Below are 922,746 nucleotides of genomic sequence, written 5' to 3' on the forward strand. Positions count from 1 at the left end.
CCGGCCACCCGAGGAGAAGCCCTATGCGCACCTGGCTACCACTGGCCATCGTCGTCGCCCTGATCAGCGTGGGACTCTGGTTTTCCGAGAGCCCACCCGAGCAGCTTCTCGGCAAGCGCCCAACGCCCAAGGAGTACAATCGGGCGGCTGATCTGATTATCCGGGGAGCCAAGACCCGCCACTTCAACACCGATGGCAAACTCGCGTACCGGGTGGATGCCGACAGCATTACCTATTTCCAGTTTGCCCGGCGGGATCGCGCGAACCTCAATGAACCGCGCATCGTCTTCTACCAGGGAGACGCGCCGCGCTGGCGCACCGAATCGCGCAAAGGGGTGGCCCACAACAACGGTCAGCAAGTGGTTCTCCGCGGTGACGTCAATATCTGGGAGCTGCCCGAAGCCGGCGGTATCCACCTGCAGACGCCGGCGATTACCATCAAGCCGCGACAGGAATACGCCGAGACGGACAAAATTGTTAAGATTGCGGCCGGCGCCAACCGCACCGAGGGCCGCGGCCTGCGCGCCTTCCTGAAAGAAGACCGGGTGGAAATCCTCTCCGAGGTACAGAGCATCTATGAAACTCAATAACCAGTTGCGGTCTCTTGCCGCCATCGCCTTCCTGTTTTTGAGCGCCCAGGCCCTCGCACTTCCGGAAGACCGCAACCAGCCAATCAAGGTCAAGTCCGACCATTTCGATGGCAACCGCGGTAAGAACCTGTTCGTCTATAGCGGCAATGTACAGATTTCCCAGGGCACGCTGCAGATCCGCGCTGAGCGGGTCGAGGTGCACGGCACCGCGGAAGGCGAAATTCAGAAAGTGATCGCTATTGGCAAGCCGGCCCACTTCCAGCAGCAGGTACAAGAGAGCCAGAATCCGGTTAAAGCCAAGGCCCGACGCATCGAGTTTCGCGTCAATGCGGACGAGCTCCAGCTGTCGGGAGACGCCCATGTCGATCGTGACGGCAACACCCTGTCGGCAGAAAAGATTGATTACGACCTGAACAGCGAACAGATCCAGGCCAAAGGACAATCCGGCAATGGTCGGGTGGAGATGATCTGGAAACCGGAGAAAAAGACCCCGGAACAGAGCACTCCCGAAGAAGGCCAGGAATCCCCCTGATTTGAGGCCACTGCCGGCACAATGGGTACCCATGGGCACTGCCCACAACGACTGCGGAATGAACTATGCCAAGGCTGAGAGCACTACACCTCGCCAAACAATACAAGAAAAGAAAGGTGGTCCAGGACGTCTCCGTGGAGGTTAGCAGCGGCCAGGTAGTTGGACTGCTCGGACCCAACGGCGCAGGCAAGACCACCTGTTTCTATATGATTGCCGGACTCGTGCAGGCCGATGCCGGACAGGTACTCATCGACGAACAGGACATTACCCGCCTTTCCATGCACGGACGGGCCCGCAAGGGCATCGGCTACCTACCCCAGGAGGCCTCTGTGTTTCGCCGCCTGTCTGTGCGCGACAACATCCTGGCAATCCTGCAGACCCGCAAGAACCTCTCCCGTGCGCAAAGGGAGGACGCGGTCCAGGAGCTGCTACAGGAGTTCAACATCACCCACATTGAGAGCAGCCTCGGAATGGCGCTCTCCGGCGGCGAGCGCCGCCGGGTGGAGATCGCCCGGGCACTCGCCACTGACCCGGATTTCGTATTGCTGGACGAACCCTTCGCCGGCGTCGACCCCATCTCGGTCAACGATATCAAGCAGATCATCCGCCACCTGCGGGACCGCGGGATCGGTGTACTGATCACCGACCACAATGTGCGCGAAACCCTGGATATCTGCGAGAAAGCCTACATCGTCAGCGAGGGGCATATCATCGCTGCCGGCACTCCCGCCGAGGTCCTGGCCAATCAGCAGGTCCGGGAAGTCTATTTGGGACACGAGTTCACTATCTGAGCCGCCTCTGCGCCCTCATCACCCGCAACGGCAAGAGGGCGCAACAGCAATCCTATCCCCGCCACCAGACCGGAAAAGTGTCCGCGTAGTAGGCACAGTTATTGCTTGTAATCCACTCAGGCGAGGGGTAGTCTGCTGCATCGTTCAAGTCGATTCATCCGCCGAACGCGTGTAAACCCCACCGTATGAAGCAGTCCCTGCAGTTAAAACTCGGCACCCAGCTGACCATGACACCCCAGCTCCAGCAGGCGATCAGACTGCTGCAGCTGTCGACGCTGGATCTGCAGCAGGAGGTTCAGTCCGCCCTGGACAGCAACCCCATGCTCGAGATAGACGCCGAGGATTTTGACGACAGGGGAGCCGACTCCAGCCCCGATGCAACTGCGAACCAGAGTGACACAGGCGAAGCCTCCGCTTCCGCAACAGAAACAGAAGCGGACTGGAGTGCGGATATCCCCACCGACTTGCCGGTAGACACCCAGTGGGATGATATCTATGGCTCCGGTAGCTACAGCGGGAGCCATGAGGGTGATGACAACGGCCTCGAGCAGCGTAATGCCGCCGGCATTGGCCTTGCCGACCACCTGCTATGGCAGTTGAATCTCACCGGACTATCCGCTGATGACAAGCTGATCGCGGAAAACCTGATCGACGACCTCTCCCCCGCCGGCTTTTTGCAGACTCCGATCGCCGAACTGGCCACGGCACTGAATGCCGGTGAGGACGAGGTACTCGCGGTACTCAAGAGCATCCAGCAATTTGAACCCGCCGGCTGCGGAGCCCGCGACTTGCGGGAGTGCCTGATGCTGCAATTGCGACAACTACCCGTCAATACGCCCTGGCTGGCCGAGGCGACCCTGCTGGTCGACAAGCATCTGGACCTGCTCGGCAAACGGGACTTCCGCCAGCTCAGCCGGCGCACCCGACTCACAGAGGCCCAGCTGGGTGATGCGATCCGCCTTATCCAGACACTGACTCCTCACCCCGGCGAGACGCTTGCCGCCGAGGAGACTCACTATGTGGTGCCAGACATTATGGTCAGCCGACGCGAGCAGCGCTGGCTGGTCGAGCTGAACCCCGAAACCACGCCGCGCCTTCGTATCAATGACAGCTATGCGGCACTGATCAAGCGCGCCGACAATTCCAGCGACAACAATTACCTGAAGGACAACCTCCAGGAAGCGCGCTGGTTTCTCAAGAGCCTGCAGAGCCGCAATGAAACACTGCTCAAAGTGGCCTCCAGCATTGTGGAAAAGCAGCAGGGCTTTTTCGAACAGGGCCCTGAGGCCATGAAACCGATGGTACTGGCGGATATCGCCGAGAGCATCGGCATGCACGAGTCCACTATCTCCCGCGTGACCACCCAGAAGTACATGCTGACCCCAAGGGGCGTCTTTGAGCTCAAGTATTTCTTCTCCAGCCACGTCAGCACCGACTCCGGCGAGGATGCCTCCTCCACAGCCATCCGCGCCCTGATCCGCAAGCTCATCGACGCGGAGCCGCCGCGCAAGCCGCTTTCGGACAACAAAATCACCCAGGAGCTGGACAATCAGGGCATCAAGGTGGCCCGGCGCACGGTCGCAAAATACCGGGAATCCATGGGCATCCCCTCCTCCAGCGAGCGCAAGCGGCTGGTCTGATCCCTACTCTCCCCCTCCTTTTTCTGACCGCATTTCTGCGCCCGGTCAGAACCGTCTGGCGCGCCTTCAGACGGGTGTGACAACCGAAAGCGGAAGTTTGAGTGTATCCTTCCAATCTGGCGAACTTCCTAGTAGGGTTGCCGCCCTGAAGAGGGGGTACCGCCGGAAAGCGATCCACCTTTTGAGGAGATTTCCATGCAGATCAACATCAGTGGCCGACACCTGGATGTAAGCCCAGCCCTTCGCGATTACTGTCTCGAAAAACTGGATAAACTTGCCAACCACAATGATTTGATCACCAACGCGCAGGTGACCCTGTCCATCGAGCGGGAGATCCAGCGCGCGGAAGCCCTGATGCACGTCAACGGGACCGAGGTCTTCGCCAATTCCGAGGCGGATGACATGTATGCGGCGATTGATGGTCTGACCGACAAGCTCGATCGCCAGCTGTTGAAACATAAAGAGAAGTTGCGCAAGCACCGCTAGCTTATGACATTGGAAGCTTTACTCTCTCCCCGCCTGAGCCTCTGCAATCTGGCGGGGAGCAGCAAAAAGAAATTGCTGCTGAATATCGCCCAGGCCATTGCAGAACAATATCCACAACTCGATTCCGACACCGTCTTCAACCAGCTAATCGCCCGAGAGCGCCTGGGCTCAACGGGCATTGGTGAAGGTGTCGCCATCCCCCACTGCCGGCTCCCCGGCTGCGAGCACCCCATTGGAGTGCTTTGCACTACCGAGCCCGCAGTGGATTTTGACGCCGCAGACCGCCAGCCGGTAGACCTGCTGTTCGCACTGCTGGTCCCCGAAGACAGCGAACAGGAACACCTGGATACCCTGGCACAGATCGCCGGCCTCTTCAGCGATAGCCGTGTGCGGGAAAAGCTGCGCGCAGCCGAGAGCGGCGACGAACTCTACGGACTGGCCATCGACAGCGCTGCCGCTGCATAATCACCGCTCGTAACGCAATTGCTTTAGTGGCAGCCCGGCGCCTATCCGGGGCTGCGCTTCATACCGCGCTCGTTGACTGAAGGACCTGCATCCATGCGCCTGGTGATCATCAGTGGCCGTTCCGGCTCGGGAAAAAGCTCTGCATTGCAGCTGCTGGAGGACGTCGGCTTTAACTGCATCGACAACCTGCCCGCGAGCCTGCTGCCGGAACTGGTGCGGCGTGTCAGTGACCAACCACCGGTGGACAATACCCGCCTGGCCCTGGGCATTGATGCCCGCAATCTATGGCAGGATGTGCAGCAGGCCCCGCGCGTTATCGATGAATTGCGCCAGAGCGGCATCCTCTGCGACGTGATCTATCTGGACGCCCGCTCGCCGGTTCTGGTGCAGCGCTTCAGCGAGACCCGCCGCAAGCACCCGCTCAGCGACAACCGCACCCATCTGCTCGAAGCCCTGAACCGCGAGAAGGAACTCCTCGCTCCTCTGGCCGCCATGGCCGATCTGGTGATCGATACCAGCAGCCTGAGCCTGCACCAATTGCGCGACCTGGTGAAAACCCGTGTGGTCGGCGAGGAATCCCCGGGCATGGCGATCCTGTTCCAGTCTTTCGGCTTCAAACACGGCGTACCGGTCGATGCCGACCTGGTCTTCGACTTGCGCTGCCTGCCAAACCCCTATTGGGTCGCCGAGCTTCGCCACAAGACCGGCCTGGATCCCGAGGTGGTGGAGTTCCTGCGCTCCCATCCCGAGACCAGCGACATGGAAAGTGATATCGCCCGGTTCCTGGAGCGCTGGCTGCCCTCTTATCAGAAGAGTAACCGCAGTTACACCTGTGTAGCAGTAGGCTGCACCGGCGGCAGGCACCGCTCTGTCTATATGGTGGAGCGCCTGGCTGAGCGTTTCTCAGGGCAGTTCGACAATATCCAGATCCGCCATCGCGAGCAGCAGAAATAGCAGGCCCGGAGCAGCGCAATGCAGAAATGCAGACTCGAAATCATCAATAAACTGGGACTCCACGCACGCGCCGCGAGTAAGTTCGCGCAGACTTCCGCCCGCTATTCCGCCGACATCCGTGTGAACTGTCAGGGGAAATGTGTCGACGGCAAGAGTGTAATGGCGCTGATGCTGCTTGCAGCCGGCAAGGGCTGCGAACTGGAACTCGAAGTGAGCGGCAGCGACGAGGAGGCCGCCCTCGAGGCCATCACGGCATTGATTGCCGATCGCTTCGGCGAGGCTGAATAACCAGCCGGCAACACCCTGCAGCCGCTGGCGGGTGACTGCCGATCCGCATAAAATTCCCGCTCGCCGCAGCAACCAATCCCCGCAGTCGAGGAGTCGCCGTGTCCAACCCACCTTCCGCCGAAATCAACTTCCGCGCCCAGAACCAGCTGAGTGAGCTCTTTACCGCGCTGGACAGCGGTACCGGACGGGAAGTGCGGCGGATGCTCAGCACTCTCAGCCCGCAGAGCATCGCACAACTGCTGGAGAGTTCTCCCCCGCGTATCCGCCATGTGCTCTGGAACCTGATTGATAAAGAAATCGAGGGTGAGGTCCTGCAGGAACTCTCCTACGACGTACAGAGCCAAATCCTCGCCACCATGGACACAGAGGAGATGGTGGCCGTCATGGAGGGACTGGACGCCGACGATGTGGCGGACATCCTCCAGCAACTGCCCGAAAGGCTGATGGCCGAGGTTCTCTCCTCCATGAGCGAGACGGACCGCGAACGGGTCGAAAGCGTACTGGCATACGACGAGGAGACCGCCGGCGGCCTGATGGACACGGACACCATTTCCGTGCGCCCGAACCTGACCCTCGACGTTGTGCTGCGCTATCTGCGCCGGCACGAGCAGCTACCGGAATCCACCGACAGCCTCTTCGTCGTCAACCGGCAGGGCCAGTACATTGGGCTGCTACCGCTCTCCCGACTGCTGACCACAGACCCCTCGGTAACCGTACGCGAGATCATGAGTACCGACCTGGAGCCGATACCCGCAGATATGCCGGACACCGAGGTTGCGCGCCTGTTTGCCAAATACGACTGGATTACCGCACCGGTGATCGATGAGCAGAATCGGCTGGTCGGGCGTATCACCATTGACGATGTGGTAGACGTGATCCGCGAGGATGCCGACCACTCACTGATGAGCCTCGCCGGCCTCGACGAGGAAGAAGATACCTTTGCTACCGTCAGACGAACGGCTCCGCGGCGAGCGGTGTGGCTAGGCATCAACCTGCTCACTGCCCTGCTCGCCTCCTGGGTGATCAACCTGTTCCAGGACACTATCGACAAGGTTGTGGCACTCGCTGTACTGATGCCCATCGTCGCCAGCATGGGCGGCGTGGCCGGCAGCCAGACTCTGACCGTGGTGATCCGCGGCATGGCGCTTGGCCAGATCGGGCGCAGCAACCTGAACTGGCTGCTGTCCCGCGAGCTCGGCTCGGCGGTCCTCAACGCCATGCTATGGGCAGTGGTGATCGGCGTGATCGCCGGCCTCTGGTTCGATGACACCCGTATCGCAGTGATCATCCTGGTCGCAATGGTCATCAACCTCATCACCGCTGCGCTCGCGGGCGCTATCCTGCCGGTAGCGCTGCGCGCGATGCGCATTGACCCCGCCCTGGCCGGAGGCGTGGCCCTGACCACCGTTACCGACGTGGTGGGCTTTATGTCATTCCTGGGCCTTGCCACCCTGTACTACGGTTGAAGCCGATTAGCTGAAGATGGAACAAGATGCACGATTACGAAGAATTTGACGACGAGCTGCCAAAAAGCAAAACCCAGGTTAAGCAGGAGATGCACGAACTGCAGGAACTGGGACGCCAGCTGACAGAGCTCGGCCCGGCGCAACTGGCAGAAGTGCCCCTTGATGACGACCTGCGGGAAGCCATCAATACCCTGCACCGAATCAAGTCCAATGAGGCGCGCCGGCGGCAGATGCAGTACATCGGCAAGTTAATGCGCTCTGCCGATGGCGAGGCCATTGAGACGGTCCTGCACAGGTTCAAGGAACGGGACCAGCTGCACGTACGGTTTGATCACATGGCAGAGGACTGGCGGCGGCGACTGCTGGAGGAGGGAAAAGCAGCCCAAAGCGACTTCTTCGAGCGCTACCCGCAAGCGGACCACCAGCACCTGCGACAGCTGGTGAGAGATTCCGCCCGGGAAATCAAAAACCAGAAGGCACCCACCAACCAGCGCAAGCTGTTCCGTTTTCTACGCGATCTATTTATGGAGAGCGAATAGCAGATTCCGCCCACTACCAGCCAACAGCACCTGAAAACAAAAAACGGCCCCGCCAGTATCACTGACGGGGCCGCTTTTTTTCATGGTGGAGGAAGTTTATTCCTCGGCGCTGGTCTCAGCCTGCCACTCGAACAGGTTCAATTCGATAAAGAAGAATGCCACCAGCCACAGGAAGGCATCCCAGAAATCCAGGAAGCTGCCATTGATGCCCCAGTAAATCGCGCAGAGGAGCAGGGTGGAGTACAGCAGCGCCTTGATAACCTGGGAGTAACGCATCACTGCGTCAGACAACTGGTGGCGCAACTGCAGCCAGACATCAAACGCGAGGATCGCCACCACCAGCAACCAGGCACCCGCATTGATTACATCGGTCCATGCCAACCACTTGATTGCGCTCCAGGTCTCGACGGTACCGAGCACCTGGGCATCGGCCAGGCGCAACACCTGGGCATCCGCCAGGGCCGCGCAACTTTCCGCGGTCAGCGGTGCGTAGTCATCCTGGCCCAGCACCAGCAACCAGTCACCGCCTCCCGCCAGCGCACAGGCGGACTGGGTCACAGGCAGGAGATTGGTCAGGGACGCCATCTCGGCGACATAACCGTAAAACGAGTAGACGATAAAGAGATAACAGAAAGCCGAGGTAGCATTGAGAGCCCACTTGACCCAGCCGCGGATTTTCTCATCCGGCAGCACGAAGGTTTCCAGCTCAAACACCAACAGCAGCAATACCCAGGCAAGGGTATCGATGGAGTCGTTGTAGGCCTCGATCACTCTGCCGAGATGGATACCATCGGCGAAAATTGCACCGGCAGCGGCGTGATTCTCAAGAAAGAACGCATAAACGTTATAGGCGAGTAACAGGTAGACGGTGTACTTGAATACCCGGAACAGGGCATAGCGGTTAACGCGCGAACCTGCCAATGTGGCCACCTCGGACATCTGCTCGGACCTCGATTATTGATTATTCTTCGGAAGCGCGGGCTAGTGCACCTGATCGCGCTCAGTTCAATCAGAACACACCCGCGAGCTGGCGATGCCGGCCAGCAGTCAGCCGGCCGGTCGCAGCCCACAATATCGAACAATTATTCGGTTTTTGCAACTGCCGGTACAAAATCCAGAGCCAGGGAGTTCAGGCAATAGCGAAGCCCTGTCGGCGCCGGACCATCCTTGAATACATGACCAAGGTGCTCACCACAGGCGGACAAGACTTCGGTGCGTTTCATTCCCCAACTGTAATCCGGCTTGAGCACCACGTTCTCCGGGTGTGCGATATCCCAGAAACTCGGCCAGCCGGTGCCGGACTCGAACTTGTGCTCTGAACTGAAGACCGGCAGTCGGCAGCCAGCGCTCACGTAAGTCCCTTGGGCCTCGTTTTTCAGCCACTTGCCGGTAAATGCCCGCTCCGTATCCTTTTCCCACAGCACCTCATACTGGTCTGCAGGAAGAATTTGCTTCCAGACGGATTTGGGAATCGCAGACAGGTTGGTCCCCGCATCGATGTGCTGACGGGCCTCTGCCACTGTCATCGACTCGTCCCGGGGCTCCTCATCCGCTTCACTGCAGGCGGGAAGCGTCAGGGCTGTCGCCAGCAAAGGCAGTATCATCAGGGCTCTTAACATACTGCACCCCTCTCCTCTTTTTCCCATCTCACTGTATTTGGAGTGCCGGCCCGAAAGTGGGTTCCTTTCATGTGGCCGGATGACTGGTACTGGTCACTCCACGCTCAGCTGGCTGTTTCACATTATCAACACGATCGGCCGGCATCTCCGGCTCCCGTATCAGGCGCCCCTGCTGCTCCGCTTCACTGCCCTGCCGGGTCGCGCCGTCGCCATCAAAGAGCTTATCGAAACGCACGTCCGGCTCTTCCCAGTCACCGCTAATGCGGTAGCTGACACTGGCCACGTTGTTCACCTGTTTCTTGAACGCTTTACTGATCAGGTAGACACCGGCAGCTGCGGGCAAGCCGCCGGCCAGGGCGGCAATCAGGGCCAGGTTGTTGCCAACTGGCAACGTCGCCACCAGGGTCAGATCGAGATTCTCTTGCTTCAGGTTGACGCGTCCGGCCATCTGCAGCTCACTGGTCGGCCCCTCCACCTGAATCGGCACGGCGATCAGTAACCGCCCATCCCCCTCGAAGAACACCTCGCCGCGCACCTGATCGAAAGCCATACCGCTCTGATACAGGTCGGAGAAATCCAGGCGCAGACGGCGAGCCCAGGTATCGAAATTGAACAGCGACAGCAACCGCAATAGTGCAGAACCGGCATTGTCGCTAGCGCGCAGGAAACGCCCATCGCGGATATCGACCTTCAGGTCTCCGGTGAGCTTCTGGGGATTCAGCTGTGCGGGCGAACCATCCCAGCGCAGGGCGGTATCGAAAGTCGCAGACCGACTCTCGATCAGTGGTTCCTGGCCGGACGCACGCTGGACGTCTGCCAGATCCTCTGCACTCAGACGGCCGATGAACTGGGATGACTCCCGGCCATCGCTGTCGCGCATCCACATCAGCTGCGCACCGAGTCGGTTGGGGCCCTCACCGCGTCCCTCGACGCGCACACCCCGGGCAGCACCGATAATGTCGCTCACTACCAGCCGCTCTGCAGAGGGGCGCACCCGGAACGACCAGAGCCCGTAGTCTTCCTCCCCGACCCACAGACTGTCGGTGCTGAAGTCCATGTGCGGAAGTTGGGTAAAGTCGAAGCCTGCGAGGGGATCCTCTGCCACGGGCGACTGCGCCTCCCCGCTGCCGCCCTGATCCGCAGCAGAAGTGACGGCCGCGCCCTGAGCCGATTGCTGTTCGTCCTCGCCTGGAGCGGGCAATCTCAGGTGCCGAAGCTCCACCTGCATCGGCGTCTCCGCACCCAGCACACCACTCAGGTGGCCCGCCGCCATTTCGCTGTCAAAATTCAGCTGCCAATCGGCACCAAGCCCCCGCCCCTGCACGTGAATGTGTTCCACGGAAGCGGCACCCAGCACCAGCCGATCCGTACTCAGGTCCAGGCGGATCGGCATGGGGTTTTGCTCCGCTGCTGTATCGTCCCCGTTCTCAGCGGGCATATCCGAGCCATAGACCTGCAGCAGTTCACGCCAGCGGGGAAAATCGATATTGGAGAGATCACCGGTAACCGCGAGTTCCCTGTCGGCGGGCAGTTGTGCCTGGGCATTGAGCGCAATGGAACCGCGATCCAGCTTGCCATCCACCTGCCAGAACTGCCCCTGCAGATGTTCTCCGTAGCTCAGGTGATAGAGATTCCCCTCCGCACCAATCGGAACCCGCAGTACAAAGTCGGAACGACGCGCCGAGGGTTTACCCAGCGGCGCGGGCAAATTGACTTCGACACCGGCCAGGTCCGAAGTCAACTGAAAGACTGCCGAGTAGGGAAGCGCCCGCTCTGCCGCGGGGATGGTGACCAGCGCACGGTAATCGAGTTCGCCCTGCATCCAGCCGAGTTCGGGCCTACCGCTCCATTCGCGGACAGTGTCAGTGGTCGCATTGCCGAGAATGACCACCTGGGTATCCCGCAGACCGCCCTCTTCCGGGTGGGTGATTTCCGCTGTCAGCCCCCGCCCCCAAAGCTGCCCCTGAAACTGGCTGCCCGCGAGCCCGCTATCGCTGTCGTAACGGACTTGACCGTCGAGGTTATGCACGCGCAGATCGAGATGTTCCATCAGCAGATCGGCCTGCTGCAAATCGACCTGCACAGTCTGATGCGGCGCCAGCTCGGCGCCTCCGAGCGGCTGCTGCAGGGTCAGCGTGCCATTGATCGTGCCATCAAGGCGCCAGTGGTCGAAGGCCTCGCCCACGCGCTCCCGCAACGGCGATTCCCGCAGCAATCTCAGCCCGTCGGAAGCCGGTCCACTCGCTCGCGCACGCACACCAAGTATCGCGCCGTCACCCGCTGCGTCGGGAGTAATACCAACCTCGATATTGCGGGCATTCAACCCCCACAGACGTGCGCTTGGCGCGTTCACCAACGTATTTCGGTCATCAATTTTCAGGTGAGCTTCAATAGCTTGCGCGCGCGGCCAGCCCTCAGCAAACAGCAGATCCGCTTCACGAATGTCTGCCGCCAGCTGCACCGTCTGCCGCTCCGGGTGCTCGCCCAGGGCGAGCAGAGTGGCGTTATCCCCGTCCTTATAGGCATAACCCCGATAGACAAAGCCGGCTCTGGCGATTTGTCCGGGATTGTCAGGACCGACCGCACCGCGTAACCATTCCCGCAACTGGTCGCTGGTCGTAAACGGCACCAGTAATCGCTGCGCGGTGACTGGTGCCTCCCGCAACCCCAAAGCCAGTGTCAGGGCAGCGGCACGGGTGTGTGGTTTGAATGGCAACTCGAGCAGGAACTGCCCGTCGATCTCACCGATGGCGCCCCGCAGGGAAAGGGGCCCGGAGTACACCTGCACGGAATTACTTTCGCGGTTCACCCTCCAGGCAAGGGTGCCGCGGGCGCTGTCCAGCGAAAATGGCCGCTCGTAAAGTTTCGGAAAGTGAAGCTTAAATCCTTCTGAAGCGTCCAGCACCACGGCGCCACGCCCACCCTGCATATGCAGGAATCCATCCAGATGCTGTACGGCGGGAGCGCCCTTGTGGGCGGCAGCAACGATATCCTGCAGCCCCGCCGTCAGGGCAATCTGGCCGTCTTCGGCGCGGGAGAAGCGTACGTCGTGCAGGCGCCCGGACGGCTCCAGTGCCCGCAACCATTCATCTGCCGGGCCGCGCAGCAGTTCCATTCGGGTCAGAATGCCGCTCCAGGCAGCAAGGTCGATCGTGTCGATGGCCAGACTGAAGCCCGCTTCAACGCTGCCATCTGCCTGGAGATTGAAAGTGGGGACCTCCAGTTCACGCCAGCCAATCTGGACGTCCTGAAGTGCAACCCGCCAGCTCTGGCCCGGCCGCCAGTCCCCTGAGAGATCACCGGAGATTGATGAAAGCGGCGCTAATGCAATACCGGTTGCAGGGTCTTTTTCATCAGCGCTTGCAGGTGTCTGGGAAGGTTGTTGGGCCGGCTCCGCGGCAGCCTGATTCACTCCGGACTGCGCCAGGCCCAGGTGCCCCCGCAGTTGGTAGGCACTGTTACTGCCATCCAGCCAGAGACTGCCGCGCGCCAGTTTCGGGCCGCGCCAGTGGTAATGTTCCGGTAGAGGGGTGAGCTGCTGTAACAGGTCGACGATGTCTGCATCAACCAGCAACTCATTCAGCTGCAGGTAACCACGCAGGCGGAAGTTCTCGCTATCCCGGGCATCGCCCCGACCCTCAAGGATAAGCCGCAGCGTTTCCTGCTCGGCGACAGACTGCTTCTCCTCGGAAGCGGATTCAGTGCCAGCGCGACTGATAAAAGCCTTGCCGATCAGGCGGTGAAAATCGCCACTGTTCTCCAACAGCACCTGTGGCAGGTGGAGCTGAGCCAGCTGGCCGTCATCAAGCCGCACCGACAGGCTGACATCACGAATATCAATCTTGGGGCCGAGACGGAACAGGCGCGCGGGGTCGCCCACTTGCCGGGAAACGGCGCCTTCGCCACTGGGTATCGCCGCAGCCGGGAAGCCGTCAAGCTGCCAGCGGCCAGCTCCATCCCGGTGTACACCGGCCCGGAATTCATGCACCCGGAGGTTCTTCCACACCAAATCACGGTTCCAGAGGCTCGCCAACAGGTCGAGATGGAACAGGCCGTAGCCCATCTGCATCTCACCGTCTTCACCCAACCGCAGTCCGTCCAGCTGCAGCGCCACTTCAAGCGCCTGCCAGCGCAGCGACAGACGCTCCACCTGGACAGGCACCCCCAGGCGCTCGGAGAACCAGGCACTGATCTGCGGGCGAAATTCCTGCACGTGCGGCGATAGCATGCGCCCCGTCTGCACCAGGATAGCCAGGCAGATCACCAGAGTGACCACCAGCAGCCAGAACTTGCGCGCCAGCCAGCGCACCATGAGTAGCAGCCTGGCCATCAACCGCTCACCTTCCGGTCACAGACAGGCAGAGCCCCGCACTTGTGCGCGGTACCGATGCTGCCATCGCCGGTGTGAACATCAGACCAGAACAATGTCGTACTGCTCCTGATTGTAAATAGGCTCCACCTGGAACTGGATGGGGCGGCCGATGAACTCTTCCAGATCCGCGACGTTCGCGGACTCTTCGTCCAGTAACAGGTCGATGACCACCTGGCTGGCCAGTACCATGATCTTCTCGCTGTCGTAAGCCCGTGCCTCCCGGATGATCTCACGGAAGATCTCGTAACAGACAGTCTCGGCACTCTTCAGCGTACCGCGCCCACTGCAGACCGGACAGGGCTCACACAGAATCTGCCCCAGGGACTCGCGGGTCCGCTTGCGGGTCATCTCCACCAGACCGAGTTCCGACACACCAGTAATACTGGTCTTGGCGTGATCCCGCTCCAGTGTCTTCTCCAGCGTGCGCAGCACCTGGCGACGGTGTTCGGGATCCTTCATATCGATAAAGTCGATAATGATGATGCCGCCCAGGTTGCGCAGCCGCAGCTGGCGGGCAATGGCCGTGGCCGCCTCGAGGTTGGTCTTGAAGATGGTCTCCTCGAGATTGCGGTGGCCAACGAACGCACCAGTGTTCACATCAATGGTGCTCATGGCCTCGGTCTGCTCGACAATCAGGTAACCGCCGGACTTCAGGGTGACCTTGTTGTGCAACGCCTTGCGGATTTCCTCTTCCACCCCGTAGAGGTCGAACAGGGGACGCTCACCGGGGTAATGCTCCAGCCGACTGGCGATCTCCGGAGCGTACTTGCCCGCGAACTCCGCCGCACGGCCATGAGCTTCACGGGAATCGATACGGATTTTTTCTGTATATGGGCGGGCCAGGTCGCGCAGGGCACGCATAAACAGCGGCAGGTCCTCGTAAATGACCGACGGCTGGGGCCGGCTGCGTATACGCTGCTCCAGCTCGTGCCAGAGCTTGTACAGGAACGGAATATCGCGCAGCAGTTCGTCTTCGCTGACACCCTCCGCCACCGTACGCAGGATAAAGCCACCGTCGCCCTTCTGGCCCTCCTCCGCCAGCTTGGCGCTGGCCTGGTCCACCAGCTCCCGCAGCCGCTCGCGCTCGCTCTCATCCTCGATACGGTTGGAGATACCGATATGGCGCGTCTGCGGCATGTAGACGAGATAACGGGCCGATACGGAAAGGTGCGTGGTCAACCGTGCGCCCTTGCTGCTGATCGGGTCTTTGACTACCTGTACGACCAGCGACTGCCCCTCCCGGACCAGGGCGCGGATATCCGCCACTTCCGACTCCCGGGATTCCATACCCTCCTCATCCAGGGGAGCAATGTCCGAGGCATGGATAAAACCGGCACGCTCGAGGCCGATGTCCACAAAGGCCGCCTGCATCCCCGGCAGCACACGGACCACCTTGCCTTTATAGATGTTGCCAACAATCCCGCGGCGCGCACTGCGCTCCAGGTAGACCTCCTGCAGCACACCGTTTTCAACCAGTGCCACCCGCGTTTCCGTGGGTGCCACATTGATCAGCAGCTCTTCGCTCACAGGTCTCCCTCCCACTGCCAGTACGGGATACCGGCTTCCTCAAGCATTGGTACCAGCACCTCCAGGGGCAGGCCCACCACATTTGTATAACTACCGCTGACCGAAGCCACCAGCGCGGCACCGAGGCCCTGGATACCATATCCGCCGGCTTTGTCCCGCGGCTCGCCGGTCTGCCAGTAGGTCTCAATCTGTTTCGCCTCCAGGTTGCGGAAACGCACCCGTGTCTCCACTGTTTCGCACAGGGTGCGCTCGCGACTGCTGAGGCAGACTGCGGTCAGAACGACGTGCTCTCGACCAGACAGCGCAGACATCATGGAGGAAAAATCATCGAAGTTGCAGGGCTTTTCCAGCACGCGATCCCCGGCCACTACAAGGGTATCGGAGCCCAGTGACCAAGCGGGCACCGGACCAGGCAGATCTGCAGCGAGCGCCAATCCGGCCGCAGCCTTTTCCCGGGCAAGGCGCTCAACGTAGGCGAAAGCCGATTCGCCGGCTTCCCGCTCTTCGGGCAGTGACGCGGCGCGCTGAATGAAGCGCACGCCGATCTGCGCCAGCAGCTGAGCGCGGCGCGGAGAGCCGGAGGCGAGCAGAAGTGTTTTGTCGGCGGCGGTATTCGGCACTGCAATCTTTATTGTTGGTGGATCAGCGTCGGATTATAGCGGTATCGATCGAAAAATGAGCATTTCTTTACCAGCCTTGGCCATAAATATGACACTGGCGCGGGTTGACTCAGCCGTCACACCTGTCGGTCAGCGCACCAGCAGGCGGCCAGCCATCCGGTCAAGCCACGGGGTGATCAGCGGCCACAGCAATGCCGTGGTAAGCGCCGGCCAGAGAAACATCAGTCCCGGCACCGGCTTGCCGGCCAGATTGTGGACCCAGTTACCCACCACCTGCTGGATACCCACCAGCACGAACACCCACAACAGCTGCTGCGCGGGATTGAAGGCCCGCGTCCGCTGGTAAGTAAGGAGGCTGAAATAGGCCAGCACCGCGAGGGCCAGCGCATGGGTACCCAGAGCTGCACCCGTCACCAGGTCTTCCGCCAGGCCGACCAGCCAGGCAAATCCCACCCCCACGCTCTGGGGCATACGGTTGATCCAGAAAATGACCAGCAAGGCGGTGAAGGAGGGACGGAACCAGAGCCAAGCCTGCGGCAGCGGCATAACAGCCAGCAGTAGCGCAATTACCACAGTGGCGACAATGAACCAGCGATTATTCGCTCCCAAGGGACTCCTCCTCCCCGGAGAGGACCGCAAGTACGAAGCGGCTTCGGTTCATGCGCCCGCGGGGCTGTACCTCCGCCTCGGCGAACGGCCGGCCCGGGTCGCGGATGACCGAGACCACTTCCCCAACGGGGTAGCCCGCCGGGAAGCGGCCGCCGAGACCGGAACTCAAAAGCAGATCACCCTCGCGGATGTCACTGGTGTTGGCCAAGTGGCGCAGCTTCAGGCGATAGAGATCACCGGTGCCTTCTGCCACGGCCCGAACGCTGTTGCGCAGCACCTGAACCGGTAGCGCGTGACTGGCATCGGTGATCAACAACACGCGGCTGCTCGAGCTCCCGGCTTCGATCACCTGCCCCAGCAGACCGGCCGCATCCATGATCGGCGTGCCGGGCACGACCCCATCATCGCGCCCCTTGTCGATCATCAGCACGTGCTCCAGGGGATCGGGGGAAACACCGATCACCTGAGATACCAACACTCGCTCGTCCAGCATCTCGGCAGAATTCATCAGCTCCTTGAGCTGGGTATTCTCCGCTTTCACGGCCGCCAGCAACTGACTGCGCTGTTCCAGCAGCAGCACCTGGCGCTTCAGGCGGCTGTTTTCCTCGAGCAATTCTTCGCGGGTACGCAACTGATCTCCCGCCCAGTCGGTCACACGGCCCGGTGCGTCGGTCAGCCAATAGAAAGGCGTCACCAGGGCAGCCGCACGCTCACGCAGTGGCTGCAGCCAGTCGGTGTACAGATTGATCACGATGAGCGCGGCCGCCGCAAGCCCCAGCAACAGGATACGGGACTCGGGCGAGGGACCACGGGTAAACAGCGGCTTAATGGGAAACCCCCATTAATAAATCAGTTTTTATTATCAGTTGGACACCAGGTACAGGCGGCTCTTGTCCATCATATCGAGCGCCTTGCCGCCACCGCGGGCAACGCAGGTCAGCGGGTCGTCGGCGACGATGACCGGCAGGCCGGACTCTTCCATCAGCAGGCGATCCAGGTCGCGCAGCAGGGCGCCGCCACCGGTCAGGACCATACCGCGCTCGGCGATATCGGAGGCCAGCTCGGGCGGAGACTGCTCCAGGGCGCTCTTCACGGCCTGCACGATACCGGTCAGCGGCTCCTGCAGGGCCTCGAGAATCTCATCGGAGTTCAGGGTAAAGCTGCGCGGCACGCCTTCCGCCAGGTTGCGGCCGCGGACGTCGATCTCACGCACCTCGCTACCGGCGTAGGCACAACCGATCTCTTCCTTGATACGTTCGGCGGTGGCATCGCCAATCACGCTGCCATAGTTGCGGCGCACGTAGTTGACGATTGCTTCATCGAAACGGTCGCCGCCGATACGAACGGAATCGGAGTAGACAACCCCATTCAGGGAGATAATGGCGATCTCGGTGGTGCCACCACCGATATCCACCACCATGGAGCCGCTGGCTTCCTCGACTTTCAGGCCGGCACCGATGGCCGCCGCCATGGGCTCCTCGATCAGCCAGACCTCGCGGGCACCAGCGCCCAGGGCTGATTCGCGGATCGCGCGGCGCTCCACTTCAGTGGACTGACAGGGAACACACACCAGTACCCGCGGACTGGGACGCATCCAGCTGTTCTCATGCACTTTCTTGATGAAGTGCTGCAACATTTTCTCGGTCACCTGGAAATCGGCAATCACACCATCCTTGAGCGGACGAATGGCGGTGATGTTGCCCGGCGTGCGGCCCAGCATGCGCTTGGCCTCGACACCGACGGCCTCAACGATCTTTTGCCCGTTGTAATGACGGATGGCAACGACGGAGGGCTCGTCGAGAACCACCCCGCGGTCACGAACGTAGATCAGCGTGTTGGCAGTTCCCAAGTCGATGGAGAGATCACTGGAGAACATGCCCCGCAAACGTTTAAACATGGAATTCGATTACCTTGTACAAAATTACAGCACCTAAAAGGAGGTGCAGTAGACGCGGACTCGTGCGCCGTAAAGCCTAGTTAGTCCGCGGGAATTATTCTGAGTTCCGGGCCCCAATCCCGAGCCCCTTGCCCGATCCGGAACGCACCGTGGGCAGAATCGGCAAACTCTAACAATGGCGGGGGTTCAGGGCAAGGCTGAATCCCCGGTAAATCCGGGATTTGCCAATCCCTGCCTCAATGGCACAACCCGGCCACGCCGCGATGAGAATCGGCGGCGACTGTGCTAAATTTGCGACCCTTCTGCCCGACATCCCCTGCCGGCGCAGCAACAGGACCATCAGAACGTTCAAGAATAAACGCAAGCTGGAGCCCCCCATGGCCGTGGACGCGCAAACCGTACATCGACTGGCCGAGCTGGCCCGCATCGCCATCTCCGATGAGACACTGGAGGAAGTGAGCGGCCGACTCGGAGACGTACTCAAGCTGGTGGACCAGCTGCAGACCGTCAATACCGAGGGCGTAGCCCCGATGGCACACCCCCTGGACGCGACTCAACAACTGCGCCCCGATCAGGTCACCGAGGCCAATTGCCGAGAGGACATGCTGGCCCTCGCCCCCCAGACCGAAGAGGGGCTCTACCTGGTCCCCAAGGTCATCGACTGAGCCCTGCAGCAATCCCCACTGCCCACCCAGAGACAGGAACAACCCGGGAAGTTCATGCACCAGTTAACCATTGCCGAGATCATCAAGGGGCTGCGCGAAAGGCAGTTTTCCAGTGTCGAGATCACCCGCCACCTGCTGGAGCGCATCCAGCAGCAGGACGCGGACTACAACAGCTTTATCACCGTGACCGCAGAACGAGCACTGGCGCAGGCCGCGGCAGCGGACGAGCGCCTCGCCAACGGCGATGCCCCTGCCCTGTGCGGTGTACCCATCGCCCATAAGGACATCTTCTGCACCCGGGGCGTCCGCACCAGTTGCGGCTCCCGTATGCTGGACAATTTCGTGCCGCCCTATGATGCCGCCGTCGTCGAGGGCTTCGAGCGCGCTGGCGCGATCAGCCTCGGCAAGACCAATATGGACGAGTTCGCCATGGGCTCCTCCAACGAAAGCAGCTTTTATGGCCCGGTCAAGAACCCCTGGGATAACAGCCGTGTTCCAGGCGGCTCATCCGGCGGCTCGGCCGCGGCCGTCGCGGCCCAGCTCTGCCCTGGCGCTACCGCCACCGACACCGGCGGCTCCATTCGCCAGCCGGCGTCCCTGACCAATACCACCGGGGTCAAACCCACCTACGGGCGCGTCTCACGGTGGGGCATGATCGCGTTTGCCTCGAGCCTGGACCAGGGTGGCCCCATTGCCCGCACTGCGGAAGACGCCGCATTGATGCTCTCGGTGATGGCTGACCGCGACCCGCGCGATTCCACCAACCTGCAGCGCGAGGCCGAGGACTTCACCCGTGACCTCGGCCAATCTCTGCACGGATTGCGCATCGGCGTTCCCAGAGAATACTTCGGCGAGGGGCTGAATAGCGGCACCGGGGAACGGGTACAGGAGGCATTGCGGGAATACGAAAAACTGGGGGCACAGCTGGTGGAAATCAGCCTGCCCCACACCCACCTGGCAGTGCCCGCCTACTACGTCATCGCACCCGCTGAGGCCTCAGCCAACCTGTCCCGCTTCGACGGCGTACGCTATGGCTACCGTTGTGAAAACCCCGCGGACCTGCGCGACCTCTATATGCGCTCCCGCGGTGAGGGTTTTGGTGAGGAAGTACAGCGGCGCATTCTCGTCGGCACCTATGCCCTGTCCGCAGGCTATTACGATGCCTACTACAACAAGGCGCAACAGGTACGCCGGCTGATCAAACAGGATTTCGTCAAAGCCTTCGAACAGGTGGACGTGATCATGGGCCCGACCGCGCCCTCGCCCGCCTTCGAACTGGGTGCCAAGCAGGCGGATCCGGTGAGCATGTACCTGGAGGACATCTACACCATCGCCATCAACCTGGCCGGACTCCCGGCCATGTCGCTGCCCTGCGGCACCGTTGATGGCCTGCCGGTGGGCCTGCAGATCATCGGCAATTATCTCGACGAGGCGCGCATGCTGAATGTCGCCCACCAGTACCAACTGGCCACCGAGTGGCACAAAGCCAGCGCAGTGTAAGAGGCGATCACATGGAATGGGAAATCGTTATCGGGCTGGAAGTGCACGTACAGCTCTCCACCCAGTCAAAGCTATTCTCCGGTGCCAGCACCCGCTTCGGCGCAGCCCCCAACACCCAGGCCTGCGCCATCGACCTGGCCATGCCAGGCACCCTTCCGGTGCCGAACGAGGAGGCGTTCCGTTACGCCGTCATGTTCGGCCTGGCCATGAACGCGGAGATCGGCAAGCGCTCGGTCTTCGAGCGCAAGAATTATTTCTACCCGGATCTGCCCAAAGGCTACCAGACCACCCAGCTGGCAGAGCCCATTGTCGGCTCCGGGGAAATCGAAATTCATCTCGAGGATGGCAGCAGCAAGAAAGTGCGTCTGCACCACGCTCACCTCGAAGAGGACGCCGGCAAGTCGCTACACGAAGACTTTCACGGCATGTCCGGCATCGACCTGAACCGGGCCGGTACGCCGCTGATCGAGATCGTCTCCGAGCCAGACATGCGCAGTGCCGCCGAAGCAGTGGCCTACCTGAGGAAAGTTCACAGCATCGTCACCTACCTGGGCATTTCCGATGGCGACATGTCCCAGGGATCCATGCGCTGCGATGCCAACGTATCGGTGCGACTGAAAGGTGAAGAGGAACTCGGCACCCGCACCGAACTGAAGAACATCAATTCATTCCGCTTCGTCGAACGAGCCATCAAGATAGAGGCACAACGTCAGATCGACCTGATCGAGGACGGTGGCCAGGTGGTCCAGGAGACCCGCCTGTACGATGCCGACAAGAACGAGACACGCTCGATGCGCAGCAAGGAAGTGGCCAATGATTACCGCTACTTCCCCTGCCCCGACCTGCTGCCAGTGGAGCTCGACGACGACTATATCGAGGCCATCCGCAAGCAACTGCCAGAACTACCGGACGCAAAGAGCGCGCGCTTTGCCAGCGAATATGGTCTGTCCGCCTACGATGCCGACCTGTTGACCCAGGAACGCGCCAGCGCAGAATTCTTCGAAGCCGCAGCAGGACAGTGCGGCCAGCCGAAGCTGGTGGCTAACTGGATGATGGGCGAGCTCGCGGCTCTGCTGAATCGCGAGGAAATTGGCATCGAGCAGTCGCCGGTCAGTGCTGCACAACTGGCGGGCCTCATCGAGCGCATCGTCGACAACACCATTTCCAGTAAGATCGCCAAGCAGGTTTTCGAAGCCATCGCCAATGGCGAGGGGGACGCCGATACGGTGATCGAAAAGCGGGGACTGAAACAGGTATCGGACACTGGCGCCATCGAACAGATGGTGGACGAGGTGATCGCCAATAGTGCGGCCCAAGTGGAAAATTACCGCAATGCAGACGAAGCCAAGCGACCAAAGATGATGGGGTATTTCGTTGGCCAGATCATGAAGGCATCGAAGGGCCAGGCCAACCCGCAGGTCATCAACAAAATTCTCAAGGAAAAACTGGACGCGCTGCTCTGATCGCAGTGCCCGGGAAGACGCACCGCAAGGAGTCAGTTTTGAGTCTCAAAAAAGACAAGCAGAAAGTCCTCGGAGAAACCTTCGACAAGGATCGCATCGCCGGCTTCCTGGTCGGGGAGGCTCCCGAGGGACTGGATCGTGATTTCTACCTGCTGGAGCGCGCCTACCGGGGTATGAAAGCCGAGGATTTCGCCACCTTCGTGCAGCTATTCCTGGTTCAGGGAGGGGATCTCAATGCAAGCAACAGCGAGGGCCAAACCCTGCTGGCCCGGATCAGTGAACACCGGCAGAGCAGCGACTATGCCGATATTCTGCGCGCCGCTGGCGCCGAGACCTGAATAGCCAGCAGCCCAGCAACTGCAGAGGATATGTCCATGACATCCAACCCGACCCACGGTCTCGATGCACTGGTTAGCGGCGCCCGTCTGCTAACCCGCAAGGAGCTGCGTCCGTTTATCATCGTACCGCTGCTGATCAACCTGGTGCTCTTTATCGGGCTGACGGCGTTGATGCTGTCCCAGATCAGCGGGCTGGCTGACTATCTCAGCAGTCTGCTCTCCCATACCCCGGTCAACACCGAAAACATGTCCTGGTGGCGGGCCATCATGGCCAAGGGCGCTGCCTGGGCTGCCGACGCCTTCCAGTGGCTGGCCTGGCTGATAGCGATCGCGGTTGTGCTGCTTTTCCTGTTTGTTTACGGCTACGCGTTCGGCATCATCACCAATATCATTGCCGCACCGTTCAATGGTTTCCTGGCCGAGAAGGTCGAGGAGCTCCTCACAGGACATGCGCCCCCTTCCGAGCCAATACACTCCATGATATGGCGTACGGTCGGCCGGGAGCTGCGCAAGCTGATGTATTTCCTTGGCTGGGGAATCGTCATCTTGGTCATCGCCATGCTGACCAGCTGGACCGTATTCATTCCAGCTGTGCTTGGCGGACTCTGGGGCGCATGGTGCATGGCCATCCAGTATGTGGACTACCCGCTCGACAATCACCAGCGCCCATTTTCAGAATTGAAGAACGTACTGCGCCGACGCAAATTCACCTCGCTGGGCTTTGGCGGGGCAGTCATGCTGGCGAAGATGGTCCCTGTACTGAATATCTTCGTAATGCCGGCAGCCGTAGCGGGCGGTACGGTACTTTGGGTAGAGCGCCTGCGTAAAGAAGGCGACCCCGGCGCAGGGCTGCCTTCCAGGCAAGAACTACAGTGATGAGGAACGCGGGCCCTGCCCGCGTTTTTTTATGGCGAGGGCCTACATCGATCCCTTTACCGATACTCGCTGATCCAGGGCTGTCAGCCGGACGGCAACCGGTCGAGAAGAACCGGCACCAGCTGTTCCGACCCGAAAGTACTCAGGTGATCATCGTCCCGGTAAAGCGGGGTGCCATCCGCCTGAATCTGGCAGCGGGGACGACAGAGGTCCGGCACCAGGCTCTCGCGCTGAGCCTGAAACTCCTCCACCAACACATCAAAAATGGCGTTAGTCCGCTGGTTGCGGGCCTCCACTTCCTCCCGCGTTGGGGCAGCCTGTAGTTGCGCACCCGCAAACTCGGCGCTGACAATGGCCATTGGCACCGAGAAAGCGAGCTCGGGAGTACTTTCCACGATCAAAACCTCACGCCCCGTTGCGCGTATCCGCGACACGGTTTCGGCGAGGCCCTTTGCCACCAGCTCTGCGTTGCCTCGATCCTGATCCATGGCAGCGTTTGCACTGACACTTGCCGCATCGCCAGCCAGTCCCATGACGGCAGGCGGACCACTTTCACCGGGCGAACGGCTGCCTTCCACCACCAGAGCCCAGCGGGCTACCAGAATCACCGTGCCGATATCCTCGCGGCTTTCGAGCATCTCGATCACCTGCGCGTTGAAGCTATCGCAATCCTGCGCTGGCCCCATTTCCACCCGCACCACTCCCAAAAGCGGTGCACAGGCAGACTTCACAGCGGCCACACCCCGGTGCCCCCGATCCTGCAGCCAGAGCTGGTATCCCGGCAGGAACGCACCGGCATGGGAATCCCCCCACAGCAGGTAATCCGGACTGTTGTTTTCACCACTGGCAGTGCCGAATTCGCACAGCCCGTCCGCAGGCAGCCGCCCCATGCAACGGCGCTCTTCAGGAGCGCGCTCGATGGCATCGCGGTAAGAGGCGAAGAGATCATCCGGCAAACGGCTCGGCACCCCCTTGTTCACATTGATCGCCAGCGAAACTGCGACTATCAGCGTAGCCATTGCGCCGCACGTCCGCACAAGGTTGCGACGTGACATACCAACAGGAAACGGCAGCCTGAAAGGTGCCTCTACAAAACGCCAACTGAGCCAGGCGAGCAAGAGAGAAAGGACAATGGCCTGCACGGCAAGCAAGAGCGGAAGCTCGGCAGTACCGTGCAACAGGCGGAACAGCACCAGTACCGGCCAGTGCCACAGGTACAGTGAGTAAGAAATCAGTCCGACAAAGACGAATGGCGACCAGGCGATCATTCGGCCGGTCAAGGTCGCCCCCTGCCCCCCGGCCCAGATCAATGCTGCAGCACCGACGCAGGGCAACAGCGCGGCCAGCCCCGGAAAGGGGGTGGCAGAATCATAGAGCAATACCGCGGCGAGGATCATCAGCAACCCGGAGGCGGCCGCCAATTCCGCCTGCCAGCGCTGACGGGCTGCAGGCAGGGCGCCCAGTGCGATCAGTGCTCCCACCCCCAACTCCCATACCCGGGTCGGGCTAAAAAAGTAGTTGGCCAAAGGCTGGGCCTTCGTAGCCCATATCGAGAACAACAGGGAAAGGAAGGACAGGCATCCAACACCGAATAGCAGGGAACGCCGGCCGCGGGCCGCCAACAGACAGAGCAGCAACGGAAAGCCGAGGTAAAACTGTTCTTCAACTGACAGCGACCAGGTATGCAGTAGTGGTTGCCACTCGGCGTCTGCCCCGAAATAGTCGCCGGTGCTCTGCCAGAACCAGAAGTTGGAGACAAAGAGCATGGCCGCCAGCACCGACTGCGCCAGCTCCTTGAAGGGCTCGGGGGGCAATACAAACCAACCCGTACCAATGCAGGCGATAACGACCGCAAACAGTGCGGGCAGGATGCGCCGCGCCCGGCGCTCATAAAAGCTTGCCAGGGAAAAGCGGCTCTCGCCGATTTCCCGCATCAGGATGCCGGTGATCAGAAATCCTGAGATAACAAAAAAAACATCCACACCGACGAACCCGCCGGAGAATCCCGGCAAACCCGCATGTGCAAAGAGAACCGGCAAAACCGCAAAAGCACGTAATCCATCGATATCGCGACGGTAAGTAAGACTACTCAAAGGAGATAACCAGAGACTAACTGTTTACTTTAAATCAGATTTTTAACAGACCAATCCCTGGCGCGCCGGCCTATACGAAACTTCGCAACCACTATCACTGCGCATTTCCGACTCGATCCCCGAACCGGACATTCCTTCGAAAGGTAGACCGAACTAGCGTCCGTGGCGTTTGCGCTGTCGCAGCCGTGCCCACCAGTTTTTGCCTTCAGGGGTCACTGCGGCAGTCTCACCGAGGCATTGCCTCAATGACAGAATCTGCTGTCCCTCAACCGATTCCGGCCCGACAGCTTCACTGAGCCGGTCTAGAGGCTCGATCAACAGGGCATCTCTCAGCGCATATGGCTCACGCAAGCCGGCCCGGAAAAAATCAGCTGACCACTCCGCGATGTCTGCGAACTCCAGTTGATCATTACCGACTTCCGGGTAACTGCTGAAGTCATCGCTAAAGGCCTGGCCCGAGGGGTGGGGCAGAAACAGACGGTTCAGCTCACGATTGCTAACGCTAAATTGCTGAAAAAATTCCACCGCTGTGTTCCGGGCGGGTACCAGCCGGGTCTCACCCTTCTGCATCAACGGCTTGAGCTTATTGAGCTGTCGCGGATCGAGGCCCAGCCCAATAAGCCGGTGACTGAGCAGAAACTCCTTGCGGGAAACACACTCGTTGATTCGGCAGGGTTCCAGCTCGGCCTTTAATCCCAGCAGGGATGTGAAATCCGAGACGATGTCTCCCCCCTTCAGGTCTGCCGCGTTGAAGCGACGAACCCGCAATGCCTCTTCACCGAAGCTTTCTGACCAGAGCTGCAGCTTGGCGCAGTAGTCGTAATAGGTTCTGACGCTGTCCGTCAGCGAGGGGAAGGCCCCGGGTGCATGGCCGAGCAACTTGCTGGAGGAGCTACGGTCCCGTTCACAGCCTCTGGCCGCCTGCTGCTTGAAAGAAATGGCCTGGCGATCCTGGCGGCGCAGGTAAACAATCACAACGGTGTGATCGAAGTACTGCCGGCAGATCCGCCGGACCGCCTCAACCTGCCCGGCCTCATGTAGAAAAGACAGGTGTTCGGCAGAGACGATAACCCGATCCGAGCGGCTGGAACCCAGCAATTCTGTAAATCGGTCATTCAACGCGTAGGAAACCCGACCATCGGACTTCCGAACGTCGATCGCTCCAGAGGAATTGCCCTTCTTGCCAAGGGAAGCGAATTCGAAGCCCTCAGCCAGCAACTGGTCCCCGGCACGACTCAATGCCAACTGCAGGGAGGTCGATCCGGTCTTGTGAAAGCCGATGTGGAGGAAAAGCGTACGCATGGAATCGAGAACAGGTTGTTATCCGGGGCAGGCCATCGTTCCATGATACCCGGCCAAACAAAAAAAACGCGGGCACAGCCCGCGTTTTCCGTCAGCGGCGAGGCCGGCGACCACCGCCACCTCCACCGCCACCACGACGACCTCCCCGGCCGTCATCACTGCGCTTGACCTTGACCTTGGGCGGTTCCGCCAGCAGGTCTTCCGGGGGCTGCTCGCACTTGAGTTTCTGACCCAGCAGCGCCTCGATTGGTTCCAGTCGCATGGCATCGTCTTCACAGGCAAAGCTGATCGAGGTTCCGGTCTTGCCAGCGCGGCCAGTACGGCCGATACGATGCACGTAATCCTCCGGCTCCTCCGGCAGGGTGAAGTTCACCACGTGGCTGATGCCGTCGATATGGATACCGCGGCCCGCAACATCGGTAGCCACCAGTACCTTCGACTTGCCGGTCTTGAAATCCTCGAGGGTGCGTACACGCTTGTTCTGCGCAATCTCACCGGAGAGGAGGCCGGCGGAGATACCGTGGGCCAGCAGGTGCTCGTGCAACCGGCGGCACTGGTCACGGCGGTTGGCAAACACGATCAGGCTGTCCACCTCGTCGCGCTGGAGAATGTTGTAAAGCAGCGTGTATTTCTCATCGCTCGCCGCCAGGTAAACGTGCTGCTCAACGGAGTCAGTGGCCACACGCTCGGGCTCAATCTCCACGATCACCGGCTCGTCGGTCCACTGCTCTACCAGGGAATCCACCTCCGGCGTGAAAGTGGCAGAGAAGAACATGGTCTGGCGGTGGCTCTTGCGCGGGGTCTGGCGCACGATGCGGCGAACCTGGGGGATAAAGCCCATGTCCAGCATCCGGTCAGCCTCGTCGATGACCAGGATCTCCACTTGATCCAGATAGCAGTCCCGATTGCCGGCAAAGTCCAGCAGGCGACCCGGTGTGGCCACCAGGATATCCACGAACCGCTCATTCAGATTGCGCTGCTGCTTGGCGTAGTCCATACCACCAACCAGGGTGTGGATCTCCAGGTCCGTATATTTGCACAGCGCCTTGGCGTCGTCGGCAATCTGCATCACCAGTTCACGGGTCGGGGCGATGACCAGCGCGCGGGCCTCTCCCGCATATCGCTCACCCTCGATCGGGTGTTTCAGCAGGTCGTCGATGATGGTGACCAGGAATGCCGCCGTCTTGCCAGTACCGGTCTGGGCCTTGCCCACCAGGTCGTGACCATTGAGGGTATGAGGCAGGGACTGGCCCTGAATGGGGGAGGCATACTGGAACCCCAGGTCCTGGATCGCGTGCATCAGCTCATCCGGCAGGCCGAGGTCGTGGAAACGTACCTTGCCTTCCTGTTCCGGCACGGGGAAATCTGCCAGCGACCAGGGCTTGCTGTCACCACCGCCCTTGCGGCCACCGCGGCGCTCGCGGGATTTCTCGCCAGACTTGCGGGACTTTTCAGATTTCTGCTGCTTGCCTGCATTTGGCGCCTTGTCCCCGCCGCGTGGGCCCTTGCCCGAGCGCTTCTTCTCCTCGCCGGCCCGACCGCCCGCGGCCCGAGCACGCTGCTCGTCACGGCCCTCGTTTTTTGCTGCGGACTCGGTAGTCTTGCGCTCTTCTGGCGCCGAGGATGAACGGCGAAACAACTTTCCTATCAAGAGTAATACTCGCTTAGATGGTCAAATAATCGGCGAGTATATCATCTATATGCCTTGACTACTGCAATTGCCGCTAGCGCGCCTGGCCGCCCGGCACAACCAGTGATCCAGGCTCACCCAGCGCCCACCCCCCGAGCACAGCAATGCCAGTAACATGACAAAATACGTGGCGGTAAACTCGACACCGTTTTTCAGCACCGTGAAACTGCCCGCCTCGGTCAACCATTCGTAGTTGCCGTGAGCCTGCAACAGCTCTCGGGCCTTGTCTCTGCGCACCACAGCTTCCTCGATGAGGTCTTCGCGCCACTCCCAGGGCATGGTCAGGGTCTGCTCTGGGAGTGCATGCCAGCCGTATTCCCAATGCGCAGTCACTGCAGCCACCGCCATCACAAACATCAGGGGGACGGCAACCAGTCGCACCCCCAGGCCAACCAGCAGGGCTACACCACCGAGCAGCTCCGTCAGTCCCGCCAGCCAGGCCATCAGGTAGGGAGCCGGGAGCCCCAACCCCCAGTCCGGGCTGCCAAACCAGGTGGCCACTTCTTCGATGCTGCCCAGCTTGTTCATGCCGGCGAGGATCAGAATGGGCGCGAGGAAGAGGCGCAGAGCCAGGGGACCCAACCAGTCGAAGCGCCCCACTAGCCGCAGGAATACCCGATAAAACGCATTGATGCCGCGCAATGCCTTATTCATAATTCAGCCTCTTTTTCAGCTTACCGTGCGCCAAGTGGTGCATTAGTCGGTTCAGCGACCGGCCTCTTTCACCAGCCCCATTCACGGAACCATAGCCCCGGCGCAGCACCATGTTCAGGATCTACCCTCGCGCTTCCACCACCGAACTGCGACATCTGGCACACCTGGGCGGCCCCCTCGTGGTCAGTAACCTGGCGGTGGTCAGCATGGGCGTCACGGATACGCTGGTAGCGGGGCGCGCGGGGGAGGTGGACCTGGCCGGACTGGCGCTCGGATCCAGCATCTGGGCGGTCTGCGCCGTGACCTTGATTGGGTTGCTGGCTGCGGTCTCGCCACTGGTCGCCCACCTACGCGGTGCCCGGGATGAAGCCGGCTGTGCACGGCAACTCCAGCAGGCCCAATGGATTGCACTGATCGGCGGCCTGATAGTCGTCGCGCTGCTGCTGGCCGCGCCCTGGTGGGGGCAGTGGATCGATACCGAGGAACCGGTGCGCCAGGTGATGCAGCAGTACCTGCTGGCACTGGCCACGGGCACACTGCCGTTCGCACTGGGAACAGCCCTGCGGGGCTATTGCGAGGGCATGGGCCAGGTACGGCCGGTGATGCGGATCTATCTGGCGGCCGCGGTCCTCAACATTCCACTGGATATCATCATGGTCTTCGGCGCCGGACCGATTCCCGCCATGGGTGGTGCCGGCTGCGGTTGGGCCACCAGCCTGGTCAGCTGGTGTATTGCCATTGCCCTCTTCTGGCATGCAGGCCGCGATCCAGCCTACAGGAAACTCAAGCTGCAGCTGCTACCGCCCAGACCACACTGGCCGACCCAGCGCCACCTGCTGGCCGTGGGCCTGCCCATCTGCATCGGTGCGGCCAGCGAGGTGACCTTTTTTGCCAGCCTGACAATTCTGCTGGCCCCCTATGGGGCCACCATCGTCGCCGCTCACCAGATCGGCATGAATGTGGGCACCATCTTTTACCTGGTGGCACTGGCACTGGCCCAGGCACTGAGCATCCGCACGGCGCAACTGTTGGGCCAGCAGCGCCCCAGACGAGCGCGCTTCGCCAGCATCGTGGGTGTCGGCAGCGGCCTGCTCTATGCGGCTGCCACCGGCGTATTGCTGATCGCGCTGCGCTACCTATTCGTCATGGCTTACACCAGTAACACAGACATCATTGCCATCGCCACCAATCTGCTGCTGCTGTGCGCGGCCTTCCAGATCGTGGACGTGGCCCAGGCCATGGCCTGGGGCGCGCTGCGGGGATACAAGGACACCCGGGTGCCGATGTACATGCAGATTTTTTCCTACTGGCTGGTGGGGCTCACCAGCGCCTACTGGCTGGGGGAACACCTGTGGGGAGTGTACGGCTACTGGACCGGGATCTGTATTGGCCTTGGCGTCGCCTGCATCCTGCTGGGGCTGCGCCTGCGACGCACCAGCGCTATCGCGATTGGCGCTGTGGGAACAACAAAATGACTGAGTGCTGCCCCACAGTTTCACTAGTCTGTCACCGGACTGGGGAACGCTTTCGCTATACTCGCGCTCCAACCGTCAGCCGGTGTGCAAAATAGCGCCCGTACACCAACCGCGGCTTTGCCGACCGAGCAACAACGAACTGGAGTTATTCAATGCAATTGCGCTCGCGCATGAGCCCCAGAAATCTCGCCCAACTGATCGCAGCACTGCTGGTGCTGGCGGCTTACCCCGCCTGGAGCACCGAGGACGCTGACGATCCCGAGGGTACTGACATGCAGACCGAACTGCCGGAGCCTCAGGAACTCGACCAGCAGTTGGAGAAGGCGGAGAGTATTCCGCTGGACCAACCGGTCGAATCCCCTGCCGAGGAACCCGCAGCCGCCGAGCAGGCGGAAACCACCGAGGAAGAGATTCCGCCAGCAGAAGCTGCCGGCGCCAAGCCGCTGCGCCTGTTGGGCGCCGAAGTCCCCCCAGCCACCTCGACCCGCCTCGCCTGGTCTCCCAGCCAGCACTTCGAGGGCGTCTACAGTTCCACGGCGGTACTGGTGGTGAATGGTGCCGAACCGGGACCGACACTGTGCCTGACCGCCGCCGTTCACGGTGATGAACTGAACGGCATAGAAACAGTCCGCCGAGTGCTGTACAACCTGGATCCGGAAACGCTGAAAGGCGCCGTAATCGGCGTGCCGATTGTGAACCTGCAGGGTTTTCACCGCGGCTCCCGCTACCTGACGGATCGGCGGGACCTGAACCGGCATTTCCCCGGCGATCCGAACGGATCCTCTGCCTCGCGGATCGCCCACTCTTTCTTCCACGAGATCATCGTCCACTGCAACGCCGTCGTGGACCTGCACACGGGCTCTTTCTACCGCACCAACCTGCCCCAGCTGCGGGGTGACCTGACCAACCCCAAGGTGGTCAAGCTCACCAAGGGCTTCGGCTCCACCGTCGTGCTGCACAGCGATGGCGCCAAGGGCACCCTGCGGCGGGCCGCGGTCAATGCGGGTATTCCCACCGTGACCCTGGAGGCCGGGGCGCCGATGGTCCTCGACGAGACATCAGTCAGCCATAGCGTGAAGGGCATTCGCACCCTGCTGCACCAGCTGGATATGGTGGCCAAGTTCCGCCTCTGGGGTGACCCGGAGCCGGTCTATTACAACTCCACCTGGCAGCGTGCCACGACCGGCGGCATGATTTTCAGCAAGGTGAAACTGGGGCAGTTCGTGCGCAAAGGTGACCTGCTGGGCACGGTCACCAATCCGATCACCAATGTGCGCACCGAAATCCGCTCAGAACACAACGGACGCGTCCTCGGCATGGCACTGAACCAGGTGGTGCAGCCAGGCTTTGCCGCCTACCACATCGGCATTCAGGCTCCGCAAGAGCAGATCAGCGCCCCCGAGGAGGTTACTGCGGAAGTGACCTCGGAAGAGGAAACCGATCAGGGCAATGGCGATGCCGGCGAGCCTAAGCCCGCAGATGTGGTGACTGAAGACGGTGAGCCGACAGGAGAGGAACCGGCTTTGCCGGAGTCCGAAGCCATTCCCGCCGATGCAGGCGATGAACCGGAAGCGGCCGATCCGGACAGCGACGATGAGTAACAGTCAACGGGAGAAGAAACCGCGAAGTCCGCGCTCAAACGAGTCTCACAGATCAGACACGCGGTCGACAATCTCCACATTGCCCCCCTGCAGCGGCTCCGGCTGCAGGGTGATATGGTCGATATCAAAGCGCTGAATCAGCGTCTGCCGTAATCGATCCAGCACCCCGGGCCAGGCCTGCAGGTCATCAACAACGATGTGTGCGGACAGGGAGATGGTGCTGCTGTCCAAACGCCAGATATGCAGGTCGTGGACGGAGCGCACACCGTCGACGGCCGCCAGGGTCTGCCCCACCACCGGCAGGCTCAGCTCCCGCGGCACCCGTTCCATCAACACATCGATAGAGTCCCGCAGCAGGCGCAGGCTGGAAAACAGAATCAGGCCGCAGATCAGCAGCGACAGGATCGGGTCGATGGGAGTCCAGCCCGTAAAGTAGATCACCGCGCCGGCCATCAGCGCCGCCACCGATCCCAGCAGGTCCCCCATCACATGCAGGAGGGCACCGCGGATATTGAGCGTCTGCTCGCCGCGGTGCAGCACCCAGGCCACCGCCAGGTTCACCACCAGGCCGATGGCGGCGATCACCATCACGGTGCCACCCTGAACCGGCTGCGGTGTGCGCAGACGGTCGATCGCTGCCACACCGATGGCGATAATGATCAGCAGCATGAACAGGGCGTTCACCACCGCCGCCAACACCTCTGCCCGCCCCCAACCAAAAGACAGCTCCCGGTCCGCGGGCTTCTGCGCCAACAGCGCCGCCACTGCCCCCAGGGCCAGGGCCAGGGCATCTGTGGCCATATGGCCCGCATCCCCCATCAGCGCCAGCGATCCCGACAGCCAGCCGCCGACGGCCTCCACAAGGGCAAATGCAAAGGTGATTACGAGTCCCCAGACCAGGGGGCGGAGATGGCCACTGCCGTGGCGATGGTGGACGTGTTCGTGCATGCTCCCTGCCTGCTTTGCTATGGCTCTGTTAGCCCTATGGCGACTTCAGTGCTGACGCCAATTTAACACTGGCGGCGCCCCAGGGTCAGCCGCTCGCGGTCACCGTAATCCTTGCGGCTTTCGATCGACACCAGCCCCGCATCCTCAAAGATCACGCGCACAGCCGGGGCCTGCTGCCAGCCGTGCTCGACGATCAGCCAGCCGCCAGGAGCGAGATAGTCGATTGCCGCGGCTGCAATCACTTCGATATCCGCCAGCCCCTCGCGCCCGGCCACCAGCGCCGAGCGCGGTTCGAAACGGACGTCACCCTCGTCCAGGTGGGGGTCTGCGGCATCGATATAGGGGGGGTTGCTGACAATCAAGTCAAAGGTTTGCGGGGGGATCTGTGCAAACCAGTCACTTTCGACGATCCGCACATTGTCGAGACCGAGATTACTGCGGTTGCGCTCCGCCAGCGCCAGCGCGCGCGGCGATTTCTCCGCCGCCAGCAACTGCCACGCAGGGCGCTCGGAGGCCAGGGCCAGGGCAATGGCACCGGTGCCGGTACCCAGATCCAGGACACGCTGCGGTGTCGCGGGACACAGCGCCAGTGCCGTCTCCACCAACAGCTCAGTATCCGGGCGCGGAATCAGGGTCGAGGCGTCCACCTGCAGCGACAGCGACCAGAATTCCCGCTCACCGGTGAGGTGTGCCACCGGCTCACCGGCAGCACGCCGGATCAGCAGGTCGTCGAATTGACGCTGCTCATTTTCCGACAGTTCGTACTCAGGCCATGTGTAGAGCCAGGTGCGGGAGCGCCCCAGCAGATGGGCCAACAGCACCTCCAGGTCGAGGCGGGCCGAATCGCTGCCCGGCAACTCCCCACCGCGGCTGAGGTTCTGTTTGACCGTCGTCACAGGGGATCTCCTGCCAGGGAAACAATGGCGGGCACGGCCGACTCAGCTCTGCCCAAGGGCAGCGAGCTGATCCGCCTGATGCTCGGTGCGCAGAGGGTCGATCACCTCGTGGAGGGCGCCCTGCATGATCTCATCGAGCTTGTAGAGGGTCAGACCGATGCGGTGGTCCGTGACGCGGCCCTGGGGGTAGTTGTAAGTACGGATACGCTCGGAGCGGTCGCCACTGCCCACCAGGTTGCGGCGTGCATCGGAGATTTCCTTTGCCGCGGCGGCCTCCTGTTCGCTGGAAAGCTTTGCCTGCAGGAGTGCCATGGCCTTGGCCCGGTTCTTGTGCTGGGATCGCTCATCCTGGCACTCCACAACGATGCCCGTTGGCAGGTGGGTAAGGCGCACTGCAGAGTCGGTCTTGTTCACGTGCTGGCCGCCAGCACCGGAGGCCCGGTAGGTGTCGACGCGCAAGTCCGCTTTGTTGATATCCACGGCCTCACGCTCGTCCGGCTCCGGCATTACCGCCACAGTACAGGCGGAGGTGTGGATGCGGCCCTGGGACTCGGTCTCCGGTACCCGCTGCACCCGGTGGGCGCCGGATTCGAATTTCAGCTTCGCATAGACATCCTCGCCGGCGACCCGGGAAATGACTTCTTTGTATCCACCATGCTCGCCGGGGTTCTCACTGATGATCTCCACCCGCCAGCCCTGCCGCTCCGCATAGCGGGAATACATGCGGAACAGGTCGCCGGAGAAAATCGCCGCCTCGTCACCACCGGTGCCGGCGCGAATCTCCAGGAATACATTCTTGCGGTCGTTGGGATCCCGCGGCAGCAGCAGTGTTTGCAGATCGCGCTCCAGCGGCTCCAGCTGCTCCTCGGCCTCTGAGAGCTCCTCCCTGGCCATTTCGCGCATTTCCGGATCACTCTCTTCGAGCATCTCCCGGGCGGCGGCCATATCGTCTTGCAGCTGGCGATAGCGGTTGTAGCATTTCACCACTTCCTCCAACTCGGCATATTCCCGGGACAGGTCGCGGAATTGGTCCTGGTCGCTGATGATTTCGGCATCCCCCAGCAGGGCGGATACCTCCTCATGGCGATCCACGAGATTTTCCAGTTTATTGCGTACCGACTCTTTCATTCGTTCTGTTTTCTCAATAATGACCCGGACATTCCGGGCACCGCGCCTATCAGTCCCGGGAATCCGGGTCGACGCTCTCGGACTCGAGGCCAACAATTTCCCGGGCCAGCTGCAAGCGCTCGGCATCGCCCTCGGCGGTCACCCGCTTGAGGCTCACGGTCGGGGCGTGAATCAATTTATTGGTCAGCGAGCGGGCAAGCTGCTCCAGCAGTCGCCTTGGATCGCCGCCCTTGTCGAGCTGCAACAAGGCCCGTGCCAGTTCCGCGTCGCCGATGGCCTGGGCGCGCTGGCGGAAGCTGCGGATGGTATCCACGGCCTCCAGCGCGCGATGCTGGCGCATAAACTCCGCCGCCGCCTGATCGACGATGTCATGAGCCGCCTCAGCGGCCTTTTCCCGCGAGCGGCGCCCCTCGTCGATGACGCCGCGCAGATCGTCCACCGTATAGAGGTAGACATCATCCAGCTGGTTCACCTGGGGCTCGATATCCCGCGGCACGGCGATGTCCACCATAAACATCGGCCTGTGCCGGCGCGCCTTGAGCGCCGTCTCCACGGCGCCCTTGCCAAGTATTGGCAGCTGACTGGCCGTGGAACTGATGACGATATCCGCTCGCGCCAGGTGCTCGGGGATATCCGCCAACAGAATGGGTTCGGCACCGAAGTCCTTCGCCAGCTGCTCGGCGCGGTTCAGGGTGCGGTTGGCCACAATCAGCTTGGTGACGCCCTGCTCCCGCAGGTGCCGCGCAACCAGTTCAATGGTTTCGCCGGCCCCAATCAGCAGCGCGGTCTGCCGGCCAAGATCCGTGAAGATCCGTGAAGCCAGGGACACCGCTGCGTAAGCCACGGAGACCGGATTTTCGCCGATTGCCGTCTCTGTGCGCACGCGCTTGGCAACGGCAAATACCTGTTGAAACACGCTGTGCAGCAGGCTGCCCACAGCGCCCGACTCACGCGCCACCGCGTAGGCAGATTTGATCTGGCCGAGAATCTGCGGCTCCCCCAGAACCAGGGAATCCAGCCCACAGGCCACACGCATCATGTGCCGGACCGCTTCCTCACCGCTGTGGCTGTAGGTGCAGCTGCTGAGCTGCTCCAGCGGCAGCCGGTGGTAATCGGAAAGCCAGCGCAAAAGACGCTCGCGCGTCACTTCACCGTAGATCTCGGTGCGGTTGCAGGTGGAGAGGATCGCCAGCTCCGGGCACTGCAGGGCCTGGCGCGCATCACCGAGGGCGCCGGACATGCTTTCCGGGGCAAATGCCACCCGCTCGCGCACCTCGATCGGTGCGCTGTCGTGGTTGATACCCAGGGCGAGGATTGGCATAGGCTCCCGTCGATGTTGCTGGCAGTCTTGAAATCTGGCCGGGAGGCACGCGAATGCGGGGCTCCGGGGGGCGCATTTTCCCGGCGGACCGCCCGGCTTGCAAGCGCGCGCCGCGGAGATGCGGGATTTTGCCCAGTGGCGAGCTGACACCTGCGACCTCACCGGCGGGGCCGCACCTGCAAAATCGCGTCTAGAATTATAGGGCGGTACCAGACGGGCAAAGGGCAAGCGCCAGACGCCAGCCCCCACAGCCATAAGCTTGCCCGCGGGCCGAGTCACCATATCGCACCGGGAAAGGTGCGGCCATAACGTACGGACACCCCTATGCGACCTGCTCTACCAGCCCTCCGCTCTCGAGTCCGGCCTCTCAAAACCACGGCCATTCTGCTGCTAGGCGGCCTGCTGGCCTCCTCCTGCGTCCAGCAGCAACCAGAGATCGAGACGGGAGAAGCCGCCCCCATTGCCCTGCCCAGTGAATCACCCAGCGGTATAAAGGCCGTGGAGACCGCACCGACCACCGCACAAATAGTGCCTGAGCCGGTCGAAGAACCCACTCCGGCACGCGCTTTCCCAGTCGAGACGCTCTACACCCTGCTGGTGGCCGAGGTGGCCGGCAACCGCGAACAGTTCGAAGTCGCCCTGGCCAATTACTATCACCAGGCCCAGAGCACACGGGACGCGGGTGTTGCTGCTCGCGCCACCCGCATCGCCCGCTTCCTCAACGCCCGCCGCGCCGCATTGCGCTCCGCACAGCTGTGGGCGGAGCTGGAACCGGATGAGGCGGAAGCCCAGCTGACAGCCACTGCGGAGCTAACACTGGCCGGCGAACTCGACCAGGCGCTGGTACACGCGGAAAAGGCTCTGGCGCTGGGCGGCGATGCACCGCTGCAGTCCCTGGCCGCCACCGCCGTCTCCAACCCGGATCTGGTCAAGCGCATCACGCCCGAATTCCGCCGGCTAGCAGAGAAACACCGCGACAATGGCGAAGCCGCACTGGCCCTGGCGATGATGCTGCGCGCAGCAGAGGACTACGCGGGCGCCCTGGCTATCGTACGCCGGGTCGAGGAACAGCACCCGACAATACTGGATGCGCCCCTGCTGAGGTCTCACCTGCTGGTCGATATGGAGCGAGAGGACGAGGCCGTCGCACTGCTTGAAAGGCTGGTGGGCAGCTATCCGCGCGAGACCCGCATCCGGCTGCAGTACGCCCGCCTGCTGGTCAACAGAGACCTGGAGCAGGCTCAAGAACAGTTCACCACGCTGGTGGAACAGCGCCCGGCCGATGGCAACCTGATTCTGTCACTGGCCCTGATCCGCATGGAGAGCGAGGATTTTGTCGCCGCAGAACCGCTTCTGCAGCGACTACTGGAACTGGAGCAGCACGAGTCCGCCGCGCATTTCTACCTCGGAACCATCGCCCAGCAGGCCCGAGACCCGCTCCGCGCCGCCGCACACTACCGCAAGGTAGCGCCCGGCAGTGATTATATGGAGGCCATCACCCGTGGTACGGAGTTGCTGACAGCAGTGGGCAAAACCGGGGAGAGTGAACAGTGGTTTTCCGAGCTGCGGCAGCGCCACCCCGATCAGTCCGAGCAGTTTTTCGTAATCGAAGCGAACCTGCTGCGGAAATACGACCACCCCGGCGAAGCACTCAAGTTGCTGGACCTGGCACTGATTAAACATCCCGGTAGTGGCAGGCTGATTTACGTGCAATCCCTGATTCACGAGCAACTGGGTAACAGCGCCGCATTCGAACAGGGCGTGCGCCAGCTGCTGGCCCGCGATCCCGACAATGCCACCCTGCTCAACGCCCTGGGTTACAAACTCCTCGACGATGACAGCCGGCTCCAGGAAGCACTGGAACTCATCACCCGGGCTCTGGAACTAAAGCCTGATGACCCGGCGATCATCGACAGCATGGGCTGGGTGCAGTACCGTCTCGGTAACCACGCCGAGGCCGTCCGCTACCTGGAGCAGGCACTGGAAAAACTGCCGGATCACGAGATTGCCGCACACCTGGGAGAGGTGCTGTGGATGCAGGGCAATCGCGAGCGTGCCATGCAGGTGTGGCAGCAGGGGCTGGAGACCACCCCCGACAGCGCCATCATCCCGGCGGCCATGGAAAGACTGAAAGACAAGAAACCCCTGGAGCAGCATGTATCCGATCACTGAGTACCTCCCGCGCGCCACCCTTTATCAGGTGCAACCAGGCCGCTCTGCACTCAGGCTGCTCGGACTATTGATGCTGGCACTGCTCACCGCCTGTGCCAGCCAGACCCAGCAAAAACCACCTGTTGCGCCCGAGCTGCCGGTGATGCAGCTGCAGCAATGGACAATCAAGGGCAAGCTGGGCGTGCGCTCTCCCAATGACAACGGCAGCGCAAACCTCACCTGGCTGCAGCAGTCGCAGCCCAACTACCGCATACACCTGAGTGGCCCCCTGGGTGCCGGTGCAACCGTAATCAACGGCACACCGGCCGGCGTCAGTTTGAAGCGGGGCGACGAGCCGACCACCCACGCCGCCAACCCATCGCAGCTGACAGCCCTGGCGCTCGGCTGGCCTCTGCCGGTGGACGAAATGTTTTACTGGGTAAGGGGCTTGCCAGCACCGGGCAACGCAGCCGGCGAGCGGAGGGATGCCCAGGGCCTGCTGCAGTCCCTCCAGCAGGCAGGCTGGCAGCTGAATTTCAGCGGCTACCAGAATGTCGGCGCCTATGTGCTGCCAACCCGCATCAAGGCTGAGACCCGCCAGGCCGCAGGACCGGTCAAAGTGACCCTGGTCATCAAGGAGTGGCTGCTCTAATTTGCCCGAGCGCATCCACCTTTCCCGATGCAAATCAGGGCGAAGTGCGCATAACGACCCGGGCCGCTATCATGGCGGCCCGATTATCTGGCCGCACAATCGTTGAAGCATGCACCTGCAACTGCCCGCCCCCGCCAAACTGAACCTGTTCCTCCGCATTCTCGGGCGCCGTCCCGATGGCTACCACGAGCTGCAGACCCTGTTCCAGTTGCTGGACTATGGTGACACGCTGCATTTTGAATCCCGCAGTGACGGCGCTCTGTCAGTGGAGGCCCCGGGTCTCGATGTCCCCGAGCGGGACAATCTGATCTACCGCGCCGCCCAACTGCTTCGCACTGCATGCGGTACAGCAAAGGGCGCTCTTATTCGCCTTGAGAAAATTTTGCCGGCGGGCGGCGGCATCGGCGGTGGCAGCAGCGATGCGGCCACAGCACTGCTCGGCTTAAACCACCTCTGGCAGTGCGGCCTTTCCATCAATGAGCTCGCGACATTGGGCCGGCAGCTGGGTGCCGATGTGCCGGTGTTCGTCCACGGACGCACCGCTCTGGCAGAGGGCATCGGCGAGCACCTGGTACCAGTGAAAACTGCACCACAGCATTTTCTTGTGCTGATTCCGCACTGCCATATCAGTACGGCAGAGATATTCGGCCACGCGCGTTTGACAAGAGATTCCGGCGCAATTACATTAGCGCACCTTCGCGACAGGGTGCTGGACAGCGACTGGCTGCTGAACCACGCCGGCAACGACTGCCAGGCGCTAGTAGAGGAACTCTACCCCGAGACAAAATCAGCTCGGGAGTGGTTACAGCAGTTTGCCAGTGCGCAACTGACCGGCACCGGAGCCTGTGTCTTCGCCGCTTTCCCGACTGAGTCGGAGGCGCGAAAGGTCTTCGAAAAGAGACCGGATGGATGGCAAGGTTTCATCGCCACCGGCGTCGACACCTCGCCGGCACACACAGCGCTCGCGAGACATATTTCCGCCAGTAGGAAATGAAAGAATTTACTGGGGTGTAGCCAAGCGGTAAGGCAGCGGGTTTTGATCCCGTCATGCGTAGGTTCGAATCCTACCACCCCAGCCATATACACCGACCTGCACTTGAGCAGATCGGATCTCCGTAACTCGACAGGTTCGAGCCGACAAATTTGCGAAGCAAGTTTGGGCGCCGGAGTAGAAGTAGACGGACGGCGGGGCGCAGCCCCGAGCGCGAAGTGCGAGTCCACCGGCCGGGGCCGCCGGAGACGAGCGAGCCGCTAGGCGACGCTCATCCTACCACCCCAGCCATTTCAAGCTCCTTGAACTCACCCTTCGGGTTCAGGAGACCAGCTCAACAGATCGAGCTGGATGCGGTACCCCAGGCGCCGCAGTGGGTTACGAAACGAGTTAAGACCCGACCCCCTTCGCGGCCGCCTGTGCCGCCACAGCATAAAGGTGACGCAATCGCGCGCTACAAGCTTTCACACAGACAGGCATCTACACTTTTCACGTCCCAAAGAACTCAACAGAACCAAAGGTATTCGCAGTGGCTGACTTAATGGTCTTTACCGGCAACGCTAACCCGGAACTGGCGCAGAAGATTGTCGACCATATGGCAATTCCGCTCGGCGAGGCGGTGGTCAAGCGCTTCTCCGACGGCGAGATTGCCGTGGAAATCACCGACAACGTGCGCGGACGCGACGTCTTCGTGGTGCAATCCACCTGTCAGCCCACCAACCGCAACCTGATGGAACTAATCCTGCTGGTTGATGGCCTGCGCCGCGCCTCGGCCGGCCGCATCACTGCGGTGGTCCCCTATTTTGGCTATGCCCGCCAGGATCGCCGGGTGCGCTCCCAGCGCGTGCCCATTTCTGCCAAGGTGGTCGCCGACATGATGGTGAGCGTGGGTATCGACCGCGTATTGACCGTGGACCTGCACGCAGAACAGATTCAGGGCTTCTTCGATGTACCGGTGGATAACGTCTACGGTTCCTCCGTACTGCTGGACGACATCGAGCGCCAGAACTACGAAAACATGGTCGTCGTTTCCCCGGATATCGGCGGCGTTGTCCGCGCACGCGCCGTGGCCAAGAGCCTGGACTGCGACCTGGCCATCATCGACAAGCGTCGCCCGGCCGCCAACGTGGCGGAGGTGATGAACATCATCGGTGAAGTGAACGGCCGCACCTGCCTACTGGTGGACGACATGGTCGATACCGCCGGCACCCTGTGTAATGCTGCCAACGCCCTCAAGGAGCATGGCGCCAAGAAGGTCGTGGCCTACTGTACCCACCCGGTACTGTCCGGCAATGCCATCGACAACCTGAACAACTCTGTTCTCGATGAACTGGTAGTCACCGACTCCATCCCGCTGGGCAACAAGATGGAGCTGGCCCCCAAGATCCGCCAGCTGACCCTTTCTGCCATGCTGGCCGAGTCCGTGCGCCGGATCAGCAACGAGGAATCCCTGTCAGCGATGTTCCGCTGATTCAGTGGCGACCAGGCTCTCGCCGGTCGCCCGCAGATTTTGTAGCGCTTTCCCCGCGATTCCCTTAGAATACGCGCCCGCCCGGCACTGCCGGGCGTTTACTATTGGGTGATCGGAACTCCATTACCCGATTTACAGCAATGCCAGAGTGGTCCGGTCGCAGGTCGCTCTGGGCAGACAACCCGAGGTTTACCCCATGTCTGATTTCAAACTGAATGCCAACGTCCGCAGCGACGAAGGGAAAGGTGCGAGCCGCCGCCTGCGTCGCGAGGAAGGCCGTGTACCCGCCATCGTTTACGGCGGCAAAGCCAAGCCTGCCTCCATCTCCCTGCTGAGCAAAGAGATGTTCAAGGCTCTGGAAGATGAAACCTTCTTCTCCTCTGTCCTGACCCTCGATATCGAAGGCAAAGAAGAGAAAGTGATCCTGCGTGACCTGCAGCGTCACCCGGCCAAGCAGCAGCTGCTGCACGCCGACTTCCAGCGCGTTTCCGCCAACACCAAGGTACACCTGAAGGTACCGGTGCACTTCCTGAACGAAGACAAGTGCAAAGGCGTGAAAGCTGGCGGTATCGTCTCTCACACCCTGACCGAGCTGGAAATCAGCGCACCGGCCTCCAAGCTGCCCGAGTTCATCGAAGTAGACCTGGCAGACCTGGAGCTGGACGGCACCGTTCACATCTCCGACATCAAGCTGCCGGCCGGTGTTGAGTCTGTGGATCTGGCCCACGGCGCAGACCACGACCTGGTTGTAGCCTCCGTTCACAAGCCCCGCGGTGCTGTCGAAGCCGAAGCGGAAGGTGAAGAAGGCGAAGCTGCTGAAGGCGGCGAAGAGTAAGGGTCAATATTTTGACCAAGGCACCGGATACACCGATCCAGCTGATTGTGGGACTGGGCAACCCCGGCCCCGAATACGACCGGACTCGCCACAATGCCGGTGCCGACTTTGTCACCGAGCTGGCGCGCCGCCACGGCGCCCAGCTCGCGTCAGACAGCAAGTACCGCGGCCTTACCGGCCGGGTACGGATCGGCGGGCAGGATGTTCGCCTGCTGATCCCCACCACCTTTATGAATCGCAGTGGACAGGCAGTTGCCCCGCTGGCGAACTTTTTCAAGATTCCCGCCGAAGCCATTCTCGTGGCCCACGACGAGCTCGACCTGCCCCCGGGCACCGCACGGCTGAAGGCCAGTGGCGGTCACGGTGGTCACAACGGGTTGCGGGACATCATTTCCGCGCTCGGCAACAACCGCGACTTCATGCGGCTGCGACTCGGTATCGGGCATCCCGGCAGCGCCCGCGAAGTGGTCAACTTCGTGTTGCAGCGCGCCCCCCGCACCGAGCAGGAGCAACTGGCTGAAGCCATCGACCGCGCCGTCGATGTCATGCCTACCGCCGCAGAAGGCGATTGGGGCGCAGCTATGAAAACACTGCACACGGCGGCAACCGCGGCAAAATAATCTCCGCGGTGACCAGTCGGTGCACCCCGAATCAACCGGCGCCAGAGCGCCACTCGCAACGGAAAGAACACCATGGGTTTTACTTGCGGAATCGTCGGCCTGCCCAATGTTGGCAAATCCACCCTTTTCAATGCCCTGACCAAGGCGGGCATCGATGCGGAAAACTTCCCGTTCTGCACCATTGAGCCCAACGCCGGCGTGGTACCGGTACCGGATCCCCGCCTGGACAAACTGGCTGAGATCGTCAAGCCACAGAAGGTGATTCCCACCACCATGGAATTCACCGACATTGCCGGCCTGGTCGCTGGCGCCTCCAAGGGTGAAGGCCTGGGCAACAAGTTCCTGGCCAACATCCGTGAGACCGATGCCATCGCCCACGTAGTGCGCTGCTTCGAGGACGACAATGTCATCCACGTGGCCAACCAGGTGCACCCGGTGTCGGACATCGAGGTGATCAATACCGAACTGGCCCTGGCCGACCTGGACACCGTGGAGAAAGCCCTGCAGCGCTTTACCCGCGCCGCCAAGGGCCAGGACAAGCACGCAATCAAGATGAAGGCGCTGCTGGAAAAGATTCAGCCGCACCTGGACGAAGCGAAGCCACTGCGCTCTTTCGGCCTGAGTGATGACGAGCTGGCAGATCTGCGCGAACTGAGCCTGCTGACCATCAAGCCGACCATGTATATCGCCAACGTCGATGAGGACGGTTTCGAGAACAACCCGCACCTGGATGCGGTCGCCGCCATCGCCGCCGAGGAAAACGCGGTACTGGTGCCCATCTGCAACAAGCTCGAGGCGGAAATCGCCGAGCTGGAAGATGAAGAGAAGCTGGAGTTTCTGGAAGAGCTGGGTATGGAGGAGCCGGGCCTGAACCGGGTAATCCGCGCCGGCTACCAGCTACTCGGCCTACACACCTACTTCACCGCCGGGGTCAAGGAAGTACGCGCCTGGACCATCCCCCTCGGCGCCACGGCACCCCAGGCGGCAGGCAAGATCCACACCGACTTTGAAAAAGGCTTCATCCGCGCGGAAGTGGTCAGCTATGCGGACTTCGTTGGCTGCAACGGTGAAGCCGGTGCCAAGGAAGCCGGCAAATGGCGCCTGGAAGGCAAGGAATATGTGGTAGCGGATGGCGATGTGGTTCACTTCCGCTTCAATGTCTGATCGCCTGAGCTAAACACCTGCGCCCCTCGGTTCCCGGGGGGCTACCCCCGCCCCAACCCCGACAGATCGTCACCATGCACCCATCCAACTGGAAAGTCGGCCTGCCTCTGGCCCTGATCACCGCGTTCATGTGGGCTTTGCTGCCGATTGCACTCAAGGGCCTGCTGGACTCCATGAGCGCCACCACAGCCACCTGGTATCGCTTTGTGGGCGCCGCAGTGCTGGCCGGCACTTACTACGGCTGGACCCGCCAGCTCAACCTGCGCCAGCTTTTCGAGCGGGGCATGCTGCCGCTGACCATCATCGCGGTCGTGGGCCTGCTGACCAATTACCTGACCTACGCCTCCGGATTGCACTTCATCACCGCAGGCGCCGCCCAGATCGTCATTCAGCTGGCTCCCCTGCTACTGCTGACCTCCAGCGTTATCTGGCTGGGTGAGCACTTTTCGCCCCGACAGTGGCTGGGTGTCGCCATGGTCGTCGGCGGCCTGCCGCTGTTTTTCAACCAACGCCTGCCGGAGCTGGCAAGCGGTGCCAACCACGATTACCTGCTGGGCCTCGGTCTCATCGTCGTGGCGGCTATCGGCTGGGCAGTCTATGGCTTTTTCCAGAAGAAGATCCTGAGCCGCGCCAAGCCCCAGGACCTGCTGGTGCTGATCTATATCGCCGGCACACTGTGTTTCCTGCCCATGGCGGATCCCATGTCTGCACTGAAGCTGGACTGGCTGGGCTGGGCGCTGCTGATTTTCCTCACCGCCAACACCCTGATCGCTTACGGCGCCTTCACCAAAGCCCTCGCGCACTGGGAGGCATCACGGGTCAGCGCCACCCTGGCCCTGGTGCCGCTGCTGACTCTGGCCATCGGAGCGCTTATCGGCGCCGTGTGGCCAGACTATATTGAAGTGGAGCCCATGAACTGGATCAGCTGGTTGGGCGCCGCTGCCGTGGCCAGTGGCTCCCTGTTTGCGGCCATCGGCAGAGGTCGCTAGCAGCGTGGAATGGCGCGTGCGGACAATTACGCTAACTCACTGAAAATTCAGCAAAAAAGGGGGTTGACAGCCCCACCCCAGAGTCCCATAATTCGCGCCCTCGGTTAGCCGAGATCGTCAGTGGCAAGGTAGCTCAGCTGGTTAGAGCGCAGCACTCATAATGCTGAGGTCGGGAGTTCAAGTCTCCCCCTTGCTACCATTTTCCTCCTGCGAGAGGCTTCTCGCAGCGCCTTTACTGGGGTGTAGCCAAGCGGTAAGGCAGCGGGTTTTGATCCCGTCATGCGTAGGTTCGAATCCTACCACCCCAGCCATTTTTCTTACTGAATCCCTCATGCCCAGAGCAGTGAGTCGGCTTGAAACAGCGGACGGGATCAGTGTGTCCGCAAGGCGTGCCCACCTCTGCCAAGCAAATCTTTTAAGGTCCTTCCCGCCCGGCACGATGCACCTGCGTTAAGTACGTATCGCAACGATTACGCTCGGGGTCACGTGAACGCTGAAAAGGTCCACATAGGGATTAGAGACGGAAGGAATGGACTGAGCCGCACACCTCAGCTTGCCTGAGGCTGTGCATTACCCAGGGATAGACCTTTGGACGCCTCGGGGCGGGGCCGCCGCCGACCAATGGCTCGAAGCCACTCGAAACCGAGGAGCCCGAACAGGACCGTTACAGCGACGAGCACGGCCCCCAAAGCCCCTATCGCCTGCCATTCCACATAACAGGTCCAGAGCAGCTGTATGACGCAAAGGCAAGCCACCACCAACAATGTGGGCTTGCGACCAATCAAGCCGACCACAAAAACCCCCAGAGGCGCTCCCAGGGCAACTACCGGGGCCGCTGCCATCCAATTGCCAAACACCTCCGGGTGCCAATCACCGGACAGGCTTTTCACCACCACCCCGATCACCGAACTAAACGCCATGATGACCACAGAGGTGGGAATGGCCACTTTCAGATCCACACGGCACATCAACACCAGCACCGCATAAATCAGCATATCGATACCGACACCCGTCGTCGCGACTGCAGAGGCGCCAGCGGCGACGCCAAGCCAGACGCCGAGACGGAAATCCCGCTTCGGTTCACTGTGCGGGCAGGCATTGTGTGCTGTGATCTCATTGAGACGGTAAAGGTGGAGCAGACCAAAGCTACCCCAGAGCACGGCAAACACCAGTTTGATCCACAGATCTGGCAGCGCCGGGGCGATGAACAGGATGCCCAGGGGGGTGCCTATCAGCGAGCCAAGCATGGCACCGCGCAACATTGGCCAGGCGAGGGTCTGGCGGCGGGCAAAGATAAACAGGCTGGCACTCACCATGCCAATGGACTGGACCGCAAAACTGAAGTCCCGACCCAGGCTCGCGGGCATATCAAACAGCAGCACCAGCACCGGGAAACCGACAGTGCCGCCACCCATCGGGGTCGAGCCAGCCGCGTAGCTGCCAATGGCCATTGAGAGCGCCATTGGCCAGTGCTCCCGGGCCAACTCCCAATAGCCCAAGCCGAACGCAAGCAGCAGCCAGGCTGCATAGAACACCAGCAGACCCACCAGCCAGAGTCGCATACTCCGCAACAGCGCCATTAACCGACCCCTACAATCTCTGACCGCTCGCCCACCGGCAAGGTGCGTAGAAACGTCTGGTGATCCAGTGCCGCCACTTTCGCACGACGAACCAGTCCATCGAAGCGCCGGAACAACGCTTCCCGTTCCTCTTCCGCGAGCACAAACTGCAAGTCGGGGTAGTGCTGCATGCCATAGAGCACATAGCGGTAATTGGTGTCGGTAAAAATGCTGGCGTAAGTGCCGGCAAAGTCCTGATATTCGCAGATTTTATACCGCCACAGCTCCAGCTGCTGTTTCAGCCAGGGACAGTGCTCGGCAGTCGCTTTGGCCGCTCGCCAGAATTCACTGTCGTCGCGATCACTGAGGCAATAATGCAGGACGATGAACTGCTTCAGGTCCTGGTAAAAGCCGCGCATTTTCTGGTTATAGGCATCGCGCAGGGCCTGCGGCACCTCGCCGGCTGCCAAGTGTGTCGCCAGCAGGCTGACACCGAGGTGGATCATATGCAGTCCGGTGGACTCCAGCGGTTCAATAAAACCGCCGGATAAACCTATGGCAACGCAGTTACCGATCCAGAAACGATCCCGGCAGCCCACATTCATTTCAAGATGTGAACACTTCAGCGTTTCACTCCCGGGACCGAGAAACTCGCGCAATTCCCGCTCCGCGTCCTCAGGCAGCAAACGATCCGCGTCATATACATAACCGCAGCCCTGGCGATTGACGAGATCGATCTGCCAGGCCCAGCCATTGCTCAGTGCGGTGGCAACCGTGTAGGGTTTCGGAGCCTCCCCTTCGGCTAGGGGCCGCTGAATCGCCACCGCGCGGTTACAGGGCAGCGCATCGGCGAATGAGTGCCAGTTGTCCGCGGCGAGCTTTTCCAGCAGCAAAGCACGGAAACCGCTACAGTCGACAAAAAAATCCCCGGCGAACTCACCACGCTCAGTAGTCACACCGGTAATTTGCTCGCCATCCACGGTCACATCGGAAATCGTGGCTTCAATGTGCTCCACGCCGGCTTCGACAGCCTTTTTACGCAGGTAGCGAGCGAGCAGTTTGGCATCGAGGTGGTAGCCATAAGGTGTCACGGCCTGATAGGGCGCAGAGGAGATGGCTTTGGGACAGCGTCCATCATCGATCAGATGGGAGTTGATGCTCACCGCCCGGTCGTAACGCTCGGATTTATTCCGGCCGGCGACAAACCATGCGGAGGAAATATCCACCGAGCCACCGGGCTGCTGCTGATCAAACGGGTGGAAATATTCGTGCACCTTGCCATGCACCGGCTTTTTCCAATTGCGAAACAGAATGCCGGACTTTACCGTGGCATTGGTTTCCGCCATCAATTCCGCCTCATCCAATCCCATCGCGGCGAAGAAGAAACGGATACTGTGTACGGTAGCCTCACCCACGCCGATAATTCCAACGTCAGGGCTTTCGATCACACGGATGGCGAAGTTCTTTGCACTGCGGTTGAAATAGCGATTGAGGTAAATAGCCGTCATCCAGCCGGCAGAGCCGCCACCGACCACATTGATGACCTTGGTCCGCTGTCTATTCATGGTTCTTATATTTTCTGCAGGCCGAACTGCTTGATCTTGTTAATGAGGTCCCGATGGGCCGGCAGCTGGGCACATAACTGACCAGCGCCCGCCTCGATCTCAGCGAAGCGGGATAATGCCGCATCGCCGTCCGCAAACCGGTTGCCGATAAATTCGGTCGAGGTGAAAAAGCCCATCCCGTACAGAACGTACAGGTAATTCGGCAGATTGAAGATTTCCAGCTTACTGGGGAAGTCGTACTCAGAGGGTGGCTGGTAACGCCACAACTCCAGCTTGTCCCGCAACGACTCGGGAATAGACTCGGGTGCGCGATTATCGAGCCAAAAATCGCTGTCGGACCGCCGGGAAATACAGTAGTGGAGTTTGATAAACTCGATCACCCGCTCCCACGCGTAGTGCACATGCCGATTGAACTGGGCAGCCACAGCTGGCATCACCTGGCGATTCGCAGGGAACGTATCTGCCAACATTTTCGCGGTAGCGTCGTAGACCAGAATACCGGTGGCCTCGAGCGGCTCCACAAAGCCCTGTGACAACCCGATGGCAACGCAGTTACGCTCCCAGAAACTCTCCCGGTATCCCACTTTCATGGAAATGCGTCGCACCTCAGCATTCTCACCGGTCGCACCGAGGTAATGGCGAAATACGGTTTCTGCACGCTCGTGATCGGTGTGCGCACTCGAGTATACGTAACCCGTTCCACGACGCTCAGGCAGCCCGATATCCCAGATCCAACCACTTTCCTGTGCGGTCGAAATCGTATAGCTGGGGATCGGTTCGTTGTACTGCCCATAAGGCACCTGCGCAGCCAGGGCATAATCTGCAAACAGGGTATCCCTGCGGTCCACAAACGGGACACCGAGAGACTGCCCTAACAACAGCGACGCAAAACCCGTGCAGTCCACAAACAGATCTGCCTGCAGCGTCCCGTGCCGATCGGTGACCACCGCAGCAATATCGCCGTCCTCCGAGCGCTTGACCTGCTCTACCGTGCCCAGCAGGTGGTGGACACCCAGCTCTTCCACTGCATGACGAGTGAGCAAGCGAGCAAACTTGGCGGCATCCAGGTGATAGGCGTAACTGGTAAAGCCCTGAAACTCCGGCAGGGTCATATTCTTTGGACCCAGGCCGCGCTCGCACACCATCCCCTGCACTGACACAGCGTCCACGAATGAAGGCTTAGGGCCGGCCTGCTTCAGCCAGTAAGGGGTAAGATCACCGCGACTGCTGTCAGGGTAGTCAAAGACATGGTGGTAATGAGACGGCTGACCGGGAACCGGGTTATCTACCCAGTCAACAAATTTGATGCTCTGCTTGAAGGTGGCATCACATTCGCGAATAAAGTCGGTTTCGCTGATGCCCAGGTACTGTAGCGTCTGACGAATGGCAGGAACGGTGCCCTCCCCTACGCCAATCGTCGGAATATTTTCCGACTCGAGGAGCGTGACCCGGACACCTCCCGGTGACCGGGCCCGCAGCTTCTTGGCCAGGTGGCTGGCGGTGAGCCAGCCGGCGGTTCCTCCGCCCACAACCAGGACATGCTGGATGTGCCCGGATGTTGCCGCACTAGCCATCAGCGAGTGTCAACGCTGCCTCAGGCAGCGGTTGTCGCCTGCATCTTGGCCAGCTTGGAGAGCTGGTGCAGGGAGCCAAGCTGAGCGTACAACGCCGGCAGGAAGCCGCGCTTACGGAAGTCAGCGAAGTCCTCTTCGCCCAGCTCGTTCAGCTTCTTCTCGTCGACGATGTACAGGCCGTTCAGGTTGATTTTCTCTTCGCCGGCATTGACCGTCACAGACTGAGCGGTCAGCAGCTCCTTCTCAACCAGAACGTTTACAAAGGCTTTGGTCATCTGGTCACTCTCGAGGAAGTTAACCAGAGTCTCTTTCTTGGCCTTCAGGTAATCGGACTCTTCACCTGCGTCGGTAAACAGCGGGTTGCCCTCTTCCTCGCTGACCAGCGGGCTGTTCTCGACGATACCTACCATCAGCTGGTCTTTGTTCTCGCCCGCGGGAGCCAGTACGAAGGGATGATTGCGAACACTGCCGGGCACGAAGACGCCCTGCCACTTCTCGCCATCCACAAACAGGTTCTCACCGACCTTGAGGCCCAGCAGAGCCACGGACTGGAACTGGCCAGTCTCGGAATTCTTGACAAAAACGATCGGGTATTCGGCTCCCAGGCGGGTGAACTCATGGGCCGTTACGGGCACCATGTGCGCGTTCTTCACATGCTCAAAGCTGCCCAGCTCACGGATCTTCAGCTTGCCGTGGGCTTCTTTGTGCAGAGGAGCGATCTTGGGAGTCTGTTCAGTGGTCATACAACACCATTAAGTTCGTTGGTTATTCTGTTAATTCGACTGGCCCAGTATATTTTTCAAACGAAAAAAGGGAAGCAAAAACTTCCCTTTTTCCGGTACATCATTGCCTGAGGAGGCCCCCTCAGAACTTGGCGGACACACCCAGATTCAGGCGACGAGCAGTCTCGTACTCGTACAGCGGGAAGCCTGCGGTGAAGCCAGTTCCCGGCGCCGGCTCAGCATTGTTACCCAGCTGAACGGACTCCTCAGCCAGCAGGTTATTCACGTCCAGCTTGACATCCACATTATCGGTAGCATGCCAGACAGCACTCAGGTCCAGACTGCCGAAGTCGTCGTGCAGGCGGTTACCGTACGAGCCGGACTCGCGGATCATGTACTCGCTGCGCCAGTTGTAGGCGACCCGGGCAGAGAACATGTCGTTCTCGTAATAGCCGGTCAGGTTGTAGACATTCTCCGAGCTATCACTCAGGAACGGGTTGCCATCGGTGAAAGTCTCCTTGGCGGTGCTGGTATCGGTCCAGGTGTAGTTGGCAATTGCACCGAAGCCGTTGCCAAAGTCCTGCTGGTAACCCAGCTCTATGCCGGTGATATCAGCACTCTCGCCGTTGTCCTTTTCCTGCACGGTCCAACCGAAGCCCTGCTCACTCGCAGGCAGGTCGAAGGGAATTTCACTGGCGGAAGCCTGATACTCACTGATGGTCACGAAATTGGACACATCTTTATAGAACACTGCACCGGACAGCAGGGAGCCTTCAGCAAAGTACCATTCGAGGCCCAGATCTACCTGATTCGCGGTGAAGGGCTCCAGGCCCACGTTACCAATTACCCAGAACTGGTTATTGTCGATTTCATCGTCGGCACCCAGGACATTGGGATTCACGTACATATCGACATACTGCGGACGGGCCATCACCTTGGCCGCAGAGGTACGCAGGATCAGGTCATCTGACAGGTCGTAGGCCAGGTTAAAGCTGGGCAGTACTTCTGAATAATCCGCACTGGTGCTGCCGCGCTGACCATCGATGTAATAGATGGAGGAAGCATCGGTGGAGATATAGCGCACACCGAAATTACCGCGCACACGCTCACCGTCGAAAGTGGCCATGGCATAGATGGCGTTGTTGCTTTCGTCGATTTCGCTGTAGGAACCGAGATCCTCAACCTTGCCGACGATGGACGCTTTGGCCCAGGCCTTGAGAGCATCGGCGTCCAGCTTCGGGATATCATAGCTACCAGCCCCTGACTCGATAGTGCCATCCAGGACTTCAGCGGTGGAAATACTCGGGTCGAAGCCTTCCGCCTGCAAGAATTCGAAGCGACGGCTGGTCGTGTTGTGATCCGCGCTCTTGATACCTGTCTTGATGGAATTGATCAGGCCAAACTCGACCTCAAACTCCAGATCCGCCTGGAAGTAGGTCTCTTCGTCAGTCTTCGGTGTGGCATTGAAGTTGGCACCGGTACCCATGACTACACTGCCCGGATCGTAGGAAGCCAGGTCGAAGCCGTTGAGATCCCAGCTCTGGCCGCCACCGAAAAAGTCGTAAGTACCACCGGGAATCGCAGTGCCGCCGGAACCATCGTCCACGACCATCTCGAAGTCGGTACCACCTGTGGATGTGGTCTGACCAGCCTGGAAACTCAGCTCATAACCTTCACCCGCGTAATCCACGGACAGGTCGAACACATCGGAATTCATCGTGGCTTCACGCGGACGGGCCTGGAGGTAGGCGACATTCAGCGGGCCGCGAGCTGTAGTCCCGTTGATCTGGTCAGCTGGGTCGACATCGACTCCACACCAGCCACAGTTGCCCTGCGTCAGCCACAGCGCGTAGTTGGTGTTATCTGCTTCCATCTGCATATCGATGGCATTGAAAACGATATCCAGGTTTTCAGTCGGCTGATACTGGAAGGTAGCGTTGATGGCAGAGCGCTTGCGCTCCTGCTCGAAAGCAACCGGGCCTGCGCCCCACTCCCAGAACGCCTCATTACCCTGGCGCTGCAGCTGGCGCTCTTGGGAAACCGCGGAAACCAGCACACCGAAATTCTCGGCGTCGTTCTTCCAGCTGGCCAGACCAGAGAATTGGGGATCAGTGGCATCGGAGTCGGATTGGGAGGAAGCCTCGACAGAGCCGTGCAGGGTCATGGAGTCCAGGTCCAGCGGTTTACGGGTGTTGATCACCACGGTACCGCCAACACCGCCCTCGGCCAGATCGGCCTGGGAGCTCTTGTACACCTCAATGTCGCCCACCAGTTCAGACGGCAGAAGCTCGTAGTTGAAGCTGCGCTTGGCCGGTTCCAGCACAAACCAACCGGTAGAGGCAACATTCTGGCCATTCAGCGTGGTCAGTGTCAGGTCGTTACCTGCACCGCGGATGGACACGGCCGCCCCCTCACCAAACTGGCGCTGGATAGTCACACCGGGTACGCGCTGCAGGGATTCAGCGACGTTCTTGTCCGGGAACTTGCCGATATCCTCGGCAGAGATAGCATCGACAATCGCGTATGAATCACGCTTGGTACTGAGAGCATCTTGCAGGGAGCCGCGAATACCGGTGACGGTAACTTCTTCGAGGCCTTGGTCGGACTGGGCAGTGGCCAGCGGCGACATCAGGCCACCACTGAGCACTACCGCACTGATAGACAGTGCGAGTTGGTTGCGCTTTAGCATCGATTTCCCTTCCTTTGTTATTGGAATAAAGGTTGAGTTAAAAATTTTTTTAGTTTTTTCACCTTGAACCGCTGAATGATAGCGCTGTCATTTGTTTTTGTTTGATAGCGCTGTCATTCACGCATTGACAATACACAGAAAGAATCGAAAAAGCTACAACCCGGCAGGCAATTCAGGCTCCTGCGAGGCGGCTAAAGCGGTCAATTTTTGATCGAATTAAATTTTAGAAGAAAAAAGTTTTCTCAAAACAGGGAGTTACAGCACAGGTCGCGACAAGCTTGGAAGGGGATAAAGAGAGAGATAAGACGCCAGATAGTGACCGCCGCACTCCCCCGGAGCGCGGCGGTGCCAGGGTTATTCGATTTCCTTGATGCGCATGGCGTTGGTCTGTCCGCCCACATTCAGGCGATCGCCCTGGGTGATCAGGATACGCTGACCTTTCTTGAGCTCCATGCGGGAACCGACCACCTCGACGATGGATTCGGTCAGATGACCGAGGGGAATCTCCGCCGGGTCAAAATCCACCACCGGCTCGACCCCGCGCAGCAAAACCAGCTGCCGCGCCACGGCCGGGTGGCGGGTCAAGGCATAGATGGGCAGATGGGTGGTTGCCCGGGACATCATCCGCGGTGTACGGCCGGATTCGGTCAAGGCCACCACCGCCACCAGATTCTCCACCCGTGCGGCAACATCGACAGCAGCCTGGGCAATCACGGTATCGATACGATCTGAGGCACGGCTCTGGGAGGCCGGGCGGTTCACACTGCCCAGGTAGCGCTCGGCCCCGACGATCACTTCACTCATGGCTTCCACCGCAGCCACCGGGAAATCACCGGCTGCGGTCTCAGCCGACAGCATGACCGCATCGGTGCCATCCAGCACCGCGTTGGCCACGTCCATCACCTCTGCACGGGTCGGCGTGGGGCTGGTGATCATGGATTCCATCATCTGGGTAGCCGTGATCACGCCCCGATTGAGGGCATTGGCGCGGTTGATCAGTTTCTTCTGCACGCCGACCAGGGACGGATCACCGATTTCCACCCCAAGGTCACCGCGGGCCACCATGATCGCGTCTGAAGCGAGAATAATCTCATCCATCTGCTCGTCAGTGGCTACCGCCTCCGCGCGCTCAACCTTGGCGACGATTGCAGCCTTACTGCCCTCGGCTTCCATGGCGCTGCGCGCAGTTTCCAGATCCTCCGCACTGCGGGGGAAACTCACCGCAAGGAAGTCGACATCCAACTCGGCAGCCAACTTGATATCACGGTAATCCTTCTCGGTCAGGGCCGGCGCAGACAGGCCACCTCCCAGCAAGTTGATGCCCTTGTTGTTGGAGAGCTTGCCGCCCTGCAGAACGCGACAGTAAAGCTTCTGGGGAGTGGTGCCCGTCACTTCGAGACGGATCTTGCCGTCATCCAGCAGCAGGATGTCGCCCGCCTCACAGTCGCTGATCAGGCTCGGGTAATCCACGCCCACTCGACGCTCGTCACCGGCATCCGCGGGGCAGTCTGCGTCGAGGGTGAACTCACTGTTGTTTTCCAGCCAGATACTACCCTCGGCAAATCGGGCGATACGGATCTTGGGTCCCTGGAGGTCACCCAACACGGCGACCAGTTTGTTCTGTGCGGTTGCAGCCTCGCGCACGGCTTCCACACGGCGCTTATGGTCCTCGGCTGAGCCGTGGGAGAAGTTCAGACGAACAATGTTCACGCCGGCGCGAATCATCTCTTCAATGACGCGGGGCTTGTCTGTGCCGGGGCCGAGAGTGGCCACAATTTTGGTATGGCGGATCATAAACAGGAAATTACTTCTCAGTTGTGTTCAGGGCGCCTCGGCGCCCACAAAGGTGGGGAACCCCACCCTACTCGCTTTCTCTCTACTCTCTCAGGCGGTTTCCGCTACCTGAGCCTGTAGCTGCAGAGCCTCGGCCATGGCCAGGCTGGTATCCAGCATACGATGGGAGAAGCCCCACTCGTTGTCATACCAGGCCATGATCTTTACCAGGTTGCCATTCACACGGGTGTGATTGGCATCGAAGTGGCTGGAGGCCGTGGTGTGGTTAAAGTCGACGGACACCAGCGGCTGGTCACAGTAGGTCAGCACACCGCGGCTGCTGGCAGCCGCCTCTTTCATGATGGCATTGACCTCTTCAACAGTAGTGTCGCGACCGGCAATAAACTGGCAATCCACCAGCGACACATTGCTCACCGGTACGCGAACGGCCATACCGTCCAGGCGCCCTTTCAGTTCGGGTAGAACCAGACCTACCGCAGCGGCGGCACCGGTTTTGGTGGGAATCATGTTATCGGCGGCAGCACGCGCACGATAGATATCCGCGTGCACGGCGTCCTGGGTGTTCTGATCGTTGGTATAGGCGTGGACCGTGGTCATAAAGCCGCGCTCGATACCGAGTCCACGGTGCAGGGCCTTGGCAACCGGAGCCAGACAGTTGGTGGTACATGAGGCATTGGAAACAACTTTGTGTTCCGCGGTGAGCTTGTCGTCATTCACGCCGTATACGACAGTCAGGTCTGCATCGCCGGACGGAGCGGAGATCAGCACTGCCTTGGCGCCAGCCTTCATATGTGCCGATGCCGCCTCTTTACTCGTGAAGCGCCCGGTACACTCCAGGACCAGATCCACTTCCAGATCCGCCCATGGCAACTGGGCAGGATCACGTTCCTGACAAACGCGCACACGGTCACCACCGATCAGCAGATCACTCCCCTCCACGGATACCGGGGTGTTGAAGCGGCCGTGAATGGTGTCGAAACGGGTCAGGTGTGCATTGGACTCGACCGGAGCCAGGTCGTTGATAGCCACCAGCTGCACGCGGTCGTTGTATCCGGACTCATAGATCGCCCGGGTAACGTTGCGGCCGATACGGCCGTAGCCGTTAATCGCAATTTTCAGTTTCATGTGCTTTGCCTCAATTTTTAAATTTATTCGTCGCGACTACCGTCGGCTGCTGCGCTTTGCCCGCCGCCATGAACTCAAAGTACGGAGGCTTCTTTTGCCAACCGCGTAATTTCATCCCAGCGTTTTTCTTCCACCAGCTTTGCCGTGGCCATCCAGGAACCGCCGGCACAGATCACATTGGGCAGGGACAGGTAGTCCTTGGCGTTAGCCGGGCCAATGCCGCCGGTCGGACAAAATTGCACCTGGGACAGAGGACCACCCAGGGACTTGAGCATGGGCACACCACCGGCGGCCTCCGCCGGGAAAAATTTCTGGTAGCGATAACCGCGCTCGAGCAGGCGCATCACTTCGGAGGCTGTCGCCGCACCAGGCAATAAGGGCACGTCATGCTTTTCCGCCGCGTCCAACAGCACTTCGGTTGCGCCCGGGCTCACCATGAAAGCCGCTCCAGCATCGACCGAGCGCTGGAGATCCGCGGCATTCAGAACAGTGCCGGTACCCACATGGGCGTCTGGCAGGTGTTTGGCAATTTCTTCTACGGCCTTCAGCGCCGCATCAGTACGCAGGGTCACTTCCAGCACATTCAGGCCACCCTCTACCAGTGATTGTGCCAGCGGCAGTGCATCCTCTACTTTATTGATCACCAGCACCGGCACGATGCCGGCCTGCGACAGAACTTCAGCAAGCTGTTTCTGCATGATTGACTTCCAGTTTTTTTGCGGGGCGATCTGCGCCCTCAATCGTTATTTCAAGTCGGGCACTCCGCCCCGGGTCACGGAGCCCAGTAAACCGTTACCGCTTTGTGTCCCTGCTTCAGGATGCTGCGAATGGGCATCTCCAGTTCATCGCTGCCCAGCAGCGCTTCGCGGTAGACCTTGAGTTTCTCCTCGCCGGTAATCAGCAGCTTGATATCCCGCGACTGCAGGATGGCGGCGAGGGTCAGGGTCATGCGCTCGGTGTGACTGCCGGTCACTTCACTCTGCTTGGCGTTAATGGCCTTGCAGAGCTGGCTGCCATTGGTATTCAGGGCCTGTTCGAGGCCTTCGGCATGGGGAAACAGTGACGCGGTGTGACCGTCACTGCCCATTCCCAGGATGCACACGTCGAAGGGACGTGGCAGTTCGCTGTAAGCGCGCTCGCAATCCGCTTCACCTTCAGCCGCGGAAGCGTGTGGAGTTTTCATGCCGAGGAAAGGCGCCTCCGCCGCAGCGTTTTGCAGCAGGCTCTTTTCGATAAACGCGTGGTTGCTGCCACTCTCGGTCTTGTCGACCCAGCGCTCGTCCACCAGTGCCACGGTAATATCCGACCACGGCAAAGGACGCTTGGAGAGCTCCCGGTATACGGGTTCGGGCGTGCTGCCGCCGGAAACCAGGAAGCTCGCCTGGCCCTGTTCCTTGATGCCCTGCTGCAGCTTGCTGGCACAGTCATTGGCCAGCGCCTGTACCAGTCGCTCCCGGTCGGGGAAAAATTTTTCCTCAATCATCATGGCGTTCGCCTCGATTTCACTGTTATTGGACGTTACGTTTCCGAGCTACCTGGCGTTGACCCATGCGCGGCCATCCAGCCGCAACAGGTCGTCGGCGGCCTGAGGGCCCCAGCTACCCGCCCGGTACAGGCACGGCTGGTCGCCGGTCGCACGCCAGTGCTCGATGATCGGATCCACCCAAGCCCAGGCTGCCGCCACCTCTTCGCGGTGGATAAACAGCGCCGGGTTGTTGGCCGCCGCGTCCAGCATCAGCCGCTTGTAGGCATCACTGCGGATGCTGTCGTAGGTTTCGGACAGGGTCAGGTTCAACTCGACGGGCTTGAGCTCCATCTCCAGGCTGTCCATCTTTTTGGCCATCAGCACCAGCTTGATGCTCTCCTCCGGCTGCAGACGGATGACGAGACGGTTTGGTACTGCCTGACCGGCTGACTTGTCATAGACGTTGTGAGATACCTTTTTGTACTGGATCACGATCTCAGCACAGCGCTTTTCCATGCGCTTTCCCGTTCTCAGGTAAAAAGGCACACCCGCCCAGCGCCAGTTGTCGATATGGGCGCGGATGGCGACGAAAGTCTCGGTGTTACTGCCAGGTTCATCGAGCTCCTCCAGGTAACCGGGCACCAGATGATCACCGATTCCTCCGGCGACGTACTGCCCGCGCACGATGTTTTCATCTACCTCGACGCCGACCAGCGGTCGCAGCGCTTCCAGTACCTTGATTTTCTCGGCGCGGATATTTTTGGCCGACATGCTGTTGGGGGATTCCATCGCGATCAGGCATAGCAGCTGCAGCAGGTGGTTCTGCACCATATCGCGCAGGGCACCGGCCTCATTGTAGAAGCCCGCGCGCCCCTCGAGACCGACTGTCTCGGAGATGCTGATCTGGATGTGGTCGATGGTTTGCGCGTCCCAGAGATGCTCGAAAAGTACGTTACTGAATCGCAGCGCAAGGAGATTCTGAACCGTTTCCTTACCCAGGTAGTGGTCAATCCGGAAAATGTCTTTTTCCGGGAAATAAGTGGCAATCTTGCTGTTGATTTCGTCCGAGGTTTTGGCGTTGTAACCGAGCGGCTTTTCCACCACCACGCGAGACTGCTCGTGAATGAGTCCCTTGATCGACAGGTTTTCACAGCAGGGACCAAACACCGCCGGCGGAATAGCCAGGTAGAAAATTCGTGCGCGCTCATTGTCCCCGCCCAGCAGATCCGCGAGGTGATCCCACTGCTCATCGGGAACGGCAATATCGAGTGCCACCGCCCGCAGGCTTTCCTTGAATTCGCTCCAGCCGGCCTCGGAATATTCACCGTCGCGTAAATGGGTTTTCAGTGCTTTCTGTGCCGTATCGAGATAGCTGTCCGCGTCTTCCTGGCGACGGCAGACCGGAAAAATTCGCGAGCTTTCCTCGAGGCTGCCCTCCAGATGGGCACGGTACAGCGCCGGAATCAGCTTGCGCAGGGCGAGGTCGCCGCCGCCGCCAAACAAAACCATATCGAAGGGATTGGTCATATGTGTTCTCTGTCTGTTTTCGGCGTCTTGCGCCATGAATACTCTAGCGAGATTCTCCGCGTCTCGACCCGGTCAGTAGAGAATGCTCGCGCCGCTCTCTGCACCAGTAGCGAGAGCGCGCAGGTTTTTGAACAACTCGCGCCCCATACCGCGGGAGTGCGCACTCAGGTCTACTTCCGCAAGCGGTCGCGCTGCCAACTCTGCATCGTCGACGTGCAGCACTAATGTGCCGGCTTTGGCATCCAGTTCAATCACATCGCCCTCGCGGACTTTGGCGATTGCACCGCCCTCTACCGCCTCCGGGGACATATGAATTGCGGCGGGGACTTTGCCGGAAGCGCCGGACATACGACCGTCAGTAACCAGCGCCACCTTGAATCCGCGGTCCTGCAGCACACCCAGGGTCGGCGTGAGTTTGTGCAGCTCCGGCATACCGATGGCCTGGGGGCCCTGGAAGCGCACAACGGCAACGAAATCCTTGTCCAGCTCTCCAGCCTTGAAACGCTCCAGCAGTTCGTCCTGGCTCTCGAAAACAACCGCCGGGGCTTTGATATAGAGCTGATCGGACTTGAGCGCGGATACCTTGATTACGCTGCGACCCAGGTTACCGTCGAGCAACTGCAGGCCACCGTGCTGGGAGAAAGGATCGCTGGCGGGGCGCAGGATACTGGCATCGCCGGTTTCCTCGACTGTCGGCCGCCAGACCACGGACGCCTTGTCTTCACTGAGGAAAGGATCGTGGCAGTAGGGTTTGAGACCGGACTCACCGAGCACGGTGTGCACATCGTCGTGCAAAAGGCCGGCATCCAACAGCTCGCGAATCAGGAACTGCATACCACCGGCCGCGGCGAAGTGGTTGATGTCGGCTGTGCCATTCGGATACACGTGGCACATAAGAGGCACCACCTCAGAAAGCTCCGCCATATCCTGCCAGGTAATCTGAATACCGGCTGCGCGCGCCATGGCGATCAGGTGCAGGGTATGGTTGGTGGAACCACCGGTGGCGAGGAGGCCGACAATGCCGTTAACAAAAGCCTTTTCGGAAAGGATTTTCGCGATCGGTGTGTACTGGCTGGGTTCCGTGATCTGCACCAGTTGCTTGACGGCAGCATCGTTGAGAGCCTGGCGCAACTCGGTACCGGGGTTTACGAAGGAGCTGCCGGGCAATTGCAGCCCCATGATCTCCACCAGCATCTGGTTACTGTTGGCGGTGCCGTAGAAAGTACAGGTGCCGGGGCTGTGATAAGAGGCGCTCTCCGCCTCCAACAACTCCTTGCGGCCCACTTTGCCTTCCGCGTACAGCTGCCGCACCCGCGCCTTTTCCGAGTTGGAAAGGCCGGTGGGCATGGGCCCTGCGGGCACGAACATTGCCGGCAGGTGCCCGAACGCCAGAGCGCCGATCACCAGGCCGGGAACGATCTTGTCGCAGATCCCGAGATAAAAAGCTCCCTCGAATACATCGTGGGAGAGAGCGATTGCGGTCGACATAGCGATCACATCGCGGGAGAAGAGACTGAGCTCCATACCGGCGCGACCCTGGGTCACGCCGTCGCACATAGCCGGCACACCGCCCGCCACCTGGGCGGAGGCACCGCTGCTGATCGCGGCCTTCTTGATCAGATCCGGATAGCTCCCATAAGGCTGATGCGCAGACAGCATATCGTTATAGGCATTCACGATCGCCAGATTGGGGCCGCGCCCCGAAGCAATCAGGTCCTTGTCGCGTTCACTGCAGGCGGCGATGGCGTGGGCGAGGTTGCCGCAGGAGAGATGGCTACTGGCGCGACCGGTGATGTGGGCGCGCTCTACCTGCGCCAGGTACTCCCCCCGGGTCTCCTCACTGCGTTCGACAATACGCTGCGTAACTGCTTGAACCTTGCTGTGGACCATAACCCTTTTACTCTTTTGCTTATCCGGTAGTTTCCGCTGCAGCGGTACCGGCTTTGACCCGCCGGTAGTATTCGATCAGGCGGGCTGTGGAGGCATCCTCTTCACGCAGATCACCACACTCCAGCTTTGGTTGTAGTGCCGCGGCGAGTCCTTTACCCAGTTCCACACCCCACTGATCAAAGGAATAAATTTGTAGAATCACACCCTGCACAAAAATTTTATGCTCATAGAGAGCAATCAATGCTCCCAATGCGTGCGGGTTGAGTTTTTTTATCAGAATCGTGTTGCTTGGACGATTCCCCCGATGGACCTTGAACGGTGCCAGTGCTGAAACTTCAGCCTCGTCCAGCCCCCGCTCCTGCAGCTCTGCAACCACCTCGTCATTGCTGACCCCATTCATCAGCGCCTGGCTCTGGGCCAGCATATTGGCCATCAGAATCTCGTGATGACCGGGCAAGCCGTGCCCCGCCGCGACACTGCCGATAAAATCCGCCGGGACCACCGCAGGACTCTGGTGCAGGTACTGGTAGAAGGCGTGCTGCCCGTTGATACCCAGCTGCCCCCATATTAGGGGGCCGGTCGCGTATGCTGCCTCCTCCCCCGACCTGGTGGTAGATTTGCCGTTGCTCTCCATCTCCGCCTGCTGCAGGTAAGCCGGCAACATATGCAGAGCCTGGTCATAGGGCAGCACCGCGTGCGCTGGATAGCCCATAAACGTGCAATACCACACACTGAGAAGCCCCATGAGTAACGGCGCGTTCTGCTCCAGTGGCGCCTGCTGGAAATGGCGATCCATCTCCGCCGCACCATCCAACAGTGCCCGAAACCCTTCAAAACCAATCGCGATCGCCACCGGCAGGCCGATGGCAGACCACACGGAAAAGCGACCGCCGACCCAGTCCCAGAAGCGGAATACTCGATCCGCTTCGATACCGAACTCTTGCGCGCGCGCGGGGCTCGCGGTGACGGCAGCAAAATGACGCCTGAGCAGCTCATCCCGATCTGCGAGCGGATCCAGCCACCTCAGCGCACTTCGCGCATTGGTCAACGTTTCCGTAGTGGAGAACGTCTTTGACGACACCACAAACAGGGTCGTCTCCGGATTGAGCCCCGCCAGCGTATCGGCCAGCTGGGCACCATCCACATTCGATACAAAGTGAACGTTTACGCCGCCCTGCCTATAACCCCGCAGGGCTTCAATGACCATCTGCGGTCCCAGATGAGAGCCACCGACGCCGAGGTTGACCACATCGGAGATCGGCAAGCCCGTGCATCCTGTCAGGGCGCCATTATGTAGTAAATTTACAAAACCTTTCAAGCGCTCCAGCTCAGTCGCCACGGCGACGGCCACCGACTGTCCCTCACAGCTGAGATCGGCCACACCACTGCCACGCAACGCAGTATGCAGGACCGGCCGCCCTTCAGTGCGATTGATCGGCACTCCGGTAAAGAGCCGATCCCGCCAGCGCTCCACATCCGCCTCCCTCGCCAGCTGTAATAAATTTACAAAAACCTCGTCATCAATAAGGTTTTTGGAGTAATCCAGCAGGAAAGACGGCAGCTCCAGGGAATAGCGCTCAGCGCGCCGGGGATCGTTGGCAAAGAGTTCGCGCAGGTGGGTGTGTTGCATTTGCCCGGCCAGGGCTTCCAGCTCGCGCCAGCTGTGAGTTTGGGTAATATCCATAGTCTCCCCCTTCGCCTTCAGCCCCGCAACGAGGGCGTCAACAGGCCAATTGTTATCAATTATTGGGCAGCGTTTCTTGCTTTCAACGCAATTGACAACGCTGTCATTTTGCCTCAAGCGTCCCATATGCAGACAGCGCTGTCAATTCGCTCTTGTAGTCAAATTTCACGATCGGCCGACCAGCCGTTTCAGGCGGTGCAGCAGCGGATTGTGGTGGCTTTTGCTGCTAAACTGCGCCTCTCGGCCTGCTGGGAAACAGAGCGAGGCCGGATATAACAATGACAAGGACCAGCGCCCTCAATGAAAGTCACCATCAACGATGTCGCCGCTCGGGCTGGCGTCTCCATCAAGACCGTATCCCGGGTTATCAACAATGAACCCTCTGTGCGTCCAGCGACCAAGAAGAAGGTGATGGATGCGGTCAAGGCGCTGAACTACCAGCCAAACCTTGCAGCCCGCAACCTGGCCGGGACCCGCTCCTACACCATTGCCTTTATCTACGACAATCCCAACGCCTACTACGTCATCGATATGCAAAACGGCATACTCGATGCGTGCAAGGCGCGCGGTTACGAACTGCTGATCCACCCCAGCAACTCAAAGTCACCCCAGGTGCACAAGGAGCTGGAGGACCTGGTGGAACACTCCAAGGTGGCGGGACTGGTGCTCACCCCACCCTTCTCGGAGAAGCCGGATGTGATCGAGACCGTCAAGAAACTGGGGGTCGACTACGTGCGTATCGTCTCTGCCGAGGCCGCGGAGAAAGATGAGGACAACTGCATCCAGGTGGACGACAGCAGTGCCGCCTATGAACTGACCAAACATCTGCTTGACCACGGACACAAGCGCATTGGCTTCCTCTGTGGTGGCGAAGAGCACGTTTCCACCCACGGGCGTCTGGATGGCTATAAACGCGCATTGAAAGACGCGGGGCTGGTGGCGGATGAGGACATGATCCTCAAGGGCGAATACTCGTTTGATTCCGGCGTCCAGGGGGCCAAGAAACTACTGGGATCCGCAAATCCGCCCAGCGCAATTTTTGCCAGTAATGACGAGATGGCTGCCGGCGCCCTGTTCGCGGCGCGGCTGATGAATATCGATATTCCATCACAACTGTCCATCGTCGGCTTCGAGGACAGCCCCTTCTCGCGCCAGACGTGGCCGAAACTCACGACCGCGCACCAGCCCAACAACGAGATTGCCAAGTGCGCTGCCGCCCTGGTACTGAGCAAGGCACGCAGCAAGGGTTCCGCAGAGACCGGATCTGCCAGCAAGGAGGCAGGCATCCAGCGCAAGTTCACCCCGTCTCTGGTCGTGCGAGACTCTAGCGGACCGGCTCCGGAATAACCGCTCTCTTCTCTTGCGGCGGGCTCTGCCCGCCGCAAGCACGCAACTCCTTTCCTCTGCCTTCGACCACCTTCATCGACACCTGAGCTTCAGGCAAAAAAAAGCCCTCACGTAGAGGGCAAGATGACGAGAACCAAAGAGAAAACAGAGAAGATAAACAGATTTTCCGGGTTACAAACTTAAAGACAGAGTATTCATTTCCAACTGCGCATCTTGTGGCCTTTGAGGGCGTAGAACAGGATGAACACGTAACAGGGCAGCGCCACCCAGTAGCCAACCTGTGTGCTCTCGGCAACGTGAGCCAGCTTACCGAAAGCGAGGGGGATAATTGCCCCACCGGCAATTCCCATAATCAGGAGCGCAGACCCCTGGGCAGTGAAGCGGCCCAGACCCTCCAGGGCCAGCGGCCAGATGGCGGGCCACACCAGCGCATGGGCGAGTCCCATCAGGGCAACAAAGGCGACGGTATTCGGCACTACCGGCACACCGGTCCAGCCCCACAGGACATCGGCAATGGCGGTACTCTCGGAGGAACCGTACAGAGCTCCCAGCACACACAGGCTGCCGGCAATGGCCGATCCCAGCAGCGCCTGCTGCTGGCTGATAAACCGCGGAATCCCGAACACACCGATCAGGTAACCGATCACCATAAACACCATGGTATAGGAGGTGAGTGATGCATAGTTTGCGAGACCGAGCCGCTCGCCGTAGAGCCCGATGGTGTCACCGGCGATGACCTCGACTCCGACATAGGCAAACAGTGCCAGCGCGCCCAGTACTACCTGCGGGTAATGCAGGATGCCGGACTTTTCTTCACTGTGTTCACTGGATTCCTCCTCGATATCCGGCAAGCCGGACAGCTTCACCAGCCCTACCAGCAGGAACAGCAGTGCCGCCATATAGATATAAGGCATGATGAGGCGATTGGAGACTTCCTCCAGCTTTGCCGCGCGCTCCGCATCACCCAGCTGGCTGATGGCCTCGGTGTTGAAGTCCGCGAGACCGGACAGTACCAGCGCGGTAAACACGATCGGTGCCAGCACCCCCGCGCCCTTGTTGATGATGCCCATCACCGCAATGCGCGTGGCCGCACTCTCGGCCGGGCCGACTTTCACTACATAGGGATTGGATGCGGTCTGCAGGATCGTCAGACCGGCCCCAAGACCAAACAAAGCGAGCAGGAACACCGGATAACTGCCGGTCTGTGCAGCAGGAATAAAAATCAACGAAGCCACGCCCATGATACCCAAACCGATCGCCATGCCATCGCGGTAGCCGGTGCGGCGCAGGATATACGACATGGGCAGGGCCATTACCGTGTAGGCAATATAAAAGGCGAAGGTAACGAACAGTGCCTGGAACTCGTTCAGTTCACAGAGAACTTTGAGAAAGGGAATCAGCGACCCGTTCAACCAGGTCACAAATCCGAAAATAAAAAACAGCATGCCGATAATGGCCATCGGCAGCAGGCTGCTTCTCGATTCGCTTTGTTGCAGAACTGCAGTTTCCATAGGAGCACCTTTATTATCGTTATCGTGGTCTTCGCCACGGTCTAAAAACCGGCCAGGTAAAAATTATGCGGTGAAAACTTCCCGGCCAGAAATCCAGGTCTTTTGAACCTGAAGTTCATCATTCAGCAAAATCAGGTCAGCGGGGCCACCTTTTTCTATCCGTCCTCCCTCATAGCCGAGGAACTGGGCCGGATACAGTGACGCCATCCGCAGCGCCTCAAACAGATCGACACCGCACCAGTGGTGGATATTGCGCACAGCACTGATCATATCTAGATGCGAACCCGCCAGCTCGCCAGTGGTAGACGTCAGTCGGTCACCCTCGCGGGTCACGACGCGATCAAACAGCGGGAAGCTGGTCTCGTCACTACCCACCAACGACATGGCATCAGTGACCAGCATGATTTTCCCCCGGGGCTTGGCTTTGATGGCCAGTAACATTGCCTCGGCACTGACGTGGTGACCGTCAGCGATCAGCCCGCACCAGGCCTGGTCGCTGATCAATGCCGTGCCCACCATGCCCGGCTCGCGGGAATGCAGCGGTGACATGGCATTGTAGAGATGGGTAAAACCGGTCGCGCCCGCATCCAGCGCCGCCGCAGCAGTTGTTCCATCGGCATTGGAGTGACCGAGACAAACCCGCACCCCCAGATCCACCAGCTTGCGAATGTCCGCAACGGAGACATTCTCCGGGGCCAGGGTGACCATCTTGATCCCCAGATCCTCGCGGGCGTAAATCTCCAGCTCCTCATCAGTCAGCGGCCGGATAAAACGCTCTTCGTGCGTTCCCTTTTTGGGCGCACTCAGGTGCGGTCCCTCGAAGTGCACCCCCAGCACGCCGGGCACAGACTCCCTGATCGCGGCACTGACGGCCTCCGCTGCACTCTGCATGACTTCCACTTCATCGGTAATCAGCGTCGGCATAAAACCGGTGGTGCCATAGCGGGCGTGCGCACTGCTCATTTTGCCCAGCGCGTTGACGGTGGGATCGTTGTTGAACAATGCCCCGCCGCCACCATTCACCTGGACGTCGACCAGCCCCGGCGCCAGCAGCCCCTGCAGGTGCTCGGCATCCGCGGGCACCTCGCCGCCGAGGGCGGCAATGCAGCCATCGTCACCAAGGACAATCACCACATCCCTGCGGACGTTCTCGCCGTCAAAAAGCTGTTCGGCTATCAAAGTGCGCGCCACGTCTCTCTTCCTTACCGGTGCTCAGACGGTCTGGGTGACTTTCTTGAGGCCGGCCGGCTCGTCCGGGTTAATACCCCGGCTCACCGCCACGTGGGCCACATCGATATAGAAGCGCTGCAACAGCGCCAGCGGGGCCGCGCGAGGGTGCACGCCCTTACTCGGCACGTGAAGGTTAACCAGAGTCCCGCCGCGGCGAATAATGTCGGCGATCTGCTCGCTGTGCGCCTCGAAGGATTCATCCTCAATGGGGACATTCACCACGGTGAGCTTCTGCTCCACCAGGGTGACGGGGCCATGCAGAAACTCCGCACTGGAGAAGGATTCCGCGTGGATGTTGCAAACTTCCTTCAGCTTGAGGGCAAGCTCGCGAGTAATGCCATAGCCGGGTCCGCGTCCCAGTACCACCAGGTTTTTCACCGCGGCCAGGTCCTCGGGGCGCAACTGCACATCGGAGTCCACAGCATCGCGCAGGGTCTGTGGCAGCGCGGTAACAGCGCCGAGCAGGCCTTCATCCTGGGTCCAGTTTGCCACCAGCTGCAGCACTGCAGACAACGTGGCCAGGTAACTCTTGGTCGCCGCTACCGCCTTTTCCGGACCCGCCTTCAGCGGCACCATCAGGTCGACAATCTCGCCGATGGGCGCAGACTCGTCGTTAACCAGCGCCACCACGTAGGCACCGGCCTCTTTGGCCATACGCGCCTGGGCAAGGATGTCCGGGCTGCGGCCAGATTGCGAAATCACCAGTACCAGCGCGCCTTCAAGCTTGAGCTTGCGACCGTAAACACTGGAAACCGAGGGCGCCGCGGCAAATGTCGGTGTACCGGTCTCGATCTCGATCAGGTACTTGGCAAAAACGCCAGCATGATCGGAAGAACCCCGACCAACGATCATGACAAAACGCGGGGGCTCGCGACGCAGTCGCTCTCCCAATTCCGCCATGACCGGGGCATTGCTCTGCAATTGCTCTGCAATGCGGTCTGGCGCCTCTCGGGCCTCAGATTCCATCACTGTAGTGGCCATTGCCTTATCTACCTGTGTTGCTTCTGCCGTGTTTGCTGCACTCATATCAATCTCAGTCGCTATCCATTAACCAAACAGGGCGCTGCTGCCCGCTTTCTTCGCAGCACCCTTTGCGTCACTGCCCTCCCGGGCCAGAGACTGCTGGGCGAAGTACACACAACCGATCTCCGGCGGATCCAGCGGGTCCGTCAGGCGCTCGACCACATGGGGCGCAAGCCACGGACGCAGGCGTGGAGCGAGCCCGCCAATCATGGAGAGTCGCGGTGGCTTCTGCTCCAGCAGCTTGTCAGCCAGATCGCTGATATAGGAAGCGCCATCGCGCACGATGGCCACCGCCACCGGATCGCCCGACTCGGCACACTCGATCACCGGCACGGCCATGCGCGCGTAGTGACTGGAGGATTTGCCACCAATCTTTTCGAACACCTCATTGGCATCGGAAGCACCCAGGGCCTGTAACAGCGAATCCTTGAGACGGGAATCTTCGGCGAGGCCATCGAGGGCCATCAGCAGGTACTTGACCGCCTCCATACCCATCCAGGCGCCACTGCCTTTGTCCCCGTGGGGGAAGCCGTGACCGCCCACCAACAGACTGCGACCGTTGACCCAGGAATATCCACAGGAGCCGGTACCGGCAATGATCACCGCGCCGTCACCGCCGCGATGGGCACCGAGACAGGCAGAGTGCTGGTCAGTGGTGAGGTACATTTTCTTGAAGGGGTGCGCCCAGGAGTCCATCTCGTGGTAGAGACGCGGCATATTGACGCCGGCAAGCCCCACACCCGCCACCAGGTCACCCAGAATCTCTGGGGACAGGCCGGCATCGGCCAGGGCCAGGGCGGCAGAGCGCACGATGGAATCGATTGTCTGGGCATAACCATGAAGGGGATTGGCAGGGCCGGCGACACCCGTGCCGAGTACTCGGTTCTCGGCATCGACAATAGAGGCGCGACACTTGCTGCCGCCGCCGTCGATACCAATGTAAAGTGTATCCCTGTCTCTCAAAGCAACCATCTGAACCGGCCTCTAAGATTTTGTATTGTTATGTGTCCGTGCCGGGCTTCCCAACATTTCCCCCGGAAAGCGCGGCTGACGCATCGAGGGCGTCAGTCGAATATCATTTGATACTACAGGACACATGACAGCGTTGTCATCCCATTTGCAGAAAAAAGTGGCGAATACCGCGCTGCCCCAGCCTCTTGCACAGAATTCGTACAAATTCCGGGCAATCTCCAGCAGTATAGCCGCTGAAAATCGGCAACCCGGTCGCAGTATTCCTTATTACTGACTCCATGACGGGGCCTCGTTCGCCGCTCCATCGATTCTCCCGACTTCACAGCCGCTGCAATAACTGCGTCACACATTTTTGCGATAAAGCGCGCGCCAGTATTCGTCCGGTCACTGTCACCACCGACCGCGACGATGGCATCCCACGCGCCCCGGCTCAAGTGGACTGGCGCCATTGAATGACACAGTGGAGGTTGCAGAAGTTGAAGATTAAAGGGAGCTTGCGGCTGCGCGGACTTTTCACCGCGGTGATGATGTTGCTCTGTGCCGGTTCGATAGCACAGGACGAGCGGGTGCTGTTCCGCATGACAGGCTCCAACACCATTGGTGCAGTACTCGCGCCGATGCTGGTAAAGAGTTATCTCGACGAACTCGGTGCCACATCGATTCGACAGCGCAGCGAAGGTGAACGCCACTGGATCCGTGCCAGGCTGGAAGGACAGGATATTGTCGTGCCTATCATTGCCCAGGGTTCCAGTACTGGCTTCAAGGCACTGGATAACGATACGGCAGAAATTGCCATGGCGTCGCGGCGCATCAAACCCGCAGAGATCGACAAACTCGCCCGATTCGGCAGACTGTCTGGTGCCGAGGCCGAACACGTGATCGGCCTCGACGCCCTGGTAGTGGCGGTCCATGCCAGCAACCCCATCACCCAACTGACCATCGGCCAGGTGCGCCAGATCTACAGTGGAGAAATCCGCAACTGGCGTGAACTGGGCGGCCCGGACCTGGCGATACGTCCCCTGCACCGCGATATCGAGTCCGGAACCCGCGCGACCTTTGATAGGGAAGTGTTTGGTGGCAGCCGCCCTGCTGCAGCGGGTGTCTATGAAGTCTCCGGCAATGCGGAAACTCACCAGATTGTGCTGCACCAGCGTGGCGCTGTTGGCTACCTGCCCTTCGCCGACGCCGCCGATGTCAAAAAGGTGGCCATCAAGGCCGGTGAGCTGGCTGCGGTGGTGCCTGACCGCGGCATCGTGGCCACGGAAGATTTTCCCCTGACCCGGCGCCTGTACCTCTACAAAAACCCGAGCAACTACAACCCCCACGTGGACAGCTTCCTGCGTTTTGTAGAGGGCGAGCATGGCCAGGCCGTGGTGGCCCAGTCCGGACTCATCAACCTCACCCCGGTGGCACTCTCGATGCCCCCCTACCCCAACGCCCCGGAGGCATACCGCGAACTGATGGAGCGCGGGCAACGCCTGAGCATATCCTTCCGCTTTGCCGATGGCAGTACGGAGCTGGACAGTCGTGCGCTGAAAGATCTTCGCCGACTGGAGCAGTACATCGAGGAGTCCGATCGAAACCTTAACCTGACACTGGTGGGTTTTTCCGACCGCAAAGCGAATGAGAAAATTTCCGACATCATTTCCCGCTTCCGCGTCCTCAAGGTCCAGGGGGCTCTGCTGCGGGACCATCAGCTCGGCAACAGTAATATCCTCGCTCTCGGTGCCTTTGCCCCCCTGACGGCCGACAGTGAACATGCGCCAGTGAAAAATAGCCGGGTCGAGGTCTGGATCGATACCGGCAACGTAGAACCTCACTGACCCGGAGGGAGAGAGTGGTCCGGAGCGAAACCCCGCCACTCCCAGGGGCGTCTATATTTGTAATGAGCGGCCAGCACTTTGCATTTGGACCACTGACGCGCCGCTCATCATAGATTGAGAGAGATAAACAGAGCGTTCGCTTTACGCAGGGCAAGCTCGATGGCCGCTCAAACCATCCGCGAAACAACAGGACTCATACGCTCCAACATGGCCCATGCCATGCGGCTGCTAGTAGCTGTTTTCTGCCTGCTGGCACTCACCAGCTGCTCCAGTATTCAGTTCGCTTACAACCAACTGGATACCTGGCTGCGCTGGCAACTAGACGACTATGTCGATCTCAACAGTGGCCAGAAGAGCCAACTCTCGACCTCACTGGAAAGCTTCCACCGCTGGCACCGCCAGACCCAATTGCCCCGCTACGCCGAATTCCTGGATGAGCTGGCCCTGGAGGCATCCAATGGCGATCTTGAGGAACTCTCACTTCCCGCCATCGAAGAGGACGTCAACCAATTCTGGGATACCAGCAGCAACCAACTCTTTCAGCAGTTACTGCCTCTGACCGCAGAGCTCACTCCGACCCAGATCGATGAGTTGGAGCAAGCCCTGTTCGAAAAACGCATGGAGTCAATGGAGAAGTGGCAGCGCTCGCCGGAGAAAGTCCGTGAACGGCGCAACAAACGCATCCGCAAGCAGAGCCGGCGCTGGCTGGGCTCAGTCAATGACAGGCAGGAACAGCTCATTGCCGCCTTCGTCGACCAGGTTGCCTACAATCCCCTGCTCCGAGACCAGCAAAGGCAGATCTGGCAGGCCCGCTTTGTTTCCCTTCTGCGGGAAAAACCGCCTGGCTACCAGGACAAGCTGCTCGACCTGATGCACAACCCGGAGCAACTCTGGTCAGACGGTTATCGCCGTATGCAGGCAGAGCGCCGTGAGCAGGCCATGAAGCTCAGCCGCGAGTTGCTGGCCAGCACCACGCCGGCCCAGCGCCGCCACCTGACCGAAACTCTGCAGGACTACGCCACAGATTTCCGCACCCTTGCCCAGCGCTAAACGCACTTTCTCCTGACTTTCCTGACCACAAGCCGCTTTTAGATTTCACCGCTGGCGAGTCCTCACCACGGCTGATAAGCTCGCCGCTTCCATTTAGCGAAGCGAGGAAAACCCGTGCGTATCGACTCCGCCACCCGAGATCAGTTACAGGCGTGGGAAAAAGAACTGAGTGCGCAATACGAGCGCATCTGCCAACACGAGCTCAACCTGGACATCACCCGGGGGAAACCCTCCGCGGTACAGCTGAGCCTGTCCGACAAGCTCGATGGCCTCCTGAACGGTGATTACCGCGCTGGAGACGGAACCGATACCCGCAACTACGGCGGCCTGGACGGCCTGATCTGTGCCCGCGAGATGGGCGCTGACATCCTGCAGGTACCGACCAGTGAAGTCATCGCCGGCGGCAACAGCTCGCTGACCCTGATGTACCACGCGGTCCTCACCGGCTACCTGTTTGGTTTTGCAGGCAACACCCCCTGGCGCGAGATGAAGGAGCCGAAATTCCTGTGCCCTGTGCCCGGCTACGACCGCCACTTCGCTATCTGCGAGCAGCTGGGTATCGGCATGGTCAATGTACCCATGACGGCTACCGGTCCGGATATGGATGCTGCAGAGCAGCTCGTCAAGGAAGACCAGGAAATCATCGGCATGTGGTGTGTGCCGAAGTTCTCCAATCCTACTGGCGTTACTTACGACGAAGAAACCGTCGAGCGACTGTCCCGCCTGGGCAACATCGCCAATCCCGGCTTCCGCATCTTCTGGGACAACGCCTACGCCATCCACGACCTGGGACAGCAGGTCAACCTGCCAAATATCCGCACCGCCACAGTTGAAAATGGCACCGTAGACTCGGTCCTGCAGTTTGCCTCGACTTCGAAGGTGACCCATGCCGGCTCCGGTGTGGCCTTCGTCAGCGCCAGCCCGGCCAACCTGGCCTCTCTTAAGGAGCAAATGCAGGCCATGACCATCGGCCCGGACAAGGTGAACCAGCTGCGCCACTCGCGCCTGTTTCCTGAGTTCTCCATGCTGAAAGACCACATGAAGAAGCACGCCGACATCCTGCAGCCCAAATTTGCCTGCGTGCTCAAGCACCTGGAAGATGCTTTCGCTGACTCTGATCTGGGTAAGTGGGAAACACCGAAGGGCGGCTACTTTGTTTCACTCGACACCCGTCCCGGCTGCGCCAAAGCAGTGGTCAAGCTGGCCGCGGATGCCGGTGTGAAACTGACTCCGGCTGGTGCCACCTTCCCGTATGGCAAGGACCCGGAAGACTGTAATATCCGCATCGCCCCGAGCTTCCCGCCGCTGGAAGAGCTGGATACGGCCATGTCGGTGTTCGTGTTGTGTGTGAAGCTGGCCAGTGTGCGCAACGCACTGCAATCTTGATAAGCGGCCAGACAACAGCCTGATGAATCACTCAGGCTGAATCAAAGGTAAAGTGCTGGGTCGGCCATTTCGAAACCGTCGGCGACAGGGACGTCGCCGCCGGAGCATGCACGGAGGTAGTTGTGCGCTTTCGAAATGGCTGGCCCAGTGCTTTACCGCCACCGCCCGTCATCGATAAATATCACCGCCTGCCAAAACACAGTTCAGACGTCGGCCAGATACCGTCGGGCAAACTTCGGATCCACCTGTTCCAGGTCTACCACCACCAGGCCGTCTACCGAATCGCAGAAATCCGGATCCACGTTGAACGCATGAAAACTAGTACCGCCCGGCTTGGTGACCGACGCGTACTTCTTGAACAGCGGCGGCAACACCACACCTTCCTCTTTGAGCAACGCCTTTAGCTGAATCATATCCTGGACCGGATCGCCACTCAGAGCCGGCAGGTCTTCGCGCGCCTCAGCAAAGGGTATCCGGGCATCACCCAGGGGCGCATCAGTGGCATAGTGATGCAGGAAATAACGCACGATGGCCGCCTTGGCCCGCGCGGAAAAATCCCCGGGCATGGAAACCGGCCCGAACAGGTAGCGCACCTGATTGCGCGCAATCCACTGGCCAATACCACACCACAGCAGATCCAGCCCCCGACCGCGCCAGTAGGCCGGCTGCAGGAAGCTGCGGCCCAGCTCCGCCGATCCGGGCAGACCGTCCCGTGGCGGCTGTCGATAGTGGAAAAGCGTATTGCTGTAGACCTGCTCCGGCGTCAGTCCAGATGTTTTCGCCAGGCGATAGGCACCCGCGATCTGTTGCGCATCTTCATCCCATAACAACAGGTGATCGTAATGGGCATCGAAAGCATCCCAATCCCGGCTGAGACCGGTGCCTTCCCCGACAGCACGGAAGGTAATTTCCCGCAGCCGGGAAAGTTCACGCATCACCGGGCAGTCCGGCCGCTGCCGATACAGGCGCACCGTGAAATTACTCTGGCGGACCAGCTCTTCACAGGCAGAGATCACCCCCGCCACTTCCGCCGCCGGTTCGGCAGTCGCAATCGGTTCCGGCCCCAGGGCCCGCGGTGAGCGATGCAGCTGGTAGACATGTTTGCGCCACAGGGCCGCCTGAGCCCGGGGCGCCAGCGGCCACTGTCGTGCATGCTCGGCGGCAACCGGGTTGCCGATACGTATATCGATGCTGCGTCGCTGCTGCTTGAACATTTCCCGGATCAGCCACAGGGTCGACAGAGGGCGATTGACCATGGACAAGCCGTAAAACCACCAGGAATTGCGGCCGCGTACCTGTATGGGCAGAATCGGCGCACCGGTCTTTTCTGCAAAGCGTACAAAACCCGGGTTCCAGCGGCCGTCGCGTACGCCTTTGGCGGTCAGGCGGGAAACCTCCCCGGCCGGGAACACGATAATCGCACCGCCTGCATTCAGGTGCTGGTATATGCCCTCCACATCGCCGCGGCGGGTGCGGCCATTGAAATTATCCACCGGCAGCAGGTATCCCCGCAGTGGCTCCAGATTCCAGAGCAACTGGCTGGCAATGGCCTTTACGTCCCTGCGCACCCGCGCCACCATATCGATCAGTGCCAGTCCGTCGAGACTACCGAGTGGATGATTGGACACGATCACCAGTGGACCGCTGGCAGGTATGCGCTCCAGCTCCAGCGGGTTCACGTCATAATGAAATTCAAATGAGTTGAAAACCTGACGGATAAAGTCCAGCCCACCCAGGTGGGGATACTGGCGGCCAAAGGCCTGCAGCTGCTCCTCACAGCAAATCTTCTTCAGGGCCGCCGTCGCCAGCTTGCGGGTCGGCCTTTCCGGCGCCTGGCTGAACCAGGGGTTCTGCTCCAACAGGGATTCCAGTTGAATCATGCTGCCACGGCCTCCGTCATGATCCGGGAAATTTTCGGTGAGCGGTGCCAGTTCAGCAGGTCCAGTTTTCCGCTCTGCTGCTCTACCACTGCGGTCATGGAGTCCACCCAGTCGCCACAGTTGGCGTAGGTGATATTGCTGCCTCCACTATCGGCTTCACGAATCGAGGCACGATGAATGTGACCACAGATTACGCCGTCGACCCCTTTTCTGGCTGTCTCGCGAATGGCCACATCCTCGAACTTCTCCATCATGCGGCGTGCAGCATTGACGCGATTTTTCACGTGATTGGCCAGTGACCACCAGGGCAGGTCGAAGCGGCCGCGCCAGTAATTGATCCAGCGGTTCATACGCAGCAGCAGGTAGTAGCTCTGGTCACCGAGGTGATAACTGATGGGGTTGATGGAAATCTGGTGCTCAAACTGGTCGCCGTGGGTAACCCAGTAGCGCCTGCCGTCCGCGCTTTCGTGCACACAGTCCCGCTCCACACGGATATTGCCCAGCCGCTTGCCGGCCCAGCTGCGCATGGGAGCATCGTGGTTGCCGGGCACGTAAATGACTTCCGGTGTCTGGCTGCTGAGCTCCGCCAGCATGCCCATCAGCATGGAGGAGTTGTGGCACCAGCTGCCCTTGCCCTGGGCCATGGCCTTCATGTCGAAGATATCACCGACCAGATACACGGTATCGGCGCGATTCTGGTCGAGGAAATCAGCCAGCCGTTGCGGCTCGCTATCCTTGCTGCCCAGATGCACGTCGGAGATCCACAGTGCGCGGTAGCGGTTGCTCATGGCAAAGCCCTGTTTATTGCTTTGCGCATACTGTGCCGGCGAGAAATGACAGAAAGGAGGCCGTTTTTTGACCGTTCTATTGCATAGGAGGGGCTTTCTGCAGAGCTACGCCTGCGGGGCAGCTTCTAACTAGCTGTCGGGTAGAGCCTCTTTCTTTCCATGACAGGCGAGCTAATTGCGAACCCGCTCGATCTGCTCAAACCGCGAAATGCTCGCCAGGTAATCCTCCCAGCTACTGGCCAGCGCCTCTGTCTGGAAGCGCTTGTACTTCTCCCTGTCCAGCCAGAATACCCGGGTACGCACCCCCCGCAGGTTGACCAGCGGCAGGTTTTCTATGGCTTTGGGGCCAGCATCGAAAACCGAACCGGCGCGGGAGTTCTGGATCATGTCACTGACGATGGTCAGCCGCACATCCCCTGCCCGCTGATCAATACGGCGCAACGCAGCCACATCGGAAAGTGCTTCAAAGATCGGGGATTCCTTCTGTTCGCTACCGGCTACTACCGCGGCGACAGCCGTTTCAAGCGGCGCCGAGAACCTCTGTGAATAGAGTCTTTCGATAAAGGTACGATTGGAAGTCAGCACATCAGCGTCATCGGCAGAGGGCGGCTTGCACAAATCGACGACCGGCTCCGAGAGACCACTGTACTTTTCATCCAGCACAAAGATCGAGAAACGGTCGTTAACCCGGGCATCCTCGAGTAATCCAGAGATATGGGTCTTGAGAAAATGCGCCTGATGGGCCGACAGCGCGTCGGAGACATCGATGATCATCAGATGGTGAGCGGCACGGGGAAGATGCTCGTTGCAAAGCGAGACCCGGTCATAGTCTTTTTCGGGGGACTGCACTACCTGCAGGATGAAAATCGCCAGTGCGATCAGAATCGTCACGCCCATGCCGAAAATGATAATGCCGCGCTTGTCCTCGCTGGACATACCACGACTGGCTCGCCGAACTCTCCGCGTCATCAGGCACCCCCAAGTCCATTCTCGCGCTCGATATCGGCTACCAGAATGCTCAGTTTTTTCTGGGCTGCTTCACACTGCTGGTTGATACCTGCCATGGCATCCGCATAGGCCTGCTCCAGCTCGGCAAACATCTTGTCGAAAGCATCGAGATCCGCTTTGTGTTGCGAGAGCCCAGTGGTGTTGAGTCTTGGTAGCGTGTCCAGCTCGAAACGGAGCAGCTCGCCAAAGTAGGCGGCACGGCGGTTCATCATACGCGCGGAATAGGACTGGTAGTAACGCACCAGTTCGTCGAGCAACCCCTGGGCCTTGACGAGATCCTCCTCATAGTGAGTACTGATTTCCTCACTGCGCTCGATGCTGGATTTGAAGGCAATGTACTGTGAGCGAATCTCCTTCTCTTTTTCGGCGAGATCCTGTCGCGCCTCTTCGGCCACCTCATTCAGTTCATCAATGGCATCGGTGCAGGTGTGGGCCCACTTATCTCGCAGTGCTTTGGTCCGACGTGTCATGGCGGTAAAGCCCGGGTAGCGGTCGTCCACTACAAAGAACTTGGCGGTGAGCAGGATCAGGGCAATGGCACTGACAATTACCATGATCCAGGCGTTGAAGTCATGGATACCCAGTGGCGCACCCCAAAGGTTCATCACTGCCAGCTTGGAAGCCACAAACGGGTTCAGCTCCAGTGCCTCCCGGTAGTGCCCGACACCGAGAACGAATGCGGTGGCGAGCATGGCAACACCGGCGAACAACGCTGTGGATAGCAACTTGCGGCCCGGGTTTCGATGGAAAACGCCGCGAAGGGAGAAGGCCGCGAAGGCCGCTAGCCCCAGGTTCACCAGCGCGATGATAAATGCCTGAAAGAAACCACCCACCAGGCCCAGTTCACTGCCTTTGGATAGGAAGAAGGAGTTCAGTGCTGTTTCCGCAATGACAATGAAGAAGATGATGGCGTAGTGCAGGATCTTCGACTCGCGGTAGATGGCCTCGCGGGTGAGTCCATTGCGGTGCTTGAAAATTTCCAGGTCGGTGCGCACTGCAGCGAACTCCCTCGCCGTCCGCTTCAGATCCTGGGCGATAGTGGCAAACCGGCTACTGAACTGCTGGCCGACGCTACGCTCGGTATGGGTGATTTCCTGATAGAGCTGACGGATATCCACGTCTTTGCGCGCTTCCACCTGTTCATCCAGCTGGCTCTGGCGGTCGGTGTGCACGCGCCCGATGATCTCGCGGATCACGTAGGAACGCAGGCTCTCCTCGCTTTCGGTATGACTGATTCTGTCGACCTCAGGAATACCCGCTTTCACGTCTCTCTCAACGCGTTCTTCGAGTCTGAGGGCGGAGATGGCGGCCTTGGTTGCCGGAATTGTGCTCATGACTTCACCTAAAAGACATCCACTACATTTAGGTCGCAGATTTGCCATGATGCTGTCATCCTGGCGAGTCTGATGGCGCTCAGTTCGTTCAAGTGGACAGCATGGCAGTGTTGCCGGGCAATACATTCCCGGACAGCTTGACGGAAAATTTTCCGTACTTTCCTTTCCTGTACCTTTGAGAATAGCTCCCGCACGGAAGAGATTAGCCGGATGCGATGAACCGCAGCCGCCGCCGAGGAATTTCGCGCCTTATTTGATGACCTACGCTCCCTCCCTTGTCAGCGTATCAGGCCGCCGATTCTGCCACCGGGACAGCCGGCAACTATGATTACTGTCCGGCACCCCGTTGAACCAGGCCATGCTGATTGCCCACAAGACCATGCGGATTCTGGAGCTGGTTGTACTATTCGGCGCCATCCCTATCGCCCTGTACTTTTACCGCTCGGAATCGGCCCCGTACATCATCACCCTGCTGCTGTGTGCACTCGCCTGGTGTTTCACGCTGCTGCTGCTAGACCCGCGTTTCAAGCGGTTTCGCCTGTGGAACCTGGACAAGTTCCGCCAGCACCTGCCCCAGGTTCTGCGCACGTTTGCCCTCGGCGCCCTGATCATCACCGCTGCCAGCTGGATCCTGGCCCCTGAGTATTTCTTCGCCCTGCCGCTGGAACACACCGGGCTCTGGCTGGGTCTGCTGGTGCTTTATCCACTGCTGTCAGCCTGGCCGCAAGAACTGATCTTTCGCACCTTTCTGTTTCACCGCTACAAGAGCCTGGTGCACAGCAAGCAGAGCCGGGCCCTGATCAGTGCCACCAGTTTTGCCTGTGCTCACCTGGTATTTGCCAACTGGATCGCCGTGGTGGGCTCGTTCTTTGCCGGCCTGCTGTTTGCGCGCACCTATATCCGCTCCCGCTCGACCCTGCTGGTAGCGGTAGAACACAGCCTCTGGGGATGCTGGCTGTTCACCGCGGGACTTGGAGTACATTTCGACAGCAGTATGATCGGCAGCACATAGGCGCACTGCCGGCTGCCGCAGCGCCAGGCGTAACAATAACTTCGCCACAGTACCGGCGGGGAGAGGGAGAGACCGCTTACGGAGACGGGAGGAAAGCTGTTCGCGAGTGAGGAAACAGGGACGGCGGCAGCAGGACACTGCCGCGAGCAATCAATCGGTATCGACGGGCGGACGCATCGGTGCAGGGAAAGGGAACTGGGTAACCTTGTCACCCTTGACCTCGACGATCTTGCCGGTGCCCTCTTTCTCCACCTCATCGATGCGCACGATGCTGTGCATGGGGATATAGGAGCGGGTAACCGAGGCAAATTCGGTCTTCAGCTTCTCCTCGCTGGGGTCCACCACCAGCTGGGATTTCTCGCCGAACACGAACTCCTCCACCTCGATAAAGCCATACATCTCGCTCTGATAGATGGCCCGGGCGTAAAGTTCGTAAACCTGGTTTTGGTTGTGGAAGATGACTTTGTAAATCGGGTTCGCCATAGGGTTCTCTGACATGGGCCCATCTGGACCACTCGGACACAGGTCCCGCGGGGCCACTGTAAACCAGGGGCACGGAGCCTGCTACAACTTGGGACTGGGGCCGTACGCAGTACCCCCTGCCTAAAAAGCGCGCAAGGATAGCATAAATTGACCTGTGGACATCAACCCGACTAACGGGTCAGAGACTGGAAGAGAACGTGACAACTGCTATGATGGACTATCCGCCCGGCAAGTGGTGCATATGAGGTCAGCCGGGTCTTAGACAGTGTCACAAGGTACCAAAGCCTCAGTCCCTATGCGCCAGTTAATCTCTGAACTCAAGCGCCGCAACATTTTCCGGGTCTCCGGAGTCTATGTTGTTGTCAGCTGGATCATTATCCAAATCGCCGTTGCCGTGGAGGCACCGCTAAGCCTGCCAGGCTGGACCGACACCATGGTCATCATCCTGCTGGCTCTGGGGCTACCCATCACCATGGTGTTCACCTGGGCATTTGAGATCACACCGGAGGGCCTCCGGCGTACACGCATCGTTGAGGATGACGCCCTTAACGCGCGCCTGCGCATCACCGACGGGCTGCTGGCCGTACTGATCGTCGCTCTGATTGGCGTATCGGCTGCCCCCTACCTCGCGCATTGGAATAACAGTGATCTCGAACCAACCACCCGCTCACCTTCAATCGCGGTATTACCGTTTGTGGACATGTCGCCGGACAAAGACCAGGAATACTTTTCCGACGGTATTTCCGAAGAGATTCTCAACGTGCTCGCGAAAACCCCGGGGCTGCAAGTAGCCGCGCGAACCTCCTCCTTTGCCTTCAAAGGACAAGACCAGGATATCCGTAAAATTGGCGAAACCCTGGATGTAGCCCACGTACTTGAAGGGTCGATACGCAAGTTTGGCGACAGGATAAGGATCACCGCGCAGCTGATCCGTGCCGACAATGGCTACCACCTCTGGTCGGAAACCTATGACCGGAGCCTGGCTGACATTTTCGCACTGCAGGATGAAATTTCCGGTCAGATCCTCTCCGCCATGGAAGTGCACCTGCTTGGGCAAAAACCGGCCTCCAGGAGCAACCAGAACCTGGAGGCCTATGACCTCTACTTGCGTGGCAAGCACCTACAGTCAAAGCGCACCAAAGAGAACCTTCTGGCTGCCGTGCCCTTTTTCAAGGAGGCCGTCGCGCTAGCCCCGGACTTTGCCGAAGGTCACGCAGCACTTGCACTCAACTATATGCTGCTCAGGAGAGGCACGGGCAACTATGGAGAGTTCACCAATGCACAGGCTAGAAATCTGGCCATGCCACATTACGAAAAAGCCAGGCAGCTTGCTCCTGAATTACCTGAAGCCCATGCGCTCAGCAACTTTTTGGGTAATACCCCGCAAGAAGTGCTTGCAGGGCTGGACCGCGCCATCGAGCTAAACCCCAACTATGCGGAGGCACTGGTCTGGCGCTCATCGTACAAAATCAACCATGTTAATTTTTCCGAAGGGCTCAGGGATCTGGAAAAAGCCCGTGAGATCGACCCACTTTCACTACTGATCAACACCAATACAGTATTGCTAAATGCAAATTTTGGAAACCTGGGCAATGCAAAACGGGCCGCACAGACATTAGCATCCATCGCGCCAAACTCACCTCTGACCGGCCAATCGCAGGTGATAGTCAACATGATGGAAGGGAATTTCTCCAAGGCGTTGCTGATTGCGATCAACCTGGAACGCAATGGCGACTCAACGCTGAACACCAGGGCCTGGCTAAGTATCTTTCTCTCGGGATTGGGCTTCTATTCTGCCGATCTGGTCAGCGACGAAGAAAATGAAATCCGCCTTTACTGGCAGGCCAGCGAGCGTTGGAGTTTCGGCCACATTGAAGCCGCAGCAACGTTCAGCAAGAAAATTCAAGAAACCCACGCTGATGATCCATTCTCTATCATCCAATACGCAGGTCTCCTCAACCTGCAGGGCAGGCAGGAAGAGGCCCGTAAACTGTTGGAGCCCATGATTGCCAGCGGAAACCAAAAGACAGTGCCGCCGTGCATGCCGGATCTGCAAATTGTCCTGGTTGAACTCCAACTGGAAAAAGAGTTGATCCAAACAGGCAGGTTATGCGGGCCGCGCTTTGATACCCGCCGCGCCAATCTCAGCTGGGAAGTACTGCAACGGGGCTTCGCCTACTTTGCCATTCGTGGAGAGGTCGACAAGGCTGTTGCCCTGCTCGAGGGGTCCGTCAAAAAAGGGGCGCCGATGCTCTTCGGCGATATGCGCAAGGCGCTGCCGTATATAGCTGACGACCCACGGGTAAAGCCTCTGCTGAAAACCCTCGATCAGCGGGCCTCGCAACTGCGGAAGACTCTGCTTTCGGAGTTGCAAGTAAGCGCACCAGAAGTCCATGCACAGATCCTGCTCGCTGCCGCATCGGAATGACCTGAAAAACCGGCCCGGCACCCCGGGCCTGCCGCTGGTACTTCTGCCCTATACCGCTATAATGCGCCGTCCACAACCCGCTGAACATTTTTTGACCAGGTACCCATGACTCAAACCATGACCGTATCCGAGCAAAACGCCCTCGCCGAAGGCGAGCGCAAGACCAAAAAGCTCTACATCAAAACCCACGGCTGCCAGATGAACGAGTATGACTCGGCGCGCATGCGCGATCTGCTCGGCGAGTCGCACGCGATGGTTACAACTGACGATCCCGAGGAAGCCGACGTCCTGCTGGTCAACACTTGTTCTATCCGCGAGAAGGCACAGGAAAAACTGTTCCACCAGCTGGGCCGCTGGAAGCACCTCAAGGAAAAAAATCCCGATCTGGTGATCGGTGTCGGCGGCTGCGTGGCGAGCCAGGAAGGCGAGGCGATCGCCAAGCGCGCGCCCTATGTCGACCTGATTTTCGGCCCACAGACCCTGCACCGTCTGCCGGAGATGATGGAGACCCGCCAACAGAAGAGCGGCGCTGTCGTGGTGGACGTGACCTTCCCGGAGATCGAGAAGTTCGACCGTCTGCCCCAACCGGAGGCAGAGGGCGCAACCGCATTCGTCTCCATCATGGAGGGCTGTTCCAAGTACTGCACCTTCTGTGTGGTGCCTTACACCCGCGGTGAGGAGGTAAGCCGTCCGGTCGCTGACGTGCTGGAAGAAGTGGCGCATCTGGCTGACCAGGGCGTGCGCGAGGTGAACCTCCTGGGCCAGAACGTGAACGCCTACCGGGCCCCCGGCGACGATGGCCAGATCGTGGACTTCGCCGAGCTGATCACCTACGTGGCGGCCATCGACGGCATCGACCGTATCCGCTACACCACCTCCCACCCGGTGGAATTCTCCGATGCGCTGATCGATGTCTATGCCGAGGTGCCGGAGCTAGTCAACCACCTGCATCTGCCGGTACAGAGCGGTTCCGACCGCATCTTGATGGCCATGAAACGCGGCCACACGGCGCTGGAGTACAAGTCCAAGATCCGCCGCCTGCGCAAGATCCGCCCGGATATCTGCCTGTCTTCTGACTTTATCATCGGCTTCCCCGGTGAGACCGACAAGGACTTCGAGGACACCATGAAACTGATTCAGGATGTCGGCTTCGATATCTCTTTCAGCTTCATCTATTCACCGCGCCCCGGCACGCCGGCCTCGGATCTGCCAGACGACACCCCGGAAGAGCTGAAAAAGCAGCGCCTGCAGCTGCTGCAGCACCGCATCAACCAGCAGGCGGCGGAAATTGCCCGCCGCATGGTGGGCAACACCGAGCGGGTTCTGGTCACCGGCGTCTCCAAGAAGGACCCGGGCCAGCTGCAGGGCCGGACCGAAAACAACCGCGTGGTCAATTTCCGCGCCGACGATATGGCGTTGATTGGCAAATTCGCCGATGTGGTGATCGAGGAAGCACTGCCGAACTCCCTGCGCGGCACCCTGATCACCTCAGAACTGGATGGTCCGCTTTTCTGAAGAGTCGAGCCGCGAGACCGTCGGGGCTGTCGGCCAATTGGTCACAGCCCCGAAACTGTAATACCCCTATGTTATAAGCGGTTTTTACAGTTAGAAGGTATTGGTCATATCGCGGCCTTTCCCCTACCGGGAAAATCGGTATACCCTAGCAGTGAATCCCCCAGTTAAAGGTGCCGGAAACCAATTTGGAAACACATACCCTCGCCCACAGCATCACCCTCGAACCCAACGACGCGCGCCGCCTCGCCAATCTCTGCGGCCAGTTCGATGAACATCTGCGTCAGATAGAACAGCGACTCGATATTGAAATCCGCAACCGCGGCAATGAGTTCGCCTTTTACGGTGAACCCAAGAGCGCCCGCGTCGCCGGTGAACTGCTGAATTTCCTCTATGGGGAAACCGAGAAGCGCGATCACCTGACGCCCGACGAGATCCACCTGGCCCTGCAGCAGTCCGGCGTTGAGGAACTGCTGCAGAAGAGTGAGTCCGAGAGCGACAGCGATGCAGACGAGGTTGTGCTGATCCGCACCAAGAAATGCTCTGTGCGCCCCCGGGGACTGAACCAGCGCCGGTATGTGCGCGCGGTACAGACCAACGATATCAACTTCGGCATCGGCCCTGCCGGTACCGGCAAGACCTACCTCGCCGTCGCCTGTGCTGTGGAAGCACTGCTGAAGGACGAGGTTGAGCGCATCCTGCTGGTGCGCCCTGCGGTGGAAGCTGGCGAGAAGCTGGGCTTCCTGCCCGGCGACCTGAGCCAGAAGGTTGACCCCTATCTGCGTCCGCTCTACGACGCCCTCTATGAAATGCTGGGTTTCGAGACGGTAGGCAAGTTGATCGAGCGCAATGTGATCGAGGTGGCACCGCTGGCCTACATGCGCGGCCGCACCCTGAACAACGCCTTCGTGATCCTGGACGAGAGCCAGAACACCACCCGTGAACAGATGAAAATGTTCCTGACCCGCATCGGCTTCGGATCCACTGCGGTAATTACCGGTGACCCGAGCCAGATCGACCTGCCCCGCGGCCAGGCGTCCGGCCTGCGTCACGCCATCGAGGTACTGGGCAAGGTCAACGGTATCAGCTTTACCCATTTCGGCGCCAAGGATGTGGTGCGCCACCCACTGGTTCAGCGCATCGTCGAAGCCTACGATATCCATGAAGCGGCTCGTGAAGCTGCAGAAAAGCGGAGCGAAGACGCGGCCTGAGGCCGCGCTCCGTGAGCCCCGGATATGCCGGAACTTCACCTAGACGTACAGCGGGCCAGTAGCGCCACGAACCTCCCGTCTGACGAGCAGATCCACCACTGGGTACAGGCAGCGCTTGGCGCCCACCGGGAGGAAGCAGAACTGTCGGTGCGCATCGTCGATGAAGATGAGAGCCAACAGCTCAATCGCGACTATCGGGGCAAGGACAAGCCCACCAATGTATTATCCTTCCCGGCAGACCTGCCCGCAGATGTGGAATTGCCGTTGCTTGGCGATCTCGTGATCTGCGCACCCGTAGTCACCAGGGAGGCGCGAGAGCAACACAAAGCGACCTCTGCGCACTGGGCACACATGGTGGTCCATGGCACACTGCATCTTCTGGGTTACGACCATATCGAGGATGCCGACGCGGAGCTCATGGAAGGCCTGGAAGTGAAGGTGCTGGCAGGGTTGGGCATTGCCGACCCCTACCAGCCCGCAGACCGATCGACAGAGGCCCCCCGGGCCTGAGCGGCCGCAAGGCGTTTTTGAGACACGACGAGAGAAACCGGAGCATGGCCACATCCATGACCACAGACGAACCCCCAAGTAGCCAGTCTTCCGGCAAGCCCCGATCGGGGGAGAAGAACTGGCTGGAAAAACTGTTCGGCGCCTTTTCCGCCGAGCCCAAGTCCCGCGACGAGCTGCTCGACATCATCAAGGATGCGGCAGACAACAAGCTGGTAGACGCCGAGGCCCTGTCCATCATCGAAGGCGCTCTGGACGTCTCGAGCCAGCAGGTGCGGGAGATCATGATTCCCCGCTCGCAGATGGTGGTAGTCAGCCTCCAGGATACGCCGGAAGAGTTTCTGCCCAAGATCATCGAATCCGGGCACTCCCGCTTCCCGGTGATCGGCGAGAGCATCGACGACATTCGCGGCATATTGCTGGCCAAGGATCTCCTCCCGCTGATTCTCAAGGGCCTCGAGGGCTTCGAGCTCGAAAGTATCATTCGCCCCGCCAATATCATCCCCGAGAGCAAGCGCCTCAACATCCTGCTGCGGGAGTTCCGCGAGAACCGCTATCACATGGCCGTCGTGATCGACGAGTATGGTGGTGTCTCCGGCGTGGTGACCATCGAGGACATCCTCGAGGAGATCGTCGGTGAAATCGAAGACGAGACGGACGAGGAGGAAGCGGATAGCTTTATCCGCAAGGTGGGCGACAATGACTTCATCGTGAAGGCCCTGACCCCGATCGAGGAGTTCAACGAATATTTCGAGAGCGAACTCAGCGACGAGGAGTTCGACACTGTCGGCGGCCTGATCATGCAGTCATTCGGCCACCTGCCGAGTCGCGACGAAGTGACCGACCTGGGGCACTTCCGCTTCCGGGTCCTCTACGCCGATAATCGCCAGATACACCTGTTGCGAGTGAGCCGCCAACGCCGGCAGCCCCGCGAAGAGGAGTAAACAGCGTCGCCCGGGTGCCCTGCAGGCGCGGGGCGCCAGTGAGATAAAATCCATGCGAAAACTGTTTCTACCCCTCGCCAGTGCCGCCGCCGGCGGCCTGATGACACTCTCATTTGCGCCCTTCAGCTACTGGCCTACCGGGCTGGTTTCGCTGACCCTGTTTGCCTGGCTGAATTTATACGCCGCGGATACCGGCCGACTGGGAAAGAGAGCCGGTTTCTGGCTGGCGTTCTGTTTTGGACTGGGACTTTTTGCCAGTGGCGGCTCCTGGGTCTACGTGTCGATTACCGATTTCGGCGGTTCCTCGATGGCACTGGGCCTGCTACTGACCGGCGGATTCGTTGCCATCCTGGCCGCCATCCTGGCACTGCCATTCCTGTTGATCGGCCGCTTCACCGGTAACCCGCTGAGCTTCGGCCTCGCCTTCCCCGCCCTGTGGTTCCTGAGCGAGTGGCTGCGCACCTGGCTGTTCACCGGCTTTCCCTGGTTGTTCGCCGGCTACGCCCACATCGACACCTGGCTCTCAGGCTGGGCACCGGTTCTGAGCGTCTACGGCATCGGCCTGCTGCTTGCACTCAGCGCCGCGGTCATCGCACTCTTGGCCGCACGCAAACTGCCCCTCCGCCAGCAAAGGGCCAACCTGGCACTGCTGATCGTCGCTGCGTTGACCTGGCCCGCGGGCGCCCTGCTATCCCATGTGGAGTGGACCGAACGGGGCCAGGAAATCACCGTGGGCCTGGTACAGGCCAACATCCCTCAGGAAAAGAAGTGGCTGCCGGAGTTTCGCGGAGAAACCATCAGCCGCTACCAGGAGGGCACCCGCGAGCTCGCCAGCCAGAACGTGGACGTGATCATCTGGCCAGAGGCCGCACTGCCGCTGCTATACAGCCAGGCTCCAAACCTCATGCAGGCACTGCAGAGGAATGCCGAGCAAACCGGCATCGACCTGATCAGCGGCATTCTCTACGACCGCATCGAAACGCCTGAGAACGGAGCTCCGCGGAGGCTGGTACACAACTCCGCCGCCGTATTCGGCCGCAGTCCACATGTCTACCACAAGCGCCACCTGGTACCCTTTGGCGAGTATGTGCCGCTGGAGGATTGGCTGCGTGGCACCATCGAGTTCTTTGACCTGCCCACGTCATTTATCCGCCCCGGGCCGGATGAACAACAACCCTTGCTGGCCGCCGGTGCCGGCTGGGCTCCACTCATCTGCTACGAAATCGTCTACCCGGCACTGGTGGCCGAGAGTGCCCTGACCTCGGATATCCTCCTGACCATCAGTAACGACGCCTGGTTCGGCGCCTCCATCGGCCCCCTGCAGCATATGCAGATGGCGCAGATGCGGGCTCTGGAGACCGATCGCTATCTGGTGCGCGCCACCAATACCGGGGTCACGGCCATCGTCGACCCGCACGGACGGATCACCGAACGCCTGCCCCAGTTCGAGCGCGCCATCATGACCGGCAAGGTTGCGGCGAGAAGCGGTGCCACCCCATTCATGCTATTGGGCCTCTGGGGAATGCTGGCGCTCGCCGTCGCCATGCTCACCGCAGCACTGTTAATGCAGCGTGCCCGCAGAATTCAGGGAGAGCCGGCATTCACCGGTGAGGCGGCGGACGGCAACTGAAACCGGCAGCCGCCTCAGCGCGGATAGTTCGCTACGCCGTAATAACGCATCGAATCCCCTGAATCGGGGCGCCGGCTAACCGACTAAAAGGGAATGCGGAATTGAATAACATCGATACCGGTGTTGAGCCGGGTCAGGCTAGCACTGGATAGATGCTGGTATTCAAGGGAAAAGCCCCGGAAGTCGATACCGACACCGGTTCTGAAATTGAAATGGCCAACCAGCGGGGAGCCATCCACGTAGGCCAGTCCCACCCGACCGTAGACGCTGCCCCGGCACCATTCCCAGCCAGGGCGCAACATGCGGGTAATCGAGGCGGCGTATCCCAATCGCTCCTGCGCCCCCTCTGAGGTATCTCCCTGACCGAGAATGACCCCACCCAGTTCCCATCGCTGGTGACGGATGGAAACTTCCGCTGCAGTCATATCACCGTTGAACAGGGTCTGGCCAAGACCGATCGAAAAAACATTCTCGCGACTTTCCTCTGCAACGGCTGAACCGACAAGTGCCAGCCAAATCACCGGGATACAACAAATCCCCGCTACCCTTGCAAAGGCCCTGCTCAACATCCTATGTACCTCTACTACGCAGGTTACGGACAAAATCCTTTTGCCCATAAAGTGTTCGCAGTATAGCAAACGATGCGACTGGGCCGCCGTAGTCGAAATGCTTCAACAAACCCATTGGCTAAGGCCAAATCAATACGGCATTTACCAGGCCTGAAACTGCAAGCAGGCGCCAAAATACACCAGAGCAAGAATTGATTGGCTTACACTGCGCAAGAATGCTTATAAATAGCCTGCAAGCCGCATGAATACTGCTACCGGCTGCTATTATGCTGACCAATAAATGAATAACGGCACGGATGCCCAACCTATGCATTGTCTTATCACCGGCGGCACCGGCTTGATCGGCCGGCATTTTTGCCAGCAATGGCTCGCGCGTGGCGATTCCGTCACCGTGCTGAGCAGGCAACCGGAGAAGGTGCGTGAATTGTGCGGTGAGTCCGCCACCGGTGTGGCCGAACTCCATCAGGTCGAAGAGCCGGTCGATGTAGTGATCAACCTGGCCGGCGAACCCATCAGCCACCGTTGGACGGAAAAGCGCCGCGACGAGATTCGCAACTCCCGCATCGACACCACAGAGCTGCTGGTGCGCTGGTGCCTGTCTCTGGCACAGCGACCCAAGTTCGTGCTCTCCGGTTCCGCAGTCGGCTACTACGGCGACCGGGGCGGCGACCTGCTGAAAGAAAGCAGCCCACCCGGTGGAGGATTTGCCGCCCAGCTATGCCGCGACTGGGAGGCAGCCACCATGCCCCTGCAGCAGGCGGGAATTTGCGTGGGTATCATGCGCACAGGCATCGTGCTCTCCACACGCGGCGGCGCACTCACCCAGATGCTGCCACCATTCCGGCTCGGCGTCGGAGGCCCCATGGGCTCCGGCGAACAGTGGATGAGTTGGATTCACGAAGACGATATTGTCGGGCTGATGCTGCACGCTATCGATCGACATGTTTGCCTGCCGTTCAACGCCTGCGCCCCGGAAGCCGTGACCAATAACAGCTTCTCACGGCTGCTGGCAAAGCAATTGCACCGGCCCTGCCTGATGCGTACACCGGGCTGGGCACTGAAGCTGATGTTCGGTGAGATGGCAGAAGAGTTGCTACTGGCGAGCGGCCGGATGGAACCGCGCACCGCACTGGATACCGGTTATACCTTCCGCTTTCCCACCCTCGAAGCGGCCCTCGCCGACCTGCTGGACAACCGCCAGCCTCGCAAGGCTCAGGCCTGAATCATCACAATGCCGGCCTTGCCGGCGAGAGTCAGGCTGCCTCTTCGCTGGTCTCCAGAGCCTCCATCAGGTAACGGCGACCAGATTCCCCCACCACCGGTTCGGCACTGCACTCCATTGGGGCAGAGCCCACCCAATGGGCATGCCAGCGGTACCAGCTGGGGTTGCCGGCCTCAAGTCGCAGCTCGATGAAGTCTGTCTCAGCCGGATCGATACGAAACTCCCGCACGATCTGCCCGGCAAAGGTCTCGAAGTTCTTCCGTACCAGAATGCCCGCTTCGCTGCCGGCGGTGAGAAAGACCAGCTCGCGGCCATCGCGACGTACGCGGCGGAAACCGATCTGCACCAGACGATTCAGGCGGTTGTGAAGCTGAAGGGGAGAGAAAGACGCTGGAAATCCGGTCATCTCAGCGGTACCTCTTTTATTCTTATGGTTGCTATCCACAGCCACTGCTCCATAGATTTTTCACTACTTGGCGCCACCGTGGGCTTAACATCGTAGGCCCCTTTAACAGGGCCCGCCAAGGCGTAATCGTGACCAAAACCGGAGTTCCGGCCTGTCTATTGACGCCAATTATTCGTGCTTATTCGGCGATCCATTGGATCGCGTTATCCGCTAGTCCTGTGAAGACGGACTGGGACGTTAGTTCCTCAACATTCGTTTTCTGGCGGCATAGGCCTCCAGTAATACCACCACTGACCGAGTAGCTCCCGCCAGTACACCTGGGTGCGCAGCATGGCCGACGCCGTGGGCAACCAGCCCAGCAGCCCGCCTTGTGCTCGCGGTAACAGCTCGTCAGCGCTACCCACGGCCAATGGCTGGACCTGCAGGCCGGCGCGGGCAAAGGCCCGGGCTGCGCGCGGCATATGCCACCAGTGGGTCACCAGGACGATGCTCTCAACACCGGAGTCATGGAGCATTGCTGCACTGTTAACGGCATTCTCCGCCGTGGTACGACTGCAATTCTCTTGCCAAGTCACCGGGCGCTGCAGCTGCTCCTTCATCATGACGGCCATCAGCTGCGCCTCCGCGTCCCGCTCTTCGGCGTATACACGCCCTCCCGAGACCAGTACCGGCAGCTGTGACGGGCCCTTTTGCACCGCCCAGAGCAGTCGCTCAAGGCTGGTGGCCGACAACCGTTCGTTACCGGTCTTCTCATCCCGGTAACGCCCCGCTCCGAGCACGACCACCGCCTGTGGGACAGCCTCGGCCGCGGTCGGCGCACGCCCGACCTGCTTGCCGAGCCAGTAAGAGAAGACCGGTGTCGCCGAAATCCACAGGACAGCGGCGGACAGAATAGCCACCGGCAGTGACAGTTTTGCGAAAATCGAGGACGAGGGCAGCAGCCACAGCAACAGTGCCAGCAACAGCCCCAGCAGCGGCGCCAGGGGAGGCATCACCAGTGTGGTCAGCGCAGCATGGGATTCCATCAGCGCTCGAGGCCACCACTGATCTGGCGGAATACGCCGTAGCCGCAGCGGTGGCAGGGTGTGATCTGGGCATTCTCCGGTGGCAGGGCCCGATAGCCACAACCCAGGCACTGCAGCTCTTCCCCGGCCGCCACCGTCTCTCCCGCCAGAGCCCAGGGCTGCCCCGCCTTGATACAGTGCATCAGCTTGGGCCAGGCGGTCTCGGTGGGGTCCGCCGCGTCCAGAAACCACTCACCGGCGCGTTCCTCCGTGGTCTTCAGCTCGCCACCGAGGCCACGCAGGTAGTCCGCGGCCCGGTGCAGGTCGTCCTTCAGCCAGGCGCGCAGAAACGCCATTTTGTTGGCCGTCAGGTCCTCCACGGCCAGCTCACCCTCGATCAGGTTTTCCAGATCCTGGCGCAGTTCTTCCGCCAGATCCTCCTCAGGGGGCAACTTCGGTTCCTTCGTCATGGCATCCCTCATATAATTCCGCGCTTTCCAGTGTACGAACAGGACTGGAATTCCCACTACGAATTGAGTCACAGAGTATAGGTTCCCGCCGATGGAAGAGCAGTACAACCCCTCCGCAGTCGAAGCCGCCGCCCAGGAGTTCTGGGAGGAGCAGAAGAGCTTTGAGGTCACGGAGGACACCAGCAAGGAAAAATTCTACTGCCTGTCCATGTTCCCCTACCCCAGCGGCAAGCTGCACATGGGGCATGTGCGCAACTACACCATTACCGACGTGATTTCCCGCTTCCAGCGTATGCAGGGCAAGAATGTGCTGCACCCCATGGGCTGGGACGCTTTTGGCCTGCCGGCCGAGAACGCGGCGATCCAGAACAAGACCGCCCCGGCCAAGTGGACCTACACCAACATTGATTACATGAAAGGCCAGCTGAAAGCACTCGGCTTCGGCTTTGACTGGTCCCGCGAGCTGGCCACCTGCCAGCCCTCCTACTATCGCTGGGAGCAGTGGTTCTTCACCCGCCTGTACGAGAAAGGCCTGGTGTACAAGAAGAATTCCGCGGTGAACTGGTGCCCCCATGACGCCACCGTACTGGCCAACGAGCAGGTCGAAGACGGCTGCTGCTGGCGCTGCGGTACCACCGTCGAGCGCCGCGAGCTGGCGCAGTGGTTTATCAAGATCACCGACTACGCCGAGGAACTGCTCAACGACCTCGACAAGCTGCCCGACTGGCCGGAGCAGGTGCGTACCATGCAGCGCAACTGGATCGGCAAGAGCAAGGGCGTCGAACTGAGCTTTGCCCTGCCCCACACCATAGCCGGCGTGGACCACTTCGATGTGTACACCACCCGCCCCGATACTCTGATGGGTGTCACCTATGTCTCCATCGCCGCCGAACATCCGATCGCGCTGGAGCTGGCGGAGAACAACGCCGAGCTGAAGACCTTCATCGAGGAGTGCAAGAAGCAGTCCCTGTCCGAGGCCGATATGGCCACCATGGAAAAGCGCGGTATGGACACCGGCATCAAGGCCGTGCACCCGATCACCGGCGAGGAAGTGCCGGTATGGGTCGCCAACTATGTACTGATGGACTATGGCACCGGCTGCGTGATGGCGGTGCCCGCCCACGACCAGCGCGACTGGGAATTTGCCCGCAAGTACGACCTGCCGATCGAGCAGGTGGTGACGCCGGCCGGTGACGAGACCATCGACCTGGATAAAGAGGCCTTTGTCGAAAAGGGCGTGCTGGTGAATTCCGGCGGCTTTGATGGCCTGGATTTCGAGGCGGCCTTCAATGCCATCGCCGACGCACTGTCTGCGGCGGGCAAGGGCCGGGTGACCACCAACTACCGCCTGCGCGACTGGGGGGTATCCCGCCAGCGCTACTGGGGGGCGCCGATTCCCATGTTCAACCTGCCCGACGGCGGCGAGATTCCGGTGCCGGCGGACAAACTGCCGATCCTGTTGCCGGAAGATGTAGAGCTGGACGGTGTGCAGTCGCCGATCAAGGCCGATCCGGAATGGCGCAAGGACGACCTCAACGGTGAGCCGGTGGAGCGTGAGACCGACACCTTCGACACCTTTATGGAGTCCAGCTGGTACTACGCCCGCTACACCTGCCCCGATTTCGAGCAGGGCATGCTGGATCCGGACCGCGCCAACTACTGGCTGCCGGTGGACCAGTATGTGGGCGGTATCGAGCACGCCATCCTGCACCTGCTGTATGCGCGCTTCTTCCACAAGCTGATGCGCGACGAAGGCCTGGTAGACAGCGACGAGCCGTTCAAACAGCTGCTGTGCCAGGGCATGGTGCTGGCGGAGTCTTTCTACAAGGAGAAAGATGGCCACAAGACCTGGATCAACCCCGCCGACGTGGATGTGGAGCGCGACGAGAAAGGCAAGGCCATCCGTGCCGTCGAGCGCGCCACCGGTGAGGAAGTGACTGCCGGCGGTGTGGTCAAGATGTCCAAATCCAAAAACAACGGTATCGACCCCCACGCGGCGGTCGAAGAGTATGGCGCCGATACCGTGCGCCTGTTCACCATGTTCGCCGCACCGCCCGAGCAGACCCTCGAGTGGCACGACGCCGGCGTCGAGGGCGCCAGCCGCTTCCTGCGCAAACTGTGGAAGACCGTGCACGGCCATCTCGACACCGGCAGCATGACTGCAGCCATCGATGCCGGCAGTTTGAGTGACAAGCAACAGCAACTGCGCCGCAAGACCCACGAGACAATCCAGAAGGTCAGTGACGACTACGGCCGCCGCCAGACTTTCAACACCGCCATCGCCGCAGTCATGGAACTGCTGAACGAGGTGGGTAAGCTTGCGGAACGCGACAGCGAGCAGGGCCTGGCTGTGGAGCGCGAGGCTCTTGAAGCCGCCGTGCAGCTGCTGGCACCGGTCACCCCGCACGTCTGCCACCAGCTGTGGCAGGCGCTGGGCAACGATACCCCGCTGGTTGACGCGACTTGGCCGCAGGTGGACGAAAAAGCCCTGGTGCGCTCCAGCATTACCCTGGTGGTACAGGTTAATGGCAAGGTACGGGCCAAGCTGGAAGCTCCCGCGGATGCCGCCAAGGAAACTCTGGAACAGATGGCGCTGTCGAACGAGAACGTTCAGAAGTTCATCGGTGACGCGACCGTGCGCAAGGTGATTGTGGTCCCGGGCAAGCTGGTCAATGTCGTTGCCAAGTAGACGGGTCGCCAAGTAACCCGATCGACAAGTCATCCAGATTTCGGGGGGGCGCCAGCCTTGTATAAATTAACTGCAATTGCGGTGGCCGGTCTGCTGGCCACCAGTGTCACGCAGGCCAGGAGCCTGTCCAGTGAACTGGTCGGACAGTGGCAGAGCCAGTGCAAGAAGGCATCCGGCCGCTACCTGCAGGTCATCAGCCACTTCAGCGAGGCAGGTGACTACAAAGCCAAAAGTGCCTTCTATACCGACGCAGGCTGCAAGGCCCCAATGGGAATGGAAATCGTATCCACCGGGAAGTACCGGCTGGGCAGCTTGCTGACCACACCCGGCGGTGACCAGGCCCAGGAGATTGATCTGGAGGTCAGGGAACTGCACAGTGGTGGCATGACCCTGCCCGGTGTCGGGGAGCAGGTTTACCAGATCATCGCCATTATCGATGGCAGACTGGTGTTCGGCGATGCGCCGGGACTACCCGCGGTCACCGGTGGCCAGCGCCCGACCAAACTCAATAAGAACTTCTACTCGAATAAACAATGAAAAAAATTCTTGTCCGCACACTGAGTGCGCTACTTGCGGTATCACTCATCAGCAGCTGCGGCTGGCACCTGCGCGGTGCACCCAAGAACTTCCCCCCGGGGAGCGAGCTGTATATCACCGCCGAAGATCCGCGCTCGGATATCGCGGAAGAACTGACTCGACTGCTGCGCAGCGGCGGCATCCCCATGGCAGAGACCCCCGCTCTTGCGGACTACGTGCTCACCATTCACAAAGAGGAGGAGCGCCGGCGTACCGTGGCCGTCAATGCCAAGGGTCGTGTGGCCGAATACGAGCTGATCACCAGCGCACTCTACAGCGTCGCCGACAGCAATGGCCGCGTATTGCTGAACAATGCCGAGGCGGACGTTTACCGCGCCCTGGAGTGGGACGACACAGAGACGGTGAGCAAAGGCGAAGAGGAATTATTGCTGCGCGAGGAGATGCGCCGCGAGCTGATCAGTCGCATCATCGATCGCCTGCGTCGCATCGATGTCTCCGCCACCCTCGAAGAACGCAGTTACTGAGACACCAGCCAGTCATGCGCCTCAATCCCCGCCAACTCCCGCAGAGCCTGAACAAGGGGCTTGCCCCCATCTACATCGTGTCCGGGGACGAGCCGCTGCTGGTGCAGGAATGCTGTGACAGTATCCGCGCCGCAGCAAGAAATCAGGGTTTCAACGAACGCGAATTGCTCCATGCCGAGCACAACTTCGACTGGGGCCAACTGATCGCCTCCGCCGGCAGCATGTCGCTTTTCGCGGAAAAGAAACTGATCGAAGTACGCCTGCCCAACGGCAAGCCGGGTGACAAGGGCAGTAAGGCACTGCAGGAGTTTGCGCAAATCGGCAGTGACGACCTGGTACTGCTGCTGGTATTGCCGAAGGTGGATCGCTCCCAGCTCAACAGCAAGTGGATGAAGTCACTGGAGCAGCGCGGTGCACTGATCCAGGTGTGGCCCGTGGACGCCAACGAAATGCCGCGCTGGATTCACCAGCGGCTTCGCGCGGAAGGCCTGGATGCAGAGCCCGAGGCGATCCAGATCCTCGCCGAGCGTGTTGAGGGCAACCTGCTGGCTGCCAGCCAGGAAATTGAAAAGCTCAAGCTGCTCAGCAACGACAACCTGATCACCGCTGCCACCATGAACGACGCCGTGGCCAGCTCCGCACGTTACGATGTGTTCGGCTTGATCGACCGCGCCCTGGCCGGCGATGCCGAGGCGGCGGTGAAAACCCTGCACGGTCTTCGTGCCGAGGGCGTTGAGGCACCCGTGGTGCTGTGGGCTCTGGCACGGGAGATCCGCAGCCTGCTGGAGATTGGGGAAAAGCTCGACCAGGGCCAGCCGCTGAACCGGCTGGTGCGTATCCAGAAACGCCAGCCTCTCGTACAGGCGGCCATTGCGCGCCTGCCACGCCGCCAGCTGGAGGCCCTGCTCCTGCGAGCCCGCGCAGTGGACAATGCCATCAAAGGCGGCCGCGAACTCAATCCCTGGACCGGCCTGCTGGAACTCACACTCAACCTCTCCGGCAAGCGCAGTCTCTGATCCCCAAAACCGCTCACGCACTTCTTTTCAGCGGTCAAAGACCTCAACTTTCTCTGTAATTTCGTACTAGATTTCGCAAGGTAACCCCGCTTGTGGGAAAAGGCCCTGACAGATGTCAGGAAATGCATTTTGCGGATCAGGACCAGGCGTTTACATTGAATGGCGACACCCGGTCCCTGTGAGGAATGCAATGAGCGAGCAGCAGCCACCCTTTGCCCAACCCAGCACCCACGACGTATTCAACCAGGCACCTCCGCTGGCCGGCCACAATCTCTACGCCGGGGACCACGCTCTGCGGGACGCGGTGCGCCGCTTTGGTGCCCACTGGGCCGAGGATGACCTGCAACGGTATGGGGAAGTCTGCGGCCGCCCGGAGATGATCCAGCGCGGTTACGACGCCAACGAGTTCAAACCGATCTTCGAGAGCCACGACCGGGTCGGTAGCCGTATCGATCTGGTGCGTTACCACCCCGCCTACCATCAGCTGATGCAGCTGGCTTTATCCGAGGGGTTACACAGCGCACCGTGGACCGACCCGGGTCCCGGCGCCCATGTTGCCCGTGCCGCCAAGTACTACTTGCACAGCCAACTGGAGGCCGGCCACGGCTGCCCCGTGACCATGACCTTTGCCTCGGTGCCCTCCATCCGGCTGGCGCCTCAACTGGCTGAGGAGTGGCTGCCGAAAATCACTGCCCGCGGCTACGATCCCTCCAACCGTCCGCACAAGGATAAAAGCCACCTGACCATCGGCATGGGCATGACCGAAAAGCAGGGCGGCTCGGATGTGCGCGCCAATACCACCACCGCAACGCCAATCGGCGATGACGCTTACGAGCTGACTGGCCACAAGTGGTTTACCTCTGCGCCCATGTGCGATGCGTTCCTGATGCTGGCGCAGAGCAAAAATGGGCTCAGCTGCTTTCTGGTACCCCGCTGGCGCCCCGACGGCAGCAAGAACCCGATCCAGGTACAGCGGCTTAAAAACAAGGCCGGCAACGTCTCCAATGCCTCTTCAGAAATTGAACTGCGCGGTGCCCTCGGCTGGCTGGTGGGTGAGGACGGACGCGGAGTGAACGCCATCATTGAGATGGTGGCCACCACCCGCTTCGACTGCATGATCGGCTCTTCCGGTGGCCAGCGGCAGGCGGTCGTGCAGGCCATTCACCACGCCGCCAACCGGAGCGCCTTTGGCAAAACCCTGATCGATCAGCCACTGATGCAGAATGTGCTCGCCGACCTGCAACTGGAGGTCGAGGGCTCAGTAGCCATGACCATGCGCATGGCCCAGGCGCTGGACCATATCGACGACGAGCACGAGCAGATGCTGATGCGGCTCGGCGCCGCGGTGGGGAAATACTGGATCTGCAAGCGCACACCGCACCATGCCTACGAGGCAATGGAGTGCCTGGGCGGCAACGGCGTGATCGAGAACTTCATCACCGCCCGCCTCTACCGCGATGCGCCCATCAACGCGATCTGGGAGGGCTCGGGCAATATTCAAGCTTTGGATGTGCTGCGCGCGATCAGCAAGACACCGGCGGTGATCAACCACTGGTTTGACGAGCTTGCAGCTAGCGCCGGCGCCGACACCTTGCTGGACAAAGCGATCGGCAACCTGAAAAAACAACTGGCGGACAGGGATCAGATTGAATACCGCGCCCGCCACCTGGTGGACCAGATGGCCCTGGCCATGCAGGCACACCTGCTGACCCAGGGCGGCAACACTGCCGTTGCCGAGGCCTTTATCGCATCGCGCCTCGGCGCCCAGGGCGCCCACAATACCGGCACTCTTCCCCCGGGGTTGGATGTGAAGGCCATCATCGAGCGGGGCAACCCCCACTGCGCCGAGTAAGGCGCAAAAGATTCAGAAAAATAGATACCCTGAAGGCTACCAGGGCAGCACTTCACCGTCCCAGAACAGCAGCCTGCCGTTACGCTCCTCGTCCAGGCCGGCGAGCACATCCACGATGCGCTCTGCACTGGTGGAAGCGCTGTACAGTTTGTCCTCGGGAATATTTTTCTGGAATGGTTTGGAGAGTGCGGTGTCGGTCGTCCCGGGGTGCACCGCCACCACGCAGCAGTGATCGAGTCGCCGTCCCCACTCGATGGAGAGGTTGCGGATAAACATGTTCAGTGCCGCCTTGCTCATCCGGTAGCTATACCAACCTCCAAGGTGGTTATCGCCGATACTGCCCACTTTCGCTGACAGCGATGCCCACACGAGTGGGTGGCTGGGCTTCAGCGCCGGGGCCAGGGCCTGAGCGAGGTGTATGTGGGTAACGACGTTGATCCGCATGGATTGCAACAGCCAGCCTTCCTCGCACTGGTCCAGCGCCTTTTCCGGCCCGTGGTCTTCAGTGTGCAGGATGCCACAGCAACAGATGACCCAGTCCGGCGGATCGTCGCTAGCTCTGACAAAATCCCGCACGCCCGCCACCGAGTCGGGATCGGTCAGGTCTGCTTGCAGATGTCGAGTCGGGGTAAACGCCTGCGGTCCCTCCGCATTCCGACTGATAGTCAGTAACTCTGCATCGGGAAAACGCTGCAATACTTCCACACCGAGGGCGGTGGCAACGCCCCCACTCGCTCCGGCAAGCAGGATACTCCCAGGTTGATCGAACAACACCAAGCTCCTTAAACAGCCTTTTTCTGGTTCACTGCGGAAGGCTCTTCGCCGGCGATTGACGGCCGTGGGGCAGGCTGATTTTTCCCGGGGAGATCGCCGGTCACTGCCTGCTCACGCATCACCCGCAGCAGCGGTTCATCGGAACGGAAGATCAGCCCGTGAATTTCCGTGGCGTTCTGCCCCTGCAACAGTTGCTGCAGGAACTGGATAATCTGCGCGGAAATCTCCTGCCCCGGCACCAGTACCGGAATCCCCGGTGGGTAGGGAACAATTTCATCGGCACTGACCCGCCCAACCAGGTGTTTTTCTGCCTGCACGCCGTTATCCATCAGCGGCAGCTCCTCGGTTTCGGCAAAGTAGGCGTCCGCCGGCAAACACTTCAAGCGGGTGAACTCCGGCAGCCGGCGCGAGGAACCGGGGTGCACACTGCGACGCGGATACTGGGCCAGCTGCTTAAAGGCGTGAACCAGGCGCAATAACTTGCTCTCTGTACTGCCCAGTGTCACCAAAACACTCACGGTGTTGTAGGTGGTCTTCTCCACTTGGATTCCATACTGATCGAAAAGCTTGATCTGCATTTCCTTGCCGGTATAGCCACTGGCGGAAAGGTCGACGGTCACCTTGGTGGGGTCGAGACGGATGCCGTCATTGGCCAGCGGTGCGGGAATCAGATCCTCCCGGGTGAGCGCACGAAAAACGCCGGTCTGGTCCACCGCCCGGCGCAGGGTTTCCACCATCTTCAGGGACCGCTCCAGACGACCGTATCCCTCCATTGCAGCCTGCTTCCGGGCCACGTCCAGACTGGCGATCATCGCGTACTGTGGGCTGGTAGAGGCATGCATATTGAGGTTCTCCCGGAAACGGAACTCGTCAAAATCCGGATCCTGCACATGAATCATGCTGGCCTGGGAGAAAGCCGACAGGGTCTTGTGAGTGCTCTGGGTGACATAGTCCGCCCCGCACTCCAGTGCCGTGGGGCGCAGCAGTGGATGGAAATAGCCATGCGCATACCAGGCCTCATCCACCAGCACTTTCACCCCCAGCGCGTGGGCGTGTTTGATAATCGGCCTGAGGTCGTAGCGCAGGCCATCGTAAGTACAGGAGGTCAGCACCAGCAGACGGGCATCCCGGTTGGCCTCCAGCGCCCGCTCGATATCCTCGCGACGTACCGGGCCGTAGATACCGAAGTCCGGATGCAGGGTGCACTTCAGGTAGACAGGCTCACAGCGGTTCATGACGATCGCATGGTGAACCGATTTATGGCAGGCCTGATCCACAATGATCTTGCCGCCACCGCCGAGTATCTGCTGAATCACCACTTTATTTGCGGTGGAGGTGCCGTTAGTCAGGAAAAACGTCTGCCGGGCGCCGAAAGTCTGCGCCGCCAGATCCTGAGAGGCTTGAATGACCGAGTGGGGTTCCAGCAGGCTGTCCAGTACCTGTACCGATACCGACAGATCGGTATTGAATACGTGCTCGCCCATGAAGCGGTAGAAGTCCCCCACCCAGGGGCTGTTGCGCAGGCTGTCGCCACCCGAGTGCCCGGGTGTATGCCAGGCGTCCCGTGCGCTGAACACATAATCCCTCAGGGTATCGGCAAAGGGAGTGGAGGCGCGCTTGGCAATAAATGCCTGCACCAGCCGGAACATATGATTAAAGTTGCCCTCGCGACGATCGAAAAGCTCATCGAACCGCTGGCGCAGGGAGACAGAAATGTCACAACCGAGGGCAACGAGAAAAACATTGAGCTGCGCGCGCACCAGGTGCAGCCGGTCTGCCAGCTCCTCCGCTGCAGAAAGGCCCGGAGCCTCCACACCGGCATCCACGATCAGCGCCTGCAGTTTGTCATCTTTGAGCAACAGCCGCTCGGCGGCACTGGGCAACACGGCGCTGAATTTCAGACCAAAAGGGTTCTCATGCTGCGCGGCGGTGCTGTTGAGCGCACTGACCCAATCGTGGCTCAGCTGCCGGTCGGCACTGACCAGGGCCACGTGGCACTCCAGGGGCTGCTGCCCCTCCCTCAGATTGCCCAGGTCCGGCATAGCTCTTCCCAAAATCGACTGCGCTATCTGAAAAGCATAGCTCCGCAGGCGCAATCAGGCGCCGGCAGTGATGAAACAGACGACGGAGCAGAAAAAGGTTTCCGTCCAGCACTTCAGAAAGAGGGGTTTCGCTAGTGGGCCCGGGGCCCGACTGGGAGGCGGGAAGTCTTAGAACTTGGCGCTGCAGACGCGACCATCGAACTCAAGGCAGTCTACAACCCGCCGACGCTGCACTGGTGAAAGAGCGTCAAGCGAGAAATAGCCCATCTCGGAATGTTCACTGGACAGCACGATGGCGCCGGAATCAACAAAGCGGGCACGAAAGATAAACACGTGGGAACCGTAGACCTTGTGATAATAGATGCCACTCAGGTAGTCGATGGCTATCTCCCGGCCCAGCTCCTCGCGACATTCCCGCTGCAGTGCCTCATGCACTGTTTCCCCGGGATCGAGCGCTCCGCCAGGTAGCCCCCAATTACAATCGGCGTAGGTGGCCCGCAACTGCAGGATCTGGCCGCGATCATTGGTGATCACCGCATGCGCGCTGAGGCGGTAGGTATCTTCAAAACTCATCCCGTTTTCCCATCACGCACTGGTCACTGGAGCAGCGAGAGAAGCCCACATTATTGCGCTCCCCGGGCAAGTTCGAAACCAACGCCAAGAGTATTCACGTACTCGTCGTAGTCGATCAGGCTTTCACCATAGCCGGTGAAATACTTCACATAGCCGCGCACCCGACTGCCCATGGGAAAGCCCCAGCGCAACTCGAAGGCGCCGCGGTTGTTCGAGCGCAAATTATTGCGCAGCATCACTGATACGCTGTGATTGCCCACCGTGCTATATGTCCCAGCCAGCTCGAAGTAACCGAGGTAGGCCTCGATGTCGGGGTTGTCATCTTCATCCCTGCTTTCCGGAATCCTATACCAGGGTTTAAAGCTGATCAGCAGGTTCTCCCGCTCGAGGAAGAAATTGGCGTAAACCCGATTCCAGCTTCTTGAAAGCGGTTCACTGCGACCATTGGACTGATGATTGATGGCCAGCTGGTTCGCCACGTTCTGAAAACCGAACACACTCCAGTCATTCAGCCACGTCACGATCAGTTCAGGCTCGTGGTTGGTCTCGCGGAAAGGTGAGGAATCATCCGAGTTGTAGGCCTGCCAGAAGCTCTTGTTGGTGTAAGCGAGGCTCATAAAAGATGCCTTGCCAAGGAACCCTCGCCAAATGGGCACCTGAACCGAAAGTTGGAACTGCACCTCGATCTCATTGAGGTGGATTTGCTCGCCCACAATCTCCTCGAAGTCTTCCAGGCCGGCCTCGTTGGGAGCGGGATTGTAGACCGCCGGCAGCAGATAGTTGACCTTGTGAGACGCGAGCGTAAACGGGTTGTTGGCGGCGTCACGGATGGCCTGCGCGGCCTGACTGGTGGCCACCTCGGTGGTGGTTTCCGTCTCTCCGGGCAGCGGCTCGCTCACGGTTCCGAAAAGCGGCTGTGGTTCCCGCTCGTGTGGGGCCGCACGCACTCGCTCAGCACAGAACCGTCGCATTTCCTCCAACGTGATACTGGCTGGCGCCACCAGCAACTGCTCACGCAGGCAGTTCTCTTCACGCTGCTGTATCGGCAGTTCCTCGGGAGAGCTGACGACAGGGATATCCAGCCCGTCCTGGTTGTCCTCGGCGGGCGCGGATTCCTCCTGGGCAAACGACACAGGCACAAAAGAGAAGGGCACGAAAAGCATCGACATAAGGACCAGTCCCAGGGCGCGACCGTGTGGCAAAGCATTGTCTCCTGACGTCAGAATATGGGAGGCCAAGCTTACACCGCGGCGGGCGAGAATGCTCACCATTGAAGAAGCTGGCAGGCAGGGGGCGCGGAAAAGACTTCGCACAAAAGTCAGGCAGGACCGACGACACCGGAGTATTGAGAGAGGGGAAAGAGCAGACGAGGCCGCCCCACCGCACGACGATGAAGCGGACAAATAGACACCGAGATCAACTCAGACCAGGGTCTCCACTTGCGATGACCACTCCAGGTCCCGCAAGCGAACCTGCCACAGACGGCCAGTGCTCGACGGCCAGTCATAGCCGATAAGCAGGCCGCGGCTGTCGAGGAAACAGTGAGCGTCCCTCTCTGCCTCGTCGCCATGGTAGATAAAAGCCGAGATATCCTGACCCAGCTCCTGAGCCCCCTGCGTCGCGGCGTCACCCGCCATGGGCCGGGCAGAGCGGAAACTGATCCGTGGAGCCAGTAACTTGCCCCTTTGCGAGGGGTCCACCACATCCGGGCTCACCACCTCGAACCCATCCCGATGCTGATCGAGCTTGAGAAGCAGAGGGCCCATAAAAATACGCATCAGTGGGAACAGCAACCGGTTGCGGCCTTCCAACTCAGCTTCCTGGGGACCGTTAGGGCCACTCCAGCGGGCCAAGATCGGGTCGCCGATAGACGGGCTCGCACCATCCGGAATCTGTAGCGCGTAATGGGCGTGGACTTCGTCCACCTCATCCCGCCAGCGAACATCGCATTCAGTCACCAGCCCGGCCTGCAGCCGGGCGCGCACTTCCATGCCGAAACCCTGCTCGCCAACCAGACGCTGGCTCATCAACATGCGGTGGCCATGTTCGTCCAATCCCAGTTGCCAGCAGTCCTGCACCGGCATGGTGCGACCATCACAACTGTATTCGTAGCGTCCCTGCGCCAGCGTGGAACTCAATCGCATTGCAGACTTCCTCCCTGTTCCGCCCGTATCCATGCTCTGCCGGGGGAACTCATTGCAGGGGAAAGTATTGCACAAGGGGGATTACCTGCGCCGCGGTTGGCGCCCCTTCACGCTCGATTTACGAGGAGGAATTCTCCTTAAAAAGTGATCACAGATAGCGCTGCCAGAAATGGGCCGCCCCCATATTTTCGTCCAGCACATAGGGCTCGAACCCCACCTTTCGGTAGGCCCGTTGGGCGGGTTCATTTTTCTCGAGTACTTCCATGGTGAGCTTGCAGCAGCCGCGCTGCTCAGCCTCACGCGCGACGAGTTCCAACATCCGTCCGCAAACACCCCGACCACGGGCGCGATCGGTCACAATCACATCGTGAATATTGACCAGGGGCTTGCAGGCAAAGGTTGAGAATCCGGTGAAACAGTTCACCAACCCCACAGGTTCAGAGCCATCAAAGGCGAGCACTGAAAAGGCTCCGGGAAATGTGCCCAGCTTATCGACCAGCTGCTCGCGGCACGCATCACTCAGCGGCTCACCACCGCCGTATGGATCCCGGGCGTACTCGTCCATCAACTGCACAATCGCCCTGGCATGGTGCGAATCGGTGTAATTGGCAATCAAAATATCGAGAGGGCTATCGCTCATGCGTACTCCTGGCGGATCGAATCGGTGGACGCTCGTCAACGCGCCAACAATGAACTTTTGAAAATGGGAAACAGGTTTACTGCCGACACTGCAACTCAATTGTCCCCGTCATTTTCCGAATCCCTCTCCTCGGGAGAGAAACTGCGCATGTAATTGCGCATGCGGATACGCTGGGCCAAAAGCCAGCGCACCCGAATGCGGTGGCGACAGAGGGGGCTGGCGCGGTAGGGGCGCCGACGCTGCGACTGGGGTTTGGTCTTTCTTCTTCTCATCCTTGCCTCGAAGCGCAGGAGCAGCGGGCTGCCGCTACACTGATTGCATCAGGCCGCAGGGGCCCGGTCGTGGCTGCAGATTAGCAAATTCACCCGGGCGTTTCAGCGGCATTGGCGGCGACGGACATTACTGCCCCTTGGCCACCTGCCCCAACGAGGGTAAGCTCGAGTCCTTCGTGAATACATAGTCATACTGGAAATTCTTGTGGGCCCACTCAAGCATCTGATCGAAAACAACCGGCAGTGGTCCCTGGCCACCTCCAGGGAGAGGCCGGACTTCTTCCTCCAGCTCTCCAAACAACAATCCCCGGAGTATCTCTGGATCGGCTGCGCTGACAGCCGGGTGCCCGCCAACGAAATCGTCGGCCTGCTGCCGGGAGAACTGTTCGTACACCGTAATGTGGCCAACGTAGTGGTCCACACAGACCTCAACTGCCTGTCTGTACTGCAATACGCGGTGGAAATCCTGAAGGTCAAACACATCATTGTGTGCGGCCACTATGGCTGTGGCGGCGTGCAGGCGGCTCTGGAAAACATGCAGCTGGGGCTCATCGACAACTGGTTGCGCCACATCCAGGACGTGCGCGACAAACACCAGGCGCTGATCAAACTCTTCAAGGAAAAGCAGCGGCTGGACCTGCTCTGTGAGCTCAACGTGCTTGAGCAGGTCGTCAATGTTTGCCAGACCACCATTGTCCGTGATGCCTGGGAGCGCGGTCAGTCACTCTCCGTCAACGGCTGGATCTACGGCCTGCGCGACGGGCTCGTTCACGAACAGGGCATCTCCATTACCGGCACCGAAGAACTCGCCGAGATTTACCACAACGCCCTGACCAACATCGCCCAACGCGACGCCGAATAGCAGACTTCACCGGCAATTTTTCTTAAACTCCTGCCTCGACTTTTTGGCGCCCGGCACCAGCCGGGCGCAGTTTGTGTCTTTTTGGGAGTAAGCATGTCCGGGTACCGCGTTTGGGAATGTCAGATCTGTGGCTGGGTGTACGATGAGGCCAAAGGCTGGCCCGAGGATGGCATCGCCCCCGGAACCCGCTGGGAGGACATCCCCGACGACTGGTCCTGCCCGGAGTGTGGCGCCGCCAAGGAAGACTTCGAGATGCTGCCCATGGCATCCGATGCGGAGCAACCGGCCAGTCAAAGCGATCAATCCGCCGCCGACGTCCGTCCGGCAGCAACGCCGAACACACCGAAGCAAGCCCAGAGTGGTGGCTACCGCATCTGGGAGTGCATGGTTTGCGGATGGGTATACGACGAGTCCAAGGGCTGGCCCGAGGATGGTATCGCCCCGGGCACCCGCTGGGAGGATATCCCCGAGGACTGGTGCTGCCCTCAGTGCGGCGTAGGGAAAGACGAATTCGACATGGTGCTGGTGACCGAAGAGGCCCCGGAACCTGTTGCTGCAGCAGTGGAAACAGCACCCCAAATCGACAGCGGACGCGAACCGGTTGTGATCATTGGCACTGGCCTTGCCGGCTACAACCTCGCCCGGGAATTCCGCAAGCAGGACCAGACCACTCCGCTGGTGCTGATCACCGCTGATGACGGCACCTTCTATTCAAAGCCCCTGCTATCCGCCTCCCTTGCCCACGGTAAGACACCGCAACAGCTGGCGAGCGCCTCTGCAGAAGACATGGCCAAAGAACTGTCCGCGGAAATACTTGTGCACACCCATGTGAACGATGTCGATAGCGAGACGCGTACTTTGACCCTGGTTCCCGAGAACGGCAGCCACCAGGCAACACTGCGCTATGGCAAGCTGGTGTTCGCCACTGGCGCCGGCTGTCGTCCGCTGCCCCCCATCGAGGGTGATGGTTTGGCGCGCCTGTTACGCGTCAACAGCCTCAGCGACTATCACCGCTTCCGCACCGCACTGGCCAATCGCCGCCGGGTGCTGCTAATTGGTGCGGGCCTGATCGGCTGCGAGTTCGCCAACGACCTGATTCAGGCGGGTTATGAAGTTGATCTGGTCGATCCGCTCGCCTGGCCGCTGGCCACACTGCTGCCCGAGGCCGTCGGCCGGGATCTGGAAAAGGTTCTCTGCGAAGCCGGTGTCCGCTTCCACGGTCAACACAAGGTGACCACCCTGCAAAACGTGGATGGCGGCATCACCGCTGAACTGGACAACGGCGAAACCCTGCAGGCGGATATTGCACTGGCAGCCCTGGGGCTGCAGCCGAACACCGGCCTGGCCGAGGCAGCGGGGCTCGCTGTCAGCCGGGGCATTGCCGTCAACCGCAGCCTGCAAAGCAGCGATCCGAACATCTACGCGCTGGGTGACTGTGCCGAAGTCGACGGCCACCTGCTGTACTTCGTTGCCCCCCTGATGCAGTGCGCCCGGGCACTGGCAAAGACACTGTCCGGGAACGAGACCCCGGTGCGCTACGACGTCATGCCTGTCGCCGTGAAGACCACCCTGCGCCCCACCACCGTCTGTCCTCCCCGGCCCGATAGCGAGGGAGAGTGGCACGTGCAGGCTGGAAGTGGTGGTGTCAGTGCCGAGTTCCGCGGGCCAGATGGCCGGCTGCTCGGCTTCGCCCTCACCGGCGATGCCATCGCCCAACGGGATAAGCTTTCCGGCGAGTGCCAGCCGCTCATGACTGAGTAGCCACAGCTCTGGCAACGCCATCAGGTCGTCTCTGCCCACGGTGATGGGGTTCACGCTCATCGCCGGGCGGGCATTGACGGTTTAATTGCCGTAGAATGGCCGCCTTCACCAAGACTGATCGATTTTTAAGCAGCAGCTATGTCCACACAACATTCCACGGCCCCCGCCCCAAATGCCCTGCAGAGCCGTGCCCTGCGCGACACATTAGGGCAGTTCGCCACCGGCGTGACCGTGGTCACCACCTGTGATACCAGCGGCAATCCGCTGGGGATGACGGTCAACAGCTTCAACTCGGTTTCCCTGGATCCGCCGCTGATTCTGTGGAGCATCGACCGACAGTCACTGGGCTACGAAGCGTTCACCAAGCAGCCGTACTTTGCCGTCCACATACTGAAAGCCGATCAACAGCACGTCTCCAACCTGTTCGCGGGCCGTGGCGCCGACAAGTTTGGCCAGGTGCGCTGGCATGAGGGCCCTGAGCAGGTGCCGATTCTGGAAGACTGTGCCGCCTACTTCCACTGCCGCCTGTACAACTGCGTGGAGGGTGGCGACCATACTATCCTCCTCGGAGAAGTGCAGGACTTCAAAGCCGAAGGCGGCGAACCCCTGGTCTTCCACCGCGGCTGTTACCGGTCGCTCTCAGCGGATGACTGACCGGTAAAAAATTGCCTGTAATAGTGGCCGGGCTGTCATCCCAGCGTCATACTTCAGGCGCAGACTGCCAGCATGGCAAACGTACACACGGTCAAGTTACCCGACTGGAAACGTATGCAGATTCCGGGCACCCTCTTCTGCTTTGCACATCGCGGCTACCGGGAAAGGGCCACAGAGAATACTCTCGAGGCCATCCAGCACGCCCTGGAGTTCGATGTGGACGGCATCGAGATCGATATCTGGAATATCGGCGGCCAGCTGCTGGTCAAACATGACCGCCGTCTCGGTCGCCTGATTGCCGGCAGCGAACTCATCACCGACCTCTGCCCTGAAACCCTGCGCGAAATGCTACTGCCCTGCGGCGGCCGGGTACCCACCCTGCGTGAGGTCCTGGAAGTGGTGGGCAATCACGCCCAGCTGAATATCGAACTGAAAGGCCCCAACTGCGCCGCGCTAGTGGCTGCAGAGCTGGAATCCTACGTCCGTGACAACGGCGCCAGCTTTGAACAGTACCTGATCTCCTCATTCGACCACCGCCAGATATACGACTGCCTGCAGATGCTGCCGGAAGTCCGCCGCGGCGTGCTGATAGACGGTATTCCGCTGGATCTGGCGGCATGTACCGAGCCGCTGAAGGCCTACTCGCTGCACCTGAGCCTGGATTTCGCCGATGCGGAGATGATCGCCGACGGCAAGCGCCGTGGACTCAAGAGCTACGTGTTTACTGTCAACAGCATGGAAGACCTGCACCTGCTGGCAGGTATGGGTGCGGACGGGGTGTTTACCGACGAGCCGAAGCTGGTGATGAACTACAACGCCTCGAAGACAGCGGAAGTTCTCATGCAGCAGCATTTGCAGGCGCCGGAGGAAATGGCGGACCAATCATCTACCCAGGCGACAACCCCGGTCGTCAGTACTCAGTCGGGTCAGCTGTAACTCTCGCTCGAGCACCCTCCCCTCTTCTGTGACGTAGCCTCTGGTTTCCCGGGGCTTTATTTCGCTCCCACAGCGACAGCGAATACGAAAAAGGCCGTATCCTTTCGAATGCGGCCTTTCTGTATTTGGTGGAGCTAAGGCTGCGCGCCCCGGCGGGATCAAACCGCTTTCAGCGGTTCGATCCTCGGCGCCAAACAAAAAACCCCCGCACCTTTCGGTGCGAGGGTTTCTTTGTTTGGTGGAGCTAAGCGGGATCGAACCGCTGACCTCAACACTGCCAGTGTTGCGCTCTCCCAGCTGAGCTATAGCCCCAAATTTTTCGCTTTCGGAGTGCGTTTCCCCTGAAAGCGAGGCGCATTTTAACAGCGCCCCGGCGTCTGTCAACAGAAAAAATAACTTTTTAATCAATCAGTTACGACCGGCGCGTCGCATTCGGTTCCGGGCGGGGTTGCCCCCGCCCTCAGGGTCTTAGACCAGGCCCGCGTACTCTTTCTCCCAGCGCTTCAGTACCTTCTTGCCGGCACCACCCAGCACATCCACAGCGTGACGCAGGCGGGCGCGGGTCAGGTCGGGGCCCAGCAACACCATGGCATCCATGACCGAGAAGGACGCCGTGGTTCCACTGATGGCCACGAACAGTGGCGCGTTGAAGTCCTTCAGCTTGATCTCCATAGCCGTGGCCAGGGCCTTGACGGTCTGGAAGATGCTGTCCTTGTCCCAGCTGCGCAAGGCCTCCAGACGCCACAGGGCAAACTGCAGCAGCTTCTTCTGATCGTCCAGCTCCAGCTTGTTATCGGCAAAGCTGGCCTCGGTGAGCGGCAGCTGACCGGCGGCCAGGAAAGCGACCAGTGGCGCGAAGTCACCGAAGGTCTCCATGCGCTCCTTGGCGTGCGGTAGGACCTGCAGCAGGTTGTCGCGGTTGAACATCCACTGGGTCAGACGATCTGCCAGTTGCTCGTTCTCCAGTTCGCGAATCCACATGCCGTTCAGCCAGGACAGCTTCTCCACATCGAACACGGGGCCGCCCAGGGAGACCCGGTGGATATCGAAATGCTCCAGCATCTGGTCCAGGGTGAACTTCTCGCTCTCGTCCGGCATGGACCAGCCCATACGGCCCAGGTAATTGAGCAGCGCCTCAGGCATAAAGCCAGCGCGCTGATAATAGAGAATGGACGTCGGATTCTTGCGCTTGGACAACTTGGTCTTGTCCGGGTTACGCAACAGCGGCAGGTGGCACAGCACCGGCATTTCCCAGCCAAAGTACTCGTACAGCAACTTGTGCTTGGGGGCGGAATTGATCCACTCCTCGCCGCGCAGTACGTGGGTAATCTCCATCAGGTGATCGTCTACCACGTTGGCCAGGTGGTAGGTGGGCATGCCATCGGACTTCAGCAGGATCTGAGCATCCACCTGAGCCCAGTCGATCTCGATCGGGCCACGCAGCAGGTCTTCCACCACACAGGTACCACTCTCGGGTACATTCATGCGCACCACATAGGGCTCGCCCGCGGTCTTGCGCTTTTCCACTTCCTCCGCTGGCAGGGCCAGGTCGCTGGGTTTCAGCGCAGTACGGCCGGCTTCACGCAGCTCTTCACGCAGCTGCTCAAGCTCATCGGCGGTGCGGTAGCAATGGAAGGCATGGCCTTTCTCCACCAGCTGTTCGCAGTACTTGCGATAGATATCACCGCGTTCACTCTGGCGATAAGGACCATGCGGGCCCTCCACATCCGGCCCCTCATCCCAGTCCAGGCCCAGCCAGCGCAGACTGTCCAGGATTGCCTTCTCAGACTCCGGGGTGCTGCGCTGCTGGTCGGTATCCTCGATCCGCAGCACAAACTGGCCATCCTGGGCGCGGGCGAAGCACATGTTGAACAGGGCGATATAGGCAGTACCGACGTGGGGATCGCCGGTCGGAGACGGTGCAATTCGGGTTCTTACGGTCATAACAAACCTGATTGGGGATGTGGATTGGGGTCAAGTTTAGGCGCGGCATTATAAAGGCGGCAGAGGCCGGCCGCACGGTCCATGGCCCAGAACCTGTATAACCCGACATTTGGCGCAAATAAGCACCAAAAAGACGGAAAAAGACGCAAAACAACGTGACTCACGTCACAGAAAGAGTAACATTGCGCCGATAAATGCTACTTGGCCGTGACACCATCTGCCAAAGTCAGCCATCCGGTACGTGAGTGCTTGCGTACCGGGATAAAGAACAAAACCAGAACATCGCTTTACAACAATGGATTTCGGGGAAAACTGGAAATGAAGACCTCTATTCGTATGCTGCTCACCGCTATTGCCCTGGCCGTGGCAACATCCACTCATGCCGCGACGGACGGTGTCGAGGGAACTGGTGCACATGCGACCTCAACGGGAACCGTCGATGTCACGCTGACTATTACACCCAGCATCATCGTTACGGGCTTTTCGGACGTTGACTTCAACTCGTCCACTACTGAGGTTCCCCAGAACATTTGCGTGGGTGGCACCGGTTTTCAGGAGTTCTCTGTCGATTTCGCCAGTGTCAACGGCAATGCTGTGATTGGATCAGGCGCGACAGACCCGTTTCTGATGGCTGGTACGACCCTTACCAGTGAAACAGTGCCTTATTCAGTCGAGTTCGCAAACTCTGCCGGTGCATCAGCTGGGAGCGGTATCGTAAGTACGGACGGGACAACTGGCGCCAACACTTTCCTGAGGCAAGCCTCTGTTGCGGATTGCGAAACTGGGGGCGTGACAAACGCCACTCTTATCCTAGATATCGGTGCTGCATTTGACTTTTCCGCACTTAACGATAGTGAGTACACCGACGTACTGACTATTCAGGTTTCTGCGAATTAAAAACTGTCCAGGGCTGCCTCGAGCTAGGCAGCCCCAATTTATCCAAGCAGATGAAAGCAGCATTATTCAGGGCAACCCTTGTTCTTGCCCTTGTACCAAGTATTTGTCACGGTGCGACTGCTGCATTCATTTTAGAGACAGCTACCCCCCAAGGGTTTGCTGATTTCTCGAAGCCTGAACCTCTAGTTGCAGACCTATATTTTGGTAACCGGCCACTCGGTTCCGTCCAGGTTACAATCGACCCGGGCACGGTGCGCTTTCAAACCCCTGATCGCGTTCTCCAGCTGCTCCCGCAAACGCTGGATCCCGACCTCATCAAAGCCCTCCTACAGCGGCCCTTAGCCCGCAATGGCGACCGGCTGTGCCGCACGTCCCTGCAGCACAATTGCGGCATTTTGAGCCCGAGCGATATCGGCCTGATCTACGACGAAAACCGCTTCCGCATCGACCTGTTTATCGCACCGCACCTGCTCCCCCAGCGCGCAGCGATTGAAGATCGTTACCTGCCGGAATCCAGTAGTGAATTCTCTTTCATCCAGAACCTTACCGGCAGCTGGTCCGGCGTACAGAGCGAAACAGGCCCGGATTCCGAGGCTTTTTCCCTGTACGGGCAATCGATCCTGAGTTTCGGCGAGAGCGGCCTGCACAGCCAGTGGACGGTGGGTGATCAGGACGATGGGCAGATTTATGAGCTGCACTGGACCCGCGATTATCGCGGGCGGGCCTACTCTGCCGGCCTTATTCAACCCTTAAATGGCTTCAGTAGTTTCACTGCCTCGCCCTACCTGTACGGCGTGGAGTATCGCAGTTCCAATAACAGCCGTGCCGACAACCGCTATCAACAGGGGGCGCCGCTGGAAGTGAACATGCCGTTGCGCGGGCGGGTCGAGGTACGTCGCGACGGGCGCCTGCTGCACAGCGAACTGCTAGAAGCTGGCAACCAGCTGCTCGACACCTCGAGTCTGCCCGGCGGCGCCTACGAGGTGGAGATCCGCACACTGGATGAAAGCGGACGGGTGCTGGCGGAGTACACCGAGTTTTTCGCCAAGGATTCTCTGCTGCCCGCTCCCGGTGAATGGCGCTGGAGCGTTCAGGCCGGACAACCAGCCCTGCTCAACCCCGCCGAGATACTGCCAGAAGCAGCAGACGATATGTTCTTCCAGGCAGGAGTGGCCCACCGTGTGCTCGACAATGCCGGCCTGTTTACCAATGTTGCGGCCACAAACCACTCCCAGCTACTGGAAGTTGGAGCACGCTGGGTAACCCCCTATCTGGAGCTGTCGCCGAGCTTGCTGGAAACAGATGGTGGCCGCAGCGGCTACCGTCTATACGCTGCCCTCAAGACGCCGTGGTTTCAGTTGAGCGCGAACGAATCACGGCTGGACGACGAGGACACTGTACCCGAGGCAGATAGCTATGCGTTGTTGAATCGGGGCTTCTTCCAGCGCAATGCCAGCCTCACCGCACCATTGATCGGCGGGCAGCTTGCCCTGCGTTACAGTGAGCGCGACCGGGGTGTCTCCCTTTCCCGCCCGGAATTTACTCTCGACGACGAGGAGACAGCTGCGGAACACCTCACCACAATTGAATACCGTCGCAACTTATTCCGCGCTCGGAACTGGCTGGGCGAGCTGACCCTGGCCCACAGCGATGCCGATGGCCAGCAGCTGACGACGGCAAGCTTCCAGATGCGACTGCGCAGCGGCCGATGGAATCACAGCGCTCGCCTGCGCAGCGACACTGGCAACACAGACATTGACGGCCTCCGCGCAGGCTTTGACTCCTCCTGGAATGACCGCGATCTGTGGGCCCTGGAGCTGGATCAACAATTTTCTGCCGAGACAGACCAGGACGGGCATTACCTGCGCAGCAATACCCGGCTTGCCGGCCATCGCGGCTTCGCCAGCTCAACGGTGCAATACCTGAATAACGGTCAACAAGAAGCGCTAAATTACCTCGGCAGTTTCTCCACCAACTTGATGACCAATGGTGACAGCTTCGCCTGGGGCGGGGAGCGCCCCTACGACAGCGCAGTAATGGTCAATATTGATGGCAGCGCCGACCAGGACTTCGAGATTCTGGTAAATGGTGTGCGACGTGGCTACGCCAAAGGCGGCGGCCAGTCATTGATCAACCTGCCTTCTTTCGGCAGCTATGAGGTGGCACTGCGGCCATTAGAAGAAGGCTTCTATGATTACAGCGAACAAAGCGAGGTGCTTACCCTGTACCCCGGCAACGTGGCCAACACTGAGTACGATATTCAGCCACTGATCCTCGCTCTCGGCCGCATCGTTCGCGACGACTCTCCGGTAGCACATGCAAAGATCAGTATCGGTGAGTACAGTGCCGTGACCGACGATATGGGGGTCTTCCAGATGGAAATGCGGGGGGACCCACGGCGTTTACAAGTGCCGCCAGTGCGCTGGGGCAACTGCCGGGTTGCGCTGCCGGAGCAGAGCGCTGGCGAGCACTGGGTGAACCTGGGTGTGATCGATCTCGCCACCGCACAGTGTGCTGCAGAGGGAGTGGGACATGCGGGCCGCTAATTTCCTGCGAGTGTGCGCCGCACTCTGTCTGCTGCAGTTTCCCGGCGGCCTCGCCTGGTCGGAGTCCACAAACGCGAGGCCATGCGACAATGGTGCCGGGCCACCCAATGATCCAGCCAGCGCCGGCTATGACGAGCGCTTGATTGGCGCGTGCCAACTGGAAAATACCGACAACACCTTCGCTTTCAAGCCAGCCATCCGCAATCAGGGCGATGTGGCGTTTTCAGTGCGCAGCTGCTCACCAGATGGAGCCAGCGATACCTGTGACTTTGCCACTCCGTATGCCGTGACACTCACCGGAGCCACGACGGGAAACGGGAAAAAATTTGTACTCGCAGGCGCCCAGGATGAGGCCGAGGTAACCCTCACCTTCTCGAGCGGCGGAGTTTCAGAGGCCCTTTCGCCGGGTGATCCTTCCGGGCTATTTGCCGGTGGCAGCAACGGCCAGCAAGTGCCCGCGATCATCAACGTTTCCTTACAGAACCTGGGTAAGCTGAAAGGCACTTTCTATAGCGGTACTTTCTCGCTCGGAATAGACCAGTGTGGAACCAACGACTCTGGTGGTGTCGTGCCCTGTGATGGCAGCAAGCCAGTCACCCGGATTGCGGCCGGGGAGGAAATCACCTTCACCATCAACCTGGTTGTTGATGCGGAAATCCGGATTTCTGGCCTGGAGGATATGGAACTGCTAGCCGACGGCACTGGTGCCTACTCTGACAGCCAGGAGTTTTGTGTCTATGCCAGCTCAGGAGCTCTGTTTCGCATTACGGCTGACAGCCAAACAGGCACGGGCATTTTTCAACTTCAAGGTGTGACAGAAAGCCTGCAGTATGAGACCGTAGTGTCTAACCTCACGGGCAACTCAGAGACACTGGCAGAAGCGGTAATTTCTTCGAGTACGTGGCAGGGCAACCCGGAAGTGGATTGCAACAGCTATAGCGAGGAAAACATGCGTATTGATATCCGCGTTCCTCCTGCAGAGATCAACTCAGCCTCGGAAACCAGCTATTCCGACACGCTTACGCTCACGGTGGAAGTGCAATAAGCATTCTTATTGTGGAAATGGCACGCGGATTTTTTCTGTATTGCCTGCAGAGCGGGTCAGCAGGGATAAATAGCCCCCGCTCAGCTCGGTTTCCACAGGCAACGCAGTACCGGCATAGATCCGTCCGGACAGGTCGAGATCAGAGCAGGTATCGTCCTCTGCACAAGACTGCGCACTGGCGATTTCCACGTTGATATTTCCGCTGTTACGCAACTGCCACTTGTCACCGTCACTTTCCAGCGCCAGGTCAAATTTCCCTTCTTGCGGCTGCACGAAAACCAGCGCCTGATAAGCCACCAGAATCTTCAATGCCGTGCGGTCGGTCTTGAGATCACCCACCACCGGCTTGAATGTTACCCGGTAGACTTTTTCGGTCTCGAGGTTCCGCTCCAGTGACATCAAGCGGAACCGCTTCTGCTCACCTGGGCCAATGACGGCTTTGGAGGGGCTGACAAGCAATTTGAATTCCCGCGGGTCCACCACGCGCACACGCTTTTCTTCCGCAGTGCCCGGGTTGTCCACCCGGTAGATTTCAGTCTGCAGATACAGGTTCTCTGCGTCCGGGTTGCTCACCACGATGTCATCCCGAGCATTGGGTACGTCATCCAGGTAAACAATGATCTTGTCCAGTGCCATCGCCGCCAGCGACGGAGCCGCGGCAGTGGCTAACAGCAATGCGATCAGGAAGGAGAGGCTACGGGAAACTGGCTTTCTCATCAGGCTCTAATCGTTTGTCACTCAAAGCCCCATTCTAAAGGGCCCCGAAGGGGAAACAACTACTGCGCAACAACAAGGATCTCGATTTCGCCATCCCCAGCCTCAGCAGCAGTCTTTGAGCCGCCCCCACCCCCACTGACCGGCAGGCAGTACGCCCCTCGCCCGCCTGCAAAGATCCCTATCAGGACGTCAGCGTTGTCACGGTCTTTTTCACGCACCTCAACCCGGTAACGCTCAGTGGGTTGCCGATACAGGCACAGCCGGGTTTCTGTCGTGGTGGTTGTTCGCTGCAACTCTGCACGCGGCAAAATGTGGAGGGTGATACGGGCCGATGCCGAGGCGGTCGAGGCTTCACCAACCGCCAGGTGCCAGGGCCACAAACCCAGCAAGATGGAGAGAAACAGCGTCCGGCGAACATCCTGTTTTGAAGCGCTCACAACAAACCTCAGACCGCTGATGGCCACCGCGGTATGGCTGCCCCCCAAGCCAGTGTAGACCGGAGGGACCGGGCGACTGGCGACGGTCAGAGCCACACCGGTTTTTACTGCCCGGCCGCCTTGCAAGCGCGCTTGCAGCGACTATTTTTCCTGTATGGCCGCGGCCCACGACCTTCACCGGCACAGGGCATTACTGCGGAGTATCAACAAGTGTTCAGTTTGTTGTGATGGGCGCCGACGCGGGCATAGCGTGCGCTCCGAAAGCACAATAACGCCCGCAGAACGGATCGACTCAATGCTGATAGCGCACCGTGGCGACACCAGCCGCCAACCGGAAAACACCATCGCCGCCTTCGAGGGCGCTCACAGCCTGGGGGCCTGCGCGATCCAGTCCCAGGTTCAGTTCAGCGCCGAGGGCACTCCCTGGTGCTTCGCCCAGCCTAACCTCAGGCTACCCGATACTCGGAGAGCCAAACCACTGCACAAGATCAGCGACCGGGACCTGCGCCAGCTGCCCATGAACACCTTTGCGCAGTTACTGGACTGGGCAGGGCGACACCGGCACCTGGATTGGTTTATTGAGCTGCAGGACAAGACCCTGAAGAGCGTCGGCGCCGAGCAGGCGGTGGAGGCCGTGGCCCGGCGATTGCGCCACCAGAGCGATTCTTTCGCCCTGCTCACCAGTGATTGCCGCAGCCTGCGCCTGGCCCGCAGCATTGGTTGCCATCAGGTGGCGCTGAAGCTGGACAGTATCGTCCAGTGTCTGTCGATCGAGGTTCTGACTCTGGCCCCGGACTATCTGCTGATCCGTGACAGCAGCGTCGACTGTGCCGAACTGCCCCCCGGGCCCTGGCAGTGGGTGGTCTATGAAGTGAACTCGGCACAAGAGGCGGTCGAGTGGCGCGCCCGTGGCGCCCACCATATCCTCACCGGCAACCTGTCGCTGCTGATGCGCTCCCGAGAAGCAAGCGATGTCTACGGATTTTGATGCCCTGGTGGTTGGCGCCGGCATTCAGGGGGCCGGGGCTGCAGAGGCGCTGTCGGAGGCCGGGTACCGGGTGGCGATACTCGAGCAGATTGGCATCGCCGCCGCCACTTCCTCCCGCTCATCAAAACTGATTCACGGTGGACTTCGCTATCTGGAGAGCGGCCAGTTTCACCTGGTTTACGAATGCCTGAGGGAACGCCGCTGGCTGTTGGCCAACAAACCACAGCTGGTGCGCATGGTGCCGTTTTATATCCCCGTCTACCGTCACAGCCGCCGCTCCCCGTGGACGGTGCGACTGGGCCTGACAGTTTACGCCCTGCTGGCGGGCGTCATCAGCGGCCAGTCTCGCTTCCGCGCCATCCCCCGTAGTGAGTGGGAACAGCTTTCCGGCCTGATCCAAGAGGATCTCATCGCCGTTTACCGCTACTACGATGCGCAGACCGACGACGCCGCGCTGACGCGCAATGTGGTGGAATCCGCCGTTGCCAGGGGCGCGCAGTTGATCTGTCCCGGCAGTCTCGTCGGTGCCGAGCTCACCGGCCAGGGTATGCGTGTGGACTATGTGGCGGACGGTCAGCTGAATACGTTGCGTGCCCGGGTGCTGGTGAATTGCAGCGGTCCCTGGGTGAGCAATACCAATGACCGCTGCTCGCCCCAGGCCCCCTTGCCAGCGCTGGATCTTGTCGCCGGCACCCATATCGAACTGCCCATGTCCCTTGGCAACAAGATTTTTTATGTCGAGGCGGAGGACGGACGCGCGGTTTTTGTGATGCCCTGGCAGGGCCAGACCCTGGTGGGCACCACCGAGCGCAGTTACCGGGGCGACCCGCGCGATGTGGCACCAACACTGGAAGAAGAGCAGTACCTGCTGCACACGGTGCAACGTTACTTCCCCCAGACGCGGCAGCTGCGCGGCAAGGATATCTGTGACAGCTGGGCAGGGCTGCGGGTATTGCCACAGTCGAAAGACTCACCTTTCACGCGGCCGCGGGATACGCTGATCTGCTGCGACGATCCTCGGCGACCAAGGGTGCTCGCCGTCGCCGGCGGCAAGCTCACCAGCTACCGGGCCACGGCGCGAAAAATCGTCAAGACCCTGCGCCCGACACTGGAAGCGCCTGAGAGCGAGCAATCAGGCGAACCCGCCGCATCGGCCACTACCAGCCGCTCTGAAAAGGAAAATCACTAGAAATCTGAAAGCCCGAGGCAGCGGCGACTGGTTCCGAGGTTCCCGCACCTTGCTGGTTACGGGCAATGGGGCCCTTCCCCTATAATGCGCGGACATTTTTTGCTGTACCGAACACACTGTTTGTATGCCCGACTCCCCCATCACACCGCCCGAAAACGCCAAATCAAAGGCCGTCTCCCATCGGTTCTGCACCGCGCCGCTGATGGACTGGAGCGACCGTCACTGCCGTTATTTCTGGCGTCTCCTGACCAAGCGGGCCACCCTGTATACGGAGATGGTCACCACAGGTGCGCTGCTGTTCGGTGACCGGGAGCGACACCTGAACTTCAGCCCCGAGGAGCAGCCGGTCGCCCTGCAGCTCGGCGGCAGTGATCCCAAAGAACTGGCGCAGTGCGCGCAGCTGGCCGAGCAGTGGGGCTACAGCGAGGTCAACCTGAACTGCGGCTGCCCCAGTGACCGGGTGCAGTCCGGACGCTTCGGCGCCTGCCTGATGGCCGAGCCGAAACTGGTCGCTGATTGCCTTGCTGCCATGCGCGAGGCTGTCTCTATCCCGGTTACCGTCAAGCACCGGATCGGCATCGACGATATGGAGGACTACGCCGGCCTGACTGCCTTCGTGGAGGCACAGGCGGGGGTCGGTATCGACACCTTCATCGTGCACGCTCGCAAGGCCTGGCTAAACGGCCTCAGTCCAAAGGAGAACCGGGAGATACCACCGCTGAAATACGACATGGTCTACCAGCTCAAGCGTGACTTCCCGGAGCTGGAAATCGTGCTGAATGGCGGTATCAATTCTCTGGAAGAATGCGAACAGCATTTGCAGGAACTGGACGGTGTTATGCTGGGGCGCGCGGCCTATCAGAACCCGGTATTACTGGCGGAAGTGGATAGCCGTCTCTTCGGTGATGAACCCGGCCCTTCTCCGGTGGAGGTGGTGGAGCAAATGCTGCCCTACATAGAGCGCGAGATGAGCCGTGGGCAGCGCCTAAACTACATCAGCCGGCATATGCTCGGGCTCTTCCAGGGGGTGCCTGGCGCACGGCGCTTTCGGCGTCACCTGAGCGAAAACGCCCACAAGCCCGGTGCCGGTCCGGAGGTCATGCGTGACGCCCTTTCACTCGTCACCCAGGCAGCCTGACCCCGCGTTGAAAGTGAGTGGATTTGTTGGATTCCGCAGATAAATAAATTTAAGGAAGTGAGATGAACAAACTGGAACAATTGCGGCAACGCAGCCTGGTGGTGGCCGATACCGGCGATATCGAGGCAATCCGGCGCTATCGCCCCCACGATGCCACTACCAACCCCTCACTTCTTTACAAGGCCGCCCAGCTACCCCAATACCAACCCTATCTGGTAGATGCCCTGGCGTGGGCGGATCGACACCGCGGTGAACGCGGCCGGCTGGCGGCGATGAAGCTCGCCGTAGCCATCGGTGCCGAGATTCTGGATATTGTCCCCGGCGTGGTGTCTACAGAGGTCGATGCGCGCCTCTCGTTCGACACCCGCGCCACGGTGGAGTACGCACGACAGCTGATCCACTTGTACGAACAGGCAGATATCGACCGCGAGCGGGTACTGATCAAGGTTGCCTCCACCTGGGAGGGCATCACCGCCGCCAGCATCCTCGAGCGCGAGGGAATCCACTGCAACCTGACGCTACTGTTCAGCTTCTGCCAGGCGGTAGCCTGCGCCGAGGCCGGCGTAACCCTGATCTCCCCTTTCGTGGGCCGCATCCTGGACTGGCACAAGGCCAGCAGTGGCAGGGACTTTACCGCAGCTGACGATCCCGGTGTGGCCTCGGTGCAAGGCATCTACCAGTACTACAAGTCCCGTGGCTATGACACGGTCGTGATGGGCGCAAGCTTCCGCAACACTGGTGAAATCGAGGCCCTGGCCGGTTGCGACCGCCTCACCATCAGCCCGCAGTTGTTGCAGGCCCTGGAGGAGGATTCCGGTACCCTGGCGAGCGGCCTACCGGACCGGGTTGCTCCGGAGGAGCGCCCCCGGCAGGCACTGACGGAGGCGGAGTTCCGCTACCAGCTGAATGCGGACGCCATGGCCACCGAAAAACTGGCAGAGGGCATCCGCAACTTTGTCCACGACCAGGAGCAACTGGAGCAGCTGCTCCTGCAACAGGCGAAGGAGCGCGCAACCAGCGATGCTGCGACAAATTCGTAAACTGTTCGAGCAGATCGGCGAAAGCGAGGACATCGAGAAACGCGATGCCAGTGACCTGCGCGTGATCAGCGCGGCTCTTCTGGCTGAAGTAGCCACGGTGGACCACAATCTGGATGAACGGGAACGGGAAACCCTGGCTGCGGTGCTCCAGCAGCACTACCGCCTGGAAGCCGCTGAAGCCAGCGAACTGGTGGAGGAGGCGCTCAGCCACCGTGAAGATGCCACCTCCCTGTACGAATTCACCCAGACAGTGAATCGGGAGTTTGACGACCAGAATAAATACCTACTGGTGCGGCAAATGTGGCAGGTAGCCCTGGCAGACGGCACCATCGAACCCTTCGAAGAACACCTGATCCGCCGCGTGGCGGATCTCATCTACCTGCCCCATGGACTCTTTACCCGGGCACGGGCTGAGGCCCGGGAGATGGGCAAGTTGAAATAGGGATAACAGACAGCGGTCGAAGAGCCGCTGCGGGCATCAGTGCATGCGTGTGGAAGGGCTGTCGAGAGGGTCGCACTCCCGCTCGAGGGTGTGGACCAGATCGCGGAAGGTCTCGGCGTTGTGCTCGTTCATGCTCATCAGCACCCGGTGTGCCTCGAGCACTTTCTCCCGTGCCGCGCACTCATCAGGTGTCTTGCACTTGAGAGGTTCCGGTTCTGCGGCGTAATCGCGGTGCTCTTCACTGACTTCAATCAGTGCGTCAAAGCCCATCGCATCGAGCAGGTGGTGAATCCCCTGATCAGTGGTCAACACCAACGGTTTTTCACAGCCGCGCTCCAGGGCACGAATGGCGATCTTGGCCATCAGCCCGAGGGTTGTGCTGTCGACGCCCTTTGCCCCGTGGAGGTCAAAAACGACATCGTTGAAGTCATCGTGCTGAAACATGCTGTCGATAAAGTTATCGAACGAAGTGCACAGATTGAGTCGCACATCGCCAATCAGCTTGATGACGTAGATACCCTCGTGGGCACCGACCATTATTTGCCCGGACTGCATAACAACCTCTGGCACCTCCGCCGTGCCGCGCGCTGCGATCACTACAGAAGTGGCGAAAGTTCACATTGGGTCAGAGCAGTATCACTCGCGCCAGTTGGCGGATACCGCACTTTTGATTACAAATCGGGCGGAGCTTACTCCTGCGGCCGGGGAGTGACAAGACTTTGCCCGCCCCTTTGCGGACCAACCAGTCAGCACAGATCAACTCTGGCGCAGGGTGAGGATGGTGACGTCGTCGGGCAGCGGCTCCGACGTATCCACATGCAGCGCCGAGCACAGGCTGTCGAGATCGCCCCGGCTGGCATTGATCGCACTCAGTAGCTCCTGCTCCCGCTCCAGCAAATCGCCACTGAAAAGTTCCAGCACACCGTCTGAACAGGCCACCAGACTCCAGCTACTGGGCAGCGTCGCCTCGAGCACCTGCCAGTTTCCCCGCTCAAAAAGCCCGAGCGGTCGGCCCTTGCCTGGCAACCATTCGGCACCCTGGTTGGTCACCAGCGCCGGCGTCGGCACCTGGCCGGCCACCGCGTAATGCAACTTGCGAGCACGGCTGTCGATCGCCCCCACGAACATAGTGGCATGCTTGTCGAGCCGGGTGGACAACAGTTCCCGGTTGATGGTCTGCAAGATATCCAACAGGTCGTCGTGAAGCGTATCCAGGTGCGTGAAAAGTGGCCGCTCCCGCAGCAGGTGCATGATGCTGTGCTTGATCAGAGCCGTAACCAGCGCCGAAGACACCCCGTGACCAGAAACGTCCACCAGATAAAAGGCCACAAAGCGCTCGCCGAAGAGGCCGTAATCGATAAAGTCGCCACTGAGAAATAGCGAGGGCACCAGGCGGTAAGCGGCCTCGATACCCGCAGGATACTGGTAAGGCGTTCTGGGCAGCAGGTGCTGCTGCAATAGGCGACCCGCCTCCTGATCCCGCTGCAGCACCTCGACGTGATCCCGCAGCTCACGATTACGCCGCTCCAGTGCCTCGCGATAGTCGCGATTCTCTCGTGCCATTTTCTGGGCGTCGGTAATGCGGGAGACGGCGTGCTCGATGACCGCTTCGTCTTCGATGGGTTTGAGCAGGTAGTCGCTGGCGCCGAGCCGCAGCGCCTGCACCACATCGCTGACTTCACTGTTGGATGCCAGCACGACCACGGGGGTTTCCGGTGAGGCCTGTTTGATCTTGCGCAGGACTTCCAGCCCCCCCATATCGGGCAGGTGCAAGTCAGTCACCACTAGCATGAAGAGGCCGGGGGCGAACTGACCAATACCCTCCAGGCCACTTTGTGCCAGCGTCACCGAGAAGCCCTGCCTTACAAGAGACTGCCTGACAAAATCGCGGGAAGGCTGGTCGGCCTCGATCAACAGCAGTGACTGGCGCTCGCCCATGGGGTCAGCCCAATTTGTTCATTTTTATTTTTTTAGAAGGCAAAGGGATCGGCTTCGCTATCCGTTTCCGCCGCACCTTCCTCTCCGTCTTCCGTCTCGTCACTGGTCTCCTCTGCACCGAAATCGTCATCGGTAGAGGAAGCCCCGTCTTTGATCAGGAATTCACGGCGCTGCAGATAGGCATCGCGCAGCAGTACGTATCGATCTCCCTGCAGTAACGATTCAGTCCGTAGGAAGCTGGCACGGGTCTGCACCAGATCCGCAAAGCGGAAAGCATACTCAGTGGGATTGTGATCGATGTAATAAATGGGATCGGTATAGATATCTACCCAGCGGCCGGGAACATCCCTTACCGTGGAGGGCCCCAGGAACGGAAGCACGACGTAGGGCCCCGCGGGCACGCCCCAGACCGCCAGGGTCTGGCCGAAGTCCTCGCCGTCATTGGGTTCGAGCCCCCAGCGCTGAGCCACGTCGAACAGGCCGACCACGCCAACCGTGGTGTTGATGAGGAAGCGCCCGGCATCATTGCCGGCCTGCCCCCACTTCCACTGCAGGGCACTGTTGAGGGAATTGGTAACTTCGCGCAGGTTGCCGTAAAAATTGCTCACCCCGTGCTGCATAAAAATCGGGGTCACCTCACGGTAAGTCACCGCCAGTGGTTTCAGAACCCAGCGGTCCGCGGTGTCATTAAAGCGGAAGATGGCGCGATTCACATCCTCCCACGGATCCTGCTTGGCAGAATCCTGCTCGCCACCGAACTCTGCTGCGGGATCGAAGCCATACTCGTCTTCAAGAGAACCGCCAGCGTCCCCTGTGGTAGCGCTTTCCGCCGCTGCTTCTCCGTCGGAGGCTGCCTCAGCATCTCCGGCGCCCGCATCCGCGGCACCATTCTCACCGCCTGAAGTGCTCGCCGGTTCCTCGACCGGCAGATTCTCGGGCGGAACCTCGGCAAAGGGGTCATCCTGCCCCAAAGCGGCAAACGGCAATACCAGCAGTACCGATAGCGTCAGCGAGGGCAAACTCTTTGTGCGTCCCAGCAAAACCCTGCTCCTGTGACAAATCATGAAGGTGGAAAGATTTTACCGCCCGAGGGAAGCGGGAGCCACCCTTGGCAGCATAGCAGCCGGCCTGTTTTTTCGGTCAAAAGCACCCATTTTTTCGATGCTGCCTGAGGTCAGGGTCAGCGCAAACCGGCGACGATACCGGCGCGAAGGAGCTTTTCCAGCAGGTCTTGGCCAAACTGCACCAGCACTTCCGGCTCCGGATGGTGCATTTCTTCGGCAAGTGCGAGCAGCAGGTCGCGCCCGGGCAACGCCTCGGCCTGGGCCAGCTGTAACAGCCGGGCGGTAACGGCATTGGTCTCCATGAAGCCCACTTCCTCGCTGCGATCACGGTACACAAGCAGGAACGTGGGTGCCTCCGGCGGTTCCTCGGGCTGGAAGGCGGGACCAATTTGATGCACCGGGAACCGATAACTCAGGCTCCACACCAGTGGTGAGACAACCGGGATCGAAGCGAGTACATCGCCCTCACGGCTGAGCCCCCCGGGGATCTCGGCATCACTGACATCCAACGCGAGCTCCACCCACTCGTAATGGGCCAGCTCCAGAAGGAAAGGCGGATCGCAGGGGTGGGCCTCACGCTCATTCTGCAAATAATGAAGGAACTCTTCACTGATCTGCAGAAAGTAGGGGCTCCGTGACGCGTGAAGATGCACGAAGTCTCGCACCATGGCATGCCAGTCGCTATCGCTGTAGAGCTTGCGCAAGACCGGAAAACCGCTGGCGATAAAAGATTCGATGTTGTTGTAGATAAGATCCCGGTAGATGGCGAGACGGCGATCTTCAATTTCCGCCGGCGGCGCATGCTCTCTTGGGTGGCGCAGATGGGCGGCAAAATCGCGCTGGATTCGCTGGAAGTCGGTCTGGTTTTCAGTGGCCCCGTGCATAAACCACCTCCGGCTGGACCGCGGCCTGGATGTCACGGATATGGGCCACCTCTTCAAACAGTTTTGGCAGCGGCGGAATATTGAAGTCGCGCTCCAGCAAAGTAGGCAGAGGGCCGTGAAGCCGGTAAGCCTCTTCCAGCAGTTGCCATACCGGGTCGATTACAGGTGCACCGTGCGTATCGACCTTGAGGTCCTCCGCTTCATCGTAGTGCCCTGCTACGTGAACATACGCAATACGCTCACCAGGCAGCCCCTGCAGAAACTCAAGTGCGTCGTACTGATGATTGATGCTGTTAACGTAGATGTTGTTGACGTCCAGGAGAAGATCGCAGTCCGCTTCCTGCAACACCGCATTAATGAAATCGAGTTCAGACATTTCGCGGCCCGGTGCCGCGTAATAGGAGACATTCTCCATGGCGATACGCTGGCCCAGGGTTTCCTGCACCCTGGAAATACGCTCTGCCACATACCGCACCGCATCCTCGGTAAAGGGAATTGGCAACAGGTCGTACAGGTGTCCGTGGTCAGAGCAGTAACTCAAGTGCTCGCTGTAGCAACGGATACCGTGCTCACGCATGAAGGCTTTTACGGCTCGCACCAGATCCATATCCAGCGGTGCAGGGGAACCAATGGACAGGGATAATCCATGTATCACAAACGGGAACCGCTCTGTGTGCTCGCGCAGCCAGCGGCCGAACCGCCCTCCCACGCCGATCCAGTTCTCCGGCGCCACCTCGAGAAAGTCGATATGTTCCGGCGAAACAACCTCACCCATCATGGATCGGCGAAGCCCGAGGCCCGCACCTTCGACGGGAAATACTCTGTGCTCGGCGATTTTCATGACTGGTGCTCGACCCTATGACAACGGCAATATAGATCCGGGAAAATTCAAAGCAGGCAAAAGACCGGGAGCGATATGCCCCCGGTCACATCATGGCGACAGGATTACCCGCCGCACTTACCTTCGCCACACTTGCCTTCTTTTTTCTTGCCTTCTTCGCCGCACTTACCTTCGCCGCACTTACCTTCTTTTTTCTTGCCTTCTTCGCCGCATTTACCTTCGCCGCACTTGCCTTCCTTCTTCTTGTCGTCGGAACCTTCCTCACTCAACATGGCAAGGTTGTAACCCGAAGACAGTTCTTCAGCAGCGAAAGGGTTGGCATCATTGACGATACCGGCAGATACGTTCACGGAGGCAGATGCCAGGAAAGCGGCGCCAACGGCAGCTGCAAGCGGTACATTCTTCTTGTTCATAACAATTCTCCTTTTAGATACCCTAAAGTCTTACTGACACCGTGGCGGAGCTTTCAACCGCCTTCACGGCAGTATAATGCGCCCGGTCCATAAGCGGTTACGCACTGAGACCCGCAACGTATCAGTAAAGTTGCCTCAAAAAAGGCATTTCGTTAAGCGGTTCTCAGCCGAATAGTCGTTATTGAGCGGTGGTTGTTACAGTGGTCGTGCTTTTTATTCAATTCCGACCGAGAGGTGATCACATTTTATACACCCGCGCATAGCTAGCAGAGCCCAGTCTGATCCGACCGGCGGCGGTAACTGGGGGCAAAAAGGTGACTGGCGCCGGGAAACAGCAGACGCCCAACACCTCCAGCGGGCGTCCTACCAGGTGGCTTACGAGGAGAAACGCAGGCCAGCCTGCTCGATTTCCTGCCATTGTTTCCGCAGTCGTTTCACCGATACCGGCATCAGGGTCTTTAAAGACTGGGCAAATAGTGAGATACGGAATTCCTCCAGTAGCCAGCGGTACTGAACCAGAGCCGGCTCAGCCATCAGCGCGCGGAAGGAGTGCTGAGCGAGCAGATCCGTGAAGGATTGCGCGGCCTCGTGGTATTCGGCCTGCAGGCGCCGGTCACGGTTTGGATCCAGCGCCGCTTTTTCCAGTCGCATGGAGACCCCCTTGAGGTAGCGACCGTACTGGCGCAGCCACTCCCGCGGCGTATCGAACAGGAAACCGCGATAGAAGAGTCCGGCCAGCTGCTGCTGAATATCACCGACGGCCATGGCCACGGCGAGATTTTTCTGTTGCTTGATCGCCTTGCGCAGCGGCACCAGGTCGCCGAGCGACTTGACCAACAGTGCGGCAATTTCCTGGGCAACCTCTACCAACTCCCCCTCGCGCTGCAGTGCAGCGTTGAAGTCCGCCTGAGAGCGCGGCCACTGTTCGTCGGGCCAGAACAACTCTCTCGCTGCCGCCAACATGATATCGTCAGCGACTTCCTCGCGACGGCCCAGATCCGCGGCAGAGAGCCCCAGCTCCTTGCCGCGCAGCAGCTCTTTGCGCAGGTATTTCACTTTGTCCGGCAGGTGCAACAGGGCCAGGCGACAGATACCGGTGCGGCTGATACGCCGCGCTTCGGCGGGGTTGTCCAGCAGCCGCAGGGCCACGCTGTCCCCCTTGTCTTCAAGGGCGGGATAAGCCCGCATCTTGAGGCCGCCCTGATCCATCGTATGGGTCTCCGGCAGATCGCCGAAATCCCACTCGATTATCCCCTCCCGTTCGAAGTCGTCTCCGGCCGTGGCGATTTCCCGTTGCACCCGATCCCGATAGCGCTCCTGCAACAGCGACAGGTCACGCCCCTGGTCGAGCAGCTTTCCGGCCTCATCTGACACCTGGATATTAAAGCGGTAGAAGTCTTCCAGACTGGCTTCAGCGCGCGCCCAGGCCTCCTCAGGAAGTTCCTGTGCCGTCTGGCGCTTCAACTCCAGTGCCAGCACTTGCCACAGGGGTGTGTTGTCCGGCTTCATTCTCGGCAATGCCCTGTCCACCGCCGCCGGCACTGGTACAAAGTATTTACGCCACTGCTTGGGCAGTCCTTTCACCAGCGCAATGCACTTATCGCGCAGAAGCCCCGGCACCAGCCATGACAGCCGCGCCTCAGGCACCTGATGAAGCGCTGCCACAGGCACGCGGATACTCACCCCGTCTTCGGCACTGCCCGGCTCGAAGTGATAACTGAGCGGAAATTCGATACCACCAGTCTGAAGACTGTCGGGGAACTGTGCCTCGCCGATATGATCTGCGCTCTGCTGCATCAGCAGGTCACGGGGGATCATCAACAATTCGGGATCGCGGGATTCGGCCTGCTTGCGCCAGTGCTCGAATCCGGCAAGATTGACAATCTCCTCCGGCAGCCGCTCATCGAAGAAGCGGAAAATCACCTCGTCGTCGACGACGATATCCCGCCGCCGGGACTTGGCTTCCAGGTCTTCCAGCTCTTCGAGCAGTGCCCGGTAGTGTTTGAAGAACCGTCCCTTGCCACGATAACGCTGCTCGACAAGTGCCTGGCGAATAAAAACCTCGCGCGCCACTTGCGGATTCAGTTTGCCGTAGTGAATACGTTTCTTTTCAACCAGCACCAGGCCGTACAGGGTTACCTTCTCGAACGCCATCACGCGCCCACCACGGGCATCGTAATGAGGTTCGGAGTAACTGCGCTTGACCAGGTGCTCTGACACCGCCAGCGCCCAGTCCGGCTCGATCCGGGCGACGGTGTGCGCAAACAGGCGGCTGGTCTCCAGCAACTGTGCGGCCACTACCCAGCGGGGTGGTTTTTTGAACTGGCCACTGCCGGGAAAGATGTGGAAGCGACGGTTGCGGCAGCCGAGGAATTCCTTGTTCTCGTCACGCACACCGATATTGCCGAGGAGCCCCGGCAGGATTGCCCGGTGAATCGCTTCATAGGAAGCCGGCTCGCGGTTTTCCTTCAGCTTCAGTTCGCGAGTGGCCACCCGCAGCTGATGGTGTATGTCCCGCCATTCGCGCATGCGTAGCCAGGACAGGTAGTTTTTCTGGCACCACTTGCGCAACTGATTCTGACTCAGTTCCTGACGCTGCTCTTCAAACGCATCCCAGAGCTGCACGAAGGACACGAAGTCGGACTGCTCATGCTGCCACTGGCGGTGCTTCTCATCCGCAGCCTGGCGCTTCTCGGCAGGCCGCTCGCGCGGGTCCTGCACGGCCAGGGCGCTGACGATGATCAACACCTCTCTCAGGCTGTCGTTGTCCCCCGCCGCCATCAACATTCGGCCAAGGCGTGGATCCAGCGGCAAACGGGACAGTGCCCGGCCAAATTGGGTCACCTTGCCCCCGGCATCCACTGCCTGCAGCTCCTGCAGCAGCTTGTAACCATCGTTGATCAGCCGCTCATCGGGAGGATCCACAAAGGGAAAATCGCGGATATCGCCAATGCGCAATTGCAGCATCTGCAGGATCACCGCCGCCAGGTTAGTGCGCAATATTTCCGCATCGGTAAATTCGGGCCGCTGCTCGAAATCGCGCTCCTCGTAGAGGCGCACACAGACACCCGCACTGACCCGTCCACAGCGGCCTGCGCGCTGGTTGGCGCTGGCCTGGGAAATCGCCTCGACCGGCAGGCGCTGGATCTTGCTGCGGTAGCTGTAGCGACTCACCCGCGCGGTGCCGGGATCGATCACATAGCGGATCCCGGGCACGGTGATGGACGTTTCCGCAACGTTGGTGGCCAGCACGATGCGTCGGCCCTTGTGACCGTGAAAAACCTTGTTTTGTTCGGCGAGACTGAGCCGTGCATAGAGTGGTAGCACTTCCAGTTGTGGGATCCGGGCATCTCGCAGCGCCTTGGCACATTCGCGGATTTCCCGTTCCCCGCTCATGAACACCAGAATGTCACCGCCCCGCCGGCCGCTGCTCTTTTCCTCGTGCAGCAGCTCCTCCACCGCCCCGATCACCTGCTCGCTCAGGTCAGCGTCGCTGTCCGCCGGCGGGCGATAGTGGATTTCCACCGGATAGGTGCGACCCGAGACTTCAATGATCGGCGCGTTGTCGAAATGCCGGGAAAATTTTTCCAGGTCGATGGTGGCCGAGGTAATGATCAGCTTGAGGTCGGGGCGCTTCGGCAGGATGGTTTTGAGATAGCCGAGCAGGAAGTCGATGTTGAGGCTGCGTTCGTGGGCCTCATCAATGATCAGGGTATCGTACTTGTTCAGCAGCGGGTCCCGCTGGATCTCTGCCAGCAGAATACCATCGGTCATCAGTTTGACGTGAGTGTGCTCGTCACTGTGATCGGTGAAGCGCACCTGGTAGCCAACGGAGTGCCCCAGGGGCTGATTGAGCTCCTCGGCAATGCGGTTGGCGACCGTGCGCGCGGCAATTCGCCGCGGCTGGGTGTGCCCAATCTGGCCATAGACACCGCGGCCGAGCTCCAGGCAGATCTTGGGCAATTGGGTGGTCTTACCGGAGCCGGTTTCACCCGCGACAACGACAACCTGGTTGTCGGCAATCAGCGCCGCGATCTCCTCGCGGCGCGCCACCACCGGCAGCGCCTCCGGCCAGGTAATCGTCGGCAGTTTCTCCCGGCGTGCAGTGGCCAGCGCCTCGGAGGACTGCAGCTCGTGCTGGAGCTGCTCAAGCATCCGGTCTGCTGGCTTGCCGGCTTTCACTCGCCGGCGTGCATTGGCCAGGGTCTTGCGCAGGCGATACCGATCACGCCCCATACAACGTTCGAGGCGCTGTTCGAGCTCGTCGCTGACGCTATCCAGTGTCCTGCCGGCTTGATTGACTTCGCTGTGACTCATAATCCGGAAATTGACCGCAAACGGGCGATTATACCCCCTGGGCCACTGGCGGCTAAATGCTCACGGAGATTTGCCGGGGCCGGTTTGGCGCTGTTCTATACTCAAGGCAATCGCATCCCCCGCCTGCCAGCGAGGGGAAACTATTTTCCCAATCCCATTGCCTGTCAGAGGTACCGACATGCAAGACCTCAAGCCAAGACCCCCTGCAGATGCCGGCGAGTTGATGGGGCATCCCAAGGGACTCTTCCTGCTGTTTGGCACCGAGATGTGGGAGCGCCTCAGCTACTACGGCATGCGAGGGATCTTCGTCTTTTATCTCACCTCGGCCGCTGCAGCGGTGGCTTTTGGCTGGGAGCAGTTATCGGACGTGGAGCGGCAGTCCAAGGCGCTCAGCTATCTGGGCTGGTACGCCATGCTGGTGTACCTCACCCCCATCATCGGGGGCTGGGTCGCCGACAACAAATGGGGCCAGCGCCGCTGCATCATGTTCGGCGGCACCCTGATGATGCTGGGCCAGTTTGCCCTCGGCTTCCCTCACAGCTGGCTTCCGGATGGCACCGAGATCTATATGCTGTGGCTGGGATTAGCCCTGCTAATTTTCGGTAACGGGTTCTTCAAACCGAATATCTCCACCATGGTAGGCGACCTCTACGACGAGGGAGACAAGCGCCGGGACACCGCGTTTACCATCTTCTACATGGGCATTAACCTGGGCTCGATCCTCGGCTACCTGGTCATCGGCTGGATCGGCGAAAAGGTGGACTACCAGCTGGCCTTCTTCGTCGCCGGCCTGGGCATGGCACTGGGGCTGCTGTTACAGCTCACACAGGCCAACCGCTACCTCGGTGTCGTCGGCACCCAGCCATCGGCCCAACTCGGGCTCAAGCAGGATGTGGCCGACAAACACAAACCGTTGACCACGGAGGAACGGGATCGTATCAAGGTCATCCTGATTCTCGGTCTGTTCACGGTGATATTCTGGGCTGGCTTCGAACAGGCCGCGGGTTCCATGAACCTGTTTGCCAAATACAACACTGACCTGAACATCGGGGGTTTTGAGATCCCCGCGAGCTGGCTGCAGATGGTAAACCCACTCTTCATCATCATTCTGGCCCCGGTGATGGCCAGTATCTGGGTGGGACTCGGTGACCGGGAGCCGAACTCACCCGGGAAGTTCAGCATGGGCCTGATCTTCCTTGGCCTGGGCTTCGTTTCCATGGTGGGTGCGGCCCTGCAGATTGGTGACTCCGAGACCGCCAAGGCCAGTCTCTGGTGGCTGGTGCTGGCCTATATCTTCCACACCATCGGCGAGTTGTGCCTGTCTCCCATCGGTCTCTCCATGGTGACCAAGCTCTCTCCGCTGCGCTACCTGTCGCTGATGATGGGCCTGTGGTTTGCCTTTATCGGTATCGCCAACAAAGGCGCGGCTGAAATCGGTAAGCTGGTGGGCGAATCCGGCCCCCTGGCCACCTTTGGCGGTGTGGCCATCGCGGCGATTGGAGCGGGCATCATCCTGTTCTTTATCCGCGAGAAACTGGTGGACTGGATGCACGGCGCCGAGGAGTGGCACACCGAGGTGGGCCCCACCACCAAGGAAGAAATCGGCATTACCGCCGACCACGAGGGCACTCCGCAGAAACACTTCAGCGGCAATAACTGACTGCCGTGAAACAAAAAGGGCCGGCTGTTCCAACACAGCCGGCCCTTTTTCTATTAGCACCTACAAGAAATCTCAGCGGCCCTTCACCAGACGTGCAATGGCGCGGTCAAGCCCGTCGAGCGTCATGGGGTACATCTGTCCACCAACAAGCTGGCGGGTGATACCGATACTGGGCGTGTACTGCCAGTATTCCTCGGCCACCGGATTGAGCCAGACTACATCCGGATAAGTCTCCGTCACCCGTTCCATCCAGGCCGCACCCGGCTGCTCGTTCATATGCTCGACGCTGCCGTAGCGGTGTGTGATCTCGTAGGGAGCCATGGAGGCATCGCCGACGAAGATCACCTTGTAGTCCTTGCCGTAGGTACGTAAGACCTCGAGTAGCGGTGTGGCCTCACTGTAACGACGCACGTTGTCACGCCACAGATGTTCATAAACAAAGTTATGAAAGTAGTAATACTCCAGGTGCTTGAACTCCGAGCGACAGGCCGAGAAAAGCTCTTCGCACACCTTCACATAAGGGTCCATGGAGCCACCCACATCAAAAAATATCAGTACCTTGATGGCATTGTGGCGCTCCGGCACCATCTTGATGTCCAGCAGACCCGCATTGCGCGCCGTTGAGGAGATGGTGTCGTCCAGGTCCAGTTCCTCCGCAGCCCCCGTACGGGCAAACTTCCTCAGTTTGCGTAGTGCCACCTGAATGTTTCGCGTACCCAGGGTGATACTGTCGTCCAAATTTTTGAACTGGCGTTTTTCCCACACTTTGACCGCAGAGCGGTTACGGCTGCTGCCGCCGACACGAATGCCTTCCGGGTTGTAACCGCTGTTGCCGAAGGGGCTGGTACCGCCAGTCCCGACCCAGCGGTTTCCACCGCTGTGGCGTTTCTTCTGCTCCTCGAGTCGCTTTTGAAACTCCTCCAGTAGCTTTTCCAGCCCACCCATACTCTCGATCTTCGCTTTCTCCTCCTCGCTCAGCTGCTTGAGGAATTCCGCCCGCAGCCAGTCCTCCGGGATCATCTGTTCCAGCACATCATCGAGGGTTTCGAGGTCCTTGAAATAGGCACTGAAGGCACGGTCGAACTTGTCGAAGTGTTTCTCATCCTTGACCAGGCAGGTGCGGGCCAGGAAATAGAATTCCTCCAGGTCGGCAAATACCAGGCGCTGCTGCAGAGCCTCCAGAAGCGACAGCAACTCTGTGGTCGAGACCGGCAATTTGTAGCGGCGGAGGTTGAGGAAAAAACCTATCAGCATATTGACCTTTAAATAACGGGCGAAGGCGTCGATAGCGGGCGGGCATCCGTATGATCTTTCGCGGGAGGGACCCCGCGAAAGAGCCTACAGGGATATATTCACGGCGTGTCGCACGGGGGCCCACCCACTAGCGGCTCTACCAAAGTGTCTAACTAACTAGCGGTTCTCACGCCGCGCCATAAAGGCCAGGCGCTCAAGCATATGTACATCCTGTTCGTTCTTGAGAAGTGCGCCGTAGAGCGGAGGAATGGCCTTGGTGCTGTCGCGGTTTTTCAACACCTCTTCCGGAATATCATCGGCAAGCAGCAGCTTGAGCCAGTCAATCAACTCGGATGTGGAGGGCTTCTTCTTCAGACCCTGCACTTCACGCAGCTGGAAAAAGATATCCATCGCCTCTGCCACCAACTGCCCTTTGATTCCCGGGTAATGCACATCGACGATTTTGTGCATGGTCTCCCGGTCCGGAAAGCTGATGTAATGGAAGAAGCAGCGACGCAGGAAGGCATCGGGCAGCTCTTTTTCATTGTTGGAGGTAATGATCACAATGGGGCGATGCCTGGCTTTCACCGTCTCGCCGGTCTCGTATACGAAGAACTCCATGCGGTCCAGCTCCACCAACAGGTCGTTGGGGAACTCGATATCCGCCTTGTCGATCTCGTCGATCAGCAGTACAACCCGCTCATCCGCATCGAAGGCTTCCCACAACTTGCCCCGCTTGATGTAGTTGCGGATATCTTGGACCCGGTCTACCCCCAGCTGGGAATCCCGCAGGCGGGACACCGCGTCGTATTCGTACAGGCCCTGCTGGGCCTTGGTGGATGACTTGATGTGCCACTGAATCAGCGTCGCCCCCAGGCTTTTTGCAACCTCTTCGGCCAGCAGGGTCTTGCCGGTGCCGGGTTCGCCCTTAATGAGCAGCGGGCGCTGCAGAGTCACGGCCGCATTAACGGCCATCTGCAGGTCCTCAGTAGCCACATAGCTGTCGGTGCCGGTAAATTTCATCGTCACTCCAGTCTCTAAACAGGCAGATGGGCCGATGGTAAAAGATTGCTCACCGGCTGCCAAAGACGGAATCGGTCAAAGGGAGTGACAGGTCCGGGCGGGGAAGCGACGCCACCAAATGACAAGAGCACCGGGAACCAGGCAAGAGGGGCCCCGCGGCCCAGAGCGCCGCGGACCGGAGGGGAGAAATTCAGGCCACTTCGGCGCTGCGGCGATGGACCACCTGACGGCCCTTGTCGGTGATGTACCAGCGAATACCCAGGTGGCTGTGGATCTTACCAACCATTTCCAGTACCAACAGGCTGTTGAGGGCCCGCGCCACCGAGTTGGTTTCCATGCTGCCCTCATGGACCATGCCGTGCAGTGAACGGAATACACAGTCACCACTATTCAACATTTGCAGTACGTGCAGGGCGTTTTCGTCCAGCTTGCGAATCTGGTTGAAGTCCAGGCTCGGTCCCTGTTCCGGGTCCCCCTCAATCTCATGCTCCAGCAGCGGCATCATCTCCAGCTGCATCGCCCGTAATTCCTGCTCGAGGCTCTCGACCCGGGCCCTGGCAATACTCGCATCGCGCAACTGCCTGCGGGCCGCATTGAACACGAACATGCGGGAGGCAATGGCGGCCAGCAGGCAATAGCCGGTAAAGATCAGCAGACGCGACGGATCACCCTGAATCTCGATGAGCAGGTCGCTCTGGGTGAACTTGAGGAAGATCGGCACCATCAAGGCGCCACAGAGTCCCATGATCAGGCAGCGCGCCAGACCCGCGGGGTCCTCTTCGGTGAACAGCATCTGGTAGTAGTTCACAAGGCCACCGAGTATCCCGGAAACCAGCATCACGGCAGCAAGTATTAGAAGATGGTCGAGCATCCGTAGCCCTCTGTCAGGCGCACTCATGCGCCTGCCGACTCTATTATCTGGCGGATCGATGCTGCGCCACAGGCGCAGATCAGCCCTATAGATATAGCAGCTGCCAACACCGGTCGTGGCGGCGAAAGTGGGATCCGGCGCCTAGTTCTCCAATCGGGACAGTTCGTGAACAGCGGACAATCAACGGGTCAGGTCAGGGCTCGTTAAAATAGGGATCCTGTTCCAGTTCGCGTTGTTTCTGGCGTCGGCGGCCAATGAGAAGCACCAGCAAGCCCCACACTGAAACCAGCGCCAATGCGCCAACGGAAGCAAATACGAGATTGGCAGTCACCTCCGGGGCAGCCCCCTCTTCCTCGAACAGCGTCTGGTAAACGAACAACGGCAATACCGGCATCGGCGGTGCGTCGGTCATGCCACTGCGGGCCGGCACCAGCAGCGCAGCGGCAACCACCATGAGAAGTGCCCGGCGCAGCCAGCTCCAACCCCAGTTGCGCATAAACCACCAGCCTGCCGCCAGCAACACCAGGGTGCCGCCGCCGTAAATCATCCAGGCCAAACGATATTCTTCTGTCATAGGTTTATGCTCTGCTTCCTTTTCGCAACATCTGCTCCGTGGCCGCTGCCACAGGAGTCCAACAACTCAACGCAATCTGAGCGGGGATTGTTCAATCCCCGACCCAGGTAACAATATGTTCTTCAAAATCGTCCGGGTGTACGAACTCTTCACTGATCACCGCACCGCGAACCGAGATACCTGCCTCATGCACCGACTCAGGGCGCCCCGACACCAGTGGGTGCCAGTCTTCCAGAGACCGCCCTTCGGCGAGGGTCCGGTAGGCACAGGTCGCGGGTAGCCAACCAAAAGCCCGCACGTCCAGGGCACGCAGCTGGATGCAATCGGGCACCAGTTGCTTGCGGTCGGGATAGCGGCTGCACTGGCAGCTATGGGTATCCAGCAATCGGCAGGCCACATTGGTGGTGTAAACCTCACCGCTCTCTTCTTCCTCGAGGCGGTGGAGACAGCAGCGACCACAGCCATCACAGAGGGATTCCCACTCGGACTCGCTCATGGCCTCCAGGGACTTGGTCTGCCAGAAGGGCTGATCACTCAAAGCGCTCTCTCCTAACGCTGGAGCTTGCTGTTCTGGGCGGCGATCGCGCTCATTTCGCTATCTACCGCTGGCGGCATCTGCAGGTAGAAACCCCGCTCGCCAATCTCAGCAAGCACTTTTTCCACGTCGGCACGAGCCAATTTTTTTTCTGGGGTGAGAACCATGGTCACCACATGCTTTGGTTCGCCAAACAATTCGAGGAGTTTTTCCGGCACCCGTTCCAGGCCCTCACGCTTGTCGACGTAAAGATACATCTCATCCTCGCGGGGACTGCGATAGATATCACAAACCGTTTTCAAACTACTTACTCTCCGGTACTTCCCGGGCGGTTTCCAGGCTTTCCATCAGGGCGCCGCCAATCAAATCGCCGCGCCATCCACGCAAACGGCCCTCAAGGGATGGGCATCTGGCCTGGACCAATGCCTCCAATTCTTTTTTGCGCACGAGAATTTCCGCAGGCAGGTCTTCCCGTTCGGCAATCTCGCTGACCCGCTTGCGCAGCATTTTCAGACATTCGCCCTGTCGACGATTGAGCGGCTGCGGCAGCGACGGCGGCACATCGGCGCGCTCACAGGCGCGGGTAATGATCTTGAGCAGCGTGTCACCATATTCGCGCAGGGCACGCCCTTCGAGCCCAGGCTGTGCCATAGCGGCAGGATGATCCGGCAGCTGCTGCGCCAGATTCAGACAGACAGCTTCTTTCAGCAGGTGATTGCGCGGCATATCGCGCAGTCGCGCCTCCCGCTCCCGCCAGGCACACAGGTCCTGCAGGGCGGCCAGCTGCTTGCCACGCAGGCGCCAGGCACCCTTCACTTTCTGGTAATACAGCTCCGGCGGCTGCGGATTGCGCGCAGCCGCCACCAACTCGGCACAATCCTCCTGCAGCCAATCCAGCCGACCACTCTCTTTGAGGCGCTTCAGGAGCACGGCATAGATGTGGGGCAGCCAGGCAACGTCGAGTGCGGCATAGGTCTTCTGGGCTTCGCTCAGTGGTCGCTGTAACCAGTCCGAGCGCGTCTCGCTCTTCGGCAACTCCACATTGATCAGCGCCTTGACCGTACCGGCATAGCCGAGGCCGGCACCGAGTCCGGTCATGGCGGCGGCAATCTGGGTATCGAAAATGGGTTCGGGAATCACACCAAGCAGCCGATCCAGGGTCTCGAGATCCTCGCTACAGCTGTGCATGATCTTGGTCACACTGGTGTCCACCAGTAAATCGCGCAACGGTTCCAGGTTCTCAATCGCCAGATTATCGATCAGATAGCAGTGTTCGCCGTCACCCACCTGAACCAGCGCCGGCAGCGGATAGAAGGTGCGGCTGCGCATGAACTCGGTATCGAGCGCCACGGCTTTCTGCCCGCGCCATTTGCGGCAGAGCTCGGCAAGCTCTTCACTACTGTCCACCCAACGCGGCGTGGTATCCACATTCAGCATCACGACTCCCGACCACCGGAGAAAAACGCCGTGCGGCTGTTAAAGGCATGCGCCAGCGTGCCGCCATCAATGTACTCCAGCTCCCCGCCGATCGGCACGCCGTGGGCAATGCGGCTGACCACAATTCCGTGGGCCCGTGCCCGCTCGGCGATAAACTGCGCCGTCGCCTCACCTTCAACCGTTGGGTTGGTGGCGACGATCAGTTCCTGTAGCGGCTCACTGGACAGGCGGCGTTCCAGGAGATCCATACCCAGATCTCCGGGACCGATGCCATCGATGGGGGATAGATGCCCGTGCAGCACAAAGTAGCGACCGTGATAATTGCCGGCCTGTTCGATCGCCAGCACATCTGCCGGCGTCTCCACCACACAGAGGGACTTTTCATCGCGGCGGGTGTTGCCGCAAAGCGCACAGATTTCCTGCTCGGTCAGCGTGCGGCACTGACTGCAGCGTCCCACCCGTTCGATGGACTGCTCCAGGGCCCGGGCCAGCTGGCCAGCCGCATCGCGGTCTTTTTCCAGCAGGTACATCGCCATGCGCTGGGCGGACTTGGGTCCTACACCCGGCAGGCAGCGCAACGCGCCTATCAACTCTTCAATCAGGGGACTGAACATGCAAACTCTTGTCTGGTTGGATGAACTAGGGCCCTAGAAGGGAAACTTGAAGCCTTCCGGCAGGTTCATACCCGAAGTGAGACCGCCCATCTGCTCTTTCTGCAATTCCTGGGTCTTTTCCTCTACGCGACGCACTGCATCATTTACTGCCGCCGCCAGCAGGTCCTCCAGCATTTCCTTGTCTTCGCTCAGCAGGCTGGGATCGATATCGACTCCGGTCACATCGTGACGGCCATTCATCGTTACCTTGACCATACCGGCACCGGCCTCGCCAGAGACACGCAGGTCAGCCAGCTGCTGCTGCATCTTCTGCATTTTTTCCTGCATCTCGGCCTGCATTTTCTGGGCCTGCTGCATCAAATCGCCCAAACCTTTCATGGTAAACCTCTCTATCTTCTATATCGTTTGCCGCCCCTCAGGGGCACACCGGGCTCAGTCGCTTTCGGCCAGGTATTCCAGCGATTCCGGTATCAGCTCGGCCCCCAGCTCCTGCTGGAGTTCGCGTACCAACGGATCCCTGGAGAGCGCATCCCGGGCGGCCACAGCGCGGGCCTCACGGGTCGCCGCCGCCAATCGTGCCGGAGTCCCGCCGTGTACCTGACCTACCTGAATATGCACAGTGACTGACTGCTGAAAGAAGTCAGTCAGCACATCGGCGAGACGGCGCTGGTGCACCTCGTCGTAGAGACTGCTGTAGGACTCGTCCAGGGTAAAGGACAGTATATTGTCCTGCCGCCCCACCAATTCCAGGTGGAAGGCGATGGAGTGGAGGATACCGGTCACACCCAACTGGCCATACAGTGCCGGCCAGCTTCCCGGTGTGAGGGAGTCGAGCCGGGCGCGCGGCCCGCTCTGCGGCTCCGGTTTGGCCACGGGCTGCTGAGCCGGCTCCGGCGCGGCAGGCGATGACTCCACCGCGGCAACCTGTTCACGAAGAAGCGCGCGCAGTGCCGCGCGTTCATCGGCAGCGGGCTCTGGCGCCGCAGAGCCGGATGGCAAGGCCTCAGCAGATGCCGAAGTAGATGCCGACGAGGACGAACGGGACTCCAGTACCGGAGAAGCCACAGACACAGCCCCAAAAGAGGCTCCCGCTGGCTCGCTTCCCGCGTGTGAAACTTCCACCTCCGCTGCCGGCGCCACCTGAGCTTCGGCTGCAGCGTAAGCGGTCGATGTGTCCTGCGGTGGTTCCGGGGCCGGCCGCGAGCCGCTGGTCGAGTCATCCACATCCCAGGGCGGGGCAGTATCGATGGGCGGAGCCTGATCAGCACCGGGATACCGCTGGTCATTCACGGGAGCCGCAGCGGGCTTCGACTCTGTATGAGCAGGCTGCACCTGTGACGAGTCCGCAGCAGGCGCTACCACTTCTCTTTCAAGAGTCGGGGACACCTCGCTCTCTGCGGGCACGCTTCCGACTGCGGACTGTGCATTAAAGGAAGACTCAGCCCCGGCTGAAAGCCCATGCATGGCTGACGGTTCGCTATCGGCTGACGGCTCCATAGCGTTAGCGGCTGATGGCTCCTTAGCAGCTGACGGCTCCTGACCCGCTGCGGGCGCATTCGGCAGAGCATGCTGAGGTACAGCTTCAGGGGCGCGGGGGATTGCTGGTGCTTCGGTTGGCTGTGCCACGGCACTGCCAACCGGGCCGGCATCAGCCGGCTGGGTCACCGCCTGAGGCTTTTTTACCGTATCCTCCCCGGTGCTTTGCACAGGCACTGAAGGCACGGCTTGCCCCGCGCCGGCGGGGAGCGCTGCTGTCGGCACATCGGCCACGCCCTGGGGGCGGAAGGCGAGCATTCGCAGCAGCGCCATTTCAAAACCACTGCGGGGATCAGGGGCCAGGGGCAGGTCTCGGCGCGCGTGCAGCGCCATCTGGTAATAGAGTTGCACGTTCTCCGGAGCCAGCTTGGCAGCGAAGTGACTGAGGCGCTCGCCATCTCCGAGAGCATTGTCCACAGACTGGGGTAACACCTGGGCAACGGCAATGCGATGGAGATTGTTGGCCAGCTCAGCCAGCGCCCCACTGTAATCCGGCGCCTGTTCGGCGAGCTCGGCAACGGCGGCAAACAGCCCCGTTGCACTTTCTTCGGCCAGGGCCTGCAGCAGCTTCCAGACCAACCCGGTATCAATGCTGCCGAGCATGGCCCGAACTTCGGCCTCGGCAATCTTGCCGCCCCCGAAGGCGATGGCCTGGTCGGTGAGACTCATGGCGTCCCGCATGCTGCCATCGGCAGCGCGCCCGAGATGCCAGAGAGCCCCCTCCTCGAAGGGGACCATTTCCTGCTCCAGTACAAAGCGCAGATGCTCTACCACCCGCTCCGGACTCATGTTCTTCAGGTTGAACTGCAGACAGCGGGACAGCACGGTCACCGGCAATTTCTGCGGATCCGTGGTGGCAAGCAGGAATTTCACATGGGGAGGTGGCTCTTCCAGGGTCTTCAACAGAGCGTTGAAGGAGCTGTTGGAGAGCATGTGCACCTCGTCGATCAGGTACACCTTGTAGCGGCCGCGTGTCGGGGCGTACTGCACGTTTTCCAGCAGCTCGCGGGTATCCTCCACCTTGGTACGGGAGGCCGCGTCCACCTCAATCAGGTCGACAAATCGACCATCGGCAATCTCGGTACAGGCAGCGCACTGGCCGCAGGGCTCAGAGCTGACGCCGGTCTCGCAATTGAGGCATTTGGCCAGGATGCGGGCGATGGTGGTCTTGCCCACCCCCCGGGTACCGGCAAAGAGGTAGGCGTGGTGAAGCCGGCCATTGTCGAGGGCATTGATCAAAGCCTGGAGCACATGCTCCTGACCCACCATCTCCCGAAATAACCGCGGCCGCCACTTGCGTGCCAGTACTTGATAACTCATCCACTCTCCAGCGCCCTGGCGCCATTGGTAACAATTGCTATGCGGCGGCCATTATACCGGCATCGGCGGCCCAGCACAGGATGGCGACAAAGAACCCCGGCAATCGCCCTCGTCCACCCCGCTCACGCTGTGATATAACTGTGCGCTACGCCTCAAAACAATAAAACCCAGAACCCGGCGTACGCAGTAAAAGGAATCCCACTGACCGATGAACAGAGCTCGGAAGACGCTTCTGGAAAAGCTGTTTGCCGAACACGGGCAGGCGCTCGTGCGCTTTGTTGCGCGCATCGTCCGCAATACCGAGGATGCTGAAGACATCGCTCAGCACGCCTACCTGCGCCTGCAGAAACTCAGCGACGAGAAGGAGCTCGATAACCCCCGCGCCTACCTCTACCAGATTGCCAACAATCTGGCCGTCGACCAGCTGCGCCGGGGCAAGCTGCACTCGGAGTATGTCAGTCAGCAGATGCCAGCTGAGGGCGAGACGGTCAGCGATGACCATGCCGACCACCAGTCCCCCGAGCGGGTTCTGGCGGCCCGCCAACAGCTACAGTCCATCTACGAGGCAATGGACAGCCTGCCCCTGAAGTGCCGCCAGGCCTTTCTCCTGCACAGAACGCGCGGCCTCTCCTACACGGAAATCGCCCGCGAGATGAACACCTCGGTCAGTAGTGTCGAGAAGTACATTCTGCAGGCCCTCAAGGCCTGCCGTCGGCGTGTCGGCAATCATTGACCTGAGCTGGGCGACGCAGGCTTCAGCCAAGATGGTGTCACCAGATCGCAATTTTGCGCAGCAGCGCACAGGGGTTGTGCACACTCATGCCGAATTATTCACAAAAACTCTTGAGGGACGCTCTCTTTCAGTCGTCTCATCTCAAAGCCTGGTCACCTGAAAGCAAAAACCGAGGCACTTTGAAAATTAAACGCTAAACTTTGCTGCGCAGAATGAAAAAAATTGCGCTAAAAGCGCAAGCGACGTGAAAAAACGCGCCAAACAGCACCAGTTTAGTAAAATGCACCATTTCGGGTCGCCAGCGAACCAGAAATCGATACCCGCCCAGCTTGCTGATCGGGTACTGAGGCAAGATAAGAACGGGATCATCAGCGGTGAACACATCGGGCGTACAAGAAGTACAAAATGAAGAGCGGCTGGACCAGGCTTGCGCCTGGATCGCACGCCTGCGCTCGGACGACGTCTCCAGATCAGATCGCCGGGACTTCGCCTTGTGGATGCAAGCCTCTGACGAGAACCGCGAGGCATTCGACTCCATGGCCGAGCTGTGGGGCGACCTGGGCGCCTTACAGCACCTGCCAATCGATACGCTCTTCCCGGAGAGCCGCCCCAGCCCGTCCGCCCGCCAAAACAGAAGCGATACAAAGGGCTCCACACCGGAATCCCGCGGCTGGGACTTCTCCCGCTGGTTGCTTGGCAGCGGTGTCGTTGCTGCCTGCCTGGTGGTGACGCTCTGGATCGGCAATCAGTGGCTGGGCGGGGAAGCTGCCAAGCAGCAGCTGTATGCCACATCAGTTGGCGAGACCCGAACAGTGACCCTGGCCGATGGATCCAAGGTTCACCTGAATACCAATTCAGAGTTGGCAGTATCATTCAGTCGCGAAGAGCGACACACCGAGCTGCTGCGTGGCGAGGCCTTCTTTGAAGTAGCACGGCAGACGGCACGCCCCTTCACCGTTGCCGCAGGCAAAGCGAATATCCGAGTCCTTGGTACAGAGTTCAATGTCGAGCGCAACCCCGATAACACCAAGGTGTCCGTCACCGGCGGTACTGTGGCGGTGAGTGAAGCGTCCAGCGCGCCCGGCCTGCCCCCTGAGAGCGTCAAACTGGTGAAGAACCAGAAGGTCAGCGTTTCCGGCAGCGGCATGGGTGATATCGACAAGACGTCCCCTGAACAGGCTCTGGACTGGACCCGCGGTGTGCTGGTATTCGAAGACACCCCCCTCGCAGAGGCTCTCGAGGAACTCAATCGTTACCTGCAGGTCCCCGCCCAGGCAACACCGTCGGTTTCCGACCGCCGCCTGTCCGGAACCTTTGAATTATCGGACCCTGACAGCACCCTCAAGGCCATTGCCGCCGCCCTGGATCTCACGGCGGACAGCAGCGACCCCAACCTGACTCTCTTGTCAGCCGAGACCAACTGAGATATAAAACCGCCCGGGCGATCGATTATTAATCAGCCAAAAGCTGCAATTGCGCCCATCCCAAAACGACAATGACTATTTGCCTGCACCAACAAGGTGCAGAGCATCGACTCAAAGCGGGCGGATATTTGAATTCTCGGGTCTCTTTTTCCCTGGCAGTCCTATTGGCACTCCCAACCGGAGCCGAGGCCGCCTGCCCGAAAGAAGAGTTCCGACTACCCTCTGGCAGCCTGTCCCGGGCCCTGATTACCCTGGGCCGACAGTGCAAGATCTCCATCCTCGTAGACGCCCCCGCCGCCGACAGCTATCTGGTTCCCGCGCGGGTCCTGACTCCCGAGACAGATCAGGTCGAACCGATTCTGGACCAACTGCTGGAGAAATCCCCGTTCACTTATGAGCAGATCGGTCCCGCAGCTGTCGCAGTGGTGAAACGACCCGAGCAGGCAGAGGATACAGAGGAAATATTGCAGCCCTCCGGACGCCCGGAGGAAATCACGGTCACCGGACAGAACCTCACCGGTAGTCACCTGCGGCACCTGCAGCTGGACAGCTACGCGCCCATCGACGTGCTGGCGCAGCCCGAACTCGAGATTACCGGCGCCCAGACTGTTGCACAGCTGCTGAAGTTTCTCCCCGCTGTTTCCGGCAACTCCACCAGCACCGCCGTCAGCAACGGGGGTGATGGCACCGCCACAGTCACCCTGCGAGGGCTGCCGGCTAGTAACACGCTGGTGCTGATCAATGGTCGCCGCATCGTCAACAACGGTTTCGGCGGCGAGGCGGCAGACCTCAACACCATCCCCCTCTCCTCCGTCGAGCGAATCGAAATCCTGAAAGATGGCGCCTCCGCCGTTTATGGTTCTGATGCCATTGCCGGCGTGGTCAATATTATTCTCCGCCAGGATTTCGAGGGCGTGTCCTTCAATAGCTACCGGGGCCAGGCCGAGCGAGGGGACCAGGAAACCGAATCCCACAATCTCACCTGGGGCAAGAGTGGAGATCGCGGCCATTTGATGGCAAGCCTGGCCCATTACAGTCAGGGCGCCCTGATGAGCCGCGACCGGGCACTCTCCGCGACCGCAGACAATCGTATCCGCGGCGGCACCGACCTTCGCTCTTCGGCAACTCCTACGGGCTACATCAGCCTCGGTGACGGTACGACTGTCACTAACGCAGAGGACGGGGGCTATCGTACGTGGACCACCGAGGATCGGTATGACTACAGCGAGTTCACAACCGCTGTGGTGCCCTCAACGCGGGATTCCGTGTATGTGTCCGGCAACTACGACTTCGACGATATGTCGGTGGCTTTTTTCGAGGCCATGGGTGTGCGCACCAGCGCCGAGACGCAACTGGCACCAACCCCCATTTTCTCCCGCTTTGACAACGGTGACCTGACGGTTGCTGCAGACAATATTTACAACCCGTTCGGCACCCCGATCGACGATGTCCGCAAGCGCGTCCTGGAGCTGGGGCCGCGACGCCAGTTCAATGAAACGGAAACCTGGCGATTCAACTCGGGCCTGAAAGGGCGCTGGGACTCCTGGCAGTGGTCACTGACCATCGGCCTGCATCACACCCGCGCCGAAGAAAACATGACCAACCTGATTGACCCCAACCGCCTGTCAGCAGGGTTGCAGGCACCTGAGCTATGTGGCGCCGAATCGGGATGTGTCGCAGTCAACCTCCTGGGCCCATCCGGTAGCATCGACGCCCCCCAGCTAGACTTCATTCGCAGCGAAAGCCGCGTCAGGGGCAGCTCTCGCATGGCCTCCCTGACTTATGTAGCGGATGGCATCCTCGGCACCTATAGCGCGGGCGACATTCTGGCAGCCGCCGGGGTGGAGTTTCGGCGGGAGCACATCGATTTCACCTCCAATGATGCGCAAGGACTGTCGTTTATTGGCGCTAGCGCTTCCGGCTCTGCAGAAGGCAGGCGCATGATTGGCGAGGCTTTTGCGGAAATTTCCGTGCCCCTCGCAGAAGACAGCCTGTGGCTCGATGGCGCCATTCGCTATTCGGATTACAGCGACTTCGGATCGACGGCAAACCCGAAGATGGCGCTGCGCTGGCGCCCCCTGCCTGCGCTCATGCTGCGCGCCAGCTATGCCACTGGCTTCAAAGCCCCCACACTGGTGGACATGAACCAGACCGGCTACCAAAGCCAGGAATTCCTATTTGATCCCTGCACTCGCATTGATGCCGCCAACCTGCCCGGATGCCGCGGTCAATCCGATCCCGCCCGCATTCAGTACCTGACCGAATTCGGCGGCAACCCGGAACTGAACCCGGAAACCTCAGATAACCGCTCGGTGGGTGCCGTGTGGACACCGAGGTTCGCCAAGGGCTTCAGCGCCACCCTGGATATTTACGATATCCGCCAGAATGATGTCATCGATACCAGCCCCCAGTACCTGATCAACCAGAACGCGTTCGAGAGTCTCTACACCGAACGGGTCCTGCGCGACGACCGCGGTGACATCACCCGGATTCTTGCCACCCGACTCAATATCGGCGCCCGCGAGGTACGTGGGCTCGATCTGTCACTGCGCTACGAAAAAGATTCAGAAGAGCGCGGCCGCTTCCGCTGGGCATTTAATGCGAGCCATATGGATCGCTATCTCAACCAGGCTGCACCGGGATCACCGTTTGAGGACCTCGCGGGAATATTCATCGACCCGGCGAGTGGTGGGGCCGGCTCTCTTCCAGAATGGAAGGCAAACACCGGCGTCTATTGGGACAAAGGCAACTGGGAAGGCGCCTACACTATCCACTACGTGGGGCCTCTCAGGGAATCATTTACCCGCAGCGCCACACTCGTTGAAAGGGAAATCGAAAGCTGGTTCAGTCACGATACGCAGCTGGCATATCGCTCGTCCCTTGGTGTGCGTCTGGCACTGGGCGTGGACAACCTCCTCGATCAGGAACCACCGTTTGCCGCAACAGCTTTCAACGACAACTATGACGGCCGCACCTATGAATTGAGTGGCCGTTACTGGTATGCCACTTTTGCTTACAGCCTCTGACTGAGCCCGATAAATTCGCTCAGTTCCCTGCCCCGACATAAAAAGATTCGAACTTCTCCGCCAACGGCGCGCCAATGTTCGACGATTCCTTTGCCTGAACAAAAAATGTTCTAGTGTTTTAGCAAGCCTCTGTTGATAGTAGTTTGCAGTTGTCATGGAGGGCACTGCCGTATTCGGCGTTTAGAACCGGTATCAGGAGAGGTATACCATGGACAGATCCCGTCTAGCCCGGGCAATAAAGGGCGCTATTGCAGCCGCAGCCGTTTCCACAAGCATTGCCACTTCACCGTCCTTTGCTCAGCAGGTGGAAGAAGTCGTCGTCACTGGTTCGCGTATTCAGCGTGTAACTGACGCCAATAGCGCAACTCCGATCAGCGTATTTGACGCCGCGGCACTGGAAGCCTCTGGTCAAACCACACTGGAAGACTTCCTGCAGGAAATACCATCAATGACCGGTGGCCAGCTTGGCTCCACCGTCAACAACGGCAACCCGGGTCTCGCAACCGTATCCCTGCGCGGCCTGGGCTCTTCCCGCACGCTGGTTCTCCTGAATGGACGCCGCCTGAGCTCCTCAGGTCCGAGCACAGGCGTGGTCGACCTGAACACCATCCCCACAACCGCCATCGAGCGAGTGGAAATCCTGCGTGACGGCGCATCAACCATTTACGGTTCGGACGCCATCGCGGGTGTTGTAAACATCATCACCAAAAAGAATTTTGAGGGCGCCGAGGTCTTCCTCGACGCAGGCACCTCGCAGGAAAATGACGGCCAGGAATATCTCGCCGCATGGACTTTCGGCGCCGCTACCGACGATGACGACGGTCACGTGATGTTCAACGTGCAGTACACCAAGCGCGAGGACATTTTCCAGGGCGACCGCAAGTGGGCCGACTGTCCACTATTCGAAACCGGCGGCGCCGTGTTCTGCGGTGGCAGTAGCTACACCACCCCCGCGCAGTTCTTCATTGACAGTGCCGACGGTGGTCAGATTGTCGACCCCGTGACTGGGGAAATTCGCGCTTTTGACCCCACCCTGGATGCTTTCAACTATGCCGAAGTCAGTTACCTGGTCACACCACAGGAAGTAGTCACTTTCTATGGCTACGGCGAAAAAGACCTCTGGGACTGGGAGGACTTCACAACGTTCGGCGCATTTGGTGAGCTCCTCTACGCTAACCGTCAATCGGATCAGCTGCTGGCGCCAGAGGGCACCTTCTTCCAGCCAGTCGCACCGGCGACAAACCCGGGCAACCCAACTGGCGAGGACGCGATCATTGCCCGCCGACTGACCGAAACCGGCGGCCGCTCATTCAACCAAGACCTGAGCATGTGGCGAGCCGTGGTCGGAATTGACGGCGAGTTCTGCAACGAATGGACCTGGGACATTTCCTACAACTACGCGCGCTGGGTAGACTCCCAGATTGATTTCGGCCGTTCCAATCCCAGCCGGTTTACCACCATGCTGGATCCGGCACTCTGTGCCGCCGATGAGGACTGTTCTGCCGCAGCCTTGGCAGCCGGGGAAACCGCCTGGAATCCCTTTGCTTCCGGCACCTTTACCCAGCCGTGGCAGGACTACGCACTGGTACCGAACTCCCCGGTGGAAAAATCCACCCTGAATAGTTTCCAAGCCAACATTGTTGGTGACTTCTACGATTTCACCATGTCCACCGCCAGTGAGCCCTTTGCCTGGGCCGCAGGCTACGAACGTCGCCGGGAAACCTCGGAGACGGTCGTGGACGGTGCCGCGCTGCTGGGCCAGATCTATTTTGTCAGCGGTGTGAACTGGGGCGGCTCTTACGACGTCGATGAGTTCTACGGTGAAGTTCGCATGCCCTTCATGGATGGCCGCGACTGGGCCGACGTGCTGGCCGCGGAGGTTTCCTTCCGCTACTCGGACTACGACCGGACCGGCAGCGACACAACCTGGGCAGGCGTCATCGACTACGCCCCTATCGAGCAGCTGCGCTTCCGCGCCACCTACTCCGAAGGTTTCCGTGCTCCCGGCCTGGATGACCTCTTTCTACCGCCAACACAGTCTGCGGAGACCTACACCGATCCCTGTGTGAACTGGGGCAATAGCAGCAACCCGATCTTGCGGGCCAACTGTGCAGCCGACGGCTTGCCCCCGGATTTCGAGCTGGGTAACTCCCAGGCGACCGGCCTCTTCGGCGGCAACGAGGATTTGAAAAATGAAACTTCGGAGAGCTGGACGGTCGGTATTGTCTGGACTCCAACTTTTATCGAAGATCTCAGCTTCACCGTTGACTACTTCGACATCACCGTCGATGACGCCATCGGTACTTTCAATACCAACACCATCGTCAGCAACTGTTATACCAGCGATGGCTTCAGCTCCCCGTCCTGTGACCTGATCACTGGTGCCGGAGCAGTTGGCCTGACGCCGCTGCCAACCAGCCCGCGTCGGGACCGCAGTGGCACCATCGCCGGCCAGCTGCTGAATGGTCAGAACATCTCCACGTTTGAGACCAACGGTGTGGACCTGGGTGCGGATTACAGCCAGGAGTTCGGCGACGGCATCTTCACTTTCAGTGCCAGCGCCACCTACCTGAACGAGTGGAGGTTCCAGGCCAGTGAGTTCGAGCCGGAGGTGGACCTGGCCGGATACTATGGCGTTGATCCGGTCACCACCCGGATCGCCGCTTTCCCGGAATGGAAGCTCTATACCAGCTGGGGCTACGAGTACCAGGATTGCTGGTCCACCACCCTGGTGGTGCGGATGGAAGGTGACGTGGATGACATCGACCCTCGCGATGTCGACCTGTCCACCCATGTGGACAACCAGTGGTACACGGACCTCAACTTCCGTTACTTCTACTGGGACGACATCACCCTGTCGGGTGGTATTCGTAACATGTTCAACCAGCAACCGCCGTACGTCACCAACTACGATGACATGAACACCCTGCCGCTGAACTACGACACCACCGGTCGTTACTTCTACGGTCGCGTACAGTTCAAATTTTAACCAACTTGCCGCTCCCCACCCCGGGGAGCGGCTCCCCTCCCCCCCCCGCCCTTAATACAACGCTCATAGCGCACACTACTGGCTGTTTTTCAACCAAGCGCTGCCCGGTCTAACCTGCCAAAACAGAATTTAGGAAAAATTTAAGATTCTTTTGAGGGGTCCTGACTTTCGTCCGTCTCTTGTCTTGTTGGGAGCGAAGTGGCCGCTTGGGGGTAGCCACTTCTATTCATAGCCCGCAAGGGCAACACACTATAAATCCAACGATTTAGAGAGGATTTACAATGAAAAAGAACCTCCTGTCCGTCGCTGTGAAGGGCGCTATCAGCCTGACCGCAGCCGCAGTAATGGTTCCCGCCATGCCGGCCTTCGCTCAAGAAGATGCCCAGCTGGTAGAAGAAGTTATCGTTACCGGTTCTCGCATTAAGCGTACCAACTTCGACGAAGCTGCTCAGGTAGTGAGCATGGACCGTCAGGACATCGAAGCCCTCGGCAACCTGATGATCTCCGACACCCTGCGCTCCACTCCGCTGAACTCCCTCGGCTCCTTCAACGAGCGCTCCGGTAGCTCCGCCCAGTCCAACTCGACCGTTGACCTGCGTGGCCTGGGCTCTCAGCGCAGCCTGGTGATGATCAACGGCCGCCGCATGCCGGGTTCCCCGAACCTGGGCGCCGCTTCCATCAACCTGAACATGATCCCGATGACCGCTGTTGAGCGCATCGACATCCTGGCCGACGGCGCTTCCGCCGTTTATGGTTCTGACGCTGTTGCCGGTGTTGTAAACCTGGTAATGCGTGAAAACTTCGACGGCCTCGAGTTCACCACCCGCCGTGGTGAGCGCTCCAATGACGACGGTATCGAAGAGTCTTTCGGCTTCGTAACCGGCATCACCGGTGAGCGCGGCAACATCACTTTTGCCGCTGAATACAACCGTCGCGACCCGATCTTCGACGGCGACCGCGATTACACTGCCGCCTGGATCCGCGACAATGGCGACGGCCGCCTGGACGCCTACCTGGATACCGACGGCTGGTCCTACTACGGTAAGACCATCGAGATCTACGATCCGAGCACTGGCTACTACGACATTCAGGCAGCTACCAGCTGTGGCGATGACTCCACCTTCATGGAGACCGGCGCAGCAGCATTTGGCGAGCCGAATGGCACCCTGTGTGCCTACCCGTACGCCAACATCTCTGCCAACAAGGCCGAGCTGAACCGTGCCAACACCTTCCTGAGCGGTAACTACCAGATCAGCGACGAAGTAGAGTTCTTCGCCAACGCGCTGTTCTCCAAGGTTGACTCCTTCGGCCGCTATGCACCGCCCGCCGCTCCGTGGAGCGACATGCCGTCCGACTACTCCGACGTACCTTTCGATATCGACGGCCTGCTGGCTGACGGTTCCATCACCGAAGGTAACTACGAAGTCAACGGTTACTACCGCTGGACCAACATCGGCCCGCGTGACAACTACGTAACCGACACCCAGTACGACCTCACCCTGGGCTTCCGCGGTGACCTGGCCAACGGCATGAGCTACGAGACTTACGCTCAGCGCGGCCGTTACGAGTCCAAGGAATTCGGTAAGTACTACCTGTCCTACCCGGGCCTGGATTACGTGATGGCTTCCGGCATTGATCCGTTCTCCCCGGAAGGTGCAGCCGCTATGCGCGCCAGCACTTCCCAGGACAACTTCACTGCCATGTCCAAAGTCTACGGTCACCTGCAGTTTGACGCTGGCAACTGGCTGGGCGCAGGCGAGACCATCGTTCTGACCGGTGCTGAAGCTTACTCCATCGAGTACGCCAACCAGTACGACGCCGCTTCTGAAGCCGGCCTGGTGGGTGGTAGCTCCGGTAACTCCGCTGCTGGTGAGCGCGATGTTGCTGCCGTGTTCGCGGAAGCCATCATCCCGGTTACCGACCAGATCGAAGTGAACGCTGCCGTTCGTTACGATAGCTACAGCGACTTTGGCTCCAACGTTGCACCGTCCCTGTCCGCCACTTACAACGTGACTGACACCCTGACCCTGCGTGCACGCGCTGGTAAAGGCTTCCGCGCTCCGGCCCTGGACGAGCTGTACGGTCCGTCTGCCTTCTCCGCGGAAGATGCAACTGACCCGACCAGCGGCCTGTCCCGTCAGTGGGATACCTACTACTCCACCAACGAAGACCTGGATGCGGAAACCTCCACCTCCCTGTCCTTCGGCGGTAACTGGGCATTCGCAGACGGCTGGAACCTGGACGTTGGTTTCTGGAACGTAGAAGTTGAAGACGTAATCCTTCAGCCGAGCACACAGGAAATCTTCTGGGCCCGTGCAGGTGGCGTGGAACTTGATCCTGCCAGCGGCATCTGGATCTCCGGAACCGGTGCTCAGACCGAGGTCTTCTCCCAGACCACCAACGCCGGTATCCTGGACGTATCCGGTGTCGACATTAAACTCGACGGCGTTATTGATACTGAGTTCGGTCAGTTCAGTGCCGGCGGCCTGATCAGCCAGCAGCTTTCTTACGAGAAAGACGCCTACTACCTGGGCCCGGTTCAGGACGTATCCACGTTCAACCTGTACCCGGACATGCGCGCTCAAGCAGTCTTCGGCTGGAGCCTGGGCATGCACGCGGTTGACCTGACTGTCGACTACATCGCTGCTCACGATGAGTTCACCAAAGTATCCGGTAGCGGCTCCCTGTCCAAAACCGGCGAAGAGCTGGACGACTGGACCACTCTGAACCTGGCTTATCGCCTGAGCACAGAGTCCTTCGGTTCCATCAAGGTCGGCGCTCGTAACCTGACCAACGAAGATCCGGTTATGGACAAAGACGGCAAGTACGCTCGTGACCACTACAACCTGTACGATGCAACAGGTCGCATGGTTTACGCTGAGTACACCATGAGCTTCTAAGAAAGCTACTTTATTCTTAAGTTACTTAAGAAGAAAAAGGGTCAACTATGTTGGCCCTTTTTTAGTTTTGGGGATTAGATTCATGAGACGACAACATTGGGATGAGTTTTGGAAACAGGGGTTCATCACCACTTTCGGTGATTCCTTGCGAAACAACTATCAGGGGCAGGTAAGAGAATTCTGGGAAAAGGTATTTTCAACTGCCAACCCAAATAGTCGTGTGCTGGATGTCGCAACAGGCAATGGCGCCCTTGCTTGTATTGCCGCTGCAATCTCCAAACAGCACCACTTATCGCTGGAAATTTTGGCAGCCGATGCAGCAGAGATACCTGCATCTATTGACGCTCCGAAAGAGATAATGGAGCTAAGAGAATCGATACAATTTTTCAGCAACATGCCCTGTGAATCCCTCGCTTTTCCGGCTGACCACTTCAACCTCATTACATCCCAGTATGGAATTGAGTATGGCAGGTGGGACCAGTCAATCCCCGAGGTGTTCAGAACACTCTCTCAGAAGGGTGTCGCCGACTTCCTATGCCATCGGGACCGGGCCATAGTGGTCAAAAAGTCCGTTGCGGAAATCACTATTTACCGCTCGGCATTACAAAAATACCGCATTTTCGATGCAGCCGAGAGGTTCACCCAGGCTTATGGAAAAACCGGATCATCCAACCCGCAAGAGGCCAAAGCGCTAAACAAAGACATCAATGACTTTAAAGAGGCGCATCAAGGTCAACAGCTCTGTCACGTGCTGGTTTCAGATATCGCCGGCCAACTAAAAAGATTGCGTACAGTCGACACCACGCAAGTCGTTGCAGCGCTCCGTGAGCGCAAATCAGAGTATTCAGCGGCAATGGCCCGGCTTGAGGACATGGCAGACGCAGCCCTGTCAGACTCCGATATTGAAAGCATCGTTAATCTGGCAACCCGTAGCGGCTTCAAAGATGTCACAACAAGAGACATTTACCAGAGTGGAGAATTAATTGGCGTCCACATCCATTTGGTAAAGTGAGCAGCGACAACCGGCTGGCGGCAAGAAGTAATATCTCCACGAGCCCGCGCTCAGCGACCAGGCGCGAATCCGGGAGTAACACCTTTCTCTCGCCCTTCCCAAAGAGCAAGCCTCTCCCCCAGTCCAGCCCGGTCCAGTCCAGCCCGGCCATAGCAGGGTTGCCACAATATCCTCTAACGCTGGGAGCATCGATCACCGTGTGAGGCAACGCCAGATCGCACTCAAAGCTGCCTTACCCCCTCATTGATGAGAGTCGCAAGGGTGTCTGCACCAGAATTCCAGAGGTGTCATCCGGCCAGCTATCGTACGTAGCTCTTAAGTCCTCCAGTGATAGCCCGATCACTAATGCCGATGGCAATCTTTCCCTGATCACTACTCTATATGAGTGCTCTCACTACTTTTTGTTGGAGCCCGTCCCCTCAGCCTAAAAAAGAAAAGAAAGCCCAAGGCACGGAAAGCCTCCGCCCCGCCGAAATGGCGACTTTTTATTACTTTCATGACTATCAATGACACGCCCTAAAGGCCCACCTCTCCACCCCCCGAACCTGACAATATGTCACGAACTGTATATTGTTATTTTTGTGAAAATTTACTTGATTTTTTTGTTGAGGCGAATTTTGAGCCACACGTTATAGCTCTGTTGGGAGGGAAGTGGCCGCTTGGGGGTAGCCGCTTCCAATCATCGCCCGCGTGGGCAACACACTATAAGTCCAACGATCAAGAGAGGATTTACAATGAAAAAGAACCTCCTGTCCGTAGCTGTGAAAGGCGCTATCAGCCTGACCGCAGCCGCAGTCATGGTTCCTGCCATGCCCGCCTTTGCGCAGCAAGACGCACAATTGGTGGAAGAGGTTGTCGTAACCGGTTCCCGTATCAAGCGTCAGGACCTGGAATCAGTAACCCCGCTAACCTCTATCGGCGCAGAAGAATTCAAAATTTCGGGCAACCTGAACGTTGAGCAGAAGCTGGCGGAACTCCCGCAGACCCTGCCCAGCTTTGGCCCGAGCTCCAACAACCCGGGTGACGGTACTGCGCGCGTTGACCTGCGCGGCCTCGGCTCCTACCGCACTGTGGTACTGGTAAACGGCCGTCGCTACATCCCGGCCACCCAGACCGGCATTGTCGACCTGAACACCGTTCCCGGCACCCTGATCAAGAGTGTTGACGTAGTAACCGGCGGTGCTTCCGCGGTATACGGTTCCGACGCTCTGGCTGGTGTTGTTAACTTCCAGTTGGTCGACGACTTTGAAGGCGTTCAGATCACCAGCCTGTACGACGTCACCGGCGAAGGTGATGGCGCCAAGTCCAACATCGACCTGACCATGGGTGGAAACTTTGCCGACGGTCGTGGTAACGCCACTGTCTACGCATCCTGGTCCGAGCGTGAAGCAGTAATGCAGGGCGACCGCGACTTCTCTAACGTTGCTCTGACCGAGAGCGGCGGCCAGCTGGTTGCCGGTGGTTCCTCTGGTGTTCCGGGCACCCTGGTGTTCGATACCGGCACTACCTTCAATTCAGACGGCACCTCCCGTGAATGGATGGATCCGGCCGACCGCTTCAACTATGCGCCGGACAACTACCTGCAGCTGCCGCAGGAACGTTTCCTGATCAGCTCGTTCGCGCACTACGACATCAGCGATAAAGTGACTGCATACGGTGAGATGGCCTTCTCTCACAACGAAGTACCGCAGGAACTGGCCCCGACTCCGGCCTTCACTACTGTGTCCGTGAACCCGAACACTCCGTTCTTCGATGATGCTTTCCAGCAGACTCTGCGCGATATGAACGTAGCTGCCGGCGTTGATGCGAGCACCCCGGTAGACCTGTTCGTCGGTCGCCGTATGGTAGAAAACGGTTCCCGCCAGTCCCTGGATACTCGTGACGGCTTCCGCATCCTCAGCGGCTTCCGCGGCGATATCAACGACAACTGGTCGTTCGACACCTACTACAGCTACAGCAACCTGGAAAACACCAACCTGCTGAACAACGACGTGGCTGCGTCCCGCTTCCGTCAGGCCATCCTGGTCAATGACGCTGGCACCGCCTGTCAGGACACATCCAACGGCTGTGCGCCACTGAACATCTGGGGTGCTGGCAACATTTCACAGGAAGCGATCGACTTTATTAACGTCGGCGCAACCAACGTGACCAGCATTACTCAGGAAGTTCTCTCCGCGAGCATGTCCGGCTCCCTGGCCACCCTGCCGTCTGCTGACGAAGCGGTCGCCGTGGTATTTGGCCTGGAATACCGCAACGATGAATCCACCTACCGCCCGGACTCCTTCCTGTCCGCCGGTGACGTTCTCGGCTTCAACGCCGGTAAAGAGACCGTTGGTGGCTACGATGCTCAGGAAGTATTCTCTGAGATCAACGTACCGCTGGTATCTGGCAAGCCTGGCGTCGAGAGTCTGGACTTCTGGGCTGCGGCTCGTTACTCCGACTACTCCAACATCGGTGGTGTTAGCTCCTACGCGACTGCCCTGAACTATGCGCCGATCGATATGCTGAAGATCCGCGCTGGTTTCCAGCAGGCCGTACGTGCGCCCAACGTATCTGAGCTGTTCCTGGGCCAGTCCAACGGCTTCCCGTCTGCTGACGACCCCTGTGCCGCCGGCAACGTAACTTCTGATACCGATACCGCACTGTGTTCCGCTACTGGTGTTACTGCCGGCAGCTTCACTCAGGCCAACAGCCAGATAGAAGGCCTGTTCGGTGGTAACCCGGATCTGAAGGAAGAGACTTCCAACACCTTTACCTTCGGTATTGTCGCTCAGCCGATGGAAGGCCTCGATATTGCTGTTGACTACTACAGCATCGAAATCGAAGACGCCATTGACGTACTGGGTGGTGGTGTAAACAACGTTCTGGACCTGTGCTACAACGTTGTGAAGGACATCAACTCTCCGTTCTGTCAGGCCATTTCCCGCCGCGGAGACGGCAACGTTCAAATCGTTAATGTACTGAACGAAAACATTGGCCTGATCGAAACCAACGGTATTGACTTCAACGTCAACTACGGCACCGATCTGGACTTCGGTATTGATGGTGGCTCTTACCTGAGCCTCGCCTTCAACAGCACCTACCTGCTGGACTACGACGAGACTCCGATTGCCGACCTGCCCGAGCGCGTCAACACCTGTGCCGGCGTATTCGGTAATACCTGTGGTTCTCCCCGTCAGGAGTTCAACTGGAACAGCCGTATCACCTGGACCAGCGGTGATCTGACCCTGTCCGCACTGGTTCGCTACCTGGGTGAAACCGAAGACGACGTGATCGAGAACAATGGCGTAGCGGCTTCCGATCTGGTGGTACCGACTCTGGATGCAGAAACCTATCTGGATCTGAGCCTTGGTTACGCCATGACCGAGAACCTGGACCTGAACTTCGGCGTGAAGAATGCCCTGGACACCGAACCGACTCCGCTCGGCGACGCCCAGGAGCAGGCCAACACCTTCCCGTCGACTTACGACCTGCTTGGTCCGCGCTACTTCTTGAGCGCAAGCTACCGGTTTGAGTAAGATTGAACCTGTAGTGAGTTGAGGTAAGGAAACGGCGAGCTTAGCTCGCCGTTTCTCTTTCAGGTATCGGAGAAAAAATAGCTGTAAACATGAACAAGCTCCAAGTCACCCCTCAGACCCTTGCCCAGCTTTTCCAACTGATCAACACTGGCCAGGCTGCCCGCGCCCTCCCCTATCTGCAGCAACTTGCGGCGCACAATCAGCATGACACCAATGTTCTGCACCTGTCTGCCCTGGCCTACGCGTCTGTGGCCAACCACCAACAGGCCAGAACCTGTTTCACTCGAGCCCTGGAGATCAACTTTGATCAACCTGAGGTACACAACAATTTTGCCAACTTCCTGAAAAGCGCTGGCGATAACTCTCAGGCCAGATTGCACTACCGGCACGCAATCGATATAGCCCCCAAGTTTCAGGACGCCTGGCGCAACCTCGCCATCCTGGAATATGAATTGGGAGATCTGGAGCCTGCGCTTGAGCACGCAGGGAAGGCCCGGCAACTTGCGGCGGATGACCCGGCAATCCTCACTCTACTCGGCAATATCTACCGGAAAAAAGACCAGCCTGAAGATGCACTGAACTATTTTGACCAGGCGCTATCCCTAAAACCGGAGCATGTCACTGCCATTTATGGCAAGGCCCTGACCTGCTCGGCGCTGGAGTTAAATGATGAGGCCCTGTCCCTGCTGGAACGGGCGTTGCGTCTGCGCCCGGATTCCGCTGATATTCAGTATGCACGTGCCCTTACGCTACTGAACCTCGGTGACTACGAAAAAGCGGAACAAAACCTGACTGAGCTGCTGACCAACAGCCCACTGTATCTGGATGCCCACCGCACGCTGAATGAAATTTACTGGCAGCGGGGCAAACAGGCCGCCTTTGGGGAGAGCTATCGCCAAATTCCGCACAATCAGCGCTCGGATATCCGGGTCGCGATCGCACAGGTAGAGGATCTGCTGGCAGCGAAGCGTCTCGATGAAGCTGCGCAACACCTGGACTCCGGCTGGAAGGCCTCTACAGATCCGCGTATTTCTTTCTTGCGAGGCCGTATAGCGGAGGAGCGTGGCAACTCGAGCGAGGCCCTGCCACTGTATGAGCGCGCCTTTACCGGCTACCCGGAATTGAGCGTCGCCAAGCAGTTCTTTATTGCATTGATCCGAGCGGGACAATTCGAGCGCTGTGAAGCGCAGATCGCCGACAATCTGGAACGGGCTCCGGAAGACCAGCTCTTGTGGGCCCTCCGCGGAACCTGCTGGAAAATGCTTGGCGACGAGCGCTACCATTGGCTCACCAGAGGCAATGATTTTGTGCGGGCTTTTGAAATTCCCACACCGGTCGGATTCAGCAGCCGAAGTGAGTTCCTCGGGGAATTACGGGCAACATTGCTGCTGATGCACAACCTCAAGACACAACCACTCAACCAGTCTGTTCGTGCAGGGGTGCAAACACCCGGGCGCCTGCTGTACAAACGCGACCCCATTATCCAGGCCCTTCGCGAGAGCCTTACAGAAGTGGTCAGCGAATACATTGCTGCCATGCCGGCAGACGTAGCACACCCCCTGCTGGGACGAAAGTCCGCTAGTTTTCGTTTTTCCGGCTCTTGGTCGGTGCTGCTGAAAGGCGGCGGCCACCACGTCAGCCATGTGCATCCCCAGGGGTGGATCAGCTCAGCATTCTATGTAAGCGTTCCGCCGAGGGTAACAGGCGATAAAATGCAGGGAGGCGATATCTATTTCGGACAGTCTCCCTACGAGCTCGGCAAGACCGACACCATCGAAAAGAGCCTGAAACCTGAGCCGGGTATGCTGGTGCTGTTTCCTTCGTTCACCTGGCACGGCACCATTCCATTGGCAGAAGCGGAGAATCAAGAGCGAATCACGGCACCGTTCGACGTGGTGCCGGCCAACGACTGATCGTCGAACACCGCACTGAGCCTAAATCAGCCGAACCCCAGAGCCAATTAATCTCCGGGCGTGCCCCGCCGCAACCAGCCAGTAATAGAGAGACGGCTACCAGCAGCAAACGGCGTCACATAGGCAACGGAATGCTTTCTGGGCACCTTGAATACATTGATGGCGTTAAACGCCGGCACCAGACTCCTGGCGATACTGCCGCTGCTGTCAAATACATGGAACAGGCCTCCCCAGTCTGCCCGCCAATCCTTGGTGAGATTCAGCACATAGGCGGCTACCCGGTTCTTGCCCTGAACATCGTCATCGTGCTCTTTTAGGAAGTGCCCCCGTTCGTAACTGGTAGCCTGGACATCGGCGAAAGCAATCGAGTCATCGCCTACCAGACTACGCATGGCATCCAGGAAAGCGCGGCTATTGACCAGCTCATAAACTTTGTTCAGCTCGCTATCCGGCAACAGCTTGCGAGTGTAGATATCGTAGATAGGAATCGTCTTGTAGTAGTACTGGAATTCACTCTCCGCCTGCGCCCAAACCACCTGAGAGAGGGTAGCTTTCTGCTGTTCCGTCCAGCCAGAGTAATCCCGGTAACTCAGATCGACATGTTCACCGTTTTTATTGAACGCAAGGTTCCATTCGGGCTGGGACGCAAGCAGTGCATGCAATGCTTCGGCAGATTGTTCCTGCAAGAAATCTGCAACCTGAACAACGCCCTCCGCGACAAATTCTGCCCGGTATGGCTCAATGTCCAGCCCCCGTGAAATGTGATACATTGCCAACCCCTCGGCGATAACCAGCCGGAACTAAAAACTAAAAAAATTATATTCCCGAGAACGGATTTCTCCGGCGAAACCCAAAGCAAAAGAACTTCGCCAATCTTACCAGAGAAGCCCTATCCGCATGAATCAACTCACTCCCATTCACACAGCTCAGGAGGCCATACGCAGGGGCGATCTTGCCTTGGCGTGCGAAATACTGGAAGACAGCCTCAAACCTAAAGGCAGTGTTGGCACCAGCCAGGTTGATCAATCCCGCGTGATCCAAACACGGCAGCTGCTGGCCGAGGTCTATCTCCGTCGTGGACAAGTTCAAGCGGCGCGACGCCAGACAGAGGAGTTGCTCCGGCAAGCCCCGGACCATATCGACGGCCGCATCCTGGAGGCACATATCGCCAGGCTCGAGGGGCGCGCCCAGCATGCCCAGGAATTGCTCACGCCAATCGCGCAGAGGGCCGATGCCACCCAAGGCCAGCTCAAGCTTATTGCAGCAGAGTGGGTTGCCACCGGTGCTTTTTCGCAGGCCGTCGACACCTTGCAAAAGGTGGAGCCGATGGATGCTCAGAGCTTCTATTACCTTGGGCTATCGCATTTCCGTCTGGGACAAATTGGCAAGGCACTTCCCATATACCGCAAGTTGTTTGCCAGTATTCCGAATAGCCCCACCATCGCAAAAGAGCTCTCCCTGGTTGCCGCTGAGTTCCGGGAATTCAAAACGGCGATCGAAGCTTACAGCCGCTATATGCAGCTGAGCGATCCCACCGCCGCCGACTTTGTGAAATTTTCTGACCTGCTGCTTATGGGTCACAATGTGGCGGATAGTCAGAGACACCTTGAGAAGGCTCTGGCAATGGGAGAGGACAGTGCAGAATCTCGCCTGCTGGAGGCAAAGATTGCCAGGCTTTCCGGTGACTATGGCAAGGCACTGGAGCGGGCACATGCCGCCCTTGTGCTGAGCCCTGGCTTGGGCAGCGCCTGGAGCATTGTCGCCGAGCTGACAGAGGCTGCATCCGTAGATGCTGTGTTGATTGAGCGGTTGGCGCAGGCGATCTCTGGTGCGTCGATGGCACCACACGATCTAGAGCTGGCCCAGTTTGCGCTGGCCGAACTTCATGCCAAAGCCGGCGACTACAGTACAGCATATGCACAGATTCGCGCTGCAAATCAGACCAAGTCGACTTTGCTGAGGGAGTCTGGGGCCCTGTACAACAGACACACGATGGAAGAGCTGCTGACTACCGCCCGGCAAGTCTTTAGCGGAAACCTCGCACCAAAGGTATCCACCGACTCACACAGGCCTGTTTTCATTGTCGGCATGCCCCGCTCCGGAACGACGGTGATCCACCGCCTGCTGGATGCTTCGGGAGAATTGCAATGCATCGGTGAAAGCGAAGCACTGCCCTTCGTCTACGCCCAACTGCAGCAACGCCTGGGACACATGCCGGAGAAACTCTTGCATCAGCTCAAAGAGGATGACTGGAATGAGCTAGCGATAGAATACCTGCGGCGCGCCGGGGCCGGAACCGAGAAAAGAGATCTCGCAGATAAGATGCCGCATAACTTCCTGTACGTGGGCATGATCCTGTCGATGTTCCCCCAGGCCCGAATCGTACAATTACGACGTGCCCCCTTTGACGTATGCATGTCAATCTATGCCAAACCTTTTCCAGAAGGACATAGCTATGCGTGCGACCCTGGAGATCTCGCGCATTTTTACTACCACTGCAATGCACTGATGGATTACTGGGCCGAAGCTTTTCCAGATCAGACCTATAACCTGGATTTTGATCGCTTCCTCGAGACCCCCACCGATTCCGCCCGGCAGCTCTTCGAATTTTTGGGCTATCCGTGGCAAGAGTGCTATCTCGAGGCCCGGTCAGATTCCCCCCAGGCCTTCACTTTTAGTGAACTCCAAGTGCGCAAGCCAATCAGAAAGTCCGAAGCCGGCAAGTGGCAACAATACAGGAAGGTGGCGACAGATCTCCTGACTGAACTGAAAACCGCATCCAACCAATCAACCTCGGACGCTAATTACAAAAAATAGGGGGCACTCAGGGCAATGTCGTATCAGATCAGTTCAGAGTTGGATACCGCCAGCTGGGCGGAAGAATATCAGCGGGATTCCCGTTGCCGTATATATCAATTTCTCACACCCGCCGCAGCGACTGAGATGGCGCAGATGATTACTGGTAACGCCCGATTTCGACAGGCGCATATTGCGGAGGGCCACAACAGGGAGTTATCCAAGGAGGAGTTCTCCTCCCTCCCGCCTGCAGAGCGCCAGCAGCTGGTGCGCAATGTCTACACCATGGCCGCTCGTGGGGTCGGTTTCTGGTATGGGCGCTGTGGCCTCGACAAACAGACACCCGCGCCCCTCGACTCCCTTTTTGCATGGCTCAATAGTGACCAGTTACTGAAAACCGTGAGAGCGGTCACCGGCATTCCCACCCTGACGTCCACCTCGGCGCAAATCACTTCTTTCGCACCGGGAGACTTTCTCACCCGGCACCGGGATGATGTCACCAGTGAAAGCAGGCGTGTTGCGTTTGTCATCAACCTGAGCGAGCAATGGCACCCTGACTGGGGCGGCTTACTTCAGTTTTTTCATGACAGTGGCACCACACGTGAATCCTGGTCTCCTGAATTCAACAGCCTGTGCTTGTTCGACGTGAAGCATGTCCATTCTGTTACCGCGATCGCCCCGTTTGCGCCGCGAGTGCGCCTGGCGATCAGCGGATGGTTCCATGACCGCAACCAAACTTGAGCCATCGGGCAATCTACTTCTTATTCTGTGTAGACATCGCGTTTACCAGAGACGGATATAACAACAGCACTTGACCTTGCCCCCGTTATTCGTGCGAGGTTCTACAATCACAGACAAGTAATCCCACTCTTGCTGGCGGAAGCGTGCCACGAGCAAACCCAGGCCCGGTTTGACAGGTGAAGGTAAGAAGCAGCGATTGGCATGTACCGCATCCAGGACACCTGAATCCAGAAAGACCGGTGGCTCCAGACAAGTGTACCGCTCGGGAGTGAGCGATAGTGCAATTTGGCGCGTCAGCGGCCAGTGCGGTCTAACATGCGGCACTTTACGCAATCTTGTTGCTGGCACATGCGCCCCACCACCTGATGAAGAACTGATATGGATACACTGACCGCATTCCTGACTCTCCTCTTTGTTATGGACCCATTGGGAAACATTCCCGTTTTCCTGGCAGCACTAAAGAATGTTCCTCAACGGCGCCAGCTCTACGTCATCATGCGCGAGCTGATCTTCGCGCTGATCGTACTGCTGGTATTCCTGTATGGCGGCAGATTCCTGCTTGCCTGGCTGGGTCTCTCCCAGGAGGCCATTCGCATTGCCGGTGCGATCATCCTGTTCCTGATTGCCATCCGCATGGTTTTTCCGATACCGGGCGGCATCATGGGGGAGCGGCTTGAAGGTGAGCCATTTTTCGTGCCATTGGCGGTGCCTCTGGTGGCAGGACCTTCGACAATGGCGATCCTGATGCTGATGACCAACAGCGAGGGGGAACGCCTGCTGGACTGGACGCTCGCCTTGCTGGGAGCCTGGGGGGTTTCCGCCGTGATTCTCCTGATGTCCGCGCCTCTGGCCCGCCTGCTAGGGAACCGGGGATTGATTGCGGTAGAGCGCCTGATGGGGATGGTACTGGTAATGCTGTCGGTTCAGTTGTTTCTCGACGGGGTTAAGCAGAGCCTGGCTTAGATGTTCGTGGCCGCAGGGCTTACATTTCGCGATGCACTCGAGAGCACTGCCGCACTGCTAGCGCAGTGAATTTCGTCCACATGCCTGCGTGTTGGAACATGCTTGCTCTTGCCATGTCCTAACCATAGAGACGGCCAGCGAGCGCCTGATCCCCCTCCTTATTCTTCTCCAACCTCCAGAAATGTTTGTTTTTTGATCATTTCGATGATCGGCATCAAATCCATAGAAAAAGAAATTTCATCCCGGAATAACCCATATTTTCACAAACTTGTCATAACAATAATTTTATTGAAGTGACATCCCGCACCTCTCCAGATCACTTTTTAGCCGGCATGGTTATCCGATAACCGATATTTACAATCGACACAATATGTCATTGTGACAGGTTAGTTCACTAATCATTTTTGATGCACTAAAGTCACGCTGCGCTAAAAATGCCGCATAAAGATAAACGCATTGTTAGTACCCCCAAAGTACATAAGAAGGATGCAATATGATTAAGACCAAGCTGAGCGTAGCCATTGCCGCTCTCGGTACCATCGCCGCTACCGGCGTGGTGGCCCAGGACGCTGTTCCCGGTCCGGCCGTTGAAGAAGTGATCGTGACCGGTTCCCGCATTGCCCGGGATCCGCTGTCCACCACTGGTCCCATCACCATCGTCGATTCCGAGGCTATCCAGCGCTCCGGTGTTGGCACCATCGACGAGCTGCTGAACGACCTGCCTTCCATGGGCACCACCGGCATCAACTCCAACGACAACAACGGTGGCCAGGGCCTGTCATTCGTTGACCTGCGCAACCTTGGCTCCGCCCGCACTCTGGTGCTGGTCAACGGTCGTCGTTTTGTTTCCTCCGCCTCCGGCGTCAGCTCTGCTGTGGATATGAACAATATTCCGGTAGACATGATCGACCGTATCGAGGTTCTGACTGACGGCGCTTCCGCCGTTTACGGTTCCGACGCTGTAGCCGGCGTTATCAACGTGGTGATGAAGGACTCCTTCGAGGGTCTGCGTGTCAACGCCCGTACCGGTGCTACCACCGAAGGTGGCGGCGAGAACGGTGAAGTGTCTTTCACCTTCGGTAATGAAGGCGCCCGCGGCAACTTCATCGGTAACGTGACGCACAGTGTTCGCGACGAGATCACCTACAACGATCGCGAGTGGGCTGGCCTGTTCAGCTCCATGTCCCCGAATGGCAACATCCTCACCAACTACGGTAACTTTGCCGTGGGCGAAGATGGTGTCTCCCTGAACCCGTATGCCGCCTATGACATCGGCCAGCACATGTGGCTGTCCGGCGCGATGGAGCGCACCAGCGTCAACCTGTCCGGCACCTACTCCCTGACCGACGCGGTCGAGGCATTCGGTGAGTTCAGCTACACCAACAAGACCACCAACCAGCAGCTGGCTGCGCAGCCGATGTACTCTGGTAATGGTTTCGCGCTGAACCCCGAGCAGCACCTGCCGGCGGAAATTCAGAGCGAACTGCAGGCCAAGTGGCAGGAAGCCTATGATGCGTGGGTTGCCGCGGGCAGTGATCCGGAAGACTCCGTCAATCCCTTCCCCGGTGACAGCTGGGTAGCGGGCTTCAACGATTTCCGTGTGCGTCCGGTTGACGGCGGCACTCGTGACTACGAACAGACCACCGATACCTTCCGTGTCGCTGGTGGCCTGCGTGGTGATCTGGCCAACGGCTGGAGCTGGGACACCTTCGCGAGCTACGGCCGCAACGAAGGTGAGAACTCCACTTCCAATTCCTACAACAAGACCCGCCTGGACGAGATCTTCAGCGGTGAAGCCGGTCTGGACTACCAGTTCGCCGGTGGTATGAGCCCGGAGATCATCGAGTACTTCAAGTACGATGACCTGGAAGACAACGAGTACGAGCTGGTGAACCTGGGCGCGTCCCTGTCCGGCGATATCGAGTCTATCCAGTTCCAGGGCGGCGCACTGGGCTTCGCGACCGGTATCGAATACCGCGAGGAATCCGGTGAGTTCAACCCGAGCCCCGAGACCCAGAGCGGCGAGACCTTCGGCAACCAGCAGGATGCTACCGGCGGTGAATACGACGTGGCCGAAGTGTTCGCGGAATTCAACCTGCCGATCCTGGAAGGCGCCAAGTTTGCTGAAGAGCTGTCTGCTGACGTGGCAGTACGCTACTCCGACTTCAGCACCTTCGGTGGCCAGAGCACTGGCAAGCTGGGACTGGTTTACGCGCCGATCGAAGATCTGCGCTTCCGCACCAGCATCTCCACCGCTTTCCGTGCACCGGGTGTCTACGAACTGTTCAGCGGCTCCGCGCAGAGCTATGAGTTCCTGATCGACCCGTGTGACACCACTGCGTCCAACACTCAAGGTCAGGGCGCTAACTGTGACATGGTAAACCCGGGCTTCGCCCAGGCGGGCAACCAGGTTCCGACCAACATCGGCGGCAACGAAGACCTCCAGCCTGAAGAGGCCAAGACCTTCACTGCTGGCGTAGTCTGGACTCCTGCCTTCGTTGAAGACCTGTCCATCACCCTGGATTACTTCGACATCCAGGTGGAAGACGCGATCACCTCTCCGGACCTGCAGCGCATCCTGGATGACTGCTTCCGTGACGGCGTTGCCAGCGCGTGTCAGTTCGTGACCCGCGGTGCCGGCAACCAGATCGTGAAGCTGGAAGGCGCGAAGATGAACATCGGCCAGATCGACACCCGCGGTATCGATATGGACGTAACCAAGAACTTCTACTTCGACGCCGGCCAGCTGGCCCTGCGCGCCCAGGCAACCCACCTGCTGGAGTACATGGAGTACAACGAGCAGTCCGGCACCGAGTCTGACTACGTCAACTACGTCGGCACCACCGGTGGCCTGTACGTAGACTGGCGCGGCCTGGCCAGCGCCATGTGGTACGGCAACGACTGGGAAGCCGGTGCTGAAGTTCAGTACCTGAGCGATGGTGAGAGCGCCTACAAGCCGGTTGACGCCATGACCTACCTGAACCTGAAAGCAGGCTGGGACGTGAACGATGCCATGCGCCTCTCTGCTGGTATCGACAATGTGACAGACGAAGAGCCGGAAGACACTTCCGGTTACGGCGACTGGAACAGCAGCTACGACTTCAAAGGCCGTTACGCCTGGGCTGGTTTCTCTTACCAGTTCTAAGCAACGGTGCTTCGAACGAAGCTGAGAGAAGGGGGCGCCACTGGCGCCCCTTTTTTTGTGTCTGAATTTGTCTCCGCCGGGCTTTCCGCTAACTTGTGTACGTAAGCACACACTACTGCGGAGGTACTCCGTGTCCGCAAGAAACACCAGACCCCTGATCCATCGGTTGCTATTCGGAAGTCGTCACTCACTCTGGCTGTTGCTGTTCTGCCTGGTCACCTCACCCGCGAGGGCAGAAATCGTCTGGCACTGGAAGGATGCATTCACAGCTGAGGAAAAAACCAAGCTCACGCGCTGGGTCAGTGAAACCACTGCGGCCGTGGAACAGCATGTGGCCCCCTTCCCGTTCGACCTGCATATCTTTTTCTATCGCCGGCAAAGCCAGCGGGAACCTGTTCCCTGGGCCAATACCCGCCGCTCTGGCATCCAGGGAGTCAATTTCTATGTGGATCCGGATTACCCGCTGCAGGCATTTCTCGACGACTGGACCGCACCTCACGAACTCAGCCACCTCCTTATCCCCTACCTCGGCCGACAGCACGCATGGTTTGCTGAGGGCTTTGCCAGTTATATGCAGTTCCAGATCATGCAGCAGATGGGCGTGTTGAGCGCGGAGCAGGTGCAGGCCCGCTATCGGGTACGCGTGGAGCGCGCCGCACGGCGCTACCGCTATGACGACCGACCGTTTGCGGAGGCAGCGCTGCGACTGCGAGAGAACTCCGAGTACCCCACCATGTACTGGGGCGGTGCGGTGTATTTTCTCGATGTAGACAAGCAGTTGAGAAAAGATGGGATTTCTCTGCGGTCTGTGCTGACCGACTACGTGCGCTGTTGCCGCGTAAGAAATCACGACCTAGAGGCCTTGACCCAAGAACTGGATCGACTATCACGCACAAAGCTCTTTTCTGAAACACTGGCGGACAACCGCCTGCAAACCGGTTTCCCGGCTTTTCAGCACCTAATGCAATAGGCGTCGCTATATCATTGCGATGCCAGCCCCTCATCTTTCAGATACTGTAATTTACGTAAATAAGCCGCGCGAGCGCCGTCGGTATCGGTCAGAGAAAAAGCCAAGCGGAGACTTTCTCTGGACTTGTCGACATCCCCCAGCCGCAGACTCGTCAGCCCCATCAAAAAGTGAAAGCGGTGATCGTCCTCGTACTGGCGCAGTGCCCGCTTTATTTGTTTTTTGGCAACCTCGTATTCACCCTGCTCGTAAGCCTCACGTGCCTGGTAATAGAGAAAATAGGGGTTTCTTTCGCGGTGATAGCGGGCCCGGGCGGCATAGGCATCGGCCAGCTGGATTTTCCCCTCGGCCCGGTACAGCCGCTCCAGATTGCTGATAGAGACAAGGTGGCCAGTATTCAACAACAGGGCCTGCCGGTAGCTGGCCTCGGCCTCTGCCCGGTGTCCCGCGCGACTATAGAGTGCACCGAGATTCGCCCACAGGTCGGCGGAGCCGGGCTTCAGGCCGACTGCCTTGCGCAGGTGCAGGAACGCCCCCTCGACATCCCCTTCCTGCATCAGCTCTACCCCGCGGTTGCTGTAGTACTGCGCAAACGCCTCCCGGTCATCCAGGCGGCGCTGGTCGTATAGCGGGTCATAGGCTTCCAGATTGAAGTCGACGACCCGCCGCCCGCGCCGGTTTTCCGAGACCATGTTGATATGACGGTAGACGACGAAGGTCTGCTCCTCTTCACTACTCCAGACCGGCGGTACATCCACTTCATTGAAGTATGCATCTGCACCCAGTTCACGGGCCATCGCGACCATCATCAGGGTAAAGGCCAGGCAATTACCACGTTGCTGGTCAAAGGTCTCCGCTGCTGTGAGGGTCGCGTCCGCTTCGTAGTTCACATGGAAAGCTTGCTCGTCGAACGCGCGAATCAGGCCGGCCAAGCGGGCGTCAGGACTGCGGTGCGGGGCAATCCGGGCCAACTGTTGCCGAATCTCGGGAGTGAGAGAAAGCAGGTCTCGATCAGGGAGCTGCGCGAGGTCAACAGGCTCACCCAGAATCGCGGTCCCTGAAAGCGGAGCGGATACATCCAGCGGCGCATCAGGGGATGGCAGCGCGGCACAACCACTGAGCAAAAGTGCGAAAAGCACGGACGCGATTGGGGTTTTCATCGTTATATTCCCCTGCAAACAACTTTGCTTACAGGATTTACCACTAAACCCAGTCCCTGTGAACCCGAATGCGACAAATCACCCCGTTTCATTTGTAACCATTCGCCTGCCTATTACGCAGCTGTTACACTCCAAGGTCTTGTTGTGGCAGCTGCCGGCGCAGGCCAGCCGCTCTCACATTTCCGCTAGCCAGGCGTGAAAGATCCGCCCATACGGGTCATTTGCACCGGGCGAAAAAGGCTCGACTAAAGCTATAACAACTGGAATACAGGTTATGTCGTCGAATACATATCAGAACAGTGATGGCTTCTTTGGCCATCCCAAAGGGCTCTCCACCCTCTTCTTTACCGAGATGTGGGAGCGGATGAGCTACTACGGTATGCGCGCCCTGCTCGTGCTGTTTATGACCGCCAGCCTGCAGCAGGAAGGCCTCGCCTTCACCGTTGCTGCGGCAACCGCCATTTACGGTCTCTACACCGGTGCGGTGTACTTCCTCGGCCTGCCAGGTGGCTGGATCGCGGACCGCCTGCTCGGTGGCCAACGCACCGTCTGGTACGGTGGCATCATCATCATGTGTGGCCATATCGTCCTGGCCATTCCCAGCGACAGCACTTTCTTTGTCGGCCTGATTCTGGTTGCCACCGGTACCGGCCTGCTGAAGCCCAACATCAGTGCGCTGGTGGGCCATCTCTACCAGCCCGACGATGTGCGCCGGGACAGCGGCTACGCCCTTTACTACATGGGTATCAACATCGGTTCCGTGCTTGGCTACATGATCTGTGGCTACTTCGGTGAAAAGATCGGCTGGCACTGGGGCTTCGGCGCCGCCGCCGTGGGTATGGCCATTGGCCTGATCCAGTACCGCAAGACCATCGGTAACCTGGGCGATGCCAGCCTGAAGCCGGAAAACCCGATGACTGCCCAGGGTGAAAAGAAAGCCTGGAGCACCATCTGGGCCGTCGTGGCCGCAGTAGTAGCGATCACCGCCCTGACCATGGCCGGAATGATCACCATCAACCCGGTGGTCGTCGCCCAGTACGTGGCCGTGGCCTTTACCCTGATCTTCTTCGCCTACTACGCCTATATCTACTTTGCCGGTAACCTGAGTGGTTCCGAGAAGAAGAAGATGTGGGCACTGTTCCTGGTCTGTGTGGCATCGGCCTGTTTCTGGTCCGGCTTCGAGCAGGCGGGTTCTTCCCTGAACCTGTTCGGCCGTGACTACACCGACCGCATGATCGGCGCCTTCGAGATCCCCGCTTCCTGGTTCCAGAACGTCAACCCGATGTTCATCATCATCCTGTCGCCCTTCTTCGCGGCGCTGTGGATCAACCTCGGCAAGCGCATGATCACCCCGTCTTACGGTATGAAGTGCGCGATTGGCCTGATCATCATGGCCTCCGGCTTTATCGTCATGTTCTTCGCTGCTCAGTACGCCGCTGAGGGCCTGAAAGTGGCGCCTTACTGGCTGGTAACCACTTACTTCCTGCACACTGTTGGTGAACTGTGCCTGAGCCCGGTTGCACTGAGTGCGGTGAGCAAGCTGTCCCCGCGCCGTTTCGCCGGCCAGATGATGGGTGTGTTCGTACTCACCTACTCCATCGGCAACATCATTGCCGGCCTGCTGGCGGGTAACTTCGACCCGAACAACGTCTCCGAGCTGCCGAACCTGTACCTGCAGATTGCGATCTTCAGCATCGGCATCGGTGCAGTCATCGCACTGGTCAGCCTCAAGTCCAAGGCTTGGGAGACCCACGGTGACGGTGAAGAGAAAGAGCCGGTAGAGCCCGCCGAGGCACCTGCCAAGGCAGTCTGAATCACCGGATCGTAAAGCGTTCCATTACGCACAAAAGGCCGCTGGAGACAGCGGCCTTTTTTTGTGTCCGCACAAGGGACCAGCCCCCCCATTAAACAAGATCCTGGAGCTCGAGAGACCCTAGAGAGACCCTAGGGAGCCCCCTAGAGAGATCCTGAAGAGTCACTGGAAAAACACAGCAACAGGGGCGAGGGGAGTGAGAGGAATGCCTGAGTATTCGAGGCTCCCGCAAGCACTCTACGAGTGCTTGCGAGGCCAACTCGGACCGGCCTCACATAAGCAGGTGAAAGTTCAGCCAGATAAACCGCAGACCGATAATGCAAAGCAGGCCGGCGAAGCAGTTTTTCAGCACCTGCGGGGAGAGCCGGTGAGCAAGCAGTGCACCAAAGCGGGCAAAGAAAGCACTGGTCAGGACGATGCCGAGAAAGGCCGGCCAGTAGATATAGCCGGTGCTCCAGGCCGGCAGCTGCGGTTCTCCCCAGCCCTGGACCGCGAAACTGATCGCACCGGCAACCGCGATCGGCAGACCACAGGCTGCAGAAGTAGCCACCGCGCGCTGCATCCGGACTCGGCAACGATTGAGAAACGGGACAGTGAGTGAGCCACCGCCAATACCGAAAATGGCGGACGCCCAGCCGATCGTTGCCCCCGCGACAGTGAGTGCCGGGCGGCCCGGCACGCGGCCACCATCCTCCGGCAGCCGGGCGCGACGAAACCCATCCAGCCACATCTTGAACGCAATCGCGAGCGCAAAAAAACCAATCAGCAGTTGCAGCCAGGCGCCCGGGAGTAAGTGAGCAGTCACCCCGCCCAACCAGGAGCCCAACAGGATACCCGGCGTCATGACGGCAAAAATGCTCCAGTCGACGGCACCCTTGAGGTGATGGGTGCGAATGGAACTGATGGAAGTGATCACGATGGTCGCCAGGGAGGTGGCCACCGCCATATGGGTAAGGATTTCCGGGGCGACGCCCTGAGTGGTAAAAACCAGCACCAGTGCGGGCACGATAATCAGGCCCCCGCCGACGCCAAACAGCCCGGCGATGGTTCCGGCCGCAGCACCCACGAACAGGTAAATCAGTAGCGTTTCCATTACGCCCCCGCTAACAAAGATCCCTCGAAAAGCACGGTCATATCCTATTTATGCCGACACGGCCTACTGGTGCCGCGCGCCCGCGGAATCATGCAATCTGAATTACCGCTTTTCCCGCCAAGAGGCAAAAGTGCTGTGACGAATCGTTGTTCGCTTTACTTTTCGACGTTAAGCCAGTCAAACCCGCCCTGCTGGCAGGCGAAGATGCAGTTGGCGGCCTGCTCGGCAGCCTCCGCCAGAGCTGCGCGGGCCAGCGCCACCGTATTGTTCTTCTCACTGATATGGGCCACCACCAGATGCTGGAGCTGTTCGGATCCGACCCGCTGCAGAAACCCCGCCGCCTGCTGGTTACTGAGATGACCGTAGGCACCGCCGACTCGGCGCTTCAGTGACGGCGGGTATGGCCCCTGAGCCAGCATCTGCGGATCGTGATTTGCTTCCAGAACCAGGGCATCACAACCGGCGAAGTGGTTCTCCACATGTGGGGTCACGGTACCCAGGTCGGTCAGCAGGCCAAGACTGCTGCCGCGACTGCGAAATACGAATTGAGCCGCTTCGCGCGCGTCATGGGGCACAGCCACCGGGGTAACCTGAATATCCGCGACTGCGAAGGGCTGGTGCCCCTCGATCAGGTGAACACTCGGTAACTTGCCGATATCCCGGGCACGAAGAGTTCCCGGTGTGAGGTAAACCGGCAGCCCGTATTTACGTGCCAGCGGCGCCACACCGGAGAGGTGATCACTGTGTTCGTGAGTGACGAGGACGGCCGAGAGGTCGGCGGGAGACATCCCGAGCCGCGCCATGCGCCGCTCGGTTTCCTTGATGGTAAAACCGCAATCCACCAGCAGGCAGTGGTCGCCACTGGCGACCAGGGTGCCGTTACCTTTACTGCCGCTGCCGAGTGACGCGAACCTGAGCGTCATCAGATCAGGTTCTGTCGGATTGCCATCAGTAGTTCAGAGGCCTTGGCCCGCTTCAGGGGCTGGCCCTCGGTATCCCGGATACGCACTTCCACCAGGTCCGGGGTGCTGCGCACGACTACCAGGTAACCGGGGATTTCGGTTTCAGAGGCGCTGCCAGCACTGGGCAAATTGGAGAAGAGTACGGGTTCCACACCCTCCTTGATCCGGATATTGGCGATCACCTGCTGCATGGTCACCTGCTCTGCTTGCCGGGCAAGGTCATCTTCTTCACTACCGCCCCAGGAGAACCAGCCACCGTCCTCTTCTTCATCGGTGAGTTCGCGGTCCTCGTCATAGGTGACATAGAAAATACCGAGATCGGCGTCTTCTCCGTGCATCCGATAAGCGCCGGAGTTCACCGCGTGGGCTACGGTTGCCCAAGCGCGGTCACGGCTAAGGGCCAGAGTGATAAAGGGCTCCTGGCCTGCAGGCTCTTTCAGCTGCACCTTGACGGAACCACCACCAATGGCCTGTGCTACCAGTGAGGCGGCCGCACCGGTCGCATCGGCGGCCAGCGCAGTGGACATCTCGTCGATCATCCAGCCCTCACGCTCGGGATTGCTGGACATCTCTGGCCAGGTGACGGCAGCGCTGGCTGGCATCTCCGCGGGCGCAGAGAGGTGGCGGACATGAATTTCAGTGGTATCCGGCTGCACCCCGGACTCCACCCGCAGGCGGTACTTGTCCTTGGTTTCAGGCGAATCCTTGAACTGGAGCCAGGTGGTTTCCATGATGCCGGCGGTGGCATCGGAACGCTCCAGCTGCAAGCCTGACGTGCGCAGGAAATAATGCAATTGTGGCCAGACCTCTGCCGGCGGTTGGGAGACCAGCACCCAGCGTCGGTTGCCGAGCTTCTGGATCTTCACCCGTTCCAGCCCGGCGTTCACCGCCAGAGCCTGCGGACGCGGCACCTCGAACTCACCGCGCTCAAGTTCGGCAGCACCTACCTGGGGAATCTCGTACAGCTCTTCCTGGTTTTTGGCTTCCACTCCCTCAGGCAGCCGCAATGGCGGCAGGCTGTTGGCCATCTGGTAGTCGTCGGCCCGATCGCGGAAGTAGCCATTGTCGCCGAACACGCCGCAACCGCTCAGGGTCAGGCCGGCGATACAGAGTGCGGCTCCAGCAGTCAGTCTTGTCATTATTGCTTTCCTAAATCCAATTCTTGTTGGCGACACCGCCTGCAGCGGCTGGCCGCAATCAGAGTACGCCGGCGGAGCGCAGGGCCTCGCGCACGGTTGCATGATGTTCCGGAGACAGGCTGGTCAATGGCAGGCGAATGCCGCCGTCGATATGCCCCATTTCCCGCAGCGCCCACTTTACCGGTATCGGGTTGGACTCCACAAACAGCACTTTGTGCAATATCTGGATGCGCTGGTCGATGGCCCGCGCGGTTTCCGCGTCGCCCTGCAACGCCGCCGCGCACATCTGCGCCATCGCCGCCGGCGCCACATTGGCAGTCACGCTCACATCGCCGTGGCCACCTGCCAGCATCAGCTCGAGGGCCGTAGCGTCGTCACCAGAATAGATGGCAAATCCCTCGGGCAGCGTTTCGATCAGTTCCCGCGCACGCTCCAGATCGCCAGTGGCCTCTTTGATACCAACGATATTGCCGATGGCGGCCAGTCGACGCACCGTCTCCGGCTGCATATCCACCGCAGTGCGGCCAGGGACGTTGTAGAGAATCTGCGGGATGGAAACCGCCTTGGCCACCGTCTTGTAATGCTGGTAGAGGCCTTCCTGGGTCGGTTTGTTGTAATAGGGTGTCACCAGCAGGCAGGCATCGGCACCGCATTTGGCGGCGGTTTCAGTCAGCTCGATCGCCTCCGTGGTGGAGTTGGCGCCAGTCCCGGCGATCACCGGAATACGGCCTGCAACCTGGTCCACCACGCGGCGGATGACTTCCAGGTGCTCGTTCACGTCCAGAGTGGCAGATTCACCGGTAGTGCCCACAGCCACAATGGCGCTGGTCCCCTGCTCGATATGCCACTCCACCAGATTGTGCAGGCTGTCCCAATCCAGGCCGCCGTCTGCGAACATTGGGGTAACCAGGGCCACCATACTGCCGGAAAACATCCTAACTCCTTACTGTTGGGCCAGCCGGCGGCTTGTCGCCGGGAGCCGGCGCCGCCAAAAATAGACCGGTATGTTACTGAGCGCCGGGGGCAGATGCCAGAGCGTCCCGGTGCCTCTTTTCAACGCCCAGCGGGCGACTTTCTGCGCTTTTTCTTGCGCTTGCGCACCCCGTCATAGATCCCCGGTTCCCCGGGGGGGCGGGTTTTGAACCGCCGGTGCACCCACATGTACTGCTCCGGGTTCTCACGCATACGCGCCTCGACGAACTGATTGACCAGCACCGCGTCTTTCAGTTCGTCGCCGGACGGAATTTCCTCAATGGGCGGGTAGACCTTGACCCGGTAGCCAGCGCCACCTTCCAACCGTGTGACGATGTAGGGCACAACCTGCGCGCGCCCTACCCGGGCAAAGCGCGAGGTCCCGGTCACAGTCGCCGCCTGCTGGCCGAAGAGTGGCGCAAAAACGCCCTGTTTGATGCCGTAGTCCTGATCTGGCGCATACCAGACTGCCCGGCCCCGCTTCAGTGCCCGCAGCATGCCACGCACATCTTTGCGCTGGAACACCTCTGAATCGGCGCCGTGGCGCTCCCGGCCCTTGCGCTGCATATAGTCGTAGACCGGGTTTTTGTGCGGCCGGTACATGCCATCCACCGGGTGGCTCAGGGACATGAACTGAGCACCGATCTCCAGAGTGGTGAAGTGCATCGCCAGCATCACCACACCCTGGCCCCGCTCCGCCGGTTCCTTCAGGTACTCCAGCCCCTCGATCGTGAAACGCTTGCGCAACCAGCGGCCGGAACGGAACCAGGCCATACCGGTTTCCATCAGGGCGATACCGTTGGACTCAAAATTCTGGCGCAGTAAGGTATGACGTTCCGCCTCTGATTTTTCCGGAAAGCACAGTGCCAGGTTGCGCTCCGCAATGGTTCGCCGACTGCTGGCGAGGCGCAGCATGACCCGGCCCAGCCCACGGCCGATCGCCAGCTGCCAGCGGTAGGGCAGCTGTGCCGCCAGGTACCAGAGACCAAATAACAGCCAGGTCGGCCAGTAACGCGGATGCAACAGCGCCGCGCGGAAATGCGGTTTTTCCATAATTCAGGGGAACGATTGCCGCCAGAGTGAGAGAAAGCGGCGCATTATAGCGGATAAATGGCCGTCGATGCGCCGCTGGCCACGCTTCCGGTTGCGCTAGCCCTGGCCCGGGTTGCCACGCCTCAGTTCTGCCAGCTGATGGACTGCCAGTAATGCCAGGGATCCGTACATCAATAACATCGACACCATATAGGCGATAGCGGCACCAGTGGCCTCCAGGCGGGGCACCAGCAGCCATAGCAACACCACCTGCAGCAGCGCACAGGCGGCGAGGGTGCCGAAAGTCAGCAGGTTATGCCCGCGGTACTTGAAGTAAGTCGGGGCCACACCGAGCAGCACTGTGGTGGCGATGGTGACAGAGAGCAGGCGAAAAGCGGTGCCGCCCTCCTCCGCAAACTCCGGCCGGAACAGTTCCATCAATGGATTGGTGAACAGGAACACCATCGCGAGGAACAGCCCCAGGGTCGGCACCAGCCACAGCAGCCGCACCCGGCGATAGCGGTTAACCGCCCGGTAGTCTCCGTATTCCATCAATACCGAGAGCTCCCGGGCATACACCCTGTTGGTCGCCACGGCCAGGATTGCCGCCACGCTGGCCATCGACAATGCCGCGGCGTAAGCGCCTGTGGCAGCTGGCGAGGGTTGCAGCCAGTCCAACATCAACACCGCGACCTGTGCCACCACCCCCATACCCAGGCGATAGAGCCAGAACGGCAGTGATGCGCGCCGCCAGCCGGGCCGCTGCGCCGTCGATTCACAGCCCCGGCGCGAACCGGTCCAGGTCCGGTGTACCCAGTAACCGAGCGCCACCAGTGCTGCCAACCAGCCGCCACCCCAGCAGACAATGGCCGTAACGCCGGTTAACGCGAGCGGAAGGAACACCACGAGCGCGACCAGGACCAGGGCCACCAGCGGTACCAGCAGCAGAGTTGCAACTGCGGCCCGTACGCATTCGCCGGTGGCACTCAGGACGGCAGCGAGAAAATTCACCAGCACGGCGACCGGCACAAACAGGCAGCAAAGATAAACCGCATGGAGGGTATCCGCAGGGAACTCGCGCACCTCGCGCGCCCAAATTGCGGCGAGCGCGCCCACGATGAGGGCCCCACCGAGGATGCGGCAGACGCCAAAGCGGAACAGATCCGCGGCCAGCTGCCACTGGCCGCGATCAAACTTGCCCGGCATCAGTCTCAACGCGTACTTGTCCAGCCCCTGCGCAGCGATAGCCAACAGCAGCAGATAGAATGCGGCAGCAACCACGTAGGCTTCAAAGGCCTCGGCATCGAGGAGGCGGGCCAGCAACAGCGTGACGGTGAAAGTAAGCAGCTGGCCGACCACGCCCACAGCAGCGAGGCGACCCACCTCGGTCAGGTGCTCTCGTCGCTCCCGCTCAGCATCAGCCATGTATGACACCTAGCCCTCGCCAGGAGGGGCAGGCAAAGCGCAGCACCACGAGCCATGAGCTTTGCGAGCTAACAGGCCCTGGTTGCTACGCCGATTGGGGTTCGAAGGGATCGGGCACTCAAATCAGTGCCGCAATAACGTATCCAGCTCGTCTACCACTTCGCACCAATCCGAGTCATCCAGAATCGCCTCCTTCAGAAACTCGCGCTGCCCGTCAGACCAGAATGGCGCTTGGGCCAGCTTCTGGTCGCCGGCCAGGTGGTGGCGGGCGATAAATTCGTCGATGGCAGCGTCCTCAGAAGCGAGACCCAGCTGCGCGAACAGGTCATTCAGGTTGTGATGTGTAGAAGTATCCATTGCGGCTCCAGCTGAAAGTTGCATAGGTTTGCTTCCGCCTCCTATCGATCAATTATAGAGGGCACATCCCGCCGCAGTGATCGTCACCGACGCCTTTCCCCAGCCAGCAACTCTGGCTTGCGTCGCAGGGACATCACCATATTGGCGCTTAAGGTTTTACCTTGGGGTTTTGCCCCCGCAATTCAACCGGTGCTCTACAGCCATCGGTTCTGGCACTTTTGCCTCCAGCTTGTGAGGAGCCGGTCGATTTTTCTCTGCAAGATCCCCGAAATGATTAATGCGCCAACTTTGATCTGGATCACAGCCTTAATCGCTCGCGGGCCTCATTACGCCGCGCCGCGTATTGCCCGTCGACACTAGATTGATATTCTCAATCCCGCTCAACGGGCAAAAATTAATTCCAAAAATAACGTAATCGACGAGGAAATAACTATGGAAAGGTTCTTTGCAAAGAAGACACCGCTGGCACTCTGTGTCTCGGCGCTCTGCCTGATGGGGCAAGCCCCCGTGGCCCTAGCACAGCAGGCGCAGGCCACCGAAGAGCGGGAGTTGGAGCTGGTGGAGGTTACCGGCTCCCACATTAAACGTGCCGAGATGGATGGCCCTTCTCCTGTGGCCAGCCTCAGTGCGGACGACATCGCCGCAACTGGTGTCACCGATCTGATTGGCCTCTTCAGCAAGCTGCCCATATCAGGACAGGGCACCTTCTCTACCCAGGCCAACAGTAGTGACGATACTGCCAATGGCGGTTCGAGTGTTTCACTGCGAGGGCTCGGTGCGGATTCGACATTGATTCTCGTCAACGGCCGCCGGGTATCGGTCAGTCCCTTCGCGAAGAATATCGATACCGCATTCGTCGATATCAACAATATTCCACTGGCGGCCATTGAACGTGTCGATGTGCTTAAGGACGGTGCTTCCGCTACCTACGGCTCGGACGCCATCGCCGGGGTAATCAATATCATCCTGCGGGATGACTTCGATGGAGTTGAACTGTCAGGCAAAGTTGGCGGCACTGCTGATGGCGGCGGTAGCGAGAGCAACCTCAGCATGGTGTGGGGCAATGTCACCGACAACAGCAGTCACACGTTCATTCTCGATTATTTCAACCGGGATGAGATCCTTTACGCCGACCGGGACTACTCCCGCTCCGCCAATCAGGCGGCGCTGCGCCCCGGTGACCCGTTTGCCACCGATTTCCGCAGCTCCGCGGGCATTCCGGGCACCATTGAACTCGCATCGGATCCCTCTACTCGCGTCCCCGACACTTTCGGCAGCGACATCTGCGCCCCTGAAGAGACTGTTGGCGATTTTTGTCGCTACGACTACGCGCCATTCATGAGTATGGTTCCCTCTTCCGAGCGCGTGAGCTTCAATTACCTGGGCCGCTACACCGTCACCGACAGTATCGAGGCCTTCGCGGAAATCAATGGTCAGAACACCAAGACGACCGTCAAAGGAGCGGGTAGCCCCAGCTTCGAAGAGCTGTTTATGAGTGGTGACAACCCCAATCACCCCTTTGCCGATGTCCCCACAAGCCCCTTCTATCAGCAAGACCTGACCATGCGCCGGCGCACGGTGGAAATCGGCAACCGCCGCAAGGAAGTGGAATCCGATTACTTCCGCAGCGTGATGGGGCTTGAGGGACAACTGGGAGGCTGGAACTGGGAGGCAGCGTACAGCTATATCAAGAGCGATGCCGTAGAACGCGGCGTGGATGGATTCCCCAATTCCCGCCGGGTGCAGGAGGCAATCGACAGCGGACTGTGGAACCCCTTTGAACCCTCTTCGAACTCTGCAGAGGCACTCGCCTACATCGAAACGACGACCAGCCGTGTGGGCAAGTCCACCACCCGCTCCTACGATGTACAGCTCTCCGGCCCGATCATGGCCATGGCCAGTGGTGACCTGATGCTGGCGCTGGGCGCGGAACACCGTCAGGACTCCATCAGCGACAACCCCGACGACCAGTTCCTGCGCGGCGACATCTTTGGCACCGAGGCCACCCAGGCCAATGGCAGCCGCGACAACACCGCCGTGTTCGCCGAGCTGGCGGTACCGGTTCTCGACACACTGGAAGTCCAGCTTGCCGCTCGCCACGAGGACTACAGCGATTTCGGCACCACGACGGACCCAAAGGTGTCATTTCTGTGGTCCGCCATGGATAACCTGTCCTTCCGCGGCTCCTGGGGCACCGCTTTCCGCGCGCCTTCACTGGCACAACTCGGCCTTGGCCGCACTGATGAATCCCCCAACCTGGTGGACGATGTCCGCTGTGAGGCGGTGGGGAATATCAACAAGGCCTGTGAGCCGCAGGAATATACCGCGGTATTTGCCGGCAACCCCGATCTCGGACCGGAGGAATCCGAGAGCTATAACCTGGGCATGATCGTCAATCTCGATGAGCAGCTGGTGCTGACGCTGGACTACTACAACTACGATATCGAGAACATCATCGATTCCGATACCCAGTATGTGTTCAGCAACCTGGGCAACGATCCTGTCGTGGTCGTACGCCGTCCCACCGCCATCGCCGGAGACCCGGGTGAAGTCGTACTCATCAACGACTCGTTCCAGAACCTGGGCGACCTGACCACCAACGGTATCGATCTGGATCTGCGCTACAACCTCGACACCGACTATGGCAGCTTCGGGTTCTCATACGTGATGAACTACATGCTGGAGTACGAGGAGCTGCGTCCCGCAGCTGACGGTGGTACTCGCGTCAATCGCGAAGCGGGAGATTACGAACTGCCGGAAATGCGCTGGACCGCCGCCATGGACTGGAATCGCGACAATATCTCGGCCCGCCTGGCGGTCAACTTTATCGACGAATTCGCCCAAGACGCCGCGGTGCAGCAGCCCGGCATGAGTGACATTGACTCGATGACGACGGTAGACACCACGGTGAACTACTTCGGCTTTGACAAAGTCACGGTCACTCTTGGGGTTACCAACCTGCTGGATGAGGAACCGCCGATGGACTATGCGGACTTCATGGGTTTCACCCCGACAGTCCACAGCGGTCAGGGGCGTTTTGCCTACCTCTCCTCCACCTACACTTTCTGATTGGCTGACGCCAGCTAACAAAAGGGCCGCTCTCCAGTCCGGGGAGCGGCCCTTTTTGGTTGGCAACCTGCTCGCACCGATTCCAACTCCCGGCACGAGATCTTATTGATTAATCAGGGCGCGGGGTTCGGGTTCTCGCAATGGATGGCCTCGATGCCATCCAGAACCGCCTGATCGAGCTTGAGGGAGACACTCTCGATATCGCTCTTCAGCTGATCCATGGTGGTCGCACCGATGATATTGGACGTCACGAAGGGCTGCTGATTGACGAACGCCAGTGCCATCTGTGCAGGGTCCAGACCGGCCTCACGGGCCAAGCGCACATATTCTGTCGTCGCTGCCTCCGCCCGCGGGCCGGTATAGCGCTGGAAGCGCTCAAACAACGTCAGGCGCGCGCCCGCCGGTTTCTGTCCGCCCAGGTATTTGCCGGACAGGGCCCCAAACGCCAGCGGCGAATAGGCCAGCAGTCCGCACTGTTCGCGGATCGCCATTTCCGCGCAGCCAACCTCAAAGGTACGGTTCAGCAGGTTGTAAGGATTCTGGATGCTGGCGATGCGTGGCTTGCCCAGTGCCGCCGACAGTTTCAGGTACTCCATCATGCCCCAGGGCGTTTCATTGGAAATACCGATATGGCGCACTTTGCCCGCTTTGATCAGTTCCTCGAGCGCATCGACCGTTTCGGCAATGGCAATACCGTCGTCGCTGCCGTGCTCGTAGCCTAGACGGCCAAAGAAGTTGGTCTGCCGCTCGGGCCAGTGCACCTGGTAAAGGTCGATATAGTCCGTGCGCAGACGCTGCAGGGATGCGTCGCAAGCGGCAAAAATCTGCTCCCGGTTCAGGCGGGGACCTCCGCGAATATGGCCGACGCCGGAATTGGATTCCCCCCGACCGGTCACCTTGGTAGCGAGAATGCACTTGTCCCGATTACCGCGCGCAGCCAGCCAGTTGCCGATATATTCCTCGGTACGCCCCTGGGTTTCCGCCCGCGGCGGTACCGGGTACATCTCGGCGCAGTCAATAAAATTGACTCCCTGATCCAGCGCGTAGTCCAGCTGCTCGAAAGCGTCCGCCTCAGTATTCTGTTCGCCGTAGGTCATGGTGCCCAGGCAAATCACACTGACTTCCAGGCCGGTGGTGCCCAGCTTGCGGTATTCCATGGAGAAGCTCCTGTCACTCAAAGATGCAGGGCATTATGCAGGATGAAAGCTACGAGTTGCAGGATGCAGTACGCGAAGAGAGAGGGGAAAGCAAACTCAGGAGGAGAAAAGCCGGAGCGACGGATGCCGCCCCGGCTGCGGGCCATTACTGGAAATTAGCCTCCACGATCGGGCTGATGTCCGCGTCGTAGTCGACACCGGCTACACCAAAGCCGAACAGCTTCAGGAAGTCCGCCTGGTAACCCTTGTAGTCGGTCAGGTCAAACAGGTTTTCCTCGGTGACTTCCGGCCACAGCTTTTCGATCTTGGCCTGGGTCTCCGGGCGCAGCTCCTTGTCGTCCATGCGATAACGGTTATCGCTGTCGAGACGTGGGCTGTCGGTGTAAAGCCCCTCCGTATACAGGCGGTAAAGCTGTTCGATACAACCCTCGTGGGTGCCTTCTTCCTTCATCACCTTGTAAACCAGGGAGATGTACAGGGGCATCACCGGGATTGCGGAACTGGACTGGGTCACCAGCGCCTTCAGCACCGCCACGTGGGCATCTGCCTGACCGCTGGAGGTAATTTCCTTGGCCGCGCGGTCCAGGTCTTCTTTCGCCTTGCCGATGGTGGCGTGACCGTAGATCGGCCAGGTCAGCTGCTCACCGATATAGGTGTAGGCGACGGTCTTGCAGTCATCGGTCAGCACGCCGGCCTTAGACAGGGCATCAAGCCACAGTTCCCAGTCCTCACCACCCATGACCTTTACGGTCGCTGCGATCTCTTCCTCATTGGCGGGCTCGAGGGTGATATCAGAGATCTCCAGCTTGTCGGTGTTGAGGTTGCGGGCGGTATAGGACTTGCCGATCGGCTTCAGCACCGACGAGTGGAGCTCATCGGTCTTCGGATCCTTGCGGCGCGGGGAAGCGAGGCTGTAGACAACCAAATCTACTTTGCCCATATCCTGTTTGATCATCTCGATGGCCTGGGCTTTCACCTCATCGGAGAAGGCGTCGCCATTGATGCTCTTGGCATACAGTCCGGCCTTGTGTGCCTCTTCCTCGAAGGCGGCCGCATTGTAGTAACCGGCGGAAGCGGTGCGCTTCTCGGTCGGTGGCTTTTCAAAAAACACCCCCAGGGTGTTGGCACCACTACCGAAGGCAGCGGCAATGCGGGAAGCCAGGCCGTAACCGGTGGAGGCGCCCACCACCAGTACGTTTTTGGGGCCGCCGTCGATGGGGGATTGCGCCTTGATGTAATCGATCTGCTCGCGCACGTTGGCAGCACAGCCCTGCGGATGGGCGTTGGTACAGATAAAGCCGCGCACTTTTGGCTGAATGATCATGCCGAATTCACTCCCTTTTCAGTTGGGGATAGAGGGTGCCGCGCAAGCCTAGCCTCAACGCGCACACCGTAGTTGTCCGGTAGCCGCAACCCGGCTGTCGACGTGGTCGACCGGTCACGACAGGCTGCCCATTCTACGGGGGATCCCCGGTCAGTCCAGAGGCAGGGGCGACGCCGGCAAATCTAGCTGTCCAGAATCTCCGGGGCCTAGGCCAAAGCAGCCGAGTCACCCGGACGGCCGAGCCGGGAAATGCCCCGGGCCGGGGCAGCGAGCCCGACACTGGTGCGCTGACCAGAGACGACCAATAGTTCACGGAGCTGGAAGCCGCCTTTTGTGGCCAATCGCGGGTGGCACGGATAGTGCAGTTATCCCGGTGAGTGAATTCTTGCCACCGGCCGGGTGCCGCGACGGATCGCGGCCCCGTTCACTCGCAACCCATTCAAGCAAGAGGCAGAGGTACCCATGAAATATTATTCCCGTCACTTTGTTAAACCCGCGGACCTGAACCCGGCCCAGCGCCTGTTCGGCGGGCAACTGCTGGCCTGGATTGACGAGGAGGCCGCGATCTTCGCCGGCTGCCAGATGGGTACCCCAATGGTAGTCACCAAACTGATGTCGGAAATTGATTTTGTCAGCTCCGCTTTTTGCGGTGACGTTGTGGAGTTCGGCTTTGAAGTGGTCGATATCGGCCGCACCTCGCTCACTGTTCACTGCGAAGTGCGTAACAAGCAGACCCGCGAACGGATTCTGCAGGTGGAGCGTATTGTTTTCGTCGCCCTGGATCTCGAGGGTCGGCCGACACCGCACAAAAAAGCGGGCATGACTGTCGCGCAGGCACGGCAGGAGACAGAGGAAACACTTGGCGAGCAAAGACTGGCTGGATAGCCAGACTCAGTGGCTGCGCTTATTGCTCCAGTAGGGCATAAAAAGCAAAAAAGCCGGGCTCAATGCCCGGCTTTTTCATTGTGCATCTGACAAAGTCAGCTGAGACTTCAACGCAGCAACAATAGCGGCTTTTCCGTATTCAACAGCATCTTGGCGGTGATACTGCCCATCAGCAGGTCCCGCAGACGATTGTGGCTGAAGGCCCCCATGACGGTGAGATCGATATCGTGCTCGCGCTGGTATTCGATCAGCGCTTCCACCGTCTTTCCGGTCAGGCGGTTGGCCGTGACATTGAGACCGGCCGCTTCCAGCTCCGCACTGCCTTCTGCCAGCAGGGTCTCCGCTTTCTCGGGATCTCCCACAAACACCAGGTGACAGGAGATGTCACGGAATGCCGGGCTGTCCGCCACCATACGCAGAGCCTTGCGGGCCGCCTCACTGCCATCATAGGCCAGCATGATCCGCGCAGGCTGCGTGAAATCCTGGTTCACCACCAGGATGGGCTTGTGCAGGGAGCGGACGACGGTTTCCAGCTGCGAGCCCAGCCCCTGCTGATCCTCGCCATGCTCCTCACCGCGGATACCGAGCACCAGCACGCGGATATGGTCTTCCAGTTCCACCAGGGATTCGGGCAGGCTGTCATGGCGCTGGCAGGTCTCCACCTGCTCGATACCGGACTGGCCCGCCCGTTCGCGGGCGGCCTGCAGCATCAATTTGCCCTGCTGCACCAGCAGTTGTGCCCGCTGCTGCTCCAGAGCTGTCAGCTCTTCCAGCAGCTCCTCCTGGCTACCAAAGCCAATACTGCCGGACAGGTCCGCCACTGCGGGCACATTGCTGCGCTCGATATTGTGCAGGAGCTTGAGCGGGGCGCCGGTGCGCGCGGCAATCCAGGCCGCGTAATCGCAGACCGCACCGGTATAGCGGGAGCCATCGACACAGGTCAGCACCACCGGCTCACCACCATTAATGGATAACGATTTATTGTTATTGTCGTTGTCGCTCATCAATGTCCTCCGAGGACTCTTTCAATCTCTTCGGGCTTGTCGTGCACACCAAAGCGGTCGACGATAGTCTCACTGGCTTCGTTCAGGCCCACCAGTTCCACTGCGGCGCCCTCGCGACGGAATTTCACCACCGACTTGTCCAGCGCATACACGGCGGACACATCCCAGAAGTGGGCACGGCTCAGATCGATCACCACTTTATCGACCACTTCCTTGAAATCGAACGCCTCCACGAACTTGTCGGCGGAGTTGAAGAACACCTGCCCGACCACCCGATAGGTGCGGCAGCTGTTTTCCTCATCCAGTTCCGAGGACACGTACATGAAGTGGCCGACTTTGTTGGCAAAAAACAGGGCTGCCAGCAAGACGCCGACCAATACACCATAGGCCAGGTTGTGTGTCCACACTACCACAACCACCGTGGCCAGCATGACGATATTGGTGGACAGCGGGTAATGCTTGAGGTTGCGCACGGAGTCCCAGTTGAAGGTACCGATGGACACCATGATCATCACCGCCACCAGTGCCGCCATCGGAATTACCGCTACCCAGTCACTGAGGAACACCACCAGCGTTAGCAGGCCGACACCGGCCACCAAGGTAGAGAGCCGGCCGCGACCACCGGATTTCACGTTGATCACCGACTGGCCGATCATCGCACAACCAGCCATGCCACCCATGAAACCGGTCGCAATATTGGCAATGCCCTGGCCCTTGCACTCGCGGTTCTTGTCGCTGGTGGTATCGGTCAGGTCGTCAACGATGGTGGCAGTCATCAGGGACTCCAGCAGGCCCACCACAGCCAGTGCCGCCGAGTAGGGGAAAATGATCTGCAGGGTCTCGAAATTCAGCGGTACATCGGGCCACAGGAATACCGGCAGGGTATCCGGCAGATCACCCATATCACCCACGGTGCGAATATCGATACCCATCACCACCGCGACGGCGGTCAGTGCCAGGATGCACACCAGTGGTGAGGGGATGACCTTGCCAATCACCGGGATGTAGGGGAACAGGTAGATGATGCCGAGACCTGCTGCGGTCATGGCGTAAACCTGCCAGCCGGCGCCGATCAGCTCCGGCATCTGCGCCATGAAGATCAGGATCGCCAGCGCATTGACGAAGCCCGTCACCACTGCCCGCGAGACAAAACTCATCAGGCTGCCGAGCTTCATGTAGCCAGCGATGATCTGCAGTGCACCGGTCAGTAGCGTGGCTGCCAGCAGGTACTGGAGCCCGTGCTCTTTCACCAGCGTGACCATCAGCAGCGCCATCGCCCCTGTGGCCGCGGAAATCATACCGGGGCGCCCACCAACAAAGGCAATCACCACCGCGATACAGAAAGAAGCGTACAGACCAACCCGGGGATCGACCCCGGCGATGATAGAGAAGGCAATGGCCTCGGGGATCAGCGCCAGGGCGACCACCAGGCCCGCCAGCACATCGCGGCGGATGTTGCCGAACCAGTCGGCTTTCGTCGAAGACAGCAGCATAGTGAAGGGAGTCCAGTGCGGATGAACAACAATTGATCAAAAAAAGGGCGCGCACTCTAACACGAGCCCCTCTCTCCATAAAGAAACCGGCCCTGTCCGGCCCGCGGACGGACGGACAGCGGACACCTCAAGCGGACACCTGACATTCCCGGGGAAAGCACCAGGAAGCCAAAATAACCAGCAATTTCAATAAGTTACACCGCCTCCCCAAACTGGCACAGCCCTTGCTATCTCTCTGGCAAAGCGACCCGTCGTAGATTCCGGCGGGGACTGCATCCGAATCCGGTGGCTGCCGCGTCACACACAAGCGGGGCGCCCCGGAAAGCAAGTTCAGTGAAGGAACGGAATAAGAATGATCAGAGATACCTCCGGGCAGGATGTGGTTCTGCAGGCAACCCCCCTCTGGAAAAAGCCACGCAACATTCGCCTGGCCGCTGCTGCAGTCGCGACTGTGGTGTTCCTGTACTGGGGCGTGAACAGCTGGGTGAACACCAGCCGGTTCGACGGCACCCTGTCCCTGTCCCAGATCAATATCGCCCAGGTTGAACGCGGCGACCTGACCCGGGATCTGGTGGTCCAGGGCCGGATGGTGGCAGCCAACAGCCCTACCCTCTACAGCCCGGCGCAGGGCATCGTGAAGTTTGCCGTAAAGGCCGGTGACACTGTGGAGGTGGGACAACTGCTGGCAGAGGTGGAGAGCCCGGAACTGGACAGCGAGCTGGCACAGCAGCGGGCACTGCTCAACAAGCTGGACGTGGAACTGCAGCGGCAGAAGATCCAGGCCAAGCGTCAGCAGCTGGAGAACCGCCAGCGCGCGGATCTGGCCAAGGTCACCCTGGTCGCCGCCCAGCGCGAACTCAAGCGCGCCGAGCTCTCCATGGAAAAGCAGATCATCTCCCAACTGGATTTCGAGAAGGCTTCCGATGACCTCGCCCGCGCTCGGCTGGAATACGAGCAGGCCGAACAGAACGCGGCCCTGGAGCAGGAAGCCCTGGCCTTCGAAACCCGCACCCTCGAGCTGCAGCTTTCCCAGCAGAAACTGCAGGTGGAGGAACTGGAGCGCAAGGTCAAGGAGCTGCACATCACTTCACCGGTCAGCGGTACGGTGGGCAGCCTCGCCGTGACCCAGCGCAGCGCCGTGGCCCGCAATGCCCCCCTGATGACCGTTGTGGATCTCTCCAGTTTTGAGCTGGAAGCCGCAGTACCGGAGAACTACGCCGACGACCTCGGCCTCGCCATGGCGGTGGAGATCAACCTGGGCGGTCGCAAGCTCCCCGGCGAAATCACTGCCATCTCCCCGGAGGTCATCAACAACCAGGTGCAGGCCCGGGTGCGTTTTACCGAGCAACAGCCGCAAAACCTGCGTCAGAACCTGCGCCTGACTGCCCGCATCCTGCTGGAAAACCGCACCGATGTAATGCTGGTTCGTCGCGGTGGCTTCGTCGACCAGAGTGGAGGCCGCTACGCCTGGAAGCTCAATGGAGAGGGCGAGGCCTTGCGGGTGCCGATCCAGATCGGCGCGCTGGGTCTGAATCAGGTGGAGATCGTCTCGGGCCTGCAGGAAGGCGACCAGATCATCATCTCCGCCGCAGAGGAACTGGAAAGTGCGCAGCTGATTGCGTTGAAAGATTAATAACCAGCGGGGGCTGGACCTAAGCCAGTGCTTAGGGACCAGCCACCTGTACCAAACAACACACTATCCGAAGAGAGACCGCATTAACGGGTCTCAAGAGCAGGCCCCTCAGGTCAGCGACAGAGTCACTTGAAACTGAACCGGAAAGCATAGCTCTCCGGAGTACCGGAACAAACTTAAGAGAAAAGGGAAAGCACCATGCTGAAAATGCACAACATCCGTAAGAGTTATCGCACCGATACCATCGAAACCCACGCCTTGCGGGATTTCAGCCTGGAGGTGAACGAGGGGGAGTTTGTCTCGGTCACCGGACCCAGCGGCTCCGGCAAGACCACCTTCCTGAATATCGCCGGCCTGCTCGAGACCCCGACCGGGGGGGAATACCGGCTGGATGGCGAGGACGTGAGCAATCTTAACGATCACCAGCGCTCACGCCTTCGCAATGAAAAGATCGGCTTTATTTTTCAGGGCTTTAACCTGATCCCGGACCTGAATCTGTTCGACAATATCGATGTGCCACTGCGCTATCGTGGCTTCAATGGCAAAGAGCGCAAAAAGCGCATCGAAAAGGTTCTCGAGCAGGTTGGCCTGTCAGCCCGTGCCAAGCATCTGCCGGCTCAGCTCTCCGGAGGTCAGCAACAGCGCGTCGCTATCGCCCGCGCTCTGGCCGGCGAACCCCGCTTCCTGCTCGCGGACGAACCGACCGGTAACCTGGACTCCCTCATGGCCCGCCAGGTGATGGAACTGCTGGAATTCATCAACGAATGGGGAACCACCATCGTGATGGTGACGCACGACCCGGACCTTGCCCGCCGTGCGCACCGCAACATCCAGATCGTCGACGGCCAAGTCTCCGACCTGCACCGGACCACCGCGCCCGCCGCAGCGGAAATCGCATAAGGGAGAGCAGCCATGATTGGATATTACCTTTCCCTGGCCATCCGCAGCCTGCGCTCGACACCGGTGCTGAGCGCGCTGATGGTGGCCGCGATCGCCGTCGGTGTGGGGGCGGCAATGACCACCCTGACCCTCAACTACATGATGTCGCGCAATGCACTGGCGGAAAAAGACCAGGTGCTCTATGCCGTGCAGCTGGACAGCTGGTCCGCCACCGAGGGAGCCGACAACCCCAGTGAAATGCCCTGGCAGGTTACCTACCAGGATGCGGTACGCCTGCTGCGTTCCGATATCCCCTCCAACCAGGTTGCCATGCATCGCTGGGGCGGCCCCATCACGCTGGAAGATTCTGAGATACGTCCCTTCATCGCGGACGCCAGGGTTACCAGCCGTGACTTCTTTGCCCTGTTTGATGTGCCGTTTATTTATGGCGGAACCTGGGCTGCAGAGGCCGACAGCAGTCCGTTGCAGCAGATCGTACTCTCCGAGGAAACCAATGAAAAACTGTTTGGTGGAGAGAACAGTGTGGGTCGCACCGTCAACTTTAATGGTGTTCCCTTCACCGTTGTTGGTGTGACCGAACACTGGCAACCCAGCCCCAAAGTCCACGACCTGAACAACGGCCACTTTAATGATTCCGCTGAAATATTCTTGCCGTTTGGACTGCACCGCCAGTTCGAGATCTACCCCTGGGGTAACACCAATGGCTGGAAGTCCGAGGAGATCAACAGCTACGAAGACCGGCTGAACAGCGACATGGTGTGGCTGCAGTACTGGGTCCAGCTGGACAGTGCTGAGCAGGTGGAGCGCTATCAGGATTATCTCACGGGCTATATTCGCGATCAGAAAACACAGGGCCGCTTCCCCCGCCCACTGAAATTCGGGCTCAGCAACCCCTCCCAGTGGCTGCTGCTGAACGAGGTGGTGGACGGTGATGACCGCATGCTCAACTGGCTGTCACTGGCCTTCTTAATGGTGTGCCTGGTCAACGCGGTGGCTTTGCTGCTGGCCAAGTTCCTGCGCAAAGCGCCGGAAGCGGGTGTACGACGGGCTCTGGGCGCAAGCCGCAACGCGGTGTTCAGCCAGCACCTGGTGGAGAGTGGCTGCGTGGGCCTGGCCGGAGGACTGGCGGGCATCCTGCTGACGCTGGCGGGCCTCGGCCTGATACGGCAACTGCAGATGGGCTATATGGACCGCGTCGCGTCCATGGACTGGACGATGATGCTTGCCGCCATCGGCCTCGCCGTTCTGTCCAGCCTCCTGGCGGGCCTTTACCCGGCCTGGCGCATCAGCCGCACCAACCCGTCCATCTACCTGAAGACCCAGTGAGCCGCGAGGTCAGAGAGGAAATAACTATGTTGGAACTGAGACCCATTTTATCGGCGCTCTGGCGCCACAAGATCTCCGCCCTGCTGATTGCACTGCAGCTGGGCCTGACCCTGGCCATTGTCAGCAACGCCCTGGTAGTGATCGACGAGCGCACCGAGCGAATCTCACGGCCCACCGGCGTCGCTGTGGAAGATATTAATAGCTTCGGCTTCCTGGCGATTCCAGAGGACTATGACAAATTCGAGGCATTTCGGCTCGACCTGGATATGATTCGCTCGCTGCCCGGTGTCGCCAGCGCCACCATCAGCAACCATGTGCCGCTTTCCGGCAGCGGTTCTGCCAGTGGCTTTTACGACGCGCCCAATATGGAAGTCGGAGCCACCAGTGCCAACTACTACACCGTCGACGAGCATTTCATCGATGCATTGGGAATGAAGCTGACCGCTGGCCGCGGCTTTTCACCCGAGGAGGTCATGCAGGTAGGCGCCACCAGCAGTGAACGCCCCAAAGTCGCTGTCGTCACACAGAAGTTTGCCGATGAGATGTTTCCGGAAGGCAATGCCCTCGGCAACGCCTTCTTCATGGGCGGTGACGACCATCCCATCGAGATCGTCGGCATCGTAGAGCGCAACCTCGGCCCATGGCCCAACTCATCCGTAGCCGGCCGCGGTGTTTTCTATCCGGCAATAATGGACCAGTGGTTCTACTACATCGTGCGTGCAGAACCGGGGCAGCGCGACGCGGTGTTGAAACTGGTCGAGGAGAAACTGGCCGAGCGCGATCCCAATCGAGTGATTAACGCCGACACTCTGCAAGAACAGAAAGATCAGTACTACGCCGGTGACAACACCATGATCAAGGTACTCAGCAGTGTTGTCATCCTGCTCACCTTCATCGTTGCTCTTGGCGTTGTGGGGCTGACGGTGTTCTGGATCACCCAGCGCCAGAAGCAGATCGGTGTGAGGCGTGCGCTGGGAGCAACGCGTGTCGCTATCGGTCGTTACTTCCTGCTGGAAAACCTGATCATCGCCGCCACCGGGATTCTGCTCGGCTTTGCCGCAGCACAGATTTTCAATGGATTCCTGGTCCGGGAGTTTGACCAACCCGCGCTGCCACTAGTGGTGACACTCACCTGTGCCCTGGGTCTGCTTGGCGTCAGCCTGGCAGCGGCACTGGTACCGGCAATTCGTGCAGCAAACATCTCGCCAGCCACCGCCACGCGCAGCGTATAAAGTGCTGTAGACTATCCCCTTCCGGAACGGGCGCTCGCGCCCGTTCACACTTTCACACCTCGAGCGTAAGCATGGATACAGTTCTTGTCATCGATGACAACTCCGGCATCATCTCTGCCCTGGAACTACTGCTCTCTCTGCATCAGATCGAAGTCGTCAGCGCCCTCACTCCCCAGGCCGGCCTGCAGCTATTGCGCGAACATCCGGACATCGGCCTGGTCATCCAGGACATGAACTTTACCGCAGACACCACCTCCGGTGAGGAGGGGCGTGAACTCTTCTACGCGATCCGGGAAATCAGCCCGGACCTGCCGGTAATTCTGCTCACTGCCTGGACACAACTGGAAATGGCGGTAGAGCTGGTCAAGGCCGGTGCCGCCGACTATCTGGGCAAGCCCTGGGATGACAACAAGCTCATCGCCACCGTCAAGAATCTGCTGGAACTCAATGACCTGCAGCAGCGCCAGCGGCAGAGCCAACAACGGGCCATTGCAGCGCGCGAGCGACTGCAACATAATTTCGACCTGCAGGGTATTGTTTACCGCAGCGACGGAATGCAGAAACTGCTGGAAATGGCGACCCAGGTCGCCCGCTCCGATGTACCGGTACTGATTACCGGCCCCAACGGCGCCGGCAAGGAAAAGATCGCCGATATCCTGCAGGCCAACTCACCACTGCGCGATGGCCCCTACATCAAGGTCAACGTGGGTGCACTGCCCGAGGAGTTGATGGAGGCGGAGCTGTTCGGAGCCGAACCGGGCGCATATACCGGTGCTGGCAATCGAGCTCGACTGGGACGTTTCGAGGCCGCAGATGGCGGCACGCTGTTTCTCGACGAAATCGGCGAGCTGTCAGCCAGCGGGCAGGTCAAGCTGCTGCGGGTGCTGCAGACGGGCGAGTTCCAGCGCCTCGGCAGTAGCCAAACGCGGCGGGTAAGCGTCAGAGTAATCAGCGCAACCAACGCCAACCTGCCAGCGCTGATCGAAACCGGCCGGTTCCGTCAGGATCTCTTTTACCGCCTCAACGTCATTGAGCTGCAGCTGCCGCCACTATGCGACCGACCCGACGATATCCTGCCATTGGCACGGAGTTTTCTGCCTGAGGGTAAACAACTCTCTCCCGACGCCCAGCAGGCACTGGTGCGCTACAGCTGGCTTGGCAATGTCCGGGAACTGCAGAACACCATGCAGCGCGCATCGGTACTGAGCCAGTCTGAGACCATCGACGCGCACACTCTCGCCCTGCCAGTGCAGGAGAAAAGCAGCCGTCCAGAAGTCAGCTTTGAGCCCAGCCGCGAACTGCTGGAGCGTACGCTGGCCAGCTGTGACGGTGTCATCGCCCAGGCCGCTCGTGAGCTGGGTCTCAGCCGCCAGGCGCTTTATCGTCGTCTGGAGAAATACGGTATTCCCTACTGATGTGGCCACGACTGACCCTGGAAGCGCGGATCACCGCGGCGGCGCTTGCCGCAGTCCTAGCGGGCACGAGTGTGCCTTTCCTGCTGATCGAGCTGGGCGCAGACACCCGACTCGCCTGGGCCGGCGGATTGCTGCTGGCCGTGCCAATAGTGCTGGTGTTACTGCGCACAGTCACCGGCCCACTACAGAGCGGCCTCTCAACACTCGAGGGGGGGCTGCTCAACTTCCGTGATGGGGATTTCTCCGTTTCCCTGGCGCTGGATCGCCGGGATGAACTCGGCCGTATCGCCACGCTTTACAATGAAGTCAGTGAAATCCTGCGGCGCGAACGGGCCCACATCCACCAGCGCGAACTACTGCTGGATACCGTCATCCAGAGCTCCCCACAGGCACTGCTACTGGTCGATCAGTCCGAGCATGTGATCTATGCCAACAGCAGCGCTCGCCACCTGCTCCACGGCGGCCGACCTGTGCAGGGACTCACGCTCGCACAGCTGCTGCCGCACTGTCCGCCAGAACTGGCGAACGCGATCGAGAACCGTGAAGAGGGGCTGTTCAGCTTCACCGATAGTGATGGCAGCCACACCATGCATCTGGGCAACAGTGTCTTTGTACTGAACGCGCAGAAGCACCGACTCATCTTGATCCGCGATATGACCCGGGAATTGACCCGAGCCGAAGTGCAGGTCTGGAAAAAGGTGATCCGGCTGATCAGCCATGAACTGAACAATTCCCTCGCGCCCATCTCCTCCATGGCCCACAGCGGCATGATGTTGGCGGAACGCATCGATAAGGAAGGCGGCAGCCCGGAAGCCAAGTCGCTGGCGAGAGTGTTCGATACCATTGCCGAACGCTGCCGGCACCTTACCGAATTCACACAGGGCTACGCGCGTTTTGCAAAGTTGCCTGCCCCCAGCTGTGAAGAGGTTCCGTGGCAGCGATTGCTGGACCGGCTTGTTCCGCTGCAAAGGTTTTCGCTCCGCGGAGCACTGCCGGACCGACCGGGATATTTCGATCCGGTGCAGCTCGAGCAAGCGCTATTGAACCTGCTCAAGAATGCTGCCGAATCGGGAAGTCCACTGGAGGAAATCGAAGTGGAGGTTCACTCCGATCGACGCGATCAGCAGATCATCGTGCGGGATCGCGGCAGTGGTATGAGTGAAAAGGTATTACAGCAGGCTCTGCTGCCGTTTTACTCCACCAAACCCCAGGGTGTCGGTCTTGGCCTGGCGTTGTGTCGGGAAATTGTCGAGGCCCACGGAGGGCGACTGCAGCTGCGCAACCGTGACAATGGTGGCCTGGAGATCTCACTGTGGCTCCCTCAGCGCAGCGACTGAAAATTATCAGCCACGCACAGCGGGGGTGATTGTTTTTCGGCGCCCGCAAGCAAGACAGCGTTTGAGAATGCCTTGCATTCCGTTTTGCACCCCCTGCCCGAACACGGAAAAACTGAAATTCGGCTACTAGACTTTCGCTAACGGTCTCTGCACTCCGGCGCCCTTTGCCGGTCAGCCGTTGTGAAATCCACCGTCTCACATTAGGAGCCGAATCATGAGTGATTCAAAATCCGGGATCGAACGGCGCAAGTTCCTGCGCCTGATGGGTTGTTCCGCGGTGCTGATCCCCGCGGTAATGCTGCCGGACAACCAGGCCCGCGCCCAAGGCAAAGCCAGCAAAGAGGCCGTGCAGTATCAAGATACGCCGAAGAATGGGCAGAAATGCAAAGACTGCCAATTCTGGACCGACCCTAATGCCTGTCAGGTAGTCGAGGGTGAAATCAGCCCAGAAGGTTGGTGCAGCCTATACGTGAAAAAAGCTTCCTGAATCACTCCGCCGGACCAAGTAGTGGGTGCCTTCAGGGTGCCCGCTATCACACTGCAACCTGATAAAATCGCACATTAAGCCCCCGCATCACTTATCAGGTCCTTCTGCTAATAAAACACCGGCCTTCTTTTGCATCCGAACAGACTGGCACAGGCGCTGCTGGAAGCAATTCGCAGACACAGAGCAGATGCCGGCCAAGGCTGACCGGCAGAAGAGGAGATAACGGTGGGAACAGTCGGAGATGACCTATCGCAGAGAGCGCGATGCGGGCAGCTCTCCGCTATTTGTACAGTTACCGGGTCAGTTACTGGGTTAGTTACTTGGCATCACTGGGGTAAATCGACCGGCAGCGCAGATTGCCAGTGATCATCCAGCATTCACTGCCGTCCGGGCATTCGGCCCCCGGATCGATGACTTCGGCACCCTCGGGGCAGTGACTGACCGCTGCGGTAGCGGCTGTACACCATGCGCCATTCATTAGCTGGTAACAGCCACTGCTATCGAAACCGCACTGCTCCGGATAATTTATGGGAATGTCGCCGGTGAGACATTCCCGTGGAAAGGCTGGTACCAGAGCCAAAGGCAGGGTGCTATCCGGAAACCCCGGGTACACGGGGTGGCCGCTCAGGTCACCCCAATAGCCGTCAAAACTGGTGCCCGCACAGCCACCCAGAATCACGCTTGTGGCCGCTAGAGCGAGGAGTTTATTTCTCATAGACAATACACCGCTTGCCCCCTGCGATATCGAAGCATTGAGCAGAGGAAGGACAGATGGACCCCGGTGCCAATTCCTCGGCATCTCCAGGGCAGCTGTCGTAATTGGCTTTCTGTTCTGCATGGGCCGGTGCGCGAGGAGTCGGGGGCGTGTAGGGATACACCACTTCGCTACGGGGGTCCGGTGTACCACAGGCGGATAACAAGCTCGCCGTCGTGAGGGCAGAAAATAGTCCGAATATCTTACGCATAGGAATTGCCTTCATCGTTTGCCCGGTTTGGCCACAGCCGCAGGTGGGCATGGATTCAGTAGACGCGCATTACCGGAAAAAACCAGCAGGCAGAGCCCGCGCTCCCCATATCGGCATCGACTTCACAGTGACGACTGGCCGCGGGGGGGAGCTGGGAATTGGGCTGGAAGTTACCGACTTCGACAAAATCCGCCGAGGTAGCGTGCTCGTCGGGGTCAAAGAAGAACGGGTCGTATCCTTCCGGTGCTTCCGAGGGCAGAAAAATGCAGCCTTGTAGCGCCAACGTAGCAACCACCGGCAGTGCGAACATCCCTATGCGCTTCATTTCCGAATACCTCTCTCTTTCGAAGTTGCGCGACTGGTCCGTACTCTCTGAGTTTAGCTGGCGGGGGAATCGGCTTGCGCCCGGCGCGGTGAGATCAGCGCCCAATTCGACAAGTATGTGAAAAAAGGCGAAAACGTGGGACCGGAGAGGGAAAGAATAGCCTGAGAGGCTCTGTATTCAGGGGAAGGAGATCCCAGCCGGCAGCGATGCCCCCGACCGGGAAAGCAGGATGGCACGCACCTGAGGAGATACGCGCCAAGCGGGCTTTACAGCAACAGCTTGCGCACGTCGCTCAGCACGCTGACCATATAGGTCATGAAACGTCCTGCATCACCGCCGTTTACCGCGCGGTGATCGTAAGAAAGCGCCAGCGGCAGCATCTTGCGGGGCACAAATTCCTTGCCATTCCAGACCGGCTGCACGCTCAGCTTGGAAACGCCCAGGATGCCGACCTCAGGCGCATTCACGATCGGGGTGAAACCGGTACCACCGATAGCGCCGAGGCTGGAGATGGTGAAGCAGGCACCCTGCATATCGCGGGGCTTCAGCTTGCCATCGCGGGCTGCGATCGCCATCGCGGTAGCCTCTTCCGCCAGCTCGTACAGTCCCTTTTTATCCACGTCGCGGATAACCGGAACCATCAAACCTTTGGGAGTATCCACAGCCATACCGATATGGACGTAGTCCTTGTGCACAATGTGCTCACCGTCGTTGTGCAGGGATACGTTGAAGCTCGGCTCGGCGCGCAGTGCGGCGGCGGCAGCTTTCAGCAGGAAAGGTACCGGAGTCAATTTCACACCACGCTTTTCCGCCTCGGCCTTCATGGACTTGCGGAAGTCCTCCAGCTCGGTGATGTCCGCATCGTCAAACTGGGTCACGTGCGGCACGTTGAGCCAGTTGCGCGACATATTGGCCGCGGTGAGCTTGTGAATCTTGGTCATCGGCTCGACGTTGACCGGGCCAAACTGGCTGAAGTCAATCTCCGGCATCGGCGCAATACCGATACCGCCGCCGACACCAACAGCGCCACTCTCGGCCTTCTTCACCTGCTCCTTGATATAGGCATGCAGGTCGTCCTTGGTTACGCGGTTGCGCGGGCCGGTGGGCTTGACCTTGTTCAGGGTCACACCCAGTTCCCGGGCCAGTTTACGCACGGCAGGGCCGGCGTAGACTTCCGCAGACGGGGTGAGGTCACGCTCCAGGTGATGATCTTTCTGCGGCGCTGCGGGTGGCTCCTCCGATGCCTTTACCACCGACTCGCTGGACTCAGCTTTTTTGGGAGCCCCCTCGGCCGGTTTCTTCTCTGCCTTTGAGGACTCGGCTTTCTTGCCACCGCCACCGGACGTGGTTTTCAGCACACCCAGCTTGTCGCCAGTGGAGACCTTGTCGCCCTCTTTGACGTCAATGGACACTACCGTGCCGGCGAATGGCGCTGGTACGTCCATAGAGGCCTTATCGCCCTCCACGACAATCAGTGAGTCGCCCTCGGCCACTTCATCACCGGCCTGCACGCTGATCTCAATCACATCTACAGCGTCGGCGCCGCCGAGATCCGGCACTGTGACCGTTTCGTCTTTCTCCTGACCGCCGGCGGACTCCTCTTCGTCGCCACTGTCCTCCGATGCGGACGACTCTTCTTCCCTGGGAGCTTGCTCCTCGGCGGACTCAGTTTTTTCCTCCTCCGCAGAGGAATCATCGCCAGCCGCCTCGGTTTCGATCTCGGCGATTACATCGCCCTCGGAAACCTGGTCGCCTTCGGAAACGGAAATACTGAGGATCTTGCCGGCCATCGGCGCAGGCACGTCCATGGAGGCCTTATCGCCCTCCACCACAATCAGTGAATCCTCAGCGGCAACGGTGTCCCCCACCGCCACAGTGATTTCAATTACATCTACCTGATCGGCGCCGCCGAGATCAGGCACTTTAATGACTTCTTTTGCCATGCTATTTGCCTTCTTCCTATTCAGCGGGCCTTACACCAGGCGCGGGTTTACTTTTTCCGGATCGACATTCAGCTTCTTGATCGCTTCGGCGACCTCACTGGCATCGATCACGCCCTGCTTGGCCAGGCCGGTGAGCGCGGCGATGGTCACGTAGTTGCGATCCACTTCGAAGAAACGACGCAGCTGCTCGCGGCTGTCACTGCGGCCGAAGCCATCGGTGCCCAGAGCAACCATGTCGCCGCCGATAAACTCACGCAGCGGTTCCACGTAGGAACGGATGTAGTCGGTGGAAATAATCACCGGAGTTTCATTGCCCTCGAACTGCTCGCTGATCCACGCTTTGCGCGGCTCTTCGGTCGGGTGCAACATGTTCCAGCGCGCCACATCCTGTCCCTCGCGGGCCGCCTCAGTGGCAGAAGTCAGGTTCCAAACGTCAGAGGTCACACCGAACTGGTCGGCAAGAATATCTGCCGCTGCGAGCACTTCGCGCAGGATGGAACCGGCGCCCACCAGCTGCACGTGCTTCTTGGCCGCCTTGCCTTTGCCCGCTTTTCTGGAGTTGCTGTCCAGCTTGTAAATACCGCGGATGATGCCTTCCTCGACACCCTGCGGCATTTCCGGCTGCAGATAGTTTTCGTTCTCGATGGTGACGTAGTAGAAGAGGTTCTTCTGCTCTTCGTACATCTCCTTGAGGCCCTGGCGCAGGATCACGGCCAAGTCGTAACCGTAGGCCGGGTCGTAGCTCTTACAGTTGGGGATGGTGGCAGACAGTACATGGCTGTGGCCATCCTGGTGCTGCAGGCCTTCACCGTTCAGCGTGGTACGGCCGGCGGTGGCACCGATCAGGAAGCCGCGCGCCTGCATGTCGCCCGCCGCCCAGGCCAGATCGCCGATGCGCTGGAAGCCGAACATGGAGTAGTAGATGTAGAACGGCACCATGGGGACGCCATGGTTGCTGTAGGCAGTGGCAAGGGCCATCCACGCGGACATGGCGCCCGCCTCGTTGATACCCTCTTCCAGTACCTGGCCTTTCTTGTCTTCCTTGTAATACATGATCTGGCCGTGATCGACCGGAGTGTATTTCTGCCCCTGGGAGGAGTAGATCCCCAGCTGACGGAACAGGCCTTCCATACCGAAGGTACGGGCTTCGTCGGGCACGATCGGCGCAACGTTCTGGCCCATCTTCTTGTCTTTCACCAGCACGGACAACGCGCGAACGAACGCCATGGTGGTGGAAATTTCGCGGTCGCCAGAGCCCTTGGTCAGCGCGCTGAACGCATCCAGCTCCGGGATCTCCAGCTTTTCCACCTCGGTCAGACGAGACGGCACCGGGCCACCCAGCGCCTTGCGACGCTCGGCCATGTATTTCATTTCCGGGCTATCCGGAGACGGGCGGTAATACGGAACTTCCTCGATTTCCTTGTCGGTAATCGGGATCGCGAAGCGGTCGCGGAAACGCTTCAGCGCTTCGGTGTCCATCTTCTTGACGTTGTGGGTATCCATCGCCGCTTCGCCGGCAGCACCCAGGCCGTAGCCTTTGACGGTCTGCGCCAGGATCACGGTGGGCTTGCCCTTGCTCGCCATCGCCTCGGCGTAGGCCGCGTACACCTTGTAGGGGTCGTGGCCACCGCGGTTCAGCTTCATGATCTCGTCGTCGGACATGTCCTTGACCATCTCGAGCAGCTCCGGGTACTTGCCGAAGAAATGCTCGCGGGTGTAGGCGCCGCCGTTGGCCTTGAAGTTCTGCATCTCGCCATCGACCACTTCGTCCATGACTTTCTGCAGCAGGCCCTTGTCGTCCTTTTCCAGCAGCGGATCCCACAGGCGACCCCACAGAACCTTGATCACGTTCCAGCCGGCACCACGGAACACGCCTTCCAGTTCCTGCACGATCTTGCCATTGCCGCGCACCGGGCCATCCAGGCGCTGCAGATTACAGTTGACCACGAATACCAGGTTTTCCAGATTCTCGCGGCCAGCCATGGAAATAGCGCCCAGAGTTTCCGGCTCATCACACTCGCCGTCACCGAGGAACGCCCAGACCTTGCGATCGCCGCGCGGAGACAGGCCACGGGCAGACAGGTAGCGCATGATATGCGCCTGGTAGATCGCCTGAATCGGGCCCAGGCCCATGGAGACGGTCGGGAACTGCCAGTAGTCCGGCATCAACCACGGGTGCGGATAGGAGGACAGGCCTTTACCGTTTACTTCGCGACGGAAGTTGTCCAGCTGATCCTCGTCGAAGCGGCCTTCCAGATAAGAACGGGCATAGATGCCCGGCGCGCTGTGGCCCTGGAAGAAAATCAGGTCGCCGCGCTCTTCACCTTCATTACCACGGAAGAAGTAGTTGAAAGCAACGTCGTACAGGGTTGCGGCCGAGGAGAAGCTCGCGATATGGCCACCCAGGCTGTCACTGTTGGAATTGGCACGAACCACCATCGCCAGTGCGTTCCAGCGGATCAGGGAGCGGATACGACGCTCCATGAACAGGTCGCCGGGCATACGCTTTTCCGCCTGCGGCGGAATGGTATTGCGATAGGGGGTAGTGATGGCCGCCGGCAGCTCGACGCCAATGTTGGTGGCGCGATCGGATAGCTGCTTCAGCAGGAACGCAGCGCGTTCTTTTCCGCTGTGGCGGATAACCGCCTGCAGCGCATCCAGCCATTCCTGCGTTTCCTGAATGTCGGTTTCTTCGTGCATCAAGTGCTCCTCGGCGATTTAGCGACGTCGAGTCGTTGAATTCAATTCAAATTTTGGCAATCGGGCAAAGTACAGCGCAGGCAGAAAATTGCTCCCTTTTTTGGTATTTCCCGCCAATTTACCGCCCAGCTTGGCGTAAATGCGGCCACTGCAGTAATACACTGCCGCGGAGGCGATCGGGGGAGGAATTGGCTATCTGCCGCCGGTAATTCTGCTGTTACTACGAGTCCGGGCGAGGCGACGATCAACGTTGATCAGAGTGGCCGCCCGGTCGCTCAGGGACCAAAGCGGGGGCGATTGTAGTATTACTACACGCCTTTTTCCAGATAGGACATTTAGTAACAATTAAAACCATTTTCGCCAACAAATATAGGCCAATCACTGCAAAAAACGGAGGATTTTGCGGGAAAAGGCCGGAATTGAATTACATAATTGAGTCTGAAAATTGAATTCTGGTCACAGGCTGATGGCCAGATCGCCGGGGAGAGATTCTGCATAGACCACGTAGCGCAGCGGACCGCCCGCATCCACGGCATCGAAGGGATAGCAGGTAACGAGAAGCAGGCCCGACTCTGCCAATATCGGCAGCTGCTCGCGCTCACTGTCCACGATCCGCGCACCCACCACGCGATAGCTGTGCCAGCGTCCACTGATATCCTGCAGGGCAACGACCGCCCCGGATTCGAGGTTACCCAGGGTACCGAAGTGCGTATCCCGGTGTGCGGCGATGACAGTGGTGCGGGGCACACCATCATCACCGGGAAGCCAAGAGCCCTCCACCAATCCCGGGCCGAAGGCGAGAGCCTGGCCGCTGCTTCCAGCCAGCACAATCAGAGGCTTTTCACCCGGAAGTCGTAATCTCGCCACCGGCCGGGTATCGGCCCAGGACCAGGGCTTTTGCTCCGCTCCCGTGGTTATCCGCTTCTGCCAGGCGCTCGCGATCAGGTGTTGCGCCAGGTGCGCCTTGGCCAGTAACCAGCCTGCACCACTCAACTGCCAGACTCCTGCCGCCAGCAGCACAGCGGCTATTCCACTCCGCCAGTTCATTTCAACACCAGTAGCTGGCGCTCCCGCAGAGAGCAGGTGCGCCGCGGCATCGGCAGCAGTCGCCGCAGCGTACGCCTGAATTCCCTGCGCAACCGTGCCCCACTGCAGCGCCCCCTGCGCATCAGGCCACCGAGCCCCAGTAGCGCCGCAGCAGCAATGAGCTGCCCGTAGAGGCCCGCCGCCGTACGCGGATAAGCCTGGCGCTGCAGTATCTGGCCGCGGGGAACCATGTTTGGCACCGGGGTCTTGGCAAAATCCTCATTTCGCGTCCGGGCCACCACTTCCTCCACGGCGACAAAGCTCGTGTAAGGGCTCACCAGCTGATGAGCCAGCGCCAGCCCCAGAATCTCACTCCGCAATGCGGTACCGGCTTCACTCTGCTCACCGGACTGCAACTGTTGATCCCGTAGCTCCGCAATCCTGGCTCGCGCCCACACACTGCCAATCCCGGCACTTTTTCCCGTGGCGCCGCCATTCAGCATCAGCCTTTGCACAAACTGCTTCCCGGCCAGGCGCCCCCGCAGCTGCACTTCGCCGCCCAGGTCACCTTGCACCTCTGCCACCAGCTGTAGCGGCTCGCCCCGGTAGAGATCGGGAATACGCTTGGGATAGGCATCAACAACCAGCCCCTTGGGCCACTGCAACTGCAGGTCAGTAGCCAGCGGATTTTCCAGCCTGGCAAAGAGTGCCTGCATGCGCTCCTGGACTTCGCCCAGATCGCCAATGGTCACAGAGGAGCCACGCCCGAACTGTGCTGCTTTTTGCATGAAATGACTGTTCGGCGCCGAGCCAATACCGACGGTAAACAGGCGCGCATCCCCCAGCGATTGCTGTATCAATTCAAACAGGCCCCGCTCATTACCGACCGCGCCATCGGTGATAAATACCACCTGATGCACCAGACTGTCGGCACCGGGCATCTGCTGGCCCAGCGCCAGGCGCAGAGCCGGTGCCATCTCGGTACCACCATTCGCCTGCAGCCCCTCCACCTGGGCACGAGCAAGGACAATGTTGCCATCATCAGCTGCAACCGGACGCGGGAAAAGCGCCCTTGTCGCGCTGTTGAATTCGATTACATTAAAGCGGTCGGTTGGCTGCAGGCGCGACAGGGCCAGCTGCAGACTCTCCTTGGCCTGGCGGATGGAGTTGCCCCCCATGGAACCTGAGGTGTCAATCACGTAGACCACCTCCCGCGGAAGGCGCCGAACATTGCTCTTAACATCCGGCGGCAACAAAAGAAGCTGCAAGTACGTCCCCCCGGTTTTAGAGTCCGCCGCCTCAGGTACCCGTTCAGAAAAAAGTGCTGCCCGCGGCATCGACGATGGACGTGGACGCCAGTAGAGGGCGAAATCCCGGTCCATCGCGACATCGCCATCACGCAGCCGGATCGAGTAGCGCCCCTCCGCCTGCATTTTCATATCAATGTCGTGATAAGGGCTGGAGATATCCGCCAGTGGTAATCCCGCCTCGAGCTCCACCTCCACGGAGATTCTGTGGCTGCCCGCGGCTGACAGTTCGCCGGCGGGAACCATAAATGGTGTGATCTTGTGCGCGTCCGGCACCTGGTCTGTCGGCAATGCCCACCCGCTACTACCGGTAGACAGCACCATTGCTTCATCACCGTGCGTCTCGTCCAGCCCATTTGTTTTTTCCAGCCCGCCGGGTGTCGCCACCGCCCCCGGGATATAGCGTGGCGTCAGTGTCGTGGGAAGGCGCAGGCTGAAGGTACCGCTGGCGTAGTTGAGCGGTTCCAGGTAACGGATCTCCACCAGTACGGTTTCACCGGGAGCAATATTCGCAACCCTGCTGGTAAAAAGGTTCGGGCGTTGCTGCTCCAGTAGTGCTGCCCGCTTGCCGGCGGCGCGGGCAGCCCGGTAGACCTTGGCCGCCTCCGTGCGCTCTCGGACTTTTCCGACAATGCGCCGCTCACCAATCTGGATTTCCAGTCCATTGACAGCAGCCCGATCCGGCAGGGGCAGCACATAGACAGCCTCCCTCCAGTCGTCACTGCGATTGACAAACTCCTGCTGCAGCTGCACTTCCACCAGCAGGCCCCGCACGCGAATGCGGGCCCGGCTGGCCAGGTGCACGGCTGGCATGTAGCTGCCTTGTTCAGTGCCGGTAAACAGCAGATCACCGCTCTTCACATCGTTGAGACCAATGGCTTGCTCAGCGCGTGCACCCACTGCAGCAACAAACATCGTCAGCAGCGCAGCTGCCAATAACAACCAGCGCCGCCGATGCTTGCTGCGGTAGCGGCGTCGGTAGTATTCGTTAGTGGGTAGCAGCAGGTATTCGCGGGGAACCCGCTGGCCGGAAAAGAGCGCCCTGTTCACTTTTGTCTCCAGTCTCGATTTCAACTGGAGCCATTAAACTGGGGCAATCTGGCAGCACGTGGGAGGAAAAAAGGCAGAAGAGCCAAAGATTATGGCGAAATATGGCAAGCCCCCGACCCGGTATGAGGGATCCAACTAGACTGTGTCTACACGGTTTTCAGCAATGGATTTTCATCGTGAATATTGAACAGCATTCCTCCACCGGCAAATGGGTAGTGAGTGCCCTCACCGCTATGCTTCTCGGATTCACCAGCCTTTACCTGTCTGCACAATCCTGGCCAAATCCCGATGACGCGAGGGAGATCGGCAAGGACGCCTACATCTACGGCCTGCCGATCGTGATGAATTACGCGGTCATGTACGAATACGCCATCGATCGCGACTCCGGTCAGTTCAAGGCCCCATTCAATACTCTGAAGAATGAGTCGAATGTGTACACCTACAAGGACACGGCGGTGGTCACCCCAAACAGCGACACGCCCTATTCCTTCGTATGGATGGACCTGCGCGCCGAGCCCATGGTGATCTCGGTACCCGCTATCGAGAAGAAGCGCTACTACTCGATCCAGCTGGTCGACGGTAATACCTACAATTACGGCTACATCGGCAGCCGCACCACGGGTAATGATGCCGGTAAATTCATGGTCGTGGGACCGGACTGGGAGGGAGAGACGCCCGAGGGCATCGACAAGGTGTTCCGATCATCCACCGACTTTTCCATTGCTATCTTCCGCACGCAGCTGTTCGACGCGGAAGATATCGACAATGTCAGGAAGGTGCAGTCGGGATACCGGGCCCAGCCTCTTTCCGCCTTTCTCGGCAAACCAGCACCTGCACAGGCAGCCAAGGTAGCGTTTCCAAACATCGACAAGAAATTGATGCAGGAGAACTTCTTCGAATATCTCGACTTTGCCCTTCAGTTTGCACCTGCGGGAAAGTATGAGAAGGAAATCCGCTCCAGGCTTGCACGCATTGGCATCGGTCCCGACAAAAAATTCGATTTCAGTGATATGCCGCCGGCTCAACGTAAGGCTGCAGCGGAAGGGATAAAGCTCGGACAGGCCAGCATCGAAAGTGCCGTCGCCAATATAGGCAACAAAGTCAATGGCTGGTCCATCAGTTCCGCATTCGGTGACCAGGATTTTTACCGCGGCAACTGGCCGCTACGGGCGGCTGCGGCTTCTGCAGGGATCTATGGCAATGACGCAGTCGAGGCCACCTACCCCATGACGAGGAGCGATGGGGCCGGCAAACCACTGGACGGTAGCAAACACAATTACACCCTGACCTTCCCCAAAGGCGCATTGCCCCCTGTCAATGCATTCTGGTCCGTTACCATGTATGACGGCGAAACGCAGTTACTGATCGAGAACCCTATCAAACGCTATCTGATCAATTCCACCATGCTGCCGGACATGAAGGAAAATACGGATGGTTCCCTCACCATCTATATCCAGAAAGAGTCCCCTGGTAAGGAGCTGGAATCCAACTGGCTGCCGGCACCAGACGGCCCGATCTACCTGGCCATGCGTCTTTACTGGCCGAAGAAAGACCCTCCATCGGTGCTGCCGCCGGGCAAGGGCAGCTGGAAGCCTCCTGCCATTCAGATGTCAAAGTAGCCTGGAATGCTATTTCCTTCCCTAAAAACTGAAAAACCGGCGCAAGCGCCGGTTTTTCAGTTTTTGATCTTAACTTCAGACTCGTTATCAGTCGACCAGACCGTAATCCCGTTTCAGTACTTCGAGCAGCTCGGCTTTCGGGTTGTCGGAAATATTCAGCTTGTGGCCGACGATCCTCTCTGCGATCGCAATATAGGTCTCGGACAGGTCCATCAGCATAGAGGCAGGGAGCTCATTGTCACGAGCCAGCGCCTCGCGCTCTTCCATGCGGTCCTTGTTGAGGAGGATATCCGGATCCGGGAAATAGCTGAGCAGCGCCTGGCGGAATCCTTCTTTGGATTTTTCCACCACCTCACCATTCCGGTAAGCCTCACCATCCCAGATCCGCGAGGAGTCGGGGGTACCAACCTCGTCCATATAGATCAGCTTTTCTTCACCTTTATTATCGGTGACATAACCAAACTCGAACTTGGTGTCGACGAAAATCTGGTCCAGCTGGGCCAGCTCGCCGGAAATCAGATCAAAGCCCTCTTTCAGCAGTTTTTCATAGAGGTCGATATCCCCTTTGCTACTGAAATTGAAAGCCTCGAAGTTATTCTCAAGATCCGCCCGCGTGACATTAACGTCATCCGCCTCCGGCACGCCGGGGATGCCCCGGAGAATGCCCTTGGTGGAGGGGGTGATCAGCAGTTCGGGCAGTTTCTGGTCCTTGTCCAACCCATCGGGGAGCTGGATACCGCAGAACTCCCGTTCACCCTTGCTGTAGGCGCGCCACATGGAGCCGGTGATGTACTGGCGAGCAATGGCCTCGACCATGACCGGGCGCGCCTTCTGTACGATCCAGACCAGCGGATGGGGGATATCCAGGATATGGCTTTCGGCCAGGCCATTTTCACGGAACAGCTTGAACCAGTGGTTGGCGATGGTGTTCAACGCGGCGCCCTTGCCCGGCACACCCTGCATACCGCCCTCGCCCCGCCAGATGCAGTCAAAAGCGGAGATACGGTCGGAAATCACCATCACGGCCAGCGGTGCATCCTCGGCCACCGGGTAACCCTTCTCCCGGATCAGGCGCCGGCTGTCCGCCTCGGTCAGCCAGTAGACAGAGCGTACCTTACCGCTGTGGATCGGCTTGTCGGTACGAATTGGCAAATCGTTGTTAACCGCCAGTACTTTGTCAGCAAGGCTCATGGGTGTGGTCCTGTGAGGTTCAGCTGTAATCGCGACGCGAACAGCAGATATATTGCCCGCGTAGCCGGGAAAAGAAGCGCGGGATTCTAGCAGAGCCCCGCTGGGGCAGACAGAGGCCCTGCGGGAAGAATAGCCTCTGCCCTAGCGGCTCTCATCACTCTCCAGCGGTGACGCCATGCCCCGCTCGATGGCTTCCCGGGCCTGCCATTCCGCCTGGTGCTCACTGGTCGGCCAGGCATTCATGATCGCCTTCAGCAGGGTCGCCAGTGGAATGGCAAAGAAGACACCCCAGAAGCCCCAGATTCCACCGAATACCAGTACCGCCATGATGATTGCCACCGGATGCAGGTTCACCGCTTCAGAAAACAGCAGCGGTACCAGTACGTTGCCGTCCAGCAACTGGATAAATCCATAGGCAAGCATCAGGTACAGGAACTCACTGCTCCAGCCCCACTGGAACAGGCCGATGGCCGCCACTGGAATGGTCACCACTGCAGCGCCGATATAGGGAATAAGAACACTGAGCCCCACAGCCACCGCCAGCAACAGCGCGTAGTTGACTCCCAGGATCAGGAATACGGCATAGCTCACCACCGCCACGATGGCGATCTCAATCACCTTGCCGCGCACATAGTTAGCAACCTGGTCATTCATTTCGTACCAGATCTGCCGCAGCATGGGCCGATGGTGAGGAAGAAACGACGTGCACCAGTTGATCAGCTTGTCGGTGTCCTTGAGGAAAAAGAACACCAGGATCGGCACCACCACCACGTAGATCAGGAACGCAGCCAGAATCGGCAGGTTGGTCAGGGAAAAGGTCAGCAGAGTCTGGCCCACTGTCCCGAGCTCATTGCCGATCGTATTGAAGATCTCGTCGATCTGGGCAGCCGAGATCAGCCGCGGGAAGCGCTCGGGGAGCAGGAGCAGCAGCTGCTGGCCCTGCTCCACCATGTTGGGCAGCTCGGCAAACAGGCGCACCAGCTGACGCCAGATCAACGGCAGGACCACCAGCAGCAGGGCTACCGTCGTACCCACCAGCACCAGGCAGGCAACAGTCACCGCTAACCAATGGGGCAGTTTCCAGGACACCAGCCTCTGCACCATCCCCTGCAGCAGGAAGGCGATGATCAGTGCTGCCAGCACCGGCGCCAGCACCTGGCCGAGGGTGGCCAGCACTACCAGCGCCACCAGCATCAGGATGGTCAGCAGTACCACCTCTTCCTGGCTGAAGTATCGGTTGACCCAATGTTTGACGATGTCGAGCATAACTTCCGCGTTCTCGCCTGTTATTCGCTGGCCCTGAGCCAGTAGCAGTAATGGTCTTCGCGCTCTTCCGCCCGTACCAGCTGTGTGCCGCTCAGACGGGCAAAACTGTGAAAATCTCGCCAGGAGCCCGGGTCTGTAGCCAGTACCTCGAGCAGGGTTCCCGGCGCTTGCGCCCGCAGGGCGCGGCGCATCAGTAACAGCGGCTGCGGGCAGGGTAACTGTCGCGCATCCACAGTGACGTCCGCACTCAAGACGCCAGCACGGGGCTGGACTGAAACTCGCTCTGGATGATTGGTCATAAACACTCCGGTGCGGCGGATTATAGCGCGACTGCCGCGTGAAAATCGCTGCTGCCGTCGCATTGCGGAGCCGCGCCCCACTCCAATTCTGAGAACCTTTTCCCGGCGTACTGGTCAAAACCTCGACAGTCCCGCGAGGTTGCGTATAAAGTGTTGTTGGACCAGCCTCAGAACCACTGACCGAGCAGTACACGTGATGCGCAACAGTCCCAACCGCCCCCACCGGCACTCGTTCCGACGCTCTCTGCGCCAGATTGTTCAATCGACCCTGGCTTCAGTGGGCTTCGGGTTGTTGGTGGGTACCGCGCCATTGGCGGCCATTGCTGACGATAACCAGATCCGGCTACCTGAACTTGGCGACTCCAGCAGCGGTCTGGTCTCGCGCGCTCGGGAAAAAGAGCTGGGCCAGATGTGGCTGCGGATGTTCCGCAGCCAGGTGCGTACCTCCAACGATGCCCTGCTGCAGCAATACGTCGAAAACACTCTCAAGGGCCTCGCCCAGCATTCGCCACTGGAAGACAAGTCTCTCGATGTGGTGGTGGTAAAGAATGACACCATGAACGCCTTCGCCGTGCCCGGTGGTGTGGTGGGCGTTCATACCGGGCTGTTCCTATTTGCGGAAAACGAAGACCAGTTCGCCTCAGTACTGGCGCACGAATTGGCTCACCTCAGCCAGCGTCACTACGCCCGTACCCTCGAAGCCCAGCGCAACAGCGCCCTGCCGACACTGGCCGGCATGCTGGGCGCCCTGGTTCTGGCCGCGACTGCCGGTGGAGACGCCGGCATTGCCGCCATGACCGCGACCCAGGCCGCGGCCCTCGACAACCAACTGCGCTTTTCGCGCCAGAATGAACAGGAAGCGGACCGCGTTGGCATCGAGACACTGGCCAAGGCCGGGAAAGACCCGGAAGCAGCCGGCGAGATGTTCGAGCAGATGCTGAAGGCCACCCGCTATTACCGGCGCCCGCCCGAGTTCCTACTGACCCACCCAGTGACTGAAAAGCGGATCGCGGACGCGAAGCTACGTGCCAACCGCATGCCGGAAGTGAAGCCCTCCGACAGCCGTGAATACCACCTGATGCGGGCGCGTATCCGTGTGGCCGCCGAACCGACACCGCAACAGGCCGTCAAGCGCTTCCAGGCGGAGCTGCGCGGCATCAATGACAATGAGGATGCCGCCCGCTACGGCCTGGCACTGGCCCAGGTAGGCGCCGGCAAGCCGGATTCGGCACTGGACACCCTGCAACCCCTGCTGGATCGCGAGCCCAACAAAGCGGCCTTCGTGCTGGCTCGGGCGGATATCGACCTGGCCCGGGAAGATTACACCAGCGCTACTCGCCGCCTGGACACCGCCCTGAAGCGCAGCCCCGGTGACCACGCGCTGACCATGGGACTGGCTAACGCCCACTTCAAGGCCGGTAATTATCTGGCCGCGGAACGTATCCTGGAAAAACACAGCCGCCTGCGCCGCAAGGACCCGACCGTCTGGTATCTGCTCGCTGAAACCCACGGCCTGGCTGGCGATATCGTCGGCGTACACGAGGCCCGCGCGGAGTACTACATCCTTAACGGTGTATTCGACAAGGCAGCCCAGCACCTGCGACACGGGGTGCGTCTCGCCAGCAACGACTACCAGACCCACGCCATCCTGCAACAGCGCCTGCGGGACGTGCTCAAAATGCAGCAGGACGCCAAGGAGCTGTAAACTGCATCCCCAGCCGAAATGAAAATGGCCGGCAAATTGCCGGCCATTTTTTTGTCAAAGCAGAAATCGCAGCAAGTCAGTCCAGCGGCTTGCGGAAGTCCAGCATCCGCTGCAGGGGCTTCATGGCCCGCTTGCCCAGCTCCGGGTCCACCAGGATCTCGTTGTCGCCGCGCTCCAGCACACCGCACAGGTTTTCCAGTGAGTTCATCGCCATCCACGGACAATTGGCACAACTTCGGCATGTGGCCCCGGCACCAGCGGTGGGGGCAATAATCAACTCCTTGTCCGGGCACTGCTGCTGCATCTTGTAAAAGATGCCCTGATCCGTGGCAACGATGAAACGCTTCTCGGGACGGGTCTTGGCTGCATTGATGATCTGTGAAGTGGAGCCCACCACATCGGCCAGCTCGACCACTGCCGCGGGGGACTCCGGGTGTACCAGTACCACTGCATCCGGGTACAGGGCCTTCAGATCCGCCACCCCTTTTGCCTTGAACTCCTCATGCACGATACAGGAGCCATTCCAGAGCAACACGTCGGCACCGGTCTCCCGCTGCACGTAGCTGCCCAGATGCTTGTCGGGCGCCCAGAGAATCTTCTCGCCTTTGGCGTCCAGGTAATCGACCACATCCAGCGCAATACTGGAAGTCACGACCCAGTCAGCCCGGGCCTTCACCGCGGCAGAGGTATTGGCATAGACCACCACTGTGCGATCCGGGTGCGCATCGCAGAAAGCGGAGAACTCCTCCGGCGGACAGCCCAGGTCGAGGGAGCAGGTGGCCTCCAGTGTCGGCATCAGCACGCGCTTGCTGGGGGTCAGAATCTTGGCCGTCTCGCCCATGAACTTCACCCCGGCAACGATCAGCGTGTCAGCCGGATGCTCGGCGCCGAAACGGGCCATCTCGAGGGAGTCGGAGACACAGCCACCGGTTTCCTCTGCCAGCGCCTGGATCAGGGGATCCGTGTAGTAGTGAGCCACCAGAACCGCATTCTGCTCCACCAGCAGCTGCTTGATGCGGTCACGCCAGTGCTGCAGCTCCTCTTCGCTGTACTGGTGCGCGCCGGGCTCCGCCAGGTGCTCCTGCACCAGCGACCGGGCATCGAGGGGTTCTGCGGGGATCAGTTTCTGACTCATGACTACCTGTTAACAGCAGAAAAACGGGCATTATAACGCGGACGCAATTCCGGCACTCTCCCGCCACCGCTCTCCATTCTAGTGTGACGACGATCCGCCCAGGGGCAGAAAACCGGCGGCAAGGATCTGGCCCGGATTACGGGCAAAAAAAAGGGCCGCTTTCGGCGGCCCTCTCGGAAGATGGTGGGTCGTGCTGGATTCGAACCAGCGACCAATTGGTTAAAAGCCAACTGCTCTACCAACTGAGCTAACGACCCGAAAGCGGTGCGTATCTTACTGATCTGTGACAGAAAAACAATGTATTCTGTCCAGCTGCCGAGCGCGAGTCACCGGCTCTGGCAACAAAAAGGGCCACCTTTTGGCGGCCCCTCGAAAAATATGGTGGGTCGTGCTGGATTCGAACCAGCGACCAATTGGTTAAAAGCCAACTGCTCTACCAACTGAGCTAACGACCCTTAGTTCTCTCAACGGGCGGTGCCTCGTTGTGAGGAGCTGCGTATCTTACGGATCTATTTCCGAAAAACAATACCTGATCGCAAAAAATTCCCTGAGATTTGAAGGGCTTACGCCCTGGGAACTGACTACCCTCAGGTGCCGCGATAGACCGTCGGGTCCGCCAGGCCCGCCTCAGCGAAACCCGCAGCCCGCAGGCGGCAGCTGTCACAGCGGCCACAAGCGGCCCCACCCTCATCTGCCTGGTAACAGGACACAGTTAAACTGTAGTCCACTCCCAGCTCGGTTCCCCGGCGAACAATGTCCGCCTTACTCATCTCCATCAGCGGCGCTCGGATATGGAGCCGCTGCCCCTCCACCCCGGCGCGGGTGGCCAGGTTGGCCATGCGCTCGAAAGCCTCGATATATTCGGGACGGCAATCGGGGTAGCCGGAATAGTCCACCGCGTTGACCCCCACGAAAATATCCTGCGCGCCGAGCACCTCGGCCCAGCCAAGGGCAATGGAGAGGAAAACGGTGTTGCGGGCGGGCACATAAGTGACAGGGATCCCGCCGGGCTCATCCTCTGGTACTGCGATGTTTTCATCAGTCAGAGCTGAGCCGCCAATGGAACGGAGGTCTAGCTGCACCACCTTGTGCTCGACCGCACCGCCGGCTGTGGCCACCCGCTGAGCTGCCGCCAATTCCGAACGGTGACGCTGGCCATAATCAAAGCCCAGCGCATAGCATTCATAACCCTGTTCCTGGGCCATGGCGAGGACAGTTGCCGAGTCCAACCCCCCGGACAGAAGCACCACGGCTTTCTTTGCTGTCATTGCATATCCCCTATTGCGATCTGAGGGTGCGGCAGTCACACCCCGGGAATGTCACCCCACAAAAGTTTGTGCGTCTGTAATTGCATACGCACGAGCAGGCCGTCTTCCAGGATCCACTCTGCCAACTGCCGGGCTTCCAGCTGTTCATAGCTGGGGGAGAAAAGCACTTCCCCGACACGCTCGGTGAGACTGTACTGATCCACGGTAAAGCGGGCCCATTCGTAATCGCCCCGGTCGCAGATCACGAACTTGACCTGATCGTGCTCAGTCAGCGCCGCGATGTTTTCCAGCCGGTTGCGGTGTTGCTCACCGGACGCCGGGGTCTTGAGGTCCACGACGCGGGAAACCCTCGGATCCACGGCCTCGACAGGCATGGCACCACTCGTTTCCAGCGAAACCCGGTATCCGGCATCGCAGAGCGCAACCAGTAATGGCAGACAGTTGGGCTGCGCCAACGGCTCACCACCGGTGACACAGACGTAACGGGCCGGATAGCTGCGGACCTTATCGAGTATCGCCGCCAGCGTCATGCGCTCGCCGCCGTAAAAGGCGTACTCGGAATCACAGTAAGTGCAACGCAGCGGGCATCCCGTCAGGCGCACGAATACCGTGGGCAGACCGGAGTCCCGGGCCTCGCCCTGCAGGCTGTAGAAAATCTCGCTGATGCGGAGGGACTCCGCGGTCAAGTCAGTCATGCTCACCACAAATAAAAACGCCCGGACGGGTCACACCGTCCGGGCGCGCGATCATAGAGCTTTCGTGCTCAAAAAACCAGCGGTGGCGCCGGGCTCAGAAGTTCTCCTCGAGATACTTCTTGGCCAGATCGGAGGCGCGGGCATCGCTGCCGGCGACCTGTTGCAGCAGATCACGGGCGCGCTGATCATCACCCAGCTGGTGGTAGACCGTACCGAGCTTGTAGCGGCCATCCCAGACTTTGGAGGAGTTGGGGTAACCATCCAACAGTGCCACGAACCACTGCCGGGCCTCTTCCAGATTCCCCTGCACCAGCGCGATCTCGCCAAGCCAGTAATTGGCATTGGGCGCGTACTGGCCGTTGGGGAAATCGTTCAGCAGGCGTTTGAACTCGGCGCTGGCGCCATCGTAGTCACCGTTGCGGGCGAGTCCGAAGCTGGCCTGGTAGCGCTCGCTCTCATCGGCACTGGCGGCAGGTGCTGAGGGAGTCTGGGTCTGAGCGGCAGCACCGGCATCACCGATATCCCCGCCCTCGGTGTCACCACCATTTGCGGGTGCACCCTTAGGCGCCTCGCCGCTCAGGCGGGAGATGCGCCGATCCAGGTCCATGTAGTCGTCGGTGCGCTGCTGCTTGAGGCGCTTGACCTCATGGCGCAATTCCTCGACGGCTCCGCGCAGCTCCAATACCTCCTGCTGCAGTACCTGCATCTGGTAGTAGGCATCAGCCTGGGCATTGCCCTGCTGGCGAGACGGCTGCGAGCCGGCACGGGCGAGCTGGTTCTCGGCCAGGGAGGACTCCGAATATGGAGGCTGCGGATATGCGGGCGCCGACTGCGTGTTCTGGCCGGCGTTATTACCGGACAGGTCCACAATCGGCGCCTGCGAGAATACTGGCGACGCCGCAGCCATAACGGCTGCGGCGATCGCGACTTTTCCTAGGGATAAAGCCATTGGCAAAGTGCGATTACTTAACGATTACGACGCGACGGTTCTGTGCGCGGGCGCTATCGTTAGAGCCCGGTACAGCCGGACGCTCTTCGCCGTAGCTGATCACTTCCAGGGTAGCAGCGTCTACGCCCTGCAGTACCAGGAAGTCGCGAACGGCGTTGGCACGACGCTCACCCAGAGCCAGGTTGTACTCACGAGTACCCAGCTCGTCAGCGTGACCTTCCAGACGAACGCTGGTGCCAGTGCCACGCAGACGATCAGCGTGCTGGATCAGCAGTTCGCGGGTGTCACCGCGCAGCAGGGACTTGTCAAAGTCGAAGTAAACGACGTTGTCCAGGGGAATCGCAGTTTCCTGGGCCGGGGCTTCAACTACCGGCTCCTGAGTCTGCTCTACCATCTGCTGCTGAGCAGTGTCGTCGGTGTCAGTGCTGGAACAACCAGCCAGTACTACCATCGCGCAAGCCAGGCCGAGGCCGGTTTTTACTGATTTAAACATAAGCAACTCCGCTTTTTGTGTTATCGAGAAATCCTGAAAGGCTTCTTCTATAGCTTTATTTAGCTCTTAGACTACGTTACCCGCGGCCCACCACAGAGCAGTGAGACGGGCACCCCAAATCAATCAAAGTAAGGCGACCAGGCCGGTTCACGAACATCGCCCACTTGGGATGGAAGGTTGTACTTCACCCCAGCATCTAGCGATACCGCTGCCAGTATGCCCTGATCCCCCCGCTTGGTGGCGTACATCAGCATGGCACCGTTAGGCGCTATGCTGGGGGATTCGTCCAGAGTCGTCTCCGTGAGGAGGCGCATCTGGCCAGTCCTGATGTCCATCGTAGCAATCGTGAACACCCCCCTGCTCCGGTGCACCATGACCAGCGTCTTCCCGTCGGGCGACACACGCGACCTCGCGTTGTAGTCGCCGTCGAAGGTTAAGCGGTCTACTTGACCGGTGGCAAGGGTCAATTGGTAAATTTGTGGCTTACCTCCCCTATCGGAAGTGAAAACCAACGATTTACCGTCCGGCATCCAGTTCGGCTCAGTGTCAATGGCAAAGTGCCGAGTCATCCGTGTGAAGCGCCCCGTATTGAGATCCAACACGTAGATCTCCGGATTGCCGTCCTTGGAGAGCACCATTGCCATTTTGGTTCCATCCGGCGACCAAGTCGGGGAACTATTGATTCCCTTGAAGTTGGTCAACTGCTGGCGGGCACCTGTACGCAGGTTCTCGCGGAAGATGGCCGGGCGACCGGTCTCGAAGGAGACATAGGCCACTTCCTGCCCATCCGGAGACCAGTTCGGGGACATCACCGGCTGGGTGAACCGCCGGATGCTCCGCGAACGGGCGCCATCGATGTCCGCCCGCATCAGCTCGTATGAGGGACGACCACCGCGAGTGCTCTCACGCACGTAGATCATCTCGGTATCGAAGGCACCGCGGATACCGGTGATCGCCTCGAAGATCTCGTCTGCCGCCCGGTGGGCGATGTCCCGCAACTGCTGTTGGCCACCGCTCACCTGCTTGGTGAACATCTTGCTCTGACCAAAGACATTGGTCAGATCAAATGTCAGCAGGTAGCCGTTGGCCTGGGGTTCGATACGTCCAGTGACAACATACTCGGTACCGAGGATGCGCCAGTCCCGGAAGACCACCTCATCCGGAGCCTTGGGGAAGGACAGCATGTCCTCCTTGGGCACCGGTGCGAACAGGCCACTACGGCGCAGGTCCGCAGAGATGATGTCCGAGACATCTTCCGACAGGACACCACCGCCAGACCAGCCGAACGGTGACACCGCAATCGGCGTTGGGTCCGGGTTGCCCCGGGTGATCTCCACCACCATCTGTGCCTGAGCCGATATGGCCAGCAGGCAGTTGACGGTTATCAGAGACAACAGGATCTTCAGTTTGTTCATCATTGGCGCAGGCCTTCAACTCTGAATATCAATTGTGTGTTGCGTACTTCGCGCTCGAACATGGCGGGCTCCTCGCGGGCCAGCTCCGCCACCTCAGGGAACACCTCCACCTTGCGCACGGCATTGAGCACCGAGCGGTCCAGCGCGGCGTTCCCGCTGCTCTTTGTGATGTTAGCGGCCACGACGCGGCCGGTCGGCACAAAGCTGATGCTCACCTCGGTGACCATTCCGTTGCGGGCGCTGGGCGGCTGGCTCCAGGCCTGCTCAATGCGCTGCTGAATGGCCTGGGCCACCGACATCACCGCCTGGGAACTCTCCCGGGCGTCGAGCAGTTCTTCCTCTTCCTCAAGCGCCTCTTCAAAAGCGCTCTGGCGCTCTTGCTCAAGCTGCTGTTCCTTGCGCTCTTTTTCCTTGCGCTCTTTTTCCTTGCGGGCCTTCTCTTCCGCCGCCTTGCGCTTGCGATCGGCCTCAGCCTTCTTGCGCTTCTCCGCTTCCTGTTTCTTCTTGCGCTCCAGCGCCGCCCGGCGCTCCTGCTCGGCCTTCGCTTCTCGCTGGCGCTTCAGCTCCTGCTGCTGGCGCTGCTTGATCAGGTCGACCTTGGGCGGAGCCGTCTTTTTCTTGACCGTTGCCTCCATGGTCACCAGCTTCGCCTGCACGAAGTTGGGCACCATCTTGCGCGGCGGTTCCTGAGTGGCCTCCCAGCCAAAAGCCAGCACACCGATCAGCAGCGCGTGCAGCACGACGCTGACAATGACCGGCAATGCATACGAACTGGCGTTATTCATAATGGGTTGAGGCCATCCTTACTGCTGCGGCGGCTCGGTGACGAGACCGACACTGGGAGCACCAGCCTGCTGCAGCTGCGTCATGGCACCAACGATCAGGCCATACTTGGCGTCAGTGTCACCCCAGACCAGCACCGGCGTCTTGGGCTTCTGCCGCAGCACCTTGGCCACAGTCTCGCGGATCTCCTCCATGGGCTTGGCCACCTGCTCATCGTCACCCAGATTCAGGTAATAGGTGCCATCGGCCCGCACCGAGACGATCAGCGGCTCATCATCCGTATCCTCCATCGGCGAAGATGGAGCATCCGGCAGATCAACTTTCACTCCCTGCATCAGCAGCGGTGCCGTGACCATGAATACGATCAGCAGCACCAGCATCACGTCAATGTAGGGGACGACATTGATCTCGGAGACCAGTTTGCGCTTGCCGCCCTTGCGAAAAACACTCATGACAATCGTCCGCTGGTGTTAACTGGAGTGCACCTTGCGGTGCAGGATGGAGGAAAACTCCTCGGCGAATGTCTCGTAGCTGGACAGCAGCGTTTCCGCCTTCGCGGAATAGCGGTTGTAAGCCATCACTGCCGGAATCGCGGCAAACAGGCCCATTGCGGTCGCGACCAGGGCCTCACTGATACCCGGCGCCACGGTGGCGATGGTGGCCTGATGCATGGTGGCCAGGCCACGGAAGGAGTTCATGATCCCCCATACGGTGCCAAACAGGCCGATATAGGGGCTCACGGAGCCGACACTGGCCAGGAACGGCAGGTTCATCTCGACCTTTTCCTGCTCCCGGGACATGGCGACGCGCATGGCACGCTCAGTGCCCTCCATCACCGCCTCGGGACTGCTGCGACCCTGCTGACGCAAGCGGGTAAACTCGGTGAAGCCGGCGCGGAACAGGGACTCGACACCGTCCACCTTGCCCTTCTCGGCGCGGGCATTGCCCTCGCGGAACAGCTGGTTCAGGTCGGCCCCAGACCAGAAGCGACGTTCGAAGCTGTTTAGGCCGCGCTTGGCCCGGGAGAGGTAGAGGCCGCGCTGAATGATCATGACCCAGGAGATTACCGAGGCCAGAAGCAGGATCAGCATCACCAGCTGCACCAGCAGACTGGCGTTCTGGATCAGCCCCCACAGGGAAAGTTGTTCACCGGCGTTCATTGTTGAATTGCTGCCTTTAATGCTGAATAGATTGAATCTGGTAGCGCACAGGGCTTGCGGCTGTCATCTGCCACGCAGGCGACTTTGACCACACCCTGACAAATAATTTCACTGCCACGGAAAATTTTTTGTTCGAAGGTCACCGCGGCACGACCCAGTTTGCCAATCGCCGCCGTGGCCCTCAAGGCGTCGTCCAGCAGCGCCGAACGCCGGTACTGGACTTCTGCGGAGTGCACCACCAGGAGCAGGCCCTGCTGCGGCATGGCGGGCTTATCATATCCGAGCGCACGAACGAATTCTGTGCGCGCGCGCTCCATATACTTCAAATAATTGACGTAGTAGACGATTCCACCGGCATCCGTGTCCTCGATGTAGACCCGGATCGGGATACTGAAAGGCTCTGTCACCCCGGTTCCTTATTGTTATCGGTTTGGGCGCCCCCGGGCGCCCTGTCATTTCTCTGGTTGCGGCATACCGAAATGCTCGTAGGCCAGCGCGGTCACCACCCGGCCCCGCGGCGTACGTGCCAGGTAACCCTGCTGAATCAGATAAGGCTCCAGCACGTCCTCGATGGTATCCCGCTCTTCACTGATCGCGGCCGCCAGACTGTCGATACCCACGGGTCCGCCACCAAACTTCTCGATCATGGCCAGCAACATGCGGCGGTCCAGCTGGTCGAATCCGCGTCCATCCACATTGAGCATATTGAGGGCCGCATCGGCGATCTCTGCATCCACCGTGCCGTTGCCCTTCACTTCGGCAAAATCCCGCACCCGGCGCAGCAGGCGGTTGGCGATACGCGGGGTGCCGCGGGCGCGGCGTGCCACCTCGCGGGCGCCGCCCTCGTCCATCTCCACCCCCATCAGGCCGGCGGAGCGGCGCACGATACTGGTGAGGTCCTCGACGTTGTAGAACTCGAGACGCTGCACGATACCGAATCGATCGCGCAGGGGCGAGGTGAGCAGACCGGCACGGGTGGTTGCGCCCACCAGCGTGAACGGTGGCAGATCCAGCTTGATCGAGCGGGCGGCTGGGCCCTCCCCGATCATGATATCCAGCTGGTAATCCTCCATCGCCGGATACAGCACCTCTTCCACGTGAGGGCTGAGGCGGTGGATCTCGTCGATGAACAATACGTCGCCGGGCTCCAGGTTGGTCATCAGCGCCGCCAGGTCCCCGGCCTTTTCCAGCACCGGGCCGGAGGTGGTCTTGATGGCCACCCCCATTTCCGCAGCGATGATATTGGCCAGGGTGGTCTTACCCAGCCCCGGCGGACCAAACACCAGGGTGTGATCCAGAGCCTCATCCCGCAGCCTGGCTGCCTGGATAAAGATCTCCATTTGCTCGCGCACCACCGGCTGACCCACATAGTCGGCCAGGGTCTTGGGGCGCACGGCGCGGTCATACTGTTCTTCCTGGCCGCTGGGACCGATGGGCTCGGGAGCGATCAGGCGGTCGGCTTCGATCACGGCAGCGCTCTCCCGCTAGTAATATTGAAGAAAGAAGTCACGCGCTTCATGCGGGCACCATACCCTTCAGTGCCAGGCGAATCAGGGTCGCGCTGTCGGCATCCGGCTGCTCCTTGCTGGCACGGGCCACCATCTTGCTGGCCTCAGTGGGCTTGTAGCCAAGGGCCGCCAGGGCACTCTCTGCCTCACCGACGTGATCGACTTTGGGTGCCCCAGCCGTCATCAACGGGATATCGTTGGCATCACCCAGATCCGGGGCCAGCTTGTCACGCAGCTCGATGATCAACCGCTCCGCAGTCTTCTTGCCGACACCCGGCACCTTGACCAGGGCGCCCACATTGTCTTCCGCCACACAGCGGGACAGGGCCTTGCCATCCAGGCCGGAGAGGATGGCCAGGGCCATCTTGGGCCCGACACCATTGACCTTGATCAGCGTCCGGAACAGCTGGCGGTCGGACTCGCGAATAAAGCCGAACAGCTGCTGCGCTGTCTCGGACACCGAAAGATGGGTATACAGCTGGACTTCCTGGCCGAGTGGCGGCAACTCAAAGACGGTGGTCATCGGTGCGAGCACCTCGTAGCCCACCCCCTGAACATCCACCAGCAACTGCGGCGGCTGAATTGCGGCTAAGGTGCCGCGGAGTCTTCCGATCATTGGATTCTGTTCCCCCTCAGGAAATCGTCAGGCGGCCACGGCGAAAGCGGCTGCGCCCGCTACCCGCAGTCTGCATCAGGGTCTGCATGGTGTGCATATGGCAGAGTGCCACGGCGAGGGCATCGGCGGCGTCCTCCTGCGGCGCGGCCGGCAGGCGCAGCAGCGTCTTGACCATGTGCTGCACCTGCAGCTTGTCCGCCGCCCCATTGCCCACCACCGCCTGCTTGACCTTGCGCGCTTCGTACTCCGCCACCGGCAGCCCCGCATGGGTGCCGGCCACGATCGCCGCACCGCGGGCCTGACCCAGCTTGAGCGCCGAGCCGGCGCTTTTGGACATGAACACGCTCTCCACCGCCATATGCTCCGGCTGGTACTGGCTGGCAATCTGGCTGACGGCGTCAAAGATCAGCTTGAGGCGTTCGGGAAGAGGATCATCCGGGATGCGCACCACACCACTGGCCACATAAACCGCCCCGCCCCGCTGGATATCGATCAATCCGTAACCGGTTTTTCTCGAGCCGGGGTCGATACCCAATATCCGGGTCAAGGGCTGCTCCCTGTATGTTTATATAGTGGCGGGAAGTTTCCCAAGGCGGGCGGGAGGCGTCAAGGGACGGCCTGCGCCGCCCCGGCGGGCGTTACTGCTCTTTCTTTGTGACGTAGAGCACCAGGCTGTGGCCGGTCAGCTCGTAGCCGTGCTCCTCGGCAATCTGGTGCTGGAGCTTTTCGATCTGTTCGTTGTGGAACTCGATCACTTCACCGGTATCGGTGCAGACCATATGATCGTGGTGATCACCGCGGTCCAACTCGAACACGGAATGGCCGCCATCGAAGTTGTGGCGGATCACCAGGCCGGCGCTCTCAAACTGGGTCAGCACCCGGTATACGGTAGCCAGGCCCACATCTTCACCGGCCTCCAGCAACATTTTGTACACGTCTTCTGCACTCAGGTGCTGCTCGCTGGCACTCTCCAGCAGTTGCAGAATCTTTACTCGCGGCAGGGTTACCTTGAGGCCCGCCTTGCGCAGCTCCTGGTTTTCATTTGGCATGGATAGGATTTCCCGACTGAATTCTCGTTGCTCTTCTCGTGACATTGCCGCACTGACAGGGGCGCGGGGCATTCCGGGGAAGCCTCCGCCATGTCTGTCAGCGCGCCTGCTCTTCGGTTATTATCCACGCCCAGTGGACACAGCGGAACCCCGCCCCAGCCAGATGGGGCCACAACCGGAACTTTCGCCCCCCCGGACCGCTCTCAGAGATCGGTGTACCGGACCGGTGCGACGCGGCCGCTGCAAGACAAAAGATAACGGAGCACTGAATGCCCTCTTTCGCAAAATTTATCGCCATCGCCAGCCTCGGCGCCCTCCTCAGCGCCTGCAGCCTGTTTGAATTCCCCGGTGTGCACCGGATTGAGGTGCAGCAGGGCAATATCGTGACTCAGGAGATGGTGGATCAGCTGAAACCGGGCATGACCCGTCGCCAGGTGCGCTTCGTGCTGGGCACCCCCCTGGTTGAGGACACCTTCAAGCCCAACCGCTGGGACTACATCAATCGCGTGCGCGACCCGGAGGGCGAGGTCACCCAGAAGCGCTTCACCGTCTACTTCAACGGCGACATTTTGATCGCCACCAGCGGCGATTGGCAGCCGACCGGCTGGCCCTGAGCCTCCGGCTAGCCCTCTTTCTGCTGCGCCTGCCGGCGCGCCTTTTCCGCCCGCTGCTTGCGCGCCTCTTTCGGGTCTGCAATCAGCGGTCGGTAGACCTCCACCCGATCCCCGGGCTGCAGCACATACTGGTCGGCGGTCGCCAGGCCCTTGGTACCGAGTGACTGACCAAAGATACCCATCCTGGCCGTCTCCGCATCCACTTCCTCATACTCCTCGGGAATACCAGAACGGACCAACGCTTCTTTCGCCGTGGTTCCCGGTTTCACCAGCAATTTGATCAGCCTCTGCTCGTGGGGCAGCGCGTAGACCACCTCTACCTCGATTGTCTTGATATCCGTCATGCCGTTTTTCCGTATATTTCGTCCGCACGGGCACTCATGGCCCCCACCATCTGGTTCGCCAGCTCGCTGAACAATTTGCCCGCAGCGGCCGCCATCAGCGGGTTGCGAATGGAGAAGGACAGGGAGAACTGCACCTTGCAGGCCTCCTCACTGAGAGGCTTGAATTCCCAGCGACCGGAAAACTCCGAAAAAGGGCCATCGACCAGCTCCAGATCCATCGAGGCTGGCCTCTGCAGACGGTTGCGGGTGACGAAGCTCTGGCGGATACCCGCGCGGGACAAATCCAGCCGCGCCTCGAGCGTGTGCTCATCGCTGTGCAAAACTTCGGCACCGCGGCACCCCGGCAGGAACTGGGGATATCTTTCCACGTCGTTCACCAGGTCAAACATCTTCTCTGCGCTGTGCATTACCAGCGCGCTGCGCTCAATCTGCGTCATGCTTTCTACTTATTCCAACGTCGGCCGTTAATTCAGACCGGCAACTGCGATCCGCCGGCAATTTTGCCAGCCGCCGCTACTCAAGCAAGGCAATTCCTGCAACAATCGCTTTTTTGATACCGCTCGGTCGCGCCGATCCAGAGGTACGCGCGGCGCTCGTGACCAGGCACACACAAGAATAACAGGCAAGCGAGAGTACTATGTCCGCAGCGAGAGAACATTTTGGATCGCGGCTCGGGTTTATCCTGGCCGCGGCGGGGTCTGCCGTTGGTATCGGCAACCTGGTGGCCTTCCCGGTAGCCGCCACCAAGAGCGGTGGGGGCGCCTTTCTGCTGATCTATGCCCTGTTCGTGGTCTTTATCTGCCTGCCGGTCATGATGGCGGAGCTCGCCCTGGGTCGTCGCACCGACAAGGACCCGGTCGGCGCCTACCGCGAACTCTCCGGCGGTTCGAAGCTATGGCACATCCCCGGCTGGCTCGCCCTCATCACCCCGTTCATGATCGCCGTCTTTTACCTAGTGGTAACCGTCTGGGTGCTGGGCTACCTGGTGGCAACCCTGACCGGCAACCTGGACATGCTCGCCACCGAAGCCTATTTCGGCCAGTTCATCAACTCCCCCACCGTGTTCGCCTACCTGGTGGTGCTGATGCTGATCATCAACGGCATTCTCGCCCTCGGCGTTAAAGACGGTATCGAGCGCGCGGCAAAAACCCTGATGCCGATGCTGTTCGTGATGCTGCTTGGCCTGGTGGTGTTTGTGCTCACCCAGGAAAACGCCATGCTGGGCGTGCAGTACTACCTGATCCCGGACTTCTCCAAGCTGACCCCGGAAGTGCTGAGCAAGGCCATGGCCCAGGCCTTCTTCTCCCTGTCACTGGGTATGGGCATCCTGATCACTTACGGCTCCTATATGAAAGCCCATCAATCGGTGCCGGGCTCGGCCAAGGTGGTCGCACTGACAGACACCCTGGTAGCGTTCACCGCGGGCCTGCTGATCCTGCCGACCATCTTCCACTTCAATCCGCAGATCGACCCCACCGAGCTGAGCGACAGCTCCGCGGGCATGATCTTCCTGTTCCTGCCGAAGATCTTCCTCGCCATGCAGGACAATATCGGCTACTTCGGTGCGAGCGCCTTTGCGGCGGTGTTCTTCTTCCTGGTACTGGTCGCCGCGATTACCTCCCTGGTTTCCATCATCGAGGTTCCCGTGGCCACCCTGCGCGATGAGCGCGGCATGGAGCGGCGCAAGGCGATCTACACCATCGGTGCCATACAGATCGTGCTCGCCATCTTCTGTGCGGTGTCTTTCGGTATGGTGCAGTGGTTTACCGAGTTCGTAACCCTCGCCGGAGCCAACAAGTCGTTCTTCGATCTGGTAGAGATCATCTTCTACGACACCATCCTGCCGCTGAACGGCCTGCTGGTGTGCCTGTTCGTCATCTACCGCTGGAAGAAGTCGAACTTCGACAAGGAACTCCAGGACGGCGATCCCAGCTTTGCGGGCTCCTTCTCCCAGCGCTACATCAACTTTGCCCTGGGCACCTTCATCCCGGTGATCCTGCTGCTGATCTTCATCAACACCGTGGCCCTGAAGTTCTTCGGCATCAGCTTCTTCTAGCGACAACCCGGACCGGCAGGGGCCCTCGCTGTAACGGCCGGGGGCCCTCTGTTATGATCCGCCAGTTCGTCTCACCGCAAAGATGTATCTATGGCCAAAAAGAAAAAGGCACCGTCTTCCAACACCATTGCCCTCAACAAGAAGGCTCGCCACGACTACTCCATCGAGGAAAAGTTTGAGGCGGGCGTTGAGCTGCAGGGCTGGGAAGTGAAGAGCTGCCGCGAGGGCAAGGCGCAGCTGACCGACAGCTATGTGCTGATGAAGGACGGCCAGGCCTGGCTGCTGGGTGCCCGTATCCAGCCGCTCCCCAGCGCCTCGACCCACTTTGTCACCGAGCCCGACCGCACCCGCCGGCTGCTGCTGCACAAGAAGGAGCTGGCGAAGCTGAAGGCTGCAGTGGACCAGAAGGGCTACGCGCTGGTGGCCACCGCCCTCTACTGGAAAAAACACCTGATCAAGTGCGAGATTGCCCTGGGTAAGGGTAAGGCCCAGCACGACAAGCGCGACACCGAGCGGGAGCGCGACTGGAACCGGCAGAAGCAGCGCCTGATGCGCACCGACCACCGCTAGACCAGACACGCCCGCCACAGAAGAATAATTACAGGATTGACTATGAGCGCACCGCGAGGACAGTTCAGTTCCAATATCGGCTTTTTGATGGCCGCGGCGGGTTCCGCCGTCGGCCTCGGTAATATCTGGGGTTTCCCCACCAAGGCAGCGGGGAGCGGCGGCGCCGCCTTCGTGATGGTCTACCTGATCCTTGCCTTCCTGCTCGCCTACCCGGCACTGATGGCGGAACTCACTATCGGCCGTTACGCCCGCAGCAATATGGTTCACGCCCTGCGCACCATCGCCAAAGGGCCCGTGAGCCGCTTCCTCGGCGGCCTGACCGGCTTCGGCGGCATCGTCGTCGCCTCACTGATTCTCAGCTTCTATGCCATCGTCGCCGGCTGGATGGTCGCACACCTGGCAGAGCCCTTTGCCAGCCTGTTCGGTGCCTCCGATGCCGCTCAGTGGCTGACTGGCGACAGCACCGCCCGCAACCTGACCTTCACCGCCATTTTCAGCGGCATGACCATGGTCATCATCGCCGCGGGCGTGGAGAAAGGCATCGAGCGCTGGTCCACCCTGCTGATGCCGTCGCTGCTCATCCTGATGCTGCTGCTGATTCTCTACGTGCTGTCTCAGCCCGGCGCCATGAAGGGGCTCGAGGTGTACCTGATGCCCGACCTCAGCCTGATCGACCCGGAGCTGATGCTATCCGCCATGGGCCAGGCCTTCTTCTCGCTGTCACTGGGTGTGGGCACCATGCTGATCTACGGCTCCTATCTGAGCCAACAGGAGAGCCTGCCACGCCTTGGTGCCCTCGTGACCCTGATCGATGTGGGTATTGCCTTTACCGCCGGCCTGCTGATCCTGCCCGCCATGTACGTGGCCCAGGAAGCCGGCACCCAGATTTTCTCGGCCAGTGGCGAATTGATCGCCGGCCCCGGCCTGATCCTGCAGGTACTGCCGGCGCTATTCAACGAAATGGGCAGTGCCGGTCTGTTCGTGTCCATGGCCTTCTTCGCCCTGATGGTCATCGCGTCCCTGACTTCCTCCATCTCCATGCTGGAAGTCCCGGTAGCGTTTGCCATCGAGAGCCTCAAGGTACCGCGCAAGGCCGCGACTTCACTAATGGGCCTGGTCATCTTCGCCATCAGTACCGTGATCATCCTCAACTTCGACGCCCTGTTTGGCCTGGTGATCAGTATCAGCACCGAATACGGCCAGCCCCTGCTCGGCGTGGCCCTGTGTATCTTCGCCGGCTGGATCTGGCGGCGAGACCAGCTGCTGATGGAGCTCAAAGAGGGCCATGAAAATATCGAGAGCACATTGTTCTGGAAAATCTGGCCCTGGTACGTGCGCATCGTCTGCCCGCTGCTGATCCTGGCGGCCTTCGCACAGTCCGTATTCTGAGTGACCATACAGACAAAACAGGACGCATGGGCCGTATTGTTACGGCCCCGTTTCAGGTATAATTGATCTACCACACAAGGTTTCTACCGGGGATGACTTGGATTCGACGCCGGTGACGAAACCATGGGTGCATGCCGTGATGGCAGCCAATCACGTAAACCCAAAGCTGCAATTTATTAGTTGCCAACGACGACAACTACGGTGCCCAACTCGCTGCGTAAGCAGCCTGTGAAGCACTACTAAGGGTTCGCCCTTAGCGGCCTTCAGTAAGGTGCCAGTACCGCGCTGCAGGCTGTCATACAGAACTGGATCGCCGTGAACCGCGCCTGTCGGGGATCGGTTAAAACTTATACAGGCTCGCCAATTACGTCCTGCCCGTTGGGCTGTATGCGGCCAAATCAATAAACGGAACTAAGCATGTAGAGCTCATGGCAGAGTGCTGACGGACGCGGGTTCGACTCCCGCCATCTCCACCAAATTAAAAAGGCCCGTTACCGCCAGGTAACGGGCCTTTTTAATTTGTGGATCTGTCGCGAGTGGAAGGCAAAGCGGGGGTTCGATCAGCGCGCCCCGCGCGCTAAGACAGCCGCAGGCTGCCCCGCAGGGGTGAGGAGCGCAGCGACGAATCACTCCCGCCATCAGGCTAGCAGAGACCCGCGCAATCCCCTGACGAAGCTATTCGCTACTGCGCAGGGTTCGATCGATGCGCCCACGCGCATCAAGACAGCCGCAGGCTGCCCCATAGGGGTGAGGAGCAAAGCGACCAAGCACTCCCGCCACCAGACTACCGGTACCAACTCCACTTTCTAACGGGACCGGCTAATGGGTACCCCCAATATTCTCAGCCAAATAAACAACTACAACGCCAGCTTTGACACCTCACCCCCTAGCTTTGCCCGCCTCCCCCGAAAACCTGCTATCACTCATCTGGACAATCACAGCACAACCGAAAGCGCAGCTACTTCACAGCTATTACGAAGACCGCTGCGAGCATTAGCGACATAGTAAAAAAATAATAACGCTGTGATATGGCCGCAGCCGGGCCAAACGCTGATCCGACCGGGGCTTAACGCCGGGGTTAGCCAAACATACCCGCTCGATGACGCAGTAAAAGTAAGGACTCAACAAGACATGAAGCTTACGTCAGCATGTATTGCAGTTGCCCTCGCGATGTTCTCTACAAGCCTCTTGGCCGAGGAAACAACGAGCGGGTTCTCCTACGATAAGAAACGACTTCCCGGGGCGAAGCCCTGGACATCTCAGCCGATCCAGAATGATCCCGCCGAGTTCCAGTTCGTCGTCATCGGCGACCGGACCGGGGGAGCCAACCAGGAGGGCACCTTCAAACTCGCCATCGATCAACTCAATCTGCTGCAGCCCGAGTTTGTCATCAATGTCGGTGATCTGATCGAGGGTTACAGTGACGACAAGGCGGAACTGAATGCCGAATGGGATGAAGTCGACGAGCTGTTGAGCAAACTCAAAATGCCGTTTGTCCGCACTCCCGGCAACCACGATATCGCGAACAAGACTGCGCAACAGGTCTGGAGGGATAGGCACGGCGCCACCTACTACCACTTCGTCTACAAGTACGTCCTGTTCATGGTTCTTGATAGCGAGGATCCGCCCCGTGCGGCGCCCGAGGGCATGAAGGATAAACTGGAGCTGTACAACAGGTTGCAGGTCGAAGACCCGGCCAAGGCCAGGGAGATGCTGGCTGAGTTTATGACCGATGAGGCGGTGGTCGCCGCACTCGGCAAACCAGTCGAGTTTGGTGACAAGCAAATGGCATGGATCAAGAAGACACTCGCTGACAATCCGGACGTTCGGTGGACATTCCTGTTCCTCCATGAGCCGGCCTGGGAGAATGCGTCCGATAACTTCAAGGCGATCCAGAAAATGCTCAAGGCTCGCAAGCACACCTTCCTCGCCGGCCACCTGCATTACTACGACTACGATTTACTGGATGGTTCCGAGCACATAACGATGGGCCCCGCCGGTGCTTCCTTCCACCAAGAGGGCCCTGGCAACGTGGACCACATCATGTGGGTGACCATGACCGAGGAGGGCCCCCAGATAGGAAATATCGCCCTCAAGGGAATCTTTGACCGCAAAGGCCTCGATCCAGAGTTGTTCGGCGCCTATGACCGCAAGGGCGCCGATGAGGAAGCGAAGCCCAAAAAGGACGAATGATTTGAACAGGCTAATAATGAGAATGAACTAACCGAAAGCTGCCACCTATACGAGTACATTGCTTAAGCGGTGGGGTTATTTGTGGGATCCAACGAAAACCGCCACTACAACCCAAGTCACTACGGGCCTACCAGCAAGCTTTCGAATTTCACCGTCACACGTGAACAGAGCCCTGCTCCACACTCTGAATAAGCCACTCGCAAAGCGCTAGCGCCGACCAGTGCAAGCGACTCCCAAAAGCCTCATCCACTACCCCCCCTCAAACTCACCCCGCTGCTCAACCAAGAAATCAATCAATGCCCGTATCTTAGCGGGCATCTGAGCTCTTGAAGGGACGTACAAAAAGAATCCCGGAAAAGGCTTACACCAGCTCTGCAACACCCTCACCAGCGAGCCCTCGGCAAGATACTGTTGTACGCATAGATCCAGGTGCTGTATGAGCCCCACGCCATGGAGGGCGGCGCGCAGCATACTTTCGTCATCGTTGAACACCCCGTTGCCCTTCGGCTCGAAAACCAGAACGCGCTTGTCAGCATCCGGCGATGTGAAGGACCAGCGGTCGATGATGCCACTGGAGGTAAAACGAAAGGCGAGGCAGTTGTGGTGCAGCAGGTCATCGGGTGTTTCCGGGGTGCCGTGTTTGGCGAAATATTCCGGGGAACCTACGATCGCCATCGATATCGGTGGTGTAACCGGCACAGCCACCATTTGCTCAGCGAGACTCTCCCCCAGGCGAATACCTGCGTCCATGCCACTGGAAATGATATTGGAGAGGCCATCATCCAGGATCAATTCCAACTTTAATTTGGGATAGCGCGCCAGGAATGATTCCATCTTTGGCTCCAGCAATAATCTGGCTGCCACCCTCGACGTATTGATGCGTATTACCCCGGACGGCTCTGCCTGCGACTCCCCCACCTCAGCGACTGCTCGGTCAACCGACTCAATGGCCGGGGTAAGAACGTCAAACAGTCGCTGCCCTTCTTCGGTTAGCGACATGCTGCGCGTACTGCGATTCAGCAGCCGCACATTCAGCTGCTGTTCCAGTGATTTCAGGTGCTGCGACAGGGCTGCGCGTGATACCTCACCCTCCTCTGCCGCCTTAGTAATGCTGCTGTGACGCGCTATACGAACAAACCACACTAGAGACGGGTACAGCGAGGGATCGACGGCCATATTGTCAACCTGTACTTAACACTGATTTAAGTTTTAGCACGTTTTTTTCAAATAAGGCCCGCCATTAGTATTCCCCCTGTCTGGGCACCACGGCTCAGAAAAACACTGGGACCGAAGCTACCAACATGAAGGGCACCATCATGAAAAGCACCAGCATCAAGAACCTCAACGGCCAAGGCGTCACTATCGCCGCCAACGTGTACTTCCCTGCCGACTTTGATGAAAGCCAGCAGTACGCCGCAGTCGTGGTATCCCACCCCGGCGGTGGCGTTAAGGAGCAGACAGCCGGCCTCTATGCCGAGCGACTGGCAGAGAGTGGCCTGGTCACGGTTGCTTACGACGCTTCCTACCAGGGAGCGAGCACCGGTACCCCGCGTCAGCTGGAGAACCCCTACATCCGCACTGAGGATGTCAGCGCGGTGATCGACTACCTGACCACATTGCCATACATCGACAACGACCGCATCGGCGCCATGGGTGTCTGTGCTGGCGGCGGCTATTCCGCCAATGCCGCGATCACCGACCGCCGCATCAAATCCCTGGCCACCGTCAGTGCGGTAAACATCGGGCAGATGTTCCGCAACGGCTGGGAGAACAATGTGAAGGATGCCGATGCACTGCCGTATGTCGTGGCGGGCTCCGAAGCGCGCACCAGCGACGCCAACAGCGATGAACTGGGCACCCTGCCTCTGGCCCCGATGAAGGAGGAGGATGCGCCCAATGAAGAGCTGCGCCAGGCCTGGGAGTACTACCACACCGACCGTTGTCAGCACCCCAATGCACCGGGTTTTATGACCGCTCGCAGCCTGAACCAGATCATCACCTATGACGCCTACAACCTGGCGGAGGCCTTCCTGACACAACCGGTGCTCACCGTTGCCGGGGACCAGGCGGGAAGCAAATGGATGAGTGATGACCTGATCGCCCGCGCAGCCAGCAGCGACAAGACCATGCATGTCGTGAAAGGCGCGAACCACATGTCACTGTACGACGTGCCCGAGTATGTGGACGAAGCGGTATCGGTACTGACCCCGTTTTTCGCGCGCACGCTGAAGTAACTGAATTCTATACGCGTAATGCTGGGGCACATTCTGAGTGTGCCCCGATAAAAAATTCTAGGAAATGTAAATGAGTAAGGTAAACGTACAACACGTTAATTATCAGAACCTGGGATGGCAGTCGGCAGCTGACCTCTACCTGCCACCAGATTTTGATGAAACTAAACAATATCCGGCCATCGTCAGCACGCATCCAATCGGAAGCTGCAAGGAACAAACGTCCGGCAACATCTATGCGAAGGCATTGGCGGAAGCTGGCTATGTGGCTCTCGCGTTTGATGCCAGCTTTCAGGGCGAAAGCGGAGGTTCCCCACGGTTTATCGAGGACCCATCGATTCGCACATCCGACATCCGCTTTGCGATCGATTACCTGGTGACTCTGCCCTATGTGGACCCGGAGCGTATCGGCGCAATCGGCGTTTGTGGCGGAGGCGGATACACCATTCACGCGGCAATTACCGATCACCGTATCAAGGCACTGACCTCCATTACCGGCGTGAACTTCGGGCGCCTGATCCGGGAAGGGTTTAGTGAATTCGATCCCGTGTCTGCCCTGCAGGCCATGGGTAAGCAGCGTACCGCCGAAGCGCAGGGTGCAGAGCGCCACGTGATTGACTACCTGCCAGCTTCGGTGGAAGAAGGCAGGGCCAATGGCATCACCGACAGGGATGTACTGGAAGCAACGGACTACTACAAGTCCGCGCGCGGTCAACAGCCGAACGGTGCGACCAGTGGCCTGTTTTCATTTAACAGCGCTGCCATGGGCTGGGATGCGTTTCTTAATGCAGAAAGCCTGTTAACCCAGCCGTTGCTTGTAGTCACCGGCGATAAGCCCGGCGCTTTCGGTGCTTACCGGGATAGCTGGGAAATCTACGGACGCGCCGCCTCGAAAGACAAGCAGATCTTCGTGGCTGAGGGCTACTCCCATTACGACCTCTACGACAAGTCCGAGCCTGTAGCCCTGGCGATGGCCGAGATCCTGCCATTCTTCGAAAGGCACCTCTAAGCCCGCGCACCGCCTTGAAGTGATTCGGGCTCACCACGAGCATGCAGCTTAAGCTATGTACAGCCCGCAATAGCTTCCAGCGCCCTCTTCAGCTTAGGAACGGCACCATTTATGTAACACCAGATGTAACACTAACCGGAGCATGACACCCGAAGCGTCCGCCGCACAAGGCCTGCGGACGCGGGTTCGACTCCCCCCCTGACGAAGCCACTCGCACGACACTAGCCTCAATCAGCGCACATAGACAGCCAAAGGCCACCCGGAAGGGGGAGGCGCAAAGTATCGAATCACAGCACGACCTCAAGCCTCCCCGTCGGTAAATGGCACCCAACAAGTCAAACATTACTGTGAGACGCCTAACCTCATATACAGGTCAACCAAGAGGGCTAAGCCGTGCGCTTACAGGGAAAGGTCGCCGTAGCAACAGGGGTCTGCGGGGGAATCGGGCTGTCTATTGTCAGGAAACTTGTAGATGAAGGTGCCCGCGTCATCGCCGTCGATCTCTCCCAAGAGTCACTCGACAAGCTGAAGGCTGACTACGGTGACGAGGTTACAACTACGGTCGCGGATGTCACCAAGTACGGCGATGTGGAAGCCATGATCCAGAAGGCGATCGACCAATACGGCCAGATCGATATTGTCATCAACAACGCCGGAATCGCTTTCCCAAAACCTCTTCTGGAGCATGATCCCGACAAGGATTTCGATGGTGTCACCTCGGTTAACCAGAAAGGTGTCTACCACGGCATTCTCGCCGCGGGTAAAGCCATGAAAAGGCAAGGGCGTGGCGGGGTCATCATCAATACGTCCTCAGTCTACGGCACCATGGCTTCGGAGCTGACCTTTACCTACAACGTCAGTAAAGCCGCTGTGGATATGATGACCAAGTGTGCAGCCCTGGAATACGGTCCACACAAGATTCGCGTCTGTGCCGTTGCTCCCGGCCGGGTGGATACCCCAATGCTTCACCAGTACAAAGATCTCGGCCTCTGGGATCACATCAAGCGAGAGCAAATGCGCGACGAGTTCACCAAGCCAGAAGAGATTGCTGACGTCATTGCTTTTCTTGCCAGTGAACAGGCCAACTGTATCAACGGCACCACCATCTACGCCTCAGACGGGTTCGAGAATTTTAAATTTCCGTTAAAACCGGGTAGCTGATCTACTCATGAGGGCGAAAAAGAAGCCTCTAGCGGTCACTCTGCGTCCGCCTCTCCTGGGCTAACAATCGCACCCAGGTTGAGAAAGACGTAAATATTAATCACCAACTCGGTTTTGGCGGCCCCCCCTTTCCGTACTCCTGACCGCCCACCAACCCTCTCATAAAACCTGCTATGACTTATCTGGATAAGCTCCATAGCTTCCTGCTCCCACCTGGCTTGGCTCACAGGCTCGTTTGCAGGAAGTAACAAATACAACGGTTGTCGAGGTATCCATGCGCCTTTTCCTTTCCGCAATTTTCCTCACTGTTATCTTCACTGGTTGCACCGGGGAGGATCAGTCGGCAGGAAAAGCAGCTGAGGTAACAACTCCTGCGCAGAACACAGAAAATGAGGGTGCGGCTACCCAACGTTCAAAAGCCGCCTCGACGCCAAAAACCAGCGATACGTGGCCTGACCGCAGCCACCTGCCGATCCCCCTGTCCCCGTTCGAAGGCAAGATCGGAAGGACTTACAAAGAGTCCGAACCCGATTGGCAGGACGGCCCCATGCCTCCCGATGGTGCGCCCAATGTCATTGTGATCCTGCTGGATGACGTCGGTTTCGGCCAGCCGTCGACATTTGGCGGCCTGATCCCCACACCTAACCTCGACCAACTAGCCAAGGAAGGGTTGCGCTATAACCGCTTCCACACCACCGCCATCTGTGGGCCTTCCCGCGCTGCGCTCCTTACTGGACGGGACCACCACGAATCCGGAAGTGGCTTCCTGATGGAATGGGCCACCGGCTTTCCCAGCTACTCCACCTATATCCCGAAGAGCACCGCCACCATTGGCGAAATCTTGAAAGACAACGGCTACGGCACCTGGTGGTACGGCAAAAACCACAACACCCCGGACTGGGAGACAACCATCGCTGGTCCCTTTGACCACTGGCCCACGGGTATGGGCTTTGAATATTTCTATGGCTTCAATGCCGGTGAGACCCATCAGTTCTACCCTGTGCTGTTCGAAAATACCCTGCCTGTCGAACCCGATAAGACCCCAGACGAGGGCTATCACTTCATGACCGACATGACCGACAAGGCCATTGCGCGTATGAAGTTCGCAAAATCGGTCGCGCCGAAGAAACCCTTCTTCATGTACTTCGCTCCCGGCGCCATGCACGCGCCACACCATGTCACCGCTGAGTGGCGGGAAAAGTTCAAGGGCAAGTTTGACATGGGCTGGGAAAAGTACCGCGAGCAGGTTTTCGCACGGCAGAAGGACATGGGCATCATTCCCGCCGATACCAAGCTAACGCCCCGTCCGGAGTGGGTACCGGCCTGGGCCTCGCTCAACGACGAGCAGAAGACCCTGTACACCAAACTGATGGAAAACTTCGCCGGCTACTTCGCCTTTACCGATCACGAAATCGGCCGCTTGCTTGACGCAGTAAAAGAGCTACCTAACGCCGACAACACCATGATCGTCTATATCGTGGGTGATAACGGCGCGTCTGCCGAGGGCGGCCCCGATGGGACTTTGAATGAAATCCGCGCTCTGAACGGTATACCGACCACAATCGAAGAGAACCTTGCCAACATCGAAAAACTGGGAGGCCCGGAGTCAGAACCGCACTACCCGGTTGGCTGGGCATGGGCTGGCAATACTCCCTTCCAGTGGGTCAAGCAGGTTGCTTCGCACCTCGGTGGTACCCGTAACCCGATGGTGATCAGCTGGCCCGCGAAGATAAAGCCAGATGGGCAGGTCCGCGACGCCTTCCTGCACCTGGTGGATGTGGTACCCACGATTCTGGAAGCGGCCAATATCCCCATGCCCGAAACGGTCAACGGTATCGAGCAGAAGCCCCTCGCCGGCAAATCCTTTCTCGCCAGCTTCACTGATCCGGAATTCGAAGGGCGTCCCGACCAGTACTTCGAGGTATTCAGTAACCGCTCCATGTATTCCGACGGCTGGAAGGCCAATGCCCAGCACACGCTGCCCTGGCGCCAGGACCTTGCTCCTGGCAATTGGGACAAGGACCAGTGGGAACTGTACAACCTGGAGCAGGACTTTTCCGAGGCCAATGACCTGGCGCAGAAGAATCCAGATAAGCTGGCAGAGCTGAAGAAAAAGTTCGACGAGACCGCAAAAAGAAAAGAGGTCTACCCGCTGGACGACCGGGGCGCCGCGCGGCTGGGTATGCCGAAGCCGCCTGTACCCGGTGCAGACACGAGTTCAGGAACATACACCTACTACCCGGGCGCAACGCGTATTGCCGAGGTCGCCGGTCCGCCCCTGAAGAATGGCTCCTGGACGCTCACCGCCGATCTGAATACGGAGGGTGGTAAAACCGAAGGGGTTGTGATGGCGCTCGGGGGAGTCGCTGCGGGCATTGTCCTCTACCTGGATGGCGGTATTCCCGTATTCGATTACAACTACTTTGAGGAGCACACCACACTCAAAGCCAACAAACCACTACCTGCTGGCGACGCGACCGTTACCGTGGACTTTGATTACCAGGGTTCTGAGCCTGGAGGCCCGGCAAAGATCACGCTGAAAGTGAACGGTGAGGAGGTAGCCAGCGGAGATATGAAAGCAACCGTCGGCGGCCGGTTTGGTATCGACACCTTCGGAATTGGCGAGGATACAGGCCAGCCTGTCACTCATGAGTATGAACCTCCATACCGGTTCACTGGCGAGATCAAGAAAGTTGTTATCTCTACCGGCAAAGCTGGAGCGTCACCATGATGTGATCCGGCCCCGTTAGAGTGAGCACTTGACGCTGGTGGCGGGTTAATTGTGGGGCCAGCCAAGCACTTCATATGCAAACCAAGGCCACACGGGGCCTGCAGAAAAATATTCGACTCCCGCCATCAACCAAATTTCTGAAAGAGCCTAACAATCCCCGAAAGCCACAGACTGTTAAGGATTGTGGCTTTTTTCTGTCTTAACAAGCCAAGCTAAACCTTGCATTGACTCCCCCTAATACCGCGCCATTCAGATACGCTTCAGAAAACTTCGATACCCATGTTCGGCAAAAACTCTGGATCAGCGGGCCACATTATTAGCGGATTTAGGGGAATTTTTGGACTTGTATTCCCTTAGCAGGGATCCTCCTGAATAATAACAACACTAAAACTCAAATAAGTTAATCATGATGTTTCCGAAAAAGATTTCACCGAAGAAACTTCTCAATCGCTTTGTGTACCCTGCAGTCATTGTCGCAATGGCGCTGGCGCTATGGCAATACCCACGCTGGTTCGGCCCTGAACTGCCGAGCTATGGCAAGGCTGAGCGGGAAACAGTAGCGAGGGAATTCCGCGCAGCCTGGGTGGCCACGGTTGCCAATATTGACTGGCCCAGTAAGCCCGACCTGCCTGTCGAGCAACAGCAACAGGAAGCCATCGCCCTACTGGATAAAGTTGCTGCGGCAAATATGAATGCGGTGATTTTTCAGGTTCGTCCGCAGGCAGATGCCCTATACGCAAGCGAGCTGGAGCCCTGGTCATTCTATCTATCCGGGGAACAGGGCAAGGCGCCAGAGCCCTTCTATGACCCTCTCGCTTTCTGGATAGAGCAGGCCCACCAGCGAGGCCTTGAACTGCACGCCTGGGTGAACCCATACCGCGCCCATCATACCCAAGGAGGCCCAGTATCCGAGCACTCCATCGTCAACAAAAAGTCAGAGCTGGTCGTGAGATTAGCCAACGGCATGTACTGGATGGAGCCCACCCACGAAGACACGATTGCGCATTCACTGGCGGTAATAACGGACATTGTGCAGCGCTATGATATCGATGGCATTCACTATGATGACTATTTCTATCCTTACCCCTCATACAACCAGGGTGCTCCTTTTCCTGATAGCGAAAGTTTTCAAGCCTATCAACAGCAAGGCGGGCAGCTTGAACTATCTGACTGGCGCCGGGAGGCCGTCAACCGCTTTGTCAAAGACATCTACAAAGAAGTCAAAAGACTCAAGCCCCATGTAAAAGTAGGTATCAGTCCCTTCGGAATATGGCGCCCCAACCACCCGGAGACCATCGCCGGGTTTGACCAGCATGAGAAACTCTATGCCGATGCCCGGCTCTGGCTGAACCAAGGCTGGCTGGATTACTTCACGCCCCAGCTGTATTGGAACATCAACCGCATTGAACAGAGTTATCCTATTCTTCTGGCCTGGTGGCAGGGTGAAAACCACCTGCGGCGTCATCTCTGGCCTGGTTTAAGCAGCAATCAGGTAGCAACCAACGAGGGTACCGACGAAATCATTAACCAGATACTTTTCAACCGTGCGCTGTTACAAGAGCAAACTGGACAGGTTTTCTGGAATGTCAAAACAGTGAGTGAAAATCCGAAGTTTGCAGAGTTGTTGAAAGAGACCGTTTTTTACAATCAGGCGCTTGTGCCTGCCTCTCCCTGGCTGGATAGCACGCGGCCCCTGGCACCCGAAGTGCGCCATCAATCTACCCCCAACAGGCTGACAATTAGCTGGCAGCCCCTTGGTGATGAAGCTGCATCCCGGTGGCTGCTTTACTATCAAACGGATGGGAAGTGGCGCTATAAAATTTTCACCGGGGATGTACTGAAGCATGATTTTAATCAGCAGGATGAAATCACTGCTGTTGCCGTTGTCGCCGTAGATCGAAATGGATTGGAGAGTGACCGTATCGACCATCAGATCGCACACCGACCCTAGACTTCACAGTATCTGCGGAGAATCGCGTCGTTATTCTCCGCGCACTCCCCAATCGAAATCTAGACAGACACTTACATTGCGGCGACCCGGTCACCCCTGTTCAACATCACAGCAGGGAAAGGTTAGGTATGCATCAAGAGCTGGCAGAAACCCAGACAGCTACCTACAACTACATACCTTCTACTACGCCACGCATCTGGAAAACCCGGCGTCCCGCTGGAGCCACCACAAGGCTCGCTGGCGCGATATCGCGAGCCATTAAACCTCGGTTTCGAGACAGCTTGCAGCCGTGCCGGGGGTTAGGCGAGGCTTTACTCCTCCAGCCCGCCTGCGCGGAGATAAGCTTGCCAGTGTTCTTCCATCACTAGCTTTCTTACTTTCGCACTATTCAATCGCCGGATCGGCTTCCCATCGGTACTGGACCGGCCAGTAATTCGGATCTCCCGCTCCGGGTATACAGACAGCTCTACCGGGAACTCGAAGTCCAGGTGGATATGTTCGTACTCGATCAGCTTGCTTCCAGCGCGAATACACACCGTATCCCGACGGTAGGGCCAGTCAAGGGATTGTAAGTGATGCTCCAGGGCTTCGATTTCATCGGTAAACACATGCAAATCAATATCACTGCCCTCCCGTATCCGGCCAGTGCTAACCGAGCCAATCAGGCGCGGTGAGAAGGGTTCCAGCTGCTCCATCACCTCGAGAGCACACATCCGCATCCGGAACAGCTGTTCCCGATGGGTATGCGGATCCTGCAGTTGACCCAGTTCATGTACCGCATCTGAAATCTCACCGTTGGAAGGGAGGTACTTGGGATTGTATTTGTATTGTTTGCCGATGATGCGCCTTGCGGCGATGCGCTTGGCATCGAAGTACTGTCCAACTCCTTCATTTACCATCAAACGAGCTGCCTCCTGGGTAATCAGGTGGCGAAAGCGTTGCTCCTTTTTCATAGGTCCGGGCGGCTTCAGGCCGCAATCAGAGAATGGTAAGGCTTCAGGAGCAGAAGGGCCTGCTCCGGAGACATCGTCGTCGCATTGGGATCCCGTCCCAGTACGTCAAACCGCCTCAATTGCTGAAGCAAAGGCAGACGAGGATCACGTGCGAACTTATGGCGGGTGCGGCGAGGCGCCCTCATCAAATCCAGATGGTGTTGCACCAGCCAGACGATGTCTTCACAAAGCACGCCCTTCAACATCTCGGCGCCGATGTGCTCATGACCATGGCTTTCAACTGCTTTGCCAACATCGTGCACCAATGCGGCGCCCCACAAAATGGGCTCTGGGGAGCGGGATCTGGCGATTTCAAATGCCTGGAGAGAGTGGAAAAGGGCATCGCCCTCAGGGTGGTACTTGGGATTCTGCTGCACGCCATCCAGGTCGTGGAGCAGGGAAAGAAGGTAGTCGTACAATTTGGAACCAGTCAGTGCTGGCTGTCTGCTGTCGAGATCTGCATTGAGCCTTCAGAGTAGCCCAACGACGGGAAGTCTAGTCCCCGTCACTCCCACTTACAAGCCAGCCCATGCCAGCTCTCAACGTCCCAGGAGTAAACAACGCGTATGAGAATCTTACTGATACCAGTCCCTTTACGCAGGATCGATCAGGGGGTTGGCTCCCGCGGCGATCATAGGCATTTGAAGCATACATCTCCAATCAGGTAGTGCTGACTCCACTGGGACGCCCCTGAAACCGAGCCGGCCAGTGTCGGGGGCTATCCTTATAGCATCGTGGCCGATGCCGGCCTGATAGCAGCAAATATGGCGCTGCTGACCAGCACCAGGCGTAATGAATGAAATAGGACCACTTCAGATGAACCCCCGAGTAATGTTGATCACAGGAGCCTCCAGCGGCATTGGCAGGGCCACCGCACTTCGAGCGGCGGAACAAGGCATCAAGCTTATTCTGACAGCAAGGTCGAGAGATGCCCTTGATACATTGGTGACTGAAATCGGCAAAGGGGATGCCATCTCTGCTCCGGCGGACATCACCAATTTCGACGAAGTTAGATCGGTCGTCGAAGCTGCTATCAAGAAGTTCGGCCGCCTGGATGTGGCTTTTGCCAACGCGGGTACCGGCATCTCGGAACCGGGGACCGAAAATGGGAATCCCGAAGAGTGGCGGCAGATGCTGGATGTGAACATCCTGGGTTTACTTTGGACGGCAAAACTGACCCTACCGCACCTGCGGCAATCCAAAGGCCACTTCATCATGACCGGCTCCCAGGCCGGGAGAATCGCAATGAAGGGCTCCATCTATGGCGCCTCCAAGTGGTTCGTGCGCGGCTTCGGGGCAAACCTCGCCGAGGAAATGGCGGAGTGGGAAGGGCGCTGCACTCTGATCGCGCCGGGCATGGTGAATACGGAGTTCTTTGATGAGCCCAAGCCGGACAAGCTGGATCCCAAAGATGTAGCCGACGCGGTATTATTCGCCATCAATGCGGAGCCTCGCTGCAATGTCCGGGAGATATTCCTGACCCCAACGTATTAGATTCCTCTGCGTTCCGGGGAATTGACGGTGGCACTGGCGCCGATGATGTAACCAGGTCCAACCATGGCTTTCCGGCGTGCGCGAATATCGGCCCCCTACTGACCCCTACCTCACGGTGGTACATAGCGACGAGTCCCTGCTGGTGCTGGACAAACCCAGCGGCCTGCTCTCTGTACCCGGCCGCGATCCCGCCCATCACGACAGCCTGGCCAGCCGCGCTCAGGAGCGATATCCGGGAGCCATGACCGTCCATCGGCTTGATATGGATACGTCCGGGCTGGTGATCATGGCCCGCAATCCCATGGCGCACCGGCAACTGAGCCGGCTATTCCAGGAGAGGAAGGTTGAGAAGGTCTATTACGCCAAAGTGTGGGAAGAGATGAACGACGCTGCGGGCGAGGTCGACCTGCCCCTGATCTGCGACTGGCCGAACCGGCCGCGACAGAAAGTGGATTTCGAGGTGGGTAAACCCTCACTAACCCGATGGGAACGAGTTGCCGTAGGCGATGGTCATAGCCTGGTGCGACTGATGCCGGTAACCGGGCGCTCACACCAGCTGCGGGTCCACCTGCAGGCGATCGGCCACCCTATCCTCGGAGATCCCTTCTATGCCCATCCACAGGCACTCAAAGCGGCCCCTCGACTGCTTTTACATGCGACGACACTGAAGCTTCAACATCCGCTCACAAGTTTGGAAGTGCATTTTGAGAGCAAACTCGATCTCCAGCTCTTCAGCATCTGAGCCCCCTGACACCCAAAGATAAAAAACTCACAAGAGCAACCAAGTTTTTGTGACTTGAATCACAGAAATATCTTCAGCTTATTTTTGCGGAATACGCCTGTGATAAAAACTTCATGGATGTTTGGAGTGCTCCAGGATTTATGGGGTCACAGCTTACCCCTTAAATCGACACCAACAAAAAAACAACCCAGTTCACAGCTGGGCCGGGGGAAAAATGAAAAGGACTTTAATCAATACCATTACGCTGTCATCAAGCATTCTACTTGTCGCATGCGGCGGAGGCGGAGGGGGCTCTGGTGATGGCGCAACTCAGGATAACAACCCTCCCACAAGCTCCTCCCCGACTGTCCTTATCGGCTCAATAATCGATAGCCCAATCCAGAACATTCAATTCAAAACCAGCTCAAATCGAGAAGGTACAACTGACAACAACGGTGAATTTGAGTTTGAAGAAAATGACACCGTTGTCTTCTCAATTGGAAACATAGAGTTTGAAGCAATTGATGCAAAGCAAGGCCTGACGCCACTCGAAATCTTTGGAACGGGTAGCCTGGAGGATCGTCGGGTCATCAACTTCACGAGATTCATCCAGACTCTCGATGATGATGGTGATATCAGTCTGGCCATCACTATTACGGAAAGCGCAACCACTGCAGTAGAGACCTCGGGGTTGGTCGTCTCAGACTTTGATATGGCGCCCATGGATTTTGCTGCGAGCGACAGAGTCCAGTCTCTACTCACCGAGCTCAACTTAAGCGAATTAGTTGGCATAGAGAACGCCAACACGCACTTTAGCAACTCATTAAAATCCTCTGACGTTATCGACACCGATAATGACGGCACTCCAAATAAAAATGATACCGACGATGACAATGACGGCATCGAGGATCAACATGATGAACACCCATACGACGAGTTGGCTAGCGGCGACTTCGACGAGGATGGCATCGACAATATTGATGATACCGACGACGACAACGACGGTACCGATGACTCTGCAGACAACTTCCCTTTCGACCCATCAGAAACGAAAGACTCCGACGGCGACCTTATCGGCGATAATGCCGACACCGATGACGACAACGATGGCTTTAATGATGATGTCGATGAGTTCCCTTTCGACCCTGAGAAAAGCGGGGATGTAGATAGCGACGGTATCGATAACATCAGTGACGATGATGATGACGGAGATGGAACCCTCGACATTAATGATAAGTTCCCCCTAGACAGCTCCGAAACCGCTGATTTTGACGGTGACGGTATCGGCGATAATGCTGATACCGATGACGACAATGACAATATTCTAGACTCTGAAGACCGAATTAATATTGCGGGCCACAAAGCCTCATATATACAAGAAGAAAAAATCAGCCTTAAAGCGAGAGGTTTCGACCCTAACTTTGACCTTGCTACAGACGCCGATGGCTGGCACATACAGTTTTATACTTACAGCGAAGACGAACCAGGAAGGGCCCTTACTGAGTACTCTGACGGGGGCACCTACAACGCCAACTTCGATGCTTTCTCCGGATACTGGAACATCGAGTACTGGGCCCCGAGAAAGCCAGGAAACTACAGAACAGAGATTATACTCTATTGTGCAGCCAGCCCAAGCGAGTGCGAAACAAATTTTTCCTACGACCAGATTTCTCAAAACATTTATTTTTCCAGCCTTTGCAAGGATGACCCATGCTCTTACGAGCCACTTCCGGCAAGAGGAAATTACGTAACAAATACCCCCTCTTACTCCTACGATCCTGAATTTGTCCAGAGAAGCAATGGTCAGCTATTGGCCATCCATTCAGATATTGATCAAAACAAGACCTTCGTATCAATCTCAGATGACGGCGGACTGAACTGGTCAGAAATCAGCTCACTTCCCGCAAGGATTTACAACATAGGATCGATGATTGAAACATCTGGCGGAAGTCTGGTGTTCATCGCCAATTGCAGCGGAGCCACCGGACTCTGTCTTTACTCATCCGCAGACGCATTGAACTGGAGCCAACAGGACATCACAGCAAAAATTCCTACTTCAAAGTGTTCTACTGCCTCATGCTATGAAGACATTGAAACAGATTCGATCCAGCAGATACCCGGCGGCGGCCTTGCGATTTCCTATACTCATTATCTCGATGAAGGAGATAACCCAAAATATGATATCTATGTCACGTACAGTGACGACCTTGAAAACTGGAATACACCAGTCAAAGTCTCATCAGGTTTAAACTGGGAGTACAATTCAACGCTCTTAGCGTCCTCATCTGGTAGCTTTTACCTCTCCTATCTTTCCTATACAGACAACTCGATTGTAGTAGGCGAGTCTAGTGACCTTGTGAACTGGGAAAAGAAATACATCCTTGGGCAGGCGACTCAAAATGGAGCAAGCTCAACCATCGTGGAAGTTTCTGGGAAACCTACTGTTTTCTACGAGACAGATAAAACCTTGAACTACAGTCATCTAACGAATTCAGGAAGCTTTTCCACCCCAAAATTCATTATTGATGGAATACCAAACGGCCCAAGAATCAAAGTCCTTCAGAGCGGCAATATCGGCGTCATGTATGAGATGGATCTTAATAACCAGAGAGATATTTTTTACGAGGAGCTAGACGCTGTACCTGTAGATAACTGATTAAACTTTAGTTAGGCAAGAAGGGGGCCACCGAGAGGTGGCCCTTTTATATTGGTTTGATTTTCTTAATAACCCACAGAGCCCTAATCACTCTGCAGCGCATCGATAGGATTGAGCTTCGACGCCTTGATGGCCGGGTAGACCCCAAATACCAGTCCGATCAAAGCACAGACAGAAAACGACAGCAGTATTGCCTGCAAGGACCAAGACACCGCCCAGCCGGCGTAGAGTGCGATCGCTTCAGACAGCAATACACCAAACAGAATGCCCAGCAGTCCACCCAAGATGGCGATGGTAAAGCTCTCCACCAGGTACTGGGTGCGGATATCACGCTGGGTAGCGCCCACGGCCCGCAACAGGCCGATCTCTCGAGTACGCTCCAGCACGGTGGCCAGCATGATATTCATGATGCCTATGCCGCCCACCAGTAATGAGATACCCGCGACACAGGACATGACGATATTGAAAATCGTCTGTGTCTCCATCTTCTGTGCCATCAGCGCCGCTGGCACCACCATGGTGAAATCCTTGACGTTGTTGTGGCGGCGATTGAGGAGATGGGTAATCGCGCGTGCGGCCTCATTGGCATCGGTGCCTTCGGCCAACTGGAACTTCAGTTCACTGACTTCGGCAGCGAGCAGCGGATGGGGGAAGCGCTGCATCGCCGTGGCAAAGGGAATAAAGATCTGGTTCTGTTCGGCCCCCAGGCGGACCCCCTCGAACTCGGCACCGTCCACGAAAGGCGAGTCGAGCACACCGACCACGGTGAACCACAGGTGATTGACCTTGATCCGCTCCCCCAGCACAGGCTGAGATGGAAAAAGCTGGCGGGCGACAGATTCCCCCAGCACTGCCACTTGGGCAAGCTGCTGTTCGTCCTGGTCAATAATCAGGCGCCCCTCCGACAGCTGGAAGGGTGACATACGGAAATACCCCGGACTGACACCTGTGGCCGCTGCCTCGCTCTTGCCGTATTCACTGAATACGCTGTAGGTCTCCAGTGACTTCTGCGCGGCAAACGCCTCGACAAAACCCAGCGTTGCCAGTGCCGCCTCGCCGTCCCGCAGACTCAGTCCCGCCGATTGCTTACGTTGCTCGTACAGTTCTTCTTTTTCCAGCTCGGGGCTCTGCACGATCAGGTTGTTGAGACCCATGGTCTCGATCATTCGCAGGGCCTCCTGCTCAGCCCCTTTACCGATGTTCAGCATGGCGATGACTGCACCTACACCGAAAATCATGCCCAGCAGGGTAAGCAGGGTCCGCAGTTTGTGTTGCGACAGTTCCGCCAGAGCCTCACGGAAGCTGACCAGCAGTTCGCGGCCCCGCCCGGCCCGCCGGCTGGACTCGGTTTGCTCAACCGGGCTGCCGAGTCTTTCCATGTCCGCTAACGACTGGCTCATGGCGTCACCTCCCCGTCACTGCCATCGCGCTCCGTCACTTCGTAAAGTGCAATGCGGTCGCCGCGCGCGAGTCCACTGGCGATTTCAATATGCGTCGGGGTCGCAGCACCGACCGTCACCGGCTGGCGCTTGAAGGCTCCGCCAGTGTACAGGTATACATAGGCACCATCGGCATTGCGGAACAGGCTCTGCACCGGGATTTCAATCCGCTGCTCTGAATCCGCCACACGAATCTCTGCGCGCACACCACGGCCGAGCTTGAATTGCTCCGGATGCTGCTCCTCAAAAGCGGCGATGACTTCATAGTACTTCTGCGGATTACCCCGCTCGATAGAAGAAGGCGCCGCGCTGATACTGGTTACGCGAGCGGTGAACCTTCGAGCCGGTTCCGTCTCGAACCAGAGCGTGACCGGCTGCTCCGTCGCCAGGCCGGCAGCTTCGCGGTCCAGCACCAGAAGTCGCGCCTGCATGACACTGACATCTGGCAGGTCACCCACTTTGCGCCCCGGCCAGATCCGCTGGCCCACCTGGGGCTTCTCCCCACGCCAGTTTGCTTCGTAGGTAATGAGGCCATCGTGCGGGGCAATGATTTCCAGTTCGGAAAGCCCCTCATCCAGCCGCTCGATTTTCGCCGTGTGTTTCTGCCGCTGTACCGACAACACGTCCATCTCACTTTCGGAACTTGTGGCGAAACGCTCGTTTTTCCAGTCAAGAAAATCCAGCTTGGAGTCCAGGAACTGCGTGTCCAGCTGATCATCCAGTATTTCCAGCCGTGACTTGATGCGGTCATCGTCGATGGCAAATCGCTCCGCGAAGTTTTTTTCGGCATCCACCTGATCCATATCCAGCAGGATCGCCTTCTGCTCCGTGGTCAACGCTCCCTCTTTCTCCCGCAGGTCCTCGACCACCAGCGCCAGGTCGCCGCTGGCCCAGCGACGCTGCTGTTGCATCAGCTGGGCATCGAAGCGCACGATCACATCCCCCTTTTCCACCTTCGAGTATTCGGGAGCCATCCATGCGATGACTTTGGAGGGACCGGCCACCGGAGCTTGAATGGTTGTTGCCTCCCGGGCTTCCAGCTCCCCCTCTGCCGCAACCAGCGCCTCGCGCTCGCTGTAGCCGACCTCATATAGCAGGGGTTCCGATTTTTCATCGGCACAACCACTCAGGAGCGAAGCAGCAACCACCAGCGTACCGGCACCAATCAATGGCTTGATGAAAACGCTCATCGAACCTCCCCGCTTGTGGCTGCAATCGCCTTTTCGGCCCCGGACGGAGCCAACACAATGGAAGCCGTCATACCCGGCTTGAGGTCGGCCTCACTTTCCGGGTCCAGACCGACCAGCAGATCGATCACCCGTCGCCGGTCACCTCGGGCGCGGTCTCTTACCACGCTACCGAGCTCAATGATCCTGCCACTCAGTGTGCGGGCTTCGGCGCTATCGATGGTCACATCCACCTCCGCACCGACAAACAGACGGGCCTTGTCCACCTCATCGGCCTGGCCGCGCACCTGCATTTGTGAAAGATCGGAAATCTGCAGCACTGGCTGCCCAAAGCGCACCGACTCACCTTCAGATGGCTTCTCACCCTGCCAGTTGGGCAGGTACTGCACCAGACCAGCGATGGGCGCCACCACTCTGAGCTTGTTCACTTCCGCCTGCAGGGCGGCCGTCTCGGCTTCCAGTTGCTCGACTTTGCCCTCGGCCAGGGAGACATTCAGCGCACGAGTGCGCTTGTGCAACTCTGCCAGCTCACGTGCGAGCTGCAGGTCATTAGTGGCAACCTCAAAATCAATCGCCGCTTTCTGGCGCTCGTTCCTCGACATGGAGTGATCGAGAATTTGCGCACGGCGCTGGGCTTTTTCATACTCGGCCCGCTTTTCCTCAACGGCCAGTTTGTCATCCTCGGCAATCTGCTCTTCCTTGAGAACGATATTGCCGAGCTCGCTACGCGCCTGCTCCAGTTCAGCCTTTTTGTCGATCAGGCGTTCCCGCACAGGCTTGTCATCGAAGGCGACAACGACCTCCCCCTCTTTCACGTGCGTATTTTCCGGCACCAGCTGCTTGATACTGTACTGCCACATACGGGAAATCGATGGTGGTGCCACCATGACTGCGCGGGCGGACTCGAGCTCGCCGGCAATCGGCGGCAAAGCGTTCTCACTCACCGCTGTTCGCCCGTTATCCGGCGCCTCAGCGCAGGCACCCAGTAACAGAGCAAGGAAGCTGAAACTCGCTGCACGCGAGAGAGAGGTCACAGAATGTTTCATGAATCCACCTCCGGAAACTCGATCCGTGCGCCCATACCCGGCAGGATCTGAAACTCCGGTGCCTCAGACAGAGAGAACACCAGGCGGTAATACAGCCCGCTGCCCCACTCCTTCCGCTTCTGTGGCTGGGTGGCGATTTCGGTGAGGGTGGCCGGTAGCGTGCTGTGCAGGCGAGCGTCGAAAGTGAGCACAGCAGACTGACCTTCCCGTACCCGATCGACGTCGATCTCATGTAGCCAGGCTTCAATATAGAGATCATTCAACGAGGGGATCTCGGCAATCTCCCACGAGGGCTGCGCAGTCATTCCCACGAATACCCGCTCTCCCGTCCACGGATGCTTACCATAAAGGACTGGCCCCGCACGCTCGGCACGCAGCGTCATTGCAGCAAGCCGCTCCCGATTCAATTCCAACTTGCTCAGGGACCGGTCAATACTGATCTGCTGTTTCTCGATGGCGACATCCCGGGCGAGCTGTGCCTGGACCAGTTCTTTGCGTGCCTTTTCAACTTTGGCTTCAGCTTCGCTCTCGGCCACCTGAAAAGACTCGTATTCAAATGCGCTGAGGTACTGTTTGGGTACTGCCGCATCAATCGCGGCTTTTTTCAACAGCAGCTGCTCCCTCTGGAGGGCGAACTCTTTTTCCAGAACCGTCTGGGCGTGCTTGGTTTTTTCCTGCTGCAACTTTTCCCTTGCCGTGTTCAATGCCACGGTTTCCGCATCGATATCCCCCTGGATGGAGGCACCATCGAATACCACTACAATCTCGTCCGGCTGTGCGACCTGCCCTTCCGGCATCAGCCACTGCACCTCCACACGCCAGTCATCGGTCATGGGGGCATAGAAAACCTGGCTCTCCTTCGCTCTCAGCTCACCACTAAGCAATAGTTGAGCTCTGGGATCATCAGCAAAAGCGCAGAGTGAAAGTAGCGATAAGCAAACTGGAATCAGGCGTGACACAAAGAATCCTCCACCACTTCGCCGTCGCTCATACGGATAATGCGCTGAGCGTGGGCGGCAATTTCGGGCTCGTGGGTGACCATCACGATGGTCTGCCCCTCCCGGTGCAGCTCCTTGAGCAATGCAAGAATTTCTTCAGACGTCTTGCTATCCAGGTTACCGGTAGGCTCATCGGCGAAGATGACCTTGGGGCGGTTGATCAGGGCCCTGGCGATCGCCACACGCTGACGTTGACCACCGGACATCTCGTAGGGGCGATGACTGAGGCGGTGGCCCAGCCCCACGCGCTTGAGCATTGCCGCCGCGCGCTCGCGGGCACTCTCTTCGTCTACCGACGAATAGCGCAGCGGTAACATGACGTTCTGTTGCGCGGTCAGGCGAGGTAGCAGGTGAAAGGTCTGGAAAATAAAGCCGATATGGCGGTTGCGGATGGCGGACAGGCTATCGTCGTCGAAGCTGCCCACCTCGCGTCCATCAAGCCAGTACTGGCCGGCAGTCTGCTGATCCAGGCAGCCGAGAATATTCATCAGCGTCGACTTGCCGGAACCCGACGAGCCCATGATGGCGACGAATTCGTTCTTCGAAATCTGCAGCGAGACATTGGCAAGCGCCACGACCCTGGCATCGCCTGTCCCGTATTCCCTGCACAGTTTTTCTATCGTTATCACGACTTTCTCCGGTGTTCTTCCCAGTCCACCAGACTCCCTGTCAAAAAAGTGGCTATCGGCAGGTTAATCATCCTTGTTCGGTGTGGCAAGTCGAGATCCTCCCTCTCATCCCCAAGATAGTCAGCCCACGCCTCCGGCTGGCGAGATGCAAATGAGCTATTTTCCTGTCATGGCGAGAGTGCTCCATCACGGTTCCTTGAACCATGTTCGACCGCGCATCGCTGCGCAAAGCTCCCCGTATTGCTGGTCCGCTTGCAGGTGATTCATCGTACAAGTGCCATGAGGGACAGCACCGTGCGCGGAACGGAAATCAGTAACCGGCTTTCAACCCGGCAGCGGGGCAGGATTCGATGACAGCTCAAAGTGACTCGGAAGCGGCAGACAACCGCGTCATGGCGGTCATCGCTCCCGTGGTTCCGGCCATCATCGTCGGGGCCCTGCTCTGGCAATTACCGGGAATCATGGCCGACGAGGTCGTTACTTTTGGTTGGCGCTGGGTACCGAGCCTCGGTATTTCTGCACGCTTTTTCCTCGATGGCTTGAGCATGCTGTTCGCCCTGCTGATCAGCGGCATCGGCGTATTCGTCACCATTTACGCCGGTGCTTATCTCTCCGGTCACCCCCATCTGCGTCGTTTTTATCTCTATCTATTACTGTTCATGGTCGGCATGCTGGGGCTGGTACTGGCAGCGGACCTGATCACCCTGTTCGTATTCTGGGAAGTGACCACAATCGCCAGCTACCTGCTGATCGGCTTCGATCACAGCAGTGCCAGGGCGCGCCGGTCGGCACTCCAGGCCCTGCTTATCACAGCGCTCGGTGGGCTCTGCCTGCTGGCCGGACTGATTCTTCTGGGTATTTCAGCGGGCAGTTTCGACCTGCTGGAAATCCTCGAACTTGGCGAAGACATTCGCGCCAGCACACTGTACTTGCCGATCCTGATCCTGGTTTTACTGGGGGCCTTTACCAAGTCGGCGCAACTGCCATTTCATTTCTGGCTGCCCAATGCCATGGCGGCACCCACCCCCGTCAGCGCCTACCTGCATTCGGCCACGATGGTAAAAGCAGGCATCTACCTGCTGGCCCGCCTGCACCCGGTACTCGCTTACACTCCGACCTGGCAATGGACCCTGACCCTGGTGGGCGCTGTGACACTTGTGGTCGCCGCCGTGCTGGCGCTGCGGCAAACGGACCTGAAACTCACTCTGGCCTATACCACCGTGGTTGCCCTCGGCACTCTGACCATGTTCCTCGGTGATGATGACTCGGTTGCCATCGCCGCGGCAGTCACCTTCATCCTGGTGCACTCCTTCTACAAGGCGGCACTCTTTATGGTGGTCGGGATCATCGACCATCAAGCCGGGACCCGTGAGCTGGGAAGCGTCGGAGGCTTGGGGAGAGCGATGCCCATCACCTGCCTGGCAGCTGCTGCGGCGGCCCTGTCGATGGCGGGTTTTCCACCCTTTCTCGGTTTTATCGGCAAGGAGTTGAAATACGAGGGCGCTCTGGCGATCGCTTCCGAGCCCATGCTGGTTGCCGGGGCCGCCGTGTTTGCCAATGCGCTGATGGTGGCTGTCGCGGCGACTCTTGTCTTCAAGCCATTCTTCGGGCCGCGAAAACCAACCGGCTCCACTATTGTCGAGGCACCCGTGGGACTGTGGCTGGGTCCGCTGGTATTGAGCGCCCTGGGACTGGTATTCGGCATCGCCACCCCGCTGGTTGCCGAGAGCCTGATACAGCCTGCAGTAACGGCAATACTGGGCCGCCCCGAGGTGGTGAAGATGAAACTATGGCACGGCGTTAACCTCCCGTTGTTACTGAGTATCGCCACCTTTGCTTTCGGTGTGTTCGTCTATCTGACCCAGAGACCGATTCGCGCGGGGTTGGCTGGTCTGTTGAACCGAATTCCGGTGAGCGGCGACCGGCTCTGGGATCACTTTATCGATGGCATCAAAAAACTTGCAGCGTGGCAGACCCGACTGCTGCAACACGGTGTCATGCGGCGCTATCTGTCGGTGATCTTTGCCACTGTTGCTGCGACTCTGGGTTATGTCCTGCTGCGTAACGGCGGTTTTGAACTCGAGCTTCACTGGCCGCAACTGACAGTGAAAGAGTGGGCGGCACTGGTGCTGACCCTCGCCGGTGCCCTGATGGCCGGCGCTGCCCGCGCCCCCCTGGCCGCAATCTGCGCCCTCGGCGCGCTGGGTGTGGGCCTGGCATTAATCTACCTGTTCTTCGGCGCACCGGATGTGGCCATCACCCAGTTACTGGTGGAGACCCTGTTCCTGGTGCTGGTGGCTACCACACTGCATCGACTGCCGGTCTTCTCCGGTGTACACGCACCGCGCTTTCGCTCTCTCGATGCACTGCTCGCTACTGTGGTCGGCGCGGCCGTCACACTTTCAATCCTCGCCGTGCTGCAGACAGCGTTTGATCCGGCAACCAGCCAATACTTCGAGACGACTTCGGTTCCCGAAGCTTACGGCCGCAATATCGTCAATGTGATCCTGGTGGACTTCCGCGCGCTGGATACCTTTGGCGAAATCGTCGTGGTGTTCACCGCCGCTATTGCCGCGGCGACGCTGATTGGCCATCGGATGCAGGGGAAAAAGTCTTGAACTCCATCATTCTCCAGACGGCCACCCGGGCGCTCGTGGCCCTGATCCTGTTGTTCTCCGTCTACATGCTGTTGCGTGGGCACAACCATCCCGGCGGAGGTTTTATTGGCGGATTGATTGCAGCAGCCGGCTTTACTCTCTTCGCCATGGCCTGGGGCACCGCCGCCGCGCGCCGCGCACTACGCATCGATCCCGGTAAGCTCGCCGCCCTGGGCGTATTGCTGGCGGGGATTTCCGGGGCGGTGGCAGCACTGTTGGGGCAGGCACCATTTACCGGCCAGTGGCTATTTCTCGGTGCAGCGGAGGGCGACAAGGGCCTGCCCATCAGCACCATTCTGGTTTTCGATATCGGGGTCTATCTGTCGGTGGTCGGCGCGGTGCTGGCTCTGGTGTTTGCGCTGGAGGAGGACGCTTAATCATGGAGATGGCTCTTGCTCTCGTCATCGGCATACTCACCGCTACCGGTGTCTATCTGATGCTGGCACGCAACCTGTTGCGCTACCTGTTCGGACTGATACTGCTGAGTAACGCGGCCAATCTCGCCATCTTCACCGCTGGCCGACTGACACGCGCTTCACCACCGCTGATTCCCGAGGGATTGAAAGCCCCGGACATCCCGGTCGCCAATCCACTGCCCCAGGCGCTGATCCTGACCGCCATTGTGATCGGCTTCGGCTTACTGGCCTTCTCCCTGGCATTGATCGTGCGGGCCTACCGTCGACTGGGTACCCTGGACGCCGACGATATGCGCATTGCCGAACCGAAGAAAAAAACCAAGCGGGGGACGGAGCACTCTTGAGCTGGTTGCTGGCACTGCCATTTCTGCTGCCGATCCTGGCGGCCCTGCTGACTTTCCTCACCCGGGGGAAGCCGTGCCTGGCCCGCACGCTATCGGTCGCTAGCTGTGGCCTCCTGCTGCTCACGACCCTGAGCATTTTCGCGCTGGTGGAAACCAACGGAATCCTGGCTGCGCAGATGGGGGGCTGGCCGGCGCCTTTTGGCATCACCCTGGTGGCAGACCGGTTGAGTGCGGTGATGCTGCTGGTGGCGGCGGTGGTGGGGCTTACGGTGGCACTGTTCGCCCTGTCCGACATCGATGCCCACCACGAACAGCTGGGCTTTTACAGTTATTACCAGCTACTGCTGGCTGGCGTCTGCGGCAGCTTCGTGACCGGCGACCTGTTTAACCTGTACGTCTGGTTTGAGGTAATGCTGATCGCCTCATTCGCCCTGCTGGTGCTCGGCGGCGAGCGCATTCAGCTGGACGGCGGCATCAAGTATGTGGCCATGAACCTGGTCTCCACCCTGCTGATGCTGACTGCCATCGCCCTGCTCTATGGCCTGACCGGCACGCTCAATATGGCCCAGCTGCACCTGGCCGTGGCCGGGATCGATAATCCCCTGGCGGAGAACCTGCTGGCGGTGCTGTTTATCTGCGCTTTTGGTATTAAGGCGGCCATTTTCCCGCTGTTCTTCTGGCTGCCCGCGTCCTACCACGCGCCGCCGGTGGCCGTTACTGCGGTGTTCGCCGGACTGCTTACCAAGGTGGGGGTCTACGCGCTGATCCGCACGTTCACCCTGATCTTTCCGGCGGGTGACAACCTTGCTCACGATATCCTTCTGGCGGCGGCCCTGCTGACCATGTTCACGGGTGTGCTGGGTGCCGCTGCCCATTACGAGTTCCGCAAAATCCTCGCTTTCCATATCGTCAGCCAGATTGGTTTTCTGGTGCTTGGGCTCGCCCTTTACAGCCCCCTGGCTCTGGCCGGGGCGGTGTTTTACATGGTCCACAATATCGTGGCCAAGACGAACCTGTTTCTCATCAGCGGCACGGCGCAACGCCTGACCGGCAGTTTCGAGCTGGCACAAATCGGCGGTCTCTACCGCGCAAGCCCGTTACTGGCGGCATTGTTCTTTATCGCCGCCTTCAGCCTTGCCGGTTTTCCGCCGCTGTCCGGGTTCTGGGCCAAGTTCCTGCTGGTCAAGGCGAGCCTTGACCAGGCCGCCTACTGGGTGGCGGCGGTGGCGCTGGTCACCGGGGCCCTCACACTGTTTTCCATGAGCAAGATCTGGGCGGAGGCCTTCTGGAAAGATCACCCCCAAAATGCCTGTACCGGTCTGGCCACGCTGACCTCCGCCGATCGTATTCAGCGCCTGTCACCGGTGGTTGCACTTGCGCTGATCACCCTGGTGCTGGGCCTGGTACCGCAGCCCTTTATCGAGTTTTCCATGGCGGCAGCGGACCAACTGCTGGACACGGGAGACTACCTTGAAGCGGTACTGACGCCGCCCACAAACTGAATCCGGGGAGGAGGCTTGTCGTGCGCCTGTTTCTGCTCAATATCCTGCTGGCGATCAGCTGGTCGGCGCTGACCGGCATTGCCACACTACTGAATTTTCTCGCCGGCTTCCTGATCGGTTACCTGGCGCTGGCAGTGTCCCACCCGCTTTTGGGCGATCGGGAATATTTCCGGCGGGTGCCGCGGGTACTCCGGCTGCTGCTGTTTTTCCTCAAGGAGCTGGTGCTGTCGAGCCTGTTGGCGGTCCATGAGGTGTTGTCTCCCAAACTGCACAGCCGTCCGCGCATCGTGCAGGTGCCCCTGGAGATACGTGACGACAACCAGATCCTGGTGCTGGCCAACCTGATTTCCCTGACACCGGGCACGCTGGTGCTGGACGTCTCACCGGACCGGGATGCCCTCTATGTGCATACGATGTTCGTCGATGACCCCGAAGCGTTCCGGCGGGATATCCGCGAGGGTTTCGAGCGGCAGGTGATGGAGGCCATGTCCTGATGCTGGTGACTATCGATGAAAACCGCTCGACGTTGATGGCTTTCGCCATCGACGGAGCCTCATGGCTGTTGCTGCTGGCGCTGGCGCTGTGTTTCCTGCGCATCGTCCGCGGCCCGACCCTGGCCGACCGGGTCGTGGCGCTGGATGTGCTGAATATTCTCGCCGTGGCTTACTGCGCACTCCTGGCGGTAGCTTCCGGTCGTGCCGTCTACCTGGATGCCGCCATCGCCCTGGCGCTGGTGGCTTTTCTCGTCACCGTGGCCTTTGCCCGTTTTATTGAGCGCAGCCACACCCACAACTCCGACAACCGGGAGGAGCAGACCGATGCCAATCGCTGAGATCGTGATCGCCGTCCTGCTTCTGGGCGGTAGCTTCTTTGGATTTACTGCCGCGCTGGGGCTGATTCGCATGCCCGATATCTACACGCGCATGAGCACCTCGGGCAAGGCCGCAACCCTCTGTTGCGGGCTGCTGCTGGCGGCGGTTGCGCTGCTGTTTCGCGACGCACAGGTAACGGCCCGGGCTATTGCGGCCATCCTGTTCCTGCTGCTGACCGTGCCAGTGGGGGCACACATGATCGCCCGCGCCGCCTACCGGGTGAAGAATCCCATGTGGGAGGGCACCGAAATCGATAGCGCACTGGAGAACGGTGCCAAAGCGCAGCGGAGGGACTGACTCAGGGGTTACAGATCTGGCAGCGGCCGGGGTCGGCAAATTGCTCGGCGACCGGATAGCACGCCTCCGCCCCACAGTGCCCACACACGGCTCGCCTCTGCCGCAGGCAACCGGTGGCAAAACCACAGGCGCTGCAGGGCAGGCCGAAATCCAGTTGATCCGGCCAGAAGTCTGGCGCCGCGCAGTCCGGGCACAGACTCAACAGGCGGTCGCGCAGGTTCACTGCCGCCTTGTGGATCGATCGCTGGCGCTCCGGGCAGACCATAGCGCGCAGGTCTGGCTGGATACGCAGTGGCCACGGGAAAGGGGCGCCCTCCCCGACAGTGTGACCACCACTGTGCCGGAACAACTGCGCCGCAGACTGCAGCAGAGCATCCTCACCGAGGAGGCCCTTGGCCAGATAGCCGTCCGCCTGCAGCAGCCAACCCTGACGCGGATCCCGCTCACTAAGGCCGGCGCGCAGGCTGTCGACGTCCGAGGCCTGCCACTCTTTGGTTTCGAATGGCCCCTCGGCGCTGGCCACGATTTCCAGATCCCGCTTCAGGTCCACCAGTACCAGCAGCTCCTGGTCCCAGCCCACCAGCCCCGGCATGGGACCACCGCCGAAACTGCCCTCGCTGCCGAGACCGATGCTGGCACCAGTCAGCTCACAGGCCAGGCGCGCCTTGTGCCGGGCACAGTCGACGGGACTCAGCTTGCGCTCTATTTCACCGGAAAAGGTGCCAAGGGTGTCGGTGTCGAAGGCGTCGGTGTGGCGCAGGGAGAGAAGACCATCCTCGGCGAGGACGGGTCCGATCACGGACTCTTTGCCATGTTGGGTGAGCAGCACCGCGAAGTCTGCGGAGAGCCCGGTGGGTTTCTGCTGTGACATCGGCTCTACCTGCCTACCCCCTGCCAAGGCGGCTCAGCCAGGGTCGGCCTGACCGGCTCCGATCAGCATAGCGCCCCTGCAGGGAGAGGCCTCCACAATAAGAAGGGCAGATTGCAGCGTCTCGCTCAGGACTCACCTGAGGCCCAGGGGAGAGAGACGCTGCTATCGGCAAGCGACTGCCGGTATCAGGCAGGCCGCCTGGTTTCACCGTAGAGTTCCGCCAGCATCGTGTCGATACGTGCGGCGAGTGCCTCCTGGCTGTCGTCCAGCAGGATGACATGTCCCATCTTGCGGCCGGGGCGCAGGCTCTTGCCGTACAGCCACACGCCCTCGTTGGGCTGGCTCGGTTCCTTGTCGACACCCAGCATGTTGATCATGACGGCTGGGCGCTCGGCACTGGTATCTCCCAGCGGCATGCCGAGAATCGCACGGATATGGTTTTCAAACTGGCTGGTTTCCGCACCGGCCAGGGTCCAGTGACCACTGTTGTGCACTCGCGGCGCCAGCTCGTTGATCAGCAGGCCGTCCTCACTGACGAAACATTCCATTGCGAGTACGCCGACGTAGTCCCACTCGTTCATGAGTGTCGACAGGTACTCCTGTGCGGTGCGCTGCAACTCTTCGTCTACATGCGGGGCCGGTGCGGTAGAGACCAGCAGCGTGCCCCGGTAGTGATCGTTCTCCGCCAGCGGGTACGTCACCACATTGCCGTCGGCGGTACGGGCACCGATCAGGGAGACCTCGCGGGAGAAGTTCACCCCCTGCTCAACCACGTATTCCTGCTCGTCCTGCTGCGCAAGGACCTCGTCGCGGATCGCAGCCAGCGCCTCGTCACTGTCGACGCGCCACTGATTCTTGCCGTCGTAGCCGTTTTCACAACTCTTGATAAAGGCCGGGTAGCCCAGTTTTTCCACCGCGGCACAGATCTCATCGTAATTGTTGGCCGGCACGAAGGGTGAGACCGGCAGGCCTGCCGCGGTGATTGCGGTTTTCTCCCGCACGCGGTGCTGGGTCTTTTCAAACGCATCCGGGCGCGGGTACACCGGGCAGAACTGTTCCAGTGCCCGCAGCAGTTCCACAGAGACCTGTTCACGCTCGGCGGTGATCACCTCCGGGCTGCCCATGGCACGGTAGAGCGCCTCCATGTCGGAACCTTCCCGGGCGTGCACGATGGTACCCAGCCCTTCGACACAACCGGTATTCTCGTCGCCTTCGGCGAGGAAGCTGAATGCGATTCCCAGCGGGCGGCCTTCCTGGGCCATCATCTGTGCCAGCTGGCCACAACCAACTATTCCAACGCGCCTGACTGTCATCTCTGATACACCTCGATTGTTACCCGACTTCTACCCGACGGCAGAAATCACTCGACCTCAAACGGAACCTGCGCGCTCTGGCGCTCGCGCCATGCGATCAGGCGCTGCTGCAGTTCCTCATCGGACAGCGACAGCATCTGCGCGGCGATCAGGCCGGCGTTGAAGGCTCCGGAGGCGCCCACGGCCTGGGTGGCAACGGCCACGCCCTTGGGCATCTGCACAATGGACAGCAGGCTGTCCATCCCGGTCATAAACTTGCTCTCCACCGGTACACCAATGACCGGCAGCGGGGTCATGGCGGCAATCATGCCCGGCAGGTGGGCGGAACCACCGGCACCGGCAATGATCACTTTGGTGCCACGCTCGTGAGCCGTAGTGGCGAACTCCACCAGCCGCTGGGGTGTGCGGTGGGCAGAAACCACTGCGGTGGCAAAGGGCACTTCCAGCTCGGAGAGCGGCTGGGTCGCCTTCTGCATGGTCGGCCAGTCAGATTGTGATCCCATCACGATAGTGACTTTTTCGAAGGGAATCTGTTTCACTTACGGTTAACTCCAGTGTTGCACGGGCGCCAGCGAAGCGGTCATCGCCACCAGCTCATTGAGGGGAAAGCCGCCGCCAGGATCATGGCGACACCGGCCTCTGCGGCCCACTCCGGACGCCTCGACCAAAGTGGCTCTGGCGACCACCCCGAATTAAAGGCGGAGAAGGATACCAAAACTCAGCGAGAAAGCACGCTATACGGGGCTTTCCGGGACATCCAGCCCCTCTCGCAAGCCATTTCCACCCCGCAACCCTCTCTAGTTAGGTTAAGACCGGCCATTCGCGACCACAATGGGCCATACGGTCCGGCTTTGTCCCTTGCGGCACCTCACCCCGACCGACAATTTCCCGGTGACTGCGCCCGGGGTGCTACCTTTTGTTCATTGACTGTGGAGGCGGGCCAGTTTCCGCCACACACCCCTACCAGCAATTAAACCGGAGTGATTTTCGGCTTCCAGGCCAGGTGATCAACGGATAGGGTGACGGCCCGATGAAATATGACCGGCGCGTCTGGGGCTGGGCTTTTTACGACTGGGCCAACTCCGCCTTTGCCACGGTTGTGCTCGCCGGATTTTTCCCGTTGCTGTTCCAGGATTATTGGAGCGCTGACGCCAGTGCCGAGGACGCCAACCTGCGGCTCGGCTGGGCCAATGCCGCAGCCTCGCTGATCATCGCCCTCTCCGCCCCCTTCCTAGGCGCCATTGCCGATCGCTCGGGCACACGCAAGCGTTTACTGTTGCTGTTTGCCATCGGCGGCATGCTCGCTACCGGGCTTCTGGCCGGGGTACCGCAGGGCAGCTGGTTTGCGGCCGCTCTGCTGTTTGTCTGCGGTACCGTCGGCTTTCTCGGTGCCAATCTGCTCTACGACGCCCTCCTGGTTCACGTGGCCCCGGTGGAGCGCTGGCACGCAATTTCCGGTCTCGGCTTCGGGCTCGGCTACCTCGGCGGCGGGCTCCTGTACCTGGGGTGTGTGATCGCCGCATTGAAGCCGGAGCTGTTCGGCTTTAGTGACAGCACGGAGGCGGCGCTGGCTGCTTTTGCCGTTACCGCCCTGTGGTGGGGAGTTTTTTCACTGCCACTGTTGTTACTGGTTCCCGAACCCGCGCCGGTAGGCCAATCCGGACAGGGCTCGCTGTGGCGACAGAGTGGCGGACAGGTAGTGGAAACCCTGCGCGCCCTGCCCCGGCATCAGCATCTCCTGCTTTTCCTGATTGCGTACTGGCTCTATATCGACGGTGTGGGGACGGTAATCCGGATGGCTGTGGCCTACGGTCGGGCGCTCGAGTTTGAGCGCTCGCACCTCATTCTGGCGTTATTGCTGGTGCAGTTTATCGGCTTTCCCGCGGCTATCGCCTTCGGCTATCTCGGCAACCGAATCGGTCCACAACGCGGCATCTATATCGGCCTCGTCATCTACACACTGGTGTGTATCTGGGGTTTTTTCATTCGCGCCCCGTGGGAGTTTTTTGCCATCGCCATATTGATCGGGCTGGTCCAGGGGGGCGTACAGGCCCTGAGCAGATCCTGCTATGCACGACTGATTCCGGCAGAACAGAGCGGCCAGTTCTTCGGCTTCTACAACCTGATGGGAAAGTTTGCCGCACTGATTGGCCCGCCGCTGTTCGGGCTATTCGGAGCCTGGTTTGGCGACGCGCGCTACTCCATGCTGTCGCTCATTATCCTGTTCGCGGCTGGGGGAATACTGTTATCCCGCATTCCCCCGTCGGCCTTTAAATAATGATTGCTGCCCGCCGGGGGTCTTCCCTGGGGGCAGCCTCGATCAGCCGGCCGCTTCCACTGCTTTTTTGTAGAGCGACTTCCTCGGTTTGGCAAAAACACGTCTTACCATCGGCTCAAAAAACTCCAGCGGTAATGTTTCCCCTTTCTCGTCAAATGCCGGCGCATCGTATTTGGACACAAATTCGATGGTGCGCTCGTAGTAAGGGTGATCCCGGTATTGCTCGCGCAGGTTGCGGTCCATGCCCAGGTGATGGAAGAAGTAGTACCCCTGGAAAATCGCGTGATGCTTGATCATCCAGTGGTTCTCTTCACTGACGAAGGGCTCGAGGATAACCGCTGCCACATCTGCATGGTTAAAACTGCCGAGGGTATCGCCGATATCGTGCAGGAGCGCGCAGACCACATACTCCTCATCCTTGCCGTCGCGATGGGCCAGGGTGGCTGTCTGCAGGCAGTGAGTCAGGCGGTCTACCGGGAAGCCACCACAGTCACCCTCGAGCAGTTTCAGGTGTGCGAGTATCCGCGCTGGCAGGTCACGCGCGAAGGGTCCAAAGGCATCCGCAATCGCCTTCCAGTCCTCGGCCGTGCCGTTTTCCATATGGGTGAACTGCGCTTGTTTTTCTGCAATATCTTCCATGGCAGGCTCCTCAATCCCGGTAACTGGGGTCGATACGATCGAGCTTGCGCAGCAGCCCGGGCCAGGCCAGCAATCCGCCCTGGCTACTGGTGACCCTGTCCGCTTCGCTCTGGATTTTGTCGATGATCTGTTGGGGGACCGCTGTCAGTGGCTGGTTGCCGGCCAGGGCCGCCACCTGGATCTCACAGGCCCGCTGCAGGATGAACATTCCGAGGAATGCGTCCGCCACTGTCGGTGCACAGGTGAGTAGGCCGTGGTTACGCAAGATCATAAAGCGAGCCTGACCGAGATCGGCAACCAGGCGCGCCTTTTCATCCTCACGCACGGCGATGCCCTCGTAATCGTGGTAAGCGAGACTCGCCAGCGGAAACAGTGACTGCTGCGATAGCGGCAGAAGCCCTTCGCTCTGTGCCGATACCGCAACGCCCTCAACGGTATGCGTATGCATCACACACTGCGCATCTTCCCGCGCATCATGGATGGCGCTATGAATGGTGAAACCGGCGGGGTTGACCGGGAAGGGACTGTCATCCACTTTCTCGCCGTGCAGGTTGATCTTGACCAGACTGGACGCGGTGATTTCGTCGAACATCGCACCAAACGGATTGATCAGGAAGTGATGCTCCGGGCCGGGAATCCGCACGGACAGGTGGGTAAAAATCAGGTCGTCCCAACCGTAGTAGGCGATCAGCCGATACGCGGCCGCCAGATCCACGCGTAACTGCCACTCCGCGTCGCTGACCCGGCCCTTCAGGCTGGGCCCTGAATCCAAAGATATCTGCATGGGGTGTCCCTCTCGCTGTAACTCGGTCTTTATGGTTATGTTTCAATGACCCCAGCATTCTAAAAACAGGCAGGTCATTCTGACTGTCAACTCGTTTACACTTGGCCGATGATTGAACCCCTACAGATCCTTCGCACATGCCCGCTGCTCAGCGGATTGCCAGATGACGCGCTGCGTGAACTGGTACCCCTGGCGCGCAGTCAGCGCTATGGCGCCGAGGAGGCCATCTACCCGCCGGGCGCGATGCAGAGCCAGCTATCCATCGTGGCAGAGGGAAGGGTGCGGATCTGCTCCAGCAACGCCGATGGACGGGAAGCGACCCTGGCGATTCTGGACACCGGAGCCTGGTTTGGTGACACCGTCTTCTCGCCGGATGCTCCCAGGGTGTTCGGCGCCACGGCCCATGACGACTGCCTGATCCTCGATATTCCCGGTGAAGCCCTGCGCGCAATATTGCAACGATATCCGGAAGGCTATCCGGTGGCGCTGGATCTGGTGAGCCGCAGGCTCTGGTCGGTCATGTCGATTCTTCAGGACGATGTGTTGCGCGGCACTGAGGCACGCATCGGTCGCAGGCTCTTGTTTCTCGCCCAGATGCATAACAACAGTACTGGGGAAGATGGCGCCACAAGTTTCCGCCTTACCCGCGAACTGATCGCCAATATGATGGGGATGACCCGGCAGGGAGTGCACCGGGTACTGAAAAACATCGAAGCCCAGGGCCTGGTCGAATTCGCATACGGCCGGGTGTGCATTCCGGATCCCGTACGGCTACAGGCCTATATCGAGACTCTGGATTAAATTGTCCGGGTGACCGATAAGAGATAGCCCAGTTAAAGGAACAGTTTCAAGGAACGACGGCAAAGAACTTGCCGATCCAATAGGCAGCACAAAGATCAACATCTTCCGCGTAGGTAGCGACAGCACCGCACTGGCTGGCGCCCTGGCCGGGATCGACGGCAACGGCATGCCCAAGGCCTTCGATGGTCACCGCCTCCACTCTCGCCAGATCGGTGCCGAATACAACATGGGTATGGCCGGCCAGATCTTTGCGCTGCCCCTCGGCATCATCGATACCCAGAACATTTGTCCACTGCTTGACCTGTGCGGCCTGGCTGGAGGGGAAAATAATGCTGTCCTGACCACCATGCCAGATCTGCACTCTGGGTCGACGTCCGCCATACCCGGGGTAACCACTGCGAACCAGTTCCCCTAATGTCTGTCCTTCCAATAGTTTTTTGCCATGACTGCAGGGGCCGAGGTCCTGAAGTATCGTCGCGCACTTAAAAGGAAAGCTGGACATCGGCGCACCAGCGGCGAAAAGATCTGGGTAAGCCGCCAACATCACATTCGCGAGGTGCCCGCCTGAAGACATACCCGTGATGGAGACCCTCTCCGGTGAGAGGTCGTAATGCTCCAGCATGTAGTCCACCATTTGTCTGACCGACAATGGTTCGCCTTTTCCGCGCTCCTGATGTGCCGGCTCCCAGGTCCGAAAACAGCCGCCGAGGGGCTCATTGGCTTTTGACGTCTGGGGAAACAGCAACGCAAACTGATAGCGATCCGCAAGAGCCGGCCACCCGGACATATCGGCAAACATTTGCGCACTCTGGATACAGCCGTGGGCTACCACCACCAGTGGCGCACCGGCGGGAAGATCCTCCGGGACATACCGGAACATCTGCAGATTGCCCGGATTGGAGCCGAACTCATCGACCTCCAACAGCCTGTCCGCGGCAGCATGAACTAGCTGCCAGCTACCGAAAAAGGCAAGCAACCCCAAAATTCGAATGATCATGCTGACCTTCACCAGTCCCTCCGGAAGCCTGTTACTTTCTGCCTGAGTTGGCGCACTTTTATCCAGCTACATCAACTCCCTGCGCCATGAACTTGCGTCACCCGATTAAACCAACAACCGGAAAGGGTTTTCCAGCAATTGCACAACAGATTGCAGGAACTCTGCCGCTGGTGCGCCATCAAGAACCCGATGATCCCAGGTAAGGGACAGATTCATTTTCTTCGCCTTCACCGGAGTATCCCCTTCCCACTCGACGCCATCATAGATGCGGTTAACACCCAGGATACCAACCTGGGGCTCATTCAGGATGGGGGTAAAGGAATCCACTCCATACATACCCAGGGTGCTCACCGTAAACGTGCCTCCGGCAAATGCATCCGGGGGGAGGGTTCCGTTGCGCGCATAGGAAGCGAGGCGTTTTGACTCCATGGCAACCTGGCCGACGGTCAGCTGGTTCACGTCTCGCAAGACAGGCACCACAAGACCGTCCTGAACCGATACCGCCATGCCGATATTGACCGAGGGTGAAACCCAGATGTGGTCATCCCGCCACTGGCTGTTCATCATCGGGTACTTCGCCAGCGCCTTGGCGACCGCCTTCATGATCAGGTCGGTATAGGAAGGGCGTATTCCCTCCTCCTGCCACTCATCCAACAACAGTGAGCGCAACTTGACCAGTTCATCCACCCTCGCTTCCATGGTCATCGTCAGCTGGGCGGTATTCTGCAGGCTTGATGACATGCGTCGCGCGATGGTGCGGCGCATATTGGTGAGCGGTATCTTTTGTCCGGACACTTCATCCGGTGTCACAACCGATGCAGGGTCAGGTGATGTGCCCGTCCTCGACGCTGCTGTAGCGACCGGCTGACCTTTAACAGATACGGACGCTCGCGTTTCCTGTTCTGCGGCCGCTCGCATAACGTCCGACTTGATGACCCGGCCTCGCGGACCGGAACCCTTGATAGCCGTGTAATCAACACCCTGCTCGCGGGCGAGCTTGCGTGCGGCAGGTGTCGACCGGACCCGGTCTACCGCGATTTCATAATCGGCGGCAACCGAAACTGCGCTGCCTGCCAAGGATCCGGATCCTGAATTTATTTCCGCCGTTGCCTCTTCAACAGCAGGCGCCGGTGCACTCGCCGGGATTTTCTCGTCTTCGGCATAAATATGGGCAACCACCGCGCCGGGATCACTCGCCTGCCCCGCCGGCACCAACTGTTTCAGGATACCCGACACTTCCGCTTCCACGTCGATGTTGACCTTATCGGACTCCAGGGAGTAGAGGCTTTCGCCCTCACGCACCGTGGCTCCATCAGCAACGTACCATTCGGAGATACTGCAGCCCTCGCTGCCGGCCCCAGCGGATACGAGACAGACTTCTGTTGGCATGGATTACCCCATTGACTCGTTCAATGTGCACCCGCCAACGGCGAGTGCGAACTCGAATTATGCGGGGGCAGCACTCACCACCCCGCGTTTCTGTGGTTTAGAACTGCTTGCGCACCGCAAGCTTGAAGGTGCGCCCGTAGGGGCTGGCGATCGAGGGATCGTAGCCCAGTTCCAGGCGCGCCTCGGGCGGGTCGGTGTCGAGGGCATTCAGCACCGCGAAGGTCACGGAGGTGTCCCAGGGATCCAGGGCCACGGTGTAGTTGAGATCAAGGGTCTCGTAGGACTGTACCGGCTGGCCAAAATCGATCAGCTGGCAGCCCGGTGCCGAAGCCGTCTCCACCGTGCAACCGGTAAGGCTGAAGTCGGTCTGAACGACAGTTGGCCCGCGGTCATCGACGACACCGTCGATATAGCTGTAGGTGGCACGCAAGCTGTGGGCTCCGCGATCATACTGGGCGTACACGGCCCCACGCAGCTCCGGCATTGAACCCGGCAGGCGGTTGTAATTGGCAAACCCGGCCGCCTCATAGGCCTCAGAGACCGTCGCTCCGCTGTAGACGAACGCCTCCTGTTCATACTCCATCACATAAGACAGCATGGCGTTCAGCTCCAGACTGCCGCTGGCGATATTCTCGAACACATAATTGGCGCTGGCATCGATGCCTGAAGTCAGGATGGTCGGACCATTGGTGGTATCCGAGCGTACCCGCTGAATGTCGTTGGCCACCGTCACGCCCTGCACGCAGGAATCGTTATCGGCAAAAGTGATCAGTGAACGCAGTGGGCTGGAGCAGTCCACCGGCTGGGTACCGCTGCCAATGCCTGCCACACTGGTGGCAATGACATTCGCCGGCACACTGACGATCTGGTCTTCCAGCTCATAGCTCCAGTAATCCAGGTTGGCGGTAAAGCTGCCCACATTGAACAGAGCGCCGATGTTGTAGGTAAAGGCCTGCTCCGGACCGACGCTCGGGTTGCCGAACTGATCCACGGACTTGAATGCGTTACCTGCCGCCGCAATACCGGTCAAACTGGTATTGCCACCTTCCGAGCGGTTGCCAGGGGTCGGGCCACGGAAGGTGGTGCCGACAGAACCTCGTAAAGCAAAGCCATCATTCAGTTGCCACTTGCCGGAGACCTTCGGGTTTGTGGTGGATCCGGTCTGACCACCGTAGTCCTCGAACCGTACCGCCGCCTGCACATTGATCGCATCACTGAGAGGCAGGTTGAGCTCGGCAAATGCCGCGTAGACATCCTCCTCAAGCCGCGAGGGCACTGTCTGCCCCTGGAACAGGAAGGGCCCTGTCGCGAACTGGCAGCTCATATCGCCCGGCGTCGGACAGGGCGTGATCAGCGCATTGGAGTTGTCATTAAGCGGATCATACTGATAGTCCAGGCCACGATACTGGGCGCCGACCGCGTAGGCGACCTCACCACCGGAGAGGCTCAGTCCGGTATCACCGCTAACCACCCCATCGACTACCCAGTAATCGGAAACCGACCGCTGCAACACATCATCGAACAGCCAGGCACTCAGCTCTGAACCATTGGCATTCGCCGAAACATAACCCGGGTTCACTTCACCGGTGGCCGGGTTTGAGGCCACAGCATTCGAGAAGGGATTGAAATATTCACAGCCGTTGGCCCCGGCCACGGCACCGGAACAGTTCGGGCCACCAAATCCGTTCAGGGCACTTTGCAAACGGTTGATCAGGATATCCGGCGTGCGCGCAAACGCCTCGTCCCGTACATAGGTGGTACTCAGGCTCCAGTCGAGACTATCGCTGAACTCACCTTCGAGGCCCGCTGAAACGCGCGTAACTTCATAGCTACGCTCCGATTTTGCGCCGCCGGCACCGCCATCTGTCGGATTGCCGCTCAGCGCGAACGGGCGCCAGAATGTCATGGAGATCAGACTGGTATCTGCAATCTGGCCCGCGGAGTAACCGGCCTGCTCGAGCGCAGTCACAGCACCGGGGTTAGAAATCGGGGTAGAAAAAACACCGACACTGCCTGGCCCAAACGGTCCCTGTAGGGGCGGGTAACTCGGTGAGGAACGAAGGCCGGGCGTTTCATTCGAGGCATAGAGGGTTTCGAAGTGGAAGCGCGTTGTTTCGCTGAGGTCAAAATTGGCCTCGGCAAATACCTGGTAGCGCTCTTCCTCTTCTACCAGGTTCAGCGATTCCCCATAAGACCAGTAGCAGACCGGATAAAACAGGAAATAGCCGTCCTCACCACCGAGCGAACTACAGTTGGCGTCACGGGTCAGACCGGGACCACTTGACCCGAAGGAAGCGTTCAGCGGCCAATAAATACCGGGATTGCCCAGTGTGGAATAAGGCGTTGGGTTGACATTGCGGGGCTGGTTAGCCCAATCGCGTTCAAGGACTGAGAGTTCTGAGCGGTGCTGGTAGCCCGCGGAAAGCAGGATATTGCCATTTTCGCCCTGCCAACCGTAAGCTGCCGATATGGCAGTATCGCCGTCTGAGCCATCGACCGCCCGGTAATCCGCCGAGACATCGACACCTTCAAACCCAGAGCGGGTAACAAAGTTGGCCACACCGCCAATGGCGTCTGAACCATAGGTAGCTGCAGCGCCGTCTTTGAGGATTTCCACTCGATCAATCGCGCCCAGCGGCAGCATATTGGTATCAACCTGGCCATATTGGATGCGTTTTCCATTCAGCAGAACGAGCGTGCGCTCTGGCCCCAGACCCCGCAGGTTGATAGAGCCACCGCCGATTCGATTCTGGTTGGCACTACGGAACTGATTGGTATCACCGAGTACCGGCCCGGTCATGGTCAGTGACTTGACGATGTCCAGAACGGTCGGTGAACCGCGTTGTTTCAGTTCCTCCGCATCAATCACGGTGACTGGCAGAGCGGCATCTTCCGGGGTACCACTGATATAGGAACCGGTTACCGTAACCTCTTCAAGTTCTCCGGCGGGCGTTGAGTTTTCGGCAGCAAATGCCGGCAAGACCATTGATCCCGCCATACTGATCGCCAGAGCCAGTTTATTCTTATACATGCGCTGAGTCATTGGAGTCCCTCGCCTGTTATGGTTTCCATAATTGTTTTAATACTGGTTACAACTACTGCGTCACCGCTTTCTTCTTACATCGCTTTTCGGGCCGGGTAACAGTGCGACTAACTGCACCAGCCAATCCAGAACCCCAATAACTCAACCGGCTTATCGCGCTTCGGGATTTATTTTTTTTAACCGAAATACTTTCTTGCCAGGCGCAGGATCAGCACACCTCCTGCATTTCGATACTGCGCTCCGATAACAATTGCCGCAGGCCAGCTGAAACTTCCGTGCGCCCGGCACAGGCGGCAGCTTCCAGCACTTTCGACACACTGGGGCTCGCTTCACCGCCGTGCACCCGCAGAACCGGGGCGTCCAACAGATCGAAACAACGCTGCTGGATTTCACCGGCGAGATGAGCGCCGATCGAGGTACCGATGCTGCCCTGCTCGACAATCAAGACATTTCCAGTACGGGCCACCGAGGCTTCAATGGTCTGCCAGTCGATACCCGCACGGTCCAGAGATCTCAGGTCGATCACGTCCGCATCGATACCGAGTTGCTCCACCTCATCGAGCACCACCTTTACCATCGAGAGATAGGTCAGCACTGTCATGGCATTGCCATGACGCACGGTTTTTGCCTTGCCAAGAGGAATGCAGTAATCCAGGTCATCAACGGGTGCGGGACCTCGTGAGCTGTAGAGGTCGACGTGCTCGATCACTAGTACCGGATCCTTGCAGCGCAGGGCACTGTTCATCAGCCCGACATAGTCGTAGGGCGTTGATGGCGCTACGATGCGCCAGCCCACTGAAGTGGCAAAGATGCCCGCTGGGTCCATACTGTGCTGGGAGCCGTAGCCGGTACCCATGGCGACTTTGGTACGCAACACCAATGGCACATTGTCATCACCGCCAAACATGTGCCGGGCCTTGGCGATCTGGTTGAATACCTGGTCTGCGGCAACCCACATAAAGTCGGGATACATAAATTCGACCACCGGCAAAAAGCGGCCATCCACGGCCATGCCACCAGCCAGCCCAACAAAAGCATTTTCGGAAATTGGTGTGCCCAGCACCCGGTCGGGGAAGAGATCACTCAGGCCACGGGTAGCACCATTGGTGCCGCCCTTGAGGCGGTGCACATCCTCACCCATTACCACCACTCGCTCGTCTTGCTCCATGCGGCGACGCATAACGTCCGCCACCACATCGACAAAGCGCTGCTCTTTCAGTTCACCGCCGAACTGCTCAGCTTCACAAAACCTTGCATCGCCAAATTCCGACAGGTCGCCGCGGATGCCGAAATCCCGAAAATCTGTCGACGGCCACAGCGTCGGCCGAATACGACGCTTGCCCTTCTCGTCTTCGACCAGGGCTGCGACGGTGTCATCGAGTAGTTTGTGGCAGCGCTGCTCGAGCTCGGTTCTCTCTTCATCACGGAGCAACCCTCGCTCCGACATCTTTGCCGCTATCAGGTCGATCGGATCCCGATCTTTCCACGCTTTTTCTTCCTTCTTGGAGCGATAGCCAAATGCACTGCCTGGCAGCGGGCCGCTCTGGTGGAAGTAGCGATAGACTTCAGCCTCGATAATCGTCGGGCCCTTACCCGCCCGCATATGTGCCAATGCTTCCTGGGTCGCCATGTGTACTGCCAGCGGATCCATACCGTCGACCTTCCAGGCCGGGATTCCGAATGCAGCACCACGGGACGATAGACGTGTTTCAGCGGTGGACTCTCCCACCGTAGTGGACACAGCGTATCCATTGTTTTCGACAAAAAAGCAGATGGGTAATGACCAGGCAGCGGCCAGATTCATGGCCTCGAGCACCGAACCGATATTGATGGCGCCATCGCCAAAGAAAGTAAACGCGGCATCGCCAGTGCCGGCTCGTTTATGCGCCCAGGCAGAACCGGCCGCAAATGGCACCCCACCGCCCACGATCGCATTGGTACCCAGGTTGCCGGCTTCCGCCCAGCGCAGGTGCATGGAACCGCCCCGCCCCTTACAGAAGCCCTCTGAAAGCCCCATGATTTCCGCCAGTGTCCGCCGCACCAGATGAGCCACGCTGGGATCGAATGCGCCCTGCACAGGTAGCCCATCGGGCTGGATAAATTGCAGCGATTTGGCCAGAAACTGGTGGTGAGCCCGATGAGAGCCGTTGATGGTGTCGGAGCCACGCATAGCAGTCATTGCACCTACAGCCCCGCCCTCTTGACCGATGGCAGAGTGCGCCGGGCCGTGAACGAGCCCCTCACTGGCCAGGGAGAGCACTTTCTCCTCGAAAGTGCGGATCAACTGCATGGAGGTAAGCATCGAGCCCAGTAAAACCGGCTCTGCCTGCTGCCAGTCCTCACTGCTTGTCTTGAGTTCGAGCCAGGGAACTTCGGCCGTGATGTTGTTTTCGATTGGCATACTTTCAGTCCGTTGCTTCTACGACAGAACTAATCCGGGATTTGCCCTTGAGCCAACCCATATGGCGGGCTGCAAGGAAGTAATGGAAGGCGGCCCAGAGGAACACAGCCAGCATCACGACGATGCCGTACCGTGTTCCGTAAGCAGTGGCATCGTGGCAGGCGGTGGCCAGCGCAGCCGACGCATCCGCCGGAGCCACACCGCCGGGACAGCTGGCGACAAAGTCGGACATGCCGGCGGCGATGAACTGCCACTCGGTGGCCTTATCGATCAGCAAGCCGGCCACATAAGGCCCAAGCCCCAGGCCGACCAGATTGACTGCCACAAAGAAAAGGGCCGTGGCGGTAGCACGCATGCGCGCCGTCGCCAGGTTGTGCATGACGCCCAGGGTCGGGCCAATATAGGCATAGTGGAACAGCCCCGGCAGGAGCATCATCCACATCGAAAAGACCCAGGTCTCCCGCGTAAAGGCATAGGCGTAGGCAGGGGCGGCGATCAGCAGACCGATAGCGGGCAGCAGCGCGTACCAGCTCAGATGGCGCTTGCCCGCCCAGTCACTGAGCACACCGCCGAGAATGGTGCCAACACCAGCAGATAAGCCGCCGATCAGACCGAAAGCCAAGCCCAGCTGGGCGTAGCCGAGGTCAAACATACGGATGAAATAAACCTGCGAGAATGTGCCAGTGCCGTAGCCGACAAAACCTACCAGCGTCGCGCCGATGGTGATATGCAGAAAGGCCGGATTGCCAAACAGGTGGGCGGCGGTTTCGCGAATACTTGGTGCCGGTTCTGCTGCGGCAGAGGTATCCTGGTCTGCCGCGCCGCGCTGTGGCTCGCGGGCAACCAGCACAAATACCAGAGCCAGCAGCACTCCCGGGAGCCCCACTACCATCATGGCCACACGCCAGTTGAAGTGCTCGGTTAACCAGCCACCACTCACAGCACCCACCATCACCCCGAGCGGAATGCCGATGGAATAGATCGCGAGTGCGGTAGCGCGCTTCTTGGATCCATAAAGATCAGAAATCAACGAGTGGGCAGGAGGTGTACAACCCGCTTCACCGATTCCCACGCCCACCCGCATCAGGAATATCTGTACAAAGTTCTGGGCGGCACCACACAGCGCGGTCATGGTGGACCAGATAACAAGGCAGACGGCGATCAGGGAAACCCGGTTTACCCGCTCAGAGAGGCGGGCCAGCGGAATCCCAAGCGCGGTGTAGAAAAGTGCGAAAGCCAGCCCCTGAAGCAGGCCGAGCTGCGCATCAGTAATCTGCAAGTCGACCTTGATTGCCTGGCCCAGGGTGGCGAGGATCGTTCGGTCGACAAAATTACAGGTGTAAATCAGGACCAGCAGCCCCAGCACTAGCCTGCGCCGACGCCCACTGTAGGCCATGAGATGCTCGCCGGGGGCTTCGCCCGCAATGGCTGCCCCAGCATTATTTTCAAAGGAAATCGCACTCTTCATAAGTGGCGCCCCTGATATGTGGCGGTGCGAGCAATGGGAATGCCCACCCACCTTTTGTTATTTTTTACGCTCTCATCATCGCCCCGCAGTCGAAACTGAGAGGCCTGGCTCTGGTACCGAGTGACGTGTCACCGCCAGTCGACTCCGGCCACGATCAAAAGTCTCGCACTCAACGGGCCCCTGTCAAGCAATTGGATACAATTTTCTTAGAATCGCTTGATAACGACCGAAAACTTCGCTTGAATCTAGTCAAAACCGCCCGATTGGATACAATGAGCAACAAGAAGATGGATGAGGCGACAGGAGAGGCACGTTTGTCCGGGCTGCCCGGATTGCGCGGCATGGAGCACGTGGGCATTACCGTACCGGACCTGGAGGAAGCCACCAGGTTCTTCGTGGAGGTGATTGGCTGTGAGGTTTTCTACGATATCGGGCCAATCAGTGACGAACAGGGAGACTGGATGTTGCGGCAGCTCAATGTGCCGCCACGAACGCGAATTCACAAACTGCGATTCTTCCGCTGCGGCCATGGATCCAATTTCGAACTGTTCGAGTACGAGGCACCCGAACAGCGACAGGAACCGCCACGCAATTGTGATATCGGCGGCCACCACCTAGCCTTCTATGTCGACGATTTCGATGCGGCGCTGGAGCACCTGAGGGCTCACGGTGTAACCGTTCTGGGCGAGCCCACCGTGAGGGATAGCGGCCCCAGTGCCGGACAAACGTGGGTATATTTTTTATCCCCCTGGGGAATGCAGCTTGAGCTGGTCAGTTTTCCGGAGGGCAAGGGCTATGAGAAACTCACTGAGCGCCGACTCTGGCACCCGGCGTATCCTGAGCAGTAATCCGACAAATTGGCAGACTTTGCCATCTGGCACCCGGGGAATAGCCGGAAACCGCCAGCGCCCCGGGGAGGGGTAACTATGGAAAACGCAACACCGACACGCCGCGGGCGCAAGCCAGCTGACAGCGCTCCGGCCAGCCACCGGGTGGCGGAACAAATTCGGGAATTAATTCTGTCTTCCGAACTTCCACCGGGCAGCCGTATCTCCCAAGAATCCCTAGCCGAACGTTTCGGCACCAGCCGTATTCCAGTCCGGGACGCCCTCAATCGACTCGAGAGCGACGGGCTGGTAGTGCTCAAGCCCAGCAGTGGTGCCTGGGTAGCGAAGCTGGACCTGGATGAGTGCATTGAAATTTACAAGATCCGCGAGTGTATCGAGCCCCTTGCGCTGAGCGAATCGGTCCAGCACATCACCGACGACGACGTGGAGCTGCTGCAACGGCTCGTAGATCAAATGAGCAGCACTGACAACATCGAGGACTTTCTCCGGCTCGATCGGGACTTCCATCTTGCCAGCTACCGCACTTCGAATATGCCTCAGCTGAATGCAATGGTGGAGCGATTCTGGAACACAACACAGCAATATCGCCGCGCATTCACCAACATCATTGGCAGCGAAGGGGCCTGGATTATTCACGCCGAACACAAGCTGATGGTCGAGGCAATTCGGCGTCGCGACGGTGAGGGTGCCGGACGTATTTTACGAGAGCATATCCGGCGCACACGCCAGAAGCTGGAACAGAATTCAGAGATCTTCCAAGACTGACAAAGCCGGGGGCACCATGATCACAGAGCGCATTCTCGATCCAGGTTTTGAACCATTGCGCGATCGATTCGCTGCGCACTTCGAGCGCGACGACGAATTCCGCGAACTGGGAGCAGCTCTTGTGGTTTATGAGCACGGCAGAAAAGTCGTGGATCTGGTCGGTGGCCACCTGGATTACGAACGAACGGTTCCCTGGACCGCGACCAGCCTGGTGAACATCTGGTCGGCCAGCAAAGTGGCAATGGCGGTCGCCATTGCCCAACTGGTGGACAGAGGGCTCGCCCGTTACGATCAGCGCGTAGCGCACTACTGGCCGGAGTTCGGGCAGAATGGCAAAAAGGATATCTCCCTGGAGCAGGTCCTTTCCCACCGTGCCGGCCTGAATGGATTTCAGGAACCAACCTCAGCCTCGGACCTTTACGACTGGGAACTCATTGTCGACCGACTGGCTCGCCAGAGTCCCCTCTGGACTCCGGACACCACCGCCTCCTATCACGGCATGACATTCGGCTGGCTCACCGGTGAAATCATCCGGCGCATCACCGGTCAAACACCAAGGGACTATATTGCGGAAAACATCGCCAGCCCGCTCGCTGCAGACCTGCACCTTGGTGTGCCGACTGGACGCGAAGCTGATATTGCAGAAATTATTCCGCCGGAAGCTGATCGCAACCCACCGACATTCAACGACATTGCCAGCCACTGCATTCAGAACCCGACGCCTTCCGCCCCTGCGGCCAATCAGCGTGCCTGGCAACAGGCACAGATCCCGGCCGTCAATGTGCATGCCAGCGCGGACGGCCTTGCGAGACTCTATGGTGCGCTGGCCTCACGGGCAGGCATGGGTGGCACCCACCTGCTGTCGCCGGGCGCTGTTGCGGCCATGACCAGACCACGGGGCCCGGCGTGGGACGAAATGTTGGGGACGCGGCAATGGGGCGCGGGAGTGGCACTGAATACCGGCGGCCTGTATGGCCCCGATGCGGGCGCCTTTGGCCACAGCGGCTGGGGCGGCAGTTTTGGCTGCGCAGACCCGGCAACTGGCCGAGGCATCGCCTATCTGGTGAACCGTATGGGCTCAGCACTCAATGGCGATCCGCGGGCACAGGCAATCGTGGAGCTGGCTACGGCCACAGGCCGCGTTCGCCCGGCGACGGCAACGACCGGCTAGCATAGCTTCAGCCGTCACCGGCTGACCGTGCGAAACCTGAAAAGAAAAGCCCCGCATCGCGGGGCTTTTTAGTTTGGGTAACTGCGGTTTTGATACGCGCAAGTAGCAGCGCACAGAACCAGTATCAACTGGCCTCGGAGAGTCCCGCTGCAACGGCAGCATCGGACTTTTTCTGCGAGGGAATCACGCGACGCCCGTAGGCGGCAAGCAGGAAACCGATGGGGAACATCAGCACGCCATAGATGGCCGAGGGTACCGACATCTCGCTGGAATGCAGCAGAGTCAGGGTGACCATCAGGCCCAGGGTGCCATTCTTGATGCCGAGTTCAGTTGCGACCGCCAGCGCCTGTGGGCGCGTGAGTCCGCAGGCGCGACTGGAAAGCATACCCAGGGCGACACCGAAGAGGTTGAGCAGGATCGCGGACGGACCGGCCAGAATCATCAGCTCCACGAAGCGATCGCGAATACCATAAACCAGCGCCACCACCAGCACTGCCAGTACAAGGCCACCAAAAATACTTACGGCCCCCTCTGCGCGATGAGCCAGCTTCGGTAGCCAGGCCCGGATCGCCATACCAATCATCACCGGCAGCAAGACGATGGCCGAGAGCATCAGAACAGTCCGGCCAAACGGCAGCACGATTTCCCGCTCGGCACCCATGTAGAGCTGCAAGGCAAAGTTGGTGAACACCGGCAGGCTCATGACGGTAATCAGGCTGGCGGAAACCGTCAGTACAATGGATAGCGCCACATTGCCGCGCGCCAACAGCGTAAACAGGTTGGAGGTGGTACCACCGGGGCAGGCGGCGATGATCACCAGGCCAACGGCAATCGCCGGCGGCAGGCTGAGCAGCCAACACAGTGCAAAAGCAATGCCCGGCATGACCACAATCTGTGCGACCGTGCCGACAATCAGCCCAACGGGTTTCACCGTGACCTGGTGAAAGTCCCGCGCGCTCAGCGTCATGCCGATACCAATCATGATGATGAACAGAGAGATCGGCAGACCGATCGAGATCAATGGACCTGATTCCACGGGAGGCTCCTCTCATTATCTCTTTATTATTGTGCTTGCGTTAACCAACGCTTTGGCAAACCCTAGCACAGGCACGAAGGGCGCGTCGCTTTTTTGCGTACCCGCCAATGGCAACAGGAAACCGGCTTCGACAACGCAAGTCCATGAGTACTTACTCTTCCAGCGTCAAACCAGACCACTGGGCCAACCTGCTCTGGACTTTGAGCGCACCGCACATCGTGCGCGACTGCGGCCTGCCGCTGTTACCGGTTGAGCGTCAGATCACCCTGAGGGACTTCTTCGATTCTGGAGAAACCCGGGCGCGCCTGGCACCAAAACTTGATCAATTCCTCGCCGAGCATGTGGCCAGACGGCTGGGCATTTATTTTGAGCATCTATGGTCCTTTGCCTTCAGCCACCACCCCCACTACCGACTGCTGTCCCGTAACCTGCCTCTCCGCCAGGAGGGGCGCACCCTGGGTGAGCTGGATTTCCTCGTGCAATACCTGCCCGAGGACTGCACCGAGCACTGGGAGGTGGCGGTGAAGTTCTACCTGCAGGTGGACGCCAGGCACTGGGTGGGCCCGGGACTCCGCGATCGGCTCGACACCAAACTGGCCCGCATGCGGGACCACCAACTCCCGGTTGCCAGGACTGACCTGGCCAGGACCACGCTGGCGCGCCAATCGCTGCAGGTATCGCGACAATGGGCAGTGATCCCCGGCCGGCTGTTCCGGCCTATCGTGGCGCCGCCGCCACTGCCTGCGGAGATCAACCCCGCCCTTTGCGAGTTCTGGTGGGCGACACCGGACGACTTCAGCGCACACTTCCACGATGGCGACTGGTACTGGGGCCAGCTACCCAAGCAGGCCTGGCTGGACAATCACCACTATCGGATGGAAAACCGCATGCGTGCCGGCCAGATCGCAACCGCGTTTCACACCGATCAACCCCGGCGCCCCTGGTGTGTTGCCGCACAAAATGAAGGGCGCGAGGTGAGCCGGGGCTTTATTGTGCCCGCAGACTGGCACCAGCGAGCCCTGTCTGCGCTCTCCCCGCAGGAACCCGACAGAGGTTAGCGCCCGCATCCCCCAGGTCCCGAGGGCGGGGAAAGCAGCTTTCGACTCAAATTCCAACCGCTACCTTTGCACTGCGCCCTCCCTATCCTTCCCGTCCCCTACACTTTTCTGTTCAAACTGATTGACAGGCAAAGCCTGATATTTACAATTTTCAGAAATTTCTGAAACTTCAAAAGAAAATGGAACTACCCGGTCAAACCAGGGCCTTTGTGCTGCACTTCGGCGAGATGGGCAGCCGCTGGGGATTCAACCGCACCGTTGGTCAGATGCTGGCGCTGCTGACAGTCCACAGCGAACCACTGAATGCAGAACAGCTGGCCGAGGCGCTCCACGTGAGCCGCGGCAACGTCAGCATGGGGTTGAAAGAGCTGCAGGCATGGCGCCTGGTGGAGCTCCGCCACAAACCCGGTGACCGCAAGGATTACTTCACCGCCGCCGGCTCTATCTGGGAGATGGCGCGCACGGTTTTCGAAGAGCGACGCAAGCGTGAGCTGGACCCGACTCTGTCTCTACTCCGTCAGTTGCTCCTGAACGAGCCAGACAACGAGCGGGAGGCAGAAGCGCAGGCCAAAATGCGCGAAGTCTACGACCTGCTCGAACTCCTGGACCAGTTCGCCAATACCCTGAGCCGCCTCGATGAGCGTGACCTGCTAAAACTGATGAAACTGGGGTCGGGCATTACGCGGCTGCTTGAGCTCCGGGAGAAAGTGAAGGGAGGTAGCGCCAGTAAGAGCGATCGCTAAGGCCTGGGGCGTTCAATTCCAGTCCACCACGGGAAAGCCAATCGCTAATTACAGAGGTTCCCATGCTCGATACCCTGATGCTGTCGAGAATGCAGTTCGCAGCCAATATCAGCTTCCACATCCTGTTCCCCACCATCACCATTGCGCTGGGCTGGATTCTTTTCTATTTCAAACTGCGCCATGACCAGACGGACAATCCAATCTGGATGCGTGCCTACCGCTTCTGGGTCAAAGTCTTTGCGCTCACCTTCGCGCTGGGTGTTGTCAGCGGTATCACCATGTCGTTCCAGTTCGGCACCAACTGGCCGGGCTATATGGAGACGGTGGGCAATATCGCCGGGCCCCTGCTCGGCTATGAGGTGCTCACCGCGTTCTTTCTCGAGGCCACCTTCCTCGGCATCATGCTGTTCGGCATCAATCGTGTGCCCAGCAAGGTACATACGCTCTCGGCATTTATCGTCGCCGTCGGCACCACCCTTTCGGCATTCTGGATTCTGTCCCTGAACTCCTGGATGCAGACACCCACTGGTTTTGAAATGCGCGACGGAGTCGCCCATGCCACCAGCTGGATGGAAGTCATTTTCAATCCTTCCTTCCCCTATCGATTTACCCACATGCTGATTGCGTCCGGATTGACCGCGGCCTTCTTTGTCGCCGGCCTGTCGGCCTACCGGATTCTGAAGGGCGACCACAAGCAGGCGCCACGACTGGCACTGAAGACCGGCCTGGTGATGGCGGCAGTGCTCGCGCCAATTCAGGCTTATGTGGGCGACCTGCACGGCCTCAATACGCTGGAACATCAGCCGCAGAAAATCGCCGCCATGGAAGGCGTCTGGGAGACCGAGCGCGGCGCTCCACTGCTGCTATTCGCAATTCCGGATGAGGAACAGCGCACCAACCATTTCGAGATCGCTATCCCCCACCTGGCGAGTCTGATCCTCACCCACGACGCTGATGGCGAAATCGTCGGGCTCAATGAGTTCAAAGACGACCATCCCCCGGTCAAACCAATCTTTTTTGGCTTCCGGATCATGGTCGGCATGGGGTTACTGATGATTGCCGTGGCCTGGGTCGGTTGCTATTACCTGCGCCGCCGCGGCGAACTACCCGAATGGATGCTCAAAGTCGTAGTGGGTATGACTTTCTCCGGCTGGGTTGCCACCCTGGCGGGCTGGTATGTCACCGAGATCGGCCGACAGCCCTGGCTGGTGACCGGCATTCTCACCACTGCCGATGCGGTCACTCCGGTGGCGCCGGCTAACGTGGGCTTCTCCCTCGCCCTGTATCTCACCATTTACGTGATTCTGATGTGGGCTTATATCCACACTCTGCGGGTCATGGCACGCAAGGCCGTCGAAGTGGAGGAGTTCGAGACCACCACACCGCAGAAGGAAGGCACCATCACCAACCTGCCCGGCGCTACCCAGGAGGGACAGGCATGACTGTGGAATCCATGACTTTCAATGAATGGCTGCCGGTCATCTTTATCGGCATCATGGGCCTCGCCGTGCTGATCTACGCCGTACTGGATGGCTATGACCTGGGTGTCGGCATCCTGCTGCCCATGCAGAATGAGGATGAATCGCAGCGCGATACCATGATCGCCTCCATTGGCCCGTTCTGGGACGCCAACGAAACCTGGCTGGTACTCGCCATCGGCATCCTGCTCATCGCCTTTCCCATCGCCCTGAGCCAGATCATGCTGAGCCTGTATATCCCCGTGGCTATCATGCTGATCGGACTCATTATGCGCGGGGTTGCCTTCGACTTTCGCGCCAAGGCGGCCGTGGATCACAAGCTCACCTGGGATCGGGTGTTCAAGAGCGGCTCACTGCTGACAACCCTGTCGCAGGGTTACATGCTCGGCCAATACGTCATGGGCTTCGAGAGCGGCTGGCAGGCACAAATGTTTTCCCTGCTCAGCGCCCTCGGCGTCACTGCGGCCTACAGCTACATTGGCGCTGCGTGGCTGGTGATGAAGACCGAATCGGACCTGCAGAAGCGGGCCATAGCCTGGACCAAAAGGGCCGGGCGGGCGACATTACTCGGCGTGCTGGCGGTATCGCTGGTAAACCCACTGGTGAACCCGGGGGTTTTCGACCGCTGGTTTACCTACCCCCTGGTGATGTTCGTGCTGTTGATTCCCACCCTGACTTTTGCCGGGTTCGTGGTGAATGATCGCCTGCTTAGTCGGCTGCCGAAGGAAAATGACCGGCACTGCCGGGTGCCCTTCTTCATTACCGTGGGCATCTTCCTGTTGTGTTTTTCCGGCCTGGCATTCAGCTTCTTCCCGGAAATCGTGCCCGGCAAGCTGGACATCTGGGAGGCTGCCAGCGCACCGGAATCCCTGACCTTCATCCTCGTAGGCGCAGCCATCGTAGTGCCCTTGATTCTCGCCTACACCGCCTTCTCCTACTATGTGTTCTGGGGCAAGGCGACCGAATTGAAGTATCACTGATTTGGCCGTGGGCACTACCGTCTGCAGAAATAAAAAGGGAGCCAATGGCTCCCTTTTTCAATCATTGCTACGACAGCGAAGTTAATCGACAGCTTCATCCTTTGCCGGCTTCTGGGCTTCCGCCTCCTGAATCACGGCCTTCGAACTGATCACCGCATTGACCACCGGCTTTGCAGGAGCGGCTTTTACCTCGACGGCCTTGCGCGGTACCGGGATTGATTCTTTTGGCATTGCCTTGGCACTCTCGCGCTTTTCTCCCGCACGGGTCTTTGGTGCGCCGGCACGGGCCCGCCCCGCCATCGGATTGGCTTCGCACACCACCCAGGCATCGGTATTCATCACCATGCGGGCATCATCAAACTCGGTAAACACGCCCTTTTTCTTACACTGTGTTTCCCCGATCACCGCCAGCGCATCGTTCATGCGCACCGCAAAGCCCTTCTGTACCACGTCTGCCAGTGGCAGGCGGTTTTTCACCGACAGGTTCTTCGCTTCTACGTTGCAGACTTTTACCGCATTCAGAGACTCCAACTCACTGTAGGGAATCTCCACGCGAATGTCTTTGCCCTTGCCGGACCCCTTGCCGGCCCAGGCATAGGGTCCCTTGCCGACCCTGGCTGAGACGCCTGTTTTGTCGGTTTTGCGACCCTCACAGCGGCCCTTGATAGTGACCCAGGCCTGGCGCATATCATTGACGTCGGCCACATGGGAATACTGGTCGCTCATACCCTCGGCAAATACGCGCACGACAGGACCATCCTCTGGGTAGCTGTCCCCCATCGCCGTCTTGTTCCAGCGCTGATAGGTGTACGGAGACAGTATGACCTTTGCTTCCGGCTTGGCCGTGACCTGCAAGCTGGTCCCGGACAATGCGACCCCGCAACACAACAACATCACCTTTATTGTTGGTTTCATGATGTATCTCTTATGGATTGGAAAGGATTCGAAAGCGCCATAGTAAAAGGGAAAGCCTGCATCTCCAGCCGTGTGCCGGGGACTGCGGTCGGGAATGGCGCTGAAAGCAGCCAGGCTGCACGGGAATGTGACTGCCCTCACAAGCCACTAGGCAATAGTTGACGAAAGCAACTGTATTCAACAATGAAAAAGGGGCCTTACGGCCCCTCTTTACTCCTGCCACAAAATACCTACTCCTTGCCAACCCACTTGTTCTCATGCAACCTGCCGGCCGCTTCTTTGATCGTCATACAGCTGGCTCGGGACCTGGGGCCGCCGCCAATCGAACGTTGTTCTGAATTGCTTCCATTCTCCTCTCCCAGGCTACAGATCGTCTCATAGAGCCGGAGATCCATGAACGTTTGCGCTTGGCGGCTCGGCCGAGCCTTCAACAGTTCGGGAACATCAGCTGAGTGGAGGTCGGTCAGGGTTTGCATGTAGACCACTAATGCATCCTCCTGTTCCGGAGTCATCCCCAACCCACCGGCCAGTATTGAAGGTGTCTTGAATGCATCAAATTCCGGCTCCGGCCAACAGTCATAAGCCAGCGCCACAGCCTCGGTGAGCTCAGTGCCCGCGGGGATATCGCCATTGGTCAGCATCACATTACAGGATGGCTTGGTGTCACGCGTGTTGTAGAAATGCACCACGCTCTTCAGGCTCTTGAAAAAACCATTATGCATATATGCTTTTACAAACTCAGGGCTCGGGCGCTTATCAACGTTGCGCACGGTCTGCGTCCTTGTAAATCCGGGACGATGAACACCAGTCGTTTCTGTCAAACCAAGGTCGTCCAACCCCGTCGGTTTTGGAATATCCGGGTTAGGAGGAACCCCGATGTTGTGGAAAGCCTGGTCGGAGTACGTCTGGAACAGCTCTGCGCCATCGTCGTTGTCAGGGTCATCACTGTGACAGAAGGAACAGTTGGTTACTGGCAGATCCGCTCTCGGTGGCACATTACCCGGGATTGGCGGGAAAGCTTCGTTGTAGAAGAGGTCGTGACCAAGATTCTCTTCAGCTGTAAACAGTACCAGCGGAAACTTGCCGTACTGCTTGCTGGGATCTGTCAGTCGCAATTGCTCGACCTGATCACAAACACTAGGATTCAGGTATTCTCCAAAGTTGCTATCAACGCAGGCAAGCTCTGAACGAATCGCCAAGTCTCGTTTGGAAGTAAAGGAATTGATATCGTAGGAATGTTGATAAGCGCCTACGGCCATCATCAGCCGTTTGAACGCAATATCGAGATGGCGCTCACCATTGTAAGCAATAACGTTACTGCAGTTCAGTGGTGTATCCCATGCCAGCTCATATAGCCAAGCATAATTCGATGCCTGGACTGTCAGACAGACTTGGTCCCTCGGCAGGTTCTGCTCCACAAGACTAGGAATCGGGTTGATCGCTTGGTCTGTAATGGCGCTGATATATTTTTGATAACCCAATACTACGGGGTTTTCACTATCCCAAAAGACTTCCATACCGATATGCGGCGCCGCGCCCGATAGCGGCTCAATATTCTCCCGCCCCAGTGCCCGACCATCCCAGAAATTGCCACCGCAATACTGGATCTCTCCCGGTGGGGTACTGGGACCGCCACGGTTACAAGGCAGGAAGGGCTCTACAAAGCTTGAATAAGTATTTGTATTCGGCCGCCGGCGACCGACGGTGGACGGATCGGCGCCGGTGATGGCGACTTGCCCCTCATTCACCAGTGAATCGCCACCGGTACCACCCGTCGCCGGTTCATGACAGGACACACACCCCATCTCGCCTGAGCTTGAGAGGCTCTTATCGAAGAAGACATGCTTCCCTAGTAGTTTGAGCGCAATATCCTTACTGTCCTGCGCCAGGGCACTCTGGCCGACACAAGCGAGGGAAATGATCCCTGCGAAAATCCAACCTTTGGAAAGGCGCTGTGGCCCTCCCTCCCCATTTGAGCTGACCACGCTGTACCTCCTGTACATCTCGCTACCTCTTCGCCGGTTTCAGCAGAATTCCCCATGAAATCGCGACGAAATTACCCTAAAGAAAACCCGAAGTTGCAATCCAGCAGAGGAGCCTGGCGGAGTAGATACCTGACAGCTCGATTGGATTGCACGAAAAAGGATAGAAGCTGCACAAAAATTGACCACGATCGCCGCGCCAATTATTCCTCTTTATTGATAGGGGCTTCCTTCGATCGACGTCACTCGCCACTACCAGTCCTGTAGCCGAATAGTTTTGAGTTCATTGGCACGTAAACCACATTTTTATGATCTAGCTCACGTGTGAAGTGTTCACGGGTTGCGACCAGAGAATGCGTATCTGATAATCAGCTGTCATCAAACGACAAAAAGAAGACTCGCCAGTGCCGCTCCAGGCCGAAGCAGCGAGCCGAGGTGATAACAACAAGGTGAAAATGCCATAGCCCGGGGGTGAGACCTCGGGTTACAAGAGAGAGTTACCAAGCGTTGACTGATCCCAGCCCACCCCTGCCCCGAAGGCGCTATACCACATTGCCCCGTAAACCCCAGCGAAAGAATGGCCGCGAGAAGTTTGAGACGCTGCTGGATGCGCTCGATGGATTGCTGCAATTTCGGGAAACCAGTGAAATCAGCCTCTCGGACCTCAGTGAAGCCGCCGGTGTACCCGCCGCGTCGGTCTACCATTTCTTCCCCAACCGGGAGGCGCTGTTCGCCGCATTGATGCAGCGCCATCTCGATACCATGGCGGAGCAACATATCCGCAACGGCAAGGGGCCCAGCTGGCAGAGCCGCACCGAGGGCTTCCTGGACCAGCTGCAGGAACAGCTCTGCGCCAGCGAGTCGGTAATGAAAATGCGCTTTGGCCCTGCGCCCGGTTGGGCCGTTCGGGAACTGCTGCTTGAGGACCGCCGCCGTCTGGGACTACTGTTGCTGGACCAGCTGGATACAGATTTTGAGCTGCCAAACTCGCCCCAGTGGCCGGAGCGCTTCCAGGTGGCCCTGACCATTGCCGAGGGCATCTGGTCGGGGGCGTATGGTAACTTCGGCCGGGTCGACGAATTCAGTATCAATGAAGCCAAGCGGGCAGTGGTCGCCTATCTGGAATACTTTTTTGGCGAACTCCTGCCACTGCGCATCCGCGAGGAAGAAGAGGCACTGCTGTACTGACCCGCAAAGCCACCGACCTCAAAGATGGCCGGTCTTCACATAGATCAACGCCCCGTTTTCACGGGTAAAGGGGGTGTGCTCGCTCAGATGGGGACTGCGGATCCAGCTGCCCTGCGGGTACTCCCCGTGTTCATCGAAGAAAGTCCCCTCGATCACCAGGATCTCCTCACCACCAAGGTGCATGTGCTGCTGGAACTGCGTAAATGGCGCCCAGCGCACCAGAGCGACCCGCTCCCCCTCCAGTTCGTGCAGGCCAAGCACCGATAGCCCCGGCACCAGTCCGGGTTGCCATTGCGCCGAGCGGGTATCGATCACTGAACGTGTTTTTTCCTTGTCACTGTGCTGGTGCAGCTTGACGAAGATGGTACAGCCTTCAGGTCCCACACTCGGGCTGTGGCTGGAGCCAATCGGATTGCGAATATAAGTACCAGCAGGGTAAGTGCCGTACTCGTCGCCGAAAGCCCCCTCGAGCACCAGGATTTCCTCGCCACCGCCATGGGTATGTTCTGGAAAGGTGCTGTCTGGTGCATAGCGCACAATTGAAGTCGCCCGCGCCACCTCATCGCCGATACGATCGAGCATCATGCGCTCGACACCAGCCACCGGCGACGGGCGCCACTCGTATTCGGTCGGGCGAATGACGGCTCGCCGGTCAAAATCGGCATTCAGGTTCATGCTACAGCTCCCAATCTTCCCCTATTGACTATAGTGATCCACGTCCCACCCCTTTTAGCAGCAGTCCGCGAAGGAAGTGAGACGCCTCAAGGCGCATCGTGTAAGCCAGTGCTTACTGGCGAAGTCACCGGCTGGATCACCAGCCATGCAAGATTAGCGATAAGAAAAGAAGCTGTTAAGCCGTACGGTTATTTTTGCTGTGCTTCCAGGGTGGGGAAACACCTCCGTTCCCCCCTTTACCGCTGCGCCAAATTCATCCCAGTGACTACACTTAAATTGTGGTCGTTCGACAATTGCACAGGAGCTTGCCATGCCAATTCCTTCCCACTCCCTCGAGAATGACTTCCCCGAATATTCCGACACCATTCAGCGTCTCAACCGGGAAGACCTCAAGTTCAAGACGGAGAGCGAAACGTACCACAAGCTAGACAAACAGATTCGCGGGCTGGAAGAACGAGGGGTGGCGACCGATGACAACCATTTCAATTCCCTGAAGATTCAGCGGGCACATCTGAAAGACCGGCTCTATCACCGTATTTCCAACAGCCACCAGCCACCTTTGCACTGACACGAGCTGGACAGTACGGGCGCCCTCGCGCAGACTGCTGAAATCCCACATGAATGCAGCAGGGCGCCATGAAACTTTTCCTCACCCACTCATCACCCTACGCTCGCAGTGCCCGAATCATACTGCGTGAATCCAATCTGCTGGAGCAGGTGCAGGAAACCGAGTCCCACCCATTCTCCAACGATCCAGATTTTCTCACTGCCAATCCACTGGGCAAGGTCCCCTGCCTGGTTACTGATGATGGCCATGGCATCATGGATAGCGAGGTCATCTGCGCCTACCTGGACAGGGAGCTGGGAGATGGTCGACTCGGCAAAGCGCTGGAGAAAGACTGGCAACTGCGGACTTACTACTCGGTGTGTTCCGGACTGATCGATACGCTGGTGCTACTGCGAATTGAAAAAGGCCGGGAGCACGACGGCCTGCGTTCCGAGTTCTGGTGGCAGCGTTATCAGGACGCCATTCGGCGAACGCTGGATTACCTGGAGCAGCAGGCAGCGCTGTTGCCCGGCGAGCTCTCACTGGCCCATATCAATCTCGCCGCAACACTTGGCTATCTCGACTTCCGGCATGCCGAAATCGATTGGCGTAACAACCACAAGCGACTCGCCGAAATTACGGCCTCACTGGAGCAGCGCCAGGCCTTCCGTGATACGACCCTGCGGGACTGAAGCCCCGGGCGCACAGACACTCCGTGACCAGCGCACCTGTTGAAAACGCTACCGCCAGCCTAACCTGCAGGGCAGGCAATCCCGGAGAGCGCGTCATGACTTCGCCGATGTTTTCCGCCTCGGAGCTGGAGACGCTGGGTCAATCTGGCCTTGAGCGCATGCAGGCGGCCATTCACAGTGACGACCACGACCGTATCAAAACCACCTTCCAGCATGTCACTGCGCTGTACCATGAAGAGCATGTGCTATTTCACGGCTGGTTGACCTCCATCATCGCCTACGCCAGTGAGAAGCTGGGCCATCAGGCCGCCAAGCATCTGGTTCCCATGGAGGCATTGTTTTCCAACTTTGCTGGTGAAGGCGTCACTATGGCGAGTGTGCGCCCCTTCTTCGAGGATCCGCTCAGCATCTTTACTGAAAAACTGGAGCATGGCGACACCGATGGTGCCTTTGAGTTTTACCGTACGGTCGAACGAGGGGCGCGCGACCTGCACGATTTTTACCGCGACTACTGCGCGTTGATGTTAACCCGCCTCTATCGGGAGCACGGTATTGATCACCTGAACGATTGCCTGCGATACAGCGCAACACGGGACTGGCTCGCCTGGTATGAAAGCGTCAACAAACTGCCGGACAAAGAGCGGATTATCCGCACCATTGAGTTCTATGCCATCGCCAACTTCGGCCGCCTCACGGTGCGAGAGGATGGGGACTGGATTCACGCGGTGCAAAACCCCTGCGGGAGCTGCGGACGACAGCAGCGCAGTGGTCGCTATGAGTCACCGTGGAATTTCGCGGTGATCGAGGAAGAGCACCCGCTGTCCTTCGAGATGGGTGGCAATACCATCTACCGGGCACACGTGGCCATGATGCATCATATCCTGCCAATCGAGCGGCATGGTGGGCCCTGGCCGCACAAACAGTGTCCGCGCTCACAATACGGACGCTGCTATATCTCCATCCACAAGTACAACCCCTACGAGCCCATCCCGCGGGAGGAAATCCGCTGGTCGGATTAGCCGGGTAATGCTTACCAGGCCATCCAGGCGGCGATTGCCGCCGCGACCAGTAGCGCACCGGCCCAGATCAAATCGAAATTGATCCAGTGCTGGCGAAGAATAGCCAGGCCGAATTTTCGGTATACGACCCAGGCTGTGGCTCCCATCACACAGAGCATGGCACCGGTATGCAGGCCCACCGCCAACAGCATGTCGAGCTCTTCCCCTGACATATGGTGGCCATGCCCGGCGTGATCCATATCCATGCCCGCAACCCCGATCAGCGCGGGTATCACCATCAGCCCGGCACCGTGGGCGGTGGCCATCAGAAAAGACCATAAAAACAGATCGCCAAAGCCGACTTTCATCCCCACCCAGCGCGGATGCCGGTAATAGTTGAACAACTTGTACAGGCCAAACACGAACAATATTGCGGCCGTCAGCCACTGCAGGGTCGTCAGAGAGATCACCTGCAAACCCAAGAGAACCAGCACGGCAGCGAGACCAATCGCCAGGGCATGACCGGCGGCAATGGGTATCAGTGCCAGCCAGATCACTTTCTCCCGCTGTTGCTGCAAGCCCAGGGAAAGTGCAAACAGCCAGCCCATCCCTGGATTCAGGCCATGGAAGGCACCAAAGCCCAGCATCGCCAGCCACGGGCCCAGCGGAGCAATCATCTCCTGATCCACGAGGTCATGACGGGTAGCAGAAAGAATCCGTGGAGGCGTCGCCCCCCTCCAGTCGAATCTGGTGTACGCGGGTCTCACCAAAATCCACGAAGAAATCGGGATCCAGATCCATACCACCGTCAGGGTTCACGTTCACCTTCACCATCCAGCCACCCATCTTGTCCGGATAGAACTGGTCATCCCAGGTGCTGTAGAGGGAGTTGGTGAAATAAACCCGTTTACCATCGCGACTGATCTCCACCATCTGCGGGCCACCCAGCAGCGGGCCGTCCGATTTCGGGTGTGCCTTTTTATTGACGATGCCGCCGATGGCAACTTTGCCGACAAGCTTCGGATTGAGAGGGTCGGACACGTCGTACTGCAGTAATTCACCGGTGCCCCAGCAGGAGATGTACAGGAAGCGGTCATCAAGCGAAAGATCGATATCGCTCACGAGCGGTGGCACCGCAGCAAAGGGTTTTAACGCCGGAGGCAACTCTTCCTCTGCGGCGGGCACAGGCGGGATAGTGATGACTTTATCCATCTTCCACTCCCCATCCTTCTGGTGCCAGAGCCAGATGGACGCGGATAGATCCTCGGTACTAATCACCACGCCCGCGAATCCATAAGACTTACGCGGGTCGTGAGCGGGTCGTAACTCCAATACCATCTGGTGCTCTGCCCCGAGGTCAATGGTCTGGGCCAGTTTGCGTTTGCGCAGATCCCAGAAGTGCAGCCGGTGTCCGTATTTATTGGCGAGCAGATCCTCGGGAACCAGTCCGTTCTCGAACTGGTGCGGCTTGGCCCATTCGCTACTGACCAGTACATCCTCCGCCAGGTGCCACCAGAAGTCATAGGCCAGCTCCTGATCACCACGGCCGATTTCCCAAGGGCCTTTCACCTCAAAACTGAAGTGATCCAACATAAAGATACCGCCGGGACCATCTTCGCCATTCGCGGAACCCATGGCACTGATATAGATCGCATCCGGACCACAATGCACGGTATGCGGACGACTGTAACCTGACTTGGCCATCATCTCTTCCGGCTCGATCACCTTGGCGATATGCGGCTTGGTCGGATCCGGCTTGGTATCGATGATGTAGAGGCGAGAGCTGCGGATACCGGGCACGACCAGGTAACGGCGCTCAAGATGAGGATGCGGGGCAAATGGACACAGGGCCGAGCTACAGGCATTCCAACCGAAGTGGTGCAGCTCGTCGCCGACGTTCGGCAAATCCATTTTGTTGAGCACGGTGCCGTATGAGCCAGAACTCTCATCCAGATCCACGACGCAGATGGCGTCGGGCTGATCATTGCGCCCATAGTTCAGCGCGGCCACATAGGCGTGGCGCTCTGGTGGTGCCTGCATCGCCATTTTGGGGGATGGGTAGAACGAGGGATCGGGTTTCCAAAGTGCCATGTCTTATCCTCGAATGGCTTGAACAGGCGGAAGTGCACAAAGCGCAAGCAGTATAGGGAACAGGGCGTTGCGATAGACGACAACAGATATGAGCAGCCCAAGAATCGGCGCGTACTTTTGCCGCTGATCCAGATCCCGAAGACGTTGGCCGAGCGTCAAGCCATTCAGAATAGAGACAGACAGACGCAAAAAGCCGGGCAAGGCCCGGCACTTTAATAGGAAAGGAAATGAGCGGTGACTCTTTTAGGGGCTAGGTAATGGAAGCCAGGGCCTGTTTTTTCAGTTGGCGTTTCTCCCTGGCTGCACGTCGTTTCGCCCGGCGTTTGTACCAGAGGGTCAATCCGGTAATCGTCAGCACCAATGGACTCAGACCGAGCACGCACCAGAGCACACGGCTCCAAACTCCGGCAAAATCCCCGAAATGCAGGCGGCGGTAACTATCGACAAATTTGGCTCCCAGGCTTTGCTCTCTGATATCCGCTGCCGCCTGAAACTCGCCGCTCTGCGCATCGAATGTCACACTACTGGCATACTGACTGAGTAGCGGATTACCGCTCGGTACGTCGCCCCAGAAGGTGATATTCACACCCGGCTCCCAGGGCATGGTGATGTAGGTCGGCTCGAAGCCGGCTATATACTCACTGGCATTATCGTGGAGCGCCTGCAGCGAGAGCCTATCGTTATACAGCCGCTCATCCATCACATGATGCGCATGGCCATCGGCGTGCTCTTCCATTTCATGGGCAAAGTGCGTGATATTCCACCAGGCCCCGGTAAAACCGAGAATCAGTAATACCGGCGCACCAATCGTGCCAACCATCTTGTGCAGATCGGAAAAATAAACCATTAACCGGGCATCCCAGCGCAGGGTGAAAAACCGTTTCCAGAAATTGCGGTAGAGAATCAGGCCGGTGATCCCCTGCAGGCACAAGAGGATCGAAAAAACACTGCTGATCAACATACCCCAGTCGCCGAGCAGCAGTGTGTAGTGCAGGTCCAGCAGCCAGTCGGTCAGATGATGCGTCAGCCCCATGGGTGGGCGTAGGGTTTCACCAGTGTATTGATTCAACAGGGCATAGCTCCACTCATCCGTGCCACGCTCCATGGTGTAAACCAGGTCTGCCCGTTCTCTATCCTGAAACAGCGCCCACCCGACAACCTCATGATTGGGGAAGCTGCTGTTCACCGACTCAACCAGCGCATCCAGGCTCAAGCGCTCGCGCCCCCCGGCATCGACCCGAACCCGATCTTCGATCAGCAGCACATCGATCTCATGCTTGAACACCAGAATACTACCGGTGATACAAACCACCAGTAGGGGAGCGAAGGCGATCAGGGCCATCCAGCCATGTAATTTAAACAGGATTTTATTCATGCTTTTTTCGGTTTCGCCAAACAAAAAAGGGAGCGGCAGAAAGTCCGCCGCTCCAATGCTGAGTCAACAAACGCAGTGGATGCTTTGAATCAGTAACGCCAGTTAACGGAGGCACTGAAATTACGTGGCGCACCGTAGAAGGCCTGATCCCAGTAGAGACTGTTGATATACTTTTCGTCGGTCAGGTTGGCGGCATTCAGGGCAAAGCTGAGGTTCTCGTCGACCGCATAGCTGGCGAATGCGCTGACATTGGCATAACTCTGCTGACGCACAGTGACGCCATAATCCGTGATCCGTTCGATATCGTCCTGCCAGTTCACACCTGCACCCACTTTCAGCTGCGGGATTGCAGGCACCCGGTAGTTGGCGTAGGCGCGCAGTACCCGCTTGGGAACGAAGTTGCGGGCCTCATTGCCGTCACGATCTTCGATATCCAGCTCGGTATAACCCAGGCTTGCCTGCAGGCCTTCGCTCAACTGGCCAACGAGTTCGACCTCATAGCCTTGGCTCTCGTAGTCACGCCCCTCGTAAATCGTTGCGCCGAGGTCTGCATCAAAATATGCGGATTCCGCTACATTCTGGTGCTCGGCACGGAATACAGCGGCCGTGGCGACCAGCTTGCCGTCCAGCAGTGAGGCCTTAACCCCTAACTCGTCGTTTGCTCCCTCGGCCGGCTCGAGGCGCTTCAGGTCGGAGCCAATATCCCGGTTGGGCATGAAAGTTTCGGTGTGGCTGGCATAGGCGGAAACATTATCAGAGAAGGCATAAATCAGGCCGGCATAGGGCAGCACTTCTCCGGAAGCGCGCGCGCTGTGATCCTCGCCGTAACTCTCACCCTCACTTTTCCAGTCGGTGACTCGTGCACCAGCGATCAGGGACAGGCTATCGGCAAGTCTGAGGCGGGTGGCCGCGTAAAGTGATTGCTGGCGATCGGTCCAGTCGCTACCGCTGAGGCCATCGGTGAATACCGGCCGCACCGGTGTTGCCCCGCTCCACTCGGTAAAGTCGCCGATCGCGGGAAAACCGTTGGTGTAATCATAGAGGGAGTAGTCCTCAACGGTACCTTCGGCCCAGTTGTAGCCGAACAGGAGATCGTGATCCCGACCGGCAAGCTGGAAGCTTCCTGACAGACGCAGATCGAGTAGGTCCCTGCTCTCCTCAAGCCCATACTCACTGGCGTAGCCGATCAGGCCAACGTCGGTCCCTGAATCGGGCAGGCTGTACTGGTAGAAGAGCTCGCTATCCCCTTCCACCTCGGTATGGGTGTAATAGGCCTTCGCCTCCCAGCCGTTTGCGAACTCATGGACCAGTTCCGCAAACGCGGTGGTGTCGGTATTGTCCCAGTAGGACCACTCGGCAGAAGTGCTGGCGGACACGTCGTAATCCGTCTGGGTGCCGTCGGTATAGTGGATCGGCAGTGCACCCCACAGCGGGCTGTCTGCATTACTCTCCTGATAGCTGATTCCGGCAGTCGCCCGGGTGGACGCACCGAGTGTCCAGTCCACCACACCGTAGGTGACGTTTTTCTGCATGCCATAGCGGTCCAGGTAGGACTCCCGATCTTCGCCCGCGACCACGAAGCGCCCGCGCACACCTTCAGCCAGCGTGCCAGAGACATCGGCGTCCAGTCGTTTCTTGTCCCAGGAGCCAGCGGTTGCGCCCAGCTGCAGGTTGAAGTCATTGGTGGGGCGCTTGCGCACCAGGTTGATGGTAGCGGAGGGGTTGCCGGCACCGGCCATCAGGCCACCCGCTCCGCGCACTACCTCAATGCGCTCAAAGATGGCGGTGTCGATTTCGCCATTGCTGTTGCCGTAGGTGGCGGGAACGCCGACCCCGTCCAGCTGGAAGTTGGTGATATCAAAGCCACGGGCCGTGTAGTAAGTGCGGTCGGTCTCGACGCTCTCCACCATGATGCCCGGGGTGGTCTCCAGCGCTTCGTTCAGGCTGTCGATTTCAAAGTCATCCATCAGCGCGCGGCTGATCTGGGAAACGGACTGTGGTGTCTCCAGCGCGCTCAGGCCCAGGCCCGTCGCAGTGCTCATTTCCTCCGCCAGATAGCTGCTCGCCTGTTCGCCGGTCACCTCGACGGTTTCCAACTGCCCATCGGTCTCCGTGGCGATGGCAGCATTCGCCACACAGAGTGCGGTCGCCAGGACTGCCCGCGGGAAGGTCCCTGTTGCCTTATTCATCTCTAATCCCCTGTATTTGCCCCAAGTCAGTGGAGGCGAGTCTAGCCACACAGCAAGCGTAATGCAACTCATTATCATTTACTTTAGCAGAAGCGTGCGCCGGAGCAGGAAAGGGTGTCAGGGGGGACGGAAAGGTATCGGCAGGGGCGAGACCGGCAGCGGGAAATAAAAAAGCCGGGCAAAGCCCGGCTCACGAATTCACTGGATAGATGTCAGTTCAGTCGGCGTTTTTCAGGTGACGATCAAAGAAATCTTTGATCATGCTGTACTGGTGAATCCGGGTCTGCTTGCCGCGCAGGCTGTGCTTCTTGCCCGGGTAGGTCATCAGGTCGAACTGCTGGCCGTTATCCTGCAACTGCTTGATCAGCTTGGTGGTATTGGTGAACAACACATTGTCGTCCGCCATGCCATGGTAGATCAGCAGCGGTCCCTTGAGGCCCTCAGCATAAGGGAATACAGAGGCCGCTTCATAAGCTTTCGGCACCTTGTTGGGGTTACCCATATACCGCTCGGTGTAGTGAGTGTCATAGAGCTTCCAGTCGGTCACCGGCGCACCGGAGACACCGGCCTTGAAGTAATCACCGGCCTTGAACATGGTCATGAGCGCCATATAGCCGCCGTAACTATGGCCGAATACACCGATGCGCTCCGGGTCGACAAACGGCAGCGTACGCAGGTAGTTCACCCCTGCCACCTGGTCGTCTACCTCCACCGAGCCCATCGCCTTGTAGATGGGATTCTCAAACTCGGTGCCTCGATGGGCAGAGCCGCGGTTGTCCACGGTGAAGACCACATAACCCTGTTGCGCCATGTACTGGTTAAACAGGCGATCCCAGCTGTTGGTAACCAGCTGCGCGTGGGGCCCGCCGTACAGGAAAACCATCACCGGATAGCGCTTGGTGGGGTCGAAGTTCGCCGGTTTGTACAGGCGGTAGTAAAGCTGGTGGCCCTCCGGTGCGCGGAAGGCGCCGAATTCCGGCTTGATCCAATCCTGCTTGTAGGCAAACAGCGGGTGATTCTCATCGACCCGGTTCTCTTCGATCCAGGTGATGCGTTCGCCATCGATGCCGTGCAGGCTTACCTGCTTCGGCGTCTGCACGTTGGAGAAAGTATCGATATAGCCGGAAGCGTCATCGGCGAATTCAATATCGTGCATACCGGCGCGCTGGGAAATGCGGCGGGGGTCTTCATCCCTGCCAGCCTCGAGGTCGGCGACATAGAGGTGGCGTTCCATGGGCGTATTTCGACGACCAGTGAAATAGACTCCGCCCTGTGCCTCGTCCACCGCTTCCAGCGCATCCACGGACCAGTTGCCCGCTGTCAACTTCTTGAGCAACTTGCCATCGAGATCGTACAGGTACAGGTGGCGGAATCCGTCCCGCTCCGAAGACCAGATAAAGCGATCGCTGTCTTTGAGGAAGGACAGGTCATCATGCAGGTTGACCCAGGTATCACTCTTCTCCGTGAGCAGGGTACGGCTGGCACCCGAGTCGATATTCACCAGACGCAGTTCCAACGTCTGCTGGCTGCGGTTCTGCCACTGATAACTGAGCAGGTTGTCCCGTGCCCATTTCACCCGCGGAATGTAGATATCAGTCTCTTTGCCGAGGTCGATCCACTGGGTCTTGCCACTGTCGACGTCCAGCACACCGAGCTGGATCTTCACATTCGGGCGTCCAGCTGCCGGGTAGCGCTGTTCGATCATCTCGATGCGATCCGCATAGATCTCGCTGCGGGTCACCTCATCTACCGGGCTCTCATCGACGCGCAGGAAAGCGATGTGCTTCTCGTCCGGCGACCACCAGTAGCCGGTCATGCGATCCATCTCTTCCTGGGCAACGAATTCTGCCATGCCGTTCTTGATCGGCCCGTCACCATCGGTAGTCAGCTGTCGCTCCTTACCCGTCTCGAGATCGACGATAAAGATATCCTGGTCGCGAATGAAGGAGACGTAACGGCCTTTAGGTGAAACCCGCACATCGGTTTCAAATGCCTCGGTCTCGGTCAGGCGACGCGCCTCTCCCTTGGGCAGATCATAGAAGTAGACATCACCGGCCAGGGGAAACAGCAGGGAATCGCCACTCTCCGACCAGGTGTACTCCATGATCCCGGTGCCGTAGATTCGCTGGCGCTCGCGGCGGGCCTTCTCTTCGTCGGAAAGATTTTCCTCGCCTTTGTGCAGTCTGTCGGAGTCCACCAGCATGCGGGTCTCCCCGTCAGCAATGTTGTACTCCCACAGGTCGTAACGGTCGTAATCCTCCTCACGGCCCTTCAGGAAGGTAACGCGGCGGCCATCCGGGGAGTATTCCAACGCTCGGGGTGAAGTGCCGTCCAAGGCGGGATCGGAGAACATTCGCTCGATAGTGAGCTGCTCAGCGGAAGATTGCATGGCAATCATGCCCCCGAGCAGGCAAAGGATCTTTTTATTCATATCACTCTCGCTTACAGCTGGCGGTGCGCGCGATGCGTTTCGCGGGCGTAGGCGAGAGAGTTTAATCGCCAGTGCAATTGGCGGCCAGCCCGCTCCAGAAGCAACCAGCCCAGCACTCTCCCCGTCTTCCCCGCATGGCCCGGTTGCAGGCCATCTGGCGCACTGCTGTAATCTGCATAAGCCGAATCACTATCATAAAAGCTATTGGATAAATGAATATCTCGACCAAGGACGTCAACTTGCTGGTGCTGTTCAAGGTACTGTACGAAGAGCAGAACCTGTCCGTGGCCGCCGGGCGCATGGCGCTGAGCCAGCCGGCCCTCAGCCACCGGTTGAACAAGCTGCGCGATGAACTGGGCGACCCGCTTTTTGTGCGCGCCGCACGCGGCCTTACCCCCACACCCAAGGCTCATGCCCTGGCGCCTGAGGTGGCGCGGTTAGTGGGTGAGATCGAGGGGTTTTACCAGAACAATGAAGAGCACGACTTCCTGTCCCAGGCGGACGTTGTGCACATCTACAGCACAGACTACGTCGAGCAATTATTAATGCCGGCGCTAATCCACCGTATCACAGAGCAGGCGCCGCACCTGCAGCTGGTGACCCACAACACCCGCGGACAGTTGCCGGCAAGGGAGCTGGAAAACGGCAGCTGCGATATCGCCATTGCCGGTTTTTATACCGATCTGCCCGCCACTTTTTACCAGCAGTCCCTGCACTCTGAAGAGTTTGTCGTTCTGGCCAGTCGGGACAACCAACTGATCAAAAAACAACTCACACTGAAAATTTTTCTGCAGTGCCGCCACCTGGTGACGACACTGACTGGCGACCTGAATGGTGTGGTGGACCGGGCGCTGCAGGCCCAGGGACAGAAGCGCATGGTGACCGCCGGGCTCTCCAGTTTTCTTGCCCCGCCTGCAGTGATCTGTGGCACTGACATGCTGCTCACCTGCCTGCGCAGCATCGCCGAGGAGGCCTGCCGGCGCTACCCGGACCTGAAAGTCTACCCGGTGCCGCTCAAGCTGGAACCGGTACAGGTAGTGCAGACCTGGCATCAGCGCACTCACCAGGATCCCATGCGGCGCTGGCTGCGACAGCAAATCAAGGAAGTGCTCAGCACCTAGTCACCACAGGTTCGCTGTCCGGTTGGGTGCGACTCCCCGCCATTCAGACCTGCCCGAGAGTATGGTCGCGAATCGCCACGCCATCGCCCTGCACTAACGCCTCGCCAAACTACCGCTCCAGTGAGCATTGCGCTCCTCCATGCCCCCGGCGGATCTGGCATTTTCTGCACGATCCGACAAGTCAACCCGGGCAGCTGGCGCGCGACCGGACTTGTCCTCGCCGAAATATATGGTCTGGTGAGGGAATGGAATCTCAATGCCCTCGTGATCAAATTTAAGCTTGATGCGACGATTGAACTCCCGCCCCACTCGCCACTTCTCATGTGCCAGGGTTTTTGTCCGCGCCTTGATCATAACCGCACTGTTCTCGAATGCGTCCACACCCAGCACCTCAAGTGGCTCAAGGATAAGCGCACCGAACTCGTCACTGTGCCGCATCTCTTCGTCCACGGCATGCAGGCATTCAATGACCTCGTCGGTGTTCTCACGATAGGCCACGCCGATCTCCAGCATGTAATAGCTGTAATTCTTCGTCAGGTTATCAACGACGGCAATTTCACTGAAGGGAATGGTGTGGACAGTGCCGTCCAGCGCCCGCAACTCGATTTTGCGCAGCGAGATATTGGTAACTTGCCCGGTTCGGCCACCAACCGTGACGATATCTTCAACCTGCAGAAGGTCCTCGAGCAGGATCGTAAAGCCGGTAAGGAAATCCTTGACCAGGGTCTGGGCACCGAAACCGATCGCAATACCGAAAACACCGGCACCGGCCAACAGGGGCATGACATCGATATCGAACTCCGACAGGAGCACCAGAATTGTCATCACAGTCAGCACGAACAACAGCAGGTTGCGGATCAGCGGCACGAGGGTGCGCACCCGGGCATTGGCTGACAGCATTTGCTCACCGAAGTAATGCTCGATCACGCTATTGATCGTCTCCCAGAGCGCACAGAACACCGCCAGCACGAGAAACAGTGACAACGTGACCTGGGCCAGACTTTGCAGGGCCTCCCTGGAAACAAACTCAACCAGAGCACCACCGAAAAGCTCCACTACGGTATAGCCAAACAGGATTACGGCCATAGCGTAACCGAGCCAGCACTGCAGTCGGAATAATACTGAAAATCGTGAACGCGAAAGTCTCAACCGCTTACGGGCTGGTCGCAGTTTTCCATCGATAAACGAGGCGATGCGATTATTGATCCCTACGCCCAGCAGTAAGATGACAGTGGCAATGACCAGTAACAGAAGCTTCCCCGCTTCATTTGCAGAGAGGCCAATCCCATTCAGGAAGGATGAATAGTCGCGCACTATCTCGGTGGCCACATCATCTACCGCTAGGGCGTCACTGATTTTAAGCGCACCACCCTCTGAGGTGGCCTCACCAGCCTCGCGAAGCCGCTTCAGGTTGCCCAGGAATTGTTGCCGCCGCGCAGGATCCTCCAGCAGTGCAACCAGCTGATCAATCTGGGCTGGTGACAAGCTGGCTTCGGCATCGGTGGAACTTTTTGCAGGCTCCACAGCGTCTTTTCGCAGTGTTTCTGCCGCAGGGTTGTGAACCGCATCTACAGAGCGCTCTTCGGGCTGGGCAGCGCTCTCCAGTGAAAAGGCCAGCAAAAATAGCAGCACCAACTGCACAAAGATCATCGCCGCAAGACGCTCATTCACGCGTGTGAAAAAAATATATCCCCCTTCAGAAGATTTTGTTTAACCACCGATACAGTTCCCAACCATCGACAACCATGTTTGCCCTAAAATTCAGGAAGGATGTACTGGCGTACTACATGGTTCTCACTGCACAGACTCACCCCTTGCTCCTAAGTCCTGAGGGTAACCGGCCACATTTTCAACCCCTGCCGAGGAATACATTGGATATCACATTTTCATAAGTGCGGGGTAGCCTGGGGAATCCATGCTCGTTAGCATGGTGCAACGTTGAGCAGCCAATTGCTCCGCGCTGTGCCGGAGCGAAACCGGCATTAAATGGTTCACCAATCGAGGAACTAGAGTATGGTTATCATGAGGAAAGTGGCACTGGTATTTTTCGCCGCGCTGTTGAGTGTTGGCATCGCTGGCTGTGAGCGTGAAACCGGTGCAGAGGAAGTTGGTGAAACGATCGACGAAACTATCGAGGACGCAGGCAATGCGGTGGAAGATGCCTGCGAGGAAGTGAAGGAAGGTGCGGACGTCGCAGATACCGACTGCTAACGGTTTCCAGGGGCACCATTGCCGTGAAAGCGATGGCGCCCCTGTTACTGACCTATCCTGCCTGCCCTTTCGACTTGCGCACCCCTCATCGGCAGATGCGGTAGCGGTCCTAACCATTAGCCGTCAACAGAGATCGACATCCAATCTCAGGACATGAGTCACGCTCAAGGCCGCCATTAAGTCTACGTTGATTCCTGTGCCAGCATACGGTCGCGAATGGCTTCCCCCACCCCCTGGGCCGATGCCGGGTTCTGACCAGTAACCAGGTTGCCATCCACCGTCACCGACTTACCGAAATTGTCGGCCTTTTCGTGAATAGCGCCCCGTTCCTTCAATGTTTCAGCCAATAGAAAGGGGACAATATCGTCTTTTTCTACTGCTTTTTCCTCATCATCGGTAAACGCGGATAGGCGCTTGCCATCTACAAACCAGCGTCCGTTACTGAGCTTCACATTCACAAAAGCCGCGGGGCCATGGCAAACAGCGCCAACCACCTTGCCGGCCTCGGCCATTTCGCGAATCGCATCCTGTACCGCGGTGCTATCGGGCAGATCCCACATGGTGCCGTGTCCACCGGGAAAATAGAGCGCCGAATAGACGGACAGGTCCACAGTACCGAGTGCCGGTGTTTCCTTGATCTGATCGGCAACCCCGGGGTCGGACAGAAAAGCCTTGTTGATTTCATCCTCCAGATCTTCACTGGCGGGGTCCACCGGTGCCGGGCCACCCTCAGGCGTGGCGAAGTCCACCCGGAACCCCGCCTCGCGCAGGACCTTCCACGGATAAGCCGCCTCCGACAGGTGAAAGCCCGTTTTCTGGCCCGTCTCCCCGAGTTCGCTGTGCCCGGTAAGAACAAATAACACACGCTGATCTGCCATCTTTCACTCCCAGGAGCTGTCGATTCTATAAACTGCCACACACCCATTACCTAGCCGACAATAAGGGCGAATGGGTCAAGTACAGCAAATCATTCGATTTCTTTCAGTAAATCCTCACAATAATTGCGATTTATTGGCCGCCACTAACTTTCTAAGATCCCGGCAACTGACAAGCATAGGATCATCGACATGGATTACATTCGCCGGGCCGACGATCGCGGTCGCGCCAATTTCGGCTGGCTCGACAGCCGCCACTCCTTCTCGTTCGGCAGTTATTTCGATCCCCGACACATGGGCTTTTCTGTACTGCGGGTGATCAATGACGATCGAGTCCGCGGCGGGGCTGGCTTCCCTCCCCATGGCCACCGGGATATGGAGATTATTTCCTACATACTCAAAGGCTCGATCGAGCACCGCGACAGCACCGGAAACCGGTACAAGGTGCCCGCCGGCGAAGTACAGCGCATGAGTGCCGGCCGCGGCATTCAGCACTCGGAGTACAATGCCTCACGCACCGAACCGCTGCGATTCCTGCAGATCTGGATCGAACCCAATGTCACCGGCATCGAACCAGGCTACGAGCAGGCCAGCATTGAGCAGCGCGGACCTCTGACACCGCTCGTCACCCCTGACGGTCGCGACGGCACGCTGTCCATCCATCAGGATGCCAGCCTTTCCCGCCTACGGCTGGCTGCGGGTGAAACGTTCACCCTGGAAACCCATGGCCGCGCTGGTTACCTGCACCTGATCAACGGCAAGGTCAAAATGGCCGATGAAGAGTTTGGCGAGGGCGACGGTATCGGTTTTATCAAAACCCGGGAGCAACGACTAACGGCCGGTAATGAGGGCGTCGAGGCACTCTGGTTCGACTTGCCCCGAGGGAGCTGATCGTGGGCAGAAAGGAGCCGCAATGGAAAGCCTGATTACCTCTCCCCTGTTCTGGTTGCTGGCAAGCATCGGGATCATTCTGACCGGCATTTCAAAATCGGGCTTCGCCGGCGGTGCCGGTGTCGTTGCCGTGCCATTACTGGCCTTGGTGATACCGGTACCGACAGCGGTCTTTCTGATGCTGCCATTACTGCTGGTCATGGATGGGCGCACCATCCAGTACTACTGGCGGCATGCCAATTGGAATGAGCTACGGGCGATACTGCCCGCAGCCATCGCCGGAATCGTCGCCGGTGGATTCCTGTTGGGTGAGCTGCCCGACAAGCTGCTGAAACTGCTGCTGGGTGTCATCTCCATCGTGTTTGCTCTGTGGCAGCGCCTGGCCCCCTGGCTTGGCAGTATGCGCGGCAGTGGTTGGCTATGGGGTAGCATTAGTGGACTGACCAGCACGCTGCTACACGCCGGCGGGCCGCCGATCAATATCTACCTGATCGCCAGAAACTTACCGAAGCTCACCTGGCTGGCCACTGCCGGTATCTTCTTTGGCGCAATGAATGCCCTGAAGGTCGTTCCCTACGTACTGAGCGGGCAATGGCCCCTGTGGCTTCTATGGCTTTCCCTGGCACTGATTCCCATCGCCCTGCTCGGCACCCGCCTGGGCAAGTGGGTTCAGGGGTATATATCGGATCGGCACTTCATGCTCTGCTGTCGCGCCCTGCTACTCTTCTCTGGCCTGTTGCTGGTCGTCCAGTCACTCGTGCAGTATTGGGGTTAGCTAGAGTTACTTAGAGCAACACGGAGGCATCATGTCCAAACTGCCACTTCGTATTGATCTCGTCTCCGACGTGGTCTGCCCCTGGTGTGTTATCGGCTATCTGCGCCTGCAGCGCGCCCTGGCAGACTTTGCCGATAGGTTTGAAGCCTCCGTGCACTGGCACCCCTTCGAGCTGAATCCGCAGATGCCACCAGAGGGCCAGAATCTGCGCGAACACTTGGCGGAAAAGTACGGCACCACACCCCAGCAGAGCATTGAGGCTCGCCAGCGACTGACCGATCTGGGCGCGGACCTGGGCTTCGCGTTCAATTACAGCGATGACATGCGCATGTACAACACCTTCGATGCGCATCAGTTGCTGCACTGGTCACACCCCTATGAAAAACAGACAGCACTCAGCCTGCGGCTGTTCCAGGACTTCTTCGCCGAGCGCAAGGATGTTTCGGATCGCAACGTCCTGGCTGATGCCGCCGAAGCGGTGGGGCTCAATCGCGAGGAGGCGCTTCAGGTGCTGGAGGATCAGGCCTATGCGCAGGATGTACGCGCCCAGGAGCAGCAGATCCTCGCCCAGGGTATTCAGGGCGTACCGCTCTTTATCTTTAATCGCGAGTACGGTATCAGTGGCGCCCAGGAGGTGGAAACCTTCAAACAGCAGCTACAGCAGATTATCGATGAGCCGGATCCGAGTTAACGGTCATTGATCAAGAACGCATTTCAACGGGGGAAAAAGGATATGCCAAGAAATCAACAGCGGTTGCTGGCTACCGTCTTCGTGGCCGCACTGGCCGGCCTCACGGGTTGTGGTGCCGGGGATAGCGACGAAGGGAAAACGGACGGCCTGCAGCAGCCCGCCGACCGCTTCCTTGCCAATCTTGCCACGCTCTGCGGTAAAGCGTTTGCGGGGCGGATCGTGGCCAATGAGCCGCGCACAGACCAGCCGGATGCTTTCGAAGGCAAGACATTGATCATGCACGTGCGAGGCTGTGAGGACCCGACGCGGGAATTAAAAATTCCGTTTCACGTGGGCGAAGATCGCTCCCGCACCTGGGTATTGACCCGCACAGACAGGGGGTTGCGGCTCAAGCACGACCATCGACATAAGGATGGCAGTGAAGATGCCGTTACCATGTATGGAGGTGAGAACACCGGAGCAGGCAGCGATACCCGACAGGAATTCCCGGTGGACGCAGAGTCCATCGCACTTTTCAAACGGGAGGGACTGGACGCATCTGTAGAAAATACCTGGGCGATGGAGATGCATCCCGGCGAGATATTCGCTTACGAGCTGACGCGGCCCAGCGGGCGACGCTTCCGGGTCGAATTCGATTTGAAAAAGGAAACCGACTTGCCCCCGCCTCCCTGGGGCCACTAAACCAGAAGCGGACTCTTACCGGTCATTCACGCTTGGGCAGCTCGTCGTCGATATCGACGATGCGCTGCCCATAATGAAAGTGACTCTTTGACGCCAACTCATCCGGCAGTATTCCCTGATTCTGCCGCCGCACCAATAGCTGAGATACAATGCGCCAATCCATCGCATTGCTATTGAAAACCGTCTCGCCACAGTTTTGACAGAAGAAGCGTTTCATCTTCTTTTGCGGATGCTGAAAAACAGCTATCTGGTCGCTGCCTTTTGTGACCTTCACTTTATCCGACTCCCAGGCGTCCACCGAGTGATAGGGCACCTTGAGAAAATTGCGGCAGTCATCGCAGTGACAAAAGCCACGCACTTTCGGCGGCCCCTCGCACTCGAATTCCACTGCGCCACAGTCACATGCAAGGTGATAGGTTTCGCTCATCCTAAGCTCACGTCCAATTGTTGATCCTTAATCAGTCGAGTGCACTGTCTTTAGTCAGTCCGGTAAACTCTCCAAGAATAGCAGGCATGATTTAGAGTAATAACCAAGTTCGAACTTCTGTTACAGAAGTCAGTCCGATTCTGCGCTTCTCGAATGTTTCACGAAGTAAAGTTCAGCACGCTTCCGCACGATTTCCAGCTCCGGCTCAGAAAGGGGGCGGAAGAAGCAATGGTCATCATCACGGCCTCTAACCGGCCAACGGCGAGCCTCACCGGGAAACTCCACACCGCGAGACAGCGGCACCTGCCAGCGTGAATCAGCATATTCATCAAACCAGGTGCGTGGATTGATGAGACCTGCCCTGGGCGTGATACGCCACAGCTCGACTCCTGCGACATCGCAGGCGACCTTATAGCGCTCAAAACTGAAAACAACCCCGCGGTGACCAGAGCTTTTCAACCCCGGACAATCACAGTCCATCCACTGACCATCGGAGCTCTGATAAACCACGGGACTGCCGGCACCAATGGCAAAATAGGTAAGACCGGCAACCAGTAACACGACCAAGCTCAGCAAGCCCCATCTCCCGATGAACGGAGCGGAGCTGCGGCGGGTATCGGCCGGCACGAATGTCCGACCTCAGGGCTTCAACAGGAAGTCTGCATGGAAACGCAGATGCTGCTCGATAAAGGTGGCGATGAAGTAGTAGCTGTGATCGTAACCCGCGTGGTGCTCAACCTTGAGCGGATATTCGGCAGCCTCAGCGGCGGTTTCCAGCGCGTTGGGCTTCAGCTGCTGCTCGAGGAATTCATCGTTCTCACCCTGGGAAATCAGGATCGGCTGTCGCTCAGTTGTGCGGCTTAACAGCACGGTCGCATCGTATTCCTCCCAGGTCTGGCGCTCCGCACCCAGATAGGCACCGAAGGCCTTCTCTCCCCAGGGACAACTGATGGGATTGCAGATGGGGCTGAATGCAGAAATCGAGCTATAGCGCTCGGGATTACGTAAGCCGATGACCAGCGCACCGTGCCCGCCCATGGAGTGTCCGGAAATGGCACGGCGGTTCGTCACCGGCAACTCGGCCTCTACCAGAGCGGGCAACTCGTCCACAATATAGTCATACATCCGGTAGTGCTGCTTCCACGGCAACTGGGTGGCATTGAGATAGAATCCGGCACCCTGCCCCAGGTCGTAACCTTCGTCATCCGCCACTTCATCACCACGCGGGCTTGTATCCGGGATCACCAGGGCAATGCCCAGCTCTGCCGCCATGCGCTGCGCGCCCGCTTTCTGACTGAAATTTTCGTCGGTGCAGGTAAGCCCGGAGAGCCAGTACAGCACCGGAAACCGCTGCGCCTTGTTTTCCGCTTGCGAGGGCAGGAAAACGGAAAAGCGCATGGTGCAATCGAGGGTTGTCGATTGATGTTCAAAGCGCTGCTGGCGGCCGTCGAATGCTTTGGTTTCACTGATCAGTTTCATGGGTTGTTCTTATTTCCTTCCGGTGCTCAATGTTCAGTGCTGGTCAAAATGGATAACGCTGCGGATACTGCGACCCTGGTGCATCAGGTCGAATGCCTCATTAATATCCTCGAGCGGCATGGTGTGGGTAATAAAGTCGTTCAGGGAAAAGTCCCCAGCCAGGTAACGCTCCACAAAACCCGGCAATTCAGAACGCCCCTTGACGCCACCGAATGCAGTCCCCCGCCACACGCGGCCGGTTACCAGCTGGAAGGGACGGGTACAGATTTCCTGGCCCGCACCGGCCACACCGATAATCACCGACTCACCCCAGCCCTTGTGACAGCACTCCAGCGCCGCACGCATGACTTTCACATTGCCGATGCACTCGAAGGAATAATCTACCCCACCGTCGGTCATCTCAACGATCACTTCCTGGATCGGGCGGTCGTGATCCTGCGGATTGACACACTCAGTGGCACCGAGTTTTTTCGCCAGCTCGAATTTATCAGGATTGACATCGACGCCGATAATCCGCTTCGCCCCCGCTTTAGCAGCGCCGATCACCGCCGACAGACCAATACCGCCGAGGCCGAAAATCGCCACGGTTGATCCCTTTTCCACCTTCGCCGTATTGGTCACCGCACCCATGCCGGTCGTGACCCCACAACCCAGCAGGCATACTTCCTTCAGCGACGCCTTGGGGTTGACCTTGGCCACGGAAATTTCCGGCAGCACTGTGTATTCGGAAAAGGTAGAGGTCCCCATGTAGTGGTAAATGGGTTTGCCGTCGATGGAGAAACGGGTGGTACCGTCTGGCATCACGCCCTTGCCCTGGGTCTCACGGATTTTCTGGCACAGGTTGGTCTTGCCGGACTTGCAGAACTTGCACTCGCCACACTCGGGCGTATACAGCGGAATTACATGATCCCCTACCTGTACGCTGGTAACCCCTTCCCCGACGGACTCGACAATACCGCCGCCCTCGTGGCCGAGGATCGCGGGGAAGATACCTTCCGGGTCTTCCCCGGAGAGAGTGAACGCATCGGTGTGGCAGACCCCGGAGGCGATGAGCTTGACCCGCACCTCACCCTTTTTCGGTGGTGCGACCTCGACTTCCTCGATGGACAGTGGCTTGCCGGCTTTCCAGGCCACCGCGGCCTTGCACTTGATCGGAGTGATGCTCATTGATTCCCTCGCTTGTACAGTGATTCCCGGCAGCACCGACAATCTTCACTGCCAGGCGCCACCAATTCCAGTCACCATGATACGCGGCTTCATTGATGAGAGATGGGGATTGGCGCGCAAAGCGACTTCAAATTGCCGCGTGATAGGGAGTTAACGGGCAAGAGGACTCAGGCGTCCCGCTGCTGCTTGCGCCACTGCAGAGGGGAAACGCCGTGTACGGTGCGGAAGGCCTTGGAGAAAGCGCTGATATCGGTGTAACCGAGCGTGGCAGACAGCAGGTTGATATCAATACTGGAGGCACGCAGGTGCCAGCGGGCAGTCTCCATGCGCGCCTCCTGCAGGAGCTGTTTGAAGGAAGTCCGCTCTTCCGCCAGGCGCCGCTGCAGCGTACGCCCCGGCATCTCGAGCAGACCTGCCACCTGTGCCAACGTATGGCGCTGGGCACCCAGTGTCTGCAGGATCAGGGCCTTCACCTGGGCGGCAACACTGTGGCGGTATTTTTCCAGCAACTGGCGGGTGAACTCCTCGAAGTAGAGGCGCAGACTGGTGCTCGGCGCACAGAGGGTGCGCTCCAGTAATCCGGCATCGAAGATCAGCGCGTCGCATTCCCGCCCGAAGTGCACATCCGCGTTGAAAAACTCCCGATAGCGTTCCTGGGGTGACAGGGCCTCCTGGCGGAAGTGGACTTCCCGGGGGCGGATATCCTGCCCGGCCAGGTCCTGGACCAGCCGGTAACACGCCCCGACAGACAGCTCCCGGTACTGGATCGCCGCCACCGGCTCCACGAAGTGGTCGAAGCGCTGGGCCAGCAGGGCATCCCCCTGCTCGTGGATACGCCAGAACTCTGCCTGGTTGTGCAGGGCCATGTAGCGCTGGGAGCTTTCCAGGGCGGTGCGCAGGTTGACGGTGCCCATCAACAGCTGCCCCAACACCCCCAGGATCCGCACCCCCTGCATATCGGCCAGGCGCAGACCGAAATCCGCACAGCGCAGTCGATCCGCACACAGGTCCAGCAGCTCCGACAGCGTGGCGATAGGAATCAGCAAGTCCGGGCGGCGCATGCAGTCAGCGGGCAGGCCAACCTCCGCCAGCAACTCGGCGGGATCGCCACCCAGACGAGGCACCAGCAGGTTGAACCCGGCCAGGGCACCACTGCGGATCTCATATACCGGCTTCACAACCGCAGCCTATGATGCTGAGCGCCCACCCACTTCCTCCGAGGTCAGCCAGACTTCTTGACGAACTTGGTCAGGATCACGATGCGCTGACCATTGACCCGGCCCTCGATGTGCTCCGGGTTGTCGGTCAGGCTGATCCCCCGTACCGCCGTGCCGCGCTTGGCCACCAGGCTGGAGCCCTTCACATCCAGGTCCTTGATCACGGTAACCGTATCACCGGCCTGCAGCACCACGCCGTTGCAGTCGCGGTGTACGACCTCTTCACCTTCAGATGCCAGCGGCGCCGCTTGGGCCCATTCGCTCAGGTCCTCGTCCAGGTAGAGCATGTCCAGCAGGTCTTGGGCCCAGGTCTCACCAGACAGCCGCTTCAGCAGGCGCCAGGCCGCCACCTGCACTGCTGGCACCGGGCTCCACATAGTGTCCGACAGGCAGCGCCAGTGGTTGCTATCCAGCGCCTCGCCACCGGAAAGCTGCAGGCTGCAGGTCGGGCAGAGCAGCAGATCCGCATTCGTCCGCCCCTCTGAGCCGGGCAGTGCGTAGGGCCCGAGGCCAGCCTGTGCTCCGCAAAGTTCACAGCGACCGCCGCTGCGCTCCATCAATTCCCGATCCGTGCTCATCTGCATGTCTCCCGGGTGAAACCCACCCTGCCTGAAACCCGCGCAAAATAGGGATTGCCTCGGGCCAGATTGAAAAAAGCGCGCATTATGCGCCTGCTGGCATTGTCTGCCAACGGCAGTCCGGGCGCTATACTGCTTGAGGCGCCCTGCGCCAACCCGATAGGATCAGCGAGACCGCATGGAAGCAATCCCGCGCCCGCCTGCCCTAAAGTGGCTGCTCCCATTCATTCCAGTATTGACGCTTTTACTGGGAGGCTGCCTCGGGCCGGTCCATTTTCCCCAGCCACCGCCAAGACCGGAGAGCCTGCACCAGCTGGGCCCATCAGACTCTGAGCTGGCTCAGGTGGTGGATCGCCTCACCGCCGCACGACCGGGCCAGACCGGTGTTTATCCTGTGACCACAGCGCAGGATGCCCTGGCAGTGAGATTGTCAGCCATCCGCGCAGCGCGACGCTCCATTGATATCCAGTACTTTATTTTCCGCCGCGATGAGAGTGGTCGCCTCCTGACGCACGAACTCATCGACGCCGCCGACCGCGGGGTGCGTGTCCGTTTTCTTCTCGATGATTTCACCACTGGTGACAGCATCTCCCTGCTCGCAGCCCTGGACCAGCACCCCAATATTGAAGTGCGGCTGTTCAACCCATTCCCAAAGCGCAGTACCCGGGCGATCGAGTTGTTTGCAGATTTCTGCAGGCTGCAACGACGCATGCACAACAAGGCGTTCACCATAGATGGGCGGGTGACCTTTATCGGTGGGCGCAACCTGAGCGATAAATACTTTGGCATCGACAACCAGATCGTCTTTCACGACCTGGACATGGTCACCATCGGTGCCGCGCTACCAGCCATCAACCGTCAGTTTGATGTCTACTGGAACAGTCCCTACAGCTTTTCCCTGCGGCCGGTGGTTTCCGGTAGCCTGTACCGCAACCACCGTGCTGAACTCTATTCTGAGCTGAAAGAATCTGCTCACCGGTTGCTCTCCAGCGACTATGGAAAGGGCCTGCAGCAGTCGCCGCTGATCCCCGCACTGAGCAGCGATGACCATCTCTGGTACTGGGGTACGGCAGAGGTGCTGGTGGACCCACCGCAGAAAATCGTTGCGCCCACAGGAGGCAGGGCTCTCTATGCCAGCGATCAGCTGATGCGCGCCATCACCGGTGCTCAGCACCGGCTCATTATCATCTCGCCGTACATGCTGCCGGGGCCCTACTACTTTGAAGCATTACTCGCCGCTGCGGCCCGGGGAGTGGAAATTCACCTGCTCACCAACTCCCTGGGCTCTTCGGACCTGGTGCTCGTGCACGGACCCTACCATAAGTACCGGCTTCCGATGCTGCGTGCAGGTATCCGACTCTACGAGATGTCCGGCTCACTGGATTTCGACAACAACCACTGGCATGAGGACTCCCGCTCCCTGTTGCATGCCAAGCTCTTTGCTGTGGATGAACACATCGTTTACGCCGGCTCTTTTAATTTTGACCAGCGCTCTCTCTACCTGAATACCGAACTTGGGCTACTGCTGGATTCACCATCGCTGGCCGGCAAGATCACCGAGAACTTCATTGCCAACATCCAGGCGAATGCCCTAACCCTGAACCTTCGCGAAGGGAAAATCGTCTGGCAGGATTCGACGGGACAAATCTTTCATCGCGATCCGGGCGCCACAGCACTACAGCGCCTGGGCTCGAAGATAAGCAGCTGGCTGCCGATAGAGCACCTGCTTTAACCGCTTGCTATCCAAAAACGTTGATCATCAACGACAAACCACCCTGCTGCTCGATGCAACAAGGGTGGTCAGGGGTTGTGTGATGTCAGTGATGCGCAGAAACTGCAGAAGCAAATTCACCGGAAAGATTGTGATTCACTGAATGGGAAATATCGCCCATGCTGAGAATCCCGACCATACGCTTGTCGCTGTTCATGACCGGCATTCGACGCAGCTGTTCCAACTCCATCTTGCTCAGCGCGGCTTCCATGTCATCGTCTTCCCAAACCCACTCGATACCCTCGGTCATCACGTCTCGGGCACACATCGAGGAAAGGTCGCTCTCCGAAGCAACCGCACGGATGGCAATATCGCGGTCGGTCACCATTCCGATCAGACGGTCATTTTCACCCACCGGCACTGAACCGATGTCTTCATCCCGCAAAATCTGCGCAACTTCACTCAGCGGGGTATCCGGGCTGACCCAGGTACACCCCTGGTGCATGGCTTCACCTACTCTCATGGCGGGCCTCCTGAACTAATCAAATCCAATACAAATGCACTCTAGGGTGCGGTCGACACGCCGGCGAACCTCATGTCCCGTCAGTGAATCTCGATACGCTGGGTACGTGGCTGGCTCACCTCACGTTTCGGCGCTTTCAAAGTCAGTACACCATCCTTGAAGCTCGCATCGATATCGCTCTCGCTCACGTCAGCACCCAGATTGAAACTGCGCATATACTTGCCGTAACGGCGCTCCTGGCGGATAACTCGCCCCTCTTTCTCTTCCTTCTCCTCCCTGTGTACTTCGGCTTCCAGTGTCAGCACTCCGTCTTCCAGGGTGACATTGATATCGTCCTTGCTCACACCCGGGAGTTCCGCGCTGATTTCGTAGCTGTCCTTGGTCTCCCGCACATCGATCTTCGGCGAGAAGAACCCCTCTTTGGACTCGCCACTCATGCGTGAGGGGGAGAGCATCTGCTCAAACATATTGTCGAGATCAAGTAATGATCCCCTCGGTATCAGGCTCATAGTGCTCACCTCATGACTATTCAGCTTGGTAATTTGACCTGTGCAGTCCCGCCGGCACATACCCGCCGGGTCTGCTTTTCACTCCGGATTTTAGTGATCAGCATCCGCCTCCGAAGCGCCGTTCCTTTCCTTCGACACGCCCTGTTAATAGCTCCCGGTTTTAAAAAAGCGGGTTGCCCGCTTACCCGGCTCGACTGACCGGATTCCCTGCAATCGTCACACAAGAAACCGGTAGTCAGATGGCGGCGACCTCCTCCGGTGAGCGCCACCCGATCGCACTAGAATGAATCTGTAACATTGAGGAGGTTTCACCATGGCCAAAGCCTGGGTATTAGTCGCCAATCACACCGACGCCCGCATGTTCGAGGCGGAGCACCGTGCCAGTGCCCTCAAGGAGCTGGACGTACTGCATTATCCGGAAGGTCGAATGAAAGGCCGGGAACTGCTCGCAGATGCGCCCGGGCGTGTTTTCGACCGCTTCGGACACGCCTCACGCGGCATGGGCAACATGGGAGACCTGCGGCGTGACGGCGGCGAGAAGTTCGCGCGGGAAATCGCCCACGCGCTAGAGAGAGGTCGTGAGGAGGGCAAGTTCGAGAACCTGTATATCGTCGCGGAACCAAAGATGGTCGGTCCCCTGCGCAACGCGCTGTCCGCCACCACCCGCGCCGCGATCGCCGGTGAGACCGGCAAAAACCTGGTACACAGTGAGCCCGACGAAATCCGCAAGCAATTGCCTGATTTCCTCTAAGGTTCCCGTCCAGGTCGTCAATCTAACACCGGCCGCCCATGCGGCCGGTGGCTTGTTAGAAGAGGAAGAGGTTAAACCTGCCCACCTTGGGCTGGAAAAGCATATCCGATACCATTGGGTCACTTTTGAGCTAGGGAACAGGCCATGCTGCGACTCTTCGAAATCATTCGGGGCGCCCTGCGCGAGCAGACCATCGAGGAAACGATGAGCCGGCAACAGCTGTCGGAGGCGGTCTGGATCGATCTGCAGGAGCCCGAGGAAGACGAGCGCGACCTGCTCGAACAGCTACTGCGGACAGAGCTGCCGGAGACCGAGGACGTAGAGGAGATCGAAGCCTCGGCACGCTACTTCATCGACTCCGCCGGCGTGCATATTCACTCCCTGTTCCTGACCCAGAGCGAGGGCCGCCACGACACCACCACGGTGGCATTTATCCTCCAGCCCCAGCGCCTGATCACCGTCCGCGATACCGACCTGGCCGATTTCCGTCTGCTGCGGATGCGGGCCCGTCGCCGGCAGGTGGAAGCCCACAGCGCTCAGGAACTGACGGTGCAGGTCTTCGAGCAGAAAGTCGAGAACCTGGCCGATGCGCTGGAAGATGTCCACTTGAAGCTCGGTGAAGTGAGCTATCTGGTGCTGGAAGACGAATCGGCGGAACTAGAAGATGCCATCGATTACCTGGCCAAGCTTGAGGACAGCACCGGTAAGGTCCAGCTGTGCCTGATGGATACCCGGCGTTCGATTACCTTCCTGCAGCGGCATATCCACATTGATGGCGAGCTGCAGGAAAGCTTTCGCGACATCACTCGCGATATCGATACCCTGATGGCCCACACCGGGTTTGTATTCAACAAGATCAACTTCCTGATGGACTCCACCCAGGGCTTCATCAACATCGAGCAGAACCAGATCATCAAGATCTTCTCCATCGCGGCGGTGGTCTTCCTGCCGCCGACCATGGTGGCGAGCATCTATGGCATGAATTTCGACTTCATGCCGGAACTGGAGTGGGTGGGCGGGTATCCGTTTGCCCTGTTCCTAATGCTGCTGGCCGGCATCGCGCCCTACGCCTACTTCAAGAAGAAGGGCTGGCTCTGAGTCAGCGCTTTGGGCCGGTGGCCCGCTCCGAGCTGCTAATATTGAGAGACGCAGACAGATAAATTCTCGCCGCCGGTCTCGCCGCAGTGGAGCGCTTTCATGGGCACTGCCGTCAATAAACCTTTCCATCTCAGACAATGGCTCAGCGTACAGCAAGCCGTAAACCATCTTAGCGCCGTGGCGGAAGAGCCCTTTACCAGTGCCGACCTGGCGGATCTCGCCGAAAGTCACCAACTCAACCTCTACTGGTATCGGCCCGGCCAACAGGTCGCCTATCTGGATCGCCCGGCGGTACTGGAGTTGAGTCGCCCGCTGCGTCTCTGCGCCGAAAACCCCAGCGACTGGAAAGCCATCGTGGGCATCCTTCGCCATCGCCCGGCCCTGCCAGCCTATGAACAGGACACGCCGCTACTCGAGGACGAAGACGGCAACCGCCTGCGTATCAGCTTCGACCACCGCCGGCGCCCGGAACCATTCAGCGGCCGCTGGTATCCCAGCCTGGCGGAGCTGGCAGTCAGGCGCAGTGAAATCGAGCAGCTCGAACCCAGCCTGTTTTCCGCCACCGAACAAGAGCACGCGCTGGAAAAGCAGCAACTCCTCAATGTGATCTGGGAACTGGAGAAGCTGGCGCTCGATGGTGAGCACCATTCCACCGGCTGGCTTGCGGAGCAGATTGCCAGCCGCTCCAGTAGCCTGGACCGCCAATCCCTCGAGCGGATTCTGAGCGACGCCGAGCGGGAAGGCACCCGCGGCAGCCCGCACTAATCACCCCACACCCACTGCCAATCCGGTCACCCGAGCAACCTGCGAAATTATCGACAGGTTCATTCGGCTTTTTTCGCTTTTACCGAACCCCGGAATTTTTATAATCACACACTCCCGGCGACCATACCGGGGTTCGGTGAATAATTTTTAAGCGGAAGCGTTTATCGTGGCAGCAAAGAACAGCGAAACCTCATACGGCTGGGTGGCGATCGCCTTTCATTGGCTGATGGTGCCGGCGGTCATCGGGCTCTTTGCCCTCGGCTGGTGGATGCGGCAACTGTCCTACTACGATCCCTGGTACCGTCAGGGCCCGGAACTGCACAAGGCCATCGGCATCCTGCTGCTGATCACCCTGCTTCTGCGGATGGGATGGAAGCTCCTCAACACTGCGCCCGCCGATGTGCCCGGCACCCCCCGCTGGCAGGCCGTAGCGGCGCGCTTCGCCCACGGCGGCATCTACCTGCTGCTGCTGGCGATCATGACTTCCGGCTACCTGATTTCCACCGCCGATGGCCGGACCATCGATGTGTTTGGCCTGTTCAGCGTGCCGGCCTCAATCCAGGGCCTGCCCAACCAGGAGGACATTGCCGGCGAGATCCACGAAATACTGGCATGGACGCTGATGGGGCTCGTTGCCCTACACGCCCTCGCCGCCCTGAAACATCACTTTATCGATCGCGATGCCACACTACTGCGCATGCTTGGCCGTACCAGCAATCCAGTGCAGGACAACGCGAGTAAACAAATTTCGACCCGAAATCTGAGCACCTCAAAATAAAGGAGCACTATCCATGAAGAAACTGGCTATTTTCCTGTTTGCCTCACTGCTGGGCGCCACGGCGCAGGCAGCCGAGTATGTCATCGACACCAAGGGCGCCCACGCCTTTATCCAGTTCCGCATCAAGCACCTGGGTTACAGCTGGCTCTACGGCCGTTTCGATGATTTCAATGGTTCTTTCCAGTATGACGAGAGCAAGCCGGAAGCTTCCTCGATCAATGTGAATATCGATGTGAACAGCCTCGACAGCAACCACGCCGAGCGCGACAAGCACCTGCGCGGCGAAGACTTCCTGTTTGTCGAGAAATACCCCACCGCCACATTCAAAAGCACTAGCTATGAGCCGGCCGGCGACGGCAAGGGCAAGCTGACTGGTGACCTGACCCTGCGCGGTGTGACCAAGCCGATCACCATCGACGTCACCCACGTTGGTGGCGGCAAGGATCCCTGGGGCGGCTTCCGTCAGGGTTTCACCGGTTCCACCGAGTTCAAGCTGAAGGACTTCGGCATCGACTACGACCTGGGTCCGGCTTCACAGACCGTGGAGATGATCCTGGACGTGGAAGGTATTCGTAAGTAATACCTTTCTCACATCCCTCACAGGATGGAAAAGCCCGGCAATTGCCGGGCTTTTTTGTTTCGAACGTCACTAGGGAGAACTTTTTGATCCGGAGAGCCCGCAACTCGAGAAGCCCAGAGGAACATTTAGTTGATGGGCGGAAAAGCATCGGGCGCGAGCATCTCGAAACGCTGTGAATACATCCCTGGACCCAATGCACTCGCTTCGCTCGCGGGGCCGGCCCTAAGCTCCGTCGGCGACGTCCCTGTCGCCGACGGTTCAAGATGCTCGCGCCCGATACTTTTCCTTAAGCTCTGGCCTGATTCCATTTGCAGAGCAAACTAGATAAATACGGTCAACGGAGAAATGAGGCCAAGGGTTAAGGCGGAGTGTCAGGGGGGTGTTTTCGAAACTGTCGGCGCCAGGGACGGCGCCGACAGAGCTACAGGGAAGTACTCGTGCGGTTTCGAAAACACCCCCCTGATGCTCCGACGCCACCGATCCAACCTGGGCCTCGTTAACTCAGCGTCCAAAGCTCCCCTCAGTTTGACGCTGTGATGCACTGGGGGCATTCACGCACTAGCCCGACTCGGCTCCGGTACGCCCACCGCAAAGCGCGCAATCCCGTACACTGCGAGGCCCGCCAGAATTCCCGGCATCCCCTCGTAGATATGGCTGTGCCAGCCCAGCCAGCGCCACGCCAGTGCCGTGGCGAGACCAATCAGGCTCATGGTGATATAGACCCGCTGAGACGGACGTCCGCCGAGGGCCAGCACAATCAGGATCGGTGCGAAAGCAGAGGCCAGCGACGACCAGGACATCACCACCAGGCTGAAGACACTCTGCTTGTTCAGTAGCGCCCAACCAACTGCAGCGACAGTGATCGCCACCGTGGTCAGCTTCAGTACCCAGGTCTTTTCCGTACGCTGTGGGTGAATGTCGTGGGTAATGGCCGCAGAACAGCTCAGCACCAGGGAATCTGCCGTGGACATCGTAGCCGCGAATACACCGGCCAGAATCAGCCCCACCATCACCGGCGGCAGCAAGTCCATGGCCATCATCGGCAGCGCCAGCTCTGCATCGAAGCTGCCTGCATCGGCCAGCAGGATTCGCGCCAGCATGCCGACGCCGGTGGCCATCGCGTAGAAAGCCGTGAACCAGAGGTAGTACCAGATGCGCGCGTGAATCATGCGGTGCTCAGACTCCAGCGCCATAAACCGCACCATCACATGGGGCTGGCCGATAACAGACAGACCGGCAAACAACCAGCCCACGGCAAACAGCACACCACCGGCCAGCCCCGGCAGCAACATATCTTCGGGATACCAGTTGAGGAAGCCTTCGACCTCGCTCATGGACTGCACCGCAGCGCCGATTCCGCCCACTGACTGGGTCGCGACCACCAGCAGGGTGCCCATGGCCACGATCATCACCAGCGACTGCGCCGCATCGGTCCAGATCGATGCACGGATACCACCCGCTAGACAGTAGGCCGCCACGATCACACCGCCAATCACCGCCCCACTCCAGATGGGCATGTCCAGCAGTACATATAGCGCCTTACTGCCGGCAACCAGCTGGGCACTGGCATAGGCCAGCAGGAACATCAGCGAAAGGAGTCCGGCGAGACGCTGCCAGTAGACGAAACGGGATCCGGTCCAGCAACTGATCACGCCAGCGTAACTGGATTCACCGGTCTGGTGTGTGGCCCGGCACAGGGACTTGTGTACCCACAGTGAACCGAGGAAATCACCGAGAATCCAGCCCACCATCAGCCATACCGAGGCAAGCCCGGTGGCGTAGGTGTAGCCGATCACACCAATAAACATGTAGCCACTGTTATTGGTGGCCACGGCCGAAAGCCCTACCAGGAACGGCGACACGTCCCGGCTGGCCAGATAATAATCCTGCTTGGTACCGCGGCTTTTCAGGTAAGAACTGACGCCGACAGCGGCGAACATGGCGAGAAAAAACAGAAAGCTGGCGAGCACGGGCCTCTCCTAATGGTCGTTATTGTTGGTGGCAAAGGCTCCCCTCTCAGGAAGCCTCAGGCTTTTCGGCATCTTCAGTGGAATCATCCTCATCCATCCCGCTGGGCTCGATACCCATCAGGCGGGCAAAGGGCGGATACTCGTGCAGAGCATCGAGGGCCTCGTCCTCCATCGCCTCGTCCCGGTAGGCCGAGGAAATATCCAGCGCCTTGGAGAGGTAATCGACGGCCTCTTCCCAGTGCTCCTGGCTCGCATGGGCACAGGCCAGCTGGTAGTAGGCGTTGCCATTTTCCGGGTCGATTTCCAGCGCGCGCAGGCACAGGCTGATGGCCCACTGCGGCTCACCGAGCTCCAGCACTGCATCGGCCTTGTAGGTGAGCGCCTCACCGTCATCGGCGCGCAGCCCCAGGATCTGGTCGTACACCGCAATCTTGCTGGCCGGGGTATGTTCACGTCCGGCCCGCAGCCACAGCGACTGGATCTCCTTGGTCAGCTCGATCTCATCGCGGTTATCCTCGATGTGACGGGTCTTCTCGCTGAGCTGCTCCTCAATACTGCGCAGGCGCTCTTCATACTGGCTGACCAGCTTGGTGATTTCCTCGTTGGCCAGGCCGTGCACCTTTTCCTTGATATCGCGGATCGAGGTCCAGCCCACCAGTACCAGCAGGGAACTGACACCGGCAATCAGATAGAAAAAATAGGTCACCGTATCGGTGGCATAACTGATGGCCTTGTCGGCCACATTGATCTGGCGGTCGACAAACTGCTCGGTAAGGTTCACTCGTTGCGCAGCCATATCGGAGCGCAGCTGCTTGAGTTCGTCGAGCACGTAGCGTTCCACAAACGGGTTGTAGAGCGGCTCTTGCAGATTATCGACGCGCTCCTGCGCGGCCTGCTCCTGAGCACTCTGCTGCTCGGATTGCGTATCCCCTTGCTCGGCTTGCTCCTGGGCCTGGGCCCAAACCGAAAGCGGCAGCCATAAGGCTGCCACTGTGAACGTCAACGCCTTGATCAGGCTGCGCATATCGCTTCACCGTGATCGTAGACTTCCACCAGCGCGTGGTGCAGGCTTTTGACTGCTTCTTCATAGTCACTTTCGTTGACCACGAACTGCATGTCCACCTGACGCATGGACTGGTGCACGGCCAGTACGCTGATACCGGAACGGGCCAGTGCAGCCACCGCGCGGGACAACATGCCCGGCACTTTCATGTCACTGCCAATGGCAGAAACCACTGCAACCTTGCGCACCTGGATATCACAATCCGGATACTCCTCGCAGATGGCAGCGCGGATACGCTTTACCGTCTTCAGGTTGGTCGCCAGGAAGTGGGTAATGGTGTTGGCATTGATGTCCTTGGTCACCACGCTGCCCTTGAAGCGGCGGATGATGTCATTGATCGTGCGATCGTAGGTGGTCATCAAGCCCATCATGTCCTGGTCGAAGCACTCAACCGCATAGATATTCTTGCGGCCGGCAATGATCTCAACACAAGGGGTTTCGCTGACGTAATCACCGGTCACCAGGGTACCGGAGTGCTCCGGCTCGAAGGTGTTCATGATGCGCAGCGGAATTTCCTGCTGGCGAAGGCCCTTGGCCGCGCGGGGGTGGATTGCCTCCATACCCAGGTTGGCCAGCTGATCCGCCACGTCGTAGTTGGTACGGCCAATCGGCACCGCTTCATTGACACCCACCAGGCGCGGGTCCGCGCTGCTCAGGTGATATTCCTTGTGAATGATGGCCTCACGGGCACCGGTGACCACCGCGATGCGGCTGAAGGTCATCTCACTGTAGCCGCGGGCAAAGGTACCCATCAGACCCTCACGGGTATGGGCATAACCAGTAGTAATCGGCAGCTCGGTGGCCAGGTCGATGTCTTTGAACGCGCGTTCGATACGCTGGTCCAGGGTCAGGTGCTCGCCATCACGCCAGCCGGTCAAATCGACAAAGCGCGCATTGACGCCTTCCTGCTGACGCAGCAGTTCAGCGGTGTTCCAAGCACTGTGGGCTTCACCAATACTCGCCAGCATTTCACAGACGGTATTCAGGTGCCCCTCGAGGGCGAAATGGCCGTGCTGACAGACACGCTCCAGATCCGCCAGGCAACGCTCGGCATCTTCCAGGCGCTCACCGATAAAGTCGTTGGCTCGGGCCAGCTGCTCGGCATCGGTAAACAGCTCGGCATTGATTTCGTGCACGCGGTTGCGCACCGCGTCGATAGCATCGTTCCAGCTGCGATCTTCATTGGCGTCGGCAAACAGGGCAAAGATACCCGGGCGGCCGGATTTCTTGTGCTCCAGCAGCATATCGGTAATGCCGCCATAAGCGGAAACGACAAAGATGCGCTGATAGAGCCCCTCTTTGTCGGCCTCGCCGTCTTTGAAAATGATGTTGTCGCGAACTGCGGCATAGTCACTCATTGACGTGCCGCCGATTTTTTCTACCGTGTGGAGATTCATGGTCTTCCTGTAAGGTTTGTCGTGAGCTCGGGTGAAAAAGCGGCGCCCGCAGGCGCCGCTTCAGGACACAACACCTTTACTTGTTATCGGAAACCTCTTCGGCTTCCAGTTCGTAGGCGCCTTCCGCGTTATGGACTTCCTTGCCATGCAGCGGCGGGTTGAACACACACGCCATTTTCATTTCGGTCTTGGCACGCAGGATATGCTTGTCGTGCTTGTCGAGAATGTAGATGGTGCCCGGCTGGATCGGATACACCTTGCCATCCGCAACGGTTTCCACTTCACCTTCACCGGACATGCAGTACACAGACTCCAGGTGGTTCTGGTAGTGCAGGTTCAGGTTGGCACCTTCGTAGATGGTGGTGATATGGAAAGAGAAGCCCATATTGTCGTTTTTCAGCAGCAGGCGGGTGCTCTCCCAACCCTCGGAAACAATACGACGATTACCTTTTTCGGCTTCTTGAAGATTTCTAACAATCATTACTGGTCTCTCATCAAATCCTGTTAATTCGGCAACTTGTCTGGGAACTGCCCGGGATCAGGCAGCACCAGCCAGGCTTTCTTCGGCGCTATCGCTGTCATCAGCGAAGAAATCATGCTCTTCCGGCACGTCGTTGCTCTTCAGTACTTTCTGTACCGCTGCCTCGACGATGTCCAGGCCGCGCTTCAGGTTCTCGTCGCTGGTTGTCAGCGGGCACAGGGTCTTCACTACCTGATCGTCGGCACCACTGGTTTCGATCACCAGGCCGTGCTTGAACGCTTCCTTGGTAATCTGACCGGCCAGGTCGCCGCTGATGCAGTTCAGACCGCGCATCATGCCGCGTCCGCGGGTGGTCATGTTGCCTTCACCGTACTTCTCGACGATGGCACTCATGCGCTGCTCGATGTACTCACCCTTACGCTGTACTTCTTTCGCGAACTTGTCGTCGCTCCAGTAGTGGTCGATAGCGGCCTTGGCAGTGACGAACGCGAGGTTGTTACCGCGGAAAGTGCCGTTGTGCTCACCCGGCTTCCACTGGTCCAGCTCCGGGCTCATCAGCACTACTGCGAACGGCAGGCCGTAGCCACTCAGAGACTTGGACAGGGTGACGATGTCCGGCTTGATACCCGCTTCCTCGAAGCTGAAGAAGGAACCGGTACGGCCACAACCAGCCTGAATGTCATCGACGATCAGCAGCACGTCATGCTTGCGGCAGACCGCTTCCAGGTTGCGCAGCCACTCGACGCTGCACGCGTTGATACCACCTTCACCCTGAACGGTTTCCACCATCACGGCTGCGGGATGGTCCACACCAGAGGAAGAATCGGACAGCACCTTGTCCAGGTATGCGGTGGTGTCGATGTCGTCACCCAGGTAGCCCTCGTAAGGCATACGGGTGATACCACTCATGCTGACGCCAGCCGCGCCACGGTGGTGGGAGTTACCGGTGGCAGCCAGTGCACCCATGCTGCAGCCGTGGAAACCGTTGGTGAAGGAGATGATGTTCTCGCGACCCTTGTACTTACGCGCGATCTTCAGCGCCGCTTCCACGGCGTTGGTGCCAGTGGGACCGGTGAACTGCATTACGTAGTTCATATTGCGCGGCTTCAGGATCTTCTCGGAGAAGGACTCCAGGAACTCACCCTTGGCCTTGGTGTGCAGGTCCAGACCGTGAGTAATACCGTCCGCCTGGATGTACTCCAGCAGGGCTTCTTTGAAGATCGGGTTGTTGTGACCGTAGTTCAGGGTGCCGGCACCACCGAGGAAGTCCAGGTACTGATTACCTTCCTCGTCATACAGGTATTCACCCTGTGCCTTGTTGAAAATACGGGGGAAGGCGCGGGCGTAGCTTTGTACTTCTGATTCGATCTCGTCAAAAACTTTCATGTTGGCAACCTTTGGTTGGTTAATTGTCAGTTCGCAAAAAAAGAAAATGGGGAGCGCGTTACCCGCCTCAGCCCTGAACCTCGACATCGAAGGGCCCGATACGCAGCAGCATTTCACTGTCGTGGGCACCCTTGAAGTGACGCTCGCGATCGAACATCACAGACTCATTGCACTCGGTGCCCAGCTTGCGGGCGAGACCGCGGAACAGGGCCCAGGAGGCTTCGTTGTCGGGCGTGATGGTGGTCTCCAGGTAGCGAACCTGCGCGCAGCCGGGGCGGGCGAGGATGTCGCGAATCATGCGACCGGCAAGGCCCATGCCGCGGCCTTCCTCCGCCACCGCCACCTGCCATACGAACAGGGTGTCGGGGCGCTGCGGGATCAGGTAACCAGAGACAAAACCACCCAGTTCTCCGTCCAGTTCGGCGGCGACACTGGTGTCGGCAAAGTGGCTGGCCTGCAACAGGTTGCAGTAGATGGAGTTTTCATCCAGTGGCGGGCAACGGTTGATCAGGCGGTGTACGTCGGCACCGTCCTCACTGACCGGTTTGCGCAGCAGGGCTTCTCTCTTACTGGCGGAAGCCTGCCGCGCGGTGACCTTTTCTTCCGGAGACTCGTCAGTTTTGCTGTCCGAGCTTCCGCTCTGCGGTTTGGAAACGCTTGTGGCGCTCAAATCAATACCTTTAGTCGTCAAATGGTTAGAGTTCGTTTAAACGAGGGCTTTCGCGCCTCACTTTAAACAAAAAAGGTCAAATTTGACCTTTAATGAAGATAATTGTTTACTGCTCTAAGCAATTTTTTGCATAGTACTCTAAACAAATGCCACGACGCAAGGCCAAACCCCATGCAAGTTGATCAAAAAGCACGCAAACCGCGCACTGATACGGACGCCCCGGGCGCCGCCAGCGCTACTGCGCGCCGAAGGGAGTCAGCGCCGCAAACAACATTTGACAATCCCCGGGCAGGACATAAAGTCGCGCACAGGCACCTCTCCCGCCGCGAACTGCAGAGCCTGCTACTGATGGACAAAATTGAAGAAGTACTGATTACCCTCCGACGCCTGATCCGGGCGACTGACCTGCACTCCAAGCAGCTGGTCAAGACCGCCGGCCTCACCGCGCCGCAGCTGCTGTTGCTGCAGGCAATCCGGGAAAAGGGCCAGGTCACCATCGGTGCGCTGGCCAAGGAAATCAGTCTCAGTCAGGCGACGGTGACCACCATCCTCGACCGCCTCGAGAAGCGCGGCCTGGTCTACCGGGAGCGCTCCTCCGAAGACAAGCGCAAGGTTCACGCCTACCTCACCGACAAGGGCATGGACTTTATCCGCGACGCGCCGACGCCCCTGCAGGAGCACTTCGTGCGGCAGTTCCGCGACCTGCGCGACTGGGAGCAGTCCATGATCATTTCCTCCCTGCAAAGGGTGGCGCTGATGATGGACGCCGAGCACATCGATGCCTCGCCGGTACTCGACGTGGGTGACCTCGACCGCAAAGACAGCAGACAACTGCCACCGGAAGAGCAGGAATCCTGATTGGCCCCAAACGCTTGACGCCAAATGAAAAAGTCAACGTTTTCTTCGGTTTATTGGCCACTTGATGCAAGCAATCGGTGAGCTAACCGAATAATTTATGCAATCGTTGCATTCCCCTCGCAGTCCGGTATAAAAGGGCCAACAACACTGGGCGGTCTAAAAGCACCGAGTGCAGCCGCCAATCAAGACAGGGCGCGAACACAGAAGAGTTCCAGGGCCAACAGGCCTATACATAAGGAACCTCACCGCGCCGACCGCTGGGCCTGCCGGCACTACTTGCAACGCGCAGCCCAGCCTTAGCTTTCGGGGTCTGACCCGAGCGCGCCGGCCTCACGCGCGCGCCCCTGTTCTGCACAGTGTGAATGGAAGTCGCCAACAAAAAGAACCTGCCGCACCGCCGGCACGGCTCAAAAAGAAGGCAGGGCGAGGGGATCACATATGGCCTGTTTACAGCACCCGGACACGGAGCAGTCCGTCTATCTGCTGGCACATCACACCATCGGCCGCCGCCAGGGCGCTGCCGATACCCGTATAGCAAGTGCGGAAATTTCCGGCATTCACGCCGCCATTCAATGGACAGGCACTCACTGGAATATCCGTGACCTGAGCCGTAACGGCACCTGGCTCAATGGTCAGCAGCTGGTACCCGCGCGCAACTACCAACTACAGCTCGGTGACAAGCTGACCTTCGGCCGCGCCAACAACCCGGCCTGGGTAGCGGAAAACCTCGACCCGCCTGCAAACCTTCTCATCGACCTCAATAGCGGTGACGCCCAGGAACTGGAGCAGTACCACCTGCTGCCAGACGAGGACGAGCCCGTCGCCAGCCTGCATTTCAATCCAGTGTCAGGTCAGTGGCTATTCGAGCTGACCGGACACGATGGTACCGGCGAGCACGCCACTGCCGTCAAACACGGCCAACGGCTCGACTGCGGGCCACACAGCTGGAAACTGTTCCTCGCAAACAACGAAGGCGCGACCAGTGAGGTTGCTTTACAGCAGCTCACCATTGCCGATTTCAACCTTCGCTTTGCCGTCAGCCACCACGAGGAACACGTGCAGCTGCGGGTCACCCGCGACGATATCGATATCGACCTGGCCGCACGCAGCCACAATTACCTGCTGCTCTACCTGGCCCGTGCCCGCATCCGCGACTTGGAAAGCGGGGCCGACCCGGACGCCCAGGGCTGGGTGCCGATCCAGGTGGCCACCCGCGAGCTGGGTATTACCGTCAACCACCTGAACACGCAGATCTTTCGCGCTCGCAAGCAGATTGGCGAGGCGCTGCCGGACTCCATCGACACCTCCAATCTGGTGGAACGGCGCTCCTGGGAAATGCGCCTCGGCTGCAAACAGCTGGAGATCTACAAGGGTTCGAGCCTGGAAGCCAGCAGCACCGGCGTCGCCGAGCCGACCGCCTGACAGTCAAAGGATCCGATCCGGAAACGGGGAATCCGGATAAGTTTTAAAAACATCATGGCCAGGGATGGCAGAGCGAAAAAGAAGGGCCACTCAGCCAGACCATGACGTCAGAGCAGCAACCGTTTTACATCGGCCGCTATAGGGCCACTGCCCGCCTGGGCGCGGGCGGCATGGGTGTGGTCTATCTGGCCACCGACGAACGTCTTGCCCGGCAGGTGGCCATCAAGTGCCTGCAAGAAAACCCCACCAGTACCAATGCCCCCCAGCGTATCCGCCAGGAAGCGCTGCTTCTGGCCCAGCTCAACCACCCGAACATCGTGCAGATTTATGACGTGGTGGAAGACGGGGATAACCTGGCCCTGGTCATGGAGTTCGTCGACGGCTGCACCCTGAACCAGTGGCAGCGGGAACGCACCCCCAGCCTGCGCCAGCGCGTGGCGCTGTTAAAACAGATCTGCCACGGCCTCGCCCGCGCCCACAGTGCCGGCATCATCCACCGCGACCTGAAGGCCGACAACATCCTGGTGGATGAGAACAGTACCGCGAAGATCACCGACTTCGGCATTGCCAAGAACTGGCGCGAGCATAGCGACCTGACCCGCGAGCAGCATATCGCCGGCAGCTGGGGCGCCATGTCACCAGAGCAGGCGCTGGGCAAGCCGCTGGACAACCGCTGCGATCTGTTTGCCCTGGGCGTGCTCGCCTACCGCCTGCTGTGCGGCCAGAACCCGTTTGGCGACCATGAAAGTCCATTCGTGATCGTCGATCGCATCGTCAACAGCGAGCACCCGCCAGCCAGCAAACTGAACCCGGACTTGCCGCCGGCACTGAGCCAGTTGCTCGACCGCCTGCTGGCCAAAGATCCGGAAAAGCGGCCCCTGCACGCCAGCGCCGTGGCGGAAGAGCTGGGCAATATCCTGCAGCAGCTGGCCGGAGAAATCGGCGAGAGCACCACCAGCCTGACCGCTACCGTCACCGCCGAAGCCTTTCACCAGCGCCGGCAACGCTTCGGAAGCCCGCGTCGCTGGCTGGTGGGCGGTGGCATTGCCGCTGTTGCCGGTTCTGTCCTGGCCGGCGCGCTGTGGCTGGGGCAATCGAAGCCTGCGCTCTCCGGGCAGTACATTGCCATTGTCGCCCCCGCTGAAAACAGCCTGAAAACTCGCGAGAGCCGCCAGCTTGGTAACAACGTCCTGAGTGCACTCAAACAAGACCTCGCCAACCGCGAAGGCTTGCTGCTGGTGCCCTACTCCGAATCCCAGCAGCTCGCCGGCAAACCATTGCGCGACCAGGCCGAGGCACTGAACGCCGACCTGCTGTTGCACCCGTCGCTGTCCTGCAGCATCGAGCAGTGCGAAACGTCAGTGGAACTGATTGATGCCGACAGCCTGGCGGTGATCGCCAGTCGCAGTACGTTACTCGCCGTGGACGAAAGCACCGAGAGCCGCGCGCGCATGCTGCAGCAGATGAACAAACTACTGCCGGCCCATGCACCCCGCTCCCGCAGCGTGGCATTTGATCTCAGTGAGGCCGATTACGAGCGCTACCTGCGCGTGTTCGAAAACCGCGATGACGACGCCCATGTCCCGCAATATCTCGACGAACTGGAGCAACTGCAGCAACACTCGCCCGCTTTCACGCCGCTTTACCGACTGTTCGCCGAGCTGGCCATCGACCAGCGCTATAACAGCCGCAACCCGGCAACTACCGAGCGACTGGAACGGTTTATTGACCGTGCGCCGGCAAAAATCAACGACCATCCGGATGTGATCAGCGCGCGACTGCGCCTCGCCGTCTACCGTGAAGACCGGGCCACAGCGGAACAACTGCTGGAGCGCCTCAAGCTGATCCTGCCGGACCGGGCCAACTACCACTTCCTCAAGGCCGCCTTCCACCAGCATCTGGGAGATTATGACGAGGCGCTGGCCAACGCCGACCGCGCACTGACACTGCGCCGCAGCTATACCCATATGGTGCAGAAAGCCATGGCGCTCAGTGCCGGCGGGCAGATGGACGCCGCCAAGCCACTACTGCGGCAGGCGCTAGCCATGAGCGAAAACAATATCGACGCACTCTCCCTGCTGGCCGCCAACGAACTGGACGCGGGCAACCCGCAGGAAACCCTGCGACTTCTGGGGAACCTGGGGCCGGACAACCTGGGGCCGATGGACCTGTACAACCTATGCCTGGCCCATTACATCGAGCGCCAGTTCGAACAGGCGGACCAGTGCTTCGCCAACCAGTCGAAAAGATCGCCGGGAGATGCCGAAACCCTGCTCTACCGCGCCGAGATCGCCAACGCGCAACAGAATCCCGAGCGGGCGAGAATATTCGCCGAGCAGGCACTGGCCACAGTGGAGGGGCGAGACGACTGGGAAGGGTTGCTGATGCAGGCCCGCGCCCATGCCGAGCTGGGCGAGGCCGCACCGGCGATCGAAAAACTGATCCGTATCGGCCGCGATGCCCCGGACGATATCTATGTGAACTTCGCCCGCGCACAGGTATACGTCACCACTGGCGACCTGTTCTCGGCCAAAGCGCACCTGCGCAAGACACTGGACCTGGGGCTATCGCCGATCTGGTTTGAGACCGCGCCCTTTGCCCCGGTGTGTGAGCAGGAGCAGTTCGCCGACCTCCGCCGCGACTACCCTGACCTGTGCAGCAGCGCGCGTATGGCCCGCAGCAATATGACCGACACCGGCGAGGGCTGAGGTTTACCCATACCGGGCATCGTTGCGCAGAATTAGTCGCCACGGGTCAAAACCGTTAAACTGGCGCCTGCTCTCTCAGGGACGACGGGAGCACCCGAACACAGGCTGGCAACAAGAATAAACCGCCATGGAAATCGCCGAACCCAAACAGCAACAGCTTGGCCGCTACCGTATCGAGCGCACGCTCGGCGCTGGTGGTATGGGTGTGGTTTACCTGGCCCATGACACCAAGCTGCACCGCCCGGTGGCGATCAAGAAGCTGCGCGACGATGCCACCAATGCCACCGCCCGCGCGCGCATCCAGTCCGAGGCGCAGCTGCTCGCCCGACTGAATCATTCCAATATCGTGCAGCTGTACGACGTGCTCGAAGAGCGCGACGGCATCGCCCTGGTGATGGAATACGTCGAGGGCACCACCCTCAAGCAGTGGATGCGCGAGGCCAGCCCCACCCTGCGGGACAAGCTCAGCCTGCTGATCCAGCTCTGCCACGGCCTCACCGAAGCGCACTCGCTCGGCATCATCCACCGCGACCTGAAGCCGGACAATATCCTCATCGCCCGTGGCGGCGCCGACGGCTTTACCGCCAAGATCACCGACTTTGGCATCGCCAAATCCCTGCAGGCGGACGAGAGCATCACCCGCGAGGATCACGTCGCCGGCACCGTCGAGGTCATGTCGCCGGAGCAACTGCAGGGCTACCCGCTGTGCCCGCGCAGTGACCTGTTCAGTCTCGGCACCATCGCCTACGAATTGCTATGCGGCAGCCGCCCGTTCGATAAGGACGACAAGGGCGAAAACGGCCCCATGGCTCTGGCCCAGCGCGTGGTGCACGACCCGCACACGCCGCCGCAACAGGCCAACCCGGATCTGCCGGAACCCTTCGCCGCCCTGCTCGACCGTTTACTGGCCAAGAACCCGGAACAGCGCCCGGAAACCGCCGAACAGGTGGCAGAAGCGCTGGGCTTTTTGCGCACCGAAGGCTCCAACACCATCACCGGCGACTACTCCGAAACCGTCACCCGCCTGCTGCGCAAACCGCCCAATAAGCGCAAGCGCTTGCTGGCCACGCTGGCCGGCGTGGCCGCACTTGGCAGCGCCGGTTACTGGGGCTGGAAAGAATTCACCAAGCTGGAGCCACAATATATCGCCGTACTGCCGGTGGAGATCCACGGCGAAGTACGCGGCGAGGAAAATGCCAATGCGCTGACCGCCACCATGGTGCGCCAGGCCCTGATGAACGCCACTTCACAGCTGAAAGCCAGCGCCCTGGTGAGCTTCACCCCCAAGGAGGGGCAGGACTTCGATGCACAGTTGCAGGCACTGCGGGACAAGGGCGTGACCGATGCGCTGTTCGCGCGGCTGGACTGTGCGCAGGTACGCTGTGAGATTGAATTGCAACGGATTGGGCCGGTCGACAGCCAAATCAGGCAGCAGGCGAGTTTTGCGTTTTTAGCGGATAAGCGGCAGGAGGCGGAATATCGGGTTGGCAACAGTGCGATAGCACTCTTCCCAGAAGACTATGCCAAGTCTGCCAGTGAGCAGGTGCTGATGTCGCAGTCCGATTACAACGACTACCTCGATATTGTCAGCCGCCTGGACAGCAAAGATGTGACTGATGCAGATCTGGCCATCCTCAATCGCCTCCGTGGCACTCACCCTGAAAGCAGGATGGTCTACCACACGTTAGTCAATGTCTCCGCAATCCTGCACGTGCTCACAGGAGACAAGCTCTACCTCGACTCGGCTTTATCGAGGCTCAACGAGGCAAAAGAATTCGGGGTAGAGGGAGCAACCATTGATGAGCTCAAGCTTTTTCTATACAGCCTCGGGGATTATCAGGAGCAGTTTGAAGCACTTTCTTCTAAGTTAGAAGCATCGAACTATCCAATCGCCGAACTGAAAAACAAACGCGCCCGGTATTTTTACCGAAATGGAAAGTACGAGGCTGGCCTGCAGGAGGCAATGGAGGCAGCGGCGCTCAACCCATCGGCTGACAATCTGTATCTGATCGCCCTCAACCGGATCGCGAGTGGTGACTACAGTGCTGCGCGCTCAACTCTCGAACGCCTTACTGAGACTTACCCTGATCACTGGTCTGCCTATTCAGCTAGAGGAGTTATCGAGCTAGAGAGCGGCAATCTGGATGAGGCCGAAAAAGCCATCACAGCCATTCCAGAAGAACTGCGCGGCTGGCGCACCCGCTCCAACTTGGGTGTCGTTTATTTTCTTCAGGGAGAGTATGAAAAGGCAAGAGCGGAACAAGAGCGAGTATTAAAAGATGTTCCAGGAAATATTGCCACGATGGAAGAGGTGGCCGCGTCTTTACTTATGCTCAACGAGAAAGAAGCAGCTACGGAGATATATGGAAAGATCCTAAGTCTTTCGGATGGGCAGGAAGATATAGAGTCGCAACGATATAGATCCCTTGCTCTGGCAACTCTTGGCCAAATCTCAGAGGCCATAGCCATGATAAATGACTTGGTGAAAACTGCCCCTGAGGACACGGATATCAAGTACAGCGCTGCTCAAGTATTCGCACTGGCTGGAGAGTGGCGCTCCGCTAACTACTACATAGAGCAATTGATTGATCAGGGCATGAGCGCAGCGTGGTTCAAGCTGCCTGCCTTGCAGCAACTCTGCACTCAGCCCCAGACCTCAGAAAAAGTAGCGGCCGCTATCTGCAATTAATCAGAGCGGCTCGAGCTTCGCGTCGGGGTCTGCTGACAGCACAACCGCTCCACTGGCATCCTGTGCCGCCCACTTGAAGGAGAAGCCGTTGGCAGTCTGCTTATTGGCCTTCAGGTCAATTTCCAGGAACTGCGGGCTGCCTTCCATCTTCTTCGCTTTCTTGATCGCACCGAGACCACCATTCACTTCGTCATAGGTCTCCATGCCATCTTCATTACCACCAACCTTCTGGTGATCCGCAAAGACCATCTCGGTACCGATCAGCTCAATTACCAGTGTCGCCTTGCCGGAATTCCCCGGATTTGCCTTTGCACCTTCGAAAATGATGTGGATGGTCTCGATGGCTTCACCGCTGTTCTTATCCTTGAACTCCCACTGCTGGTCAGCGCCGGTGGGCTGGAGGGTGAAGTTGAAGGTTACATCCTGCTTTTCCGGTACGGTGTAAGCGGTTGCTACGTCTGTCATGTTCCACTCCTGGAAATCTTCTGGTCATTGTTTCCCTGAATACCGCGCAGGGGATTGTTGTTCTCATTCACCGGCGCCCCCAAGACCCCGGCGGGAATACGCGCTGGATAGGATAATGCCAACCGTGACCGGAACTCCATCACAAATTCATAAAAAAACCGGCAGTCAGTAGCCTGACTGCCGGCCGAAAATGATGGTCCCAGCCATCGACGGTTACAACAACACTATCAAGAGCGAAATGGAGCCTCCTTGCCCCCGCCAGGCCCTTCCCCATAACGCCGGCAGCTTGGGCTCTGTGATTGCCGGGCCGGCCTGGCGATTCAGCTTGCGCTGAATCCTTTTTCCTTTACCGAGCTGTGCTACTGGGTGCACAAGATTCCGGTCCTTCGGAAAAACGTTGAGGAGTGGCATCCTGCCGGGGCACCGCGTAAACCCCCTGCGCTGCCCGCTCCCCAACCTCGATGTGTACTTTACGGATAGGGCCATTACAGGTCGATCACACGCCATTACACGCCATTACACACAACCGCTCTCATCCAATGCAGCACGCATAAAGCTACAGCGCCCAATGCGAAGGCGGGGCGCAGGGGCGGGTATTTCGAACCGTCGGCGACAGGACGTCGCCGCCGGAGCGTACAGGGATGTATTCACAGCGTTTCGAAATACCCGCCCCGGCGCCCTGCCGCTCCTCAAGTAATTCAGAACCAAGAGACACCCGCGAAAGGAACTCAGCCAGCTATAACAAAAGGAAGGACATTCACTGCCTGATCCCACGCAGCACGGACAGCGAGGCCATGACCGACCCCATCGACGACGCCAAACGCCTCTCCCCAAGACGCAACAGCTCTCAGGCCACCAGCATGGCCGAGCTCGCGTATGAGCAGCTGCGCCACTTCGGCATTGCACCGGAGAGTGAGCACGGCGCCCTGTTACAGGACGCCGCGCAACAGCTGTACCGCGCCCAGGGCAGCCTGGCGGAACTGTGCGCCCGCAGCGCCGAACTGCTGAAAGGCCTCGACCGTAACGACCGCATCGCCTATTTCAACGCCAAGCGCTTTATGAGCTTCCAGCTGGCCAAGATGCTGCACGACCTGCAGGGACCGCTGCGGGCCAGCTTCCGTGCCCTACAGGGGGAAGAGGATTTCAACGCGACTACAAGGGGCGGCTACCCGCTGTTCGACAATATCCCCGCAATCTTTGCCGCCACCCCGGTGATCGCCCGCACCGCCACCTATATCTACGCCTGCACCGAGTGGATCGACGACGCCTTCCGCGGCCGCGAGCCCAGCCACGATATCTACTCGCGCCTGCTGAACCCCACCTCCATCGCGCTCGCCAACGCCATGGTCACGCTGGAGTGCGGCCCGTATGCGGGGGAATACCTGGCATGGAATTTCAATTCCGGCATGGCCGCCATCGATGCGCTGCTGGCCAACCAGCTGTGTCGGGGGGATATATTGATTGTCTCCCGCCATATCTACGGCGGCGTGCACCAGCTGCTGTGCGACCACTACGCCCGCGCCGACAAACTGGGGATTACCCTGGTGTGGTTCGACGGCATCACCGGGGAAGACTTCGCGCAGTGCCTGGACGCCGCCCGCCATACTCATCGCGATGCGCTGGCAAATGGCGCACGCATGCACGTGTATATCGAATCCCCGTGCAACCCCCACGGCACCATGCTGGATGTGCCGGATATCTGCACCATTGCCCACGACCACGAACTGCTGGTGACGCTGGACTCCACCCTCGCCACCCCCTACCTGCACCAGCCGCTGCGGCGCACCGACCGCAACCGGCGACCGGATTTTGTCGTCCATTCCTACACCAAGGATATCGATGGCGGCGGCACTGCTACGGCCGGCGTGGTGATCGGTCCGGTGCACCGCATGTTTATTCCCAAGGGCGACACGGTGCAGGGGCTCGACTGGAGCCAGTGCCTGTTCTGGGACGTGTATTACATCAAGGGCGCATTCCTGGATGCGGACAAGGCCTGGCAGGTACATGAGGGCATGCGCACCCTGGAAATGCGCATGCTGAAGAAGTGCATCAACACCCTGTGCCTGAGCCACTTCCTCGCCAGCCACAGCAAGATCCGCGTCAACAGCCACGCGCTGGAGACCGACGCCAACGCACCGCTGCGGGAAAAGCTACTGCGCTTCAAATTACCGGTGCCGCTGTTCACCATCGATATGGAAGCGGCGCAGATTCCCACCGACGCCTTCAAGCGCTTCTTCGATGCGCTGGAACCGGCCTTCGGCCAGATGGTGAGCCTGGGGCAGACGAATACCATGGTGCTGTGTCCGGCGCTGACCTCGCACTCAGAGCTGTCGCCGGAGGACCAGCGCGCGGCGGATATCTACCCGACCACTTTGCGTATTTCCGTCGGCGACGAGGACATGGCGCAGCTGGTGGCGCACCTGCTGAGCTGCGCCAAACTGCATCTGGATCCGGTGAGCCCGCATTTCAGCAGTGGTTTTATGGGGCCGCGGGAGGCGGACGAAATTTTTGCGCGTTTTTACCTGGAAGTGCACGAACGGGTGGCGCGGCATTTTCCGCGGGTGGCGGATTATTTGTGAGCGCTTACTTGCAGTCGCAGCGCCCCGCTCACTGGATACAGGCCTGCGCCGGCAGGACGACTCTGGCTGGTTTCCAATTCCATCGTCACCCCGGCGCAGGCCGGACCCACAAACCCGGAGCGAGGACTTACTGACAGCCACTGTGCCAAAAGCCGCCAGTAAGCACTCGCTTTGCACAATCGACAGGAAACTCCGCGCACTCTGAACTAACTTATGGGTGCACGCATTACCGCCGCCGCACGCAGTGAGTGCGGCCCGGCGGAGCATAAAGAAAAGATAAAAGGTCTCGCGCGGGCGCCGGGGCGAAGCTTGTTGCGCCTGCCCTTATCCCGTAAGATCAAAGCCCTTCTGCCCATAATTTAAACAAAGCCAATGCCGAATCTTCGCGCCCGCCTGCTGGCCCTGTTGTTGTGCTGTATCCCCGGCTTCGCCCTGGCGCAGAGCTACGAACAACTCTACAGCGATTACCGCGGTGCCCTGTACCAGATCCGCCTGATTGAAAAATCCTCCAATTCCAAGGCCGGCCTCGGTTCCGGTTTTCAGATTTCCCCCGACGGACTGATCGCCACCAATTATCACGTAGTGGCCGAGGCGGTGAGTGACACGGAAAAATACCGGCTGGAATATCGCTCCGTGGATGGCGTCGAGGGCGCACTGACCCTGCTGGATATCGACGTCATTAATGATCTTGCCATCCTGCGCATGGACAAGCCCGGCAGCCAGTACCTGCAGCTTTCGGAAAGCACACCACGCAAGGGCGAAACCATTTTTGCCCTCGGCAATCCGCTCGACCTGGGTATGACCCTGATTCCCGGCACCTATAACGGGATCGCCAGTGGCAGCTTCTACGATCGCATTCATTTCGCCGGCTCGATCAACCCGGGCATGAGTGGCGGGCCGGTGATCAATGCCGCCGGCAAGGTGGTGGGGATCAATGTCGCCACCGCGGGCAACCAGGTGAGCTTCCTGGTGCCGGTGGAAAAACTGGCCAAGCTGCGCAAGCACCTGGGCATCGAGGGCAAAGCCAAAGACCTGCAGCAGGTGACCCACGAGCAGCTGCTGCAGAACCAACAGGACATCATCGACCAGGTCCTGAACGCGGAATGGAAGCTGCGCCCGCTGGGAGACGCCGAAGTTGTCGGCGAAATCGTTCCCGCCATCCAGTGCTGGGGCAATACCCAGGAGGGGGACGATAACCCGGTCACCCGCATCGACAAGGGCTGCACCGGCCAGGACGTGGTGTACCTGTCCGAGACCTTCAACACCGGTCGCATCGAATACGAATTTTTCTGGCTCGAGGCTGAGGATGACCTCATGCCGGCACGCTTCTACAACTATTACGAGGACCAGATGAGCCGCTTCGCGCCAGGCAACGACGCCGGCGAGGACGACGTCACCGAGTTCAAGTGCCGCCAGGAGTTCACCGAGCAGCCGCGCGCTGCCGGCGAGAACGTCGAGGAGAACGATCCCATTGTCGCCCGCACCAGCTACTGCGTGCGCCGCTACAAGGAATTCCCGGATCTCTACGACATTTTCTACCTGAGCCTCAGCGTCGACAAAGAAGACCGGGCGCTGGTGAGCCATTTCACCCTGTCCGGTTTCACCAAGGAATCTGCCGCCGCATTCTCTGAGAAGTTCACAAGCGAGATCCAATGGCACTGATTATCGAAGAGCTGAACCGCGCCCAGCGGGTACAGACCCGCTACCGCATGGAAGGCGACCGCTTCACGATCGGCCGCGGCTACGACAACGACGCCATTATCGAAGACGTGCACGCCGATGCCCACCACGTAGAGATCATCCGCGCTGAGGACGGTGGTTATCTGCTGCGGGATATGAACTCGGTCAACGGCACCCAGCTGGTGCGCAACCAGCACGATCACGACGTGGAAGCCGGCGAAGTGCGCGAGCGCCGCATCGTGTCCGGCGACGAGATTCAGCTGGGGCGCACCCATTATCGCCTGGTGGACAGCGAGGCGCCGATGGACGAGGCGGTGCCACTGCACTCGCTGGAAAACCTGTTCTCGCGCCTGGCGAGCCCGGCCAAGGCCGTGACGCTGCTGGTGCTGGCGGGATTGTTTACCCTCCTCATCGCTTACCTGGGTACTGCGGAGGAATTCCGCTGGACCGGCGCCATCAACATCTTCTTCGGCAGCATTATCGGCCTGCTGGTTTACGCCGGCGCCTGGTCATTGATCGGGCGGGTGGTGCATCACGAGTCGATGTTTTTCACCCAACTGGCCATTGCCGCACTGGGCGCGCTGATCTTTGCCGGTTGGGAGTGGTTCAGCACACTGCTCGACTACAACTTCGCCATGGGCAACCTGGTGGAGATCATCAACGTGGCCATCCTGGCGATGCTGCTGCCGGCGATGCTGTGGTCCGCCATTTATCTGGCGACGAATATCACCCCCAAGTGGCGCCTTGCCGCCGCCGTGATCCTGCCCTGGGGCTTTCTCGGCCTGACGCTGATGGAGCAAATCGGCAACATGGCCGAGTTCGATGGTGTCCCGGAAATCAGCACGGAAATCAAACACAAGAACATGCTGTTGCGCTCGCCGGTGCCGCTGGATGAGTTCGTCGCCAAGACCCCGGCGCTGTTCGATATCCCCATCGAGCAGGAGGAAAAGAGCACAGACGAATCAGAGACAGAAGCCGAGCCGGAGGCGAAAGCCGCCAACGGTGATGACAGCACCCAAAACCACACTGCCGGTAGTCGAGAGGAGGCAGCTGCGTGACCAATCCATTCTGGAGCCCCGCCCTGGCGGATCTTCAGCCCTACGTGCCTGGCGAACAGCCCCGCGGGCGCAAGCTGATCAAACTCAATACCAATGAGAACCCCTACCCGCCCTCGGAACACGCCATGGCCACCCTGGCGAGCCCGACGCTGCCCGAGGCGCTACGCCGCTACCCGGATCCCGAATCCGTGGAGCTGTGCGCCGCCATTGCCAGCCACTGCGGCGTGAAGCCGGAGCAGGTGTTTGTCGGTAATGGCTCGGACGAAGTACTGGCGCACGCGTTTTACAGTTTCTTCCGCCGCGAGGAACCGCTGCTGTTCCCGGACATCACCTACAGCTTCTACCCGGTCTACTGCAACCTGTACGGCATCGATTACTGCACACCAGCGCTGCGGGAGGACTTCACCGTCGATGTGGACGACTACGCAGGCCCGGCGGCCGGCGTGATCCTGCCGAACCCCAACGCCCCTACCGGCCGCATCCTGCCGCTCGATGAAATCGAGCGCCTGTTGCAGTTGCACCCGGCGCGGGTGGTCGCCGTGGACGAGGCCTATATCGACTTCGGTGGTGACAGCGCCGCCGCGCTGATCGACCGTTATCCCAACCTGCTGGTGATCCGCACCCTGTCCAAATCCCACGCGCTGGCGGGGCTGCGCCTGGGTTATGCACTGGGGCAGTCGCACCTGATCGAAGGGCTGCAACGCACCAAGAATTCCTTCAACTCCTACCCCATCGACAGCGTGGCCCAGCAGCTGGGCGCTGCCGCCATCACTGACGAAGCATGGCTGGAGGAAACCAGTGACAAGGTGATGGCCACACGCAGCCGGGTTGCCGAGGCCCTGCACGAACTGGATTTCGAAGTGGTGCCCTCGATGGCGAACTTCGTCCTCGCCCGCCCGCGTGGCATGAGTGCAGAGGCGGTCTATGGCGGCCTGCGGGAGCACGGTATTCTGGTACGGTATTTCAATAAGCCGCGGATCAGTGAGTACTTACGCATCTCTATCGGCACCGACGAGGAAATGGATGCGCTGCTGGATGCCCTGCGGGAAATCCTCCCGGCGCCCGGCACTTCGCAGAACCGCTGAGGTCTGTCCCTATAATGGGCTGGGACGGCGCGCATTGTTACGGCGCCGCGCCCTGCCGCTCAAACAAAAGGAAGCTTTAGCAGACAGCCTATGGTTTTTTATCGCCTGACTTCTTTGCTCTCAGCACTCCTCGCGTTCTCTGTCACCGTATCGGCCCTGGCCCAGCAGGACGAGAACCCCTGGGCGGAAGTCGAGCGCCCGTCCTCGCAGCAATCGGCGAGTATCGGCAGCTATACCAACGGCTGTCTCGCTGGCGCCGAGCAGATGCCCATCCGGGGCGAGGGTTTCCAGCTGGTGCGCACCGGGCGCAACCGCCACTTCGGGCACCCGGATACCATCCGCTTCCTGGAGGAGTTTTCCCGCCGGGTGGCTCGCAACGACCTGGGCCGCATCCAGATTGGCGACATGTCCATGCCTCGCGGCGGGCCGTTCAATTCCGGCCACCGCAGCCACCAGCAGGGTCTTGATATCGATATCTGGTTCAGCCAGGACTGGCGCGCAGACAAGCGCCCGCTGACCGAATGGGAGCGGGACAACATCTCCCCCAAACCACTGGCGGATGAACAGGAACACCGGTTGCTGGAAGAGAACTGGGACCCTCGTGTACCGAAAATCCTACGGATTGCCTCCGAAGACGACCGGGTGGCGCGCATCTTCGTGCACCCGACCATCAAGCGCAAAATGTGCGAGCTGGCCGGTGACGACAACGAGTGGCTACGCAAAGTGCGCCCCTGGTGGGGGCACAATTACCACTTCCATGTAAGGCTCGCCTGCCCCGAGGGCGATGCCTACTGCAAGCCCCAGCGCCCACCCAGCGGCGACCCCTGTGGGCCGGATCTGGACTGGTGGTTTAGCAATGAGTTTTACGCCATGCTGCGCGGCGAGACGCCCGCTCCCGAGCGGCCCGAGCCAAAGCCATTGCCGCTCCAGTGCAAGCAGGTGCTTATCGCCCCCTGATTCCCCGGGACAGAAAACTCCGACTAAGCTGAACCGTGCCGATAAGGCCGCTGTTTAAGGGCCAACGATAAAAGGGAATTCCATGAGCCAGCGATCCCCGAACCCGATTCAAACCCTGCTGATCTGCGGTGGCGGCAGCAGTGAACACGACGTCTCCCTGCGCACGGCGGACTTCATCGAGAGACAGCTGCAGGACGTTGACGATATCGCCCTCACACGGGTGGTGATGGACGCGAACGGCCGCCTGACCGATAGCAAAGGCGGCGTGCACTTCCTGAGCCAGCAGCGCCAGCTTGTAGCGGAGGACGGCAGCGCCCGGGACGTGCACTACGTGATTCCGGCAATTCACGGCTACCCCGGTGAAACCGGTGACCTGCAGAGCCAGCTGGAACTGTTCGGCATTCCCTACTTCGGCTGCGGTCCCGAGGCGAGCAAGACCTGTTTCAACAAGATCACCACCAAGCTGTGGCTCACGGCACTGGGCATCGACAACACGCCCTATCAATTCCTGTGCAGCAATAACGGCGGAGAAGCCGGCAAGGCCACCATGGCCCTGCAACAATGGGGCGCAGTCTTCGTCAAGGCCTCCAACCAGGGTTCCTCAGTCGGCTGCTTCAAGGTCACGGAAGAGGAACAGATGGAAGAGGCACTGGAGCAGGCCTTCGCGCTCTCGCCTTATGTGCTGGTGGAAAAGTGCCTGAAAGTGCGGGAGCTGGAAGTGGCCGCCTACACCTACGAGGGCGAACTGGTCATCACTCCGCCCGGCGAGGTCTGCGCGCCGGAGGACACTTTCTACAGCTACGAGGAAAAATATGCCGAGGGCAGCCGCGCCAGAACCTTCGTTGAAGCCGAGGGGCTGAGCGAGGCACAGCTTGGCTGGATTCACGAGGCGTCAAAGCGCGCCTTTATCGGCCTGCAGTTGAAGGATCTGTCACGGATCGACTTTTTCCTCACCGACGAGGGCGATATCTACCTGAACGAGGTGAACACCTTCCCGGGTATGACGCCGATCTCCATGTTCCCGAAGATGCTGGCCAATGCCGGGCATGATTTCAGCCGGTATCTCTCCAGCCTGATTCGCGAAGCTGTCGCCGGCTGAACGCCCGCTGAGGTATTTCCCGCCGCCGCGTGAGCTTCGCCGCTCTGACTAGTCGCCGGGGTACCGGGGAATACCGGCGCGACCAGCGGCCTGCCACGCGACACGGTCAGACCAGCCAACCCTCCTGGCGCACATTGGAAAACTGTCCGCGCAGGAACTCCATCTGATCACCGCGAATCCGGTCACTGTTGATCAACGCCAGGTACTCGGCCGGATTGGGGCAGAATGGCAGTGCCAGCAAGTCCATATCGATGTCCTGCAGCAGCCGGCTGCCCTTGTGCTGGTTGCAGCGACGGCAGGCTGTCACCACGTTTTCCCACACATCCTTGCCGCCCCGGGACACCGGCTGCACATGATCGCGGGTCAGCTCCGACAGGGCGAAATCCTTGCCGCAGTAGAGGCAGGTATGGGCATCACGGAAAAACAGTGCGCGGTTGGTCAGTGGCGGGCGGCGGCGCGGTCGCGCCATACGCTCACCCCCACAGGCAATAATGGCCGCCAGATCGAGGGTCGAGCGCTCACCCAGGCGATTGATACCACCGTGCACACGCTGCACCACACCGCCCAGCGACCAGGTCACCAGTTCTCGCACATAGAGGCACGCCGCCTCCTGCCAGTTGAGCCACTCCAGTGGCTGCCCGGCCAGGTTCAGGCGCAAGATTCTCGCTTCTCTCACTTGCATAGGCGCTACTCCCCGGTTTCCCTGTTCCATGTTGACCACTGACCGGACCGACAAGAGTCGCCCGGCGATGGAGACGCGAAAATTCGCGCCCCCAAAATGCAACAGGGCCCCGCCGGTCGACCGACGGGGCCCTGGATGGAATTCGAGGTAGAAAGGGCTGCCACTCGCGATTGCGCTATGCGCGAGAAGAGCAGGAAATCTGTCAGCAGTAACTTACTGAACGCTTCACCCTCCGCCGGCCGTGGGGAAAAATACTGGCCGGTTCGAATTGATTAAAGCGGATAATTATTTCAGTTTCCAGACAGCGCCCGGCGCCAGAGCAATAAAGGCGGCGCGTAATTCATGCTTATACCAGAAGCGGGCAGGTAGACGCACTGTCAGGTGGCCAGAATGCACAACACCGCCCGGGCAATCCGGCCCGGGCGGTGCGTCTCACAGGATGGTGCCCAATTCCCTCGGGCGAATGGCTCAGTTCCTTTGAACCTGTCGCTCAATTCCTTTGAGCGACCAGCTCACTTCCCTTGAGCATGCGGCGCAGTCCCTATTTCCCTTGCCGCTGTCGTGCAGTCCTTTTTGCTTCCGTGCCGCTCTATCTTCCCTGACTTCCGCTTCCATGCTTGCAGGCATCCTTGCCTGTTTGCTTCCCTGCTTTCGGGCATCCTTGCCCCGTTGCTTCCCTGCTGGCTTCCCTGCTTGCTTCCTTGCTTCCTTACCTCCTTGCTTCCTGGCGTCCGTGCCTTTCCGCGTCCTTGCAATTTCATTATCGGCAACCCGGGCAAAGCTGCCAGAGGGAAAAAGCTGAAAGTATTGTGAGAAATATCTCGCAGACCGCGGATATTGGCTTGGCTATACAAGAGAAACGAAGGTGGGGGAGGTGAAAAAAGCGACAGGTAAAATGTAAAACACCGCCCAGGCAATCCGGCCCGGACGGTGCGTCTCACAGGATGGTGCTCAGTTCCGTTGAGCTGCGGCGCAGTCCCTTTCTTCCCTTGCCGCGGTTTTGCAGTCCCTTAAGCATCCTTGCACTTTCATTATGGACAGTGCGGAAAAAAAATGTAGGGGAAATCGGCTGATTTTCATGTGCGAGATATCTCACAAGATTGAGATATATCTCACACGAGCCTGGCAGGAAGGACGGGGCGACGCCCCATGTGGTACAAATGGCCCACATCGCGAACGGCCTTAACTATAGGCGCAATAATTACCGGATCAACCTTCACCGTGAACAACCTGTTGAAATACGCGCTCATTTTTATCGTCTTAGTCATCGTGGGCGTAATTTCCATCGTCATCCTCACCCCCGGAGTCAATGTCCCGTGGCAACAACTGACCGGTACTGCCGATACCGATGACGAAACGGTTGAGCGCCAGCTGACAGCAGCGGATGGTTTCAGCGTCACACTCTTCGCCGACGACGTGCCCAATGCGCGCTGGCTGGCCGTCACTCGCAACGGGGATGTGCTGGTCTCACAACCCAAGCGCGGACAGATCAGCCTGCTGCAGGCGGATGCTGACCAGGATGGTCGCGCCGATGGACAGCGGGTACTGATCGACGGCCTGCGTCGCCCCCACGGCCTTTTCCTCCACGAGGACTGGCTGTATATCGCTGAGAGCGACGCAGTGGGTCGGGTACCCTTCGACCATTCCGATCGGCGTCTCGCCGGCCGTTACCAGCGCATCGTCGAAGACCTCGACGATAGCGGCAACCACTGGACCAAGACCATCGCCCTGGGCCCGGACGGCTGGGTCTACCTGAGCAGTGGCTCCAGCTGCAACGTATGCGAAGAGGAAAACCCGCAACGCGCCACCATCATGCGCTTCAGGCTAGAAGGCGGTGAACCGCAAATCTTTGCCACCGGCCTGCGCAACAGCGTCGGCTTCGACTGGTCGCCGGTCAGCGGTGAACTGTACGCCACCGACAACGGCCGCGACTGGCTCGGTGACAACTTTCCGCCAGACGAGCTCAACCGGGTGCAAGAAGGTGGCTTCTACGGTTGGCCCTACGCTAACGGCGACCGGGTACCAGACCCGGATTTCGGGGTCGGCGCTACTGCGGAAATTCAGCAGAAGATCGCAAGCTCCATTCCGCCGGCGCACGGATTTCGTGCCCACAATGCGCCGCTCGGCATTCATTTCCTCGAGAGCCCGACACAGCCCGCGGGCTACCGGGATTCCGCCCTGGTGGCGCTCCACGGCAGCTGGAATCGCAACGAGAAAGACGGCTATAAAGTGGTGTCCCTGCATTGGGACGCCAGTGGCACTATCCGCGAGCGGGACTTTCTCTGGGGCTTCCTCGGCGATGACCGGGAGACGGTGTACGGACGCCCGGTAGCCTTCGCCGAGGACGGCAAAGGCAACATTTATATCTCCGATGACTACGCGGGCGCGGTGTATCGCGTAAGCGCCGGCGAAAATGGCAACGGCGGCACCATACCCACCAACCGGCCGCCCATCCAGGCACCACCAAAGCCACAGCCCATCGACACCGGCGCCGCCCAGCGAGGGGAAGAAATTTACCAGCGCTTCAATTGTGCCCGCTGCCATGGCCAACAGGCCCCGCTCAGGAACCTGGCAGGCAAATACTCCCTGCAGCAACTGGCGGACTATTTTGACAGCCCCACGCCGCCCATGCCGAAGTATGATTTCAGTGCCACACAGAAGCGGGCCCTGGCCCACTACCTGATCTCGCGTGAGCAGGGGATCGAGGACGCGGCTCCTCTCAATTGACCACCTGTGCGCCAGCGGCTAAGGTTGCGCGCACGACGAATCCCGGGCCCCGGAACACCACCAGCCCGGCGCCAGAGCAGAGACAGGCAGGAACCGAATGGCGGCAAAGAAGAAAGCAGCAACCTTTGAGCAGGCCCTCGAAGAACTGGAACAGCTGGTGGAGCGGCTCGAAGCGGGCGACCTGCCCCTCGAAGAAGCACTCGCCGACTTTGAGCGCGGAGTGAAACTCACCCGCGAGTGCCAGCAGAAGCTGGCCAGCGCCGAGCAGAAGGTCAAGGTCCTGATGGAGCAGAATGGCACCGTCCAGGAAGCCCCCTTCGAAACCGGCGAAGACAACGAGAGCGGCACGACTGATACCCCCGAGCAGGGCTTCTGACACGTGACGCCGATCACCCAGGTGACTCTGCCAGCATTCCTGAAGGCCGCTTCCGAGCGTGTGGAAACCCGCCTACAGGCGGCGCTCGCCCCTGCAGTGCCCTCCGCGGATACCCTGTTTGCCGCCATGCACTACGGCGCGCTGGGGCCGGGCAAGCGGTTGCGGCCAGCGCTGGTTTACGCCTGCGCGGGCATTGTGCAGGGCGAGTATTTCGACCCCGCCCGCTGTGATGCCGCGGCCGCAGCACTGGAGTGCATCCACGCCTACTCCCTGATCCACGACGACCTGCCGGCCATGGATGATGACGACCTGCGCCGCGGTCGCCCCACCTGTCATATCGCCTATGACGAGGCCACCGCCATTCTCGCCGGCGACGCCCTGCAGACCCTGGCTTTTGAGCTGCTGCTGCACTCGGAAGCGGAGGCCTGCCTCAAGGTGCGCCTGCTGGAAGAACTGACCGCCGGCTCCGGCGCCCGCGGCATGGTTTCGGGCCAGGCGATTGACCTGGCAGCGGTAAACAGGAAGCTCGACCTGGCACAGCTGGAAGAGATGCACCGCCTGAAAACCGGCGCCCTGATCCGCGCCAGCGCCCGCATCGGCGCCCTGCTGGGCGGTGCCGATGAAGTGCAGCTGGCCGCCCTCAGCCGCTATGCCGAAGCCGTGGGGCTGGCGTTCCAGGTACAGGACGACATCCTCGATGTCACCGCCGATACCGCCACGCTGGGCAAGACCCAGGGTGCCGACGCCGCGCGCAACAAGCCGACCTATGTTTCCCTGCTGGGACTCGAGGGCGCCCGGCAGAAGCTGGAAGGCCTGCACCGCGACGCCCGCGAGGCGCTGGAGGCCGTGCGCGGCGATACCAGCCTACTGGAGCAGCTGGCGGACTATATCGCCCACCGCAGTCACTAACCGTCCGAGGGGCTTGTGACTGCTTCCGGCCCGTGGCGGGGAGCGCCCCGAGGGCCGTTCAGGATGCAATCTCCCCCCCACGGGCATACAATCCCTTTTCACACTTTTGTTGCAATTGATACGTTCGATGTTCGACGAAATTCCCCGTACTCGACCGCACACGCCGCTGCTCGACGGTATCGACAGCCCGGCCCAGCTGCGCGCACTCGAAGAGCGCCAGCTGCCGGAGCTGGCTAACCAGCTGCGCGAGTACCTGCTCTACTGCGTCGGCCAGACCGGCGGCCACTTTGGTGCCGGCCTGGGCGTGGTAGAGCTGACCATTGCCCTGCACTACATCTATAACACCCCGGACGACCGGCTGGTGTGGGATGTGGGCCACCAGACCTATCCGCATAAAATCCTGACCGGACGTCGTGAGGAGATGCTGACGATCCGCCAGCAGGGCGGCCTGTCCGGTTTCCCCAAGCGCAGCGAAAGCCCCTACGATACGTTTGGCGTCGGGCATTCCAGTACCTCTATCAGTGCCGCCCTGGGGATGGCCCTTGGCTCGCCAGACGAGCGCAAGGTGGTGGCGGTGATCGGCGATGGCGCCATGACCGCGGGCATGGCCTTCGAGGCCCTGAACCATGCGGCCCACACCGGCAAGGACATGCTGGTGGTGCTGAATGACAACCGCATGTCGATCTCCAAGAATGTGGGCGGCCTCGCCACCTACTTCGCCAAGATCCTCGCCAGCAAGACCTACCTGTCCATGCGCGAGGGCAGCCGCAGAATCCTGTCCAAGATTCCCAAGGCGTGGCAGCTGGCTCGGCGTACCGAAGAACACGTGAAGGGCATGATCACCCCCGGCACCCTGTTCGAGGAGTTGGGCTTCAATTACGTGGGCCCGGTGGACGGACACAACCTGCACGACCTTGTGCATACCCTGCGCAACCTGCGCGGCCAGCGCGGCCCGCAACTGCTGCATATTGTCACCACCAAGGGCAAGGGCTTCGGCCCCGCCGAGGAAGACCCGGTGGGTTACCACGCTCTGAACAAACTGGAGCCGGAACCCAAGGTACAGGTGGCCATTTCCAATAGCGGCAAGCGCAAGCTGCCCAAGTACCAGGACATCTTCGGCCAGTGGCTGTGCGACACCGCCGAGCAGGATGAACGCCTGATCGGTATCACCCCCGCCATGTGCGAGGGCTCCGGCATGGTCGAATTCGCCGAGCGCTTCCCGGAGCGTTTCCACGATGTCGCCATCGCCGAACAACACGCGGTAACCCTGGCCGCCGGCCTGGCCTGTGAGGGCCAGAAGCCAGTGGTGGCCATTTACTCCACCTTCCTGCAGCGCGGCTACGACCAGATGGTGCACGACGTGGCCATCCAGGATCTGGATGTCACTTTCGCCATCGACCGTGCAGGCCTGGTCGGTGAGGACGGCCCGACCCACGCCGGTAGCTTCGACCTTACTTTCATGCGCTGCCTGCCCAATATGGTGATCGCCGCGCCCAGCGACGAGAACGAGTGCCGCCAGCTGCTCTACACCGCCTATCAGCACGAGGGGCCTGCCGCCGTGCGCTACCCGCGCGGTACCGGTCCGGGCGTCGAGATCAAGAAAGAGATGACGGCGCTGCCCATCGGCAGGGCCCGCATGGTCCGCGAGGGCAGTCAGGTGGCCATCCTCAATTTCGGCACCCTGCTGGAGCCGGCAAAGGCCGCGGCGGAAAAACTCGGCGCCACCGTCGTGGACATGCGCTGGGTCAAGCCACTGGACGAGGCCCTGATCGATCAGCTCGCCACCAGTCACCAGCTGCTGGTAACCCTGGAAGAAAACACCATTGCCGGCGGTGCCGGCAGTGCGGTGATGGAGTACCTCAACACTACCGGCACATTGATCCCGCTACTGCAGCTGGGCCTGCCGGACAAGATCATTGAACACGGCAAGCACCACGATCTACTCGCAGGCATCGGCCTGGATGCAGCCAGCATCGAAGAGAGTATCCGCCGGCGCCTGCAACAGCTCAGCGACAAGCACTTTCGCGGTCAGGCCGCGGCCCTCTAGGGCCGACGGTCACTTCCGCGCTAAAAACGATCGCTTTTGACCAGATGCTTTTGACCAGATGTAAGGGGGGACCATGTCCTTGATGCGCAAAACCGCGCTGGCTGCGGCAGCATTATTTGTTGCCACCGGCGCTTCTGCCATGGAGCAGGAAGCTTTCGACAAGGCCTTTGATGCCATTCCGAAGAAAGGGGCAGAGGCGAAGCTGGAAGCCCTGCAGGACCTCCGCTACCAGTGGTTGATGGAGAGCTTCCCCAGCCGGGCCACTTACCAGGGCTACGCCGGCGTCAATGACCGCTGGATGGATGCCTCGCTAGAGGGCATCAAGCGCCGCCGGGAACAGACCCGCCGCATGCTGGCCGCGAGCCGTCATATCGAAGCCGATGAGCTGCCCGAGCCCCTGCAACTGGACCACCAGCTGCTGTATCAGGACCTGCTCACCGAAGTAAAAGGGTTCCAGTTTCCGGAACACCTGCTGCCGGTCACGCACATGAGCGGCATCCAGCGCAATGTCCCCGGTGTACTGGCGGCGATGCCGAAGCGTAACGCCTCAGACTATGACGACATCCTCGTGCGGCTCGATCGCCTGCCGCTGCTGGTCCAGCAGATCCGCACCCTGATGGAGGAGGGTCTGGAAAAGCAGATCACCCCGCCGCAGATTACTTTGCGGGACCTGCCGGTGCAGATGCGCGCGCTGATTCCCGAGGACCCGAGTGAGAGTCCGCTGATGAAGGCTTTCGCGGAAATGCCGTCCAGCATTTCGGCGTCGCAGCAGAAGCGCCTGCGCAATCGCGCCTTTGCCCTCTACCACCGCGAGCTGGTGCCGGCCTGGCGCGATCTGGCGGAATTCGTCGAGCGCGAGTATATCCCCGGGGCCCGGGTGGATACCGCCTTTACCAGCATGCCCGACGGCACCCGCTGGTACGCCCACAAGGTGCGCGACAACACCACCACTGCGCTGAGCGCGGAGGAAATCCACCGCATCGGCCTGGAAGAGGTAAAGCGCATCCGCGGTGAGATGGAAAAAATCATCGCCAAGACCGGCTTTGAGGGCGACTTTGCGGCCTTTACCGACTTCCTGCGCAACGACCCTCAGTTCTACCACACCAGCCGCGAAGACCTGATGCGGGACTACCGGGATATCGCCAAGCGCATCGACGGTGAGCTGCCCAAGCTGTTCCGTGCCCTGCCGCGCCTTCCCTACGGCGTGAAGCGTATTCCCAGCTACTCGGAAAAATCCCAGACCACCGCCTACTACCAGCCAGGTTCTATGGAAGCCGGCCGCGCCGGGGTCTTCTTCGCCAACACCTACAACCTGGCCAGCCGCCCCAAGTGGGAAATGGAAGCATTGACCGTGCATGAAGCCATGCCCGGACACCACCTGCAGATCGCCCTGGCCCAGGAAATCGAGGACGTGCATCCGCTGCGCCGCCTCAGCATGTATACCGCCTTTGTCGAGGGCTGGGGCCTCTACTCCGAGAGCCTAGGCTATGACCTCGGCCTGTACACCGATCCCTACAGCGAGTTCGGCGCGCTCACCTACGACATGTGGCGCGCGGTACGCCTGGTGGTGGACACCGGCATGCACCAGCTGGGCTGGAGCCGCGAACAGGCGATCGAATACTTCATGAATAACAGCGCCAAGCCGCGCCACGACATCACTGTGGAGATCGACCGTTACCTGGTATGGCCGGGCCAGGCCCTGGCCTACAAACTGGGACAGCTGAAGATCAAGGATCTGCGCGCCAATGCCGAGGAACAGCTGGGCAACAACTTCGACATCCGCAGCTTCCACGACGAGCTACTGGGTGCCGGTGCCCTGCCACTGAATGTACTGGAAGGCCGCATGAACGACTGGATCGTGGCCCAGGGCGGCCAGGCCGCCACAGCGCCCACGTCTGAGTCCGCCGACCCGGTAGCGCCGATTTAAACGAGCGCATATCCACAAAAAAGGGCGATCTCAGATCGCCCTTTTTTGTGCCCGATTCTCGGCGCTGTAAGCGGCTGTCACTCTGCCAGCAGCTGCCCCACCATCGCGCCCAACTGCATATCGCTCAAAATACCGAAGTGACTGAAACGGATATTGCCCGTTCGATCCACAAGCACTGTGGACGGTGTGCCCTGTAGCTCCAGCCTGGCCATGGTCACGGGCACCGGGCTGTTCTCGGCGGGCTGATCGATCGCAATGGGAAACTGCAGCTGGAACTCGGCGACGTAAACACGGAGGGCATCGGGATTCATTACCCGGTGGTGTTCGAACACCGTATGCAGGCCGATCAGCTGAAAATCTTCGTCGGCAAAACAGTCCGCAACGGCAGACGCCTGCGGAGTGGCCCGGGTAACGCAGGCCGGGCAGAGCATCTGAAAAGCATGCAGCATCACCACCCGCCCCCGCAGTGCGCGCATGGACAGCGGGCTATCCGTATTCAGCCAGGCAGCGGCGGCGATTTCAGGAGCGGAAGGGTATTTCATTGGCAAAGTGACCTCCCGCGCATGCGGGATAACGCATCGTCAGTCATCCCGTTCAGTTTAGGAGGTCACCGTTGCCGTCGGGCTGTCAGTCCCTGCCCTGCTTGCGCGAGCGGGCGTGTCCCTGCACTTCCCGATAAAACTGCCCCAGGGCACGATCGTCGGCGCGCTGCTCCGCCAGCGTGCGCTGGTTACGGGTGATCTCCCGCAGCAGCTTGCGCCAGTTGCGCAGCCGCCTCTCATCGAGATCACCCCGCTCGAGCGCCGCCTGAACCGCACAGCCGGGTTCCGCATCGTGGGCACAATCAGAGAAACGGCACTGCTGGGCCAGAGCATCGATATCCTCAAAGGCGGCTGCCACCCCCTCCTCGCCACCGGCGAGGCCTAGCTCGCGCATACCGGGACTGTCCAGCAGCAATCCGCCGCCCGGCAGCGGGTACAGGGCGCGATGGCGCGTGGTGTGCCGCCCCTTGCTGTCGTCCTCGCGGATTGCGCTGGTTTCCGCCAGTTGTACGCCGGACAGGGAATTCAGCAGTGAGGACTTACCCACACCAGAGGAGCCCAGCATAGCAACCGTTTCACCGGGTGCGAGCCAAGAGCGCAGGGAAGAGACGCTGTCGGCATCGAGGGCATTGACCGCCATCACCGGCAGCTCCCGCAGGCTCTTCACCGCTTCCAGGTACTCGCCGGTATCGGCACACAAGTCAGCCTTGGTCAGCACCAGGTAGGCGCGACTGCCCGCCGCACGGGTCAGGGCCAGGTAACGCTCGATCCGGGAAAGATTGAAATCCTGATTGCAGGACGCCACGATCAAGACGCTGTCCACATTGGCAGCGATCAGCTGCACTCTCTCCGCGCCCGGCGCCATGCGCCTGAACAGGCTGCTGCGCTCCAGCATGCGACGATATCCGCCGTCCTCCCGCTCCAGCAACAGCCAGTCCCCCACGGTGGGGCGCAACTCCACTGCCGTGGGTAGACTGATGCTTTCCAGGGGGAGGGAACTTTCGCCGCTCTCTCCGGCGACTTCCAGGCGATTGCGATGGACCGCCATCACCCGCACCGGCTCACAGTGTTCGTACTCGTCCAGGCTTAGCTGCTGCTGAAAAAACGGTTTCCAGCCCAGCGCATCCAGCGGAGATTGAGGGCGTGCCTTCCTGGGCTGCTCTGATAGGTTGTTGCCGCGCCCAAACGGGGAGCGGCGGGAAATCAATGATCGACTCACGATACTGAACCTCATGGCGCTCACAGCGCACTGATTGTCACTGTGCGACTCACAGTGACAGAGGATTAGGATAGAAGGCTTCCGGGAAGGGGAAACCCGACGTCAGGAAAAAACCGTAATGCCGGGCTCAGACGCGGTTCAGCGGGGAACCCGGCGAAGGAAACACACAATCATCGAACGTCCTCCGCTGGTAAAAATTGAGAGGGAGAATGTAGCACCACCTGCGACGGCGGACAATTCCCCCCCCCAAAAAGCGAAAAGCCGGCTATTGCCGGCTTTCGTACCAAATTCTCGCAGGTGCATCACCTTTCTCGACCCACGAAAATCTGATGGGTTTGAGTGTAGACGCTGGGAGAAGTTCCGCACGCGTTTTACTCGAGAGTAAGGATCACTCAGGCAGATTGCGGTGCCGTGACGTTTTTATAAAAAATTTGTGACACCCCTCAAACCTTTCTCTAGACCCCAGTCAACTTCCTTCCTCCCTCCCCCGGGGGTGGGAGGCCCCGTATTTCCAGCCGGGTTTCAATGACCCGATGGGGAGAAGTATGTGGTACCCCGAATACCCGAACCGAAGATAACAATAACCCCGGAACCATTATGCGACTGATGAAGAACACTCCCGCAGGCAGCCGCCTCCCCTTTGCGCTGGGCGCACTGATCCTCGCTTTCCAGCAGACCGGACATACCGCCGACACTCCGGACCCGACCGCGGTCAACATTCCTGGCACCATCCAGAGCCAGCTGGGCTGCCCCGGTGACTGGCAACCGGAGTGCGCCGCCAGCATGCTCGGCTACGACAGCAGCGACGACAAGTGGCAGGGGAGCTTTTTCATTCCCGCCGGTTACTGGGAGTACAAGGCCGCGTTGAATGGCAGCTGGGACGAGAACTACGGCCAGGGTGCCTGGCGCAACGGCGGTAACATTCCACTCAACCTGGACGTAGGCCGTGAAGTAAAATTCATCTACGACCATGAGACCCACTGGATCACGGACAACGTCAACTCCACCATCGCCACGGTAGCCGGGAATTTTCAGTACCAGCTGGGCTGCCCCGGAGACTGGCAGCCGGACTGCCTGCAGAGCTGGATGCAGGATGCCGATGGCGACGGTATCTACACCTTCATCACCAATGGTTTGAGAGCCGGTAACTATGAGTTCAAGGTGGCGCTGAACGAAGGTTGGGGTGAAAGCTACGGTAACTATGGCAGCAACGTGTCCTTTACCGTGGCCAGCGACAACGACGAAATCTATTTCGCCTTCGACAGCCAGAGCAAGCAGGTAACCGTCAGCGCCGATGGTATTCCCCGCGGCGACCTGAGCCTCGACAAAGCGCACTGGGTGGACGCCGATTCCTTTGCCTGGAACATCGGCCTGCAAGATGGCGACACCGTCAAACTCCATTACAGTGCCGATGCCGAGCTACAGCTGACTGCCGACGGCGTTGCCAGTGATGGCGCCGTGGTCCTGCAATATCGCGCTGACACCCTGCCAGGCGAGGCCGCACAGAAATTCCCACACCTGTCCGACTTCAACAGCTTTGATCTGCCCGCAGATTCCCCATCAGCAGAAGAGTTGGTGACAAAGCAGCTGGCGCTCGCGGTCTACTCCGCCGACGGCAAGCTGCGCGATGCCACCGGCGTGCAAATGGCCGGTGCACTGGATGACCGCTTTGCCTATGACGGTGAACTGGGCGCGATCGTCGGTGAGGCCAACGTCGGCTTTACACTCTGGGCGCCCACCGCCCGCTCGGTAAAGCTGCATCTGTTCAGTGACGCCGGCCAGGAAAGCGCCGATACCGTCGTCCCGATGACCCGCGACGAAAACACCGGCACCTGGACTGCCAGCGTCGACAAAGGCTGGGACCGCAAGTTCTACCTGTATGAGGTGGAGGTCTACTCCTATTTCAGCCGCCAGATCGAAACCAACCTGGTAACGGACCCCTACTCCCTCAGCCTGTCCATGAACAGCAGCAAGAGCCAGGTGGTAAACCTGGACGACACAGACCTGAAACCGTCCGGCTGGGATCAGGTAAAAAAACCGGCACTGGAGAATGCCGAAGACATCAGCGTTTACGAATTACACGTGCGTGACTTCAGTATCGAGGATGAGACGGTGCCGGCGGCTGCGCGCGGTACCTTTGCCGCTTTCGCTGAGCGCGAGAGCCTCGGCATGGAGCATCTGGGCAGCCTGGCACGCGCCGGCCTCACCCACGTCCACCTGCTGCCGGCATTCGACTTTGCCACTGTGAACGAAAACCGCGAAGCCCAGGCGGAAACGCCGGACCTCTCCGCGTTCGCACCAGACAGCACCGAACAACAGGCGGCGGTCAACGCCATCCGCGATGCCGACGGTTTCAACTGGGGCTACGATCCGCTGCACTTTACTGTGCCGGAGGGCAGCTACAGTACCGATCCCGACGGTGAAGCGCGAATCCGTGAGTTCCGCGAGATGGTGCAATCCCTGAGCCGTTCCGGCCTGCGCGTAGTCATGGACGTGGTCTACAACCACACCAGCTCCTTCGGTCAGTACCAGAACTCGGTGCTCGACAAGATCGTGCCGGGCTATTACCACCGTCGCAATCTGGAAGGCGGCGTGGAGATGAGCAGCTGCTGCGCCAATACCGCCAGTGAGCACACCATGATGGAAAAGCTCATGGTGGACTCCATGATGACCTGGGCCAAGGCCTACAAGGTGGATGGTTTCCGTTTCGACCTGATGGGCCACCACAGCCGCGACAATATCCTCAATACCCGTGCAGCCCTGCAAACGCTGACGCTGGAAGAGGACGGCGTGGACGGTAACAGCCTGTACTTATACGGGGAGGGCTGGAACTTTGGTGAAGTGGCAAACGATGCGCGTTTTGTGCAGGCCCGCCAGTCCAATATGGCCGGCACCGGTGTGGGCACCTTCAACGACCGGCTGCGCGACAGCGTGCGTGGTGGTAACCCCTTCGGCGGCTTTGAGGAACAGGGTTTCGGCACCGGCCTCTTTACCGACTCCAACGGCCTCTTCAATGGAGAGAGCGGTGGCTGGGACGAGCGCGCGACGCTGCTGACCCTGGCGGACAAGGTCCGTGTCTCACTGGCCGGTAACCTGCGCGACTATCCACTGCAGGATTCTTGGGGCAACGTCATCCTCGGTGCTGAGTTGATCTACAACGGCCAGCCCACCGGCTACGTCGATGATCCACAGGAATCCATCAACTACATCGCCGCCCACGACAACGAGACCCTGTTCGATGGCGTGCAGCTGAAGGCCAACGCCACCGCCTCCCTGGAAGAGCGGGTGCGCATGCAGGTATTCAGCAACTCGCTGGTGCTGTTCGCCCAGGGTATTCCGTTCATCCACGCCGGCCAGGAATTCCTGCGCTCCAAATCCATGGACCGGGACAGCTACAACTCGGGCGACTGGTTCAACGCGCTGGATTGGAGCTTTGAGACCGACAACTGGGGCGCGGGCCTGCCGATCGCGGACAAGAACGAGGACAAGTGGCCGTTGATGGCGCCGCTGCTGGCGAACCCGGATATCGCGCCGCAGAAATCCCACCGCCTGTGGACTGCAGCGATGTTCCGCGAGCACCTGGCGATCCGCAACAGCTCACCGCTGTTCCGCCTGCCGACAGGGATTGCCGTGATCGACCACGTGAGCTTCCTGAACACCGGCCCCGAGCAGGTACCGGGCCTGATCGCCATGCAGCTGGATGATGCGGAGGGCACGTACGACGGCAAGAATCGTCGCATCCTGGTGTTGTTCAACGGCGATAACGACACAGTAGCGTTCAGTCACGACGCTGTCACCGGCCTGCCCTACCGCCTGCACCCGCTGCAGCAGGACAGCGCTGATCCACGACTGGGTAATGTGACCTTCGATAGCGAAACCGGCACCTTCAGTCTGCCCGGCCGCACCACCGCAGTGTTTGTCCTGGGACGGAACCAGGGCGTGGAGAAGTTGCTGGCTGAGTAATCACTTTGCCGTAATGGCAAAGTATGAAGGGCGGCCAATTGGCCGCCCTTTCTGTTTTGATGACTCCCGCCCCCAATTGAGTGACGTGGCGGCAAAGCACCGGGACGCGTATTTTGAATACGCTGTGAATACATCCTTGTACGCTCCGTCGGCGACGTCCCTGTCGCCGACGGTTCAAAACACCCGTCCCGGCACTTCACCTTCACTTTTTGCTGCAGGGCTCTGTCCTGAGCTTTGAAGGGGTTCGGTACTAAACCAAAAAGGACGGCCACTGCCGTCCTTTTTATATCGAAGCAATAAACCCCGGGCCCTATTCTTGCGGACCAGTCTCGTCCTCATCCTCGAACAGATGCCCCAGCTTGCCCTTCTTGGTTGAAAGGTATTTCACATTGTGGGGGTTGCGGCCGGTCTGATGCGGCAGGCGTTCGGTCACTTTGATGCCCAGTTGCTCCAGCGCTTGCACCTTGCGCGGGTTGTTGGTCATTAGACGGATGGATTTCGCCCCGAGGTGCTTGAGCATTTCCTTCAGGATCGAGTAATCCCGCATATCGGCACCGAAGCCCAGCTGCTCGTTGGCCTCTACCGTATCGGCACCACAGTCCTGCAAGTGGTAGGCGCGGATCTTGTTGAGCAGGCCAATGCCGCGACCTTCCTGACGCAGGTAGAAGATCGCCCCGCGCCCTTCCATGGCAATGCGATGCATGGCGTGCTGCAGCTGCGCGCCACAGTCACAGCGCAGGGAAAACAGCGCATCCCCGGTCAGGCACTCGGAGTGGATACGGGCCAGCAGCGGCTCGTCGGTATCCGTATCACCCATGGTGAGGACGACGTGTTCCTTGCCGGATTCCGTATCCTCGAAACCGTGCATTTCGAACATGCCCCAGGGGGTGGGCAATTTCGAAGACTCCACGAAACGAATGGTCAAACTCTTACCTCATTCAGTCACTGACGGCGATCACAGTGCACCGTCAAACAAGTCAGTTGCGGGCGCGCAGAATCAGCACACCGCGTTGCTGCTGCATATCCACTCGGCTGAGAAAACTGTTACCCAGCAGGGTAATCTCGGGGAAATCTCCCCCGTGTACCGTTGCATCCACGTTGTGCAACTTGATGCCACCGATAGTCACGCTATCCAGGGTCAGCCGATATGCCTTGGCGATACCACTGGCGGTGGACACCCTGATCGGTCTCGCCCGCTCCAGATTCAAACCGAGGCGACGGGCCATGGGATAGTTGAACGCAATACTGGTGGCACCGGTATCCACCATCATTTGAACCCGGCGTCCGTTGACCCAGGCACTGGTACTGTAGTGCCCGCGGCTATCCGGCATCAGGCGTACTTCGGCGCGGGATGCCTCCGCGTAGCGGGCTGCCACCGGTGCGTCCAGCGTCAGCTTCTGCTGCCGGCCCTGAAGCCTGATCACCGCATAACCGGAGCTGGCCTCGACCAGTTTGACACCCTCGGGCGAGGTCTGGCCGGCTTTCAACAGCCGTTGCTGACCATCCACTTCCAGCATGGCACTGGTGCCAAAAAGGGCCTTCAGCTGTACTTCCTGGGCCAGGGCAGCCGGGACGACCAGCATGAACAGCAAGAGAGAGGCAATTTTTCCCATCGGTCTTTCCTAACCAATGATCACAGCGGTCAACTGCAGGATCAGCGCCGCATAAACGGCCGCCAGTATATCGTCCAGCATGATACCCACACCACCGTGCACGCGCCGGTCCACCCAGCCGATGGGCTGAGGTTTGGCGATATCAAAAATCCGGAACAGCACGAAACCGTAAAGGGCCCATCCCCACCCGGCTGGCGCCATAAACATGGTCAGCCAGTAACCGACCATCTCGTCCCAGACGATACCACCGTGGTCGTGCACACCCATCTGCCGCGACGCTGCGCCACACAGGTAGCAGCCCAAAAGACCCGTGACGATCACCACGCCCAGGTACAGGGCCGGCGACAAGTGCTGCAGCGGCCACCAGAGTGGAATTGCGGCCAGGGTGCCAAAGGTCCCGGGGGCTTTCGGGGCGAGGCCGGAGCCAAAGCCGAAGGCCAGTAGCATGGTCGGGCTGCGCAACAGCTGGGAAAAGGTTGGCTGGTTCATCGAGTTCTGCTGTTCCGTTTGCCCTGTGCGCCACCGGCGCAGTTACTGTTCGTCAAAAGTGCTGGTAGCCCGGGTGTTTCGGTGTCCAACTCTGGCCGTGACGGCGCGCCAGTACCTGCGGTTCCCCGGATGCCGGTATCAGGGTGCCGATGCGCACCGCACCGGTATTCATCCTCTCCAGCTCGGGCACGTCACCTTTAGGGACGGTGAAACAGAGCTGATAATCATCGCCTCCGGTCGCAGCCAATTCACGGGCTTGTTCGGGGGTCAGTTCCCGGGCCAGTGCCGCCACCGGCAGCGCCTCGATATCCAGCTCGGCGGACACGCCACTGGCGCGGCAGATATGCCCCAGGTCGGCGAGCAGGCCATCGGAAATATCGATCGCGGCAGTGGCCAGCGGGACGATGGACTGCGCCAGCTGTAGTTGCGGCTCCGGCCAGTAAAAAGCCGCCTCGGCCGCCTGGCGCAATTCGCTATCGACCTTTCTCTCGCCGAGCACCACCGGCAGCGCCGCGGCCGCAGCCCCCAGGGGGCCGGAGACGTAAACCCCATCACCGGCACCGGCGCCATCGCGCCGCAGGGGCTTCTGCGCGTGTCCCGTCACTTGCACCGTGATCGAAAGGGGGCCGGCAGTGGTGTCTCCACCCACCAGCGAGATTCCGTATTCCCGCGCGGTTTCCAGGAGACCGCGGGAGAACCGCTCCAGCCACTTCCGATCTGCCGCGGGCAACGTCAGCGCCAGCGTAAACCACAGGGGTTTCGCGCCCATCGCCGCCAGATCGCTCAGGTTAACCCGCAGCGCGCGGCTGGCGACCTTGGCTGCATCGGCACCCTCGGGAAAGTGGCGCCCCGCCACCAGGGTATCAACACTGGTGGCCAGTATTGAGCCCGGTGGTGGCTGCAACAGGGCACAATCGTCGCCAATACCGAGCACCACGCTCTGGCTGGTGGGCGCGCCGGCGAAGTAATCGCGGATGATGTCGAACTCACCGACGCGGCTCATCGCGGTTTACTGCTTGTCCGCTTTCACTTCCGCCGGACGAAGGTCGGCGGCGGTCTTGTCGAGAATACCGTTGATGTACTTGAAAGCGTCGGTGGGGCCGAATTTCTTCGCCAGTGCCACCGCCTCGTTGATCACGACTTTGTAGGGCACGTCGATACGGTTTTTCAGCTCGTAGGTGGACATGCGCAGCAGGGCCCGGGAAACCGGGTCCAGATCGTCGACTTTACGGTCCAGGTGCGGCACGAAGGCCCCTTCGACTTCATCGAGGTTCTTTGCCACGCCATGGAACAGGTCGTGGAAGTAATCCACGTCCGTCTTGCTCATGTCATTGTCAGTGCGAAACTCGGCCTCAATGGCATTGAGACTGGCGCCAGCCATTTGCCACTGGTAAAGGGCCTGCATGGCGTAGTGGCGCGCCTTGCGGCGCGCAGATGCGGTAACGGTCATTGTCAATTCCGATAATTACCTAGTTCGAGCGGCCATGCCGTTCTCTAAATTGAAAAGTCACGAGAGGGGACTCTGTAAAGCGTAGCGAGCGCGTGCCTGGTGGTGACCGCCGGAGCGGAGGAAGCGGAGTGTACAGCTAGTACATGTTGCATTCCGGCCGGGCTGGCGCACCAGCACCGCCGGCCGCCGCCAGGCACACGCGCAGTAGCTTTCAGAGTTCCCTAGATTTTGCCCAGCAGGGACACCATCTCCAGCGCAGTCTCGGCGGCCTCGCAGCCCTTGTTGCCGGCTTTGGTACCGGAGCGCTCGATGGCCTGCTCGATGGAATCCACTGTCAGTACGCCGAAGGTCACCGGTACGCCCGCGTCGAGGGAGACCTGGGCCAGACCTTTGGTGCACTCGCCGGCGACGTATTCGAAGTGCGGGGTACCGCCGCGGATCACAGCGCCGAGGGCGATGATCGCATCGAACTTGCCAGTGGCCGCCAGCTTCTTGGCCGCCAGGGGAAACTCAAAGGCGCCCGGTGCATAGTAGATGGTGATGTCCTCATCCTTGATACCCTTGCGGCGCAGGGTGTCCAGGGCGCCGTCTTTCAGGCTCTCCACCACAAAGCTGTTCCAGCGGCTTACCAGCAGTGCGTACTTACCGCCGCAGTTCACGAAATCGCCTTCGATGGTTTGGATGTTGCTCATGGTCTGTTTTCCATTTCTCAGCGGGCGGGCCGGTTTTAATTCAGCCCGGTATGGGTCCTGCGCGGGGCTCAGGCGTCCCCGGCGTTAATGATTTCTTCCACTTCCAGGTCGAAACCGGAAATGGCGTTGAACTTGAACGGTGCGCTCATCAGGCGCATCTTGCGCACCTTGAGGTCCCTTAGGATCTGCGAACCGGTGCCCACCTGCTTGTAGACCAGATCGGAACTTGGACGCTGCTGCTTACCGCTGATCAGCCAGTCGATACTCTCTTCGATCTCCTCGGTGGTCTCGTTGTGGCAGATCACCACCACCACACCCTTGCCTTCTTTGGCGACGCGCTCCATGGCACGGCGGAAGGTCCACGGCTCGAACTTCTCGTCGCCACGGCGGATGGTCAGTACATCACGCAGGGTGTTGGCCACATGTACCCGCACCAGGGTCGGCTGCTCCGGCGTGGGCTCACCGAGAATGAACGCGAAATGGCGTTCACGGCGGGCCTTGTCCAGGTAAGTACGCAGTTTGAATTCACCAAACTCGGTGTGCACCTGGCGCTCATTGGTGCACTCGACGGTCTTTTCGTTCAGGGCGCGGTAGTTGATCAGGTCGGCGATGGTTCCGATCTTCAGGTTGTGCTTCTTGGCGAAGGTCTCGAGATCCGGGCGGCGCGCCATGGTGCCGTCCTCGTTCATGATCTCCACGATCACCGCCGAGGGGTCGAACCCTGCCAGGCGCGAGAGATCACAGCCCGCCTCGGTATGACCGGCGCGACTCAGCACACCGCCGGGCTGCGCCATGATCGGGAAGATATGGCCCGGCTGTACGATATCGCTGGGTTTGGCATTGCGCGCTACCGCGGCGCGCACTGTGCGGGCGCGATCGGCGGCGGAAATACCGGTGGTCACCCCTTCTGCCGCCTCGATGGAAACGGTGAAATTGGTGCTGAACTGTGCGCCGTTGTCCCGGGACATCAGCGGCAGATCCAACTGCTCGCAGCGCTCGCGGGTCATGGGCATGCAGATCAGGCCGCGGGCGTGGGTGGCCATGAAGTTGATGTCTTCGGCGCGCACCTGCTCCGCCGCCATCACTAGGTCACCCTCGTTTTCGCGGTCTTCGTCATCCATCAGGATCACCATCTTGCCCTGGCGGATGTCGTCGATCAGTTCTTCAACCGTATTCAGTTCCATAAAACTCTCAATCTTTGATGTGAAGGCCCTGTTACCGGGCAGTCCCTTGCGGGACTGTCGGCGAGAAGGATCTCGCCGACAAGCCTACAGGGATGTATTCACCGCGTGTCTCGCAAGGGACTGCCCGGTAGCTGGGCTGCCCCTCAACGAGTCACGGTTTGTAAAACCCGTGTTGTGCCAGGAATTCCACCGTCAGCCCCTCGCTCTGTGGCTCGGCGGCCTTGTCTCCGAGCAGCAACCGCTCCAGGTAACGGGCGATCAGATCCACTTCCAGGTTGACCCGGGAGCCTGCCTGATAGCCACCCATAATGGTTTCCTGCAGCGTGTGCGGCACGATGGTGAGCTCGAACTCGGCACCTTCCACCGCATTCACCGTCAGGCTGGTACCGTCGACAGTGATGGAGCCCTTGTGGGCAATATATTTTGCCAGCTCAGCCGGCGCTCGCAGGCGGAACCGCTCTGCACGCGCCTCGCGCTTGCGCCACACGACCTCACCGATGCCATCCACGTGGCCACTGACGATATGCCCACCCAGGCGGGTCTGGGGCGTCAGCGCCTTTTCCAGGTTGACCCGGTCACCCATTTTCCAGTTGCCGACGGTCGTCACTGCCAGCGTTTCGGCGGAAACATCCGCCCAATAACCATCACCGGGCAGTTCCACTACCGTCAGGCAGACACCGTTGGTGGCGATGCTGTCGCCGAGCTGCACGTCGGTCAGATCCAACTTGCCGCTCTCTACCCGAACACGCAGGTCTCCCCCCTGGGGCTTGAGTTCGGTAATCCGGCCGACGGCCTCAATAATGCCGGTAAACATCGCTGGCACCTCTGGGTGTTGTTCGATTGCGGCGTCGCTAGCGCTCGATATCCGTGGTGGCGGTAATACGCCAGTCGTGCCCCACAGCACGCATCTCTGTAATGGTAATCGGCAACACCGAGCCCATGCGTTCAATCGGTAGTTCGAACAGGGGCCGAGCGGTGCTGCCCAGCAGTTTGGGCGCCACGTAGACGATCAATTCATCCACATGGCCGCGGTACAGAAATTCTCCCGACAGGGTGGCGCCACTCTCAACCAAAACCTCGTTGCACTGGCGACGGGCCAGCTCCTGCAACAGGGACAGCAGGTCCACACGGCCAGCGCTGTCTGCCGGCAGCTCGATCACTTCGGCACCGGCCTTTTCCAGGCGCTGGCGCCGCTCGGGATCCGCACCCGGCGTTGTGACCACCAATGTGGGGGCGTCACCTTGCAATATAAAGGCCCGGGCCGGGGTGCGCAGTCGACTGTCAACGATGACGCGCAGTGGCTGCACTTCGGCCGCGGATTCTGCCGCGAGCAGCTCGAGAGCCATCTCATCGGCGCGCACATTGAGGTTCGGATTGTCGAAGCGCACCGTCTCCACCCCGGTGACGATGGCACAGCTGCGCGCCCGCAGCCGCTGGACGTCGGCGCGCGCCGCCGGGCCGGTCACCCATTTGGACTCACCGCTGGCCATGGCCGTGCGACCGTCCAGGCTCATGGCAGATTTGCTGCGCACCAGGGGCAGTCCGAGGTTCATGCGCTTGATAAAACCGGGATTCAGGGCCCGACACTGCTCCTCCAGCAGCGGCCCCTCGACCTCGATGCCAGCGTCTTTCAGTTTCTGCAGTCCGCTGCCGGCCACGGCCGGATTGGGATCTTCCATACCGAAGACCACTTTGGCCACACCGGCTTCAATCAGCGCATCGGCACAGGGGCCGGTCTTGCCGGTATGACTGCAGGGTTCCAGGGTGACGTACACGGTGGCACCCCGCGCCCGATCACCGGCATCAGCCAGCGCTTCGATCTCTGCATGGGGTAGCCCGGCGCGGCGATGCCAGCCCTCACCGAGGATATTGCCCTCGGCATCGGCGACGACACTGCCGACTCGGGGGTTAGGCATAGTGGTGTAGAGGCCGCGCTCCGCCAGTTGAATTGCCCGGGCCATCAGTTCCTGAGGAGAAAAACTCATGGGGTCTCCGCGCGCTTCTTGGTGGTAAGGCGGTCGATCTCTTCGGCGAATTCGCTCACGTCCTCAAAGCGCCGGTACACCGACGCGAAGCGGACATAGGCCACCTGGTCCAGCTCACGCAACTGCTCCATGACCAGCTCACCGACGGTGCGCGCCGGCAACTCGCGCTCACCGGTGGCCTGCAGGGCGTGCTTGATCTGGGCGACTGCGGATTCCACCCGCTCGGTGCTGACCGGACGCTTCTCCACTGCCCGCTGGATGCCCGCACGGAGCTTGTCCTCATTGAAGGGCTCACGCTGGCCGTTTTCCTTGATCACGCGAGGCAGCAGCAGCTCGGCGGTCTCAAAGGTGGTAAACCGCTCGTGGCACTCGAGGCACTCGCGGCGGCGGCGAACCTGGTCACCCTCGGCCACGAGCCTTGAATCCACGACCTTGGTTTCTTCTGCGCTGCAGAAAGGACAGTGCATGGGAGTATGGCCCTATCAGAAAATGGGCCGCAGTTTACCATAGCCGGCGCCCGACAGGGCGCCAGCGCGGTAGAGAGGGGAAGGGAGTTAAAGCTTCTCGCGCTCGATGATGCGCTGCCAGAGACGCTGGCGCAGGGCGACGACTTCACCATCAGTTGGCGCTGCCAGCCAGGCATTGCCCAGATTTTCGGTATCGGGGTAAATAATCGGGTTCGCCAGCAGAGCGTCTTCCACCAGAGCCCGAGCCTCCAGGTTGGCGTTGGCGTACTGCAATTCGTTGCTGACCTCGGCGATCACCTCCGGGCGCATCAGGTAATTCATAAAGGCATAGGCCTCATCGGAATTGGGGGCGGCGGCTGTCAGCGCTACCACATCGATCCAGATGGGAAAGCCCTCTCGGGGAGTGATATAGCGGATCTCGGAGTCATTGCCCATCTCCCGGGCTTCCGCCTGGGCCTGCAGGATGTCACCGCTCCAGCCATGCACGAGGCAGTGCTTGCCGCTGGCCAGGTTCTCCACATAATCACCGGAATCGAAGTCGGTCACATGGAGCCGCACTTTTGCCAGCAGGTTGGCCACCATCAACTGGTGTGCCCGGCTCATGCTGTTGGGATCTTTACCGATGTACTTGAGACCCACATCGAAGATCTCCTCCGGCGAACGCAGCAAGGTCACTCCACAGTGATCGAGCTTGGCCAGGCGCTCCGGATCAAAAAGCAGGTCCCAGCTGTCATCCGGCAGCCGGCCACCAAAGGCCTCACGCACGGCGGCCACGTTGTAGCCGATCCCGACGGTGCCCCAGAGAAACGGAAAAGCGTAGCGATTTTCGGGGTCGGAGACCTGCAGGCGCTCCAGGAAGCGGGGATCATTGGCGGACCAGCGGGGAAGCCGATTGCGGTCCAGAGGGGCGAGCAGGCCGGCCTTGATATAGCCGGCAAGGCTCTCGGAACCGGGAATGATGATATCGAACTGACGCCCTTCGCTGATCCACACCTGCTCGAGCTCTTCGATATCATCGAACTCGTAATAATGGACCCGGATACCCGTTTCCTGTTCGAACCGGGCAAGGGTATTTTCGCCGATGTAATCAGACCAGTTGGCGACGTGAAGTTCCCGGGCCTCGACCAGCCCGGCCAGTGCCGACACCAGCGACAGTGCGCACAACAGCAAATTCCTTGCTTTCACTTTCACCTCCAGTTGGCCCCCTGCCCCCGCAGAAAACCACTGTTACTGTTACGAATGGTTCACTCAAGTTGAAGAAGTCGCTGCGCGGTTCGACAACTCCATTGAAGCAACCAAGGCCCGGATCATTCGCAATGGAACCAACCGGGCCGCACCACCACTGAAAGACAACTCTAACTCAGTGGAAGTTGAGTGGCACTCCCCCGAGTACCGTATTGAGACGGACTCGAGGGAATCGGGCTCAGCCCTGATGGATTTCCTGGGCCGCACGCTCACCGGTGCTGATGGCACCATCGATGTAGCCAAACATTTCCAGGGCGGTGTGCTCGCCGCAGAAGTGGATGTTGCCTTCCTTCAGGCCAGCGGCACCCCACCACTCGGTGTAATCACCGAAGGTCTGGGTAGAGTAGGAGCCCTTGGACCAGGGGTTGGCCGCCCACTTGGACAGCATCGCCTTGCCGGTAAACGCGTCACTGGTACCGGGGAATACCTTATCCACGATACCGAAGAAGTGGTTTAGATCTTTGTTGCTCGGCGCGGCAAACGGAGTATCACTACCGATCTCCTTGCCGTAATCACCGCCGAAGAAGTTCACCAGAATGCCATCAGTGGATCCGGTAACGGAGGTGGAATCCCAGGTGTCGAACAGTTCCGGGCGACCGACATAAGTCACGCCGTTCGGAGTGAACTGCTGACCGTTGATCACAGTGGGCTGGGTCCAGGGACGGGTTGCGCCGTGCACAGCCAGCTTGCCGTTGGAACCAAATGCCATGCGCTCGATGGCCATGCGCTTCTGCGGACGGAAGCCGCCGTAGATGCGCGCATCGATATCCACATCTTTCAGCATGGAGAACGGCATCGCCAGCACCAGGCGATCACAGTTGTACTCGTATCCGTCTTCAAAGGTCAGCTGATACGGGCCATTCAGGTCACCCTTGATGGCCACCAGCTTGCGGCCTGTTTCAACAGTGCCCTCAGGGAGCTCCTCCACCATGCGCGTTACCAGCTGATCGTTACCGCCAGCGATGCGGAAACGCTCATCGGTACCGGCCAGCGGCAGGGCAGTATTGACCGGGTTCCATGCCAGCAGGTAAATCAGGTTCAGAGCGGTAGTGGCCTCCGGCTGGATGCCATATTCGGCAACGATGTCCGCCTGGAATACCTGCCCCATATTGGAGTTGGCCCCAATGCCGACATGGTCCAGCCAGCTGTTCACATCGATGTAGTCCAGCTCGCGATGGAATTCGTTGTTCCACTCGTAGGTGGGCACCCAGGGGGCATCATGCTGGGCGCGCTTGAAGATCTTGTAGACCTCGCGCCACTCTTCGTTCAGCTGGTGCTCGGTATAGTGCTGGCCGTTGACGTAATACAGTTCATTACCGCCGGGTACCGCGTTGCCGTTTACGTCCTCGACGTCCAGGCCCAGCTGGCTGGCCAGGTTACGGGCATAGGTGTGCTCGGTAGAAATCAGTTCACCACCGCGCTCCACCGGGCGACCAAAGATGCTGCGGTTGGTATTTACACGGCCGCCGAGACGGGTATTGCCCTCAAACACCTTTGAGGTGGCGCCGTTGTACTGATACAGGCGGTGGGCGCAGCGGATACCGGCGATGCCGCCACCAATAATGGCCACCCGACCCGGATCGGTAGCTCCGCCGGCGATTGCCTGCGCAGGACGGGAAACGGTACTGGCAGCACCGGCGGTGCCCAGTACGGCGGCGCCCAGGCCCAGCTGCTTGAGGAACTGGCGGCGACCTTCCTCGGAGGCATTCTTGCCCGCGAGCTTGGCGCCCTGATTGATGATATCCAGACTCTCGTCAGCAGAAATGCCGGTCTTGTCGGAGAGTTCCTCGGCAGCGCGCAGACGGCGCAGGAGACCTGCGATGGGGGAAAGGGACTTTCGGCTCTTCATTTTCTTCTTCCTAAAGCCAGTAAGTTTCCGGCCCTCGAACCTCAGGGCCGCTGGTGAATCCGATCCTTAGCGCAGCGTGCAACCGGGCTGGAAAGCAGCGGAATAGCTTCCCAAAACCCTTACAGCTCTAGCGATAGCAGGCTGCTTTTTTATTCAGATTAGAAATATGTTTCGCGTTATTCTACATAGCTGCCCGAAAAAATCGAACAATGATTCGAAAAAGTTCACAAAAGCGGGAAAAAATACTGCAATTTGAGAAATTGCCGATTGAGGGCGGACGCCGCCTCAGGTGGGTAAACAGCCGGGGATGACCGGCAATTTCCAGGCACAAAAAAAGCGGCTCAATGAGCCGCTTTTTGATGGACCGAGAAGATCAGGCCTTCTTGTAGACCGGGAACTTGGCGCAGATATCGAGCACCTTCTGCTTCACGTCCTCGATCGTCGCCTCGGCATCGCCCTTCTCCAGGGCATCCAGCAGGTCACAGATCCAGTGAGTCAGCTGCTGGGTCTCGGCCACACCGAAACCGCGAGTAGTGATGGCCGGGGTGCCAACACGCAGGCCGCTGGTGATGAACGGGGAGCGCGGGTCGTTCGGGACCGCGTTCTTGTTCACCGTGATATTGGCGCGGCCGAGGGCCTCATCCGCATCCTTACCGGTGTATTCCTTGCCGATCAGATCCACCAGCATCAGGTGGTCGTCAGTACCACCGGAAACGATGTTGATACCGCGATCCAGGAAGGTCTCCGCCATGGCGCGGGCGTTTTCTACCACCTTCTTCTGGTATTCCTTGTACTCGGGGCTCATGGCTTCCTTGAAGGAAACCGCCTTGGCCGCAATTACGTGCATCAGCGGGCCGCCCTGGCCGCCCGGGAACACGGCAGAGTTGAGCTTCTTCTCGATCTCGGCATTGGCGCGGGCCAGGATGATACCGCCGCGCGGGCCGCGCAGAGTCTTGTGGGTGGTGGAAGTCACTACGTCGGCGTGGGGGATCGGGGACGGGTATTCACCGGCTGCAACCAGGCCAGCAACATGGGCCATATCCACCAGCAGGTAGGCGCCGACTTTGTCGGCGATCTCGCGGAAACGTGCCCAGTCCATGATGCGGCTGTATGCGGAGAAACCACCGACAATCATCTTCGGCTTGTGCTCCAGCGCCAGGCGCTCCACTTCCTCGTAGTCCACCTCACCGGTTTCCGGGTTCAGGCCGTACTGCACCGCGTTGTAGATCTTGCCGGAGAAGTTCACACGGGCACCGTGGGTCAGGTGGCCACCGTGGGCCAGGCTCATGCCCAGTACGGTATCGCCCGGCTCGCACAGGGCCTGGTATACGGCCGCGTTGGCCTGGGAGCCGGAGTGCGGCTGCACGTTGGCATAGTCAGCACCGAACAGCTCCTTGGCACGCTCGATCGCCAGCACTTCCACCTTGTCCACAAACTCACAGCCACCGTAGTAGCGCTTGCCCGGGTACCCTTCGGCGTACTTGTTGGTCATGGAGCTGCCCTGAGCCTCCATCACCATCGGGCTGGTGTAGTTCTCGGAGGCAATCAGCTCGATATGCTCTTCCTGACGGCGATTCTCCTCCTCGATGGCTTCCCAGACTTCCGGGTCAAAGGAGGAAAGTGTGACTGATGAATCAAACATGGTTTTCCCTCGGTAAAGCGAGCTGATTACTGACTGGGTGCATCGGGAGCGACCATACCGCGGGGCCGGAATCGCAGGCCATCACAATGAGACATAGCGCGAGCCGGGGCCGCCACCGAAAGCTTGGGTATTCTAGAAAGGCGCGCATTGTACACCAAGGCGGAGTCCAGTGCGCCAGAACGAAAACGCGGCCCGAAGGCCGCATTAGAGAGGATCTTAGAAGGTCAGGGTCATGGTGCCGGACCAGAAACCGATGTCTTCCTCGATCATGGTGTACTCGAGCTCGACATTGGTGTTCGGGCTCATGTCGAAACCGATGCCACCACCCAGGGAGATACCGGTGTCGTCGCTGCTGGCGCTGCCGACGCTTACGTCTTCGTACAGCAGGCCCAGGCGGCCCTTGAAGTAGATGTCGCCGTAGGAGCGGTAGGTACCGTAACCGGCCAGAGTCTGCACATCGATGTCGACGTCGTTCTGGAACACGTCCGCTTCACCGCTGATCAGGGAGTTGGTGTACTCCGCCTCGAAGCCCCAGCCGGAAGGCAGGGTGTAACCGCCGCGCAGGCCGACGTTGAACGGGCTGTCTGCGTTGCGGACGTCGATATCCATCAGGCCAGCAGTCACGCCCCAGTAAGCGGTTCCCTGACTCTGGGCATTGACGCCAGCAGAACAAGCCAGCAGCAGCGCAGCGGCGCCGGTAGCAATCTTACGCATAGGATTTCCCCAATACTTGTTGTCCAAGAAATTTTGCGCGGATTCTAGCCGCGTTTTATCCCGCAGAACAGTTACCAGAGTCACAATCGTGCGCAGTAAACGCCGCAGGGCTCTCTCTGACTACCGGCTGACTCGATTGGTTCCGGAGGCGCGGAGCCTTTTTTGCGGGCCCGAAAAGCAAAGACCCGGGTAACTACCCGGGTCAGACGCCGATGGTTCGGGGAATCAGAACCGGTAACCGAGACCGGCCATATAGACCAGCGGGTCCACTTCAACTTCTGCCGTAATCGATCCAACACCGGGCACTTTCACCTCAGCATCGGTATCGATGTCCATCCACCACACAGACAGGTTGAACAACCAGCGCTTGTCCGCGCCAAAGGCAAAATCCACACCCGCTTCCGCTGCCAGACCGACAGAGTCCTCCAGGGAGATATCGGCATTGCCAGAAGCTCCAAGAGTTGCAAATAGATTATTGGCTTCGCTACTGACTTCTTCTTCGAAAAAAATCGTGTAATTAACCCCAAGGCCAAAATAGGGCTGGATATCGGCCAGCGGCAGTTGCGGGTAGTACTGCACCAGCAGCGTGGGCGGCAAGTGCGTCGCCTCACCGAGATCAAATTTCTCACCGAGGCCTGATACCGCGAGATCGTGACTGAAAGGACTCGCAGCCACCAGCTCCACACCCCAGCGATTGGTGAGCATTAGCGTGGTCGTGATGCCGAGCGCGGAACCGTCTTCAACCTCCACCGCAGTGCCAGCCCGTTCTGTACCGCCGAGAGAGAGTGCACTGGAGCTCACATCCGGACTCACCGTGGCCGCCCCCGTGCGTAGAATGACTTCGCCCGGCTGGTAGGCCAGTGCGGGTGCAGATAGAAATACAGTTGCCAGTGCAGCAAGGAATCTCATTGGGCTCTCCATAAACCTGAAAAGGATCAATCGATAAAGATTGCCCCGCCCCTGTGGAAACACCCGGTTATTGTTATGTCGATGCCATCGACCTGGGCGAGACAGGTAAAGAGTAAAGGGCGCAGCGGCGGAGCTCTTGATGCAAATCAATGGGACGGCATCGCTGCAACAAAATCGCCATCAACCCGTCACCTTTTCTCGTTACCCTGCCTTACGGCCAATTAACGCCATGTCAGAAAAAGATAAAAACATAATCACAAACAATAAGGGGCTACACCGTGCGCATTATTATCCCTCTCCTTTCCTGTCTACTGGTCAGCGCCTGTACGAGCAATCGGGCTACAGACACAAACACTTTCAGCGGCACATTGAACAAAGAAGAAAACCGCTTTTACCTGTCGAGCAACAGCGGTGAACGCGTATTCCTGAGCGCCATGCCCCAGCTGGATTACAAGGACTATCTCGGCCAGAGACTCTCGGTTCAGGGCTCCAGCTGTATCTCACAGATCGCCGGCTCAAACTGCCTGGAACCCCAGCAAATCATTCTGGTAGCAAATGAAGAACTAGAGCTGGTCTACGACTGGCAGCAGATCGATCTGGAAGATTATTTCTTCTGAATTTCAATCAGAGTTTCACTTTCACAGAGCTTTGAGAAGCCCCGCCGATGCTCTATTCGGCGGCCGGCCATTGCCCCGTAACCCACTCCCCCCTGCCGCAGGCGACATCCTCGGGCAAGGGGAGGCAGGCGCCGATCACCGAGCCAGTTGATCCAGGTCAAGTGCCCTCCACTCCACTCTTCCAGAATGACGCTGAACCACTCGCGCTGCATCCAAGGGAGATCGCCATGCACCACCTCTACCGCCAACTTTGCGATGACCATCACAATATGCAGAAACTGCTCAACGCATTTGACCGGCTGTTGCGCGACCTCTCACGGCGGGACCGGGACCCCGACACCCTGAGCCTGATTCTGGATGCTCTCGACTATATGAGCATCTACCCGGATCGCTGGCATCACCCGGTTGAGGATCTGGCGATGAAGCGGCTACTGGAAAAGCCCGATGCAGATCGCGAGGCAATTGAGATTACCCAGAGGGAACACCGCTCAATCACAGCCGCCACCCGGCGCATGAGCGCGCTCTTCTATGCCGTCGCCAACGATGCGGCCGTAGAGCGCAGCCGGTTATTGCGCGCCACTCGCGATTACCTGCAGCTTCAGCGGGCCCATATGCAGCGGGAAAACCAGCACATATTCCCCCAGCTGGCAGCGATGCTCACTACAGAAGACTGGAAGCACGTGGAAACACAGATAAGAAACCAGCAGGACCCTCTGTTCAGCTCAGACCTCAAAAGGCTGTATGAATCCCTGCATCACTACATCGTTGACCTCTACGAACCCGAACGCGCCAGCGCCTGAATCAATTTTTTAGCGGAAAAAAAACAACACAGGGAGTAAAAGACGGTGAGCAAAACTGAAAATCACGGGCTTTCCATCGGAATCGAACGTATCGGCGCCGAGTTCTTTCTCTACATCAAGGTGATAGGCAAGCTCACGCACGAGGACTACGAGATCATCACGCCGATGCTGGAAAGCGCATTGAGTGCCGTCGCCAATCCGCGCGTCAAGGCGCTGGTGGATGTGACAGAACTGCGTGGCTGGGAACTGCGCGCGGCGTGGGACGACCTGAAACTTGGCCTGCGCCATGGCAGCGAGTTTTCCCATATCGCGGTGATCGGAGTTGAAGGCTGGCAGGAGCTGGCAACCAAAGTCGCCGGTTGGTTTACCGCAGCGGAAACCCATTACTTCGAGGAGCGTTGCAACGCTCTAGAGTGGCTGTCAGTAGCTGAAAAAAGCGGCGGAAATAAAGAAGAGGAGGAAAAGGCCGGCGCTTAGGCGCCGGCATCTTCGTAACTACAGTGAGTGCCCGCCAGTTCACTGAGTGCGATCAAATCGAGGATTTCCACCTCTCGACCGCGCACGGCGATCACCTTCTCGCGCTGGAACTTGGTCAGCAGCCGGCTGACGGTCTCGGCCGTCAGCCCCAGATAATTGGCGATATCAGTGCGCGGCATCGACAGTACGAAAGCGGTGGCGGAATAACCGCGACGGGAATAACGGCTGGAAATATTCATCAGCAGCGCCGCCATGCGCGTTTCGGCGGAGCGCTTGCCCAACAACAGCAGGGTTTCGTTCTCTTTTTTCAGCTCTTCCGAGAAGATGCTGTAGATCTGGTGCTGCAGTGCCGGCACCTCCTGGGCAAGCCCCTCTAACTGGGCAAAAGGCAGCACACAGACGGAACTGTCTTCCAGGGCCTCGGCAAAGCTCGAGTGCATGCGCCCACTGTAAGCATCCAGTCCCAGCAGTTCTCCCGGCAGCGCAAAGTGCGTGACCTGGGTATCGCCGTCAGCGGCGATAACCGTGGACTTGAAGCTACCGGAGCGGATTGCAAACAGGTTGGCAAACGGATCGCCGGCCCGATAAAGGGTCTCTCCGGCCCGCAACACGCGTCGCTTGCCGGTGATTTTTTCCAGGCGGTCGATCTCTTCGGCAGACAGGTCCGCAGGCAGGCACAGTCGCCTGACCGAACAGTTTCCGCAATTTACCGCTGAGAGCGCATCTTTCATGGGCGGGCCATCGACACTGGGTGATAAAGCGCCATTGTAACGCCTCGGCGCAGAGCTGTCGCAACCCATCAGATCACCTTCGAATAGCGCGGCGTTTCCTGCCGACGGGCCAGGTAAGCATCGAAAGCGGCAGCCACGTGGCGTACAAACCAGCGCCCCAGCGGAGTGATCCACAGCCGATCGGCATCTTCCTCGATCAGGCCATCGGCCTTGAGTGGTTCCAGCCTCGCCCTCTCGGCGGCAAAGTAGTCGTCAAAGGCTGCACCCGCACGGCGGGCCACCTCGGACTTGTCCAGGCTGAGCCGACACATCAGCTCCATGATCACATACTGGCGCAGGCGGTCATCGGCAGAGAGCTGCCAGCCGCGGAACACGGCGGAACGCCGCTCGGCGATCGCCGCGTTGTAGTCCTTGAGGCGGTGATGATTCTGCCAGTAGCCATCGGCGCTGTAACTGATCGCCGAGGCCCCGAGCCCCACCAACGCATCGGCGGGCATCAGGGTATAGCCCTGGAAATTGCGCTGCAGTTCGCCATCGCGGGCGGCTCTGGCCATGCTGTCATCGCGACGGGCAAAGTGGTCCATGCCCAGGTAGTCGTAACCGGCCTCTTCCAGTGCCTGCACCGCGGCCAGCTGCATCTCCACCTTTTCCGCGGCACCCGGCACCGCGTCGGTATCGATCAGGCGCTGGGCTTTGAAGCGCTCAGGCAGGTGGGCATAGTGATACAGGGCGATACGGTCCGGCGCCAGTTCCATGACCTGATCGATAGTCCCCCGCAGCGTATCCAGGTTCTGGTGCGGCAGGCCGTAAATCAGATCGTAGGAAATGGACTCAAAGCCCTGCCGGCGCGCCTCGTCGGTCAGCTCCCGGACCTGCTCGGCGGTACAGATACGGTTGATGGCCCGCTGAACGGTCAGGTCAAAATCCTGGATGCCGAGGCTCAGGCGGTTGAAACCCAGCTCGCGCAGGGTGGCGAGACTCTCGAGCTCCAGAGTACGGGGATCCGCCTCAATGCCGTATTCACGCCCCTCGCCACCGAGATTGAATGTCTCCCCCAGCCCCTCGACTAGCCGGTGCAGGTCGCCGTCATTGAGGAAGGTGGGTGTGCCGCCACCCAGATGCAACTGCACGACCGGGACATCGGCTACCCGGTCGCGATAACTGCGGGCCTCCGCCAGCAGCTGCTCCAGGTAGCTGGACGCCAGCCCATATTGCTGGGTCACCACCTTGTTACAGGCACAGAAGTAACAGAGGGAACGGCAGAACGGGATATGCACATAGAGAGAGAGCGCGCGTATATCTTTCAGCGCCGCCCAGGGCTCGGCCCCGCCCAGCGCCCCAAAGCGGTCCGCAGTGGGGTAGGACGTGTAGCGCGGACAGGAAGAGCCGTAGCGATTGAGAAGCGCCGCACTGGGCACGGAATCGGCCTGCACCATTTCTTCACACCTGTGGTAAATCGTTGGTGCAAGCCTACTGAGGCGGGACGGGCTCCCTCTTGATACACATCAAGTTGCCCGCCGAGTCAGTCGCCCGCAGGTCGCCGGAACAGGTTCTGGATACTGGAGAAGTCCAGCCGGCGGTTGTCGTCATCACCGCCGTGCAGCTGGTAGAGGTTCTTGGCCAGAGCCCCAAGGGGAGTGGAAGTGGCGCTACCGGCGGCAGTATCCATTGCCAGCCCCAGATCCTTCAGCATCAGCGCCACAGAGAAGCCACCGCTATAGCCCCGGGAGGCAGGCACCCCCTCCATCACACCGGGATAGGGGTTGTACTTGTCCAGCGACCAGTTGTCGCCGGAGCTGGCCTTCATGATCTCCGACAGCACCGTCGGATCCAGGCCGTTGTCCACCCCCAGCTGCAGTGCCTCGGCGGTGCCGATCATATGAATGGCCAGCAGCATGTTGTTACAGATCTTGGCCACCTGGCCACAGCCCGCCGGTCCGGCGTGAAAGATGTTGGCACCCATGGCCGACAGCACCGGCCGCGCCGCCTCCACTGGCGCTGCCTCGCCACCACACATAAAGGACAGTGTGCCCGCAGCCGCCGCGGCGGTGCCACCGGAAACCGGGGCGTCGATGGCACGGATACCCCGCTCGTCAGCCGCGGCAATCAGCTGGCGGGCATCGCTGGCGGCGATGGTGGAGCAGTCGATGACCAGCGTCTTGGAATCCAATGCCTGCAGAAGCCCGCGCGCCCCCAGATAGAGCTCCTTGACGATGCCGCCATTGGGCAACATCGAGATCACCGCATCGGCACCACTGACCGCATCGTGGGCACTGTCAGCCGTCGCACAGCCATCCTGCCGCGCCTGCGCCAGGGCCGGCGCGGCGGGGTCGAACGCGGTCACGGAAAAGCCGGCTTTGACCAGGTTCGCCGCCATGGGGCCACCCATATTGCCCAGGCCGAGAAATGCGATTTTTTCCATGAGGTTTTCCTCTCTCTTTATTTCTTTTATTTCCTTCAGTTCCTTCACGAGCAGCCCGGGACCGGCTTGAAGAACCTAGAGGTCCGCCAGCGGATGCGCTCCCTGCCAGGGTGGCTCGAAGCAATGCTCGACATCTTTCCAGTCGATCCCGTTAAGGCTGTCGGGCTGCCACTGGGGCGAGCGGTCCTTATCGATCAACAGTGCGCGCACGCCCTCTCGGAAGTGACCAGTGGCACAGAGATTCACTGCCAGAGTCAGCTCCATCTGGAACACCTCGGCAAGGGACTGGTGGCGGCCACGCCTCAACTGCTCCCAGACGATCCAGGGCGTCAGGGGGGAACCGCCGGCAAGGGTTTTCGCGGCCTTGTTCAGCCACTCATCCTCACCCTCGTAGCTGATAATGGAGTCACAGACCTCCGGCAGGCTGGCGAAGTCCGTCAGCACCTGGATCTGGTCGTAATGGGCGCGCAGGTTGGATGCCGGCTGCCGGTCGAGGCGCAGCTCCAGCCCTTTCAGGCAGTCGCTGACCAGTCGGTGATTCTCGCCCTCGTTTGCGGAGAAAGGCAGATCGGCCAGGGAATCCAGCGTGGCGAGGCGTTCGTTGTCAGCGATCATGCGATCCGCAAGCCCGGCAAACAGGGAGTCACTGCCGTTGAACTGGGCCCCGGTGAGGCCGAGAAACAGCCCCAGGCGCCCGGGCATCCGGTTCAGGAACCAGCTGCCACCCACATCGGGGAACAGGCCGATAGTGACTTCCGGCATGGCCATGCGAGTGCGCTCGGTGACGATACGGTGGCTGGCTCCAGCCATAATGCCGATGCCGCCCCCCATGACGATGCCGCTCCCCCAGACCACGACCGGCTTGGAATAGGTGTGGATGCGGTAGTCCAAGCGGTATTCGCGGGAGAAGAATTCGGTGGTGTATTCCGTTTCCGGCGCCTCACCATAGCCATTGGAGGCTTTATAGAGGGAGACCACGTCGCCACCGGCACAGAAGCCCTTCTCCCCACTGCCCTCAATCCAGACACAGGCCACACTGTCATCTGCCGCCCATTCCTGCAGCTGCCGGTCCAGTAGCTCGATCATTTCCAGGTTCAGCGCATTGAGCGCCTTAGGCAGATTGAGGGTCGCCAGCGCCAACGCACCACGACGGGAAAACAATACGGGGGGATCCTGATCCATCGCTCTTCATTATTTCCTGCAACTAGGGGCAGAAGAGTTAAACATACATCTACCCTACAGTCAGCCGGGCCCCGGCAAGGGCCCGGTTGCACTTTTCCAACAACCTGATAAGTTGCGCGCAAATTCTGAGCGATTCCAACCGTCTTTCTTATACGGAACTCCAACGGAACCCGAACTGGACCCTTAAATGGCTGAATACGTATACACCATGAACCGGGTCGGCAAAGTAGTGCCGCCCAAACGCGAAATTCTCAAGGACATCTCCCTGTCCTTCTTCCCCGGCGCCAAGATCGGCGTGCTGGGCCTGAACGGCGCCGGTAAGTCCACCCTGCTGCGTATCATGGCCGGCGTGGATCAGGACTATAACGGCGAAGCCCGCGCCATGCCGGGCATTAAGGTCGGCTACCTGCCCCAGGAACCACAGCTGGATCCGGCCAAGACCGTGCGCGGCAACGTCGAAGACGGCATGCGCGAGGCCATCGACGCCCTGCAGGGCCTGGAAAAGGTCTACGCCGACTATGCCGAGCCGGACGCCGACTTCGATGCGCTGGCCAAGAAGCAGCAACAGTACGAAGACATCATCCAGGCCTGGGATGCCCACAACCTGGAGCACCGCCTCGAAGTAGCCGCCGATGCCCTGCGCCTGCCACCGTGGGATGCCGATGTGAACAACCTTTCCGGTGGTGAAAAGCGCCGTGTGGCCCTGTGCCGCCTTCTGCTGTCCCGCCCGGACATGCTGCTGCTAGACGAGCCAACCAACCACCTCGACGCAGAGAGTGTGTACTGGCTCGAACGCTTCCTGCACGACTTCGACGGCACCGTGGTGGCCATCACCCACGACCGCTACTTCCTCGACAACGTCGCCGGCTGGATCCTGGAACTGGACCGCGGCCACGGCATTCCCTGGGAAGGCAACTACACCACTTGGCTGGAGCAGAAAGAGAAGCGCCTGGAGCAGGAGCAGAAGGGTGAGCAAGCCCGTGCGAAGGCAATGCAGAAAGAACTGGAATGGGCGCGCCAAAACCCCAAAGGCCGCCAGTCCAAGAACAAGGCCCGCCTGTCCCGACTGGAAGAAATGCAGTCCCAGGAATTCCAGGCCCGCAACGAGACCAACGAGATCTACATTCCGCCCGGCGAGCGCCTGGGCGACAATGTGATCGAACTGGTCAATGTGAGCAAAGCCTTCGGCGATCGCGTACTGATCGACAACCTGTCCTTCCGCGTACCGAAAGGTGCCATCGTCGGTATCGTCGGCGGCAACGGCGCCGGTAAGTCGACCCTGTTCCGCATGATCAATGGCACCGAAAAGCCGGATTCCGGTGAGATCAAGATCGGTGAAACCGTTCAGATCGCCAGTGTCGACCAGAGCCGCGAAAACCTGGACGACAACAAGACCGTGTGGGAAGCCGTGTCCGACGGTCACGACATGCTCAAGATCAACAACTACGAAGTAGGCTCGCGCAACTATATCGGCCGTTTCAATTTCAAGGGTTCCGATCAGCAGAAGCGCGTGGGCGAGCTGTCCGGTGGTGAACGCGGCCGCCTGCACCTGGCCTACACCCTCAAGCAGGGCGCCAACGTACTGCTACTGGACGAACCGTCCAACGACCTGGATATCGAAACCCTGCGCGCACTCGAAGAAGCCCTGCTGAGTTTCCCCGGCTGCGCCATGGTGATCTCACACGATCGCTGGTTCCTGGACCGGGTAGCGACTCACATCCTGGCCTACGAAGGCGACAGCAACGTGGTGTTCTTTGAGGGTAACTACACCGAGTATCACGAGGACTTCGTCCAGCGTAAAGGTGAAGACGCGGCTCCGCACCGCATGCACTACAAAAAGCTGAAGACCTGAGTCGACTCAAGAAGCCCGCACAATGCGGGCTTCTTTTTATCGGCAGATTTTATGATGGCTCCCGGCCCCACTGAGCCAGTGCACAGGGACTCATCCGCTACGTGCACGCAACAGAATATTGCGCGGCGTCAGGCTGTAATCACAGAACTCGCCGAGCTCGACAGCAGCCCCGCCCTCCTGCAAGAACAACGCGCGATCCAGCACCAGCCATAATTCCAGTGGCCGGCGGAAGATATGCGCCATCAGCTCCATGCGTCGTACCCGGCGCAGTCTCTGCAACCCCAGGGCCAACCACTTTTCCTCATCGATCCCCACAGGAAAATCCAGCTGCTTGCGCGCCGCCGCCCAGCGGGCGAACGCGGAGAAACTCTCCTTCAACAGGCTTTTGCGCACATTGGGCACCGGCAGGTAGCTATCCTCGCCGCGCAATTCCCGCTGCAGCTCGTCGAAGGCCAGCCGCCAGTGCAGCTCAAGCTCACGCAGCCGGCGGACACCGGCTCCCGCGGTCACCGTCTCCTGCAGCGGCAGGTGCAGATCATCTTTTGTGAGGCTTAACTGGGCACTGGACCCAGCTTCAGACATGGGCACAAACTCTTCACTGTTGATCAGGTGATAGCAGCAGGGGGAGATCACCAGGCAAGCACCATTGTTGTTTCGCCAGTGCCGCATCAGGGTGGTGTGCAGATCCCCGCAGGCATGTAAAGCAACTGCCTGCTCACCCCGCCTTACCCACTGGAGCGCCTCGGGACTGAAGGCATCGCACTGCACGAAGCGCATTGAAACATCGGAGCGCTGTGCCAACGCCTCACCTTCGTGACAGAGCTGCGCCTGCCATTCCAGACTCGTCACCGGTCTGCCATCCACCGAGGCAATCAGACGGCCCAGATGTCCCTTACCGGCACACCATTCGAGCAGCGGACCCGACTGCTCGGTGATGCAACCTGCGAAAGCGAGAATCTGCTGCCACTTGCGCCCGGGAATACCGTGGTCGAGACGATCGGGTGGAGATAGGTCCCTGCCGGAGAACCTGGGCAGTGCACTCAGGCGCAATAATTCCTCACCGTCGTCCAGCCAGGGCGATAAAGTCCGCACCGCCGCGACGCTATCCTGTTGCAGATACCCCAAGTCCGAATCCGACAGGGCATCCAGCATCGCGCAGAGTTCCGGATGACTTTTCTCCCAGCAGTACCCCCGATGGTGGAATGGGCGCACCTGCCACCAGTGACTATTCTGCGCCAGCAGTTGATCCAGCCGTTGAAATCGTCGTTGCAGTTCTTCTGCCTGAAATGCGTTTGCCCGCTGGCCCATCAATCAGTATCTCTTTCCGTCCATTACTGCCCCGCGTAGGACATTACCTATTTTATCGTCACAGCCTCATACGGCCGAGGCCATCTCGCTGATGGCTTCCGACTACTCCAGGGCATACACTGGAAGCCAACCTGCTGTCTGCAAACTCAGGAATGAGGAGGGAACCCGCCATGAGCATCAGCCGCTATTGTGTGGAGCTGCTGGAGGCGGCGAGCGTCTATCACGTGCGCTACGGGGATCGGCTCGCCAACCACCTGCCGATGGTACTGATTGCCCTGGACAAGATGGGGGCCAGTCGCGAGCAGTTACAGAATGCCTTCGATCGCTCCATAGTCCACCTGGAACGCCCGCCGCTGGATCCCGCCGGCCCTCTGTCAGAAGGTGAGACCATCACCGACCTGCGCAATCGTGAAGAGCGTTTCCCCAGTGCCCTCGGCTATTACCTGAGCCAGCTGCGCCAGCACGGCATTGCCGAGACACTTCGCCGTGAGTTGCCACCCCTGCTCCCGTCCATCGCCACCGCCGCCTTTCACGGTCTGATCCGGACAGCGTACGGGATCGACGCCGGGCACCAGCAGGAGGTGGCCACCGGTCTCGCCTACTGGAATATGGAGTACCGGGAACTTCCCTCCAGTGACGAGCGCCTGCCCATAGCCGCAACAGAGATCCCGGCCAGAGTAGCGGAGCGCTACCCGTTAATCTCCCTGGCACCGGGCAACATCAGTGACCATATGGCTGCGGTCACTCGCCAGGAGGACTGGGAGGAAACACCGATACAGCCAGAACAACTCGGCTTGCAGGATATCGCCGAAGTGGCACTGGCCGCCTACCGCGGCACCGGTGACTTCACCCTCCTGCACGGCGTCACCGGCTGCCACGCCCTGCGGCTCATACTGCCCTATTGCAGCGACCCGGAGAGTGCCCTGCGCTACTTCTGGAGAGGGCTGGTCATTGCCTATCTGAGCACGGGGCCAAAAGAAGTTTCAGAAGCACTACCCAACCTCTCTTCAGACCCCGAATGGAGCGAGATTATCAGACTGGCCTGCGGTAGCGACGACGACCACGTCATCAAGCTTTGCTACAGCGCCTGGCGGGAGGCGGATCACTATGGCAATAAGGACTATCGTTCCGCGGCAGCGCTGGTCGTGAAAAGCTAGCGCAAGCCCCGATCAGAGAGATCCAACCTGAAAGAGACACAAAACGGAAACCCCCGGCTCATGGCACTCACTCCATCCAACATGACCCCGCTCGGCAGCCCCATGCCAGCCTTGGCCCTGCCGGATGCCGCTGGCGACCCTCACCGCAGCGATGACCTTCCCGACGGGCCCGTACTGGTGGCATTCATCTGCAATCACTGCCCTTTTGTGAAACACCTGGCTGCAGCGTTCGCGGAGTTCGCACGGGAATATAAACAGGCGGGACTGAACATCGTTGCCATCAACAGCAATGATTTTACCCATTATCCGGATGACAGCCCGGAGAAAATGCAGGACGAGATCACCGCGCGGGGCTATGTATTTCCCTATCTGGTGGACGAGGATCAGGACGTTGCGAAGGCCTTTGACGCTGCCTGCACACCGGATTTCTTTCTGTTCGACGCAGAGCACCGACTCGTTTATCGCGGGCAGTTCGATGATAGCCGACCAGGCAACAGCGAACCCGTCAACGGTAAAGACCTGCGTGCAGCCGCGGATGCAGTGTTGGCAGGCAGGAGCCCGACTGAGGATCAAACGCCTTCGGTGGGCTGCAATATCAAGTGGAAATGACGCCGCAGTGTTAGTGCCAAATTGATTTAGGCATGGTCAATTCAAAAAAACTGCCGACTCTAAACTTAATCGACTCCATTAAATATCTATTAAACAAAAAAAAGGCAGGCCACCGTAGTGGCCTGCCTTTTACTTTTCAAGCTATATCAGAACGAGTAATTAACACCGAAAGACACTTTTCTTCCGTAGGCATTATAAATACCACGGTAGAAGTACGGCCATCCGGTCCAAGTTGCATCCTCCGGGGGACGCTCATTGGTTACGTTATTCACCGTCATATCCAAGTGCAGGTTATCGCTGTAGTTGTACTGCATGAACAGATTGCCCGTATACCAGGGGTCTAATCGATCCGTTTCATCATAATTCAGAATTGAAGAAGTCCTGAGAACAGTAACAGCTGCAATGAAGTCCTCATTGGGCATCCAGGAGAAATTAGCCTTTCCACTGGTCCGAGCGTCGTACATCTCATCACGGTAGTCGATCAGCTCATCACCAGAGAACTCGCGCTCTTTCCAGCTTAGGGTGTTGGAGTAATCAAGCTTCACACCAAAAGTACCGTAAGACTCCGTATGCAAGTCATAGTCGATCGACAAATCGACACCCTTATACTGTAGATCCGACTCATTCACCGGGCCGGTGTAAAGCGTATCAACGGTGTTATCACCGGTTAGCGGATCAAGTGAACGCTGAACCTTGGCAAAAACACTCTGACAGTACTGAGAGCTCTCATCACGATTGTTGATGCTGTATGCACAGTCACGCTCATCTTTCAGCAAGCTGGTGATACTCTCGCTGGTTACAACATCGCTCAAGCGAATATCAACGTAGTCAACAGAGATCTTCAGATCTTGTAACGGAGTGAAGACAAAACCAAAACCAAAGTTTTCACCTTCCTCTTCCTTCAGCTCGGGATTTCCTGAAGCCAAAGAATACATGGACTCGGCCTGACAAAGGTCATCGGTAGTGCCATCAGGTGAGCAGACCCGGTAGTCAACTGCGCTTGTGTAAAAGCCAGACGGATCTTTGAACATGTAGTGCATGTCCGGCGCACGGAATGATTGAGCATAGCTTGTACGGACGGCAACCCAATCAGTGATGTCCCAGCGGTAGTTACCCTGGAGCGTAGGACGACCTCCAACATCGGAGTCATCGTCATACTGGTCATAACGCGCAGCTAAGCTCGCCTCCATGTTATCTGTGACAGGAAGACTTACCTCAAAGCTGCCCGCATAACGCATACGGTCACCGCCACCCTCGGTACCGGTTAACGCAAACCAACCTTGACCAGTTTGATTGAGCGTACGCTCATCAAGCTCGATCGTATATTCGTTGTATGCGGTCTCTAAACTAGCTGCGAAATACACTTCGCCGCCCGGCAATTCAAACCCTGTAGGACCTGACACGTTAAAGGTAACCTGTGCAGATTGAGAGTTTGCATCCTGCCAATAGGTGCCCAGCAAGTCCTGAGCCACATCGGCGGGCAAGAACTCATATACGCTACCTTCACCGCCCGAGGTAATACCAAAGCCAAATAGGTCCTCAGTTCCCAAATAATACTCATTGATCTTTTCTTCTTTGAAACGAATCATTGAGTTATAGGAATCGTAGTTACCTGCAGTGATACCCAGGTCCCAATCGTAATCATTACCCGCAACGTCGAAAGTACCCTTCAGGCCACCCTGAATATTAATGGCATCTTCTTCATAAACTGCAGATTGGCTGCCGGTTTCTTCCGGAGTGAAGATCTTTTGCAGATAGATGTAGCTATTTTCCCAATTAGCAGTAGCGTAATCGGCAGTCAAAATATCGCCACCCCACCACAGACGGAAGCCGTCCTGGGTGATTTCAGTGCTGTTATAGAGAACAGTACCAAAAGCGGTAAGGTTGTCGCTCAGCTCATACTCACCAGAGAGATAGAGATTGTAGCGCTCTTGCTCACTTTGAAGCGTCTCATCACCATCACCATCATGGCCGCAATAGTTACCACGCCCAGGTCTCTCAGCGTAAAAATAACCCGTACCAGAACTTTCACAGGCTTCAGCGCCCGGATCCATGTAAAGACCGGTAAAGTTATTGAGCTCAAGCAGTGCACGGTCAGGGTAAGGCTGATCCAGCGGCTGATCCTTGTAGGAGTCCAGCCAATCGCGGTCTTTACCGTAGATCGGGTCAATGGATCGGTAATCTGCGGCAAAAGTCACCCAGCCTCTGTCAAAGGTTGTGCCGGTCAGAAATTCAAAAGCCTGCTCATCACCGCCACCCTCAGTAGTGGTGGCAAAGTCGGCAGAAATTTCTGTGCCGTCAAACGCTTTACGGGTAAAAATATTTACAACGCCGGCTACCGCATCAGAACCGTAAACGGCAGAGCCGCCGTTATTCAAAATATCGGTTCTGGCTACCGCAGAATAAGGCAGAGCACTGGTATTAAAGAAGTTACTCTGTCCATTAAAGGGCAGCGGGTACTCCGGCATACGGTAGCCATTCAACAGAACCAGCGTCCGGTTGCCGCCAAGGCCACGGAAGTTGATCGATGAGGCTGCTGGAGTGAACGAGTTGGTATACTGCTCACCTTGAGTCGCACCCGTTGACTGAGCCAGGTTATCAATCATATCGTCGAGGCCGCTGACCCCTTCCAGGGACATGTCGTCACGGGTAATGACTTCGACGTTTGTAGCACCGTCAAAATTACTTCTGCGGATACGAGAACCAGTTACATAGACCTCTTCAACTTCTTCGGCAGCCTCCTCACTTGGAAGTACCACCGACTCTTGCTCTTCGGCGTCCTGTGCGTAAGCAGTGGTCGCTGCGATAGCAAGAGCCAGCGCACTTCTGGCCAGGTTCTTGCCTAATTTATGAGTTGAGCTCATAAGAATTTCCCTTGATCGTTTTTTTGCTTATCTACCGTCTTGTGCTTATGGCCGCCCCCAGCGACCAAAACTTTCCGCACATATGACTTAACGATCAAACCAGACAGTTACTCAAAAATATTTCACCCTCTACCTTTTCGATTTCGAAAGCATCACTCATCAGCAAGGTGAAGTATGCTCAGCGCCAGGAGTAAACCTTTCAAAATCAATTGGTTAGATGGGCCGCCTGTTTTTTATGCAAAATATATAATTGTCATCTTACTCATCTAAAATCAGAAAGATCATCACACAGCTTGTTTAAACAGGGAAAAACCTCACACAAGTTAAACTCCTTTTTAATAATCCTATTGCCATATTGATTCCCGTCTAAAAAATATCATTACTTTACTGATCCCGTCACACCAAGGCAGCTTGGAACAAGCGCAATAATTGTTCAGCCACTCTTGCGGCGAACAAAAAACAACCAGGCAAAAAAGAAAGGCAGGGGAGGAGATCCAACGAAGGAGGAGCCACCATCCTGTAATGGTCAGTTCGACCACAGCCGGTAAAGCAACAGCAAACCGGTCAATGACAGGGACCTGCGCGCAGCAGTTGATGCTTTTTTGGCGGGTGAGAGTCCGACTGAGGATCAGACGACTTCGGTGGGCCGTAATATCAAGTGGAAAGAGTGGCAGGGAATTTCAGCAGATAAACACCGGGAGCGGTGCTAGCACTCCCGGGTTGGCAGGACCGATCAGCGACGCAGGAACTCCAGCATCCACTTGGCCACAGCACTTTCGTGGATATCATTCTGCAAAGACGCCTTACCTTTATCCACCAGCTCCTCACCAAAGACTTCGCCGCGAAGCTCCATCAGGCTCTTCGAATAGGGCTTGGTGAATTCCGGGTGGGCCTGCATGGTGAGGATGTGGTCGCCCACCTGCACCATGGCGTGCGGGCAGAAATCACTGGCAGCCAGTACCTTGGCGCCCTCCGGCAGCTCTTCCACCTGATCCTGGTGGCTCACCAGCAGGCTGAACGCCTTGCGGGGCTCAGACATCCAGGCCGGCATATCCTGCATCTCATAGCTATGCACACCGATGCCCCAGCCCTTGCCGGATTTGCGCGTCTTGCCCCCCAGCGCCTCGGCGATCAGCTGGTGGCCGAAACAGATGCCGATGGTGGGCTTTTTCTTCTCATGCAGCTTGCGCACGAAATCCATCAGCGGCGGAATCCACTCCTTGTCCTCGTAGACTCCGGTTTTGCTGCCGGTCATCAGGTAGGCATCCACCTCATCAATGTTCTCGGGGTAGTGCCCGCGCTGTACCTCGTAGGTTACGAATTCCAGCTCCGGATCCTGGGCGCGCAGCAGGTCGGCGAACATCTCGGGATACTCACCGAACTCCCCCACCAATTCCTTGCGTACATCGTCGGTTTTCAATACACCTATTTTCATTATTTCACCGCTGGTTGACTGCTGAGTTGGCGGATTATGGCATATTCCGCGCGCATTTTTCCCTTCCACTCAGAGGCCACACCCATCCCCACGGAGGCCGGACGCCGGGGTCCTCTTGCACTGCCGATCTGGGTCTAGACTGATTTTAGGAGTTCCACCTTTTCATGGAGTGAATCCTATGAAGCCTGCCCTGTCCGGCCTTCTCCTGCTCGTCGCATTTCTGACCGCCTTTACTGCCAACGCTGAGCATCGCGGTGGCGATTTCATCGTGCGTATCGGTTACGGGGAAGTGAACCCCAACGATGATTCCAGCTGGATCCGGCTCGATGGCACCGCGCTGGAAGACACCCGGGTCTATGTGGATAGCGGGCAGAGCGCCACTTTCACCGGCACCTGGATGTTCGCGGATCACTGGGGTGTCGGCCTGTTGGCCGCGCTGCCGTTCGAGCACGACCTGGACGTGGCTGGCCTGCCCAACCCGGACGGAGGCCCGGCATTGGGCAAGGTGTCACTGGGGGACGTTGAGCACCTGCCACCAACCCTGACCATCCAATGGTTCCCGGTTTGCGTCGAATCGTGGGTGCAACCCTATGTCGGCATCGGGATCAACTACACCACCTTTATGGACGAGAATATCTCGCGCACCGCCAACGACTACTTCGAAAATGTCCTGGGTGCCACGCGTGGCGCCAGCCTGGATCTGGACTCATCCTGGGGGCTGGCCGGCGAGCTCGGTGTTGATGTTGAGCTGGGACAGGGCAGCCAGTGGCTGTTCAATGCGGCGCTCTGGTATCTGGACTTGGACACCGATGCCTCAATTCGCTTTCCCACCGCCACCGGCGTCAGCCGAATCAAGGCGGACGTGGATATCGACCCCTGGGTTTACACAGTGGGCATCGGCTACCGCTTCTGACATGACCCGAAAGGCTATTGCGGTGACAGGGGCGAATCCGGCCCCCTGTGCCGCAGACGACCATCCATAGCAACAGAAGTTGCAGATTTATCTCGCTAAAGCTCAAAAAAATTTCGTTCTAACCGAACCTGCCATTCCTGACCTGGCGAAACATTGACCAGCATAATCAGCAACAATGTTTCACCAAACCTCTCCTCGACGGTCTTTATTTCCTATCCACCCCCAACTGCCAGCATTCTCTGCGTGACCGGTGTCGCACAATGCCAAAACAAACGTCGGGAAAGTCACTACGATTGCCGCCCTCTGAAGCTTATGACCAAATCGCATAAGCCTCTCTTTTAAAGATATAGACCAAATGTTGCTGTGCTGGAGGTTGGTTCATGACTCCTTTTCTGCACGCCGTGATTTGCGGCGCGGCCCCCGTGATTTCGAAATTACGTAAGCCCCTGATGCCCAGTGCAAACCGCTGAAGCCTCAGCGTGCGTATATAGAAACTCGGAACCTGCCAAGAGCTATGACCCTGCTAATTAGAACTTCCTCCCTGAGCGGCTACCCCGAACTCGTTAGAGAGCTGGGGGGCGACCCGGATGCCCTTCTGCGCCGTAGCCGCATTGAGCCGGACAAGGTACGCAACCTGGAAGGATTTGTGCCTCTGACCGCACAAATCGCCGCGCTCGAACATGCCGCCAGCACGCTCAACTGCCCTGAGTTCGGTCTGCTGCTGTCTGAGCGCCAGAGCCCTCTAATCCTCGGCCCCATGGCAACCATCGCCCTGGATGCAGGCACCGTGGGCAAGGCCCTCGCGAGCGTCACCGAATACATGCACCAGTACTCACCGGGCCTGAACCTGGAGCTGCAGCCGTGCCCCGAGACCAACGGTGCGCGGGTCGCCTTCTCGTTTGACCCGAGCCTGAAAAAGACACGCCAGGCGCTGGAACTGGCCCTCGGGGTGGCGCAGAAATCCCTGAAAATGGTCTGCGGTCCGGATTTCCGCGCGGTGGCACTGCTGATGCGCGCGGCGAGCCCGCTTCCCCATGGACGCTATGTTGAGCACTTCCAGACCGAGGTCCGGTTTGGCAGCAATTGCGATGCCCTGGTACTCAGCCCGGAACAGCTGGCCAGCCCTCTGAACCCTGACAGTCCCGAGCTGCAGCTGCCGAAGAAGATGTTTATCGACAACATCACGCTGGATGGCTCGCTACCAATCATCGAACAGGTCAGGCATCTGATTTACGAGTTGCTGCCCGCCCAGCGCTGCAGCCTGCTCGAGATTTCCGGTTTTCTTGGGCTGAACAAGCGCACCCTGCAAAGAAGACTGGCGGAACACGCCATCGTGTTTGAGGAACTACTGGACAATATCCGCCGCCAACTGGCCGACGGCTATCTGGCGAACTCGGACATGCCGATGACCCAGGTCGCAGGTCTGCTTGGCTACCGCGAGCAGAGCTCCTTCAACCGGGCCTGCCGTCGCTGGTATCACTGCACACCGCTGCAGAAGCGGCGGGAGCTGACGTACGCGGCAAAAAATCGCGAAGAGGTTATTGCAGGCTGAGCCGGCGAAAAGGGTGGCACATCAGTGGTCTACCGGATGTCAGCAATACCCCAGTAATTGAAGCCGGCAAACCGCGGGGAGAGCAGATAGCCGCTCTCCATTTCCCGCAGGCGGAAACCGCCGCTCTCCAGCAACCGGGGCACTGGCCGGTTAAGGTTGCAACCTCCAAACGCACGACGCCAGAGTGGATTGAGACGATCCTGCCAGCGCCGCACGCCAGCATCCGGGGCGGCACCGTGCTCCGAAAACAGCAGCACACCACCGGGCCTTAACACCCGTCGCATTTCCCCCAGAGCCCGCTGCCAGTCAGGAATGGTGCACAGGGTATAGGTGAGTAGCACCGTATCGACGCTGTCGTTCTCGAGGGGAATCTCCTCACTGGGCAGATCCAGCCAGCGCACTGGCACCCCGGCCTGTGCTACCCGATCCGCAGCGCGAGCGCGCATTCCCGCCGAGGGCTCCAGCCCCCACACGAATTCCACCCGGGCCGGATCGTAGAAAGGCAGGTTCAGCCCCGAGCCCATACCGACTTCCAGCACCCGCCCCTGCGCCGCGGGCACCACACGCTGCCGTTGCTCCTCGATGGGGCCCATGCCACAGGCGAAGTCGAGCAGTCGCGGAAGACAGCGTTCGCTGTAGAACCCCATTCCATTCTCCCTGGGTGTGATTTCCCACTTGTCCCCGAAGGTCTACCATTCGATGCCGCGACGCGCCGCGATACCCGCTTCAAAGGCATGCTTCAGGGGCCGCATTTCAGTGACCGTATCCGCAAGATCGCGCAGGTACTGCTTGGCTCCCCGGCCGGTGATGATCACCGTCTGTTCAGGTGGCCGCCCCTCGATGGCCGCCACGACGTCATCGCGGTCCAGCCAGCGGTAATTGAGGGCATAGGTCAGTTCATCGAGCACCACCAAGTATACGTCGGGGTCGGTCAGGGCCCGCCGCGCCTTTTCCCACAGGGCCTCCGCAGCGCTCTTGTCCGCCTCAAAATCCTGGGTCTCCCAGGTGAAGTCCGTTCCCATCTGCTGCCATTCCAGCCGGTACTGATCGGCAGGCAGGCTCTGCAGCAGGTTTTTCTCACCGCAATCCCAGGCCCCCTTGATGAACTGGGCCACGAAGGCGGAATAGCCATATCCCAAGGCGCGGGTCACCGTACCGACCGCCGCGGTGGTCTTGCCCTTGCCATCGCCGGTATAGAGCAGGACCACACCGCGCTCTGTCAGCGCCCTGGCCACGCCCTCATCGACAATTTTCTTGCGCTGCTCCATCCGGGCCTTGTGGCGGGTCTTCTTATCCCGCCCGGCCTCATTATTCTCGGAATTCTGGGGTTCACCCATCAATCAACGTCTCCCGATCGTGCGCCCGAAGCGATTCAGGCTGCAGTGAAGATAGAGCCCGCCGCAGCACGGGCGGCGGCGGGCTTCGCTCAGAGCCGGACCTCGATACCAGCGTACACCGCCGCACCGGCCGTGTGATACCCGGCCACCTCGCGGTAGTCGGTATCCAGTGCATTCTCACCGCGCAGGGTCAGCAACAGGGTCTCGGACCACTGATAACGCGCATTGAGATCCAGCTTGCTGTAATCCTCCATGCGCACATCGGGTGTGCCCCAGTTCGATGGTGGGCTAAGCCGGTCTTCCAAACGCTGCCAGTTGCCGCCGAGTTGCAGACGCCCATCTGCCAATCGATAGGCGATGCCGAGGTTGAACACCCGCCCGGGCACCAACAGCCGCTGCGCGCCAACGGAATCGGTGGCATCCAGCCAGGTGCCGCTGAAGTTCCAGTCCAGCTGTTGCCCGAGGGCACCCGCCAGCACCAGTTCCGCGCCTTTCGATTGACTCTCGCCATCGTCCTGACCGTAGGCACCCCAGCCGCTGCTTCCGAGACCGTAGTCATAAACAATCGCGTCCGCGATCCGCTGCTGAAAGAGTACCAGTTCGCTGCGGAAACGCTCTGCCAGCCGATACTCCGCGGCGACCTCGATACCTCTGCTCCGCTCCGGTCCCAGAGGTGCTGCACCTTCACCCAGGTTGTAGGCCACCTCGAATGGACTCGGGGCCCGGAAACCTGTGCCGGCACTGCCGCGCAGTTTCAGTTCACTACTTTCAGACAGAGCAACCGGATAGGCCAGAGACGCCCGCCAGGTGCTGTGGCCATCATTTTCCAGCTGATCCCGGCGCACGCCCACGGTATAGAACAGCACGTCGGACAACTCACTGCGCCATTCGCCAAAGACACCAAGGCCCTCCAGCGACAACGCATCCCCGCTGCCGCGGTAGGCCTGTTGCTCGAATTCGGCGCCCCAGGAGAACGCGCCAGCTGAGAGATCTCTCTGGCCCAGGTAATTCAGCTCCTCGATATGACCGCTGACAATAAACGTGCTCGCTCCATTACTGAGGCTGTCGCGTTCAATTTCCTGCCGCGAAATCGCCAGTTCCTGGTCGAGTCCATCGCCGCGCAGTTGGGCCGCGAGACGCAGGCTGTTCTGGGTATAAAGATCCAGGCAATCATTGGAGGAGACGAATCCGCTAAAACAATTGTCGAACTCGGTCTCCGCATCTTGATGGCGCAGCTGCGCCTCCAGGCTCAAAGCGTCACTGGCGGCAAAGTGCAGCCGGGCACTCGCTGACTGGTTACGGTAGCCATCACGCTCGCCCGAGGAGTCACTCTCGCGGCTGTTGAAGCCCTCACTGTCACGCCGTGCGAGATCGACTGCGTATTGCAGCTGTTCCCCTTTCCCGGCGATCCGCATACTGCCCTGGTTGCTGTCATAGCGCCCCGCCTCGACCGCAGCCTCCAGCTCCAGCGGCGACTGCGCGCGGCGCGTAATGATATTGATCACGCCGCCGGCGCCGGCGCCATACATCATTCCCTGTGGCCCTCGCAGTACCTCGACACGGTCGATATCCCGCGCCTGCAGGTGCTGGAATTGGGCCGCCACCTGGGTGTTGGCCGGGTCGGCAATATTTACCCCATCCAACAAAACGAGCGTGCGAAACTGACTCTCACCGCGCAGGTAAACGGCGCTGACCTTTCCGGGTCCGCCGTTATTACTGACAGAAACACCCGGCAGAGTGCGAATCACATCGAGCAGACTTGCGTAGCCAAGCCTTTCGATATCGCTTGCCGTGAGTACGCTGACGGATACACCCAATTCAGCTTTTGGAATTTCCGTACGGCTTGCGGTGACGGAGAGCTGCTCCAGCGACTCCGGAGACGCATTGGCAGCCAGTGGAACAAGGGCGGCGGATAATGCCGCCGGGAGAAATGATTTATTCACAGTAGGTTCCCCAATCTCGAAAAAGAAAACGGATTGAGGGAGGGTGAGTGCAATCGGCACGCGGGAAGACAGCCGCAGGAACAAGCGGCAAACCGGCGCACAGACCAGACAAAGCCCTCCGCTTTATCCTCGAACTGCTGAGGGCCGGTATCGGGCTTGCCGAAATGGATCGGCTCACCGTTGCGGGGGCAGCGCCGGACTGGTCGAATGACGTCACCGGACTTCCCGTTTAACCCAGCCAAGTGCAATTGCACTGCTGGGCACCCAAAGCGGAGGGGAGTATATCAGGCTACAGGAGCTGTGACTGGAGGAATTCTTTTTCTTTTCGGCGCAGAGAGCTATCGATCATCAGATCAGGTCAAAGACGACAAATTCCGGCTCCCCATCGCGCCAGCGGAATTCACAGGTCACCCCATAGACTTCACCGATCATGGCCGGAGTGAAGACATCCCGGGGCGTACCCTGGGCTCGCAGTCGTCCCGCATCGAGCAAAATAACTCGATCACAGAAGCGCGCGGCGAGAGACAGATCGTGCAGGGCGAGAACCACCGTTTTGCCATTGTCCGCAATACCGCGCAGGGTTTGCAGCAACTGTAACTGGTGACGGATATCCAGCGCGGCGGTGGGCTCATCGGCAATCAACAGGGGCGCTTCTCCCACCAGTAAGCGCGCCAGCTGCACTCTACGCAGCTCACCGCCGGATAGCCGGGTGACTGCGCGCGCGGCGAAATCACTCCCGTCCACCCGTTCCAGCGCAGCGTGAATGCGCTCGTTGCGATCGCTCACTCGCCCCCAGGGTAATAGTCCCAGAGCCACCAGATCGGCACCGGTGACACTCCAGGCGGGCAGCTCGGACTGGGGCAAATAGGCACAGAGGCGCGCACGCGCCGCCGCGGAAAACTCGGCAAGGGGTTGTTCATTGATGGATACCGCCCCTGCGGAAGCATCCAGCACACCGGCGAGCAACTGCAGCAGGCTGCTCTTGCCCGCCCCGTTGGGGCCGACCACTGCCGTCAGCTCACCCGGGTGAAAGGCGCAGGTAACGTTATCAAGCACTCGCTGCCCGTGACGCTGGAGGGAGAGTTCACGACAGGCGACGCTGGCAATGTCACAGGACGCGGTCATTACAGTGCCCCTCCCCGGCGCGCGCTGACAATCAGCCAGAAGAAAAATGGTGCACCGATAAATGCGGTCACCGCACCAATGCGCAGTTCCTGCGCACCGACAAAATTCAGCACGAAAATATCGGCAAGCAACAGTAACAGGGCGCCGCACAGCGCGCTGGCCCAGAGCAGCCGCGCCGGGTCCTGACGCACCAGCGGTCGCATCAGGTGCGGCACGACAAGGCCGATAAAACCGATCGTGCCGGCCACTGCAACCCCAGCACCCACTGCCGCGGCGATGCCCAGCAGCAGAGCCAGCGGATAGCGTCGACCTCCGAACCCCAGGGAAGCCGCAGAGGCCTCGCCGAGAGTCAGCGCCCGCAGGTAATTACGACAGGCGAACAGCAGCAGCCCACCGGCAACAATAAATGGCAGTGACAGCAGCAGCTGATCCCAACCGCGGTTGGCCAGGGAGCCCAGCAGCCAGAAAACGATTTCCTGCATGGCGAACATGCTGGGGGCGTAATTCAAGGCCAGGGCCATCAGCGCCGATAGAAAAGCATTGATGGCCACACCCGCCAGCACCAGACGGCTGGCACTGGCGCCGCGACCGGCCAGCACCCAGACACTCAGCACTGCCACAAATGCGCCGCCAATGGCGAGCAGCGGCAACCACCAGCCGGACTGCCACGCGAGGCCGTAATAGAGCAGCAGTATCGCCGCCAGCGCCGCACCACTGCTCACCCCCAGAAGCGCCGGCTCGGCCAGGGGATTGCGTAACATGCCCTGCATGGCGGCGCCGCCCATACCCAGAGCAGCGCCCACCAGAATGGCAAGCAGCGCCCGCGGCAAGCGCAACTGCCACAGGATCACGGCATCGCTAGTCTGGCTCTGCCAGCCTTCGCGCAGCGCTGCCGCCAGATCAATACTCACCGGGCCGCTCATCAGGGCCGCGATCAATGCCAGCGGCAAGGCCGCCGTCAGCAGACCGAGTGCGGTCTTATTGCTGTCTAACAAGGCTCTCTCGCTTCTGTTTGAGGTCTTCCAGGACGTCGGCGGCAACCAGTGCGGGGCAGAAACCCAGTTCCGCAGGCAGGGTAAAGACGCGGCCGCTGTCTACATAGCGGCGCATGACCGGATGACGGGCAGCCAGGTGTGCGAGGGCAAATGCTTGCTCACCGCCATAAAGTACAAGCAGATCCGGTTCGGCAGCGATCACCTGTTCCAGCATCACCCGCTGCAGCTGCCCGCTATTGCCGTCATCGAGTTCAGGAGCCAGGTTGCGAAAGCCGGCGCGCTCCAGCAACTCGTGCTCCAGCATACCGCTGCCATAAGTGATGTTATTGGCCGACAGGATCATTGCGGAAACCGGCTCTGCCGGCAGCGGTTGCTGCAGGATCTGTTTGAGGCGACGGGACTGGTGGCTAAGTTCAGCATTTTCGCCCAGCTCCGATCCCAACACCTGCAGCTGTTGTTGCAACTGCGCCAGGTTGTAGGCATCAGGGATGGTGACGACCCGCACCCCCAGTTGCCGCAGGCGTTCCGCTGCGCGGCCGGCGCCGTACTGGCCTACCAGTACCAGGTCCGGCTCCAGGCCCAGCAGCTCCTCGGCGTGTCCGCGGTTCAATGCAACATGTTCGGGCAACGGCGCGCGGCGATAGTGATCGTTGGCGGAGAGCCAGGTCACCGAAACGATGCGCTCGTGATCCACCCAGTCCAGCAACAGCTGATCCAGGCACAGGTTCAGCGATGCAATCCGCTCGGCTGCCACTGACGAAGCGGTACACAGCAGTGCGGCCAGCAACAGGCACGGGCGGAAGAGCCCTGCCGCGGCCCGGGGTTCACCTTCAGGCGGCATCGATGGCCGCCAGTGCCTCGGCCAGTGTCTTGACCGGCACCATCTCCATGCCCTCGATATCGTTCTTCAGGCGATTGGCGGCGGGCACGATGGCCTTGCGGAACCCGTGCTTGGCGGCCTCCCGCAGGCGCTCCTGACCGGAAGGCACCGGGCGGATTTCCCCCGACAGGCCCACCTCACCGAAGACCATCAGATCGCGTGGCAGCGGCCGGTTGCGGAAACTGGAAACCACCGCCAGCAACAACGTCAGGTCGGCACTGGTCTCCATCACCTTGACCCCGCCCACCACATTGATGAACACGTCCTGGTCGCCCACGAGCACTCCGCCGTGGCGGTGCAGCACAGCCAGCAGCATATTGAGACGGTTCTGGTCGAGCCCCACCGCCACCCGACGCGGATTGCCCAGGCTGCTGTCATCCACCAGCGCCTGCAGTTCCACCAGCAGGGGGCGGGTGCCCTCCCACACGGAAGTCACGACCGAACCGGCCGCCACTTCCTCTGCCCGCTGCAGGAAAATTGCCGAGGGGTTGGAAACCTCCTTGAGGCCCTGCTCGGTCATGGCGAATACACCCAGTTCGTTGACCGCACCGAAGCGGTTCTTGTGAGCGCGCAGGGTGCGGAAACGGGAGTCGTGGGTACCCTCCAGCAGGATGGAGCAATCGATAATATGTTCGAGGACTTTGGGGCCGGCGAGGCTGCCGTCCTTGGTCACGTGACCCACCAGAATGAGCGCCGTGCCCGTCTGCTTGGCGTAGCGGGTCAGGTAGGCAGCGCTCTCGCGCACCTGGGCCACAGACCCCGGCGCCGACTGCACCTCACTCATATGCATCACCTGGATGGAGTCCACCACCATCACCCGGGGCTGCACTTCCTTGGCGATATGGCAGATGCGCTCCACATCGGTCTCAGACAGCATCTGCAGATGGTCGGCGGGCAATCCCAGGCGCTTGGCCCGCATGGCCACCTGTTGCAGGGATTCCTCACCGGTAATGTAGAGCGACGGCATAGTCTGGGACAGCTGACACAGGGTCTGCAGCAGAACGGTGGACTTGCCGGCACCCGGATGACCGCCGATCAGTACAACGGAGCCGGGCACCAGACCGCCGCCCAGCACCCGGTCCAGCTCCCCTGCATTGGTGGGGATGCGCGGCAATTCCGTCAGATCGATCTCGGAAAGCTTCTGTACCTTGCCGGCACCGGCGGCGCCGGCGTAACCGGCCTGGGCATCGGTGAAGTTGGCCGAGCGGCTGTCCTTGTGCTCCGGGCCCAGACGCACCTCGCTGAGGCTGTTCCAGGTGCCACAGGCGCTGCACTGGCCGGCCCACTTGGAATAGTCGGCACCGCACTCATTGCAGACATAGGCGGTTTTGCTTTTTTTGGCCACGGCCAGCCCCCGGTTTATAGCTCGCTGAAAAACTGCCGCGTATATTACCTCGTATCGAGGGCGCCCGGCCAAACCCGCCCGGCGCAGCGCGCCACCCCGTCACTGGCCATGTGGCGGGGATCATCAATCGGGGGTTGGGTGGAGCGCATCCTGCCAAAGGCACCAGTTCCGGCCGGACCGGCTGGTATCGTGAGGGGATCGATCGCGAGGGCTACAGCGATCTATCGGGCACACCGGCTCCCTGTCCGATCAGCACTTTATATCCAGCCGGTGTTGATCTCTCGCGTGCTGCGCCTCAAGGCGCGATCTTGCCACTCAAAAGATGTGCCCCGTCGTAGGGAAAGACGATATCCGGATCCGCGAGGTCGCCGCGCTGATCCCGCTCGGGGCATTCCACCACATTCAGCAGGTGGCGGATCACATTCAGGCGCGCCACTTTTTTATCATCGGCCTGCACCACATACCAGGGCACCAGCTCACTGTGGCTCTTGGCAAACATTTCATTGCGGGCCTGGCTATATTCGTCCCATTGACTGATCGCAACCTCGTCGACAGGGCTGACCTTCCACTGCTTGAGCGGATCCACCTTGCGGGCCTTCATGCGCTTCTTCTGCTCTTGCTTGTCGATGTCCAGGTAGTACTTGATGATCTGAATGCCCGAACGCACCAACATGGTTTCGAAGGGCACCACCGAATCCATAAACTCCCGATACTCCTGGTCGGTGCAGAAACCCATGACCCGCTCGACACCGGCGCGGTTGTACCAGCTGCGATTGAACAGCACCATTTCCTGCCTTGAAGGTAACTGGGCGACATAGCGCTGAAAGTACCAGCTGGACTTGTCCCGGTCCGAGGGTTTGCCCAACGCTACCACCCGGGTCTCCCGCGGGCTCAGGTGTTCTGTGATGCGCTTGATGGTGCCGTCCTTGCCGGCCGCATCCCGCCCCTCAAACAGGACCAGTATCTGCAGATCGTGCTCAATCAAATGTCGCTGCAGTGTAACCAGCCGGATTTGCAGATGACGCAATTCGTCCTTGTAGTTCCCATTCCCACCCTTGCTCTTTGTCATCCTGCACACCTGCCGTAGTTCCTGGACCCACACGGCAACGCCGAATCGAACTACTGCGGCATCGCCCCTGTCAGCCTGACTATAGCCTCCGACACTCCCACCCTTGCGAGGAATCGTTGGTCATTCCGGTCATAAAGCGGACGCCCCGGCATCGTTTTTCACATCGACGCTACCGGCAGGTATCATCGCTAGAAACCGCGCCACGACTGCGTGCCCTAACCCCTCAGAGAACAACAATGAAACTGGCACCCAAACTCCGCAAAGTGCACAAATGGGTTTTCCTATTGATCGGCGTACAGGCGGTGCTCTGGGTCACCAGTGGTTTTTACATGGTGGTGATGAACCTGGACTTTATCCACGGCGACCACCTGGTAAGAACCCTCAAAGAACCCCTGCCGGAGCTTTCCCGGCCACTCTACCCCACGGCACGAGTCATTGGCGGGCACGAAGCAGTAAAGTCAGTGCAGCTGAAGGTTGTTCAGGGACAGCCGTATTATGTGGTAAGAGACGCAGAGGGGGAGCATCGTCACGATGCCTTAGACGGCACTGAAGTTTTACCTATCGATGCGCCAGCCGCGTCCCAGCTGGCGCGCCATTATTACGCCGGCAGCGGAACGATAGCGGGCACACGCCTGATTACCGAAAACCCGCCCTCCGAAATTCCCGCGCGGATCCTGCCTGTCTGGCGAGTCGACTTCGACGACCGTTTCGGCACCAGCCTTTATATCGACCCGGACACAGCCGCACTGGTCACCCGCCGGCACGACTACTGGCGCGTCTTCGACTTTTTCTGGATGTTGCACATCATGGATTATGACGAGCGCTCGGACGTGACCAACCCCCTACTCCGTATCCTGATAATTTTCGGTCTTGTCGGTGTGCTCAGCGGCGCGGTCCTGCTGCCGTTCAGTTTCCGGATCAGAAAACGTCGGCGAGCGCGCAGGAGGGCAACCGCATGATTCGCATAGTTACCCGCATACATAAGTGGCTCGGCCTCCTGGTCGGTCTGCAGCTGCTGGTGTGGCTCGTCAGTGGACTGATATTCAGCCTCCTCGATCCCGCACTAGTTAGTGGCCGGCATTTAGTAACTGAACCGCAACGCAGCAACAGCCTGATGGCGCCCCGGGCTCTACTCGGCCATGAGGCGATGGCCGCACGCTACCCGGCAGATACTGTGCTGAACATTGAACTTACGCACCAATTCGGCCGCCCCCTATACCGGATTGAGACTGCTCGCTATACCGAACTACGGGACGCCCGCAGCGGTTACTTGTTTGAACTCGACAGTGAACTGGTCGCGCATATAGCTGCCAGTGACTATGCCGGGGACAAGGAGTTGCTCGGCAGCCCGGTAAAACTGGATGGCCCGACACTGGAAACCCGCAAGCACAACGGAGCCATGTGGCGAGTGCAAGCCGATGACGACTACGGCACCACGTTGTATATCTCCGCTGCGGATGGACGAATTCTGGAGCGCCGCACCGATACCTGGCGGCTGTTCGATTTCTTCTGGATGCTCCACACGATGGACTACCGGACCCGGGACAATTTCAACAACCCGCTGATCGTGCTGATCGGATTTGCCAGTCTGTGGCTGGTAATTTCCGGGATAGTCCTTCTGAGCCGGATGTTGTCGCGAGGCCTACGCCGTAGGAGGTCAGCTTCGCCGCATGGTGGCCACAGGACTGACAAAAGCCGAGCCGCAGCACAGCAAAGCTAACGCTGCGATACCTGTGCAAACCCTTCAGTGACGGCTCGGAGTGTACCCGACTCCAGAAACTCCCGGGCCTGCTGGCTTCCTTTCAACTGCGCATCGAGGAAGGCAAGGCTGACAGCGTTGGCCACCATCAGTGCGTGTTGCTGGGGCTCAGCCTCTCGCTGCAGACGACAAATCAGATTACCGAAATAGTGGTCGGCGCCCTCTGTCACGAGCAAATTATTCAACCCCTGAGCACCGCGCTCGTAACTCATGGCGTGAAGCCGCCAGTCCCTGAAGAATCGCTCCTCCACATCCCAGGTACCAGTAGTGACCAGTTGCGGAATCGTCATATTTTTCCAGCTCTGCTCATCGATCATATCGAACATGGGCCCCGGAGGGCTGATGGCCACCACGGCTTGAATGCGGGCATCGCGGTCACGTAAACGCGGGCCTCCCTCCGGCTCGGCAGCATCGGCACCCCCCAGCATCTGAGCAGTGAAAGCCCCAAAGCTGTGGCCGGTAGCGGCTACCCTGCTGCGATCGATACGTCGGTCCAATTGCTCAGACTGCGCCGCGAGCGCATCGAGGCCCTCGAGGACGTTGATCAGGTCCCGGGGGCGCTGCTTCAACACCCCATCCTGACCATAGCGGGTCATCGCCAGGATGCCATTCAGCATACCTCCCGCGTCCAGGTGATCCGGAGCCAACACCACATATCCATGACTGACCCAGTGCTGGATGATGCGATCGTAGGAGCGCCGGTCTGAAAAGTTGCCATGGGAAAAAAGCAACAGGGGAAAGGACCCCGCCGTTTCGGGGTGGAAAGCGGTCAGAGTTAACGGTCCATCCGGAGTCTCAAGCGTCATTTCCGGGATCACCGTTACTCCATGGGGACCGGACTCAAGACCATAGATGGAGGACAAGTCTGCCTCTACTGGCATCGACCTGGCCTCAGCCAGGATCACCGGTGCGGGCTTGAACACCAGCGTGTAGATTCCCCAACTACCCGCCAGTAGCACTAGGACAGACAGTACCAATCGCTTGAGCGTTTTCACTGCTCGTCCTCCCGATCAAGAAATGCGACCAGGTCCCGGATCGCAGCGCTCTCCCCTTCAACGGGCAGTAAATGACCCGCACCTTCATAGATGCGCAAAGTCACCGGGTTGCCGCTGCGCTCAATCAGCTCTTTGAAACGGCCTGCCTGGGCCACGGGTAGCTGCGGGTTTTTCTCGCCCCACATCACCAGTGTCGGCACTTGGATCTGGGGCAGCACCGCGACAGTGTCGGGAGATTTGAAGTCCTGCATACGGCCAATAATGCCGCGCCTGATATCGAGGTTTCTGAATCCGCGGATGAAGTCGGATTTAAATGCCTCGCTGGCGTGATTGTCCGCAGTCAACCAATCGACAAACTGATCCAGGGACCAGTCGGGCATATAGCGCAATACCCAGTAAGCCCCATCCGGCAGGCCACCACTATCAGCCTGGTCATGCCCCTCGAGGCCACCGGAATTGACCAGCACCAGCTTTTCGACCCGCTCGGGATTGGCGGCGGTAAAATTGAACAGGGTCGCCCCCCCCATGGATGCGCCGACCAGGATGGCCCTGTCGATCTCATGATGATCCATGAGGGCTTGCAGCGCATTCATGGTGCCCTGCAGGGAATAGTCGCCATCCTCTGACAGTGACGACAGCCCATGGCCCGGCACATCGAACCGATAAACAGGCCGGCTCAGGGCCAGTTCGGCTGCCCAGTCATCCCACATGCCCATATGGAAAAACATCGCGTGGAGCAGAATGACCGGCGTCTCGCCCTTGTGATCGAGGCCCTCGACACGGTAAGCGATTTCCGCCGGGCCCACATCCAGGTAGGAAACTCCGCGGGTGAACTCTGTTTCCCGCAGTGCATGGTCCCGGTATGCGTAGCCACCATAGAGTAAAAACAACAGCAGCAGTGCCAACACTGCCCCCAGGAGACGCACTGACCATTTCCAGACATAAGCCATCATGACCACCTCGCTTTCCCAGCTTTTGTTATTTGTTTTGCAGCGCAACCCGTAAAGATCGTCTTATCTGGCGGGGCGATCCAGAGTTAATGACACTCAAATATGGCTTTTATCAATTTTTGCACTGGAAGCGCCCGACTTATGATGAAGTGGGCGCGCGGGTTGGGGAGGGATTTGTATATATGGTCTGGAGGTTACGGGTCACACGCTTCCAAAACATTCTGGTGGGGCTACTCAACCAGTAGCACCCCGCGGTACATCTGCATCTGGCAGGTAAAGGGATACTTGCCTGGCTCCGCTGCGGGGAGGTGCACCTCGGTGACTTCGTTCACCGCCAGTTGCGCACTGACTTCCAGATCCGGGAAGAGCACATACTCGGCACAGGGACTGGGGTCTTCGCGGCGAAACTTCAGCGTGGCCGGTCTGCCCGCCGGCAAGCGGATGTGGTCCGGCTCGTAAACGCCATCCTTCACAAGGACTTCCAAAGAGGCTGCAGAGACCGGTTGCGAGACTGCGGATTTCCCGCTCTTACCAGCGAGCCAAAACCACCATACGATTGCCGCAATCAATAAAAGGCCGAAGATATTCACGATTATTGTCAGCATCAGGCAGTCCCCTCCGGCTTGAACCAGCGCAGTCGATTCGCATTACTCACTACAGTCACCGAAGAAAAAGCCATCGCCGCGCCAGCAATGACGGGACTCAGCAGCGCACCTGTGAATGGATAAAGGACACCCGCCGCAATGGGAATCCCCAGCACGTTGTAAATAAAGGCTCCAAACAGGTTTTGCTTGATATTCCGCAGCGTGCCGCGGGACAGTTCGATTGCATCGGCAACACCCTGCAGTGATGAGCGCATCAGGGTGACATCAGCGGTTTCGATGGCCACATCCGTGCCGGCACCAATAGCAAAGCCCACCTCGGCTCGCGCCAGTGCCGGTGCGTCATTGATTCCGTCGCCGGCCATACCCACATGGGAACCGCTATTCTGAAGTTCGCCAACTATGCGTTCCTTGTCTTCCGGCTGCAGCTCGGCATGCACACTGTCGATACCGAGCTGCTTTGCGACTGCATTGGCTGTGCCCTGATTGTCGCCAGTCAGCATGTGAATGCGCAGACCCAATTTTTGTAAGCGCTCGATGGCCGAAGCCGCATCCTTACGCAATGGATCGGCCACTGCAATCAAACCCGCCATCTTGCCATCTACCGACGCGTACATTGCGGTACTGCCCTTTTCGCCAAGCTCCCGCACTTTGTTCTGCCAGTCGCCAATGTCGATGGCTTCGCGCTCCATCAACTTGCGATTGCCCAGCAGCACCTGCCTGCCACCGACAGTACCCTGCACGCCGTGGGCCGTGATCGCTTCGAAATCACTCGTTTCCAGCAGTTGCAGTTCTCTGTCGCGCGCCGCAGAGAGCACTGCCTCCGCCAGCGGGTGCTCGGAGCCCTGCTCCAGGCTCGCCAGCAGCTGCAGAAGGTCGTTCTCACTGCCATCGAAAGCGGCATCGGTCTCGATTTCCGTCAACCGCGGTGCACCCTCGGTCAGGGTGCCGGTCTTGTCCACCACCAGCGTGTCGAGACTACTGGCCTGCTGGAGTGCCTTGCCGTTGCGGATAAGCACCCCGTATTCGGCGCCCTTGCCGACGCCGACCATGACCGACATGGGCGTAGCCAGGCCCAGCGCACAGGGGCAGGCGATGATCAGTACCGACGTGAGCACCACCAGCGTGTGCGCAGCACGGGGATCGGGACCGAAGTTGAACCAGACAAGTGCCGCCAGCACCGCGATGATCATCACGGTCGGCACAAAGATGGAAGAGATGGTGTCGGCAAGGCGGGCGATCGGCACCCGCGAACTCTGGGCGTTTTTGACCATCTCGATGATCTGTGCCAGACGCGTCTCTGCGCCCACCTTCTCCGCCCGGAACAGCAGGGTGCCGTTCTTGTTCAGAGTGCCCGCCGAGAGAAAATCCCCCGCGGCTTTTTTCACCGGCACCGGTTCACCCGTGAGCATGGATTCATCGACCAGGCTGCTGCCCTCGTCGACGGTGCCGTCCACCGGGATCTTCTCCCCCGGCCTTACACGAACGAGATCGCCAACCTCCACCTGTTCCAGTGGCAGATCCTGTTCCTGTCCATCACGCACAACACGCGCAGTGGGGTCCTGTAATTCGAGCAACTTTTCCACTGCCGCGCTGGTGCGGCCGCGCGCGCGCAACTCCAGTGCCTGGCCCAGGTTGATGAGGCCGATGATCATGGCACTGGCCTCGAAGTAAACGTGGCGAGCAGCCTCCGGCAGCAACTGCGGAGCAACGACCACCAGCATGGAGAAAGCCCAGGCAGTGCCGGTGCCCAATGCCACCAGGGTGTCCATATTGGCATTGTGATGAAGGAAGGCCCGCCAGGCGCCAGTAAAGAAATGCCCACCGCAGTAAACCAGCACCCCCAGCGTCAGCAGACCTACCGCCCCCCACGCCAGCTGCTGGCCGGGTGAATTGACCATCATCTCGCCGCCCAGAATGCCCCAGGCCATCAGCGGGATGCCCAGCCCCAGGGCGATGACACAGCGCTTCAGGAGATCGCGGTAATGCCGGTGTTCCTCAGCCCGCTGCTGCTCACGCCGCTCGCGCTCGCTCACCCGCACCGGCTCGGCACCGTAACCGGCCTTCTCTACTGCGGCGATGCAGGCATCCGGCGCAACGTTGCCGTGAACGAGCAGAGTCTTATCGGCAAGATTGACCCGGGCATCTTCCACTCCGGGCACCTCCGCCAGCGCGCCCTCGATTTTGCGCACGCAACCGGCGCAGGAGGCACCTTCGAGATGAAAGGTTTGCTTGGCGTCAGACATGTGCACTCCAATCCCCTATTTGGGCTCGAAGCATAACGCCACTAACCCACCCCGATGCAAATGGAATAGGTCAGACTGGCAGTAGCGCACCAATCGCTAGCCAGGTGATTGCCACAGTGGCGAGCACCAGCAGTACTCGCTCGGAAAGACTGTCGGTCTTAAGCCCCGGCAAACCCTTGTCCCGCCAGCGCCAGATCAGGAAAAAGATTCCGACCACCGCAAACAGCAAATTCAGGAACAGTGTGTAGTCAACCTTGAAAAACTCACGCTCCGTCATTTTTTTTGCACTGTCATGGCTCGGTAGCAGATCGAAAAACGAAAAGCCGTAGTGAAGCAACAGTGCCGAGCAGACCAGGATGACGAGAAATATTCCCAGGATGTAGAGGGCCATCTTCCAGCCATAATACTGCGCCTGGATACGCAGCACCGGTAACACGACAAGGTCGCTGAAGATAAACGCCATGATGCCGGCAAAGGCCACCCCGTTATCAAACAGCACCGCCGCCAGGGGAATATTCCCCATGGAGCCGATGAAGGTGAAAAATGCGGCCACGGGGCCGACCAGGCACTGCAGCAACACTTCCCAGAAGGCGGGGTCGGGCTGACCAGCGCCGACAAACAGGCTCTGGAAAAACGACTGGGGCACAAACACGGCAATAATACCGGCGACGGTGAAGCCCACGGTGACGTCCTTCCACACCATGTGCCATTCCATCACGTATTTGTTCGCCACCCGGCGCCAGCCTCTGCGACTTCGGATCAGCTTCTGCCAGTCAGGGGGCTCGCCACCCTCTCCACCGCTGTCCTCTGCCTGCCGGGCGCGCTCGCGCGCCTTATCGACCAGCCCCTTGGGCAACGTGAGGCGCACCAGCAGCCACATCAGCAGGATCAGCAAAAGCCCGCCCAGGTATTCCCCCACCACGAACTGCCAGCTGAGGAAGACGGCGATCACAATGCCCAGTTCGATCACCAGATTGGTGGAGGCAAGAAGAAAAGCGAGGGAGGGCACAAGCCCCGCGCCCTTGGCGAACAGGGCCCGGGTTGTGGCGAGGGCGGCAAAGGAACAGGAACTGGAGATAAAGCCGAAGAAGGTGGCCAGCCCGACACTCTTGGCCCCCGCTTCCCCCATGCTTTTGCGCATGCGCTCGCGGGTGACGAATACCTGGATCATGCTGCTGATCAGGTAACCGAGCCCGAAGGCCCAGAAGGCCATCCAGAACAGGCCCAGAGTGGTGATGGCCGCCTGGTGCCAGTTGTCTAGAAAAGTCTCCATTCTAGCGTGCCTCCCTCTGCTGCGGCCGGCTTCCCCCTGCCGCCAGTCACCAGCAGTCAGTCCTGAGCATAGCAACACCCTGAACGAAGGGTCAGTCACGACATCCTGATAACCAACCCCGCCCCTGCGCAAAGGCCCGGGGGGAGTGTTAGAATCGCGCCATGAAACACCCCCTGCTCCCGGAACGCCCGCTCTGCCTGTCTCCCACTCTGGCCGCCACCCTCGGCCTGGAGGAGGCGGTGCTGCTGACCGCCCTCAGTGACATGCTGCCCTTCCTGCCGGTGGAATCCCACCCGGGGCGCGACTGGTACAGCGTGGAAGCAGAACAATTGCAGCAACTGCTGCCCTTCTGGCAGCCGGCGGATATCCAGCGGGTGGCCACCAGCCTGCGCAACCACGGTGCCCTGCTGCTGGGCTCAGCCCCCTACGGTAGCAGCGGCCTGCTGAAGTTCGCCCTCCCCGGCGAGCACCGCGCGCCGGAAACCGCGCCCTCCGCGCCTGCTGCGCCGCCCGCGCAACCCCATCGCAGCGCCAACACCATCGCCCCCAACTGGCAACCGGACCAGGAGACCCAGGCACGGATCGCCCAGCTGGGTGTGCCGGAACACTTCGTCCGCGAGCAGCTGCCCGAGTTCGTCACCTACTGGCGCGAGCGCGGCGAGTCCCGCCACTCCTTCGGCGCCCTGTTCCTGAAGCAGGTGAAGAGCAAGTGGGAGGCCTACCGGGCCACCGCCCAGCGCAAGCAACCGCTGCAGGAAGGCTGGTATCCTGGCGAGGACACCCTGCGCAAGCTGGCCGATGAAGGGGTGCCCAGCACTTTCGTACAGCGGGGCCTGCAGCGCTTCCTCGACTATCACCGTTCCAGCGGTAAACAGTCCATCTCCTGGGATCTGGAATTCAACGACTGGATCATGGAAGACTGGGAGAAGCAGGACACCCCGTTTATTGAGAAGCGCAAACCCACGGCGATGACCCGGGACTGGCAGCCCAGTGAGCACACTTGGGAGCAATTGCGCCGGCTGGCCATCAACCCGAGCTTTGCCGCCGAACTGCTACCCGAGTTCATCTACAAGTGGCTGGAGCGCGGCGGCCATAGTGCCCGCTGGGGGGAACTGTTCATTGAGTATGCCCGCGAGGAGTGGGCCTACTACTGCCAGGGGATCGAGAAGAACCCGGTGGCCAAGCCCATCTCCCGCCACTGGCAGCCCAGTGGCGACTGCTTGAGTCACCTGGTCAACCAGTGTGAAATAGACCGGGACTTCGCCCTGTCCCTGGTACCCGAATTCATTATTTACTGGCGCGGCCAGAACGCCGCGCGCAAAAGCTGGGACGCCGTTTTCGTGCGTCATGCGCGCTACCAGTGGGCAGAGCGCAACAAGCTGGCGATAGGACAATCTAATGGCAAGCAGCAACACACCAATACCGACAACCAACGCACCCGCGACAGATCAGTCATCGACATCGTCACGGACACAAACTGGTAGTGGTGACGCCAATCCGCAGCTGAACGAGCGCAAGCGCGCCCTGAATGAAGTGTTCGGGCTGCTGAAGCTGAGCTACCACAACCAGTTCAATGCCGCTTTCCCCGATACCGAGACCCTGCACTTGGCCAAGCGCCTGTGGCTGGAATCCCTGGAGGCCTTTACCCCCGAGCAAATCGTCGCCGGAGCCAAGCGGGCCATCAAACAGAGCGAATACCTGCCCACCGTGCACAAGATGCTGCAGTTGTGTGCCGCCGGGGACAACGGCCTGCCGGAAGCGCGCGCGGCCTACCGCGAAGCCTGTAACGCGCCCAGCCCCAAAGCCAATTACCACTGGAGCCACCCGGCGGTCTACCACGCCGGCCGCGAGGCCAACTGGTTCTTCCTCGCCAACAATTCGGAGTCCGTGGCCTATCCGGTCTTTGCCGAGCACTACCGCAAGATTTGCGCCCGGGTACTCGAGGGGGAGAAACTCCCGGCACCGGAACAGCTGCGACTAGAGGACAATCCGGGCAAGCCGCTCTCCAAGGAACAAAACGCCGAAAAACTGGCGGCGCTGCGCGCGGAACTGGATCTGTAATCCGGGGTTCATCTTTTTTTACGTTTCCGTCGTAGGGAAACGGACAGGGGCCATCGGAGGTCCCGAGACAACAAATCATTCTCAGCCAGCAGGTAACGCCATGAACCGGCCCACCTTTCTGCTAGCGGTACCCCTACTGGCGCTGCCTTCCCTGGCCAGCGCCGACTTCTACTCTCACCGGTACGCCGGACTCAGCTTCGGCAATGCCGATCAGCAGGGCTTCTGCGACTCGGTGGATGCACAAATCAGCCGTTTCGACACCGACAGCCAGGACGTCGCCGAACGTGGCTGTGAGGGCGCCGAGCAACTCGTCAAACTCTACGGCGGCTGGCGCTGGACCCCCAGCCTGGCCGTGGAAGCCTCGGTGCAACAGCTGGACGACAACAAGATCGGCTTCACCCTCACCAATGCCCGGGGCGAGTTCCTGCGAGTGGAGGACGAGATCGAGACACGCCTGGCCACAGCCTATGCCGTGGGTCACCTGCCGCTGTTTGATGGCGCCAGCGTGTTCGCCAAGGCCGGTGGCGGATTCTGGATGGGACAGCTCTCGGAGCGGCAACGGGGCGAGGTGCTGGTACCGATCGAACAAGATGGTGAGATCCAGGAAGTGCCGGTGGAGATTCGCGGCCGCGCCAGAGAAGCCGACAGCGGTTTTCACTGGAGCTACGGTGCGGGCATCAGCTACCGCAATGAAAACAACTGGACCATCAGGGCGGAATGGGAAACATTCCAAGATATCGGCTCCGATGATTTACGCGGCACTTACGACCTGGAAACTGTCTCGCTGGGCTGGAGCCTGCACTTTTAAACGGCGGCCCGCGTGGCCACGGTTACCACTTCATCATAGGGGTAGGGTTAAGCGGATGCTTGAGGAACCAGCGCCAGGCGCGCTGCCCCAGCGCACGGTGAAAACCGGCGTTGGGGATAGCATCCCGCAAGGCCTTCAGTTCCTGTTTATCGAGCCCGAATGACACCAAGCCGCAGGTGAAATCCACCAGGTCACCGCGGCGAAACGACTCCACCAGCCTGGCATGTTCTCCCCGATAGGGGCGCACCTTGTGGTGCTCGGTAATCATCAAGCGGATCTCATCGCTCCATTGTTCGAGACCGTTATCCCTCAGGTAGGCCATGGCCGGCGGTACCGAAGGCTCGATGTAATCCACCGTATCCTCAATCCAGATACCGATATCGTGGAAGGCACCGGCGATCAGGATTTTCTGCCGCTCCTCATCGCTGTAATTTCCCAGCGCCAGGCAGCAGTGCACCATGCGATACACATGGTTGCGATATCCCATATATTCATCGCCGATGGTCTCCTTCCAGGGCGCCAGCAAGGCCTCCAGCAGGGGAATCTCAGTCTCGATTTTCATAAGAGTCGCGGTTCCTGTCTCACCGACTGCATTGTATGGCGGCACCAGCGCACCGCACAGTACCGCCATTCACAGCAGGTGAGAGGAGACCGTCCCCACGTTTCTTCAGAGCTGCAGTGACGCACCGATATCCGCCCAGGAGATCAGTTTGAAATTCTGAGCCTCCGCCGGCATGCGGTTACGACCGTCCTGCACAACTAACAGTCCAGCGGGGTAATCGGGTCCCAGGGCTTTACTAGTCACCGCCAGGCCATCGGTCTCCGAGCTGCCATCGACACCCAGATCGAGGTTCTCAACCACGCGGAAACGCCCTACGAATTCACTGCCGTCACGGCTGAAGAGCGCGTAGCTGTTATCACCCTGACTCGACACCACCAGAAAACTGTCGTCGCCCTGCAGGTAGAGGTCGAGTCCCTCCACATCTGCCACCAGCCGCTCCCCGTCCGCGGGGGCAATCAGCTCAGGCCTGCCCTCGCCCGCAAGAAACGCGGCAATGTCGAGCCGCCATACCCCTTTATCCTCTTCACCGAAAAACAACATACGGCGCTCGTCATCGGCAACGCAGCCCTCCACCTGGCTCTCCACCGGCAGGTCAGCCCGCCGGCGCAGCTGCCACTGGCCCCGAGCTTCTGCCAGTTGGATCTCCACAAGATGCAGACCGCCCTCCTTGTCCGAAAGCCAGGCAAACAGATCTGCACCCTGCTGGTACAGGCACAATCCGTAGGGGTCCTTCAAATCCATCGTTTGCAGGCCGAGAGACTCCACTTCACCTTTAACACTGATGCCAAACAGACTGACACCCGGTGTTGTGCGGTTGGAGGCGGCCGCAATCGCCTGGTAATGCGGATGGTTCACTGGGCGCAGGTCGACATTGTTGACGCGACCGACGGCAAAGGACTGCAGCAACTCACCGTCGAGGTTATAAATATTCAAACCACTTTTCTTATCAGTGCCGAGGATCAGGCTCTTCGCAGCATCAGTAGGATTGATCCAGATGGCCGGGTCATCGGCCGCATCACCACCGGAACCTACCGGAGTCGTTTCGGCTCGGGCACTGATCGAGTAAGTCGTCACAGCCTCTTCTTTCTTGGCCACGGTGGCCATCGGCAGAGCACCGGCGTCGGCAACAAAAATCTGCTCCGCTTCTTCCTCGAGAAACGCCAGTTTTCCGGACGCAATTACAACAGAGACCGGCTCGAGATCATCCAGTGCTGCGGAAAAGACCTGCTTTCCACTTTCTTCGAGGGAATGGGCCGAGAGAGTGTCCCCCGCCGCCAGCCAGGCCAGGTCCCGCTTCGCATCCAGCCACAGGCCGGCAAACTCACCCTGCAGTTTTTCTCCAGCCAGAAATACGCGACGGGACTCATCGCGTTCCGCACTGGCATTCATTTGCCAGATGCCCAGCGGCGGCTGGGCCACCAGCAGCTGCTCGCGGCGCTCATCGATCGCGCAGCTCGATACCTGCTCACCGAAGTGCAGGGATCTCACTTCGGCAATACCCCAACGCCCTTCTGCGGCGTAAATACGGTACTCGTGACCGAGGCCATTTTCATCAATCGCAAACAGCTGTGTGGCCGAGCCTTGAGCGGCAGAACAGAGTGCCGCAATCGGCACAGGACTCGACTGGCTCGCCAGCAGTTTGAACTTCGGCTGACCGCCGCTTTCCAGCGCGAGGGAGAAAACCTGCAGGGCAGCCTGCGACTCGTCCGCGCTGATAATCAGCCAACCGCCATCCGGTTGTCTGTGCAATGCAAAGCGCTCGGCACTGCCATGGCCGAGTGAAGCCAATTCAGCGCTTTCAGTCGAAACGAGAACCAACCCCTTCGTTTCGCTGGCCAACAGCAGGTATTCCTCGTCCCCGAAACCCACCGGTGCCAGCTGACTCGAAGCCACGCCGGACAGGTTGAGAGATCCCTGCGGTTTTAATGCGATGTTTGTTCCCTGAGCCGAACCGATCGAATCAATGCAAGCTGCCAGTAGACCAGAGAGAAGCGCGACCGACAGAAATTTGATTAGAGATTGTTTCGCCATTGCCTTCATTTCTTGTTGTTTCAGCGACCTGTGTCCGACTTCAAACTTAACCGATTCACAGGACAGATAGCAGAAAACCCAGCCCTCCAGGAAGGGCCGGGTTTCTTACCGGAATACCGCGTACAGTCCTTAGAAAGTGCTGTAAGTCAGGCCTAGCACGTAGGTCGGGCCGTACTCTTCGTACTGACCGTTGTAGCCGGCATTCTCTACGTAGAAGGGCTCATCGGTCAGGTTCACACCACTGAAGGTCAGCTGGAGTCCGTTGTTGAAACGGTATTTGGCAGACAGGTCAACCTGCATGTGCTCAGACTCGTAACGGTCACCGGCAGCGTCACCCAGGTCCACTTCCAGCAGGCGCTCACCTTTGAAGGTGGTTGCCAAGCGCAGGCTCAGGGCATCACGCTCATAACCGATGATGAAGTTACCCACCATGTCCGCCTGGGAAGGCAGAGAGACCTTGTCACCGCGATCCGCATCCGGGCCCAGGCCGAGGCTGGCTTCAGAGTCTGCGAAAGTGGCATTGGCACGCAGCAGCAGGCCGTTGTCGAAACCACGGGTCCAGGCCAGCTCAGCGCCGGTCAGGGTCGCGGTGTCGCCGTTGATCGGCCGCAGGATCTCCGCTTCATCGACCGGCAGGCTGCCCACGAACTGGGTGTAGTCGGCGGTGCTGGCAACGTCGGCAGTGACGATGAAGTTATCGATGCGCTTGTGAAAAACACCCAAAGAGAACATGCCCAGGGTGTCGGCATAGTACTCCGCGGAGAAGTCCAGGTTCTGGGCCTCATAGGGGGCCAGGCCCGGGTTGCCCGCTTCCACTTCCAGCTCGCCCTCATCGTACTCGATGGCTTCCGGAGACGGGTTCAGGGCACCGAAAGACGGACGGGACAAAGACTCGGTGTAAGCGGCACGCAATACGATGTTATCGGTGTAGTCGTACTTGAAGTTGACGCTCGGGAACAGGTTGCTGTAATCACGCGCATAGCTGACACCGGAAACGTAAACATCTTCCGCCACTTCTTCCGCACCGGGAACAGCTTCACCGGACTCAACCACGCGGTTGCCTTCAGCGGAGAAATCCGTCAGCTCGTAACGAACACCGTAAACCAGCTGGGCACGGTCCATCTCGATGCTGTTCATCACGTACAGCGCAGAGATGTCTTCGTTCATGGCGTAGTCACGAGCAGAGTCCAGAGCGGTATCTGTCTCGTCCACCTCGAAGCTTGACAGGTTGGCGTCAATGAAACTGTTGAGTGCGCCCATGTTGATACCGGGACCGAAGGCACCCAGGCCGTAGTCAACATTGTTCATGGCGAAGTCGGCCAGCGTGTAGTCGCCACCCAAACCATCGTAGATCACAGCGTTCAGGTCGCCCGACTTTTCACGACGACGCTCGTGCAGACCAAACTTCAGTTCAGACGGGTTACCGGCCACCTGAATTTCACGGGTGATGTCGATGCGGAAACTGACTTCCTCATCCTCGGTAAAGTTGTCTTCGATCACCACCTCGTCGAGCTCATAGAGCGCGGCATTCATGGCCGCGTCGAGGTCACCGGCGCCGACAGCCAGGGTGGGCTTCTCACCGGCACTGGTATAACCCAGCTGCAGGCCTTCCTGGACGAAAGCGGTATCACGGCGATGTGGCTCGGCTTCCTCAGCGTGGGAGTAACCCAGCGCGTACTCAACGCCCCACAGGTCCAGGTCATGCTCACCGCCAACAACCAGGGACAGGATCTCCTGCTCTTCGAAACGATCTTTCAGTGACTTGTCCAGTGCCGCATCTTCCCAGACTGCAGAATTGGCGGTGATGGTTGCCGGATCGTCGTTCTCCTCGTCAAGCTTCCAGGAGTTGCGCTGGCGCTCTTCCGCGTCGGAGAAGTCGGAATACAGGCTGTGCAGGAACAACTGGCTGGTTTCGCTCAGGCGCAGGTCGAAGTTAGCGGCCAGGCCGGTGCGCTCACGGTTGACGGTGTAATCGCGCTGTTCAATTTCAGCAGCACCGAAGGCTTCAGAGCCGTCTGCCGCGGTAAATTCTTCCCAGGTGCCATCCGTTTCAATGTTCTCAGAGCCGAACTTCCGCTCCTGGTGGCTGGCTGCAATGGCAACACCCAGTTGGCGACCACCATCCAGCTCCAAAACGTTGGTGAACGTGCCGGCGAGTTTCGGGCTGTTTTCTTCCTGCAGTGTGCTGTAGCTGTTTTCAACGCTCAGCTTGAATTGCTGTCCGCTCTGGCCCAGGGCATTCAGACTCTTGATCTCGATGGCACCACCGATGGAGTCTGCGCTCATGTCCGGAGTCAGGGTCTTTACGACTTCCAGGCTGGCAAGCAGGTCAGATGGGATAACATCCATAGCCACGGCGCGGCTGTCAGTTTCCGGCGCGGGCAGGCTGACACCATTGATGGTGGCGGCGTTCAGGTTCGGATCGATACCACGCACACCGACAAAGCGTCCTTCACCCTGATCACGGGCGATGAAGACACCGGGCATACGCTGCAGTGCTTCAGTTACGTTGGCATCAGGCAGTTCACCGATGGCATCGGAGGTCTGCACGGCAACGATTTTGTTTGAATTGCGCTGGCGGTCGATGTCACTGCTGGCGTTGGCCGCCTGGGCAGTAACCTCGATAGTTTCCATTTTGTCGTCGCCGGCCTGGGCGCTGGCATTGACGGAAATAACCGCTGCGGCAATGGCCGTCAACGGCACCGCAACGAGAGCTGCTCGAGTCGATCGATTTTTCATAACGTCCCCATTCCCTTTTTTAGTTGGAAGTCTTCGATGGGGGCGCAGACTAGACACCCAGCGTTAACTTTGGGTGACAGTTTTTTGAAGATTGTGGCATCGCAGTGTTTTTCGGTCGTTCACCGAATTGTCACGGCGCAGAGGCAGAATTCGAGATCCACTAAACTACTAACAGGTTACTAATCTGTGACAGCGGGCCTGGATCACTGACACGGAATAAGCCGGAGAAAAAATGAAAAAGCTGCCGCCAAATCCATCCCGTCGCACGCTCTTCAAAGCGATTGGTGCCCTCACCGCAACCGGTGCCGCCAGTAGCCTGTTATCGTCCTGTACCCGCAACAAAAGTGACGACCCGGCTGGACTGACGTTTACCGAAATTCCGCACCGCCTGGACAACAATCACCACCTGCCCGATGAGTATCGCGCCGACATCCTGCTGCGCTGGGGTGATCCACTCCACCCCAGTGAGGATACATTTGACCCGGTAAAACTGGATGCCGCATCACAGGCCCGGCGCTTCGGTTACAACAATGACTTCATCGCGTTTATGCCCCTCGATAGCGAAGCAGGTCTTGGAGAAAACGCGCGCCATCTGGCGAGTGGCAACAGCGCGCGGGGACTGCTGTGCGTCAATCATGAATACACGCAGCCGCATCTGATGTTTTCCGGCTACAACGATGAGTACAGCGCCACCCGTGGTGTCAGTGCCGAACATGTCGCTATCGAGCAGGCCGCCTGTGGCCATGCCATTACCGAGATTGAAAAAACGGCCGATGGCTGGCAGCCGGTGCTGGACAGCCCCTACAACCGCCGCATCACTCTCTCAACGCCGATGGAGATCGTCGGCTCCGCCGCCGGCGACCAGCGCCTGCAGACGAAAGCGGACCCCACCGGTAAAAAAGTATTCGGGACTGTGGGTAACTGCGCTGGCGGCAAGACTCCCTGGGGCACAGTGCTGATTGCCGAGGAGGGCTTCGGCGGCGCTTTCCAGGGCGATCCGGACAATATTGCCGACCCGGTGGAGGCACTGAACCATCACAGTTTCGGTATCTCGCCGGAAAACCGTAACTGGGGCGACCACGACCACCGTTTCGATATCGAGAAGGAAGCCCATGAGCCCAACCGCTTCGGCTGGATGGTGGAATACGACCCTTACGACCCCGAGTCGCAACCGCGCAAACTCACCAGCCTGGGCCGCTTCGAGCACGAGGGCTTCACCCTGGCGTGTAAACCCGGCCAACAGGTGGTGGCTTATGGCGGCGACGACGACGAACACCAGTTCGTCTACCGCTATGTCTCCCGGCAAAATTATTTACCCGGTCAGGATACCCACAACCGTACCCTGCTCGTGGAGGGCACTTTGTTTGCCGGCCAGTTCAACGAGGATGGTTCCGGGCAGTGGTTGCCACTGGTGTTCGGGCAGGGACCGCTGAAGCCAGAGAATGGCTTTCACAACCAGGCAGACGTGCTGATCGATGCCCGCCGCGCCGCCGCACTGCTGGGCGCCACCCCAATGGATCGGCCCGAGGATGTCGAAACCAACCCGGTCAACGACTGCACCTATGTGATGCTGACCAAAAACAAGCGTCGCACTGTGGCCAATGCCGCCAACCCGCGCCCCAAAAATGCCACCGGCCACGTGCTGGAAATCGTTCCGCCGGGGGTCGACGGTCAACGGGATCATGTCAGTGACCAGTTCCGTTGGAACACCTTCCTGCTCGGGGGCAATCCCAATGCCGAGGATCCCGGCGAGCGCGGCGCCTACGGCCAGCAGAGCCCCGGCAATATCTCGTCTCACGGCTGGTTTGCCAACCCGGACAATGTGGCCTTCGACCCACTCGGCAATATGTGGATCGCAACCGACGGCTGCGAGGACTTCGGCTTTCACGACGGTCTCTGGGTCATGGCCACCGAGGGCGAACTTCGCGCCGCCCCCCGACACTTCTTCGGCTGCCCCCAGGGGGCCGAGGTGTGTGGCCCGGAATTCACCCCGGATGGCACCACGCTCTTTGTCGCCGTGCAGCACCCGGCGGACAGCGGCCGCTCCACCTTCGACAACCCCCTGCACCGCTGGCCAGACAACGACCCTAACCTGCCGCCGCGCCCGTCGGTGCTGGCGATTTCCCGTCGTGATGGCAAGCGGGTGGGCAGCTGAAGCAGCGTCCGCCAGGGAGGGATCTCAGATTGAGAAAAACTGCTGTATGCCGAGGAGTACGTTGGTGGTGGCGACGGAGGCGAGAATCAGCCCCATCACCCGGCTAACGATGCTGGCGCCACAATCGCCGATAAAGCGAAAGATCCACTGGGCGGTGAGCAACAGCATCAGCACGATGCCCAGCACCGCAAACATGGCTGTGGCGGTGCGAAACTGGTGGATGGGGTCAAAGCGATAGTTGTCCGTCAGCACGACCGCCGCCAGCATGGCCCCCGGCGACGCAATAGACGGTACCGCCAGAGGAAAGATCGCCGTCTCGTGGCCGCTCTTGACGATCCCCATTTCCTGTTCCGGCTTGCCCTCACCAAAGATCATGGTCAGGGCAAACAGGAACAGCACCACACCGCCCGCCACCTGGAACGCCGAAAGCGGCACACCGATGGTTTCCAGCAGGTACTGCCCAGCCAGCAGGAAAAACAGCAAGATTGCCGATGCCACCAGTACCGCCAGCAGGGCGATCTTGCGCTTCTGCCATTCGGCATGTCGGGCGGTAACGGCAATAAAGACCGGCAGCGTCCCCACCGGGTCGATGACAGCAAAGAAAAAGACAAAGCTGCTGATCCAATCGTTCAAGGGAGGCTCCGACGCACCGTGCTACTATCGGCTTGATTCCTGCGGGCCTGTGGCCCGGGAATCGTGAATGGGGACCTGAATCTGAAGTCTAGTGCATGACCAATCACTCACCGACCGCGCGCAGAATCGCCAAAACCATCCTCAATGGCTTCGATGCCTACTTTGCGGATTTCCAGAACATCACGCTGGGGGCAAAGGCGCGCTTTGAAACCGCCTCCTGGCAGGCGGTACATCACGCCAATAAAGAGCGTATCGATATCTACAAGACCAAGGTGCTGCAGGTGCTTAAGCTTGTGCACTCGGTCACCAGCAAGGACACCAACGAACTGGAAATCTGGCGCGAGGCCCGCGCCACGTTTGCCCAGCTGATTGCCAACCACAACAACTACGAGATCGCCGAGACTTTCTTCAACTCGGTGTTCTGTAACCAGTTCAAGCACGCCCATATCCACGACAGCAATATCTTCGTGAAGTCCTCAAGGGCGCCGGACGAGAAGCCGCTGCGGGACTACAGCATCTACATCAGCTACAGCGGGCGCGATGGCCTCGAGTACATGATCGAGGACATCCTCAACGACTACGGTTTCTCCGCGCCCTGGGAGGACCTGCAGCGGGATGTGGAGAATATCTGCTCCGCCCTGCGCGAGGGGCCGCTGGCCGGTCTCGAGAATGAGAAAAAACTGCGGGTGGACATGCTGGAATCAGTGTTCTACCGCAACAAAGCGGCCTACCTGGTCGGGCGCATGATGTTCGGTGGCGAGGTGATCCCGCTGCTACTGCCGTGCCTGAATAACGGGCGCGGCGCCATCTTTGTCGACACCGTACTCTACAGCAACGACTCGGCCAGCATCATTTTCAGTTTCACCCGCTCCTACTTCATGGTGGATTCGCCCATTCCTTCCCGGTTTGTACGCTTTCTCTCCACCATCATGCCGCTCAAGGAGCGCTCGGAGCTGTACAACTCCATCGGTTTCCACAAGCACGGCAAGACGGAGTTTTATCGCCATATCCTCGCCCACATGAAAGTGAGCAACGACAAGTTCATCATCGCTCCCGGTATCAAAGGCATGGTGATGAGCGTGTTCACGCTGCCTTCCTATCCGGTGGTGTTCAAGGTGATCAAGGACAAGTTCGACCGTCCCAAAACGGTGACCGAGGAAATCGTGCGGGAGAAGTACAAGTTCGTATCCCGTTCCGACCGGGTGGGGCGTATGGCCGACACCCAGGAATATTCCAACTTTATCTTCTACCGCAATCGCTTCAGCGAGGAGCTACTGGCAGAACTACAGGAAGTGGCACCCTCCAAGCTGGAGATGGATGACAAGTGGGTGATCATCAAACACCTGTATGTGGAACGGCGCATGGAACCGCTCAACCTCTACCTGCAGCACGCCAGCGATGAAGAAACCCGTGAAGCGATGGAGGAGTATGGCAATGCCATCAAGCAGCTGGCGGCGGCGAATATCTTCCCCGGAGACATGCTGCTCAAGAATTTCGGCGTCACCCGCCACGGCCGGGTGGTATTTTACGACTATGACGAGCTCTGCCCGCTGACCGACTGTCACTTCCGCAAGATTCCCGAGGCGCGCACGGCCGAACAGGAGCTGTCCGACCAGCCCTGGTATACCGTGGATGAGGCGGATGTTTTCCCGGAAGAGTTCCGCCTGTTCTTCTCCGGCAACCCCATCGCCCGCAAGGCGTTCGAGGATGAACACAGCGACCTGTATGACTACCGCTACTGGCAGCACCTGCAAGAGCGCATCCGCGCCGGCCATATCGAGAGCGCCTTCCCCTACCGACGCGCATGGCGCTTCAAGCGCCAATCCGCCCGCAAGTCCAAAGAATGAGTTAACGGCTATAGTGAGGAAGAGGGACCCGAGGTAAGGAGAAGTTAGTGCGGTTCAGCAGTCTTGCAGCGATCGTCGGCTTACTGGCGCTGGCTGTTACCAGCGGTTGCGGCTATCTGCCCAGTGAGGACACCGTCCGCATGGCCGGGCAGCCGAGTGCTCACGCCCGCATCAGTGTCAAACCACAGACGGTGAGCTGTGGCACCCCGGCCCGGGGTTTCCGCACACTGGGCTTCAAGCAAGTCTTCACCTTCAACCAGAGCCAAAACCCGGCTTTCTCCGAGTCCAGCAAGCTGCCCGCCCAGTTCGATGTCTATGCCTATGTCTGGGGCCATCAGGACTGCCGCAAGACGAACTCCTGTGACAAGGGAGACTACTACTGGCTGATCGAACGCGGCCCGGGTAATGACTTCAGTACCTGGGTGGTCACACCTCAGTACCCCCACTTCACCATCCAGTCCAGTTGCCGGGGCCAGCTCAAGGTGGGTGAACGCTATCGCTTTTCCTTCAGTCGCGGCAAGCTGGTGGGCTTCAGTCGCTAGGCCCGCTCAGCCTCTTCCACTTCGACCGGGACCAGTTCCGCGGCGCGACGCTTCAGGTAGCGATAGATGGCGTCCTGGGACCGACACCCCTTGTCGCAGAAATCCGCAATGCGGGTATTGCTCTGATCCGCATCCAGTATCCGGGCCTTCTGGTCATCGCACCACTGCAGCTCCATGATTTTTTTCACCGTCTGCCGCTGGCGTTCGTCGACGATCGGGAAAGTCACTTCCACCCGGTGATCCAGATTGCGGGTCATGAGGTCGGCGGACGAGAGCCAGATCTGCTCGTCGCCACCGTTGTGGAAGATGTAGACCCGCGCATGCTCAAGGAATTTGTCCACCAGGCTGATCACCTGGATATTCTTCGACGCATCGCTGACCAGTGAACACATGCTGCGCACGATAATCCGCACCCTTACCCCGGCCGAGCCTGCGCGATACAGCCGCTCGATCACCTCTTCATCTACCAGGTTGTTGCACTTGAAGAACAGCTCTGCCCGCTGTCCCGCCCGGGCGGCCTCGATCTCCCGGTCGATGGCCTGCAACAACGTCTGTCGGTTCGTATAGGGTGAAACGGCTATATTCTGGTAGTCCGGACGCAGGTGCGGCTGCTGCAGAAACTGGAATACATGGAAGGCATCACGCCCGAGGCCCTGATTACTGGTCAGCAGACTGAAGTCACAGTAGACCCGCGCGGTACTCTCGTTGAAATTACCGGTGCCGAAATGGCTGTAATAGCGGATCTCGCCCTCTTCTTCCCGCAGGATCGAGATCAGTTTGCAGTGCACCTTGAGCCCGGGCACGCCGTAGATCACTTCCACCCCCGCATCCTGCAGCTCATTGGACCAGTGGATATTGGCCTGCTCGTCAAAGCGCGCCTGCAATTCCACCACCGCCACCACTTTCTTGTTGTTGCGTACCGCGTTGACCAGTGCCGCAACCACACGGGAATTCTTTGCCACCCGATAGAGATTGATGCGGATTTCCCGCACCTTGGGATCGATGGCAGCGGAAATCAGGAAATTGGTGATCGCGCGGAAGTCGTGATACGGATAGTAGAGTAGCTGGTCTCCGGCACGCAGCTGATTGAAGATACTCTCGCTTTCCGGCAGGGTCGGGATCGGCTTCAGCGGCTTGTAGCGATGTTTGGCGGAATCCGCCGGAAAACGCATGAAGTCCTTGGAGTTATGATAGCGGCCGCCGGGCGTATAGCTGTCATAGCGACCCATCTTCAGCTTCTTCTTCACCAAGTTGAGCAACACTTCCGGCATGGCGGCGTCGTGAGCCATGCGCACCGGGTCTGCCTGCTTGCGCTTTTTCAGCGACTTCGCCACCCGGTCGACAATATTCTGGGTAATCCCCTCGCCCAGCTCGAGCTCCGCATCGCGACTGATCTTGAACATGTAGGCTTCCGCCTTCTGGATCGGCAACACATTGCGGAACACTTCGGCGAGGCAGGCGCGGATGATGTTGTCGAGAACGATATAGACCTTTTCCTGCTTGCCCTCCCGCGGTGGAATCACGACGAAACGCGGCAGGGTATCGGTGGGGATTTCCATTGCGGCGAAACGCTCGCAGCCATCCTCCAGCTGCAGGTAGATCGCGAAATAAATGCTCGCTTCGTTCAGCAGCGGCATGGTCTCGCGGTCGTCGATAAAGAAAGGCTCCAGCTCCGGCAACACCTCGCTGTGGAAATAATTCTCCACAAACTGGCGCTGTCGCGGTGTCAGCTGGGTTTCGTTCACCAGGTGGATATGATGCTTGTCGAGGTCGGACAGCACCTGGGTATAGGCGGCAAAGGAACGACGCTGCAAGCGCAATACCCGATCGTTGATCCGATCGAGCAGGTCGGCAAACTGCGTCTTTTTTTCTTCGCCCTTGGCAAAGGTAGCCACACGTCGCACGTCGGCCACACGCACGCGGAAAAATTCATCGAGGTTACTGGAAAAAATACCGAGAAAGCGCACACGCTCGATGATCGGGACCGATTCGTCCTCGACCTCCTGCAGCACGCGCTCGTTGAAAGACAGCCAGCTTAGCTCTTTAGGGTACAGGGGAGTATTATCGGCCATTAGTATACTGCTTGGGCGTGTGTCCGGCCCGGAAGACAACAAAGAAGCCAGCAACAGGGCTCCGGGCGCTTTTAGTCTAAATAGTAGGGTATTTTGCTACATTCAGATGAAACTTTCGTGACAGGGTGGAAACAGGTGCAAGACACAGAGCGCTATGCAGCGCTGGATCTCGGTTCGAACAGTTTCCACCTGCTGCTGGCGGAATTTCGCAACCAGCGCATGGTGCGCCTGCATACGGACAAGGCCATGGTGCGCCTGGCCGCAGGCCTGGATGAGGAGCGCAACCTGGATCCCGCCGTCGCGGAACGCGCGCTCGAGGCGCTGGTCCGCTTCCGCCCGGTGCTGACCGGACTACCCACAGACCATGTGCGCGTGGTGGGCACCAACACCCTGCGGGCAGCGGCCAACGCCGACGGTTTTCTGCAACGGGCGGAGGATATTCTCGGGGTACCGATCGAAATCATCAGCGGCATCGAGGAGGCGCGGCTGATTTTCAGCGGCGTGCTCGCCGCCGGTGATGGTCCACCGCGCGCCCGCTGTGTAATCGATATCGGTGGCGGTTCCACGGAACTGGTGCGCGGCGAAGAGAAACCATCGAAGCTGGAAAGTCTTTATATGGGGTGCGTCTCCTACAGCCGGCGCTTTTTCCCCGAAGGCGCAATTCGCGACAAGAAAACCAATCATTTCGAACGGGCCCGCCGCGCAGCACGGGCAGAGTTGCAGGGCCTGCAACATATGGCCGAAGGCGTCGAGGTCGTCGGCGCATCTGGCACGATCAAGTCCGTCGCCCGGGTACTTAACGGCGGTGACCTGGGGACAATCGAGAGAAAAGCCATCGACCGCCTGGCGGAACAGGTCGCCTCGGCCAAGCATGTGGATGACCTGGACTTGCCGGGCCTGGAAGAGGAGCGGCGTCCGGTATTTGCCGCCGGTCTCGCCGTCCTCCACGGTATTTTTTGTGAACTGGATATCCGCGAGATGTCCGTCTCACCCTATGCGATTCGCGAAGGCATCGTCCACGACCTGGCCGGCCGCCTTCATGGTGGTGATCGCCGCGCGGATACGGTCGCCACGCTGATGGAGAGCGGTCAGATCGATACGGCCCAGGCCCGCCGCGTGGGCGATACCGCCACGACCCTGCTCTCTCGCCTGCAAGAGGATGCTCCGCGCGCCACGGTGCAGCGCCTGCGCTGGGCCGCGGACCTGCACGAGATCGGGCTCGCGCTCTCTCACAGCGCCTTTCGCAAGCTCGGTGCCTATATGGTGGAAAATGCTGACCTGGCCGGCTTCGGCAGCAGAGAACAGGAACACCTGGCCCACCTGATCCGCAACCAGCGCGGGCGCATCAAGCCTCCACGGGAACACTACGGCTTCCACCCGGACCCCAACCTGTTACTCAGCCTGCGCCTGGCCTGTATCACCCACCGGGACCATATCGATCGCGATATCACCGACTGGCAGCTGGAGGCGAAGAAAAACCGTTTCCAGCTCACCATCCCTCAGGCCTGGCTGGACCAGCAGCCCGCCATCGAGGACCTGCTTTATCAGGAGATGGAGCACTGGCGCGACCAGCCGCTCCCTCTGAAACTGGACACCGTTTAAGTCAGAGCGGAGGCCAGCTGGCTGACCGCTATTCCAGCCCCCTACAATGAAAAGATATGAAGCTCAGTGACGTTTCCCTAAGCCACCATTACGCCAGCCTTGGCGATGCCTTCGGCACGCCGGTATCACCCACGCCGTTTGCGCACCCCAAGCTGATTCACGTGAATCCGGCAGTGCTTGAGCAGCTGGGTATCGATCCAGCGGAGGCGGACAATCCCGCCTGGGCGGAAATCGGCGCCGGTGCAAAGTTGCTGCCGGGCAGCCGCCCTTTCGCAATGAAATACACCGGCCACCAGTTTGGCGTGTATAACCCAGAGCTGGGCGATGGCCGCGCGCTTCTGCTCGGCGAAGTGCAAAACGGCGAGCACAGCTGGGAACTGCACCTGAAAGGTGCCGGCAAGACACCCTACTCCCGCTTCGGCGATGGCCGCGCGGTACTGCGCTCGACCATTCGTGAATACCTGGCCGGAGAGGCACTGCACGGCCTCGGCATCCGCACCACGCGGGCACTTTGTATCGTCGGCAGCGATGAGCCCGTTACCCGCGAGCGTATCGAATCCGGCGCCATGCTGATTCGCGTGGCAGAGAGCCATGTGCGCTTCGGCCACTTCGAATACTTCTTCTACACCCGCCAGCTGGAAGCACTGCAGAAACTGATCGGCTATGTCTGCGAGCGCTTTCTGCCCGAGGCGAAGTCGCTGCCGGTGGCCGAGCAGGCTGAAGCGCTGCTGCACTTTACCGTCGCCCGCACCGCCGAGCTGGTGGCAGCCTGGCAGGCGGTGGGTTTCGCCCATGGAGTGCTGAATACCGACAATATGTCGATCATCGGCGACACCTTCGACTTCGGCCCCTACGGGTTTCTCGACGACTACGAGCCCGAGTTCATCTGCAACCATTCAGACCACACCGGACGCTATGCCTTCGAGCAACAGCCGGGGGTGGCGCTGTGGAATCTCAACGCCCTGGCTCACTCACTATCAGCTTTTGTCAGCGCAGAAACCCTGAAGGACTGTTTGGAGGAATTCCAGCCGCGCCTGGTGGACGCCTACGCGGCGCAGATGCGCGCCAAACTCGGCCTGGAACAGAAGGAAGACGGCGACCAGCAGCTGTGCGCCGACCTGCTGCAGCTACTGGCCGATGCCCGCGCCGATTACACCTTGTTTTTCCGCGCCCTGGCCCACTACCGCGGCGAGCGCCCCGCGGCCGCGCTGCAGGAGCTGATACCCGAGGCGCAACATGACGCTCTGGAAGCCTGGCTGCATCACTACGACCAGCGCCTGGCCCGGGACGGCGGCGATTCCCGTAGCCGCAACCGCGCCATGCTGGCGGCGAACCCCAAGTTTATTCTGCGCAACTACCTGGCCCAGCGGGTGATCGAGGCGGCCGAGGATGGCGACTACCGGCCACTGCGCACCCTGTTCACCCTGCTACAGAGCCCCTTCGACGAGCACCCGGAGCACGAGACCTGGGCCGCGGCGCCACCGGAATCGGGCAAGCATATGCCCATCAGCTGCTCCTCCTGACAACGATGCTTCTGCTGCCAGTGGCTACACTAAAACAAGATTCCTTTTTTACATGATGACTTGGTGTAAGATCCGGGTCACAACTGATAAGGGGCAAGCACCATGATGAGAAACCTGCTGCTGGCAGCCTGCTGCCTGCTGTTCGCCGTACAGGCCAGCGCTGCCGATGTGCTGGGCAAATGGCGCACCATCGACGATGAGACCGGGCAGCCGAAATCGATCGTCGAGATCTACCAGAAGGGCGGTAAATATTACGGGCGGGTGGTGGACCTGCTGATGAAGCCGGATGACACCGTGTGCGACAAGTGCCCCGGCCCCCGCAAGGGCCAGCGCATCGTGGGAATGAACGTGATTACCGGTATGGTAAAAAACGGCGATGTGTATGAGGGCGGGCAGATCCTGGACCCGAACAAAGGCAAGATCTACGACTGCAAGTTCTGGCTCGAGGGCAAGGATCGCCTGATGGTGCGCGGCTACCTTGGCTTCTTCTACCGCACCCAGACCTGGTACCGGGTCAACTGATTCGCTGTTTGCGCAACCACCGGCGGCCTGGCTCTCAGGCCGCCGACTCCACGCCTTTCTCTTCGCGCGGGTTTGCCAGCAGGAACACCAGTGGAATAGCCGCCAGGCTTACCCACATCAGCATCTGGAAATCGTTCACATAGGCGATCTCGGCTGCCTGGCGCGTCACCTCTCGCACCACCGCCTCCGGCAGCGCTGCCAATGCCTGCGCATCCAGATGGCCCGGTATCAGGTGATCGGGTACCGCCAGCCGCTCTCCCAACTGCTGCTCATTGATCCACAGGTTGCGGGTCAGCAGCGCCATCACGATCGACACCCCGATACTGCTGCCCAGATTGCGGGACAGGCTGAAGAGTGCCGTGGCCTCACCGCGCAATGCTGCGGGCAATGTGGCATAGGCCAGGGTCGAGATGGGCACAAACACCAGCCCCAGACCCAATCCCTGCAGGGCGCCGGTCCACACCAGCGTCGACTGGCTTACCTGCAGGTTGAAGCCCGCCATGATCTGTAGTGACAGGCTCACCAGCAGCATGCCGACGATAACCAGCGCCCGCCCGTCAACGAAGCGCAACAGCCGCCCCACCAGCATCATTCCCAGCATCACACCGACACCCCGTGGCATCAGCACCAAGCCGGTGGTCACCACCGGGTAGCCCTTCCACTGCTGCAGGTAGGATGGCAACAGGGCCAGGGTGGCGAGCAGGATGATGCCCACCACGAAAATGAACGCCAGCCCGGAGACATAGTTGCGGTCCCGGAACAGGGCCGGCGTCAGGAAAGGCGCGCGATTGGTAAAGGAATGCACCAGGAACAGCCACAGCCCCAGTGCCGAGGCGATGGCGTACAGCTGGATCTCCAGCGACTCGAACCAGTGCACCTGCTCACCGCGGTCCAGCAGCATCTGCAGGGCACCTACTGCCAGCGCAATCAGCCCGAAGCCGAGAGCGTCAAAACGGGTTTTGCTGGTCTCATCAGCCGGCAGAGATAAGTAAATGCCCACAAATGACAGGATGCCGAGCGGCAGGTTGATATAGAACACCCAGCGCCAGGAATAGTACTCGGTCAGCCAGCCGCCCAGGGTCGGGCCGAGAATGGGGCCGAGCATCACGCCCATACCCCAGATGCTCATGGCCGAGGCGTGCCGTTCACGGGGATAGGTGTCGAGCAGAGTCGCCTGCGACAGCGGCACCAGTGCGGCGCCAAATACACCCTGCAGCAGACGCCACAGGATCATTTCATTCAGGCTGCCGGCCTGGCCACAGAGCATGGAAGTGACGGTGAAGCCGGCCACCGACCAGAGGAACAGCCGCCGGCGACCAAAGCGCTGGGACAGGTAACCCACCGGCAATGTCATGATCGCCGCGGCGACGATGTAGGAGGTCAGCACCCAGGTGATCTGGTCACGTCCAGCACCGAGGCTGCCCTGCATATGGGGCAGCGCCACGTTGGCGATGGTGGTGTCGAGCACCTGAATGACCGTCGCCAGCATGATGCTGGCGGTGATCATCTGCCGGCGCGCAGGGCTCACCGGCTGCGCCACATTCATTAGAACAGCACCACCCGGCCGTCCGTACCGCCGGCAGCGCGCGCGGAGACCAGTTTCGCGTCCTCACTGGTGTCGATGCGCACCCGGGCACTCATACCAGCGCGCAGCGTAGGTGCCTCTTTCGCGGGCAGCAGTCGCAGGCGCACTGGCACCCGCTGCACCACCTTCACCCAGTTGCCGCTGGCATTCTGGGGCGGGATCAGCGCGAACTCACTGCCGCTGGCCGGGCTGACACTGTCCACCTGGGCCTGCCAGTGGAAATCCGGATAGGCGTCCAGCACCACTTCTGCCTGCTGGCCGGCCTGGATTCGCGCCAGTTCGGTTTCCTTGAGGTTGGCCTCCACCCACAAGCCGTCGCTGCCGAGCATGCTGATCAGGCCGACACCGGCGCGGGCCATCTCACCGGGCTGGGGAATATCGTTGGCGATCACCCCGTCCATGGGCGCGAGGATGCGCGCACGGGAGAGCTGATAGCGGGCCTTGTCCAGCTTGGCCTGGGCCACCTTCAGATCTGCCTGCTCTTCCAGGGGTAACTCGGGATTACCGCCCAGCTCCGCACGCAGGCTGGCCAGCTCTTCGGTATTGATGGCGATCTGGGCCAGCGCACGGTCCAGCTGCTGGCGCGCCTCGTCCAGCTCTGCCTCGGACAGCGCCACGCGGCCCAGCTTTTCACTGCGATTCAGCTGGCGGCGGTAATAGTCGGCATCCTTGCGCGCCTGCTCCAGTGCGGCTGCGGATTCGCTGAATTCCGCCCGCCGCGCCAGCAGCTGGTTACGCACCTGCGCCAGGTGCGCCTCGGCTTCCGCCACCGCCAGCTGAAACGGCGTCTCGTCCAGCTGCACCAGCAGGTCACCCTTCATTACCTGCTGATTCGCGCGCACGGCCACTTGAGCCACTACACCGCTGACTTCCGGGGACAGGGAAACCTTTTCTGCCTTCACATAGGCATTCTCGGTCTCCACACTGCTGCCACCGCCGAACAGGGCCCAGGCCAGCGCCACGAGCGCCACCGCGATACCGGCCCCGAAGCCGATCTTGCGCGCCGGCAGTTTTGCCAGTTGTTCTACCACTTGCTCACCCCTCAAAATTCGATCCGCTGCCCCCGGCTCAAGCCAGGTTGCCCCGCAATTTGTTCAGCAGCTGCTGCAGCTGCTCCACCTCTGCCAGTGAAAAGTCCTTCAGCGCCTGCGAGCGGGTCTCCTTGGCCAGACCACGCAATACCTCCAGCGCGGGCTGGGACGCTTCGGTCAGGAAAATACGGAAACAGCGCCGGTCGGCCGGGTCCTGGCGCCGCTCCACCAGCCCCTCTTCCTGCAGCTTGTCCAGCTGCCGTGCGAGGCTGATGGGTGCCACGTCCATCCGTTCCGCCAGTTCCGCCTGCTTCTGCCCCTGCTCACGGGCCAGGTGCCACAGCACCTGCCAGCGGGAACGGCTGAGCCCATGGGCCTTGGCCCGCCGGTCAAAATTGCGGCGCAGCAGGTGCGCGGCGCTGTGGAGCTCGAAACTCATCTTGGCCGCGGTCTCGTTGACCGGCTGTTCAAGCTCACTGTCCGCCAGTGCGGACTGGTAGTCGGTTCCCATAGGCTCCCCTTTTTATGAGGGCGCGTATTATAAGCATGCTTATGATGTGTGCAAGGCGGCCAGCCCAGGTACGGCTGCACGACTGGAATTAATCGCGAAGGAGAAATAGGAAGGGCATCTCGCCGCCTGCTGGCGGCCAGAAGAAATGTGCTGAAAGCCTTGATTAGTGACTATTCAATAGAAATCAGCGCAGTGACCAGCGCCTTACCAGCACCCTGAAACAAACCGCTCATCGCCGACAATTGACGGAACGCTTAAAGCAGCTATCAATTTTTTCGTTTGAAAAATTAATCGTCCCTCTGAATCCATATGACTTTGAGGACTCAATACAGGCGGAAAGGAGCGCCCTCAACCGACTGGAACACCCCTTTTCTCCTCCCGGACATTGGGACTCAATTGTTTTCGAGTAGTACTCATGAATATTGGAAACTCTTCTTTTCTGATCCCAATCCTCAAACCCTATCGCCACAAATAGAACTAACAGGGCACCAAACAAAAGGAGCGCATCCCTCACCCAGCTCGAACTGAAACCCTTAAACCGAATCAATACCCGCCCCCTATTAACTCCCGCGGCAGAGGCCGCTTACTTTGTGCAAACTGGAAATGATAGAGGGTGTTCAGCGACTCACGTAAAATACGCGCACAGCAAGATGTCCCAGCCCTTATAGTTTGACTAGCACTTAACGCCCACGGCAGGAGCGGCCGAAGCGAAGCGTAGGCCGTCCCGCAGAGTCCTCAGGGGCTGACGCAAACTGCTTGTGCTTGTTATGTTTTTGCACATGCTAAGTCCTGCGCCACCGCCAACCTTACTTGATTCATTTTGCTTAGCCCGTTGAGATAGGACTTTAACTCACTCCTCTCCACTATCGGAGGCTTAGATTTGTCGCACTTATCGACTTCTACTTTAACTATATACGAGCCACCTATTAAAACAGTGTATAGGCCCTCGCACTGCTCAGGAACCCAATGGAGAATATAGGCATTTTTGGGCTCATGGCCTCCAGCCTCTAATGCCTTCCTTAGCATTGAGCCAGAATCTTGGAGCGCATCGTTGGAGCGGGTCAATTCATCGCGAAAGTCACTTTCCATTTTACTTCCGATGAGTTTCATCTACTCGATGCCTCGAGAAATATAACGCCGCCGGCAAGGTAACCTGTCCTACGGAGGTCCGCAGGCCCGGAGCAAGTTGCCCGGCCTTGTTATGGAGCGCTACCACGAGACATGCTCCATGGCATTTCTGTACGAAGAAAGAGCTTTATAGGTAGCCACTTTAAGAGATAACTTTTGCCTCAACACCTGGTACAGAAATACTGGCAGCAGCAAAAAAACAAAAATTACCCCCTGCGCCACCAATCCGATAATTACTATCCCGCTTCCGAAACCCTCGCCTAGGAAAAATATCAGTATTAGTAAATTAATAGCACCCAGCACCCATAAAGCACGACGGGCGTCCTTCACCAACACATCTTCTACTTTTTCCTTTTGCTTATTGCTCATAGCTGAAAAGCTTCATAACGCCGCCGGCAGGGGCAGCCTACCTTGCGCAATTTTTTATGCAAAAAGGCAACATAGCCACTTGCGCGAAACGTGCACAAGGCAAGCTGTCCCGCGGAGGGCCCAAAGCCCAGAGCAAATTGCCCGGCTTTGTTAAGTGTTTTAGACCATTTGGTTACGACCATATCAATACACCCTATTAGAATCTTTATATCTCCTCATTTCTTTAGGCGACTGAGTTATGCCTACGATAGTTGCAGGGTCGAAAGGCACTAACTGTGATACGCTACTGCTGTTACATAGTTCGGATAAAGTAGCATCACCCGCTCAAAGGTTTGCCCTCAACATCTTTTACCGTGACTACCAATACGCCTTGCTTAAACTCCTCCAACGGCCCATTTTTTGGACAACATCCTTCGGAATTTGAAGCTCTTTTAGCGGGCAAATTATTGGCATACAAATTTGCACATAATGCCCCTTGCAGTGCCTTGTTAGAATTCCCTAGAAGGTTACTTCAAGGTACATATCCAGCGGAAACTCCATTTTACATGGGCTTCCATTACATGTTGCATTATCAAAGTCAGTGTTAAACAGGACTACAGTAGCCAGCTCGGCCATTTTTTTGCTCGGCGCTTTATAGACATCTACTTTTTCAACTTTACCGTGCTCACTGATCATTGCGATCGCGAATAACTTCCCCTCTCTCTTGTGCTTATGGTGCCCCCTTATAATTGGCAAATATATATCTTGCAGACCATTTTTGGGGAATGGTGGAATTTCCGTTGATTGTAATCCACCATAGTTATTCGCAAATAGATTCTTTTCAGCCTGACTCAATTTCGCATAAGGCTTATCAAATGGGAGGCTACTAACAGCATCTTTAGACTTAAACTTAGTACCGACTGGCGCATCTCCTTCAATACTATATTTTTCATCCGCCGTCACAAAAGTGGACAATACCAGAGCAATAAACACTAAAATGAAGTACACCTTTTTCATCACCCCCCCTTAAAACTCCAATAATTTATTCAAAGGCCATTGGCCTTATATCCCTTGGCCACTATTTCTTCAGGCAACCTACAAGACAAGCACCAAATGCCCCTGACATCAGTGACTTGGCGCTAATAAAATTTTATCGACTAGAAATAACTACACCTTGGCTCAAGCCGGCTTGCTCATCTGATGAGCCATTGAGCATATTTTCAGGCACTGGAAAGTCAATGACTTACGAGACTTTTACTGTAAATAGAAGACTAAGCACTATATTTCTTGCCCTACGCGGTCTGATAGACTGGGGATATTCAAAAAAAAAGCCCTGCCGGTAAGGGCAGGGCTTTTCGTTTCTGCTCGGGTAGTCGCTGGTTTATATCGACCAACCCATCGCACTTGTCGCTACTTTTCTACGACCTCAATCCGATCCACCTTCTGGAACCCTCGCGGCAGCTTGTTACCGCGCCGGCCGCGTTCGCCGATGTAGTGATCCAGTTCGGAGATCTTGATCTTGGTGTGGCGCTTGCCGGCGTGGATCACCAGCTGGGCCTTGCCTTCCAGTACCGCAACGCCGACAACGATCTCGTCGCGGCTGGCGGCGCGGGCGGAGGGGATGTTGACGATCTTGTTGCCCTTGCCCTTCGACAGCTCCGGCAATTCCGATACGGGGAACACCAGCATGCGGCCCTCACTGGTCACGGCGGCCAGCAGCGCCTCGTCCGGGTTTTCGATTTGCTGCGGTGGCAGCACGCGGGCGTTCTTTGGCAGGGTCAACATGGCCTTGCCGGCCTTGTTGCGCGATTGCAGGTCGGCCAGTTTCGCCACAAAACCGTAACCGGCATCGGAGGCCAGCAGCAGGCGCTGGTCGTCCGCCCCCATCAGCAGGCCTTCGAAGGTCGCGCCGGAGGGCGGGTTGATGCGGCCGCTTAGCGGCTCGCCCTGGCCGCGGGCAGACGGCAGTGTGTGGGTGGCGATGCCATAGCTGCGCCCGGTGCTGTCGAGCAGCAGCGCCATCTGGTTGCTCTTGCCGCGGGCGGCCAGCTTGAAGTGGTCGCCGGCCTTGTAGTTGAGCGAGGTGGGGTCGATCTCGTGGCCCTTGGCGGCACGGATCCAGCCCTTGTCGGACAGCACTACGGTAATGGGATCGGAAGACAGCAGGTCGGCGGCATCGAAGGCCTTGGCCTCGCCGCGCTCCACCAGTGGCGAGCGGCGCTCATCGCCGAACTCGTCGGCGGCCGCGAGCAGTTCTTTCTTGATCAGGGTCTTGAGGCGACGCGCACTGTCCAGGGTTTTGGTCAGATAGTCGCGCTCTTTTTCCAGCTCCGCCTGCTCGCCGCGAATCTTCATTTCCTCGAGGCGCGCCAGCTGGCGCAACTTGGTGTCGAGGATGTATTCCGCCTGGGTGTCGGTGAGTTCGAAGCGGTCCATCAACGCCCGCTTGGGCTCGTCGTGGGTGCGGATGATCTCGATCACCTCATCGATATTGAGGAAGGCGATCAACAAACCGGCCAACAGGTGCAGGCGCTTTTCCACCTTGTCGAGGCGGAACTGCAGGCGACGTCTTGTGGTAACGGTACGGAAGCTGAGCCACTCGCTGAGGATCTTGTCCAGGGACTTCACCTGCGGGCGGCCGTCGATACCGATCATGTTGAGGTTGATGCGGTAGCTCTTTTCCAGATCGGTGGTGGCAAACAGGTGGTTCATCACCTGCTCAAGATCCACACGATTGGATTTGGGCACGATGACCAGTCGGGTCGGGTTCTCGTGGTCGGACTCGTCGCGCAGGTCGGTGACCATGGGCAGTTTCTTCGCCTGCATCTGCGCGGCGATCTGCTCCAGCACCTTGGAACCACTGGCCTGATACGGCAGCGCGGTGATGACGATATCGCCATCTTCCTTGCTCCACACCGCACGCATCTTCACCGAACCGCGGCCGGTCTCGTAGACCTTATGGATATCCTCGCGCGGGGTAATGATCTCCGCCTCGGTGGGCATATCCGGGCCCTGGATGAACTCGCACAGCTCGGACACGGTGGCCTTGGGGTTTTCCAGCATGTGTACCGTGGCATCGACCACTTCACGCAAATTGTGCGGCGGGATATCGGTGGCCATGCCCACAGCGATACCGGTGGTGCCGTTCAGCAGGATATTCGGCACCCGCGCTGGCAGTACTGCCGGCTCGTCCATGGTGCCGTCAAAGTTCGGCTGCCAGTCGACGGTGCCCTGCCCCAGCTCGGACAGCAGCACTTCGGAGTACTTGCCCATGCGCGATTCGGTGTAACGCATGGCGGCGAAGGATTTGGGGTCATCCGGCGAGCCCCAGTTGCCCTGGCCGTCCACCAGCGGGTAGCGGTAGGAGAAGGGCTGCGCCATCAGCACCATGGCCTCGTACACGGCGCTGTCGCCGTGCGGGTGGTACTTACCGATCACGTCGCCCACGGTACGCGCGGACTTCTTGTATTTGGCGGTATTCTTGAGGCCGAGCTCGCTCATGGCGTAGACGATGCGCCGCTGCACCGGCTTCAGACCGTCGCCAATATTCGGCAGGGCGCGGTCCAGGATCACGTACATGGAGTAATCCAGGTAGGCCTTCTCGGTATATTCCTTTAGCGGCAGGCGCTCGGTCGCCTCATACACGGAGGGTTCGGTCATACTGCATCCGTCTCGTTATTCTGTTCGGAAGAGGCGGATTATGGCGGCAAGCGGCGAGCGGTTCAAAGGGAAGGATCCGCTTCATAACGCTCTGACAGCCCTGACCGGTTAGCCGTACAATCCTCCAATCTCTTTTCAGAACACAGGAAATAGCCCCCTTGGCATCTGGCGCCCTCACACTCGACCACCTCAAAGCTGGTGATCTGGATCCCGTTTCCCAGACCATCGCCCCCGGTGAGATCCTCTGCCTGTCCGGCCCCTCCGGCAGCGGCAAGAGCCGCCTGCTGCGTGCGGTCGCCGACCTGGATCCCCATGAGGGCAGCGTCAGTATCGCTGGCGAGTCTCAGCAGGAGCTGCGCGGCCATTCCTGGCGCCGGGCGGTGATGATGGTACCGGCAGACAGCGCCTGGTGGTTTGAGACCGTGGGCGAACACATGCCCGCACCGATGACTGAGGCGCTCAAACAACTGGGCTTCGATACGGAGGTATCGGACTGGTCCATCGACCGCCTGTCTTCAGGCGAGAAGCAACGGCTGGCGCTGGTGCGCGCCCTCGCCTACCAACCCCGCGCCCTGCTGCTGGATGAGCCCACCGCCAACCTGGACCCTGATGCCACCCGCGAGACCGAGCAGTGGCTGTGCAAGATGATCCGCGAGCAGTCGTTACCGACACTCTGGGTCGCCCACGACCGCGAGCAGATCAAACGGGTGGCTGACCGCCACCTGCATATCGAAGGCACGCGGTTGGTGGAAAGCAGCGGGGAGAAGGGCTGATGGATGTGATCGAACTCAGCTGGTGGCAACTGGCGATGGCGGCGACGCTGGTGCTGGCGCTCGCCGGCTGTGTTTACTGGGCACGGCTCGGTGTCGGTAATTCACTGCTGATTGCCGCCGCCCGCACCGCCCTGCAGCTGACCCTGGTGGGCTTTGTGCTGGAAGCGCTGTTTGCAGTGGGCAAGCCGCTGTGGGTGGCACTGATGGGGCTGGGCATGCTGTTGCTGGCCGGCCGCGAGGTAATGGCGCGGCAAAATTACCGGCTGCGTGGCGCCTGGGGCTTTGCCATCGGCACGGTGTCGATGTTCGTGTCCGCGTTCAGCGTCACCGTGCTGATGTTGATCGTCGTGATCGGGCCGACACCCTGGTATTCGCCGCAATATGCCATTCCGCTGCTGGGCATGCTGCTGGGCAATACCATGACCGGTATCGCCCTGGCGCTGGATCGACTGACCGAGGGTGTGCGGCGCGAGCGCCAGCTGGTGGAAGGGCGCCTGATGCTGGGACAGACCTGGCGCGAGGCCTGTGGCGAACTGCGCCGTGACGCCATGCGTTCGGGGCTAATGCCGATCATCAACGCCATGGCGGCGGCGGGTATCGTATCACTGCCGGGCATGATGACCGGCCAGATTCTGTCCGGCACCGCGCCGGCACTGGCGGTGAAATACCAGATACTGATTATGTTCACCATCGCCGCCGGCACCGGTTTCGGCACCTTCCTCGCTGTCAGCGTCGCCTCGCGACGCCTGTTCGATAGCAACGAGCGCTTGCGACTGGACCGGCTAAAGAGTGCGTAACTGAGCTTCCGGAAATCCGATCAATCATCGATATCCGGATGCTCCTTGCGCGTCTTGTTGATCAGGCCGCCCAGGCGCAGCGTTTCGATTTCCTCTTCGGATAAATCGTGTTTTACCTTCAGCGTATCTCCGGAGGACTTGATCGTGATTTCCACCGGCTTGCCCGGCTCCAACTGCCCGACGGGATTATCAAGCTCCAATTCCGCATCCTGCTCGATCTTGTCGTAGTCCGCGGGATCATCAAACAGCAGCGGCAGCACACCGAAATTAATTAAATTGCGGCGGTGGATGCGCGCCATGCTCTTGGCGATGACACAACGCACGCCCAGAAAGCGCGGGGCGATGGCGGCATGCTCGCGGCTGGAACCCTGGCCGTAATTTTCACCGCCCACCACAAAGCAGTCACCATCAACTTTCATCGCGCGATCGTAAAATTCCTTGTCCACGCGGGAGAAGGTATAGCGGCTGATCTCTGGGATATTGGAGCGCAGTGGCAGTATCTCGGCGCCGGCCGGCAGGATCTCGTCGGTGGAAACGTTGTCGCCGGCCTTCAGCAGTACCGGTGCGATCAGTTTTTCCGGCAGGCCCTCGAAGTCCGGCAGCGGCTTGATATTCGGCCCCTTGACCAGCTCCACCTCGGTAGGAATTTCCTGCGGAGCCAGCAGCGATGGCCGCATATCCGGCAGCTGCCCTGGCTCCTCGAAACTCGGATACTCCATCTCCATGTCGCGGGGATCGGTGATCTCCCCCTTGAGCGCACTGGCGGTGGCGGTCTCCGGGCTGCACAGGTAGACCTCATCCTCCTCGGTGCCGGAACGGCCGGGGAAATTGCGCGGCACCGTGCGCAGGCTGATGCGGCCGCTGGCCGGCGCCTGCCCCATACCGATACAACCACCGCAACCGGTCTGGTGCAGCCGTGCCCCGGACTCCAGCAGTTTACCGAGATCTCCACTGCGGCTGATCTGCTCCAGCAGCTGCCGGGTAGAGGGATTGATATCGAACGAAACCCGGTCATCCACGCGCTGACCTGCCACCATTTGTGCCGGAATCACGAAGTCACGCAATCCCGGGTTGGCGGAGGAGCCGATATAGCTCTGGTAGATGGGCTTGCCGGCCACCTCACTGACCTTTACCACCTTGTCCGGGCTGGATGGGCACGCAATCAGCGGTTCCAGCGACGATAGATCGATGGTGTCTTCCTCGTCGTAGCTGGCGCCCTCATCCGCTTTCAACTCGGTAAAATCCTCCTCGCGCTGCTGCTGGCGCAGGAAAGCCTGCACGGCCTCGTCGGCGGGAAAGACGCTGGAAGTTGCGCCCAGTTCCTGCCCCATATTGGCGATCACATGGCGATCCATGGCGGTGAGATTTTTTAGCCCCGGGCCGTGGTACTCGACAATTTTATTCACGCAGCCTTTCACCGTCTGCCGGCGCAGCATTTCCAGGATCACATCCTTGGCGCTGACCCAGGGCGGCAGCTCGCCCTCGAGGCGCACACCGAGAATTTTCGGCATAGTGAGAGAGAACGGCATGCCCGCCATGGCCAATGCCACCTGCAGCCCACCGGCGCCGATTGCCAGCATCCCCATGGAGCCTGCTGCGCAGGTGTGACTATCGGATCCCAGCAGGGTCTTGCCCGGTTTGCCAAAGCAGCACATGTGCACCGCATGGCTGATACCGTTCCCCGGGCGCGAATACCAGAGGCCCCACTTGCGGCAGGCGCTACGCAGGAACAGGTGATCGTCCGCGTTCTTGAAATCCGTCTGCAGCAGGTTGTGGTCCACGTATTGCGCTGACAGCTCGGTCTTTACCCGTGGCAGGCCCAGCGCCTCGAACTCCAGCATCACCATGGTGCCGGTGGCATCCTGGGTCAGGGTCTGGTCGATTTTCAGTTCGATGGGTGAGCCGGGCTCCAGGGAGCCGCTCTCCAGGTGGGACTCGATCAGTTTGTGGGCGAGATTCTTGGCCATATGGAGGACGCTCCCTGAGCTTTTAAATGGATGGACATCGGACTAGCGGGAGAACTCCACCCGTGGTGAGTCAAAGTCACTGCCGTCATAGTCCGGCGCACACTGAATAAATTCACCTGCCGAAACCCCGCGCTCCAGCAGATAGCGCTCTACCTGTCGACTGCGACGCTGCGCCAATTCCTGCAGCTCCTCGAAAATCTCGATCGGCGGATCGCGATAAAACTTTTCCCGCACCCTGCGACTGCCACGCTCTCCCGGCGTACTGCCGGGATAGAGTGCCATCCAGTCCCGTGCATTGGCGATACCGCAGATCCCCGGGCGAGCGTCGGGTTTTTCCTGCAGTGTTTCGGCCACTTCGGTCAATTCCTGACGCGCCTGCGCACTCAGCTCAATGCTGCCTGGCGCGAAATCAATCGGATCGAGCAGCACCAGATTTTTAAAGCGCCCCCAGGCCCGACTGGCCAGCGTGTAAAAACCGACGGGGCTGAAGTAGCTGAACAGTGCCTCCAGGATTGCCTGCTGCAACAGGTCGCTGAAAATGTAGCTGAATGAGAAGTTTGGATCGTAGAGATCGCCGGTAACCGGCATCTGGAAGTTCACATTGCGATCCCGGTCTTCCATCAATAGCAGTGCGATATCCAGGGGAATCATCGACGGCTCCACCGGCAGCTGATCACTCTCGCGCACGCGCCGCAGACGAATCTTGTTCAGTTGCATATGCGCCAGTGCGTCCACCTCATTGGCGCGGACTTCGATATCAAACCGGGCATCCAGCTGCCCCTGCAGGATTTTGTAACCGAGCAGGTTGGCGATGTAGGGTTGGGCAGGAATCAGATTGGCATTGGCGATATAACCAAGCAGTGTGGCATCCCACTTTTCGATATCGAGATAATCCAGTTGACCTGCCATATGCACCTCACCGAAACCTCCGGGACGTCCGCCGAGCAGGATCTCGGCGGGAGCATCGCCGGGATGGTTACTGGCTCCCAGCAGCAGCACATTAATCTGGCGAATCGGCAGTTTGGCACGGTACACATCCTGACGGTCGAGCCAGGTAAAGCGGCCACGGTCCACATACATCTCACCGAGCCGATAGCGGAAAGGAGAGCGCTCGCTGGCCGCCTCTTCCACCTCTCTGACAGCTGTCGAGGTGGGTTCACCCAAAAGCTCCGAGATGCCCTCGCGCACCGGGAAACGCCCCCGGTCGTCCCGGGCCAGGATAATCCGTGGGCGCGTGAAAAAGGCGCGCTGCACATCCAATTGCTGTCGCGGCAGATCGAACTCCATATCCTGCAGCAGCGCATCACCGCTCTCTAGCTGCCATGCGTGACGATCGTATTCCGGCGCGTGCTCCGCGCGCCCCAGCAGGCCGAAGTCCTTCACGAAAAGCTCCGCCAATGTGAAGTGCCCCTTATCGGCAAGAAGCTGCTGCAGCAGAGCAGACTCCGCTTTTATCAGCCGTTTGCCGTCACCACTCAGCACCCGTAATTCAGACAGCTCCAAGCGGGCCAGCTCCAGCTGGTCGCGGCCACCCTGCACGGAGCCACTGGCACTGATCGACTCCAATGTCAGGCAGTGATTGAGGCGCTCTACATAGCCCGCCGGCAGGCAGCCCGCGGCGCCCTCCACGGTAAAACCGCTGAACGCCACTGTCCCGGCGCCAACCGCGAGGCGCTCCACCGAGGCGCGCTGCAGCTGCAGGAGTTCGGCCGGCAGGCCGGCAGGAAAACCCTGTTGGCGCAACTGGATACCGTCGACCGACAACCCCAGTAATTCCGTCACCGTACCGGCAGCAGTCTGGCGACGCTCGATACCCTGTAGCTCCACCCGGCCAAATTCGTAACAGGGTGAGAGCCGGCCGCCCACCAGCCAGGCGGCTGGCAGGCAGCCACTGATTTCCGCCAGCTCACCGACCGCTCGCTCCATGCCGGTCTGGCTGTCGCGATAGACCGGCTCACTAAGTTGCACCGTTGCAGAGGCGCCACCGGCACTCTCGGCGCCAAAACCGAGACCGGTAAGGCGGACCGCGCCACTGACAGAGAAGGGCTGGCTCAACGAGAGCTGCTCGGCACCGGGCAGACTGAGTTCGCGCAGGAACAGGCAACGCGGCGATGCGCTGCCATCAGCTCCGGGGCGGCAGGCCCGGATTCCCCGCAGGGAAAAATCTGTCAGGCCGAGTTGGGTGCCGCCTTCCCACTGCAGCTGTCCCCAGCCGAGACTCTGGAAGGCGAAGGCTGGTTGACTGCCGCCCCCCAGCGACAGCGGTGCCGACTCCAGCGCCGCCAGTGTCACACTTGGATCCCCCTCCCCGAAAACGACGCGACTGCCCGAGGCCAGTTGCAGCCAGCCCCAGTCAAGGCAACCGTCGCCGGTAGCACCGGGCAGCAGATTACCCAGGCCGCAGGCCTCGATGTTTTCTAGCCGCAGACTGCCCAGTTGAATCGTGTCCGAGGTAAAAGCGAGGGCGCCCAGCTGCAACGTCTCCAGCCGCCACTGCGGTTCTCCTCCAGGAGCCGCGAGGAAGCTGATTGGTCCGGCAGCCAGGTCGCTGGCAACGGGTGAACTGCGCAGATTCCGGATGTCGAGACAGCGGGGCAAAACGACCTCCCCAGCCTGCAGGGCCTCGCCGGTTGGCAGGCAGGCGGTCAGTTCCTCCAGCTCCAGGCTGCCCAGTTCCAGCACATCGGCGGCTGCGGGCGGACCGGGCCAATCCACCCGCAACCGCTCCGTGGTGAAGCCGTGCAGGTCCAGCGCCATTCTGTCGCCGAGTCCGGTCAGTTGTAGCTGGCGGATAGCGGTGCCGTCGAGATTCGCGGCCAGGCGCCGTTCGAACAATGTGAATTGCGCCGCGGGGCCGAGCTGTAGTTCCTCCACCTGCGTACAGCGGACCGAAAGCGGCGACACCAGCGATCCCCCTGGCAGGCAACCGTCCAGGGTCTGCAGGGCAAGGTCCGGCAGAAACACTTGCAGCCGACCGCCCCCCGGTGCCATACGCACTTTCCCCGCCGGCATGTCGAGCTGCTCTAGCAGCACCAGGGGTTCACCCGCCCTGGTGCTGGCCCCGCCCCGTTCCAGCGCCAGCGCACTCGCCTGCAACCCGAACCCCGCCTGCCAGGAAACCCGCAGCGGCTCACCAATGCCCAGGGCACGCAAGTCGAAGCAGGCGGGCATGGACTCCGGCTGGCTGTAAATGAGGCGCGCCCAACTGGAGGGCAGGCAGCCGTCCAGCTGCGCGAGCTCGGCCGAAGACAGCAACAGGTTGGGATCGCTCAAGCTCGGCAAAGGCGCCGGAGTTTTGCCGGCGGTGCTGGCCGACCCGCTCTGCGGCCGTTCGTGCCCACTGTCGAGCAACCGACCTTTTTCCAGCCCCTCATCCTCGTCGTCCGCCGAGCCTGACGTGGATTGATCTGGGGCGCTCGAGCCTGAGGCAGTCGTCGGTATGGCCCAGGGACTGCCGATATCCGCCTGCGGCCGGAGAAAGCCATTGCCCACGCTGAGTCGCTGCAGCAGCAAGCCGTCGCCACCCCCACGCCGATCCCCGAGCAGCAGGCGCTGTAACTGCAGGTCACCGAAAATCAGGTAGCCTGCGTCGCTGGCCGCCCAGGCAAAGGTGCCCTGGCCACGCAGACTCTGCAGCTCTGTGCACAGGGGGCGCAGGCGATCCGGCAACAGGGACTGCGGTACACAACCCTGCAGGGAGAGGAGCTCGGGATCCTGCAGCAGCAGCGGCTCTTCGGTTGAACCGGGGCCACCGAGGGCGCGCAGCTGTTGCCAGCGAAGCTGCCGCAATTGCAGCGGCTCGCCGCCGCTGCGCTCCAGGCGCAACTGCCCCAGAGCGAGGGGGCCGCTGGCGAAGCCCCAGGGCAGAGACCGGCGACTATCCGCGAAGCGCACCTGCAATTCTTCCTCGGCCCGCAGGCCCGCCAACCGCACACAGTGATCGGGTAGCTGCCAGATCGCACCCGGCACACAGCCGGACGCGCTCTCCAGCTGCAGCTGCTGCAACGTCAGCATCCTGTCCGAACCACGGTACTCAAGAGCCGCCAACCGCGTGTCGTGGAGAGTCAGGGGATTGCGATTTGCGCCGGCCAGATCCACAAGCTGTATCTGTTGCAGGCGCCCGGTGTCGGTATCTACGACCAGGCTGCGCTGCCAGTGAAAAGTCACCGGGTCGGGCAGGGAGAGACTGCCGGCGCGGATGCACAGGTGATGTTGCTGGTCGCGCAGCCCCGGAGGACACCAGTCAAACCCGGTGGCACCGGCCTCGACCCAACGCAGGTTTTTGTCGCTGCGGCTGAAATGCATTTCATTCAGCGCCAGCGTTTCCGCGCGCCAGTTCTGCCAGCGGCGGTTGGCATAGCGCAGCTGTATCGCCTGCCCCTGCCCCCGGCGCCAGCCGACCTCCGCCCCGGCACCGAATGCGGCCACTACGTCGCCGGTAAGATTCAGTTGCCGAGCCGTAGCGCAGTGGCCGACAAGCCGCGCCATTCCCGGTATCGCCTCCCCCCAGCGCTCCGGCAGACAACTGCCAAAGCGCCTTACCGCCAGCTCGTCCGCTGTGATGCGATTGCCTGGGCGGGCAAACAAGCCGTCCGACAGCGCCAGTTTGACGATCACCGTGTGGTCCCGCCCAGAACCCCGGGTGCGCACCAGCGCATCGCGAATATCCAGCTTGTCCGCACCGATTTTCAATTGCAGCGGCTCGTCGCCATGGCGCTGCAGTGACAGGGACCAGTCGCGGGTGTAGAGATCCCGGAAGCGCAGGCAGTCGGGCTCCTGCCAGTACGGTCGCGCCAGGTAACAGAGCTGGCTGTCGCGAATATGCAGGCGCTCGATGGCGAGCATCAGATCGCGGTCGCGACGCTCCCCGCCCACCCCCAGCGCCCAGCCGGCCACCTCCCAGAGACGCCCCTCCGGAGTGACGGTGGAGACCAGATCCATATCGACCCCGGTCAGTTCTGCCTCCTGCAGGCGTAACCGGCCCCGCAGCAGGTCCAGCCAGCCATAGTTCAGTACCAGCTGCTCCGCATTGAGTGCGCGTCCCTCCGGGTTCCGCACCCGCACGTCGTGCAGATACAGAGCCAGCCGGGGGATCGAAAACCAGAAACGGCCAATGTCTGCTTCCAGGCCGCGTTCTTCCAGGAACTTCTCGAGACGGCCGGGCACCCAGGTGGAGATGGCAATGGAGAGCACGCCGAAAAACAGCAGGATGCCAAACAGCCACCACAGGATGCGGTTGAAGGATGTATTGGATCCGCTGGACAGCTTCGGCATGGAATCAGTGGGTCGCGGGCCGTAAATTGATGCACCGCGCCTGGCTGGAAACTTCCATCGGGCACGCCAGGCACAAAGTCCTGACGCAGAAATTCGCCGGGCGGCGTGCGGGTGTATTTATGCCCCGTAAGTAAAGACCAGCACCGGTGACTTTAGGTATGCTCTCCCGCCTCAGTTACCACCGCAGCCCCCTGTCCGGCCGCAGCGGTGCAGCGGGCGGCCAAGCCCAGAAACCCGGCACGACAAAAAGCATGCAGCAATATCCCAATTATCAGGACCTGGTCCTCGTCGGCGGCGGACACGCCCACGCTATCGTCCTGCAGATGTGGGCCATGCGCCCCATGCCCGGCGTGCGCCTCACCCTGGTTTCGCCCCAGTCCCAGACCGCCTACTCCGGCATGCTGCCGGGCATGGTGGCCGGCCACTATGAGCACGACGATACCCATATCGATCTCACCCGACTGTGCCGGGCCGCAGGGGCACGCTTCATCCGTGCCCGGGTTGAGGCAATCGATCCCGAGTTACGTACCATTTCCATGCCCGGCCGGCCGGACCTGGAATTTGATCTGCTCTCCATCGATGTGGGCTCGACACCGTCCCGGAATATTGCCGGTGCCGAGAGGGCCCTTCCGATCAAACCGGTGGAAAATTTCTGGCGGCATTGGCAGCAACTGCAGAAGGACATCGCGACTTCGAAACAGACGGTCGCTATCGGCGTGGTCGGTGGCGGCGCCGGCGGCTGCGAACTGGCCATGGCCGTGGCCCACGCGCTACGCGAACCGATCGGCGCCGGGCGTGCGGAGGTGCACCTGCTGACCCGCGGTGAACGAGTGCCGGACCAATTCCCACCGATGGCGCAGACTGCGGTGGTGCGGGAAATGGCGCGACTCAATGTGCAGGTACACGGAAACTGGGCGGTAACCGAAATCGAAGCCAACGGCGTTCACGCCAGCGACGGTCGTTTTCTCCCCCTGGATCAGGTCATGCTCTGTACCGGCGCCAGCGCCCCCGGGTGGCTCGCCAACAGCGGCCTCGCCCGGGATGAGAGCGGTTTCATCCAGGTGGATCATTATCTGCGCGCAGTGAATTGCGCGCATATTTTTGCCGCCGGCGATGCCGCCAGTTTGACCGGACGGCCACTGCCCAAGGCGGGTGTCTACGCCGTGCGCCAGGGGCCCATCCTGTTCCACAACCTGCGCGCCACCCTGACCGGCCGCCCCCAGAAACCCTTCCGGCCGCAGCGGGAATTCCTGCGCCTAGTGTCCTGTGGAGATCGGCGAGCCGTGGCAGTGCGCAATGGGCTCGCCCTGACCGGCGGCGCCCTGTGGCGGTGGAAGGATCATATCGATCGCCAGTTTATGGCCCGCTTCAGTGAGCTGCCGCTGGAGATGGATGACAAGCGCCCACACGATGGCGACATTATCCGTGAGCGGGATGGCCAGCATCTGGCCCCCATGCGCTGCAACGGCTGTGGCGCCAAGGTCGGCGCCGATGCGCTTTCCCGGGCACTGGCCCCACTACCGCCCCAACAGTCCTCACTGCTCCACCGGGGGATTGGCGACGATGCCGCGGTGATGCAACTGCCGGCGGGCGAACTGCTGGTACAGAGCACGGATCAGCTGCGGGCGCCGGTGGAGGACCCCTGGCTGTTCGGTCGTATTGCGGCGCTGCATGCCCTGTCGGATCTCTTTGCCATGCATGCCCGCCCGGCAACAGCGCAAACCCTCGTGACCCTGCCCCTGGCTGCGGAGGCCCTGACCCGACGCGACCTCCACCAGTTGCTGGCCGGCGCGGTGCACGAACTCAACCGCCACGATTGCGTGTTGAGCGGCGGCCACACCTCCGAGGGCGCTGAGCTGCAACTGGGGCTCTCGGTAAACGGCTTCGCATCCAAGGCACAACTGCTGGAGAAAACCGGTGCAAAACCGGGGGACTGCCTGCTTCTCACCAAGCCCCTCGGCATCGGTGCCATCCTCGTCGCAGAGGGCCTGGGCAAGGCGCACCCGAGCTGGCACGAGGCAGCAATCGACACCATGCTGCAGAGCAATGCCGCCGCTGCGGAAATACTGGCGCAGCACCATGCCCGCACGCTCACCGACATCACCGGTTTCGGGCTGCTCGGACACCTGCTGGAGACCCTGGATGGCGACGCCCCACTCGGCGCCACGCTCTTTGTCGACCGCCTGCCGCTGCTCACCGGTGCGGCCACCTGCGCCCGCGAGGGCTGGCTGTCCAGCCTGCAACCACAGAACGCCCGCGCCCTCGAGCGCATCGCCAATCCCGAGCCCTGGCAGTCGGACCCTCGCTGGCAATTGCTGGTAGACCCGCAGACCAGTGGCGGCCTGCTCGGCGCTGTACCTGCAGAGCGGGCCGGCGATTGCGTCCATGCCTTGCGCGAGTCGGGCTATGCGGAGGCGGCAATCGTCGGCGAGATAACCATGCCAGGAAGCGAAGAACTCGGCACGCCGGTGCGCCTGACCGGCGAAAGTCCGCAGTTGCAGGAAGGTTAAATTGCCATTGGGCGTCACAACGGAGATACTGTTGCGCGAAACGCCGCCATAACAAACCGTCAACAAGCGGTAGCAGCGTTATCCTCTGAAGGTCTTCACAGAGTGGGGAGTCGAATTTCCAGAAATCGACAGGAAGACCTCCTATGAAAAATATCGTGATCGTTGGCGGCGGCGCCGGTGGCCTGCAGCTGGCCACACGGCTTGGCCACTATTTCAGTTACTCGCCCATACTGCACCGGCGGCGCAGCGAGCCCGAAGTGCGGGTTACCCTTGTCGACCGCAACCGGACCCATATCTGGAAACCACTCCTGCATCAGGTGGCCACAGGCTCACTGGACTCCGGACTCGATGCCCTCAATTACCAGGTACACGCGCGCAAGAACGGGTTCCGCTTCGAACTGGGCAACCTGCAGAAACTGGATCGCAGCCGCCAGGTCATTGAGCTGGCCCCGGTCGAAGACGCCGATGGTCGCCAGCTGGTTCCGGCCCGGGAACTGGCCTACGACTACCTGGTGATCGCCCTGGGCAGCCAGAGCAACGACTTCCATACCCCCGGCGTGCGCGAGCACTGCGTATTTCTCGACAGCACCCAGCAGGCGCAGCGCTTTCACCAGCAGCTGCTGGACCGCTTTCTGCAGCTGGAAACCCACACCGCAGAAACCATCGAAGTGGCGATTGTGGGTGGTGGTGCCACCGGCGTGGAGCTGGCCGCAGAGCTGGTGGAAGCGACACAGCAGATGGGGCGCTACGGCCACATTCCCAAACAGGCCCTCAAAGTCACCCTGATCGAGGCCGGCGCGCACCTGCTGCCGGCATTGCCGCCGCGACTTGGCAACAATGCAGAGCGGGAGCTCAGCCGCATGGGCGTGCGGGTACTGACCGGCTGCGCGGTGGCCGAGGCCAACGAGGACGGGTTTGTCACCGCCAAGGGCGAGAAGATCCCCGCTGCCATTCGTCTGTGGGCCGCGGGCGTCAAGGCACCGGATTTCCTCACCCAGCTGGATGGGCTGGAAACCAACCGCATCAACCAGATTCAGGTCAGCTCAGACCTGCAGTCGGTTACCGACGAAAAGATATTTGCCATCGGCGACTGCGCCGGCTGCGTGGATATCGCCGAGCAACGGGTACCGCCGCGGGCACAGGCGGCCCAACAGATGGCCGGCGTCGCCGAGCACAACCTGATCGCACAGATCGAGGGCCGGTCAATGAAACCGTTCCGCTATCGCGATCGCGGCTCGCTGGTCTCCCTGAGCAAACACACCGCCGTGGGCAACCTGATGGGGGCGCTGGTCAAGGGCAGCCTGACCGTGGAGGGTCGCCTGGCCGGCGTGGCCTATCGCTCCCTGTACCGGATGCACCTGGCCGCGGTGCACGGCTGGCCCAAGGCCATGCTGATCTACCTGGTCGGCCAGGCCAATCGCTTCGTAAAGCCGCGAATGAAACTGCATTGAACTGCATTGAGTCTTGATCGAGGGAGAAAACCGGCGTGAATTACCAGCGAATCGTTGTACTCACCGGCGCGGGGATTTCCGCCGAGTCCGGCATCCGTACCTTTCGCGGCGCCGACGGCCTGTGGGAAAACCACCGCCTCGAGGATGTGGCCACGCCCGAAGCCTTCGAGCGGGATCCGGAGCTGGTACAGCGCTTCTACAACGCGCGGCGCCAGCAGCTGCTCTCTGCAGAGATAGCGCCGAACACGGCACATCGGGCACTGGCCGAGCTGGAGCAGAAATTCCCCGGGGAATTCCTGCTGGTCACGCAGAACATCGACGACCTGCACGAGCGGGCCGGTAGTCGCAACCTCATCCATATGCACGGTGAGCTACTGAAAGCCCGCTGCCGCGTCACCGGCGACCTTTTCCCGGTGACGGGGGATCTGACCACAGCAATGCCCTGCCGCTGCTGCAATGAGTCCGGCAACCTGCGCCCGCATGTGGTCTGGTTCGGTGAGATGCCGCTGGAAATGGAACGGATCTACGATGCCCTGAGCAGCTGCGATCTCTTCATCAGTATCGGCACCTCCGGCAATGTCTATCCGGCGGCGGGCTTTGTGGAATGCGCAAACCTGGCCGGTGCCCACACGGTGGAGCTCAACCTGGAACGCAGCAGTGTGGGCGACGCCTTTGCCGAGCACCACCAGGGACGGGCTTCGGAAGTCGTCGTGGATTATGTCCGCAAACTGACGGATTGATACCAGCCGCTCAATACGCCTCCTCACAGGACTGGCACTCACCGTAGCGCTGCAACAGAGTAGTGGTCTCATCCCCGCGCAGAACAAGCACATAGAGGCGGTCGTACTCATGGGACTCGCGGATGTCGCTGCCGGGCTCCCCGCCCAGCTGAGTCACCAGCTCCGGGGTGGTATTACTGTGCCCGACCACCAGCACGCTGGCGGGGCCGGTACGCAGGGTGGAGGCGAACCCCTCCAGATCCCTCGGATCGTACAGCTCGACCGGCAGCCCGAGCCGCTCGGCCACGGGAGCCGCAGTCTGCCGGGTACGCTGATAATCCGTGCTGTAAACGCGCTCTATCCTGGCGTCCCGCAATACTCTGGCGAGTGCCTCGGCCCGACGCCTGCCCTTCTCCGTCAGGACCGGATCACGTTCCCCGGGATCACCGGTCTCCTTTTCCGCATGTCTTACCAGGTAAATCACCCGGGTGACGGTTTCGTCGCGACTGGTCTCGCTGGCTGCCGTTTGGCCGAAAGCCAAATGAGCACCGGGAAATACCGAAAGTAGCGATGAAAAAAGTACCGCTGAAAACAGCTGCCTGAATGGTTTTAACATGAGGGACCGGGTTTATTGTCTTTGTATCGACGCAGGATAAGCGCATCTGTCGGATGGCGCCATCAATCCGGTAAATAAACGGGATCTTTCAGTGTGTCAGCAAAGCGATAGGCTGAGAGGGAAAACCGAAACCAACTGTGAAAGAAGATTAATCGGGATAGAGAGGCGAGCTCGCAATACTCTGGAGGTATAAGAACGGCACCGATAAACCGGTGCCGTTCTTTTGGAAAGGCGATTTCAGTGCGAAATCAGATCTTCCACTCTTTCACAGTTTCCAGACCGTGTTCCTCAATCCACTGATTCAGCTGCTTGGGATTGCGCTTTTTCTTTTCGATGGTGGCACCGGTATAGGGGTTGCGGTAATGGCCGGTCTCCAGCTTCGGCTCGCTGCTCTTGGCGGCAGCACGGCGGGTGCGACGCGGCGTCTCACCCTGCTTTTTCAGGGAGCGGGCAACACGGGCTTTCAGGGTTTTGACGAAGTCCGGCGCGGCTTCGTCGTCCAGCTGACCCACCAGCCAGTCCACAATCCGCTCACCGCGGGCAACGTACAGCTCTTCCTCTTCCATCTGGTGCTCAGCGGCAATATTCACCAGTGCCTTATCAAAGGCGATAACGCCTTCCTTCTTGCGCTCGGCCAGGGCCATTTGCTCCTGCAGCTCCTCGATCTTCGCCTGGTGTTCGGCGATTTGCTGTTCGATCTTTTCGTAATCCTGAAACATTTAACAAACCTCAGTCGGCATTGCTGTAATAAAAAAACTAAAGGGGCTGCCCGGGTTTAACGGAGGGCGCAGCCGTTATCCGATCGATATCTCGATGTTCTTATTCCCGACGATCTGCAATATCGCAAAATGGATATCCGCAAGCGGATTATCGGGTTGGTTATATACGCAATAACCTGTATTCGTGCTAACCCGGGCAGGCATAGCTCATTCGCTCTGGGCACGCCGGGTAAACAGGGACCATTTCACCGGGCCAGGCGCTTACGATAGGCGCACGGGGGCCGACGGGTGGGGCGGCAAATGATAAGTATTCGGCACCAAATATCAAGCATATGCTGAGCTTATCGGTAATAGGTGCCAGATATTCACAAATACATCAGGCGCGGGCCCACACCTGCCACGGTTGGAGAGTCTGTTGGAGTGACCTAAGCTATACGGGCCGCCGCATTCCCATCAATGGATTCCGAATACGCCATGAGCAAGATCCACGATATCCACCAGATGCCGACCCTGGCGACACTGATGACGCCCTTCCCCTACCATATCGATATCAACGCCAGGGTGGAGGACGCACTAGAGCTGATGGAACAGCATCAGGTCCATCACTTGCCGGTCACCCGCGATGGAGACCTGGAGACGGTGATATCCCGGGGCGATATCGAACGCGCCAACTCCCCGGGGCACCGGCTGGAAGAACAGCAGCTCTATGTCCACGATCTCTGCGCCCGCCGGCCCTATATCGCCGATATCCACGATCCACTGGACAAGATTCTCCTGGCCATGGCCGACACCGGTATCGGTTCCGTACTGGTAATGCGCGAGGGCGAACTGGCCGGCATTGTGACCATTACCGATGTATTGCGTTTCTGCGGGCACTTTCTGGCCGAGGTGGCACAGCCGGTGGATGACTCCATCGCCTGAAGTCAGCACCTGCCGCTCAGAGCGGCCATATCCACAGCAGCATCGGCACGCTGACCACCACCACCATAATCTCCAGCGGCAACCCCATACGCCAGTAATCCCCGAAGTGGAAACCGCCGGGGCCCAGAATCAGGGTGTTGTTCTGGTGCCCCACCGGGGTCAGGAAGGCGCAGGAGGCACCGATGGCCACCGCCATCAGGAAGCTGTCCGGGTTCACCCCCAGCTGGGCCGAGGCACTGATGGCAATGGAGCACATCACTGCGGCAGTAGCGGCATTGTTCATAAAGTCCGATAGCGTCATGGTCACCACCAACAGGATGACCAGCGCGATTACCGGATCCCCCTGGGCAATACTGCTCAGCATCCAGCGGGCAATCAGGTCTGCGGCACCGGTACTCTCCATCACTTCGGCCACCGCGATCAGGGCACCCAGCAGCACGATCACCGAACCGTCGATGGACTCGTAGACATTGCGCAGTGAGACGACTTTCAGCGCCATGTAGGCGAGTACACAGGTGGCAAAAGAGATCGCGGCGGGCAGCAGGCCGAATGCGGCACCGGCAACCGCCAGGGCCATAGCGAGTAATGCAACCGCTGCTTTCTCCTTGTTGGGAATGGTGATATCCCGCTGGGCCAGGGGCACACAGCCTTTCTCGTAGGCAAAGGTATTGAGGTTGTCGTCGGTGCCCATCATCAGCAGGGCGTCGCCGGCCATCAGGGGGGTCGAACGCAGACGCCGCACGGAGCGCCGACCCTGGCGGGAGAGGGCCAGCAGGTTGATCTCATAGTGGGCCGGCAAGCGCAGGAACTGGATGGTGCGGCCCACCAGGCTCGAGTCAGGCATCACTACCAGCTCCCGTAGCTGCAGGTCCCCGCCCCGCTCCTTGTCCCGTTCGCCCCCTTCTTTTTCCTCTTTGCCATCGTCAGCTTTCTTGCCGTCCCTGCTGCCTTTTTTTTCTTCTTCAGTGCCCGCTTCGGCTTCTGCGGCTTTCCGGCGATCACGCTTTTCCCGGCGCGGCACCCCCGCGCTGGCTGATTTGCCCTCACTCTCGTCTTTCTTGTCTTTTTCGTCTTCGCTGGGCTCTCCCTCCAATTTCAGACCCAGCTGGCTGATGGCGGCAGTGAGGGATTCCGGCTCGGCCTCGATCACCAGGATATCCCCGACACGAACGCGGTGGCGCGGCCTCGCCGGCGACACGCGGCCGTCGTCGCGGACCACGCCCACCACCTGCGCATCCTCGTCCTCCAGCATGCGCGCGATTTCCCAGATGGTCTTCTCGGCCACCGCGCTTTTCTCCGGCACCTGCGCCTCGGTCAGGTAGGTACCGGTATCGAAGGTTGCCGCACCCGCCTGGGTGCGCTCGGGCACCAGCCGCCAGCCGATCAGGCAGACGAACAGAATACCCACCACGGCGACCCCGAGGCCGACCGGGGTGAAATCGAACATGCCGTAGCTGCCGGCACCGGCGCTGGCGCGGAAGCCGGACACGATCAGGTTTGGCGGCGTGCCGATCAGGGTGGTCATACCGCCGAGAATCGTGCCAAAGGAGAGGGGCATCAGCACCTTGCCGGGGGGCAGGTGATGCTTTTCCGCCACGCCCGATGCCACCGGCATCAACAGGGCCATGGCACCCACATTGTTCATAAAGCCGGACATCAGTGCGCCAACACCGGTGAGGGCTCCGATGGCCAGGGTGGCACTGCCGGTCTTGGGGATCATGCGCTGGGCAAAGACATCCATGGCGCCGGTGCTCTGCAGGCCGCGGCTCAGGATCAGCACACAGGCCACGGTGACCACTGCCGGATGCCCGAAGCCGTCGAAAGCATGCTCCGGGGGAATCAGGCCAATCAGCACGCAGGCGAGCAGGGAGGCGAGCGCCACCATGTCGTGACGCCAGGATCCCCAGATAAACAGGACCACGGTGACAGCGAGAATGGAGAGGATTGTGATCTGGTCCAGCGTCATGCGGAGATGGGCCCGGCGGCGTCAAACGGTCGGAGAGAGCTATCTATTCAGGTTACACTGCGCCCCGGAGTAACGGAGACATGATTTGCGCCAGAACATTTCCCCCGATCAATACCGACAGCTGTTTCTCGATGACACGCCGCTGATGGACGTGCGCGCGCCGGTGGAGTTCGCCAAGGGTGCTTTCCCCTCGGCCACCAACCTGCCACTGCTCGATGACCGCCAGCGGGAACAGGTGGGCACCGAGTACAAGCGCGCCGGTCAGGAGGCCGCCATTGAACTCGGCTGGCACTTGGCCACCGACGAGGTTCGCGCCCAGCGAATTGCCGCCTGGCGCGATTTTACCGAACGGCATCCGCACGGCTGCCTCTACTGCTTCCGCGGTGGCCTGCGCTCCCGCACCGCCCAGCAACTGATGCGGGAAGCGGGCATCGACTATCCGCTGGTGGAAGGCGGCTACAAGGCGCTGCGCAATTTCCTGCTGCAGGAACTGGAACAGGGCTGCGAGAGACTGCCTATCGTGGTGATCTCCGGTCACACCGGCAGCGGCAAGACCGAGTTGATTCAGAGTGCTCCCCGGGCCATCGACCTGGAAGGCATCGCCCGCCACCGGGGCTCCAGCTTTGGCGGTACCGGCCGCCCACAGCCGGCCCAGATCGACTTTGAAAACCGCATTGCGGTGGACATGCTCAAGCTTTCACAGGCTCCCGGACGGGTTTTTGTGGAGGATGAGAGCCGCCTGGTCGGCCGCTGCGCCCTGCCACCGGCACTGCAGGATGCCATGCAGGCCGCACCCAGGGTGATCGTGGAAGAATCCGTTGAGTCCCGCGCCCGGCGGATCGTGCGCGACTATGTCAACGAGGCGCTGCCGCGCTTCGAGGAAAGTGGCGAGAACCCTGCCGAGGCGCTGGGTGAGTCCCTGCGTGACAGCCTGTCCCGGCTGCGAAAGCGGCTCGGCGGACTCCGACACCGTGAGCTGGACGAACAGTTACAGGCCGCCAACACAGAACTCGCCCGCAACGGCAGTGCCGACGCCTATATCCCGGTGGTGATGGCGCTACTCACCGAGTACTACGACGGCATGTACGACTACCTGATGGCGAAGCGGGAGACTGAGGTGCTGTTCCGTGGCTCACTGACCGAAGTGGAACAGTGGATTCAGCAGAATACCGCAGGGTGAGCGCCAGGGTTTCTGTTTTCAGGATTTCAGTGCCAGACGGCGCAGGCGGAAGCGCCGCGAAAGGATCCAGTCCCGCAGACCGCGCGGTAACCAGCGAGCCATCCATGGCAGCAGGCGACTGCGGTTACCCACCCGCACCACCGCCGGCGGCCGCTTGCGCAGCATCTCCTTGACCACCCTGCGCGCCAGGGTACTGGCCAGGGTGGCGTTCTGCTGCGACTCGAGTGCTCTCGCCTGCACCGTCTCCTCCTGCCGTTTGTACCAGGAGTCAGGTGCCAGCAAACCCCGCAGGGAAACCTGTGCGTGACGGCCAAATTCCGAGGCGATGGCGCCCGGCTGTACCGTCATGACACGAATACCAAACGGCTTCAATTCCAACCGCAGCACGTCGGAAAGTGCATGCAGTGCCGCCTTGGAGGCACAGTAAGCGCCGGAGAAAGGCGTCGGCATCACCCCCGATACGGAGCCGATATTGCACACCAGTCCGCGCTTGGCAGAACGCATCAACGGGGCACAGGCCCGGATCAGCGCCATCGGTGCGAACACATTGGTACGGAACTGCTCCTCGAAGACCCGGGTATCCAGTTCCAGTAACGGCCCCATCTGCCCGTAACCCGCGTTGTTGATCAGGATATCGAGACGACCATAAGCGGCCTTGAGGGCGTGCACCACCCGGTTGATATCAGCCTGGGAGGTGACATCCAGGGCCTCGGTCGCGATACCCAGGTCTGCCAGCTCCTGCAGACTCTCCGGGCGCCGCGCCGTGGCGATGACGATGGTACCGCGGCGGTGCAGGGCCAGCGCCAGCTCGCGACCGATGCCACTGGAGCAACCGGTAATCAGTGCCACCCGGTCCGGCACCACGTAGCCACGACCGATCTGCGCCAGACTCTCGGCGGCGAAGGTGTGATCTGAGGGGCGATGCCTGGAAGCCGGCGGCTTGCTCACGGTGTGCTCTCCTGGGCTACTCGATACAGAAATGGGGATTCTGGATCAGGCCGAAAATGTTGCCATCGGGGTCGAGAAACGCACTCATCAACACACCGCCGCCGACATCGGTGATCTCACTGTGCTGGCGGGCTCCCAGGGCATTGATGCGTTCCACCTGTGCAGCAATATCATCCACCCCCCAATAGGCGACGACGCCATCGGCGCGACTGGTGACACTGCGGGCATCGGGATTCAGCCCGAGCTCAAAACCACCAACGTTGAATCCCACGTACATTTCCGAGTTGAAATAGGGTTCTGTTTCCAGCAGCTGCTGATACCAGTCGCTGGCTTCGGCCAGGTTACTGACACCGTAAATCACGCTGCGCAGTCCGAGTAACTGTCCCATCCCTAGGCTCCTGTTATCGTTTTTTATCGCTTTCGCGTTTTTCTTTTCGTCTATTGCCTCATCGCTACCCATGCGATGCTGACATCCCGATACAGCCCTCTCTATCGTGCTGCGCTTGTCGCGACTGCCGGTCGCCCATTTCAGCGCTCCGGTTCAGGGCAACAGCTACTGCGGGCAAACCTGCTCGTAAATTCGTGACCAGAGAATTAGAGAGCCTACTGTAACTCCTGTTCCAGTTGCTCGAGCAGATCCAGGGGCTCCAGCTCTATTCCTTCCAGCTCAGCATTCCAGTTAATGCCTACCAGCAGCACATCATCGTGCATTCCGGTAAGCCAGTCGTCCATAAACTCTTCCAGGTCGATCGCTACCACGCGATAGCCCTGCCACTCGCCGTCGACGTGGCGCTCGGCAAATTCCCGCTGGGACCAGAACGGCATGACATCGGTCTGCGGATATTTCTCCGATGCGCACAGGGCAAACCCCTCATCGCCCTCCAGAGCCCAGACGCACCCCTGTGCGGCACTCTCGGGCAGAAAGCGGGCGCAATTTTCCTCAAAATCATCACTCAAGGGTTCGACTTGCATGGGTACAGGGCCTCAGGAATTTCAAAGAAGTTTACGCCAGTTTCCCGGCCGCACCAAAAAGCCATCGGCTTAATCAGACGGGCTCAAACACCGCGATGGATTCAACATGTGCAGTATGGGGAAACATATCCATGACTCCCGCCTTCTGCAGCCGGTAACCGAGCCGCGCCAACTCACCGGCATCACGCGCCAGTGTCGACGGATTACACGACACATAAACAATCCGCTGCGGTTGCAGGCGGACCAGCTGGGGCAGTACTTCGACCGCGCCGGCCCGGGGCGGATCCAGCAGCACTTTGTCGAACCCCTGCGCGGCCCAGCGGTGGTCGCCGATTTCCTCAGCCAGATCGGCGGTGACGAACTCTACATTGCCAATACCATTGGCCGCCGCATTCTCCTCGGCTCGCGCAGTGAGCGCTCCCTCGCCTTCCACGCCGACGACCTGGCCGGCACGCCGCGCCAGCGGCAAAGTGAAATTGCCGAGGCCACAGAAAAGATCGAGCACCCGTTCCGTCGGCTGAGGATCCAGCAGAGCCACAGCCCGCGACACTATCTGTCGGTTGATATCGAAGTTCACCTGGACAAAATCCAGCGGGTGGAAGCGCAGCTCCAGATCGAATTCCGGCAGACGATACCCGAGTCGCTCGTCGCCGCTTTCGGGCCACAATCGGTGGGTACTTTCAATATCTCCCGGCTGCAGGTACAGGTGAATGCCGCTGTCGACGGCAAACTGGCGCCAGCGCTGAAGGTCGTTGTCCGACAACGGCCTGGTATGGCGCAACACCAGTGCTGCGGCATCGTCGCCTACTGCCACCTCGAGATGGGTGAAATGGCCGCGTCCCTCACTGCTCGCAACCAGCTGGCGCAGGGCCGGGATCTGCTTTGCCATCGCGGAGTCCAGTACATGGCACTCGCGGATATCCACCAGCTCGTTCGAGCGTTTGGCACGGAAACCAAATGTGATGCCGGGTTTGGCTGCGCCGCCACCTTTCTTCTGGCGCTGGACGCGGATACCGATACGCGCCTTGCGACGGTACCCGAAGCTGTTACCCGTCAATGGCGACAGCACCTCTGGTACCGCTACTTCTCCGATGCGGGACAGCTGATCGAGCAGGATACGCTCCTTTTCTGTGATCTGTACCGCGGGCTGCAGATGCTGCAGTGAACAGCCGCCACAGGTATCGATATGCGGACAGCGGGGCTCGCAGCGCGCGTCCGCGGGCTCGAGGACCTCAACCAGGCGCCCCTCATCGAAACGTGTTCGGCGGTCGGTATAGCGGAAACGTACCCGTTCACCGGGCAGGGCGTTGTCGATAAATACAGGCTTACCCTCGACCCGGGCAACGCCGCGCAGATCGTGGCTGAAATTCAGGATCTCGGCTTCGATGGGTTTGGCGGGGAGCTGCCGCTGCCCGGACTTTTTCGCCGGTTTGAAGAATCTGGGTTTTTTCGCCATCGATGATCCAGGCCTCAGCGGTCCGCCAGTCTGCCCGGTTGCAAGCCTGCAGCACTATCGGAGTAATCAATCCATTCAGAGCGCCAGTCGGTGCCCGTTTTCCCGCAGCCACTGGCGCAGGTTTTTATAGTCGGGGCAGAGCTGTTCCACCAGCTGCCAGAAAGCCTGGCTGTGGTTGTGATGACGCATATGGCTCACTTCATGCGCCACCAGATAATCCACCACCGATTCCGGTGCCAGGCAGATCAGCCAGTTGTATTGCAGTTCACCGCGCAGGGTGCAGTGTCCCCATTTACTGCGGGTGCGACGAACCCGCACCGCCGCCGGTTGCAGCCCCAAGCGGGCAGCCTGCTCTGCGGACTTTTCTGTGAGCAGGGCCAGCGCTTCGCGCTGATAGAGCTTGTGCAGCGCACCCTGCAACTGACAGGGTTCCGGTGCTTTGGCGCGCACATAAACGCGAATAGCGCTGCGGTCGATGCGCGCATCCTCCGGCCGCGCGGCGCGCTCGAGCGGGAGACGTTGTCCCAGCCAGGGAAATTCCTCCCCCCACTGATAGCGGTAATCCGGCACCTCGGCGGCCCGCTCACGGGAGCGCAGCAGCTGTGCGCGCACCCACTGCACATTGTCCTGCAGAAAACGGTGGCCATGAATCGCCGCGCAGCGCTGCGGGATGCGCACCTCGATACCGCTGCGGGCCATGACCAGGCCCAGGCGCTTGCGTCGGGGCGACCGCACTAACGTGTAGGGAATATCCTCGTAGACGAAACTGCTTGCGTCACTCATCAGCCGTGGGGAACCACCGCCATGGTGAGCCGGGAAATACAGTTAAGCCTGCCCTTCGGATCAGTGATACGGATCTCCCATACCTGACTGGTGCGCCCCAGGTGCAGCGGCCGCGCTGTACCGGTGACCTCGCCCTCCGCCACCGGGCGCAGGTGATTGGCGTTGACCTCCTGCCCGACGCAGTAATATTTAGTGCCATCCACCACCAGGTTGGCGGCAACGGAGCCCAGCGTCTCGGCCAGCACCACACTGGCCCCGCCGTGGAGGATGCCAAAGGGCTGACGGGAGCGGGCATCCACAGGCAGCGTGCCCGCCAGGTAATCGTCGCCCACGTCGGTAATTTTCATGCCCAGATGCCCGGGCATGCAGCCGTCGATACTTTCATTGAGCTGCGCCAGCGTGGGCTGGACGTGCCAGATACTCATAGAGTTTGATTTCCCATTGGAAAGAGGCGGCATTGCCGCCATCAGAAGAACAGATCGAAGCCGGCGCCACCGAAACGGAGCAATTCCAGATCCAGCAAGCGGAGTTCCCGGGCTACGGCGCGGCGCTGCAGGCGCAGCTCCTGCAAGCGGGATTCATTTTCTTCCGCGCGGATCGCCGCCTGCAGCGCGCCCAGTTCGTATTCCAGGTAGTCCTGCCGTTCCTGCAACTGACGGTATTGTTGCTCTACCTGGAAGTGGGCCAGCCCCCGCTGGTATTCCCCCATAAACAGGTCGGCGGTGGGACCGGTGCAGACGCCCTCGTAAGAGTGGCCGCGCCGGCCGAGGTAATAACCGTTCTCCGGGGTACAGAACTGCTCCACCCCCATCTCATGGCCACGCAGCCAGGCCTCGCTGTCAGCGCGCACGCCGTACTGCTGACATTCCTGGGCAATTTCGTAGATCAGCGCCTGACTGCGGCCACGGGCGCCATCCTGCAGGCCACGCTCATACCAGAGTCCAGCCTGACACTGTTCCTCGGAAATCACCGTGCAACCGGCACTGAACAGCAATGGCAGGGCCAACAGAAGCCAGGCCAATCGGTGCACAGGGAAGTTCAGGCCGCTAATCAATGTCTCACCCGAAACGCTTGTCGGCCACGAACGGATTGGTCTGCCGCTCCTGGCCAAAGGTGGACATGGGGCCATGGCCGGGAACAAAGCGCACTTCATCCCCCAGCGGCCAGAGCTTTTCGGTAATGGAGCGGATCAGGGTGTCGTGATCGCCTTTGGGAAAATCCGTGCGGCCAATGGAGCCCGCAAACAGGACGTCGCCGACCAGCGCCAGGTTACTGGGGCGGTGGAAAAAGATCACATGCCCCGGGGTGTGGCCGGGGCAGTGATGGACCTCCAGTGTTTCATCACCCACGGTCACGGTGTCACCCTGCTCCAGCCAGCGATCCGGAGTAAAAGTCTCAACCGCCGGAAAGCCGAACATCTGCGCCTGCATGGGCAGCTGCTCGATCCAGAAGGCATCTTCCCGATGCGGCCCTTCCACCGGTAGCTGCTTCTGGGCCACCAGGGCCGCCGTTCCACCGACGTGATCCAGGTGACCGTGGGTGAGCAGGATTTTTTCCAGCGTCAGGCCCCGCTCTTCCACGGCAGACAGGATGCGCTCCAGGTCGCCGCCGGGATCCACCACGGCGGCCCGCATGGTCTGATCGCACCACAGGAGTGTGCAATTCTGCTGGAAAGGTGTGACCGGGACCGTGTGAAATTGCAGAGCCATAGAAAATCCGCTGCCAGAGAATGTGCGCCGGATTATACCGTGGCAGCGGCCCGAGTTCGCGCCGGGGTTCTGACCCGTCGCCGCGCCTGCTTCTCCAGTAGCTCGCGCACATCGGCCAGCAGTTTCTCGTGCACGATCGGCGCGGTCCAGTAGCCACCGTGAGCGCCCAGCTGTGGCCCCCCGTTGGCAGAGCGCCAGTCTGTGAGCGGGACCGTCTCGTAGTCGCGATAAACCGCCTGGTTGTACGATGGGCTCAGGGGCTTGAGGGGCCAGCCGAACAGGTCGTCCGGATGGTAGAAATTCTTCCACTGGAAGCGATAGCCGCGGGTTTCCGAGATGACCGCCTGAATCTGGTCCCTGGACAGACCGGCACACCAGAGTGGGTTGGTGGGGCCCAGGGTGTACCAGTAACTGAGGGTCTTGAGGCGCAGGAACAGGTCCCTGGCAGAGCCCTTGTGCACACCGCGCGGCCCGCCGTCACGCCAGATGCCGTGATTGACCGAGGGGCGCTGGGCGTCCCAGAGGTAATTGGAAAGGGTCACACAGCTGACCGAATGGCTGATCAAGATGACCGGCGTATTCTCACCGGCGCGCTTGCTGGCCTGATCCAGGACTTTATAGATGGCTTCCTGGCTCTTCTCGTAATTGCCACCATGCTGCTGAACGTCGGCCAGCTGGGCCGCGCTCTCGGCCATCCCGTAGAGCATGAACTTGCGTGCGCGGAGAAACTCCATATCCCGCTTCTGCATGCCCTCGAAGACGCGCTCGATGCTGGGTTGCAGGTGCTCCTGGCACACCAGCGTGTCGCAGTAGATTCTCGACCAGTCCTCGCCGAGGCCTTCTCGTAAAGTCTTAAAGACCGGCTCGGCAAAGTCGCTGTCTACCGCGCCCATGCCCGGCGCTGCCAGAATGATGATATCCGCCATGATCCGCCCCTGATTCTTTTTCTGTTGCAGCGCTTCACTCTGCCTGACCACGATCAGAGCCCTGCGCCATCTTTATATGTAGTGGGCACCGCTTAATCGGTCAAAAGTACCATTTGCCCTGCGCTTTGCAAAGAAAGCCCGCCCTACGCCGGACAGCAGGGGGATGCCGGGGAACTGTCACCATGGCAGAGTTATGATGCATAATCACGTCTGTACAAAAATCAAACATCAAAGACGGCCCTGCACCCAGCGATGCTACTGACCTCAAAATACAGTCTGCCGGATTGCCCCGAACACACCCTGGCCCGACCACGCCTGCTCGACTTGCTGCAGGGGAGCTCCAGCGAACAATTGCTGCTGGTGACCGCCCCCGCCGGTTACGGCAAGACCACACTGGTCTCTTCCTGGGCCGCTTCACAGGACACACCGGTGGCCTGGTATTCGCTCGACAGCAGCGACAATGAGCCCACCCAATTCTGCCGCTACCTGGTGGAAAGCGTGCACCGCGCCACTGGCAACGGCACTCCGGAAACCCACGCCCTGCTGGCAGCCCAACAGCGCCCGGATCCGGCCATCGTGATCAGCCAGATGCTGGCGGAGCTGCGCGGCCACCCCGACGAACTGCGTATCGTCCTCGATGACTACCACCAGATCGATAACGAGGCGGTCCACCACGCCACCCGCTTCCTGCTCAGACATGCCCCCGCGGGTATCGGGGTGGTACTGACCAGCCGCAGCCAGCCACCCCTGGGACTGGCGTCCCTGCGAGTACAGGGACGCCTGCTGGAACTTGGCAGCGCGGAACTGGCACTGAACTGCGACGAGATCTCCCAACTGCTCAACCAGCGCCTGCCCTTCACCCTGGAGAGTGACCGGGTACAGCAACTGCATCAGCTGAGCGAGGGCTGGCCGCCGGCGGTACAACTGTTTGCCCTGTCGGTGCGGGACCGCGAGGAGGTGGACCGCTACCTGGGAGAGCTGGAGCAGGGCCACAGCCATATTCTCGACTACCTGGCGGAAGAAGTCCTGGAGCGACTGGAGCCGGATTTGCGCGAGCTGCTGGCCTGCACCTCGATTCTCACCCGCGTCAACGCGCGCCTGGCTGAGCAGCTCACCGGCCTCGAGGACGGCCAGCAATTGCTGGAGCAAGTGGCGCGGCGGGGACTCTTCCTGCAGGCCCAGGATTCGAGCCGCCAGTGGTTCCGCTACCACCCGGTATTTGCCCGCTTCCTGCAGCGCCAGCTGACCGACAAGCAGCGCCGCTATGCGCTACACCGTCTCGCCAGTGACACCTGGCAGAGCCTCGAACAGCCACTGGAAGCCCTGCGCCACAGCCTCGCCGCCGAGGATGGCGAGGGCCTGCAGAAACTCCTCATCATCCACGGCGAACAGCTGCTGCGCGAGGGCCAGACCCGGGTACTCAACGACTGCCTCGACTGGCTCGGCGGCGAGACTCTGAAGCGCAACGCCCGCTTCACCCTGCTCGCGGCCAAGATGGCCAGAGACAACTTCGATTACGATCGCTGCAAGAAGTATCTGTCTGCAGCCGAGAGCTGGCTCCAGCGGGAGGATCCAGCGCAGTGGAGCGACTTCGAGGGGGCGTTTGCCACCATGCGCGCCCAGACAGCCGTGGCCAAGGGCCGCACGCTGGTGGCCAAGGAGTATGCAGAGGCAGCCCTCGAACTGCTGCGCCCGGATCAGCAGGGCGAGCGCATCGCCGCCCTGCTGGTGACCGGCGAGACCAGCTTCTGCCTCGGCGAGCTGGACGAGGGCTCCAACTACATGGGAGAAGTGGAAGCACTGGCCATGTCGGAGCAGGATTTCCCCAGTGCCGCCTGGGCCATCTGCCAGCAGACCGAGATTGCCATTGCCCAGGGCCTGCTGAAGAAGGCAGACGGGTTGCGTGAGCGCGCTGCCCGGCTGGTGGAAGAGCAGCATCTGACCGGCCTTCCCATTTCCGAATTCATCTGCCGCCTGCGTGGCCAGCTGGCCTGGGAGCGCGGCGACCTGGACGAGGCGGCCGCCGCCGCCCGCCACGGCATGCAGATCAACCGCAAGGTGGGCGAGCGCTGGCTGCTGCCTGAATACACGCTGCTGCTCAAGGTCGCCCAGGCCCGCGGTGAAAGGGAGGAGTCGCTGGAGTGGCTGTCCCGTATCGACCACCTGCTGAGTGGCGAACAGTATCATCGGGACTGGGTCGCCAATGCCGACTCGGCGCGCATCCGCGTGTGGCGCGCCCTTGGCGACCAGAAGGCGATCGCCGCCTGGCAGGAGCAGGCGCAGCCGGTGGCCGACCGCCCCAGCAACCACTTCGAACAGTGCCACGGCCGCAACCACGTGCGGGCTCTGATCGAGCTGACCCGCTGGTCCGATGCAAACCGCCTGATCACCCGCCTGCAGCAGGTGGCCCGGGATTGCGGACTGGTCACGGACTGTCTGCGCAACCTGGTTCTGGAGGCCCACCTCTTGTGGCTACGCCAACAGCGCGAGGCTGCAGTTCAGGCTATCCGTGAGGCCCTTAGCATTGGCGCCGAGCGGGACTTCACCGCCAGCTTCCTGCAGGTGGGCAAGCCGCTGATCGTGATCCTCAAGGCCGTACTGGAAGAAGAGGAGCTGCCCGATGCGGAGCGGGACAAGGCCCAGGAACTGATCCGGCAGGCCCAGGCGCAGCCGGAACTGGACGGCGGCATCCGCATCGAGCTGGACGAGACCATCATCCGCGAGATCCTCGACAGCGACGCGGTGCCGGACTTCCTGCGCCACTCGCCGCTGACACCACGGGAATGGCAGGTACTGAACGCGATCCACTCGGGCCTCTCTAACGAGCGCATCGCCCGGCACTTCAAGGTAGCGCCCAGCACCATCAAGACCCATATCCGCAGCCTGTATCAGAAGCTGGATGTGAAAGATCGGCAGGAGGCCATCGCCCTGGCGGAGCAGATGCTGCGCTCGGTGCAGGATCAGCCCTCGGACCAAACCTGACTTTCTACCACCCTCCCCCCCCTGTCAGGGATGAGGCGCCGGCCCGCCGGCGCCTTCATACTCCACCCTATCCTAAAGAACGGCAATCCTACGGGCTGTAGTTATGAGCGGTAACACCATTAGCACCACCAACGCGGAGTGGTGGCGTAACAGCGTTATCTACCAGATCTATCCTCGCAGTTTCTGCGACGCCAATGGCGACGGTATCGGCGACCTGCCCGGTATCACCCAGAAACTCGACTACGTGAAATCCATCGGCGTGGACGCCATCTGGATTTCGCCGTTCTTCAAGTCCCCGATGGCCGACTTCGGTTACGACGTTTCCGATTACCGGGACGTGGACCCGCTGTTTGGCAATCTGGAAGACTTCGACCGACTGATCGAAGCGGCGCACGAGCGCGGCCTCAAGATCATCATCGACCAGATCCTCAGCCACTCCTCCGACCAGCACCCCTGGTTCGAAGAGAGCCGCTCCAGCCGCGACAACGCCAAGGCCGACTGGTACGTATGGGCGGATCCCAAGCCGGACGGCAGCGCACCCAACAACTGGATGTCCAACTTTGGCGGCAGCGCCTGGCGCTGGTGCACCCGTCGCCGCCAGTACTACCTGACCAACTTCCTGAAGGAGCAGCCGGACCTGAACCTGCACAACCCGGAAGTTCAGGAACAGCTGCTGGCGGACATGAAATTCTGGCTCGACCGCGGCGTGGACGGTTTCCGTCTCGATGCGATCAACCACGCGTTCCACAACCGCTCGCTGCAGGACAATCCCGCACGCCCGCTGGAACTGGACGAGAAGGGCCTGCCGCCGGTGAATACCTATCACTACCAGTGGCATATTTACGACAAATCCCAGCCCGAAAACCTGGTGTTCCTGCAGCGCGTACGCGAACTGCTGGATCAGTACCCGGAGACGGTGACCGTTGGCGAAGTGGGTGACGATAACACCCACAAGATCATGGCCGACTACACCACCGAAAACCGGCTGCATATGGCTTACTCTTTCGACCTGCTGTCGGAAGACTGCAGCGCCGAGTTCCTGCGCGAGACCCTGCGCAAGAACCAGCGGGTGATCAACGAAGGCTGGCCGTGCTGGTCCATCAGCAACCACGATGTACCGCGCCCCATGAGCCGCTGGAACAAGGGCTTCGATAGCGAGCAGGCGTTCGCCCGCGTACCGCTGTTCCTGCTGATGCAGCTCAGCCTGCGCGGCAGCGTGTGTCTCTACCAGGGTGAGGAGCTGGGCCTGGAAGAAGCAGAGATTGCTTTCGAGGACCTGCAGGATCCATACGGCATCAACCTGTGGCCGGAATTCAAGGGCCGCGACGGCTGTCGCACCCCCATGCCCTGGGTCAATCACGGTGAGATCAACGCCGGTTTCTCCAAGGTGAAGCCGTGGCTGCCGGTTCCGGAAGAACATCACCACAAGGCGGTGAGCGTGCAGGAGGACGATCAGAACTCCATGCTGAATCGCTTCCGCACCCTGCTGGACTGGCACCGTCAGTGGCCCGGTCTGGCCAAGGCCGAACAGGAAGTGGTGGATACCGGCAACGACCTGCTGGTGTTCTACCGCCGTACCGACACTGAGGAATTCTTTGTCGCCCTCAACCTGGGCAAAAACGACGAAGCCCTGGCAGTGCCGGCGGAGTTCGCCGATGCCGAGGACATCACACCGGCCATGTTTGGTGGCGCGGTGGCAGATGGCCAGCTGACGCTGCCCGTAGCGGGCGCCCGCGTGCTGAAGCGGAGCGTTTAAAGAAGATTGTTTCCGAAGTGCCCCGGTGCCGTACCGCCATTCGTCAACCGGGGCATTTCACTCTTTCCCTTGCTCTAACTCTTCCCCGAGTTGTTTGCGCAAGTTTTAGCTCTCTTTCCGAGCTTTTATCGATGCCGGCCCTGTGCCGGCTTTTTTTTACCCGTAATTTACGCTCGCCGCGCATCGACAAGTGGCAACCGCGGCTCCGATTCCACTGATTACTTGGTGTTTTTACGCCGGCGACGACTGACACCAACCCAGAAGGTCGCTTCAAACAGCATCCCCAACCCCAGGAATACCACGCTGCCCTGCGGCAGGCCGTAGATGTAACAGGAGATCGCGCCCAGCAGGCACATCAACACCAGTATCCAGCGTTTGTGTGTACTCATCTTGTTCTGTTCTCTCTTCGCAACTCCGAACCCGGGAAACGTTACCCCAGAGTGCTGGCCGAGGAAACCAAAAACAGCAGTGAGCGCCCCCCACTGCCGACCGCAGAGCAGCGCTTTTCGCAAGCGGGTCGCACTTCAGTGGTGGGGCTCGGCACGCTCGATGTCAGCGCTGCTACAGAGGTGCGCCCGTGCAGGCCGCCACAGGTGAGAACACGAAATTGCCAGCGTGACTGATCTATTCGCTCTATGAGCGACCTCAAAAAGATCCAAACGATGTAAGACGGCGCATTTTTCCACTTTAGCCTTGGAACCACTCGCTGCGGCTGACACCGCTGCGTGCCCACTCTGCAGCCAAGCTGGGAAACACCGGATCGCTGCGCTGGGGAAAACCTGACCGACCATCGACCGCGATTTCGCGGTTGCGTACGCCTGTGCCCTGCAAGCAGACGCAGTCGGATCAGTTTGGCAACTGGCTGAAGTTTGCAAAGAGAGGTGCGCAATGCAAACCTGTTTTTCACTGCTGAAACGCTCGACCCTCGCCGCGCTGCTGGCCCTCAGCAGCATCCCGCTGGTCTCACCGATAACGGAGGCACGGGACTACCGCGATCCCAACAACCCACCACCCTGGGTGCGAAACTATTACCGCAACTCTCAAGGCACTTCGCCACAGATGCACAACAACGCCATGCGATTCACCAACAGATCCTGGTGGCGGCATGATGTGACAGGCGGAACGCCGCATATCAAGATCGACCTCAGTGAGCAGATGGCCTATTTCTACAAGGGCGGCCGCCTGGCGGGCATGTCTCCGGTGTCAACCGGCAAAGCCGGTCACCGCACCCCTGCCGGCAGCTTCCGTATTTCCGAGAAGAAGGTCAATCACCGCTCCAACCTATACGGTCACTATGTCAGCCGCAGCGGCTATGTGCTGCGCAGTAACGTGGACGTGCGCCGCGACCGCCGCCCGCCCGGATCGGTATTCCGCGGAGCCTCCATGGATTACATGATGCGGGTAAACGGCCCCGTCAGCATGCACGCGGGTTACGTGCCGGGCTATCCGGCTTCCCATGGCTGCATCCGCTTGCCCTGGCATATGGCGAAAATCTTCTTCGCCCATGCAACCGTCGGCACCAAGGTGAGCATTGTGCCCTGAGCGGTCTCACCGCTATGAACTCAACACGAGGAAACAAAAAGCCGGAGCAACTGCTCCGGCTTTTTTGTTAATAAACCGATCGGCTGATCAGGTCTCTTTCACCGTCCCCTCGAGCTCCTGCGCCGTAAAGTAATCGTGCGCAGCGCGATTCACCCGCTTGGCCAGCAACAGTGTCGAAGTCATGGTGGGGATAGCCATGATGGCGTACATGCCGATAATGATGCTGTTGACCGCATTCAGCGAAGCCACCGCACCGATCACAATCAGGGCAATATAAGCCGCGGTATAAAGCCCCTGCCAGCGCGCACCAAACAGGAATACAAAACACTTCACACCGTAATACCAGAAGGTGACGATGGTACTGAAAGCCAGCGGCAATACCATCAGTAACAGCAGCAATGGCCCCCAGCCACCGAACACTTGCGAGAAAGCCTCCGCAGTGAGGGATACCCCCTCGATGCCGGCGCCGTGCTCCCAGACACCGGTAAGCAGAATCACCAGCGCAGTACAGGTGCAGATCACCAGGGTATCGATGATCGGCCCGACCATGGCCACCACACCCTCGCGAATCGGCTCGCGGGTTTTGGCCGCACCATGAGCCAGGGATTCGGTACCGATACCGGCCTCATTGGAAAATGCCCCGCGACTGATGCCAGTAGCAATCACCGCGCCCAGTGCGCCGCCGGCCACCGCCTGGCCACTGAAGGCATCACTGAATATCAGTGCAAAGGCCGCCGGTACCTGCTGCCAGAAATAACCGATCACAATCAGGGTCAGAGCGAGATAAAAAATCACCATGCCCGGCACGATGCGCACGGCAAACTTGCCGATACGCTGAATGCGCCCGGCAATCACCACCAGTGCGGCAATCGCCAGCACCACCCCGACAACGAAGTCGAACAACATGGAGCCATCCCCAGACACCATGCCCAGCGGCACAGCAAACGACTCCCGCAGCAACTGCACTGTCTGGTTCGACTGGAATACGGGCAGCATGCCGCACAGGCCCGCAATCGCAAACAGGAAGGCCAATGGCATCCATCTGCGGCCGAGCCCCTCACGGATCACGTACATGGGACCACCCTGCAGCTCACCTGCCGCATCGCGACCGCGGTACATCACCGACAGGGTCGCGGTATAAAACTTGGTGGCCACCCCCACAAGGGCTGTCACCCACATCCAGAAGATGGCCCCGGGACCACCGGTACTGATGGCAATCGCCACACCGGCAATATTGCCGAGACCCAGCGTGCCGGAGAGTGCCGTCGACAGCGCCTGCCGGTGCGGAACCTGACCCGGATCATTGGGGTCATCGTACTTGCCCATCAGCAGGTCGACGCTGTGGCCCAGGTGGCGGTAGGGACGCCCTTTGGAAACGATCAGCAGGTAGAGACCTCCACCCACCAACAACACCAGCAGCGGGGTCCCCCAGACAAAGGAAGCAAAAGCGGCCAGCGCCGCATCGACAGACTGTAAAAATGACATGGATTTTTTGGTCAGTAATTTTTGATCGGTCAGTCTATGAAGCGGGAGTTGTGGTTGTCAAAGCACTACCAGTCACAGACCTGCCCGCAACCGGTCCTGCGCAGATACAAAAAAGCCCCTCGACGAGGGGCTTTTTCATTAAGTTCAGAGCAGGCTGATCAGGCGACCACCGGCTCGGGCTCCAGGGTGTCCACCTCCACTTCCGGCTCGCGGACGAAGAATACCGAGATGGCACCGAGAATCATGAACACACCAGCCAGCACAATGATGTAGATGGCCTCGTTGCCGAACACACCGTGCAGGATCGGACCGGCGACCAGGGCCGAGAGAATCTGCGGCGCAGCGATGGTGAAGTTGAAAATACCCATGTACACACCGGTCTTACTGGCCGGCAGGGAGTCAGACAGGATCGCGTAAGGCATGGCGAGGATTGCCGCCCAGGCGATGCCGACACCGATCATGGGCAGCAACAGTCCCAGCGCACCACTGGGTACGGTGACTTCGGTAATCAGCAGGTTCACCTGCGTGAGCTCGCCGCCCTGGAACATCAGGAAGCTGATATAGCCGAGGCCGCCCAGCAGCAGGGACAGGGCGTATGTGGGCTTGCGGCCGAAGGTGCCGGCAATTTTGGTGAGCGCGATCGAGAAAATCGCCGCGAAGAGAGAGTAGGCAGCAAAGATAATACCCACCCAGTCACCGGCAGCGCCTTTGGCCGCGGCGATATGCTCGGGGATCTGGCCCACGGTGGCCAGGTAGTCGTGATCGAACCACTTGGCATCCACACCCCAGACGTGCTGGGTGATCGCCGGAGTGGTGTAGACCCACATAATGAACAGGGCAAACCAGGAGAAGAACTGCACCACCGCCAGCTGGCGCATGGTCTTGGGCATATTGAACAGCAGCTTGGTGAAGCCCTGCAGACGCTCCAGCAGGCTCTTGCGCTCAGCCAGCTCGCCGGCCAGCTGCTCTGCATCGATCCCCTTGTACGCGTTGTATTCCTTCGGTGAGTACTCTTTGGTGCGGAATACGGTCCAGAGAACCGAACCCAGCAGCACGGTGGCGCCGATGTAGAAGGCCCAGATCACGGAGGGAGCCACCTCGCCGGCCTGCGAAGTGTTATCGAGGCCGATCACATTGGTGAGGATGAACGGCAACATGGAGCCAAATACCGCACCGACGTTGATCAGCAGGGACTGGATCGAATAGCCCAGGGTCCGCTGTTCCGAGGGCACCATATCGGAAACCAGCGCGCGGAAAGGCTGCATGGTCACGTTGAAGGCCGCATCCATCAGTGCCAGCATCACCCCACCGAATAACATCGGCGCAATGAAGGCCACCACAAGGCCGGCATTGGGCATAAAGGCCATCCCCAGTGCCGCGGCGATAGCGCCGAACAGGATATAGGGGTTGCGGCGGCCGAAGCGGCTCCAGGTGCGGTCGGAGGCCGAACCCACGATCGGCTGTACGATCAGGCCCATCAGCGGTGCCACGATCCAGAACAGCGACAGCGCGTGCAGATCCGCCCCCAGATCGGACAGAATCCGGCTGGCGTTGGCATTCTGCAGGGCAAAGCCAAACTGCACGCCGAGGAAGCCGAAGCTGACGTTCCATACCTGCCAGAACGGCAGTTTGGGCTGTTTCACTGACTGCGCAGGCGCGCCAGACTCTGTTTGGGACATAAAATCACCGCTGTTCTTCCGAGGTTTGCTCCGCTGGCAGCACCGCATCAGGGACAGGGGCGCGCAGACGGACTGTGATTATGGTTATGTGGCAATTCTGACAGAGCGGCCAGCCAGCTCCCTCCCCCCCTGGCCGGGGAGGAGGCCGACCAGGCAAGCACTTCCCGACCGCAACAGAACAGGCGGTCACGACCAATGCGACTGGGACTGCCGGAACACCGCAACCATTGCTTCCCGGCCCTGTATCCCCCTGCCATAGGGGGGAGCCGGAAGCGCGCCCCCTGCGCGACAATACCCAGTTACGACAAGTTTGCGCGAAATGGAGTCCATCATGCGGCAGCTTTACTTAGTGGCGCTGGTTCTGATCAGCCTGTCAGGCACTGTCACGGCCAGTGAACCCGAGCGAGTGGAACCACCCTTCTGGTGGACAGGGATGGCAGAGCAAAGCCTGCAGCTGCTGGTGTACGGGCGCGACATCTCCCGGTTGGAGCCGGAGACCAACTCCGCGGATGTCACCGTGCTCGGTACTGAAACGGTAGAAAACCCCAACTACCTGTTTATCAACCTCAATATTGCCGCCGATACCGATCCGGGCACTTTCAACATCGCACTGAAAGAGAAAGGCAAAGCGCGCTTCAATTTCGAGTACACACTGCGGTCACGCACGCCCGGCTCTGCCTCGCGCCGCGGCTTTGACAGTCGGGATGCAATCTATCTCATTACCCCAGACCGGTTTGCCAACGGCAACCCGGGCAACGACAACAGCGATGACACCCTGGAAGGCCCCAACCGGCAGCACCCCGGCGGTCGCCACGGCGGCGATATCGCCGGCATGCAGCAGCACCTGGATTACATTGCCGAGATGGGCTTCACCGCCATCTGGCCCAACCCACTGGTAGAAAACGACCAGCCCGGCTACTCGTATCACGGCTATTCGGCCACCGACCACTATCGGATCGATCCCCGCTTTGGTTCCAACGAAGAGTTCCGCCAATTTGTCGCCTCCGCCGATGCCAGGGGCCTGGGAATCATTCAGGATGTGGTTCTCAACCATATCGGCAGTGGCCACTGGTGGATGAAAGACCTTCCCGATAGCGACTGGCTCAACGGCAAAGGCATCAACAAAGGCGAATTTGAAATCACCAACCACAGCCGCTTCACCCCGGTGGACCCCTACGCTAGCGAAGTGGACAAACGCGGATTCCTGGACGGGTGGTTTGTCGACTCCATGCCCGATATGAATCAACGGCATCCGCTGGTGGCCAACTACCTGATCCAGAATACGCTCTGGTGGATCGAGTACGCAGGCCTGAGCGGTATCCGGGCAGACACCTACGCCTATTCCGATCCCGACTTTCTGCAGCAGTGGGCTTCACGAATTCACCGCGAGTACCCCAATTTCAGCATCGTCGGTGAAGAGTGGACCCGAAGTCCCGCCCTGGTATCTCACTGGCAGCGGAAAGAGGACGAAGCGGTCAGTGGCGGGCGCCTCAAGAGTATGATGGATTTCCCTCTGCACTATGCGCTGCGCGAAGGCCTCGCGGATAGCGAGAGCTGGAACAGCGGCCTCATCACCATGTATGAGGGCTTGGCGCACGACTTCGAATACCCGAACCCCAACCGCCTGGTCATCTTTGCCGGCAATCACGATACCAGCCGTCTATATAGCCAGCTTGATGGGGATCTGAATCTCTACCGCATGGCGATCGCGTATATCGCCACCATGCGTGGTATTCCGCAGTTTTTTTATGGCGACGAGTTGTTGTTTGAAAGCCCCAAACAGCGGGACGACGGCATTGTCCGCAGTGATTTCCCCGGTGGCTGGCAGGGTGACAAAGCCAATGGATTTACCGGCGCTGGCCTGAGCGAGGAGCAGCTAGAAGCCCAGTCCTTCACCCGGAAACTCTTCAATTGGCGTAAGCGCAATCCGGTGGTTCACAACGGCAAGCTGATGCACTACGCGCCGCTCAATGACACCTACGTTTACTTCCGCTACAACGACGACAAGACCGTGATGGTGGCAATCAACAAAGGCAGCGAGCCCTTTGCTGTTCCCACCGGCCACTTCAGCGAAGTCATGAACGGTAAGAAATCGGCCACAGACGTGATCAGTGGCAAGCAGCACGACATCGACACACTGAGCATCCCCGCCCGCGAGGTAATGGTGCTGGAGCTCGAATAGACTGCAGAAATTCCCGGGCGCCGCGACCGATTCCAGGTGCGGCGCAAAACCTATCGATTAATGAAGCAAAGCCCCGCGAGAGGGAAACAATCATAAGAGGCGATGATGACAGCCAATCCCCTATTGCGCTCCTGCGCGCTGATCGGCCTGCTTGGTGCCGGAGTTTTCCAGAGTGCACTGGCCCGTGACTATATCGAACACTCGCTGGACGGCGATGTGCTCAATCTCAAGCTCAGTGATGCACAGGTAACGCTGACTCCATTAAATGATTCTTCCATCGAGGTCCACTATCAGCGCGAGGGCATCAAACAGCTGCCCTCTTTCGCGATCGCCTCTACTGAGCACGCAGACGTCGATACCAATCTGGAGGAGACACCCAAAGAGTTGATCTTCGAACTGGATGGACTCACGGCTGTCATCCAGAAGTCACCTTTTTCAATCCAGTACCTTCGGGATGAAGAGCCACTGATTCGCGAGGAGAGCGGCTTCTTCGCTACGGAAACCATCCGCGGCTTCCGCTTCACCCTCGACGAGGACGAGAAATTGATTGGCGGCGGTCAGCGCGTGCTGGGCATGGACCGCCGCGGCAAACGACTGCCGCTCTACAATCGCGCTCACTACGGCTACACCACCGAATCCGAGCAGATGTATTTCAGTCTGCCGGCGGTGATGAGCAGCAAAAAATACGTACTACTGTTCGATAACAGTGCCGCCGGCCATATGGACCTGGGCGCCAGCCGAGAGGATCTGCTGCAGTTCGAAGCCATGGCCGGGCGCACCGCCTATATCGTGGTTGCGGGAAAGACATACCCGAAGCTGATCGAGAATTACGTCGACGTCACCGGCAAACAGCCGCTGCCACCGCGCTGGGCCCTGGGTAACTTCGCCTCCCGCTTTGGCTACCGCAGCGAACAAGAAGTGCGCGACACCGTGGACAAATTCGCCGAGGAGGATTTCCCGCTGGACGCCGTGGTGCTGGACCTGTACTGGTTTGGTCCCGATATCAAAGGCCACATGGGTAACCTGGACTGGGATCGCAATACCTTCCCACAGCCACAAAAGATGATGGCGGATTTCAAGGAGCGCGGCATTAACACCATCTTGGTGACCGAGCCCTTTATCCTTACCACCTCCAAGCGCTGGGACGAGGCCGTGGAGAACAATGCCCTGGCCAAAGACCTGGCCGGCGAACCCAAGCGCTTCGATTTCTACTTCGGCAACACCGGCCTGGTGGACGTTTTCTCCGAGGACGCCGGTGACTGGTTCTGGAGTATCTACGATGGCCTGCTGCAACAGGGCGTAGGAGGCTGGTGGGGGGACCTGGGCGAACCCGAAGTCCATCCCGCCGATACCGTGCACAAAATCGGCATGGCCGATGAAGTGCACAATGGCTATGGCCACACCTGGGCCCAGCTGCTGCATGACAAGCAGACAGCGCGATACCCCGAGCGTCGCCCGTTTATCATGATGCGTGCCGGCTTCCCGGGCTCGCAGCGCTACGGCATGATCCCCTGGACGGGTGATGTGGCCCGGGAGTGGGGCGGCCTCAAGCCGCAGGTAGAGCTGGCCCTGCAGATGAGCCTGCTCGGTTTTGGCTACACCCATTCCGACCTTGGTGGTTTCGCCGGCGGCGAAGAGTTCGACCGTGAGCTGTATATCCGCTGGCTGCAGTACGGCGTCTTCCAGCCTGTTTACCGCCCACACGCCCAGGATCACATTGCCTCGGAACCGGTGTTCCACGATCGCAAGACCCGCGATATCACCCGCGAATTCGTCAAACTGCGCTACCGCCTGCTCCCCTATAACTACACGCTGGCATTCGAGAACAGCCAGTCTGGCCTGCCGCTGATGCGCCCGCTGTTTTTCACCGATGAAAGCAATCCGGACCTGATCGACTACAAGGATGCCTACCTGTGGGGCAATGACTTCCTGGTGGCGCCAGTTACCGATGCCGGCATTGACGAAGTAACCGTAAAGTTGCCCGGCGGTGTCTGGTTCGATTACTGGAGCGACGAACTGTACAGCGGCAGTGATGCAGAAGTTGAAGTGGACCTGGAAACGATTCCGGTACTGGTGCGTGCCGGTGCATTTATTCCCACCATCGATGACATCACCACAACCCGCGATTACACCAGCAAACACCTGACCCTGGATTACTATGCCCACCCCACCGCGGTGGAATCCGAAGGCTACGTCTACGAGGATGACGGTAAAACTGTCGATGCCTTCCAGCGCGACCGCTACACCAAGTTGCAGTTCGCTGCCAAGCGGGATGCCGATGGGATCCAGTTCCATTTTGATCGTGAGGGTGGTGGTTACCAGGGCGAGCCCGCAGAGCGCTCCATCAGCCTCAATATCCACAACTGGAACATGGCCAACTCTACGATCGCAGTCGGCGACCAGCCGCTCGAGATCCTCGACCGCGAACGCGATTTCCAGCGCGCGACACAGGGCGCCTGGCTGGACAAACGGAACAATCAGCTGCGGGTTAAATTCCAGTGGTCCAACCAGCCACTGACATTGACCGTCAGCCACTGACAGATTGAGATTGCCCCCTGCGGGAGGGCAGATTCAAAAAACAATGACTAAGGAACGATGATGAAACTCAAGACGCTTTTTGCCGCAAGCCTGATGCTGTCAGCTCTCGGCTGCAGCCAGGAAGAACAGGCGCCTCGGGACATGGGAAGTGCGCAGCCCCCAACAGCCCCTCAGGCGGTTACCCTGGTGGAAGAAAAGCCGGTTATCTACCAGGTGATGACACGCTTGTTTGGCAATACCAATGCGACCAACAAGCCCTGGGGCACCATAGAAGAGAATGGTGTCGGCAAGTTCAATGACATTACGCCGCAAGCCCTGGAGGCAATCCGTAAGCTGGGTGCCACCCATATCTGGTATACCGGCGCTCTGCACCATGCGGTTGTCGGTGACTACACCCAGTACGGCATCAGCAACGATGATCCCGATGTGGTCAAGGGCCGAGCCGGCTCTCCCTATGCGATCAAGGACTACTACAGCGTCAACCCGGATCTGGCGGAAAACCCGGCCGAGCGGCTGCAGGAGTTCCGCGATCTGATCAAGCGCAGCCACGATGCCGGCCTCAAGGTCGTCATCGATATCGTGCCCAACCATGTAGCTCGCGCTTATGAGTCGCTCGACAAACCGGAAGGTGTCCGTGACTTCGGTGCCGATGACGATAAGACCGTCACCTACGCCCGCGACAATAATTTCTATTACGTGGTGGGCGAAGACTTCAAGGTTCCGGAGAGTGACGAATACCAGCCACTGAATGGCGAGACGCACCCGCTGGTCGATGGCAAGTTCGAAGAGAGCCCTGCCAAATGGACCGGCAATGGCGCCCGTGCAGCGCAGCCGGACATCAATGACTGGTATGAAACCGTCAAGATCAACTTCGGCGTGCGCCCGGATGACAGCAAGGACTTCCCGGAACTGCCGGAAGGCTTCGCCGACAAGGGCTTTGCCGAGCACGCAGCCTTCTGGGCCGACAAGGACGTACCGGACTCCTGGGAGAAGTTCCGTGACATCGTCCATTACTGGCAGGATATGGGGGTCGATGGCTTCCGCTACGATATGGCCGGCATGGTACCGGTGGAGTTCTGGAGCTACCTGAACTCCTCGATCAAGGCGCGCAATCCCGAAACCCTGCTGCTCGCCGAAATCTATACCCCGGAGCGCTATCGCGACTACATCCACCTGGGCAAGATGGATTACCTCTATGACAAGGTGGGCACCTACGACACAGTACGTGCCGTCATGGAGGGCAAAGGCAGTATCGACCAGGTGGTAGAGATTCAGGACAGCCTGGCCGACATCGCCCCACACATGCTGCGCTTCCTGGAGAACCACGACGAGCAGCGTATTGCCAGTCCGGAATTCGCCGGTGACGCCGAGATGGGTAAACCGGGTATGGTCGTCTCCACAGCCCTGTCCGCCGCCCCCACGCTGGTGTACTTCGGTCAGGAGCTGGCTGAGCCGGCCAGTGAAGATGCCGGCTTCGGCAAGGCGAGCCGCACCACCATCTTCGACTACTGGTCAGTGCCGACTGTGCGCCGCTGGGTCAATGAAGGTAAATTCGACGGTGGCCAGCTGACTGACGAGGAAAAAGCGCTGCGCGAGTTCTATCAGCGGCTGCTCAACTTCTCCACCAACAGCGAGGCGCTGCGTGGCGCTTTCGCAGACCTGCACGTATTCAATCGCGAGCATGGGGAGGGCTACGGTGAGCAACAGTATGCCTTTGCCCGCTGGTCCGATAGCGAGAAGCTGCTGGTAATCGCCAACTTTGCCAAAGAAGAAAAGAACCTGACCCTGCAGGTGCCGTCGGAAGTGCTGTCAGCATGGCAACTGGAGGACGGCCGCTACCGCCTGGTAGACCAACTGGACGAAACGACCGAGGTAGAGCTGGTTGTCAGTGAAGGAAAGGGGAAAATCCAACTGGCACTGGCCCCGGTCAATGGCTACATTCTGCAGTTGCAGCGATAAGCTTTGATACCTGAAGCTGGACCGAAAAGGGGCGCAAGTTTGCGCCCCTTTTTTATTGGAATGGTCCCTCAGAAAAACTCATACTCCACCAGCAGGCGCCAGCTCTGATCGGGGCTATCATCGGTGAGCCCCAGAATCACACCGAACTCCCATGTCAGGCGGCGGGCATCGGAAAAACGATGGCTACCGCGCGCTATTGGCCCCAGCCCCCGGTAGTCTTCCCCGGCATAAAATTCCAGCGCCGGCTCAAAAGATTCCTGTAACCGGTAGCGCCCTTGAAGGCGTAATTCTGACTCCCACTCGTTATCGATACGCTCTCCCCATTCGTAGCCGAAAGCCAGATTGGCAGTACCCACCCATCGGCCCCACTCCCGAAGTGCCAGCAATGTCGCAGCGCCCTCCCATTGATCCTCGCCGGTTTCCCTTTCAAGCTCAAACAGCAGTCCCCAGTCGGCTGCATATTCACCCTGCTCCGTCAGCTGCCACTTGGCTTCCAGCTCGACAGCTTCCACCTCGAACTCCTCCTCTCCGCCATCGGAGCCGATCAAGTAAATCTCTCCGAACCACCGGTCGGTAAAGCCGTAGCCGACACCGAGGCGATGTACCTGCAAACCGTCCAGCTCGGGCTTGTCCTTATCCTGAACCACCAGCGCCCGCCACTCGAGCTCTGTCTCCAGCGGTTGCACGTAGGGATCGTAAACCCGATCCACTACAAGCCCATCAGCAAAAGAAAAACCTGAAGCCAGCTGCAGGATGATCGATAAGAGAGCCGTCTGCGCTGTTCGTTCAGACCATCGGGGCTGCACTGGCTCGCTCCTCTTTTTTCGCCTTGACCGTAGCCCGGTGTCTGGTCCAGAACAGCAAGCCCAGCATCAGCAGCGCTGATACAAGATAGATTCCGACCTCCACCGGCGAAGGGCTTGCTTCGTAGCCCACCAGTGCATACAGCAACTGCCCAATGACAGAGCCCTCCGGCAGCCAATGACGGGTATCCCACAGGGGTGACTGGGCCGGCAGCCAATCGGCCTGTATCAGTAATTGGGTCGCTTGAATGCACATTCCCGCTGCGACCAGGGTCATTAGCCCACAGGCCACGCCGAGGGTATACCGCTGTGGCAAAGCCAGCAGGAAGTAATAGAACAGTGCACCGATACTGAAACCGATTCCGGCACCCAATAAAGCACCACTAAGTACACCTGGCAGCAAATCCGGGCTGGCTAAAAACGCGGAGAGATACAGGTAGATTTCCGACCCCTCCCGTATCACAGCCAGAGTCACCGCCGCGCCCATGACAAGAGCAATGGTTTTTGCTGAACTCTGCTCGCCATAGTGGGACCGGATCAAGAGCACAGTGACGCATAACAACAGCAAATAGATAACAAGCTGTAATGACGCATCGAAGATTTCCTGACCAACGCCACCCAAAAGTTCCGAAATGAAGCCCAACTGTGTCCCTACCAGGATAGCCACAGCACCGCCCAGCAAGAGAGACAGTGACAGCCAACGCGGGGCGATTCGCAGGCGTCGGCTCATGACCAGCAAGATGCTGATGAGCAATGCCGCCTCCAATACCTCTCGCAATATAATAATGACCGTATTCAGTAACATGGCTCTCTGCCGCTGAGCTTCACTTTACAATGACCTTGCCCTGGGCCGTGTTCGGGTTGAACTCACCAAAAAAGGGATACTCGCCCGGAGGCAGCGGCCCGATAAAAATGATCGCTCTCTGCCCTCCCATAATGACTTTTTCCCGATTGAGTTCATAACTCTCGAACTCCTCCGGAGTCGGGTCCCGGTTGTAGACAATAAGCTTCACTTTCGTATTTGCAGGCACAGTAATTTCCGCTGGGTGAAACAGGTGATCACGAATCTCCAGTTCGATCACCGGGCGCTCAGCGGCCACGGCACTCAACCCGACTGAAACGGACCACAGCAGCAGGACAAATCGACAGGAGAAAGTCCTTTTAATCATTCTCTTCTCCATCAAAATCACGGCCACTGCCTGCCGGAAAAAAGACCCGGATAGAGAGACCTGTGGCAAAACGCGAGTCGTCCAGTTGAACTTCTGCTCGGTGCAGGCGCGCGATATGCTCAACGATCGACAATCCGAGACCGCTGCCTTCAGCATGACTGGCGTGTCGATCGCCACCGACCCGATAAAATCGCTCGAAAATCCTGGCACGCTCCTGCTCGGGGATACCCGGCCCGGAATCTTCCACCTGAATGTAGGCTCCACGCCCAGTCCTTCCGGTCGTCACCAGGATCTCGCCGCGCTCTGGCGTGTACTTGCCGGCATTACTTAACAGGTTACTGATCAACAGTGTCAGCGCGAACGCATCACCCTGAATGGTTGCACTTTCCCCCTGCAAGGAGATGTTCTGCTGTTTCGCCGAAAAAAGTTCATAGCGCTCGGTGATCACCTCACGGGTAAGCTGCCGCAGGTCCAGAGTCTCAAGACGTGTCGGATAATGTTCCGGATTGGTCCGGAAGAGGGTCAGCATCTGCTCGACAAGCTGTGCCATTCTCGTGACGCTATGGCGCAGTTTCTCCAGCGATCCAGACCGCTCCGCAAGACCCGCATCCTGAAGTTCCTGTTCCAGATTGTGCAGATGCACCTGAATGGCACTGATCGGCGTTCGTAATTCATGGGCTGCATCTGCGGAGAAACGACGTTCCCTCTCAAAGGAAGCACCAAGACGAGTCAGCAGTGCATTGGTAGAGCGAATCACCGGCTGCAATTCTTCAGGCGGTTCTGACACCTGAAGTGGTTCCAGATCCTCGGCGCGTTTCTGCCGCAATGCACTCGCCAGTTCTCGCAGGCTGGATAGACCGCGCCCAATCACCAGCCAGATCAGTAATGCTGCCAGCGGCAGGGCCAGCAGCGTGGGCAACACCGATTCGAGCACCACCCGCTCTGCCAACTGAAAACGCAGATCAGCCCTTTCGCCCACCTGAATCCAGCGTGCGGATTCAGGGGAAAAATGCGTATAGACCCGCCAGCGGTAACCCGCAAAATTGTTCTCCCGGTAACCCTCTTCCAGTGGGACCATCGGCTGATCCGGCGTGTTGACAGATTTCAGCAGACTTTCACCCGCCTCATTCCACAGCTGCAGGGCGACTTCACCATCATCCGGCAACTCCGTTTGCACCCGCTCCAACGGTAGCTTTTCCAACAGCGCTGCAGTGGCGGCAAGCTGGCGATCGAGCAGCTGCTGGGCTGCAGCCATACTCTCCCGGTAACCATGTAAGGCGGCCAGAAAATTGACCAGAGTAATCGTCGATAACAGCGCGACCAGCAGGAAGACCCGGATCGATCTCACCGACCGGGCCCCAGCTTGTAACCGACGCCGCGAATGGTCTGGATAAACTCGGGATAGATTTTCTTGCGCAGGTTATGGATATGGACATCGACCGTATTACTGGCGACCTCCTCGCCCCAGCTGTAGAGTTTGTCCTCCAGCTGTTCGCGGCTGAGAATATGCCCCGGACGTTCGGCGAGAGCGCGCAGGAGCGCAAACTCGCGCCGCGAAAGCTTTACCGTTTGGCCATTCAGCAGCACTTCGTGACTGGCCGTGTTGATGGCTACCTCGCCGATCACTATCTCCGGGCTGCGACTGGCACCGCTACGGCGCTCCAGTGCCCGCAACCTGGCGAGTAACTCATCCACGGCAAAGGGTTTGGTGAGGTAATCATCGGCACCGGCATCCAGCCCCTGAATCTTGGCGGTCAGCGCATCCCGTGCTGTGAGAATCATCACCGTGCAGCCGACGCCCTTCTGTCGCAGAGATTTCAGTACATCGATACCATCCACGTCCGGCAGACCGAGGTCGAGAATGATGAGATCCGGGTGGGCCGCCTGGGCCAGCGCAATACCCTCCCTGCCGGTGCGAGCGCAATCCACCGCATAGGCCTCATGGCGCAGGGCGGTGGCAATGCCGTCAGCCAGCGATTCATCATCCTCGATCAGCAGAATGCGCACTAATGCAGTTTTCCTTCAATTTTTGCCTTCAGGCTTTTGATTTCACCCAGCCGTCCCTCACTGGCTACTGGCCGCGCCATATCACGGGGTGCGTTTTCTGCACGCTGCACATACTGCAGTGCGCGAGCATAGTCTTTACTCTGGAACAGATAGTCGGCATAGAAGTAATTGGCATCTATATCATCTTCGCCCAGCGCCAGACCTTTGCGGAGATATTCCTCTGCTTTTTTATCATCGCCAAAGCCGATTGGCCAACCGGGCACCTGGTAATAGAGTGAACCCAGGCTGGTGAAGGCCGCCCCATCGAGCACACTGCCATCGATTGCGATGGCATGCTCCAGATCGGCTTTTGCTTCCTTGACCGCAGACAGTGCACCGAGCCCACCCTTCGCCCCCGCGTAGGAGGCGCGAATAATGCCACTCCAGACCCAGACCGGGGCACTGTGACTGAACTCGCTGGTAGCGGAACGGGCCCGCTCCGACAGCTGCTGGAACTTCTCGGCCTGCTCCTTTTCCGGCGTGCGGTATTTGATCTGTGCCCAGGCGTGCTGCAGCTCCTGCACGGTCTGTGAAGCATCAGCCGCCCACAGCTGGGGAGCAACGGCCAGAGTCAGCGCAACGGCTATCAGCCGGACTAGTAATGCCTTTTTCATAGGACTTCTCCTGATAAGTCACCTTGTTTCGCGTAGCGTCGGATGACGGGCAGTTTCTTCGACAAGGCACTGTCCACCAGGCTGGGGAACAGTGCGTTGATCTTGATAAAAAGGCGCTCCGGCCAGCCGATAAAACGGCGCTGCCCTGAAGGTCGGTGAAGCAGGTCCGCGCACTGCCTGGCGACGACAGCCGGCGTGTCGGATTTGTTGCGCAGTGCCCGGTTCAGGGCGCGAACCGCAGGCGTATTCAGTTCCGTATCAACGGCCCTCGGGGCAAGGTAGTGAACACGCACACCACTGTCGGCACACTCACGCCGCAGCGCCTCAGTAAAAGCGAACAGTCCCGCCTTGCTGGCGCTGTAAGCCGTAAAGCCCGGATGGCCAATATGACCGAAAGCGGAGCCGATATTGATCACCGCCCCCTCGGGACTTTGCTCCAGCAACGGGAGAAGATCGCGGGTCAGTGTCATGGGCACCAGAAGATTGGTGTGGAGAATATCGGCGAGTTCACGATCCGCCAGGTCTCCCAGCAGCGCAAAGCGCGAGATGCCGGCATTATTGATCAGGACATCGAGCCCCGCTTCCTCACGGCACATTTGCATCAGCTGCCGTCGCCCGCCGCTATCGAGCAGGTCGGCGGCCAGTACCCGGTGACGTTCTGGGTCAGTGAGGGAGCGCCGCAACTGTTCCAGTCGATCGACGTTGCGTCCCTGTAATAGCAAGCGGTCACCCCGCTCTGCCAGAAGCCTTGCAATGGCATTGCCGAGACCGCCACTGGCTCCGGTCAGCAATACAGTGCGGGATTTTTGCCGGGCACCCATTTCAGGCCACCTCTGTTTGCGGAAATGCCGCCTGCCGTTCGACTTCGCGGAAGATGTCACCGTAGAGTCTGTAAATGACCCGGGCACTGTGAATGATGGCTTGCTGGTCTGCGGGATCGGTGATGCGGTTCATCAGACCCTTGAAAAATTCCACATGGCCGATGTCCAGGGCGCCATGTGAACGCAGGTAACTGAACGCCTTTTCCGGGAGTTGCAGCGACTCCGCGATCGCCCCGGCTGCGCTGTCGGCGAGCTGGATACTGGTACCTTCCAGCACGTGCACCATGCCGAAAAAGCCGAGCGGATTACCCCGTGCAATGGTGTCGTAGGCATAAGCCACCATCAATTCGGTCGACAGATTGGGGGAACTCCGGCGTATCACCTCAGCGTCGCCACCGCAGGCAGTAATGTCATTCAGGATCCACTCCTGATGACCGGTCTCTTCTTCGATATATTCCGCAATCGCCTCGCGGAGCCATTCCTGCTGATCGGTCAAACGACTGCCACAGGCCATCAGCAGCGGCACCGTGTGCTTGACGTGATGGTAAGCCTGGCTGAGAAAGGCGATGTATTCGTCCCGGGTCAGGTCACCGCGGGCTCCGCGCTGGATCAGCGGGACTTCGAGCAGTCCCTGCCGGGCGGCACGGGTTTGCTCCTGGAGCTGGTCAAAAAACTTCATGATGAGACTCTCGCTGTTTCGTACATGGAATCGATCAGATCGGCGTAAGTGCTGGCAATATCACCTCTTCGCGGTCGCCCGTTAGCAGTGAGCAACGCCCCCTGGAAAGTGAGCGGCTCCGGCAACGGCCGCCACTCACGCAGTTGTGCGTAATCGGGGAGTTTGGTATTGACTCGGGCCAGCCACTGATCGACAGCCGCCTCGTCCGTGCCGGGGAGCGGGAAAATCAATGCGCTGCAATAGGGACGGTCATCCCCCACAACGACACACTGGGCAATGGTCGGTGAAAGTAATACCTCGCTCTCGATCCACTCGGGGGAGATGTTGCGGCCAAACGAGCTGATCAGGATATTCTTGCGACGCCCGGTAATATGCAGGAATCCCGCTTTATCCAGAGCTCCCAGGTCTCCGGTAGACAGCCACGCATCCGGATCGGCGAGTTCATCCAGATAACCCAGATAGCGCGGCCCGCGCACCAGGACTTCGCCGTCTTTTACCCTGATCTCACAGTGCGGCAGAGGCCTGCCTGCAGCTCCCGGGTGATCGGCCCCGGGCAGATTCAATGCCACTACCGAGCCACACTCGGAGAGGCCATAGCCCTCAAATACCGGCAGTCCGAGACGGCGAGCCCGGCACAACAGATCCGCGGCCACTTTGCCGCCGCCCACGGCGATGAATCTCAATGAGGGTGGCGCTTTCCAGCCACGGTCAACAGCCGTCACCAGCAGCTTGAGCATCTGCGGCAACAGGATGAGACTATGCGGACGATGGTGATCGATGCTGCTGCACAGCCGGGCTATGTCTAGCTGCGAGCTCCCGCTCAACCCGAGGCTGTCGAGCCCGGGGGCAATAACCAGGCCGCCGAGGAGCCAGCTGGTATAGGCACCAGCCACGTTCTCGAGCAGGGTGGCCAGCGGCAAGATACACAGGTGGCGCCGACAGCCGAGGCTTTGCAGCTCGCGGGCCAGTGCCGCCGCTGTGTTCAGCTGTGTGTCATTGGAGAGACAGACCCCTCGCGGCGCGCCCGTGGACCCGGAAGTAAAAGTCACCTTGGAGGTCTCAGGCGGCAGCGCTGCCGTCCGCACCTTTGGAATTTCAATCAGTGCCAGATCATCGATGTTGGCTTTCGCCTGCCCGGTTTCCGGCAGTGTTGTAAAGCGCTCACAGTCATCGGTAAGAATGGCCTGCATGCCGCTTGCAACAATGGTGTGCGATAGCTGGGCTGAAGAGAAAAAACCCGGAAGAGGCACCAGCACCGTGCCAGCCTGCTGACAGGCCAGGTCGGCAATAAGCCACTGGGGACCGTTGTCGGCATGCAGACCGATGACTGACAGGGACAGTGTCTGCAGCTGTGCCGCCATCAGCCCGATACGCTGGCGCAGCTGGCCGAAAGTCAGCAGCTCTTCTCGACCCTCCAGGGCCGGGGCATCACTCGGCGGCTGTTGCAGTGCCTGGACAAGTGTCTTTCCGATCAATTCCATGCTGGAGCCCTCCGCAACACCTGAGCGAGTGACTGTGCCTCTGTGGCATAGGCATCGAGCATTGATCTTATTGCAGGCAATCGCAGTAGCCGCGCTCGCTCTGCCGGCACATTGATCGCGGTGACGACCGGACGGGTTTCGTAATAACTCCCCCACTCGGACAGACCATCACCGAGCCGCCGCCCATCGGCTTCACAAAGTGCCAGTGGTTCTCGGGCGAGCTTGCCCAGGAGTTGCTGTACTTCAGGGGTGGCGGTGAAAATTGCCCAGGTCAGGCCAGCGGCATGAAGCAGTTCAGCCAGCATCAGGAACAGGTACAGACTTCCACCGCGACTGGTGGCAACCAGATTGCCAATCTCGACCACCTGGTGGCGCTCGACCGGCTGCAAGGTAACACTGGCGAGACGCTGCTCAATGGGCTCGTCGAGATACTGCTCCAGAAACAGGGATTCCTGGCCGGCCCGGCGCAGGCCCAGAGCCGCCCGCGTTTGGTCAGCCCCGCGGAGAGCCAGTAAGCAGGGCAAGAAATGCCGAATACGGGCACCGTAGGTCGTGGCAAACTTGGCGGCGATATAGCCCTCAAGCGCATGCCGCCCACTGTCATACGGCGTCAAAAGATCGAATAACGGCGGCGCGAGGATGGGTCCAGAAGGCCCCACCGGTTCGACCGCCCCGGCGTACTGACAGGATTCCAGTGACATGGCTCAACCTCGTCTGGAAGGGAATACTGGCAGTCTACGGGTGGCAAATTAAGACAAACTTAAGAGTCTCGCCCGAGCGCAAAAACCGGCGCGCAAAGACACATACCTCGCCCTCCCAGGGGCCTCTCGTTCCAGAAGGCGATCACATACCTGCCCGCGACTCCCGCCGTAACCTTGTCCCAGCCGCCAATAGCCCTAGTGCTATTGCTCTCAGGATTTAGCGTAATCCGGCGTCATTGATTTCCATCAAGGCAGCCCCCATCCCGATCGCCACAATGGACCCAATTCTGTCACGGGCGGTGCGCATAATGCCGCGCATGGACCCTGGCTCTCCGGCACCGATCGCATAGCGGGCCGGGCAGCCGTTTTTATCAGTGCCGTTGTTATCAGGAGGAAACATGCAACAGCAAGCCACCATCTTCGTGGTCGTCGATCCCAATGATGAGCGCCATTTCGCACTCGACCGCGCCCTCACCATCGCCAGACTGCGCGCCCCGCAGCCGCGCCTGCTGGTATTCGTCGCCGTGGACGGCGAGGCAGTGGATACCCGTGCGGTGAACACCCACCTGTTTCGGGACGAGTCCTGGTTTCGGGAGCAGATCCGTCAGCCGGTGGCTGAAGCCGGGCTCGAATGCGAGATTCAGGTGTGCTGGTCCAGCGACTGGCAGGGCGCCATTATTCAGGAGTCACGGCGCTGCAATGCGGAAATGATCTACTTACCGGTGCATGCCAAATCCAGCCGGCGCTTCACCTTCGCCGAATCCAAGTGGCAGGTACTGAAGCAGGCCCGCTGTCCGGTGGTACTGATCCGTCCCGGCGCCAGGGCACAGCGTAAAGTGGTGCTGGCAACCGTGAACTACCAGGCCAAGACCGACAAGCAGCGCCAGCTCAACCGCCAGATTACCGAGCGGGCACGCTACATTGCCGCCTGCTACGGTGCCGAGCTGCACCTGGTAAACGCCTACCTGGATTCACTGCTCTACCCGGATCGCGGTGCCCTGGCAAAGCTGGCTCGCAAGACCGGTGTGCCCACCGAACGGATTCATGTGAAGCGGGGTTATACCAACGAGGTTGTGTCAAAAGTCGCTCGGGAAATCGATGCGGACCTGGTGGTGATGGGTACGCTGAATCAGTATGGCGAGACCGGCTCGCTACTGCGGGGCAATACCGCTGAGAGGGTCATCGGGGGGCTAGAGGTTGATGTGATGGTGTGTAATGAATTCACCAGCACAGCGGGCGCTCTCATTGAAAAAAGCGAACCCAAACTTGCTGCAGCCAGTTAACAGCACTGCAGCAAGGTAGACTCAGGCCAGGAGCGCGGATCAACCGCGCTCTTTTTCAGGCGCCAGCAGAACAATCTCGAACGGGGAATTGAGCTGTACGCTGCCACCGTCAACAGTAACAGCCTGACCAGAGTAATGGTCTTTCAGGCGGACACCATCGGCAAAGACTCCATTTACCGCAACGCTCTTCGGACCTTTTGGTGCATCTAGAGCGATCAACACGGCACTCTCACCTTTCAGGTTGCGGGTAAAGGTGTAGGGAGTTTTCGCGATCATACGATGCTCACCTGCGCCCACCGCCGGATGCATTTGCCGGAACTGTCCGAGCTTCTGCCAGTGCTCCAGCAGGTCGCGCGTTCCCTCCTTTTCGAGGTCGCCCCAATTCATCGGGCTGCGGAGCTGGGCATCTCCCTCTGCTTGATCAGCATTCAGCGGCCGCGCCAGCTCATCGCCGTAATAGATCTGCACCGCACCCGGCGCCAGCATCAGCTTGGTTGCCGCTTCGTGGGCCCGCTTGCGCTCACGGTCAAACGAATTCATATCGTCGTGGGACGTCAGGTAATTGAGCACACCCACGCCATCCAGCGGCCCATCATTCAGGTTTTCTGAATACGTGGAGAACAGGCTCTCCCAATCATCACCGGCACGCTGGGAGAAATCGAAATTGATCATGCTGTCGAAGCCGAAGTCGAAAAAGTCGACCTGCCGATCTCCAAAGTCGTAATTACGTCCACGTGTCACACCAAAATCATTGGCGCCAAATCCGTAGACCTCACCCACCATAAAGAACTCACGATCATCGAGTTTTTCCTGTGGGTTTTTCGCCTTCCACTCTGTCAGCGCCAGGCTCGCTTCTTTCTTCAGCACAGCCCAGACTTCCGGCTCCACATGCTTGGTGGTGTCCACGCGGAACCCGTCCACACCGTATTCACGCACCCAGTCAGTGGCCCACTTCACCAGGTAGTACTTGGGCGCACGCGGGTAGCCGGTGCGCTCAAAAAACGCATCGAGCTCTGCCAGTTCTTGCTCGAGCCGGCCTTCGCGCTGCCACTTTTCCCGTAGTTGCTGCGGCAGCTCCACCGGCTCCTCGCTCTCGGTCAGGATGTCCGGCAGGTTGTCGACCAGGGTACAGCTCACGGTGCCGGCAAAACCGGTCCAGTCACAGACGGGATCGGGACGCACCCAGGATTGCGGCGCCAGTGGATCCTGTTCGGTGACCGGGCCAGTGTGGTTGATCACCACATCCAGCAGCACACGGATGCCACGGCTACGGGCCTTCTCGATCAGCTCGGCCAGCTCGGCCTCGGTGCCAAAGTTGCGGTCGACCGTGGTCCAGTCCTTTGGCCAATAACCGTGGAAGGCATAGGTACGGCCGGTTCCTTCATCGGTGGCACCGTGGATCTGCTCATACACCGGTGACATCCAGAGGGCGTCGACCCCCAGGTCATTGAAATACCCCGCCTCAATTTTCTCGATCACTCCCCGCAGGTCGCCACCCATAAAGCCGCGCAGGGGCGCAGCGTCGCCTTTGCGGCCGTATGACAGATCATTGTCAGGATTGCCGTTGGCAAAACGGTCCGGCAGCATGAAGTAGACGGTCGCATTGCGCCAGAACGCTGAAGTTTCGGCCTTGCTCTCCGCCGATACGGCGGGCAGGCTTTGCGAGGCTGCCAGCAGCAGGCCGGCGCAGAGGCTAGTCAGTTTTCTCATTATGGGTGTTCTGCTCTCTCATTCATTGCGGTGACGGGCGCGGCGGCAGTCCTCCGCCCAGAAAATGACCAGCCTACTGTAACCGTACGCCAACAGACTGCATCCCCCCGGAATGGGGCGTAGGAGCCACCCTGCCGATTGCCGCTAACATGCCCTATCTGCCATCCGGGACCCGCGCCATGACCAGACCAATCCGACTGATGCCCCGCTCAGCGATACTGCTGGGCCTCGCCCTGCTCCTGGGGGCCGCAAGTGCCGCAATGGCCAGCTCCACCGCAAGCCACCGGGTTCAGATATTGCCGGACATCTGGATGGATCAGTTGCAGCGCCAGCGGACGATCCGCGTTTATCTGCCCGATGGCTATGGCAAATCCGACCGGCGCTATCCCGTTCTCTATATGCACGATGGCCAGAACCTCTTCGATGATGCGACCGCCTATGCCGGCGAGTGGGGCGTCGACGAAACCCTCTCTGAGCTGCAGTCAGCGCGCGGCCTCGCCCTGATCGTGGTGGGTATCGACAACGGCGGCGATGCGCGCATTAACGAGCTCAAGCCGTTCGACCATCCCAAGTACGGGCCCGGCGAGGGCGAAGCTTACCTGGATTTCCTGGTCCGGGAACTCAAGCCCCGTATCGACCGCGAATACCGGACCCTGGCCGGTCGCGACCACACGGCCATTATGGGCAGCTCTCTCGGCGGCCTGATGTCCCATGTCGCGATCACACGCTACCCGGAGACCTTCAGCCGCGCGGGCATCTTCTCACCGGCCTACTGGATCGCGCCCGCGTTTTTCCAGGAGGCCCGCCAATTCCTGCCCGCAGATAGTCGGCTCTACCTGCTTGCAGGTGGTCGGGAGGGAGAAGAAATGGTGTCGGATTACCGCCGCATGACGGCACTGCTCAAGGACAGCCAGGAGGCCGCCGTGCTTCATCGGCTGGCTCCACAGGGCGAACATAATGAACGTTTCTGGCGGTCGGAACTGAAAGCGGCTATCGAGTGGCTGTTCCCGCCAGAAACCCCTGACGCTTAATTCTTCCTGGCGATTCCCCGGCCCCGGCCAAGCCGCTCCGAGCCACCTTGTAAAAGTATTTGCGGTGTACGCATCATAGCGGGAACATTGTTCTCTCAAGCAGTCTAAAGTTGGGGCACCGTGGCACACGAGTGCACCTAGCTATCGTTATTAGATCGACACCGCAACTGACCAGATACAGCCGAGGAGACGGGGAATGTCAGATTATCAGTCGAGCAGGGGATGGATTCTGGGGCTGATTATTGTCGCCGCCATTGCCGCTGGCGCCTATTTTCTTTTGCGGGGCTCGCCCGAACCAACACCGCCCCCCGCCCCGATCACCGAACCGGAGCCCGAGCCTACGCCAGAAGTAGATCTGGAACCCGAACCTGAACCGGAACCTGTGCCGGTGGAACCCGCCCCGGAGCCAGAGCCGCAGCGGGAACTCCCGTCGTTGAACGAGAGCGACGAAACTGCCCGTGGCGATCTCCTCAGCCTTGCGCCCGATGGAGCACTGGGCCGCTGGATCGTATCCGATGAGGTAGTGCGCAAGTGGGTGGCTGCCGTGAATGCCGCCTCCACCGGCGAGATGATGGCAAAGAACCGCCCCTACAATAATCCTCCCGGCGAGTTAGCCGTAGCCGAGGAGGGCCCGACGGGCATGGTGCTGTCAGAGGAAAACTACCAGCGCTACGATGTGCCGGTGCGACTATTCGCGATGGCGGATACGGGCAAGGCCGTTGAACTCTATCGATTCTGGTACCCGAGACTGTCGGAGGCTTTCGGCGAGCTGGGTATGCGCGATAAAAACTTCCACCAGGTATTCCTGAAGGCCATCGATGTCGCCCTGGCCGCACCGGAGGCCGACCAGCCCATCCAGCTGGTGCGCCCATCGGTCTACTTCAAGTTTGCCGACCCGCAAATGGAGAAGCTGCCCGGGGTACACAAGCTGATGATCCGCATCGGGCCGGAGAATGCGGCGCGGGTGAAAGAAAAACTACGGGAGCTGAAGGCGGAACTGGAAAGCATGCCAATGCAAAACCCGTGAAGAGATAAAGCTCTTGTTGTTGATGTGGGCTCTGGAGGAAGCGATACCGTCAGAGCCCACTCAGCTTCCCTTTCAACCTCTGATTGACCAGCTCAGCCACTCTCCGACCCCACTCCCGATAGACACCAGGCCCCGGGTGGAAACCGTCACTCGCCATCAGCGCCTGGTCCTGTGAGAATCGCAGGCTGAGAAACTCTGTGTTCGCCTCGGCGCTGGTATCGTCCCTAAGAATCCGGTCAAAGCGCGTCGCCCGGCGCCCCAGATACCAGCGCAGCGGTTGAGGCAGGGCAGGAAAACTGTGCACCGGTGGCAGGCCGGAACAAATCAGCAGGCGGGCGTCGAGACGCTCCCTCAGCAGTTCCCGCAACTGCTGTTGCTGTGCGATCCACTGCCCGGGACCCACGCCACTGGTAACATCGTTCACACCGAGCGAAGTGATGACAACATCGAAACCACTTCCCCGCATCTCTTTTACCGCCTCAATCGTCTCAGCGGTCGTGGCGCCCGTGCGCGCGACTAGAGACCAATCCAGACAAAACTGCCGGGAGAGAGCCCCGACCACTTGGCCGAGCAGTGCCTCAGACTGGCTTGCGGCACCGACTCCCGCGGCGGCCGAATCGCCCAGAACCAGGACTCTCAAGCCAGGCCCCGTTCCAGACTGCCCCTGGCGGGCTCCATCCGGCTCTGGAAGGCGCGGAGTACGCCGGCGCACCCACTTGCCCTGTACGAGAAGCAGAGGGCCGAGCATCAGCGTAAGCAGCGTATCCGTTGTCATTGAGTGTTACCCCGTGGCTTTAGCCTGCCTGATCACACCAGCGAGAGCCTACTCTCGTTAGCTCTGCTGCGAGACTACTCCAGCGGGCACGGCTTTGGGCAAACCGAAACTGACAGGAGGCTTTCCCAATGTATCCAGGGATCGACTACTTGATGGGAAACCCCGGCCGTTTAGCTGCGGTTGCTACTCAAATGAAGAATACCGGTGTTGCACATACCTCAACTCAAGCCCGCCAAGAACTGCTCGTGACCTGGAAGAGACTTCACCGTTCCATCGACTAGAGTTCGGAGGCTGTTCATCAGGTCGCTGAGTTGTTCTTCAGAGAGGTTGTCAGCAATCGTATGGTGGTCCTCCGGGAAGACGCCCTGCCCGATCATAACCTGCTGCCAGGCCACCTCAGTAAACAGGTCATCGTAATCGCGGAAAACTTTGCCTGTGCGACGGAAAAGCTCGATCTTATTCTCCAGCGTTTCCGGAATGCTCATCGATTCACATTCACGCCAGAACGCACTATCACGCCGCTCGTTGAGCTTGTAGTGCAGGATGATAAAATCTCGAATGCGCTCAATCTCCACCTGTGACTGACGATTGAATTCAGCCACTTCCTCTGCCTTGATGCCTTGGTGCGGAAATGACTTGATCAGACGCGTCGCGGCAGACTGAATCAGATGGATACTTGTGGACTCCAACGGCTCAAGAAAACCACTGGAAAGGCCAATACTGACAACGTTCCTGTCCCACTGCCTGGTCCGGCGTCCGGTGCGGAATGGGATAACCCGCGGCTCGGCCAGAGCTTCACCATCCAGGTTCCCCATGAGTACTTCCCGTGCTTCATCATCACTCCAGTGCTTGCTGGAGTAGACCATGCCATTACCGGTGCGGTGCTGTAGTGGGATACGCCATTGCCAGCCCGCGGCGTGGGCAATCGAACGGGTATAGGGCACGATCGGCTTGCTACCGGCACTGGGCACAGCCATGGCCCGATCGCAGGGCAGCCAATGTGACCATCCTTCAAAATCCACACCCAGCGTTTTTTCAATCAACAGCGCTGCCAATCCGGTACAGTCAACAAACAGATCTCCTGCGATGCTCTGTCCATCCTCCAAAATCAGCGTTTCTACAAAGCCGTCCTGCGGTCGCACCTGAACACTTTTTACCGTTCCCTCAATCCGCTTTATGCCTTTGCTTTCACTGTAACTGCGCAAGTACTGAGCATAGAGTCCAGCGTCGAAATGGTAGGCATAGGAGATACCGGGCAGATTGGTGCCCTTGATCTGCGCCAGATGGGCAAATTTGTTATTGATCGCTGCCTGGTAATTGAGCGAGTAATCCCAGAGGCTCGAATCCTGACCGCTGGCGCGACTTCTGCGCCAGAAATGGTGAAAATCACAGAAGGGGAAATTCTTGCCGATACTGCCAAAGGCGTGCATGTAGCTCTCGCCCTGGCGCAGCCAGTTCTCAAACTGGATACCCAGCTTGATGGTTCCTTTGGTGGCTTTGAGGAATTCCCGTTCGTTGAGGCCGAGTGCCTGGTTGAAGTTAATGATCGGCGGAATCGTGGCCTCGCCAACGCCAACCGTACCGATTTTGTCGGACTCGACTAACGTAATGTTAATGCTCTTACCGAGGACCTTCGCCATTAGCGATGCTGTCATCCAGCCGGCAGTGCCCCCACCAAGAATGACGAGATTTTTTATATTCTGGTCGCTCACAATTCCCACCTGAAAGACAAACTTCGAGTCAATGACCCAAGGCTAGCGAATTCCGGGCAGGAGCGGTACCAAGACCCGGAAATTAAACTTTATTAATAAAAACAAAAAAGCCCCTGTAATACTTCTATTACAAGGGCTTTGGCTGGCTTAACGCCTAACTACCGGAATTACAGCTCGTAGCTGAAGCCCAGCAGGTAGATGCTGCCATAGCTCTGGTAGTCGCGAACCTGCAGAGCGTTGTCACCACTCAGGGTAGTGAAAGGCTCGTCGGTCAGGTTCTGACCCTGCAGGTACACAGACAGACCTTCCAGGCCGCTGATGCCGGCATCGGCAAAGTCGTAGCCCAGCTGCACATCGACGATGGTCTCACCAACCACGTCAACCTGCTGGGTGTCGAAACCTACACCGTAAACCTCGCCCTTGAAGTCATCACGCTTGCGCATGCTCGCACGGGCAGAGAAGCCATAGTTTTCGTAGTAGGCGGTCAGGGTCTGGATGCTCTCGGACAGACCCGGCAGCTGGTAGTCGTTGCCATTCTGGTCCTGAATATCAGTTTCCAGGCCGGTGTGGCTGGCCAGCAGACCGAAGCCGTCGAGGCTCTCGGAGAACATGTTGAACGGCAGTACTACAGACAGCTCGTAGCCCTGCAGAGTGCCGCCACCAGCATTGATCTTGCCGTAGCCGGTCGCAGTGGTGTTCTCTGGAACGATACCGGTTTCCGGATCAGCTACACCAGCCAGGTCGACAATGTAGTTGTCGTCGAAGTGCCAGTTGCTGAGGTCTTTCCAGAACAATGCAGCAGAGAAGTAACCCTCTTCGCTGAAGTAGTTCTCATAGGACAGGTCAAGACCAATGGCTTCCTTCGGCTCCAGCTCGGGGTTACCACCGCTGATGCTCCAGAAGTTGCCGTTCTCGTCCGGGCGGGGGTTATCGCCACCACCGAAGTAGTCGACCAGAATAGAGGCGTTCATCTCATCCATACGAGCACGAGAAATGGTCTTGGCGGCACCGAAACGAACAGTCTGTTGCTCGTCGATGGACAGGGCCAGGTTCAGGCTCGGCAGGAAGTGGCCGTAGTCGTGGGTAATATCTGTCGGAGAAGTTACCACCAGACCGTCAATGATTTGGCCCGCAGCACCCTGGGACTGCTGCTCGGTGTGCACGTAGCGCATGCCGGCATTACCGGTCAGAGCATAGCCGGCAACGTCAGTTTCGAAGCTAGCCTGAGCGAAAGCTGCGGTGACCGCCTCGCTCACGGACCAGGACTTGGTCAGGTGGCTGGTGTTGGTCAGGGATTCCGCCAGCAGGCTGTAGTAGCCATCTTTCAGCATGGCAGCCGCGTCATAGGCGATCATGTCACCCATGCCGATGAAGTCCAGAGAGGCAGTGCCGAGACGATACTGCTCGGGTACTTCCAGCATGCCCGGGAAGTTGCTCAGGGTCATGAAGTAACCCTCAGACTTCTTGGTCTTCTCACGGTCGCGGTAGGAAATACCGTAGGAGATCTCGTTGACGATACCGACTTCTACCATCTGGGTAGCCGCCAGCTTCAGGGAGGTCAGCTCATCGTCGATTTCCGGGGCGTTCAGGAAGCCGTCCTGTCCGGTGTTTTCCAGCGGAGTGCCGGTAATGCCGAGGCTATCGTTCAGAGCAGCGCTCCAGCCCCAGGTCAGCGGGCCACCGAGCTGGATCAGGCTGTAATCGCTGTAGTCCAGGCTGGGATCGAACTTGGCACCGGTGTTGCCGCCATCGAAGGTGTAGCTGATGTCGTCGGCAATACCTTCGCTGTCACCACGGCCAGTGCCGGCGTAGCTCTCGAAGCTCCAGATATCGCGCTCTACTGCAGAGTGGCTCACGTCGAACTCGAGCTGCAGAGTGTCGGAGAAGTCGTACTTGGTGTTGAAACCGAAGTTGTTCAGTTCTGCAGCACGGGTCTCGAGGTCGTTACGAACGACGACGCGCTGGCCTTCGGTGGTGGCACCGGTGATGAAACCAGTAGACGGATCTACAGTGGCGCTATCCGGGCTGATGGAGCCCTGGCCCCAGGCAAACGGAATCTCGATACCACGCAGGATCTTCTCGTCGGAGAAGTCTACGTACAGGGCATCGAAAGTCATGTTCAGTTTGTCGTTCGGCTGCGCTTCAACCACCAGCATTACGCTGTCACGATCCAGTACAGAGGAGCGAACGAACGGCTTGGCACCGCCAAGGATGGAGTAGTTATTGCCATCTGGGCCGGTGAACTCGGGGTAACCCCAGGAGTTCCAGCGCTCTTCCTGGTTCGGGGAGCTCATGGTGTTGAAGGCGAAAGCCACACCGATGGTGTCATCAGCGAACTGGTCGATGTAGGAAACGGTGGCGCGGTGGCCCTGGTCCTCACCATCGGGATTCAGCTTGTCGAAGCTGGTCATCTCGTACTGGGAGTTCACCTTGATGACACGCTCGCCACGCTCGAGCGGCTTGACGGTCTGCATGTCGATCACACCGGCAATGCCTTCAGCTTCGATGCTGGCAGTCGGCGTCTTGTAAACAGTCACACCGCTCATGATCTCGGACGGGTACAGGTCGAATTCCACACCGCGGTTGTCGCTGATGGAAACCTGCTCACGACCATTGAAGGTGGTGGCGCTTTCGTTTTCACCGAAACCACGGATGGAAACGCGGCTGGCGCGGCCGTCCAGGCGCTGAGCAGCCAGGCCAGGCAGGCGGGCGATGGATTCAGCAATGGAGGAATCGGGCAGTTTGCCGATATCTTCGGCAGAGATGGCCTCAACAACGGCCTTGGCATCGCGCTTGGTGTCGATGGAGTCCATCACACTCTTGCGGAAGCCGGTTACGGTTACTTCTTCCAGCGACTTCGCTCCTTCCTGTGCTTCCTGTGCGAAAACACCAACAGAGGTAACGGACGCTGCGATCGCTGCGGACAGCAGGGCTGGCCGGAAGCGCTTGTTGGATAGACTCATCATCTTCTCCCTGGACTTATCGTTATGGTGAGACCCTGCATCCTAGGCCCGCCCGATGTCCATATCATCCTCCCCCGTGGGGGAGGAGGTGGGAGGAGTCGCGGCGCCCCAAAAGGAAGCGCCTAACACCAATCTAAGTCTTTGATTTGTTAAAGGTTTCTGTTTTTAAGCTCAGTTTTCTAGTGCCGCCGCCGCGCCGATCAATGCCTGGTAACCGGCATTCAGCGCGTAAAGGGGCACCGTTTTTATCCATTGCTCCACCCGCCCTTTGGCGAGGAAGCGCTGTTCGAATTCACTTTCCGGCAGCAGCTCTGCGATCCGCGGCAGGATTCCGCCGCCAATAAACACACCGCCGCGAGCGCCCAGGTACAGGGCGGTATCACCGGCAACGCTGCCGAGGAAATTGAGGAAATCCAGCAGGGTTTCCCGGCACAGCGCATCGGCACCGCTCAAACCGCGCGCGCTCACATCCTGCGGCTGCAGGTCTTCTGCCGTGCGGCCGTGTAATTCACACACCGCGCGGTACAGGTGCACCAGCCCGCTGCCGGACAGCACCCACTCGTTAAATACCGGGCTCTGGGTGCGCATCATGATCTGCAGTAACTGCAACTCGCGCTCACTGACCACGCCCAGGTTGGCGTGACCACCCTCACCCGCCAGCACCTGCGGCTTATCGCCGCCAAGCGCCAGTCCGGCCACACCGAGGCCGGTACCCGGTCCGAGAACTGCCATGGTGGCGCCTTTCAGACGCGGCACGTCGCGCAGCACCTGGTATTCGTCACTGCCGAGCAGCGGTAACGACTGGGCCAGCGCAGCAAAATCATTGATCAGCAGGGCCTGCTCCAGGCCGAGATTACTCTTCAGGTCTTCAGCGCAAATCTGCCAACCGAGGTTGGTCATGATCACCCGCCCACCGGCGGCATTACGCTCTACCGGCCCCGCGGCTGCGATACAGGCGCGTTGCGGGTGTGGCTGATCCAGCCCATCGAGCCAGTGCTGCAGGGCACCGGCAAAGCCATCGAAGCGCTGGCAGTCCACCACTTTCAGCGCTTCCAGCGCGTAGCCGCCCTCTTTGGGTACGGCAATGGCAAAGCGGGCGTTGGTGCCGCCGATGTCCGCTACGATGCTTGTCATGGGTTCCTGCTCGTCCTTCCTAACTGCTGTCACTCACTTTGCCCGCGCGCAGGGGTGCCACATCGTGTGGTGCGGCAGGCAAAGGCCGCGCAATTTACGCGGCTTTTGGTGAAAAATCCACCACCCCCAGGGGGCGTAGGCGCATAAAACTACTACCCCTTAACCGCGCCGGAAGACAGACCGGACACGAGGAAGCGCTGCAGCGCCAGGAACAGCAATATCACGGGCACCGAGACCAGGATGGAGCCGGCAGCAAAGTAGCCCCATTCGGACGAGTAATCGCTGACGAAAAAGCGCAGCCCCACTGGCACGGTGTACAGCGACTCATCGTCCATAAAAATGGAGGCCAGAATGAACTCGTTCCAGGCAGTCATAAATGAGAAGAGCCCGGTCACCGCGATCGCCGGCCGCGCCAGCGGCAGGATGATGCGGTAGAAAATCGTCATCCGGGATGCACCTTCAAGCAGCGCCGACTCCTCGATCTCGAACGGCAGGGTGTCGAAGTAGCCCTTCAGCATCCACACGCAGAAGGGCAGCGCGGTGATAGCGTAGACCAGGATCAGCCCGAGCCAGGAATTACCCAGCCCCAGCCACTGCACCACGATGACGTAAAGCGGGATCAGCATCAGCACTGCCGGGAACATCTGCGACACCAGAAACAGCATCAGGCCACGGTTGCGCCCGGGGAAGCTGAAACGGGAAAAGGCATAGGCGGCGGTACAGGACAGCACCAGCCCGATCACCGTGGTCCCGGCGGCCACCACCACACTGTTCAGCAGCCAGCGCATAAAGGGCTGCTCGGTAAGCACCGCACGGAAATTATCCAGCGACCATTGCTCCGGCAGTGGCACCAGCGCCGCCAGCTGGGCCCAGAACCCCATATCCTGGGTGTCCTGCACCAACTGCAGGGATTGCTGGCCGGAAAAGGCGAGGCTCACCACCCACAGCAATGGATAGATCACCACCAGCGAGGCAAACACCAGCAGGGCGAAACGCCAACTCAGTACCTCTCGCAACACGCGCTGCGCCCGCTCCCACCGGGGAACCCCCGGAATCTCGACCGCGGGCTTACCTTGCGCCAGGATCTCTTTCATCGCGCTGCCTCCCGGCCAGTCTCAAACGCGCCACTCACCCGGGTCTGCCAGAGGGCATAGACGAACAGCAGCGCCAGCACCACGATGGAATAGGCAGCCGCATAAGCGTACTGGTACTTCTCGAAACCGATGCGGAAGGCCTTGGTAATCAGGATGTCGTTGGCACCGGCCGGTGCGCCGTCACTGACCAGGTAGATGACATTGAACATATTGAACGTCCACACCACCGACAGGATCACCGCCGGCACCAGCACCGGGCGCAATAGCGGCAGGGTAATGGTGCGGAACTGGTACCAGCGACCCGCACCCTCTACCTTTGCGGCCTCGTAGAGTTCGCGGGGAATAGCCTGCAGGCCGCCGAGGATCACTACCATCATGAATGGAATACTGAGCCAGACGTTGGTCACAAGACCGGTAAAGAAGCTGGTACCGACCGAATCGAACCAGGCCACCGGCGCAAAACCGAACACCTGCAACCCCTGATTGATGACACCGAACTGCGGGTGGAACATGCCCTTCCAGACCAGGGCGGTGATGTAGTTAGGAATTGCCCAGGGCAGGATCAGGATCAGGCGGAACCAGGTGCGGCCGAATATCGGCTTGTTCAGTGCCAGCGCCAGCAACAGTGACAGCCCCACCGAGATGACCACGTTGCTGGCGGTCCAGCAGATGGTCATAAAGAGGGTCCAGTAGAAGTTGTCGTAGTTGATACTGCGCTGGCTGCCCTCGCCGTAGAACAGGTTCCAGTCCCCGAGAATCGACAGGTAGTTGCCGAGACCCAGCCAGCGGGAGGCCAGCGGCGCACCCTCATTCAGCAGCGTGGTATCGGTAAACGACAACAGGAAGCCGTAAAGCAGGGGGAAGAACACCAGCAGCACCATGCCCAGTGCCGCGGGCAGGATATACAGATAGGCGGTGCGGTGCTGGCGCCAGCTATCCCAAATGTGACTGCGGTAACGCCAGAGCGCCATGGCCACCGCCAGACCAGCCAGCAGTAACGTCAGGGGCAGCCACAACGGCAGCTCGCCGGGCCGCTCACTGCGGCGCTGCGCTTTTTCCAGCACCGCCACATCTTTCTGCAGTTGCGCCTGCAGGCGCTGAAGCTCAGCCGCCGGCTGCGCTGCACCTTTCACCACTTTTTGCAGCACGGTTTCCAGCGGTTTCCACAACAGGGTCATTGCCGGGTGGTTGGGGATCGGCACCGCGGTATCCAACTGGTTGCGGAAAGCCATGGCGACCGGGTCGCTGGCAAGGCGTGGACTATCGAAGGCCGCCAGGTTGGCCGGCAGCTGGCCACCCTCAACCGCCAGACGCTCCGCGGCTTCGGTCGAGGTGAGATAGGTCATCAATCTTGCCGCCGCCTGCTGCTTCTTGCTCCAGGGTGAGAGGAACAGTCCCTCCACCGCAACCCACGGCGATAGCGGGCGCTCACCAACCAGTCGTGGCAGGGGCGCCACGGCATAATCGATGGACGGATCAATTTCGCCCAGCATCCATGGGCCACTGATGACCATACCCGCGCGGCCCTGATTGAACAGGTTCGTCACCAGCGTGCTGTTGGGCTCCTCGGGTAATACCTGCTCACTGCGCACCCAGCTTTCCAGCAGTGCCAGCGAGCGGATGTTGTCCTCACTGTCGAGGGCCAGCTCTCCCTGGGCGTCGAAAGGGCCACTGCCAAAGGCATTCATCAGGGCGCCATGGAAAAAGGGCTCCGTATAGCTGTAAGCGAGCCCGAAGCGCCCGCGCTCCCGATCCGTCAGCTCGCGGGCGCGATCGAGCATCTCGCTGACCGTCGCCGGCGGTGCGGCCACCAGGGCGCGGTTATAGATCAGCGCGGTGCTCTTGAAGTTGAGCGGCAGGCCATAGAGCAGGCCTTTATAGGTCATGGCGTCCAGCAGGCTCACCGGGAAGCGGCTCAGGACTTCCTGTGGCAGCAATGGCGCCACCGGCGCGATCATATGTCCGGTCTCGGACCAGCCACCGATACGATCGTGGGCAAAGATAAACAGATCCGGCCCCTGGCCGCGGGGCAGTGCGGCAGAGAGCTTGTCCGGGAAACTGCCGAAGGGGACGGCCAGGGCGCGGACAGGAGTGTCCGGATAGTGACGGTTATAGTCCGCCAGCAGCGCCTCAAGCGCCTGGCGCTCCGCGCCGCGGTAGCCGTGCCATAACAGCAGCTCACGGGACTCCTGTGCACAGACCTGCAGCGCACCAAACCCGAGCAACAGCCCCAACAGCGGGGCCAGCAGGCGTGCCATCACGGAGAGACCGCCTCCGGCTGGGGAGCGGCAACGGCGCGAGCCTCGCGCAGGCGCAGGCGGGTGTTGGCATCAAACAGATAGAGCGCGGCGGGATCAAAGGCCAGCGTCAGATTCTCACCGGGAGTGAGTGGCCGCAAACCGGGCAGCCGCGCCACCAGGCGCTCGTCGCCCTCACCCAAGTGAACGAGCATTTCGGCTCCCAGGGTTTCCACCATCTCGACCGGCGCAGTAAGGCGCGGCCAGTGCGCCGGCGCCTCGGATGCCGGGCAGAGGTTTTCCGGACGCAGGCCCAGCAGCAGCTCGGCGCCGAAACGGTCCAGCCCCTCACGGGGTAGCCGCATCAGGCGATTCTCGAGCGAGTGCCCCACATTGCGGGCCGGGAGGATATTCATCGGCGGAGAGCCCATGAAACCCGCCACAAATACATTGTCCGGGTCGCCATAGAGCTCCATCGGCGTTCCCACCTGCATCAGCTCGCCGCCATTGAGGATGGCGATACGGGAGCCCAGCGTCATGGCCTCCACCTGATCGTGGGTGACATAGACAGAAGTGGTGCCGAATTCCCGGTGCAGACGGCCGATACTGCCTCGCATCTGCACTCGCAGCTCGGCGTCCAGGTTCGACAGCGGCTCGTCAAAAAGGAATACCTGGGGATCCCGCACCATGGCGCGGCCCAGGGCCACCCGTTGACACTGCCCACCGGAAAGCTGGCCCGGCTTGCGCGCCAACAGGCTGGACAGGCCCAGGCTCTCTGCGGCGGCCTCCACCTGCGACTGAATCGTGGCCTCGGGCTGCTTGCGCACACGCAGGCCGAACGCCATGTTTTCAAACACGGTCATGTGGGGGTAGAGGGCATAATTCTGGAAGACCATCGCCACATCGCGGTCTTTTGGCGGCAGCTCATTGACCAGGCGATCGCCGATCCACAGCTCACCCGCGGTGACCGACTCCAGTCCGGCGATCATGCGCAGAGTGGTGGACTTGCCGCAACCAGAGGGGCCGACAAGTACCATAAACTCCCCGTCCCGGATGTGCAGGTCGAGGCCGGGCAGTGTGGGCACACTGTCCGCGTAGCGTTTGACTACGCCTTTGAACTCAATACTGGCCACGGCAATACCTGTTACTGGCCCGTGCTCCATCGGCAAGCGGCATCTGTCGGCTGGATACGGTCATGGGCTCTAAGCTTGAAAGTGTTCTTCTTGTCCGGCGCTCAGGGCAGACCGGCCAGTATCATTCTGAGTCAGCCCCCCTGCAGGCGGCATCATCCCCGCCCGGGGCGTAGCCGGGCGGAATCGAACAATAATTGATCAACCCTTAAAAAGCAAAATGCGCCTCGGCTCACCGGTCACAGCCTAAGCGGTCTGGCCGGGCCGCGCTTGTCATTGCGGGTCATCGCGGGTCATTTGGAAAGTTTCCGCAGAAAGACGCCGATCTCCCGCTCGACCTGCACATCTCCTTTGTCCCGGGCGACCTGCAGCCCCCGCTCAAACGCCAGCCGGGCCTCTGCATCACTGCCAAGCGCCATATGACTGCGACCGAGCAGCTTCCACGCCGCAGAGTGATCGGGCATCTGTTCAACACACACCGCAAGATGTTCTGCCGCCTCCTCGTACTCCCTGGCATTGAACAGTGCACTGCCGAGCCCGAACCGCAGCAGCGGCGCGTCTTTGCCCTCTGCCAGTTGTGTTCGCAGGCGCTCGATGATCGGATTGGTCATGGGGGCTCGCTCCGCTTCCGCGCTAGAATCCGCCTAGAATAACGCACAACCGGGGGTATCCATGAAAAGACTGCTCACTCCGATCGCTCTGGGCCTGGCCCTGAGCGGCAACGCCAGCGCACAGGAAAACGCCAATCTGGACCGCTTACTCGAAAAAACCGAAGACAAGGTCATCGAGTGGCGCCGCCACATTCACCAGAACCCGGAGCTCGGCAACCGGGAATTCGAAACCGCCAAGTACGTTGCCAGGCATTTGGAATCCCTCGGTATGGAAGTGGAAACCGGTATCGCGCACACCGGTGTCGTAGCCCTGCTGAAAGGCGGCAAGCCAGGCCCCACCGTGGCCCTGCGCGCTGACATGGACGCACTGCCTGTCACCGAAGAAGTGGACGTGCCCTTTGCCTCCAAGGTCACAACCGAGTTCAACGGCGAAAAAGTCGGCGTGATGCACGCCTGTGGCCACGATACCCACGTGGCCATGCTGATGGGAGCAGCGGAAGTCCTCGCCGGCATGCGCGATGAACTTCAGGGCAATATCCTTTTTGTCTTCCAGCCCGCCGAAGAAGGCGCACCGGAAGGTGAAGAGGGCGGCGCCGAGCTGATGCTGAAAGAGGGCCTGTTCAAGAAGTACAAGCCGGACGTGGCTTTCGGCCAGCACGTCACCTCAAACCTGCCGGTGGGCGTGATCGGCTACCGCTCTGGGCCGCTGATGGCAAGCTCGGACAGGTTCCGCATCATGGTCAATGGACGCCAGACCCACGGCTCCCGCCCCTGGGGTGGTGTCGATCCGATTACCACCGCAGCCCAGATTGTGATGGGCGCGCAGACCATCGTCAGCCGCCAGATCGATATCACCAAGGAGCCGGCAGTGGTCTCGTTTGGCAAGATCGACGGCGGGGTGCGCAACAACATCATCCCGGATAATGTGGAACTGGTGGGCACCATCCGAAATTTCGATATGGACAACCGCCAGCAGATTTTCGAGCGCCTGAAAATCACCGCCGAAAACATCGCCCAGAGCACCGGCGCCAAGGCCGACGTGACCATCTACGAGGGCTACCCGGTAACGGTGAACGACCCCGCACTGACCAAACTGGCGGTGCCGGTACTGCGTGAGGTAGCAGGCGAGCGCAAGGTGATGGAGATTCCCAAGATTACTGGTGCGGAGGACTTCTCCTTCTTTGCCAATGAGGTACCGGGTTTCTACTACTTCCTCGGCGTGACCCCCAGGGGCACCGACCCCTCCAAGGCCGCCAGCAACCACTCGCCACGTTTTTACGTGGACGAAAAGGCATTGCAAACCGGCACCGAGGCCCTGACTCGCCTCGCCCTCACCTATATGGCCAACAACAGCCAGTAATCGCTGTCGCTGAATAAAGAAAAAGCCACCGTGGTTTCCCACGGTGGCTTTTTTATATCGCGCGTTTTTTACTTACGCGTCAAGCAGTGCTCTTCTGCGGCGAGCGCCGACGTCGCCGACGAGGCGCATCCTGCCCGCCATTTCCCGAACGGTTGCCGCGATTCCGATCACCGCGACCACCATCGCTACGGGCATTGCCGCCGCGAGATTGATTGGACCGGTTTCCGGCTCCGCCATTGCCGCTACCTTGTGAAGCGCGACCGGCCTGTCCACCTCGAGATCCCGCCTTGCCTGATTCGGGAACCACGTGGTCGGGCTCAAAGCCCTCGATTTCCTCGCGGGCAATCGGCTTTTTGATCAGACGCTCGATATCGCGCAGCTGTTTGATCTCGTCGGCACTCACCAGCGATACCGCCTGACCGCGGGCACCGGCGCGGCCGGTACGACCGATACGGTGTACGTAGTCCTCGGGCACATTCGGCAGGTCGAAATTCACCACCTGAGGCAACTGGTCGATATCGATACCGCGCGCGGCGATATCGGTTGCCACCAGAATCTGCACCTTGCCGTTCTTGAATTCTGCCAAGGCCTTGGTGCGGGCATTCTGGCTCTTGTTACCGTGAATGGCAGCCGCGCGGATGTTATCGGCCTCCAGTTGTTTCACCAGACGGTTAGCACCGTGTTTGGTGCGACTGAATACCAGCGCCTGGTGCCAGTTGTTTTCACGGATCAGGTGGCTCAACAATTTCTGCTTACGCGCCTTGTCGACTGGGTGCAGTTTCTGTCGCACGGTTTCGGTCGTACTGTTGCGCGGGCTCACATCGATTTCTACCGGATCTGTCACCAGCCCCTTGGCGAGCTGACGAATCTCCGGTGAGAAAGTGGCCGAGAACAGCAGGTTTTGACGCTTGGCTGGCAACACCTTCAGGATACGCTTGATATCGTGGATAAAGCCCATGTCCAGCATGCGGTCGGCCTCGTCGAGGACCAGTGCCTCCAGCTTGTCGAAGCGAATCGCACGCTGGTTGTACAGGTCCAGCAGGCGGCCTGGGGTTGCAACCAGAATATCGGCACCGCCGCGAAGGCGTTGCATCTGCGGGTTGATCTTCACTCCACCGAACACCACCGAGTGGCGCAGCGGCAGGTACTTGCTGTAAAGCTGCACATTGTCAAAGACCTGTGCCGCCAGCTCACGGGTTGGAGTCAGCACCAGCGCGCGCACCTGGTTATTCCGCGCCGGGGCACCCTGGGCCAGTCGGTGCAGCAGCGGCAGGGTAAAACCGGCGGTCTTGCCGGTACCCGTCTGGGCCGCGGCCATAATATCTCCGCCGCGCATCACGGCCGGAATCGCCTGTGCCTGAATGGGGGTAGGTTTTTCGTAGCCCTGCTCGGCCACAGCCCGGGCAAGCTCAGCAGCCAGCCCCAGATTTTCGAATAGCATAAGTTTCCTCGGGCCACATTTGCCTGCAGCCAAAGCGTCCCGCCCAGAGGCGGAGAGAGAATGAATCAGAGAATCCGGGCACTACTGCCCGCTCTGCCGTCAAATCACGGCCATACCGAGGCCGAATCGGTGCGGCATTCAGTAGGTGTTTCCGGGGAGACTTCGGAGAGTGTTCCAGGGAGGGTACCGCTGGGTCACAGCGGACTACAGATGACGCAGCTGACCAGTGGCCAGCGCGGGCACTATATCACAGCCGCACCTACTGCAAAGTTTTATTTTTTCTTTGGCACCCAATACTTAGAACCGCACTTTCATAGATGCACGCTGGTTAGCAGCTTCAGGCCTTGGAGAGCAATCCCATACAGCTTAGCGTTTAGTCGAGACCGCAGCGCGGTCGGGGCAGTGAGACAACTGGTTTAATGCAACTGACGGAAAAAATTGCCACAACAAGGCGGGGAGGTAGATCTTATGTCTACCCAATATTTTTGTGAAAACTATGAGCCGGAAACGGTCACTCTGCAGGACGGCCGCCAAGTGCAGATTCGCGCAGTGTGCAAGACCGACGGCCAGCTGGAAAAACAGTTGTTCGAAGGTCTCTCACCCGAATCGCGCCGCGATCGTTTTCTAGGTGGCAGCCATAAAGTCAGCGAAAAGCTGTTATCGCTGCTCACAGAAAATGACCACAACACTCATGAGGCACTAATTGCCGTCGCCGATGTTGACACGGATCCAAAAGCGGTTGGCGTAGCACACTATGCCTGTGACCCGGGCGGACATTCATGCGAATGCGCCGTGGTGGTTGCCGACGAGTGGCAACACCAAGGGCTTGGCTCGGTATTACTGAAGCGCCTGACGGAGATTGCCGAGGATCACGGCCTCGATGAAATCTATTCCATCGATTCCGCCGAGAACCATGGACAGGAACACCTGGCCAAATCCCAGGGGTTCCAGTGCACGGCTGACCCACGAGACTACACACTACTGACCTACAGCAAGTACCTGCATCCAAACTACCTGGCTAGCAAACAGGCTGCAAAAGTAGCGTCCTGGACTCAATGACGGAGGGCACACGGTGCCCGGGGTGCGGATTAAGCGTCCTCCCCGGGCTCAACAACCTCAAATGTCTGCCGCATCAGTTCCCTTCCCTCTATATCGAAGAATTCGAGCGTCCAAGTGCCGGGCACCATTTCGTAGTCGAAGTCAAAACTGTACGTCATGGAACTATCCTTACCGAGTGTCGGCAGTAGGATGTCGTGTTCCTCCGTCACCCTGCGACCGGACGGCAACACCTGCTCGGGATGGGTCCACTTCAAACGAATGACGGCGTGTGTCTTATCGGCCTCCCCTGTCATCGCGTAACGCGTACCAAACTTCAGGCCTTTCCGCAGTGGAACCTGTAGGGTCTCCTCCCGAATGGTGTAAGGGTAGCTATCCCCCTCAGCCAGGCCGGTCTGGGTCTTAGCCAGGGTCGCTGCTTGGTCATACCCGCCCCCAAACTTGAAAAATGCACGAATCTTCTCCAGCTGTTCTCCAGTGAAATCCACCCTGTCGAGGACTTCGGCCAGAACAACCGACTGTTTATCCCAATTGAGCTGGCCCACCTGTTTCAGGCGCTCGCCCTTCAGGCCCTGGTCCTCGAAGTCAACGTTCTGAAATAGCTTTTCAATGCACGCACCCAGATCTTGTTCGGTACCTATTCCCAGGCACTGGTGCCTCGCTACACCAATATAGGCAAAGTAGGCACCCTCTCCCTCAGCCCGGCGGTACAGGTCGTAAATGTCTGAAGCTTCCACTGCCGGGCCAGATCCCTGAGCAGACAACTCGGCCAGCATATAGGTCGCGCCGCCGGCACCTTGTCGGGAAGCCGACTCGTACCAGCGTATTGCGGCCTCCGTTTGCTTTGGATTACTGGTGTTGAGGAAGTGATCCCCCAGCCGCGTTTGAGCGCTGGCATTGCCCATTCGTGCCGCGCGCTCCAGGTATGTCAACGCACGACTTTCGTCTGCCGCTACTCCGGTGCCATTCCGGTAACTCTCACTGAGATACAGAAGGTCTTCGGAAATAGCTTCGTCGTTATCCGGAAACGGCAAAGACAACACACGCCGGATAAAGTCGTCAACATAGGCCGCCTGGTGGTACTCACCACCCCAGTTCGTATGTCCATGCCCAACGCCCTTATAAGCCACAAACTCAACTTGTTTGCCTAATTTCTCCATGACGTAATGCATGCGATTGGCCTGTTCGAAGCCAGATATCTGGTCCTTCTTTCCCGCGACGATCAGGGCCGGGGCCTTGACCGCACCTGCAAGCCGGAATGGGGAAAACTGCTTCAGCGATTCGCCCTCTTCACCGACGGTCCTACGAACACGCTGGCGGTAGTCTTCGTGAACTTTGTAATTACTGGCATTGAACAGCAGTGGCAGGTCGTAGACACCATACATTGAGATAACACAGTCGACCTGCTCCGGGCGCTGGATGGCCAGCATCATTGACGAGTAGCCACCATAGCTGCTGCCAATGGTACAGATATGATCGAAGCCATACGTAGCCATGGCTGCGTCTATCGCGGACCCGATATCGTCCTCAATCAGCTGACCCCATTGGCCCACGGCACTGCGATAGAACTCCTTACCGAAGCCCACCGAGCCGCGAAAATTGACCCTCAATACCGAATAGCCGCGATTGGCATAAAACTGGGTTTCTGGGTCAAAAAAGGTGTGGTCCCGCACGCCGATAGGGCCACCATGTGGGTACACGAGCAGGACACCGTTACTGCGCTCCGGCACCGTGATCAGAGATTCAATCTCGACACCGTCACTCGAACTTGACAGGAGCGGCTCAGAGCGAGTGAGCATGTTCTGGGGAATGTCTTCATTGAGGCCGTAAAGCTTCTCTGCCTTAAGAGTGCTCCGGTTAAACAGGTAATAGGCGCCCGGGTCGTCCGACGCATAAACCAGTGCGATGTATTTTCCCTGCTCGGCAGTTTCATCCACGATGACAATCTGCTTCCCGGGGAAAGCCTTCGCAAACTTGCTACTGATTTTTCCAGCCTCGGCACTGATGTATTCATTCACCAGCCGACCATGGTCAACATAGGCGACGGAATTCAATGCGCCGGATGCATCAGTCCGCGCTCCTACAAGATCATATCTTTTGTGACGGTAAAGCACCTCACCGAAGCTCCCCGCCGCGAGGTTGAACCGATACAACACCACCTTGTCGGAATTGAAATTACTCAATACCGCGAGCGTACCGTCCTCCATATAGCCGACTGGCTTGAAAACATCATCGGGCTGCGCGAGTGAGTGGACTCTCTGCCATGACGAATCATCACTGCCAAATTTCCAGATAATTACTTCATCTTCTTCGCGCGTCTTCGCGATCAGGGTCGATACTTGAGGATCCCATATGTAGTCAACCACATTCTCAAGGGGCTTCTTGAACAGAGTCGCGCGAGAGAGTGCATTCTGCGCAACCTGGGCCGTTGAGGCGCGGTGAATCCAGACACTGTCACCGTGTTTTTGGGCGAAAAGCATTTGGTCGTTCACGTCCGGGAGAGCGTCAATCAGTGATCCCTCCGCCCGAATTTCCCGCGAGCGGTACTGTGGCTTTTCGCCACTGTAATCGATATCGATGAAGCCTCGCTTCCACTCTTCACTGCCCTTGAAGTACACCTCGTAATAAACCGTGGAGGAATCGACCCAGTCGTATCGCTGCAATGAGCCCTGGGTTGAATCCAGCTTGAGCATCGGGTAATGCACACCGCTAGCCAGGTCAACCAGAGCAACATGGTGCTTGGGACGAAGGACATGCCCTGCGATCATCCGACCCGAGGGATCGAGCTTGAGTGACAGCACCTCCGGACTGCGAAAAAACAATTCAGCCGGCAGGGTCTTCGCCCAGCCATAAAGAGAAAAGCTGAAGGTAAAAACCAACAGTGCCAGGCGACATAGTTTCATTCCCCTGCCCCCCGCTCCAAGCTGCGGACATAGAGAAAGAAATCATCCTCTCCCGGCCCCGCGTACCTTACTTCCTCGCTATCAATGAGGTGCGGAAAGTTGGACTCCAGAAACTCCAGGGCTTCGGAGGAGCGGTTCTCCAGTTCGATCCTGGCGGTCATATTGCGAAGCCGGTTCTGGACATTCAGATGCCCCACGTAGCTCACAACCCCGGGTGTGACTTCAAAGCGCCAGTTTTCGTCGTCCAGCTTGAATGCATAGAGAAAGTTCAGGTGTACACTAATAATCCGGTACTTGCCTGCGGGCACCCTGGCCAAGATAAAGTTTGTTCCATGCTGCAGATCGTCGCGGTTCAGTGAGAGGTATTTTCTCCCACCCAGCTTGATCTGATCGAGGTTGAAGTTGGTGTCCACCGCAATGAGGAGATACCCCGCCTCGGCCTCGAGCACATCAAGCTGGCCCTCATCGATCGACTCAACAGGGCTCAAACAGCCCTGTAACAAAAGTGTTGCCAGCAACAGCACAATCGCGCCCGCAGCCCTGTGAACCATTCTCCTCTCCTTGTTGCCTTATTCTTTTTTCTCTCTGGGGCTTTCCGCTCTGCGCATACACCCGACAGGCGCCATCACGCCTGCATAAAAAAACCCGCATAGCGGGTTTAAAAAATCGAAGACTGCTAGCCGACTTCAGCCAGATTGCCCTTGCTCTCGAGCCACTGCTTCCGGTCCCCGGCACGCTTCTTCGCCAGCAGCATGTCCATGATCTGGTTACTGTCATCCCCTGCGTCGATATAAAGCTGGACGAGGCGGCGGGTATCCGGGTCCATGGTGGTTTCGCGCAGCTGTAGCGGATTCATTTCACCCAGCCCCTTAAAGCGGGTGACCTGTACTTTGCCTTTCTTCTTTTCCGCGGTGATGCGGTCGAGGATGCCCTGTTTTTCCGCTTCATCGAGCGCGTAGTAAACGTCCTTGCCGATATCGATGCGGAACAGTGGCGGCATGGCCACATAGACATGGCCATTGGTGACCAGGGCGCGGAAGTGACGCAGGAATAATGCGCACAGCAAGGTGGCGATATGCAGACCGTCGGAGTCGGCATCGGCGAGGATGCAGATCTTGTTGTAGCGCAGTCCTTCTAGATCATCGCTGGCTGGGTCCACCCCCAGCGCCACGGCGATGTCGTGCACTTCCTGATTGGAGAATATCTCACCGGAGTCCACTTCCCAGGTATTCAGGATCTTGCCCCGCAGGGGCATGATGGCCTGGAAGTCGCGGTCGCGAGCCTGCTTGGCGGAACCACCGGCCGAGTCGCCCTCGACCAGGAACAGTTCCGAGCGGCTGGCGTCGCCACTGGCGCAGTCTGCCAGCTTGCCCGGCAGCGCCGGCCCCTGGGTGACCTTTTTACGGGCGACTTTCTTGGCGGAGCGCAGGCGCTTCTGGGCGTTGCTGATACAGAGCTCGGCGAGCTTGTCGCCCTCTTCCGTGTGCTGATTCAGCCACAGGCTGAAAGCATCCTTGGCCACGCCAGAAATAAACGCCGTCGCCTCGCGGGAGGAGAGCCGCTCCTTGGTCTGGCCGGAAAACTGCGGATCCGCGAGCTTGGCCGAGAGCACATAGGAGCACTGTGCCCAGATGTCCTCGGGGCCGAGTTTGACGCCGCGGGGCATCAGGTTACGGATTTCACAGTACTCGCGCATGGCCTCCAGCAGGCCCGTGCGCAGGCCGTTCACATGAGTGCCGCCCTGGGCGGTGGGAATCAGGTTTACGTACGACTCCGCCGTGACCTCACCGCCTTCTGACAGCCATTGCACCGCCCAGTCGGCGGCCTCGGTGGAGGCAGAGAAGCTGCCCACGAACGGCTCGGCGGGGAGCACTTCCCAGCCCTGATTGGCGGCAGCCAGGTAATCTTTCAGGCCGTCTTCGTAGTACCACTCGTCGGACTCACCATCCTGCTCGTTGATGAATACCACAGTCAGACCCGGACACAGTACGGCCTTGGCCCGCAGCAGGTGACGCAGGTGGCGCACGGCGAACTTGGGGGTATCGAAGTACTGCGGATCGGGCATGAAACGCAGACTGGTACCGGTGGTGCGCTTGCCACAGGTGCCAATTACCTCCAGGTCGGAGGCCTTGTTGCCGTTCTGGAAGCCCATCCGGTAGACCTGGCCATCACGCTGAATGGTGATTTCCAGCACTTTGGACAGTGCGTTTACCACGGAAACCCCGACGCCGTGCAGGCCGCCGGAAAACTGGTAGTTCTTGTTAGAGAACTTACCGCCAGCATGCAGCGTGGACAGGATTACCTCGACACCAGGGCGCCCCTGCTCCGGGTGAATATCCACCGGCATACCGCGCCCGTCATCGCTGACGGAGAGGGAGTGATCCTTGTGCAGCACCACCTCGATCTTCTTGGCGTGGCCGGCCAGCGCCTCGTCCACGCTGTTGTCGATGACCTCCTGTGCCAGGTGGTTGGGACGGGTGGTATCGGTATACATGCCCGGGCGCTTGCGCACCGGATCCAATCCCGTGAGGACTTCAATATCTTCGGCAGAGTAATTGGCCATATTTTTATTTGTTTACTGCTGGTTGAATAAAAAATCGATGATGGCTTGGTGGTAGCGCTCAAACCGCTGGAAGCTGTGATCGCCTCCCTCTTCGATAGTCTGATGCTGGTTCCGGTAAAAGGCTTCGGCCTCGCGGCTGTCCAGTGTCTCGTCGCCGCGCTGGGCGAGCAGCCAGTAGCGCCCGTTGAGCGGCCCGGCAATCTCGCCCTCCAGTTGGCGCATGGTATCAACGTCGGACTGGGTAAGGCGATACTCGCGATCCTCGCCACTGTAAGGATGCAGGGTCTGACCGAGATAGGCCGGCATAAAACGCGCCGGGTGCACGGCCGGATTCACCACCACCGCCGGCAACCGGTAGCGCTCACCAAGGACCGTGGCCATAAAGCCCCCCATGGAGCTGCCCACTAACCCGATCTGCGGTGCCGCGGGTTGTTCGAGGTAGCGATCCAGTAAATCCGCCAACAAGTCGATGGTCGCGCCCGGATGAGGCGACAGATGCGGGGCGCAGAAGGTGATCTCAGGATGGGCTTCCGCCAGCCAGGCATGCATCTGCTGACACTTGAAGGACTGCGGGGATGAGAGGAAACCGTGCAGATAGACCAGTATCGGCCGCTGCTTGTGTTGTGATTCAGACATGGCCGGGGATTATATCCCGCATCACGCGAGAACAAACCCCGACTCTTCAAGTGGATCAGCGCAGGCTGCGATCGAGACTTTCGAAAATGCTGCGCATATCCATGCGCATATCCGCCCAGAACGCGGGCGGGGAAAAACGCTGGAGTGAACTGCCACCGGGCCCGGCAAAGTTCTCACCAAACTCGCGGCGATCGCGGAACTCCAACACCACGTTGCCGCGACTGTCGTAGAGGGTCCCCGACAGAGTGCCGTAGGCAACACTTTCGGTGAATACCTGCCGCAAACGTGTCGTCTGCTCCAGTGGTGCGGGCAGCAGGAAGTCGTCCAGCGCGAGGCGCAACGTATAGTCTGCCGTGCGCGCGTCGGGGGTCAGGCGACCGCCCCGGCGGCCGAGGAAGCGCTCGGCAAAGGCCTCTTCCACGATGCCCTGGAGCCGCGCACGGTCACTGGCATCAAGTTCACGGTTGCGCCACCCCAGGGGCTGAATTGAGCCGGGGGACTGCCGGCGATAGCGAATTTCCAGAGGCGCTACGTGAACCTTGGCACCGCTCAGATCGAGGGCAAAAACTGCACTGACCTGGTCCAGACGGCTGGAGCGCGGCTGCAATCCCCCAGTGCGCCCCCCTCCATCACCGATCATCGTAAAGTGGGCGGACGAGGCGGCCGCGACATCCGGACGGTCCGCTGGAGCAGAGGCACAGCCGCCAAGCAATGCCAGTATCAATACCGCAGCACCAAAGGGCAGCGAAAACGTTGGGTACACGACTCTCATTCCTTCACTGCAACAACTAGCAGCATTGTAGGGCGGGAAACACCGATCCCCAGATAGGGCGGTCAGGGGTGCATTGCCGGGGAGAAGAGTAGGAAGGGGGGAAGGTGGCAGAGAGCGATCAATAACCACCAGAGGTCAGGTCGACACTGTATTCCGACACCAGAACGCGTTCGACCCCGGTCTCATAAGTGCCATCCTCGAAAAGGTCCAACCAGCGGTAACCGGGCATCTCCTCGTCGACCGAGAACGGGCCGCTGCCAGGGGTGAACTGCACCGAGGTGGAAGGGGTTGCGTGAAGGCCGATGTGACCGAGGTGGCTGTCGAATTGCTGGTGCACGTGGCCCCACAACAGGGCGCGCACCTGGGGTGCTGCGCTGACGACCGTCAGGAAGCGCTCGTGCCCCTCGCGCAGCATGTGACCATCGATCCAGTCGCTACCCACCGGTACCGGCTGGTGGTGCATCAGGATCAGAACTGGCCGCTCCGGCTCGCGCTGCAATGACGCCTCAAGGCGGTGCAGCTGGGTCTCTGACAGACCACCGCAAATCTGGTTTTCCACGCTGGTATCCAGCAGCAGCAGTCGCCAGTGCCCGAGTGCCAATTCCTCGACAAAGCGACCGGGCGCCAGTTGCATCATCCGCTGCACTGAGTCGTGGTTGCCGGGCAGCCAGTACCAGGGCTTGTGTACCGACTGCATTCTTTTCAGAAAGCGTCCATAGGCAGCCTCGGAGCCGTTGGCGGTGATATCGCCCGTTGCCACGAGAAGGTCGGCATTCCCCTGGTCACGCGCGATTCTGGCCAGAACCTCATCCAGGGTGCGGCCTGTGTCCAACCCCAGCAACTGATAGTTCGGCCGACCGCCAATGTGGGGGTCGGTGAACTGCACCAGTCGATGTACACGGCCTTTAGACTCTTCGCTCACTTGCTTTACTCGTTGTTCAGATCCATCTGATGCCGCACCAGGCGGCAGGACGGAGGGCTATGAATCACCTCTCCTCCAGCGGCGACAGTATTTCCTTTACAGCCGCCAGCCATCCAATATCAATTCGAATTCTGTGCGACCATTTGCCAGGCAATGCCCGAGCCACTCGCCCAAAAAGCGGTTGGCCTGCTGTCGCTCGTCCGCGCCTCCCATTCGCGCGTTTTTCCCATTGTGTCCTTTGCGTTCCTGGTCCTGCGCTGCCGCGGCCGGCTCGGGGAGCGGCCCGCGACCATCCACCGCCACCACCTCTGCCATACGGGCATCGTGGTACAGGCGCACTGTCAGCGTTGGAGGCGCCAGCCAGTGCTTCTCATCGGGGCTGGCCGTCGCACTCAGGCTCACTTCTGTGGTGTAGCGCGAGCGCTCCAAAACCGTTAACTCCAGCGCGCCATGGGGCATCTGGTAACGCCAGTGGCCGCGGCTGGACAGCTCTGGCAACAGCTTGCACAGGCGCAGATAGTTCGCATCGCAATCGGCATGGTACGCCGGCAGATCAACCTTATAGGCTGTCTTTTCGCGACTTTTGCGTACCAAGTTGTCGACTTTGCGCTCAATCGTCGCCAGGTTTTTCCGTGGGGTCATTATCGACACTCCGGTCGGCTTGCCGCCGTGATTCAGATCTCAGTTTATGTGCGCCGGGCTGCGTTTCAGCGCGGCCAGATATCGCTTCACCCCGCAGCGCGCAACTCCTCACGGTGGCGCCGCAGCCACTGCAGCGAGATGATACTGGCGGCGTTGTCGATGGGCGTCCCATCCGGGTCACCCCCCTCGAGCGCTGCCAACACCTGCTCACAGGGCAATACCCGCAGGCGGATATCTTCGTGTTCATCGGAAACACCGAAATGGCCACCCGCCTCGCTTAAATCAACAAGCGCACAAAAAAGGTGCATTCGCTCGCTGCTGCCACCGGGGCTGGGCAGGTAACTGCGGATATAGCGCAGCGCTCCCACCTTCAGACCGGCCTCCTCGAGCACCTCCCGACGGGCCACTTCCTCGAGCGTTTCGCCTTCCTCAACCATACCCGCCACCACTTCAAGGCACCAGGGCCCGCCGGCGCGATCCAGAGCACCGATTCGAAACTGCTCGGTCAGAGCAACCTGGTCTCGTCCGGGATCGTATAGCAGCACCCCCACCGCGGGGTCACGCACGAACAGCTCCCGCTGCATCTCTCCGCTCCAGCCACCGCGAAAGAGACGGTGCCTGAGCGTGAGTCGCAGCATGGTGAAAAAACCCTTGAACACCGCCTCCCGCTCCAGCACTTCGACTGCTTCGCGCGAGAATGGCGGATTGAGGTCAATCGGCTCGTTCTGCTGCTCTTGCTCGATATCCCGAGGCATGGTTTTACATCCGTTGCTGACGTTCTGGTTATTGGATTCTGCGATTCAGTAGGGCGGGAAACGATTCAGTAGCCGGGCTGCCTCGTTGTGCAAGCGCTGCTGCTGATCCTCCGGGCTGCGCGCTCCCATGGCGCCGGACGGAATGCTGCCACGCCAGAGTGGTGCCTGATCCGGGGTCAGCGCATCGATGACGAAGTAAACCTGGCGGTACTGGCGCACATTGAGTGGCACCTGCCAGCCGAAACCCCAGGGACCGTGACCACCGTATATGCCGAAGCGGTCCTCATAGACAGCCACCCGCTCGGCGCCCTGCAACTGGACACGCACGAGGAAATCCGCATCGCCGGCGCTGGCGGCGGGACGATAGCGTAACCGCAGCTGTCCCTCCACCGCTTGGCGGGCCCGCTTCAGCTCCAGCGGGGCAACCGGACCGGTACCCAGTGGATCCAGCAGGAAATAGGTCTGCAGGCGGGAGAAGTCCGCCTGCGGATCGTAGTCTACCGCCACCGGTGGTGCCGTGGCGCAGCCGACCATCCACAGGCAAGCCGCGATCAGAGCGGCCCGCATAGCGCCCATGCTGTAATGGCGCGATACGGCGTTAGCGGGGAATCGAAAAAGCATACGGATCTCCGGGGCACACTTCAGCTTCAGGAGTTCCGGCATCCCTGTCCGGGGTAATGGCGCATTGTCCGGCTTTACGTAGCGGCAAGCAAAACAGACCGGGTCAATAGGCGGGCGGCAGGTCCCGTAACAGCTCTTGCACCGCGGTGTTGAGGACCCGACGTCGCTCTTCGCGATTCTCCGGACGCGCCAGTAACTTGGTGGCGTTGCCGCCCCAGATCACACGCCCACCGGGCCGACCGAGGCCGAGCGTCAACGTGACACGTGGCGCACCGGTCTGGCTTGGCAGTTCCACCACGCCACGCTGCGCGTTGGAGTCGAACTGGGCGTCCCAGCTCGAGTTCTCAGTATCGCTGGCAAATTCCTCCTCCACGATGGCGACCTGGTAATCCATCACCATATCGGCAGTGGTCGGATCCTCCACCAGCCGGTAGCCGCGGGACTGCATCAGCCCTGCCACGGTGGCACGCAAATCCTCATCCAGCTCTACCAGCTGTGCCGCAGCTCCCTGCGTTTCACCGAGAGAGGACTGACCCCAGGCATAGGTCGAAAAGGCCACCGGCGCCTCAGCGGGCTGTACGCGCTCGACGTTGAGGGTTTCGCAGGCCATCAGTGCCACTGCACCCAGTGCCAGGACCGTCAGCCGGCCGAGGGTTCCAAATTGCATAACGCTCTCCCTGTTATTCCTTGTAGCCATAACCTGACGACCTCAGCGATATCGCAGTCTCATTTGGTCGGCTCTTCGCTGGCATATATTTCTATTTTAGGACGCCAGCCCAGCCATTCGGGCTCCGGCTCCGGATAAAGTGGGTAATGACTGCCACTCTCCACTTCCCGCCCCATCGCCGGTCGTTCCGGGGTCGCAAAGGCGATTCCCCCATCGAGTAGCGCCCTGGCGGACTCGGTATGGACTGTGAGTCCGGTGCGCAGGCCAAAGTTCACGTCAATGCCGCTGGCGCTCCAGAAAACCGTGCCTTCGCGCACCAGAGTCTGGTAACGGGGCTCGATGTGCACGTAGATGTAGACACGATCCGCCAATTCGCCGAGCGCATAGCCAATGACCTTTCCCACCTGCACCTGGCGATAGTAGACAGGACTGCCCGCTTTCAGCGAACCGCGCCGCGGGGCGTTGAGAATGACGGTCAGCCCCGGGCTCATCAGGCTCTCCGCCAGATCCTGGCGCGGCGGCTGTAATTCCGCAGTAAACGCCATCTGCGGCGCACCGTTACCCGGTTCCAATGACAGGTAGCGGCCGGTGATCAGCGTGTCCACATTGGCGACATTTTCCAAGCCGATTTCGGGACCCACGACCCAGATACGGGTTCCTTCCCGGGCGAACTGCTCCGCGCGGTGAAACAGTGTCGCCCGCGCCTGCACGGTGGTGAGATCCGGCCCCAGCCGCAACCGCCGCACCTCTCCCACCTGGATACCACGGAAACGTATGGCCGCACCCTCCTTGATACCCTCGGCGGAGGGCAGGTCGATGGTGATATCCAGCCCCTCTTCAAATGCGTCCTCACGGCTCGGGTAGAGAGGGAAGGAATCCCCGTTTTGTGCCGGCGCAGCATTCTCGCGGGCGCTACGACTGCTGCCGAAAGCGAGACCTCCCCTTACCAGCGAGAGCAGTGAATCCGCCTCAACCTCGAGGCCCGTGAAACTGGCGCTGGCGCGCAGGCCGCTGACATTCCAGAAGCGGGTGCGCTTGTGCACCAGGTGCGCATAGCGAGGCTGAATCACCACGAAAACCGTTACCCCGGAGCCGTCGCTATTGAGTTCCATCCCCTGCACACGCCCGACTTCGATACGGCGAAAATACACTGACGCGCCTCGCTGCAGCGAGCCGGTATTGCGGGCGTTGAGCTTCAGATGCAATCCCGGCACGCGCGGGTCTCTCTGCGGCGCCTCGGAAAATGCGGGGAACTCCCGCACCGAGCGCTGCCCACGGCGCAGGTCCACCTCGATACGGTTCCCCTCCAGCAGCTGACTGAGACCGGAGGAGATATCAATGGTTGGGTTGGCCATCCAGAAACGCGTGTTTTCGGTGAGCAGGTCATCGGTGATCGGGTCCATCAAGACATCGACCGCCATGCCATTGAGGGAGGAACTGGCCTTGGTGTCGCTGACTTCACCCACCTTGATACCCTGATACACCACCGGTGTGCTGCCGGGCGTGACATTGACGCCGCGATCGAAATTGAGGGTGATGGGGATACCCGCATCCGCATCCGCAAAGCTGTTGTACAGCGGGAATTCCTGGCCATTTTTGGCCAGCGGCGATTGCAGGTGCTTCTCGGGGGTATAAAAACTGACCCCGCCCGCGAGCAGCGAAGCGATCGATTCGACATCCACTTTGACGCCACTGATGCCCCCCTCAATGGAAACACCGGAGCTATTCCAGAATCGGCTGCCGCGATGCACCAGGTGGGCATATTGCTTGCGGATAAAGAGCTCAATCTCCACCTCGGTATCGTTGTCCGAAAGGCGATAGCTCTCCACCTCACCCACCTCCAACTGGCGGTAGTACACCGGTGAACCCCGGTTCAGGGAACCGAGTCGCGGTGCCCGCACCAGCACACGCAAGCCCTCCCCCGAAACCTGTGCCGGAGGCTGCGCCAGTGCCACGAACTCCCGCTGCGGTGGACCACTGCCGGGCTCCACGGCGATATAGTTGCCGGAAACCAGCGTCTCAAGCCCGCGGATTCCCGTCACCGAGACCTCCGGCTTGACCAGCCAGAAACGGCTGCCCTTTACCAACAGAAATTCCGCACTGGGATTGAACTCCACTTCCGCGAGCACGCCGTCGGCACCGTCGAGCTCCTCGGCGCCTGGCACCAGCCGGAAGTCCCCCACCCGGCCAATATCGACACCGGAGTACTTCACCACTGTCTTGCCCTGAACCAGTCCCTCGCCGGAGGGGAACAGAATCTCGGCACGGATATCACCCTGGGTGACATCCCGGTACAGGAGCCAGACCGCGATGATCGCTGCCACCAACGGCAACAGCCACACCAGCGGCAGGCCGCGACTGCGTTTGAGCTCCGCCTCGGGGATCTGCGACTCAGCCATCGCTGCCCTCCCCGTCCGCGGACTCACGTGCTGCCGATACGGCCGCCCGGCACTGCCGTGCGTCCCATAACAGTCGCGGGTCGAAAGTCCGCACCGCCAGCATGGTCACCACCACCACGGTGGCAAAGGCGGTGCTGCCGGGACCGGCGCGCACCTCGGCGATGGCGCCCATGTTTACCAGCGCCACCAGGATGGAAATCATGAACAGGTCCAGCAGTGACCAGCGCCCGATGGCCGCCACCACCCGATACACACGCATACTCTGCATCGGATTCCGCGGCGCGCGCCACTGTACCTGCAGCAGCAGGACCACCAGCCCCACCAATTTCATCACCGGTACCGCGATACTGGCGATAAAGACGATCAGGGCGATGCCCCACAGGCCGTTGCGGTAGAGCTCCAGGGTGCCACCGATGATGGTGCTCGGCTCCCCGGACCCCAGGTAGATCACCGTCATCACCGGCAGGATATTGGCGGGAACCAACAGGAAAGTGCCGGTGAGTACCAGCGCCCAGGTCAGCATGAGGCTGCGCTCGATGCGACCGTGTACAGTGGCACCACAGCGGCCACAGCGTCCCCGGGACTCACCGGCGGGCAGACGCATCAGCTGGTGGCAGCAGAGGCAGGTGCAGAGGCGGTGCGCGAGGGCGGTATCGAGGCGACTCACGGGGTCACCCCACCGGCATCGGTCACCGCGGCGGCGGCACGGCGACGGGCCATACGCCGCCAAACGGACTGCTGATCAAAAGACAGCAGCGTCAGATTAGAAAGCACCATGAGGCCCACAAAGCAATAGAGCCCGCTCTCCACCACCATTTTCCCCAGGCTCTGCATTTTGATCAGCGCTACCAGGACGCCGAGCATATAGACATCCAGCATCGCCCATTCCTTGATGTGCTGGTACCAGCGCACGGCGCGGGACACCGGGCGATCCAGAGCCCCCCACAGGCAGCCAAGACTGATAAAAGCAAGCAGCAGGAAACGGGTAAACGGCGCCACTACGCTGCAGAACAGCACCAGCGACGCCAGCCAGATATAGCCCGCCCCGAATAGTGAGAAAACGCCATTCAACAGCGTGTTTTCCGAACCAAAGGCGATGATGGAAAAATTCAGCAACGGCAGAGTCGCGGCGGGAATAAATAACAACAGGCCGCTGATACTCAGTGCCGCCGTATAGTGAATGCTGCGGGCGGGATTGCGGTGAATAACGGCGCTACAGCGGGGGCAGACCAGCTTACCTCCCGGCGGAGCGTTGTTGTTGCCGAGCAGCAGGTCGCACTCGTGGCAGGCTCGCTGCCAGCCACTGGCGGAATCGGTCGCACTCTGCTCCATCGGCGAAAAATTCCCATTTGATCGTTCGTGCATCCAAATGCCCGGCGGCGACGTCTATAGAGGACCACACGGCGCTTCAAGGCGCTGCCTGTGTCCCCGGCCGCCCCATGGTGAGTAACCGCACATTCGTGTCGGTTCAACGAAGATATACCAAAAAGGGGGCCCCGTCGCCTCGACGCCCCCACAGGTGGGGGGTACACTCTCGCGACTTGAAGGCCCGCTCGAGGGCCCGGCCAGTGGGGAGACTGGCAAGTTTGAGACCGCATCCACCACAGGAAGTAGAGTTCAATGAAAAGAATTGAGTCCAACCACAGGCGCCACAGCAGCGCCCGTCGCCCCCTGAAATCCCTGCTCGCGGCCGCGCTCTTCGGCCTTAGCGCCATGCAGGCCCAGGCCGACACCCTGTGGGAAATCTATCTGCAGGCACTGGACAACGACCCGCAACTGGCCGCCGACCGCGCCGCCTTCGAGGCTGGCCTCGAGGCCAAAAACCTGGGCCGCTCCGCGCTGCTGCCACAGATCAACGGCTCCGCCGAACACAGTAACACCAGCTCAAACTCCACCCAGTTTGACTACACGTTCGGCCCCAACGGCGTGATCGCCACACCGAACAGCCGCGATACCGATGTCGATGACGAAATCTATTCCGCACGGCTGGATCAGGCGATCTTCGACCTGCCCGCGTGGTTCGGCTACCAACAAGGCAAGTTTCAGAGTGAACAGGCTGCAGCGGAGTTCAGCGCCAACCAGCAGGAAATGATGCTGCGGGTGGCCACCACCTACTTCAATGTGCTGCGGGCCTACGATGTACTGGCAGCCGCCAAGGCGGAAGAAGAAGCACTGGCCAAGCAGCTGGAACAGACCCGCCAGCGTTTCGAGGTGGGCCTGACCGCGATCACCGACGTCTATGACAGCCAGGCGGCCTACGAAAATTCCGTCGCTCGCCGTCTGACTGCCGAAGATGCTCTGCTCAGCAACTTCGACGCGCTGTCGATTCTGACCGGCACCGAGCACGACCAGGTGGCGCCGCTCGAGGACGGCTTTACCGTCGCCCCGCCGGAGCCCGCCGAGCGCGCCGCATGGGTCGATTTTGCAATGCAGAACAACTTTGATCTGAAGGCCGCAAGTCTGGCTGCCGACGCCGCGCGCAGCAGTGCCCGCGCCGCTGCCGCCGAGCACCTGCCGACGGTTTACGGTTCCGTCAGCTACACAGACTTCAGCCGCGAGGGCGACACGTCCACCTCGATCCCCGGTGAGCCCACTATTGACCTGCCAATCGAAACCTCGACCGAGAGCACCGTCACCGCGCTGACCCTGAACGTGCCGATCTTCACCGGTGGCCGCCTGAGTGCCAGCCGACGTCAGGCCCGCGACCTGTCGTTCCAGGCCCAGGACCTGCGCAACCTGGTACAGCGCAACACCATTCAGGATACCCGCACCCTGCACCGCAACCTGGTCACCGACGTCTCCCGGGTAAGAGCGCGGGAGCAGGCGGTGATCTCCGCGCAGAGCGCCCTGGAGGCGAATCAGGCAGGCTACGAAGTGGGCACGCGGAATATCGTCGACGTGCTGCTGGCCCAGCGGACCCTGTTCCAGGCCAAGACCGATTACGCCAACGCCATCTATGACTATATCGATAACACCCTGCGCCTGAAGCGCGTGGCCGGCCTGCTGGCCCCCGCCGATCTACAGGAGCTGGAGGCGAAGCTGAACCCTGCCACCCCGGTTGTCCGGGTCGGCGAGACCGCTGCCACCTCAGCAGAGCCGACCAAGTAACGGTGGAGCTCGAAGCCGGCTGAAGTTGGGCTGGCATGCAAGAAACAAAAAGCGGGGCTCAAGCCCCGCTTTTTGTTTGCGCTGCGACCACTCCTGATCGTCAATCAGCTTTTCCACCCGCAGCCATCAGACCTGCGCCGCCAGCGACTCAATCTCGTCCACCAGGCGCCCAAGCGCACCGGTATTGGCCTCAGCCACCAGGCGACCGGCTGCACCGTCCTCCCGGCGCTTGTCGGCATCTTCCAGCCACTCCGCGACGGCTTCGGCCATCTGCTCCGGCGACTCCACCACCCGCAGCGCCCCCGCATCGCGCAACAGCTCCGCCACGGTGCTGAAATTGTGCAGATGCGGACCGCAGACGATCGGCACCGCCCAGGCAGCCGGCTCAATCATGTTATGGCCACCCACAGGCACCAGGCTGCCGCCGACAAACGCAACATCACTGGCGCCATAAAAGCGCAACAGCTCCCCCATGGTATCCCCCAGCAATACCTGCTCCGAGGCGTCCACGTAACCGCCGTCGCTACGGCGACGACAGTGCAGGCCCCGCTCCCGACACAGGCGCGCCACACTGTCGAAACGCTGTGGGTGGCGCGGGACCAGTACCAGCAGCAGGTCAGGGAACTGCTCACGCAGGCGGGAGAAGGCTTCGAGCACCAACTCATCCTCCCCTTCGTGGGTACTGGCAGCCAGCCACACCGGGCGATCACTGCCACCCCGCCACTGGTGGCCGATGGCCTGGGCTTCACTGGAGAGCCCCAGATCGATGGTGAGATCGAATTTGATATTGCCGCTGGTGAGCAGGCGCTCCGGAGGAAGTCCGAGGCGCACAAAGCGCTCGGCATCAGCCGGGTACTGCGCCACAACCCGAGACAACCGGTTCAGCATGTTTTGGGTCAGTGTCGCGAAGCGCCCGTAGCCCTGTGCCGACTTCTCACTCAGGCGCGCATTAGCCAGTAATACGGGGGTCTCGCGTTTTTTACAGAGGCGCAATAGATTCGGCCACAGCTCGGTCTCAATAATGATCAACAACTTGGGGCGCAGGCTATCCAGGAAAGGCTTCAGGCACTCGGGTAGGTCGTAGGGGAGGTAATAATGCAACAGACGCCCACCGAGCTTTTCCGCCAGCGCCGCCTGAACGCGCTCAGACCCTGTGGGCGTGGTGGTGGTGACCAGCCATTGCCAGTCCTGATGGCGGGCGGCCAGCGTCTCAATCACCGGCACAGCCGCGAGGGTTTCCCCAACGGAAACCGAGTGTACCCAGATGAGCGGTTTGTGACTGGCGCGTGCCGGGACCTTGCCCAGACGCTCACGCCAGCGACGCCGGTAGGCGGGCAGGGAGCGCCCCCGCCACCAGAGGCGTAACAGGATGATCGGCAGGGCGAGGCGCAGAAGCCAAGTATAGAGAAACTGCATGCAGGCGTCGTGTACTTAGTTGAAAGTGCGCAAAGGGCGGCATTCTAACCGCCCGCGACCGGGGCGTCGCCTGTGTTGGCCCAAGACAGAATACGCAGCTCGAGGATAGCCCAGCGGCAGGACTCAGGAGTGGGCGCGGCGGTAAAACTGCGACTCTGCGCCGAATACCCCGCCCGCCATGCCGGCAGACCGGCAGACACGTAACCACGCGCGCTCACGCTGGCGGCGCACGGTCATGCTCAGCGCACAAACCAGGGAGGCGGTGAGCAGCTGCAGCAGCGCCGACGCGAGCACATCCACGCGGCTGCGCCCGGTGATCAGCTTCTGGTGGGCCTGGGTGATGCCCACAGAGTACTTGCGACGGGACAGCCAGCGAAGGTTGGCGCGGTCCTCGGGGATATCCTCGTAGACCACCGCCTCGGCGCAGTGGAAAATCGCCATCCCACGCTGCGACGCCGCCGTGAAGAACATCACGTCCTCGCCACCGGCGAAGGGGCGCGATTCATCAAACCGCAACCCCAGCTCGCGCACCTCACCCAGGGGAATCAACACGTTATTGGTGGCGCAATAGGGAAGCCGCTCACCGGTGCGGCGGCGTTTGCGGGAAAAGAACATGTTGTAGTAATCCGGCGAGGATGCCGGCAGCAGACTGATCACGCTACCGCAGACCACCGCCCTGCCGCCCGCATCCCGCGCGAAGCTGTATAGCTTCTGCAGCCAGTCAGCGGCCACCCATTCGTCATCATCGATGAACACCAGGTAATCGGCGCCCTTGGCCTGCGCCTCGTCGAGGCAGCGGTTGCGAGCAAAGGGGATACCGCGACGCGACTCTGCCGCGTAGTGAATGGGCAGCGGATAACTGCCCTGCAGACTGCGGATCACAGGCTGTGCGCTCTCCTCGGGATCGTTGTCTACCACCGTCACGGAAACGCGCACGGTATCCGGTAGTTCAACCTGGGAGAGACTTTCCAGGGCACGGCGAAGCAGCTCGGGCCTCCGGCAAGTGCAAATACAAATGTCCAGCAGTGGTCGCAACGTCAACTCCAGTTACCAGCCAACTCCCGGGGAATGCCTGCCGGGTGAGAGTTTTGGCAGCCTATACCCCATCGACGGGGATGTCTATAATACGCGGCTTTCACTACTTTGCTTCGCCGTGCGAGACAAAACGCAACGATTCCCGTTGCTATCGTTGCGCGAAGCCCCGGGCATCTGATTCAAATCAGGCGCCCCGGCCAAGGTATGGCTAATGTGAGGCCCCGATGAAAGTCATGCAGTTGCTGCCAGCGCTGAATTCCGGCGGCGTCGAGCGCGGCACTCTCGACCTTGCCCGCGCGCTGGTAGCGGCGGGGCACGACTCTATCGTTGTCTCCAATGGCGGCAGGATGGTGGAACAGCTGGAGCTTGAGGGCTCACGCCACCTCTCCATGCCGATCCATCGCAAGTCCCTGTTCAGCCTGCGTCAGGTGCGCCCGCTGCGCGAGCTCATTCGTGCCGAGCAACCGGACATTCTGCACGTGCGCTCCCGCGTACCGGCGTGGCTCACCTATTTTGCGTGGAAAAAACTGGATTCCAGCAATCGACCGCGACTGGTAAGCACGGCACACGGTCTCTATTCGATCAATCGCTACAGCGCCATTATGGCCAGCAGCGAGCAGGTTATCGCCATTTCCCGCTGCGTCCGTGACTACCTCACCACCAACTACAGCAGGTATCTGCAGCGCCCACCGGAGATCATCTACCGCGGCGTGGACACCACCGAATTTCTTCCAGGCCTGACGCCACCCGAGGGCTGGCGTGAATCCGTAGAGTCCGAGTTTCCTGAGCTTCGCGATAAACGCTGGCTGTTACTGCCCGGCCGCCTGACCCGCTGGAAGGGCCAGGAGGATTTCCTCCGCTTGCTGGCGAATCTCGACCGCGAGGATTTGCACGGGGTGGTGCTCGGCGGTGCCGAGCCAAACAAGGAACACTACGCTCAGGAGCTGCAACAGCGAGCGGCGGAGCTGGGCCTGCAGACACGCGTTTCTTTCGTGGGCCAGCGCAGTGACATTCGGTATTGGTACGGCGCCTCGGCTCTGGTCTACAACCTGTCGAAGCGCCCGGAACCCTTTGGCCGCACGGTGATTGAGGCTGCGGCGATCGGCACGCCCGTGATCGGCTATGACATCGGCGGCCCGGCAGAATCCCTGCAGGCCTGCTTCCCCGAAGGCCTGGTGCCCGATGGAGATATCGCGGGACTCAAAGACAAAACCCTTGAGCTGCTGGACAGCGAGGTCCGTCCGGTGCTGCAAAGGGAGTTCACGCTTGAGGCCCAGGCCGAACGAACCATGGGGTTGTACGAGCAATTGCTGGCAGAGAGACAGGGGGCAGACTCGTGATCAACCTCACCGGCCTGTCCCCCTTTGCCAGTGGCGGCAACCGTCATTGTTACCGGCACCCGCAGGACGCCGAAAAGTGCGTCAAGGTGATGCGCACCGGCCGCGTCGAAGAGCTGCGACGCCGCGCCCCCTGGTACAAGCGGATCGCGGGCGACGACCGCTTTGACGACAATCTGCGCGAACTGGCCGGCTACCGGCAGCGAGCGCTGCGCGATGCCGGGGACAGCAGCTCAGCGTGGCGGCACCTGGCCCGCTGGTATGGCATTGAGGAGACCTCCGAGGGGCCGGGCGCAGTGACGCAGCTGATTGTCGACGAGCGAGGGGAGCCGGCGGTCACCCTGGAACGTTACCTTCAGCAGCATGGCCTGGACGAAAGCATCGAGGGAGCACTGCAACGCTTTGCCCAGTGGCTTCGGGAAACCGGCATCCTGACCAAGAACATCCTCCCCCACAACCTGGTGATCCGGCACGAGAACGGTCGCCCGGAACTCTACCTGATTGACGGTATCGGGTGCGCCGCCTTCCTGCCGATGGCGGAATTCTTCTCCAGCTCTCGCAAAAGCTATATTCAGAGACGGATCGATCGCATGTGGCGGCGTATCCGCTGGGAGCTCTCCGATCGCAACATCACCTGGAAAGAGGCTGAGCGCAAAAGCCAGTAAGGCTCTCGCGGATCCATCCAGCGCTATCGTGAATGGGCACCCTGGCCCGCCACCCTCCCCGTCCATATCCACACGCCCAGCAACCTGAGAAATGGCCCCGATCTCCGGCGACGTCCATACTGAACAGTCGAGAAATGGCACGGTAGGAGTACTACGCTGAAGCCATCTTTTAGTGCGCTCCAACCGAATGGAAAGGGCTTTCCACGATCATGATTTTGCCCGTGATAATGGCTGGCGGCTCAGGCTCTCGACTGTGGCCACTCTCCCGCCAGCTTTACCCAAAGCAATTCCTCTCTCTGTGCGGCGACCAGACCATGTTGCAGCAGACCTGTAGCCGGCTGGCCGGCCTGCAGCACCTGCCACCCCTGCTCGTCTGCGGCGAAGAGCACCGCTTTACCGTGGCCGAGCAGCTGCGCGTGGCTCAGCAAAACCACAGTGGCATTATTTTGGAACCGGCCGGCCGTAACACCGCGCCGGCAGTGGCCCTGGCCGCACTGCACAGCCTCGCCTCCGGCGAGGGAGATCCACTGCTGCTGGTGCTCGCCGCCGACCATGTCATCCGCGACGCGGCTGCTTTCAGACAAGCAGTCGTCGAGGCCAGCAACTTTGCCGAGGAGGGTGCACTCGTCACCTTCGGCATTGTCCCCACAGAGCCTGAAACCGGCTACGGCTATATCCACCGGGGAGCGCAACGAAGCAGCGGCTCTCACTCCGCCTTCACGGTGGACAGATTTGTGGAAAAGCCCGACCGGGCCACCGCAGAGAAATATCTGCAAAGCCAGGAATACCTCTGGAACAGCGGCATGTTTCTGTTTCGCGCCAGTCGCTATATCGAGGAGCTCGGCAGGCACAGACCAGATATATTGAGCGCCTGCGAGCGCGCCCTGGCCGGGGCGAGCCTGGACGTGGACTTTATTCGACCCGAGCAAAATGCATTTCTTGAATGCCCGGAAGACTCGATCGACTACGCCGTGATGGAGAAAACCCATGACGCGGTCGTGATTCCCCTGGACTGCGGCTGGAGTGATCTGGGCTCCTGGTCGGCTTTGTGGGAAATTTCCGACAAAGATGCCCACGGCAATACCGCCAGCGGCGATGTCATCCTCCACGACAGTCGCAACTGCTATGTACAGAGCGACAGCAAGCTCATTGCCCTGATCGGGCTCGACAATCTGGTGGTGGTCGAAAGCGACGACGCCATCATGGTTGCGGCCAAGCATCGCGTGCAGGAAGTAAAAAAAATCGTGGAACTGCTGAAGGCGGAAAACCGGCCGGAAGCCATGGTGCACCGCAAGGTGTACCGGCCCTGGGGTTTCTATGACTCGGTGGACGCAGGGGAGCGTTTTCAGGTCAAAAGGATCGTGGTCAATCCCGGCGCCCAGTTGAGCCTGCAGATGCACCACCACCGGGCCGAGCACTGGGTGGTTGTCTCCGGGACCGCCCGGGTCACCTGCGGCGACAAGCAGATGCTTCTCAGCGAGAATCAATCCACCTACATCCCGCTCGGCATCAAACACCGACTGGAGAATCCGGGCACGATTCCCCTTGAACTGATTGAGGTGCAGTCCGGCTCCTATCTCGGTGAGGACGATATTGTGCGCTTCGAGGACAGGTACTCCCGCTCCTGAGCCGTCACCCTCCTCCCAGGCTCGGGCCGTCGATGATTACTGAACGTCCGGATGCGTATCGCCTTAACGCAGGGCCCCGAGGAATTGTTCGATCGCCATGTGCCACTGCCCCGGACCTCGGGCAAGTTCGGCGGCATTCTTCCCCATGCGCCGCAGCCCATCGCTGTCATCCAGCATGGCAAGGAGATGGGCGGTGACATCGGCCTGATCACTGGCATTACAGAGCAGCCCCGTCTCTCCCTCGATCACCGCATCGGCGGCACCACCTTCGCGCCCGGCCAGGCCCGGCACTCCGTACCAGTTGGCCTCGCGGTAAACGATCCCAAACCCCTCAACCGAATCCCCCTCTCGCCGAGCGGGCATCACGAACAGGTCCGCACGGGAGAAAAGTGCCGCCTTTTCCCCATCACTGACCGCTCCGGCGAAATGAACACAATCCGCGACCCCCTCCTCTGCTGCGAGCGCCTCGAGCCGCGCCCGGTCATCGCCCTTCCCGGCGACGATGTAGAGCACATCGGGATGATGCCTGCGCACCGCGGGCAGCGCCCGAATTACGGCATCCACACCCTTGCGTGGTTCCAGTCGGGCCAGTGTCAACAATACAGGGGCTCGCCCGGAGGTAACCTTTTCCAGGGCTTCCAGGGCCTGTCGTTCAGCATCCGCTTGCGGACCGATCGGGGGGTTGATGACGATCAGGCGCGACTTACCGCTGAGATAAGGCTGTACCAGGCTGGCGGTGTAGGCGGAGTTGGCAATGATGCAGTCGGCTACAGATAGAGCCTTCTGAATGCGCGTCCGCTTGGCATCACTCGGGTTGGCGGGAAACTCCATCCCGTGGGCGAGCACTGCCAGAGGCACATCCAGCTCAGACAAAAGTTCGGCGCTCTTCCAGGAGTCGGCAAAGACGCCCTCGATATCCCCGCCGCGGATCGCGGAGCGCAGGGCCTGGGCCTTGCGCCAGCGGCGCCAGTGCTTCCAGCCACCGAAGAAACGAACGTCATAGGCTCCGGCCACGGAGCTCTCGTCGCCCTCGGCATGATCCGCCAGCACCAGAACTTTGTGGCCCGCCTGACCGAGATTGTCGGCGAGGCCTTCCATCAGGTTTTCAATACCGCCGCGACGGGGCGGAAAACACTGGGTCGTAATCAGGATCATGCTTACCTCAACCGCGCGGATTCACTCGGCCAACCAGTCACTCCGGCGCAGAAGCGCCCGCGCACAGAGCACTTCCTGGGCCAGGGGCTCCCGCGGCGCACCCACGGGGATCGCCACATCCTCAACCCTGTCGGTCAGCCGTTCCTGGTCCACCAGCCTCTGCACAGCGGCCCGAACCTTGTTGGCCGGCCTGCGGCTGGGCAGAGGGATCACCCCGACCCGCGCCTCGCTCTGCAGGGCCTCAAAAATCATCGACACACTATCACCGGTAACCCAGATCTGTTCCGATTCCGCCAGCTGCTCGGCCAACCAGCCGGGCGGGCAGTCACGCCAGTGGCATATTTCACCGGACTCGACGGAAAGTCCCCGGAGCGTTTCTTCGGGGGTGCGTCGGCTATCGGAAACCGTCCACTCAAGGGGTTCGGCCAGCAATCGCTGCAGGCTGCCACGCACGGCAGCGGTGTCCCAGCTGAAGTGTTTACTCGGTCCACCCAGCAGGATCAGCCCCTTGCCCGGGCGACGGCGCCCACGCGGCAGCGGCTCGGTCAGGGCGCCCTGACTGAGAATCACGTTTTCGAGCGGCGGTGGCCGGTCGTGCTCGGGAATAACCGCGAAATCAAACCAGTGCAGAGGCAGTGACGGCCGCATCACCACCACACTGCGACCGCCGAAGTAGCGGCGCGCGAAGAGGACTGACCAGTGGCTGCGGTGGCCCGCACCGACAATAAAGTCTGGCTGCGGCAGCGAGCGCAATTGCTGGTCCAGACCGTGACGGAGGAGTGTGCTGAGCGCAGCCGCAGGAATATCGTGGCTATCGACCGCACAACCGCAGGCGCGCAGGCCACAGAGCAGTGCCGCCGTCTGCTTCTCATGGGCGCGATTACCATCAAGAAAACGCCAGACCGTCAGCCGCAATTGGGGAACTCCGACTCTAGAGATTGGGATTGCGCCAGATCTGGCGCGGGCGCCCATGCTACCCGATCGCCCTGCAGTATAGAACCCGCGCCAGCCCCCGCCCGGGCCCCCTCTGACAACGGAGCCTTGACCGTCGCTGTGGGCAAATGGACGTGTTCTCCACCCCCCCGGTATAATCGCGCCCCTGTATCCATAGCAACCGTCCCGGGCCGCCCCGCCAGCAGACAAGAACGGCGCCAGCGGCAGGCGGTTCACCAGATTATCCGGCGTTATCCATTCCTATGCGTATCATCCATGTCGATAACCACCAGCAGCGCAAGTACGGCCATACCTCGGTCAGCTGGGCCCTCAAACTATATAGCGGGCTGGTTCGCGCCGGACACAATGTGCTGGCTTTCAGTGATCGTGACGTGGCCGCGTTTGAGGCGCCTTTCCGCATCCGTGAACTCGTCAGCCGCAAGAAGGTAAACCAGCGCCTGCTGCAAAGCGTAGAGGCGTTCGAACCGGACCTGGTGATCTTCGGTCACTGCGACCTGATCGACAACGAGACCTTTGCCGAGATTCGCCGGCTGCGCCCGCAGACGGTGATCGCCGCCTGCAACAATGACCCGCTGTTCGTGCCGAGAAACTCGGACAACATCGCCAAGCGGTGCGAAATTGCCGATGCCATGTTCGTTTCCACTGGGATCGAGGACCTCAAGCGTTACGAGGGCAAACGGGCAAGCCTCTGGCATATGCCCAACCCCGTCGATCCCTCCGTGGAGACTGCGGATTGCAGCGCCCGCAGCGACCTGGAAGTGGATCTGCTGTTCTGCAGTAAAGCCCAGGCATACACAGAGCGCGGCAAGATCGTGCAATACCTGAAAGACAACCTGCCGCAGGATCTGAACTTCCGAACCCCGGGAATGTACGACCAGCCCACCCTGTGGGGGCGCGATTACGACCACATCCTCGCCAACAGCAAGATGGGCCTGAACCTGAACCGCCAGGAGGGCTACCAGTGGTACTCCTCCGCGCGCATGGCACAACTGGCCGGCAACGGCCTGCTGGTTTTCACCCATGCAGCAGCACGCTTTGACGAATTTATGCCAGAGGAGACCCTGGTCTATTTCGACAGCGAGGAATCTCTGCTGGAGAGGGTTGTCGAATTCCACTCGGACGACGATAAGCGCCGGGAATGGGCCGGCCGCTGCCGGGAATTCTTCCACCGGGAAATCAATAACACCCTGTACGCCCAGTACATCGTCGAAACCTCGATGAACCTGCCGTACAGCCACAACTATGTGTGGATCAAATAAATATGTCTGGATGTAGCAGTACCACCCGCCCGCTCCACGATCTTTACCGCCAACCGGATTCCCGCTGGGTTACCGGGCTGATCCGTTTTATCAGCGCAAGCCTGCTGATGATGCTGATCGGCTTCCATCTGTTGCCCGATGTGGGCCGCATCCAGACCGTGTTTTATCTGACCTTGCTGCCGGCAACGCTGCTGTTGCTGGTCTGGCGGCGGGACTGGGCATTCCTGCGTAGCTGGCAGTTCGCCTGCTTTATCAGTGTGCCCCTGGTGCTGGCCGTATCCACACTGTGGGCCGACAATTCCACAGCCACCGTTGAGCGCGATATCAGCTTTTACTTCAAGGTGCTGGCCTACTTCGTGCTTTTCTACTGCGCCCTTTACCTGGTCATGGAGCAGCGCGGTGATGAGATGTTGCACCGCTGGCTGCGCTGGCTGATCGTGCTGGGCACCGTTTCCTGCGCTGCGTCGCTGGTGGTTTACGGCCTCGACGGAGGCTTCCGTAAGCTCTATCGCATCGGCGGCATCTCGATGCAGAACAACATCGACAAGACCGCCATGCTGTACGGTTTTCACGTGCTGTTCTGCTGCTACGGTCTGTCACTGGATTCCCGCCGCTGGCGCTCGTTGTCTTGGCTTGGGCTCGGCCTCGGTTGTGTCTATATCGTGGTCTCGCAGACCAAGATCCCCATCGTGATGGCCGCCTTCGCCATCTGCCTGGCGGCCGTCGTCAGCCATTCCAAGGTATTGCGAGTACTGGTGGTGCTGGGCGCGGTGGCAGTCCTGCCAGCGGCCTACCTGCTGCTCTACGGCGACCTGCCGCTGCTGCACCGCGGCGCCGCCTATTCCATCCGCCTGGAGCTGTGGGCAAAGAGCCTGGAGGGCTTCCTGCAGTCGCCCTGGATTGGCACCGGCCTGGTGCACAAACAGTTCATCGAGCTGGACCACGTACTGCCTCACCCCCACAACTATTTACTGGACGTGGCCCGCTTCGCCGGCCTGGTGGGTGTTGCTGCCTGCCTCTGGCAGCTGTTCGCCGTGGCCTTTATCGGCCTGCGCCGCGATCAGCTGCTGAACTGGGTGCCGGGCATGTACCTGCTCTGGTTCGGCTTTGGCGCCCTCGCCATGTTGATCTACGCCCAGCAACCGCTGGTCAAACCAAGCTATATCTGGATTTTCTACTGGATTCCCCTGACAGTGCTGCTGGTGCGCAACCAATTGGTCGCCCCGGTAGAAAAAGCTGTGCAGAATGACCAGCAAGAGCCGTCACGAACTCGCAATCATCAAACACTAGAGTCCCACGGATGAATGTCACCGTATTCGGCACCGGCTATGTCGGCCTGGTGCAAGCTGCAGTGCTGGCGGAGGCCGGCAACAAAGTCGTCTGTATCGATATCGATGAAGACAAGATCGCCCGCCTGAAGCAGGGCCATATCCCGATTTATGAACCGGGCCTTGAGCCGATGGTGAAAGAGAGCATCGCCACCGGCAATCTCTCTTTCTCCACCGATGCCAGCGTCGGAGTCGAGCACGGCGAACTGATCTTTATTGCCGTCGGCACACCACCGGACGAGGATGGCTCTGCCGACCTGCGCCATGTGCTCACCGTGGCCGACACCATCGCCACACACATGACGGTGAAGAAATACATCATCAACAAGTCTACCGTGCCGGTCGGCACCGCCGACAAGGTACGCAATACCGTCGAAAAGAGACTGGCAGAACGCGGCCTCAGCGACCTGCCCTTTGATGTGATCTCCAATCCGGAATTCCTCAAGGAAGGCTCGGCGGTGGCAGACTGCATGCGCCCCGACCGCATCATTGTCGGCACGTCGGAAAAGGAATCCGAGCAGAAACTCCGTCACCTGTACGCCCCCTTCAACCGCAACCACGAGAAGATCCTGGTGATGGATGTTAAGAGCGCAGAGCTGACCAAGTACGCCGCCAACTGCATGCTGGCCACCAAAATCAGCTTTATGAACGAGATGGCCAATATCGCCGACAAGGTTGGGGCAGATATCGAAGCCGTGCGTCGGGGTATCGGTTCCGATCCGCGCGTGGGCTACCAGTTTATCTATGCCGGCATCGGCTACGGTGGTTCCTGCTTCCCGAAAGATGTGAAAGCCCTGATCTCCTCAGCGGAGCAACTGGGCTTATCCGCTGAAATTCTCACTGCGGTGGAATCCCGCAACGAGCAGCAGAAGCACTACATGGCCGAGAAAATCCTCGCCCATTACAACGGCGATGTGCAGGGCAAGGTCTTTGCTCTCTGGGGTCTGTCGTTCAAGCCCAACACCGATGATATGCGCGAGGCGCCGAGCCGGGTACTGATGGAGCGACTGTGGGAAAAGGGGGCCAGCGTGCGCGCCTTCGACCCGGAAGCCATGGAAGAGTGCCAGCGTATCTACGGCGACCGCGACGGCCTGGAACTCTGCGGCACCAAGGAAGCGGCCCTGAAGGGCGCCGACGCACTGGTCGTGGCCACCGAGTGGCAGCAGTTCAAGGCGCTAGATACCAATGAGGTCAGAACCCTGCTGAAATCCCCGGTCGTTTTCGATGGCCGCAATCAGTACGAGCCGGAGGAGATGGAAGAAGCCGGCTTCTGCTACTACTGCGTCGGCCGACCCGACACCAGCGCCTGCTGATCTTCGCTATTTCGCGATTTTTGAAAGCCCGGGTTCTCCGGGCTTTTCTTTATCTGAGGGGGCTGCTCCGGTGACAACGGGGCACCGGGGGCGACCTTTCGAAACCACTCGCATGGTGCTTTGCCGCCCCACACGCATTCATCGCTCACAAACAAAAAAGCCCAGAAAGTTTCCGGGCTTTTTAACAGGTCCAAACGAGGGTCAGGCGATCTTCGCCGTTACCTCCGGTGGCTGATCCACTACATCGGTCAGCCAACCGCGATGCGCCACACTGCGCCCCTGTACTACATCGAAGTACAACTCCTGCAGGCGCCTGGTGATGGGGCCGCGGCGGCCCGCGCCGATGGTGCGGCCATCCAGCATGCGGATGGGCAGCACCTCTGCCGCAGTACCGGTGAAGAAGGCCTCATCGGCAATATAGACCTCGTCGCGGGTGATACGCTTCTCAACCACCTGGTAGCCGCACTCGCGGGCCAACTCGATCACCGTGTTGCGGGTGATACCGTCCAGGCACGAGGTCAGCTCGGGGGTGTAAATCACACCATCGCTGACAATGAAAACATTCTCGCCGCTGCCCTCGGCCACATAACCCTCCGGATCCAGCAGCAGGGCTTCCTCGCAGCCATTGCGGATCGCCTCCTGCAACGCCAGCATCGAATTGATGTAGTTGCCGTTGGCCTTCGCCTTGCACATGCTGATATTCACATGGTGGCGGGTATAGGAAGAGGTATTCACCTTGATACCCAGCTCACGGGCCTCCGGGGTCATATAGCTGGGCCACTCCCAGGCAGCCACGATCACGTGGGTCTGCAGCGAATCGGCGCGCAGGCCCATGCCCTCGGAGCCATAGAAGGCCATCGGCCGCAGGTAGGCTTCGTTCAGGTTGTTCTCCCGCACCACCATGCGCTGTGCCTCGTTGAGAGTCTCGGCGTCATAGGGCATGGCCATATTCATGATTTTGGCGGAGCGAAACAGGCGCCGGGTGTGATCGTGCAGCCGGAAAATACTGGCGCCGGCATCCGTTTCATAGGCGCGCACTCCCTCAAACACCCCCATACCGTAGTGCAGGGTGTGGGTCAGTACGTGGACGCGGGCATCCCGCCAGGGAACCAGCTCGCCATCAAACCAGATAACGCCGTCGCGATCGGCAAAAGACATGGAAAACTCCTACAAATCCGCAAATCGGATTCCTGAAAAACAGTTTATGCACAAAGCACAGCGACGGCAGGAGCAATCACGCTTCAGCCGAATAGCTGTTGCCAGTTTGTAGAAACGGTCTTTCTTTCCGCTTTGTACTGGTCACCGTCTACTACTCCCGGCAGTTGTTGTAATGCCAGGCGGTGACCCTCAGATCGGTAGGCTTTGTAGGCGTCGATCAGATGTCCAGCTTGGTGGGCCGACATCAGGCCTGCCTCGTCGAGGCTTTCGAGAATGCGAATATTATCGGTGTAACGCACGATCGAAGGGGCTTTATGCGCCCAGGCCAGAGCAGCATATTGAACCATAAACTCGATATCGACAATACCGCCGGAACCCTGCTTGAGGTCGAATGAATCCTTATTGCTCTTATCCAGATGCGCGCGCATTTTATCGCGCATGGCGACCACCTCTTCCTGCAACTTCTGCTCGTCCCGCTGCGAACAAAGCAAGTCGAGTCGCAGCTGCTCAAAATCAGCACTCAGGCGCCCGCTGCCAGCCACCGGACGCGCCCGTACCAGCGCCTGGTGTTCCCAGGTCCAGGCGCTCTCGCGCTGGTACTTGTCGAACGAAGTGAGCGACGTCACCAGCAGGCCGGAGTTACCCGACGGCCGCAGGCGCGTATCCACCTCGTAGAGCGGGCCGCTGAGGGTGCGGGTCTGGAGAATGTGGATCAGACGCTGCGCCAGGCGGGTGTAGAAACTCAGGTTGTCGATGGCGCGCTCGCCTCCGGTTACCCCCTGCGGATCGGCGTCGTGCACGAAGACGATATCCAGGTCAGAGCCGTGGCCCAGCTCGAGCCCGCCAAGTTTGCCGTAGGCAATGATCGCAAAGCGCATATCGTCGGCAGAGGCACCGGCGGGCTCGCCGTACTTTTCCACCACCTGCTGCCAGGCGAGCAGCAGCGACTGCTGCAGGATGGCCTCCGCAAGCCAGGTCAGCGAGTCGCTCACCTTCATCAGTGGCAGTGCCCCGGTGACTTCCTGGGCCGCAATACGCAGCGCCTGCCCCTGCTTGAAATGGCGCAGGGCCTCCATCTGCGCCTCCAGGTCGTCCGGATCCACCCGCAGCATTTCGCGGCGTAATTCATCGGCAATATCTTCCGCCGACGATGGTGCCAGCAGGCGACGACTATCCAGCAGCTCGTCTAGCAGGATCGGATGGCGGGCCAGCTGGTCAGCGATAAAGGGGCTGGCGCTGCAGAGTCGCAGCAGCTGGCTCAAGACCGGGGGGTTCTCGTTGATCAACACCAGGTAGGCACTGCGTCGCAGCACTGCACGCACCAGCGGCAATACCCGCTGCACCGCCAGCAGGGGTTGATCCTCCTGTGCGGCCGCCGCCAGCAGCAGCGGCATAAACTGGTCGAGACGCTCGCGGGCGGCATTGGGCAGGGCCCGCACCATTGTCGAGTCATGGAGCTCGGCGATGGGCTGCAGGGCCTCCTCCGCAGGTTCGAATCCGGCGCGCTGCAAGCTGAGAAGATTAACTTCGCGGCTGTCCTCGTTACTGCAGCTGGCCCAGAGTCCCTCCCATTCTTCGGCCGCGCTGGGCTCGGCGATCTCCTCCGGTGGTGCGATGACGATATCGAATTCCCGCTGAATCAGTTGGCGCGCCTCGGCCAGGTCGCCCAGCAGCACCTCCCAGTTATCGCGCCCAAGGGCAAACGCCAGAGCCTCGCGGCGAAGCGCTTCGGCGGGCAGGGTCTGGGTCTGCTGGTCTCGCTCTGCCTGCAGGGCGTGCTCTACCCGGCGCAACAGCACGTATGCTTCCGCCAGCACTTCGGCAACGCCGCTCTCCAGATGGCCGTCCTCCTCCAATAGGGGCAGCAACTTGAGCAGGTTGCGCTCCCGCAATGCCGGTTCACGCCCGCCGCGAATCAATTGGAATGCCTGGGCAATGAATTCCACTTCACGGATGCCGCCGCGCCCCAGCTTGATATTGTCATCCAGGCCCCGTGCGCGGACCTGCCGCTGGATCAGCCCCTTCATCTCCCGCAGGGCATCGATGGCACTGAAGTCGATATAGCGGCGATAGGTAAAGGGTCGCAACATCTCCATCAGTTCCGCGCCGAGCTCGGTATCACCCGCTACCGGCCGCGCCTTGACCATGGCATAGCGCTCCCACTCCCGGCCCTGGGTCTGGTAATAGTCCTCCATAGCGGCGAAGTGGCTCACCAGCGGGCCGCTGTCACCATAGGGGCGCAGGCGCATGTCGACGCGGAAGACGAAGCCGTCGGCAGTCATGGCGTCGAGAGATTTAATCAGCCGCTGGCCCAGGCGCTCGAAGAACTTCTGGTTCTCGAGCCCGCGCTCGCCATCGCACTCGCCGGGTTCGGGGTAGGCAAAAATCAGGTCGATATCCGAGGAGAGGTTGAGTTCCCGCGCTCCCAGCTTGCCCATGCCCAGCACCACCATGGACTGGGCATTGCCAGCGCGGTCCCGCGGCTCGCCATAGCGGGCCACGAGGTCGCGGTGATGCCAGTCGAGGGCGGCCTGGGCACAGGTCTCCGCCAGCTCCGACAGTCGCAGGCACACGCGGGGGATACCCCACTGCCCGGCAAAGTCGCGCCAGATCACCTCGGCGGTGACGCGGTTCCGCAACCGCCGCAGGGCGCGATCGAGTTCCGCTTCCTCGTCGATGGTACGCATCCAGTCCGCGTCGAGCCCCAGGTCATCTTCCTGCAGCAACTGCGGCAACAGATCCGGATAGCGGCAGCACTGCTGCACGAAGAAGTCCGAGCCAACAAAGCTGCGGGCGACGGCAAGTTGCGCGTCCGCAGCGCCAAGGGCCGCGGAAACCTTGCCGAACAGCTCTTCACCGGCTGCCTCACACCAGCGCAGCCAGCGCTCCTCCAGCAGTGGCTGCAATTCCGCGGGACAGTGAGCGGCGTCGAACATGGCGTGGATCATCCTTAAAACATAACCGGAAAAGAAAGCTTAGGGCGCTCTGGCTCTGGAGATCAGAAGGCAATATCCGGTGGTGGTGCCACCCGCAGAACCTCCGCCACGGTAGTGATGCCGGCGGCAACCTTCCTGGCACCGGAAAGGCGCAGACTGTTCATTCCCTCGCGCATCGCCTGACGGCGCAGCACCTGCAGGTCACAGTCTGGTGTCACCAGGCCCTGGATCGACTCGGTGAATGGCAGTATCTCGTAAATCCCCTGACGGCCGCGGTAACCGGTATTGCGGCATTCAAGGCAGCCCTCCGGGCGGTACACCACCTCGGGCTTGGGCGCTTTCCAGGGTTTGGTGAGGGCCTGCCAGTCGTCATCGCTGACGCTGTCGGGCTGCTTGCAGGCCGGGCACAGGGTGCGCACCAGGCGCTGGGCCATCACACCGAGCACGGAGGATTTCAGCAGGTAATGGGGCAACCCGAGATCCAGCAGGCGGGTCACAGCGGTGGGCGCATCGTTGGTGTGCAGTGTGGAAATCACCAGGTGGCCCGTGAGCGCCGCCTGCACGGCCATCTGTGCCGTTTCCAGGTCGCGGATCTCCCCCACCATGATGATGTCCGGATCCTGTCGCATCAGGGTGCGGATACCGGCGGCAAAATCCAGCCCGATGGCGTGGTGCACCTGGGTCTGGTTGAAGCTCTCCTCCACCATCTCGATCGGATCCTCGATGGTGGAGACATTTACCTCGCTGGTAGCCAGCTGCTTGAGGCCGGTATATAGCGTGGTGGTCTTACCGGAGCCGGTGGGACCGGTCACCAGCACGATGCCATTGGGGCGCCCCAGCATGGTCTGCCAGCGGGCCAGGTCATCGCCACCGAGGCCCAGATCGCTGTAGGAACGCGCCAACACTTCCGGATCGAAGATCCGCATCACCAGCTTTTCGCCAAATGCGGTAGGCAGGGTGGAGAGGCGTAGTTCCACCTCGCGGCCGTCCGGGCGCTTGGTCTTGATGCGGCCGTCCTGCGGCTTGCGCTTCTCGGCAACATTCATGCGCCCGAGAATCTTCAGACGGCTGGTGACCGCGGCATTGACCTGGTCCGGCAGGTCGTGGATTGGGTGCAGTACCCCGTCGATGCGAAAGCGGATCCGGCCCACTTCACGCCGCGGCTCGATGTGGATATCACTGGCACGCTGATCAAAGGCGTGTTGCAACAGCCAGTCGACGATATTGACGATATGCTGGTCGTTGGCCTCCGGATCCTTGAGGCTGCCCAGCTCTAGCAGCTGCTCGAAGTTGCCGCTGGAGGAACTGCCCTTGAGGCCGCTGGCACCGGAGATGGATTTGGCCAGTGAATAGAATTCGACGCAATAGCGCTGGATGTCCGCCGGATCCGCCACCACCCGCTGCACCGAGCGGCCACTGGTGTGCTCCAGCTGCTCTTCCCAACCATGGGTAAACGGCTGCGCTGTGGCCACCAGCAGTGAGTCCTTACTCGCCTCTACACAGAGAATCTGGTGGCGCTTGGCAAACTGGAAGCTCATCACCTCGGTGATGGCCGCCACATTCACTTTCAGCGGATCGATATGGTACAGCCGGTGCGAGGCAATCTCGGCCAACCACTGAGTCAGGGTCTCACCGTCCAGCACCCGCCCGGGGGACTTGAGGTTCTCCAGCTCACAGCTGGCGATATAGGTAAGCGGGTGCATCTGGGCCTGCTCGGCAGTGCGCGGCGTACCGATCACCCGGTTGGCGTCCGGGCGGCTGACATAGCCCTGGGCCACCAGGTCCTCCAGCAATCCCGCCAGATCCAGCAACCTGTCCGCCAATTTGCTCACCGCCATAGGAAACACCCATCTTCTATTCTTTTGCTTGAACACCCGGGTTACCTTGCCCGGCGTCCGACCGACGGGGCATTGTAGCCCTATCGGCGACACCCAGCAGTGCAATCTATTCACCCGGTTACCGTGATCGCCACGGTTTAAGGTACCATGCGCGCGTTTTCGACCCCGAGCCAAGGAGCTAACCATGGCCCTGACCAACATTGCCAACCTGTTTGGCCGCTCACCGATCAAACCGATCAAAGAGCATATGGCGACCGCCCACGAGGCCTCCGCCGACCTGGTTCCCTTCTTCGAGGCCCTGATTCAGGGCGATCTGGCCAAGGCCGAGGAAATTCAGAAACGTATTTCCGCCGCCGAGAACCGTGCCGACGATATCAAGCGCGACCTGCGCCTGCACCTGCCGGACAGCCTGTTTATGCCGGTGTCCCGCTCCGATCTGCTGGAGCTGCTGCACGCCCAGGACAAGATCGCCAACACTGCCCAGGATATCGCCGGCCTGTCCATCGGCCGCAAGATGGAGATTCCCGCCAAGCTGCAGAACCAGATGGCCACTTTCGTCGAGAGCGCCGTCGCCACCTCGGCCCAGGCCCTGCGTGCCATCAATGAGTTGGACGAGCTTCTCGAATCCGGCTTCGCCGGTCGCGAGGTGGATATCGCCCAGCGCATGACCGAAGAGCTGGACGACCTGGAGCGCAAGTCCGACAAGCTTGAAGTCGAAATTCGCGCCTCCCTGTTCGAGATCGAAAAAGACCTGCCGCCGGTGGACGTGATCTTCCTGTACCGCGTGATCGAGTGGATCGGCGATCTGGCCGACTGCGCCCACGGCGTGGGCAACCGATTACAGTTACTGCTGGCGCGATAAGGGGGAAGTACGATGGAAATTATCAGTCAGTACGGGCATATCTTCCTGATCATGGCCTGTGTATTCGGCTTCTTCATGGCCTGGGGTGTGGGTGCCAACGATGTCGCCAACGCCATGGGCACCTCGGTGGGGTCCCGCGCCCTGACCATCAAGCAGGCGATCCTGATCGCCATGATTTTCGAGTTTGCCGGCGCCTACCTGGCCGGTGGCGAGGTGACGTCCACCATCCGCAAGGGCATCATCGACTCGGATATCTTCTCAGACCAACCTGAATTGCTGGTGTACGGCATGCTATCGGCGCTCCTGGCCGCGGGCACCTGGCTGTTGATTGCCAGTATCCTCGGCTGGCCGGTCTCTACCACACACTCCATCGTCGGTGCCATCGTCGGTTTCTCCGCCGTCGGCATCTCCGTCGATGCCGTGGCCTGGGGCAAGGTGGGCAGCATTGTTGCAAGCTGGGTGGTATCACCCGTGCTGGCCGGCACCATATCCTTCCTGCTGTTCCGCAGTGTGCAGCGGCTGATCCTCAATACCGAGGACCCGTTTGCCAACGCCAAGCGCTATATCCCGCTCTACATGTTTGCCGTCGGCTGGATGATCGCCATGGTCACCCTGACCAAAGGCCTCAAGCATGTGTTCAAGGATGCGAATATCCAGCTGAACTTCCTCCAGGATGCTGGTATCGCCGCCATTGCCGGCCTGATCGTCATGGGCATTGGTATCGTGATGCTGAAGCGCATCAAACGCGACCCCAGCCGCGAGAAGGACAACCGCTTCTACAACGTGGAGCGGGTTTTCGCCATCCTGATGGTCTTTACCGCCTGCGCCATGGCGTTCGCTCACGGCTCCAACGACGTGGCCAACGCCGTCGGTCCGCTGGCTGCAGTGGTCAACACGGTGCAGATGGGCGCAGTGACCGCCAAGGCCACCATGCCCTCCTGGATTCTGCTGCTTGGTGGTGCCGGTATTGTGGTCGGCCTGGCCACTTACGGCTTCAAGGTAATGGCCACCATCGGCCGCAAGATCACCGAACTGACGCCGAGCCGTGGTTTCGCTGCCGAGCTGGGCGCGGCGGCCACGGTCGTGCTGGCCTCCGGCACCGGCCTGCCGATCTCCACCACCCACACCCTCGTCGGTGCGGTGCTGGGCGTGGGCCTGGCGCGGGGTATCGGCGCACTGAACCTGCGCATGATTACCACCATCGCGGCGTCCTGGGTGGTCACCCTGCCCGCCGGCGCTGGTCTCGCTATCCTGTTTTTCTTCTTCTTCAAGGGCATCTTCGGCTAGCCGCCGACCTCTCAGCCCTGTTACAAAGGGGAGCGACGCCAAGCGTCGCTCCCCTTTTTTATTACGATAAAAAACGCACGTGGACACCACCATGCGACTACCCATCTACCAGGCCGATGCCTTCACCAGCCGGATCTTCGGCGGTAACCCAGCGGCACTGGTGCCGTTCGAGCAGTGGCCTCATAACGAACTACTGCAGCGGATCGCCACGGAAAACAATCTCTCCGAGACCGCCTTTACCGTGCCGGCAGAGGATGGTTTCGAATTGCGCTGGTTCACCCCCGCGGCGGAAGTGCCACTATGCGGCCACGCGACTCTCGCCACAGCGCACCTGCTGTGGACCCAGTTAGGATTTTCCCGAAATGAAATCCACTTCTCTACCCGCAGCGGACTCCTGACTGCCAGGCGCGAAGGTGACCGCATCGCGCTGGATTTCCCTGCACAAAAACTGCGCTCACTGAAGCTGGAATCGCAATTTACCGCGCCTTTCGCCGCAGAACCGCGCGAAGTGCTGGCCGAGGACGCCGACGGCGGCAAACTGCTGCTCGTCTTTGCCGACGCAGAGACGGTAGCCGCCCTGCAACCGGACTTTCGTGCAGTGGCGATCCTTCCCTATCAGGGGATTGTCTGCACCGCGGAGGGAAAGGGCTGCGACTTCGTCAGCCGTTTTTTTGCGCCCAATGTGGGAATCGACGAGGATCCCGTCACCGGCTCCGCCCACACCCTGCTCACGCCTTTCTGGGCAGAGCGACTGGGAAAAACTGCCATGCAGGCGCAGCAGGTCTCGCCCCGTGGCGGCGAGCTGGAATGCGAACTGCAAGGCGAGCGGGTCATCCTGCGGGGCCGGGCAGTGACCTATCTGCGCGGGGAAATTTTCATCCAGGAATGAGCGGACAGATCACCAGTAGTGGTAGTGGAGTCTTTCCGCTTTGCGCGGGCCGCTAATGGCCCAGATCAGCTCAATCTCGCTGCCGTGAAACAGCAGGTCGGCGGTATAGGTATCAGCCCCGCAGAGGTGAGGAGTCACCTGGCGCAGGCCATGGACAGTGACCGGGGCCAGCTCAAACAGCAACACCGGATCCTCCCGCCGCTGGTGTTCCAGCCGCACACGGTCCTCCAGGCGCCCCCAGCGGTAGCGGTTACGCATGGGCAGGGTGCGGCCGTCACTGCGGGTAAACTGCGCTTCTTCTTCAAACAGCAGCAGATCGCCACAGCGGGACACTGCAACCTTACCGCGCCCATGGCCGTGCCAGTCCGTAGCGGAGCCGGCACTATTGCTGGCGGTAAAACTGAATTCTGTGACTTTCGCGAGACGTGACCATAGCGCCTCGATGACTTTCTTTTGATCAACCACTGACTAGGAAACCATGTCGCTACTGATTTTCGTCACTGTGCTCTGGGCCTTTTCATTCAGCCTAATCGGCGTTTATCTGGCCGGCCAGGTGGACAGCTATTTTGCCGTACTTACCCGCATCCTGTTGGCCGGACTGGCGTTCCTGCCCGCCTTTCGCTGGCGTGGCTGCGACCGACGCACGGCTCTGGGGCTGATGGCCATTGGTGCGGTGCAACTGGGTCTGATGTACCTGTTCTACTACCAATCGTTCCTGCTGCTCAGTGTACCGGAAGTACTGCTGTTCACGATTTTCACCCCGGTTTACATCGCGGTCTTCTATGACTTGCTGGAACGGCGCTTCTCTCCCTGGAACCTGCTGATTGCGGCCGTCGCTGTTGCGGGTGCCGCCATCATCCGCTGGGACCAGCCTGCCGGTAGCTTCTGGGGCGGGTTCCTCGTCGTGCAGGGGGCCAATATCTGCTTCGCTGCGGGGCAGGTAGCTTACAAACAGTTTATGCAGCGCCGGCCAGCCCTGCAGGCCCACACCGCCTTTGCCTGGTTCTATCTCGGTGCAGGTATCGTTGCTGTGGCAGCCTGGGGCCTGCTCGGGCAACCAGCCTATCCGGGCACCCCGACACAATGGGCGGTGCTACTTTGGCTGGGACTGGTTGCCTCCGGACTCGGCTACTACCTGTGGAACCAGGGTGCAACCCGGGTCTCGGCGGGTACCCTGGCCGCCATGAACAACGCACTGATTCCCGCAGGGCTGCTGGTAAATCTGTTAATCTGGAATCGGGACGCGGACCTTCCCCGACTCGCGCTGGGTGGCGTCGTCATCGTCACCTCGGTGCTAATCAGCGAATGGAGAGTCCGGAAAGGCACACAAGCGGCCAAATAAATGGCAGGGAATCCTCATGGCTGACACGCTTCCGAATCTCAAGCAGCAGCTTGCGCAGCTGGTGGCAAGCCCCAGTGTCAGCGCCACCGATCCGAAACTGGATATGGGCAACCGCGGGGTAGTGGAGTTGCTGGCAGCCTGGCTGGAGACTCTCGGCTTTGCCGTCGAGTTGATGCCACTCCCCGACCAGCCCCACAAAGCCAACCTGATTGCCACCCTTTCCAGCGGTGGTCCCGCCGATGGCGGATTAGTGCTCGCGGGCCACACCGATACCGTCCCCTACGATGAGGGGCTCTGGCAATCAGATCCATTCAAGCTGGACGATCGTGACAGCCGCTTTTACGGTCTCGGCAGTACCGACATGAAAGGCTTCTTTCCCATTGCCATCGAGGCCGCCAAGACGTTTGTCGGCAAACCCCTGCGACAGCCGCTGATCATCCTCGCCACCGCCGATGAAGAAACTTCCATGGCCGGCGCCCGCGCTCTGGTTGACGCCGGACGACCCAAGGCCCGCTATGCAGTGATTGGCGAACCGACCGGGCTCAAGCCCATACACATGCACAAGGGCATGATGATGGAGTCGGTGCGCATCAGCGGAAAGTCCGGCCACTCCTCCAATCCGGCCCTCGGGGCCAATGCGCTGGAAGCCATGCACGACGCAATCGCCACACTCCTGCGTGTCCGCGCCGAGTGGCAGGCCCAGTATCGCAATCCCGGTTTTGCCGTACCCGTACCCACCATGAACCTGGGCTGTATCCACGGTGGCGATAACCCCAACCGCATCTGCGGGCACACAGAACTGCAGTTCGATGTACGCCCACTACCTGGCATGATGCTTGACGATCTGCGCGCGGAACTGGACCGGCGGCTGCATGCCGCAGTTCAGGATGAAAAGCTTACGCTGGACTACGGCCCGATTTTTCTCGGCACCGAAGCCTTTGCCCAGGACCGGGCATCGGAACTGGTCAAGGTTGCGGAGAAGCTCACGGGCCACAGCGCTGAGAGCGTTGCTTTCGCCACCGAGGCTCCGTATTTCAAGAGTATGGGGATGGAGACGATTGTGCTGGGCCCGGGGGATATCGATCAGGCCCACCAGCCGGACGAGTACCTGGGGCAAGAGAGAATCCAGCCGATGGTGAAGGTATTGGAAGGGTTGATCAATCAATTCTGCCTCTGAGAGATCCATCGATTGTCAGCGGCCCGACGACATCAACAGGGACCCAAAATTGAAATTTCTGTTACCGGGCCTGCTTCTGTTGCTGCCCCTTCTCAGTACTGCGGCATCCATGCAGCCCGGCTTCCACATCCCGAGAACGGAAGTACTCGGTGTGCGGGATGAGCGAGCCGGCAGGGACTACGAACTCTTCATCAAGCTGCCACGCAGTTACAGCAATCCGGAGACCAGGCAGAAACACTACCCCGTTATCTATCTGACGGATGCGATGTACACGTTTCAGATCGTGTCTGGTGCCACACGCTTCCCAATGGCCGTCGGTAAAATGCGGGAAGCAATTATTGTCGGAGTATCCTGGCAAAAGGGGATTCATTCCACGCCAAGCCGCGTCCGGGACTACACGCCTTTCCACGAGCCGAGCTGGAAATTAGAGACGGGCAAGGCCGAGGCTCACCTGAGATTTTTTAGAGAAAAGGTTTTCCCCAAAGTAGAGCAACGCTTTCCAGTCGATGCAGGAAACCGGACTTACGTGGGAAACTCCCTCGGCGGTTTGCTCGGAGCCTATGCATTGGTTGAACATCCGGATATGTTTCACAACTATGTCATCGGCAGCCCGTCCCTCTGGTTCAACAATGGGAGGCTTTTCTCCCTGCTCGATCGACCACGGGAGAAAAACGAAAGTCTCAAACACCGAGTATTTCTCGCGGTAGGCAGCCTCGAACGAGCTGGCTCACAGTCTGACTCACAGCCCGACATGGTTGCAGATACGGAGCGCTTCTATCGTGCACTCCGCTCAAAAAATTATCCCGGACTCACGCTCGAGTTCAGGGTAATCGAGGGGGCGACACATGAGACTGCCTTCCCAACAACGGCGGCACAGGGGCTTTACTGGCTTTTCAAAACCAGTGAGGAGGCCTGAATCAGCCCGCTGGATAAAAGTGCGGTATATTCACAGTAACTGAACACGGACCATTTCCGAGTGAGCGACAACAAAGCCCCATTACATTGGTTCCGCCACGCCGCGCCCTATATCAATGATCTGCGCAGCCGTACGCTGGTGCTCGCCGTACCCGGTGATGCGCTGGAACACGCCAACTTTCGCAGCCTGATCCATGACATGGCACTTCTGGCCAGCCTGGGCGTGCGCCTGGTTGTCGTCCATGGCGCACGCCCACAAGTCAACCAAGCCCTGGACGAGCGGAAGCTTTCACAACGCTTTCACGGCAGCAATCGGGTGACCGATCGCGAGACCCTGGAGGTGATCAAGGCCGCAGTGGGGAAACTGCGCTTTGATATTGAAGCGGCTTTTTCCCAGGGACTACCGGACTCACCGATGGCACGCTCTGCGCTCAAAGTGGTGTCGGGAAACTTTGTTACCGCGCGACCGATCGGCGTACTCGATGGAATCGATCTAGGCTGGACCGGTTCCGTAAGACGAATGGAAGTGAACACCATCCGCCAGATCCTGGACCAGGGCGGGCTGGTGCTGCTCTCGCCCCTTGGAACCTCACTCACGGGAGAGCTGTTTAATCTCAATTACCTGGATCTAGCCGCCGAGGCAGCGCGCACACTGCAGGCTGAGAAATTGGTGATTTTCCGCGAGTCGCCACAGCTACTGGTGGACGATAGCCCGGTGCAGGAACTGAGCCTGGTCCAGGCTGAACAGGTTGCAGCCCGGACCGATAGCGCTGCGTTACGCTGCGCGATTCAGGCCTGCAACGCCGGCATTCCCCGCACCCACCTGTTGAGCTACACCCAGGACGGCGCCCTGGTACAGGAGCTGTTCAGCCGCGAGGGTACCGGGACCATGGTCTACCGGGACAGCTATGAAGTGGTACGACGGGCCCGGATCACCGATGTCGGCGGCATTCTCGGACTGATCCGTCCACTGGAAAAACAGGGCATTCTGGTGCGGCGCTCCAGGGAGAAGCTGGAGGCCGAGATCGAGCACTTTACGCTGGTGGAAGTGGATGGCACACCGGTCGCCTGTGCCGCCCTGTACCCCATTGCCGATGAGAGTGGTGCAAACGTCGCTGCGGAAATCGCCTGTGTTGCTATCCACCCCGATTTTCGCGGCGGTGGCAGGGGTGCCAAGCTTCTACATCACCTGGAACGACAGGCGGCGGTGCTCGGGATCCGCGAACTGTACGTTCTCACCACCCAGGCGGAGCACTGGTTCATCGAGCGCGGCTTTGAGCAGATAGAGGTACGGTACCTGCCCACAGCGCGACAGTCGCTGTACAACATCCAGCGAAACTCCCGCGTATTACGCAAGGTCCTCCAGCTCGCAAACTGATTGCTAGCTGGAGGCTATAAACAAAACGCACATCCTAATCTGCGTTCAATTTGTCTTATTCAGCGCGAAATCATCCCGGCTCAAATGCTTTTTTGTTAAAGTAACGCTCCCGATTTACTGAATCTAGCCGGAACGTTTTATGCCAGCTTATCGCTCCCGCACCACCACCGCCGGCCGCAACATGGCCGGCGCCCGGGCCCTCTGGCGGGCCACGGGAATGAAGGATGATGACTTCCAGAAACCCATCATCGCCGTTGCCAATTCCTTTACCCAGTTCGTGCCCGGGCACGTGCATCTGAAGGACATGGGACAGCTGGTGGCCCGCGAGATCGAGCGCGCAGGGGGGGTGGCAAAAGAGTTCAATACCATCGCCGTCGACGACGGCATCGCCATGGGCCATGACGGTATGCTTTACAGCCTGCCGAGCCGCGAGATCATCGCCGATTCCGTGGAGTACATGGTCAACGCTCACTGCGCAGACGCACTGGTGTGCATTTCAAACTGCGACAAGATTACGCCCGGGATGTTGATGGCAGCGATGCGGCTCAATATTCCGGTGATCTTCGTTTCGGGCGGGCCGATGGAAGCAGGCAAGACCAAGTTGGCGGAGCACAAGCTGGATCTCGTGGATGCCATGGTCATAGCGGCCACCGATTCCGCCAGCGACGACGAGGTGGCCGAGTATGAGCGCTCCGCCTGCCCCACCTGTGGCTCCTGCTCCGGCATGTTCACCGCCAACTCTATGAACTGCCTTACCGAGGCACTGGGCCTGTCCCTGCCCGGCAACGGCACGCTGCTCGCCACTCACGCCGACCGGGAGCAGCTGTTCCTGCGCGCCGGGCGGGAAATCGTTGCGCTGGCGAAACGCTACTACGAAAGTGACGACGAAACCGCCCTACCACGCACCATCGCCAACCGGGCGGCTTTCGAAAATGCCATGGCGCTGGATATCGCCATGGGCGGCTCTACCAATACCATCTTGCACCTGCTGGCCGCCGCTCAGGAGGGCCTGGTTGCTTTTGACCTGGCTGATATCGATCGCCTCTCGCGCAAGATCCCGCAGCTGTGCAAGGTGGCTCCGAACACACAGAAATACCATATCGAAGATGTGCACCGGGCCGGCGGCGTGATGGCCATTCTGGGTGAACTGGAGGCGGCGCAGTTGATTGATGGATCCCTGCCGACTGTACACAGTGAGTCGCTGCGCAGCGCGCTGGACCAGTGGGATATCCGCCGTACCGATGCTCCTGAAGTGCATGAATTTTATCGGGCAGGTCCGGCCGGCATTCCCACCCAGACCGCTTTCAGCCAGGCCTGCCGCTGGCCGACACTCGACGGCGATCGTCGCACAGGCTGCATCCGCTCTGCAGACCATGCCTACTCCAGCGAGGGCGGGCTGGCAGTGCTGTTTGGCAATCTTGCGCCCAATGGCTGTGTGGTAAAGACGTCCGGCGTCGAGGAGTCGCTGTGGAAGTTTGAGGGCCCGGCACATGTCGTCGAGAGCCAGGAAACGGCGGTGAAGCACATCCTCGATGGCGAGGTGAAGGAAGGCGAAGCGGTTATCGTGCGCTATGAGGGGCCCAAAGGTGGTCCCGGGATGCAGGAAATGCTCTATCCCACCAGTTATCTCAAATCCAGAGGACTCGGCCAGTCCTGTGCGCTGATTACAGACGGTCGTTTTTCCGGCGGAACCTCCGGCCTGTCCATCGGACATGTATCGCCGGAGGCAGCTGCCGGCGGCAATATCGCGCTGGTAGAGGACGGCGATACCATTCGTATCGATATTCCCGCACGCACGATTGACGTCGTTGTGAGTGAAGAGGAATTACAGCGGCGACGGGAGGCAATGGAGCAATCTGGTGCTGAGGCCTGGAAGCCCAGGGAACAACGACCGCGAAAAGTCAGCACCGCACTCAAGGCCTACGCAATGCTGGCGACCAGCGCCGACCGGGGTGCGGTCAGGGATCTTGGCTGAGTAACTACTTCGTTCTGCCGGGCCTAAGCATAAGAGACAGGCGGCGCATAGCGCCGCCTGTTATTTTTTAGCTGACCTCACTCCGCCAGCTTGAAGCGAATGCGATTGCGCACACCATGTCGCACCACAGGCTTGCCATCCTGCTGCTGCGGCCGATACTTGAACCGCTCTACCGCCGTGATTGCCGCTCGATTGAATACGTCAGTCGGATTACCGGCACTGTCATACCCCCCGACAACGATCGGATTAAGCACATTCCCAGCCCTACCGATGCTGAACTCAACCACCACGTAACCCTCGATTCCCTGCCGCAAGGCAGTGCGGGGATAGCGGGGTGCAGGCTTGAAGATTGGCACAGGCCCACTGTCGGCAAGCACCGGCCCAAGTTTCTCCCCCTCCGGCGCTGGCGGTGCAATCACGATCGCAGGATTTGCCGGATCAATTTCCGTGCGGGCTTTAGGTGGCATTGGTTGTGGCTGCGGATCCGCTACTTTCTGCGGCGGCTCAAAGCGATTCACCGTTGGCTTGAGTACCGGCAAGTGAATATCTTCGACTTTGATGGACTGCTCGGAATCGGGAGCCCTGTACTCCGTAGCGATCAGCTGACTCATAAGCAAAATCAGCAACAGCGTAACCAGGGCAGCAAGCAGCCAATTCTGAAATGAGCGGATCAGAGAGCGATCGGATTGAACAAAATAGAATGGATTTAGCGAATAAGCTTTGACCATAACACCTCTCCTCATTGTTATTAGGGTGTTAATTGAGGCAGTGGAAACTGCCATTGATGGAAAAGCTGATCAGCTACTTTAACTAATTAGTCGAAAATAACGCTTTTGCAAATTATTCCCGATTGCATGTAGATCATTTGAGCAACCCGCCCAAATAAAAGGCACAAAAAAAGGCCGCACAAAGTGCGGCCTTTTTTTGCTGAGCTCGAACCGACAATTAGATTGCCAGTTGTTCCTCACGCTTCTTCTCGTTCTCGACGTAAGAAATCCACTGCTCGGCGAACTTCTTGGAACGTTCGTCCTTCAATGCCTTCTTCAGGGTCTCGAGAGCATCGTCGTACTGTTTGAGGTTGGCTTGCGCCATACCCAGCACGATGTACAGCTGATCCGGGCGCTTGAGGCTACCCTTGTTCAGTGCACGCTTGGCCATCGTCACGGCTTGCTCGTTCTTGTCCAGGTCCAGGTAGATACCGGCCAGACGGGAGTAAAGCTCACCTTTGTCGGACAGCTTGGCGGCGCCTTCCAGCTGCGGAATTGCCTTCTGCAGCTCTTGTGCCATCTGGTACGCCTGAGCCAGGGTTTCCAGATTCTTGGAAGTGCGCTCGATCTTCTTCTCGTCGAGTCCCTTCTTGATGACCTTGGCGCCCTTGTAAGGCATCTCGTTACCCATGAAGAGATAGGCCATATTCAACAGCTCTTTCTCTTTCTCCAGGGCACCGGCGATGTAGGCCGCTTCCATCATGTGCAGCTGGTCTTTCTCACGCTTCAGCTCACCGTACATGCCAGAGAGCTGCTTGTAGTACTCCCCTTTCGGGTAGTGCTTGACCAGTTTTTCCAGGATATCGGTCACTTTCTTGTAGTCGTTCTTCTCAAAGTAGAAGTAACGCTGCAAGCCGTACCAGTTCTCCTTCGGCACCTTGCCTTCGCTCTCGTACATGGATACCGCTTTATTGATATCCGCCAGCGCCTTGCCTTCCTGACCGGCCTGGTAGTAGACCTGGCCACGCAGGGCGTAGTCGGCGGCACCAATGGTATCCGCGCGGCTGAACCACTGGTTCAGGTAGTTGAGCGCGTTGCTCCAGTCCTCGGTCACGAAGTACAGCTGGGCGATGGTCTTGAGCGTGTTCAGCTCAACCCCTACCGGGATGTTTTCCACACCCTGGGCGAGTACTTTCTTGTACGCGTTAATCGCGTCCTTGTACCGCTCCATGCTGTAGTAGACGAAGCCGTAGAAGTAGTACATCTGCGCACGTTCATACGCGTTGTACTTGTCCGCACCGGACTCCATCTCACGCAGAGCCTGCAGGGCTGCTGGCCAGTTTTCGGCGTCTGCCGCTTCCTGTACCTTGCCCAGCTTCTTGAACACGTTCTCCCGCATCGCCGGGACCTTACGCGTTTCCTCTGCTGCGTCCGCCTGGGCGAACGGGGCTGAAACCCCAACCGCTTCGAGGACGGTAACACTGACCGCGGGAGCCAAGACCAAGGGCAGCGCCACGGACGTTCGCAAGACGAATTTGGAGAATCCCTTCGTCATGGTCGTCAACTTCATATGCTTCCCCTTTAGTTCTTGGCCAGGTTAAAGCTGATCTTGGTTTTTACACCAGGAACTTCGATCGGCTCACCATCGACCACCCGCGGCTTGTACTTGTACTTCAGTGCAGACTTGATCGCCGCGCTGTTGAAGATGGTGGTGGGGCGACCGTCACTGGTGAAGGCCTCCACAACCCGCGCATCACGCACAGAGCCGTTTTTGGTTACGGTGTACTCAACGATCGCGTAGCCCTCGATGCCGCGCTGCAGTGCGCGACGCGGATACTGCGGAGCCACCTTCACGATGGGCAGGTAATCACCCTCGCTGGCGAAGCCGCCGATTCCACCCACCTGCACCGATGCGGAAGCACGCGGTGCAGACATATTGATGGAGTCATCCAGGTTCGGATCATCGAACTCAGGCTCCGGCATTTCGGGGGGCGGCTGCTCCGGCTCCTCCGGCTTGTCCGGCTTGCTGGTGTCGTACTGGGTTTCGATCTTCTGCTCAGGCATCACGACGTCAGCCACCTTGATCTGCTCCTCCTCTTCGGGAGCACCCAAGTTTGCTGCAATCAACGCATGCATGGTGAAGATCAGGGCAAAGGTGGTGGCGACTGCCAATACACCCGCCCCTAATAATCTTACCGGGTTCATAGCTGTTAACTCTTTTCTGTCGCGACCGAAACTTTCTCGATACCGATTCTCCTGGCAGCATCAGCAATCAGGGCAACCTTCTCGATACTCGCTTTCTTATCGGGCTGAATTACCAACCACCCCTTGGGGTTTTCTGCATACAGACGCTCGAGGGTGACCTTCACCAGCCGATCGTCTACCTGCTCTTTGGCAATCCAGATTTCGTCGTTTTCGTTAATCGCTACCAGAATAGAGGCGGCTTTGAGTTCAGCGGTTGTCGCTTCCGGCTTTAACACATCGACGCCCGGCTCCTTGATAAAGGTGGCGGTGACGATAAAGAAGATCAGCATGATGAACACCACGTCCAGCATGGGCGTGAGGTCAATCGCTCCTGCTTCTTCTTCTGCCGTATTTTGTCTCTTGCTCATAGCAACTCTCTTAGCGAACTTCCTCGACGGAGCCCCTGCGGGACTCCGCGAGAGTTTCTGGCTTGGCTAAACCTTCACAGCAAATAAGCTTGCGCCTCGGCCGGCTCATTGCCTTATGCGGTGCCTTAGTGATCCATCGTCAGATGGTCTTCCAGCAGCTGGGTTTCACGCTCCGCTTTACGCTGGAGGTAGGTGTTGGCAAACACGCCAGACAGTGCGGTCACCATACCCGCCATTGTCGGGATGGTGGCCATGGATACACCACTGGCCATTTGTTTGGCATCACCACCACCGGTAATCGCGAGAACTTCGAACACGTTGATCATGCCCCAGACCGTGCCCAGCAGCCCGAACAGGGGTGCCAGAGCCACACAGGCCTGAATCATGTCCATATTGTCCTGAATCTTCTCGGATACCCGGGAGATCAGCGCGTAGCGGACCTGGTGCGCACCCCAGGATTTGCGCTCGGGGCGCGCCTCCCACTGGTCCAGTGCACCTTGCACGTCTCCCTTCAAGCTCTTGTTGAAGTAGAAGATGCGCTCAAAGATCAGCGTCCACATAAAGAAGGTCAGGCCGGCGATCAGAAGCAGTACTGGCCCGCCCGACGCCATAAAGGCGTTGACGGCGGCCCATGCGTCAAACAATGCGTGCATGTTGCCGCCTCCTCTTATTTACGCTCGGCGTTTTCCGCCACAATACCGGCACTCTGCTCTTCCAGAATGTGCAGGATACGCTTGGCGCGGCCGTTCACGATGGTGTGCATCAGCACAGTCGGGATCGCCACACACAGACCCAGTACGGTGGTTACCAGTGCGGAGGAGATACCGCCTGCCATCGCTTTCGGGTCGCCGGCACCAAAGATGGTGATTGCCTGGAAGGTGATGATCATACCGGTAACGGTACCCAGCAGACCCAGCAGCGGGGCTACCATGGCGATGATCTTCAGCAGGTTCAGGCCGGACTCGATCGCCGGACGCTCCTTCAGAACCGCTTCTTCCATCTTAAGCTCGAGGGTTTCACCGTCCACACCCTTGTTCTCTTCGGCAACGGCCAGAACACGACCCAGCGGGTTGTTGGTGTTGGCGGAGTCAGAACGCAGCTGGGCGTTAACCTTGCTGTTCACACCGGACAGTACGATCAGGCGCCAGATGGCCAGCAGCATAGCGATCACACCAACACCGGTGATGATGTAACCAACGATGCCACCCTGATGCCAGCGCTCAACGATTCCCGGGCTGTTGATCAGTGCCTTCAGCAGGGAGCCGCCAGTCGGGCCAGTCGGGTCAACACCGAAAGCGGTGAAGCCGGAAGTGGCGTTCTGCAGGTCCGAAGCCATGGACAGGTACTTGCCGTCGGGCTGGCGAATCAGCTCGGCCATTTTGTTGGCGTCGGTCATTTCCAGATATTTGCCATCGGAAACCAGGTTGAAGTTACCAATACGGACTACTTCCTGCTCTACCTGCTCACCGTCGGGCTTGATCACGGTACCGTTGAACTTAACAACCTTGCCGGATTCAACGATTTCGCGCTGCATTTCGTACCACAGACGCTCGATTTCCTCGATGGTCGGCAGCTTGGTCTGGGAGTTCATCTTGTCGATCAGAGTGTCGAGGAACTCGGTACGACCCGGGTACTGTGCAGAAACAATGGAAGATTCCATGTTGGCGCGCAGGTCACCAGCAGTAGAGGTCATGTGACCGAACAGCTCTTTCAGGGAACCCATGCGCTCGTCCAGCTGCTCACGCTTCTGCTGAACCATTACTTCCTGCTCCTGGTACTTGGCTTCCAGGCGCGCGGAACGCTCTTCTTCGGCAGTGCGGGTTTGCTTGGCCTGGTTCAGCAGGTTCTGCTGGTTGGCCTTCTGGCGACGAAACTCTGCTTCACGCTTTTTGTGCTCGGCAGATTCGGCAATCTTGGACTGACGCACCATCTGCAGCAGCTGGTCCAGGGACTTTGCTTCGTCCTGGGCCACTGCAGTGCTGTTCAGAAGACCAGCCGCCACTACTGCGGCCGTCATAGATACTAGGCGTTTGGCGAAAGTGGTTTTCATTGCGCAGCCTCCGGAGCGTGGATCGGCGTGGTCATGATGTCTTGGGTAGCCTGCTTGCGGGCGATCTTCAGGCCATTCTGAATGGCACGGCGGTACTCGCCGGCGCCGATTTCAACCCAAGCCTTCTGCTCTTTGTCGTAGGCCAGAGAAACCTTGGAATCGGTGGTCTGCGCGACCAGCGCGATACGACCGATCTGCAGGACGTTAACTTCGCGGTCCTGACCGTTAACAACCAGGGTGTCACCGTAGCTGTCGATCTTACGCGCGTATTCGGCTTCGAAGTTGTACAGTTCCAGCACCTGACGGAATTTCTCCGCAACGGTGATATCGGAACGGTCCATATTGTTCTTTACGCCCTGGAGGTTCGCCATACGCTCTTCCAGCTTGAACGGCGCGTCCAGTTTGATGAACTGCTCCAGGCCATCCAGCATACGCAGAATCAGCGGCTGGATCTGACGCTCGATTACAGTGACGTTCTCGATGGACTCGTCCAACTCCTTGATGACGGCGAGCTGGTTCGCCAGCTGCTTCTCGAGCTGACGGTTGTAGACACGCAGACCGTCGATTTCCTTGTTCACCACCTTGAAGTCCTGCAGCAGGCTGGTGGTTTCTTCGGCAATCTTGTCGATGCGCTTTTGTGACGCCTGAGCGGCAGCAGTTTTCTGCTGACCAACGGTCAGGACGTTATCGAGTGTATCCGCAGTGGCTACGCTGCCATAGAGTGCGCCGGCAGACAGCGCAGTGGTCAGCGCCACAGCCATGAATCGCTTGGTTTTCATTAGACCCCCCAGTGGGTTCAATATTTCACAACATGGTCGCGATGGTTTAGCTGCCACAACGCGGTGTGATTTTGGTTTGAAGACAGCTAAGAGCCGCACATTGTAAACAGCCGATTTGATTATTCAAATGCCGATTGACAGTCTCGACCTGCATGTGTCGCTAGGTAACACCTGGGTAACAAACCCGGGTTGCATGCACACAAATGCAGCGGAGCGAAATGTGCGAGAGATCACGAAAGCTAACAGAAAGATTAAAGTTTGATCAAGGCGTTTTTATTTTGACCTGTCGTACTGAACTAAGCAGTAGTTGTATTCGTCCCTGTCCGACGACGGGTAACAATCCCGACTGGTTTCTGACCAGCCATTCGCAAATTCCGGGAAAAAGGCGTCTCCATCCACCTCTGCCTCCACTTCTGTGATGTAGAGCCGCCGCGCCATCGGTAGCGCCTGGCGGTAAATCTCCGCACCACCAATGACCATCACCTCTTCGGCGCCACTTTCGGCAGCCGACTGGCGGGCTACCAACAGCGCGTCTTCGAGGCTGGAAACGGTGGTCACCCCCTCTGCCCGCCATTCGGGATTGCGGGTGATAACAATGTTGGCGCGGCCGGGCAGCGGTCGCCCGATGGACTCAAAAGTTTTGCGCCCCATGACGACAGGCTTCGACATGGTCACCTGCTTGAAGAACTTCAGGTCGCCGGAAATCCGCCACGGAAGAGTGTTGTCGCGGCCTATGGCCCGGTTTTGCGCCATGGCCGCGATCATCGCAATGGGAACATCCTTCATTTATATCGCCACCGGTGCGGGAATGTGGGGATGGGCCTCGTAGCCTTTCAGCTCAAAGTCCTCGAACTGGAAAGCAAACAAGTCCGTCACTTCCGGATTGAGATGCATCTGCGGCAGGGGCAGCGGCTCCCGGGACAGCTGCTCCTCCACCTGCTCCAGGTGATTGAGGTACAGGTGCGCATCGCCAAAGGTATGAATGAACTCTCCGGGCCGAAGATCGCAAACCTGAGCCAACATCAAGGTCAGCAGGCTGTAGGAGGCAATATTGAACGGTACACCGAGGAAGATATCGGCACTGCGCTGGTACAGCTGGCAAGAGAGCTTGCCGTCCGCCACATAGAACTGGAACAGCGCGTGACAGGGTGCCAGAGCCATGCGGCCGGCAGCAGCGTTATCCGACGGGGAAACGCCTTCGTCCGGGAGGTCGGCGGGATTCCAGGCGCTCACGATCAGGCGGCGGGAGTCGGGCCGACTCTTCAGCTGCTCGACGAGGTCCGAGATCTGGTCGATCTGGCGCCCGTCTGCAGTCGGCCATGACCGCCACTGGTGTCCGTAGACTGGCCCGAGCTCTCCACTCTCGGTGGCCCAGCCATCCCAGATTCGCACCCCGTGCTCCTTGAGGTAGCCGATATTGGTGTCCCCCTTCAGAAACCACAGCAGCTCGTGGATGATCGAGCGCAGATGTAGCTTCTTGGTGGTCACCAGGGGGAAGCCCTCGGCCAGGTCGAATCGCATCTGGTAACCAAACACGCTGACCGTGCCCGTGCCGGTTCGGTCACTCTTGCGGGTGCCGTTGTCGCGCACATGGCGCATAAGATCGAGATACTGCTTCATCTTTTATTAGGTTCCACTCTTGGCTGCAGTACGCCCTTCGGGCAGTGGCTGGGTGCGGTAGCTCCACACCAACAGGATGATGCCGGCGGCGATCATGGGCAGGCTCAGCAATTGTCCCCGTGTCATCCACCCGAACAGGTCGAAACCAATGTGACCATCCGGCTCACGCACGAACTCCACCAGGAAGCGGAATACACCGTAAAGAAGAACAAACAGACCACCTACCGCTAGGCGCGGACGCGGCTTGCTGGAGAACCACCAGAGCACAGCAAACAGCACCAGCCCCTCCAGGAATGCCTGGTAGAGCTGGGACGGATGCCGCGCCAGCAGCTCCGGATCCCGCGGGAACACCATTCCCCAGGGCGCATCGGTCGGGCGCCCCCAGAGCTCCTGACCGATAAAGTTGCCGAGCCGGCCAAGCCCCAGCCCGATTGGCACCAGTGGCGCGACAAAATCGAGCAGTGCCGGGAAAGTCGTACCGATCTTGCGCGCGTAGATCGCTGCCGCCACCATCACACCGACCAGGCCGCCGTGGAAGCTCATGCCTCCTTCCCACACCCTGAACAGGGACAGCGGCTCCGCCACCAGCTGCGGGAAATTGTAGAAAAACATATATCCGAGACGCCCACCGGCCACCACACCGATGGCACAGTAAAGAATCAGATCCTCCACCTCGGATTTGATCACCGGCGACCAGGGCTTGCGGCTGCGACGCAGCGCCAGCCACCAGGCGGCGATAAAGCCTCCCAGGTACATCAGGCCGTACCAGTGCACCTTGAGCGGGCCGATGGCAACGGCAACGGGATCGATCTGCGGGTAGGGAATCATCGGCTGTTCACTGTATCCGGCGTAAAAGTTGAGGCGGAAATCTTACCAGAAGCCCGGGGCCGTGACCTCACGCTCGCGCCCCAAGATGGCTATCATTGCCCTTCCGGAGAGGAAACCTCAACTATCTATGTGTCTGCTGCTGTTCGCCTATCACTGCCACCCGAACTACCCGCTGCTGATGCTGGCCAACCGGGACGAGTTCTACCAGCGGCCCGCCGAACCGGCAGGACCCTGGCCGGGGACACGGATGGTGGCAGGCCGAGACCTGGAGGCAGGCGGCACCTGGGCGGGCATCGCGTCCGGCCGCGTGGCGGCAGTCACCAATATCCGGGAGCCCGACATTCCCAGCCCGCCAGATGCGCTCTCCCGGGGTGACATTCCCAGGGATTTCCTGCAGGGGCAGGCCTCCCCTCTGGCGTTCGCGGAGGCCCTGGAGCGCGATCGCTACCGGGGCTTCAACGCCCTCCTCTTCCACCTGGGCGCATCGGATGAGCTGGTTTGCGCCGGTAACCGGCACCAGCCTTTCCGTTTTGCCCCCGGCGTCCACGGGATCTCCAACGGCACCCCCGACGCGCCCTGGCCCAAGGTGGAACGCGGGCGCGCCGCCCTCGCCGAGCTCCTTAACGGCATGCCAGCGGACCTCAGGGAATCCAACTTTGTCGACCGCGCCCTGGCACTGCTGCGGGATCAGCGACCTGCACCGCCGGAAGCGCTCCCCTACACCGGCGTCGGCCCTGCACTGGAGAGCGCTCTGTCACCGATTTTTGTCCGAATCGAACGGGGAGATTTCCCCGGCAGTATCGCTGCCGAGACTCCTGGCCCTTACGGCACCAGAGCCAGCACCATCGTGGCAGTGCACAGTAACGGCACCACCCAGCTGTGGGAACAGACCTACCGGGAAGGCAGACCTGCGGGCCAACTGCGCCAGTTCACCCTGTCGGCAGAGTGAGCTATCGCCTATCGCTTCAGCACTGATTCAGTGCTGACCGGGACCGCACATTCAGTCCAGTCAATACCAGTCTTCGTAAGGTGAAATACATTCGGCGCCAAGCAAATTTTGCATTTGTTGCCATACTTATTTTCACGGGTCTGGTTTGGTTGAGTTTCGTGCCGCCAATCCAGCCCCAATAAGGAAAGTCGCGCGGGACGCATGACAATGGCGAGCCGTCGATAGATATCGACGAACAACAGGACCGGCTCGCCGCAGGTTGGGAAGGTATGAACGATCTGGCGCCCGGCTACTCATCAAAACAGATAAGCAGACGGGCCCTGCAGCATCGCTGAGGTACCATGTCGTATTTCAACCCAGAGCGCCGCACACGCAAATCACCGTTGCCGCTGCTGATTCTCGGCAGCCTGTGTGTATTTGCCCTCTACTATGCCTTTAGCGCCAACCAGAAAACGGTGCCGGTGCTGCCGGAGAATGCCGTCCAGCCACACCTGATCCGCTGGCTGGTGGAAAACCCGGAATCCTGGCCGGCACAGGACCCTATCTTCAACCCGGCCGCAGTACGGCGTATCTATGAGCGCACCGACTACCGTCTGCTCTGGTTCGATAATTACAGCCTGAGCGACACCGCCAATGACCTGCTCAAGCAACTGACTGCGGCCAGTTCCGGCAATCCGAGCAGCATGGTGGATTACCGCTATCACCTGGGCTATTTCGACCGCACCCTGCGGGATACGCCGCAGCGACTGCAGATGGCGGCGGTACTGGACGTGCTACTGACTGACGCCTTCGTCTCCTACGCCCAGGACACCCAGTTGGATAATCTCAAGCCCCGGGTCCGCCCCAAGCGCGATATCACCCCCGTGAGCACGCTGACGGAGGGGTTCCGTCTGGCCAGTCACCGCGTTGGCCGCCAGACCTCTCCCAGCCCAAGCGGGCGCCAGTATTTCCGCGGCTACAATCGCGGCGAGACCAGCGGCAGCGACAACTATCGCCGCGACTATTCAACCGATCGCTCGCGCCACTATTCCCAGGACAGTTCGTCTTACCGCGCAGTACCCCGCTCCGCCGATGGCAACAGCCACAACGCCAGGGGTAATCGCGCTCGCTTCGCGCCGGGCGGTCTGCCGCCGCGCAACGGCTACCAGCGCTACCTGCGCAGTGATGGCGGGCACCCCAGTGTGGGTCGGGTGCCAGAAAACAGTGAAGGGCCCTTTTACCCGGCCAACGATCCCTTCGGCAACGACGCCTCGGCACTGCGCTACGAGCTGGATCGCTATCGCCAGATCGCCGCAAGCGGACGCTGGCGCCCCATGCCGCCGGGACCGGCCATGACCATCGGCGCCAAACACCCCCATGTAGCACTGTTGCGCGAGATGCTGACACTGTATGGCGATTACCGCGGCTACTACGGTTACGGCGGCGGCGAGCGTGACAAGTTCGACCGTGGCCTGCACGAAGCGGTGCTCAGCTTCCAGGAGCGCCACGGCCTGAAAGCAGACGGCATCGTCGGTCGCGAGACGCGCAAGCGACTCAACCTGTCGCCGACAGCACGCATTCGCATCATTGAGAACAATATCCGACGCCGGGAAGCACTGCCCGCCGAGCTGGGCGAGCGCTTCATCCAGGTCAACATTCCGGCCTATCGCCTGAAGTATGTGGAGAATGACCGCGTGCGCCTGGCCATGAATGTGGTGGTGGGCAAGCCCAAGCATGCCACCCCGGAGATCACCACCCGGGTGAGCCGGGTGGTCTTCAACCCCACCTGGACCGTGCCGCGCAGTATCCTGGTCAAGGAGATCCTGCCCAAGGCGCGGGCCAATCCAGGTGGTATGCAACGCATGGGTTACCGGGTCGTGAATGGCAGTGGCGACCACCTGCCACTGACCCCGCAAAACCTCTCCGCCGCCGGGCAGGGCTCGTTCCTGATGCGTCAATTGGGCGGTGAGGAGAACATCCTCGGGCGGGTGAAGTTCGAGATTCCGAACACTGACGAAATCTACCTGCATGACACCCGCGCCCGCAGCCTCTTCTCGCTCACCGAGCGCGCCTACAGCCACGGCTGTATTCGCCTGGAGAAGCCGCGGCATCTGGCCGAGGCCCTCCTCAGCCCCGAGGGGGACTGGGACCAGTGGCGTATCGACCAGCTGACCGTCGGCGACGAAACCACCGAGGTGCAGATGAAGAAGAACGTGAAGGTCTACGTCACCTATTGGACCGCGTGGGTGGACGGCCGGGGCCGCCTCAACTTCCGCCCGGACATCTACGGCAAGGACGGACTGGCCGCCAACCAGTTCTGAGCCCGCTGGAGGGGCGGCGCACGCCGCCCCGATCCCCCTAGATAGCTCGACTCCGCCCCACTAGCCCCGCACGGAATTCTGCAAAAGACTTGGGGCCAACCCGGTCACAAATTACCACTGTGAGCACGGCAATCCGTCAACCAGACGCTTTCCGACTCACAGGGGTAAGTTATGGGTGTTGGCAATTCCCTCGAACATCTTCACGCGCATCCTCAGCATTGCAGCGCGCTGGCGCTGGCCCTGGCCTTCTGTCTCGGTGCAGAGCCGGTGGCCGCCAGTGCCGCTCCGGACCCGCAAACCAATGTAGTCACAGAACTCTCCGGTTCTGACCCATTCATCCCCTATGGTCGCCAACACGCGCTGATGCGCGAGGAGCTGGCCCGTTACCGCGAGCTCGCGCAGGGGGATCATTGGCAACCGCTGGCCGGGGGCCAGACCATTGCCCCCGGCGCCCGCGACCCGCGGGTATTACAACTGCGCAGCCTGATGATGCTGTACGGCGATCTGGTCATGAATGACCAGACCAGCGGCGACGGCCGACATGCCGACGCCTATGACGCCGATCTGCAGGCCGCGGTGCGCCGCTTCCAACGTCGCCATGGCCTGAGAGATGACGGACTGGTGGACGACCGCACCCGTGCCCTGCTGAATATCCCCCCTGCCGAGCGTGCCCGCACCCTGGCTGCCAACCTCGACCGGCTGCAGCAATTACCGCGGGAACTGGGTACACGCTACATCCTGGTCAATATCCCTGACTTCAGTCTGCGCCTGATGGAAAACGGTCGTGAGCAGTACCGAATGCGTGTGGTTGTCGGCAAGCCGAAGCACGCGACACCCCAGCTCTCGACCCGCATGACCCGGGTGGTGTTCAACCCCATCTGGCGAGTACCGCCCAATATCGCACTGCACGAGCTGCTGCCTAAGGGCAGTGCCGCGCTGCGGGCCAAAGGTTTTCGGCTGGTCAGCCACAGCGGCCGCGCAGTGCCTTTCACCGCTGGCAATATCGCCGGCATCCGGCGCGGGAAAATCAGCCTGCACCAGAAAGGTGGACCGGAAAACGCGCTCGGCCGGGTCAAATTCATCATTCCCAACCGGGAGGCCATCTTCCTCCACGACACCAACAGCAAACACCTGTTCAAGCGCCCGCAGCGGGCATTCAGCCACGGCTGCATCCGCCTGGAAAAGCCGCTGGAATTTGCCCGCATGATGCTGCTGGAACAGAACGACTGGGAGCCAGCCCGCGCAGAGCGGTACCTCAACACCGGCCGAACCCGTGCGGTCACACTGAAAAAACCGCTGCCGGTGTACATCGCTTACTGGACCGCCTGGGTGGATGAGGATGGCCTGCTCCAGTTCCGCCCGGACATCTACGAGCAGGACGGCGACAGCAGCGAAAATGCCGCAAGAGCCACTGCGGTGCGGGTGCAGAGCGAGTCGGGGTGAACCATGCAAGGCAAGCCGCGCCGCTGGCCATTGCTGGTGGCGACACTCGCAGTCTCGATCGGAGCCCTGAGCGCCAGCTGGGCTTCAGGATCGAACACCGGGGAGGCGGCCCTGAAGCCGCAAGCGACTGTTCGCGCCCTGCAGACTGCGGCGGCGCGCTACCGTGACCTGGCTGCGGATTGGCAACCCCCAGCCGCAGGCGAGCCGCTGCAGCAGGGGGTGCGCAGCCCCCGCGTCGCCCAGTTGCGGGAGATTCTGCGACTCTACGGGGACTATCGGGGGACCCCGCCCCCCCTGCCTGCCAATAGCCAGCCCGACGATCATCGCTACGATAGTGCGCTGGCCCGTGCGGTGGAGAATTACCAGCGCCGCCACGGGCTCGAGGTGACCGGTAATATCGACAGCGCAACCCTGATGCAGCTGTCCGTGTCGCCCGCCGAGCGGGCCCACCAGCTGGAGGTGAATGCAGAGCGGTGGCAAAAGCTGGCCGCCCAGGCGGGAGAGCGCTACCTGCTGGTGAACGTGCCCGCGTATGAATTACAGCTGGTCGAGAAGGGTCGCGTTACCCTGCGTATGAAAACGGTGGTGGGAAAGACCAGCACCCGCACCCCCTCCCTGCGCAGCCGCATTACCAATGTGGTCTTCAACCCCACCTGGACCGTGCCGCGCAGCATCCTGCTTACCGAGCTGCTGCCCAAGGCCCGCAATAATCCCGAGGCTATGCATCGCCACGGCTATCGTGTCGTCAACTACGGCAGCAGCGATACCCGTCCGATCTCGCCGGAGACGCTGACCCGGGCCGCCGAGGGGCAGGCGACCCTGCGGCAGATCAGCGGCCCCGGCAATACCCTCGGCCATGTGAAATTTATTCTGCCGAACAAACAGGCAATCTTCCTGCACGACACCCAGGCTCAGAGCCTGTTTAAGCACAACGAGCGCGCCTTCAGCCATGGCTGTATCCGCCTGAAGGAGCCGGAGGAGCTGGCCTACGCACTGCTCCGCCCCCAGGGTTGGGATCGCACCCGGGTGGCCGAAGCCGCCACCGGGGATGAGACCCTCAATATCCGTGTGGAAGAGCCCCCGCGGCTGTTCATCAGCTATCTCACTGCCTGGGTCGACGGTGAGGGGCGCGCCCACTTCCGTCGGGATATCTACCAGAAAGACCAGCGCGAGGACGCTTCCAGGGCCGACAGCCAAGCTGCAGACTAGTCTTCCCCCTCCCTTCCAGCGCCCAGATTCCGGGCTTTTCCGCGGTTTTCGGCTTCCGAACACGGAAATAGAACTTACCAGTCAGAGAAAAATGAAATTTTAGTGCGGATGGCCTAAATGACAACGTTGTCTCGGAAAAGGGGCCTTTAATCGACCCAAAAGAAAGGTTTGAATCAGTTTTGCGTAGACCAGAAGAAAAAAATTCCAAGTTCCGCCTTCGACTAATTCCTCATTAGGGCTGTACGATTTGTAACCACTGGTTATTTTTTGTACATTACTTCCCAAGCCCGAAGGCAAACAAACGCCACAGCGGGCTTGCCACGAGAGATACGAGAGGCGGAGATTAGGGTATGAAACAGGGTATTAAGAATCTTTCCAGACGTCGATTCCTGGCTGTGACTGGTGCAGCAGCAGCAACCGTCGCCGCCAGCCCGACTTTCGCTAAAGTGGGTAATGCGCGCACTCTGAAAATGCGCAACCTGCACACCGGCGAGCGTCTGAACACGGCTTACTGGTCTAATGGCGATTATGACAGCGCTGGACTGAAGCAGTTCAACCGTCTGCTGCGCGACCACCGCGCCAACGAAGTGACACGTATGGACCCGAAGCTGTTCGACATCGTGTACAAGCTGAAAGAGAAACTGAACTACAACGGTGAAGTGGAGATTATCTCCGGCTACCGTTCAGCCAAGACCAACGCCAAACTGCGTGCCGCTGGCCGCGGTGTGGCCCGCCGCAGCTACCATACTCGCGGCATGGCGCTGGACATCCGGATGCCGGGTATCAGCACCTCCACCCTGCGTAAGGCGGCGATGGAACTGCGCGCTGGCGGTGTAGGTCACTATCCGAAGAGCGGCTTCGTACACGTCGACACCGGTCCTGTACGTAGCTGGTAAACAGCAGCCGGCCGCAAGGCCAGGCTCCATGAACACGAACCCCGGCACTCGCCGGGGTTCGTCGTTTCCGGACCCGTAAAGTCGGCCTACTGGCCCTGCAGGGAGACCGGGGTCATGTCTTCCTCTGCGGCGGGCACTTCCAGAGTGCCGCTCATCAGGCCAGCCACGGCCTCCATAAGCTGCCGCGCCCGGGCGAGCTGATTCAGCTCCGCCAGCTCAATCGGATCCTCCATTGAGAGCAACAGCTCCTCCAGAGCGACAAAGTGTTCCGCTAAAGCCTCCTGCTGATAGCGGTCCAGAAGCAATTCCGCCATTCCCGCGCCACTAGCCGGCAGCCAGTTCGCCTGCAGGGTTCGCAACATGGCCAGCATTGCCTGCTTGGAGTCTGCCGCCCGACTACTTTCAACATCGCTCTCAGAACTCTCCGGCAAGCGCCGCAACAGCTCCTCGTCAATGACCTGCGCGTGGATGGCCCGGATCTGCTGAAGGCGCGACACCGGATCGAGGGCGAGGAATGGCCGCGACAGATCATTGGCTCCGTACGGCAAACGCTTCGCGAGCCTGTCGATATCTTCGGCCAGTGCCTCACCCATCAATCGGGTCAGTTCACGGCGCCGGTTGGTCGCCAGGGCTTCGGGCTTTTCTCCGGTACTGACAGCGATGAAGTCATCGGCAATCCGCTCGCTGGTGGGGCCCCAGAGCATCACTTCCAGCGCGTGGAAACCGGTACTGGCTTCCTCGTGTGCCGTCAGCCGGTGCTGGCGACGGAGGTTGGCGAGCGTCAGCTCTACCGCGGTATCGTTAACGATGCCACTTTCGGAATAACCGGGAACGGTATCCAGGTAACCGGGTTGCGCCGGCCAGCTGTCCACCTTCAGCAACAGTTCGCGCCCGTCATCACGCAATGGTGCCGGGGCAAAAGCGAGGCGGATATAGGGCAATACGCCGGCAAACTCCCGGTGGGCATCCAACCAGGCCAGCTTCGCTGCCTCCAGATGATCTTCAGAGGGTGTTTCCAGCAGGGTCGTCACTGCACGATTCAGTGCTTCAATGGCTGCTTGAACGTCAGCGACCTGGGCCTGGCCGGCCTCCCAGACAGCCCGGGAGAGCGACTCGGCCGCCTGCTGATCCACAACTTCAACAACCTGGCGCTCTTCCGCTTCCGGCGCCTCCTCGCTGGCCCGCTTGCTATCGCAGGCACCAACCACTGTCAACGCGACCAACAGCAGCGCACCACGGGCGCGCCCAATCATCGCTCTTGTCACATGCATCCCCTATCAAACTCAGTCAGGTTCACCCACTGGCAGCCAGCCGCGGGTTACTCAACACTCAATCGCGCAGGCTGATAATGGGCCAGCCCCGTTTTTCGGCCTCTGCCTGCAGACGCGGGCAGGGATCCACCGCCACCGGGTGATCCACTTCCTGCAACAGTGGCAGGTCATTGATGGAATCGCTATAGAACCATTTCTCATCGCCGGCAAACCCTGGGTTTTGCTCGAGCCACTGGTGCAGGCGTACCACCTTTCCACCCTGATAGCAGGGATGCCCCACAACCTTGCCGGTAAAGCGACCCTCTACTTCCTCGGGTTCTGTCGCGAGGAGGCTGTCCACGCCAAGACGCTCCGCGATCGGCTCCACCACAAACCGGTTGGTCGCGGTAATGATCATAATATGGTGGCCCTGGCGGCGATGCCGACTGATTAACTCTTCTGCCCGCGGCAGCCAGATTTCGCTCACCACTTCCTGCATGAACTCCCGGTGGAGATTGTTGAGCTGCCCCCGGCTGAGCTGGGCGAGTGGTTCGAGGGCGAATTCGAGATAGGCGAATATATCCAGCTCACCCCGCTGATAATCCTGATAGAAACGATCGTTGGCGGAGCGATAACGCTCGCCATCAACGTGCTCGTGCTGGACGAGAAACTCTCCCCAGGCGTGATCGCTGTCGCCACCAATCAGCGTGTTGTCCAGGTCAAAAATTGCCAGTTGCACTGCCATCTCCCCCAATAACTATAGGTGCCAGAGGTGTTTTTTGCCGCCTACACGCTCCCTCCAGCGGCGGGCATTTTACCCTCCCGCGCTCCCGTTCACAGTGACGCTTTCGCGAATTGCCGTAATACCGTCGCTGTGGAACAATGCTGGACAAGTATGCGCGGCGGCAAGCCGTGCGCCAGTGATATCGAGGACAGTATTTTGGGCGACGGCAAGCCGGCATCCGCCGGACGCAAGAACCGCCGCAGGTCCGCCAGGCACTCGAACCGCAACGATGCACCCGCCAATAGCGGACGCAAAAATCGCGGCCGCGGCGCCGAAAACAGCAGCAACATCGATGCCGAGGGCTTCCGCCCGAATGTCGGCATCATCGTGTTGAACGACCGCGGCCAGGCGCTGTGGGCGAGACGGGTCGGGGGCAAAGACGCCTGGCAGTTTCCCCAAGGCGGCATCAATCCGGGTGAGAGCGCGGAACAGGCACTCTATCGTGAGCTCTATGAGGAGATCGGCCTCACGCGCGACCAGGTCAGTCTGATTGCCTGCACCCGCGGGTGGCTACGCTACCGACTGCCGCAGCGACTTGTGCGCCGCCGCTCCGAACCGCTCTGCATCGGACAGAAGCAAAAGTGGTACCTGCTGCAGCTGCAGGCTCCGGAGAGTGCAATCAGCTTCAACAATGGCTACAAGCCCGAATTCGACCACTGGCGCTGGGTGAGTTACTGGCACCCCCTTACCAAAGTGGTGACGTTCAAGCGCGAGGTATACCGTCGCGCGCTGACCGAACTGGCGCCACAGCAGATACAATTGGAAAAGCGCTGGGAGCGGGAACAGGAATAGGGAACCTCTGAGTAAGCCCGCGATATCTCAGGCTTTAAGAGCTTCCCTGCTCCCGCAGCACTTCATTCACTCCGCACCTTGGCGAGGAAAGGCCTTTGCTCGGATCACTGCGCAGCATCGTTCAGCAAGTCAACGCGGCCCGCGACCTGCCCGCAGTGCTGGACATCATCGTGCACCGCGTGCGCGAGGTGATGGACACCCGCGTCTGCTCAATCTACCTGCGCGACAAGCAATCCGGCTCCTACGTTCTGATGGCCACCGAAGGCCTCAATCCCGATTCCGTCGGCCAGGTAAGCCTGGAGCCCGGTGAGGGCCTGGTGGGCAACGTGGTCACCCGCGAGGAACCGATCAACCTCGAGCGGGCGGAGGCTCACCCGGCCTACCAGTATTTTCCCGCCACTGGCGAGGAGCGTTTCAGCGCCTTTCTCGGCACCCCCATCATCCACCATCGCAACGTACTCGGCGTGCTCGTGGTTCAGCAGGCGGAACAGCGCCGTTTCGATGAAGGCGAAGAGGCCTTCCTGGTCACGCTGTCGGCCCAGTTGGCCGGCGTCATCGCCCACGCCGAGGCCACCGGTGCCCTGGCCACCATCGGCCAGCAGCGTCGCGAGGCCAAGTTCGACGGTATTGCCGCCTCCCCGGGGGTGGCCATTGGCCGCGCCCATATCGTCGCCCCGCCGGCGAGCCTGTCCACCGTACCCTACAGCTGCTGCATGGACGTGGAGGCAGAACTCGAACTCTTCCACCAGGCCCTGGTGGCCGCACGGGAAGAAATCCGTGCCGTGGGGGAACGCCTGAAGGACGAGCTGAACCGGGAGGAGCGGGCCCTGTTCGATGCCTATATCAGCATGCTCGACGACAACTCTCTGGCCGTGGAAGTGTGCGATCGCATCCGCGGCCAGCAGCTCAGCGCCAGCCGCGCCTGGGCGGAAGTCATGCTGGAGCATGTGCGCCGCTTCGAGGCCATGTCCGACTCCTACTTCCGCGACCGCGCAGCCGACGTACGCGATCTGGGTGCCCGGGTGTTGATGCACCTGCGCCAGCAACAGCAGAGCGAGCGCGACTACCCGGACAACGCCATCCTGATCGGCGAGGAACTCACCGCCGCAGCACTGGCCGATGTGCCGCGGGAAAAACTCATCGGGCTGGTCTCGATCAAGGGTTCCGCCAACAGCCATGTGGCGATCATTGCCCGCGCCATGGGCCTGCCAGCCGTCATGGGCGCCCAGGAACTCCCGTTTGAACGGATCGACGGCGCCGAACTGGTAGTGGATGGCTACCGCGGCGAACTCTATGTGCATCCGACCACGGAGCTGCGACGCCGCTACGACTGTATCGTTGAGGAAGAGCGCGAACTGGCCCGCCACCTGGATCATCTGGCGGGCCTGCCCGGTGAAACCGCCGACGGCCATCGGGTGCGCCTGTGGGTAAATACCGGATTGATGGCCGACGTGGTGCGCTCGCTGGAGCGTGGGGCCGAAGGCGTCGGCCTGTACCGGACCGAAGTCCCCTTCCTGCTGCGCGACCGCTTCCCCTCGGAAGAGGAGCAGCGGGAGATCTACCGCGAACAGCTGGAGGCCTTCGCACCGCGACCGGTGACCATGCGCACCCTGGATATCGGCGGCGACAAAGCGCTGGCCTACTTCCCTATCGAGGAGACCAACCCGTTCCTGGGATGGCGCGGAATCCGGGTCACCCTCGACCACCCGGAAATTTTCCTGGGTCAGGTCCGGGCCATGATGAAAGCGAGCCTCGGCCTCGACAACCTGCGCATCATGCTACCCATGATCAGCGGGCTGGGGGAACTGGAGGCCGCCCGCAAACTGGTAGAGCGCGCCCACAGCGAGCTGGTCGACGAGGGCTACGATATCGTCATGCCTCCACTGGGGATCATGATCGAGGTGCCCTCCGCCGTTTACCAGGCTCGGGAGCTGGCCGAACGAGCCGATTTTATATCCGTGGGTAGCAACGACCTGACCCAGTACCTGCTGGCGGTGGATCGCAACAACAGTCGTGTGGCCAATATTTATCATGCACTGCACCCGGCGGTGCTGCGGGCACTTCGCCATGTGGTAGACGCGGGACACGCTGCCGATACCAAAGTCGGAATCTGTGGAGAGCTGGCCGGCGATCCGGGTGGCGCTCTGCTGCTGGTGGCGATGGGCTACGACGTCCTGTCGATGAACGCCACCAACCTGCCCCGGGTAAAAGCCGCTATGCGCGCGGTCACCAAGGCCGATATGGACAGCCTCCTCGAGCAGTGCCTCGAGCTCCACTGCCCAGAGCAAATCGAGGAAACCCTGAGCAGCTACCTGAAACGTGTGGGCCTGAAATCACTGCTGCAGCCGATGTGATTGCACAGCGCCAACCCAGATAAGGCGAACGAACCCATAAAAAAAGCCGCACGGGTCATCCCTGTGCGGCTTTTTCTTTTGCCTGGAGTTGATCGCGGTGCGATCAGTCCTCCGCTTCCTCGCGGTAGGCGTCGGCGTCCAGCATGTTTTCCAGCTCGCTCACATCACTGGGCTTCACACGGAAAAACCAGCCGTCGTCATAAGGGGAGCCATTAACGGTTTCCGGAGCGTCCTCAAGGTCTTCGTTGATTGCGACCACTTCGCCGGAAATCGGGGAATAGATATCGCTAGCCGCCTTCACGGACTCAACCACGCCGGCCTCGTCGCCAGCGGCCAGGGTGGCGCCCACTTCCGGCAGCTCCACGTAAACAACATCGCCCAGTGCATCCTGAGCATGGTCACTGATACCCACGGTGACAGTGCCATCTTCTTCCAGCCGCGCCCACTCGTGACTGGAAAGGTATTTCAATTCGCTGCGAATCTCGCTCATTCTGTATTCCCTCGATTAAGCTCTCTGAATTGGGTTGTCCGCCGCCGGGGCGCGGGAATTCGGCTCTGCGGCCCTCACCACGCCCACTGCTGTTGCGGCCTTAGATTACCGACTTGCCGTTGCGGACAAAGCAGGGCTTGACCACCTTGACCGGCACCAATTTTTTACGGATTTCAACCTGCGCTGTATCGCCCACCGTGACCGGCACCCGCGCCAGGGCAATAGAAAAGCCCAGGGTCGGCGAGAAGGTTCCGCTGGTGATGATACCGCGGTCCTCGGTGCCGTCCACTACTACCGGCTGGCCCGCGCGCAGTACGCCGCGCTCTTCCAGCACCAGACCTACCAGTTTCTCTTTCCGGCCTTCGGCCTTTTCCTGCTCCAGCGGCTTGCGACCGATGAAATCACGCTCCTCCGGCTCCCAGGTAATGGTCCAGCCCATATTGGCTGCCAGCGGGGAGGTCTCATCGTCCATCTCGTGGCCGTACAGGTTCATGCCCGCTTCCAGACGCAGGGTATCCCGCGCACCCAGGCCGCAGGGAGCGACACCGGCATCGGCCAGCGCCTGCCAGAAACCGGGCGCATCCTCGGCCGCCAGCATGATTTCCAGGCCGTCCTCACCGGTGTAACCGGTGCGCGCCACGAACCAGTCACCGCGGGCCACGCTCTCAAACACTTTCAGGTCATCGATAATGGTGGTCCACTCGATGCCGAGAACGGCTTTGGCCTTCTCCAGTGCCTCGGGGCCCTGGACAGCCACCATTGCCAGCTCAGGGCGCTCGGTGAGGGTCACATCAAAATTCTGGGCCTGCTGCTGCATCCACGCCAGGTCCTTTTCCCGGGTAGCGCAGTTCACAACCACCCGGTAGCCCGGGTCGCGAAGGTAGACGATCAGGTCATCAATCACCCCGCCCTGCTCATTGAGCATACCGGTATAGAGGGCCTTGCCCGGTTTGCCATCCAGCTTGGCCACGTCATTCGCCAGCAGGTAGCGCAGGTAGTCCCGCGCGCCGTCGCCATCGAGGTCGACCACGGTCATATGGGAGACATCGAACATACCCGCGGCAGTGCGCACCTTGTTGTGCTCTTCCAGCTGGGAGCCGTAGTGCAGGGGCATATCCCACCCGCCGAAATCAACCATTTTGCCGCCCATGGCGACATGAGTGTCATACAGAGGTGTTCTGTTTCCCATCTTTTGTTCTCGAATCCAGTGGCAAATAAAGCCGCGTATTCTACCGGCGCCGTGGCCGGGCTTACCAGACGGCAATCTTCTGCAAGCCTAGCAGGCGCCGGGATGAAAACCTGTGGCAATCGGAGATCACCGACAAAAGTACTTGGCGGTCGGTTTATAGCGAATAAAAGGCTTTGCGGACAGGTGGAATCGGTATATAAGGCGCCTCGGCGGCCGTCCTGAGCCGCGTTGCCTGCCCCGGAGCTCACCGTTGAATACAAGCCTGAATCTGGCGCCCCCCACCGCCCGGCCCCCGCTGGAGGAACCGGTCCTGACGAGCATCGCCGATGCACTGCGAAGGGACGGCCACATCGTCTTGCGCGCCCCCCTGCCTCCGGCAATGTTGGGTGGCCTGCTGCGGCATTTCCGCTCCCTCGACGACGCTGATTTCAAGCGGGCGGGTATCGGCCGCGAGGAAGAGCACCAGCTGGACCGCAAAGTGCGCAGCGACCGGATTTTCTGGCTGGACCGCGATAACGCCTATGTCTCGGCGTATCTGAACTGGATGGAGGAAATGCGCCTCGGCCTGAACCGCCATCTCATCCTGGGTTTGTTCGACTATGAGTGCCACTACGCCTACTACGATCGCGGCACCTTCTACCAAAAGCACCTGGACGCCTTCCATGGCAATACCAACCGGGTCCTCAGTACCGTCCTTTACCTGACACCGAACTGGCAGCCGCGGGATGGTGGTGAGCTGGCACTCTACCCCTCGGTCCTGCACGGCAACACCGAAGCGGAGGAACCACTACTCCGGGTAGAGCCCCGCTTCGGACAGATGGTGATTTTCCTGAGCGAGGAATTCCCTCACGAGGTGTTGCCGGTCCAGCGGCCCCGCTACAGCGTCACCGGCTGGTTCCGGGTCAACAGCAGCCTGGGTGGCACTGTCGACCCGGCATCCTGACGGTCATAGGAGAGGTTAGCTGGAACGTCTCAGTGCACCAGTGACAGGCTCTTCATTAACTCGGCCACATTCGGTACGTCTTCGATACGGATCTCCGCATGCAGGCGCAGGCCGATTTCGCCGGCGCTGATCAGGCCTCGTACCTGGTGATTGGCCGTATCCACCACCAGGCAGTCGCGCTCGCCATCACGTCGCATGACAGCGAGGACATCACCGATGGTGCTGCGTTCCACTTGACTGTACTCAAGGAACTTGAGCATATGACGGGGCCGCATCAGGTCGCTAACCGTAAGCTCTTCGCGCGACACACCCGAGGCCACCCATTGCATCAAATTCTGGTAAGAAACGTCCTCGACACTGAGAAGCCCAGCCAACTCGCCCCTGCCGTCTACCACGAGCATGGTACTGCGATGACCAATCCGCATTAACAATGCGGCATCGAGCGCCTTCATCGAGGGCGCCAGCACCGCAGCCGAGTGCTCTTTAAAATCGGAAATAAACTCGAGCGCAGGCGAGCCCAGTGAGAGCTCGCTGAAGTCGTCGGGGAAAACCAGCCTGTCAGCTTGCTGTAACTGAGAAACATCTAAGTTCTTCATGGCATTAACTCTTCATTTCAGCCACCGCGTTGTGGTGGCCGGGAGAACCCAATAGTGATCCTGCGACACAACTGTCAAAGCCGCAGGCCACTGAGTGAAAAAAGGAAAAAAGAGAGTTAAGCGCGGAAGGGTGGTGCGCGTATGGCATGGCCATCACGCAACGGCGAAAGTGCGAGACCAAGCGCGGGCAGCGGCTTGCCGACCCAGGAGTTGGGAGTTGCGGAGAAGAGGGCGGCACATCGCGGCAGTACACTGTCTGTATCGCCGTCAAAGGTATCGAGAAGGGAAAGTGTGGAGACTTCGGGCTGACCGCAGCTTTGCTCAAGGCGTTCGTCCTGCTGCGACACCGGCTCCGCCAGCACGGCTGAACACAGCAGTACGGATTGGAGCAGAATGAAAAGCAGGTTTTTGCGCACCGCGAAAATCCCGAAATTTAAAGCCAACGTCAAGCCGGGGACTTCTTTAGCCCGGCATCGTTTAACCGAACGTAACCAGACAAAAACTCGCCCGGCTCAATCAATGGACCGGTCAGCGCCAGCAGAAGTTCCCGAGGGTTCACTGCGGCCGCTCGTCTTCATCCTCATCAGGATCATCCTCCTGTTTTACCGATTCGTCCACCTTTAATCCATAGCGCTTGGAGCGCCAGCGCCAGAGCCGGCGGGCAAGTAATTGGCGATCCGGCGTTTTGTCCGCCTCATCGACAATCTCCTCGCCCAGCAAAGTCTCGAGTAAATCTTCCAGGGTAACCAGGCCCTCCAGACTGCCATACTCATCCAGTACCGCACTGATCTGGACCCTGCGGGAGAGCATCTTCTGGAACGCCTGATAAATGGTGGCCGTCTCGGGCAGCATCAACAGATCGCGTCGGAACTGGAATAGCTTGTCGTCCTGGTTGCCTTTCGCATAGGCCAGCAACAGCTCCTGTTTCAGGACAAAGCCGACCACGCAATCCGGGTCGTTGTGCTCATAGATGGGAATACGGGAAAAGCGACTTTTCTCCACATCCTCGTAAACCTCCGCCAGCGTCGCATCCTTGGAAAGCGAGTACACCACGGTCCGGGGTGTCATTACCTCCCTGACCGAGTGATCGCGCAGAGTGAAAAAGAGGTTGCGAAGAATATTCGACTCACGTTCTTCCAGCTGCCCCTCCGCTTCGCCGAGCTCAGCCATCACGGCAAATTCCTCGCGGCTGAAACCGGTCAGTGTCGGCCCATGGGACAGCCCTCTGGTCAGCCACTCGGACATCTTTACGAATGGGTACAGCACCCACACCATAAACTGCACCGTATAACCGGTAAGCGGCGCCAGCTGGCGCCAGTAAACCGCGCCGAGGGTTTTCGGAATTATTTCCGAAAATATAAGGATCAGCAGGGTGAGGATGGCCGAAATCACCCCCAGATACTGATTGCCGAAAACCGCAGCGGCCTGGGCACCGGCGCCCGCCGCACCGACAGTATGGGCGACAGTATTGAGGGTCAGGATTGCCGCCAGTGGCGCATTGATATCGTCCTTGAGACGGCGCAGCACAGCGCCCGCCCGGTGCTCTTCCCGCTCGAGCAGGCTGATATAGGGCTTGGTCACGCTCAGTATGACCGACTCGGCAATCGAGCACAGAAAGGAAAAACCCAGCGCAATCAGCACATAAACAATAAGCAGCGTCATGGAGTGTCAGTCGTTCCTCTCGACAGCGAAAAGTTGCGGGCTCCCCCAAGCAGGCAGTAAAGCACTGTCAGCAGCGAGCCACTGATAAAGCCACCCAGGTGTGCCGCGTTGGCAACACCGACACCGAATATCAGGGTGAACAAGCCGGTGGCACAGAGCAGCAGCCAGCCCACCGCCAGCATCACGATACCCGCAGGTACATCACTCCACCGGGGAGCGACCCGCTGTAGCACCATCACCGCGCCTACCAGGGCATAGACCACGCCGGACATGCCACCGAATACGATTTCCGGCGACCAGAGATACTGGGCCAGATTGGAAACCGCAGCACTCACCAGAACCAGTACCGCCAGGGCCAGAGTCCCGGCGCGCGCCTCCAGCGAACGGCCCAGAATCCACACACCGAGCGCATTGAACAGTGCGTGAGGCAGGGAGAAGTGCACGACGGCCGGTGACCAGAGACGCCAGTACTCCCCCTGGGACCAGTGCCACGCCAGCGTGGAGGAGGCCAGCTCGAAATCCTCGCGCCGGTCGGGATAGATCACCAACCCCTGAACCAGGTTTTCCCGCAACAGGAACCAGCCAACAAAACAGAGGCCGATCAGTAAAAGGCACAGCGGTGTTGCCTGCAGGGGCCAGTTGGGCAGCGGCGAGGGGCTGACCGCATCCGCCCGCACCTCGGCTCCAGCCGGTGCATGTCCGGCACCTTCCAAAGCCCCGCTGTCATCGCTTGATGGCACGTTGCCTTCCGGGCGCTGATCAGATTCAGAGCCATCACGGACGGGCTCGATGCGGACATCCGCAAGCCGCAGCGTACCGGCTTCCCAACGCTCCAGCACCGGCAACAACAGGGACTTGAGGCGAGGGTCCGGAGCCCATAACACTTGGTGATTATTCTCTTCTGTGATGCGCAGAGGGAGGCGGCCACGCGCGATGAATTGCGCCAGCTCGCTCAGGTCCTGATCGATGGGGAATTGGTAGACAGCGGTCCAGTCGCTCAAAAGTCAGTCCGGGCCATTACAGGGATAAATCGAAAGCTCGATAAAAAGCGCTGCCACTGATATTGGGTTCGCACGACAAAAAAACAAGCGCCCTCGGAGGGCTCGCGCTGCCTGCACGCACTTAAACCGCCATCGCGCGCAGGATGATCCTTTTTTTCAGTAGCGGGCTGGCATCCACCATGCTCAATCCTGTATTGCGGAGCCAGCGCCAGTGCAGCTCGCCCGCTCCGAAAAGGGATTTAAAGGTGCTCATGGCCTTCAGGGTCGCCTCGTTATCACCGCGGCGACGACGTTGGTATCGCGCCAGCACTGAGTGGTCCGACGGTTCCAGCCCACGCTTGAGTGCGCGCTGTATTTCCTCGCCCAGCACGCGCACATCCTGCAGGCCGAGATTGACCCCCTGGCCCGCCAGCGGATGAATGGTGTGGGCGGCATCTCCCACCAACACCGCACCGGCACCAAAATAGCTTTCTGCATGACGCCCCCGCAGCGGGAAAGAGACCCGCTCGCTCACCGACTCGATCGGGCCCAGGCGGCTCTCGAGAGCTTTCTCCAGGTTGAGGGCGAAGGCCGCATCGTCGAGCATCAGGAGTTCACGCGCCAGCTCTTTATCCGCCGACCAGACCACGGCACAGTGATTTTCGTCACCAAGTCCCGACAACGGCAGAAATGCCAGAGGGCCCGAACGGAGAAAGCGCTGTCTGGCAATGTGACGATGTTCCTCTGCACAACGGGCCACACAGACCAGTGCCGTCTGGTGATAGTCGGTGTCCTTGCAGCGGATACGTAACAGATCCCGCACCCTCGAGCGCGCACCGTCGGCACCGATCAGCAGCCGCGTTTCGACCACCTCGCCACGGTCCTCCAGCCCCTCCACCAGTTGCCCATCTTTGGGCCGCGACTGCAGGTGCCAGTGGCCACAATCACGCCACCAGCTATCGAGCCGGAAGCCATTGATAATTTCCACATTGGGGAGCGTCTCCAGCCGTGTCCGCAGTGCGGTGGTGATGACGCTGTTCTCGACGATATGACCCAGATTCGGCTGGTGTACATCCCGGCAGCTGAAGCTGACAGAGCCGGTGCCCTCCGCGTCCCATACCCGCATATCCGTATAGGGGCAGGCACGGGCGGCGATGATGTCATCCCAGGCGCCGATTTCGTTGAGCAGCTCTTGAGAGGCGCGGGTGAGCGCCACCACACGGGGGTCGTATTCATCTTCAGGCACAGACGGAATATCGGTGGACGCTTCCAGCACCGCCACCCTGAGTTGCGGGTGCCGCACAGCCAGCAGGGCAGCCTGGGCCATGCCCACCATGCCTGCACCAACAATGGCAACATCCAGACGGTTTCTCTTCATAATCTGACCATTTCGCGGTTTTTCCACTCAGATACCGCTGTTTGTCCTGATAAAGCTAACGGGCGCGGATCACAACTCTGCAGCCGTGCGGACAATTAAAGCCCAAAACCGGCCGCCTGGCTGAGAAAACTGGTCCGCAGCGGCGGCGCCACATTGAGCCCCAACAGGCCGAGCTGCCGGGAACTGCGGACCAGCGGATTGCCCGAGGCGAACAGCGCCGGCACCCGGTCACTGAAGCCAATGGTCAACTGCTGGTCCTGCTGCCGCTCGCGACCGTAGTTCTCCAACAAGTCTAGTGCGGCAGAGGAATTTTGCGCCAGAAGTCGACCGCCATCCCCGGACAACGCACGCGCCAGTGCCTCGCTGTCACGCAGTGTAAGGTTGAAGCCCTGCCCGGCAACGGGATGCAGGAAATGCGCACAGTTTCCGACCAGGACCAGGTTCCGTCGCCATTGCTCCTTCGCCAGGCTGAGACTGAGGCGGTAGGAGGCGACTGCACCGGAGCGCACCAGGCGACCCGCACGCCAGCCGAACGTCCGCTGCACACGGTCGACAAAGGCGTCGCTGTCCAGGGCACACAGGGCGTCGGCATCCTCCTCCTCGCAGGTCCAGACCAGAGCCGCACGGTGAGCGCCCTCCCGATCCGGCAGCGGCAGCAGGGCCATGGGCCCGCTGTCGGTAAAACGCTCATAGGCCACACCACCGTGGTCACGTTGAAGACCAACGGTGGTCACCAGTGCCCGCTGGTGGTAGTCGACGCGCTCAGTCTCGATGCCGAGCTGCCGGCAAAGCGGAGAATCGACTCCGTCCGCCGCTACCAGAAGAGAGGCCCGCAACCGCTGCTCTGCGCCGGCATCATCCCGCCAGTACAGCTCAGCACCCTCTTCGCCAAAGGCCACCCGCTGGACATCGGCGGGAGCCATGGCGTGGACTGATGTGTCGGCCAGGGCTCGATAGAGCACCGGACCCAGGGCGGCATTTTCCACCACGGCGCCAAACATGCCCTGAAACTGTGCCCGCGCCTCTCGCGCTGCAGACAAGCGGGCCCCCACTCCGCGCCCGCGGTCACTGACGTGAATCTCGTTGATGGGCGCACAATAGGTTCTGAGCTCGGGCCAGAGTCCGAGCTGTTCAAACAACTGCAGGCTTCCGGCGGCTAGCGCTGTGGCGCGGGTATCGAAGCTGGGCAGGACCGGCTGAATGCCGCTGGCGGGCAGGGGCTTTTGCTCCAGGAGCGCCACCTGCAGATCCGGGCAGTAGTGGGCCAGCATCAGCGCCAGACTGGCGCCCGCCATACCGCCGCCGACGATGGCAACATCAACCCGACTGTCCGCTGTCCGCTTTTCACCACCGGAATTTGTTGCGTTCACCACAGCGCCTCCTGAAATTCCCCCTGCCCCATGGCATGCTCGATATCAGCCACTGCCTTTGGCGCCGCCTCCGAGAGTACCCGCGCCCCCTCCTTCAGCAGTGCCACATCGTCCTCTATACGGATACCGATCCCGCGGAACTGCGCCGGCACATCGGCGTCCTCAGGAATATAAACACCGGGCTCGATCGTCATCACCATCCCCGGTTCCAGTTGCCGCCACTGGCCATGCACGCGGTAATCCCCTACATCGTGAACATCCATGCCGAGCCAGTGCCCAACGCGGTGCATATAGAAACGGCGATACGCACCTGACTCCACCAGTTCGCCGGGATCGCCCTTCAACAGGCCCAGGTCCACCAGACCGCGGGTAATCGTCTCGACACTGGCCATATGGGGCTGGTCCCAGTGATTGCCACTGCGCACCTGCTCGATGGCCGCCAGCTGTGCTGCCAGCACGACTTCGTAAAGGGCGCGCTGGGCGCCGCTGAAACGACCGTTCACCGGGTAGGTACGCGTCACGTCGGCGGCATAACCGCGGTATTCACAGCCGGCATCCACCAGTACCAGGTCACCGTTTTTCAGGGCCATATGGTTGCTGCAGTAATGCATCACCAGCGCGTTGCTGCCGCCGCCAATAATGCTCGGATACGCCGGCTCGCGGGCGCCAGCATCGGCGAAGGCATGGAGAATCTCCGCCTCAAGCTGGTATTCAAATACCCCGGGACGACAGCGCTTCATGGCGCGCCGGTGGGCCTCCGCGCTGATCTCGGCAGCACGACTCATCAAGCGGATTTCTGCGGCACTTTTGTAGAGGCGCAATTCATGCAGCAGGTGATCCAGGTCCACCATCTCCGGTGCACCGCCACCACCGGGCGCTCGCTCGATCGCCTTCAGATAGCCCTGCAGCCGCCGATCGAGCTGTGGAAAGCGTCCCATGGTGTAGTAAATTCGCTCGCGCCCCTCCAGTAGTCCCGGCAGGATGTCGTCGAGATCACCGATCGGAAAAGCATCGCAGAGGCCGCACTCATCGGCGGCACGCTCGGGCCCCAGTCTGGGCCCGTCCCACAACTCCCGCTCAGCGTTGCGCTCCCGGCAGAAGAGAATTTCCTCGCCGGACACGCGCCCCGGCACCAGCACCAGCAGCGCTTCAGGCTCCTTGAAACCGGTGAGATAGAGAAAGTCGCTGTCCTGGCGAAATGGGAAAAAAGTATCCCGGGAGCGCAGCTGCTCCCGTGCCGCAGGCACAATGGCGAGGCCGCCCTCGGGCAGGCTAGCGATCAGCCGCGCTCGACGGCGCGCATATTCCGCCTTGCCGATACTCATCAGTGCAGGGTGGCTCCCTTGCTGCCACTCGCGGGACGCGGGGCAGTCTCGGTGAAGATATTCATCACCGCCACGCGGACAAACTCCTCTACCTCCAGTAGCTGGTGTTCCGCCTCTTCGCCCTCGCTGACCGCATCGGCATCCACCTGACTGACGGCGCTGAGATCTTCCAGCGCCTCCTTGCTGGTTGGAGGCAGCTCACCCTGGTAGGCGCCAACCCCAAAACCATGCAGGAACCCCTGGCACCACAGGCCCAGGGAAAGCGCGCGCTCGCTGATGTCGGAATCTTCCGCCAGGAGCAGCCGGAAATCGAAGTTGCGGTCATTGAGCTGTGCCGCACTCTCTTCAGCAATACGCTGGAATTCCGCCGACAGATCCGCCGGCACCGCATCCAGGTCCAACAACTGCCCCAGTTCATCCTGCCAGCGTCGGCGGTCCGGACGCGCGCCGGCGGCAAGCACCCCGCACACAAAACCATGCAGCTCACTGGGGCTGGTATGGCCGCCGGCGGCGAGAATGCCATTGGCAAGCTTGTCGAATTCACTGAGGTTGTTGGTCATGTCACTGCTCGATTCTGGATTAGAGGCAAACTCTGATCAGAGTTTGCGCAAACTGTCTTTTTCTGCGGCAACGATCCCCGACGCGAGGCACGGATGCGGTGCAGAGTCGTAATCTGTGCACAAATTTGTGAATGGCCGCTCTGGCGGGGCAATTGACCCTCTCATGAGCCGGCAATATAGTAGCGGAATCCCTCGCGGTCTGTCGTGTTGCATGCATAAGCGGAGCGCTGCGTTTCAGCCTCCCGGCGCCACGAAGCTCGGCGTCCGGAAAAGACGCCCCGAGGCGCAGTCACAAACGCAGGATTTATGGATAAGTTACAAGCGTTAGAAAGCACCGTGGACTCGCTGATTGCCCGTTGTGAGCAGCTCGCCGAGGACAACCGCGCGCTGCGCCAGCAGCAAACCGACTGGCAGCGCGAGCGCCAGCGTCTGATAAAAAATAACGAAGTCGCCCGCACGCGGGTCGAAGCAATGATCAACCGCCTCAAGGGCCTAGCGCAAGAATCCTGATGGGTGACTCAGCCACAAAATCCGAAACCGTCACGGTCTCCATTCTCGACAAAGAGTACCGTGTGGCCTGTGCGGAGGACGAGCGCGCGGAACTCGAGGCTTCCGCCCGTCTGCTCCACGAGCGTATGACCCGCATTCGTGCCAGCGGCTCAGTGATTGGTCTCGAACGCATTGCGGTCATGGCCGCACTCAACATCGCTCACGAGCTGATTCAGGCCAAGGCAGAACTCACCCGCGTACCGCTGGAGCAGGAGATGCTCGAGCGACTTCAGGACAAGGTACAGTCCGCGCTTTCCTCCATCGACACGGAAAAAGACTGACTCGCCGTCATTTGACAAACGGGAAATTCTTCTGGAACCGAGACCTGCGGCCTTAGCCTTTTAAGGGCATGAGAGTTATACTGCGTATAAGCCCTGAGGTGTTGGCCAGTTGACAATGTCCTGAGCCGATACTTTTACCCTGGAGGTTTCCAGCGGGTGTTGATGTGCAAGTCCGCCATGTAGCGGAAAGCCTAATGCATTCCGGAGGCCACCACCTTGAACTTAACGGTTCAAGGCTACGTCATCAGCCGCACGCTCGGGGTGTCCTAATTCCAGACAGTCTCTCCGGACGAGAGAATCCAAAGCGAGCGGAACTCGCGCCCATCGTGTCACAACTCAACGATCCCACCACTGAACGCATCACTGCCGCCAATGAGAGTTCATCTTTTGAGGGCAAATGGCAGCTACGTCGCCGTATGCGTGCAGCGCGACGTAACCTGGACACCAATCGACAGCGGGTCACGAGTCAGGCGGTGGTTAACCGCCTGAGCAGCCACCCGGCGTTGCTGAAAGCCCGGCATATTGCGCTTTACTGGCCGATGGATGGCGAGGTCGATGTGCGGGGGCTGGTCAAACGCTTTCCCGAGAAACGTTTCTACCTCCCCGTCCTTCCCCATGCCCCCCACCCGCAGCTGCGCTTCGTGCACTGGCATGGTAGGGCATTGACCTACCGCAACCGTTACCACATCCCCGAACCTGTGCGCGGACACAGCCATACACCCGAGCGACTCGATCTGGTACTGATGCCGCTGGTGGCTTTCGATCCCAGCGGTGCCCGTCTGGGTATGGGAGCAGGGTTTTACGACCGCACGTTCGCAATACAGCGCATGCTGCCTGGTGCCGGACCGCGCCTGCTCGGCATTGCCCATCAACTCCAATGCGTGCCCTTTCTGCCCACAGACAGCTGGGACATCCCCTTGCACGGTGTGGTGACCGAGAGCCACAGTTTCCGCTGCCGCTGAGTATCGCAGCCGACGAAGGGGCACAAAAAAAGCCGAACGCTTTCGCGTTCGGCTTTTTTCTTTGCGGAGAGGGCGCTGCGCTTAGCGCGTCACAACCCCCTGCTGCAGTGCCGCGGGCGGTTCCGGCTCCTCCGAGGAAAACACCTCGGTCAGACCGGTACTGCTCAACAGCACGCCCGCAACAAAGACAACCACTGCGATTGTCATTGCATCGGGTTTCATGGGGACCATCCTGTAAGTATTGTTTTGTTGTTATGTGCTAGACACCACGCGTTGGACTGCCGGTATCGCAAAAGTTCCAACGAGGGCGAGAAAATCATTCAGCGGTGAAATAGTAACCGATTTGCGATCAAATTTTGAGACCTTTGTCTCATTTTTACCCACAATAATTCGACAAGTTCAGTCCACTGGTCTACCCGCAGCCAAACCGACCATGCATTGCTGCCCCGGCTGTCTCACCGGTCAGCTGGCCAAGAAGAAACTGTAAGCCGGGTTGTCTGTCTCGTCCCAGAACGGGTAGTGCAGCTGCTCCAGTAGCTCCCGCAGCGCCTCGCGCTCCGACGGCGGTACCTCCATACCCACCAGCACGCGCCCATAGGCTGCGCCATGGTTGCGGTAGTGGAACAGGGTGATGTTCCACCGCCCGGCCAGCTGCTCGAGGAACTTGCGTAGCGCCCCTGGCCGCTCTGGAAACTCGAAACGGTACACGACTTCATCCTCAAGTCCCGGCGCCCGCCCGCCGACCAGGTGGCGAATGTGCAGCTTCGCCATCTCGTTATCGGTGAGATCGGTGACCCGGTAACCACCCTCCTTCAGGCGATCCAGCAGCTGGAGCCGATCCGCATTCGCCGCCACCTGCAGCCCCACGAAGATATGGGCCTCGCCACCGTTGGCATAACGGTAATTGAATTCGGTGATCGCACGGTCGCCGAGATCGCGACAGAACTGCAGGTAGCTGCCCGGGCGTTCGGGAATGGTCACAGCCAGCACCGCCTCGCGCTTCTCGCCGATCTCGGTGCGCTCGCTGATATAGCGCAGGCGATCAAAATTGGTATTGGCGCCGCTGCAGATGGTAGCGAGCGCCTGATTGCTGCCGCCCTGTTCCTGAATGTATTTTTTGAGGCCCGCCAACCCCACGGCACCGGCGGGCTCGGCGATCGAGCGGGTATCTTCGAAGATATCCTTGATGGCCGCACACACCTCATCGGTGGAAACCGTGATTACCCCGTCCACCGTCTCCCGCAGCACGCGGAAGGTTTCCTCCCCGATCTGGGCCACCGCCACGCCATCGGCGAATAGCCCCACCTGCGACAAGCGCACCCGTTTGTCCGCTTCCAGGGCCACCTTCAGGCACGCGGCCTCTTCCGGCTCCACGGCGTAGACTTTCACTTCGGGACGCACATATTTGATATAGGCCGCCATCCCCGCAGCCAGGCCACCGCCGCCCACCGGAATAAAGACCGCATCCAGGTGACCGGGGTGCTGGCGCAGCAGCTCCATGCCAACCGTGCCCTGGCCGGCAATCACATCCGGATCATCGTAGGGGTGTACGAAGACCAGGCCGCGCTCTTCCACCAACTGGCGGGCACGGGCCGCAGCCTCGTCAAACGTATCCCCGTGGAGCACCACTTCAGCGCCGCGCATGCGCACGGCGTTGACCTTGATCTGCGGGGTGGTAGTGGGCATCACGATCGTGGCCCGCACCCCCAGCTGTGCGGCGCCCAGAGCCAGGCCCTGGGCGTGATTGCCCGCAGACGCAGCGATCACGCCTTTGGCCCGCTGCTCCGCCGGCAACTGCAGCAACTTGTTGTAGGCGCCACGAATTTTGAAGGAGAAGACCGGCTGCAGGTCCTCACGCTTGAGCAGAATGCGGTTACCGAACCGGTGCGACAGCTGGCGCATGGGCTCCAGCGGGGTCTCGGTGGCGACATCGTAAATGCGCGCGTCTAAAATGCGCTTGATATAGGACTGGGGCATGGCGGAATTCAGCAGCCGTCTTCATCTGATACAAAGGCCCGGGCACACGGAGTGCCCGAGGCAGCCAGTCTAATCCTCCGGCAGCAGGATTGCCACCATAACGCCGAGACCGCGAGAATTTTTCTCCCGAAAAACACTTATTCCAAGAAAATATTGCACAGGACCAGGAGCAACATGACTCAGGATGAACTCAAGCGCGCCACCGCCCGCGCCGCCATCGACTACATCGCCCCCAAGCTGGAAGCCGATAGCATCGTCGGGGTTGGCACCGGTTCCACCGCCAACTTCTTCATCGACATGCTGGCGGAAATCAAGGGCCGCTTTGACGGCACCGTTGCCAGCTCCGAGGCCTCGGCAGAGCGCCTGAAATCACACGGCATCCCCGTCTACGACCTCAACGCAGTGGACGGTATCCAGGTGTATGTGGACGGCGCCGACGAGGCCAACGCGGCACTGGAACTGATCAAGGGTGGTGGCGCCGCACTGACCCGCGAGAAGATCGTCGCCGCCTGCTCCGACGAATTCGTCTGTATCGCGGACGAGAGCAAGTGGGTGCCCGTACTGGGCAATTTCCCACTGCCGGTGGAAGTCATTCCCATGGCCCGTTCCCTGGTGGCCCGGGAGATCGTCAAGCTGGGTGGCGACCCCGTGTATCGGCAGGGTGTGACCACCGACAACGGCAATGTCATCCTGGATGTGCACAATCTGCAGATTGCCCAACCGCAGGCATTGGAAGAGGCGATCAACAATATCACCGGCGTCGTCACCAACGGTATTTTCGCTCGACGTTCGGCGGATATCCTGCTGCTGGGCACCGCGTCCGGGGTCAAAACCCTCACCGCTTCTTGAACGCCTGGGATTGGAGAGGGGCCTGGCCCCGCCCAAGGAAACCCCCGAGCCAAAAACAATAAAGACCAGCAGCGACCACCGTCGCCCGTAGTTTAGAGATATGTTTCAGAACAATAACAACCGCCTGATCACACGGCTGCTCCTGTTACTGCTCGCCGGCTCTCTCGCAGGTTGCGCCACCAGCCCGCCCAGTAACCCGGACGATATCTGCAGCATCTTCCGCGAGAAAAAAGACTGGTACGGGGCAGCCAAAGACGCGGAGGAAAAGTGGGGCTCGCCGGTGGCCACCACCATGGCCTTCCTGCACCAGGAATCCCGCTTCGTACACGACGCCAAACCCCCGCGGACCAAAATCCTGTGGATATTCCCTGGCCCCCGCCCCTCCGATGCCTATGGCTATTCCCAGGCGCTGGGCACCACCTGGCGCGGTTACCAGCGCTCCACTTTCAACTACGGCGCCGACCGGGATGACTTTGAGGATGCGGTCGACTTCGTGGCCTGGTACAACAACACCAGTGCCCGCCAGTGCCGCATCAAGCCCCACGACACCTATCATCTCTACCTGGCTTATCACGAGGGGCATGGGGGCTTTAACCGACGCAGCTTCCGCAACAAAACCTGGCTGAAGCAAGTGGCAAAGAAGGTTTCCGCGCAGTCGAGCAAATACCGACGCCAGCTGGCAGGTTGTGAAAGCAGTCTCAAACGGCGCAAGAAATTTCTTGGAATTTTCTGAATCGCAGGAACTCAACAGCAGAACTGGCGCCCAATGGCCCATCAGGAGAGAAAAGACTGTCTACCCTGATGGGACGAATCCCCACTTTTGCCCGGCAAAAGTCCGGCGTTTGCAGACCTGCCGCAGCGGGCACTCTCGCCATCCCTTACTTCGCCTACGTCCAGCAAATACGCTCCGAGGAGAGACGCCCATGAAAACCTCCCCTATTCTGTTTACGGTTCTGGCACTGCTGTGTGTCGCCCCTCTCGCGCAGGCGCAAGGCAACGCGCAACCGGTCGCTCAGGCCGCGGCAAACTATAGCCAGCCGAAGCTGGAACAGTTCGCCAATGCCTATCGCTCAATCGTGATTCTCAGCCAGGAGTATGCCCCCAAGCTGAAGGCCGCCGCAGACATCCAGGAGGCTGAGGCCATCAACCAGGAGGCGCAGGGCAAGATGGTGTCCGCAATCCAGAATGCGGGGCTGTCAAAGGAGGAATACCAGCAGATCGCCACCAGCCTTAAAGCTGACCCGAAGCTGGTAGAGCGGGTGAACCAGATTCTGCAGGAAAAATCTGCTCAGGACTGACCATTGTCGAGCCGCGGCCCCGGCCGCGGCTGACTTCAACACTTTGCCTGCCCCTTATTACTCCAGCGTGACGTCCAGTACCTGACAAATCTCCGCCAGGTGGTTGCGCACCCAATCCCGATCGAAAGACCCCCAGTCCTGCAACTCGTAATACCCGTCGTTGTTGCGCACCCCCTCCTGCACGAAGTTCACCTGCGTTCCATGGCCGGGCAGCCCCTTGGCGATCACGTCCTGCACGGTGCGCCTGGGCCAGCCGGTGGCCTCTTCCAGTGCGGGGTTGTTGGGCTTCGGCAATGTCTCGATCAGGTGAGCGATCAGCATCCGCCGGCAAATGGTCGGATTTAGCTGGCTCGTCAGTGCTTCGTTCATGAAGTCCCTCTTCTTGTGGATATCCGGCATGCCGCCTTTTGTACCACAGGGATGCCCACTACTCACCTCGCTGGTAGCAAACCTGACTTTCTCGCCGGCATTGCGCATAATCCCCTGACTCAACGGCTTCAGCGCCGCGAAGACAATAACAGCGAGGGCACCGTCGTGGACTCCGAGAACGCTACCGTCCCAGTGAGAGAACCGGGCATACTCGCCGCCGCCATCCGCGCCCAGCTGGCTGGTGCGAACGCCGCCGGAGTGGACACCAATCAGCTGCTGCGTGATGCCGGCATCGACCCGGCCACACTCGAAGAGGCCGACGCCCGCCTCGGGCGGGAACAGGTAGCCCGCCTGTTGCGCCTCGAATGGGACCTGCTCTCCGACGAATCCGGCGGCTTCCTCGCCCGTCCCTGGCTACCCGGCACCTTTGCCATGATGGGCCACGCCTGCGTCAGCTGTCCGAACCTGCGCCGCGCCCTGTTGCGCTCCAGCCGCTTTATCTCCATGGTCAGTGACGACCTGCGGATCCGACTGATCGAGGATGGCGAAGAAGCCCGGCTACTGATTCACCACGGCAATGACAAGAACCTGCCGAACCAGATCTTCGTCGAGTCACTGGCCCTGATCTGGCTGCGCTTCTTCAGCTGGCTGATTGATCGCACCATCCTGCTCGAGCGGGTACATCTGGCATTCCCGCCGCCCGACTACAACGAAGACTACAGCGATATGTTTCCGTGTCGGCACTACTTCCACCAGCAGGAAACCTGCCTGGTATTCAGCACCCGCTATCTGCAGATGCCGCTGGTGCGCGACGAGCAGCAGCTGAGTGAATTCCTCGGCCGCGCGCCGGAGTGCCTGCTGGCCCAGTACAAATCCGACAACAGCTACACCGGCCGCATCCGCCGCATGCTGATGGGGCAACATGGGATCGAAAACCTGTCGCTGGACGATGTGGCGGAACGGCTGTTCACCTCCCCGCAAACCCTGCGCCGCCGCCTGAAAGACGAGGGCAACAGCTGGCAGGACATCAAGGATTCCGTACGCCGGGATATGGCTGTCTACCAGCTGAAAAAACAGGAAACCGCTGTAGCAGAGATCGCCGAGCGCCTGGGTTTTTCCGAGCCCAGCGCCTTCAACCGCGCTTTCAAAAAGTGGACCGGGCTGGCACCCGGCGCCTACCGGGAGAAATTCAGGGGCTGATAAGCCAGTTTCAGCAGAATATTTGCCGGACAAAAAAATCCCCGCGTTTGCGGGGATTTTTTTGGCTTAACGACACTGGTTATTCGAAGGTCACCACCCGCACGGTGATCCGGCGATTGCGTTGCTTGCCCTCCTCGGTCGCATTGTCCGCAACGGGTTTTGCCGAGCCCATACCAGTGGCGGTAATACGGTTGGCATCAATGCCCTTGTCGATCAGCATCTGACGTACCACTTCCGCGCGCTGCTGGGACAGCGACTGATTGCGCATCTCATCCCCCTCGCTGGAGGTATGGCCCTCGATGGCGATGGTCATGCCGCTGTTGTCCTGCAAAATAGCCACCAGCTCATTCACGTCGGGTACCGACTCACTGGTGGGCCGGGCACTATCCTGGGCAAACTCGATGGTGAGCGGAAACTCCCGGTTCGGATCACGGGCATCGCTCTGCAGATACTCCTTGAAACTGCTGGCGAAACCGTCAGTACTTACCTGCCCCTCCATCCGGTCACCGCCCATATCGCGGTCTTCCCCGGTCATCACCTGCTCTTCTTCCAGGATCACCGCACCGGGCTGATCATCATCCAAAGCTTCCTTTTTGGCACACATATTCAGTGCCCAGAGAGCAGCCAGGGCAATCAGGATCGGCCAGAACCACTTGGCAAACCCGGTGCGACCTTTCTCTGCATGCCGCACTTTCTGCGGGCGCGGCTCCAGCGGCTCGGCGTGGCCACGGGACTCGAGGGAAGCCCCCAGATCACTGAAGTCATTCACGCCGAGCTCTTTGAGAAGGCCATCGGGGATCTTGCCTTTGATGTATTCCTTCTGCCCAAAGAGGAAAGAGGCGAGGCCACTGATATCGAGTCCCTTACCCTTGACCACCTTGCCGAGGAGCGACATCACCACCGGGCCCAGCAGTTTCATCAGGCTACTACCGGTCCTGCCATCGAGGTTGAGAGCACTGGCCAGCAGGTTTACCGCATTAGTGGACTTGCCGCCAAAGAGGGCATCCAGGAGGCTGCCACCCTTCTCCTCCAGACTGGAAACGCGGGCGGGGTCTCGGAACACATCGGCGATGGAGGAGAAATCGAAGTCCTCACTTTCCGTCACGTGCTTGAAAATGCTGGCCATTCCGGTCTTGCTGGTGCCCTTGTTGAGCATGCCTGCGAGCAGGGTGGACCCCCCGGTTCTCACTGCAGCTTCCCGTTGGTCTCCCGACAATCCGAGGGCATTGCCAAGCGCATCTAGCCCCGTAGAACCCAACTGGTTCAGGGCCATATCCAGAAAATTGTCAGCCATGATCAAACCTCGTCGCTTAAAACCTCTAAACGCTTCCAATGAGTGTAAGGCAGGGGAGCGACACTCTTAGTCCGAATCCGAATAAGTGATTCGCACGTCGTTCCCCAAAACTCACCACTTTTGTCACGCTGTTCTAAATGCAGATTAGCACGCCAGAAACCGGACCTGTGTCCGCGGGTCACCGGCACTGGCGCCTTTGATCATTGCGGGGCCCGACCGGCCCGCTATGTTAAGGGCACAACCAAAATAAAGAGGCTGCTACCATGACCCGAGAAGCGTTTATCTACGACGCGATCCGCACGCCGCGGGGCAAGGGCAAGCCCGGTGGTGCACTGTACGAAGTGAAACCGGTAACCCTGCTCTCCAACCTGCTGCGTGCACTGCAGAGCAGGAATTCGTTTGAAACCGCTACGATCGATGACGTCGTCATGGGCTGCGTCACCCCGGTGGGCGACCAGGGCGCAGATATCGCCAAAACCGCGGCACTGGCCGCCGGCTGGGACTGGGACAACGGCGGTGTCACACTGAACCGCTTCTGTGCCTCAGGCGCCGAAGCCGTCAACCTGGCCGCCGCCAAGGTACGCTCGGGCTGGGAAGAGCTGGTCGTCGCCGGTGGCGTGGAGTCGATGTCGCGTGTGCCCATGGGTAGCGACGGTGGCGCCTGGGCTGCAGACCCCCGCACCGCACTGGATACCGGCTTCGCCCCCCAGGGGATCGGCGCCGACCTGATTGCCACTCTGGCCGGCTTCACCCGTGAGGATGTGGACGCATTTGCCCTCGCCTCCCAACAAAAGGCCAGTGCCGCCTGGTCGCGCAACGCCTTCGAGCGTTCACTCATACCGGTGTTGGACCAGAATGGCCTGACCATCCTCGACCGGGACGAGCTGGTGCGCCCCGACACTTCCATGGATGGCCTCGCCCAACTGAAACCCGCGTTCGCCGGTATCGGTGAATTTGGTTTCGATGCCGTAGCCCGCCAGCGCTACCCGGAAGTGGAGCGCATCAACCATGTACACACTGCCGGCAACTCCTCCGGTATTGTCGACGGCGCCGCAGCACTACTGGTCGGCAGCGAAGCTGCTGGCCAAAAGCTCAATCTCACTCCCCGCGCCCGGATCGTCTCTGCGGCCGTAGTCGGCACCGATCCCACCATCATGCTTACCGGCCCGGCGCCGGCCACCCGCAAGGCGCTGAAGCTGGCCGGGCTCAAGGCCGAGGACATCGACCTGTTCGAAGTCAACGAGGCCTTCGCCGCGGTGGTGATGCGCTTCCAGCGCGAGCTGGATGTGGATCCGAACCGAATCAATGTCAACGGCGGTTCCATCGCCATGGGTCACCCACTGGGCGCCACCGGCGCCATCCTGATCGGCACCCTGCTGGACGAACTGGAACAGCGCCAGGGGCGCTATGGGCTGGTGACCCTGTGTGTCGGTGGTGGCATGGGTGTGGCCACCATCATTGAGCGGATATAAGCGGGGACTACATGATGAAATCTATTCGTATCGAAAAAGGCAGTGACAACATTGTCCACCTGATTCTCGACAACCCGAACGCCTCCGCCAATGTGATGGACGGTGACTTTACCGACTCCCTGCGCGAGGTGGTCAAGCAACTTCAGGGTGAGGAATATCGCGGCATCATACTGCGCTCGGCCAAATCCACTTTTTTTGCCGGCGGTGACCTGAACGGCCTCTACGCCGCAAAGCGCGAAGATGCAAACGAATTCTTCCGTGAATGCCAGGCACTGAAGGCTGACCTGCGCTGGCTGGAAACCCAGGGCAAACCTGTGGTGGCGGCCATCAACGGAGCGGCGCTGGGCGGTGGATGGGAGCTGGCACTCAGCTGTCACCACCGCATCGCCCTCGACGACCGCAAGGTAAAGATCGGTCTACCGGAAGTAACGCTGGGTCTGCTGCCGGGTGGTGGCGGGTGTGTGCGCATGCCGCGCTTGCTCGGTTTGCAGAATGCACTGCCCTATCTCCTCGAAGGCAAACAGGTGAACCCGCAGCAGGCGCTCGATGCGGGCCTGATTCACCAGCTTGCCTCAAATCCCGAAGAGCTGATCGACCACGCCCGCGCCTTTGTAATTGCCAACAGCGAGAGCGAAGAGCCGACCCTGCAGCCCTGGGACCAGCCGGGCTACCGCATGCCCGGTGGCGACCCACGCAACCCTAAAAACGCCCAGCTGCTGGCGGCGGCACCCGCCATGCTGATCCAGAAAACCAAAGGCTGCTACCCGGCGCCGGAGGCCATTCTCAGCGTGGCGGTGGAAGGTGCGCAGGTAGACTTCGAGACCGCCACCCGCATCGAGTCCCGCTACTTCGTCGAGCTCGCCTGCGGCCAGGTGGCCAAGAATATGATTGGCACCTTCTGGTTCGGGCTCAACGCCATCAAGGCCGGTGCATCCCTGCCCGAGTCCGTGCGCAACATGAAGGCAGCACCGGTGAAAAAAATCGGTGTCCTCGGTGCGGGAATGATGGGTGCCGGTATCGCCTACGCCTGTGCCAGCAAGGGCGTTGAGGTGGTGCTCAAGGACGTTTCCATGGCAGCCGCAGAGAAAGGTAAGGCCTATACGCAGAAGTCCCTGCAGAAGAGGCTCGACCGCGGCCGCATGGATCAGTCGCAGATGGATGCCGTTCTCGACCGCATCCAGCCCACCGATAGCGCGGCCGCACTGGAGGGCTGTGAGCTGGTGATCGAGGCAGTGTTCGAGGAACGCAAACTCAAAGCCCGGGTCACGGAGGAAACCGAGGCCGTGCTCGCCGATGATGCGCTGTTCGCCTCCAACACCTCTACCCTGCCCATCACCGGTCTGGCGGAAGCTTCCAGGAGACCGCCGCAGTTTATCGGCCTGCACTTCTTTTCTCCGGCCGAGAAGATGCCGCTGGTGGAAATCATTTGCGGTGAACAGACCAGCGAGGAAACGCTCGGCCGCGCCTACGCGTTCGTGCTGCAGATCGGCAAGACGCCGATCGTGGTCAACGACAGCCGCGGCTTTTTCACTTCACGGGTATTCGGTTGCTTCACCAACGAGGGCATCGCCATGCTGGGCGAGGGGGTAAACCCGGCCACCATCGAGAATGCCGCCGCCCAGGCCGGCTTCCCGGTCGGGCCGCTGGCAGTGAGCGATGAAGTCTCTCTGACCCTGATGAGCAAAATCCGCCAGCAGACCATTGCGGATCTCGAGGTGGAGGGCAAAGCCGCTCCCTCCCACCCGGCAGACAAGGTCATCGACCATATGCTGGAACTGGGACGCGCAGGTAAGGCTGCCGGTGGCGGTTTCTACAGCTATCCTGAAGGCGGTCCTAAACACCTGTGGCAGGGCCTGGCAAAAGAATTCCCGCAGGGGGAACAGCCACCGTTCGATGACGTGCGCGAACGACTGCTGTTCGCTATGGCAGTGGAAACCCTGCGCTGCTACGAGGAGCAAGTCCTGCGCAGTGTGCGCGAGGCCAATATCGGTTCGATTTTCGGTATCGGCTTCCCGCCCTGGACTGGCGGCGCACTGCAATACGTCAACCAGTACGGGCCGGCAGAATTCGCCGCACGTGCCCGCGAGCTGACCAGCCGCTACGGTGAGCGCTTCCACCCACCGGCCCTGCTGCGCCAGCTGGAGGAATCCGGACAGCAACTCACTGACAAATAAACAGAAAGCAAATAACCCAGAGGGGCCGCATTTACGGCCCCTCAAAGTGGAGAACAGCGATGATCCCGAGAACCGTCTTCACCGAAGAGCACGAACAGTTCCGCGATACCGTGCGCAAATTTCTGGAAAAAGAAGTAGCGCCCTATCACGCTCAGTGGGAGAAAGAAGGGCAGGTAGACCGCGCCCTTTGGAACAAGGCCGGCGAAATGGGTTTCCTGTGCCCGCAGGTGCCAGAAGCCTATGGTGGCCTCGAGCTCGACTTTGGCTATAACGCCATCATTGATGAAGAAATCGGTCGCACCGGATTTACCGGCATTGGCTGGGGTCTGCACTCCGATATCGCCGTGCCTTATATCGTCAATTACGGCACCGATGAACAGAAGGATCGATACCTGCGGCGCTGTATCAGCGGCGAGGTCGTCACCGCTATCGCCATGACCGAACCCGGTGCCGGTTCGGACCTGCAGGGCGTGCGCACCACCGCCGTGCGCGATGGCGACCACTATGTGCTGAACGGCTCCAAGACTTTTATCACCAATGGCCAGCACGCAGACCTGGTCATCGTGGTTGCAAAGACCGATCCGGGTGCCGGCGCTGCCGGTACCAGCCTGCTACTCGTCGAGGCCGACAGCCCCGGATTCAAGAAGGGCACCAACCTGGACAAGGTGGGCATGAAAGCCCAGGACACCTCGGAGCTATTTTTCGATGACGTGCGCGTTCCGGCGGAAAACCTGCTTGGCGCCGAGGGGCAGGGCTTTATCTACCTGATGCAGGAACTGCCGCAGGAACGCCTCAGCGTCGCCATCAGTGCAATGGCTAATGCGGAAGCGGCGCTGGGCTGGACTGTGGATTACGTGAAGGAACGCAAGGCCTTCGGTCGCCCGGTTGCCAGCTTCCAGAACACCCAGTTCAAGGTGGCCGAACTCGCCAGTGAATGTACGGCCATGCGGGTGTTTGTCGACCGCTGCCTGGAGCTGCACTACGACAAGCAGCTGGACGTATCCACCGCCGCCAAGGCGAAACTGCTATCCACGGATTTCCAGTGCAAACTGCTGGACGAATGCGTACAGCTGCACGGCGGTTACGGCTACATGTGGGAATATCCCATTGCCCGCGCCTGGGCTGACGCACGGGTGCAACGTATATACGCCGGCACCAATGAGATCATGAAACTGATCATCTCGCGGGAATTGCTGAAGGACGGCTGATACCGCCTTCGGCCGCTGTAGTGGGAAACAACCATGCTGCCAGAATCCGGCCCGCTCGCGGGCCTCAAGGTGCTAGACTTCTCCACCCTGCTCCCCGGCCCCTACGCCACCATGCTGCTGGCGGATATGGGTGCCGAGGTGTTGCGGATTGAATCCCCGCAGCGCCCGGACATGCTGCGCGCCCTGCCACCCTACGTCGGTAGCGACCAGCTGTCTGCCGCCCACGCCACCATCAACCGCAACAAACGCTCCCTGGCCCTGAACCTGAAAGATCATCGCGCCGGCGATATCGTGCGCCGCCTGCTGGCGGAGTACGACATCATCGTCGAACAGTTCCGCCCCGGGGTGATGGAGAAACTGGGTTTCGGTTACGAGAAATTGCAGGAAACCCGCGCGGATCTGATCTACTGCTCCATTACCGGCTACGGTCAGAGTGGACCGCTGAGACAGCGCGCCGGGCACGACATCAACTATCTGGCCCTGTCCGGTCTCGCCAGTTATTCCGGTCGAGCCGACAGCGGCCCGAGCCTCTCCGGCACCCAGGTGGCGGATATCGCCGGTGGCTCGCACCACGCCGTGATGTCCATTCTCGCCGCTGTCTACCAGCGCCAAAGGAGCGGCCAGGGCAGCCGGATCGATATCAGCATGACCGACTGCGCTTTTGCCCTGAATGCCATCAGCGGTGCCAATGCACTGGCCGGGGGGGACCTGCCGGGGCTCGAACACGAGTTACTGAACGGTGGCAGCTACTATGATTACTACCGCACCAGTGACGGCCGCTACCTCGCTGTAGGCAGCCTTGAGCCCCAATTCGCGATGCGCTTTTTCGAGGGCATCGGCAAGCCCCAATGGGCCGAGCGCCTGATGGGTAACGAGCCGCCAGGTATCCTGAAAGGGGATATCGCCGCGGTCATCGCCAACCGTCCGCTGGAGGCCTGGGTGCGCCTCTTCGCAGACGAGGATGCCTGCGTGGAGCCGGTACTGGATTTCCGGGAGGCAGCAGACAGCGCCCTGCTGCGAGAACGGCAGATGCTCTGCTCGACAGATCTCGCCGGTGGCGAATCGGTGGAGCAGATCAACACGCCATTCGTCTTCGATGGGCAAAAACCCGACTATCACCGGCCCGGAGCCGGGCTGGGCGAGCATTCCCGTGATGTGCTGACTGAGCTGGGCCTGGAAGAGAGCGAAATCGAGACACTGCAGGCCGACCAGGTGATTGCCTGAACCAGAAACACTAACCGGCACCAGCCCATGGCCCACCGCAAAGCGCATCTCCCCCACAAGACCTGTCCGGTCTGTGGGCGGGAATTCAGCTGGCGCAAGAAATGGGAGCGCGACTGGGCGTCGGTGATCTACTGCAGCGAGCGCTGTCGAAGGCAGGGAAGAAAGCCCGGCCAGGAATCGACGAAAACCGGGGAGCACGATTCATGAACCTGGTCTGGTTCCGCAACGACCTGCGCAGTAGCGACAACTACTCCCTGGTGCAGGCCTGCCAGAATCAGGGGCCGGTGGTTGCCCTCTACTGCTTTGATCCCCGCCACTATGAAAAAGACCACTACGGCTTCGTACGCACCGATAAATTCCGTGCGCGCTTCCTGATCGAAACCATTCAGACACTGCGGCAACAGCTGGCCCAGTTGAACATCCCCCTGCTGGTATACCAGGAAAAACCGGAAGTAATACTGCCCAAGCTGGTGGCGGCACTCGCGATCGACAGCATCTACCTGCAGCGCGAATGGACGCGGTACGAAGAACAGGTGCTGGACAGTGTTCGCGGCACGGCGGGCATGAATGCCGTCGATTTCTATCAGGCGCTGGATCAGTTTCTCCTGCACCCGGACGATCTTCCTTTTGCCGATCCGGATGATATTCCGCGTGTATTTACCGGATTTCGCAAGCGAGTAGAAAAGGAACTCATGGTGCGCAAGCCGCTGTCGCCACCACTACCCCGTGCCCCAGAAAATCTCGCTGCTGCCGAAACAGCACCAGTGCCTGATCCCATTCCCGAGCTCACAGACCTGGGGCTGCAGCATTTCACCCTGGATACCCGCTCCGCTTTTCCCTTCAAGGGAGGAGAACTGGCAGCGCAGGAGCGTATCGATCACTACTTCTGGCTGACCGAAAACCTCAAGCGCTACAAACACACACGCAACGGACTGGTGGGCACGGATTACAGCTCCAAACTCTCGCCCTGGCTTGCCAACGGCAGCCTGTCCGCGCGGCAGGTGTACTGGCAGGTGAAAGAGTTTGAGCGGCAGGTCGTCGCCAATGAGGATACCTACTGGCTGGTATTCGAGCTGCTGTGGCGGGACTTTTTCAAATATGTCTCTCTCAAATACGGCGACCGTATCTTTCAGCTCGGTGGCATCCTGCAAAAGGAATATGAGTGGCACCGTGACCCGCAAGAGTTGCAACGCTGGATCGATGGCGAGACCGAGTATGACTTCGTCAATGCCAATATGCGGGAGATTGCCAAAACCGGCTGGATGAGCAACCGCGGCCGCCAGAACGTGGCCAGCTATTTTTCCCGCGAGCGGCAACAGGACTGGCGCATCGGTGCGGCTTACTTCGAGAGCCTGCTGCTCGACTACGACGTACACAGCAACTACGGCAACTGGATGTACAACAGCGGCGTTGGCAACGACCCGCGCGACCGGCGCTTCAACATCGACAGTCAGGCAGAACGCTACGACCCAAACCACGCCTTCCGCAATCTCTGGCTGAAACAACCCAACGGATAGCTCCTTGAAGATCCTGCGACTGATTCTCGGCGACCAGCTCAACCACAAGCACAGCTGGTACAAGAACGACGATGACGACACCCTGTACTTTATCGCAGAGATGCGTCAGGAAACCGACTACGTCAAACATCATGTACAGAAGGTAGTGGCCTTTTTCGAGGCCATGGAGGCTTTTGCCGAGTGGCTGCGTGAGCAGGGTAAGAAGGTGGTGCACTACAAGCTGGACGGCAAGAACAATACCCAGAAGCTCGGCACCAATATTGCCGCCCTGATCGAGGAGCGCGGCATCGAAAAGCTCGAGTACCAGCTCCCGGACGAATACCGCCTGGATCAACAACTCAAGCAACTGAAGGATGACCTCAGCATCGAGTGCGAAGCCTTCGATACCGAGCACTTCCTCACCAGCCGCGACGAACTGGCAGAATTCTTCGAGGGCAAGAAATCCCTGTTGATGGAAAGCTTCTACCGGCATATGCGCAAGAGGCACAACGTGCTGATGACGGAGAACGGTAAGCCTCAAGGAGGTAAGTGGAACTTCGACCAGAGCAACCGCAACAAGTGGAAGGGGCAACCGAAAATCCCCCATGAGAAGGGCTTCCGCAAGGATGTGCGCAAGACTCTCAAGCGTATCAAGGCTGCCGGCGTTGAGATCTTCGGCAACATCGATCCGGAGAACTTCAACTGGCCCACCAGCCGGTCAGACAGCCTCAAGGTATTGCGCCACTTCTGCGAACACTTGCTTGTGCACTTCGGTGACTACCAGGATGCCATGGATCCGGAGGAAACCTACCTGTTCCACAGCCGCCTCAGCTTCGCCATGAACAGTAAACTGCTACACCCCATGGAGGTGATTGAGGCGGTTATCGATTACTGGGAAGACAAAAAATCCACGATATCCATCAACGAAGTAGAGGGCTTCGTGCGGCAGATCCTCGGCTGGCGGGAGTATATGCGCGGAATCTACTGGAAAGAGATGCCCTCCTACGCCCGCTGCAACCGGCTGGACAACCAGCGGGACCTGCCCGACTTCTACTGGACGGCGGAAACCAAGATGAACTGCCTCCACCACGCCATCAAGAACAGCCTGGATCACGCCTATGCCCACCATATCCAGCGCCTGATGATCACCGGTAATTTCGCCCTGCTACTGGGCGTACACCCGGATCAGGTAGATGCCTGGTATCTCGGTATCTATATCGATGCGATCGAATGGGTGGAGATCACCAATACCCGGGGGATGAGCCAGTTCGCTGACGGTGGTTTAGTCGCCACCAAGCCCTATGTGAGCAGCGGCAGTTACATCCACAAGATGAGTAATTACTGTGAGGGTTGCCGATACAACGTCAAAGAGAAGACCGGGGAAGACGCCTGCCCTTTCAACAGCCTGTACTGGAACTTCCTCGCGGAGAAACGGCAGTATTTTGAGGGAAACCAGCGGATGGGGATGATGTTGAGCACACTGAGCAGGATGGATAAGGACGATCTGGCCGAATTGCGCAAAAGGGCCCGTAAGGTTATCCGGAACCCACAAGACTACTGAAGCTCCATTTCTTCATTAGAGGCCGGAAAGCTATACTTCGCCTCTCAACAGGCAAAACCGCAACCCACCTGATCGGCAGGCAATAGCACTTACTTTTATGCAGCAATCCCAGCCCAACAACCCCCTCCATGGCATCAAGCTTGCGACTATCGTCGAAGAGCTCCAGGAGCACTACGGCTGGGACGGGCTGGCGGAGCGCATCGATATCAACTGTTTCAAGAATGATCCCTCCGTGAAATCGACCCTGAAGTTTTTGCGCAGAACGCCCTGGGCGCGCAGCAAAGTAGAAGCGCTATATTTAGCTACCTTTTGCCGGGACAACCCCTGGGTAAAACACTGACGCCTTTTCATTGCATAGCGAAGAATGGAATAGATCAGGAAGTATTGCCCTCAGGGTAAGGTACGATCAATAGCAATTTTTATAGGTAGTGCTTCTTATTACCACTGCAGTGGTCGGTGATCTGAAGCTTGTGTATTGAACATTTTCCCTTCAGTCTCTTATCCAGACGCCCTAACCCTCTCAGTTACCTCAGGACGAAATCCCGTGTCATTATTGTTTGAAGAGATCGACAGCCAGCCCTCACCTCTGGGTGAAATTTCTCTACGCAGGCGACGGATACCCGCTCTTGGAGACCGGGATATCTATGAGGTCAAGCTGGGTGAAGAGTTTCTGATGTCGAGCATGTTCGTCGAAGCTGAAGAAGCGCTATCGACTCTAGGCTTGGCGGCAGTCAAAGGCGACAATCTGAAGGTTGTCGTTGGCGGCCTGGGTCTTGGCTATACCGCCGTGGCAGCATTGAAGGACGAACGCATTTCCGAGCTGCTGGTGGTAGAGGCCCTGGATACGGTCATTGGTTGGCATAGAGATGAACTGGTACCGCTGGGGAAGATCCTCAACGCAGATCCGCGTAATCGCTACGTGCACGGCAGTTTCTTCGATCTGGCTACAGCCCCGGAAGCCGGTTTTGACCCGAATAGCGCTGGCAAGAAGTTTGATGCCATTTTGCTGGATATCGACCACTCCCCCACCGAGTACCTGAACGAATCCAATGCGGGCTTTTATACCACCGAGAATCTGGCGCGCATGGCAGAGCAGTTAAAGCCCCAGGGTGTATTTGCCATGTGGTCGCAAAACTTACCGGAGGAAAGGTTTGAGGCTCTGCTGAGAACGGTCTTTGAGACTGTCGCATCCCATGTGGTTTCTTTTTATAACCCCTTCCTGAACGGTGAATCGACTAACTCGGTGTATGTGTGCGTAAAAGGCGCAACGATCGAACGTAAAAAATGACTTTTCGCATATTGCACCCCCAAATAATCTCCTAGGCTGGAGCTTTAGTGAAGTCGATGGTGGCTTTGCGAACGTCAATCTGGGGATCTGAGACATGAGCAACGATGAACTGGAATGGGATATCTTCGCCGAAGAAGCCCTGAAGATGGCGCCAATGTTTGTACGCTCGAAGATCAAGAGGCGGGTCGAAGAGGTCGCGAGAGAACGCGGGATTACCCTGATCACGTGTGACTTTATGACCGAACTTCAGCAACAGGAGCAGGGGAAGTAGCCAGGCTCCCATCTCCTCATCCTGCCTGCGGAGACGTTACCGCCTCCGCAGGCTGGTTCGCTGTGAATCATATCGGCAAGTAAGCGCACCAAATTGCGTTCTACACGCACTGGCGCTGCAAAAAGCGTCCATTTCTCTGCATATGCCCCCTAGCCGCCCCCTTGCCCCAATATCCTGCCACAACCCGGATTGCCCCCGGAACTCGCCAAACTAAAACGGAAGTGTCTAGAAGCGAACCACGCGGCAGGAAAGGAGAGCGACGGGTGGAGGCAGAGCGAAAACGACAAATAGAAGCGCTGTGTCGGTGCTACCTGACATCCCTGGAGAGTGGCGACCTCCCAACCCTGCTGTCGCTGTTTACTGAAGATGCCACCGCCACATCGCCGATTTCTGGCAAGCAGCCGGTTCCGGACTTCTATAGCTACGTCATGCAGGTGACCAGTAATCGCTCCATGCCACTGAAAACGATTTTCGTCGGTGCATCCAACCCATATCAGGCTGCGGTCCATATGGTGTATACCCGCACTGTGAAGGAAGGCCAACCTTCGACAATCGAGTGCGTGGATATTTTTGACCTCAATGAGGAATGCACCAAGTTCACCGGCATCAGGATTATCTACGATACCGCACCGGTCCGTTCAGAATTTGATCTCCACAAGTAAAAGCCCGGCAGCAGCCGGGCCCAAAGTCACACCTACTGATACAGGCAACCCCTAAACCGCAGCTTCCTGAAATTGCAGCTCAGCCAAACGCTTGTACAGGGGCGAAATTTCGATCAGCTCTTGGTGGCTGCCCTGTGCAACTAACTGCCCCTGATCCAGCACCGCAATACTGTCTGCATGTAGAACTGTCGCCAGCCGATGGGCAATCATGATTGTTGTGCGCCCCTTCATGAGCGTTTCCAGTGCCTTCTGCACGTGGTGTTCGCTCTCGGCATCCAGTGCACTTGTCGCTTCATCCAGCAGCAGAATTTTTGGGTCTTTCAGGATCGCGCGCGCGATGGCCAGCCGCTGCTTCTGTCCGCCGGACAGGCGGGCACCCTGCTCGCCCAAATGGCTATCGTAGCCATCCGGTAGTTGCTGGATAAACGCATGGGCATGCGCGGCCCTGGCTGCAGCAATCACTTCCTCATCGGTGGCATCGGGCCGGCCGTAGCGAATGTTGTACCAGACATCCGCGGTAAACAGGGCCGGCTGCTGTGGCACGACAGCCAGCTGCCGCCGCAGTGTGCCGGTATCTATCTCGCGGATATCCAACCCATCCAATGTAATTCGCCCGCCCTGCGGATCGTAAAAGCGCTGCAATAGTTCCAGCAGTGTGGACTTGCCCGCGCCTGAAGGCCCGACCAGGGCCAGGCTCTTACCCGCCTCCACCACCAGGCTAAGCCCCTTGATTGCGGCGTGGTCTGGTCGCGAGGGATAGCTGAACTCTACGGCCTCAAAGGTGACTTCGGCTTTGGCATTGCGGAGCATGTTTTCGGATACAGGTTCCCCCGCACTCACGGGAATATCCGCCTCCACATTGAGCAGGTCCACCAGCCGCTCGGTGGCGCCGGTCGCCCGTTGCAGCTCACTGTAGACTTCGGAAATGGTGGCCACCGCGGAACCCATGAGCATGGCGTAGAAGACGAACGCGGCCAGATCTCCGGCACTCATGCGTCCGGCAATCATGTCGTTACCACCCACCCACAGCAAGCCACTGACCGCGCCGAACATCAGCAGTATCACGGAGGTGATCAGCAGGGAGCGCTGGCGGATACGCCGCTTAGCGACCCGGAATGCGGTTTCCACTTCCCGACCAAAGGCCCGCATCTCATGATTCTCGCGGGTATAGCTCTGTACGGTCTTGATATGCTGGATGATCTCACCGGCGTAGCTGCCCACATCGGCAATCGAGTCCTGGCTGGCCCTGGCCAGCTTCCGCACCCGGCGGCCGTAGAGCACGATGGGGAGCAGTACCAGCGGCACGCCCACCAACACCATCAGGCTCAGTTTGAGATTGGTGAACAGCAGCAGAACCAGGGCACCGACAAACATCAGCGCACTGCGCAGCGCCATGGAAAAGGAGGTACCAATGATGTGCTGCAACAGGGTGGTATCAGTGGTGAGTCGGGACATGATCTCGCCACTGCGGTTGGTCTCGAAAAAGCTGGGGTGTAGCGTCACGATATGGTCGAACACCGCCTTACGCAGATCCGCAACCACCCGCTCCCCCAACCAGGACACCAGAAAATGACGCGCGTAGGTGCCCACCGCCATCAGCAGAGCGAGGGCCATCAGCACCAGTACCGCATTAGCCAGCGCCGCGCTGGAACCGGCCATGAAACCGCGATCAACCAGGATTCTGATGCCCTGACCAATGGACAGGGTGATGCCCGCCGTAAATACCAGCGCCACCCCTGCTGCGAAGAGCACCATCTTGTAAGGACGAATAAACTGCCACAGCTGAGCCATCATCTCGGCAAAGCTCATCGAGGATGAGCCCTGGGCTGTCGGCTGTTCGATTGGCGTACCCATGGTGGGGTCTGCGCTGTTTGACATACCTTCCTACTATTTAGTGCGTGCGGTAAGTCCGTGGCGCCTGCTACGGACTATGCGGAATCACGAGCTCCCAAGCCATTAGCGCCGGTATTGACTTTGGCCGCTGGCAGGGGATCAATGGGTCAGTACAAGGTGATGTTAACCGCTGGCGGAGTCAAACGCCGATCAGGCCATACAGCCCCGGTACTCCATGACTGAATTCAGAAAACTCCTGAGGGGAGGTAGATAGTGAAGCCATTGCTCGGCGGCTGCGCCTGCGGTCAAGTGCGGTATCAGTGTTCGGAAAACCCCCTGGTCCAGTTTATCTGTCACTGCCGTGATTGCCAGCACAGCAGTGGCAGCGCATTTATGGCGTTTGTCTTCGTGCCCCGGGACAGGCTTACCTACCTCTCCGGCGACTTGCATTATTACGATGTCGAAGCGAACAGCGGCCGTGCGTTACGACGACAGTTCTGCAGGGCGTGCGGGTCACCCATATCGGCATACTGGCCGGGCGCGCCGATGGTGGAGCTGCTGACCGTGGCCAGCCTCGACGACCAGAGCATCTTCTCCCCGACCCACGAACTGTGGATGTCCCGTGCCGAAAGCTGGCATCCCGTGCACCCAGGTACCACCAAGTTGCCGGAAGGGCCCGACGAGGAACTGGTGCGCGGGCCCGTGCGCGCTTACTTCGCCGCACGCGAGAGCTGATATAGCCGACGCTGACGAAACTCGTGAGGTTTAAAGTGAACGGTGAATAAAGAAATGACTTCTACTGACTTTCTGGGTGCCGCCAACCCGCGGCTAGTGCTGTACCTGCCTCACCGCCCGAATAACTTGGCAGATCTCGTAGAGGCCCCCAGCAGCCAGGCACTGATCGCGGCCAATTCCAACCACTGGCGCAAGATTGTCACCCTGCTGGCCAAGGTCGCGAGCCCGGTTGCCGACGACTGGCGTACATTCAGGGATGAATCCCTTTTCCAACAGACCGCACTCTACTTTGCCCCCGGACTTACCAACACCGCGGACTGGCACTGGATCGGCGGCAAGGACAACCTGCAGCGCTTTGGCAACCTGGATGATGGTGCCCACCCGCTGGTCGATTGCCCCAGTGTTTGCATCGATCCAGACAAGAAACTGTTACTGACGCCTTACCCGGACTACCGTCAGCTGAGCAATGATGTGGTAAATCATATCCGCACGGCACTCGACCAATACGGATTTTATCCTCGCTGAAAAGCGTCATCGATACGATCTGCTTCTACAGCCGCCCTCTACCTGAACATCAGTTCCGGATTCACCATCGACTTCATCTCCAGTACGTTGCCGTTGGGGTCTTTGATGAAAAAGGTTTCCTGTTCGTATTCATCGCCCACGAAACGCCGATAGGGTTTGTCGAGATACTCGAGGCCGGCAGCCTCAATGCGCTGCTTCAGTGCCTGCAGCTCTTCATCCGGCAGGTGAATCCCAAAATGAGGGACTGCTACCGCGCCCATATCCACCTCGTGGCGCACATTTGGCAGCTGCTCTTCACTCTGGTGCAAGGTCAGCTCATTGCCCCAGAAGTCGATATCCACCCAGCGCCCCGGCTCACCGTTGCCGGTTTTACAGCCCAGAATATCGCAATAGAACGTCTTGGCTTTTTCCAGATCCCCGGCGGGTATCGCGAGGTGCAGGCATTTGGATTTCATAGGTGCTCCATTGATTTATTATTCTTGAAGTCGTTCTGACCCCGACAAGCCTTGACGCTATATTCATTGACAATAGATAGAGCGATTCCGGTAGAGAACGTAGCAAAATATCGCCACTCGCCCAACCGCTTATTCTTCGAGGAATAGGGTGCCAAAACCAGTTCGCCTGAAACGATCGCTCTCGCTTGCCGTTATCAGCTTCTATGGCATCGGCACAATTATCGGTGCCGGGATCTACGTACTGATCGGCAAGGTGGGAGCGGTTGCGGGCCATGCCTTACCCAATGCCTTCCTGCTGGCAGGCATGATTGCTGCATTGACTGCCCTCTCCTACGCAGAACTATCCTCGCGATTCCCGATCAGCGCCGGCTCCGCGGCCTATATCTGGAAGGCATGGGGGCTTCGCTGGCCGGCACAGCTGGTCGGGATCCTGGTAGCGCTTACAGGCATTGTTTCGGCAGCCACCATTGCCAATGGCTTCACCGGCTATCTAAGCCTGTTTGTCGAAATTCCGGATTTTCTCGCTATCACACTGTTGGTTGCGCTGCTGACAGTGATTGCCCTGTGGGGCATCAACGAGTCCGCCCTGACGGTGACACTGGTAACGCTGATTGAAGTCGGCGGTTTGCTGTTTGTGATTGCGGTCAGTCGCGGGGCTCCCGCTGCCAATGAGTGGGAGCAGATTTTTGCACCGCCGGAATGGAACGCCCTCCCGTCGCTGGTCGTCGGCAGCTTTCTGGCTTTCTATGCCTTTATCGGTTTTGAGGACATGGTCAACACCGCGGAGGAGGTAAAGAATCCGCGCCAATCCCTACCGCGAGCGATCCTCATTGCGATCACCGTCTCCACCGTTCTCTACATGAGTGTGGCCGCACTGGCGGTGCGCACACTGCCTGTACAGGAACTGGCACACAGTGAAGCGCCACTGGCCAGCATGGTGGTCAATGCCGGGCAGTCTCCGGTGTTTATCGGCGTGATCAGCCTGTTTGCGGTGGTGAATGGAGCTCTGGTGCAGATCATCATGGCCTCACGCTTGCTGTATGGCATGGCCATAAAGGAGATGGCGCCGCAAGTCTTTGCGCGAGTCAACATCAGAACCCAGACACCGGTACTCGCCACACTACTGATCGGAGCCATGATCCTGGTTTTTGCCTTATGGCTGCCGCTCACCACGCTGGCCAAAATTACCAGTTTTATCATGCTGCTGATTTTCTGCCTGGTGAATGCGGCCCTGCTGACCATCAAGCATCGTCGGGAGGCTGTCGCGCACAATGTGATCAGTTACCCGGCCTGGATACCGGCGGCGGGCTTGTTGACCTGTCTGGCACTGATGGGGTTCGCGCTGGCCGGCTGATGATCTGTATGAACCAGCTATCCGATCATCTTGCGCAGCGAACGTTCGATCTGCCCACCGCAATAGCCCCTGCCGTACTCTTCGCGTTGCTTGATCAGGAAGCTCTTAATTGCGGGACGAGCCTCGATTCGCTGGCAAAGCTCGGCAATATGCGGCGCAGTCTGCTGCAGGTCATCTTCGAACTCAGGAAATGAATACACCAGTGTGCCGAACAGGGCAGTGGTGGCAATATCTGCTACCGATATTTGGCTGCCAAGTAGGTATCCCTCTCCCCCCTTCAGGCCATGGTCCAGGCCGGTTTTCTCGAAGATCTGCATCCACTGGGGTAGGCGGCTGTGGCGAAAGCTTTCCCAGTCGTTTTTCTGCCACATCACCTGGCCATTCCAGTTGGTGATTTCCACCAGTATGTCGTTGCAGTCCAGGATCGTTTTCAGAGCCAGCGTATGTGTTTCAGCGCGCTTGGGCAGGTAATCGTACTCTCGGCCAAGGTGCATGAGGCAGGCGGGCATCTGGGCGTAATAAGTTTTGCTCTTGCACTCATAGAGGTAGGGCGGGGCCATACTGGGGTTGTGAAGCTTGAGGCTGCGGTCCGGGTAGATTTCCGTGGCCTCGTGTCGCTCGTACTGTGCGCCCGCCTCTTCCAGCATCAACTGGATAAAGTTGCCACGAAAAGGTAAGTCCCAGTAGTACAATTTGTAATCCAGCATGATCGTCGCGCGGGCACCCTCGATAGGCGGTATGGGAAAGGCCAGTCCGGCGCTTTCACCTTACACCAGACTGAAGTCGAAGCTTAGCAAACCCCGTGGTCAGGATGCGCTCCCGGAATAAACTCTCTCTTTAAATCAGGCAGGCTGAATAAAACGCCAACTTTTTGATGAAGCCGCTCTTTGGCGCTTTACTGACTCGCCCGGCTTGGCCTGCATGTCTATATTGGTGCCTTGCTAACCAGTATGCGCTTGGAGTGCTTGCTCGGCATCAAGCGTGCTTTGTAGTACCACAGCCCCGCAAATAATAAGGAGATTGAGCATGCCCAAGTTTGTGATTGAAAGAGAAATTCCCGGTGCAGGTAACCTGACGGCGGAGGACCTTAAGGGTATCTCGCAGAAATCCTGCGGCGTACTGCAGGAGCTGGGACCGTCTGTACAATGGGTACAGAGTTTCGTTACCGAGAACAAGGTTTACTGCCTTTACATTGCCCCCGACAAGGAAGCCGTCCTCAAGCATGCCGAACTGGGCGGCTTCCCGGCGAATGTGGTCTCGGAGGTAACCAGCGTAATCGACCCGGTGACTGCAGAGTAGTAGCGCAGTGCTGAGCTGGAGCCCACCAGTTTCTCGGCAGGCTCTGGCATCCCTCCCCAGTCTGCACCCGTCCCGCCTTTTCCATACCGCCAGTACGTCTCGGCAACCTGGGTGCACAATATATAGACAACCGGCTGTTTTACCTATAAAGTGGGCACCTGCTAGAAAGAAAGCCTTTTATTTACGATCTACATTACGCCGGATTACTTGTAAGACCCGTCCTGCAGTTTCTAAGTTTCAGTCTGAATTTCCAAGCAACACCCCGCCTCTCGTAGGCATAAGACTTTTATTTCAGTTTCAGGATTTTATTCATGTCTAATACAGTGACAGGAACCGTAAAGTGGTTCGACGAATCTAAAGGCTTCGGTTTTATCGCGCAGCAGTCCGGCCCGGACGTATTCGCACACTTCAGCGAAATTGTAAGCTCTGGCTTTAAGACTCTGGCCGAAGGCCAGAACGTTGAGTTTACTGTGACTCAAGGTAAAAAGGGCCCTCAGGCTTCTAATATCGTAGTGGTGTAAGCCCCTACGATTCTTAAAAAGGCAGGCCCACAGGGCCTGCCTTTTTTTATTGTTGAGTGCCGTAAAACTGGCGCCACCGCATTTGTGGTATCCGACCACTTCTCACCAGACGTCGCCCCCCGCACAGCCCGCTCAGCTCCGCTGATTCCCGGGTCTCCAGTGCAAATCCCCTCCCCTTTTTACCCACATCCACTGACCTCCTCTCAACTGGTCTGCAATGGGAATGCCGTAGATTAACGTTCTGCAGGCAGGGTGTTTATTCGACTTCTGAAGCACAAAATTCCCAAGCTCCCAACCTCGTTGGCACATCGCTGTTCAGACCGCGCTCATCGCCGCTAGTCAGTGGAAATAAAGTGGAAAAAAAGTCACCAATCCGGTAAATTCCGCGCTCACTTTTTAACCAGCCGCAGGTTTACCCAGCCTGTAGCCCCCGCGGGGCCTGCCCTGCGACCCCATTTGCTGTCACTGAGGTACCCCGTGAACCTGCCCAAGACTCTGCTTTTTGTGGCCGCTGGCCTGGCATCCCTGACCGCCCGCGCTGAGATGCTGTGGAATGACAACAGCCTGAGCCTGCTCCATGGGGACGACTACAAGGTCCATTACAGCCTGGATACCGATGATTCCAGCCGCACCGTGATGACCTATGAGCACGTCAGTGGCCACAACTGGGGTGACCTGTTCATGTTCGCCGACTACCTGACCTCTGATGCAGGTTCCGACGAGTTGTACACAGAAGTCTCCCCGCGTCTGAGCTTTGGGAAACTGAGCGGTCGCGACCTGTCTTTTGGGCCGGTCAAAGACGTGCTGGCTGCAGGAACCCTCGAGATCGGTAACTTCGACGACCCGGACAACCTGACAGCCACCGGCCCCCATTTCATGAACAAGCTGGCGGGCGTCGGTTTTGACCTCGCGGTTCCGGGCTTCAGCTTCTTCCAGGCCAACGTCTACCATCGTGACAACGACGACAAGGCCGACAATGAACAGCTAACCCTGGCCTGGGGGCTGCCCTTCGTCCTCGGTGGTGAGAGCTTCCTCTACGACGGTTTCCTCGACTGGGCCAGTGCTTCAGCCGATGCACACCCGAGCCTGAACTTCACTTCCCAGCTGAAGTGGGATCTCGGTGCCCGCTGGGGCCAGCCGAAGGCGCTGTATGCCGGTCTTGAATACGTGCACTGGAACGACAAATTCGGCATCAAGGACGGTACCTTTGGTATCGATTCCAATGAGCGCAACGTGAACCTGCTGGTCAAGTACCACTTCTGATCTCCGCTTACTGCAACTGGGCAAGACTATGACTGACATCCGCACTCAGGCAGCAGCCAGCTCCTCCGTTACGCAGCCGTCCCTGCTGGAGCGCCTTTTCAAGCTGTCAGAACGGGAAACGACCGTTCGCCGGGAAGTGATCGCCGGTGTGACCACCTTCCTGACCATGGCCTATATCATCTTCGTGAACCCGAACATCATGGCTGCGGCCGGGATGGACAAGGGTGCAGTATTCACCGCCACCTGCCTGGCGGCGACGATCGGCTGCCTGATCATGGGGCTCTATGCGAACTATCCTTTCGCACTGGCACCGGGTATGGGCCTGAACGCCTTCTTCAGCTTTGTGGTCGTGGGCGAGATGGGATACAGCTGGCAGGTAGCCCTGGGCGCGGTGTTTATTTCCGGCGTGGTGTTCCTGCTACTCAGTATCTTCAAAGTGCGCCAATGGATTATCGACAGTATTCCCATGTCGCTGCGGCAGGCACTGGCGGCGGGTGTGGGCCTGTTCCTGGCCATTATCGCCCTGAAAAGTGCCGGCATCGTGACCGCCAGCCCCGCCACCCTGGTGACCCTGGGTGACCTCACTTCCAGCGATGCCATCCTCGCTGCACTGGGCTTCTTCGTGATCTCAGCACTGGCCTACCGGCGTATGCTGGGTGCGGTCATGATCGGGATTCTCGTTGTGACCGTGATTGCCCTGGCAATGGGCAAGGTAGAATATGCGGGCATCCTGTCTGCACCGCCGAGCATGGCCCCGACCTTCCTGCAGCTGGATATTGCCGGCGCCTTTGAAGTGGGCATGATCAGCGTGATCTTCGCCTTCCTGTTCGTGGACCTGTTTGACACGGCCGGTACCCTGCTGAGTACTGCCGACCGCGCCAAACTGCTGGATGAGAAAGGCCAGCTGCCGGGCATGGGCAAAGCGCTGATGGCCGACAGCTCCGCCTCTGCGGTGGGTTCTCTGCTGGGCTCCTCCACTACCACTACTTATGTAGAGAGCACCGCGGGTGTTGCCGCCGGTGGCCGCACCGGCCTCACCGCCGTCGTGTGTGCCGGCCTGTTTCTGCTCGCCCTGTTCTTCTCACCGCTGGTGGGTATGGTTCCCGCCTATGCGACCGCCGGTGCACTGCTCTATGTCGCGGTACTGATGACCTCCGGCCTGTCGTCCATCGACTGGGACGACATCACCGAAGCGGCACCTGCGGTGGTGGCTGCGGTGATGATGCCGCTGTCCTTTTCCATCGCCAACGGTATTGCGCTGGGCTTTATCGCCTATGCCGTAATCAAGACCCTGAGCGGGCGCAGCAAAGATGTCAGTATCAGCGTTTACCTGCTGGCTGCACTCTTCATTGCCAAATTCATGTTTTTCTGAGGACTTCCCTGATGAGTGCCAACGTGAACAAGTACTTTATTAGCGCGCAGCAGCTCCTGGCGGACTCCTATGCGCTGGCAGAGCAAGTCTTCCAGAGCGGCTTTCGCCCCAACTATATCGTCGGCGTCTGGCGTGGCGGTGCACCGGTGGGTATCGCAGTGCAGGAGCTGCTGCATGTAATGGGCGTGGATGCGGACCATATCGCCATCCGCACCTCTTCCTACAGCGGCATCGGCCAGCGCGACAAACACGTGCGCGTACACGGCCTTACCTACCTGATCAAGCGCCTGGAATCCCACGACAACCTGCTGATCGTCGACGATGTGCACGATTCCGGTCTCAGCATCGACCAGACCATCAGGGACCTGCACAAGGCGTGTAAGAAAAACACCCCGGAAATCCGCGTGGCCACGCCCTACTACAAGCCGGAGAACAACAAGACCGAGCGCGAGCCGCACTACTTCCTGCACAAGACCAGCGAGTGGCTGGTCTTCCCGCACGAGATCGATGGCCTGTCCCGTGAGGAAATCCTCACCCACAAGCCCGAGCTGGCGCCCTATATCGACCGGATTGCTACCGCGGTCTGATCTGTTGCTCCTGCGGGGCGGCGCAATGCCGTCTCGCACTGGCCCACTCCGGCTGTCTTCAAGCGCAACGCGCTTCGCCTTCCAACAAGCCTGACTGATCAGGTTTATCTCCCCTCAGTTGAGCGCTATCCTTGCGACTTTCAGGAATTGAGAGTGGTCACCCGTCACTGAATACCGGGTGGGCAACTCCAACTGGGACAGGCTCTCAAGGCGCTTATGGATCATTCCAAACTCCGTATCCCCGGTTACACCATCCACGGCCAGATAGGTCACGGTGGTATGGCCTCGGTCTACCTGGCCACCCAGGAGTCATTGAACCGAAAAGTAGCCATCAAGGTTTTGCGCAAAAGTTCCGATGAATCGCTCAATGCCCGCTTCATCAAAGAAGCGCACTTTATCGCCAGCCTGGCGAACCCGCACATCATCACCATTCACGATATCTCGACACTGACCAGTGGCGATTACTACATTGCCATGGAACTGCTTGATGGTGGCGACCTGACCAACAATCTGGATCGCTTTCAGGAACCCGACGCGATTCTGCGATTGATCCAGCAGATTGCCGAGGGGCTGGCTGTGGTGCATGACAAAGGCATCATCCACCGCGATGTGAAGCCTGCCAACATCTTGTTTCGCAACGATGGAGCTGCGGTCCTGACGGACTTCGGTATCGCCAAGGATGTCGATAACAACTCGGATCTGACACAAGCCGGATTCAGCCTCGGCAGCCCTTCTTACAGCAGCCCGGAACAGGCTCAGGGACAACCCATCGATATCACCACCGATATCTACAGCCTGGGCGTTATTCTGCTGGAACTATTGCTGGGCTATAACCCGTTCAAGGGCGACAGCCACACCTCCACCGCCATCAACCATATCCAGCAACCTGTACCAGTGCTGCCGGCCGAGCTGAACTATCTGTCGGCATTGCTCGACCGTATGCTTGCGAAACAACCCGGCGATCGGTTCCAATCCTGCCGGGAACTGGCTGAGGCCATTGAGCCCCTGCTGAGGCCGGAAGCAAAAGTCCCCAGAGAAAAACCTCTTGCACCGATTGCAACCCGGCTTGGCACAGTCCAACTTGCCGGCAAGTCTTATCCACTGCTCCTGCCTGCCGTCGCCGTCATTGTCGCCATACTGCTATTCTCGGCCCTGACCTACGAGAGCGAGACAGATCGGCAAATCCGCCAGCTGCTCGAGCAGGCGGAACTGAGCATGGACGAAGGCCGCTATGTTTTTCCCGAGCACGACAATGCCCGCTATTACTATCGCCAGGTCTTATTACTGGATACCGATAACAGCTCAGCGACTGATGGACTCGAAACCGTCACTCAGAAGCTGATTGAGAGCTACGTCACTCGCGGCGCTGAAGCCATGGAGGAAGGCCGCCTGAACCGCCCTAAGGGAAACAATGCCCTGCACTATTACCGCAAGGCATTGGCACTGGACGGTGAGAACCCGCAGGCTCTTGCGGGAATGGAACAACTGGCTGCGGAATTTGCCCGCCGCGGCAGGGCCGGCCTGCTGGAAGGCGACCTGAAGCGGGCAGATTACAATGTCACTCGCGGCCTGCGAATCAGTCCTGAGGATGAAGAACTCCTGGCACTGCGCGCACAGATCGACCAGAAAACGCCGACCACCAAGAAAGTGCTTCGCAATGTGCTGGGAAAAATTCGCAAGACGATCGATGGGCGACCAGAATAGCCGGACATTCGAGGATCAGGTGGATGTAGAAATGGAGGGTGGAGAAGAAGGGGAATATAAGCGCGAGCAGATCGCACAACCTTCCCCTATTTTCTGAAAAGCGCGTTTAGCAACTAAGCCGTTTATTATAGCTCCAACCGGTTGTATTCCCGCATCAGCTCCTGCAGCATCTTAGTATCGATCGCCTCCAGTACGTGTCCGGCCGGTTTGATGGTGGGAACAGACTCCGCCGCCACCATCGCATTCAACACAGACTCTTCCACCGCCTGCACCGCCGCCTCATGGATCAGATCACAGTGGGCGTCGTTGACCATCTCCAGATTGAAGCTTGCCGGTTGCTCTGCACCCAGTGCCGGCATGTGAATATCGTTGGCAGTAGAGAAGGCCAGCATGATGTCGCCGGAGAAGTGACCCCCGTAACTGCCGGTGCGGCCGATGCCAATGGCACCGCGCTTGGCCAGACGCTGCAGCTGGATCGGCAGCATCGGAATATCGGTGGCGATGATCGCAATAATGGAACCGGTCTCGTGACCAATGGTACCGGTAACCAACGCATTCTCGGTCATGTGCTGGCCGATCGGCACACCGCACACCTTGAACTCCGGGCGCAGACCGAAGTTCGACTGCACAAATGCCGCCACCGTATATTGTTTGCCGCAGATGTTCACAATACGCGAGCTTGTGCCGGAGCCGCCCTTGAATTCGTATGTCTGCATACCCGCACCGCCGCCCACATTGCCCTCGGCCACCGGACCAGTCTTCGCGCTATGCAGGGCGCTCAGCACATGCTCTTCTTTCAGCCGCTGGCCACAGATATCGTTCAGTACACCATCGTAGGTCTCGGCAATGACCGGCATCGCCCAGGAGTGATAATCGCGGAAGTACTCGCGGTACTGGTCGATCATCCACGCGGTGGTCGCGTGATGGGCCATCCCCACGGAATGGGTGTTGGTGATACAGATCGGGCTGATGAAATAGCCTGCGTCCTGGATCCAGTGGGAACCGGTCAGTTCACCGTTGCCATTCAGGTCGTACTGCCCTGCCCAGATCGGGTTCGGCTGCTGCTGGCGGCCACGCGGCAGAATTGCAGTGACACCGGTGTAGGTCTGGGTGGGAGGGTTCTGGGTAAGACCCGACTGGTCGATCAACGTGTGATAGCCCACTTCCACGCCGGGCACATCGGTAATCGTATTCCAGCGCCCGGGAGTGCCTTCCAGCGGCAATCCCAGCTCACGTGCTCTCGGCTTGACTGCTTGATTCATAAAACTCACCTGCTGATTTTTTCTTGTTTTGCTGTTGTTATTCAGTACAGAGCGCGGGACTCATATGCGTGCTGCGCTGGCGCAGACTGGCGAACACAAATAGCGCAAGACTGGCCACGACGCCGGCTGCAGAGAGCACGTACACAGCCCTGAAATCCGCATTGCCGACAAAGGCCGCCGCCAGCGCGGGCCCTGCGGCCGCACCCAGGCCGTGGAATGCCGGCGCTACGGCCACTCCGCGACCGCTCTTATCTGCGGCGTTAACCGCGGCATACTGGAATGCGAGCGAAAAATTCCAGCCAAAGTTATACAGCGCCAGCGCCATCAGGTAGCCGGTGGGTGTCATGGCAATGACCAGTACAACAATGGAGGCCACAGTGATGAGCGCGCCCAACGCCAGTGGCAGCAGGCGCCCGAAGCGCGCCCCGCACCAGGAAGCCAGCAGCGCGCCGGGCACACCGAAAGACACCCCCACCGCCAGGCTGATGCCGATGTGCGCGGCGTCAAAGCCAGCTGCGGCGCCAATGCGCTCGATAAAGGTCCAGAAAACGCCGACATTCAGGAAAAACAAGAAGCAGCCGGCGAGGGTCAGCAGCACCAGCGGGTTGCGCACCACCGTGAAGACAGCCTGCTGCGACGACTGCGAACCCTGATCAGGCAGCCAGAACAGGAGCAGGAGCGCCACGCCATCCATCGCCACCAGTGTGAGTAGCACCGGCTCCAGGCCATAGTCCGCCACCGGACTCGACAGCGCCAGCATGCCCACCACCTGGAAGGTCACCTGCGCCGCGATCGAGTAACCGAAACAGCGGTCGGCATTGCGGTTGTCGGACAGGGCCGTCAGCGCCACGGAATACACGGCACCAGCGCCGAGACCGGCGAGGAACTGCAATACTGCAAACAGCGCAAAGCTCTCCACCAGCAGCGAGCCGATATGCGCCACCAGCATAGTGCTGATGCCCAGATACCCGGCAAGACGCCAGTTGACCCGGCGCACCCACACGACTGCGAGTAATGAGCTGATGGCGGAGCCACTCATCGCCGCGGTGGACAATACCCCCAGCTGGGACTCGCTCAGGGAGAGTTCCACAGCCACCGCACCAATCAGCAGCGGCAGGATCAGGAAGGCCCCCATGGCGATCATACTGACCACCACGGCCGCCATCACGGCACTGGCGCGGTCGGGGTGGGCTCCGGCGGAAACCGGTAGCGCGGAGAAAGAGTTCTGGTCGTACATCTTGGTTCCAGATTCTGGCATCGGGTCCGGCAGCCGGACCCGATGCGGAAGATAAAGGTTATCCGATCATATCGCTTAGAAGCGGTAAGTCGCATCAAACCCCAGCGTGCGCGGCTCGCCGTAAAGGTTCATCTGGCCGGTGGTACCCGGGAAGAACAGCGGCGTCAGCGGGTATTTCCACAGCAGTGAGTTGTACTCCTCATCCAGCAGGTTCTTCGCCCATACGTAGGCGGAGAAGGCACCATCAGCAGACTCGTAGCCCATGCGGCCATTTAGCAGTGCACGCGCCTCGACGTAGGTGTCGGGGTCATTCAGTGCGTCATTGAAATAGCCATCGCGCTTGCTCCAGTCGGCGCGGAACACCAGCGAGGCGCCACTGGCCAGCGGGTAGTCGTAGTTCGCATAGGCGGAAGCAGTCCAATCGGACACCAGCTGCAGGGCATTGCCGTCACAGCTCACTGCCGGGCCATTGCAGCCCTCATAAGAACTGTACTCGTGGTCGAGGAGGCCCAGGCTCATGCCCAGCTCCAGGCTATCGGTCGGCAGCCAGGTCACATCCAGCTCGAGACCGTTGATCACCGACTCACCGGCATTGGTGGTGGTAAAGCCGAGACCCAGTAATTGACCCACCTGCATATCGTCGTAGTCGGTTCGGAACACCGCCGCATCCACTTTCAGGGTGCGGTCGAGGAGCATGCCCTTCACACCCGCCTCATAGGAAATGGCGGATTCCGGGCCAAAGGAAAACAGGGACGGGTCGGCAAAGTCGATGATGTCAGTCTGGAAGCCGCCACTCTTCACGCCGGTGCGCACAGAACCGTACAGGTTGACGGCGTCATTCAGCGCGTAGGACAGGCTCAGGTCACCGGAAACGGCGCCATCCTTTTGCCCCGGAGCGAAGTTCACGATCGGAAAGCCGAAGCCGACGGTATCGAGCTGGGAATAATCCGCGCGTTTCTCTTCCTCGGTGTAACGCAGGCCGACGCTGGCTCGCAGGGCATCGGTAAGGTAAACGTTGGCGGTACTGAATACGGCCCACGATTCGGTCAGCACATCGGCACTGTTGATGATGCCGAGCCCTTCCACGGGATATGGCACTACCGAGCCGAGACGATCAGCATTCACTTCCTGGTCCAGGTAGTAGAAGCCTACCAGGTAGTCGTACTGGTCGTTCGCCGGTGAGGCCAACTGGAACTCCTGACTGAAGGTCTCGGAGTTGTCCTGGAAGTAGGCGTAACTCAGGGTTTCCGGGCCCATGTCGTCATCGACACGCAGTTCGAAATCTGCATAGCGCTGGGCGGTGATGGAGGTAAAGGTAAAGCCAGATTCCATATCCCACACGGCTCTCATACTGGCTCCGCCAGACTCGATGGCCTCGCTGTTGGGATCATTGGCATTCACTGTAAAAGGATCGTCCTGATACCAGCCGGGAATAAACGCATTCACGCCCGGCTCCGCCACCTGGCCGAACAGCGTGCGATTTTCCTGTTCGAGGAAATCCGCCGACAGAGTCACCTCAAGCGCATCGCTCGGTGTCCAGTAGAGCGCACCGCGACCACCTTGGCGGTTGTCGTTCATGTAGTCTTTGCCATCGTAAAGGTTGTCGATGTAACCATCACGCTGAAACGAGAAGGCACTCATCTTGCCGGCAAGCACCCCGTCGACCAGCCGTCCGGCGATCCGGGCCTGCAGATCCTGACGGTTGTAATTGCCGAGGCTCGCCTTCACCTCGCCTTCGAGTTCTTCCCCGGGCTCCCTGGTGGTGATGTTGATAGCACCGGCAATAGTATTGCGACCGAACAACGAGCCTTGCGGGCCGCGCAATACCTCTACCTGCTGAATGTCGTTGAGCGGAAAATTGAACGATGCCGGGCGGCCGGCGTAGACACCGTCAATGTAAACCCCCATACCGCTCTCCTGACCGGCATTGCGCGTCACGCTGACGATACCGCGCATGCCCCAGGAGTTCAGGGAATTGCCGTTGGGGTCCAGCGCCAGGTTCGGCACGCCACCGACCAGGTCGCTCATGGCAGTCGCACCCTTGGCGGCAATAGCGTTCTCACCGATGGCGGTAATGGCGATAGGAATATCCGTGGAACTCTCTTCGCGCTTGCGCGCTGTGACCGTGACCTCTTCAATGCCCGCGCGTATTTCCTGCGCCAGCGGCTGGAGGGAGAAGCCTGCGCTGGCCGCGACCATAGCGGTCAGCATAGTCGCCTTACAGGCGGTGAAAGATTTGCACTCTCGGTCGTGTTTCATGAATGATTCCCTGCTTATCGTTGTTATCGGTGTTCGGTAAATTCTGTATTCTTATGCGCTTTCCGGTGTCCGCGGCGGGAATACCTCAAAGGGCCTGCGACACTGCTTTCCGCAGCCTACTGCAGGCAATCGCGGGCGCCATAGGCACTGGACGCCAGATATTGGCACCCACGGCAGTGACCGCAATGACAGGCAGAGTCGCATGCGAGGCCAAAAGCCTAGGCCCTAATCGACAGCGAATTTCTATGACGAACTACAGCGCATGACCCGTAAAGCAATCGGCATCTATTCGGCACAAATCAGTAGCAACTACGCGCTGGCACTGCTCGACTATATGCGCGAGCGGGCAGTCGATACGGATGCGTTCCTTCGGGAACTAAAGCTCAGCGAGGCGGATCTCGGCGGCGAGCATGGCCAAATGCCGATGGCGACCTTCCTGATGCTGATGGAGGAGGCAGCCAAGTATCTGGGTGACCCCAATCTTGGTCTGCACTACTACGAGGGGATGGATTTCCGCCGCCATGGTGTGTTCGGCTATGCCTTGCTGAATAGCAAAAACCTTGGCGACGCTCTGGCACTGGGCAACCGCTACTACTGCTTGTTCCAGCAGGACACCGAGATGCGCCTGGAACGCTACGGCGACCGCGTCTCTCTCACCTATATCATCACGGCCAAGAACTTGCCCCATAGCCGCCAGGATGCAGAAATGACCACCATGTCACTGATGTCGCTGGTGCGGCAGATGGTGGACCCCAACTGGCGACCGGACGAGGTGCACTTCAAGCACGACGCACCCGCAGACCTGAGCGAACACAAACGGCTGCTGTGCGACAAACTGGAATTCAACGCCCCTTACAACCGCCTGTACTTCGCCGCTGATATCCTGGACGTCCCGTTCCAGAATGCGGACCCGCAGCTGAACCTGTCCCTGACTTCCACTCTCAACCAGTTGCTGGAGCTGCGACAGCTGCCGTCGGAAAATGACTGGCTGAAGAGCATCCAAGACCACATCATCGATGCTCTCAGCGAGGGCGTGCCCCCCATCGAGGAAATTGCCGAACGGCTGCACATGAGCCAGCGCACCCTGCAGCGCAAACTCTCGCAACAGGATCTGACCTACAAGGAACTGGTGGAATACGTGCGCCGCGAACTGGCGATCAATCACCTCAAGGCCTCAGACATCGCGGTTCAGGACATTGCATTTCTGCTCGGGTATTCGGACTTGAGTACCTTTAACCGTGCGTTCAAGCGCTGGACCGGCGAAACTCCGCTGGAATTTCGCAGCAATCGCCGTCCACGAACCTAAGGCAACCGCTCAGCATTTATCGGTGAGCCTCCTGCAAGCAATCCCAAAGAGTCTTCACAATCCGCGACGGCTTGGGCGATACCCGCTGGATCGCCACAAAATCACACTGGTATTGATAGCGCTGCGGACAGATCGCACGGATTTCCCCTTTTTTCACAAAGCTCTCCGCATAGTGATCCGGCAGGTAGCCAATGTAGCGGCCTGACTGCAGGCAGTGCACGATGGCCTCCTGATCGTTGACGGTGATATCCCGCTCCAGCCCCAGCTTGTTGCCCACTTCCATATTCGGTGAGTGGTAGCCGAGTCCGGCATATTTGCATTCTCTGATGGCATCATCGTCGATAGAGATATCCGCAGTGCCGAACAGCGGGTGGCGGTAGCCACAGTAGAGGTACATCTGCTCGTAGAAAAGATGCTGGTAGTCGAGGCTGGGGGAGGCCCGATGGGTGGGAATCACCCCGAGCTGGAAGCGCCCTTCCATCACTCCGCGCTCGATCTCGTTGATGGGCTCGATATGGATATCCAGGCTCACTTCCGGTGCCAGGTCATCGAACCTGCGCAGGGCCTCCCCGATATGAGCGGCGGGGTTGGTGACCATCTTGTCGAACAGGGCGATGGAAATATGGCCGGTCATACGCTTGTGTACATCGGCCACCTCGCCGCGAAACGTCTCCAGGGAGGCGAGCAGCTTCAAGGTCGCCTGGTAGATCTGCCGCCCCTCCTCGGTCAGGGCAAAACCGGCGCGGCCGCGCCGACACAGGGTCACCCCGAGGCGCACCTCCAGATCCTTGATATGGCGACTGATGGTCGAACGCCCCACATTCAGCTCCAGCTCGGCAGCCGAAAAGCCCCCGGCCTCCGCGACGGCACGGAAGACCCGCAGCAGCCGCAGGTCGATATCACTCAGCTGGCCCAGCAAGGCGGCCTGTTTGCGTCCCATCAGTCACCCCTGAAAAGATAGTTTCATCAATATGAAACCAAACGTCGATAAATTGCAATTTATGCAACATTAAAGCTCACCTAAAGTCACTGCCATTCCACAGTCATACCGAGTGTTTCCGGGAGAATAAGAATGAGTGACAAGTTCGCCGGGCTGACCCAGGCACAGCTGGACGCCCACTGGATGGCCTACACGGGCAACCGCCAGTTCAAAAAGGACCCGCGCATCATCACTGGTGCCGATGGCTGCTACTACACCAGCGCCGATGGCCGCCGCATCTTCGATGGCCTGTCCGGCCTGTGGACCTGCGGCGCGGGGCACAACCGCGCAGAAATTGCCGATGCAGTTAGCGAACAGCTGCGCACCCTCGACTACTCGCCCGCGTTCCAGTTTGGCCACCCCAAGGCCTTTGAACTGGCCGAGCGTATCACCCAGTTCATGCCGGAAGGGCTGAATCGGGTGTTCTTCACCGGCTCTGGCTCCGAATCTGCCGAGACCTCACTGAAGATCGCCCGCGCTTACTGGCGCAAAAAAGGCATGCCCACCAAGACCAAGCTGATCGGCCGCGCCAAGGGCTACCACGGCGTGAACTTCGGCGGTATCAGCGTCGGCGGTATCGGTGCCAACCGCGCCCTGTACGGTACTGCGGTGGATGCCGACCACCTGGCCCACACTGTGCTGCCAGAGAACAAGTTCAGTAAAGGCATGCCGGAGGAAGGCGCACACCTGGCAGACGAACTGCTGGAGCTGATCGCCCTGCACGATGCCTCCAACATCGCCGCCGTGATCGTCGAGCCCATGGCTGGCTCCGCCGGTGTACTGCCGCCGCCCAAGGGCTACCTGAAGCGCCTGCGCGAGATCTGTGACCAGCACAACATCCTGCTGATCTTCGACGAGGTGATCACCGCGTTCGGCCGCATGGGTGCCGCCACCGGTGCCGAGGCCTTCGGTGTAACACCGGATATCCTCAACACCGCCAAGCAGCTGACCAATGGCGCTGTGCCCATGGGTGCGGTGATCGCCAAGCAGGAGATCTATGACACCTTCATGGAACAGGGTGGCCACGACTACCTGCTGGAACTGCCCCACGGTTACACCTACTCCGCCCATCCGGTAGCCTGTGCCGCGGCACTGGCCTCCCTGGATATCCTCGAAAAAGAGAGCCTGTTCAGCCGCGCCGGCGAACTGGCCACCGTGCTCGAGGAGCGCGTACACCAGCTCAAGGGCCTGCCACTGGTCACCGATATCCGCAACTGCGGCGTGGCCGCAGGCCTCACCATCGAAGCCGCACCGGGCGAGCCGCTGCTGCGCCCCTATCAGATCGCCATGAAGATGTGGGAGAAAGGCTTCTATGTGCGTTACGGTGGCGACACCGTGCAGCTCGGTATGCCGTTTGTGGCCGAGCCGGAGGAAATCGATCGACTGGTAAGCGCGCTGGGCGACTGTATCAAGCTGGTGGCCGACAGCCAGTAGCCATCCATGATGAGTCCCGGTCTTGGCCGGGATCACAACACAAATTAAGAATTCCGAAAGATTAAAAATAGAGAGAGGTTCTTCCATGAAGATTGTGGGCCATTACATCAACGGCCAGGTCTCCGAGGCCGCCGAACGTACCCAGGACGTATTCAATCCGGCTACCGGCGAAGCGACCAAGCAGGTCGCCATCGCTGCCAAGGAAACCGTCGAAGAAGCCATCGCCGCAGCACAAGCCGCTTTCCCGGCCTGGCGCAACACACCACCGGCCAAGCGCGCCAAGGTGATGTTCAAGTTCAAACAGCTGCTCGAGGAAAACGCGGAACAGATCTGCGCGATGATCGGCGAGGAGCACGGCAAGATTTCCCACGACGCCATGGGTGAACTGACCCGCGGTATCGAGAACGTGGATTTCGCCTGTTACGCACCACAGATGCTGAAAGGCGAGCACAGCCGCAATGTGGGCCCCAACATCGATTCCTGGAGTGAAATGCAGCCGCTGGGCGTCGTGGCTGGTATCACTCCGTTCAACTTCCCGGCCATGGTACCCCTGTGGATGTTCCCGCTGGCTATCGTGTGCGGTAACACCTTCGTGCTGAAACCGTCCGAGCGCGATCCGTCCGCCGCTATTTACCTGGCCCAGCTGCTGCAGGAAGCCGGTCTGCCGGATGGCGTACTGAACGTAGTCAACGGCGATAAGGTGGCCGTAGACACCCTGCTGACTGCTCCGGAAGTCCAGGCGGTCAGCTTTGTCGGCTCCACGCCGATTGCAGAGTACGTGTACTCCACCGCCAGCGCGCACGGCAAACGCTGCCAGGCACTCGGCGGTGCCAAGAACCACGCCATCATCATGCCCGATGCCGACATCGACAATGCCGTGGCTGCACTGACCGGTGCCGCCTTCGGTTCCTCCGGCGAGCGCTGTATGGCTCTGTCTGTTGCCGTCTGCGTGGGTGACGAAGCCGCCGATACCTTTATCGAGAAGATGAGCGGCGAAATGCAGAAGCTGAAGGTCGGCGCCTATACCGACAGCAGCAACGATTTCGGCCCGGTGATTACCGAAGCGCACATGAACAAGGTGAACGGCTACATCGCCAGCGCCGAGGAACAGGGCGCGACCATCGTGGTGGACGGCCGCGATCCGCAAGTGAAGGGCTATGAGAATGGCTTCTTTGTCGGTGGCACCCTGATCGACAATGTGAAGCAGGGCATGACCTGCTACGAAGAGGAAATCTTCGGCCCGGTACTGCTGGTAGTGCGCGCCAAAAGCATGGAAGAAGCCATGCAGATGATCAACGATCACGAGTACGGCAACGGCACCTGCATCTTCACCCGTGACGGCGAGGCTGCGCGTTACTTCAGCGACAACATCCTCGTCGGTATGGTGGGCATCAACGTACCGCTGCCGGTGCCGGTTGCCTACCACAGCTTCGGTGGCTGGAAACGCTCCCTGTTTGGTTGCCTGAGTGCTTACGGTCCGGACGGTGTGCGTTTCTACACCAACCGCAAGACCATCACCCAGCGCTGGCCGTCCAGCGGCGTGCGCGAAGGTGCGCAGTTCTCCTTCCCGAGCAACTGATCCCTGCACTGGGCTAGGCTTCCCCGGATTTTCCGGGGGAGCCCGACCCAACTACGGGTGATAGACTGAACCGAACGGAACTCGGTGCCCAAGCCAATGGATGTCAGAAATTTTCTCCAGCTATCCGAGTGCATCGCCACGTCGGGGCAACCAACAGAGCACGACTTCGCCACCATTGCCGACTTCGGTTACACGGCAGTCATCAATCTTGCCATGAGCAGTTCCGTACACGCGCTGCGCGAAGAAGGCGATATTGTCAGTGACTTAGGGATGACCTACGCCCATCTCCCGGTTCCGTTCGATCGCCCCACGGCACAACACTTCACTCTCTTTGCCTCCTTGATGCAGGAACTTTCCCAAGCGAAAGTCTGGGTGCACTGCGCGCTGAACATGCGCGTCTCCGCTTTTATGTACCTATACAACCGCATCTATCGCCATCAAAGAGCGGATGAAGCCGCTGCAATGCTGCATAGAGTCTGGCAGCCAGATCCAGTCTGGAGTTCATTCATTACGGAAACACTCAACACTCATGGCCTAAGCAATGTCTGAACAACTTGAAGCAAGACTTGTCGGCACCGAGCAGGAGCTGAACGAAGCTGGCCGAGTGCTGCTGCAGTTACGCACGGGGTTCGAGCTCGAGGAATTACTCCAGCAGGTGCGGGAACAACAGCAGGAAGGTTACCAGCTGGCAATCGCAGTGCTGGATGAACAGGTGATCGGCGTGGCGGGTTTCGCCATCAACCGCAAGCTCGCCTGGGGAAAGCACATCTATGTGGATGATCTGGTGACGCATGCCGACCACCGCTCCACGGGAGCCGGCAAGGCATTGATGAACTGGCTGAGGGCTTACGGCCGGGAACAGGGCTGTGAGCAGTTACACCTGGATTCCGGCGTGCAGCGCTTCGGTGCGCATCGCTTCTATTTGCGGGAAGGCTTCGATATCAACAGCCACCACTTTGCGATCGGCGACCTCTCCCTATAAAGCGGCGATATGGTTTTGCCACTGAAATACCGACATATCGATCCGGGTTGTGGCGATATTGCACATTCAAACTATCCAGGCATTTTTTAAGGAAGAGTCAAACATGTGGTGACCTGTCCATCACACTGTGCGAATATTCCTCTCTATAAATCCTCTATAAAATTTTTATCCCTCACTAGGTCTCCATGCGGCTCACACCTATTATTCTTACTCTGTCACTGTCAGGCTGTGCTACATATAATCCCGCTATTGATTTCACGCGTCACGACTTGAGCGAGGAAGAGCAGGAAAAAACCTTCAGCCAGGACAAATCCGATTGCGTGACTGCCGCATTATCTGTTTTTGAAGAAAATCCTGTTTATGGGGTCTATGCAGAGCCCTACTCAGGACATGACGGTGGCTACTACTCAGTGCGCGCGAGCAAACCAGACCTAAACCGCCCCATGCAGAATGCGGAAGCGGAGGCCTTGTACGATGTGAAAGCTAGCCGGGATAAACTTTACACACAGTGTATGGAAACACGGGGCTGGACCCAGACAAGCCCTTAGGCTAAATGCAAAAATGAGAGCCCCCAGAATCTCCCTTTCCATCAGTGACTTCTCGCAGTCCTAATTGAAGGCCAAGGTAATCTCCGTTGGGTTCGGACGATCAAATCGTCCCGGGTCTTCAAGTGCTCCTCACCATTGACTGATGCAACCCTCGGCCCCGCTCAAAAAATAGCCGGGATCCTGCTCCCTTGGCTCATTCGCTGAGCGGCAAAGCGGATCAAGGTCCCAATCTCAGCAGAGCCCGCCCCTCCAGACCTTCAGCTTTCGGCATAAGCATAGAAATTTTTAGTATTTCTCGGTTATAAAGCCGGGCTCTTACAATCCTCGCCCCGCAACAGACCTTTACCGAATACCGAGCCCGAAAGTAGGATCAATGAGCATCAAGTTTGCCAAGCTGTCTGCAGCAGCACTTTCCGCAGCCGCACTGTTTACCGTGTACTCCGCCGAAGCCACCAATGGTTATTTCGTTGAGGGGGTAGGCCCGAAGGCGCAGGCGATGGCTGGGGTGGGAGTGGCACTGCCACAGGATGCACTGGCCGCTGCCAACAACCCGGCCGGCACCGCACTGGTAGGCAACCGACTGGATGTGGGCTTCACCGTGTTCAGCCCCGATCGCAGCGCACGCATTCGCGGCAACCTGGCCGGTGCGGACGGCGATTACGATGGCAATGAGAAGAGCAGTTTTGTCATTCCCGAGCTCGGCTACACCCGCATGCTCTCCTCACAACTGAGCTGGGGCGTAGCGGTTTACGGCAACGGCGGCATGAACACCGGTTACCAGAGCAATCCGTTCGCCGCCTTCGGCTCCAGCGGTGAAGCCGGTGTCGACCTGAGCCAGCTGTTTATCACCCCGTCACTGGCCTACCGCCCGACCCCGGATCACGCCTTCGGTATCGCCACCACCTTCGCGGTGCAGCGTTTTGAGGCCACCGGATTACAGGCCTTCGATAACCCGTTTGTTTCTGCCAGTGCGGGCAACGTCACCGATCGCGGCTATGACACCGCCCACGGCTGGGGAGTAAAACTCGGCTGGATCGGTCGCCTGCGCGAAGACCTGAGCCTTGGCGCTACCTGGTCTTCCCGTATCGAGACCGGTGAGTTCGATCGCTACGAGGGTCTGTTCGCCGACGGCGGTGGCTTTGATATTCCGGAAAACTATGCTGTCGGCCTGAGCTGGAGCGCGACACCGCGCCTGACCGTAGCCGCAGACTGGCAGCGTATCCTGTACAGCGACACCGGCTCCGTGGGCAATTCCCTCAGCCTGCTGTTCCAGGGCAAACCGCTGGGTGCCGATGGCGGCCCGGGTTTTGGCTGGCAGGATGTTGAAGTTACCAAACTGGGTGCAGCCTTCAGGGCGACCGATGACCTCACGTTACGCGCGGGCATCAGCCACGCCGAGCAACCCATCCCGGCAGGTGAAGCGTTCATCAATATTCTCGCCCCCGGTGTGATCGAGGATCATGTCAGCATGGGCGCTGACTGGCGCACGGCTCTGGGAGAGTTCACCGTGTCCTACGCCCATGCTTTCGAGGAAACGGTGCAGGGAGACAACTCCATTCCCACTGCCTTCGGCGGCGGTGAAGCGGAGCTGACCATGAGCCAGGATATCCTCCGTTTCGGCTGGTCCCGCAACTTCTGATTCAGGGAAGGCCGCCTGTCGGCGGCCTTCGATCTCAGCCCATAGATCAGCCCTCGACAGGAAGCGAAGTACTAGGACGTGTATCTCGGGCCATCGGCAGCAGGACCTCGCTGATGGCGCTTACATGGAGGTGACAGGGATGTATCTGAGCATCTCGAGATACACGCCTTAGTGCTTTGTTCCACAACTATGCACGAGCATGCCCCTTACCTAGTCTCCTGACGCCCCCGCGCGACAGACGCCCCATAGCTTGAGACGAGCATACCCCACACAGATTCCCACCGTGATATAACCGGAGGTTTGCATAACCAAACCAAAAGTTTCCTTGGGGGGAATCATGATCAGAAGCGGAAAGTTTGCCGCGACGCTGCTGTGCAGTGCTGTACTGGCTGCCTGCGGGCAGAGCGAAGGTAATGACTCACAAACCACGCAGGCCTCTGCCGCTGCGGTTCGCGCTGAAGCGCCGGGGCTGTCCGAAAGCTATGCCAAGGTGCGCAAGCAGCAAGTGGCTGCGGTTGATTACGAGCTGTCTGTCACTCTCGATGGCGAGCTGGATCACTTCTCCGGCAAGGTGGTGGCCCACGCGACACTCGACGGCGAGCCGAAACAGCCCCTGACCATCGACTTTAGCGGCGGCACTGTGCTGACTGTCAGCGTGGATGGCGAGGAGGTGCCGTTTGACTACAACGACTACTTCATCAGCATTGCACCCGAGCACCTGAAGGCCGGCGAAAATGCCATCAGCGTCGACTACCAGCACGCCTATTCCACTGACGGCTCCGGCCTGCACCGCTTCGAGGATCCGGAAGATGGCAAGGTGTACATGTACACCGACTTCGAACCCTACGATGCCAACCGCCTGTTCCCGCACTTTGACCAGCCAAACCTCAAGGCGCGCTACACACTGAACGTGAGCGCACCCAAGGACTGGACCATCGTTACTTCCGTGCGAGAAGAAAACGTGAAAGAGGATGGCGAACTGAAGCACTGGACTTTCCCGCAGTCCGCCAAGTTCTCCTCCTATATCTTCTCCCTGCACGCCGGCCCGTACCATATCTGGGAAGATGAGGCCGACGGCATTCCCCTGCGCCTGCTGGCACGCCAGACGCTGGCGGAGTACGTGAAGCCGGATGACTGGTTTACTTTCACCAAACAATCTTTCGAGTTCTTCCAGCCGTACTTCGAGGTCGACTACCCATTCGGCAAGTACGACCAGGTGATTGTGCCCGACTTCAATGCCGGTGCGATGGAGAACGTGGGCGCTGTAACCTTCAATGAAGCCTATGTCTCCCGCGGTGAAAAGACCGAAGCCCAGCGTATGCGCCTGGCCAATGTGATTGCCCACGAAATGGCACACATGTGGTTCGGTAACCTGGTCACCATGAACTGGTGGGACGACCTGTGGCTGAACGAGAGCTTTGCCACCTACATGGCTAACCTGGCCGTGGCAGAAAACAGCGAGTTCACCAACACCTGGGAGAACTTCTACCTCGGCACCAAGCAGTGGGCCTACTGGTCCGACCAGCTGCCCACCACTCATGCGATCCAGCTGCCGGTGCACAATACCGATGAGGCCTTTGCCAACTTCGACGGCATCACTTACGGCAAGGGTGGCTCGATCCTCAAGCAGCTGCCCTACTACCTGGGCGCCGAGGAGTTCCGCAAAGGGGTGAGCAACTACCTGAAGGATCTCTCCTACAGGAACTCCACCCTGAACGACTTTATGGGTCACCTGGGCAATGCGGCCGGAAAAGATCTGGATCAGTGGCAGCAGGAGTGGCTTTACCAGGCCGGCCTGAATACTCTCGCCGCCGACTTCCAGTGTGAAAACGGCAAGATCGCCAGCCTGACCCTGACCCAGTCAGCGCCGGAAGAGTACCCGACCCTGCGTGAACAGCGCACCCAGCTCGGTTTCTACAATCTGGAAGGCGGGAGCATGGTGCTCAGCGACTCCCTGCCGGTGCTTTACAGCGGCGCTACAACCCAGGTGAGCGAAGCCAAAGGGCTCGATTGCCCTCAGATCCTGAATCCCAACGAGGGTGATTGGGCGTTTGTGAAGGTCAACCTGGATGCCACTTCGGTGGAAAACATGGCCAAGCACATCAATGATATCGAGCAGCCGTTCACTCGCCTGATGCTGTGGCAGAGCCTGTACGACAGCTTCTATGACGCCAAGCTGCCACTGGATGAGTATGTTCACTTCATCCTCGGCAACGCCGGCGCCGAACGCGATATCAATGTCATCCGGCTGGTGGCACGTCACGTCGATACCGCCTACACCTATCTGGCACAGGTCGATCTGGACGAAGAGACCCGCAAGGGACTGCAACTCGCCATCGAGACTTTCGTCTGGCAGCAGTTGCAGCAGGCCGAGGCCGGCAGCGATGCACAGAAGACCTGGTTTGGTACCTTTACCCAGGTAGCTCACACCGACGAGTCTCTTGCCAGTGCCCGCGACATGTTGCTGGGCGAGCTGAAGGTAGATGGCCTAGACATGGATCCGGACAAGCGCTGGGACCTGGTATTCCTGCAGAACGCACACCTCTATGCCGACTTTGAGCAGGCGATCGAGCGTGAGCTGGCGAAGGATAACTCCGACCGTGCGCAGCTGAACGCTATTGCCGCCGAAGCCGTGCGTCCGCTGCCGGAAGCCAAGACCAAATGGCTGCAAAACATCATCGCCCACCGCGATGATTTCAAGCTCAGCCAGCTAAAGTATGCTGCCGGCAGCCTGTTCCCAGCCTCCCAGCTGGAACTCTTTGAGCAGAACGCCGAGCAAATCATCGGTGCCATCGATGCCGTCAACGCTACCGCCAGCCCCGAATATATCGGTACCTTCACCCGCCTGTTCCCGCTGAACTGCAGTGATGAAGGCGTACAGCAGGTCACTGATATTCTGGAAGGCGACAAGGCACTGAATCCGCTGATGGAAAAATCACTGAAGAACCGCCGCGACGGCAATCAGCGCTGCCTGGCAATCTCCAAGCTGCTAGCAGAACGCAATCAGGGCTAAACCAGCTGATCCGTATTGAAATGAAAAAGGCCCCTCGGGGCCTTTTTTGTAGCTGACAGATCACCATCACCTAGTGAGTCGATAGCGCTATGGAACCGGCAAACCCCATTGCTACCAGCGCGCCGGTGAAATCGCGCTCCTCCTCGAAGCCGCAACACTGGCATGCTATAAAACCGGCTGAAAACAATAAATCGGTGGGAACTGTGCACGGGCCGGTGCCTGCTATACGTCCCCCTCAAACGGAGTTCTCCATGAAAAAGCTGTCTCACCTTCTGCCCCCGTTTGCCGTCACACTACTCTCCGCAGCGATCCTGAGTGCCTGCGGAGCCAAAGATAACGGGGAGACGGTGAATACCGGGGATCAGCCCGCGCCGGTCTCAGAGAGCATAACCAGTGCGGAACCAGAAGCCGCCAAATCCAGTGGTCGTGCTGATGCGCCAGAGCTGACGGATCAATATGCCAAATGGCGTAAACAGCAAATCGCCAACGTGGATTACTCCATCTCGGTAGCCCTGGATGATAAGAACGAGTCTTTTTCTGGCACCGTGATAGCGGATACCAAGCTAGCAAAGGCACTGGAACAACCGCTGACAATTGACTTCACCGGCGGTAGGGTGGAATCAGTGGCTGTTGATGGCAAGGAGGTACCTTTCCAGTACAACGACTACTTTATCAGCATCGCGCCGGAACACCTGAAGACCGGTGACAATCAGATCAGAATCACCTACAGCCATCCCTACTCCACCGACGGCTCTGGACTGCATCGCTTCCAGGACCCCGAAGATGGCAATGTTTATCTCTACACGCACTTTGAGCCCTACAAGGCCAACCGCTTCTTCCCCCACTTCGATCAGCCCGACCTGAAAGCGCGCTATACGGTAGATGTGAAGGCACCCGCCGACTGGCAGGTTGTCACCACCGCGCGGGAAGAGAAGATTGAGGACACCGATGACGGCTACCGCCACTGGCACTTCCCACAAACAAAGAAGTTTTCATCCTACATCTTCCCGCTCCACGCCGGCCCATACAAAGTCTGGGAAGATGATGCCGATGGTATTCCGCTGCGCCTGATGGCTCGCCAGACTCTGGCTGCCGATGTCAAACCGCAAGACTGGTTCACATTCACCCAGCAGTCCTTTGAGTTCTTCCAGGATTACTTCGATATCGAGTATCCATTTGAAAAATACGATCAGGTGATCGTGCCCGACTTCACCATTGGCGCCATGGAGAACGTGGCGGCCGTCACCTTCAATGAAGGCTACGTGTCCCGCGGTGATAAGACGCAAGCCGAGCGCCAGCGACTGGCTAATGTAATTGCCCATGAGATGGCCCACATGTGGTTCGGCGACCTGGTGACCATGGACTGGTGGAACGGCCTGTGGCTCAAAGAGAGCTTTGCGACTTACATGGCCTATCTGGCGCTGGCGGAGAACAGCGAGTTCGACGATGTTTGGGAGAATTTTTACCTACGCACCAAACAATGGGCTTACGATTCCGATGAACTCGTGACGACCCATCCCATCGAACTGCCGGTGGCCAACACCGCCGAAGCCTTCTCCAACTTCGACGGCATCACCTACGGTAAAGGGGGCTCGGTACTCAGGCAGCTGCCCTTCTACCTGGGTAAAGAGGAATTTCGCCAGGGCGTACGCAATTACCTCAAGGAACATGCCTACGGTAACGCCACACTGGCAGATTTTATGGGGAGCCTGGGTGATGCCGCCGGCAAGAACCTGAACCAGTGGACCAAAGCGTGGCTTTATCAGCCCGGCGTGAACACCATCAAGGCACAGTTCCAATGTGAGAACAACCAGATTACCGGACTGACCATTACCCAGACCGCTCCGGAGGACTTCCCAATCCTGCGTGACCAGACTATACAGCTGGGAATCTACCGGCTGGAAGAGAGTTCCATGGTGCGGGTAGAGAGCCTGCCCGTTACCTATAGCGGTGCCACCACACAAGTCAGCAATGCAGTGGGCTTACCATGCCCACAAATCCTCAATCCAAACGACGAAGACTGGGCCTATGTAAAGGTGACACTGGATGAGCAATCTGTGAATCAGCTCTCCCAGCATATCAATGCCATTGAAAGCCCGTTTACCCGGCTGATGCTGTGGCAGAACCTGTTCGACAGCGTTCTGGCTGCGAAAATGCCTCTACAGGAGTGGATCGACTTTGCACTGGCCAATGCCGAGGAAGAGCAAAATATCAATGTCATCCGGGCGATCAGTAGCCACCTGCAGGCAGCCAAGGCTTATCTGTATCGATTCGACATGCCTCAAGAAGATCGCGACGATCAACTGCAGCAGATTGAGGAGTACGTGTGGGCGCAACTGAATAGCGCCCCCGCTGGCAGTGATGAACAGAAAACCTGGTTTGATTCCTTTACCGAAGTGGCATTTAGTCAGGAGGCCTTGAACCACGCGGAAAAGTTACTTGACGGCAGTCTTTCAATCGATGGCCTGGAGATCGACCAGGACAAACGCTGGCAACTGATTGTCCTGATGAACCGCTATTTGCATGGAAACTACGCGCAACTGGCCGAGCAGGAACTCAAGCAAGATAACACTGATCGCGCGCGCAATAGTGCCATCAGCGCCAAAGCCATTCGACCGATGGCAGAAGCCAAACGCCAATGGCTGGATAACATCCTGAATAACCGTGACCAATTCAAATTGAGTCAGGTTAAGGCTGCTGCAGGCTCCCTTTTCCCCGCGGAGCAGCTGCCACTGTTCGAAGAGTTCAGCGATCAGGTATTTACCGCCATTACGGCCGTCAATTCGGAGGCCGATACCCTGTTCAACAAAGCGTTCGTTATAGCGCTACCGATCCAGTGTAATCCGGCTGCTGTCGATCGCTATGGACAGGCCTTGGCTGACAACCCCCTCCTGATGCCGACACTGGATAAAGCGCTCCGAAATCGAAAACAGCAAACCGAACGCTGTACTGCCATGAGTCAGCTGGCTACCTCAGACAACTAAGCTGAAGTTTCATACAAGGCATTTCGCTAAATGCCTTGTATGGACTACCAGCTCAGGAAATCAATTCATTAATCGTGAAGTATAAGGACATACCATGCGCTTATTATTTTCAGCACTTGTTTTAACAGCTGTCTCCTCTGCTTTTGCCGATGATCACTGCGCCTCACGAACACAGGCGATCATTAACAGGGGCGGAAGCGATACACAACTACTGAGCGCCATCAACCGGTTACCTGAACAATGTGCGGCAGATCCATTCACCCGGGTAAAAGCGGCTGAACTGTATGCAGCCACCGGTGAGCTCAACTCCGCACTCGGATTGCTATCCGCAACGGAGGATTTTGGTGAATATGCGGAGTCAGCCCGAATACTGGAGGCACGAATCTTCCTTGTGGGCGGCAAGCCGGATATCGCCAAACAGATCCTGAAACAGACCATCGTCGATCACCCGGGGAAGCCCACCGCGGCGATGCAGTATGGTGAGATCCTCCTCACTGAGGGTAGGAGCCAGGAGGCGTTTGACAGCTTTATTCATTCTCTACAGGCCGAGCCTACTGCTCGCGCCTATCGCGGCACTGCTGTCGCCGCCTATAGAATTGGCGATTGCACGCAAGCGATCACGGCACTTGATCAAGCTATGTACATGGATGAAGCGGGAACGACCAGAAGTTGGTCTGCGATGGTGACGGGAGCTCGCTGTTTCATGGAACAGGGAAAATTCCGTGCTGCAACCGGAGCACTGAAGGCAACGCTTGAAGCTGATGAAAACGCCATGAACAGGAAAGCCGTAAAAGATACGCTGATCGCACTTCGCGCAGCCATCCGGCAGGCCCAGCAGTCCGGCGACAAATCGACAGATGCAGACCAGATCACGCTGCAGGAGATAGATCTTTAGTCCGCGGACTAGCTAGAAATCCGTATTGGAAGATTCGTTCTCCACCTGACTGGCTATCAAGAATCTTATATTGGGGCAACTCCATGATCGACTTTGAAAACAAGGGCTTCTTCAAGCTCAAACAGAATGCCGGTTTCGCCGAGAAGGTGGCACCGCTGCTGCTCGATGGTGAAGAAGTCCTGGACTCCTTCAAGTCTTTCCGTGATGGCGTGGTATTTACCAGCAAGCGCATTATTGCCGTCAATGTCCAGGGGTTGACGGGCAGCAAGAAGGATTTCACTTCGCTACCCTACAAAAATATTGTCGCCTACTCTGTAGAAACCTCTGGTACCTTCGACCTCGATGCGGAATTACAAATCTACTTTTCCTCGCTGGGAAAAGTGACCTTCGAGTTTTCCGGCAGTGTGCGCATGACGGACATTTGCCACTATATCTCACGGTTTTCACTCTAAACAGGCGTGAGGCTCATGACTCATCGCAATCCGCATTGGGAAGCGATCTGGCACAGCGACCGCGCCTCCGGAAACGAGGACAGCACCTGGATTAGGGTTCTGATCGTTTTCTGCTTTCTTTGTCTCCCGTGTATTCCGCTGGAGGCGAAATCGACACCGCCGGCGCAGGCCACCTCAATGCCGCTGGTGATTCACCGCGCAGATGCAGACAGCTATTACCTCTTCATCAGGACGACGGACCCGCAATTGCGTATACGTCCGATACTGAAAAGCCGTGCAATGAATATGGACCAGTGGGCAAAGTTGCCCACAGTACTGGCGGTGATCAATGGCGGTTTCTTTACCGGCAATCAACCACTCTCATTGCTGGCAGACCAAGGCGCAATTCTGGCTCGCAATGCACCTTCCGTGACTCGCGGGGGCATCTCCTATCCAGTCATGCGCAGTGCTTTCTGGGTTGATCCTCAGGGGCAGCCGCGGATTGGCTGGCTTTACCATCACGCCGGAGAGCCCCTCCCGCGTCGCCATCTAGCGCCGCTACCTTACTCTAATGGCGCTGTCTCGCCACTGACCCCGCCCGCAGTGGAAGGCGGCATCCCGATTAGTATCGACTGGGGTGTAGGCGGCGGCCCGCGTCTGCTCAAGAATGGCCAGCCTCACCTTACGTATCATGAGGAAATCTTCTGGGGCTCCGGATTGCGACTGGATGACAACCGGCCACGCACAGCGATCTGTATCACCGGCGATGAGCGCATAGGGCTCTACGTGACCGAGTCTGCGCGACTCGATGAACTCCCCGCTAGGCTGCTGCAGCTGGGCTGCACCGATGCCATCAATCTCGATGGCGGCGGTTCCAGTGCGATCTACGCCAATGGCGAGAAGATTTTCGATCAGGGGCGAGCCGTGCCCGCTGTGCTTGCTATAGTGCACCGCTCAATCGATCGCCAGGCTGAGACCAACAGGTAGCAACGCGAATGCGCCTGATCTTGAGCCGCAAAGGTTTCGATTCCTCAGCAGGTGGCTGTCCGAGCCCGATCTTTCCCGATGGCTCTCTCTATCCGCTACCGATTCCCGATACCAAGTCGGACATCACCTATGGCGAGATCCAACGCCAGGGCGTTGATATCGGTGCGCTGGTGGAACACCTGACCCGGGGGCGATACAGCAAGCTGGACACGGCGCATCTCGACCCGGACATGTTCCCCGAAGCGCTACCGCGCTCAGACGGCTGGCGCCCCCTGCTCGGCCAGACTGGGGCCGCGCAGGGCCACCTGCGCCGCCAGAAAATTACGGTGGGAGACCTGTTTCTGTTTTTTGGCCTGTTTCGCCCGGTTGAGCAGGTACAGGGGCGGTGGCAATTTGTGAGGAAGACGCCGGCACAGCATGTATTGTGGGGCTGGATGGCCATCGGGGATATACGGCCAGTTGATGAACTGGATTCCGGGCAGTTGCCGTGGGCGCGTTACCACCCACACTTCCGAACCGGCCCCGACCGCGCCAACACCCTGTATCTTGCGGCCGATACACTAACGGCGCCACGACAAAAGAGGTCAGTTCCGGGGGCTGGTCTTTTCCCTCGTATAGCAGCTCCTCTGATACTGACCGCTCCAGACTCCACCAGCCCATCACTCTGGCAACTGCCCGATTTCTTTTACCCCGGCAGCGAGCGCACCCCTCTCAGCTACCACAACAAGGCAGAACGCTGGCGACGCGAGGAAAATGACCGACAACGCGGCTTCTGCCAGTTGCAGAGTGCAGCCCGGGGACAGGAGTTTGTCCTCGATATGAACGAGTATCCCGAGAGCCACAAGTGGATCAACGATCTCATTCGGGAGTTTGGCCAGGCGACGGTAGCCCCAGAATCCTAGCTTTTTGACATCCCCTCTGGGCGAACCGTTTTATTCTGCGCCACACTAACCTAAACACAACCGGTTTTGTAGAGACTAGAAACCCCCTGTGGTAGAACCCTGTGCATAACAATAAACAGCGGAATCTACCCATGGATCACAGGGACTCGAGGCCGGGACGCTTTAACCAGCTACTTCTGGGACTCATTTGTTCGACACTTCTCACAGCGTGCGCTTCCGACGAGCAGGATATAGGCAGGCCAGAAACAAAACGGGATCCGGTAGTCGCCCGCATCGGTGAGGATGAAATCACCCTGGCCCAGGTCGATCGGAAAATCCGACTTGAGCGACATGACCTGGCACATGCTGAATATCAACTGCGGTTTAATACGCTGAAGTCACTGGTCGATGGCAGGCTTTCATCGCTCGCTTCTGGTGAGAAAGCACCCACCGTCGACTGGCTTCTTACCTATCCAAAACCACCGAGAATTAAACTAGAAACCGGTGGTCGCCCGCTGCGAGGCAATCCCGCCGCACCTATCACAATCGCCGTTTTCTGCTCCTATCAGTCTGTACACTGTGCGGCCACCAATCTGGTATTACGCGAGTTACTGGATCGCTATGCCGGCTGGATCTCCGTGATCCCCTTTGATTTTCCGATGCACTACCATCGCCAGGGCGTCAGTGCTGCTACCGCGGTCCATTGTGCCGGTCTCCAGGGGTCACCGTGGTTGTATGCAGACGGGCTCTACACCCGGGCCAAAGCCCTCGATGAACAGGTGTATACCCGACTGGCATCACAGCTGGGGCTCGCACAGACTTCTTTTACCCAATGCCTGAGCGAAGCGAACGCAGGAGATCGAGTCAACGAGGATACGACACTGGCCCGCGCGCTGGGATTACAGAGTGTCCCGGTTATCTTTATTAACGGACTCTATATCAAAGGACCAAGAGATATTGAGCACTACGCCATGTGGATAGAGCAGGAACTCCAGCATCTCGGCCATGACTCTGCCCGTCCTCATGCCGACGCCGATCGCTGGCAATTATCCGGCAAAGTTGCAGAGACGGATTTACCCCTGCAGTTGACGGGGACCAGTGTTTCCTCACAGCCAGAGCAATCATCAGCCCTCATTCGCATCCAGGAGGCAGCGGTGGGGCGCTTTACCCCCGGAGACACATTGATGCCTGCTGTCATCCTAAAGCGCGTGCACGAGCGCTACGTGATTCTGGCAGTCAACGGTCATCTCGAACGACTCAGTCTCAAAGGAGAGGATGGTGAATACGTGCACGTCCCGAGGACGGGCACCACGCAGAGGGACGAGGAAACGCTGCGCCGTATCGAGCAACCCGAGGGAGAGTTGCGCAAACTGGTCGACCCTTCCGGCGTCTTGCCGCTGGGCCAGGCGTGGTTGGAAAAGCAGCTGCAAAACCGAGAAGCGCTGGAACAGAAATTTGTTCAGGCCGAGCATGTTGTCGATGGTCATAACCTTCTGCGGCTCGAGGGCATTGAGAGCAATGAATTCTTCACGGCGCTGGGCTTCGAGGAAGGCGACGTGGTCGTGCGAGTCAATGATAGCTGGGTACATAGCGGTCAGAATCAGCTCTGGGATGCACTGACCAGTGGCGAGGTGGTGGATGTCACCTATATGCGCAATGGCATGCCCGAACGGGTTCAATATGTAGTGCAGGAAAAAGGATATTTCGAACAGCCTGATGATAACGGCAATTCTGGCAACGAAGACAAGACTGACTAATACCGGTCCTTTACTTTATTGCTCTGTAAAGCCGAAGGGCCCCTCCCGGGGCCCTGTTCACCGCCTGACATTTACTTGTCCGGGTTACCACTCCACATCAGATCTGCAACGGTGTTCTGCCCCCGCACGCTGGGGTGGAAGCAGTCCCCACCGTCGATATCATCCTTACCGAACTGGAAGGTGCCCACATTGGACTGATCTGCGCCGGAATATTCAGCCACCACCTCAACGCCATTGACACCATTGTAAGCAGCGGCTTCCTGCTGCAGCACCTCGTTATAGAGCCGCTGCGCCGTCTCGATACCTGCGGAGCGCGCGGCAAAAGATTCACCGTTCATGGTGCCGCCATTCGTGGCGATGCGGCAGACCCCAAAGGTGGACCAGACACTCTCACAATTGACGCGCCAGTTACCGGTCTGCTTGGCAATACCCGCAGCACGCAGATCCTGAACGCGGGGCACCGATCCCAGCACGACGGTAGAGCCGGCAGGTAAACCACCCACCAGCTTATCCAGACCCGCCTGAACCGCCCCGCGCCACTCGCTCTCTGTGTAGAGTGGATCCGAACAATTGGCCGGATCGACACAATCGCGGTTACAGATATCGTTACCGCCAAGCACCACCTCTACATGATCCGCGACCACTGTTTCCGCCAGTATTCGATCCGCCTGCACGCTGAAGCTGTCTCCACCGCCGCGCATCTCGGCGCCAGAGCGGGCAGCACTCTTATTCGCGGCCACGTTCGGGTCCAGGGCTTTGTACTTGTCATGGACACTGTTAACACTGCCATCCCAACCATCAAACCAGCTGTGTTCCGGCTGATCGCCGCCCAAAAGGCAGAAGAAGCCGCCGGTAAAGAAAGTATTGCCGGTACAGTCGGCGGCGAACCCCATGGTGATGCTGTCGCCCGCAGCGGTGCCTTTCGCAGGGGCAGCCGAGGTATTGACGGATAACAGCGCAGAGGTGATAGCGAGTGAAATGAATAGACTTACTTTCTGCATGATGTTTTCTCCGATCATCATCTTTATGGATTATTTTTATTAACGCGGTGAACGGAGAAATATTAGGCCCTTAAAAGGCCCGCAATTAGAACAAATTGACTAAAAGGGCAATCAGAGATGTTATTTGAGAGAGGGCTCTCAGTCCTGTCATCAGAACCTTTTATATAAATATCCCAAGGAAAGGTTCTGCCGCCAACAGCCGACGTCTGCCGATGCAAGTACGCGGCATCCGGCGTCAACGAGACTATGGCCGCCAACGTTATTGACGGCCCTTGATGAAGTTCAGCGGGGAGGGGCGGAGAAACGACGAAAGCTCAAAAACAAGATAGTGAGCGAGGTGCTGGCGACCAAAAGACTTGTCTGACAAAGCCATTCTGCAGCTGCCATTCACTCCAGATCATGAAAAAGTCGAAGCCTTCAAGCCAACGCAATGATACTCGCTCAAGATCAATTCAAAGCGACTTGTTGCCCAGCTGTTCCTTACGGGCCACAGACAGATAACCCAGATAGCGGTCCCGTATTTCGCGCACATAATTGACTGGCTCACGTCCACGCACATATCCGAATTGTGCCTGGCGGTAATACTCCGGTTTACTCAACAAGAGCATGGCTTCTTCTACATTACCGAACCAGCGGTCCGGATCCTTACCAAGGCTCTGGGCCAGTTTTCGGGCATCGCGAACATGTCCGTGGCCTGCGTTGTAGGCCGCCAGGGTGAAGTAGATACGCTGATCAAAATCGAGCCTTCTCGGAAAACGCTGCTCGAGCCACTCCAGATAGGTAACACCAGCGCGGATATTATTTTCCGGCTCGTACAGATTACCCACGCCCAGCTCGCGTGCGGTTCGAGGTAAGACTTGCATCAAGCCGCGTGCGCCGGCAAAGGAACGAGCCTTCGGGTCGAACTGGCTCTCTTGATACATCTGCGCTACGACCATCCGCCAGTCACGATCCACCTGGGAGGTAAATTCTTTCACGATCGGATCGTAGGGAGATAATCTGCTAGCCGTGCGTAGGCGCTGCTGTAACGGCGCACGTTTTCTCTTACTCTCTTTAAAGTACTTGTTGTAGGTGACGTTGAAAAACAGGCCCCGGTACTTGGCATTCAGGAAGCCATTGAGTTTTTTCAGCAACAGCGGCTGGTCATTGCGCACCGCCCATGCAATTTTCTGCTTTCCGGGCAAGGCCCCGACTACAGCGAAATCATCGCGATAGGTGCGCTCTATGTCGACCAGATGAGAATCCGCCACCGTCATTGGGTAGTCGCCGTTGGCCACCGCTTCAATGAGATGCTCAGTGGTCGCCCCCTCCACTGGAAGCACGTTCAAGGGGCTATCCTGTTTCTGTGCCAAGGCCTGCAGGTTGTCGTAGTAACTGGTAAGCGGGTTTACCGCCACCTGAGCACCGGCAAGGAGGCTGGAGACACTCATGCCCTCTTCAGTATCAGAGAGCGGCGCGCTGGCAATGATCTGTTCTTCCACCTGCATGTAAGGCCGGGTAAAAGCGAGCCCCTGCTCCCGGCGCGCATCGGTCACGGTCAGCGACGCCGCGACCATATCCCCGAGACCGGCATTAAGCGCATCCGCCAGGTCAACATCCGGACCAGGTACCACCATACTCAGGCGCAACCCCTGCTCTTGGGCAAACTTCTTCAGCAGGTCGTAATCGAACCCCATGAGTTCGCCCTTCCACATAAAGTAGGAGGCCGGATGGTTTCGAGTCAGGACTCTCAGGGTACGACTCTTCTCGATCTCCTCCCAGTCACGCAATGGTCTCTCGCGCAACTGGTCAGCCAGCAAGTGTTCCTCAGTGAGAAACTCATTGAGGGCCTGCTCCAGGTCTGCAGCTTTCCTGCGGACCGCCCAGGCGATCGCTCGCTTGCTATTCAGGGTTTCGCTCACGGCCAGCTGAGGGTAATAGGGCAGCAGAGCCTCTGCCAGATTGCTATCCACGACCGTGGCTGGATAATCGCCTGAAACCACAGCACTGAGCAGGGTGTCGTGATCCACAGGCTCATCAAGATAGAGGATTTCGAAGCGACCACTCGCGCCACCACCTTGCCCTGCAACTTGTGACATACCTGCATCACGGATCGTTGCCAGCGAGTGAGTAAAAGCACTGCCTCGCCGGACCGCAACCAGCAGCGGTTCTCCGCTGTCCATGGTTTCCATATCAGCGCGAGTCACCAGTAACTCACGGACATACTGCAGCGGACGCGTGAATGCCACCTCTTCGGCACGGGATTCGGTGCGAGTAAAGTTGATGGCGATAACATCCCCCCGCCCGGCATTCAGTGCGGGGATCAGATCGGCGAAACTATCGACATACACCCATTGCGGTTCAAGCCCCCGGCTGCGAGCAAATTTCTCGGCCAGCTCGCGCCAGGTGGTGCTTGGCAGTCCATCTCGCGGCAGGGAGAGATCAGTGACACCGATGGGGGCCAGTAAGCGCAACACCCCTCGCTCCCCGATCGCTGAAAGGTCCCCCTTCTCCGTGTAATTTTCGAATACCGGGGGCTGCGGCTCTTCAGAGGCCACCGCTGGCGTCATATTCTGCTGCCCCATCTCCCCAGCCTGTCCCGACTGTCCGACTTTATGGTCACCCTTCCCACAGGCGCCCAGTGTCATCAGAAATGCCAGCAGCATCGTGTAAACCACAAATCTCGGTGTCGTCACAATTTCGCCTTTTATCTTTTTCGGTGCGGTACTTCTCGAGTACGTCCATTAATGCACTACGACAGAAAATGTGCAACGTCTCACAATTTTCGCGCCAACATCCGCAACCCGAATGAGACCAACAACCCTCGCTCCGAATCCCTTCAGCCACTGAGGATCAAATTCGGTAAAAACCCCGCGTGCATTCAACAAGCCAGCTGCGACAAGGGGAGGGGAATTCTCGTTGGGCCAATACGACGCGAAATTTAGGGGTAACCACCATCGATCGACCAATGCTTTCGCCTCACCGCGGCGATTCAACGCGGACGATCCACTTGTCCCTGATAACGGTGTACTGATCGCTTCACTGCAACTATTTCCTACAGAGCCGCGATCTTATTGAGGCAACCCAGGGAGGCCTCATGATGATTCGGATTCTTTTATTACTGGCGGTACTACAAGCGAGCTGTGCTTCTAACAATGCGATGGAAGCCAGTCGACAGGCCGGCATCGATCCCGACACGCTACTACAGGCTCCCAACGCACTACTTTCCATTAACGTCGAAGACGACCACGGAGCACACGAGCTGTTTTACCTGAGTGATGAAATGCGCCGCTACCTTCGTTCGATCGCGAGGGGTAATAGTCCCGTGGAGCGAATGAATGCGGTTTTACGCGACTTGAAAGAGCGCAGGTTTTATCTGGAATATGACCTGAACCAGACAACCACTGCGTCGGAGGCTTTCTCCCTCCAGCAGGGAAACTGTGTTTCACATGCTGCCATGATCGTGGCGATTGCCCGGCATCTCGGTCTTGACGCCTATATCAATCAAGGAGCGATCAATTCCAGCTCTCAGGTTTCACAATCGGACGGCGGAGTGCGGTTCAGACAGAACGTATCCCACATCAATCCTGTGGTAGTGATTGACGATCGCCCTTTTATTATCGAGCAGGGTTATCGGATATATCATGGAAAAAATCTGCACCGCTTGAGTGATCGCGAGGCGAAATCGCTTTACCTCAACAATCTGGCCATGGAAGCCATGTTGCGGGATGAGATGAAGCAGGCGTTTGTTCACATGCGCAACGCTATCCAGCTCGATGATGATTCAAGTGTCCTCTGGGGTGGACTGGGCACGATTTACCGCCGGCTGGGCGCTGTACGACTGGCCCAACAGAGCTTTATCCACGCACTCAATCTCAATCCAGCCGACAACATCGCCAAAAACAATCTCTATCTCGTGCAGCGCAGCCTGCAGGCTGAGGAAGTCTATGCCGATAGCCGGGCGTCGCAGGGCCAGCTGCCTCTGGTGCAGCTCGACGAGCTGGATATACAGGTACTGGCACAGTAGCAACCAAGCTTGATGTCACAAGCTGAGTTCGGATCTCATCGCTGCAGTGGGCTTCAAAGCCCGCCGGAACGCCAGGTAAACGTCAGCCACAGAGTCCGGTGCTTCGACCTGTGGGTAATGTCCGATGCCGGGCAACTCGGATACATCAGGCGCTGCGATCAGTTCCCGGTAACGCACCACCATATGTGCACCGGATATGGGGTCGACAGCGCCATTAATAAGTTTGAGCGGTACCCGGGTCCGCTGCAGCGCCCCGACCCATCGCGTGCGGTTCTTTCTTCGCTGAGTCATGTAACCGATCAACCGGTGCATGATCCGGTGACCATTGTTACGGCAGATCAGACCCCAGAAACCATCAATTTCCTCTTTTGAGGGGTGAGTCCCGGTGCCGAAGATTTTCTGCAGATTTTTTCCCAGCCTATCCCGGCTGGTAAATCGGGCAACCAGCGCCCCGATCGGCGACAACAAGAGCCTCTGAATAAGCGCGGGTCGGTGCGTTTCCGGAAACAGCCCACCGTTCAACAGTGCCACAGTGCCGATCCGCAGCCGGCAACGATCACCACCACTTCCTGCGCGTCGTTCATTGTCCCGGGCCAGTAATTCCTGCGCGACGGTATCGCCGTAATCGTGCGCGAGGATGTGGTATTCCTGCAGTCCCTCACTGGATAGCCAGGCCTCGATCAGGTCTGCCTGCTCGGAAATCAGGTAAGAAAAATTCTGCGGTTTGTCCGAATCGCCGAAACCGAGCATATCCAGCGTGAACAAGGCGTAGTCCCTAGCCAGTAGCGGCCAGACCTTGTTCCAGTCCCAGGAGGATGTCGGGAAGCCATGAATCAGTACGAGTGCGGGTGCGCCCTCTTGCCCGCCCTTGCGGGTGAAAATCGACCGCTCCGCATAGTTGAAGGTCTCACCAGTCGACCGCCAGGCTTCCAGCTCTATCATTGTCCTATCCCCCTATCTGCTCAAATCCCTTTCGTTCGGATATCCATTTGGACAGAGGTAATATAACGAAAAAGCCCCACACTGTTGTGTGGGGCTTTTTGTTTGCGATCCGGCAAGCTGAGGAGATTACCCCTCCTTTTGTGCCAGCGTTGTGATTTTCTTTTGTTTATCGGTACCCCGCATCTCCACCAGCATGTCCTTGATCTGCCGGTACTGGTCCTCGTCGGTGAGGTCCATCAGCAGGGGCTGGGCGACCTGGGCGAAATACTCCGCATCCTTTTTCTCGTACAGTTCCATGGCCAGCCACTGGGCAATGTGGACCTGGCGCGGGGCTCGCAGGTAGGCCTGCTCCAGCATCTCCAGGTACTTTTCCCGCGGGTAGTCGAGCATCTCCATACTCATTGCCAGACCATACCAGTGGGAAGCGGTTTCCTCGTCGTTATTCACCAGGTGCACAAACTTATCGCGGGCCTTTTTCAACTGTTCCTGATCCCGGTCTGCTCCCGGTGTATACATCTGGCGGTTCAGCACCAGCCAGGCGTCCGCTTTCTGGAACCAGAACTTGTTGCGCTCCTGCATGGGGATGGTGGAGAGCAGCTCCTCGGCAAAATCGAAGTCGCCGACCTGGATTGCCGCCTCCGCATAGCTGACCGTCAGCTCGGGACTCTCGAGGCCCTCGGCCTGGGCGTACTGCAGCAGTGCTCCCAGACCCTCCGGGTTATATCCAGACATCACCAGGAAGCGTGCAACCTCGGCAACCGCTTTACGGGAAGAGAGCTGCTGCAAACGGGGCTTCGCCTCCTCGAACTCCGTCGGCACGATGCCGCCGGCCATCTCGAAGCTGCCATCCTGGAACAGTGCGTTGTAGCGTTCTTCCACCTGCTCCAGAGTCACTGCGAAGGTCTTCTCCAGCGCCTCTACCGGGTCGTCACCGCGATTGTAGGCCTTCACGTAATCCCGGAACTGTTCCACCTTGCCACTTTCCATCAGCAGCCAATGGGTCAGCATCCAGCCACTGGCATAGACGCGTCCCTTGTCCTCATCCGGGGTATTGATCACCGTGGCCCGCAGCAACTCTTCCAGCGGCACGGGTGCGGTATAGATCAGGGTCAGGGCCCGCTCCTGCGGGATGGCGCCCAGCTCATAACGACCCGGCGAAGGGAAAGTCATGGTGGACATGAATTCAGCAAACCCTTCGCTGTACCAGTACGGGTAATGCACGGTATTGCCGTTATAGCTCAGGTAATGAGTGTACTCGTGAAAGAGAAATTCACGGGCCTTCAGCTGGCGCTTGCCGCTGCGACCATCCAGGTTCACCAGGGCATAGCTACCCTCGGCGGTGGTGTCGAACAGACCATTGGTGATTTCCGCCAATTCGGGACCAACCAGTCCGGCATAGGTGGTGCGGTCTGCCGCGGCATAAATGGTGAGCTTCTTGCCCCGATCCTCTGCGCTGAGCAGTTTCAGCGCGACGGCACGGTAACGTTCCAGATCCTGGGCGAGCGTGTTGATGGCTTCCGGGTCACCATTGGTGACGATACGGAAGTTCTCGGTATCCACCTGGTACCAGGCATCGTCAGCCAGCTCGCGCGCGCTACAGGCCGAGAGCAAAAAGGCAGAACAAATTACCAACAGTGTGAGCGTTCGAGAAACCATATTCTGACCACCGGGGTTTGTTTCTTCTTTGCCCTCCCTGGCCAGGATGAAGCCCACACATTACAGGTTTTAATTGATCAAAAAAAGAACAATTTTAGACCAAAACCGACTATCCGCCGGACTTTCCCTGACCGCTTGCCCAGAAACGGTCTCTTCATTTCCAGCCTCCAGAAGCCTCCATACGACGGGCACTCATCTGCAAGAAACTGACCAGACAGTTACAATCTGTTCTGTTGCCGCAATGGAAGAGAGTAGAAAGACACCATGATGCACATCGCCCTGCGCAGCCTACTGGCGCTGCCTATCCTGGCCCTGCTGGCCTGCAGCCCCGCCGAAGATGCGGGCAAGCCCTCCAGCGAGGAGCCGGCTGAGGCCATCGCGCAATTGCCGGAGACGGCCGAACCCGATACCCCGGCAGCCCCCGCCGGTATTCCCGATCAGGCACCCGCCGGCCGACTGCCAGAGGGGGTGACGCCGACCGCCTACCGTCTGGACCTGCTGGTCGACCCGCGCGAAGACGCGTTCTCCGGCAGCGTGGAAATCGATATCGATCTGGCGTTTGATGCCGACCATATCTGGCTGCACGGCAAGAACCTGCAGGTCAGCTCCGCTACCGCGGTGTTAAAAGACGACAAGACTGTCAACGCTCAGTACCAGGAAGTACTGGACAGCGGAGTGGCCAAAGTCAGCTTTGACGAGCCCCTGCCCGAGGGCGAGTTCACCCTGCGCATGGAGTACAGCGCGCCTTTCGATCGCAACCTGGCGGGGCTATTCAAGGTGGAGGAGCAGGGCAACACCTATGCGCTGGCCAAGTCCGAGTCTATTCAGGCGCGCAAATACCTGCCGGGCTTCGACGAACCAGGGCTCAAGGCACCGTTCGATATCGCCCTGACCGTACCCGCAGGCTATGCCGCCATCAGCAACGGTCCCGAAATCCAGCGCGAACCCGCCGGCGAGGGGCTGGAGAAAGTCACCTTCGCCACCACACGCCCGACACCCACCTACCTGCTGTCTCTGTCCGTGGGACCATTTGATATGGTCGAGCGCCCGGCCATTCCGCCGAGCCAGTACCGCACCAAGCCGATCCCGCTGCGCGGCTTTGCACGCAAGGGCCGCGGCGAGGATATGCGCTATATCCTCGATATCACACCGCGCATGGTGGAGATCTTCGAGACCGAGCTGAAGCGCCCCTACCCATTCGAGAAGCTGGATATCATCGCCGCGCCCCAGTGGCCCAGTGGCGCGACCGAACTCTCCGCCGCAATCACCTACCGTGAGCAGCGGATTCTGGTGGGTGACAATCCGGCCCCCGGCGCAAGACTGGCCCTGCTGCAAATCCACGCCCATGAGATCGCCCATATGTGGTTCGGCAATCTGGTCACGCCACCCTGGTGGGATGATCTGTGGCTGAAGGAAGGTTTCTCCACCTGGGGCACGCCGCTGGCACTGACGATCCTGGAACCGAAAGGTGGCCACGAACTCAATGCTGCCGAGGAGGCGATCAGTGCCATGCAGCTGGACTCCCTGGCCAGCACCCGCGCGATCCGCGAGCCCATCGAGGACAACAACGAGATCCGCAACGCCTATGACGCCATTACCTATGACAAGAGCCTCGGCGTCATTCACATGGTGGACCAGTACTTCCGCCCGGAGAAATTCCGCCCCGCGCTCGGCCGCTACATTGAGACCTTTGCCGATGGCGTGGCCGATTCCGAGGATTTCTACCGCGTGATCGGCGAGGAGACCAACACCCCGGAGCTCACCGAAACCTTCCGCAGTTTTGTCGAGCAGAAAGGTGTGCCGCTGCTGGACGTCACCCTCGACTGCGGCAATGGCGCCGCTCAGGTCAATATCAAGCAACAGCGCTACAAGCCGCTGGGCTCACCCATCGAGAGCGTCGCCACCAAATGGACCATTCCCGTCTGCCTGCGCAGTGATGCCGGCCGGCAGTGTGTGATGATGGAAGAGGCGGAGCAGACTCTGGCCATCAGCGGCGGCATCTGCCCCGAGTGGCTGCTGCCGAACGCCAAGGGCAGCGGCTACTACCGCTGGACGCTGCCGCCGGAGCAGTGGCAGGCGCTGCTGGCGAATTTTGCCGAACTGACGCCCACCGAGGCCCTGTCCGTGATTGACAGCGCCTTCGCCGCATTTGAGGCAGGGGCCCTGCCGGAAGCCACCCTGGTCGAAGTAGTGCGCAAGTCGGCCGCCTCTCAGCGCCGTCAGGTCGTCACTGCGCCGCTGGGCCATCTGGAAAAATACCGCCGCAACTATCTAGGTGATGAGGTCGCTGAAGAACAGCGGGATGCCTTCCTGGCCTTCCTGCAGTCCCTGTATCAGCCGGTCATGGATCGCACCCAGGGCAGCGATGATAACGACGACAAGTTGCTGCACAGTGAATTGCAGAGTTTTATGGCTCTGGTGGCCGGCGACCCGACTGTGCGCAAAGAGCTTACCGACAAAGCCATCGCGTTTACCGGCTTCAAGGGCGAGCGGGATGCCGCCGCGCTGGATTCTGATCTCTACCAGGCGGCGCTGACTGTGGCTGTACAGGACGCCGGCAGTGATTTCCTGCCACACCTGGTGAAGTTCCGTGGCGAGATGGATGACCCCCGTTTCGAAAACGCCAGCGCCAATGCCATTGGTGCCAGCAATAATCCCGAGCAGCTGGAAATGGTGCATAAACTCGCACTGGGCGAGGAGGTCGGCCCACGGGAGAGCTTTGGCTTGCTGCAGAATGCTCTGGCACAACCTGCCGTAAAGGATCAGCACTGGCAGTGGCTGCAGGCCAACTTCCCTGCCGTGGTAGACAAGATTCCCGCTCAGTGGCGTCGCCGCACACCAGGCCTCGCCCGCGCTTTCTGTGAAGCGGAGAAATTGCAGCAGTTACAGCAACTGTTTGAAGAGCACGGCAAGCTGGCCCCCGGTTACCAGCGCAGCCTGGACCAGACCGACGAGCAGATACAGTTGTGTGTCGCCCTCCGGGAAAGAGGCGAAGCGCTGGTGAATTCACTGGCCGAGTAATGACTGCGAGGCTGGATGCCGGCACACGCCGGCATGACGGCAACTCTCTGTTACCTCTTTAAACATCGCCCCGGACACGATCCGGGGCGGCGCTCCGCTCTCTCAATCAAGTTCAATGCCACCGGCCCGCAGGGCATCCGCCAGCGGTGTGAGCTGTTCTTCATAGTTGCGCCAGTGTCCCACCGCACGCTGGTAAAGCGGCTGGCGCACCTGCGCGGAACTGGCTGTCGCTACCGTACTGCGATTCTTGTGGAATTCGCCACAACTGGCCTCCCAGTCCAAACCTGCAGTATTCGCCAGTGCCCGGGCTTCGCTATCGAAATCCTGCACCAGCTTTTCGTACGACTGGATACGGATACGGTCACCCAGCATTTCCTGCCAGTGACGTTTGAGGCGATCATAGGCAATGTAGTAATCCGCCAGATCCTCAAGACTGTAGGAGAACGGGTAGCCCATCTTGAACAATGTCTTGTACATGGCGAAGCAGGCATCCAGCGGATGGCGCTCCATCCAGATCATTGTGGCGCCCGGCATGGAACGGGCAATGAGGCCGGCGTAGAGAAAATTCAGCGGCGTCTTGTCGATATGCTTTTCGGCACTCGAATCAAAACTTTCCAGCCGTCCGAGATAACTGCTCGCAATCGCTTCCGGCGCCCAGCGGGCGGTTTCCTGCACCAGGGCTTCCTTCGGCAGGCTGCGGCCGGCCATCACCATCAGTGACATCGGCAGGTCGGTGATTTCACCGAAGCTGTCGCACCGGCTATGGCTGGAAAGAATTCGATCGACCAGGGTCGTACCCGAGCGCGGTAAGCCAAAAACAAAAACGGCTTCCTGACCAACGGCAGCGTTGGTATGGATCGGTTCCAGGCTGTTGTGATACCCGGCGATCAGCGCCAGTGTTTTCTGATCCGTTTCTACCTGGTATTTCAGCATACCGCGTCGACCATCGGCGCCCAGCTGGAAATGGCGGAATGCCTGATCAAATTCGCCGATATCTTCGAATTCCTTGCCCAGGGCATAGTGGAGTTTCACCCGCTCCATCGCCGGCAACCGTTGGCTGCGCAACGCTTGCTGCAACCGCTCAATATGATTGCGGTCTGCGGTCACCCGCCGCAATCCGCTCAAAATCAGCTGGGCCTGGGCATCTGCCGGATCCTCGACAATCAGGGCTTCCAGTACCTGCTCCGCTTCTGCCAGGTCACCGGTCGCAAGCAGGTTGACGCCAAGATTGTAACGGGCATCACGGTTGCCATTGACAGCCAGCGCGCGGTAAATCTCTACCGCCTCCGCCTGTCGCTGTACCAGTGCATATAGCTCGGCGCACAGACCCCGGTGGCGATCGTCGTTGCTGGAGAGCTGCGCATATCGGTCGAGCAGATGATTGGCCTCCCGATGCGCTCCGACATAGATCAATGTGCGAATCGCGAGCGGGAGCAGATCCGGGTGATCGGGGCGGCTGGAAACTGCCTGACGCATGATGGCGGCCGCATCGGTGAAACAGCCATGTTTCAACGCTTCATTTGCGCGCTGGGTGAATTCCGCGGGCTGTTTATTCTTATGACTCTGTTCCGCAAGCATGGGGCCTTCCACAATAAAAAAGGGGCGCATAGCGCCCCAAGTTATAACAGCAAACGAGAGACTCAGAAAGTGATGCGCACGTTGGCACCAAGGGTCCTCGGCATGGTCAGGAACTGCTTGGAACCGTTGCCGAAGTACTGCTGGGAGGGATCTGTGCCCATGTACTCCTCTTTGAACAGGCCGGTAGTGCCTTCCTCATTGGTGAGGTTTTTCGCAAACAGGGTTGCCGTCCACCAGTCACCAGCCAGCCCCACGTGCCCATCCAGCAGCGAGAATCCATCCAGCTCGGCCGCGAAACGCGGGCTGTCGCTAGCGGCATTGGTTGCGTCAGACTGGTAGTAGGCCGCCAGGCGGCTGACAAACTCCACATCACCGGCACCGATCGGCGCACGGTAATCCAGGGCTGCAGTAAACGTGCTCTCAGGTGTTCCCGGGAGACGGGTACCCGCACTGGCAATGGGTGCCGAGTAACCGGGGGGCGTGAAGTCGGAATCCAGCTCCGCGTTTACGTAGGCATAACCCAGGGTATAACTGAACTGATCCGTCAGATCACCCTGCAGCTCCAGCTCAACACCAGAGGTGCTGGCCGCCTCGGCATTACCTACGGCATAGAAACCCCACCAGCGCGAGGCTGTGTTCACCTGCACGTTATCCCAATCGACCGCAAAGGCGGCGACCGTATAGCGGAAGGCATCGGTGCTACCCTTGATACCCAGTTCGTAGTTAAGAACGGTATCCGACTCGTACACAGTCCAGCCGGAATCCTCCGCGAAGAAACCGGCGGTCGGCACCGCATTGGAACCGCCGCGACGGTAGCCCTCGGAAATCGTTGCATAGGCCATCGTGTCTTCACTGATATCGTAGGAAGCATTGACCTTGAACAGGACACCGTCATCTTCGGTCACGTTTGAGTCGCGGAGAACCGGGAAAATGGCACCCGGACCGTAAGCGGGAAAGTCCATATACACCGAGGACTCATACTCATTGTCAAACTGACGGGCGCCCAGCGTCAGATGCAAGGCATCCATATGCCAGGTCACCTCACCGTAAAAGGCCAGTTCGGTGAAGCTGTCATCACGGGCGTAATCCCAGTCCTGGTCGCTGGCAACGATTCCCGGTCCCCAGGCCGCGTCTGCCCACTGCTGGAAACCACGCACGTAGCTCTGCTGGGCGCCGGCGGTTTCCTGGTCCATATAGAAGGCACCGACAATCCAATCCACACTGCCTTCGGTATTGGAGACCAGACGCAGCTCCTGAATGAATGCGCTGTCTTCATACTGGCGCACTGCCTGTGCCATTGGGCGGTTGTAGTTGTAGTAGTAATCTGCGATCCAGCCGTTCTGCGCATAGAAACCGGTATTCTCCGAAATGGAATCACCGGTGTGCTCGTAATCAGAAGTCGAGGAAGTCAGGGTGGCGAAACCCAGATCCACTTCGGCCTCGAGGCTCGTCAGGCTCGCCTCGCGGCTGGATGGCTCCAGCTGGATGGAACCATTCTCGTAATCGTCGTAGCTCTGGCCCCAGCCGTCCTGGCCTACGGTCTGCTGGCGACGACCGCCGATATCGTCTTCCTGCATCATATGAGTCAGCACCACTTCGGAAGACTCGGTGGGACGCCACAGTGCAGCGACTTTGCCGTAGGTAATTTCCACGGTATCGGCATCTTCCACCGACTTGTAGCTGGCATCCGATGCCAGCACACCGTTGGGTGCAGCGGGAATACCATTGCCATCAAGGCGATAGACATTCACATAATCGACGATCCCGGCGTTGTCGACGAAGCCACCGGAAGCACGGATGGCAAAATTATCGGAGATGGCAAAGTTGGCCACCATGTCACTGGAATAGTTGAGGCCGTCCGAGCCCGCGGTGGAAGAGACTCCGGAGCTGATATCCGCGGAGAACCCCTCGGTGCTCGGCTTGCGAGTGATATAGCGTACAGTACCGCCCAGGGAGCCAGAGCCGTACAGGGTACCCTGCGGACCACGCAATACTTCCACCCGCTCCAGATCCTTGAGCAGGAAGTTGGCATAAACCGGGGTGCTGTTCACATAGGTGGAAACGGTCGGTGCCGCCGCTACCGAGTAGTCACCCAGCGCTGCACTGTCCACGTTGAGGCCGCGAATCATGATGCCGTTAATCACCCCGGAATTACGGTTGCCCCGGTCGACCACCGCCACACCGGGGATATTGCGCATCAGCTCCGCCTGCTCGGTGATCTGCGCCCGGGCCACGTCGTCACCGGAAACTGCGGATATGTTGTAGGGCACATCCTGGATGGTAGTTTCGCGGCTGGTGGCGGTAACGATGATTTCTTCCATCATCTCCGCATCCTGCGCGGTAGCGACCTGGGGCAATGCCAGTACATAACCGGTAGAGACGGCAGCAACCGCAGTTGCCAGCGCCTTCCTGCTGAACCGCTTGTTAGATTGCTCTTTCATGGTTCCCTCTGCTCTTTTTTGCTTTCCGGCCGTACCGCGCCGTTTCATGTTATCGGACTATGACTTTCGCGCGTACACTCGAAAAAAATTAGGGCCAGCCAACGCGCACTGACTGGCCCAGAGACTCCTATCAATCCGGCACTTTGAGCACGCCCAGCTTCTGCAAGGCTGCGGATTCAGCGCCCTGCTCATACTGCGGATAGCGGACTTTGCCATCACGGAAACTCTTCAGGGTCTGCCCCAGGCCTTTCATGCCCCGCTCGCGCACCCGTTGCACTTTGTCCAGATCCACCTCAAAGGCGATGATCTCCTCATCGACAGAAGCTTCATGCACGGTCTCGCCCTCCGGCCCGACAACGATCGAGCGGCCGACCCCCTGGGCGCCGCAGGAATTCACATCGACGACATAGCACTGGTTGGTGATGGCACTGGCACGAACAATCGACAGTTCATCAATGCGGTCAATGGTGTCGGTCTTGGTGGGGTGGATGATGATCTCCGCGCCAAGCCAGGTCAGCGCACGGGTGGTTTCCGGGAACCACATGTCGTAACAGATGGACACGCCGAAGCGGCCCACTTCCGGGATATCGAAGACAACAAACTGGTCGCCACCTGTGACGCCCTTCTCGTAGGGCAGGAACGGGTAAATCTTGCGATAGCGGGCGACGACCTCGCCATCCGGGTTGATCACCGGGGTGGTATTGAAGACGGCACTGCCGCACTTTTCATACATGGAGCCCGGCACCAGCCAGATACCCAGCTCCCGCGCACTGCGACAGAAAGCCTGCTCCTCCGGGGAGGGCAGCTCGCGGGCATGCTGCACCCCCACGCCGCGCAGTGCCAGTTCCGGCAGGACCACCATCCTTACCCAGGGGAAACGCAATTTGGTTTTCTGAATCCGCTGCAGCAGCAATTCCAGGTTGTCCGCTTCGGCCAGCTGTAGCTGCAAGGCCGCGATACCGAAGTGTTTGCGTGGGTTATTCATCGCCTGAGAATTCCTGCCTGTCACCGCCCAGTTTCAGGAGCCAACTTCGCCCCCGTTTTTTATCTGGATGCATCTTGGCGGAACGGCCATTGGCCCAATAGGTCCAGATTGACGCGAACCATGAGTCCAACCCGGTTTTCGGGGCCTCAGGGCCGGCATCGCACCCGGTTGGCACCATGGAGTCCGCACATCTGGCCCTATCCACTGCCGGCCAATCCGTTAGCGTTGCGCCAGGTAAAGGGAATACACTGACCTCTCGCGGCCGCAGCAAAGCAGCACCAGGGAGAGGCATCCATCCATAACAGGGCAGAGCCCAGCCGGAGACCCTATGAGCGAGAATGCAGAGAGCCTCATCGGACGCACAGCGATCGGTGGTGCCGAAATTTCACCGGACACGCTGCCCCGGGTCAGCCCCCAGGGCTGGACTGCCAGCCTGCTGCTGGCCTTCCTGTCTTCGGCCGGCCTTTACTATGTGAATATTTTTCCGGTGATTGTCGACTCCCTGATGGCGGGGGCCGGACTCTCGGCCGGTCAGGCAGGCGAAATCACTTTTGCCAATACCATCGGTGCCGTCATCGGTGCATTTGTGATTTCACTGCTGGTGCGGCGTATTCCGCGCTGGAAGCTGGCTTCTTTATTTCTCTTACTGTGTTCAATCGGTGTCGACCTGCTGACCATTACCCTGGCCAACCTGGAGCTGCTGATTCCCCTGCGACTGATGCACGGAGTTCTCGGCGGCGCATTGGTGGGACTGGGCTTTGCCGCCATCGCCCGCAGCGGCATTGCCGGGCGGGCCTATAGTATGGTGCTGCTGGTGCAGTACACCGGCGGTGCGCTGGGTCTGGGCTTCCTGCCGGGGCTGGTGAGTGAATTCGGCACCTATGTGCCCTTCTATGCACTGATTACCTTCAGCACCATCACACTGCTGATGCTGCCATTCCTGCCAGATTACCCGGTGCCCGACCGCGCGGAGGAAAAGCGCCGAGTACCGCCGGAAGCCCGGGTGGCGATGCTGCCCATGGTAATCACCCTGATTTCCCTGTTTTGTTTCCAGTTTGCGAACATGGCCCTGTTTGCGTTTATTTTCGACCTGGGCAAATCGTTTGCATTGCCGCTGCCGTTTATCAGCCAGACTCTCTTCTGGGCCAACCTGATTGCCATCAGCGGCGCAGCCCTGGCAGCTTACACTGGCCAGCGTTTTTCACTCACGCTACCGCTCGCAATCGCGCTGGTGATCACGCTGGTGGGGCTGGCGCTATTCGCATTCAGTAATATCAAGCCGGTCTTTATCTTTGCCAACGTGGTAACCGGCATGACCTGGGCCTTCTGCGTCCCATACCTGCTAACCATGGCTTCGAAGTTTGATGCGGCGGGGCAAATGGGTGCGTTCGGCGGTTTCGCCTCCAAAATGGGGCTGGCCTGCGGACCACTGGTAGCCGGCTACTTTATTTCCAGCGGCGGCAACTACACACAGCTGATCGTCATCGCCTGCGCCATGCTGGCGATTTGCCTGGCGGCATTGCCGGCAGCGGCCAGACTGGATAGGGCGGGGATCTAAAAGCCGTTACACGGCAATACGCGGGCGCCGGTTGGGCCCGCTGAAGAGTCAGTGACTGACAAACTTTTTCGGGAAAATTAGCGTAGCGATTGTGTCGCGGGGCAGATTTATTCGCGAGCGAGGATGCCGGTGTCGATCAACTGGCCGCTCTCGCCAAACCACTTGATCAGGTGGCCGTCCACCACCACGTGGAAACTGGCTGCGCGGCCGTAGGACCAGTTGCGCCACTGGCGCACCCACATGTCGCCGTTCAGCCACCAGCGCCCGGTATCCGTCTCATCCACATCCACGTCATTGCGGGAATAGCCGACCAGGGTGCCATCCTCCATGACCTGCGCCCGGTAGGACTCTCCCAGCGAGTTAATCCCCAGCAGGACGGCGCCGGGAAATTCTCTGCGTAGATCAGCAGCGTAAAGGCGGCGACCGCGGGCCGTTGCCAGTGTTTCCTCACCCTGGGAGACTTCGCCGTTGATCAGCTGGGCGAGGGTGCGCACACCGGCTTCGATCCGGTCCGCCTCGATCGCGGCATAGCCAAGCCGCAGCGCGTTATATTCCTTCACCACTTCCAGCAGCAGGCCCTGCTGTTCCGCTTCCTTCTGCACCTGCTCGGCACTCACATGCTCCGGCAGCTCCAGCCAGCAGGCGGTACCGGAACTGGCCCGGCGCGCCTGAAGCTTGGGCAGGTGATGCATCAACGCTTCGCCGAGGGCCGTCCAGCGCTCCCGCAGCTGGCGGGTGATTCGGAAGATGGCCGCATCCAGGTGACCGGAGGCGATGAATTTTGCCAGCAGGCGCTGGTTAATGGCCGGCACGCGTTCACGCAGGGTGTAACGCAATGCCCGCAGCCGCTGGATGACCGGTTTGGGCGCGACGACAAATGCCACCTGCATACCCGGATCGATCACCTTGGGGAATTGGTAGAGATAAATCACCGAGTCACCACCACCCAGGCTTTTCAGTGGCGGTAGCGGATTGCCGTGATAACAGAACTCATGGTCGCAATCGTTCTCTATCACCACAGCGCCTTGCTCGGTCGCCGCCTGCAATAATTGCCGGCGTCGCTCCAGACTGGTGGTCACCGCTGTGGGATTATGAGCGCTAGGCTGGAAATACCAGCAGTCACTATTTTCCAGCCCAGCATCCAGCACTGGCCCGTCGGCGTCCTGGGGCAACTCCTGAATTGCCGCCCCGGTGCGACGAAATATCTCCTCGGTCTCGGTGCAACCAGGCAGGACCATACCCAACTTTCGGTTATTGCCCAGCAATAGCTGGCCCAGCAGATAGCATGCCTGGGGAAGATCACTGGCCAGTAATACCTGGCCAGGGTCCACATAAATACCCCGTCGCGGCAGCAGGCGAGTACAGATCTGCTCTACCAGCTGGCGATCGTCCTCGTTGCCACCCAGTGTCGCCCACTGGGCCACTTCGCGACCGGTGTAGATATCCCGCGTGCACTCCCGCCACTCCGCACCGGGGAACAATCGGGGATCGTATTCGTTGCTGACAAAGGGAAAGGGATATTGCAGCCAGTTGGCGGGGCGCACCCGCAGAGCCCGGCGGCTGACGGAAACCGGGTTGCAGTGCTCGCGCCAGAAGCTGCGATCGCCGTCGCTGCTGGTCGCCGCCGGCAGCGCCTCACTGTGACTGATCACGCCCTGCTCACGCACCGCACTGCTGACAAAGAAACCACTGCGCTCACGGGTAACGAGGAAACCGTCATCCACCAGCTGTTGATAGGCAAGCACGACTGTGTTGCGGGCAACACCCAACTGCTCCGCCATGCGGCGCGAGGAAGGCATACGATGCCCTGCCGGAATACTGCCGGAAAGGATTCCCTGGATGATTTTTTCCCGTATCTGGGCCTGCAGGCTCTTCTCTGCCTGAGGATCCAGCACGATCAGCGATTCGGCCATGCGGGGCTCGTGATAGTCGGGGATGCCGGCGTAATCGTGAAAGGCATCTCAATTTATTATGCGCTGATAATGCCCCCATGCTCGCTGCCATGGCAAGCCGTGTCCTATGTCCGGCTACCGGCCTCCAACTCATTGAACTGCTTGCGCACACGGAAGGCGAGCCAGATCAGGGGCAACCCCAGGGCAATGGCATAGGCACCGATCAGCCATACCAGCGCCAGGGCACCGGCCCCCGGATTCACCAGGATGGCGATACCGAATAGTACCGACAACATACCGGCGGCGATCAGCAGCCACTCACCGCTGATCTCCTTGCGCAACCGCACGGCCCCGACAATTTCGAACAGCCCTCGCACCAGAGCCCAGGCACCGATGAAAGTGACCAGCACCAGCCCGGTAATTTGTGGGTACATAAAGGTGAGGATCCCGGCCGCCACGCTGACCAAGCCCGCCACGATCAGCCACCACATAGGCGTGGACTTGTGCCGGCCCTTGACCGCCGCAATCAGAGCCACAAAGCCGTCAAACAGGGCATACACCCCAAACAGGATCACCAGCGTCAGCAGGGTAAGCCCCGGCCAGATAAAGGCCAGCAGGCCAAACACCACCGCGGCAATACCGCGCAGTAGTAGCAGCCACCAGTTTTCAGCGAGGACCGACAGAATCGGGCGCTTGGGTAATGGATAGGGTTCGGCAGGCATCGGGGATCTCCGCGTTACACAACCCAGATACCGGAAGTGTAGACGGCGGCGCCAGAATCAGCTTCGGCCAGAAACGGAGCGGCCCGCGGCCGCGACCCCAGTCGACTCTGCAAAGACTGGAATCACGGCAACGGGCCACTTAATTTGAGTGTAGACACGGGCAGACCGGTCAGTCCACCCGAGGAGCCTCATGCCATGGACTTGATCACGCCACGCAGCTTGTCGACGATGGTGTCGATCTCGTGCTCTTCAATGATCAGCGGCGGTGACATACACAGGGCATCGCCGATGCCACGGGCCATCACGCCAGCGTCCCAGGCGGCGGCCGAAGCCTTGGCGCCAAACTTGCCTTTCAGCTCCGCCGGTGCGCGCAGCTCGATGGCGCCGACCAGGCCGTAGTTGCGGATATCGATCACGTTGTCCAGGTCCGCCAGGCTGTGCAGGGCGTTCTCCCAGTGCTTGCCGATATCGCCGGCGGCGCGGGTCAGCAGGCCCTCGCGCTCGTAAATATCCAGAGTCGCCATACCGGCCGCACAGGCCACCGGGTGCGCGGAATAGGTGTAGCCGTGGAAGAATTCCACCATGCCTTCCGGTGCCGCATTCATCACGGTGTTGTAAATGTGATCCTGAACGAACACCGCACCCAGTGGCACCGTGGCATTGGTGATGCCCTTGGCGGAAGTCATCATATCCGGGGTGACATCCCACTCGATGGAAGCAAACGCGGAACCGGTGCGGCCCCAGCCGGAAATGACTTCGTCGAAAATCAGCAGCAGGTCATGCTGGTCACAGATTTCGCGGATGCGCTTCAGGTAGCCCTTGGGCGGCAGCACCACACCACCGGCGCCGGAGAAGGGCTCGACAATCACCGCGGCAATCTGGTCGGCACCGTGGAAGGCTACGAGACGCTCCAGGTCTTCAGCCAGTTCCACGCCGTGCTCAGGCAGACCGCGACTGAAAGCATTGCGCTCGATATCCAGGGTATGGCGCATGTGATTGGACTTCACCGGCTGGCCGAAGCTCTGATAGTTCGGCGCAATACCGCCCACGGAAATACCGCCGAAATTCACCCCGTGGTAGCCCTTTTCACGGCCAATAAACATGGTGCGACTGCCCTTGCCGCGCGCGCGCTGGTATTGCAGGGCGATCTTCAGGGCACTCTCTACCGCCTCGGAACCGGAGTTACCAAAGAAAACCCGGTTCAGGCCATCCGGGGTGTGTTTTACCAGACGCTCGGAATATTCAAAGCTGAGCTCGTGACCGAAGTTGAAGATGGAGCTGTAGTCCAGCTTCTTCGCCTGCTGGTGAATTGCATCGGCAATTTCGGAGCGGCAGTGACCGGCGTTGGAACACCACAAGCCGGCGGTGGCATCGATCACCTGGCGGCCGTCTTTGGTCATCAGGTAGATCCCCTCGGCGCGCTCGACGATACGCGGTGCGGCCTTGAAGCTGCGGTTCGGGGTGAACGGCATCCAGAAAGCGTCGGTTTTCATTTCGGACATAATCTTGTCTCCGGGTTTTCCCTTGGCGTTATCCGTGGGCGCAGTTCAAGCACCCTTTAATTCTCAGTGTATTCCAGCCGTTACTGCAGGCCGGGATTTCACGGCGCGATCAGACGCCGAAACAGCAGTACTTGGTCTCGTAGAACTCTGCCATGCCTTCGACTCCACCCTCGCGGCCGATGCCGGACTCCTTGCTGCCACCGAACGGTGCCACCGTGGTGGAGAAGACACCCGCGTTGCAGGCAACCATACCGTATTCCAGCGCTTCCACCACCCGGTTGGCGCGGTGGATGTTTTCGCTCATTACATAAGCCGCCAGACCGTAAGGGGTGTCATTGGCACGGCGGATCACATCATCCTCGTCGGTAAACTTCTGCACCGGTGCCAGCGGGCCAAAGATTTCTTCCCGGGCGATACGCATCTCGTCAGTCACTCCGGTGATTACCGTGGGTGCGTAGTAGCTTTCGCCCTCAGGCAGAAAATCACCGCCCAGCTCGATCGTTGCGCCGGCCTCTGTGGTTTCCTGCACCAACTGCGCTACACGCTCGGCAGCGCGGCGATGGATCAGCGGGCCGATGATCACGTCCTCTTCACAGCCATGACCGACCTTGAGTTCGGCGACCGCTGTGCGCAGTTTTTCGACGAATACATCGTGAACCGACTCGTGTACATAGATGCGGTTGGTGGACACACAGGTCTGGCCCGCATTGCGGAACTTGGTCGCCACACAGGCGCTGACGGCAGTGTCCAGATCCGCATCGTCGAACACGATAAACGGCGCGTTGCCACCCAGCTCCATGGACATCTTTTTCACACCAGTGGCGCACTGCGCCATCAGGATCTTGCCCACGGCAGTGGAGCCGGTAAAAGTGAACTTGGCCACCTGCGGGTGCTGCGTCAATACCTGGCCGAGGGCCGGGGCGTCAGATCCCACCACCATATTGATGGTGCCAGCGGGCAGGCCGGCGCGGGTCGCCAGTTCGCACAGGGCCAGCGCCGACAACGGCGTCTCCCCTGCCGGCTTGATCACCACGGTACAGCCGGCAGCCAGGGCCGGCGCAGCCTTACGGGTAATCATCGCGTTGGGGAAGTTCCACGGGGTGATACAGGTCACCACGCCCACCGGCTGACGGATGGTCTGCAGACGCATGGCCGGATTGTGGGTTGGGATGGTCTGGCCATAGGCGCGGCGGCACTCTTCCGCATACCACTCGATGTAGGAGGCGCCATAGAGGATCTCGCCCTTGGCCTCAGCCAGCGGCTTGCCCTGCTCCAGGGTCAGGATCTGCGCCAGATCGTCGATATGCTCCAGAATCAGCTGGTGCCAGCGCTTCAGCACCGCGGCGCGCTCGGCTGCGGTCTTGCTCTTCCAGGCCGGGAAGGCCGCAGCAGCGGCCACCACCGCATCCTGCGCATCCTCGGCGCTACCGTCGGCGATTTCCGCCAGCAGGTCACCATTGGCAGGATCCCGCACGGCGATACGGGCGGCGCCATCGCGCCACTCACCATTAATATAGTTCTGAGTTTTCAACAACTCCATATCGGCTAGCTGCATCTTTAGGCTCCCTGAATTCATTGGCTTGTACCTCAATGAACCCGATTTTGAGCCCGCGATCAAGCCGAGAATAGTCATTTTTATCCAACTAAAATTTACCTCTATCAAACTTTACTCTAAGCTCGACCGATGAGGCGAAAGTAGCCACGAATAACCGGTTGGAGCCGCGAAATGAGCGGAAAAAGTGCCCTTGGCGGGCGGATGAGCGATATGGACCTGCGCCTGCTGCGGGTCTTCCGGGAGGTGGTGCGTGCCGGTGGTCTGGCGCCGGCAGAGGTGGCCCTCAATATCAGCCGCTCCACCATCAGCCTGCACCTGTCCGATCTGGAGGCACGCCTCGGCATGCAGCTCTGCCTGCGCTCCCGCGGGCGCTCGGATTTCAAGCTGACGCAGGAGGGCGAGGCACTCTATCAGGCTATCAATGAGCTGGACGGCCACCTGGCCGCTTTCAAGAGCCAGGTCAATGCCATCCAGTCCCAGCTCACCGGCAGCCTGCGGATCGTGCTCCCCGATGATGTACTGGAAATGCCCCAACTGGACCTGCCGGCCACGCTGGCCCGACTCCGCGAGCGCGCCCCGCAGCTGCAACTGGATGTGCAGCTGGCAGCACCACAGGAACTGGAGCTGGAAATCCTCGCCGGCCGTGCGGATGTGGGCATCAACCCCCTGCACTCCCACCGGCCGGGACTCGAATACAAGCCACTGTTCCTGCACCAGTCGCGGCTCTACTGCGGCAGCCAGCATCCGCTCGCCGGCGAAGAAGATGTGAGTGAAGAGTTACTCACCGAGCAGGAGCTGGCCGCCCCCAGCCACGCGGTGCTGTCCGGGGCGGCGCACCTGTACCGACTGTTCCCGAACAAGTCGACGGCGAACCACATGGCGGCGCGCCTGGCGATGCTGCTGTCGGGCAAGTTCGTGGGCTTCCTGCCGGAATACCTTGCCCAACACCATGTGGCAGCGGGCCGACTGATGACACTATGCCCGGACCGCTTTCACTACCAGATCCAGAATGCGGCCACCTACAAGCGCAGTGCGACAGACCACCCCGCGGTGCAGCTGTTTCTGAAGGCACTGGTGATTACCAGTTAGGAGAACCAACAGGCTCCGATGGAGTGAGGTCCAGAGAAATGCCAACCATTGGCATCCACCCTCGAAAAACTTGGGGGCGGGATAACAGATATCGAGTGTCGCGTTTTCCGTAACTTAGCCCTGAGAACTGGGGCTAGAAAGGTACATGTGCCTGTGGACGACGAACTGGCCACCCATCACTTCAGCCTCAGCAATCCGAGGGAACCAGTCATTGCCGAGCAAAATGACGAGTCGAGCAAGACTGAAATTGAGCAGGAATTAAAATGTACGCAGTGATCTTCAGCGCCAAAGCCGGCCAACAGGACCCAGAGTATCTCGCCACCGTCAGTCGGCTGCGCGAGCTGGCATTTGAGCGTTACGGCTGCCGGGAGTTTATTGCCGTCACCGAAGGTGACCGGGAAATCGCTATTTCCTACTGGGATGATCAAGAGGCAATTTTGTGTTGGAAGCAGGACTCGGAACATCTGCTGGCGCAGGAGCTGGGCCGGGCAAAGTGGTACGAGTCCTATACGGTTCAGGTCGTGGAGATCAAGCGCGAGTATCACTTCGGCAGCTGACCCCGCCGGGGCACCCGATCCGATTTGTAAAATCGAGGCCGCTTTACCTATTTCTATGTACCGACGCTGTACCAGCGCTTTCTCGCTTACTGCTTCTACCGCTGGGAGATCATTATCCGCGAGACCGCAATGCTCGGCATACTGGGAATTCCGACCCTGGGTTTCTATATCGACTCCGCGTTTGGGTTCCTGCGCTTTGATGTGGCCCTGATCCTGATTGCCGTCAGTGCCTTTCTGACCTTGTCAGCAGATGCCGTTTCCCGGCGGCTGCGGCTGCGCTTTCTTCCCTTACAATAAGGCCGGGCATTCCACATCACATTCACCCCGTGCCGGCTCCACAGGTACCAGAACATGCAAAAATTTATTCTCCTGGGAATACTCCTGATTCAGCTTCAAGTCGCCATGGCGATGGAGGTTTCCGCCGGAAAACTGCAGACACTGCCCGAATTTGAGTTCGATGGCATAGCGCCACGCCCGGTTCATGTGTGGCTGCCCGAAGGCTATCCCGGCCAGGCACCCTATGCGGTGCTGTATATGCACGACGGCCAGATGCTGTTCGATGCCAGCACCTCCTGGAACAAACAGGAGTGGGGTGTGGATGAAGTCGCCTCGAAGCTGCAGGCATCGGGGCAGACGATCCCGTTTATCGTCGTGGCCATCGAAAACGTGAGTGAAACCCGCCACGGTGATTACTTCCCGCAGAAAGCGCGGACGCTGCTACCAGAAGCCGAACGGCGGAAGGAGCACCCGTTCAATCGGGCAGAACTGCGCGCCGACAAGTACCTGCAGTTTCTCGTCGAACAACTGAAGCCCTACGTCGATGCCAACTTTGCGGTCTCTCCAGACCCGGCGCATACCTTTATTGCCGGCTCGAGCATGGGCGGCCTGATTTCGCTCTATGCCCTGCTCGAATACCCGCAGATATTCTCGGCAGCCGCGGCGATCTCCACCCACTGGCCGGGCATCAAGCCCGGGGATGACCTGCCGGTGGCTGCGGCCATTCGCGCCTATGTCGAGAAAAAGCTGCCCGAGCCAGGCTCACACCGTATTTATTTCGATCACGGCACCGAGACACTGGACGCACACTACCCACCGCTGCAGAAAAAGGTCGACACCATCATGCACAACGCCGGCTATAACAGTCCGGCGTGGCAAACCCGGGTATTCGATGGCCATGCCCACGATGAAAACTCCTGGCAGGCCCGATTAGCGGAGCCGCTGCTGTTCCTGCTCGGTAAAAACCAGGATTCCCTGGGGGAGAAATGAATGGATAAGAAAAACCCGGAGATCGACCAGCAAGCACCGGTGATCACCTACTACCTGGAAATGAACAACCGCGGCCAGTTGCGGAGTAAAGCCCAGCCACCCGGACTGGAAGTGACAGAAGCGGAGCTGAAGGAATTCCGTTTCAACCGCTACCTCTATCAGCTGGTGGGTGAGCCCTGGCAGTGGGTGGACAAACTCACCCTCTCCGACCAGGCATGGCAGGAATATGCAGAGCGGGACAGCCTGCGCACCTGGGTGGCGTATCACCGGGGGTCGATTGCGGGCTATTACGAGCTGGAGCGACAGGATGACGGCAGTGTCCAGATCGCCTACTTCGGTCTGGCCCCGCGTTTCGTGGGCAAGGGATTCGGCGGCTTCCTGCTGACCCACGCCCTCGAATCTGCCTGGTCCTGGGGAGATACCGATCGGGTGTGGGTACACACCTGCACCCTTGACCATCCAGGTGCGCTAAGCAACTACCAAGCGAGGGGGATGCAGGTCTTCCGCACCGAACGGGAGTAGGCCGCTCTCGCGATATGGGCCGGCAGGGGCCAGGAGGGAGACTTCGGCTAAGCTGAAGCCGTGAACTCTTCCGCCCCCGTGATCCCGATGCGATTTGTTCTGGCGTTTCTTTTTCTCTTCTTCGCGCAACCGTCGCTGACTGCTTCAGCCGCGCACGCGCCCGGCTATCGCCTCGAGCAGCTACGGGGCAATGTCTATCGCTTCACCGCGGGTAAGTACCATTCCATGCTGATGGCCACCAGTCAGGGGCTTTTCCTCACCGACCCCATCAGTCCTGCCGCCGCCCGCTGGCTTCGCGGGGAGCTGGAAACCCGCTTTGACAGCCCGATCCGCTACCTGGCGTACAGCCACAACCATGTGGATCACGTCATGGGCGGCGAAATACTGGCCTCAGATGAAACCACGATTATCGCCCACCAGTATGCAGCGGAGGACCTGAAGTGGACAAAAGTACCGACAGCACAGCCCGAACTGATATTCCGGGACTCACTCGTGGTGTCACTCGGTGACAGCCGGGTGGAGCTCCAATACCACGGCCCGAACAATGGCCGCGGCTCGGTGAGCATGCACTTCATGCCCGCCAATGTGCTGTTTGTGGTGGACTGGATCGTACTCGGTCGCCTGCCATACCGGGATCTGCCCGGTTACGACATTCACGGAATGATCCGCTCCACGCGGGAGGTTTTGACACAGCAACCATTCGCGCTCTTTGTGGGCGGACACGGTAGTACCGGCTCCCGGGAGGACGTCGCCCGCTATCTCTCCTACCTCGAGGCGCTCTACGGGGCAGTGCTTGAGGGTATGCTGCAGGGCAAGTCGCTGCAGACGCTACAGGCAGAAATCCAGTTGCCAGCCTACCGGGACCTGGATCGGTACGAGGAATGGCTACCGCTCAACGTTGCCGGTGTCTATCGTACGCTCGAAGACATGTCCTATCTGCGGATGCGCGAGGATAGCCGGGGGGAAGATGCAGAAAAGTAATGTGGTGCTGCTGGTGCCGGGGATTTTTGATCGCGGTCGCTCGATGCACCGGATGCAGGCCGCACTGAATGCAGAGGGTTTCTCGGCCCACTACATCCACCTGCGCTATAACTCCGCCTGGTATGGCCTGAAGTATCTCTCCCGCCAGTTAGAGGAGAAGGTCAACGCGCTGGTACCACCACAACAGTCCTTCTCTCTGGTGGGATTCAGCATGGGTGGGATCGTCGCCCGCCATTTTATGCAGGCCCGCCAGGGACTGCCGCGCGTACACAAGTACATCTCGATGGCGAGCCCGCACCGGGGCAGTCTGTGGGCAAACCTCTTGCCGTACCCGGGGGGGCGCCAGCTCATGATCGGCAGCCCGCTGCTGGAGGAGATGAATACCGAGCTGGATCAGCTGATCCCAACGGCGCCTGTCTCGATCTGGACTCGCTACGACGCCACCATCCTGCCCCACAACAGCGCCATTTTACCGGTGGGCAGCAGCCATGAAGTGCCGGTCAAACTGCACCGCTGGGTACCACTGGATCTACGCGTCATTTCCATCGTGACCACTGAGTTACAGCAGAGCATGGCAGACTGAAATTCTCTTAACCAAAGGGTTTTCACACCATCGACACCGGTGTAATGGCAGCCGCAGACGGTCACCTGTACTTAAATCCGGCCAAGAGACTGACACTGTTGTCCGCGCTTTGAGAAACCTGCTCATTATTGATTTCACCGCGAATATTTTTATCTCTATGGGTTATCCCCTCCCCGGGAATCGGGGCCGGCAGGAGCAGTGCCGCAAGCCTGACAAGTTGCTTGACGCCCAATTTAACCTGCATTAAAAATCGCGCCTTTTACAGCCTCCACAGTCCAGCTCCGCATCCCATCGGCCACCAGCGGCGCATCAACTGGCAGGTTTACGGTCAAAGATAAGATGTCCTGGGTATCGTTTAATGTATTTCGCACGCTCGCTTTCGCGGACACTCTGCAACTAAAACCCGAGGACGTTTTTAAGTACCGGGCCGAAATCAGTGCCGCTGACTGGGTGCTGTTCCCCGAGTACTGGCAGCTCAATGCCATCGTCTACGGTCTCGGTGCCAGAGTCTTCCCCAGCGAAGCCAGTTACCGTCTCGGCCACAATAAGATCGAAATGACTCGCGCGTTCGAGCTGGTGTGCCCGCTGAATACGCCCCACACCCGCATACTGGCCAACACCCCAGAAAATGCCGACGCCCTCTGGGCGGAAATGGATTATCCATTTGTGGCCAAGCTCCCCAAGGCATCCCAGGGCAACGGGGTGTGGCTGATCGAAAACCGGCAAGACTGGTGCAGTTACCTGCAGCGTACGAATGTACTCTACGTGCAGGAACTGTTACCAATCGATCGCGATATCCGCATCGTGATCATCGGGGATCAGGTGCTGTCCGCTTACTGGCGCCTGCAGGGAGCAAGTGGCTTTTACAACAATGTTTCCAAGGGTGGCTTGGTGGAGCGGGGGCGGGTGCCGCAGGCAGCGATCGATCTCGCCCTCCACCTGGCCCGAACCTTACAGATCAACCATGCCGGTTTTGATATCGCCATGGTCGGCAGTCACCCTTACGTAATCGAGTTCAACCGCCTGTTTGGCAATCAGGGAATTGAGGGGGGAGGGAACGCGCTGAATCGGGCCATCATCGACTATCTGCAACGGGAGTCTACCCCTACCGGCCCGAACTTCCCCGGTCGGCCCGGAGTACCTCGGCGACAATTGCAAAGTGTGGCGTGATCCAGGTCAAGCGCAATACACCCGGTTAAGGGTATAACTCACCTGTACCCGGTCGAAGTCACTTGGCATCGGCCCCGCTTCAGGAGAAGAGAATGGTTATTCAAAAAAATATGGGCAAGCTCGATCGCGCTCTGCGCCTGGCTGCAGTGGCGGTGATAGCGGTCCTTGCCGCTACCGGCACCATCAGTGGGCTCACCGCGGTGGCACTCGGCCTATTGGCCGCAGTATTCACCCTGACCAGCCTGGTGGGCACCTGTCCACTGTATTTCCCCATCGGGCTAAATACCTGCGGACGCTAACCTACCCTGTTCAGGCCGGCCATTGGCCGGCCCATGTCACCGGCTTCCTCCTCTCTCCAGCTCTGGCCCAATCGTTCCAGTCATTCTGGTGCTAACGCATCTCATCGTCTGCACGCATCTTCTTGTGGGGTCGGGCACTGACCTGTCCTTCGTCAGCGCAGCTGTCGAAAGTATTGCTGCCCCCGCTTCACCGGCGGCGGTCGTGCCATTCCTATAAACAGAATTCAGGTACACCTCATGATTCCGATTGCAGACACCATTCGGCGCCTGGTCCCGATGGCACTTGCGGTGGGCGGCGGACTGATGCTGACGTTTTCCGCTAACAGCGCTACGATTTTTTCCGACGACTTTTCCGATGGCGATATCAGCGACTGGATAACCAGTGGCAATGTTGACCCATTCAATAATGAATCCATCCGACTCCGCGCCACATCGAATGCGAGTCGCCCTATCTCCACCGCCGGCTTCTCTGCCGTATCTGTGGACTTTGGCCTGTCAGCCTCATCACTGGAAAACGGTGAATTCTGTTATGCCGAAGTCTCTACTGATGGCGGTAGCAGCTGGACGACAGTCATTACCGTGGAGAATGGCCAGGACAACGGCACCATCTTCACCGGTAGCGCCTCACCGGCGGGAATGGATAACAATACTCAGGTACAGGTCCGCTTTCGCGGTACCGGGGCGACTACGGGTGACTACTGTTATGGACAATCAGTCACTGTGAATGGCACTGGTGGTGCATCCACTGACCCCGATATCGATGCGCCCGCGAGCCTGAACTTTGGCGATATCAGCCCCGGCAATACAAGCACACTCAGTGCCATGATCAGCAATAACGGCACCGCTGACCTGGTAATCAGCAACGTCAGTAATCCTGCTGCCCCATTCACTATCGCCAGTAACAACTGCGGCACGGTCAGCCCTGCCGGCAGTTGCCAGCTGACCGTCGACTTCGCCCCATCCGCCGACGGCAGCTACAACAGTAATATCAACGTCTCCTCCAATGATCCCGATGCAAGCAACGTAACCATCGCACTCTCCGGCAGCGCCAGCAGCACTGGTGGAGGCGGTGGTGGCAGTGTCGAAAACTTTGATCCGTTGAACGGCAGCGGGACTGTAAGCCGCAGCTCGCTTACCTTCACCACCCTGATCAACGGCAATGACCCGGGCCAACTGGTTAATTACAGTCACTATGCCCTCCCCACGAATGCCGCGATGCCCAGCAATCAGTTCGAGGGCAGCCTGGAGCTATTCGGCGAAGCCACTGGCGGTGCATTCGATGAGCAAAAAGATACTTTCCGCTATACAGGCAACGGTGATACCACTCGCAAGCACCTGCCGGAGTTCGACTTCGAGTTGGTGCAGACCGGTAGCCATATCTTCCCGGTTCAGCGGGGCTCCATCCCCAGCAGCCATCCAGAGTGGGAATACATCCTGACTCCCGGGCGTGTCTGGGACGAGAATGGGGATAGCGGCTACAGCCGGGTGGCACTGCCGTTTGCCTTGCAGCAGAAGAATGCCAACTGTATCCACAATGGCGTAATGACATTCCTGTTCAAGGATGACGGCTCGGTTTCCGATGTGGCCTACCAGATTGCCGGTGAAACCTGCCTCTATTACCAGGTGGACATGTGGGGCCAGCTGGACGCCAGCTATACGCCGCATAGTGTCAATAATGCCGCCGCACTGACTGCCGATTACCAGGCCGAAGTGAACGGCCGGGTGCCGGTCAAGCCACTGAGCGCCCTGGCTCAGGATTACCCCGGCACCGATCCAAGCAAGTTCGCGTTACCGTCCGGCAAAGATGCGGCCAACATGTCACTGGTGGGTTTTGTCATTGATGGCACCCACTACACCGGTGGCTGTGTATCACGACAAGGTGATTACCCTTACTGCGAATCGATGCCGGTGCCGTCCTATTCCAGTGCCAAGTCAGTGTTTGCCGGCAGCGCGCTGATGCGACTGGAGAAAAAATACCCGGGCACTTTCAGCCAGATCATTGGTAACTATGTTCCCGACTGCGCCACCAATGGCAACTGGGATGATGTGACGTTTGAGAACGCCCTGGACATGTCCACCGGCAACTACAAGCTGGCCAGCTACATGAGTGATGAGGGGGCCAGCCACACCAACGACCTGTTCCTGCCGGAAGATCATGCATCCAAGATCAGCTACAGCTGCACCGAATATCCACGCAAGGCCACACCGGGGACTACCTGGGTGTACCACACCTCCGATACTTACATTCTCGGCCGCGCCATGAACCAGTACGTAAAAGGGATCGAGGGTAGTAGCACGGATATATTCACCGATATCGTGGTGGACGAGGTGCTGGCACCGCTTGGAATCAGCCCCACAGCTCGCTTCACCCGTCGCACCTACGATTCGGTGCAGCAGCCGTTCGCCGGCTGGGGCCTGATGTGGCTGCGCGATGATGTCGCCAAGATTGGTGATCTATACCGCAGTGGCAGTCAGTCTGTGCTGGATCAAGCGGAACTGGACGCGGCGCTGCAGCGCAACGCTGCCGATCGCGGTAATGAACCGCTGAACGACTACAAGTACAAAAACGGTTTCTGGGCCCACGAGATCAGTGCCAACCTGCCCGGATGCAGCGGCGAGTTGTGGCTCCCGTTCATGTCCGGCTACGGCGGCATCAGCGTGCTGGTACTGCCCAATGACACCCTCTACTACTACTTTGCCGACGACGATGCCTACACCTGGATGGATGCAGCAGTCGAGTCGCATGGCATTCGCAGTCTGTGCCAGTAACCACTACTAACCAGCAAACATAAAAAAGGGGCGATCCACGGGTCGCCCCTTTTTCTTTACAGTCTAGCGATGCCTAAGCTTCCTCTTCGTGGAAAGGCTTGTGTAATTCCACCGGTTTGGCCTGCCTCTTCCGCAGGCGGATATTGAGCATCTCCACGGCCATGGAGAAAGCCATGGCGAAGTAGATATAGCCCTTGGGTACATGCACCTCGAAACCCTCGAGGATCAGCGTGAAGCCGACCAGAATCAGGAAGGACAGCGCCAGCATTTTCACCGTCGGGTGGCGCTCGACAAAGTCACCGATCGGTTTGGCCGCCACCAGCATCACGATCACCGCCAGAATAATGGCAATCGCCATGATCGAGATCTGGTCGACCAGCCCCACGGCAGTAATCACGGAGTCGAGAGAAAAAACGATATCGAGGATGGCGATCTGAATCAGCACCATGCCAAAACTGGACACCTTCGCTGAACCCTCGCTGCCATCCACTCCCTCGAGACTGTGGTGAATTTCGTGGGTTGCCTTGAACAACAAGAAGAGGCCACCGCCAACGAGTATCACATCGCGTCCGGAAATCTCGTGGCCGAACACGCTGAACCAGGGTTCCACCAGGCCCATAATCCAGACGATGGAAAACAGCAGGGCCAGTCGTGTCAGCATGGCCAGCGCCAGACCGATAAAGCGGGCCGGCTCTCGTTGTTTGGGCGGCAGGCGGCCGACGAGAATGGAAATAAAAATGATATTGTCGATACCGAGGACAATTTCCAGTGCCGCCAGTGTCGCCAGTGCTACCCAGGCCTCTGGGCTAGCCATCCACTCAAACATTCGGAAGTTCCTTTTGCCGCTTCATACTCGTGAAGCGGGCTATTCTACGGCGAGGACTCCAGCCAGGCCATGGCTTCCCCTTCGTCCTCGAAATAGCGCGCCTCGCCCCCGATAAACCAGGAACCGACTTTGGCTGCCAACTCCTGCCAGCGGCGGTTGCCGAGAATGGCGATGCGACGGAACTCCCGCCCGTGCTTCACACCCAGCTTGAGGTCATCCCATGCGGCGCGGGCTTCCCAACCTTCCAGCTCCCGTGCATCGAGGAACACATCGATCTCGGGCGTCTCGATGCCCTCCATGGCGGACTCAAGCATCGGAACCAGTGACTGGTAGTCTTCATGAGTCAGTTTGCCGTGCACACGCAGGCTCAGGAAGAACTCTTCGCCCGTGCGCTCCAGGCCGATGGCCAGGCCGTGTCTCTTGACGCTCATCTCTCTCTCCGTATCGGTTGGACAGGACTGACAAGGAGTATAAGAGGCCCAGGGAGTGTGAGCAGGATGGATCGGGCAATGCCGGGGGAAGTGAGCGCCCGCAAACCCGGCAGGCGCTGTAGACGAAGTCAGTGGCTGAGTATATCGACAATCTCGCGGGTATGGTGGACGAGACGTACGATCTCACCTTCGATGCTGATGGTCACAATGCCATGGCGATCCACCGGCTGGACGATGACCCCGTGGCGGTAAATATCGTGCTCGAGGATGTGGCCCTTGCGCAGCTTTTTCTTCCAGCCGGGCGGCAGGTCACCACCGTTCTCGACTTTCTTCTGCAGGCCCGGCGGCAGATCGTTGCCCGGCTTGGCCAGGGCGGTGCTGGCGCCAGCCGCCAGGGTGATACTAATGACCGCTGCAATCGCGGGTTTAATCATATTGTGTTCCTCGCTTCATCAATCTGAAAGGTAATATTCGACCGTCGAGACCACGCGTACTTTCTTGATATGCGGGTTGTTCTTGTCCCGATCGCTGATGCTGAACTGCCCCTGTGAGGCCCGTTTGATCTTCCCCAGCACGCTATCGGAATCCTCGGCGAACTTCTGTGCGACCTGTCGCGCCTCTTTCGTGGCCTGCTCGATCATTTGCGGCTTGAGGTCGTTCAGGCCAGTGAAGATGTACTCGATCTGCCCCTGGTAGTTATTCTGTGAGAAGGCGATGCCCTCTCGACCTAATTGCGCGAGGTCATCCATCACCGACCGGACCCTGTCCACCTGCTGCGAATACACCGTCACCGTCTGCAGGGCCGAATAGCGAAATTCCGGGCGAGCGCCGCCGCCATACTGCTGTGCCAGCCGGTCAGTCACCGCCGGCAGGGAAACCGTGATCTCCTCTGTGGGGATGCCCTGCTCACCGAGAAAGCCCTCGATGCGCTCACTACTGGTGGCAACCTGCCGGTAGAGCTCCTGCAAATCATTGCTGGCCGCCGTAAACTGGATCGGCCAGATTACGATATCTGCCGGGACTTCCCGCTCCGCCAGCCCCTTGACGGTAACCGTCCGCTCGTAGCCCTTGAACCGCTCCACCGCCTCGGTGGCAAACCAGCCCAGGATTGCCAGCCCCAGCAGCATCCCCGTACCGAGGAGCAGGGCAGGCAGAGTGTTCTTGGTCGAGGTCATGAAGATTCTCCCGGGTGATGTTGGCACTATACGTGCGCCGACTTAACCTTTTCTGAACAAACAGGCCGGCGGCAATCAGGCGGCCGGCCGTGGCTCCCCACATTTCCAGCAGTAATCGAAAGCGGCACCGTTAGATTCACCACAGCGGCGGCAGCCCCACTCGGAACCGGACTCCGCATCCTCCCGCAGCAGCTGCATGGCCCGCTCAAAGTCGCGCTCCCGTTCAAGCCAGAGCTCCGGCCAGGCCTGGTGCGGCGCCAGTTCGCCGGTCGCACCCTGCGCATACTCATTCTTGAGAAATACCGAAATGCCGGCCACCTCCAGCTTGCTCCTGGCCAGCTCGACGAGAAGGCGGTTTTCGTGGGTGTAGATAAGCTTCATAAATAAAAAAAGGGCCGCAATGCGGCCCTCAAGATATAAAGAAACAGGATGTCTGGAAAGCTTGATCTCAGCTGATATCAATCCAGGTGGACTTCAGCTCGCAATACTTGTCCAGTGCATGCAGGGACTTGTCGCGGCCGTTGCCGGACTGCTTGAAGCCACCAAACGGTACCGTGATATCGCCACCGAAGTAATTGTTCACCCACACGGAGCCGGCGCGGATGTCGCGGGCCATGCGATGGGCGCGGTTGATGTTGAGGGTCCAGATACCGGCGGCGAGACCGTAGATGGAATCATTGGCGATCTGCAGCGCCTCCTCTTCGCTTTCGAACTCGATGACCGCCAGCACCGGGCCAAAGATTTCTTCCTTGGCGATGGTCATGTCATTGGTCACACCGCGGAATACTGTGGGTTCGTAGTAGTGGCCACCCTCAACCGCGCTGGAAGCGGCACCGCCGCAAACCAGCTGGGCGCCTTCCTCTTTGCCCTTGCCGACGTAGTGCTCGACGGTGTCGAACTGGCTCTTGTCGATCAGTGCCCCCATGACCGTATTCGGGTCCTGCGGATGGCCGGGCTTGAAGCGCTCACTGGCCTTTTTCACCTTCTCGATGAACTCACCGGCGATGGATTTCTCCACCAGCAGACGGGTACCGGCGGTGCAGGTTTCCCCCTGGTTGTAGAACACCGCCAGCGCCGCGGCCTCGGCGGCCTTGTCCAGGTCTGCGTCGGCGAAAACGATGTTGGGGCTCTTGCCACCCAGCTCCAGGAAAGTCCGCTTCAGGTTGGACTGGCCGGAGTACTCGGTCAGGGTCTTGCCCACTTCGGTGGAGCCGGTGAAGGTCAGGCAGTCGATATCCATATGCAGGCCCAGGGCCTTGCCCAGGCTGCTGCCAGGTCCCGGCAATACATTTAGAACACCGTCCGGCAGGCCGGCTTCTTTCGCCAGACCAGCCAGCTTGATGGCTGTCAGTGGCGTATTGGAAGCGGGCTTCAGGATTACACTATTGCCGGTGGCCAGTGCCGGACCCAGCTTCCAGGCGGTAGTGGACAGCGGAAAGTTCCACGGCACGATGGCCGCGACCACCCCCAGGGGCATGCGCTGGATCAGTGCCAGCTCGTTGGGGCCGGTGGGGGCGACTTCGTCGTAGACCTTGTCGATGGCCTCGCCGCTCCAGCGAATGGTGGTCACCGCGCCTGGTACGTCCACGTTCATGGTGTCGCTGATCGGCTTGCCCGCATCCAGGCTTTCCAGCAGAGCGATTTCGTTCTTGTTCTGCTCGATCAGCTCGGCGAAGCGCACCATGATCTTTTTGCGCTCCATCGGCGGCATATGGGACCAGACACCGGACTCGAATGTCTTGCGGGCGACTTTTACCGCCAGCTCTGCATCCTCGGGGCCACAGCTGGCCACCTGGGCCAGTTCGCGGCCATCAGCGGGGCTGCGGGTGGCGCGGGTCTCTCCGGAAAGGGCATCGACGTACTCGCCATTGATGAAGGCGCGGCCTTCGATCTGGAGGGTCTCGGCCATCGCCTGCCACTCCTGCAGGGTCTGGGGGGTCTTATTTTGTTCCGACATGGCGCACCTCAGGAATAAAGTTGAAGGATCATTCGGTTTATACCGAAAATGTGATCACAAATCAAAGACCGCGACATTGTAACGCGCATCAGCTCCCGGCGCGAAGCCGGGAAGGCGCCCGTTTCAACCAGTGCAGGAATCGGTAAGCTTTCTACGGGCCTTCCGGGCCGCAATCGCTCACTCTCCGGCGGGGATCGCCTCGAAGGTACCGGTCTCCCGGTTCTTGCGTGCCCCCGGAATCGCGAAAACCCGGTTGTGAAACGCGATATAGAAGCCCGGCGGCAACAGGCGCGCAGCCAGTAGCGCCTCGGTAACATTCTGGCGGGCATCGGAGTCGATGAAGCCCATGGGCTTCATGGCGCCGGTGAAGACCACCGCTACCGGCGGTGTGCCGAGCGTTTCGAAGCAGAAGTCGGCACTGTTGGACATGGTATCCGTGCCGTGCAGGATCACGATCGGGTCGCCCTTCTCTGCAGTGCGGGCCACCGCATCGGCAATCTGCTGGCGGTCTCCATCGTCCATCTCCAGCGAGTCCTTGTTTAGCACGCTGTCCAGCTCCAGGTGGGTATAGGGCAGGCGCAGGCTGGCAATGAGGCCGTCGCGGATGATAGAGGCACGGTTGCGCAGGGTGCCGTCCTCCTCACAGTAGCTCTTCTCGATCGTACCGCCGGTGGTGAGGATACGGATGGTCTGTTTGGGGTTGGAGTCAGTCATCGCGCCGTTACTCTCTCGCTTCCTTAACCGTGCCTTGTGGGCACCGGGATCTGTCAGATGGGGCCGGAGGGTACTCCAGCCGGCGGCATCATAAGGCGGCAGCCCACAGCTAACAATGGTAGCGCCCCTTGCGCCCGGCCGCGGCAAACGAATCAGGCTACCCGGGTCTCCACCCGCAACCAGTCCTCCTCCAGTTGCAGTATCAGGCGATCACCGTGCAGCAACTCGCCGACACCGGCGGGTGTACCGGTCAAGATCACGTCACCGGGCTCGAGGGTGAAGTAACTGCTGATATAGGCAGTGAGGTCGAGTATCGGTGTCAGCATATGGGCCGTTTTACCCCGCTGGCGTATTTCGTCATTCAGCCACAGGGTAAAAGTGAGGGCATCCCAGTCCGGCAGCCAGTCCAACTTCACGAACGGGGACAGGGGACAGGCACCGTCGAAAGCCTTGGCTTTTTCCCACGGGTGTCCGTCTGTCTTGAGCTTGGACTGCAAGTCGCGCAGGGTCAGATCCAGGGCGAGGCCCAGCCCGGCGATGGCCCCGGGTATATCCGCGGGATTGGCGCTGGTGAGCCGTTCGCCGATGAGCAGCGCCAGCTCTCCCTCAAAGTGGCAGCTACCACGCCCCGCAGGAAGATGGATGGGCTCCGCCATCGGAACGGCTGCGGTGGCCGGCTTGATAAACAGCAGCGGCTCTTCCGGAATCGGGTTGTCCAGTTCTGCGGCATGCGCCGCATAATTACGCCCGACGCACACAATCTTCCCCAACGGCAGGTCGCATTCGCTGCTACAAGTGTATCGATGTCGGTACATGCCACCAGGCTCCCATTAGGATGGACATTTCGTGTAAAGCTTTTACAGCCCCATGTGTTATGATCGCGCCCTCGCCGGACTCCCGGTAAAGCGCTGAGGCTTTTGCCACCAGGCGGTTGCGATCGTCGCCCGAATTGTCTGCGGCGGACACCTCGTCCTGAACTATTCGATGGCGGGTTCACCTGTCAGCGCCGCAGAATCCAGCGCTTTTATTTTTCTCCAAAACTGTTGCCCATAGTAGAGAGTGTTTATGGCTCCGCAAATCTCTTTGCACAAAAACAAGATTCGAATTCTGCTGCTCGAGGGTGTGCACCAGTCCGCAGTCGACCTGCTGACTTCCCGCGGCTACACCAACGTGGAATACCTGAAGACTTCACTGCCGGAAGAGCAACTGATCGAGAAAATTGCCGACGCCCACTTTATCGGCATCCGTTCCCGCACCCAGCTGACGCGCAAAGTGCTGGAAAACGCCCCCAAACTGATTGCTATCGGCTGCTTCTGTATCGGCACCAACCAGGTGGACCTGGAAGCGGCAACCGATCTCGGCATCGCGGTCTTCAACGCCCCCTACTCCAACACCCGCAGCGTGGCCGAACTGATCATCGCCGAGACTATTCTGATGTTGCGCGGCATTCCCGAGAAGAATGCGGTCTGCCACCGCGGTGGCTGGCTGAAATCCGCCACCGGTTCCTACGAGGCACGGGGCAAGACCCTGGGCATCATCGGCTACGGCGCCATCGGCTCCCAGCTTTCAGTCATGGCTGAAGCCATCGGTATGCGGGTGGTCTTCTATGACGTGGTCACCAAGCTGCCGTTGGGCAACGCCACCCAGATCCACGAGCTCGATGAACTGCTGGCGCAGTCGGATGTGGTCAGCCTGCACGTGCCGGAACTGCCCTCCACCAAAATGATGATCGGCGCAGAGCAGATCGGAAAGATGAAGCCCGGCGCCATCCTGCTGAACGCTTCTCGCGGCACTGTGGTGGAGATCGATGCACTGGCGGAAGCCCTGAAGAGCGGTCATCTGGCCGGCGCCGCAATCGACGTATTCCCGGTGGAGCCCCGCGGCAATGAAGACGAGTTCCAGTCCCCGCTGCGCGGGATCGACAACGCACTGCTGACGCCACACATCGGCGGCTCCACCATGGAAGCCCAGGAAAACATCGGTGTGGAAGTGGCCGAAAAGCTGGCAACCTACTCCGACAACGGCACCACCACCAGCTCGGTGAACTTCCCCGAGGTGGCACTGCCCGGACATGCTGGTGTCCACCGCCTGCTGCACATCCACAAGAACGTGCCCGGCGTGCTCGGGGCCATCAACCAGGTATTCTCGGAAAACGACATCAACATCTCCGCGCAGTTCCTGCAGACGAACGAGACTCTCGGTTACGTCGTGATCGACGTCGATGCCGAGTACTCCGATCTGGCGCTGGAAAAGCTGAAGAACATCCCCGGCACCCTCCGCTGCCGCGTTCTCTTCTGATTTTCTTCCCTGCCGGCCCCGGCCAGTGCGCCGGGGCCAGTCCTGATGGCACTGACCCGGCCCGCTTTTGCGGGTAGAATCCGCCGCGGCGCCGGCCCGCGCGATCCGCGGCCGCCCCCTCACCAATCACCCAGACCTACGGCCACAAGCCGCGAGTGACCCGTGCCCCATAAAGATTCCGCTGCCGCCGGCCTTTTCGCCGGAATTACCGCTTTCCTCATTTGGGGATTGGCGCCGCTCTATTTCAAATTGCTGGAGGGCATTTCCGCGCCGGAGATTCTCGCCCACCGCAGCATCTGGTCGCTGGCACTGGCGCTGATCATCCTGGTGATGATCGGCAAGCTGCCAGACTTCCTGGCCACCCTGCGCGACCGCAAACGCATGACCACGCTGGCGCTCTCCACCCTGCTGATCGGCAGTAACTGGCTGGTGTTCATCTGGGCCATTACCAATGCGCACCTGCTTGATGCCAGCCTGGGCTATTACATCAACCCGCTGATCAACATACTGCTGGGCGTGCTGTTTCTGGGCGAGAGACTGCGGCCATTGCAGTGGCTGGCGGTGGCCCTGGCAGTGATCGGTATCGGTCACGAGCTGTGGCAGTTCGGGGAGTTGCCTGTAGTAGCGCTGTTCCTGGCGCTGTCGTTCGGCTTCTATGGTCTGGTGCGCAAGCGCGCACCGGTGGAGAGCCTGACCGGGCTCGCCATCGAAACCCTGTACATGCTGCCGATTGCGCTGCTGTACCTGCTCTGGAGTGACAGCCCCACCAGCAACCTGGCCGATAACAGCCTGGAGCTGAACGGCTTGCTGGTACTCGCGGGCCCGGTGACGCTGCTGCCGCTACTGCTGTTCAATATCGCCGCACGCCGCCTGAACCTTTCCACCGTGGGCTTCCTGCAATATCTGGCCCCCACCCTGATGCTGCTGCTGGCCACGCTCGCATTTGGTGAGCCGTTCAATAAAGCGAAGCTGGTGACATTTGCCTTCGTATGGCTCGGCCTCGCGCTCTACACCACTGATGCGCTGGTACGGCGGCGCAGGGAGCGGGCACTGCGCCGGGCAGGTGTCTGAACGCCCCCGAGTCGGGGCAGGCGTTGATCCCACTGGTGAGAGCCGTGGGTTGAGGGGTTGATGAGGGATCACAGCCAAAGCCGCAAGCAGGCAGGATTATTTTCTGGTCAGGGCACTAGCCCATCAACCAGTCATCCAGTGCCTGCAGAATCTGGTGGCGGTAGGGCTGTGTCTCATTAATCATCTGGTGGCGCGCGCCGCGGATAATGATCCGCTTGCTGTTTGGGAACCGATCACGGATCGCACGCATGTTGTAGCGCCAGGAGACGGTCTCGTCATCGGTGCCCTGCAAGACCAGAATGCGCTTGTCGTTGCGGGCAGTTTTCGGGAAAGCGTGTAACCAGTCCACCATAGCTCCGAGCCAGCGCATCGACATCACGTGTGACTGCAACGGATCACGGTGCGCCTGGCGGCGGGCAAACTCGGCATCGTGGGTGTTGATATTGAAGCCGCGGTTAGGTGCAACCATAAAGAAGCGGCCCAGATAGAACATCCATTTGCGCAGATGCCAGCGGGCCGGCCGTATCAACGGTGCCAACAAAAACACTTTCTCGAACGGCTGCCAATCGCTGTACTGCAGGTAGGCCAGCACCGCTGCACCGCCGGTACTCTGCCCCATGACGTGCCACGGGCCCGGCAGCTTGTCTTTGGCGATCTGCAGCAGGCTCGCCAGTACCTGGCGGTATTGCAGAAAGGTATCGATGGCCACCTGTTCGCCACTGGAAAGGCCGTGGCCGGGGAAATCAAAGATCACCACATTCAGGTTCCGCTCCAAACCGAAGCGGATGGCCGCACCGTAGATCCCTGTGTGGTCAAAGTAACCGTGACAGATAAACAGCGTTCCCCGCGGCTCTTTTACCAGCCAGTACTGGGAGACGAGCTCAAAGCCCGCTGCCATGAAAGTGCCCACTCCGGTCTTTTCCGCCAGCGGGAAATGCAGCTTGTAGTAATTGCGGTAATCCTGCATTTCAGGCAACAGCGGCTGCTCGCCACTGAAATCGAGAGCGGGCAACTGATCGCGCAACGCAGTAAAATCCGGTCGTTTGAGGACCGGGCTGTGCTCGAGAGTGGAGAGTTCGCGCATCAGTTCCATGCGCCAATGGTACTGCATTTTGCGCCAGGGGGTTGCAACAGCGCTTCGCTTGCCGCGCGATTCAGGCCAGCGACCAGCTGGCAGGCAATACGGGTCTAAGACAGTTACACAGAAATGTCGTCGAGACTGGCCGGATATTGGCTCATCCGGTGATGAAACCCGAGGAAAGGGTGGGAATTGAGGGCGAACTACCACCGGCGCCCTGCTGGGCACCGGTGGTACAGACAGCGTTAAACGCTATCAGCGGGCCTTATTTGACCTGCGGATCCAGCTCACCGGTCTCGTAGCGCTGGTACATATCGTCCAGGCTGACGGCGCGAATCTTGCTGGCATTGCCGGCGGTACCGAACGCCTCGTAGCGGGCCACACAGATATCCTTCATTGCGGTCATTGCCGCCTTGTAGAATTTGCGCGGATCGAACTCGGAGGGGTTCTCGGCCAGGAAGCGTCGGGTGGCGCCAGTGGAGGCCAGACGGAGATCGGTGTCGATATTCACCTTGCGCACACCGTACTTGATGCCCTCACAGATCTGCTCGACCGGGACGCCATACGTTTCGGGAATTTCACCACCAAATTCGTTGATGACTGCCAGCCACTCCTGCGGGACAGAAGAGGAACCGTGCATCACCAGGTGGGTATCCGGGATTCTTGCGTGGATTTCCTTGATGCGATCCATGGCGAGGATATCGCCCGTCGGCGGACGGGTAAACTTGTAGGCACCGTGGCTGGTACCGCAGGCGATGGCCAGGGCATCCACCTTGGTCTTGGCCACGAAGTCCGCCGCCTCTTCCGGATCGGTCAGCAACTGGTCGTGGGACAGCTTGCCCTCGGCGCCGACGCCATCCTCTTCTCCGGCCATGCCGGTTTCCAGTGATCCGAGACAACCCAGCTCGCCCTCGACGGAAACGCCACAGGCATGGGCCATCTCCACCGCGCGACGGGTAACGTCCACGTTGTACTCGTAGGAAGCGGGGGTCTTGCCGTCTTCCTGCAGGGAACCGTCCATCATCACAGAGCTGAAACCCAGCTGGATGGAGCGCTGGCACACCGCCGGGCTGGTACCGTGATCCTGATGCATCACCACCGGGATTTCCGGGAACTCCTCGATCGCGGCGAGGATCAGGTGACGCAGGAAGGGCGCACCCGCGTACTTCCGGGCACCGGCTGAAGCCTGAACGATCACCGGAGAGTCAGTCTGCTTCGCGGCCTCCATGATCGCGCGCATCTGCTCCAGGTTATTGACGTTGAATGCGGGGACCCCGTAGCCGTGTTCGGCGGCGTGATCCAGCAGTTGGCGCAAGCTGATGAGTGCCATGAAAAATACCTTTCTCGTCTAATCGTGAATTCTGTTTTGCTTTTTGATTCGTCACCCCGGTCGAGCCGGGGTTCAGGGGCCTTGTCAGCGGGTTCCGGCCTGAACCGGCATGCCGACAGAGAGCATCAGTCGTCGGCGCGGGATTCCAGAACCGCGACCGCCGGCAGCGTCTTGCCCTCCACGTACTCCAGGAAAGCGCCACCACCGGTGGAAATATAGGAGACCTGGTCGGCAATGCCGTACTTGTCGACCGCGGCCAGGGTGTCACCACCGCCCGCAATAGAAAAAGCGTCACTCTCGGCGATCGCTTTGGACAGGCGCTCGGTGCCGCCGCCAAACTGGTCGAATTCGAATACGCCCACCGGGCCATTCCAGATAATGGTCTTGGCCTCGCTCAGGATCGCCGCCAGCTGCTCGGAGGACTGCGGACCGATATCAAAGATCATGTCGTCACTGGTGACTTCATCCGCGGACTTGGTCTCAGCGGCAGCGGTTTCACTGAACTCCTTGCCAGTCACCACATCCACCGGCAGGGGAATATCACACTTCTCCATCAGCGCCTTGGCGGTATCCACCAGGTCGTGCTCGCACAGGGATTTACCCACCGGCTTGCCGCTGGCGGCGAGGAATGTATTGGCGATACCGCCGCCAACAATCAGCTGGTCCACTTTGTCAGCCAGGGTTTCCAGCACTGTCAGCTTGGTGGAAACCTTCGAGCCGCCGACGATGGCAACCATCGGTCGCGCGGGCTCGGCCAGCGCTTTTTCAAGCGCATCCAGTTCAGCGGCCAGTAGCGGTCCGGCACAGGCCACCGGGGCAAATTTGGCCACGCCATGGGTGGACGCCTGGGCCCGATGGGCGGTACCGAAGGCGTCCATTACAAAGATGTCACACAGTGCAGCGTAGGCGCGGGCCAGCTGCTCGTCGTCCTTCTTCTCACCCTCATTGAAGCGAACATTCTCCAACAGGGCGACAGAACCGTTTTCCATTTCCACGCCGTCACGCCAGTCCTTGATCAGGGGCACGTCGCAACCGAGCAGCTGGCTCAGGTGCCTGGCGACCGGTGCCAGGGAGAACTCCTCAGCGTATTCACCCTCGGTGGGGCGTCCCAGATGTGACATCAGCAAAACACGGGCACCGGCCTCGACGGCCTTCTGGATAGTGGGCAGGGCAGCACGGATTCGCGCGTCGGAGGTTACCGCGCCATCCTTCACCGGTACGTTCAAGTCCTCGCGGATCAACAGGCGCTTGCCCGCGAGATCCAGATCAGTCATCTGCTTGACTGCCATCACCAGTCCCCTTTGCTTAATTGGTAAACGGATAAAAGAGGGCGCGGATTATAACAACAGGGAGCGCCCGCGCCGACCGGGAATTTAACTGATAGCGTTGTCAAATACGACAACAAAACCTGCAAACAAGATTGTTTCGACCACCCAGCACACCTACCATGTTTTTGTAATTTCACTACACCTCCTTTTCTGTAATTTCACTACAAAAAAGCGGCGGGAGAGATATTTGGATGGGCAATCGCAGCAAAGTTTACTTTTCAAATAAGAACGGAAAAACGCTGGCCGGCATTCTGGAACTCCCTGAAGCACAGCCACGCGCTTATGCCCTGTTTGCGCCCTGCTTCACCTGTGGCAAAGATGTGCTCGCGGCATCGCGCATCAGCCGACAACTTGCAGGGCAGGGCTTTGCCGTACTGCGCTTCGATTTCACCGGCCTGGGAGACAGCGAAGGGGATTTTTCAGATACCAACTTCTCGACCAATGTGGCCGACCTCCTGAGTGCCGCTGACTTCCTGAAGCAACAACATCATCCGGTTGACCTATTGATCGGACACAGTCTCGGCGGCGCGGCGGTACTCGCGGCAGCGAGCCAGATTCCGGAGGCAAGGGCGATTGTCACCATCGCGGCGCCCGCCGATCCGGATCACGTGATCAAGCAGTTCGCATGCTCAGTGGACACGATTGCCGAAGAGGGCGCTGCGGAAGTGAACCTTGCGGGGCGCCCGTTTGTAATCAAGCAACATTTTATCGAAGACCTGGATCAGCATGAGATGGGCTATATTCGCGATCTGGATCGCCCGCTTTTGATCTATCACTCACCGCTGGATGAGACCGTATCCATCGAGGAAGCTGCCGAAATCTACAATCGGGCCATGCATCCCAAAAGCTTCATCAGCCTCGACAGCGCCGATCACCTCCTGACCAATGGTGAGGATGCCGTTTTCGTAGCGGATACGCTGGCCGCCTGGGCCGGGCGCTACCTGACACCAAAGAAAAGCGGGAAAAGTGATGCTTAGCCTGGAGGAACATCAGGGAACCTGCCCCTACTGCGGCGAACCCATCACTGTCCTACTGGACCTCTCCCAGGGCACACACAGCTACGTGGAGGATTGCCAGGTCTGCTGTCGGCCGATCAGCATTTCCGTGACTGAGGAGGAGGATGGCTCCTTGTCCGTTTCCCTGCACGATGAAAACAGCACTTTTTGAATAGTTACGATCAGTAGAGGCACGTTGCGTCTCTAGCCATTGCGACCCGCAACCCTTGACGGCACACCTTCACCAATAGATTATTCCCACGGAAAGCAATCAAAGAAATATTTTATTTCGCACCGTGACCAGTAAATAAACAACAAACCGTCGGTGAGTGAAGCTGCAAGGTGCGAGAGAAGGTGCGAGAAAGTGCCGGGGAAACTGTATGCGTATTGGGATCAAGACTGCGGCCATTGTGAAAGCCAGTGTCATTCGGCTTATCCAAGATGCCCCTGTAAGCGAGAGTGGCGGGCAGATATCCTCTGACGCCAATTACAGGTCCGGTCACCCCCGATATCCCGTCAGCCTCTTCAGTATTGCATCTCCGCAAATGCTGCTCGCGGCCGCGCTCCTGGTTTTGCCCCTTGTCTCGACCGCTCCGGCTGTCGCTGCTACGGAAAGTGAACGCTGTGAATATCCGAGGCTGCGTGTGGCGGATAGCCCGGAGTCCGTCGGCTTCTCTAGTGCCGGACTGGCGAGAGTCGATGAGCTGATCGAGCGCGACGTGGCTGCCGGCTTCCCGGGGGCGGCGCTACTCATCATCAAAGATGGCCGTATTGTCAAAAACTCCCAGTACGGGTTCCGACAGAAGTTTTCGGAAAACAAAGCACTCAAGCCGTTCAAGCCCGTCGAGAACAGCACCCTGTTTGACCTTGCATCAAACACCAAGATGTATGCCACCAACTTTGCCCTGCAAAAATTGGTCAGCGAGGGCCAGCTGGACCTGCAGGCGCCGATCCGCGAATACCTGCCCGAATTCACTGACCAACAAGGCGATCAAATTCCCGGAAAGAACAGTCTGCGAGTGATCGATCTGCTGCATCATTCTGCAGGCTTTTCCCCAGACCCCCAATACCATAATCCGCGAGTGGCAAAAGCCCTCTTTTCGCAAGACAGGGAAAAGACTCTCGGCTTCATACCCCGGTCGCCGCTCAGCCACCAACCGGGAACCAAAACTGCTTACAGCGATACGGACTATATGCTGCTCGGTCTGTTGATCGAGCGCATTACAGGGGAGCAGCTGGATCACTACGTAGAACAACAGATCTACGCGCCGCTCGGGCTCGAGCGCACCAAGTTCAATCCACTGCGCAAAGGATTCACTCCTGACCAGTTCGCCGCAACCGAACTGATGGGCAATACCCGAGACGGAGCGATCGATTTTCCCAATATCCGCCGACAAACGCTTTTGGGCGAGGTGCACGACGAGAAAGCCTTTTATTCAATGGATGGTGTCTCTGGACATGCTGGGCTGTTCTCCACCACCAGCGACCTGGCCATATTACTTCAGGTCATGCTCAATGGTGGCGGCTATGGCAATACCTGCGTGTTTAGCCGTGAGGTCATCCAGCGCTTCACCAGCCCGTCTCCCCTGAATCCGACGTTCGGCCTCGGCTGGAGAAAGAATGCCAACGAGGAAATGCAGTGGATGTTTGGAGAACTGGCCAGCGCAGCGGCCTACGGCCACACAGGCTGGACCGGCACATTGACGATCATTGATCCCGCTTCCAATCTCGGCATTGTATTGCTCACCAACAAGAAGCACTCACCACTGGTCGACACCGGTAAAGGGGCTTATCGATTCCTCGGTGATCTCTTTGCTACCGGCCGCTACGGCCCAGTTGCAACCAGCGTCTATGAAGCGCTACTGCCGTCGGAGCCCCGCTGAGAAGAGTAAAAGCAAACATGTAATAGCCAGAGCTTTCATGCCCCATCACTGGGTATCCGACGCCTGTGCCAGGGCAGCAAATCCTACCGAGATTACCTCTTTCCGATTACTAGCGCGGCCGATAAAATCCGCGCTCTCCTGCCACATCATTCCCATCAACCGTTATCGGAGTACCTCCTGATGGAACAGGCCGCCAGTGATATCGTTTTCCAAAGCTACGGGCGCTGCTGTAATAATGAGCAGTTTTTTGTCGACTTCTACGATCGCTTCATGGGCAGTTCTGCAGAAATTCGCACACTGTTTGCGGAAACAGATATGACGCAGCAGCGCCACCTGCTTCGCAACGGCATTATGCAGCTGGTACTGCACGCACGAGGCATGCCGGACACCAAGCTGCGCGCCCTGGGTGAGAGCCACTCACGTAAGGGATATGGAATTCAGCCTCAGTGGTACAGCCTCTGGCTGCAGTCATTAATTGATACGATCCGCGAACACGACCCGCAATTTGATCCGCAAATTGAATCCAGCTGGCGCGAGGCAATTGGCCCCGGCATAGAACTGATTCGCAACGCCTACTGACGCACACCCGCTGCATCTGTCACAAATGAATGACCGGCATGCTCCGGTCATTTGCCTCTCTCAAGCACGCCCTGTATAAAGTTCGTGCACCGTTGATTGTTCCGCATCGCTGATTGTCCGGCAGGCATTGACCTGCCCGCCGCCCTCCGTGCGGACAATCCGGCTCCGAAAACTTCAAGAATAAGGAAATCCCATGAAAACCGTACGTCCGTTCTGGATTCCGGCGGTATTGGCGCTAGCGCTATCTGGCTGCGGGGAACCACCGCAACCAGGCAGCAACTCCGGGCAGGCTTCCGCCGACACGAAGTCACCGCTCGCCACCAGCCAGACTGCCATCACTCCCCTGAAGATCCCCTACGAAAAATTCACCCTCGACAACGGCCTGCGTGTCATCGTGCACGAAGATCGCAAGGCACCGATCGTTTCTGTGGGTATCTGGTATCACGTGGGCTCCAAGGACGAAAAGCCCGGGCGCACCGGTTTTGCGCACCTGTTCGAACATCTGATGTTCAATGGCTCGGAAAACTATAACGACGAGTTTTTCAAGCCATTTGAAGCCGCCGGCGCAACCGGGATGAACGGCACTACCTGGCTCGATCGCACCAATTACTTCGAAACAGTGCCCAGCAATGCGCTGGATATGGCACTGTGGATGGAATCTGATCGGATGGGCCACCTGCTTGGTGCCGTCACCCAGGAAAAGCTCGATGAGCAGCGCGGCGTGGTTCAGAACGAAAAGCGCCAGGGTCAGAACCAGCCTTACGGGAAAGTCTGGGAACAGATGCAGAAGGCAATTTTCCCCGAAGGTCACCCGTACTCCTGGACCACGATCGGCTCCATGGAGGACCTGAACGCGGCTTCACTCGAGGACGTCCATAACTGGTTCAAGCAGTATTATGGCGCAGCCAATACCGTACTGGTCCTTGCCGGTGATATCGATTTGGAGACTGCGAAAGAAAAGGCCAATAAATATTTCGGTGATATCCCCGCCGGGCCACCACTGATCAAGAAGGAAGCCTGGATCGCCAAGCGCGATGAATCCAAGCGCGAAAAAATGTTCGACCGAGTGGCTCAGTCACGTATCTACAAAGTGTGGAATGCGCCTTACATGGGTCATGAGGACAGTAATGCGCTCTCCCTGGCTGCAGCCGTGCTCGGCTCCGGTAAGAACTCCCGCCTGTATGAGCGCCTGGTCTACAAGGACCAGATCGCTACCAGCGTCGAAACGGCACTCTATGAGTTTGAGCTCGCCTCTGTTTTACAGGTCATTGCCGATGCCAAGACCGGCGTTGAACTGGCCACAGTAGAAGCAGCGATCGAAGAAGAGCTCGCGCGCTTTATGGAGGAAGGCCCGACCGAAGAAGAACTGGCCCGGGTCATCATGAGCGAGTACGCCGAGAGCGCCCGCAATCTGGAGCAGGTTGGCGGCTGGAGCGGCAAGGGTGTGATTCTGGCCCGTGGTGAGCTGTACCACGGGGACCCCAACGCCCTGCTGGTAGATATCGACGAGAAACAGCAGCTTTCCCCAGAGCAAGTGCGCACCGCAGCCAAGGAGTGGCTGGCAAGTGGCGACTACAACCTCGAAGTCCGTCCGTTCCCCGAGTACAAGGTGGCCAGCGCGGGCGCAGACCGATCAGAATTGCCCGACACTGGCGAATTCCCGAGTGTGCCATTCCCGCAACTGCAGACCACCGAGCTCTCCAACGGTCTGAAGGTCGTGCTGGCCGAGCGGCATGCTGTACCGATGGTCAACATGCACTTGATGTTTGACGCTGGCTACGCGGCAGACCTGGGACAAACCCTCGGCACCGCTGGTTACACCATGTCGATGCTGAAGGAAGGGACCAGTAATTTCACTGCGCTTGAACTCGATGCCCGCCAGGAAATGCTCGGTGCGCGTATCTATGCCAATACTCAGATCGATGTCTCCAACGTGGGCCTCGAGGCGCTGACCAGCACCCTCGATGAATCCGTTGCACTGTTCGCCGATGTGGTGATTCGCCCCACCTTCGCTGAGGAAGAGATCGAGCGCAAACGCACTCGCTGGCTGGCGATGATCGATCAGGAAAAAACCCGGCCAGTGCAAATGGCATTGCGCACGCTGCCGCCACTGCTCTACGGTGAGGATCACGCTTACGGGGTGCCGCTTACCGGCAGTGGCACCAAGGAATCGATCAACGCCCTGACCAGAGAGGATCTGGTCCGGCACCACCAGACATGGATTCGTCCAGACAACGCGACCATGGTCGTCGCGGGTGATATCACCATGGATGCTCTGACCGAAAAACTGGAACAGCATTTCGCAGACTGGCGTGCGCCGGAAGCACCAATGCCGCAAAAGAACCTGGCTCAGGTTCCGCTGCCGGCAGAGGCTCGCGTGTTCCTGATCGATAAGCCGGACTCGGAGCAGTCCATCATCATTGGCGGCCTGCTGGATTCTTCGGACAGGACCACTGACAGCGAAGCTCTGGATATGATGAACGATATCCTCGGCGGTACTTTTACCTCGCGTATCAATATGAACCTGCGCGAAGATAAGAGCTGGGCTTATGGCGCCTTCTCCTTCCTCATCGATACCAAGGGCCAGCAGCCATTCCTTGTCTATGCGCCGGTGCAAACAGACAAAACCAGTGAGTCTATAAAGGAACTGCAAAAGGAGCTGCGTGGTTACATCGGTACAGCGCCCGCTGAGATGGCCGAGCTGCAAAAGGTCAAGGACAAGCGTGTCAATGAATTGCCGGGGCGCTTCGAGACCATCAACGCGATCCTCGGTGCAACCCGGGAGATGGTGAAATACGAGCGTCCGCTGGATTACATGGATGGCTATGCCGACCTGATCCGTAACGCTGACCTGGATACCATCCACAGCCTCGCTCGCGAGACTATCAAGCCCGATCAGTTCACCTGGGTGATTGTCGGTGATAAGCGCAAGATCGCCGATGGCATCCGCGACCTGGATATCGCGCCGATCGTCGAAATCGACGCAGATGGCAATCTGGTGGAAGAAGCGGATATCGCCAGCGGTCAGTGAGTCTCTTTTCACTTCACTAACATGCTGCCGGCCCTGGGCCGGCAGCTCTCCCCCCAAATCCCCACTCTACTTTTTCTTTAATGCTCGCCGCTGCTAGTTGTCTTTTTTCTGGCTAGCTCTTTCACGGCCTGACTGGCACGCCAATTCCAAGTACCAATTGCCACGTGACAATTTCGTATAAACAGCCTTGCAGCTTAAATGGAAAAAATTTTTCGGAGAGGACAAAAAGGAAGTAATGACAGGTACCAGTGTACCAATCAATAATTGGAGATCTACAAGGTAAACGAACCTAGCCCCCAAGCCCGCAAAGCTTAACGCGCCAACTTTGCAACAATATTTCCAGATTGCCAATCGCTTCACAGGCCGCTAATTTTTTCAGTACTATCTGGAAAAACAGTGCTAATTTCAGTTTTCCTCCACCAGAGGTCTGCGCTTTCAAAACCGACTTACCTGCGGGCATGAGGGTGCTGTTGGTGTGGTCAACAATAAATCTAGACAAGGCCCACTCCGGAGCTAATTTCTATGAGCAAGCTTTTCTCCGTGTTCACTGCCAGTGCACTCGCAATGGCAGTATCTGCCCAGACATCCGCCGCGGCAGATGAACGCTATATCGTTAAATTCCAGAATGGCAAAGGCGCAGCTGTAAAGTCACAGCTACAAAAGGCCGGCGGTCGCTCAGCGCTGTCGCTGGACAAGCACAATGCCGTTGCCGCCTACTTGCCAGAGCGTGCCCTGCGCGCCATGCAGAATAATCCCAATGTGGAGTACGTAGAGAAAGACGCCAAGCGTTATCTCATGGCGCAGGAAGTGCCCTTTGGCATTCCTATGGTTCAAGCAGACCAGGTCAGCGATATGGCTACGGGCAATCGCACCGTCTGCATCATCGACTCCGGTTACGACCTCGGCCATGAAGACCTGTCCGGCAATGCCGTGACTGGCTCCAATGACGGCGGCACCGGCAACTGGTACGAAGACCAGAACGGACACGGCACCCATGTGGCCGGTACCATCGCCGCCATCAATAACAGCGTCGGCGTCGTCGGCGTGATGCCCAGCGCCAATGTGAACCTGCATATCGTCAAGGTGTTCAATGCCGATGGCTGGGGCTACTCCTCTTCCCTGGTAGCCGCTGCCGACACCTGTGCCGCCAACGGTGCTGACGTGATCAATATGAGTCTCGGTGGCTCTTTCAAGTCCCGTACCGAAGACCAGGCCTTCGCCAGCCTGCTGAGCCAGGGTGTGCTGTCTATTGCAGCCGCCGGTAACGATGGCAATACCCGCCACTCCTACCCGGCTTCCTACGATTCCGTCATGTCCATCGCGGCTGTCGATAGCAACAAGATGATTGCCGACTTCTCCCAGCAGACCGATCAGGTCGAGCTGGCAGGTCCCGGCGTGGATGTGCTCTCCAGTGTGCCGACCGGTAGCGCTACTGTGAGCTCGGTGTCAGTCGGAGGCAGTGCGGTAGATTCTTCCGGGATGGAAGGGAGTCCCCTGGATTCCGCGTCCGGCGCTCTGGTGGATTGCGGTCTGGGTGAATCCGCCTGTACCGACGCTGCCGGCGAGATCTGCCTGATCTCCCGCGGCAACATCAGCTTTGCCGACAAGGTGCTGGCCTGTGAGGCCGGCGGTGGTATTGGCGCCATCATCTACAACAATGAGCCTGGCATGCTGTACGGCACTCTGGGCGAAGTAGCCACCAGTATCCCGTCTGTCGGCATCTCCGATACGGACGGTGCGGCGCTGATGGGCCAGCTGGGCACCTCCGCTACCGTTACCGTTGAGCCGGGTGACTACGCCTACTTTAACGGCACCTCCATGGCGACTCCGCATGTGGCCGGCGTAGCGGCTCTGGTATGGAGCCACTTCGAGAGCTGCTCTGCCAGCGACATCCGCGCGGCCATGAATGCCACCGCGGAAGACCTGGGCGCAGCCGGTCGTGACAACGCCTACGGCTACGGTCTGGTCCAGGCGAAGGCCGCCTTTGACTACCTGACAGCCAATGGTTGTGGTGGCGGCACCGGCGGTGGTGACACCGGCGGTGGCGGCAATGGCGGTGGCAAAGGGGGCGGTAAGCCCAAGTAACAGCCACTCACTATTGATCGCATAAGGGGCCTCCGGGCCCCTTTTTCATTGCTGACATTGGTCTGTCGTTCCTGCTACCTCACCCCTCGTCGTGCCCGTACACCTGCCTGTCGAAAAAAGTTTTCAGTCCGTGCATCCATTCGGCATCCTCAACGCATCCTACCCATAACTGAGATGAAAACTGGATTACCCGACATGTGGAAACCCCTGTTGATCGCTGTTGCTCTCGGCTTCAGCGGCGCGGCAAGCGCCGATAACCTGCAGTTCGGCAGTGACGATAATGAAAACTGCAATATCGATATCCGGCACAATGTTCGCCTTGGGCCGGCGTTTATCGATGTGCGCGAGAAAGCCGGCGCTCCTGAATCCCTGTTCCATTACGAAGTGCCCGGCACCTTGCTTGTAGAAGGTGAGGCGGTTTCCCTGAACGAGGAACAGCAGGCCCTGATGGCCCGCTACTACGGCCAGATGCACGAGGCCAGCCGCAACCTGAGCTTGGTTTCCCTGCTGGCAGTGGATGTCGCCCTGCACGGTGTCAGCATTGCGCTGACCACCCTCGCCGGGCTGGATCACCCCGATGCCCAGGAACTTCGGCTGACCATGGCAGAGGTCGAAAGGCGTGCCTACCAGCGCTTCAGTGAACAGGACGGCGTGTACACCCTCGGTACCGAGGGTATAGAGGAGTTTGTCGAAGAGACGATCGGCAAGGACCTGGAACCGCGCCTGGAACAGATCGCCATGGACTCTGCCGGCACCATCGCCTGGAATGCTCTGAAAGCTGCATTCACCGGTGGCCGCAGTATCGAGCGCCAGGCTGAGCAGGCCGCCGAGGCAGCAGAAGGCGCCATCGAAGAAAAGGCCGAGGCGCTGGAAGCGATGACAGACAGCCTCTGCCGCCAGCTGGAAGCCATCGACCAGACCGAATCAGAAGTCCATGCCGCCATTCCCCAACTGGCTGCCTACGACCTGATCAATCTCGAGTGAACTTTTTAGACCATCATATAGACCATCGGATCTTGACCCCCACTCGGCCGCCCTGTGCGGCCTTTTTTTCGTGTAATTATTTGTAATGTGTTTGTAGACTTTTTTCCTTTATTCCAAGTCTCGACATCCCTATCATTTGGCGTCTTTTTGCTTGAATGAAGGGTATAACCATGACAATAAAAAGAACCTGGCTTGGCAGACTCGCCGTAGCAAGTGCCAGCATATTGCTTTTTGCCTGTGGTGGCGGGGGAGGTAGTGGAGGCAACGACAGTGAACAGCAGCCGGAGAATCAGGCTCCCGCCGTCACTGTGAGTGCCACCAGCCTCAAAGAAGGGACTTCAATTGACATCAGTGCCACCGCAACAGACAGCGATGGCTCGATTGCCTCCTACTCCTGGGCACAAAAGTCAGGACTGACACTAACTCTAGAAAATACTGATTCGCAAACCGTTACTGTTACTGCGCCAGATATCACTGAAGACAGTACGGCCACTCTCACCATTACCGTCACGGATGATGATGGTGCGCAAGCTTCAGCAGATGTAGTCGTTACCGTGCTTGCCAATATCATCAGTGTGACCCTAGAGGGCAAGGTTACCGATAACCCAGTGGCCAATGCCAACATCCTATTCACAGTCGGTGAGCAGGAGTTTACGACCACTGCTGATAGCAATGGCCTTTACTCCATTGCACTCAGTGTTGATGACAGCCGCTCAGCTGATATGGTTCGTGCCGAGGCAACGAGTACTGATGAGCCGCAGCTAAAGCTCGTTTCCCTAATGGGCAGCCTCTCCTCCCTGGTAACCGCTGCCGGAAGTGACGAACTGGTAACACGAGAGGAACACCTTCCGGTAAACATTACAAATCTTTCCACGGCATTGGCAGCACAAGTGGAAAAGGGTGAACCGGGCAGCATATCTTCCGACGAAGAGCTGACAGCACGAAAGAAATTATTGAATGGTGGCGTAGTCTTCCAGCTCGCCACACTGATAAAGCTGGTGCTCGATTATTCAGACACACCAAGTGTCGACATCCCAGAAGGCATTATGGACACCTATTCTCTGGCTTCTAACCGGGAATTGGCAGCAAATCTTGCCGGAAAAATTCAGCTTGATAACACACCGGTCTATCAAACGGCCATCAATGCCATTCTTGACGACCCAGAACTGGTTGCCATTCAGCCGCAACAGGGCACAGACTGGCTGGATGATACATATTATTTTACTTCCAGCGCCGCCGTGCCGGCTCCATTCACTGAGTCTGCCACAATCCACTTCGGTTACAAGCTCGAACTTGAGCCGCAAGGAACGGGAATCCTCACTGGACGAGAAGAAAAGTCAGCTCTTTCTTGGGAGAACGGCGCCAATGGGCTATCTATCTCAGGTGCCGAATTCGTTACGGAAAACTACGAATTTGATAACAACCTTGGGACCCAGATTCGTGTACAAACTGTAATTCAACCTCGTCAGATTCTCTGGCTCGATCACAATCAGCAAGTTGATTGGATTGCGGTTATCGGCAATAAATTTAATCGTTACCCGGACGGCGAATATCCGTCGACTGACCCTGTTAGTTTCACCGGTGCCACAATGGCGGTTCGCGAAGCTGGTACGGAAAATGCCAAAGATATTATTCAGACGGGGTTTATTTACAGCCTTCCTGTTCCCACCATACAGGGAGAAGTCACAGACCCATCATCTTCAATTCCTTATCCCGACTTCGATATCCAAGCTGTACAAATGATTTTCTCAGGCAGCGTGGAGACTGGAGGCAGCGCCACAATCACCAAGGACACCATTACAGGGAATGGTACACCTTCTGAGTTACAACTTGCTGCGGGTTGGTCCATCAACAGTGATGGACATTTGTTGGTTGATAATGTGCTGGGCGCATCTGCAGAGTACGTCTTCCTTGAGCGAGATGACTTGCAAACTCCGCTAACTTTCGTAATCACGAACGACGGCACCAACGAGAGATCCCTGATTGCCAACGGCTATCTGAAGGAGGCTCCGGCTTGGTCAGCCGACCGGGCAGTGGGGATGTACCGACACCCAGAAGACTTTTATACCCCTCTACAACCGTTCTGGTTCGAGGTAAATGCCGACGGCAGTGCACTGACTGTCTCGGGCTGGGATGCCAACGGGGACAACCAGCTCAGCTCGGATGAGTTTTCTCAGATGCCGGGTCTCTGGAAGATCAACACAGCTGGCAACCTGGTTATCCGCCGATATAGAGAGCTTAATGGTCCATACTGCGAACCGGCAGCTTGGGATCCCGCACAAACAGATTCCTGCCTCCTGTACCATGAAAGAGAGTGGGTCCTGCACCAAGAAATCGATAACGATAAGATTGGGCTACGCCATTACCACCGCTTCTTCTACGCCCCTTTCCGGGATCCATTAGCTAGCGCGCCAGATGACCATGAGCTCTGGTTCGCATCGATCTTTAATATCTATTTTGAAAAGATAGATGAGCGTCCATTTCCCATAGACAGCATGTGATGGAAAAAAGGCCCACAATGTGGGCCTTTTTCATTCGGGACGAGGGTGAAAATCGCTTTCAATCAGTAATTACTTTTATTAGCTAAGTCCAGAGCCTCCAAAGTTAGGAATTTGAAAGGTTTTCACACCGCCATGAAACTCTATCTTTCGTTGTGATATTAGTTAACCAACCAGTGCGTTGTCTCAGTCAAATTTCCGGGTGAATATATTCACCCGGCATCTATGCCAGTTTTTCGTTCAGATCGGTGAGCCCGGCGGCATTGCTTTCAATTTTTCAGCACTCACGTCCAGCTTTCCCTGATTGAAGGCGTTAATCCGCTGCGCCTGGTGGTAATAGTGCGCATTGTAATTCTCTGAATCGTCACCAAAGAGCTTCATAGCTCCAATCCCGTGCAGGAAGCGAGCAAGCGCCATGTTAGCGCTCGCACGGACGGCCTCCGGCGCCTGAGTATTGGCGCTGAGGGCCATGAGCTTGTGCACATAGACATGGTTCACCCGCTGGTGAATGGCGGCCTCCAGACCACTGTAGCGACCATTTTCTAGCGCGTTCTCGGTCAGGCGCTGCAGAACGGTGCCAAAGCCTGGCAGATCGGGGAAACGGGCCGACTGCTGCAGCAGACGTGCCGCACGCTGGGGCTCGAGCAGAATATCCAGCGTATGCCCTGCTGCAGCCTCCGCAGCCGCAACCGCGTCAAAGCTGACACCGGTATAGGCGGGGAAGCTTTCACGGTTGCGCGAGTAACCGTAGGCCTTGGGTGGCAGCAGGTTCAGAACATCCTCTGGCAGGCGGAGGAACTCTGGATTCAGTGTTCCCAGCAGCGCACTGACCGCCTGCTCTTGCCGCTCAGCGGATACCAGGGAATAACTAGGGGCCGGGTCGTCGTTATCGAGGTAGTCATAGTCCAGACCACCGATCAGCTTACCCACGGCCTCGGCCTGGTAACGGTGTCCGTAATAGACCGGTACCAGGGTTTCCTCGAGGGCCGAACGTGGCGTATCAGGGCGATTGGCCGCCGTGGAGAAGTTTTCCAATGCATGGGACCTGAGCCGGGCCATGCGTTCAAACTCCTGCAGCGGATCAGCACCGTTGTCCCATAGATGGGAGGCAGCATGGGCATTGTTGATAGTGCGTGAGTCCGGATCGGAGATAAACCGCAAGCCTTCCTCCTGGGCCAGGCTCAGCACGCTGTCGAGGTAGCTCGTTTCACTGTCGCCGCTACCGTAACCATACATGATGGCCAGTTTGTCCCAGCGTCCAATACCGCTATCGTAAGCCTGCTCCAAATCGAGTTCGCCATCTTTCAGGGTCACCAGCGGTGCCGGGTAGTCCATGACGGAAGCACGGTCAGCCGCACTGGCCGCAAAGTTGTGGGCCAGCCCCAGCGTGTGGCCCACTTCATGGGCGGAGAGCTGGCGGATACGGGCCAGAGCCATTTCTTTCAGCGCACTGGTATCTGCCTCATCACTGCCGAACGGCTGCAACAGGCCCTGGGCAATCAGGAAGTCCTGCCGCACTCGCAGGGAGCCCAGGGTGACATTGCCCTTGAGGATCTCACCGGTGCGCGGGTCGGCAATGGAATAGCCGTAGGACCAACCTCTCGTAGACCGGTGTACCCAGTTGATGACGTTGTAGCGGACATCCAGGGGATCGGCATCTTCAGGCAGCAACTTCACCTGGAATGCGTTCTTGAAGCCCGCAGCCTCAAAGGCCTGATTCCACCAGCTGGCGCCCTCAATCAGGGCACTGCGAACGGGCTCCGGCACCCCGGAATCAACGTAATAGATGATCGGTTCCACCGGCTCATCACTGCCGGACTTTTTCTCCAGGCGATGACGATAGATCAGACGCTGATCCATCGATTCATCAATGGCCGTGGCGTAATCTCGATAGATCAGGGGGAAGTAGCCGCTGTTACTGTGGAATTTCCGCGGCTGGTAATCGTTGTCCGGCAGCTCTACCAGAGAGACATGCTGTCTCAGGGTCACCAGGGTAGGAGTCGGCACAACCTCCTGAACATAGTTGCCGGGAGAACCGCCGGCAAAAGTCAGGCTGGCTTCGAACTCGCTGTTTTTGGGAAAGTTCTTGGTGCGCGGCAGGTAAACCGCGGATTTGCCCTGATCCAGGGCGTAACTTCCCTGCCCGGTATCCTTGAGACGGCTGGCAATACCATGCTGATCGCTGAGCAGGAAAGGTGTGAGGTCCACCAGCGTACTGCCCTCGCTTTCAGCCAACACCTCAAAGCCCCAGAGCACTGAAGAGGCAAATGCCTCCTCCACCGCACGACGCTCGGCCGAGTTCCCTGAATTCGCTCGATATCGGGTATTCAGCTGGTGCAAGAGCACCTTGTTGCCGACGCGCTCAAAGCGTACCAGCCGGGTATCACCCACCTGGTTGCGGTCCAGCCCGACCGGGTTTGACCCCAACCCCTGGGCAAGGCCAGTGAGGAGGAGCAGCTCGCGATCAAACGCGTCCACTTCCAGCAACACCCGCCCCTCGGTCTCATCCCAGTAGAAATCATGAAACCCCTCATACCGAACCATCCCGGAGGTATAGTCGGCAACACTGTCAGCCTGGACTGCTACGCTGCAAAGCGTCAGGACCAGTACCAAAAGAGTATCGCGCAAGCGCATACACTGCCCCTTTGTTATCAATTTCTGCACCCGGACCAACCCGGTACCAAGCACTTTTGTAAAATCGTTCCCAAGACTACCAGTTTCCCGCTCTCAGGGCAGACCCGTACTCGCAATCGACCGTATAAGGCGCTTCTGCCACTGCGTTCGGTGCGGCTTTGTGATTTAATCCACCTTAAAGTCCCTGGCTCCAATAAGAAGCATGCAAATAGAATTCCTTACTGCGACGCTGTTCAACATCGGTGTCAATATTCTGTACACAATCCTGGCGCTGTTTATCGGTATGATCTCCCTGATCCTGATCGATAAGAAATTACTGCGACACGTGGATATCGAGGGCGAGCTCAAGAACGGCAATATCGCCGTTGCAATCTTTGCATCAACGATCCTGATCTTCGTTGCCCTGATCATCTCCTTTGGGCTGAAAGGCTGACCTTCCCCACCATGCGCAACTGGCTACTCCTCAGCGCAGTAACCGCCTCCCTGATCGCGCCACATCTGGCGCTGAAGATCGGTGGCTACTATGAGGATACCCATAGCCCGCCTGATGCCCTATTGGTTCAGGAATCCCTTTCTGCCATCAATACGGGCCCGGACATTCAGGACAGCCAACGGGGGGTGGTAAGAGTTCAGGGAAGCAACCAGCCGCTGACGGAGAATTTCCTGCACCGGGCCGTCTCAGCACGGAGCGAGCAGGACAGCGCTTACGTATCCATATGGCACTGGCAGGGTGTGCGCGATGCGACGGCCTCTGCCCGGGGGCTGGATCAGAAGCATCATTTTGCCAACAGTTACCTGGTGGGCTTCCAGCCCTTCAAGACCCGGGAACTCTGGGTGCCACTTTATACCCTCGCCACCCGTAAGGAGTATCAGTACGACCACCTGCAGTATTCCGGGCTGGCCGATATCTGGCAGACCTCACGCCAGGCCTTTTTCCAGAAGCGCGGCGATTGTGAGGACCACGCCATCCTGCTGGCAGATTGGCTGATCAACCTCGGCGTCGATGCACGCGTGGCAATGGGCAGCTACAACGGCGAGGGTCATGCCTGGGTGGTGGCGATAGTCAATAATCAGGAGTACTTACTGGAAGCCACCAGTAAAAGGCGAGAGAGCAGCTGGCAGGCCATGCCGTTGGCCGCACTGGCAGAAGGCTACGAAGTGGAATTCCAGTTTAACCGCCACTTCTTCTGGGCCAAGCGCAGCAAAGAGGCCACCAGAAAGTACCGGGGTAGTCACTGGATCAAGAAGTCACAGTTTATCCGCGGATAAGGTCGCCAGCTCCATTGACCTTTCCGTTTTACTTCAGGAGCAACCTCAAACTAACCGCCTTTGACAGGTATATCGAGAGGTTCGCCGATGGAGAGGGACCGGCTGAAGGTCCCCTCCCATCATTTCTACTCGGTCACAGATACCTCAGTTCCTTTAAGCGGCAAGCCGTCGACCGTTAGCGTTTCCCCAGAATCAGCGCGGTCGATCTCGATTTCCTCAAGCTCCAACTGGTAAGTTCGGGTCACCGTCGTCGAGCCACCACCGCCACTGCCACCACTGCCGGAGGATTCACCTCCACCACCTCCACCGCCACCACATGCGGAGAGAGCTACAGCGCACAGTATTACCAGTCCAATTCGTATAGTTATGAAAGCCACTGTTATGCCTCCTTACTGTGCAAGATCATAGGCGATGATGAACTCATGCTCACCTGCGGAGAGCTCCAGAGGGTCGCCTGTAATGTTCAGGACCAGGCGTCCATCATCCATATCGTAATTTCCCTCTCCAAGCAGTAGATCTCCGCTATCGACAGAGCCGTCCCGGTTCACATTCAAATACCAACGGACCCTTTCCACTCGGACACTTTCATCCCCCGTACCGGAAGCCTTGAATGTAATGCTGCCCAGCGTCGTCTGAAGGTTGGTTGTCAACTGGAAGACCTGCAGCACTACATCCTGATCACCCTTGGTCGCGCTTGATTGTTCAAGTGATAGCGAGGTTGCTGTCACACTCGCATCAAGGGTATCCCAGTAGTTCGGATCCAGAGGCTTGGAATCCTCTTCGTCAGCAACCCCATCGCCATCATCATCTGTATCCGCGTTATTGCCGATACCATCACCGTCAGTATCGACAGTCTCATCCGGATCAAAAGGCAGGTCGTCGTTGGCATCGTCAACACCATCATTGTCATCGTCGGGATCTGCATTGTTTCCGATGCCGTCACTGTCACTGTCAGCGGATTCGCTCGGATCAAGGGGGAAGAGATCTTCAGAATCCTCAACACCATCATTATCATCGTCTGGATCCGAGTTATCTCCAACACCATCGCCATCGAAATCCCGAATTTCAGTAGGGTTAGTTGGAAACACGTCAATCGCATCTGACGCTCCATCCCCATCCAAGTCCATCAACTCTGCAGAGCCAGACCCCAGCATAAAGGCTCCATTGATGGTATTTACCATGGAATTACCACTGCTATCAGCTAGGCTAATTCGCAAATTAGCCTTGGTTGCAGTGCTGAAATCTGGCAAATTTGCGATGTAGTAATTTCCACTAGCTTCCAAGGCTAATGGTTCCCATGATCCATCCTCGAGTCCGATTTCAGCACTAACGACTTCTAGCGGCATTGATGATTCCGCTAGGAAACCAAGCTCAGCAGAAGCCTGGGCATAGCTCACTACAGCTCCTGCCTCTCTCAACTCCAGCACTTTGATCCTTGGAGTCTGCATAGAGTCAAGATTGGCGAGCGTAAGGTCTACCTGCGACCGATATTCTTCACCTAGTAAGAATGTGGGATAGTCGTACTGTATTGCTAATTCAGCGCACCCTGCACTTGAATAAAGCACGGGATTACTCCCGCTTAGCGGGCCGGATGAATAGGTTTGACCAGTATCTACACAAGACGCAATGTAATTAATATCATTTTGGAAATGGTTACCCCACGAGTCCCTCACAGCAAGGAGAGGATAACGATTCCAGTCAGGCTTTAGGTATAAAGCCCCGTTTTCATTTCTTAACAATGCAGCCCAATATCGAACACCACTACCAAGGGGAATGAGACCATGCGGTCTTTCTAATATTTCGCTCACTCGATTCTGATCAGAATCGCTTCTACGAAGCTTTCTATAGCGTTCAGAAGAGAGCGAAAATTCCGATGTCATGGCTCGGTTATAAAAATCCGGAGTCCTCACGTCAAAACTTGGAAAAATGGTTGAGCTGAGAAAATCCGACTCATTGCCATTCAGGGTTATCCGAATGGGACCTGCATGCCTCTCAGGGGTACCAGCACCGGTAATCCAGCCATTTTCCTCATATGCGAAAACCCAGTTAATGAGATCGTATTCCTGGCCAGTAAGTTCAGGCAGGTTGATCAGTAATTCGACTCCAGGAGTTGGGGAAACTGTGAAATCTAAATGTTGCAACACTCCTGCTGTATCAGATTTTAGAACATACATTTTTTGGTCTGCAGGAGAGCGTTCCGGCTCCTTGAACAATCCTAAATACTGGACCCTGAAGTTGTCTGAAAAACCTGATAGGTTGACCATCGGACGATTAGTGCCCCAGACACCATGGGGCCACAAGACAACCTCCGGCCGATCTACATGACTCACTCGCATCATCTGCTCTTTAAAATCAAGAGGCTTACCCTCATGATCCATCGGCCGATTGATCGTGTACATATTTGTTTCTGGATCAACTACTACCGGCCCGAGCTCAGCACGCACTCCTTCCAAGGCAAATACATTGTCAGAGGGATGATTCCACTCCATGAAAAGCCCTGTCACGGGCTCATCCCTAACCGGGACATACAGCGCCGCCTCTTCACTTTGGTAAGAATCTATATAGGCATTGTACTCATGACTACTATCAAAGAACTTACCCCAGTAATTCCAATAGTAACCAACCCAAGGTGTAACCTTTTCTTGAATTTTTAGCATCTCAGCTCTATGAAACGCGATCGGCACTGAAACTGATTCACCCCCCGCAGAAACAAGCAAATCAGAACTATACGGCTGCTCAAGTTCAGCAGGAATTGCCACCTGATCAAGATTTATAGTCACCGTCTGTACTGATACAGACTCCTCCCCTTCAGCCACAAACACATTGCCCGGCGCATGTTCAATCGTGACGCCCGCGGGGAAACTCCCCTGCTCTGAAATGGAGAACTCACGTTCGCCCGAAAGGCTACGCAGAGTGAGAGAGCGATCCTTAACCGATCCAGTGACTTGGCCTGCATAACCAAGATATAGTGTTGGGGGGCTAACCAGATAGGCCGCATTTGCTGCAGAAGTGACCTGTAGCTGCCCGTTGCCGACCGCTTCTACTGGTCCATTGGCGGCAGCCGCATGATTAACAAGCAACGCCTTGATTTCTGCGGAGGAAAGCTCGGGATATAGCTGCCGCAATAGGGCTGCAGCACCAGCAACATGAGGCGCTGCCACAGAAGTGCCAGCATAAAAACCATAGGTACCATCAAGGTCAGTTGTCTCAACGTTAACACCCGGCGCCGCGATTTCCGGCTTGACGGACGTAACTCCCATGTCAGCGTCATAAGCGAACAATCCGCGCGAACTCCAGGATGGCACATCTCCATTAACGTCCACCGCTCCGACCGTGATGACATCATTAGCTGAACCTGGAGCGGTGATAGTGTTCAAACCATAGTCGCCCTCATTTCCAGCCGCAACAACCACAATAACCCCCGCTCTCATGGCGATGTCAGCAGCTCTGGAAACGCTCGAAGTACTGCCGCTCCATGATGTTCCCAAGCTCAAATTCATTACATCGACTGCATCATCAGTCTGCGGGTCGCCATCTGGATCGGTTGCCCGTTCGATCGCCGCGATAATGTCACTCTCGTATCCCCAGCCATCAGCATCAAGCGCTTTATACGCTAGAAGTTTTGCGTCTGGGGCAACCCCCGTTATAGTGCCGCTGGCTGCAGCAACCCCGGCAACGGCAGTCCCATGGAAGTGGTCATCCATGGGATCGGTATCATTATTTACAAAATCGTAACCGCCGATCACTTTGCATGATGGGCCCAAACAGCCACCGAGATCAGGATGCGTATAATCGATACCAGTATCGATGATCGCTATCGTTATGCCGACACCAGTGACAGCCTGATTTTTTGCGTCCTGCATAGCCCAAACTTCTGGAGCACCAACCTGCTGAACACTGACGTCGCCCAAGGCCTTCACTCTCTGGTCCAGAGTCACGGAGAGAACATCCGGTGATGAGACTATTTTTTGGAAATCAGCAGCACGGATCTGAGCAGAGACCCCATTTGCAACCCGGGAAAAGCGCCTACTAGACGCCGTAATCAGCTTTTTCTGCTTAAGGTCATTGATTATCTGGGTTTGCTTTGCCTCAATACGGCGCCGCGCATCGCTCACAGCGGAAACTTTTGTCTTTCGGCTGGCCCCCTGCATCCTGTCACCTTCAAATACTGAAAGTGCTGGCTTATCCTTAAAGTGGATAATCACTCGGACTTCTTCATTCGGCTGATAGTCACTTAGACGCTTTGGAGACTGCTTTGTACCAGAAGCCTCTGTGACGCTCCCAATTGATCCCGGACTCTTGCGCTCTTCGACACCGCCACCCGGCGCAGAATCTGGCGCAGCGGATACTGGAATCAGCCATAACAGCTTTATCGAAAAAACGGTCATAACAGCCAATTTTCTGATCATAACCCCACAGCCTTCTTATCTTTTTATCTAAAAATGAGTGGCACATCCCCAAAACTAATCGAGATTACTACAACTTTGCTTATACCCCTAAAATTAGTTTGTGATTCATCTCGCATCCTATTTCTACAAATGATGCTTTAGGCGCCTAAATTTTCCACCATCTTCGCCCCAACCAGGCATGGGCAATAATTGCCATTTTGCCCTCACCCACCGATCAAAAAATTGGACCGATGTTGGCTTTGCGTTTCAGTTAAAGCGCACTATGGATTTAGATCAGTGTACTCCCGCAGGTAACTGGGAAGAGGAAATCAAAAAAGCCGGCACCCAAGGGTGCCGGCCAAGCTACGACCATCAACGAGGAGAGATGATTAGAATTTTGCCGAGACTCCGGCAAAGATACGGCGGCCGAATTGGTGAACATCACCCGGCAATCCCTGCTCACCCCACTCGATGGATTGCTCCTCATCGGTGAGATTCAACAGGTTCATGACGAGCGATACATTGTCCGTCAGCTGGTAGGAGAGGTTGGCGTCCAACTGTCCGTAGCCATCGCGATACTGATCCAGTTCATTGCGCCTGGTACCGGTGTAGTAGCGCGAGCGATAGTTGTAGGCCAGACGCGCGGATACGCCATAGTCCTCATAGTACGCAGTGAGGTTATAGGTATCCTTGGAGTTGGCCGGCAATTGCTTTTCGATACCAGCTGCCCGCTCTTCCTCCGTCTCCAGCATATCGGCATCGGAGTATGTGTAGTTCGCCAGCACACCAAAACCGTTGCCAAAGTCATGCTGTAAGTTCAGCTCTATACCCTGATTGACCCCGCCGATGCCATTAACAGGGATGGTGATGCGGTAATATCCCGGCCCATCCTCGCCGATGAGGTCCTCCCCAACGTCGGCAGTATCGATGTAAGTGTCGATATCCTTGTAGAAGTAGGCAACGGATACGATCGAAGACTCGGTGAAGTAGTATTCAGTCGAGAGGTCATACTGGGTGGCGCGATAGGGCTCAAGATCTGGGTTACCACCACTGCCGAAACCATCATACCCTGGCACCCAGATACTGTTGGCAAAGCCTCGGGTCATCTTCAAGTTGTCGTAATCCGGACGTGACAGGACCTTGGCTGCAGCGAAGCGCATCACCACATCATCGCTGATGTCGTAAGCCAGGTTCATGCTTGGCAACACATTATCGTAATCGTTATCGATCTCTGCTGGTGTCATGGTCCAGGTATCGGGATTCCAGGAAACCGGCTTGAAGAGCTGGAAGCCAATACTGGTACCGGTGGTCTTGGCATAGCGCAGGCCGACATTACCGTGAAGATTTTCGTAGTCGAAATTGCCCTGAACATAGGCGCTCGTAACCTGCTCCTGGAGTTCGAAGCTGTAATCCGGACGATAGTTTGAGCGATAAGTAGGAGTAGCCTCGGTCCAGTCCTTCCAGTTTGCATAGTTGAATTCAAACAGCCCCTGCTGCGAGTCGCTGGACCCCTTGAAGTCACCGGCTACGGCACCATTCGCATAGTTATCAAGTGTGGTGATCCAGGGGTCGAGGAATACAATCCAGACGTCTTTGTGGAGGTTGGAGTCCTTGTTGTGATCACGATACTTAGCGCCAATGTCGACGGAGGTGAACCACTGGTTGTCCAGCTCCAGGTTCAGGTCAACCTGTGCATAGTTCTCTTTCTCGGAGTTATCGAAGATATTCCGATGGGTGTACATCGTAGCGTAGTCGGATGGAGCAACTGCACTGTTGAAGGCATAGGTAGGCTCACCGCGCAGATCGAATGAGGCATCGGTACTGGCCTCGAATTCAATCTGGTCGTCGAGGATATCACCTTTAGCAGCTGTAGTTCCCAACTGTGCCATCAGCGTATAGCCGACACCCTCGTATTCGAGTTTCAGATTATGCGCCCGGGTCTCGTAACCACCGGTATTGTTATTGGTGCTGTACCAGGATTCCTCCAGTTCACGTCCACTGTTGGCGTCCGCGGAAAGAGAGCCAGCCACAAGTACGCCATCAACCATCACCGGGTTTTCAACACCGGCACCAGCTGATGCGCCTAAGGTACGGACGCCGTTGGTGATCGACTGGTTCATCCGATCCACCTGCGAGAACAGGTTGGTGAACTCGATATTCAGGCTATCACTGGCCTGCCACTCGAAGTTGGCGGTAGTCGTCGACAGGTCCTTTTCAGAGCGGTAGCGGGTCGATCGAATATTATTCGGCAAGTAATACTGCAGGTTCCCATCTGCATCATTAACTGGCTGGTAACCCTGATAGCCGAGGCCATTTGTATCCCGCTGGATACGGTTATCCTTGCGCACATAGCCCAGATTGAAACCAAAATCCCCAGCTTCATTTTTCCAGTTATAGAAGCCGGAGAGCGACGGGCTATTTTCGCCGCTCGCTTCCTGGTACATATTCTTCACTGAGAAGGCGATGTGGTTGGATTCAGTTTCAAGTGGGGAGCGCGTCTTGACGATCACTGTGCCGCCAACGGAGCCCTCTTCAATCTTTGCCTGAGCGGACTTGTGTACCTCGAGCGTGTCAATCAGCTCTGAGGGCAGCAGCGAGTAATTGAAACTGCGGCTGGGAGGGTTGAGCACGCTCGCCGAAGCTTCGGCCGTCGCCACATGCTGACCGTTGAATAAGGTCATATTGAGGTGCGGTGCTGTGCCGCGGATGCTGACACGGTCAGCCTCGCCTTCAGACTTCTCTACCGATACACCCGCCACCCGCTGCAGTGCGTCCGCAACGGTCTGGTCAGGGAACTTGCCCACGTCCTCGGCGGAAATGGCGTCCACCATGGCATCCGCGTTGCGCTTGATATCGAGGCTTTTCTTTACCGAGCCCCGGTAACCAGTAACTTCGACTTCCTCGATTGCCTCGCCGGAAGGCGCAGTGGAGGCATTAGTTTGCGCAAACGCCGGCAGGGCGGCCAGCGTACCGATGGTTAACAGGGAATAATTTGCGAGACGAATCGCACGTTGCAGTTTGTTCATGGACTACTCCGCTTTTTATGTAGTTTTGCGAGGGCAGCCGAACTAATCCGCCCGGAGCAAAATAAACTATTCCTCAATATTCGCGCAGTCAAGAATTATTCATTCTATGGCGCCAAAGGAGAATAATTTGTCGTGCTTTTCATCAAATTGGCAGTTTTAGCAGGGGGCGCCGGGTCGTCATGGAAAGGAATGATTACCATCCAGAGCATCCACCGCATCGCCCGCAGGACTGAGCCGGCAGGTCGGTACAGATTCCTCCCTGCACCAACCTTCGAATAAGTGCCCTCAACACTCTTGAGCCCCGGAGACCAGAGAGAATCTGTACGACCGGCGGGAGCGACAAAGGCCCAGGTTGGCCAATGGCTACCGCGGCTTGAAGTGAGGTTCGATCATCGGCTCTTTGGACTGCCCTGCCTGACAGCCTCTGGCATCGCCCTTCGCTAGCGGAAGGGCGGACAACGCAGGTGGGGCCTTCTAGCCACACCTGCAGCCAGCATAAAGGCATTGGACTCTTATTCAGGGCAGGCGCTGAAGCGCAAGCGGAACGCATCCGCAACCACGGTGCCATCTGTTCCATTGTTCGAGAGTGCTACTTCGAGATCTTGCCCTGCCAAGAGTGAGATTTGACCCAGACTATTCCAGCTACTTCCCGCAGCACTCTGGTCAATCACGAACGACTGCGCACCGCCTGAAACAATGACAGTCACCGGTGTCTGGGTAGCCTGGTCGCGAGACGCGGGATGGTATTCCATCAGCTCCCAGACGCCGGCTCCCGGGGCAGAAAACTGATAGCTGGCTACCAGCTCACCTTTCTGGGCATTGCCGTCCGTCAAGTAGTCGGCACCATAGTGCTTCTTGCCCCTTGAATCCGTCTGCCAGCTACCGCTCACGTTCATAGCAGTATCAGCATTATCGATGATGATGTCGTCGGCCTCTGGAATGGTACAAGCACCGCTGCCATTGCTGGCATACCAGGAGGTCACGTAATTGAAAATCTCATCAATCAACGTGTACCAGCTCGACGAACTTCTGGCATAGCCATTACTGAGAATGCCGATCGCAACATCCTGATCCGGAACGTACATCAGGATACTGCTGTAACCCGAAAGCGTGCCCGTATGGCCAAAGTGTAGATAGCCATACGTCGCTTCAGACCAGATCCGAGTGGTGAGGCCATAGCTACTATTCCTGAGGGAAGGGGCAGTCATCATTTCGGTCAGTTCTGATGGTAGGAAATTGGCACCGTAAACGGAGCGACCGAATGCGGCCAACTGCTCTGCCGGAGCGACCATCGCCCCTGCCGCGCCGATCCCGCTCTTGTGGAATTCATAGGCACGATCATTCTCGGCAAGTCCGACTATCTTCTGTTGGGGGTTACTCCAGTCATCCAGAAACAGACCCGGCAGCTGCAGGGGAACCGATACCATCTGGTCGACCGCGGCCGAGAGAGACAATCCGGTCTTTGCTTCGATCAGCATACCCAGAATATAAGTCCCGGTATTCGAATAGTTGTAAGCAGTGCCTGGTGCAGCCAGCGCACCGCCGTCGATCGCATATTGCACGATCTCTGAGGAATCCCAGATCCGGTAGGGGTCGTCCAGAGCCAGGCTCCAGAAGTTATTGCTGCCATTGATGTGGTCGTAGACACCCGCGGAGTGATTCAGGAGCTGGCGAATGGTCATGACATCGCCGTAGGGGAGCCCAGGAATAAATAGATGATCGATCAATCTGTCATCGATATTGAGATAACCCTGCTCCTGTAGCTTAAGCACCATTGCGCCAGTAAATACTTTGCTGATACTCGCAATGCGAAACTGATCAGCAGCAGATACCGGACTGCCTGTCAGGGTGTTACCTACCCCTGCCCCGGCAAAGACTGTTCCCTGGTCGGGAGTTGCCACGCCAACTGCCACACCGGGCACCCCCTTCAATCGGGAAAATTCTCTCTCCAGTGTGCTCTGTAGCCCACTTTGAAATTCATTGGCACTCGTAACGCCAGCGGTAAAAACAAAAGCAATAACGGTGAATAGCCTGAGGGAAAATAATGTTCTCATGATGACTGCACTCTCATTGGTTATCGTTGGTTGCTATAACGAGTAGTGCAAAGACAGTCTGGCAGCGCGCTCAAACCCCATAAAGGCTTACCCGGGAAGCATACTGGCGCGTTGCCACTTTGCGATGGACCAGTGGGGAATTTGAACGGACATGCTGAAGCGAGCCGGCAAAATAACTCAGCAATCCGGGAATGACACTGGCTCAGGCAGGGTACCCGGTTGTCACCAAAAGACAGTGATGGGAACTATCGGGTGCAGCGATGGGCAGTCAGGAACAACACATGAACGGCAATCTCTATCTAGGAAAAAGTGCCGCTTCAACAGCGGATGGAGCACCGAGACAGACAGATGAATAAGTAACTCCAGCTCTTGCTGAGAGCTACGCCCATATAGTGATGCAGAGGCTGCGAATAATACCTTTTACAGGAGAAATGAAACCAGCATGTGGTTTGGTGGGCGATATCTTGCCACGACAATATTTACAGCTGTCGCGACGTAGCCGGATGCGGCCTGTTCCTGGCAAGCGGCCAACTTGGGTATTGGGTGTTGCCCTCACGGTATGCGGTTTGTTTTGCCCATGGTGGCTCGATATGATCAGCCGACAACTCAAAAAAGGTGCAGACTGTGAATATACGCCGTTTTCTACTGCTGCTACTCTGTTCTGGGGGGCCAATGGCGGCCACGGCCGATTGTGTCTCACCAGCGCCCCAAGACAGATGCAAATCAATCATTGAGTGGTTGGCCGGTGCCGGCAACCAATACCCGACCCTGACCGCCGTCATGGCCAACCCGGAGCCCTACCGAGTCCAGATTCTCTATACCCAGGTCGACCGAGACCAGGACAACCAGCCCGTACTCCGTGAGTACCACTACGGACTGGATCCAAACCGTTACTTCTACCCCGCGAGCACGGTAAAACTGCCCATCTCGCTACTAGCGCTAGAGTGGCTGGCGGAGCAGAAGATTGACGGCTTGACCTCCGGGACTGCCATGCTGACTGATGCGGCCACGCCGTTCCAGACTGCGGCACACCAGGACACTTCCGCTGAGAGTGGAATCCCAAGCATCGCGCATTACATAAAGAAAATTCTTTTGGTCAGTGATAACGATGCCAGCAACCGCCTGTATGAATTGCTCGGCCAGGACTACATCCATCAGAAGCTGGCGGAGAAAGGGCTGACGCATACGCTGATCAATCACCGACTCAGCACGCGGATGTCAGAGAAAGAAAATCGCCACTACAACCCGATTCGCTTTGTCGATGCCGGGGGGGATATCCTACTGTCATTACCGGCACGACACAGTGAAAACCAATATATCAATACCGCGCGCCCCAAGTTAGGGAAGGCCTATATCTCCGCAGGTGAACGCATCGAATCACCGATGGATTTTACAACCAAGAACCGCCTGACTCTCACGGATCTCAATGGCGTCATCAAACGGCTGATCTTTCCACAGCTGTTTCCTCCACAACAGCGATTCAATCTGCGCCCGGAAGATCGCGCGCTGGTTTTACGCTATATGTCGATTCTGCCGCCAGAAAGTATCAGCCCGCGATACGCCCCGAAAGAGTATCCAGACAATTATTCAAAGTTTCTGATGTTTGGGGGAGAACCCCGAGAAGTTCCCGGGCATATCAGGCTTTTCAACAAAACCGGTTGGGCCTATGGGCATGTCATCGATGCCGCTTATATCGTCGACCTTGAGAACGAGGTGGAGTTTTTCCTCTCGGCAGTGATCTATGCCAATGAGAACGACACCCTGAATGATGACGAATACCAGATTGACGAGATCGCTAAACCCTTTTTACGCGAGCTGGGCAGCTTCATCTATCAACACGAACTGAAACGCAAGCGCCCGGCAGAGCCCGATTTCACTGCAATCCGGCAGGCTACCGGATCGTAGCGTCACCGTTCTCGATCAACAGCAAAAAAAACCGGCCACAGCGCCGGTTTTTTTAGTCCTGCCTCCTGGAAACTCGCAGGTGCTCTAGCGCGAGGGCTCCAGGACCGGGACACCAACAAAATGAGCAGAGCAAAGACTAGAAAGGATTCACCGTATAACCCTGCTGCTGTAGCAGTGCATGGGCTGTCATGGCAGAAAGCGCCACCTCGACATTCGGGAAGAGGTCTTCGGCGTCAATTTCGTGGTAGGCGGCAGATTGCCCACAGATAATCACACGAACATTGTTTTCCGCCAGCTTGGCAAGCAGCGGCGCATTAGGGTTAACGCCGCCAAACTTTTCCTTGTATGCAGCCTCGTTCAAAAGATCAAAGCCCGCCTTTCCGTGCACCACCAGTGCCAACTGAATCTGTTTCGGATCGATACCGGCCCGTGCTTGCATATTGAGGAATCGAGCCAGACTTTCGAACTTGCGGTTTGCTTTTTCCTGACCGCCTGCTTCGGCCGCATCGAAAGCGACCTTGAAGCTCTCCTGGCCAGAAAGCGGCCTGGTCTGTTTTATATTCGCTACAGGTCCATAACCCTCGATCACCGGACCAGTCGAGAACTCGGCAGCATTCACGGACATCGCAAAGCCGGCCAACAACGCCAGGGCCGAGCGACATATCATTGTCAGGGTGGGTATTCCGGGTCGCATGATTTCCTCACTGCATTATTGTTATTGCCACGCGGGCATCGTCCAGCAAGACTAACCGCTCAGTTGCCGTAGCGCCACTACCCGAAAATCAGCCTGTCAACGACGATTAAATTCATAGAAACGCGCTTCAATATCCCCTGCCACTTCCCTGTACCCCTTAACACGTAGCAACTCGACCACGCACTCCGCAGTACAGAGACCCCCCTGAAGCTGGTTTCTTCTCAGCTGATAATTAGAGGAACTTTCTGGTTGCAAGCTGACTCTCGGGGCTGTTTTCAGGTAAGGCGTGCGATTGAAAATCTTGCGCGCCTCCTGCCAGGTTCCGTCCAGCAGGATAAAGTTATCGAATGCGGTTGGATCGAGAGGCTGCGGATCGGATTCTTCAGCTGGATAAACCAATGCTGCAGAGCCGGTTGCCACAAGTTTCTTTAGTTCGACATCGGGCTGTTTGCGCTCCCAAATTACACGCCGTACCAGCGACGCTCCGGCAGTTATGGCTATTGCACCAGTATTCGTGGGGCGATGAAGTTCGCGTTCATGGGTGAGGAGATAGATCTTCACTGAAATTGCTCGCGGTTACGGAGAGCAAGGGAAGCGATTGTAAGTTTACACCTACTTGTGCAGCGCTCTGGCCACATCCAGCATCCGGTTGGCAAAGCCCCACTCGTTATCGAACCAGATCAGGACCTTCACCAACTTACCACCAGCGACGCGCGTCTGGCTGGCATCGACAGTGCCGGAACGGGGATCGTGGTTGTAGTCGCAGGAAGCGAGGGGCTCTTCCGTGTAACCGAGCACACCCGCAAAGTCGCTGTCCGCCGCTTTTGCCAGCACCGCGTTGACCTCGGCCTGGGTGACATCCCGATGCAACTGCACGGAGAGATCAATCGCGGAGACATTAACCGTAGGCACGCGCATGGCCTGAGCCTCGAAGCGCCCGCCGAGTTCCGGAAGGATGCGCTCGATACCGCGGGCGAGCCCGGTATCCACGGGAATGATGGAAGTGACCGCGGAGCGGGTCTTACGCAGGTCGGTGTGGTGGTAGGCATCACTCACCGGCTGGTCATTCATGGCCGAGTGGATGGTGGTAATCACACCGGCATCGATGCCGAAAGCTCTATCCAGCGCGGCGATAACGGGCACGCTGCAGTTGGTGGTACAGGAAGCTGCAGAGACAATGGTCTCCTCACCTGTCAGCACATGGTCGTTGACGCCGTGGACGATGGTGGCATCCACATCGCGGCTGGCGGGCTGGGAGAAGAGCACCTTTTTGGCCCCGGCCTGCAAGTGTAATTCTGCCCGCTTCCGCTCGGTAAAGCTGCCTGTGCACTCCAGAACGATGTCCACTCGCTCTCTGGACCAGTCCAGCTCCTCGAGCTGCTCGAAGTGGGTGATGGCAATCCGGTCGCCGTTGACGATCAGCGTGTCGTCTTCGCTGGACACCTCACCGCCAAAACGGCCATGCACGGAATCGTACTTGGTCAGGTGGGCAATGGTGGCGCAGTCGGCCAGCTCGTTGATGGCAACGATCTGTAGCTTGTCCCGCGCACCTGACTCATAGAGCGCGCGCAGGACGGAGCGGCCGATGCGGCCATAGCCGTTGATGGCAAGTCTGATGGTCATTGCGTATCGGCCAGCTTCGGCATTACATCTTGGCTCCAGATCCTGAATCCCGGCCTGTGCCGGGATGACGACTCAATATAGTGAGGTTGCATCACGCTGGCATGAGCCGGCGTCCAGAATCAACGGTGGTTTACTTCAACAGTTTTTCGACAGAAGCGACGACGTTGTCGACGGTAAAGCCGAACTCCTTCATCAGCTCGCCACCCGGCGCGGACTCACCGAAGCTGCTCATGCCAATGATGTCGCCATCGAAGCCGACAAACTTGTACCAGTAATCGCGGTGTGCCGCCTCGACCGCTACGCGTGCACGGACGTTAGAGGGCAGCACGGATTCACGGTAGGCCTCGTCCTGCTCCATAAACGCCTCGGCGCAGGGCATGGAGACCACGCGGATCTTGCGATCGGAGAGCTGCTTCTTCGCTTCAACAGCCAGTTCCACTTCAGAGCCGGTGGCGATGATGATCGCTTCTGGTGCACCTTCGCAGTCCGCCAGCACATAGCCACCGCGCTCGATCTGCTGCAGCTGTGCATCGTTACGCGCCTGCGGGGCCAAGCCCTGGCGGCTGAAGATCAGGGCTGCGGGGCCATCGGCACGGGCAACGGCCATTTTCCAGCTCACTGCAGATTCGGTGGCATCACAGGGACGCCAGGTGTGCAGGTTGGGCGTGGAGCGCAGGGCTGTCAGCTGCTCGACTGGCTGGTGGGTAGGGCCGTCCTCGCCCAGGCCGATGGAGTCGTGGGTGTAAACGAAGATGACGCGCTGCTTCATCAGTGCCGCCATGCGCACTGCGTTGCGGGCGTACTCCATAAACATCAGGAAGGTAGCACCGTAGGGGACAAAGCCGCCGTGCAGGGCGATGCCGTTCATGATGGCGCTCATACCGAATTCGCGCACACCGTAGTAGACGTAGTTGCCGGATGCGTCCTCTTTGGTCACGCCTTTGGAGTCGGACCAGATGGTGAGGTTGGAGCCGGCCAGGTCAGCGGAGCCGCCGAGGAATTCCGGCAGCAGCGGGCCGTACGCATTCAGGGAATTCTGGCTGGCCTTACGGGAGGCGACCTTCTCCGCATCCTGCTGGCACTGCTTGATGTACTGGTCCGCTTTGGCAAGGAAGTCGCCCGGCAGCTCGCCGCTCATGCGGCGTTCGAACTCTGCCGCCAGCTCCGGGAACTCCTCCTGGTAGTCGGCGAAGATATCGCGCCACTCTTCTTCCTGCGCCTCACCTTTGCCACGGGCATTCCAGCCTTCGTAGATCTCTACCGGGACTTCGAAAGGCGCGTAGTTCCAGTTGATGGTTTCACGTACCAAAGCGATTTCGTCCTCGCCCAGCGGTGCGCCGTGACACTCCTCGCGGCCCTGCTTGTTCGGGGAACCGAAACCGATCACGGTCTTGCAGCAGATCAGGGTGGGCTTTTCGCTCTCGGCGCGGGCCTCTTCGATGGCAGCCTTAATGGCGGCAGAGTCATGCCCGTCCACTCCGGCAATTACGTGCCAGCCGTAGGACTCGAATCGCTTGGGCGTGTCATCGGTGAACCAGCCCTGCACTTCACCATCAATGGAGATGCCGTTGTCGTCATAGAAGGCGATCAGCTTGCCGAGGCCCAGGGTTCCAGCCAGGGAACAGGCTTCATGGGAAATGCCCTCCATCAGGCAGCCATCACCCAGGAAGCAGTAGGTGTGGTGATCCACCAGCTCGTAGCCGGGGCGGTTGAACTGCGCCGCCATTACCTTCTCTGCCAGTGCCATACCAACAGCATTGGTGATGCCCTGACCCAACGGACCGGTCGTGGTCTCAACGCCGGGCGCGTAGCCGTATTCCGGGTGGCCCGGAGTCTTGGAGTGCAGCTGACGGAAGTTTTTCAGCTCTTCGATCGGCAGATCGTAGCCGGTCAGGTGCAACAGAGAGTAGAGCAGCATGGAGCCGTGACCATTGGACAGCACGAAGCGGTCGCGGTCGGCCCAATCCGGATTGGCCGGATTGTGCTTCAGGTAGTCGTTCCAGAGGACTTCAGCAATATCCGCCATGCCCATGGGGGCGCCGGGGTGGCCACTGTTGGCTTTCTGCACGGCATCCATGGACAGGGCGCGAACGGCATTGGCCAGCTCGGTGCGAGACGGGGTACGGGAGGTCATAAGGCTCAACTCTCTGGGGTCTGTTTGCGGGGCCAGGCTCTTCCTGAAGATAGGCCACGGCTGCGTTTTCGCTGCCGGCGGCCGGTCAGGGTTGGACCTGCGGTCTCGAAAAAGGAGGCGTATTTTCCCGCAATCGCCGCTGCCACGCAAAGGGCAGCGGCGCTTTATGGCCATTTGGACGCAACAAAGTCGCCTCCAGTGCCGGCCTCACAAAACGATACAGCTGCATCAAAAGTTTTTTATGCAGCTATATCAAAAGTTTTTGATATAGCGGACAACCGCTGCTAGACTCCCCGCCATGTCATCATCCCAGGCTACCCACGCAACGCCGGACACCCAGTCTGGCGACCAGATCCCGCAACTGGCCTCGCGCCTGAAGGCGGCGGGGGATCCTTTGCGCCTGGAGATTCTGCGGCTGCTGAGCCAGGACTCCTACAGCGTGCTGGAACTGTGCCGGATCTTTGACCTGCGCCAGCCGGCGCTGAGCCACCACCTCAAGGTGCTGGCCCAGGCAGGCCTGGTGAGTAAACGGCGCGAGGGTAACAACCTGTTCTACCGTCGCAGTGGCGACGGCCTGGAACCGCTGTTTACCAGCCTCGATAGCCTGCCGCTGCCCGAAGCGCGAGCAGGTGCGGTGGCGGAGATCGCCACTGAGCGGGCGGAGGCATCGCGGCGCTTCTTTGCCGATTACGGCAACCGCTTCCGGGAACAGCAGGAACTGATCGCCGGCTATGAAGTGTACGGCCCGCAGGTCGCGCAGTTGCTGCGACCGGGCAAAAGCGCCCTGGAGGTGGGACCGGGCGAGGGTGAGTTTCTCGCCGAGCTGGCACCGCGCTTCGACACCGTGACGGCGCTGGACCTGTCCTCCGCCATGCTGGAGCGAGCACAGCAATTCGCCAGCGACAACACCCTGGGCAATATCGAATTCCTGCACGGCGATACCCGGGAAGCGGCCTCACGTCCCGGCAGTGCGGACAGCGTGGTGGTCAACATGGTGTTGCATCACACGCCGGAGCCGGAACAGATCTTTCGGGATCTGTCAGCAGCGTTAAAGCCCGGGGGGCAGCTGCTGGTGGCAGAACTTCAGGCCCACGAGCAGGACTGGGCCCGCGACGCCTGTGGAGACCTGTGGCTGGGTTTTGCGCCGGAGCAACTTTCCAGCTGGTCCGAACAAGCAGGGCTCGAAAACGGGCGCAGCATCTACAGCGCCCTGCGCAACGGCTTTCAGATCCAGATCCGGGAATTCCTGAAACCAGAAACCACATCTTCGCGCAGTGCGTAATCGCTGATAGCGACTATTTTTTTAGACCGGCATAAGCCGGAAAACTGACATAAAGACTGACCCGATCGACATTTATAACACCGCCGACTGCGGGATAAATGGAGCGCCGCGGCGACATCAATGGAGACCACCTCATGAGTGAATACCGACTGTTTACCTCGGAGTCCGTGTCCGAAGGCCACCCCGACAAAATCGCTGACCAGATTTCCGATGCGGTACTGGACGCACTGCTGGCCCGGGACAAGCATGCCCGCGTGGCCTGTGAAACCCTGGTGAAAACCGGCATCGCCGTCATCGCCGGTGAAATTTCCACGTCCGCCTGGGTGGATCTGGAAGACCTGGTGCGCAAAGTCATCACCGATATCGGCTACACGTCTTCCGACGTCGGCTACGACGGTGAGACCTGCGGCGTGATCAATGTGATCGGCAAGCAGTCCATGGATATTGCCCAGGGTGTCGACCGTGCCAAACCGGAAGACCAGGGTGCGGGTGACCAGGGCCTGATGTTCGGCTATGCCACCGACGAAACACCGACTTTCATGCCGGCACCGATCTACTATGCGCACCGACTGGTGGAGCGCCAAGCGGAAGCGCGCAAATCCGGCCTGCTGCCATGGCTGCGCCCTGACGCCAAGAGCCAGGTCACCTTCCGCTACGACGACCAGGGCAAGCCCTGCGCCATCGACGCCGTGGTACTGTCCACCCAGCACAACCCGGATGTGTCCGAAGCGGACCTGCGCGAGGCAGTGCTGGAGCTGATCGTGCACCACACCCTGCCCGCCGAATGGCTCCATGCGGATACCAAGTACCACATCAACCCCACCGGCAAGTTCGTCATCGGCGGTCCGGTCGGCGACTGTGGCCTTACCGGTCGCAAGATCATCGTGGATACCTATGGTGGCTCCGCCCGACACGGCGGCGGCGCCTTCTCCGGCAAGGACCCATCAAAGGTTGACCGCTCCGCGGCCTACGCGGGTCGTTACGTGGCGAAAAATATCGTCGCTGCGGGCCTGGCCAATCGCTGCGAGATCCAGGTTTCCTATGCCATCGGTGTCGCGGAGCCGACTTCTGTCTCCATCAACACGTTCGGCACCGGCAAGGTGAGCGAAGAGAAGCTGATTGAACTGGTGCGTGAGCACTTCGACCTGCGCCCCTATGCCATCTCCCGCGCTCTCGACCTGCTGCACCCGATGTACCAGCTGACCGCGGCCTATGGTCATTTCGGTCGCGAGCCGTTCGAGCACACCTACGAGTGGACCGACAGCAATGGTGAAAAGCGCAGTGAGACATTCACCGCCTTCCCGTGGGAAAAGACCGACAAGGCGGAAGCGCTGCGCGCGCACGCTGATCTGTAATCGCCAAAAAACCAGAAACTCACGCGCAGGCCCTGCCTGCGCAATAAAAAACGAACAAGGTTTGTAATGAATCAAATGAGCACTGAATTCAAGGACTTCAAGGTCGCCGACATCAACCTGGCCGACTGGGGGCGCCGCGAGATCGAAATCGCCGAAGGTGAGATGCCGGCGCTGATGGCGCTGCGGGAGAAATATCACGCCGAGCAGCCGCTGGCTGGCGCCCGCATCATGGGCTGCATCCATATGACCATCCAGACCGCGGTGCTGATCGAAACGCTGGTGGCACTGGGTGCCGAAGTGCGCTGGTCTTCCTGCAACATTTTCTCCACCCAGGACCACGCCGCCGCGGCCATCGCCGCCCGCGGCATCCCGGTCTTTGCCTGGAAGGGTGAAACCGAGGAGGAATACGAGTGGTGCCTCGAGCGCACCGTCGGTGCTGACGTAGCCGGCTGGCAGCCGAATATGATTCTCGACGACGGTGGCGACCTGACCGAGCTGCTGCACCGGAAGTACGTGGAGATCCTCGACCAGTGCCACGGCATCAGCGAAGAGACCACCACCGGCGTACACCGCCTGCAGGACATGCTGCGTGAGGGCACACTGAAAGTGCCGGCGATCAACGTCAACGACTCCGTCACCAAGAGCAAGAACGACAACAAGTACGGCTGCCGTCACAGCCTGAACGACGCCATCAAGCGCGCCACCGACCACCTGCTGTCCGGCAAGAAGGCGCTGGTGATTGGCTATGGTGACGTGGGCAAGGGGTCCGCCGCCTCTCTGCGCCAGGAAGGCATGATTGTGAAGGTCTCCGAAGTCGACCCGATCTGCGCCATGCAGGCCTGCATGGACGGCTTCGAGCTGGTTTCCCCCTATATCGACGGCCTCAACACCGGCAAGGCGGAATCCATCAACAAAGACCTGCTGGCCAATACCGACCTGATCGTGACCACCACCGGCAACACCAATGTGTGTGATGCCCATATGCTGACTGCACTGAAAAGCGGTGCCGTGGTGTGCAATATCGGCCACTTCGACAACGAGATCGATACCGCCTATATGCGCAAACACTGGGAATGGCAGGAAGTGAAGCCGCAGGTGCACAAGATCGTGCGCAACTCAGAAACCAACGATCACCTGCTGCTGCTGTCTGAAGGCCGCCTGGTGAACCTGGGTAACGCCACCGGTCACCCGAGCCGCATCATGGACGGCTCCTTCGCCAACCAGGTTCTGGCACAGATTCACCTGTATCAGGAGAAGTTCGCCGAGTTGCCGGCAGACCAGAAAGTTTCCGCACTGTACGTCAAAGTGCTGCCGAAAAAACTGGACGAGGAAGTTGCCCGCTACATGGTAGAAGGTTTCGACGGCGTCATTACTCGCATGACCGATGACCAGGCCAAATACATTGGCGTTTCCGTGGACGGCCCTTACAAGCCCGAGAGTTACAAGTACTGATTGCCCCGCGACTGGATGCCGGCTCACGCCGGCATGACGATGCTGGTAAAGGTCGTCATTCCGCCAAACCGGCACGCCGGGATGGGCGGAATCCAGCCCCTCGAGGACTGGACGATTTACCATGACAAATAATACCCGCATCAGCTTCGAGTTTTTCCCGCCCAAGACGCCAGAGGGCCGGGAGAAGCTGTACAAGACCCGCGAGACTCTGCAGGAATTTCAGCCGGCGTTCTTCTCCGTCACCTACGGTGCCGGCGGTACTACCCGCGAGACCACCGCTGATATCGTCACGAATCTGCGCCGCGACGGCATCTCCATTGCCCCGCACCTCTCATTTGGTGGTGATGATGAAGAAACCGTACTCGCACTGCTGGACCGCTACCAGGAAGCGGGCGTGGATCGCATTGTCGCCCTGCGCGGCGATATGCCCTCCGGCATGGGCGCGGTGGCACAGTTGGTATACGCCAATGAGCTGGTGGCCTTTATCCGCCGCCATACCGGCGATCAATTCCACCTCGAAGTCGCTGCCTACCCGGAAATTCACCCCGAAGCGGAGCATTACGATGCTGATATCGGCTATCTGAAAGGGAAGTTCGATGCGGGCGCCAACAGTGCGCTGACTCAGTATTTCTACAACCCGGATGCGTATTTCTACTTCTTGGACCAGTGTGAAAAGGCCGGCATCGACGCACCGATCTATCCGGGCATCATGCCGATCACCAACTTCACCAACCTCGCGCGGTTCTCAAAGAACTGCGGAGCAGAGATTCCCCGCTGGCTGCGCCGGCGCATGGAGAGCTTCAGCAATCCGGAAGATACCCGCAAGCTTGGGCTGGAAGTGGTAACTGACCTGTGCGAAACGCTGCTCGAAGGCGGTGCGCCAGGACTGCATTTCTATACCATGAATCAGGTGGATCCCACCGCTGAGATTCTACGCTCGCTCAGTCTCGACTGAGCTGCTCACCGCTGGTGCCGGAGCCTCTCTGCTCCGGGACCATCCCCCGCTGGACTTTGACTGGTTCAGCACCTCCTTTTTCAACACGAACCACCAGCCGCCGATTTTTCTCCTGTCCATGGGGCGTGCTGTTATCAGCAATGGGGACCGTATCGCCAAACCCCTCGGCAACAACACGCTCAGACTCGATACCGCGGTCGACGAGGAAGTTTTTCACCCACTCCGCCCGCCACTGAGACAAGCGCTGGTTTTTTTCTGGCTCCCCTTCGCTGTCAGTGTGCCCCTCAATCACAATGGTTACCGACGGAAAGTCCCGCAGGATCACCAGCAGCGCCTCGACATCACCGATGGTTTCCATGTTTGGCGTTGAACCACCGGGCTCAAAATCCACGGTCAGCAGAAACTCGTTTTCCTCTGAGCCACCGCGCAGGTAGCGCACCACGGCATCGCCAAAGGTGAGTGACTGTTCACCCTGGCCACGATCCGCTTCCGGGGGAGTCAGGGCATATTTCTTGTGGGGATCATCGTAGCAAGCAGCCAGCAACAGGCTGATGATGAGCAGGAGCGAACAGCGACTTGGCACCATAACCGGGATCTCCCGTGGTGGCTTTGTTCGGGTGGCGTTGCAATCATTGTAGATCACACACGGAGAAATGCCCGCGCGCTGAGTTGCCAGAGGCAACAGGAACTGAGGTGTCCAGGCAGGGAGGTAGGGCCGATCAGCGACTCAGAGGTGATCCAGCACCGCCAGCATATCCTTTACCACGATGGCTCCCTGCTCCTCGAGCTGTCCCACCCGGCGGGGATGATTGCTGAAACCCACAACCGGCATCCCCGCAGCCACAGCCGCTTTCACTCCGGCGATGGAATCCTCCACCACCAGGCAGTGCTGGGGTTCGACATTCATCGACTGCGCCGCGTGCAGGAACAGGTCCGGCCAGGGTTTGCCGCGGCCGACATCATCGACACTGAAGATGCGGCCATCGAAATAATCATAGAGACCCGTGCGGTTCAGGGTCAGGCGCATCTTGTCATGGGAGCCCGAAGAGGCGACGCAGCTGCGCAGGTTCAACTGCAGCAGGTGATCGAGCAGGTCTTCGATCCCCACCACGGGCTCCAGCTCCTCGTGAAATGCCTCGCGTATGCGTCGCTCGGTGTTGCTGAAATAGTTGTCCGGCAGCGGGCCGCCATAGCGCGTTTCGATTTCCAGCAGGCAATCTTTGGCCGGACGACCGCTGAACTGTTCATCCAGCTCTTCCGCGGTGGTCTGCATACCGAGCTTGTTCATTTCCTCGGCCAGAATACGGCAGACGATTGTCTCGCTGTCTACCAGTACCCCATCACAGTCGAAAATCACCAATTGCGTCGCGAACATTTCAGCCTCACTCATTCAGCTGGCGGAGAGCAGCAGCAACCCCAGCAGTACACCGACCGCCCCACTGATCCGCAGGAAATTCTCGCTGCCGTGTGCGATCTTGATCGCCAGTGCCTTACTGCGTTCGAAGCCGATAAACAGCATATAGGCACCGGCCAGCACCAGCAGAACACCGAGCGCGTTGAAGAGGATATTCCACGCACGGGTATCAGCGATCAGCAACAGGATAAGGCCGACCACGATACGGCCCCAGGCGGACACCGCATAGCCGGTTTCATTGAGCCGCTCGCTCAGATTTCTGGCCAGATGCGGCTGCACAATGACGGCGATAGAAAGCCCCAGAATTGCCAAGCCAAGCAACCACAAAATCAACTTCACCATTGTTCTCTCCCTGAGATGGATGAGTGTGTAGAGTCCGGATCCAACCGAACGGCTTCGCGCCGCAGGTCAGAGGTCGCCCCATTGATACTGCAACACGGAAAGAGCTGCAACCGGCGCGGTCTCGGTGCGCAATACGCGCGGGCCCAGCCGCAGTGGAGCAAAATCCCTTTGCAGCGCTGCCTCGATTTCTGTCGCAGACAGACCACCCTCCGGACCGACCAGCAACAGTACCGACTCCGGGCGACCGCGCTCGGCCTCCAGTTGGCGTAGACTCACCTCGGTTCGGTGGTGCAGTACCAGCTTGAAGTCCTCCCCGCCTGCCTCTTCCAGGAACTGCGGCAACTTGCGCGGCTCCAACACCTCGGGTACCCGGTTGCGCGCACACTGCTCACAGGCACTGATAGCAATCTGCCGCCAGTGACCCAATTTTTTCTGTAACCGCTCGCCGCTCAGCTTTACCTCACAGCGCTCGGTAAATAGCGGCTGGATGCGCGCCACCCCCAGCTCGGTGGCCTTCTGAATCACCCAGTCGAAACGGTCGCCGCGGGAAATCCCGATCGCCAATGTCAGCGCCAGCGACGACTCGCGATTCTCATCACGAAAAGCCCCCACGCGAACACGCGCACGCTTGCCGGCCCCCACCAGTTCAGCCTCATATTCACCCCCGCGGCCATCAAACAACACCAGCGGGCGGCCCGCCTGCAGGCGCAGAACTTTTACCAGGTGGCGGCTGGCATTTTCGTCCAGTTCGACTTCACTGGACCCAGACAGGGGCTCGGGGGAATAGATACGCGGGACGCGCATTGCCGACAGTTCCTCAGCAGGGAAAGGGGAAAGACGAAAACGCCGACTCAGGGTCGGCGTTTTCTTTCAGGCTGGTAGTTTAGGCTTTTTCGAGGCTCACCGACAATTCCGGGTCGGTGCCGCGCCGGCGATGGGCCCTGGCGCGCAGCACTTCAATCACCTTATACAGGTTCGGCACCAGCAGCAGCGTCACCGCGGTGGCGAACAGAACACCGAAGGCCAGGCTGACCACCATGGGAATCAGGAACTGCGCCTGGATCGAGCGCTCGAACATGATCGGCACCAGCCCCACAAAGGTGGTGATGGAGGTCAGGATAATCGGGCGGAAACGATCCCGTCCGGCCTGAACTACCGCATCCATGACGGCCATGCCCTCAGCACGCAGCTGGTTGATCCGATCCATCAGTACCAGGTTGTCGTTCACCACCACGCCCGCGGCGGCCAGGAAACCCAGCATCGACATGATGCTGATGTCGTAACCCAGCAACAGGTGGCCGACGATGGCACCGAAGAAGCCGAAAGGCACCGCAGTGAGGATCAGCAGCGGCTGCGAGTAACTGCGGAAGGCAATCGCCAGCAACGCGTAAATGGTGAACAGGGACAACACGAAGAAGGCCAGGATCGAACTGCTGAACTCCTCTTCTTCCTGCATCTCACCCGCGGTTTGCAGCTTGAAGCCACTGAACTGCTGCTCCCAGCCAGGCACCTGCTTCTCGCGCAGTTCCTTGAGGATTTCGTGCGCCGACGCCGCCCCCGGTGTCAGTTCCGCAGTAATGCGCACGGTGCGCTCGCGGTCGTGACGACGAATGGTGGTATAGCCGGGTACGTACACCGCATCGGCCACTGCGCTGAAGGGCACCTCGCCCTCGTTGGTGCGAATACGGATACGGTCGATCTGTTCTTCACTGGCCCGCTCTTCCTCGGGATAGCGCACCATGACCCGCACATCCTCGCGACCGCGGGGAATACGCTGCACTTCCTCGCCGTAGAAGCCCTGGCGCACCTGCTTGGCCACGTCGGCAAGGCCGATGCCCATATTGGTCGCATGGGGTTTCAGCTGGATCTCGATATCCTGACGGGCGCTGACCAGGTTGTCGCGCACGTCATAAACGCCAGCGAATCCATCCAGCGCTTCCTTGACCGCATCGGCAGCAGCGCGCAGCTCGGCCATGTTGCCGGAAGAAGTACTCAGGTTCAGGGACATACCCGAGCCACCATCATTGATGGTGTGCTGGATGCGCATCTCCTCGATACTGGCCGGCAATTCACCGACATACTCCCGCCAGCGCAGCGCCAGCGTCTCAGAGGTGACATCCCGCTGCTCGCCATCCTTCAGCTGCAACAGCACCGTCACGTTACCGCGCCACAGGAAAGCCATGGTGTTTTCGACGAACGGCTCACCGCCATTCTGCTCCAGCATTTCCGGATCGGCAGCCAGGCGCTCCGCGGCACCCTCAAACTGCTCCATCACCCGTTTGGCTTCCTCAAAGGACTCGCCCGGGGCCATGGTGGTACGCAATTCCAGCAGGTCCGAGGGGACTTTGGGCGAGAAAGCGGAGCCGATGTAACCACCCTTAAAGACTGCAATCGACAGGAACAGCGCCATCACGAAAATCATTACCGTGGCGCGGCTGTTGGTCAGGGACTTCTCCAGCAAGGGCAGGTAATACTTGTCGCCGGCGTCCTTCATGGCTCCGGCAAATTTTGCCCGCAGGCTCTGCAGTCGCATACCAATGCCGGAGGTGGCCTGCTTTTCCGGTTTCATGTTCACCAGATGCGCGGGCAGGATCAGCAGGGATTCCACCAGCGAGAAGAGCAGACACAACAGCACCACCACCGGCAGTGCCAGCATCATCTGTGAGGTGACGCCCGGCAGGAACAGCATGGGCACGAAGAACACCATGGTCGACACCACGGCAAAAATCACCGGTGCCGAGACCTGTTTGACGCCCTGTTCCGCCGCTTCCAGACCGGTTACCCCTCGGTCATGGGCAGCGTGCACGGCTTCCCCGACGATGATGGCATCATCTACGACGATACCCAGAATCAGCAGGAAGGCGAACAGAGACAGCATGTTCAGGGTTACGCCGGTGATGGGCAGCAACCAGAAGGCGCCCATAAAGGCGGTGGCAATACCGACCGTCACCCACATGGCCAGCGCCGGACGCAGGAACAGCATCAGCAGCACAAACACCAGCGCGAGACCACCCAGGGCATTACCGGCCAGCAATTCCATCCGCCCCTCATAGGCCTTGGAAAAATCAAACCAGATTTCGAACTGCATGCCCGGCGGCAACTGCTCGCGGGCCTCGGCCATAAATTTCTTGATGTGCTCCGCAGTGGCTACCACGTCCAGCGGCTCACCCTGCATCACCCGCAGGTTCATGGCGGGCTTGCCGTTAAAGCGGATGATTGAGCCTTCTTCCTCGAAGCCGTCATTGATGTCCGCTACATCGCCGAGCAACAACCGCGTGCCATCACCGCGGCTCACCACCGGGATCTGGGCAAAATCCGCAGCCGTGTAGGCCTGGCCGCGGGTTTGCACCTGAATGTCACCCCGATCAGAGCGCACCATGCCGGCGGGCAGATCCAGAGAAGAACGGCGTACCGCATTGGCAACATCATCGAAGCTCAGGTTATAGCGGCGCAGATCCACCTCTGAAACCTCGATCGAGACCTCATCGGCTCGGTCACCCCAGACATCCACACGGCGAACGCCGGGTTGCAGCATGAGCTTGTCGCGCAGATCCAGCGCCGTGTCTTTGAGCACGTGGGGAGAGACGGGACCGCCGATGGCGATCATCATCATCTGCTGTTCCCACTCCTGCAGCGCGACTACCGGCCGCTCAATATCCGCCGGGAAGGTGTTGATACTGTCGACCTGCACCTTGATGTCGTTCAGCAGGCGCAGCTCATCGTAGCCATCCACTGCCTGCACGCGCACAGAACTGCGCCCGCGACTGGACCAGGAATTCACTTCCTTGATGCCCTTCACCTCGGAAATGGCCTGCTCTACCCGCTGGGTAACCTGCTGCTCCACCTCCGCAGGGCCGGCACCCCGGTAGCTGATATCGACCATCACGATGCCCGGATTCAGGGTCGGGAAAACCTCACGGCCGATATGGGAAATACCAAACAAACCACCGATGAGAATCATGATCATCAGCAGGTTGGCGGCCTTACTGTTACGGACGAACCACCCGATAATGCCCTGCATAATCAGCGCGCCCCCTGCGCGGCACCGCCAGCATCGGCGGTCACAGTCTCATCAGAGGCCGGCTCCTCGCTCACCTTGTCATCCCCAAGGATCAGACCGGCCGGCTTTTCATTCAGCGGGTTGGCGGTGATCACCATCCCCTCGCGGGAGAAACCGAGGCTGGACACGACTACGCGCTCACCCGGGTCCACATCACCGCGTACCCAGACATCCTCACCTACAGCCTGCAGCAGCTCGACGGTCTTGAAGCGCAACTTGTTCTCCGCGTCCAGTACCAGCAGGTGGTTCCCCTCGTGCAGTGCCTGGCGGGGCAGGCGCGCTACATCGTCAAAAGTCTTGCCGGCAATGTCCGCTTCCACAAACAGGCCGTTTACCAGTGGCGCCTCGCCTTCATAAGGGTTCTGTACCTGTGCCACGGCATAAACGAAGCGGCTGTTCGGGTCGATATTGGCCTCTGTACGCACCAGCTGGCCACGCCACTCACGCTTCTGGCCGGCAATCTGCGCGCTCAGGCGCACCGCCGGGCCATTCTCGATGGACTGCCCCAGGGGCAGCTCCAGCAATGCCAGCTGGCGGTCGGTCAGGGGCAGTCGCACCTCGGCGATACCAGTGCTGTGGATTTTCGCCAGTTTGGTGCCCGGAGTGATGTACTGGCCCAGATCCACATAGGTCTCCACCACGCGGCCTGCGAATGGGGTCTTGACCCGTGTGCGCTCCAGATCCAGCTTGGCCTGGTCGCGGTCGGCACGGGCCGCAGCCACGGCGGCCTCAGCGGCAGCCAGCTGCGGCTTGCGCAGGAACAGGGCGTTGGCCTCCTCAGAACCCAGATCGCGCCACTCGCGCTTGGCCTGCTTGGCGCGACCCTGCTCCTGGGCCAGTGTGGCCTTGGCGTTCGCCAGCTGGGACTCGGCGCGGGTCAGCTGGTGACGGTAATCCGCAGATTCGATCTGCAGCAGGGACTGGTCCGCCTGGAAGAAGCCTCCCGGTACAAAAGCGCCATCGACCTTTTCGATCGCACCGCCGACCCGGGCCACCACCTCGATCTCATGGCGTGCGCGCACGGTACCCTGGCTCGGCACCAGCAGGGTCTCACGACCCGGCTTGGCATACAGGACATCTGCCGTCGGCGGCACTACCGGCTCAGCAACTTTTTCCTTCGGTTTTGGCGCCAACAGGGTCACCAGCGCGATTGCGGCCACACCGACAACAACAACGATGCCGAAAAACTTATTCTTCTTGGAAATTTTCACAGATACCCTCTATCCAGAAGCGGATCCAAAAGTGATCAAATTTTGACTAGTTGCGCATTCTACTGGAGTTCAGCAACAAATGAACTGCTTTCCGCTGCAAGTCGTCGCAGGGGATTGCAGTTCGCCGCAAACCTTTCTCACAGGGCCTCGCTCCCGCATAATGCCGCTCCTGAATTCACCGGCGGCGCCATCCACAGTCGCCGGGCAAGATGTACTCTCCGCAGAACGGATGTAAGAAAATAAAATGCTGGATATCAACGCCCGAATCGCCGAAGAACTCAACGTTCGCCCGCAGCAGGTCTCAGCCACCGTCGCCCTGCTGGACGAAGGAGCCACAGTCCCGTTTATCGCCCGCTACCGGAAAGAAGTCACCGGCGCCCTGGACGACACACAGCTGCGTACCCTGGAAGAGCGCCTGCGTTACCTGCGGGAAATGGAAGAGCGCCGCGCGGCCATCCTGAAAAGCATCGACGAGCAGGGCAAACTTACCCCGGAGCTGGCGGAACAGATCAACGCTGCCGAGACCAAGAACCGGCTGGAAGACCTCTACCTGCCTTACAAGCCCAAGCGTCGCACCAAGGGCCAGATCGCCATCGAGGCCGGCCTGGAACCGCTCGCCGACGCCCTCTTTAACGATCCCGGCCTGAATCCCGAAGAGGAAGCGCAGCAGTACCTGAATACCGACAACGAGGACGCGTCCCTGCACGTCAAGGACATCAAGGCTGCTCTCGACGGTGCGAAGTTCATCCTGATGGAACGCTTTGCTGAAGACGCAGAGTTGCTCGGTAAGTTGCGCGATTTCCTCAAGCGCGACGGGCAGGTCAAATCCCGTGTACTGGACGGCAAGGAAGAGGAAGGGGCCAAATTCCGCGATTACTTCGAATACGCCGAGGACTGGTCCAAGGTCCCGTCCCACCGCGCCCTGGCCATCTTCCGTGGCCGCAACGAAGGCGTGCTGGCCATCAGCATCGGCCTCGAGGGTGACGAGGAGCGCCCGGCCACCGCAGGCCATCCCTGCGAGAGCATGATTGCCAAACATGTCGACATCAGCGATCAGGGGCGTCCGGCTGACAAGTGGCTGGCGGAAGTGGTGCGCTGGACCTGGCGCATCAAGCTGCTCACCACCCTGGAGACCGACCTGATGGGCGAGCTCCGTGAGAAGGCCGAGGAAGAAGCCATCAAGGTCTTCTCCCGCAACCTGAAAGACCTGCTGCTGGCCGCACCCGCCGGCCAGAAAGCCACTATCGGCCTGGACCCGGGCCTGCGTACCGGGGTGAAAGTGGCGGTGGTCGACGCGACCGGCAAGGTGCTGGATCACACTGCCATTTATCCCAACCCGCCGCAGAACCGCACCGCTGAGTCTGCGGCCGTCATTGCCGCGCTGTGCACCAAGTACGATGTGGGCCTGATCGCGATCGGCAACGGCACCGCCAGCCGCGAGACCGACAAGTTCGTTGGCGATACGCTCAAACACTTCAAGCTCAGCGCGCAGAAAGTGATGGTGAACGAGGCCGGCGCCTCCGTGTACTCGGCTTCCGAGTTTGCCGCCCGTGAATTCCCGGACCTGGACGTGACCATCCGCGGCGCGATCTCCATCGCCCGCCGCCTGCAGGACCCGCTGGCAGAACTGGTGAAGATCGAGCCCAAGTCCATCGGTGTCGGCCAGTACCAGCACGATGTCTCCCAGACCCAGCTGGCCCGCTCCCTGGACGCCGTGGTGGAAGACTGTGTGAACGGCGTTGGTGCCGAGCTGAATTCAGCCTCCGCACCGCTGCTGGCGCGGGTATCCGGCCTCAGCAACTCCATCGCTGCCAATATCGTCACCTATCGCGACCAGAACGGCGCATTCAAGAGCCGCGCCCAACTGAAGGAAGTGCCGCGCCTGGGGCCCAAGGCTTTCGAGCAGGCCGCCGGCTTCCTGCGCATCAACAACGGTGAGAACCCGCTGGACAAGTCAGGTGTGCACCCGGAAGCCTACGTGGTGGTTAAGCGCATCGCCGAGAAGAACGGTCGCGAGATCAACAGCCTGATCGGCGACTCAGCCTTCCTGCGCAAGCTGAACCCGGCGGACTACACCGATGAAAAATTTGGTGTGCCCACCGTTACCGACATCATCGCCGAGCTGGAGAAGCCCGGCCGCGACCCGCGCCCGGAATTCCGCACCGCCAAATTCGAAGAGGGTGTCGAGGAGATCAAGGATCTGCGCCCCGGCATGATCCTCGAGGGCACCGCCACCAACGTCACCAATTTCGGCGCCTTCGTGGATATCGGCGTGCATCAGGACGGCCTGGTACACATCTCCGCGCTGTCGGACAAGTTCGTCAAGGACCCACACGAAGTCATCAAGGCCGGCGACATCGTCAAGGTCAAAGTGATGGAAGTGGATGTGGCGCGCAAGCGTATCGGCCTGTCCATGCGCCTGTCCGACGAACCGGGCGAGCAGGGCAGTGGCGGCGTCAAGAAAGGTGATCACCGCGAGAGCCGCCAAGCCCAGCGCCACAACAACCGCAACCGCCAGCAACAGGGCGGCCAGGGTGGTGGCCGCGGCAGCATGGGCGACCTGCTGGCGGCGGCAATGAAAAACAAGAAGTGACCGACAGGGGGCGATCGAGAGATCGCCCTTTTTTGTACTCGTCGCACGCCGACAGCGCCCTGATTTAACCACTCAGCGATAACCGCAAATCAGAGCCAATACCGATGCACGATCAATCTCGCCGCCAATTTCTCAGCATGCTAACGGCTGCAAGCGCAGGTGCTCTCCTTCCTGTCGCTCAGAGTTTCGCGGTAGAGCAAGAACCCTGGTTCAGGATCTCTCTCGCCCAGTGGTCCCTGCACCGCGCCTTTCAAAATCGGACAGCCAACCCGCAAGACTTTCCCCGCCTGGCGAGGCGATTATTCGATATCGATGGTGTGGAGTACGTCAACCAATTCTACTCAGACAACTACAGCGCCGCACTGACCCGTAAACTGCAACAGCAGGCGGATGGCGAAGGCGTACAGAGCCTATTGATCATGGTTGACGGTGAGGGGGATATCGGTGCGGAAACCGATGCGGCGCGCAAGCAGACCGTAGCGCGACACCAGCGCTGGGCAGAAATGGCAAAAGAACTCGACTGCCATTCGATACGCGTCAACGCGCACAGTCACGGCAGCTACGACGAACAGATGAAGAAGGCCGCCGACGGCCTGCACCTGCTGGGCGAATACTGTGAAGGACTCGGACTCAACGTATTGGTAGAGAACCACGGCGGACTGTCATCCAACGGCGAGTGGCTCTCCGGCGTCATGCGGCTCGCCGACCACCCGCGTGTGGGCACGCTGCCAGATTTTGGCAACTTCCATATCGATCGCGAGAATGGCCTCACCTACGATCGCTACCGCGGTGTCCGCGAGCTGATGCCCTGGGCCAAGGCCATCAGCGCCAAGAGCTACGACTTCGATGAAAATGGAGAAGCCGTGCAGACCGACTTCCAGCGCATGCTGGACATCGTCCGCACGGCCGGTTATCGCGGTTGGGTTGGGATCGAATATGAGGGTAACCGGCTGAGCGAGATCGAGGGAATCGAAAAAACTCTGGCATTACTGCAGCGGATGCAGCGCGGCGGCCAAAACCGATTTTTATAGGAATTTCTCAAGGAATTGAACGAGGGCGCCTGCAAAAGCCGCACCCAACTGAAAGCAGAACCCCGATCTAGCGGTTAGTCACTTACACCGCGCTCGGTATGTACTAGGCGCCTCACCAAACCATTCCCGGAACGCGCGCGTAAAAGCGCCCGCATCGGAGTAGCCAAGCATAAAGGCTATCTCCGTCACGCTTGGGCTATCCTCCCGAAGATATTGCTGAGCGAGATCTATGCGGGTTTCCTTCAATAACTGGCGGAATGTCGTTCCATTTTGGGTCAGTTTCCGATGCAGGGTTCGAGTCGGGCAATCGACCGCCTCCGCAATTTTTTCCAACGCCAGAACCCCAGTTGGCAACTGTCGCTGAATCTCCAAACGCACTTTGGTCACGATATCCGCCTCGTGCCGAGATGCCATGGCTCGGGCAAGCAGGGCATCATGGCGCTCAAGAATTCCGGAATGTGCTGTTGGCAATCTCTGTTCAGCAAGCTCCCGGCGGATATAGACAGCGTCGCAGGGCGCATCGAACTGAACATCCACACCAAAATAGTCATCCCAGACAGACCGATCCACGGGTGCAGGCCGGGACATAGATACTGAAGCGGGCACGAAAGATTCGCCGTATTGCAGACGACATAAGCGCACTAACCCTGCAAGAGTCGAGTCCATCTGAATCCACTTGAATGAGCAGTCCCCACTGCGCTGGTAGATCAAACCGACTCGATCACCTTCGCCGGCAAAACGTGCATCCAGATCATCGATCAAAAGACGACAGTAGTTTTCACTGATCTGAAAACCCGCAAGCAGTGTCGGAATGGCCATCCAGGCATGCCCCAGGATATGGAGATGACTTGGGTGCATGACTGAGCCCGAACGAATACCTACGGCTTCATCATCAATTTCCTCAAGCACTTTGCCGATAATGCCGTAGTAAACCTCCACCGAAATATGCGCATCCACAGGCAGCTCCAGCTCAGGACGGTATAGCGAGGCCGGTATGAAGGTGCGGGGATCAATGCGATAGCTCTCGATTACTCGCCAAACAAGACCAAGCAGCGCGGCATTGACTGATAACGTTTTCATATTTTCTTTACTGCCGGTGAGTGGCCGAATTCATCAACACCCTGGCCACCACTGCACAGCGCCGAAGATATTTCTCTCATAACCTTTATCTCTGTCGAGACTGGAAATAAAGCATCTACTTAATATGCCGACAATTGGCTCGACAACCAAGGACTACAGAAGGAATACAGACAAAATAGATGACCAGTCTGGGGAAAGGAGTCCAACCAATAATAATGAAACCCACAAACAGGAGGTCTCTGTGACCAACACAAAACGCAATGGTTTTCGCGGTCTTGTGTTTCTTGCCTCAATCATCACGATGATGAGCATGAACGTCGCCTACGCGAACAAATCAGAAAAACATAACTTACTGGAACTCATGAAGCACTCTGAGTCAATTCTCGTTGGCACGGTAAAAGACAAAGAGGATGGATTCCAGAATGGCCTGCCCTTTACTGAAATCACTATCAAGGTGGGACAGAACATCAAGGGTGACAAAGGTGAGGAATATAGTTTCCGCCAGTTCGGTTTGATCAAACCGAAACCTACCGGTGATGGGCGTATCAACATGATGGTCACCCCCGCTGGCTGGCCCACATACAGTGTCGGTGAGAACGTTCTGCTTTTTTTGCACGCCCCCGCCTCTAAAACCGGGTTTCAGACCACTGCCGGCCTCACCCAGGGCAAATTCCTGATTCGCGCCAACAACATCAGCAATGGCCTCAATAACGACGAGCTGTTCGCCGGCATCAAATTCAATCGCTCACTGAAAAAGAACCACCAGGATCTGGTCAACCAGCCAGGCGGTGCCTATGCAGCGCAAGACTTCCTGTCTTTGGTCCGAACTGCAGTGGAAGAAAAATGGATCGAAAATGGAGTAATGACCAATGAATAATTCCAAGAAAACATTCCTCCAATCAGCACTCGCCGCAAGCATCCTGTCAGCAACTGCTTCCACCATGGCTTACGGTCCGCTCTATGTATACGACTACGAAAAAGGCACGCCCTATCGCTGGGATGTGAGCTCGCCGGTCAAGGTCTATACCGATGGCGGCAACTATGCATCAGGGACGGTGAATTTGTACGTAAGCACACCGGAGACCTGTAACGAGGATGGAAACTGGCAGTGCGGCTACGTTGAAGAGCTGTATGTCGAGTTCACCAACGAGCAGGGCGTGGAGCGTATCCGGGATGCACTGGCGTCGTGGTCCAACGTTCCCACCTCCAGCTTCCAGGCCGAAGTAGCCGGCAGCTTTGCCGATATCGGCATCGGCGGGGGTGATGGGGATATTACCGGCGCGGCCGAGGAATTCAGCACAGACGGCAACGGTAACGTGATTCATGAAATCATCGGCACCGTGAACAACGGTGGCATCCATGTCATGTTCGACGAAACCGGCTCTGTCATGCGCGACGTCATGGGCGCACCCAGTGGTGTACTCGGCATTGCCTCACCCGAATGGGCCGATGAGGAAACCGGTGTCATCACAGAAGGCTGGGCAGTCATGGGCGGGGCCAGCACCTATTACAATGACACCGACCTAAAACAGATGAGTGGTGTTATCACCCATGAGCTGGGTCACTCTTTCAACCTGGCGCATACGCAGACCAACGGTCATCTCATCATGTACAGCGGCTACGGTGCGCTGACCGCAGGGCCCCGGGACTGTTCTGCGCACCCTCTGACCGGCGGCGAATACCGTTTGCCGTTCCCGCAGGAATCTGCACCGACAACTACCGATATCTCGGTCATGTATCCGTATATCAACACCAACCCGGAAAGCAGTGGCGCCACCGGCGGTCAGCAGGCAACAGCCTCGACCAGGGAGGATTACGCAGCGATATCCTCAATCTATCCCGCCAGCAGCTTTACTGCCGAGACCGGCACGATCAAGGGCAAGGTCAATTACGCCTTCAGCAAGGAGGGTATTATTGGGCTGAATATTGTTGCTCGTAATATCGACAACCCCTGGCAAGATGCCATTACCGCAATGACCGGGGATTGGAATGACGGTCATCCTGATGCTGCACAGGGTACCGGCGAGTATGTACTGCAAGGTCTCACCCCGGGGGCGAGCTATGTAGTCCACATCGAAAAGATTTTCGCCGGTGGTTTCCCGACACCTCAGGTTGGCTTGCCCGGACCGTCGGAGTATTACAACGGCAACGGCGAGAGTGATGATGCCGTGCAGGATGACGCCTGCGCCTATACACCTGTAGTTGCCGGTGCCGGCCAGGTTGTGGAGAACATCGATATCCAGATGAATGGCATGAAGGACACGCCGCAACTCATTACCTACCCGGCCCCCAATGCCACTGAAATCACTGCAAACGGCCAGTTCATGGGTGGTGACATCATCAACTGGTATGGGCAGGCACTGAGCTGGATCCACAACGACGGCAATGACGAATACACCATCCTGGAGATGGGCGGCATTGCCGTCAGCGATAATGGCTCTGTTGTCGCCGGACGCGTGGCCCAGAACAATTCCTACCTCCCGGCGCGCTATACGAAGGGCCGCGGTATCGAAGTGCTCCCCAGTGCTGGCAATAGTGGCTGCGACCAGGGTGGCGGGATACTTGAAACGTATTCCAACTTCGCCATTTCCCCGGATGGCCGCACCATGGGGGGGTTCCTCTGGAACTGCGATAACTCCGCAGAGTACGACAACTTCCAGGTCTCCGCAGCCACCTACGATGAAGAGAACGGCTGGACGATCCTCGATAGCCACAAGGACAACAATAGCTCGCGCATCAACGCACTCTCCAACACTGGTATCGCCGTCGGCTGGGAATCCGATTCTTCTTCTGGCTTGTGGCAGGGGCGAGTTTGGAAAGACGGTCAGGAGATCAACTTGAAGGAGGCCGCACCAGCCGGTGTCCAGTTCGTTGGAGAGGCCACCGCAGTGAGCACAGATGGCACCTGGGTCTCCGGCATCGATGCCTATGACGCCGAATGGAGACCTGATCAGTACGTGTACAATACCCAGACTGGGGATTTTACGCTACTGAATATCCGCGAAGCCTGCCCCTGGTGGGACTGGTTCTGCTTCGGTGAGAAGGCCTTCAATCCCTACGACATTGCCGACGATGGCACCCTGGTTGGCGCCATTGGCACCGCGGCTGGCGCCGGAGCAATGATTGTGTCGGAAGCTCTGGGTGGCGAGCACAGGCTGGGTGACCTCCTGCGAGGCCAGGGTGTGATCAATGCAGCGGACCTCGAAGTTGCATCTACTGCAACCGGGATTTCCACAAACGGCAAACACATCGTGGGCTGGGCAGCTCTGGAGAATGCCTTTGGCTCATTCAAACTCACACTGGATCAGCTGTTTGTGTGCAAAAACGAAAAAACACTCAAGGTTGGTTACCCTGAAGGGGTCTCCGCTCAATTGAAGACCGGCGCTACTCTGGGTATGTGTGAAGCTGACTTACCGAAGCAGTACAAGTAAAGAAAACCCATTCTTTACTGACAAAAAAGGTGGCCATTGGCCACCTTTTTTATTGCTCCACAAAAATCTGGATTTGCCGCAGAGAAAGTAAACGCATCCATTAGTCTCTCTTTGCGCCACGCAATCATTTACTTTGCTTTCTGATCAGGGCATCCGGTGAAGAGCACAGATCTTGTTCCCGGCCGGATCACGCAGATAGGCGAGATACAGTTTCATGCCCGCTCCTTCGCGTATGCCGGGCGGATCCTCACAGGCTGCTCCACCATTGGCCAGTCCTGCCTCATGCCAGGCGTCAGCAGCTTCGGGATTCTCTACAGAAAAACCGATCGTGCTGCCATTGCCATGAGAGGCCGGCTCTCCATCAATGGGCTTGGTGAGCGCAAAAACGCCGTCTTTGCCAAAATAGAAACAGCGCCCCTTGTCATCGATCACACCGGGCTTATAGCCCAGCTTTTCCAGGATCGCGTCATAAAATTTCTTCGATTGCTCGATATCATTAGCACCGATCATCACGTGACTAAACATTGTACTTCTCCATTACTTCAGCCAATTCATTGGAACCCAGCTCCTTCAACTGGGAAATAACTCCCTGCCGATCTTCCGCCGAGCGATTCTGACTCAACTTATAGGTACACTGGACCTCAGATATGTTGATTTCAACCCCCATAATCGCCCCGAGCATCAGTTCTTCGTAGTCCCCACGCCATTCTTGCCCGATCGCGCCTTCATATTTTTGAGACAGCCTATCAACCACTTGCTTTAACCTTTCTCTGCAATCAAACACCAGGGCACGCCCGTAGATGTGTACGGCCTGATAATTCCATGTGGGCACACCAGGCTTCTCATACCAGCTTGGGGAGATGTAGCCATGATGCCCCTGTAGCGTCACCAGTACTTCCTGCCCATGCAAGTCAGTGCACTGAGGATTGGACCGAGCCAGATGGCCAAGCAGTATTGCCCGCTCTTCCGAGAGCAAGAACGGCATGTGCGTGGAGGTCAAGCGGCCCGCCACAGAAGAAATCAGTTGCCCAAACCCGTGCTTCTCGACAAATGCGTAGATTTCTTCTTGATCAGTGATCTCGAAGGCTGTCGGGATATACATTGGCCACCCTTGTGTCTAAATTCCAGCTAATTGCAATCTGCAACGAGTAGCAAGGGCTAGGATACAGGCGAAGCCTCTTTGGGCGTGCTGCCTGTACTCCTCTCCTTTCTCGTGTTGGCATAGCCAGAAAAGACTCTCTTTAATAACGGCACACCCTGTCGCCAGCCGAGCACAGCCTGGGCAGCAACCACACCGCCATACATGGCCCCAGCCACACCACAGCTCATGATGTCCTGTCCGGTCAGGTACAGCCCCTTGATCCGGGTCTTGGGCCTCAGCCAGCTCTGACTGAAGCGGCCGGGAGTATGATCCAGTCCGTAAATCTCGCCCTGTTCGTAAAAGCAGAAATGGCGGGTCGAAAGCGGGGTAGAGAGCTCGTAGTAATCAATCTGGCCGCGCAATTGCGGGAAATGCCTGTAGAGATGTTCCAGCAAGCGCTGACTGTACGACTCCTTGAGTGCGTCATAATCAGTACCCCGCTTGCCCCATGGCTTGCCCTCCCACTGCTCGAACCACTCGTAGGGACCGGGCGCAACGATCTCGATGGTCGCACGATCGGGATAGCGCTCGATGAATGTCGGATCCTTGGCCGAAGGAAAGGAAATATATACCAGCGGGATCTCCGATTCGGGATCGCCCATGAACTTTCGGATATCGCCGCTATAGTCAGTGCTCGGATAGAGCCAGTAATTCGTTTTTGGCAACCCCAGCTCTTCGGCAGTCTTTCGCAGACCGATATACAAACAGAGATGGGCCATGGACGGCTTTACGGATTGCAGGTCGCGGTGGTAACCGGCATGCTCCACTGCACTTTCCGGTAATAGCTTTTCAAAGGTGTTGAAGACGCCTGTATTCGAAATCACCGTCGGAGCAGTAATCTCGGTACCGTCCTTCATGCGCACACCACAGGCCCGGTTACCCTCCATGAGGATGGTATCCACTTCGGCATAGGTGAAGACCTCTCCCCCGGCTGACTGTATGCCGGGGATTATCGTGGCAGCGATCTGACTGGCGCCACCGATCGGATAATAGCCCCCATATAAATAGTGCTTCACGATCAGCGCATGAATGATAAAACTGCCCTCTTTGGGCGGCATTCCGTTGTCACCCCACTGACCGGTCAAAGCGGCGATCAGCCGCTCATTATCAGTCAGCTCACGCAAGGCCTCGTAGGTAGTCTTGTTCAGATATGCGGGGAGACGCCAATTTTTCCAGGCTGAAAGCAGTGGCGCAAACCAGCCCGGCAATAGTTTTTCCAGAGTCAGAATCCGCATCGCTTTTCCGACCGAGGCCACTCGATCCAGATAACGCTCCAGCGTTTTCTGTTCTCCGGGAAAATGCTCAAGCATGCCCGCAATAAATTCGTCACGACCTGCGCGCAGGTCATACTGATTGTCGCCGATACAGAGACGGTCATAAGTACTGTCCATCGGCGCCCATTGCAGCTGGCCACCGGAGAGGAAGTCGAACAACCTGCGGGTCATCGTCGGGTGCGCGCCCACATCCCCGATGTAATGCACCCCCACATCCCACTCATAGCCATTGCGCTCATAGGCGTGGGTAAAGCCACCAGCCGTATAATGCTGCTCCAACACCAGAACCTTCTTCCCGGCCGCACTGAGCAGCGCAGCCGTTGTCAGGCCACCAATACCGGAGCCTATTACGATGGCATCATAGGGGCCGTCCAGGCGATTTGAGCGATAACGCCTTCCTATGCGTGTAGAGGCGCCACGACGGGGGAGAGAGGTATGAGTCTCACGATCGGACATTTGGGCTTCTCTTGTCATTATTCTGCCCTCCACTCTAGTGACAGCTTGGGGCATACGCAATTACCAGTCCGCGCCAAAGCCTTGACCTTGGCTACACTTCCCTTCTCGGTTTTACCCTGATCAAGGAGGGGAATGTGAAGGTACTCTACACGGCAGTTGCCACAGCGACCGAAGGCCGTGATGGCAGGGCCAGGTCCGATGATAGAAGACTGGAAGTTGAACTGAGTGTGCCCGAGGAAATGGGCGGCGATGGCGGTACAGGCACCAATCCTGAGCAGATGTTTGCTGCCGGCTACGCGGCCTGTTTTATCGGGGCGATGAAGTTCGTGGCCGACAAGGAGAATATCGATGTACCTGAAGATGTCAGCGTGTGTGCCAAAGTGGGCATCGGTCCCAAGGACAAAGGCTTCGGGCTCGACATCGACCTCCACATCGAGCTACCGGGTATGAACAAGGGCGATGCAGAAAAGATCGCCAACCGCGCCCACGAAGAGGTCTGCCCCTATTCCAATGCGACTCGCGGCAATGTGGATGTGCGACTGCACATCAACTGCTGACGCAGCTCCACAAGGCCTCCCCCAGACCTATGGAGTAGAGCCAGGCGGGTGAAACCCCGGCCTGGTCTCAGCGCCCCGTCACTTCATTGGCGACCTGGAAGCCTATCCGTGCAGCCGTTCGCGCACCGTGGTCCTCGATATCGAAGTACGGATTGAACTCGGCCAAATCGGCCAGACAGACCTTGCCGGATTGCAGCACCGTATCCAGCAACGGCTCGAGCAACTCCAACGGTACACCGCGCGCGGCCGGGGCGCTGACTGCGGGCATGACAGCCGCCGGCAACACATCCAGACAGATGGTGAGATAGACGAAATCCACTCCGCCGATAAAGTCGGCGATGCGCTCCCGCGCCTTTTCCAGCGCCCAGGGCGTGATTTCGCGGTCGCGGATGACTTTTGCCCCGAGCTCATCGGCCCGGTTGTAGAGTGCCGGTGTATTGGCGGCATCGGATGCCCCGACGCAGAGATAGTTGAACGGCTTGCCGTTGATCTCACACTGTTCGGCAATCTGATAAAACGGTGTACCCGATGAGCCCTTCGGCTTTGGCAGGCGCAGGTCCAGGTGGGCATCGAAGTTAATAATGCCCAGCGTTTTCTCCCGCTGCTGCTCGCGCATCCAGCGGGCGACACCCTGGTAGCTGCCAAAGGCAATTTCGTGGCCACCGCCCAGCACCAGAGGAAAGTGCCCGTCGCTCAGCAGTTCGGTCACCCTTGCCCCCAGTAATGACTGGGCCGATTCCAGGTCTTCTTTCTCCACCCGCACATTGCCGGCATCATAGAGCGGCGTATCGAAGGTGGCAGGCAGGTTGGCCATCGCCATCCGCAAGATGCGCGGGCCCTTGGCGGCACCGATGCGGCCTTTGTTGCGGCGTACGCCCTCGTCGGAGGCAAACCCGAGGATCGCCAGACCCGGGGCGCTGTCGAGTTGCAGCGGTGTGATGCGCTGGTGCCAGCGCTCGCCAGCCTTACCGTCTTCGCGATCGGTGCGGCCGCTCCACAGGCGCATATCAGCCAGCTGTAACATGTCTGCCTCCAAAGTAGATCTGGGCCGGTTTCAGGGCGCCGAATTCGTAAGCCAACTGGTCGGGCGTCTCCATCGGCCAGAGCACCATGTCTGCCCGCAGTCCCGCCCTCAAAACACCGCGGGAGCAGCACAAGCCCAGTGCACGGGCCGCCGAGCGGGTCACCCCCGCGAGTGCCTCCGCCGGGGTCAAGCCGAACAGATTACAGCCCATGTTCATCATCAGGCGCAGGGAGGCGATGGGGCAGCTGCCCGGATTGAGATCCGTGGACAGCGCCATGCAGACGCCCGACGCCCGCAGTGATTCCACCGGCGGCACCTGGGTTTCTTTCAGCGTGTAGAAGGCGCCTGGCAACAATACGGCCACGGTGCCGTTATCAGCCATCGCAGCCACATCCAGATTGCTGATGTATTCGACATGGTCCACGGACAGCGCACCCGCCTTGGCCGCCATCGCAGTGGCACCGCTGCGGCTCAGCTGTTCGGCATGCGCCTTCACCGGCAGATCCAGCTCCTTTGCCCGCTGGATGACCCGTTGGCACTGCTCCACGGAAAAGGCGATGGACTCGCAGAACATGTCCACCGCATCTGCCAGTTGTTCTTTCGCTACCGCCGGCAGAATCTCTTCGCACACCAGATCGATGTACTCGTCCGGGCGGCCGTCGTATTCCGGTGGCAATGCGTGGGCCGCGAGGCAGGTGGTAACGATATCCACCGGGTAGTGCTGGGCAAGGCGACGCGCGGTGCGCAGCTGTTTGAGCTCCGTATCCAGATCGAGGCCATAGCCCGATTTGACCTCTACTGTGGTGACGCCCTCAGACAACAGTGCCTGCAGGCGCGGCTCCGCCGCCTGGTACAACTGCTCGGCGCTGGCCGCGCGGGTGGCACGCACAGTGGACAGGATGCCGCCGCCAGAGCGGGCGACTTCCTCGTAGCTTTCACCACCCAGACGACGGGCAAACTCGGATGCCCGATGGCCGCCGTATACCAGATGGGTATGGCAGTCGATCAGGCCCGGGGTAATCCAGCAGCCCTCACCATCGACGGTTTCATCAGCGGCGCAGTCCGGCAGCTCCTGTCGAGGCCCGATCCAGACAATACGCCCGCCGGTTACGGCGATCGCAACATCCTCTACAGCGCCATAACCGCCGGGGATCGACGGATCCATGGTGGCGGCATTGGCATTCGTAATCAGCAGATCACAGCGTTCAGTCATGGGTTCTCTATTTCCCCGGCGTTTCCGCACAAGAGGTCTTCGGCCTCAGGGCGGCGCGTTTTTCCTTTTTGTAACCATAGACGCTCGACCCGTTGTCGAGCGGAATTATCGGGCGCGAAGTGGGCTGGCGATCCCGACCACCTTGCCCTACCAATTAGGGCGACCTGCAAGGGCAACCAGCTTGGGCGACCGGCCAGGGCGACACGCGACCGCAATCGCGGATGACGTTCACGCCCCTGCCTTGACACCACCAGCCGGTGGCAACATAGTAGCCGCAATATTTGTATATACAAGCATATACAACTCAGGGTGAGACTCTACAGAAGTCCATGAATACTGCAAGAAAGCCATTAGCCGGCGGCGAGCCCTCTGCTCAAGGCGACAAAGCTTCAGGCCCGGGGAACGAACCCCGTTACGCGGCCATCAAGCGTCATATCCGCGATCGTATCGAGCACGGGGACTGGCCGGTGAATACCCGCGTCCCGTCGGAAAACCAGCTCGCCGAGGAGTTCCGGGTCAGCCGCATGACCGCAAGGCGGGCACTGAGCGAGCTGACTGACGAAGGCGTATTGGTGCGTTCCCAGGGCCTGGGGACTTTTGTCGCCGAGCCCACCCCGGCGGGCTCTCTGCTGGAGATCCGCAATATCGCCGACGAGGTCTCCGCCCGCGGCCACAGCTACAGCAGCCGTATCCTGTGCCTGGAGGAAACCACCACATCACCCACTGTCAGCCGCGCCCTTGGCCTGACCGAGGGCGCGCCGGTGTACCACTCCCGCATCGTGCACTGCGACAACAACCTGCCGATTCAATGGGAGGAGCGCTACACCAACCCGGCGCTGGCTCCCGCGTACCTGCAGCAGGACTTCTCTGTTTCGACCCCCAATGCCTACCTGTCTGCGGTGGCACCGCTGACTGAAGTAGACACCACTGTGGAGGCCATCGCTGCAGATGAAGAGATCGCCCGCGCGCTGGAAATGACAGCCGGTGACGCCTGTCTGCAGATCTGGCGGCGCACCATGAGCAGCAGCGGCGTGGTCAGCTTTGCCCGCCTGGTGCATCCGGGTAACCGCTACCGGCTCGGGGCCCAGTTGAGATTCTGATTTAAGAAATTGTTACTCCGGCAGATGCCGGAACCACATGAACATGAATACGACCGAACGTTATTGCGAGGTGAACCATGACAACCGATAAACGCCACGACCCCAGCCGCAAAATCGCTGCACCCACCGGCAGTAAGCTGAATGCCAAAAGCTGGCTCACTGAAGCGCCCTTGCGCATGCTGATGAACAACCTGCACCCCGACGTCGCAGAACGGCCTGAGGACCTGGTGGTTTACGGTGGTATCGGCCGTGCCGCTCGCGACTGGGAATGCTACGACAAGATCGTCGAAGTGCTGAAGCGTCTCGAAGACGACGAAACCCTGCTGGTACAGTCCGGCAAGCCGGTGGGCGTGTTCAAAACCCACGCCGATGCCCCGCGCGTGCTTATTGCCAACTCCAACCTGGTGCCACACTGGGCAACCTGGGAACACTTCAACGAGCTGGATAAAAAGGGCCTGGCCATGTACGGCCAGATGACTGCCGGCTCCTGGATCTATATCGGCTCCCAGGGCATCGTCCAGGGCACCTATGAAACCTTTGCCGCGGTAGCCCGCAAGCATTTCGCTGGCGAGGCAAAAGGAAAGTGGGTTCTCACCGGCGGACTCGGCGGCATGGGCGGCGCCCAGCCACTGGCGGCGACCATGGCCGGCTTCTGCATGATCGCCGTGGAGTGTGACGAAACCCGCATCGACTTCCGCCTGCGCACCGGCTACGTGGACAAGAAAGCCACCAGCCTCGACGAAGCGCTGGAGATCATCAACGCGGCGATGGAAAAAGGTGAAGCCATCTCCGTCGGCCTGCTCGGCAACGCCGCCGACGTTTTCCCGGAGATCGTCGAGCGCGGTATCCAGCCCGATGTGGTCACCGACCAGACGTCTGCCCATGATCCGCTGAATGGATACCTGCCCAAGGGCTGGACCATGGAGCAGGCCGCCGAGATGCGCAAGCAGGACGAGGCCCTGGTAGTGAAGGAAGCCAAGAAATCCATGGCGATCCAGGTACAGGCCATGCTGGACCTGCAGGAGCGCGGTGCCGCCACTCTCGATTACGGCAACAACATCCGTCAGATGGCGCTCGAGGAAGGGGTAGAAAACGCCTTCGATTTCCCCGGATTTGTACCGGCCTATATTCGCCCGCTGTTCTGTGAAGGCATCGGCCCCTTCCGCTGGGCCGCGCTGTCCGGCAATCCGGAAGATATCTACAAGACCGACGCCAAGGTAAAGGAGCTGATTCCGGACAATCCGCAGCTGCACAACTGGCTCGATATGGCGCGTGAGCGCATTCAGTTCCAGGGCCTGCCGGCGCGTATCTGCTGGGTCGGCCTGAAGGACCGCGCGCGCCTGGCGCTGGCCTTTAACGAAATGGTCGCCAATGGCGAGCTGGAAGCGCCGGTAGTGATCGGCCGCGATCATCTCGATTCCGGTTCCGTGGCGAGCCCCAACCGCGAGACCGAGTCGATGATGGACGGTTCCGATGCGGTATCCGACTGGCCGCTGCTCAACGCGCTGCTGAATACCGCTTCCGGCGCTACCTGGGTATCCCTGCACCACGGCGGTGGCGTGGGTATGGGCTTCAGCCAGCACTCCGGCGTGGTCATCGTCTGCGACGGTACCGAAGCGGCGAAAAAACGCATCGAGCGCGTGCTGTGGAACGACCCGGCCACGGGCGTAATGCGTCATGCCGATGCGGGCTACGACATCGCCAAGAACTGCGCGCGTGAGCAGGATCTGGACCTGCCGATGCTGAAAGACTGACAGACAACATTTCACGGCTACTGCGCGTGCGCCGTGAAACGCTTTCTGACGAAATTTTCGATTACATTTTCGGTGAAAAATTTATGTACAAACTGGAAATCAACCCCGGTCAGTTGAGCCTGGCAGAACTGCGTCGAGTGGCACGTGAGCCGGTTCAGCTCTCTCTGGCAAAAGATGCCTACCCGGCCATCGAGGCCTCGGCGAAAACCGTTGCCCAGGTGCTGAGCGAAGGCCGTACCGTCTACGGCATCAATACCGGTTTCGGCCTGCTAGCCAACACCCGTATTGAAAAAGATGACCTGGAAAACCTGCAGCGCGCCATCGTACTTTCCCATGCGGCGGGCACCGGCAACTTTATGAGTGAGGCCACCGTGCGCCTGCTGATGGTGCTGAAGATCAATTCTCTCGCACGCGGTTTTTCCGGTGTGCGCCCGCTGGTGATCGAGGCGCTAATGCAACTGGTCAATGCCGGAGTGTTCCCGGCCATTCCGGAAAAGGGTTCCGTCGGCGCATCCGGTGACCTGGCACCTCTGGCGCATATGAGCGTCGTGTTGCTGGGTGAAGGTGAAGTATTCATCGATGGCAAGCGCAAGCCCGCCCATGAGGGTCTGAAAAAAGCCGGCCTAGAACCCATCGTGCTCGCCCCCAAAGAGGGACTCGCACTGCTGAACGGTACCCAGGCATCCACGGCATTCGCCCTGCTCGGACTGTTTGCCGCCGAGGACCTGTTTGCCGGCGGCATCGTCACCGGCGCACTGACCCTGGAGGCCGCCAAGGGCTCGCGTCGGCCCTTTGACGACCGCATTCACGCGGTACGTGGTCAGAAGGCCCAGCGCGAAGTGGCCGAGAGTTTCCGCGACCTGCTGGGTGACAGCAGCCAGATCGGCGAGTCGCACCAGTTCTGTGAGAAAGTGCAGGATCCCTACTCCCTGCGCTGCCAACCACAGGTAATGGGTGCCTGCCTGCAGCAAATCCGCTTCGCGGCCGAGGTATTGCTGGCAGAAGCGAACGGTGTTTCCGACAACCCGCTGGTCTTTACCGACGAGGAAAACCCGGAAAATTCCGACATTATTTCCGGTGGCAACTTCCACGCAGAGCCGGTCGCCATGGTGGCCGACAACCTGGCACTGGCGCTGGCAGAAATCGGTTCGCTGTCCGAGCGGCGCATGGCGCTGCTGATCGACACCAACCTGTCCGGGCTGCCGCCCTTCCTGGTGGAAAATGGTGGCGTGAACTCCGGCTTTATGATCGCGCAGGTCACCTCCGCGGCACTGGCGAGCGAAAACAAATCCCTGGCCCATCCAGCCAGCGTTGACTCGCTGCCCACCAGCGCCAACCAGGAAGACCATGTCTCCATGGCCACATTTGCCGGCCGTCGCCTGCGGGACATGGCCGACAACACCTGCGGCATTCTCGCGGTGGAATTGCTGGCCGCCTGTCAGGGGATGGACTTCCGTGCGCCGCTGAAGAGTACGGACAAGCTTGAAGAGGCAAAGGGCAAGCTGCGCGAGCGTGTCTCCTTCTATGACAAGGACCGCTATTTTGCGCCGGACATCGAGGAGGCCAAGCAGCTGCTGGCCAGCGCGGTGTATCGCGATTTCCTGCCTGCAGAAATCCTTCCCAGCGCCAGCTGATCTACTGCCATTCCCACCCCGGTCCGAGCCGGGGTGGGATCTCCGCTCCCGCCACCTTACCCTTTTCCCCTGTTGAGTGACGGCGCGGAAAGAGCGCTCCAATGGCTCCGGTACAGTTAGTGGAGCCTATTGCGAAGCTGCCTCCCCAATAAAAAAGGAAAAATGCGCCAGAACTGCTAGGCTGAAAGTAGACGTTGTACCCGCCGAAAGGCGTGGAGGTCACTTATGAAACCGTTGCCCCGCACCCTGTGGGGGTTTGGGTCTGCACTGGCTCTTGCTGCTTCGCTGGCATCCTCTGGATGCGCAGAGTCCGGCTACTCCTCCAATTCCAGCAGTGGCTATTACCGAGTCGGTGGCCGCTACTATCACTGCCATCCGGGTGGTGTCTGTCACAACGCCCGTCATGCGAATTACTACTTCGTGGGCGGTGTCTATCGACCCCGTCCGGGCCATTACCACCATCGGCCACCGCACTACCATCGACCACCCCATCACCACGTAAGGCCCCGGCCACTGCCGGCCCGACCGAGACCCCGTTGAGGCAGTCATGCCCTCAATAAAACCCTGGCGAGCGACACCCCGGTGCCGCAGGGAATGCCGTGATCCGAGGAAACACCAACCGGAGATAACGTCATGAACAGAACCCTGAAGACCGGGCTGATCGCAGTAACGGTCTGTACCGCACTGACCCTGGGGGCCTGCGCCTCTGATGGGTACTACTCTGGAGGTTACTACTCCAGCTATCCCTATTATTCGCGTCCCTATGTCTATCCATCCAGCGGGGCCTACCTCTACTATTCATCGCCGCGCTACTATCGGTATTACAATCATCCCCGCTATCGACACTATTACCGGCATGATCATCGCTATCGCGGACATCGGCACTACCGCGGTCATCACCGCTACCATGGCCGTCCGGGTTACCGCCCAGGTCGACCGGCACATCGTCCAAGTGGAGCCCATCGTCCTCGGCGCTAACAGCGGCAGTCCGGCGCGGCTCGGCAGCAGCTCGGGGAACTCCTGATCGTGCCGAAAGTGCCGCGTCATACCTTGGTCATACAGACCACCCTCCGTACCGCTGCTAGGATTTTTCAAAAATGAGCACGGAAGCTCCGCGCATAGCGCGGGGCTTCCACACTAGCCGCGGGGGGTGCAAGTGCAGCGGAATTCAGATCAACCCATTCTGGTAACCGGATCCACTAGTGGTATCGGTCTCGCCATCGCCAGGCGTATGGCCGAGGCCGGACATCCGGTCATGCTTCACGGCCTCGCTACTGCAAGCGAGGGCGCAGCGCTCGTGGAGGAATTCCAGCAGCGCTACCAAGTGTCATGTGGCTTCAGCAGCGCCGACATCAGTACTGATGAGGGTTGCTCCCAGCTCGTCGCCGACAGCAGAGAGGCGCTGGGGCATCCTGCCGTTCTGGTTAACAATGCGGGGGTCCAGTTCACCGCCCCGGCCCACGAGTTCCCCAGCGATCAGTGGCAGCGCATCCTGTCCATCAACCTGAGCTCCGCCTTTTTCCTGAGCAGGGAGTTACTGCCGAACATGCGCGAGAGCGGCTGGGGCAGGATCATCAACATCTCCTCCGTACATGGTCTCGTCGCCTCGGAAAACAAGGCTGCCTACTGTGCAGCGAAACATGGGCTTATCGGACTGACAAAAGTGATGGCTCTGGAGAATGCGGATTGCGGAATAACCGTGAATGCCATCTGCCCGGGCTGGGTGGAGACACCACTGATACAGCCGCAGATCGAACGCATCGCACAGGAAGAATCCATTGACATGGAGCAGGCCCGGAAGCGTCTTGTTGGTGCCAAGCAACCACTGGCCCAGACCACCAAGCCGGACGCCATCGGATCACTGGTGCACTACCTATGTGCTGAACACGCAGCGACGATCACCGGCGCTTCGCTGCCTGTGGACGGGGGCTGGACCGCGCAGTAGCATGAACGGATGCCGGTATCGCCGGCATCCATTCATCACCCTAGAAGCGCGACGTGAACTACAAACTGCTGATTGCCGACGATCATCCCCTCTACCGCGAAGCATTGGCCACCACGGTGAGCGCCAAGCTGCCGGACTGCGACCTGCTGCAGAGTGAAGACCTCGCCTCCACCCTTTCCCGACTCGATGAGCATGAAATCGACCTGCTGCTTCTGGATCTGAATATGCCCGGTAGTGAAGGCTTTAATGGCCTGGCTCAGATCCGCAACAGCTTTCCCGCAGTACCGGTAGTCGTGGTCTCCGGCAGCGATAAAAACAGCGTGATCCGTCAGGCAGCCGGCTTCGGCGCCAGCGGCTTTCTCTCTAAGACGGCCCGCCCCGAGGAAATCACCGACTGCATTCAGCGTGTGCTCGATGGAGAAGAGTATTTCAGTGCAGAAGCGCTGGAAGAGGAGGCGGAGAGCGAACTGGCTGAACGACTGGCACGGCTGACACCACAGCAGTTACGCATTTTCCAGATGATCGCTCAGGGCCTGCTGAACAAGCAGATCGCTTTTGAGCTGGATATCACCGAGCCCACGGTCAAGAGTCATGTCACCGCGATCCTGCGCAAGCTGGAACTCCGCGACCGTAAGCAGCTGATCCGCGAGGCCCAGGCGCTGACGCAGCTCTGAGCCTGCGGCAAGCCAGGCGGAAACTCGCAGCCGCAATGCCGTTACGGCAGGCAAGCCCCCCTGTCATGCCCCTAACCGGGGTTCAGCACTGAAATAGCACCAGCGCATCGCCTTCACAGATCAGTCGTCCACCCGCACCGGTGCAGCGGGTTTCCAGGTTGACCAGCGCCTTGTCATCGCGCAGGCGGGTCACGGTGACCGTCGCCGTGAGAGGCTCGTCTACCTGTGCGGGAGCATGGAATTGCATGTGCTGCTTCAGGTAGTTGGTGCCGTGTCCGGGTAATTCCTCACCCAGCAGGTAGGAAAACAGCCCGGCGATCAGGGGTTCGGGTACTTCCGGCCATTCAGCTGCGATATGCGCCAGCTGGCACCAGTCCCGCAGGGCCTGCCGGTCAAAACTGCGGGTCACGGACGCACTGTCGTCGATGCGCAGGGCATCGAAACGGGACAGGTTCTTGTTCATCGCGGCAACTCCTCGGCAAGTGCTACGCAACAGCGGCCGTCCAGGCACAACCGCTCCTGCTGGGTAATCTGTGTCACCAGTTCCACACGACCCGGCTGCTCCGCCTCGACCAGGAGGGTGACCCTGATTGGCTGATCGGTAAAAGTGGGGGCCGGGAACTTGAGGTTCTGGGTTTGCAGCCTTGCACCCGGGTAATGCGCCTCGATCATGCCGCGCAGCACGGTAAACAACAGCATGCCGTGGGAGACAGTGGCCCCGAAGCGGGTGCTTGCAGCGTATTCCGGATCCACATGAATGGGGTTGTGGTCTCCGCTCAGGCGGGCAAAGCGGTTGAAGTCTTCCTGGGTCAGGACAAACTCCTCCTGCATTTTTTGCAGGGCCTGCCTCGGCTGCGCCTCAGTTTCTGGCTGCGTCATCGCGTAACTCCTGCTTGATCACTTTGCCCAATGCATTGCGTGGCAACGCCGCCAGCACCTGGAATGCTTTGGGCACCTTGTAGCCTGCCAGGCGTGCCCGGCAGAACGCCCGCAGTTCATCTTCCTCCGGCGCGGGAAAATCAGATTTCAAGCCGAAGTAGGCCTTGCCAACTTCACCCCAACGCTCGTCGGGCATACCCACGACCGCGACCTCGGCAATGGCCGGATGCTGCTCCAGCACCTGCTCCACTTCCGCCGGATATACGTTCTCTCCGCCAGAGATATACATGTCCTTCCAGCGGTCGACGATGTAGTAGCAGCCATCCTCGTCACAGCGGGCCACGTCACCACTGTGCAGCCAGCCATCTTCCCGGATCGCTTCGGCAGTAGCATCCGGCCTGTTCCAGTAACCGGGGGTGACATTCGGGCCGCGGATCAGCAACTCGCCCGGCTCGCCATCGGCAACATCGTTTCCATTGCGGTCGACGATACGCACCTCGGTGAGCAACTGCGGGCGACCCACGGAGCCAATCTTGTCGAGCACCAGCGCCTCATCGAGCAGAAATACCGTGGGGCCGGTTTCTGTCATGCCCATACCGGTGCGAATGCGAATGCCCGCATCGGCATACCGTTTTGCAACGGGCAGCGATAACGGCGCACCGCCACAGCCCCAGGAGCGCACGCGCTTGAGCCTCTCGCCATCGAACTCAGGATGATCCAGTAGCGCCTGGTACACGGCCGGCACACCGAAAAAGATGGTTGCACGGCCCTGCAGTACCTGCAGGGCCTGATTCGGATCGAAGCTGCGCGATACCAGCACGCAGCCACCCACCAGCAACACCGCTGACGAATACAGGTTGATACCCGCGGTGTGGAACAGGGGAAGCACGTTCAACAGCACATCATCACTGGTCAGGTTGACTGCGAGGCCGATGTTGAGGTGATTCGCCAGCATCATGCGAAACGTCTGAATCACCCCTTTCGGGCGTCCGGTGGTGCCAGAGGTGTAAAGCAGGTACCAGGGTGTGTCCGGGCTTTTTTCTGCGTGCGGCCTGAAGTCAGGCGTGCTGGCGGCAAGGTCCAAGTGGTAATCGCGCTGCCCCGCAGCGGCACCATCGAGGGCCACCAGGGTCATCGTAACCCAGCGGTTGCCCAGACTGGCCGCCACCTCAGCGAATTCGCCACCGAAGATCAACGCACGGGGATCACAGTCATCCAGCAACACTTCCAACTCCGGCTCCGCCAACCGCCAGTTGAGTGGCACCAGGATCAGGCCGGCCTTGGCACAGCCGAACAGCATGGCGAAAAATTCCGCGCGGCTGTGGCCGAGGTAAGCGAGGCGGTCGCCCTCCTGCAGGCCCCAATGCTCGCGCGCGGCCGCCGCCAGGCGCGACGCGTGTTCGTTCAGTTGGCGGTAGTCGTAGCATTCACCGCTGTCGAGGTCCTCGAGTGCCGGTCGATCCGGCGTCACCCGCGCGCGCTGCGCGAGCAGGTCGAACATTTCCATGGGTGTCTCCGTTATTGTTATCTGCCTGTGGATCGCGACCACCGCGATCTCCATGAATCATTGCCGTTAAGCGCGACCGAGAAAGTCGGCCATGCCTTGGTCCGCTTCCTCGCTGTCGATCAATTCCAGAAAGTGTCGCCGTTCGGCCTCCAGCGCCTCGGCCACCCGATTCACATCGGGACGCGTCAGGGCCAGGGTGTTGCGGACGCTGCCGCGCTTTGCGTCGCGCAGCCGGCGTGCCAGCTCCATGGCTCTGCCCGACACATCGCCGTCGTCCTCCAGATACTGGACCAGCCCTAGCTGCAGGGCTTCCCTGGCCTCGATACGGCGATTGGTGAGCTGCACATCCAGCGCCCGACCGCGACCGATGCGCTCCGGCATCAGCGCCGTCCAGCCGCCATCCGGACTGAAACCGACAGCGGTGTACCAGGGGGCGAAATGCGCGTTGGGGCCGGCCACGGCAATATCACAGGCCAGTACCAGCCCGGCCGATCCGCCGGTGACCATGCCGTGCACGGCAGCCACCGTCGGCAGTGGCAGCCGCAGCAGGTCGAGCATCGCCTCGTTCAGCTCGCCCACAAGCCGCGTGGCGTAGGCGCGCCGCTCTCCCCGGGCCACCTCGTAAAAAGCCGCCACATCACCACCGCTGGAAAAGGAGCGACCTTCAGCGCGGAGCACCAGCGCCTCCGGATTGTCATGTCGGCAACGAGTCAATGCCTCGCGCAGTTCATCCAGCAGCGGCTGAACCAGGGCATTGTGACGCTCAGGGCGATTGAGGATGATGGTGGCGATTCCATCTTCCAGCTGATAGAGCACGTTTGCGGTGTTCACCGCTTTTCCCTAGCGCCGGCGGAGGCCAGGCCATTGCGCAGCAGGTCGGAAACCGTCGCCACGATCTCATCAAAGTGCATTTCCTTTTCCCAAAGCGCATAGCGCAGGCCGAGGAAGTTCGAGATGCCCATCAGGGCCCAGACCCGTACCTCATCGTTACCCGGGCGGATTTCCCCCCGGTCCGAGGCCCCGGCCAGCATCCGGATATAGCGCTCACCAAAGGACTCGTAATAACTGCGGTAGATAGACTCATCGACGAACTGCGCCTCCTGCAACACGCGATACAGCGCGGGGTTGTCGCGTAGATACTGGAGGAAAGCACGCAAACCCATCTCCTCAGACTCCAGGCGATCCTGTGCATCAGCAGTTTCCCGCTCCAGATGTGCGCGCAGGCGCCGCCCCATCTCCTGCACGAGTTCGCGCAAGGTCTGCTCCTTGCTGACGAAGTAGGTGTAGAAGGTGCCGGAAGCCACACCAGCCGCCCGGGTGATGTCTGCAATACCCGCGCGGTGATAACCGAGTGAGCCAAACGTCTCCTCCGCCGCCTTGAGAATACGGGCGCGGGTTCGCTCACCACGGGCGGTCTTGGGCACGCCGGGGCCGCTACCAGCGACTGCGGGAATGGAGACGGCATCCGTCATGGTGCTTTGCTCTCTTTATGAAACCTGAATCGGTATTCATGTTACGGAAAGTTTCGGTCGCTGAAACTCATACCTTGGTCATAGCCCGGTGAGGCCTGGAGCGCGACCAGGAGCCGTGGAGTGAAGAACTGGCTTGGTGAGGGAGAAGGAGAGAGGGAGGGAGAGAGGGAACAGGAAGCTACAGAAACCACCGGCGACGGATGTCGCCAGTGGCAAACGGCCGGCAACTACTCCGTGAGGCCGTGCACGAACTCCGCGGTATGGCGATAGAAGCGTTCACAGTCCGCCGCCACCATGGATTCCAGATTCAGGAACGCATGGATCTGCTGGTCGAAATGCAGCAATTCCGAGCTAACCCCAGCGTCTTTCAGCTTCTCCACATAGGCGAAGCCCTCATCACGCAGGGGGCAGAATTCCGCGGTCACCATCAGGGTCTTGGGCAGGTTCGCAGTGAACTCGTCGTGCAGTGGGGAGCAGGCACGACGGTTTTCCACACCCTGAAAGTAGTTATTGAAGTACCAGCCGATTTTCTCTTTTTCCAACAGGTAACCGCGGCCATTTTCCTCGATGGACGGCAGCTGCATGGTGTAATCCAGGCTCGGGTAGACCAACACCTGTGCGACGATGTTATGGCGCTCGTGTTGCAGCAGCGCGCTGGCACTCGCACACAGAGCGCCGCCGCCGGAGTCCCCCATCAGAATCCAGCGGTCGTTGTGCTCGATACCCTTGCGCTCAAGAGCAGGGCCAATGCCGCGGACCACCGCCAGCAGGTCTTCAAGCCCCGCCGGATAGGGATTTTCCGGCGCAAGCCGATAATCCACAGAGATGACCGTGCGCTTACTGTGGTGCGCGATACGGCGGCAGATCGGATCGTAGACGCTCACGCTACCGGCCATATGGCCGCCGCCGTGGGCGTAGATGATCGCCGGGCCACCATCATTCTGCTCTGGCCGGTAAATCCGTACCGGCACGGCAAAGCGAGGGCCGGGAATAACGGTATCCATTGCCGGCATTTCCGGACCCGCCTCGACAAAGCCCCGAGTCAAATTGGCGAGGCTTTCGCGGGCATTGGTCGGGGTCGGTTCGAATCCGGCGGCCTTCAGTTTTGCCACTACTTCATTGATTGTTTCCAGCCACTGGGCCAGAGCCGGATCAAGCTGTCGCGCTTTCTGCATTGTCCGCTTCCTTTTTTACATCGTTCTCAGGCTTTTTGCCGCTCTCCGGCAGCATGAAGGAAAACACAAACAGGGAGGCAGAACAGGCCACGGCTATGTAGGCTGCAATCGCCGGCTCGCCCGTCGTGTCCGCCATCAGGCCGGCCCCATACATCAACACTGTCTCGACCCCGTAGGAAATGGACCAGAACATGGCAAAGGTCACAGTGATGCGGCCGGGGGTCATGCCCGGCAGCTCCTGCGGCAGCGTCACCAGCGCAGTCATGGGCAGGAACATGAAGAAGCCAGCGAGGGCCGCCGCGGTGTAGGCGATAACCGGGTTGCGGCTCAGCACCATCAGTGCGGCGAAGATCACCAGCGCGAGGCCCGCATAACGCAGCACCGGCAAGCGCAGCGGATAGCGGCGGGTGATCATGATCCCCGCCACGGTGCCCACCATGCCGGCGGCGATCATCACCGCCGACAGGTGGTTACTGGCCACCGCAAAACCATCGATCAGCGGGAACAGGGCAAACACGGCGATATAGCAGAACAGCACACCGCAGTAGGCGAGCGGCAGCCACCAGTTAAAACCTTCACGAATACCATCGCGCAGGCCATATTTCTCTTCCGGCTGGCCGTTGTTGGCCGCGCCGGACAGAGAGAAGTCCTCCGCCGAGAGCCACCAGAGCACCGCCAGGGCCACCACCATCACGCCATAGAGCGCCACCACGGACTGCCAGCTGCCCATCCAGGCGGCCAGCGCTCCGGTGGAGAGAAGCGCGATCAGGTTACCGGTATTGAAGGCTGCGGCATTGACGCCGTTGATCAGCGGACGCTCTTCCGCGGCAAAGTAATGCAGCACCACCGGATTGAAGTAGACGATAGCCAGCGCTCCACCAAGCCCCAGGGCAAGGCGCGACCACAACCAGCCGATGTAATCGCCAGCCAGGGCACCGAAGCCGCCCGCTGCAATCAGCAGCACTGCGACGGTAAAGGCACGCTTGACTCCCAGGCGTACCAGCAACATGGCGGCAGCGAGGTTGCCGACGATCTTGGCGATGGTGATGACGTTACTACCCCAGGTGGCATTGGCCAGTCCGGCCTCGCCGAATGAGGCCTGCACGCTGGGGGTCAGGATGGCACCGGAAACCCACGACGCTGCGAACAACGCGTAGGCAGTGAACATCAGGATTTCGAGAACGTATTTCTTCATAGCAACTTCCAGAAGGCTGCACCCGGCTCACTGTGCCGAGCATTATTATTGGTTATCACACTACCCAGTGCGGGATCGCCGCCCTATACGACCTTGGTCGCAGGGTCCGAGGCCCTGGACTTCTGGCGGGCCTGCAGTAGCGCTCGCAAGGCACCGGGGCGCAGGGGCTTCTGCAGGAACTGCCAGCCCGCGCGCTGGGCCCGATTTTTCACCAGATCGGTATTTTCGGCGGAAATGATCACGCACGGTACGGTGGCACCCCATCTGGCCATCAACTCCCGCGCCAGGGCAATACCGTCGACCTCACCGCCCAGATGGAAGTCCATGAGCAGCAGATCCGGCTGCGCCAGCTCAAGCGCCCGCTCGCGATTCGGGGCACTCGTTACCTGGCAGCCCCAGCCCCCGAGCAGCGCCTCCATGGCCTCGAGGATCGCCGGCTCATTATCGACACAGGCCACCTGCAGATTCAGGGAAGACTTTACCGCTTTCAATGGCGTCGGTGCGGCCACCCGGCGCAGCAACGGACGCGAGCGCGGTAGGCGCACGCGGAAGACACTGCCGCGACTCGGTCGCGAGGTGAGACTGATTGGGGAATCCAGCAAGCGGCAGAGACGCTCAACGGTGGCAAGCCCCAGCCCATAGCCGTGCTCCCGCTGTACTTCGCGCTCCGGGCTATCGAGTCGACAGAACTCGCGGAAGATATTCCGCTGCTGCGACTCGTCGATGCCACAGCCGGTATCCCAGACTTCCAGTGACACCCGGTCACCCCGCCCGCGGGCGACCAGCAGCACGCCGCCACTGCGCGTGTATTTGACGGCGTTATCGAGCAGGTTCTGCACCACACGACGCAGCATTTTTTCGTCGCTGTGCACCCACAGATCCGTCGGCCGGTAGCGCAGTTCGAATCCCCGCGCCTCGGCGGCCAGACGGGCCTGGGCCACGGCATTGTCGAGTACCGGCTCCAGCGCCATGGCTTGCAGCTGTGGATGAATATCGCCCGCATCCATCCGCGCGATCTGCAGCATGTCCGTGATCAGCTGTTCCGCTGCTGCCAGGGCAGTGTCGGCCCTGCTGAGCAGTCTGCGGCTGTCGCTGTCGAGCTCACGGGCGCTGAGTGCATCCAGGAACAGGCGGCTGGCGTTCAGAGGCTGCACCAGGTCATGACTAGCGGCAGCAAGGAAGCGGGTCTTACCGGCACTGGCTGCATGCAGCTCGCTGTTCAGTGTCTGCAGCTCGGTGGTCCGGGCAGCCACTTTCTGCTCCAGGGAATCCCGCACATCGGTCAGCTCGGCCAGTGCCCGCTGGTAATCCGAGACGTCGGTGTAAGTGGTTACAAACCCGCCGCCGGGCAGCGGGTTACCGCGGATTTCCAGCACCGTGCCATCGGTGCGGTGACGCTGGACCCGGTAGGCGGTGCCAGCGCGCAGGTGGTCGACCCGTTTCTGCACATGCATCTCGACGGCTCCGGGACCACATTCACCGCGGCTCGCGTTGTAGCGCACCAGCTCCGCCACCGGCTGGCCCACGTAGATCATCGAGCTGGGATAATTGAACAATTCCACGTAGCGCCGGTTCCAGGCCACCAGGTTCAGGTTGGCATCCACTACGGAAATACCCTGGTCGATATTGTCGATACTGCTCTGCAGTAGTCCGCGACCAAACTGGTAGATGGCGCTGGCCTGCTCCAGGGTCTGCGGACTGACCTCGGCACTGTTGTGATATCGCACCAGCCGGCGGGCACTGGTGGAGCCGACAATACCCGCGAGAATTTTTTCCACCGCATCCCGGTAATCCTCGGCCGAGACGGTTCTGGAACTGCCACCCTCGCTGGCAATACTGGCAAAAGTCCGCTCCGCCGCATCGCGTCCTACAAAGCGCGCCAACAGTTCGCGCAGGCGGATCTTGTTCACCGGTGTCTCATCGCGCTTGCTGCCCTGGGGCTGCCAGCGGTGCAGGAGCAGCGAGACAGAGACCAACAGCAGGATATTCAGGCCCAGGCCGAAGAGCGTCGTGATCGACAACGCACTCCACTGCAGCCCAAGCGCCTCTGCGACCAGGTCAGGGCTGCCCAGCGCAGCCGGTAGCGCCGACAGCGCCCACACCAGGGAACCCGCAGCGAGTCCGGCGATCACACCGGACGCCCGCAGGCGCGGCCAGTGTTTTGGCCAGCAGGCGGCAGCAATCATGGCCGGTGCAAGCTGGCCCACCAGGGCCAGCGACAGCAAACCGAAGGTGCCGAGACGCACCCCCGCGCCTATAGCCTCGTTGACCGAAAACGCCGCCAGCATAATCAGGGCGATGATGACCCGGCGCACGCGGCGCAGGTCCGTACCCAGCACCTGCCCCGCAGGCCTGGCCTGCAGGCGATGCAACCACCAGGGCACCACCATGGTGTTGGCGATCATGGTGGACAGGGCAATGGTGGCAATAATCACCATACTGGAGCCGGCTGACAGGCCGCCGATGAAAGCGAGCAGGGCAAGGGCCGAGGATCCGCTCTCCAATGGCAGGCCCAGTACAAAGCGCTCGGGGTTGCTGTAACTGTCCGGGAGCCACAGGAGCCCGCCGTAACCGACGATCAGGATCGCCACCGACAGGATGCCCAGATAGAGCGGGATCAGCTTGCGAACCGGCCCGATATCCTGTTCGCCGTCGCTTTCGATCATCAGGATATGGAACTGGCGCGGCAGGCAGAACATGGCGGCCATGCCCAGCACCACCACGGCCAGGAAGCCGGTATCCGCCGGACGAGCCTCGGTCAGTGCTCGCACCCGGTCACTGTCGAGCCCGGAGCGCATCAGGTCGGCAGCGCCATCGAAGGCACCCCCCACGACAAACCAGGCCACGGCGACAAAAGCCCCGATCTTGACCAGCGCCTCAAATGCCACTGCCAGCAGCATGCCGTTGCGATGCACGCTGCTATCGATATGACGGGTACCAAACAACAGGGCGAACAAGCCAAGAGTCGCACTGACGATCGACGTCACCAGCACCGGGCTGATATCGCCGCCATCCGCCAGCAGCAGGAAGCTGTCCGCGACGGCCCGCAGCTGCAATGCCAGGTAGGGCAGCACCGCCACCAGAGCCAGTATCGCCACTGCCGCCGCCAGCCACTGGGAACCACCAAACTGGGCACTGATGAAATCCGCAATCGAAGTGGAGCCCTGCTGCTTGGTCATGCGCACGAAGCGGGCGAGCAGCGGAGCCCCGAAGATCAACATCAGGCTGGCACCGACGAAGGTGGGCGGCAGGATCCAGCCCTCCTCCACCGCCTGCGCCGGCGTACCGAAGAACATCCAGGCACTGGTATAGGTACCGGCGAGGGCCAGCATCAAGGGCTTGATGGGGCGCAAGCGATGTGCCGGCATGCGATCGCCCCAGAAGGCAATGGCAAAGAGCAGCAGCAGGTAGGCCAGCGCTACGGCGGCCAGGGTAGTCAGGCTGAACAAGCGCGATTTCTCTCAGTTTTTGTTATTTGCCGCCACTACTCATCGGGAGGGTCGTGGCGCCAATTGACAACTCTCAACCCATGACAGGGCGGGTTGGTGCCAGTTATTCTTGCTGTAGATTTTTCCGCCACACCCATGAACCCAATGGGAGTTCTGGTCAAAGAGCAGGCGGCTCAATCTTGAAATCGCACCTTACCGCAGTGGCTGTTTTTTGTCCTCCCCGGTACCAATAACAGCCGTCATACCTTGGTCTAACAGGCAATTGGACCCCGAGCGGATACAGTGACTATCCGCAAGATTTATAAGAACCATAAATAATTGGTGAATGGAGAGAGTCACAATGAGAGCAATAAAGTTTCATCCCCTCGCCGCCGGCGTCATGCTTGCCTGCGGTGCCAGCTTTACCTATGCAGAACCGGCCTTGGAAGAAGTCACCGTTACTGCGCAGAAACGTGAGCAGTCCCTGCAGGAAGTGCCCGTGGCAGTGACCGCGATCAGCGAAGACCAGCTGCTGCAGGCTGGCGTCAGCGACCTGACCGACGTCCAGAAGCTGTCTCCCAACACCACCCTGCAGGCCAGCCGCGGCACCAACTCCACCCTGACTGCGTTTATCCGCGGCATCGGCCAGCAGGACCCGCTGTGGGGCTTTGAGCCGGGTGTTGGTATCTACGTGGATGACGTCTACATCGCGCGCCCGCAGGGTGCGGTTCTGGATATTCTCGACGTAGAGCGCGTGGAAGTACTGCGCGGCCCGCAGGGTACTCTCTACGGCAAGAACACCATCGGCGGTGCCGTGAAGTACGTCACCAAGAAGATGTCCGGTGACACCCGCGTTTCCGTTTCCGGTGCCATGGGCAGCTACAGCCAGACCGACCTGAAAGTGGCCGGCTCCACCGAAATCGCTGACGGCGTATACCTGGGTGGCGCCATCGCTAGCTTCCAGCGCGACGGCTACGGCGAGAACGTCATCACCGGTGACGAGCAGTACAACAAAGATATCGTCAGCGCGCGCGTCGCCCTGGAATTCAACCCGAGCGATGATCTCTGGGTGCGCGTAGCGGCAGACCAGACCACCGACAAGTCCGCGCCCAAGCATGGCTATCGCCTTGCACCGGGACTCGGCGGCGAGCCCGTGCTGGACAGTGTCTACGACACCGAGTCCAACATGCTCTACGACAACCTGGTTGAGACCAGCGGCGCGTCCCTGACCGCGGAATATGAGCTGAATGACAGCATTACCCTGAAGTCCATCACCGCCTACCGTCAGGGCGAAACCGATACCGTCATCGACTTCGACAGTGTTAACCGCCCAGACTTCGACGTCCCCGCTTTCTACGAGGACGACCAGACCACACAGGAATTCCAGCTGATCTGGGAAGGCGATAATGCTGATCTGGTGAGCGGCGTCTACTACTACACTGGCACCGCAGCTGGCTCATTTGATGCAGTCCTTGGCTATCTCACCAATGTCATCGGTATTCCTCTGACCCAGAATGTGGCTGGCTCCGTAGACACTACCAGCCTGTCTGCCTATGCCCACTACAACTGGCAGTTCGCTCCCGACTGGAACCTGAGTCTGGGTGGCCGCTACACCAAGGATGAGAAGGACGCCGACGTATTCAAGGCCAACTACCTGAGCCTGTACAGCCCGACCTTCCAGGACAAGTACTACCCCGAAGGGGCCGACCCGATCCCGCTCGGCGTGCTGACCGACTACGAAAATAGTGATTCCTGGGGCGAATTCACGCCGCATATCGGCATTGACCATCAGATCAATGATGACGTGATGGTGTACGCCGGTTACAGCGCTGGCTTCAAGAGCGGCGGCTTCGATATGCGCGGCGACGCCAGCCAGCTGCCTTCCACCGTGGACGGCTTCGATCCGGAAACCGTGGACACCTATGAGTTCGGTGTGAAGTCCGACCTGTTCAACAACCGCCTGCGCCTGAACGCGGCCGCTTTCCGTGCCGACTACAAGGACATGCAGGTGACCGTACAGGAGTTTGTTGAGGGCGGCGGCTTCGCCAGTGCCGTGCTGAACGCCGGTGAATCTCGCATTCAGGGTATCGAGCTGGAAGCCACTCTGGCGATGACCGACAACCTGCTGGCCAACCTGGCCCTGGGTTATGCCGATACTGAGTTCCTGGAGTTCATCAGCGGCGGTGTCGATGTGTCCGATCAGCGCGATCTGCAGAACACCCCGGATACCACTGCGATGTTCCAGCTGAATTACTCCCTGCCGCTGCAGAGCGGTGCAGAGGTCGTAATCAACCCGACGGTTTCCTACCGCGCCGACACCCAGATCTTCGAGGTGCCGAACCCGGTTCTCGACCAGGAGGCCTATACGCTGGTGGATATGACTGCGACTTACTACAGCCCGGATAGCAGCTGGAAAGTTGGACTGGTGGGTAAGAACCTGACCGATAAGGAATACCGCATCGCCGGTTATGCCTTCGGCGGCGCCTTCGATACCGGTTTCTACGGTGCGCCACGCACCATCGCTCTCACCGGCAGCTACAACTTCTAATCCGAGTCTCACAGGTTAGGAAGTCATTCGGGAGCCAGTTTGGCTCCCAGCTCCTTGAGCAAAAGCCTTGGCCGCAAACAGTTTTGTTTGCGGCTTTTTTGTTTCCGTGCAACCTGAAATCAATCATCGAAAGGCTCTTCGACACGGGCGCAAATCAACTGGCGCGAACGCAGCGGACCATAATCTTGGTTTCGAGCTCTTCCTCTACGCAGTGGAATTTCTGACCATTCATGGTCAATGACTTGGGGGCACCCTTGGACGCGGTTGTGGAACAACCGGCAACTCCTGTCGCCATGGCCGCTGCCAGCAGAATACAACACCATTTCTGCACTGCAGTTACCTCTAGACGCTGATCTGGGGACGGTGATTACCGCACTCATGTTTCAGCCTAGAGGAAGCAGCTGTCAAAGTGAGGTAATGCGCGCCATTTTGCAAAATAGAGCGACAGTGGCTCGTCATTCGACCTGCACGATGCGCAAGGTGTCAGTACTACCACCCACGTCCTGGTGATAGCCACGCGAGAGCAGGACGAAGTCCCCGACCTTTAGATACCCTCGCTTTTTCAGGTAGGCAATCGCCTTCCGATCCCGTTCGACGCCATCCAGCCCCTCTACCTGCATCAACACCGGGTCAACACCACGATACAGGGCTACGCGATTACAGGTGGACGGATGACGGCAGAACGCAAAGATGGGGATATCGGAGCGGACTCGTGACATGAGCCGGGCGGTGTTGCCGGTCTCCGTCTGACAGATGATGGCGCGAATATCCCGGCAGTGGTTGGCGATAGCCATCGCCGCCATAGCAATACACTCATCACCGGCCGGATAATTGTCCTGCATCACCCGTGGCGGCCGGCGGGTGGCACGGTGCTTTTCCGCACCGACAATGACCTCCGCCATATGCTCCACGGTCTCTATCGGATAATCGCCAGCTGCCGTTTCTGCCGACAGCATGACCGCATCGGTGCCATCTAAAACGGCATTGGCCACGTCACAGACTTCAGCCCGTGTCGGTACGGGGCTGGAGATCATGGACTCCATCATCTGAGTGGCCGTGATCACTACCCGGCTCAGATGGCGGGCACGGCGGATGAGATGCTTCTGCACTCCCATCAACTCCGCATCGCCAACTTCTACCGCCAGATCCCCACGAGCCACCATGATGACATCGCTGGCGAGAATCAACTGGTCGAGCTGCTTATCATCCGCGACCGCTTCGGCACGCTCCACCTTGGCCACGATATGCGCCCGTCCGCCGGCCTCGTGGAGAAGCTGCCGGGCTTTGGTCACATCGGCTGCGTCGCGAGGAAAGGAAACCGCGAGATAATCCAGATCCAGCTCTGCAGCCACCTTGATATCCCGGATGTCCTTCTCGGTCAGCGCCGGTGCTGTCAGCCCTCCACCGAGTTTATTGATGCCTTTGTTGTTTGATAGCCAACCGCCAACTTCCACCAGCGTTGACAGACGCTGGCCCTCGACCTCCTGTACCAGCAGGCGCAACCGGCCGTCGTCCAGCAGCAGTACATCTCCTGCACGACAGTCACCGGCAAGCTCCGCGTAGTCCACCGATACCCCCAAGGCGCTGCCCGCCTCGTGCCCCCAAGCGGGATCGAGAATGAAAGGTGCACCGCGCTCAAGAAAAGCGCGGCCCTCACTGAAACGTCCAACGCGGATCTTGGGTCCCTGCAGGTCGCCCAGGATAGCCACATGGCGGTTTTGCCGCCGCGCCTCTTCCCGTACCAGTGCAGCTCGACGACGGTGATCGAGATCATTGCCGTGAGAGAAATTCAGGCGGACGGTATCCACTCCCGCGGCAATGAGCTTCACCAGAATATCCGCCTTGTCGGAGGCGGGCCCCAGAGTGGCGACAATTTTCGTGCGTCGAATCATGCACAATCACATCCGTGTGGCGGCGGTCAATTTTCAACCGACATAAGTTCTCTCAGCATAGCCTGTCGCGTGTTGCCACTCGCCGTCGTCAGCAGCAACTAAGCTAAATGCAGGATGGGTGCACAGGGAATGCTGCGGCCCCCTTTTTCGTGGGTGCAGCAAAGTGAGGTGGTTATGAGCAAATTTGGATTGTTGTGGTTGGCCGGACTGACGCTGGTCATCGCCGGTTGTCTTGGTCTTGGCACAGACCAGCCACAGGTGGTGCAGACCGCCGGCAGCGTTAATTCCGTCTGCGGCAACAAATGGCAGCTCAAACGACTGCGGGTCAACGGAGTTGCAGCGCCAATCGAACAAAATGAACGCTTCACTTTCCTCTGTAATGCAGAAGGAAATGTGATGGGGAAAAGCGGGATCAACACCTATCGCGGTAGCGTGCAGATCACCGATAATGGCTTAATGCTGTGGGATACTTCGAGTTTTGCCTCCACCAAAATGGCCGGGCCCGAGCCGCTGATGCAGCAGGAGAATACGTATCTTCGAGCCTTGGCAGGCACACGGCAGGCCTTTACCAAGTCAGGGGGCGGCCGCTTGATCCTCCGCGATGCCTCCGGCGATATCTATATCGAATATGTCAGGGTGGAGCCTTGATCCCGGCCACAGACCCGGACCGCAATTTGTAGTTAAATATGGCGGACACTTCACCACAATAACGAGAAATGTCCCATGTTGCTCAGGCCCGCAGTTAGCATAGCTGCCTTCACGCTTCTCTCCGTACTCACCGGTTGCGGCATGACGAAGGATGCGCCAGCAGCCCCGCCCCTGGCGGAGCAGGCAGTCTGTGACCACCAGTGGTTATTAAAGAGTATGTCGGTCGATGGGCGTGAGCACCGCTCGCGTCTTCTCTGGCAAAAACTCTGGCGCGATCGCCCCTACTTCACCTGTGACGACCTCGGCTATGTACGCGGCAGCGCCGGCAGTAACCCCTACCTGGGTCGATTCAGCCTGCAGGATGGTGGTCAGATTTCATGGTCCCAGATCCCCGAGATTTCCCGCATGGGTAGCGTGCGAGACAGCAGTGATCTGGAGCAAGACTACCTGCGGGCCCTGCCGCAAACTGACAGTCTCAGTTTGGAGGGGGATGCACTGATTCTTCAGAGCGAAAGTGGCGCAACGCGACTGGAGTTCAAGCGCACGGAAAACCTGCCGGGCGAAAAACCCTGAGTCGCCGACAGCGGCATAAAAAATGGCGGCCCGAGAGCCGCCCACTTTTCTTACTGCCAGAAAATTCCATCGAACCGGGAGCCTGCGTGGCACCCAATGTTCGACCCCATCAAAGCGATGGGAAACGCAAGCTAAAGAGAGAAGAACAACGATTCCGCACACGATGTGATACGGACCGGACAAGCCGTTCATTGTGAGGCCATAGTAGTGCGGGGCGTGACAAATAGATGACATGCAGCGCCCTTGGGGATTAACCGACTTGCCTAACGTCGCCGCTGGTGGCGCTCCAGGTTATCCTGCCGCTTGCGCTCGCTCTTGCGCAACAACACATAGGTGGCACCGAGGCCGCCGTGCTGTTTTTGTGCACTATGGAACGCGAGTACTTCATCCAGTTGTGGCAGCCAGGCGTTGACACAGCTCTTAAGCAAGGCTGGCTGCTTGCGGCCCTCACCCTTGCCATGTGTGATCAGCGCGCAACGCACATCTGCTTCGACACAATCACGCACAAACTCGAAGACCGCACGGCGCGCAGATTCCACTGAATGGCGGTGCAGGTCCAGCCGCGCATCTACCTGGTATTTGCCCAGCCTCAGATTGCGATAGACCCCGTTCTGTACGCCGTCCCGTTTGAATTCCAGTGGATCCCAGGGGTCCACTGGCTCGACGAATTCCCCAGCCAGCGGATTCAGTTCCTGGGCTTCTTCACGGATTGCGGCCTCGCGGCGGGCGCGCTGATTTAGCCCCGCCTCCTGCTGCTTTTTCAGTGGCACCCGGCGCTCCCGCACGAGGGGTTTTACATCCCCGAGCTGGCCCAGAGCCTCCTTAAAGAGATTATTGTCGTCGGTCACTGTACTACCTCCCCCCAGTGAAACGTCTTAAGGCTCCAGAAACAGGTCCACCGCCAACTGGTCGGCCTTTTCAGGGTTGTGCGCATATTCTGTGAAATCGGTGACGCCGCGCTCGCGCAGGAGCTCCTCATCAATCAGCTGCTGACCGGTAAGCTCATTGTTCTGCGTTTGCAGGATCTCGAAAGCGGCGTCCGCCATGATCATCGGTTTGCGGCTTTGCTCAAACATCTCCCGGCTACCGACCGCGAATTCGATCGCTGCGGTGGCGACCAGGGTCCGTGGCCACAGCGTGGTGACGCTTACTCCGGCATCACGCAGTTCCTCCGCGAGCCCCACGCTGAGAATGGTCATACCAAACTTGGACAGTGCGTAAGGAGCACAGGGCCCCAGCCACTTGGGCTGTAAGTTAAGCGGCGGTGACAGGCTGATAATGTGGCCGAGCTTCGACTGCTTCAGATAGGGGATGGCCAGATGCGCAGTGAGGTACACCGCGCGGCTGTTGATGCTCTGCATCAGGTCATAGCGCTTGGGAGGCGTATTCTCGACACTGGTGAGATTGATTGCGCCGGCGTTGTTGATCACCGCATCGATACCACCGAACTTTTCCGCCGCCTGTGACATGGCGTCGGCCACCTGGTCTTCCTCGCGCACATCCACCTGCAACGGCAGGGCTTTGCCTCCGAGGGCCTCCACTTCTTCCGCCACGGAAAAAATAGTGCCCGGCAATTTGGGATGCGGCTCCGCTGACTTGGCGGCAATGACAATATTGGCCCCATTGGCAGCGCACTTCAGTGCGATGGCGCGGCCGATACCGCGGCTGGCGCCAGTGATAAACACGGTTTTGTCCTTCAGGGCACCGGTATTGCTGGTCAGGCTGGCAAAGGCTTCGCTTTCACTCATCGGACTGCTCCAGGGTAGGTTGATCGGCACTTACCACGGCCGGGGCATAGATCTGTTTGAATAGCTGTGGCATTCGCCTGGGCCTGCCGGAAGAAAGCTCGATACAGACCAGCTGCCACTGGGCGCGGAGGATAAGAGCCCCATCGGCAGGACGGAACACCTGAAAGCGGCGGGTCATGTTCAGACGGCCGTCTACCAATGTCAGCCAAGTGCCAAACAGCAACTCGTCGCCTTCTTTCGCCGCCAGTATATAGTCGTACTCCGCGTGACGGATGGCCATTCCCCGGTCGAGGCTCTGGTAGTTGGCCACGTCCAGGCCCAGGGCAACGCTGTGAGCCCAGCCGGCCTTCTCACACCAGCGTACATACTCGGCATTGTTGGCGTGGTGCAAGCCGTCCACGTGTTCCGGGCCCACGGTCAGTGGAAGCGTGAATGGCTGGGGCAAATCCCACTGCATGACAAATTCTCCAGTCGAGGCCCTCGAGACTAGGTGATCGGCTACATCCACTCAAGTCCGGGCACTATCAGCCAGCCAATAAAAAAGGCCCCGGTTGGGGCCTTTTTGCGTAGAGAGGGAAGCGGATCAGGCTTCGGCCTTCTCTTCTGCCTGGGCGCCTTCGGCCTGCTGCTGGGCCTGGGCCAGGGCAGAGGCGAACAGCGCGTCGAAGTTGATCGGCGGCAGCATCAGGGCCGGGAAAGAACCCTTGGTGACTGCGTTGTCCACAACTTCGCGGGCATACGGGAACAGGATCTGCGGGCAGGCGGTATTCAGTACCTGAGCCAGCTGCTGACCTTCCAGGCCCTTAACGGTGAACAGACCGGCCTGCTTCACTTCCACCAGGAAAGCGGTGTCTTCTTCCAGCTTGACGGTGATAGTCAGGGTCAGGGCAACCTCGTAGAGGTCCTCGTCAATCTTGGCGGTCTTGGTGTTCAGCTCCTGGTTTACCTGGGGCTTCCACTCTTTCTTGAAGACCTCGGTACCCATGGGGGTCTCGAAAGAGAGGTCTTTCAGGTAGATGCGCTGCATCGCGAATTGTACGTTTGGAGCCTCTGCGTTAGCCGCTGCGCCGTTTTGTTCTTCAGCCATGTTACTGCCTGTTCTTTATTTGATGGATCGTTTTGCCTTCCGTGAGAAAGACTCCCTCTTAGAGTCTTTCAAATGGGGCCATTGAAAGCCGTTTCAAGGCCGGAATATTGTGCGGCGGTGTTTTTGTCCGCCGGTGACGGCCTCAGCCTGCGGCAGCGAGCAGCTTGTCCAACTGCCCACTCCGCTCCAGAGCCATCAGCTCGTCGCAGCCGCCTACGTGCTGCTTGCCAACCCAGATCTGCGGCACGGTGTGCTTGCCCGCCTTGGCGGTCATCTCGGCGCGCAGGGTGGGGTTGCCGTCTACCGCAATCTCGTCGTACTTCACGCCCTTCTTGTCCAGCAGGTATTTGGCCCGGACACAGAAGGGGCAGAAGCGGGTAGTGTAAATCACGACGTTTTGCATATTCGTTACCGCAACTCCTCGGTGAAAAAAGTTCTCTGCGCCTGGATCAGCCCTTGACCAGGGGCAGGTTCTGGTTGGCCCATTCGGTCATGCCACCCTGCAGGCGGCGCACCTGGAAGCCCTCTTTCTTCAGCAGGCGGCCCACAGCACCGGCGTGCTGGCCGAGCTTGTCCGCCACAATCACGGGCTTCTCCTTGTACTTCGCCAGCTCACCGATACGCCCGGCCACCTCCCCGTGGGGAATATGGATGGCATCGACGATATGCCCGGCGCTGAACTCGCTGCGGTCACGCACATCCAGCACGCGGGCGTCCTCAACGTTGATCAGCCGCGTCACCTCGTGCACCGACGCCGGCACACCGGCTCTGTGGCGCTCGGAGAACGCCAATGTATAAATCAAAATCACCAGCAGGCTGACCAGCAGCCACTGCTCGCTCATAAAGACGAAAAAATCCACTCCGCCCCCAGGTATCTCTGTTGTTGTTTTGCCGCAGCCCCATGCCACGATGCGGCGGCAGTATACACGATTGTGAGCAATTATTAACCAGGGCTCGACTGCCCAGCCAGTCATAGGCCCCCTGACCGGGGCCGCCGAATCAGGTTAAAATCCGCGTCCGTTTTCCATTCACCGGCACAGGAACCCCTCCGCCATGGCATCTGCGCAGTCTCACCCCCAGCACCGCCCCCTGGTTCTGCTGATCCTGGACGGCTTCGGCTACAGCGAAAAAGCCGAGCACAATGCCATTCACGCCGCCAAGTCTCCGGTGTGGGACAAGATCTGGGGCGAGCGGCCAAAGACGCTGATCCAGACGTCCGGCATGGCGGTGGGCCTGCCCGAGGGCCAGATGGGCAACTCTGAGGTGGGGCACATGACCCTTGGCGCCGGTCGGGTCGTTTATCAGAACTTCACCCGCATCAACAAGGCGATCGAGGACGGTGACTTCTTCCGCAATCCCGCCTACACCAACGCGGTGGACAAGGCCGTCGCCGGCAACGGCGCCGTGCACATCATGGGCCTGTTGTCCGAAGGGGGAGTACACAGTCACGAAGACCATATCGTCGCCATGGTAACCCTGGCCGCGCAGCGGGGTGCCAAGCACATCTACGTCCACGCCTTCCTCGATGGCCGCGATACGCCGCCCCGCAGCGCCGAGCCCTCGCTGCAACGCCTGGTGCAGGTATGCGACTCCGTCGGTAATGCCCGTATCGCGACACTGGCCGGTCGCTACTTTGCCATGGACCGGGACCAGCGCTGGGAGCGCACCCAATCGGTCTATGACATGCTCACCCGGGGCGAAGCCGAATACCGCGCTGCGGATCCGCTGGAGGGTCTGGCCGCCGCCTATGAGCGCGGCGAAAACGACGAGTTCGTGGCCCCGACCCTGGTGGGCGACCCGGCACCAATCGCCGACGGCGACGCACTGATCTTTATGAACTTCCGCCCGGACCGCGCGCGCCAGCTGACCCGAGCCTTCACCGAGGCGGAATTCGATGGTTTCGAGCGCGCCGCCAGCCCGAAACTGGCAGATTTCGTCATGACCACGGAATATGCCGCCGACATCAATGCCAGCTGCGCCTTCCCGCCGGAAGACCTGGTCAACTCTTTCGGCGAGTACATCGCCGGACGTGGTCTCAATCAGCTACGCATCGCCGAGACCGAGAAGTACGCCCATGTGACTTTCTTCTTCAGCGGTGGACGCGAGGAACCCTATGCCGGCGAAACCCGGGAGCTGATCAAGTCGCCCAACGTGGCTACTTACGACCTGCAGCCGGAAATGAATGCGCCGGAGGTGACCGAGAAACTGGTCGCGGCCATCGAGAGCGGCCACTACGACGCCATTATCTGCAACTACGCCAACGGCGATATGGTGGGCCACACCGGCGTATTTGAAGCCGCGGTGAAGGCGGTCGAGGCGCTGGACACCTGTGTCGGCCGCGTTGTGGACGCCGCCCTGGCAGCCGGTGGCGAGGTGCTGATCACCGCCGACCACGGCAACGTGGAAGAAATGTACGATGCCGGATCGGGCCAAGTGAGTACTCAGCACTCCACCTTACCCGTGCCTTTCGTCTATATTGGCGAACGCAAGCTGAGCCTGCGCGACGGCGGCAGCCTCGCCGATGTGGCGCCGACCATGCTTGCCTTAATGGACCTGCCGCAACCGGCAGAGATGACTGGCCACAGCCTGGTGCAATTCGACCAATGAGAACTCTTGCCGCAATCCTCCTTTCACTGCTGATGCTGCCCGCCCTGGCCCAGGAGAGCTCCGAGGCGGCCAAGCAGGAGCGCCTGAAAGAGATCAAAGAGCGCATCGCCACCCTGCAGGAAGAGCTGAACCAGGTCCGCAGTGAGCGCGACCAGCTGCTCAAGGACCTGGAGAACAACGAGAAGAGCATCTCCGAGCTGCAGCAGCGCATCGATCGCATCAAGAACGATATGCGCACGCGCACCGACAAGCTCAAAGACCTCAAGGAAGAGCAGCAGCAACTGGAAGAGTCGCGGCGAAGTATGCAGCGGCGGGTCGAGCAGGAAGTCGCCGCCGCTTACCGACTAGGGAAACAGGAGCAGATCAAGCTGCTCCTGAACCAGCAAGACCCACAGACCATTGCCCGCCAGCTTCGCTACCACGAATACTTCCTCCAAGAGCGCACCAAAGTCATCGACGACTACCTCTCGACGCTCACCTCCCTGCAGACCGTCTCTTCCAGCATCCAGCATGAACGGGACACCCTCGACGCCGAACGCCAGCGGCTGCAGTCGCAGGAGAAGTCACTCGTCAGCGCCCAGCGCGCCCGCCAGAAGACCCTGGACCGGCTCGCCGCCCGGCTCGCCGACAAGAGCGGAGAGTTGAAACAACTGCATGACGACCGCTCCCGCCTGCAACGCCTGGTGGACGAGGTCGGGCGGGCCATCGCTTCACTGGTAAGCCCCCAGGACCAGCAGCCCTTCGCCAAGCAGCGCGGCCGTATGACATGGCCGGTCAAGGGGCGTCGCGCCAACGCTTTCGGCCAGCGCCGCGCCAACGGAATCACCTGGAAGGGCATTTCCATTCGCGCCAGCGAAGGTGAGCCCGTGCGCGCTATTCATCGCGGACGCGTGGTGTTTTCGGACTACCTGCGCGGCCAGGGCATGCTGATGATTCTCGATCACGGCGATGGCTACATGAGCCTCTACGCCCACAACCAGTCCCTCACTCGCAGCCTCGGCGAGTGGGTGGAGAGCGGCGATCTCATTGCCCGCACCGGCAACACTGGCGGTATCGAGCACACCGGGGTTTATTTTGAAATTCGCCACCGTGGCGAGCCCCAGGACCCCACTGTGTGGTGCAGGGGCTGAGCAAAGCCCCTTCCTCCCTCGAGAGGGCGCCGTTAGCTTGCGCGCCAAGTTAAAAACCTGCCGGAGACCCCGGGTCTACACTTTGGCAAAGAAGCGTAGAAATAAGGCCGAGGTCTCCCCCTATGTTCACTCCCAAAGCGCTGGCTACCCTCATCGGCGCCGCCGCCCTGACCGCTCTGCCCCTGATGGGCCTCAGCGAAGTGGATCCCACCGAGAACCTGGTGCCGAACACCAGCTCCCGCCTGCCGCTGGAAGACCTGCGCAGCTTTGCCAAGGTATTCGAACAGATCCGCCAGGGCTATATCGAGGAAGTAGACGACAGCACCCTACTGGAGTACGCCATCAAGGGCATGCTGCAGGGACTGGACCCGCATTCTTCCTATCTGGATCGGGAATCCTTTGATGACCTGCAGGCCAATACCACCGGCGAATTTGCCGGTCTCGGCATCGAGGTGGGCATCGAGAATGACCACATTACCGTCGTCACCCCCATGGACGACACACCCGCTGCCCGTGCCGGCCTGAAGGCCGGGGACATCATCCTGCGCCTGTCCGGCAAATCCATGCGGGGCGTCAGCCTCGATGAAGCGGTGGAGCGCATGCGTGGTCCCAAGGGCAGCTCAGTGACCCTGACCATCGCCCGCAAGGGTTACAAAGAGCCCTTCGAGGTTACGCTCCAGCGCGACACCGTGCGCGTTCGCAGCGTGCGTAGCCGGATCCTCGAAGAGGGCTACGGTTATGTGCGCATCAGCCAGTTCCAGCTCGGCACCGGGGACGACGTGGTGAAGGCGGTCAACAAGCTGCAGGACAAAAGCGCGCTGAAGGGGCTGATCATCGACCTGCGCAACAATCCCGGCGGTGTTCTGCAGTCCTCCGTCGAAGTGGTCGATGCCTTCCTGGAGGAGGGCCTGGTGGTCTACACCGAGGGCCGCACGGAATCCTCACAGCTCAGCTACTCCGCGGAGCCCGGTGATATCACCGCCGGCGCCCCGATCGTGGTATTGATCAATGACGGCTCTGCCTCCGCGGCAGAAATCGTTGCCGGCGCGCTCCAGGATCACCGTCGCGCCGTGGTGATGGGCACCGACAGCTTCGGCAAGGGTTCGGTGCAGACCGTTATCCCGATCAACAGCGACCGTGCGATCAAGCTCACCACTGCACTCTATTTCACTCCCAATGGCCGCTCTATCCAGGCCCAGGGCATCACGCCGGACATCCTGGTGGAGCGGGTCAAGATCACCCGCCTGGAAGGGCCGGCGCGCACCACGGAGGCCGACCTGGCCGGACACCTGGGCAACGGCAATGGCGGTGAAGAGCGCAATGCGGAGGATCGCAAGAAAGCCAAGGAGGCCCGCGAAGACTGGCTCGATCGCGACAATCAGATCTTCGAGGCGCTCAATGTATTGAAGGGACTGAATCTCTACGCCAATCGGGATCGGCAGCTGCGCCCACGGGTCGCCCGCGCCGACTGAATCAGACACCAGGCCTGATAAACGCCGGTGCGGCGCCGGCGTATGAAAGCGAGCGATGTGCTCACAAGCCGTATCGAGGTAACCATCGCGGCAGCAGGAAGCTGCGACACTGCGGACAGGGATGTATATGGAGCAGTACCGCAAAGGCGAGCAGGGGGGCCAGATTCCCCCACGCTCCGACCGCTTCTATAAGATCGGGGATGACTGGTATTTTCAGGTCCGTGGCGGCACCTGTTTCGGCCCCTACTCCTGCCGGGCATCCGCCGATCGGGCGGTGCGGCTCTACTTTGGCTTGTCGCCGGAAGACGGGAACAAGTCCGATCCTTCTGCTGACCCTCGCCGGACCCGGGGCGCCGTGATTCATCCGCTCGGCAAGCAGCGGGCGCGCCTCCGGCAAGATTCACCGGGCGGCTGACCGCCAAACTACTCCGCACTCAATACCCAACTCGCGACCAGCGCTGCAAACAGCGTGCGCCTAAACGCGCATCTCGATTCCGGCGTTCTGCATATATTCCTTGGCCTCGGCGATAGAGTACTCGCCAAAGTGGAAAATACTGGCTGCCAGCACGGCATCGGCTCCGCCCTCTAACACACCGTCCACCAGATGCTGGAGATTTCCGACACCGCCGGAAGCGATCACGGGCACCGGCACCGCTTCTGAAATGGCACGGGTCAGGGCCAGGTCGAAGCCGTTCTTGGTGCCGTCGCGATCCATACTGGTGAGGAGGATTTCCCCGGCACCCAGGTCGGCCATTTTCCTAGCCCACTCCACCGCGTCGATACCAGTGGGCTTGCGGCCGCCGTGGGTAAAGATCTCCCACTTCGGCTCACCATCAACATCGCCAACCTGCTTCGCATCGATGGCCACGACAATGCACTGACGACCGAAACGCTCGGCGGCCTCGCGCACGAATTCGGGATTCTTTACCGCGGCGGAGTTGATGGCCGTCTTGTCCGCGCCAGCGTTGAGCAGGTTGCGGATATCCTGCAGTGTGCGCACGCCGCCACCAACGGTCAGAGGGATAAAGACCTGCGAGGCCATCTGCTCCACGGTGTGCAGCATGGTGTCACGCTCTTCGTGGGTGGCAGTAATATCGAGAAAAGTAATCTCATCCGCACCCGCTTCGTTGTAGCGGCGGGCGATTTCCACCGGGTCACCGGCATCGCGGATATCGACAAAGTTCACACCCTTGACCACGCGACCGGCGTCGACGTCGAGACAGGGAATAATGCGTTTGGCGAGAGCCATAGAATTTCCTTAACTCGGTTCCCGATAACAATCAATTAGGGCTTATGGGCGCTCAAGCACCGGTGATGCAATTCCGGGAGCTGAGTCTTTTGCCTGATCTATAGTTACTTTTTCCAGCTGTCACACAGCCTCTGCGCTTCAGCGAGGTCCAGCTTGTCCTCGTAAATCGCCCGGCCGGTAATCGCGCCGTAGATATCGCCGGCTTCCAGCAGCTGCTCGATATCCTCGATGCAGCTCACGCCGCCCGAGGCGATGATCGGGATCTGCACCGCCCGCGCCATTTCCAGTGTCGCGGGGATGTTGACCCCCTGCATCATGCCGTCGCGGGCGATGTCGGTGTAGACGATGGCGCTCACACCGCAATCTTCGAAGCGCTTGGCCAGTTCGGTAGCCTGCTGGTCGGAAACTTCCGCCCAGCCCTCAGTCGCCACCAGACCATCCTTTGCATCGAGGCCGACAATGATGTGGCCCTCAAACTCACGGCAGGCTTCTTTCACCAGATCCGGGTTCTTGACCGCAGCGGTACCGATGATGGCCCAGGTCACGCCAGCGTCCAGATAGCGCTCGATCGTGTGTAGATCGCGGATACCGCCGCCGATCTGTACCGGCAGCTGTGGAAATTCCTTTGCGATCGCAGTAACGGCTTCACCATTGACCGGGTTGCCAGCGAACGCTCCATTCAAGTCCACCAGGTGCAGGCGCCGGGCGCCCTGCTCGACCCAGTGACGGGCGGTGGCCAACGGATCGTCGGAAAACACGGTGGCATCTTCCATTTCGCCCTGACGCAGTCGTACGCACTGGCCGTCTTTCAAATCGATGGCGGGAATTACAATCATGGTTTGGTCTTACTGTCGGCGTTGGTGGTGGGGACGTCGCCGCAATCAGGCGCGGCCGTCCCAGGCGGCAAAATTTTTCAATAGCTGCAGGCCAGCATCGGCACTCTTTTCCGGATGGAACTGGGTCGCAAACACATTCTCGCGTGCGACGGCGGCAGCCAGGGAAACGCCGTACTCGGTCTCTCCCGCAAGCGCGACATTGCCCTCAGCCGGCACGTAATAGCTGTGTACAAAGTAAAAGCGGCTGCCGTCGGCAATATCTTTCCACAGCGGATGGGCGCGCTTCTGCCACACCTGGTTCCAGCCCATGTGAGGCACCTTTAGACGCTCGCCGTCACTTTTCAGATCACTGCCAAAAAACTTCACCGGCTCGGGGAAAAGCCCCAGGCAATCGACGCCATCATTCTCCTCGCTGTGGCGCATCATGATCTGCATCCCCACGCAGATTCCGAGGACCGGCAGGGCGGCATCGATCGCATCGCGCAACACCGGCCCGAAGCCCGCCTCAGAGAAACCGGCCATGCAATCGCGAATAGCACCCACGCCAGGCACCAGCAAACGATCGGCGCCGGCGGCCTGATCCGGGTTGGTTGCCAGTACCACCTCATCATCCGGAGCCACTTTCTGCAGAGCACTGGCAACCGAGTGCAGATTGCCCATGCCGTAGTCGAGTACCGCAATGCGCTGCATGACTCAGAGCACTCCCTTGGTGGACGGCATGGTGCCGGCCATCCGCGGATCAGGGGTCAACGCCATACGCAGGGCGCGGCCGAAGGCCTTGAACACGGTCTCCACCTGATGGTGGGCATTGTGACCCTTCAGGCAGTCGATATGCAGGGTCACTAGGGCGTGATTGACGAAGCCCTGAAAGAATTCGTAGAAGAGTTCAGTATCGAAGTTGCCGATACGCTTCTGGGTGAACGGCACATCCATCACCAGCCCGGGGCGGCCGGAGAAGTCGACAACGACTCGGGACAGCGCTTCATCCAGCGGCACATAGCTGTGGCCGTAGCGGGTCATGCCCTTCTTGTCTCCCGCCGCCTGCGCGATGGCCTTGCCCAGGGTAATGCCAATGTCTTCCACCGTGTGGTGATCATCGATATGCACATCGCCCTTGCAGGTGATGTCCAGGTCGATCATGCCGTGGCGGGCGATCTGATCCAGCATGTGCTCCAGGAAGGGGACGCCGGTGTCAAACTTGCCGCGTCCCTCGCCATCCAGGTTCAGGCTGACCTTGATCCGGGTTTCCAGGGTGTCGCGGTTGACGCTGGCCTTGCGCATTGGGAGTCGTCCTTATTTCTGCTGCGATGAGACGGAAGGCGCGAATTATAGGATCAAATGTCGCCGATGTACGCAGATAGTGACAGATGAAACTTGATTCGTGGCTCCGGGCCCATATGATACGCACCATGATCACTCAATTCCGCCAACAGAGCCGACTCTGGGCCAGCCTGGTTCTGCTGCTAGCAATGCTAGCGGCACAGCCGGTATTGGCGGAACACGTGCATTTCGTGGACACCTCCCACGAACTCTGCGACATCTGCTCGCACCAGATGCCCGCTGCCCCCGGCAGTGAGTACCAGGCTCTCGAAGCCGTCGGCAGCTATCTGTACGTCGCCCAGGGTGCCCCGGTACCCCGCGATAGTCAGCCCGAGCGCCAGAACGCCCGCGGTCCCCCCGCAACCCTGTCCCAGCACTGATAACAACCCTTATCCGTATTTTCGGCGCCCCACCCCTGCGTGATCGCAGGCCATGGATTGCGCCCTGTGACAGGTATAAAAATCGTGAACAAGACCAGCAAACTCGCCCTGGCAATCGCCGGCGCCCTGACTGTACCCGCATCTGCAACATTTGCCGCCGGTGAGCGCCTGGAAGAGGTCAACGTCACCGTTTCTCCGCTGGAGAAGCCCGTCGACGCCGTTGCGGCGCCAGTATCCGTCCTTTCTGGGGATGCACTGCGCGATGCCGCCTCCGCCACACTCGGCGACACCCTGAAGAAGCAGCTCGGGGTGACGAATGCCTCGTTTGGCAGCGGCGTTGGCCTGCCGGTGATCCGCGGCCAGAGCGCCAACCGGGTCAAGATCCTCAGTGACAACCTCGATACTGCCGACGCCTCCAACACCAGCTCCGACCACGCGGCCTCCGTGGAGCCCTTGCTGGCCCAGCGCATCGAGATCCTGCGCGGCCCCGCCACCCTGCGTTACGGCAGCGGCGCCATCGGTGGTGTCGTGAACGTCATCGACGGCCGTATCCCCACAAAGGTGCCGGAGCAGGTCGAAGGTGCTGTGGAGATGCGCCACAACAGCGGTAACGACCAGGATGCCGGCGTGTTCCGCCTGAACGGTGGCGCCGGCCAGCTGGCCTGGTATGTCGACGGTGTCTACCGCGAGAATGACGATACCCGCATCCCGGGCCTGGCGGTCCTCGAGCACGAGGGCGAGCATGAAGAGGAGCATGCAGCCGAAGAACTCCCGGGTGAAGAGCACGAAGAGGAGTTCAACACCGACGGTTTTGTTGGCAACACCAATACCCGCGCCCACAGCTACAGCGGAGGTGCGTCCTGGATCGGCGAGCAGGGCTTTGTCGGCCTGTCCGTCAACCGCCTGGAGAACAACTATGGCATCCCGCTCGGTGCCCACGAGCACGCGCATGAAGAAGAGCACGAGGGAGAAGAGCTTGCCGGTGAAGAACACCTTGAAGAGGGCGAGGACAATGTGCGTATCGACCTGGCCCAGACCCGCTACGACCTGAAGGGCGAGCGCCGCCTCAACGACGAGTACTGGGACAAGATCAGCTTCCGCCTCGGCCACAACGACTACGAGCATGTCGAGATCGATGCGGGCGAGCCCGGCACCCGCTTCACCAACCAAGCCTGGGAGAGCCGTGTGGAAGTCACCCACGACGCCGGTGGCGAGTGGCGTGGCGCCTACGGTCTGCAGTTATCCGACATAGACTTCGCCGCCATCGGCGACGAGGCATTTATCCAGCCCAGCAATACCCGCTCCGCTGGTCTTTTCACCATGAAGGAGCGGGAGTGGGGTGCCTGGCACCTGGATATGGGTGCTCGGGCAGAGCGAGTCGAAGTGGACCCGGAATTCGCGGAGAGCCGTGACTTTAACCTGCTGGGCCTCAGCTCGTCGCTGCAATACTTTCTCGCCGAGCACCAGCACGTCAGCGTAGGCCTCACCGGAGCCGAGCGCGCGCCGGTGGCGGAAGAGCTGTTTGCGGACGGTGCCCATCTGGCCGAGGCGCGTTATATCGAGGGCGATGCCGATCTCGATAAAGAGCAATCCTTCAACCTGGAGCTGGGTTACCACCACCACAATGAGGAGGCCAGCGGCTGGCACGCGGCACGCTTCGAGGCCAACCTGTTCTACAACCGCGTGGCGGACTACATCTACGCCGCCAACACCGGTGAGGAGAACCTGGAGGCCGAGCTGCCCGTTTACGCCTATACCAACCGCGATGCGGTGTTCTACGGCGCTGAGGCCTCCGTGCGCTTCCCGTTCGCCGGCGGTCACTACGTGGAACTGTTCGGTGACAGCGTGCGTGCCAGCTTTAACAGCGATCTCGCCCTGCATCATGAGGAACACGAGGAAGTCGAGCACGCCCATGAGGAAGGCGAGGGCCGCGAGTACAGCCGCGACGTGCCGCGCATGCCGCCGCTGCGGGTTGGCCTGGCCTTCGGGGGCGACTACGACCAGTGGAACTGGGAGTTACGCACCACCAAAGCCTCTGAGCAAGAGCGCGCCGGCGCTTTCGAGGAGGCGACCGACGGCTACACCCGCATGGACCTGACGGCACGTTATAACGTGAAATTCGGTGCCACTGACGCCGTCCTCTTTGCCAGTGGCCGCAACCTGCTGGATGAAGAGATCCGCAACTCCACCTCCCTGCTGCGCGACTTCGCGCCGGAGATGGGCCGCAGCGTCGAAGCCGGCGTCCGCTTCCTGTTCTGATCTGGAAAACTTTTTCCTCTCTGACACCCCCGTGTATCGGCACGGGGGTCCTTTCTCCTACAATACCCTCGAAATTACACCGATAATTGCGACCTTCGCCGCTACTGTGTGGGAACGCCCGCCTCCGATCGGCGTCTGAATAAGCAGATAGATCGTCGCAAACCGGCGCTCTGCGCCGCTGACCATTAAAAACACAGAAGGATTTGCTGCTTCATGGCCTGGATAAAGCGCACTTTTGTCGCCCTGCTCATCGTTTTTCTGCTCTTGGCCGGCGCCGCTGCCTGGCTATTGATGGGCATCGACGTCAATCGCTACAAACCACAACTGGAACAGCTGGCAGCCAAGCAGGGTATCGCCCTGCGCCTGGATGGCGATATCGGCTGGCAGATCTGGCCCAATATCGCCCTCGAGCTGGAGGGTGTGAAACTCGCTCCACTGCCGCAACCAGACCAACCGCTGGTGCAGGCGGAGAAGGTCGCCGTCGGCGTGGCGCTGATGCCGCTGCTGCAAAAGCGCATCGAAGCCCAGGAAATCCTGCTGATGGCCCCGCAGATCGACCTGGTGGTTGATGAGGAGGGCCGCGGCAACTGGGAGTTGCTCACCGAGGCCATGGAAGCCCAGCGCGAGCAGCAGGCCGGCCAGCCCCCGCAACTGGAAGTGCCCACCGAACCCGCCGAGCCCGGCAGCCAGCAACTCAATCTGGCACTGGAAAAATTGCGGATCGAGGATGGTCGCATCAGCTACCGTGATGCCTCGGCCGATAGCGAGTACCAGCTCAGTCAGCTAGCTGTCACTGCCGACAACCTGGTCCCCGGGGGAGAACCCGGCCAGGTACAGGCCACCGCCGAGGTGGTCGGCAGCGCCCTCAAGCAGCCGGTCAGCCTGAATATCGACAGCACCCTGGCACTGGACGAGGGCCTGAACGGCCTGCGCCTGCAGCCGCTGGAGCTTGTGGCCGGCAGCGGTGAAGCAGCCGCCAAAATCTACCTGCGCGGTAGCCTGCGCCGCTCCGCTGCCGATAAACCGTGGCAGATCCAGCTGACCCTCAACGCGGAAGCCCAGCCGCTGCGCCCCTGGCTGGCAGTCACCGGCAGTGAGCTCACCACCCAGAGTGGCGCCGCGCTGGAAAAATTCACCCTCGAAACCAACATCGAGGGCACGGATCGCAAACTGGATATGACTCCGCTGCAGCTGCAGCTGGACGATACCGTGTTCGCCGGCAGCGCCCAGCTGCGCAATGGCGACATGCCCGGCATCGACCTGACCCTGCGTGGCGGTGAGCTGGTGCTGGACGACTACCTGCCGCCACCGGCACCGGAAGCAGAGGCCGAACAGGTAGAGCCGACCGAGCCGGCCCCGCCAACGCCGCTACCGCTGACCGCCATGCGCGGCTTCAATGCCAACCTGGACCTGTCGCTGGATCGCCTGCAGGCCGTCCAGGTCATCATGGATCGCCCCCAGTTGCAGCTGACCGTGGACAACGGGCTGTTCCAGCTGCAGAAACTCAGCGCCGATCTGTATGGTGGCCAACTGAATACCAACGGCCAGTTCAACGCCCGCGGCCAGTCCGCCGTAGCGCGCCTGAGTGGGGGTCTCGCCGATGTGGAGATTTCCAAAATCCAGGGTGCACTGTTCCCCAGTGAACGCGTGCAGGTTTCCGGCAAAAGCAGTATTACCTGGTCCGGCCAGAGTGGCGGTGTGGACACCGCAGAACTGCAGAAGAACCTGCGCGCCGCCGTTCAGGTCTCCAGCGAACAGCTGTACCTGTCGCCATTCAACCTGGAAAAGGGCATGTGCCAGCTGGTGAGTTTCGTCGAGAAGACCACCCTGCCGGAGCGCCAGTGGGAAAACCGCACCCGCCTGCAGGACCTGCGCGTCAATATCCTGGTGGAGGGTGACAAAGTGAAGGTGCAGGAGGTTCTCGCAGGGGTGGAGAATATCGCCCTCACTGGCGACGGCACTGTCGACCTGGAACAGCAGGATTTCGATTTTGCTTTGGGGCTCTCCCTGGTGGGCGAAAAAACCTCGGCCGACGGCTGCTCGGTGCAGAACAGCCGCTGGCGCAACCGCCCGCTGCCGCTGCGCTGCAAAGACAAGTTTGACGAGGCCGGTGCCGGCAGCTGTAAACCCGATAGCCGCCGTATCGACGATCTGATCCGCGACGAGCTGAAATACAAGGCGGAAAAGAAATACGGCGACAAGGTCAAGGAGAAGGTCGACGACCTCAAGGACAAGTTCAAGGGTCTGTTCAACCGCGGCGACTGATCGCCTCAGACCAGCGAGCGGGCCCAGTGCAGTGTGGGCCCGCTCTACTTCAACCCCCTCAAGTCATCGCCCCCGGGCGAAGTCACCATCGAGTCACCGGTCACCGCTGCCCGTCTGATACACTCGCCCTCCCGGCAGTAACCCAGATCCCGCGCCACTTATGTCCCCGAGAAAATTCCAGCAGGCCGTTCTCGACTGGTTCGACCAGCACGGCCGCAAGGACCTTCCCTGGCAACAGGACATCAATCCCTACCGGGTCTGGGTCTCAGAGATCATGCTGCAGCAGACCCAGGTCACTGCCGTGATTCCCTACTTCCAGCGCTTTATGGAGAGCTTCCCCACCCTTGAAGCGCTCGCTCAGGCACCGCTGGACAGCGTACTGGCCCACTGGAGTGGACTCGGTTATTACGCTCGCGCGCGCAATCTGCACAAATGTGCGCAGCAGGTGGCTGAGGAACACGGCGGCGAGTTTCCGCGGGATGTGGAGGCGCTCACTGACCTGCCAGGCATCGGCCGCTCCACCGGCGGCGCCATCGCCAGTATCAGTATGGGAATCACTGCGCCGATCCTGGACGGCAACGTCAAGCGGGTGCTGTCCCGCTTCCGCGCCGTCGAAGGCTGGCCCGGCCAGACCCGCGTCGCAAACATGCTCTGGCGGCTGGCCGAGCAGTACACCCCCGAGGCCCGCTGTAACGACTACACCCAGGCCATGATGGATCTGGGCGCCACCGTCTGTACCCGCAGCCGGCCCCGCTGCGACGCCTGTCCACTGGCCAGCCACTGCGTCGCCCGGGCCCAGGGCAATCCCCAGGACTATCCGGGCAAGAAGCCGAAGAAAGACAAACCGGTGCGTATCACCACCATGCTGTTGGTCGAGCACGACGGCAACCTCTACCTGGAACAGCGCCCGCCCAGTGGTATCTGGGGCGGCCTCTGGTGTCCACCGCAGCTGGAGGAGGACGATGGCGGCGAGGCCAGTGCGCAGGAGTGGCTGGCGAGCCGCGACCTGCAAGCAACGGAACTGGCGGCTCTGCCGGCCATGCGCCATACCTTTACCCACTTCCACCTGGATATCACCCCGGTCTGGATCCAGCTTGCAGCACGACCGCGCCAGGTGGCAGAGGGCCGGGGGGACTGGTATAAACTGCGCCAACTCAACCGCCCGCGGGCGGCCCAGGAATTGGGGCTACCGGCCCCCATCGTCAAACTGGTCCACCAGCTGGAGGCCCACCGGGCCCCGCTGTTGGCAGTCCAGGATCCGTCCGGCGCCTAACCGAGGAGAGACTCATGTCTAGAACCGTATTCTGTCGCAAGTACAAACAGGAAATGGAAGGCCTGGAAGCACCGCCCTTCCCCGGCCCCAAGGGGCAGGACATTTTCGACAACGTCTCCAAGCAGGCGTGGGCGGAGTGGATGTCACACCAGACCATGCTGATCAACGAAAAGCGCCTCAACATGATGGAGCCCTCCTCCCGCACCTACCTCAGCGAGCAGATGCAAAAGTTCCTGAGCGGCGAAAGCTACGACGAAGCCGAGGGTTACGTGCCACCCGAGGACAAAAACGACTAAATAGTAAGCGCTCACTCACAGCAAAAACTATTTATCAATCAAGGGCTTGACTCGGCCCCGGGGAGCAGGTTTAATACGCGCCTCGCTACCGGGGACACCCCGGAAAACAGCGAAGCCCGGATAGCTCAGTTGGTAGAGCAGGGGATTGAAAATCCCCGTGTCGGTGGTTCGATTCCGCCTCCGGGCACCATACCCTTTAGGCCCCGCTTCATGCGGGGCTTTTCCGTTTCAGCAGGTTGATCGTCACCCACATGTCACACGTGTGGCACACAGGACGACACCACCATGTACCTGCTGAAGCGCGGACGCCACTTCTATTTCAACTGCCGAGCCGGTAAAAAGCACCTCCGACTATCCTTGAAGACGATGGACCAAAGAACAGCTCAAGAGCGAGCTGCGCGTCTATATATCTGCGTATCGAGAGGCCTACGCCGAAACATGAACTACAGCGATATAAAGCGGCAAGCCGCTCTTGAAGCTGAACAAATGCATGAGGAGTGGCTGCTAGAACACTTCAGCGGAGCGCCTCTTTCGGATGCTGAGCTGGCCCAAGAGGACACCAATGAAGAGGCAGATCTCGACTACATACGCGAAGCGCTCATAACAGGCTCGACCACCCCTGACGAACTGAAAGATCTCCTAGCCGCGATGCTCTTTTATCATAAGCGACGGCGCACTTTCGATGAGTGGCGATCCCAGGAGCTACTAGAGCAGTCCGCTATCAGACTCCCCGCTGAGGCCTCATTGCACCAACCCACCCGAGGGGGCGGCTCACGGAAGAAAACCGGAACCTTCATGGAGAAATTCGATGAATACCTGGGTGATCAAAAGGCTAGATTTCCCAATCGAACTGATGCCACAGTCAAAGAGTATCGTGACGCCATTGAAGAATTGCGCTTTGTTCTAGGTGACACAGAAATAGCCAAGGTAGAGCACGAGGATGCACGACGATATCGCGATACGATCAAACAATTCCCCAAGCACCGCAACAAGGGCCGCTTCAAAAGCCTCACGGCCGATGAGCTAACAGCTCTAGAACTCCCTGAAAGCGAAACCCTCAAAGCGAAAACTGTCAATGACAGGCTGGCCAAGCTGTCTAGCTATTTCAAGTGGCTTGGACAGAACGGTTATACAGACATCAACCCATTTGAAGGGCTCAGTTTGAAGGCTGAGACACAGTCCTATCAGGCCTACAGCATTGAGGATCTGAGCGAGATATTCTCCAGCTCCTTGTACCGGTACGACGAAAAATGGGCCCAGCGCTGGGGTAAGAAATCTCACTGGTGGCTAATCCTTCTCGGCCTATTCACGGGCGCCAGAGTAGGAGAGTTAGCGCAACTAACAGTGAGTGACATTCGGCGTACTGGCGAAGGCATATGGTTCATATCTATCAATGACGAAGAAGAGTCTGGAAAGCGAGTCAAAACATCTGCAGGCGTTCGCGAAGTCCCCATCCACCCCCAGCTTATAGAACTGGGGTTCACTGAATATGTGGAAGAGTTACGAAACACTGGTAGCAAGAGCAGCCGCCTTTTGCCCGGAATTAGGAAGGGAATCAGAAAGCCTGGAGATCAAGCATCTAAGTGGTACAACGAGGGATACAGGGACAAAGGCCACCTACCAGAGCGATTCCAAAAAGAAAGGAAAGTGTTTCACTCCTTCCGGCATACCTTCATTCAAGAAGCAATTCGAAATGACGCAGATATTGCCAAGCTACAACAAATGGTAGGGCACGAACAAGCTGTCCTGAAAGAAACAAAAACCTATAGTGGACGGGGCTTTACGGTCGAATCATTGAATCAAGAGATTATCAAAGTTGAGTATACCGGCTTGAATCTACGCCACTTAAAAGGAGGCTATGAAAAACTGCCCAAACCTTAGATCAAACCTGAAAAGTCGAGGGAAATATTTTGAGACAAACATCTAGAACAGAGCTTGATACAAGCCCTCATGATCCGCTCCCCCCTATGGGGGGTTAACCTTTCCAGCCACACCCAGGCAATATGATATGGAGCATCATCAGAATGTGCTCCCGATCAAACCCAAGAAGCTTATGCCAAAGCATCAGCCTCTTCTTGAGTCTTAGCTGACCCGAGTGCAGCCTCGCTCTGCGCATACTGGCGATTTGCCATGTGATGCAAGTTTTCATTAAAAATATGGAGGCTATTGATCTTGTCCCTAGGAAAGGCCATGTAATAATCCTCTAGCTCCGACTCTTCTCGCTCATCATTTGAATCACTGTTGACCAGTCTAATCACACCTTCATATTTAACTACCAGGATAACCTGGTGGGTTTCAGGTGCTCTGTAGCCACTATAGATGGGCAAAATTGTGAGGTGAGCATTTTCTTCATCTGGAGACAGGGTGTCGATTACGTACCCAACGTATACCTTACCTGATTCGTGAGAAACCATGAGAGGCTTGAAATCCGTCATGGCTCGGAAACACATCAGATCAAAATCATTCTTCCTCCAAACCCTATATATATTGACTGCTCGAATATATATATTTTTCTGGTTATATCTCTTGGCCAGTAGAAATGATAGCAGGAACGCACCGATACATATGGCAACTGCTTCGTCAGTATCAGTGGTCGTAACCAAAGGCTCGAAATTAAAGGCATCAGGGAGCCAAAAAAGCAACTTGGAAACAAACCAGGATACACCCACCAAGATAAAACCGTAGGTCAGGCTCGTTAAATAGAGCTTATATCCTGATTCACGTGCAACTTTGTATCTGAACTTATAGCAAGTAGAAACGTAGACGTACCCTGCTACCGCCATAGTTATGACGAACAGGGCGGAACTGTTGGACATTGTTTCTTTTTCTTATTGAGTGGCCATTAAAGCTCGCTGCGCAAACGGCACAGAAGAGCTCAGCTATTTTTTGGGCTTACCAATCAAATTCGCGGAAGCAAGATTGTTAACAGACGCCCGAAATTCTTTAGAGGATTTCAGCTGATCAATTCTTGCATGAGCAATTCCATCGCCCTTAATTTCGTAGAAGTCATTAAGGACCTTGATTCGCCTATCTGTTATTGTATTTGTCTGAGCACTCATTTGACGCTTCCCCTTTAGTATCCACATCATTTTACATGCCTTACATACAGTTTCCATTAGGTTTTGACTGCAAAGAAACACAAAGTTCTCAGAGAAGCTTCCTCTTCGGTACGGCCACCAACCTAAAGTAAGTAACCACTAACCACGAGGCGATCTGAGTTCGGCAAACATACCGCCAAGGCACAGCTTAGAAGTATTTTAGGTAGTAAGCGCTATCAACTACCCAAACATAGCAAAGATCCCGCCACTGGCGCCCATGCCCACCTACTGACGACTCGCTGATGAGGCACTCTTATATACGAACTGCAACAAGCACAACGAACGTAGTTATTCGTTGCAGCATAGCACCAAGCTGTGGTACTGATTAAAAAAGGAGCACAGCCATAAGGAACTGCGACATGCGGCGTTACGTTACTTACCTTCGAGTATCTACCGATCGTCAAGGGAGCTCAGGTCTAGGCATAGAGGCGCAGCAACGGGACATCAACTTGTACCTCGAGCGTTACAGTGACCAGCCCTTTGAAGTAATCAACTCCTTCACGGAAGTGATTACCGGCAAAGACACGGGAACTATCAAAGAGCAGCGAGAGAAAGCGATCCAGCTTGCCAGGAAAGAGAGGGCCACCTTGCTGGTCGCAAAGCTCGATCGTCTAAGCAGGGATGTGGAGGACATCGCAAGCGTTATCAAGCGAGTAGACCTCAAGGTTGCCTGTATGCCCAGTGCTGACAAGTTTCAGCTTCACCTCTATGCGGCTCTGGCTGAGCAGGAGAGGGAATTCATTAGCCAGCGTACCAAGCAGGCACTTGCTGCCGCCAAGGCCAGAGGTGTGAAGCTTGGTGGCCTACGAGACAAGACAGGCAAGCGAAACGAAGCTCTCAAGCATCAGGCTGACAGTCATGCTGAGCAGCTGAAAGGGATAGTCGCCCCTCTCGTGAAAGCTGGATACACAACTAGACAGATTGCTAGCGAGCTAAACAAGGCGGGGCTGAGGTCAGCGAGAGGATGCGAGTACCAGTCAATGACCGTTTCTCGACTGATAAAGCGCCTCCGTCTTCAGGCGACTAACTAGGACACCAGCACCGGCATGCTGGCCATGTCGTGGCCACTCTAGCCATACGACGTACTTCTACACATATGTGGAGAGGTGCGCTGTTGCCATGACAGCATAAGCCCATGCCGCCTCGCTGTGGCACCTCACTCCAGCCTCTCCTCCCAATACCCCACTCCCCATTCCACCTATTTGACACACACATAGGGTGTTCCCATGACTATCCCCGAATTAGAGCAACTCATGACCGGGAAGAGAGTTTTCCGATCTATAGCCATTCCCATCCAAGCCTTCGACGCCCTTCAGGGCCTGAAGCGCAGACACAACTTGGCAAACAACAATGAAGTGATCAGCTATGCGCTGATCAGAACTGAAGAAGAGACATCACCTCCAAATGAACAATCCACTCAATGCACAGCAGTTCATCGCTGAGTACGATAGCCAGCCCCAGAAGGATACCTCTGACCCAGCCCCCATCACGGTACCGATCTCTGAAGTCGACGCATTACCTGATGTATTCCAATTCAGATGCGACGGAATGACTCGCTATCATATTGAGGATCTTGCCAGGGAGATAAGGCGGTCAGGCCCACTAGATCCCATAGAGGTTTGCAGCTATGGCGGTAGGTACATCGTAGTCGATGGCCATCATCGGCTGGCTGCATACCGAATGGTGAAGTATTCAGCCGAGATTCCCGCACTCCTCCTTCAGCCAGACAGTGGCTTGGAGCTTATCGAGCGCTCCCTACAGGCAAATCGAAAATGTAAGCTGAACATGGCGGCTTCTGAGAGAACCGAGGGTGCATGGACCATAGCGCGACTGATGCTTAAACAAACTGGCGCGCTTTCAGCCAAGCGTTTGCAAGAATCCACCGGTATCTCGAAGGGCACATGCCAGAACTTCAGAAAGGGATACGCCGCGCTAGAGAGTGAAGGCTTCGATCCCTTCAGCTTCAGCTGGGAAGAAGTGAAGGCGCACCTCAAGGGGCATGATCAGTTCGACACAAGGGAGTGGCACGAGGATGCCGCCAGACAATTCGCAGAGCAAATTTTATACAAGCGATGGAAGGCTAGCCCCAAAACCCTTGAATACGTTCGCCGCTATCCCGACGGCCTCACTCAACTGATATCACTTATCGCTGGAAATCAGCTAGATACGGCCGTAAGTCAGCTCGGAGAGCATGGGCTTCTCGAGGAGATTGGGTGTTTCGAAGATCCAGACGGTCGCGACTTCTAAACCCCATAGCGATATCAAATAACAGCCACACCAGCTAAGACCCTGCACCCGCTCTACCACCCCGAGGTCATTGTCATATGGGTCATTTTGACCCCAGTCGCCCGCTTGGCATGGAAAAAGCTCCATGCGTGATACACAATTGTCACCCAGAGAGGCCCAATCGGTGACAAGCGGGCCTGCTAAGCGTTTGATTCTAGTAGGGTTTGTAGAGTTTGGTGCCGTATCCGCCTCCGGGCACCATCTACTCTTATCGGATTTTCTCCGATACGCTCAAAAGCCAGCAACCATCAGGTCTGCTGGCTTTTTTGTTTTCTCAGAACGACTCACGTCCACTCCCTGTATACCCACAATCTGTGGTTACGGGTGTGGTTACGGCGCCTTTCTGCCCTTTCGTACCCACACAATCGGCCTCCAGCCCTTATACCGTGGGCGTTCGCGCGAATTGTTACCCTACGCCAATCCCCCAAATTCAAGCCTCCGGCCTCCGATCACGCCGTAGGCGAGCGCCCCCTCTATCCCCGGTACTCGCCGCACCTGCCCTACCGGTTCCTTGCCAGCATGTACCTCTGCGCGACAGGCACCCTTGGTATGCCTTGTCGCGAGGCCACAATCATCGGCGCTCCCTACGCGCCAGAGAGGACAGGAGAGCAAGTTTCATGTATATGACAGACCCCAAATTGAAGTCTCTGAAACCGGAGCATAAAAAGTACAGACGGAGCGATGGTCAAGGCCTGCTGATCGAAGTACTACCCAGTGGCACCAAACGCTGGCTCTTCCGCTATGTCTGGCAGGGGCAACGCTGCGACATCGGTCTTGGTATCTACCCCGCTGTCTCCCTCAAAAAGGCCCGTGCAGTTCGCGAGCATTACCGGGAGCTATTGGCAGATGGGATCGATCCCCGCATCTGGCGTGAACAACAAAAGCGGGAAAAGTCTCAAATCCAAAATAATAGATTCGAGCAAGTGGCGCGGGCATGGTACAAACTTCGAGAGCCAACTTGGGCGCCGTCAACACGCAAAAAGCGGCTGGCCCTACTGGATAATGACCTGATTCCACGTTTGCGATCACGCCCAGTAACAGAAATCCAGACATACGAGCTCGCTCAGATCCTGCAGGAAATCGCAGCCCGCGGCGCATTGGAAACCGCACATAATGCACGCCAAGTGCTGAATCAGATTTTGAGGTTTGCCGTTCAAGCCGGCCTTGCGCGCCACAACCCTGCCGCGGTGCTTCAAGGGGTAGTTCCACCAAAACAAACTGAGCATCACGCCGCAATTACCGACCCGGCCGAATTCGGACGCCTGCTCGTCAAGATTGACCGTTACCAAGGTTCTATTGTCATCCGCACCATGCTGCAGATCGCACCGCTGGTTTTTCAGCGTCCAGGCGAGCTCGCCAAAATGCGCTGGGAAAATATCAATTGGGAAGAATCTCTTTGGATTATTCCCTGGCAAGATAAAAAGGAAGGGAAAATCAATAAAATGGATCACCTAGTTCCCCTGTCACGGCAGGCAATCGATCTGCTTAGAACAATTCATCCCTACACTGGTCACCTACCGTACGTGTTTCGCGGTCAACGCGACCACCAAAATCACGCGAATCCAGAATCGCTAAATCGTGCCCTAGAAAAAATCGGCTACAAAGATCGAATTAAAAGCCGAAACAGCCACACCAAAAGTCCGGAGCATAGCGCACACGGATTTAGGGCAAGTGCACGCACATTGCTCGATGAAATACTTCACGAACGAGTAGAGCTCATCGAAGCGCAACTTGCGCACCGCGTGCGCGATTCACTCGGCCGAGCTTACAACCGAACAACATTTTTACCCGAACGCCGCGCCCTAATGCAGCGCTGGGCTGATTACCTAGATCACCTCAAAAGCTCGACGAGATGAAGTATGCTTACTCGCTCAATCCGCTCGTTCTTCGACGAACTTTAATATGGTGGAGTATCTCCATGCGACTGCTCGTGACGAGAGACGAATTCCAGGGGGCGCTTTCCCCTCGGAAACCCAGCGTGACCAGGTCGATTGACCTATGCCGAGAAGTTTGGCTACATCAGACCGACGCAGGAGTCGATTTTCATCATTCTGATTCATGGCACTAACCTCAGTTTTTTTACACGGTATAGATACCACAACCGCCAATCCTCTGGTGGCGCCAGAGACGGGCCAGAGCCCCTCTCTGAGGGCGAATCGCCCCTAAGGGCCACGTTGCCAGTCATTTAGGCAGCTGGTAAGGTCCGATCGGCCTAAAATCCCTCCTAAAAACTAATGGAAGTGAATTTCAACCCCATCAATAAACAGTACCAATATTTTCCGCCCCGCATCATATGTCCAATCACGAATATAAATACTGATGACAATCTTCAAATTCCTGGCAGTCCAAAGCCTGCCCGACAACAAAACTCCGCACCTTCAGAGATGAAAGTTATGCGTGTTTGGTTAGCTAATGTTCTCTGGCCCGATCAGACGAATTCTCAGATCCTCTCGTGAACTCTCACCGAAAAAATATTTTTCGATCGCCTCTAGACAGAAACGGTTTTATAGGTAGGATGGCTACAGACCTTGTGTTTTCTACACAAGAGGTAGAAAGATAACGAATTGAATTTCGTTAAGTTTCGTTAAACGCAGCATGCTGCGTTGAGTTAGCTCAGCTTCTAAGTGAGCATCATTCACATCATGCTATCGGCATGAAAAGGTCCATACCCTCTAGGGACGCTTAGCCTGACGAGCCAGCTTGAGAAGCGCTCCCTTTTTACATGGCATGTAGCCTCGATTTGTACATCGACAGCAAGCATGCACATTCGCCTAATTAAGTATCCCTGGCGATCTTTTCTCACGTGCAGATTCTGGCAGCCACTGATGGGTGGCAAGACCGCTAAACAACCTGGCCATTACGCACGCTGAGCCCCCCTTACAGCCAAAAATCTAGTGTCAGGAGACATGTCATGAGCTATGGAAAAAATCGTGGTTGGGGCGAATCGCCACTGAAGGCCGCCAAAGCAGCAATCAGAAAGCGCCACCAAAAAGGTGAAATCGGTTCACGGACACAAGAGAGTTACATTGCTGCATTCAAAAAATTTAGCCGCTATATGCGTGAAGAGCATGCCATCTATGATGTTGGCGCTTTCGAGGAGGCACATCTAGAAGCCTTCGCGGCATCCATTGCCCGAAAGTACCAAGCCGCATACCTGCAGAAGCTGATTTCAGCAATCAACTCGCTGATGTCAACAATCACCTATGGAAAGTGGGAAACAGTCTCACCATCTGGCTCAACTCAAAGTCGCCGCCGGAATGTGCGAATCGAACCGCACCGCTACATAAAACCCGAGGACATCATCAAAGAAACGAGAGAGCATCTAGCACCGAGGGTCCTTGGGATCATTGGTCTAATCGTGTACTGCGGAATGCGCCTAGAAGAGGCTGTATGTTTCGATATTACAGCCGCGCTCAAAGAATACAGAGCCAGCGGAAATATCGATATCCAATATGGCACGAAGGGAGGTCGGGGCCGGGAGATCCGACGAGCTATCCCGGTGACAGATGCTATTTACGACTGGCTTTGCCATTGTCGGCAATTTGTTGGAAAGAATTATTCCCTCATACCTGTAGACAGCACCAAAGAGCAACTCATGAAGGTGGTCGAAAATGAATCGCTACCCGTTCTAAGGGAAAAGTATGGATTAACGATCCATGGCTTACGGCACGAGTATGCTGCTAGGCGTTATCTAGAGCTAACAGGTCACTACAGTCCTGTCAACTGCCGTGCATTTGGACTACCTCTAGCTGAAAGAAAGCTCGATCAACATGCCCGAGAAATAATCACCAATGAACTCGGGCATGGGCGTGTGCAAGTCGTATCAACTTATATCGGAAGCTATCGGGGAGAGCGCAATGAGTCAGAGAAGTAGTTTACAGCATGTAAAAAGTGACATCAGTAAACTAATTCGGCACCGGCGAGGTAAGCGGCGCACTACGAACTCAAATCGGGAAAAGCTAATGATGCGTATCGCAGAAAAGGTACTGCGCAAGTTCCACATTAGACCTAAAGCCTGGGAGCTCGAGCACATGCTGTGGTTATGGGATGAAATTGAAAATACATACAGCGCCACAACAGCATATGTTTACAAAACAGTCGCTCGCGAGATTGCGGAATATTATGGACAATGGAGCTACGTCGCTCCATATCTAGCCATCGCCACGCCCAAACAGTCAACCGCTGTATCCCTTCTAGAAACCAGTTGTCCAGAGGCCCCTGACACAACGAGAGAAGGCCCTTAAAGACAAGCTTTGGGGCCGGCAAGCTGCACTCAAGACAGGCGGTTGCCAAGGGCTTATTGGCGTCGATCAGTGGACATTGATAAGGCCAGGGATGGCCATACTGACTCACACAACACACCTTCAGAATTTTCTTACCCCTTGGCAACCGCGGTCGCATCGGTGCCCCGCCCGAATGCCGAACTCAGGTAGCCCCATAGCGGAGCCGAGTAAACAGTTGGCTGAGGCCACGGGCACGCAAAATCAGTAGTAGGCCCAGGCCTAGTTCGATCACCCCGTTGAGCAGGTTCGCCACATGCACATCCTCGTCAGTAATAGCGATCGGTCCGGACGCAGAGGCGGCCGTGCGCCACAGGTAGAGGCTGGAGAAAAAGTCTGGGATCGCGTAGCTCAGCAGGAAGCAGCCCATCAGGGTCAAACCGATGGCCTGCAGTTCTTCAGCTGGTTGCGAAAGGGATGTGCCGGGTTCACTGGTGGTGGGTAGCAGCCAGTGGGCAACGGTAGCCGGAAACTTCACCAGTACCAGAGAGGCGAACACCATCAGCAGCAGCGCACCGGCCTGCATCAGGTACCAGCCGCTGAGGCGTTGGGTGTACTCGCCGGAAAGGTAAATGGCGAGGAACTGCGAGATCTCCACCAGAAAGCCGATCGACTGGATCAGCCCATACACACCCACTAGGCGCATCCCTACGCCAAGCATTTCAATTGATTTCAAGCGATTGCACTCCCTGCTGGCTTAAAGTCAGAGGTTACTATATCTCATACCCTATTACCGTTTCAGCCTACTTCCACCTGTAGCCGAGGTGGCCAATATCGGTGATGAAAAGAGCGGATGGGCCTAATCAAAAGGCTATAGCGCGCAGCCATAAGCGTCCAAAGAGGGCAAAGTTGCATTTTTTCAAATGGGGATATCGTGACCTCTCTAAACAGGAGAAAGATCATGCTATCCACAATTAGACAGTCGCTTCGTACCGCCCTACGTGAAAAAGGACAAAACCTGTTAGCTGACGCTACCTTTTTCAAAATGCCACTACAGATACAGGATTTTCAGAGAATCCCTACTAACTTCGGTCATATGTCATTGTTGAACCAGTTCAAATTCATGGATCAACCATACTGCGTAGTGCTGGCTAATAGTAGCGGTTGTTCGATGCCTGAAAGCGGCGACTGGTATGCCTGTGTTTGTAGAGGTGATTGGATGAGCAAAGACTGTATATTGGTCGAGGTCATTTGTTGGCCGGAGTATAGGATAGAAAGCGCACAATCTAACCAGCAGAATCGGCAGAATGAGGAAGAACATTCATGAAAAGACAACCCGATGAAAGGGGCCGGCTTGGCAGGATACTGTTCAAGCTCTTCGATCATTGGCAGATTACGAATCCCCAGAGACTGATCCTGCTCGGTCTCAATCCTGAGAGTCCCATTGACCCGAACGAGTATCTCTCCCGGGGATCTTTCGCCGCCGACCGTGACAAGCTCGAACGAGCCAGCATCCTCCTGGGCATCCATAAATCTCTGCGGGTACTGTTTCCAGCGAACAGGGATCTTGTGTATCAATGGATATCGCACCCAAATAACCACTTCGATGGGATGACACCGGTTGAGATCGTGGAGCGCCACGGCATACCAGGCATGCACATGGTTCGCGGTTACCTTGATCAGCAGCTTGCTGGGCAGGACCTGGCTGCCGGGAAACAGATCAAAGCAAGGGCCAAAATCAGCTTGGCTCCAGATGAGGAAAGCATCGAATGGCTCTCCGCAACCACTACATGTAACGAATCTCCTGATTTCGTGTTTGAAACTAGTACAGAGGGAATTCTTCAGCTGCTTGACGTGTGGACTCTCGCATTGAGTATCTTTTCACGCAAGGAGAAAGCCAGATTATGGCTTGTGACTCACGCGCCGGCACTTGGGTGCGCCCCAGTTGCCATACTTGCTACTAAAAGTGGCCGTACCAAAGTCCTTGGTGTATTAAGACGGATAGAACAAGGGGATTTTGGTGGATAAGAAAGTGTACTCTCGGTGTAAAGTAGGGTCTGGGAAGTCGATCTTGCAGCGTTCGAATGAGGCCAGCTTTCAGACTTCAACGCAAATCACACAGAGGTTGAGTACTGTTGGAGCCACAATTGACCTGTGTAGAACCCAGCGTGTAATCGCCTATATATTAGATACGCCCTGGCCCACACTCTAATAGCAAGGCCAAATGCCTAAAGGTTCATAACTGGAGGCGCTCCTCCAAATTTTCAGCGGTCAAATAATAGCGGCGACGATTTTTCTAGCAGCTTGCTATAGCCATCTAACATAGCGCTTGCGGGTGTACCTTGACAGAAAGACGGAGGGCTACTGCCCTCCGATCAGATTTTCATTGAAATCTATTCCGCCTCCGACTCGTAAACTCATCACGAGTCAATGCCTGCATCCTTAACCAATCCTGGCAAACATTTTTGATAAGTAATTCTCACCGCCATCTTCCATAAACAGCACATGTCGGTCCTCAAGCTCTGCTTTCTTAGCGGGGTCGCTAACATTGAGCAGGTCGGCGAACTTCGTCGGTGATAGTACGAAAGCGTTCAAGACCAGCTTCGGTTCGCCAGCTTTGGCCTGCTTCTCTAGTGTTGCTTCCACTGTTTTCACTTCTTTGTACAGTCCCAGTTTGGGGTGGGAGAGGTCGAGATTTCTCAGACCCTTAGGGTCAACGAAGGTGAGCCATTGCTCGCCGGATTCGTCATCAACCAGCCACAGAAGGAAGTCCGGATAGAAATTGCCTGCGAGGGCAAATCCCAACCCTTTATCCTCGCGCGCCGCATTACGCAGTAGATAGAGGCTCCGTGAACCGACAGCCTCCTTCCCCGGAGCGGAATTGTAGAAAGCCTCCAGGTCGCGAACAAATTCCCACTCGCTGGGAGCGTCGAATGCCAACGGACGTAATTTCAGCGGAACGGCATCCTTGTCTTCTAGCGACAACAGCGGATAGTAGAGGTGGCGATCGAAGCTAATGGCCACCATATGTGGCGCGTTCCACTTACTGGCTTCACCGATCATCCCGTCTGCTACCAGCTTTTTCAGTACTTCCAGTTTTTTCTGGTACTCCAGTCCGTCATCAGTATTTTCAATCTCGAACTGGTACAACTTCAGCATCGAGCCATGGTCATCATCCATGCGAATGACGTCGTAAAATTGGCCCTCATAGCCAGTCTTCAGAGACTTGTAAAAACGGTCTGTATAGTCGAGGAGAAGCCGAATCAGGATGTCCTCCTGCTTCCTGACATTATCAAAAGCGGTGACGGTAAGCTCTGCCTCAGGAATATAAAGTGTGTACCAATCCGATGCCCCAGCACAGAAATCTACCAACTTCTGGCGATTCAGCCTCAGATTGCTCCAGCTGCGCTGCAGCTTGTAGTTTTGTACGGTAAGATAAACCCTGTCCCAATCGAACAGGGGGAATAAACCCTTGTTTAACTTGCCTTTATGACGGGCCTCTGTGGGTACAGTAGTAGCCTTGCCTTGCGAACTCAGCGCCTCCACTCTCGGGTACAGGTCGAGCACAACATGGGGCAGCTTGATCTTATTCTCGAACTCGGCGGGGATCTCATACAGCCAGGGAAAGTGGGCGCGCTTGAACCCCAACTTCTGGTTGTCTTTGTAACCGTCTTTAAGTGCCAGAGTCTTTAACTGACCTGCAGGCAGGTTGGCCTTGGTGGGAAAATCGAGCTCGAGAACTTCATCGCTGGGCGTAATCCCTTCTTCTTTAAGATAGTCTTTGAACGCAGCCATATAACTGGCACGGACGCCGAAAATATTGAGTGACTCCAGCTTGTCCAGGTGGACGCCTTTGGGCCGATCCTGCGGCAAGGTGCGCTTTAGGGAGAACCCCTTGCCTTTGAGGCGCACTCCACGCCCAAAAAGTTGGATGATCTGTGACCCCTCGCCCTGGCCCATATTCAGCAGGCCCATTGTAGACACGCGCCAACTGCTCCAGCCCTCAGTGAACTTACGCGAACCGATTAGCACATTGAGAGTCGTCTCTTTATCATTCAGGGTCCCGAATAGGGCACCGCTAAAATCATCATCCGGCTCGCTGTCAAAACCTTCAGCATCTTCTGTAGATTTAAAGAACTTCGCATCGTCACCTATATTAATCAGGCCAAAAGGCTCGGAAGTGCCAACGCGCAGCGCCAGCTCACCCTTACTACCCTTAAGATTGACTAACTTCAATCGCTGTCTGGAGTTCGCATTGAACAGTCGCTTCAAAATATCGGCATAAAGGTCGTCGAGCTTGTCAGCAAACCCCATCAGCGGCGTGAAGCGCCCCTTGAAGATATTGTTACCCTTCGCATCCAGAATTTGCGCCTTATCAGCAATCAAATCCGCGAGCCAGGATTTAACCCGAGCATCCTGATTCAGGAAAAACGCGAGAAAGTTAACCACTTCTAAGATGTCAGATTCTTCACCGGCCACGGTATTGCCAACAAACACCCACAGCGGCTTTTCTATATTGTAATCGCTCAGTTTTTCCTGGTGTGTACTCCAGAGCCACAACTGCTGATAGAATGATAGTAGGCAAGCTGTGAAATACTTCCCAGCATTATCGGCCTGCTCATAGGCTTCACCATCCATATTGAGGATTAGCGACTCCTTGCCATATCCATCCTCATAGAAGAATTTGTAAGAGTAATCAAACAGGATGCACTTGGCATAGATCTCCCGCGTAGCACTGATGCGGGCTTGGCGTCGGTCCTCACTGCTGAGGGCGAGTTCAGCCAACTGATCTTCATCCAGCTTTCTCAAGTTGCTGGTTCCGAACAGCATTTTCGCGCGCTTCTTCTTGATATCCGTCTCGGCGCCCTCTACTGTCAGACCTTTGGCTACAGCCTGACCGAAGGTGGCCGAGTATTCAAAAGCAAAGCCACCGCGCACCAGGGCATCACGCCGGCTCATCCAGGCACCAGCAGCCTTCCCTGTTCCGCGGTGCCCCTCGTCCACCAGTACCAGGTTGTTGCCCTCAAAGGCATCCACGGCCACTGTCTTTTCCCCCATCTCCTCACCGAGCTTATTGATATCGATGATCTCGATGGTACCCCGCGGTGGCGTTTGCGCCTTATTGAAAGGCTGTGCGAAGCCCATACCGGACAGATGCAGCTCTTCCAGATGCTGCCGAGAAAGCCCCTCATTAGGAGTAAGCAGGATAATCTTGTCCGGGTAGTGGTCGCGGTGACCGGCCTGGAAGTAATGCAGGTATTGCTTGATGTTGACATGCAACAGCAGCGTCTTGCCGCTGCCGGTGGCGTTCCAGAAGGCGATCTTGTTTAGATCATCGGCCACGAAGTCGCGAAAGGGCTCCGCACCCGCCTCCTCGCAATAGCGAGCCATCTGCTCGTTCAAGCCGTCAAGTAGGGCCTGTCGCTTGTTGAAGTACCAGTCCAGGTAGATCTCGGTGAACAACAGTGAGAGGTACTGAAAGTACTTCATCCGCAGCTCGTGGCCTTCGCGCTTATTGCGCAGCGCAGTAATGGCTTGCCAGTGACCGACAATGTTCAAGTCATAGCGACGTAGCTCAGTCTCTGATATCAGGTCTACTTCGAACAGATTGCGCGTCAGTTCTTGGAAGAACAGGGACTGCCCATCCTCGTCGATTCCCTCATGGCGGTCATCGCCCAAGCGTAGCTTTAGCGCGCCCAAGTTTCCCCCTTGAAAGAATTGCATCAACCAGCGGTTCAACACTAGCTCTTGATGGAAACTGCGCTTGATTTTCTTGGATGCCCGCGCCATCAGACGTCCTCCACCGAGAACATGCGCTCCAGAAACTCCGGCTCGATTTGGCGCAGTTTCAATACACGAGTTGCACCTCCTTCATCGGCGGTCTGCGTCAGCACGGAGGGGATATTATGGTCGCCGTTGATATAGACCACATCGAACTCGCTATCCGAAGGATTTATCGCCAGCCTGTCGCACAACTTGGTAACACCTTTGTAATCCAGCAGCTCGCAGTCACGCCAAAGTACCAGGCAGCTCTCACCAGTAGGCAGAGTGCCAGTCACCGTCGCGAAACCGCGTTCCGGCTGGGCGTCGATATGCTTCACTCGCAGACCGACTAGATAGTTAAAGGTCTCCAAAAGATCGATCTTCTGCGGTTCCGAGGCTCCAGCCGAATCTACCGCCACATCCAAGGTGTAGCTGAAAGGCTTCTTGAAATCCTCTACAGATAGCAGCGAACCGCGGCTCTCAACATCCAACATGTAGCGCAGCAGATAGTCATCTTTGACTTCATTAGTCGCGTTGTTGACCCAGTCTTCTGAGCCATAAGGGCGGCGCAACTGCAAGTTATTAAGCGCGTCTTCGTAGCTTTCTAGCTTGAGAACCTTGAAGCAATGAGACATACCAGTATCAGATGCAGAGGGCTTCCCATTCTCCCAATCTTGAGAGTAAATGACCTTCTGGACTCTAGGCTTTAGGACTGTTTCGAAATACTCCCCCTGCTCAACAAGTACATACTTTCTCTTCCCGCCATCAGTACGATTCAGCTTTATTACCGCATGGGCGGTTGTCCCTGACCCACCAAAATAGTCAAGCACTAAGGCATTCTGCTTGGATGCGCCTGCTATATAAATCGAATCCTCTACAGCATGGATTGACTTTGGATAAGAAAAGGGGTTCGCCCCAAATAAATTCTTTAACAAAGCCGTTCCGTGCTCTGTTGCTGAATGCTTAGCACTGGCCCACGTTGAAACAGAAACAACTCCTTCCTCATTTGGGCGCCGCTTGTAATATACATAATTCTTACCAGACCTATCCTTTCTCACCCCTAATTCAGACTTCTTGGCTTCAACCGTCTTCCACTCCCAGCGCCATCGTTTTTGAACTCCATTTTCATTATCTGGAAATACTACTGCCTCCCCATCTATTGGCTCCTCAAGCGCAACCCACTCCTCAGTATCTTCTTTCCACTCCATTTCAGGAACTCGAATAGAAGTATCAGATATATAAATGGGGTAATACATATATCTTCGCGCATCCCTGTCGGAGTCAGAGCCCTCTCGCCGCAAGTTACGCCATTCAAATATCCCATATTCATCACTCTCAGAGAATCTCGCCTTTTGCTCCGGTGTCGGAGGGAGGCGTTGAATCTTAGACTCATCGGACTCTCCCGCGATCAACATGTACTCATGAGATACAGCGTATCCACTTTGTGTCGGCCGTCCAGAAGGGTTAGCACGAACAACGATGGTCCCAAGTAGATTCCCGTCAAACGTATCCGATAAAAGAAAGTTCAATTCCCGATATTGTGCATCATCAATTGCCGCAACCAGCACACCATCTTGAGTCATTAGCTGGCGTGTTTTGTCGAGTCGACTTTGCATTAACGAAACCCAACTCGACGACTTATAGCCATTTTTGTAGGATATTGCGCTAGCATCGGTATTGTATGGCGGGTCTATGTAAACGCATTTCACTTGTTCTGAATATCGTGGATACAGCATAGACAACCCTTGGAAGTTATCTCCATGCACAAGTAACCCGCCAACCTCACTATCTATATCATTATGACTTTGCAATAGTTTCCGTTTAAATTTCTCGCCAAACAGACTTGTATCAACCATCCGAAAAAGTCCGGACTTCAGGTCTTCAACCGTACCGGGTGCAATAGACTCCCAAACCCCGAGTCGCCGCCACTGCGACCACTGGTTTTCATTTTCAACTATCTCCGGATAGAGCTCTTCCGGCACTCGATCCAAGGTCATGCAGTAATGACTGGACACCACAAACTTCTTTTTCAGCCACAGCTTTTTCTGGAATTCCTCTAGCTGGGCCAGAAAATCGATTAATTCAAGAGATATCGCGCGCAGACACTGGATCATACGCAGAGACTTTTCGATATCTGCAATTGCACCAGCACTCTGCACATCGTCCAGATGCATGACTTCGTTCTTGATATAGAAATCCAGCTCGCGACGCAAAAAACCGCCCAGATCCTTATGTATAAAGTAGTCAGCCGTATTTTTGCTCGTGTAATTGGTTAGATGCTTTTCCAATAGGGTGCGCTGGGGATTTTTCTCCGTAGGCGCACGGCCGTTTAAGTCTAGCCACTGAGCTTTCACGGCAGCATCTGACAACACGGCCTCCACTGCCTTTTTAACCAGAGCTTCCTGTTTGCTGCCTTTTGGCATGGGCTTGTATTCGAAGCGGACAACCAGTTCTTTACCGCCTTCACCCTCGACTTCCTCCACCGGCAGCAGCTCTTCCTGATATTCAACGCCATCATCGATACGAGTAACCGTCTTGCGCTCAATCAGTGCAAAGCGGCGCTCTTTCTCGCTGTCTTTACGATTGTCCTTGGCAGTATCGGCCGCCACCAAGCGGAAATGTACAGTGCGACCATCCTCCAACTTGAAGCTATAGTTGGCGAAGTTTTCACCACTCTTGGTGTAGTACTGGTCCTTGTTGGCCCAATGCAACATAACCTCTTCGCCGGCATAGGGAATGGCATAGGTATCGCCCTTATAGCGACGCTGGCTGATAAAGTCGCCGCTATCGTAGTAGCGGGAGAAAAAGGCTAACAGGTGAGAAAATACCGCGCTCTCATGTTCATTGGCACCGCTACTGTACTGGTCGAGCTTCTGCTTCAGTTCCTTGATCTTGGGCACTTCGTCAGGGTTTAGGCCATCAGCCGCGTATTGGGCTTCCTTATCTTTAAGCTCCTGCGCTAATTGTTCTCGGTGCGCGGCACCGCCCTCAGCCAGCGCGGCCTGAATTTTTTCCGGCAGACGATTTTCTAGATATTCATTGATCTCATTGGCACGGGTATTAAGAATGCGATAAATACCGAAATCCAGCTCCGGGCGGTCAATCTGAAATATCTCACGCAGCTTGACGATAAGCTCACGGAATTTTGCGGATTGCTTGGTGGTCATTGGTTGGCCTTAAATATTGATATTCGCTTTAAACTTTTACTGTCTTAATCCCCGAGGGTCAGACTACTTGCCAGCGTAAGGTGAAGAGGGTTGTAGTTTCTGCCTTTTGATTTAATCGCTGTTGCAGCGAGTCGAGCAACGCATCGCGCTTTTCAATAATCTCATCTTCTACGACAAAGATTTCCTGACGCTGGCGACGCTGTTTTCGCTCCAGCTCCGCAAGCTCGCGCTGAATCTCTGCCTGTTCCTGCAAACTTTCCGCCTTGCGACCATCGCGTTTCAACTGTGCAATACGTGATTTTGTGTTGCGCAGGGCTTCTTCAGCGGCCAACAATTTGTCGTCGGCCCAGCGTTCCAGCTTATCCCGTTCTTCATTGAACAGCCGCTGATTGGCTTCCAATACTTCGGCAATACTGGCCTGAACCCGGCGCTCACTATTAGCCACAAGAATTCCCGGCATTTCGGAGCTCAGGGTTTCCGGCTTGGCAGCTGCCGGGATGGCCATCAGCTTTTCGCAGGTTTCCTGATCCAATACCTGGCCACCGTCTGTAATGCCCGTAAATAAAAGGGCATCGGTGGTATCAAAGGCGGTGACGCTTAGGTGGACCAAAGTAAGCCACCCTGATTTGCCGCGTAACTGCTCGATGACCGAAACCCGCGAGCCGTGTTTGGCGTAATCCAGCTTGAGTAGAGCCGGGGGAGTTTCTGTCTTGAGGCAGGCATCAATGCTCCATTCCCCCAATGGATGACTCAGCCGATAGGCGTGCGCCATCATGTCTGGCTGAGAAGCGCCGCGAATAAATTGATAGCGACCAACTGGTGCCAGCGAGGCGATGGCTTGCGGAGGCTGAGTCAGGGAAAAAGCATAAGACTGCTCGTCGAACCGAGCACACTTGGCCAGTGCATGGCGGGTCACGCCCCAGAACCAGCGGCCAATCCTGTCCAGCCGCGCTTCGGCTTCGTCGAGACGCAGCTTGAGGCGATCGTGCACATCCTCATCAAAATTTTCCAGTAGCTGGGTCTGGGTGTCTTTGATCCGGTCGGTGATCGCCTCTTCGAGTTCGCTTTGCAAGGTGTTGAACGCAGCCTCAATGTCCTCGGGGTGGCGGCAAGTGTCATAGATCTGCAGGATACGCTTCTCGAAATCAAGCCCACCTTCAACCCGGCCTAGTACTTCATCGGATGCACCAAATACTCCGGAGAAAAGATTGAATTTCTCTGTAAGCAACTCCAGCACGCGCTGATCTGCCTGGTTGCGGGTGTTAAGAAAATTGATTACCACGACATCGAAACGCTGGCCGTAGCGATGGCAGCGGCCGATGCGTTGCTCTACCCGTTGTGGATTCCACGGCAGGTCGTAATTAATGATCAGTGCACAGAATTGCAGGTTCACACCTTCGGCGGCCGCTTCCGTAGCGATCATAATTTCCGCACCACTGCCATCGTCCTTGCGAAAATGGTCGATCAGTGCGGTACGGCGATCTACCTGTGGGGAACCGGTTACGCGGTCGCTACCCTGATGTTCTTCTAACCAGTCCCGGTAGATTGCCGTAGAGTTTTCGTGCGTATTGGTTCCGCTAAACAGGACCAGTTTGTCCTGGTACCCGTTGGCTGAGAGAAAGCGATGCAGGTATTCCTGCGTGCGTTTGGATTCAGTGAAGATGATGGCTTTCCTAGGAGCGCCCAGATCAGCCATTTTGCCAAAACCGAGGGTTAGCGCCTTGAGTAGTGCCTGGGCCTTAGTATCAGTCTCCAGGGCATTAGCGGCATCGATAAAGGCGGTCAATTCGGCGATTTCTTCTCGCAGGTTATCCTTTTGCAGCTGTCGCTGCTCACCACCTTCAAGGTCGCCTTCGTCCTCCAGGTAATCCTGCTCCAGATCGTCATCATTGACGAGTTGCTCGAGTAGCTGACTGCCGTCATCTTCCTCTGCGCCATTCAACATCCGTTCAAGACGGTCGCGGATAGTGAGCAGGGTACCCACCACCGCGTGGGAACTGGAGGCTAGCAATTTGCGCAGTATCAGAGCTGTAAGGTGGCGCTGCTGCCTCGGCAAAGCGTAGGAATCCTCGCGCTGCAAGAACGCTGAAATACGCTCGTAGAGAGATTGCTCCTCATCGATTGGCTCAAATGGCTGAGTCAGCGCCTTCCGTTCCGTATAACGAATGTACTCCAGCACATCACGCCGCAATGTACGGTTGACATAAGAACCCAGGCGGGCTCGCAGCTCATCCATGGAAGCAGCTCCATGTACATACTGCCGGCGAAACGCTTTTTCGTCGCCAAACATGTGCTCGTCGATGAGTGTGGAGAGACCGTATAGCTCCATTAGCGAGTTCTGCAATGGAGTGGCCGTTAGCAGCACCTTCTTGCGGCCATCCAATGCGCGCCTTAAGGCCTGCCCGGTACGGTTGCTTGAACGATGTGCATTACGTAGCTTGTGGGCTTCGTCAATCACTACCAGATCCCAGGGGATGGCGCGCAGCTCCGCCTCCAGCTTAGCGGCGAAAGGATAGGACATGATGACGACGGCCTTGCCTGCCATAGCTTGTAAGGTAGAAAGCAGGTCTCCCACGCTTTGTTTACGCATGGAAACCGCATCGACCACTACCGTGGGGACCGCAAACTTCTCTTGCAGCTCCTGAGCCCACTGCTTTCGAAGGCTAGCCGGACAAATTACCAGCAGACGCCGGCGGCGCTCCGCCCAGGACTGACAGACGACCAAGCCTGCCTCGATGGTTTTACCGAGACCGACTTCATCCGCCAGCAGCACCCCCTGCTGTAAGGGGTTACGCAGGGCGAACAGTGCTGCTTCAATCTGATGCGGATTCAGGTCAACCTTGGCGTCGAACAATGAATGGGACAGGCGGCCGATGCCGTGGGCGGTATCGCGCCGTGTCAATTCATGGGCGTAGTATTTCGCGTGATAGGCCGAAATCAAGTGTCTTCCCCCTAAGGCGCTGGCTATTTATTGGCCAATCACTTATCAAATCTACACCGCTGAGTGGCGCTTATTCTATCCGGGTAGACTAGCAGAAATGAGACTTAAGTCACCAAAGCATCACCGATTCAAGCATCCTTAGGTCTGGCGTCAAACACGTAAAAGTTGTTCGAAAAACAAACAGCCCATCCTCCGGTTGGTAGATGCTCAAATGCCTTCCGCTTTGCGTTATACGGGTTCCAATACAACACTGGTCGATCGCGTGGCCACATTGCTCGAGACATGCTCCAGCCAGCGTGTTAGCAGCTGCAATTCACCCTCCTGTATATCCCCATGGGGGAACGCCAACTGCACCGCCCTGTGATTCCCGCTGGGATAGAATTGCAGCAGTGGCACGCCGTTGTTAAGCGATAACATCGCCAGCTTGTCCGGCACAGAGTCTCGACCGTCAAACCTTAGAGCGCGCACCGCAGAGAACTCGCTCCGGGTTAGATACACTTCAGTCAGAACAACAGGACCATGGGGCGTCTTCTCCCGGCGCCATCCACGACGCAACCGGACGGTTGGTATAGACTCGTCCTCTACTGAAGGCGCCTCATCATTGTCCTGACTTAGTTCAATTTCAAGGTCGTCCTTCTGAAGGTCTTGTTCATGTGCAAAAAGCCGGATCTCCATACGATCAGCGAATTCATAGAGTTGGCGATAGGCCTGCTCTATTTCTTGTCCCGACAGCATTTTATGGCCATCGCCCAGTGCAAACAGTGGTAAATCGACCCTTGCCGTTAGGTAGAAGTGGCTATTTGCTTTGTCTTTGTCCAGCGCCAGCTTGACCAGTGGAAACTCTTCGCGCTGCGCTTTGAATCTACGCGTGGCACGGGTCAGGCCCTCCTGGTGATTGGCGTTCAGAGCTGCACGGGTAGCCAGTGGTGAGATCAGCGACAGGTAGTACACAGTGCCCGAAACAAGCGACGAAAGTTCTGACGAATAGCGAAGTTCGGCCACGATCGGTTGCCGTCGCTGACTTTGGGGCAGAGTGGCCTCTAACAAAAATTGAGCAGCGGGATGCTGCTCGCTGTGCTCTAAGCGATAAAAGTCGTGCCCGTGAAGACGGGATATCTCGTGTAACTGGCCACGCAGGTAGTTTGTTAGTTCTTCGGAGCTTGCGGATTGGACCGGCTGGTAATCGAAAGCCGGGCACTGAGCTGGATCCAGATCGGCCGGGTAAGGGTCAGCAACCGTATTGCTTTGATCAGGCCTTCGTAAAAAGTCTTCCCATCCCTCGACGGCGTTCGCTAAGTCTATCTGACGGTCGGTATCGTGATGTCTGCAGGCATCCATCTTGCCCTCCACATCATGTTTCATCCTGATAAACGACGCTACCTGCTCCTGATCAAATGATCGGTTTAGATAGGGGTAGTGAATCGCGAGCTCTGTGTTCTCCTGCTGTTGCAATCGGTTGTTCACACATCCGAACAAGCGGTCCACCCGACCCACGCGTTGTTCATTGTCCCCCGGAGTCCAGGCAATTCCGTAGTGGTGAACCTTTCGACATTGGAGATGGAGATTAACACCCTCTTGGAAAACTGAAGTTGCGACCAAGACATTGGGGTAGAAGGGGCTGTTAAAGCCGAGAATTAGGCGCTGGCGATTGCTGGTTTCACCACTGGCAAACCAGGCCGGGTTCTGCAAGCTGGTCAACTCGGCCCAGGGTTTCTCCCAATCGGCAAGGCGGTGATCTGTGATTTTCTCGCAGAGTGGTTCAAAGGTTCTGATCGCATTGACGAAGTATTGAAACATCAATGAGCTGGGCAACTCTCGCCTGACGTGCTGTATAAAGGCACGATAGCTCGTCTGAGCATTGCCGCTGCTCTTTTTGCGATTAAACTGGGTAAACCAGCAGTAGAGCTCCACCATCACCGGGCTCGCATATAGGAAGCCCGTCTTCAGGTAGTTGCCAAGATTCTCCAGGATACCTAGATCCTGTGCCCTCCACTGCCTGAGAAGGGCTTGCTCAGCCTCTGGCAGTAGATCAAACATCATTCCCCAGGCGGTAGGCAGAGGGGACTCGTATCGCTGCGTATCTGCACCAGCGACATGTTCCGCCTCACTGTCGCTCGTTAGCCGATCATGCAACTGTAACCGGGTGGCCAGTGCAACATCGCTGAAGGAATCCCGAGTCCGCTCGCCAACTTGCTTGCGCCGGAAGGCTGTGTATTCGCCGTTGAAGTAGTCGCTGGCCGGCTCCATGAAGAGGCTGAACAGGCTTTCTGGCTTACGAAAGCGGAGCCGCACGTTAGTGGCATCGGTGCGGGCGAATCGCCCACGCTTGACCACAAACAGGTCTGCGATCCTCGAGGAGAGCTTTTCTTCATCGGTAACGCCTTGTTCGAGGAGATCCTCATCCTCAGCACTCAGCTGTTCGCGCTCCTCAGCCGTAAGCTTGCCTGTCGGTGCTACGAATTCGGTGAAGAACCGCCGTGACCAGCCCTTGGCTCGCCAGTCCTTTAGCACTGTGGCAGGTCTGGGGACGCCCAAGGCTTTTACGATTCTGTTGGCCAGTAGCTCGTCGTAAGCCTCGTTGACCCGCTGGGTGATTTCACGCACCGAGGGAATTCGCCGGACGAAAATCAGATGCTTGTGTTCGTGGAGATCCGGTCCAGTTGAAAAAATCTCTTGCGGTACGCACTGCTGCAGGAGCTTGTCATATTTGGGGTGGGCTGGATACCTCGAAAAGCGGCGATGGTATTCGCGGGTTAAAGCCTGCAACACCTGAGTATCCGGCGCTGTGGTATAGGAGTCCGCTGCCACCTGATCATCATTGTTTTCGGAATCCTGATTATCTGTGGGATCGGTCACCCCCACTGACTCGAACCCCTCTAGATACCCGTACATGAATCTACGGTTGTTTCCGGAGACTGCTGCATCTTCAACCAGTTTTTTCTGATACAGGGCAAAGAACAGCTCAGCACTCAGGTCATCCCCGAAATCAGCTGGAAGGGCCCGCTCGTGACGATAGCTGTACTTGTTATGGAAACGCCGCTGGCCTGAATCATCGGCGGCTCCCTCCATCATGCGCAGACGGCGTACCGCGTGTTTTCGCAATAGCTCTGGCGCGTCCTGCAGGTCTACGTCACGGTCGAAATCTGTAAAGTAGCTAAAGATCGCCGGCACATCGGCGAGTGAAGAATGGCTGGGGGTCGCTGTCAGCAGCAGCGCCCTCTCTGCCAAGCGCTTGTTGCCGGAGCCAAAGAATCCTCGCGCGGCTCCAACCCGCTGGGAGCCACCCCCGGCTTTGCGGAAGTAGTGCGCCTCGTCGATGATTACTAAGTCGAAGCCTGCACCATCGAGCGCACGCAGGATCTCTCGGTTAATTTCGCGCGCCGTGCGCTCGGCCAGCCGCTGCTTGTCGTCACTGACTTTCAAATCGCTCGGCAGCAATCCACTTAGGCTATGGATGGTGGTCAGGTAGAAATGACCGGCGCCACTGCTCACCGCCTCTTGCAGATCTGGGAGGCGCTTGCACAGCTGTGGCTCGTGTACGGGGCCACCGTCGGCCAGGTTACGCACCAGATGGTCAACTTCCTTGTAATGCTCGCGCAGGAAGCCCCGGTACTCCCGTATCCAGTGGGTGCAGATGTCGCGATTCGGGGCCATTACCAGAACCTTCGCGTCCGGATTCTGCTTCCACAGCAGCGCCATCACCCCCAGCGCTTGCATTGTCTTGCCCATTCCCACCTCATCGGCGAGCAACGCAAGATCGTATTGGGCCAAGCGGTTCCACAAGCCCGCAACGCCCTCAGCCTGTTTGGCGGCCATGGAGGTCTTGTTAGCACTCTCATAGCGCCAATCTGCATTGCCCCGCTCGAAGGTGATCCACTGGGAGACATCCTCTGGCCGTAGTGCACCCCATTCCCTGCTAGACATGGCTCACCTCCTGATAGCCACTCGTGCTGGCAATGTAGTCAATGAATTTACGCTGCTCTCGGTTTGTGGAAGGCAGCGGCGGCACTGGCACTTCCAGAGCCCGCCACTGCTCGGTGGTGAGATGCATTGGCCCTTGCTTCTCATCGAGAAACATCAGTCGTTCACGGGCGAAGCAACAGGTCGTATTTAGCTCTTGCGCCAGGAACCAGTCGATCACCGCTGCAGGTTTGTCATCTAGCCGCATCCGGACCTTTTCGACCAGCTCTTGCAGGCAACCTGGGTAGACCCGCAGCCACTTGACCAGCTGCTCTGCCTCGGTGCAGGTCTCCAGTCGTGCGCGAAACTGCTTCATGGCGTAGAACAGGCGGAAGTAGGTCAACTCCTCGCTACTATCACCGTCTGTCGCTAGGGGTAGTGCCTCGTCCGGATCGTCGTCGGAGCGAAGGCTCGGGTGCAGCACCAATTTACCATTGGTATCTGGGTCGCTATTGGTAACCAGGCTATCGAAAAGATCTTTCAGGGTCTCGAAGCTCTGGGCGCGCCGGTAGCGCTGGCCGGTTTCGATAATCAGGCCACGAATAGTTTCGCCGTCCGAGGACAGTATCTGATAAAAATGTCGGGCCAACAGTGCAGAGCCATCCTCTATCGCGAGGTTAAGAGGCTGTAGTCTCCTGTCTTCAGCCCAAATCAGCTCTTGGCGGGCTCTCAACCCTGGCAGCTGCAGTTGATAGCCGGCCTCAGGCTCCCCCACATACCACTGGCCACGGATGGTGTAACTGCTGGTCTGCCAGTTGAAAGTAACCGTCAGGTCGAAAGGCGGCGCTGAGTCTACATCCAGCTCGCTGTCCTCGAGTTCGATCTCACTGGCGAAGTCCTGTGCGCCCACTGCTAATACTGGACCAGCGATGGCGGGAACGGTCTTGCTTCGGTGCAGAATGCCGGCCTCGATATTGATACCGCCACCCTCTTCGTTTGCATCGGTGAAGCTGCTGGTGCCTGGGTGTGTGAAGTTCCAGGAGCCGATGGCTAGCGTTGCCTGGGTCGCCGTTTCCGCCAACCAGAGTTTGGCGTGGGTGAAATCGATGTTGTCTGGGGGCGGCGCTGGGTAATCACGGAATGTCAGAGCGCCCGTTTTCAGCAGCTCGCTCAGCTCCTCACTCCAGGAAGTGCGGATCTTGTGCCCTTCAATCCTGTCCGGCACTAGCGCCAGCTTTAGGGCAGGGCTGTCGAGCTTTTGTTGCAGACGCGCAACAAATGCCGGCAGGTCCTCCGCCATATAGGGCGACCAGACTGTGAGCTGCTCGAGGGGGGTACCGTCGCCAAGGCGGGATAGAAACGTCTCCCGTTCGAAACTGTGTATAAACTGCCAGTCCGTTTCATTACCAGGTGCTAGCGGCTGCTCAGGCAAATCCAGAGCGCGATCCAGCCCATTAAAGAAGCGCTGAACCTGCTGTTGCTGCACCTTGGTGCTTACCCTCCGAAAATCGAATACCTCCTGATTGCGGCCCCAACCGCTTACGGTGAGATTTGCACTACCGGCACCGAGAACCGCCTTGCCGTCCTGATCTTCCAAATAGATCACCTTAGGGTGAAACAGTGTGCGATCGGTGATGCCCTCCAGCTGTCGGGCAAATGCACGCACCTCTACCGGGTGAATCTGAATTGCCGTACGTTTGAATTGATCGGCCTCCAGCGCACGGCGATCGCAAAAGACACGAAAGTCGATGCCCTGCTGGCTCAGCTCCAACTGCAGCGCCTCATAGGCCATGCGGTCCCTGGGCGGATCCTCGCCGAGGATGGCGGGGAGAATATGGCCTTCAACGAAGGGAATACTGATGTTAAAGCTGGTGAGCCATACCCGCTTCAGGGGACCGAGCTGCTTAAGTTCCTTTTTCAGACGCTGCATCAGCTTCATGCGGCACCTCCCAGCAACCCCTGCAGCAAGTTTTGGAACTGCGGAATGTAGTAGTGATTGACCCAGTGCCCCCGCGGACGATCCTCGGGGTCGGGCTCACGCCGCGAACGCACATCGAGCTTTAGTGTCCCATCGGCGCTGAGGCGTAGCCAGGGTGACTGGCCTCGGTCCTGCATGACGCCATTATGGTAGGTCAGCAACTGGTGCAGTTGTGACTTGGCATCTATCAGATGAGCAAGCTTAAGCAGCTGTTGCAGGCGCCGTTTCCCCGTACCCGATAACTGCGACAGCAAAGCCTCCAGGTCAGTGGCGGTGTCCCTCAAAACTTGCGGGCCGCGCCCATATTTCGCCCACAAGGCAGCAACCTGGTCGAGCGTCTGTTGCTTGTTGACCAGCATCAGAGTAAACAGCAGGTCCAGCTCAGCCAGAAAGGGCTCCAATTGGCGGACACGGTCGATCTGGCGGCGCTCCTGCTCGCTCAACGCTGAATCAACTTGGGCTTCGGTGAAGATTGTTTGTGGCTTTGCCTTTGAGCTTCCACCTATCGCCGATGCCAGCACTCGGTAGAGTGCGCCAGCAGCGCCGCGGTCCAGGTGTGTCACACCTAGCCAAAATTCTCGGGCATAGCTCCCCACCCTAGCCGGTGACTTATAGGCCTCCACATAGCCAGACTTGATCGCCGCTGGCACCTGATTGAAGGCCACCTGGGGTGCCTTACTAGGCTGGGATAGCACCTCCTCCATATGGCCCCGCAACGCGCGGTAAAGCAGGCTCAGTGGTCGGACCTGCTTGATCAATGCATGCGCCTGTTTCCATAGGGGCGCCGATTGCGGGGAGTAGTGGTAGTTCTTGTCAAAGAACCCCATCTGTACCAACGGCGTCTTGTAACGTCCGCTCACCCCCAGTAATGGCTGCCGGACGAGGATGTAACTCTTGTCGGTATCACCAAACAGAAGTGACGGATTACCCGCTCCTTCGCTCTTGTTCCCCCAGCGTTTACGGGCCTTGGCGCTCCCCAAGACACCGCCAGTATCGACACCGGCATCATCCTGATGCGCAATCATCGAATAGGTAAACAGGTTTTCGAGATAAATCAGACAGGCGGTCTTGAAACTGAGGGTGTCGAGCCGCTCAAAGGTCTTTCCCAACTGCGGGCTAAGTCTCAACCGCTCATCTTCTACCAGATCTTTGATCAGACAATGATGAAACAGGTTGAGGGTGTAATTGCGCACGTCGTTGGAGATGGAGCTGACGCGATAGCGGAAGATATCCTGGCCGAAGGCCGACCAGATCACCTGCAACCCCAGAGGGTCCACGTTTAGGTCACCGCCGAGGCTGTCATCGTATTCAGTAAGGAATTGGTTCAGATCCATGAGTAACTGAGGTCCTTGTTATTATTTTTGTGTCGTCTTGATTGGTTGTTTTCTAGCCACCGCTCAAGGCATCGCGAGGTACGAATATCCAGCCTTCACCACTCGGTGTAGCTACATCAGGCTGGAATAGGTCATCTGGCTGGAAGTGATAGAGCCATGCCACCAGAGCGCAGAGCAAGGCATCGCGCTCGTCCTCGTGATTGATGCCATAACCAAACCCCGTAGTTTCCCAAGCATCAACCTGGTTAGCAGCAGGCGTGTGGCGGTAAGGTTTCAGTAGTTCAAGCACTAGCTCCGAAGGCTTACAGGCAGCGGGATAAGCCTCAAACGCAGTAAGATGGGTGCCGTTGGTCCAGATGCCTACAGACGGGTTCTCGGGTGCAAAACGCGCCAATGCATGCATGCCTTTGGTTGCTTGGCTACCGATCATGTCCTTGACCGGAGAAAGTGGTGTCAAACCTCGCTGGAAGAGGATCCGTTCGGTGTAACGGAATAGGTAGGGATTATCGGCGGATGTCTCAATAGTTCCAGCTGCTCCCTCACCGGAAATCAGCTGCCGGAAGGCCTGGGAGAAACCCAGCGGCGTATCGATAGCCAACATTACCGATGGTGGGCTACCGGAAGCCTCTATCTGACAACAAGCTAGTAGAGCCTGTATCCACTCCTGCGTATTGGCGGCCTCATTGATCAACCGGCGAACATTACCGCGCCAAGGCTGGCCTAGGATGTTGCGCTCGCTGTCCAGCACCACCAAAGCATCACGGCTATTGGCATTGCGGTCGCAGTTCCAACCGCCAACATCCCACCCGATAAATAAGGGACCTGAGATACTGCTATCGATCATCGGCTACAAATCGCTATATCATTGAATTTTTTCTTATGGTTACTGAACATTACTAGGAACCGCACGGGCAATAAAGCCGGATTTCAGATAGCGATCTAGCCTCTCACCACTTCCTGCCAGGCTTCAAAAATCATCACCATAGCTAGCGTATCCAGCTCACAGTATTTCAACAGCGCCTTGCGCAACTCTTGGCGTTCATAATCGCCCATGTCCGTGGACTGAATCTTTGCGTATGCCGCCAGAGCCGCACCGCCATTAGCCAAGCTGTCACTTTCCGACAGTAGTTCTTCGATGTTTTCCGGCATGTCTTCAAACATGCGCGGCAGCAGGCGGTAGGGATCCTGAACCTGGCCGTCTTTACATTGTATCCACTGCCAGTCTGTGAAGTTGTGGCTGGGAATACCACCTGTCGCGCCATAAATTGGCTGAGCGTATTTCTCCTGCAGAAAAGCAGAGTCGCTCAATACGGCCGGCAGTACATACTTGATGGAATTGGAGCCCTTGGTCGCCGGGTAGTAGGCATAGCGCTTGACCAATTCCAGCATATCGACCATATCCCGCGGTCCACGCCACTCTCGTTCACTACCTTTCGTTGAATGGGAAATGGACTCGATAAACGTGCACAGTTCGTGGACGTCCTTATCCGACAGTTCGCTATCCCGCAGCTGGCGGTGGATCAGGTTGAGGATGCTGTTTTCATGGGTCGAATAACGAAAGATTGTGCCGTTGTCACTATCCAAAGCTTCCTTGAGCTTGCGGATAAAGTCGAAGCTGGGGAAATGTCCCGGGGTAGTATCCAGAAACTGGTGCGCGTGCGCGACAGCACCATCTTCCTGAACCACATGATGCGAAAACTGGAATGCTACGCCCTCGTATGGGTGCCGACCGCGGGTGAAGGGAAGCGCGGCAGTGATGGTTTCAAAGTCGATAAAGTGCAATGGGTACGTCCAGCGATCCATTTCTTCTCGTAGTTCATCTATAAATAAATCCGGACTGCCGTCTTCCTTCTGCACCTTGATAATCTGCAGCCACTGGCGTTGGCTATTGGAAAGGCCTCGTTTCCCGTCTGACGCGGGATTGATGTCTGCCTCTTCGATATCTATCAGTTTGGCCTTGCCTTGGGCGAGGAGCTCATCGGCATTGCGGAAGTTGGCAATTTCCAGCACCGAAGGATCCTTAAAGTCCTTGTCCAACCAACCCAGCGCCTCTTTCCAGCACTCACGGTAGCCACTTAGCCGACCTAGAGCCTCGTCTTCCGTTGTACAGCAAAATTCGCATTTCTTACAAACAGCACCAATACTCCCGCGTAAACGCTTCCCTTTTTGCAGGGCGTCCGCAACGGTCGCGATATAGCTCTCAAAGGACTGTCCGTGATAGTCACACTTTGTTCGGATAAAATTTACAGGTTCGTCGACATCGACCTTTATGAGCAGCTCGTTAGCTAGGTCTTCATCACTGAGGTCGCCAGACACCAGCACCATGCCGCTATCCATCGTTACCCTGAACTTGCTGTTCAGCCCATCGGTAGCAGCGCGGGCCTGCTTATTGGCCAGCATCAGATAGCTGTCGATATTGCCGGTGTCCAGTGCCTTTTCCAACACCACTTTCTGGAAAGCGACATCACAGAGATAAGGTTCCCACTTGCTGAGAATTCCGCTTTTTTTCTTATTCAGGAAGCGATCACTTGCTGAATCCCAACCTTTCGCCTTGACTTCGATCAGATGATAGCGGGCACCATCCTTGACCAGGATATCCACACGTACCAATAGCTGATCATACTGGAATGCGGCCTCGAAAATGGTGACGTTATCCTGGTGTAGTAATTCTCGAGTGCGTACGAGGGCGGCACCGGTATCCAGGTCTGACAGGTCCTCCCCATTCGAGAAGTAGCACTTCGCTAGGGCCCCAACCTGGAATCCGCCACGGGCCAGCTCAGCGAGAAAGTCATCTTCCAGGCTCTGGTTGGCATAGTTTGGCTGCTCGCCATAATAAAGCTTGGTGGGGCATTCAAGGGCTCGCCTGAAGCGCGACTTGGTCAACAGCACCGGCATCTGCTTGTGGAGAGAATTCTTATCCATGACGTCTTCCTTTTCCGGCAGTTCCATTACCCTAAACCAGTTTATGTAGATGGAAGCTGATTACCATGCTCTGCAGTGACAATCCACAATCGTCTGAACTGGTGCGAGGGATCAGGGGCGGCATACCCCCTCATAACTGGCGCCAACGCTCATTCGGCTATAGGATGAAACGCTGTTATCGTACCCACGCAGCAGAATAAAGCCTGATGCCCAAACCCCACGAATACTTCAGCGCAATAAGAGATGGCGCCCCCATCAACTGGCGCCGGTTCCTGACCGCCATGGGCAGAAATGGCGTATTGCCGGGACATCTGATGCAGTGCCTGCAACCCGAGTCCCGATTCGCCGGCGAGAGCGTCATTAAAGTTCTTGATGAGCGGTCACTGCGGGAGATCGAATCCCAGTTCCCGGCGCCCGCCCCCATCATCGACCGCATAAGCGCATCCCATAGCGGTAAGTCCCACAGTGAGCGGGTCGAGGGAAATGCGCTGATGATTCAACATATCAGCTGGGACAGGCCGCGCGTCGCCTTCAGCCGGGATGGACAAACCTGGATCGAGGATGAACCTGCCGGGGACATCCTGGTCATCGTCGAAAACCTGCAGAATTTCATCCGCTTTGAAGAAACGATTGCCCTAGTGGTGGACCGCTGCGGCCTGTCTGCCGCCCCCAGTGAGATTACCCTGCTATTTGGCGCCGGGCAGGCAGCGGCCAAAGCCTGTAATCGCACACTATATACCCGGTACCGGGAGGTGCACACCCTCCTGGACCTAGACGCCGGAGGCATCAAGATCTACGGCAGCATCAAGGCATTGCTGGCGAATACCGGCCTGCAGCCGCGCTTTCTTGTGCCCGACAATATTGACGCCTATCTCGCCCGTGCCACCTCAAGCATGAGTCAGGACGAGCGCACCGCGATACATTGTGCCGGACGCGCACACCCAGAACTTACCTACCTCCTCCAACGCCTGTACCTCACCGGTAAAAAGCTCGAGCAGGAAACCTATCTGGACCCCCTTAATGAATAACGCGCAACACTCTTTTGTCGATGGTGACAAGTACCGGCTGAAAACCCTCATCATGGTTAACTCGGGCAATGCCGCGTACGTCGAGATCCCGCTCAATGAAACCGCAGCCCTGCTCTCGCGCAACAATGAAGGTAAGACCTCCGGGCTCAACGCCCTGAAGCTATTCTTGTTGCCCGAGGTCAATTTCCGTAACTGTGAGCAGAAGTTTGAATTCAAGTCGGGTGGGGAGGTGTATTCCGGCATTAAGAGCTTCAACTACTACTTCCCCTCCCCAAATTCCTTCTTGATTTTGGAAGCGGAGAACCCGGTGGGTGACTTCTGTGTAGTGCTGTATCGCAGCAAGGAAGAACTGGGCTACGCGCGCATCATGATCGATATGCCCTACGAGGCCATCCGCCACCTCTTTTGGGATATTCATTCCGAGGCCAATAACGGCCTGGGCAAGCCCCCAGAGGGGATGGCGCTGAGCGACGTACAGCAAACCCTGCTGCACATGCACGGCGAGGTGTTTGACGATCAGGAGCGGATTCGTACGGCGATGTACACCCGCTACACTCCCGGGCGGAGGGAAACCCGCTACTGCATAATGCCCACTGTGCAACCTCCGAGTGGCGCGCTGCTGAAATCCATCAAGGCGTTGCTGCAACTTTCTTTTGACATTAAGGGCGCGAGCGGCGGCAACCTCCCCCAAGCCGTCGCGAATATCATCGATAGCGAGATCAGTCTCACCAAAAAACCGGTGAACATCGACCTCAAGCAGATCAGCGAAGACCGCGAGAGCCTGAGGCGTAACGCTCAGCAGATTCAGGCCATTAAGAACCACAGCGACGACTGGCAGGCGCTGAACCGGGCCTACCACACCTTCCATACCCAAAAGATCAAAGCCCACAAAAGTTACTGGTTGCTGCGGGCGTCACTGGAGCCGCTGGAGGAAGGACTTGAGCCGCAACTGCAGGAGTTGCATGGCCGCAAGACCAGCCTGCAGGGTCAGCTCAACGGCGCCAAGGACAGCCGCAACATCGCCAACCGCAAGCTTAGCGAAGTGAAGGGCGGGCTGAGCCTGCTCGCAAAGAATCTCGCCACCGGGCAGAAAAAACTGCAGGAGGCCGAGGCCATCATCCAGCAGAACCAACTGATATGTGAAAGCGGAGACCCGCAGGAAGTGGTGGAATACCTGCAAGGAATCCTTCGTGACGAAGAGGAAGCGCTCCGCAGCATGGAGTCCAAGGAGAGCGCCACCGCCGAACTGCAGAAACGAATTGGGGAGAAAAAAACTGCGCAGAACGAGGCCGCCAAGCTGGAGGCACTGATCGCCGACTTCGGCCAATGCTTCCTGAACCACCTGGACCGCCACAGCGCGACCGTGCTCAACAGCTTGAACGCCGACTTCCGTCGCCTCAGTATCACCCCAATGGGGAGCCAGACCAAGGCCATTCAGGGGTTCACGGAACTATTCACCCTCGACGAGGAGGGTCATCTGGTGCTGGGCGGAGAGCCCCTGCCAAACGCACGCATCAATCACTACGACGAAGAGAGCAGCCGCAAGGAAGCCGAAAACTTACTGGACGCGGTACGCCGCACCATCGAGGCGGTGGACAAGCGCATCAGTGAACTCCACCGAATCATCTCCGCCAACGGACCACTGTCACAGGAAATGCTAGGGGAGAAAAAAACCGAAATCGTCGAACTAAGAGGCGAAATCGCCCTGCTGCAGCGCTTGCCCGGCATCCAGGATGATGTGCAAAACCGGCTGGTGGAACAAGAGGCGCTCCGTGCGCAACAGGATGAATACGACATCGAGCTGAAATACGCCGAGGAGCACCTGGGGCAGCTGCTGGCGGAGCAGGAAGAAGTCACCGAGGCACTCCGCACGCTGGACGACCTGCGACACGCCATCAAGACTACCAAGCAGGAGCTCAACCACGCGGTGCGCAGTCTCCCAGAGCTTGAAAGCAGCGCGCGTCCCGCGAGCATCAGCGCACAGCTGATCACAGATCCGGGCGAACTCAGCGCCCACTACCAGCCACTGGAGCAGAGCCTACGGGCGTTGACCGGCGCCGTCCAGGAAGCAGAGCACCGGTTCCGGGTGCTGGCCGGGGCCGGCATCATGGACGTGCCGCCGGAGATTACCCACAAACCGCAGCTCGACGACACCGAGTTCCAGGCCATCTACGAGCAGATCCGCTCCGAGTTCGAAAACATCGACAGAAAGGAGCACGACCACAAATCCCAGATCGCCAACCATAACCACCGCACCAGCATCGAAATGAGCATGCTGGAGAGCATGGGAGTGGCCATCGAGAACTTCCAGAGCCGCATCAATGAAACGCTGGAAGGCATCCGGATTTCCAACCTGTCTGGGGTCAGCATCCGCATCCAGGCATTGCAGGCGTTTATCGAACTACGCAAGGAGCTACAGGACTACGGCCGCGGTACCACCGAGCTGATGAGTGAATCCTTCCACCGCCGGCTGATGGACTTCAGCGAGAAGTATCTGACCAGCGCGCGCGGCTCTACCAAGCTGAACCTGGAAAAAATCATCACCGGAGTGCGCTTCATCTACGAAATCCAGGGCCAGAAGGAGGACACCTCCCAGTCCCACGGTACCAACGGCATGATCAACGCGGTACTGCTGTCGATCCTGATGAAGAAGTTGGTACCTGAGGATGTGGTGTTCACCCTGCCGGTGGTGTTTGACGAGGTCGGCAGCCTCGACGAGAAGAACCTGCCGGAGCTGCGCCGGGTGGTGGAGGGCAGCCGTATGGTGCTGCTGGTGGCCAACCCCCACAACAACGGCTACATCGTGCAATACATCGGCCGCTGGCACGACATCTACACCCGCAAGCTGAGCGAGGGTTTTGCCGTGGGCAAATGTCAGGCGGTGCACGTCATCCGGCATGAAGCGCTACGCGGCGAGGTGACCCTGCCCGGTAGTACCGGCGAGAATGCCGCACCGGAACAATCCGCCGCAGAGGCCGTGGTGACTGCGGAGGACGAGGCCTGATATGCCGGTCAGAACGGATCGCACACTGATCACCATCCTTGAGCACAAGAACCTATTCTTTGCGCTGATGGACAAGGTGGAGCGCCAGCAGAACAACCCGTCGATGGAATTCACCATTAGCGACTACAACCAGTTGCTGGTGAAATCCACTGCACACCTCGACAAGAAGGACCAGCAGAAACAGCTGGATACCCTGTCACTGGATAACCTGGAACAGAACGGCCTGCTCAATTATCAGGACGGCCGCTCCGGGCGCTTCCGGCTGCAGGACTTTGTGCTGGAGATGCTGCGCCACCTCGACAACACGCGCATGCGGGAGCTGTCGTCGGCGGAGCTGAACCAGCTGATGGCCCAGCTGGAGCAGTGCTACAAGCAGGTCAGTAGCTACCATGTGGAGTGGGCTCCAGGGGAACCGCAGTTCGAGGAAATGGTGGAAGCGGTCTACTACACCCTGCAACATGTGGATTCGCGCCTGCGGATTGCTTTGCGTGCGCTGCGCGGCCAGGCGGAGCGGCTGGCGAGCAAGGTCGACGAGCAGGCGTTCACCGACCTGCAGCAGACGGACCAGATGCGGGAGGCACTGAAGTCGATCCTGCATATCCACGAGCGCCATGTCACTCCTACCCTGCAGTTCCTGGATGAGCGGCTGGACATCCACCGCGACGTGACCGAACTGGATGGCAGCCACGCACCCATGGCACTAGTTCGGCAGATCATCGACCGCTTTCGCCAGCGCAAGATGACCGAGCACGTGAGCCGGTTGACCCGGGTACAGCTGCATATCCTGAGCAATGCGCAGGAGGTCGGGGATATCGCCAAAAGCCTCGATACCTACATCAAGTTCGCGGAAGACGAGCGCCGCCGGTACAACCGCATCGAGGACCTGTACAACGCTCTACGCAGCGCCGTGCAGGAGCGACAGACGGGGCAACTGCGCGACTGGCGCCTGCGCCCGAACGATGAGGTGTTCCGGCCCGTGCGCGTGCTGGGCACGCTAAAGAGCTTCAACCGATCTCAGAACAGTAAAATCAGCTGGCCAGAGGAAGATGGCACCGCGCTATTGGACGAGTTGCTGCGAGTGCGATTGGAGGCCGAGGAGCATATACCCGAGGCAAAGCTGGTAGCGGTGTCCGGGGGCCTGAGCGAAGAGGAGATCGCGCGGCGTAACAACATGGACCGCATACTGGCAGCGATGGAAAGCTTTCCGTACGGTGAGGAATCGCCGGATATCTATCGCACGCTCCATGAACACCTAGTGCGGGCCATGCCCGGATACACGATGAAAGATATCTTCGATGCGGTTCCCTGTGTTCAGGGGCGCGGGGAGGTGACGCTAGCACCGCCACAACCGGAGCCGCAAATCGCCTACGCGGGTCAGACCTTGACCTACCAGATACGAAACTATTCGCCCATCCTCAGCGAGAACAGGAAACCAACCAAGGAGCATGTTCGTGGATAAAGAGTACAGTCGGCAAATTTATAACGAGCTCATCAATGGCTGGGTTATCAACAAACAGGTTATGGAGGGCGACCTGCTGGTACCGAACCCGCTGTACGACGAACTCGCTTCTGCCCTCAACCGGGAACACTACATCCAGCTCTACAGCTGCATCGGCTATGAGCTGAAGGAAATGGGTGGGTGTTTTTTTCTAAACGAGCTGAACAAAAACGATGTCTTATCCGACGCCGCCATGCGCATTCAGGTCATGCTGGTGGTGTTGGTCCGTGGCACGTCGCAGTTACCGCAAGTGACCAGTATCGTGACCACCCATAGGGCGGGCCTGACCCGTGACCAGGTGGGGAAGATCGGGATGGTGGATGAATACCAGCAAATGCTGCGCGCGGTGGGTCTTAAGGGCAGCTTCGAAAAGGAAGTGGAAAACATTCTGGTGATGCGCAAGCTGGCCTACTGGAACCATCTAGACCGACTGGTGCTGAGCACAGGTGGCGTGGCACTGGTGGAGCGGATGCAGCTTGAAATTGAGGCCATGAAAATACAGGCAGCATCCGACTGACGGTTCCGCGCACAAAGACCAAGGTAGACATCATTTGTCGGAAGCCCTTATTTAGGTTCATCTCTCCGTGCCAACTTCTAGATAGACATTGCCAATTCAAAAAAAGGCTCAGTAGACAGATATTTGGAACTTCGATAGACTTCCCTCTCAGGTGCCCACCCTACTTGCACACGAGTAAAAAAAGGCGTCGCTTCCATATTCGTTGAAAACCTCTCTATAGACCTCGTCGTCGGGGACTTAAACGTGTGCGCCTACCCCGAAATCGACGCGTACTTTGGAAAGGTTTGAAATGACAATCAAAGACCTTGCGTATTCCACGCAGAAATCCCTCCATGCCAATACAGGCTGCTCAATCAAGAGAGCTCACGTTTACGAACTATTGGCAGCTTCATTCGACTTCAAGTCCTACGCAGCATTCAACGTCGAACATGTTTTTGGCCATTTTCGAAAGCATGGCAGTCCGGTTTTGCCGAAAACCGAGCAAGTTGCTCAGCGCTGTATCGACATTGGATATCAACGAGATGTGGCTGATCTAGCCGCTGCCACGCTGATAGCATTCTTAACGGAAAACAAAATAGGCGTCGTGAGTATTTCATCCCTTATCAAATCACTAAGGGGCGAATTACGGATGCTAGATGACTACTTTGAGGACACCGAAGAAGAGCTATTTGGCTTCGATGACCCAGACCGGACCGGGCCCTTACTGCTGCACAGTTTGGAGATGGCGGCCAGTAAAGGCAACGCCAACGCTCACTATGCACTGGCATTGATCTATGCCCCCAACGGTGACCATAAGCAAATTGGAATGGGAAGTTCATACTGGTTTGAGCAAGCCCAAAGTGGGCGCATTCTAGTTGGGGTAGAAAAGGAGTGGGCCGAAGCTTATGAGGCACGCCTCAACCAAGCTAAGAAATACGAGTACCACCTTCGGGAGGCTGGACGTCAGAGCTACCCCATGGCGCTGCTCGATTTGGCGGAAAGCTTTGGCGACACCACCTTTTTCGATCAGCCATGCCCCGATATTGACGTCGATCCAGCGGAAATCGCGGAAATCGCTGAGCAAATTGGACATGACCAGGGAGCGAAATATTGGCTTACGGTTAGTGCTGAGAATGGTGACACGAATGCAATGGTGAAGCTGCTTGAAGAGTATGATAGTGACAATCTAGTCAGATGCTGGACCTGGGTCTATCTATCACGATTGGTGGGTACGGACCTGACACAGGATGAATATTACGCCTTCCACGATGACGGCTCCCTCTATGACGATGACATCGGCGGGCCGATGCTTATCGATGGCAGAGACTGTGTCACACTTGATCCAATTAGCCCCGAGCAAGACGCCGAGGCCAAGCTTGCAGCCCAAAACCTGTATGAAAGCATCAAGCATCAGTTTACCTGAGCACTAGTGCCCAGCGTGGCATCGCTGGTGGGAATTGCTAAAATTCTTTGGCTTGGCTCTCCACATGATGAAAACGCGGAGTTGCAACTTATAAGATATTGGTAATCTGTGGTTATAGTTGTGGTTATCCAAAAGTTCAGCTGTTTAACCTATAGACACCATAGGACCGCTAGAAGATGTTTCGATTCCGCCTCCGGGCACCATATAAAGAAAGCCTCTCCCGAAAGGGAGGGGCTTTTTTTATATCTGTTGTTTGGCGGCGGTTAAGAACCACCGATGTGGTTCGACCAGACGCGGCAGCGTCTAGCAACGAGCGCGATAGCGCGAAGCCCGCAGGGGCACAATAGGCCCTAGGCTATTGTGATTCTTCCGCCCCCAAGCCGGTCCACCAAAGCTTTCCACACCCGCTAGAACTACCGCGGTTCGACAAATTGAGAAAGCAATTCGAAACGATCACGCCAGCGCGACCAACCGGCATCCTGCCGGTTAGCAAAGCCAAGCCTCGCGAAGGGCGCACGCCTGAAAGGCCGGCACACACCCCGAGGGATCTCAACGGGCCACAGGCTGTTGTGATCATTCCGCCTGGCCACCGCGCCGCCGCCCGCGAACACCCCTCCCCGTAGCACGCCCAGGGTGCATGAAAAAACGCGGAGAGCGTTTTGTTCTGCCGAAGGCACCCGACGGATCAGATGCAGGGACGCATTTGATACAAAACCACTACGGTTTGACCAGATGCGACAACGTCTGGCACAGAGCGCGAAGCCCACCAGCGTCGTAACAGTCCTTAGGTTGTTACGATTGTTCAAACTCCGGGCAACAACGAAAGGCCTCATCCCATAGGATGATGGAGGTTCAGGTGGGTGTCATAAGCGGCTTCGGCGCTGATCCTCTACACATTATCCGACATTGCTAGGTGACCTCTGCACCAAGTGTTACCAACACCACTCTATCAGTCGTCCAGTCGCTTTTTGCGACCATGGAAGATTCGCATATGGCGAGCTGTATTCACTTGCTCGCCGCAGGTGCTGGGACGATTAATAGATGCAACTGCTTGGCACAATTAAATCGCTACCGATGAGCTAGACGCTTTTCAGTTTTTCCTGGCCCACTCCAAATCTAAATAATTGGCCCCCGGGGAACCAATGGCAATTCACAGCTAGACAAGTCAGGAAAGTGGAACACAAAAAGATTTGTCATTACGTTCCAAAATCACAACCAGGCATTGTTAAAAAAGAGGGCTTTAGGAATATTACACAGCGTTTGAGACCTTTCGCCTCAGTCAATGCCTGAAAACATCACCAACCCCTAAAAAGTAACGATTTCTCTGCAACTTCATCCCGCACTGAAAATTCCCAATAAAAGGGAACAATCAATGGGTTTTCTTAAAATACTTATCTAACTATTTTCTGTTACAAAACGTCACAAAAACGCAGATTCTGCTTTCTAGATTTTACCAATTCATCGGATTAATATGAAAAAACTATGATCTTCATAGCTAAACATAATAACTAATCAATAAGAGAGCCGAAAACTCAATGAAGTATTTAACGATACCAGCGGTGCTGTTTGTAGCTGCGACTACTTCGCTGAACGGGTGCGCAAAACTAGACGGTAAAGTGACTGTTGGGGGTACGCTTAACTCCCAAGGTGGCGCAGGGAAGGCAGTACTGACTGCCCATGCCTCGCGCTGCGATGATGTAGTAACGGGTCAAGCCAACTACCAGGATCAAACAGCGATCGACTGGCAGGATGTTGGCGGCGTGGCATTCAAAGCTGAAGTTTACGATGCTGGCTTTTGTGCTGACGAACCAGTGCATCCCGATGGGATCGGCGATACCACCAAGCATTGCCGGCAAGATGTCTGTACCGGCGGCATGTACCAGGTTGATTTCACCTACAAATCAACAAACCCGACGACACCTGGAGAAGGTGCGGGCTTTGCCTGCATGATGGATACCGGTCAGGGAGTCAGTTCGGGCTTTGGCGCCACAGGAATACTTAGAACAATGGAGATTGAGTCAGGTCCGTACCAGGGATATCGCAATGCCGGGACTATGTCCGGCAATGTTCAAGTAAGTACCTGCCCTTCTGGTGACTCTAAATAATCCTGGGATCTGATATGAATTTTAATCACAAAAAAACAGTAATAGCTGCGGGTATCGCAGCTTTAGTCAGCTTTTCTGCCTCGGCCGAAGACCAGGTGCGTATGGTTTTGGAGTCGAAAGCAAACAAAATGCCGAGCATCAAGGCCCAACTGGAAACACTTGGTGTTGAAATCAACAGACAACTACCGTCGATGGACAGTTTCGCGATCACGCTGGATCGGGACAAGCTCGCAGATGTGGCAAGCCTGGATGGCGTCAATGCTTTCTATCCAGATGCGCCGCGCGAACTTATGTCAGAAGGCGGCGGTGAGATAATTCCTTACGGCTTGCCTATGGTCCAGGGCGACCAGGTCAGCTACCAGGGTGGGCAAAAGGTTTGCATTATCGATAGTGGTTATACGCTGGGCCACCCAGACCTGCCGGTAAATGGCGTCAACGGTGCTGAAGATGGTGGTGCGGGCCCCTGGTACCAGGACCCCTTTGGCCATGGGACTCATGTTGCCGGGACCATTGCTTCGTTAAAAAATAACTCTGGCAGTGTAGGGGTTATATCCGACGAATCTCTCGAACTCCATATTGTCCGTGTATTTAACTATCGCGGAGACTACGCCTATGCGTCAGATATCGCCGGTGCCATTGAAGAGTGCCAGGAATCCGGTGCCAACATTGTGTCGATGAGCCTGGGGGGATCCTTTTCCAGCCCACTGGAACAAAGGGCAATAGATCGTATGGCCCGTGATGGCATGTTGATGATCGCCGCAGCAGGCAACTCAGCAAACGCCCAGCACTCTTACCCGGCCTCCTACGACAGTGTGGTTTCTGTTGCTGCCATCGATGACCACAAGAGGCACGCTCCTTTCTCGCAACGCACCACGCAAGTGGAGTTAGCCGCCCCTGGTGTCAACGTGTTTTCCACCCTGCCTCTGGATCGAGGGGCCCGCTACAATCCGACGATGATGGTCACTCAGGGGGATGTCATCTTCCAGGGCTTTGGTATGAATTCATTCACCAATGAATTACCGATGGGCACCGTAAGCGGTAAACTGGTAAGTTGCGGGATTGGTGACGAAAGTTGCGGTGACATGACAGGCAAAATCTGCCTGATGGAGCGTGGTGGATTTCATCCGCCTGAGGTTGAAGGTGGCTTGCCAACACCGATCACCTTTGAGGATAAAATTAACCAATGTGCAGAAGATGGTGGTGTAGGTGCTATTGTCCGCACTAACACAACCAGCCCGATTCCGGGTACCGTCGATAATATTTCTATTATCGCGGGCACGGTCTCACATAAACAGGGACTGACATTACTGGACAATATTGGTGAGGATACAACCATCACCGTCCATCAATACCCGGACCATGGCTTTATGTCTGGTACATCCATGGCGACACCACATGTATCTGGTGTTGCGGCGGTAGTCTGGAGTAATTTCCCTCACTGTACAGCAAGTGGCATTCGCCAGGCTTTGCGCGCGTCCGCTGAAGATCTGGGTAAGGCCGGCTATGACTATAAGTATGGCTGGGGACTGGTTCAGGCCAAAGATGCCATTGATTATATTGCGACCAATGGCTGCGATACCCATAGCGGTAAGATCTATGGTGGAGATGGCTCTCCCCGATAAACTCACCCAACACAGGTCGTACTTTAAAAGTACAACACACTAACGAAGCAAGCCCTGCACCTCTGTGCAGGGCTTTTTAGTCTCTTGTAACGACTAAGTTGCACTCGGCCCTACAGCCTTAAGCAGGGTCACAATCATTCATAGAAGAGTTTCTGCTACCGTTAATTTTAAATAAATAAGATTACAAGCCTTCGGCTGAACGGCTCAAAGAGGGTGGGACATTAAAACCTGAAAAGCCAGGTGCTTAGCCCTTGAATAATTTTCCCATTACCACTCATTCACTAATCAACACAGCAGATTAGTGCCTCAAGCGCTTTGAACGGACTTATGTAGATCTTTAAACTCTGTTTACAGCATATAAACTAATGGCTTTTTTGTGACGGCTGGATCGTCCAGACCGCCAAAGCCAAGCAGGAACCCAGGGAGCTGGACAAGGGCCCTGAACAGGCTCAGGCCGCCCAAACTAATAACAACAAGAAGTGGTGGTGGCTCGGAAGTGAGGATCCAGCCCCCTGTTATTTGATCCCTGGAAAGGCAGCTCTATGCGGCAGCCTTATTTATACCTACACGGGTCGAAAATGAGTCTTTCCGGATGTGGGGTTAAAGGATTATGAGCCACCGCACCAAGAAAAAACCGTTAGCTCCATCGACCACGTAATTTGTGCAGTTACCTTTAACGAGCAACTGGCAGGGCGTTTTGCCATGCTCTCGCATATGTACGCCAGAGCCCGGGACTAGCAGATGAAGCCGGAGCGGCAGCGGCTGGATCGCCTCCTCGATAGCGGAATCAACGCTATTCTTGTGGTTTGGCACTCACCGGCTATTCTCCAGCAGCGTATCCATGCCGCCATAGGACACTGCCTCTCTGTACCGATAGAAGGTATCTCGCGACACGCCGAGCATCTTGCAGGCGTTCGTGGTATTGCCGAGTTCTTCTGCCAGATTTAGCAGCCCGATCTTGCGTTTAATGGTGCGATCATTAGTATGGAACATGGGATTTATCCCTGGTTTTGGTGTCGGGTTTGGTCACCATCATCAAAACCGGTCAACCCCTTCCTTTCAAGAAGATGCTCAGATTTACTCTAAAATAATCCACAATAGCGTCATCAAGGCAGGTACCGCCACCTGTTCAGGACCAATTCAGATTCCTGCAAGCACTATTGCTCACTAACAGATAGCCCTACTGCAATCATGCTGGACATTAAGAATCCGGAATGTATTGTTGGGCTAGCCCACTTTCACTTCTTACCCTCACCAAGGAGCCTCATCATGAAAAAGGCAATCCCCTATCTGGTAACAAGCTTGGTTCTCTCCGCCCCGGCCCTGGCCCAGCAGCCCGAGGCTGCCGGCAAAGATATTAAAGAAACCAAGGCTCCGGCCGAAGCCCAGGCCCGCGTTGCCGAGCATCGAGAGATGGCGGAAGGTAAACGCCAGATGGCAGCTGAAAAGCACACTAAAAAGGCCGAGATGCAGGCCAAGAAGGAAGAGAAGCGCCTGATGGCCGAAGACCAGCGCGTCGACGTGGAAGAAGCGCGCATGAAGGTTGAGAAGGCTGAGAAGGCTGAGAAAACCGAGAGGGAAGCTAAGGGCATGGCCAAGCAGGCCGAGAAAAAAGCTGAGCAGGAACGCAAAGAACTCGGCAAGGGCTCCGAACAGGGCCAGCAAGCCCGAGAGGAAAACAGCAAGAAGTGGTGGCAGTTCTGGAAATAATTTCCAGACGTACTCTCAAAGATAAAAAGGGCAGCTCACTGTGGGCTGCCCTTTTTTCGTTTAGTTACTGCACCGGATTTTCATCAGCAGCCCCAAGCACCACTGGCTGGACCTTGAGACCCGTATATAGATCTCGATATCGCTTCACGAGTTTTTTCTGTCTCAACTGACCAAGGAGCAGACTCGGCAAGGGGCTCAGGCGGCGGAATGCCTTCCCCGCCCCCCAGCGCTTCAGGTAACGCTTGATAATGGCCATATTGGCTAACCCGGACAGTGTCTTGTCTCTCCAGTTTGCCGTGGGGATTTCTGGCCTGAATACGGGTTCGCGCTGCCACTGCTTCGGCAGATCCGGCTGTACTGCCAGCGCGCTGGCAATGCCCACTAGGTCTACACCTGCCGCCAGCACGCGCCCGGCAGTATCCAGCCCGCGGATTCCGCCGGTCGTCATCAGGGGAACCCGGCTCACTTTAGCCAGTGCTTCTGCGAATTCGAGAAAATAAGCCTCGCGAGCCAGGGTTCTGTCATCGGTGGTTCGCCCCTGCATGGCAGGCGCCTCGTAATTACCGCCGGAAATCTCGATCAGATCGATCCCCGTCTCGTTCAGCATCTGCACAACCGCTGCCGCATCCTGCTCGTCGAAACCACCGCGCTGGAAATCTGCCGAGTTGAGTTTGACCGCTAGCGCAAAATCCCTGCTAACTTTCTCCCGAATTCCCTCTACTACTTCCATTAACAGGCGGGCCCGGTTTTCGATCGAACCACCCCACTGGTCCTGTCGCTGATTGATACGCGGGGAGAGGAACTGGTTCAGCAGGTAACCATGGGCGGCGTGGATCTGGACGCCGTCAAAACCCGCGCGCTCGGCTTGCTGTGCCGAATGCACAAACCGCTGGATGACATCCCGAATCTCCACTTCATCCATCGCTTTGGGCATTGGGAACATTTTTGAATGCTTGCCCAGATCCAGTGCAATAGCGGATGGCGCCAGGGCTTTGCCGCCCATGGCTTTGAACACCTGGCGGCCCGGGTGACTGATCTGCATCCATACCCGGGCGCTATTGCGCTTCGCTTCCGCTGCCCAGTGACGAAATGGCGCCAGATCTGTTTCAAGCTCAAGAGCCAGGCCTCCCGGGCCGGTCATCGCCAGCTTGTCCACCATCACATTACCGGTAATGATCAGTCCGGCACCGCCCTCAGCCCACTGGCGATAGAGCCGCAGCATCTCACGCCCCGGGGCCAGTGCCGCAGTGCCCAGATTCTCCTCCATGGCGGCTTTTACCAGGCGGTTCTTGAGGTTCTGGCCACTGGGCAAGGAGATTGGCTCGAACGGGCTTTGTGTGGCTGACATGGGGCTTAACTCCAGGTTAGTGAGAGGCCGGTAGCAGGGCTTCTCCAGTCTTGGCTGCAAGACTAAACTTAAAGCCGACTTTAAGTTCAAGCCTGTCCTCCTTGCTTTTGTTCGACGGTGTCGCATGGCCATAAGAATCGGGGCTCTTGCCTCCGAAACCGGAGTACCTGCCTCCACCATCCGCTATTACGAGCAACTCGGGTTACTACCCGGGGTAACCCGCACCACAGGCGGCAATCGCCGCTATTCTGGAGAAGCAGTGCTGCGACTGCAGATGATTCGCGCCATGCAGGCTCTGGGTTTCTCGCTGGAACAGATGCAGGTGTTCTTTCAACACGAAGGCCAGGATCTGGAGCATGATGAGGTACTGGCGGCCATCGACGGCCAGCTGGAGTCGCTGCACCAGCTCATTCAGAGCCTGCAAGCCAAGCATCGCGCCCTCAAGGGTATCCGCGCTTTACTTGAGGACACCTGGGATGCTGGCCGCTGTGTGGCCGATGACCAACTAAAGGCATTGGTGGGTTCTATCCTGCCAGGCAGTAATGACAAACCGTAGCTGCGGCTCTCTAGCCCCCTGAACGGCACGGCGTATTTACGACAGTCACCGGCGACTCAGTGAATACCGGTGCAAATATCCGGAGGACAATGTGACAGACGACCACGACCTGAGCCGATTTCTACAGGCACAAGCGGATAGTTATGACCAGGCACTCTCCGAACTGAAAGCCGGCCAAAAGCGCAGTCACTGGATGTGGTATGTCTTTCCGCAAATTCAGGGCCTGGGCCGCAGTGCGACTGCGCAGCATTATGCGATTAAAAGCCGGGCCGAAGCGGAGGCTTACCTGAAGCATCCGACTCTTGGGCAGAGGCTGCGGGAATGTGCGGGCGCACTACTGACTCTGGACGGATTGACCGCACACCAGATACTGGGTAGTCCGGACGATCTCAAGTTGAAATCCTCCATGACGCTTTTCAACGAGGTGGCGGGTGGAGACCCGGTTTTCTCCGGTGTGCTGGACAAGTACTATGGCGGGGAAAATGACAGTGCCACCCTGGCGCTGCTCTCCAGTCAACAATAGTCATCACAAGGGTCACCGCAAGCGCCTGCGGCGACCCGGCTCAGGGAGCAAGCATGCCATTGACCCCCTTCCACCTCGCCATTCAGGTCCGGGATATCGACGAAGCCCGGGAGTTCTACGGCCACAAGATGGGTCTGCCGGAAGGGCGTAGTGCCGAGCACTGGATCGACTTCAACCTGTTCGGCCATCAACTGGTCACCCACCTGAACCCGGCGATCGGTCGCAATGGCAAGGTCCCGGCAGTCGCCAATCCAGTTGACGGGCATGGCGTGCCGGTACCGCATTTCGGTGTCGTACTGGGATTTGATGACTGGCGGGCATTCGCTGAGCGGGCCAAAGGTTTTGTCGATGAGTTCCTGATCGAGCCCTATATCCGCTTTGCCGGCCAGCCGGGCGAGCAGGGCACCATGTTCTTTCTCGACCCCAGCGGCAACGCGCTGGAGTTCAAGGGCTTTCACGATATTGAAAAAGAACTCTTTGCCAAATAATGATGGATCCAGCGCCTGCTGAAGCCTCCATCCGATATTGATATACGCGCTTGCGGGGCATTCCCTGGCCCCGAAGCATTTACCGGTGCAGTGCTTTAACTGCCGCCAGCCATGGCGAGTCTCGACTGCCTTTTCATTTGGTGCCATTCATATCTAGCATCCCCTGTTCCGGCCTCCTTTGAACCTGTCCCACCTGACTTTTCTCAGGTGATATCCCTCGACCCACTGTTCAAGCGTAATTCATCTGGACTTTAGCCCCTGAAGTAGTAAAAAATATTTGATCATGTGACTCAAGTCACAGGCTTTTCGCGACATCCCGCACAAATCCAGCTGCAGTCCACCGCTGCATTTCGGGAAACGAGGCGACGGCCCGCTACCTGGATAGCAGCGCTAGCCGCCGCTGAGAGGGCCAGTCGTAACAGTGAAAAAGAAAAATAAGTAACGTTATGAAGCCAGAGAAAGAACTGCTGGAATCCATCTGGGAAAGCTCGAGAGAGCACCTCAGCCCGGAGAGTGCGGATATTGATCTCGTCCAGCTGGACAATCAGCTGTCATCTATTTTTACCAGCGGATCGAGTTACTTTTTCATTATCGGCTTCGACGACATGCAGCTGAAACATGTCAGCCCTTCGGTACGCAATGTGCTCGGAATGGATCCGGAGCAGATGGCGCTACAGGATATCCTCGACAGGATTCACCCCGAGGATTTCGAGTTTGTGACTCATGCGGAGAAGGCGGCATTCGACCTGATTTTTGCACGTATCCCCATCGAAAAGCGTAAAAACTACAAGGTCTCTTATTGCTTCCGCTGCAAAACCGCGGATGGCTCTTACCAGCTGTTTAACCACCAGGCCATGATCCTTGCTGCTGACAGCGCCGGCCGTCTGATCAAGTCTCTTTGTGTCCATACCAGCATCGAGCATCTCACCGCCCAGAATAATCACCGGATCTCCCTGATCGGTATGTCAGAAGAACCATCCTTTCTTAACCTGGATGTTTTCCAGGTCAATCAACCGAAGGCGATATCAGGCCCCAATTTCTCCGAGCGGGAAATCGAGATCATCCGACTGATGTCCAGAGGCATGACCAGCCGGGATATCGCCGAGGTCCTCTGCATCGCCCCCAATACCGTCAAAAATCATCGCAAGAATATACTCAATAAATCCGGCTGTAAGAATGCCGGCGAGCTAATCACTCGCTGTATTACAGACGGCCTTCTATGAGCCGCTTTCCGTAGCTCGCACCGCAACCTTTCTTGTCGACAGGCGACATTTACCAGCTTTTATTCGTCAAATCCGGACTTATACAGGAGAAAATAGCCCCAAAGGGCTATTGTGCGGTACGTCACAAATCGGAAAATAGAACTCGAGTCTCTGAATCCCCGAAACAGTTCTGGAGACTCAGTGGGACAGGGACGTCCCGCTTACTGTGAACCGGGCATGCTCGCCCTGGTCAGGACGACCTCAGACAGCCATCGGCGCTGCCACTTCTTGTCTCTTTTCCTCCCCGAACAGGCACTCGACCAACTGCAAAGCGAAGAGCATCGCCGTGCCCGGCGCCTGGCTGGTGACCAGGTTGCGGTCCACACAAACCTTCTCTTCGCTCGCCGCCCGAGCCTGCTGGTAAAGGTCACCGAGGAAATTCTTGTGGCAGCTCGCCTCGAAATCCGTGATCAGGCCATTGCGCCCCAGTACCACTGCCGGCGCGGCACAGATGGCACCTACCCAACGATCATCTTTCAGTTGCTGCGCCAGAAGCTGCATGAGTGGCGCGCAGCCGCCCAGATGCTCGGCACCGGGCATCCCTCCCGGCAGGGCGATCAGATCCCACTGAGTATCCAGACATTCCCCAATCAAAGTATCGGCTTTCAAGTGCACGTCCCGGGAGGCTCTCACCAGCAACTCAGGCATGACGGAGGCCATAGTGACCTCAGCGCCAGCACGACGCAGCACATCGACGATGGTGACCGTCTCGATCTCCTCACTGCCGTCCGCGACCGGCACTAATACCTTTGCCATTAGTTAACTCCTGCAAAATATTGAGTAGTCAGGTATAGCTAAAGTGATGGCACTTGGGGTGAGCGGCGGATTATAAGCTTCCAATCCCCGTCACAAGCAAAATATTACTTCGCACAGAGTAACCAGACCTGCCGAACAATTAGTTGAGGTCCACGGCATACTGGCGCAGCAACTCCAGCGGGATGATTTCCAGCGCCCTTACATGGGTCCGCTGCAGGAAAACCCGCGGTGCCATATCGTACTTCTGTGCCTCTAGCCAGCGGGAGGCGCAAAGACACCAGTGGTCTCCCGGCCGCAGGCCGGGAAAACCGTATTCAGGCTTGGGAGTGATCAGGTCGTTGCCGCGGTCGCGAGAGAACAGCAGGAACTCCTCGCTCACCTCCACACATACGGTGTGGGAACCGTAATCCTCCGGTCCGGTGTTACAGCAACCATCGCGAAAAAAACCGGTCACGGGATCCACACTGCAGGGGAGCAGCGGATCGCCGAAAACATTTTTGGAATCATCAACCTGCATGATCAACCTCGCTCCTCTGTGTCGCGCTCAGGCAGAAATTGCAGATCCACCACCCGCCACTGCACGCCCTGACGCTGTAACAACAGCTGTATTTGTGGGTCGCCCTCCGGACCATAATCGGCGCTGACCCGATCCGGGCCGCTAAACCGCCACCCCAGCAGACGCCATTCCTGCGCTGCTTCGTTTTCCTTCTCATCGCCAGCTCGCGGCGGTTTTTTGGGACCAAACAGGTCGCGCTCGAGGTTCAACAAATTCTCACCACCACGCAACAGTTCCGCCATACCCTCCGGAGTGACCAGCTGCCGCAGGATGGGACCAACCAGAAGGTTGGTCCCAGCAGCGAGAAAATCGCTCAACTCCGGCGGCACCTCGTCACCCATGGAGCTGCGCACATCCTCCTGCAGACCTTTCTTCAAATTCTCGCGCAGGAGAGGAAAGTCGATATAACCGGCCAGCTGCTCCGGATCTTCTTCCGCCGCTGAGCGCTCGATCTGCTCGACGGTATACCACGGTATCCCCACATACCCCCCCACCAACAGCAGAACGGCCACCAACAACAGTTTTTTCACCAGCACACCTCAGGTTTGGCAAGATGGGCCAATGGTAGCGTCAGCCGAGCGACCGTGCATCCACCCGCTGATAGCCGTCACGGGCCGCCTGATTCATTGCCCCGCAGGGAGCCGGCCGGCACAATAGAGCTACGGGTCTGCAATTCTCTGGCGGACCAGCGCAGCACAGCCCGCAATCATGCAACCCATTCGCTCAGCACATCGGACTCTGCTCCGGCCGACAACACGGCTTTATGCCGCGCTATTGCTGGCACTGTTCCTGGCGGTGCGCGGCCTTGTGCCCGCAGGCTTCATGCCCGCACCAATGGATTCCGGCAGTCCCTATGGGCTCTGCCATGGCGATGCTCGCAGTGCATTCCTGCTGCAGAGCCTGGCTGCCGCCTCCAACCCAGCCGGGGAACACCATCACCACGGACACCAGCAACATCACGGCGACCACGGGGCCGCTGTAACTACCCCGCACAGTGGCCACGACCACGACCCGGCCACCGCCCAGGCCTTTGCCGATAACCACTGCAGTTTTGCTGCCAGTGCGGCCCTGGCAATCGCAGCCCCACAGCTCAATCCAATCGGCTCAGAGCAAAGTGGACTGGCGGACAACCTCGCGCTAAATAGCTTTCTTCCTTCATTCATTTATCTACGCCCTCAGGGCCGCGCACCACCTTTCAGCCAGCCTTCCTGACCCACTCATAACGACCTTATTGAGCGCCCCGGCTACCAGGGCCGGTGCGCCGTATTGGCAACCGTCGTGGATGACGGCTGCCCCTGTGTGGAAGAACAATGATGAAAGACTTTTACTCGCAGCGGGGCCTGACAGCCCGCTTCAGCGACAGTGCGCGTGCGCCTGTAACAACCCGCACCCTGCTGGGTCTCGCTATCGCCACCAGCATTAGCCAGACCGCGATCGCCGCCCAGGGCGATAGCGAACTCGAGCAAGTGGTGGTGACCGGCGCAGTGATGCAGAGCCCGCTCAATGTGGTGACCGACCCCAAGCAGCCGCGGCAACCGCTGCCAGCCAACGACGGTGCAGACTACCTGAAGACCATCCCCGGATTCTCCGTGATCCGCAAAGGGGGTACCGATGGCGATCCGGTACTGCGTGGCATGGCCGGCTCCAGGCTATCGGTACTGGTGGATGGCGAGGTCATCCTGGGTGGCTGCAATAACCGCATGGACCCGCCCACCGCGTACATCTTTCCCGAGAGCATGGACGTCATTCAGGTGATCAAGGGGCCACAAACGGTGAAACACGGCCCGGGCAATTCTGCCGGCGTGGTGCTGTTCGAGCGCGAGCAGCAACGACCCGGCCAAGAGCAGTGGGAGTTTTACTCCAGCATGCTGGCGGCCAGTGCCGGGCGCAGCGACGGGCTGTTCGATGTCCGCTACAGCAGTCCCGAGCTCTCTGTTCACGGCTCCCTGTCCGCCGCCAGCGCGGACGATTACCAGGACGGTGATGGAGTTACCTTTCATTCCCGCTATGAACGCTGGCAGGGTCAGACAAGCCTTGCCTGGACCCCGGATGAGGATACCCGCTTTGCACTGAGTGCCTCCCGCAGTGACGGCGAAGCGGCATACGCGGATCGCGCTGTGGACGGCAGTCGCTTTGCCCGCGAACACTACAGCGTCAGTGGGCGCTGGGACAATCTGGGGGATACCCTGAAGTCGATCGAAGTGCAGGGCTACTTCAATTACGTGGATCACGTGATGGACAACTACAGCCTGCGGGAACCGAGCGGCCCCATGGGGAACCCGGTGGCGATGAATCCCGACCGCGAGACACGTGGTGGTAAAGCCGAACTGACTCTCACCCCCTCTGCGGCCACCGAGCTGGTGGTAGGGGTGGATACCCAGTTCAACGAACATACCAGCCGCAACACCATGAACCAGCAGATGATCGATTACCGGGAGTTGTCGCGCAGCGCGGATGCGGAGTTCCTGCAAAGCGGCCTCTACTCGGAACTGAGCTGGAACCAGGATGATGCGCGCCGCTGGATCGGCGGGGCACGCCTGGACGACTGGCAGGTGGAGGACCAGCGCGCGATGGTGATGCTGTCGATGATGGCCTCAGCAGCGAACCCCAGTGGCGGACTGGAGCGGGACGAACTGCTGAAAAGCGGCTTCCTGCGGCACGAGATGCAGCTCGCCAGCAGTGACTCCACCCTGTTCGCCGGCGTCGGCCACAGCGAGCGCTTCCCCGATTACTGGGAAATGATCGCGAGAGAGACGGCAGATTCTGTCAGTGCCTTTGACGTTGAAGCGGAAAAGACAACGCAGCTGGATATCGGTTGGCTCTACAACGGCCATCGCCTGTCCGGAAGTCTCTCCGCTTTTTACAACGAGATCGACGACTACCTGCTGATCCAGTCGGGCTACGAGAAACCGGCCATGGCTGGGGGCAACATGATGGACATGCCCATGGCGATGACCCGCAGCACCAGCATCGTACGCAATATCGATGCGCGGACCTGGGGGCTGGAGCTGGACGCCCAGTACCACCTGCACGATTACTGGCGGGCAGAATTCACGCTGGCCTCGGTGCGCGGTGCCAATGAAACCGACGGCACCACTCTGGCCCAACTACCCCCGCTGGAAGCGCGGCTGGCGCTGAATTACAACCGGGAAACATGGAGCGCAGGCCTGCTGGTACGAAGCATTGCAAGCCAGGAAAGGGTTGATCCAGGAAAGGGCAATATCGCCGGTCAGGATATCGGCCCGACGGATGGGGCCACCGTGTTGTCACTCAACAGCAACTGGCAGGCCTCACAGAGCCTGCAGGTCACGGCCGGTATCGATAACCTGCTCGACGAGACCTATGCCGAGCATATCAGCCGCGCCGGCGCCCTGGTCACCGGGTTCGAGCAACTGCAAAAGGTGAATGAGCCTGGCCGCACGCTGTGGATAAAGGGCATTTACCGCTTCTGACTCCCACCGGCCACATAAAAACGGCGCCCGGTCTTACGGCCGGGCGCCGATAGGGACTGCAAACTCTCTGCGCGGCTTTAGACGCCCGGTTTGCCGGAAACTCGGAAACACTCAGAAACGATAGGCAAAGTTGATGGTGAGCCCGCGCAGGTGGCCCAGGTCAAAGCCTGCGACTTTGTCTATATCGTTATACATGTACTCGACGGAGGTATCGAATTCTCTCGTCCAGCGATAGCGATAACCGACACCGGCGTTCCAGTAATTGTCGTAACCGTTGTCATCGACGATGACCGGCAGACCTCCGCGAATCACTTCATCCACGTCGATCTCGCTGTAGTTCCAGCCCGCCATCCAGTAAAGGCACTGCACATCGCAGTTCAGGGTGAAGTCCACCTTGAAATTGATGCCGTACTGGTCGATATCGACACCGCCATCATCAAAATTTGTGTAGCGAAATTCGACCTGCCACAGGCCAACGCTGGGAGAAATCCCGACGCTCCCGTAACCGTAAAAATCCTGGTCATCGTTGATCTGCAATTCACCCTGGCCAAGGCCGAGTGTGCCGACCACCTGGTACTCACCGAGGCAGAATCCCTCAATGGGGTTATTCCATTCCACCGCCCCTGCAGACAGCGAAAAGAGCAGGGCGAGCGCACCGACGATTTTTTTCATGCCTTCCATCCTTGGTCAGAGAAATTCTCGTGGCTCCGTGAAAACGGGTTTTTATGAATTTGAATTGGGAGCGGGCTGCTCGTGATCCACATCGATCATGGCCCAGATACCGCCAGCGTAGGCCGGGTTTTTGCGCAGGGCATCAATATCACCACCCGGCGGCGGTGACTCACCAGCGGCATGAAAGTCCTCCAGTCGCTGGAAAATAGTCTCGGCCATTTTCTGCAGGGTCTCGTCGAGGGTTTCGGCGTGGCAATGACAGTGAGGAAGATCCGGCGCAATGGCACCGAAGCCCGCGTATTCGATGTTGTGGACCACAACCGGGTAACGCATTGGAGTTACTCTTATTTCAATAACTCACCAAGGGTAGACGGTATTTGATTTTTCGGGGCAAGTGCGGGGAGGGAATCGGCGCTTTTTGGAAAGTGCTTTCTGTTAAAGCGCAGAAAAAGAAAACAGAATTCTCAACGGGGCATGCGACCCAGCAATGCGCGTCGACAATAAATCATTTCCTTGTAGGTTTGCAGCAGAGACACATCCAGCTCGGCGGATGCCCCCTGCAACTCATCCATCTGCCGCTGCAACCACTGAATTTCAGACTCGAGTTGGCGGCGCATTTTGCGGGTCTCACTCTCGCTGACATTCACATGGACAGTGCGTGGATCGGACATGGGGCAACCTCAGAGGGCGCCGCCCCAGCGGGAGCGGCGTACACAGAACCTATCTGAAAGGCTAGCCCAGAAAAGGTTACTTTGTGAGCAAATCGCGCCAGTCGAAACTGGTATCGCCGATGACGTAAAAGAAGGGGTTCAACAGCGAGTCCTTGCGGTTGTAGCGCAGCAATTCGAACTGTTCGTCGACGACAATGCCGCCGGCAGCCTCGACCACTGCCTGCGCAGCAGCGGTATCCCACTCGCAGGTGGGCGCCAGGCGCGGGTAGAGATCGGCCGCTCCCTCCGCTACCAGACACAGCTTCAGCGAGCTCCCCATATTCTTGCACTCCACGGCACCCAGCTGGGCTTCGATACGCTCCATCAGCTGGTCGACGGCGCCGGCACCGTGGCTGCGGCTCGCCACCACCTCCACCGGTTCGCTGCCTGCGAGGCGCGGCGCCAGCGGGCGCACGTGAATCGGGGTTTCGCCATTGGCATCGCGCTTGAACGCGACCTGCTCTCCACTGCCATTCAGGTCACTGCAACCGGCGTAGGTGATATTCAGCACCGGCACATAGACCACCCCCAGGACCGGTTCACCGTTTTCCACCAGGGCCACATTCACGGTGAATTCGCCGGTACGGCGGATAAATTCCTTGGTGCCATCGAGAGGGTCGACGATCCAGTAGCGCTGCCAGCTGCTGCGTTCCTCGAACGAGGGCATTTCCTGCTCTTCGGACAGCACCGGTACGCCGTCGATCAGCTCTGCCAGGGCGGGTTCCAGCACCCGGTGGGCGGCGAGGTCGGCGGCGGTCACGGGAGAATCATCCGCCTTGGTATCCACCGTCAGCTCCTCACTGCTGTGGTAAACCTCGAGAATCGCCTCACCGGCGCGCTCGCAGATCCCGATGACGCGCTCCAGCAGCGCCTTGCTGTCCAACCCCTGATGCATAAACCTCGGCTCCCGGTCCGACTACTCACGGACACTGTTTATCATTGTGACTTCGCCAACCGTGTGGCGTGGAAGCGGGGCATTATACGCACTGACCGGCGCCATACGCACGGCGCCGGTCACAACCAGCGTCGGGTAGGAAATCAGGCCGGAAACAGATCTTCGATGGAGAGGTAGCGCTCGCCGGTGTCATAACTGAACACCAATACGCGGGCGCCAGGAGCAAAGTCGGCCTCCCGCTGCTTGACCGCGGCGAGGCTGGCACCGGAGGAAATACCAACGAAGATTCCCTCCCTGGCCGCACATTGGCGGGCCATCTCGAAACTGTCCTCCTCGCTGACCTGAATGGTGCCGTCGAGGGTGTCGGTATTGAGGATATCCGGGACAAATCCGGCACCGATACCCTGCAGGCGGTGCAGCCCCTTTTCCCCGCCGCTAATCACCGGGGACTTCTCCGGCTCTACCGCGTAGGTTTTCAGCTGCGGGAAATGCTCTTTCAGTACCTCGCTGCAGCCGGTGATATGGCCGCCGGTGCCGACACCGGTGATCATGTAATCGAGGCCTTCGGGGAAATCTGCGAGTATCTCTTTCGCGGTCTGCTCCCGATGCACACTGACGTTGGCGGGATTGCGAAACTGCTGTGGCATCCAGCTGTTGTCGTGCTCTTTCAGCAGCTCTTCGGCCCGCTCGATGGCCCCCGGCATGCCGCGCTCCTTGGGAGTGAGCACCAGCTCCGCCCCCAGCGCTTTCATGATCTTGCGTCGCTCCACCGACATGGACTCGGGCATAGTCAGGATCAGCCGATAACCGCGCACCGCCGCGACCATTGCCAGGCCGATGCCGGTGTTGCCGGAGGTGGGTTCTACAATAACGCCGCCGGATTTCAGCTCGCCGCTCCTCTCCGCCGCCTCGATCATCGACAGGGCAATGCGGTCCTTGATGCTGCTGCCCGGATTGAACCGCTCCACCTTCATCCACACCTCGATATCCGGTCGGAACAAGTGATTGATACGGACATGGGGCGTGTTGCCGATGGTCTCCAGGATGTTGTCTGCCTTCATGGACCCTGATCTCCTTATCATTTAGCGCTGGTTGATTGCGCCTGCGCGCTGTATGGCGTTGCTCGAAACTCTTCCATATTACCCGGCATCGATGCTGTCATTGCACGGTCAGTGCCTTTCGCGAATACTGCACCGAACCCTATGGGCACGAACAAATACAAGAAAAACACGGGACACACCATGATCTCCAGCGCGATTTCTCCAAACCCCGGACCCGGTTTCCTGCTGCGCACTGCGCTGCCCGGCGCTTTTACCCTGCTGGCAGCGCTGTACATGTTCCTGGATGCGGCAGGCTGGCAGGGGCTCTGGATGGTGACCCTGAAAGCTGCGCCGATCGCCGTGCTCGGCGTCATGGCCACGGGTATGCTGGTGGGAACAACGCGCACGCTGACCCTGCTGGCCCTCGCCTTCTCAGCCCTGGGCGATGTGCTGCTGGCACTCGAATTCCCACTCCAGTTCGTGGCGGGGCTTGCGGCCTTTCTGGTCGCCCAGCTGATCTATACGGGCAATTTCCTCCGCGGCGCCCAGTTCCGCAGCCAGCGCTTCCTCATCCGAGCATTGCCCCTCCTGCTAGCGGCCAGCCTGCTCGCCTCACAGCTGATGCCGGCAGCGGGCCCACTGGCACCGGCGGTATTCTGCTACCTGCTGGCAATCACCGCCATGGCCCTGAGTGCCGCCGCCCACCGGGGCAACTCGGGCCTGCTCTTCGCCGGCGCTATCATTTTCATGATCTCGGACACCCTGATCGCCGTGAATCGCTTCCTGATGCCACTACCCATGGCCGGAACCGCCATCATGGTCACCTATTATGGTGCCCAACTGGCGCTGCTGTACGGAATAGGGCGTGCGCGGGCATAATAGACAACCGGCGATTTTTTGACCGCCGGCGCTGAACCGGGCGCCGGCCCCGACGAGGTAGAGACTTTCATGCTGGACTGGCGAGGCGTTGATACGGTGCTGCTGGATATGGACGGCACCCTGCTCGACCTGCATTACGACAATCACTTCTGGTTCAACCACCTGCCCAGGCGCTATGCCGAAACTCACGGCCTCACCCTGGCCCAGGCGGAGGCGGCACTGATGGAGGAGATCGAGGGCCGGCGCGGCACCCTGGAATGGTACTGCCTGAATTTCTGGTCCAGAGAGCTGAGGATGGATATTCCCGCCATCCTGCGGGAGATCGAGGACCGCATCGCCGTGCGCCCGCATGTAGAGGATTTCCTCGCCGGACTGCAGCAGATGGACAAGCATGTGCTGCTGGTCACCAACGCCCACCCGGAAGGCCTGACCCACAAGCTGGAGCGCACCGGCATCGACCGCTGGATGGACGGCATCATTTCCTCCCACGATCTGGGCCACGCCAAGGAGAGCGCCGACTTCTGGCCGGTACTGCGGGAGCACTCGGAGTTCGACCCCAACCGCACCCTGTTTGTGGACGACAACGAACAGGTACTGGCCGCCGCCCGCGACTACGGCATCGCCCATCTGCTGTGCATCCGCCAGCCAGACAGCCGCGGCCCGCTGCGGGATATCACCGACTTCCCGGCGATCCTGCATTTCAACGAGATCATCGAAATCTCATCCAAGTGAACTGCGGATCAGTCGCAGGCACAGGCATGGTTAGGACCGGCTCTTTCGGGACTGTATGAGGCAGGATGCCGATTACAAGCGTAGAGGGAGTTATTCACAGCGTGTCCCGAAAGCCCGCCCCGACCGCGCCCTACACGAACACTGAAATACTCCCATGGAAAAAGTTCGCATCGACAAGTGGCTATGGGCCGCCCGTTTTTTCAAGACCCGCAGTATCGCCAAGCAAGCCATCGAGGGCGGCAAGGTGCACGCCGATGGCCAGCGGGTAAAAGCCAGCAAGGAAATCACCACCGGCACCACTCTGGTGATCCGCAAGGGCTGGGACCAGCTGGAGGTGGAGGTGCTGGCGCTCTCCGACCAGCGTCGCGGCGCCGATATCGCCCAGACCCTGTACCGGGAAACCGAAGCCAGTGTGGCCAAGCGCGAGCAGGCACGGGCCGAGCGCCAGGCCAGCAACGCAGGCATCCACAGCGAGCGACCCAACAAGAAACAGCGTCGCCAGATTCACCGCTTCCTGCGCGAGCAGGATTGAGGCGGTGCTCCATCCCAACGCCGCCTGCGTAGCAATCCACGGCAACTGCTAAACTGCCAGCCATAAAAGCCAAAAGACTGCGATCCGACGCCCATGATGAAAAGAATCCTCGCCCTCGTCACTCTCTGCCTGCTCGTCACCCAGACCGCCACCGCTGACAGCCGCGAACACGAGCAGCTGAAGCGCTCCATCATCAAGATCTACACCACTGCCGCCGCGCCCGACTACTTCAATCCCTGGGCACTGCTGAATGCCAAGCAGCTGTCCGGCTCCGGTGCCGTCATTGATGGCAAACGCATCCTGACCAACGCCCATGTGGTGGCGAACGGCAGCTTTATTCAGGTACAGCGCCATGGTGACGCGAAGAAGTTTCGTGCGCAGGTGGAGTTTGTCTCCCACGAGGCTGACCTGGCACTGCTCAGCGTCCAAGACCAGAGCTTCTTCGAGGACACCCGCCCGCTGGATCTCGGCAAGCTGCCGGACCTGCAGGAGGAAGTCACGGTCTACGGCTACCCGATCGGCGGCAAGTCCCTGTCCATTACCCGCGGCGTGCTCTCCCGTATCGAGCACCAGTACTACGCCCATGCCGAGAGCTACCTGATGGCAGGCCAGATCGATGCCGCCATCAACCCCGGTAACAGCGGTGGCCCGGTGATTTCCGACGGCCGTATCGTCGGCGTCGCCATGCAGACCAACAACAGCCAGGGTGCGGAAAACCTGGGTTACTTCGTGCCGCCCAGCGTGATCCGGCACGTTCTCAAAGATGCCGAAGATGGGGTACACGACGGCTTCCCGGAACTGGGAGCAGTGACGCAGAGCATGGAGAGCCCGGCGCTCAAGCAGGCCGCCGGCCTGGCCGAAGATGAGGAGGGCGCCCTGATCGTCAAGGTTTTCCACGATGCTCCGGCCGCGTCGGTGCTGCAGCCCGGCGATGTACTGCTGGAAGTGGACGGCTATCCAGTGGCGGCGGACCGCACTGTGGAGTGGCGCGAAAATCAGCGCACCAACTACCACTTCGCCGTGGATCAGTATCATGTTGGCGACCAGCTACCGGTGCGCTTCTCCCGCGAGGGTGAAGTGCGCACCGCCGAGATCACCCTAGGCTCCGCGCCGCCCTCGCGCTCTCTGGTGCTGGGCGAACAGTTCGATCAGCGTCCGCGCTATTACATCTACGGCGGCGTGGTGTTCGTGCCCCTGAATATGAACCTGATCAAGCGCTGGGGCGGCAACTGGCACTCCAAAGCCCCCATTGATTACCTGCACGCCCGCAACCGCTGGGGCGACGCCGAACGCACCGAGCTGGTGGTGGCTCTCAAGGTACTGCCTGCTGGCGTGAACCTGGGTTACCACGATTGGAAGAACTGGATTATTGATTCCGTGAATGGCCAATCGGTAAAAGATTTCAATGAGTTTGCCCAGCTGATGGAGGGCGACGAAAAGCCCTATGTAGACCTGCGCGACGACGCGGGATACCGTATGGTCCTGAACGCCGCTGCGGCACGGGAGCAGGAGCCCATGATCCTGCAGACTTACCATATCCCGCACCGCCACTCCCCGGGACTCTTCAGCACCCTGGCGCAGGATTCCGGCGAGTAACAGGCAATCCATCGCATAAGCCGCCACGGATGAGCGGGAGGGGAGATGATCAGAGAGGGTTTACTGGCGCTGCTATTGGCAACGGCGGTCATGCCGACCGCTGCGGAGGAGCTCTACCGCTGGGTGGACGAGAACGGCCAGGTGCACTTCGGCGATCGTCCCCCGGGCAGCGTCAAAGCCGAGGACGTGGGCGAGGAGCTCACCCCGATCAACAGTGCCGATCCCACCCAGGCTGTCACCACAGCCCAGAGGAACCAGTCCGTCGATCTGGAGCGCCAATACCAGCAGCGCCAGAAGCAGCAGCAACAGCGCCAGCAGGCGCAACGGACTGAAGCGTGTCGGCGGGCCAAACGGGACCTGAGCATCCTGCGCGGTCCGGTGATCCTCGTCGATGAGTACGGGCAGCAGATCCGCCTCAGTGAGCGCGAGCGTCAGCAGAAGGCATCGGCACTGGAGCAGCAGATCCGCCAGCTCTGCGGCTGACCCCCACCCCGGCTGCCCCGGCTACCATTTAAAGACCCGGCCCTCTAAAATCGCCGCCCCAAGCGGCGACACCCGTTTATCCCAAAGATTTGCCGAGGCCACGAATCCATGTCCGATCAGCTGGAACGCTTTATTTTTTCCAAACACGATATCCGCGGTCAGGTAGTCACCCTTACCGATGCCTACCGGGGGGTACTGGAGAACAACCAGCTGCCGGAGCCGGTACAGAGGTTACTCGGTGAGTTTCTCGCTGCGGCCTGCCTGCTCTCCACCACCCTGAAGTTCGAGGGCCTGCTGGCGCTGCAGGCCCGCGGTGAAGGCGATGTACCGCTGATCATGGCGGAATGCACCCACCACAGCGACCTGCGCGGCATCGCACACCTGGCGGAGGGCGCACAGATTGAAGACGGTGCCTCACTGCAACAGCTGGTGGGCGGGCGCGGGGTGCTGGCGATCACCGTGGAGCCGGAAAATGGTGAGCGCTACCAGGGCATCGTGCCGCTGGAGCGGGAAACCCTGGCGGAGTGTCTCGAGGACTATTTCACCCAATCCGAACAGCTGGCAACCCGCTTCTGGATCGAGTCCAGCCTCAGCACCGTCGGCGGCATCATGCTGCAGGTACTACCAGGCAATAACGCCGCGACCGAGGCGGAAAACGCCGACGCCTGGGAAACCGCCCAGCACCTCGCCGAGACAGTGACCGCCGACGAGTTGCATGACCTGCCCCATGACCAGCTGCTGCACCGCCTGTTCCACCAGCTGAATCCGGAGGCACTGGGCACCGCGAACATCCGCTTCAAGTGCAGCTGCTCTCGTGAGCGCAGCGCGCGGGCACTGATCGCCATGGGACCCGAAGAGGTCTACCAGCTGCTGGAGGAACAGGAAGGGGAAATCCGGGCCGACTGCCAGTTCTGCAACACCCAGTACCGCTTCGATCGGGAGCAGATCGAGATGCTGTTCAACGCCCCACCTCACACACTGCACTGAGCCCCGCCGTCCTCCGCCGGAACAGACTGCGCCCGGTCCATCCGGGCGCCCCGGTCACATCCCGGTTGCACGCCGATTTTGGCCTCAAAATTCACCAAATCTATGTAGTAAAACTACATCATCGCGAAAACAAATATAGCGACACAAAATTTGCCTAGACAACGCTGTCATTGAGCAAAAAATAGCCTTTCTCAGTATCCCGTCAAATTGAAGTTTGCCATAATTCGCCCCCCGATTTTCCCGGCGACGCCTCCCGTTAGCGCCGCCCTATTATTTTCAGTCCTACAACATCACGGGTAATCGACGAATGGCACAGATGGACGACACGGCACAGGCTCTGAAAAACCTGGCGTCGGCGAAACTGATTGAAGAGGCGATCCACCGCGGCGAGGGCAAGCTCTCCGACACCGGCGCCCTGGTCACCGAGACCGGTGCCCGTACCGGCCGCTCTCCGGCAGACCGCTTTGTGGTGGAAGAGCCCTCCACCAGCGACAGCATCGAATGGGGCAAGGTCAACCGCCCCTTCCCGCAGGACAAGTTTGATGCCCTGTGGAGCCGCGCAGAAGAGTTCGTGTCCTCCTCCGACACCTTCGTACAGCAGCTGCACGTTGGCCAGCATGAAGACTACTACCTGCCGGTAGTGGTCACTGCACAGACCGCCTGGCACACGCTGTTCGCCCGCAACATGTTTATCCGCCCGGACAAGTACAACCCGAAGGGCAAAGAGGAGTGGCGCATCCTGCACGCCCCGAACTTTGTCTGCGAGCCGGAGCGCGACGGTACCAACTCCGAAGGCGTGGTGATCATCAACTTTGCCCAGCGCAAGGTTCTGCTGGCAGGCATGCGCTACGCCGGCGAGATGAAGAAGGCCATGTTCTCCGTGCAGAACTTCCTGCTGCCGGAAAAGGACGTGATGCCGATGCACTGTGCCGCCAACGTGGGCAAGGACGGCGATGTCTGCCTGTTCTTCGGCCTGTCCGGCACCGGCAAGACCACCCTGTCCGCAGACCCGGAGCGCTATCTGATCGGTGACGATGAGCACGGCTGGGCCAAAGGCGGCGTCTTCAATATCGAGGGCGGCTGCTATGCCAAGACCATCAACCTGAGCAAAGAAAACGAGCCGGTCATCTGGGACGCCATCCGCTTCGGCGCCATCGTCGAGAACGTAGTGACCGACGAAGCCGGCGTACCGGATTACCACGACACCAGCCTGACCGAGAATGGTCGCTGCTCCTACCCACTGGAGCACGTGGTGATGCGCCAGCCGGGCAACCAGGCCGGTGAGCCCAAGAACGTGATCTTCCTGACCTGTGACGTTTCCGGTGTTCTGCCGCCGGTCTCCATCCTGTCCAAGGAAGCCGCCGCCTATCACTTCCTGTCCGGCTACACCGCCCGTGTGGGCTCCACCGAGCTGGGCGCGGAAGCGGGTATCCACCCGACCTTCTCCACTTGCTTCGGCGCACCGTTCATGCCGCGCGCACCGCGCGAATATGCCGACCTGCTGATGAAGCGCATCGAGGACTTCGGCTCCAAGGTCTACCTGGTCAACACCGGCTGGACCGGTGGCTCCGGTGACAACGGCAAACGCTTCCCGATCCCGGTCACCCGCGCAGTCATCGCGGCGATCCAGAGCGGTGCCCTGGAAGGTGCCGAGACTGAGCACCTCGAAGCCCTGAACCTGGATATCCCGCTGGATGTTCCGGGCGTTGAGAAGGCCTACCTGAACCCCCGCGAGGCCTGGTCTGACAAGGCGGCCTACGATGAGCAGGCCAAGAAACTGGCCCAGCTGTTTGCCGAGAACATCGAGAAGTTCCAGGTGAGCGACGATGTGAAGGCTGCCGGCCCCCGCGCCTGAAGCCTTCCGAGCGGCTAGCGACCTCAAAGGCCCCCGCAGAGCAATCTGCGGGGGCCTTTTCTTTTGCGGCTATAGTGAATGAAGAGGCGCCGCGCGCCAGCGTGGCAAGGTAGTACTCAGAAGCCATCGGTGCTCATGTCCGCAACAGACCAATTCACCCTGCTCGGCCGCGAAGCCCACCGCCACTGGCGGGCCGAGCGTATCAACTGGCTGGTACTCACCGGCATCGTGCTGCTGCTGTTGCTGACTATTGCCGGCCTCTGGGCCGTGCTTTATCTCCAGTCCGTTGAGCGACCGTACGTCGAGGTCCGCGGCTACCGCTTCGCCGATGAAGCGACCTTCCAGGAATTTCTCCGCCAGGGTGACAATCGCGCCCGATTTGCCGAGTTCACCACTTTTCTGCGGGAGTCGGATGTCGACATGGAGCTTATTCCGCCACAGGACCTGCTGCGGCAGGGCTCCGACTGGCTCAGAATCCACGAGCCGCCATTTGCCCTGCCGCCCCGTGAAGATTGGCCCAATATCGTCGCTACCCTGCGGCTGGTCCGCGACGAGGTGGTACCCAATACCGGCCCCGTGCTCGTTGTTTCTGCCTATCGGACTGCGCGCTACACCCGCAAAGTGGGCGGCTCGGCCACCAGCCACCATCGGAATTTTTGCAGTGTGGACCTGGTGCCCAAATCCAATATCAGTCGCCGTGAGCTGGTTAACGAGCTGCAGACGATGCATGTGCGGATCGGTGCCGAGAGCCGGGCCGGGCTTGGTATCTATGGCGACGTCCGTTTCCATATCGATACTTGCGGCTATCGCCGCTGGTAATTCCTTTTGAGGAGCATGATCGACAATGGATATCAAAGAGAGTCCCGATCACGAGTGGATTGATATTCACATTGAGCGACGCCGGGCGATCTGGATTACCGCGCTGACACTTGCGGGAATCTTGGTACTGGTCGTATTCACTGTGGAGAAGGTCCGGGAGCTCTCCGAGCGCATCGTCACCCCGCGCGAAATCATTCCGGTGGAGAGGATTCCGGAAAAACTGGTTATTCCCGATGTGTACAACGTGAAAGGCTATCCCGCCGCCTCCCCCAAGGCATTTGAGAAATTCCTCGATCAGAGCGGTGCTCGACCCAAGTACACACGCCTGCAGCATTTTCTCTACATCAACAAAGTGGACGGAGTGGTACCCTCCTACTCCCTTCTGCGGCAGGGCAGCGACTGGCAGAAGGTCGGCGAGCCCCCCTTTGCCGTACCACCGGAGAAAAACTGGGGCAAGATGGTAGAAACCCTGCGGCTCTTGCAAGAGGAAATCATCCCGGTGATAGGCCCGGTAACGATACTCTCCGGCTGGCGCACCACGACCTACAATGCCAAGGCCGGCGGATCCAAGCGCAGTAAACATATGCACTTTTGCGGATTGGACATGGTTCCCGAGCGGGACTACACAAGAGAAGAACTGGTGCCGATTCTGAAGAAAATCCAGCGCCGTGTGGGCAAGAAGTGGAACATGGGGCTTGGCATTTACCGCGGTGTGCGCTTCCACGTGGACACCTGCGGTTATCGGAGCTGGTAATCGGCACACCGCACTGCGTAAACTAGCACCGTCATCAAACAACAATAATCGAGGGACCCACGGTGCAAGCAAAGATGGAACAGCGCTCGTTCATTGCCGCCCTGTTGCTGGTATCTCTGGCTTTTGCGCTGCTGCTCAAGCCCTTCTTCACACCGATTTTCTGGGCCTGTGCCATCACGGTAATTTTCTACCCGGTGTACCGACTGCTGATGCAGCGGTTTCCAAAGTGGCCCAACCTGATGGCACTGCTGACACTGGTGCTCTGTGTAGTGCTGGTGGTAATCCCGGTGCTGGCGGTAGCCAGTTCATTCGTCAATGAAGCCGTCACCCTGTTTCAGAAAGCCCAGAGCGGCCAGATCGACCTGTCAAAGCAAATGGAACAGGTGCGCTCTGCCTTCCCGGGTATCAATGCCTTCTTCGAGCGTATCGGCATTGATTTTGACCAGCTCAAAGAGAGAATCCTCAACTGGTTGATGAGTGCTGGCAGTTTTATCGCCAAGAATGCCATCGCACTGGGCCAGAACACGATGAACTTCTTCCTGATGCTGGGTCTGATGCTGTACCTGACCTTCTTCCTGATTCGGGATGGGGAATGGTTGGTGGATCTGCTGATCCGTGCACTGCCACTGGGCGATGAACGTGAGCGCCTGCTGCTGGACAAGTTTGCCGAAGTCACCCGCGCAACCATCAAAGGCAACCTGGTGGTCGCCCTGACCCAGGGTACCCTGGGTGGCCTGATCTTCTGGGCGTTGGGCCTGCCGGCGCCGCTGCTCTGGGGTGTGGCCATGACACTGTTATCGCTACTACCAGCTGTTGGTGCGGCGATCATCTGGTTCCCGGCGGCGATTTTCCTCTACGCCACCGGTGAGATCGTCAAGGCATCGGTACTGATGGCGTTCGGTATCGGTGTGATCAGTCTGGTGGACAATTTATTGAGGCCAATTCTGGTGGGCCGCGACACGAAACTGCCTGACTACCTCGTGCTCTTCTCCACCGTGGGCGGCCTGATGATGTTCGGCATCAGTGGCTTTGCCATCGGGCCATTGCTGGCTGCGTTGTTCATGGCTTTCTGGCAGATCTTTATGCGGGAGTTCATGGGTTCCCACGCACAAGCTGGAGAGGAGCCGGCTGCCGTCGATGGCAGCTGACATCCGATGGGCTCACCCACTGCAACAGCTCTTCACACGAGAATTCTTCCCCTAATCTACACGCAGTAAAAGTCGATACAGGGCTCTAGGGCTGTTTTCAGACTCACTGGCCTAGAGTCCTGTTGATGGCGCCCCCCACGACAGGAAAAGGCGTCCGAAGCGAAGAGATGACGCAGACGGACACTCTCACCCCAAATACTCTTCTATAATCACCAACAATTTGGTACACGCGTACCAGACAGGTCCTTTATGTGGAGGACAAACCGGTACAGTCTCGATGCGAAGCAACAACTGGCTGGCGCTCGTCAATCTCCCCCATCACGGGCATGGATCGGCGGGCCAGAATTTCTCGCCTCGCTGACCCACCCCCGCGGCTCCACCGAAAGGCTCAGTACCGCCGAGTCCGCCATACCTTAGCATTACCTGTAAACACAGATATGGTCCGACGGAGCAAAACTTGGAAGTATTACATGGCGTGGTTTCTGATCGCCTCCGCGGCGACCCTCTCAGCGACTGCAGGCATCGCTCCAGGTGTCATCATGTTTGTTAGCGCGGTTCTGCTGCCACTTATGGTCAATGACTTTTGAGGGGCTCCACTGTTGCCAACTACTATCGGGAATAGAAGTGAATATTAAGCTGAGACTATGCACAGGAGACTGCTATGACTCCTGCCATAGAATCTAGCGGTAAATAAAAAGCACAACCTGCCACCTCGACTGATTATCTTCCGCTTACATTCTTTTGCATCAACTTTTATTTTTAGCCGGAAATTTAATGGCGCTTGAGCAGTCTGGATGGCTCGTGCTGCCGACGAAAAGTCAGAAGCCTCTCTTCGGGTCGAACTAACTCTCCCACGGGCGGATGCCCTTCAGGCGCCGCTGCTCCTCCCGCTGTATGTGTTCGTTCATCTCGTGAATGGGGCGGTGGTCGACCAGCAACAGGCCCTCTGTCGCCCTATCCAGGTCAGCGATCAGAAGAATGACCGTGGCGAACGTCAGCGCCAGGGCCACAGAGACCTGCGGAGAACCACCGCGGCTGATGCCAAACTGATAACCAATCACCATCATCGCCAGGCCCGTCATAAAGTACATCGACAGCCAGATCGGCCTCGGGATGCGGTACTCCAGGCCCACCACTACCCGTGAATTGTGGTCGCGGATTACCTCACTCATGGGTTCCACGAACTGCCTCAGGTAGCCGGCATCATAATCCTGAGCCACATGCCGGTCGATGATGTCCCAGAGTTGCCGCTGCATCATCTCTACCTTTGCCAGTGCCTCAGGCGTAATTTCCGTTTCAGCCGGATCATAATCACGGTAGTCCGCATACTCCGCCAGCAGCTTTTTGGCCTTGCCGACCTCTGAGGGCAGCAGAAAGTCTGCATGCAGGTAAGCGTTATAAATTGCGTTCACCTCGGTAAGCAACAGGGCTTTTCGATCCCCAAAGCGGCTGGCGGTCATGTTGAACGTAAACGCGAGCAGAAACGCCAGCAGGCCGAGGGTAGCGCCCACGGCACTTCCGATTGATGACTCCTTTTGCTCGCCATGCTTGCGACGGTAGTGTCGCCCCACCAGGGCACCGATCCCAAGCGCGAGCAATACATAGCTGATGGTGCACAGGTAAACGATCCACAGGGGCACCGTATGAAAAATGTCATCAGCGTACATTGGACCACCCCCGGTCAAGCAGACGTGCCGCGAAGCCAGACAAACTTTCTCCAGAAATCCTTTTCTGCAATGTCGCGAAACGGCTGATGTTCATGGCATTGCGTCATTCGCCGCACGCTGACGTTGCTGCAGGGTGGCACTCAGTTCGGACATAGGGCCGTGGTCCACAATGAGAAGCCCTTCACCGGTGCGATCCAGGTCCGCGATCAGCAAGATCACCAGTGAGAAAGACAATGCGAGGGCGAGGGCAACTTGTGGTGAACCTCCCCGCGCCACACCCAGTTGAAAACCAATCCCGAACATTGCCAGTCCGGTAATGGTATAGAGCGCAAGCCAGATAGGTGGGGGTATCTGGTAGCGCACTCCGACCTGCACCCTCAGGGTGTGATAATCGATGACCTCATTGAGTGGTTGATAAAAGGCGCGCAATCTCTCTGTATCAAATCCGTCAGCCACATGTCGTGCAACGATCTGCCACAGCTCGTCATGAATTTCCTCACTGCGGGAGAGCAGGCGCAAATAGGTCTCCAGGTCTAGGTATCGGGGATGGAAATCCCGTACAGAAGCGTATTCAGCCAATAGCGATCGAGCCTCAGCCTTCCCTTTCTTATCGAGGAAGTCAGCACGCAGGTATGCGGTTGAGATCGCATTAACCTCACTTAAAAGCAACTGCTTGCGCTGGGCAAACCGCTCCGCGGTCATGTTGAAAGTAAAAGCCAGCATAAACGCCAACAAACCCAGTGTTGCGGCCACTGCACTGCCCAGGGAGCTGTCCTTGACACCCGTGTGACCCCGCCGCTGACGGTATCCGAGCAGATATCCCAGCCCGAGCGTGGCCATGACCAGAAAGATCGATAATCCATAAAGGCCCGCCAGAGGCAAGGTGGAGAAGGGGTCGTAGATATTCATGCAGTTTCCGCAAGTTTCTACTCAATTCTGGACCACGGGTCGCCTGTTTTCCTGCGCGTCCGTGCTCTCAGCATTGCTTCGTTGAAGCAGGCGAATGGCCACTGTGGCGAACCGTCGCCCCAATTCCCGGTACCCCTTCTCTGTCAGGTGCAAATCATCGACTCGCAACTTCCCGTTGGCATCCAGGCCATCATTCAGGTCGTCGGTATCCACCCAACCTGCAAAAGGAAGGGATTCCGCCACCCGCATCTGGGCCTCACGTACGCGATGCCAGTCCATACTGCTGGGCCCGTCGAGACCGTGGTCACTAATACGGCCGATCACCAGACGGATATCATCCCGCCCGAGATCCGCCTGGAGATTTGCTATCAGCCCACGGAGTTTGTCCTCGTAAAGTTCACCCGCCCCTTCACGCGCATCCCGCTCGCCCTGCATCCAGATAAAGGTCACGCTGTCGATCGCAGGGAGATCACCCGTTTCAGCCGTGATCTTTCGCAGCAGTTGCTGGTAGAGGGGGCCGCGGCTCTCCGGCTGACCAGAGACAGCAACCGATGGTTCAAGCGTCTGATACCAGCGCTGGATCGGCTGGCCGCCCTGGGCATCCTTGATCACGATCAGCTGATCGGCGGGGAGAGCCGCTTGCAGGAGCGGCATAAAGACATCTTCCGGGTCCAACCGGGCCATGTTCGACTGACCCGAAAGAATGAATAAGTGTCGACTGACGACCTCTGCCACCGGCGCGGCGTTCATAAGCAACAAAAAAATGGCGGCAAGCATCTGCCGCATATCGGCTCTCCTGTCCGCTGGGTCTTATCTTGTTCCATATGGAGCAATCGGTGCATGAGCATCCTGTGGCATCCGGCTTTGCCCGATCTATCATCTCGGGCACACCTCATACTTCATACTCACCGGGCATTCATATGTTTAGCTCATATGCATATATAGACGCTCACCCATCACAGGTGGCCGTTAGTGAGGGAGATAGGATGCAGACAGCTGCCTACCGACAGGGGAACGACGCCCAGTACCACCGCCTGTACAGTGATAACAGTCCCCGAAAAGGAAATTATGATCAGGCAACATGGCCTCGTGATTTATGCAGTTCTCGGGCTCGAAGTTAAGATCTAGCGTCTAGCAATCCGGTAAAATACCTTGCCCTATAGACACCATAACGCCGATGATCAAGCCCTACAGAAGAGAGAGTGGCGGGCATACAAACATAATCATTAGAGCGATTTTCCAGCCAAAACCGGTCGTGATAAATGGGAAGGCAGGGATCAGAAGGAGGGAGAAGAAATAACAAAAGCAGAACTACCCTAAAGCAACCTGCTTAATCACTAGTCGCTGTGCTTTCATCTTTATTACATATTCGCTCAACTAGGCCAGAATTCTTTCAGGCAACCGCACCGAAAAAAGGTTTAATCAATACTCCTAAACCACTTACTCATGAGACAAAAAAAATCGAATGCGTTAGTATATTTTTTCAGGAGACCCTGCAAACCACATAATGAAGCTACATCTCTTACAACAGGCGATAGCCGCACTCTCATTGGCCCAGTCCAGGTTCAAAAGTGACATTGTAGCCGTATTCAACTGCGCAGATCCCAGGTCAAATTGCTGAAATCCACAGTGAATACATTTCAGCTCGACACCATTCACCTCAAAACGATCAGATTTCATTGCCGCGGCAGCTCCCTTCAAACCTGCCCTAAACTTTTTCATAAAAGCCAAAATCCATCTCCTTCGACAATTTCCAGAACCACCTTTCACTCGGCATATGAACAAGAAAGATAGCTAACACCATCATATACTCTTACTTTTCCAGCTAGCGCCAGATTTTCTGCCCCGCGCAATATCTTGGACGACTCACCCTGCGACAAGCTATCGATAAGTGCTCTTATCTTAAGCGGATCCATTCGATCTATTTTAGAATTCTTATTTAGAATCTAACTATGAAACACTCTATACAGAAAAACCAGATGCAGACAATTTCGCCAAGACTCGAGCCCCATCAGCGCTAGGCAAATACTCGTTCTGCACCCTTCAAATACGTAAATGCCATTTCTTTCTTGCAGAATAAAAAAGCCGCTCGACTTGAGCGGCTTATCTTGATGACTATGGGCCACGTTCGCGAGGTTACTCCCCCTCGCCATTCATCCCCAGCTCCTTGAGCTTGCGCGTGAGGGTATTCCTGCCCCAACCCAGCAATTCGGCTGCATCACGCTTGCGCCCGGCGGTATGCTTGAGAGCGATCTCGATCAGGGCTTTTTCGAACGCCGGCACAGCCTCACTCAAGATCTCCCGACGCCCCGCTGCCAGGGCCTGATCGGCCCAGAGACGCAGGGACTTCTGCCAGTCCTGCGGCGCTGCAGTACTGGTTGTCTGCTGCTGTAACTCCTGCGGCAGGTCCTCGATATGCACCTCGCGCCCTGAGGCCATCACTGTAATCCAGCGACAGGTATTCTCGAGCTGGCGCACGTTGCCGGGCCAATCGAGATTGGCGAGGTACTCCTCGGTTTCCTTGAGCAGAATCTTCGGCTCCACTCCCAGGTCTTTGGCCGCACTGTTGAAGAAGTGGCGTACCAGACGGGGAATATCCTCGCGGCGGTCGGCGAGCCGCGGGATATGGATGCGAATGACGTTCAGGCGATGGAACAGGTCCTCGCGGAACTTGTGCTCCCCAACCAGCTTTTCCAGATCCTGGTGTGTAGCAGCGATGATACGCACATCCACCTTCACCGGTGTGTGGCCACCGACGCGGTAAAACTCCCCATCTGCCAGTACTCGCAGTAGCCGGGTCTGGGTCTCGGCCGGCATATCGCCGATTTCATCCAGAAACAGGGTGCCGCCATCGGCCTGCTCGAAACGGCCGGCGCGCTGGGTCGTGGCACCGGTAAATGCGCCTTTCTCGTGGCCGAACAATTCGGACTCCATCAGATCCTTGGGAATGGCGGCCATATTCAGGGCAATAAACGGTTTGCTCTTGCGCGGGCTGTGATTGTGCAATGCCTGCGCCACCAGCTCTTTACCGGTGCCGGACTCACCATTGATCAGCACGGTGATATTGGAGTGGGACAGGCGGCCGATTGCCCGGAAGACCTCCTGCATCGCCGGCGCCTCGCCGATGATCTCCTTGCTGCCATTGACCTGCTCGACAGTGACCGGCTCTTCGGCCTGCTGTTCGCTGGCATGTGCCAGCGCGCGGCGGGTTACCGCCACCGCCTCATCCACATCGAAAGGCTTGGGCAGATACTCGAAGGCACCGCCCTGGTAGGCAGCCACAGCGCTATCGAGGTCCGAGTGTGCCGTCATGATGATGATCGGCAGTGCCGGGCGCTCCGCCTGGAAACGCTGCAGCAGTTTGAAACCGTCGGATCCGGGCATGCGGATATCGCTGATGACCACGTCAGGGGAATCGCTGTAGAAGTCGTCGAGGGCGCTGTCGCCACTCTCGTAACACTTGGTGTCGATACCTTCACGGGAAAGCGCCCGCTCCAGTACCCAGCGAATCGATCGGTCGTCGTCAATAATCCAAACGCGATTGCTCATGCTCTTTCATCCACTAAGCTGCTATTCGTTTTCAAGGGGCAGGTAGATCTGGAAGACGCTCTGCCCGGGGCGGCTGTCGCATTTGATCAGGCCGCGATGCTGATTGATGATGTTCTGCGAGATGGAAAGCCCCAGCCCCGAGCCCTCGGCGCGCCCTGAGATCATCGGGTAGAAGATGCGCTCGCGAATCTCCTCCGCGATGCCCGGGCCGTTGTCCTCGATATCGATGCGGCAAACCAGTGGGCAGCAGCGCCGGCCGATGGTGAAACGACGCTGGATGCGGGTGCGCAGCGTGATCTCGCCGGCAGCCAGGCCGATGCTCTCGTCGATGGCTTGCATGGCGTTGCGGGCGATATTCAACAGCGCCTGGATCAGCTGCTCAGTGTCCGCGGGAAACTCTGGAATGGATGGGTCGTAATCGCGGCGAATACGCAATTCACCATCGCATTCTGCATCGATCAACTGTGCGACCCTTTCGAGTATCTCGTGCACATTGGTGGGGGCCATGGACGCCGGCTGGTTGGGGCCCAACAGCCGGTCGACCAGGTTTCTCAGGCGATCGGCCTCGTCGATGATGATCTGGGTGTATTCCGCCAGGTCCTCATCCGGTAATTCCCGCTGCAGTAACTGGGCCGCGCCGCGGATGCCGCCAAGAGGGTTTTTCACCTCGTGGGCCATACCGCGGACCAGATTGCGGGTGGTCTCCTGGGCACTGAGCAGGGCGTCTTCCCTGGCGATACGCAGTAAGCGGTCCATGGGTTGGATTTCCACCAGCAAGAGACCCAGCTCGGGCACAGGACTCACCGAGTAATCCACCGTGCGGTGCTCCAGGTTGTGCAAGTCCCAGCTGGCCCGGCGCACGGTATAGCGCTCACCACTGGCCAGTGCCGCGCGCATGGCTTCCTGGGCGCCTTTCGACTCCCGCACCAGCTCCCGCAGCGGGTGGCCACTGACCCGCGTACTGGAAGCCGCCAACAGGTCTTCGGCGGCTGCGTTCAGGTAGCAGATCAACAGGCTGTCATCGAGGACCAGCACGGCGGTGGTCAAACTATCCAGCAACTGGCGCAGCTGGCGGTCATTGAGCATGGCGTCTTTCCGGTTCAGTGATGGCGCGATCGCCATTCCAAATGCGGTCGATAGATTGCGGTGCAAAAAGCAAACCAAAATGGCGCACGGGTTACGCTTTGCCTGGCAGTGGTTACACCTACCGCGCCAAACACGGGCACAGGGCCAGTTCTCGGCGGGATGACCAATGGACATCGGTGTCGCTAGGCCAATCGCAAAGCCTGTGGAGCAAATCGCGCGCACAGAGCGCACCATTGTGGTGCATTGATCAGAAAAAGGACAGCATTGCGCCTGAACGGCGGGTCTGCAGAAGACAGGAAATCAGGTATGGGGGGCAGCCCCACCGGGCAAACCTCACCGGTGGGGTTAAGAGGAGCCGGTTACTGACCGTCAGTTATTACGGCGTGGCTGCGGTGGCCGCGCCAAGCCGGGTGCGGCCGGGGACTTCGGTGCCTGCGGTGCCGTGGCACCGGGGAAATCGGGCACCTGGTCGCCCGGGCGCTTTACATAGAGGTTGATGATCTGGGAGCGGGCCAGCACATTGCCGCCCGGGTCCGTCAGCACTGCCTGCAGGGTGTGGGTGCCTCGCTCCAGTGCGGATATATCCAGCCGGTTGCCGGAAGAGCTGCCCAGCCAGGGCTGGCCGTCCACAACCGCGAATACCTGGTGCCCCTGAGGGGGGATCGGCTCGATGGCCACTTCCATGACGATAAAACGTTGCCCCGGAGGAATGGTGGCGCCGTTCTGCGGGCTGACAATGGCGAAGTTCACCGGCCCCGTGTAGGCCCGGCGCCGATCGTCCTCATCCTGCTTTTTGGGCGACAGCTTGCGGGTGGGCATGGGGCGTGGTTGCACATTGATCGGCCCCAGTTTGATACGTTCCGCCTTCCCGTCTGGGGGGGGCGTATCGGTGAACACCACGCTGCCATCTGGCCCCACCGTCTTGTAGACCACACTGCCGCCGGAAGCCGATTGATCCGAGCCGTCGCCACCGGCGAAAGCTGGCGCGGCAATGATTAACAGCGCAATTAACAATCCGTAGTGTTTCTTCATGAAATCCCGTTCGTGGACTCATCCACGCCTGGCAGTGAAAGAAAATCCTGCTACTTACAACCTAGCAGGTTGGGGGTCATCTCCCGCTAGTGTACCGCCAACAAAAAAGCCCGCACCTGGAGGGCGCGGGCTTTTGGCGTCAAATGCGACTGGCGTCACGGGGACGCCGATGCACATTAAACGGAGTAGTACATCTCGAACTCGACCGGGTGAGTGGTCATGTTCAGGCGCTCTACTTCTTCACGCTTCAGATCGATGTAAGCATCGATGGCGTCGTCGGAGAAAACACCACCTTCGGTCAGGAATGCGCGGTCCTGATCCAGTGCGTCCAGGGCCATTTCCAGGCTGGAGGCAACGGTCGGGTACTCGGCCACTTCTTCCGCCGGCAGGTCGTACAGGTCCTTGTCGGCCGGGTCGCCCGGGTGGATCTTGTTCTTGATGCCGTCGAGGCCGGCCATCAGCATGGCAGCGAACACCAGGTAGGGGTTGGCGGTCGGGTCCGGGAAACGGGCCTCGATGCGCTTGCCCTTCGGGCTGGCAACGTACGGGATGCGGATGGAAGCAGAACGGTTGCGCGCGGAGTAAGCCAGGATAACCGGCGCCTCGAAGCCCGGCACCAGACGCTTGTAAGAGTTGGTGGAGGCATTAGCAAAAGCGTTGATCGCGCGAGCGTGCTTGATGATACCGCCAATGTAGTACAGGGCAGTCTCGGACAGACCGGAGTAACCGTCACCAGCAAACTGGTTGACGCCGTCCTTGCTGAAGGACTGGTGGATGTGCATGCCGGAACCGTTATCACCTACCAGCGGCTTGGGCATGAAGGTGGCGGTCTTGCCGTAAGCGTGGGCAACGTTGTGCACGCAGTACTTCAGGATCTGTACTTCGTCAGCCTTCTTCACCAGGGTGTTGGCGCCAACGCCGATCTCACACTGACCTGCGGTGCCCACTTCGTGGTGGTGTACTTCGATCACCAGGCCCATCTGCTCCATGGCGGAACACATGGCAGCGCGCACGTCGTGCAGGGAGTCGACCGGCGGAACCGGGAAGTAACCGCCTTTAACACCCGGACGGTGGCCAATGTTGCCTTCCGGATGCGGCATGCTGGAGGACCAGGCTGCTTCTTCAGAATTGATCTTGTAGAAAGCGCCGGCCATGTCCGCGCCCCAGGTAATATCGTCAAAGACGAAGAACTCGGGCTCCGGACCAAACAGGGCAGTGTCACCCAGGCCAGTGGACTTCAGGTAGTCCTCAGCGCGCTGAGCGATGGAACGCGGGTCGCGCTCGTAGCCCTGGCCAGTGGACGGCTCAACGATGTTACAGCGCAGGATAACGGTAGCTTCGTCGGTGAACGGGTCCAGCACCGCAGTCTCGTCGTCCGGCATCAGAATCATGTCGGACTCGTTGATACCCTTCCAGCCAGCGATGGAGGAGCCGTCGAACATCTTGCCTTCTTCGAAGAACTCACCGTCAATCTCGGATACCGGCAGGGATACGTGTTGTTCTTTACCTTTGGTGTCGGTGAAGCGCAGATCTACCCACTTGGCTTCACTCTCTTTAATCAAACCGAGCGTTTTCGCTGACATTGCAGTCCTCCAGGTCTTGGAAAAGTATTGAGTTGCGACAGCCCTTTTGCTGGCGTGTGCTCTTCTGTCGTAAAGGTCCTCAGGCGCGACCTCTAGTTAGCCAGTTACGAAGCAAGGAGTGTGCCAAATTGGGGCAGCAGCGCCAGATCGCGCTCAACCGGGGCCGCATGGCGTCGCCGTGATCAGAATAGATGCACCGAGCGCAACTGGCCACCGATTTGCGCACCAAAATGGCGCGCATTCGCGCGCGTCCGCACAATCCAGGTGCACGACCAGTTGGCGGCGTGCTGGTTTATAATGCAGCGTTTTCTCAGCAAAGCGGTACAACACGGATTCCCATGCACTTTGTCGTCAAGTTCTTTCCCGAAATCACCATCAAGAGCAACCCGGTGCGCAAGCGCATGTCCAAGCAGCTCAAGGACAACCTGCGCATCCTGCTGCACCGGGTGGACGATCGCATCAAGGTCCTGAAGGACTGGGAGAAGATTGAAGTCATCGCCCCGGACGCGGTTGCGCACCTCTCCGACCGTATCGAAGAGGTATTGGCCCACACGCCGGGCATCGCCAACTTTGCCCGCGTGCAACAGTTTCCCCTGGGAGACATGCACGACGTCTACGAAAAGACCTTTTCCGTGTGGGGCGACAAGCTCGACGGCAAGACTTTCTGCGTACGCGTGAAGCGCAGCGGCAAGCACGACTTCCAGTCCCTGGATGTTGAGCAATACGTTGGCGGCGGCCTGAACAAGAACACCGGCGCCACTGGTGTGAAGCTGAAGAACCCGGACGTGACGGTGAAACTGGAAATCCGCCACGACAAGCTCAATGTGATTGAGGAGCTGCACCAGGGACTGGGTGGTTTCCCACTGGGCACCCAGGATCCGGTGCTTTCCCTGGTCTCCGGTGGTTTCGATTCCATCGTCGCCAGCTACCTGACCATCAAGCGTGGTATCCGCACCCACTTCCTGTTTTTCAACCTTGGCGGCCGCCAGCACGAGCTGGGCGTCAAGGAGGTCTCCTATTACCTGTGGAACCGCTATGGCTCCTCACACCGGGTGCGCTTTGTCAGCGTGCCCTTCGACGAGGTGGTGACCGAGATCCTCACCAACGTGGACGACTCCCACATGGGCGTAATCCTGAAGCGCATGATGCTGCGCGCCGCCACTGCGATCGCCAACGAGCTGCAGGTGGATGCACTGGTGACCGGTGAAGCCATCGCCCAGGTGTCCAGCCAGACCCTCAAGAACCTGTCGGTAATCGACAGTGTCACCGATACCCTGGTACTGCGGCCGCTGATCGTGAGCGACAAGAGCGACATCATCCGCACCGCCCGCGAGATCGGCACCGAAGAGTTCGCGGCCAATATGCCGGAATACTGCGGCGTAATTTCCGTAAAACCGACTACCAGGGCCAAGCGCGAGCGGGTCGAGGAAGAAGAGAGCCATTTCGATTTCAGCGTGCTTGATCGCGCTGTAAACAACCGGGTAATCCAGAATATCGACCAGGTGGTGGAAGAGGTAGAGGGCGAGGTGCCCGATGTAGAAGTGGTCAGCGAGCCCGGCGAGGCGGTAATCATCGACATCCGCCACCCGGATGAAGAAGAGCTGGATCCGCTGGAGCTTGAAAACAGCCAGGTGGAGGTGATCCCCTTCTACCGCCTTAACAGTGCTTTCAGCAAGCTGGATCCGGAAAAGAAATACCTCCTGTATTGCAGCCGCGGCGTCATGAGCAGACTGCACGCCTCCCATCTCCTGGACGAGGGCTACCGCAACGTGGCCGTGTTGCGTCCGCACCTGCCGCACCGGCCTGACTGAGCCGACTCTACAAGGGGCCGGGGTCATCGATCGCCAGCCCCGGCGGGCTTTCCCTCCGAGCTTCACCCCATGACGGCATTGATGCGGTAGGCGAGCCCCACTCCAGAAAACGCCTTCAAGCACAAAATACCCACCCACCAGCCATGCCCAACAAGCCCCCCTGTCAAACCGGGACATTCCTGGAGGGATTACGCCGCGCGAAAATAACGACAGCAGCGGGAGCCCTTTCGGAGCCAAAATTGCCATTTAACGACGCAGTTCAGCAGATCTGTCGGCAAGCCCCCCCAAAAAAACAAAACAACATGCTATGACCGAATGGACTACGTGATTTCCTGCTGCCACCCTGAAATTTTGTAACAGTTTGTGACTTTTTGATCTGCCGCTCCCGCCCCTCGGTTACGGTTGTGTTAAAAGAGTTTTCAACAGATATGTTATCCCTCTAACCATGTACAGAAGAATTCTAATAACACTGCTATTTCTGCTGGCTCAAAGCACCACCCAGGGCGCTGAGATCAGTGCGTCCCAGTGGAAATTGTCTTTGGCGAGCGGCCGGGGAATCATAGAAAATCCACTCGCTGGTCGCGAGAATGGCGAAACGCCTTTGCTGCCATCCTTCAGCTATTACGGAAAACGTTTCTTTTTCAGCAATCTGACGGCGGGCTATAGCCTCGTTGAGAATGAGCGCTTCTATATTGATTTAATTGCCCAGCCTAACGAAGACGGACTCTATTTCCAGCTGGAAAAGCCCGGGGTCGGCCCCGGCTCAGCGTCCATTTTTATACCGCTGTTCCAGGCCCCGGAGGTGAGCGAAATCGATCGTAGAGTCTCCCTGATGGCGGGCCCGAGCGGAACACTGGTAACCTCACTGGCAGACCTATCCTTCTCCTGGCTGCACGACATCTCTGGAGTGCATCATGGCAATGAGACACACCTGAGTCTCGATAAGCAGTATCCCCTTCTGGGGGGATCACTTGGTTTCGGTATCGGGGCCATCCATAAAGATATGGACCTGATAAATTATTATTACCATTTCCGCGAAGAGGAAGCCGGCGTTTTCACCAACCGTTATGCGCTAGCGTTTCCTCCCGGCGATGTCACCGATCAATACGCACGCCTGCACTTTGCCTACCCCCTCGGGAACCGGTTGGAACTCCGCCTCGCAGCCCGATACAACCGCTTTGACCTGGACGGCAGGCTTCCGCGCTTCATCGAAAAACCTGAAACCCTGAGCTGGTTCGCGGGGATCCAGTACTCCATTGGTAGTGGGCGATGAAACACTCCCGCCCACTACTATTCGCACTGTGCTCAACCCTGTCCTTTCCCGGCGTGATCCATGCTGCCGAACTGAACCTGACACCAGCCCTCTGTGCAATCGACGAGGGCGAAGAGCACTGCGCTATCTCAGTGAGTGTCGCGTTTTCTGGCGATGAAAATAAACGCTATTGCCTGACTATTTCTGGCAAGGGCCTGGTGCGCTGTTTTGACAGTCAGCCGCTGAATGAAATGCAGGTCTATGTCACCGCAGATACCAATACCCAGTTCCTGGTAACAGAAAAGGCGAGTGGTAAAGAGGTAGCCACAGCCACACTGAAGGTCGCACGCTACCGCCCCACGCGCCACCAACGTCGCTATGGTTGGGGGCTGCTGTGACAACAACCGGCTACCGTATTCTTTTATTGGAAGACGATGTGCAACTGGCCGCGCTCATTTGTCGTTTTCTGGGCGAACGCGGCTGTGTTGTAAGCCATGCCAGTAATGGCAATGACTTTCTCAAGGCATTGCACCACCGTGAGTACGAGCTGATTTTGGCAGATGTCGTCTTGCCCGACGCCAGTGGTTTCCAGTTACTTCAACAGTGCCGGCACCAGTTGACGTGCCCGCTGATTTTTATCAGTGCACTCAGCTCCGTGCGCGACCAGGTCAGCGGACTGGAACTGGGTGCCTGTGATTACCTGGTCAAGCCCGTCGACCCGGAGCTGCTCTGGGCCAAGATCCAGGCGAATATCCGCAACACGCGAAAACCTGCGCCCACGAGCACCGATATTCACTTCGGTCCGCTACTGATCGACCTGGCCAACCGCGAAGCGTCTGTCGAGGACGAACCATTAAAACTCACAGCCAACGAATTTGATCTTCTTCTGATTTTTGCCGAGCAACCGGCCGAACTCCTCAGCCGTGAGTATTTGTTTCGACGCGTGGTCGGCCGGGAATTTGACGGTCTCGATCGGGTAGTGGATATGCGAGTAAGCAGGCTGCGCAAAAAGCTGGACACTTTCACACAAGAGGTCGCCATACGCTCCGTTCGGGGCCGGGGCTATATCCTCTGCACAGCAAAAGACAACAGCTGATGCGCGGTCAGATGCTGCGCCTGCTGGGCATGATGGCGCTGGCCCTGGTTGTGGTGTTCTCAGCGATCAGCGCACTGTACGAGTATTATTCCAGCGACCCCGGGGACTATACGATTAGCGCTGCACAGCTGGCGGAAGCACTGGAGCGCGACAATACACCGCTGGTCCAGTGGTACCCGGTGGATGCCATCCACTTTCCGAAAGAACTGATGACGCGCCTGGAGTCCGGCGCGATCGTCGGCCTTGACGATGATGATCGGCAGATCCGTTATTATCGGTTGAGCGAAAAAGGTATCCTCGAAATCGGGCCCTTTAGCCAACGGGAAACCGAGAACATTACCCAGTGGCGACTGCTATTTATCAGTAGCATTCTGCTGATGCTGATGCTGTTGATCTGGCCCATATTCCGCGACCTCAACCGCCTGCAAAATCTGGCGATTCGGTTCAGCAAAAATCCTTTCCGGATGCCGAACCCCACCAGCCGCCGGTCCACCATCTATCCCCTGGCAGAGACTTTCCGGCGCATGGCCAATATCGTGCTCGGCTACTACCAGATGAACCAGGATTTGGCCCGCACTATTGCCCATGAGATCCGCACCCCCCTGGCCCGGGTGAAATTTCAGCTGGCGCTCAATGAAGCAAAGACGGAGAGCGACCAGGTCATTGCAAAGGCGGTCGGTGACGTGGAACAGCTGGTGGATAAATACCTGAATTTCTCCCGCCTCGAACTTCACGAGGAGTTTATCGCCCGCAAACAGGTCTGCCTGGAAGACTTTTTCGATCAGCTGGCCTCGACGCTTGAAAACCACTGCCCGGAGCTGGAAGTCGGCTACTACTTTCCAGACGGCGCCGCCTGGTTCGAGCCTGAGGCACTGGCGATTGCCATTCACAACCTGGTGACCAATGCCCGCAAGTATGCCCACAATCGGGTCGACGTACGGTTCGACTCTAGTGCAGACTGCTGCACGCTGACCGTCGACGACAATGGCCCCGGCCTGGCCGGCGATGCCCTGGAGCTAACGGATGCCTTTACGCGCTCCGCTACAGACGAGCAGGGCTACGGGCTCGGACTCTACATCGTAAAAAAAGTCATGATGTGGCATGACGGCGACCTCAAGCTGGATCGCTCACCAACGCTCGGCGGAACACGCGCCACCCTCAGCTGGCCCAACACCCCCTGATGCTTCCGACACCGGAATACCGCAGGCCTAATGGCCCGAATCCATTGCGGTGGTATTGAGATGCCCGGTTTCGAGCCTCACGCCATCTAGCTGCTGGAAACGTTCAAGGACCTGAGGGTAGATACGGATCATGTCCCTGACAATCGTGCTGCGCCAGCGGCCTGATGACGGGTAAAACATTTCCTGATAGCGGCGCTGTACTTCGGCGCGGTCCTGCGCCGACTGGAAGCCGTGGAAGTGACCCTGGTTTTCCAGCATTGTCCGATGCAGTGACTCCACCCCACCTTTGGTCGCGAGGCTATCCATGGTGCCGAACTCCAGAATAATCGGCACAAAGCGCTTTTCCGCCGCCAGCAGCTTCCCCGCGAAGCCAACCAGATCGCCCCGAATCGGGAAAAACCCGGACGCTTTGGAAGGCCACACCATCTCGTAGTCCTGGAAAACCCACGCCATATCGCGCTTGATCTGCTCTGTGGCGGGATTGCCTGGATAGAAATGGGTTTCGCCCCGCGTGCCAAAGCCGGTATGCAAATCGATAAACAGAATGCTCTGGTAGGGCGCCGCCTTATCGGTGAGAAGTTGCTGTAAAAATGCCTGCTGTGGCTCAAAGCTGTCACCACCGTAGTAAAACCCCTGCGGGTACTGATATTGCCCGCTGAGTGCCGCTTCCTGAATGGCATCACGGCTATCGTGTAACAGCTGCAGTGACAGGCGCTCGGCAAAGAACCGGTTTTCCCACTGACCTAAATTCACCGGGGTTTGCGGCAAAAGAAAATCCCGCAACCGCCTGTAGCCCTGATTGTCACTCCCAAACAAAGCGGCGTTTGTATCCAGGTTGCGATTCAGGTCGACATTGTTTTCTGTAGCTCGTCGACCATATTTGAAACCATATGGATTAAGCGCATGCAGCATCAGTACATCAAAGTCTCCCGGCAGCTGACCAGCCCGCAACATATCCACAAACAGCTGCTGCATTGCTGCGCCGGTTGGCGCCTCCATACCGTGCACGCCACTCACCAACACCACCAGCCGCGGTGCATCGCTACGGAGATGCAACCAGTCCACAGTCAGGTCCTCATCGGCGGAGGGCACCTTGAATAGCCCCTCCTGTACCCGATAGCGCGGTGGTGCCAGCGTATGCAGCTGTCGAAACCGTTCACGGCTCTGTACGTAATTGTCAGGAAAATAGCACAAGCTCTCCGGCTTCACTTCCACGCCCTGCAACGCCTCCGGTTGATAGCCCTGCTGCGGCAGCAGTGCCCTGTCGGCGAGCCAGACAACTGCCATGAACGTACCGAGGATCAATGCAAAGCGCTTCATATTGCCGTCCCACCGACACACAAACTTGAATGCTGAAATCATCGCACACCCAAAAACCGCTGCACACAACAGGCTGAGTAGAAGCTTCTTTTGCAGAGGTCAGGCCGATGACCAGGATGGCGGCCGGTCACCGGAGGCACCCGGCGTGGTCACCCCCAGTACTGACAGGGCTGGAAAGGATCAGGCCGCGCATCGCATAAAGCCGGAGCGGAGGGCATGCGGGATGTCGCGGCTTGTGTCAGCGACGAGGATTCTCCCGCTACCCAGCACACTGTTTCCTCCTGTAGGCGCTCAGCGCAACAGCTTTGGCTCTATGTGCCCCTGCCCTGTTTTTTCGTTCCCCTTGGGGCAGGGATTCTTCCCCTAACCGAAAAAAGCGGGGTAACTGTCGTTTTTTTGTTCAATTTTTGCTCCCAATTGTCACGCTTGGCCACTATAATCGCCGCCTTTGGCCGGACTACCGCTGCCCGTCAGCCCCGCCCCGATTGACTTGACTCGCCAGTCAGCAGACTGCGTGCACTACCCCCTCAGAGGTTCACTGTGATTGATAACCTGCGCAATATTGCGATCATCGCCCACGTAGACCACGGCAAGACCACCCTGGTGGACAAGCTGCTGTCCCAGTCCGGCACCCTGGACCGCCGCGACGCCGACGCGGAGCGCGTGATGGACTCCAACGATCAGGAGCGTGAGCGCGGCATCACCATCCTGGCCAAGAACACCGCCATCCGCTGGCACGACTACCGTATCAACATCGTCGACACCCCCGGACATGCCGACTTTGGCGGTGAGGTGGAGCGCGTGCTGTCCATGGTCGACAGCGTGCTGCTGCTGGTTGACGCGGTAGACGGCCCCATGCCACAGACCCGATTCGTGACCCAGAAGGCCTTCGAGCAGGGCCTGAACCCGATCGTGGTGATCAACAAGATCGACCGCCCGGGCGCGCGTCCCGACTGGGTGATGGACCAGGTATTCGACCTGTTCGACAGCCTCGGCGCTACCGACGAGCAGCTGGACTTCCCGGTGGTCTATGCCTCCGCCCTGAACGGTATTGCGGGCCTGGACGACACCGACATGGCAGAGGACATGACGCCACTGTTCCAGATGATCGTGGACAAGGTTGAGCCGCCCAAGGTCGATCAGAACGGTCCGTTCCAGATGCAGATCTCCGCACTGGACTACAACAGCTACGTCGGCGTGATCGGCGTCGGCCGCATCACCCGCGGCACACTGAAGCCGAACCAGCAGGTGGTCGTTCTGGACCGCGAAGGCAATTCCCGCAAGGCAAAAGTGCTGCAGGTCATGGGTTACCTGGGCCTGGAGCGCGTGGAAGTGGAACAGGCCAGCGCCGGCGACATCGTCTGTATCACCGGTGTGGGTGAACTGAACATTTCCGACACCCTGTGCGACCCGGAGCAGCCGGAAGCTCTGCCCGCCCTGACCGTGGACGAGCCCACCGTGAGCATGACCTTCCAGGTCAACGACTCTCCGTTTGCGGGCCAGGATGGCAAGTTTGTGACCTCCCGCAACATCAGGGAGCGCCTGGATCAGGAGCTGATCCACAACGTGGCACTGCGAGTGGAGCAGGGGGATTCTCCGGATAAGTTCAAGGTTTCCGGCCGAGGCGAACTGCATCTGTCCGTTTTGATCGAAACCATGCGTCGCGAAGGTTTCGAACTGGGCGTATCCCGCCCGGAAGTCGTACAGCGCGAAGTGGATGGTGAAATTCAGGAGCCCTACGAGCAGGTGGTCATCGACGTCGAAGACCAGCATCAGGGCTCCATCATGGAAGAGCTGGGCCTGCGCAAGGCGGAACTCACTAATATGGAACCGGACGGCAAGGGCCGTGTGCGCCTGACCTTCATCGTACCGTCCCGGGGCATGATCGGTTTCCGCAACCAGTTCCTGACCCTGACCAGCGGCTCCGGCATCATGACCAGCATCTTCGACCACTACGGTCCGGTAAAAGAAGGTGATGTCACCAGCCGTATCAATGGCGTGCTGGTATCCATGGTGAAGGGCAAGACCCTGGCCTACGCACTGTACGCGCTGCAGGACCGCGGCCGCCTGTTCCTGGGCCACGGTGAGGAAATCTACGAGGGTCAGATTGTCGGCCTGCATTCCCGCGACAACGACCTGGTGGTTAACCCCACCAAGGCCAAGCAGCTGACCAACGTCCGCGCCGCCGGCACTGACGAAGCGCTGACCCTGACGCCGCCGGTGCGCCACACCCTTGAGCAGGCACTGGAGTTCATCGAGGACGATGAACTGGTGGAAGTGACCCCGAATCACATCCGCCTGCGCAAGAAGATCCTGCAGGAAAATATGCGCAAGCGCGCGAAGAAGTAAGCGCTTCTTCGTGTAAATAAAAAGGCGGGCCTTGTGCCCGCCTTTTTTTATGTCTGCAAGATCTGCCACCCGCAGGCTGCAGCGGTCGGGGGCATGGTTCCCCCATAGTGCAAGAGTGCAGCAGCCTTCACGTCACTTCACCAGAGGATTCGAAAACCTGTCACGCTAAGCGGCCCGCGCTGCCGATGAATTCGAAGTATCCATGCCGGCAACACGGTTTCCATTCGAATACTTGGCCCACACCGGGATCGCAATCACCCAACCCCTCTCCCGAAACCCGTCAGGAATAAAACTGCCGCTCAACTCGCCGCCATTCCGCCAGTGCGGCCGGCGTGTGCAGGCACACGGTGAGCTGTTCGAAGTCTTGCCCCCTGGGCACCAGTACTTCCAGCGCCCGATGCGAGGCAATGCTGTGGGGGAAACGATTGGTGCCGGCCCCCAGCGCGGGAAAGAGCACGGTACGAATGCCTTTTGAGGCCGCCAGGTCGAGCACACTTTCATAGCACTGGCCAAGCTGCGCCAGTGCCCGAGCGCCCCACTGATCGCCGCTGCTCCACTGGGGGGTGACGGTATGAATCAGATAGGTGACCGGCAGACCATAGGCGCGGGTCAGGCGGGCCTCCCCCACCGCACACTCGAGTTGCCCGGCACAGGCAGCCTCCAGCGCCTCGCCACCACGATCAAAAATTTGCGCCGAAAGTCCGCGACCACGAATCAGGTGCTTGTGTGCAGGGCAGACCAGTGCGCCGGCGCGGAATGTCAGGATGTCACCACTTGTCAGCTTGATCACTGTCACCACCTGCCAATTCCCTCGCCATCCCAGCTGAAACTATAGCGCGCGCCTTTTGGTGCCGCCGCTTATCCCCTTATACTGGGGAATTACTTCCAGACCGGCCGCCGGGCCGCTGCCACTTCCAATAAAAATGCGCCGCCGGGCAGGGCGGAACGGGCCAGAGGGTTAGACAGGCCCAGCTTGAACAGGGACTTTCATGAATTCAGGCTTACCCAGCGACGCCTACGATCTGCCCAGCCCGGTTGAGCAGGCGCGGAAGATCGAGCTGCGTCGTCGCATTCTGGCTTCGGGTTATATGCTCATCTTTGCCATGGCCATTACCGGCGCCATGGCGGTGATGGCGCTCACCGACGGCGAGATGGTGATGTCCGGCGTACTGTTTGGTATCGCCGGCATCATTCTGGGTGCCTATGTGGCCATCAACCTGCTGGGCCAGAGCGGCAAGACGCCGGTTCTGGTTGGCCTGTTGCTGGTGGTGCTGTATTTCTACCTGCTCCTGTCGGGTGGGGTGAAAAATACCGGATTGATGTGGGCAGTCACCCTGGTGCCCGGCTTTATCAACCTCTACGGATACCGCACCGGGACCGCCACGCTGCTGGCCATTGGCGGCGCGACTGCATTGATCCTCTTCTATCCGGAATTCCCCGGCCTCACCGCCGAATACGACACCTCTTACCGGGCGCGCTTCCTGGCAGTCTTCGGTGCCCTCACCGCACTGACAGCCCTGCTGGATAGCAGCCGTCACCAGACCCAGCAGCTGCTCCACCACCTGACCGAGGAGCTCGAGGCCCGCGCCAGTACCGATGCACTGACCGGGCTGGTCAACCGCCGCGAGGCCTACCGCGCCATCAACGAGCTGGAGCGGCGAGACCATCAAATGCATGGTCGCTATACCGTGCTGATCGGCGATCTGGACAATTTCAAAGCCATCAATGACGAATACGGGCACAGCTTTGGCGACCGGGTCCTGCGGGATGTGGCGCAGGTTCTGCAGGAAAATACCCGCGTGGGCGACATTGTCTCCCGCTGGGGTGGCGAGGAGTTCCTGATCCTGTTGCCCAATACCGACCTTGACGGTGGCGGGATCCTGGCGGAGAAATTGCGACAAAGAGTCGAGGCGCTCAGCGACACCTATGAAGAGCGGGTGAAAGTTTCCATCAGCTTCGGCGTCGCGGAGGGTGGCGCCCACGATGACACCCACGGCGAGCTGCTAGCCGAGGCGGATGAGCGGATGTACCGCGCCAAGCACCATGGCCGCAATCGCGTCGTCGCTGTCTGAACCCAAAACAAAAAGCGCGGCCCATCGAGAGCCGCGCCCTATCCTCAAGCTAGGCGTCGCAGACGTCAGAAGTGCCAGCGCACCCCACCTTCCAAAAGCCAGCTCTCGGTTTTCATATCGAAGTCCGCCGGTAGCAGAGTGGCATCCACTTCCACGTCGTCGGTTTCCCGCCAGCGCAGGCCACCGAAAAACGTCAGCTGGTCACTGCAGAGATAATTGATTCCGCCCATCAACTGCCAGGCGAATACACTGTCGTCGTCATCGATGATGCGCACATTGGAGGGGTTGTAGTCCACATCCACCCAGGCATTACCTGCGCCGACACCGATATACGGCTGCCACTGAGTACCGGTATCCCAGTCGTAAAAGGCGTTGACGAACAGGTAATCGGTACTGAACTCCCCCTTGCCATCACCGACCACTTCACCGACGGTCACACCCAACTCAGTATCGAGTCCCTCGATCAGTACTGACGCATCCAGATCATCGATATTGCCGACACCGGCAATCCGCACATTATCGTGGGAGTCCACATCGTGCTCTGCATAGGCGTATTCCACTTCGAAACGGAAGCCATCAACCCGATAGCCCAGCGCCAGATTCACGCCCCAGCCGCTATCCACATCCGTGCTCCAGCGCACCCGCGTGCCGGATTCAATCAAAACACTCACCGGTCCACCGGTAATGAAGTCACTGGTAAAGCGACCGTCGGTATCCACGTCATCCATATCGTTGTAGCTGAGAGAACCGCCGACATATAGCCCGTCCGCATGAGCGCCGAAAGACAGAACACTGGCTGCAATCGCCGTCAAGAGAATCCTTTTACGCAACATAATCACTTCCTGTTGGTTGGTTTGGACAGAGATCCGTACGGTCTCTTCTTAACGATAGATCTTTGCCCTTGGCACTCGGAGGTAAATAGGCGCAGGTTTTCTGTTTCTGGCAGGTGATTGATTGGGCTGGGGCAAGCAATACCACCGACAGGGATTTGGGAACGGAAAATCAGGGGGGATTTTCAGAGAGGTGAAAGGAGGAAAGGGCCGCCCATCCCTGGGCGGCCCTGCCAAAATCCGGACGATGGAATCAGAACATCCAGCGGGTGCCGATTTCGGCAACAAAGCTGTCCATCTGTACTTCGAATCCGGCATCGAACAGGTCTGCATCTACCTGGATGTCGTCGGTCTGGCGCCAGCGCAGACCACCGAACAAGCTCAGCTGCTCGCTCAGATCGTAGTTGACGCCACCCATCAGCTGGTAGGCAAATACACTGTCATCGTCGTCAATGATGGTGACGCCAGAGGGACTGTAGCTGACGTCCACAGATGCGTTACCGATACCGGCGCCAACATAAGGAGTCAGCGCGGTACCCAGATCGAAGTCGTAGTAAACGTTGGCGAACAGGTAGTCGGCGTCGAACTCCCCCTCACCCGCGGCTACCAGGTCGCCCACACTGATACCCAGGTTGCCTGGCGCACCGCTGACCAGGACGCCGGCATCCTCACCGGTCAGATCGATACCGGCCGCGCTCACGCTATCGTGAGACTCGACGTCGTTCTGGGAGCTGGCGTATTCGGCTTCGAGGCGGAACTGGTTGATCTCGTAACCAAGCGCCAGGCTGAAGGTAGAACCACTGTCGACTTTGGTATCCCAACCCACATTGGTCCCGGCGGGCAGGGCGACACCGGCGGGGATCGTGGTACCCGGGCCGGTGACGAATTCACTGCTAAAGCTGCCGCTGGTGTCGGTATCGTCCATGTTGCTGTAGCCGATATTACCGCTCACATAAATGCCCTCTGCCGAGGCAGAAGCGGCAAAAACAGAACCCGCAATGGCACAGAACAACTTCTTTTTGCTGAACATGATCACATCCCTCTGTTGATGATTAGTGCTTCGAAAGTACGGCACTAGATTCTGGGCAGATCACGATCCAGTTTCGGAAAAAATAAAAATGTGAACACAACGGGATTTTTACAAAATGCTATCGATCTCAGTAATCCGGTAAGGGCAACAGCTCGTATCGACGCTTTTAATAGGTCAATAAGTATTAACGTAATAGCAACTTCGGAAGCTCTATTCCGTAGATAGTAGGTGACAAAGTTGCATTTCCAATCGCAGCATTTTGGGGCAGTTCAGCCTGTCAGTAGCGATCGCAACAGCCAGCCGGTGATGTAGGCAAGCGTCGCCGCGGCACCGCCTAACAGTAATGTTTTCAGACCAGAGAACAGAGCGCTGCGCTCACTACCCACTGTTTTACCCATACCGATGAGGAAAAACATCAGACCGGCAAGGGTAGTGCTGAGCAGAAACTGACTTCCGAGCTGCATAGCTGGGAATAGATACGGAGCTAGTGGTGCGGCCCCAATCAGAACGAAAGCGGAAAAAGTCACCAGAGCGGAACGCAGCGGATTGCCCTCCGCCTGACCGATCCCATACTCCTCGTTGAGCATGGTTTCTATCCACAGCTTGCGGTTGCCAGTAATCGTGCTGACGATCTTTTCCAGCGTCTCACCATGGAAACCTTTGCGTGAAAAAATCTGTCTTATCTCCTCTCGCTCTCCTTCCGGCACCTTGGTAATATGCTCTTCCTCTGTGCGCCTGGCAGTATCGACAAATTCACGCTGGGCGTTGACCGCCTCATAGTTACTGACAGCCATGCTGAAGCCATCGGCGATCAGGTTGGCGAGCCCCATGATCAGGATCACCGCCGCAGACATACCGGCGCCGAAACCGCCGGCGACGATGGCAAAGGTGGTGACGCAGCCATCGATGGCCCCGAGAACGAAATCCGAGGTATTCTGCGAGGGCGGCGGCTGACGCAGTCGACGGGCGATATGCTCCCGCCGATGCGAGCGGATCAGGGCTTCGGTATTCCCTTTTTTCATCGCCAGCCACCTCCCTGCAGGGCTTTCCTAGCGCACTCTCATCCGGCCGGTTAGCCAGCCCAGCGGCAGCGGCTTTTTACTCGCGCCACCAAACCACTTCCTGGATGGATTACTTCACGATAAAGCTGACCCGATCGACTCCGGTATTAGCTGTGCGTGGATCGTGAGCGTATACCAGCACCTGGTAGACACCGGGGCTTTTGGGTTTCAGCTCACCGACAAAGGTATTGGTATCAGTCAGTGACAGGGGAATGGTGGCAAATTCGTGCCCGTCTTTTTTCACCAGTGCCGCGACTTCCATCTTGCTGCCGTCCCAGATGCCACCATCGCTGATCGGACAGCCGCACATCATCACCACATTGGCGCGGATCTCGAATGGCGCATCCGACAGTTCCGTGTAGCGATGTGTCTGCGGGCTCAGCACATCCACCACCAGCCCGGGAATCTCCACCACCAGGCCCTCACCGTTCAGGTGCTTGCCCGGTACCAGCCACACCTGTGTCTGTGCAGCGACACGGGCCTGCTTCTTGATATAGGGGGCGAGCACCTCAACTGTCACAAATACCGGCTCGCTGAGGTCCAGCGTGGTGCGGAACGCCGCCGCCCCCTCGGCAATGGACTGGTGGCGACGATGGGGTTCTTTCATGATCAGGTCGGTATTGCCGGTGCTGCCCTCGGTCAACCCCTGAGCGAGAATCTCACCACTCTCCGCATCGCGAATCCTGACCATGGCCCCTCCCATGGAGGTGCCGATGAACTTGGCATCCTTGGATTTGGCGCGCACGACAATCTCGGTAGATTTTGCCTCTGCCACGACTGCGACCGGCAGCGCCAGCAAACTCACCAGAAAGAAGGTCATCAGTCTCAATGTTTGCATATGAATTCCCCGGTAAAAAATCGTTTTAAGTCGCCATTGCATCAACCTGACTTCCGATCGACCAGCGCCTGTTGCAGCCGTCGATCCGGAATCAGCCATAGCAGCGCAGTCAACACGTAAAGTGCCAGTGAAACCCACTCCCACAGAAACGCCAGCACAATCGCCGGCAAATAAAGCACAGTCGCGAGCCAGCCTTTCCAGTTGCGGCCGACCGGGTGATGCAGGCGAGCCTGAGACGCCAGAGAGGCCAGCACCAGTTGGCGCAGCCCCCAGTAGGACATGGCCGCGAATAATAGTACCAGACCATAAAGAGCAGCCGGACCGGGCGCAAAGTGGTTTTCCCCCATCCAACCGGTGGCAAAGGGGATCAGCGAAAGCCAGAAGAGCAGGTTCAGGTTGGCCCAGAGAATCGGCCGGTTGATCGTGGCCGCAGCTTCGAAGAGATGGTGATGATTACTCCAGTAAATCGCCAAGTAGATAAAACTCAGCACATAAGTGAGAAAGACCGGTATTACGGGCACTAACTTGTCGACACTGATACCGCGCGGCACCTCCATGTTCAACACCATGATGGTGATGAGGATTGCAATGACGCCGTCACTGAATGCCTCCAGTCGGTATTTCTTCATCGGGTACTTTCCTGTACCTATGCAGCGGTTAGTTCTCCACAGGGAGAGACGGCGTTCAGCCGAAGAGGATCATTCCTCGCTTCAGGATAGCCTCAACCTTAAAGCAAACAGGCCGGGGATACCGGCCTGTTGTGAAGATTACCTGACTGGATACACAGGTTATTTGACTGGCTCCAGACGGTAGAGCCCGGCGTCACCCTGATCATTGAGCAGGTAGATATAGCCATCGCGACCCTGGCGCACATCGCGGATGCGGCCGATCTGTCCGTCGAGCAGCACTTCGGTACCTTTCACGTCACTGCCATCAAGGATGATTCGCAGGAGCTTTTCGCTGCCAAGACCACCGGCCAGCAGGTTGCCCTGCCACTCTGGGAAGAGGCGGCTGTCCACCTGGGCCAACCCGGAAGGAGCAAAGCGGCCTTCGTAGAAGTGCCGGGGGTTCTGCACACCCGGCACTGACGGCACCCCGATGGCCTCGTCGCGGCTGTACTCCTTCGAGCGGGTCGCCTTGGGCCAGCCGTAATTTTTGCCGGCCTCGATCAGGTTCAGCTCGTCACCACCACGGGCGGCGTGTTCACTACCCCACACCTGGTCTTGATCCGTCACCACCAGGCCCTGGATATTGCGGTTGCCGAAACTGTAGATCTCGTCCAGCCCGGGCTTGTCGCCGGCAAAAGGGTTGTCCGCCGGTGCGCCGCCGGTCTCGGTGAGCCGCAGCACGCTGCCGGCGTGGTCCTCGATGTCCTGAGCGCGCTCGCGCACCACGCCGCGGTCACCAATGGTCATCATCAGGGTGCCATCTTCGCGCCAGGCAAGGCGGGAGCCATAGTGACGGCCGGGCTGGGAGAAGCGGTCCTGCACGAACAGCTCTTCGAAGCCGGTGAGGGCATTACCCTTCAGCCGCGCGCGCCCCATGGCGGTGGCGGTGCCCTTGTCGCCGCTCTTCGATTGACCGGCCTTGGAGTAGGTAAAGTAAATCCAGTCGTGCTGGCCATCGCCGTACTGCGGGTGCAGCACCACATCGAGCAGACCACCCTGGCCAATGGCGGACACTTCCGGTACACCCTCCAGATAGGTGACCTGGCCATCGTCGACCAACGCCAGGCGGCCGCGGCGCTCAGTCACGAGAAAGCGACCGTCGGGCAGCTGTGCCACCGCCCAGGGGTGATGGAGGCCTGACGCGAGGCGCACGATGCGGAAATCCTGCTTGTCGGTATCGATACGCTCTTCCACCACCTCTGCGGCCATCGCCGCAGTGCCGCCGACAAGCGCCAGCACCGCCAGAGAGCGGCTGAGGAATTTGGCCAATCGGTTCATGAATCAGATCTCCTTCACTGCAGAGTTAATGCTGCCCCGGATGCTAATAGGCCACAGGCCAAAACACAAAACGTGTGCCTTTTAAGCAGGCACAAAAAAGCCGGGCACATGCCCGGCTTTGGTTACGCAGAGATGCGTGTCTTCGATCAGCCCTGCTGGACCTCTTCGATCCAACGGTTGATCCGCTCTTCCAGCATCGGCAGCGGCAGGGCGCCTCCGCCGAGAACGGTGTCGTGGAAGCCACGGATATCGAACTTGTCGCCGAGCTCCTGCTTGGCTTTTTCACGCAGCTCGAGGATCTTCAGCATGCCGATCTTGTAAGAGGTAGCCTGGCCCGGCAGGGTCAGGTAGCGGCGCACCTCGGAGCGTACGGCGCTCTCGGGAATGGCGGAATTTTCCAGGAAGTATTCCACTGCCTGGTCCTGGGTCCAGCCCTTGGCGTGCATGCCGGTATCCACCACCAGGCGGATGGCGCGCCACATTTCCGCGGTCAGACGGCCGAAGTCCTTGTAGGGATCTTCAAACTGGCCCATCTCCTTGGAAAGCAGTTCGGAGTAGAGCGCCCAGCCCTCGATGTAAGGGGTGAAGTGCGCCTGGGTACGGAACTGCGGAATGCCCTCCAGCTCCTGGGCGATGGAGATCTGCATATGGTGACCGGGGCTGCCCTCGTGATAAGTCACGGTTTCCATGTCGGTGGTCGACAGGGCGCTCATGTCAGACATGTGCACGTAGTAGGTGCCAGGACGGGAGCCATCGGGAGTACCGGACTGGTAGTGCTGGGCACCACCGGGCACTTCGCGGAACGGCTCAACGCGCTTCACCACCAGCTTGGCTTTCGGCAGGATACCGAAGTACTCCGGCAGTTTTTTCTCGATATCGTCGAGGAAACCGCGTGTCTCGGCCAAGTAGCCCTCACGCCCTTCATCGGTGTTCGGGTAGTAGAACTGGTCGTCATTGCGGATGAAGGTGAAGAATTCCTGCAGGTTGCCGTCAAAACCTACCTGCTCCTTGATAGCCTCCATTTCCTTGCGGATACGGGCCACTTCCAGCAGGCCGATCTCGTGCACCTGATCGGCAGTCAGATCGGTGGTGGTGTAGTTCGCCAGGCGGTTGTTGTAGAAGGCCTCACCGTTCGGCAGGCTGGAGGCGCCCTTCGGCTCCTCGCTGGCGTTCTCGCGATCTTCCTGCAGCCAGGCAACGTACTGGTCGTAAACCGGCTTGAAGTTTTCCTTCAGGCTCTTCTCCACCTGGGCCAGCATCTCCGCGGCAGTTTCGTCGTCGATGTTGCCGTCTTTCTTCAGCGCTTCGATCTTGCCCTTGGCGTCGGAGTAAAGCGGAGCCTCACCCTCACCGCCGAACGGTGCGCCGGTGGTGACCTTCTGCGCGCGCTCGATGGCCAGGTCGTAGGCGAAGCGCGGCGGACGAATACCGTCTTTGGCAGACAGCTGGGCGCGTTCAAGCATCTGGCCCATGGCGCGGCTGATACCTTCGATCCGGGCGATATAGGCCTGCATGTCTTCCTTGGTTTCCACCTTGTGGATATTGATCAGGAAGTTCGGCAGGGAAGCCTCCGGCCCGCCCAGCTCGCCGGCAAAGTAGGAGTGGCGCTTGAACGGCTCGGCCGCCTTGGCCTGCTCATACTGGAAGATCCACAGGTCGTAGGATTCCTTGCCAGCCTTGGTGAGGTTGTCGTAGTCGAAGTTCTTTTTCAGGTCTTCGACAGTCTTGGCATGCCAGGCCAGCTCGCGAGCCTGAGCCTCTTCGCTCATGTCATCGATCTGGTCGTACTGATCCTTGCGGCCCAGGTAACTGAGCTGGATCGGGCTGAACTGCAGCTGCTCCTCATAGCGGTCGTTAAACCATTCGGTCAGACGCGCCGTCTCCGCGGCGGGGTTGGTGGCCTGATCCTTCGCCGGCGCAGCGGCTTCGGAAACCTGGGCGCTCTGCGCCTGTTGCGCAGCATCGGCAGCCTGGTTCGGATCTTCACCCTGGCATCCGCTCAGGATGGCCAGAGCCAGCAGGCTGGGGATAAATGGGCTATGCAGCTTGGTTCGCATCTTGGTGCCTCGTTCAAAATATGCACAGAAAAACGGCGCTTACTTTGACACGAAACCGCGGAGGAGTCGATTCCAGCGCCCCGGGGCCATCGGCTTCTGCGCCGAAGCGAGCCCTCGGCGGGATCAGCTCTCGCTGGGATCCCCCTCGGGAACGAGCGTCCGCCGTCGTCGCCAGCGCTTGTAGCGTGCGTGCACCCCGCGGGTCATCAGGGAGGAGTAGTTCTCGAGCAGATCGACCCCGAGCAGTACGAAGATCACCAGCCCTGCCAGTACCACGGCCGTACCCAGCGCGCCGAAGCCGATCAGGGTACCGATCGCCGCCTGCACCCAGATGGTGGCTGCGGAGGTCACACCCACTACCACGCCATCCCGGGCCAGCATGACGCCGGCGCCGAGAAAACCAATGCCGGTAATCACCTGCCCCAGCACCCGGGCCCGGTCCGCGCTGCCGCCGATTGAGACGGCGAGCGCGGTAAAGGCATAGGTACCCAGCACGATCAGTATGGAGGTACGGATACCCACGGGCTTGCCCCGCAACTGGCGTTCGAGGCCGACGGCCCCGGCACAGACCATGGCGGTGAGGATGCCGGGCCAGCTCAGCGGGGCCACGGCGAACAACTCATTCATGCAGGGCTTTCTCTTGGGGCTTTTCAGCCACCTGGTTGATGATGTGCAGCTCCCGCTGCGGGAAGGGAATACTGAGCCCCTCGCGTTCCAGTGCCGGCTTCAGCTGCTTCATCAGCGACCAGTAGACATCCCAGTATTCCTCTGTGCGTGCCCAGGCGCGCATGTGCAGGTTCACCGAGCTGTCCGCCAGCGCGCGCACCGCAAAGCTGGGCTCGGGCTCGGGAAGGATGCGCGGCTCATCGGCCACCAGCTGGCGCAGCACCGCCATGCCCTTCTCGATGTCATCGCGGTAGGCAATGCTGGCGATGATCTCGATGCGGCGTGTCGAGTTGCGGGTGTAATTAATCAGGTTCTGACCCCAGACATTGCTGTTGGGGGCAGAAATACAGAGCCCATCCGGCGTATCGAGCCGGGTAGTGAACAGGCCAACCTCACGCACGGTACCCATGGTATCCCCGAACTGAATGGTGTCGCCGACGCGGAACGGGCGCAGGCCGAGGAGAATAAAACCGGCGGCGATATTCTGCAGGGTATCCTTGAGCGCAAGGCCTATGGCGATACCGGCCGCACCGACCAGGGCGACCAGGCTGGTGGTGTTAACGCCGAAGCGGTCGAGAATCACCAGCACGCCGATCGCGTACACTGCCCAGACCACCATGTTGCTCAGCACCGGGATCAGGGTCTCATCCAGACGACCTGACAGCCGCCGCACACCCCTCCGGGCCAGACGTGCGGCGATATAGGTCAGAATGAGAATCAGCAGGGCGCTGCCAAGCTTCAGGGCACCGCTGATGATCAGCGGCCAGTATTCTTCGGTGAGCTGTTGCAGATCCATGAAAACCCCTCCTTTTTAGATCGACGTAAGCCTCGCAGCATACGCCATCTGCCGCGTAGTGCCAGCGGCTCAGAGGAGGTTTTTTGCCCGCGCCTCTTCGATACAGGGCTGATGGGCCGGGCAGGTCACCAGGTGGTCGTTGACCATACCGGTCGCCTGCATATGGGCGTACATGATGGTGGAGCCAACGAAACTGAAACCGGCTTTCTTGAGCGCCTTGCTCATGGCATCCGATTCCGGGGTGGTGGCCGGGATATCGGCCATGGTGTGCGGATGATTGACGATCACCCGGCCGTCGGTGAACTGCCAGAGGAAGTCGGACAGTGTCTCCCCGCGCTCACGCAGGGCCAGATAGGCACGCGCATTCTTGACCGCGGCTTCGACCTTGCGGCGATTGCGGATAATGCCCGCATCCTGCAACAGCCGCTCGATCTTGGCCGGGGTGTAGCGGGCGATCTTTTCCGCGTGGAAGTCGTCAAACAGGCGCCGGTAATTTTCCCGCTTGTTCAACACCGTGATCCAAGACAGCCCCGCCTGGGCCCCCTCGAGAATCAGGAACTCGAACAACTTGTCATCGTTGGTGACAGGGCGGCCCCACTCCTCGTCGTGATACTGCCGGTAAAGCGGTGTGGACAGGCACCAGTCGCAGCGATGTTCACTCACACATTTTCCCTTATAGCTTTCTGCCGGCTATTGCGCGCCGGAAAAAAAGTAATGCTGAATCAATTGCAGCACCAGCAGGGTCATCACCAGCAGAAAAATAATATTACCGCGATTCAAGCCGACACCTCCCCATTTTTTTCCGACGCAAGGCCCGTGAGCAAGCCCTGCTCGATCAGCCAGTCACGGCTCTCCCGCAACATTTCAACGAGCGGTACGTCACTCCGATAGCCGAGCTCTCGCCGTGCCTTGTCACAGCTGGCTGTCACCCGCCGGGTAATCAGGGCAGCCTTCTCCGGAGTGATCCTCGGTTCTTCACCGGTAAAGCGGGCAATCAGATCAGACAACTGGCCGACCAGATGAATGACCGCCGCCGGTGTCGTACGTCGCGGAACCGGTTGGCCAAGAAGATGTGCAATCTCGCCGAAGAACTCCAGGAAGCTGGCATCGATGCCGGCGAGGATATAGTTCTCGCCAGTTCGGCCCTTCTCATAAGCAGCGATATGAGCCTTGGCCACCTCAGCGGCATGACAGAAGGAGCCATTACCCGGCGGCACTCCCGGCAGCTTTCCATCCTGGATCAGGAAAAAAGTCTGGGCCCAGCTACCGGTATCGTACTTACCCACGATCGCACAGGGGTTCAGGAAAACCGCATCCAGGCCTTTCTCAATTTCCTCCCGCACCGCCAGTTCAGCGCGCTTTTTTGTATAGAGGTAACCGTAACGGGGGTCATCTGCCAGCTGTGGGCTCTGCTCATCGATGGGTTGCTTCTGGTAGCCATAAGCGGAGATAGAACTGGTCACCACCACGCGACCCGCCTGCTTCTGGCGCGACACCCGAGCCAGATTGGCTGACCCCACGACATTGTCCCGCCACTGCTGCTCGCGCCCGCCGCGCCACATGCTGGTGTTGGCCGCCACATGGAATACCCCATCCACGCCCTGCGGCACAGCGCTAGTTAGGGATTCGACATCATCCAGACTGCCCGGCACCAGCTCCGCGCCCAGTGATTTCGCCAATCGGGTATCCGAGCCCTCCCGGTGCATGGCAGTGACCCGCCAGCCCCGCGCAATCAATTGCTCGATCAGGTTGGCGCCGAGAAATCCGGTACCGCCGGTGACGAAAGCATGTTTCATTAGGAGAAGCCCTGCGTATGTTTATTTAATTATGAAAAAAGGCGGAGCGGGAAATTTGGGCACCTCAAATATGAAAACCTGATCGGCACAATATCCCCCCTAGACGCTGCCCAGTCCTGCCTGAATCCATACTCTCACAGCATGCCGACGCAAAAAGGAGCCATGCAAATTTTTTGGCTCCCAATCTTTCAGCCTGGATTTCACCAAGACCATCAGGAGGACACCGGAGCTTTTCCGGGAAATATTTGCCTGCCCGGCTATTTCCCGGAATAGACCGGACGCCATCTCCTGATGATTTGCCGATACAATGATTCCCTCAGTCGATATCCATTCCCAGCTGATCCGCCAGGAAAGCATACTGATTGGTAAAGTCCTCCACCTGCATCCATACCGGCTTGCCAGCACCGTGGCCCGCGCGGGTTTCCACGGCCAGGTAAATCGGATTCTCACAGCCCTGATCCCGCTGCAGGGCGGCGGCGAATTTATAGCTGTGCCAGGGCACCACTCGGTCGTCTCGGTCGGCGGTGGTGATCAGTGTGGCCGGATAGCACTTGCCTTTCTCGGTGTTATGCACAGGTGAGTAGGCATGCAGGGCTTCGAACTCTTCCTTGTTTTCGCTCAGGCCGTAATCGCTCGACCACTGGCGCGCGTTGGCGGATGCCGTGTGGTAACGCAGCATATCCAGCACCCCCACAATCGGCAGAGCAGCGGCGAACAGGTCCGGGCGCTGAACCATGGTTGCACCGACGAGCAGGCCGCCATTGGAGCGTCCCATGATGGCCAGCTTTTCTTTTGAGGTGACCTTTTCATCGATCAGCCACTCAGCCGCGGCGATGAAGTCATCGAAGACATTCTGCTTCTGCGTCTTGGTCCCCGCCTTGTGCCAGTCGGCGCCGTACTCACTGCCGCCGCGCAGGTTAACCATGGCCAGGGTGCCACCCATATCCAGCCACCCGGCAAAACGGGTGTAGAACTGGGGCAGCTGGGCGGCATTGAAGCCACCGTAACCATATAGCAGTGTCGGGTTGCTGCCATCGCGCTTCATGTCCTTGCGATGGACCAGGAACATGGGCACACGGGTGCCGTCCTTACTCTTGAAGAAATGCTGGCTGACAGTGAAATCCGAGAAATCTGCCGGGTAATCCGGTGTTTTTACTTTTTCGCTCTCGCCGGTCTGTACGTCCAGCTTGTAAATCGCCGGCGGCGTAAGGAAGTTACTGAATGCGTAATAGGTCTCCGGATCGTCCGGCTCACCGTAGAAGCCTTCGACGGTACCCATTCCCGGCAGCTTCAATTCGTACTGCTGTTTTCCAGCGAGATCGGTGACTACCACCTTGGACTTGGCATCTTCCAGGTAGTGCAGGACCAGGCGCTCGCCCACCAGGCTGGCGGACTGCAACGCATTTTTCTTTTCACCGACCAGTTCTTTCCAGTTTTCACGGCCGGGCTTATCCAGATCGACGGCGATCACTCGGCCGTTGGCTGCGTCGGCATTGGTCTCGAAGAAGAAAGTTTTGCCGCTGTTACCGAGGTACGTATAGAGCGCATCCCAGTCATCCAGCAGACGAACGACTTTGCCATTCTTTTCTCGAAGGTCGCGCAGGTAAACGGCATTGCTGTCATAGCCATCGAAGATAGTGAACACCAGGTAGTTCTCATCGTCGCTCAACTGGGCGTCGGGGTTGCGGGTGGGATGATCAGTGATCTCGTACACCAGTTCGTCGGCACTCTGCGGCTGACCCAGCTTGTGGAAATAGACAGCCACCTGCTTGCTGTCATCGGCACTGCCGTCAGCGTTGAACGGATAACGACTGTAGTAAAAACCGGATTCATCCTTGGCCCAGCTGACGCCACTGAACTTGATCCCGGTGAGCACGTCTTCCAGGTCCTTGCCGGTGTCCAGGTCGCGGACATGATAATCGGTCCAGTCAGTGCCGCCATCAGAGGTTCCGTAGGCCAGGTAGCGACCCTCGGGGCTTACGGCGTAGCGCTTGGCGGCGATTGTGCCGTCCTCACTCAGCTTGCGTGGGTCGAGGATGGCACTCGGCTTCTCTTTGCGCAGATCCTGGGTGCGATAGAAGATGCTCTGGTCCCAGGTACCGTCGTTGTATTCGTAGAAGACCTTGCCGGCCTTCTTGTACGGCACGCCGTATTGCTCGTACTGCCAGAGCTCGGTCAGGCGGTCATTAATCTTCTGCCAGCCCGGCAGCTCTTTCAGGGTCGGCAGGGAGAATTCATTCTGGGTCGCCACCCACTTGTCTACCGACTCGGATTCGAGGTCTTCGAGCCAGCGATAGGGGTCACTCACCTCTGTACCGAAATAACCATCTTTCTGGGCCACTGTTTTCGTCTCGGGGTAGTCGCCCGTGGCGAACGCTGCCGCACAGGTCAAGGCGCCAGCAGCCAGTGCCATCAGTTGTTTCTTCATGAGATCGGTCCCGGTTTTTTCTCGACAAACAGTTGGGTAATCTAGGGCATTTTTCAGGCCGGGGCCACAGCACGGTGAAGGTTGGAGGAGAGTCTGCGGTGAAAGGATTGATTCAGCGCGTCCGCCACGCGAGTGTGGACGTGGAGGGAGAAACAGTTGGCGCCATCGAACACGGTTTGCTGCTGCTACTGGGCGTAGAGGCCCGGGATGACCGCACCACAGCCGACAAGCTGTTGCAAAAAGTGTTGCACTACCGGGTGTTCGGCGACGACAGCGGCCGCATGAACCTCAACGTGCAGCAGGCCGGCGGCGGACTGCTTGTCGTCAGCCAGTTTACCCTGGTGGCAGACACTGCTCGCGGCCTGCGCCCGAGCTTCAGTAAGGGGGCCAGCCCGGCGCAGGCCGAGAGCCTGTATGACCATTTTGTCGAGCGCGCCCGCGCTCAATTGTCGCCGGTTGCCAGCGGTGTATTCGCCGCCGACATGCAGGTCTCGCTACTGAATGATGGGCCGGTGACTTTCCTGCTGGAATCCTGATAGGCCGCGGCCAGGGCATCGAGCCGCTGATTGCGCGCTTTTTTTCCTTTTTGCCCCAGTTGCTCTACGTTGCGGTAAAAGTCTTCCCAGCCATCACTTTCCTTGTAAAGCTGCTGAAAGGCCGGCACGCGCGACTGGTACTCGGAGACCAATGCCAGCGTGGCGTTGTTGGTCTTCTCGATATAGGCGCGGTAGCGATCCGGATAGGACCAGCCGGCGGATAGCTCGCGGTAGCAGTGACGCAGTTGCGCCAGCGTCTCGGCTTTTTGCCGGCGCTGGATCGCCCGGGACCGGTCACTGTCGTAAATCTCCTGCAAGCGCTGCCGGGTCGTCATCATCAACGCATTGACTGCTTTCGCCTCGGCGATGCGGTTGGCTGCCGGCCCATCGATCCCCTGCCGCCGGCGCCAGTCCGGTAGTGCCAGTTGGGCAACGGCGGTGGCAAAGCTCTCATTGAACTGGGTATCACCCGAGATATACACCCTGCGGTGGGCCAGCTCGTGGAACAGCAGCCCCGCAAGCCGTTCCGGTGGCCAGTGGACAAAGCTCGACATGATCGGGTCGTCAAACCAACCCAGAGTGCTGTAGGCCGGCACGGGCCCCAGATAGATATCGAAGCCCTCCTTGGCCAGTTCCTCTGCCTTGTCACGGGCCGAAGCCTTGCGGAAATAACCCCGATAACTGGCGCAGCCGGCGATGGGATAACACCAGCGTTTGGGCTTGAGGGAAAACTCCGGTGCCGCCAGCACGTTCCAGATCGGATAGTCGTCTTCCAGCTTGACGTAGGCGCCGTAGGCCCGTCCCACCGGCAGTTTCAGTTCGCCGGAGGCATAAGCCCGGATGGCCTGCACCAGAGTCAGCTGCTGTTGCAGCTTTTCGTCCGTTTCCGGAGCGGCGGCGATATCCTCGATGGGCTCCCGCGCGGCGAGGATCCGTACCTGGCCCGTCGCCGCCTGGGCATAGTACCCGGCGGTTTCGCAGCCATGCAGCACCGTGAATGCGAAGAGGAGGACGGCCAGGCGCCAACGCGTACCTCCGCTGGCCTGCTCCCTGCTGTTATACACTTGGTAATCCATTCTTTCTTCTGGTCAGTTTCGGGGAGGGCAACCATGGAACCGGCAGCCGCCGCCAACGGGATACCGCCTGTGGCCGCCGTGTTGACGGTCTTCGCGCTGGTGTTCGCTGCTATCGGCTGGCTGCGCCTGATCGTCGCCGGATTTCGGGAGGGCACGCTGTTTGGCCTCGCGGCGCTTTTTCTACCGCCAGTTGCCCTGATCGGCCTCGCGCCCCGGTGGCGTCAGCACCGTGAGATCTATTATCTGGCCCTCGGTGCGCTGGTTTTCATCAGCATAGCGGGAATTTTTTAGCTTTCTCGCGCTCAAAGCCGGGTAACTTTTGCAAGACGCTATTCTGGACTGTTCATGCTACGCCGTGTTTGCGCCGCCCTGATCCTTTCCCTACCGCTCCTCAGCGCCTGTGAGGGTGGGGGCCGCGAAATCGACACCGAGATACGGACCATCAACTACGAGTGCGCGGATGGAACGCGCCTGCAGGTCAAATATGGTAAGCCGGAATCCGGCCCTTCCATGGCCATGCTGACCTTCGACAACAAACTCGTCCCCATGCACCAGGAGCCGGCGGCATCCGGCGTACTGTTCGTTGCCGACAAGGGGCATCCAAATTACCGCTGGCACACCAAGGGCCACTCCGGGATGCTGTCCCTGCGGGCAAACGGTGAGCGGGAATTCGAAGTGGTACTACGTGACTGTGAGAGCGTACAGCATGGCTCTACTGGCGAGTCGCGCTCCTGATACCCACTCCCCGGGCCCGGTACCCGGCCTCAACAAATCAGCTGATTGAACACCATTTGATCCAGGTCAATCGGACTCCGGAGGGCAGCCCTACACTGGTCGCAAGTTAAGTGACCAATGTTGGAGTTAGCATCATGGCTGCCCTGATTGACCTCTTCACCAGCTTCTCTGGCCTGCTGAGTCTCGGCATTATCGGCTTTATCCTGCTGATGGCCGCCTACATCACCCGCATGGTGTTGCGCAAGATGGACGAGGGCGCCTGAGCCCTGTGCCAAGGTGAAAACCCTGTCAGAAACCGCAATCGAAAGCCTCGGCAGTTGCACCGGTAAAGTGCCCACGCTGCAGGAACAATAGCGCCTGCCGGATGGCCTCCGGGTCTGCCATGATCTCGCCGTGAGTCAGCGGCAGGGTCTTGAACCCGCACATGCCCTCAAGCCGGGCACTCTCGACCGTGATGCGACCGTCATCCTTCCCCCGCAGGATGGCGGATGCGATGGGATTGCGTGAGCGGCTGCCGGCGATGACGCCGAGTTCGAACGGCGCCGGCCCCAGTTGCAATGGCACGCTGGTAGGACCCGTACCCAACTGACGGCCGGAGGGTCCGTTGACGTCCTTGATCCAGGGGATGTGATCGAGCCAATCGCCGATGCGACTGCCATTGTTGGGCGGCCCCATCATGACTACCCGATGCACCCCTTCGCCAGGGCGATTCTCGTAGTAGTAACGGAGCAGAATACCGCCGAGAGAGTGGGTCACGAAGTTGATGGGTTGCGCATTGGCGGCGTGGCACTGTGCCAGGCCTGCGCCAACCGTGGGGCCGGCGAGTTCGGGGATGCCTGCCTGACGAGATGAGAACTCCACATTGACGGCCAGGAAGCCCGCCGCGGTGAGCCGCTCCGCCAGCGGCTGCATGCTATCCGCGTCCTTGGTCAGGCCGTGCAGCAGGATGACACAGGGGACTGGCTCGCCGGCCCGGACACCATGCTGACCGAGCAGCAATGCGACGACTGCGAGCAATATCGCCCAGCGGCACCCGACATGGGATTTACCCATCCGCCTCCTCTTCCGCGGGTTTCCGCTTGATCCAGCGACCGATCAGAATCCCCAGTTCAAACAGCAGCCACATGGGTATCGCCAGCAGCGACTGGGAAATCACATCCGGAGGTGTCAGCAACATCCCGATCAGGAAACAGCCCACAATCACGTAGGGGCGCTTCTTCGCCAGCGTCTGCGCATCCACGGCCCCGCTCCAGATCAGCAGCACTGTGGCGATTGGAATTTCAAAAGCAAACCCAAAGGCGAAAAAGAGCTTCAGCACCAGGTCCAGGTAACGACTGATATCAGGCAGCACCTTGATATCGGAATGGGCGGAACTGATGAAGAAATCAAACAGGATGGGGAACACCACGTAATAGGCGAACGCCATACCTGCGTAAAAGAGCACCACGCTGGAAACCAGAATCGGTACCGCCAGACGTTTCTCGTTCTGGTACAGACCGGGCGCTATAAAGGCCCAGGCCTGATAGAGGACGTAAGGGATGCCGATAAAAAACGCCAGGATGAAGGTGGTCTTGAAGGGCGTGAAGAAGGGCGAGGTCACCTCGGTGGCGATCATGCCCGCACCCTCCACCAGGCGGTCCTGCAGGGGATCGGCGACAAAGTCGTAAATCTGCGACGCAAACGGCACCATGCAGACGAAGATCACCACCACGACCAGCAGCGTCTTGAGCAGGCGGTCGCGCAATTCGATCAGGTGGTCAATAAAGGGCTGATTCTTCTGCTCGCTCATGCGGATTTGTCTTCGTCCTTGGGTGAGCGGGGCTCGTCTGTGAAGTGATCCGGATGGTGGGGATTGAATTCCGGATCACCGTGATCGTGCAAGTGCTCGGGGTACTCCGGGTCCTCCAGCTCCTCCTCATCCTCGGGAAGGTGATCCGAGCCTCCTATCCGCCTTTCGTCTTCAGGGAGGTAGTCCGATGCCTCGGCGCGAGAGGTTTCCGGCAGCTCGACGTCTTCTCGTTCGAGCGTGCCCTCGGCCAGCGGCTCCCGCACCGATGCCTCCAGCTCCCGGCGGCCCTCCTCCAGCTCACGAAGGATACGCTCGTTGTGCAGCTCGCGGCGGATGTCGTCGGCACCCACCTCGCGCTCAAGTTCCTCGCGAGCGTTGTGCAGCGTGCGTTTGAGCCCGGACCACCAGCGTGCCGTGGTGCGTATCGCATCCGGCAGCCGCTCCGGGCCCACCACCAGCAGGCCGACAACTGCTACCAGTAACAGCTCAAAAAAACCGATATCAAACACGCGTGCGCTCTCGGCTTATTTGTCGTGGGACTGTTTGTCTTTGTGCTGCTCGGACTCTGATTTCGGCTTCTCCGCCTCTTCATGTTCCAGGCGCTTGGTTTCCTTGGGCTTGTCCTCGCCCTCGGCGTCCTCGGACTTGCCCTCGTCCTTCATGGCTTTCTTGAAGCCCTTGATCGCACCGCCCAGGTCACCGCCGAGATTTTTCAGACGCTTGGTGCCGAAAAGCAGCAGCACGATGACCAGAATGATGAGCAGCTGCCAGATACTGATGCCGCCAAAACCCATAACTTACTCCTTCAAGATCCAGTTATTCCGGTGCCCCAGGGCGCCGTTCGCTATTGTTATTGCCCTTGCTCCTGCGTGGCAGAGCGCGAGGCCTTTTCCTCCAGGCCCGAGAGGCCGAAACGGTGCCCCAGTTCGCGCAATACGTCCTGTGAATCGGCCCCCAGGTGAGAAAGCATCACCAGGGAGTGAAACCAGAGGTCGGCGGTCTCGGCGATCATCGCCTGCCGGTCACCGCCGCGCTCGGCATCCTTTGCGGCGAGAATCACCTCCGTAGCTTCCTCACCAACTTTTTCCAAAATCTTGTTCAGCCCCTTGCGATGCAGGCTGGCCACGTAAGAGGCCTCGGCATCGCCAGCGCTTTTGCGGCTCTCGAGCACCGCATCCAGTTCACGCAGTACGTCACTCATAAATGTCGTCCGGGTTTTTGATGACCGGCTGGTTGACCAGCCACCGCTCACCGTCCAGTACGCGGTAAAAGCAGCTGGTGCGGCCGGTGTGGCAGGCGATACCGCCGCGCTGTTCCACTACCAGCAATACCGTATCACCGTCACAGTCGAGGCGGATCTCGCGGATCTGCTGCTCGTGTCCGGACGACTCGCCCTTGCGCCACAGTTTGCCCCGGGAACGGGACCAGTAGACAGCCCGGCCCTCGGCGGCGGTCAGCTGCAGGGACTCCCGGTTCATCCACGCCATCATCAGCACGCGGCCTGTCCTGGCGTCCTGCGCGATGGCCGGCACCAGTCCATCCTCATTCCAGCGCACGGCGTCGATCAAGCTGTCTTCCGTCGAAACCTCGGTCACTGCTTTGCCTGTCACTTATCTCTTGATTGTAGGTCGCTCATGCCAGCTGGCGCAGGGCCCGATGTTTCAGGGCCAGAGCACCAGTACCAATGCGGCCACCGCCATGGCGATTCCCGCTGGCGGCAGGGCGGCCAGCCACTGGGGCGCAGCCACCGCTGCGGCCCCCACGGCCAACAGCACCGCGGCCGCGCGGCGCAGATAGCGACTGCGACCGCGCCGGTTGGTGGACTCCAGCGCACTGCCGATAGCCTGCAACTGGGGTGCCATTTCCCGCGACTGGTCCAGCGCCGAGTACACCATCTGCGGCAGCTGGGGAAACTTCTCCAGCCACTCGGGCCCGTAACGCTTGATCTCGCCCAAAATCGTCCGCGGGTGGATGCGGTCGCGCATCCAGCGCTCCAAAAATGGATGGGCAGTCTTCCACAGATCCAGTTCCGGATAAAGCTGGCGTCCCAGCCCCTCGATATTGAGCAGGGTCTTCTGCAGCAGCACCAGCTGCGGCTGCACCGCCATATCGAACCGGCGCGCGGTCTGGAACAGGCTGATCAGCACCCGGGCGAAGGAGATCTCTCCCAGCGGCTTTTCGAAGATCGGTTCGCAAACGGCACGGATCGCCGCCTCGAAGGTATTGATGGGCGTGTCGGCACGCACCCAGCCACTCTGCACATGCAGTTCCGCCACCATACGGTAGTCACGGCGGAACATGGCCAGCAGATTGCGGGCCAGATAGTACTGGTCCTCGCGTGACAGGCTACCGACGATGGCGGTGTCGATGGCGATGTACTTCGGTCGCTCCGGGTGCTGGCGCGAGACGAAGATATTGCCCGGGTGCATGTCGGCATGGAAGAAATTGTGCTCGAACACCTGCTTGAAGAAGATCTCCACGCCGCGCTCAGCCAGGAGCTGCATATTGGTGTTCTGTGCCCGCAGCTGCTCCAGATCCGTGACCGGGATACCGTCGATGCGCTCCATCACCATTACGGTCTCGCGGGTGTAGTCCCAGTGCACTTCGGGCACATAGAGCAGCGGCGAGCCGGAGAAATTGCGTTTGAGCTCGGTGGCATTGGCCGCCTCACGCACCAGGTCCAGCTCGCCCTCAATGGTGTGACGGTAGTCCTCCACCACCTCCACCGGCCGCAAGCGGCGGCCATCGGGGACATAACGGCGAATCCAGCGGGCGATCACCGCCAGCAGGCGCAGATCCTGCTGGATGACCTTGTCGATACCCGGACGCAGGACTTTGACCACGACCGATTCGCCATCGGGCAGCACCGCGCCGTGCACCTGCGCCACCGAGGCGGAGGCCAGCGGCGTGCGGTCGAACTGGGCAAAAAGCGTGTCGATCGGGGCCTCTAGCGCTGCCTCGATGCGGGCAGTGCACTGGTCCGAAGGGAAGGGCGCCACGTTGTCCTGCAGATGGTTCAGCTCTTCCACCACATCCGGAGGCAACAGATCCGGGCGTGTCGAGAGCAGCTGGCCGAACTTGACGAAAATCGGGCCCAGCTCCTCCAGGGCCCGGCGCAGCCGCGCGCCGCGGCTCAGTTTCGGCTGTGGCAGCAGGCGCAGCGGCGACCACAGCAGTCGTATCCACAGCGGCCGCTCCGCGCTCGGCAACAGGGTGTCGAGGCGGTAGCGCAGGAAAACGCGGGCGATGGTGAGGCTGCGACCTGCCGGCATACTACGGCGCCTCCCGCGGGGAGAGCTTCTGCTTCAGGATATTCAGCCGCGCCTCCAGCCGATCCGTCGCCAATGCCAGCTCGGCCAGGTCATCGGCAAATGACTCGAACTGGGCGCGCGGTGGTGTCAATTGCCACTCCTCGCTGATCGCTTCGGCGGCAGCGCGAGGGGCGTCACCCAGGCTCTGTCGCAACCAGGCGTCGGCGGAGCGCAGGACATTGCCGATGGAATGGGCCGGCACGTCACCGACCAGGCGCGACAGTGGCGCCTCCCAATCGATATCCAGATCTTGCAGTATCTGCTGCAATTGCTGCAGCAGGGCACTGGAACCGGTAATGGCAACACCCAGTTTGGCCGGCGTGGCGCTGTCGTCTTTCAACAGCCGGAGCAGGGCAATTGGCGAGCCGGTCAGACGGGTGTCCACCTGCCCCTCCCAGTGCTGGCGCAGGCGCACCTCGTCCCCTTCCACACACAGAATCAACTGCATGCGCGGAGCGGTCAGGTCCAACGCCAGGGCGCGGCCATCGAGAGTTTTCAGACGAGCGCGGGTCGCGGGATCACAGCTCAGTGCAGCGTTGATGGCGCTCTCCAGCGCGGCGTCGAAGCCAGAGCGGAATGTGGGGTCCAAGGCAGATTTCCTTCTATCCAGACCGGTTGGACGGAACAGCGCACGGGCTTCGGCGCTGCCAGGCTAGGCTCAAGTCAGGGTTTGATGCCGCGGTGCAGGGCCACGATGCCACCGGTCATATTGTGGTATTCGCAGTCCACAAAGCCGGCATCCGCCATCATCTGCTTCAGGGTTTCCTGGTCCGGGTGCATGCGGATGCTCTCTGCCAGGTAGCGGTAGCTGTCGGCGTCGTCGGCCACCAGCTTGCCCATAAACGGCAGCAGGCGGAAGGAATACTGGTCGTAGACCTTTTCCAGCAGCTTCGACTGCGGCCTGGAGAACTCCAGCACCAGCAGGCGACCGCCGGGCTTCAGCACCCGCAGCATCGAGCGCAGGGCCAGGTCCTTGTCGGTGACATTGCGCAGACCGAAGGCGATGGTGATGCAGTCAAAGGTATTATCCGGGAACGGCAGGTACTGGGCGTCAGCCTGTACCGGCTCCACATTGCCCGCGATGCCCCGATCCATCAGACGGTCGCGGCCCACTCGCAGCATGGATTCGTTGATATCCGCCAGCACCACCTGCCCCTCCGGGCCGACGATGCGTGAGAAGCGCGCGGTCAGATCACCGGTGCCACCGGCGATATCCAGGATCGTCTGGCCTGGGCGCGCGCCGGAGAGCTCGATGGTGAAGCGCTTCCACAGGCGGTGGACGCCACCGGACATCAGGTCGTTCATCACGTCGTAGCGCGCCGCCACCGAGTGAAATACCTCGGCCACACGTCCGGCCTTCTCCTCCACCGGAACTTCCTGGTAGCCGAAATGGGTCGTCTTGCGGTCGGTCATAAATGCGCCTGCTGAGCCTGATTCAGGGGGCATTGTACATGGCAGACAGGGCAAGCACGAAGCGCTTCTCTGGCCCACCAGGGCACTCCCCTGCAAAGTGCCCTGGCTCATACCCAGCACACCAATCCATTTCGGTTCAACAATAAAGACGACGATTTTTTGAGAAAAGTCAAAAAAAATTTGAGGGCTTATTGTTGAAAGCCGTCAAACAGGTATGACCGGCTAGACCAGTCTGACTAATAACAAATGATTTGACCTGGAGGGGTTCAAGAAATGAAAGGAAATCTACTATCCATGGCGATCCGCGGCGCTATCCTCGCCGCTGTCGGCGTAACGCCGGCATTCGCCCAGGAAAGTTCTTCTGACGATAGCCAGAAAGTATCGGACGGGACAATCGAACAGATCACCGTAACCGGTTCACGGATCACGCGTCCGAACGCAGTGAGCCCGACCCCGGTAACCTCACTCACATCCGAAGACATCAATCTCGGTGGTGACGTAAACCTGGGTGACGTACTGAACGACCTGCCCGCCCTGCGCTCCACCTTCTCCGGCAACAACTCCGGCCGCTTTATCGGTACCGTCGGCCTCAACCTGCTGGACCTGCGTGGCATGGGCACGTCCCGCACCCTGGTGCTGCAGGATGGCCGTCGCCACATCGCCTCCTCCATCGGCACCTCCGCGGTGGACGTGAACACCATCCCGGAAGACCTGCTGGAGCGCGTTGACGTGATCACCGGCGGTGCTTCCGCCATTTATGGCGCGGACGCGGTTACCGGCGTGGTCAACTTCGTCATGAAGGATGACTTCGAGGGCGTCAAGATCAGTGCCTACGGCAGTGACACCGACAACGGTGGTGCAGAAACCACCGAAATGAGCATTACCTTCGGTCAAAACTTCTTCGACGGTCGCGCCAACATTGCCGGTAGCATCCAAACCTCCAGCCGTGACGATGTCTACGGTTACGACCGCGAGTGGATCACCAAGGGCTATGGCACCCTGCGCAACCCTGAAAACACTGGTCCGGAAGACGGCATTCCCGATCGTATCGTTGTCGAGAACTACACCCTGCCAGTATTGAGTGAAGCCGGCTTCGCCTACACTCCCCTGGGCCTGATTACCTTTGACGAGGACGGCACTGCCCGCCCGGTAGAATACGGCAGCATCTGTGACTCTTCCGGTCGCTGCAGCGGCGGTGACGGCTATCGCTGGATCGGCCAGTACCAGATGTATCCGCGCACCGAGAACACCAACGTGTTCGTCAAAGGTCGTTACGATCTGACCGATTCCATGCAGCTGTTCGCGGAAGCCAAGTATGTGAACAACGAAGCAGAGAGCTTCGGTCAGGCCAGCTTCAGTTACGATGGCTACTCCTCCACCAACCCGTTCCTGGACGACAGCCTCTCCCAGGCTCTGGTTGACGCCGGCATCGGTGGCTTCGGCATGTATCGCATGCACTCCGATCTCGGCTACCGCGGCAACCTGGCCGACCGGGAAACCCAGCGCTACGTTCTCGGCGTCAAGGGCGATATCGACGGCAACTGGAACTACGAGACCAGCCTCGTCTGGGGTGAGTATGACGGCAATGTCCGCTACCTGAACAACCGCCACAATGCCCGTTTCGCTGAGGCCATCAACGCCGTCGAGATCGATGGAGAAATCGTCTGTGCCGATGCGGAGGCCCGCGCCAATGGCTGTCAGCCCCTGGATCTGTTCGGTGAAGGCCGTGCCTCCCAGGAAGCGATCGACTACGTCATGCTGCAGAACACCGGTTCTTACGAGAACATGACACAGATGGTTGCCTCCGGCTTTGTCAGCGGTGATCTGATCAACCTGCCTGCAGGCCCCCTGTCTGTGGCCGGTGGTTTCGAATACCGCGAAGAGACCAGCAGCGTCGATTACGATCAGATCATCAAGGATGGGGCGACGTTCATGAACGCGCTGGCTCCGACTGATGGTGAGTACGATGTCAGCGAAGTCTATGTGGAAGCCTCCGCACCACTGCTGGGCGGCCTGCCGGGCGTCCAGAGCCTGACGTTCGACACTGCCTACCGCGCTTCTGACTACTCCACCATCGGCAGCACCGGTGCCTGGAAAGCCGGTCTCGACTGGACTGTCTACGACGACCTGCGCTTCCGCGCTACCGCCTCCGAGGCCGTTCGTGCACCGAATATCGACGAACTGTTCGCGCCCCTGGGCCAGAACTTCTTCAACGTCGATGACCCCTGTGACGCAGACGAGATCCCGTACGCTCCGGACCCCGCCCTGCGCGCGGCCAACTGTGCGGCCCTCGGTCTCGCGGCTGATTACCAGTCGCCGTGGAACGAAGGCCCGACCCTGCCGGGCTTCAGTGGCGGTAACGAGAACCTGCAGGAAGAGACAGCTACCACCTTCACCTACGGCCTGGTCTTCACCCCCGGCTTTGCCGAGGGCCTGACTCTGACCGTGGACTACTGGGATATCGAGATTGAAGATGCGATTTCCTACTACGGTGGCCAGACCATCCTCGACAAGTGTGTGGACGGTTCCTCCATCAACAACGCCTTCTGTGGCAACATCGAGCGTGACGCGAACGGCGACCTGGTCTCCCTGACCAGCTCCGCGCTGAATGCCTCAGCCCTGACGGCACGCGGTATCGACTATGAGGTACGCTATCAGTTTGCGCTGGCTGACGTATTCAACTCTGATGACCTGGGCAGCCTGACCCTGAGCCTGCTGGGTACGCACCTGCTGGAGCGCAACGACTACTCCTTCCAGGACGACCCCTCAGACGTCGATCAAATCGATGGCGAGCTGGGTGACCCAACTGATACCTTCATCAGCAACGTCACTTACCGCTACGGCAACCTGTCCGTCAACTGGCGCCACCAGTACATCGACAGCATGGCGCTGTTCAGCATTGGTGATGCCCGTCCGGAGAGCGCTGCACCGCCCTATACCGGCAAAGTGGGTTACAACAGCCTGCAGAGCCGCTACCTGTTCCAGGACAGCATCGAGGTCTTCGGCGGTGTCAACAACATCGAGGACAAAGCTCCCCCGGCCTACCTGACTGGTACCGGTGGTGGTTCCGGTATGTATGACACCCTGGGACGCACTTTCTACCTGGGTGCTAACTACACCTTCTAAGAAGCAGAGACTTCGCAAGGTAAGGGCGGAAACGCCCTCATTGAGCCGCATCTTCGGATGCGGCTTTTTTATTGCCTTTTCTTAGCCCGGCTTCACGAAGCTAAACTGTTGGCCGTCCAGACTGAAAGCTCCCGGGTATGCGCTACTCATTCAAACCAAACAAACCGCTTCCAGAGAATCTACGCAGGGTTGCCCAGAGCCAGGTCTCGCTGGCCATGGCTGAACTGGAAGAATTGCCTGACGAAGAAGCCGTGCACCAGGTACGCAAGCGCTGCAAGAAAATGCGCGCGCTGCTACGGTTGATCCGCTATGAGGCTGAGGGTCTCTATCGCTATGAAAATGCCCAGTTTCGCAACCTCGCCAACACTCTGTCCGGCAGCCGCGATGCTGTCTCCCTGAGAGATTCACTGCTGAAGCTCGCTCCTGGCGACTATCCACAGATTGAAGCATTCCTCAGCCACCGTGCAGAGCACCAGAGGGATGAACAGGCCATGGCAGATGCCGCGCAGCAACTGGATCAGGCAGCTCAGCGGCTTGAGGGTTGGCCACTGCAGCCGCTACGCTGGATACACACCCGCAAAGGCTACGAGAAAGGGTATCGCCGCGCCCGCAAGGCTATGAATAAGGCTCTAGCCGAGGAAAGCCCCGAAAGCTTTCACGAGTTCCGCAAACGAGTAAAAGACCACTGGTACCACAGCCGACTGATGGCAAAGCGATATGAGAAGCGTATCGGTCCTCGGCAGAAGCCACTCAACAAGCTGGCCAAGGCACTGGGAGACTGGCGCGACCTCCACCTGCTATGCACCTTCCTGGCACCAATGAGTGACCGATTCCCCGGTGAATTAATTCCCCTGCTCGATAGCGCCACCAAGCGTAGCGACGAATTGCATCGGCAAATTGAACAACAAGCCGACGCATTATTCCGCCCGAAGCAGTTTGCCTGGTAACTGTGCGGAGCCAGTGATAATGCACCCACCTGAATAAACCGCGGATAGCCGACCGTAACCCAGCGCTTTTTGGCATAATGCCTCCTTAGAAAACAAATAGGGAACCATTGCCATGCTGGACTGGCTCAACCTTCATATCGCCTATTGGCACTGGCTGGTACTGGGCCTGCTGCTGGTGACCGCCGAGATCTTTGTCTCCGGCTTCGTCCTGTTCTGGTTCGGCCTCGCCGCCCTGCTCATGGGCATCCTGACACTGGCCGTGGACCTGCCCTTTACCCTGCAACTGATCCTGTGGGCCTTCGCCTCCATCGCCTTTGTGGTGATCTGGGTCAAAAGTATCAAACCGCGCTGGAAAGACCGCACCACCGCCGGCATGGCCTACGAGGCACTGGTGGGGCAGGTGGGCCTGGTACTGGAATCGAACGCCGGGAAGAGTCGCGGCCGACTGAAATTCCCCGCGCCGATTTTGGGCGAAGACGAATGGATCTTTATCTGCACGGAAGAGGTCGCCATTGGCGATCGCGTGCGCGTCACCGATATTTCCGGCAATGCACTGATGGTAGCACCACACTGAAGCGGCACCGTCATTACCGATAACAACATCAACTTAATCACCCAGATCAACAGGATCGATTCAATACCCGGGGAGGGAAACAGGAAGTGGAAGGTTTATATGTAGTACTGGCGCTGGTGGCGCTTGTGGTGATCACCATCGCCAAGGGGGTACGCATCGTACCGCAGGGCTCCAAGCATATCGTGCAGCGGCTGGGGAAATACCATAAAACCCTGACCCCGGGTATGAACGTGGTGATTCCCTATGTGGATCAGGTGCCCTACAAGGTAACCACCAAGGATATCGTGCTGGATATCCCCTCCCAGGAAGTCATCACCCAGGACAACGCCACCATCATTGCCAACGCCGTGGCTTACATCAATATCGTCTCACCGGAGAAGGCGGTGTACGGCGTTGAGGATTACGAGATCGCTATCCAGAACCTGGTCCAGACCGCGCTGCGTTCGATCATCGGTGAGATGTCACTGGACTCGGCACTGTCCTCCCGCGACCTGATCAAGGCCAAGCTGAAGGAAGGCATCTCCGACGATATTGCCGACTGGGGCATCAACCTGAAAACTGTCGAGATTCAGGACATCAACCCCTCTCAGACCATGCAGGCCGCCATGGAAGAGCAGGCCGCCGCCGAACGCCAGCGCCGTGCCACCGTCACCCGGGCCGAGGGTGAGAAGCAGGCCGCCATCCTCGAGGCCGACGGCCGCCTGGAAGCCTCCAAGCGCGATGCCAAAGCCCAGGTGGTCCTTGCCGACGCCAGCCGCGAGGCCATCGAGCGCGTTTCCTCCGCCATCGGTGAGCAGGAAATGCCAGTGATGTACCTGCTTGGCGAGCGCTATATCTCTGCACTGTCAGAGCTGTCGCAGTCCGACAATGCCAAGAATGTGATTCTGCCCGCGGATCTGCCGCAAGCGGTGAAGGGATTGCTCAACCGATAGCTGAGGAGGACCGGGGAGATTTATTCCCGGTCCTATCCTTGACAGGGAAAACTCATAGCGCGTCGTTTTTAATTACAGCTCGCTCGCCTAACTATTAGCTTCACTCAACCACCGCCTTGAAACCCGCTACCGGATCCTATGGAAATACATCCATGAAGCATGCAGTTACATTTATTATTGGTATTTTATTCAGCGTGGTCGCGATTCAGGTTGTGGGTTTTGGGGCTGCCATCACTGTACCGAACTGGCTGAGCTCACTGACAGACGGCGACGCCTCAATGACACTGCTTTGTTTGCACCTTATCTACATTGCGCTGCCTTTATTTGTCGTTGCCGCAGTCTTTGGTGCCAGCGCCTCTCGGGCCTTGAAAACCCGCTCGACGGCAATGCTTACTGTTCTTTCGCTGCCGTATCTGTCTACAGTGCTCTACGGTGAGATCGCAGGACCGAGCACTATTTTTGGTCCACTGTGGTTTCTATCCGCCATTGTTTTCCTGTCAGCTATCGGGGGGCTGGTCCTAGGAGGATGGCATTTTGGCATAAGTAGTAGCTCCGGCAATAACTTCCCATCAGCCAGAGATAAGTCGAGCTAGACATCGGGCAAAAATCTACCGGCGAACACCTGCACTCAATGTGGATAGCTGCACGGCTCGATTGACAATTTTCCGCTGGAGACCAGGACTTCTAGTCGATTCGGTAGAAAACTGCACGGCGTACCACAGCACAGATAGATATCCATAGATGACTCGCCAATGCTCCAGGCGCTGCCAGTCTGTGAGCACCAAGGGGCGCTGCAGGTATTCTTCCAATAAGCGCTCCTGTTGCCGCTCTACCAGCCCGTATTCTTCAGTGATCACCGCCAGTTCATAGAAGGAGTCACCCATGGCGGCATACTCCCAATCAATAGCGTACAGCTGGCCTGTACTGGCCAAGATCAGATTGCCCGCTGACAGATCGTTGTGGCACAGAGATTCACCTTCACCCAATGCCCTCGCTTTTCGAAGATGCTGCTCTATCGCGTGATCCAATGAATGTAAAACGGAATAGAATTCCGCCCTGGAGTCGATTGACTGCCAATATTTTTCTATCTTTTCTTCAACAACCAATCGAGCGTTGATAGCCGGCAATCTATGTATCCCGCGCAACAACGCGGCCAGGCTTTTCAGGGAGCCGCAACCCTCATTTCGCCAGTTTGTTCCTTCGATATAACGCGTAACGAGATACTCGCACTGGGTGTCACAGTGAATCACAGGTGCACACAATCCGGCTTCATCCGCGAGCCGCAGCGTGTTCGCTTCGGCCCGGCGGTTCAGGTCCAGCGCATCACTGATCCCTGAGTTTCTCCGCAATACCAACTGGTCTACCGGAGTAGCAATCAAGTAGCTTTGATTGGTCAACCCGCCCGCGAGCTTCTTGATGACAGAGGGCTTCGTGTCGCTCCAGCAATGCCAGTCATCGGGAATAATGTCGTGCGGGGTACTACTCATGCCATTGCAATCCCGACTATCAAGCAGTTGCAGCTTGCTTGGATGGATTCTGTTGTTCGCGCTGATAGATCGCCAGCCATTGAAAGAATCCAATGACGACTAGCACCACATAGGCCAGGAACAGCAGCGCCGTGAGATAAAGTCCCCGATCCATGTATAGATAGATCGAGACACCATCGATCACAAACCAGTAGATCCAGTTCTCCAGCACCTTGCGGGTCACCATAAACGTGGTGATGACAGCACCCCAGGTGGTGAATGAGTCCAAATAGGGCAGGGCGGCGCTGGTGCTGGTTTCCAGCACATATCCAAAGAGCAGCGTTAAAGCAGCCACGACGCTGATAACCACAAGATGAGTGCGCAGTGGCCAACAGTGGATATGCAGGTCTCTGCGCTTATCCCGGTGATGTCGCCACTGCCACCAGCCATAGACGGCCATTATGAGATAAAAAATCTGCAGCGCAGACTCCATCAACAGACTGACATCCCAAAAAAGGAAGGTGTAAATCGCGGTGCTGGCAAACGCCGCATACCAGCAGCTGATCTTCTCCCGCATGGCCAACAGCAGGTAGGCCAGAGCGAGGATCACAGCGGTAATTTCCCACAAAGACATCGCCATAAAAGAGGCAGCGAGGATACTGCCAATATCCTGATCAACCATCACCGACTTCCGGGGCTAGATTGCCTTCAATAAATTTGCACACAAAAATCGCGCGACCATATTTTTCATAGGAAGTACGCATTTCCCGCTTTAGCACCTCCATCACCAGTTCGTAGTCACCGAATACCTGGGTGCTCATGGTATTGGTAATTACCTGCAAATCCTGGTGGCGGTTCAGGCGGTCGATAAAGGCCTGGATGCTGGGAATGTACTCGTCTTTTAGCGGATACATACTGATTTCAACAGAGAGCTTCATGGTCAATGATCCCCAACAGCTATCTCTCAACTCCGGGCGGATGAAGCCGCCCGGAGTCTCTGGAGAGTTCGGCAAATGTTCGATTAGAAGGTGTATGAACCAGAAATTCCTGCCACGCGCGGTTCGCCAAACTGATAGTAGGGCTCCGGCGCATAGAAATTAGCGGGGTTGTTACCAAACTGGTTACTGAAGTAGAAACCCCGCGTGTAGTAATCCTCGTCCGTCAGGTTCCTCCCCCAAAGGGAAGCTTCCCAGTTACTGACACGGTATGTCAGTCGGGCATTCAGCAGTTCGTAGGCCGTGGATTTTTCATCGTGGCTGTTGGAGAAATAAAAGGTGCCTTTGCCTTCCACCTCCATTCTCAGGATCAGACTGGGCGTGAATGAATATTCGGCGCCGGTAAAGAACTGATAGTTCGGCGCATGGGCCACGTCACGGCCATCCAGGTCCACCGGTGCCAGGGCGATACCATTGGCATCGTCCCTTGCATCCACATGAGAGGTGCTTTCAAAGCCCTCGAATTCCGCATTCAACCAACCCGCCGAGGCGAACAGGCGCAGGGTGTCACTGGCGAGATAATTCAGCTCGACTTCCAGGCCCGTGGTTTTACCTCCGGCAGCATTGGCGAGGAAGTCATCGAAGGAGAAGTCACTGGGATCGAATATGGACTGCTTGGCCTGCACATCGCTGCGGTCCTGATAAAACGCGGCCAGCTGGCCCTGCAGGCGGTTTTCCAGCCACGCGCCTTTGATACCCAGTTCGTAATTGAGCAGGTGCTCGGTATCGAACTCGAACACCTCACTGCTGATATCGGGGTTGGTGGCGGAAGCAGAGATGATGCGACCGTTGACGCCACCGGCCTTGTAACCACGGGACACCGTGCCGTAAATCAGCGTGTTTTCCCAATAGGCGTATTCGAGGGTTATATCGCCGCCCCAGAGGCTCTCATCATTTCCAGAAGCGACCGAGAGAGAATCCGCGTAATCGGCATTGCGCTGTTCCAGACGCAGTCCGGTAATCAGGGCCAGCGAATCGGTGAGGACGGTTCTCAGCTGTCCGTAGAGGGCGGCATTTTCGGTATCGTACTGGCTGGCAAAGTTTTCGTTGCGCTCAAGATCCTCACTCTCATTGCGGACATAAACTCCGGCCACCCAGCTGCTACGCCCGTTAAACAGCTTCGAGGCTTCCGTCGAGAGCAATCGCAGGTCGGCGCTCACATTGGCTTTGTCGCGCAGGTAATTGTCAGTGGAACTGTACTCCCAGGGGTGGAAACCCACATAAGTCCAGTCTTCATCGTAGCCATACTCGGTATCGGAGTCGGCCATGCTGAGGGTGGATTCGAGTGTAAACAGGGAGTGGCCGGACCACTTGGCGAGAACCGAACCCGCCAGCGTCTCCTGACGATCCCAGCCCGGTTGGTCGGAGAGCGTAGTGCGGGTATTTGTCAGCGAAAAGGCGTCGTAACCATTATCGACATCGATATGCAGTGCGGTGAAATCCAGCTGCAGATCGTCGCTGGCCTGGTAACGCAGCTTACCGCGCATCACCGACTCATCGATACCGTTGGTATCCTCGCGATTCAGGTGGATGTTGTCGATGTAACCATCGGACTGCTGACTGCGTGCGGCGAGGCGGTAGCTCAGTCGATCGGTCAGGGCACCACTGCCCACGGCCGACAGGGTGCGACCATCGTATTCCGCAACTTCCGCGGAAACTTTTGCCATCGGCTCGGTCGTGGGAGCCCGACTCGTCATGTTGATCAGGCCAGCCAGAGCATTGGCCCCATAGACGGTACCCTGCGGCCCGCGCAGGATTTCCACCTGCGCCATATCGAGGGTGCTGGCGGCCAGCCCGAGACCGGTAAAGTCGATACCGTCGATGATCAGGCCGACAGAGGGATTGACCGGATCGATAAACTGGCTGCGTTCACCAATACCGCGAATCTGCACAAAGCGGCCGCGGGAGGCGCCGGCAGAAAAGTTGACGTTGGGGGCCAGGTTCAGCAACTGCTCCAGATTGGTGGCACCGCGCGCAGCGATGGTAGCGCCATCCACGACACTGACACTGGTTGGCAGGTCCAATTGTCGCGTATCCCGGAGTTGACCGGTGACAATGACCTCTTCCAGGCCGTTTTCGGTGGATTCGGTTTCAGCCGATGCATGCACAGCTGACAGGCATCCCGCCGCTATCAGGATGGAGCTGGCAAGTGGCTTAAAGGGGTAAGGGATATTCATGGTTCTCTCTCAAATACACAAAAGTGAAAGAGACCCGGAATGCGACGTGGGGAGGGTTTTTACTACTGACCTATTCCTACGCCGGTATTAACCGGATCAGGTTCAAGGGTTCGCTCGCCGGACTTTCGGATCCGGGTTGCATCTCAGGCCGAAGCCACCCCTTAGGTTTTGCGGGCGAGATCATAACAGAGTTTGTCCGCAGGCGTCATCGATGCGGATCATTCGGATCCCGGAAACAAAAAGCCCCGGCAGCGTCACCACTGCCGGGGCTCGATCAAGGCTGGATTGCACCAGGGCCTCGTCTGGCGACCAGGTCAGTCCGCCAGCAGCCCTCCTGAACGGGCCATGACATGGAAGATATAACTCTGCTCGTTGGTGCCGCTCAGCAGGTGTGCGCCCGGACCGCGCGCCCAGATTCCCACATCCTCACCGGCGTGGGTCTCGGACTCCAGCGGTACCAGCGCTTCCTGGTGGAACCCGGGGGCGGTGGTGTCCACGGCCGTCAGGTCCTGCCGCCCTGCATCGACCGGCAGCCCGTAGCGGACGTCGGCATCCGTCTCACTGCCGAGATCGGCAAAGCCGCGACCGTTGGCGTAGCTCAGGGTGGTGAAGGGCAGGCCGTCTTCAGCGGTGGCTGGCGCTGACTCCGGTTCGCCGTGGCTGTCATTGCCCACCACCTTGCCAAGGATCGGATTGCCGCGGGTGGGATAGCCGGCGATGGTCAGCACGTGGCTGTGGTCCGCGGTGACAATGATCAGGGTGTCCTCGGCGCTGGTCGCGTCCATGGCCACCTGAATCGCCTCGGCAAACTCCACCGCATCGTTCAGGGCGTTATAGGCGCTACCGGCATGGTGACCGTGATCGATACGACCGGACTCCACCATCAGGAAATAGCCGTCCTCATCCTTTTCCAGTAACTCCACCGCCTTACCGGTCATCTGCGACAGTGAGGGCTCTCCGGCAATATCGTTGCCACGATCGGCCTCGTAGCGCATGTGTGAGGATTCAAACAGCCCCAGCAGTTTGTCAGTGGCGGCCACATCGATACCGTCGAAGCCGGCCTGATCTTCGACATAGACGGCGTTGGTCACGCCATCGCCATAGCGCTGCTGCCATTCTTGCACCAGGTTGCGGCCATCCTGGCGGCGACCCGTCTTGCCTTCCAGGTCAGTGACCGATTCAGGCAGGAAGTGGCGGCGGCCGCCACCCATTGCCACATCGATACCATCACCGGCTGCGAGCGCAACCATCTGTGCGGCAATATCGACACAGCCACCGGCCTTGGCGTCATTAGAGAGACCGTCATCGGATTCCCAGCCCCGTTCCGGCACCTTGGCATAGGTCGCCGCCGGCGTTGCATGGGTGAGTCGCGCGGTGCTGACCACACCGGTGCTCTTGCCCAGGGACTCGGCCAGCTCCAGCGCCGTGACCAGCGGACGCTGCTGGCTCGCTGCACAGTCGCCCCGGGGAACATCCTCGGCCACGTTCAGCACTCCGGCCTTGGTTTTTACTCCGGCCATCATGGCGGTAGCGGTGCCGGCGGAATCCGGTGTCTGCTGGTTGGTGTTGTATGTCTTGATCAGGCCGGCGAAAGGCATTTTTTCGAAGCTGAGCTGGTACTCCTCACCGCTCATTCCCTGCTGCTGACCGGCCAGGATGCGTGCGGCGGTCACGGTGGATATCCCCATGCCGTCACCCACGAACAGAATGATATTTTTTGCCGCACCGGGAGTGTTGTTGATGACCTGCTCGCGGGCGGCCTCGACCGTTGCCCGGCCGTCGCTGAACCAGGGGCTCTCCAGCTGCTGCGCAGGCAGCGACAGTGCCGTCGGCTGTGGCTCCGGCAGAGTCACCGGAGGCGGATTGCTTCTGTCTTCGCTACAGGCAGAGACCAGCAGGGCCGCGGCCAGGCTAGTGGGGATAAACTTATTAAATTGCATTTTTTTCTCCTCAAATCTCGGCACAGTTATTCCCCATCGACCGACAGGCCGGTGGCGCCGACCATCAGGTGGAAAATGGCATTCTGTTCCAGGGTGCCCTGTACCAGCGGGGCACCGGCACCTGTGGCGTGCAGGCTGATATCCTCTCCGGCGTGGCTTTCCGATCCCAACGGGATCAGCGCTTCCTGATGGAAGCCCGGGGCAGCGGTGTCCACACTGGTCAGGTCCTTGCGTCCGGTGTCTGCCGGCAGGGCGTAACGGGCATCCGCATCGGTCTCCCCACCCAGATCGGCAAAGCCCAGACCATTGCCGTAGCTCAGGGTGGTATAGGGGCGGTCGTCCTCTGCCAAGTCCTCGGTAGCCAGCGCTGTACCGCTGCCGTCATTGGTGACGACCTTGCCCAGAATGGGGTTACCGCGAGTGGGGTAGCCGGCGATGGTGAATACATGGCTGTGATCTGCCGTGACCAGCACCAGCGTCTCTTCCAGATCCACCGACTCGACCGCACGCTCCACCGCTGCGGCGAACGCAATCGCATCGTGCAGGGCGTTGTAGGCATTACCGGCATGGTGGCTGTGGTCGATGCGACCCGACTCCACCATCAGGAAGTAACCGTCTTCGTTTTTCTGCAGCAGCTCGATGGCTGCACCGGTCATGTCCGCAATGGAAGGCTCATCCGCACCGGTGGCGCGCCGATCCGCATCGTAGCTCATGTGCGAACTGGTAAACAGGCCGAGCAGCTTGTCTGTTGCATTGAGATCCACTGCGGCCAGTTCCGTACCACTCTCGATGTACGCAGCCTGCTGTTCTCCTTCATAGCGCTGCTGCCACTCGGCCGGCAGGTTGCGACCATCAGCGCGGCGACCACCGGATTCTGCCGGCAGGAAGTGTCGGCGTCCGCCGCCCAGTATCACGTCGACTCCATCACCGAGTTCCATCTCCACCAGTTGTGCGGCGATATCGCGACAGCCATTTTCAGCGGCACCCGCAGGCAGGGCATCGTCCGATTCCCAGTTGCGCTCCGGTACCCGGGCATAGGTAGCCGCCGGAGTGGCGTGCGTAATGCGGGCAGTACTGACAATACCCGTTGCCCGCCCTCGATCTTCCATCAGTTCGAGAAAGGTATTGAGCTCATTGCCAGCCACTGAGGCGCAGTCACCGCGCACCGCATCGCTGTCGATATTAATAATGCCAGCGTCGGTTTTTACTCCGGTCATCATCGCCGTCATGGTGCCGGCTGAGTCGGGTGTCTGCTGATTGGTGTTGTAGGTTTTAATCAGCGCAGAGTAAGGGAACCGCTCAAAAGAAAGATAATTTTCCTCTCCCGGCTCGCCACGCAATTGTCCCTCGAGAATGCGAGCGGCAGTCAGAGTGGAAATGCCCATGCCATCGCCAACAAAGAGAATCACATTCTTGGCCGACGACATGGCGCGCCCACTTTCAGCGCGTGCCTGGGTTTGCGCTACCCCATCCTCGAACCAGGCACTGGTACGCTGATATTCGGGTAGCTCGGCGGCGGCGATCGAGAGGCTGATCGGCGTGAGCGCCAGCGCGGAAAGCGCGGCGAAGGTGTTTTTGATCATTTCGGGTCTCCGTGAAATCTTCGACCCGCATTAGAGAGTGGCAGTGTTACGAGGGAGTTAAGTATGTGTGAAATTCTGTCGTTCGTTTAGCAAAATTATTTTTACTAGCTTTCGCCGCGAAGACATGGAATTGCAGCAAAAAATCAGCCAACAAATTTCACTGCGCTTTCATCCGGATCCCGCCCCCTGCCGGCCCGCTCAAGACGCTGCAGGTAGGACTGCCAGAGTTCCTCGCGCTGTTCACACAGCTCACGTAGATAACCCCAGGTGTAAATCCCGGTATCGTGGCCGTCGTCAAAGGCAATCTTCAACGCATAGCGGCCAGCGGCCTCGACCGTATCAATACCGACGTTAAGCTTGCCATGCACCAACTCGCCCTCCCCGGTGCCGTGACCTCGCACTTCGGCACTGGGGGAGTAGACGCGAAGGAGTTCCGCCGGCAGGGTGTACTCCCCGTCGAGGTACACCAGCTGCAGGCTTTTTTCTTCGCGGTTCAGACGAACCTTTTTCGGCTGCATTTACAGGATAAACCGGGAAAGGTCTTCATTCTGGCTCAGCTCACCCAGGTGGCTGTCCACGTAACCCGCGTCGATGGTCACCGTCTTGTGTTCGCCATCGCCGGCGGAGAAGGAGATTTCCTCCAGCAGCCGCTCCAGTACCGTATGCAGGCGGCGCGCGCCGATATTCTCGGTGCGCTCGTTGACCTCGAACGCCACCTCGGCGATACGGCGAATACCATCCTCAGCGAATTCCAGCTGCAGCCCCTCCGTCATCAACAGGGCTTTTTGCTGTTCGGTCAGGGAAGCGGACGGCTCGGTGAGGATACGCTGGAAATCCGCTGACGTGAGCGAATCCAGCTCCACCCGGATCGGCAGGCGTCCCTGCAATTCCGGAATCAAATCCGACGGCTTGGACAGGTGGAAGGCACCCGAGGCGATGAACAGGATATGGTCGGTCTTGATCATGCCGTGCTTGGTGGTCACGGTAGAGCCCTCGATCAGCGGCAGCAAGTCACGCTGCACACCCTCGCGGGAGACATCGGCGCCGCCGGTGTCCTGACGCTTGGCTACCTTGTCGATCTCGTCGATAAAGACAATACCGTTTTGCTCGGCGGCATGAATCGCACGGCTCTTGATCTCCTCGTCATTGACCAGCTTGCCAGCCTCCTCATCGGTGAGCTGCTTCATGGCCTGCTTGACGGTGAGCTTGCGCTTACGGGTCTTGCCCTGGGACATATTGGAGAACATGCCCTGGAGCTGGTTGGTCATCTCTTCCATGCCGGGAGGTGCCATGATCTCCACCCCCATCGGCGACACGGCCATATCGATTTCGATTTCCTTCTCGTTCAGCTCACCCTCGCGCAGCTTCTTGCGGAACAGCTGACGGGTTCCGGAGTCACGCTCGGTGGGGTCGGTGCTGCGCGCCGGTGGCAGCAGTGCATCGAGCACCCGCTCCTCGGCCGCGTCCATGGCCCGCTGCTGCACACCGGCCATTGCCCGCTCGCGCTCCAGCTTGATCGCTGTTTCCACCAGGTCACGGACGATGGATTCCACGTCCCGGCCCACGTAGCCCACCTCGGTGAATTTGGTCGCTTCCACCTTGACGAAAGGCGCACCGGCCAGCTTGGCCAGGCGACGAGCGATCTCGGTCTTACCGACACCGGTGGGGCCGATCATGAGGATATTTTTCGGGGTGATTTCCCCGCGCAGTTCCTCATTCACCTGCATCCGGCGCCAGCGATTGCGCAGGGCAATGGCCACCGCGCGCTTGGCCTCTTTCTGGCCGACAATATGGCGATCGAGCTCGTGGACGATTTCTCTGGGGGTCATCTGGGATTCGGACATGGAATTCTCTCTACTTGGTAGCCCTCGCAGGCCATGGAAGGCCCGCGCGCAAATCCTTGATTTGCTGGAGCCGGGACGGACATGCGCCGACCCGGCGCCTTCTGTTGCATGCAGGAAGCATTCAACAGAACTTAAAAGCTCAGCTCTTCGATGGTGTGGTTCTGGTTGGTATAGACGCAGATATCGCCGGCGATCTTCAGGCCCTGCTCGACAATGGTGCGCGCATCCAGGTCGGTATTTTCCAACAGCGCCCGGGCGGCGGACTGGGCAAAGGGGCCGCCGGAACCGATCGCGATCAGGTCATTTTCCGGCTGGATCACGTCGCCGTTACCGGTGACGATCAGGCTGGCGGTCTCATCCGCCACAGCCAGCAGCGCTTCCAGACGACGCAGGGCGCGGTCGGTGCGCCAGTCCTTGGCCAGCTCTACCGCTGCGCGGGTCAGCTGGCCGCCGTGGGCCTCCAGCTTGGCCTCGAAACGCTCGAACAGGGTAAAGGCGTCGGCAGTGCCTCCGGCGAAGCCGGCGATCACGCGGTCTTTGTAAAGGCGACGCACCTTGCGGGCATTGCCCTTCATGACGGTATTGCCCATCGAGACCTGGCCGTCGCCGCCGATGACGACCTTGCCATTGCGCCGGCAGGAAAGGATGGTGGTTCCGCGAAACTGTTCCACTGTGGGCCCCTTGTCGGTTACTCCTGCGGCTGCAGGGGATCGGTTCAGAACCATGTAAGTGTGGTCGACCGCATCGCTTTTCAACTCGAAGCGCGCAAACCCCTATAATGCGCGCCCTGAGAATTGACCGATTCACCGCCGGAGCCGTGCATGGCCAAGTTGTCCCCACGCTTTTACACCCTGGTCTTCGCCCTGATCATGTCCTGCCTGATGTCGCTGCTGATGTCCGGGGTGATCACCGCCATCAATACCGGATTCGATCCCGGCTTCCTGCTGCGCTGGCTGCGCGCCTGGGTCGTGGCGTGGGTCGTGGCGTTCCCGCTGGTTTCCTTTATTGCGCCGCTGGCCCACCGGCTCACACGACGCATAGTGGAACCGGCGGCATCGTCCTGACCGCGGATCTGCAGCCCTGACGAAAACGCCCCGCAATGCGGGGCGTCGGCATAGGGTCGGGTCAGGTGGCAGATATCAGCGGCTGGTGGGTCGCTTTAGTACCAGCGGCATCAGCTGGTGCTCCGCGAGGATCTCACGCGCCTTGGCCACTCGCGAGCGGCTCTGATAGGGACCCACCAGAACCCGATGCCAGGTACCGCGGCTGTCGGTGGCGGTCTCGACGCTGACATCCAGGTTGGCGAGGGTCAGCTGTGCACGCAGACGCTCTGCCTCGGCGGCATCGCGAAAAGAGGCCGCCTGGAGGATATAGACCAGCGCCGGCTCCACCGGCACCGGTGTCGGCGCAGTGGATTCTGTCGGCTCAGAATCCCCGGGCTCAGTACGGCGACGCACTGGCTGGGCGGTCTTGGGTGGAGGCACCGCCACCTCGTTCTCCTGCAGCAGGGTATAGAAATCGAAGCGCGGCTTGGATTCCTGCTCGGCCGGCTGACTCTGCACCGCGCGCGGTTTCTCTTGTGTCACCGCCGGAGCATCCCCCTGCAGGCCATTCAGGAACAGGATAAACACCGCGAAGCCACCGGTGAAATTCCCCAGCACAAACCATACCCAGGCGGGCTTGCTTCCATTATTGCTGTGGCGGCTGGCATTGCGGCGACTCATAGACGTGACTTCTCTGTCTGCGGGATCGTTATCGGTATGGTTGTTCTCTGGCGGCAAATTGTAACGCGATTCAGTCCGGGACGCGCCGTCGCTGCCCTTTAATCTCTGGCCAGGTCCAGCGGCTCAGGCAAGCTCCTGCGCATCCATATCCACAGCCCAGCGGAGGCGCCGGTTGCGGTTGCCCTCCGCCCAGGCGCAGAACCGTGCCAGCAGGGGTGGCAGAGCCGCGCGCTGCTCCGCTGTGATCTGCACGTAAAAGCGGAAACGCCCGGATTTGCGCTCGAGCAGGGCCGGGACCGGCCCCAGGTATTGCAACTGAGGTGACGATGGCGCCAGTGACTCGAGCATGGCCCGGGCCTGCTCGAGGAATTCCTGCGCCCAGCGCGGCTCCTCGCACTCGGCACGCAACAGCGCCATGGCGCGCACCGGCGGCAGGCCCGCGGCGGCCCGGTCCCGCAACAATTGCCGCGCATAGGGGCCGTAACCCTTTTCCAGCAGCAGTTGCAGTAAGGGATGTTCCGGGTAGCGGCTCTGCACCAGAACCCGGCCCGCCAGCTCGCCGCGCCCTGCGCGACCGGCCACCTGTTCCAGCAACTGCCCCATGCGCTCCGAGGCACGAAAATCGGCGCTGAACAGACCGCCATCCGCATCCTGGATGACCACCAGCGTCACCTTCGGCAAGTGGTGGCCCTTGGCCAGCATCTGGGTGCCCAGCAACAGGCAGGGCTCACCCGCCCGGGCCGGCGCCAGCAGCCGATCCAGCGCCTCCTTGCTCGAGGTCGTATCGCGGTCGACCCGGATCACGGGATAGTCGGCGAACCGGCTGGCCAGCAGCGCCTCGCTGCGTTCGGTGCCGCCACCGAGTGCACTGAGGGAACGGCTGTGGCAGGCCGGGCAGCTGTCCACCAGGGGACGGCGGTAATCACAGTGGTGGCAGCGCAGGCTGCGCTCACGTCGGTGCAGGGTCAGCTTGCTCGAACAGTGGGGGCAGTCCGCCAGCCAGCCGCAGTCGTCGCAGGCCAGCGCCGGCGAGAACCCGCGGCGGTTGATGAACACCAGCGCCTGCTCGCCCCGGTCCAGGGTTTCGCCGATATGGCGCAGTACCTGGGGCGCAAAGCCTTCCTCCAGCTGCTGGCCGAGGGTTGGCACTACGTGGATCTGTGGCGGCCGGGCAGCGCCGGCGCGCTGGCGCAGCCGCAGGTGCCGGTAGCGGTCGGTGAGGGCATTGTGCAGGCTCTCCAGGGACGGTGTTGCCGAGCCCAGTAAAACCGGCACATTTGCCATCCGCCCGAGCACCACCGCCAGGTCGCGGGCGGAGTAGCGCACACCGTCCTGCTGTTTGAACGAGCCGTCATGCTCCTCATCGACGATCACCACACCGAGGCGCGGCAGCGGCGTGAGAATCGCCGAGCGGGTGCCGATTACGATATCCGCCTGGCCGCCGGCAGCGGCGAGCCATGCCTGTGCCCGCTCGCCCTCGGCCAGCCCCGAGTGCAGGGCGGCAATGCTGCGGCCGGGAAAGCGGGCGGCGATGCGGCGCAGGGTCTGCGGCGTGAGGCCGATCTCCGGCACCAATAACAGAGCCTGGCGCCCGGCCTGCAGTACGCGATCCATCAGGCGCAGGTACACCTCGGTCTTGCCACTGCCGGTGGTACCCTCCAGCAGGGACGCCGAAAAGCCCTCGGCGGGAATTTCCGCCAGCACCTGCCGCTGCTCCTCGTTGAGCTCCGGCGATGGTGACGGCTCGGCAGCGGGGAGAGGCGGCGGTACGGTGGGGCCCACTTTCCAGGTCACGAGGCCCCGCTCCTCCAGGGCGCGGATGACTGGTGTTGTCACCCCCTCGGTGCGCAGCGCGGTCCTGCTCTGGGGACCCGCAGACAGGAGTCTCTGTAGCAGTGCCTGCTGTTTCGGCGCCCGGGCCAGGGCAGTCTCGGGCAGCCCCTTACCCTCGGTTGTGAGTGTCAGCCACTGCTCCGCCCAGTGATCGGCGGGCTTGCCCTTGCGCAGGGCCGCCGGCAACGCGGCGCTATACAGTTCTCCCGGCGGCGCCTGGTAGTAGGAGGCCGCCCAGCGCATGAATTCCCGGCTGCGAGCATCGAACAGGGGCTGGTGGTCGACCAGCTCCAGGGCCGGCTTCAGGTTTGCAAGTGAGGATTCACTCACCTTTTCAACTAGTACCGCCAACAGTTTACGCCCGCCGAAGGGCACCCACAGCCGCTGACCGGGGTGCAGGCTGGCGGCATCGACTCCCGCCGGGGGCAGGTAGTCGAATAGCCGGCGCAGGGGCACGGGCACTGCCAACCGCAGGATACCGCCCTGTTGATCCGCCTGTTGCAAACCTCGCCCCCCAACTGCCCGAAGACTCTCTCGACGACACAGTCACGCGCCGCCCACCCAGGGGGTTAGTGTACTGCCTGGCGCAAGAACTGCCGACCGCCGGCTGCACCCCCAGCACCTGTACTGGCCGCGGCGGCTTTCCGGTACTTGATCGCCGGCGCTATTCTGATAGTATGCGCCGACTTTTTAAGCAGCCCGGACCTCCGGCAACCCCGGCGGTTCCTATACCAACGACGATTCCGTGCTCGGCAACTGACCGGGTGGCGGACTCGGAAAGAGGCCATTATGAAAACCGATATCCATCCGAATTACGCCGAGGTCAATGCAACCTGCTCCTGCGGCAACGTAATCAAGACCCGCTCCACCCTGGCAAAAGACATCCAGCTGGACGTTTGCTCCCAGTGCCACCCGTTCTACACCGGCAAGCAGAAGCAGGCGACCACCGGTGGCCGTGTCGACCGCTTCAAGAAGCGCTTCGGCAGCCGTATCAGCAAGTAAGGCAAAGGCTCGTCAGAGCGCCTGGCGCCATGACGACCCCCTTGGCGACCGCTGCACTTTGCGCGCGGTCGTCACAGCCGAGAAAGGCACCCTGGACCATGGTCCTCGGTGCCTTTTTTTGTGCCCTGGGCTTGTGCCTGCCAGCGGCGGCCGACTGTGTACTGGGACCGGCAGACGAAATCGTGGCCCTGGAGCGGGTCCAGGACGGTGACACCCTGTTGCTGAAGGATGGCCGCAGTGTGCGCCTCATCGGCGTCAACGCCCCGGAGCTTGCCCGCAACGGCCATGCCGCAGAGCCACTGGCAGAAGAGGCACTGGAGTTCGCCCAACGCTTTCTGGGAGGGCACGGCCTGGAGCTGGTATATGACCGGGACCGCCGCGATCGCTACGGGCGGGTGCTGGCCCACGTCTACAACTATCGCGGCGAAAGCCTGGAGGCGGCACTGCTGGCCGCCGGCCTCGCTTTTCATGTCGCCATCGCCCCCAACCTGGCCCTGGCCGAGTGCCTGTCGGAACGCCAGACCGAAGCCCGCCGAGCCGGGCGCGGTATCTGGGCGCCAGGTGTCTGGCCCATACTCAACGCAGGTGAAGTGCGCCCGGGTGATGGCGGCTTTGTGCTGCTGCGGGGACGGGTGCGCGAAGTAGACCGCAATCGCTTTGTCTGGCTTGAACTGGACGGCCCCGTCGCCGTGCGGCTGCGCCGTGAAGGGGAAAATGGCCAGCTGGTCAGGCGCGATTGGCAAGACAAGCAAATAGAAGTGAAAGGCTGGCTGGTGGACCGAGGGGCGAAATATATATCCCGATTCCCGCAGAATAAACGCTGGTTTATTGCGGTGGACTCCGAATTTACCATTGAATTTAGTAGGGAATGATCGCCGACTCGCCCTTGTCGCCTTGTGACATCAATCCCCTCTCGGTTATTCTCTGCGCCCCCGCAGTAACCCCGCCGACCCCCCATGTGTCGGCAGAGAACGCAAAGAGATAATTTCCACGATGACGGATGCAAAGCGCCAGGCAGCGCTGGATTACCACGCGCTCCCCACCCCGGGAAAACTCTCGGTTGAACTCACCACCCCGGCCCAAACCCAGGAAGATCTCTCCCTGGCCTACAGCCCTGGTGTGGCGGAACCGGTGCGCGAGATCGCCAAAGACCCGGAAACCGCTTACCTCTACACCGGCAAGGGCAATCTGGTGGCGGTCATCTCCGACGGCAGCGCCATCCTCGGCCTTGGCAACCTGGGCCCGCTTGCATCCAAGCCGGTGATGGAAGGCAAATCGCTGCTGTTCAAGCGCTTTGCTGACATCAATTCCGTGGATATCGAGGTCGATGCGCCGAGCCCGGAGCAGTTTATCCAGACGGTCTCGAATATCGCCAATACCTTCGGTGGCATCAATCTCGAAGACATCAAGGCGCCGGAGTGCTTCCACATCGAAGAGGCCCTGATCGAGCGCTGCCAGGTGCCGGTATTTCACGATGACCAGCACGGTACCGCCATCGTTACCGTGGCGGGTATGCTGAACGCGCTGGAAATCCAGGGTAAGCAGATCGAAAACGCCCGCATCGTCTGCCTCGGCGCCGGTGCTGCCGCCACAGCCTGTTGCAAGCTGCTACTGGCCGCCGGTGCCCGCAAAGAACAGATCACCATGTTGGACAGCCGCGGGGTCATTCACTCCGGGCGTACCGATATCAATGCCTACAAGGGAGAGTGGGCGCGGGATACCGACATGCGCACTCTGGACGATGCCATCGACGGCGCAGACGTGTTCCTGGGCGTATCCGGTCCGGACCTGTTATCCGCCGAGCAACTGGCGAAGATGGCTGCGCGCCCGATTGTCTTCGCCTGCTCCAACCCCAACCCCGAGATTGCGCCGGAACTGGCCCACCGCACCCGTGATGATCTGATCATGGCCACCGGCCGTTCCGACTACCCGAACCAGGTGAACAATGTGCTCTGCTTCCCGTTCATCTTCCGCGGGGCACTGGATGTACGCGCCGTGCGCATCAATGAGGCCATGAAGCTGGCGGCGATCGAAGCCATCCGCAAGATTGCCCACCTGCCGGTGCCGGACTCGGTACGGGCGGGCTATGGCGGCATCGAGCTGTCGTTTGGCTCGGAATATATTCTGCCGAAACCCACCGATCCGCGCCTGCTGCCCGAGGTAGCCGCCGCCGTCGCCAGAGCCGCGGTAGACAGCGGCGCCGCCCGCTTGCCCTATCCGGAACACTACCCCCTGGCAGCCCTCTGATCCCCGGTATGCCCCGGCTTGAGCCGGGGCACACCCCTCGCTACACTGCTCTCCTGATACGTCATGAGAGTTTCCCCACCGCATGAGTCACGTCTACGTGCTGACCAACCAGCACAAGCAGTTCCTGAGCAAGAGCAACGAGTGGATCGACGGCCGCGAGGCGGGTCGCCTGTTCCGCAGCGAGTACAAGGATGTCGCCATCAACCAGATGTTTGAGGCCAACACCCGCAACGTCAATCTGCGTATCGAACTGCTCGAATGTCCCCTGAACACCAAGGGCCAGCCCCAGGTACCCGCTGAGGCGCTGGGAGATCCGGAAATCCAGCCGGGCGCGCCGGAAGAGATGCCGCCGACGACCAGCCCGGAGGTGAACCCGGAGCCGGCACCGGAGATCGAACCGGACGGAACTCCGGAGATCACTCCGGAGGAACCGCCGGAGATTACCCCCGAGCAGCCCGCAGAAGACATGGCGCAATCCGGATCTGCCGTCTGAGTGACTTGAGTTGCCCCGCGCCGCCCCCATATCGGTGCGACTGCCATCTCCAGCCGCACTGTGGGCGGAGTCTGGCTGCGGGAGCCGAACGGCAGTATCAGCCTCAGTAAGGAGTTTCGAGTGCCCAACCATCTGGCCGCCCTGGCCCAGCCCAACCACCTGCCATTACTGAAGGGCATTCGCCGCGGGATCGAAAAGGAGAGCCTGCGGGTGACGCCCCAGGGCGCCCTGGCCGACAGCTCACACCCCGAGGCCCTTGGCTCCGCACTTACCCACGGGTCTATCACTACCGATTTCTCCGAGGCGCTGCTGGAGTTCATCACTCCGCCGGTGACCACACCGGAAGCAGCTCTAGAGGATCTCGACCAGATCCACCGCTACACCTACCGACAGATTGGTGAGGAACGGTTGTGGGTCAACAGCATGCCCTGCCGCCTCGGTGCCGACAACGATATCCCCGTGGCCCGCTATGGCAGCTCCCATAGCGGCACCATGAAGACGGTCTACCGGCTGGGGCTCGGTCTGCGCTATGGGCGCACCATGCAAACCATCGCCGGCATTCACTACAACTTCTCGCTTCCGGATGAATTCTGGCGCTGGCTACATGCTCAGGAGCGCAGTGAAGAGTCGCTGGGCGATTTCAAGACTCGCCGCTATTTCGACCTGATCCGCAATTTCCGCCGCCACTACTGGTTACTGATTTATCTCTTCGGTGCCGCACCTGCGGTATGCGGCTCCTTTGTCGAGGGTCGCGAGCACAGCCTGCAAGCGTTCCAGGGCAATAACCAGAGTCTGTATGCACCCCACGCCACTTCACTGCGCATGGGGGATCTGGGTTACAACAGCGACGCGCAGAAATCGCTGATCGTCTGTTACAACGACCTGGCCAGTTACCTGTCTACTCTCTGTGCTGCCATCAGCCGGCCCTATCCGCCCTACCATCAGCTCGGGGTCAAGGACACCGAGGGGCACTACCAGCAGCTCTCAACTGGCCTGCTGCAGATCGAAAATGAGTTCTACTCGCCGATCCGACCGAAGAATCCCGCCCAAATGGGCGAGACGGCGCTGTCGGCACTGGACAACCGTGGGGTCGAATACATCGAGGTTCGCTGTCTCGACCTCAACCCCTTTGCACCGCTGGGGATCGACGCCCAGCAGATGCGCTTTATCGACAGCTTCCTGCTGCACTGCCTGCTGAAAGAGAGTCCGAAGACAGACGAGGACGACTATCGGGCGGTGCAGGAGAACCAGGACCGTATCGTCTACCGCGGACGCGATCCCGAGCTGAAGCTGATCCACAATGGCGGTGAAATCGCACTCACCGAGTGGGCCGAAAAACTGCTTGCGGAGATGCAGCCGGTTTCCGATCTGCTCGATCGGGCCTGGGAAGGCGAACAGTACCGTCGCGCCCTGGACACCCAGCGGGCCAAGGTGCGCGGTGAGGCCAAGACCCCGGCAGCCCAGATCCTCGAGGAAATGGCCGAGCGCGGACAGAGCTTTTCCCAGTGGGCGGCAGAAAAAGCCGAACAGCACCGCACCTATTTCCTGGAACGCCCCCTGGATGACGCTGCCGAAGAGCGTTTTCATCAAGAGGCCCGGGATTCCCTGCAGCGCCAGGCTGACGTCGAGGCGGCCGATACCGGCACCTTCGAGGACTACCTGGGCAAGTACTATGCCCAGTACATTTTCTGCCAGCGCTGAGACCCGAAGGGGCAGGGCGGGATCGTGAACTACCTGGCACACCTGCTTCTGTCCGGCCCCGACCCCGACTGGCGGCTGGGCGGACTGCTCGGGGATTTCGTCAAGGGCCCCCTGTCCGGCGAGCGTCCACCTGCCATCGAGGCCGGTATCCGCCTCCACCGGCGCATCGACGCCCTCTCCGATACCCACCCCGCTTATCGTGCCGCGCTGACACAGCTGGATCCGCACTGGCGCCGCTACGCCGGCATTGCACTGGATATCTGGTTCGATCACCTGCTCTGCCAACAGTGGTCCCACTGGCATTCACAGCCCCTCGAACGCTACTGCGCACAGTGCTGGCAAGACTTTCGCGCCCGCAGGCGGTATATTCCGCCGCGCGCGCAGGCGTTTATGGATCGCGCCGAGCAATTTGAGCTGTTACAGAGTTATGGCGACCTACAGGTGATCGAGCGCACACTGATGCGGGTCGGTCAGCGCCTCCGCCGGCCAGTGCCCCTCGAGCGCACTCTGCCGGAGCTCATTGCTGCGCGCGAAGCGATGGAACCGCAATTCAAAACATTGTTCCAAGACTTGAATCGCGAAGCCGAGCGCTTTCGCCAGAATTATTCAGGGCCCACTACAGCATGAGTCTCCCCAATCCCCGCACCACCTTCCTGCTGGTTTTTCTATCGGTCGTGTTCCTGCTCGGCGCCGCCTTTTATCTCGAGTATGTCCAGGGCCTGGAACCCTGCCCGCTGTGCATCACCCAGCGAGTGATGCTGCTGGGCGTCGGACTGGTCTCCCTGGTCGCATTCCTGCATAACCCCGCGACCATCGGCCGTCGTTTTTATGGTCTGCTGGTCTCCCTGTGGTCTCTGGGCGGCCTGTACTTCGCCGGTCGCCAGCTGTGGCTGCAGAGCCTGCCCGAGGATCAGGTCCCCGCCTGCGGACCCGGCATCAGCTACATGATCGATGCCTTCCCGCTGGGAGAGGTCATCAAGACGCTGCTCACCGGTGATGGCAACTGCGCCGAGGTGCAGTGGACCTGGCTGGGACTCAGCATTCCCGGCTGGTCTGCGGTCGGTTTCACCGGCCTGATCGCCTTCGGTGTCTGGCAGGCATTTCGCAAGCAGTAAACCAAACCGGCATCTTCGCCTCTTGTCCCTGCCAGCCCGATCAATCAAGCGCGCGAGCAGCTGGCTGGCCGGCGCCCTTGTGCTGCTGGCGTGTGAGCGCCTCGGTGACGTGCTGGCGCAGTGGCTCGCACTGCCGGTACCCGGTGCCGTATTGGGCATGGTGCTATTGCTGTTTGGCCTGATGGTTTACGGCAGTGTGCCGCGGGGACTGGCGGAGGTGAGCGGACTGCTGCTGCGCTCCCTCGCGCTGCTGTTCCTTCCCGCGGCCGTCGGGGTCTTCTTTCTGCACGGCTTCTCCGCCGCCGATTGGCTGGCACTGCTGGCCGCTACGACCATCGGCACGCTAACGAGCTTCCTCGTCACAGCGCTGCTGCTGCGGCGATTGCTCGGACAGGGCAATGCCGGAGAGGCGGATGACTGAGCTAATCGCCTCGCCGCCTTTCATTCTCGCACTCAACCTGGCGGCCTTCCTGTGCGGTCTTGCCCTCTATCGCCGCACAGGCACAACTTTGCTGCACCCGATCGTCGGGGCCAGCGCGCTTGCGGCCGCCTTCCTGTGGCTAATGGAAATCCCATACAGCGAGTACCAGACTGCCAGCAAACTGCTCTATGCCCTGCTGGGACCCGCCGTCGTCGCGCTGGCCGTACCACTGCGCCAGAACCTCCCTATCATCAAGCGCGCTGCCTGGCCACTGCTGGTAACACTTGTGGTCGGTGCCACACTGGCCCCGGCTGCAGGTGTCCTGATTGCCCTACTGCTGGGCGCGGCCGAACCCGTCCTGCTGGCCCTGTCCGGCAAGGCGGTCACGACGCCAATTGCCCTGGGGCTGGCGGAAAAAGTCGGGGCCGCGGCCAGCCTCACTGTCGGTATTGTGGTGTTTAGTGGCGTGGTTGGCGCCGTGCTGGGTCCGCCGCTGCTGGCCCGCCTCGGCATCCGCGACCAGCGCGTGCTCGGTTTCGCCCTGGGGATTAATGCCCATGCCATCGGCACGGCGCGTGCGCTGGAGATCAGCGCTCTGTGCGGAGCCTTTGCCGCGCTGGCAATGGGGCTTTGCGGCGCGCTCACCGCTTTTGCCCTGCCTTTTTTCCTCGGCCGCTAGTCGGCGGTGCAGTCGCGCATTCTGGCGGCCAAAGCCGCCGCTATCTTGCCCACGGCGGGTCAATCACCTATCTTCCAATGACGTCTTCCGCTCGCCGCCAGAGGGATGCTCGGCCGGCGCAGTGACAGCAGTAAATGGAATAACAGGAAGCCTGGAGATGCTGGAAAATTGTAAGTCTGCGCGCGAGCGCTGGGGTGGGGTAAGCGAGATCATCGACCGCTGGTTGCAGACGCGCCAGGCGCTGATCGTCAGCTTTTGCAACTTGTCGGGGAAGAAGGCCTTCGCCGATGGCGATCATGAATCCGAGGAACAACTGAAGGAACTCTGCCAGAACCTGGTCGATTACGTATCCGCCGGTCATTTTGAGGTATACGAGCAACTGGTTCTGGAAGGGCAGGCGTTCGGGGATCAGAGTGGTCTCGAAAAGTCCCGGGAGCTGTACCGGGAAATCGATTCCACTACCGACGTCGCTGTCGACTTCAACGACAAATACCTGGAAACCGACGATCTCTCCAGCCTGCAGGCGGATCTGTCCCAGCTGGGCGAAGCACTGGAGACGCGCTTTGAGTCGGAAGACCGCATGATTGCAGTGCTGCATACCGCGCACAAAAATCAGGTCGCCTGAGGGCGCACAGACACAAAAAAGGGCGAACCTTGGTTCGCCCTTTTCGTTTGTTGAACCGTCAGGTATTACTGCTCGGAATCAGCCTCCTCAGGCTGCGCTTCCTCGCTGCTTTCCTCCTGCTGGCTCTCACCACCCTCTGCACCGGCGTTGGCCTTGTGCAGCTCAACCTCAAAGATCAGGGTCTCGTTCGGGCCAATCAGGCCACCGGCACCGCCAGGTCCGTAAGCCAGTTCAGAGGGAATGTAGAGCTCCCACTTGGCGCCTTCCTTCATCAGCTGCAGCGCCTCGGTCCAACCCTTGATCACGCCGCCGACCGGGAACTGTACCGGTTCGCCGCGGGCGTAGGAACTGTCGAACTCGGTACCGTCGATCAGGGTACCGCGGTAATCCACTTCCACGGTGCTGTCCGCGGTGGGGGAATCGCCGCTACCCTCGCGCACGACCTTGTACTGCAGGCCGGAGTCGGTTACCACGACACCGTCCTTCTTGGCATTCTCCTCGAGGAACGCCTTGCCTTTCGCGGCGTTATCCTCGGAAGCCGCCTTGAACTCTTCTTCCTGCTTCTGCAGCATTTCCTGCTGCTTACTCTGCATTTGCTCCTGGAAAACAGCGATTACCTGCTGCTTGTCCTCATCGCTCAGGCGGGACTCGCGATCATTGGCCACATCGTTCAGCGCCATCAATACCACCTGCGGATCCAGGGTGACTTCCTGGGACTTCAGCCGGTTGGCCATGTCTTCGGCAATGATGTAGCTAACCTTCTGCTCCTGGGTTTCCAGAGCCACCTCGGTGGCCGCACCGGAGTCCTGCTTGCTACAGCCCGCCAGAGAGAGGCCCAGGGCAACCGCAGCAGCCAATGGATATTTATTCATGAAGATTGTCTCTTAGTCCGTGGTGTATTTATTTTCCTGCGTTAGCGGACCGCACAGGAGATCTCCTGTTCGATCAACCTCCGCCAGCATCCTTAGTAACCTGAGGGAGCGGCGGGTTCCCGGCAAGTCTAACCCAAGGCCGGTGACGCTGCACACCGGCCCGGTTGCCGGTCGGAGCTGGCATAACCGACTGCGTTGGGCAGTACTTCACCAGACTCCCGCACATCTCCGTGACGCTGTGAATTGATTCGCTATTTTTCGTGTTTTTTACTTTACTGACAGGGATGCACTTCACAAACAACAACGCTATTATCCGTGCTCGAGCTGCTGTTGTTCTGAATCGCAGAGGTGGTCGAACGAGTTCGGGACAACGGTTCAGTGCACGAACCAGGGCATCGCGGCCATCGCCGCACGTTCGTCGGAGAGCCTCTCCGGCCGCACCGAATCGACAATAAACCTCAGGATATTCACTCATGGCTGCCAAACGAAAAGCTGTCAAAAAAGCTGTCAATCCGGTCGCAGAACTGGAAAAACAAATTGCAAAACTCACCGACCAACTGGACAAAGCCCGCACTAAGCAGGCTGCCGACACCAGCAAAGAGGTCAAGAAAACGGCCAAGGCCCTGACCACCACCAAGGGCAAGCTGGCCAAGGCGAAGGAGCAACTCACCAGGGCGCGAGCCGCTGTGCGCAAGAGCAAGACTGCCGCAGCACAGAAACGTGTCGATAGCGCCACTGCCAAAGTCGAAGACCTGCAAGCTGCGGTCGACCAGGCCAAGGAAGCCGCTGACCAGGCCAAGCAGGCAGAGACTGCAGCCAAGCAGGAACTCAAAACTGCAGAGACCGTTGCCAAGGCTGCTGCCAAGGCCGAGAAGGCAGCGATGAAAGGCGCCCCGAAGAAGAAAGCGGCCCGCAAGACCACCGCCAAAAAAGCTGCAACCAAGACCACAACGGCAAAGCAGCCGGCTGCCAAGAAAGCGGGCACCAAAAAGGCCGCGGCCAAGGCCACAGCAACCAAGGCCACCGGCAACGCGACCAAGAAAGCCGCAACAAAAAAAGCTGCCGGTAAAACTGCCGAGACAAAAGTCGCTGCCAAGAAAAGCGCGAGCAAGGCTGCAGCCAAGCCGGCGGCGAAAAAGTCTTTGAAGAAGGCACCGACCAAGGCTGCCGCCAGCAAGAAGCCGGCCGCACAGAAGCCAGAACCGGCGAAAACCGAGACGAGCAAAGCAGCGGCACCTGAGCAGAAACCCGCCCAGCCCGCAGCCGAGACCCCGAAGCCGGAAGCCGCACCATCTGCGAGCAGCTCGCCGATTCTCGGCAAGACTCCGGAGACTCGTCCCTTTGGCACACCCAAGCCGGTAGAGCACAAGCCGACAGCGTCGCCGAGCATCACACCGTCGACTCCCGCCAACAGCCTGTTCTCCAGTGAGGATCCCAGCGAGAAGTAACTACTTCTTGATTGTGAGGTAGTCCGAAATCAGGCCCGCCCAGCGGGCCTGATCTTTTTGGGGAATGCCATACTGCTGACCCGCCAACAACAGTGGGGAGCGCTCACCTGCCCAAGGCTCCTGTTCAAGCTGCCAGAGTGCCGACAGTTGCCGCTGCTCCAGACGCAGTTCACCTTTCTTGCACCAGTTATACAGGCGCGTGGTATGCGGCCGCATCCGCCCAAGCCAGCGACGCAGCTGCCGGACGCTCCCTATCATATGCCGGCGTGGAGCCAGGCCACGCTCTGCCACACGCCACCCCTCTTCACTCAGCAACCGTCCATCCATTTCCCGATAGCTCGCCCAGAGCAGCAGGCACACGTCTGCACCGTAGCGATCCTGGCAGTGCAGCAGGAACGGAGCGACTTCGCCGTGACCGTAGAAGTCGAGGCTGAATTCCCAGAGCGGGTTGTCCAGTAATGTAGAGGCAGCTTCCGGTCGGTTCATTGGGAGCCATCGCAATTCATGGTCACAGGGCCTAAAATCCGCTCCGCTAAAACGATTGCGATAGATGCGGGCCCGCGTCGACAGTGTACGGCACTTCGGAGAGCCCGCACGCCAAAATAGCCTAGCACCGCCGGTGGTGGGCGCGAGAGGTTTTTACTTGATTAATTTGCAAGGCGTCTCCCTGCAACAGGGCGGGCGCGAGCTGTTGCGAGATGCAGACTGCCGCATTTTTCCGGGCCACAAGGTTGGCATTATCGGTGCCAATGGCTGCGGCAAGTCCACCCTGTTCCGGCTGCTTCTGGGCCAGCTGGAAAGTGATGCTGGACGGGTCGAAGTACCCGCGGGCTGGCGCATTTCACACATGGCCCAGGAGGTCGAGGCCACGGACCGATCGGCGCTCGACTATGTCCTCGACGGGGACGCCGAACTGCGCCGCCTGCAGAGCGAAATCGATGCTGCGGAGGGCTCCGGCAGCCCCGACGGACATGCGCTGGGCGAGCTTCATGAGCGCATGGCGGCCATTGATGGCTACAGCGGCCCGGCGCGCGCAGCACAACTGCTCGACGGTCTCGGGTTCTCCCACGAGGAACAACAGCGGCCGGTTAGCAGTTTCTCCGGGGGCTGGCGCATCCGCCTCAACCTCAGCCGCGCACTGATGTGTCCCGCAGACCTGCTGTTGCTCGACGAGCCCACCAACCACCTGGACCTGGACGCCACACTCTGGCTGGAGCAGTGGCTGCAGCGTTTCCCGGGTACTCTGCTGATCATCTCCCACGACCGCGACTTCCTCGATGCGGTGGTGGACGGCATCGTGAGCTTCGAGCAGGGCCGGCTGCTGCACTACAGCGGCAACTACAGCGCTTTCGAGCGCGCCCGTGCCGAACGGTTGGCCCAGCAGCAGGCCCAGTATGAGAAACAGCAGGCGGAGCGCGCGCATATGGAGGACTTCGTGCGCCGCTTTCGCGCCAAGGCCACCAAGGCCCGTCAGGCCCAGAGCCGCCTGAAGGCACTGGATCGCATGGCACAGATCGCTCCGGCCCATGTGGATTCCCCATTCCGCTTCACGTTGCCAGCTGCGGAAAAAAATTCCGATCCGCTTGTGGACCTGCGGGATGCCGCTATCGGCTATGGCGAGCAACCTGTTCTGCGCCATGTTCAGCTGGGTATCCAGCCGGGACGCCGCATCGGTCTGCTTGGTCCCAACGGCGCCGGTAAATCCTCCCTGATTAAGACCCTGGCCGGGGAGCTGGCACCTCTCGCCGGTGAGCGCCTCTGTGGTGAACACCTGGCCGTCGGTTATTTTGCCCAGCACCAGCTGGAAGCACTGGACGTGAAAGCATCACCGGTACTCCATCTGCAGAGGCTGACGCCAGAGGCGAGCGAACAGGCACTGCGGGATTTCCTCGGCGGCTATGGTTTTGCCGGCGATCGCGCATTTGAATCGGTCGAAGGCTTCTCCGGAGGCGAAAAGGCCCGGCTGGCGCTGGCCATTCTCGCCTGGCAGCGCCCCAACCTGCTGCTGCTGGACGAACCGACCAACCACCTGGATCTCGAGATGCGCCATGCCCTCACCCTGGCGCTGGCCGAGTTCCCCGGGGCGGTGGTGCTGGTGTCACACGATCGGCACCTGCTGGCCAATACCGTCGACGAATTCATCCTCGTGGCCGAGGGCCGTGCGCAGCCGTTCGACGGTGACCTGGAGGAATACAAGCAGTGGCTGCTGACATTCAACCGCGAACAGCGCCGCCGCGATGAACCGGCAACTGACGGAGACCGGCCCGCAGAGGACAAGAGAGAGCAACGCCGGGCCGCAGCCGCATTGCGGGAGAAACTGAAGCCGCTTACCAACCGCCTGAAGCAGCTGGAAAAAGAAATGGCGAAGGCGGAAAAGCTTCTTGCGGGGCTGGACGAACAACTGGCCAATGAAAATCTTTATACCGGAGGCCAGCAGGAGGAGATTGCGCGCCTGAACCGGGCACAGGCGGAGCAGCGGGAAGCCCTCGAGGCGCTGGAGCTGGAGTGGCTGGAAATCAGCGAGACACTTGAGGATGCCCGCAGCCAGTGACGCTGTCCGAATCCAGCGCCAAGTGGTTTATTGGGGGCAGCCCTCGTCGGTCACCGCCACTCCGGTCTGCGTGCGCGGACAGCGGTCCAGGTAATCAGGCACGCCATCATAGTCTCCATCCATCGGGCAGCCATCCTGCCCGACAGCGATACCCGGCGGCGTCTGCGGGCAACGGTCTACGCCGTCAACATAACCGTCAGCATCGGTGTCCCGTACCACGGTTGGGTATTCGTACCACTGGTAGCCGATGGCAACCGACAGGAAACCGTCGACTCCGCCCTCCTCAACCCCCTGGAATGCGCGGATATCGGCCCGAGTCTGCCAGCGGGGGCCAAGCTGATACTTGAGACCAAAGCCGGCATTGATCATGGTCTGCCGCCGGTGCCAGTCCCCCTCGAATTCCTCCAGGTCTTCCAGGCCGAAGGAGCCGTTGTACTCGGTCCGTACTTCCCCGACACCGAAGGCGAAATAGGGCTGCCATACACAGGGCGCGCCGCAGAAACTGCCGAGGAAGTGATAGAAGAGATCCAGGTGGTAGTTGTAGACATCGACTTTCTCGTCAATACCCTTGATGTCCGCGCTGAAATAATCAATCACCCCCTCCATGGCCCAGCGATCGGTAATGCTGTAGCCCAGACCACCACCACCGCCGGTGGAATCACTCAGCTCCAGGTCGAATCCCTGAAATGGGGTGCCGTCCAGGCGGTCACTGTCAAACCAGTAGCGGCCACCGTTCAGGTAGAGGTTAAGGGTGGTCTCCGGATCGGCAACCGCGACATCCGCCGCCAGGGCGAGCAGTGACGAGAATAGGAGAACAGACGGGCGACTTCTTGTCATTGTGGGCTCCGGAAGTTCCTTGACCGGCTCGGGGTCTGTTTGAAGATAGCAGACATTCCCCACCGCGCAACGCGCGCCAACGAAGCCCTATTTGAGCCGGTACAGCAGGTCCCAGACCCCGTGCCCCAGCCGCTGACCGCGGCGCTCAAATTTGGTTTCCGGCCGGAATTCCGGTCGCGGCGCGTACTGACCTGCACCCGCGGTGTTCTCCAGCGCCGACTCTGCCTCCAGCACCTCCAGCATGTGCTCGGCGTAATTTTCCCAGTCCGTGGCCAGATGCATCAGTCCGCCGCTTTTCAGCTTGGTGCAGAGCAGGCGGATAAATTCCGGCTGCACAATGCGGCGCTTGTGATGCTTCTTCTTGTGCCAGGGATCCGGGAAGTAGAGCTGGAAACGATCCAGTGAACCATCGGGGATGCAGTCGTTGAGCACATCCACGGCATCGGCCATGTAGACACGCAGGTTCTTTACCCCCGCCTTGCCGGCATTGTTGATCAGCCGGCCGACACCGGGGGGATGCACCTCGATGCCGATAAAGTCCTTGTCCGGTTCCGCCTCCGCCATGGCCAGCAGTGAGTCGCCCATGCCGAAACCGATTTCCAGCACCAGCGGCGCCTCGCGCCCGAAAGTGGCGACGGCATCCAGGGGGCCGTCGAACAGGGACAGGCCATAAGCCCCCCAGTAATTATCGAAAGCCCGTCGCTGGCCCTCGGTCATGCGACCGGCGCGGATCACATAACTGCGAATGGATTTCTTCTTGTACTCGGTGCGGTAGGGAAAGTCTTCCGCCGACTCGTCTTGCATGGTTCACAACCTCTGCTGTGCAAGCGGTTCAGGATTCAGTCTAGGCGCTGCTGCCGGTTATCAATCGCCCAGCTGGAGTGCGGCGACACACAGCGCAGCCCAGCCAGCGATCATGGCGAGCCCACCCAGTGGCGTCACCGGGCCGAGCCAGCGCGGTCCACCGAAGGTGAGCCCGTAGAGGCTGCCGGAAAACAGCAGTACGCCGATCACAAACAGCGCGCCGGTAACCACCAGTGCAGTGCGCTCGCCCCAGTGCTGCATCAAGAGCACGACGCCAAATAGCGCCAGGGCGTGCAACATCTGGTAGAGCACTCCGGTTTTGTAGGCCTCGAGCAGGTTTTCCGCCACCCGGCCACGCAGGCCATGGGCACCGAAGGCGCCGAGGATGACACCACTGCCGCCCAGAAAAGCGGCGAGAAACAGGTAGAGCTTGGTCATTTCCAACCGTGTCGTTTAGTCCGTGTCGTGGGCCCTGTGGGCGCGGGAGGATACCGGAAAAGCACAGGCCCCGACATAAAAAAACCGCGCAAATGCGCGGTTTTCTACCGGAAGACAGTGTTCGCGATCAGGCCTCCATGGCCGCGCGCACCTTCTTCATGGCGTTCTTTTCGAGCTGGCGGATACGCTCGGCGGACACGCCATATTTCTCCGCCAGTTCGTGCAGCGTGGACTTCTGCTCACTCAGCCAGCGGGCTTCGATGATGTCACGGCTGCGATCATCGAGGCCTTCCATTGCCAGGGAAAGGCTGTTGATACTGGTTTCCTGCCAGTTGTCGTGCTCCAGCTGGGCCGCCGGGTCAAAGCGACGATCCTCAAGATAATGGGCTGGTGCCTGCCAGGCGGTGTCGTCATCGTCATCCACACCCGCATCAAAAGCGGCATCGTGGGCAGACAGACGACCTTCCATCTCATACACCTGGGACAACTCCACGTTCAGGTCCTTGGCGACCGCCTTGGCCTCATCATGGGTGAGCCAGGCCAGCTTTTTCTTCTGGCCGCGCAGGTTAAAGAACAACTTGCGCTGTGCCTTGGTCGTCGCGATCTTCACGATACGCCAGTTGCGCAGGATGAATTCGTGAATCTCTGCCTTGATCCAGTGCACGGCAAAAGAAACCAGGCGCACACCCTTCTCCGGGTTGAAGCGCTTCACCGCCTTCATCAGACCGACGTTGCCTTCCTGAATCAGGTCACCCTGGTTCAGGCCATAACCGGAGTAGGACTTGGCGATATGAACCACGAAACGCAGGTGCGACATAACCAGCTGGCGCGCCGCATCGAGGTCTTCGCGATAGTAGAGGTCTTCCGCCAGCCGCTTCTCCTCTTCAGCAGAGAGCACATCGAAACTGCTGACCGTCTGGATATAGGCACCCAGGTTGGCGCCCGGAGACAGGGTATGAATTGGCTGTAAGCTGGTTCCCATTCAGGTCTTTCCTCCTACCTGTTTTTTTTGCCGCTTGGCGGCAGCTGCCAGAACCCCAGAACAGCGGGGCCGCAGCGAATTGCGTCCCAGTGTAGCACTAGCAGGGGCGACGAAGGAAGCCCGCCCCGCGGGGCCACAAACCGTTGAATTCCGGGGCCTTGGAGTGGTTATCCACAGGAAAAGTTCCCGTCCGGGACAGCATTTTTGATCGAAAGCTCAATTTAGCTTAATGGGGTTCGATCGCCCGCAGGTGGCGGGCCACGGCCACCCAGGCACCACAGAGCCCCAGCAGGGCAGCGCCAGCGCCGAGCCCCAGCAAATAGGTCAGGCCCGGGCCCTCCAGAGCATAGCCACTGCCATAGGAGGAAGCGAGGCCGGCCACCGGTCCCGACAACAGACCAACGCCCACGGCCACCAGCAGCCATGCCAGCAGGCCGCCAAAGAGACCGTACCAGAGGCCGCTGTAGAGGAAGGGACGGCGGACAAAGGCATCGGTGCCGCCGACCAGCTTCACCACCAGGATCTCATCGCGGCGATTCTCAATGTGCAGGCGAATGGTATTCACCACCACCAGGATCACCCCCAGTGCCAGCAGCAGGCCGAGCCCCAGGGACAGGCGCTGCCCCAGCTCGGTGAGGCGGGCCAGGCGCTGTACCCAGGCCATGTCCAGTACCACCGAGTCGGTGAGGGCGCTCTCCCGCAACCGCGCCGCCAGCTGCTCCAGCTCGGTCTCGGCCACCCTGGCCGGGCGCACCAACAGGACGCCCGGTAGCGGGTTGGCTCCCAACCCGGCGAGCGCATCACCGAGACCGGAACTCTGTTGAAACTCCGCCAGCGCCTGTTCTGGTGAGATATAGCTCACCTCGGCTACCGCGCTATCACTGCGTAACTCTTCGGTGAATCGTTCCACCGCTGTATCGCGGGCACCGCGGTTAAGGAAGACCGACAACTGTGGCTGGCCATCCCAGCCGGCGACCGCCCGTTGAAAGTTGCCCATGCCCAGCTGCAAAGACGCCGGCAGGGCCAGGGCGATGGCGATCACCAGTGCGGTCATGGCACTGGCCATCGGGGTAGCGAAGAAACGCCGCAGGGCCTCCGCAGCCATTTCCCGGTGGTGCCCGAGCCAGCTGTGCCAGCGATCAGACAGGCGCGTGCGCGCGGTCACCGCTCCAGCGGCGCGCTGGGCACGGGCGTCAGCAGCGGGAGCGCGAGCCACGGCGCCCCTGGAGGGATTACGGGTAGGCTGCTTCACGGGCCGGTATTCCGTCGTAAATCAGTTGGCCCGCCTGCAGCGTCAGCACACGTTGGCGCATGCGGGCAATGAGTTCGAGATCGTGACTCGCCACCAGCACGGTGACGCCCACGGCATTAAAGTCGGCAAACAGTCGCATGATCTCGGCCGAGAGTTGCGGGTCCAGGTTGCCCGTGGGTTCGTCTGCGACCAGCACCGCCGGCTTGTTGACCACGGCGCGGGCGATACCGACCCTCTGCTGTTCACCGCCGGACAGCACAATCGGGTTGTGCCGCTCCTTGTGCAGCAGCCCCACCTTGTCCAGTGCTGCCCGCACCCGACGGCCAACCTCTCGCCGGCTGCAGCCGGCAACGGCCAGGGGCAGGGCCACATTCTCGAACACACTGCGGTCGAACAGCAGCTGGTGGTTCTGGAACACGATGCCGAGGTTGCGGCGGTAGTAGGGGATCTGGCCGTTGCGCAGGCGGCCGATGTTCTGGCCCGCCACCAAAATGCTGCCCCGGGTCGGGCGCTCGATGGCAGTAAGGAGTTTCAGCAGGGTGCTCTTGCCGGCCCCGGAGTGGCCGGTCAGAAACACCAGTTCGCCACGGCCGATGTCGAGACTCACGCGCACCAGCGCATCCTGGCCGGATTCGTAGCGCTTGTTGACGTTGTCAAAAGTAATCATGGTCGGCCGCTGTTATTGTTTTCGTCGGCGGACAATCGCCACCGCGCTCAGGCCTGGCCGCCGCGCCCGTTGCGATCGAACAGGGCGGAGACGAACTCCCGCGCACGGAACGGCTGCAGATCTTCGGCCTGCTCGCCCACACCGATAAAGCGTACCGGAATACCAAAGCGCTGCGCCAGCGCGAAGATTATGCCGCCCTTGGCCGTGCCGTCGAGTTTGGTCAGCACCAGGCCGCTGACACCGGCGGCATCGCGGAACTGGGACGCCTGACTGATGGCATTCTGGCCGGTACCGGCATCCAGAACCAGCAGCACCTCGTGGGGGGCACTCTCGTCCAGCTTGGCCATCACGCGGCGCACTTTCGACAGCTCTTCCATCAGGTTCGACTTGGTGTGCAAACGGCCCGCAGTGTCGGCGATCACCACGTCGGTTCCCCGCGCCTGGGCGGACTGCACCGCATCGTAAATCACCGAGGCACTGTCTGCGCCCGTGTGCTGCGCCACCACCGGCACTTTGTGGCGCTCGCCCCACACCTGCAGCTGCTCCACCGCTGCGGCGCGGAATGTATCACCGGCAGCCAACATGACCGACTTGCCCTCGCCGAGGAAGCGGTGGGCCAGTTTACCGATCGTGGTGGTCTTACCCACGCCGTTCACCCCGACAACCAGGATGACATAAGGCTTCCTGGTGGTATCTACCTCCAATGGCGCCTCGACCCCTTTCAGCAGGTCTTCAAGCTCTTCCTGCAGTGCCCGGTAGAGCGCCTCGCCATCGTTCAGCTCGCGGCGGGATACCCGCGCGGTAAGGCGATCGACGATCTCGGTGGTGGCCTCCATACCGACGTCCGCCATCAACAACTGGGTCTCCAGCTCCTCCAGCAATTCGTCATCGATTTCCTTGGCGCCCAGGAACAGGTTGCCCATACCCTCGGCAAACTGGCTGCTGGTGCGGGTCAAACCTCGGCGGATACGGGTGAAAAAGCCCTCTTTCTTTTGCGGCTGGGGCTCCGGCGCAACCTCAGTCGACGCCTGTTCGGGTTCCTCGACCGGTGCCGGCTGCTCTACTTCGGCTTTCTCTTCGGCTTCAGCCCCTTCAGCTCCCTCTGGGGCTTCCTCTACCGACTCCTCGACCTCGGGAGCTGCCGGCTCACCGGTTTCGGCCGCAGCCTCTTCGGAACCGGCCTCTTCGGGCTGGGCTTCCTCGGGTTTGGCCTCGGTGTCTTCGGGCTTGGGCTTCTTTTTGCGCAGGAAGTCAAAGATCATGTCTGTGTCCGGATGTACCGCTGGCGGAAAGGCGCTAATCTTAGCACCGCTCACAAAGCCACACAGCCAGGAATCCGTTTTGTCCCGTAGCCGCGCGCGCAAACCATCCCGCAAATCAGCAACCGCCAGTCTCTCGCAGCTTCGTATCATTGGCGGTGAATGGCGTGGCCGGAAACTGCAGTTCGCGCCTGTGGAAGGGCTGCGCCCTACCGGTGACCGACTGCGGGAGACGCTGTTCAACTGGCTGCAGTTCCGGCTGCCGGGCGCGCGCTGCCTCGACCTTTTTGCCGGTTCGGGGGCGCTCGGACTCGAGGCCCTGTCCCGCGGCGCCGGCAGTGTGGATTTCGTCGAGCTGAACCGCCAGGCAGCCGAGACCCTCAGGGGCCAGTTACGGCTACTGCAATGCGACCGAGGGCAGGTACACAACTGCAGCGCCGCCCAATTCCTGCAGGGCGCCTCCGGCAACTACGATATTGTCTTTGTCGACCCACCCTTTGCCGGCGACTTGTGGACGGAAACCCTGGCGGCACTGGTTCCTCTGCTGGCGCCCGGCGCCCTGGTATACGTGGAGACGCCGCGGGACACGCTGCCGCTCCTGCCGCCGTCATGGCAGCTAGAGAAAGATAAGCGGGCAGGGCAGGTCTGCATGCGCCTGCTCCGCGCCAGCAGTGCCGATCAGGAGGACTGACACTGCCTGCGCTGCAGCGCTTTTTGAGCCCTCACCGCAAATTGTTTACCATGCGCGTCCCGTTTCGCCGGCAACATACAGTTTTGGCTTATGAAGAAAGTCGTTTACCCCGGAACCTTCGACCCCATCACTAACGGTCACATGGACCTGGTGGAGCGAGCCTGCCGGCTGTTCGATCATGTGATCGTGGCAGTCGCCGCCAGCAGCCGCAAGAACCCCCTGTTCACACTGGATGAACGGGTTGAGCTGTCCCAGCAGGTCCTGAGCCACTTGCCCAACGTGGAGGTCATCGGCTTCGACATCCTGCTGGCGGACCTGGTGCGCCAGGTCGACGCTTACGGGGTGCTGCGTGGCCTGCGCGCGGTTTCCGACTTTGAATACGAGTTCCAGCTGGCCAACATGAACCGCCAGCTGGCACCGAACATGGAAAGCCTGTTCCTTACACCGGCCGAACACCTCTCCTATATTTCCTCGTCGCTGGTGCGCGAGATCGCCTCCCTCGGCGGCGACGTCACCAAGTTCGTGCCGCCGGCAGTGCAAGAGGCACTACAGCAGAAATTCCGCTGATTCGCCGAGCCTGGGTCACCCGGCACGCCTGATTTCTCAGTACCTGTTACACTCCGGCAGCTCAGCGAGCTACCGGAGTCACACGTGCGCTATCTGATCCTCACCCTTGCCCTGCTGTCCGCGACCGTCGGCGCGCAGGAAGAAATCCAGCCCGAGGCAGCGACCGGCCGTACCGCCGTGAAAGCCGCGACTGCGGAAGAGTTCATGGCGGTGACCGCCAATCCCCACGCTACTCGCGCGGCGGTGCAAATGCTCGCGCAGGGCGGTACGGCGGTGGATGCAGCCATCGCCGCGCAGTTAATGCTGACGCTGGTGGAACCGCAGTCGTCCGGCATCGGCGGCGGCGCCTTTATGCTGAGCTTTCAGGCAAAAGATAACTCCCTCCACTATTTCGACGGTCGCGAGACCGCGCCGGCGGGAGTGACCGCTGAGCACTTTATCCGCGATGGACAACCACAGGGTTTTCTCGAGGCGGTGATCGGCGGCCACTCGGTGGGTGTGCCCGGCGTTATGCGCATGCTGGAACTCGCCCACCAAAAACAGGGCAAGCTCCCCTGGGCCACGCTGTTCCAGCCAACCATCGAGCTGGCGGATGCAGGCTTTGAAGTTTCACCGCGACTACACCACCTACTGGTGAAAATGCCCCGGGTTGCCGTGCGCCCAGCGATCCGCGACTACTTCTTCGACAAAAATGGCCAGCCGCTACCGGTGGGCCACCTGCTCAAGAACCCGGATTACGCCGACACGCTGCGCATCCTGGCCCAAAAGGGCAGCGATGCGTTCTACCGTGGCGAAATCGCTGAGGCGATTGTCGAGGCCGTGCGCAACGACCCGGAAAACCCCGGCGTGATGACAATGCAGGATCTCGCCGATTATCGGGCCAAAGAACGCGAACCGGTCTGCAGTGATTTCCTGCAGTACCGCGTGTGTGGTGCCGATGCCCCTTCCTCGGGCGGCACCACCGTGGGTGCGACTCTGGGTATGCTGGAACAGTTTCCGCTTCGCGACATGGAAGTGGGCAGCGCACCACTTACACACCTGTTTATCGAAGCCTCGGAACTGGCCTTTGCCGATCGCAACACCTATCTCGCCGACCCCGATTTCGTCCAGGTTCCCAGCCATGCGCTGGTCGCTCCGGAATATCTGGTACGCCGGGCCAAGCTGATTTCGTCCGAGCGCGCCAGCCGGGCAGTGCCCGGAGTGCCGACACCAGCGACGCCACAGCGTTTGCAATCCGCTTCCCCGGAGCTGCCCAATACCAGTCACCTGGTGATCATCGACCGCTACGGCAACGGCGTCAGTATGACCACCAGTATCGAAACCGGCTTCGGTTCGCGGCTGCTGGTCAAGGGCTTCCTACTCAACAACCAGCTCACTGATTTTTCTTTCGTGCCGACGAAAGCCGATGGCGAGCTGGTGGCCAACCGGATCCAGCCGGGCAAACGCCCGCGCTCCTCCATGTCGCCCACCATCGTGCTGAATCGCGATGGGGAAATGCGCCTGCTGGTCGGGTCTCCGGGTGGCTCACGGATCATCAACTACACTGCCCGCACCATTCTCTACCATCTCGCCCTGGATATGCCGATCTCAGACGCTGTGGCGGCCGGCAACATTGGCGCCATCGGCGGCAGAGTCGAATTGGAACCGGAGTTCTTCAGTGCAGACACTGTAAGAAACCTGGAGGAACTCGGACATAAAGTGGTGCAACGCAATCTCAATAGCGGCATTCATGCCATTGCGTTGATCGATGGCCAGCTGCAGGGCGGCGCCGACCCTCGCCGCGAGGGTAATGCTGCCGGCAAGTGAGCCTATCTTTTACGGACGGGAGAGAGTCATGCGCGCCTATACACTTTTGCTGCTGCGGGTCAGTCTGGGCCTATTGCTGGTGATCTGGGGTGTCGACAAGCTGGTCAATGTGAACCATGCCATTGCCGTATCCGAGCGTTTCTACCTTGGAATCATTAGCGCTCCTCTGGCCTGGAACATCTTCGGCGGCCTGCAGATACTGCTGGGAGCAGCCGTGATCTTCGGGCTCTGGCGCAAACTCACCTTCCCGGCACAGACACTCATCAATGGCGCCACCCTGCTGGGCGTCTGGCAGTCTGTGGTCGATCCCTGGGGATGGGTGTTGCAAGGGAGCAACGTGCTCTTTTATCCGTCGTTGATCATTTTTGCAGCCTGTTTAGTCCTGTGGGCATTTCAGGCCGATGACCGGCTATCGCTGGATCGTCGCAGATAAATCAGCTGGCTTTGTCGATGACCAACCCCTGGTTCCTGTTATTGATCGCCGGCCTGCTGGAAGTGGGTTGGGCGGTGGGGCTCAAATACACTGATGGCTTCAGTCGCCCATTGCCCAGCGCGCTGACCATCATCACCATGGTGGCCAGTTTCTACTTCCTCGCCCAGGCACTGAAAGTAATTCCCGTGGGAACGGGCTATGCCGTGTGGACCGGTATCGGCGCTGTGGGTACGGCCATTCTCGGTATCGTACTGTTTGCCGAGTCGACGGCTCTGCCGCGGCTGTTGTGTATCGGCTTGATTGTGGCGGGCATTGTCGGCCTCAAGCTGACCTCCCCCTGACCGCCTCTGCGTGAC

At 59.1% G+C, this 922,746-nt stretch carries 784 protein-coding genes, 7 tRNA genes, 2 other RNA genes, 2 pseudogenes and 2 riboswitches; of the genes and pseudogenes, 366 read left to right on the top strand and 429 right to left on the bottom strand.

Translation table 11 applies throughout. From position 1 onward, the window contains the following. Positions 1-23: 23 nt before the first annotated feature. The 10 genes from lptC (at position 24) to yjgA (ending at position 7,751) form a co-directional block, all read left to right on the top strand. Positions 24-590 (top strand): LPS export ABC transporter periplasmic protein LptC, encoded by a 567-nt coding sequence (gene lptC, locus AUP74_RS00005; RefSeq protein ID WP_069945759.1) that lies wholly within the window; start codon positions 24-26, stop codon positions 588-590. Beyond that, complete coding sequence (lptA, locus tag AUP74_RS00010; protein WP_069945760.1) at positions 577-1,122, top strand: lipopolysaccharide transport periplasmic protein LptA; 546 nt, start codon at positions 577-579, stop codon at positions 1,120-1,122. The genes lptC and lptA overlap by 14 nt, the downstream gene beginning before the upstream one ends. A gap of 65 nt (positions 1,123-1,187) precedes the next feature. After that, positions 1,188-1,913 (top strand): LPS export ABC transporter ATP-binding protein, encoded by a 726-nt coding sequence (gene lptB / locus AUP74_RS00015; RefSeq protein ID WP_069945761.1) that lies wholly within the window; start codon positions 1,188-1,190, stop codon positions 1,911-1,913. Positions 1,914-2,098: 185 nt separating this feature from the next. Then, on the top strand, positions 2,099-3,553 hold the full coding sequence (locus AUP74_RS00020) for an RNA polymerase factor sigma-54 (RefSeq protein WP_069945762.1): 1,455 nt from the start codon (positions 2,099-2,101) through the stop codon (positions 3,551-3,553). Between the two features lie 195 nt (positions 3,554-3,748). Continuing rightward, positions 3,749-4,039 (top strand): ribosome hibernation-promoting factor, HPF/YfiA family, encoded by a 291-nt coding sequence (hpf, locus tag AUP74_RS00025; RefSeq protein ID WP_069945763.1) that lies wholly within the window; start codon positions 3,749-3,751, stop codon positions 4,037-4,039. 3 nt (positions 4,040-4,042) lie between these two features. Further along, positions 4,043-4,504 (top strand): PTS IIA-like nitrogen regulatory protein PtsN, encoded by a 462-nt coding sequence (ptsN, locus tag AUP74_RS00030; protein ID WP_069945764.1) that lies wholly within the window; start codon positions 4,043-4,045, stop codon positions 4,502-4,504. Between the two features lie 93 nt (positions 4,505-4,597). Further along, a complete protein-coding gene (gene rapZ, locus AUP74_RS00035; protein WP_069945765.1) occupies positions 4,598-5,458 on the top strand; it encodes an RNase adapter RapZ in 861 nt (286 codons plus the stop codon). Positions 5,459-5,476: 18 nt separating this feature from the next. Next, positions 5,477-5,746, top strand: coding sequence for an HPr family phosphocarrier protein (locus AUP74_RS00040; RefSeq protein ID WP_069945766.1), 270 nt, complete (start codon positions 5,477-5,479; stop codon positions 5,744-5,746). 98 nt (positions 5,747-5,844) lie between these two features. After that, positions 5,845-7,212 carry a magnesium transporter gene (mgtE, locus tag AUP74_RS00045; RefSeq protein ID WP_083260719.1) on the top strand — a complete coding sequence of 456 codons (1,368 nt, stop codon included), beginning with the start codon at positions 5,845-5,847 and terminating at the stop codon, positions 7,210-7,212. 26 nt (positions 7,213-7,238) lie between these two features. Beyond that, positions 7,239-7,751, top strand: a complete 513-nt coding sequence (yjgA, locus tag AUP74_RS00050; protein ID WP_069945767.1) for a ribosome biogenesis factor YjgA — start codon at positions 7,239-7,241, stop codon at positions 7,749-7,751. Positions 7,752-7,847: 96 nt separating this feature from the next. Here the strand turns inward: yjgA and AUP74_RS00055 are convergent, their stop codons facing one another. From AUP74_RS00055 to AUP74_RS00090, 8 genes are all read right to left on the bottom strand, one after another. Continuing rightward, positions 7,848-8,681 carry a hypothetical protein gene (locus AUP74_RS00055; protein ID WP_226999839.1) on the bottom strand — a complete coding sequence of 278 codons (834 nt, stop codon included), beginning with the start codon at positions 8,679-8,681 and terminating at the stop codon, positions 7,848-7,850. 152 nt (positions 8,682-8,833) lie between these two features. Continuing rightward, positions 8,834-9,370, bottom strand: coding sequence for a peptide-methionine (R)-S-oxide reductase MsrB (gene msrB, locus AUP74_RS00060; RefSeq protein ID WP_069945769.1), 537 nt, complete (start codon positions 9,368-9,370; stop codon positions 8,834-8,836). Between the two features lie 67 nt (positions 9,371-9,437). After that, complete coding sequence (locus AUP74_RS00065; protein WP_069945770.1) at positions 9,438-13,700, bottom strand: YhdP family phospholipid transporter; 4,263 nt, start codon at positions 13,698-13,700, stop codon at positions 9,438-9,440. Positions 13,701-13,781: 81 nt separating this feature from the next. Beyond that, positions 13,782-15,269, bottom strand: coding sequence for a ribonuclease G (gene rng / locus AUP74_RS00070; protein ID WP_069945771.1), 1,488 nt, complete (start codon positions 15,267-15,269; stop codon positions 13,782-13,784). Then, positions 15,266-15,889 (bottom strand): Maf family protein, encoded by a 624-nt coding sequence (locus tag AUP74_RS00075; protein ID WP_069945772.1) that lies wholly within the window; start codon positions 15,887-15,889, stop codon positions 15,266-15,268. The genes rng and AUP74_RS00075 overlap by 4 nt, the downstream gene beginning before the upstream one ends. Before the next feature lie 129 nt (positions 15,890-16,018). Then, complete coding sequence (mreD, locus tag AUP74_RS00080) at positions 16,019-16,498, bottom strand: rod shape-determining protein MreD (protein WP_069945773.1); 480 nt, start codon at positions 16,496-16,498, stop codon at positions 16,019-16,021. After that, the gene (mreC, locus tag AUP74_RS00085; RefSeq protein ID WP_083260720.1) at positions 16,485-17,327 is read right to left on the bottom strand and encodes a rod shape-determining protein MreC; all 843 of its coding nucleotides are present in this window, start codon (positions 17,325-17,327) and stop codon (positions 16,485-16,487) included. Before mreC ends, mreD begins: the two co-directional genes overlap by 14 nt. A gap of 33 nt (positions 17,328-17,360) precedes the next feature. After that, the gene (locus AUP74_RS00090) at positions 17,361-18,395 is read right to left on the bottom strand and encodes a rod shape-determining protein (RefSeq protein ID WP_067082099.1); all 1,035 of its coding nucleotides are present in this window, start codon (positions 18,393-18,395) and stop codon (positions 17,361-17,363) included. Between the two features lie 377 nt (positions 18,396-18,772). Here AUP74_RS00090 and gatC point away from each other — a divergent pair, with 377 nt between their 5' ends. The 5 genes from gatC to cysZ are packed head-to-tail and all read left to right on the top strand — an operon-like array spanning position 18,773 to position 23,237. Further along, entirely contained in the window at positions 18,773-19,060 is a 288-nt protein-coding gene (gene gatC / locus AUP74_RS00095) for an Asp-tRNA(Asn)/Glu-tRNA(Gln) amidotransferase subunit GatC (RefSeq protein WP_069948593.1), read from the top strand. Positions 19,061-19,114: 54 nt separating this feature from the next. Continuing rightward, positions 19,115-20,560: an Asp-tRNA(Asn)/Glu-tRNA(Gln) amidotransferase subunit GatA gene (gene gatA, locus AUP74_RS00100; protein ID WP_069945775.1), complete on the top strand. Its 1,446-nt coding sequence runs from the start codon at positions 19,115-19,117 to the stop codon at positions 20,558-20,560. An 11-nt stretch (positions 20,561-20,571) separates the two neighbouring features. Next, complete coding sequence (gene gatB / locus AUP74_RS00105; RefSeq protein ID WP_069945776.1) at positions 20,572-22,023, top strand: Asp-tRNA(Asn)/Glu-tRNA(Gln) amidotransferase subunit GatB; 1,452 nt, start codon at positions 20,572-20,574, stop codon at positions 22,021-22,023. Positions 22,024-22,061: 38 nt separating this feature from the next. Next, complete coding sequence (locus tag AUP74_RS00110) at positions 22,062-22,361, top strand: PA4642 family protein (protein ID WP_069945777.1); 300 nt, start codon at positions 22,062-22,064, stop codon at positions 22,359-22,361. A 36-nt stretch (positions 22,362-22,397) separates the two neighbouring features. Continuing rightward, the gene (cysZ, locus tag AUP74_RS00115) at positions 22,398-23,237 is read left to right on the top strand and encodes a sulfate transporter CysZ (RefSeq protein WP_069948594.1); all 840 of its coding nucleotides are present in this window, start codon (positions 22,398-22,400) and stop codon (positions 23,235-23,237) included. Positions 23,238-23,320: 83 nt separating this feature from the next. On the opposite strand, the gene AUP74_RS00120 is transcribed toward cysZ, so the two are convergent. From AUP74_RS00120 to AUP74_RS00135, 4 genes are all read right to left on the bottom strand, one after another. Beyond that, complete coding sequence (locus AUP74_RS00120; protein WP_069945778.1) at positions 23,321-25,330, bottom strand: acyltransferase family protein; 2,010 nt, start codon at positions 25,328-25,330, stop codon at positions 23,321-23,323. A gap of 153 nt (positions 25,331-25,483) precedes the next feature. Further along, a complete protein-coding gene (locus AUP74_RS00125) occupies positions 25,484-26,632 on the bottom strand; it encodes a hypothetical protein (RefSeq protein ID WP_069945779.1) in 1,149 nt (382 codons plus the stop codon). A gap of 91 nt (positions 26,633-26,723) precedes the next feature. Continuing rightward, positions 26,724-28,283, bottom strand: coding sequence for an ATP-dependent RNA helicase RhlB (rhlB, locus tag AUP74_RS00130; RefSeq protein ID WP_069945780.1), 1,560 nt, complete (start codon positions 28,281-28,283; stop codon positions 26,724-26,726). A gap of 45 nt (positions 28,284-28,328) precedes the next feature. Then, positions 28,329-28,976: an HvfX family Cu-binding RiPP maturation protein gene (locus AUP74_RS00135; protein ID WP_083260721.1), complete on the bottom strand. Its 648-nt coding sequence runs from the start codon at positions 28,974-28,976 to the stop codon at positions 28,329-28,331. Between the two features lie 110 nt (positions 28,977-29,086). Between AUP74_RS00135 and AUP74_RS00140 the strand changes: the two genes are divergently transcribed. Both AUP74_RS00140 and AUP74_RS00145 read left to right on the top strand, forming a co-directional pair. Next, the gene (locus tag AUP74_RS00140) at positions 29,087-30,451 is read left to right on the top strand and encodes an MATE family efflux transporter (RefSeq protein WP_069945781.1); all 1,365 of its coding nucleotides are present in this window, start codon (positions 29,087-29,089) and stop codon (positions 30,449-30,451) included. Positions 30,452-30,603: 152 nt separating this feature from the next. Continuing rightward, positions 30,604-32,052, top strand: a complete 1,449-nt coding sequence (locus AUP74_RS00145) for a succinylglutamate desuccinylase/aspartoacylase family protein (RefSeq protein ID WP_226999841.1) — start codon at positions 30,604-30,606, stop codon at positions 32,050-32,052. A 45-nt stretch (positions 32,053-32,097) separates the two neighbouring features. Here AUP74_RS00145 and AUP74_RS00150 read toward each other — a convergent pair whose 3' ends face one another. From AUP74_RS00150 to hemA, 4 genes are all read right to left on the bottom strand, one after another. After that, positions 32,098-33,000: a cation diffusion facilitator family transporter gene (locus AUP74_RS00150; protein ID WP_069945782.1), complete on the bottom strand. Its 903-nt coding sequence runs from the start codon at positions 32,998-33,000 to the stop codon at positions 32,098-32,100. 62 nt (positions 33,001-33,062) lie between these two features. Then, positions 33,063-33,896, bottom strand: coding sequence for a peptide chain release factor N(5)-glutamine methyltransferase (prmC, locus tag AUP74_RS00155; protein WP_069945783.1), 834 nt, complete (start codon positions 33,894-33,896; stop codon positions 33,063-33,065). 42 nt (positions 33,897-33,938) lie between these two features. After that, entirely contained in the window at positions 33,939-35,024 is a 1,086-nt protein-coding gene (gene prfA, locus AUP74_RS00160; protein ID WP_069945784.1) for a peptide chain release factor 1, read from the bottom strand. Positions 35,025-35,073: 49 nt separating this feature from the next. Continuing rightward, positions 35,074-36,345: a glutamyl-tRNA reductase gene (hemA, locus tag AUP74_RS00165; protein ID WP_069945785.1), complete on the bottom strand. Its 1,272-nt coding sequence runs from the start codon at positions 36,343-36,345 to the stop codon at positions 35,074-35,076. 324 nt (positions 36,346-36,669) lie between these two features. Here hemA and AUP74_RS00170 point away from each other — a divergent pair, with 324 nt between their 5' ends. The 11 genes from AUP74_RS00170 to AUP74_RS00220 all read left to right on the top strand — a co-directional run bounded on the left by AUP74_RS00170 (position 36,670) and on the right by AUP74_RS00220 (position 45,529). Then, the gene (locus AUP74_RS00170; RefSeq protein WP_083260723.1) at positions 36,670-38,517 is read left to right on the top strand and encodes a tetratricopeptide repeat protein; all 1,848 of its coding nucleotides are present in this window, start codon (positions 36,670-36,672) and stop codon (positions 38,515-38,517) included. Then, positions 38,501-39,148 carry a lipoprotein insertase outer membrane protein LolB gene (lolB, locus tag AUP74_RS00175; protein ID WP_226999842.1) on the top strand — a complete coding sequence of 216 codons (648 nt, stop codon included), beginning with the start codon at positions 38,501-38,503 and terminating at the stop codon, positions 39,146-39,148. The genes AUP74_RS00170 and lolB overlap by 17 nt, the downstream gene beginning before the upstream one ends. A gap of 109 nt (positions 39,149-39,257) precedes the next feature. Beyond that, positions 39,258-40,142: a 4-(cytidine 5'-diphospho)-2-C-methyl-D-erythritol kinase gene (ispE, locus tag AUP74_RS00180; RefSeq protein ID WP_069945786.1), complete on the top strand. Its 885-nt coding sequence runs from the start codon at positions 39,258-39,260 to the stop codon at positions 40,140-40,142. Between the two features lie 10 nt (positions 40,143-40,152). After that, positions 40,153-40,227, top strand: a tRNA-Gln gene (locus AUP74_RS00185). A 453-nt stretch (positions 40,228-40,680) separates the two neighbouring features. Continuing rightward, positions 40,681-41,610, top strand: coding sequence for a ribose-phosphate pyrophosphokinase (locus AUP74_RS00190; RefSeq protein ID WP_069945787.1), 930 nt, complete (start codon positions 40,681-40,683; stop codon positions 41,608-41,610). A 196-nt stretch (positions 41,611-41,806) separates the two neighbouring features. Further along, a complete protein-coding gene (locus tag AUP74_RS00195; RefSeq protein ID WP_069945788.1) occupies positions 41,807-42,445 on the top strand; it encodes a 50S ribosomal protein L25/general stress protein Ctc in 639 nt (212 codons plus the stop codon). An 11-nt stretch (positions 42,446-42,456) separates the two neighbouring features. After that, positions 42,457-43,065, top strand: a complete 609-nt coding sequence (pth, locus tag AUP74_RS00200) for an aminoacyl-tRNA hydrolase (RefSeq protein WP_069945789.1) — start codon at positions 42,457-42,459, stop codon at positions 43,063-43,065. A 72-nt stretch (positions 43,066-43,137) separates the two neighbouring features. Next, positions 43,138-44,229 carry a redox-regulated ATPase YchF gene (gene ychF, locus AUP74_RS00205; RefSeq protein ID WP_069945790.1) on the top strand — a complete coding sequence of 364 codons (1,092 nt, stop codon included), beginning with the start codon at positions 43,138-43,140 and terminating at the stop codon, positions 44,227-44,229. A gap of 74 nt (positions 44,230-44,303) precedes the next feature. Further along, positions 44,304-45,218: a DMT family transporter gene (locus tag AUP74_RS00210; protein WP_069945791.1), complete on the top strand. Its 915-nt coding sequence runs from the start codon at positions 44,304-44,306 to the stop codon at positions 45,216-45,218. A gap of 122 nt (positions 45,219-45,340) precedes the next feature. Continuing rightward, positions 45,341-45,417: transfer RNA gene (locus AUP74_RS00215), tRNA-Met, on the top strand. A 37-nt stretch (positions 45,418-45,454) separates the two neighbouring features. Then, a tRNA-Gln gene (locus tag AUP74_RS00220) sits at positions 45,455-45,529 on the top strand. 237 nt (positions 45,530-45,766) lie between these two features. On the opposite strand, the gene AUP74_RS00225 is transcribed toward AUP74_RS00220, so the two are convergent. The 12 genes from AUP74_RS00225 to pgi form a co-directional block, all read right to left on the bottom strand. Continuing rightward, complete coding sequence (locus AUP74_RS00225) at positions 45,767-46,798, bottom strand: sulfite exporter TauE/SafE family protein (RefSeq protein WP_069945792.1); 1,032 nt, start codon at positions 46,796-46,798, stop codon at positions 45,767-45,769. Then, the gene (locus AUP74_RS00230) at positions 46,798-48,342 is read right to left on the bottom strand and encodes a tryptophan halogenase family protein (protein WP_069945793.1); all 1,545 of its coding nucleotides are present in this window, start codon (positions 48,340-48,342) and stop codon (positions 46,798-46,800) included. Before AUP74_RS00230 ends, AUP74_RS00225 begins: the two co-directional genes overlap by 1 nt. Positions 48,343-48,347: 5 nt before the next feature. Next, positions 48,348-49,916 carry a tryptophan halogenase family protein gene (locus tag AUP74_RS00235; RefSeq protein ID WP_069945794.1) on the bottom strand — a complete coding sequence of 523 codons (1,569 nt, stop codon included), beginning with the start codon at positions 49,914-49,916 and terminating at the stop codon, positions 48,348-48,350. A gap of 20 nt (positions 49,917-49,936) precedes the next feature. Next, positions 49,937-50,659 carry a SapC family protein gene (locus tag AUP74_RS00240; RefSeq protein ID WP_069945795.1) on the bottom strand — a complete coding sequence of 241 codons (723 nt, stop codon included), beginning with the start codon at positions 50,657-50,659 and terminating at the stop codon, positions 49,937-49,939. A gap of 121 nt (positions 50,660-50,780) precedes the next feature. Next, the gene (locus tag AUP74_RS00245; protein WP_069945796.1) at positions 50,781-53,327 is read right to left on the bottom strand and encodes a TonB-dependent receptor; all 2,547 of its coding nucleotides are present in this window, start codon (positions 53,325-53,327) and stop codon (positions 50,781-50,783) included. Between the two features lie 354 nt (positions 53,328-53,681). Beyond that, positions 53,682-55,121 (bottom strand): pyruvate kinase, encoded by a 1,440-nt coding sequence (gene pyk, locus AUP74_RS00250; protein WP_069945797.1) that lies wholly within the window; start codon positions 55,119-55,121, stop codon positions 53,682-53,684. Between the two features lie 90 nt (positions 55,122-55,211). Next, positions 55,212-56,246 carry a type I glyceraldehyde-3-phosphate dehydrogenase gene (gene gap / locus AUP74_RS00255; protein ID WP_069945798.1) on the bottom strand — a complete coding sequence of 345 codons (1,035 nt, stop codon included), beginning with the start codon at positions 56,244-56,246 and terminating at the stop codon, positions 55,212-55,214. A gap of 74 nt (positions 56,247-56,320) precedes the next feature. After that, on the bottom strand, positions 56,321-56,944 hold the full coding sequence (locus AUP74_RS00260) for a bifunctional 4-hydroxy-2-oxoglutarate aldolase/2-dehydro-3-deoxy-phosphogluconate aldolase (protein WP_069945799.1): 624 nt from the start codon (positions 56,942-56,944) through the stop codon (positions 56,321-56,323). A 74-nt stretch (positions 56,945-57,018) separates the two neighbouring features. Then, on the bottom strand, positions 57,019-57,732 hold the full coding sequence (gene pgl / locus AUP74_RS00265) for a 6-phosphogluconolactonase (protein WP_335625485.1): 714 nt from the start codon (positions 57,730-57,732) through the stop codon (positions 57,019-57,021). 45 nt (positions 57,733-57,777) lie between these two features. Further along, the gene (gene zwf, locus AUP74_RS00270; protein WP_069945800.1) at positions 57,778-59,238 is read right to left on the bottom strand and encodes a glucose-6-phosphate dehydrogenase; all 1,461 of its coding nucleotides are present in this window, start codon (positions 59,236-59,238) and stop codon (positions 57,778-57,780) included. A 72-nt stretch (positions 59,239-59,310) separates the two neighbouring features. Continuing rightward, positions 59,311-61,128 carry a phosphogluconate dehydratase gene (gene edd, locus AUP74_RS00275; protein ID WP_069945801.1) on the bottom strand — a complete coding sequence of 606 codons (1,818 nt, stop codon included), beginning with the start codon at positions 61,126-61,128 and terminating at the stop codon, positions 59,311-59,313. A gap of 19 nt (positions 61,129-61,147) precedes the next feature. Continuing rightward, entirely contained in the window at positions 61,148-62,812 is a 1,665-nt protein-coding gene (pgi, locus tag AUP74_RS00280) for a glucose-6-phosphate isomerase (RefSeq protein ID WP_069945802.1), read from the bottom strand. Between the two features lie 300 nt (positions 62,813-63,112). Here pgi and AUP74_RS00285 point away from each other — a divergent pair, with 300 nt between their 5' ends. Continuing rightward, a complete protein-coding gene (locus AUP74_RS00285; RefSeq protein ID WP_069945803.1) occupies positions 63,113-64,159 on the top strand; it encodes a LacI family DNA-binding transcriptional regulator in 1,047 nt (348 codons plus the stop codon). Between the two features lie 194 nt (positions 64,160-64,353). On the opposite strand, the gene AUP74_RS00290 is transcribed toward AUP74_RS00285, so the two are convergent. The 4 genes from AUP74_RS00290 to nagK form a co-directional block, all read right to left on the bottom strand. After that, positions 64,354-65,670 carry a sugar MFS transporter gene (locus AUP74_RS00290; RefSeq protein WP_069945804.1) on the bottom strand — a complete coding sequence of 439 codons (1,317 nt, stop codon included), beginning with the start codon at positions 65,668-65,670 and terminating at the stop codon, positions 64,354-64,356. Positions 65,671-65,733: 63 nt separating this feature from the next. Further along, positions 65,734-66,861, bottom strand: a complete 1,128-nt coding sequence (nagA, locus tag AUP74_RS00295) for an N-acetylglucosamine-6-phosphate deacetylase (protein ID WP_069945805.1) — start codon at positions 66,859-66,861, stop codon at positions 65,734-65,736. Positions 66,862-66,882: 21 nt separating this feature from the next. Next, positions 66,883-67,926 carry a glucosamine-6-phosphate deaminase NagB-II gene (gene nagB-II, locus AUP74_RS00300; RefSeq protein WP_226999843.1) on the bottom strand — a complete coding sequence of 348 codons (1,044 nt, stop codon included), beginning with the start codon at positions 67,924-67,926 and terminating at the stop codon, positions 66,883-66,885. 21 nt (positions 67,927-67,947) lie between these two features. Further along, positions 67,948-68,895, bottom strand: a complete 948-nt coding sequence (gene nagK / locus AUP74_RS00305) for an N-acetylglucosamine kinase (protein WP_069945807.1) — start codon at positions 68,893-68,895, stop codon at positions 67,948-67,950. Between the two features lie 476 nt (positions 68,896-69,371). Here nagK and AUP74_RS00310 point away from each other — a divergent pair, with 476 nt between their 5' ends. The 3 genes from AUP74_RS00310 (at position 69,372) to AUP74_RS00320 (ending at position 73,154) form a co-directional block, all read left to right on the top strand. Continuing rightward, positions 69,372-70,718, top strand: a complete 1,347-nt coding sequence (locus AUP74_RS00310) for a phosphate ABC transporter substrate-binding protein (RefSeq protein ID WP_158514518.1) — start codon at positions 69,372-69,374, stop codon at positions 70,716-70,718. A 159-nt stretch (positions 70,719-70,877) separates the two neighbouring features. After that, positions 70,878-71,768 carry a DUF6279 family lipoprotein gene (locus AUP74_RS00315; RefSeq protein WP_145924268.1) on the top strand — a complete coding sequence of 297 codons (891 nt, stop codon included), beginning with the start codon at positions 70,878-70,880 and terminating at the stop codon, positions 71,766-71,768. Positions 71,769-71,882: 114 nt separating this feature from the next. Continuing rightward, positions 71,883-73,154, top strand: a complete 1,272-nt coding sequence (locus AUP74_RS00320; RefSeq protein WP_069945810.1) for an aspartate aminotransferase type Ic — start codon at positions 71,883-71,885, stop codon at positions 73,152-73,154. A 203-nt stretch (positions 73,155-73,357) separates the two neighbouring features. Here AUP74_RS00320 and olsF read toward each other — a convergent pair whose 3' ends face one another. From olsF to AUP74_RS00340, 4 genes are all read right to left on the bottom strand, one after another. Next, complete coding sequence (gene olsF, locus AUP74_RS00325) at positions 73,358-75,034, bottom strand: bifunctional ornithine lipid synthase OlsF (protein ID WP_069945811.1); 1,677 nt, start codon at positions 75,032-75,034, stop codon at positions 73,358-73,360. After that, positions 75,031-75,822 (bottom strand): UDP-2,3-diacylglucosamine diphosphatase, encoded by a 792-nt coding sequence (locus tag AUP74_RS00330; protein ID WP_069945812.1) that lies wholly within the window; start codon positions 75,820-75,822, stop codon positions 75,031-75,033. The genes olsF and AUP74_RS00330 overlap by 4 nt, the downstream gene beginning before the upstream one ends. Positions 75,823-75,993: 171 nt before the next feature. Next, positions 75,994-76,791 carry a hypothetical protein gene (locus AUP74_RS00335; protein ID WP_145924269.1) on the bottom strand — a complete coding sequence of 266 codons (798 nt, stop codon included), beginning with the start codon at positions 76,789-76,791 and terminating at the stop codon, positions 75,994-75,996. Next, positions 76,791-78,164, bottom strand: coding sequence for a hypothetical protein (locus AUP74_RS00340; RefSeq protein WP_069945814.1), 1,374 nt, complete (start codon positions 78,162-78,164; stop codon positions 76,791-76,793). Before AUP74_RS00340 ends, AUP74_RS00335 begins: the two co-directional genes overlap by 1 nt. Positions 78,165-78,522: 358 nt before the next feature. Between AUP74_RS00340 and AUP74_RS00345 the strand changes: the two genes are divergently transcribed. Continuing rightward, positions 78,523-79,176 (top strand): CPBP family intramembrane glutamic endopeptidase, encoded by a 654-nt coding sequence (locus tag AUP74_RS00345; protein WP_145924270.1) that lies wholly within the window; start codon positions 78,523-78,525, stop codon positions 79,174-79,176. A gap of 150 nt (positions 79,177-79,326) precedes the next feature. On the opposite strand, the gene AUP74_RS00350 is transcribed toward AUP74_RS00345, so the two are convergent. Continuing rightward, the gene (locus AUP74_RS00350; RefSeq protein ID WP_193427346.1) at positions 79,327-79,659 is read right to left on the bottom strand and encodes a DUF1820 family protein; all 333 of its coding nucleotides are present in this window, start codon (positions 79,657-79,659) and stop codon (positions 79,327-79,329) included. 295 nt (positions 79,660-79,954) lie between these two features. On the opposite strand from AUP74_RS00350, the gene AUP74_RS00355 reads away from it, so the two are divergent. From AUP74_RS00355 to lnt, 6 genes are all read left to right on the top strand, one after another. After that, the gene (locus AUP74_RS00355) at positions 79,955-82,087 is read left to right on the top strand and encodes a hypothetical protein (protein WP_069945815.1); all 2,133 of its coding nucleotides are present in this window, start codon (positions 79,955-79,957) and stop codon (positions 82,085-82,087) included. A 105-nt stretch (positions 82,088-82,192) separates the two neighbouring features. Beyond that, positions 82,193-83,602: a tRNA (N6-isopentenyl adenosine(37)-C2)-methylthiotransferase MiaB gene (miaB, locus tag AUP74_RS00360; protein WP_226999844.1), complete on the top strand. Its 1,410-nt coding sequence runs from the start codon at positions 82,193-82,195 to the stop codon at positions 83,600-83,602. A gap of 185 nt (positions 83,603-83,787) precedes the next feature. Then, positions 83,788-84,810: a PhoH family protein gene (locus AUP74_RS00365; RefSeq protein ID WP_069948602.1), complete on the top strand. Its 1,023-nt coding sequence runs from the start codon at positions 83,788-83,790 to the stop codon at positions 84,808-84,810. A 24-nt stretch (positions 84,811-84,834) separates the two neighbouring features. Continuing rightward, on the top strand, positions 84,835-85,320 hold the full coding sequence (ybeY, locus tag AUP74_RS00370; protein WP_069945816.1) for an rRNA maturation RNase YbeY: 486 nt from the start codon (positions 84,835-84,837) through the stop codon (positions 85,318-85,320). Positions 85,321-85,364: 44 nt separating this feature from the next. Beyond that, entirely contained in the window at positions 85,365-86,261 is an 897-nt protein-coding gene (locus AUP74_RS00375) for an HlyC/CorC family transporter (protein WP_193427347.1), read from the top strand. Between the two features lie 52 nt (positions 86,262-86,313). Then, entirely contained in the window at positions 86,314-87,891 is a 1,578-nt protein-coding gene (gene lnt / locus AUP74_RS00380; RefSeq protein WP_069945817.1) for an apolipoprotein N-acyltransferase, read from the top strand. A gap of 83 nt (positions 87,892-87,974) precedes the next feature. Here the strand turns inward: lnt and AUP74_RS00385 are convergent, their stop codons facing one another. Beyond that, the gene (locus AUP74_RS00385) at positions 87,975-88,412 is read right to left on the bottom strand and encodes an acyloxyacyl hydrolase (protein ID WP_069945818.1); all 438 of its coding nucleotides are present in this window, start codon (positions 88,410-88,412) and stop codon (positions 87,975-87,977) included. Between the two features lie 355 nt (positions 88,413-88,767). On the opposite strand from AUP74_RS00385, the gene AUP74_RS00390 reads away from it, so the two are divergent. Then, a complete protein-coding gene (locus AUP74_RS00390; protein WP_069945819.1) occupies positions 88,768-89,682 on the top strand; it encodes a TIGR01777 family oxidoreductase in 915 nt (304 codons plus the stop codon). Positions 89,683-89,713: 31 nt separating this feature from the next. Here AUP74_RS00390 and AUP74_RS00395 read toward each other — a convergent pair whose 3' ends face one another. From AUP74_RS00395 to AUP74_RS00405, 3 genes are all read right to left on the bottom strand, one after another. Next, positions 89,714-90,088 carry a hypothetical protein gene (locus AUP74_RS00395; protein WP_069945820.1) on the bottom strand — a complete coding sequence of 125 codons (375 nt, stop codon included), beginning with the start codon at positions 90,086-90,088 and terminating at the stop codon, positions 89,714-89,716. Between the two features lie 245 nt (positions 90,089-90,333). After that, positions 90,334-91,113: a YdcF family protein gene (locus tag AUP74_RS00400; RefSeq protein ID WP_145924272.1), complete on the bottom strand. Its 780-nt coding sequence runs from the start codon at positions 91,111-91,113 to the stop codon at positions 90,334-90,336. After that, positions 91,113-91,562: a zinc ribbon-containing protein gene (locus AUP74_RS00405; RefSeq protein ID WP_069948605.1), complete on the bottom strand. Its 450-nt coding sequence runs from the start codon at positions 91,560-91,562 to the stop codon at positions 91,113-91,115. The genes AUP74_RS00400 and AUP74_RS00405 overlap by 1 nt, the downstream gene beginning before the upstream one ends. Before the next feature lie 91 nt (positions 91,563-91,653). Between AUP74_RS00405 and leuS the strand changes: the two genes are divergently transcribed. The 5 genes from leuS to AUP74_RS00430 all read left to right on the top strand — a co-directional run bounded on the left by leuS (position 91,654) and on the right by AUP74_RS00430 (position 98,180). After that, entirely contained in the window at positions 91,654-94,251 is a 2,598-nt protein-coding gene (leuS, locus tag AUP74_RS00410) for a leucine--tRNA ligase (RefSeq protein WP_069945821.1), read from the top strand. 57 nt (positions 94,252-94,308) lie between these two features. Continuing rightward, positions 94,309-94,788, top strand: a complete 480-nt coding sequence (locus AUP74_RS00415) for a hypothetical protein (RefSeq protein WP_145924273.1) — start codon at positions 94,309-94,311, stop codon at positions 94,786-94,788. Next, positions 94,785-95,312: an LPS-assembly lipoprotein LptE gene (locus AUP74_RS00420; RefSeq protein WP_069945823.1), complete on the top strand. Its 528-nt coding sequence runs from the start codon at positions 94,785-94,787 to the stop codon at positions 95,310-95,312. Before AUP74_RS00415 ends, AUP74_RS00420 begins: the two co-directional genes overlap by 4 nt. 14 nt (positions 95,313-95,326) lie before the next feature. After that, a complete protein-coding gene (holA, locus tag AUP74_RS00425) occupies positions 95,327-96,328 on the top strand; it encodes a DNA polymerase III subunit delta (protein ID WP_069945824.1) in 1,002 nt (333 codons plus the stop codon). A 190-nt stretch (positions 96,329-96,518) separates the two neighbouring features. Next, positions 96,519-98,180 (top strand): acyl-CoA dehydrogenase family protein, encoded by a 1,662-nt coding sequence (locus tag AUP74_RS00430; RefSeq protein ID WP_069945825.1) that lies wholly within the window; start codon positions 96,519-96,521, stop codon positions 98,178-98,180. A 36-nt stretch (positions 98,181-98,216) separates the two neighbouring features. On the opposite strand, the gene AUP74_RS00435 is transcribed toward AUP74_RS00430, so the two are convergent. The 7 genes from AUP74_RS00435 to AUP74_RS17290 form a co-directional block, all read right to left on the bottom strand. Then, positions 98,217-98,951: an SDR family oxidoreductase gene (locus tag AUP74_RS00435; RefSeq protein ID WP_069948606.1), complete on the bottom strand. Its 735-nt coding sequence runs from the start codon at positions 98,949-98,951 to the stop codon at positions 98,217-98,219. An 11-nt stretch (positions 98,952-98,962) separates the two neighbouring features. Then, on the bottom strand, positions 98,963-100,996 hold the full coding sequence (locus tag AUP74_RS00440; protein ID WP_083260727.1) for an aminotransferase class I/II-fold pyridoxal phosphate-dependent enzyme: 2,034 nt from the start codon (positions 100,994-100,996) through the stop codon (positions 98,963-98,965). Between the two features lie 168 nt (positions 100,997-101,164). Beyond that, positions 101,165-101,569 (bottom strand): NUDIX hydrolase, encoded by a 405-nt coding sequence (locus AUP74_RS00445; protein ID WP_069945826.1) that lies wholly within the window; start codon positions 101,567-101,569, stop codon positions 101,165-101,167. Between the two features lie 50 nt (positions 101,570-101,619). After that, on the bottom strand, positions 101,620-102,738 hold the full coding sequence (locus tag AUP74_RS00450; protein WP_083261074.1) for a phospholipase A: 1,119 nt from the start codon (positions 102,736-102,738) through the stop codon (positions 101,620-101,622). A gap of 252 nt (positions 102,739-102,990) precedes the next feature. After that, positions 102,991-103,713: a hypothetical protein gene (locus AUP74_RS00455; protein ID WP_069945827.1), complete on the bottom strand. Its 723-nt coding sequence runs from the start codon at positions 103,711-103,713 to the stop codon at positions 102,991-102,993. Positions 103,714-103,861: 148 nt separating this feature from the next. Further along, positions 103,862-104,353: a GNAT family N-acetyltransferase gene (locus tag AUP74_RS00460; protein ID WP_069945828.1), complete on the bottom strand. Its 492-nt coding sequence runs from the start codon at positions 104,351-104,353 to the stop codon at positions 103,862-103,864. A gap of 95 nt (positions 104,354-104,448) precedes the next feature. Beyond that, entirely contained in the window at positions 104,449-104,625 is a 177-nt protein-coding gene (locus AUP74_RS17290) for a hypothetical protein (protein ID WP_158514519.1), read from the bottom strand. 205 nt (positions 104,626-104,830) lie between these two features. Here AUP74_RS17290 and can point away from each other — a divergent pair, with 205 nt between their 5' ends. The 4 genes from can (at position 104,831) to AUP74_RS00480 (ending at position 108,838) form a co-directional block, all read left to right on the top strand. Next, positions 104,831-105,487 (top strand): carbonate dehydratase, encoded by a 657-nt coding sequence (gene can, locus AUP74_RS00465; RefSeq protein ID WP_069945829.1) that lies wholly within the window; start codon positions 104,831-104,833, stop codon positions 105,485-105,487. Between the two features lie 93 nt (positions 105,488-105,580). Then, positions 105,581-107,248 (top strand): FAD-dependent oxidoreductase, encoded by a 1,668-nt coding sequence (locus AUP74_RS00470; RefSeq protein WP_083260728.1) that lies wholly within the window; start codon positions 105,581-105,583, stop codon positions 107,246-107,248. Positions 107,249-107,386: 138 nt separating this feature from the next. Then, positions 107,387-107,902 (top strand): flavin reductase family protein, encoded by a 516-nt coding sequence (locus AUP74_RS00475; protein WP_069945830.1) that lies wholly within the window; start codon positions 107,387-107,389, stop codon positions 107,900-107,902. A 72-nt stretch (positions 107,903-107,974) separates the two neighbouring features. After that, entirely contained in the window at positions 107,975-108,838 is an 864-nt protein-coding gene (locus AUP74_RS00480) for a glycerophosphodiester phosphodiesterase (RefSeq protein WP_226999845.1), read from the top strand. A gap of 236 nt (positions 108,839-109,074) precedes the next feature. Here AUP74_RS00480 and AUP74_RS00485 read toward each other — a convergent pair. After that, positions 109,075-109,150: transfer RNA gene (locus AUP74_RS00485), tRNA-Ala, on the bottom strand. A 156-nt stretch (positions 109,151-109,306) separates the two neighbouring features. Further along, complete coding sequence (gene gltX, locus AUP74_RS00490; protein ID WP_069945831.1) at positions 109,307-110,782, bottom strand: glutamate--tRNA ligase; 1,476 nt, start codon at positions 110,780-110,782, stop codon at positions 109,307-109,309. A 318-nt stretch (positions 110,783-111,100) separates the two neighbouring features. On the opposite strand from gltX, the gene AUP74_RS00495 reads away from it, so the two are divergent. The 3 genes from AUP74_RS00495 to AUP74_RS00505 all read left to right on the top strand — a co-directional run bounded on the left by AUP74_RS00495 (position 111,101) and on the right by AUP74_RS00505 (position 115,270). Beyond that, positions 111,101-111,679 carry a hypothetical protein gene (locus AUP74_RS00495; RefSeq protein WP_069945832.1) on the top strand — a complete coding sequence of 193 codons (579 nt, stop codon included), beginning with the start codon at positions 111,101-111,103 and terminating at the stop codon, positions 111,677-111,679. A gap of 395 nt (positions 111,680-112,074) precedes the next feature. After that, a complete protein-coding gene (locus AUP74_RS00500) occupies positions 112,075-114,225 on the top strand; it encodes a TcfC E-set like domain-containing protein (RefSeq protein ID WP_226999846.1) in 2,151 nt (716 codons plus the stop codon). After that, the gene (locus tag AUP74_RS00505; protein WP_069945833.1) at positions 114,212-115,270 is read left to right on the top strand and encodes a hypothetical protein; all 1,059 of its coding nucleotides are present in this window, start codon (positions 114,212-114,214) and stop codon (positions 115,268-115,270) included. Before AUP74_RS00500 ends, AUP74_RS00505 begins: the two co-directional genes overlap by 14 nt. Positions 115,271-115,276: 6 nt before the next feature. Here the strand turns inward: AUP74_RS00505 and AUP74_RS00510 are convergent, their stop codons facing one another. After that, a complete protein-coding gene (locus AUP74_RS00510) occupies positions 115,277-115,987 on the bottom strand; it encodes a fimbria/pilus periplasmic chaperone (RefSeq protein ID WP_069945834.1) in 711 nt (236 codons plus the stop codon). Between the two features lie 59 nt (positions 115,988-116,046). Continuing rightward, complete coding sequence (locus tag AUP74_RS00515) at positions 116,047-116,451, bottom strand: hypothetical protein (protein WP_145924274.1); 405 nt, start codon at positions 116,449-116,451, stop codon at positions 116,047-116,049. A gap of 268 nt (positions 116,452-116,719) precedes the next feature. Between AUP74_RS00515 and AUP74_RS00520 the strand changes: the two genes are divergently transcribed. From AUP74_RS00520 to AUP74_RS00540, 5 genes are all read left to right on the top strand, one after another. Next, on the top strand, positions 116,720-117,412 hold the full coding sequence (locus AUP74_RS00520; RefSeq protein ID WP_069945836.1) for a glycerophosphodiester phosphodiesterase family protein: 693 nt from the start codon (positions 116,720-116,722) through the stop codon (positions 117,410-117,412). After that, positions 117,396-118,601, top strand: coding sequence for a glycerol-3-phosphate dehydrogenase/oxidase (locus AUP74_RS00525; RefSeq protein ID WP_069945837.1), 1,206 nt, complete (start codon positions 117,396-117,398; stop codon positions 118,599-118,601). Before AUP74_RS00520 ends, AUP74_RS00525 begins: the two co-directional genes overlap by 17 nt. A 124-nt stretch (positions 118,602-118,725) precedes the next feature. Next, a complete protein-coding gene (dusA, locus tag AUP74_RS00530) occupies positions 118,726-119,739 on the top strand; it encodes a tRNA dihydrouridine(20/20a) synthase DusA (protein WP_083260730.1) in 1,014 nt (337 codons plus the stop codon). Between the two features lie 62 nt (positions 119,740-119,801). Beyond that, the gene (tal, locus tag AUP74_RS00535) at positions 119,802-120,779 is read left to right on the top strand and encodes a transaldolase (protein ID WP_069945838.1); all 978 of its coding nucleotides are present in this window, start codon (positions 119,802-119,804) and stop codon (positions 120,777-120,779) included. Beyond that, entirely contained in the window at positions 120,760-121,221 is a 462-nt protein-coding gene (locus AUP74_RS00540) for a tellurite resistance TerB family protein (protein ID WP_069945839.1), read from the top strand. Before tal ends, AUP74_RS00540 begins: the two co-directional genes overlap by 20 nt. 36 nt (positions 121,222-121,257) lie before the next feature. On the opposite strand, the gene AUP74_RS00545 is transcribed toward AUP74_RS00540, so the two are convergent. From AUP74_RS00545 to hrpA, 7 genes are all read right to left on the bottom strand, one after another. Beyond that, entirely contained in the window at positions 121,258-121,776 is a 519-nt protein-coding gene (locus AUP74_RS00545; protein WP_069945840.1) for an STAS domain-containing protein, read from the bottom strand. Positions 121,777-121,977: 201 nt separating this feature from the next. Next, positions 121,978-123,159: a PP2C family protein-serine/threonine phosphatase gene (locus AUP74_RS00550; RefSeq protein WP_069945841.1), complete on the bottom strand. Its 1,182-nt coding sequence runs from the start codon at positions 123,157-123,159 to the stop codon at positions 121,978-121,980. Between the two features lie 32 nt (positions 123,160-123,191). Then, positions 123,192-124,199, bottom strand: coding sequence for an MlaA family lipoprotein (locus AUP74_RS00555; protein WP_226999847.1), 1,008 nt, complete (start codon positions 124,197-124,199; stop codon positions 123,192-123,194). A gap of 140 nt (positions 124,200-124,339) precedes the next feature. Beyond that, positions 124,340-125,107 (bottom strand): HvfC family RiPP maturation protein, encoded by a 768-nt coding sequence (locus tag AUP74_RS00560; RefSeq protein ID WP_069945843.1) that lies wholly within the window; start codon positions 125,105-125,107, stop codon positions 124,340-124,342. Next, a complete protein-coding gene (locus AUP74_RS00565) occupies positions 125,091-125,948 on the bottom strand; it encodes an HvfB family MNIO-type RiPP peptide maturase (protein WP_069945844.1) in 858 nt (285 codons plus the stop codon). Before AUP74_RS00565 ends, AUP74_RS00560 begins: the two co-directional genes overlap by 17 nt. A 104-nt stretch (positions 125,949-126,052) precedes the next feature. After that, positions 126,053-126,361, bottom strand: a complete 309-nt coding sequence (locus AUP74_RS00570; protein ID WP_069945845.1) for an HvfA family oxazolone/thioamide-modified RiPP metallophore — start codon at positions 126,359-126,361, stop codon at positions 126,053-126,055. A 375-nt stretch (positions 126,362-126,736) separates the two neighbouring features. Beyond that, a complete protein-coding gene (gene hrpA / locus AUP74_RS00575; protein WP_069945846.1) occupies positions 126,737-130,678 on the bottom strand; it encodes an ATP-dependent RNA helicase HrpA in 3,942 nt (1,313 codons plus the stop codon). A 178-nt stretch (positions 130,679-130,856) separates the two neighbouring features. Here hrpA and AUP74_RS00580 point away from each other — a divergent pair, with 178 nt between their 5' ends. Then, on the top strand, positions 130,857-132,338 hold the full coding sequence (locus AUP74_RS00580; RefSeq protein WP_069945847.1) for a peptide MFS transporter: 1,482 nt from the start codon (positions 130,857-130,859) through the stop codon (positions 132,336-132,338). A 72-nt stretch (positions 132,339-132,410) separates the two neighbouring features. On the opposite strand, the gene AUP74_RS00585 is transcribed toward AUP74_RS00580, so the two are convergent. From AUP74_RS00585 to dnaX, 11 genes and pseudogenes are all read right to left on the bottom strand, one after another. Further along, positions 132,411-133,592: a vWA domain-containing protein gene (locus tag AUP74_RS00585; RefSeq protein ID WP_069945848.1), complete on the bottom strand. Its 1,182-nt coding sequence runs from the start codon at positions 133,590-133,592 to the stop codon at positions 132,411-132,413. Between the two features lie 156 nt (positions 133,593-133,748). Continuing rightward, on the bottom strand, positions 133,749-134,594 hold the full coding sequence (locus tag AUP74_RS00590) for an AAA family ATPase (RefSeq protein ID WP_069945849.1): 846 nt from the start codon (positions 134,592-134,594) through the stop codon (positions 133,749-133,751). Positions 134,595-134,784: 190 nt separating this feature from the next. Then, a complete protein-coding gene (locus AUP74_RS00595) occupies positions 134,785-135,465 on the bottom strand; it encodes a YEATS-associated helix-containing protein (RefSeq protein ID WP_069945850.1) in 681 nt (226 codons plus the stop codon). A gap of 193 nt (positions 135,466-135,658) precedes the next feature. Then, on the bottom strand, positions 135,659-136,039 hold the full coding sequence (locus tag AUP74_RS00600) for a hypothetical protein (protein ID WP_226999848.1): 381 nt from the start codon (positions 136,037-136,039) through the stop codon (positions 135,659-135,661). 91 nt (positions 136,040-136,130) lie between these two features. Next, entirely contained in the window at positions 136,131-136,577 is a 447-nt protein-coding gene (locus tag AUP74_RS00605; RefSeq protein WP_069945852.1) for a YcgN family cysteine cluster protein, read from the bottom strand. 11 nt (positions 136,578-136,588) lie between these two features. After that, on the bottom strand, positions 136,589-136,876 hold the full coding sequence (locus AUP74_RS00610; RefSeq protein WP_069945853.1) for a YcgL domain-containing protein: 288 nt from the start codon (positions 136,874-136,876) through the stop codon (positions 136,589-136,591). Position 136,877: 1 nt separating this feature from the next. Continuing rightward, positions 136,878-138,011 carry a ribonuclease D gene (gene rnd, locus AUP74_RS00615; protein ID WP_069945854.1) on the bottom strand — a complete coding sequence of 378 codons (1,134 nt, stop codon included), beginning with the start codon at positions 138,009-138,011 and terminating at the stop codon, positions 136,878-136,880. Further along, positions 138,011-138,625, bottom strand: coding sequence for a recombination mediator RecR (gene recR / locus AUP74_RS00620; protein WP_069945855.1), 615 nt, complete (start codon positions 138,623-138,625; stop codon positions 138,011-138,013). Before recR ends, rnd begins: the two co-directional genes overlap by 1 nt. A gap of 33 nt (positions 138,626-138,658) precedes the next feature. Continuing rightward, a complete protein-coding gene (locus AUP74_RS00625) occupies positions 138,659-139,003 on the bottom strand; it encodes a YbaB/EbfC family nucleoid-associated protein (protein WP_069945856.1) in 345 nt (114 codons plus the stop codon). A 54-nt stretch (positions 139,004-139,057) separates the two neighbouring features. Beyond that, positions 139,058-139,915 (bottom strand): DNA polymerase III subunit gamma/tau C-terminal domain-containing protein, encoded by an 858-nt coding sequence (locus AUP74_RS17540; protein ID WP_418287632.1) that lies wholly within the window; start codon positions 139,913-139,915, stop codon positions 139,058-139,060. After that, positions 139,895-141,481, bottom strand: a pseudogene (gene dnaX, locus AUP74_RS17345) (DNA polymerase III subunit gamma/tau); the annotation flags it as partial. The pseudogene dnaX and the gene AUP74_RS17540, both read right to left, overlap by 21 nt. Positions 141,482-141,689: 208 nt before the next feature. Here dnaX and AUP74_RS00635 point away from each other — a divergent pair. From AUP74_RS00635 to AUP74_RS00670, 8 genes are all read left to right on the top strand, one after another. Beyond that, a complete protein-coding gene (locus AUP74_RS00635) occupies positions 141,690-142,214 on the top strand; it encodes an RNA polymerase sigma factor (RefSeq protein WP_069945857.1) in 525 nt (174 codons plus the stop codon). A 374-nt stretch (positions 142,215-142,588) separates the two neighbouring features. Further along, positions 142,589-143,638 carry a FecR family protein gene (locus AUP74_RS00640; RefSeq protein WP_069945858.1) on the top strand — a complete coding sequence of 350 codons (1,050 nt, stop codon included), beginning with the start codon at positions 142,589-142,591 and terminating at the stop codon, positions 143,636-143,638. A 164-nt stretch (positions 143,639-143,802) separates the two neighbouring features. Next, a complete protein-coding gene (locus tag AUP74_RS00645; protein WP_226999850.1) occupies positions 143,803-146,664 on the top strand; it encodes a TonB-dependent receptor in 2,862 nt (953 codons plus the stop codon). A 208-nt stretch (positions 146,665-146,872) separates the two neighbouring features. Continuing rightward, positions 146,873-149,653, top strand: a complete 2,781-nt coding sequence (locus tag AUP74_RS00650; RefSeq protein ID WP_069945859.1) for a TonB-dependent receptor domain-containing protein — start codon at positions 146,873-146,875, stop codon at positions 149,651-149,653. A 281-nt stretch (positions 149,654-149,934) separates the two neighbouring features. After that, positions 149,935-152,553: a TonB-dependent receptor plug domain-containing protein gene (locus tag AUP74_RS00655; protein WP_069945860.1), complete on the top strand. Its 2,619-nt coding sequence runs from the start codon at positions 149,935-149,937 to the stop codon at positions 152,551-152,553. 82 nt (positions 152,554-152,635) lie between these two features. Then, a complete protein-coding gene (locus AUP74_RS00660; protein ID WP_145924275.1) occupies positions 152,636-153,565 on the top strand; it encodes a class I SAM-dependent methyltransferase in 930 nt (309 codons plus the stop codon). Between the two features lie 734 nt (positions 153,566-154,299). After that, positions 154,300-157,083, top strand: a complete 2,784-nt coding sequence (locus AUP74_RS00665; protein WP_145924276.1) for a TonB-dependent receptor plug domain-containing protein — start codon at positions 154,300-154,302, stop codon at positions 157,081-157,083. Between the two features lie 89 nt (positions 157,084-157,172). Beyond that, on the top strand, positions 157,173-158,996 hold the full coding sequence (locus AUP74_RS00670; RefSeq protein WP_069945862.1) for a tetratricopeptide repeat protein: 1,824 nt from the start codon (positions 157,173-157,175) through the stop codon (positions 158,994-158,996). Positions 158,997-159,043: 47 nt separating this feature from the next. Here AUP74_RS00670 and AUP74_RS00675 read toward each other — a convergent pair whose 3' ends face one another. Next, the gene (locus tag AUP74_RS00675; RefSeq protein WP_069945863.1) at positions 159,044-159,766 is read right to left on the bottom strand and encodes a 2OG-Fe(II) oxygenase; all 723 of its coding nucleotides are present in this window, start codon (positions 159,764-159,766) and stop codon (positions 159,044-159,046) included. 127 nt (positions 159,767-159,893) lie between these two features. Between AUP74_RS00675 and AUP74_RS00685 the strand changes: the two genes are divergently transcribed. The 5 genes from AUP74_RS00685 to AUP74_RS00705 all read left to right on the top strand — a co-directional run bounded on the left by AUP74_RS00685 (position 159,894) and on the right by AUP74_RS00705 (position 167,611). Further along, a complete protein-coding gene (locus tag AUP74_RS00685) occupies positions 159,894-161,813 on the top strand; it encodes a tetratricopeptide repeat-containing sulfotransferase family protein (RefSeq protein ID WP_083260733.1) in 1,920 nt (639 codons plus the stop codon). A gap of 15 nt (positions 161,814-161,828) precedes the next feature. After that, positions 161,829-162,533 (top strand): 2OG-Fe(II) oxygenase, encoded by a 705-nt coding sequence (locus AUP74_RS00690; RefSeq protein WP_069945866.1) that lies wholly within the window; start codon positions 161,829-161,831, stop codon positions 162,531-162,533. Between the two features lie 378 nt (positions 162,534-162,911). Further along, positions 162,912-163,496, top strand: a complete 585-nt coding sequence (locus AUP74_RS00695; protein ID WP_069945867.1) for a MarC family protein — start codon at positions 162,912-162,914, stop codon at positions 163,494-163,496. Between the two features lie 493 nt (positions 163,497-163,989). Continuing rightward, the gene (locus tag AUP74_RS00700; RefSeq protein WP_069945868.1) at positions 163,990-166,641 is read left to right on the top strand and encodes a TonB-dependent receptor plug domain-containing protein; all 2,652 of its coding nucleotides are present in this window, start codon (positions 163,990-163,992) and stop codon (positions 166,639-166,641) included. 130 nt (positions 166,642-166,771) lie between these two features. Next, complete coding sequence (locus tag AUP74_RS00705) at positions 166,772-167,611, top strand: hypothetical protein (protein ID WP_145924277.1); 840 nt, start codon at positions 166,772-166,774, stop codon at positions 167,609-167,611. A gap of 11 nt (positions 167,612-167,622) precedes the next feature. Here AUP74_RS00705 and AUP74_RS00710 read toward each other — a convergent pair whose 3' ends face one another. Continuing rightward, the gene (locus AUP74_RS00710) at positions 167,623-168,768 is read right to left on the bottom strand and encodes a tetratricopeptide repeat protein (protein ID WP_069945870.1); all 1,146 of its coding nucleotides are present in this window, start codon (positions 168,766-168,768) and stop codon (positions 167,623-167,625) included. Between the two features lie 274 nt (positions 168,769-169,042). Between AUP74_RS00710 and AUP74_RS00715 the strand changes: the two genes are divergently transcribed. Continuing rightward, a complete protein-coding gene (locus tag AUP74_RS00715) occupies positions 169,043-170,581 on the top strand; it encodes a peptide MFS transporter (protein WP_069945871.1) in 1,539 nt (512 codons plus the stop codon). A 271-nt stretch (positions 170,582-170,852) separates the two neighbouring features. Here the strand turns inward: AUP74_RS00715 and AUP74_RS00720 are convergent, their stop codons facing one another. The 7 genes from AUP74_RS00720 to AUP74_RS00750 form a co-directional block, all read right to left on the bottom strand. Continuing rightward, positions 170,853-171,674, bottom strand: a complete 822-nt coding sequence (locus tag AUP74_RS00720) for a sulfite exporter TauE/SafE family protein (protein ID WP_069945872.1) — start codon at positions 171,672-171,674, stop codon at positions 170,853-170,855. A 155-nt stretch (positions 171,675-171,829) separates the two neighbouring features. Continuing rightward, positions 171,830-172,597: an MBL fold metallo-hydrolase gene (locus tag AUP74_RS00725; protein ID WP_069945873.1), complete on the bottom strand. Its 768-nt coding sequence runs from the start codon at positions 172,595-172,597 to the stop codon at positions 171,830-171,832. Next, positions 172,597-173,775, bottom strand: a complete 1,179-nt coding sequence (gene bamC, locus AUP74_RS00730; protein WP_069945874.1) for an outer membrane protein assembly factor BamC — start codon at positions 173,773-173,775, stop codon at positions 172,597-172,599. Before bamC ends, AUP74_RS00725 begins: the two co-directional genes overlap by 1 nt. A 58-nt stretch (positions 173,776-173,833) precedes the next feature. Further along, positions 173,834-174,709 carry a 4-hydroxy-tetrahydrodipicolinate synthase gene (gene dapA / locus AUP74_RS00735; protein WP_069945875.1) on the bottom strand — a complete coding sequence of 292 codons (876 nt, stop codon included), beginning with the start codon at positions 174,707-174,709 and terminating at the stop codon, positions 173,834-173,836. Between the two features lie 119 nt (positions 174,710-174,828). Beyond that, a complete protein-coding gene (gene lpxL, locus AUP74_RS00740) occupies positions 174,829-175,800 on the bottom strand; it encodes an LpxL/LpxP family Kdo(2)-lipid IV(A) lauroyl/palmitoleoyl acyltransferase (protein ID WP_069945876.1) in 972 nt (323 codons plus the stop codon). Between the two features lie 96 nt (positions 175,801-175,896). After that, complete coding sequence (locus AUP74_RS00745; RefSeq protein WP_069945877.1) at positions 175,897-177,204, bottom strand: lipopolysaccharide biosynthesis protein; 1,308 nt, start codon at positions 177,202-177,204, stop codon at positions 175,897-175,899. A 123-nt stretch (positions 177,205-177,327) separates the two neighbouring features. Beyond that, on the bottom strand, positions 177,328-177,561 hold the full coding sequence (locus tag AUP74_RS00750; RefSeq protein WP_069945878.1) for a DUF2789 domain-containing protein: 234 nt from the start codon (positions 177,559-177,561) through the stop codon (positions 177,328-177,330). A gap of 432 nt (positions 177,562-177,993) precedes the next feature. Between AUP74_RS00750 and AUP74_RS00755 the strand changes: the two genes are divergently transcribed. After that, positions 177,994-180,630, top strand: a complete 2,637-nt coding sequence (locus tag AUP74_RS00755) for a TonB-dependent receptor plug domain-containing protein (protein WP_069945879.1) — start codon at positions 177,994-177,996, stop codon at positions 180,628-180,630. 113 nt (positions 180,631-180,743) lie between these two features. Here AUP74_RS00755 and AUP74_RS00760 read toward each other — a convergent pair whose 3' ends face one another. Next, entirely contained in the window at positions 180,744-181,787 is a 1,044-nt protein-coding gene (locus tag AUP74_RS00760; protein ID WP_069945880.1) for an NADP(H)-dependent aldo-keto reductase, read from the bottom strand. A gap of 145 nt (positions 181,788-181,932) precedes the next feature. Further along, positions 181,933-183,111: an enoyl-ACP reductase FabV gene (gene fabV / locus AUP74_RS00765; protein ID WP_069945881.1), complete on the bottom strand. Its 1,179-nt coding sequence runs from the start codon at positions 183,109-183,111 to the stop codon at positions 181,933-181,935. Between the two features lie 462 nt (positions 183,112-183,573). Here fabV and AUP74_RS00770 point away from each other — a divergent pair, with 462 nt between their 5' ends. Next, positions 183,574-183,996, top strand: coding sequence for an acyl-CoA thioesterase (locus AUP74_RS00770; protein ID WP_069945882.1), 423 nt, complete (start codon positions 183,574-183,576; stop codon positions 183,994-183,996). Between the two features lie 107 nt (positions 183,997-184,103). Here AUP74_RS00770 and AUP74_RS00775 read toward each other — a convergent pair whose 3' ends face one another. Further along, positions 184,104-185,000 carry a universal stress protein gene (locus AUP74_RS00775; protein ID WP_069945883.1) on the bottom strand — a complete coding sequence of 299 codons (897 nt, stop codon included), beginning with the start codon at positions 184,998-185,000 and terminating at the stop codon, positions 184,104-184,106. Then, positions 185,000-186,493 carry a SulP family inorganic anion transporter gene (locus AUP74_RS00780; protein ID WP_069945884.1) on the bottom strand — a complete coding sequence of 498 codons (1,494 nt, stop codon included), beginning with the start codon at positions 186,491-186,493 and terminating at the stop codon, positions 185,000-185,002. The genes AUP74_RS00775 and AUP74_RS00780 overlap by 1 nt, the downstream gene beginning before the upstream one ends. Positions 186,494-186,845: 352 nt before the next feature. Here AUP74_RS00780 and AUP74_RS00785 point away from each other — a divergent pair, with 352 nt between their 5' ends. The 7 genes from AUP74_RS00785 (at position 186,846) to AUP74_RS00815 (ending at position 194,823) form a co-directional block, all read left to right on the top strand. Next, positions 186,846-188,126 (top strand): efflux RND transporter periplasmic adaptor subunit, encoded by a 1,281-nt coding sequence (locus tag AUP74_RS00785; protein ID WP_069945885.1) that lies wholly within the window; start codon positions 186,846-186,848, stop codon positions 188,124-188,126. 198 nt (positions 188,127-188,324) lie between these two features. Continuing rightward, entirely contained in the window at positions 188,325-189,026 is a 702-nt protein-coding gene (locus AUP74_RS00790) for an ABC transporter ATP-binding protein (protein WP_069945886.1), read from the top strand. A 12-nt stretch (positions 189,027-189,038) separates the two neighbouring features. After that, a complete protein-coding gene (locus tag AUP74_RS00795) occupies positions 189,039-190,352 on the top strand; it encodes an ABC transporter permease (RefSeq protein WP_069945887.1) in 1,314 nt (437 codons plus the stop codon). Between the two features lie 26 nt (positions 190,353-190,378). After that, complete coding sequence (locus AUP74_RS00800; protein ID WP_069945888.1) at positions 190,379-191,584, top strand: ABC transporter permease; 1,206 nt, start codon at positions 190,379-190,381, stop codon at positions 191,582-191,584. A gap of 71 nt (positions 191,585-191,655) precedes the next feature. After that, entirely contained in the window at positions 191,656-192,999 is a 1,344-nt protein-coding gene (locus tag AUP74_RS00805) for a sigma-54-dependent transcriptional regulator (protein WP_069945889.1), read from the top strand. After that, positions 192,999-194,336, top strand: a complete 1,338-nt coding sequence (locus AUP74_RS00810; protein ID WP_069945890.1) for a sensor histidine kinase — start codon at positions 192,999-193,001, stop codon at positions 194,334-194,336. Before AUP74_RS00805 ends, AUP74_RS00810 begins: the two co-directional genes overlap by 1 nt. Positions 194,337-194,550: 214 nt before the next feature. Beyond that, the gene (locus tag AUP74_RS00815) at positions 194,551-194,823 is read left to right on the top strand and encodes a high-potential iron-sulfur protein (RefSeq protein ID WP_069945891.1); all 273 of its coding nucleotides are present in this window, start codon (positions 194,551-194,553) and stop codon (positions 194,821-194,823) included. Positions 194,824-195,139: 316 nt separating this feature from the next. Here the strand turns inward: AUP74_RS00815 and AUP74_RS00820 are convergent, their stop codons facing one another. From AUP74_RS00820 to AUP74_RS00845, 6 genes are all read right to left on the bottom strand, one after another. Continuing rightward, the gene (locus AUP74_RS00820; protein WP_145924278.1) at positions 195,140-195,538 is read right to left on the bottom strand and encodes a hypothetical protein; all 399 of its coding nucleotides are present in this window, start codon (positions 195,536-195,538) and stop codon (positions 195,140-195,142) included. 305 nt (positions 195,539-195,843) lie between these two features. Further along, positions 195,844-196,113, bottom strand: a complete 270-nt coding sequence (locus tag AUP74_RS00825; protein WP_145924279.1) for a hypothetical protein — start codon at positions 196,111-196,113, stop codon at positions 195,844-195,846. A gap of 266 nt (positions 196,114-196,379) precedes the next feature. Continuing rightward, positions 196,380-198,056 (bottom strand): dihydrolipoyllysine-residue acetyltransferase, encoded by a 1,677-nt coding sequence (gene aceF, locus AUP74_RS00830; protein WP_069945894.1) that lies wholly within the window; start codon positions 198,054-198,056, stop codon positions 196,380-196,382. A gap of 30 nt (positions 198,057-198,086) precedes the next feature. After that, entirely contained in the window at positions 198,087-200,756 is a 2,670-nt protein-coding gene (gene aceE / locus AUP74_RS00835) for a pyruvate dehydrogenase (acetyl-transferring), homodimeric type (protein WP_069945895.1), read from the bottom strand. Between the two features lie 456 nt (positions 200,757-201,212). Beyond that, complete coding sequence (locus AUP74_RS00840; RefSeq protein WP_083260734.1) at positions 201,213-201,803, bottom strand: class GN sortase; 591 nt, start codon at positions 201,801-201,803, stop codon at positions 201,213-201,215. Further along, on the bottom strand, positions 201,800-204,139 hold the full coding sequence (locus AUP74_RS00845; protein WP_069945896.1) for a marine proteobacterial sortase target protein: 2,340 nt from the start codon (positions 204,137-204,139) through the stop codon (positions 201,800-201,802). The genes AUP74_RS00840 and AUP74_RS00845 overlap by 4 nt, the downstream gene beginning before the upstream one ends. 176 nt (positions 204,140-204,315) lie before the next feature. Here AUP74_RS00845 and AUP74_RS00850 point away from each other — a divergent pair, with 176 nt between their 5' ends. Then, positions 204,316-205,758, top strand: coding sequence for a DUF1254 domain-containing protein (locus AUP74_RS00850; RefSeq protein ID WP_226999851.1), 1,443 nt, complete (start codon positions 204,316-204,318; stop codon positions 205,756-205,758). A gap of 87 nt (positions 205,759-205,845) precedes the next feature. Here AUP74_RS00850 and AUP74_RS00855 read toward each other — a convergent pair whose 3' ends face one another. From AUP74_RS00855 to AUP74_RS00865, 3 genes are all read right to left on the bottom strand, one after another. Next, entirely contained in the window at positions 205,846-206,949 is a 1,104-nt protein-coding gene (locus AUP74_RS00855; protein WP_069945897.1) for a phosphoribosylaminoimidazolesuccinocarboxamide synthase, read from the bottom strand. Between the two features lie 141 nt (positions 206,950-207,090). After that, a complete protein-coding gene (locus tag AUP74_RS00860; protein WP_069945898.1) occupies positions 207,091-208,215 on the bottom strand; it encodes an AI-2E family transporter in 1,125 nt (374 codons plus the stop codon). Between the two features lie 20 nt (positions 208,216-208,235). Next, complete coding sequence (locus AUP74_RS00865; protein WP_069945899.1) at positions 208,236-208,514, bottom strand: sulfurtransferase TusA family protein; 279 nt, start codon at positions 208,512-208,514, stop codon at positions 208,236-208,238. A 196-nt stretch (positions 208,515-208,710) separates the two neighbouring features. On the opposite strand from AUP74_RS00865, the gene AUP74_RS00870 reads away from it, so the two are divergent. Continuing rightward, positions 208,711-210,219, top strand: coding sequence for a M48 family metalloprotease (locus AUP74_RS00870; RefSeq protein WP_069945900.1), 1,509 nt, complete (start codon positions 208,711-208,713; stop codon positions 210,217-210,219). A gap of 76 nt (positions 210,220-210,295) precedes the next feature. On the opposite strand, the gene nadA is transcribed toward AUP74_RS00870, so the two are convergent. The 16 genes from nadA to fur all read right to left on the bottom strand — a co-directional run bounded on the left by nadA (position 210,296) and on the right by fur (position 221,290). After that, entirely contained in the window at positions 210,296-211,354 is a 1,059-nt protein-coding gene (nadA, locus tag AUP74_RS00875; protein ID WP_069945901.1) for a quinolinate synthase NadA, read from the bottom strand. Between the two features lie 181 nt (positions 211,355-211,535). Beyond that, positions 211,536-211,611: transfer RNA gene (locus AUP74_RS00880), tRNA-Lys, on the bottom strand. A 122-nt stretch (positions 211,612-211,733) separates the two neighbouring features. After that, positions 211,734-211,809 (bottom strand) — tRNA-Lys (locus AUP74_RS00885). Between the two features lie 132 nt (positions 211,810-211,941). Continuing rightward, complete coding sequence (gene queC, locus AUP74_RS00890) at positions 211,942-212,622, bottom strand: 7-cyano-7-deazaguanine synthase QueC (RefSeq protein WP_069945902.1); 681 nt, start codon at positions 212,620-212,622, stop codon at positions 211,942-211,944. Between the two features lie 35 nt (positions 212,623-212,657). Beyond that, a complete protein-coding gene (gene queE, locus AUP74_RS00895; protein WP_069945903.1) occupies positions 212,658-213,317 on the bottom strand; it encodes a 7-carboxy-7-deazaguanine synthase QueE in 660 nt (219 codons plus the stop codon). A gap of 94 nt (positions 213,318-213,411) precedes the next feature. Next, entirely contained in the window at positions 213,412-214,266 is an 855-nt protein-coding gene (locus AUP74_RS00900) for a tetratricopeptide repeat protein (RefSeq protein WP_083260736.1), read from the bottom strand. A gap of 13 nt (positions 214,267-214,279) precedes the next feature. Continuing rightward, on the bottom strand, positions 214,280-214,759 hold the full coding sequence (locus tag AUP74_RS00905) for an OmpA family protein (RefSeq protein ID WP_069945905.1): 480 nt from the start codon (positions 214,757-214,759) through the stop codon (positions 214,280-214,282). Between the two features lie 119 nt (positions 214,760-214,878). Beyond that, the gene (gene tolB, locus AUP74_RS00910) at positions 214,879-216,174 is read right to left on the bottom strand and encodes a Tol-Pal system beta propeller repeat protein TolB (RefSeq protein WP_069945906.1); all 1,296 of its coding nucleotides are present in this window, start codon (positions 216,172-216,174) and stop codon (positions 214,879-214,881) included. Further along, on the bottom strand, positions 216,174-216,959 hold the full coding sequence (gene tolA, locus AUP74_RS00915; RefSeq protein WP_069945907.1) for a cell envelope integrity protein TolA: 786 nt from the start codon (positions 216,957-216,959) through the stop codon (positions 216,174-216,176). Before tolA ends, tolB begins: the two co-directional genes overlap by 1 nt. Positions 216,960-216,977: 18 nt before the next feature. Further along, positions 216,978-217,409 carry a protein TolR gene (gene tolR / locus AUP74_RS00920; RefSeq protein WP_069945908.1) on the bottom strand — a complete coding sequence of 144 codons (432 nt, stop codon included), beginning with the start codon at positions 217,407-217,409 and terminating at the stop codon, positions 216,978-216,980. An 18-nt stretch (positions 217,410-217,427) separates the two neighbouring features. Then, on the bottom strand, positions 217,428-218,117 hold the full coding sequence (gene tolQ / locus AUP74_RS00925) for a protein TolQ (protein WP_069945909.1): 690 nt from the start codon (positions 218,115-218,117) through the stop codon (positions 217,428-217,430). Continuing rightward, entirely contained in the window at positions 218,114-218,524 is a 411-nt protein-coding gene (locus tag AUP74_RS00930) for a YbgC/FadM family acyl-CoA thioesterase (RefSeq protein ID WP_069945910.1), read from the bottom strand. Before AUP74_RS00930 ends, tolQ begins: the two co-directional genes overlap by 4 nt. Positions 218,525-218,569: 45 nt before the next feature. Next, entirely contained in the window at positions 218,570-219,586 is a 1,017-nt protein-coding gene (gene ruvB, locus AUP74_RS00935; RefSeq protein WP_069945911.1) for a Holliday junction branch migration DNA helicase RuvB, read from the bottom strand. Between the two features lie 46 nt (positions 219,587-219,632). After that, the gene (ruvA, locus tag AUP74_RS00940) at positions 219,633-220,241 is read right to left on the bottom strand and encodes a Holliday junction branch migration protein RuvA (protein ID WP_069945912.1); all 609 of its coding nucleotides are present in this window, start codon (positions 220,239-220,241) and stop codon (positions 219,633-219,635) included. 16 nt (positions 220,242-220,257) lie between these two features. Then, on the bottom strand, positions 220,258-220,788 hold the full coding sequence (gene ruvC / locus AUP74_RS00945; protein ID WP_069945913.1) for a crossover junction endodeoxyribonuclease RuvC: 531 nt from the start codon (positions 220,786-220,788) through the stop codon (positions 220,258-220,260). A 91-nt stretch (positions 220,789-220,879) separates the two neighbouring features. Beyond that, positions 220,880-221,290, bottom strand: a complete 411-nt coding sequence (fur, locus tag AUP74_RS00950) for a ferric iron uptake transcriptional regulator (protein WP_069945914.1) — start codon at positions 221,288-221,290, stop codon at positions 220,880-220,882. Positions 221,291-221,559: 269 nt separating this feature from the next. Here fur and AUP74_RS00955 point away from each other — a divergent pair, with 269 nt between their 5' ends. After that, a complete protein-coding gene (locus tag AUP74_RS00955) occupies positions 221,560-221,904 on the top strand; it encodes an outer membrane protein assembly factor BamE (protein WP_069945915.1) in 345 nt (114 codons plus the stop codon). An 8-nt stretch (positions 221,905-221,912) separates the two neighbouring features. Here AUP74_RS00955 and AUP74_RS00960 read toward each other — a convergent pair whose 3' ends face one another. Both AUP74_RS00960 and AUP74_RS00965 read right to left on the bottom strand, forming a co-directional pair. Continuing rightward, positions 221,913-222,248, bottom strand: a complete 336-nt coding sequence (locus tag AUP74_RS00960; RefSeq protein WP_069945916.1) for an RnfH family protein — start codon at positions 222,246-222,248, stop codon at positions 221,913-221,915. Then, positions 222,245-222,685 carry a type II toxin-antitoxin system RatA family toxin gene (locus tag AUP74_RS00965; protein ID WP_069945917.1) on the bottom strand — a complete coding sequence of 147 codons (441 nt, stop codon included), beginning with the start codon at positions 222,683-222,685 and terminating at the stop codon, positions 222,245-222,247. The genes AUP74_RS00960 and AUP74_RS00965 overlap by 4 nt, the downstream gene beginning before the upstream one ends. A gap of 200 nt (positions 222,686-222,885) precedes the next feature. Between AUP74_RS00965 and AUP74_RS00970 the strand changes: the two genes are divergently transcribed. From AUP74_RS00970 to AUP74_RS00990, 5 genes are all read left to right on the top strand, one after another. Further along, on the top strand, positions 222,886-224,304 hold the full coding sequence (locus AUP74_RS00970) for a sodium-dependent transporter (RefSeq protein ID WP_069945918.1): 1,419 nt from the start codon (positions 222,886-222,888) through the stop codon (positions 224,302-224,304). 90 nt (positions 224,305-224,394) lie between these two features. Continuing rightward, entirely contained in the window at positions 224,395-224,874 is a 480-nt protein-coding gene (smpB, locus tag AUP74_RS00975) for an SsrA-binding protein SmpB (RefSeq protein WP_069945919.1), read from the top strand. A gap of 42 nt (positions 224,875-224,916) precedes the next feature. Then, positions 224,917-226,263 carry a sodium-dependent transporter gene (locus AUP74_RS00980; RefSeq protein ID WP_069945920.1) on the top strand — a complete coding sequence of 449 codons (1,347 nt, stop codon included), beginning with the start codon at positions 224,917-224,919 and terminating at the stop codon, positions 226,261-226,263. An 88-nt stretch (positions 226,264-226,351) separates the two neighbouring features. Beyond that, positions 226,352-226,739, top strand: a transfer-messenger RNA (tmRNA) gene (ssrA, locus tag AUP74_RS00985). A gap of 655 nt (positions 226,740-227,394) precedes the next feature. Then, positions 227,395-228,456 (top strand): metallophosphoesterase family protein, encoded by a 1,062-nt coding sequence (locus AUP74_RS00990; RefSeq protein ID WP_083260737.1) that lies wholly within the window; start codon positions 227,395-227,397, stop codon positions 228,454-228,456. Between the two features lie 249 nt (positions 228,457-228,705). Here AUP74_RS00990 and AUP74_RS00995 read toward each other — a convergent pair whose 3' ends face one another. After that, complete coding sequence (locus AUP74_RS00995; RefSeq protein WP_069945922.1) at positions 228,706-229,632, bottom strand: LysR family transcriptional regulator; 927 nt, start codon at positions 229,630-229,632, stop codon at positions 228,706-228,708. Positions 229,633-229,772: 140 nt separating this feature from the next. Here AUP74_RS00995 and AUP74_RS01000 point away from each other — a divergent pair, with 140 nt between their 5' ends. From AUP74_RS01000 to AUP74_RS01025, 5 genes are all read left to right on the top strand, one after another. Further along, the gene (locus tag AUP74_RS01000; protein WP_069948615.1) at positions 229,773-230,690 is read left to right on the top strand and encodes an alpha/beta hydrolase; all 918 of its coding nucleotides are present in this window, start codon (positions 229,773-229,775) and stop codon (positions 230,688-230,690) included. Positions 230,691-230,760: 70 nt separating this feature from the next. Continuing rightward, positions 230,761-231,696, top strand: coding sequence for an alpha/beta hydrolase (locus AUP74_RS01005; RefSeq protein ID WP_069945923.1), 936 nt, complete (start codon positions 230,761-230,763; stop codon positions 231,694-231,696). 393 nt (positions 231,697-232,089) lie between these two features. Next, entirely contained in the window at positions 232,090-232,857 is a 768-nt protein-coding gene (locus AUP74_RS01010) for an SDR family NAD(P)-dependent oxidoreductase (RefSeq protein ID WP_069945924.1), read from the top strand. A gap of 235 nt (positions 232,858-233,092) precedes the next feature. After that, the gene (locus tag AUP74_RS01020) at positions 233,093-235,588 is read left to right on the top strand and encodes an arylsulfatase (RefSeq protein ID WP_226999852.1); all 2,496 of its coding nucleotides are present in this window, start codon (positions 233,093-233,095) and stop codon (positions 235,586-235,588) included. A 406-nt stretch (positions 235,589-235,994) separates the two neighbouring features. Continuing rightward, positions 235,995-237,539, top strand: coding sequence for a glycoside hydrolase family 10-like protein (locus tag AUP74_RS01025; RefSeq protein WP_069945927.1), 1,545 nt, complete (start codon positions 235,995-235,997; stop codon positions 237,537-237,539). 311 nt (positions 237,540-237,850) lie between these two features. Here AUP74_RS01025 and AUP74_RS01030 read toward each other — a convergent pair whose 3' ends face one another. Both AUP74_RS01030 and AUP74_RS16945 read right to left on the bottom strand, forming a co-directional pair. Continuing rightward, positions 237,851-238,492 carry a nucleotidyltransferase domain-containing protein gene (locus AUP74_RS01030; RefSeq protein WP_069945928.1) on the bottom strand — a complete coding sequence of 214 codons (642 nt, stop codon included), beginning with the start codon at positions 238,490-238,492 and terminating at the stop codon, positions 237,851-237,853. Positions 238,493-238,506: 14 nt separating this feature from the next. Beyond that, positions 238,507-238,950 carry an HD domain-containing protein gene (locus tag AUP74_RS16945; RefSeq protein WP_083260738.1) on the bottom strand — a complete coding sequence of 148 codons (444 nt, stop codon included), beginning with the start codon at positions 238,948-238,950 and terminating at the stop codon, positions 238,507-238,509. Positions 238,951-239,362: 412 nt separating this feature from the next. On the opposite strand from AUP74_RS16945, the gene AUP74_RS01040 reads away from it, so the two are divergent. The 3 genes from AUP74_RS01040 to AUP74_RS01050 all read left to right on the top strand — a co-directional run bounded on the left by AUP74_RS01040 (position 239,363) and on the right by AUP74_RS01050 (position 243,402). Continuing rightward, the gene (locus AUP74_RS01040) at positions 239,363-240,025 is read left to right on the top strand and encodes an SDR family oxidoreductase (RefSeq protein WP_226999924.1); all 663 of its coding nucleotides are present in this window, start codon (positions 239,363-239,365) and stop codon (positions 240,023-240,025) included. 76 nt (positions 240,026-240,101) lie between these two features. Then, on the top strand, positions 240,102-240,767 hold the full coding sequence (locus tag AUP74_RS01045; RefSeq protein WP_069945930.1) for a pseudouridine synthase: 666 nt from the start codon (positions 240,102-240,104) through the stop codon (positions 240,765-240,767). A gap of 214 nt (positions 240,768-240,981) precedes the next feature. Then, positions 240,982-243,402, top strand: coding sequence for a sialidase family protein (locus tag AUP74_RS01050; RefSeq protein WP_069945931.1), 2,421 nt, complete (start codon positions 240,982-240,984; stop codon positions 243,400-243,402). Between the two features lie 83 nt (positions 243,403-243,485). Here the strand turns inward: AUP74_RS01050 and AUP74_RS01055 are convergent, their stop codons facing one another. The 5 genes from AUP74_RS01055 to AUP74_RS01075 form a co-directional block, all read right to left on the bottom strand. Continuing rightward, on the bottom strand, positions 243,486-244,802 hold the full coding sequence (locus AUP74_RS01055; protein ID WP_226999853.1) for an ABC transporter permease: 1,317 nt from the start codon (positions 244,800-244,802) through the stop codon (positions 243,486-243,488). Then, the gene (locus tag AUP74_RS01060; RefSeq protein ID WP_069945932.1) at positions 244,799-246,031 is read right to left on the bottom strand and encodes an efflux RND transporter periplasmic adaptor subunit; all 1,233 of its coding nucleotides are present in this window, start codon (positions 246,029-246,031) and stop codon (positions 244,799-244,801) included. Before AUP74_RS01060 ends, AUP74_RS01055 begins: the two co-directional genes overlap by 4 nt. Continuing rightward, positions 246,028-247,074 carry an HlyD family secretion protein gene (locus AUP74_RS01065; protein ID WP_069945933.1) on the bottom strand — a complete coding sequence of 349 codons (1,047 nt, stop codon included), beginning with the start codon at positions 247,072-247,074 and terminating at the stop codon, positions 246,028-246,030. Before AUP74_RS01065 ends, AUP74_RS01060 begins: the two co-directional genes overlap by 4 nt. Then, a complete protein-coding gene (locus tag AUP74_RS01070) occupies positions 247,071-247,907 on the bottom strand; it encodes an HlyD family secretion protein (protein ID WP_083260739.1) in 837 nt (278 codons plus the stop codon). Before AUP74_RS01070 ends, AUP74_RS01065 begins: the two co-directional genes overlap by 4 nt. A 113-nt stretch (positions 247,908-248,020) precedes the next feature. After that, entirely contained in the window at positions 248,021-248,701 is a 681-nt protein-coding gene (locus tag AUP74_RS01075; RefSeq protein ID WP_069945935.1) for an ABC transporter ATP-binding protein, read from the bottom strand. 350 nt (positions 248,702-249,051) lie between these two features. Between AUP74_RS01075 and AUP74_RS01080 the strand changes: the two genes are divergently transcribed. Genes AUP74_RS01080 through mnhG form a run of 7 tightly spaced genes read left to right on the top strand, consistent with a single transcriptional unit; the run spans position 249,052 to position 254,789 of the window. Then, positions 249,052-251,319, top strand: a complete 2,268-nt coding sequence (locus AUP74_RS01080) for a putative monovalent cation/H+ antiporter subunit A (RefSeq protein ID WP_069945936.1) — start codon at positions 249,052-249,054, stop codon at positions 251,317-251,319. After that, positions 251,316-251,735 carry a Na+/H+ antiporter subunit B gene (locus AUP74_RS01085; RefSeq protein WP_069945937.1) on the top strand — a complete coding sequence of 140 codons (420 nt, stop codon included), beginning with the start codon at positions 251,316-251,318 and terminating at the stop codon, positions 251,733-251,735. Before AUP74_RS01080 ends, AUP74_RS01085 begins: the two co-directional genes overlap by 4 nt. A gap of 2 nt (positions 251,736-251,737) precedes the next feature. Next, positions 251,738-252,118, top strand: a complete 381-nt coding sequence (locus AUP74_RS01090) for a Na+/H+ antiporter subunit C (RefSeq protein WP_069945938.1) — start codon at positions 251,738-251,740, stop codon at positions 252,116-252,118. Next, positions 252,115-253,620 carry a Na+/H+ antiporter subunit D gene (locus AUP74_RS01095; RefSeq protein WP_069945939.1) on the top strand — a complete coding sequence of 502 codons (1,506 nt, stop codon included), beginning with the start codon at positions 252,115-252,117 and terminating at the stop codon, positions 253,618-253,620. Before AUP74_RS01090 ends, AUP74_RS01095 begins: the two co-directional genes overlap by 4 nt. A 20-nt stretch (positions 253,621-253,640) precedes the next feature. Beyond that, positions 253,641-254,114: a Na+/H+ antiporter subunit E gene (locus tag AUP74_RS01100; protein ID WP_069945940.1), complete on the top strand. Its 474-nt coding sequence runs from the start codon at positions 253,641-253,643 to the stop codon at positions 254,112-254,114. After that, the gene (locus AUP74_RS01105; RefSeq protein WP_083260740.1) at positions 254,114-254,452 is read left to right on the top strand and encodes a cation:proton antiporter; all 339 of its coding nucleotides are present in this window, start codon (positions 254,114-254,116) and stop codon (positions 254,450-254,452) included. The genes AUP74_RS01100 and AUP74_RS01105 overlap by 1 nt, the downstream gene beginning before the upstream one ends. Further along, positions 254,439-254,789: a monovalent cation/H(+) antiporter subunit G gene (gene mnhG / locus AUP74_RS01110; protein WP_069945941.1), complete on the top strand. Its 351-nt coding sequence runs from the start codon at positions 254,439-254,441 to the stop codon at positions 254,787-254,789. Before AUP74_RS01105 ends, mnhG begins: the two co-directional genes overlap by 14 nt. Position 254,790: 1 nt before the next feature. Here mnhG and AUP74_RS01115 read toward each other — a convergent pair whose 3' ends face one another. The 3 genes from AUP74_RS01115 to purE form a co-directional block, all read right to left on the bottom strand. Next, positions 254,791-255,660: a DUF6671 family protein gene (locus AUP74_RS01115; protein ID WP_069945942.1), complete on the bottom strand. Its 870-nt coding sequence runs from the start codon at positions 255,658-255,660 to the stop codon at positions 254,791-254,793. A gap of 185 nt (positions 255,661-255,845) precedes the next feature. After that, a complete protein-coding gene (locus AUP74_RS01120) occupies positions 255,846-256,973 on the bottom strand; it encodes a 5-(carboxyamino)imidazole ribonucleotide synthase (RefSeq protein WP_069945943.1) in 1,128 nt (375 codons plus the stop codon). A gap of 47 nt (positions 256,974-257,020) precedes the next feature. After that, positions 257,021-257,512: a 5-(carboxyamino)imidazole ribonucleotide mutase gene (gene purE, locus AUP74_RS01125; protein WP_083260741.1), complete on the bottom strand. Its 492-nt coding sequence runs from the start codon at positions 257,510-257,512 to the stop codon at positions 257,021-257,023. A gap of 491 nt (positions 257,513-258,003) precedes the next feature. Between purE and AUP74_RS01130 the strand changes: the two genes are divergently transcribed. Continuing rightward, positions 258,004-259,251 (top strand): MFS transporter, encoded by a 1,248-nt coding sequence (locus tag AUP74_RS01130; RefSeq protein ID WP_069945944.1) that lies wholly within the window; start codon positions 258,004-258,006, stop codon positions 259,249-259,251. Positions 259,252-259,293: 42 nt separating this feature from the next. On the opposite strand, the gene AUP74_RS01135 is transcribed toward AUP74_RS01130, so the two are convergent. Together AUP74_RS01135 and AUP74_RS01140 are read right to left on the bottom strand one after the other, a co-directional pair. After that, positions 259,294-259,890: an HD domain-containing protein gene (locus tag AUP74_RS01135; RefSeq protein WP_069945945.1), complete on the bottom strand. Its 597-nt coding sequence runs from the start codon at positions 259,888-259,890 to the stop codon at positions 259,294-259,296. A 10-nt stretch (positions 259,891-259,900) separates the two neighbouring features. After that, positions 259,901-260,674 carry a class II aldolase/adducin family protein gene (locus AUP74_RS01140; protein WP_069945946.1) on the bottom strand — a complete coding sequence of 258 codons (774 nt, stop codon included), beginning with the start codon at positions 260,672-260,674 and terminating at the stop codon, positions 259,901-259,903. A gap of 108 nt (positions 260,675-260,782) precedes the next feature. Here AUP74_RS01140 and AUP74_RS01145 point away from each other — a divergent pair, with 108 nt between their 5' ends. Further along, entirely contained in the window at positions 260,783-261,475 is a 693-nt protein-coding gene (locus tag AUP74_RS01145) for a Crp/Fnr family transcriptional regulator (RefSeq protein ID WP_069945947.1), read from the top strand. A 46-nt stretch (positions 261,476-261,521) separates the two neighbouring features. Here AUP74_RS01145 and AUP74_RS01150 read toward each other — a convergent pair whose 3' ends face one another. The 5 genes from AUP74_RS01150 to AUP74_RS01170 form a co-directional block, all read right to left on the bottom strand. Continuing rightward, on the bottom strand, positions 261,522-262,472 hold the full coding sequence (locus tag AUP74_RS01150; RefSeq protein WP_145924280.1) for an extracellular catalytic domain type 1 short-chain-length polyhydroxyalkanoate depolymerase: 951 nt from the start codon (positions 262,470-262,472) through the stop codon (positions 261,522-261,524). 105 nt (positions 262,473-262,577) lie between these two features. After that, on the bottom strand, positions 262,578-263,861 hold the full coding sequence (locus AUP74_RS01155; RefSeq protein WP_069945949.1) for a dihydrolipoamide acetyltransferase family protein: 1,284 nt from the start codon (positions 263,859-263,861) through the stop codon (positions 262,578-262,580). A gap of 97 nt (positions 263,862-263,958) precedes the next feature. After that, complete coding sequence (locus AUP74_RS01160; RefSeq protein WP_158514520.1) at positions 263,959-266,892, bottom strand: TonB-dependent receptor plug domain-containing protein; 2,934 nt, start codon at positions 266,890-266,892, stop codon at positions 263,959-263,961. 220 nt (positions 266,893-267,112) lie between these two features. Then, positions 267,113-269,305, bottom strand: coding sequence for an alpha-ketoacid dehydrogenase subunit alpha/beta (locus AUP74_RS01165; protein WP_069945950.1), 2,193 nt, complete (start codon positions 269,303-269,305; stop codon positions 267,113-267,115). 4 nt (positions 269,306-269,309) lie between these two features. Next, positions 269,310-270,773, bottom strand: coding sequence for a spinster family MFS transporter (locus tag AUP74_RS01170; RefSeq protein ID WP_226999854.1), 1,464 nt, complete (start codon positions 270,771-270,773; stop codon positions 269,310-269,312). 272 nt (positions 270,774-271,045) lie between these two features. On the opposite strand from AUP74_RS01170, the gene AUP74_RS01175 reads away from it, so the two are divergent. From AUP74_RS01175 to AUP74_RS01185, 3 genes are all read left to right on the top strand, one after another. Beyond that, positions 271,046-271,621: a VOC family protein gene (locus AUP74_RS01175; RefSeq protein WP_069945951.1), complete on the top strand. Its 576-nt coding sequence runs from the start codon at positions 271,046-271,048 to the stop codon at positions 271,619-271,621. A gap of 78 nt (positions 271,622-271,699) precedes the next feature. Then, a complete protein-coding gene (locus AUP74_RS01180) occupies positions 271,700-272,386 on the top strand; it encodes a GntR family transcriptional regulator (RefSeq protein WP_069945952.1) in 687 nt (228 codons plus the stop codon). A 16-nt stretch (positions 272,387-272,402) separates the two neighbouring features. Beyond that, positions 272,403-273,557: a serine hydrolase domain-containing protein gene (locus tag AUP74_RS01185; RefSeq protein WP_069945953.1), complete on the top strand. Its 1,155-nt coding sequence runs from the start codon at positions 272,403-272,405 to the stop codon at positions 273,555-273,557. 124 nt (positions 273,558-273,681) lie between these two features. Here the strand turns inward: AUP74_RS01185 and AUP74_RS01190 are convergent, their stop codons facing one another. Continuing rightward, a complete protein-coding gene (locus tag AUP74_RS01190) occupies positions 273,682-274,593 on the bottom strand; it encodes a bile acid:sodium symporter family protein (RefSeq protein ID WP_069945954.1) in 912 nt (303 codons plus the stop codon). Between the two features lie 143 nt (positions 274,594-274,736). Between AUP74_RS01190 and AUP74_RS01195 the strand changes: the two genes are divergently transcribed. The 4 genes from AUP74_RS01195 to cydB all read left to right on the top strand — a co-directional run bounded on the left by AUP74_RS01195 (position 274,737) and on the right by cydB (position 278,852). Further along, positions 274,737-275,651 carry a DUF1853 family protein gene (locus tag AUP74_RS01195; RefSeq protein WP_069945955.1) on the top strand — a complete coding sequence of 305 codons (915 nt, stop codon included), beginning with the start codon at positions 274,737-274,739 and terminating at the stop codon, positions 275,649-275,651. Positions 275,652-275,830: 179 nt separating this feature from the next. Continuing rightward, entirely contained in the window at positions 275,831-276,394 is a 564-nt protein-coding gene (locus AUP74_RS01200; RefSeq protein ID WP_069945956.1) for a GbsR/MarR family transcriptional regulator, read from the top strand. 62 nt (positions 276,395-276,456) lie between these two features. After that, positions 276,457-277,836 (top strand): cytochrome ubiquinol oxidase subunit I, encoded by a 1,380-nt coding sequence (locus tag AUP74_RS01205; protein ID WP_069945957.1) that lies wholly within the window; start codon positions 276,457-276,459, stop codon positions 277,834-277,836. Beyond that, positions 277,833-278,852, top strand: coding sequence for a cytochrome d ubiquinol oxidase subunit II (cydB, locus tag AUP74_RS01210; RefSeq protein ID WP_226999855.1), 1,020 nt, complete (start codon positions 277,833-277,835; stop codon positions 278,850-278,852). Before AUP74_RS01205 ends, cydB begins: the two co-directional genes overlap by 4 nt. An 81-nt stretch (positions 278,853-278,933) precedes the next feature. Here the strand turns inward: cydB and AUP74_RS01215 are convergent, their stop codons facing one another. Further along, on the bottom strand, positions 278,934-279,767 hold the full coding sequence (locus AUP74_RS01215) for a hypothetical protein (protein WP_145924281.1): 834 nt from the start codon (positions 279,765-279,767) through the stop codon (positions 278,934-278,936). Positions 279,768-279,997: 230 nt separating this feature from the next. Next, entirely contained in the window at positions 279,998-281,752 is a 1,755-nt protein-coding gene (locus AUP74_RS01220) for a cytochrome-c peroxidase (protein WP_069945959.1), read from the bottom strand. Between the two features lie 504 nt (positions 281,753-282,256). Between AUP74_RS01220 and AUP74_RS01225 the strand changes: the two genes are divergently transcribed. Next, the gene (locus AUP74_RS01225) at positions 282,257-282,937 is read left to right on the top strand and encodes a TetR/AcrR family transcriptional regulator (protein ID WP_069945960.1); all 681 of its coding nucleotides are present in this window, start codon (positions 282,257-282,259) and stop codon (positions 282,935-282,937) included. An 18-nt stretch (positions 282,938-282,955) separates the two neighbouring features. Here AUP74_RS01225 and AUP74_RS01230 read toward each other — a convergent pair whose 3' ends face one another. Continuing rightward, positions 282,956-283,612: a cupin domain-containing protein gene (locus AUP74_RS01230; protein ID WP_069945961.1), complete on the bottom strand. Its 657-nt coding sequence runs from the start codon at positions 283,610-283,612 to the stop codon at positions 282,956-282,958. Positions 283,613-283,922: 310 nt separating this feature from the next. Between AUP74_RS01230 and AUP74_RS01235 the strand changes: the two genes are divergently transcribed. From AUP74_RS01235 to AUP74_RS01245, 3 genes are all read left to right on the top strand, one after another. Continuing rightward, positions 283,923-284,180 carry a YdcH family protein gene (locus AUP74_RS01235; protein ID WP_069945962.1) on the top strand — a complete coding sequence of 86 codons (258 nt, stop codon included), beginning with the start codon at positions 283,923-283,925 and terminating at the stop codon, positions 284,178-284,180. A gap of 68 nt (positions 284,181-284,248) precedes the next feature. After that, on the top strand, positions 284,249-284,851 hold the full coding sequence (locus tag AUP74_RS01240; protein ID WP_069948623.1) for a glutathione S-transferase N-terminal domain-containing protein: 603 nt from the start codon (positions 284,249-284,251) through the stop codon (positions 284,849-284,851). A 95-nt stretch (positions 284,852-284,946) separates the two neighbouring features. Then, positions 284,947-285,870, top strand: a complete 924-nt coding sequence (locus AUP74_RS01245; RefSeq protein WP_069945963.1) for a hypothetical protein — start codon at positions 284,947-284,949, stop codon at positions 285,868-285,870. Between the two features lie 11 nt (positions 285,871-285,881). On the opposite strand, the gene AUP74_RS01250 is transcribed toward AUP74_RS01245, so the two are convergent. From AUP74_RS01250 to AUP74_RS01270, 5 genes are all read right to left on the bottom strand, one after another. Next, positions 285,882-286,526, bottom strand: coding sequence for a hypothetical protein (locus tag AUP74_RS01250; protein ID WP_069948624.1), 645 nt, complete (start codon positions 286,524-286,526; stop codon positions 285,882-285,884). A 16-nt stretch (positions 286,527-286,542) separates the two neighbouring features. Further along, positions 286,543-287,940: a selenium-binding protein SBP56-related protein gene (locus AUP74_RS01255; protein ID WP_069945964.1), complete on the bottom strand. Its 1,398-nt coding sequence runs from the start codon at positions 287,938-287,940 to the stop codon at positions 286,543-286,545. Between the two features lie 250 nt (positions 287,941-288,190). Next, positions 288,191-289,315 carry a PepSY-associated TM helix domain-containing protein gene (locus tag AUP74_RS01260; protein WP_069948625.1) on the bottom strand — a complete coding sequence of 375 codons (1,125 nt, stop codon included), beginning with the start codon at positions 289,313-289,315 and terminating at the stop codon, positions 288,191-288,193. An 89-nt stretch (positions 289,316-289,404) separates the two neighbouring features. After that, positions 289,405-291,504: a TonB-dependent siderophore receptor gene (locus AUP74_RS01265; protein WP_069945965.1), complete on the bottom strand. Its 2,100-nt coding sequence runs from the start codon at positions 291,502-291,504 to the stop codon at positions 289,405-289,407. A gap of 217 nt (positions 291,505-291,721) precedes the next feature. Beyond that, positions 291,722-293,935, bottom strand: a complete 2,214-nt coding sequence (locus tag AUP74_RS01270) for a S9 family peptidase (RefSeq protein ID WP_069945966.1) — start codon at positions 293,933-293,935, stop codon at positions 291,722-291,724. A gap of 212 nt (positions 293,936-294,147) precedes the next feature. Here AUP74_RS01270 and AUP74_RS01275 point away from each other — a divergent pair, with 212 nt between their 5' ends. Continuing rightward, positions 294,148-295,056, top strand: coding sequence for a LysR family transcriptional regulator (locus AUP74_RS01275; RefSeq protein WP_069945967.1), 909 nt, complete (start codon positions 294,148-294,150; stop codon positions 295,054-295,056). Between the two features lie 93 nt (positions 295,057-295,149). On the opposite strand, the gene AUP74_RS01280 is transcribed toward AUP74_RS01275, so the two are convergent. Then, positions 295,150-296,706, bottom strand: a complete 1,557-nt coding sequence (locus AUP74_RS01280; RefSeq protein ID WP_145924282.1) for a mechanosensitive ion channel family protein — start codon at positions 296,704-296,706, stop codon at positions 295,150-295,152. Positions 296,707-297,069: 363 nt separating this feature from the next. Here AUP74_RS01280 and AUP74_RS01285 point away from each other — a divergent pair, with 363 nt between their 5' ends. Continuing rightward, entirely contained in the window at positions 297,070-297,267 is a 198-nt protein-coding gene (locus tag AUP74_RS01285) for a hypothetical protein (RefSeq protein WP_145924283.1), read from the top strand. Positions 297,268-297,449: 182 nt separating this feature from the next. Here AUP74_RS01285 and AUP74_RS01290 read toward each other — a convergent pair whose 3' ends face one another. Continuing rightward, on the bottom strand, positions 297,450-298,145 hold the full coding sequence (locus tag AUP74_RS01290; RefSeq protein ID WP_069945969.1) for a type 1 glutamine amidotransferase domain-containing protein: 696 nt from the start codon (positions 298,143-298,145) through the stop codon (positions 297,450-297,452). A gap of 189 nt (positions 298,146-298,334) precedes the next feature. Between AUP74_RS01290 and AUP74_RS01295 the strand changes: the two genes are divergently transcribed. Genes AUP74_RS01295 through AUP74_RS01310 form a run of 4 tightly spaced genes read left to right on the top strand, consistent with a single transcriptional unit; the run spans position 298,335 to position 301,180 of the window. After that, positions 298,335-299,033: a pirin family protein gene (locus tag AUP74_RS01295; protein ID WP_069945970.1), complete on the top strand. Its 699-nt coding sequence runs from the start codon at positions 298,335-298,337 to the stop codon at positions 299,031-299,033. A gap of 22 nt (positions 299,034-299,055) precedes the next feature. Continuing rightward, complete coding sequence (locus AUP74_RS01300) at positions 299,056-299,808, top strand: sulfite exporter TauE/SafE family protein (RefSeq protein ID WP_158514521.1); 753 nt, start codon at positions 299,056-299,058, stop codon at positions 299,806-299,808. Positions 299,809-299,839: 31 nt separating this feature from the next. Next, complete coding sequence (locus AUP74_RS01305; protein WP_069945971.1) at positions 299,840-300,499, top strand: DsbA family oxidoreductase; 660 nt, start codon at positions 299,840-299,842, stop codon at positions 300,497-300,499. A 42-nt stretch (positions 300,500-300,541) separates the two neighbouring features. Continuing rightward, on the top strand, positions 300,542-301,180 hold the full coding sequence (locus AUP74_RS01310; protein WP_069945972.1) for a hypothetical protein: 639 nt from the start codon (positions 300,542-300,544) through the stop codon (positions 301,178-301,180). 22 nt (positions 301,181-301,202) lie between these two features. On the opposite strand, the gene AUP74_RS01315 is transcribed toward AUP74_RS01310, so the two are convergent. The 6 genes from AUP74_RS01315 to AUP74_RS01340 all read right to left on the bottom strand — a co-directional run bounded on the left by AUP74_RS01315 (position 301,203) and on the right by AUP74_RS01340 (position 306,048). Next, entirely contained in the window at positions 301,203-301,607 is a 405-nt protein-coding gene (locus AUP74_RS01315; RefSeq protein ID WP_069945973.1) for a GFA family protein, read from the bottom strand. A 129-nt stretch (positions 301,608-301,736) separates the two neighbouring features. Continuing rightward, positions 301,737-302,168 (bottom strand): hypothetical protein, encoded by a 432-nt coding sequence (locus tag AUP74_RS01320; protein ID WP_145924284.1) that lies wholly within the window; start codon positions 302,166-302,168, stop codon positions 301,737-301,739. 78 nt (positions 302,169-302,246) lie between these two features. Beyond that, complete coding sequence (gene fghA, locus AUP74_RS01325; protein ID WP_069945975.1) at positions 302,247-303,086, bottom strand: S-formylglutathione hydrolase; 840 nt, start codon at positions 303,084-303,086, stop codon at positions 302,247-302,249. 33 nt (positions 303,087-303,119) lie between these two features. Further along, positions 303,120-304,253 carry an S-(hydroxymethyl)glutathione dehydrogenase/class III alcohol dehydrogenase gene (locus AUP74_RS01330; RefSeq protein ID WP_069945976.1) on the bottom strand — a complete coding sequence of 378 codons (1,134 nt, stop codon included), beginning with the start codon at positions 304,251-304,253 and terminating at the stop codon, positions 303,120-303,122. Between the two features lie 167 nt (positions 304,254-304,420). After that, the gene (locus AUP74_RS01335; RefSeq protein WP_069945977.1) at positions 304,421-305,431 is read right to left on the bottom strand and encodes an AraC family transcriptional regulator; all 1,011 of its coding nucleotides are present in this window, start codon (positions 305,429-305,431) and stop codon (positions 304,421-304,423) included. 44 nt (positions 305,432-305,475) lie between these two features. After that, the gene (locus AUP74_RS01340) at positions 305,476-306,048 is read right to left on the bottom strand and encodes a PhnA domain-containing protein (protein ID WP_069945978.1); all 573 of its coding nucleotides are present in this window, start codon (positions 306,046-306,048) and stop codon (positions 305,476-305,478) included. A 178-nt stretch (positions 306,049-306,226) separates the two neighbouring features. Here AUP74_RS01340 and AUP74_RS01345 point away from each other — a divergent pair, with 178 nt between their 5' ends. Next, positions 306,227-307,780 (top strand): phospholipase D-like domain-containing protein, encoded by a 1,554-nt coding sequence (locus AUP74_RS01345; RefSeq protein WP_069945979.1) that lies wholly within the window; start codon positions 306,227-306,229, stop codon positions 307,778-307,780. 85 nt (positions 307,781-307,865) lie between these two features. Here the strand turns inward: AUP74_RS01345 and AUP74_RS01350 are convergent, their stop codons facing one another. Further along, positions 307,866-308,282 carry a CBS domain-containing protein gene (locus AUP74_RS01350; RefSeq protein WP_069945980.1) on the bottom strand — a complete coding sequence of 139 codons (417 nt, stop codon included), beginning with the start codon at positions 308,280-308,282 and terminating at the stop codon, positions 307,866-307,868. A gap of 80 nt (positions 308,283-308,362) precedes the next feature. Beyond that, complete coding sequence (locus AUP74_RS01355) at positions 308,363-308,791, bottom strand: Hsp20/alpha crystallin family protein (RefSeq protein WP_069948628.1); 429 nt, start codon at positions 308,789-308,791, stop codon at positions 308,363-308,365. 313 nt (positions 308,792-309,104) lie between these two features. On the opposite strand from AUP74_RS01355, the gene AUP74_RS01360 reads away from it, so the two are divergent. From AUP74_RS01360 to AUP74_RS01380, 5 genes are all read left to right on the top strand, one after another. After that, a complete protein-coding gene (locus tag AUP74_RS01360) occupies positions 309,105-309,542 on the top strand; it encodes a host attachment protein (RefSeq protein ID WP_069945981.1) in 438 nt (145 codons plus the stop codon). 144 nt (positions 309,543-309,686) lie between these two features. Beyond that, positions 309,687-310,640: a magnesium/cobalt transporter CorA gene (corA, locus tag AUP74_RS01365; RefSeq protein WP_069945982.1), complete on the top strand. Its 954-nt coding sequence runs from the start codon at positions 309,687-309,689 to the stop codon at positions 310,638-310,640. A 99-nt stretch (positions 310,641-310,739) separates the two neighbouring features. Next, positions 310,740-311,405: a hypothetical protein gene (locus AUP74_RS01370; protein WP_069945983.1), complete on the top strand. Its 666-nt coding sequence runs from the start codon at positions 310,740-310,742 to the stop codon at positions 311,403-311,405. A 166-nt stretch (positions 311,406-311,571) separates the two neighbouring features. Further along, entirely contained in the window at positions 311,572-312,183 is a 612-nt protein-coding gene (locus AUP74_RS01375; RefSeq protein WP_083260748.1) for a cytochrome b, read from the top strand. Positions 312,184-312,196: 13 nt separating this feature from the next. Beyond that, the gene (locus AUP74_RS01380; protein ID WP_069945984.1) at positions 312,197-312,763 is read left to right on the top strand and encodes a YceI family protein; all 567 of its coding nucleotides are present in this window, start codon (positions 312,197-312,199) and stop codon (positions 312,761-312,763) included. 551 nt (positions 312,764-313,314) lie between these two features. Here the strand turns inward: AUP74_RS01380 and AUP74_RS01390 are convergent. From AUP74_RS01390 to ectA, 6 genes are all read right to left on the bottom strand, one after another. Next, entirely contained in the window at positions 313,315-314,733 is a 1,419-nt protein-coding gene (locus AUP74_RS01390; protein WP_083260749.1) for a sodium/proline symporter, read from the bottom strand. A gap of 46 nt (positions 314,734-314,779) precedes the next feature. Next, the gene (locus tag AUP74_RS01395; protein ID WP_083260750.1) at positions 314,780-315,757 is read right to left on the bottom strand and encodes a tetratricopeptide repeat protein; all 978 of its coding nucleotides are present in this window, start codon (positions 315,755-315,757) and stop codon (positions 314,780-314,782) included. After that, positions 315,745-317,193: an aspartate kinase gene (locus AUP74_RS01400; RefSeq protein ID WP_069945986.1), complete on the bottom strand. Its 1,449-nt coding sequence runs from the start codon at positions 317,191-317,193 to the stop codon at positions 315,745-315,747. The genes AUP74_RS01395 and AUP74_RS01400 overlap by 13 nt, the downstream gene beginning before the upstream one ends. Before the next feature lie 76 nt (positions 317,194-317,269). Then, the gene (locus AUP74_RS01405; RefSeq protein ID WP_069945987.1) at positions 317,270-317,674 is read right to left on the bottom strand and encodes an ectoine synthase; all 405 of its coding nucleotides are present in this window, start codon (positions 317,672-317,674) and stop codon (positions 317,270-317,272) included. Between the two features lie 57 nt (positions 317,675-317,731). Continuing rightward, positions 317,732-319,060: a diaminobutyrate--2-oxoglutarate transaminase gene (gene ectB / locus AUP74_RS01410; protein WP_069945988.1), complete on the bottom strand. Its 1,329-nt coding sequence runs from the start codon at positions 319,058-319,060 to the stop codon at positions 317,732-317,734. Positions 319,061-319,127: 67 nt separating this feature from the next. Further along, the gene (gene ectA / locus AUP74_RS01415) at positions 319,128-319,730 is read right to left on the bottom strand and encodes a diaminobutyrate acetyltransferase (protein WP_226999856.1); all 603 of its coding nucleotides are present in this window, start codon (positions 319,728-319,730) and stop codon (positions 319,128-319,130) included. Between the two features lie 348 nt (positions 319,731-320,078). On the opposite strand from ectA, the gene AUP74_RS01420 reads away from it, so the two are divergent. From AUP74_RS01420 to AUP74_RS01435, 4 genes are all read left to right on the top strand, one after another. Further along, complete coding sequence (locus AUP74_RS01420) at positions 320,079-320,588, top strand: MarR family winged helix-turn-helix transcriptional regulator (protein WP_069948632.1); 510 nt, start codon at positions 320,079-320,081, stop codon at positions 320,586-320,588. 438 nt (positions 320,589-321,026) lie between these two features. Beyond that, positions 321,027-322,010, top strand: a complete 984-nt coding sequence (locus AUP74_RS01425) for an FHA domain-containing protein (protein ID WP_069945989.1) — start codon at positions 321,027-321,029, stop codon at positions 322,008-322,010. A gap of 101 nt (positions 322,011-322,111) precedes the next feature. Beyond that, the gene (locus tag AUP74_RS01430) at positions 322,112-324,718 is read left to right on the top strand and encodes a serine/threonine-protein kinase (RefSeq protein ID WP_069945990.1); all 2,607 of its coding nucleotides are present in this window, start codon (positions 322,112-322,114) and stop codon (positions 324,716-324,718) included. 127 nt (positions 324,719-324,845) lie between these two features. Continuing rightward, positions 324,846-327,407 carry a serine/threonine-protein kinase gene (locus tag AUP74_RS01435; RefSeq protein ID WP_069945991.1) on the top strand — a complete coding sequence of 854 codons (2,562 nt, stop codon included), beginning with the start codon at positions 324,846-324,848 and terminating at the stop codon, positions 327,405-327,407. Here AUP74_RS01435 and AUP74_RS01440 read toward each other — a convergent pair whose 3' ends face one another. After that, positions 327,408-327,872: a hypothetical protein gene (locus tag AUP74_RS01440; protein ID WP_069945992.1), complete on the bottom strand. Its 465-nt coding sequence runs from the start codon at positions 327,870-327,872 to the stop codon at positions 327,408-327,410. A gap of 794 nt (positions 327,873-328,666) precedes the next feature. On the opposite strand from AUP74_RS01440, the gene AUP74_RS01445 reads away from it, so the two are divergent. The 6 genes from AUP74_RS01445 (at position 328,667) to AUP74_RS01470 (ending at position 336,330) form a co-directional block, all read left to right on the top strand. Continuing rightward, entirely contained in the window at positions 328,667-330,451 is a 1,785-nt protein-coding gene (locus AUP74_RS01445; protein ID WP_069945993.1) for a trans-sulfuration enzyme family protein, read from the top strand. A gap of 372 nt (positions 330,452-330,823) precedes the next feature. Then, positions 330,824-332,113: a S1C family serine protease gene (locus AUP74_RS01450; RefSeq protein ID WP_069945994.1), complete on the top strand. Its 1,290-nt coding sequence runs from the start codon at positions 330,824-330,826 to the stop codon at positions 332,111-332,113. Then, on the top strand, positions 332,104-333,189 hold the full coding sequence (locus AUP74_RS01455) for an FHA domain-containing protein (RefSeq protein ID WP_069945995.1): 1,086 nt from the start codon (positions 332,104-332,106) through the stop codon (positions 333,187-333,189). Before AUP74_RS01450 ends, AUP74_RS01455 begins: the two co-directional genes overlap by 10 nt. After that, positions 333,186-334,274: a histidinol-phosphate transaminase gene (gene hisC, locus AUP74_RS01460; protein ID WP_069945996.1), complete on the top strand. Its 1,089-nt coding sequence runs from the start codon at positions 333,186-333,188 to the stop codon at positions 334,272-334,274. Before AUP74_RS01455 ends, hisC begins: the two co-directional genes overlap by 4 nt. A gap of 90 nt (positions 334,275-334,364) precedes the next feature. Next, positions 334,365-335,231 carry a penicillin-insensitive murein endopeptidase gene (gene mepA / locus AUP74_RS01465; protein WP_083260751.1) on the top strand — a complete coding sequence of 289 codons (867 nt, stop codon included), beginning with the start codon at positions 334,365-334,367 and terminating at the stop codon, positions 335,229-335,231. 82 nt (positions 335,232-335,313) lie between these two features. Next, positions 335,314-336,330: a D-alanine--D-alanine ligase gene (locus AUP74_RS01470; RefSeq protein ID WP_069945997.1), complete on the top strand. Its 1,017-nt coding sequence runs from the start codon at positions 335,314-335,316 to the stop codon at positions 336,328-336,330. Between the two features lie 106 nt (positions 336,331-336,436). On the opposite strand, the gene AUP74_RS01475 is transcribed toward AUP74_RS01470, so the two are convergent. After that, positions 336,437-337,012: an HNH endonuclease gene (locus tag AUP74_RS01475; protein WP_069945998.1), complete on the bottom strand. Its 576-nt coding sequence runs from the start codon at positions 337,010-337,012 to the stop codon at positions 336,437-336,439. A gap of 1,221 nt (positions 337,013-338,233) precedes the next feature. On the opposite strand from AUP74_RS01475, the gene AUP74_RS01480 reads away from it, so the two are divergent. The 5 genes from AUP74_RS01480 (at position 338,234) to AUP74_RS01500 (ending at position 344,998) form a co-directional block, all read left to right on the top strand. Then, complete coding sequence (locus AUP74_RS01480) at positions 338,234-339,739, top strand: PQQ-dependent sugar dehydrogenase (protein WP_083260752.1); 1,506 nt, start codon at positions 338,234-338,236, stop codon at positions 339,737-339,739. Between the two features lie 97 nt (positions 339,740-339,836). Further along, positions 339,837-340,115, top strand: a complete 279-nt coding sequence (gene xseB, locus AUP74_RS01485) for an exodeoxyribonuclease VII small subunit (protein WP_069945999.1) — start codon at positions 339,837-339,839, stop codon at positions 340,113-340,115. 3 nt (positions 340,116-340,118) lie between these two features. After that, positions 340,119-341,024, top strand: a complete 906-nt coding sequence (locus AUP74_RS01490; RefSeq protein ID WP_069946000.1) for a polyprenyl synthetase family protein — start codon at positions 340,119-340,121, stop codon at positions 341,022-341,024. A 127-nt stretch (positions 341,025-341,151) separates the two neighbouring features. Then, positions 341,152-343,071: a 1-deoxy-D-xylulose-5-phosphate synthase gene (gene dxs, locus AUP74_RS01495; protein WP_069946001.1), complete on the top strand. Its 1,920-nt coding sequence runs from the start codon at positions 341,152-341,154 to the stop codon at positions 343,069-343,071. A 73-nt stretch (positions 343,072-343,144) separates the two neighbouring features. Further along, complete coding sequence (locus AUP74_RS01500) at positions 343,145-344,998, top strand: DUF885 domain-containing protein (RefSeq protein ID WP_226999857.1); 1,854 nt, start codon at positions 343,145-343,147, stop codon at positions 344,996-344,998. 77 nt (positions 344,999-345,075) lie between these two features. Here AUP74_RS01500 and AUP74_RS01505 read toward each other — a convergent pair whose 3' ends face one another. Next, entirely contained in the window at positions 345,076-345,540 is a 465-nt protein-coding gene (locus AUP74_RS01505; protein ID WP_069946002.1) for a redoxin family protein, read from the bottom strand. 85 nt (positions 345,541-345,625) lie between these two features. Continuing rightward, positions 345,626-346,759 carry a ribosome small subunit-dependent GTPase A gene (gene rsgA / locus AUP74_RS01510; RefSeq protein ID WP_226999858.1) on the bottom strand — a complete coding sequence of 378 codons (1,134 nt, stop codon included), beginning with the start codon at positions 346,757-346,759 and terminating at the stop codon, positions 345,626-345,628. A 597-nt stretch (positions 346,760-347,356) separates the two neighbouring features. Here rsgA and pulA point away from each other — a divergent pair. Further along, entirely contained in the window at positions 347,357-350,722 is a 3,366-nt protein-coding gene (gene pulA, locus AUP74_RS01515; RefSeq protein ID WP_069946003.1) for a pullulanase-type alpha-1,6-glucosidase, read from the top strand. A 310-nt stretch (positions 350,723-351,032) separates the two neighbouring features. On the opposite strand, the gene ribA is transcribed toward pulA, so the two are convergent. The 15 genes from ribA to AUP74_RS01590 all read right to left on the bottom strand — a co-directional run bounded on the left by ribA (position 351,033) and on the right by AUP74_RS01590 (position 364,961). Beyond that, complete coding sequence (gene ribA / locus AUP74_RS01520) at positions 351,033-351,647, bottom strand: GTP cyclohydrolase II (RefSeq protein ID WP_083260754.1); 615 nt, start codon at positions 351,645-351,647, stop codon at positions 351,033-351,035. 52 nt (positions 351,648-351,699) lie between these two features. Further along, positions 351,700-352,335, bottom strand: a complete 636-nt coding sequence (locus tag AUP74_RS01525) for a retropepsin-like aspartic protease family protein (protein ID WP_069946005.1) — start codon at positions 352,333-352,335, stop codon at positions 351,700-351,702. A 9-nt stretch (positions 352,336-352,344) separates the two neighbouring features. Then, complete coding sequence (locus AUP74_RS01530; protein WP_069946006.1) at positions 352,345-352,824, bottom strand: phosphatidylglycerophosphatase A family protein; 480 nt, start codon at positions 352,822-352,824, stop codon at positions 352,345-352,347. Between the two features lie 52 nt (positions 352,825-352,876). Then, entirely contained in the window at positions 352,877-353,827 is a 951-nt protein-coding gene (gene thiL / locus AUP74_RS01535; protein ID WP_069946007.1) for a thiamine-phosphate kinase, read from the bottom strand. 6 nt (positions 353,828-353,833) lie between these two features. Beyond that, positions 353,834-354,274, bottom strand: coding sequence for a transcription antitermination factor NusB (gene nusB, locus AUP74_RS01540; protein ID WP_069946008.1), 441 nt, complete (start codon positions 354,272-354,274; stop codon positions 353,834-353,836). A gap of 221 nt (positions 354,275-354,495) precedes the next feature. Beyond that, on the bottom strand, positions 354,496-354,966 hold the full coding sequence (gene ribH / locus AUP74_RS01545; RefSeq protein WP_069946009.1) for a 6,7-dimethyl-8-ribityllumazine synthase: 471 nt from the start codon (positions 354,964-354,966) through the stop codon (positions 354,496-354,498). A gap of 68 nt (positions 354,967-355,034) precedes the next feature. Continuing rightward, entirely contained in the window at positions 355,035-356,150 is a 1,116-nt protein-coding gene (ribBA, locus tag AUP74_RS01550) for a bifunctional 3,4-dihydroxy-2-butanone-4-phosphate synthase/GTP cyclohydrolase II (RefSeq protein WP_069946010.1), read from the bottom strand. A 151-nt stretch (positions 356,151-356,301) separates the two neighbouring features. Next, entirely contained in the window at positions 356,302-356,964 is a 663-nt protein-coding gene (locus AUP74_RS01555) for a riboflavin synthase (protein WP_069946011.1), read from the bottom strand. A 37-nt stretch (positions 356,965-357,001) separates the two neighbouring features. Then, entirely contained in the window at positions 357,002-358,135 is a 1,134-nt protein-coding gene (gene ribD / locus AUP74_RS01560; RefSeq protein ID WP_069946012.1) for a bifunctional diaminohydroxyphosphoribosylaminopyrimidine deaminase/5-amino-6-(5-phosphoribosylamino)uracil reductase RibD, read from the bottom strand. Further along, positions 358,132-358,602: a transcriptional regulator NrdR gene (nrdR, locus tag AUP74_RS01565; RefSeq protein WP_069946013.1), complete on the bottom strand. Its 471-nt coding sequence runs from the start codon at positions 358,600-358,602 to the stop codon at positions 358,132-358,134. Before nrdR ends, ribD begins: the two co-directional genes overlap by 4 nt. A gap of 87 nt (positions 358,603-358,689) precedes the next feature. Beyond that, a complete protein-coding gene (locus AUP74_RS01570) occupies positions 358,690-359,787 on the bottom strand; it encodes an extracellular solute-binding protein (protein ID WP_069948637.1) in 1,098 nt (365 codons plus the stop codon). A gap of 238 nt (positions 359,788-360,025) precedes the next feature. After that, positions 360,026-361,696 carry a flavin monoamine oxidase family protein gene (locus AUP74_RS01575; protein WP_069946014.1) on the bottom strand — a complete coding sequence of 557 codons (1,671 nt, stop codon included), beginning with the start codon at positions 361,694-361,696 and terminating at the stop codon, positions 360,026-360,028. Between the two features lie 373 nt (positions 361,697-362,069). Next, complete coding sequence (glyA, locus tag AUP74_RS01580) at positions 362,070-363,338, bottom strand: serine hydroxymethyltransferase (protein ID WP_069946015.1); 1,269 nt, start codon at positions 363,336-363,338, stop codon at positions 362,070-362,072. A gap of 216 nt (positions 363,339-363,554) precedes the next feature. Beyond that, positions 363,555-364,052, bottom strand: coding sequence for an outer membrane beta-barrel protein (locus AUP74_RS01585; RefSeq protein ID WP_069946016.1), 498 nt, complete (start codon positions 364,050-364,052; stop codon positions 363,555-363,557). A 225-nt stretch (positions 364,053-364,277) separates the two neighbouring features. Continuing rightward, the gene (locus AUP74_RS01590; protein ID WP_158514522.1) at positions 364,278-364,961 is read right to left on the bottom strand and encodes an OmpW/AlkL family protein; all 684 of its coding nucleotides are present in this window, start codon (positions 364,959-364,961) and stop codon (positions 364,278-364,280) included. A 368-nt stretch (positions 364,962-365,329) separates the two neighbouring features. Here AUP74_RS01590 and AUP74_RS01595 point away from each other — a divergent pair, with 368 nt between their 5' ends. The 3 genes from AUP74_RS01595 (at position 365,330) to AUP74_RS01605 (ending at position 366,855) form a co-directional block, all read left to right on the top strand. Continuing rightward, positions 365,330-365,578, top strand: a complete 249-nt coding sequence (locus tag AUP74_RS01595) for a hypothetical protein (protein ID WP_069946018.1) — start codon at positions 365,330-365,332, stop codon at positions 365,576-365,578. A gap of 227 nt (positions 365,579-365,805) precedes the next feature. Next, complete coding sequence (locus AUP74_RS01600) at positions 365,806-366,378, top strand: hemerythrin domain-containing protein (RefSeq protein ID WP_069946019.1); 573 nt, start codon at positions 365,806-365,808, stop codon at positions 366,376-366,378. Between the two features lie 45 nt (positions 366,379-366,423). Continuing rightward, positions 366,424-366,855, top strand: coding sequence for a SpoIIAA family protein (locus AUP74_RS01605; protein ID WP_069946020.1), 432 nt, complete (start codon positions 366,424-366,426; stop codon positions 366,853-366,855). Here AUP74_RS01605 and fnr read toward each other — a convergent pair. The 4 genes from fnr to AUP74_RS01625 all read right to left on the bottom strand — a co-directional run bounded on the left by fnr (position 366,852) and on the right by AUP74_RS01625 (position 371,190). Then, positions 366,852-367,586 (bottom strand): fumarate/nitrate reduction transcriptional regulator Fnr, encoded by a 735-nt coding sequence (gene fnr, locus AUP74_RS01610; RefSeq protein ID WP_069946021.1) that lies wholly within the window; start codon positions 367,584-367,586, stop codon positions 366,852-366,854. The two genes, AUP74_RS01605 and fnr, sit on opposite strands and share 4 nt — an antisense overlap. Before the next feature lie 68 nt (positions 367,587-367,654). After that, complete coding sequence (gene hemN, locus AUP74_RS01615; RefSeq protein ID WP_069946022.1) at positions 367,655-369,022, bottom strand: oxygen-independent coproporphyrinogen III oxidase; 1,368 nt, start codon at positions 369,020-369,022, stop codon at positions 367,655-367,657. 86 nt (positions 369,023-369,108) lie between these two features. Beyond that, complete coding sequence (mmsB, locus tag AUP74_RS01620) at positions 369,109-370,008, bottom strand: 3-hydroxyisobutyrate dehydrogenase (protein ID WP_069946023.1); 900 nt, start codon at positions 370,006-370,008, stop codon at positions 369,109-369,111. A gap of 75 nt (positions 370,009-370,083) precedes the next feature. After that, entirely contained in the window at positions 370,084-371,190 is a 1,107-nt protein-coding gene (locus AUP74_RS01625) for an enoyl-CoA hydratase/isomerase family protein (protein ID WP_069946024.1), read from the bottom strand. Between the two features lie 187 nt (positions 371,191-371,377). Between AUP74_RS01625 and ettA the strand changes: the two genes are divergently transcribed. Continuing rightward, on the top strand, positions 371,378-373,042 hold the full coding sequence (gene ettA / locus AUP74_RS01630) for an energy-dependent translational throttle protein EttA (protein WP_069946025.1): 1,665 nt from the start codon (positions 371,378-371,380) through the stop codon (positions 373,040-373,042). Between the two features lie 90 nt (positions 373,043-373,132). Here the strand turns inward: ettA and AUP74_RS01635 are convergent, their stop codons facing one another. Continuing rightward, positions 373,133-374,350, bottom strand: a complete 1,218-nt coding sequence (locus tag AUP74_RS01635) for a methyltransferase (protein ID WP_069946026.1) — start codon at positions 374,348-374,350, stop codon at positions 373,133-373,135. Between the two features lie 170 nt (positions 374,351-374,520). On the opposite strand from AUP74_RS01635, the gene AUP74_RS01640 reads away from it, so the two are divergent. Next, positions 374,521-375,507, top strand: coding sequence for a questin oxidase family protein (locus tag AUP74_RS01640; protein ID WP_069946027.1), 987 nt, complete (start codon positions 374,521-374,523; stop codon positions 375,505-375,507). Positions 375,508-375,567: 60 nt separating this feature from the next. Continuing rightward, positions 375,568-376,116 (top strand): thioredoxin family protein, encoded by a 549-nt coding sequence (locus AUP74_RS01645; RefSeq protein WP_069946028.1) that lies wholly within the window; start codon positions 375,568-375,570, stop codon positions 376,114-376,116. Between the two features lie 146 nt (positions 376,117-376,262). Here the strand turns inward: AUP74_RS01645 and AUP74_RS01650 are convergent, their stop codons facing one another. Both AUP74_RS01650 and AUP74_RS01655 read right to left on the bottom strand, forming a co-directional pair. Next, positions 376,263-378,980 carry a TonB-dependent receptor domain-containing protein gene (locus AUP74_RS01650; protein WP_069946029.1) on the bottom strand — a complete coding sequence of 906 codons (2,718 nt, stop codon included), beginning with the start codon at positions 378,978-378,980 and terminating at the stop codon, positions 376,263-376,265. Between the two features lie 733 nt (positions 378,981-379,713). Next, positions 379,714-380,415 carry a glutamine amidotransferase-related protein gene (locus AUP74_RS01655; RefSeq protein WP_069946030.1) on the bottom strand — a complete coding sequence of 234 codons (702 nt, stop codon included), beginning with the start codon at positions 380,413-380,415 and terminating at the stop codon, positions 379,714-379,716. Positions 380,416-380,593: 178 nt separating this feature from the next. On the opposite strand from AUP74_RS01655, the gene AUP74_RS01660 reads away from it, so the two are divergent. Continuing rightward, positions 380,594-381,328 carry an OmpW/AlkL family protein gene (locus AUP74_RS01660; protein ID WP_069946031.1) on the top strand — a complete coding sequence of 245 codons (735 nt, stop codon included), beginning with the start codon at positions 380,594-380,596 and terminating at the stop codon, positions 381,326-381,328. A 514-nt stretch (positions 381,329-381,842) separates the two neighbouring features. Next, positions 381,843-382,880, top strand: coding sequence for an AraC family transcriptional regulator (locus AUP74_RS01665; protein WP_069946032.1), 1,038 nt, complete (start codon positions 381,843-381,845; stop codon positions 382,878-382,880). A 29-nt stretch (positions 382,881-382,909) separates the two neighbouring features. On the opposite strand, the gene AUP74_RS01670 is transcribed toward AUP74_RS01665, so the two are convergent. The 8 genes from AUP74_RS01670 to ppk2 all read right to left on the bottom strand — a co-directional run bounded on the left by AUP74_RS01670 (position 382,910) and on the right by ppk2 (position 391,574). Next, complete coding sequence (locus AUP74_RS01670; RefSeq protein WP_069946033.1) at positions 382,910-383,527, bottom strand: class I SAM-dependent methyltransferase; 618 nt, start codon at positions 383,525-383,527, stop codon at positions 382,910-382,912. Positions 383,528-383,569: 42 nt separating this feature from the next. Next, positions 383,570-384,217, bottom strand: a complete 648-nt coding sequence (gene cobO, locus AUP74_RS01675) for a cob(I)yrinic acid a,c-diamide adenosyltransferase (RefSeq protein ID WP_069946034.1) — start codon at positions 384,215-384,217, stop codon at positions 383,570-383,572. Positions 384,218-384,306: 89 nt separating this feature from the next. Then, positions 384,307-386,160, bottom strand: coding sequence for a TonB-dependent receptor plug domain-containing protein (locus tag AUP74_RS01680; protein WP_145924285.1), 1,854 nt, complete (start codon positions 386,158-386,160; stop codon positions 384,307-384,309). A gap of 125 nt (positions 386,161-386,285) precedes the next feature. After that, positions 386,286-386,443, bottom strand: a riboswitch (cobalamin riboswitch). 65 nt (positions 386,444-386,508) lie between these two features. Beyond that, positions 386,509-387,285, bottom strand: a complete 777-nt coding sequence (locus tag AUP74_RS01685; RefSeq protein WP_069946036.1) for an ABC transporter ATP-binding protein — start codon at positions 387,283-387,285, stop codon at positions 386,509-386,511. Then, the gene (locus AUP74_RS01690) at positions 387,285-388,280 is read right to left on the bottom strand and encodes a FecCD family ABC transporter permease (protein ID WP_069946037.1); all 996 of its coding nucleotides are present in this window, start codon (positions 388,278-388,280) and stop codon (positions 387,285-387,287) included. The genes AUP74_RS01685 and AUP74_RS01690 overlap by 1 nt, the downstream gene beginning before the upstream one ends. Further along, on the bottom strand, positions 388,264-389,121 hold the full coding sequence (locus tag AUP74_RS01695) for an ABC transporter substrate-binding protein (protein WP_069946038.1): 858 nt from the start codon (positions 389,119-389,121) through the stop codon (positions 388,264-388,266). The genes AUP74_RS01690 and AUP74_RS01695 overlap by 17 nt, the downstream gene beginning before the upstream one ends. After that, on the bottom strand, positions 389,111-390,505 hold the full coding sequence (radA, locus tag AUP74_RS01700) for a DNA repair protein RadA (RefSeq protein ID WP_069946039.1): 1,395 nt from the start codon (positions 390,503-390,505) through the stop codon (positions 389,111-389,113). Before radA ends, AUP74_RS01695 begins: the two co-directional genes overlap by 11 nt. 295 nt (positions 390,506-390,800) lie before the next feature. After that, the gene (gene ppk2, locus AUP74_RS01705; protein WP_069946040.1) at positions 390,801-391,574 is read right to left on the bottom strand and encodes a polyphosphate kinase 2; all 774 of its coding nucleotides are present in this window, start codon (positions 391,572-391,574) and stop codon (positions 390,801-390,803) included. Positions 391,575-391,810: 236 nt separating this feature from the next. On the opposite strand from ppk2, the gene AUP74_RS01710 reads away from it, so the two are divergent. Together AUP74_RS01710 and AUP74_RS01715 are read left to right on the top strand one after the other, a co-directional pair. Continuing rightward, positions 391,811-392,533 (top strand): hypothetical protein, encoded by a 723-nt coding sequence (locus tag AUP74_RS01710; protein WP_069946041.1) that lies wholly within the window; start codon positions 391,811-391,813, stop codon positions 392,531-392,533. Further along, a complete protein-coding gene (locus tag AUP74_RS01715; RefSeq protein ID WP_069946042.1) occupies positions 392,530-393,294 on the top strand; it encodes a PepSY domain-containing protein in 765 nt (254 codons plus the stop codon). Before AUP74_RS01710 ends, AUP74_RS01715 begins: the two co-directional genes overlap by 4 nt. On the opposite strand, the gene AUP74_RS01720 is transcribed toward AUP74_RS01715, so the two are convergent. The 5 genes from AUP74_RS01720 to AUP74_RS01740 form a co-directional block, all read right to left on the bottom strand. Then, on the bottom strand, positions 393,291-394,328 hold the full coding sequence (locus tag AUP74_RS01720) for an alpha/beta hydrolase family protein (protein WP_069946043.1): 1,038 nt from the start codon (positions 394,326-394,328) through the stop codon (positions 393,291-393,293). The two genes, AUP74_RS01715 and AUP74_RS01720, sit on opposite strands and share 4 nt — an antisense overlap. Further along, entirely contained in the window at positions 394,325-395,281 is a 957-nt protein-coding gene (locus AUP74_RS01725; RefSeq protein WP_069946044.1) for an alpha/beta fold hydrolase, read from the bottom strand. The genes AUP74_RS01720 and AUP74_RS01725 overlap by 4 nt, the downstream gene beginning before the upstream one ends. Before the next feature lie 227 nt (positions 395,282-395,508). Further along, entirely contained in the window at positions 395,509-395,883 is a 375-nt protein-coding gene (locus tag AUP74_RS01730) for a cupredoxin domain-containing protein (protein WP_069946045.1), read from the bottom strand. Next, positions 395,883-398,126, bottom strand: coding sequence for a heavy metal translocating P-type ATPase (locus AUP74_RS01735; protein ID WP_069946046.1), 2,244 nt, complete (start codon positions 398,124-398,126; stop codon positions 395,883-395,885). The genes AUP74_RS01730 and AUP74_RS01735 overlap by 1 nt, the downstream gene beginning before the upstream one ends. Before the next feature lie 70 nt (positions 398,127-398,196). Beyond that, positions 398,197-399,399 carry a permease gene (locus tag AUP74_RS01740; RefSeq protein WP_069946047.1) on the bottom strand — a complete coding sequence of 401 codons (1,203 nt, stop codon included), beginning with the start codon at positions 399,397-399,399 and terminating at the stop codon, positions 398,197-398,199. Positions 399,400-399,560: 161 nt separating this feature from the next. Between AUP74_RS01740 and AUP74_RS01745 the strand changes: the two genes are divergently transcribed. The 3 genes from AUP74_RS01745 to AUP74_RS01755 all read left to right on the top strand — a co-directional run bounded on the left by AUP74_RS01745 (position 399,561) and on the right by AUP74_RS01755 (position 402,268). Next, the gene (locus AUP74_RS01745; RefSeq protein ID WP_069946048.1) at positions 399,561-400,883 is read left to right on the top strand and encodes a DnaT-like ssDNA-binding domain-containing protein; all 1,323 of its coding nucleotides are present in this window, start codon (positions 399,561-399,563) and stop codon (positions 400,881-400,883) included. After that, positions 400,798-401,460, top strand: coding sequence for a replication protein P (locus AUP74_RS01750; protein WP_083260757.1), 663 nt, complete (start codon positions 400,798-400,800; stop codon positions 401,458-401,460). The genes AUP74_RS01745 and AUP74_RS01750 overlap by 86 nt, the downstream gene beginning before the upstream one ends. A gap of 100 nt (positions 401,461-401,560) precedes the next feature. Continuing rightward, entirely contained in the window at positions 401,561-402,268 is a 708-nt protein-coding gene (locus AUP74_RS01755; RefSeq protein WP_069946049.1) for an outer membrane beta-barrel protein, read from the top strand. 22 nt (positions 402,269-402,290) lie between these two features. Here the strand turns inward: AUP74_RS01755 and AUP74_RS01760 are convergent, their stop codons facing one another. The 3 genes from AUP74_RS01760 to AUP74_RS01770 all read right to left on the bottom strand — a co-directional run bounded on the left by AUP74_RS01760 (position 402,291) and on the right by AUP74_RS01770 (position 407,600). Continuing rightward, entirely contained in the window at positions 402,291-402,830 is a 540-nt protein-coding gene (locus tag AUP74_RS01760) for a hypothetical protein (RefSeq protein WP_069948639.1), read from the bottom strand. Between the two features lie 105 nt (positions 402,831-402,935). After that, positions 402,936-404,861, bottom strand: coding sequence for a phytase (locus AUP74_RS01765; RefSeq protein WP_069946050.1), 1,926 nt, complete (start codon positions 404,859-404,861; stop codon positions 402,936-402,938). Positions 404,862-404,990: 129 nt separating this feature from the next. Further along, the gene (locus AUP74_RS01770; RefSeq protein WP_069946051.1) at positions 404,991-407,600 is read right to left on the bottom strand and encodes a TonB-dependent receptor; all 2,610 of its coding nucleotides are present in this window, start codon (positions 407,598-407,600) and stop codon (positions 404,991-404,993) included. A gap of 232 nt (positions 407,601-407,832) precedes the next feature. On the opposite strand from AUP74_RS01770, the gene AUP74_RS01775 reads away from it, so the two are divergent. After that, a complete protein-coding gene (locus AUP74_RS01775; protein WP_069946052.1) occupies positions 407,833-409,755 on the top strand; it encodes a PhoX family protein in 1,923 nt (640 codons plus the stop codon). A 24-nt stretch (positions 409,756-409,779) separates the two neighbouring features. Here AUP74_RS01775 and AUP74_RS01780 read toward each other — a convergent pair whose 3' ends face one another. After that, positions 409,780-410,388: a MarC family protein gene (locus AUP74_RS01780; RefSeq protein ID WP_069946053.1), complete on the bottom strand. Its 609-nt coding sequence runs from the start codon at positions 410,386-410,388 to the stop codon at positions 409,780-409,782. A gap of 95 nt (positions 410,389-410,483) precedes the next feature. Between AUP74_RS01780 and aceK the strand changes: the two genes are divergently transcribed. Continuing rightward, the gene (gene aceK, locus AUP74_RS01785; protein ID WP_069946054.1) at positions 410,484-412,235 is read left to right on the top strand and encodes a bifunctional isocitrate dehydrogenase kinase/phosphatase; all 1,752 of its coding nucleotides are present in this window, start codon (positions 410,484-410,486) and stop codon (positions 412,233-412,235) included. A 47-nt stretch (positions 412,236-412,282) separates the two neighbouring features. Then, complete coding sequence (locus tag AUP74_RS01790) at positions 412,283-412,777, top strand: hypothetical protein (protein WP_069946055.1); 495 nt, start codon at positions 412,283-412,285, stop codon at positions 412,775-412,777. On the opposite strand, the gene ppk1 is transcribed toward AUP74_RS01790, so the two are convergent. Next, positions 412,774-414,849 (bottom strand): polyphosphate kinase 1, encoded by a 2,076-nt coding sequence (ppk1, locus tag AUP74_RS01795; protein WP_069946056.1) that lies wholly within the window; start codon positions 414,847-414,849, stop codon positions 412,774-412,776. The genes AUP74_RS01790 and ppk1 overlap by 4 nt on opposite strands. A gap of 117 nt (positions 414,850-414,966) precedes the next feature. On the opposite strand from ppk1, the gene AUP74_RS01800 reads away from it, so the two are divergent. The 3 genes from AUP74_RS01800 (at position 414,967) to AUP74_RS01810 (ending at position 418,496) form a co-directional block, all read left to right on the top strand. After that, positions 414,967-416,451, top strand: a complete 1,485-nt coding sequence (locus AUP74_RS01800) for a Ppx/GppA phosphatase family protein (RefSeq protein ID WP_226999859.1) — start codon at positions 414,967-414,969, stop codon at positions 416,449-416,451. A gap of 56 nt (positions 416,452-416,507) precedes the next feature. Beyond that, complete coding sequence (locus tag AUP74_RS01805; protein WP_069946058.1) at positions 416,508-417,974, top strand: protein adenylyltransferase SelO; 1,467 nt, start codon at positions 416,508-416,510, stop codon at positions 417,972-417,974. Between the two features lie 102 nt (positions 417,975-418,076). Continuing rightward, the gene (locus AUP74_RS01810; RefSeq protein WP_069946059.1) at positions 418,077-418,496 is read left to right on the top strand and encodes a DUF2147 domain-containing protein; all 420 of its coding nucleotides are present in this window, start codon (positions 418,077-418,079) and stop codon (positions 418,494-418,496) included. A gap of 34 nt (positions 418,497-418,530) precedes the next feature. Here AUP74_RS01810 and AUP74_RS01815 read toward each other — a convergent pair whose 3' ends face one another. The 6 genes from AUP74_RS01815 to parC all read right to left on the bottom strand — a co-directional run bounded on the left by AUP74_RS01815 (position 418,531) and on the right by parC (position 426,759). Further along, positions 418,531-420,042: a DHA2 family efflux MFS transporter permease subunit gene (locus tag AUP74_RS01815; protein ID WP_069946060.1), complete on the bottom strand. Its 1,512-nt coding sequence runs from the start codon at positions 420,040-420,042 to the stop codon at positions 418,531-418,533. Further along, positions 420,042-421,112 (bottom strand): HlyD family secretion protein, encoded by a 1,071-nt coding sequence (locus AUP74_RS01820; protein WP_226999860.1) that lies wholly within the window; start codon positions 421,110-421,112, stop codon positions 420,042-420,044. The genes AUP74_RS01815 and AUP74_RS01820 overlap by 1 nt, the downstream gene beginning before the upstream one ends. A gap of 37 nt (positions 421,113-421,149) precedes the next feature. Continuing rightward, positions 421,150-421,623, bottom strand: coding sequence for a MarR family winged helix-turn-helix transcriptional regulator (locus AUP74_RS01825; protein ID WP_069946061.1), 474 nt, complete (start codon positions 421,621-421,623; stop codon positions 421,150-421,152). Between the two features lie 1,209 nt (positions 421,624-422,832). After that, the gene (locus AUP74_RS01835) at positions 422,833-423,120 is read right to left on the bottom strand and encodes a hypothetical protein (protein WP_069946063.1); all 288 of its coding nucleotides are present in this window, start codon (positions 423,118-423,120) and stop codon (positions 422,833-422,835) included. Between the two features lie 498 nt (positions 423,121-423,618). Continuing rightward, entirely contained in the window at positions 423,619-424,116 is a 498-nt protein-coding gene (locus AUP74_RS01840; RefSeq protein ID WP_069946064.1) for a hypothetical protein, read from the bottom strand. A gap of 393 nt (positions 424,117-424,509) precedes the next feature. Continuing rightward, a complete protein-coding gene (parC, locus tag AUP74_RS01845) occupies positions 424,510-426,759 on the bottom strand; it encodes a DNA topoisomerase IV subunit A (protein WP_069946065.1) in 2,250 nt (749 codons plus the stop codon). Between the two features lie 158 nt (positions 426,760-426,917). On the opposite strand from parC, the gene AUP74_RS01850 reads away from it, so the two are divergent. Then, positions 426,918-427,532, top strand: a complete 615-nt coding sequence (locus AUP74_RS01850; protein ID WP_069946066.1) for an ABC transporter ATP-binding protein — start codon at positions 426,918-426,920, stop codon at positions 427,530-427,532. Beyond that, a complete protein-coding gene (locus AUP74_RS01855; RefSeq protein WP_069946067.1) occupies positions 427,532-428,329 on the top strand; it encodes an ABC transporter permease in 798 nt (265 codons plus the stop codon). Before AUP74_RS01850 ends, AUP74_RS01855 begins: the two co-directional genes overlap by 1 nt. 20 nt (positions 428,330-428,349) lie before the next feature. On the opposite strand, the gene AUP74_RS01860 is transcribed toward AUP74_RS01855, so the two are convergent. Both AUP74_RS01860 and AUP74_RS01865 read right to left on the bottom strand, forming a co-directional pair. Next, on the bottom strand, positions 428,350-430,296 hold the full coding sequence (locus tag AUP74_RS01860; protein WP_069946068.1) for an aconitate hydratase: 1,947 nt from the start codon (positions 430,294-430,296) through the stop codon (positions 428,350-428,352). 42 nt (positions 430,297-430,338) lie between these two features. Further along, on the bottom strand, positions 430,339-435,570 hold the full coding sequence (locus AUP74_RS01865) for a DUF748 domain-containing protein (RefSeq protein WP_069946069.1): 5,232 nt from the start codon (positions 435,568-435,570) through the stop codon (positions 430,339-430,341). A 251-nt stretch (positions 435,571-435,821) separates the two neighbouring features. Here AUP74_RS01865 and selD point away from each other — a divergent pair, with 251 nt between their 5' ends. From selD to cobB, 3 genes are all read left to right on the top strand, one after another. Beyond that, positions 435,822-438,080, top strand: coding sequence for a selenide, water dikinase SelD (gene selD, locus AUP74_RS01870; RefSeq protein ID WP_069948641.1), 2,259 nt, complete (start codon positions 435,822-435,824; stop codon positions 438,078-438,080). A 143-nt stretch (positions 438,081-438,223) separates the two neighbouring features. After that, a complete protein-coding gene (locus tag AUP74_RS01875) occupies positions 438,224-439,531 on the top strand; it encodes an NAD(P)/FAD-dependent oxidoreductase (protein WP_069946070.1) in 1,308 nt (435 codons plus the stop codon). A 35-nt stretch (positions 439,532-439,566) separates the two neighbouring features. Beyond that, entirely contained in the window at positions 439,567-440,271 is a 705-nt protein-coding gene (gene cobB / locus AUP74_RS01880; protein ID WP_069946071.1) for a Sir2 family NAD+-dependent deacetylase, read from the top strand. Positions 440,272-440,281: 10 nt separating this feature from the next. Here the strand turns inward: cobB and AUP74_RS01885 are convergent, their stop codons facing one another. After that, positions 440,282-440,791, bottom strand: coding sequence for a SixA phosphatase family protein (locus AUP74_RS01885; RefSeq protein ID WP_226999861.1), 510 nt, complete (start codon positions 440,789-440,791; stop codon positions 440,282-440,284). A gap of 323 nt (positions 440,792-441,114) precedes the next feature. Then, the gene (locus tag AUP74_RS01890) at positions 441,115-441,585 is read right to left on the bottom strand and encodes a hypothetical protein (RefSeq protein WP_069946072.1); all 471 of its coding nucleotides are present in this window, start codon (positions 441,583-441,585) and stop codon (positions 441,115-441,117) included. 456 nt (positions 441,586-442,041) lie between these two features. Between AUP74_RS01890 and AUP74_RS01895 the strand changes: the two genes are divergently transcribed. Then, positions 442,042-442,506, top strand: a complete 465-nt coding sequence (locus AUP74_RS01895; protein WP_226999862.1) for a CBS domain-containing protein — start codon at positions 442,042-442,044, stop codon at positions 442,504-442,506. A gap of 16 nt (positions 442,507-442,522) precedes the next feature. Here the strand turns inward: AUP74_RS01895 and AUP74_RS01900 are convergent, their stop codons facing one another. Then, a complete protein-coding gene (locus AUP74_RS01900) occupies positions 442,523-444,472 on the bottom strand; it encodes an SLC13 family permease (RefSeq protein ID WP_069946073.1) in 1,950 nt (649 codons plus the stop codon). A gap of 85 nt (positions 444,473-444,557) precedes the next feature. Between AUP74_RS01900 and mnmH the strand changes: the two genes are divergently transcribed. Beyond that, positions 444,558-445,652: a tRNA 2-selenouridine(34) synthase MnmH gene (gene mnmH / locus AUP74_RS01905; protein ID WP_145924286.1), complete on the top strand. Its 1,095-nt coding sequence runs from the start codon at positions 444,558-444,560 to the stop codon at positions 445,650-445,652. 18 nt (positions 445,653-445,670) lie between these two features. Here the strand turns inward: mnmH and AUP74_RS01910 are convergent, their stop codons facing one another. The 9 genes from AUP74_RS01910 to AUP74_RS01950 all read right to left on the bottom strand — a co-directional run bounded on the left by AUP74_RS01910 (position 445,671) and on the right by AUP74_RS01950 (position 452,446). After that, positions 445,671-446,600: an SDR family oxidoreductase gene (locus AUP74_RS01910; RefSeq protein ID WP_083260762.1), complete on the bottom strand. Its 930-nt coding sequence runs from the start codon at positions 446,598-446,600 to the stop codon at positions 445,671-445,673. Between the two features lie 16 nt (positions 446,601-446,616). Next, on the bottom strand, positions 446,617-446,988 hold the full coding sequence (locus tag AUP74_RS01915) for a VOC family protein (protein ID WP_069946074.1): 372 nt from the start codon (positions 446,986-446,988) through the stop codon (positions 446,617-446,619). A gap of 215 nt (positions 446,989-447,203) precedes the next feature. Next, the gene (locus AUP74_RS01920) at positions 447,204-447,572 is read right to left on the bottom strand and encodes a DUF2750 domain-containing protein (RefSeq protein ID WP_069946075.1); all 369 of its coding nucleotides are present in this window, start codon (positions 447,570-447,572) and stop codon (positions 447,204-447,206) included. 73 nt (positions 447,573-447,645) lie between these two features. Beyond that, positions 447,646-449,028 carry a 23S rRNA (uracil(1939)-C(5))-methyltransferase RlmD gene (rlmD, locus tag AUP74_RS01925; protein WP_069946076.1) on the bottom strand — a complete coding sequence of 461 codons (1,383 nt, stop codon included), beginning with the start codon at positions 449,026-449,028 and terminating at the stop codon, positions 447,646-447,648. Positions 449,029-449,103: 75 nt separating this feature from the next. Then, positions 449,104-449,811: a M48 family metallopeptidase gene (locus AUP74_RS01930; protein WP_069946077.1), complete on the bottom strand. Its 708-nt coding sequence runs from the start codon at positions 449,809-449,811 to the stop codon at positions 449,104-449,106. Beyond that, positions 449,811-450,236: a hotdog fold thioesterase gene (locus AUP74_RS01935; protein WP_069946078.1), complete on the bottom strand. Its 426-nt coding sequence runs from the start codon at positions 450,234-450,236 to the stop codon at positions 449,811-449,813. The genes AUP74_RS01930 and AUP74_RS01935 overlap by 1 nt, the downstream gene beginning before the upstream one ends. Positions 450,237-450,277: 41 nt before the next feature. Beyond that, positions 450,278-450,841, bottom strand: a complete 564-nt coding sequence (locus tag AUP74_RS01940) for a DUF2799 domain-containing protein (RefSeq protein ID WP_226999863.1) — start codon at positions 450,839-450,841, stop codon at positions 450,278-450,280. 28 nt (positions 450,842-450,869) lie between these two features. Continuing rightward, positions 450,870-451,520 (bottom strand): MBL fold metallo-hydrolase, encoded by a 651-nt coding sequence (locus tag AUP74_RS01945; protein WP_069946080.1) that lies wholly within the window; start codon positions 451,518-451,520, stop codon positions 450,870-450,872. A gap of 32 nt (positions 451,521-451,552) precedes the next feature. After that, on the bottom strand, positions 451,553-452,446 hold the full coding sequence (locus AUP74_RS01950; protein ID WP_069946081.1) for a hypothetical protein: 894 nt from the start codon (positions 452,444-452,446) through the stop codon (positions 451,553-451,555). A gap of 252 nt (positions 452,447-452,698) precedes the next feature. Between AUP74_RS01950 and malT the strand changes: the two genes are divergently transcribed. Continuing rightward, positions 452,699-455,428 (top strand): HTH-type transcriptional regulator MalT, encoded by a 2,730-nt coding sequence (gene malT / locus AUP74_RS01955; RefSeq protein WP_069946082.1) that lies wholly within the window; start codon positions 452,699-452,701, stop codon positions 455,426-455,428. A gap of 103 nt (positions 455,429-455,531) precedes the next feature. After that, entirely contained in the window at positions 455,532-457,184 is a 1,653-nt protein-coding gene (locus AUP74_RS01960) for an alpha-amylase family glycosyl hydrolase (protein WP_069946083.1), read from the top strand. A gap of 218 nt (positions 457,185-457,402) precedes the next feature. Here the strand turns inward: AUP74_RS01960 and AUP74_RS17295 are convergent, their stop codons facing one another. Next, a complete protein-coding gene (locus tag AUP74_RS17295) occupies positions 457,403-457,573 on the bottom strand; it encodes a hypothetical protein (protein ID WP_158514523.1) in 171 nt (56 codons plus the stop codon). Positions 457,574-458,072: 499 nt separating this feature from the next. Between AUP74_RS17295 and AUP74_RS01965 the strand changes: the two genes are divergently transcribed. Then, positions 458,073-458,726 carry a L,D-transpeptidase family protein gene (locus tag AUP74_RS01965; RefSeq protein WP_069946084.1) on the top strand — a complete coding sequence of 218 codons (654 nt, stop codon included), beginning with the start codon at positions 458,073-458,075 and terminating at the stop codon, positions 458,724-458,726. Positions 458,727-458,813: 87 nt separating this feature from the next. On the opposite strand, the gene AUP74_RS01970 is transcribed toward AUP74_RS01965, so the two are convergent. Both AUP74_RS01970 and AUP74_RS01975 read right to left on the bottom strand, forming a co-directional pair. Further along, positions 458,814-460,211 carry an alanine/glycine:cation symporter family protein gene (locus AUP74_RS01970; protein ID WP_069946085.1) on the bottom strand — a complete coding sequence of 466 codons (1,398 nt, stop codon included), beginning with the start codon at positions 460,209-460,211 and terminating at the stop codon, positions 458,814-458,816. Between the two features lie 158 nt (positions 460,212-460,369). Next, entirely contained in the window at positions 460,370-461,890 is a 1,521-nt protein-coding gene (locus AUP74_RS01975) for an MFS transporter (protein WP_069946086.1), read from the bottom strand. A 331-nt stretch (positions 461,891-462,221) separates the two neighbouring features. Between AUP74_RS01975 and AUP74_RS01980 the strand changes: the two genes are divergently transcribed. From AUP74_RS01980 to AUP74_RS01990, 3 genes are all read left to right on the top strand, one after another. After that, positions 462,222-464,072, top strand: a complete 1,851-nt coding sequence (locus AUP74_RS01980) for a glycoside hydrolase family 13 protein (RefSeq protein ID WP_145924287.1) — start codon at positions 462,222-462,224, stop codon at positions 464,070-464,072. Between the two features lie 102 nt (positions 464,073-464,174). Beyond that, positions 464,175-466,610: a glycoside hydrolase family 31 protein gene (locus AUP74_RS01985; RefSeq protein ID WP_069946088.1), complete on the top strand. Its 2,436-nt coding sequence runs from the start codon at positions 464,175-464,177 to the stop codon at positions 466,608-466,610. Positions 466,611-466,667: 57 nt separating this feature from the next. Beyond that, positions 466,668-468,569, top strand: coding sequence for an alpha-amylase family glycosyl hydrolase (locus AUP74_RS01990; RefSeq protein ID WP_083260764.1), 1,902 nt, complete (start codon positions 466,668-466,670; stop codon positions 468,567-468,569). 68 nt (positions 468,570-468,637) lie between these two features. Here the strand turns inward: AUP74_RS01990 and AUP74_RS01995 are convergent, their stop codons facing one another. The 10 genes from AUP74_RS01995 to AUP74_RS02040 are packed head-to-tail and all read right to left on the bottom strand — an operon-like array spanning position 468,638 to position 476,883. Then, entirely contained in the window at positions 468,638-469,375 is a 738-nt protein-coding gene (locus tag AUP74_RS01995; RefSeq protein ID WP_069946089.1) for a hypothetical protein, read from the bottom strand. Continuing rightward, entirely contained in the window at positions 469,356-470,177 is an 822-nt protein-coding gene (locus tag AUP74_RS02000) for an FTR1 family protein (RefSeq protein WP_069946090.1), read from the bottom strand. Before AUP74_RS02000 ends, AUP74_RS01995 begins: the two co-directional genes overlap by 20 nt. Before the next feature lie 19 nt (positions 470,178-470,196). Beyond that, a complete protein-coding gene (locus AUP74_RS02005) occupies positions 470,197-470,541 on the bottom strand; it encodes a cupredoxin domain-containing protein (protein WP_083260765.1) in 345 nt (114 codons plus the stop codon). Beyond that, positions 470,534-471,889 (bottom strand): sensor histidine kinase, encoded by a 1,356-nt coding sequence (locus AUP74_RS02010; RefSeq protein ID WP_069946092.1) that lies wholly within the window; start codon positions 471,887-471,889, stop codon positions 470,534-470,536. The genes AUP74_RS02005 and AUP74_RS02010 overlap by 8 nt, the downstream gene beginning before the upstream one ends. Further along, complete coding sequence (locus tag AUP74_RS02015) at positions 471,886-472,548, bottom strand: response regulator (protein WP_069946093.1); 663 nt, start codon at positions 472,546-472,548, stop codon at positions 471,886-471,888. Before AUP74_RS02015 ends, AUP74_RS02010 begins: the two co-directional genes overlap by 4 nt. Continuing rightward, positions 472,548-473,201, bottom strand: a complete 654-nt coding sequence (locus tag AUP74_RS02020) for a tetratricopeptide repeat protein (protein WP_069946094.1) — start codon at positions 473,199-473,201, stop codon at positions 472,548-472,550. Before AUP74_RS02020 ends, AUP74_RS02015 begins: the two co-directional genes overlap by 1 nt. After that, entirely contained in the window at positions 473,198-474,022 is an 825-nt protein-coding gene (locus AUP74_RS02025) for an SDR family oxidoreductase (RefSeq protein WP_069946095.1), read from the bottom strand. The genes AUP74_RS02020 and AUP74_RS02025 overlap by 4 nt, the downstream gene beginning before the upstream one ends. A gap of 1 nt (position 474,023) precedes the next feature. Continuing rightward, positions 474,024-474,701 carry a TenA family transcriptional regulator gene (locus AUP74_RS02030; protein WP_069946096.1) on the bottom strand — a complete coding sequence of 226 codons (678 nt, stop codon included), beginning with the start codon at positions 474,699-474,701 and terminating at the stop codon, positions 474,024-474,026. Then, positions 474,698-476,182: an AMP-binding protein gene (locus AUP74_RS02035; protein WP_069946097.1), complete on the bottom strand. Its 1,485-nt coding sequence runs from the start codon at positions 476,180-476,182 to the stop codon at positions 474,698-474,700. Before AUP74_RS02035 ends, AUP74_RS02030 begins: the two co-directional genes overlap by 4 nt. Continuing rightward, on the bottom strand, positions 476,173-476,883 hold the full coding sequence (locus AUP74_RS02040) for a thermostable hemolysin (protein ID WP_069946098.1): 711 nt from the start codon (positions 476,881-476,883) through the stop codon (positions 476,173-476,175). Before AUP74_RS02040 ends, AUP74_RS02035 begins: the two co-directional genes overlap by 10 nt. A gap of 398 nt (positions 476,884-477,281) precedes the next feature. Here AUP74_RS02040 and AUP74_RS02050 point away from each other — a divergent pair, with 398 nt between their 5' ends. Continuing rightward, positions 477,282-478,166 carry a universal stress protein gene (locus AUP74_RS02050; protein ID WP_069946100.1) on the top strand — a complete coding sequence of 295 codons (885 nt, stop codon included), beginning with the start codon at positions 477,282-477,284 and terminating at the stop codon, positions 478,164-478,166. A gap of 39 nt (positions 478,167-478,205) precedes the next feature. Here AUP74_RS02050 and AUP74_RS02055 read toward each other — a convergent pair whose 3' ends face one another. After that, on the bottom strand, positions 478,206-479,876 hold the full coding sequence (locus AUP74_RS02055) for an alpha-amylase family glycosyl hydrolase (protein WP_069946101.1): 1,671 nt from the start codon (positions 479,874-479,876) through the stop codon (positions 478,206-478,208). A gap of 179 nt (positions 479,877-480,055) precedes the next feature. Here AUP74_RS02055 and AUP74_RS02060 point away from each other — a divergent pair, with 179 nt between their 5' ends. Together AUP74_RS02060 and AUP74_RS02065 are read left to right on the top strand one after the other, a co-directional pair. After that, positions 480,056-480,907, top strand: a complete 852-nt coding sequence (locus AUP74_RS02060; RefSeq protein WP_069948647.1) for an alpha/beta hydrolase — start codon at positions 480,056-480,058, stop codon at positions 480,905-480,907. 196 nt (positions 480,908-481,103) lie between these two features. Further along, positions 481,104-481,934: a DUF3014 domain-containing protein gene (locus AUP74_RS02065; protein WP_069946102.1), complete on the top strand. Its 831-nt coding sequence runs from the start codon at positions 481,104-481,106 to the stop codon at positions 481,932-481,934. Positions 481,935-481,983: 49 nt separating this feature from the next. Here AUP74_RS02065 and AUP74_RS02070 read toward each other — a convergent pair whose 3' ends face one another. The 8 genes from AUP74_RS02070 to AUP74_RS02105 all read right to left on the bottom strand — a co-directional run bounded on the left by AUP74_RS02070 (position 481,984) and on the right by AUP74_RS02105 (position 493,590). Next, on the bottom strand, positions 481,984-482,709 hold the full coding sequence (locus AUP74_RS02070) for an SGNH/GDSL hydrolase family protein (RefSeq protein ID WP_069946103.1): 726 nt from the start codon (positions 482,707-482,709) through the stop codon (positions 481,984-481,986). Positions 482,710-482,927: 218 nt separating this feature from the next. Then, entirely contained in the window at positions 482,928-484,421 is a 1,494-nt protein-coding gene (locus AUP74_RS02075) for a tryptophan halogenase family protein (RefSeq protein WP_083260766.1), read from the bottom strand. Positions 484,422-484,588: 167 nt separating this feature from the next. Next, positions 484,589-487,387: a TonB-dependent receptor gene (locus AUP74_RS02080; RefSeq protein ID WP_226999864.1), complete on the bottom strand. Its 2,799-nt coding sequence runs from the start codon at positions 487,385-487,387 to the stop codon at positions 484,589-484,591. A 168-nt stretch (positions 487,388-487,555) separates the two neighbouring features. Beyond that, a complete protein-coding gene (glk, locus tag AUP74_RS02085; RefSeq protein ID WP_069946105.1) occupies positions 487,556-488,518 on the bottom strand; it encodes a glucokinase in 963 nt (320 codons plus the stop codon). Between the two features lie 152 nt (positions 488,519-488,670). Further along, positions 488,671-489,612, bottom strand: a complete 942-nt coding sequence (locus tag AUP74_RS02090; protein ID WP_083260767.1) for a sugar ABC transporter permease — start codon at positions 489,610-489,612, stop codon at positions 488,671-488,673. Then, positions 489,609-491,870: an extracellular solute-binding protein gene (locus AUP74_RS02095; RefSeq protein WP_069946106.1), complete on the bottom strand. Its 2,262-nt coding sequence runs from the start codon at positions 491,868-491,870 to the stop codon at positions 489,609-489,611. Before AUP74_RS02095 ends, AUP74_RS02090 begins: the two co-directional genes overlap by 4 nt. Further along, positions 491,870-492,982, bottom strand: a complete 1,113-nt coding sequence (locus AUP74_RS02100) for an ABC transporter ATP-binding protein (RefSeq protein ID WP_069948650.1) — start codon at positions 492,980-492,982, stop codon at positions 491,870-491,872. The genes AUP74_RS02095 and AUP74_RS02100 overlap by 1 nt, the downstream gene beginning before the upstream one ends. A 290-nt stretch (positions 492,983-493,272) precedes the next feature. Beyond that, complete coding sequence (locus AUP74_RS02105; protein WP_226999865.1) at positions 493,273-493,590, bottom strand: tetratricopeptide repeat protein; 318 nt, start codon at positions 493,588-493,590, stop codon at positions 493,273-493,275. A 61-nt stretch (positions 493,591-493,651) separates the two neighbouring features. Between AUP74_RS02105 and AUP74_RS02110 the strand changes: the two genes are divergently transcribed. Continuing rightward, positions 493,652-494,950 (top strand): amidohydrolase, encoded by a 1,299-nt coding sequence (locus AUP74_RS02110; RefSeq protein ID WP_069946107.1) that lies wholly within the window; start codon positions 493,652-493,654, stop codon positions 494,948-494,950. A gap of 79 nt (positions 494,951-495,029) precedes the next feature. Here the strand turns inward: AUP74_RS02110 and AUP74_RS02115 are convergent, their stop codons facing one another. Continuing rightward, the gene (locus AUP74_RS02115; protein ID WP_069946108.1) at positions 495,030-496,391 is read right to left on the bottom strand and encodes a DEAD/DEAH box helicase; all 1,362 of its coding nucleotides are present in this window, start codon (positions 496,389-496,391) and stop codon (positions 495,030-495,032) included. 468 nt (positions 496,392-496,859) lie between these two features. Between AUP74_RS02115 and AUP74_RS02120 the strand changes: the two genes are divergently transcribed. After that, entirely contained in the window at positions 496,860-497,450 is a 591-nt protein-coding gene (locus AUP74_RS02120; protein WP_069946109.1) for a GNAT family N-acetyltransferase, read from the top strand. A 29-nt stretch (positions 497,451-497,479) separates the two neighbouring features. Here AUP74_RS02120 and AUP74_RS02125 read toward each other — a convergent pair whose 3' ends face one another. The 13 genes from AUP74_RS02125 to AUP74_RS02185 form a co-directional block, all read right to left on the bottom strand. Continuing rightward, positions 497,480-500,350 (bottom strand): DUF3859 domain-containing protein, encoded by a 2,871-nt coding sequence (locus tag AUP74_RS02125; protein WP_069946110.1) that lies wholly within the window; start codon positions 500,348-500,350, stop codon positions 497,480-497,482. Further along, complete coding sequence (locus tag AUP74_RS02130; protein WP_069946111.1) at positions 500,347-500,901, bottom strand: hypothetical protein; 555 nt, start codon at positions 500,899-500,901, stop codon at positions 500,347-500,349. The genes AUP74_RS02125 and AUP74_RS02130 overlap by 4 nt, the downstream gene beginning before the upstream one ends. Before the next feature lie 125 nt (positions 500,902-501,026). Then, positions 501,027-502,913 (bottom strand): DNA topoisomerase IV subunit B, encoded by a 1,887-nt coding sequence (gene parE, locus AUP74_RS02135; protein ID WP_069946112.1) that lies wholly within the window; start codon positions 502,911-502,913, stop codon positions 501,027-501,029. A gap of 12 nt (positions 502,914-502,925) precedes the next feature. Next, the gene (locus AUP74_RS02140) at positions 502,926-503,549 is read right to left on the bottom strand and encodes a YqiA/YcfP family alpha/beta fold hydrolase (protein WP_069946113.1); all 624 of its coding nucleotides are present in this window, start codon (positions 503,547-503,549) and stop codon (positions 502,926-502,928) included. A 55-nt stretch (positions 503,550-503,604) separates the two neighbouring features. Further along, entirely contained in the window at positions 503,605-504,312 is a 708-nt protein-coding gene (locus AUP74_RS02145) for a hypothetical protein (protein WP_069946114.1), read from the bottom strand. A 127-nt stretch (positions 504,313-504,439) separates the two neighbouring features. Then, positions 504,440-505,243: a 3',5'-cyclic-AMP phosphodiesterase gene (gene cpdA / locus AUP74_RS02150; protein WP_069946115.1), complete on the bottom strand. Its 804-nt coding sequence runs from the start codon at positions 505,241-505,243 to the stop codon at positions 504,440-504,442. Between the two features lie 96 nt (positions 505,244-505,339). Beyond that, on the bottom strand, positions 505,340-505,885 hold the full coding sequence (locus tag AUP74_RS02155) for a DUF1249 domain-containing protein (protein WP_069946116.1): 546 nt from the start codon (positions 505,883-505,885) through the stop codon (positions 505,340-505,342). Positions 505,886-505,971: 86 nt separating this feature from the next. Continuing rightward, positions 505,972-506,640, bottom strand: coding sequence for an NUDIX domain-containing protein (locus tag AUP74_RS02160; RefSeq protein WP_069946117.1), 669 nt, complete (start codon positions 506,638-506,640; stop codon positions 505,972-505,974). Between the two features lie 45 nt (positions 506,641-506,685). Beyond that, complete coding sequence (locus AUP74_RS02165) at positions 506,686-507,261, bottom strand: DUF4136 domain-containing protein (protein WP_158514525.1); 576 nt, start codon at positions 507,259-507,261, stop codon at positions 506,686-506,688. 103 nt (positions 507,262-507,364) lie between these two features. Beyond that, entirely contained in the window at positions 507,365-507,928 is a 564-nt protein-coding gene (locus AUP74_RS02170; RefSeq protein ID WP_069946119.1) for a DUF4136 domain-containing protein, read from the bottom strand. Between the two features lie 59 nt (positions 507,929-507,987). Then, complete coding sequence (locus tag AUP74_RS02175; protein ID WP_069946120.1) at positions 507,988-510,327, bottom strand: PqiB family protein; 2,340 nt, start codon at positions 510,325-510,327, stop codon at positions 507,988-507,990. Next, the gene (locus tag AUP74_RS02180; RefSeq protein WP_226999866.1) at positions 510,320-510,994 is read right to left on the bottom strand and encodes a paraquat-inducible protein A; all 675 of its coding nucleotides are present in this window, start codon (positions 510,992-510,994) and stop codon (positions 510,320-510,322) included. The genes AUP74_RS02175 and AUP74_RS02180 overlap by 8 nt, the downstream gene beginning before the upstream one ends. Beyond that, positions 510,991-511,659, bottom strand: a complete 669-nt coding sequence (locus AUP74_RS02185; RefSeq protein ID WP_069946121.1) for a paraquat-inducible protein A — start codon at positions 511,657-511,659, stop codon at positions 510,991-510,993. The genes AUP74_RS02180 and AUP74_RS02185 overlap by 4 nt, the downstream gene beginning before the upstream one ends. Before the next feature lie 288 nt (positions 511,660-511,947). On the opposite strand from AUP74_RS02185, the gene AUP74_RS02190 reads away from it, so the two are divergent. Next, positions 511,948-513,435: a TolC family outer membrane protein gene (locus AUP74_RS02190; RefSeq protein WP_069946122.1), complete on the top strand. Its 1,488-nt coding sequence runs from the start codon at positions 511,948-511,950 to the stop codon at positions 513,433-513,435. Positions 513,436-513,561: 126 nt separating this feature from the next. On the opposite strand, the gene waaA is transcribed toward AUP74_RS02190, so the two are convergent. Beyond that, positions 513,562-514,851: a lipid IV(A) 3-deoxy-D-manno-octulosonic acid transferase gene (waaA, locus tag AUP74_RS02195; RefSeq protein ID WP_069946123.1), complete on the bottom strand. Its 1,290-nt coding sequence runs from the start codon at positions 514,849-514,851 to the stop codon at positions 513,562-513,564. Between the two features lie 123 nt (positions 514,852-514,974). Beyond that, a complete protein-coding gene (locus AUP74_RS02200; RefSeq protein WP_069946124.1) occupies positions 514,975-515,886 on the bottom strand; it encodes a glycosyltransferase family 2 protein in 912 nt (303 codons plus the stop codon). A gap of 224 nt (positions 515,887-516,110) precedes the next feature. On the opposite strand from AUP74_RS02200, the gene AUP74_RS02205 reads away from it, so the two are divergent. From AUP74_RS02205 to AUP74_RS02215, 3 genes are all read left to right on the top strand, one after another. Continuing rightward, complete coding sequence (locus tag AUP74_RS02205) at positions 516,111-517,226, top strand: glycosyltransferase family 4 protein (protein WP_069946125.1); 1,116 nt, start codon at positions 516,111-516,113, stop codon at positions 517,224-517,226. After that, positions 517,223-517,888: a YrbL family protein gene (locus AUP74_RS02210; protein ID WP_069946126.1), complete on the top strand. Its 666-nt coding sequence runs from the start codon at positions 517,223-517,225 to the stop codon at positions 517,886-517,888. Before AUP74_RS02205 ends, AUP74_RS02210 begins: the two co-directional genes overlap by 4 nt. 209 nt (positions 517,889-518,097) lie before the next feature. Beyond that, a complete protein-coding gene (locus tag AUP74_RS02215; RefSeq protein WP_069946127.1) occupies positions 518,098-519,516 on the top strand; it encodes a mannose-1-phosphate guanylyltransferase/mannose-6-phosphate isomerase in 1,419 nt (472 codons plus the stop codon). Positions 519,517-519,579: 63 nt separating this feature from the next. Here AUP74_RS02215 and AUP74_RS02220 read toward each other — a convergent pair whose 3' ends face one another. Next, a complete protein-coding gene (locus AUP74_RS02220) occupies positions 519,580-520,671 on the bottom strand; it encodes a glycosyltransferase family 4 protein (RefSeq protein WP_069946128.1) in 1,092 nt (363 codons plus the stop codon). Between the two features lie 21 nt (positions 520,672-520,692). Further along, a complete protein-coding gene (locus AUP74_RS02225) occupies positions 520,693-521,586 on the bottom strand; it encodes an ELM1/GtrOC1 family putative glycosyltransferase (RefSeq protein ID WP_158514526.1) in 894 nt (297 codons plus the stop codon). A 281-nt stretch (positions 521,587-521,867) separates the two neighbouring features. On the opposite strand from AUP74_RS02225, the gene AUP74_RS02230 reads away from it, so the two are divergent. Genes AUP74_RS02230 through AUP74_RS02240 form a run of 3 tightly spaced genes read left to right on the top strand, consistent with a single transcriptional unit; the run spans position 521,868 to position 525,525 of the window. After that, positions 521,868-522,884 (top strand): glycosyltransferase family protein, encoded by a 1,017-nt coding sequence (locus AUP74_RS02230; RefSeq protein ID WP_069946129.1) that lies wholly within the window; start codon positions 521,868-521,870, stop codon positions 522,882-522,884. 2 nt (positions 522,885-522,886) lie between these two features. Continuing rightward, a complete protein-coding gene (locus AUP74_RS02235; RefSeq protein ID WP_069946130.1) occupies positions 522,887-524,188 on the top strand; it encodes an O-antigen ligase family protein in 1,302 nt (433 codons plus the stop codon). Next, positions 524,185-525,525, top strand: a complete 1,341-nt coding sequence (locus AUP74_RS02240; protein ID WP_069946131.1) for a UDP-glucose dehydrogenase family protein — start codon at positions 524,185-524,187, stop codon at positions 525,523-525,525. The genes AUP74_RS02235 and AUP74_RS02240 overlap by 4 nt, the downstream gene beginning before the upstream one ends. A 201-nt stretch (positions 525,526-525,726) precedes the next feature. Here AUP74_RS02240 and AUP74_RS02245 read toward each other — a convergent pair whose 3' ends face one another. From AUP74_RS02245 to tfpB, 3 genes are all read right to left on the bottom strand, one after another. Then, positions 525,727-526,683, bottom strand: coding sequence for a branched-chain amino acid transaminase (locus AUP74_RS02245; protein WP_069946132.1), 957 nt, complete (start codon positions 526,681-526,683; stop codon positions 525,727-525,729). Between the two features lie 83 nt (positions 526,684-526,766). Next, positions 526,767-529,619, bottom strand: coding sequence for a bifunctional [glutamate--ammonia ligase]-adenylyl-L-tyrosine phosphorylase/[glutamate--ammonia-ligase] adenylyltransferase (glnE, locus tag AUP74_RS02250; protein WP_069946133.1), 2,853 nt, complete (start codon positions 529,617-529,619; stop codon positions 526,767-526,769). A gap of 62 nt (positions 529,620-529,681) precedes the next feature. After that, entirely contained in the window at positions 529,682-531,457 is a 1,776-nt protein-coding gene (gene tfpB, locus AUP74_RS02255; RefSeq protein WP_069946134.1) for a type IV pilus assembly ATPase TfpB, read from the bottom strand. A 184-nt stretch (positions 531,458-531,641) separates the two neighbouring features. Between tfpB and AUP74_RS02260 the strand changes: the two genes are divergently transcribed. The 3 genes from AUP74_RS02260 to AUP74_RS02270 all read left to right on the top strand — a co-directional run bounded on the left by AUP74_RS02260 (position 531,642) and on the right by AUP74_RS02270 (position 534,495). After that, a complete protein-coding gene (locus AUP74_RS02260) occupies positions 531,642-532,319 on the top strand; it encodes a TIGR00153 family protein (protein ID WP_069946135.1) in 678 nt (225 codons plus the stop codon). 12 nt (positions 532,320-532,331) lie between these two features. Further along, complete coding sequence (locus AUP74_RS02265) at positions 532,332-533,606, top strand: inorganic phosphate transporter (RefSeq protein ID WP_069946136.1); 1,275 nt, start codon at positions 532,332-532,334, stop codon at positions 533,604-533,606. Positions 533,607-533,697: 91 nt separating this feature from the next. Beyond that, positions 533,698-534,495, top strand: coding sequence for a PhzF family phenazine biosynthesis protein (locus tag AUP74_RS02270; RefSeq protein WP_069948654.1), 798 nt, complete (start codon positions 533,698-533,700; stop codon positions 534,493-534,495). A 9-nt stretch (positions 534,496-534,504) separates the two neighbouring features. On the opposite strand, the gene AUP74_RS02275 is transcribed toward AUP74_RS02270, so the two are convergent. Continuing rightward, positions 534,505-534,960 (bottom strand): DUF6314 family protein, encoded by a 456-nt coding sequence (locus AUP74_RS02275; protein WP_069946137.1) that lies wholly within the window; start codon positions 534,958-534,960, stop codon positions 534,505-534,507. A gap of 13 nt (positions 534,961-534,973) precedes the next feature. On the opposite strand from AUP74_RS02275, the gene AUP74_RS02280 reads away from it, so the two are divergent. From AUP74_RS02280 to ilvD, 5 genes are all read left to right on the top strand, one after another. Then, on the top strand, positions 534,974-535,837 hold the full coding sequence (locus tag AUP74_RS02280) for a carboxylate/amino acid/amine transporter (protein WP_069946138.1): 864 nt from the start codon (positions 534,974-534,976) through the stop codon (positions 535,835-535,837). A 16-nt stretch (positions 535,838-535,853) separates the two neighbouring features. Next, the gene (argE, locus tag AUP74_RS02285; RefSeq protein ID WP_069946139.1) at positions 535,854-537,014 is read left to right on the top strand and encodes an acetylornithine deacetylase; all 1,161 of its coding nucleotides are present in this window, start codon (positions 535,854-535,856) and stop codon (positions 537,012-537,014) included. Between the two features lie 109 nt (positions 537,015-537,123). Then, positions 537,124-537,930, top strand: a complete 807-nt coding sequence (locus AUP74_RS02290) for an alpha/beta hydrolase (protein WP_145924290.1) — start codon at positions 537,124-537,126, stop codon at positions 537,928-537,930. A gap of 60 nt (positions 537,931-537,990) precedes the next feature. After that, the gene (gene argA, locus AUP74_RS02295) at positions 537,991-539,307 is read left to right on the top strand and encodes an amino-acid N-acetyltransferase (protein WP_069946141.1); all 1,317 of its coding nucleotides are present in this window, start codon (positions 537,991-537,993) and stop codon (positions 539,305-539,307) included. 139 nt (positions 539,308-539,446) lie between these two features. Continuing rightward, the gene (gene ilvD / locus AUP74_RS02300) at positions 539,447-541,282 is read left to right on the top strand and encodes a dihydroxy-acid dehydratase (protein WP_069946142.1); all 1,836 of its coding nucleotides are present in this window, start codon (positions 539,447-539,449) and stop codon (positions 541,280-541,282) included. Between the two features lie 77 nt (positions 541,283-541,359). On the opposite strand, the gene AUP74_RS02305 is transcribed toward ilvD, so the two are convergent. The 10 genes from AUP74_RS02305 to lgt all read right to left on the bottom strand — a co-directional run bounded on the left by AUP74_RS02305 (position 541,360) and on the right by lgt (position 549,878). Continuing rightward, positions 541,360-541,893, bottom strand: a complete 534-nt coding sequence (locus AUP74_RS02305) for an energy transducer TonB (protein ID WP_158514527.1) — start codon at positions 541,891-541,893, stop codon at positions 541,360-541,362. Positions 541,894-542,227: 334 nt separating this feature from the next. Then, positions 542,228-543,559, bottom strand: coding sequence for a tetratricopeptide repeat protein (locus tag AUP74_RS02310; RefSeq protein WP_069946144.1), 1,332 nt, complete (start codon positions 543,557-543,559; stop codon positions 542,228-542,230). Positions 543,560-543,570: 11 nt separating this feature from the next. Continuing rightward, entirely contained in the window at positions 543,571-544,194 is a 624-nt protein-coding gene (locus AUP74_RS02315; protein WP_069946145.1) for an energy transducer TonB, read from the bottom strand. A 5-nt stretch (positions 544,195-544,199) separates the two neighbouring features. Continuing rightward, positions 544,200-544,601 carry an ExbD/TolR family protein gene (locus tag AUP74_RS02320; RefSeq protein ID WP_069946146.1) on the bottom strand — a complete coding sequence of 134 codons (402 nt, stop codon included), beginning with the start codon at positions 544,599-544,601 and terminating at the stop codon, positions 544,200-544,202. A 125-nt stretch (positions 544,602-544,726) separates the two neighbouring features. Next, positions 544,727-545,254, bottom strand: coding sequence for a MotA/TolQ/ExbB proton channel family protein (locus AUP74_RS02325; protein ID WP_069946147.1), 528 nt, complete (start codon positions 545,252-545,254; stop codon positions 544,727-544,729). Positions 545,255-545,268: 14 nt separating this feature from the next. Continuing rightward, a complete protein-coding gene (locus AUP74_RS17465; protein WP_069946148.1) occupies positions 545,269-546,651 on the bottom strand; it encodes a MotA/TolQ/ExbB proton channel family protein in 1,383 nt (460 codons plus the stop codon). After that, complete coding sequence (locus AUP74_RS02335; RefSeq protein WP_069946149.1) at positions 546,648-547,430, bottom strand: DUF3450 domain-containing protein; 783 nt, start codon at positions 547,428-547,430, stop codon at positions 546,648-546,650. Before AUP74_RS02335 ends, AUP74_RS17465 begins: the two co-directional genes overlap by 4 nt. 273 nt (positions 547,431-547,703) lie before the next feature. Then, positions 547,704-548,216 (bottom strand): dihydrofolate reductase, encoded by a 513-nt coding sequence (locus AUP74_RS02340; RefSeq protein ID WP_069946150.1) that lies wholly within the window; start codon positions 548,214-548,216, stop codon positions 547,704-547,706. After that, positions 548,217-549,050, bottom strand: a complete 834-nt coding sequence (locus AUP74_RS02345) for a thymidylate synthase (RefSeq protein ID WP_069946151.1) — start codon at positions 549,048-549,050, stop codon at positions 548,217-548,219. 6 nt (positions 549,051-549,056) lie between these two features. Next, on the bottom strand, positions 549,057-549,878 hold the full coding sequence (gene lgt / locus AUP74_RS02350) for a prolipoprotein diacylglyceryl transferase (RefSeq protein WP_069946152.1): 822 nt from the start codon (positions 549,876-549,878) through the stop codon (positions 549,057-549,059). A gap of 127 nt (positions 549,879-550,005) precedes the next feature. Here lgt and AUP74_RS02355 point away from each other — a divergent pair, with 127 nt between their 5' ends. The 5 genes from AUP74_RS02355 to mepK all read left to right on the top strand — a co-directional run bounded on the left by AUP74_RS02355 (position 550,006) and on the right by mepK (position 556,675). Next, on the top strand, positions 550,006-550,827 hold the full coding sequence (locus tag AUP74_RS02355) for an NRDE family protein (protein WP_069946153.1): 822 nt from the start codon (positions 550,006-550,008) through the stop codon (positions 550,825-550,827). A gap of 341 nt (positions 550,828-551,168) precedes the next feature. Continuing rightward, positions 551,169-553,127 carry a L,D-transpeptidase family protein gene (locus AUP74_RS02360; protein ID WP_069946154.1) on the top strand — a complete coding sequence of 653 codons (1,959 nt, stop codon included), beginning with the start codon at positions 551,169-551,171 and terminating at the stop codon, positions 553,125-553,127. 171 nt (positions 553,128-553,298) lie between these two features. Beyond that, a complete protein-coding gene (locus AUP74_RS02365; protein ID WP_069946155.1) occupies positions 553,299-554,570 on the top strand; it encodes a L,D-transpeptidase family protein in 1,272 nt (423 codons plus the stop codon). A gap of 3 nt (positions 554,571-554,573) precedes the next feature. Then, complete coding sequence (locus tag AUP74_RS02370) at positions 554,574-555,779, top strand: L,D-transpeptidase family protein (protein WP_069946156.1); 1,206 nt, start codon at positions 554,574-554,576, stop codon at positions 555,777-555,779. A 350-nt stretch (positions 555,780-556,129) separates the two neighbouring features. Beyond that, entirely contained in the window at positions 556,130-556,675 is a 546-nt protein-coding gene (mepK, locus tag AUP74_RS02375; protein WP_069946157.1) for a peptidoglycan L,D-endopeptidase MepK, read from the top strand. A gap of 86 nt (positions 556,676-556,761) precedes the next feature. On the opposite strand, the gene AUP74_RS02380 is transcribed toward mepK, so the two are convergent. Together AUP74_RS02380 and AUP74_RS02385 are read right to left on the bottom strand one after the other, a co-directional pair. After that, positions 556,762-557,940 (bottom strand): imelysin family protein, encoded by a 1,179-nt coding sequence (locus AUP74_RS02380; protein ID WP_226999867.1) that lies wholly within the window; start codon positions 557,938-557,940, stop codon positions 556,762-556,764. A 64-nt stretch (positions 557,941-558,004) separates the two neighbouring features. Further along, entirely contained in the window at positions 558,005-558,664 is a 660-nt protein-coding gene (locus tag AUP74_RS02385; protein ID WP_069948655.1) for a histidinol-phosphatase, read from the bottom strand. Between the two features lie 156 nt (positions 558,665-558,820). Between AUP74_RS02385 and AUP74_RS02390 the strand changes: the two genes are divergently transcribed. Continuing rightward, positions 558,821-559,501 carry an RNA pyrophosphohydrolase gene (locus AUP74_RS02390; RefSeq protein ID WP_083260773.1) on the top strand — a complete coding sequence of 227 codons (681 nt, stop codon included), beginning with the start codon at positions 558,821-558,823 and terminating at the stop codon, positions 559,499-559,501. A gap of 95 nt (positions 559,502-559,596) precedes the next feature. Further along, positions 559,597-561,855, top strand: a complete 2,259-nt coding sequence (gene ptsP, locus AUP74_RS02395; protein WP_069946159.1) for a phosphoenolpyruvate--protein phosphotransferase — start codon at positions 559,597-559,599, stop codon at positions 561,853-561,855. 103 nt (positions 561,856-561,958) lie between these two features. Here the strand turns inward: ptsP and gcvH are convergent, their stop codons facing one another. Together gcvH and gcvT are read right to left on the bottom strand one after the other, a co-directional pair. Then, positions 561,959-562,345, bottom strand: coding sequence for a glycine cleavage system protein GcvH (gcvH, locus tag AUP74_RS02400; RefSeq protein ID WP_069946160.1), 387 nt, complete (start codon positions 562,343-562,345; stop codon positions 561,959-561,961). Positions 562,346-562,445: 100 nt separating this feature from the next. Next, the gene (gene gcvT, locus AUP74_RS02405) at positions 562,446-563,534 is read right to left on the bottom strand and encodes a glycine cleavage system aminomethyltransferase GcvT (RefSeq protein ID WP_069946161.1); all 1,089 of its coding nucleotides are present in this window, start codon (positions 563,532-563,534) and stop codon (positions 562,446-562,448) included. Positions 563,535-563,784: 250 nt separating this feature from the next. On the opposite strand from gcvT, the gene AUP74_RS02410 reads away from it, so the two are divergent. Further along, positions 563,785-564,477 (top strand): 2OG-Fe(II) oxygenase, encoded by a 693-nt coding sequence (locus AUP74_RS02410; protein WP_226999868.1) that lies wholly within the window; start codon positions 563,785-563,787, stop codon positions 564,475-564,477. 29 nt (positions 564,478-564,506) lie between these two features. Here AUP74_RS02410 and AUP74_RS02415 read toward each other — a convergent pair whose 3' ends face one another. From AUP74_RS02415 to AUP74_RS02450, 8 genes are all read right to left on the bottom strand, one after another. After that, positions 564,507-565,073, bottom strand: coding sequence for a CBS domain-containing protein (locus tag AUP74_RS02415; protein WP_069946162.1), 567 nt, complete (start codon positions 565,071-565,073; stop codon positions 564,507-564,509). 116 nt (positions 565,074-565,189) lie between these two features. Continuing rightward, a complete protein-coding gene (locus AUP74_RS02420; RefSeq protein WP_145924291.1) occupies positions 565,190-565,489 on the bottom strand; it encodes a hypothetical protein in 300 nt (99 codons plus the stop codon). A gap of 139 nt (positions 565,490-565,628) precedes the next feature. After that, positions 565,629-566,735: a CNNM domain-containing protein gene (locus AUP74_RS02425; RefSeq protein ID WP_069946164.1), complete on the bottom strand. Its 1,107-nt coding sequence runs from the start codon at positions 566,733-566,735 to the stop codon at positions 565,629-565,631. Next, entirely contained in the window at positions 566,732-567,736 is a 1,005-nt protein-coding gene (locus AUP74_RS02430) for a rhomboid family intramembrane serine protease (protein WP_069946165.1), read from the bottom strand. Before AUP74_RS02430 ends, AUP74_RS02425 begins: the two co-directional genes overlap by 4 nt. Before the next feature lie 121 nt (positions 567,737-567,857). Continuing rightward, entirely contained in the window at positions 567,858-569,093 is a 1,236-nt protein-coding gene (locus AUP74_RS02435; RefSeq protein WP_069946166.1) for a UbiH/UbiF/VisC/COQ6 family ubiquinone biosynthesis hydroxylase, read from the bottom strand. Between the two features lie 95 nt (positions 569,094-569,188). Beyond that, the gene (locus AUP74_RS02440) at positions 569,189-570,463 is read right to left on the bottom strand and encodes an FAD-dependent monooxygenase (protein WP_226999870.1); all 1,275 of its coding nucleotides are present in this window, start codon (positions 570,461-570,463) and stop codon (positions 569,189-569,191) included. Next, positions 570,460-571,788 carry a Xaa-Pro aminopeptidase gene (gene pepP, locus AUP74_RS02445; RefSeq protein ID WP_069946167.1) on the bottom strand — a complete coding sequence of 443 codons (1,329 nt, stop codon included), beginning with the start codon at positions 571,786-571,788 and terminating at the stop codon, positions 570,460-570,462. Before pepP ends, AUP74_RS02440 begins: the two co-directional genes overlap by 4 nt. Then, positions 571,788-572,348, bottom strand: coding sequence for a UPF0149 family protein (locus tag AUP74_RS02450; RefSeq protein ID WP_069946168.1), 561 nt, complete (start codon positions 572,346-572,348; stop codon positions 571,788-571,790). The genes pepP and AUP74_RS02450 overlap by 1 nt, the downstream gene beginning before the upstream one ends. A gap of 306 nt (positions 572,349-572,654) precedes the next feature. On the opposite strand from AUP74_RS02450, the gene AUP74_RS02455 reads away from it, so the two are divergent. The 4 genes from AUP74_RS02455 (at position 572,655) to AUP74_RS02470 (ending at position 574,140) form a co-directional block, all read left to right on the top strand. After that, the gene (locus AUP74_RS02455; RefSeq protein WP_069946169.1) at positions 572,655-572,858 is read left to right on the top strand and encodes a TIGR02449 family protein; all 204 of its coding nucleotides are present in this window, start codon (positions 572,655-572,657) and stop codon (positions 572,856-572,858) included. Then, a complete protein-coding gene (locus AUP74_RS02460) occupies positions 572,858-573,178 on the top strand; it encodes a cell division protein ZapA (RefSeq protein WP_069946170.1) in 321 nt (106 codons plus the stop codon). Before AUP74_RS02455 ends, AUP74_RS02460 begins: the two co-directional genes overlap by 1 nt. Positions 573,179-573,265: 87 nt before the next feature. After that, positions 573,266-573,445: non-coding RNA, 6S RNA (ssrS, locus tag AUP74_RS02465), on the top strand. Between the two features lie 59 nt (positions 573,446-573,504). Next, complete coding sequence (locus AUP74_RS02470; protein WP_226999871.1) at positions 573,505-574,140, top strand: 5-formyltetrahydrofolate cyclo-ligase; 636 nt, start codon at positions 573,505-573,507, stop codon at positions 574,138-574,140. Positions 574,141-574,221: 81 nt separating this feature from the next. Here AUP74_RS02470 and AUP74_RS17325 read toward each other — a convergent pair whose 3' ends face one another. Next, positions 574,222-574,362 carry a hypothetical protein gene (locus AUP74_RS17325; RefSeq protein ID WP_162493443.1) on the bottom strand — a complete coding sequence of 47 codons (141 nt, stop codon included), beginning with the start codon at positions 574,360-574,362 and terminating at the stop codon, positions 574,222-574,224. 240 nt (positions 574,363-574,602) lie between these two features. Continuing rightward, on the bottom strand, positions 574,603-576,117 hold the full coding sequence (ilvA, locus tag AUP74_RS02475; protein WP_069946171.1) for a threonine ammonia-lyase, biosynthetic: 1,515 nt from the start codon (positions 576,115-576,117) through the stop codon (positions 574,603-574,605). Between the two features lie 174 nt (positions 576,118-576,291). On the opposite strand from ilvA, the gene rpiA reads away from it, so the two are divergent. From rpiA to AUP74_RS02490, 3 genes are all read left to right on the top strand, one after another. Further along, entirely contained in the window at positions 576,292-576,966 is a 675-nt protein-coding gene (gene rpiA, locus AUP74_RS02480) for a ribose-5-phosphate isomerase RpiA (protein WP_069946172.1), read from the top strand. A gap of 100 nt (positions 576,967-577,066) precedes the next feature. After that, positions 577,067-577,699, top strand: coding sequence for a transglycosylase SLT domain-containing protein (locus tag AUP74_RS02485; RefSeq protein ID WP_069946173.1), 633 nt, complete (start codon positions 577,067-577,069; stop codon positions 577,697-577,699). A 190-nt stretch (positions 577,700-577,889) separates the two neighbouring features. Continuing rightward, the gene (locus AUP74_RS02490) at positions 577,890-578,264 is read left to right on the top strand and encodes a DUF4168 domain-containing protein (protein ID WP_069946174.1); all 375 of its coding nucleotides are present in this window, start codon (positions 577,890-577,892) and stop codon (positions 578,262-578,264) included. Between the two features lie 57 nt (positions 578,265-578,321). On the opposite strand, the gene AUP74_RS02495 is transcribed toward AUP74_RS02490, so the two are convergent. Further along, a complete protein-coding gene (locus AUP74_RS02495) occupies positions 578,322-578,633 on the bottom strand; it encodes a helix-turn-helix domain-containing protein (RefSeq protein WP_069948660.1) in 312 nt (103 codons plus the stop codon). A 51-nt stretch (positions 578,634-578,684) separates the two neighbouring features. Here AUP74_RS02495 and AUP74_RS02500 point away from each other — a divergent pair, with 51 nt between their 5' ends. Then, positions 578,685-579,833, top strand: coding sequence for an AraC family transcriptional regulator (locus tag AUP74_RS02500; RefSeq protein WP_083260775.1), 1,149 nt, complete (start codon positions 578,685-578,687; stop codon positions 579,831-579,833). Between the two features lie 79 nt (positions 579,834-579,912). Here AUP74_RS02500 and AUP74_RS02505 read toward each other — a convergent pair whose 3' ends face one another. Beyond that, complete coding sequence (locus AUP74_RS02505) at positions 579,913-581,127, bottom strand: OmpA family protein (RefSeq protein WP_069946175.1); 1,215 nt, start codon at positions 581,125-581,127, stop codon at positions 579,913-579,915. 263 nt (positions 581,128-581,390) lie between these two features. Here AUP74_RS02505 and AUP74_RS02510 point away from each other — a divergent pair, with 263 nt between their 5' ends. The 11 genes from AUP74_RS02510 (at position 581,391) to AUP74_RS02550 (ending at position 592,483) form a co-directional block, all read left to right on the top strand. Further along, a complete protein-coding gene (locus AUP74_RS02510) occupies positions 581,391-582,599 on the top strand; it encodes an acetyl-CoA C-acetyltransferase (protein WP_069946176.1) in 1,209 nt (402 codons plus the stop codon). Between the two features lie 11 nt (positions 582,600-582,610). Further along, positions 582,611-584,773 (top strand): 3-hydroxyacyl-CoA dehydrogenase NAD-binding domain-containing protein, encoded by a 2,163-nt coding sequence (locus AUP74_RS02515; RefSeq protein ID WP_069946177.1) that lies wholly within the window; start codon positions 582,611-582,613, stop codon positions 584,771-584,773. A gap of 59 nt (positions 584,774-584,832) precedes the next feature. Further along, positions 584,833-585,981: an acyl-CoA dehydrogenase family protein gene (locus AUP74_RS02520; protein ID WP_069946178.1), complete on the top strand. Its 1,149-nt coding sequence runs from the start codon at positions 584,833-584,835 to the stop codon at positions 585,979-585,981. A 33-nt stretch (positions 585,982-586,014) separates the two neighbouring features. Beyond that, entirely contained in the window at positions 586,015-587,205 is a 1,191-nt protein-coding gene (locus AUP74_RS02525; RefSeq protein WP_069946179.1) for a CaiB/BaiF CoA transferase family protein, read from the top strand. Between the two features lie 27 nt (positions 587,206-587,232). After that, positions 587,233-587,412 carry a DUF2256 domain-containing protein gene (locus AUP74_RS16950; protein WP_083260776.1) on the top strand — a complete coding sequence of 60 codons (180 nt, stop codon included), beginning with the start codon at positions 587,233-587,235 and terminating at the stop codon, positions 587,410-587,412. Continuing rightward, complete coding sequence (locus AUP74_RS02530; protein WP_069946180.1) at positions 587,409-588,722, top strand: DASH family cryptochrome; 1,314 nt, start codon at positions 587,409-587,411, stop codon at positions 588,720-588,722. The genes AUP74_RS16950 and AUP74_RS02530 overlap by 4 nt, the downstream gene beginning before the upstream one ends. 4 nt (positions 588,723-588,726) lie before the next feature. Beyond that, positions 588,727-590,262 (top strand): cryptochrome/photolyase family protein, encoded by a 1,536-nt coding sequence (locus AUP74_RS02535; protein ID WP_069946181.1) that lies wholly within the window; start codon positions 588,727-588,729, stop codon positions 590,260-590,262. Between the two features lie 97 nt (positions 590,263-590,359). Then, positions 590,360-590,602: a VF530 family protein gene (locus AUP74_RS02540; RefSeq protein WP_069946182.1), complete on the top strand. Its 243-nt coding sequence runs from the start codon at positions 590,360-590,362 to the stop codon at positions 590,600-590,602. A 204-nt stretch (positions 590,603-590,806) separates the two neighbouring features. Then, positions 590,807-591,550 (top strand): polyamine aminopropyltransferase, encoded by a 744-nt coding sequence (locus AUP74_RS02545; RefSeq protein WP_069946183.1) that lies wholly within the window; start codon positions 590,807-590,809, stop codon positions 591,548-591,550. 94 nt (positions 591,551-591,644) lie between these two features. Continuing rightward, entirely contained in the window at positions 591,645-591,821 is a 177-nt protein-coding gene (locus tag AUP74_RS16955) for a hypothetical protein (protein WP_083260777.1), read from the top strand. A gap of 263 nt (positions 591,822-592,084) precedes the next feature. After that, positions 592,085-592,483 (top strand): nuclear transport factor 2 family protein, encoded by a 399-nt coding sequence (locus tag AUP74_RS02550; RefSeq protein ID WP_083260778.1) that lies wholly within the window; start codon positions 592,085-592,087, stop codon positions 592,481-592,483. 51 nt (positions 592,484-592,534) lie between these two features. Here AUP74_RS02550 and AUP74_RS02555 read toward each other — a convergent pair whose 3' ends face one another. Continuing rightward, positions 592,535-594,361, bottom strand: a complete 1,827-nt coding sequence (locus tag AUP74_RS02555; RefSeq protein ID WP_069946184.1) for an ABC transporter transmembrane domain-containing protein — start codon at positions 594,359-594,361, stop codon at positions 592,535-592,537. 228 nt (positions 594,362-594,589) lie between these two features. On the opposite strand from AUP74_RS02555, the gene AUP74_RS16960 reads away from it, so the two are divergent. After that, a complete protein-coding gene (locus AUP74_RS16960) occupies positions 594,590-595,051 on the top strand; it encodes a GFA family protein (RefSeq protein ID WP_145924292.1) in 462 nt (153 codons plus the stop codon). 54 nt (positions 595,052-595,105) lie between these two features. Continuing rightward, positions 595,106-595,576 (top strand): DUF6942 family protein, encoded by a 471-nt coding sequence (locus tag AUP74_RS02565; RefSeq protein ID WP_069946186.1) that lies wholly within the window; start codon positions 595,106-595,108, stop codon positions 595,574-595,576. Positions 595,577-595,614: 38 nt separating this feature from the next. Here AUP74_RS02565 and AUP74_RS02570 read toward each other — a convergent pair whose 3' ends face one another. Continuing rightward, the gene (locus AUP74_RS02570; protein ID WP_069946187.1) at positions 595,615-596,031 is read right to left on the bottom strand and encodes a VOC family protein; all 417 of its coding nucleotides are present in this window, start codon (positions 596,029-596,031) and stop codon (positions 595,615-595,617) included. Between the two features lie 148 nt (positions 596,032-596,179). Between AUP74_RS02570 and AUP74_RS02575 the strand changes: the two genes are divergently transcribed. Further along, positions 596,180-597,385, top strand: a complete 1,206-nt coding sequence (locus AUP74_RS02575) for an APC family permease (RefSeq protein ID WP_069946188.1) — start codon at positions 596,180-596,182, stop codon at positions 597,383-597,385. Positions 597,386-597,402: 17 nt separating this feature from the next. Here AUP74_RS02575 and AUP74_RS02580 read toward each other — a convergent pair whose 3' ends face one another. Next, the gene (locus tag AUP74_RS02580) at positions 597,403-598,092 is read right to left on the bottom strand and encodes a glutathione S-transferase (protein WP_069946189.1); all 690 of its coding nucleotides are present in this window, start codon (positions 598,090-598,092) and stop codon (positions 597,403-597,405) included. Positions 598,093-598,411: 319 nt separating this feature from the next. Here AUP74_RS02580 and AUP74_RS02585 point away from each other — a divergent pair, with 319 nt between their 5' ends. The 6 genes from AUP74_RS02585 to AUP74_RS02610 all read left to right on the top strand — a co-directional run bounded on the left by AUP74_RS02585 (position 598,412) and on the right by AUP74_RS02610 (position 604,131). Then, complete coding sequence (locus AUP74_RS02585; RefSeq protein ID WP_069946190.1) at positions 598,412-598,684, top strand: DUF4242 domain-containing protein; 273 nt, start codon at positions 598,412-598,414, stop codon at positions 598,682-598,684. A gap of 311 nt (positions 598,685-598,995) precedes the next feature. Beyond that, a complete protein-coding gene (locus AUP74_RS02590; RefSeq protein WP_069946191.1) occupies positions 598,996-599,205 on the top strand; it encodes a cold-shock protein in 210 nt (69 codons plus the stop codon). A gap of 477 nt (positions 599,206-599,682) precedes the next feature. Beyond that, positions 599,683-600,468, top strand: a complete 786-nt coding sequence (locus tag AUP74_RS02595) for an outer membrane protein OmpK (RefSeq protein WP_226999872.1) — start codon at positions 599,683-599,685, stop codon at positions 600,466-600,468. Positions 600,469-600,496: 28 nt separating this feature from the next. Continuing rightward, positions 600,497-601,840: an NCS2 family permease gene (locus AUP74_RS02600; RefSeq protein ID WP_193427350.1), complete on the top strand. Its 1,344-nt coding sequence runs from the start codon at positions 600,497-600,499 to the stop codon at positions 601,838-601,840. A gap of 23 nt (positions 601,841-601,863) precedes the next feature. Next, on the top strand, positions 601,864-602,427 hold the full coding sequence (locus AUP74_RS02605) for a phosphoribosyltransferase (RefSeq protein ID WP_069948665.1): 564 nt from the start codon (positions 601,864-601,866) through the stop codon (positions 602,425-602,427). A 216-nt stretch (positions 602,428-602,643) separates the two neighbouring features. Further along, a complete protein-coding gene (locus tag AUP74_RS02610; protein WP_069946192.1) occupies positions 602,644-604,131 on the top strand; it encodes a serine/threonine-protein kinase in 1,488 nt (495 codons plus the stop codon). Between the two features lie 125 nt (positions 604,132-604,256). Here AUP74_RS02610 and AUP74_RS02615 read toward each other — a convergent pair whose 3' ends face one another. From AUP74_RS02615 to AUP74_RS02625, 3 genes are all read right to left on the bottom strand, one after another. Beyond that, positions 604,257-605,393 (bottom strand): DmpA family aminopeptidase, encoded by a 1,137-nt coding sequence (locus AUP74_RS02615; RefSeq protein WP_069946193.1) that lies wholly within the window; start codon positions 605,391-605,393, stop codon positions 604,257-604,259. 37 nt (positions 605,394-605,430) lie between these two features. Further along, the gene (locus AUP74_RS02620) at positions 605,431-606,630 is read right to left on the bottom strand and encodes an MFS transporter (protein ID WP_069946194.1); all 1,200 of its coding nucleotides are present in this window, start codon (positions 606,628-606,630) and stop codon (positions 605,431-605,433) included. A gap of 75 nt (positions 606,631-606,705) precedes the next feature. Then, positions 606,706-608,889 (bottom strand): TonB-dependent receptor, encoded by a 2,184-nt coding sequence (locus tag AUP74_RS02625; RefSeq protein WP_069946195.1) that lies wholly within the window; start codon positions 608,887-608,889, stop codon positions 606,706-606,708. A gap of 262 nt (positions 608,890-609,151) precedes the next feature. Here AUP74_RS02625 and qhpR point away from each other — a divergent pair, with 262 nt between their 5' ends. Beyond that, a complete protein-coding gene (gene qhpR, locus AUP74_RS02630) occupies positions 609,152-610,195 on the top strand; it encodes an AraC-like transcriptional regulator QhpR (RefSeq protein ID WP_069946196.1) in 1,044 nt (347 codons plus the stop codon). Positions 610,196-610,211: 16 nt separating this feature from the next. On the opposite strand, the gene AUP74_RS02635 is transcribed toward qhpR, so the two are convergent. Next, the gene (locus AUP74_RS02635; RefSeq protein ID WP_069946197.1) at positions 610,212-611,135 is read right to left on the bottom strand and encodes a LysR family transcriptional regulator; all 924 of its coding nucleotides are present in this window, start codon (positions 611,133-611,135) and stop codon (positions 610,212-610,214) included. 132 nt (positions 611,136-611,267) lie between these two features. On the opposite strand from AUP74_RS02635, the gene aptA (AUP74_RS02640) reads away from it, so the two are divergent. The 12 genes from aptA (AUP74_RS02640) (at position 611,268) to AUP74_RS02695 (ending at position 628,304) form a co-directional block, all read left to right on the top strand. Continuing rightward, complete coding sequence (gene aptA / locus AUP74_RS02640; RefSeq protein ID WP_069946198.1) at positions 611,268-612,608, top strand: omega-aminotransferase AptA; 1,341 nt, start codon at positions 611,268-611,270, stop codon at positions 612,606-612,608. An 85-nt stretch (positions 612,609-612,693) separates the two neighbouring features. Continuing rightward, the gene (locus tag AUP74_RS02645) at positions 612,694-614,187 is read left to right on the top strand and encodes a CoA-acylating methylmalonate-semialdehyde dehydrogenase (protein ID WP_069946199.1); all 1,494 of its coding nucleotides are present in this window, start codon (positions 612,694-612,696) and stop codon (positions 614,185-614,187) included. A 96-nt stretch (positions 614,188-614,283) separates the two neighbouring features. Continuing rightward, positions 614,284-614,736 carry a protein tyrosine phosphatase family protein gene (locus AUP74_RS02650; RefSeq protein ID WP_069946200.1) on the top strand — a complete coding sequence of 151 codons (453 nt, stop codon included), beginning with the start codon at positions 614,284-614,286 and terminating at the stop codon, positions 614,734-614,736. Next, positions 614,729-615,169 carry a GNAT family N-acetyltransferase gene (locus AUP74_RS02655; protein ID WP_069946201.1) on the top strand — a complete coding sequence of 147 codons (441 nt, stop codon included), beginning with the start codon at positions 614,729-614,731 and terminating at the stop codon, positions 615,167-615,169. The genes AUP74_RS02650 and AUP74_RS02655 overlap by 8 nt, the downstream gene beginning before the upstream one ends. 921 nt (positions 615,170-616,090) lie before the next feature. Continuing rightward, entirely contained in the window at positions 616,091-617,356 is a 1,266-nt protein-coding gene (locus AUP74_RS02660) for an OmpP1/FadL family transporter (protein WP_069946202.1), read from the top strand. Between the two features lie 337 nt (positions 617,357-617,693). Next, positions 617,694-620,369, top strand: coding sequence for an aminopeptidase N (pepN, locus tag AUP74_RS02665; RefSeq protein WP_069946203.1), 2,676 nt, complete (start codon positions 617,694-617,696; stop codon positions 620,367-620,369). A gap of 251 nt (positions 620,370-620,620) precedes the next feature. Then, positions 620,621-623,353, top strand: a complete 2,733-nt coding sequence (gene pepN, locus AUP74_RS02670) for an aminopeptidase N (RefSeq protein ID WP_158514528.1) — start codon at positions 620,621-620,623, stop codon at positions 623,351-623,353. A 94-nt stretch (positions 623,354-623,447) separates the two neighbouring features. After that, on the top strand, positions 623,448-624,248 hold the full coding sequence (locus tag AUP74_RS02675; protein ID WP_069946204.1) for a tetratricopeptide repeat protein: 801 nt from the start codon (positions 623,448-623,450) through the stop codon (positions 624,246-624,248). An 83-nt stretch (positions 624,249-624,331) separates the two neighbouring features. Then, entirely contained in the window at positions 624,332-624,700 is a 369-nt protein-coding gene (locus AUP74_RS02680) for a PH domain-containing protein (RefSeq protein WP_069946205.1), read from the top strand. A gap of 15 nt (positions 624,701-624,715) precedes the next feature. Then, on the top strand, positions 624,716-625,666 hold the full coding sequence (locus tag AUP74_RS02685; RefSeq protein WP_069946206.1) for a phosphodiester glycosidase family protein: 951 nt from the start codon (positions 624,716-624,718) through the stop codon (positions 625,664-625,666). Between the two features lie 8 nt (positions 625,667-625,674). Beyond that, positions 625,675-626,568: an Nmad3 family putative nucleotide modification protein gene (locus AUP74_RS02690; RefSeq protein WP_069946207.1), complete on the top strand. Its 894-nt coding sequence runs from the start codon at positions 625,675-625,677 to the stop codon at positions 626,566-626,568. 131 nt (positions 626,569-626,699) lie between these two features. Continuing rightward, entirely contained in the window at positions 626,700-628,304 is a 1,605-nt protein-coding gene (locus AUP74_RS02695) for a thioredoxin domain-containing protein (protein ID WP_069946208.1), read from the top strand. Positions 628,305-628,375: 71 nt separating this feature from the next. On the opposite strand, the gene AUP74_RS02700 is transcribed toward AUP74_RS02695, so the two are convergent. Together AUP74_RS02700 and AUP74_RS02705 are read right to left on the bottom strand one after the other, a co-directional pair. Continuing rightward, on the bottom strand, positions 628,376-629,305 hold the full coding sequence (locus AUP74_RS02700) for an SGNH/GDSL hydrolase family protein (protein WP_069948667.1): 930 nt from the start codon (positions 629,303-629,305) through the stop codon (positions 628,376-628,378). A gap of 452 nt (positions 629,306-629,757) precedes the next feature. Further along, entirely contained in the window at positions 629,758-631,980 is a 2,223-nt protein-coding gene (locus AUP74_RS02705) for an MltF family protein (protein WP_145924293.1), read from the bottom strand. Positions 631,981-632,381: 401 nt separating this feature from the next. Between AUP74_RS02705 and AUP74_RS02710 the strand changes: the two genes are divergently transcribed. Further along, positions 632,382-633,311 carry a transglutaminase domain-containing protein gene (locus AUP74_RS02710; RefSeq protein ID WP_145924294.1) on the top strand — a complete coding sequence of 310 codons (930 nt, stop codon included), beginning with the start codon at positions 632,382-632,384 and terminating at the stop codon, positions 633,309-633,311. Between the two features lie 15 nt (positions 633,312-633,326). Here the strand turns inward: AUP74_RS02710 and AUP74_RS02715 are convergent, their stop codons facing one another. Together AUP74_RS02715 and AUP74_RS02720 are read right to left on the bottom strand one after the other, a co-directional pair. Beyond that, positions 633,327-634,253 carry an alpha/beta fold hydrolase gene (locus AUP74_RS02715; RefSeq protein WP_069946210.1) on the bottom strand — a complete coding sequence of 309 codons (927 nt, stop codon included), beginning with the start codon at positions 634,251-634,253 and terminating at the stop codon, positions 633,327-633,329. Positions 634,254-634,379: 126 nt separating this feature from the next. Then, positions 634,380-635,909, bottom strand: coding sequence for a hypothetical protein (locus tag AUP74_RS02720; protein WP_069948669.1), 1,530 nt, complete (start codon positions 635,907-635,909; stop codon positions 634,380-634,382). A gap of 264 nt (positions 635,910-636,173) precedes the next feature. On the opposite strand from AUP74_RS02720, the gene AUP74_RS02725 reads away from it, so the two are divergent. Beyond that, positions 636,174-638,930, top strand: a complete 2,757-nt coding sequence (locus tag AUP74_RS02725) for a M1 family metallopeptidase (RefSeq protein ID WP_069946211.1) — start codon at positions 636,174-636,176, stop codon at positions 638,928-638,930. Positions 638,931-639,032: 102 nt separating this feature from the next. Here AUP74_RS02725 and AUP74_RS02730 read toward each other — a convergent pair whose 3' ends face one another. The 3 genes from AUP74_RS02730 to AUP74_RS02740 all read right to left on the bottom strand — a co-directional run bounded on the left by AUP74_RS02730 (position 639,033) and on the right by AUP74_RS02740 (position 643,934). Next, positions 639,033-640,508: a tetratricopeptide repeat-containing sulfotransferase family protein gene (locus tag AUP74_RS02730; protein WP_069946212.1), complete on the bottom strand. Its 1,476-nt coding sequence runs from the start codon at positions 640,506-640,508 to the stop codon at positions 639,033-639,035. Between the two features lie 62 nt (positions 640,509-640,570). Further along, complete coding sequence (locus AUP74_RS02735) at positions 640,571-642,949, bottom strand: TonB-dependent receptor (RefSeq protein WP_069946213.1); 2,379 nt, start codon at positions 642,947-642,949, stop codon at positions 640,571-640,573. 130 nt (positions 642,950-643,079) lie between these two features. Then, the gene (locus AUP74_RS02740) at positions 643,080-643,934 is read right to left on the bottom strand and encodes a carbon-nitrogen hydrolase family protein (protein WP_069946214.1); all 855 of its coding nucleotides are present in this window, start codon (positions 643,932-643,934) and stop codon (positions 643,080-643,082) included. 328 nt (positions 643,935-644,262) lie between these two features. Here AUP74_RS02740 and AUP74_RS02745 point away from each other — a divergent pair, with 328 nt between their 5' ends. Further along, positions 644,263-645,492 carry an MFS transporter gene (locus AUP74_RS02745; RefSeq protein ID WP_083260785.1) on the top strand — a complete coding sequence of 410 codons (1,230 nt, stop codon included), beginning with the start codon at positions 644,263-644,265 and terminating at the stop codon, positions 645,490-645,492. A 107-nt stretch (positions 645,493-645,599) separates the two neighbouring features. On the opposite strand, the gene AUP74_RS02750 is transcribed toward AUP74_RS02745, so the two are convergent. The 4 genes from AUP74_RS02750 to AUP74_RS02765 all read right to left on the bottom strand — a co-directional run bounded on the left by AUP74_RS02750 (position 645,600) and on the right by AUP74_RS02765 (position 651,163). Then, entirely contained in the window at positions 645,600-647,405 is a 1,806-nt protein-coding gene (locus AUP74_RS02750) for an aminotransferase-like domain-containing protein (RefSeq protein ID WP_069946215.1), read from the bottom strand. A 104-nt stretch (positions 647,406-647,509) separates the two neighbouring features. Next, on the bottom strand, positions 647,510-648,106 hold the full coding sequence (locus tag AUP74_RS02755) for an HdeD family acid-resistance protein (protein ID WP_069946216.1): 597 nt from the start codon (positions 648,104-648,106) through the stop codon (positions 647,510-647,512). Between the two features lie 188 nt (positions 648,107-648,294). Next, positions 648,295-649,608, bottom strand: a complete 1,314-nt coding sequence (gene aptA / locus AUP74_RS02760) for an omega-aminotransferase AptA (protein ID WP_069946217.1) — start codon at positions 649,606-649,608, stop codon at positions 648,295-648,297. A gap of 109 nt (positions 649,609-649,717) precedes the next feature. Further along, on the bottom strand, positions 649,718-651,163 hold the full coding sequence (locus AUP74_RS02765; protein ID WP_069946218.1) for an NAD-dependent succinate-semialdehyde dehydrogenase: 1,446 nt from the start codon (positions 651,161-651,163) through the stop codon (positions 649,718-649,720). 171 nt (positions 651,164-651,334) lie between these two features. Here AUP74_RS02765 and AUP74_RS02770 point away from each other — a divergent pair, with 171 nt between their 5' ends. From AUP74_RS02770 to AUP74_RS02820, 10 genes are all read left to right on the top strand, one after another. Beyond that, on the top strand, positions 651,335-652,252 hold the full coding sequence (locus AUP74_RS02770; RefSeq protein WP_069946219.1) for a LysR family transcriptional regulator: 918 nt from the start codon (positions 651,335-651,337) through the stop codon (positions 652,250-652,252). A gap of 263 nt (positions 652,253-652,515) precedes the next feature. Next, positions 652,516-652,809 carry an antibiotic biosynthesis monooxygenase family protein gene (locus tag AUP74_RS02780; protein ID WP_069946221.1) on the top strand — a complete coding sequence of 98 codons (294 nt, stop codon included), beginning with the start codon at positions 652,516-652,518 and terminating at the stop codon, positions 652,807-652,809. Positions 652,810-652,938: 129 nt separating this feature from the next. Then, positions 652,939-653,106 (top strand): hypothetical protein, encoded by a 168-nt coding sequence (locus AUP74_RS17300; RefSeq protein WP_158514529.1) that lies wholly within the window; start codon positions 652,939-652,941, stop codon positions 653,104-653,106. A 54-nt stretch (positions 653,107-653,160) separates the two neighbouring features. After that, positions 653,161-654,075 (top strand): alpha/beta hydrolase, encoded by a 915-nt coding sequence (locus AUP74_RS02785; RefSeq protein WP_069946222.1) that lies wholly within the window; start codon positions 653,161-653,163, stop codon positions 654,073-654,075. After that, positions 654,076-654,597 carry a GNAT family N-acetyltransferase gene (locus AUP74_RS02790; RefSeq protein ID WP_069946223.1) on the top strand — a complete coding sequence of 174 codons (522 nt, stop codon included), beginning with the start codon at positions 654,076-654,078 and terminating at the stop codon, positions 654,595-654,597. It begins immediately after the preceding gene. Between the two features lie 87 nt (positions 654,598-654,684). Continuing rightward, positions 654,685-655,578, top strand: coding sequence for an MBL fold metallo-hydrolase (locus AUP74_RS02795; RefSeq protein ID WP_083261087.1), 894 nt, complete (start codon positions 654,685-654,687; stop codon positions 655,576-655,578). Continuing rightward, the gene (locus AUP74_RS02800; protein ID WP_145924295.1) at positions 655,565-656,161 is read left to right on the top strand and encodes an esterase/lipase family protein; all 597 of its coding nucleotides are present in this window, start codon (positions 655,565-655,567) and stop codon (positions 656,159-656,161) included. The genes AUP74_RS02795 and AUP74_RS02800 overlap by 14 nt, the downstream gene beginning before the upstream one ends. A 339-nt stretch (positions 656,162-656,500) precedes the next feature. Further along, positions 656,501-657,331 carry an ATP-grasp domain-containing protein gene (locus AUP74_RS02810; RefSeq protein ID WP_069946225.1) on the top strand — a complete coding sequence of 277 codons (831 nt, stop codon included), beginning with the start codon at positions 656,501-656,503 and terminating at the stop codon, positions 657,329-657,331. A 92-nt stretch (positions 657,332-657,423) separates the two neighbouring features. Next, positions 657,424-657,630 (top strand): YgaP family membrane protein, encoded by a 207-nt coding sequence (locus tag AUP74_RS02815; RefSeq protein WP_226999874.1) that lies wholly within the window; start codon positions 657,424-657,426, stop codon positions 657,628-657,630. A 237-nt stretch (positions 657,631-657,867) separates the two neighbouring features. Then, the gene (locus AUP74_RS02820) at positions 657,868-660,399 is read left to right on the top strand and encodes a choice-of-anchor D domain-containing protein (protein WP_069946226.1); all 2,532 of its coding nucleotides are present in this window, start codon (positions 657,868-657,870) and stop codon (positions 660,397-660,399) included. Between the two features lie 73 nt (positions 660,400-660,472). On the opposite strand, the gene AUP74_RS02825 is transcribed toward AUP74_RS02820, so the two are convergent. From AUP74_RS02825 to AUP74_RS02860, 8 genes are all read right to left on the bottom strand, one after another. Next, positions 660,473-661,225: a TerC family protein gene (locus AUP74_RS02825; protein WP_069946227.1), complete on the bottom strand. Its 753-nt coding sequence runs from the start codon at positions 661,223-661,225 to the stop codon at positions 660,473-660,475. Positions 661,226-661,269: 44 nt separating this feature from the next. Further along, positions 661,270-661,656, bottom strand: a complete 387-nt coding sequence (locus AUP74_RS02830) for a SpoIIAA family protein (protein ID WP_069946228.1) — start codon at positions 661,654-661,656, stop codon at positions 661,270-661,272. A 128-nt stretch (positions 661,657-661,784) separates the two neighbouring features. Next, a complete protein-coding gene (locus tag AUP74_RS02835) occupies positions 661,785-662,090 on the bottom strand; it encodes a hypothetical protein (RefSeq protein WP_069946229.1) in 306 nt (101 codons plus the stop codon). Positions 662,091-662,108: 18 nt separating this feature from the next. Further along, positions 662,109-662,831 carry an SIMPL domain-containing protein gene (locus tag AUP74_RS02840; protein WP_069946230.1) on the bottom strand — a complete coding sequence of 241 codons (723 nt, stop codon included), beginning with the start codon at positions 662,829-662,831 and terminating at the stop codon, positions 662,109-662,111. 75 nt (positions 662,832-662,906) lie between these two features. Further along, entirely contained in the window at positions 662,907-663,212 is a 306-nt protein-coding gene (locus tag AUP74_RS02845; protein WP_069946231.1) for a putative signal transducing protein, read from the bottom strand. 67 nt (positions 663,213-663,279) lie between these two features. Continuing rightward, positions 663,280-664,788, bottom strand: coding sequence for an aldehyde dehydrogenase (locus AUP74_RS02850; RefSeq protein WP_069946232.1), 1,509 nt, complete (start codon positions 664,786-664,788; stop codon positions 663,280-663,282). Positions 664,789-664,965: 177 nt separating this feature from the next. Then, a complete protein-coding gene (locus AUP74_RS02855) occupies positions 664,966-665,502 on the bottom strand; it encodes an asparaginase (RefSeq protein ID WP_069946233.1) in 537 nt (178 codons plus the stop codon). A gap of 152 nt (positions 665,503-665,654) precedes the next feature. Continuing rightward, positions 665,655-666,317 (bottom strand): fumarylacetoacetate hydrolase family protein, encoded by a 663-nt coding sequence (locus tag AUP74_RS02860; RefSeq protein WP_069946234.1) that lies wholly within the window; start codon positions 666,315-666,317, stop codon positions 665,655-665,657. A gap of 250 nt (positions 666,318-666,567) precedes the next feature. Here AUP74_RS02860 and serA point away from each other — a divergent pair, with 250 nt between their 5' ends. Together serA and rarD are read left to right on the top strand one after the other, a co-directional pair. After that, the gene (gene serA, locus AUP74_RS02865; RefSeq protein ID WP_069946235.1) at positions 666,568-667,800 is read left to right on the top strand and encodes a phosphoglycerate dehydrogenase; all 1,233 of its coding nucleotides are present in this window, start codon (positions 666,568-666,570) and stop codon (positions 667,798-667,800) included. Between the two features lie 162 nt (positions 667,801-667,962). Next, positions 667,963-668,871: an EamA family transporter RarD gene (gene rarD / locus AUP74_RS02870; RefSeq protein ID WP_069946236.1), complete on the top strand. Its 909-nt coding sequence runs from the start codon at positions 667,963-667,965 to the stop codon at positions 668,869-668,871. Positions 668,872-668,986: 115 nt separating this feature from the next. On the opposite strand, the gene AUP74_RS02875 is transcribed toward rarD, so the two are convergent. From AUP74_RS02875 to AUP74_RS02885, 3 genes are all read right to left on the bottom strand, one after another. Beyond that, positions 668,987-669,982 carry an alpha/beta hydrolase gene (locus tag AUP74_RS02875; protein ID WP_226999875.1) on the bottom strand — a complete coding sequence of 332 codons (996 nt, stop codon included), beginning with the start codon at positions 669,980-669,982 and terminating at the stop codon, positions 668,987-668,989. Positions 669,983-670,214: 232 nt separating this feature from the next. Further along, on the bottom strand, positions 670,215-671,279 hold the full coding sequence (gene fba, locus AUP74_RS02880; RefSeq protein ID WP_069946238.1) for a class II fructose-bisphosphate aldolase: 1,065 nt from the start codon (positions 671,277-671,279) through the stop codon (positions 670,215-670,217). A gap of 125 nt (positions 671,280-671,404) precedes the next feature. Continuing rightward, positions 671,405-672,568: a phosphoglycerate kinase gene (locus AUP74_RS02885; RefSeq protein WP_069946239.1), complete on the bottom strand. Its 1,164-nt coding sequence runs from the start codon at positions 672,566-672,568 to the stop codon at positions 671,405-671,407. 230 nt (positions 672,569-672,798) lie between these two features. Here AUP74_RS02885 and AUP74_RS02890 point away from each other — a divergent pair, with 230 nt between their 5' ends. The 5 genes from AUP74_RS02890 (at position 672,799) to AUP74_RS02910 (ending at position 679,095) form a co-directional block, all read left to right on the top strand. After that, complete coding sequence (locus AUP74_RS02890) at positions 672,799-673,584, top strand: alpha/beta hydrolase family protein (RefSeq protein WP_069946240.1); 786 nt, start codon at positions 672,799-672,801, stop codon at positions 673,582-673,584. Then, positions 673,577-673,774: a CPXCG motif-containing cysteine-rich protein gene (locus AUP74_RS02895; protein ID WP_069946241.1), complete on the top strand. Its 198-nt coding sequence runs from the start codon at positions 673,577-673,579 to the stop codon at positions 673,772-673,774. Before AUP74_RS02890 ends, AUP74_RS02895 begins: the two co-directional genes overlap by 8 nt. Before the next feature lie 373 nt (positions 673,775-674,147). Further along, positions 674,148-675,485, top strand: a complete 1,338-nt coding sequence (gene pbp4b, locus AUP74_RS02900) for a penicillin binding protein PBP4B (RefSeq protein WP_069948674.1) — start codon at positions 674,148-674,150, stop codon at positions 675,483-675,485. Between the two features lie 180 nt (positions 675,486-675,665). Beyond that, positions 675,666-676,064: a globin gene (locus AUP74_RS02905; protein WP_069946242.1), complete on the top strand. Its 399-nt coding sequence runs from the start codon at positions 675,666-675,668 to the stop codon at positions 676,062-676,064. 193 nt (positions 676,065-676,257) lie between these two features. Then, positions 676,258-679,095, top strand: a complete 2,838-nt coding sequence (locus AUP74_RS02910; RefSeq protein ID WP_069946243.1) for a M16 family metallopeptidase — start codon at positions 676,258-676,260, stop codon at positions 679,093-679,095. A 289-nt stretch (positions 679,096-679,384) separates the two neighbouring features. Here the strand turns inward: AUP74_RS02910 and AUP74_RS17125 are convergent, their stop codons facing one another. Next, complete coding sequence (locus AUP74_RS17125) at positions 679,385-679,594, bottom strand: hypothetical protein (RefSeq protein WP_145924296.1); 210 nt, start codon at positions 679,592-679,594, stop codon at positions 679,385-679,387. Between the two features lie 23 nt (positions 679,595-679,617). On the opposite strand from AUP74_RS17125, the gene AUP74_RS02915 reads away from it, so the two are divergent. The 3 genes from AUP74_RS02915 to AUP74_RS02925 all read left to right on the top strand — a co-directional run bounded on the left by AUP74_RS02915 (position 679,618) and on the right by AUP74_RS02925 (position 684,665). Next, complete coding sequence (locus AUP74_RS02915) at positions 679,618-681,180, top strand: S8 family serine peptidase (RefSeq protein WP_069946244.1); 1,563 nt, start codon at positions 679,618-679,620, stop codon at positions 681,178-681,180. A gap of 195 nt (positions 681,181-681,375) precedes the next feature. Beyond that, a complete protein-coding gene (locus tag AUP74_RS02920; protein ID WP_158514530.1) occupies positions 681,376-682,164 on the top strand; it encodes a DUF2884 family protein in 789 nt (262 codons plus the stop codon). 170 nt (positions 682,165-682,334) lie between these two features. Beyond that, positions 682,335-684,665, top strand: a complete 2,331-nt coding sequence (locus AUP74_RS02925; protein ID WP_145924297.1) for a PKD domain-containing protein — start codon at positions 682,335-682,337, stop codon at positions 684,663-684,665. Between the two features lie 237 nt (positions 684,666-684,902). Here AUP74_RS02925 and AUP74_RS02930 read toward each other — a convergent pair whose 3' ends face one another. Beyond that, positions 684,903-687,296, bottom strand: a complete 2,394-nt coding sequence (locus AUP74_RS02930) for a zinc-dependent metalloprotease (protein ID WP_069946247.1) — start codon at positions 687,294-687,296, stop codon at positions 684,903-684,905. Between the two features lie 202 nt (positions 687,297-687,498). Between AUP74_RS02930 and AUP74_RS02935 the strand changes: the two genes are divergently transcribed. Next, positions 687,499-687,729, top strand: a complete 231-nt coding sequence (locus AUP74_RS02935) for a DUF350 domain-containing protein (protein ID WP_069946248.1) — start codon at positions 687,499-687,501, stop codon at positions 687,727-687,729. An 11-nt stretch (positions 687,730-687,740) separates the two neighbouring features. Then, a complete protein-coding gene (locus tag AUP74_RS02940) occupies positions 687,741-688,565 on the top strand; it encodes a transglutaminase-like domain-containing protein (RefSeq protein ID WP_069946249.1) in 825 nt (274 codons plus the stop codon). 125 nt (positions 688,566-688,690) lie between these two features. Here AUP74_RS02940 and AUP74_RS17360 read toward each other — a convergent pair whose 3' ends face one another. The 4 genes from AUP74_RS17360 to AUP74_RS02955 all read right to left on the bottom strand — a co-directional run bounded on the left by AUP74_RS17360 (position 688,691) and on the right by AUP74_RS02955 (position 698,033). Further along, a complete protein-coding gene (locus AUP74_RS17360) occupies positions 688,691-688,942 on the bottom strand; it encodes a hypothetical protein (protein ID WP_145924298.1) in 252 nt (83 codons plus the stop codon). Positions 688,943-688,954: 12 nt separating this feature from the next. Continuing rightward, positions 688,955-692,974, bottom strand: coding sequence for a S8 family serine peptidase (locus AUP74_RS02945; RefSeq protein WP_069946250.1), 4,020 nt, complete (start codon positions 692,972-692,974; stop codon positions 688,955-688,957). Between the two features lie 368 nt (positions 692,975-693,342). Then, positions 693,343-695,979 (bottom strand): TonB-dependent receptor, encoded by a 2,637-nt coding sequence (locus AUP74_RS02950; RefSeq protein WP_069946251.1) that lies wholly within the window; start codon positions 695,977-695,979, stop codon positions 693,343-693,345. Positions 695,980-696,491: 512 nt separating this feature from the next. Next, the gene (locus AUP74_RS02955; protein ID WP_083260787.1) at positions 696,492-698,033 is read right to left on the bottom strand and encodes a serine hydrolase; all 1,542 of its coding nucleotides are present in this window, start codon (positions 698,031-698,033) and stop codon (positions 696,492-696,494) included. A gap of 672 nt (positions 698,034-698,705) precedes the next feature. Between AUP74_RS02955 and AUP74_RS02960 the strand changes: the two genes are divergently transcribed. Then, entirely contained in the window at positions 698,706-699,938 is a 1,233-nt protein-coding gene (locus AUP74_RS02960; RefSeq protein WP_083260788.1) for a serine hydrolase, read from the top strand. Between the two features lie 136 nt (positions 699,939-700,074). Here the strand turns inward: AUP74_RS02960 and AUP74_RS02965 are convergent, their stop codons facing one another. From AUP74_RS02965 to tkt, 4 genes are all read right to left on the bottom strand, one after another. Further along, positions 700,075-700,632 carry a DsrE family protein gene (locus tag AUP74_RS02965; RefSeq protein WP_226999876.1) on the bottom strand — a complete coding sequence of 186 codons (558 nt, stop codon included), beginning with the start codon at positions 700,630-700,632 and terminating at the stop codon, positions 700,075-700,077. A 96-nt stretch (positions 700,633-700,728) separates the two neighbouring features. After that, positions 700,729-701,193 carry a tRNA-uridine aminocarboxypropyltransferase gene (locus tag AUP74_RS02970; RefSeq protein ID WP_158514531.1) on the bottom strand — a complete coding sequence of 155 codons (465 nt, stop codon included), beginning with the start codon at positions 701,191-701,193 and terminating at the stop codon, positions 700,729-700,731. A 51-nt stretch (positions 701,194-701,244) separates the two neighbouring features. Further along, positions 701,245-702,255 carry a type I glyceraldehyde-3-phosphate dehydrogenase gene (gene gap / locus AUP74_RS02975; protein ID WP_069946256.1) on the bottom strand — a complete coding sequence of 337 codons (1,011 nt, stop codon included), beginning with the start codon at positions 702,253-702,255 and terminating at the stop codon, positions 701,245-701,247. Between the two features lie 130 nt (positions 702,256-702,385). After that, positions 702,386-704,389: a transketolase gene (gene tkt / locus AUP74_RS02980; protein ID WP_069946257.1), complete on the bottom strand. Its 2,004-nt coding sequence runs from the start codon at positions 704,387-704,389 to the stop codon at positions 702,386-702,388. Between the two features lie 298 nt (positions 704,390-704,687). Between tkt and AUP74_RS02985 the strand changes: the two genes are divergently transcribed. The 4 genes from AUP74_RS02985 to metF all read left to right on the top strand — a co-directional run bounded on the left by AUP74_RS02985 (position 704,688) and on the right by metF (position 709,433). Beyond that, on the top strand, positions 704,688-705,671 hold the full coding sequence (locus tag AUP74_RS02985) for a metalloregulator ArsR/SmtB family transcription factor (RefSeq protein ID WP_069946258.1): 984 nt from the start codon (positions 704,688-704,690) through the stop codon (positions 705,669-705,671). Positions 705,672-705,805: 134 nt separating this feature from the next. After that, on the top strand, positions 705,806-707,026 hold the full coding sequence (gene metK / locus AUP74_RS02990; RefSeq protein ID WP_069948675.1) for a methionine adenosyltransferase: 1,221 nt from the start codon (positions 705,806-705,808) through the stop codon (positions 707,024-707,026). A 75-nt stretch (positions 707,027-707,101) separates the two neighbouring features. Beyond that, a complete protein-coding gene (ahcY, locus tag AUP74_RS02995; protein WP_069948676.1) occupies positions 707,102-708,478 on the top strand; it encodes an adenosylhomocysteinase in 1,377 nt (458 codons plus the stop codon). Between the two features lie 121 nt (positions 708,479-708,599). Next, positions 708,600-709,433, top strand: a complete 834-nt coding sequence (metF, locus tag AUP74_RS03000) for a methylenetetrahydrofolate reductase [NAD(P)H] (RefSeq protein ID WP_069946259.1) — start codon at positions 708,600-708,602, stop codon at positions 709,431-709,433. Here the strand turns inward: metF and AUP74_RS03005 are convergent. The 6 genes from AUP74_RS03005 to AUP74_RS03030 form a co-directional block, all read right to left on the bottom strand. Next, on the bottom strand, positions 709,420-710,019 hold the full coding sequence (locus AUP74_RS03005) for an OmpA family protein (protein ID WP_069946260.1): 600 nt from the start codon (positions 710,017-710,019) through the stop codon (positions 709,420-709,422). The genes metF and AUP74_RS03005 overlap by 14 nt on opposite strands. A gap of 141 nt (positions 710,020-710,160) precedes the next feature. After that, positions 710,161-710,808, bottom strand: coding sequence for an HAD family hydrolase (locus AUP74_RS03010; protein ID WP_069948677.1), 648 nt, complete (start codon positions 710,806-710,808; stop codon positions 710,161-710,163). A gap of 15 nt (positions 710,809-710,823) precedes the next feature. Further along, on the bottom strand, positions 710,824-711,189 hold the full coding sequence (locus AUP74_RS03015) for a hypothetical protein (protein WP_069946261.1): 366 nt from the start codon (positions 711,187-711,189) through the stop codon (positions 710,824-710,826). Positions 711,190-711,255: 66 nt separating this feature from the next. Beyond that, positions 711,256-711,993, bottom strand: a complete 738-nt coding sequence (locus AUP74_RS03020) for a 16S rRNA (uracil(1498)-N(3))-methyltransferase (RefSeq protein ID WP_069946262.1) — start codon at positions 711,991-711,993, stop codon at positions 711,256-711,258. A 79-nt stretch (positions 711,994-712,072) separates the two neighbouring features. Further along, on the bottom strand, positions 712,073-715,210 hold the full coding sequence (locus tag AUP74_RS03025; protein ID WP_069946263.1) for an efflux RND transporter permease subunit: 3,138 nt from the start codon (positions 715,208-715,210) through the stop codon (positions 712,073-712,075). Positions 715,211-715,212: 2 nt separating this feature from the next. Further along, positions 715,213-716,460: an efflux RND transporter periplasmic adaptor subunit gene (locus tag AUP74_RS03030; RefSeq protein WP_083260789.1), complete on the bottom strand. Its 1,248-nt coding sequence runs from the start codon at positions 716,458-716,460 to the stop codon at positions 715,213-715,215. Positions 716,461-716,704: 244 nt separating this feature from the next. On the opposite strand from AUP74_RS03030, the gene AUP74_RS03035 reads away from it, so the two are divergent. Together AUP74_RS03035 and AUP74_RS03040 are read left to right on the top strand one after the other, a co-directional pair. Further along, the gene (locus tag AUP74_RS03035) at positions 716,705-719,053 is read left to right on the top strand and encodes a Tex family protein (RefSeq protein WP_069946264.1); all 2,349 of its coding nucleotides are present in this window, start codon (positions 716,705-716,707) and stop codon (positions 719,051-719,053) included. Between the two features lie 104 nt (positions 719,054-719,157). Then, complete coding sequence (locus tag AUP74_RS03040) at positions 719,158-720,084, top strand: sugar phosphate isomerase/epimerase family protein (RefSeq protein WP_069946265.1); 927 nt, start codon at positions 719,158-719,160, stop codon at positions 720,082-720,084. A 78-nt stretch (positions 720,085-720,162) separates the two neighbouring features. Here the strand turns inward: AUP74_RS03040 and AUP74_RS03045 are convergent, their stop codons facing one another. Next, a complete protein-coding gene (locus AUP74_RS03045; RefSeq protein ID WP_069946266.1) occupies positions 720,163-721,164 on the bottom strand; it encodes an AraC family transcriptional regulator in 1,002 nt (333 codons plus the stop codon). 241 nt (positions 721,165-721,405) lie between these two features. On the opposite strand from AUP74_RS03045, the gene AUP74_RS03050 reads away from it, so the two are divergent. Together AUP74_RS03050 and AUP74_RS03055 are read left to right on the top strand one after the other, a co-directional pair. After that, positions 721,406-722,041 carry a hypothetical protein gene (locus AUP74_RS03050; protein WP_083260790.1) on the top strand — a complete coding sequence of 212 codons (636 nt, stop codon included), beginning with the start codon at positions 721,406-721,408 and terminating at the stop codon, positions 722,039-722,041. Then, positions 722,034-724,595, top strand: a complete 2,562-nt coding sequence (locus AUP74_RS03055; RefSeq protein WP_069946267.1) for a matrixin family metalloprotease — start codon at positions 722,034-722,036, stop codon at positions 724,593-724,595. Before AUP74_RS03050 ends, AUP74_RS03055 begins: the two co-directional genes overlap by 8 nt. Positions 724,596-724,739: 144 nt before the next feature. Here AUP74_RS03055 and AUP74_RS03060 read toward each other — a convergent pair whose 3' ends face one another. The 3 genes from AUP74_RS03060 to AUP74_RS03070 are packed head-to-tail and all read right to left on the bottom strand — an operon-like array spanning position 724,740 to position 727,484. Continuing rightward, positions 724,740-725,120: a VOC family protein gene (locus AUP74_RS03060; protein ID WP_069946268.1), complete on the bottom strand. Its 381-nt coding sequence runs from the start codon at positions 725,118-725,120 to the stop codon at positions 724,740-724,742. Continuing rightward, positions 725,113-725,697 (bottom strand): FMN-binding negative transcriptional regulator, encoded by a 585-nt coding sequence (locus tag AUP74_RS03065; RefSeq protein WP_069946269.1) that lies wholly within the window; start codon positions 725,695-725,697, stop codon positions 725,113-725,115. The genes AUP74_RS03060 and AUP74_RS03065 overlap by 8 nt, the downstream gene beginning before the upstream one ends. A gap of 56 nt (positions 725,698-725,753) precedes the next feature. Beyond that, positions 725,754-727,484 (bottom strand): phytoene desaturase family protein, encoded by a 1,731-nt coding sequence (locus AUP74_RS03070; protein WP_226999877.1) that lies wholly within the window; start codon positions 727,482-727,484, stop codon positions 725,754-725,756. Between the two features lie 116 nt (positions 727,485-727,600). Here AUP74_RS03070 and AUP74_RS03075 point away from each other — a divergent pair, with 116 nt between their 5' ends. Further along, complete coding sequence (locus tag AUP74_RS03075) at positions 727,601-728,023, top strand: organic hydroperoxide resistance protein (protein ID WP_069946270.1); 423 nt, start codon at positions 727,601-727,603, stop codon at positions 728,021-728,023. A gap of 67 nt (positions 728,024-728,090) precedes the next feature. On the opposite strand, the gene hutG is transcribed toward AUP74_RS03075, so the two are convergent. Both hutG and hutI read right to left on the bottom strand, forming a co-directional pair. Further along, a complete protein-coding gene (gene hutG / locus AUP74_RS03080; protein ID WP_069946271.1) occupies positions 728,091-729,047 on the bottom strand; it encodes a formimidoylglutamase in 957 nt (318 codons plus the stop codon). After that, positions 729,031-730,260 (bottom strand): imidazolonepropionase, encoded by a 1,230-nt coding sequence (gene hutI / locus AUP74_RS03085; RefSeq protein WP_069946272.1) that lies wholly within the window; start codon positions 730,258-730,260, stop codon positions 729,031-729,033. Before hutI ends, hutG begins: the two co-directional genes overlap by 17 nt. A gap of 329 nt (positions 730,261-730,589) precedes the next feature. Between hutI and hutC the strand changes: the two genes are divergently transcribed. From hutC to AUP74_RS03110, 7 genes are all read left to right on the top strand, one after another. Further along, positions 730,590-731,360, top strand: coding sequence for a histidine utilization repressor (gene hutC / locus AUP74_RS03090; protein ID WP_083260792.1), 771 nt, complete (start codon positions 730,590-730,592; stop codon positions 731,358-731,360). A 77-nt stretch (positions 731,361-731,437) separates the two neighbouring features. Continuing rightward, positions 731,438-733,114, top strand: coding sequence for a urocanate hydratase (gene hutU, locus AUP74_RS03095; protein WP_069946273.1), 1,677 nt, complete (start codon positions 731,438-731,440; stop codon positions 733,112-733,114). Positions 733,115-733,197: 83 nt separating this feature from the next. Beyond that, on the top strand, positions 733,198-734,748 hold the full coding sequence (hutH, locus tag AUP74_RS03100; protein ID WP_069948681.1) for a histidine ammonia-lyase: 1,551 nt from the start codon (positions 733,198-733,200) through the stop codon (positions 734,746-734,748). 225 nt (positions 734,749-734,973) lie between these two features. Further along, a complete protein-coding gene (locus AUP74_RS17135) occupies positions 734,974-735,288 on the top strand; it encodes a hypothetical protein (protein WP_145924300.1) in 315 nt (104 codons plus the stop codon). 223 nt (positions 735,289-735,511) lie between these two features. Then, positions 735,512-735,772: a hypothetical protein gene (locus AUP74_RS17140; protein ID WP_145924301.1), complete on the top strand. Its 261-nt coding sequence runs from the start codon at positions 735,512-735,514 to the stop codon at positions 735,770-735,772. Positions 735,773-735,904: 132 nt separating this feature from the next. After that, complete coding sequence (locus AUP74_RS03105; protein WP_226999878.1) at positions 735,905-736,693, top strand: 3-hydroxybutyrate dehydrogenase; 789 nt, start codon at positions 735,905-735,907, stop codon at positions 736,691-736,693. 53 nt (positions 736,694-736,746) lie between these two features. After that, complete coding sequence (locus AUP74_RS03110; RefSeq protein WP_069946274.1) at positions 736,747-737,367, top strand: response regulator; 621 nt, start codon at positions 736,747-736,749, stop codon at positions 737,365-737,367. Between the two features lie 82 nt (positions 737,368-737,449). On the opposite strand, the gene AUP74_RS03115 is transcribed toward AUP74_RS03110, so the two are convergent. From AUP74_RS03115 to AUP74_RS03150, 8 genes are all read right to left on the bottom strand, one after another. Then, on the bottom strand, positions 737,450-737,830 hold the full coding sequence (locus AUP74_RS03115) for a hotdog family protein (protein ID WP_069946275.1): 381 nt from the start codon (positions 737,828-737,830) through the stop codon (positions 737,450-737,452). Beyond that, positions 737,827-738,246 carry a MaoC/PaaZ C-terminal domain-containing protein gene (locus AUP74_RS03120; protein WP_069946276.1) on the bottom strand — a complete coding sequence of 140 codons (420 nt, stop codon included), beginning with the start codon at positions 738,244-738,246 and terminating at the stop codon, positions 737,827-737,829. The genes AUP74_RS03115 and AUP74_RS03120 overlap by 4 nt, the downstream gene beginning before the upstream one ends. After that, positions 738,227-739,753 (bottom strand): acyl-CoA synthetase, encoded by a 1,527-nt coding sequence (locus AUP74_RS03125; protein ID WP_069946277.1) that lies wholly within the window; start codon positions 739,751-739,753, stop codon positions 738,227-738,229. The genes AUP74_RS03120 and AUP74_RS03125 overlap by 20 nt, the downstream gene beginning before the upstream one ends. 66 nt (positions 739,754-739,819) lie before the next feature. Beyond that, positions 739,820-740,584, bottom strand: a complete 765-nt coding sequence (locus tag AUP74_RS03130) for an enoyl-CoA hydratase/isomerase family protein (RefSeq protein WP_069946278.1) — start codon at positions 740,582-740,584, stop codon at positions 739,820-739,822. Next, positions 740,581-741,225, bottom strand: a complete 645-nt coding sequence (locus AUP74_RS03135) for a TetR/AcrR family transcriptional regulator (protein WP_069946279.1) — start codon at positions 741,223-741,225, stop codon at positions 740,581-740,583. The genes AUP74_RS03130 and AUP74_RS03135 overlap by 4 nt, the downstream gene beginning before the upstream one ends. A gap of 227 nt (positions 741,226-741,452) precedes the next feature. Beyond that, positions 741,453-742,400 carry an alpha/beta hydrolase gene (locus AUP74_RS03140; protein ID WP_069946280.1) on the bottom strand — a complete coding sequence of 316 codons (948 nt, stop codon included), beginning with the start codon at positions 742,398-742,400 and terminating at the stop codon, positions 741,453-741,455. Further along, entirely contained in the window at positions 742,378-743,595 is a 1,218-nt protein-coding gene (locus AUP74_RS03145) for an MFS transporter (protein ID WP_069946281.1), read from the bottom strand. The genes AUP74_RS03140 and AUP74_RS03145 overlap by 23 nt, the downstream gene beginning before the upstream one ends. Positions 743,596-743,678: 83 nt before the next feature. After that, a complete protein-coding gene (locus AUP74_RS03150) occupies positions 743,679-747,044 on the bottom strand; it encodes a hybrid sensor histidine kinase/response regulator (RefSeq protein ID WP_069946282.1) in 3,366 nt (1,121 codons plus the stop codon). Between the two features lie 340 nt (positions 747,045-747,384). Between AUP74_RS03150 and AUP74_RS03155 the strand changes: the two genes are divergently transcribed. Next, positions 747,385-749,571 carry a TonB-dependent receptor gene (locus AUP74_RS03155; RefSeq protein WP_145924302.1) on the top strand — a complete coding sequence of 729 codons (2,187 nt, stop codon included), beginning with the start codon at positions 747,385-747,387 and terminating at the stop codon, positions 749,569-749,571. Positions 749,572-750,026: 455 nt separating this feature from the next. On the opposite strand, the gene pyk (AUP74_RS03160) is transcribed toward AUP74_RS03155, so the two are convergent. Beyond that, positions 750,027-751,463 (bottom strand): pyruvate kinase, encoded by a 1,437-nt coding sequence (pyk, locus tag AUP74_RS03160; RefSeq protein ID WP_069946284.1) that lies wholly within the window; start codon positions 751,461-751,463, stop codon positions 750,027-750,029. Between the two features lie 174 nt (positions 751,464-751,637). Between pyk (AUP74_RS03160) and AUP74_RS03165 the strand changes: the two genes are divergently transcribed. Together AUP74_RS03165 and AUP74_RS03170 are read left to right on the top strand one after the other, a co-directional pair. Continuing rightward, positions 751,638-752,111, top strand: coding sequence for an META domain-containing protein (locus AUP74_RS03165; RefSeq protein WP_069946285.1), 474 nt, complete (start codon positions 751,638-751,640; stop codon positions 752,109-752,111). 141 nt (positions 752,112-752,252) lie between these two features. Then, positions 752,253-752,684 carry an META domain-containing protein gene (locus AUP74_RS03170; protein ID WP_226999879.1) on the top strand — a complete coding sequence of 144 codons (432 nt, stop codon included), beginning with the start codon at positions 752,253-752,255 and terminating at the stop codon, positions 752,682-752,684. A gap of 263 nt (positions 752,685-752,947) precedes the next feature. On the opposite strand, the gene smrA is transcribed toward AUP74_RS03170, so the two are convergent. The 6 genes from smrA to AUP74_RS03200 form a co-directional block, all read right to left on the bottom strand. Next, positions 752,948-753,532, bottom strand: coding sequence for a DNA endonuclease SmrA (smrA, locus tag AUP74_RS03175; RefSeq protein ID WP_069946287.1), 585 nt, complete (start codon positions 753,530-753,532; stop codon positions 752,948-752,950). Between the two features lie 27 nt (positions 753,533-753,559). Continuing rightward, positions 753,560-754,432 carry an SDR family oxidoreductase gene (locus AUP74_RS03180; RefSeq protein WP_069946288.1) on the bottom strand — a complete coding sequence of 291 codons (873 nt, stop codon included), beginning with the start codon at positions 754,430-754,432 and terminating at the stop codon, positions 753,560-753,562. Next, a complete protein-coding gene (locus AUP74_RS03185) occupies positions 754,425-754,889 on the bottom strand; it encodes an acyl-CoA thioesterase (protein WP_069946289.1) in 465 nt (154 codons plus the stop codon). Before AUP74_RS03185 ends, AUP74_RS03180 begins: the two co-directional genes overlap by 8 nt. A gap of 126 nt (positions 754,890-755,015) precedes the next feature. Beyond that, entirely contained in the window at positions 755,016-755,519 is a 504-nt protein-coding gene (secB, locus tag AUP74_RS03190; RefSeq protein ID WP_069946290.1) for a protein-export chaperone SecB, read from the bottom strand. A 142-nt stretch (positions 755,520-755,661) separates the two neighbouring features. Further along, positions 755,662-755,922, bottom strand: coding sequence for a glutaredoxin 3 (gene grxC, locus AUP74_RS03195; RefSeq protein WP_069946291.1), 261 nt, complete (start codon positions 755,920-755,922; stop codon positions 755,662-755,664). A 46-nt stretch (positions 755,923-755,968) separates the two neighbouring features. Further along, the gene (locus AUP74_RS03200; RefSeq protein WP_226999880.1) at positions 755,969-756,379 is read right to left on the bottom strand and encodes a rhodanese-like domain-containing protein; all 411 of its coding nucleotides are present in this window, start codon (positions 756,377-756,379) and stop codon (positions 755,969-755,971) included. 193 nt (positions 756,380-756,572) lie between these two features. Between AUP74_RS03200 and gpmI the strand changes: the two genes are divergently transcribed. The 4 genes from gpmI to AUP74_RS03220 all read left to right on the top strand — a co-directional run bounded on the left by gpmI (position 756,573) and on the right by AUP74_RS03220 (position 761,143). Next, complete coding sequence (gpmI, locus tag AUP74_RS03205; protein WP_069946292.1) at positions 756,573-758,126, top strand: 2,3-bisphosphoglycerate-independent phosphoglycerate mutase; 1,554 nt, start codon at positions 756,573-756,575, stop codon at positions 758,124-758,126. Continuing rightward, positions 758,123-759,256, top strand: a complete 1,134-nt coding sequence (locus tag AUP74_RS03210; RefSeq protein ID WP_069946293.1) for a murein hydrolase activator EnvC family protein — start codon at positions 758,123-758,125, stop codon at positions 759,254-759,256. Before gpmI ends, AUP74_RS03210 begins: the two co-directional genes overlap by 4 nt. A 122-nt stretch (positions 759,257-759,378) precedes the next feature. Next, positions 759,379-760,728 carry a S41 family peptidase gene (locus AUP74_RS03215; protein WP_069946294.1) on the top strand — a complete coding sequence of 450 codons (1,350 nt, stop codon included), beginning with the start codon at positions 759,379-759,381 and terminating at the stop codon, positions 760,726-760,728. Positions 760,729-760,849: 121 nt separating this feature from the next. Next, positions 760,850-761,143 carry a DUF6316 family protein gene (locus tag AUP74_RS03220; protein ID WP_069946295.1) on the top strand — a complete coding sequence of 98 codons (294 nt, stop codon included), beginning with the start codon at positions 760,850-760,852 and terminating at the stop codon, positions 761,141-761,143. 60 nt (positions 761,144-761,203) lie between these two features. Here the strand turns inward: AUP74_RS03220 and hisF are convergent, their stop codons facing one another. The 4 genes from hisF to hisB form a co-directional block, all read right to left on the bottom strand. Continuing rightward, the gene (gene hisF, locus AUP74_RS03225; RefSeq protein WP_069946296.1) at positions 761,204-761,977 is read right to left on the bottom strand and encodes an imidazole glycerol phosphate synthase subunit HisF; all 774 of its coding nucleotides are present in this window, start codon (positions 761,975-761,977) and stop codon (positions 761,204-761,206) included. A gap of 104 nt (positions 761,978-762,081) precedes the next feature. Then, positions 762,082-762,813, bottom strand: coding sequence for a 1-(5-phosphoribosyl)-5-[(5-phosphoribosylamino)methylideneamino]imidazole-4-carboxamide isomerase (gene hisA, locus AUP74_RS03230; protein ID WP_069946297.1), 732 nt, complete (start codon positions 762,811-762,813; stop codon positions 762,082-762,084). Positions 762,814-762,858: 45 nt separating this feature from the next. Continuing rightward, positions 762,859-763,503, bottom strand: a complete 645-nt coding sequence (gene hisH, locus AUP74_RS03235) for an imidazole glycerol phosphate synthase subunit HisH (protein ID WP_069946298.1) — start codon at positions 763,501-763,503, stop codon at positions 762,859-762,861. 3 nt (positions 763,504-763,506) lie between these two features. After that, positions 763,507-764,094: an imidazoleglycerol-phosphate dehydratase HisB gene (gene hisB, locus AUP74_RS03240; RefSeq protein WP_069946299.1), complete on the bottom strand. Its 588-nt coding sequence runs from the start codon at positions 764,092-764,094 to the stop codon at positions 763,507-763,509. 128 nt (positions 764,095-764,222) lie between these two features. Here hisB and AUP74_RS03245 point away from each other — a divergent pair, with 128 nt between their 5' ends. The 7 genes from AUP74_RS03245 to AUP74_RS03275 all read left to right on the top strand — a co-directional run bounded on the left by AUP74_RS03245 (position 764,223) and on the right by AUP74_RS03275 (position 772,487). Next, positions 764,223-764,513 (top strand): hypothetical protein, encoded by a 291-nt coding sequence (locus AUP74_RS03245; RefSeq protein ID WP_145924303.1) that lies wholly within the window; start codon positions 764,223-764,225, stop codon positions 764,511-764,513. A 66-nt stretch (positions 764,514-764,579) separates the two neighbouring features. After that, positions 764,580-766,772 (top strand): TonB-dependent receptor, encoded by a 2,193-nt coding sequence (locus AUP74_RS03250; protein ID WP_226999881.1) that lies wholly within the window; start codon positions 764,580-764,582, stop codon positions 766,770-766,772. 213 nt (positions 766,773-766,985) lie between these two features. Further along, positions 766,986-769,037 carry an AsmA family protein gene (locus tag AUP74_RS03255; protein ID WP_069946302.1) on the top strand — a complete coding sequence of 684 codons (2,052 nt, stop codon included), beginning with the start codon at positions 766,986-766,988 and terminating at the stop codon, positions 769,035-769,037. Between the two features lie 160 nt (positions 769,038-769,197). Further along, positions 769,198-770,310, top strand: a complete 1,113-nt coding sequence (mutY, locus tag AUP74_RS03260) for an A/G-specific adenine glycosylase (RefSeq protein ID WP_069946303.1) — start codon at positions 769,198-769,200, stop codon at positions 770,308-770,310. A gap of 14 nt (positions 770,311-770,324) precedes the next feature. Beyond that, on the top strand, positions 770,325-770,606 hold the full coding sequence (locus tag AUP74_RS03265; protein ID WP_069946304.1) for an oxidative damage protection protein: 282 nt from the start codon (positions 770,325-770,327) through the stop codon (positions 770,604-770,606). A 114-nt stretch (positions 770,607-770,720) separates the two neighbouring features. Further along, a tRNA-Phe gene (locus AUP74_RS03270) sits at positions 770,721-770,796 on the top strand. 248 nt (positions 770,797-771,044) lie between these two features. Further along, positions 771,045-772,487, top strand: coding sequence for a site-specific integrase (locus AUP74_RS03275; protein ID WP_069946305.1), 1,443 nt, complete (start codon positions 771,045-771,047; stop codon positions 772,485-772,487). Positions 772,488-772,657: 170 nt separating this feature from the next. Here AUP74_RS03275 and AUP74_RS03280 read toward each other — a convergent pair whose 3' ends face one another. After that, positions 772,658-773,422 carry a hypothetical protein gene (locus tag AUP74_RS03280; RefSeq protein WP_069946306.1) on the bottom strand — a complete coding sequence of 255 codons (765 nt, stop codon included), beginning with the start codon at positions 773,420-773,422 and terminating at the stop codon, positions 772,658-772,660. Positions 773,423-774,063: 641 nt separating this feature from the next. Here AUP74_RS03280 and AUP74_RS03290 point away from each other — a divergent pair. The 3 genes from AUP74_RS03290 to AUP74_RS03300 all read left to right on the top strand — a co-directional run bounded on the left by AUP74_RS03290 (position 774,064) and on the right by AUP74_RS03300 (position 777,846). Then, positions 774,064-774,735 carry a recombinase family protein gene (locus AUP74_RS03290; RefSeq protein ID WP_069946308.1) on the top strand — a complete coding sequence of 224 codons (672 nt, stop codon included), beginning with the start codon at positions 774,064-774,066 and terminating at the stop codon, positions 774,733-774,735. Positions 774,736-775,108: 373 nt separating this feature from the next. Beyond that, positions 775,109-775,951: a ParB/RepB/Spo0J family partition protein gene (locus tag AUP74_RS03295; RefSeq protein ID WP_069946309.1), complete on the top strand. Its 843-nt coding sequence runs from the start codon at positions 775,109-775,111 to the stop codon at positions 775,949-775,951. A 656-nt stretch (positions 775,952-776,607) separates the two neighbouring features. Further along, the gene (locus AUP74_RS03300) at positions 776,608-777,846 is read left to right on the top strand and encodes a tyrosine-type recombinase/integrase (RefSeq protein WP_069946310.1); all 1,239 of its coding nucleotides are present in this window, start codon (positions 776,608-776,610) and stop codon (positions 777,844-777,846) included. Between the two features lie 15 nt (positions 777,847-777,861). On the opposite strand, the gene AUP74_RS17545 is transcribed toward AUP74_RS03300, so the two are convergent. Further along, positions 777,862-778,050: a helix-turn-helix transcriptional regulator gene (locus AUP74_RS17545; protein ID WP_083260795.1), complete on the bottom strand. Its 189-nt coding sequence runs from the start codon at positions 778,048-778,050 to the stop codon at positions 777,862-777,864. A gap of 851 nt (positions 778,051-778,901) precedes the next feature. Between AUP74_RS17545 and AUP74_RS03305 the strand changes: the two genes are divergently transcribed. Then, positions 778,902-779,864 carry a site-specific integrase gene (locus AUP74_RS03305; RefSeq protein ID WP_069946311.1) on the top strand — a complete coding sequence of 321 codons (963 nt, stop codon included), beginning with the start codon at positions 778,902-778,904 and terminating at the stop codon, positions 779,862-779,864. Positions 779,865-779,952: 88 nt separating this feature from the next. After that, positions 779,953-780,234 carry a hypothetical protein gene (locus AUP74_RS03310; protein WP_069946312.1) on the top strand — a complete coding sequence of 94 codons (282 nt, stop codon included), beginning with the start codon at positions 779,953-779,955 and terminating at the stop codon, positions 780,232-780,234. A 181-nt stretch (positions 780,235-780,415) separates the two neighbouring features. Here the strand turns inward: AUP74_RS03310 and AUP74_RS03315 are convergent, their stop codons facing one another. Continuing rightward, positions 780,416-780,946 carry a hypothetical protein gene (locus tag AUP74_RS03315; RefSeq protein ID WP_145924304.1) on the bottom strand — a complete coding sequence of 177 codons (531 nt, stop codon included), beginning with the start codon at positions 780,944-780,946 and terminating at the stop codon, positions 780,416-780,418. Positions 780,947-781,533: 587 nt separating this feature from the next. Here AUP74_RS03315 and AUP74_RS03325 point away from each other — a divergent pair. Further along, positions 781,534-782,238 (top strand): antitoxin Xre/MbcA/ParS toxin-binding domain-containing protein, encoded by a 705-nt coding sequence (locus tag AUP74_RS03325; protein WP_069946315.1) that lies wholly within the window; start codon positions 781,534-781,536, stop codon positions 782,236-782,238. Between the two features lie 414 nt (positions 782,239-782,652). On the opposite strand, the gene AUP74_RS03330 is transcribed toward AUP74_RS03325, so the two are convergent. The 8 genes from AUP74_RS03330 to AUP74_RS03365 all read right to left on the bottom strand — a co-directional run bounded on the left by AUP74_RS03330 (position 782,653) and on the right by AUP74_RS03365 (position 802,242). Continuing rightward, positions 782,653-786,000 carry a DEAD/DEAH box helicase family protein gene (locus tag AUP74_RS03330; protein WP_069946316.1) on the bottom strand — a complete coding sequence of 1,116 codons (3,348 nt, stop codon included), beginning with the start codon at positions 785,998-786,000 and terminating at the stop codon, positions 782,653-782,655. Next, complete coding sequence (locus AUP74_RS03335; RefSeq protein ID WP_069946317.1) at positions 786,000-789,140, bottom strand: site-specific DNA-methyltransferase; 3,141 nt, start codon at positions 789,138-789,140, stop codon at positions 786,000-786,002. The genes AUP74_RS03330 and AUP74_RS03335 overlap by 1 nt, the downstream gene beginning before the upstream one ends. Before the next feature lie 58 nt (positions 789,141-789,198). Then, the gene (locus AUP74_RS03340; RefSeq protein ID WP_069946318.1) at positions 789,199-792,081 is read right to left on the bottom strand and encodes an SNF2-related protein; all 2,883 of its coding nucleotides are present in this window, start codon (positions 792,079-792,081) and stop codon (positions 789,199-789,201) included. Between the two features lie 228 nt (positions 792,082-792,309). Beyond that, complete coding sequence (locus AUP74_RS03345) at positions 792,310-796,005, bottom strand: DEAD/DEAH box helicase (protein ID WP_069946319.1); 3,696 nt, start codon at positions 796,003-796,005, stop codon at positions 792,310-792,312. Then, positions 795,998-797,920 (bottom strand): phospholipase D-like domain-containing protein, encoded by a 1,923-nt coding sequence (locus AUP74_RS03350; protein WP_069946320.1) that lies wholly within the window; start codon positions 797,918-797,920, stop codon positions 795,998-796,000. The genes AUP74_RS03345 and AUP74_RS03350 overlap by 8 nt, the downstream gene beginning before the upstream one ends. After that, positions 797,917-799,293 (bottom strand): hypothetical protein, encoded by a 1,377-nt coding sequence (locus AUP74_RS03355; protein ID WP_069946321.1) that lies wholly within the window; start codon positions 799,291-799,293, stop codon positions 797,917-797,919. The genes AUP74_RS03350 and AUP74_RS03355 overlap by 4 nt, the downstream gene beginning before the upstream one ends. Before the next feature lie 52 nt (positions 799,294-799,345). Further along, entirely contained in the window at positions 799,346-800,137 is a 792-nt protein-coding gene (locus AUP74_RS03360; RefSeq protein WP_069946322.1) for a hypothetical protein, read from the bottom strand. Between the two features lie 95 nt (positions 800,138-800,232). Further along, positions 800,233-802,242, bottom strand: coding sequence for a DUF2779 domain-containing protein (locus tag AUP74_RS03365; protein ID WP_226999882.1), 2,010 nt, complete (start codon positions 802,240-802,242; stop codon positions 800,233-800,235). 179 nt (positions 802,243-802,421) lie between these two features. On the opposite strand from AUP74_RS03365, the gene AUP74_RS03370 reads away from it, so the two are divergent. The 7 genes from AUP74_RS03370 (at position 802,422) to AUP74_RS03400 (ending at position 813,391) form a co-directional block, all read left to right on the top strand. Next, entirely contained in the window at positions 802,422-803,243 is an 822-nt protein-coding gene (locus tag AUP74_RS03370) for a toprim domain-containing protein (protein ID WP_069946323.1), read from the top strand. Continuing rightward, positions 803,236-806,247 (top strand): hypothetical protein, encoded by a 3,012-nt coding sequence (locus tag AUP74_RS03375; RefSeq protein ID WP_069946324.1) that lies wholly within the window; start codon positions 803,236-803,238, stop codon positions 806,245-806,247. Before AUP74_RS03370 ends, AUP74_RS03375 begins: the two co-directional genes overlap by 8 nt. A 1-nt stretch (position 806,248) precedes the next feature. Beyond that, positions 806,249-807,706, top strand: coding sequence for a hypothetical protein (locus tag AUP74_RS03380; protein ID WP_069946325.1), 1,458 nt, complete (start codon positions 806,249-806,251; stop codon positions 807,704-807,706). Beyond that, positions 807,699-808,262 carry a condensin complex protein MksE gene (locus AUP74_RS03385; protein WP_145924305.1) on the top strand — a complete coding sequence of 188 codons (564 nt, stop codon included), beginning with the start codon at positions 807,699-807,701 and terminating at the stop codon, positions 808,260-808,262. Before AUP74_RS03380 ends, AUP74_RS03385 begins: the two co-directional genes overlap by 8 nt. Before the next feature lie 289 nt (positions 808,263-808,551). Beyond that, on the top strand, positions 808,552-809,664 hold the full coding sequence (locus AUP74_RS03390; protein WP_069946327.1) for a hypothetical protein: 1,113 nt from the start codon (positions 808,552-808,554) through the stop codon (positions 809,662-809,664). Between the two features lie 1,535 nt (positions 809,665-811,199). Then, complete coding sequence (locus AUP74_RS17145; protein WP_145924306.1) at positions 811,200-811,769, top strand: hypothetical protein; 570 nt, start codon at positions 811,200-811,202, stop codon at positions 811,767-811,769. Positions 811,770-811,783: 14 nt separating this feature from the next. Then, positions 811,784-813,391 carry a S8 family serine peptidase gene (locus AUP74_RS03400; RefSeq protein ID WP_069946329.1) on the top strand — a complete coding sequence of 536 codons (1,608 nt, stop codon included), beginning with the start codon at positions 811,784-811,786 and terminating at the stop codon, positions 813,389-813,391. 816 nt (positions 813,392-814,207) lie between these two features. On the opposite strand, the pseudogene AUP74_RS03410 reads toward AUP74_RS03400, so the two are convergent. Continuing rightward, positions 814,208-814,384: pseudogene (locus AUP74_RS03410) on the bottom strand (helix-turn-helix domain-containing protein); the annotation flags it as partial. A gap of 276 nt (positions 814,385-814,660) precedes the next feature. On the opposite strand from AUP74_RS03410, the gene AUP74_RS03415 reads away from it, so the two are divergent. Then, positions 814,661-815,101: a hypothetical protein gene (locus AUP74_RS03415; RefSeq protein WP_069946332.1), complete on the top strand. Its 441-nt coding sequence runs from the start codon at positions 814,661-814,663 to the stop codon at positions 815,099-815,101. Positions 815,102-815,165: 64 nt separating this feature from the next. Here AUP74_RS03415 and AUP74_RS03420 read toward each other — a convergent pair whose 3' ends face one another. Further along, entirely contained in the window at positions 815,166-816,449 is a 1,284-nt protein-coding gene (locus AUP74_RS03420) for an NADH:flavin oxidoreductase/NADH oxidase family protein (RefSeq protein ID WP_069946333.1), read from the bottom strand. Positions 816,450-816,573: 124 nt separating this feature from the next. On the opposite strand from AUP74_RS03420, the gene AUP74_RS03425 reads away from it, so the two are divergent. The 4 genes from AUP74_RS03425 to AUP74_RS03440 all read left to right on the top strand — a co-directional run bounded on the left by AUP74_RS03425 (position 816,574) and on the right by AUP74_RS03440 (position 819,239). Beyond that, the gene (locus AUP74_RS03425; protein ID WP_069946334.1) at positions 816,574-817,005 is read left to right on the top strand and encodes a MerR family transcriptional regulator; all 432 of its coding nucleotides are present in this window, start codon (positions 816,574-816,576) and stop codon (positions 817,003-817,005) included. Positions 817,006-817,096: 91 nt separating this feature from the next. Then, positions 817,097-817,528, top strand: coding sequence for a DUF1810 domain-containing protein (locus AUP74_RS03430; protein WP_069946335.1), 432 nt, complete (start codon positions 817,097-817,099; stop codon positions 817,526-817,528). Positions 817,529-817,581: 53 nt separating this feature from the next. Beyond that, positions 817,582-818,016 (top strand): VOC family protein, encoded by a 435-nt coding sequence (locus AUP74_RS03435; protein ID WP_069946336.1) that lies wholly within the window; start codon positions 817,582-817,584, stop codon positions 818,014-818,016. A gap of 446 nt (positions 818,017-818,462) precedes the next feature. After that, positions 818,463-819,239 carry a LuxR C-terminal-related transcriptional regulator gene (locus AUP74_RS03440; RefSeq protein WP_069946337.1) on the top strand — a complete coding sequence of 259 codons (777 nt, stop codon included), beginning with the start codon at positions 818,463-818,465 and terminating at the stop codon, positions 819,237-819,239. 240 nt (positions 819,240-819,479) lie between these two features. Here AUP74_RS03440 and AUP74_RS03445 read toward each other — a convergent pair whose 3' ends face one another. The 3 genes from AUP74_RS03445 to AUP74_RS03455 all read right to left on the bottom strand — a co-directional run bounded on the left by AUP74_RS03445 (position 819,480) and on the right by AUP74_RS03455 (position 821,120). Then, a complete protein-coding gene (locus tag AUP74_RS03445) occupies positions 819,480-820,034 on the bottom strand; it encodes a DJ-1 family glyoxalase III (RefSeq protein WP_069946338.1) in 555 nt (184 codons plus the stop codon). Positions 820,035-820,173: 139 nt separating this feature from the next. Then, positions 820,174-820,551 carry a DUF2237 family protein gene (locus tag AUP74_RS03450; protein WP_069946339.1) on the bottom strand — a complete coding sequence of 126 codons (378 nt, stop codon included), beginning with the start codon at positions 820,549-820,551 and terminating at the stop codon, positions 820,174-820,176. A 2-nt stretch (positions 820,552-820,553) separates the two neighbouring features. After that, entirely contained in the window at positions 820,554-821,120 is a 567-nt protein-coding gene (locus tag AUP74_RS03455; protein WP_158514532.1) for a DUF2939 domain-containing protein, read from the bottom strand. Positions 821,121-821,298: 178 nt separating this feature from the next. On the opposite strand from AUP74_RS03455, the gene AUP74_RS03460 reads away from it, so the two are divergent. Further along, positions 821,299-821,802: a hypothetical protein gene (locus AUP74_RS03460; protein WP_145924308.1), complete on the top strand. Its 504-nt coding sequence runs from the start codon at positions 821,299-821,301 to the stop codon at positions 821,800-821,802. A 98-nt stretch (positions 821,803-821,900) separates the two neighbouring features. Then, positions 821,901-824,042 (top strand): TonB-dependent copper receptor, encoded by a 2,142-nt coding sequence (locus tag AUP74_RS03465; protein WP_083260796.1) that lies wholly within the window; start codon positions 821,901-821,903, stop codon positions 824,040-824,042. 111 nt (positions 824,043-824,153) lie between these two features. Here AUP74_RS03465 and AUP74_RS03470 read toward each other — a convergent pair whose 3' ends face one another. The 5 genes from AUP74_RS03470 to cysK all read right to left on the bottom strand — a co-directional run bounded on the left by AUP74_RS03470 (position 824,154) and on the right by cysK (position 827,380). Then, positions 824,154-824,714: an outer membrane beta-barrel protein gene (locus AUP74_RS03470; RefSeq protein ID WP_069948686.1), complete on the bottom strand. Its 561-nt coding sequence runs from the start codon at positions 824,712-824,714 to the stop codon at positions 824,154-824,156. Positions 824,715-824,765: 51 nt separating this feature from the next. After that, complete coding sequence (locus AUP74_RS03475) at positions 824,766-825,047, bottom strand: type II toxin-antitoxin system HicB family antitoxin (RefSeq protein ID WP_069946342.1); 282 nt, start codon at positions 825,045-825,047, stop codon at positions 824,766-824,768. A gap of 131 nt (positions 825,048-825,178) precedes the next feature. Further along, positions 825,179-825,385 (bottom strand): hypothetical protein, encoded by a 207-nt coding sequence (locus tag AUP74_RS03480; RefSeq protein ID WP_069946343.1) that lies wholly within the window; start codon positions 825,383-825,385, stop codon positions 825,179-825,181. A gap of 76 nt (positions 825,386-825,461) precedes the next feature. After that, a complete protein-coding gene (gene cysQ, locus AUP74_RS03485) occupies positions 825,462-826,319 on the bottom strand; it encodes a 3'(2'),5'-bisphosphate nucleotidase CysQ (RefSeq protein ID WP_083260797.1) in 858 nt (285 codons plus the stop codon). Positions 826,320-826,462: 143 nt separating this feature from the next. Continuing rightward, positions 826,463-827,380, bottom strand: coding sequence for a cysteine synthase A (gene cysK / locus AUP74_RS03490; protein WP_069946344.1), 918 nt, complete (start codon positions 827,378-827,380; stop codon positions 826,463-826,465). 141 nt (positions 827,381-827,521) lie between these two features. Between cysK and AUP74_RS03495 the strand changes: the two genes are divergently transcribed. From AUP74_RS03495 to AUP74_RS03540, 10 genes are all read left to right on the top strand, one after another. Next, entirely contained in the window at positions 827,522-828,238 is a 717-nt protein-coding gene (locus AUP74_RS03495; protein ID WP_226999883.1) for a lysoplasmalogenase, read from the top strand. Between the two features lie 69 nt (positions 828,239-828,307). Beyond that, positions 828,308-828,970, top strand: a complete 663-nt coding sequence (yrfG, locus tag AUP74_RS03500; protein ID WP_069948689.1) for a GMP/IMP nucleotidase — start codon at positions 828,308-828,310, stop codon at positions 828,968-828,970. Positions 828,971-829,124: 154 nt separating this feature from the next. Continuing rightward, entirely contained in the window at positions 829,125-829,502 is a 378-nt protein-coding gene (locus AUP74_RS03505; protein ID WP_069946345.1) for an RNA-binding S4 domain-containing protein, read from the top strand. Between the two features lie 93 nt (positions 829,503-829,595). Further along, positions 829,596-831,098, top strand: a complete 1,503-nt coding sequence (locus AUP74_RS03510; protein ID WP_083260799.1) for a S1C family serine protease — start codon at positions 829,596-829,598, stop codon at positions 831,096-831,098. A gap of 45 nt (positions 831,099-831,143) precedes the next feature. Then, positions 831,144-831,581 (top strand): DUF4124 domain-containing protein, encoded by a 438-nt coding sequence (locus tag AUP74_RS03515; RefSeq protein WP_069946346.1) that lies wholly within the window; start codon positions 831,144-831,146, stop codon positions 831,579-831,581. A gap of 108 nt (positions 831,582-831,689) precedes the next feature. After that, complete coding sequence (gene hslO, locus AUP74_RS03520) at positions 831,690-832,568, top strand: Hsp33 family molecular chaperone HslO (RefSeq protein WP_069946347.1); 879 nt, start codon at positions 831,690-831,692, stop codon at positions 832,566-832,568. A gap of 307 nt (positions 832,569-832,875) precedes the next feature. Then, positions 832,876-834,423, top strand: coding sequence for a phosphoenolpyruvate carboxykinase (locus tag AUP74_RS03525; RefSeq protein ID WP_069946348.1), 1,548 nt, complete (start codon positions 832,876-832,878; stop codon positions 834,421-834,423). 135 nt (positions 834,424-834,558) lie between these two features. Continuing rightward, a complete protein-coding gene (locus AUP74_RS03530) occupies positions 834,559-835,242 on the top strand; it encodes a D-Ala-D-Ala carboxypeptidase family metallohydrolase (protein WP_069946349.1) in 684 nt (227 codons plus the stop codon). A gap of 25 nt (positions 835,243-835,267) precedes the next feature. Then, entirely contained in the window at positions 835,268-835,996 is a 729-nt protein-coding gene (locus AUP74_RS03535) for a D-Ala-D-Ala carboxypeptidase family metallohydrolase (RefSeq protein WP_069946350.1), read from the top strand. 62 nt (positions 835,997-836,058) lie between these two features. Continuing rightward, positions 836,059-837,144: an AI-2E family transporter gene (locus AUP74_RS03540; RefSeq protein ID WP_069946351.1), complete on the top strand. Its 1,086-nt coding sequence runs from the start codon at positions 836,059-836,061 to the stop codon at positions 837,142-837,144. Between the two features lie 842 nt (positions 837,145-837,986). Here AUP74_RS03540 and AUP74_RS03545 read toward each other — a convergent pair. The 7 genes from AUP74_RS03545 to glnA all read right to left on the bottom strand — a co-directional run bounded on the left by AUP74_RS03545 (position 837,987) and on the right by glnA (position 846,970). Next, positions 837,987-838,811, bottom strand: coding sequence for a bestrophin-like domain (locus AUP74_RS03545; protein WP_069946352.1), 825 nt, complete (start codon positions 838,809-838,811; stop codon positions 837,987-837,989). 90 nt (positions 838,812-838,901) lie between these two features. Then, positions 838,902-839,720, bottom strand: coding sequence for a bestrophin-like domain (locus AUP74_RS03550; protein WP_069946353.1), 819 nt, complete (start codon positions 839,718-839,720; stop codon positions 838,902-838,904). A gap of 21 nt (positions 839,721-839,741) precedes the next feature. Further along, the gene (locus AUP74_RS03555; RefSeq protein ID WP_069946354.1) at positions 839,742-840,506 is read right to left on the bottom strand and encodes a sialate O-acetylesterase; all 765 of its coding nucleotides are present in this window, start codon (positions 840,504-840,506) and stop codon (positions 839,742-839,744) included. A gap of 1,350 nt (positions 840,507-841,856) precedes the next feature. Further along, positions 841,857-843,269, bottom strand: a complete 1,413-nt coding sequence (glnG, locus tag AUP74_RS03565; protein WP_069946355.1) for a nitrogen regulation protein NR(I) — start codon at positions 843,267-843,269, stop codon at positions 841,857-841,859. Between the two features lie 21 nt (positions 843,270-843,290). Further along, positions 843,291-844,355 (bottom strand): nitrogen regulation protein NR(II), encoded by a 1,065-nt coding sequence (glnL, locus tag AUP74_RS03570; RefSeq protein WP_145924309.1) that lies wholly within the window; start codon positions 844,353-844,355, stop codon positions 843,291-843,293. Positions 844,356-844,724: 369 nt separating this feature from the next. Further along, on the bottom strand, positions 844,725-845,387 hold the full coding sequence (locus AUP74_RS03575) for a DUF4124 domain-containing protein (RefSeq protein WP_069946357.1): 663 nt from the start codon (positions 845,385-845,387) through the stop codon (positions 844,725-844,727). Between the two features lie 176 nt (positions 845,388-845,563). Further along, positions 845,564-846,970 (bottom strand): glutamate--ammonia ligase, encoded by a 1,407-nt coding sequence (glnA, locus tag AUP74_RS03580; RefSeq protein WP_069946358.1) that lies wholly within the window; start codon positions 846,968-846,970, stop codon positions 845,564-845,566. A gap of 338 nt (positions 846,971-847,308) precedes the next feature. Here glnA and thiI point away from each other — a divergent pair, with 338 nt between their 5' ends. The 5 genes from thiI to AUP74_RS03605 all read left to right on the top strand — a co-directional run bounded on the left by thiI (position 847,309) and on the right by AUP74_RS03605 (position 852,310). Next, positions 847,309-848,781: a tRNA uracil 4-sulfurtransferase ThiI gene (thiI, locus tag AUP74_RS03585; protein WP_069948692.1), complete on the top strand. Its 1,473-nt coding sequence runs from the start codon at positions 847,309-847,311 to the stop codon at positions 848,779-848,781. A 445-nt stretch (positions 848,782-849,226) separates the two neighbouring features. Then, a complete protein-coding gene (locus AUP74_RS03590; RefSeq protein WP_083260801.1) occupies positions 849,227-850,054 on the top strand; it encodes a MipA/OmpV family protein in 828 nt (275 codons plus the stop codon). Continuing rightward, positions 850,051-850,431 (top strand): DUF3019 domain-containing protein, encoded by a 381-nt coding sequence (locus tag AUP74_RS03595; RefSeq protein ID WP_069946360.1) that lies wholly within the window; start codon positions 850,051-850,053, stop codon positions 850,429-850,431. The genes AUP74_RS03590 and AUP74_RS03595 overlap by 4 nt, the downstream gene beginning before the upstream one ends. Next, complete coding sequence (locus AUP74_RS03600; RefSeq protein ID WP_069946361.1) at positions 850,428-851,129, top strand: response regulator transcription factor; 702 nt, start codon at positions 850,428-850,430, stop codon at positions 851,127-851,129. The genes AUP74_RS03595 and AUP74_RS03600 overlap by 4 nt, the downstream gene beginning before the upstream one ends. Beyond that, the gene (locus tag AUP74_RS03605) at positions 851,129-852,310 is read left to right on the top strand and encodes a sensor histidine kinase (protein WP_069946362.1); all 1,182 of its coding nucleotides are present in this window, start codon (positions 851,129-851,131) and stop codon (positions 852,308-852,310) included. The genes AUP74_RS03600 and AUP74_RS03605 overlap by 1 nt, the downstream gene beginning before the upstream one ends. Positions 852,311-852,337: 27 nt before the next feature. On the opposite strand, the gene AUP74_RS03610 is transcribed toward AUP74_RS03605, so the two are convergent. Further along, the gene (locus AUP74_RS03610; protein WP_158514534.1) at positions 852,338-853,630 is read right to left on the bottom strand and encodes a M14 family metallopeptidase; all 1,293 of its coding nucleotides are present in this window, start codon (positions 853,628-853,630) and stop codon (positions 852,338-852,340) included. Positions 853,631-854,170: 540 nt separating this feature from the next. Here AUP74_RS03610 and typA point away from each other — a divergent pair. Then, positions 854,171-855,979: a translational GTPase TypA gene (typA, locus tag AUP74_RS03615; protein ID WP_069946364.1), complete on the top strand. Its 1,809-nt coding sequence runs from the start codon at positions 854,171-854,173 to the stop codon at positions 855,977-855,979. Between the two features lie 280 nt (positions 855,980-856,259). Here the strand turns inward: typA and AUP74_RS03620 are convergent, their stop codons facing one another. Beyond that, positions 856,260-856,769, bottom strand: a complete 510-nt coding sequence (locus AUP74_RS03620) for a macro domain-containing protein (protein WP_069948693.1) — start codon at positions 856,767-856,769, stop codon at positions 856,260-856,262. Positions 856,770-856,968: 199 nt separating this feature from the next. On the opposite strand from AUP74_RS03620, the gene AUP74_RS03625 reads away from it, so the two are divergent. Then, a complete protein-coding gene (locus tag AUP74_RS03625) occupies positions 856,969-858,051 on the top strand; it encodes a GGDEF domain-containing protein (RefSeq protein WP_069946365.1) in 1,083 nt (360 codons plus the stop codon). A gap of 65 nt (positions 858,052-858,116) precedes the next feature. Here AUP74_RS03625 and AUP74_RS03630 read toward each other — a convergent pair whose 3' ends face one another. The 12 genes from AUP74_RS03630 to AUP74_RS03685 form a co-directional block, all read right to left on the bottom strand. Then, a complete protein-coding gene (locus tag AUP74_RS03630) occupies positions 858,117-858,884 on the bottom strand; it encodes an outer membrane beta-barrel protein (RefSeq protein WP_069946366.1) in 768 nt (255 codons plus the stop codon). A 250-nt stretch (positions 858,885-859,134) separates the two neighbouring features. Continuing rightward, positions 859,135-859,911, bottom strand: a complete 777-nt coding sequence (locus AUP74_RS03635) for an outer membrane beta-barrel protein (protein WP_083261090.1) — start codon at positions 859,909-859,911, stop codon at positions 859,135-859,137. A 269-nt stretch (positions 859,912-860,180) separates the two neighbouring features. Then, positions 860,181-860,933 (bottom strand): VIT1/CCC1 transporter family protein, encoded by a 753-nt coding sequence (locus AUP74_RS03640; RefSeq protein ID WP_069946368.1) that lies wholly within the window; start codon positions 860,931-860,933, stop codon positions 860,181-860,183. A gap of 109 nt (positions 860,934-861,042) precedes the next feature. Continuing rightward, a complete protein-coding gene (locus tag AUP74_RS03645; protein WP_226999884.1) occupies positions 861,043-861,810 on the bottom strand; it encodes a hypothetical protein in 768 nt (255 codons plus the stop codon). A 41-nt stretch (positions 861,811-861,851) separates the two neighbouring features. Then, positions 861,852-862,439 (bottom strand): TMEM175 family protein, encoded by a 588-nt coding sequence (locus AUP74_RS03650; protein WP_069946370.1) that lies wholly within the window; start codon positions 862,437-862,439, stop codon positions 861,852-861,854. Between the two features lie 159 nt (positions 862,440-862,598). Further along, positions 862,599-863,756: a PQQ-dependent sugar dehydrogenase gene (locus AUP74_RS03655; RefSeq protein ID WP_069946371.1), complete on the bottom strand. Its 1,158-nt coding sequence runs from the start codon at positions 863,754-863,756 to the stop codon at positions 862,599-862,601. 146 nt (positions 863,757-863,902) lie between these two features. Then, positions 863,903-865,813: a DUF885 domain-containing protein gene (locus AUP74_RS03660; RefSeq protein ID WP_069946372.1), complete on the bottom strand. Its 1,911-nt coding sequence runs from the start codon at positions 865,811-865,813 to the stop codon at positions 863,903-863,905. Positions 865,814-865,936: 123 nt separating this feature from the next. Further along, positions 865,937-866,440 carry an MgtC/SapB family protein gene (locus AUP74_RS03665; protein ID WP_069946373.1) on the bottom strand — a complete coding sequence of 168 codons (504 nt, stop codon included), beginning with the start codon at positions 866,438-866,440 and terminating at the stop codon, positions 865,937-865,939. Further along, positions 866,433-867,275, bottom strand: a complete 843-nt coding sequence (locus AUP74_RS03670; RefSeq protein WP_069946374.1) for a mechanosensitive ion channel family protein — start codon at positions 867,273-867,275, stop codon at positions 866,433-866,435. The genes AUP74_RS03665 and AUP74_RS03670 overlap by 8 nt, the downstream gene beginning before the upstream one ends. Positions 867,276-867,344: 69 nt before the next feature. After that, on the bottom strand, positions 867,345-867,938 hold the full coding sequence (locus AUP74_RS03675; RefSeq protein WP_069946375.1) for a DNA-3-methyladenine glycosylase I: 594 nt from the start codon (positions 867,936-867,938) through the stop codon (positions 867,345-867,347). Between the two features lie 113 nt (positions 867,939-868,051). After that, on the bottom strand, positions 868,052-869,071 hold the full coding sequence (locus AUP74_RS03680) for an SDR family oxidoreductase (protein ID WP_069946376.1): 1,020 nt from the start codon (positions 869,069-869,071) through the stop codon (positions 868,052-868,054). Positions 869,072-869,387: 316 nt separating this feature from the next. Beyond that, complete coding sequence (locus AUP74_RS03685) at positions 869,388-871,499, bottom strand: prolyl oligopeptidase family serine peptidase (RefSeq protein ID WP_069946377.1); 2,112 nt, start codon at positions 871,497-871,499, stop codon at positions 869,388-869,390. Positions 871,500-871,597: 98 nt separating this feature from the next. On the opposite strand from AUP74_RS03685, the gene dtd reads away from it, so the two are divergent. Further along, the gene (gene dtd / locus AUP74_RS03690) at positions 871,598-872,035 is read left to right on the top strand and encodes a D-aminoacyl-tRNA deacylase (protein WP_069946378.1); all 438 of its coding nucleotides are present in this window, start codon (positions 871,598-871,600) and stop codon (positions 872,033-872,035) included. Here the strand turns inward: dtd and AUP74_RS03695 are convergent. Next, a complete protein-coding gene (locus tag AUP74_RS03695; protein WP_083260803.1) occupies positions 871,942-873,111 on the bottom strand; it encodes an aminopeptidase in 1,170 nt (389 codons plus the stop codon). The genes dtd and AUP74_RS03695 overlap by 94 nt on opposite strands. Before the next feature lie 33 nt (positions 873,112-873,144). Between AUP74_RS03695 and AUP74_RS03700 the strand changes: the two genes are divergently transcribed. From AUP74_RS03700 to AUP74_RS03710, 3 genes are all read left to right on the top strand, one after another. Then, the gene (locus AUP74_RS03700) at positions 873,145-873,402 is read left to right on the top strand and encodes a hypothetical protein (protein WP_069946379.1); all 258 of its coding nucleotides are present in this window, start codon (positions 873,145-873,147) and stop codon (positions 873,400-873,402) included. Between the two features lie 54 nt (positions 873,403-873,456). Further along, positions 873,457-873,846 carry an MliC family protein gene (locus AUP74_RS03705; protein WP_069946380.1) on the top strand — a complete coding sequence of 130 codons (390 nt, stop codon included), beginning with the start codon at positions 873,457-873,459 and terminating at the stop codon, positions 873,844-873,846. 134 nt (positions 873,847-873,980) lie between these two features. Then, entirely contained in the window at positions 873,981-874,109 is a 129-nt protein-coding gene (locus AUP74_RS03710; RefSeq protein WP_069946381.1) for a DUF3149 domain-containing protein, read from the top strand. A 25-nt stretch (positions 874,110-874,134) separates the two neighbouring features. Here the strand turns inward: AUP74_RS03710 and AUP74_RS03715 are convergent, their stop codons facing one another. The 9 genes from AUP74_RS03715 to ubiE all read right to left on the bottom strand — a co-directional run bounded on the left by AUP74_RS03715 (position 874,135) and on the right by ubiE (position 880,359). Further along, positions 874,135-874,899, bottom strand: coding sequence for an esterase/lipase family protein (locus AUP74_RS03715; protein ID WP_069946382.1), 765 nt, complete (start codon positions 874,897-874,899; stop codon positions 874,135-874,137). Next, positions 874,892-875,635 carry a twin-arginine translocase subunit TatC gene (gene tatC / locus AUP74_RS03720; protein ID WP_069946383.1) on the bottom strand — a complete coding sequence of 248 codons (744 nt, stop codon included), beginning with the start codon at positions 875,633-875,635 and terminating at the stop codon, positions 874,892-874,894. The genes AUP74_RS03715 and tatC overlap by 8 nt, the downstream gene beginning before the upstream one ends. Beyond that, a complete protein-coding gene (gene tatB, locus AUP74_RS03725) occupies positions 875,632-876,144 on the bottom strand; it encodes a Sec-independent protein translocase protein TatB (protein WP_069946384.1) in 513 nt (170 codons plus the stop codon). The genes tatC and tatB overlap by 4 nt, the downstream gene beginning before the upstream one ends. Before the next feature lie 15 nt (positions 876,145-876,159). Beyond that, positions 876,160-876,429 carry a Sec-independent protein translocase subunit TatA gene (tatA, locus tag AUP74_RS03730; RefSeq protein ID WP_069946385.1) on the bottom strand — a complete coding sequence of 90 codons (270 nt, stop codon included), beginning with the start codon at positions 876,427-876,429 and terminating at the stop codon, positions 876,160-876,162. A 56-nt stretch (positions 876,430-876,485) separates the two neighbouring features. After that, positions 876,486-876,836: a phosphoribosyl-ATP diphosphatase gene (locus tag AUP74_RS03735; protein WP_069946386.1), complete on the bottom strand. Its 351-nt coding sequence runs from the start codon at positions 876,834-876,836 to the stop codon at positions 876,486-876,488. Next, the gene (gene hisI, locus AUP74_RS03740; protein ID WP_226999885.1) at positions 876,829-877,245 is read right to left on the bottom strand and encodes a phosphoribosyl-AMP cyclohydrolase; all 417 of its coding nucleotides are present in this window, start codon (positions 877,243-877,245) and stop codon (positions 876,829-876,831) included. Before hisI ends, AUP74_RS03735 begins: the two co-directional genes overlap by 8 nt. 51 nt (positions 877,246-877,296) lie before the next feature. After that, positions 877,297-878,907, bottom strand: coding sequence for a ubiquinone biosynthesis regulatory protein kinase UbiB (ubiB, locus tag AUP74_RS03745; protein ID WP_069946387.1), 1,611 nt, complete (start codon positions 878,905-878,907; stop codon positions 877,297-877,299). Position 878,908: 1 nt separating this feature from the next. Then, the gene (locus AUP74_RS03750; protein WP_069946388.1) at positions 878,909-879,535 is read right to left on the bottom strand and encodes a ubiquinone biosynthesis accessory factor UbiJ; all 627 of its coding nucleotides are present in this window, start codon (positions 879,533-879,535) and stop codon (positions 878,909-878,911) included. Positions 879,536-879,609: 74 nt separating this feature from the next. Then, positions 879,610-880,359 carry a bifunctional demethylmenaquinone methyltransferase/2-methoxy-6-polyprenyl-1,4-benzoquinol methylase UbiE gene (gene ubiE, locus AUP74_RS03755; protein ID WP_069946389.1) on the bottom strand — a complete coding sequence of 250 codons (750 nt, stop codon included), beginning with the start codon at positions 880,357-880,359 and terminating at the stop codon, positions 879,610-879,612. A 273-nt stretch (positions 880,360-880,632) separates the two neighbouring features. On the opposite strand from ubiE, the gene AUP74_RS03760 reads away from it, so the two are divergent. The 5 genes from AUP74_RS03760 (at position 880,633) to AUP74_RS03780 (ending at position 886,531) form a co-directional block, all read left to right on the top strand. After that, entirely contained in the window at positions 880,633-883,485 is a 2,853-nt protein-coding gene (locus tag AUP74_RS03760; RefSeq protein WP_069946390.1) for a TonB-dependent receptor plug domain-containing protein, read from the top strand. A gap of 215 nt (positions 883,486-883,700) precedes the next feature. Beyond that, on the top strand, positions 883,701-884,432 hold the full coding sequence (locus tag AUP74_RS03765; RefSeq protein ID WP_158514535.1) for a CHAD domain-containing protein: 732 nt from the start codon (positions 883,701-883,703) through the stop codon (positions 884,430-884,432). Positions 884,433-884,544: 112 nt separating this feature from the next. Further along, entirely contained in the window at positions 884,545-885,006 is a 462-nt protein-coding gene (locus AUP74_RS03770) for an NfeD family protein (RefSeq protein WP_069946392.1), read from the top strand. A gap of 86 nt (positions 885,007-885,092) precedes the next feature. Further along, positions 885,093-885,938, top strand: coding sequence for an SPFH domain-containing protein (locus AUP74_RS03775; protein ID WP_069946393.1), 846 nt, complete (start codon positions 885,093-885,095; stop codon positions 885,936-885,938). A 152-nt stretch (positions 885,939-886,090) separates the two neighbouring features. After that, complete coding sequence (locus AUP74_RS03780) at positions 886,091-886,531, top strand: hypothetical protein (protein WP_069946394.1); 441 nt, start codon at positions 886,091-886,093, stop codon at positions 886,529-886,531. Positions 886,532-886,546: 15 nt separating this feature from the next. On the opposite strand, the gene AUP74_RS03785 is transcribed toward AUP74_RS03780, so the two are convergent. The 9 genes from AUP74_RS03785 to hslV form a co-directional block, all read right to left on the bottom strand. After that, complete coding sequence (locus AUP74_RS03785) at positions 886,547-887,425, bottom strand: choline kinase family protein (RefSeq protein ID WP_069946395.1); 879 nt, start codon at positions 887,423-887,425, stop codon at positions 886,547-886,549. Between the two features lie 19 nt (positions 887,426-887,444). Continuing rightward, positions 887,445-888,086: a nicotinamide riboside transporter PnuC gene (pnuC, locus tag AUP74_RS03790; RefSeq protein ID WP_069946396.1), complete on the bottom strand. Its 642-nt coding sequence runs from the start codon at positions 888,084-888,086 to the stop codon at positions 887,445-887,447. After that, entirely contained in the window at positions 888,079-888,342 is a 264-nt protein-coding gene (locus tag AUP74_RS03795; RefSeq protein ID WP_069946397.1) for a YkoF family thiamine/hydroxymethylpyrimidine-binding protein, read from the bottom strand. Before AUP74_RS03795 ends, pnuC begins: the two co-directional genes overlap by 8 nt. A gap of 83 nt (positions 888,343-888,425) precedes the next feature. Beyond that, positions 888,426-890,576, bottom strand: a complete 2,151-nt coding sequence (locus AUP74_RS03800) for a TonB-dependent receptor (protein ID WP_069946398.1) — start codon at positions 890,574-890,576, stop codon at positions 888,426-888,428. Positions 890,577-890,632: 56 nt separating this feature from the next. Then, positions 890,633-890,748, bottom strand: a riboswitch (TPP riboswitch). A 142-nt stretch (positions 890,749-890,890) separates the two neighbouring features. Beyond that, positions 890,891-892,516, bottom strand: a complete 1,626-nt coding sequence (locus tag AUP74_RS03805) for an alkaline phosphatase (protein ID WP_069946399.1) — start codon at positions 892,514-892,516, stop codon at positions 890,891-890,893. Positions 892,517-892,542: 26 nt separating this feature from the next. Then, a complete protein-coding gene (locus tag AUP74_RS03810) occupies positions 892,543-894,099 on the bottom strand; it encodes an alkaline phosphatase (protein WP_069946400.1) in 1,557 nt (518 codons plus the stop codon). 143 nt (positions 894,100-894,242) lie between these two features. Then, entirely contained in the window at positions 894,243-894,617 is a 375-nt protein-coding gene (locus tag AUP74_RS03815) for a gamma-butyrobetaine hydroxylase family protein (RefSeq protein ID WP_069946401.1), read from the bottom strand. Beyond that, a complete protein-coding gene (gene hslU / locus AUP74_RS03820) occupies positions 894,618-895,943 on the bottom strand; it encodes an ATP-dependent protease ATPase subunit HslU (protein ID WP_069946402.1) in 1,326 nt (441 codons plus the stop codon). Between the two features lie 131 nt (positions 895,944-896,074). Continuing rightward, positions 896,075-896,614 (bottom strand): ATP-dependent protease subunit HslV, encoded by a 540-nt coding sequence (hslV, locus tag AUP74_RS03825; RefSeq protein WP_067083778.1) that lies wholly within the window; start codon positions 896,612-896,614, stop codon positions 896,075-896,077. Between the two features lie 150 nt (positions 896,615-896,764). On the opposite strand from hslV, the gene AUP74_RS03830 reads away from it, so the two are divergent. Next, positions 896,765-897,007, top strand: a complete 243-nt coding sequence (locus AUP74_RS03830) for a DUF2798 domain-containing protein (protein ID WP_069946403.1) — start codon at positions 896,765-896,767, stop codon at positions 897,005-897,007. A gap of 75 nt (positions 897,008-897,082) precedes the next feature. Here the strand turns inward: AUP74_RS03830 and AUP74_RS03835 are convergent, their stop codons facing one another. Both AUP74_RS03835 and AUP74_RS03840 read right to left on the bottom strand, forming a co-directional pair. Beyond that, on the bottom strand, positions 897,083-897,667 hold the full coding sequence (locus tag AUP74_RS03835) for an SPOR domain-containing protein (protein WP_069946404.1): 585 nt from the start codon (positions 897,665-897,667) through the stop codon (positions 897,083-897,085). Positions 897,668-897,790: 123 nt separating this feature from the next. After that, on the bottom strand, positions 897,791-900,004 hold the full coding sequence (locus tag AUP74_RS03840; protein WP_083260805.1) for a primosomal protein N': 2,214 nt from the start codon (positions 900,002-900,004) through the stop codon (positions 897,791-897,793). Positions 900,005-900,289: 285 nt separating this feature from the next. Between AUP74_RS03840 and rpmE the strand changes: the two genes are divergently transcribed. The 10 genes from rpmE to AUP74_RS03890 all read left to right on the top strand — a co-directional run bounded on the left by rpmE (position 900,290) and on the right by AUP74_RS03890 (position 907,783). Further along, positions 900,290-900,502: a 50S ribosomal protein L31 gene (gene rpmE / locus AUP74_RS03845; protein ID WP_069946405.1), complete on the top strand. Its 213-nt coding sequence runs from the start codon at positions 900,290-900,292 to the stop codon at positions 900,500-900,502. A 29-nt stretch (positions 900,503-900,531) separates the two neighbouring features. After that, on the top strand, positions 900,532-901,374 hold the full coding sequence (locus tag AUP74_RS03850; RefSeq protein WP_083260806.1) for a thermonuclease family protein: 843 nt from the start codon (positions 900,532-900,534) through the stop codon (positions 901,372-901,374). A gap of 121 nt (positions 901,375-901,495) precedes the next feature. Continuing rightward, complete coding sequence (locus AUP74_RS03855) at positions 901,496-902,749, top strand: malic enzyme-like NAD(P)-binding protein (RefSeq protein WP_069946407.1); 1,254 nt, start codon at positions 901,496-901,498, stop codon at positions 902,747-902,749. 82 nt (positions 902,750-902,831) lie between these two features. Beyond that, positions 902,832-903,242, top strand: coding sequence for a hypothetical protein (locus AUP74_RS03860; RefSeq protein ID WP_069946408.1), 411 nt, complete (start codon positions 902,832-902,834; stop codon positions 903,240-903,242). A 120-nt stretch (positions 903,243-903,362) separates the two neighbouring features. Further along, complete coding sequence (gene gshA, locus AUP74_RS03865) at positions 903,363-904,943, top strand: glutamate--cysteine ligase (RefSeq protein ID WP_069946409.1); 1,581 nt, start codon at positions 903,363-903,365, stop codon at positions 904,941-904,943. A 24-nt stretch (positions 904,944-904,967) separates the two neighbouring features. After that, positions 904,968-905,570 carry an acyl carrier protein phosphodiesterase gene (locus AUP74_RS03870; protein WP_069946410.1) on the top strand — a complete coding sequence of 201 codons (603 nt, stop codon included), beginning with the start codon at positions 904,968-904,970 and terminating at the stop codon, positions 905,568-905,570. Beyond that, on the top strand, positions 905,567-906,058 hold the full coding sequence (locus AUP74_RS03875; protein WP_069946411.1) for a disulfide bond formation protein B: 492 nt from the start codon (positions 905,567-905,569) through the stop codon (positions 906,056-906,058). Before AUP74_RS03870 ends, AUP74_RS03875 begins: the two co-directional genes overlap by 4 nt. Before the next feature lie 22 nt (positions 906,059-906,080). After that, entirely contained in the window at positions 906,081-906,479 is a 399-nt protein-coding gene (locus AUP74_RS03880; RefSeq protein ID WP_158514536.1) for a CidA/LrgA family protein, read from the top strand. Then, the gene (locus tag AUP74_RS03885) at positions 906,472-907,158 is read left to right on the top strand and encodes an LrgB family protein (protein WP_069946412.1); all 687 of its coding nucleotides are present in this window, start codon (positions 906,472-906,474) and stop codon (positions 907,156-907,158) included. The genes AUP74_RS03880 and AUP74_RS03885 overlap by 8 nt, the downstream gene beginning before the upstream one ends. Positions 907,159-907,315: 157 nt before the next feature. Continuing rightward, positions 907,316-907,783, top strand: coding sequence for an Rsd/AlgQ family anti-sigma factor (locus tag AUP74_RS03890; RefSeq protein ID WP_069946413.1), 468 nt, complete (start codon positions 907,316-907,318; stop codon positions 907,781-907,783). A 65-nt stretch (positions 907,784-907,848) separates the two neighbouring features. Here the strand turns inward: AUP74_RS03890 and AUP74_RS03895 are convergent, their stop codons facing one another. Next, complete coding sequence (locus AUP74_RS03895; RefSeq protein WP_069946414.1) at positions 907,849-908,655, bottom strand: FKBP-type peptidyl-prolyl cis-trans isomerase; 807 nt, start codon at positions 908,653-908,655, stop codon at positions 907,849-907,851. A 473-nt stretch (positions 908,656-909,128) separates the two neighbouring features. Between AUP74_RS03895 and AUP74_RS03900 the strand changes: the two genes are divergently transcribed. Next, on the top strand, positions 909,129-910,103 hold the full coding sequence (locus AUP74_RS03900; protein WP_069946415.1) for a hypothetical protein: 975 nt from the start codon (positions 909,129-909,131) through the stop codon (positions 910,101-910,103). On the opposite strand, the gene AUP74_RS03905 is transcribed toward AUP74_RS03900, so the two are convergent. Continuing rightward, a complete protein-coding gene (locus tag AUP74_RS03905; protein WP_069946416.1) occupies positions 910,104-910,589 on the bottom strand; it encodes a TIGR02444 family protein in 486 nt (161 codons plus the stop codon). A 157-nt stretch (positions 910,590-910,746) separates the two neighbouring features. Between AUP74_RS03905 and AUP74_RS03910 the strand changes: the two genes are divergently transcribed. Next, positions 910,747-912,654: an ABC-F family ATP-binding cassette domain-containing protein gene (locus AUP74_RS03910; RefSeq protein ID WP_069948698.1), complete on the top strand. Its 1,908-nt coding sequence runs from the start codon at positions 910,747-910,749 to the stop codon at positions 912,652-912,654. Between the two features lie 27 nt (positions 912,655-912,681). On the opposite strand, the gene AUP74_RS03915 is transcribed toward AUP74_RS03910, so the two are convergent. The 7 genes from AUP74_RS03915 to ftsY all read right to left on the bottom strand — a co-directional run bounded on the left by AUP74_RS03915 (position 912,682) and on the right by ftsY (position 918,896). Then, positions 912,682-913,491: an outer membrane beta-barrel protein gene (locus AUP74_RS03915; RefSeq protein WP_069946417.1), complete on the bottom strand. Its 810-nt coding sequence runs from the start codon at positions 913,489-913,491 to the stop codon at positions 912,682-912,684. An 87-nt stretch (positions 913,492-913,578) separates the two neighbouring features. Continuing rightward, positions 913,579-914,295, bottom strand: coding sequence for a tRNA (guanosine(46)-N7)-methyltransferase TrmB (gene trmB, locus AUP74_RS03920; protein WP_069946418.1), 717 nt, complete (start codon positions 914,293-914,295; stop codon positions 913,579-913,581). Positions 914,296-914,355: 60 nt separating this feature from the next. Beyond that, positions 914,356-914,733 (bottom strand): DUF423 domain-containing protein, encoded by a 378-nt coding sequence (locus tag AUP74_RS03925; RefSeq protein WP_069946419.1) that lies wholly within the window; start codon positions 914,731-914,733, stop codon positions 914,356-914,358. Positions 914,734-914,860: 127 nt separating this feature from the next. Continuing rightward, positions 914,861-915,715 carry an RNA polymerase sigma factor RpoH gene (gene rpoH / locus AUP74_RS03930; protein ID WP_069946420.1) on the bottom strand — a complete coding sequence of 285 codons (855 nt, stop codon included), beginning with the start codon at positions 915,713-915,715 and terminating at the stop codon, positions 914,861-914,863. 226 nt (positions 915,716-915,941) lie between these two features. Continuing rightward, a complete protein-coding gene (ftsX, locus tag AUP74_RS03935; protein ID WP_226999886.1) occupies positions 915,942-916,967 on the bottom strand; it encodes a permease-like cell division protein FtsX in 1,026 nt (341 codons plus the stop codon). Next, positions 916,948-917,634, bottom strand: coding sequence for a cell division ATP-binding protein FtsE (gene ftsE, locus AUP74_RS03940; protein WP_069946421.1), 687 nt, complete (start codon positions 917,632-917,634; stop codon positions 916,948-916,950). The genes ftsX and ftsE overlap by 20 nt, the downstream gene beginning before the upstream one ends. 47 nt (positions 917,635-917,681) lie before the next feature. Next, entirely contained in the window at positions 917,682-918,896 is a 1,215-nt protein-coding gene (gene ftsY / locus AUP74_RS03945) for a signal recognition particle-docking protein FtsY (RefSeq protein WP_069946422.1), read from the bottom strand. 79 nt (positions 918,897-918,975) lie between these two features. Here ftsY and rsmD point away from each other — a divergent pair, with 79 nt between their 5' ends. The 5 genes from rsmD to sugE all read left to right on the top strand — a co-directional run bounded on the left by rsmD (position 918,976) and on the right by sugE (position 922,731). After that, the gene (rsmD, locus tag AUP74_RS03950; protein WP_069946423.1) at positions 918,976-919,584 is read left to right on the top strand and encodes a 16S rRNA (guanine(966)-N(2))-methyltransferase RsmD; all 609 of its coding nucleotides are present in this window, start codon (positions 918,976-918,978) and stop codon (positions 919,582-919,584) included. A 90-nt stretch (positions 919,585-919,674) separates the two neighbouring features. Beyond that, positions 919,675-920,151, top strand: a complete 477-nt coding sequence (coaD, locus tag AUP74_RS03955; protein WP_069946424.1) for a pantetheine-phosphate adenylyltransferase — start codon at positions 919,675-919,677, stop codon at positions 920,149-920,151. 84 nt (positions 920,152-920,235) lie between these two features. Beyond that, entirely contained in the window at positions 920,236-921,957 is a 1,722-nt protein-coding gene (gene ggt, locus AUP74_RS03960) for a gamma-glutamyltransferase (RefSeq protein ID WP_069946425.1), read from the top strand. 28 nt (positions 921,958-921,985) lie between these two features. Next, positions 921,986-922,390: a DoxX family membrane protein gene (locus tag AUP74_RS03965; protein WP_069946426.1), complete on the top strand. Its 405-nt coding sequence runs from the start codon at positions 921,986-921,988 to the stop codon at positions 922,388-922,390. Between the two features lie 17 nt (positions 922,391-922,407). Next, a complete protein-coding gene (gene sugE / locus AUP74_RS03970) occupies positions 922,408-922,731 on the top strand; it encodes a quaternary ammonium compound efflux SMR transporter SugE (protein ID WP_069946427.1) in 324 nt (107 codons plus the stop codon). The last annotated feature ends 15 nt before the right edge of the window (positions 922,732-922,746 follow it).

This window comes from Microbulbifer aggregans (assembly GCF_001750105.1).
Lineage (GTDB): Bacteria > Pseudomonadota > Gammaproteobacteria > Pseudomonadales > Cellvibrionaceae > Microbulbifer > Microbulbifer aggregans.

What these genes read in the sequence shown, in the direction of transcription:
- AUP74_RS00285 (WP_069945803.1), top strand. Translation starts at nt 63,113, where the DNA reads ATGAAAGTCACCATCAACGATGTCGCCGCTCGGGCTGGCGTCTCCATC.
- ubiE (WP_069946389.1), bottom strand. Translation starts at nt 880,359, where the DNA reads ATGACCGACCGCAAGACGACCCATTTCGGCTACCAGGAAGTTCCGGTG.
- AUP74_RS01205 (WP_069945957.1), top strand. Translation starts at nt 276,457, where the DNA reads ATGCTCGATACCCTGATGCTGTCGAGAATGCAGTTCGCAGCCAATATC.
- AUP74_RS02280 (WP_069946138.1), top strand. Translation starts at nt 534,974, where the DNA reads ATGTCGCTACTGATTTTCGTCACTGTGCTCTGGGCCTTTTCATTCAGC.
- AUP74_RS02505 (WP_069946175.1), bottom strand. Translation starts at nt 581,127, where the DNA reads ATGGCTGACAATTTTCTGGATATGGCCCTGAACCAGTTGGGTTCTACG.
- AUP74_RS01625 (WP_069946024.1), bottom strand. Translation starts at nt 371,190, where the DNA reads ATGGATCAGGATCCCCCCGTATTGTTTTCCCGTCGTGGTGCGTTGGCG.
- gcvT (WP_069946161.1), bottom strand. Translation starts at nt 563,534, where the DNA reads ATGGGAAACAGAACACCTCTGTATGACACTCATGTCGCCATGGGCGGC.
- AUP74_RS01105 (WP_083260740.1), top strand. Translation starts at nt 254,114, where the DNA reads ATGCTGGTGACTATCGATGAAAACCGCTCGACGTTGATGGCTTTCGCC.
- AUP74_RS03915 (WP_069946417.1), bottom strand. Translation starts at nt 913,491, where the DNA reads ATGACAAGAAGTCGCCCGTCTGTTCTCCTATTCTCGTCACTGCTCGCC.
- AUP74_RS01710 (WP_069946041.1), top strand. Translation starts at nt 391,811, where the DNA reads ATGAAACTGGCACCCAAACTCCGCAAAGTGCACAAATGGGTTTTCCTA.
- tatC (WP_069946383.1), bottom strand. Translation starts at nt 875,635, where the DNA reads ATGAGCGAGCAGAAGAATCAGCCCTTTATTGACCACCTGATCGAATTG.
- AUP74_RS03420 (WP_069946333.1), bottom strand. Translation starts at nt 816,449, where the DNA reads ATGTCAGCCACACAAAGCCCGTTCGAGCCAATCTCCTTGCCCAGTGGC.
- AUP74_RS03040 (WP_069946265.1), top strand. Translation starts at nt 719,158, where the DNA reads ATGCACGATCAATCTCGCCGCCAATTTCTCAGCATGCTAACGGCTGCA.
- cysZ (WP_069948594.1), top strand. Translation starts at nt 22,398, where the DNA reads ATGACATCCAACCCGACCCACGGTCTCGATGCACTGGTTAGCGGCGCC.
- AUP74_RS03125 (WP_069946277.1), bottom strand. Translation starts at nt 739,753, where the DNA reads ATGGAAATGTTCGACCTGCTCGCGCAGCGCGCGCGGGTGACGCCGGAT.
- cysK (WP_069946344.1), bottom strand. Translation starts at nt 827,380, where the DNA reads ATGAAGGCAGACAACATCCTGGAGACCATCGGCAACACGCCCCATGTC.
- AUP74_RS03470 (WP_069948686.1), bottom strand. Translation starts at nt 824,714, where the DNA reads ATGAAAAAAATCGTCGGTGCGCTCGCCCTGCTCTTTTCGCTGTCTGCA.
- AUP74_RS02735 (WP_069946213.1), bottom strand. Translation starts at nt 642,949, where the DNA reads ATGAAAGAGCAATCTAACAAGCGGTTCAGCAGGAAGGCGCTGGCAACT.
- pgi (WP_069945802.1), bottom strand. Translation starts at nt 62,812, where the DNA reads ATGGATATTACCCAAACTCACAGCTGGCGCGAGCTGGAAGCCCTGGCC.
- AUP74_RS00195 (WP_069945788.1), top strand. Translation starts at nt 41,807, where the DNA reads ATGTCTGATTTCAAACTGAATGCCAACGTCCGCAGCGACGAAGGGAAA.
- AUP74_RS00520 (WP_069945836.1), top strand. Translation starts at nt 116,720, where the DNA reads ATGCTGATAGCGCACCGTGGCGACACCAGCCGCCAACCGGAAAACACC.
- AUP74_RS03835 (WP_069946404.1), bottom strand. Translation starts at nt 897,667, where the DNA reads ATGAGTCGCCGCAATGCCAGCCGCCACAGCAATAATGGAAGCAAGCCC.
- thiL (WP_069946007.1), bottom strand. Translation starts at nt 353,827, where the DNA reads ATGAGCCGCGTCGGTGAGTTCGACATCATCCGCGATTACTTCGCCGGC.
- AUP74_RS02230 (WP_069946129.1), top strand. Translation starts at nt 521,868, where the DNA reads ATGCGTATCATCCATGTCGATAACCACCAGCAGCGCAAGTACGGCCAT.
- parC (WP_069946065.1), bottom strand. Translation starts at nt 426,759, where the DNA reads ATGACCGAACCCTCCGTGTATGAGGCGACCGAGCGCCTGCCGCTAAAG.
- AUP74_RS02955 (WP_083260787.1), bottom strand. Translation starts at nt 698,033, where the DNA reads ATGAGAACATTATTTTCCCTCAGGCTATTCACCGTTATTGCTTTTGTT.
- AUP74_RS02925 (WP_145924297.1), top strand. Translation starts at nt 682,335, where the DNA reads ATGACAATAAAAAGAACCTGGCTTGGCAGACTCGCCGTAGCAAGTGCC.
- AUP74_RS01300 (WP_158514521.1), top strand. Translation starts at nt 299,056, where the DNA reads ATGGAAAGCCTGATTACCTCTCCCCTGTTCTGGTTGCTGGCAAGCATC.
- AUP74_RS03495 (WP_226999883.1), top strand. Translation starts at nt 827,522, where the DNA reads ATGGGCACGAACAAATACAAGAAAAACACGGGACACACCATGATCTCC.
- AUP74_RS01960 (WP_069946083.1), top strand. Translation starts at nt 455,532, where the DNA reads ATGAGCGGTAACACCATTAGCACCACCAACGCGGAGTGGTGGCGTAAC.
- hutH (WP_069948681.1), top strand. Translation starts at nt 733,198, where the DNA reads ATGTACAAACTGGAAATCAACCCCGGTCAGTTGAGCCTGGCAGAACTG.
- holA (WP_069945824.1), top strand. Translation starts at nt 95,327, where the DNA reads ATGCGCCTCAATCCCCGCCAACTCCCGCAGAGCCTGAACAAGGGGCTT.
- AUP74_RS03705 (WP_069946380.1), top strand. Translation starts at nt 873,457, where the DNA reads ATGCTACGCCGTGTTTGCGCCGCCCTGATCCTTTCCCTACCGCTCCTC.
- gcvH (WP_069946160.1), bottom strand. Translation starts at nt 562,345, where the DNA reads ATGAGCGAGATTCGCAGCGAATTGAAATACCTTTCCAGTCACGAGTGG.
- AUP74_RS02680 (WP_069946205.1), top strand. Translation starts at nt 624,332, where the DNA reads ATGATCGACTTTGAAAACAAGGGCTTCTTCAAGCTCAAACAGAATGCC.
- AUP74_RS01260 (WP_069948625.1), bottom strand. Translation starts at nt 289,315, where the DNA reads ATGAATAAAATCCTGTTTAAATTACATGGCTGGATGGCCCTGATCGCC.
- AUP74_RS02240 (WP_069946131.1), top strand. Translation starts at nt 524,185, where the DNA reads ATGAATGTCACCGTATTCGGCACCGGCTATGTCGGCCTGGTGCAAGCT.
- AUP74_RS02885 (WP_069946239.1), bottom strand. Translation starts at nt 672,568, where the DNA reads ATGGCAGTCAAGCAGATGACTGATCTGGATCTCGCGGGCAAGCGCCTG.
- AUP74_RS03210 (WP_069946293.1), top strand. Translation starts at nt 758,123, where the DNA reads ATGAGAACTCTTGCCGCAATCCTCCTTTCACTGCTGATGCTGCCCGCC.
- AUP74_RS00595 (WP_069945850.1), bottom strand. Translation starts at nt 135,465, where the DNA reads ATGCTCGACCATCTTCTAATACTTGCTGCCGTGATGCTGGTTTCCGGG.
- AUP74_RS00225 (WP_069945792.1), bottom strand. Translation starts at nt 46,798, where the DNA reads ATGGCGCTGTTGCGGAGTATGCGACTCTGGCTGGTGGGTCTGCTGGTG.
- AUP74_RS00580 (WP_069945847.1), top strand. Translation starts at nt 130,857, where the DNA reads ATGCAAGACCTCAAGCCAAGACCCCCTGCAGATGCCGGCGAGTTGATG.
- AUP74_RS03045 (WP_069946266.1), bottom strand. Translation starts at nt 721,164, where the DNA reads ATGAAAACGTTATCAGTCAATGCCGCGCTGCTTGGTCTTGTTTGGCGA.
- AUP74_RS02685 (WP_069946206.1), top strand. Translation starts at nt 624,716, where the DNA reads ATGACTCATCGCAATCCGCATTGGGAAGCGATCTGGCACAGCGACCGC.
- AUP74_RS00820 (WP_145924278.1), bottom strand. Translation starts at nt 195,538, where the DNA reads ATGAGAAATAAACTCCTCGCTCTAGCGGCCACAAGCGTGATTCTGGGT.
- AUP74_RS01665 (WP_069946032.1), top strand. Translation starts at nt 381,843, where the DNA reads ATGACCCTGCTAATTAGAACTTCCTCCCTGAGCGGCTACCCCGAACTC.
- AUP74_RS02655 (WP_069946201.1), top strand. Translation starts at nt 614,729, where the DNA reads ATGTCTGAACAACTTGAAGCAAGACTTGTCGGCACCGAGCAGGAGCTG.
- AUP74_RS02510 (WP_069946176.1), top strand. Translation starts at nt 581,391, where the DNA reads ATGACCCGAGAAGCGTTTATCTACGACGCGATCCGCACGCCGCGGGGC.
- AUP74_RS02625 (WP_069946195.1), bottom strand. Translation starts at nt 608,889, where the DNA reads ATGAAACACGACCGAGAGTGCAAATCTTTCACCGCCTGTAAGGCGACT.
- nagK (WP_069945807.1), bottom strand. Translation starts at nt 68,895, where the DNA reads ATGGTTGCTTTGAGAGACAGGGATACACTTTACATTGGTATCGACGGC.
- AUP74_RS00260 (WP_069945799.1), bottom strand. Translation starts at nt 56,944, where the DNA reads ATGCAGAAACAGCTTGCTGAAGTTCTGTCGCAGGCCGGCATCGTGCCG.
- AUP74_RS01645 (WP_069946028.1), top strand. Translation starts at nt 375,568, where the DNA reads ATGGCACTCACTCCATCCAACATGACCCCGCTCGGCAGCCCCATGCCA.
- AUP74_RS02035 (WP_069946097.1), bottom strand. Translation starts at nt 476,182, where the DNA reads ATGGAATTGATCGGAAAGACACTTGTCCAGGCACTGCAACAGCCGCCG.
- AUP74_RS03505 (WP_069946345.1), top strand. Translation starts at nt 829,125, where the DNA reads ATGGAAAAAGTTCGCATCGACAAGTGGCTATGGGCCGCCCGTTTTTTC.
- AUP74_RS00650 (WP_069945859.1), top strand. Translation starts at nt 146,873, where the DNA reads ATGGACAGATCCCGTCTAGCCCGGGCAATAAAGGGCGCTATTGCAGCC.
- AUP74_RS01920 (WP_069946075.1), bottom strand. Translation starts at nt 447,572, where the DNA reads ATGCAAGTCGAACCCTTGAGTGATGATTTTGAGGAAAATTGCGCCCGC.
- AUP74_RS01180 (WP_069945952.1), top strand. Translation starts at nt 271,700, where the DNA reads ATGGAAAACGCAACACCGACACGCCGCGGGCGCAAGCCAGCTGACAGC.
- AUP74_RS00395 (WP_069945820.1), bottom strand. Translation starts at nt 90,088, where the DNA reads ATGACCGGATTTCCAGCGTCTTTCTCTCCCCTTCAGCTTCACAACCGC.
- fba (WP_069946238.1), bottom strand. Translation starts at nt 671,279, where the DNA reads ATGGCACTCATCAGCTTGCGCCAACTGCTGGATCACGCCGCCGAACAC.
- AUP74_RS01005 (WP_069945923.1), top strand. Translation starts at nt 230,761, where the DNA reads ATGAGTAAGGTAAACGTACAACACGTTAATTATCAGAACCTGGGATGG.
- rlmD (WP_069946076.1), bottom strand. Translation starts at nt 449,028, where the DNA reads ATGGCGAAAAAACCCAGATTCTTCAAACCGGCGAAAAAGTCCGGGCAG.
- hisF (WP_069946296.1), bottom strand. Translation starts at nt 761,977, where the DNA reads ATGGCTCTCGCCAAACGCATTATTCCCTGTCTCGACGTCGACGCCGGT.
- cysQ (WP_083260797.1), bottom strand. Translation starts at nt 826,319, where the DNA reads ATGCATCAGGGGTTGGACAGCAAGGCGCTGCTGGAGCGCGTCATCGGG.
- AUP74_RS02175 (WP_069946120.1), bottom strand. Translation starts at nt 510,327, where the DNA reads ATGGCTGAGTCGCAGATCCCCGAGGCGGAGCTCAAACGCAGTCGCGGC.
- AUP74_RS01330 (WP_069945976.1), bottom strand. Translation starts at nt 304,253, where the DNA reads ATGAGCATCACTCCGATCAAGTGCAAGGCCGCGGTGGCCTGGAAAGCC.
- AUP74_RS02590 (WP_069946191.1), top strand. Translation starts at nt 598,996, where the DNA reads ATGTCTAATACAGTGACAGGAACCGTAAAGTGGTTCGACGAATCTAAA.
- AUP74_RS02260 (WP_069946135.1), top strand. Translation starts at nt 531,642, where the DNA reads ATGGCCCTGACCAACATTGCCAACCTGTTTGGCCGCTCACCGATCAAA.
- AUP74_RS00495 (WP_069945832.1), top strand. Translation starts at nt 111,101, where the DNA reads ATGAAGACCTCTATTCGTATGCTGCTCACCGCTATTGCCCTGGCCGTG.
- AUP74_RS00785 (WP_069945885.1), top strand. Translation starts at nt 186,846, where the DNA reads ATGATCAGAGATACCTCCGGGCAGGATGTGGTTCTGCAGGCAACCCCC.
- AUP74_RS02920 (WP_158514530.1), top strand. Translation starts at nt 681,376, where the DNA reads ATGTGGAAACCCCTGTTGATCGCTGTTGCTCTCGGCTTCAGCGGCGCG.
- AUP74_RS00955 (WP_069945915.1), top strand. Translation starts at nt 221,560, where the DNA reads ATGCCCTCTTTCGCAAAATTTATCGCCATCGCCAGCCTCGGCGCCCTC.
- AUP74_RS00445 (WP_069945826.1), bottom strand. Translation starts at nt 101,569, where the DNA reads ATGAGTTTTGAAGATACCTACCGCCTCAGCGCGCATGCGGTGATCACC.
- AUP74_RS01525 (WP_069946005.1), bottom strand. Translation starts at nt 352,335, where the DNA reads ATGGGAAAAATTGCCTCTCTCTTGCTGTTCATGCTGGTCGTCCCGGCT.
- AUP74_RS02030 (WP_069946096.1), bottom strand. Translation starts at nt 474,701, where the DNA reads ATGAAGTTTTTTGACCAGCTCCAGGAGCAAACCCGTGCCGCCCGGCAG.
- hisB (WP_069946299.1), bottom strand. Translation starts at nt 764,094, where the DNA reads ATGCGCAAGGCCAGCGTCAACCGCGACACCCTGGAAACCCGGATCAAG.
- AUP74_RS01730 (WP_069946045.1), bottom strand. Translation starts at nt 395,883, where the DNA reads ATGCTGACAATAATCGTGAATATCTTCGGCCTTTTATTGATTGCGGCA.
- AUP74_RS03435 (WP_069946336.1), top strand. Translation starts at nt 817,582, where the DNA reads ATGCCATTGACCCCCTTCCACCTCGCCATTCAGGTCCGGGATATCGAC.
- AUP74_RS01245 (WP_069945963.1), top strand. Translation starts at nt 284,947, where the DNA reads ATGACTTCGCCGATGTTTTCCGCCTCGGAGCTGGAGACGCTGGGTCAA.
- AUP74_RS00125 (WP_069945779.1), bottom strand. Translation starts at nt 26,632, where the DNA reads ATGCGTACGCTTTTCCTCCACATCGGCTTTCACAAGACCGGATCGACC.
- AUP74_RS03885 (WP_069946412.1), top strand. Translation starts at nt 906,472, where the DNA reads ATGACTGAGCTAATCGCCTCGCCGCCTTTCATTCTCGCACTCAACCTG.
- AUP74_RS01025 (WP_069945927.1), top strand. Translation starts at nt 235,995, where the DNA reads ATGATGTTTCCGAAAAAGATTTCACCGAAGAAACTTCTCAATCGCTTT.
- parE (WP_069946112.1), bottom strand. Translation starts at nt 502,913, where the DNA reads ATGGCCAATTACTCTGCCGAAGATATTGAAGTCCTCACGGGATTGGAT.
- AUP74_RS02615 (WP_069946193.1), bottom strand. Translation starts at nt 605,393, where the DNA reads ATGAATCAAGCAGTCAAGCCGAGAGCACGTGAGCTGGGATTGCCGCTG.
- AUP74_RS03010 (WP_069948677.1), bottom strand. Translation starts at nt 710,808, where the DNA reads ATGTTCGCGACGCAATTGGTGATTTTCGACTGTGATGGGGTACTGGTA.
- AUP74_RS01500 (WP_226999857.1), top strand. Translation starts at nt 343,145, where the DNA reads ATGTCCTTGATGCGCAAAACCGCGCTGGCTGCGGCAGCATTATTTGTT.
- gatC (WP_069948593.1), top strand. Translation starts at nt 18,773, where the DNA reads ATGGCCGTGGACGCGCAAACCGTACATCGACTGGCCGAGCTGGCCCGC.
- metF (WP_069946259.1), top strand. Translation starts at nt 708,600, where the DNA reads ATGACAAATAATACCCGCATCAGCTTCGAGTTTTTCCCGCCCAAGACG.
- bamC (WP_069945874.1), bottom strand. Translation starts at nt 173,775, where the DNA reads ATGACAAGACTGACTGCTGGAGCCGCACTCTGTATCGCCGGCCTGACC.
- AUP74_RS03370 (WP_069946323.1), top strand. Translation starts at nt 802,422, where the DNA reads ATGCCCAAACCCCACGAATACTTCAGCGCAATAAGAGATGGCGCCCCC.
- AUP74_RS01660 (WP_069946031.1), top strand. Translation starts at nt 380,594, where the DNA reads ATGAAGCCTGCCCTGTCCGGCCTTCTCCTGCTCGTCGCATTTCTGACC.
- AUP74_RS02600 (WP_193427350.1), top strand. Translation starts at nt 600,497, where the DNA reads ATGACTGACATCCGCACTCAGGCAGCAGCCAGCTCCTCCGTTACGCAG.
- AUP74_RS01380 (WP_069945984.1), top strand. Translation starts at nt 312,197, where the DNA reads ATGAAGAAACTGGCTATTTTCCTGTTTGCCTCACTGCTGGGCGCCACG.
- AUP74_RS00960 (WP_069945916.1), bottom strand. Translation starts at nt 222,248, where the DNA reads ATGACGGATATCAAGACAATCGAGGTAGAGGTGGTCTACGCGCTGCCC.
- ribBA (WP_069946010.1), bottom strand. Translation starts at nt 356,150, where the DNA reads ATGGAACTGAATACGGTTGAAGAACTGATCGACGACATCCGCCAGGGC.
- AUP74_RS00990 (WP_083260737.1), top strand. Translation starts at nt 227,395, where the DNA reads ATGAAGCTTACGTCAGCATGTATTGCAGTTGCCCTCGCGATGTTCTCT.
- AUP74_RS03400 (WP_069946329.1), top strand. Translation starts at nt 811,784, where the DNA reads ATGAATTTTAATCACAAAAAAACAGTAATAGCTGCGGGTATCGCAGCT.
- AUP74_RS02650 (WP_069946200.1), top strand. Translation starts at nt 614,284, where the DNA reads ATGGATGTCAGAAATTTTCTCCAGCTATCCGAGTGCATCGCCACGTCG.
- AUP74_RS01130 (WP_069945944.1), top strand. Translation starts at nt 258,004, where the DNA reads ATGAAATATGACCGGCGCGTCTGGGGCTGGGCTTTTTACGACTGGGCC.
- AUP74_RS02165 (WP_158514525.1), bottom strand. Translation starts at nt 507,261, where the DNA reads ATGCTTTTTCGATTCCCCGCTAACGCCGTATCGCGCCATTACAGCATG.
- AUP74_RS00355 (WP_069945815.1), top strand. Translation starts at nt 79,955, where the DNA reads ATGCGCCAGTTAATCTCTGAACTCAAGCGCCGCAACATTTTCCGGGTC.
- AUP74_RS02360 (WP_069946154.1), top strand. Translation starts at nt 551,169, where the DNA reads ATGTCGTATTTCAACCCAGAGCGCCGCACACGCAAATCACCGTTGCCG.
- zwf (WP_069945800.1), bottom strand. Translation starts at nt 59,238, where the DNA reads ATGACCAATCCCTTCGATATGGTTTTGTTTGGCGGCGGCGGCGACCTC.
- AUP74_RS03355 (WP_069946321.1), bottom strand. Translation starts at nt 799,293, where the DNA reads ATGGATCTGAACCAATTCCTTACTGAATACGATGACAGCCTCGGCGGT.
- AUP74_RS01505 (WP_069946002.1), bottom strand. Translation starts at nt 345,540, where the DNA reads ATGAAATACCCTTCCGCTCCTGAAATCGCCGCCGCTGCCTGGCTGAAT.
- gatA (WP_069945775.1), top strand. Translation starts at nt 19,115, where the DNA reads ATGCACCAGTTAACCATTGCCGAGATCATCAAGGGGCTGCGCGAAAGG.
- AUP74_RS03020 (WP_069946262.1), bottom strand. Translation starts at nt 711,993, where the DNA reads ATGCGCGTCCCGCGTATCTATTCCCCCGAGCCCCTGTCTGGGTCCAGT.
- AUP74_RS02515 (WP_069946177.1), top strand. Translation starts at nt 582,611, where the DNA reads ATGATGAAATCTATTCGTATCGAAAAAGGCAGTGACAACATTGTCCAC.
- AUP74_RS03180 (WP_069946288.1), bottom strand. Translation starts at nt 754,432, where the DNA reads ATGAGTGAAAGCGAAGCCTTTGCCAGCCTGACCAGCAATACCGGTGCC.
- AUP74_RS02580 (WP_069946189.1), bottom strand. Translation starts at nt 598,092, where the DNA reads ATGCTGGATTACAAATTGTACTACTGGGACTTACCTTTTCGTGGCAAC.
- hutU (WP_069946273.1), top strand. Translation starts at nt 731,438, where the DNA reads ATGACAACCGATAAACGCCACGACCCCAGCCGCAAAATCGCTGCACCC.
- AUP74_RS02635 (WP_069946197.1), bottom strand. Translation starts at nt 611,135, where the DNA reads ATGGGACGCAAACAGGCCGCCTTGCTGGGCCAGCTGAGTGATATCGAC.
- ispE (WP_069945786.1), top strand. Translation starts at nt 39,258, where the DNA reads ATGCACCTGCAACTGCCCGCCCCCGCCAAACTGAACCTGTTCCTCCGC.
- tolR (WP_069945908.1), bottom strand. Translation starts at nt 217,409, where the DNA reads ATGAGTGTTTTTCGCAAGGGCGGCAAGCGCAAACTGGTCTCCGAGATC.
- AUP74_RS01030 (WP_069945928.1), bottom strand. Translation starts at nt 238,492, where the DNA reads ATGAAAAAGGAGCAACGCTTTCGCCACCTGATTACCCAGGAGGCAGCT.
- AUP74_RS02810 (WP_069946225.1), top strand. Translation starts at nt 656,501, where the DNA reads ATGTCCTGGGTATCGTTTAATGTATTTCGCACGCTCGCTTTCGCGGAC.
- AUP74_RS00710 (WP_069945870.1), bottom strand. Translation starts at nt 168,768, where the DNA reads ATGAAAACCCCAATCGCGTCCGTGCTTTTCGCACTTTTGCTCAGTGGT.
- AUP74_RS03760 (WP_069946390.1), top strand. Translation starts at nt 880,633, where the DNA reads ATGAAAGGAAATCTACTATCCATGGCGATCCGCGGCGCTATCCTCGCC.
- AUP74_RS01285 (WP_145924283.1), top strand. Translation starts at nt 297,070, where the DNA reads ATGGTTATCATGAGGAAAGTGGCACTGGTATTTTTCGCCGCGCTGTTG.
- AUP74_RS01370 (WP_069945983.1), top strand. Translation starts at nt 310,740, where the DNA reads ATGGGCACTGCCGTCAATAAACCTTTCCATCTCAGACAATGGCTCAGC.
- AUP74_RS01770 (WP_069946051.1), bottom strand. Translation starts at nt 407,600, where the DNA reads ATGAAAAATCGATCGACTCGAGCAGCTCTCGTTGCGGTGCCGTTGACG.
- prfA (WP_069945784.1), bottom strand. Translation starts at nt 35,024, where the DNA reads ATGAAAGAGTCGGTACGCAATAAACTGGAAAATCTCGTGGATCGCCAT.
- AUP74_RS02215 (WP_069946127.1), top strand. Translation starts at nt 518,098, where the DNA reads ATGATTTTGCCCGTGATAATGGCTGGCGGCTCAGGCTCTCGACTGTGG.
- AUP74_RS02910 (WP_069946243.1), top strand. Translation starts at nt 676,258, where the DNA reads ATGAAAACCGTACGTCCGTTCTGGATTCCGGCGGTATTGGCGCTAGCG.
- AUP74_RS00245 (WP_069945796.1), bottom strand. Translation starts at nt 53,327, where the DNA reads ATGCTAAAGCGCAACCAACTCGCACTGTCTATCAGTGCGGTAGTGCTC.
- AUP74_RS00815 (WP_069945891.1), top strand. Translation starts at nt 194,551, where the DNA reads ATGAGTGATTCAAAATCCGGGATCGAACGGCGCAAGTTCCTGCGCCTG.
- ettA (WP_069946025.1), top strand. Translation starts at nt 371,378, where the DNA reads ATGGCTGAATACGTATACACCATGAACCGGGTCGGCAAAGTAGTGCCG.
- AUP74_RS03710 (WP_069946381.1), top strand. Translation starts at nt 873,981, where the DNA reads ATGGCTGCCCTGATTGACCTCTTCACCAGCTTCTCTGGCCTGCTGAGT.
- ruvA (WP_069945912.1), bottom strand. Translation starts at nt 220,241, where the DNA reads ATGATCGGAAGACTCCGCGGCACCTTAGCCGCAATTCAGCCGCCGCAG.
- AUP74_RS03590 (WP_083260801.1), top strand. Translation starts at nt 849,227, where the DNA reads ATGTACAGAAGAATTCTAATAACACTGCTATTTCTGCTGGCTCAAAGC.
- sugE (WP_069946427.1), top strand. Translation starts at nt 922,408, where the DNA reads ATGACCAACCCCTGGTTCCTGTTATTGATCGCCGGCCTGCTGGAAGTG.
- AUP74_RS00345 (WP_145924270.1), top strand. Translation starts at nt 78,523, where the DNA reads ATGCTGATTGCCCACAAGACCATGCGGATTCTGGAGCTGGTTGTACTA.
- AUP74_RS03135 (WP_069946279.1), bottom strand. Translation starts at nt 741,225, where the DNA reads ATGACGGATGCCGTCTCCATTCCCGCAGTCGCTGGTAGCGGCCCCGGC.
- cobO (WP_069946034.1), bottom strand. Translation starts at nt 384,217, where the DNA reads ATGGGTGAACCCCAGAATTCCGAGAATAATGAGGCCGGGCGGGATAAG.
- pnuC (WP_069946396.1), bottom strand. Translation starts at nt 888,086, where the DNA reads ATGGTTGATCAGGATATTGGCAGTATCCTCGCTGCCTCTTTTATGGCG.
- AUP74_RS01975 (WP_069946086.1), bottom strand. Translation starts at nt 461,890, where the DNA reads ATGTCCCAAACAGAGTCTGGCGCGCCTGCGCAGTCAGTGAAACAGCCC.
- lolB (WP_226999842.1), top strand. Translation starts at nt 38,501, where the DNA reads ATGTATCCGATCACTGAGTACCTCCCGCGCGCCACCCTTTATCAGGTG.
- ptsN (WP_069945764.1), top strand. Translation starts at nt 4,043, where the DNA reads ATGACATTGGAAGCTTTACTCTCTCCCCGCCTGAGCCTCTGCAATCTG.
- AUP74_RS02690 (WP_069946207.1), top strand. Translation starts at nt 625,675, where the DNA reads ATGCGCCTGATCTTGAGCCGCAAAGGTTTCGATTCCTCAGCAGGTGGC.
- AUP74_RS01425 (WP_069945989.1), top strand. Translation starts at nt 321,027, where the DNA reads ATGGCCTGTTTACAGCACCCGGACACGGAGCAGTCCGTCTATCTGCTG.
- AUP74_RS00020 (WP_069945762.1), top strand. Translation starts at nt 2,099, where the DNA reads ATGAAGCAGTCCCTGCAGTTAAAACTCGGCACCCAGCTGACCATGACA.
- dxs (WP_069946001.1), top strand. Translation starts at nt 341,152, where the DNA reads ATGTTCGACGAAATTCCCCGTACTCGACCGCACACGCCGCTGCTCGAC.
- AUP74_RS01585 (WP_069946016.1), bottom strand. Translation starts at nt 364,052, where the DNA reads ATGCGTAAGATTGCTACCGGCGCCGCTGCGCTGCTGCTGGCTTGTTCT.
- pgl (WP_335625485.1), bottom strand. Translation starts at nt 57,732, where the DNA reads ATGATGATTGAGGAAAAATTTTTCCCCGACCGGGAGCGACTGGTACAG.
- recR (WP_069945855.1), bottom strand. Translation starts at nt 138,625, where the DNA reads ATGTTCAGTCCCCTGATTGAAGAGTTGATAGGCGCGTTGCGCTGCCTG.
- AUP74_RS00340 (WP_069945814.1), bottom strand. Translation starts at nt 78,164, where the DNA reads ATGAGCACAATTCCGGCAACCAAGGCCGCCATCTCCGCCCTCAGACTC.
- rnd (WP_069945854.1), bottom strand. Translation starts at nt 138,011, where the DNA reads ATGCTGAATGTGGATACCACGCCGCGTTGGGTGGACAGTAGTGAAGAG.
- AUP74_RS03525 (WP_069946348.1), top strand. Translation starts at nt 832,876, where the DNA reads ATGGCACAGATGGACGACACGGCACAGGCTCTGAAAAACCTGGCGTCG.
- AUP74_RS00800 (WP_069945888.1), top strand. Translation starts at nt 190,379, where the DNA reads ATGTTGGAACTGAGACCCATTTTATCGGCGCTCTGGCGCCACAAGATC.
- AUP74_RS03140 (WP_069946280.1), bottom strand. Translation starts at nt 742,400, where the DNA reads ATGCAGAAAGCGCGACAGCTTGATCCGGCTCTGGCCCAGTGGCTGGAA.
- AUP74_RS03855 (WP_069946407.1), top strand. Translation starts at nt 901,496, where the DNA reads ATGACGGATGCAAAGCGCCAGGCAGCGCTGGATTACCACGCGCTCCCC.
- AUP74_RS01760 (WP_069948639.1), bottom strand. Translation starts at nt 402,830, where the DNA reads ATGAAAATCGAGACTGAGATTCCCCTGCTGGAGGCCTTGCTGGCGCCC.
- AUP74_RS02755 (WP_069946216.1), bottom strand. Translation starts at nt 648,106, where the DNA reads ATGCCTGCCGAACCCTATCCATTACCCAAGCGCCCGATTCTGTCGGTC.
- AUP74_RS01915 (WP_069946074.1), bottom strand. Translation starts at nt 446,988, where the DNA reads ATGGGACAGTTACTCGGACTGCGCAGCGTGATTTACGGTGTCAGTAAC.
- serA (WP_069946235.1), top strand. Translation starts at nt 666,568, where the DNA reads ATGGCTCCGCAAATCTCTTTGCACAAAAACAAGATTCGAATTCTGCTG.
- AUP74_RS03645 (WP_226999884.1), bottom strand. Translation starts at nt 861,810, where the DNA reads ATGCAAACATTGAGACTGATGACCTTCTTTCTGGTGAGTTTGCTGGCG.
- AUP74_RS00335 (WP_145924269.1), bottom strand. Translation starts at nt 76,791, where the DNA reads ATGACGCGGAGAGTTCGGCGAGCCAGTCGTGGTATGTCCAGCGAGGAC.
- AUP74_RS00560 (WP_069945843.1), bottom strand. Translation starts at nt 125,107, where the DNA reads ATGCACGGGGCCACTGAAAACCAGACCGACTTCCAGCGAATCCAGCGC.
- AUP74_RS02875 (WP_226999875.1), bottom strand. Translation starts at nt 669,982, where the DNA reads ATGCAGTACCATTGGCGCATGGAACTGATGCGCGAACTCTCCACTCTC.
- AUP74_RS02565 (WP_069946186.1), top strand. Translation starts at nt 595,106, where the DNA reads ATGACTTCTACTGACTTTCTGGGTGCCGCCAACCCGCGGCTAGTGCTG.
- AUP74_RS02985 (WP_069946258.1), top strand. Translation starts at nt 704,688, where the DNA reads ATGTCATCATCCCAGGCTACCCACGCAACGCCGGACACCCAGTCTGGC.
- AUP74_RS01825 (WP_069946061.1), bottom strand. Translation starts at nt 421,623, where the DNA reads ATGGGAACCGACTACCAGTCCGCACTGGCGGACAGTGAGCTTGAACAG.
- AUP74_RS02265 (WP_069946136.1), top strand. Translation starts at nt 532,332, where the DNA reads ATGGAAATTATCAGTCAGTACGGGCATATCTTCCTGATCATGGCCTGT.
- AUP74_RS03695 (WP_083260803.1), bottom strand. Translation starts at nt 873,111, where the DNA reads ATGGATTACCAAGTGTATAACAGCAGGGAGCAGGCCAGCGGAGGTACG.
- fnr (WP_069946021.1), bottom strand. Translation starts at nt 367,586, where the DNA reads ATGAAAGATGCGCTCTCAGCGGTAAATTGCGGAAACTGTTCGGTCAGG.
- rapZ (WP_069945765.1), top strand. Translation starts at nt 4,598, where the DNA reads ATGCGCCTGGTGATCATCAGTGGCCGTTCCGGCTCGGGAAAAAGCTCT.
- AUP74_RS01890 (WP_069946072.1), bottom strand. Translation starts at nt 441,585, where the DNA reads ATGTTTCAGGATTACGAAAAGATCGAACAGCAAATCGCCGAACACCAG.
- AUP74_RS03375 (WP_069946324.1), top strand. Translation starts at nt 803,236, where the DNA reads ATGAATAACGCGCAACACTCTTTTGTCGATGGTGACAAGTACCGGCTG.
- ribH (WP_069946009.1), bottom strand. Translation starts at nt 354,966, where the DNA reads ATGAGCAACATCCAAACCATCGAAGGCGATTTCGTGAACTGCGGCGGT.
- AUP74_RS01805 (WP_069946058.1), top strand. Translation starts at nt 416,508, where the DNA reads ATGAAGCTCAGTGACGTTTCCCTAAGCCACCATTACGCCAGCCTTGGC.
- ectB (WP_069945988.1), bottom strand. Translation starts at nt 319,060, where the DNA reads ATGAAAGTTTTTGACGAGATCGAATCAGAAGTACAAAGCTACGCCCGC.
- AUP74_RS02940 (WP_069946249.1), top strand. Translation starts at nt 687,741, where the DNA reads ATGCGCAACTGGCTACTCCTCAGCGCAGTAACCGCCTCCCTGATCGCG.
- AUP74_RS00550 (WP_069945841.1), bottom strand. Translation starts at nt 123,159, where the DNA reads ATGGGCGAGCGCCAGTCACTGCTGTTGATCGAGGCCGACCAGCCTTCC.
- AUP74_RS03815 (WP_069946401.1), bottom strand. Translation starts at nt 894,617, where the DNA reads ATGCAGCCGAAAAAGGTTCGTCTGAACCGCGAAGAAAAAAGCCTGCAG.
- pyk (WP_069946284.1), bottom strand. Translation starts at nt 751,463, where the DNA reads ATGATTCGACGCACGAAAATTGTCGCCACTCTGGGGCCCGCCTCCGAC.
- AUP74_RS00290 (WP_069945804.1), bottom strand. Translation starts at nt 65,670, where the DNA reads ATGGAAACTGCAGTTCTGCAACAAAGCGAATCGAGAAGCAGCCTGCTG.
- AUP74_RS02220 (WP_069946128.1), bottom strand. Translation starts at nt 520,671, where the DNA reads ATGATCCTGATTACGACCCAGTGTTTTCCGCCCCGTCGCGGCGGTATT.
- AUP74_RS01860 (WP_069946068.1), bottom strand. Translation starts at nt 430,296, where the DNA reads ATGGCCAAGAATCTCGCCCACAAACTGATCGAGTCCCACCTGGAGAGC.
- AUP74_RS01590 (WP_158514522.1), bottom strand. Translation starts at nt 364,961, where the DNA reads ATGAGATTCCTTGCTGCACTGGCAACTGTATTTCTATCTGCACCCGCA.
- AUP74_RS03170 (WP_226999879.1), top strand. Translation starts at nt 752,253, where the DNA reads ATGACGAAGGATGCGCCAGCAGCCCCGCCCCTGGCGGAGCAGGCAGTC.
- AUP74_RS00475 (WP_069945830.1), top strand. Translation starts at nt 107,387, where the DNA reads ATGTCCACACAACATTCCACGGCCCCCGCCCCAAATGCCCTGCAGAGC.
- AUP74_RS03465 (WP_083260796.1), top strand. Translation starts at nt 821,901, where the DNA reads ATGATGAAAGACTTTTACTCGCAGCGGGGCCTGACAGCCCGCTTCAGC.
- AUP74_RS03005 (WP_069946260.1), bottom strand. Translation starts at nt 710,019, where the DNA reads ATGGTGCCAAGTCGCTGTTCGCTCCTGCTCATCATCAGCCTGTTGCTG.
- AUP74_RS17140 (WP_145924301.1), top strand. Translation starts at nt 735,512, where the DNA reads ATGTCTATCCATCCAGCGGGGCCTACCTCTACTATTCATCGCCGCGCT.
- AUP74_RS02025 (WP_069946095.1), bottom strand. Translation starts at nt 474,022, where the DNA reads ATGGGTGCCCGGCAAAAATCCCGCACTGTATTGCTGACCGGAGCCAGT.
- AUP74_RS00980 (WP_069945920.1), top strand. Translation starts at nt 224,917, where the DNA reads ATGAGCGCACCGCGAGGACAGTTCAGTTCCAATATCGGCTTTTTGATG.
- AUP74_RS02040 (WP_069946098.1), bottom strand. Translation starts at nt 476,883, where the DNA reads ATGTCACTGGAATCCTGTCAGTACGCCGGGGCGGTCGAACCGGTGGGG.
- AUP74_RS02340 (WP_069946150.1), bottom strand. Translation starts at nt 548,216, where the DNA reads ATGAAGGATGTTCCCATTGCGATGATCGCGGCCATGGCGCAAAACCGG.
- AUP74_RS00565 (WP_069945844.1), bottom strand. Translation starts at nt 125,948, where the DNA reads ATGAAAATCGCCGAGCACAGAGTATTTCCCGTCGAAGGTGCGGGCCTC.
- AUP74_RS02830 (WP_069946228.1), bottom strand. Translation starts at nt 661,656, where the DNA reads ATGAGCGTCAAGAGACACGGCCTGGCCATCGGCCTGGAGCGCACGGGC.
- AUP74_RS01735 (WP_069946046.1), bottom strand. Translation starts at nt 398,126, where the DNA reads ATGTCTGACGCCAAGCAAACCTTTCATCTCGAAGGTGCCTCCTGCGCC.
- AUP74_RS03700 (WP_069946379.1), top strand. Translation starts at nt 873,145, where the DNA reads ATGGAACCGGCAGCCGCCGCCAACGGGATACCGCCTGTGGCCGCCGTG.
- AUP74_RS17300 (WP_158514529.1), top strand. Translation starts at nt 652,939, where the DNA reads ATGCTCGGCATACTGGGAATTCCGACCCTGGGTTTCTATATCGACTCC.
- AUP74_RS02520 (WP_069946178.1), top strand. Translation starts at nt 584,833, where the DNA reads ATGATCCCGAGAACCGTCTTCACCGAAGAGCACGAACAGTTCCGCGAT.
- AUP74_RS00590 (WP_069945849.1), bottom strand. Translation starts at nt 134,594, where the DNA reads ATGAAATTTACCGGCACCGACAGCTATGTGGCTACTGAGGACCTGCAG.
- AUP74_RS03265 (WP_069946304.1), top strand. Translation starts at nt 770,325, where the DNA reads ATGTCTAGAACCGTATTCTGTCGCAAGTACAAACAGGAAATGGAAGGC.
- AUP74_RS02890 (WP_069946240.1), top strand. Translation starts at nt 672,799, where the DNA reads ATGGGCAATCGCAGCAAAGTTTACTTTTCAAATAAGAACGGAAAAACG.
- AUP74_RS01070 (WP_083260739.1), bottom strand. Translation starts at nt 247,907, where the DNA reads ATGACCGATGACTGGCGTGTGGAGGTGCAGTGGCTGATGCCGGAAGGG.
- AUP74_RS02855 (WP_069946233.1), bottom strand. Translation starts at nt 665,502, where the DNA reads ATGACTGACTCCAACCCCAAACAGACCATCCGTATCCTCACCACCGGC.
- AUP74_RS01430 (WP_069945990.1), top strand. Translation starts at nt 322,112, where the DNA reads ATGACGTCAGAGCAGCAACCGTTTTACATCGGCCGCTATAGGGCCACT.
- AUP74_RS01855 (WP_069946067.1), top strand. Translation starts at nt 427,532, where the DNA reads ATGGATGTGATCGAACTCAGCTGGTGGCAACTGGCGATGGCGGCGACG.
- AUP74_RS01340 (WP_069945978.1), bottom strand. Translation starts at nt 306,048, where the DNA reads ATGAGCACGGATCGGGAATTGATGGAGCGCAGCGGCGGTCGCTGTGAA.
- glk (WP_069946105.1), bottom strand. Translation starts at nt 488,518, where the DNA reads ATGACAAGCATCGTAGCGGACATCGGCGGCACCAACGCCCGCTTTGCC.
- AUP74_RS02930 (WP_069946247.1), bottom strand. Translation starts at nt 687,296, where the DNA reads ATGCGCTTGCGCGATACTCTTTTGGTACTGGTCCTGACGCTTTGCAGC.
- AUP74_RS00040 (WP_069945766.1), top strand. Translation starts at nt 5,477, where the DNA reads ATGCAGAAATGCAGACTCGAAATCATCAATAAACTGGGACTCCACGCA.
- AUP74_RS02485 (WP_069946173.1), top strand. Translation starts at nt 577,067, where the DNA reads ATGTTTCAGAACAATAACAACCGCCTGATCACACGGCTGCTCCTGTTA.
- AUP74_RS03925 (WP_069946419.1), bottom strand. Translation starts at nt 914,733, where the DNA reads ATGACCAAGCTCTACCTGTTTCTCGCCGCTTTTCTGGGCGGCAGTGGT.
- argE (WP_069946139.1), top strand. Translation starts at nt 535,854, where the DNA reads ATGGCTGACACGCTTCCGAATCTCAAGCAGCAGCTTGCGCAGCTGGTG.
- AUP74_RS01135 (WP_069945945.1), bottom strand. Translation starts at nt 259,890, where the DNA reads ATGGAAGATATTGCAGAAAAACAAGCGCAGTTCACCCATATGGAAAAC.
- AUP74_RS02290 (WP_145924290.1), top strand. Translation starts at nt 537,124, where the DNA reads ATGCAGCCCGGCTTCCACATCCCGAGAACGGAAGTACTCGGTGTGCGG.
- AUP74_RS02455 (WP_069946169.1), top strand. Translation starts at nt 572,655, where the DNA reads ATGGATAAGTTACAAGCGTTAGAAAGCACCGTGGACTCGCTGATTGCC.
- AUP74_RS02835 (WP_069946229.1), bottom strand. Translation starts at nt 662,090, where the DNA reads ATGATTAAACCCGCGATTGCAGCGGTCATTAGTATCACCCTGGCGGCT.
- AUP74_RS02570 (WP_069946187.1), bottom strand. Translation starts at nt 596,031, where the DNA reads ATGAAATCCAAATGCCTGCACCTCGCGATACCCGCCGGGGATCTGGAA.
- AUP74_RS02355 (WP_069946153.1), top strand. Translation starts at nt 550,006, where the DNA reads ATGTGTCTGCTGCTGTTCGCCTATCACTGCCACCCGAACTACCCGCTG.
- AUP74_RS03575 (WP_069946357.1), bottom strand. Translation starts at nt 845,387, where the DNA reads ATGAAGAAACACTACGGATTGTTAATTGCGCTGTTAATCATTGCCGCG.
- AUP74_RS02965 (WP_226999876.1), bottom strand. Translation starts at nt 700,632, where the DNA reads ATGCGACCCGGAATACCCACCCTGACAATGATATGTCGCTCGGCCCTG.
- AUP74_RS00770 (WP_069945882.1), top strand. Translation starts at nt 183,574, where the DNA reads ATGAAATATTATTCCCGTCACTTTGTTAAACCCGCGGACCTGAACCCG.
- AUP74_RS03890 (WP_069946413.1), top strand. Translation starts at nt 907,316, where the DNA reads ATGCTGGAAAATTGTAAGTCTGCGCGCGAGCGCTGGGGTGGGGTAAGC.
- mepA (WP_083260751.1), top strand. Translation starts at nt 334,365, where the DNA reads ATGGTTTTTTATCGCCTGACTTCTTTGCTCTCAGCACTCCTCGCGTTC.
- AUP74_RS03335 (WP_069946317.1), bottom strand. Translation starts at nt 789,140, where the DNA reads ATGACCACCAAGCAATCCGCAAAATTCCGTGAGCTTATCGTCAAGCTG.
- AUP74_RS02770 (WP_069946219.1), top strand. Translation starts at nt 651,335, where the DNA reads ATGAGCGGAAAAAGTGCCCTTGGCGGGCGGATGAGCGATATGGACCTG.
- tfpB (WP_069946134.1), bottom strand. Translation starts at nt 531,457, where the DNA reads ATGGCGGTGAGCAAATTGGCGGACAGGTTGCTGGATCTGGCGGGATTG.
- AUP74_RS02500 (WP_083260775.1), top strand. Translation starts at nt 578,685, where the DNA reads ATGCCCACTACTCACCTCGCTGGTAGCAAACCTGACTTTCTCGCCGGC.
- AUP74_RS00840 (WP_083260734.1), bottom strand. Translation starts at nt 201,803, where the DNA reads ATGAACTGGCGGAGTGGAATAGCCGCTGTGCTGCTGGCGGCAGGAGTC.
- coaD (WP_069946424.1), top strand. Translation starts at nt 919,675, where the DNA reads ATGAAGAAAGTCGTTTACCCCGGAACCTTCGACCCCATCACTAACGGT.
- AUP74_RS02740 (WP_069946214.1), bottom strand. Translation starts at nt 643,934, where the DNA reads ATGAATAACCCACGCAAACACTTCGGTATCGCGGCCTTGCAGCTACAG.
- AUP74_RS00695 (WP_069945867.1), top strand. Translation starts at nt 162,912, where the DNA reads ATGGATACACTGACCGCATTCCTGACTCTCCTCTTTGTTATGGACCCA.
- AUP74_RS01160 (WP_158514520.1), bottom strand. Translation starts at nt 266,892, where the DNA reads ATGTATAAGAATAAACTGGCTCTGGCGATCAGTATGGCGGGATCAATG.
- AUP74_RS02125 (WP_069946110.1), bottom strand. Translation starts at nt 500,350, where the DNA reads ATGAAACTATGTCGCCTGGCACTGTTGGTTTTTACCTTCAGCTTTTCT.
- AUP74_RS02895 (WP_069946241.1), top strand. Translation starts at nt 673,577, where the DNA reads ATGCTTAGCCTGGAGGAACATCAGGGAACCTGCCCCTACTGCGGCGAA.
- AUP74_RS00510 (WP_069945834.1), bottom strand. Translation starts at nt 115,987, where the DNA reads ATGAGAAAGCCAGTTTCCCGTAGCCTCTCCTTCCTGATCGCATTGCTG.
- yrfG (WP_069948689.1), top strand. Translation starts at nt 828,308, where the DNA reads ATGCTGGACTGGCGAGGCGTTGATACGGTGCTGCTGGATATGGACGGC.
- AUP74_RS03715 (WP_069946382.1), bottom strand. Translation starts at nt 874,899, where the DNA reads ATGGGTAAATCCCATGTCGGGTGCCGCTGGGCGATATTGCTCGCAGTC.
- olsF (WP_069945811.1), bottom strand. Translation starts at nt 75,034, where the DNA reads ATGATTCAACTGGAATCCCTGTTGGAGCAGAACCCCTGGTTCAGCCAG.
- AUP74_RS00230 (WP_069945793.1), bottom strand. Translation starts at nt 48,342, where the DNA reads ATGAATAGACAGCGGACCAAGGTCATCAATGTGGTCGGTGGCGGCTCT.
- lptA (WP_069945760.1), top strand. Translation starts at nt 577, where the DNA reads ATGAAACTCAATAACCAGTTGCGGTCTCTTGCCGCCATCGCCTTCCTG.
- AUP74_RS03810 (WP_069946400.1), bottom strand. Translation starts at nt 894,099, where the DNA reads ATGATCAAAAACACCTTCGCCGCGCTTTCCGCGCTGGCGCTCACGCCG.
- AUP74_RS00420 (WP_069945823.1), top strand. Translation starts at nt 94,785, where the DNA reads ATGAAAAAAATTCTTGTCCGCACACTGAGTGCGCTACTTGCGGTATCA.
- lgt (WP_069946152.1), bottom strand. Translation starts at nt 549,878, where the DNA reads ATGATTCCCTACCCGCAGATCGATCCCGTTGCCGTTGCCATCGGCCCG.
- rpiA (WP_069946172.1), top strand. Translation starts at nt 576,292, where the DNA reads ATGACTCAGGATGAACTCAAGCGCGCCACCGCCCGCGCCGCCATCGAC.
- AUP74_RS02660 (WP_069946202.1), top strand. Translation starts at nt 616,091, where the DNA reads ATGAGCATCAAGTTTGCCAAGCTGTCTGCAGCAGCACTTTCCGCAGCC.
- AUP74_RS02850 (WP_069946232.1), bottom strand. Translation starts at nt 664,788, where the DNA reads ATGTCGGAACAAAATAAGACCCCCCAGACCCTGCAGGAGTGGCAGGCG.
- AUP74_RS02115 (WP_069946108.1), bottom strand. Translation starts at nt 496,391, where the DNA reads ATGCTATTCGAAAATCTGGGGCTGGCTGCTGAGCTTGCCCGGGCTGTG.
- queC (WP_069945902.1), bottom strand. Translation starts at nt 212,622, where the DNA reads ATGACAGCAAAGAAAGCCGTGGTGCTTCTGTCCGGGGGGTTGGACTCG.
- AUP74_RS02585 (WP_069946190.1), top strand. Translation starts at nt 598,412, where the DNA reads ATGCCCAAGTTTGTGATTGAAAGAGAAATTCCCGGTGCAGGTAACCTG.
- AUP74_RS02365 (WP_069946155.1), top strand. Translation starts at nt 553,299, where the DNA reads ATGGGTGTTGGCAATTCCCTCGAACATCTTCACGCGCATCCTCAGCAT.
- AUP74_RS00145 (WP_226999841.1), top strand. Translation starts at nt 30,604, where the DNA reads ATGCAATTGCGCTCGCGCATGAGCCCCAGAAATCTCGCCCAACTGATC.
- AUP74_RS01040 (WP_226999924.1), top strand. Translation starts at nt 239,363, where the DNA reads ATGTTGATCACAGGAGCCTCCAGCGGCATTGGCAGGGCCACCGCACTT.
- AUP74_RS01400 (WP_069945986.1), bottom strand. Translation starts at nt 317,193, where the DNA reads ATGAATCTCCACACGGTAGAAAAAATCGGCGGCACGTCAATGAGTGAC.
- AUP74_RS01650 (WP_069946029.1), bottom strand. Translation starts at nt 378,980, where the DNA reads ATGAGCTCAACTCATAAATTAGGCAAGAACCTGGCCAGAAGTGCGCTG.
- AUP74_RS00405 (WP_069948605.1), bottom strand. Translation starts at nt 91,562, where the DNA reads ATGACGAAGGAACCGAAGTTGCCCCCTGAGGAGGATCTGGCGGAAGAA.
- miaB (WP_226999844.1), top strand. Translation starts at nt 82,193, where the DNA reads ATGACTCAAACCATGACCGTATCCGAGCAAAACGCCCTCGCCGAAGGC.
- glnA (WP_069946358.1), bottom strand. Translation starts at nt 846,970, where the DNA reads ATGTCAGCGAAAACGCTCGGTTTGATTAAAGAGAGTGAAGCCAAGTGG.
- gatB (WP_069945776.1), top strand. Translation starts at nt 20,572, where the DNA reads ATGGAATGGGAAATCGTTATCGGGCTGGAAGTGCACGTACAGCTCTCC.
- AUP74_RS02065 (WP_069946102.1), top strand. Translation starts at nt 481,104, where the DNA reads ATGTCAGATTATCAGTCGAGCAGGGGATGGATTCTGGGGCTGATTATT.
- AUP74_RS03280 (WP_069946306.1), bottom strand. Translation starts at nt 773,422, where the DNA reads ATGTCCAACAGTTCCGCCCTGTTCGTCATAACTATGGCGGTAGCAGGG.
- AUP74_RS01970 (WP_069946085.1), bottom strand. Translation starts at nt 460,211, where the DNA reads ATGTCATTTTTACAGTCTGTCGATGCGGCGCTGGCCGCTTTTGCTTCC.
- hemN (WP_069946022.1), bottom strand. Translation starts at nt 369,022, where the DNA reads ATGGTGCAGGCCGATTCCGTGCCCAGTGCGGCGCTTCTCAATCGCTAC.
- AUP74_RS03680 (WP_069946376.1), bottom strand. Translation starts at nt 869,071, where the DNA reads ATGAAACATGCTTTCGTCACCGGCGGTACCGGATTTCTCGGCGCCAAC.
- AUP74_RS00330 (WP_069945812.1), bottom strand. Translation starts at nt 75,822, where the DNA reads ATGAGCAACCGCTACCGCGCACTGTGGATCTCCGACGTGCATCTGGGC.
- AUP74_RS00860 (WP_069945898.1), bottom strand. Translation starts at nt 208,215, where the DNA reads ATGCTCGACATCGTCAAACATTGGGTCAACCGATACTTCAGCCAGGAA.
- AUP74_RS01470 (WP_069945997.1), top strand. Translation starts at nt 335,314, where the DNA reads ATGAGCCAGCGATCCCCGAACCCGATTCAAACCCTGCTGATCTGCGGT.
- mutY (WP_069946303.1), top strand. Translation starts at nt 769,198, where the DNA reads ATGTCCCCGAGAAAATTCCAGCAGGCCGTTCTCGACTGGTTCGACCAG.
- AUP74_RS01280 (WP_145924282.1), bottom strand. Translation starts at nt 296,706, where the DNA reads ATGATCTTTGTGCAGTTGGTGCTGCTATTTTTGCTGGCCTTTTCACTG.
- AUP74_RS03350 (WP_069946320.1), bottom strand. Translation starts at nt 797,920, where the DNA reads ATGAAGCTGATGCAGCGTCTGAAAAAGGAACTTAAGCAGCTCGGTCCC.
- AUP74_RS01305 (WP_069945971.1), top strand. Translation starts at nt 299,840, where the DNA reads ATGTCCAAACTGCCACTTCGTATTGATCTCGTCTCCGACGTGGTCTGC.
- AUP74_RS01740 (WP_069946047.1), bottom strand. Translation starts at nt 399,399, where the DNA reads ATGGAGACTTTTCTAGACAACTGGCACCAGGCGGCCATCACCACTCTG.
- AUP74_RS02110 (WP_069946107.1), top strand. Translation starts at nt 493,652, where the DNA reads ATGAAAAGACTGCTCACTCCGATCGCTCTGGGCCTGGCCCTGAGCGGC.
- AUP74_RS03460 (WP_145924308.1), top strand. Translation starts at nt 821,299, where the DNA reads ATGCAACCCATTCGCTCAGCACATCGGACTCTGCTCCGGCCGACAACA.
- AUP74_RS01050 (WP_069945931.1), top strand. Translation starts at nt 240,982, where the DNA reads ATGAAAAGGACTTTAATCAATACCATTACGCTGTCATCAAGCATTCTA.
- AUP74_RS03605 (WP_069946362.1), top strand. Translation starts at nt 851,129, where the DNA reads ATGCGCGGTCAGATGCTGCGCCTGCTGGGCATGATGGCGCTGGCCCTG.
- AUP74_RS00750 (WP_069945878.1), bottom strand. Translation starts at nt 177,561, where the DNA reads ATGGATACTTCTACACATCACAACCTGAATGACCTGTTCGCGCAGCTG.
- secB (WP_069946290.1), bottom strand. Translation starts at nt 755,519, where the DNA reads ATGGCTGAAGAACAAAACGGCGCAGCGGCTAACGCAGAGGCTCCAAAC.
- AUP74_RS03310 (WP_069946312.1), top strand. Translation starts at nt 779,953, where the DNA reads ATGATGCGTATCGCAGAAAAGGTACTGCGCAAGTTCCACATTAGACCT.
- AUP74_RS01405 (WP_069945987.1), bottom strand. Translation starts at nt 317,674, where the DNA reads ATGATTGTTAGAAATCTTCAAGAAGCCGAAAAAGGTAATCGTCGTATT.
- AUP74_RS02645 (WP_069946199.1), top strand. Translation starts at nt 612,694, where the DNA reads ATGAAGATTGTGGGCCATTACATCAACGGCCAGGTCTCCGAGGCCGCC.
- AUP74_RS02415 (WP_069946162.1), bottom strand. Translation starts at nt 565,073, where the DNA reads ATGAAGAACTTAGATGTTTCTCAGTTACAGCAAGCTGACAGGCTGGTT.
- AUP74_RS02750 (WP_069946215.1), bottom strand. Translation starts at nt 647,405, where the DNA reads ATGGCCGAATCGCTGATCGTGCTGGATCCTCAGGCAGAGAAGAGCCTG.
- mmsB (WP_069946023.1), bottom strand. Translation starts at nt 370,008, where the DNA reads ATGGAAAAAATCGCATTTCTCGGCCTGGGCAATATGGGTGGCCCCATG.
- dapA (WP_069945875.1), bottom strand. Translation starts at nt 174,709, where the DNA reads ATGTTTTCCGGCAGTATGGTGGCCCTGGTTACCCCAATGTTCGCAGAC.
- AUP74_RS02435 (WP_069946166.1), bottom strand. Translation starts at nt 569,093, where the DNA reads ATGAAGAGAAACCGTCTGGATGTTGCCATTGTTGGTGCAGGCATGGTG.
- AUP74_RS00995 (WP_069945922.1), bottom strand. Translation starts at nt 229,632, where the DNA reads ATGGCCGTCGATCCCTCGCTGTACCCGTCTCTAGTGTGGTTTGTTCGT.
- AUP74_RS03275 (WP_069946305.1), top strand. Translation starts at nt 771,045, where the DNA reads ATGAACTACAGCGATATAAAGCGGCAAGCCGCTCTTGAAGCTGAACAA.
- AUP74_RS02725 (WP_069946211.1), top strand. Translation starts at nt 636,174, where the DNA reads ATGATGCACATCGCCCTGCGCAGCCTACTGGCGCTGCCTATCCTGGCC.
- AUP74_RS00720 (WP_069945872.1), bottom strand. Translation starts at nt 171,674, where the DNA reads ATGGAAACGCTACTGATTTACCTGTTCGTGGGTGCTGCGGCCGGAACC.
- AUP74_RS03450 (WP_069946339.1), bottom strand. Translation starts at nt 820,551, where the DNA reads ATGCAGGTTGATGATTCCAAAAATGTTTTCGGCGATCCGCTGCTCCCC.
- AUP74_RS00675 (WP_069945863.1), bottom strand. Translation starts at nt 159,766, where the DNA reads ATGTATCACATTTCACGGGGGCTGGACATTGAGCCATACCGGGCAGAA.
- AUP74_RS02780 (WP_069946221.1), top strand. Translation starts at nt 652,516, where the DNA reads ATGTACGCAGTGATCTTCAGCGCCAAAGCCGGCCAACAGGACCCAGAG.
- AUP74_RS02795 (WP_083261087.1), top strand. Translation starts at nt 654,685, where the DNA reads ATGCGATTTGTTCTGGCGTTTCTTTTTCTCTTCTTCGCGCAACCGTCG.
- AUP74_RS01185 (WP_069945953.1), top strand. Translation starts at nt 272,403, where the DNA reads ATGATCACAGAGCGCATTCTCGATCCAGGTTTTGAACCATTGCGCGAT.
- AUP74_RS00790 (WP_069945886.1), top strand. Translation starts at nt 188,325, where the DNA reads ATGCTGAAAATGCACAACATCCGTAAGAGTTATCGCACCGATACCATC.
- AUP74_RS01065 (WP_069945933.1), bottom strand. Translation starts at nt 247,074, where the DNA reads ATGAAACATTCTGTGACCTCTCTCTCGCGTGCAGCGAGTTTCAGCTTC.
- AUP74_RS17295 (WP_158514523.1), bottom strand. Translation starts at nt 457,573, where the DNA reads ATGAGTACACACAAACGCTGGATACTGGTGTTGATGTGCCTGCTGGGC.
- AUP74_RS00700 (WP_069945868.1), top strand. Translation starts at nt 163,990, where the DNA reads ATGATTAAGACCAAGCTGAGCGTAGCCATTGCCGCTCTCGGTACCATC.
- AUP74_RS17290 (WP_158514519.1), bottom strand. Translation starts at nt 104,625, where the DNA reads ATGAGAAGAAGAAAGACCAAACCCCAGTCGCAGCGTCGGCGCCCCTAC.
- fur (WP_069945914.1), bottom strand. Translation starts at nt 221,290, where the DNA reads ATGCCAAATGAAAACCAGGAGCTGCGCAAGGCGGGCCTCAAGGTAACC.
- AUP74_RS03770 (WP_069946392.1), top strand. Translation starts at nt 884,545, where the DNA reads ATGCTGGACTGGCTCAACCTTCATATCGCCTATTGGCACTGGCTGGTA.
- AUP74_RS01725 (WP_069946044.1), bottom strand. Translation starts at nt 395,281, where the DNA reads ATGATGGCTTATGTCTGGAAATGGTCAGTGCGTCTCCTGGGGGCAGTG.
- AUP74_RS02675 (WP_069946204.1), top strand. Translation starts at nt 623,448, where the DNA reads ATGCGCTTATTATTTTCAGCACTTGTTTTAACAGCTGTCTCCTCTGCT.
- ubiB (WP_069946387.1), bottom strand. Translation starts at nt 878,907, where the DNA reads ATGCCGGCAGGTCGCAGCCTCACCATCGCCCGCGTTTTCCTGCGCTAC.
- AUP74_RS00455 (WP_069945827.1), bottom strand. Translation starts at nt 103,713, where the DNA reads ATGCGATTGAGTTCCACGCTGGCGCAGGGACGCTACGAATACAGTTGT.
- lptB (WP_069945761.1), top strand. Translation starts at nt 1,188, where the DNA reads ATGCCAAGGCTGAGAGCACTACACCTCGCCAAACAATACAAGAAAAGA.
- AUP74_RS01150 (WP_145924280.1), bottom strand. Translation starts at nt 262,472, where the DNA reads ATGATCATTCGAATTTTGGGGTTGCTTGCCTTTTTCGGTAGCTGGCAG.
- AUP74_RS00090 (WP_067082099.1), bottom strand. Translation starts at nt 18,395, where the DNA reads ATGTTTAAACGTTTGCGGGGCATGTTCTCCAGTGATCTCTCCATCGAC.
- AUP74_RS02710 (WP_145924294.1), top strand. Translation starts at nt 632,382, where the DNA reads ATGATGATTCGGATTCTTTTATTACTGGCGGTACTACAAGCGAGCTGT.
- AUP74_RS02315 (WP_069946145.1), bottom strand. Translation starts at nt 544,194, where the DNA reads ATGAACCCGGTAAGATTATTAGGGGCGGGTGTATTGGCAGTCGCCACC.
- AUP74_RS01745 (WP_069946048.1), top strand. Translation starts at nt 399,561, where the DNA reads ATGAAACACCCCCTGCTCCCGGAACGCCCGCTCTGCCTGTCTCCCACT.
- AUP74_RS03875 (WP_069946411.1), top strand. Translation starts at nt 905,567, where the DNA reads ATGAGTCTCCCCAATCCCCGCACCACCTTCCTGCTGGTTTTTCTATCG.
- AUP74_RS02105 (WP_226999865.1), bottom strand. Translation starts at nt 493,590, where the DNA reads ATGACCAATCCGATCATCGAGCGCCTGCGAACACAACTGGCAGAGGGC.
- leuS (WP_069945821.1), top strand. Translation starts at nt 91,654, where the DNA reads ATGGAAGAGCAGTACAACCCCTCCGCAGTCGAAGCCGCCGCCCAGGAG.
- AUP74_RS01530 (WP_069946006.1), bottom strand. Translation starts at nt 352,824, where the DNA reads ATGAACCAGCCAACCTTTTCCCAGCTGTTGCGCAGCCCGACCATGCTA.
- AUP74_RS03475 (WP_069946342.1), bottom strand. Translation starts at nt 825,047, where the DNA reads ATGCGTTACCCGGTTGTGGTCCACAACATCGAATACGCGGGCTTCGGT.
- AUP74_RS01170 (WP_226999854.1), bottom strand. Translation starts at nt 270,773, where the DNA reads ATGAAGAGTGCGATTTCCTTTGAAAATAATGCTGGGGCAGCCATTGCG.
- AUP74_RS03325 (WP_069946315.1), top strand. Translation starts at nt 781,534, where the DNA reads ATGAAAAGACAACCCGATGAAAGGGGCCGGCTTGGCAGGATACTGTTC.
- AUP74_RS00775 (WP_069945883.1), bottom strand. Translation starts at nt 185,000, where the DNA reads ATGAGCGACAACGACAATAACAATAAATCGTTATCCATTAATGGTGGT.
- hisA (WP_069946297.1), bottom strand. Translation starts at nt 762,813, where the DNA reads ATGATTGTAATTCCCGCCATCGATTTGAAAGACGGCCAGTGCGTACGA.
- AUP74_RS02765 (WP_069946218.1), bottom strand. Translation starts at nt 651,163, where the DNA reads ATGCAGCTAGCCGATATGGAGTTGTTGAAAACTCAGAACTATATTAAT.
- AUP74_RS03255 (WP_069946302.1), top strand. Translation starts at nt 766,986, where the DNA reads ATGGCCTGGATAAAGCGCACTTTTGTCGCCCTGCTCATCGTTTTTCTG.
- mepK (WP_069946157.1), top strand. Translation starts at nt 556,130, where the DNA reads ATGAAACAGGGTATTAAGAATCTTTCCAGACGTCGATTCCTGGCTGTG.
- hslU (WP_069946402.1), bottom strand. Translation starts at nt 895,943, where the DNA reads ATGTCCGAATCCCAGATGACCCCCAGAGAAATCGTCCACGAGCTCGAT.
- AUP74_RS01475 (WP_069945998.1), bottom strand. Translation starts at nt 337,012, where the DNA reads ATGCAAGTGAGAGAAGCGAGAATCTTGCGCCTGAACCTGGCCGGGCAG.
- AUP74_RS03445 (WP_069946338.1), bottom strand. Translation starts at nt 820,034, where the DNA reads ATGGCAAAGGTATTAGTGCCGGTCGCGGACGGCAGTGAGGAGATCGAG.
- AUP74_RS02730 (WP_069946212.1), bottom strand. Translation starts at nt 640,508, where the DNA reads ATGCTTGCGGAACAGAGTCATAAGAATAAACAGCCCGCGGAATTCACC.
- qhpR (WP_069946196.1), top strand. Translation starts at nt 609,152, where the DNA reads ATGACCCGTAAAGCAATCGGCATCTATTCGGCACAAATCAGTAGCAAC.
- AUP74_RS00760 (WP_069945880.1), bottom strand. Translation starts at nt 181,787, where the DNA reads ATGGAATACCGCAAGCTGGGCACCACCGGCCTGGAAGTCAGTGTGATT.
- AUP74_RS03055 (WP_069946267.1), top strand. Translation starts at nt 722,034, where the DNA reads ATGAATAATTCCAAGAAAACATTCCTCCAATCAGCACTCGCCGCAAGC.
- AUP74_RS03215 (WP_069946294.1), top strand. Translation starts at nt 759,379, where the DNA reads ATGTTCACTCCCAAAGCGCTGGCTACCCTCATCGGCGCCGCCGCCCTG.
- AUP74_RS01815 (WP_069946060.1), bottom strand. Translation starts at nt 420,042, where the DNA reads ATGAATGTGGCGCAGCCGGTGAGCCCTGCGCGCCGGCAGATGATCACC.
- AUP74_RS03360 (WP_069946322.1), bottom strand. Translation starts at nt 800,137, where the DNA reads ATGATCGATAGCAGTATCTCAGGTCCCTTATTTATCGGGTGGGATGTT.
- aceK (WP_069946054.1), top strand. Translation starts at nt 410,484, where the DNA reads ATGACCAATCACTCACCGACCGCGCGCAGAATCGCCAAAACCATCCTC.
- AUP74_RS02530 (WP_069946180.1), top strand. Translation starts at nt 587,409, where the DNA reads ATGAACCTGGTCTGGTTCCGCAACGACCTGCGCAGTAGCGACAACTAC.
- AUP74_RS02310 (WP_069946144.1), bottom strand. Translation starts at nt 543,559, where the DNA reads ATGAAGTTGACGACCATGACGAAGGGATTCTCCAAATTCGTCTTGCGA.
- AUP74_RS00965 (WP_069945917.1), bottom strand. Translation starts at nt 222,685, where the DNA reads ATGACGCAGATTGAGCGCAGCGCGCTGGTAATGCACAGCGCAGAGAAG.
- AUP74_RS02370 (WP_069946156.1), top strand. Translation starts at nt 554,574, where the DNA reads ATGCAAGGCAAGCCGCGCCGCTGGCCATTGCTGGTGGCGACACTCGCA.
- AUP74_RS00460 (WP_069945828.1), bottom strand. Translation starts at nt 104,353, where the DNA reads ATGAGCGATAGCCCTCTCGATATTTTGATTGCCAATTACACCGATTCG.
- AUP74_RS03390 (WP_069946327.1), top strand. Translation starts at nt 808,552, where the DNA reads ATGACAATCAAAGACCTTGCGTATTCCACGCAGAAATCCCTCCATGCC.
- AUP74_RS03625 (WP_069946365.1), top strand. Translation starts at nt 856,969, where the DNA reads ATGAATTCAGGCTTACCCAGCGACGCCTACGATCTGCCCAGCCCGGTT.
- gap (WP_069945798.1), bottom strand. Translation starts at nt 56,246, where the DNA reads ATGAAACTGAAAATTGCGATTAACGGCTACGGCCGTATCGGCCGCAAC.
- hemA (WP_069945785.1), bottom strand. Translation starts at nt 36,345, where the DNA reads ATGCCAATCCTCGCCCTGGGTATCAACCACGACAGCGCACCGATCGAG.
- AUP74_RS01345 (WP_069945979.1), top strand. Translation starts at nt 306,227, where the DNA reads ATGGAAGCAATCCCGCGCCCGCCTGCCCTAAAGTGGCTGCTCCCATTC.
- AUP74_RS01255 (WP_069945964.1), bottom strand. Translation starts at nt 287,940, where the DNA reads ATGGCACTTTGGAAACCCGATCCCTCGTTCTACCCATCCCCCAAAATG.
- AUP74_RS03895 (WP_069946414.1), bottom strand. Translation starts at nt 908,655, where the DNA reads ATGAATAAATATCCATTGGCTGCTGCGGTTGCCCTGGGCCTCTCTCTG.
- AUP74_RS03735 (WP_069946386.1), bottom strand. Translation starts at nt 876,836, where the DNA reads ATGAGTGACGTACTGCGTGAACTGGATGCGGTGCTCGAGAGCCGCAAA.
- AUP74_RS00660 (WP_145924275.1), top strand. Translation starts at nt 152,636, where the DNA reads ATGAGACGACAACATTGGGATGAGTTTTGGAAACAGGGGTTCATCACC.
- AUP74_RS03660 (WP_069946372.1), bottom strand. Translation starts at nt 865,813, where the DNA reads ATGCGAACCAAGCTGCATAGCCCATTTATCCCCAGCCTGCTGGCTCTG.
- AUP74_RS01230 (WP_069945961.1), bottom strand. Translation starts at nt 283,612, where the DNA reads ATGAACCTGAATGCCGATTTTGACCGGCGAGCCGTCATTCGCCCGACC.
- AUP74_RS02790 (WP_069946223.1), top strand. Translation starts at nt 654,076, where the DNA reads ATGGATAAGAAAAACCCGGAGATCGACCAGCAAGCACCGGTGATCACC.
- AUP74_RS02235 (WP_069946130.1), top strand. Translation starts at nt 522,887, where the DNA reads ATGTCTGGATGTAGCAGTACCACCCGCCCGCTCCACGATCTTTACCGC.
- ftsY (WP_069946422.1), bottom strand. Translation starts at nt 918,896, where the DNA reads ATGATCTTTGACTTCCTGCGCAAAAAGAAGCCCAAGCCCGAAGACACC.
- AUP74_RS02060 (WP_069948647.1), top strand. Translation starts at nt 480,056, where the DNA reads ATGACCAGACCAATCCGACTGATGCCCCGCTCAGCGATACTGCTGGGC.
- AUP74_RS00795 (WP_069945887.1), top strand. Translation starts at nt 189,039, where the DNA reads ATGATTGGATATTACCTTTCCCTGGCCATCCGCAGCCTGCGCTCGACA.
- AUP74_RS02815 (WP_226999874.1), top strand. Translation starts at nt 657,424, where the DNA reads ATGGTTATTCAAAAAAATATGGGCAAGCTCGATCGCGCTCTGCGCCTG.
- AUP74_RS00240 (WP_069945795.1), bottom strand. Translation starts at nt 50,659, where the DNA reads ATGACCACTGAACAGACTCCCAAGATCGCTCCTCTGCACAAAGAAGCC.
- AUP74_RS16955 (WP_083260777.1), top strand. Translation starts at nt 591,645, where the DNA reads ATGAGCAACGATGAACTGGAATGGGATATCTTCGCCGAAGAAGCCCTG.
- AUP74_RS02320 (WP_069946146.1), bottom strand. Translation starts at nt 544,601, where the DNA reads ATGAGCAAGAGACAAAATACGGCAGAAGAAGAAGCAGGAGCGATTGAC.
- hisH (WP_069946298.1), bottom strand. Translation starts at nt 763,503, where the DNA reads ATGCAGCGCATTGCGGTACTCGACTACGGCATGGGCAATCTGCACTCG.
- AUP74_RS02005 (WP_083260765.1), bottom strand. Translation starts at nt 470,541, where the DNA reads ATGATTAAAAGGACTTTCTCCTGTCGATTTGTCCTGCTGCTGTGGTCC.
- AUP74_RS00810 (WP_069945890.1), top strand. Translation starts at nt 192,999, where the DNA reads ATGTGGCCACGACTGACCCTGGAAGCGCGGATCACCGCGGCGGCGCTT.
- AUP74_RS02555 (WP_069946184.1), bottom strand. Translation starts at nt 594,361, where the DNA reads ATGTCAAACAGCGCAGACCCCACCATGGGTACGCCAATCGAACAGCCG.
- AUP74_RS01875 (WP_069946070.1), top strand. Translation starts at nt 438,224, where the DNA reads ATGAAAAATATCGTGATCGTTGGCGGCGGCGCCGGTGGCCTGCAGCTG.
- tal (WP_069945838.1), top strand. Translation starts at nt 119,802, where the DNA reads ATGAACAAACTGGAACAATTGCGGCAACGCAGCCTGGTGGTGGCCGAT.
- AUP74_RS00210 (WP_069945791.1), top strand. Translation starts at nt 44,304, where the DNA reads ATGCACCCATCCAACTGGAAAGTCGGCCTGCCTCTGGCCCTGATCACC.
- AUP74_RS01670 (WP_069946033.1), bottom strand. Translation starts at nt 383,527, where the DNA reads ATGGGGTTCTACAGCGAACGCTGTCTTCCGCGACTGCTCGACTTCGCC.
- xseB (WP_069945999.1), top strand. Translation starts at nt 339,837, where the DNA reads ATGGCGGCAAAGAAGAAAGCAGCAACCTTTGAGCAGGCCCTCGAAGAA.
- AUP74_RS01655 (WP_069946030.1), bottom strand. Translation starts at nt 380,415, where the DNA reads ATGAAAATAGGTGTATTGAAAACCGACGATGTACGCAAGGAATTGGTG.
- AUP74_RS00525 (WP_069945837.1), top strand. Translation starts at nt 117,396, where the DNA reads ATGTCTACGGATTTTGATGCCCTGGTGGTTGGCGCCGGCATTCAGGGG.
- AUP74_RS03070 (WP_226999877.1), bottom strand. Translation starts at nt 727,484, where the DNA reads ATGACAAGAGAAGCCCAAATGTCCGATCGTGAGACTCATACCTCTCTC.
- AUP74_RS00570 (WP_069945845.1), bottom strand. Translation starts at nt 126,361, where the DNA reads ATGAACAAGAAGAATGTACCGCTTGCAGCTGCCGTTGGCGCCGCTTTC.
- AUP74_RS02190 (WP_069946122.1), top strand. Translation starts at nt 511,948, where the DNA reads ATGAAAAGAATTGAGTCCAACCACAGGCGCCACAGCAGCGCCCGTCGC.
- AUP74_RS00780 (WP_069945884.1), bottom strand. Translation starts at nt 186,493, where the DNA reads ATGCTGCTGTCTTCGACGAAAGCCGACTGGTTCGGCAACATCCGCCGC.
- AUP74_RS02020 (WP_069946094.1), bottom strand. Translation starts at nt 473,201, where the DNA reads ATGAAAAAGGCATTACTAGTCCGGCTGATAGCCGTTGCGCTGACTCTG.
- AUP74_RS00970 (WP_069945918.1), top strand. Translation starts at nt 222,886, where the DNA reads ATGTCCGCAGCGAGAGAACATTTTGGATCGCGGCTCGGGTTTATCCTG.
- AUP74_RS01990 (WP_083260764.1), top strand. Translation starts at nt 466,668, where the DNA reads ATGATGAAACTCAAGACGCTTTTTGCCGCAAGCCTGATGCTGTCAGCT.
- AUP74_RS02140 (WP_069946113.1), bottom strand. Translation starts at nt 503,549, where the DNA reads ATGTCTGAATCACAACACAAGCAGCGGCCGATACTGGTCTATCTGCAC.
- AUP74_RS01930 (WP_069946077.1), bottom strand. Translation starts at nt 449,811, where the DNA reads ATGAGTGACGCAAGCAGTTTCGTCTACGAGGATATTCCCTACACGTTA.
- AUP74_RS01315 (WP_069945973.1), bottom strand. Translation starts at nt 301,607, where the DNA reads ATGAGCGAAACCTATCACCTTGCATGTGACTGTGGCGCAGTGGAATTC.
- ilvD (WP_069946142.1), top strand. Translation starts at nt 539,447, where the DNA reads ATGCCAGCTTATCGCTCCCGCACCACCACCGCCGGCCGCAACATGGCC.
- AUP74_RS00725 (WP_069945873.1), bottom strand. Translation starts at nt 172,597, where the DNA reads ATGACGCTCAGGTTCGCGTCACTCGGCAGCGGCAGTAAAGGTAACGGC.
- mnhG (WP_069945941.1), top strand. Translation starts at nt 254,439, where the DNA reads ATGCCAATCGCTGAGATCGTGATCGCCGTCCTGCTTCTGGGCGGTAGC.
- AUP74_RS03640 (WP_069946368.1), bottom strand. Translation starts at nt 860,933, where the DNA reads ATGAAAAAAGGGAATACCGAAGCCCTGATCCGCTCGCATCGGCGGGAG.
- AUP74_RS02120 (WP_069946109.1), top strand. Translation starts at nt 496,860, where the DNA reads ATGTCTACCCAATATTTTTGTGAAAACTATGAGCCGGAAACGGTCACT.
- AUP74_RS02305 (WP_158514527.1), bottom strand. Translation starts at nt 541,893, where the DNA reads ATGAGTCAGCTGATCGCTACGGAGTACAGGGCTCCCGATTCCGAGCAG.
- AUP74_RS02785 (WP_069946222.1), top strand. Translation starts at nt 653,161, where the DNA reads ATGCAAAAATTTATTCTCCTGGGAATACTCCTGATTCAGCTTCAAGTC.
- AUP74_RS03780 (WP_069946394.1), top strand. Translation starts at nt 886,091, where the DNA reads ATGAAGCATGCAGTTACATTTATTATTGGTATTTTATTCAGCGTGGTC.
- glnE (WP_069946133.1), bottom strand. Translation starts at nt 529,619, where the DNA reads ATGTTCGACGCCGCTCACTGTCCCGCGGAATTGCAGCCACTGCTGGAG.
- AUP74_RS03630 (WP_069946366.1), bottom strand. Translation starts at nt 858,884, where the DNA reads ATGTTGCGTAAAAGGATTCTCTTGACGGCGATTGCAGCCAGTGTTCTG.
- AUP74_RS02070 (WP_069946103.1), bottom strand. Translation starts at nt 482,709, where the DNA reads ATGACAACGGATACGCTGCTTACGCTGATGCTCGGCCCTCTGCTTCTC.
- AUP74_RS03155 (WP_145924302.1), top strand. Translation starts at nt 747,385, where the DNA reads ATGAGAGCAATAAAGTTTCATCCCCTCGCCGCCGGCGTCATGCTTGCC.
- pepN (WP_158514528.1), top strand. Translation starts at nt 620,621, where the DNA reads ATGAAAAAGCTGTCTCACCTTCTGCCCCCGTTTGCCGTCACACTACTC.
- fabV (WP_069945881.1), bottom strand. Translation starts at nt 183,111, where the DNA reads ATGATCATTCAGCCAAAAGTGCGCGGCTTTATCTGTACCAACGCCCAT.
- AUP74_RS01980 (WP_145924287.1), top strand. Translation starts at nt 462,222, where the DNA reads ATGCGGCAGCTTTACTTAGTGGCGCTGGTTCTGATCAGCCTGTCAGGC.
- AUP74_RS03510 (WP_083260799.1), top strand. Translation starts at nt 829,596, where the DNA reads ATGATGAAAAGAATCCTCGCCCTCGTCACTCTCTGCCTGCTCGTCACC.
- AUP74_RS01395 (WP_083260750.1), bottom strand. Translation starts at nt 315,757, where the DNA reads ATGCGCAGCCTGATCAAGGCGTTGACGTTCACAGTGGCAGCCTTATGG.
- rpoH (WP_069946420.1), bottom strand. Translation starts at nt 915,715, where the DNA reads ATGGGAACCAGCTTACAGCCAATTCATACCCTGTCTCCGGGCGCCAAC.
- AUP74_RS02845 (WP_069946231.1), bottom strand. Translation starts at nt 663,212, where the DNA reads ATGAAGCTTATCTACACCCACGAAAACCGCCTTCTCGTCGAGCTGGCC.
- pyk (WP_069945797.1), bottom strand. Translation starts at nt 55,121, where the DNA reads ATGATCCGCCATACCAAAATTGTGGCCACTCTCGGCCCCGGCACAGAC.
- AUP74_RS03650 (WP_069946370.1), bottom strand. Translation starts at nt 862,439, where the DNA reads ATGAAGAAATACCGACTGGAGGCATTCAGTGACGGCGTCATTGCAATC.
- ahcY (WP_069948676.1), top strand. Translation starts at nt 707,102, where the DNA reads ATGAGCACTGAATTCAAGGACTTCAAGGTCGCCGACATCAACCTGGCC.
- AUP74_RS00140 (WP_069945781.1), top strand. Translation starts at nt 29,087, where the DNA reads ATGTTCAGGATCTACCCTCGCGCTTCCACCACCGAACTGCGACATCTG.
- lnt (WP_069945817.1), top strand. Translation starts at nt 86,314, where the DNA reads ATGCGAAAACTGTTTCTACCCCTCGCCAGTGCCGCCGCCGGCGGCCTG.
- AUP74_RS01575 (WP_069946014.1), bottom strand. Translation starts at nt 361,696, where the DNA reads ATGAAGAGCCGAAAGTCCCTTTCCCCCATCGCAGGTCTCCTGCGCCGT.
- AUP74_RS02935 (WP_069946248.1), top strand. Translation starts at nt 687,499, where the DNA reads ATGCAAATAGAATTCCTTACTGCGACGCTGTTCAACATCGGTGTCAAT.
- AUP74_RS00690 (WP_069945866.1), top strand. Translation starts at nt 161,829, where the DNA reads ATGTCGTATCAGATCAGTTCAGAGTTGGATACCGCCAGCTGGGCGGAA.
- AUP74_RS17465 (WP_069946148.1), bottom strand. Translation starts at nt 546,651, where the DNA reads ATGAAAACCACTTTCGCCAAACGCCTAGTATCTATGACGGCCGCAGTA.
- msrB (WP_069945769.1), bottom strand. Translation starts at nt 9,370, where the DNA reads ATGTTAAGAGCCCTGATGATACTGCCTTTGCTGGCGACAGCCCTGACG.
- AUP74_RS01290 (WP_069945969.1), bottom strand. Translation starts at nt 298,145, where the DNA reads ATGGCAGATCAGCGTGTGTTATTTGTTCTTACCGGGCACAGCGAACTC.
- AUP74_RS02720 (WP_069948669.1), bottom strand. Translation starts at nt 635,909, where the DNA reads ATGGTTTCTCGAACGCTCACACTGTTGGTAATTTGTTCTGCCTTTTTG.
- AUP74_RS02495 (WP_069948660.1), bottom strand. Translation starts at nt 578,633, where the DNA reads ATGAACGAAGCACTGACGAGCCAGCTAAATCCGACCATTTGCCGGCGG.
- nagB-II (WP_226999843.1), bottom strand. Translation starts at nt 67,926, where the DNA reads ATGAGTGCAGCAAACACGGCAGAAGCAACACAGGTAGATAAGGCAATG.
- AUP74_RS16950 (WP_083260776.1), top strand. Translation starts at nt 587,233, where the DNA reads ATGGCCCACCGCAAAGCGCATCTCCCCCACAAGACCTGTCCGGTCTGT.
- AUP74_RS00545 (WP_069945840.1), bottom strand. Translation starts at nt 121,776, where the DNA reads ATGCAGTCCGGGCAAATAATGGTCGGTGCCCACGAGGGTATCTACGTC.
- aceE (WP_069945895.1), bottom strand. Translation starts at nt 200,756, where the DNA reads ATGCACGAAGAAACCGACATTCAGGAAACGCAGGAATGGCTGGATGCG.
- AUP74_RS01950 (WP_069946081.1), bottom strand. Translation starts at nt 452,446, where the DNA reads ATGGCGGATATCATCATTCTGGCAGCGCCGGGCATGGGCGCGGTAGAC.
- AUP74_RS01440 (WP_069945992.1), bottom strand. Translation starts at nt 327,872, where the DNA reads ATGACAGACGTAGCAACCGCTTACACCGTACCGGAAAAGCAGGATGTA.
- AUP74_RS03035 (WP_069946264.1), top strand. Translation starts at nt 716,705, where the DNA reads ATGCTGGATATCAACGCCCGAATCGCCGAAGAACTCAACGTTCGCCCG.
- AUP74_RS01250 (WP_069948624.1), bottom strand. Translation starts at nt 286,526, where the DNA reads ATGATTGCTCCGCTGGGCCCGTGGCTGGCGATGCTGGGCTTTGGTGCC.
- AUP74_RS00865 (WP_069945899.1), bottom strand. Translation starts at nt 208,514, where the DNA reads ATGACCAATCATCCAGAGCGAGTTTCAGTCCAGCCCCGTGCTGGCGTC.
- AUP74_RS03900 (WP_069946415.1), top strand. Translation starts at nt 909,129, where the DNA reads ATGGCTGCCAAACGAAAAGCTGTCAAAAAAGCTGTCAATCCGGTCGCA.
- AUP74_RS00855 (WP_069945897.1), bottom strand. Translation starts at nt 206,949, where the DNA reads ATGAGCCTTGCTGACAAAGTACTGGCGGTTAACAACGATTTGCCAATT.
- AUP74_RS17145 (WP_145924306.1), top strand. Translation starts at nt 811,200, where the DNA reads ATGAAGTATTTAACGATACCAGCGGTGCTGTTTGTAGCTGCGACTACT.
- AUP74_RS01435 (WP_069945991.1), top strand. Translation starts at nt 324,846, where the DNA reads ATGGAAATCGCCGAACCCAAACAGCAACAGCTTGGCCGCTACCGTATC.
- AUP74_RS00715 (WP_069945871.1), top strand. Translation starts at nt 169,043, where the DNA reads ATGTCGTCGAATACATATCAGAACAGTGATGGCTTCTTTGGCCATCCC.
- tolA (WP_069945907.1), bottom strand. Translation starts at nt 216,959, where the DNA reads ATGAATAACGCCAGTTCGTATGCATTGCCGGTCATTGTCAGCGTCGTG.
- AUP74_RS01240 (WP_069948623.1), top strand. Translation starts at nt 284,249, where the DNA reads ATGAAACTTTTCCTCACCCACTCATCACCCTACGCTCGCAGTGCCCGA.
- AUP74_RS03535 (WP_069946350.1), top strand. Translation starts at nt 835,268, where the DNA reads ATGGATATCAAAGAGAGTCCCGATCACGAGTGGATTGATATTCACATT.
- pbp4b (WP_069948674.1), top strand. Translation starts at nt 674,148, where the DNA reads ATGCTGCTCGCGGCCGCGCTCCTGGTTTTGCCCCTTGTCTCGACCGCT.
- AUP74_RS02915 (WP_069946244.1), top strand. Translation starts at nt 679,618, where the DNA reads ATGAGCAAGCTTTTCTCCGTGTTCACTGCCAGTGCACTCGCAATGGCA.
- AUP74_RS03795 (WP_069946397.1), bottom strand. Translation starts at nt 888,342, where the DNA reads ATGAAGCTCTCTGTTGAAATCAGTATGTATCCGCTAAAAGACGAGTAC.
- AUP74_RS03805 (WP_069946399.1), bottom strand. Translation starts at nt 892,516, where the DNA reads ATGCAATTTAATAAGTTTATCCCCACTAGCCTGGCCGCGGCCCTGCTG.
- AUP74_RS02695 (WP_069946208.1), top strand. Translation starts at nt 626,700, where the DNA reads ATGGATCACAGGGACTCGAGGCCGGGACGCTTTAACCAGCTACTTCTG.
- AUP74_RS03850 (WP_083260806.1), top strand. Translation starts at nt 900,532, where the DNA reads ATGACGACCCCCTTGGCGACCGCTGCACTTTGCGCGCGGTCGTCACAG.
- AUP74_RS03670 (WP_069946374.1), bottom strand. Translation starts at nt 867,275, where the DNA reads ATGGATCTGCAACAGCTCACCGAAGAATACTGGCCGCTGATCATCAGC.
- AUP74_RS01895 (WP_226999862.1), top strand. Translation starts at nt 442,042, where the DNA reads ATGGATTCCGAATACGCCATGAGCAAGATCCACGATATCCACCAGATG.
- glnG (WP_069946355.1), bottom strand. Translation starts at nt 843,269, where the DNA reads ATGAGCAATCGCGTTTGGATTATTGACGACGACCGATCGATTCGCTGG.
- ribD (WP_069946012.1), bottom strand. Translation starts at nt 358,135, where the DNA reads ATGAGTTTTTCTCCTCAGGAACTGATGGCCCGGGCAATTCAACTGGCG.
- AUP74_RS00450 (WP_083261074.1), bottom strand. Translation starts at nt 102,738, where the DNA reads ATGTCGATGCTTTTCGTGCCCTTCTCTTTTGTGCCTGTGTCGTTTGCC.
- AUP74_RS17545 (WP_083260795.1), bottom strand. Translation starts at nt 778,050, where the DNA reads ATGAATCAGAATGATGAAAATCGACTCCTGCGTCGGTCTGATGTAGCC.
- selD (WP_069948641.1), top strand. Translation starts at nt 435,822, where the DNA reads ATGCAGCAATATCCCAATTATCAGGACCTGGTCCTCGTCGGCGGCGGA.
- aceF (WP_069945894.1), bottom strand. Translation starts at nt 198,056, where the DNA reads ATGGCAAAAGAAGTCATTAAAGTGCCTGATCTCGGCGGCGCCGATCAG.
- AUP74_RS02345 (WP_069946151.1), bottom strand. Translation starts at nt 549,050, where the DNA reads ATGAAGCAGTATCTCGATCTTATGCGCCATGTGCGCGACAACGGCACC.
- AUP74_RS03610 (WP_158514534.1), bottom strand. Translation starts at nt 853,630, where the DNA reads ATGAAGCGCTTTGCATTGATCCTCGGTACGTTCATGGCAGTTGTCTGG.
- AUP74_RS02860 (WP_069946234.1), bottom strand. Translation starts at nt 666,317, where the DNA reads ATGTACCGACATCGATACACTTGTAGCAGCGAATGCGACCTGCCGTTG.
- AUP74_RS00670 (WP_069945862.1), top strand. Translation starts at nt 157,173, where the DNA reads ATGAACAAGCTCCAAGTCACCCCTCAGACCCTTGCCCAGCTTTTCCAA.
- AUP74_RS01695 (WP_069946038.1), bottom strand. Translation starts at nt 389,121, where the DNA reads ATGCCGCCTGAAGGTGAACCCCGGGCCGCGGCAGGGCTCTTCCGCCCG.
- AUP74_RS02950 (WP_069946251.1), bottom strand. Translation starts at nt 695,979, where the DNA reads ATGAACAAACTGCAACGTGCGATTCGTCTCGCAAATTATTCCCTGTTA.
- AUP74_RS02205 (WP_069946125.1), top strand. Translation starts at nt 516,111, where the DNA reads ATGAAAGTCATGCAGTTGCTGCCAGCGCTGAATTCCGGCGGCGTCGAG.
- AUP74_RS17325 (WP_162493443.1), bottom strand. Translation starts at nt 574,362, where the DNA reads ATGAAACCCGATGCAATGACAATCGCAGTGGTTGTCTTTGTTGCGGGC.
- AUP74_RS02540 (WP_069946182.1), top strand. Translation starts at nt 590,360, where the DNA reads ATGCAGCAATCCCAGCCCAACAACCCCCTCCATGGCATCAAGCTTGCG.
- AUP74_RS02390 (WP_083260773.1), top strand. Translation starts at nt 558,821, where the DNA reads ATGCGCGGCGGCAAGCCGTGCGCCAGTGATATCGAGGACAGTATTTTG.
- AUP74_RS03800 (WP_069946398.1), bottom strand. Translation starts at nt 890,576, where the DNA reads ATGAATATCCCTTACCCCTTTAAGCCACTTGCCAGCTCCATCCTGATA.
- AUP74_RS00390 (WP_069945819.1), top strand. Translation starts at nt 88,768, where the DNA reads ATGCATTGTCTTATCACCGGCGGCACCGGCTTGATCGGCCGGCATTTT.
- AUP74_RS03425 (WP_069946334.1), top strand. Translation starts at nt 816,574, where the DNA reads ATGGCCATAAGAATCGGGGCTCTTGCCTCCGAAACCGGAGTACCTGCC.
- AUP74_RS00315 (WP_145924268.1), top strand. Translation starts at nt 70,878, where the DNA reads ATGGCCGCTCAAACCATCCGCGAAACAACAGGACTCATACGCTCCAAC.
- AUP74_RS03305 (WP_069946311.1), top strand. Translation starts at nt 778,902, where the DNA reads ATGAGCTATGGAAAAAATCGTGGTTGGGGCGAATCGCCACTGAAGGCC.
- AUP74_RS03685 (WP_069946377.1), bottom strand. Translation starts at nt 871,499, where the DNA reads ATGAAGAAACAACTGATGGCACTGGCTGCTGGCGCCTTGACCTGTGCG.
- AUP74_RS03515 (WP_069946346.1), top strand. Translation starts at nt 831,144, where the DNA reads ATGATCAGAGAGGGTTTACTGGCGCTGCTATTGGCAACGGCGGTCATG.
- nadA (WP_069945901.1), bottom strand. Translation starts at nt 211,354, where the DNA reads ATGAGTCAGAAACTGATCCCCGCAGAACCCCTCGATGCCCGGTCGCTG.
- AUP74_RS01765 (WP_069946050.1), bottom strand. Translation starts at nt 404,861, where the DNA reads ATGGCGAAACAATCTCTAATCAAATTTCTGTCGGTCGCGCTTCTCTCT.
- AUP74_RS02825 (WP_069946227.1), bottom strand. Translation starts at nt 661,225, where the DNA reads ATGTTTGAGTGGATGGCTAGCCCAGAGGCCTGGGTAGCACTGGCGACA.
- AUP74_RS01600 (WP_069946019.1), top strand. Translation starts at nt 365,806, where the DNA reads ATGCACCACCTCTACCGCCAACTTTGCGATGACCATCACAATATGCAG.
- trmB (WP_069946418.1), bottom strand. Translation starts at nt 914,295, where the DNA reads ATGCAAGACGAGTCGGCGGAAGACTTTCCCTACCGCACCGAGTACAAG.
- AUP74_RS03380 (WP_069946325.1), top strand. Translation starts at nt 806,249, where the DNA reads ATGCCGGTCAGAACGGATCGCACACTGATCACCATCCTTGAGCACAAG.
- AUP74_RS02185 (WP_069946121.1), bottom strand. Translation starts at nt 511,659, where the DNA reads ATGGAGCAGAGTGCGACCGATTCCGCCAGTGGCTGGCAGCGAGCCTGC.
- AUP74_RS00065 (WP_069945770.1), bottom strand. Translation starts at nt 13,700, where the DNA reads ATGGCCAGGCTGCTACTCATGGTGCGCTGGCTGGCGCGCAAGTTCTGG.
- AUP74_RS03290 (WP_069946308.1), top strand. Translation starts at nt 774,064, where the DNA reads ATGCGGCGTTACGTTACTTACCTTCGAGTATCTACCGATCGTCAAGGG.
- glyA (WP_069946015.1), bottom strand. Translation starts at nt 363,338, where the DNA reads ATGTTTGATTCATCAGTCACACTTTCCTCCTTTGACCCGGAAGTCTGG.
- AUP74_RS03440 (WP_069946337.1), top strand. Translation starts at nt 818,463, where the DNA reads ATGAAGCCAGAGAAAGAACTGCTGGAATCCATCTGGGAAAGCTCGAGA.
- AUP74_RS03480 (WP_069946343.1), bottom strand. Translation starts at nt 825,385, where the DNA reads ATGTCCGATCCACGCACTGTCCATGTGAATGTCAGCGAGAGTGAGACC.
- ftsE (WP_069946421.1), bottom strand. Translation starts at nt 917,634, where the DNA reads ATGATTACTTTTGACAACGTCAACAAGCGCTACGAATCCGGCCAGGAT.
- rpmE (WP_069946405.1), top strand. Translation starts at nt 900,290, where the DNA reads ATGAAAACCGATATCCATCCGAATTACGCCGAGGTCAATGCAACCTGC.
- AUP74_RS03115 (WP_069946275.1), bottom strand. Translation starts at nt 737,830, where the DNA reads ATGAACAAGAACCTGTCCCGTTTCGATGCCCTGCGCATCGACGACAGT.
- AUP74_RS01935 (WP_069946078.1), bottom strand. Translation starts at nt 450,236, where the DNA reads ATGAGTATCTGGCACGTCCAGCCCACGCTGGCGCAGCTCAATGAAAGT.
- AUP74_RS02700 (WP_069948667.1), bottom strand. Translation starts at nt 629,305, where the DNA reads ATGCAGAAAGTAAGTCTATTCATTTCACTCGCTATCACCTCTGCGCTG.
- hslO (WP_069946347.1), top strand. Translation starts at nt 831,690, where the DNA reads ATGTCCGATCAGCTGGAACGCTTTATTTTTTCCAAACACGATATCCGC.
- AUP74_RS03120 (WP_069946276.1), bottom strand. Translation starts at nt 738,246, where the DNA reads ATGACGCAGCCAGAAACTGAGGCGCAGCCGAGGCAGGCCCTGCAAAAA.
- AUP74_RS01145 (WP_069945947.1), top strand. Translation starts at nt 260,783, where the DNA reads ATGATTGAACCCCTACAGATCCTTCGCACATGCCCGCTGCTCAGCGGA.
- hutG (WP_069946271.1), bottom strand. Translation starts at nt 729,047, where the DNA reads ATGTTACAGCTGGCTGATATGCGCCTGTGGAGCGGCCGCACCGATCGC.
- AUP74_RS01865 (WP_069946069.1), bottom strand. Translation starts at nt 435,570, where the DNA reads ATGCCGAAGCTGTCCAGCGGATCCAATACATCCTTCAACCGCATCCTG.
- tkt (WP_069946257.1), bottom strand. Translation starts at nt 704,389, where the DNA reads ATGACCTCCCGTACCCCGTCTCGCACCGAGCTGGCCAATGCCGTTCGC.
- AUP74_RS00900 (WP_083260736.1), bottom strand. Translation starts at nt 214,266, where the DNA reads ATGGCTTTATCCCTAGGAAAAGTCGCGATCGCCGCAGCCGTTATGGCT.
- gltX (WP_069945831.1), bottom strand. Translation starts at nt 110,782, where the DNA reads ATGACCGTAAGAACCCGAATTGCACCGTCTCCGACCGGCGATCCCCAC.
- pulA (WP_069946003.1), top strand. Translation starts at nt 347,357, where the DNA reads ATGCGACTGATGAAGAACACTCCCGCAGGCAGCCGCCTCCCCTTTGCG.
- lpxL (WP_069945876.1), bottom strand. Translation starts at nt 175,800, where the DNA reads ATGGAAAAACCGCATTTCCGCGCGGCGCTGTTGCATCCGCGTTACTGG.
- AUP74_RS00135 (WP_083260721.1), bottom strand. Translation starts at nt 28,976, where the DNA reads ATGAATAAGGCATTGCGCGGCATCAATGCGTTTTATCGGGTATTCCTG.
- AUP74_RS01115 (WP_069945942.1), bottom strand. Translation starts at nt 255,660, where the DNA reads ATGTCACAGCAGAAACCCACCGGGCTCTCCGCAGACTTCGCGGTGCTG.
- AUP74_RS02905 (WP_069946242.1), top strand. Translation starts at nt 675,666, where the DNA reads ATGGAACAGGCCGCCAGTGATATCGTTTTCCAAAGCTACGGGCGCTGC.
- AUP74_RS02270 (WP_069948654.1), top strand. Translation starts at nt 533,698, where the DNA reads ATGCGACTACCCATCTACCAGGCCGATGCCTTCACCAGCCGGATCTTC.
- AUP74_RS02095 (WP_069946106.1), bottom strand. Translation starts at nt 491,870, where the DNA reads ATGGCACGCCTGCTGGCCCCGCTGTTGGGGCTGTTGCTCGGGTTTGGT.
- AUP74_RS01055 (WP_226999853.1), bottom strand. Translation starts at nt 244,802, where the DNA reads ATGAGCCAGTCGTTAGCGGACATGGAAAGACTCGGCAGCCCGGTTGAG.
- pepP (WP_069946167.1), bottom strand. Translation starts at nt 571,788, where the DNA reads ATGAGTATCGGCAAGGCGGAATATGCGCGCCGTCGAGCGCGGCTGATC.
- AUP74_RS01165 (WP_069945950.1), bottom strand. Translation starts at nt 269,305, where the DNA reads ATGCCAATCGAAAACAACATCACGGCCGAAGTTCCCTGGCTCGAACTC.
- AUP74_RS03365 (WP_226999882.1), bottom strand. Translation starts at nt 802,242, where the DNA reads ATGGAACTGCCGGAAAAGGAAGACGTCATGGATAAGAATTCTCTCCAC.
- hrpA (WP_069945846.1), bottom strand. Translation starts at nt 130,678, where the DNA reads ATGAGTCACAGCGAAGTCAATCAAGCCGGCAGGACACTGGATAGCGTC.
- AUP74_RS01310 (WP_069945972.1), top strand. Translation starts at nt 300,542, where the DNA reads ATGCCAAGAAATCAACAGCGGTTGCTGGCTACCGTCTTCGTGGCCGCA.
- AUP74_RS01810 (WP_069946059.1), top strand. Translation starts at nt 418,077, where the DNA reads ATGATGAGAAACCTGCTGCTGGCAGCCTGCTGCCTGCTGTTCGCCGTA.
- AUP74_RS03220 (WP_069946295.1), top strand. Translation starts at nt 760,850, where the DNA reads ATGTATATGGAGCAGTACCGCAAAGGCGAGCAGGGGGGCCAGATTCCC.
- grxC (WP_069946291.1), bottom strand. Translation starts at nt 755,922, where the DNA reads ATGCAAAACGTCGTGATTTACACTACCCGCTTCTGCCCCTTCTGTGTC.
- ppk1 (WP_069946056.1), bottom strand. Translation starts at nt 414,849, where the DNA reads ATGGCCGATAATACTCCCCTGTACCCTAAAGAGCTAAGCTGGCTGTCT.
- AUP74_RS01235 (WP_069945962.1), top strand. Translation starts at nt 283,923, where the DNA reads ATGCCAATTCCTTCCCACTCCCTCGAGAATGACTTCCCCGAATATTCC.
- AUP74_RS00470 (WP_083260728.1), top strand. Translation starts at nt 105,581, where the DNA reads ATGTCCGGGTACCGCGTTTGGGAATGTCAGATCTGTGGCTGGGTGTAC.
- AUP74_RS02000 (WP_069946090.1), bottom strand. Translation starts at nt 470,177, where the DNA reads ATGTTACTGAATACGGTCATTATTATATTGCGAGAGGTATTGGAGGCG.
- ybeY (WP_069945816.1), top strand. Translation starts at nt 84,835, where the DNA reads ATGCCGGAACTTCACCTAGACGTACAGCGGGCCAGTAGCGCCACGAAC.
- AUP74_RS00665 (WP_145924276.1), top strand. Translation starts at nt 154,300, where the DNA reads ATGAAAAAGAACCTCCTGTCCGTAGCTGTGAAAGGCGCTATCAGCCTG.
- cydB (WP_226999855.1), top strand. Translation starts at nt 277,833, where the DNA reads ATGACTGTGGAATCCATGACTTTCAATGAATGGCTGCCGGTCATCTTT.
- hutI (WP_069946272.1), bottom strand. Translation starts at nt 730,260, where the DNA reads ATGACTGAACGCTGTGATCTGCTGATTACGAATGCCAATGCCGCCACC.
- AUP74_RS00350 (WP_193427346.1), bottom strand. Translation starts at nt 79,659, where the DNA reads ATGGCGAACCCGATTTACAAAGTCATCTTCCACAACCAAAACCAGGTT.
- AUP74_RS00825 (WP_145924279.1), bottom strand. Translation starts at nt 196,113, where the DNA reads ATGAAGCGCATAGGGATGTTCGCACTGCCGGTGGTTGCTACGTTGGCG.
- AUP74_RS03530 (WP_069946349.1), top strand. Translation starts at nt 834,559, where the DNA reads ATGTCCGCAACAGACCAATTCACCCTGCTCGGCCGCGAAGCCCACCGC.
- AUP74_RS01420 (WP_069948632.1), top strand. Translation starts at nt 320,079, where the DNA reads ATGGACAAAATTGAAGAAGTACTGATTACCCTCCGACGCCTGATCCGG.
- AUP74_RS03300 (WP_069946310.1), top strand. Translation starts at nt 776,608, where the DNA reads ATGTATATGACAGACCCCAAATTGAAGTCTCTGAAACCGGAGCATAAA.
- AUP74_RS00655 (WP_069945860.1), top strand. Translation starts at nt 149,935, where the DNA reads ATGAAAAAGAACCTCCTGTCCGTCGCTGTGAAGGGCGCTATCAGCCTG.
- AUP74_RS01900 (WP_069946073.1), bottom strand. Translation starts at nt 444,472, where the DNA reads ATGACGCTGGACCAGATCACAATCCTCTCCATTCTCGCTGTCACCGTG.
- smpB (WP_069945919.1), top strand. Translation starts at nt 224,395, where the DNA reads ATGGCCAAAAAGAAAAAGGCACCGTCTTCCAACACCATTGCCCTCAAC.
- AUP74_RS02745 (WP_083260785.1), top strand. Translation starts at nt 644,263, where the DNA reads ATGAGCGAGAATGCAGAGAGCCTCATCGGACGCACAGCGATCGGTGGT.
- AUP74_RS01685 (WP_069946036.1), bottom strand. Translation starts at nt 387,285, where the DNA reads ATGACCGCGTCCTGTGACATTGCCAGCGTCGCCTGTCGTGAACTCTCC.
- thiI (WP_069948692.1), top strand. Translation starts at nt 847,309, where the DNA reads ATGCACTTTGTCGTCAAGTTCTTTCCCGAAATCACCATCAAGAGCAAC.
- AUP74_RS02490 (WP_069946174.1), top strand. Translation starts at nt 577,890, where the DNA reads ATGAAAACCTCCCCTATTCTGTTTACGGTTCTGGCACTGCTGTGTGTC.
- AUP74_RS01000 (WP_069948615.1), top strand. Translation starts at nt 229,773, where the DNA reads ATGAAAAGCACCAGCATCAAGAACCTCAACGGCCAAGGCGTCACTATC.
- AUP74_RS02325 (WP_069946147.1), bottom strand. Translation starts at nt 545,254, where the DNA reads ATGCACGCATTGTTTGACGCATGGGCCGCCGTCAACGCCTTTATGGCG.
- AUP74_RS01060 (WP_069945932.1), bottom strand. Translation starts at nt 246,031, where the DNA reads ATGAGCGTTTTCATCAAGCCATTGATTGGTGCCGGTACGCTGGTGGTT.
- AUP74_RS01200 (WP_069945956.1), top strand. Translation starts at nt 275,831, where the DNA reads ATGGAACTACCCGGTCAAACCAGGGCCTTTGTGCTGCACTTCGGCGAG.
- AUP74_RS01945 (WP_069946080.1), bottom strand. Translation starts at nt 451,520, where the DNA reads ATGGCTCTGCAATTTCACACGGTCCCGGTCACACCTTTCCAGCAGAAT.
- AUP74_RS03655 (WP_069946371.1), bottom strand. Translation starts at nt 863,756, where the DNA reads ATGAACCGATTGGCCAAATTCCTCAGCCGCTCTCTGGCGGTGCTGGCG.
- AUP74_RS01175 (WP_069945951.1), top strand. Translation starts at nt 271,046, where the DNA reads ATGAGCAACAAGAAGATGGATGAGGCGACAGGAGAGGCACGTTTGTCC.
- gap (WP_069946256.1), bottom strand. Translation starts at nt 702,255, where the DNA reads ATGACCATCAGACTTGCCATCAACGGCTATGGCCGCATCGGCCGCTCC.
- AUP74_RS03665 (WP_069946373.1), bottom strand. Translation starts at nt 866,440, where the DNA reads ATGAATGAGTTGTTCGCCGTGGCCCCGCTGAGCTGGCCCGGCATCCTC.
- tolQ (WP_069945909.1), bottom strand. Translation starts at nt 218,117, where the DNA reads ATGAACGCCGGTGAACAACTTTCCCTGTGGGGGCTGATCCAGAACGCC.
- AUP74_RS01450 (WP_069945994.1), top strand. Translation starts at nt 330,824, where the DNA reads ATGCCGAATCTTCGCGCCCGCCTGCTGGCCCTGTTGTTGTGCTGTATC.
- ilvA (WP_069946171.1), bottom strand. Translation starts at nt 576,117, where the DNA reads ATGCCCCAGTCCTATATCAAGCGCATTTTAGACGCGCGCATTTACGAT.
- AUP74_RS01275 (WP_069945967.1), top strand. Translation starts at nt 294,148, where the DNA reads ATGAATATCTCGACCAAGGACGTCAACTTGCTGGTGCTGTTCAAGGTA.
- AUP74_RS01090 (WP_069945938.1), top strand. Translation starts at nt 251,738, where the DNA reads ATGGAGATGGCTCTTGCTCTCGTCATCGGCATACTCACCGCTACCGGT.
- AUP74_RS01455 (WP_069945995.1), top strand. Translation starts at nt 332,104, where the DNA reads ATGGCACTGATTATCGAAGAGCTGAACCGCGCCCAGCGGGTACAGACC.
- AUP74_RS01270 (WP_069945966.1), bottom strand. Translation starts at nt 293,935, where the DNA reads ATGAATAAAAAGATCCTTTGCCTGCTCGGGGGCATGATTGCCATGCAA.
- edd (WP_069945801.1), bottom strand. Translation starts at nt 61,128, where the DNA reads ATGGTCCACAGCAAGGTTCAAGCAGTTACGCAGCGTATTGTCGAACGC.
- AUP74_RS02245 (WP_069946132.1), bottom strand. Translation starts at nt 526,683, where the DNA reads ATGTCTTTTGCCGATCGCGACGGCGTTATCTGGTTTGATGGCGAGCTG.
- AUP74_RS01350 (WP_069945980.1), bottom strand. Translation starts at nt 308,282, where the DNA reads ATGAGAGTAGGTGAAGCCATGCACCAGGGGTGTACCTGGGTCAGCCCG.
- AUP74_RS03415 (WP_069946332.1), top strand. Translation starts at nt 814,661, where the DNA reads ATGAAAAAGGCAATCCCCTATCTGGTAACAAGCTTGGTTCTCTCCGCC.
- AUP74_RS01840 (WP_069946064.1), bottom strand. Translation starts at nt 424,116, where the DNA reads ATGAAAAAGGTGTACTTCATTTTAGTGTTTATTGCTCTGGTATTGTCC.
- hutC (WP_083260792.1), top strand. Translation starts at nt 730,590, where the DNA reads ATGAATACTGCAAGAAAGCCATTAGCCGGCGGCGAGCCCTCTGCTCAA.
- gpmI (WP_069946292.1), top strand. Translation starts at nt 756,573, where the DNA reads ATGGCATCTGCGCAGTCTCACCCCCAGCACCGCCCCCTGGTTCTGCTG.
- AUP74_RS00190 (WP_069945787.1), top strand. Translation starts at nt 40,681, where the DNA reads ATGGTCTTTACCGGCAACGCTAACCCGGAACTGGCGCAGAAGATTGTC.
- ychF (WP_069945790.1), top strand. Translation starts at nt 43,138, where the DNA reads ATGGGTTTTACTTGCGGAATCGTCGGCCTGCCCAATGTTGGCAAATCC.
- AUP74_RS00170 (WP_083260723.1), top strand. Translation starts at nt 36,670, where the DNA reads ATGCGACCTGCTCTACCAGCCCTCCGCTCTCGAGTCCGGCCTCTCAAA.
- yjgA (WP_069945767.1), top strand. Translation starts at nt 7,239, where the DNA reads ATGCACGATTACGAAGAATTTGACGACGAGCTGCCAAAAAGCAAAACC.
- AUP74_RS01155 (WP_069945949.1), bottom strand. Translation starts at nt 263,861, where the DNA reads ATGCCAACAGAAGTCTGTCTCGTATCCGCTGGGGCCGGCAGCGAGGGC.
- AUP74_RS02055 (WP_069946101.1), bottom strand. Translation starts at nt 479,876, where the DNA reads ATGAGAAAACTGACTAGCCTCTGCGCCGGCCTGCTGCTGGCAGCCTCG.
- AUP74_RS01965 (WP_069946084.1), top strand. Translation starts at nt 458,073, where the DNA reads ATGCAAACCTGTTTTTCACTGCTGAAACGCTCGACCCTCGCCGCGCTG.
- AUP74_RS03025 (WP_069946263.1), bottom strand. Translation starts at nt 715,210, where the DNA reads ATGCAGGGCATTATCGGGTGGTTCGTCCGTAACAGTAAGGCCGCCAAC.
- queE (WP_069945903.1), bottom strand. Translation starts at nt 213,317, where the DNA reads ATGACTGACTTGACCGCGGAGTCCCTCCGCATCAGCGAGATTTTCTAC.
- waaA (WP_069946123.1), bottom strand. Translation starts at nt 514,851, where the DNA reads ATGCAGTTTCTCTATACTTGGCTTCTGCGCCTCGCCCTGCCGATCATC.
- AUP74_RS02610 (WP_069946192.1), top strand. Translation starts at nt 602,644, where the DNA reads ATGGATCATTCCAAACTCCGTATCCCCGGTTACACCATCCACGGCCAG.
- AUP74_RS01835 (WP_069946063.1), bottom strand. Translation starts at nt 423,120, where the DNA reads ATGAGCAATAAGCAAAAGGAAAAAGTAGAAGATGTGTTGGTGAAGGAC.
- AUP74_RS02170 (WP_069946119.1), bottom strand. Translation starts at nt 507,928, where the DNA reads ATGCAATTTGGAACCCTCGGCCGGCTGACGGTCCTGGCACTGGGTGCA.
- AUP74_RS01295 (WP_069945970.1), top strand. Translation starts at nt 298,335, where the DNA reads ATGGATTACATTCGCCGGGCCGACGATCGCGGTCGCGCCAATTTCGGC.
- AUP74_RS00600 (WP_226999848.1), bottom strand. Translation starts at nt 136,039, where the DNA reads ATGACAGAAGAATATCGTTTGGCCTGGATGATTTACGGCGGCGGCACC.
- pepN (WP_069946203.1), top strand. Translation starts at nt 617,694, where the DNA reads ATGATCAGAAGCGGAAAGTTTGCCGCGACGCTGCTGTGCAGTGCTGTA.
- tatA (WP_069946385.1), bottom strand. Translation starts at nt 876,429, where the DNA reads ATGGGTTTTGGCGGCATCAGTATCTGGCAGCTGCTCATCATTCTGGTC.
- AUP74_RS03550 (WP_069946353.1), bottom strand. Translation starts at nt 839,720, where the DNA reads ATGAATATCTACGACCCCTTCTCCACCTTGCCTCTGGCGGGCCTTTAT.
- AUP74_RS02525 (WP_069946179.1), top strand. Translation starts at nt 586,015, where the DNA reads ATGCTGCCAGAATCCGGCCCGCTCGCGGGCCTCAAGGTGCTAGACTTC.
- malT (WP_069946082.1), top strand. Translation starts at nt 452,699, where the DNA reads ATGCTACTGACCTCAAAATACAGTCTGCCGGATTGCCCCGAACACACC.
- AUP74_RS00430 (WP_069945825.1), top strand. Translation starts at nt 96,519, where the DNA reads ATGAGCGAGCAGCAGCCACCCTTTGCCCAACCCAGCACCCACGACGTA.
- AUP74_RS03545 (WP_069946352.1), bottom strand. Translation starts at nt 838,811, where the DNA reads ATGTACGCTGATGACATTTTTCATACGGTGCCCCTGTGGATCGTTTAC.
- AUP74_RS02800 (WP_145924295.1), top strand. Translation starts at nt 655,565, where the DNA reads ATGCAGAAAAGTAATGTGGTGCTGCTGGTGCCGGGGATTTTTGATCGC.
- AUP74_RS00870 (WP_069945900.1), top strand. Translation starts at nt 208,711, where the DNA reads ATGCGCAACAGTCCCAACCGCCCCCACCGGCACTCGTTCCGACGCTCT.
- nrdR (WP_069946013.1), bottom strand. Translation starts at nt 358,602, where the DNA reads ATGCACTGTCCTTTCTGCAGCGCAGAAGAAACCAAGGTCGTGGATTCA.
- AUP74_RS00685 (WP_083260733.1), top strand. Translation starts at nt 159,894, where the DNA reads ATGAATCAACTCACTCCCATTCACACAGCTCAGGAGGCCATACGCAGG.
- AUP74_RS02960 (WP_083260788.1), top strand. Translation starts at nt 698,706, where the DNA reads ATGGCGGCCACGGCCGATTGTGTCTCACCAGCGCCCCAAGACAGATGC.
- AUP74_RS00505 (WP_069945833.1), top strand. Translation starts at nt 114,212, where the DNA reads ATGCGGGCCGCTAATTTCCTGCGAGTGTGCGCCGCACTCTGTCTGCTG.
- AUP74_RS01265 (WP_069945965.1), bottom strand. Translation starts at nt 291,504, where the DNA reads ATGAATAAGGCAACAGGGACCTTCCCGCGGGCAGTCCTGGCGACCGCA.
- glnL (WP_145924309.1), bottom strand. Translation starts at nt 844,355, where the DNA reads ATGCTCAATGACCGCCAGCTGCGCCAGTTGCTGGATAGTTTGACCACC.
- ppk2 (WP_069946040.1), bottom strand. Translation starts at nt 391,574, where the DNA reads ATGACAAAGAGCAAGGGTGGGAATGGGAACTACAAGGACGAATTGCGT.
- AUP74_RS03905 (WP_069946416.1), bottom strand. Translation starts at nt 910,589, where the DNA reads ATGAACCGACCGGAAGCTGCCTCTACATTACTGGACAACCCGCTCTGG.
- AUP74_RS03295 (WP_069946309.1), top strand. Translation starts at nt 775,109, where the DNA reads ATGAACAATCCACTCAATGCACAGCAGTTCATCGCTGAGTACGATAGC.
- AUP74_RS03330 (WP_069946316.1), bottom strand. Translation starts at nt 786,000, where the DNA reads ATGGCGCGGGCATCCAAGAAAATCAAGCGCAGTTTCCATCAAGAGCTA.
- AUP74_RS01715 (WP_069946042.1), top strand. Translation starts at nt 392,530, where the DNA reads ATGATTCGCATAGTTACCCGCATACATAAGTGGCTCGGCCTCCTGGTC.
- AUP74_RS00745 (WP_069945877.1), bottom strand. Translation starts at nt 177,204, where the DNA reads ATGGCTGATGCTGAGCGGGAGCGACGAGAGCACCTGACCGAGGTGGGT.
- AUP74_RS02425 (WP_069946164.1), bottom strand. Translation starts at nt 566,735, where the DNA reads ATGACGCTGCTTATTGTTTATGTGCTGATTGCGCTGGGTTTTTCCTTT.
- AUP74_RS03065 (WP_069946269.1), bottom strand. Translation starts at nt 725,697, where the DNA reads ATGTATATCCCGACAGCCTTCGAGATCACTGATCAAGAAGAAATCTAC.
- AUP74_RS00585 (WP_069945848.1), bottom strand. Translation starts at nt 133,592, where the DNA reads ATGCTGATAGGTTTTTTCCTCAACCTCCGCCGCTACAAATTGCCGGTC.
- lptC (WP_069945759.1), top strand. Translation starts at nt 24, where the DNA reads ATGCGCACCTGGCTACCACTGGCCATCGTCGTCGCCCTGATCAGCGTG.
- AUP74_RS00235 (WP_069945794.1), bottom strand. Translation starts at nt 49,916, where the DNA reads ATGGCTAGTGCGGCAACATCCGGGCACATCCAGCATGTCCTGGTTGTG.
- AUP74_RS03555 (WP_069946354.1), bottom strand. Translation starts at nt 840,506, where the DNA reads ATGCGGCAGATGCTTGCCGCCATTTTTTTGTTGCTTATGAACGCCGCG.
- tolB (WP_069945906.1), bottom strand. Translation starts at nt 216,174, where the DNA reads ATGAACAAACTGAAGATCCTGTTGTCTCTGATAACCGTCAACTGCCTG.
- AUP74_RS02050 (WP_069946100.1), top strand. Translation starts at nt 477,282, where the DNA reads ATGCAACAGCAAGCCACCATCTTCGTGGTCGTCGATCCCAATGATGAG.
- AUP74_RS01215 (WP_145924281.1), bottom strand. Translation starts at nt 279,767, where the DNA reads ATGAAACCAACAATAAAGGTGATGTTGTTGTGTTGCGGGGTCGCATTG.
- AUP74_RS03830 (WP_069946403.1), top strand. Translation starts at nt 896,765, where the DNA reads ATGGCCAAGTTGTCCCCACGCTTTTACACCCTGGTCTTCGCCCTGATC.
- AUP74_RS02460 (WP_069946170.1), top strand. Translation starts at nt 572,858, where the DNA reads ATGGGTGACTCAGCCACAAAATCCGAAACCGTCACGGTCTCCATTCTC.
- aptA (WP_069946217.1), bottom strand. Translation starts at nt 649,608, where the DNA reads ATGTCCGAAATGAAAACCGACGCTTTCTGGATGCCGTTCACCCCGAAC.
- AUP74_RS03785 (WP_069946395.1), bottom strand. Translation starts at nt 887,425, where the DNA reads ATGAGTAGTACCCCGCACGACATTATTCCCGATGACTGGCATTGCTGG.
- AUP74_RS01775 (WP_069946052.1), top strand. Translation starts at nt 407,833, where the DNA reads ATGAAAAAGCTGCCGCCAAATCCATCCCGTCGCACGCTCTTCAAAGCG.
- AUP74_RS03145 (WP_069946281.1), bottom strand. Translation starts at nt 743,595, where the DNA reads ATGAAGAAATACGTTCTCGAAATCCTGATGTTCACTGCCTACGCGTTG.
- AUP74_RS02090 (WP_083260767.1), bottom strand. Translation starts at nt 489,612, where the DNA reads ATGAAAGAGATCCTGGCGCAAGGTAAGCCCGCGGTCGAGATTCCGGGG.
- dusA (WP_083260730.1), top strand. Translation starts at nt 118,726, where the DNA reads ATGCCCGACTCCCCCATCACACCGCCCGAAAACGCCAAATCAAAGGCC.
- AUP74_RS03245 (WP_145924303.1), top strand. Translation starts at nt 764,223, where the DNA reads ATGATCACTCAATTCCGCCAACAGAGCCGACTCTGGGCCAGCCTGGTT.
- AUP74_RS03765 (WP_158514535.1), top strand. Translation starts at nt 883,701, where the DNA reads ATGGCTGAACTGGAAGAATTGCCTGACGAAGAAGCCGTGCACCAGGTA.
- AUP74_RS17135 (WP_145924300.1), top strand. Translation starts at nt 734,974, where the DNA reads ATGAAACCGTTGCCCCGCACCCTGTGGGGGTTTGGGTCTGCACTGGCT.
- fghA (WP_069945975.1), bottom strand. Translation starts at nt 303,086, where the DNA reads ATGAAACTGATCAGTGAAACCAAAGCATTCGACGGCCGCCAGCAGCGC.
- AUP74_RS00805 (WP_069945889.1), top strand. Translation starts at nt 191,656, where the DNA reads ATGGATACAGTTCTTGTCATCGATGACAACTCCGGCATCATCTCTGCC.
- aptA (WP_069946198.1), top strand. Translation starts at nt 611,268, where the DNA reads ATGAGTGACAAGTTCGCCGGGCTGACCCAGGCACAGCTGGACGCCCAC.
- AUP74_RS01360 (WP_069945981.1), top strand. Translation starts at nt 309,105, where the DNA reads ATGGCCAAAGCCTGGGTATTAGTCGCCAATCACACCGACGCCCGCATG.
- AUP74_RS00440 (WP_083260727.1), bottom strand. Translation starts at nt 100,996, where the DNA reads ATGCCGGACCTGGGCAATCTGAGGGAGGGGCAGCAGCCCCTGGAGTGC.
- AUP74_RS00755 (WP_069945879.1), top strand. Translation starts at nt 177,994, where the DNA reads ATGGAAAGGTTCTTTGCAAAGAAGACACCGCTGGCACTCTGTGTCTCG.
- AUP74_RS02130 (WP_069946111.1), bottom strand. Translation starts at nt 500,901, where the DNA reads ATGGTTCACAGGGCTGCGGGCGCGATTGTGCTGTTGCTGGCAACACTT.
- AUP74_RS03015 (WP_069946261.1), bottom strand. Translation starts at nt 711,189, where the DNA reads ATGGTGAAGTTGATTTTGTGGTTGCTTGGCTTGGCAATTCTGGGGCTT.
- AUP74_RS01355 (WP_069948628.1), bottom strand. Translation starts at nt 308,791, where the DNA reads ATGAGCCTGATACCGAGGGGATCATTACTTGATCTCGACAATATGTTT.
- AUP74_RS03965 (WP_069946426.1), top strand. Translation starts at nt 921,986, where the DNA reads ATGCGCGCCTATACACTTTTGCTGCTGCGGGTCAGTCTGGGCCTATTG.
- AUP74_RS00480 (WP_226999845.1), top strand. Translation starts at nt 107,975, where the DNA reads ATGGCAAACGTACACACGGTCAAGTTACCCGACTGGAAACGTATGCAG.
- AUP74_RS02715 (WP_069946210.1), bottom strand. Translation starts at nt 634,253, where the DNA reads ATGATAGAGCTGGAAGCCTGGCGGTCGACTGGTGAGACCTTCAACTAT.
- corA (WP_069945982.1), top strand. Translation starts at nt 309,687, where the DNA reads ATGCTGCGACTCTTCGAAATCATTCGGGGCGCCCTGCGCGAGCAGACC.
- AUP74_RS03345 (WP_069946319.1), bottom strand. Translation starts at nt 796,005, where the DNA reads ATGTCTAGCAGGGAATGGGGTGCACTACGGCCAGAGGATGTCTCCCAG.
- AUP74_RS02820 (WP_069946226.1), top strand. Translation starts at nt 657,868, where the DNA reads ATGATTCCGATTGCAGACACCATTCGGCGCCTGGTCCCGATGGCACTT.
- AUP74_RS00375 (WP_193427347.1), top strand. Translation starts at nt 85,365, where the DNA reads ATGGCCACATCCATGACCACAGACGAACCCCCAAGTAGCCAGTCTTCC.
- AUP74_RS02080 (WP_226999864.1), bottom strand. Translation starts at nt 487,387, where the DNA reads ATGATGAGTCTATCCAACAAGCGCTTCCGGCCAGCCCTGCTGTCCGCA.
- AUP74_RS00905 (WP_069945905.1), bottom strand. Translation starts at nt 214,759, where the DNA reads ATGTTTAAATCAGTAAAAACCGGCCTCGGCCTGGCTTGCGCGATGGTA.
- AUP74_RS03595 (WP_069946360.1), top strand. Translation starts at nt 850,051, where the DNA reads ATGAAACACTCCCGCCCACTACTATTCGCACTGTGCTCAACCCTGTCC.
- AUP74_RS01985 (WP_069946088.1), top strand. Translation starts at nt 464,175, where the DNA reads ATGATGACAGCCAATCCCCTATTGCGCTCCTGCGCGCTGATCGGCCTG.
- AUP74_RS02155 (WP_069946116.1), bottom strand. Translation starts at nt 505,885, where the DNA reads ATGACCCCACGGAAAAACCTGGCGACGATTGAGCGCAAAGTCGACAAC.
- AUP74_RS02840 (WP_069946230.1), bottom strand. Translation starts at nt 662,831, where the DNA reads ATGACCTCGACCAAGAACACTCTGCCTGCCCTGCTCCTCGGTACGGGG.
- AUP74_RS03635 (WP_083261090.1), bottom strand. Translation starts at nt 859,911, where the DNA reads ATGTTCAGCAAAAAGAAGTTGTTCTGTGCCATTGCGGGTTCTGTTTTT.
- hpf (WP_069945763.1), top strand. Translation starts at nt 3,749, where the DNA reads ATGCAGATCAACATCAGTGGCCGACACCTGGATGTAAGCCCAGCCCTT.
- AUP74_RS03165 (WP_069946285.1), top strand. Translation starts at nt 751,638, where the DNA reads ATGAGCAAATTTGGATTGTTGTGGTTGGCCGGACTGACGCTGGTCATC.
- AUP74_RS01120 (WP_069945943.1), bottom strand. Translation starts at nt 256,973, where the DNA reads ATGACAGTCAGGCGCGTTGGAATAGTTGGTTGTGGCCAGCTGGCACAG.
- AUP74_RS02450 (WP_069946168.1), bottom strand. Translation starts at nt 572,348, where the DNA reads ATGACCAACAACCTCAGTGAATTCGACAAGCTTGCCAATGGCATTCTC.
- AUP74_RS01080 (WP_069945936.1), top strand. Translation starts at nt 249,052, where the DNA reads ATGACAGCTCAAAGTGACTCGGAAGCGGCAGACAACCGCGTCATGGCG.
- AUP74_RS01555 (WP_069946011.1), bottom strand. Translation starts at nt 356,964, where the DNA reads ATGTTTACCGGCATTATTGAGGCCGTCGGCCGGATTACCGAACTCAAG.
- AUP74_RS01445 (WP_069945993.1), top strand. Translation starts at nt 328,667, where the DNA reads ATGACCGACCCCATCGACGACGCCAAACGCCTCTCCCCAAGACGCAAC.
- AUP74_RS01755 (WP_069946049.1), top strand. Translation starts at nt 401,561, where the DNA reads ATGAACCGGCCCACCTTTCTGCTAGCGGTACCCCTACTGGCGCTGCCT.
- AUP74_RS02620 (WP_069946194.1), bottom strand. Translation starts at nt 606,630, where the DNA reads ATGTACGACCAGAACTCTTTCTCCGCGCTACCGGTTTCCGCCGGAGCC.
- AUP74_RS02160 (WP_069946117.1), bottom strand. Translation starts at nt 506,640, where the DNA reads ATGCCTCGGGATATCGAGCAAGAGCAGCAGAACGAGCCGATTGACCTC.
- AUP74_RS01635 (WP_069946026.1), bottom strand. Translation starts at nt 374,350, where the DNA reads ATGGGCCAGCGGGCAAACGCATTTCAGGCAGAAGAACTGCAACGACGA.
- AUP74_RS00150 (WP_069945782.1), bottom strand. Translation starts at nt 33,000, where the DNA reads ATGCACGAACACGTCCACCATCGCCACGGCAGTGGCCATCTCCGCCCC.
- AUP74_RS03860 (WP_069946408.1), top strand. Translation starts at nt 902,832, where the DNA reads ATGAGTCACGTCTACGTGCTGACCAACCAGCACAAGCAGTTCCTGAGC.
- AUP74_RS02335 (WP_069946149.1), bottom strand. Translation starts at nt 547,430, where the DNA reads ATGAAAACCAAGCGATTCATGGCTGTGGCGCTGACCACTGCGCTGTCT.
- AUP74_RS01640 (WP_069946027.1), top strand. Translation starts at nt 374,521, where the DNA reads ATGAGCATCAGCCGCTATTGTGTGGAGCTGCTGGAGGCGGCGAGCGTC.
- AUP74_RS00540 (WP_069945839.1), top strand. Translation starts at nt 120,760, where the DNA reads ATGCTGCGACAAATTCGTAAACTGTTCGAGCAGATCGGCGAAAGCGAG.
- nusB (WP_069946008.1), bottom strand. Translation starts at nt 354,274, where the DNA reads ATGACCGTTACCGCATCTGCGCGCCGCAAGGCGCGCCACTACGCCATG.
- AUP74_RS02945 (WP_069946250.1), bottom strand. Translation starts at nt 692,974, where the DNA reads ATGATCAGAAAATTGGCTGTTATGACCGTTTTTTCGATAAAGCTGTTA.
- metK (WP_069948675.1), top strand. Translation starts at nt 705,806, where the DNA reads ATGAGTGAATACCGACTGTTTACCTCGGAGTCCGTGTCCGAAGGCCAC.
- AUP74_RS01750 (WP_083260757.1), top strand. Translation starts at nt 400,798, where the DNA reads ATGGCAAGCAGCAACACACCAATACCGACAACCAACGCACCCGCGACA.
- AUP74_RS03060 (WP_069946268.1), bottom strand. Translation starts at nt 725,120, where the DNA reads ATGTTTAGTCACGTGATGATCGGTGCTAATGATATCGAGCAATCGAAG.
- AUP74_RS00625 (WP_069945856.1), bottom strand. Translation starts at nt 139,003, where the DNA reads ATGAAAGGTTTGGGCGATTTGATGCAGCAGGCCCAGAAAATGCAGGCC.
- AUP74_RS00400 (WP_145924272.1), bottom strand. Translation starts at nt 91,113, where the DNA reads ATGGAATCCCATGCTGCGCTGACCACACTGGTGATGCCTCCCCTGGCG.
- AUP74_RS01140 (WP_069945946.1), bottom strand. Translation starts at nt 260,674, where the DNA reads ATGCAGATATCTTTGGATTCAGGGCCCAGCCTGAAGGGCCGGGTCAGC.
- AUP74_RS01195 (WP_069945955.1), top strand. Translation starts at nt 274,737, where the DNA reads ATGAGTACTTACTCTTCCAGCGTCAAACCAGACCACTGGGCCAACCTG.
- AUP74_RS03185 (WP_069946289.1), bottom strand. Translation starts at nt 754,889, where the DNA reads ATGCAGTGGGATTTGCCCCAGCCATTCACGCTTCCACTGACCGTGGGC.
- AUP74_RS00635 (WP_069945857.1), top strand. Translation starts at nt 141,690, where the DNA reads ATGAACAGAGCTCGGAAGACGCTTCTGGAAAAGCTGTTTGCCGAACAC.